The sequence below is a fragment of the Erythrobacter sp. S57(2025) genome (genome assembly GCF_057365055.1).
This window is the reverse complement of record NZ_CP200299.1, coordinates 567311-1480773: the sequence shown is the minus strand read 5'-3', so window position 1 is coordinate 1480773 and position 913463 is coordinate 567311. Positions and strand designations below refer to the sequence as shown.

Sequence of the window (913463 nt, the reverse complement as noted above, 5' to 3'; positions counted from 1 at the left end):
GGTCAGGTCTGCCGATGTCTCCTCCAGATAGCGCCACTTCGACAGGATCGCATCGTCCAGCCTGCCGGGGAGCATCGTGGGTTCAGCCGCGGTGCGGAACAGCACGCGCGCACCGGGGCGAGAGGCGCGGGTGATCCGCCCCCACAGCTCATCCAGCTGCGCATCATTCATCCAGTCTTGCGCATCGAGCAGTACGAAGCGGTCCATCGACGCCTCCTCACGCTCCCCGATCCACTCAACCATGTTCGCGCGCACCACGTCGAGCCGGTCGATCCGCTCGCGCATCACCTCCCAATTCGCGCGCTGGAGGTAGGGGGGCAGGGGCGCTTCTTCCTTGCGGTCATATCCTCGCCCGAAGGCCTGCCATGCGAAGTAGTTGTCCTTTATCTCAAAGTCACAGGCCAGCTTCTCCAGCCGCCGTCGCAGGACTTCTGCCATGCGTTCATCGCCAGCCAACTCGTCAAACTGAGCAGGCGGAATGCCTAGGCCAAACAGCGAGGCTGGCTGGTCTGTCAGCCACCTTACGAACTTCTTGTCGAACACCGGCGCAAGCTCAGTTTCGAACACCTCACGCTGCTCTTCCATCGTTTCCGCTTTGAGCAGTTTCGACAGATCCACCTTGTACAGCTTCGCAAACAGATGCGCCAAACCGATGAAGTTGCCGAGGAGACCTTTTCGATACAGCCCCTTTGTGAAGTAGGAAATACGTCTGCGACCCTTGATGTCGCGCTTTTCCCAGTACTTGCGACTGCTTGCGTCCAGATGCGGGGCAATCATCTCCTTATAGACCGCTTTGTTCTCCTTGTGGTCAGCATGACCGAAGAAGCGCTGGAAGCGTTCGTAATTGGGCAGGTGCTTGATTGCCGTAATCTTGAGCTGACCCAGCGCGACGTGCGCCTTGTTCAGATCAACCGCGGTTACCTGTAGCGGATCAGCGGTAAGGTAGGAAAGCGCATTGCAACTACCGCTGGCGATGCACATCACGCGGCTGTCGGGCTGGATCGCAAGGCCCTCCATATCCACTACCGGGTCTTCCCATATCTGGGCGTAGACGAAGCCGTTGAAGGCAAGGGCGAAGGCCTTATCGAGCAGCTTGTCCTTGGTACTTGCGTCTTTGCGAACCACTGCATCTTTGATGATGCCTTTGGTCTGAGCGTTCATAGCGGGGTATGCCTCCTGAGGGGTGACGTCGGGGAATCGGGGGTTCCGGCGTCATTGCGTCCATTATGGCACAGTCATGTCGATGATGTGACGGTTTGTTGAGTTAGGCGCGTTCTCCAATCGTTGCGGCATAGGCTGCGGGGTCGGCATTGCCACCTGTGATCATGATGACGGTCCCCTCATCCACCGCCACTTTGCCCGCCAATGCGGCCGCCAGCGCTGCTGCACCGCCCGGTTCGATCACCAGTCGCAGGTTCGCAAAGGCCCAGCGTTGAGCATCGCGCACCTCATCATCGGTTACGCTGACGCCCGGCTCTGCTCTGCCAGAGAGCAGGTCCAAGTTGAGCTGCTTGGTCACATTGGGTTGCAGCGCATCGCAGATCGTCTTGGGTGCATCCTTGGTTGCGTGGACCAGCTCGCCTCTTGCGAGCGCTTGGCCCACCATGTCCCAGCCGACCGGCTCGACCACATGCACGCTCGCGTCAGGGCAGGCGAGGCCTAACCCCGCAGCCAGCCCGCCACCACCGCAGCAGGTAATGATGCGGCTTGGCTCGCGTCCTGTCTCCTTGGCCAACTGCGCAGCTGCTTCGATCCCGGCGCTGCCTTGCCCTTCGATCACCCATGGATCGCCAAAGGCATGGACTAGCACGCCGCCATTCGCCTCGATCAGCGTGGCAGCGACGGCATCGCGGTCCTCTTGCGGGCGTTGGTAGAGGACGACCTCAGCGCCCAGCGCCTTCGTGTTGTCGAGCTTCACCTGCGGGGCGTCATGCGGCATCACGATGGTGGCCTTGATGCCCAGCCGCTTGGCCGCCCATGCGACCCCTTGTGCGTGATTGCCTGAGGAGACCGCGACCACACCTGCTGCACGCTCCGCTTCTGTCAGGTTCGACAGCCGCCACCAGCCGCCTCTGATCTTGAACGCGCCGATGGGTTGCAGGTTCTCCGCCTTCACATGGACCTTAACGCCGTTGATCTCGACCGGCAGCAGCGGGGTAGGCGGCAGGATCGCAGCGATGCTGTCAGCAGCGGCTTGAACGCCTTCGCGAGTGGGCAGACGAGCAGCGCTCATGACCCAAATCCCGTCCGAGACATGGACCGCATGTTACACGGTCCTAGGGAAGAAAAGCTCACTGATTTCATTGGGTTTTTCAACGCGTATCCTACAGGACATGTTGGAATTGAGAATTGCATGATTTCGCTATGCCGCAAGCGACCCTTGTAGGAAATAGTTTGGATCAATTGAGCACCCAGAAACATTACACTAAAGCGCGCTGCAAGAATTGAATTTGAAAGGTCAGGTCTATGTCGAAAGTTCTGGTGATCGGGGCAGGGGGCGTCAGCTCCGTATGCGTCCACAAAATGGCAATGAATGCTGCGATTTTCCCAGAGATCCATCTCGCCAGCCGGACCAAGTCCAAATGCGACGCCATCGCCGCTTCGGTCAAAGAGCGCACGGGTCAGGATGTTGCGACTTACGAGATCGACGCGGAAGAAGTGCCTGCAATGGTCAACCTGATCCGCAAGGTCGGCGCATCGCTCGTCGTCAATCTCGCCCTGCCATATCAAGACCTGCCGATCATGGATGCGTGTCTTGAGGCAGGCGTGAACTATCTCGACACCGCGAATTATGAGCCAAAGGATGAGGCGAAGTTCGAATATTCTTGGCAGTGGGCCTATCATGATCGGTTCAAGGGAGCCGGTTTGATGGCGCTGCTCGGTTCAGGTTTTGATCCCGGCGTGACCAGCGTTTTCACGATGTGGCTCAAGAAGCATAAACTCAAAACGATCCGCACGCTCGATATTCTCGATTGCAATGGCGGCGATCACGGGCAGGCCTTTGCGACCAACTTCAACCCGGAAATCAACATCCGCGAAGTGACAGCCCCCGCGCGGCATTGGGAGAACGGCGAGTGGGTCGAAACGCCCGCCATGCACGTTTCAACCCCGTTCGACTTTGACGAAGTGGGAACGCGGCAGGCCTATCTCATGTATCACGAGGAGCTGGAGAGCCTTGCCAAGTTCAACCCGGAAATGGAGCGCGCGCGTTTCTGGATGACGTTCGGCGATGAGTATATCAAGCACCTCACCGTACTCCAGAATGTCGGCATGACCGGGATTGAGCCGATCCGCTATCAGGGCAAAGACATCATCCCGCTCCAATTCCTCGCCGCTGTTCTGCCAAAGCCTGAATCATTGGGCGAGACGACCAAGGGCAACACCAATATCGGCTGCATCGCAACCGGCGAAGCGCTCGACGGCTCAGGTGAGAAGACGTTCTACATCAACAACATCTGCTCGCACGAAGCCGCCTATGAAGAGACCGGTAATCAGGCGGTTTCGTATACAACCGGTGTGCCTGCGATGATCGGTTCAGCGATGATGGTGCAGGGCGTGTGGTCGGGTGAGGGCGTCTTCAACATGGAAGAAATGGACCCCGATCCCTTCATGGAAATGCTGAACGAGCACGGCCTGCCATGGCAGGTGAAAGAGCTCGATGGGCCGGTTGGGTTTTAGCCTGCTTTGGCCTTGCCCGTATTGGCGAGGCCCAGGCGAAGAAGCGCCCAGCCAATCCCCGTCACCGAAGTTGCGACCAGACCCACCCACAGGTCCGGCACGAATAGCCCTATTGCGCTGAGAGGCACGCCGAACAGCGACGGGATCACCGCGAGCAGGACGTAGGCGAGTACGCAGGTCATCAGCAGCGGCAGCCAAAGGCTGACTTGTTTGAACCAGCCTGATTTGGCCCGAAGCTCAGCGCGTTTGCGCCATGTCTGCACCGCGCCCAGCAGGAAAAGGAGCGGTGACAGCACGATCGAAAGGAAGGCAGACTTGATGCCCCATCCCGCACCGGTCCCTTCATAGTCGAGGCTTAGGGCTCGCGCCGTGACGCCCTGACGAATGTGGTTCACATCGCCAAAGCCAAAGCCACTGCCTGCATTGACCATCACCGCTGCGCCCTTGCGCTGCGCAGGCACCATGGTGACGAGCGCCTCGTATCCGATGTTCGCGCCAGAATGGAAGACGATCCCCCGCTCGGTATCGAGGAACCAGCCCAGCCCATAATTGGGCGAAGCCTCGTTTGCGGGCTGCATCATCAGCGCCTTGTTCTCGGCGGAGATGACGTCATCCTCACCATTCATCATCATGGCCATGTAGCGGCCCATATCTGGCGCGGTTGAGGCGATGCCGCCTCCTGCTACGATCCCTAAGCCGGTTCGATTGTCGAACAGTGGCCTGCGCATCCCGAACCAAGGAGTGTGCCCTGTTGCGAGGCGTTCAACACTGTCGCTGTCATGGACAAAGCTGTCATACATGCCGGCAGCAGCGAGCACGTTTTCGTTGACGTAAGCGGCATAGTTTTGCCCGCTGGCGACCTCGATCAATCGCCCAAGCAGCATGTAATTGGCGTTGGAATAATCCCAGCTCGTGCCCGGCTCGCGGGCCGGATCGAGCTGAGCGATCTCCTCGGCGCGGCGCTCAAACACGTCCGCATCCATCGAGAAATCATCGTGCCACTGATTGCCCTGCAGGATTGAATAGCCACTGGTGTGGCTCAGCAATTGGCGGATCGTTGTGTCTCCGCCTGGTGTGCCCACTTCGAACATGTCGAGATACTGGCTGACCGGGTCATCCAGCCCCAACTGTCCTGCCTCCACTAGATGCAAGATCGCGAGCGCGGTGAAACTCTTTGACACCGAACCGATAAGGAAGACAGTTTCATCGTTGACCGGGGCGCTCGTTCCGATCCGCGTCACGCCGCGATGGCCGGTCGTGACGCCTTCGTTTTCGGAAATGGCGTAGGCGAGGCCCGGTGCGTTCGAGGCTTCCATTTCGGTGTCTAGAAAAGCGTCGATCGATCCTTGTGGCACTGTCGCTCCGAGCGCAGCCGCAAGAAACAATACAGGCCATGCCAGCAACCACCGCATCCTTGATCCCCCCATTTCGTTGACGCACCCGAAGTTAACACCCTTCTTTGCTAAGCCCAAGTTGCACAAAAGCAGCGATGACAAGCGCGGCAAATTGACTAGATAGGTCGCCATGCAAACCCAAGCAGGCAATCCGGGCGCTTTTGCGCATTTCGATCTCTCCCGCGTCGATAGTCCCGCATTTGTTGTGGATGCGGCGAAGATCCGCGCGAATTGTCAGGTGCTGGCCGATATTCGTGATGCGTCAGGTGCAAAGGTCTTTGCCGCGCTCAAGGCGTTCTCGATGTGGTCCACCGCGCATATTGTGGGCGAATATCTCGATGGGGTTTCCACTAGCGGCCTTTGGGAAGCGCGGCTGGCGTCCGAGTTCTACGATGGTGAGATTGCGACCTATTCCGCTGCGTTCAAGCCGGAGGAACTGGACGAGATTTGCAGGCTTTCCGACCATGTGATCTTCAATTCGCCTGAGCAAATGAAACGCGCGGCGCTGATCCTGGATCAAGCCGCTGTGACGGGCGGGGATGTGAGTGTGGGCCTGCGCCTCAACCCGATGATCGCGACGGGCGAAGTGCCCAAGTACGATCCCAGCGCTCCGGGGTCGCGCCTTGGCTTTCCCATCGACCAATTGACCGAAGAGGCGATGGAAGGGGTGGAGGGTATCCACTTCCACAATCTGTGTGAGCAAACCTTCGAACCGCTGCGGCAGACTTGGGACAAGGTGTTTGACGCGATTGAGCCGTGGTTTGGGCAGCTCAAATGGATCAATATGGGCGGCGGGCACCACGTCACACGCGCCGATTATGAGCGTGATGAACTGGTCGAATTGCTGAAAGATGCAGCCGATGACACGGGCGCTGAAATCATTATCGAACCGGGCGAAGCGGTGGCGCTGGACGCAGGCATTCTGGTGGGCACTCTGCTCGATACCGGCTTCAACGAAGTGCCCATCGGCATCACCGACGTGTCCGCCACCTGCCATATGCCCGATGTGTTGGAGGCCCCATATCGCCCGGCCATGTTGGGCGAGCTTTCGGATGACAGCATCCCGATCCGGCTTGGCGGGCCATCTTGCCTCGCAGGCGATGTGATCGGCGATTATCGTTTGCCTGTACCCGCGCAGGCTGGCGCGCGCTTCGCATTCGTCGATCAGGCGCATTATTCGATGGTGAAGACCAATACGTTTAACGGCGTCCAGCTGCCCAGCATCTGGCTATGGGACAGCGACACCGACGCGCTCGAATGCGTGAAACGGTTCGAATATGAAGATTTCCGAGATCGGCTGAGCTGAGCTATGGACTGGTTTCTCAACCTCTTCCGCAAGCCTCCTGAAGGGCCTCTCGTGGCGACGCGGCCAATTGAGGATCGACCGCCAGCGTCCCCACGATCTCACGAGCCAATCGCACCGCTCCCAGAGATCGATCTTGCGACTGCGCCTTCGCAAGCCTTTGCCAAGCCTCACTTCCGCTTCTTCCCGACCTGCTACGACTCCGTGGAAGGCGAGAAGCCGCTGTTTGAGATAACCGGAGAGGCCTGCCACATTTGCGGAATGCGCGACATTTGGCGCTATAAAGGCGGGTACTATGGTCCGAAGCGAGAAGGGGCCAGTATCTGCGCGCAGTGCCTGCACGAAGGTCGCATCGGCGAGCTTTTTCCGGTGGATGGCACTGGGCCCTACTATACGATGCATGATGCCGATGTTGAAGCGCTCGAGCACACTGACCCGCTCGTCAGCGAAATCATGAAGCGCACTCCAAGATTTCTCGACCTTTAACCCGTTCACCTGGCCGAGCCTAAACGGGGTTCCGATGGCGTTCGTGGGCTATGGCGAAGACGAGAAGTGGGACGAGATTCCCGAGGCGCGGGCTGCGATCTCAAAGCTTTGGGAAGAACAGGGTGTCGAGGACGTTTTTCCATCGCCCTACCTGCTCATTTTTCGCGAGGTGGATGGCGAGAAATACCGCGCCGTACTCGACCTCGATTGAGCGAGCGCTGTTCTACAGCCTCTTACGCCCGAACCCACCCGGCGATGGGCTAGACGTTTCGCGCGCGGTGTCTGTGATCGGGGGCGCTTTCGTCGCTGGCTGATCGGGGCGCTGGTTAAGCACCCGTCCCCGCTCGTTCTGGTTGATCGCTGTGGCCAGCCGCGCCATCGCGCCGAATTGCTCAGCCGCCTCGGCAACGCGGGCGTGATCGTCGGCTGCATCCATGCTGCCGCTTTCGAACAGGTCGCCGCTTTCAATCGCCAGCACCACTTCGCCGCGAGAGAACAGCGCGCGGATAGCATCGCCGTGAAACGCCTGTTCCAGCGCGACCAGATGCTCGACATAGCTGGGGTGGATCAACACACGCGCTTCGACCTGATCGTCGGAATAGACGTCGAACACATCTTCGAAAGCCGGGTGCACCTGATCGACATAGCGCAGTGAGTGCCCGTTAAAGCTCACCTCATCCTTGCGCCCGCCAAGGCCGAACCATTTCTTATGCTTGCCTTTGCGTTGGAGGAGGGTGGTGGAATGAAACTTGCGGCCAAACTCCATATGCATGATCGCGCCGCGAAACACCGTTACCCAGCGGCGGTTTTTGCCGGAACCCCGGCGCTCTTCCAAATGCGCTTCGTAAAGGTTGAAGCCATGCCCCTCTAGCGCGCCGTACCAGCGGTCTTCGAAGCTTTCGCGGTCGCTTGACGGGACGAGCCCGTAATTGAGGCACGCATCGAATTCTGCGCCGGGTTCGACATCGTGATCATAGGAAATGCCCAAATCGCGCGCGATGGCTGAGTTAATGCCGATTTTGATCGCCCGTTTGGCTTCGCTGATCGGAACATAGCCCCAATAACCGACCGCGCCGATGGCCATTGCGCTCAAGATGAGTTGAAAACTGCCAATGGGAAGCGGCGCAAACCACAGAAAAGCCAGAACCGGCAACAGGCCAAGTCCACCATAAAACCAGCGATTATAAGCCTTTGTCTTGGCTTCTTCGCGCATAGCCTGCTGATCAGAGAGCCAGTTTCCCAGTTCCCCTTCCATCAAACCTTGAATATCAGCGCGCATCGTCAAACCTGCCCCTTTTCCTTAACGATTTAGCCGTACTATACTTACAGCCCGTAAAGGAGGGGTATAGAAATGGGAATGTTTGGTTGGATCAGCCTTGGTGTCTTGGCGCTGCTCGTATTTGTCGTGATTGGCATTTACAACAGCCTCGTCGGATTGCGTCAGAATGTGCGTCAGGGACGCGCCGATATCGACGCGCAGCTGCGCCAACGTCATGACCTTATCCCGAACCTTGTGGAATCGGTGAAAGGCTATGCGGGGCACGAAGCCTCGACGCTCGAAGCTGTCATCCAAGCGCGTAACACCGCTGCCAAAAAGGATCAGCCCGACAGTGCGAGTGAGCAAGGCCTCAAAATCGCGCTCGATAACCTGCTGGCATTGGGTGAGGCATATCCGGACCTCAAAGCATCTGCAAACTTTCAAGAATTGCAGCGTGAGCTTGCCGATATCGAAGACAAGCTGGCCGCCGCTCGCCGCGCAATGAACGCAGCTGTGGCGCAGTACAACACCGCACGTGAGAATTTCCCTGCGGTGCTGTTTGCTGGCGCGCTTGGCTTCCAGAACGCAGACTTCAACCAGCTCGACGATAGCGAGCGTGGCACTGTTGATCAGGCGCCACAGGTCAGCTTCTAACAATTTTTGTGTCGCAGGCCGGAACCATCTGGCCTGCGCACGATTTTTATTGCGAATCTGCGCGGAAAGACTAAGGCCGCGCAACCGCTGCCCCAAGGGACTTTGACCGCAAGGCAGCCTCTAAACTGTTTGGTTTTAACCAGCTGAACCTTCTGGGGGTCCCTTGAGTTGCACACCTATCCTGACGCAAAATCTGTAGCTGAGGCTCTCCAGCCCGATGATCCGGTGATCCTTAACCGCCCGCATGCAGCGCGGCGCGCGGCGCGGTTCTTCACGAGCAAATTTCCCGGCAAAGTGCTTTACGCCGTCAAAGCCAATCCTGCGCCTGACCTGATCCAGGTCCTGTGGGAGGCGGGTGTCACCCATTACGACGTGGCCTCCATCGCAGAAGTGCGCTTGGTCCGGTCCATCCTGCCCGAAGCCGAACTGTGCTTCATGCACCCGATCAAAACGCGCGGTGCCATTCGTGAGGCTTATTTTGAGCATGGGGTGAAGACCTTCACGCTCGATACGATCGAGGAGCTGGAGAAGATCGTAGAGATTTGCCGCGATCCGGAAACGGGCGAGGCAGCGGGCGATCTGCGGCTGTTGGTGCGCCTGCGCGTATCGAGCGAATACTCTGAATTGTCGCTGGCGAGTAAATTTGGCTGCGACCTCACCGACCTGCCCGAGTTGCTGCAGGTCACCCGCCAGCATTGCGATTGGCTGGGCATTTGTTTCCACGTCGGCAGTCAGGCGATGTCGCCATTTGCCTTCGTGCAAGCTCTCGACCGGACCAGAGCCGCAATTGCCGATGCCAGCGTGGTGATCGACATGATCGATGTGGGCGGAGGCTTTCCCAGCATCTACCCGGATATGGAGCCGCCCCCGCTCGAAGACTATTTCGCGATCATCCACCAGCATTTCGAAGCGCTCCCCATCGCTTACAACGCAGAACTGTGGTGCGAGCCGGGCAGGGCGCTGGCAGCTGAATATTCGAGCATGATCGTGCGCGTGGAAAAACGTCGCGGCACCGAGCTCTACATCAATGACGGAGCCTACGGCGCGCTGTATGATGCAGCCCATGTCGCATGGCGTTTCCCCGTAAACGCGCTGGCCGAAAACCTGCGCGATGCGGACGAGGACTTCGCATTCTACGGCCCCACCTGCGACGATGCCGACTACATGGCCGGCCCCTTCGCACTACCCGGCGACATCCAAGCAGGCGACTATATCGAGATCGGCATGCTCGGCGCCTATGGCGCGGCGATGAAAACCGGCTTTAACGGCTTCGGCGATGCCGAATGCGTTGTCGTGACCGACGAGCCAATGATGAGCTTGTTTGATGGTTCACGCCGACGCGAGGCGTCAGATAATGTGGTGAGCTTGCGGTAAGGGACGGCTCACTGATCATTAGGTTCATCGATCCCGAGACTGGTTCTTTCCGGCTCTCTGGTTGAACTTCGCGAAAATCTTACCATCTTAAGAGTTAGCTACCTGTCGCAATCGACGGTCATCGCTTCCGCAATTGGAAGCTCTTTCCTTCAGTTCCGCCTCTTAGTCGCAGCCGGGTCTATTCTGGCGCGCTGCACACACGTGTGAAGGAATTACAGATGACACATTTTGGCAAGATCAAGAGCTATGACAGTAGCGTAGGTTCTGGCTCGATTACCGCTGAAATTGGTGGAGACGTACTCCGGTTCAAGAAGTCGGATCTCCAGCGAGAAAGTCAGGTCCCCAAAGTCGACCAGCGTTTCAGCTATGAAACCAGCGAAGTCGATGGCGGCAAGAAAAGCGCAGTGAACTTGCAGCATCAGCAGGGCGACGGCCAAGACCAGAAGTCACAGGCCAGCAACCAGCAGGGCTGAACGAACAATAGCGGGGCCGGGGGGTTTGCTCCCGGCCCACGCTCCACCCCAATCGCAAGGATATCTCCCATGCCGATGAATCAATTTCTATTCGATCACCAGCTAGCGGCCATGAAGGTCGACGGCTCAGGATCGGTTAAAGAGCGCAAAGAAGCGATCAATCTGATGAGCGGCCGTGCGAAGCGTATTGTGGAGTGGCGAAAGGCGAATGGCTTATCCGATTTGGGCTGGCCTCGTGATGAGCGTCATCCCCCAAATAAGCGCGCATGACATGATCAGCCCGCCAAACCCAGTGAAGACCGATCAGTCTGGAATCGTGGAATGGGAAAGCGAAGGCGGCTCTCTGGGATCAAGGGCGCCAACCCCGCTCCCGGAGGGGATCACCGTGGTAACATCAATTCTCTACCGCGTCGGGCCATATTTGTATTCGAGACTTGAAGACGCAATGGCGCAGCACAGCCGCCAGACGCGAATGTGAACTAACTCGCACCAAAAGCCAGCGATCAATGACGAGTGACGCGGGCCCAAAACCAATAACTCTCATCCAAATTCGCGTCTAAATGCAATACTCAAGTAGCTTGCCAACGCCACTTGCAGGTCCTCAATCAAACCCCACAAACGTCGCCGCCTCCTCAACGGAGCGCCGAGTGATCTTCACCGGGTTTGCCGGAAACTCTTCATCGGGCCAGCCTAGCGCTACCGCTTTCATGATCACTTGATCGTCCGGGATGCTGGCGTGTTCGCGGACCACTGGTGATTGCATAATGCCTTGCGAGTTGATGACGCAGCCTAGGCCTCGGCTCCATGCGGCGTTGACCAGCGCTGTGGTGACCGCTCCGCAATCGAAGACGGTGTCGTCGGCGTCGGAGAGCTCTTTGTCATAGGTGATGATCACGCAGACGGGTGCGTCGAATTGGCGAAAGCCGCGCAGCACCCAATCCTGGCGCTTTTCCTTGTCATCGCGGCCAATGCCCATCGCTTCGAACAATTGGATCGCGCAGCCCACTTGGCGGTCGCGGTGCACGCCTTGGAATGGGTGGCCTTTGCGAAATTCCCGGCTGTCGGGTTCGCCTGCAAGGATGCGTTCGGTGTTGCCTTTGCGAATGCGGTCGAGCGGTTCGCCGGTGATCACATGGAAGTGATAAGGCTGCGTGTTCATCGAGGAAGGCGAGCGCATCGCCATCGCTAGAATTTCTTCGAGCAATTCTTGCGGCACAGGCTTGTCGAGATAGCCGCGAACCGAACGACGACCCATCACCACTTCATCATATTTCTGATCTTTGTTGCCGTACACGTATGTCTCTCCCGAATCTCGTTTGAGTGAGAGCTACCGCATGGCGGGCAGGGCGCAAAGGACGCTACGGCACGGGTGTTGGATTACGCCTCGAAATACGGCTTGTCGCCCGCAATCGTCACCCGCTCCATGACTCGGCGCGCGGGGAAGTAGTCGGAAACGGCAAGATGCTGGCACACGCGGTTGTCCCAAAACGCGATCGAGCCTGCTTGCCAGCGGAAACGGCACTGGATCTCTGCATCCATCGCGGTCTTGTACAGATGGGCGAGCAGCCAGCTCAATTCTTCTTTGGACAGCCCTTCGATATGCGAAGTGAAGGCGGTGTTCACATAGATCACCCGCTCGCCCGTCTCAGGATGGGTGCGGATTACGGGGTGGCGCACCATCGGGTAATCCTTTTGCAGCTCTTCCGGGCTTTTACCCATCCGCTTGGCAAACACGCGGCTGATATCGTGCACCGCTGTGAGCCCTTCGCAAAAGCGCTTCATTTGGTCGGACAGACGCTCATAGGCGAGGTGCATATTGGCAAAGCAGGTGTCGCCGCCACACTCCGGCACTTCGCGCGCAAGCAGGATCGAGCCGAGCGACGGCTTCTCCCGCCATGTCACATCAGAATGCCAGTAATTCTCCTGCCCCCGGCTTTTGGGACCATGCGCGATGCGCAAGACCTCGGGATTGGGCTGATTTTTGGGAGTGGCCGGGTGAACCTCTAGATCACCAAAATGCCGAGCAAAGGCGATGTGCTGTTCTTGGGTGAGGTCTTGGTCGCGAAAGAAGATCACGCCGTGTTTGAGCAGGGCAGACCGGATTGCCGGGATGCTGTCAGCAATATCGGACGCGCCCAAATAAATCCCAAGAATCTCCGCGCCAATCGCAGGCGTCATCGGGCGTATGTCCAAAGCACCCGTATCAAGCGCGGCTCTATCGAATGTGGTCGCCATGTTCTCTCTCCCTCTTAGGCGGGAGTGTGGACGAGCCAGAATTTGAATTCAACCCGGACCTAAAGCCACTAAATCTCTAGTCCCGTGTTCTTCTTAACCTGAGTTTTGACGAACCCGGCTGCAAGGTCTTTCAGTAGATCTAAGGTGAAGCCACCAGCTTCATTCGCGGTTTTCTTGGTCAGCGCCCAAACTTTAGGATCGCGTACGGCATCCAAGAAATCGTGGCCTTCCCAGCTCAGTCGTTCGACCAACCAAAGGCCACTACTAAATCTCTTTGGTGCAGATAGGTACCCAGCGTCCAGTAGAAGATGCAGATGATAATCCATCTTCTCAGCATCCTCATTTGTCGCTGCAAACTCGTCCTCATCGTCAGTCAAAATGGCGAATTCGGGTGAAAGCGTTTGAAAACGACCGCGTCCATCTTCAATCTCCAACATGAGATCGCGGACGAAATCCATGTCACGCTTCATGTTGGCTCAAGCCGCCTCAGCCAGCTCAATCTCCAGACGGTCCCAGATTTCCACCAAAGCTTCTGTCAGCTCGGTCATCATTGCTTCGGAGTGGTGCGGGCCGGGGGTGAAGCGCAGGCGCTCTGTGCCGCGGGGCACGGTGGGGTAATTGATCGGCTGCACATAGACGCCGTATTCGGCGAGCAGGATGTCGCTGATCTTCTTCGCGCGAGCTGGATCGCCGACCATCAGCGGCACGATATGCGTGGTGCTGTCCATGACGGGCAGGCCGGCTTCTGCAAACTTCAGCTTGAGCGTCGCGGCTGCCTGTTGCTGCGCATTGCGCTCTACGTTGGAGTGCTTGAGGTGCTTTACCGATGCCAGCACGCCTGCGACCAGAACGGGCGAGAGCGAGGTGGTGAAAATAAAGCCGGGCGCATAGGAACGGATGCAATCAACGATGCGGGTGTCGGCTGCGATATAGCCGCCCATGACGCCGAACGCTTTGCCCAAAGTGCCTTCGATAATGTCGATGCGGTGGGCGGCGCTGTCACGCTCTGAAATGCCACCGCCATGTTCGCCATACATGCCAACTGCGTGCACTTCGTCGATATAGGTGAGCGCGTTGTATTTCTCAGCCAAGTCACAGATCGCGTGGATCGGGGCGACGTCGCCATCCATCGAATAGACGCTCTCAAAGGCGATGACTTTGGGTGTGTCATGGTCTTCTGCGGCGAGCAATTGCTCGAGATACGCCAGATCATTGTGCTTAAAGACGCGCTTTTCACAGCCGGAATTGCGGATCCCTGCGATCATGCTGGCGTGGTTCAGCGCATCGGAGAAAATCACACAGCCGGGCAGCAACTTGCCCAGCGTCGACAATGTCGCATCATTGGAGACATAGCCGCTGGTGAAGGTGAGCGCTGCGTCTTTGCCATGCAGCTCGGCGAGTTCTTTTTCAAGCTCGACATGCAGATGCGTGTTGCCGCCAATATTGCGCGTGCCGCCAGAGCCCGCGCCAACATCGTGCAACGCGTCTTCCATCGCGCCGATCACAACATCGTGCTGGCCCATGCAAAGGTAATCGTTTGAGCACCAAACAGTGATCGGCTTGGGCCCGTTATGCCCGTGGAAACAGCGCGCATTGGGGTACGCGCCTTTGTTGCGCATAATGTCGATAAAGACGCGGTAGCGGCCTTCTTCGTGCAGCCGGTCAATCGCACTATCAAAGATCTGATCGTAGTTCACTGCACTCACGCTTTGCTACTGATTTGCTCGGTTCTGAAGTCAATAACCCACGATTGGCCTATTGGTTTCTTGGCGGCGGCTTTTACCAGCGCGAGCGCAATTTTAAATAGCGATCTTTGCGAATGGATCGCGACTAAAACCGTTCAATCTGATCGATTCCGTGACTTTTGAGAACGGGCCGCAGCTCTTCCATGCTCGCCAAATCGCCGGTTGTGATCGCGCGGTCAGGAACGGTGCGCTCAAAGATCGTACCGTCCAGCAAGTGAGCAATGCGGCGTGCAATTCCGGCAGAACCATCGACATAACGGACATCGGGCGACCAGCCGAGGTCGAACACAGCCACATCCTCGAGGTCTTCTTTGAGCAGCGGGAAATGCGTGCAGCCCAGGATCACGTGGTCGATCCCCATCGTGGAATCACCCTCAGTGAGAGCATTCAACGCAGCTGCAAGGACCTTGCGATCGGGCGCTATCCCGCGAAGTTTGCGCTCTGCCTCACCCACCAGCTCAGGCGCGGCATGGCGCAGCAATGTCGTTTGCGATGCAAAGTCACGTTCGAGATCATCGACATAGCTTTGGCGGATTGTCCCTGCGGTGCCGAGCAATCCAATCACGCCGGTCTTTGTGTTCTCCGCCGCCGGCTTGATGGCGGGCACGGTGCCCACCACCGGAATTTCAAGCACTTCGCGCACATTGCCAAGCGCAATTGTGCTCGCGGTGTTGCAGGCGATGCAGGCAAGGCGAGGGCGGTAACGCTCCGTCATCCGCCCCAGTAGACCAGCGACGCGAGCGGCGACCTGAGGCTCCGTCTTTTGGCCATAGGGTTGGCCTGCATAATCAGCAGCGAAGATCACGGGCGCTTGCGGGATAGCCTTGCGCAGTTCGGCAAGCACGGTCAGCCCGCCAACACCTGTATCGAATATAAGAATGGGGGCTGATGGATCAGAAATGACTGCTTTTGCCTAACTGTGACTTGTCGTGTCCGGGTCTATTACTTAGGCAAGATCAAAAGGAAAGCCGCATCCGCAGGCTTTAGGGGGATCATGGAAGCATTCTTTGCCGCGATTTTGGGATATGCGTTTGGATCAATCCCGTTCGGCCTGCTGCTGACAAAGGCAGCGGGGCTGGGCGATGTGCGCGATATCGGCTCTGGCAATATCGGCGCAACCAATGTGCTGCGAACCGGGAATAAAGGGCTTGCGGCGGGGACATTGCTGCTCGACCTGCTCAAAGGTTTCGCGCCTGTGTTCGCCGCTGGGATGATCTGGGCTGGGGAAACATCCGACGTTGCCAAAGCATTCGCCGCAGGCGGTGCGGTGATCGGCCATTGCTATCCCGTGTGGCTAAAATTCAAGGGTGGCAAAGGCGTTGCGACCAATGCGGGCGTTGCCTTTGGTCTCGCGTGGCCGATCGGGCTTGCCTATGCAGCGGTGTGGCTTTCCATGCTGGGTATTTTCCGCATCTCCTCACTTGCCGGGATGAGCGCGGTTGTGGCTGCAGCGGCGGCTGCAGCTTTGTTCGGCTATCCGCAATTCTTCCCTGTTCTCGCTGCGATTGCGGGTCTTATCATCTATCTTCACCGTGACAATATTGGGCGGCTTGTGAAGGGTGAGGAACCAAAGATCGGCGGCAAAAAGTGATGGGCATGAAATGATAGGAAATCACATCTGATGGAGGGTTCAGGGTCGCATCTGGTTCTCTCCCAAGAAGAAGCCTTCGCGCGCATTCGCTTGCTGCGCTCGCCCAATATTGGGCCTGTCAGCTACGCGCAGCTGATTGCGCGCTGCGGCTCTGCGGTTGCGGCAATTGAGGCACTGCCAGAGCTGGGGTCGCGAGGTAAACGCACCTATCGGCCAGCACCCACGGATCGGATTGAGCAAGAGATCGAAGGGGTGAGGGCAGCGGGCGCGCGATACCTATTTCATGACCAGCCCGATTATCCCGCATTGCTCGCAGAGATCGACAGCGCGCCTCCCATCGTGACATGTCGTGGTCGATTGGAGCTGGCGAATGAGCCATGTGTGGCAATGGTCGGCGCACGCAACGCCTCTGCTGCGGCTTGTAAGCTGGCGCGGGAATTTGCCAGTGAGCTTTCGCAGGCGGGCTTTACGGTCGTTTCTGGCCTCGCTCGCGGAATTGATGGCGCGGCGCATGAAGGCGCTTTTCCGCAGACAATTGGCGTGATCGCCAGCGGGATCGACATTACCTATCCTCCGCAACACGAAGACCTTCAGGAGCGGATCGCCAATAAGGGTTTTCTGATTGCAGAGCAGCCTCCGGGCACTGAGCCACGCGGGCGTCACTTTCCCAGCCGCAACCGCATTATTGCAGGGCTTGCGAGCGGCACTTTGGTGGTCGAAGCCGCGCCCAAATCAGGCTCGCTCATCACCGCGCGGCTGGCGGGCGAGGCGGGGCGCGAGGTCATGGCGATCCCCGGCTCCCCGCTAGATACGCGATCCCATGGCTGCAACCAGTTGATCCGCGAAGGCGCGTTGTTGGTGAGCGAGCCTGCCGATGTGATCGAGCTGCTCCAAAGCTTCACTGGACAGCCCCGCTCCCACTACCGGGTCGCCGAGGACGCGGCGCCATTCGACTATGCCGAACTGCGCAATCTGCAATGGGGCGAGGGCAAGACGAGCGGCGATGAACGTGAAGCTATCACTCGGCTACTTACCACAGCGCCCATTGCGCTGGATGAGTTGATCCGCCAATCGGGCGCGAGTGCAGGGACCGTGCAAATGGTTTTGTTGGAGCTGGAGCTGTCAGGCGACCTGGAACGGCATCAGGGCGGGCATGTGAGCTTGGCGGGTTAGCGACTTTGCGCGACCTTCATGCCGTGCGCAGTAATATGAGGGAGGCTCAACAGCCTCCCTCAGCTTTCTTAGAGGTCGCCGCGAAATTCTCTAGGACAAGGAAATTCGTCTATTTGCACGACTCCATTTGGCCCCTCGGCGAACACACCGCATACCCCATTACCAAAGTTCACGATGAAAGTGTCATACGGGCCGTATGGCGTTCCAGCCATTGATGGTGCGGCTAAGCTGCCACAAACTAATGCCAACGAAACGGCTGCTGTCTTGATTGCCTTCATTACTTTTCTCCGTTTGGTAAGAAGCAGAAAACAATAACTCTATATTACCAGTGGTTGGACAACATAAATGCGCCGAATTGTTTGTCTTTAGAGGCTGATTGAATTTCGAAAACCACGATTTGACTTAACTCTTCCTAGCAATTCTCATTTTCATAAATAGTAGATCTGAAATCATTCATTCCGATTGCTTTTGACCAGTCGATAGGCTGCGAAGTCGAAATCCCAAATGCATCTTTCTGCCCACGAAGGCGAACTCACTCACATCAATCGCTTTGTTTTCGGATGCGCTGGTTGCAGTAGGCGAGCTGGAACGGCATCAGGGCGGGCATGTAAGCCTAAATGGAAATTGAGTTAGGGGTGAACTGATGAATACGGGGCAGGGGGTAAAACTGGAGGTTGGCCAGATCTTTGCAGAGGCGCAGAGGCTGGCGACGGCTGCTTTGCCGAGCCTAGTGGTTTATGTGACGGCTCTTACGCTGGGGGGCATGTATGTCGACCAACAGGAGAGTTTTGAGGGGCCGAACCTTCTGCTCAACGTCGTATCGATAGGTCTGATGTATTGGTTTGTTATCAGCATGCTGACCGAGGGTGGATTGGCTCCCCATGGACTGAAGGCGGGCTTCGGCACGTATTTTGGCCTTTCTTTGCTAAGCGGTATTGGGATTGCGCTGGGCTTTGTGGCTCTGATTGTACCGGGCATTCTGCTCGCTGTGCGGTGGTCGCCGCTTTACGGTTACGGGCTTGCCCAAGGTGAAGATATCTCAGGCGCGTTTGGCAAATCTTGGGAGGCGACCGGCAGCAACTTTATACCAATCCTGATAACTATGCTTGCGCCGATTGCGCTCTACCTCATGGGCATTGCGGTCTTCGTTTTTGGTGCTGATGAGTTTGACATGGTCAGTCTGCCAGCTTCCGCCGTAGCCAATTTAATGATCTATGCCGGGGCCGCATTAACGGGTGCCTTAGGTATCGCGGTCTATTCATTGGTGCGAGACGATACCGCAGAGGTCGCGGTTGTCTTTGAATAGCTGAACGCAATTTCGACATCTGCGCCTTATAAACTTCAAGAGAACATACTTCGCATGCCATATGTACAGACCCGCCGCGTGACCGCTGGCGAATTGATTAACGGGACTTTTAGGGAGCTGGCAGCGATCCGGCTTCAGCTTGCTTATTACTTCGCTTTCTTCTTTCTCGCAGGCACTGTGAGTGGCCTTAGTTCGACGGTTGCCTCGCTGCTCTCAATTCCGCTGTTTATCGCCTATTTTGCTGGGCAGTTTTATCTTTACCGGCAGGCGCTCACTGGCGGTGATCTCAGTTCCGATGATGTGACACCGGTCTTGCTGTTTTTGTGCATGGGGGTCTTGCTTGCGATCCCGCTCTATGTCTCGGTCTTCTTCCTTGTTGTGCCCGCAATCTTGTTGGGGGCAAAGTGGGTCATGGCGCCGACATTTTTCGTTGCAGAGGATGTGGGGCTGTTTGAAGCGATTGGATCGAGCTGGCGGATGAGCGGCGGCAACCTTGGATCATTGTCTCTGGCCTATTTCGTAATGTGGCTGTTGTGGTTCGCAGTTGCCACGGGAGCAGGGGCGGTCACGGGAGGAATTGAGGGCGCAGTTGAAAGCGTGGTTGGTTCAAGCCGGTCCGTCCTGTCGAGCAGTGTGAGTTCGGTCATCATGCACACGCTCCCGGTCATGCTTTTGGGCTTGTCAGTGGCCGCCTACAAATTACTCAGCGATCAGTACGAAAGCATAGAGGCGGTGTTTGAGTGATGCTGCGCAGATGTGCCCTGCACGAATCTACGCTCTTGCGCTGCGTGACACGCAAACTTACTTGACGCCGCAAACGATCCCATCCCACTCTCGCGCGTACGTACACGTGTAAGGAACTCTTCAGACCGTCATGCAGCTTGTTATTGTTAAATCGCCCGCGAAGGCGAAGACTATCGAGAAATATCTCGGCTCCGATTTCAAGGTGCTGGCCTCATACGGTCACGTCCGAGATCTGCCGCCCAAAGATGGGAGCGTTCGGCCCGATGAGGATTTCGCGATGGATTGGGAGCTTTATCGCGATAAGCAAAAGCGGTTCAAAGAGATTGCGGACGCTGCGAAAGACGCATCGCGCCTTGTCTTGGCGACTGACCCTGACCGCGAAGGCGAGGCGATCAGCTGGCATGTTCAGGAACTGCTGAAGAAGCGCAAAGCGCTGCCGACCAAGGTTGACCGGGTGACGTTCAACTCGATCACCAAAAAAGCAGTGACCGATGCCATGGCTGCCCCGCGCGAGCTCGATCAGCCGCTGATCGATGCCTATCTGGGCCGCCGTGCGCTGGACTATCTGTTCGGCTTTACGCTCTCACCAGTGCTGTGGCGCAAGCTGCCGGGTGCAAAATCTGCGGGCCGCGTGCAATCGGTGGCGCTGCGCCTGATCGTGGATCGTGAGCGAGAAATCGAAGCGTTCAAACCGGACGAATATTGGTCCGTGCTCGCCAAGCTTGAGCATGATGGCACCGCGTTCGATGCGCGGCTGGTGCGGTACAAAGGTGAGAAGCTGGAAAAACTCTCTCTGGGCGCTGAAGGCATCGCGATGGAGGCCAAGGCCGCCGTTGAAGGTGGTCGCTTCACCGTTGAGGGCGTTGAGACAAAGCCGCTCAAACGCAATCCTTCGCCGCCGTTCACCACCTCGACCATGCAACAGGAAGCCGCACGTAAGCTCGGTTTTTCTGCCAGTCACACAATGCGGCTTGCGCAATCGCTCTATGAAGCGGGCGCGATCACCTACATGCGTACCGATGGCGTGCAGATGGACATGAGCGCGATCATGGCCGCGCGCGATGCGATTGAAGAGCGCTTTGCGACCGAGTATCGCCCGGAAAAGCCACGTTTCTACAGCTCCAAAGCCAAGAACGCGCAGGAAGCGCACGAGGCGATCCGTCCTACCAATTTCAGCAAAGACAAAGCTGGCACAGGGGATGAGGCCAAACTCTATTCGCTGATCTTCAAACGCGCCATGGCAAGCCAGATGTCAGCCGCTCAATTGGAGCGCACGACTGTCACTTTGCGCGATGCCACAGGCCAGCATGAGCTGCGGGCAACAGGGCAAGTGATTAAATTCCCCGGCTTCTTCGCAGTCTATCAGGAAGGCTTCGATGATAAGTCTGATGATGACGAAGAAGGCCTTCTGCCAGCGCTGAAAGACGGCGATATGCCGGCGAAAAAGGACGTGGAGGCAACGCAGCACTTCACTCAGCCACCGCCGCGTTTTTCCGAAGCCTCACTGGTCAAACGGCTTGAGGAGTTGGGCATTGGTCGCCCATCAACCTACGCCTCGACCATTCAGACCCTGCGCGACCGCGATTATGTGCGGATGGAGAAAAACCGTTTCTTCGCAGAGGAAAGCGGGCGATTGCTCACAGCATTCCTTGAACGATTCTTCCCCACTTACGTCGCCTACGACTTTACCGCAGGGATGGAGGATGAGCTTGATACCGTCTCTGACGGGCGCGAAGATTACAAGGAATTGCTCGCGAAATTTTGGAAGGATTTCAAACCCAAGACCGAAGAGGTCATGGAAAAGCTTCCTTCCGAAGTCACCGAAGTGCTCGACGAATACCTGGGCGATTACCTCTTCCCAGAACGCGAAGATGGCAAGGATGCACGCTTCTGCCCCTTGTGCGAACAAGAAGGGCGCGAAGGCGGCCATCTGAACCTTCGGGGCGGGCGTTTTGGCGCGTTTATCGCGTGTAAGAACTATCCCGAATGCAAATACACTCGCCGTTTCGCGCAGCCCGGTGCAGATGGCGCTGATCCTGCCGAAGATGGGCTGATGGGTACGCATCCTGAAACGGGCGCAGAGATCCACCGTAAATCGGGCCGCTTTGGCCCCTATGTCGAAATGGAAGTGGACGAGAAAAAGAAACGCGCCTCCATCCCCAAAGACCTCGACGATTTTGATCTGGAATGGGCGATCAAACTGCTCGACCTGCCGCGCATTATCGGCGCGCATCCTGAAACGGGCAATGAAATCGAAGCGGCGATTGGCCGCTATGGCCCCTATCTGCGCCACGACGGCAAATACGCAAAGCTCACCAGCACGCGCGACGTGTTCGAAACGGGCATGAACGCGGCGGTCACTCTGCTGGCAGAGGCCGCCAATCGCAAAGGCGGCTCCCGCACGAAGGCTGAGCCGATCAAGACGCTTGGCGAACACCCCACGTCAGGCGGTGAGATCAAAGTGATGCCTGGCCGCTATGGCCCTTACGTCACCGATGGCACCACCAATGCGACGATCCCCAAGGACGTGAAGCCCGAGGATGTGGAAGCTTCGCAAGCCATCGAACTGATCGATGCACGCGCCGCGAAAGGCCCGGCAAAGAAGAAACGCAAAAAGGCCGCGCCTAAGAAGAAGCCGGCCGCAAAAAAGAAGGCTCCAGCCAAAAAGGCAGCGGCGAAATAGGCGGCAAAATCGGCCGAGAAAGGGTTAAATTTCTTTCACGCGAATTTGTTGGCAATTCCTTTAGTATTGTATCTTAGACCCGATCACAGACACGGGGACACAATGCTGTGATCGAAATCGAAGTTCAAAACGAAACCCATCAAACGCAAGAGCGCATTCGCTTTGCCGCCGTTCCGCGTATCGGCGAAGGCCTGCGGCTGCGCGAGCCGGACGGTCTATGGGCGAGCTATGATGTGCTCGACGTATGGTATCAAAAGGCCGAATATGGCGATATCTGGATGCCATATCTTCACGTCTGCATGACTCCTGTGACCAGCGAAGACGATGCCGGTCCAATTTCTGGTTCGGTTGAAACGCCGCAGGGTCTTGAAGAAGAACTTCACAATGAAGGCGCCTTTGCCTCGCTTGCAGGGGAGGCAGAACCATTCAAAATCTAATCAAACGCAATGTCGGGCCGCACAAGAACAAGGCTGCGAATGATGGCAAAACGCTGGCTGAAAGGCTTGCCGATGCACAAAGCCGGGGCGAGAGCGAACCGTTCGTGCCAGAGGGTGAGCCGGTGGAAACACCTGCAGATGTGCAGGATGCTGTCGCTGCCGATGCCCCTCAGCCAGCGAAGCCAAGCGGCCGCGCTGACACCAGCGAAACCGACGCTATTGTACGCGCCGCCAAGGCCATGCGCGATGGCGTGGCGACTGCCGAAGCTCAACCTGCGGTCGCCAATGTGTGCCTGATCGTTGATGACAGCCGCGTGATCCGCAAAGTCTCGTCAAAAATCGCTCGCAGCCTCGGCTATGTACCTGTCGAAGCGCAAGATGGCGAAGAGGCGCTCGCACGCTGCAAACGCTCCATGCCACGTCTGGTCCTCACCGACTGGAACATGCCGGAAATGGACGGGCTGGAGTTTGTGACCAAGCTGCGCGCCATCCCCACGCCAAAGCCGCCAACAGTGGTGTTCTGCACCTCCAAGGGAACGGCAGCAGACGTGAATATCGGCATCAAAGCAGGCGCTGACGATTACATCGTAAAGCCGTTTGATGAAGCGGCTCTGCGCGCGAAGCTGGAACGCATAGCCAAGCAATAGCGCTCTCGCCAAGACCGGTTGGCTCCGCTAGGCCCCGCACATGGGCAAAGAGAGATTTGAACGCCACAAGCAACCGTGGAACGCTGAAGAAGCAGGACGGCTGCGTTTGCTCGCCTCCAAGGGTCAGGGTCTGAAGCAAATCGCCAAAGCGCTTGGGCGGAGCGAAGATTTAACCAAGACCTTCGCCAAACAGCAAAAGATCAAGATCGCGAAGAAGCGCTAATCTGCGCTCCGGCGCATCACTTCACCCAATCCAGCCCCATTTCCTCGAACACTTCCTTGTCTTCGCTCCACCCCTCGGAGTGTTTGACGTGGAGGAACAGGTGAACCTTTACACCTAGGATATCAGCCAATTCCTTACGCGCGGCCTCGCCGATGGATTTGATTCTTTGGCCGCCTTTCCCCAGCACAATGCCGCGCTGCGTATCGCGGGAAACCACAATTTGCTGGTGAATTTCCAAGCTGCCATCAGGTCGCATTTTGTATTGTTCAGGCCGCACGGCCGTGTCGTAGGGTAGCTCATCATGCAATTGGGCATAGAGCTGTTCGCGGGTGATCTCGGTTGCGAGCAGGCGTTCTGAGGCGTCTGATACTTGGTCCTCGGGGTACATCCATTCGCCATCCGGCATCAGGCCCGCCAGCGCGTCTTTCATCTCGGCAACGCCGTCACCTGTCAGCGCTGAGACGAAGTAAATCTCTTCGAATTTGAGCCGTTCACCCAGTTCCTGTGCGAGGGCAAGCAGCGGCTCTTTCTTGGCGCGATCGACTTTGTTGAGGACGAGGATTTTGCGTTCGGGCCGGTTTTCCAGCGCTTCGATCAGGGGTTCCAGCTCATGCCGGCGCTGTTTGATGGGATCGACGATCAGCAGTACGGCATCTGCGCTTTCTGCGCCTTCCCAAGCAGCGCTTACCATCGCACGGTCCAGCCGTGATTTGGGGGCAAAGATGCCTGGCGTATCAACCAGGATCATCTGAGTGAGGCCATGAAGCGCAATCCCCAGCATCCGCGCGCGCGTTGTCTGCGCTTTGGCAGAAGTAATCGCGACCTTTTGGCCGACCAACTGGTTCACCAATGTCGATTTGCCCGCATTGGGCGCACCAATAACCGCGACCATGCCGCAGCGGGTCGGTGCTGAATTCTCGCTCACCCAAATTCCTCCAAGAACTTCTTTGCTGCGCGTTTTTCTGCCGCGCTTTTGCTGCCTGCGGTTGCCTCTGCTTCGCCAACATTGTGGATGCTAACTCGCACAGTGAACTGCGATGCGTGGTCGGGACCAGAACGGCCAGTAACTTCGTAATTGGGCATTGCGCGTTTGTTGCCCGCAGCCCATTCTTGCAGCGCGCTTTTGGGGTGTTTTGCCTTGCCTGCATCCCCGCCAAGCTCGCTCTCCCATAATTTGTAAAGGAGGTTGCGCGTCACGTCATAGCCATTGTCGAGGAAGCTTGCACCGATCACCGCTTCCATCACATCGCCAAGGATGTTGTCGCTGTCCGCGCCGCCATCTTCGCGTGCCTGTTTGCCAAGCCGGATATGATCCGAAAGATCAATTTCGCGAGCAATGCGTGCGCAGGTTGCCCCGCTGACAAGGGCGTTGAGGCGCTGCGACAATTGCCCTTCTTGCTGCTCGCTTGCCCCATATAGCCAGCTCGCCACGGATAGCCCGAGCACGCGGTCACCCAAAAATTCGAGCCGTTGGTAATCCGCCTCATGCTCGTTTGCGCGCGCTGCGGAATGGTGCGCGTTGAAACTGCCATGGGTGAGCGCTTCGAGCCAGATGGGCTCGTTCTTCACGGTAAAGCCAATCTGCGTCAGCCAATCACGTGTTTCGGGGGCGAGTTCGCTCATCGGGACGCGCTCAAATGCCGTTGCCCATGCGGCCCCAGCGCGCGGCGCTGAACCAGCTGATCGGGTTGACCCAGCTTGCGCTGCCATCGGTTGACCAGATGATCACGGCTGCCTCGCCCACCAGCTTATCCTGAGGGACAATGCCAACCGCATCGCCGCTGCGCGCTTCGAACCGGCTGTCGCGCGAATTGTCGCGATTGTCGCCAAGGACGAACATATGGCCTTCGGGGATGATTTTGGGCGGGAAGCTGTCTGCCGGCACATTGCCGAAATCGAGCACTTCGTATGCTACACCGCCGGGCAAAGTTTCGCGAAAACGCGTGTAGCGGCACACCGCATTGCCTTCCGCGTCTTCGCCCTCTTTGCCGCCCCACGAACAGCTGGTGTTGGGAGAGATCGAGACAACGAAATCGTCCATCGGCTCGCGCGGGACCAGCTCACCATTGAGCATGATTTGGCCGTTTACCAACGCAACGCTGTCTCCGGGCAGGCCGATGACGCGCTTGATATAATCGGTTTCGTCGATGGGATGCTTGAAAATAACCACGTCGCCGCGCCCCGGCTCGCTGGCCAAAATGCGCCCCGGTATCAGCGGCGCGTTGAACGGCAGCGAATACTTGGAGAAGCCATAGCTCCACTTCGACGCAAGCAGATAATCGCCATTCATCAGACGCGGCAGCATGCTTTCCGATGGGATCGAGAAGGGCGAGAAAAACACGATCCTAAAAATCAGCACCGCCAAGAGCAGTTTGGCAAGGAACAGTGCAAAGGAGCCCAGCGTCTCCTTTTCTTGTTCAGGTGCATCGGCGGACGCATCTGCCCCTTGTGTTTCGGGGGAGATTGCGGCGCTCGCATCAGATTGGGTCTTAACATCCATGACAGGTCCCCTTACGCGGCGAAAAGCAATGCGCAAAGAGGGTTTGAGTGATGAGCAACGCCGCAAAGATGGAACCGCACTGGAGCACGCTGAAATCGCTCCCCCAGCCAAGCTTGGGTGAACTGTTCGCCGCAGACGGCGATCGTGTCGGCAAATTGAGCCAGCGTCTTGAGTTTGATCTGGGCGAGCTTGGCCCGGTTGGCATGCTGCTCGATTGGTCGAAGACGCATCTGGATGACGCATCGCTGGGGGCATTTGAGGCGCTTGCGGGTGATGCTGGCTTTGATGCTGCGCGAGACGCGCTGTTTGGCGGCGGGATCATCAACCCCACGGAAGGGCGCCCCGCAACCCACGGCGCAATGCGCGGAAGCGGGACGGACGCAGATGTCGAGGAAGCGCAGGCTCTTCTCGCGCGGATGGGCATGCTGGTCGAAGCCATCCACGATGGCGCGCTGGGTCCGGTCAAGCATCTCATCCATATCGGCATTGGCGGCTCTGCCCTTGGGCCTGATCTGGCCGTCGATGCGTTGACCCGCGATCTAAAGCTGGTGGATGTGCATGTCGTCTCGAACATTGATGGCTTGGCGCTGGAGCAAGCATTTGCCGCGTGCGATCCGGCAACGACTTTGATTGCGGTTGCGTCAAAAACCTTCACCACCACCGAAACCATGACCAATGCAGCGAGCGCATTGAAATGGCTCGGCGACAACGGCGTCGATGATCCCGGCGGTCGCGTGGTTGCGCTTACCGCAAACCCTGAAGGTGCGGTTGAGTGGGGCGTCGATGAAACGCGCGTCCTGCCGTTCCCCGAAAGTGTGGGCGGGCGTTATTCGCTGTGGTCTAGCATCGGCTTCCCAGTCGCAATGGCCGTGGGGATGGAGGACTTCCAAGCCATGCTCGCAGGCGCGAAGGGTATGGACACCCATTTCCGCGAAGCTGATGGGCGGGCGAACGGCCCACTGCTCGCGGCCTTTGCTGACCTCTACTATGCACGGGTGAGGGGCTGCCAGACCCGCGCGGTCTTTGCCTATGACGAACGGCTCGCGCTGCTGCCCGATTACCTCCAGCAGCTCGAGATGGAGAGCAACGGTAAGTCAGTGGCGGCTTCGGGTGAGCCAGTCGATCAACCAACAGCAGCGATCACATGGGGAGGGGTGGGGACCGATGCACAACACGCCGTCTTCCAACTGCTGCACCAAGGCACGCATCTGATCCCGGTCGACTTCATCGCCAGCATCGCACCCGGAGACGAGCTGGACCCAGCGCATCACAAGTCGCTGCTCGCAAACTGCTTTGCCCAAGGCGCAGCTTTGATGGCAGGCGGCAATATGAGCGCAGATGGGAAAGACCCCGCACGCGCCTTCGCCGGCAACCGCCCCAGCGCGACCATCCTGCTAGACGATTGCGACGCCGCCACCTTCGGCGCGCTTATCGCCTTCCACGAGCACCGCACGTTTGCGGCTGCAGTGCTGATGGGCATCAATCCGTTCGATCAATTCGGCGTCGAGCTAGGCAAGAAAATGGCGAAAGAGGTCGAAGCGGGCGAGGGTGATTTTGATGCCAGCACTAAGGCGCTGATGGTAGTTGCGGGGTTGGGGTGAGATGGTCGAGCAACAGCCAAAGCCGGGTAAAGCGATTGACCTTTTAGCCGCATCAAGAATGCTCCCAGAAGAGTATAAAAAAATCGCGGCAATGATCAGAAGGCTGTCATGGGCCCATTCCATTCAAACTGATCTTTCAACAGCGTTTGATATGTTGAATGCCTTGGAACATACACTGGGTATCGCACGAGCGCATGGAGCCGGGCGTTCTTGGGCTTCAGATGCTGCATTTGCGCTGATCAACACTGTGGTGGTGCTTTATGTTAGAGCTACCAAAACTCAGTCCAATCACCGAGGGAGTATTGGCTTCCTGAAGCAGTTCGACCGCGATGAGAGCAAAGTTCACTCGATGGTTTGTAAGCTGCGAGATGACGCAATCGCGCATTTTGGTCCTGGTGATCACTATGGTGGTCCGCCTTGGCAAATCGAGGCAGTGTTTCTTCCAACTGACAAGCGAGATGATCTCAGGATAATGACCGGGAGTCGACGGGTGATCGAGCAGAAACAGTTGCAAACGGCTCTAAGGAAACAAGTTCATCGCGCTCTCATGATCGCGGAGCGTGAAACACAAAGTCGGTCTTCAATTTTGACCGAGGAGCTTAACGCTAGCTTGGTGGATGACGAGCTCCGTGATTTGCTGTGGCAGAATGAAATCGACCTAATTGAGTTCTTTGAGACGGAAGAGGAACGTGACCGGGTTATGCAGGGCGCTAGGCTAGGGCATGAAACTGGTTATTTGAGCCATTAGCCAAGCCATTGACTTCCGCACCAATCCCCCCCATCTGCACCCCGAAAACGAAACGCATGTTGCCAGCGTGAAGCGGCGGCTCTGATAATATCCGCCCCGGCTAGCGTTTCACTTAACCCCTACAGCTTCCCTATTCACGCGGGTGGTTTTTTAACCCCGCGCTTCGCACGCCATACACGCGTGCGCTTCGCACAAATTGCGAGTCTTAATGACACACTTTTCCGATCTCGGGCTGTCGCAGCCCGTTCTTCAAGCGCTTGATCTCAAGGGCTATTCCACTCCTACTCCGATTCAAGAGCAGGCTATTCCCCCCGTCCTCGAAGGGCGCGACCTTCTAGGTATCGCGCAAACCGGTACGGGCAAGACGGCGGCGTTTATGCTGCCCAGCATTGACCGTCTGCGCGACAGCGACAATCGCATTCCGTTCAAATCCTGCCGCATGCTCGTGCTGGCTCCAACGCGCGAACTCGCGGTGCAAATCGCGACGAGCGCGAAGGATTATGGCGCGCTGGCTGGCCTGAAAGTGCAGTCGATCGTCGGCGGCACTTCGGTCAATAAGGACCGGAACAAGCTGCATCGCGGCACCGATATCTTGATCGCCACGCCGGGCCGTTTGCTCGACCTGATCGACCAGAAAGCCTTCAATCTGTCAGGCGTCGAAGTCCTCGTGCTGGACGAGGCGGATCAGATGCTCGACCTCGGCTTTATTCACGCGCTGCGCCGCATCAATGATCTGGTGCCCAAAGAGCGCCAGACGCTGTTTTTCAGCGCCACGATGCCGCGCGCGATCAAGGATTTGGTTAAAAACTATTGCAACAATCCGGTGCAGGTCTCCGTCACACCGGAAAGCACTACGGCTGAGCGGATTGAGCAATTTCTCTTCATGGTTCAGCAGGATGAGAAGCAATCGCTGCTCGAAATGATCCTGTCGGGCCGCCATCAGGTGCCCGGTGAGATTGAGCGCACACTGATCTTCACCCGCACAAAGCACGGCGCGGACCGCGTTGTGAAAAAGCTGCGCCAGCGCGGGATTGAGAGTAATGCAATCCACGGCAACAAATCGCAGCCACAGCGCCAGCGCGCTCTTGATGAGTTTCGCCGGGGTTCGACCAACATCTTGATCGCCACCGATGTGGCCGCGCGCGGGATTGATATTCCGGGTGTGAGCCACGTGATCAACTACGAATTGCCCAATGTGCCAGAGCAATATGTGCACCGCATCGGTCGCACCGCGCGTGCTGGCAAAGACGGGGTCGCAATTGCCTTTTGCGCAGAGGATGAGCGCGCTTATCTCAAAGACATTCGCAAGGTAACGGGCGCTGAACTGGACCGGCTCGCGCTACCAGACAATTTCCGTGCAGTTGTCGAAGGGGTTGGCCCAACCAAGCCTGCGCCGCGTGGCCAAACGCGGGTTTCGAAAAAGAAGGTCCGTCCAAAGCCAGCTGGGCAAAGACCATCGGGCGACGGCGCACCCAAACCAAAGAAACCGGGCAACAAGCATCCGGGCAGAAAAGGGCGTCCTGGTGGCGGTAAGCCCGGTGGCCATTCAGGTGGCGGTCGCCCAGGTGGCGGACGTCCCGGCGGCAATCGCCGTGGTGGCAGTGGTCGTCGTGGGCCCAATGGCGGTGGCGGCGGCGGTGGCGGCGGGCAGAGGTCCGGCGGCAACTAACTGCGCATAAAATCTTGTAAAATCGCCGGCTTCCCTAAGGCAAAATTAAGTGTGTTGGCCTATCGCGCAGGCATGTTGTCTTCCGGGAGCCGCTTCGCATGATCAGAACCGATACCACACTGATTATTGGTGCGGGTGCAAACCGTGAAATTGAGATGCCAGACGGCCCCGATCTGCTTGCAAAGATTGCGGGCGGGTTTGAGTTTGAGCGTCTGAATTCTGAAGTGAAATCGCGCGACCTCATCGCGCTTGCTCAGCTGTTCGAACAGATCGCGCCCGAACTGGGCATGACTTATGATCAACTGGTCGCAGGCGGCAATGCAATCCGCGAAGCTACCGTGGTCAGCACCTCGATTGACGCGATCCTTGAGCAATATGGCCATGACAAAGCCGTGCTGGCCGCAGGCAAAATCGCGATCATCTATTACACGCTTCAGGCGGAATCGAAATCGACGCTGGCCCCAGAGCCACGCAATCCGGGTGAGCTTCCCTTGCGTGGCACTGAGAACTGGTTGTTCCAGCTTGGCCAGCTAATCGTGAAAGGTGTGCCGCGTTCAAAGGCGGAGGAGTGCTTTGAAAAGCTCTCCATCGTCTGTTTCAATTATGACCGCGCGCTCGAGCATTATCTGCCTTACGTGGTTGAGCGCGCCTTTGGCATGTCTCTCGAAGAGGCCCAAGAACTGGTCGCAGGGCGCCTTCGCATTGTGCACCCATATGGAGTTGCCGGGCGGCTGCCGTGGCAGGGCGAGGATGAGACGGTTGTGAATTGGGGCGATGAAACCCCCGACAATATCGTCGCACTGTCCAAACGTATCTTCACCGCCAGCCAGCGCGGGGCTTCTCGCCAATTCCAATCTTATCTGCGTGCGGAAATGTCGCGCGGGAAGCGGCTCGGCTTCTTGGGCTTTGGCTTTGACCCGATGAATGTCGCCATGCTGTTTGACGAGCTCGAACATGACAATCCCGATATGCTCATCAGTCTGGTTGATGTGGGTGAGACACAGCAAAAGGCGATCCTGCGCCTGATCTATCGCCTCACCGGGATCACCGATGACGGGTTGATTACGCTTGAAAATATGAAAGCGTTTGAGCTGCTGCGCGATTACGGGCGCTTCCTCGAAAGCTAAGCTTCGCGCGCGCAAATTAGGTCTGCGTTAAAGCCAGTAACTGCGTTGCCGATATGGACGAATACGCCCATAGACGCGCTGCAACGGAGGAACACATGGCCGCAACTGAATATGACTACGACCTTTTCACTATCGGTATCGGCTCTGGCGGCGTGCGCGCCAGCAGGGTCGCAGCGGCGCATGGAGCGCGGGTCGCAGCGGCAGAAGAATATCGTGTAGGCGGCACCTGTGTCATTCGCGGCTGCGTGCCCAAGAAAATGCTGGTTTACGGCGCGCACTTTGCCGAAGATTTGGAAGACGCAAAGCAGTTTGGCTGGAACATCGAAGGCAAAAGCTTCGATTGGGTGCGCCTGCGTGACCACGTGCAAAGCGACATCGACAGGCTCGAAGGGTTGTATGGCGAAACGCTCGACAATCACGATGTAACGGTCTTTCGCGAGCGTGCAGAAATCACCGGCCCTCACGAGATTACTCTGGCAAGCGGCAAGGTCATCACCGCGAAATACATCCTCGTAGCCACGGGTGCAAAACCTCACATGCCCGAATTCAAAGGCAATGAGCACGCGATCACATCAAACGAAGCGTTCCATCTGGACGAAGTGCCAAAGCGCATTTTGATCGCAGGCGGTGGCTATATCGCGAACGAGTTTGCGGGCATCTTCAACGAGTTTGGCAGCCAAGTGACCATCGCCAACCGCTCCGACGTGATCCTGCGTTCTTATGATCCCTCTTTGCGTGACCGTCTGCTGCAAATCTCCCTCAGCAAGGGGATCGAATTTTGCTTCAATGTCGAGTTTGAATGGGTCGAAAAGCAGGAAGACGGCACTTTGCTGGTCAAAATGACCGGCCACGAACCGCGCGTCTTTGACCAGGTAATGATCGCCACGGGCCGCTCACCCAACACCGAAGGGCTTGGCCTTGAAAAGGTCGGCGTTGAGCTTGGCAAAAAAGGCGAGATCAAGGTCGACGCTTTTTCCAAAACGAATGTCGATCACATCTATGCCGTGGGCGATGTGACTGATCGCGTGCAACTGACCCCGGTTGCTATCCGCGAAGGCCAGGCCTTTGCTGACAGCACTTTTGGCGGCGTCGAACCTTATGCGGTCGACCATTCCTGCATCCCAAGCGCCGTTTTCAGCCATCCACCCATTGCCGCTGTCGGCCTGACGGAAGGCGAAGCGCGCAATTCGCTTGGCTCAATCAAGGTCTTCCAATCCGATTTCCGCCCGATGAAGAACGTGGTGGCGGGCCGCAATGAGCGCGGGCTGTACAAGATGATCGTCGACGCTGCGAATGACAAAATCGTCGGCATTCACATGATTGCACCCGAAGCGCCTGAGATCATGCAGGCCGCGGCCGTTGCCGTGAAGGCGGGCCTGACTAAGGCTGATTTTGACGACACCGTTGCAATTCACCCGACAATGGCGGAGGAATTGGTGCTGCTGAAATAGGCCACAACCAACCGGAGCGGTGCAATGGAGCTCAAAGGTAAGACCGTCCTTCTGACAGGAGGGACCGCAGGCATTGGGCGCGAAATGGCGCTGCAACTAAAGGCAAAAGGCGCGGAAGCCGTGCTGACAGGCCGCAATGCGGACCGTGTGGGCACAATGCGCACGGCAGGCTTTGAGGTGATAGAGGCCGACCTTTCCAATGCTGCAGGTGTGGATGCATTGATTGCGGAATGGGGCGAGCGGCGCCTCCATGTCCTTATCAACAATGCAGGCCAATTGGTGGACCACGATTTTCGTAAGAAACCGCCTGTTCCGGACGAGGCCGACGATTGTATCTACGCCAATCTCAATGCGCCAATCCGATTGATCGAAGGGCTGATGGTGCGATTGCAGGCCACGCCCGCTGCAGCCATTGTCAACGTGACATCGGGCCTAGCGGTCGCGCCTGCCGCACGCCAATCGGTTTATTGCGCGACGAAAGCGGGCTTGCGGTTCTACACGCTCGCGCTTCGCGAACAGCTCAAAGACACGCGCATCAAAATAATCGAAGCGCTGCCCCCTGTGGTCGACACACAGATGAATGACGGCAATCCCATGAAAAAGATGCCAGCCGAGGAATGCGCGCGGCAAATTTTGGAGGCGATTGAGAAGGGCCGCAATGAGGCGAATATCGGCATGACCAAAGCGTTGCGCCTCACTGAAAGCATTTCGCCAGCGCTCGCCAAGCGGATAACTCTACCCTTTTGATACGTTGACGCTGCGGCGGCGGTCCGGCAACGGTTCTTGCAACAACTTCAATCAGGGGCCCTCATACCTATGTCCGCCAACATCGCCGAGATGGAACGCCGCCGTGAAGCCGCCAAAATGGGCGGTGGGCAAAAACGCATTGATGCTCAGCACGCCAAAGGCAAATTGACCGCGCGCGAACGGCTTGACGTGCTGCTCGACGAAGGATCGTTTGAAGAGATAGATACCTATGTTGAGCACGATTGCGTCGATTTCGGCATGGAAACGCAGAAAATCCCCGGCGATGGCGTGGTCACGGGTTCGGGCACGATCAATGGCCGATTGGTTTATGTCTTTAGCCAAGACTTCACCGTGTTCGGCGGCTCTCTGTCAAAGCGCCATGCGGAGAAGATCTGCAAAGTCATGCAGACCGCGATGAAGGTTGGTGCGCCTGTCATTGGGCTCAACGATTCAGGCGGTGCGCGCATTCAGGAAGGCGTGGCGTCACTCGGTGGCTATGCCGAAGTGTTCCAGCAGAATGTGCTCGCATCGGGCGTCGTCCCACAGATCAGCCTGATCATGGGGCCGTGCGCGGGCGGGGCGGTGTATTCGCCCGCCATGACCGACTTCATCTTTATGGTGAAGGACAGCAGCTACATGTTCGTCACCGGCCCGGAAGTGGTGAAGACCGTCACCAATGAAGAGGTGACGCAAGAGGAGCTGGGCGGCGCGATTACGCATACGACCAAAACTTCCGTCGCTGATATCGCGTTTGATAATGACATCGAGACGCTGCTCGCCACGCGCCGGTTCTACGACTACCTGCCGCTATCCAATCGTGAAGAGCCGCCTGTCGTCCCCACTAATGATCCGTGGGACCGCGAGGAGCCTTCGCTCGATACGATCATCCCGGACAATGCGAACCAGCCTTATGACATGCATGAGGTGATCGCGAAGACGCTGGATGAGGGCGACTTCTTCGAAATTCAGCCAGCGCATGCAGCGAATATCATCTGCGGTTTTGGCCGGGTCGAAGGGCGCACTGTGGGTGTGGTTGCGAACCAGCCCATGGTGCTCGCCGGTGTGCTCGATATTGCATCGTCCAAGAAGGCCGCGCGCTTCGTGCGGTTCTGCGATGCGTTTGAGATTCCGATTGTGACCTTCGTCGATGTGCCCGGCTTCCTGCCCGGTACGGCCCAAGAGATGGGCGGCATCATCAAACACGGCGCAAAACTGCTCTTCGCCTATGCCGAGGCCACCGTGCCCAAGATCACGATCATCACCCGAAAGGCCTATGGCGGCGCCTACGACGTGATGGCATCAAAGCACCTTCGCGGAGACCTCAACTACGCATGGCCCACCGCAGAGATCGCGGTGATGGGCGCAAAAGGCGCGGTGGAGATCATTTTCCGCAAAGACCGCGATGATCCTGCGAAAATCGCTGAGAAAACCAAGGAATATGAAGACCGCTTCGCGAACCCATTTGTGGCGGCGAGCCGTGGTTATATCGACGAAGTGATCCACCCGCACTCCACGCGGCGCAGGGTTGCGCTGGGCTTAAGAAAGCTCCGGACCAAGCAGCTGGAGAACCCGTGGAAGAAGCATGATAACATTCCGCTTTAGGAGGCGAGCTTGAGCTACGAACTTTGGGAGGCAGTAGCGTTCACATCAGTTTTTGCCGGTCTGGCTCTGATCCACGTTGTAAAGGGCGGGTTTTGGAAAATTGATGGCAATCGTGATCTGGTTCGGGTGTGTAAGTTCGATAGCCCATCGAACTATGTCTTTGCGTTGACATTGACTTCTCTTTTAGCCGCCATCGGACTCGTGCTAATTGCGCTAAAGATCGTAGTCCACTGAACTAATGCGCTTCGAGTTGAGCTAGAATTGGCGCTGCGAGAATTCCTCTCAAGCGATGCGTTTGTGGCATTTCTCGGCATCGCCACTTTCCTTTGCCTATTCGCAATTTGGAGAGTGTGGCGCAGTCCCCATTCATGGCATATCGATGGCCAAACAAAGGAATTGCGCTTCCACGCATGGCCATCGCTTCTAATGGCGGCGTCTGGTCTAAGTTTGTTCACTCTTCTGACAGTGATTACGTTTTGAAACCAAATGAGCGCCCAAATTGACTGATTGGACCACCGTTTTCGCAGCTCTTGCTGCCATCACGCTGGTTGCTTGGGTTGTGTTTCTCGTCCTTGCCTACAATCAGAAGGAAAAGGGCACTCAAGCGGGTGGGCCATCCTACTCGCTGTTTGCTTGGCTTTCGCTTGTCATCACCATCTTCTTTGTATTCATGGTGTTTGCCACTTTCGAACTAAAGGTCATCCAATGAAACTAGGCCGTCTAAACCATATCGGGGTCGCAACGCCCTCCATCACCGACTCCATCGCGCACTACCGCGACGTCATGGGCGCGACGCATATTACTGAACCCTTCGACCTGCCCGAGCAGGGGGTGAAGGTTTGCTTTGTCGATACGCCTACTCACTCGGGGATGGATGGCACGCAAATCGAGCTCATCGAGCCGTTTGACGAAAGCTCTCCGATCAACGGCTTTCTCGCAAAGAACCCGTCGGGCGGGCAGCATCATGTTTGCTTCGAAGTCCCCGATATCGACGCCGCGCGCTCCGAATTCGAGGCGATGGGTAAGCGCATCCTTGGCCCCACGATCCTCGGCGCTCACGGCACGCCGATCTTTTTCCTCCATCCAAAGGATATGCAAGGCATGCTAACCGAGATTATGGAAACTCCGCGCGACCATTAATGCCGCGACTTTCGCGCTTCGCGTGATTGTGCTTAGAGGCTCGCCATGACGGACACCAACAAACCCACCCCTCAAGACTGGCAGGTGCTTGCTGATAAAGAAAGCAAGGGCCGAGACCTAACTCGCGACATGCCTGAGGGCTTCTCGATCAAGCCGCTTTACACGGCAGACGATCACGCGGATTTTGACGCAGGTCTCCCCGGCTTTGCGCCGTTCACGCGCGGGGTAAAAGCGAGCATGTACGCAGGCCGCCCTTGGACGATCCGGCAATATGCGGGCTTCTCAACAGCTGAGGAATCCAACGCATTCTACCGCCGCAATCTGGCTGCGGGTCAGAAGGGCCTTTCGGTCGCTTTCGACCTTGCCACCCACCGCGGCTACGATTCCGACCACCCGCGCGTCACCGGCGATGTCGGCAAAGCGGGTGTCGCTATCGACACCGTGGCGGATATGGAGATCCTGTTCGACCAGATCCCGCTCGACACCATGTCCGTTTCCATGACGATGAACGGCGCGGTGATCCCAATCCTTGCCTTCTACATCGTGGCGGGTGAGCGGCAGGGTGTGCCAACCGAGAAGCTGTCTGGCACGATCCAGAACGACATTCTCAAAGAGTTCATGGTCCGCAACACCTATATCTATCCGCCAGAGCCAAGCATGCGGATTGTGTCCGATATTATCGCTTACACTTCCGCTAACATGCCGAAGTTCAACAGCATTTCGATCAGTGGCTATCACATGCATGAGGCCGGTGCGACGGCGGTGCAGGAGCTCGCTTTCACCATTGCTGATGGCAAGGAATATGTGACGCGGGCCTGCGCGACGGGCCTTGATATTGATGCATTTGCCGGGCGGCTCAGCTTCTTTTTCGGCATCGGCATGAACTTCTTTATGGAGATCGCCAAACTGCGCGCCGCACGCACGCTTTGGTATCGCACGATGGATGAGCTGGGCGCGAAATCCGACCGCTCCAAGATGCTGCGCACGCATTGCCAAACCTCGGGTGTGAGCTTGCAAGAACAGGACCCTTACAACAACGTCATGCGCACCACGGTTGAGGCGCTGGCGGCGACATTGGGCGGCACGCAATCGCTCCACACCAATGCGCTGGACGAAGCCATTGCGCTCCCCACCGACTTCTCCGCCCGCATTGCGCGCAACACGCAATTGGTGCTGCAAGAGGAAAGCGGGATCACCGACGTCGTCGATCCGCTGGGCGGCTCGCATTACATCGAAGCGCTCACGGCCACGTTGGTTGAGGAAGCCGAGAAGCTGATCGCGGAGGTTGATGAGGCAGGCGGGATGACCGCTTATGTCGCAACCGGCGCTCCCAAGGCCGCGATTGAGCGCGCTGCTGCGGAAAAGCAAACCGGCATCGACAAGGGCGAGACAGTGATCGTTGGCGTGAACAAATACCAGCTCGCCGAAGAAGAGCCGATTGATACGCTCGATATCGACAATGCGGCGGTTCGCGCAGGCCAGATCAAGCGGCTCGCTGAAGTGCGCAGCGGTCGCGATGAAGCGGCGTGTCAGGCGGCATTGAAGGCGTTATCGGATGCAGCGGCTGCAAACCCGGCTACTCACCGAGAAGCGATTGCGACCGGACGCGATGAGAACGGTATACCGTTGCCACCGGCCAAGATTGCCGAGCTTGAGAAACAGGCGGATGTGAACTTGCTCGCCCGCGCGGTGGAGGCTGCGCGCCATGATGCGACCTTGGGTGAAATCTCGGCTGCAATGGAGGGCGTTTTTGGCCGCCACGATGCCACGCCAAAGCCTGTCTCTGGCGTCTATGCGAGCGCCTACGAATTCGACCGCCGCTGGGCGCAAGTCACCGATGGCGTGGACGCAGTAGAGCGCCGCTTAGGCCGCAAACCCCGCATCATGGTCGCGAAAATGGGCCAAGACGGCCATGATCGCGGCGCCAATGTGATCGCAAGCGCTTTTGCGGATATGGGTTTCGAAGTGGTCTCCGGCCCACTGTTCCAAACTCCTGAAGAGACTTGCAAAATGGCTCTGGCAAAGGACGTCGACGTCATCGGTGCAAGCTCCCTCGCGGCAGGTCACAAGACGCTGATCCCTGAACTCATCCGCCTGCTCAAAGAAGCTGGCCGCCCCGACATCAAAGTCACCGCGGGCGGCGTGATCCCCCCACAAGACTACGACTTCCTGCGCGATGCAGGTGTGCAGGGGATTTATGGACCGGGTTCAAATGTGGTGGAGTGCGCGGCGGATATCCTGACGCTGCTCGGCCACAATATGCCCCCACTCGAGGAGGCGGCTGAGTGATCCTCTTTCCGCTCATACTTATCTCGGCTCAGCCAGTTCAAGAATTGCCACAAACCCCACCAACTATCCCCAGTGAGACGCGGGAACCGGATTGCGAGTGGCCTAGGTCGTTCAATGATTTGAACGGTTGCCGTGATCGTGACTATCCAAAGGCCCACTTCGAGATGGAGCAAGCCTGGTCAGAAGCCTATCAGGCAGCAAGTGACTATGACGATACTGAGTTCCCTGGAGTCGACGCGCGTCCAATGTCGAGCCTGTTAAGCCGGGTTCACGGCAAGTGGCTTGGCTACAGAGATGATCACTGTGAGTTGACGGTTGCGCTGCTGGAGTCCAACTCTGATCATGGAACGATCTGGTCCGCCTGTATGGCACGCCTCACATCATCAAGAACTCATGAATTGCGCGAATTTACCGCTCGAATTGAAAGTACCAATTGAATGACCACCCCCCAAGCATCTGGCCGCACCGACTGGACCCGCGAAGAGATTGCGGCGCTGTTCGACCTTCCATTTACAGAACTCCTCTTCCAAGCCGCTTCGACCCACCGTCAAAACCATCCGCCTGAGCAAATTCAGCTTTGCACATTGCTATCGATAAAGACTGGCGGGTGCCCCGAGGATTGCGGCTATTGCTCGCAATCGGTGAAGGCCGATAGCGGGGTTGAGGCGACCAAGCTCATGAATGTGCAGGCCGTGCTGCAACGCGCGGCTCAGGCCAAGGATCAGGGCAGCCAGCGTTTCTGCATGGGCGCTGCTTGGCGCAATCCCAAAGACCGCGACATGCCCGCGATTGTTGAGATTGTGAAAGGCGTGCGCGATATGGGGCTTGAGACCTGCATGACGTTGGGCATGCTGGAGCCGCATCAGGCCGACATGCTCGCCGAAGCAGGCCTCGATTACTACAACCACAATATCGACAGCTCGCCCGAATATTATGAGCGAGTGATTTCGACGCGCGATTTCCAAAGCCGCCTCGATACACTCGATCATGTGCGCAATTCGGGCATCAATGTGTGCTCTGGCGGTATCGTGGGCATGGGCGAAACGCGCGAGGACCGCGTAGGCTTTGTCCATACGCTCGCAACGCTGGACGCGCATCCCGAAAGCGTGCCGGTCAATGCGCTGGTCCCCGTAAAGGGCACGGTGCTGGGCGATATGCTGGCCGATACGCCAATGGCGAAGATCGACGATATTGAATTTGTGCGCACCGTTGCGGTGGCACGGATCACGATGCCGATGAGCATGGTACGCTTGTCCGCAGGGCGTGAATCTATGTCTGATGCGACGCAGGCGCTGTGTTTCCTAGCGGGTGCAAACTCGATCTTCACCGGCGACAAACTGCTGACCGCTCCCAATGCGGGTGATGACAGCGATGGTGCCCTGTTCGCGAAGCTCGGCCTGACTGCGCTTCAGCAAGAGGAGCCTGCAAGGGCGTGCCAAGTGGCTGAGCCTGCGGAGTGAAACATACCCTTGCCCTTCTGCTGATTGTAAGCCCCGCTCCGGCGCTTGCATGCGGGGCTTTGCCGGAAAACTACCATTTCGAAAATGCGGACTATGTTGTGACCGGCACGCTTACCTGTCCGGCTGATACAGGCACGTGCGAAATTAGCGTGGCTGATCACCTCAAGCAATCGAACATCAGCAGGATCGGGCAGCCGAGGCGTTTTCGGATCGACGAAGAAACAGAGGATTACCGTCAGGCAGAGGATAAATTCACCTGCGGAACCCGGTTTACACCGCGACTGAATGGCCAGTTTGACGGTATCGAATTTTCGTTCTTTGGTGAGTTCAATCTGCGCCGGATACCCCAAAGTCGCTTGTTTCAAGTTCGTGGTTTTTCGGTCCGCGATACTGATGGCGAGTATATCGGTGGCGGGGTTAGATGCACGCCGATCCCGAATGACGAGGGTCGCGACATTCATAGTTGCAAAGGCGTGATCCGCCGGGCTTCAACCTTTACCGAGGATTGAGTGACACTCGGCTTCTCCGTCGACACACTGCTTCCCAAGGCACGCGGGGGAGGGCAGCTCAAAATGGGGCTGGTGAGGCTTGGCGAGGATGAATGGTTGCAACCTTCGCCAGATTTGGAGGCGCGCGCTGTCGGTTTTGCGGATTGGCCTGAGGGCATCCAGCTGACTGATGAAGCGCTGGCTCCCGGCGAAGAACTGGCGGCGATGTTGGGTGTTGAGGGCGCGCTCCCCGAGGCCGCTCTTGCGTCGCATGAGGATATGTGCCTGCTCACCCGAATGCCGGGCGAGGACGTCTATCGCCTGATCGGGGCAGCGGTGGCATGGCCCTCTGACTGGCGGCCAGCAGACAAGATAGGCCTGCCTCTGCGCGCACTCCACGCCCCGATTGCAGGCTATGAAGAGCAACTCGCGACCGGGGTCGACCGGTTTATAGAAACACTCAAGCCCGGCGCGATTTACGGGCGATGCAATTGGTTTATCGCGGCGACTGGCACGCGGCGCTGGCTGGAGACGCGCTCCCCAGCGCAGGCTTTTGCGCATGTGACGCCGGAAAATGCAGGGGAAACTCTGTTTGTCCGATCCGAACGCCAGACGCTTCGCCGCCTGCCGCAAACGGGCGCAATTCTGTTCACCATCGGCATTTATGTTGAGCCGCTTGGCGCGCTAAACATCGACAATATTGGTCGGCTTGCGAAGGCCGCATGCTCATTGGTGGCAGGAGAGGGTGACCGGCGCGGCGCGCCCGCCTATGCTGCCAGCTTGATGGAATTTGCCAACCAAAGGGGTTCTGAATGATTGCCAGCCTGTTTCTGCTTCTCGCGCAGCCCGAAGGCCTTCCGCCCTGCGATCAGGAGGCGGCTGAACGCGGTATTCAGCAAGAGATGAACATTTGCGCAGGTCATGATTTCTACGAGGCAGATACTGAGCTGAGCGCGGTTTGGGCACTCGCACGCGAAAAGATGAAACAGCGCGATGCCGCGGCGGGAACTCAGCCGGATTGGGATGATCGTCCGGGCCATTTTGACACTATGCTGGCCGGGCAGCGCGCTTGGCTGACCTATCGCGATGAGCATTGCCGAACCGAAGGCTATGCCGCGCGCGGTGGCAGTTTGGAGCCTTTGCTGGCGCTCACCTGCAAAACCCACCTTACCAAGCTTAGGACCGAAGAACTGCGCGAGCTGGTCGAGTAACCTCACTAGGCGGACATACAAAAGCGATAGGTTGCCCCGACCCCTTCAAGTCGGCATAGGCAAGAGAAATAATACTTCGCCGGAGAGAGCTTTGTTTTCCAAAATCCTGATTGCCAATCGTGGTGAGATTGCATGCCGTGTTATCCAGACGGCGCGCAAAATGGGTATCGCGACCGTCGCGGTCTATTCCGATGCGGATCGCAACGCGCCTTTTGTGAAACTAGCGGACGAGGCGGTTCACATTGGACCATCGCCAGCGGCCGAAAGCTATCTGATCCCGGAAAAGATCATCGCTGCATGCAAGGAGACGGGCGCAGAAGCGGTGCATCCCGGCTATGGCTTCCTGTCCGAACGCGCGAGCTTCGTTGAAGCTCTCAAGGCAGAAAGCATCGCTTTCATTGGCCCACCTGCGGGCGCGATTGCGGCGATGGGTGACAAGATCGAGTCCAAAAAACTCGCCAAGGAAGCGGGCGTTAATGTCGTCCCCGGCTTTGTCGGCGAAATCCGCGATACCGATCACGCGGTCGAGATTTCGGACGATATTGGCTATCCAGTAATGATGAAGGCCTCAGCCGGTGGCGGGGGCAAGGGGATGCGGCTCGCATGGTCTGAAAAGGACGTGCGCGAGGGCTTTGAAGCGACCAAACGCGAAGGGCTAAATTCCTTTGGCGATGACCGCGTTTTCATTGAGAAGTTCATCGAAAACCCACGCCATATCGAAATCCAGATCCTGGGCGATAAGCACGGGAACATCCTCTATTTGAACGAGCGCGAATGCTCGATCCAGCGGCGCCATCAAAAGGTCGTCGAAGAAGCGCCTTCGCCCTTCGTTACGGACAAAATGCGCAAAGCCATGGGCGAACAATGCGTCGCTCTGTCGCGCGCGGTGGATTACCATTCGGCGGGAACGGTCGAGTTGATCGTGAGCGGCGCGGATAAGACGGGTGAGAGTTTCTACTTCCTCGAGATGAACACGCGTTTGCAGGTCGAACATCCCGTGACAGAAGCGATCACTGGGGTCGATTTGGTCGAACAGATGATCCGCGTGGCTGCCGGCGAAGAGCTGAGCCTCACACAGGACGATATTGGCATTCATGGCTGGTCGATTGAAAACCGCGTCTATGCCGAAGACCCCTATCGCGGGTTCCTCCCCTCAACCGGCCGCCTAACGCATTATTCACCGCCGATTGCCGGTTGGAGCGAGGACGATGAGGTGCAAGGCAAACCCCGCCGCGGTGTTGCCCACGGTGCTGGCAGCGTGCGCGTTGATGATGGCGTGTTCGAAGGGGGCGAGGTCTCCATGTTCTATGACCCGATGATCGCAAAGCTGATCACTTGGGCACCCACCCGCGATGAAGCGGCGGATTTGCAGATTGAGGCGCTCGATAACTTCCGCATTCGGGGGCTAGGGCACAATGTCGATTTCCTCTCGGCCATCATGCAGCATGAGCGGTTCCGCTCGGGCGAATTGACAACGGGCTTTATCGCTGAGGAATATCCTGAAGGATTTGTCGGCGCACCATCGGATGATGCGTGGCTGCGCCAGATGGCGGCTTTGTTTGCTGGGGCTGAGTTCACTCAACAGGTCCGTGCCAGGCATATTTCTGGCCAATTGGATGGTCGCCAAAACCCGCCATCGCGCTGGATGGTCAAGATCGGTGACCGCTCATTCGACGTGCTGCTTGAAGAAGGCGGCGCGAGCGTAGACGGCGAAAGCATGCAGGGCACGTGGGACTGGGAAGTCGGCATGCCGATTGCTCAGGTCACCGGCGACAATGAAATGGCTGTTCAGGTTGAGCGGATCGGGGTGCGTTGGAAGATGACCACACGCGGCGCGTCTCACGAAGCGCTAGTCCTGCCAGCCAATCTTGCAGGCCATGCGGCGCATATGATCGAGAAAGAGCCGCCTGACCTTTCCAAAATGCTCATGTGCCCCATGCCCGGTATGCTGGTGAAGCTGCATGTGGATGAGGGTGAAACGGTGCAACCTGGCCAACCACTTGCCACAGTTGAAGCGATGAAGATGGAGAACATTCTCCGCGCCGAGAAGGAAGGCGTCATTGCCAAAATCAAAGCATCTGAAGGCGAAAGCCTGGCAGTTGATGCCGTAATACTGGAGCTAGAATAGTCCCCAATAGGCACAGTCGTGCTTATTTCCTGCCTCGCGCGCGAAAGCTTGTTACGCTGCGCGCGAGTTTTGACCGTTTCGGATGTAACAATCTGAATAACCGCCTCTTCTCGTCGCGTTTTGTCCACAATCGGGCTGGCGTGGGGGCGGCAATTGCGAGATCATCACTTCGTTGATTCGGAATCGAGCCGCAGGGTCGCACCTGGTGACATTCATCTTTGGGGGTATGGAACGTGGCGAAAAAAGGAACCGGTTACTTCGATCGCAGAGGCAACTTTTTCAAAAGTGCTCGCGATGCGACAGCAAGCGATCTGGCAGGGATGCTGGGGCAGATTGGCGATGGTGAAAGCCTTGCGCCGGGCATTGCACACACATTGTTGGATAAGCGTGCAGAGATCGAGCAGCTTTTTGCCGATCATGACGCGATGACCGCAGAAGAAATCAGCATCGATCTTGACGCCAAGGTTACTCAGCTTAAGCGACCAGCGAGCTGATTTTTCCTGAAATTTGTAATTCTCGATGAGTTAGAGTTAGTCCCTCCGCGAGGGAGAATTCTATGACATTGCCTATTACGGCGGCCACCACCGCAATCATTGCGCTGCTGCTATTGTTGCTTGCTATCCAAACTGTTCGCAAGCGCCTGCAATTGAAGGCTGCATTTGGGGATGCTGATGATCCCGGTTTGATCGCGGCGACCCGAAGTCATGGCAATTTGGCAGAGCACGCACCCATCGTGCTGATCATGCTGGGCCTGCTGGAATTCGCCGGAGCCTCGCATTCGGTATTGATCGGATTTGCTGCGGCCTTTGTGTTGGGACGAATTGCGCATGTGATTGGCCTTCACCAACCCTCTCAGCCGGGGAAAGCACCCCTAGCACGCCAGATAGGGGTTATCCTGACATGGCTGACTATACTGGCGCTAGCGGTGCTGCTCTTGATTGGGGTTTTGGCTTAGCCTTCAATCATCGCAACGGCGCGGATCCAACCGGCGCTGGCGCGTTCAATCTTCACTGGGAAGCAGCTGAGCGTAAAGCCATGCGCGGGCAAGCTTTCCAGATTGGTGAGCTTTTCAATCTGGTAGTAGGGTTTGATGCGGCCTGCCTTGTGCCCTTCCCAAATGATCGAGGGATCGCGCTTTTCAGCCCAGCGTTTCGCCGTGTGGCTAAACGGGGCATCCCAGCTCCAAGCATCGGTGCCAACCACTTCGACGCCGCGCTCAGTCAGCCAAAGCGTTGCCTCTGCTCCCAATCCCACACCTTGATCGGTGAAGTTATCGGTGCCGTAGACTGCGCCTGATTGAATCAAAACAATATCAAGCGGTTGCAGCTTATAGTCGATCTTTGCAAAAGCCTCTTCGACCTCACTTGCGCTAACCACATGGCCGCTTGGCAGGTGAGAGAAATCGAGCTTCACGCCGGGGCGCAGGAATTGATCGAGCGGGGCCTCATCAATGCTGGGCGCAGGCACAGCGCCGTCATTTGTGGTCGAATGATAGTGCCACGGCGCATCCACATGGGTGCCGTTGTGGGTGGAGAGTTCAAGCATCTCGACCGCCCAGCCTTCGCCATCGGGCAAGTCTTCCTTTTCCAATCCCGGAAAGAACATCGCGATCTGCGCCCAGGTGTCCTCATGCGTCATATAGGTGACTTTGGGACGCATCATCTCAGGGTCAGAAACCACATCATTGGTGATGGGGATGGAAAGGTCGATAAACTGGGTCACGCGCCGTGCCCCAGCTCGTCATCCAGAAATGCGGAAATATCGCCGAGGTCCACATCGCGCGCCAGATAGGCCTCGCCGATCCCTTTAAGCAGGAGGAAGGGCAGGGTGGACCCTTCCATCTTCTTGTCGTGGAGCATGTGGTCGGCGAGCGTTTTGCCGTCGCAAGTGAGCGCAAGCTGCGTGATTTCCGCTCGCATCCCAGCGCCTTTGATTGCGGCGACAGCACGCTCGGCATCTTCTGCCGCCATTTCGCCGCGCCGCACGGAGTATCGCGCGGCCAAGACCATTCCCAGCGCCACAGCCTCCCCGTGCAAGAGCGTGCTGGAAAAACCCGTCTCCGCTTCCAATGCGTGTCCAAAAGTGTGCCCCAGATTGAGCAAGGCGCGAACGCCCGAGGTCTCACGCTCGTCTTCGGCCACGATCCGGGCCTTGGCGCGAATGCTAGTGGCGATGGCGTGGGTGAGCGCTTCGGGTTCGCGGGCAATGACCTGCGCGCCGTTTGCTTCCAGCCAGCCGAAAAACTCGGCATCACCAAGCAGTCCGTATTTAAGAACTTCGGCATAGCCTGCCTGCATTTCTCGCTCAGGCAGAGTGTCGAGCACCAGCGGGTCGATCAGGACGGAGGATGGCTGGTGGAATGCACCGATCAGGTTCTTGCCTGCACGCGTGTTGATCGCGGTCTTTCCGCCGACCGAACTGTCTACCTGTGCGAGCAAAGTGGTGGGTATCTGCACGAAATTGCAGCCGCGCTTGGTCACAGCGCAGGCAAATCCAGTGAGGTCGCCGACAACGCCTCCACCCAGGGCAAACACATGATCAGAACGGGTGACGCCTTTGGCAAGCAGCCAATTGGTCAATTCTTCAAGCACTTCCCAAGATTTTGCGCCCTCACCGGGATCTACCACGAACCAGTGTGCTTTGTATCCAGCATCAGCCAGTGAGGCTTCGACCTTGTCCTTATAAAGTGAATGCGTGTTCGTATCGCTCACAAACGGAACGGCGCGGTCTGAGTAGCTTGTGAGAAAGCGCGTCGCGTGGCCGGCAAGATTGCTAAGTAGCCCCCCCTCAATCGTCACGTCATATGCGCGCCCGGCCAGTTCAACTGGAATTACAACCATTTATCAATTGCCTTGATTATCGAATGCGCGGTCTTGGAATGCGGACCATTTTCGCTGACCACGCGAATTTGCGCCTGCTGGTAAAACTCTTCGCGGGTGTTTTTGAGGTTAGTCAAAATCTCGCGCGGATTGCCCGATCGCAAGAGCGGGCGGGTGTCTCTGCGGGATGTGCGTTCGACCAGAGTATCAATGTTTGCGTCAATCCAAACCGCGATCGCACGCTCCAAAATCAGCGCGCGGGTTTCTGGATCGACGAAGGCCCCACCGCCTGTGGCGATCACTCCGGTGCTTTCCTCGATCAAACGCGCGATCACCCGGCGTTCTCCATCGCGGAAGTAGGGCTCACCAAATTGTTCGAAAATCTCGGCGATGGAACGCTGCGCGGCGATCACAATCTCGTCATCGGCATCGATAAAGCCGCTTCCAAGCATGCTCGCGAGTTTGCGGCCGACTGTGGATTTGCCAACGCCCATCAAACCCACCAGCACTATGGGCCGGTCTAGGCGCGCGGCGACATCGTCAATCGCGCTTTGGTTCAAAGACATCTCAGCAGTCATTGCCCCTTCGCCTATAGATGGGGTAGAGCGCGTGCAATATGTCTAACAACCGCGTTGTTCACCATGCACAGCTACAAACATCCAAGCCTGTCCGGCCTTTCTTTCGCCGTCCCATCGTCATTTATCCTGCGATTGGCATCTTGATCGTGCTTGCTGTTGCGTGGTTTGATGGAGGCGAAGAACCTCTGCGTCCGATTGTCGAACGGGTCGATCAATCAGCGAATGTGGGGTCTGGGAGCGGGACAGGCTCATGAGCGTATTGACGAATTCGAAGTCCAGCTGGCTGGCTGGTGTCGCAGCTTTGGGCGTTATTGGCGCGATGGGCGGGATGTTTGCAGGCGGTTTGGTGAGCGCACAGGATGCGCCTGAATCGCTCCTGCCGCCGGGCTTTGATGACCCTGCACCCACTCCAACGCCAGCGCCTGCCCCTACCGCGCCGCCGGTGGCTCCGCCGGTAACAACGCCATCAAACCCGTCGACCACGCCAGCACAAGGTGCGACCGTGCAGCCGTTGCCGTCTGGGGCAGGGCTGCCGCCAGCTCCCAGTGTTTCGAGCGCGGATCTGTCCGGCTTGCCGACATTGGAGGAGTTGGAAAACCTCTCGACTGACCAGCTGGATGATCTGCTGGGACTAAAGCCTCAATACGATATTCCGCCTGCTGCGCGCCGATCTTTGGCGCAAGTTGGTGTTCTTGCCCCATCCGAAGGGGGTTTTCCGACCCGTTCATTGGTCAATCAGCCAGAGAGCCTGGTGCGGGCAACATTGGGCGGCACACGCGGACCGTTGGTATCGCGCTGGGGGCACATCGTCCTTCGACGCGCATTGGCAAGCCGCTTGACTGCGCCGGAAGGCATGAACCCGGTTGAGTTTGCGGCCCTGCGCGCAGGTGTACTCAATTCTTTGGGAGAGTTCGGGACGACGCGCGCTTTGGTGCAGGACGTTGATACTGGTAATTGGAACAAGGCGCTGACCAGCGAAGCGTTGGCTGCCTATATCGCCTCCTCCGATTTCGTTGGCGCCTGTCCTGCCGTGCGTTTGCAAGGATCTGAGCGCGAGGACCCAACATGGGTGATGATGCAGGCGATCTGCAATGCCTATGCGGGTGAGGGCGCGCTTGCCGGATCGCAGTTGAACGGGGCGCAAAGCGAAGAGATCGCCCCTGAAATCGATATCCTTTTGGCGCAGCGCTATGCCGGTGCTGCCGGGCGCGGACGTGGGGGAACCACCGTAAGCTGGGAAGGCGTTGAAGAGCTGACCCCGTGGCGATTTGCTCTTGCCAATGCGGTGGGCGAAGACATTCCCGACACCATCGTCAACGCCGCCTTTGCCGCGCCTCGCGGTGACTATTATCCGCTTTCTGCGGCCTCTGCACCGATGCTGCCGCTCGATAAACGTGCGCTCTATGCTGGCGTTGCGGCTGATCGCGGGATCCTGTCCGCAGCTGCGTTGGTCGACATTTACTCTCAGGTCTACGCAAATGAGGGCATTGGCGGCGACATTGCACTGCGTTCGCGCCGTTTGCGCGATGCCTATGTTGGCGCAAACCCTGGCATTCGGATCGATGCGATGCGCGACATTTGGGGCGGCGACAATGTCAGTTTCCCCGGCCTTGTGCTGACGGCCTATGCCGCCGCGCGTGTGCCACCGTCAGCAGAACATACCGATGCGGCCGGCGATCTTATTGCCTCGATGCTTACAGCAGGTCTCGACCGCGATGCAGCGACTTGGGCGCCCTTTGTTGAATCTGGTTCACAGGGCTGGGCGCTGATTGCGCTCGCTGATCCCGATGGCGCAACTGCAAACGAGGACGCTTTATCCAGCTTTTGGAGCGCGGATGAGAGCGAAGAGGGGCACAAAACAGGGATGCTGATAGCTGGTCTTGCCGGGTTGGGCCGCGTCCCGATGGCGGTTGCGGCTGACTATGATATTGATCTGTCACGCGAGACCCGTTGGACGCGCATGATTGAGCGTGCTGCTGAGGTTGAAAACCCCACACTTGTCGTTTTGCTAGCAGGGCTTGGAATGCAGGGTGAGGACTGGTCGCAAATGACCCCGCTTCACCTCTATCATGTCACATCCGCCTTGCAGCGCGTTGGGTTGGAAGCAGAGGCAAGGATGATCGCTGCAGAGGCTGTCGCGCGCAGTTAAGCACTAGGCTTGGAAGCTATCAGGACTATGTCAGCAGCCGTCCAATCCTTCCTCGACATGCTCGCCGCCGAACGCGGCGCGGCGGTGAACACTTTGGCGGCGTATAGACGCGACCTCGACGGTGCGGAGGAGGCATTGGGCGACCTCGCTAAAGCATCGCGAACCGATGTAGCCAAACTCGCAGGCGAATGGGCCGCGCTCGCGCCATCGACCGTGGCGCGCAAATCATCGGCGCTGCGCCAGTTTTTTGGCTTTGCGATGGATGAAGGATGGCGAGGAGATGATCCGTCCGGCGCGCTCCCCCGGCCACGAACGCGTCGCCCATTACCCAAAGTGCTAAGCCATGGGGCGGTGGAGGCCTTGTTAGAGCGCGCTGAGCTGGAGGCTTCTTCGGGCAAGCACACCGCGATCCGTCAGCTTGCACTGCTTGAAATGCTCTATGGCTCTGGCCTTCGCGCAACCGAACTGGTCAGCCTGCCAATTACCGCAATACCCCGCGATGCCCCGCTAATCACGGTCACGGGCAAAGGTGGTCAAGCGCGCGTGGTTCCAGTAAGCGACCGGGCGAAAGAGGCTCTCGCCAATTGGATCGACGTGCGTCCCAGTGAGCCGAATTCGAAGTTTCTGTTCCCATCGCGGGGCGGCAAGCATTTAACGCGCGTGCGCCTGTTTCAAATGCTCAAAGAACTCGCAGCGCGCGCTGATCTGGACCCAAAAGGCATCAGCCCGCATGTCTTGCGCCACGCCTTTGCAACGCATCTGTTGGAAGGCGGAGCTGACCTGCGCGTCTTGCAGACTTTGCTGGGGCACGCCGATATTGCGACCACCCAGATCTACACCCATGTTGATGCGGCGCGATTGGTGGAGCTGGTCAACACACGGCATCCCCTTGCCACGCGCCGGACATAGGACTAGCGAGCCAAGCATGATTTCTTACCTCGAATTCGAGAAGCCCGTCTCAAGTCTCGAAGACCGTATCAACGAACTGCGCGGGCTCGACTTACAAGAAGAAGTGGACGTAGCCGCAGAGATTGAGCGGCTCGAAACTAAGAGCGCAGAGCTGCTGGCGAGCACCTATGCCTCCCTCACGCCGTGGCAGAAAACGCAGGTCGCGCGGCACCCGCAGCGCCCGCATTTCCGCGACTATGTGGAGCATGCTTTCACCGATTTCATGCCGCTTGGCGGGGATCGCTATTACGCCGATGACATTGCGATCATGGGTGGTTTTGCGAAGCTGAATGGGCGGCGCGTGATGCTGATCGGCCATGAAAAGGGCAACGATACGCAAAGCCGCATCGCCCACAATTTCGGTATGGGTAAGCCAGAGGGGTATCGAAAGGCGATCCGGCTGATGGATCTTGCGGGCCGTTTTGGTCTGCCGGTGGTGACTTTGGTTGATACGTCTGGGGCGTTTCCCGGCATCGAAGCGGAGGAGCGCGGTCAGGCAGAAGCGATCGCTCGGTCAACCGAGGCATGCCTTGCGCTGCCGGTGCCGATGGTGTCGGTGATTGTAGGTGAGGGTGGTTCAGGCGGCGCTGTGGCGCTGGCCAGTGCAGAACGCGTGCTGATGCTCGAACACTCGGTTTATTCGGTGATTTCGCCTGAGGGTTGCGCGTCCATTCTGTGGCGCACGGCGGAGAAAGCTTCGGAAGCGGCGCAGGCGATGAAAATCACCGCGCAGCACTTGAAGCGCCTCAAAGTGATCGACCGAATTGTAAAAGAACCTGTCGGCGGCGCGCACCGTGACGGTGAAGCAATGGCGAGAACTCTTGGCAGTGTCTTGAGCGAAGAGATTGATAACTTGAGCAAAATGGACAGCGAGACTTTGCTGCGTATGCGCGAGGAACGGTTCCTCCAGCTCGGCGGATAACGGGCGAGGGGCTTGCCCTCGCTCTCACTTTTCCCGATACTTCGCAAAAGTTTCGGGGAGAGCAAAATGTCATTTTCATCACGCAAATTCTGGTTCGCTGGCGCAGCGCCGCTCGCTTTGGCGCTGAGCGGCTGCATGGGCGGCGGGTCTATCCCCTCGGCCTCAGCTCCGATTACATCAACCGAAGCGCAGCAGGGCGCGGAGTTCCACCCAAAGCTGCTCCAGCAATTTGGCGGTGCGATGGGCGGTTCTCAGGCGCAGTATGTTGAGCAAGTGGGCAAGAATATCGCCGTGCAATCGGGCCTTGGCAATGCGCGTGAAAGCTTCACGGTCAGCCTGCTCAATTCGCCTGTAAATAACGCCTTCGCGGTCCCCGGCGGCTATATTTACACAACGCGCCAGCTTGTGACGCTGATGAATAACGAGGCGGAGCTTGCCGGAGTGCTGGGCCATGAAGTCGGTCACGTTGCAGCGCGCCATTCTCAACGTCGGCAACAACGGGCGCAGCGCAATTCGATCCTTGGCGTGCTGGGAGCGATCGGCTCTTCGATCCTGTTAGGTGATAGCTCTGTTGGCAACACGGTCTCACGCGGTTTTCTGCAAGGATCGCAATTGCTTACGCTCAGTTTCTCGCGCTCTCAGGAAATTGAAGCAGACGATCTTGGCATACAATATTTGACCAAAGCGGGCTACGATCCACGGGCCATGGGCACCATGCTTGCTAGCCTTGCTGCGCAAAACAGCCTTGATGCGCGGCTTCAGGGGCGAGGCAATGCGACGGTTCCAGAATGGGCATCAACCCACCCTGATCCAGCAAGCCGTGTGCAGCGCGCATTGAATGCGTCGCAAGGTTTGCCGGGCACCGTCACCAATCGTGACACCTTCCTCAATCGGATCGACGGACTGCTCTATGGCGATGATCCTGAGCAAGGCGTGATCGAGGGAAGCCGTTTCATTCATCCCGAATTGCGGCTGACTTTCACTGCGCCGCAAGGATTTTACATGGTCAATTCGACCACGGCGGTGAGCATTAATGGGCAAAGCGGGCAGGCGCAGCTGACGCTCGCCCCGTATGCAGGCGATCTTGATAGCTATATCCGCCAGCAATTTACTGCCCTTGGCGGAGAGAATAACAATCTTGCCCCGCAATCCATCCAGCGCACAACCGTTAACGGGATCCGCGCAGCCTATGGTCAGGCTCGGGTCAATAACGGCAACAATCAGGTGGACGTGACGATCTTCGCTTATGAATTTGCGAATGATCGGGCCTATCATTTTGCTGCAATCACACCCGCAGGCCGCTCGGACACATTCAATGCAATGTTCCAATCGATGCGGCGAATCAGTGCAAACGAAGCGGCGCAGGTGATTCCGCGCAGACTGGATGTTGTGACAGTGCAGCGCGGCGATACTATTGCGGGTCTCGCGCGCCGAATGGCCTATGATGACGCGCAGGTAGAGCGGTTCCGTGTGCTCAATGCACTGGGTTCAAGCGACCAACTGCGCGCGGGCCAAAAAGTGAAACTGGTCGTTCGCGCGCGTTGAGGTCTGGCGGCGAGCCTCGTTGCTTGCCCTGCCCGGAGGCTTAGCTCCCTAATCACACGCACAAAAAAAAGCGGCGGGGAAAACCCCGCCGCTCTCTTTTTCAGATAAGTCGTTAGACTTAGCCAGCCATTTCGGTCTGAACTTCTGAGAAGGTGTCGCTGAGAGTGTTACCCAGTGAACCCATTGCAGTGATTGCAGCAACAGCGATAAGAGCAGCGATCAGGCCGTACTCAATTGCAGTTGCGCCCTGCTCGTCACGTGCGAGTTTGTTGAAAAAGGTCATTATAAGTCTCCTGGTTTGGTCTTCGGTACCCGTGCCCACTCAAGAAAAGTGAACAACAATGTGGGGGATAGTCGGTAGCTATTGAAAAACTCCTAATTCGCAGCCTTTCGATTTAGTTACCGTTCATGGCCTCCACAGACGCAGTCTCAACTTCACTCCATGTATCCGATGTCGCCGTGGCTACGCCTTGGAGAGCACCGATCATCGCAATGACGATAAGACTCACGATCAGTCCGTATTCAACAGCGGTGGCACCCGAATTGTCGTTTCCAATGTGCTTAAGGAATGTCGTCAATTTCATGAGATCACCCGTTGGTACGTTTCTGATGACCCTCAAATCGCGGTTCCACGTTAAGAAAAGGTTGAGAGAGCGCTTTGAGATGGAAAAAAATCCGACATGAGTGATGATGTGATGTGGGTTGTGGCAGGGGCATTGAAGGGGGCAGATGGCACCTGGCTGATGCACAGGCGGCCCGAGGAAAAGCACCATGGTGGCTTGTGGGAATTCCCTGGTGGGAAGGTCGAACCTGCTGAAATTCCAGTAAAAGCTCTAATTCGTGAATTGCGAGAGGAGCTTGGCATTGTCATTGCCGAGAGCGATTGCGAACCGGTTTGTTTCGCCGAAGAAGCGGCGCAAGATGGCTCGAAACCGATTGTCATCCTGCTTTACATAGTGGCGGAGTGGGCAGGGGACACAAAAGCGCTCGAAGGCGGGCGAATCGATTGGTTCACGCCGGAAAGAATAGAAAAATTGGACAAACCACCGCTCGATCGGGCCCTTGCGCGTGCTTTGTTCAAAAAAGAGGCCGGTTAAGGCGCAGAACGGCAAAGAAGGGATTGCCAAGTACGCCAAGCCCCCTTATGTGCCGCCTCTCTCGCGCGCCAGTAGCTCAGCTGGATAGAGTACCTGACTACGAATCAGGCGGCCGGAGGTTCGAATCCTTCCTGGCGCGCCAAGAAAGCCCATACCGAAAGGTGTGGGCTTTTTTGTTTTCCGAAGCATTGCTCACGAATAAAGGCTGCAATCTCCGACATGCTCCTTATATGGGGATCGGAGAGAGCCGCCCGGATTGCTTGCACCATTTTCAACTTTGTGAGTTGCAAATTTCGCAGGGAACTCATTGACCGGGCTAGGGTTTTTTACGTGGGATCACAATTAGGAAGTGACGGGCCAAGCACCGGGTCCATCTGCTTACCATGAATAGGTCGCTTTGCGGCTACAGAAGGGTATTGCTATGAATTACATGAGCCACGACGATGATTTTGATCCGGACAATCCATTGAACAAACCTGACGTACCCGAAGACGTACAAGACGCCGTTCGCACAATCCTGCGCTGGGCCGGTGATGATCCTGAGCGTGAAGGGCTGCTTGACACTCCTAAACGGGTAGGGCGCGCATGGCTTGAGTATTGCCGGGGCAATCAGGAAGACCCGGCCATGCATCTCAGCCGTATTTTCGAAGAAGTCGGCGGCTATGATGAGATCGTCCTTCTGAAAGACATCCCCTTCCATTCCCACTGTGAGCATCACATGGCCCCGATTAAAGGCAAGGCACACATTGCTTATCTGCCTGATAAAAAGGTGGTGGGCATCTCAAAGCTTGCGCGTGTGCTACATGGCTATGCCAATCGCCTTCAGGTGCAAGAGCGCCTGACCGCAGAAGTTGCCGAATGCATCTGGAACAATCTTGAACCGCGCGGCGTCGCCGTCGTGATTGAAGCCGAACATGGCTGCATGACCGGCCGCGGTGTTAAAGTGCATGAGGTTGAAATGCTGACCAGCCGCATGATGGGCTGCTTCCTTGAAGATCACCGCAGCCGCAAGGAAGTGATGAGCCTGATGGGCTTTTGATTCGAAGGTCTTAGCCTGACGCCCTTTTTTTGAAGCTGACTGACATGTAGTCTCGTCCCTTAGAGAGAGAGGGACTATGTCGACAGTGGACAAACAGCTTGCAACGATGCTCGCCAATCTGCCGGAGAAAACCGGTAAGCCGCTTGATGAGTGGCTCAAATTGGTCAGCGCATCAGGCTTGGACAAGCATGGCAAAATTGTCGCGATGCTTAAGTCTGAGCACGGCGTCACGCACGGTTTTGCAAATCTGATCGCGAGTGAGGCTTTAAAGAGCGATGTGCCATCGGATCCGGTGAGTGAGCAATATTCTGGCGCTAAGGAAGCGCTGCGGCCCGTCCATGATGCAATCGTCGCTTTTGCAAAAGGGCTGGGTGATGACGTGGAGGTCGCTCCCAAAAAGACCAGCGTCAGCCTGCGCCGCAAGAAGCAATTTGCGCTGATCACTCCTGCGACCAGGACCCGCATTGATCTTGGGCTGGCATTGAAAGGTGACGAGCCATCGGGGCGGCTGGAGACGTATAATGCGATGTGTTCACACCGAGTGAGGTTGGAGAGCACCGATCATTTCGACAATGAGGTCAAAGCTTGGATGACAGAAGCGTATTCGCGTTCAGGGTGACGTAGCCGGCACGGTGAACCAATAAAAAGGGCGCCTCAATCGGGCGCCCTTTTTCGTACTCGTGGTTTAGCCCGAGCTTAAAGCTGATCCAGCATGTGTTCTGCGCTAGAGACTTTGAAATCGCCGGGTGCTTCGACATTCAATTGCTCGACCACGCCATCATTGATGACCATTGAGAAGCGCTGGCCGCGCTTGCCCATGCCAAACCCGCTGCCATCCATGGTGAGGCCAACGGCTTCAGCGAAGTCAGCATTGCCATCGGCAAGCATGGTGATGTCATTTGACCCCGCAGCGGAATTCCATGCGCCCATTACGAATGCATCGTTCACGGCGGTGCCGACAATTTCGTCGACGCCTTTGGCTTTCAGATCCTCGGCCTTCTCGACGAAGCCGGGCAAGTGCTTGGCAGAGCAAGTCGGAGTGAAGGCGCCGGGGACGGAAAACAGGGCAACCTTCTTGCCGGCGAAATATTCGGAGGCCTGAACCTGCTGTGGCCCTTCGGCTGTGGCCTTTACCATGGTCACATCGGGAAGCTTGTCGCCTACGGAAATTGTCATTGCTCGTCTCCATTGCTGATCTGTGTCGCACCCGGCGGGGGCGTTCGACGATAGATATAGGGGCAAGACAATCGCGGTTAAAGTCGCTTTACTTTGCAAGTTGAAGATCGAGTAAACTTGGCCGTCCTACTCTTTGTCATTTTCGGGGAAACCTTGAAGGGCAGAGGAGAACACCAAATGCGAAATTTGCGCAAATTCACCGCAGCCATCGCTGCGCCAGCCATGCTCGCTGTGATTGCGGTCACGCCTGCCAACGCGAATACAGACTTTGACGGCGTGACCGTCGCGAGCCCAACCTTCAATGGTGCGGCCAGCATCCGCCGCCTCAACATAATGCTGATGGTTACATCGCTGCGCTGCCGCAAAGGATCGCATGATTTCAGTGCCGAATATGACATGTTCGCAAGCGCCCACAGCCAGAACATCGCCAGCGCGCATAGCGAAATGGTCAGTGAGATGTCTGCGACTTACGGCCAAGAGGGTAGCGAAAGAGCGCTCGATAGAGCCGGTGTGACGATCGCGAATCGTTATGGGCAAGGACACCCCACGATGGGCTGTGCTGACTTGAAACAGGCAACGCTTCGATTGGCGATGAGCCAGGACCGGGTCCGTCTGGTGCATATGGCAAACCAATTGCTCGCTGATGGCGGTGCCCAAGCCACACAATCAGAGCCGCGCTCAATTCCTGAGGGAAGACCAGCGGCGCGCGATACAAGCGTTCCGGTGACGCAAGTGCCCATTTGGCTAAGGGGTTAACACCCATATAGAGATATAAAGAAAACTTTATATTTGCTTGTAAGCGGAGAGGCCGCTAGGGGCGCGGGTAACACAAACACCCCAGTTCCGGAGAAACCCATGGCCACCGCCGCGCCGACACAAGAACACATTATCCGCGACATCAGCCTTGCGCAGTATGGTCGCGACGAAATCGCTATTGCCGAAACCGAAATGCCGGGCCTGATGGCTCTGCGCGAAGAATATGGTGCATCACAGCCGCTTAAAGGCGCGCGCATCACCGGTTCGCTACACATGACGATCCAGACAGCAGTTCTGATCGAAACGCTTGTCGCTCTGGGTGCCGAAGTGCGCTGGGCGACCTGCAACATCTTTTCTACTCAAGATCACGCCGCTGCTGCGATTGCCGCGCAGGGTATTCCGGTGTTTGCCATTAAAGGTGAAACGCTGGCCGATTATTGGAATTATGTTGGCCGCATCTTCGACTGGTCGACCGATGCCGATCCAGATCTGACCACCAACATCATCCTCGATGATGGCGGTGATGCCACCATGTTTGCGCTGTGGGGCGCACGTATTGAAGCGGGCGAGGAAATGCCTGCTCCGCAAAATGCCGAAGAAATCGAAATGCAGAAGGCGCTGAAAGCCTATGTTGCAGAAAAGCCCGGCTACCTCACCAAAACCGTCAAGAACATCAAGGGTGTTTCCGAGGAGACCACCACCGGCGTCATGCGCCTTTATCAGATCTCCAAACAGGGCAAACTGCCTTTCCCGGCGATCAACGTGAATGACAGCGTGACAAAGTCAAAGTTCGACAATCTGTATGGTTGTAAGGAAAGCCTCGTTGATGCGATCCGCCGTGCAACCGACGTAATGCTGGCTGGTAAAGTCGCTTGTGTTGCTGGCTATGGCGATGTGGGCAAAGGCTCTGCGGCCTCACTTCGTGATGGCGGCGCGCGCGTCATGGTCACCGAAGTTGATCCGATTTGCGCTCTTCAAGCGGCGATGGACGGCTACGAAGTGGTTGCCATGGAAGAAGCGTGCAAGCGCGCTGATATCTTCGTGACCGCAACCGGCAACGAAGACGTCATCACCGGCGAGCACATGAAGAACATGAAAAACATGGCCATCGTATGCAACATCGGCCATTTCGACAGTGAGATCCAGATTTCCGCGCTCGACAATTATGAGTGGAAGGAAATCAAGGAAGGCACCGACATGGTCACGCTTCCTGATGGCAAAAACCTGTTGATCCTTGCCAAGGGTCGTCTGGTGAACCTGGGCTGCGCCACTGGCCACCCAAGCTTCGTGATGAGCGCAAGCTTCACCAACCAGACACTCGCGCAAATCGAATTGTTCACCAAGTCAGATGAGTACAAGAACGAAGTCTATGTGCTGCCTAAGCACTTGGATGAGAAAGTGGCCGCGCTGCACCTTGAAAAACTGGGTGTGGAACTGACTAAGTTGAGCCAGAAGCAAGCCGATTATATCGGTGTGCCAGCGGCTGGTCCGTTCAAGCCGGATCACTACCGCTATTAAGTTTTGCGCGCTGAAACGCGTGCAATTGAACAAAACATCGAAAAGCCCTCGCAAGTGGACGCATTTGCGGGGGCTTTTCGCGTCTTCGCCAGTTGCAACAAACGCGCTGCCAGCATAGCTCAGCACTGATGGAACTTTCACCGCTTGCCCTGATTGGAATTGCGCTGCTGCTGGCCGGTTGGACCATTGCGGCTGCGATTATGATCTTGCGCGCGAGTGCCAAGACAAAACGCACCAAAGCTCTGCAAACCTCGCTTAAGCGGATGCAGCACATGATCGACGGCGCGCCAGCGATCCCGTTGCTTGTCCGCGTTGATGGCCGGATCGAAGCCCCTGAGCGGCTTGCGCGATGGCTGGGGCTGGACGAGGTTCCGCAATATTTGAGCGAATTGACCGGCGACGATGGTGCAGGACTTTCCAAAGCTCAGGTCGATGAGCTGAGCGAACATGTCCGGGTGACGCAGAAGAGCGCGAGCCCGTTCCAGATGATCGTCACACCGCCCGGATCGCGCAAAAGCTTGTCCTTGCAAGGCGCCTTGGCTGATCCTCAGGTTTCGCCAGGCGGGGCGGCGATCGTTTGGGTGTTCGATTTTACCAATAGCGAGGAAGAGCTCGTCAAACTGCGCAGCACCGCTGAACGCGCGCAATCCGATTTCTCGGCGTTGATTGGCCTGATTGAATCGGCACCGATGCCCATGTGGTTCCGTGACAGCGGAATGCGTTTGCGGCTGGTCAACAATGCCTATGTCGAAGCGGTTGGTGCAGAGAGCCTTGTCGCCGTGGTCGAGGATCAGGTGGAACTGCTTGAACCCGAGGGCGGGCGTTCCCCTGCGCAGATTGCCCGCGAAGTGCTTGACACGCAGCAGGAAAACCAACGCATTGATGCTGTCACAATTGACGGGGAGCGGCGCAGTTTTCGGGTAAGTGATTTGCCGCTCGGGTCAGAAGGCGTCGCAGGATACGCGATCGATATTGAAGAACAGCAGCAGGTCACCCGCGATTTCCGCGCGTTTCGCGATGCGCAGCGTGCGATGCTGGATCAGCTTTCGGTTGGCGTTGCGCAGTTCAATTCGAAGGAACAGCTGACCTTTGCCAATCGCCCATTTCGCCGTCAGTTTGGACTGTCGCCGGGCGTGGTTGAGAGTGCCATGCCGTTTGAGCGTTTCCTGTCTGATGCGCGCGAACATGGTAGCACGCCAGAAGTTCGCGACTTTCCGGAATGGCGCGCTGAACACCGGGCTTGGTTCGATACGCCGGATACCAAGGAAGAGAACTGGCCGCTGTCAGGGGGAACGCATTTGCGCATTGTGGCGCAGCCTATGCCCGATGGCGGTCTGGTGATGATTGCTGAGGATCGCACCGAACAACTCGCGCTTTCAGCTACCCGGGACACGCTGCTTCGCACGCGCACAGCGACGTTGGACAGCTTGTTCGAAGCGCTCGCAATCTTTTCGCCCGATGGTTCTGTGCAGCTGTGGAATCGCAGCTTTGCTGGCACTTGGGGGCTCGACGCAGAGTTCCTCGATACGCATCCAAGCGCGGAAGGGCTGCTAGAGGCGATTGCGAAGAATTTGGCACGTCCCGCTCAGTCGCAAAGCATTGGCGCGGTGGTGCGCGCCGCGACGCTCGACCGGCGTGAGAAGCAGGGGCAAGTGGTGCTGGCCGACGGTCGGACTTTGCGATTTGCAGGGGTGCCGCTGCCCGATGGCAATGGCCTGCTGACCGTGCTCGATATTACCGATACGGAGAAGGCTGAAAAAGCACTGCGAGAGCGCGCAATTGCTTTGGAAGAAGCGGACGCGGTGAAGGCCCGCTTCCTTGCCAATATGTCCTACGAATTCCGTACCCCGCTCACCACAATTGGCGGCTTTGCCGAGCTTTTGCAAAGCGGTGCTGCGGGCGAAATGAACGATCAGGCAGGTGAGTATGTCGATGCCATTTTGTCGTCAGTTGAGCGTTTGACCGAGCAAGTCGAAAACGTCCTCGACCTATCGCAAAGCGAGGCTGGCCTAATGCCTCTCGCCAAGGAAGAGATCGACTTGCTGCCGTTCGTCAGCGGCTTGGTTCGTGATCGTGAAGAGGTGATTGTGGCGGCAGGCCTCGGCCTTGACCTGAAGGGTCGCCGCGGTCGCAAGGTTGACGCTGATCCGCGCCAACTGGGCCGCGCATTGGGCAACATCCTCGACAACGCGATTGAACACACGCCTCAAGGCGGCCAGATCACGATTGAATTGCCAAAGCCTGAGGATGGCGATGCATGGCGCGGCATGATCATCATCAGCGACAATGGTCCGGGCATGACGCCCGAGGAATTGGCAATCGCTGAAGGTCGGCTTGATACAGGAGAAGCAGGCGAAGTTGCCTCAGGTCTCGGCATCAGGTTAGCGCGCCAATTGGTAGAAGCGCATGATGGCACGTTTGAGCTCGCAAGCGAGAAGGGCCGAGGCACCATCGCGGCGATCACTCTGCCGTGAGCGGTGACGTCCAGCACTCACTTCCCGACCTTGCAGCGGTCGCGCCCTTTGCAGCCAGAATTGCTGGCCAGCTGCGGGCAGGGGATGTCATCGCTCTGGAAGGCGGGTTGGGAGCCGGCAAAACCACTTTAGCCCGCGCAATACTCGCCTCGCTTGGCTATCAAGGCGAAGTGCCCAGTCCCACTTTCACGATCATCGAAACCTATGACGCGCCGCCATTACGCGTGCCTGTCGTTCATGCCGATTTTTATCGGTTGGAGCATCCCAGCGAGGTCGAGGAAATCGGGCTTGACGATTATCGCGAAGGAGCGGTTTTGATCGCGGAATGGCCCGATCATGCGGGCGGCTTTGCGCATGAAGCGGCCTGCCTCACGATTGTGTTGGAAAGTTCGGGCGAAGGCCGGATTGCGATTGTGAAACCGGGCGCAGATTGGTTAGGGCGCATGCCATGAGTGATTTGCCTAAAGGCCTTACAGAATTTGTCGCAAAAGCAGGCTGGGGGGCGGCAGCGATTGAGCCGATCCCCGGTGATGCATCGTTCCGCCGCTATTTTCGCTTGCGACATACAGATGTGACACTGCCACAGACCGCAATGCTGATGCATGCGCCGCCGCCAGAGGAAGACCCCAGCGATTTTCTGCATGTTGGCAAATGGCTAAACGATCAGGGCCTTCGCGGGCCGAAGATTTACGCAACCGATGCAGCGGCGGGCTGGGTTCTGCTCGAAGATTTCGGCGATGACCGGATGCGCGACTGGCTAGACGAAAATCCCCATGCTGAAACCGCCGCCTATACCGGCGCGATTGAGGCGTTGGTGGAGCTGCATAAGCGCCCCGCTGGACCTTTCCCGCCTTACGACATGGCCGTCTATCAACGCGAAGCTGCTCTGCTAACCGAATGGTACTGCCCGGCTATGGGCTTGGCTGTGGATGAGGCTGGCTATACCGCTGCATGGGAAGAGGCGCTTGCCCCGATGATCGCGCACGCTGCTCAGCCTGTGACGGTCCTACGGGATTATCATGCAGAAAACATCATGCTGCTCGGCGACCCAAATGCGCGCGCACCGCAAGGTCTGATAGATTTTCAGGACGCGCTTGTCGGGCATCCCGCCTATGATCTGGTTTCGCTGCTGCAAGATGCGCGCCGCGATGTCTCGCTGGAGCTAGAGGCAGGAATGCTTGATCTGTATTCCAAGCTGGCGGGCGCAGACACTGATTTTCTCGCCGATTACGCCCGGCTTGGTGCGCAGCGCAATGCGAAGATCGTTGGCATATTTACCCGCCTGCATAAGCGCGATGGGAAGCCGAAATACCTCTCAATGATACCGCGCGTTTGGGATGCGATGGAGCGTGATTTGAAGCATGAGGCGCTTGCCCCCGTGGCCGGGTGGTTCGATGCCAATATTCCGCAGGAGCTCCGCGCAAAAGGTGGGGGCACCATCGCATGAGCAAAGCGCGGCCGCTCGTATCCGACACAGCAATGGTGATGGCTGCCGGAATGGGCAAACGCATGCGCCCGCTCACGGCTAGCATGCCCAAGCCGATGGTTCGGGTCGCTGGAAAACCGCTGATCGACCACGCGCTTGATAGGCTCGGCGAAGCTGGCGTCGCTAAGGCGGTCGTCAATGTCCACTATCTGGCCGACAATCTCGAAGCGCATGTGAAAGATCGCAGCGCGCCTAACGTCATCATTTCAGATGAGCGTGATGCCTTGCTCGAAACGGGCGGCGGAATGATAAAGGCGAAGGCGCATTTGCCTGATCCGTTTTTCTGCCTGAACGCCGACAATATCTGGCTTGATGGTCCGCGCGATGCGTTTCATGATCTGTCGCAGCGATGGGATCCGGACACGATGGACGCGCTGCTGCTGCTGGTCGGCCATGCGCGTGCGGCGAATTTTGCAGGCAAGGGTGATTTCTACATGGACCCTGTTGGCAAATTGTCGCGTCGCCGGTCTGGCCGCATCGCTCCCTTTATTTACACCGGCATTCAACTGGTCTCACACCGCCTTTTGCGCGATGCGCCGCAGGGTAAGTTTTCGACCAATATCCTTTGGAACCGGGCGATTGAGGAGGGGCGGCTTTACGGCGTTTCCTTCACCGGCCAATGGTTCGAAGTCGGCACACCTCAGGCCATCAGGCCCACCGAAGACGCGTTAAAGCGTGGGTGAACGCGGCGCGCCAGAGATCTACTCGATTGCTGCGCATCGCGGCTTTGCCGATGCATTGGTCGCAGGGATTGTGCCACGGTTTGCTGAGAATGACGTTGGCCTTGCGCGGCTGACCCTGTTGGCGCCCAGCACCCGCGCTGCACGCACTCTGTCGGAAGCTTTCATTCGTTACACCGGTGAACAATCCCAGTCAGGGATGCTGATGCCGCGCATGGTGACGGTGGGTGATCTCGACCTGGATGAGGCATTGGGCGCGCTGCTCGATCCATTGGGCGCAAGCGATATTCCTCCCGCCGTTGAGCCAACGCGGCGTTGGCTGGAGCTGACCGAGCTGATCGCGACTGAACGCGCAGAGCAGGGCGATCCACCATTGCCAGGTGCGGCCTTGCTGCGCTTTGCCAAAGAGACGGCGCGCACGATTGATCGCCTTCTGGTTGAGGAGAAATCGCCAGAGGACCTCACCAGCGATGCTGTGCTGGATATGCTGGGCGATTTGTCGGGCCATTGGCAGCGCTCTTTGCGGACCTTTGCCCGTGTGCAAGCGCGCTGGCGCAATCGGCTAGAGGAACGCGGCGAGGTTGATGCTGCGACCCGGCGCAATATGCTGTTTGACCGGGCGGCGAAGCGTTGGCGCGAGGAACCACCCGCAACGCCCATACTGGCCGCTGGCGTCACCAGCGCATCGCCAGCGCTCGCCCGGATGCTTCGCGTTATTGCAGAGCTGCCCAATGGCAGCGTGGTGCTGCCAGATCTTGACCTCTCACTGGCTGATGAAGCGTGGGATGAGCTGGGCAGGGCTGGCGCTGCGCCAGAGCCCGGCGGGGAACTCTTTGCCACCAAAGACGCGGTCACTCACCCGCAATACCACCTCAAACTGCTGCTCGAACGCATGGGCATCGCGCGCGCCGAAGTGCGGCCATGGCACCGAAAGGGAATGGCTGCCTCTCCGCCTGCGCGCAGCGATGCGATCAGCTCGCTGTTCCTGCCGCCCAAGGCAAGCCGAAGCTGGGCAACGCTTGATCAAGATAAGCGCCGCCTTTCAGGTCTGCGCCTGATGACCAGCGCTACGGCAGAAGAAGAAGCGCAAGCCATCGCGATGTTGGTGCGAGAGGCCTTGGATGAGCCGGAGAAACGGATCGCTGTCATCACCGCTGACCGATCTTTGGCGCGCCGGGTGTCACAGCATCTTGAGCGCTGGAATATCCAAGCTGATGATTCTGCAGGTCGCGCGCTGTCTTTAACCCCAGCGGGCCGCTTGATGGGATTGCTGGGAGAGCTTGCCTCGACTGGGGCCGCGCCTGCGCAACTGATCGGGTTGCTCGCCCATCCTTTAGTGCGTTCCGAAGATGGCGAAGTGCGCGGTGCGTGGCTGCGAAACCTGCGATTGTTCGACCGCGAACTGCGCGGGCCAAGTCCTGCGCCGGGCCTTGCGCCTTTGAGCGAAGTTGCGCGTAAGGCTGGCGTTGCGGAATGGTGGGATGAGGTCGAAACGATCGTTACGCCGCTATTGGAGCTGCCGTCTGAGCTGTCACTAGCAGATGGTCTGGATGCGCTGGCGGTGGCGGCAGAGACATTTGCCGCAGACGCTGTTTGGTCGCGCGAGGATGGGCGGGCGCTTTCGCCGCTCATCGAAGATATTCGCCTCAATGCCCGCGCCGTTGGTACGCTCATCACGCCTGCCGACCTTGCTAGCATTTTGCGCGACGCGATGGAGGAAGTGGCGGTTCGCCCGCCTTATGGAGGTCACCCGCGCGTTGCGATTTTTGGCCTGTTGGAATCGCGTATGGCGCGCGCTGATCTGGTGGTTTGTGGAGGCTTGAACGAAGGCAGTTGGCCGCAAATTCCCGGCGCTGATGCTTTGCTGGCACCGGGTGTGTTGCGCGCGCTCGGCATACCGTCTTCGGATTTTCGCATAGGCTTGGCCGCGCATGATTTGGCGGGTGCGATGGGCGCGCCGCAAGTTGTGCTAAGTCGATCACAGCGCGATGCGGACGGGCCGACATTGCCCTCGCGCTTCTTGCTTAGGGTGGAAGCGTTGCTGGGTGATCTTGTGACCGAGCATCGAGAGACCCGCATCCCCGCGCTTTTGCCTCAGTTGGGCCGTACGGCAGAGCCAGCGCCCGATTATCCACGCCCGGCGCCGCGTCCCAATGCAAGGCAGCGCGAGGTTGATATCAAAGTTACCGCCCTCGACCGGCTGCTGGGCGATCCGTATCAATTCTATGCGCAGGAAATACTGAAGCTGCGCAAGCTCGATCCGCTCGCCGCTGACCCGTTCAGCGATCCTGCGCTGCGAGGCACTTTGGTGCATGACATTCTGGATGCCTGGCACAAAGCGCGCGTGGCGCAGCCTGATTTGGGGATCGTCCCATTTGCCAAGCAGCAATTTGAAAAGGCTGAGGTCCACCCTTTGTTCAAGGGGCTATGGCAACCCCGCATCCTCGCCGCGTTAGAGCGGTTCGAGGAGTGGGTTGATGAAGCAGTTCAAGAAGGCCGCGTGGTCATTGCCACGGAGGCCGACGGCGCGATGGACGTCGACGGCGTGCGGGTTCGAGGCCGTGCAGATCGGATTGACCGGATGGAGGACGGCACGCTCGCCATTGTCGACTATAAAACCGGCGGTCCGCCAAGCGCCGTGCAAGTTGAGGCCGGGTATGCGCTGCAAATGGGACTGCTCGGCCTGATCGCGCGCGACGGCGGGTTCAGCGCTGGCGAGCAGGTCATCTCAAACGATGCGACGCAGTTCGAATTCTGGTCCCTTGCCAAGAAGAAGGGCGAGTTTGGCTATATCGATCAACCGATCAAGACGGGTCGCAAACGCTCTGGCCTGACGCCTGAAGAATTCCTGCCCGCGCATGAGGCGTTCTTGCACGATGCGATCTCAAAATACCTTAAAGGTGACACGCCTTTCACTGCCAAGGAGAACCCAGATTGCCCCGGTTACTCCGATTACGATCAGTTGATGCGGCTAGAGGAATGGGTGATCCGGTTGAGCGCAGCTGATGGGGAGGGCGCATCGTGAGCGGCGCAGTCTTCCCGCTTCAGGGTAGTCAGCTTGCCGCTGCCAATCCGCGCGACAATGTGTGGCTGTCTGCCTCCGCCGGCACGGGCAAGACGCAGGTTCTTTCCGCGCGCGTATTGCGGTTACTGCTTACCCCCGGTGTCGATCCTGCGCAGATTTTATGCCTCACTTTCACCAAAGCGGGCGCCGCAGAAATGGCGAACCGCATCAATGCGGTGTTGGCGCGCTGGGTGCGGCTTGATGCAGTGAAGTTGGCGCAGGAATTGTCGCATTTGGGGGCAGATTTCGGACCCGATACACAGGCCCATGCGCGCACTTTGTTTGCAAGCGTTATAGATTGTCCGGGAGGCGGCCTTCGGATCGATACGATCCACGCGTTTTCGCAATGGCTGCTCGCCAACTTTCCTGAAGAAGCCGAACTCACCCCCGGCACGCGCCCGATGGAAGACCGCGAGCGCGAATTGCTTGCGCGCGAGGTGCTGACTGAACTCTTGCAAGAGGAAGGCGAGGCGTCTGCGTTCGCCAGCGCGGTCGCGAACTATTCCCGCACCAAAGAGCCCGATGCCCTGCGCCAATGGCTGATGCGCTGCGCGGGTGCTGCGGAATTGTGGGAAGGCCCCACGGCTTGGACAGCGCCAATGCGTGATCGGGTCCTGCGGCTGCTTGATATGCCCGCAAATGCAGATGCAGCTTGGGCATTTGAGGGCCTGCATCCCGATGTATTCCCCGATGATCACATCCGCGCCATGGTCCCGATGCTCAATGAATGGGGCACGAAAACAGCCGACAAATGCACCGCCTTTCTGAGTGAGTGGCTGGGCCTGGATCATGAGCCGCGGATTGAGGCAGTTTCGGGGTTCCGTGGCACTTTGCTGAAAGCTGATGGCGATCCTGCTCTAAACCTCAAAAAACCGCGCGATACCTATCCGTCCTTTGTCGAAGGTCAGGGATTGGTTGCCGATGCGGTGGCCATGGTCGCAGAGCGAAAGGCGCTATTTGGCCTTGCTGAATTCCTCACCAGTGCGCTTGAGATGGGCCGGACATTTGCGCTGCGCTGGGAGGAAGCCAAGGCGCGCGAAGGTCTGCTTGATTTCGACGATCTGATCCGCAAAGCCGCACGCTTGCTGGGCAACACCGATGCAGCGGCATGGATACGATACAAGCTCGATCGCAGTTTTGACCATGTCCTGATCGACGAAGCGCAAGACACGAACGAAGCACAATGGGACATAGTCTTTGCGCTGATCGACGACTTTTTTGCAGGCGAAGGTGCACGCGGGGACAAGGTCCGAACACTCTTCACCGTGGGCGATTACAAGCAGGCGATCTTTGGCTTTCAAGGGACCAGTCCTGAAAACTTTGAACGCGCAAAGCACAAGGTTGAGGCGCGGATCGAGGCGGCAAAAGCCCATGCGCATGAGCTACGCGAAACACGCAAACTGCCAACTTGGAATGAGCTTGATTTAGGGCGTTCCTTCCGCACGGCTCTTCCCGTGCTCGATTTCGTCAACCACGCGATGGATGCAATTGGGCACAGCGCGTTTGGCCTGACTAAACCTGCCGAGCCACATTTAGGCGATGATCGCGCAGGGCTGGTCGCGCTGTGGGATCCGATCACCAGCACATCTGATCTGTCGCCAGACGAGGATGATAATCGCGACTGGCTGCCTGCGCATGACACTTTACTTGCGGACAAAATTGCGGAGCAGGTTCGCCGCTGGGTTTCGGAAGAGGAACCCTATGTCCTTGAAAAAGGAGAACGGCGCCACGCGGAGGCAGGCGATATCATGGTACTTGTGCGCAAGCGCAAGGATTTGGCCGCGCAAATCGTTGCCAAACTGCATGCAAAAGGTGTGGCGGTTGCCGGTGTTGACCGGCTGAGATTGGGCAATCCGCTGGTGGTGAAGGACATCATGGCCGCACTGCGCTTTGCCGCGCAGCCGCTTGATGATTTGAGCCTCGCCAATCTGCTTGCATCACCGCTGATCGGATGGACTCAGGACGATTTGCTTGCTCACGTGCCGCGCGCGCCGGGTAAGCGATTGTGGGATCATTTGCGGGTGAGCGATGAGCCGTTCATCGCCGCATCGGTTGCCAAATTGCGCGACCTGTTGGCGCGGGCAGACTTTGAAACACCCCAAGCTTTGATTGCGTGGCTTCTTAATGGCCCGGGGCAAGCCCGGCGCGAGTTGATCTCCCGGCTTGGGCGAGAAGCGAATGATCCGATTGATGAGCTGGTCAATGCAGCCTTCGCCTACCAGGCTGCTCATGTCCCCAGTCTTGCCGGATTTATCGAATGGTTCGATGCAGGCACGGCAGAGCTAAAGCGCGATGCGGATGAAGCGACCGGACAAGTGCGGGTGATGACTGTGCACGGGTCAAAGGGCTTGCAGGCTCCCATCGTAATCCTTGCCGATGCAACCGGTGATCCGGGGCAGGGGAGCGCCCTCAGCTTGGCCGATGATCCTATTGGAGTTGGAGAAGATAAGGCTCGTTCCGTCCCGCTGCCCTCATTGTCAAAAGAGGAGAAAGTCGGCCCAGTGAGTTCCGCACAAGAGCGTGCGAGCATCGCTGACATGCAAGAGCATTGGCGGCTGCTATACGTGGCGATGACGCGGGCGGAAGAGGCGCTGTTTATCGGTGGCTCGCTCGGGCCAAGGCAGGCGGAGAAGGGGCCGAGCGAAGACAGCTGGTATGCGCGGTTGGAGCCTGTGTTCGAAAGCCCGCCGCTTGAGGACTCGATTTGGGGTGTGCGGCGCGAATGGGGGATGCGCGCTGATCCCATTGCGGGCAGCGAAGTGTCTGCACCAAAGGAAAAGAGCGTCGAGCTGCCCACATGGTTGACCGCGCCAATCGGGGCCGAGCCGGTCCCACCCAAACCCCTTGCTCCAAGCAATGCGGGTGAGGAGCAGGGCGGCGAACCACCGCTTGCGCCCGATGCAGCCGCGATTGCCGCGCGGCGCGGGGTTTTGATCCATCGACTGCTTGAGCGCCTACCGGATATTGCAACTGATGCTCGCGAGGAAGCCGCGGCCAATTGGCTTGGTCGGCAGGCGGGTGATCTGGACAAGGCGGTTCGCAGCGAAATGGTCGCAAGCGCGCTCAAAGTGATCGACCATCCCGATTTCGCCGAACTGTTCTCCGGCAAATCTCTTGCCGAGGTTCCACTGACGGCAACGATTGGCGGTGTAGTGGTGGCGGGCAAAGCGGATCGCCTCTTGGTCGAAGAAGACAAAGTCACCGTGGTCGATTTCAAAACCACCCGGAGACCTCCTTCATCACTCGAGGCGGTGCCAAAACCCACGCTTCGGCAGATGGCAGCTTACTCAGCTGGGCTTGAGGCGATCTATCCGGGGAGCGTAGTCCGAGCTGCAATCCTCTACACTCATGCACCGCAATTGATCGAAATTCCCGCAGTTACACTCGCTGCGCACAAGGATCGTTTGGGGGACAAGCAGGAAAGCTATGCCCCGCTGCGTATTGAGTGAGACGCATAGCGCGCCTAAATCAGGTCCAACGCAAATTAGGAGAAGCCGCTATGGCCACCGTAAACGTAACCGATGATAGCTTCCAAGCTGACGTGCTTGATAGCGATAAGCCCGTTCTGGTTGATTTCTGGGCGGAGTGGTGCGGCCCATGTAAGATGATCGCTCCTGCGCTTGAAGAAATCAGCGAAGAGCTGGGCGAAAGCGTCACCATCGCCAAGATGGACATCATGGAAAACACCGGTGTCCCCGCCGATATGGGCGTGCAATCAATCCCGCTCATGGTGCTGTTCAAGAATGGTGAGCCGGTTGCGCGCAAAGTAGGCGCGGCCCCGAAAAGCCAGCTTAAAGAATGGATTGAAAGCGAGATTTGATCAAATTAGGGGCGCCCCAAGCGAGCGCCCCTTTTTTTGATTTAGCGCCAGTAATCATGGCGTTCGGACCCATCGAAAGCGGCCTGATTTAAGGCAGCACTTCTTGAAAGCACTTTCCGGATCCACACGGGCATGGGTCTTTGCGACCGAGCTTTTCTAGCAGCTCTTTGTCACCGCCAACGAAGCGATGGCCTCGTTTCACTCGTGTTTCGGATGGGAAGCCCTTGCGGCGCTTAGATGTGCGCTCGAAAGCAAGGGAGGTTTGAGAGATCATTCGTCTTGCGTGCCATGACAGCCTCCTCTTGTTGAATTGTCAGGTATTGGCCTCCACCCCATTACGGTGAGCCTTCCGTGAATGACCAGCGGTTTGCGGTTAATCAGCGGGCATGTACCCCACGCTGAGCAGTTTTTTCGCCAATTCATCAAACAATCCGCGGCTTGCAGCCCCGACCATGCCTTTGCGGCCGTCGTCGACGCGGTAGGGTGAGCCATCGGGGCGCAGGCATGCACCGCCTGCTTCGTTGAGAAATAGGCACCCGGCCGCATGATCCCACGCTAAAGTCCGCTCGTAGATAGCCAGATCATGTCCGCCAAAAGCGGTCAGCGGATATTGCTCTGCGGCGGCACCTGGAGCGGCGATGAGCTGGTAGTGCGGCTCAATCTCCGCCTCGAAAATCGCGCGTTGGTCTTCGCCCATGAACTTTTTCATCGCTGCCAGATGCGGGGGCGTATCGCCTGATGCGTTCGCTTCGATGCGCGTCCCATCCACAAACGCCCCTTCGCCGCGCTTGGCATGGCACAGCCGGTCGCGTTGTGGATCATAAATCCAGCCAGCCACCGCCTCACCGGCATCGGCGAGCGCGACCATGATCCCGAAATGCCCTTCGCCGTTGGCAAAATTGGCGGTGCCGTCAAGCGGATCAATGATCCAGCATTGCTGACTCAAAGCATCCAAGACTGAGCTGTCCGCATGGGCCTCCTCTTCGCCCACAACCGGCACTCCGGGGGCGAGTTTGGTGAGGGCTTCGGTCAGGAAGGTTTCAACTTCGCGATCAACGATCGTGACCGGATCATCCTCGCCTTTCAGCTCAACCTCATCCTCGGCCAGTTGGCGATAGCGCGGCATCATCGAATTGCGCGCAGCGAAGCGCATCAGGTCGAGCATTTCAGCGTCAAGCGCAGAGAGTTCGCTCATGACCTGTAATCCGCATTGATCGAGATATAGCCGTGAGTGAGGTCGCAGGTCCAAACGGTGGCGTGACCGTCACCCATGCCAAGTTCAACGGCAAGGTCTATCTCCTGACCCTTCAAATGCTCAGCCACCGGTGTTTCATCGTAGTCATCTACCGGCAGGCCATCACGCGCCGCCCAAACGCCGCCAAACGCGATGGAGAGCTTATCGCGGTCCGCTGGTTCGCCCGCTTTGCCTACCGCCATGACGACACGGCCCCAATTGGCGTCTTCGCCGGCGATGGCCGTTTTGACGAGCGGCGAATTGGCGATGGCAAGGCCCACGCGGTGCGCGCTTTCATCGCTGGCGGCGCCTGACACGCGCACGGCGATAAATTTGGTCGCGCCTTCGCCATCGCGCACGACCAATTGCGCAAGTTCACGGCAGACATCGTGTAATGCAGCGGCGAAGGCATCGGCGCCGGGGCTGTCCCACCCCTCAATCCTGGCATTACCCGCTTTGCCGGTTGCAAAAGCCAGCACGGTATCGCTGGTGGAGGTGTCTCCATCCACTGTGATGCAGCTGAAGGTTTGCGTGTTGGCGCGGCTGAGCACCTCTTGCAGGAAGGCAGGCGCGACATCGGCATCAGTGAAGACGTAGCCAAGCATTGTCGCCATGTCAGGCGCGATCATGCCGGAGCCTTTGATGATCCCGCAGAGTTCCACCCGCGTGTCAGCAATCATGGCTGAGGCATGTGCGCCCTTATTGAATGTGTCGGTGGTGGTGATGGCGTGTGCGGCGTCTTCCCAGGTGCAGCTTTGCGCAGACAGGGCTGCTACAACGCCTTCGCGCGCATTGTCTTTGGGTAGCGGCACTCCGATTACGCCGGTGGACGATACGAGCACTTGCGATGCCTCGCACGACAAGGCCTCTGCCACCTGAGCTTGGATGGCCTCAACCGCTTCGCGCCCGCGATAACCGGTAAAGGCGTTGGAATTGCCCGCATTGACGATCAGCGCGCGCGCTGCCCCGGATTTCACTTGCTCCCGGCCCAATTCCACTTCGGACGATGCGCACGCGCTTTGAGTGAATACACCTGCGACCGAGGTGCCTTCGTCCAATTCGATGAAGGTCAAATCCGCGCGATCCCAATCCTTGTAGCGCGCATGCGAGACACGCAGCCGCACACCGTCGATTGCGGGCATTTCAGGGAAGGGCCGGGCTAGTGAAGACGTCGCAATATCCATGTCTGAGGCCCGTAATGCGGAAAAGGCCACGCTGCAATTGAGCTGCACGGTTGTTTTGCATTAAGGTGCTCGCACGTAAGGGGTCCTGCATGATCAAAACACTCAAATTATTCGCATTTTTTTCCGTTGCATTGGCCAGTGGCGCCTATGCTCAGGATCATTCTGAAGTGGTCGAGCAAGCGGTTGAGGCGGCGGCTGAGGCTGCGCGCGATGCCACACCGGCGCCTGCTCCACTTCCACCCGGTGACTACACATCTGGACCAGAACTACTCGATTTCAACGCATTACAGGCCCGTCCTGATGAGTATCCGGAAGCTTCCTGGGGTGCGGGTGAAGAAGGCGCGGTCTATTATGAGCTGGCTATCGGCGCGGATGGCAAAGTGCGCGATTGCACAATTATTGATAGCTCAGGGTACGAGGCACTTGATGCGCGGACATGCAAGATCGCGTTTGCTCGCGGCGAATTCTCTCCTGCAACCGATAAGGACGGCAATCCGGTTGCGGGCATCCACCGCGATTATCAGGTTTGGGAAATGCGAGAGCCCGAGTTTCCGGGACCTGCGGTGATCCATGTCGAATTCACTGTGAACGAAGCGGGCGAGACAATCGATTGTGATGTCATTGAAGTCAGCGGAGAATTGAGCCGCAGCACAAGGCGTTCGATTGAAAGGGAGCCGTGCCCGGGAGTGAACCGTCCAGCGCGCGGGCTTTATCGCGACGAAAATGGCGTTCCCGTTGCGAAGCGTGTGCGTTTGCGTGTCGAGATTGAGACCGAGACCGTTGAATGATCGCTCAGCTATACTTCCAACTGTCGCAATTGGGGCACTATACACGGTGGACGAAACCGGCATTTGAGACTATCTAAACCGAGATGACGCGCAAACTATTTGCCCTTTTTGCCCTGCTATCGGGTCTTGCCGCTTTAAGCGGGCCGGCTGCTGCGTCTTCCTTTGCGCCGACTTCTACCTGCGATGCCAAGGTTGCCTCCGTCTCTGACAGGGGCAGTGAAAGCAACCGCGTAGAGGCGAGAAAGCTCGTCAAATCAAAGGGTCAGGCGACAAGCACTAGCGAGACAGAGCGTCAGATTGCCGTGCCAAAACGGCTGCGCGCGCCCCTATTGATGGGTGTTGAGCGCGCGCTGGAATAGCGCGGTCCAAAGATTTTCTATTGTAACGCAGCTGATCCGTCGGCGCGTACTCCCTTACATGATCATGCACTGGGTCGGCCCACACCAAGGGGCCGCGTGCACCACATAAAATTCAAAGGCTTTCCCCCTTATGTTCGACAAACTCGTCAAATCCGTCTTCGGTTCTTCCAACGACCGTTACGTCAAATCGCTCGGCAAGATTGTCGATAAGATCAATTCACTCGAGCCCATGATGCAGGGGCTTTCTGACGAAGCTCTGAAGGCACAAACGGATAAATTCCGCGAGCAGCTCGATAACGGTTCGACCCTTGACGAGATCATGCCCGAGGCGTTTGCGACCGTGCGCGAGGCATCGACGCGCGTCTTTGGAATGCGCCACTTTGATGTGCAGTTGATCGGCGGCATCGTGCTCCACCGCGGTGAAATCGCGGAAATGCGCACGGGTGAGGGTAAGACGCTGATGGCGACGCTCGCCGTTTACCTCAACGCGATTGAGGGCAAGGGCGTCCACGTTGTGACTGTGAATGATTACCTCGCCTCACGCGATGCGGATTGGATGGGGCAGCTGTACAATTGGCTCGGCCTCAGCGTTGGCGTGATCATCCCCAATATGGATGAGATGTCGAAGCGCGACGCTTACAATGCCGACATCACCTACGGCACGAATAACGAGTTTGGCTTTGACTATCTGCGCGACAACATGAAGCATGAGCGCGCGCAAATGGTGCAGCGTCCCTTCAATTTCTCAATCGTGGATGAGGTCGATTCCATCCTGATCGACGAAGCACGTACGCCGCTGATTATTTCAGGCCCGACAGAAGATAAATCAGACCTCTACGTCGCGCTTGATGAGGTTGCGAAAGAGATCCCTGAAGAGTGGTACGACAAGGATGAGAAGACCAAGAACATTCAGCTGAACGAAGACGGGCTGGATCAGGTTGAGGCGATCCTGATTGAGAAAGGACTGCTAGAGACCGACAACCTCTATGACGTTGAGAACACGCAGGTCGTGCACCATTTGGATCAGGCGCTGAAAGCGGTGCACATGTTCCGCCGCGATGATCATTACATCGTGAAGGACGATAAGGTCGTCATCATTGATGAGTTCACCGGCCGCATGATGGATGGCCGTCGCTGGTCAAACGGTCTGCACCAGGCGGTTGAAGCCAAAGAAGGCGTCAAGATCGAGCCTGAAAACCAGACGATGGCCTCGATCACTTTCCAGAACTACTTCCGCATGTATCCAAAGCTTTCGGGCATGACCGGTACGGCTGCAACTGAAGCGGCGGAATTCTGGGACATTTACAAAGTCAATGTCGTTGAAATCCCGACCAATAAACCGGTCGCGCGCGTCGATGAAGAAGACGAGTTTTACAAGAACACAATGGACAAGTTCCAGGCGATCGCAAAGACGATCCGGGAGCATAATGAGAAAGGCCAGCCCATTCTGGTGGGCACCGTCTCGATCGAAAAGTCCGAATTGCTGAGCCAGTTTCTTGATAAGGAGGGCGTGAAGCACGAGGTCTTGAACGCTCGCCAGCATGAACGCGAAGCACATATTGTGGCGCAGGCGGGTCGCATTGGCGCGGTGACTATTGCCACCAACATGGCGGGCCGCGGCACCGATATTCAGCTGGGCGGTAACCTGGATTTCCGCATCGAAGATGAATGCGGCGCGATGGAAGATGGTCCTGCCAAGGACGCAGCCATTGCCAAAATCACCGAAGAAGTCGCTGCTGAAAAGGCGCAGGTTCTGGAAGCAGGTGGGCTATTCGTATTGGGCACTGAGCGGCACGAAAGCCGCCGGATCGACAACCAGCTGCGTGGCCGTTCAGGCCGTCAGGGTGATCCGGGTCTTTCGCGGTTCTATCTGTGTCTTGAAGATGATCTTTTGCGCATCTTTGGCCCAGACACTCTGTTTGCCAAAATGATGAACTCTAACCTCGAAGATGGTGAGGCCATTGGGTCTAAGTGGCTTTCGAAAGCCATTGAAACCGCACAGAAAAAGGTTGAGGCGCGCAATTACGATACGCGTAAGCAAGTCGTCCAATACGACGATGTGATGAACGACCAGCGCAAGGTCATTTACGAACAGCGCGGCGAGATCATGGAGTCCGAAACGGTCGATGATGTGGTGCTTGATATGCGTCACGACACGATCAATTCGGTCATCGCCAGCACCTGCCCTCCCGGATCCTATCCCGAGCAGTGGAACGTTGAGGGACTTAAAGAAAAGCTTGAAGACGTATTCGCCATCACGCCGCCAATCGATGAATGGTTGGAAGAGGACGAGGTCGATCAGGAAATCTTCGAAGAACGCATCCGCGCTCAAACCGATGAGATGATGGATGCGAAGATGGCCAAAAACGATCCAGGCATTTGGCGCTTGGTCGAAAAGGACATCCTTCTGCGTCAGCTCGATTTTCACTGGAAAGAGCATTTGGCAACGCTCGATGCGCTGCGTCAGGTGATCTGGATGCGCGGCATCGCGCAAAAGCAGCCGATCAATGAGTATAAGCAAGAGGCGTTCGGCCTGTTCGAAAGCATGCTCGACACACTTCGCGAGGAAGTGACCAAGCTGCTGTTCAAGTCAGAACTGCGCATCGCTCAGCCTGAAACGGAGGCTTTGCCTGATTTACCAGACTTCCTGACTGGGCATATCGATCCGCTCACCGGTCTCGACAACTCAGGCGACGGGGACGGTTCGGCGGAGCGGCCTGAACTGTTCGGCTCGCTGGCTGGATCACCGCGCGCGGCATCGGGGCCCGGTGGGGCAAACACAGATGACCCTTATGCCAACCTCGGTGTGAGCCGGAATGCGCCGTGCCCTTGCGGGTCAGGCAGCAAGTACAAGCATTGCCACGGAGCCGCAGGCGCGCGCCAACCGGCGTGACCTTTATGCAGGTTGCAGGAGCGCAATAGGCTGTGCCGCTGATTGTGCTCCTCACATTGGGTTTCTTCGTCACCGCGCTGCTTTACGCCAGCGTAGGGTTCGGCGGTGGTTCGACCTATGCCGCTCTATTGGCGCTGTCAGGGCTTGATCATCGCGTGCTGCCGCTGGTTGTGTTGGCTTGCAATATAGTGGTGGTAGCAGGCTCAACTCTGCGGTTCGGGCGGGCGGGCGTTATCCCGTGGAAAGGCGCCGCGATCCTGACCGCCCTTGCAGCGCCCGCCGCATTTATTGGTGGCACAATCCCACTGGAGCGAGATGCGTTCATGCTGCTGTTGGGCGCTAGTCTGGTTCTGACAGGTGCAACGATGCTGATCCCTGTTGGCGACAGCGTCGATGCTCAGCCTACTCGCTTTGCAAGCGCGATGCCGTTTGCCGCGGCTCCGATCGGCTTTTTGGCTGGCTTGGTTGGGATTGGGGGAGGGATATTCCTCGCGCCACTTTTGCACCTGACCCGCTGGCGGAATGCGCGCGCGATTGCAGCAACCGCAAGTTTTTTCATCCTGATCAATTCGCTGTTTGCGCTTGCAGGTAAGCTCTTGGCCTATGGCTGGTCGACTTTTGGCGGCGCTATCGCAGAGGCGCTGCCGCTGCTGATCGCGGTGGTGATCGGGGGCCAGATTGGCAGTTTGATGGCTGTGAAGTTCCTGCCGATGCGGTGGATCAGATGGCTCACAGCAGCTCTGGTCACGCTGGTAGGAGCGCGATTGATCCATGGCGTTTAGCTGCCGTTAGGCTGCAGCGCGATTTGCTGATTTATCGAGGTTTGCGGTCGATGCCTGTGGCCGGCCAAAATGGAAGCCCTGCAGGCACGAACATCCAAGATCGGTCATTGACTTGGCTTGGCCAGCATTCTCGATACCTTCAGCTGTCACATCGATGTTTAGCGACTGAGCAAGAGCAACAATTGCGGTTACAATAGCCCGGCAACGTTCTGAACCGGCCGCTGCTGATTGCACGAACTCCCGGTCGATCTTGATCATCGAGAAGTCCATTTTCTCGATATAGTTGAGCGAGGAATAGCCCCGGCCAAAATCATCGAGGGCAAAGGATACGCCCAAGACTTTGAGGCTCGCCAGCAGACGTTCAACATCCGCATTCAGCTCAAGCACCATGGTTTCGGTCACCTCGAGGATGAGGCGCTCGGGTTCAAGGCCGCTATTCGCAAGAGCCTGCGTCGCGGTGTTGAGGAACGCCGGATCTGCCATTTGCAACGTTGAAATATTGACGCACAATTTGGTCTTGTCTGGCCATTGCGCAGCTTCTGCACATGCGCTCTGAAGCATCCAGCTGCCAAGCCTGTCGATCAGGCGCGCTTCTTCGGCGAGTGGGATAAAGGTGCTTGGCGGAACCACACCGCGTTCAGGGTGGGTCCAACGCATAAGCGCCTCATAGCCCATGACTTTGCCATCTGCGCCTTTGACGATTGGCTGATAGAAAATCGACATTTCGCCGTTTTCAACCGCGCTTTCTAGGTCTTTTTCAAGGCTTGAACGCTCGCTCAATTCATCGCGCATTGCATTTTCATAGACGACGCATGTGCCGCGCCCTGCATCTTTCGCAGCGTAGAGCGCAAGGTCAGCATTGGTCATATGTACGCTGGTTGAGACGGCATCGGCCACTTCGGCAAGGCCGATTGACGCACCGATGGTCATAACATCGCCGTCGATCAAATAGGGGCGGCTCACGTCGCGAATGACATTGTGTGACAGAGCGACCGCTTCTTCCATGGTCATACCTTCCGGCATGATAATGGCGAATTCGTCACCGCCCAAACGGCCCACGACCGCATCGTCACCGACGGCTTCTTGGAACCGTTTTGCAAATTGGACGAGCAATTGGTCGCCCGCTGCATGGCCGAACAAATCGTTGATCTGTTTGAACCGATCAAGGTCGACAAAACCAAGGATTGCAGGTGAGCTCGCGTGTCGTTGTCCCTCGCTCACTTCTTTGAGCAGCGTGTGGAAATGGTCGCGCGAATGCACGCCGGTTAGGCCATCATGCTGGATCACGTGAGTAAGCTTGGCGTTTGCTTCTTTGATCCCTCTGCGACTGCGGCTCACCGTGCGAAGGATGAAGAGCGCACCGATAAAGGCCAGGATGACCAGAGCCACAACCGAGCTGAGCAAGATCACCTGGTTCTGCGCGGCAGATTTCTCAAATGAGAGTTTCTCAATCTCAAGATCGCGGTTTTCTGCGTCAAAGCGCGCTGAAAGAAGCGCATTGTTTGCAGCAGATGACAAGTTTTGCGCCTGCGTCTCGATCCTTTGGAAGGCCAAGAGGTGTTCGTTTGCCAGGCGATAATTCCCGGTCTGTTCATACACCATGTAAGCGGTATCGTGGAAATCACGGAAGAACGGTGACGTTTCGCTCAGGTCCTCGCCTTCGAAAGTCATCACGACATATTGTTCGGCCATAGCCGTTTGACCTTGGGTCAAAGCAAGCTGCGCCTTCACGCCATACAGGAACGGCTTCCATTCACTTGCGCCAGCATCGGCAATCTGAAGGCCGCGAGTGACGGTCGCGTCAGCCGCTGCGTAGTCGCCAGCCAAATACTGGGTCGATGCGATGTTGGTTAGGATGCGAGCTTCAAGAAGCGGGCTGCCCATTTGCTCTGCCACCACCAGAGCGGAGCGGAACTCCGCTTCGGCTTCGGTAAAGCGCTCCAGCTCTTTATATGCGTTGCCCTTATTATTGTGGGCAGACAGCGCGAGGTTGGGGTCTTCCGGATATGCGTCGCTTGCTTGGCGATAGTAATTTAGAACGCGCTCATAGTCGCGCGCATCGGAATAGAGCGATCCGATATTTTGTAGAACGATGGCGCGGCTGCGATCTTCGCCCAGCGCTTCGTAAAGCTCGTGCGCTTCGAGGAATGATGAGAGCGCGATGCCAAATTCACTGCGGTTCACATTCAGGGTCGCTTTTGACCGCAGCAGATCGGCGTGCAGTTTTGACCCGGCAAAGTTGGCGACGATTTCAGACAGAGCACCTTCGATGATGCTTGCCGCTTCATCTGCACGATTGAGGCGCATCAATGATTCGGCTTCGAGCCATTGTGCGGTCAATCGAGATTTTTTGGCTTCGTCGCTATCGCCTTCGACCAGTGATTTGGCTTCGCGAGCATGTTCAAGAGCCGCGGCGGAGTCCGCCATCATGTTCGACTTTGACTGTGCAATCGCTTCGTCAAAGGCAGACAGCGGCGCTTGGGCTTCGGCCTGTCCAAGCTGCGCGGCAGCGGGAACGGCATTGAGTGCGAGAAGGGCGGCGAGAACCGGCGCACAACGTTTGTGCAGATCGTTTGGCATTTCGTCCCCCTTGTCTTCTCTTTGATCCAGTATCCTCGTTAGGCTGCCTGGTTAACTCAATGCTTGGCTTAGAACCGCAGGCTGTAGTTGCCCCCGACTACCATGCCAGCTTCGTTGAAAGTGTCCCCGGCGCTAACGTAGCGACTAAACACTCCGAACTCAGAAGAATTGGTTAATGGCATCGCATAAACTGCCTCAGTCGTGATCCGACGCTCGGTCTCAATGCTGAAAGTTTGCGTTACCGGAGCGCGCTCACCAGTGAGGCGATCAACCACTTCTTCGGTTGTGAGCTCCAGCGTGCCGCTTTCAACCTGCATTGGCTGAGCCACCGAGACACGAAGCGTATCGTTGCCTGAGAAGATACCGCGTTTGCTGGCTGAGAACTGCGCCGACGTGCTCCAGATTGCACCATCATTGGTGAAGATCTGATTTTGCGACGTTTCGGTGCGTGCACCCGTTGCCGACAAGTCGAAGCTGAAGCCGTTACCGACATCAAGTGAAGCCGACACTGTCATCGCCTCTGTCTGCGAACCACCGCCCAGCAGCGCCGCGCTTGAAGTCTGAGTGCCGAGCAGAGCATTCACTTCGTTGAGGCGCGTATACTGTGCGTTGATCGAGAAATTATCGCTGACGCGCTGTTCGATATCCAATGTGAATGCCGATGCAGGACGATCACCAAGCGCTTGACGCTCTGCAAGCTCAATTGGGTCGATATTGTTGTCGACGTCGTTCCACTCTTCGCGGTTTTCAGAGAAACCAACGCTTACCTTGGTGTTCGGTGTAAGCTGATAGCCGAGCTGCATGAATGTCTCACCAGAGGCAAGACCCAGAACCGGGTTCACGCCGCCAGTAAAGGCATCATGATCGCTGACCACGCCAAAGCGATAGCCAGACAGAGCCATACCGCCTTGACCATGACCCATTGTGAGCGAGAGGCCGCCTGATGGATCTGTCAGCGTTGCAGCACCGTGAACCATACGCAGCTCACCCTGCTGGGTGTATTGCGGCGCCATGGCGTCATAACGAAGGGTCCATTCACCACTGATCTGACGGTCATTTGAGCGCAGTTCAGTAAAGCCATTACCGTTGCCGTTGCCACTACCGTTGCTTCCACCGCTTTCCATCCAGCGCGCAAAACGCTTGGCGATGAAGTCTTGGAACCGTTCCTTGCGGCCCAGCACACTGTTGCTTCTGCCGCGCTGCACCAGCGATGCTGGGAACACGAAGTCGCGATATGTCGTGCCAATATCTTCAATAGCGGTGAAATACACGTCGTCCGTCTTCCACGATTGCGGAAGAGCCGTATTGGCCAAAGTCGCGGCATTCATGCGCATTGGAACGTCGGCGCCGTTGACATTCTGATAGAGCGTGAACGTCAGATCGTTGAAGTTCAAAGGTGACTGCGATGCTTCAACATCCAGCAGGCCGTGGCCGTAAACTTGGTCTGGGCCTGGTGCGCCAAGATCCTGAGCCGAACGGAAAATGATTTCCGCGGTGCTTTCAGGGTTCAGCACCAACCAAGGCCAGCGGTCATGCAGCAATGCAATCGCACCTGACACGAGTGGGGCTGCGAATGACGTGCCAGACCGGCGAACAACGCCGCCTTGTCCATCAGACACCAGCAGCATCTCACCTGGCGCTACAACCGTGCGCAGGTACAGTTCATTGCCGGCATGGCACACGCCATTGTCGAGCAAGCAGGTATCGCCCGGACGGTTTGAGAAGTCTGAAATCTCGCCAAGCGGATTGACTGAACCCACCAAAATAAGCGGGATGCTCTGATCGTGGTTCCATTCGATATCGGTGGTCTGCGTGATACCGTCATTGCCGGCCGCAACCACAAACACTGTGTCGCGGTAGATCCATGAGATTTCAGGACGCGCGAGCGTGTCTGCCAGTCCTTGCGAGATCGCATAACCCGATTCGCCCAGCGAAAGGTTCATGATCGCTGCCCAACCGTAATCGTTGGGAACATCAAAGAAGCGATACTGAATGTCCATGATGCCTTCGAGGACATCATCCCATGTCGCAACCCCATTTTCGTCAAACGGGTTGTAAGTCGCGATATTGATGTTGGGTGAGATACCCATCACGCCTTCGCCATCGTGAGCGCCAGCGATCAAGCTGGCGACGCCAGCGCCGTGACCGTTGACGGTGCCCGAATGACCGCCTGCATAGACAACATTGTTGCCCAGGTCGGCATCGGTAGAGAAGTTGCCATCGATAATGCCGATCACAGCTTCGCGGCCATCGCCCTGAATCTCAGTGATAGACGGCGTCCAATTGATCGCGCTCATCCAGTGATCGACCGCATCAATGCCGGAGTACAGGTTCAGCGTGTCGTGCCAATCGAGGTAAAGCGCCGCGCGTTGCACAGCGGTCAGGTTCTCAATTGTCGAGAGGCGAGAAGGATCTGCACCGTGACGAGCGAAAACTTCATCGACCAAAACGTCGAAAGACTGCCCTGAACGCTCAGTGTAAGCGGCGCCGAAATGGGCCTCAGCTTGCGCGATAAGGTCAAACAATCCGTTTTGCGCGCGGGCAGGTGCACCATCGCGGACAATTACACCATTGTCGTTGCGGCTAATGCTGTTGAACAGTGTTTCGGTCGCCTCAATCTGTTCGCGGTGCGCGTTCCAAAAATCGCCATGCGCTTCCAATGTGCTCGCATCAAAGGCAACGATGTCGCGATAAAACGGGTTGATGTCGCCCCAGAACGCACCAATGTCACCATAGAATGGATTAATGTCGCGGTAGAAGGGGTTCGCGTTGCCGTTGCCGTTGCCGTTAAACGCCACGATGTCGCGATAGAATGGATTAATGTCGCCCCAGAACGCGTCGATGTTGCCGTAGAATGGATTGATGTCGCCGTAGAACGGGTTGATGTCGCGGTAGAGCGTTTCCACGCTGCGCGTAGTCACCAATGCCGACATGCTCGCTGGAGTGCTTACACTGTCGATCTCAGCCAAAGTGAGAGTGGGCTGGCCAGCGCGGCCGTCAACAGCTTCAAAGGACGCAAGCAGCTCGTTCGAGACCGCTCGCGTGTCAGCTTTAATATCGCCGCTCTCTGGAGTGATCGAGACAAACACGTCGTCTTCATCCGCGCGCTGTTCATCCTGAACCGCAGGCTCTGACGTCAAGGCGTCAACGTCCACTGTTTCCGCATGAGCTGTGCCCATCAAGGAAACCATCAATGCAACGCTGGCCGTGCCGTGTGTAAAAAGTGACTTCATAAGTCTTACCCAAATTCTCCAGTGACGAGATTTTTCGCCATTCAGTCCACCCGTAATAGGAGGAGGAGATGGGAGCCGGGTTCACGCACTTGGTTAAAACTTTAAGAAGTTCAGACCTTTGGAAAATGGTAAACGCGAAGTTTCGATTTTTCCGGTTTGGGCCAGTCGGCGCGCTACGATCCTTAACGCTAGGTAAAAACCGCCTAGGCGGCCCTGCGGAGCCTGTTAAAAAGATTAAGCGCGGCGGAAAGAATTGGCGATTTTGAGCCACCCACTCGAATCATTTGACGTCACCGCGCCATATCCGTGCAAGCTGGACAGGGTAGGGGGGCAAAGAGCACGCATCACCGAATGCCTGAGGAGGCCTAGTGAAGTTGCTTTTGGAGCCAGAAAGGGTGGAAAATGGCTCCCCGAGTTGGATTCGAACCAACGACCAAGTGATTAACAGTCACCTACTCTACCGCTGAGCTATCGGGGAGCAGCGTTCGATCTGTCTGCCGAACGCGAGCCGCGCGTATATGAGTGGTGCACGCGCAATGCAAGCCTCATAACGCGCAAAAATTAATCGACTGCAAATTGCTCCGAAACAATTCGCTCTGCCAGCGACTGGCCGGGGTCAAAAAGCAGTTCCAATTGCGAGTCCGTTTCCAGCCTGATCGAAACCTCGGCAATGTCTCGCAGCTCCTTTTGGTCAGCCACGGCGGCAATCGGGCGTTTCACAGGTTCAAGCACGCGAAACTTGATCGGCATTTCTTCAGGTAGGATCGCACCGCGCCAGCGACGAGGGCGGAACGGACTAATCGGGGTCAGCGCCAGCATCCCGCTATCGAGCGGCAGGATAGGACCATTTGCTGAAAGATTATAAGCAGTTGAGCCTGCCGGCGTAGAAACCAGTACACCATCGCCGACCAGCTCTTTGATCCTCACGCGGCTGCCCACGGTGATCTCTATCTTCGCGGTTTGGCGCGTTTCACGCAGCAACGACAATTCATTGATTGCGCGCATTTCGTGGGTCGTGCCGTCTTGCGTGACGGCGGTGATGTGAAGCGGTGAGATAACCTTGCCGCGCGCCTGCGCCAGCCTTTCCACCACGTCGGCCTGCTTGTCATAGCGGTTCATCAGAAAGCCGACGGTGCCCCGATTCATTCCATAGGCGGGGATTACGCGTCCGCTATCGAGCATGGCGTGCAGCGTTTGCAGCATAAAGCCATCGCCGCCCAGGACCACCACCGCATCAGCCTCTTCGAGCGGGGCCCAGTCGCGCTGCGCCCACAGCATGGTGAAAGCTTCCTGCGCGCGTGGCGATTCTGAGGCAACCAAAGCCACTTTGCGAAATCCATCATTCGCAGGCCCGCAAAGGGCATCGTCGCTTTCAGATCCGGTCATGGCAACGCTTTCCATAGTCGAAACCTCCCCCAAGGCATCACTCTAGCGACTGGCCCACTGCTAATTGGCTTCGCTAGAGACTTATCCTGATGTTCCAATTTTGGGCGGATTGCAATTGGTGAAGGCTTTTCGTCTAATAGAGCCTAGAGGCGAGGGCATGAATCAGAGCGGATCATCTTCCAACAAAGGGCTGGCAGGCGCGTTGCGCGCCTCGCTGCGGGGGCCTGTGCCGGGGAACTTCCCTGGCGTGAAGGCGGCGACGCTAGAGACGGATCTGCTGCGCGCGCTCGATCGGCGCGAGATTGAGGTGCTTTTCCAACCGCAATTCTCCTGTAGCACCGGCGCAGTGGTCGGAGCGGAGGCTTTGGCGCGCTGGCAACACCCGACCTTGGGCGAAATTGGTGCACGCGATCTGTTCGCCATTGCTGAACGCGCGGCATTGGTTGCGCCTCTGTCGCGCCATGTTGTGGCTCGGGCGTTGGAGGATGCTGCGGGTTGGCCCAGTGACCTCACACTGTCTCTTAATATCACGCCAGAAGAGCTTGGTGATAAACACTTTGCTGCTGACTTTGCTGAATTGATCGCGAAGGGTTCGATTGAGCCTGAGCGGATCATGCTTGAGATAACCGAAGACCTGCTGGTGCGCAATCTGGAGCAAGCCTCAAGCGCGCTTAGCGCTTTGCGGGCGTTGGGCTTTCGCACCGCATTAGATGATTTCGGCGCTGGCTTCTGCAACTTCCACTACCTTCGCGAGCTGCCGCTCAACGCGATCAAGCTTGATAAGATCATGGTCGATGGCGTGCCCGGCGATGCCAAGGCATTGGCGGTGCTGCGCGCGATTATGGCCCTGGCGAAGGCGCTCGAGCTCGATATCTATGCTGAGGGGATTGAAAGCGACGTACAACGCGCTGCGATAATCTCTGAAGGGTGCGACTACTGGCAAGGCTTCCTGCGTGCGCAACCAATGAAAAGCGCCGATGTCGTCACCCTATCGCGCACCGCACGCGGAGCAGGGCACGGTTAAGCGGCCTGTTTCGCCCGCTTCGATTTGCGCGCAACTCCTGAAAGCCCCTTTGTCAGCTGGAATAGGCCGTTAAGGCGGCTTTCTGGGTCACTCCATGCGCGGTTGATCACCAGCTTCATATCGGGTCGCAGCTTAGCCGTATCCTTTAGCCGGTCGACATAGGCGATCAGGCCCGGGCCGTCGGGGAAGTCGTCATTGTGGAACGTTACCAAGGTCCCGCGCGCGCCCACATCAATCTTGGCAATGTTCGCTTCAATTGCCTGATGCTTGATCTCAATTAGGCGAACCAAGTTTTTGGTTGCGCTTGGTAAATCGCCGAACCTGTCAATCATCTCTGCGGCAAGGCTTTCGATCTCAGCCTTGTCCTGTGCTTGGTTGAGGCGACGATAGAGCGCCATTCGGACAGCCAAGTCAGGCACGTAATCTTCAGGGATCATAATTGGCGCATCGACGGTGATCTGCGGCGAGAAGGCGTCCTGAGCTTTCTCCAGCCCCATTTCACCCGCTTTGGCTGCAAGGATCGCGTCTTCGAGCATGCTTTGATACAATTCGAAGCCCACCTCGCGGATATGGCCTGATTGTTCATCGCCCAACAGGTTGCCCGCGCCGCGAATGTCGAGATCGTGGCTGGCGAGTTGGAAGCCTGCGCCGAGCGAATCCAGATCGCCCAATACCTTCAGGCGTTTTTCTGCAATTTCAGAAAGTTGCACGTCTTTCTCATAGGAAAGGTAAGCATAGGCACGCAGTTTTGATCGACCAACACGGCCGCGCAATTGGTAGAGTTGGGCCAAGCCAAAGCGGTCAGCGCGGTGGATGATGATGGTGTTCGCGCTTGGCAGATCGAGGCCGCTTTCAACGATAGTGGTTGAAAGCAGCACCTCGTATTTGCCCTCGTAAAAGGCGCTCATCCGCTCTTCGATCTCGCCAGCGCCCATTTGGCCATGGGCAGAGATCGGCTTTACCTCGGGCACATTCTCGCGCAGCCACTCCTCTACATCAGCCATGTCAGAGATGCGCGGGACAACGATAAAGCTCTGTCCGCCGCGGTGATGTTCGCGCAGCAAAGCTTCGCGCATCACCATATCATCCCATTCCATCACATAGGTCCGCACCGCGAGACGGTCGACCGGAGGGGTCTGGATGGTGGAAAGTTCGCGCAGGCCTGTCATCGCCATTTGCAAGGTGCGCGGGATGGGCGTCGCGGTCAGCGTGAGCATGTGCACGTCGGAGCGCAGCTGTTTCAGCTTCTCCTTATGCGTCACGCCAAAACGCTGTTCCTCATCGACAATAACGAGCCCTAAGTTCTTGAACTCGGTCGATTTTGACAGCAGCGCATGCGTGCCGATGACAAGGTCGACCTGACCATTGGCGAGGCCCTCACGCGTTTCGGCGGCTTCTTTTGAGGATACGAGGCGGGACAGGCGTCCCACCTTCAATGGGAAGCCTGCAAAGCGCTCGACGAAGTTCTGATAATGTTGCCGTGCGAGCAAGGTGGTGGGGGCGACCACGGCGACCTGTTGCCCGCTCATTGCTGCGACGAACGCGGCGCGCAAGGCAACCTCGGTTTTTCCAAAACCAACATCGCCGCAAACAAGCCGGTCCATAGGCTTGCCGCTTTCCAAATCGCGCAGGACATCGGTGATTGCCGCGTCCTGATCGTCGGTTTCCTCCCACGGGAAGCGGTCAACGAATTGGTTGAAACTGGCTTCTTCCGCTTCGAAACGCGGCGCTTTCTTGAGTGCGCGCTCTGCTGCGACCTTCATCAGCTCACCAGCGATGGCGGTGATGCGCTCTTTCAGCTTAGCGCGCCGTTTTTGCCACGCTTCGCCGCCAAGCCGGTCTAACGGGACAGTTTCTTCCGATGATCCGTACCGGGTGAGGACGTCGATGTTCTCAACCGGAATAAACAGCTTGTCCCCGCCGCGATATTCCAGCGCGACGCAATCATGCTGGCTCTTGCCCACGGGAACGGGGTCCAGGCCGAGATATTTGCCAATCCCATGCTCCACATGGACGACCAAATCACCGCGTGAAAGTGCTTGAAGTTCAGCTAGGAAAGCATCGGAATCTTTGCGTTTTTTCTTACGACGAACAAGCCGGTCGCCCAGCACATCCTGCTCGGTAATGACTTCCAGCGCATCGTTCGCGAAACCTGCCTCCAGCGGCAGAACCATTGCTGCGGTATTGCCTTTGGCAGCCAAACCCAATGCTTCCTGCCAACTATCCGCGAGCACCGTTGGCGCGCCCGCTTCGTCCAAGATGGAGGCGATGCGTGAGCGTGATCCGGTGGAGTAAGCGGCGAGCAAGGGTTTGCGGCCAGACTTGCCGATGTCGGCAAGGTGGCCAGCGGCGGCTTCGTACACGTTGTCACCGCGCGCGCGCTCGGGGGCGAAATCGCGTGCGGCCTTGAATGCAAAGTCGAGATTGGTGTCGCTGGTCGGCGCGGCAAACACGCTCGCGCGGTGGGCGTTGGTCGCGGCAAGCGCGTCTTTCAGCTCTGCATCCGCCAGATAGAGCGCGTCTTTAGCAAGCGGGCGATAGGAGCCGGTCTTGTCCGATGCGACCCGGCCACGCTGTTCGTGATAGTCGGATATGTCCGAAAGGCGCTCTTCAGCTGCACCAATTGCGGACTGGTCGATCACCACCACATCATCATCGCTTAGGTGGTCGAACAGGGTCGCAAGGCGCTCTTCAAACAGTGGAAGCCAGTGCTCCATCCCGGCAAGCCGCCGCCCGTCGCTTACCGCTTCATAAAGTGGGTCTTGCGTGGCCGCTGCACCAAACAGCTCGCGATAGCGCGAACGGAACCGCTTGATGCTCTCATCATCAATCAAAGCTTCGGATGCTGGCAGGAGGAGATGCGAATCGAGCCGACCTGTCGAACGCTGGGTCGAAGTGTCGAACAGGCGCAGGCTTTCCAGCTCATCGCCAAAGAAATCGAGCCGCAGACCCTCTTCGAGCGAGGAGGGAAAGATGTCGACAATCGAACCGCGCACGGCAAACTCGCCATGGTCGATCACCGTGTCTGTGCGCGAATACCCTTGCCGAGTGAGAAGCGCGGCGAGGCTGTCATGCCCGATGGTCACACCCGGTTTAAACTCGCGCACGCTTTCGCGGATACGGAACGGGGTGAGCACGCGTTGGAGCGCTGCATTGATGGTGGTAACCAGCAATTGCGAGCCGCTGGCGGGGTTTTGCAGCTTGAACAAGGCCGACAGACGCGCTGCGCTGACCGACAATGCGGGGGAGGCGCGGTCATAGGGGAGGCAATCCCATGCGGGAAGCTCCAACACCTCAACCTCTGGCGCGAAGAATCGGGCAGCCTCTGCCACGCTGCGCATCGCCGCATCATCGGGCGCGATATAGACCGCGCGCTGCTTGGCCGCCCTCGCAAGGTCGCTCAACACCAAAGGCACCGCGCCGCGTGGCAGCGATGATAGGGTGAGCAGTGCGCTCGCAGAAAGGATGCGGCTGAGATCAGGCATGTGAGTTAGAATAGTCCAAGCAAGACTTGGTTTCGCAAAAGTGGGATGCGCGCCCTAGCTGGGGATATCGACGTAGTCGAGCTTCTGCATCTTTTCGATGAGCTCACCCTGAAAACGCTCAGGCACAGCTTGCGTTTGCAGGCCCCATGCCATGACATCAACGTCATCTTCGGCAAGCAGATCTTCGAACCAATCCATCTCTGCCTCGCTCCATTCAGCATGGTAGCGATCAAAGAAACCGCCGATCATATAGTCGGCCTCTCGCGTGCCGCGATGCCATGCGCGGAATTTGGCACGGGCTAGACGATTTTCGAAAGTGGGCATATCGGACATATTGAGCGCGGTAAGGCACTCGCGAAGCGGGCGCAACCGGGTATAGAGGGGGCTATGCGGCCCGACGTGCTCAATCCTATTTTTGCAGAAAGCCAGACGCTCGATGGCGTGGGGCCAAAGCTTGCCAAGCCATTGGAGAAGCTTGGCCTGACGCGGGTGAAGGATGTTGCTTATCACTTGCCAGAAAGGTTTGTGACGCGGCGCGCGATTGCTGATCTGGATCACGGGACAGTGGGGGAGCAGGTGATCGTTGCACTCACCGCGACCGAACACCGCGCTCCATACAATCCGGGGCGGGGGCCTTACCGGGTGATGGCGCAGGATGAGGCGGGCAATATCTGCGCGCTGACTTACTTTGGGCGTGCCTCCTACACCGCGAAAAAGCAGCTGCCTGTGGGGGAGAAGCGCTGGGTCGCCGGACGGCTCGACCGCTATGGCGATATGCTCCAGATCGTGCACCCGGACCATGTTGAGAAGGATTCCGCAGCGCATCTCGCGCGGATGAATGAGCCGGTTTACGCTCTGTCCGAAGGATTGACGCAGCCACGAGTGGGATCGCTCGTTTCGCAAAGCTTGGAGCGTTTGCCCGAATTGCCGGAATGGATTGAACCGGGGCAGTTCGACAAGGCTGGCTGGCCCGCTTGGCGTGATGCGATGCATCTGGCGCATAAGGACAGCAATGCAAGGGCGCGTGACCGGCTCGCCTATGATGAGCTGCTCGCAAATTCACTCGCGCTGCTGCTGGTCCGGGCGGACGGTCGGCGGCGTAAAGGGCAACCTCTTAAAGGTGACGGGAGCCTGCGCGCCAAGTTGGAGTTGCCGTTTGAGATGACGGGCGCGCAAAAACGCTCCGTTGCCGAGATTGAAGGCGATATGCAGCAAGAGGCGCCGATGCTGCGCCTGCTTCAAGGGGATGTGGGCGCAGGTAAAACCGTCGTGGCGCTTGAAGCGATGTTGATTGCCAATGAAGCGGGCAAGCAGGCGGCGCTGCTGGCTCCCACTGAGATTCTCGCGCGGCAACACTTCGAGACTTTGCGCAAAATGGCCGCGCCCACGGGGGTTGAAGTTGCGATCCTGACAGGACGGGCCAAAGGTAGGGAGCGTGAAGGGCTGCTGATGAGCCTGCTGAGTGGCGATATAGACATTCTGGTCGGCACCCACGCGATCTTTCAGGACAGCGTGTCTTACAAAGATCTGGGGCTGGTGGTGATTGATGAGCAGCACCGCTTTGGCGTGGCTCAACGGTTGGCTTTAGCGGCCAAGGGTCGGCGCGCTCCCCACACGCTTGCAATGACGGCAACACCCATCCCGCGCAGTCTGACGTTGGCACAATATGGCGAAATGGATGTGAGCCGCCTCGACGAATTGCCTCCGGGACGTCAGGCTATTGATACAAGGGTTGTTGCGCAGGAACGGCTGGATGACGTCGCCGCAGGTGTGGAGCGCCATCTTGCTACCGGACAGCAAGCCTATTGGGTGTGTCCGATGGTCCGCGAAAGCGAAGTCGCGGACATTGCTGCAGCAGAAGCGCGCTACGCGTCCCTCAAAGAACGTTTTGGCGAGGATGTGGTGTTGGTCCACGGACAGCTCAAACCCGAAGATAAAGACGCCAATATGGAACGGTTCGCTAGCGGGCAGGCCAAATTGCTGATCGCTACAACGGTGATCGAAGTGGGCGTCGATGTGCCCACCGCCACGCTCATGGTGATTGAGCAGGCAGAGCGCTTCGGTCTTGCGCAGCTTCACCAGTTGCGGGGACGTGTTGGGCGGGGGAGTGAGAAATCGGTTTGCCTACTGTTGCGCGGAAATGAGCTTTCCGAAACGGGTAAGAAGCGGCTGGCTTTGATGCGCGAGACCCAAGATGGCTTTCGTATTGCCGAAGAGGATTTGGAGCTGCGCGGTGGCGGTGAATTGCTTGGCACTCGCCAATCGGGAGAGGCCGCGTTTCGCATCGCCAATCTTGAACAAGTGCAAGAGCTGCTGCCCGCAGCCCATGCTGATGCAAGATTACTAATTGAGCGCGATGGTGGCCTAACCTCACCGCGCGGTGAAGCTGCGCGAGTGCTGCTCTATCTATTTGAACGGGATTGGGGCGTTCAATTGCTTCGTGGGGGGTAGTGGACCAAATCCAGACGTTAGAATTCAGCGTTTGCGCCGTCCTTCAAAAGCTGTGCGAGCAATGCGTCGGTTGCCCGGTTGATGACCTGCCAGCACTCTTCGAAACCAGCCTCATCACCGTAATAGGGATCTACGACAGGCACGCCTTTCTCACCGGGTAAAACATCCAGCAAATGCGCAAGCTTTGCGGTCCCTTGGCGCGGTGCACGGGAATTGATCCCGGCCATGTTGGCGCTGTCGAGCGCGAAGATGTGGGTGAAGGTGTAGAAATCGTCTTCGGCCAATTGACGACCACGCGCGCCTGAGATGTCGATGCCGTATGAGCGTGCGGTGGCAATCGCTCGCGGGTCAGGCTGCTCTCCAATGTGGTAATCTGCCGTTCCAGCTGAATCGACGCTGATATCCAGTCTAGCCGCCTCAGCCGCTGCGCGCAGTGCTCCCTCTGCCATTGGCGAGCGGCAGATATTGCCTAAGCAGACAAACAGCACAGAAGGTCTGGTTTCCCCGGCGTTAACCATAAATGTCGTTTAGCCACACTTGCGTGATATGCAAGTTGCATGGGGCTGAAATTTTATGCGGTTTGCGTGCGCGTAATGTCCAGCGCGCCTAGGCAGCCTTCGCTGGAAGCGGCTTTGTATTGGCCAATACCTCTTCGGTCATCCGGCGAATATTGACCTGAGCGCCAAGCCTCGCGCCCAGCAGCGCCGTGCCGCTCACCTTGCGCTGCACGAACAAGGTTTCAATCGGCGGAAAGGCCCAAGTGTCCTTGTCCTTGGCGATTTCTATGCCTTCTTCGCGAAGCAGCGGCACAAATGCGCGATCACCGAAGTCGAACGGCTTATCCTCGCGCATTTCATTGATCACAATGTCGATCATCCGGTTGACGCGCTCAGGGTGCTTCTTCGCAACAATTGGCATCATAAAACCGGATTCGATTGTAGCTGCCAACACCTCTTCGCGGTTGCCGCTCAGGCCGGCTTGCAACATGCGGCGATAGCCATTGGCCACATCGGGGTCGACATCGCGGCATGCGCCAAAGTCGAGCAGCACAATCTCGCCCGTGCTGGGGCGGAAGCGGAAATTGGCAAAGTTGGGGTCTGTTTGCATGACGCCAAAGTCGAACAATTCGCGCGCCACCAATCGCATTAGCCGTTCCATCGTTGCGTCACGGCGCTGCGGCGTTTCTTTCTCAAGCTCCTCGATCGAGACGCCTTCTTCGAAACTCATCGCAAGGATTGTTCCGCGCGTCAGACCTTCGTGCAGGCGTGGCACTACGAAGCCTTCGACGTCAGAAAGCCGTTCACGATACATTGCCATTTGCGCGCCTTCGCGCTGGTAATCGGCCTCTTCGTGCAGTTGCTTCTTTGCAGCCGCGAGCAGTTTATCGACTTCCAATTCCGGCGGAGCAAAGCCTGCTACGCGCAGCAGCGTCATCACATTGTCGACATCGCTATCGATGCTCTTGGCAACGCCGGGATATTGGACTTTGATCGCCAATAATTCGCCATCGCGGGTCAGCGCCTTGTGCACCTGACCAATGCTCGCCGCAGCGATGGGGCGCGGGTTGAACCATTTGAACTGCTTGCGCCAATCGGAGCCCCATTCTGCCTTTAGCACCTGATCAAGCTGCTTGGTCGGCATGAAATTGGCCTGATCGCGCAAGGTCGCAAGGATCTTCGAAAGCTCGGGCGGTAGTAAGTCGCCAGCATCCATGCTGATCATCTGCCCCATCTTCATCGCTGCGCCGCGAAGGTGGGAGAGACGGTCGGTCATGCGCTGCACATTGCCGGGGGTCAGGATCAGATCGCGCGGAGACAGGCTGTCACCGCTTGCAAGTCTGCGCGCGCCCTCCGCCGCCATCCCGCCAGCCACGCCGCCAACCAATCGCCCAAACGTGCCAAAGCGCGCCAAACGCCCGGAAGGCACCGCCTTTTCGCGCGAGCGATCCGCAGAGCTATCGTCAAAGTCCGGCATGTCGTGAGGCGTGTCTTGAGGCACGGGGGCAAAATCCTTGAACGTCAGGGGCGTTGATATCTTAGCTGTCCAACGCCCATGTGAAAGGCATGTTCCGCTTTCGCCTAGCTTATGCTGAGGCCGCCATCCACCGGCAGCGACTGGCCGGTGATGTAATTGCTGTGGGGCGAGACAAGGAAAACTGCGAGACCTTCCAGCCCTTCATGATCGCCCGGCCTGCCCAATGGCACCCGCTTTGCGATCCATTCCGCAAATTTCGGCGGCGCTTTGGCTGTGATCTCAGTTTCGTAGAAGCCGAACAGCAAGGCATTGGCGGTTATCTGATAACGCGCCAGCTCAAACGCTGCACCACGGGTCAGAGCATTCACGGCCGCTTTTGAGGCTGCGTAGTCGGAGCTTTTGTTCACTCCCATGATGGATTGGTCCGATGAGGTGACAATCAGCTTGCCACCCGGATCGCCGTTCTCAGCGCGCTCAATCATATGGCGCGATGCGTGTTTGTAGACGAGGGCGGGGCCGCGCGCGTTCACGGCCATTGTGTGATCCCATCCTTCGCTGGTTATATCAGGAATTCGGGTTCCTGCCCCGCTGATCCCGGCATTGGCAAAAGCTGCATCGACGCGGCCAAAGCGCTCTAGGCTGGCCGCCATCGCCGCTTCGACTTGGCTGTCATCCGCGGTGTCGCAGGTCAGCGCTATGGCCTCTCCGCCGCCCAATGCGTTCAGTTCATCACATGCGGCTGTATTCTTTGCCTCATTGCGAGCCCAAATTGCGACATTGGCGCCAGCCTTCACTAGGCCGCGAGCCATACCAAGGCCAAGCCCACCATTGCCGCCAGTGATCACCGCCACACGGCCTGAAAGATCAAACAGTTTCATGGGGAGAAGGCGTGGCGCAAATTCACGGTGGCTGCAAGTTTGACGGGAACCTTGGCATGAGCGTCTGTGTTGCTGGCAGCATGGACGATGGAAACACACTGACACCCGCAGCGCGCGCTTTGGGATATGCGGGGCTGCTGCCTCAAATCATCTGCCTCGCGTTGGCCGCAACCGGTCACGAATACCAATACACCGCATTGGCTGGAGGGTTTGCCTATTCAGCCGCGATATTCAGCTTTCTAGGCGGTGTCTGGTGGGGCCAAGCGATCCAGAACGGTAAGGCTGGGGCAGGCGCATATCTCATCGCCGTGATGCCCAGCCTGTTGGCGGTTGCATTGTTTCTGCCGTGGAGCCTTGGATGGGATTGGCCAGGACCAGCGCTCCTTTATTTGGGAGTGCTGATCTTGCTATCGCCATTTGTTGACCGGCAATTGGGCTTTGCGCAAGGCGACTTTATGAGGCTGCGCATTCACCTCTCTGTGGGCCTTGGCGCGCTCACAATTGCTCTTGGTTTTGTCGCCGAAGCGATTGTTTAACGATCGTTATTCGCCTTCAACTTTGAAGACATAGACGGGGCCGAGATCGACCTGCTGCTCTGATCCGCCGAAATACAATTCCAGCTCTGCGCCGCCTGCATCATATCCCCGCGGCGCGCGGGTTTGAATACGGATCAGCTGCCACTGCGAGCCAACGCGGAAACGGTTGGAGGCAAAGCTATCAAACGGTGGGTTTGTGCCCTGAATGCGTGATGCAGCCACCGCTTTACCGTCTTCCGTGTTCGCGCTGATTGTACGCGCGGCAATGGCGATGACCAGATTGTCGCCCTCTTTGATCGCCTGATTGATGGGAATTGTCGCGGCAAGATCGGTGAGGTTTGACCCTGCATCCTCCACCACAAAGCGTGTTGCGCGCATCATCCAGATGCCGCGTTCTTCGCGGTTTTCATAGGTGCCAACTGAGCCATCAAACTTCCACGAAGCCTGCCCCGGATTGTTGACCAGTGTTCCTACACCCTCGAGCGTGTCTGGCATCTCAAGCTCAGCTATATCGAAAGCCGCAGGCGCAGCATTAACTGGCCCGGTCGCGGCGATAGAGTTAGCGCCACTGACGACGATGGCTTGGCCGATTTCGAGTGTTTGCCTTGTCCGGCCAAACTGAACTGCGATAATGCCATCGCTGTCGCGCAATCGCTGTTCTGCGGTGGCTGTCACTTCGTACCAGGTCCATTCCGTCCCAATGGAAAGTGTCTTTTCGCCAAAGCCGGGATACGGCTCGACGTTTCGTTGAAAGCGAACGCGGACCACGCCGTGTCCATCATTGGTGTCGGCGGAGATAGTCCGTGCGTAAAAGCCCACGGTCACAGTCTCGCCTGCGGCAACCGATTTTGTAAGCGGGATATTGGTCCCTGCGGAATAGATGAATTCGGCGGCGCGCTTAATCTCAAATCGGCGCGCCGCACCGCCACCTGGAATACTCTCGTCAACCAAGGCAGAGGCCGCGAGATCCGCGCCATAGCTTTGCCAATCGATGCGGGATGGATCATTGACCAGCTCGCCAGGTAGCTGCGCATCTAGCTGTGAAAGCGATGAGTTATCTTGTGCGTGAGCGGGAGCGACTGACATCCCGTAGCCCACCATCACGGCTGCTGCGACCAAAAGCCCTGCTGTAAACTTCACTTACCCTCTCCCCTTGTCCGCCGTATTTCACACATGAAGAATTCTGCAAATTTTGTGAACGCTATCAACGCTAGTTCCAACTCTCTGGTGCGTCGAGAATTACAAATGGTGCTACGCCGCTTTGGCCGGACAGTAGCGCGCGAGATAATCCCCATGGGTCGGCATATTTTGCACGAGGAAGCGGATCGATTGCTCCATTTCATCGACTTCTTTACGCGTCTCTGATTGGTCGAGTGAATCGGCCATGGCGTTATGCCCTTCCATCGCCAAACCCTGCCCCATCATCACAGCTGCCCAACTGGTTTCGGTGAACAGCTCGTCTTCCTCACGAAAGATCTGACCATTGGCTTTGAATAGCTCGACCTTCTGCGTGAGCGTATCGGGCACATCCATGGTGCGCACGTAATTCCAAAAGTCCGTGTCATCGCGCGTCGTGGCGTTGTAATGCAGGATCAGAAAGTCGCGGATGCGCGCATATTCATTGGTCGTGAGCCGGTTGAATGTATCTTCCTGCGCCTGCGTAATTCCATCCATTGAGATCAGCGAAATCAGCTTATCAATGCCGGTGTTGATCAGGTGGATCGAAGTGGATTCAAGCGGCTCCATAAAGCCCGCTGCCAAGCCAAGTGCCACGACATTCTTGTTCCAAAACTTCTTACGCCGCCCTGTTGTAAATCGCAGGAAATTGGGATCTGCTTGCGGCTTGCCCGCGATATTTCCAAGGAGGATGTCGAGCGCATCCTGATCTTCCATATAGCTGCTGCAATAGACGTGGCCGTTGCCGTTGCGATGTTGCAGGGGCACTTGCCATTGCCATCCAGCAGCGTGCGCTGTCGCTCTGGTAAATGGCGGAGGCGGGCCACCGTCATCTCGGCCACAGGGCAGGGCGACAGCGCGGTTGCAAGGGAGCCACTGGCTCCAATCATCATAGCCTGTTTGCAATGCTTGCTCGATCAAAAGGCCGCGGAAACCCGAGCAGTCGATGAACAGATCGCCCGCGATCTTTTGCCCGCTTTCCAACTTCACCGAAGTGACAAAGCTGCTTTCACCATCGAGCGCGACATCGCCGACCTTGCCCTCTTGGCGAACAACGCCGCGTCCTTCGGCAAGCTTGCGCAAGAAGGCCGCGTACTTGCCTGCGTCCAGGTGGTAGGCGTAATTGATCGGCGGCAGGTCATCGCGCTGTTTTTGGTAGTCTTCGGACCGCATAAACTTACCGAAATAGGCGGCCATGGTTTCAACATTGAAGACCTGGATTGGCCGGTTGTCGCCATCACCTGCGAATTTGTGCCAGATGTGGTGGAAGGAAATCCCACCCATCGAATAGCCATAGGCGCCAAAGGGATGAATGTAGCTGTCGCCTAGCTTTCCCCAATTTTCAAATTGAATACCTAGTTTGAAGGTGCCCTGCACGTTTGCGAGCAGTTCGCTTTCCTTGATCCCAAGCAAATCATTGAAGCCCACAAACGGTGGAATTGTTGCTTCGCCCACACCCACCGTGCCGATTTGTTCGGATTCAACGAGGGTAATGTTGAGCTCTCGCCCTTTCTTGAGTCGCGACAATGCAGCCGCTGCCATCCACCCGGCGGTCCCCCCGCCAACTATCACAATGTCCTTAATTGCCCGAGCCTTATCCACGATCTATCCTCTATCCCATTTGCAATGCGCGGACGGCTTTTGACGCCATATTCCTACGCTTGCTGTGTCTTGGGAGACACAATGCAATGTGAACTAAATATTGCAAGTCTTGTGAACGCTCACAAATTGGTCTACCACTTGGTCAATCGAGGAATGACAAAAGTGTCATCACGGGATTCTCGGGAGGGGATACACAATATGAATACCGGTCGAATCGCGTCTTCGCGGCGCATGCTTGTTCTCAGCACAGCTTCCGGGCTTGCAATGGCTGTCGCTGCACCTGCCCATGCGCAGGATGCAGAAGCGCAGGATCAAGAAGAAGTCACCAGCGATCCCGCAGAAGGAAATGCGATTATCGTCACCGGCTTCCGCGCCTCGCTTGAGAATGCGCAGAATATAAAGCGCGATTCGGACACCTTTGTTGATGCGGTCACCGCCGAAGATATTGGCGCGCTGCCTGACCGCTCCGTTGCAGAAACGCTTCAGCGTATTCCTGGCGTGACCATTGGTCGCTTTGAGAAGACCACTGACCCGGACCGGTTCTCGGTAGAGGGTACTGGCGTTATCATTCGCGGTCTCCCTTATTCGCGTTCGCAGCTTAACGGACGTGACATTTTCTCTGCCACTGGTGGCCGGGTGTTGAGTTTCAACGATGTCTCCCCTGAGCTTTTGGGCCGGGTTGAGGTGTTTAAGAATGTGACTGCCGATATGATCGAAGGTGGGGCATCTGGCACCGTCAATCTGGTCACTCGCAAGCCGCTCGACACTCCCGGTACTCGTCTGGCAGGCACATTTGGGATCAACTACGGCGACCTACGCGAAACTTCTTCGCCAGAGTTTTCTTTCCTCGGGTCGACTACCGTCACCACCGATGGTGGGTCGCTTGGGCTGCAACTTGGCTATTCACGTTCAGAGCTTGAGAGCCGAACAGATGCCAGCCAAATTACCGACCCTTGCTATCGCGATCCAGACCTCAATGGTGGCTGTTTTCGAGCTCAAGATGTGAATTCTGGTGGCTTCTTTGGTCCTGCTTTGGCTGATGAGACCAATTTCCCACCTGCAGGATCCGTGCTCGTGCCGCGCGGTGCTGGTGTTCGTACCACCAACCTTGACCGTGACCGAGAAGCTTGGTCGGCTGTTCTGCAGTATGAAGATCCGACGGGAGACTTTGTTGCGACCTTCGAATGGCTGCGGTCCGAGACCACATTCGACACTGACGAATATTCTCTAATTTCGCTGGTCAACGATAACGCGCTCAATCCAACCGCGCGCGCAGGATCGGCATTCACTTATGATGACGATGGCATATTCCAAAGCGGCACGCTGACACAGCGCGTCGGTGATGCTTATGCAACGCCATTCGGACGTGGCGGAATTCCGCTTGAGTCGTTGCGTTTCCAGCGTTCCGCTCAAGCAGTTACAGAAGACTTCTCTTTTGACGCAAAATGGAGTGTGACGGACCGTTTCCGCGTCAACTTTGAAGCGCAGCGCATCTCTTCGGATCTTAACCGTGACTCGATCCTAGGTGCCATGAGTACCTGGGCTGACGTATCAATTGATGCGAGTGGTCAAGTACCGCAAGTCCAGTTCCTGGCGCCCGAAGGGTCGCCTGCTGATTACTTCACCAGCGGCTTTAACAGTTATTATTGGTTCGGCCTCGACAGCGCTGAGCGCAATGACGGCGACATGGATAGCCTGCGCTTTGATGCTGAGTATGACATCAGCGATGATGGCTTCTTCAAGTCGGCGCGTTTTGGCGCACGCTGGGCTGAGCGGGACCGGACGACGCGCAACACCAACTTCAGCACATGGGGCAACCTTTCGGCTGTTTGGGCTGGGCGGGCTGGCTGTGCGCCTTGGAACGCAGGGCCTGGTTGTGCTGCGACCGGTGGTTTCCAACCGGGTCGTTACTTCACGGGTCTGCCGGGTCAGGACTTCGCTATTGCCGGCGGTGCATTTGCTGATGAGTTCCCCAACTTCTCGCAGTTCCGCCCCGTATTTGGTGACAACTTCCAGCGCGGTGCTGCGCCAGTGCCTGTCGCTGATGGCGGCGCCTTCTTCATCGGCGGCGATGACTTCCTCGCAGAATATCTCTCTGGCGCGGTTGATCGTCAGTTCGAAGAGATCGCGACATTCAGTCAAACACCTGAATTCGGCAATTACGGCATTCGCGGGCGAGCATGCGCCGTCGATGGCGTGTTCTGCGCAGGCGATATTTCTGAGGTGACTGAAGTCACCAAGGCTGCCTATGGGCGCCTCGATTTTGGTCATGACTTCAACAATGGCTGGAGCCTCGATGGTAACTTTGGTTTGCGTTATGTGGAAACCGAAGTGACCAGCGTGGGTAACATTAACCTGCCTACAGCTGACCGTTTTGACGGACCTCTCATCCCGAGCTCCAACAATGATGGTATTGTGCAGGTCAATGAAGTTCTGGCGCTATGCCAACAGCCCGGCTTGGATGTTGCTCGAAATGCGGGTCAGGCGCGCGGTTTTTGCGAATTGTCTGCGGATCGCCTAGCGCAATTTGCTGCAGCCCATTCGGGCGAGGTCGTGATTGATGGTCGTGAGATCACATTCGACAATTGGCTGCCTAGCTTCAATGCAAAGCTAGATGTGGGCGGCGGTTTGCTATTCCGCTTTGCCGCTTCGAAAAACATCGATCGGCCTGATCTGCAGTTCTTCCGCTCTGGCGGCGGGATTGGTGATCGAACCGGCGCTTTGGTCGCTTTGAACGGTACTCAGGTCACGCAAGTGATTGATGGTCCAATGTTTGGCCTGCAGACGGGTAATCGAAATATTCGCCCAGTGCAGGTGTGGAACTATGACCTTTCGGCAGAATGGTACTTCGACGATGTGGGCTCGATTACCGCAACGATCTTTGCGAAGGATGTGGACGGCTTCATCGACCGCGAGTTTACCAATGTCGAGTTTGAGACGGTGAGCGCGGGCACTTTGGCAATCGAAGTCGATGGCCCAGCAAACTCGCAAAATGGTTGGCTCAAAGGGTTTGAATTTGGCTGGCAACAGACATTTGACTTCTTGCCAGGCTTGTTGAGTGGTTTTGGTGGATCGGCGACGTATACCTATGTCGACGCTGGTGACTTCAGCAACCCATTGCTTGCCGCGGCAGGCCAATCGTCGATCACCACTTCGACCGAGGCGCTGAATGCAGGCCCGTTTGTGGCTGCTCAACCTTTGGCAGGCGTGTCAGAGCACACGGTCAATGCGACACTTTTCTATGAGAAGGGGCCATTGTCAGCGCGTGCAGCTTATAACTGGCGGTCGGAGTTCCTGATCACCGTTCGCGATGATATCTACCCGTTCTCGCCAATTTATCAGGAATCAAGCGGTCAGCTTGATGCGTCTATCTTCTACTCAGTGACCGACTACCTCAAACTCGGTGTGCAGGGTGTGAACCTTCTCGATGAGGTGACGCGGACCAGCCAAGTGGTCGATTTCGACGGGACGCGTATCACGCGCTCTGCCTTCCGCAATGACCGTCGCTATACGTTCGTTGCTCGCTTCGATTTCTAAGCCGCATTCAATGCTCGCTTAGTGCGAGGCAAGGAGTAGGAGGGGGCTTTGCTTGAGGGGGCAAGGTCCCCTCTTCTTACTCAGCTTTGGTGCGTTTTTCGACGGGAGCTTAAAGGTGCACATGAGAAACGCGAGTATTATCGGCGCATTGACGGTGGCTCTTTGGGGTTGTTCAGCGCCACTTTCCGCTGATCATTCCGCTGAACTGATTGTCGCTCCCCTTGAAGGCGCGGGCTGGGAGTTGGTTTGGGGGGACGAGTTTGAGGGCGATGCCCTAGACCGGTCCAAATGGATACCGGAGCAATCGTGTTGGGGTGGCGGCAATCAGGAGCGCCAGTGCTATACTGACCGGCCCGAGAATATAGAGGTAGAGGACGGGCGCCTGCTACTGCTCGCGCGTGAAGAGCGTTTTGCTGGCCCGGCGCGCCCACCTGAGATCGCCGAAGATCCAAATCCAGTGCTCACCCAAGACTACACCTCTGGCAAAGTGCGAACTCGAGGCCTTCACGCTTGGCGCTATGGTCGGATTGAAGTGCGTGCAAAGGTTCCAGCGGGCCAAGGCCTGTGGCCCGCGGTTTGGATGATGCCGGCCTATGATCATTATGGTAGCTGGCCGCTATCGGGTGAGATCGACATTTTAGAAGCGGTCAATATCGGCGCGACCTGCGATGGATGCGAAGGCGATGTGGGCGAAAACCGTACCGTTAGCGCGTTGCATTTTGGTGATTTGTCGCCAAACAATCGCTATGTCGACAGTAAGACGGCGCTGCCTGAGGCTGTTCTGCCGTCCGATGAATTCCACATCTACTCAGTTGAGTGGGGGGAGGGACTGATCCGCTTCCTCGTCAATGACCGGGTGCACGCTACCTATACCGCGCAGGATTGGGATACCGGCTCTGACAAAGCGCAGGGTAACCCAAATGCGCCGTTTGATCGACCATTTTATGTAATGGCAAACTTGGCTGTTGGCGGGGCATGGCCTGAGCGCGAAAATGACAAGGGGCTTGCAGATTCAAGCGTTCCCGCGCAATTCGTGATCGATTGGATCAGAGTTTATCAATGCGAAAGTGACCGTGAAACGGGTCGCGCGTGTATCAAGTAAGTGCAGCTGAGGATGGGCAGCGAAATTGGGTAGGGCACACAAATCGGTAACAATCCGCGAAGTGGCGGAGGATGCAGGCGTTTCGCTGCAAACGGTTAGCCGTGTCATCAATGATGGCCCGAATGTTCGTCCGCAAATGCGCGAAAAGGTGCAGGCTTCGATTGATCGACTTGGCTATGTGCCTTCACTTGCCGCGCAACGAATGAGCGGGTCGCGCTCTTATATAATCCTAGCGATCAATGATCGTGAGCGCACGCTGGCCGATTGGCGCGAGCGTCAGGGCACGGATTGGGTCGATCAGATGCTGCTGGGTGGAATTCTGACCTGTTCAAAGCATGGCTATCGAATGATGGTGGAGTTGGTGGACACGCATGCAGATCATGTGGAGCGGGAACTCGATGCCACAATTGCTGCGCTTCAGCCTGATGGCGTGATCTTAACGCCACCACACTCTGAAAACGCACTGATGACCAGTTTGCTTGAAAAACGGGGCATCCCATTTGCTCGCATTGGATCCAACGAGGAGGCCGCCGGAATTCCGCTCACGATGGGTGATGAGGGGGCAGCACATCTTTCAACCTCGCGCTTGATAGAGCTGGGACATACCAAGATCGGGATTATCGCTGGTCCTGACCAATACAGTTTGAGTGGGTGGCGGGTTGCCGGGTGGCGGCGGGCAATGGAGGAACACGGGCTGACAAGTGATGGCCTGCATGAGGGCGGTGATTTCAGTTATCATTCTGGCACGCAGGCAACGCGCGCATTGCTTGATCGCAATCCAGATTTAACGGCAATTATAGGCAGCAGCGATCAAATGACGTTGGCTGCGCTGGAAGTGGTTCGCGACCGGGGCATGCATGTGCCACGTGATATCTCGCTCATTTCGTTCGACAACACACCTATTGTGCGCTTCTCTCAGCCTCCTTTGTCAGCGGTGGATCAGCCGATTGCGCAGACAGTTTCAGCCGCGGTTGAAAGGCTGATTACGCTTGGGAAGAAGCCGCATAAAGGCGGTGTTATCGACATCGAAGCTGGTCTGGTAGAACGCGCGTCCACTGGTCCAGCGCCGAGAATACGTTGAGCGAACTACGGTCTGCGCCGGATAAGCAGCCCCCTTGGTTTCTGGCTCTCTTCGCACTGGCCGCGGGCGGCGGCGCAATCGCCTATGTGCCACTGCTCACCGTTCTTTTGCCGCTAAAGATCACTGCGCTTTTAGGCAATGAAGACGTCGAAGCACTGGCCCGCGTCACGTTTTATGGGGCAGTGATCGCGAGTCTTGCCAATATCGCCTTTGGAATGCTGAGCGATCGCAAAGGACGCCGCCGGCTCTGGGTGCTTGCCGGACTAATTTGCTCGTCAATTATGCTTGTCTCATTGGATTATGCTCGCAATGTCGTCGAGCTGATTGTGATCGTCATGGCATGGCAAGTTGGGCTCAATATGATGCTGGGTCCATTGGTTGCATGGGCAGGAGACCTGTTTCCTGACAGTCAAAAAGGTGTGCTGGGCGGAGCGCTTGCAGTGGCGCCTGCGCTAGGAGCGATTGCCGGTTCGCTGGTGACGTTTGAAGCGCTGGTTTCCGCAGAGGAGCGCCTGATCGTCGTAGCTGGCTTGGTCTTTGCCTGTGTGTTTCCCGTGTTGCTACTGGGCAAAGGGCGCGTGAAGCCAGAGTTAATGCGGGAACAGGCGCCGACTGATGCAGCGAGCCAAGATCATCTGCGCAGCCGCTCTGCAGTATCTCGTATGTGGAGCGCGCGCTTTTTGGTGCAGATTGCTGAGGCAGGATTGTTTGCATTCCTACTTTTTTGGCTCCGCTCACTTTCACCAGGCGTGCATGAGAATTTTGCAGCCAATATCTTCAGCGTGGTCCTCATTATCTCCGTGCCCATTGCCTTGTGGGCCGGGCGCTGGTCAGATGTAAAAGAACAGCCGATCGCTCCGCTTGCTGTGTGCGCGCTACTTTCCGCATTGGGATTAGGCGGAATGGCTTTGGCCAGTGAGCTGAATCACGCGATCATTGGCTACGTTGTGTTCAGCATCGCTGCATCGGTGTTTCTGTCACTGCACACATCGCAAACTCTAAGAGTGCTTCCCAGTCCGCGAAATCGCGGCCGCGATATGGGCATTTTCAATCTGACCAATACTGTTCCTTCGCTTGTTATGCCGTGGTTGACGTTGAGTCTTGTGCCAGGATTTGGATTCTCGGCGCTGTTTGCGCTTTTCGCAGCGTTGGCGATAGCAGCTGCGCTGCTTCTGGCGACTCTTCCTGTGCGTGAATAGACGCTTCGCACTTGCATTTCGACACATGCTTTGTAGTGTGTTGAGAACGTTCTCAACGGGATCAGAACAATAAAGTTCTTGGGAGGGACTTTGCTCAAAATACGGAAAAAATTGCGTCTGGCAGCGGCCAGCGTTGCGCTTACGGCTGCACTTGCTGGGTGTGGTCAGGGCTCATTGCAATCTGTAGGCTCTGAGCCAATCGCTGAGTTGGGACCAAGAGAGCCAATTGCTGACATGGTCTCGCGCATGAGTGTCGAACGAAAAGTCGCTCAGCTCATCATGCCAGATATCGGTTCGATCACTCCTGCGGATGTAGCAGAATATCGCTTTGGAACCGTCCTGAATGGTGGGAATTCAGGCCCGAATAACAATGATCTGGCTCCTGCACCTGAATGGCTTGAGCTGGCGGATGCCTATTGGGATGCCTCGGTTCAGCCGCTGCCTGCTGGCGAGCCGGTAATCCCTGTCCTGTGGGGCACTGATGCCGTGCACGGACATGCCAACATAATCGGCGCGACCGTATTTCCGCACAATATCGGCCTAGGAGCGACAGGAGATACCGACCTGATCCGTCGCATTGGTCAGGCGACCGCTGCCGAGATTGAGGCGACAGGCATTGAGTGGACATTCGCTCCCACAGTGGCGGTGGCGCGTGATGATCGCTGGGGCCGGACATATGAGAGCTATTCTGAAGATCCAGCGCTCGTCTCAGCCATGGGCGCTGCAATGATCGAGGGATTACAAGGTCGTCCCGGTGATCCCGACTATCTAGGGCAGGGCCGGGTTGCTGCAACCGCCAAACATTTCTTTGGCGATGGTGGGACCGAGCAAGGCGTCGACCAAGGCGATGTGAACGGCGATCTCGACGAGTTGATGGCGATCCATGCCGCGCCATACCCTGCTGCGATTGAGGCTGGTGTTGCCAGTGTCATGGCCAGTTTCAATTCGATCAATGGCCGCAAAATGCATGGCAATGGTCCTCTTTTAAACGACGAGTTACGCGGCAATTTGGGTTTTGAAGGTTTGGTTGTTGGCGACTGGAATGGTCACGGCCAAGTCGCTGGCTGCACCAACACTGATTGTCCGCAGGCGCTGCTTGCCGGTCTCGATGTGTATATGGTGCCAGAGGATTGGAAGGGTCTTTACGAAACCCTAGTGGATCAGGTGAATGACGGCACCATCCCGATGGCGCGCCTTGATGAAGCGGTAACGCGTGTCCTGCGCCTCAAAGAGCAGTTGGGCATGTTCAGCACGGAAGTGCGTCCATCTGAGCGGCCTAATGCGGGCCAGTGGGAATTGCTTGGTTCTGCCGATCATCGCGCAGTGGCGCGTGAAGCCGTGGCCAAATCGTTGGTTTTGCTGAAGAACGATGGCGTTCTTCCACTGCAAGAAGGTGCTGATATCATCGTCGCTGGCACCGCTGCGGACAATATCCCACAGCAAGCAGGCGGTTGGTCTGTAACTTGGCAGGGCGGCGGCGATCTCACTGCAGATCATTTCCCGGGCGCGACTTCGATCTACGGGGGCATTGCCGCCGCGGCCGAGGCCTCTGGCGGAAACGCTACTCTGGCTATTGAGGGCGGTGTGCCAACCGCAAGCGCGGCTGACGTTGCTGTCGTAGTGTTTGGTGAGCAACCCTATGCTGAGTTCGTTGGAGATCGCAAAGACATGGTCTTCCGCGATGAAGAAGGCCTCCAACTGCTGCGCGCCTATCGTGAACAAGGTATCAAAACAGTCGCCGTCTTCCTTTCAGGTCGTCCTCTGTGGATGAATCGTGAGATTAACGCAGCCGATGCGTTTGTCGCCGCTTGGCTGCCTGGAAGTGAAGGCGCTGGGGTTGCTGACGTGTTCTATGGAGCGCAGGCTCCGACGGGCCGGCTCTCATTTAGCTGGCCTGCCACTTGTAATGGAATGCCACTAAACGGCCCACAAGGCGCGCTGTTCACGCGCGGCTTTGGGCTAGATTATGGCGCAGCGAGCGAAATCGCGACGCTTAGCGAAGAGTGCGATGCGCTCAACGTCGGCAATGCTGGGGCATGGTTCACAGGCGGGCGTCTCAATGACTTGGTGCAAGCCGTGGCAGACAATGCCGTGCTTGCTGATCTTCGCGGTGCTGGCAATGGCATCACGGCAACCGGTCTTGATCGCAACGCGCAGGAAGACGCGCGCAGCATCGCTTTTGCCTCTGGTGCCAGCCTGACTTTGCGTGGACCTGAAGCCAATAGTGCTTGGCGCATTAGTTACGCGATCAACACTCGGCCTACCGGCAGCGTAACTGTGCAAGCAGGCGGCGAGGCGCTCGACATCACCCAGCCATTGTCGGTAGCGGAGGGCAAAGGATGGCGAGAAATGGTTCTGACATCGGCATGTTTGGGAAGTACGGGCAACGAGTTGTCCTTTACCTCAGACAACGTTGTCACTATCCAGATCAGCTCAATCGTCCGCGAGGACGTGGCAGAAGGAACGCAGTGCTCATTCTGACGGGAATTGGGACAGGGCACCGCGGTAAAACATAAGAGGGGATCGAAGCGGTGACGCTGGAGACAATCGATATCATTATCATTGCAGGTTACGCGCTTGCATTGCTGGGCATTGCCCTGTTCGTCAGCCGTGAACCTGCGGGTCATGACAAGAATACTGAGGATTACTTCCTCGCTGGCCGCGCTCTGCCGTGGTGGGCGATTGGTGCCTCCCTGATTGCTTCCAACATTTCCGCTGAGCAGATCGTGGGTCAATCAGGGCAGGGTTTCGCGATTGGTATCGCGATCGCGGCCTATGAATGGCAGGCGGCAATCGTCCTGTTGATTGTTGCGAAGTACTTCCTGCCGATCTTCCTCAAGCGGCGCATTTATACGATGCCGCAATTCCTTGATCAAAGGTTTGGCTCTGGCGTTAAGAACGTGATGAGTTTCTACTGGGTTGCTCTGTACACGGCCGTGAACCTCACAGGGGTGCTCTGGCTCGGTGGCCTCACGATCAGCACTCTCACAGGATGGGAAGTGCTGTATTCGATGCTCGCTCTAGCTGGTTTTGCATCGCTTTATTCGCTGTATGGCGGACTGAAAGCGGTTGCGCTGACCGACATTATTCAGGTTGTGATCCTGATCCTTGGCGGCTTTGCGATCACCTGGTTTGCACTTGATGCTCTGCCTGCTGACGGCGCGCTGGGCGGTTTTAGTTATCTGATGCAAGAGATGCCGGGCCACTTTGAGATGATCCTGGAGCCGGGCGATACAGGGTATGACAGTCTGCCGGGTATCTGGACATTGCTGGGCGGCCTGTGGGTGCTTCACTTTAGCTATTGGGGCTTTAACCAGTACATTATCCAGCGTGCGCTTGGCGCAGAGAGCCTTGGCGAGGCGCAGAAAGGTCTGGCTTTTGCATCCTTCCTGAAGCTGCTGGTTCCTTTCATTGTTGTCATTCCGGGTATTGCTGCGGTCATTTTGGCGCAGCAGGGCTTGCTCGATGGCGCAGTTCTCAATGAGCGTTCTGACCAGACTTATGGCGCGTTGATGGGCTTTGCTCCAGCTGGGCTGCGCGGGCTGGTGTTCGCAGCCTTGATCGCAGCGGTTGTGTCTTCGCTTGCATCCATGATGAACTCAATCTCGACGATTTTCACCATGGACCTGTATCGCAATTGGAAGCCTGAGCGCGCTGAGCAGCACTACGTTTCGGTTGGGCGTATTTCGGCTTTCGCGGCGATGGTTATCGCGTTGATCTTGGCAGAGCCGTTTCAGGGTAGCTTCGAAAGCGCATTCCAAACTGTACAGGAATATACGGGCTTCATCGCGCCGGGCGTGGTCGTCGTCTTCTTGTTGGGTTTCTTCGACAAGCGCAGCAATGCGGCGGGCGCGTTCACGGCATTATTCGGGTCGGTTGCGTTGAACTTCTTGCTGAAATTCGGCGCGCCTGACCTTGAGTTTATCATCCGTATTTGGATTGTGTTTGTCGTCTCGCTTTTGGCCGCAGCGATTGTGTCGCGCTTTACCCCGGTTCCCGAAGAAGAGCGTACGGTCAATCTGCGCGATATCGCGTTTGCGACGACGACGCTGTTCAACACACTCGCAGCAATAACCGTGGCGATCCTTGTCGGGCTGTATGTCTGGCTCTGGTAATCGTCGTTTAAGCTAACAGAAGGGCCGGGAGTGTAGCTGCACTTCCGGCCCTTCTTGCTTGTCCAAAACAGTGGAGGGCGGGGTGGCAAGCGGGCGATTGCGGCCTATAGTTTGCCGCATGGTAGCGCTCGAATCTCCAAACACTATGCCATCTGAACTGATCGGCCCAGGCCATCCTGAGTGGCAATATCTCGATCTGATGCGTCAGATTTGGGAGAGCGGGTCAGAGCGCGCGGATCGCACTGGCATCGGCACGCGCTCAATTGCAGGCGCAATGCTGCGTTATGACTTGGCCGATGGCGCAATGCCGCTGCTCACCACCAAGCGCGTCTATTGGAAGACCGCGACGCGTGAGATGCTGTGGTTTCTCACCGGAGAGACCAATATTCGCCCGCTGGTGCTGCAAGGCGTGAAGATTTGGAATGAGTGGCCGCATGCCCGCTACGTCAAGGAAACGGGCGAGCAGATTGCGCTTGATGATTTCGTTCAGCGGATTGCTGATGATGAGGCCTTTGCTGCGCGCTGGGGTGATCTTGGTCCTGTCTATGGCAAGCAATGGGTCGATTGGCCGACCTTTAAATACCGCCCCGATGGCCTGTATGAGAAAGGCCCCGGCATCAATCAGGTGGCGCAAGTTGTTGAGAGCCTCAAAACCAATCCCGGCAGTCGTCGCCACATTATCGAAGGGTGGAATGTTGCGCAGCTCGACCAGATGGCGCTGCCACCATGCCACAAGACCTATCAGTTTCATGTGGCCGACAACCGGCTCAATTGCATGCTGTATCAGCGGTCTTGCGATGTTGCGTTAGGCCTGCCGTTTAACCTGTGGTCGGCAGCGCTTCTCGCGCGCATGATGGCGCAGCAAACGGGGCTGGAGCCGGGAGAATTGGTATGGATGGGCGGGGACGTTCACCTCTATCTCAACCACGCGCATTTGATCGAAGAGCAACTGACTCGCACCCCTCAGGGAAGCCCGACTCTGGAAATCACCAGAAAGCCTGAAACAATTTTCGACTACCGGATAGAGGATTTCGTGGTGCATGATTACGCGCCGCTACCCCCGATTAAGGCTCCTGTTGCGGTTTGATCCGGGCCGCTTGACCGCCATAATTTGCTGACATACCCGCTGTCCCACCACGCCAATTGGGAGAGCATATTTGGCTGATCCGGCCCCTTCAGGCGGCGACAACCGCCCCCAGAATAGACCGAAGCTTGCGCTGCATGTGCCAGAGCCCAAGTCACGTCCGGGTGATCCGGTTGACTTTGCCGATATCGACATCGGCCAGCCCGGCGATATGCCGCGCCCTGATGAGGCGACCAAGCCTGAAGAAATGAAGGACTTTGCCTATGGGCTGGTCCGCGTGCTGGGCGATGATGATAAAGCGCATGGCAGCTGGGATCCGAAACTTGATCCGGACACTTTGCGTACGATGCTCGGCCATATGGCGATGGTGCGTGCCTTTGATGAACGCATGTTCCGCGGGCAACGTCAGGGCAAAACCAGCTTTTACATGAAGTGCACCGGCGAAGAGGCGACGAGTGTTGCCGCCGGTATGGCTCTCGCCAGCGATGACATGGTGTTCCCAAGCTATCGCCAACAGGGCATTTTGATTGCGCGCGGCTATCCGCTGATCGAGATGATCAACCAGATCTACTCGAACAAGGGCGACAAGCTTAAAGGCCGCCAGCTGCCGATCATGTATTCGAGCCGCGAGCACAGCTTTTTCAGCATCTCCGGCAACCTTGCCACCCAAACCCCGCAGGCTGTGGGCTGGGCAATGGCCAGCGCGATCAAAGGCGACAGCCGAATTGCGGCGACTTGGGTTGGTGAGGGCTCCACAGCAGAGGGCGACTTCCACTCCGCCTGCACCTTTGCCAGCGTCTATAACGCGCCAGTGATCCTGAATGTGATCAACAACCAATGGGCGATTTCAAGCTTTAGCGGCTTTGCGGGCGCTGAGCGCACGACCTTCGCAGCGCGCGGGCTCGGCTACGGTATTGCGAGCCTGCGGGTGGATGGCAACGATGCGCTGGCGTGCTTTGCTGCCCAGCAATGGGCCGCCAACCGTGCGCGGGCGAACCAAGGTCCGACGCTGATCGAATACTTTACCTACCGGGCTGAAGGGCACTCCACATCGGACGATCCATCAGGCTATCGCTCTGCGCAAGAGCGTGAGGAATGGCCGCTGGGTGATCCGGTGATGCGCCTCAAAAACCACCTGATCGCGATTGGCGAATGGGATGAAGACCGTCAGGCTGCCATGGACAAGGCCTGCGCAGAAGAGGTGAAAGCCACCACCAAAGAAGCGGAAAAGAACGGCATCCTTGGCCACGGCCTGCATCATCCGTTCCACACGATGTTCGAAGATGTGTTCGAAGATCTGCCTTGGCATCTGGAAGAACAGGCCGAGCAAGCCACACGTGAGCGCAAGATCAAATGGCCCGATCAGCACCCAATGGATGGAGCTGGCAAATGAGCACTGACGTGGAAACCACCACCCAAGAGACAGAAGCGGCAAGCGGTGAGCGCCGGATTAATATGATCGAGGCGATCAACGAAGCGCTCGATTGTATGCTCGAACGCGATCCCGACGTGATCATCATGGGCGAAGATGTCGGCTATTTCGGCGGCGTGTTCCGCTGCACCGCTGGCCTTCAAGAAAAGCACGGCAAGACCCGCGTATTCGACACTCCAATTTCCGAATGCGGCATTATCGGTGCTGCCGTGGGGATGGGCGCTTATGGCCTGCGCCCGGTGCCCGAAATTCAGTTTGCCGATTATATCTATCCCGGCCTCGATCAGCTGATATCAGAGGCTGCACGCCTGCGTTATCGATCGGCCACAGAATATATCGCCCCGCTGACCGTTCGCTCACCATTTGGTGGTGGGATTTTCGGCGGGCAAACGCATTCGCAAAGCCCCGAAAGCCTGTTCACTCACGTGGCGGGCCTCAAAACAGTGATCCCCTCAACGCCTTACGATGCGAAGGGTCTTTTGATCAGCTGCATCGAAGATAATGATCCGGTGATCTTCTTTGAGCCAAAGCGGATTTATAATGGTCCGTTTTCGGGCTTTTATGACAAGCCGGTCGAGCCGTGGAAGAAGCACAAAGATAGCGTGGTGCCAGAGGGCTACTACAAAATCCCATTGGGCAAAGCACGCCAGGTGACAGACGGCGAACAACTCACCGTGCTCGCATACGGTACGATGGTCCACGTAGCTGAGGCGGTTTGCGCTGAGAAAGGCGTAGAGGCTGATATTCTCGACCTGCGCACGCTCGTTCCGCTTGATATTGAGGCGATTGAAGCTTCAGTTGAGAAAACAGGGCGCTGCCTGATCGTCCATGAAGCGACCCGCACCAGCGGATTTGGCGCGGAACTTTCCGCATTGGTCACCGAACGGTGCTTCTACCATCTCGAAGCGCCAATTGAACGCGTCACTGGTTTCGACACACCATACCCACACAGCCTCGAATGGGCCTATTTCCCGGGCCCTGTCCGCATCGGCGAGGCGATCGACAAGATTCTCAAGGACTAAGCAACATGGCAAAGTTCACTTTCAATATGCCCGATGTGGGCGAAGGCGTGGCAGAGGCCGAGATCGTCGAATGGCAGGTCAAGGTCGGGGACATGGTTTCCGAAGATCAGCACCTTGTCGATGTGATGACCGACAAGGCGACGATTGACATTGAAAGCCCGGTTGACGGTAAAGTGATCGAAGTCGCTGGCGAAGTTGGCGATGTGATCTCTGTCGGCGCGATGTTGCTGGTGGTTGAAGTCGAGGGTGAGGCCGAAGAGGCTCCGCAAGAGGAAGCACCGACGATGGAAACGCCTGCTCCGGCCCCAGAGGCTGCACCTGAACCAGCTCCAGCGCCCGTATCCACACCTGCTCCAGCACCTGTCGCCAAGCCTGTAGCTCAACCAGAGCCTATATCAGGCGGCGCAGATGCCGAACCAATCGCAAAAGCCAAGGTCCTCGCAACCCCCGCTGTTCGCCAGCGCGCTCGCGATCTGGGGATCGACCTTAGCCAAGTAAAACCCGCCGAAGATGGCCGGGTTCGCCACGGTGATCTTGATCAGTTCCTCGCTTACAATGCAGGCGGTGGTTTCACCCCTGCAGGCAAGCCGCGCGATGATGAGCCAATCAAAGTGATCGGCCTGCGCAAGCGCATCGCCCAGAATATGAGCGCGGCCAAACGCAACATCCCGCACTTTACCTATGTCGAAGAATGCGACGTGACCGAGCTGGAGCGGATGCGCGGCGACCTGAACAGCGCGCGTGGTGCGAAGCCGAAGCTCACAATGCTCCCGATGCTGATCACCGCGATTTGTAAGCTGATCCCAGACTATCCGATGATCAACGCACGTTTCGATGACGAAGCGGGTATCGTGACCCGCCACGGCGCAGTGCATCTGGGTATGGCGACGCAAACCGATGGCGGTTTGATGGTGCCTGTGATCCGCGATGCGCAAAGCCGAAATCTGTGGCAGCTCGCGAGTGAAATTGGCCGCCTTGCACAGGCCGCGCGCGATGGCTCAGCCAAATCGGATGAGCTTTCTGGCTCGACGCTCACCGTTACTTCGCTTGGTCCACTGGGCGGCGTCGCGACGACACCCGTGATCAACCGGCCTGAGGTTGCGATCATCGGGCCAAACCGGATTATTGAACGCCCCATGTTCGTAACCGGCCCTGATGGCACGGAGCGAATTGAGAAGCGTAAGCTGATGAATATCTCAATTTCCTGCGATCACCGTGTGGTTGATGGCTTTGATGCAGCTAGCTTTATTCAGGAGATGAAAAAGCTGATTGAGACGCCTGTTTTGCTGCTTAGCGAATAAGTTTTGAAAAATGATAAAAAATGGCTGTCGAAGGCGTTGACAGCCAATCAAGCGCGGCCTAATGGCCTCGCTCCCAAGCGGTGAAAACTGCTTCTAAGCGGGTGTAGCTCAGTTGGTTAGAGCGCCGGCCTGTCACGCCGGAGGTCGCGAGTTCAAGTCTCGTCACTCGCGCCACTTTCTCAAACATTGTTGGAAAGTTGGCGCTCAATGCACGCTTAGTGCATTGGCCTGATCATCATCTGGCAGAGTACGAAGAAACGTCCGCAAGGCGACGAGGTAATCGTATTTTTGTAAGCGGTGCGATGAAAGAAAGTCGGCTTTCCCGTTTCGCAAGACAAATCCAAAGGCAGGCGCTTCGCTTTGCTCGACCGTGAGCTGCGTGTTGCTGTCGTCCTTTGATATGCCCGCGGCCTTCGCCAACGCGATGCCAAGAAGCTCGTTCCCCCGCAGTGTGCCCACATCCTCTGGCGCAATCAGATACAGCGTCTTGTCGGTATACCGCTGCGCTGCGATATGGCTGATCTCCCACTCAACGCCCTCGGTCTGATCGAGCACGATCACAATCGCTGCCGAATCCTCACACAGTTTCATCACGGCGTCTTTCCAACTGTCGTGCTCAAAATAGCCGCGCGCGACGCCATAGGGCGGGGCGGGGTCGTCGGGATTGCCCAGTGCCACCGTGGGGCCCACGCGTGTCCCTTCGGCTAGGATCATCATATCAAGGCTGTCCATCGCGCCTGCATCGTCGAGCAACCAGCGCGATGGAGTAAGCGGTCCTTGAGGCAAAGGAACTGTGTCGTTGATGAAGGATCGCAAAAACAAGATCGGCGCGCGTTCATCGTGGTGCTGAATATCCTCAAGCGAAGTGCGCATTTGTGCCTCTGCCCGGTCAACACACAGATTTGACAGCACTTTGATCAGGTATGGCAGCACCATGATGATCGCGAGGTAAAAAGCCAGAAAACCTGCAACCACCGTCAGATCCAGAGCCACTCGGCTTAGATTGCGCCCCTCTGACAAAGCGCGGATCACCACCCCCACTTTGGGGAACAGCTCGACGGCCAGAACAGGTATGAGCGCAATGAAAACCACCAGAGTGATCGCGCGCCAAAAGTTCATGAAGTTCGCAAGGCCCGAAACCATCATCAAAAGGCCGCTCCACCAGCGGTTTTTCGCATAGCGATTGGCCTCTGGAATATTGACGAGGCTCTTTAAGGCACCCAGCCAAGACCGATTAGAGCCGGTAAACTCGCTGAGGTTTGAACGCTCGCTTTGCGACAATCTGCGGGGCAAGAGTGAGCCTCTCACCACGATCCAAGCAAACAGCAGATGCAGCGCAATAATGACCGGCAGATACAGATAGGGCGTCCAAGCCTGCGCGATCACCATGTCTGGGCTGGTTTGTGACACCCAATCAAATTCTCGGTCGAGGGCAGAAGTCATTTCCCTGAAGAGATTGAGCGCGAGCGCTGCCAAGGCGATGGGCAACATCCAGATCGCTCTGTTCAAATTCGAAAAAGTCACGAACACCGTAGAGGCGATGATCAAGGCGATGATATTGTTCGGACTGAGCAGATCTTCGAATGCCAGCAGTGTAAGCCCATCGGGCTCCTGTTCTTGTCCGGAAAGATAGCTCAGATTGTTTCCAGCCCAGCCGAGCAAATCCAAGGCAAAGTTGAACAGCGCGAGCGCGAATAGGAACAGCGGGACAAAGCAAAAGAGCTGGCAAAGGCGACGGCCGAAATGCGCTGCACTAAATGCGGCAGTCAAGCGGGAGACGTCTCTACAACCAAGCTCAATGTCCGGTTCGCTCATATTCGGATGCTTGCGTCCTGTTCCCGGTGTTGTTTCAACAACTCACGATCACCAATGTAAGCCTCATCCTATCGATCAAAACCGATCTGCCAAGGCACAGCGGTGGCTCACCCTCAACTCGCGGTCTTCTGCGTCGAATATGCGGATGCCAAATGTCTCAGATCATAAATTCGTTTGGTTTTGCGCCGTTTGCACTGAATTGAGACGACCACGCGTCGCATCTGGATATTGCGCCGGGCTCTAGGAAGCGTCACAGGATCACTCGCAAGCCATGGACCAACCCGAACATCTCACCATGAATTGGCGCAGCACGGCCATGGCGATCATGGTGCTGTGCGCGATCATGCCGCAGATCTATCTGTGGTCTAAGGGGATTGAGCGGCGCGCGGTGCTTTGGCTGACACTGTTTGTTCTGGCAGTTGCGATTGACGTTACGCCGATGATCATCGGCTTTGCAGGCGCGTATGACATCTGGCCGGGGCTCACATTCCTGCCCGTTGGTATGTCTCCGCTGTTTGGGCCTCTGGTCTATTTCCATGCGCGCCAGTTGATGGTGGGGCACATTCCGCTGAGCCATTATTGGCTGCTGCTGCCGGGTGCAGTTTTCTGGTTTTATCAATTGTGGGCGTTCACGATGCTTGGCGATTACCGGGCGAAGTGGGATTATAATGGTGCGGTGCATGAGCCTTACATCGTTCCGTTTGTGTCTGCGGTGACGCTCGCACTATCGGTCTGGTGCTTTGCCCAAATTTGGACAACGCGGCGTCGCTATATCGATTGGCTCGGCGAAAACCGGTCTGACGGCGATGCGTTTCAACCCACTTGGATCTCGCACTTTATGGTTTTGGCCGTGGGTGCCTGCGCGTTTTGGTTGGGTGAATTGGCATTGTACCTTGTCTTTTCCATCGATTACTTTGAGCAGTTTTGGTGGGATATGGCGGCGCTGTTCCTCGTCATGCTGTTGTCGCTGGAGGCGCTGGCGCGGCTTGTGCATCCCTATACCAAGATGTTGGAGCCTGATGCAGATGCCGTGGAGGCTTTGATCGAGGCAGCCGCTGAGGAACGCGATTGGTCGCTGGAAGGTGAGCGATTGCAACAGATGGTCATCGACAATGGCTGGCATCTGGAAACCTCTTTGACGCTGCAAACTTTGTCGCGCCGATTTGGGATGAACCAGGCCTATGTCTCGCGCGCGCTCAATCAGGGGCTCGATATGAGTTTTAGCAGCTTCATCAATGGCCTGCGGGTCGAACATGCCAAGGCGATGGCGCTGCATAAGGATGCGAACTTGCTAGATATCGCACTCGCATCGGGTTTTGGGTCGAAGGCTAGCTTTAACCGCGCGTTCAAGCAGCATACGGGCCATTCGCCCAGTGAGTATCGACGTCTCAATCCTTAAATAGATCGCGCGAAACAGCATATTGCGCCGACGAATTTTGCGAAAGCTGGTCTTGGAGCCTTCGAGCTTAAGGAGGTCTTTCAATCCATGTCGATGTTTCGAAGTTTAATCGCTGCCACTTGCCTGATCGTAGGTGCATGCAGTGACAAGCCTGACGCCATGCCCACTATGCCGCCGCCTATTGCTGCACAGGACTTGCTGACGCCCGAGCAGGTGCGCGCAGATGTGGCGCTGGCAAAGGAGGCGTTTGAACGCGTCCATCCCGGCTACACCCGCTATGCCAGCCTCGATGAAATGAACGCCCATTGGCAGGCGATTATCGATCAGGCTGAGGCGCAGGGCAGCATGAGCTTGCCCGAGTTCTACCTCGCATCAGAATTGGCTCTGGTCGCGATCCGCTGTGATCATACCAAGGCAGAGCTGCCACGGTCTTTGCGCCGGGAGCGTGCTGGCAAACCGCTCTATGTTCCAGCACGTTGGAGTGTCATTGATGGCCGCGCCATTGTCGAAGTTCCGGGTGAGGGCAGTGGCCTTCAATTCGGAGATGAAATCATTGCGCTGGATGGCCGGGCGATGGACGAAGTGATCGCCGATGTGCGCCCCTTCATCCCGGTTGATGGATACACCGAATGGACCCGCAATGGCGGTATTGGCCAATCGCTCGAATTTATGGGCGGAGCGGTCGACCATTTCGGCGCGCTAATGTGGGACGTGCCTGCAACCGCCAGCATTCAGGTGAGATCCGCAGATGGTTCCGTGCGCACAGCTGAAGCACCGCGCGTTGACTTTGAAACGTGGAGCGCGCTGGGCAGCGCATCGCAAGCGAATTTCAAAGATGCGGTCCATTTTGAGCGGATGGGGGACAATGTCGCTTACCTGCGCGTGGATACTTTTGTGAATTACCGCGAGACGGTTGATCCATCGGATCTGTATGACCCGATCTTTGATGCGATCCGTGAGGAAGGGCGCGACACGCTCATTTTGGACTTGCGCAACAACGGTGGCGGCTCGTCAGAACCTGCTTTTGAACTGCTCGCCAACCTTATCGCAGAGCCGTACCGCCCCATTCGTGAAATGCGCGCCAAGACGCTCGATCTGGATGGTATCCGCGACTATCTTTGGACGTGGGACAGCCGCGCGCTCAATCCCAACCCAATCGGATTTTCGCGCAATGATAATGGCACTTATGCGCTGCGCAGTTTCGTAAGCGATGATCTGAAGACCTTGCGCCCAAAGCGCGGCGCTTTCACCGGGACAGTCATCGCGCTGACCAGCAATAACAACTCATCGGGCAGCACCAATTTCCTATCCTGGATGAACGAAATGGACCGGGCAGTGATGATCGGTGAGAAGACCGGCGGCAGTGCGGAAGGCCCAACTGCGGGCCTGCAATTCACGCTGACCCTGCCTCACAGTGGGGTGCGGATGCGGTTGCCGTTTTTCCATGTGCTCAACAATGTGTCCGGGTTTGAGCAGGGGCTGGGCATCGCGCCCGATATTGTGGTGCCGATGACGCTGGCTGCTTACCGGGAAAAACGCGATCCGGCGTTAGAGGCCGCTTTGGCCTATGCGCGCGGTGAAGTTGCAAGCGCTGCGGTGGCGGACTTTGCGCCGCTCGCAGGCGATGGCTGGAGCGGTGAGCTCGATTATCTCAATTATGGCCGCGAGGATCGCTCAACCATTCCCGTTCGCATGACCGCGCAGGAACCCGATGGGCAGAGCATGGCCTATGCGTTCCTCTATCCCGGAGAGGAGGACAAAAACGCCGATGATGCGATTTATGTCTCTGCAGACGGAAAGACGGTCAATGGCATGACGGTCACTGGCCGCGAGCGCAACGACGATGGCGCGCTTGTTATCACAACGCAGGGTCAGGCGAGCGATGACGGGCAACCCGCAGACATCCGCGTGACCTATCGCATTTCAGCGCGCAAATTCTCGGTTGCCAAGGATGTGCGGTTCGAAGGCGGCGAGTTTTTCAACCGCAACGAATATCGGCTGATGCGCTAAGCGCCGGGTCCATCTGAATTCTGGGTGGGGGCTGGAGGGCTCCAGCTACCGGTCTCCATCCAGATCAGGAACCGCCTCAAGGGGAGCAGCCAAATTAGGCCAAGGAAGACGTAGATGATCGTCTGCAACCAGCCGGGCCAGAAACGCAGGATATCGGCGAGATAAACCGCGATCAGAATGCCGTAGATCATTAGGCCGAAAAACAGCCCGATAATGCCCACAGGAATTCGCCAAGTTGGTGTTTCGCGCATCAATCCAGTCCATAAATCCGGGTCGGGGTAACAATCGCATCGAGCACGATATCATGCGGCTCGGTCGGGAGCGCTTCGACCAGCTGCACATCCCATGCAAGCCCAATGGCTATCCGGCCCGGATGTTCCGCCAGCCACCGATCATAGTGCCCGCCGCCTTGGCCAAGGCGCTCTCCGCTAGCGGTGGCTCCGATCAGCGGGATGAACAGGACATCGGGGGTGAGGGCCGCCGCGTCACTTGCAGGTTGATGGATGCCGTAGGGCCCCTGTTCCAAATCGCTCTCACTATGCGGATCAGTATGCTCGCGGAATTGCATGGGAGCATCGGCGGCGGAAAAATGGGGAAGGGCGATGGTGTGGCCAGCCTCTTGGAAGAAACGGGCATAGCTTGCCGCAGGCGCTTCAAACTCTGTCGCACGGTAGAGGCCAATCACTGTGTCGGGCGCAATCTTGGCAGCAAGTGGACCTGGTGGCCGGTTGAACAGCAGCGCCCGAATAGCATCGGGCTGCGCTGCGACATGTTCACGCCGCGCGTCGCGCAATTGCTTTCGAAGGTCAGATTTTGAAGTCACGTAGTCTCAATGGCTTAAAGGCGCTGACCGGCCCGATAGGGCCGCAAGCCCGACCGGGTGTCCGCAGCGACGCGATCCTTGATCGCATGAGCGAGGAAAAACGCAATCGCGGAAGCGTTTGCGCAAAACAAAAATGACGGGACCACTATGGGTCGTTGCTTGGAAATCCACTGACGCCGAAGAGTCAGGTGGGCGCCGTATACCCAAGCTCCCAGGTTCCGCTCAAAAGAACGCAGTGGCCCGTAAACTCAGGAAGGGACAGCTCCCGTGGATTGCTTATAGCCCCAGGGATTTTCGATAGCTCGTGCCGAGCAGCCCCGCCACGTGCAGACTTAAGACGCAGCGGTGCCTTCTTCAAGCTCATTGGCGGTCGCCTCAGCCCGCGCGGCAATCGCTTCGAGCTTTTCTGCCATCGCTTCTGAAAGCGCGGCATCCTCCGCCGGTCCACCAAACAGATCATGCTGGTGACGCGCGCGTTCTTTCAGTTCGGCAATTTCGGCTTTCAGTGCGGCGTTTTCCTTGCGCGCGCGCTCTTCGGCTTTGCGCAGGGTTTCTATCTCAGCGCGCAACTCGGCTTTCTTGCCACCTGATTTCTCTTTGTCTTCGTCGAGCTGCTCATTCGCTTTTTTCAAGGCATTGGCGGCGTCGTCCTGCGCTTGCTGTAAATCTCGCTTTGCTTCGGCCAACTCGGTTTTTGCGTTGGTTATCGCGCCGCGTGCCTCATCCAGCTCATCGGCCATGAATAAGGCCGCAAAAACGAGATTGTCAGCTTCCTGCGCCGCGCGTGCGGTGCCCAGCTTTGCATAATTCTCGTCAATCAGCGCGCCGAATTTGGCGACTTTCTCTTCATCGCCTGGACCACAATTGATCGTGTATTGGCGCGGGCCGACCTTGATCTTTACCTGGCTCATGATTGGGCGCTCACTCTTCCAGCTCCTCAATCAATGCATCAAGTTCGCTCAAAGTATCAGCCACTTCCTCACGCAATTTCTCATGCGCGTTGACCAGCGACATGACGCGGGCGGAGTTTTGACCTTCGCCCTTTTGCGCCTGGGGATTGGCGCCTGCACTGTGCGCAGCATCGATCCGCTCCATCGCGGATGTGATGCGCGCCATAGCCTGTTCAATGCGTGCTGCACTCATAACACTTCCAGATTTACCAAGATTGTCTGCCTTCGCAAAGCCTTGCGCGGGCCTGTTGATAAGTGCTCTGCGATGAAGCGAGTAGAAATCCTGTCGGGGAGCATAGTGCGGGGCATGTTGACCTTGCTGGAGCGCTCGGCAATGGCTTTCCTCGCTGCTCAGCAGCATCGAATCGACCGTGCGGTGTGCCGCTTCAAAATCGGCCCTACGTGCAATCGCCAAAGCGCCTGAAAACAAGCGCGCCAGCAGGAGCCGATCAGGCCATGACAATTGATCCCGCCCGTCTTCAAAATATGGCCAATGCCATCCGCGCGCTTTCGATGGATGCGGTACAGGCGGCGAATTCAGGGCACCCCGGCATGCCGATGGGTATGGCCGATGTGGCAAGCGTGCTGTTTTCCAAGCATATGAAGTTCAATCCTGCGCGCCCCGATTGGGCGGACCGGGATCGCTTTGTGCTGTCTGCAGGCCACGGTTCAATGCTGATTTACTCGCTGCTGCACCTCACCGGTTATGCGCGCCCGACAATGGACGACATTCGCAATTTCCGTCAGTTGGGCAGCCCGTGTGCAGGGCACCCTGAAAACTTCCTGCTTGAAGGTGTTGAGTGCACCACCGGCCCGTTGGGTCAGGGGCTTGCGATGGCTGTCGGTATGGCGATGGCGGAGCGGCATTTGAACGCGACGTTTGGCGATGACCTGGTTGATCACCGCACTTGGGTGATCGCGGGTGATGGTTGCCTGATGGAAGGGATCAATCATGAGGCGATTGGCCTTGCCGGGCACTTGAAGCTTGGTCAGATGATTGTGCTGTGGGACGACAATAACATCACCATTGATGGCAGCGCGGACCTTTCCACCAGTGAGAATGTCAAAGCGCGCTACGAAGCCACAGGTTGGCATGTCGTAAGCTGCGATGGCCACGATTTCGAGGCGATTGACGCCGCTCTTGAAGAAGCAAAAGCAGACCCGCGCCCCTCGCTTGTCGCATGCAAGACTGTGATTGGTAAGGGCGCTCCGAACAAGCAAGGCACCAGCGCGACCCATGGCGCGCCATTGGGTGCAGACGAGATTGCAGGCGCACGCGAAGTATTGGGCTGGGATGCGGAAGCCTTCAACGTGCCTGCAGATATCCTTGCCGATTGGCGTGCAACTGGCGAAGCGGGCGCTTCGGCGCAAGGCGAGTGGGAAGCGCGGCTTGCCGCCTCTGACAAGCGCGCTGCATTCGAAGCGCAAATGGCAGACGTTGCCGATCAGGCCAATGTCGCGATCCAAGGGCACATTCGCGCGCTCGCTGCGGAGCCGCAAAAGGTCGCCACTCGTAAGGCCTCAGAAATGGCGCTTGGTCCACTTACCGCTGCACTCCCGCAGATGATTGGCGGATCGGCTGACCTTACCGGCTCCAACAACACCAAAACGCCGAGCACTTTGCCGATGACGGCGGATGATTATGCGGGCCGATATGTCTATTACGGCATTCGCGAATTTGGCATGGCAGCCGCGATGAACGGCATGGCGCTGCATGGCGGAGTGGTCCCTTATGGCGGCACATTCCTGATCTTTTCCGACTATTGCCGCAACGCGATACGCCTCTCGGCGCTACAAAAAACGCAGGCCATTTATGTGATGACGCATGACAGTATCGGGCTGGGTGAAGATGGGCCAACGCACCAGCCGGTGGAGCAGGTGATGAGCCTTCGCTTGGTCCCGAACCTCAATACGTTCCGCCCCTGCGATACGATTGAGACGGCGGAATGCTGGGCACTTGCGCTTGCGACGCCTGAGACATCGTCGGTGCTCGCATTGACCCGCCAAGGCCTACCCCAATTGCGCGGAGAGGGTGATGCGGACTGGACAGCGTCTTCGAACCGCTGCGCAAAAGGTGGCTATCGCCTGCGCGCCGCTGCGGCGACACGCAAAGTTGTCCTGGTCGCCTCTGGCAGCGAAGTCGCGCTCGCGATGGAATGCGCAGATGCACTCGAGGCGGCAGGCGTGGGCGCGGATGTCGTCTCGATGCCGTGCACTGAGCTGTTTGACGCGCAGGACGATGCGTACAAGGCCGACACTCTGCCGGCCGATGCGCTTAAGGTCTCGATCGAAGCTGGCGCAACGCTTGGCTGGGAACGCTACACCGGAAATGACGGCCTCAATATCGGGATCGACAGCTTCGGCGCGTCAGCCCCGGCGAGCGATCTGTTTGCCCATTACGGTTTCACCGCGGACGCAATCGTCCCGCAAATTCAGAACAAATTGAACAACTAAGCAGGACTTTCCCTCATGGCTACCAAAGTTGCAATCAACGGTTTTGGCCGCATTGGCCGCCTCGTCGCCCGCGCTATTCTAGAGCGGTCAGACCACGATTTAGAGCTCGTTTCGATCAATGATCTGGCTGACACCAAGTCGAACGCGCTGCTGTTCCAATACGATTCCACCCATGGCCGCTTCCCCGGTACGGTAGAGGTCGTGGACGGCGCGATGGTGGTGAATGGCAAGAGCATTGCGGTCACGTCGGAGCGCGATCCCGGCAATCTGCCGCATGCCGCGCAAGGCGTGGACATTGTGCTTGAATGCACCGGCTTCTTCCAAAGCCACGAAGCAGCCGAGCCGCACCTTAAAGCAGGCGCAAAGCGGGTGCTGATTTCTGCCCCTGCTAAGAATGTCTCGGCCACGGTCGTTTACGGCGTGAACCACGATGTGCTGAGCGCAGACGATGTGATCGTCTCCAACGCCAGCTGCACTACCAACTGCTTGTCACCGGTTGCCAAAGTCCTGAACGATCTGGTGGGGATTGAGCGCGGTTTCATGACCACGATCCACTCCTACACCAATGATCAGCGCATGCTTGACCAGATGCATGGCGATATGCGCCGTGCGCGCGGTGGTGCGCAGAACATGATCCCAACCACGACTGGCGCTGCGCGTGCGGTAGGCCTGGTCCTGCCAGAGCTTGCCGGCAAACTGGACGGGTCCAGCGTTCGCGTGCCGACACCCAATGTGTCGCTGGTTGACCTGGTGTTCCAGCCGGGCCGTGACACGTCAGCTGACGAGCTCAATGCGGCGCTTAAGGCGGCGGCCGATGGCCCGATGAAGGGTGTGCTCGATTACACCGCAGATCCGCTGGTCAGCTCGGATTTCAACCATCACCCCGCCAGCTCCACCGTGGACAGCCTTGAGACCAGCGTGATGGAAGGCAAACTTGCCCGCGTCGTGTCGTGGTATGACAATGAATGGGGCTTCTCCAATCGCATGATCGACACCGCCGGTGTCATGGCGAAGTTCCTCTGAGCCGGTGAATATGAAGAGCGCTGCAGCAAATATTGGAGTTGCAGGGATTGTCAGCAGCGCTTTAGCCGCTTGTGCAACGACTGCTGGAGGGTCTGCTCCTTGCTATGATGGGTGGACGCAGGACCGCGACGGAGCATCCAAAGTGGTCGAGCTTCAGCCAAATTTGGCAGAGCAGTTGGAGATGCTTCTTGGCCCTGAACGACGTTTGAAGTGCGTGCACTTGTTGCCAAGTGGGACATATGTTGCCGTCAACTTTGAGGTAGGCAGTCCGTTTTCTGATCTGCAAAAGTTTGCCACGAATTTTCGTGTTGAGAACGATAATACTGTAACACTTGAGAGCGAAGGCTTTCTTGTTACCGCCAGATAACCCAATGGAGAACTACTCTTGACCGCTTTCAAAACGCTCGACGATTTGGGTGACGTGACGGGCAAAGTCGCGCTTGTCCGAGTGGACTTGAACCTGCCGATGAAGGGCGGGTCTGCTACCGATGTGACGCGGGTTGAAGCGGTCAAGCCGACCATTCTTGAACTGAGCGAGAAGGGCGCGAAAGTGCTGCTGCTCGCACACTTTGGCCGTCCAAAGGGTCAACGCTCCAGCGTGCTTTCGACAAGCATGGTGGTTGGCGATGTCGAAGAAGTGCTGGGCAAAGAACTGATGTTCATCCCAGAGGTCGCAGGGCCTGTGGTTCAGCAAAGCATCGGCATTCTTGCCAACGGCGATATCGGTCTACTCGACAACACGCGGTTTTGGCCGGGTGAAGAGAGCAATGACCCCAACTTTGCGCAAAGCATCGCGGCGCATGGCGATTTTTATGTGAATGACGCTTTCAGCGCCGCACATCGCGCGCATGCAACGACCGAAGGTATCGCGCATCACCTGCCAAGTTATGCAGGCCGCGCGATGGAGCGCGAGCTCACAGCCTTGGATGCTGCGCTTGGCAATCCAGAGGCTCCGGTTGCGGCTGTTGTGGGCGGGGCGAAGGTCTCGACGAAGCTTGCCGTGCTTGAGAACCTTGTGGGCCGCGTGCAGCACCTGATTATCGGTGGCGGAATGGCCAACACATTTCTCGCTGCGCGCGGAGTTGATGTGGGCAAGTCGCTTTGCGAGCATGACCTCACCGACACAGCATCGAAGATTATGGATGAGGCGGACCATGCGGGTTGCACCATCCACCTGCCTTACGATGTGGTTGTCGCAACTGAGTTTGCAGAAAACCCTGCATCCTTGCGCACTTGCAACGTCCACGAAGTCGCAAGCGATGAGATGATCCTCGATATTGGCCCTCAGGCGACCGAAGCGCTCGCAGATGTGCTCAAAACCTGCCGGACGCTCGTTTGGAACGGTCCGCTGGGCGCGTTTGAGACAGAACCGTTTGATGCAGCCACCATGTCGCTTGCCCGGCATGTTGCTGCGCTTACACAAGAAGGTTCGCTCATCAGCGTTGCAGGCGGCGGGGACACTGTCGCTGCTGTCGCGCAGGCAGGTGTGACGCAGGACGTCACCTTCATTTCAACCGCTGGCGGCGCATTCCTTGAATGGATGGAAGGCAAAGAGCTGCCCGGCGTCGCGGCGCTGACCCGATAACACATGCCTGATACGCGCCACATCTTCACCACGCCCTTTATCATCGACCGTTTGCAAAGCCCCGAGGGGATTGCGGCGTTGAAAGAGGCGGTTTTGGCCGAGCAGGCGCGTGATGGCGCTGGGGTCAACATTTCCAATATCGGTGGCTGGCACTCCAACACCAAGATGCTCGATTGGGGCGGGGAAGCGGCGCGCGCGCTCGCATACAAAGCCATGACGCTCGCCGATGAGGCGACGGTTGATGTGGGCAGCGCTCAAGGCAGCGCTCGGGGCAGCCGCTTTGAATGGGTGCCCGAAATGTGGGCCAATGTCAGCGGCGCGGGCAACGCCAATTTCCACCACACACATCCGGGCAGCTTCTGGTCAGCGGTTGCCTATATTGATGATGGATATGAAGGCTCGACCGACACGGCGCTTGGCGGAGAGCTGCAATTGCTCGACCCGCGCATGCCGATGATCCGCATGACCGCGCCCGATCTTCGCATGAAGGATGGCAGCGGGCAGGCGCAGAACAATGAACCCACCGTGCGACCGACAACCGGCATGATCGTGATGTTTCCAAGCTGGTTGCAACACGCCGTGCGGCCTTTCCACGGAAGCGGCACGCGCATCTCCATCGCCATCAATCTGGTGCCTGCAAGAAAGCCCGACGCATGAGCGAGGAAAAAACCGAATACGGATACGGCAACGCGGTCGAGTGCAAAGAAGGCGAATTTGCAGGCTGGTATCACTGGAACCACGACCCGTTCGAAACCCGATCTGGCCCGTTCTTCATGCGGCGCGAAGATGATGGGACATACCTAAGCGCCTTTCGCGCCGAAGATCGCCATATGAACGGGGCAGGCTTTATGCATGGCGGATGCCTGATGACCTTTGCCGATTTTGCGCTGTTTGCGATTGCGACCGATGAATTGGACGGCGCAGCGGCTGTCACCATGAACCTGTCGAGCGATTTTCTGGGTGGCGTGTCACCGGGCGCCTTGGTCGAGGCGCGTGGTGAAGTCACACGCGGTGGCGGCAAAACGATTTTTGTCCGCGGGCTGATCACCGGCGATGGCAAGCCCGCGCTCAGCTTTACGGGGATTATTCGCCGCTTCTCTAAAGGCTGACATCGGTGTCAGGTTGTCGGTTTTGCAAGTGCTGGTTAAGGCCCTTTCCAATCGTTCCCTCACGATACGAAGAAAGGCGAAAACGCCCATGAATATGCAGGAAATGACCGCCAAGATTGCAGGCGGCCAAGGCTTTATTGCGGCGCTTGATCAATCGGGCGGCTCCACACCCAAAGCGCTACGCGGTTATGGCGTTGAAGACAGCGAATGGTCGGATGAAGCGCAAATGTTCGGCGCGATCCACGCGATGCGCAGCCGGGTTATCACTTCTCCCTGCTTTTCCAGCGGTAAGGTTATCGGCGCGATCCTGTTTGAAAAAACGATGGACGGCCAAGTGGATGGCGTATCGACCGCTGACGCATTGAAATCGCGCGGCATCGTGCCCTTCATCAAGGTCGACCAAGGCCTAGCCGATGAAGCTGACGGCGCGCAGGTGATGAAGCCTTTGGACAAACTGCCTGCGCTGCTCGAAAAAGCGGTCGCCAATGGCATGTTCGGCACCAAAATGCGCTCGGTCATCAAATCCGCTAACCCCACAGGCATTGCCGCCGTGGTTGCGCAGCAATTTGAAGTCGGTAACAAAATCGCAGATGCGGGCCTGATGCCCATGCTTGAGCCGGAATTCGACATCACAGCTGAAGATCGCGAGGCAGGCGAAGATATCCTGCTCGCTGAGATCATGAAGGGCCTCGACGCGCTGCCAGAGGGCCGCAAGGTTATGTTGAAGCTGTCGATCCCGGTAAAGCCGGGCCACTACACGCCGGCGATTGAGCACCCCAATGTGCTGCGCGTGGTCGCCCTGTCAGGCGGCTATTCAACCGATGATGCCTGCGCGCTCCTTGCGCATAATCCCGGCATGATCGCCAGCTTCTCGCGTGGGCTTCTGCAAGACCTGCGCAAAGACCAGAGCGACGCGGAATTCGACGGAACGCTCAGCAAAGCCATCGACCAAATCGCATCGGCCAGCGTGGCGGGATAAGGCACGACAATTGACCGAAATCGCAACGCAGCTTTACCTGATCTCTCCGCCGCAAGTTGACGGTGATTTTCCGCAGCGGCTTGAACGCGTTTTGGTGGCGGGGAAAGGGCTCGTCACGGCGTTTCAGTTTCGTGTGAAGGGCGTTGATCAGCACGATGCCGCGCGCCTTGCTGAGCCACTTCAGGCGATTTGTGAGAGCCACGAGGTGGCCTTCATCGTCAATGACAGCGTGCCTTTGGCCAAGCGGCTAAATGCCGACGGTGTGCATCTGGGGCAGGGCGATGGCGACCCGCGCGAAGCACGCGAGGAATTGGGGCGGGAGGCGCAGATCGGCGTCACCTGCCATGCCTCCAAACACCTTGCCATGGAAGCCGGAGAGGCGGGCGCGGATTACGTTGCGTTCGGTGCGTTCTATCCATCCACCACCAAGGACAAGGGCGATGCAGAGCGTCCTACACCTGAACTTATCGAGTTTTGGGCGAAACTGTTCGAAATCCCCGTGGTCGCAATTGGCGGGATCACGCCTGACAATTGCAAGCCCTTGGTCGACGCGGGCGCGGATTTCCTCGCTGTGTGTGGCGGAGTATGGAACGGGGACGAAGTCGCCGCGATTGAGGCATTTGCAAAAGCGCTCAAATGAAGTGGGCGCTGCGCCTGAGTTTTGCTCTGCTGCTTTGGCTAGCGGGTGTTGCGATCTGGATTTGGGCTGAGCCTGCGCAGGATGAAAACGCCACTGCCGATGCCGCCATCGTGCTTGGCGCAGCAGTGGATGATGACACGCCGTCCCCTGTCTTCGCCGCTCGCATTGATCATGCGATTGAACTCTACCAATCGGGCCGAGTGAACGCGCTGCTTTTCACAGGTGGTCGCTCGCCTGAGGACACGCTTTCAGAATCCGCTGCGGCTCGCGATTATGCGATTACTGCCGGAGTGCCCGCATCAGATATTACCATTGAAGAAAAGTCGCGCACCACGCGTCAAAATCTGACTGAGGCGAAAAAGGTGATGCAAACCACCGGCGTGAGAGACGTCCTGATCGTTTCAGACCCGCTCCATCTTCGCAGAGCAAGTTTGATGGCGGACGATCTTGGATTGGAAAGTGAAGCCAGCGCGACGCCAACGACGCTTTATCGCAGTTGGTCGACCAAAGCGCCGTTTCTCGTGCGAGAGGTGTATTTCATCCATCACTTCTGGATGTTCGACGAGTAATCCGCCTCAGCGTGAACCCAGCCGTGTGCACAGCAGATCGGTGCGTTCGCGCGCTTCATCAAGTTTGCGCAGCTGATTGTCGCCAACGCGCATGAATTGCTCACCCTTTTTGGGGCCGCGCGTAAATGTCAGCTCACGCCCGCGCATGATGTATGTGCCAGCGCCCGCATCATTTTCGTAGCGCGATGCGGTGAAGATGCGAAAGCTCTCTGAATCCTGCACGCGGAAAGCGGCACTGCCGGCATCGCCGGGCAGGGCGCATTGATATGATCCATGCGGCATCGTCTCCAGCATACCGCCAGCGGGCAGCGCTGGATCAATGCGTTCTTCCTGACTGATAGCAGGCACCGCAGCAAGACCTGCGGCTACGGCGGTGAGAAGGAAGACATAACGCGTTTTCATGAGCCTAGGCTTAGCATTGTGCATCTGCGAATACCAATTCGTTAACCATCAATCGGCCTGCCTGATACACGATTTTGCATACGGGTCGTGCCGGAGTTCGTGGGCGCCTTGCCGCGCAGGCCCCAAGCGGCTATTGGCGCGCTTTGATTTTACGCGCCGCGCATTTTCCCATAGCGAGCGCATTTACCAGCAAAGAGAATTCTCATGAAGATCAGCGGCGTCGACATTCGTCCCGGCAACATTATCGAATATGAAAAGGGCATCTGGAAAGTCGCAAAAATCCAGCACACCCAGCCGGGCAAAGGCGGCGCTTACATGCAGGTCGAAATGAAGAACCTGCAAGACGGCCGCAAAACCAATGTTCGTTTCCGCAGTGCTGACACGGTTGAGAAAGTGCGCCTGGATACCGCCGACTATCAATTCCTCTATGAAGACGGCGACATGCTCGTTTTCATGGACACGGTGAACTACGAGCAGATCAATCTGCCCAACGATTTGCTCGGCGATGCGCGCCCGTTTTTGCAGGACGGGATGCAGGTCATGCTTGAGCTGTGGGAAGAAAAACCGATCAGCGTTCAGCTTCCGCAGCAGATTGAGGCGGAAATTGTCGAAGCCGATGCCGTGGTGAAGGGGCAGACCGCTTCATCCAGTTATAAGCCTGCCGTGCTCGACAATGGTGTTCGCATCATGGTTCCGCCGCATATTGGCAGCGGCACGCGGATCATCGTCGACGTTTACGAACAGACTTACGTTGGGAAGGCGAGCTAACCCAAAATGTCGATGTTTTCAGGCCTTGTGCGCGTGATGGAACGCGCGGCGCGTAAAGCGGGCAACCGACTGCGCCGTGACTTTGGCGAAGTCGAACATTTGCAGGTGAGCCGCAAAGGCCCTGCCGATTTCGTGTCAAAAGCCGATATGCGCGCAGAGCGTATCTTGTATGATGAACTGCTTCATGCGCGCCCTGATTGGGGCTTTGTGCTTGAGGAAGCGGGTATTATCGAAGGCGCACCCGATAAACCGCGCTGGATTGTCGATCCGCTCGATGGGACGTCCAATTTCCTCCACGGCATTCCGCATTTTGCGATCAGCATCGCGGTGCAAGAACCGCGTCTGGGTGGCCCAGATTCCAAGGGGAACGCTTGGGGTGATGTCACCGCAGCGGTGATCTATCATCCGATCAATGATCAGACCTATTGGGCAGAGAAGACCCGCGGCGCTTGGTTGCAAGATGCACGGCTGCGCGTTTCGGGTCGCAGGCAGTTGGATGAGGCGTTGATCGCCACTGGCATTCCGTTTCAGGGTCATGGAGACTTTGCTGAATGGGGCCGTATCTTTGGTGCCATCGGCCCTGAAGTTGCTGGCATTCGCCGCTTTGGCGCCGCCTCGCTTGACTTGGCCTATGTCGCCCAGGGGCGCTTTGACGGGTTTTGGGAAAGTGGTCTCAACGATTGGGACACCGCTGCCGGGTGCCTGTTGGTGCGCGAGGCGGGCGGATTTGTGAGCGATTTTCGTGGTCGTTCAAACCCCATCCACTCCGAACAAGTGCTCGCAGCAAACGACGTTTTGCATTCAAAATTGCATAAGCTGCTCGCTAACAGCTTGAAGTGATCGCGCAGGCTCGCTAACAGCCTGCCTCTCGCGGTTCGCTGCGATGTGCCCCTGTGGTGGAATTGGTAGACGCGTTCGACTCAAAATCGAATTCCTAACGGAGTGCCCGTTCGAGTCGGGCCAGGGGCACCACCTTCTCCTTAGTCGAGACACACCTGCCGCGCCGCCGTTACAAAAGGGTTTCCGATGCAAATCCCCTTCGAAACCGGACCTGAGCGCTATCAGCCTCCTCAAGACTACGTCTATGCGCGCGACCCCTTGCTGCGTTTTGACCAGAGAAGGCTTGCGCGCATTGTGGGCGTCATCGCGCTTGGTATGCCGGTGGTCCTGGGGTTGGGCGGGGTAGTGCTTGGCCGGTTTCGGGAGGCGCTTTCAGGCTATTACTACGAGCCACTGTTTCTGGGTGACTTTTTCGTTGGTTGCCTTGTCGCAATTGGCGCATTGCTGATGGCGTATCGCGGGTGGACGCCCAATGTGGCGACACTGGCAACGATCGCTGGTCTTGCGTCATTCGTCGTCGCCTTTGTCCCGATGGATGGCTGGATGTTGCAGGGAGCTGCGCATTACCCACGCTTTGGCTATTGGGTGCATGCGGGCGCGGCAGGTGTGCTGTTTGCGATTCTTTCGTTCTTTTGCCTTTTCGTCTTCACCAAGCTGCCTGCGGGCCAGAGTGAGCCCAGTACTGCCAAGCGTCGCCGCAACGCTGTTTACATTACATCGGGCATCACAATTGCGGTGTCGGCCATCGCCATTGCAGTGGGCGATCTGTTCTTTGGCGAAGCGTGGAATGCGCGCAATATGACCTTTTGGGCAGAGGCACTGATCTTGACCGCCTTTGGCCTGACATGGCTAACGCAAGGGCGCGCGCTGGCATTGCTGGCCGATCCGCAGGATCACGCGGATGCCGAAATGGCACGCCAGTGCAAAGTGCAGCGCTAAACCGCGCTAGCCAACATCAATCCGCAGCTTCACAACTCCATCATCGCGGCTGTCGAACAGGCGGTAAGCTTCTGCGCCTTGGGACAGGTCGAAATTATGGCTGAAGAGGTCTGCTGCCTTCACCCGCCCGCTTTGCACCAGTGGCACCAGATGCGGCCACATATTCTGCACATCACAAATCCCGCCGCGAACCGTCACGTTCTTATACATGATGAGCGGCAAGGGCAGAGCATCGTCTGGTTCAGGAATGCCGATAAAACTGGCGCAACCCCCACGCGCGACAAGTGGCAGCACAGAATTGATCGCGCCTTTCGCGCCTGATGCTTCGAATACTGCCGGCACACCAGCGCCGCCGGTCGCCTCCATAATCTGAGCGTGCATGTCCGGGCCCGGCGCGAAGACTTCTGCGCCAAGCGCCGCAGCCATATCTCGTCGTGAGGCAACAGGGTCGATGGCGATTACTCGCGATGCGCCCAATACAAAGGCCAGCTCAACCCCCATAATGCCAATCGGGCCAAGCCCCACAACTGCGACCGTTCCCCCCGGCTTAGGTTCTGCGCGGGTAAGGCCAAAGTAAGCGGTCGCCATCCCATCTGTCAGCAGCAAGGCCTGCTCGGTCGTCAGTCCGTCGGTTGAGAACAAGGTCGCATCGGCATTGGGAACATTCACGAATTCGGCCTGCCCACCTTGAAGGCGCGGGCTAAGGCCAAAGGCAGTTGAGGCGCGGCACGCCATCGCATTGCCCGTTTTGCAGTGCGAACACTTGCCGCAGCCCGTGCCGCCTGCTGCGAGCACTTTATCGCCAACCTTATAGCCATGCACTTCGGGCCCTGCCTCGACGACTTCGCCGATAAATTCATGACCGCAGCAAAATTTAGGCGCGTCAGCGGTGTATTCGGTCTTTCCGATATGTGCGCCGTGATACATGTGCAGGTCGCTGCCGCAGATGGAGCAGCTTTCCACTTTCAGGATTGCGCTGTTGGCACTGCCCAATTCGGGGTCCGCATAGCTTTCATAGCGGATGTCGCGCGGACCGTTGAACACCAATGCTTTCACAATTCTCTCCCAAACTTTGACCGCCCTAGTGGTAGCAAATCAGCCAGCCTGCAAGCGATGCGTGATTTATCTCTTGCCAAGCCTTGCGCGCTTTGGGAGATCAGCTTTCACAGACCATATGCTAGATCTGCCATCCTATCACGCCCTTGCGGCAATGGTCGTAACGGTCGCCATGTTCGTCGCATTTGTGCGCGGGTGGGGCTCGATTGAGATCGTATCACTGCTGACCATCGCGGTGATTGCGGTGGGGCTGTATTTCTTCCCGCTTGAAACGCTCAATCCCGAAACCGGGTTGATGGAGGTGGCAAAGCCCACTGATGGCCTTGCGCTCGCATTTGGAGGGTTCGGGCATTACGCCCTGATCACGATCTGCGCGCTGATGATTATGGGCAGAGGCCTGGTGGTCACAGGCGCGCTGGAGCCATCTGCGCGCCTGCTGGAGCGGGTATTTAAGTGGAACCTGCAATTGGGTCTGCTGGTATCGCTGCTGATCGCGCTGATCCTGTCGATGTTCGTCAACAACACGCCCGTTCTGGTGTTGATGATCCCGATATTCGCAGCGCTGGCGCAGCGCGGCGCGATGGCGACGTCCAAGACTCTGATGCCCCTAAACGCGGCCTCGTTGATCGGTGGCCTCGCAACCACAATCGGCACCTCGACCAATATTCTGGTTGTCTCGATCGCAGTTGACCTCGGGATGCGAGAGATCGGCGTCTTTGATTTCACCCCGATTGTGCTGCTCGCGGCTCTCGTGGCGCTCCCTTATATGTGGCTCGTCATGCCGCGCCTGCTGGGTGACAATCGCACGGAGAGCGAGGCGACCGAGCGCAAGTTCCACACCCGTTTGCGTGTTGGCAATGATTCGCTGCTGGCCGGATCTGAACTTTCGCAGATTGAGGACAAGCTACCCAAAGGCATCACCTTTCACGGCCAATCCTCTGGTCCATTTCAACCGCAGCAACGCGTGCACATCTCTGGCAGCCACGAAGCGTTGGAAGACGCCACGCGCGAGCTGAAAGGCGAGCTTGCGCCGAGCTGGGTGCTCGACCGGATCAAGCGCATGTCTTCATCGCGCGGTGAAGATGTGATGGTGGTGGAGATGACGGTTACGGCGGATTCGCGCCTCATCACGCGCACGTTGCCCAGCTCTGGCATTGCTGACCTCTATAGCGTTGCAGTGCTCGGTATTCACCGGCCTGAGCGGTTGATGGGTGAGAAAAACCAGTATTCCGATGGCGGCGATTTGCGCATTGCGGAAGGCGACGTGCTGCTGGTCATGGGGCTTTATGACGACCTTCAGGGTTTTGCGCGAGCAGACAGCCTGCTGATGCTCGAAGGCGCGCGCGAGCTCCCGCGCCGGTCCAAAGCGCTGCTTTCGGCTGCGATCATGGGCTTTTCAGTTGTCACCGCAGCCGTGGGCATCTTCCCCATCGCGATCAGCGCGCTTGCCGGTGCGATCCTGATGTTTGTGACGGGCTGCGTGAAGTTTGACCGGGTGGGCAGGGCGCTCTCTGGCCAAGTTATCGTGCTGGTGGCCGCGAGTATCGCGATTGGCCGAGTGATTGACGAAAGCGGGGCTGCCGATTGGTTGGGGCAGGCCTTGTCGCTTGGCCTTGTCTATTTGCCGCCTGCGCTGGTGATTGCGGCGATCATGGCGTTTGTGACCTTCATCACCAATTTCGCCTCCAATGCGACAGCGGCGACCGTGGGCACGCCGATTGCGTTTAGCATCGCAGCGACGCTTGGCATTCCGCCAGAGCCGCTCGTGCTGGCCGTGCTGTTCGGCTGCAACCTTTGTTACGCGACCCCGATTGCGTATCAGACTAACATGCTGATCATGGCAGAGGGCAAGTACGAATTTGGCGACTACATCCGCACAGGTGTGCCGCTGGTGATCATCATGGTGATCTCGCTCTCGGTACTGCTGGTGCTTTGGTACGGGTTGTAGGCGCAAGCCTTAACGACTTGGACCGCTTTCCTACTTGCGGTCCATGTGGCAGGTTCGCGGAATGGTTTTGAGACGCCTATTTCGGTCCCTTGGAGAGCAAATTGAGGGACATATTTGGGCGTCGCACTTTTTTACCTCTGGACCGTGTAACATGCGGTCCATGTCTCGCCTAAGTGCTTGTAAAGCAACGATAGGCGATGTTGGAATGAACGGGGAGAATTGGGTATGATGAAGCGGGTTCTGGCAGCAGGAGCGGCCCTTGGTTTGGCGATGGCATCACCGGCCTTTGCGGAAAGCCACAGTGAGGCCGCCAATGCTGGTGCTGGCGACGATCTGCGCGCCGCCGTGATGGAGGATATGCCGGGTCTGGTTGAGCTATACCAAGACCTGCACGCCAACCCGGAGCTGAGCTTTCAGGAGTTCGAGACCGCCGCCAAGCTTGCAGAGCGGGCGCGTGCCTTGGGTTTCACCGTAACCGAAGGGGTAGGGCAAACCGGCGTGGTTGCTGTCTTGGAAAACGGCGAGGGCCCGACCGTCATGCTGCGCGCAGACATGGACGGTCTGCCTGTGATCGAGCAGACAGGGCTTCCCTACGCTTCGAAACGGACAGCGGTGCCTGCGACCGGCATTGAGACAGGCGTGATGCATGCCTGCGGCCACGACACGCATATGGCCGCCTGGGTCGGCGCTGCGCAGCTGCTATCAGAGCGGCGCGATGAGTGGTCAGGAACGCTCGTCATGATCCTGCAACCGGCTGAGGAGACGGGTGAGGGCGCGTTGGCGATGCTCCGAGATGGCCTCTACGAACGCTTCCCCAAACCTGACTATGTGCTCGCCTTCCACGATGCAGCGCAGGCTCCTGCGGGCTTCATCGGCTATTCAAAGGGGTATGCTCTGGCGAACGTGGACAGCGTTGATGTGAGCATTCCGGGCATTGGCGGACATGGCGCGTATCCGCATACGACGATTGACCCTGTGGTGATCGGCTCTGCCATCGTGATGCGCTTGCAAACGCTGGTCAGCCGCGAGATCAGCCCGCTTGACCCCGCAGTGGTGACGGTGGGCAGCTTCCGCGCAGGATCGAAGCACAACATCATCAGTGATGAAGCGCGGTTGCAGATCACAGTGCGCAGCTACACTGACGAAGTGCGCGCGCAACTGCTCGAAGGGATCGAGCGGATCGCGCGCGGCGAAGCGATCGCTGCGGGTATGCCAGAGGACAAGCTGCCAACGGTGACGGTGCAGGACCCTTACACGCCCTCCACCTACAACACGCCCGAGTTCACCGAGCAGGTGATGGCCGGACTGTCACAGCGCTTTGAAGGGCGCGTGATGGAAACGCCCAGCGTGATGGGCGGCGAGGACTTCGGCCAGTTCTACCGCGCTGATCCAGAGAATGTGGAATCGCTCATCTTCTGGGTAGGCGGAGTCCCTCAAGAGCAGTTCGAAGCGGCCCAGCGCGGCGAAGTGGAACTGCCGAGCCTGCATTCACCCTTCTGGGCGCCTGACGCGCCCGTGGTGATCGCAACCGCGACAGAGGCTCTGACAGCGGCGACACTCGACCTGATGCCCAAGAACGGCGGCTAAGGCACTTGTGCTAACTCCATAATCAACGGCCACCAAAAGGGGATGTCCCTCTTGGTGGCCGTCTTCTCCTCCCCAGGAGAACTGGTGAACTGGGTGTTTCCTACTGCGGATCAGGCACGTATGTGCCCAAGCGGTGATGCAGCGCGTTGATCTTGGCAAGCTCATCGCGGTCTTCAGTTCCGCGTGCATGGCTTTCCAGCGCACGGCGCAGAAGCTTCATATCAGCGGTCGAAAGCAGCGCGCGGGCGCGTGAAGGTTCAGTTTTTGGCGTATCGGTATCGCTCATGGTCTCTCTCTTCGCGTGACCTGCAAATCAGGTTTGAGTGGTGATGACAAAGCTCATGAAGGGTTGGTTAGGTTCCCGCAAGGCCAGACTTATGCTGATCCCCGCGAGAACCCCCTCTCCAACTGTGCGCTCGTGCGGTTTACGCCGCGGCGAACTGGTTCATGGTGTTGTCTTTGCCGCCTGCTTTCAGCGCAGCTTCACCGGCGAAGTACTCCTTGTGATCATCGCCGATGTCACTGCCGGCCATGTTCTGATGCTTCACACAAGCGATGCCCTGACGGATCTCCTCACGCTGCACATTCTTGACATAGCCAAGCATCGCCTGCTCACCGAAGTACTCCTTAGCAAGGTTATCGGTGCTCAACGCCGCTGTGTGGTAGGTTGGCAGAGTGATGAGGTGATGGAAGATGCCAGCGCGTTTCGCAGCATCGGCTTGGAATGTGCGGATCTTCTCATCAGCTTCGGCAGCCAGATCGGTGCCGTCATAGTCAATGCTCATCAGTCCGGCGCGGTCATAGCCGGAAACGTCCTTGCCTGCTTCTTCCCAAGCATCAAAGACTTGTTGACGGAAGTTGAGTGTCCAGTTGAAGCTAGGCGAGTTGTTATAAACCAGCTTTGCATTGGGGATGACTTCGCGGACACGGTCCACCATGCCAGCGATCTGCTCGACATGCGGCTTCTCCGTTTCGATCCACAGCAGGTCAGCGCCGTTTTGGAGCGCGGTAATGCAATCAAGCACACATCGATCTTCGCCAGTACCAGCGCGGAACTGGTAGAGGTTCGATGGGAGGCGCTTAGGAGCCAACAGCTTACCGTCGCGGCTGATGAAGACCTGACCATTGGTGATGTCAGCGGGGTCTACCTCGTCACAATCGAGGAACGCGTTGTACTGGTCGCCTAGGTCGCCCGGCTCTTGGCTAACGGCAATCTGCTTCGTGAGGCCAGCGCCGAGCGAGTCAGTGCGAGCCACAATCACGCCGTCTTCAACGCCCATTTCGAGGAAAGCGTGACGGATCGCGCGGATCTTCTGAAGGAAGTCCTCATGAGGCACGGTGACTTTGCCGTCTTGGTGGCCGCATTGCTTTTCGTCAGACACCTGGTTTTCGATCTGGAGAGCGCAAGCACCCGCTTCGATCATCTTCTTGGCGAGCAGATACGTTGCCTCAGCATTGCCGAAGCCTGCATCTATATCAGCAATGATCGGAACAACGTGTGTTTCGTAATTGTCGATATTGTTCTGAATTTGCTTCGCTTTCACCTCATCACCAGCGTCGCGCGCTGCATCCAGCTCGCGGAACATCATGCCGAGTTCGCGAGCATCCGCTTGTTTGAGGAAGGTGTAAAGCTCTTCGATCAGCGCTGGAACGCTGGTCTTTTCATGCATCGATTGGTCGGGAAGTGGGCCAAACTCACTACGCAGCGCGGCAACCATCCAACCAGAGAGGTAGAGGTAGCGCTGTTTGGTGGTGCCGAAATGCTTTTTGATCGAAATCATCTTCTGTTGAGCGATGAAACCGTGCCAGCAACCCAGAGACTGTGTGTAGTCTGCAGGATTTGCGTCATAGGCATCCATGTCAGCGCGCATCACTTTGGCAGTGTATTTCGCGATGTCGAGCCCTGTGGGGAAGCGGTTCTGGATCGCCATACGAGCGGTCGCTTCGGCATCAATTGCGCCCCAGCTTGGTCCGGCATTGTCGATCAGGCCTTGCATTTGGGTGACTGAGTTTTGGTATGTCATGGAGCGGCTCCTGAAAATGAGAGGTGGGGAGTTTTATGAACCCTTATTGCCATGCTGCAGCGCAGCGTGACAGGAAAATTGACTAAATTTCGTGTCTGTATCGGGTCCATTTCGGCGATCCTTGTGTAATGTTGTCAATTAATTTACAGAACCGGTATGACTGATAACTCACTGCTCGCTGGCCCTTCCTTGCGTCGTTTGCGCAAGAGTGAAGGGCTCACCCAAGCCGCAATGGCCGCCGCGCTTGGCATTTCCCCCAGCTATCTCAACCTAATTGAGCGCAACCAGCGTCCGCTTTCTGCCCGCGTATTGGTGCAGGTGATTGAGCGATTTGACTTTGATCCTCGTTCGCTGCGGGAGGATGAAGCGATTGGCGGTGTTGATGGATTGGCGCGGCGCATGGCGGATAAACGGTTTGCTGATCTTGGGATCGATCGTGAGGAATTGCAGGAATTCCTCTCAGCCGCCCCTCAGGCAGCCGCAGCGTTCGCAAGGCTTTACGACAATTCGGGCCCCGGTTCAGGTCGTGGCGAAGACCCGATCAACGAAGCGCGTGAGGCTGTGGAGCGGTGGCAAAACCACTTCGCTGATCTAGATCACGCAGCTGAGGATCTGTCGGATGAGTTGCGGCTGTCGCGCGGGGACATCAGCATCGCTCTGACAGAACGATTGCGTGAGAAGCACCGATTGTCGGTGCGTATCCTTCCAGCTGACGTCATTCCCGGCTTGGTCGATCGCCTCGATTTGCATGCGCGGCAATTGCAATTGTCCGAAATGCTCGGTGGTGCTGCGCGCCGGTTCCAAATTGCACGGCAAATCGCGATACTTGAACAGCGCGAGGCGATTGAGACGCTGGTAGCAGGGGCCAATCTCTCCTCTCCTGAGGCACGTGATCGGTTTCGAGAGCATGTCACCAATTACATCGCTGCTGCGCTGTTAATGCCTTATCGCCGCTTGCTTCGCGCCTGTGAGCAGACAAGCTATGATGTAGCAATTTTGCAGAGGCGGTTTGCAGTCAGCTTTGACCAATTGGCTGAGCGGCTCACTACCTTGCAAAGGGTGGGTGAGCGTGGCCTACCATTCTTCAGTGCCCGGTTTGGCCGGACTGGCCGGATGGTTCATTTCAGTGCTGGTGCGAGCGGAGCGATCTATCCGCTTGATGGTGCGCGCTGGCCGGCATGGGCACCCTATGCCGCCTTTGAAAGTCGCGGCACCATGCTGACACAAGCGGTGACTTTCGGGGAAGGTGAGGCCGCCCCGCGTCATTGGTTTACGATGGCGCGAACGATCGAGGTTGATGGTGCGGCTTGCTCGGCGCGTCGTTCGGTCGTGCTGGGAATTGAAGCGCGATATGCTGGGCAATTATCAGAGGCGCGCGGCGTGTCGCTCGATCTGCAAGATGCCGTACCGCTGGGCGTTGGCTGCCCTCGCTGTGGAAGAGCAGATTGTCTTACACCAGCGCCGCAGCGGCTTGTCAGCGAGGGATCTGGCTAGCGGCTAGAGGGTGTTACCGCGCCATTAACCGATGAAACACAAGCATTCATGCGGGGCTTAAGCGGCTGTGTAAAGTTTACCGACACTTAATTTCTCCGGTCTAAAGGGTGTGTGATTGACACTCTTGTTCAAGGCCTAGCCACGCAATGATCCGCTTGTTTAAGCATTACATCCCACACGCCGTGCTGTTGCTCGGCATGCTGGATCTTGCGCTGTTGATGGTGGCAAGTGAGCTTGCATGGCAGGTTCGTTCTGCACAGATTGGGATGGACCCGGGGCCGATTGAGACCCGTTGGATACCTCTCGTCGGGTCCGCTGCTGTTGTTTGGGTGGCGATGATTTCCGTCGGCGTTTACGGCCCTTATGCTTTGCGCAGTCTCCGATTTGCAGGGGCGCGACTGCTGGTTGCAATTAGCCTCGGTATTATTGCGCTTGCAACAATCGACTGGATACTGCCCGGCAGCACGTTCTGGCGCTCTACGCTGCTATACTCGATGGGTTTCGCCATACTCGTTTTGGTCTTGGACCGGCTTGCGCTGATGAGCTTCCTTGGCTCTTCGTCGTTTCGACGCCGGGTTATGGTGCTCGGAGCAGGAGATCGGGCGCAGCGCTTGCGCGAGCTTGGCGATCGGCCTGAAAGTGGCTTTGCCATCGTCTCCTACATCGCCATGTCAGAGCCAGAACGCGTGGTTGAAGAAGCGATTGCCCGCGAGGCGATCCATGACCTTGGCCGGTTCGTCGAAAATCTCGGAGTGAGCGAAGTCGTGCTCGCCCTGCAAGAACGCCGCAATTCGCTGCCGCTCAATGACCTTTTGCGGATCAAAACTAAGGGCGTGCACGTAAACGATTTCTCCAGCTTTCTGGAACGTGAAACGGGCCGGGTTGACCTCGACACGGTCAATCCAAGTTGGTTGATCTTCTCTGACGGGTTTTCAAGCGGCCGTGTCCTTTCAAGTGCGCTCAAACGCATCTTTGATATTGTTGCCAGCCTAATTCTGCTGCTCCTCACCTTTCCGATTATCGCGCTGTTCGCAATGATTGTGAAGCTCGATAGCAAGGGGCCGGCGTTCTTCCGCCAACAGCGCGTTGGTCTTTATGGAGAGACATTTTACCTCATCAAACTTCGTTCAATGCGCATTGATGCGGAAAAAGATGGCGCGAAGTGGGCAGAAAAGAATGACACCCGCGTGACGCGCATTGGCAAGTTCATTCGTAAGGTCCGCATTGATGAACTGCCCCAGACATGGAGCGTCCTAAAAGGCGAAATGAGCTTTGTCGGCCCGCGCCCTGAGGTGCCCAAGTTTGTTGATGACCTGCAAGAACAAATCCCGTTCTATCAGGAGCGGCACATGGTCAAGCCCGGCATTACCGGGTGGGCGCAGATCAATTATCCTTACGGTGCGTCGACCGAGGACAGCCGCAAAAAGCTCGAATACGACCTCTATTACGCCAAGAATTATACGCCGTTCCTGGATCTCGTGATCCTGCTTCAAACCGTTCGTGTAGTCCTTTGGCCTGAGGGCGCGCGGTAGTGCTTACGATTGCTGGCCTTGATACGTCTGTGACGCTGCTTTGCTACCTTACGGGCGCGATTCTGAGTGCAGGCGCCGGTCTTTGGATCGCGAAGTTTGGCGACCGGAATCGGCCAGACCGTGCGGCAGTGCTCGCCGCTTGCACGACCATGGTGATCTGGTGCGTGGTTTCCGTCACTTATCAGCCGGGTTCTGCGGCGATTGAGCTCGCAGAAACCTTGCGGAACTTGGCGCTCATTGCTGTGATTTTTCGACTCTTCGCTGCTGATGGCCGCGATGAAAGTCTTAAACCCATCCGTCCCGTGATTATCGCGCTTGCTCTTGTGCAATTGTTCCAGCCTGTTCTGCTAATAATCAGCGCGCAGGCTGGGTACATTCCGCAAGTCGCGCAGGTGATTTTCGAAGTGGGCACGCTGCTCAATATGCTGGTCGCGATCGGCGCGCTGATGTTGCTTCACAACCTGTATGCAGGCGCAGCGGCTTCGTCTCGGCGCATTATCCGCTGGAGCGGTATCGGGCTCGCCGCCGTTTTCGCATACGACTTGAACCTCTACACACTTGCCTACCTGAGCGGCGAATACCCCGAAATCCTCGTCACAGCGCGAGGGCTAGTTGCAGGCACAATGACAGCGCTTTTGGCGATTGGAGCCAATTCCACCAGCGCCGGGCTGCAATTCCGTCCTTCTAGGGCGGTGACTTTCCAGACGCTGTCGCTCCTCGTGATTGGCCTTTACCTGCTGATCATGGTGCTGGTGACACGTTCACTGGCATTGATTGGCGGCGATATGGCCCGCGCGAGCCAGGTTGTATTTTTGATTCTTGCCGGTGTCGCAGCCTTGTTCTGGTTGCCATCGCAGCGTCTGCGTGGGTGGTTGCGAGTGACAGCGGTTAAACACCTTTTTCAGCATCGCTATGATTACCGCGAAGAATGGCTGCGTTTCACGCGCACGGTCAGCCACGGCTCCGCCACCAATTCGAGCTTTCATGAGCGCGCTGTAAAAGCGGTGGCCGACATTACCGACAGCCCGGCGGGTTTGTTGCTGGTTCCCAATGAGGAAGCTCAATTGGAGCTTACCGCGCGCTGGAACTGGGCGACTTTGGAGGTTCCTGCGATTGCGGGTGATTTCACGCTTTCAGGCCTGCTGGAGCAGCATAGCCACATTCTGGACCTCGACGAAGCCCGCCAAGGCGTTGATCATCATGGTGAGCTTAAACACGTTCCCGATTGGCTGTGTGAAGCGGACGATGCCTGGGCACTCGTTCCATTGATCCATTTCGACCGCCTCGTGGGCGCAATTGTTCTGGCTCGACCGCGCATTGAGCGGCGGCTTGATTGGGAGGATTTTGATCTGTTGCGGGTCGTAGGCCAACAGCTTGCAAGCTACCTCGCCGAACAAGCTGGCCAGCAGGCTTTGATGGATGCGAGCCGTTTCGATGAGTTCAATCGCCGAATGGCTTTCGTCATGCACGATATCAAGAACCTGGCGAGCCAGCTCTCGCTGCTTTCCGGGAACGCGCAAAAGCATGCTGACAATCCCGAATTCCGAGCCGACATGCTGGTTACCCTGCGCAATTCAGCAGACAAATTGAATGCACTGCTCGCGCGGCTAAATCGGTATGGTTCAGGGCATACGCAAAATGTCCGCGAGCTAGATCTGGCGACCGTCGCCAGATCGATCTCTACGCGGTTTAAAACCGTGCACCCAGTTGAGGTTACTCGCGCAGACAGCGTGCAAGTGCTGGCTGATCAGGAGGCGCTTGAACAGGCGCTAATCCATCTCGTGCAGAATTCTATCGATGCGAGTGATCCGGGTGGAACCGTTTTCCTGAGCGTTTTGAGCGATGGGCTGGCAGGCCAAATCGAAGTCATCGATTCTGGTCATGGCATGTCGCCCGAATTCGTCCGCAGCGGCCTGTTTAAGCCCTTCGTTTCCTCAAAACAGGGCGGTTTTGGGATCGGCGCGTTTGAAGCGCGCGAAATGATCAAATCCATGGGTGGCCGTGTATCGGTTGAATCACGTGAAGATGTCGGCACCCGTTTCACCGTCACTCTCCCGCTTCCAGAAGCCAAACGGCTTATTGAGGACCGGGACAAGTTAAACAAAGAAGAGGCCTTACATGGCTGATAAAAAACCCACTTTGCTGATCGTCGAAGATGATGAGGGTCTGCAAGCGCAGCTCAAATGGGCCTATGAGGATTTCGAGGTCGTGATCGCGGGTGATCGTGAAAGCGCAATTGCTGCCCTTCGCAGTGAAGCGCCTGCGGTTGTGACGCTGGACCTTGGCTTGCCGCCTGACCCCGATGGAACGACGGAGGGCTTCGCTGTGCTCGATGCCATCATGGCGCTGAAACCGGATACGAAAGTGATTGTTGCAAGCGGCCACGGCGCTCGTGAAAGCGCTCTGCAAGCTATTGAGCGTGGCGCGTATGATTTCTACCAGAAGCCGGTTGATATTGACGCGTTGGGTTTGATTGTTCGGCGCGCGTTTAACCTTCATCAGATCGAGCAAGAAAACCGTCGCCTAGTTGCCAACGCGAGCGAAGATAAGACGGTGCTGGGGCGGTTAATCACTGGCGCGCCTGAAATGGTCAAAGTGGCCCGCACTATCGAACGGGTTGCGTCGACAAACGTCTCAGTCATGCTTTTGGGTGCCAGTGGCACGGGCAAAGAACTGCTTGCGCAGGGTTTGCATGACGCGAGCAATCGTGCGGACAAGCCATTCATCGCGATCAATTGCGCGGCGATCCCAGAGAACTTGTTGGAAAGCGAGCTTTTCGGTCATGAAAAGGGCGCGTTTACGGGCGCTGTCAAAACCACAGAAGGCAAGATCGAAAGCGCCAATGGTGGTACGCTCTTCCTAGATGAGGTGGGCGATATTCCGCTGCCTTTGCAGGTCAAACTCCTCCGGTTTTTGCAAGAGCGCACGATTGAGCGGATTGGTGGGCGCAAGACCATCGCGGTTGATACACGTATCGTTTGCGCAACCCACCAAGACTTAGAGGCAATGATTGGTGCAGGCACATTCCGCGAAGACTTGTTCTATCGTCTGGCGGAAATTGTCGTGCGTATACCGAGCCTTGCCGAACGGCATGGCGATGCAGTCCTATTGGGCAAAGCATTTCTGAAACGATTTGCTGGCGAAATGAACCCGACGGTGACCGGCTTTGCCCCCGACGCGTTGAGCGCAATTGATGCCCATGATTGGCCGGGCAATGTGCGCGAGCTTGAAAATCGAGTGAAGCGCGCGGTGATTATGGCAGATGGCAAATTGGTTGGTGCTGATGATCTGGACTTTGACGAAGGAGATGAGGAAAGCGCCGATGTGTTAAACCTAAAGGCCGCACGCGAGGCCGCTGATCGGCGCGTGATCCGCCATGCTCTCGCTCGGAGCGAAGGCAATATATCAAGTACGGCAAAGCTGCTCGGGATCAGCCGGCCCACTTTGTATGATCTCCTTAAACAGTATGATCTCCATGCGTAAAGCCGCTTACCTGTTCGCCGCGGTTGCAGGTCTTTCGCTGCTCACAGCGTGCGCTCAAGAGGACGCGCCAAGCGGTAATTCTGCCTTGAATGGGAGCGACACTTTTCTCGAGCTTATGAGCGATGCGCGGCTCGCGATGAGCAATGGCGAACTGGCTGAAGCTGGCGATTTCTATGACGAAGCGCGTGAGATTGAGCCGGAGAATCCGGGTCTTTGGGTGGATATCGCTCGACTGCGGTTCCGCGGGGGCGAGCATCTCACGGCAATTGACGCGGCAGACTATGCGCTGGAACTGGATCCGCAATACGCGCCTGCACTGCTTTTACGAGCGCAATTGGTTCGCGATGCGAATGGGCTGGCTGAATCTCTGCCCTGGTTTGAGGCGGCCGTAAACGCGGACCCGCGCAATCCAGAAGTGGTTGCTGACTATGCGGCAACTCTGGGCGATTTGGGCCGCTATAAGGATATGCTGAGCGTCGTGCGCGAGCTTGCCGACTTTGCGCCTTCCTACCCACAGGTCCACTATTTGCAGGCTGTGTTAGCCGCGCGCGGAGGTGATCCGGTGCTCGCCAGCAATTTGCTAAGCCGAAGCGGGTTAGCGGGTGAGGGCGTACCATCAGCGATGATGCTGGCCGCTATCTTGGAAATTCAGCAGGGCAATTCAGACACAGCGGTCGAGACGCTCGAAGCGCTAAGTGATCGCCAACCAACCAATATGCGCGTCAATGAACTGTTGGCGCGGGCACTCTGGCTAAGTGGTCGCGACCGCGAGTTGATTGATCGCTTCGGTGCCCAAGCTGCACGAGAAGATGCCTCGCCCTATCTGATCATGTTGGTCGCAAGAAGCCTTGAGCGGCGCGGTGAGCGCGACAGCGCACTACCCTTGTTTGAGCGAGCTTTTAAAGCACGCAGCGATGAATTCATTGTACTTGAGGGATCTGGTCAGGGAAGCAGCACGATGCCTGCGATCACTGCTGAACTGCGCGATTTTGCTGGTTCGGGTAACGTTTCTGCAGCGCAGCGTACCGCAAACTCAATTCTGCGCCGAGTTCCCTATTCTGGTGATTTCCATGCGCTTGCTGGTGATACGCAGCTTGCTTCGGGGAATGCGCAAGAAGCTCTGGAACTGTATGAGACTGCCGCGCAGGTTCGCCGTTCGTGGCCTGTGACGCGCAAAATCATTGCTGCTTACCGGGCATATGGTGATGAGATAGCTGCCGACGTATTGCTTGCTCGGTATATTGCGGGTGATCCGCACAATACGGATGCGCTTTTGCTTTACGCACAAACCAGTGCCGCTCGCCAAGACTGGCTCAGGGTTGCTGTATTGCTCGACAACGCAATCGCGCTTGGTGCTGGCAATGATCTTGAAATCCTCGCCTTGCGCATAGAGGCTGCCCGCGGATTGGATCGCGAAGATGAGGTGGAGCAATTTGAAGCGATGCGAGGCGCATTGATCCACGGGGCATTCGTAGACAGCTAAAGCCTGACATTCGAGAACTGCCGCTCGACAAGGCTTCTACAAATCGGCAGGGCGACACCCCAATGACTGCCCGCCTGTCTTTGTTTGCTGATCCCATGATCGCGGTTCTGTTTTTCGCGACCGGTCTGGCAATCATGATGCCTGCAAGTGGGGAATTGCGAGAGACCGCGCAGCTCGTCTCAAATGCTGCAATATTTGTGCTATTTCTGGTCAACGGAATGCGGATCGCGCGCGGAGAAATTGCACGTGGCCTGGCCAATTGGCGCTTCTTTGCGCCGCTGTTCTTGTGGGTTTTTGGAGCCATGCCGCTCGCTGGTTGGGGCTTGGCGAGCATCGCTGGCACCATACTACCGCCACTGGTCGCATTGGGCTTTCTCTATTTAGGGACACTACCTTCGACCATTCAATCGGCCACGTCATACACCAGTCTAGCCAACGGGAATGTAGCGTTATCGGTGGTTGGAGCTGCACTGATCAATATCGCGGGCGTATTTATCACTGCCCCTCTGTTCGCAATCCTAGCTGGCACACAAGCAGCGAGCATAGGGGCTGAGACGATCATTCGGATCGGCGTCATCCTGATTTTGCCGTTTGTTCTGGGACAGGCTGTTCAAGGCTGGACGATCGACTTGCTCAAAGAGCGAAAATCCCAAGTCGCGTGGCTTGATAGGGCTGTTATCGGAATTGCCGTGTACGTCGCTTTTTCAGGAGCGGTCGAGCAAGGGCTCGGTACTATGTTCGGCCCTGTTGGCTGGGCGGCACTCGTCGCAATTGTCGTGCTGTACTTGATCTTCGGCTCAGGCGGTGCATGGCTTGCAGGTGGAGGGCTTAAGCTAGAGCGTGGCGACCGCATTGCTTTCCTTTTTGCAGGCGCACAAAAGAGCGTCGCTATCGGAGCGCCGCTCGCAGCGATCATGTTCCCGGCTGAGGTGGCAGGCTTCGTGATTGCGCCGCTGCTGCTCTATCATTTGCTTCAACTGATGGTGGCGGCACCGCTCGCGAGTGTTCTGGCCAAGAACTAGCTTTTCGGCTGGTAGGTCTGTTCTTCACTGGGAAAGCTGCGATCTCGAACTTCTGCAGCGTATTTCTCGACTGTTTTGTCGATTACGCTGGCGATGTCCTCGTAACGCTTCACGAAACGAGGGACGCGTTCAAACATACCTAGCATGTCTTCGGTTACGAGAACTTGTCCATCGCACTTGGCTGAGGCTCCGATACCGATAGTGGGACAAGAGACCGCCTTCGTTGCTTCAATCGCAATGGGTTCGACAACCCCTTCGATGACGATTGCGAATGCACCAGCCTTATCCAAGGCAACCGCATCGCTGACGATCTTATCGGCTTCATTGTCAGATCGTCCGCGTGCGGCATAACCACCCAGCACATTCACTGCCTGTGGGGTTAGGCCAACATGGCCCATAACCGGGATGCCGCGTGAGTTAAGGAATTCAACCGTTTCCGCCATCGCTTCTCCACCTTCCAGCTTCACAGCGGCGGCGCCTGTCTTTTTGAGAAGATAGGCAGCGCTCTCGAATGCCTGCTCTTTGGATGCTTCATAAGAGCCGAACGGCATGTCTACGACTACGACGGAGTGATAACTCCCCCGAACCACTGCGGCGCCGTGATTTGCCATCATCTCCAGCGAGACAGGGATGGTGGAATCGAGGCCGTAAATGACTTGACCCAGCGAATCTCCAACGAGCAGCAAATCGCAATGCGCATCAAGCAATTGTGCCTGCCGCGCCGTGTAGGCAGTTAGCATCACCAAAGGTTCTTCAGTAACGCCATCCTTCTTGCGCGTTCGCACGCGTGGGACTGTCAGACGCTTGCGCGGCTTTGGGGTGGGGGTGGCTCGGCTGGTGCTCGTATCAAGCTGGAATGTAGTCGACATAAGTAGCGCATTTAGCCCTAGAGCGTGCAAACGCCAAGCTTCCCTCTTGGCGTGAGGGCAAATTCATTGCAAAGTGCACGGCAACACGGGAAACGCGTTCTCACAGGCGCGGCAAGAGGGAAGTTTTTTCAAACATGGTAGCAGCATCCGGTTCGGGTAAACGCGAAGGCTGGTCTTCGCGCAGCGCATTCATTCTTGCAGCGGTGGGTTCTGCCGTTGGCCTTGGCAATATGTGGCGTTTTCCTGCGGAAGCGGGAGAGAATGGTGGCGGTGCGTTCGTGCTGTTCTACATTTTCTGCGTCTTGCTGATTGGTCTTCCGGTTTTGCTGTCCGAGGTTTTGATCGGACGTCATGGGCAGGCCTCTGCGCCCGAGAGTGTTCGCAGGGTGGCTCGCGATTTAAACGCGCCCGAAGGGTGGAGCGTTCTGGCCTCAATGGGCGTTTTTGCAGCCTTCCTCATTCTCAGTTTCTACTGCGTTGTTGGCGGCTGGGTTGTCTATTACATTGGCGTCTTTGCGCAGGACCTCATCCAAACGGGTTTGACCGGCGGAGCGTTTGAAGGGCGCGATGCAGGGGAGATTGAAGGCTTGTTGCCCGGACTGTTCGGCAATGGTGGGTTGATGGTTGGGCTCAACCTTGGCTTCCTTGCGGTTACGATGTTCTTTGTGGCGCGCGGTATATCTAGCGGGATTGAGTGGGTTGCGGTTTATCTGATGCCGCTCTTCTTCGTCCTATTCCTTGCGATCACTATTTATGGTGCTTTCACGGGTAACTTTGGCGAAGCGGTTGCCTACCTGTTCACGTTCGACTTCTCGAAACTCACTGGCGAGGTGATGCTCGCAGCTGTGGGGCAGGCGTTCTTTTCACTCTCTTTGGGTGTAGCAGGAATGATGACCTACGGCGCCTATGCGAGCCGTGAAACCAATTTGGGTGAGACATCTGGCATCATCGCAGGTGCTGATACGGCTGTGGCTTTGCTCGCAGGTCTTGCCATTTTCCCGATCGTTTTTGCAGCCGGCCTTTCTGCAAGTGCTGGACCTGGCCTGATGTTCCAGTCCTTGCCAATTGCGTTTCAGGCGATGCCGTTTGGATCGCTGATCGGTTTGGCGTTCTTCATGATGGTGTTCTTTGCCGCTCTGACCAGCTCGGTATCTCTGCTTGAGGCACCGACCGCTTGGACGTTTGAGAAGTTTAAAGTCTCTCGTCCGGTGGCCACCTTGATCGTGGGATCGGGTGCTGCAGTTTTGGGCGTGCTGTCGGCGCTCTCGTTCAATGAATTGCCGGACTTCTATCCGCTTGGCTTTATTCCGATCTTTGCTGAAGCGAATTTCTTTGATGCTCTGGACGGGGTCACGGCCAAGCTGTTCATGCCAATCGGCGCGATCCTGACCTGTATCTTTGTCGGTTGGGTTGCAGATGCACGCCTGATCGATGAGGAGAACGGCATTGATGGCGCGCTTCATCAGACATGGCGTTTGCTGGTGCGGTTTGTTTGCCCTGCTGTCTTGATGGTGATCCTCGCTTTCGGTCTTTTTAGCTGAAGCAAGAGCGATTGCAGCGGAATTGACCCGTTGCAATCGCTCTTCAAATGTGGAACATAATGGGAACAAATAAGACTCAACCGAGTCCTTATTGAGTTCCTATGATCCAAACTGCACGCCCTTTACGCGCGAAAGCGCTCGATATCTCTCCTGTGGCCCCCCTCTCTCACGGGGGTGGGGCGCCTAAGCGTCTGCCAGAATCAACGCTGTCAGTTCAGGATATTGCTGCACTTTCCAAACGGAGAGAGGCGCGCTGGCGGCCCGGTCTTACTCAACAACCACTACACAGTGAGATTTTCGCAGGCAGCGAGGATGCGAGTGGAGCGGGGCTTGCTCTGGCCCTTGCTCGCGATGCATTGATGCAGGAGGCGTGCGGGGCGGATGACCCGCTCGCTGAGGCAGAGGATCACCGTCAAGTGCTTTGGGTGCAGGATAAACGCGCTGTGCAACGGTCAGGTCGCCCTTATGTTTATGGCCTGCCTTCGGAATTTCGGGACCGTTTGATCCATGTGGAGGCGGAGACACCCCAAGACGCTCTTTTCGCGCTCGAAGAGGGGCTTAGATGCCGCGATCTTGCCTGTGTGATCGGGGAGATTGTTGGCAATCCGCGTGTTCTCGATTTCACCGCTTCCCGCAGACTGAGCCTTGCAGCGCAAAAACATGGCGTGGCCTTGTGGCTGGTGCGGCTTGAGGCGGAGGCTGATCTCTCTTCTGCTCGAATGCGCTGGCAGGTGGAGGCGGCTCCCTCTGATCGCCCGTTTTGGAACGCTGATGCGCCCGGTCCGCCAGCATGGAAAGCCGAACTGTTCCGGGCAAGCTGCCATGCGCCCGGCAAGTGGACACTAAGCAATGACAAAGGCCCCCTCAAAATCCGCCAACCCGGTATCAACCAGCCCGCCAATTCAGACGCGGCGGATATTGGCCATCTGGTGCGCCCGACTGTCGGTCGATCGCTGGCGGGTGTCGCTCGCGCCTGAGGGGGAGCAAGTTGGACAGGGGGAGGGGCCAGATAGCCATCCCACCGTTCTGATCACCGAAACCGCGCATGGTCCGCGCATTGCAGCGGTGAATGAGGCCGCGCGTCAGGCCGGTGCACAATCTGGAATGATGCTCGCCGATGCACGCACGCTTTGCCCTCAGATACAGACGGCACCTGCTGATCCTGCAGGTGACTTGGCGCATCTAGAGAAGCTTGCCGTTTGGGCACAGAGATGGGGCCCGTGGAGCGCGCTTGATCCACCCGATGGTATATTGGTTGATGTAAGCGCAGTTGCGCATCTGTTTGGTGGAGAGCAGCGCCTGCTCGCTGATGTTCAAGAGGCATTTTTAAAGCGTCAACTGAGTGTGCGTGCGGCGATTGCTCCCACAGCTGGGGCGGCATGGGCGCTGGCGCATTTCGGACCCCAGCGCGCGATTCTTGATGCGCATGGGGACATGATGCGTTGGCTGGGCAATTTGCCGGTTGCAGCGCTCCGGCTTGATGCAGATGTTCTCACCGTCTTGCGGCGGTTGGGGCTTAAGCGGCTCGATGACCTTGCCAATATAACGAAGGGCGCAATTAATCGCTCTGAGGCGGCGGCGCGCGATGCGCTCCATCGCCGGTTCCGTAATCGCAAATCTCCTTCGGCCAATCCGCTTATTCGCCTGGATCAATTATTGGGCCGTGTGCCTGAACCGCTATTGCCCGTGGTTCCGCAGCAAATGCCATTGGTTCAGCGCCGTTTGATGGAGCCTTTGCGTCACCGCTCGCTGCTTGATCGTGTGCTTGATGATCTTGCCAAGGATATGGCGCGCGCTCTGGAGGGGCGAGGCGAGGGTGCACGCCGCTTGGAACTTGGTTTGTGGAGGGTCGATGGCGAAGTGCTTGTCAGGCGGCTTGAACTGGCCTGTGCCACGCGTGATCCGGCGCATATGACACGCTTGTTTGCTGAAAAAATTGAAGATGTTGATGCCGGTTTTGGGATTGAGACAGTGCGCCTGCGTGCCAGTTGGGCTGAGCCGCTTGCGCTTACTCAAAAAGATGTTGAGCAAGCGAGCGAACGCCATGGCACTTCGCTTGCTGCCTGCATGGACCGGTTGACTGTCAGGCTTGGTTCGAAGGCAGTGCGGCGTCCGGTGCCGCGGGCCAGCCACCTGCCGGAACGTGGGCAAGGGTGGCAGCCTCCTTTGGTCCCGGTGGCAGGTTCATGTCCGTTGCAAAAGACTCAGGGTAGGCCCCTAAAAATGCTCGATAAACCAGAGAAGATTGCCGTGCTTTACGCGTCACCCGATGGCTATCCGCAACGCTTTCGATGGCGCGGCAATGTGCATGAAGTGGCGCGGGTAGAGGGGCCGGAACGCATTGCACCTGAATGGTGGCGGCAGAAATCGACTATTCGTCTGCGCGACTATTACCGGATCGAAGATGCTGATGGCTGCCGTTATTGGGTTTATCGCCACGGCATCTCTGGTGACGGCCGCGGAGGGGTGCCTGATTGGTTTCTGCAAGGGCTGGGCGCGTAAATAGTAAACGGAGCGTTAGGCACGCGATCAAACTTAATTTACGAATTCATGCCAAGACGGTGAAATGACGGAGACAAATGTAAATCGAACAAGGGAACGTCGCCCACTTGGGATCATGGTGAAAAGCCGTGTCCAATCGCGCGTGGTATTCGTTGATCTGGTCGACATCTCTGAAGGCGGTTGCAAGATCAAGGCAAGCCGTGGTTTCGCAAGTGTCGGTGACAGAGTGACGATGAGAGTCGCCGGGGTAAATGCTCCGCTCGGCAAGATCGCTTGGATTGAGGATCGTTATGCAGGTGTTACGTTCGAAGGTGAAATGCACGAAGCCGTGCTGGACCATTTGTGCTCGCTAACGATGGATGACCTGTCTCAGCAAAAACAGCGTTTGCATCGTCTCTAAGACACAAACAAAAAGGGTCGGAGCAATGCCCCGACCCTTTCTCCAAAAACTAGATGTACCGCTTAGCTCGCGCTGAATGGCAGCGAGCTGTGATGCAGGACAATCTTGAGATCGCCATTTTCGTCTTTTTCGTAGGCGAATGAGTACTCAACCTTCGTCACGCCGCCGTCCGCGTCAGTGAACATGTAGTTGCCCATCGCAACAGCCATGTCTCCGCTGTCCGAGATAACAGTGCCGTTATTGTCCCATTCAACATTGGTGTAAGGACGGATGGCAAAGCCGCCATCTTCAGTGCCTTCGGCGCCCACGAAGTAGCTGAGCGCTTCTTCTGTGGTTTCACGGAACTGATCTTCTGCAGCCAAGGTTGGCTTGAATAGGATGGTTGCGTCATCGCCATAAGCATAGTGCGTTGCGATGTGTTCCTGAGCGCGCGCGCTGTAGTCGCCGTCTTCGCTGAATACAGAGCCGATTGCGACAATGCCTTCGCCCCATGCTGCTTGTGCAGCTGCGACTTCTTCAGCGGTGATTGGATTGGCGGTTTCGCCCGCTGCAGCGGTTTCGTCACCAGCGCAAGCGGCCAATGCCAATGCGCTAATCCCAAGAACTGAAACAGATGCAATTTTGTTCATTTGATACTCCCTAACGAGGGAGCCTGTCGCCCCCTCGATCAATACAAGCGCCACAAGTTGAGGCGCAAATACGTCCGACATCACGAGCAGGATTGCTCGCCAGAGGGGCCCGGTCCGTTTCGGTATTACGTATCATTGGCGGGAGGGTTCCCGTAAATTGCAGAATTTGCATTTGGCGGATTATCGTTAGGAACATATATAGAACAAAAACTAGAATGACCTATGCCTGATGCCCCTTTAACCCCAGATAAGCGCACGCTGAAATTGGATCCTAACACGGTCCAAGCCCCTGAACGTGCGCCCTTCGTCGAACTGGGCCTGGTGAGCTGCTTTAGCTTCCTGCGCGGGGCATCGGATGCGGTGGATCTGGTCATGCGCGCCTATTCATGTGGCTATGATGCGATTGGCATTGCCGATGCGAACAGTTTTGCAGGCGTAGTGCGGGTACATACCGAGGCATCGACACTCAAGATTAGGCCAGTGATTGGCTGCCGCATCGAAACGGTGGAGGGGCTCGCTTTCCTTGCCTATCCCAAGGATCGCGCCGCCTATGGCAGGCTGTGTAGCCTTATCAGCGCTGGCCGGATGCAGACGCTTAGCGGAGAGTGGCAACAAAAAGGCGTGTGTGAGATCAATCTGGCGATGCTGAGACAGCATTGCGATGATGTGCAGCTCATTCTGCTCCCGCCGGAGGATTTGGCGACTCAGTACACGCTCCACTTACCCAGCAATGTTGTAGCGCTGCATCCTGAAGTGGAGAATCAACCGGGAGGACGACTTACCTGTACCGCGCCATTTGCGGAGCTGTTGCCGCATCTCACCGCGCAACTGCCTACATTGCGCCATCTGGCCGCGAGCTATCTGTACCGCGGTGATGATGTGGGGCGGATTGACCGCCTTGATGCGTTGGCGAATGCACATGGCCTTGAGCTGTTGGCGACCAATGATGTCCATTATCACGCGCCAGAGCGTCGACCTTTGCAAGATGTGATGACGGCCATTGCAAACAAGACGACAGTGGTAGAGGCCGGACACCTGCTCCATGCCAATGCGGAAAGATATCTGAAACCCCCGCAAGAGATGCAGCGACTGTTTGCTCGCTGGCCTCACGCGATCCAGGCGGCTCGTCAAGTGGCGGATAACTGCAACTTCAGTCTTGAGGAGTTGCGCTACGAATATCCGGAAGAGATATATCCAGATGGTCAGTCTCCGCAGGAATTTTTGAAGTCAGAGACTTGGGCCGGGGCTGGGCGACGTTATGCTGAAGGTGTGCCGCTCTCTGTGCGCGAAACGCTTCAACGCGAGCTTGCTCTGATCGCAAAGCTAGACCTTGCTCGCTACTTTCTCACCATCAAGGATATCGTCGATTTCGCTCGCTCGGTTGATCCGCCAATCCTGTGTCAGGGGCGTGGGTCAGCGGCCAATTCGGCGGTTTGTTATTGCTTAGAGATCACGAGCGTTGATCCCGCCAAACACCAATTGCTGTTCGATCGCTTCATCTCTGAGGAGCGTAAGGAGCCACCCGATATCGACGTCGATTTCGAGCATGAAAGACGTGAGGAGGTGATCCAATACATCTATGAAAAGTATGGGCGGCACAGGGCTGGACTGACCGCAACTGTCATCCATTATCGCCCACGCATGGCGATCCGCGAAGTGGGCAAGGCAATGGGCCTGTCTGAGGACATCACCAGTTCGCTCGCTCGTACCGTTTGGGGCGGGATGGGCCGCGAAATTGGTGAGGCGCATGTCGAAGAGATCGGCATGGATTTGTCCGATCCGCATTTGAAACGTGTGCTCAAACTGACCGAGCAGATGATCGGAATGCCCCGCCACCTCTCGCAACATGTCGGCGGGTTTATCCTCACGCAAGGTGCGCTCACACAGACAGTGCCTATTGGCAATGGTGCCATGCCAGATCGCAGTTTCATCGAATGGGATAAGGACGATATTGAGGCGCTCGGCATCCTGAAGGTCGATGTGCTGGCACTGGGCATGCTTACATGCATTAAAAAGTGCCTTGATCTGCTTGAGGCGCATCATGGCCGTACGCTCAATCTTGCAACGGTGCCGCGCGAAGACCCGGAAACCTATGCGATGCTGCGCAAAGGGGATTCGCTGGGCGTGTTTCAAGTCGAAAGCCGGGCGCAGATGAATATGTTGCCGCGCCTTCGTCCGCGCGAGTTCTATGATCTGGTCATTCAAGTTGCGATTGTGCGGCCCGGTCCTATCCAGGGCGACATGGTGCATCCCTATCTGAAACGTCGGCGCGGGGCAGAGCCAGTGCGTATCCCGGCGCCTTCTCCGCAACATGGCCCGCCTGATGAGCTTTCGAGTATTTTAGAGCGGACGCTTGGTGTACCGATCTTTCAGGAACAGGCGATGAAGATCGCACTGGATGCCGCCAAATTTAGCTCAACCGAAGCCAATCGCCTGCGCAAAGCCATGGCGACCTTCCGTTCGCGCGGGATGGTGCATGAGTTGGAAGATCTGATGGTTGGTAAGATGGTCGAGCGTGGCTATGACCCTGACTTTGCAGAGCGCTGTTTCAACCAGATCAAGGGGTTTGGTGAATATGGCTTTCCCGAAAGCCACGCTGCGTCTTTTGCGCATTTGGTCTATGTGTCGAGCTGGCTCAAATGCCATTTTCCAGCAGCCTTCGCAGCGGGGCTTCTGAACTCGCAGCCAATGGGGTTTTATGCCCCTGCCCAAATCGTTCGCGATGCGCGTGAGCATGGGGTGGAGGTGTTGCCTGCCGATGTGAACTGCTCTCAATGGGATAACACTTTGGAGGAGCTGGAAGAGGCTGGAGACGTAAAAACGGGGCGCATGGACCGACATATCGCATTGCGCCTTGGTTTGCGGCAGGTTGATGGCTTGCCTGAGCATGTCGCGGCACAACTAATCGCAGAACGCGAAGAGAATGGCGCTTACCGTGATGTGGCCGAATTGCGCGAGAGGGCGGGCTTAGGGCCGTCACATATCGAACGGCTCGCCAGTGCAGATTGCTTCACCTCAATGAACCTTTCGCGCAGGCAGGCCTTGTGGAATGCGCGCAGCCTGATTGCCGGGCCTGATCTGCCACTGTTTCGCGCCGCAGCGGAACGCGATGAGGGAGCCGAGCGCGTGCCGACGCTGTTGCCGCAGATGCCACTGTCGGAAGAAGTGGTGGCGGATTATCAAACAACCCGTCTCAGCCTCAAAGCACACCCCATGTCTTTCATGCGTGCAAGCCTGGCTGAGCGCGGCTTTGTGCGCGCTTGCGATCTGAGAGACCGTAAATTCCGCTCCATGGTGCACGTAGCTGGCGTGGTGCTGATCCGGCAGCGCCCTGGCTCTGCCAAAGGTGTGTGCTTTATCACGCTGGAGGATGAAACAGGGGTGGTGAACCTTGTCGTTTGGCCCGATCTGATGGCGAAGCAGCGCAAGATTGTGATGGGCGCCCGGCTGATGGAGGTGCGCGGCCGCGTCGAGTATGATGACGAAGTGATCCACGTGATCGCACAGCATATGGAGGATGCGACCGGCAAACTCTATTCGCTCTCCGATGACATGCTCAACGCACCCACTGCCAGAGCGGATCATGTGAAGCATCCGCTTCCTGGAGGGCGAACCATGTCAACCGCGACAAGCGAAGATCGGCGTGCGAAAAAGGGATTGAGAGTGCGTGACATCATTGATGAAGTGCCAGTTCTTCAAGAGCATTTAGGGCAAGGGCACCCGCGCAATCACAGAATCATCCCCAAATCGCGGGATTTCCACTAGGCTCGAACAATGGCACGAAAACGAAAAAGAACTGGGTGTCTTGGTAGCACGCTTGTGCTGTTCGCTATTGGAACGATTGGCGGTTTTGTCGGATGGAATTGGCTGCAAGCGCATCCTGAGCACAATCCTTTCGCTCCGCTCGACCTACGTGACCCAATAGGGATGGCGACCGCGACAAAGCTGACTGCTCTGCGGGATGATGTGCTGGCATGCCGTGCAGTGCTCGATCGCAGCGATATTGCCTACTCAGCCCTGCCAGAAACCGAAGAAGGCCCCTGTTCGCGATCAGATCGAACCCAGCTTGGTGGCTTCCCACTTGCTCCTGATACGCCTGCCGTGACATGCCCGGTCGCCGCTGGCCTAGAACTATGGCGAGAGAAAAGCGTCGCACCAGCAGCGCAGGAGCATCTTGGCAGTGAAATCGCGAGAATTGAGCATCTTGGTGCGTTCAATTGCCGCCGAATGCGCGGGAGTGGTTCAGGTGCATGGAGCGAGCACGCCACGGCCAACGCGATTGATATCTCTGCATTCGTGCTTGCCGATGGCAGGCGAATAAGCGTTCTCGACGATTGGGACGGGGATGCGGACCGTGCGGAGTTCTTGCGGGCAATCCGGGATGATGCATGCGGAGTATTCTCAACCGTGCTTTCGCCCGATTTCAACGCTGCACATGCAGACCATTTCCACTTCGATCAGGCTGCCCGCTATGCAGGCGTCTGCCGCTAGGTTGGCTCGAGAGCATATCCAGCAGATCGGACCGTGCGAATAGGGTCCTTCATGCCTTCCAGTCCAATCGCTTTGCGTAAGCGACGAATATGGACGTCGACAGTGCGCAGCTCAATATCTGACCCCGTTCCCCAGACGCCATCGAGCAATTGCCCGCGACTAAACACACGGCCCGGGCTCTCCATGAAGAATTTGAGCAACCGATACTCTGTAGGGCCAAGCTGGAGCGAGCGGCCGCGGCGCTGCACCTTATGTGCAACCGGGTCGAGCTTGATATCGCCCACCTCAATCGTTTCACCTGCAAGAGCAGGCCGGATACGGCGCATGACGGCCGCAACACGCGCTAGCAATTCGCGTGGGCTAAATGGTTTGGTCAGATAATCGTCTGCGCCGGTTTCCAAACCGCGAACACGGTCGTCTTCCGCCTCTCTCGCTGTAAGCATAATGATCGGCACATGCGCGGTTTCTTTATCGCGGCGCAAACGGCGACAGACTTCGATGCCGCTTGTCCCTTCAATCATCCAATCGAGAATGATGAGATCGGGAACGTCTTCACTCGCCAAAACCATCGCCTCGTCACCGTCACCGGTGCAACGGACGTCATACCCTTCGTTTTGAAAGCGATATTCGAGCAGTTCGGAAAGCGCTGGATCGTCTTCAACCAACAGCAGTTTGGCAGCGGGCATGTTCCGTGTCTCCTCACGTAGGCGCCCTAAGAACCCAAAGCACCCAACACGTCTAACTTTGTTTCATTTGCGCTACAGTTTGATGAAATCCGCGCCGATGACTTTTCCACAGAGGCTGTTGTTTGTTAGCGCTCGTCTTCGGGTGGATATGTCCCTGTCGCAGCAAAATGGACCATTTCCGCAACATTTGTCGCATGGTCTCCGATCCGCTCCAAATTGCGAGCGACAAACAGCAGCTGTGCTGCGCTCGAAATAGTCGCTGGATTTTCCACCATATGGCTCACCAGATTGCGGAAAATACTGTTGTAAAATGCATCAACCTTGGCGTCGGTGGCAATCACTTCGCGCGCAAGTCCGGGATCACGCGCGGCATAGGCGGTTAGCACGTCGTGCACCATCTCACCCGCGAGCTCACCCATTGCAGGAAGAAGTGTCAAAGGCTCAAACCGGTCACGCCCTTCGATCATCCCAACGCGTTTGGCGATATTCTTTGAATAGTCACCAATCCGCTCAACAACGCCAGCGATTTTGAGCGCTGCGATCACTTCACGAAGGTCGTCTGCCATTGGTGCCCGCAATGCGATGATGCGAACGGCGAGCTTGTCGACTTCGGATTCCAAAGCGTCGATCTTCTTGTCACGCGCAACCACGCTGTTGCCAAGCTCTTCGTCGCCGCGCACCATCGCCTCAAGGGCTTCTTGGATCGCAACTTCGGCAAGCCCACCCATCTCCGCGATCAAGCCGCGGAGGCGGGTGATGTCTTCATCAAATGCTTTGACGGTATGATCAGCCATTAGCCGTATCGTCCTGTGATGTAGTCCTTGGTCCGCTCTTCAATTGGATTGGTGAAGATATCGGACGTTGGACCGTACTCCACCATCTTGCCGAGGTGGAAAAAAGCAGTGCGTTGGCTGACGCGGGCAGCCTGCTGCATCGAGTGTGTCACGATGACTATAGCATACCGGCCAGAAAGCTCGGCGATCAATTCTTCAATCTTTGCTGTCGCAATCGGATCGAGCGCCGATGCGGGCTCATCCATAAGGATAACTTCGGGATCAACGGCAATCGCACGGGCAATGCAAAGGCGTTGCTGCTGGCCGCCTGAAAGAGCCGTGCCAGAATCTTCGAGCCGGTCCTTTACTTCATCCCATAGCCCCGCACGGGTGAGGGAGCGTTCGACGATGACGTCGAGATCAGCTTTTTTCTCGCCCAATCCATGGATTCGAGGGCCGTAGGCGATGTTCTCGTAGATCGTTTTTGGAAACGGATTGGGCTTTTGAAAGACCATTCCGACACGGGCGCGCAGCTGAACGACGTCCATCGCATCACCGTGGATGTCTTCGCCTTCGAGTTCGATCAGACCATCAACCCGCGCAACCGGGATTGTATCGTTCATACGGTTGAAACAGCGCAGAAAGGTGGATTTGCCACAACCCGATGGGCCGATGAAAGCAGTTACGTAGTCAGGTGAGATTTCAATCGAAACCTCATCAATGGCCTTCTTCGAACCATAATAGACCGACACATCGCGCGCGATCATTTTCGCGTTCGGGTCTTTCTCAATTTTCTCGTGAATGAGTGTCACCAGGTTTTCTCGAATCTGTTGCGAAGGTAAATTGCTAGGCCGTTCATTAGCAGGAGGAACAGCAAGAGGACGATAATTGCAGCGCTAGTGCGCTCCACAAATCCGCGGTCGATTTCATCTGACCAAAGGAAAATCTGCATCGGCAACACGGTGGCTGGCGCGGTGAATCCGTCTGGAGGTGTTGCTACAAATGCGCGCATGCCAATCAGCAGCAGCGGCGCTGTTTCACCCAATGCACGGGCCATGCCGATGATTGTGCCGGTCAACATCCCGGGCAGCGCCAATGGCAAGACATGATGGAACACAACCTGCACAGGAGAAGCGCCGACGGCCAATGCACCGTCACGGATAGACGGAGGTACCGATTTGATCGCGTTCCTGCCTGAAATGACGATCACAGGCATGGTCATCAAAGCCAATGTCATACCGCCAATGAGGGGGGCTGATCTCAGGTTCGGGAAAAGCGTTAGAAACACCGCAAGTCCCAACAGGCCGAAAATGATCGATGGAACAGCCGCCAAATTGTTGATCGACACCTCAATCAAATCGGTCCAGCGGTTCTTTGGGGCGTATTCTTCAAGGTAGAGTGCCGCGAGCACACCGATTGGAAATGCGAGCAAGAAGGTCACGATCATCGTGTAGATCGAGCCTTTCAATGCGCCCCAAATCCCCACTTGCTGAGGGCTGGTCGCATCGGAGCGAGTGAGAAAGCCAATATCCCAATTCTCAGCCAGTTTCCCCTCGCTTGCCAATTGCGTTGCAAGCGCCTGCATTTCGGGTGCGCCTTCACCGTCAAGGCCCGCTGCCAGATCAGAGGATGCTGGCAGGTAGAAAGTTTCGCTGCGGTTGATGAGCGATGGGTCCGCTTGAAGCGCCGCTGCAACATCGCGCCAAGCATCGCGGCTTAGCTGTTCTGCGCCTTCTACCCCTATGGCCTCTTCAGCGTAGAAATGAACAACCTCAGACATGCCCTGCATTTCAAGGACCTGGATGGCGCTAGGCGCGGTCAGAGAGACCTCATCGCCGGTAAGGCCGCTTTCAGGAAAGTCTATGGGAACAGTCAGCTCTGCACGCTGAAAGCCGCCGATGCCGTTTAAAAGCATGCTTCCCAAAAGGAAGATCAACACAGAAATGGAGAAGATAATCGCGCCAAGGCCGAGCGCGCGGAACCGGCGCTCGGATGCGTAACGTTTCTTCAAACGCTTGGCGAAAGCATCCGTCCGCGTGGGGCCTGCTTGATTGGTTATTGCGGTATCACTCATAAGCTTCACGGAACCGTTTCACGACGCGCAACGCGATGATGTTGAGAACGAGCGTCACAAGGAAGAGCACGAAACCTAGCGCAAAAGCGCTGAGGGTTGCGGGGTGATCGAAGCTGCCTTCACCCGTCAACATCGCGACAATTTGGTAAGTGACCGTCGTCATTGTCTCAAGCGGATTGGCCGAGAGATTTGACGAAGCGCCTGCGGCCATCACCACGATCATAGTTTCACCAATGGCGCGGCTAATGGCGAGCATGATCCCAGCGACGATGCCGGGGAGCGCAGCTGGAAAGAGAACGCGTTTGATCGTTTCTGACTGTGTGGCACCCATTGCAAGGCTTCCGTCGCGCATTGCACTTGGCACAGCGGCCATGGAATCGTCGGCCATGGATGACACGAATGGGATGATCATCACTCCCATAACAACACCGGCTGCCAGCGCGCTTTCGCTAGATGCATTCGCAACACCCATTGATACTGCGATGTCGCGCACGGCCGGAGCAATGGTTAGCGCAGCGAAATATCCGTAAACCACGGTTGGAATACCGGCCAGAATCTCAAGCGCCGGTTTCACCCATTGGCGAAGCTTAGGGTGAGCATATTGCGTAAGGTAGATCGCGCTCATCAAGCCTAGCGGGATCGCAACGATCATCGCGATGATCGCGCCGATAAAGATCGTCCCCCAGAACAGCGGGATAGCCCCGAAGCGTGAACCGTCAGGGTTCTCAGGATTGCTCATCGGGTCTGGGCCCCAGAAGGTGCCAAATAAGAAATCGATTGGCGATACCATCCCAAAGAAGCGGATCGTCTCAAACACGAGGCTCGCGACGATGCCGAGCGTCGTAAGTATTGCGACCAAGGATGCGAGCAAGAGCACGATCATGACCGTGCGCTCAACCTTCGTGCGCGCCTTGAAATCAGGCCGCACGCGAAGAAATGCGAAGGCTCCGCCGCCAAAAGCGATCAGAATGGTCAGAGCGAACCCGATAATGCTGTAGTGTGAAATGGCTTCACGAAATGGCTCAACCAGAGCCTCAGCGCCTTCGTTAAACACGCCAGGAGCATTGCCAGTTGCTACCGCACGGGCTTCGGAAAGCCAGGATTCCCTCTCAAAGCCAAAGGCTGGTAGACTTGCAGCGCCCGGTGAACTCAGGACGCTCTGGATCACTAGCTGGGGCGCGATGAAGGACCACAGGGTGATAAAAATAAGAACGGGGAATACCACCCAGACCGCAACATACCATGCGTGATATACGGGCCTCGCGACCGGGCGAGTGTCGGGTGAAGCCTTCTGAAAACTCCATGCCTTCGCACGACCAGCCAGCCAGCCGGCAAGGCCCAATCCAATGGCAACCAGAATAAGTGTAATCGGCGACATGAATTAAGCCTGTTTACCCCTGATGGCTTGTTTGATGACGCGAGTGCTATTCGTCACGGTTCTTCACTCAATCGGACGCCCATGGAGGCGCCATGTTCAAGAAATAAGACAAGGCTAAGACACAAGCGGTGTTTCCTCGCGCCACATGCCCTCATTTTTGCCGTTGTGCGCATCCTGTTGAGCTGATTGTTCCACATTTGAGCCGGTCGTAGCGTTTGGACTGACGACAGGTATACGCACGACAACCCGAGTGCCTTTGCCAAGATCGCTTTCAATGTCGAGTCGCCCGCGATGACGCTCCACAATGTGCTTCACAATGGCCAAACCTAAGCCGGTTCCGCCAGAAGCTCTGCTTCGCCCTGGATCGGTCCGATAGAAGCGGCGCGTGAGGTGAGGGAGCTGTTCTGGCGCAATCCCTTCGCCTTGGTCAGTCACGGCGATTCGAGCCATCCCTTCTCTTGCTAAGTCCAACCGCACGGTGACCGGTGTATCAGGTGCCCCATATTTCAGGGCATTGTCGACCAGATTGCGAACGACCTGTTCGAGCTGCTGCTGATCTCCCCTTACCGATGGGTTTTCGTCGAGCGTAAGGCTGAGGCGATCAAATCGTTCGGAACCGGCTGCGTCACGTGCTGCACGTTCCGTGAGATCAGCAAGCCTGATTACCGTTTCAGGCAAATCGTGCTTTTCAGCTTCGACGCGCGACAGGCTCATGAGATCGCTTATCAAGCTTTGGAGCCGTAGGGCTTCTCGTTGGATTGTTCCGAGAAACTTTTGAGATGTCGGTGAATCGAGACTCTCACCGCTCTCACTCAGCGTTTCAACATATCCAATTATTGAGGCGAGGGGGGTGCGAAGCTCATGGCTGGCATTTGCTACAAAGTCGGTGTGCGCCCGGCTGATGTCGGCTTCTGCAGTTTGGTTTATCAGTTCCACAACCGCTAGATCCGCGTCCACGGCTTGGCGATTGACCTGCCAAATGTCCTGGCGCCTTACGAGCCCACGAACAATCGCCTGGCCGTTGCGATCTTCGCTCAAAAGAGAAATCGCTTCGGGTTGTCGAAAGGCAACGCGGGCATCTTGGCCGATGATATGTTGGCCTAGCATGCGCCGCGCCGCGCGGTTTGCGATAGCGATAGTATTCTTCTCGGTCACAAGCAGCGGGGTGGAGGAATTCTCAATCAAGTCCCGCATTGAGTCGCGATTGAACGACTTTTGGACAACGACCGCTGGAGGTTCGGGTGGACGGCCCGCTGCAAGAAGCAATGAGCCCACCCACAGTATAAGCACAGAAATGGCAATGATTGGATCAAAACCTAAAAGCAGCATGGAGATGAATGTCCCCAAAGCCAGGAAGACGCCGACGAGGGGAATAGACTGCGGAGTACCCATAAGATCGCTCTAACCCGCAAACGCGGGAGGTCAACTTTGACAGGGGATTGTGGGAGCGTCGCAACGAAGGTGGTGACCCGTACGGGAATCGAACCCGTGTTTCAGCCGTGAAAGGGCCGCGTCCTAACCGCTAGACGAACGGGCCACGCTCGTTGCGAGAGCGCGCATCTAGGGGTGTGTTCGGCATGGGTCAAGCCCCGTATGTCCCACTTATGTGAAAATATCTCAGATAGAAGCCATGTTTGGCCAATCATTCTATCAAAGCAGCATCTTCAAGGTGCAATTCCGCAGCAGGGCGTGGGCCCCAATCATCAAGCTTTACTCGCCCTGCCAGATGGAAACGTCGGCCTTTGCTCCGGTGCAGCAGGGTTTGTGCCATCTCGGTTTCTGCTGCTCGAAAAGCGATCGCTTTGAATGACCGTCCATCAGCGCCACTTGCGATGATCCGCAGATGATCTTTGCCGACAATATCCGCCTTAACGATCTGCACAGGCCCAACTGCAATGCGGGGAGCAGGCCAGCCCACGCCATAGGGACCCGCCGCATCTAAAGTAGAAACGAGGTCTGGGGTTAAGCCGCCAGGGGAAAGCGAGAGATCAAGTTTCATGACTTGGTTCTCTCTGGCTTTTTCAACGTCGCGGGCAAGGCGCCTGTCGAGGAATTCGGCAAAGGCTGCGAGCTTACTGGTTTCGATCGTAAGGCCAGCAGCCATTGCATGCCCGCCTCCAGCAACAAGCAAGCCCTCCTCGCGTGCTGAGATGATTACCGCCCCAATATCAATTCCGCTGATCGACCGGCCTGATCCTTTCCCTAGTCCGTCTGCTTCATCCAATGCGATGACAATTGATGGCTTTCCGGTCTTCTCTTTGATTCTGCCAGCTACGATCCCAATCACGCCGGGGTGCCAACCGGATCCTGAAAGCACATTAACGCCCATATTGTGCTGACCGTCCAATTGCGCTTCTGCGGCTTCTTGAACCTCGGCTTCAATCGCGCGGCGCTCATCGTTGAGTGCGGAGAGTTGTTCGGCGATGGTCTGGGCCTCTTCCGGATCGCGCGTTGTGAGCAGTCGCACGCCCAATGTGGATTCCCCGATCCTGCCGCCTGCATTGATCCTGGGCCCCAATGCAAACCCTAAGTCTGAAGCGATTGGCGCGCGTTTAAGCCGGCTTGCATCCATTAGAGCTGCCATTCCAATCCGCTCTCGCTTGGCCAAAACCTTCAGACCTTGCGCCACAAACGCTCTGTTTAACCCATGCAAAGCGGCGACGTCCGCGACTGTACCTAGTGCGACAAGATCAAGCAGACCCATCAAATTCGGTTCTGATCGATCGGCGAAGTATCCTCTTTCGCGTAGCGTGCGTGTAAGCGCGATGCCGAGCAGGAATGCGACGCCTACTGCCGCGAGATGCCCATGGCTCGCAGCCAGGTCGCTTTCATCCAATCGATTGGGGTTCACTAAAGCGGCGGTCGGAGGCAATTCACTTGCGCATTTGTGATGGTCGACAACGATGACGTCGACACCGGCTTCTTTTGCCATGGTCAGAGCTTCGTGTGCCATCGCACCGCAGTCGACCGTTACGATCAAATTGGAGCCGTCTTTTGCCAATTGAACGAGAGCTTCGCCCGTTGGCCCATAGCCCTCGAGTAAGCGATCGGGAATGTAGTATCCCGCCTCAACATCAAGCGATCGCAGCAATTCGACCAACAGCGCTGCGCTTGTCGCACCATCGACATCATAGTCGCCATAAATCGTGATCGTTTCGCCAGCCTCTATGGCATTCGCGATCCTATCTGCGGCTTTGTCCATATCTCGAAACTCAGATGGATCGGGCAGGAACTCGCGCATTGTTGGCGTCGCGTGTTTGGCAACATCTTCAGGGGCCACGCCGCGCGTCATCATAAGCTGCGTCATAATGTCACGGCCCAGATCACTCTCAGCGGAACCCACGTCCATGTTCCCCCCACGCCAGTGCCAAGCTTGGCCGGTGAGGGAGTGCTTTACTCCAAGAACGTTTGAGGTGTGGCGATCTGTCATGGGTGCAATCTAGCTGATCGATCGTTTGGTAAATAGACCGAGGGATTGACAATCGACAACAAGCTTAGTGAGGCTGGCTCATGGCCGAAGATGCACAGCTCTTGATAATCTGGCACAGCCGAACTGGCGCAAGTCAAAAAATGGCTAAAGCAGCGGCGCAGCATGAGTGCGCGAGCTTGTTAGCCGTTGAGAACGTTCGGCCTGACGATCTCTTGAACGCCTCCGGCTATCTCTTCGTCGGACCAGAGAATCTGGCGAGCTTGAGCGGGGCGATGAAGGAGATGTTTGACCGGAACTATTACTCGGTCCTTGGCCGCATCGAAGGCCGTCCATATGCTACAATCATTGCAGCCGGCTCAGATGGCCACGGCGCGCAAAGGCAATTGGATCGAATAGTGACAGGTTGGCGACTGAAAAGAATCGCTGATCCAATGATAATTAACTTCGAAGCGAGCAATCCTGAACAAATTTTAGCGATTAAAACTCCTTCATCGAAAGTGCTGCGTAGGTGCGAGGATTTAGGAAATAGCTTGTGTGAAGGGATCAAATTGGGCGTTTTCTGATTGCAGAGACCAATTTATGCTATCACTACCCCATCGAGACTCGACGCCGTTTCAGGTCGTCGGCAGATTGGGATTTGCATCAGAAGTCTCAAATCAGAGGGGTTGGCAACATAACCGAAACGCCAGACACACGAGTTCAAGGGCTCTATCTGCTTTTTGCCACAGACAAACGGCCCAATAGAGCTGCGATCCGCGAATTTGTTGGCAGTCAGCAGGCCGTCTCTCTTACGCACGATCCAGCTGAAACAAATCCATTGCATTTGGTTGCTACGGATGGATTGGCCCTTGGGCAGGGCAGTCTGGAAGGCGACGTAAAGACTGAGTTGGCTTGGCTGGAACTGCTAAGGGATGGACTGACGTTTGACCTACGCGGCCTGGCCCCAGGCGATGCGGCGGAATTTCCTGCCATTGAACATCGTTTTGACATCGATGAAATCCCCGGACCTGCACGTTTCGATACTTTGCATCTCCACCCTGGTCTGCATCTGTCAGGAGGAGAGCGCAGTTTGCCGGTGGCGCGTGCGCTTATCGCATTGGCCCGCGATCTCGTTCACCACTTTGATGATTTGGAGGCCGTTGTGTGGCCGCCTGCGCAAAGCGTGATTGGTCGACGCTTTTTCGAATCCGTTACAACCGCTTGGCTCGAAGGAGGGGCGTTTCCAGCTCTCGGCCTTACGGCTTTTCGTGAGACAGTTGATGGGGCAATGCAGAGCGTGGGGCTTAGTCACTGGATCGATCAGGAGCTGCGCATCGAGCCGCCGCTCTCCGCTGACAAAGTTGCCGCGACCCGTCTTGGCGTTCGCATCGTCAATCAAATGATCATCGTAGGTGGTATTGAGAAGAACGAGCGGATTGTTGCGCCTGATGGTATGCGGTTGTTGCTGAGTATGTCGCGCAATCGCAAATTTATAAGAGTATCAAAAGAATAGTATGCGCGGCGGGCAACAGAATTCGAAGATTACGGTGCACAAGCATGTTTCGATGCCAGTGGCACGCAAAACGATCTCTTTTCGCTCGGTCAACCGGCTTGGTTCGCCTCGATACCAATCAGGTCACCAACGCCATCACCTACTCCCTCTTCAATTGGTGGGACGTCGCTGCTTCGGGCCAATGTTTCAGAGTATTAGTCGCTCAGCGGTTGGCTTTGATGACTTCCGAACCAATGGCCTGCTCTTACCAGCAACCGATGAAGCCACCTTTCGAACAGGCATGCCTCTGCACCGCGGGCCTCACCGCCGATACAATGAGCTGGTGATCGAGCGTGTGGGCCGCATAGAGGCAAGCTGGTCAAACGCTCGACGCTCAAATGAAGAAGCCGCGCTTTCAGAAGCTCTGTTGCGGCTTGCCTTGCTGCAATCTGCTCTGCGTAGCCGGCTTCTTAGTGAAAAGAAGCGCATGGTTCTGAACAGTAAGGACCCGCTGGGCGCCGGTTTTGACTTCGCCGAGCTTGATGACATGGCGGAAAGTCTTTGGGCGTCAACAGGCTAGCTTAAGCACCTTTGCTAGGCCCAGCTTGTATAATTCGCCTTTTCCACCATCGCAGACTTGGCCTCGTGATACTCGCGTTCAAAGCGGGCAACCATGTCTTCAACAGTGCCGACAGTCTTGATTGCGCCGATGCCTTGGCCAGAGCCCCAGATGTCTTTCCAAGCCTTTGCTTTGGTATTGCCACCTGAGCCAAAATTCATCTTTGAGGGATCGCTTTGCGGGAGGTTTTCGGGGTCAAGCCCGGCGTTCTCGATGGAAGACCGTAGGTAGTTGCCGTGTACGCCGGTGAAGAGGTTGGAATAGACAATCCCCTCAGCTGAACCATCTACAATTCCTTGCTTATATCCCTGATCCGCATTGGCTTCTTCGGTGGCGATGAACGCGCTGCCAGCATAACCAAAATCTGCGCCCATCGCTTGGGCGGAAAGGATCGAAGAACCGTGCGCAATGGAACCAGAAAGCGCAACCAAACCGTCAAACCACTCACGGATTTCCCGCATCAAAGCGAAAGGTGACTGCGTGCCTGCATGGCCTCCAGCGCCCGCCGCAACGGGAATGAGACCGTCGGCACCTTTTTCAATCGCCTTGTTCGCAAAACGATTGTTGATCACGTCATGCATCGTAATCCCACCCCAATTGCGTACGGCATCAAAAATTTCGGTGCGCGCGCCGAGCGACGTAATGACCAATGGAACTTGCCATTTCTCGCAAGTCGCCATGTCAGCCATGACGCGATCGTTGGACTTATGGACGATCTGGTTGACCGCAAAGGGTGCCGCCGGACGATCTGGATTCTCACGATTATGCTTGGCGAGCTCTTCGGTGATTTGATGAAGCCATTCATCAAGCAGAGTTTGCGGGCGAGCGTTGAGCGCAGGGAAGCTTCCGATAATACCCGCTTTGCACTGTGCGATGACCAATTCTGGGCCGGACACGATGAAAAGTGGTGATCCAATCAGTGGCAGGCGAAGACGGTCAAACGGGGCCGGAAGCGACATATGAATTTTCTCCTAGAAGCTTTGAACGCGCGGTAAGTTGCAAATTGCAATCAGGCAAGCAGATGTTCAACGCGGTAAAACCGACTAGCGTTCCCGGCATAAAGCGCAGCTTTCTCGTCGTCGCTTGCCCCTGCGGTGATCCGTTTGAAGGCGTTCCACAATACTGAGTAGGTGGCACCCCACCGGTCCACCGGATAATTGCTTTCAAACATCGCGCGTTGAGGGCCGAAAGCTTCGATACAGGTTTCGATATATGGCTTCCAAAGTTTCGCCAGTTCAGCTGATCCCAGGCCCGCAGCAGGTCCTTCAGCTGGCATAGCGCAATTGTGCATTGAAAGACCGCCCAGTTTGATCATCACATTGTCGCATTTTCCAAGCTCAACGATGTTTGATCGCCAAATATCAAAGCGCTCTTCAAGTTTGCCTGTGTAGCTCGCCATCCCAAGCGGTGTCCCGCAATGGTCAAGGCAAATAGGCGTGTTGGGGAAAGCCCTTGCAAGATCAATGACGTCTGGGATTTGTGGTTCGAGCAGCCAGGCATCAAAACTCAGATCGCGGGTGCCAAGTTGCGCGAAACCTTCGCGAAATGTCGCATCGCGATAGAGTTCTGGCGGAGCATGAAACGGAGGGCCGAGTACGTCTGGGTCGGCATCCCACGCCCCTTGATGTCTGATGCCTTTAAATCGATCTGGGGAGGCAGCCTGAAGTGCATCCAAGACCTCTCCGGCACCGGCTCCGCGCAGCAGATCGGCGTGGCCTACAATACCGGCGCAAAGTCTGGGGATTCCGTAGAGGCCGCTTGCCGATTGCGCAGCAACCCCGTTTACGAACTCGACTTCGCCAACGGGCTTTAGCGCCTCGCCATAGTCAGCATTATAGAACGCGCCGCATTCCATGAACACTGTGCCGACTACGTTGTGTCCGCAAGCGACTTCGGCGTTGAATTGATCAAATGTATAGTGCGCGACCGGGACGAGCGTCTCAATAAACCGATGTCTTGGTATAGGGAGCATCGGCAACATGGGGCGCAAATCCCACAAATGATGATGTGGATCGATGATGGGGAGGTCAGGCTCTAGTACGTGTTCTTGCTGTTCTTGTGCCATCCAATCCCTCTCTCAGAAGCATATTTTTTGTGCGGCTAGGCCGAGCATAACATCCACTTATCTCGGAAAAGCAAGAGCTCGGGCCAAAACAGTCATTTGTTGCGACCTCGCTGGCTGTGGGTGCGGCATCCAGAGCACTCCGCGAAATTATCCCAATTTTAATTTGACCTGAGTGTGTCACATTGAAGAATACATACGCAACGCAATGATAAAGTGTTCGTCGTTATTAAATAAAGAGAAATTGGTAGGTGGCGAGGCGTTGGAATTGTGATGAAAATAATTCCAAAACTCACATATTATTCGATAGTTTTCGTGTTTTTTAAATTCATGTACGAAGAGGAAATCGGGTCTCTAGATTTCGAATTCTTCAATTGGGGTTTGTCTTGAACGATAAAAACATGCTTCAGGGGCAGAGGTGGCATTAGTGGCGTCTAAAGATGGCGGACCTGTTCAGGCGGGCCAGACGATAATGGTGGTAGAAGACGAATTGTTGTTGCGAATGATGATGACGGATATCCTCGAACGATTGGATTATGCGGTGCTACCAGCACAGAATGGCGAAGAAGCGTTGGAGATGATTGATGCTGGAAAGTGCTTCGATCTATTGCTTACCGATATCGTTATGTCAGGCGTGCTGGATGGCTTTGAACTTGCCCGGCGGGTGCGCGATTACTTCCCGAAAATGCCAGTGATCTACAGCTCTGGATACACGCAGTATTCGGCGCGCCAGATGGGCGAGGTGGAAGCTCCCATTCTCGAGAAACTTGCCACGCCAGCCGAGATCGAAGAACTGGTCTCAGGGTGCTTGCGCGGTGTAATCAATAAGGCCGCGTGAGATCTCAGCTACTCAGAAATCACCATTGTTTCGCCGATCTGTTGAGCAGTGATTTCAGCTGGAGCGAATGGCAAACGATGCCACACCTTATCTGCATAAAGCCTAGTTTGGTCAGCATAGTGATCTGAAGCTGGGTTGGTGGATTGCGAATAGGTCAGGATCGCGTCGGCAATTGGCCCGCTCTCATCAAAGCTTACAATTTGGATGTAGCTGGAGCCATGGATCGGAGTGATACCACCGTCGATTGTCCGGCTCCTTTGCATATTCAGCACGCCTGCCGTGCCCGGTCCTCCATGGATGGAAATGCGCTCATCGCCCGACACTCGAACTTGAACATCGCCCCACTTTGCGTTGAGTGCAATTCCGGCTTCTTCCAAGTCGGCGGCAGCCTGTGCGAGGGCGGCTAGTAAGGCTTCACCTTTGTTATCCGAGGTATCAAGGTTGCGCGGAGTGTTCACAAAGTCCTGAGCATCGAAGGGGATCAGCCAAAGATCGTCGCTGTTTCGAACCTTGTTCCAGAAACGTACAAATAGGTAAGCGCCGGAGCTATCCGCGTCGAAAGTGCGATCCCAGCCTTCGAGTGCTGCACATGCTTGGGCAAGTTCTTCCTGTGTTGCGCACTTGGCCAGCAACGGTTCGACCACCATGTCTGCTGCAAGGCTCGCATTCCCAAACACTAGCGTTCTCGCAGCCTCGCGATCGACTGCACCGCTAGCAAGGGCCGCTTGAGTTTCCATGAAATTTGATCGTGTTCGTAAGCTGAGCGCTTTTTCGAAATCTCCCAGAATTGGAGATAGCTGTTCATAGGGTGCGCTCGGATTGCTGATCCAATAGCTATCATTGCTGTTCGTAACATAATCACGCCGGACCCGGACCGCTTGCTCACTCGCGGGAAGCAAGCCGGATGCTGGGTCGTTTTGGTCGGATCGCCAGTTGCAGGAGGCGCGCGTTCCATCAAGCAGAGTTATTCGGTCGGCAACGAGGCCGGAAAAAGGCGTAGCGCATTCTTCGATGAATTCTGCTGAAACACCGGGCACGGCCGTGACATCAGCGTGCAATGCGTCGCCATTTCTGTCGGCGACGATTGTATTGACCCAAGGAATGCCGAGCGTCTCACTAATCGCCAACTCAACCTGAGCGACATTGGTTGCTTTGCCGATTTCCATCCAAGTATCGATCGCCCGTTGATTGCCGCTATTGGCATCTTGAATGGCAAAGGCGGTGGTTTCGCTCCATCCAAATGGCGTGCCGGGAATTGTCACAATGGCCCCAAATTGCGTGGTGTAGATCGTCCGCTCAACTGGCGTCTCGCCATTGGGCATGGGGACGCTGACCGTCTTTTCCTGCATCTTTACTGGTACGCCATCGACCAAGTAGGCGGTTGGATCACCTTCAGCCAAGGTGAGTGCATAGACGGTGAAGTGCCGGGCGGCAGTGACAGTATGCGTCCACGCAATGTTTTTATTGAAGCCAAGAGTGACTAACGGTGTGCCAGCAATGCCAACGCCCATCGCGTCATATTCACCTGGCTTTGTTACATGCAGTTGCCAAAAGCGTGATGGGCCCTCCCACGGGAAATGTGGATTGCCGATTAGCAATCCTCTGCCATCCTGCGTTGCATCGCCACCAAATGCCCAACCATTGCTGCCAAAGTTCAAATCTTCGTGTTCGGGTGGCAAAACCACATGCGCAGCTTGAGCAGGCTGCGCGGCGTTTGGCGGAGCGGCAGTCGCGATACCGGGTGCGAGGGCAAGAGAGCTTGCCAGCAACATCTGCTTCTCATTGAGGCGAAGCATATCATCGCGTGTGATCCGCCGAATCCATGGTTCGTTTCTGCATTCTTCGGGTAGGGCGTCTGGACCAGTATCGCTTAGATAACGGTTATAGCCGGCCACATACCCATCGACGAGGTCTCGTGTATCCTCGCTTTGTTTGGCCCAACCGATACGCAGTGCTGGCAAATCTATTTGACCTCGAAAAAAGACGTCGGAAGTCAGATTGTCGACCTGTGTGAAGCCCAGAATTGCGGTCTGCTCTGGTCCAAAATAGCGCGAACGATCACCGGCAATGGTGGTGAACTCTTCGGCCAGCATGCAGAAATTGTCTTGGGCATAGGCATAGGCGACACCGTATCCGATCCCACTCCACGTTTCGGAAACGATATGCGGGATGTTGTATTGAGTGCGAGTTATGCTCGCTTCAAATGATTGCGCCTGTGCCTGTGTGCCAATGATTGCCGCTGCCAGCGCGGCGAAGCCAATAAGTGAACGCATGATCCAACACCCCAAAAGTTTGAGGCCAAGGGGTAAGCGGTCATAGGCAGAGCAGCAAGCCTTGCTTAGCTATCGACCGCCGAATTGGCTGCACTCAACACCGCCCGAACGCTAGCGGTCGCAACGTCCTCATCAATCCCGCACCCCCAGATCACCCGCCCGCGTGTCTCGCATTTGAGGTAAGCAGCCGCTCTTGCATCCCGGCCACTTCCAAGCGCGTGCTCGGTGTAGTCGAGGATTTTGATATCCAGGTCGAACGCGTCTTCGAGAGTGCTAACAACGCTCGAAATCAGGCCATTGCCGCGGCCCGATACGCTTTGTTCGCCGCCTGCGACTGCAATCTTCCCTGCGAATAGACGCGTGCCGTCAGTTGCGCGGCTTTCTTCGTAATCGACCAGTTGGAAATGTTTGTCGGCAGTTTGCACATGGTACGTTGCCTTGAACGCTTCCCAAATGTCGGTGGCGTTGAGTTCACGTCCCAGCTCGTCGGCAAGATGCTGGACGTGCTTCGAGAAATCTGCCTGCATTGATTTAGGCAATTTAAGACCTTGGTCTTGTTCCAGCACCCAAGCAAAACCGCCTTTCCCGCTTTGTGAATTGACGCGGATTACGGCTTCGTAGTCGCGGCCCAAGTCAGCAGGATCGATAGGCAGGTAAGGGACGCGCCAATGTTCGTCATTTTGTATCGCGTTTGCCTCGAACCCTTTTTTGATCGCGTCTTGGTGAGAACCGGAGAAGGCTGTGTAGACCAATTCGCCGCCATAGGGGTGGCGTTGGTGAACAGGCAGATCGTTGCAATACTCAACGGTCTCAATCACGCGGTCGATGTCTGAGAAATCCAGTCCGGGATCGACACCTTGCGTGTAGAGATTGAGCGCCATTGTCACGAGGCAGCAATTGCCCGTGCGCTCTCCATTGCCGAAAAGGCAGCCCTCAACACGGTCTGCACCTGCCATCAGGCCAAGTTCAGCTGCCGCAACCCCCGTGCCCCGATCATTATGCGTGTGCAACGATATGATTGCGCTTTCGCGGTTTGGCAGATTGCGGGCAAAATACTCGATTTGGTCGGCGTAGATATTGGGTGTCGCCGCCTCTACCGTGGCGGGCAGATTGAGGATGATCGGTTTGTCTGGGGTAGGCTGCAGCACCTCCATAACCGCCTCACAAACCTCGATTGAAAAGTCGAGTTCTGCGGTCGAGAAAGTCTCAGGCGAATATTGGAAATGCCAATCGGTCTCGGGACGTTCGCCAGCGCAGTCCCGCATGACCTTAGCGCCCTTCGCAGCGATCTCGCGAACTTCGGTCTTGGACATGCGGAAAACGATGTCACGCCAAGCAGGGGATACGGCATTGTAGAGATGTACGATTGCTGCCCGTGCGCCTTGAAGGCTTTCAAAAGACGTGCGTATCAGATCTTCACGGCTTTGCGTCAGCACCTGCACCAAGACGTCTTCAGGCACTGCATCAGACTGCACTAGGCCAGAGATAAAGTCGAATTCGGTTGCGCCAGCGCTTGGAAAGCCAACCTCGATTTCCTTCACACCCACTTCGACCAGCAAGTCGAAAAAGCGCCGCTTTTTCACGGCATCCATCGGATCAATGATTGACTGGTTCCCATCACGCAGATCGGTCGACAGCCAACGAGGAGCGCTGTCGATAATGCGACCTGGCCATTTGCGATCAGGCAGGTTGATGGGAGGAAATGCACGATACTTGTTCGAAGGTTGTTTCAGCATGACTTGGCGGATGCTCTTTAATTCGGTGCTGGAAAGAGGAGGCGGCGGATAACCCTTGAACGGTGGCCGCGCCTTAGGTGCACGCGCCTACACCGTCCAAGGGCGGATAAGTCGTAGTAGTAGCGTGGTGCACAAAGTCATGGGCATCTTCATTGCCGAAAATGGGATCACGCGCAAGGTGAAGGCTGCGTACAATATGCCTTCAACCAGAAAAAATCGTAGAATGTGAATTAGTGGTGTAACCATGTTGCGACGGCTCGCGAACTGCTGAGTGTCATCGGCATTCAGGCCGCCGATGGGAAGAAGACCCCTAAGGAGGATAAGAGTTATGAAGAAATCACTATTTGCAATCGCCCTCATGGCAACCGTCGCAGCTTGCGGCACACCTGCTGAAACTGCGCCCGAAGGTGACAGCATGGTGGCTGCTGAACAGGTTGAAACCGGCCTTTTCGCTGACCTTGGTGGCGATAATACCGGTCCTGTCCACACGGCTTCCAAAGGTGAAACACTGGCTGTTTCAGGCTTTGACGTTGTGAGCTACTTCACAGGTGACGGCGTTCCAGTTGTCGGCGCAGAAGAGTTTACTGTCCGCTACGAAGGCTTTGACTACCGTTTTGCAACGGAAGAAAATGCCAACGCATTCATCGAAGAACCTGCAAAATACGCTCCGGCTTACGGCGGGTATTGCGCATGGGCGATTGGCGCGAATGACGCACTCGCACCGGGCGACCCGGAGGTATATGAGATTGTCGATGGCAAGCTCTATCTGAACTTCAACGAAGACGTTCAGGGTCGTTGGGAGCAGGACATCCCAGGCTTTATCGCCAAGGGTGATGTCAACTATCCAACCCACTCACCGGATGAGCACTTCCAAGACTAAGGTTTAGTCTAGGTACCCAAAGACCCCGCTGCTCGATCAGAGCGGCGGGGTTTTTTGCGCTATCCGCAGCGCGCATCACGGATGATGCCTTCGCTGTCGAGCATCAGGTTGAGACGCGGATTGGTTGCGTCGGGCCTGATATAGTCACTGCCCGGAGTGATGAAGCGCACATCCGACGCACCTGCCGCCGCGCTCATGACTTCTAGGCGTGTTGCTTCATCTGCTGGGCGACCGATGAAAGGTCCCATCTTGTTTGCGTTGCATGTCTGACTTTGTGGATCTGTCGCAGTTCCAGGCTCAAATGCGCCTTGTGCAGCATCTTCGCGCGGAGGCACCACGGTCGGAGCAACGGTGCCCGGCGTAGCTGGTGACTGGGCCGTGTTTCCGTTGCCATTTATTCGCGCTGAAAAATCATTGGCGACCGCGCTGGTGTCGGTCTCTTCGCTTGGACCACATGCAGTGAGTCCTACCAGACCAACGATCCATACTGTTTTCGCAATCTTCATCATGGTTCGCTGCCACGCAATGCCTTAGCTTTTTCTGTCTGCCCTAAGGCGATAGTTGGATTGCATTATGATGACAAATGCCGGTTGCGAAGACGGTCGCGATTGAGTTCCGCGATTTTTGGCACCCCCATCAAGCGCATACCGCGCTCAATTTCGTCCTTCAGGATCTCCAGCGCGCGTTCAACACCATCCTGACCCGCTGCAGCCAGCGCATAAAGGTAAAGACGACCGCCCGAGGCAGCCGTCGCGCCCTCGCAAAGCGCCTTGAGCGCGTGGGTGCCCCGTCTGATGCCACCATCACAGATGATCTCGATCTCGCCGCCCACAGCATCAACTATCTCGCGCAACTGGTCGAATGGTGCCCGGCTGCCATCCAATTGCCGTCCGCCATGGTTGGAGATCATGATGCCGTCCGCACCGATCTCGACCGCTCTTCGAGCATCGGCAGCGCTCATCACGCCCTTTAACACGAATGTGCCGCCCCATTGTTCGCGGATTGCCGCTGCCGTGTCCCAATCCATCGAGGTGTCGAGCATGGTGTTGAAGTATTCGGCGATACTGACGGGTTCGCTCGACCCCTCGCTGACATGAGTATCTAAGTTTGGGAGCCTGAATTTCTCGCGGAATATGTAATCGAGGGTCCAGCGCGGACGGGTCGCGTAACTCCATAGTGAAGCAGGGGTAAAGCGGGGTGGGGTGGTGAAACCCGAGCGTAGGCACCGTTCGCGCTTGCCAGAGACTATCGTGTCCACCGTGAGCGCGAGCGCATCGAATTTCGATTGCTGGCAGCGTTCGATCATATGCGTGTTCAGCCCCTTGTCCTTGTGAACATAAAGCTGAAACATCTTGGGACCGCCCGTTAGCGCGGCGATTTCTTCGATTGAGCGTGTCGCCAAGCTGGAAATGCCGAACCAAAGCCCAAACTTCTCCGCCGCTTTCGCAACAGCTGTCTCTCCCTGCCAATGGAAGGCTCGCTGTACGGCAGTGGGTGACAGCATCAGAGGCAACGCGCTTTGACGTCCCAAGATCGTGCAAGATGTATCGATCTCTTGAACACCTGCGAGCACGTCGGGCACCAAATCGACGCTGGAATAAGCATCGGTGTTGCGTGCTTTGGTTAGCTCGTCATCAGCCGCTCCATCGATGTAGTCGAACACGGGGAAGGGCAGCCTGGCCTTTGCCAGACGACGAAAATCATCGACATTGTGACAGTCTTTAAGCCTCATGGCCCGTATTTCTCCCGCTTAGGGTGGGCTGTGCAGGATTGCTTGGACCCTGTCGAGAGCCCTCATTGCGGTGCGGCGGATCAACTTTTTCGAACTTTTTTCACATCACCTGTCACCAAACTCAAAGAACGCGCGAACCCCAGATGTGCGCGGCCACTTGGCGGCAATCAGGTTAGCCCAGTCGGTTGTCCCCTTGGCCGGCTGTTACCCCTGACGCCCCCTAAGCCTGATGCCTCAAGTGGTCGCCGCACGATTGATACCCCCAGGAGAGACCCTCATGAATTTCAAGTACCTCGCAATCGCAGCCGCAGCTCTCGCAGCCCCGCTAGCTGTTGCTGTCCCTGCTCAAGCCGATGGCGGCGTGTTCGTCGGCGTTGAAGGCAGCAATGTTGCCCTTAGCGGCTATGACACCGTCAGCTACTTTCAAGGCAATGGTGTTCCAACTCGCGGTAGCGCTCAGTTCATGGTTGAGCATGATGGCGCGGAGTTTCATTTCTCAAGCCAGCGCAATGCAGACATTTTTGCTGCTGACCCCGATGCCTATGCCCCTCAATATGGTGGCCACTGCGCATGGGCGATGAGCCGCGGATCGCTCGCTCCGGGAGATCCCACACTCTACAAAATTCACGGCGGCAAGCTGTATTTGAACTTCAACACGCAAGTTCAGCAAACATGGCTTGGCGATATCGATGGCTTCCTTGCGAAGTCTGATCCTGCCTGGACCCAGGTCCCGGAAGGTAAGCGTTTCGGCGACTAATCTCGCTCAACCCTGATTGGCGCTCCCGCTCCTTACTGACCCCTGATCAGCTGGGGCGCCAATTCCCCCAAACGACGTGATGAAATACTGGAAGGAATTTACGATGAGCAAGAATTTGAGCCTTACAAAAATGTTGATGGTCGCTGGTGGTTTGGCCGCAGCGACAGCTGGCGCACCTGCACTGGCTGATGCACCATGTGGACCAAGCAACAGCTATTCGAACAACACTTCAAGCAGCTATTCGGGCAATTCACGCAACGTGTCTGCTCGTGAAGCCCGCAAACAGCGCCGTGCAGAGCGTCGTGCAGCTCGCCAAGCAGTGGCATGTGCTGCAGCAGCATGCGCGGCGGCGGCTTGTGCAGCTGACGCCTGCGCCGCTTCGGCCTGCGCAGCATCAGCATGCGCTGCGTCTGCCTGTGAAGCTTCGGCTTGTGCCGCTTCGGCCTGCGCTGCATCCGCTTGTGAACCAGCAGGTTGCACTGCCTCAGCTTGCGCGCCCGCTGCCTGACGGGTGTGCATCTTGGGTGTGGCTGGGGATATGTTCCTCCTAGTGCCTCTGGTCACACCCTTTTTTTGAGCGAGTGACTGCCCCTCATGCACTCGCTCTAACAGGCAAAGCCCGACGTGCACCTCCCCAGTGCACTGTGTGGGAGAGAGATTTAACCCGCCAGGAGTGAGGAACCTCCTGGTGGGTTTCTTTTTTCAGCAAAGACTGGGCTGGTTAAAGCGCGTTCGCAATTCAGCCATTGTGTAGCTTTGTGCGATAGTATCAGCCCGGCAAGGGACGAAGTTGGGATCTTGCGTTAGGCAGCCTGGCCCACACACCAATTTCGCTGTGGCTGACTGGTGATCGATAAACCAAAATCTGCCGCCTGGCGTCGCGATGTATCCATCCATCCCAAGCGCAACATCGCTTTCGATGTCGACCAGTGAGGGCACCTCACCGTCATATTTATTAGAGTGCTTTCCATGGGTGTGAAAGCTTGCAACCGGAACCATTCCCGGCTCGTCAAAATAGGAAATATCGCAGCTCGCTTCATCGCCGCTTGTCGGTCGGGAGACACCCAATTCACCATCTGACGTTTCAAAGACGATACCGCACAATTCCTTGTCGCCGGCAAAACTGGGCCGTTGCAATGCGTCGAGTTCGCTGCGGGCGAATTCTTGAACCTGCGATTGCGGAACGCTGGGTTGCAGTGCGTCTGTGTCTTTCACATTGAGATATGCGCGCGCGACGATCGCCACCCAAACAATGGCGATGAGAACAAAGACAATGCGGGTGGAAGAGCTTTTGGGCACCTCCACCCGATGCAGCTAATTCTTGGCTTTGTCGACCAGCTTGTTTGCGCTGATCCACGGCATCATTGCGCGAAGCTCAGCGCCGGTCTTTTCAATCGGATGCGCTTCTGCAGCTTTGCGGGACGCCTTAAGCTCCGGTTGGCCTGCGCGATTGTCGAGCACGAAGTCTTTCACAAAGCGGCCTGACTGAATGTCCGCGAGGACGCGCTTCATTTCAGCCTTGGTCTCGTCCGTAATGATACGCGGGCCAGTGACAATGTCGCCATATTCCGCAGTGTTTGAGATTGAATAGCGCATATTCGCAATCCCGCCTTCGTAAAGGAGGTCGACGATCAGCTTGGTCTCGTGGAGGCATTCAAAATACGCCATCTCCGGCGCGTAACCAGCCTCCGTAAGCGTTTCGAAGCCTGCTTGGATAAGGTGCGTGATACCGCCGCACAGGACGGCCTGCTCGCCGAACAGATCGGTTTCGCACTCCTCGCGGAAGTTGGTCTCAATAATGCCTGAACGGCCACCACCAACGCCAGATGCATAGGCGAGGGCGACATCATGCGCTGAGCCGCTCGCATCCTGATGAATCGCGATCAAGCATGGAACACCGCCGCCACGCTGATATTCGCTGCGCACAGTGTGTCCGGGGCCTTTCGGCGCAATCATAATCACGTCAATATCGGCCTGCGGTTCAATCAAGCCAAAATGTATGTTCAGACCATGAGCAAAGGCGAGGGCGCTGCCCGGCTTCATGTGTCCCGCAATATCATCGGCATAGATCGCAGCCTGATGCTCATCGGGCGCAAGGATCATGAGGATGTCAGCCCATTTGGCTGCTTCTGTATTCGAAAGGACCTTGAAGCCAGCGTCTTGCGCCTTCTTCGCCGTCGCTGACCCTTCGCGAAGGGCGATAGCGACTTCTGCGACGCCGCTGTCACGCAGGTTTTGCGCGTGAGCGTGGCCTTGCGAACCATAGCCAAGCACCGCAACCTTTTTCGATTTGACCAAATTCAGATCGGCATCGGCGTCGTAATAGACTTTCATTGGTATTCTCTCTTGTGAATTGAAATATTTGAAGAATTAGAAACTAATGTGCGCCTGATCCGCGCATCATGCCGACAACGCCAGAGCGGCCAACTGATTGCAGGCCAAGCTCTCGCATGAGCCCGATAAAGCTGTCGATCTTGTCTGGCGATCCGGTGAGCTCAAATACGAAGCTCTCGGTCGTGGTATCCACGACATTCGCGCGGAAATGCTGGGCAATGCGCAATGCTTCAACGCGCGCTTCGCCTTTGCCGGCCACTTTGACCAAAGCGAGCTCGCGTTCGACATGCGGGCCTGCAGTGGTGAGATCAGTGACCTTATGAACCGGTACAAGCCGCTCAAGCTGAGCCTCGATCTGGTCGATCACTTCAGGCGGACCGTTGGTGACAATGGTGATCCGGCTAACCGCATGGTCATCGGAGATATCCGCCACGGTAAGGCTATCAATATTGTAGCCGCGCGCGGTGAATAGGCCGGTGATCTTCGCGAGAATGCCCGGCTCATTGTCGACAGTGACGGTCAAAACATGACGTTCGGCTTCGGCGCTTTGAATCTTCATTACACCAGAGCCTTTGCTTCATCATCCATCGTGCCATCATGCTGATCGCCATAGAGCAACATTTCGGTATGTGCTGCGCCTGAGGGAATCATCGGCAAGCAGTTAGCGTCCTTGGCAACGCAGCAATCGACGATGACGGGGCCATCATGCTCTATCATGCGAATGATGCCTGCATCCAGGTCCTCATGCTCCGTGATCCGGATGCCTTTCCAGCCATAAGCTTCAGCAAGGGCGACAAAGTCCGGCAGGCTGTCAGAATAGCTGTTTGAATAACGGCTTTCATAGGTCAGCTCCTGCCACTGGCGGACCATGCCCATATATTTATTGTTGAGGATGAATATCTTGACCGGCAGGCGATATTGAGAAGCCGTACCAAGCTCTTGAATATTCATCTGAATTGATGCCTCGCCAGCAATGTCGATCACCAGAGCATCGGGATGGCCCAGCTGCGCGCCGATGGCCGCGGGTAGACCATAGCCCATTGTGCCCAATCCGCCGGATGTCAGCCATTTATTTGGATCTTCAAATCCGAAATATTGCGCCGCCCACATTTGGTGCTGCCCGACCTCGGTCGTGATGATCGGCTTCTTGTCCTTCGTAAGGGCATAGAGGCGCTCAACCGCCTTTTGCGGCATGATCGCGGTCGGTTCTTTTTTGGACCTTTCGGGATAAGCTAGACATTCACGTGCGCGCCAGCCAGCGACCCGGGCTTTCCATTCGCCCAAATCCTGAGCCTTGCGCTCGCCCCAAATGCTGATCATCTGTTCAAGGACCGTCGCGCAATCACCCACAATGCCCAGATCAACGGACACATTTTTGTTAATGGAACTGCGATCAATATCGATGTGAATTTTCGTGCTGTCAGGCGAGAATGCATCAAGCCGCCCGGTGACCCGATCATCAAACCGCGCGCCGATGCAAACCATAACATCGCACTTGTTCATTGCCATATTGGCTTCGAATGTTCCGTGCATACCGAGCATGCCAAGCCAGTCGGGATGCGTGTTGGGGAACGCGCCAAGGCCCATGAGGGTCGATGTGGTTGGCGCCCCCGTGATATCCTGAAACTGACGCAGCAGTTCGCTTGCTTGCGGGCCTGAATTGATAATACCGCCGCCGGTATAGAAAATTGGCCGTTCGGCATTGGCGATGAGCTCAACCGCTTCAATCACATGCTCGGGCGCGGCGGCCATTTGTGGGGAGTAGCGATGCGGAGCTGTCAGCTTTGAGGCGCGGCTTTTCGAAGGGACGGCAATCTGCACGTCTTTCGGAATGTCTATGACAACAGGGCCAGGGCGGCCCGTCGTCGCGATCCGAAACGCTTCCTCGACAGTTGCGACGAGGTCTGCAGGGTCTTTCACAAGATAGTTGTGCTTTGTGCAGTGGCGGGTGATGCCAACTGTATCGGCTTCTTGGAAGGCATCTGTACCGATTAGGGCCGTGGGAACCTGACCCGTGATGACAACCATCGGGATCGAGTCGAGGAAAGCGTCGGCAATCCCAGTCACGGCATTCGTTGCGCCAGGGCCAGACGTGACCAGCACAACACCCGGCTTACCTGTCGCTCGCGCATAGCCTTCGGCAGCATGCGCAGCGCCAGCTTCGTGCCGGACAAGAATATGACGAATGCGTTCATCGCCGAACAATTCGTCATAGATGGGAAGCACAGCGCCGCCGGGATAGCCGAACACATATTCGACCCCCTGCTCGATCAGGCTTTCCATCAACAAGGCGGCTCCAGAGCGCTTCGCCACTTTACTCAACTCCAAAAACAAAAAAGGCCCGAAGCGGATATTCGCATCGGGCCGGTCGGGATGTTCAAATGAAAGAACTCCAGATCAGCCCGCTTCCTCTACAATAAGCACGAGTACCATGATCTTTGTGTCCTTCACCCTTCGAGTTCTTTGCCGAGATACCGGCTTAGCTAGACAAAACCAAGGCCTCTTATTTAGAGGCGTTTGAGTGTCCGCTAATGGGTATAATCTAACGGGTCAACCATTAATCTTGTAATAATGATGCGAAAAATACTCCACAGTCGACATTTTCAGATTCAACTCGCGCCCAGTTCTCCGGGCACTGGTTGCGCAACCAGGTGAATTGGCGCTTCGCATATTGCCGAGTGGATTGCGCTCCGGCGGCGATAGTGTCTTCCTTTGTCGCCTCGCCGCGGACCAAGGCTGCGATTTCCGGCACTCCAATTGCTCGCATAACTGGCAGGTCCAGCGACAGGCCGCGTGCGATCAGTGCCTCAACCTCCTCGATTGCGCCTTCCTCCAACATCTGAGCAAACCGCGTGTCACACCGATCATAAACCCATTGGCGCGGCGGCATCATGACAAGCGGGTGTAGGCTAACGTCCTCGCCAATTCCCCCCGTTTTCGCTTGCTGCCAATCACCAAGCGTCACGCCAGTGGATCGCTTTACTTCAAGCGCGCGAGAGATGCGCTGGCTGTCGCCCGGCTGCAATTCGGCCGCGCGCAAAGGGTCCTCTATCTGCAAAGTGGCATAGGCTGTGGACGTTTCCATCGCCCGAACCACTTCGCGAACCTCGGGATCGATTTCCGGAATGGGCGCGATCCCTTCTATGAGAACCTTGAGATACATGCCGGTGCCGCCAACAAGAATTGGGACAGCCTCATCCTTATGCGCAGCGGCAATTTCTTGCTTCGCCCGATTAGCCCAGTCCGCCGCGGAACAGGCGTTTGCGCCGTCCCACGCTCCGTATAGCCTGTGCGCGCATTGCTGCTGCTCTTCTTCACTGGGGGCAGCCGAAACAATGGGGATGTCGGCATAGACCTGCATACTGTCCGCATTGATAATAATGCCCTTGCGGCCCTGCTTTTCCAACGCCTTTGCAAGGTCCAATGCACAAGCGCTCTTGCCGCTAGCCGTCGGCCCTGCAATGAGCGCGAGCTGCGGCGCATTGCCATTGCGGGATGCGGGTGAATTTGGAGAAGTTTTCGTGCTCATTGCGCGTCTGATAGCAGACAATATGGATTGGGAAACACGGCTTGATGCTTTGAATGATGGCTTGCGTCATTCAGACATTTTGATGCCGAGTGATCATCTCATCCTCCAGAACACAGACAGCACCGTTCTTGAGTTGGCGTTTGGTGAGAGTGACACCGCGCTCATCTACAATATTCTAGGTGTGCATTTTGGCGATTGCGATGCTTTGGTGACTCAGCAGACACCGACTATCCCATCGCTATTCGTATCCGACATGGACTCCACCATGATCGGGCAGGAATGCATCGATGAACTGGCTGACTATGCAGGCCTTAAGGACAGAATCGCCGATATCACAGAGCGCGCCATGCAAGGTGAACTCGATTTTGAGAGCGCGCTGCGGGAGCGAGTAGGGCTGCTTGAAGGGCTTGATGAAGGCGCGATTGAGCAATGTTTGACAGAGCGAATTTCGCCTACGCTAGGCGCGAAGACTCTCACTCAGACGCTAAAGGCTCATGGCTGCAAAACGGTATTGGTGACAGGTGGCTTTCACCACTTCGCGGACCGTGTGGCTGAGTGGCTTGGCTTTGACCGGGTGGTGGGCAACCGTCTTGCAGTGACGGACGGCAAGCTAACGGGCGGGCTTGACGGTCCGATCACAGATGCGAGCACCAAAGAACAAGTCCTGCGCGAAGAACACGCCTTGTTGCCTGCCGGAACGACGGTTTTGGCGACCGGCGATGGTGCCAACGACATTCCGATGCTTAAGGCTGCGACCTATGGTTTTGCATACATGGCGAAGCCCAAAGCGCGAGCCGCGGCCAATGGTCTCGTCAACAATGGAGACCTTACCACTATCCTCTCGCTTTTTGGCATTCCCGTTTCTGAGTGGGTGGGGCAGGGCTGATTGATCTGTGACCTGTTCCGAATTTGAGGTGGCACTCAAAAATAGGTTTTGATCTCGAACTCATATTCTGTTATTTACATAAATGTAAGTAAGCGTCGTTAGGGCGTTGGCATTCACCCCTTTGAGGCCGCAGAGCATGACACAAGCTAACCCATATTCCTCTATCCAAGCAGCTGACGGTACCGTCCTGCGCCATGCAGATCGCCCCGATCCGCAATACTCGCTTCCTCGTGCGGTGAAAAACTTCCGTCTTTTGATGAAAGACAAAGAAGACACGAGCCTTGTCTTCAAGATCTACGAGTCTCTTCCTTCGAAGTCTTTTATGAACCGCGTTGAGGCGCTGACATTGTCTGAGCGAGGCGAATTTTTGCGGCAGAGCGAGCCAAGTCTGCCCGAAATCCTCGATGATCATGCGGCCTTGCGCAAAACACCCAAAGGCAGCCTCGCGCATGTCTATTGCGACTTTATGGAAAGTGAAGGGCTCTCCGCTGCTGGATTGGTTGCTGAGGCCGATAAGCTTGGTCGCCCAAAATATGATGATCTGGTGCAGTGGTTTGGTGATCGTTCGCGCGACACTCACGATCTATTTCATGTCCTCACCGGATATGGCCGCGATGCATTGGGCGAACAATGCGTCCTGCTTTTCACGCACGGCCAATCGCCAGCTCAAGGGCACTTGTTGATCGGCTACGCCGGCTCGCTCAATATCAAAATGCAGGTGAAGGGCAGCAAGGCTCCGATCATGCGCGCAACACAGCAGGCCAAGCGGACCGGTAAGGGCGCGGTAAAGCTGATCGAACAGCCGATCCGTGAACTGCTTAAGATGCAGTTTGATGATGTGCGCGCAGCGCTCAACATTCCAGAACCGACGCAATATCGTGAGTGTCACCGGATTTGGCGAGAAGAGGGCATTGACCCTTACAACTTGCTCGCCAGCGACAGCGAAATTAACGAATTGGCCTCCGCCTAATCGTTCTCAGAGCCAGGTCGCGATCTGGCTCAATGGCTTTTTCTTTAGCGCGTGCGTCGGAACCGTGGCATCCTCGCTTGGCCGACCGACCACAACGATCATCAGCGGCTTTTCCCATTCAGGGCGCTCGCATGCTTCGCGCAGGAAACCCATGGGGGAGGGTGTGTGGGTGAGGGTGGCGAGGCCCGCTTCATGCAACGTCGCAATCAGCATCCCGCAGGCGATACCGACGCTTTCATTGACGTAGTAATTCTGCGTCTTGCCGTCCTCTTCGATCCCGCCCTTGCGCTGGGCAAAGACCACGATCAGATAGGGTGCGGTTTCCAGAAATGGCTTTTCCGCGTCAGTGCCAAGGTCTCTTAACGCACCGAGCCACTCCTCGCTCGCTTTGGGATCGTTTCCATCTTCACCGTAAAAACGCCGCTCTTCTTCCTCGGCGGCTTTTCGAATGGCCCGTTTCTTCTCTGCTGATTGAACCACTGCAAAGTGCCAAGGTTGGTGATTGGCTCCATTGGGAGCCGTGCCAGCTGCTTCGATTGCGGCCTCGATTGCCTCGCGCGGGACTGGCGCATCGGAAAAGTAGCGGCACGTGCGTCTTTGCTTCAGGCGATCGCGCAATGCTCCTGCTCGCGCTATGCTTTCGTCATCGTCAAGAGCTTGGAGTGAGTATGGAACTGTGTCGTGGTCTTGCATCCGGCTCCTTTGCCAGATCGATCGCGAAGGGCAAGCGTTCCGTAACGTTAGGGCCGCTTGACCAGCTACTGACATTTATGTAAGTTTCAATTCACGAACCTAATTGCACAGGGCTTTGGAGGGCCGCATGTCTGTATTGGATTTGCCGATTGTTGCCGATGATCGCGACCTAACCGGTTTTAGACCCTTGAAGGCCCTGCATCATTTCCGAAATTTGGTCGCAGACAAAGAAGACACCAAAGAGGTGTTCTTCATTATCGAAGCGCTAAAGGGCCGCAAAATCCGCCGGCAAGCAGAAGAATTCCTGCGTTCGGAAACCGCGAAGGATTTCATGCGGCGTGAAGATCAGCTCGGGCTTGCTGATATGCTTGACGACCATGATCGCTGGGCGGATTGCGGGCCCGAAACGGTCGCGCGGCAATATATCGAATTCATGAAGCGTGAGGGGCTGACGGCTAACGGCCTGGTAGAAGAGAGCTATGCGTGGCGCCCCCGCGAAGAGCGTCCAGTTGATCAGGTCGAGTGGTATCTCAACCGCCTGCGCGATACGCATGATCTGTTCCATGTCCTGACCACTTATGGTCGCGATGCCCTCGGTGAGGCGGCCTTGCTTGGCTTTAGCTATGAGCAGAACCACAATCTTGGCGTTAAATTCATCGCCTATGCTGCTGCACGCCAGATCAAAAAGGTCACCGGAACGAAAGCGCCGATTTACGCCGCGATCCGCGAAGGACGCGATCTGGGCAAAGCCGCGTCGAAGCTTGCGCATATGGATGTTGAGGCTGTCATGCGCTCAGACATTGAAGAGGTGCGAAAAGCACTCAATATTGGTCAGCCTGTGATTTACCGCCAGTGTCTTAAGCAACTCGAGGCCGAAGGATATGCGGAAGAAAACCTCGGACTGGACAATGTCCAGGCGGCTTAAGCGTTTACGGCCACTTCGTCTCGCACGCGGGTCATGTTCCAAGCCGCAACTGACACTGCGATGAAGGCCAGACCAGCGGCGACCAAGTACGGCGCTCCTGGAAAGTACACTCCGGTATCATCTGCATAAGTGCCGAAAGTCCACGTCATGATGATTGGGCCGATGATCGCGCAAATGCTCATCGTGCTTGCGATCGCGCCTTGAAGTTCGCCCTGGGCGTCTTCTGAAATTCTTGCACTCATCATTTGCTGCATGGCCGGGAAGCACAGCCCGCCTAAGCTGCCAATGATCACCCCTACAATCATGTATCCGCCTGAAGGTGCAAACGCGAAAATGAGGTTGGCAGGGAAAGAGATCAGGAAACCAAGAATAATCGTACGTTTTGGGCCGATGCGTTCGATGATCTTGCCGGTCAATCCACCTTGCACAAGCACCAGCATGATACCGAACAGGGCGACGCTGAGCCCAATTTCAAGCTCACCCCAATCGAACATCAACTCCGTGTGGTAGGACCAAACCGATTGATGCGAAGTCGCCGCGAGTTGGCTGAAAAAGATCACCAGAAGAAAGCCTACAACCACGGGGTGTTTGGCCATTTGGAGCAGAGTGCCAAGCGGATTGGCTCGGGCAAAGCTGAAGGCGCGGCGGCGTTCTTTGGGGAGCGTTTCCTTCAGAAGGAACACACCCACAACAGATCCGGCGATCGCCAAAATGGCCGCTGCTATGAAAGGGAAGCGGACATCGACAGTGCCCAGCAATCCGCCAAGCCCCGGTCCGATAACGAAGCCAGCGGCTCCTGCGGCCCCCATCATGCCGAAGAACTTCCCGCGTTCCTCAGCCGTCGCAACATCTGCGATACAGGAATTTGCCGCCGCCCAGCTTGCCCCCATAATGCCGGACAAGACACGGCCAACAAACAACCAGAATAACGTCGGCGCCCATGCCATAATTGCGTAGTCCACGCCGAGCATGAAAAGCGTGAAAAGCAAAACCGGTCGCCGCCCAAAACGATCAGAAAGGCCACCCACAATGGGCGCGAATAGAAACTGCATGAAAGCATAAGCAAACAGCAGCCATCCGCCGATTTGCGCTGTTTTATCGAGGGTTTCGCCGGTGACTTCTTCAAGAAGACCGGGCAGCACCGGCACGATCAGGCCAATCCCGACCATGTCGATAAACACGATCAGCGCGACGAAGCCCAATGTCGATTTTGTCGAGGATTGAGAGGTCGAAATGCTCACGTCACCACGTCTGCATGACGCAGTCGCCATAGTCTACGACCAAATGCCAGAAAGCGCCTGCTGCAAAAGCGCGCACCCACCAGCGCGGGATTACGAGCATAGCCGCGTAGACAAGAGCCGCCTCCCATCCGTGCAACAGGTGAAAGCCAATGCTGCAACGATCAGGATCAAAGATCGGATCGGCAAGCAGATGGTCGAGATCAATCAGGTTGGCACTGGCAATAACCAATCCTGCTTTCCACCACTTCCCACGCCAAATCACCCAGCCCAGTGCAAAGGGCACTATCCAATGCCCTCCATAATGCAGGATGGATTGGAGAAGCTCTATGCTTCCATCCAATCGGCAAAGAAGCTTTCATGAGCTGCGCGAAGGTCGGTGATCGACTGACCAAGCAGTGTATCTCCACCAACCGTTCCGATGCGGTGGAAGCCTACCATCTCTGCCTCAGGGATATCGGGCCCTTCGGCAACAATGCGATTGAAGGCCTCGGCTTTGTCCGGTGACACTGTGATGACGTAACGCGCCTGATCTTCGCCAAACCACCATTGTGCGGCAGAATAATCTGCATTGGTGGTGACTTCGGCACCGATGCCGCCAGCCATCGCCATCTCAGCAAGAGCAACGGCCAGGCCACCATCGGATAGATCATGGACGGCAGACAACAGCCCTTCGCCAATCAGTTTGCGAACAATTTGACCAGCACCGCGTTCAGCGGCGAGATCAACCGGCGGTGCGCGTCCTTCATCGCGGCCTTTCACGACGTCCAGCCAAAGCGATTTGCCCAGATGCGAACGGGTCGGGTCGGGCTTGGCCCAGAACTCAGGAGCGATCATGTAAATCGCATCGCCCTCAGCCTTGAAGTCAGGTGTGACCATCGTGCTTGCATCGCCAAGAATGCCGACTCCGCCAATCGCAGGTGTCGGCAGGATGGCAGAGCCGCCACCAGTTGCCTTGCTTTCATTATAAAGCGACACATTGCCCGAAACGATTGGAAAATCGAGCGCGCGGCACGCTTCACCCATTCCTTCGAGCGCATGGACGAATTGGCTCATGATTTCAGGGCGCTGCGGGTTTGCAAAATTGAGGCAATTGGTCACAGCCAGTGGGCGAGCGCCTACTGCACAAAGATTGCGATAGGCCTCCGCAATGGCTTGTTTGCCCCCTTCATAGGGGTCCGCATAGACATAGCGCGGAGTGCAATCAGTGCTGATCGCCAGCGCTTTTTCGGTCCCGTGAACGCGCACCACACTCGCATCACCGCCAGTTTGTAGAGTGTCGGCCATGACCTGGCTGTCATATTGCTCGGCAATCCAACGCCGCGATGCGAGGTTGGGGGAGGCGAGCATTGTGAGCAGGTCCGCGCCTGGGTCGTCTGTGTCAGGGACATCTTGCATCGGTGCGATGCCCGCCCACTGCGCGTATTCCTCTTTTGAGATATATGGGCGATCATATTCGGGAGCATCTGCTGCAAGCGGACCAAGCGGAATGTCGCAAACGACGTCGCCATCGAATTCAAGCACCATGTGACTCGTATCAGTCACTTCGCCGATGACGGCGAAATCGAGTTCCCATTTTTCAAAGATCGCTGCGGCCATCTCTTCTTTGCCGGGCTTCAAGACCATGAGCATCCGCTCCTGGCTTTCGCTCAGCATCATTTCGTAGGGAGTCATACCTTCTTCGCGGCACGGCACCTTGTTCATATTGAGCCGGATGCCCGCTTTGCCATTGGTGGCCATCTCAACGCTGGAGGAGGTTAGGCCAGCTGCGCCCATATCCTGAATGGCGACAATCGCATCGGTCGCCATTAGCTCTAGGCAAGCTTCGATCAGAAGCTTCTCAGTGAAGGGGTCGCCGACCTGAACAGTGGGGCGTTTGGCTTCTGCATCTTCTTCAAAGTCCGCGCTCGCCATGGTGGCACCATGAATGCCATCGCGTCCGGTCTTCGATCCCACATAGACGATTGGGTTTCCGACGCCAGTTGCCGCGGAGTAGAAAATCTTGTCCGCATCGGCGACACCCACAGTCATCGCATTGACGAGGATGTTGCCATCATAGGCGGGATGGAAATTGGTCTCACCACCCACTGTCGGCACACCCACACAATTGCCATAACCACCAATGCCAGCGACCACGCCTTGCACCAAGTGCTTCATCTTGGGGTGATCGGGGCGGCCAAAGCGCAGCGCGTTCATATTCGCCACAGGCCGCGCGCCCATGGTGAAGACGTCCCGCAATATACCGCCAACACCGGTTGCAGCCCCTTGATAAGGTTCAATGTACGACGGGTGGTTGTGGCTCTCCATCTTGAAAATGGCGGCCTGACCATCGCCAATGTCGATAACGCCAGCGTTTTCGCCAGGGCCGCAAATGACCCAAGGCGCCTCAGTCGGAAGCTTCTTGAGGTGCAGTCGGCTTGATTTGTAAGAGCAGTGCTCTGACCACATGACAGAAAAGATGCCGAGTTCAACCAGGTTGGGCTCTCGGCCCAAACCCGTCAGGACGCGCTCATATTCTTCCGGAGACAGGCCATGCTGCTCGACGACTTCGGGTGTAATTTCGCTCATTTTCGAGCGCATAGGCTAGAGGCTCGCCGCAGCCAACCCGCCTCTTTGCGTGAAATAGCGGTTCTCCCCGACCCACGCGGCTAAACCGGTCATAATTGCAAAGGCGAGCAGCGCTTGTGCATACATTCCAAAACTAGCCTCTGCAGGCTCGGGGCCGAACCAGTTGATCGCCTGAAACAGCAGCATGACGGCCATCAGGATCATCGGTTGCGCCGCAGGACCACGCGATTTTGCGAGATAATAGAAGAACGCGGCGAGCGTGATTCCGATTTCAAGCGGCATTGCGATCTCAGGATGATTCCATAGGCCAAGCCCGTAGGTTTGCTCTCCGCCAGCAAGTGTCAGGTCTGGCCGATGAGTGATCCAATCGAGCAGCCAGTGGGACACAACCACCATCGCGGCCAAAGCGCCTGCGAGTGTATCGCGGTGCCAGATTGCAACGACCACTGCCATTGCCAATCCCCATATCGCGGCGCCCGCTAAAGAATGGGTGTAGGGGTAAAAATAGAGGTCGAGTGGCACCATTGCGGTCGCGCCCGGTTCGACGCGCACTTTCTCAACACCCAGCATAGCGAGCGCGAAAAAGCCCCAATCCACCAGCTGAGCGGCGACGAAATATGTCGCAAGCTTGGGACCGCGTGAGTAAGCGGCAGCGGCTAGGAAAGCGGGGGCAAAATGGCCAATGAACATCGAAATCTATGTCCCTAGTGCGCTTTGTTGGTGAATCTGAGAGTGATAGCCGTCGCAAGCGCGCTGGTCGCACCTGTCGCAAACGCACCCCAACAAATGTCCAACACGGTAATATGCGTTGCCCACACGCTGAAAACAGCTTGGCTGGTGAGGTCAAATGTCGCGTAGCAAAGCCCGCCCAGCAATGCGCCATTGAGAAGCGCAACTTTGACGGATCCGCTCAAAAGCCCTGGTCGGATCGCAAACCAGGTCATTCCAGCGAGGTAAATGAAGTAAAAGGCAGCGGCCGCGCCAACGTTAAACTGTTCGGCCATGATCGGCCCTATTGTCGGCTCATAAAGGTTGGGACCAGCCCATTGTAGCCAGATAGCGTCCATTGCGCCGAAGATAATTGCCGCTGAAAAAACGGCGATGACCCACTTCATGTGCGTTTCTTTCCCTGTTTGGTCCCGACATTTGTGGGGACCGCGCCCACCGAGTAGCCTTGACCGGCAAGCGCCGCAGCGTCAATGCTCCGTGACATGATTAAGGAAAACACATCTGCTGCCGGTGACCCCGCGATTGCGGAAATGACGTTCGAAGATGCTTTGAGAGCGCTTGAAGAGATCGTGCTCAAATTGGAGCGCGGTGATGTGCCGCTGGATCAGTCGATTGAGTTGTACGAGCGTGGTGAGCAACTGCGCGCCACATGCCAGAAGCGGCTCGATTCTGCGCAGGCTCGGATCGAAAAGATCGTTGCTGGTTCCGATGGCAAGCCAAGCGGCACTGCGCCGCTTGATGGAGCAAACTAGCGTGAGCGTGGTGGGGATAGACGGCGATGTGCTGGGCCCTGCGCTGAAACAAGTGCAGGGAGAGATTGACTCGGTCTTTGACGCCTTTTTGCCTGTCCCCGGCGATACTCGCGCGCGGTTGGTAGAGGCCATGCGCTATGCCGCAATCGGAGGCGGTAAGCGCGTGCGCCCGTTGCTGGTGGTGAGCACTGCCGAACTTTTTGGGGTGGATCGCACCGCCGCGCTTCAGGCAGGCGCTGCGATTGAGGCAATCCATGTCTATTCGCTTATCCATGACGATTTGCCCTGCATGGATGACGATGATTTGCGCCATGGCAAACCAACTCTGCATCACAAATTTGATGAGGCCACAGCCGTGCTCGCAGGTGACGCGCTGCATGCTCTTGCGTTCGAGATGTTGGCGGATCACGGGACAAGCAGCGATCCCTTTGTTCGCAGTGAGCTGATCTCTACCCTTGGCACCGCGTCGGGGATGCACGGGATGGCTGGCGGTCAGATGATGGATATGGTCGCTGACGAAGAAGGCGTGGATTACGACCTGCCGACGATCACCAGATTGCAGCAGCTCAAAACTGGCGCACTCTTGGCCGCCAGCGTCGAGATGGGCGCAGTGCTTGGCAAAGTGCCCGCAGAGGGCCGTGCACATCTGCGTGCCTATTCACGTGATATCGGGCTCGCATTTCAAATCGCTGACGATCTTCTCGACGTAGAAGGTGATGCGGAAAAAGCGGGTAAGGCACTGCGCAAAGATAACGAACAGGGTAAGCAAACCTTTGTGACGCTAATGGGTGTCGACAAAGCGCGTGAACAGGCCCGCGCATTGGTTGATCAGGCGGTATCGCACCTTGCCTCGCATGGCCCTGAAGCGAACACTCTGCGCGCACTCGCACGGTTCATAGTCGAGCGGGATCGCTAATTTATGGAAGCTGAGCGCCAAGAACTCAGCATTTTCGAAGAGGAAGCACGCAATGACACGCCGCGTCGGTATCTATCCTGGTACATTCGACCCCATCACGCTTGGCCATGCCGATATCATTCGGCGAGGGGGCAAATTGGTGGATCATTTGATCATTGGCGTCACAACCAACCCGTCGAAAAACCCCATGTTCACGACCGAAGAACGCTTTGCGATGGTCGAACGTGAGGTGAAAGAAATGGGCCTAACCAATGTCGAAGTGGTTGGATTCAATGCTTTGTTGGTAAAGTTCGCTCAGAAGCAAGGGGCATCGGTGATCATTCGCGGACTGCGCGCTGTGGCTGATTTTGAATATGAGTACCAGATGGCGGGCATGAACCAGCAGCTCGATGATGATATTGAGACCGTCTTTTTGATGGCTGACGTGTCATTGCAGCCAATCGCTTCAAAGCTGGTCAAGGAAATCGCTCTGTATGGCGGGGACATCTCGCCTTTCGTCAGCGCGCCGGTTTGTGATGAGGTGAATGCTCGGGTGGAGACGACGGGCCGCCGAGGCGATTATTGAGCGCGGTGGAGAGGTCAAACTCATTCATTGAAGTGTCAGGCGCAGATGCCTAAACGGACAACCAATTCGAATAGAGAAATGAAAAACCCAATGTTCAAATACACTCTTGGCGCGCTTGCCGCCATGGCAGCCATCGCAACTCCAGCGCTTGCTCAAGATCCGCAAGCATTGCCTGACACCTCTGGTGATGAAGATGCGATGGCTCAAGAGGTTGATACTCGCACCTATCCCAACATCAGCTTTGATCAGAGCGAAAAGCCTGAGAACATCTGGGTTCTCGACCTTTCTAATGGGGAACGGGTCAAGATTCGCCTGATGGAAGAGTGGGCCCCGCGCCATGTGGAGCGGATCAAGTCGCTCACTGCGCAAGGCTTCTATGATGGTGTGATTTTCCACCGCGTAATCGATGGCTTTATGGCACAGGGCGGCGATCCGACGGGGACAGGGCAGGGCGGCTCAGAGCTTCCTGACCTGAATGAAGAGTTTAACCCAATGCCACACGTTCGCGGCAGTGTTTCGATGGCGCGTGCTACCGAAGACAACAGCGCGAACAGCCAGTTTTTCATTGTGTTTTATCCGCGCTTTAACCTCGACAAACGTTACACCAATTTTGGCCGTGTGATCGAGAATATGGCGGCGGTGGACGCTATCAATCGTGGTGAACCACCACAGCAGCCAACACGTATTTTGCAGGCCTCGTTTGCAAGCGAAAACCGTCCTGCGCCTGTCTCTGCACCCGCGCCGCAACCTGAGCAAGAAATCACAGCCGATCTGCTCAACGCGCCGCTTCAGTAAGAACAACCTTTCCTGCGGCAATCGAGCGCGTTAGGCGGCGAAGGCTATGCGCGTAGAGCTATTTGATTTCGACCTTCCGCAAGAGCGTATTGCTCTGCGCCCCGTTCGCCCGCGCGATGCGGCACGAATGTTGGTGGTGAAAGGCGGCGAGCCGGAATTTGGTGACCGCGGTGTGCTTGACCTGCCGGACCTGCTTGAGCCTGGCGATATGCTTGTCTTCAACGATACCCGCGTCATTCCCGCTCAGCTTGAGGGACGACGTGCTGGAGGCGAAGCAAGAGTTGGCGCGACTTTGCACAAACGGCTCGACCTCAGGCGCTGGCAAGCCTTTGTCCGCAATGCCAAACGGGTGAAAGAAGGCGATCAGCTGATCTTTGGCGGCGGTGTCACCGCCATTGCCGAGGCTCGGCACGCAGATGGTTCGCTAACGCTAGCGTTTGAAGGCGATGAACCGGTTGAGGTGCTGCTTGATCGAGCCGGAACAATGCCATTGCCACCCTATATTGCGCAAAAACGCGGCGTGGATGAGCAGGATTTGCGCGACTACCAAACGATGTTCGCCGTCGAAGATGGTGCTGTTGCTGCCCCGACAGCCTCGCTGCATTTTACAGATCGCCTTGTTGAGGCGTTGGATAAGCGTGGCATCTTGCGTGAAACGCTCACCTTGCATGTAGGGGCAGGGACATTTCTGCCGGTCAAAGTGGATGACACCGACGATCACGCCATGCATTCTGAATTTGGCAGGATCACAGCCGCCGCAGCCGATCGGATCAATCATGTTCGCAAGGCAGGTGGCCGGGTGATTGCGGTAGGCACCACCTCGCTTCGCTTGCTTGAAAGCGCGGCGGACAAGAACGGCCAGCTAAGCGAATTTGCCGCCGACACCGACATCTTCATCACTCCGGGATATTCCTTCCGTGTGGTCGATGGCCTGATGACAAACTTTCACCTTCCAAAATCCACTTTGATGATGCTGGTGAGCGCTCTGATGGGCCGCGATACGATGATGCGCGCTTATGCGCATGCGATAGAGAATGAGTATCGCTTCTACTCCTATGGGGACTCGTCCTTGCTGCTCCCGAAAAGCAATTAGCGCCGCCGCTTGCATTCGTGAGCCGCTGTGCCACATGGGCAGGCGATGAATGACACTATCCTGAAAATCGAAGGGCTGACCAAAGTCTATGCTGGGGGCGTCAAAGCGCTGGACGGTATTGACCTTGAGATTCAAAAGGGCGAAATTTTCGCGCTTTTGGGACCCAATGGCGCAGGCAAAACGACACTGATTGGTGCTGTTTGCGGCCTCGTTCGGCCCAGCTCAGGCATTATCACTGCATTTGGCGATGACCTTGCGAAGAATTGGCGGGCTGCTCGTTCGCGAATTGGATTGGTGCCGCAAGAACTAAGCACCGATATGTTTGAGACCGTTTGGCGCGCGGTCTCTTATTCGCGCGGACTTTTTGGTCATGCGCCGGACAAGGCGCGGATTGAGGAAATCCTCAAAAGCCTCTCGCTCTGGGAAAAGCGCGATAGCCAGATACGCGAATTATCCGGGGGCATGAAACGCCGCGTGCTGATCGCCAAGGCGCTCGCCCACGAGCCTGATCTGCTTTTCCTGGATGAGCCAACCGCGGGCGTCGATGTTGAGCTGCGCAAAGGCATGTGGGAACAAATCGCCGCGCTTCGCGAGAGCGGTACGACGATCATCCTCACCACACATTACATCGAAGAAGCCGAATTGATGGCCGACCGCGTAGGGATCATACGCAAAGGGCGCATCTTGATGGTGGATGATAAGGACGCGATTATGCAGCGTATGGGAACAACCGAGGCGGTGTTCGCGCTTGCAAGTCCGCTGAACGACCTACCCAGCTCACTTTCTGCTTTCCCAATCGCACTAAGCGAGGATGGGTCGGAGCTTTGCTATCGAGGCGGTGACGGTTCAGGCAGCGGCAGCGCCGAAGTCGCAGCTGTTACCAAGGCACTAATCGCAGAAGGCATCGACTATGTCGGGATCGATATTCACGATTCCTCGCTTGAGGATATCTTTGTCGACCTTGTCACCCATGGGGAGGACGCATGATGGCGTTTAACGCGAGGGGTGCATGGTCGATCTATACCCGCGAATTGATGCGGGCGCTGCGTACAGCGTTTCAATCGATCCTTTCCCCAGTCCTCACCACCAGCCTCTATTTCGTTGTTTTTGGGACGGTGATCGGCGCTCGTATGGAGCCCGTTGATGGCGTCGCCTATGGTGCCTTTATCATTCCGGGGCTGCTGATGCTGACTTTGCTTGGCGAGACCACAAGCAATTCGAGTTTTGGCATCTACATGCCGCGCTTTACTGGCACGATTTATGAACTGCTTTCCGCGCCGGTTGGTGTGGCTGAAACATTGATCGGCTTTGTTGGAGCTGCGGCGACCAAGGGCTTGATCCTTGCCGCCATTATCCTTGGAACAGCGACGTTCTTTGTCGATTATGAGATCAAGCATCCGCTGTTCGCGGTCGGCTACATCATGCTGGTTGCGGCGAGTTTCTCACTGTTTGGATTTATTCTTGGCATTTGGGCTGATAGCTTTGAAAAGCTTGGAATTATCCCGCTATTGATCCTTACGCCGCTGACGTTCCTCGGTGGGACATTCTATTCGATCGACGATTTGCCAGAGCCATGGAATTCGGTTGCTCTTGCCAACCCCATTGCGTTCTTGGTGAGTGGGCTTCGCTGGACATTTTACGGCACATCGGACGTATCAATCTGGGTCTCTCTTGGACTGACGCTGGGCTTCCTTGCCCTTTGCACAGGGGTGATTGCCTATATTTTCAAGACCGGTTGGCGCCTCAGGGAGTGACGGACAAGTGAGCGAGCGGTTCAAATTCACGCTCAAGGCGACCGATGGTCGCGCGCGTACAGGCACCATTGCTATGCAGCGCGGCGAAATCCGGACACCTGCATTCATGCCTGTCGGTACAGCGGCGACGGTTAAGGCGATGAAGCCCGAAAGCGTTTGCGCGCTGGGTGCGGACATCATCCTTGGCAATACATATCACCTGATGCTTCGCCCCGGAGCTGAACGCGTCGCCCGGCTTGGCGGTTTGCATAATTTCATGAAGTGGGATCGTCCGATCCTGACCGATAGCGGCGGTTATCAGGTGATGAGCCTGTCGGACCTGCGCAAATTGACCGAAGAAGGCGTTGAGTTTCGCAGTCATCTTGATGGCTCCAAACATATGCTCACCCCAGAGCGGTCGATGGAAATCCAACGTCTGCTGGGCTCCGACATTGTCATGGCTTTTGATGAGTGCCCTCGCGCTGATCGTCCTCGTGATGAGATTGCTGCGAGCATGGAGCTGTCTATGCGTTGGGCAAAACGTAGCCGCGATGGCTTTGATACAGGCGAAGAGCATGCGGCCTGGTCCGCATTGTTTGGCATTCAGCAAGGCGCTCTGGATCAGGATCTGCGACAAATCAGCGCGCAAAAGCTGATTGACGTCGGCTTCGATGGTTATGCAGTTGGCGGCCTGGCAGTGGGCGAGGGGCAAGAGGCCATGTTCGGAGTCCTCGACTATGCGCCTGAAATGCTGCCAAAGGATCGCCCACGCTATTTGATGGGCGTGGGTAAGCCCGACGATCTTGTCGGCGCGGTTGAGCGCGGGATTGATATGTTCGATTGTGTGCTGCCAACCCGCTCTGGCCGCAATGGTCAGGCCTTCACTTGGAATGGCCCGATAAACCTGCGCAATGCTCGCTTTGCTGAAGATCAAGAGCCGCTCGATGGGGCATCGGATTGCTCTGCATCGCGGGACTATTCCAAGGCCTATCTTCACCACCTCATCAAATCGGGTGAGATATTGGGAGCCATGCTGGTGACGGAGCATAATCTTGCGTTTTATCAGGCCTTGATGCAGCGCATGCGCGATGCCATTGGGGCGGGGCAATTCGCTCAGTTCGCCGCAGATTTTCGGCGTAATTACCTTGGAAGTTCGTAGTTGATGCCAAAGCTGCCGGAAGATTGTGAAACCATGCTTGACGTTCGCGCGGGCGTTGATGCGACCGACCGCGAGCTTGTGGCTCTGCTAGATCGGCGGTTTGGTTACATGCGTGCGGCCGCTCGGATAAAGGGCACGCGTGATGCAGTGCGTGATGAGGAGCGCAAGGCCGCCGTAATCAACGCAGCGGTCGCCGATGCACAAGCGCGAGATATTCCCGCTGATGTTATCGGCGAAATCTGGGAACGTCTCGTTGAAGGCTCCATCGCTTATGAGTTTGTCGAATGGGACCGGATTCGCGATTAGTCTGAAGGATTGAGGAAGCGTTCTAAGTGCAATTCCTTTTTCGCAGGCTCCGCTTGTCGGATCCTCTTTGCGAGGTTTTCGACCTTTGCGGTCCATTTCTTTGCGTGTTTCTCTGCACCGCCAAACTTCACTTGGCCTAACGGCAGGATGCGGACGGGCTTCATCCCGCAGAATCCGAGAATTTGCTTTTTCCAGCGGTGAACAATGGCGTTGCCATGGGCGAGGCGGTGGAACCACGGTGGCGTATCCATTGTGATGATTACATCGGCTGAGCGGCCAACCATGTTCTTGTCCCACCAAGTATCATTGTCGTGATACGCAAAAGTGAAGCCGGGTAGAAACAGTCGGTCGAGAAATCCCTTTAGTTCTGCCGGTTCGGCGCCCCACCACATTGGGAAAGCGAATACGACATGGTCGCAAGCGTCGAGCTTTTGCGCCATCATCTGGATGTCCGGCTCCCAATTGGTGCGCTTGCGATAACCATGCCGTAGGTGGGCAGTAAATTCGAGATCGCGCAAGGCGACTCAATTCACGTCGCAGCCGCTGGGCAGCGCCTCCTCATAGATATCGAGCAAATGGGTGACAAAGCGACCTTCGTCAGGATGGCCGTCAATTATGAGCACGTTCATGCAAGTGATCCCTCAAACTGCTTGAAAGAGGCTTGCACGCCCGCCGCACAAAAGAAAAGGGCGGCCCCGCAGGACCGCCCCAATTCTGTGTCTGTGGACGCTGTTATTAACGCGAGTAGAATTCGACCACGAGGTTTGGTTCCATCGTGACCGGGTAGGGCACTTCATCAAGCTTTGGCACGCGAGTGAAGGCGACCTTGTCGTTGCCATCTGGAACAACATAGTCAGGAATTTCACGCTCTGGCAGGCTCTGTGCTTCGATAACCAGCGCCATTTCCTTGGCTTTGTTGCCGAGGCTGATGACATCGCCAACATCGATACGGCGGCTTGCAATGTTGCACTTCACGCCGTTCACATAAATGTGACCGTGGCTTACGATTTGACGAGCAGAGAAGATCGTTGGCGCGAACTTTGCGCGGTATACGATCATGTCGAGGCGACGCTCAAGCAAGCCAATGAGGTTTTGACCGGTGTCACCTTTAAGACGGGTCGCGTCCTTATATGTCGAGCGGAACTGCTTCTCAGTTACGTCGCCGTAATAGCCTTTGAGCTTCTGTTTGGCGCGCAATTGCAGGCCGAAGTCGCTCATCTTGCTCTTGCGACGCTGACCGTGCTGGCCGGGGCCGTAAGAACGCTTGTTCACTGGAGAATTTGGGCGACCCCAGATGTTTTCACCCATGCGGCGGTCGAGTTTGTGCTTCGAGCTTGTACGCTTCGTCATGTCTATTCCTTCAAATTTGCTGGCCTACCCAATCAGCAGGCGTCGAACCCGGCATCGCTACACAAAAGCTATTCTTTTGTGCGGCCACTGCTTCACCGGGATGCAGGGCCAACTTGCGAAGGCGCGCCATTAGCCAGAGCCGGCGCTCTCGTCAAGTTCTACGTAGAGCTGTCAGAAGTGGATCAGTTCCCGCGGTTAAACTCGCGCCATTCATCACGCGTCATGCACACGCGAGTTGCGCGGCGGCTAGACATGTCAGCGCGAATGCGGCGGCAAATGCGCTTTTCTTCTTCCGCTTCTTCTTCGGCTGCTGGAGCGTCGGAGGAGGGTGCGGTGATCGCTGGGATTTCAATTGCTGCGTCGCTTTGCTGTTCTTGCGCAGGAGCCTCAGTCTGGTCCGCTGCTTGTGCTGTTGCAGCCGGCTCATCCGCCTTCACTTCATCGCCCGGTTCATCGGCAAGCGCGGATACAGAAAGCAATGGTGCGGCGAGCACGAACGCGGCAGTCGCCGCAATGCGCGAAGGGCTGAGCTTCATCAATTTTCTCACTGTTGGGAATAAGGGGAGGCGGAGAGCTACCGTGCTGTGGAGGGTTTGTCTACCGCGCGGGTACAGTGTCTCTTATTCGGGCTCACGCGGCCCGCGCTCCAGAGTGCTCAAGACACCGCGCAGAGTTCGCACTTCGAGGTGATTCCAGCCAGGTTTTGTAAGCACGCCGCGCAATGTACGCGCTGTCGCCTCTCGCCTTGCTTCGGGCAGGAAATATCCACGCGGACCCAGCAGTTTTTCAAAGTGTGCAATCAACCCTTCCAGATCACTTTGTGATGCTGGCGGGAGAAGATCGTCCTCGGCAGTTGGCTGCACAAGCTTACCGTGATCGGTTTGCTCAAGCTCCAATCGAGACCATTCATAAGCGACCAGAATGACGGCCTGTGCCAAATTCAAAGAGCCAAACTCGGGGTTGATTGGAACGGTCAGAATACGTCTCGCAAGCGCCACGTCTTCTGTTTCCAGGCCAGACGCTTCTCGCCCAAAGAGCACCGCGTGGCGGCCGGGCTCACTGTGCATCAGTTGCGCCGCACCATCCGCGCCGACAACGGGCTTCGTTACCCCGCGCTTGCGAACCGTTGTGGCATAGACATGCTCACAATCCGCAACCGCTTCAGCTGTCGAACTGAAGATCTTCGCCTGATCCAAAACCATGTCCGCCCCCGCGGCGGCAGGACCAGCAGAGGGATTGGGCCAGCCATCACGCGGATTAACAATGCGCATCTCGGTAACGCCGAAGTTGAGCATCGCGCGCGCAGCTTTGCCGATATTCTCACCCAATTGAGGGCGGACAAGCACAATGATGGGTTTGTTGGACACCTTAGTCCTTGGCTGCCTCAGCAACGGTGCTTGCGAATTCCTCAAAGTCGCGCGCTTCGGAGAAATCGCGGTAGACGCTGGCAAAGCGGATATACGCGACGCTGTCGATTTGTTTCAGACCGTCCATGACCATTTCGCCGATCCGTGCAGAAGGCACTTCAGGTTCGCCAGCGGTTTCCACCTGACGCTGAATACCTGAAATAAGCTGGTCAATGCGTTCCTGGCTTACGCCGCGTTTGCGGCAGGCAAGGGCAACAGATTGCTCAATCTTGGTGCGGTCGAAAGCTTCGCGCCGCTCCTCGCCTTTGGCGCCAGACTTAACGATTGTGACTTCGCGTAGCTGCACGCGCTCAAAGGTAGTGAACCGTGCACCGCACGATCCACATTGCCGCCGCCTGCGAATGGCGGTCGCATCTTCGGTTGGGCGCGAATCCTTTACCTGCGTGTCGTCATTGGCGCAAAATGGACAGCGCATTTAGAATTCTTACTTCCGGATAGCGTGGTGAAGAGCCAAACCAGCACCAGCCACAAGACCAGCTGCAAGACCAACACCGGGAAGCACTACGCCAGCAACAGCGCCAACAGCAGCAGCTTTCAAGACGGGCTTGGTCGAATCGTGGTCGAAGCCGTCCTTGATCATCATCGAAATCTCTTCGCGGGTGTCCTGCACCCAGTCTTTTTCAGCTTCTTGCTTTTTCGCCATAGTGTCCTCGTCTTGATCGATAATGACAGCGTCATTTTTCACTAGCTTGCTCATGACAGCTATCCTTTAACAATAGTGTACTTATCCTTCGGGATATACTGGAAAATTCTTGCAAAGTTGTGAAACACGCTGGCGGACGCTTTCTTCAATTTGAGCATCGCCTTCTGGTCCATTTTTGGAAAGACCATTTACGACCTCAGCGATCAACTCTCCGACTTGGCGAAATTCAACTGGGCCGAAACCGCGTGTGGTGCCAGCCGGTGTGCCCAAACGGATGCCGCTGGTGACGAAAGGTGAGCGCGTATCGAACGGGATACCGTTCTTGTTGCAGGTGAGCCAAGCGCGGTCGAGGCCTGCCTCCGCTGCTTTGCCGGTCACGTCTTTCGCAGTGAGATCGACAAGCATTGAGTGGTTGTCAGTGCCGCCAGAGACAATGCGCAGGCCATGCTCTTCAAGGCTTGAAGCCAATGCGCGGGCATTTTCGACAATGCGGTGAGCATAGGTTTTGAATTCAGGCTGCAACGCCTCACGGAAGGCGACCGCCTTTGCAGCGACAACATGCATCAAAGGACCACCTTGCAAGCCGGGGAAGACGGCCATGTTGAGCGGCTTTGTATACTTCTCATCATTCCAAAGGATGATGCCGGAGCGCGGGCCACGAAGGCTCTTGTGCGTTGTCGAGGTCACAATATCGCAATGCGGGAAGGGCGAAGGATGCGCGCCGCCTGCAACAAGGCCTGAGATATGGCTCATATCGCACAGCAGAATTGCGCCCACTTCATCGGCAATCGCGCGGAAGGCAGCAAAATCCCACACCCGCGAATAGGCCGTGCCACCGCAAATGATGAGCTTTGGTTTATGTTCGCGCGCTGTCGCTGCAACTGCATCCATGTCGATCAGCTCATCACCTTCAGTCACGCCGTAGCTGACAGGGTTGAACCACTTGCCTGACATATTGACAGGCGATCCGTGGGTAAGATGTCCACCTGAATTCAAGTCGAGCCCCATGAATGTGTCGCCGGGCTCTAGCAGTGCGAGAAAAACCGCCTGGTTCATCTGTGAGCCGCTATTGGGCTGTACATTGGCAAAGTTGCAGCCAAACAATTGCTTGGCGCGGTCAATTGCCAGTGTTTCGACCACATCGGCATAGTCGCAACCGCCGTAATAGCGCTTGCCCGGATACCCCTCGGCATATTTGTTGGTGAAGACGCTGCCAGTTGCTTCGAGCACCGCTTTCGACGCGATGTTTTCGCTCGCGATCAGCTCAATCTTATCCTGTTGGCGGTGAAGCTCGCTGCCGATGGCCGCTGCGATTTCCGGGTCTGAGGTCGCAAGGTCATCATGCCAGAAACCATGCATAGGATCAGTGGTGTGGTTTGGCTGAGTGCTCATTGATGGGTCTCGATGTGATCTGGCTGAATGGGCGGAACGCCGAGCTTGGCGACGCGGCGTTGGTGGCGACCTTCTGGGTCCCCCGCATCAGCAAATTCGGTGCTTAGAAAAGTAGCTACGCAAGACTTGGCCATTTCGATGCCGGTCAGTCGCGCGCCAAGGGCAATGCAATTGGCATTGTTATGTTCGCGGGCAAGGGCGGCAGACAATGGCTCAGAGACGAGTGCGCAGCGCGCCTTTGGATGCCGGTTGACGCTGATTGAGATGCCGATGCCTGATCCGCATAAGGCGACGCCAAATTCTACCGTCCCTTCGGCTATGACGTCTGCAAGCTTGTAGCCATAATCGGGATAATCGACACTCTCACCCGCATCGGGGCCGAGGTCGGCGACTTCATGTCCTTCATCCATCAACCATTCGGCGAGTTCAGCCTTAAGGTCAATGGCGGCATGATCAGAGGCAATGGCAATACGCATGGACCGCTACATAGGGGGAGGGCGCTTGAGACTCCACCCCGCATATGGTGCTTTTCCTCGAATTGGATGCGAAAATTTTGAACGGATAATGCCCCTTGTGCAGCGAACGAGGTTGTTCCATTCGTCTGGTGCCCGATCAAGCGAACGAAAGCACCGATAAATGCGAATGGCATTAGCCGCCTTATTGCTCTCTCTTTCATTGCTCCCCGCTTGGTCGCAGGCCGCAGCCGAACCGGGAACTGAGGTTGAGCGGGTTTCGAGAGCCTCTGCCTTGGATGACGGCTATGGCGCCGTGGTGATCTCTATTCGCAGCGAGCTGTATCTTGATGATCCTTTGCAGGTCTATTTCCTGCGTGAAGGCGGAAGCGCAACGAATGACGCAGATGTCGTGCGATTTGAGCGATCACAGGGCTTTTTCGCGTTTGGAAATGATACGGTCGAGTACAAGATCAAGGCCTATCAACTGGCACCCGGCACCTATCGCCTGATCGCGCATGGCATGAATTGCCCCAAGATTCCGGAAGAGGACGAACGGTGCCTGATCGATGTGCAAGGACTGGGCGGGGGAGAGCAGCTTTCGCGGCCCAGCCGTGGCTACAGCGAGATTGCGCCGGAATTTGAGGTGCAAGCGGGGGCGGTAACCTATGCGGGCGACTTTGCTTTGACTGCCCGCAATACGATCGAATGGTCCGAAATCCCATACAATGAACTCGATCGCATGCGTAGCAGGTTTGGCCGTTTGTCCCGCGCGCCAGAGCCCATCATTCCCGGCGAATATCGATTGAAATATGGGCTAAACCCACGCAGTTTTGAAGATGATCGAAACCGAAGATATTGATTTAGAAGCAGATGCTTAACTGTTTTTCTTCATCTTCTTGGTGGTCTTGCGCACCCATTTCCAAAGCGCTTCGACTTCCTTGGCGGCTTTCCCATCGGGATCGATTTCGGCAGCGGTCTCACCCTTCGCGCTGGAGCGATGAAATGCTGCCCTATCGCCAAGCTCAATAGGGCAGACTTCCAACCCCAATCCCTTGGCCGCGTCGCGCGCTTCCTCGGCAAGCACCGTCGCGCCCGATGGGACGCCGTTCAGCACGACATAGGCAGGAGTTTTGGCGAAACTGATCAAGTCCGCAATCGGTTCGAGAGCCGCGAGGTCGAAAGCGCGCGGTTTCGTTGGGATCAGCACAATGTCCGCCGCCTTGATCGCCTCGCGCGCAGCTGCATCGGCATGGGGAGGGGTGTCGATCACGATAAAGTCGACCCCGTTTTTCTTGGCGCTTTCAATTGTACGCCCAAGCCGCGCAGGCGGAGCGGTCACCACCACGGGCAAAAAATCCCCGCGCCAATCCGACCAAGCCGCAGCGGTTGCCTGCGGATCGGTGTCTATTACACAGCTCTCATGCTTTGACTGCGCGGCTCGCGTGCCCAGATGGACGGCAAGGGTGGTTTTACCCGAGCCCCCCTTTTGGCTGGCGATGGCGATGATGGTTGGGGTGTCTTTGGCCATTTGCCGACCCCAGCCTCCTTATTGATCCAAGAACGAACGCATTTTGCGCGAACGGCTTGGGTGCTTCAGTTTGCGCAGCGCCTTGGCTTCGATCTGACGGATGCGTTCGCGGGTCACGCTGAATTGCTGGCCGACTTCTTCCAAGGTGTGGTCAGTGTTCATGCCGATGCCGAAACGCATACGCAGCACACGCTCTTCACGAGGGGTGAGCGATGCAAGGACGCGCGTGACCGTTTCCTTGAGGTTCGCTTGAATGGCGGCGTCGACAGGAATGATCGCGTTCTTGTCTTCGATGAAGTCACCCAGATGCGAATCTTCCTCGTCACCAATTGGCGTTTCGAGTGAGATCGGCTCCTTGGCGATTTTCATCACCTTGCGCACTTTTTCTAGCGGCATGGAAAGGCGCGCGGCCATTTCCTCGGGGGTCGGCTCGCGGCCTTCCTCGTGCAGGAATTGACGCGAAGTGCGCACCAGTTTGTTGATCGTCTCGATCATGTGGACCGGAATGCGGATTGTCCGCGCCTGGTCTGCGATTGAGCGGGTGATCGCCTGACGGATCCACCAGGTCGCATAGGTCGAGAATTTGTAGCCGCGACGATATTCGAACTTATCGACCGCCTTCATCAGGCCGATATTGCCCTCTTGAATAAGGTCGAGGAATTGGAGGCCACGATTAGTGTATTTCTTGGCGATGGAAATCACGAGGCGTAGGTTCGCCTCAACCATTTCCTTCTTGGCGATACGCGCTTCACGCTCACCTTTTTGCACCATGTTGACGATGCGGCGGAATTCAGGGAGCGCCATGCCAGTATTCGCGGCAATATCCGTAATCTCGGTGCGGATACGCTCGACAGCCATTTCTTCCTTCTCAAGGAAAGCGGCCCATTTCTTATCCTTCTTGGCGCGTTCTTTGATCCACGCATCATCAAGCTCATTGCCGACATAACCTTTGAGGAAGTCGATGCGCTTGATTTTGTGACGCTCAGCCAGGCGCAGCATTTGGCCACCAAGGGCAGTCAGGCGGCGGTTGAAGGCGTAAAGGTTGTCGACCAGAAATTCGATCTTGGTCGCGTGGAACTGCATGCTTTCCACTTCGGCGGTCAATTCGTCGCCGAGCGTTTCGTATTTCTTTTCCTTGGCCTTGGGGAATTCACCGCCCATAGCCAAGGTTTCAACACGCTCTGCCTGCAATTTCTCGAAGGTTTTGAAGAGTTTGGTGATGCGCGCAAAACGCTCGATAGCATCGGGCTTAAGCGCGGCTTCCATTTGGGCAAGGGAAAGGGTGTTGTCCTCCTCTTCCTCTTCATCCTTCTTGGAATCGCCTTCCTCGCCTTCCTCGTCTTCGCTGTCTTCCTTGTGATCCTCAACCTCATCATCGTCGCGGATCGTTGGGCCAGCGGTTTCTTCGGAGATCGTGCCGTCGTCTTCTTCGTTCTCTTCCTCCATCTTGTCTGGTGGAGGCTCCTTGGAAAGCATCGCGTCAAGATCAAGGATTTCACGCAGCTGCATATCTTCAGAATTGAGCGCTTCGGACCATTGAATGATGGCGTGGAAGGTGATCGGGCTCTGACACAGGCCCATGATCATCATGTCACGGCCAGATTCGATCCGCTTGGCAATCGCGATTTCGCCTTCACGGCTGAGCAGCTCAACCGCGCCCATTTCGCGCAGATACATACGGACAGGGTCATCGGTGCGCTCACCTGTACCGGTTTTCTTGGCGGCAGGTTTGGCGGCAGCGGCCTTCTTCTTATCCTCGTCGACCTGCATTTCCTCGACTTCGGCTTCTTGTTCAGCCTCCGCCTCAGCTTCTTCGTCGTTCTCGACGATCTGCACGCCCATCTCTGACAGGCTCGTCTGGATGTCTTCGATCCGGTCAGGACTCATCTCACCAGATGGCAGAGCTTCATTCAGCTCATCATAGGTGAGATAACCCTTTTTCTTGCCCTTGGTGATGAGCTTCTTAATCGCAGCCTCATTGAGGTCGATCAGAGGCGCGTCGTCTTTATCTTGCGTTTTTGCGGTCGAGGCCATGTAAATCCGTCAATCCGTTCCCTGGAGGGGCTTCAAAACCGCTCCGTGTGCTGTCCCATTTCGCTGCCCTCAGGCAGCTTCATCACTAACCGGCGAACCGGCTTTTTTGCGTCCGAAAGCTTTCAGGCGCTCATCAACTTTATGGAGCTGTTCTCGCAAACGGGCCTGCTCTGCAAACGACCCTTCCGGATCATTATCAAACTGAGCGATCGTTGCCGCCATAGCGGTTTCGAGCGCTGGTTTGAGTGCCAGCAGCGATACAGCTTCAGCCAATTCCTCGCGCGCTTCACCGGGGTCTGTGCCTTCTCTAAGGAAAGCGTAGCTTGGATCTTCCGGTGGGGCGGATCGGCCTTCAGTGGCTGATATGGCGTTTACGCCTCCCGAATCAAGCGTTTCTGACAATTCAATCAACGATTCAATTGCAGGTGCTGCATTTGGGTCGAGTTTTGCGAGCTGACTAAGGGCTTCCTCGTGCTGCGCTATCTGGTCTGGGTGGCGGGTAAAACCTGCAATGACCGCAGCAAGCAAAGTGGTTCGCTGACCGCCTGCCATCTCTCGGCTTAATGTGCCGCGAGCATCCAGTGAAAGGCCGCGCGGTGCGGCGGGTGCGCCGCGCCAAGGGCCGCGCTGTTGTGTCTTGCGCTGCTCGCGAGGAGGATAGGCAAAGGCGGAAAAACGGTCGAGCAGTTCTCGACGGTAGAGCGATCGGATATCGCTATCTTGAATTGTGTCGACATGCTCCATGAGCCTCGCCTTTAAACCCGCTTTGGCTTCTGGACTGGCCAATGGTTTGGCATCGCGCTCAAATTCCCAAAGCATATCAAGCAGGCTCTTGGCCTCGCTTAGCAGCTTTTCCATGGCTGCCGCGCCTTGAGCGTTGATGAGGTCATCGGGGTCGAGCCCTGCCGGCAATCGAACGATCCTAAGGCTGCGCATCGGGGCAAGCATCGGCAGGGCGCGGGTTATCGCGCGCATCGCAGCGCGCTGCCCTGCGGCATCTCCATCAAAACACAAGACCGGTAGCTCAACCATACGCCACAGCATCTCAAGCTGCATTTCAGTGAGCGCGGTGCCCAATGGCGCAACCGCATCAGTTATCCCTGCCTGCGCAAGCGCGATCACATCCATATAGCCTTCGACCACCACTACCCGTCCGGTCTGACGCGAGGCCGGGGCAGCGCGGTGGAGGTTGTAAAGCGTGCGCCCTTTGTCAAAGAGCGGTGTGTCAGGCGAGTTCAGATATTTTGCAACGCCATCCCGCTCGCCAAGAATTCGACCACCAAAGGCGATCACTCGGCCGCGTGCATCTTGAATGGGCAGCATGATCCGCCCGCGGAAACGGTCATAGGTTGTGCCATCATCGGTTTTGATGCGCATGCCGGTTTCTACCAACATCTGATCATCGAACCGGGTGAGCGCGCGATTGAGCGACTGCTTGCTCTCTGGCGCGTAGCCAAAGCCAAACTCGCGCAAAATTTCAGGCTTTAACCCGCGCTCGTTCAAATAGCGCATGGCCTCGCGCCCATCGGCGCTGCGTAGATTGTCGACGAACCAGTCTTGCGCTTCTGTTGTGACATCGACCAGCTCTGCGCGCTTCTCCGCCTTTTTTGCTGCGACGGGATCAGGCGCCGGCACTTCCATGCCTGCTTCAGCAGCAAGTTCTTTGATCGCATCAATAAAGGACATCCCACGCTGCTCTGTCATCCAGCTGATCACATCGCCATGCGCGCCGCAGCCAAAGCAGTGGTAGAATTGCTTCTGATCGTTGACGTAAAAGCTCGGTGTCTTCTCGTCATGGAACGGGCAACACCCCTTCCATTCACGCCCCGCTTTGGTGAGCTTATCGGTGCGCAGGATCACGGTTGATAGCGTGATACGGGCGCGCAGCTCGTCCTTCCATTGGGGGGTGATAGCCATCGTTACAAACTGTGCCCAATTGTCCGCCGTTTCAAGCGCGCTCTGTGGAGCGTTCTGTGCTTAACTCAGCGCCGCTTTCACCAGTCCGCTCGCAAGCTTACCATCGAGCACCGCGCCGTGCTTCGCTTTGAGCGCGCCCATGACCTGACCCATATCCTTCATTGAAGAGGCTCCGGTCTCCGTCTTGATCGCTTCAATCGCGGCTTTGGTTTCGTCCTCACTCATCATCTGCGGAAGGAATTCTTCGATAAGGCTGAGTTCTGCTGCTTCCTTGGCGGCGAGTTCATCGCGCCCGCCTTGTTCGTACATCTCAATCGATTCGCGCCGCTGCTTGGCCATTTTCTGAAGCACGCTCGTGACCAAAGCATCGTCATCAATGTCTTTGCCGCTGGTGCGCTCTTCAATATCGCGATCTTTGATCTTGGCGGAAATCTGCCGAAGCGTCGCTGTGCGCTCTTTCTCTTTGGCTTTCATCGCGGTGATGGTGGCGGCTTTGATATCGTCTCTGATCATGGTGTTTGCACTAACCTGTGGATGGAATGGTGTTTGGCTGCGCTCTAACGCAAGAATGCGCCTTCGCCTAGGTTGACGGGGGGCGCTGCCACGCTTAGCCGATGAGACTTAGCGACATTGCTGGAAACTCACGACTTGGAAGGGCCTCAAATGGCTTCTGCTGCCTCTCATCCTGCGCAACCTAACGGAGCGACGGGCTGTCTCGTTTTGGCCGATGGAACTGTCATTTGGGGCAAGGGGTTTGGCAGTGTTGGCGATGCGGTTGGTGAGGTGTGCTTTAACACCGCGATGACCGGATATCAGGAAGTGATGACCGACCCGTCTTACGCCGCGCAAATCGTCACCTTTACCTTCCCGCATATCGGCAATGTCGGCGCGAATGGTGAGGATGTGGAGAGCGCTGTAGAAGGCGCAGTCGGCTGCGTGGTGCGTGAAGACGTGACCGAGCCATCCAATTTCCGCTCTCTTGAGCGTTTCACCACATGGATGGAGCGCAACGGCAAAGTTGGGCTTTCGGGCGTGGATACGCGTGCACTCACCCGGCGCATCAGAATGTCGGGCGCGCCCAATGCCGTGATCGCGCATTCGCCAGAGGGTAAGTTCGACGTACCCGCTCTTATCGCCCGCGCGAAAGAATGGTCGGGTCTTGAAGGGATGGACTTAGCCAAACGGGTGACGCGCGATGCTCAGGAAAGCTGGGAGGGCGGTTATTGGCGGCTCGGCCACGGCTATGGCCGCGCAAACCGCGATGCGACCCCGCATGTGGTCGCGATTGATTACGGGGCAAAGGACAACATCTTTCGCAACCTCGTTCGCGCAGGGGCCAAGGTGACGGTGGTGCCGGCCAAGACCTCGCTAGACGACATCATGGCGTTGAAGCCTGATGGCGTTTTCCTCTCGAACGGTCCCGGAGACCCTGCTGCAACCGGCGAATATGCGGTTCCTGTTATCAAGGCGCTGCTCGAGGCGGACATGCCATTGTTCGGCATCTGCTTGGGCCACCAAATGTTGGCGCTCGCAGCGGGAGCTAAGACGGTGAAAATGCACCAAGGCCACCGGGGCGCAAACCATCCCGTACAGCGCGTGGGTAAGGACTGGGGAGAAACCAACGGCCTCGTAGAGATCACCAGCATGAACCACGGCTTTGCGGTGGATGCGGACACTCTGCCCGGCACCTTGGAACAAACCCATGTTAGCCTGTTCGACGGCAGCAATTGCGGCATCGCGGTGAAGGGCAAGCAGGCGTTTGGCGTGCAGTATCACCCAGAGGCAAGTCCGGGGCCGCAGGATAGCTTTTACCTGTTTGAGAAGTTCGTTGGGGGGCTGGCATGAGGTTCCACTCCCAGATTGCCTTGGTCGCTACGCTAAGCTTGGCGGCTTGCTCTGATGGCGGGGTGTTTGGCTCAGACTACGCACCAGGCCCCATGACCGAAGCGCAATTTGCTGAAGTGCAGGAAAAATGCGGACTGCAGGATGCAAAACGCGAGGTTGGCAGCCGTTCAATGAGCTTTACCACTGATGATGGGGTGTCGGTAACGGGCACGATCGAGGCTGATAGCGCAGAAGATGTGACCATTGTTTTCGGGCGTAAACGTTCGGATCGTGAGATGGTTGGGGTGATCGTTTGCTTGGCAGAATATGAGGAGCAAACGGGAGCGGAATTCTCGGTTGATACTGGCCCGACGGAGATGGGGCTTTGAGCCTCTCTCGCCTCAGCTTTTTCGCGATGCCAATCGCCTTTTTGCTTGGGGCAATGGGCGAAACGCCCGCATCTGCCGGTCCGATGACGCCGTCGCCTTTTGCCGAGTGGCCCGGCGCCGAGATCGCTCCCGGAGTGGCATTTCAAGGCGATGGTTCGGTCTTACTCGAAGCGGGCGCCTCTGGTCTGCCGGTGATCGCGTTTTGGCGGCCTGTGCTCTTTATGGAAGACACTGACCGCCCCGTCGCTGGGCGCATGGATTGCCGTGTTGCGGCAGTGGATGGCGTTTTTGACGAGGAGAGCTTTGACCCTGTTGCTCTGCACGAAAGTGTCGCCGAGCAGCGCGAGAGCCAAGGCTTTCGCGATATGGACCAGTTGCTTGATGTGACGGAAACGCAGCGGCAGCTAGATGTGGTCGGTCGCCGCTCAAACCCGCGCTCGCATTATGTGCTGAGCTATATTCTGGTGCGCGATGGGGAGCGGATGGTCGATATTCGCCGCAATTGCACGTTTGTTTACGGCAAAGGCGTCTCACGCCCCGACGTGCTGCCCTATATCTATCGCTACACCAAAATCAGCTACGCCTTTGAACCAAACACCGGAGGGCAGGGGTAATGCGTTTACTCGCGGGAATAGTGGCCATCGCCTGCTTGGCAGGATGCGCCAATGCGCAGGGGCATAATGCGCAGAGCAGTGGCTCAACACCCATACAAGACGCGCAAAGCGAAGCCGACTTTGACGCAGCGCTCGCGGTGAGTTGGACGATCGAAGTCTATAGCGGCGGTGGCATACCCGGATCGCCTGGCGCAAATACCTATATCCGCAACTACCGCGAAGTCCTGCAAACCATCGTCGACCAATGCGAGCTGGGTGAGACCTTGCTGGTTCAGGCCACTGATGGCGTTTCGCTTCTCGCAATTCTGAATGAGGATCTCAGCGCGACGCAGATCAAGTGCATTCGGAATGAAGAGCAACCTGGCCTCAGGCTGAAAGATGGGAGGAATAGCGGATGATGCGTGCGTGCTTTACCGTACTGGCGCTTACGGCGCTTTCAGGATGCAACATTCTGTTTCCGGAAGACCCCCGTGTCGGTTTTGAATCCGAAGGGGAATGCCTTACCCGCGTGCCCGGATTGCTGGGCCCCGGCACCTCCTTTGACGAGTATACTGAGGCTGAGGGCGTCCCGACATTTACCTATGACATCACCAAACTTGGATTTGGCGATATTCAAGGCCTGATGGTGGAGGGCAGCGATGATACTGCCGGTCGCCGGTTGATGGAAACGACGAACGAGACCTCAACCGCCGTCGCTCAATTCATGGCTATGCCGGTCGATGAAAAGGGTGCTTTCTTCATGGCGAACGACCCTGCGCTCTACCGCGTGCGCGGCGCCGCAGAGGCCAAATCGACCATGATTGCAACGGGCTGTGCCGCTCAAAAAGATGGGATGCGCCTAATCATGATCGACATCGCGCCCGAACAGACCGAACCCGAAGACATCACCTCACCCGATCAATCCGACGCCGATGTGGCTGAAGCAGAGAACAACACCTAATGCCCAAACGCACTGATATCTCCTCCATCCTCGTCATTGGCGCTGGCCCGATCATTATCGGACAGGCGTGCGAGTTCGACTATTCAGGCACGCAAGCGATCAAGGCGCTGAGAGAGGAAGGATATCGGGTGATCCTGGTGAACTCGAACCCGGCGACCATTATGACCGATCCCGAGTTTGCCGATGCCACCTATATCGAGCCGATCACGCCTGAGATTGTTGCGAAGATTATCGCTAAGGAAAAACCTGACGCGCTGCTGCCGACGATGGGCGGGCAAACGGCGCTGAACTGCGCATTGGCTCTGGAAGATCAAGGCGTTTTGGCTGAGCACGGTGTTGAGATGATCGGCGCCAAAGCCGATGCGATCGACAAAGCGGAAAACCGCCAGCGTTTCCGTGACGCGATGGACTCCATCGGGCTGGAAAGCGCGCGCTCGGGTGTTGCGAACACGATTGAACAAGCGCGTGAAGTGCTTGAGCGCACCGGCCTTCCATCTATTATACGCCCTAGCTTCACCCTTGGCGGAACGGGCGGCGGGATTGCCTATAACAAGGAAGAGTTTGAGCGGATTGTAAGGGAGGGCCTCGATGCCTCTCCCACCACCGAAGTTCTGATCGAGGAATCGCTGCTTGGGTGGAAAGAATATGAGATGGAAGTGGTCCGCGACCGGGCCGACAATGCCATCATCATTTGCTCGATTGAAAATGTCGATCCGATGGGTGTGCATACCGGCGATTCGATCACGGTCGCGCCGGCTTTGACGCTGACGGACAAAGAATATCAGATCATGCGCACCGCCAGCATTGATGTGCTGCGCGAAATTGGCGTCGAGACGGGCGGTTCAAATGTGCAGTTTGCGGTCAATCCCAAGGATGGCCGCCTAATTGTTATCGAGATGAACCCGCGTGTGTCGCGCTCGTCAGCGTTGGCCTCTAAAGCAACGGGCTTCCCCATTGCCCGTGTCGCGGCGAAGCTGGCTGTTGGCTACACTCTTGATGAGATCAGCAACGAAATTACCGGGGCAACACCCGCCAGTTTTGAGCCGACCATCGACTATGTCGTGACCAAGATTCCGCGCTTTGCATTTGAGAAGTTCAAAGGATCCGAGGCAACGCTCTCCACCGCTATGAAATCGGTCGGCGAAGTGATGGCAATTGGCCGCAACTTTCAAGAATTGCTGCAAAAGGCGCTGCGCGGGTTGGAAACTGACCTCGATGGTTTCAACCGGGTGCGCGAGCTTGAAGGCACATCGCGCGATGTCATCACCGCGGCTATTTCGCGGCGCACGCCTGATCGCTTGCTCAAAGTGGGGCAGGCATTGCGCGAAGGGCTCTCGGTCGACGATGTTCACAACGTCACCGGCTATGATCACTGGTTCCTGCGCCAGATCGAAGAGATCATCGCTGCTGAGGCGGAGATTTCGAAGGATGGCCTACCTAATGACGCCGCTGGCCTGCGCCGTCTGAAAGCGATGGGCTTCTCCGATAAGCGCCTTGCCACACTGGCTGTGCGATCGGTCGGAGTAAAGGATGGCTTGGCGGAAACACAGGCGCGCCGCTCAGGACTGTTACATGACGCGTTGCAGGCAATGGCCGGAGCGACGAGCGAAGAAGAAGTGCGCGATCTGCGTAAGAAGCTGGGCGTTATGCCGGTCTTCAAACGGATCGACAGCTGCGCAGCCGAATTCGAAGCCATCACCCCTTACATGTACTCGACCTATGAAGCGCCCAGCTTTGGGGAGGCAGAATGCGAGGCCGCGCCGTCGGATCGCAAGAAGATCGTTATTCTGGGCGGTGGTCCAAACCGGATCGGGCAGGGCATCGAGTTTGATTATTGCTGCGTCCATGCCTGCTTTGCGCTGGCAGAGCAGGGTTTTGAGACCATCATGATCAACTGCAACCCGGAGACGGTTTCAACCGATTACGACACATCCGACCGTCTGTATTTTGAACCGCTCACAGCCGAAGATGTGCTCGAAATCCTCCGTGTTGAGCAATCAACCGGCGAATTGGTGGGTGTGATTGTGCAGTTCGGTGGGCAGACACCGCTTAAACTCGCGCAGGCACTGGAAGATGCAGGGATCCCGATCCTTGGCACCTCTCCTGACGCGATCGACCATGCAGAAGACCGTGAGCGGTTCGCGAAATTGGTCGATAAACTTGGCCTTAAACAACCCGATAACGGCATCGCCTATACCCGCGATGAGGCCGCGGCTGTGGCTGCACGCATTGGCTATCCGGTGCTGCTGCGTCCGTCCTTTGTGCTGGGTGGCCGTGCTATGGAAATCGTCGATTCCGAAGCGCAATTGGATGATTATATCAAAACGGCGGTGAACGTATCTGGCGACAGTCCTGTACTGGTTGATCAATACTTACGCGATGCGATTGAGTGCGATGTCGATGCGCTTTGCGATGGGGATGAGGTCCGCATCGCAGGTGTCATGCAGCATATCGAGGAGGCAGGCGTCCACTCTGGCGATAGCGCCTGCACCCTGCCAGCCTATTCGCTCAGCGCGGAAATCATCGCCGAAATGGAACGTCAGGCCGAGGCTTTGGCACTTGCATTGGGCGTGCGCGGGTTGATGAATGTGCAATTCGCGGTGAAGGATGACGAGGTCTATCTGATCGAGGTCAATCCCCGCGCCAGTCGCACGGTTCCCTTTGTTGCCAAAGCGATCGGGCAACCCGTCGCCAAGATCGCAAGCCGCGTGATGGCAGGCGAGAAACTGGCGACATTTGAACCGTTCAAGCGCGAATTCGACTATATGGCGATCAAAGAAGCGGTGTTCCCATTTGCCCGCTTCCCCGGTGCTGACCCGATCTTGACACCTGAAATGAAGTCCACGGGTGAAGTCATGGGAATTGACAGCAATTTCGAAGCCGCCTTCCTGAAATCACAGCTCGGTGCGGGCATGGTATTGCCACGCGAAGGCACAGTGTTCGTCTCGGTCAAAAACTCAGACAAAGCCGTGATCGTACCTGCAGTGAAGCAGCTGCTCGACGAAGGGTTCAAGATTGTCGCCACTGCTGGCACGCAAAGTTACCTTGCCGATCAGGGGCTTGCGGTGGAGCGGGTGAACAAAGTCGCCGAAGGACAGCCGCATATCGTCGACAAAATCATTGATGGCGAAATCGCGCTGATCTTCAACACTACCGAGGGCTGGCAATCGCTGCTCGATTCAAAATCCATCCGAGCAACCGCTCTCGAAAAGAAGGTTCCGTACTACACAACCGCCACCGCATCGCGCTCCGCAGCGGCGGCAATTGCGGCGATAAAACCGTCACAGCTTGAAGTCCGATCATTGCAAGACTATTATAGCTGAGCACACACGCCGTCTTTCCCGACATTTCGATGGTTTGAGGCTGCTCCTTCACAGGGCGGCGACCGTCGAAATTTTCCAACTGGGGGCAGGAAAGCGGCTTTGAAAAGAGAAAGTTCAAGGGATGGCAACGATGGAAAAAGTTCCAATGCTGGCAGAGGGTTACGAGCTGATTATGGCCGACCTGAAAGCACTGCGCGAGGAACGTCCGGTTATTGTCGATGCGATCGAGGAAGCTCGCGCGCATGGGGATCTGTCGGAAAACGCTGAATACCACGCTGCAAAAGAGCGGCAGGGCCAGGTTGAGGCGCAAATCTCTGATTTGGAAGATAAAGTCAGCCGAGCGCAGATCATTGATCCAAGCACGCTGTCTGGCGACAAGATCATCTTTGGCGCGACTGTTACTTTGCTCGATGAAGATGACAAACCGATCAAGTACCAAATCGTTGGCCAGACTGAGGCGGATGCTTCCAAGGGACGCATCTCCTATTCCTCACCCATGGCTCGCGCGATGATTGGCAAACAAGTCGAAGAAGAGATCGAAGTCACGGTTCCTTCGGGCGACAAATTCTACCTCGTCGAAAAGATCGAATTTGTCTGAGGTGTGAGCGTTGAGTCCCTTATTTCAGGGGCTTTTCCATCGCGTAATTGTGGATCGAAACCACGCCCCGTCCGGCCCTTCGATTTCGAAGTCTCGGCGATGCTGCACAGCATATCCGGCGCGTTCAAATGCGGGGCGCGCAAGTTCGCTTGCCTCGGTGTATAGCCTGCTTACTCCGGCGGATCGCGCGTGTTTTTCGGCGTGAGCTAAAAGCTCGTCTGCCAGACCTTGCCGCGTGTGGTCGGGGTGGCAATAGAGCATGTCGAGATGCCCGTCCGGCTCCAACAATGCATAGGCGCACGCTCGGTTTTTGGCATCACAGGCGACGAATATGCGGTGCCCGGCATTGGCGCGTTGCAAAAACCTCTCTGGTCCCGGATGGCGCGCGGCCCAGGCATCTACTTGCGGCGCTGAGTATCGCGCAGCGCCAACCGATCTGATCGCAGCCAAAGTCAATTTGGCAAGCGCGTCGGCGTCGCCTGCCTCAAATTCTCGGATTGTATAGGGCATTTCGGCTCCCCTTTGGGAGGCGAGCAATTACGCGTCCGGGGTCAGCAATTTGTGGATGTGCACCACAACATATTTCATCTCAGCATCGTCAACGGTGCGTTGTGCTTGACCACGCCATGCATCACAGGCTGCTTCATAATCGCTGTAAACACCCACAACGTGAATGCTTTCCGGGTCCGCAAATTCATGCCCACGCGGATCGGTTACGCGCCCACCCATCACAAGGTGGAGTTTCTGGGATGGGGTGGTTTCTTCCATTTTCATGTTCCCTTGGGGAGATGGTTTGCACGTGCCGCGCGCTTTAGCGATCTGCGTCGATCTGGCAAGCTTAGCGCTATTTGCTAACCCGCTCTGTCAGATCACGCACCGCGCGGGTTGCCCGGCGGCGGGTGCGCTGAGTTGCTGCGCGCCCTTTATCCGCCACCTTTCCCGCAGCATAGCCAGCCTCACGCCGCAGTTCGCGTGCCTTTGCTGTGGCGCTGTCGGCCATGTCTTCGGCCTTGTCCTGACCATTGCGTGCGCCATCGAGCGCTTCGTCGATCAGTTTCATGGCATAGGCCACGACCGCGTCGGCGATCAGAGCGCCAAACGCAGAACCGCGCGTTTTCACCGCAGATCCCACCTTTTTCGAAGCGCTAGAAGCCGCACCGCCAACCGTTTCACTTACCGCTCCAGCGGCGGTCGTTGCGGCATCGTGTGCTACGCGACGTCCCGGTTTCGACATCAGGCCAAGCACCAGGCCCACCGCCACTGCTCCACCAAGGACGGTTAGCGGGTTTTTCTTCGCATAGTCTGTCGCGGCGGTAGCTGCCTCTTGTGCCGCTTCGGCAAAGGTGCGCTCTGCCATTCGGCGTTCGCCCGCCTCAATCTTGGCGCGCAATTCATCGCGTTTGGTGTCTTCAGTGCTCATCTTCATCTCCAAGGGGAGGCTCCGGCGCGGTTTCGGGGGTGGCGCCGTCCTCAAATTCGTCTTCTTCTGCTGGTAACTCGGTATCGAGCGCCTCTTCAACAGCTTCTTCAATTAAACCAAGCGCTTCCATAATCGGTCCGCGGCCCAGCCAGAGCAGCAAAATACCGATCACGACTGCAATGATGCCGCGTTTGTCGTCCGCGTGAAACTTGGCCACTTCATACACGTCTTTGGCACCGTCGCCCACTCGGCCAACTGTCCGATCGGCCACGCCTTTGGGAGAGAAGTTCGCCCGCGCGTGCTCAATATCGTCCATCAGAACCGCCCGCGCAGAATCGCGAAGCCTGCGGTCTTCTTCAAACCGTGCGTCAAGATCGCTCATGCATCACTCTCTTCATCGGGTGACGCAAACATGTAGCTCAGTTTTTTGCCGTTTTTCAGCGCGATCCAGGCCAGCCAAGCGACCAACAGCAACAGCACGCCGACCACGATCGCGATTGCGCCCCAAATTGTGACCAGAGGCTCAAGCGCGATAACCAAACCCACCGCGAGCGCCAAAAATGCGATGTTGAGCAGGATCAACGCGACAATCGCGCAGACGAGGGCAACTCCAATGGATTTGCCAGCAAGCGCCGCGCGCGTTTTTTGAAAGGCAAGTTCAGCCTCGGCGTAGTTACGCCCATTGTCGATTAAAGCCGCCAGCTCTTCTCGTAGCGATTCGTCAACAGCTTCAGCATCAGGGGGGAGGGCCTGAGACGCGGAGTGACCATTGTCATCCGCGCCGTCTTGCCCGCTCGCATTGTCCATTCAGTCCCCCTGACAGCCGCGTCGCAGCTTAACGCGATCCGCGGAAAAGGCGGGCGATCAGGAAGCCTGCGACAGCGGCGATGCCAACCGCAACAGCCGGGCTTTTGCGCACCATTTCCCGCGCATCATCGCCCAATTCCTCAACGCTTTTCGCCTCTAGCTTCGCAGAAGTTTCCGCAAGGGTGCGTGATGCAGAGCGGGCATAGTCGCCATATTGCTCACCAAAGCGATCGTCGATCTGTTCTGCAGTGTCACCAACGACTTTGCCGAGCGATGAAATCGCATCACTAGCAGCGGCTTTGCCATCTGTTGCCAATTCACCAGCACGCGCGCGCGCCTTTCCGCTATATTCTTTGACGTCACTCATTACATCGTCTCCTCGGCTCTTGGCCTGTTCACGGTATTCATCAGCGCGGGCAGTTGCCTCTGTGCGCAGCGCTGCCGCACCTGCTTTTGCTTCTTCGAGGGCTGCATTGAAGCGGCTCTTCGCCTCGACAGCAGTGCCTTTTGAAGCGGTCGCAGCTGTCTTGGCCGGAGTTTTCGCCCGCGGCTTCGCTGGTGTTTTCGCAGCAGCAGTGGATTTGCGCGGAGCAGCCTTCTTCGCGGGTGCCTTTTTCGCAGGGGTCTTGCGCGTTGTCGGTTTGGTTGGTTTCGTGTCAGCCATGTGGTCTCTTTGCCTTTGATTTGCGCGCATTTCCAGTGAGAAAGCGCAGCTGGGTGAATTGCTTCTAATAACCCCGCTTGCGCCGCTGGGTTCCGACGCATAGGGGTGCGCGAGAAAGCGTGAGGCGGGGGAGCCGGAAACGGTATGCTCCCGGTGTCTTACCTATATAGTACACATTCTCCCCGGAGGCAAATATGACCGCGATTATTGACATCCATGGACGCGAAATTCTCGACAGTCGAGGCAACCCAACCGTTGAAGTGGATGTTCTGCTCGACGACGGTAGTTTTGGCCGGGCCGCAGTGCCATCTGGTGCGTCAACAGGCGCGCATGAAGCGGTTGAACTGCGCGACGGGGACAAGGATCGCTACAAGGGCAAGGGCGTCCTGAAGGCAGTCGAAGCGGTAAATTCGGATATTCGCGACCTGCTGATCGGTGCGTTTGATGCCGAAGATCAGCGTGACATCGACCTGTCGCTGATCGCGCTTGATGGAACAGCGAACAAGGCGCGTCTTGGCGCGAATGCCATTCTGGGAACCAGCCTTGCGGTCGCCAAAGCCGCCGCCAATGCCCGCGGCCTGCCGCTTTACTCATATCTTGGCGGAGTGGGTGCGCATGTTTTGCCGGTGCCGATGATGAATATCATCAATGGCGGCGAGCACGCCGATAACCCGATCGACATTCAGGAATTCATGATCATGCCGGTCGGTGCTGACAGCATCGCCGAGGCCGTGCGCTGGGGCTCCGAGGTGTTCCACACGCTCAAAAAAGGCTTGTCTGACAAGGGTCTTGCCACCAGCGTTGGCGATGAGGGCGGCTTTGCCCCTGACCTTGCCAGCACTCGCGCGGCGCTCGATTTCATTATGGCGTCGGTCGAGCAAGCAGGTTTCAAGCCTGGCGATGACATTGTGTTGGCACTCGATTGCGCCGCAACCGAATTTTACCGCGATGGCAAGTACGAGATATCGGGCGAAGGATTGAGCCTCGATCGTCCGGCCATGGCCGATTACCTTGCCAAATTGTGCGACGATTATCCGATCCTCTCCATCGAAGACGGTATGAGCGAGGATGATTTTGAGGGCTGGGCGGCTGTCACTGCTGCGATTGGCGACCGGGTTCAGTTGGTGGGTGACGATCTGTTTGTGACCAATCCTGAGCGTCTTGCCATGGGGATCGAGCAGAAACTCGCCAATTCTCTGCTGGTAAAGGTCAATCAGATCGGCACGCTGACGGAGACTCTAACCGCAGTCGACATGGCCACACGCGCAAGCTTCACTTCGGTTATGAGCCACCGCTCAGGCGAAACCGAAGACGCGACAATCGCGGACCTCGCGGTTGCGACCAATTGTGGGCAGATCAAGACAGGCTCGCTTGCACGTTCGGACAGACTGGCGAAATACAACCAGCTCATCCGCATCGAGGAAGAATTGGGCGACAGCGCTGTCTATGCAGGGCGCGGCTGCTTTGGCGCTTTGTCGCGGTGAGTTATTCGGTTCGCTTACTATGAAATGGAGCGCCTGAGCCTTCCCAGAATTAAGGGGTCAGAGGGGGAAGGCTCAGGCACCGCCAGATGCGCAAGTCACGTCAGGTGTAAAGACGTGTCAGGCGCTATCGCTAGCTCTTGCAAAATACTCTTCCATTGCCGCGACACCGCTTTCGGTGAGGCGCACTAGGACGCGGCGTTGATCTTCCGGGTCATGTTCGCGCAGAATCAGGTCGTTCTCTGCCAAAACACCAAGCCACCGCAGGCCGGTCGTAGGCGGCGAAGCTGATCCGATACACGCGCTTGAAACCGACACAGATTTCTTCTCAACATGAGCGATGTAAAGATCGAGCAAAATGTCCCATGCCGGTTCTCCGAAAAGCTCCTCTTTGCCAAAAATCGCCGTGCGGGATCGACGATTGGCGTAAGCTGCGCGAGCCTGGCTCAGTTTGCTGCGACCACCTGTGTGAATGGGGGGGGCGGGCTGTGCTGGCTCAGGTGCAAGATGGATTGTTTGTACCGACCTTTTGGTGCTCGTATCATGCGCCGGTTCACCGCGGCGGAGCTCTTTGGCGATTTCGAGCAATTGGTCGGCGAGCATCGCAAGGCTTGTCTCTTGTTCTTGCGCGCCGCCAGACGTGTCCGCAACTCCCAAAGCGATTTCAGCCAACATCCGCTCATTTTTCATATGGTTCATGGGCGTGCCCTGCAAAGATGGGCTGCAATACTGAAGTCAGGACGTGCCATGGCAGCCTCCGCTTGGGGGAGCGATGCCAGAACGGCCGACCTCTCGATCAGGTGGCTCCCCGATCAATTTGCTAAGGTAAATGCACCATGCTGCCCATTAAGATAAAGCACCTAGAATTGCTCCAAATTGGACCAAACCTCTGAATAGAAGCGCTTTATATCACGTTAGTGCATGGAGGAACGCGCCGGGTGAAACGCCTCAGCATCACACTCAACCGGATCGTGTAATTCGGACCCAAGGCTTGCTTGATTGGACCTTAATTGCTCAATCGCCGCGTTGACATGGATGGCCGCCACGCCAGCTCCAACCTGGTCAAGCCGCCGCAGCACCTGCGCCAATTGATGCTCGCATTCCTGGAGCTCTAAGCGCTCAGCAATCTCTACTTCTGTCACGATTTTTATCCCATTCGGTGCGACCCGAATCCGTTTTTCATTTTGCCGTGCCCCGCATCACCACGTGATAATGCGGCTTATGAAGAACTTCATCCGGGAAACTACTTAGTCGGGATGTTTCGTGACTTAGCGATCAAACCTTCGAGCAAGATCGAGCATAGCCAGAGCTGCCTTTGCCGCTTCGCCGCCCTTATCCTTTTGGGCAGGATCGGCGCGGACCAGAGCTTGGTCCTCATTCTCGACAGTCAGAATGCCGTTGCCTATTGCAATGCCATCCATCGTCAGCGCCATGATAGCCCGCGCGCTTTCACCCGCGACAATTTCAAAGTGATAGGTTTCACCCCGTATCACCACGCCGATCGCCACGAAGCCATCGTAGTCACCGCTCTCTGCGGCCAAAGCGATGGCGCCCGGCACTTCCAGCGCGCCGGGGACGGTCAGAATTTCGACCTCGTGTCCAGCCTCCTCCAGCGCAGCGCGCGCGCCAGAGATAAGCATGTCGTTGAATTGCTCGTAGAAGCGCGCTTCGACGATGAGAAACTTGGCCATGAATGCTTACTCCGGAATGGGTTTGTGGTCGGTGATGGTGATGCCATAGCCTTCGAGCGCGACTAGGTCAGGGCGCGAATTCGACAAGAGCACCATGTCATGAACGCCAAGATCGGCAAGGATCTGTGAGCCAATCCCGATATTGCGGATCTGCTCGTCCTCGCTCCACGCATCGCCGCCGATGCGGTTTGTCAGGATCACGATGACGCCAGAGCCGTGCTCACCAATTGCGCTCATGGCGCGCTGCAATGTGCGTTTGCGCGGGCCGGGCTGACCCAGAACATCATCAAAGACCGAGATTGGATGGACGCGGGCGAGGGTGGGTTCGCCGGGAACCACATGACCTTTTTGCAGTACATAGGCTTCGCCGTCGGAGACGCGGTTGCGATAGGTGATGAGCCGCCATTGGCCACCATAATCGCTTTCAAAACTGCGTTCACCCAAGCGCTCGACCAGGTGATCATTGCGCATGCGATAGGCGATAAGATCGCGGATTGTGCCGATTTTCAGGTCATGCTTGCGCGCGAAAGTAACAAGATCATCCAGCCGAGCCATCGTGCCGTCTTCGTTCATGATTTCGCAAATCACACCTGACGGGTTGAGACCAGCGAGCCGTGAGATATCTACGGCAGCCTCTGTATGACCTGCGCGCACCAACGTACCACCATTGCGGGCAGTGAGCGGGAAGACATGGCCGGGTGTCACAATGTCGTCCGCACCCTTGGTCGCGTCAATTGCGACAGAGACGGTGCGCGCACGGTCTGCGGCGGAGATCCCGGTGGTGACGCCTTCTTTTGCCTCAATCGAGATTGTGAAGGCGGTCTGCATGCTTTCCTTGTTGTTGCGGCTCATCGGCTCAAGACCAAGAGCGTCAACACGCGCCTTGTCCAAGGCAAGACAGATCAACCCGCGGCCATGGGTCGCCATAAAGTTGATCGCAGCAGGCGTCGCCATTTGCGCCGGGATGATGAGGTCGCCCTCATTCTCGCGGTCTTCATCATCGACAAGGATATACATCCGGCCATTGCGTGCTTCGTCGATAATCTCTTCAATCCCGACCAGAACCGGGCGATCATCATTAGCGTCGAGAAAGGACGCAAGCTTTGCGAGCGTGTCTGCCGTAGGGTTCCAGTCCCCCTCGGTCGCATCGCGCAAAGTGTTGGCATGAAGACCGGCAGCGCGGGCGAGCCCGGCTTTGGTCATTTCACCGCCATCAATGAGATCGCGGACGCGTGTGATGATTGATGTGTCCATCTCGCCTTGATATCACATTGAAATGTGATTGCAAGGCCTGCGCCATATTTCGATGTGATGGTGGACGCACTAGGGTTCGAACCTAGGACCCGCTGATTAAGAGTCAGCTGCTCTACCAACTGAGCTATGCGTCCGTTCACGATGTCGTGATCGCGCCATATCCGGGGAGGGTGAACTGCACGTCCCGAATCACGCGAGGCGCTGCATATAGCGCGCCTTATTGAGATGAAAAGGTCTTGCGCGGGTTTCTGCGGGTTTCACGCAGCGTCGCGCTCACCCTCTTTCGATAGTCGCAGTGATGCATCATCGCTCAAAATCACACGCGATTCGAATTCGTCACTGACATTTTGATCAATCGATACAATCTCAGCCATGCGCATCTGAGCCAGAACGGCGAGCGCTTGCTGTTGCTCCATATCACAAATCGTGTGGAGCTGGCGGATGGTGGTCGTCTCGCCAATGAGCTGGCGTGAAAGCAGTGCGGAGGCCAACTGTGTCATCGAAACCAGATCGCCTTCAAGCGGTGGCATAGTGTCGCCCTCGCGCTGAACCCAGCGACGGTAAATAGCTGAAATGACTTCCCTAACGCGAAGCATGGCGGAACCTTCACAACGAACAAAAAACGGTGCCTGGCGACAAATGCTGCAATTGGGGGGCGCATCACCGCCGCCAGGACTTTAACGCTCAACAAGTAGCCACATTATTCGCAGCTGCGACCCGAACGCTTGGCCTCAATGGGCCTGTGCATATATGGAGATGGCTTACGTTTACGGAAAGTCGCCCATTAGGGGGACTTCTGGTATAAACTTGTATCATGCAGCGGTATTTCGATCAGATCGAGGCGCTGAGCGACATCAGCCAGGTACTGAGTTACGCGCGCGACGCGTTCACTCAGCAGGGGGCTGTGCGCATGTCTTACCACGTTACGCCCCTGTTCGATGAGCCCGTATCACTGACGACCGCAGTTTACGCGTCTGGATTCAGCGAGGAGTGGCTGGCGCTTTATGATAAAGCGGATTTCCGGGCCAATGACCCTATTCCGATCCGGGTTATGCAGCATGGTTCGATGCTGACTTGGGCAGAGGCAATGGAAGCTGGTCCCAACACGCCGGAGAATGAAGAATACTTTGCCGCAATGCGTGAGTACGGATTGATCCATGGCGCTGGGATACCATTATTCGGACCCCATGGGCGCGATGCCTATTCAGGCTTTGATTTTGGCAAACCCATTCTTGAGGTCGAGCCAGAAGCTCTGGGCATCGTCCGCAGCGTGGCGCAGGCAGGTCATCAGCGAATTTGTGTGCTGCTGGATCAGGCCGCGCAAGTGCCCGCTTTGTCAGAGCGCGAGATCGAGGTGTTGACGTGGACGGCGCGCGGAAAGTCTACCGGTGCGATTGCAACAATCCTCGATTTGTCACCCGACACGGTGAAGACCTATTCGAAGCGGATATACTCCAAATTAGACGTATCAGATCGAGTTGGTGCAGTCGTGAAGGCGCTGCGCATGGGCCTCGTGCGCGTATAAGTCGCGACTAGTGCGACAGCCCACCGCGCGGGGCTTTACGATTTCAACTGTTCACCATCATCAATGCGCCAATACAGATCATATTGGTCAGCATCGAAGACCCGCCATGGCTCATAAAGGGCAGGGGGATACCCACCACCGGTGCCATGCCCATCACCATCAACAGATTGACCGCGATGTAGAAGAATATGGTTGCTGCCATCCCGGCGGCCAGCAAGCTTGCAAAGCGATCTTGGCTTTTGCGCGCCACCGTCAGACCCCATTGCAGGATCACGCTGAATACTGCGAGTACGAATAGCCCCCCGACCAGGCCCCATTCCTCTGCCATCGTTGCGAAGGCAAAGTCGGTGTGCGGCTCGGGCAGATATTGCAGGTGGCTTTGTGATCCGTTGTTGAACCCCTTGCCAAAGATCCCGCCAGAACCAATCGCGATCTTGGATTGGGCGATGTGGTAGCCCGCTCCCAATGCATCTGCTTCCGGGTCAAACATCGTCATGATCCGCCGCTGCTGGTATTCTTGCAACGCGAAGAAGAAGAGCAATGGCGCAGCGGCAGCGCCTGCCACGCCTGCGCCAATGAACCATTTGAGCGGCAGTCCGGCGAGCAGCATCACAATCCCACCGCCAAAGACAATCGCCAGCGATGTACCAAGATCAGGTTGAAGCAGCACGAGGCCAACGGGCATTCCGATTAGAACTGCCGGAATGATGACTGCACGCCAGCTTGTGATCATGCCGACTGGTAGTGAGGAAAAGTAGTGTGCAAGTGTCACAACGATCACCGGCTTCATCAATTCAGATGGCTGCAAAACCATGAAGCCAAGGTCGAGCCAGCGCTGGCTTCCCCCACGCAAGGCTCCCAAAATCTCCACTCCGACCAGCAGCAGCAGCACGACAATATATGCTGGGTAGACCATAAAGCGCACAAATTCGCGCGGGAGCGAGGCAATCACCGATGCGATGACCAAGCATGCGCCAAAACGAATAAGGTGCGAGGATGCATAGGGCGTCATCGAACCGCCTGCTGCTGAATACAGTACCGCGGCACCGAACAGGACTAGCAGGAATAGGGGGATCAACATGCCCCATGGCTGACGCGCGATCGGATCAGGAATAATGCCGCTGCGAGTGGTGGCGTACATCATTCGCCCCCCTGCAATCCGTCGGTCGGCAGGCTACTTGCTTGCAATCCACTGGCTTGCAAGTCGTCAGGAGGCGGGCTTTCTGGCAATGAAGCACTGTTGATGTCACCGCGCGGTTGCACAAAGCTTTCGCCGATTTCTTGCGTTTCTTCAGCAGCGACGCGGGCTTCGGCTTCGACTTGGTCGAAGATGTCTTCGTCGCGGCGGGGAGGGGGCGTAACCGTCGTCCCTTGCTCTGCGGCATAGGCTATATAGCGCCGCTCAAGCCGTTCCTGCGCGGTGCCGCCCCATTGCCGCTCCAGCGCTTGAAGCGCTTCAAGTCCCTTTTGCGGATCGAACATGAACGTCATGACATCGCGCGCAATCGGATAGGCGGAGCCCGAACCGCCGCCATGCTCGATCACAACTGCGCCTGCATAGCGCGGATTGTCGAACGGGGCGAAGAAGGTGAACAGGCCGTGGTCGCGATACTTCCACGGTCCGCTGCGGCCATCGGAGACGCTTAGCGATACGACCTGTGCCGTTCCGGTCTTGCCAGCGATCTGAATGTCATCAAACGGCAGCCGCGCGCGCCGCGCTGTGCCCGCACCGTTCACGACATCGCTCATCGCCTGATTGATATACTCCATTTCGTTGGAGCCGAAATTGTAGTCTGTTGCTGCAGTGGTCTCATCACCCATCACCAATCGCGGAAAGAGCGCTTTGCCGGTCGCCAGACGCGCGCTCATCACGGCCAATTGCAGCGGGCTGGTGAGGTAATAGCCCTGACCGATGGAGGCGTTGACCGTGTCAAAGCTTTGCCACTCGCGGCCAAATTTGTTGAATTTCCAGTCGGGCGTTGGAACGGTGCCATAGAATTGACTGGTGACGGGCAGGGGGAATTCCTGACCCAGCCCCAATTCCTTCGCAAAATTGGCGACACTGTCGAAGCCGACTTGCTGAGCGAAGTGGTAGAAATAGCTATCGCAGCTCTGCGCGATAGCCTTGTTCATATTCACCACGCCGTGATTGGAGTGGCAATTAAAGAAGCGGTTGCCGATGCGCCGCCCGCCCCCGCACACAATTGTCTCATTCGGGTCGATTCCGGACTTGAGGAACGACATGCAATGCATCGGCTTAACGGTTGAGCCGGGCGGGTAGAGACCTTTGAGCACTTTATTGCGCAGCGGTACACGCTGATCGTCGCGCAGCATCGCATATTCAACACTGCCGATACCGTCAGAAAAGCTATTGGGATCAAAGCTGGGCATCGACGCCATGCAAAGCAGGTCACCCGTCTGGCAGTCCATCACGACGACAGAGCCGCTTTCCAACCCGATGCGGCGCGCGGCATAGTCCTGCAACGGACCATCAATGGTCAGCTGAACGGGGTCGCCCTGAATATCGTCACGCGTTTCAAGGTCGCGCACAATCCGACCGCCAGCGGTCACTTCGACACGGCGCGCACCGGGAACACCGCGCAAGTCTTGTTCGAATTGCTTCTCCAGACCGTCTTTGCCGATCTTGTGACCAGGCGTGATCAGGATGGGGTTGCGGTCCTGCTCATACTCTTCAGCATTGGCGGGGCCGACATAGCCGATGAGGTGGCCGACAGAGGAAGCGGTGGGATAAAAGCGAGAAAAACCACGCTGCGGAACCACGCCCTGCATATCCGGAAGCCGAACGCTGAGCGCTGCGAACTCTTCATAGCCAAGCCCGCTTGCCACCTCGACCGGGGCAAAGCCGCGCGCATCGGCGATCTTGGTTTTGAGGTCGGAAATGCGCGTCGGCTCCAACGACAGCAATTCACCGATCTGATCGATCATCGCATCGGGATCATTCAACCGCTCTGGGATCACATCCACGCGAAAATCGGCCCTGTTAGAGGCAAGCGGCGCGCCATTGCGGTCCAATATCCAGCCACGACGCGGCGGGATCAGCGTGAGGTTCACCCGGTTGCTTTCGGATTCGAGCCGGTATTTCTCATTCTCGGCAATCGCGAGATAGCCCATGCGCCCAGCCAGCAGCACACCGATGCCATATTGCATCGTGCCAATCACTACCGCGCGGCGATTGAATGTGTTGCGCAATGTTGAGGCGTTGACGATTGGCCCGCGCTTTTTTGCGCCGGTGTTCAGTTTGAAGAACCGCTTCATGCGATCCTCCGCGTGCGATAGAGCCGGAACTTATCCAGCCACGCAATGAACCTCGCGATCAGAGGGTAAAGCAGAATAGCGACCACAATCTGCGGGATTGTCGCGATGATGAGATGAGGGGTGATTTTCGCGCCGGACACAAGCATGGCGGTGAGGATATAGAGCAGCAGGGTTAGACCGGCGGTGAACCAGTCTTGCCAAAATCCGCGCCATGGAAAGCGTGTTTCAATGATCTCAAGCACAATCATCGTCAGCGACCATAGCAGAATTGCGCTGCCAAGGGGCTGACCGCTGAAAAGATCATCAAATGCACCCAATGGCACGCCTGCCCATAGTGGCAGAAAGCCGGGACGCATCAGCCTCCATCCCAGAAAAATCATAAAGCCGAGTGGCGGGATTAAGGGCGATACGTCAGCCAGAAACCAGAACGGGATCAGCGAGCCGATGAGGATCGCAATGTAGGGAACCGAATTTGCGCGCCACGGCGATTGGACAAGGTTGATCCCCCCGCGGCCATAGGCGCGGCGTTGAGAGGGTGGGGCGAGCCTGTCCCTCAATCACCCAGCTCCTGATCGGCGAGTTCTTCATCGGTCAGCTCATCGCGCTCACGCACACCGGATGCTTCCACGGCCAGCGTTTCGTGCACCGGCTCGACCACGACGTAATTGGTTGCAGAAGGCTCTGCGATAAGCCTTGCAATGCCGCCATCCGATGTAACTTCGCTGAGCACGGCAACCGCAACACCGGGGCGGTAATAGCCTCCCGCGCCTGAGGTCACGAAGACATCGCCAATTTCCAGTGGGTTGAGGCCCAGATTGATCAGGCGGATGCGCAGAAAGCCATCGCCGCGCCCCTCGGCAAAGGCGACCGTTTGATCCGATGCGCGGCGCACAGGCAGCACACTTTCACTGTCAGTCAGCAGCAGCACACGCGATGATGCGCGCGATGTTTCAAGGATGCGCCCGATCACTCCGCGCTCGGAGTGAACCGGCATGCCGATTTCAACGCCATCGCTCGTGCCGACGCCAAGATAGGCGAAGCGTCGCGCCGAGGATGCGCTCGACCCGACCAACCGCGAATAGGCTATGGGCGCGACGTCTTCTTCGGCCAATCCGATTAGCGCTTTAAGTCGGCGGTTCTCGGCTTCCACGGCTTCGGCTTCTGTCAAGCGGATACGGGCGACCTCAACCTCATCGCGTAAAGCTGCATTCTGGCTGCCCGCATTCCAATAGCCGGTGATCGTGTCCCAGACATTGTTCCCGCCAGCGCGCACGGTCGCAGGCGCTTCGCCCACGGTCGCGCTCACATCATTAGCAGTTCCGCGAATGGGTTGAAGTGCCGCTGGCTGCCACAGCGAAAGGGCAAGCAATGCCAGCCCCAACACCGCTCCAAGGGTCGCAAGCAGGTATCCGGTAAAAACCGAATATCGCTGCTTTTTCGAAAAGCCTGTTCGACGCGAGGATGGCTGCGCCATGACCTTTCACTATTCCCTTGTTTCTATGCTCCAGCGCATCTCCGCGTGGAAATGGTTGCTCAATCAGGCAGTCATCAAGACGCCGCGGTAAATTGGATCTTCCATCGCCCGGCCAGTGCCAATGGCAACGCAGGTGAGGGGGTCTTCGGCGATGGAGACAGGCAGGCCGGTTTCTTCGCGAAGATGCTCATCCAAACGGCGGATCAAAGCGCCGCCGCCGGTCAGCACGATGCCTTGGTCGACAATGTCAGCGGCCAATTCAGGGGCGGTGTTTTCCAGCGCAATGCGAACGCCTTCAACGATGGCGCCGATTGGTTCAGACAACGCTTCCGCCACATGCGCTTGGTTGATTGTGATTTCTTTTGGCACGCCGTTCACAAGGTCGCGGCCTTTGAGAGTGATTGTCTCACCAACACCGTCTTCAGGAACGACAGCGATGCCGTAATCCTTCTTGATCCGCTCCGCAGTGGAATCGCCGATCAACAGGTTGTGATGTCGACGAACATACGAAACGATGGCTTCGTCCATCTTGTCCCCGCCGGTACGCACTGAAGTCGTATAGGCCAATCCGCGAAGCGAAAGGACTGCAACTTCCGTGGTGCCGCCGCCAATATCGACCACCATAGAACCCACAGGCTCTGTCACCGGCATATCTGCACCGATTGCGGCCGCCATTGGTTCAAGGATCAAATGCACTTCTGATGCGCCAGCGTTCGAGGCTGCATCGCGGATCGCGCGCTTTTCAACCGATGTTGAGCCCGACGGCACACAGATCACGATCTCAGGATAGCGGAACATGTTTTTGCGGCCATGCACTTTGCGAATGAAGTGCTTGATCATTTCCTCTGCGATTTCGATGTCGGCGATAACGCCGTCACGCAAAGGACGAATGGCTTCGATGGTGTCAGGCGTCTTGCCCATCATCATCTTCGCATCATCACCCACGGCTTTGACACGCTTGATCCCGTTGATCGTCTCAATCGCGACCACTGAAGGTTCGTTTAGAATGATGCCTTGATCCTGGACATAGACCAGCGTGTTCGCGGTGCCCAAGTCGATGGCCATGTTCTGTGACCCGAATTTGAACAGATTGGCAAAAAAGCTCATTTTATCGTTTTTCCGTATTTGGACCAATATGAGCGGGGGTGCCTGAACGAAGCGCTCAGGATGCCCGCAATTGATCCCAAAATTGACGAGACCCATGTCGCCTAGCGAAAGCTTGTCAAAAAGGCTAAATTTTTTGTTGAGTTGTCTAGGGATTTTCCCCCGTGGCCCTCGAATTTGCGGCGTGTGAGGTCTAGGATGCGACAAATGCCCCAAATTCGCCGCCTTCCTAGCACTCTTGTGAACCGTATTGCCGCTGGTGAAGTGGTCGAAAGGCCCGCTGCTGCGCTCAAGGAGCTGGTTGAGAACGCGGTTGATGCAGGTGCCAAGCGAATCGCTGTGGTTTTGACTGATGGCGGGCTGACCCGGCTTGAAGTGACCGATGATGGCTGCGGGATGAGCGCGGATGACATGGCGCTGGCTTTGGAACGCCACGCAACTTCCAAGCTGCCCGATGAAGCAATTGAGATGGTGACAACGCTTGGCTTTCGCGGAGAGGCGTTGCCGTCCATCGCCAGCGTCGCGCGCTTGACGATTGAAAGCCGGGTCGCAGGTGCAAATGATGGATGGCGACGCGTGGTTGATCACGGGGAAGTGGTGGAGGAGGGGCCTGCTGCGCTTCCGGTCGGCACGCGCGTTCGGGTTGAACAGATTTTCGCCAAAGTGCCCGCGCGCCGCAAATTCCTGCGCACGCCGCGCAGTGAATACATCGCTTGCCTCGACATTGTACGCCGTCTTGCAATGGCGCGGCCTGATATTGCTTTCACGTTGGAGAACGGTTCCGAAGGCAAATCGCGCAAGGCGCTTTCTACCCAAGTTGATGAAGAACTCGCCACGCGTGTCTCACAAATCGTTGCGCGCGAGCTGAAAGACAATGCGGTTGAGATCGAGTTGGAGCGGGAAACGCCGCACGGCGTGATGCGGTTGACCGGTCTCGCGGGTCTGCCGACCTACAATCGCGGCGTCGCTGATCATCAATATCTGTTCGTGAATGGCCGCCCGGTGAAGGACAAGCTGCTGACTGGAGCGGTGCGGGGCGCCTATTCCGATATGCTCGCGCGTGATCGTCATGCGGTGCTTGCGCTATTTCTTGATCTGCCGCCGCAGGATGTCGATGTGAACGTCCACCCGGCCAAAACTGAAGTGCGTTTCCGTGACGCAAGCCATGTCCGCAGCTTTATCGTTTCAGGCCTTCGCCAAGCGCTCGCCACAGGTGATCGCCGCAGTGCGCAGGGGCCTGATCGCGCCGCGATGGAGCGGTGGGTGGCAGAACCAACTCGGCCAGAGCCGCATGATACCACGCGCTCGATCTTCGAAGGCCGCGATTGGACCGAACCGCAAGCCCGCGTTGCCGAGGCTCGAGCGGATTGGAATGCGCGCGACGATGCGGCGCTGCCACAGGGACGTGCGGAAGAAGCCGCGCCTGTTCCCGAAGAAGCGCAGGATTACCCGCTGGGCATCGCACGGGGGCAGGTCGCGAACACCTACATTGTGGCGGAGAGCAAGGATGGCTTGATCCTTGTCGATCAACACGCCGCACACGAGCGATTGGTGCTGGAGCGCCTTAAAAGGGCAGGGGCAGAAGAAGCGGTCACCCGTTCGCAAGCACTGCTAGTGCCTGACGTGGTCGAGATGGATGAGGCGGACTGCGACCGGCTCGAGGACGCTGCCGAAGGACTTGCACGGTTTGGTCTGAGCGTTGAGCGTTTCGGACCCGGCGCGATGCTTGTACGCGCGGTTCCCTCTGCCATCGCAAAGGCGGATACGGGCAAATTGCTACGCGATCTCGCCGATGACATCGCCAAACATGGCAAGAATGCCGATAGCGGGGCGCTGCTGCTTTCTGAAAAGCTGGAATATGTCCTTGCTACAATGGCTTGCCACGGATCGGTGAGGGCGGGTCGAGTGCTGTCCGTTGCTGAAATGAACGCGCTGCTTCGCGAAATGGAGGCCACCCCGCGTTCAGGCCAATGCAATCACGGTCGGCCCACATGGGTGAAGCTCGATATGGAAGATGTCGAGAAACTGTTTGGTCGACATTGATTAAGGGCGTGCCGGCGCGATGATGAGAATTGCACTCTTGATAGCGTTTGCGACGGTGAATGCGGGCACTGGCGATCTAGTAGAAGATGCAGCCAATGCGATCACCGCCGAGAACAAGGCAACGTTGCGAGAGATGCAGTTCAGCGCGTTTGACCTCGACAGCAGCCCGGTCTCAGTTGCAACTTTCGTGGACATGCTCGCGGGATGCCAAGCGAACGAGAAGTCGGATCCAAACGGCACGCGCCGCCCGGTCGTGCTCCACTATGAATGCGAGGCGCTGCAGCAACGCCGCGGCAAATGCGATGGCCCGACGCTATTGGTTTCAATCAATCGAGCCACATCGCCGCATGTTTATGCGCAAATGCGCTTTGAGCGCCTGAACACCCCAGAATGCGAGTTGCCCGCTTTGCCAGGTTAGGCATGAATTGCACGATCACCCAGCATAGTAATTAGGAATGTCGAAGAGTCGGGCGGGCGACGGTGAGCCGCATCGCCGTTTCTAACGTCTAAGCCGCTGGGCTCCTAGCATCGCGAATTATTGCCGTAATCTCGTCGAGCAGTGCAAGCCGTTTGCGTTTGAGGGCATCGAAGCGTTCATCGCTCGCCGCTTCAGTTTCGACCTCAATCCGATGCACTTCCCGATTGACCTCATGGTACTCGTCAGCGAGCCGACCATAGTGCGCGTTGTCTTGTTTAAGGCGCGTCATCACTTCGCGATCACGGGCGAAAATCTTTGTGAGCTCGTTGGGTGTGTGCTGCGACATGTTCTATCGTTCCTTCATCAGCGCTTGGTTGATGCAAAGACGATATCGCCGACACACTAGGTGTCCTTGATGTAGATCAATTCAGTTGTGATTTTCTCGAAATTCGAAGCTTTAGACGTTGAATTTAAACAGCAGCACGTCCCCGTCCTGCACGTCGTAATCCTTGCCTTCTTGGCGCATTTTGCCCGCTTCTTTCGCGCCGGCTTCACCGTTCAGGTCGATATAGTCGTCATACGCAATTGTCTCTGCGCGGATGAAGCCTTTTTCGAAGTCTGAGTGGATCTCGCCTGCCGCTTGTGGGGCCTTCGCCCCATCGGGAAAAGTCCATGCGCGCGCTTCTTTGGGACCGGCGGTGAAGAAGGTTTTGAGGCCGAGCAAGGTGTATCCAGCGCGGATCACGCGGGCGAGGCCGCTTTCATCCAAGCCCAGTTCGGTGAGGTATTCGGCGCGATCTTCCATTGGCATGGTAATCAGCTCCGCTTCGATCGCGGCGGATACCACCACGGCCTGCGCGCCCTCTTCCTTCGCCTTGGCAAAGACTTGCTCGGACAAATCGTTGCCGCTTGCCGCTTCGTCTTCGGCGACATTGCAGACATAGAGAACTGGCTTTGCGGTTAGCAGCTGCGCTTGTTCGAATAGGCGCGCTTCCTCGTCATCTTTTGGTTCGATCAAACGGGCAGGCTTGCCGTCTTTGAGCAGCTCCAGCGCTTGACCCAGCACGCTGGCAAGCGCCTTGGCTTCTTTATCGCCAGCCTTGCCGCGCTTTTCCGCATTAGGAACACGCTTTTCGAGGCTTTCGAGGTCTGCCAGCATCAATTCGGTCTCGACAACTTCTGCGTCCGCAAGCGGATCGACCTTGTTGGAGACGTGCTGAATATCGTCATCTTCAAAACAGCGCAGCACATGCACAATCGCATCGACTTCGCGAATATTGCCGAGGAACTGGTTGCCCAATCCCTCGCCTTGGCTGGCACCTTTCACAAGGCCTGCGATGTCCACAAAGGCAAGCTGGGTCGCGATCACCTTTGCGCTGTTCGCAATGGCGGCGATCTTGTCCAAACGCTCATCCGGAACCGCGACCTGGCCGACATTCGGCTCAATCGTGCAGAACGGATAATTTGCAGCCTGTGCGGCCTGCGTCTCGGTAAGGGCATTGAAAAGGGTGGACTTGCCAACATTGGGCAGGCCCACAATCCCGCATTTGAAACCCATGGATCACTCTTTTGTCACGTGGTGAATAATGAGAGCGCGCCTTAGCGGGGGCATCAACGCTTGGCCAGAGCGGGCGGGGTGTGGGCACAAAAAAGGGCACGCATTCCCGAACCGCTTAGAGAAGGCGCACCCTAACTTTGAAACGCTGTATCAGAATGCGTGGATCGGCTGTGCAGCAATACCAATCGCGATCAACACTATGAGTGCGTGGAAGATGTTGAAAGAGCGCATTTTCCTGTGATCCCAGACCTAACCAAACCCGCATTAGGGTTAAACAGCTGTTTACATAAGAATGATGCGCGCGTCCTGTTACGTAATGTCCCTGTCCCTGATTGGGGCAGGGCAAAGCCAAGTGTGACCAAGTGGCTCTGCCCTGCAAATTCATACGGCCTTATGCGTTGTGAACCGCTTTGATCCACGCCCCATAGGGGCTTTCGCCCAGCCATCCGATTTGCGCCTGAGCAGACGCTTCGTTGATTGCCAGTTGCGGTTTCAGGCCCGGATGCACGGCGCGTCGCAAGGGGCGCGTGCCTGCTGGCATGGCCATAATCTCGGCCATGGCGTTGGGCACATCCATCGGATCGGTTGACCCTCCTCCAGAGCGCTGACCAAGCCCTTCGATCAGAGCAGCGTAGCCATTGGTGTGCTTTTCTTCGGCCCGGCCAATCAGATTGAGCGTATTGGTATTGGCATTGCGCCAGATATTGGTGGGATAGCCACCTGGTTGAATAATTGTGACCTCAATGCCGTGCGGGACCAGCTCATAGGCGAGGCTTTCGCTCAGCGCTTCAATCGCAAATTTGCTGGGCGAATACATGCCAAAGGCAGGCACGATTACGCGGCCAAGTTGAGAAGATACGTTGAAGATCTGCCCGCTTTGCGCAGCGCGCATGGATGGGAGGACAGCGCGGATCATGCGCTGGGGACCGAACACATTGGTGTCAAAAATGTGCTGCGTTGCTTCCATGTCCTGAATTTCGATGGGGCCTGCATAAGAGATGCCGGCATTGTTGATCAGGACATCAATCTTGCCATCGGAGAGTTCCAATGCGCGGGCGACACCAGCTTCGACCTGTTCATCGGAAAGGACGTCAATCTCGATAACGGTGAGATCTAGTTCCTCATCCTTGGCGAGTTGTTCGAGTTCAGTCGCCTCCGTGCGCGGCAGGTTGCGCATTGTTGCGAAGACCTTTGCGCCTTTGCGGGCGTAGTCTTCTGCTGCCAGCCTGCCGAACCCGGTCGAGCAGCCGGTGATCAGGATGCTTTTGCCCGACATATCAGGGTCTGCTGAAATGATGTCTTCAGCAGCAACATGCGCGGCTGCGGCCAGCGCACCTGTGGCAGCTGCACCTGCAAGAAGAGTACGGCGATTGATCTGAGACATTGTGGGGGCTCCTTTAACTTGGAGCCGAGCTTAGCCGTCCTGCTGGCGCAATGCCACATCGCTCATAAAGCGGGGGTCATTTCCCTGTGCAAGCCAACCGGCCTCTGCACCCACCGCGCCAAGCATCGTGGCAAGATCGTCTTGTTCAACCTTGGCATAATTGCCCAACACGTGGCCGTGAACGCGGTCCTTGTGCCCCGGATGGCCAATGCCAATGCGAACACGGCGGAAATCCGCGCCCAAATGCTGGTCGATCGAGCGTAACCCATTGTGACCTGCATGGCCGCCGCCTTGCTTTACCTTCACTTTGAAGGGAGCCAAGTCGAGCTCGTCATGAAAGACGGTGAGCGCATCGGTTTCCAGCTTGTAGAAACGCATCGCCTCGCTAACCGCGCGGCCGCTTTCGTTCATGAAAGTCGCAGGCTTTAGCAGCAGCACCTTTTGCGTCCCGATGCGGCCCTCTTGAACCCAGCCCTGAAACTTCTTTTGCACCGGCCCAAAGCCATGCATGTCAGCGATCACGTCAAGCGCCATAAAGCCGACATTATGCCGGTGAAGCGCGTAACGCGGTCCGGGATTTCCAAGGCCTGTCCAAATCTGCATGGTCGCCCTTTAATCGTGCTTCATTCAAAACAAAACACCGGACTGGTTTCCCAGCCCGGTGTCTTGGTGATTTCTCGCAAATGAGAGAGAGGGGCTTACTCTTCGCCGCCTTCTTCCTCGTCACTCTTCTGAGCGGTGGCTTCCACTTCATCAGCTGCCACTTCTTCGCCTTCGGTCTCTTCCTCTTCACTCTTCTTGAGCGCGGACGGAGCAACCAGCGTTGCGATGGTGAAGTCACGATCGGTGATCGCGCTCTCGCTGCCTGCTGGCAGGTTCACTTCGCTGATATGGATCGAATCGCCAACTTCCTTGCCGGTGACGTCGATTTCGATCTCGCCAGGGATTTTGTCGTTTTCGCAGACCAGTTCCAGGTCGTGACGCACCACGTTGAGAACGCCGCCCTTCTTGAGGCCGGGTGATTCTTCTTCGTTGGTGAAGACCACTGGCACGCTGACTTCGATCTTGCCGCCCTTTGCGAGGCGGAAGAAATCGGCGTGGGTTGGGCGGTCTGTTACCGGATGCAGAGCGACATCTTTGGGAATGGCGCGGACGGTGTCCTTGCCAACTTCGATCTGCACGATTGAGTTCATGAACTGGCCGGTCATCAACTGACGGGTGAGTTCTTTCTCCTCAACATGGATCGTGATGGGTTCTTCCTTGCCGCCATAAATAACAGCAGGAACTCGACCTTCGCGGCGAAGTGCTCGGGAGGCTCCCTTGCCAGCCCGTTCGCGGCGTTCGGCCGGCAGTGTAAGAGCGTCGCTCATATATAAAGCCTTTCGAAAGCGTATTGATAGGTTGCATCGCGCGCCCCGCCTCCAGGGATGACCAGAGCGCCGAAGCGCGGGCAAATAGCGGTATTGGTCAAAAAGGCAACTTCTAATTCGCCAGACGAGTGACGGTGTAGCCTTCTGCCTCGAGCATAGTTTCCAACCCATCAGGGCCAATCAGGTGCGCCGTGCCCACCGCGATAAGCGGGCGATCACCGGCGGCAAGCTTGTTCTGGATGACCGGAAGCCAAGCCATATTGCGGTTCACCAGCAAAGCATCGCGGATTTCAGGGTCTTCCATGATGCCGCTGCGTGTAGTCTCCAGCAAGGCAGCCTCATCACCGCTCAGCCATGCACGGGTCAGCTTTCCGGGGTTGTCACGTGAAGCCATCCACTCTTCGATCGTCCCTTCGAGCAATTCGCGCTGATCATCGGCACGCAAAGCATCGAAGATACCCAGCTGTTGGGCGGCGCTTTCAAGGCCCAGGACGGGTTTTCCATCGAACTGCGCGATGACGCTTTTGTCGACCCCATTACGGGGATCACCAACCGCTCCCACACGGGCGAGCAGGATAGCCGATGCCCAGGTTTCGGTGTCGTGAAAACTGGAGTGGGGAATATCGGATAGCTCGACCATCTCATCGAGCGGGGCCCTCAGATTACGCGAGACGCGCAGGCTTAGGGGGCCAAGATCGGGCGTGGTCGCGAGGCTGACGAAGGTTTGCGCGATATCCGCGTCATCCAGATCGGCGATTTCGACAATCAGGCTGTCAGCATTGCCAATAACACGGTCGATTTCCGGCGTCTGCCAATCGGTATTGTCGGGTAGGGCATGGATCGTGCCCAGCATCCACCCTCTCACTTCGCCATTTGCATCGGCAATTTCATAAAGCAGAGGGCTGGGCTGGTTTGCGCCCTCCAAAACATCGTTCTCCGCCTCAGAACTGCAAGCCGCCACAGCCAGTGAGGCTATGGCGGCAAACAGTAGTGTTAGATTACGGATCACTTTGGAGCGATTATTGGACGCGGGTCGTCTCAATATCGCGCTCTGCCAGATAGTCTTGCACGCTCTTTTCGCCTGCAAGATGACCGGCGCCTACAGCGATAAAAACCGTGCCCGGCGTGTTGTCGAGCCGGGTGTCAATCCACTCAGCCCAGTTTGCATTGCGCTCATAAAGCAGGGCGTCGGCAAAATCGCCTTCTTCCAGGCTTTCATTCATGATCGCGGCGAGGCCTTCAGCATCACCTGCGACCCATTCAGCCACCATGGAATCGAGCATTTCCTTGACCTCATCCACGCCTTCGACAGCGGCCATCAGGAATTCGACCTGCTGATCCTGCGGCAGACCATCAAAAATACCGAGCTGAAATTCTGCGGTTTCAAGCGCTGCTGTCGGCGTATCGCCAGCTTTTGAAAGGATCACTTTGTCGACGCCTGCATTGGGATCATAACCCTGCTGCATGAGCGGAAGGACGCTCAAAGTCAGGCCAGCCATCCATGGTTCAAACATGTCGAGGCCAGCGGCAGGCACACCAAGTTTTGTCAAAGCCGCCTCATAAGCGACTGTTTGCTCTTCATTAAGCAGCGAACGAAGCGTCGTGCCATCGGTAAAGACTGCGCGCTGCATGGCCATTTGCTGCATCGCCGCTTCGCTGGATGGGTCCATCATGATCTCGGTCACGACCGTGTCAGATGCCTTCAGCGCCGTATCAATCTCTGCATCATACCAAACGACGCTGGGGTCGAGCGCGTGAACTGTGCCGAACAGATAGATTGTGGTGTCTTCGTCAGCGACTTTCCAAAGGGCAGGGCCTTCAGGACCGCTGGGCAGAACCTGTTCGACTGCGGGTGCTGCCTCTTCATGGGCCTCTGCAAAGGCAGGTTGGCTTGCGAGAAGGGCAATGGCGGCAACCGATACAGGCAGGGTTTTCATGAGGGTTTTCATATTTCTCTCCATTGGGTTGAGTGTAAGATTGGTATTGTTGATGAAATTTGAATGGGTCATGCGCCGCGTTTGTATGTCCAGGCCGCTGACATCACCGCCATGACGAGCACGAACATGATCATTGGATCTTGTTCAGGCAGCAACGATGCACGCTGCGCCATCCACCAAACTGGCGTTGCAACGGTGTAGAAAGCGACGGCTGCATAAAGGCCGGTACCGACCGCAGCGCGTTCATGTTCGTCCGTGGTTTTCTCCCATTGGAAAGAAGAATAGCCCATGCCGACGACAAAAAGGACACTCAGACCAATAGCGAGTGATGGGGCGATGGGAGCGTTGCTGAACAGTTCAACCTCTCCCACACCGCCATCTTGCAAGGCGTAGAATAAAAGCGCCATCGCTGCGCCCAGTACACCCGATAATAGCAAGATGATGCGCGAGCGCTTTGTGCTCGGGGCGACAGGTTCACCTTTGCTTGATCCCAAACCAAGTTCTTTCATCCAAAGGAATGTGATCGTGATGACCAGGATCGCTCCAACCAAAGTGGCGGTGAGTTGCACACCGTCGCTGAGTTGTTGAAACGCCTGTGTTTCTGATCCGATAATTGTTCCCAGGCCGGCCAGATAAAGGGCCGTTCCCAGGCCGATCTTTGCCATACGTCCATAGTTCGGGCCGTCGCTGACATCGTCCATTTTCATTTCGTAAGGCATTATGCGGCCCTCCGTATTAGATTGGCAACGACGCTGACCGCCAGGACTGAAACAAACAGGATCATGACATCAGGTTGAGGGGCAAAGTCGCCGCGCCACGCCACCCACCAAACGGGTGTGACGACGCCCAAGAATTGAAATCCAACACTCTCGCCAAACTTCTGATATTGCAGATCAACTTCGTCCGCATTGCGGCGTGAAAAGTAAGCCAGCGCCGGAATTCCCAGCAGCCAGAGCACCGCAGCCGCGATAGCAATAGTGGTGGGAAGCGGCGCGTTTGAGAACAGTTCCACTGTGCGCGCTTCACCATCGCCTATCGCAAATAGCATGGAGAGGATGCATGATATTGCGATCAGCGCGATCATGACGATGCTTAAGCGGCGAGTTCGAGGCGTGTCAGGATCGCCGACGCGCAATGTTGGCCATTTGCGAAAGGCCAGAACCACGACCGCTATACCCAATGCTGATATCGCAATGCCGCTCAGTGCCGGTGTGGATGTCAGACCATCGCGGCCTATAGCATTGGATGCGACCCCGATGCCGCCAAATAGCAGTCCCAAGCCAACCGCAAAGCAGGTGATCGGGAGCAAGAATGACCCCAATTGCTGCAATTTCGTTGGCTCTGCATCATCGACCATTGTTTGTCTCTCAGCTGTTTTCATCATGGAAAATCTCTTCAATGGGCATCTCAAACAGGCGCGAAATGCGGAATGCGAGGGGGAGCGAGGGGTCGTGCTTGCCAGTTTCAATGGCATTCACAGCCTGACGTGACACATCGAGTTGGAGCGCCAGTTCAGCCTGGCTCCAATCGCGTTCAGCGCGCAGGACTTTGAGGCGATTTTTCATCGCGAATCTCGCCAGCGATTGAACTGGAAAATGAGGACAAACAGCATGACAAAAATGGTCCAACCCTCAACCATCACCATCACAGGCGATGCATCATCATACAACCAAGCGAGAGCGTCAGGGCGTGTGTCGCCTCCAATTATAGCATAGGCAATCCAAAGCCCGATAAAGACGATGATTGGCAGGATCGTGATGACCCAAACCAGATTGCCAACTGTGCGTTTCCATAAAAGCTCGGCATATTCATCTCGCAAAGGGCTGGCGACAATGAGGAATGCCGGGATCAATGTGCAAATGACATTCATAATTGACGCGATAATCGTCACCAACGGCTCTTGTAGGTCGAGATACGAAATCCCTGTCGCTAGATAAAAGAGACCAGAGGCTAGGACGCACGCAAGCGTGATCGTCACAAGGTCCATGAGCCAAAAATAAGCGCGGTAACGCAGCGGGTCTTTGGTGGCGGTGCTCTTATTCATGCGCCTGCTCCAAGAACCCGTTTCCAGAACAACCCGATGTAAAATCCGGCAATCGCGGATGCGATGGTAAGGATTGCGGGAATGTCTTGTTCTGCTGTGTCCGTGCCATTTCGGGCGTCATTGTACCCGTCATAGACCCCTTCAAAAAACGGGATCGATAGAAACAGGATGAGCATGATGGCGAAGGCGGTGCTTGCACCAGCTGTCCACAATTCGCGGGTGTATTCATCGGCATTGCGGGTGAACAACATGGCCCAACAGGCTGCAACCGCGAGCAAACCAGCCGCTATTGAGACTGATGCTGGAACGACATCAAACGCGCTCAGCAGGAAGACGCCAATCCCGGCAAGTCCAACCCAGCCTGCGTTCAAAAAGATGGTGGCTTTGTTCATCATAGGCCCCCTCTGAAACGCTTAATCTGCATACCGATGAAAAACGCGCTGAGGATGATCGGGGTCGCGAGCGTATTCACCACACCATTCTCGAACCCCCATTCCTTAGTGATGTCGTAAGCCTCAACATCCGCCTCAGGATCGACTGATGCTATTTCATACACTTCAATGCCAACGAACGTTGCTTCAACCCATGGCGCAACGATAAGCCAGATCATTGCAGCAAAGAACGCAAAAGTGGTTCCGCTATGCCACATTGAATGGGTGTATTCGTCAGTCTTACGCCGCAAGAAGACGTAGAAAACCGCGAAAGCCTCGCTGATGAAAATTGCGAGCATGATGAAGAAAATTAGAAATAGTGTCGGCGTGTCCAATTGCTCGATCCAATCTTTATCCTGACCTCCGATAGGCAGGAAAATAAGAAAAGAGAGCAATACCGCTGCCGTACCAAGATTGGTGACATTAAGATATCGGTCGACTTGTTTTTGGCGGTCGATGGTCACTTTCAATGATCCCGTTATTGTGACGAAAACTGTTATAGGGGGTGCCGCCCTCGCTTGCCTGCGCCTTTTCGGGGTTGGTGCAGGGGCGAGGGCGGAGTGAGCCTTAGGCGCCTGGAGTGTTGGCGCCGTCAGCTGCGGGGTTAGCGGCAAGGCGCACGCGGTCAGCATTGGCTTCGGCAACGGCTAGGCGGATTGCGCTTTCGGCGCTGGCGAAGGCTGTTGCCCGACATTGACGCTCTGCCCGGATCGAAGCGCCATCGCGGCTGCCGGTGTTGCACATTTGACGGATGCGAGTGCGAACGCGTTCATCCAGGCGGGAAACACCCTCTTGCGTAGAAAGGTCAATGTCCTTGTGCTCGACGCTGACGGTGAAGTCGTTGCTTGCATTGTCGGATGCGATTGCAGGGGTAGCGATCAAAGCAGCTGAGGCGGCGATAAGTGAGATAATACGCATTTTGAATTCTCCTGGGGAGGAAGAGTTGAACGAATTTTGTCTTGTGAACCTTCCGATATGTCAGGTTGCCCTTACTTTATGTAGCGATTCGCTGACAATGTCAACATGACCTGACATTTCGTCAGGAGAAGGTGACCAAAACCGCAGAAATCCGGGCATTTCACGTGTGGAGAAGGGCGCTTGTTGCGCTGCACCATTGACGCTTTAAGGGGCATCAGCCATTGGCCTGCGGCATGGAAACCGAGCTGCAAACGACTCCGAGAATCGAGCGCGATCCCAAACGTTCTTTCCAGGACATGATCCTGACGCTGCATGATTTCTGGGCGGCCAATGGCTGCGTGATCCTGCAACCATATGATATGCGCATGGGCGCAGGCACGTTTCACACTGCGACGACTTTGCGCGCGCTTGGGCCAGAGCCTTGGAATGCGGCCTTTGTGCAGCCTTGCCGCCGCCCGACAGATGGGCGCTATGGTGAAAACCCCAACCGGCTCCAGCACTATTACCAATATCAGGTCATCCTGAAGCCAAGCCCTAGCGATATCCAAGAGCTGTATCTCGACAGCCTCAAAGCCATCGGCATCGACCCGCTCAAACACGACATTCGCTTTGTCGAGGACGACTGGGAATCGCCGACACTCGGCGCATGGGGGCTGGGCTGGGAGGTCTGGTGCGACGGGATGGAAGTCACCCAGTTCACCTATTTCCAGCAAATGGGCGGCTTTGATTGCAAACCGGTCGCGGGCGAACTCACCTACGGGCTTGAGCGTTTGGCCATGTATATCCAAGGCGTCGACAGCGTGTACGACCTCGCATTCAACCAGCACGGCGTTTCGTATGGAGAGGTCTTTCTCGAAAACGAAAAGCAGATGTCGAAGTGGAACTTTGAGGTCGCGGATACCGACGCTCTATTCGACCTGTTCACCAAGGCAGAGGCGGAGTGTCAAAACGCACTCGCCAATGACGTACCGATTGCGGCCTACGAGCAGGCGATTGAGGCGAGCCACATCTTCAACCTTCTCCAAGCGCGCGGCGTGATCAGCGTGCAGGAACGCGCGAGCTATATGGGCCGCGTGCGCGATCTGGCGCGTGGGTCTTGCGAGAAATATGCCGAGCTGATGGCACCGCAATGGGCTAAAGACTACCCGGAATGGAGCCTCGTCTAATGGCTGATTTCCTCCTTGAACTGCGCTGCGAAGAAATCCCTGCGCGCATGCAAAAAGGCGCGCGCGTTGAGCTGGAAAAGCTGTTCCGCCGCGAATTAGATGCCTCTGGCGTTGCGGTTGGCGACCTCACCATCTGGTCGACCCCGCGCCGGCTTGCTTTGATTGCGCGCGATTTGCCGCTTGAGACTGAGGCTGTGCATGACGAGGCCAAGGGGCCACCCGTGGGCGCTCCCGATCAAGCGGTTGATGGCTTCTGCCGCAAGAATGGCGTGGCGCGCGAGCAACTTGAAGAACGCGAGGTAAAGGGCAGGGCGACCTACTTTGCGGTGATTGAGAAGCCGGGTCAGGCGGTTGCCGACCTGCTCACTGCCGCGATCCCGGTGATCATTCGCGACTTCTCTTGGCCGAAGAGCATGCGCTGGGGCGATGCCTCTATCAGCAGTGAAAGCACGCGCTGGGTTCGCCCATTGTCTGGCATTGTCGCGCTGCTTGATGGCGAAGTCGTGCCATGTGTTACCGATGGTCTGGCCAGTGGGCGCACGACCAAGGGCCACCGCTTCCACTCAACCGGCGATATCGAGATCGCGAACGCTGATGACTATGCCGAGAAGCTGCGCGCAGCATCGGTGCTGGTTGACCATGAAGAGCGCGCGGGGATTATCCGCGAGGGTGCTCGCAAGGCCGCGAAAGCCGTGGGGCTGACCGTCGTTGAAGACGAAGGTCTGGTGGTTGAGAATGCGGGCTTGACCGAATGGCCGGTGCCGCTGCTTGGCCGGTTTGAGGATGATTTCCTCGACGTGCCGCCCGAGACAATTCAGCTCACCGCGCGGGTGAATCAAAAATACTTCGTCTGCGAAGAGCGCGCGCCCGACGGCACCACGTCACTCGCCAACGCCTTTATCTGCACCGCCAACATCGCTGCCGAAGACCCTGCCGTGGTGGTCGATGGCAACCGCAAAGTCCTCGCCGCAAGGCTTTCCGATGCGCGCTTCTTCTGGGAGCTGGATCAGAAGAAAACCCTCGCTGAGCACGCCAAGGGCCTGGAGCGGATTACCTTCCATGAGAAGCTTGGTACGGTTGCTGATAAGGTTGACCGCGTGGCGAAGCTGGCGCGGTGGTTGTGTGAACAGGGGATCGTAAAAGGCGATCCTGACTTGGCCGAACAAGCTGCGCGTTTGTGTAAGGCTGACCTCGTCACCGAGATGGTTGGCGAATTCCCCGAATTGCAAGGCCTGATGGGCGGATATTACGCCGCGAAAGAAGGCCTGCCACAAGAAGTCTCAGAGGCGATCCGCGATCACTACAAGCCGGTCGGGCAGGGCGATGATGTGCCGACTGCTCCGGTGACGGTGGCGGTTTCGCTGGCGGATAAGTTGGATACGTTGGCGATGTTCTTCTTGGCAGGTATGCCACCTTCCGGTTCCAAAGATCCATTCGCGCTTCGACGTGCTGCGCTTGGTGTTTTGAGAACACTTGAAGCGTGTCAGTTGCGGGTTGGCCTTACGTTGCCTCTCAACGTGCCAATGGCGGTCTTTCTAGGTCGTGTATATTCGCTCGCGAAGCTCGGTGAGTACAAAGAGTATCTTCGTGCAGCGGAGAAGTTAGGCGTCGGTTTGGACGCAAAAGACGCCGATGCGCTCTATCGAGAAATCGAGGGCGGTCTGCGAGAAAGAGATTTCATTGAAGGTCTGCACGAGCGGTTAGCGGAGCCTGCCGTTGCTACACTTATGGATTTCTTCGCTGATCGCCTCAAAGTCCAACAACGCGAAGCGGGTGTTCGTCACGACCTGATCGACGCGGTGTTCGCGCTTGGCGGAGAGGACGACCTAGTCCGTCTCCTCGCCCGAGTGAAAGCCCTTCAAGGCTTCATCGAAACCGATAACGGCACCAACCTACTCGCAGGCTACAAGCGCGCGGCAAATATCCTCAAGAAAGAGGAATGGAGCGCGCCAGAAAACCCCGATGGTAAATCGGTTTCCTACACGCCCGAAACAGCCGAAAAGGTACTCATTGATGCTCTTTCCGACGCAGCGCCCAAAGCGGCGTCTGCCGTATCCGAAGAGCGGTTTGAGGATGCGATGGCGGCGCTGGCGACCTTGCGAGCGCCTATTGATGCCTTTTTCGAGGATGTGACGGTCAATGACGATGATCCAGCCAAGCGTGAGGCTCGCCTCAATCTGCTGGCGCGCTTTACGGGCGCGGTCGGAAACGTTGCTGATTTCAGCCGGATTGAAGGGTGATTTGACGCCCCGAGCCCGCCCACACTTTTCTTCGCTAGGACCGTGTAACATGCGGTCCAAGTGCCCCTCAGTTGCGATGAAGCGAGTAGAAACTGCATGACCAACACAGTCTACCCATTTGGCGGAAACGCCGCTCACAGCGATCCCAAGGAACGGGCGCGGCAAGGCGACAAGACCGTCACCGGCGGCAAGGGCGCGAACTTGGCTGAGATGGCGAGCATCGGCTTGCCTGTGCCTCCCGGCTTCACGATCACGACCGAGGAATGCGTGCGCTACTTGGCTGAGGGCGCGGACTTCGGCGATGCGCTGCGCGGCAATGTGGCAAAGGCGTTGGAGCATATCGAAGCGTCCGTTGGTAAGCGCTTTGGCGATGCCATCGATCCGCTGCTGGTCTCCGTCCGCTCAGGCGCGCGTGTGTCGATGCCGGGCATGATGGACACAGTGCTCAACCTCGGTCTCAACGATGCGACAGTTGAGGGGCTGGCGGCGACAAGCGGCGATGAGCGCTTTGCGTGGGACAGCTACCGCCGCTTCATCCAGATGTACTCCGATGTGGTGCTGGGCCTCGACCACGGCCTGTTCGAGGAAGCGCTGGAGATCACCAAGGAAGACAATGGCTTCTACGCTGACACGGAGCTGTCGGCGGATGACTGGAAGGCGCTTGTCACCGAGTTCAAAGGCATCGTCGAAGCCGAATGGGGCAAGCCGTTCCCACAGGATGTGACCGAGCAGCTATGGGGCGCGATTGCGGCTGTGTTCGACAGCTGGGATAGCGACCGGGCGAAGGTCTATCGCCGCCTCAACGACATCCCCGCAGACTGGGGCACCGCGGTCAATGTTCAGGCGATGGTGTTCGGCAATATGGGTGAGACGTCTGCCACAGGCGTCGCCTTCACCCGCGATCCAGCCACAGGCGAACGCGCGTATTACGGTGAGTACCTGATCAACGCGCAGGGCGAAGACGTGGTCGCGGGCATACGCACACCGCAGTACCTCACCAAAGCCGCTCGCGAAGCTGCTGGTGCAAAGCCGCTCTCCATGGAAGAGGCAATGCCAGAGGCTTACGGTGAGCTGGCGCGCGTGTTCGACCTGCTCGAAGGTCACTATCGCGACATGCAGGACATCGAGTTTACCGTAGAGCGCGGCAAGCTGTGGATGCTGCAAACCCGCTCTGGCAAGCGTACCGCAAAGGCGGCGCTCAAGATGGCGGTCGACATGGTGGGCGAAGAGCTGATCAGCAAGCGTGAGGCGGTGAAGCGGGTTGATCCAATGGCGCTCGATCAACTGCTGCACCCAACGCTTGATCCAGAAGCAGCGCGCAACGTGCTGACCACAGGCCTGCCAGCTTCGCCGGGAGCGGCTGCGGGTAAGATCGTGCTTGATGCGGACACGGCCGAGCAATGGGCAGGGCGCGGGGACAAGGTGATTCTGGTGCGCGTGGAGACCTCACCCGAAGACATCCACGGCATGCACGCAGCGCAGGGCATCCTGACTGCGCGCGGCGGCATGACCAGCCACGCAGCCGTGGTGGCGCGCGGCATGGGCCGACCATGCGTCTCGGGTGCGAGTGCTGTCTCAATCGACCGCGATGACCGCACCTTACGCATTGGCGACTTTGAACTGAAGGAAGGCGATGAGATCACGCTGGACGGTGCAAACGGTCAAGTGATGCTGGGCATCGTACCGACCGTTGAGCCTGAGCTGGTGGGTGACTTTGGCACTCTGATGGGGTGGGCGGACGAGCTGCGCCGGATGCGCGTGCGCACCAATGCGGAGACGCCAGCGGACTGCAAAATGGCGCGTCAGTTTGGCGCAGAGGGGATCGGGCTGTGCCGCACAGAGCACATGTTCTTCGACGCATCCCGCATCAGCGCAGTGCGTCAGATGATCCTTGCCGAAGACGAGGCCGGACGGCGCGGAGCTTTGAAGCAATTGCTCCCAGAACAGCGCGCTGACTTTACGGCAATCTTCGAAGTGATGGCGGGTCTGCCATGCACAATCCGTCTGCTCGACCCACCGCTCCACGAGTTCCTACCAACGCGCGATGAGGAATTCGCCGATCTCGCCGATGCAACAGGGCTGGGCGTCGATCACCTCAAACGCCGTGCTGATGAGCTGCACGAGTTCAACCCAATGCTGGGGCACCGGGGCTGTCGTCTCGGGATCACCTACCCAGAGATCTATGAGATGCAGGCGCGCGCCATCTTCGAAGCTGCTTGCGATGTTCAAGCAGCATCAGGCGAAGCGCCATTGCCCGAGGTGATGATCCCGCTGGTCGCAACCCGCAAAGAGCTGGCGATCCTGCGCGCTCTGGTGGACCGCGTGGCTGAGGAGGTTTTCGCTGAGAAGGGCGCGAGAGTGGACTACCTCGTTGGCACCATGATCGAGCTTCCTCGCGCGGCGTTGATGGCTGGAGAAATCGCGCATGAGGGCGCGTTCTTCAGCTTTGGCACCAATGACCTGACACAGACCACCCTAGGTGTGAGCCGTGACGATTCGGCTCGGTTCCTTGCTCCATACGTTGAGAAAGGCATCTTCCCGCGCGATCCGTTCGTCAGCCTCGATGTGGATGGTGTTGGTCAGTTGGTTGAGCTTGCAGCCGAGCGAGGCCGAGCTACCCGCAATGACATCAAGCTTGGCATTTGCGGAGAGCACGGCGGTGATCCGGCAAGTATCGCTTTCTGCGAACAGGTTGGCCTCGATTATGTCAGTGCCTCACCCTATCGCGTCCCAATTGCCCGACTGGCAGCAGCGCAGGCCGGATTGACGGACTAACGCCACCCTGTGAGGACGAGCACTTCAAAGGTCTCGGTGACCTTGCCATTGTCCTCGCGCATGTCGTCGAACGCCGCCTTCGCGCGCTCTAACCAAGCTCTGTTCAAGAGTGATGCCGGGCTGGCGAGCGAGGAGGTCAGGCCGTGATCGCGCAGGTCGTTGATCATGGTCTGGAGCGAGGAATAGCGCACGTTGATCGGATAGGCATCGACCACTTGGCGGGAAAAGCCAGCTCGTTCGAGCAGGGCCGTTCCCGCACGGTTGTCGACCTGAGGATGGATGCGCGCCGCTGGCCTCTCTCCATCGGCAGTCAATGAAATCTGGCGTAGTGCTGGCAAGCTGCCTGCGCCCGGAAAGGCGGCGACAAACAGGCCGCCGTCCTTAAGCGCATTGCGAGCATGGATGAGCGCACCGGGCAGGTCGTTCACCATTCCAAGGCCAAGCAAGTGCACATACAAATCGTAATGCGCTGCCTTGCCGGGCTGCTCTTCATCATGCTCTCCAAGCAGGGCGTGGTCAGCGTCTAGCTTGATAGACTCGAAGACCAGCTCGTCCCCGACAACCAAAGCTTGTTCCACCTCGATCCGCATAAAATCGAGGCGTTCGGCAATATCATCCGCCATTGTCTGTGAGAGATAGGATGCACCGCCATTGTGCTGACGCGAGCGAGCGCGGGTCCATTTGGCTGCTGCTCGGTTTCGGTCGAAGATGCGGGGGATGCCTGTCGTCATGGTCAAAACGCACTGCCGCGCTTGCTTCGCGAGTGCAAGCTATGAGAGAGTGCTGAGCAATGGGAATTGGGGCGCATCTATCCGAAGGGCTGAGGCCGGTCATTGATCTCGTCTATCCGCCGCGTTGCCCCTTATGCGGGGTCGCGATTGCAGCGCAGGGAGGTCTATGTGTTGAATGCTGGTCCGATTTGGAGGTGCCGGGCGACCCAGCATGTTCGACCTGTCAGCGTCCCATGGGAAGCGCTGCGTTCGCCAAATCACCAAGGTGTTACAGCTGCACAGAAAAACCGCCGCGTCATTCAGGCGTAATTGCTGCCACTTTGTATGATGATGCCTCGCGAAAGCTCATCCTATCATTCAAGCATGGCGGCAAGATCGCCCTTGCACCACTATTCGGGCAGTTATTGGCGGCGCGAATTAGTGAAGTGGAGCAGGGTGAGGGGGCGCCTCTACTTATCCCTGTACCCCTGCATCGGTGGCGTTTGTGGCAGCGCGGCTTCAATCAGGCCGCGTTGATCGCAAGAGAATTGGAGAAGCGCGGCAAAGGACGGCTGATAGTCGACGCTCTCACTCGTCAGAAACAAACCCCCAGCCTTGGTGGATTGGGCCGGGAAGAGCGGGAGGCGGCGCTGAGCGGGGCTATCAGCGTTCACAAGTCCCGCAAACGGCAGATCGAAAACCGCCATATATTCTTGGTGGATGATGTGTTGACCAGCGGCGCAACCAGCGATGCCTGTGTAGCGGCATTGCTCGATGCAGGGGCCGCTTCTGTGCGGATTGCTTGCTTTGCCCGAGTGATTGATGGGACCGGGATGGGCGCAAATAGAGGCCCAAAAAACGAAACGCCCGAGGCTGGTACAGCCCCGGGCGCCACGTGACGAAATGAAACGGAACCGCTCAAGAAGAGCTCAGAAACCGACCCCCTAACTTCGGTTTCAGGATCCTATCCCTCATCGTTCAATCGACCATTCCAACACCCCGCTGTTGGCCCTGATCGACACCCCCTGAACCTGGCACTTGAAAATGCCGTGTTTTCGGTGGACGGATGTTTGCACATCCAAGAGCCGCGTTGTCCCACTCCTCTTACCGATGGTGAAGGGTAAACGCGGATCTAGGGAAATTTTCGTGTGCATCTGTTGTTATAGTGCAACAAATCGTCGCATGAGGCGAACCACCTACCGTGCCGCGCAGCGTTTTGCGGACAATTTGGAGATTATTCGTGAGCACTTCTGGCGCGCTGACCAAGGCGGAAATTGAACAAGGCATACGCTTTGCACCCAAATTCGATTCGAATGGGTTGATGGCTTGTGTCGTTTTGGACGCTGAAACGCACCAGGTGTTGGTGATCGCTTTTGTAAACGAAGAGAGTTTGGCGCTCACCCGTTCAACGAAGAAGGTCCATTTCTGGTCGCGCTCTCGCGGAGCCCTTTGGATGAAGGGTGAGACATCTGGCGATGTGCTGCATGTTGAGGAAATCAGGGTGGACTGCGATCAAGATGCGCTAGTGATCTATGCGCGGCCTGCCGGCCCCACTTGTCACACGGGGGCACGCAGTTGCTTTTATAGGGTGCTTGATCCTGACGCCGAGAACGCGAATGCTCTCGTTAAGGTCAAGACTTGACGCTCACGTAAAGGGAAGGTATGTAGTTACTCATGGCTACAGCACCTGATCACAAAAATGACAACGCAAGCTCGGCAGGCGAAGGCCAGCTGCGCAATGGCGCCCACCTCGATCGCCCCGACAAACTCAGCCGAGAGCAATTCTCGATTTCTGATCTCACGTCAGAGTTCGAATGCACCGCGCGTGCACTGCGCTTTTACGAAGACGAAGGACTAATCAGTCCCGCACGCGTTGGGCTGACCCGTGTCTATTCCAAGCGCGACCGTGCGCGGCTTGCATGGATTATGCGCGCCAAGAATGTAGGCTTTAGCCTGACTGAAATTCGCGAAATGATCGATCTGTACGATCTTGACGATGGCCGCGTTGAACAACGCCGTGTCACAATCGAGAAGTGCAAGACGCATATCGCAAAATTGAAGGCGCAGCGCGCTGATATCGATTCGTCGATCAAAGAACTGACGGGCTTTGTTCAGGAAATCGAGCAGCTCGACCTTGGCTAAGCCAACGCGCCGAATACGTATTTAAGAACCAAACCAGCACCTAAGCTCAGAAGGGGATCTCCTGATGCCAACCTATACCGCTCCCACCCGTGACACTCGTTTCGTCATCAACGAAATGCTGGACCTTGCCAGTTATGGCAATCTGCCGGGATTTGAGAATGCCACACAGGATATGATCGATACGATCGTGAATGAGGCGGGCAAATTCGCAGCTGAAGTGCTCGCGCCAGTCAATCAGATCGGTGATGAGCAAGGCTGCACGCGCCACGATGATGGCTCCGTCACGACACCCGATGGCTTTAAAGAAGCGTATCAAGCCTATGTCGATGGCGGTTGGGGCACTCTTGCAAAGCCTGAAGAGTTCGGCGGCCAAGGCCTTCCGCACGTCCTTGCTTTTGCAATGGAAGAATTCACCGCGACCGCGAACCAAGCGTTTGGCATGTATCCCGGCCTTACCAATGGCGCGTCGGCGGCGATTGAAGCGGCCGGTTCGCAGGAGCAGAAAGAGACATATTTGCCGAAGATGATCTCCGGCGAATGGTCTGGCACCATGAACCTAACTGAGCCACATTGCGGCACCGATCTCGGCATGATCCGCACAAGGGCCGAGCCGCAAGCTGATGGCTCTTACAAGATCACCGGAACCAAGATCTTTATCTCTGCCGGCGAGCATGACCTCACCAGCAACATCATCCACCTTGTGCTTGCGAAGACACCGGGAGCGCCGGACAGCTCAAAGGGCATTTCGCTCTTTATCGTGCCTAAGTTCCTCCTCGACGAGAACGGTGAGCCTGCGGACCGGAACGGTGTCTCATGTGGCTCTATCGAAAAGAAGATGGGCATCCACGGCAACGCGACCTGTGTGCTGAACTATGACGAAGCCACCGGTTACATGGTTGGCGAAGAGAACAAGGGCCTTGCCGCCATGTTCGTCATGATGAACGCCGCGCGCTTGGGTGTGGGCCTCCAAGGCCTCGCGCAGGCCGAAGTCGCATATCAAAATGCAGTGACTTACGCGCTTGATCGTCGTCAGGGCCGAGCATTGTCTGGCCCAGCGGAGCCTGAAGCGAAAGCTGATCCGATCTTCGTACACCCCGACGTGCGCCGCATGTTGATGGACGCCAAAGTGTTCAACGAAGGTATGCGCGCCATGTGCAGCTGGGGCGCTCTGCAAGTGGATCTTACTCACAAAGCGCAGACCGAGGAAGAGCGCCAGCTGGCTGACGATCTTATCGGTCTCATCACTCCTGTGATCAAAGGCTACGGCACTGACAAAGGCTATGACATCGCGAACAACATGCAGCAGGTCTATGGCGGGCACGGATACGTCAAGGAATGGGGCATGGAGCAGTTCGTACGCGATAGCCGCATCGCCATGATCTACGAAGGCACCAATGGCGTGCAGGCGATGGACCTTTGCGGTCGTAAGCTTGCGAGCAAAGGTGGCCGCGCAGTTCAGGCCTTCTTCGCGATGATTGACGAAGAAATCGCCAGCGCGAAATCGGTTGAAGCGCTCGCACCGCTGGCTGAGAAGCTTGAAAAAGCCCTTGGTGAGCAGAAAGCTGCGACCATGTGGTTCATGAACAATGCGATGGCTAACCCGAACCACTTAGGCGCCGGCGCACACCATTACATGCACATCATGGGCATCGTTACACTCGGCTTTTTCTGGTTGAAAATGGCCAAGGTTGCCAACGAAGCACTGCAAGGCTCACCTGAGGATAAAGCCTTCTATGAGGCAAAAATGACGTCTGCGTCCTATTATGCAGAGCGCTATTTGCCCGATGCAGGAGCTCTGCGGCGCAAGCTTGAAGCGGGAAGCGAAAATATGATGGCGCTTCCTGAAGAGGCTTTCGCGACTGCTGCCTAAGGTAGCAGCCTGACGAAATACCCGTATCGTCACGTGAAAGAGGCCCGGTTCTGGGGGGAACCGGGCCTCTTTTGTGTCTTCACCAGACGGGTGTGATGCCCCGTGTCATTCCACTGGCAAGAAATCCGGCACTGACAGATACCGCTCGCCAGTGTCGTAGTTGAAGCCCATTACCCGCGTGCCTGCGTCCAATTCAGGCAGTTTCTTCGCAATTGCCGCCAAGGTCGCGCCAGAGGAAATGCCGATCAGCATGCCCTCTTCGCTGGCTGCACGGCGTGCCATTTCCTTGGCCGCATCGGCGTTCACTGCAACCGCGCCGTCAATCGCATCGGTATGCAGGTTGGTTGGGATAAAGCCCGCACCGATCCCTTGAATGGGGTGGGGGCCGGGTTCGCCGCCATTGATCACGGGAGAGGCTTCGGGTTCCACTGCATAGGCCTTTAAGCTGCTCCAATGCTTTTTCAGTTCTTCTGCGCAGCCAGTCAGATGACCGCCTGTTCCAACGCCTGTGATCATCACATCGATGGGATTGTCGGCGAAGTCCGTGAGGATTTCCTGCGCGGTGGTGCGGGCGTGCACGGCGGGGTTCGCGCCGTTTTCAAACTGGCTTGGCATCCACGCGCCATCAGTGCTCTCGACAATCTCGGTCGCGCGTTCAATCGCGCCCTTCATGCCTTTCTCTTTGGGCGTAAGGTCGAAACTTGCACCATAAGCGAGCATCAGGCGGCGGCGCTCGACTGACATGCTTTCAGGCATCACCAGCACCAGCGAATAGCCTTTGACCGCAGCCACCATCGCCAGACCGATGCCTGTGTTACCACTGGTTGGTTCAACGATAGTCCCGCCGGGTTTAAGCAGGCCTTTGGCCTCAGCGTCTTCAACCATGGCGAGCGCGATGCGATCCTTGATCGAACCGCCGGGATTGGCGCGCTCTGATTTCAGCCACACTTCGTGATCGGGAAACAACCGCGACAGGCGAATATGCGGTGTGTTGCCGATAGTCTCTAGGATGTTTGCAGCTTTCATCTCAGGCCTCCTGGGGTTTGTTTTGTTGTGTGTCTTGTAACAGATCATCTGGCGGATCGAAGGTCTTTGTCGTCCGCAACACTGGGAATATTCGGCTCCACAGCGCAACGGTTACAATTGCGCCCATGCCACCAGCTATCAAAGCGGCAACCGGACCGATGGCAAAGGCGAGGGCGCCCGAAAACGCATCGCCCCCTTCATTGGAGGCACTGATGGTCATCATGCTGACAGAGGAAACGCGGCCGCGCTTATCGTCCGGCGTGTGCAATTGGATCAGCGATTGGCGGACATAGACGCTGAACATGTCAGCCGATCCAATGATAAACAGCATAGCGAGACTAAAAGCCATCGAGCGCGATATGGCAAAGGCAATGGTGGCAAGGCCAAAGACAAGCACCGCCCACAGCATCTTTGGCCCGACATTGGTTTTGAGCGGGCGGAAAGAGAAATAAGCCGCCGTCAGCGCTGCGCCGATACCGGGTGCCATGGCCAGCTGCGCCAAGCCATCCGCGCCTACATCCAAAATGTCGCGCGCAAAAACCGGCAGCAATGCATTTGCGCCCGCAAGGAAAACTGCGAACAGATCAAGCGTGATCGCGCCCAGCACCATCTTGTTGCGGCCAACATATCGCATGCCATCAACGATCGCACCGATGGGTCGCTGGTCCTTTCGCATCGCAGGTTGAGGAACTTTCCCAACCAATGCGAGCATCACAAAGCCAAGCGCGAACAAGCCACCAGCCACAGCATAAGGAAGGGCGGGCGTGATGGCATAGAGGTAACCACCCATGGCCGCCCCGAGGATTGATCCCAATTGCCAAGCGACGGTCGAAACCGCGATTGCTGTTGGGAGGAGAATTTTGGGCACCAGATTGGGTGAGAGCGCTGACAAAGCAGGCCCGGCAAACCCCCGCGCAATCCCCAGCACAATGGCCACAGCGAACAGCACAGGCAGCGAAATGCTTTGTTGGTATGTGAACCAGCCAAGCACTGCGGCACACCCAAGTTGCAGGCAAATTGTCAGCAATCCGATGGTGCGGCGATCAAACTTATCCGCCGCAAGTCCAGTGAAAGGAGTGAGCACAAACAGCGGCAGGAATTGCAAAAGACCGATCAGAGCGAGTTGCCCCGAAGCCTCCGCAATGCTCATGCCAGCATCACGGGCTAGATTATAGGCCTGCCACCCAATGATCAGGATCATCGCATATTGGCCAAGCGTCATCGCAAAACGCGATGTCAAATAGGCTCGGAAATTATGGACCTGAAGGGGGTGGGTGGGTTCAGCGCTGCTCACGCCTGTGTCCATGACAGGCGCGGATGCACCTGCCAAGCAAACGGTCCTAATTGTCAGCGAAGTTTGTGTTTAGCGCCCTTTGCGCAGGCGAGGGTTTGGCTGAAGCGTGTCAATGATTGCCACAAAGTCATCCAAGCGAATAATCCGCTCAAACTGAAAACCAGCGCGCTCATCACGGGTCCAGATCACGTAAGCCTCAATCCGTCCCACCACAGGCAGGCGGATGATGACGCGATCACCGCGAGAAAGCTTGCCTGCATCATCGACCATAAAGCCGTGGGCAGAGAGATTGCAGACATGCAAATTGATGTCACCGTGAGCAAAATGCTCAACGATTACCGGGAAATCCACCGGATGGCGCGCCGCGCGGCGCAGGTCAGTTACGCTTAGATTAGCTCCGGCAGTCACGCCCACGCCTCCCTACAAATCCAACCCGATTTCTTTCGGGCATGAACCCTAATGCGCGATAAAGGCTGATAATTGGTAAAAAGACTTAGGATTGTACCGCAGACGCAGAACGACGCGGCGCAGCGTGTGGTTTTACAGCGTTAGTTTGAGTGGAGAGCGCGTGCTAAGGCGTCAGCAGGCCGTGCTTTTTCTTACCCAGGCTCAACTTCAGTTGCGTGCCATCATGCACCATCACCACATAGCCTGGATCAAGGATTACATTCCCGTCAATCTTGACCGCACCTTCAGCAATCTTGCGCTTGGCCTCACCGTTTGAACCGGTGAAGCCGATCTCTGTTAGCACCGGGCCAAGCCGCATGCCTGAGCTGCCCACGGCCAGTGTGGGCAGATCTTCGCCCGCGCCGCCGCCAGCGAATGTGTCGCGCGCGGTTGCCTCGGCGGCCTTCGCAGCATCTTCGCCTCGGACAAGCTTGGTCACTTCATTGGCGAGGACGACTTTGGCTTCGTTGATGTCAGCACCTTCTAGCGCTTCGAGCCGAGCGATTTCATCTAGCGGCAAATCGGTGAAGAGTTTCAGGAAGCGCCCCACATCACGGTCATCGGTGTTGCGCCAGTATTGCCAGAAATCATAAGCGGGTAGCTGCTCTTCGTTGAGCCACACTGCGCCAGCAGCTGTCTTGCCCATTTTCGCGCCATCAGCGGTGGTCAGCAGCGGCGTGGTCAGGCCGAACAGGTCTCGGCCTTCCATCCGGCGGCCCAATTCCATTCCGTTGACGATATTGCCCCATTGGTCACTTCCGCCCATCTGAAGCTTGCACTCATACCGGCGTGCCAGCTCTACAAAGTCGTAGGCTTGGAGGATCATGTAATTAAACTCGAGAAAGGTCAGCGGCTGTTCGCGGTCTAGCCTCAGTTTCACCGAGTTGAATGTCAGCATCCGATTGACCGTAAAATGAGGGCCCACATCGCGCAGCAACTCAACATAGCCCAGGGCAGAAAGCCACTCATCATTGTTGACCATGATGGCATCGGTTGGCCCATCGCCAAAGGTCAGCAGCTTTTCAAAAACTGTGCGAATACTCGCGATGTTTTCATCGATCAGAGCAGGGGTGAGCATCTTGCGGCTCTCATCCTTGCCCGACGGATCGCCGATCTTGGTCGTCCCGCCGCCCATCACGACAATGGGTTTGTGTCCTGCTTGCTGCAACCGGCGCAGCATCATGATCTGGACAAGGCTGCCCACATGCAGGCTGGGCGCAGTCGCATCGAAGCCGATATATCCAGGCACGACCTGCTTTGCAGCGAGCTCATCGAGCGCGCCGGGATCGGTCACTTGGTGGATGTAGCCGCGCTCTTCCAGCAGTCGCAGCAGATCGGATTCGTAAGTCATGGGGCAGCGCTTAACAGCGTGGGCAGGGCGGTTCTAGTGGCTTGCGGCAATCATCCCCTTACGCAATAGCGTTTGCCATGCACACACTCATGCTCCACCGCACCTGCGACCTTGGTCCGATCCGCGCAATTACCGCCAACATCGAGGCCAGCGTAGACGGTTGCGAAGTAGAATATCGCCTTGATGGCCGCGTCAATGCGGTACGTCTGCCAGCAGCTGCCCCATCGGTTCGCACGCCGGAGCTTTGGAAGACGACGTGTCTGGAATTCTTTTGGCAACCCATCGGCTCCTCCGGCTATCGCGAATTCAATTTTTCACCATCAGGGGCATGGGCGGCCTATGATTTTGATGCTTTTCGCGAAGGGATGCGCGATGCGCCGGTGGATGCAATTTCGGTCTCCAGAGCTAACGATGTGAACGGATTGGTGCTCAAAGCCAGTATTGCCGCAGACTTACCCGCGCCTGCTCAGGTGGGCCTAAGCGCGATTGTCGAGCATGCAGATGGGGCGCTTCAATATTGGGCGCTCGCCTTTGGACCGGGGCAAGCGGACTTTCATTCCGAAGCATGCCGCCAGTTGATTGTCGACCGTTAAGCGGCCTGCTCGCCAAAGGGTCCGTTTAACTTCACCACGCCGTAATTGATCGCTTGTGCAAAACAGGTCCACACCAGATACGGCACGATCAACCATGCAGCGAAACTCGATACGGGCGCGAGGACATAGATAAGCCAAGCACACGAAGCGATCAGCGCGAAGTTTTCTATAAAGGACCAATCGGGACGCCGGAATTTGAAGAACAGCGGCGACCACAGGAAATGCAACACGGCATTTACGCCAAATGCGATGGCGATTGTGGTGTGCGCCGATCCTTCCGCCTCGGTCAACCCGATATAAAGCGCCCAGCCTGCGAGACCCAAAATAAGCGTCCATGCAGGCGCAAAGGCCCAACCAGGGGGCTGGAACCACGGTTTCTCTAGATTTTGATACCACTCGCCCACGTCAGTGAGCAGCCCGCCGGCGATGTTGAGGCCGAGGCCATAGGCAATTGCGAAGGTGAGGGCGGTGTAGTCCATGGTGCCCAGCGCTATGGATGAGGATGGGTGGGACCTCAAGGCTTGCCTTTACAGCGGCACTGTTCCACCTCGCTTTGTATGACTAGCTCCGTCCAATTCGGCATTGACCGTCTGCTCGCTGATCCCGCTTTGCTCGCTGAGTTAAAGGGCCGCCGCGTCGCGCTTGTCGCGCATCCGGCCAGCGTGACTGCCGATCTGACGCACAGCCTCGATGCACTGATAGCGGCAGGCGTTAACGTCACCAGCGCGTTCGGCCCGCAGCACGGGCTTAAAGGCGATAAACAGGACAATATGGTGGAGACCCAGGACGAGACTGATCCGCAATACGGTATCCCGGTCTTCTCGCTCTATGGCGAAGTGCGCCGCCCGACCGGGCAGATGATGTCGAGCGCGGATGTGTTCCTGTTCGACCTGCAGGACCTCGGCTGTCGTATCTACACCTTTGTCACCACGCTGCTCTACCTGCTGGAGGAAGCGGCGAAAGCGGGCAAAGAGGTATGGGTGCTCGACCGTCCTAATCCCGCCGGTCGCCCGGTGGAGGGGACGTTGCTGGTTCCGGGGCATGAGAGCTTTGTAGGTGCAGCCCCCATGCCAATGCGCCACGGCCTCACATTGGGGGAGATGGGCCATTGGTTCGTGGAGCACTTCCGTCTCGACGTCGCTTACAAAGTAGTCGCCATGCAGGGATGGCAGCCTGACGCCGGCAGGTCAGCGGTAGGGTCTGGTTTTGGCTGGCCTGAGGACCGCATCTGGGTCAATCCCTCGCCCAATGCAGCCAGCGTCAATATGGCGCGCTGCTATGCCGGCACAGTGATGATCGAAGGAGCCACGGTGTCAGAGGGTCGCGGCACCACGCGGCCACTCGAAGTGCTATTCGGTGCGCCCGATATCGACGCCAAAGCCGTAATGGCGGAAATGTTCGCACTCGCACCTGATTGGTGTGCTGGCGTTAAAATGCGTGATTGCTGGTTTGAACCGACCTTCCATAAACATGCAGGAAAGCTGTGCAACGCATTGATGTTACACGCAGAAGGGCCCGATTACGACCACACGGCGTTCAAGCCATGGCGTTTGCAGGCTTTGGCGTTCAAAGCCATCCGCAACCTCTATCCCGAGTACGAACTGTGGCGGGGTACGGACTTCAAGTACGAATACACCAATGATGTGCTCGCCATCGACGTAATCAATGGCGGGCCGTCTTTGCGCGAGTGGGTGGATGACACTGGCGCTGGACCAGATGCGCTTGATACGCTTGCTTCAGGGGATGAGGCGGCTTGGGTGCAGACGGTGCGGGGGCATCTGCTGTATTGATACAGCGGGCGTTCAGTCGACAATCGTGAAACTCATAGTCCCATGAGATCGAGGGGCAGGGCGATGAAGTCGAAGAAGATTGGTCAATTAGCCGCCTTAGCGTTTTTTGTATTGTTCGGTTCTGCGGCTCAGGGGCAGCATGTCGAGGCATCAGGCTCTATGCGTGACGAAGACCCAGTCACTATCGAAATCGATGTCACCGCAAACCGGCTGCACCACCTTTTTCCCGGCTTCCCGAAGCATTTGACAGTGCTGCCTGCGGTCGAACTCGAGGTGGAGTGCTTTGAGCGCGTCCGCAGCGCTGCACCTAGAGCAATGTGTACCTTGCAAAACCAGATAGAAGATGAGGCGACGCTTTGGTCCTACAGGCTTGGATATGAAAGTCGCTCAAGGAGCTTCGGCCGGGAACACTATGTCGGTCCTCTTCGAATTGAGGAGTTTCAGGTGCCTCAGATAGACTTAGATACTGGGCCATTGATCCCAGCAAGTGAACTAACTTGGCAATATTGGCCAACTAGTACCAGCTTGTTCAGAGTGTTCCCCTTCCAATCATGGGCTGAAGGTGTCGAAGCCAGCGCGGATCTCGAATGTCAGGTGCAAGAGACGCAGGAACGTATCTGCCAATTGCTCGAAGTTCGCTCGCCACTAGATCCAGCCCTCTTTGAAGATACGGCTCGGCTCTTCGACAACCTGCTTTATGGCTTGGGGGGCTATGTAAGAACCAATATGCGCGACGGGAGTGCGCTTGCGCCAGGGTCACGTTTTCGAGTTACGCTAACTCTCGTGCACTACGGAAAGGAATGTCAGGACGCGCTGTCCAGAACTTGGGATGATCCCATGCCTATATTTGTTGGAACCACGCCACCCGATCCGCCGGAGTGCCACGACCCATCAAGAGCAAAGGAATTCACCACAGGACTGGGTACAGAGCCGGTGATGGCTATCACTGCGATGGGGCTGTAATGCCTATATAGCCGTCAATGCCCTTGTTTCCGGCTAAGCTCGCGCATCGCTTCGTCCAAGCCGTCGAGCGTTAATGCGTACATGCGGTCGTTCACCAGCTCCTTCATCATCTTGGTGCTTTGCGAATAGCCCCATTGCTTTTCGGGTACAGGATTGAGCCACACTGTCGCGGGATAAGTGTCGGTGACGCGTTTCATCCACGTCACGCCCGCTTCTTCATTCATATGCTCAACTGAGCCGCCCGCATGCGTGATTTCATAGGGGCTCATCGCGGCATCGCCGACGAACACGACTTTGTAGTCGTGGCCGTATTTGTGGAGCACATCCCAGGTCTTGGTGCGTTCCTGCCAGCGGCGTTTGTTGTCCTTCCATACGCCTTCATAGAGGCAATTGTGGAAGTAGAAGAATTCGAGGTTCTTGAACTCCGCCGTGGCCGCGCTGAACAGCTCTTCGACCAGTTTGATAAACGGGTCCATTGAACCGCCCACGTCGAGGAACAACAGCAGCTTCACCGCATTACGGCGCTCAGCACGCATGTGAATGTCGAGCCAACCTTGTTTCGCGGTGCCATCAATCGTCGCCTCCAGATCAAGCTGATCTTGTGCGCCTTCGCGGGCAAATCGGCGCAGACGACGCAGCGCCATTTTGATGTTGCGCGTGCCCAACTCTTTCGTGTTGTCGAGGTTTTTGAACTCGCGCTTTTCCCAGACCTTCACTGCCTTCTTATGACGGCTCTCCCCGCCAATGCGCACGCCTTCAGGATTGTAGCCGGAATTGCCAAAGGGCGATGTGCCGCCCGTGCCGATCCACTTATTACCGCCTTCGTGCTTCTCTTCCTGCTCAGCAAGACGCTCTTTCAACGTCTCCATAATCTTGTCCCAATCGCCGAGCTTTTCGATCTCAGCCATTTCCTCTTCGGAGAGGAATTTCTCGGCGACTGATTTCAGCCAGTCTTCGGGAATGTCGACCGGGTTTTGGCCATAATCAGTCAGGATGCCTTTGAAGACTTTGTGGAAGACTTGATCGAACGTATCGAGCATCCCTTCGTCTTTTACGAAAGTCGCGCGGCTGAGATAGTAAAACGCTTCAGGCGTTTGCTCGATCACGTCTTTGTCGAGCGCCTCAAGCAAAGTGAGGTGTTCCTTAAAGCTCGCGCCGATTCCGGCTTCGCGCAGTTCGTCCATGAAATTGAAAAACATGAGGTCGGTTTAACGACCGCCTTGAGGCTTTACCAGTCCCTTGGTTTGCCCCTGCGCAACTCCCCTTAAGAGATTGCTAACCATATCAACGGTAACGCGATCCTATAAGGGAAAAAAGAGCACCATGAAGCCGATCGCAATTGATACAAATAACGCAGCCGCAATCGATAAGATTCCAGAACAATGCGGCGCCGTTACAGTCGGATGCACCGACGTAGCGGGTATTGTCGAAGCTGTTATCCGTTCATCCGAAACGCTGCGTGAAGAACACGAGGCACTGCGCGGCACAGTCGCTGCACTCGATGCGGATCAGGTTAAAGTCTCCGAAGCGAGCGACGAAGCGCGCATTTTGTCTGAAAAGGCGATTGAGCGTCTGGGCGAGGGCACGTCTCTCATACATTCCTCACTCGGACAGATCGGAGCCTTGCTCGAGCTTGTCGAGGCCTTGGGTCAGCATGTGACCAGCTTTTCAGCAGCGATGGATCAGGTGCGCCGCAGCGCCTCTGATATTGGTGAGATTGCTGAGACGACCAATATTCTGGCGCTAAACGCCACCATCGAAGCGATGCGGGCTGGCGATGCCGGGCGGACCTTTGCTGTCGTTGCAAGCGAGGTGAAAAGCCTCGCAAATGACACGCGACTAGCCACCGAAGAAATCGCAAGCACAATCGATACGCTAGGTGAAGAAGCCGCCGCGGTTATCGGCCAGATCGAAGAGGGCTCTCGCGCGAGTGGTGATGCCAAGGAGTCGATCGCGCGGATTGAAAGTACAATTTCCACCGTGGGTGAAATTGTCGAAGAGGTCGACAAGCAGAACGACGTGATTGCGCGCGCAACTGGCACGATCAGCGGTCATGTGAACGGCGTTCAAGACGTTTTGCTCAGCTATGATAGAGCGGCACGCACCAATGAAAAAGATTTGCAAGGCGTCCATCAGCGCATGGAAGACCTTGAACTTACCGCAAGCGAGATGTTCGATTTAATCGTGCATGCAGGGCTCAGCCCTCAAGACAGCCTGATGGTGGAGAGGGCACAGGAACTCGCCGCAAACCTCGTTGAGAAAACTGAACTGGCGATCGCCGATGGGGATCTGTCGACAAATGCGCTGTTCGACAGCCACTACAAGCCTGTCGAAGGCAGCAATCCGCAGCTTTACAGAACAGCCCTCTGCAACTGGGCCGATGCGAATTGGCGACCGATCAATGACGAGCTTTTCGCAGAGAAAAGCGCTGTAATCATGTGTTCACAGGCCGACATGAACGGCTTTCTACCCACTCATGTTACTGATTGGTCGAGAGAGCCGACCGGTGACGTTACTCATGACACGAAGTATTGCCGGAATGGTCGGAAAATCCTCAACCCGATCGACATAAAGGCGAAGAACAGCGATGCCCCCTTTATGATGGCAATTTACCGCCAAGAAGGTGATGGGACAAACTACAGGATCGTCCGCAATGTTTATGTCCCGTTGAGAATCAACGGGAAGCGCTGGGGCGATCTAGAGTTGGCATACAGCTTCGATTGACCGCTCGAAGTGCTGATCAGCCTTATTCTGGACCAACAGCCAACGTAATAGTGGCGCCGACCCCGTCCTCAAGCGGGCGGGAAACCTTGGCGATCACAGTCCCATTTACGCTGCCTGAAAGCTGTTCGAGACTGGGAATTCCCACAAAGGGAGTATGGAGCGCATATTCAAGCCCGGTCGCCGTTTGTACAGCATAAGTGGGCTCGCCCGCGCCTCCATTCAACGCGCCCGCTACCAAGTCAGGGTAGACATCGATGCTTTTACCCGCGTCTCCGATTGCGAGAGTGAACCTGTTGCTCCCATCGAGGGACTGGAAGATGTTGAACGAGCGCGAACGAGCGCCTTGGCGGCAATAGGTTAGGGTGGCGGGATTGGTCGGCACAGCGTCTTGCTCTGACTGATCCAATTCATCTTGTGGAATTTGGAATGCCGCCAGAGAAGCTGCCTGCGCAAGCGCGATTGCGCCAAGGTTTTCTTGGACTGCCTGCGAACCAGCTGTTTCTAGCGGAGCAGCGCATTCTTCGACGAAATAAGCTGGCCTATCATCAATGCTCTCCAACACAGGAAGGTCGCTGAGCACTGTTTTTAGCGAAGCCTCCATTTCTTCGACGGAAAGGTTTTGCGAGCTGATTTTGACTTTGACCAGCCATTGGTCAGAGCGGTAGAGCGCAACACCGGTGCTTCGAAAATTGCCGCTAACGGCAAGTACACTGTAAAGGCCGCTTGCTTTTACCCCGCCATTTGGAGTGAAAGCGCCAATCTTGAGGTCCTCCAGATCGACAGTCCCATAATTGTCCTCAACTTCCGGTACGCCAATTGCGATCAGCGCGCGATCAAACCAGATTGAGGTAGAGGGATTGGCTGGGCGGTAGATGTAGACCGTCAGTATGGTGCCCGTCGATCGGTCCTGATATTGCCCGGCAATATTGGTTTCCTGCTCTTCAAAAGCCGTGACTCCGGTTCGTTCATAACTTCCAAACTTGCTTGGGAATGTCATGGCGCTCCACTGGTGCTCCCAGTCAGAAGACGCGTCGACACGGACCTGAGCAGGCTGCGCAACCGCTATTGTCGCAGTAGAAACAGAAAGACTGGCAGTGATCGCTGCCAAAGCCCGAATTGCGTTAGACACCATGAAAAAATCCCTCCCAACAATGGGAGGGATCATAGGACGCTTACCTCTTTGGGCAAGGCCGCTTGATTAGGTCGGATTGCGGCGTGCCATGAACGCGAGGCGTTCAAACATCATCACGTCTTGCTCATTCTTGAGCAAAGCGCCGTGCAATGGCGGGATTGCGCTGTTGGGATTGGCATCCTGCAGCACTTCCAATGGCATGTCTTCGTTCAAAAGGAGCTTGAGCCAATCGAGCAACTCGCTGGTCGATGGCTTTTTCTTCAGACCGGGCACTTCACGCAGTTCGTAAAAGACATGCATTGCCTTTTTGACGAGCGTTTTTTGGATGCCAGGATAGTGAACCTCAATGATCGATGCCATCGTGTCGCGGTCTGGGAATTTGATATAGTGGAAGAAGCAGCGGCGCAGGAATGCGTCAGGCAGCTCTTTTTCATTGTTCGAAGTGATGACCACGATGGGGCGCTCTTTCGCCTCAATCCGCTCCTGCGTTTCGTAAACGTCGAAGCTCATCCGGTCGAGTTCTTGAAGCAGATCGTTGGGAAACTCGATATCCGCCTTGTCGATCTCATCAATCAGTAGAACGGGGAGTTCTGGCGCGGTAAAGGCTTCCCAAAGCTTACCCTTCTTGATGTAGTTGCGGATGTCGTGGACACGCTCTTCGCCTAGCTGACCATCACGCAAACGGGCGACCGCATCATACTCATAGAGGCCTTGCTGTGCCTTCGTCGTCGACTTGACGTTCCACTCGATCAGCGGGGCACCGATAGCCTTGGAAATTTCATGCGCCAGCACCGTCTTACCCGTGCCTGGTTCACCCTTTACAAGCAGTGGACGGCGCAAGGTAACAGCTGCATCGACCGCGACTTTTAGATCGTCGGTCGCGATATAGTCGCTGGTGCCTTCAAAACGCTGTCCTGTAGTCTGGTCGCTCATGGGTTTCCCTTCAAAACTGGTTTGCGAAGACGCGATAGGGGGCGTGAGGCCACCATGCAAGAGTGTGTTGCAGCGCGTTCAATATGGGCGCGATTATCGATCTAACTGGAGGATGCGTTGCGCAATCTGTTCAAGCTGGCCTTCGTTCAGATTGGCCTCGCTGTTCCTCCAACTGAGGATCAGTGCGAGGTCTTGGCCGTCACCATCGGTCAACAGCCAGCTAAGGTTTAGGACGCCCGGTTCGGAGCCACCCTTATACCCCACATAGGACCAGGTTTCCGCCTGAACGTCCGGCATAGACTTGTTGGTCGCCATGATCTCAAAGGCACGCGGATCAGCATGTTCGCGCATGTAGCGGAACAAAGCGCGGATATCGTTGGCGCTCGCAAACCATTCCACATCAAGTGCGTTGGGACCGTTTGAAAACGCTGAGAGAATTTCGAGGGGCGCAACCGGTGTTTCTTCAATGCGCTCGAGGATTTGCCGGCGTCCAAATTCGTCTGAGGTACGAAAGTCGCGAAGGCGTTCTTCGGGGCCGCCTTTCAAAAGGAACATCTCACGCGTCATCAAGAACGGATTATTGAGCGCAGGATCGCTATGCCCGCTTCCAACCAGCGTATCCCAAACCTGATCACGGCCCAGTTCACGTATCAATGCATCGGTTGCTGTGTTGTCACTGATTGAGATCATCATATTTGCGAGCGTCTCAAGCGTGACTTCAGACGAAGTTGGCCAATCCTGCATGCGCCCGCTGGGATAGCTACGAGGCTCGCCCAGCGTCACCACGTCACCCCAAGTGCGCTTCCCCTCAGCCACCTCTTCGGCAAGTGTCGCTAGGACATAGAGCTTGAAGGTTGAACCGATTGGCATCTGATTGCTTGTGCCGCTTTCCATGATCGGCGGCACAAGATCGTCTGTCGTTCCGAAATACCAGGTCATATCACCGGGAAGGGCAGCCAAGTCTGCCTCAATCTTCGCAGCACTGTCATCAATTGGCTCAAAAGTCTGGAACAGCAGTTCGCTGATCTTGTTGTCTTCGCCCGGAGCAATCGCGATGCCGCCGCGGGCAATCGCGCGCTCCATTCGGATTTCGAGAGCAGCGCGCGTGCCGCTTGGAGGATCGAGACTTTCAACTGCAAGGGCCTGCCCATATTGCCCGGTCAATTGCGCTGAAATCGCCGCCAATTGGCTAGGCGGTACAGCCGAGAGAAATCCGTCTGTGAAGACCTCTTGCGGGTCCAGCTCTCCATTCACCACCGCAACTACCTGCTCAGCTCGCACTTCAAGGGCGGTCTGTTCTGAGGTCTCTGCTATTTCCGGCTCCTGAGCATAAACCGGCGCGGGCAGGGCAATGGCTGCGCAGGCCAAAAGCCCAGTGACGCCTAGCGTTAGAGTGCGGTTTCTCAATGCAGTTCTCCCAGAGGCGGTGCTGTGCGCGAACAAACCCTAGAGCTGAGAGCTCAGCGCCAGACATGTCATTCCATATATGAACATGAGCATCAGCACGGTCGCGATCTTCCAACCGGCCCCTGCCTCGCTCATTCCGCGCTGCCATGTCCATCCGGCGATCCCGCCCGTGGCAATTCCCGTCATCGCAATTGTGATCCAAGGGTTTTGACTGCTTAGGATCAGCGCAATGATGCCAACCAGAAAAATCTCAGCAAATAGAGCGCCTGTAAACCACACGATCGGCACTGGACGGTATGCCGCATCGGGAACTTCCCAGTCTGGCAGAGACACGTCGGGGCGCGAGATACGCCGATCACCATAGACAATGTCTTCTTTGCGCGGATCCTTATATTCCGGCTTTGGCCGCTCTTGGTCAGGCATCAATCATGTCGCGGTCCATTTCGCCCGCACGGTTTTGGATGAAGTTGAAACGGTGCTCAGGATTGCGGCCCATAAGCTGCTCGACCAGTTCCTTTACACCCGCACGCTGCTCAAATTCTTGAGGCAGCGTGATGCGGATCAATGAGCGTGTGTCTGGGTTCATGGTGGTTTCGCGCAATTGGCCGGGGTTCATTTCGCCAAGACCTTTAAAGCGGCCAACCTCGACCTTCTTTCCCTTGAAGACGGTCGCTTCCAACTTCTCTCTGTCAGCCTCGTCCTGAGCATAGCGGCTCTCTTTGCCCGCCGTCAGTTTGTAGAGTGGAGGTTGCGCCAAGTAGAGACGGCCATCGCGCACGATCTCCGCCATCTCTTGAAAGAAGAATGTCATTAGGAGCGTGGCGATATGCGCGCCATCAACGTCAGCATCGGTCATGATGATAATGCGATCATAGCGCAGATCTGCCGGATCACAGTCCTTGCGTGTCCCACATCCCATGGCGAGCGTTAGGTCGGCGATTTCGGAGTTCGCTCGGATTTTGTCAGCGGTCGCGCTCGCTACATTCAGGATTTTGCCTCGAATCGGCAGGATCGCCTGAGTTTTGCGGTCGCGTGCTTGTTTGGCAGAGCCACCGGCCGAATCCCCCTCAACGATAAACAGCTCGGTTTCGCGGTCGCCTTCGCCAGAACAGTCCGTCAGCTTTCCAGGCAGTCGCAGCTTTTTCGCATTGGTAGCTGTCTTGCGCTTGATCTCACGCTCTTGTTTGCGCTTGAGCCGTTCATCCATGCGTTCCATCACTTCGCCCAGGAGCGCTTTGCCGCGGTCCATATTGTCGGTGAGGAAGTGATCGAAATGGTCGCGCACGGCTGCTTCAACGAGGCGTGCGGCCTCTGGTGAGGTCAGCCGATCCTTGGTTTGTGATTGGAATTGCGGATCGCGGATAAAGACGCTCAGCATCACCTCGGCGCCCGTCATCACATCGTCGGCAGTGATGTCCTTCGCCTTTTTGGTGCCGGTTAGCTCACCAAAGGCGCGAAGAGCCTTGGTCAGTGCTCCGCGAACACCTTGTTCATGTGTGCCGCCATCAGGGGTGGGGACGGTGTTACAATACCAGCTGGTCGAGCCATCGGAGTAGAGCGGCCAGGCAATCGCCCATTCCACGCGGCCCTGACCAACGCCTTCGTCACCTTCAGGAAAGTCTTGTTTGCCGGTGAAGGGCTGCGCGGTAACACATTCGCGTTTTCCAACTTGCTCAGCCAGATGATCGGCAAGTCCGCCGGGAAATTTGAAAACTGCCTCAGCGGGTACGTCTTCGCTTGTCAGGCTTTCTGCGCATTTCCAGCGGATTTCAACGCCTGCGAACAAATACGCTTTCGAACGGGCAAGCTTAAACAGGCGAGCAGGTTTGAACTTACGATCACCGAAAATCTCGGTGTCAGGAATGAAGGTAACGGTCGTACCGCGCCGGTTCGGCGCCGACCCCACGGTCTCAATCGGACCCGTGGTGACGCCTTTGGAGAATTCCTGGGCGTAAAGCTGCTTGTCACGCGCCACTTCGACGCGGGTAAGAGATGACAGCGCATTGACGACGCTAACGCCCACGCCGTGCAAGCCGCCACTGGTCGCATAAGCTTTACCGGAGAACTTGCCGCCCGAATGCAGGGTCGACAAGATCACCTCGAGCGTCGACTTGCCCGGATATTTTGGGTGCTCATCAACCGGAATGCCCCGGCCATTGTCCGAAATGCTGAGCCGGTTGCCTTCCTCAAGGCGCATTTCGATGCGGTTAGCATGGCCCGCGACCGCTTCGTCCATCGAGTTATCGAGAACTTCGGCAGCAAGGTGGTGCAATGCGCGATCATCGGTGCCGCCAATATACATGCCGGGGCGGCGGCGAACGGGCTCCAATCCTTCGAGAACTTCGATGGAGGAGCTATCGTAATCGCCGCTTGAGGTCGGCGTGTTTTCAAACAGATCGTCGGACATGCCACTGATATAGGGTGCAGGTGCCCTCGGTCACAAGCAGCACTGCACCCGTTTTGCGCGGCTTTTAACTGCCAAAGCTGGTTGGAGCGGCGTCGACAGCGATAATCTGGTTGCCGCGAACCTCACGCACTTCCAATGCGCGCTCTGCAACGCCGCCGCGATTGAAGCGGAATGCACCGTCCACGCCCAAGAAACCGCCGCGATCATAAAGGCGGTTCACCGGGAAGTCATTGCCCACGCGCCAGTCGCGGGCGATGCGCAGCGATAGAAGGACAGAATCATAACCCAAGGTCGCAATGCGATGCGGGCGAGAGCCGAAACGGGCTTGGTAACTTTCAGAAAAGCGCTGGAAACGGCCATCGGAAACGGCTGAAAAGAGGGCTCCGTTGACGGAGTTGGAGCGGGTGAGGGCAGCTTCTCCACTCCACAATTCCGTCCCAAGAATGCGAGCGCCGCTTGCGCCGTCAGCCCGCAATTCGCCTGCTGCCTGCATCGCAAGCCGCGCGCCATCGGCGATCAGCACCGTGTCATAGCCACCGCGAGAGCGGAGGCGTTGGGCCGCCCCCACAATCGAGGTGTTGCCACGCGCATACCGTTCAAAACTCACCAGATTGCCGCCGTAATCACGCAAGGAGTTTTGGAGCGCGTTGTAGGAGCGGGTTCCATAATCACCCTCTGGCAACAACGCGCCAAAGCTCGACGAGCCATTGTCGCGGGCATAGCGGATCGAACGACGGATGGATTGCTCGGGGATATGACCCATCACAAATACATCAGCGCTTGCCACGCTCGAATCGTTGCTGAATGCGATGGCAGGTACTCCTGCCGGGCGAGCAGCCGCCTGAACCGAAGGGACATTGTCAGCCAGCAACGGGCCGAGGATCAGCTTGTTGCCATCCGCAATCGCTTGGCGCGCAGCAGCCGAGGCACCGCGACCTGTATCATAAGTGGTGATGCGCAGGTTTTCTGCATTGGTATCAAGCAGTGCCATTGTCGTCGCATTGGCGAGCGCTTGCCCCACATCAGCAGCATTGCCTGAAAGCGGCACCAGCAGGGCGACCCGGTGGCGTGTAGCGTCCGATGGAAGCGCCGTTGCACTTGGCTGCGGTGTTGGAGTTGCGGTTGGCGTGGAGACCGTTTCGGTCTTGGGAATTACGCTACAACCACCCAGCAAAGCCGCTGCGCCTGCAATTGCAAAAGTGCGCTTGTTCACATTGCCTTTAACCGCGCGGACCACATTTGCGCCAATAACCGTAAGCTTCATTCTTGCCGACCCCTGATCGCTGCTTCATTAAGCCTGACGTGAACACGCAAGACCCTGAATCAGACCTTAGAAAACCTCTTGATGAAGGTCTCTATATTGTCGCGACGCCGATTGGCAATCTTGGCGATGTAACGATGCGTGCTGTCGACGTGTTGCGCCGCGTTAGTCTGATCGCCTGCGAAGACACGCGGGTAACTGGCAAACTGCTCAAGGCCATCGGCGCAGACACGCGGATGCAGCGCTATGATGATCATGCGTCCCCTGAGGTCCGTGCCAGATTGATAGAGGCTGCGCGGTCGCAACCTGTGGCTTTGGTGAGCGATGCGGGGACGCCTTTGGTGTCTGACCCCGGTTATCGCCTCGTGCGGGATGCACGCGAGGCCGGTGTTCCTGTCACCAGCCTGCCGGGTCCCTGCGCAGTGGTTGCGGGCCTTACGCTGTCTGGCCTTCCCAATGATCGGTTTATGTTTGCAGGCTTCTTGCCGGTCAAAGACAAGGCGCGGCGTGATGTTCTGGAGGAGTTGGCGAGTATCAACACCACGTTGATCTTCTATGAAACGGGTCCAAGGCTTGAGCGGTCCTTGAAAGTTATCGCCGAAAGCTGGCCGACCCGTGAAGTGTCAGTCGCGCGCGAACTCACCAAATTGCATGAGGAATGCCGCAGCGGGACCGCAGGCGAATTGGCTGAACATTATGCCGCACATCCGCCGAAGGGAGAGATCGTGCTGCTGATCGGTCCTCCGGCTGAGGAAGCGTCCAGCGCCGATCCAAACGCTTTGCTCAAGGAGGCGCTGCAAGACCTCAGCCCAAGCAAAGCGGCGGCTAAGGTCGCCAAGCTCACCGGACTTGAACGCCAAGACCTTTACGCCCGCGCGGTGGAGCTGAAGGCGCAATGAGCGAAAAGCGCGTAACGGCCGACCGCAAAGGGCGCGAAGCCGAGGCGCAAGCTGCGCAATGGCTGATGCAGCAGGGCTGGCAAGTGGTCGCCGAGCGGGTGAAGACCAAAGTCGGCGAGATTGACCTGATTGCTCGCAAGCCCGGCATTGTCGCCTTCATCGAAGTAAAATGGCGCAAACGGGTGAGCGACCTTGCAAACGCCATCGACGAGCGCCGCTTGGCCCGCGTCGCTGCGGCCGTTGAGATGGTCGCGCATGAATATGCGGGCGAGGGCGAGGACATAACAATTGACGTCCTGCTCCTTGCACCGGGCGCACCCCCACGCCACATCCCCAACGCTTGGATGCCTTAGGAACGACACATGACACTCAAAGTCGCGGTCCAGATGGACCCTATCGAAGATATCAATATTGCAGGCGACAGCTCGTTCGCGCTGATGCTGGCAGCGCAGGAGCGCGGCTATGAGGTCTACGAATACCATGTCGAGAGCCTGACCTTGGACGCCGACGACCGGCTGTTCGCGCAAGGGTTTCCGGTAAAGGTGCGCCAGGTAGAGGGCGATCACTTTGAAAAAGGGGAGGCCGTGCGCCTAGACCTTGGCAAGGACATTGATGTCATCCTGATGCGCCAAGACCCGCCGTTCCACATGGGCTATATCACCGCGACGCACCTGCTTGAGCGGATCAAGGACGAGACACTCGTGGTCAACGACCCGGCCAATGTCCGCAATGCTCCTGAAAAAGTGATGGTGCTCGACTACCGCAGATATATGCCGCCCACTTTGGTCACGCGTTCAGTCGATGAAGTGCGCCGCTTTATGGCAGAGCACGGCGCAGTGGTGGTAAAACCCATCCATGGCAATGGCGGCAAAGCGATCTTCCGCGTGCCCGCCGATGGCGACAACCTCACCGCATTGTTCGAAGTCTTCAACCAAACCTGGCCCGAGCCGCATATGGTCCAGCCTTTCCTCCCCGAAGTTGCAGAAGGCGACAAACGCATCGTCTTGATCGACGGAGAAGTCGCAGGCGCGATCAACCGCATTCCGGGCGAAGGCGAGTTCCGATCAAACCTAGCCATGGGCGGTAGCGCAGAGGCGACGGGCCTAACGGAGCGCGAACAAGAAATCTGCGACGCGATGGGTCCGGAGCTTAAGCGGCTTGGCCTGACATTTGTAGGGATCGACGTAATCGGCGGCAAATGGCTGACCGAGATCAATGTGACCTCGCCCACGGGCATTGTGGCTATTGATAAGTTCAACGGCACCGATACCGCTGGGATGATCTGGGATGCTATCGAGAGGCGTCTTGGCGGTGTCTAAAACCCAAGACTGGCAATTACTTCCGCAAACGCCTTTTGGTGATAGCCCCGAGGTGTCAGACCAACTGCTAGCATTGGTAATCGCGGGGAAGAAACGGGCTACGTGTTGGAGTGCAGCTGAGGGCAATAAGGGCACGATTGTCGGTTCGCGCTGGATTGCATTAGACGGAAAAGGCCGCCCTCGAGCGCTACTCGAAACAATCGAGCTGGTGGCGAAGCAATTTGACCAAGTTAATGCCGACTTTGCTGCCGATGAAGGTGAGGGAGACTTGTCGCTAGCTTACTGGCGCGATGCACATCGCGAATACTTTTCGAGAAACGGCAATTTCACCCCAAATATGCTCTTATGGTGTGAGCGGTTCGAATTGATCGAAGTGCTCCCCCTCTCGGACTAAGACTGCAGTTGTCTATTTGAGGATTTGTTGGCTCAACCCTTCTTTGCCCTAGGATGTGCTCCACGATAAGTCTCAAGCAAACTCGCTGCATCGACCTTGGTGTATATTTGCGTGGACCCCAGCGACGCGTGTCCAAGCAGCTCCTGCAAACTCCGCAAATCTGCTCCCGCTCCTAACAGATGCGTCGCAAATGAGTGCCTTAGCGCATGAGGAGTCGCAGTATCGGGCAATCCCAATGCTCGCCGCGCCTTCGCCATCGCTTTTTGGACCATGCCTTGGGAAAGCGCTCCACCTTTTGCGCCTTTGAACAGGGCGTCATCACGGGCCAGGGGATAGGGGCACGCATCGGCGTATGCGGCCACGGCCTCGCGGGTAATGGGGAGGACGGGAACGAGGCGTTGCTTGCCGCCTTTACCGGTGACTTGCAGGGTTTCTTGCAGCGGCACATCGCCGCCCGTAAGCGAAAGCGCCTCTGCAATCCGCAAGCCACTCCCATACATCAGCAACAGCACCGCACGGTCGCGTGCGCCGATCCAGTCTTCTGCCGCTGTACCGTCGATTAAGTCAGCGATATTCACTGCATCATCGGGAGTGACGGGGCGGGGCAGGCCCTTCTTCAACCGCGGCCCTCTGACACGCGGAGCCGATGGATCGGGATCACCGCTCTCTGCCCGTGCAAAGGCGATAAAGGCTTTGAGAGCGGAGAGTTCACGCGCGGCGCTCGTATTCGCCAACCCCTCCGCCCGCCGAGATGCTAAATGCCCGCGCAGATCATGCGCTTCGAGCGATGCCACTGCCTCCCAACTCGCAAGCCCGCGCGCCCGCATCAATTTGCGTGCAGCGGCGACATAGGCGCGTACCGTGTGCGGACTGCGCCGCCGCGCATCGGTCAGGTGCGATTGCCACGCGCCGATCAGGTCAGCTTCGCTCATGCCTGAACCAGATTGTCCGCGACCACCTGTGCAAGGATCGCATCGAGCAGCGGTCGGCCTTTGGCGGTCACACCCAAGCGCGCGCCGTCCTCCCACATCATCCCGATCTCCTTGAGATGGATCAGCTTTGCATGGTCAATCAACAGCTTACGAGGTGCATCGAATTTGTTTTCTAGCGCCGCAAGGTCAATCCCCTCACGCAGCCGTAACCCCATCAGCAATGCCTCAGATGCCTGCTCGCTTGGATCAAGGTGACGCTGTTCCGAGATACCGTGTCCGCGCGCCGCGACCGCTTTGAGGTAATTCTCAGGCTTCTTATGCCGCACGGTCGCAAATCCACCGCGCCGCCCATGCGCACCGGGGCCAATCCCGGCATAGTCCTGATAGCGCCAATAGGTGAGGTTATGGCGGCTCTCTTCCCCTGTGCGCGCGTGGTTCGAGGTCTCGTAGGCGGGCATTCCCGCCGCTTCCGTGAGGTTTTGCGTTAGCTCGAACAACTCAGCGGCATCATCGCCATCCATCGGAGTAATCAGGCCTTTTCGCACATCGCTCTCAAACCGCGTGCCCGGCTCAATGGTCAGCTGATACAGCGACAAATGCGACGTGCCAAAGCCAAGCGCGCGGGTCAGTTGAGCCTCCCATTCCTCCGGGGTTTGGTCTGGCAGGGCGTAGATCAGATCGAAACTCACCCGTTCAAACGCCGATTGTGCCACGTCTAAGGCTTTCAGTGCCTCTGCGCTTGAATGCAGCCGCCCAAGCCAGTGCAATGTCTCATCATCAAGCGACTGCACGCCGAGCGATACGCGATTGATCCCAGCACTGGCGAGTGCTGTGAAATTGGCCGCTTCGACCGAGGATGGGTTTGCCTCTAGCGTGATCTCGATCCCCTCATCGAAGCCCGAAAGCGCCTGCGCTTCGCTCAGCAGTTCCCCGACCAATGCGGGAGGCATCAAAGAGGGTGTTCCACCTCCAAAGAAGATCGAGCCTAGCGTTTCGCCGCCAGCAGTTTCGGCTTCCGCGCGCATGTCTTTGAGCAAGGCGTCCTTCCACGCGGCGATGTCCACGCTTTCGCGCACATGCGAGTTGAAGTCGCAATAAGGGCATTTCTTCGCGCAGAAGGGCCAGTGAATGTAGAGGGCGCGGGCCAAGAGCTTGTGTCAGTCTTTCTTTAAGGCTTGAGCGGCACACTTAGAGCATGAAAATCCGTGCGACAATTCTGGCAGGCCTCGGCCTTGTGGGCGCTTCGCTTTCGCTTGGTGTGCAGGCGCAAGATGGCGAGCGCCTGACCGAGGCAGAAACCGTGTGGCTTGATGCGCATAATGTGGAGCGTGCGGAATTTGGGACGGCTCCGCTGGCGTGGTCGCCCGAGTTGGCGAATGAGGCGCAAAGATGGGCGCGGCAGCTCGCGCGGACCGAGCGGCTTCAGCATTCGCGCAGGGAAACGCGTGGTGGTGCGGGTGAGAACCTTTGGATGGGTACCGCCACCCGTTATTCCCCGGCCAGAATGATTGACGCCTTCGCCCGCGAAAAGGCGTACTTCCGGCCCGGCACTTTCCCAAATGTCTCAACCACCGGCAGCACCGGTGATGTAGGGCATTACACACAGATTGTCTGGGCGGACACGCGCGAAGTTGGGTGTGCGACGGCGCGCGGACGGCGCTTTGATGTGCTGGTCTGCCGCTATTATCCGGCCGGAAATGTGATTGGCCGCGTCATTGCCCCGCAGCAGCGGGTTGCACAGCGTCAAACGCCGAACTGATCCGCCACCAGCTTTGCAAATGCGTCAGCGCGGTGGCTGATTGCGTGTTTTTCCGAAGGGTCAATCTCAGCGAAGGTTTCTGACCCGTCGCGAGCGCTCGGCACAAAAACGGGATCATAGCCAAAACCCATTTCGCCGCGTGGGGGCCAAGTCAGTTCGCCGGGGCATTGGCCTTCATAGACCGCGTGTTCGCCGTCGGGCCAGGCGACCGCAAGCACACAATGGAAGGCCGCACTCCGGTCCGCATCGGGGCCAGCCTGTTGCAGCATGCCCTCGACTTTGCCCATGGCCATATACCAGTCGCGCCCGGGATCGCCTTCGAACCATTGTCGCTCAGCCCAATCGGCGGTGTAGACGCCGGGCCTTCCGCCAAGCGCATCCACGCTAAGCCCGCTATCATCGGCAAGCGCGGCAAGGCCGGAAGCTTCTGCCGCCGCGCGTGCCTTTATCAGAGCATTTTCAACAAAAGTGGTGCCCGTTTCAGCGGGCTCGGGAAGGCCAAGTGACCCGGCGGAGATGCATTTCAAGCCGTATGGTTCGAGAAGCGCCGAAATCTCTTTCAGTTTGCCCGCATTATGCGTGGCAATAACCAGTGTTCCACCACCCAATTTGCGTGTCATTTGCGGCGCTTCCCTTTGGTTTTCAGCCCGCTCGCGATCAATTGCTCACGAGCAAAATCTATATGTCCCTCAGGCACTTGCGCCTTAGGCACAATATAAGCGAGCTGGCGATTGAGATACATTGCGAATACCTCGCTTGTCTCATCCCAGCAGACCATTTGCGGCCACTTGGCATCAACATGGCCCGAGGCCTGATCAATGGTGAAACCGGACTTGCGCAAGGTCAGCGTCATCTCTTCCTTGATCAACGCATAATCGCGCCACGCCTTCGCCGCCTGACGAGGAATGATGATAAAGCGCGATAGAGCCAGCACAAAAGCCGCGCCCACCAACGCGCCGATCGCGACGACAATGGCGTCTGGCGTTTCACCGAAAGCCAATGAGAGCGCGATCAGCACGGCAATCAGCACGCCGAGCACCAAGGTGGACGTCTTTAGGCTGCTATCGAATTGCAGCCGCCAGAAGGCAAGGTGCTCCGCCTCAGTTATGGTGTAACTGACTGCTTTCATGGGCGGTTAGGCCTTGGTTGCGTCCAATTGCGCCTTGAAAATCGCATCGCAACCAATGTTGGCGAGTCGTAGGAGACGCAGGAGCCCTTCTTCATCATAGGTCGCGCCTTCAGCCGTGGCTTGAACCTCTGCAATCTGGCCACCATCGATCAGCACGAAGTTCGCATCGGCATCCGCATCGCTGTCTTCTGGGTAATCGAGGTCGAGGACTGGGGTGCCTTTATAGATCCCGCAGGAGATCGCTGCGACCTGACCCGTGATCGGATCATCCTTGATCGCGCCCGATTTCATCAACCCATTCACCGCAAGGCGCAGCGCAATCCATGCGCCAGAGATAGACGCCGTGCGCGTTCCGCCATCAGCCTGGATCACATCGCAATCGAGCGTGATTTGCCGCTCGCCAAGCTTCTCCAAGTCCACCACTGCGCGCAAAGAACGGCCAATAAGCCGTTGAATTTCTTGTGTTCGACCACTCTGCTTTCCGCGCGCTGCCTCGCGTGAACCGCGTGTGTGCGTGGCGCGGGGGAGCATGGAATATTCGCCCGTGACCCAGCCTTCGCCTTTGCCACGCAGCCAAGGCGGAATGCGCTCTTCAACGCTGGCCGTGCAAAGCACCCGCGTATCGCCAAAACTGATCAGGCAAGAGCCTTCTGCGTGTTTGGTGAAGCCGGTTTCGATAGTGATCGCGCGCATTTCATCTGCGCTACGTCCTGAAGGGCGCATAAATTTCCATTCCTTGATAGTTCGACAAACCGCCTAAGGCGTGGGCGATTAACCCGCAAGTAGCCTTGTTCTGCTAGGCAAAAGCAATGGGGCAAAAGATCGAAATTCCCAAGGCGTTTGTCGTCCCGCTGATCGCGGCCTTTGTGGCTGTGCCGATGGCAGGTGGGCACCTTTTCACGCGCGGATACTATAACAACTACGTCGAGCGCAGTTGGGCTGAGACCCTGCCGACTTACGTATACGGCGATTATTACACCACCGACGTGTCCTGCGCAGGTGGAGAACGCATCATCGAGATCATCCGCGCAACCAGCAGTGAGGACGCGACCGATTTTGCCCTCGCTCGCCACGAAGGATGCGAAGTCAGCGGTGTGCAACACGGTGCGTGGTTTCTAAATCGCGGACGCTGGAGGCAGTATTGAACAAAACTGCCATTGGTCTCGCCGCGCTGTTCGGCATCATGTGCATTGGCATGCCGCTGGGTGGATTGCTTTGGGCGGTGGTGACAACGCCTGATTATCACGTGCGACCAATCCATGAAGAAGTGCTGGTCCGTATGCCGTTGGTGCACAGTTACATCTGGTCATTTGAGCTTGATTGCTCGGGTGAACAGGCGCCGCGCGTCGTGAAAATCGTGGATACCGAAGCGGAATTGGCCAACGCCTATATTCAGCGTGAATTCCCCGGATGCGAGATTGCATCATCATGGCGATGGGACCCCGTGCGCTGACTTGCCGTTGAGTGGTGCATTTCCTAAATCACTAGGCATGGCATCACCACCCATCACCGAACTGACAGATCGTGCGCGGGATATCTTTCGGCTTGTGGTCGAGGGGTATTTGGACAGTGGGCAGCCGGTTGGCTCCAAAACGCTGGCCTCTGACAAGACGTTGAACCTGTCGCCAGCCTCGATCCGCTCGGTTCTGGCGCAGCTTGAGGGGTTGGGTCTGCTCGCAGCGCCGCACACCAGCGCCGGACGGATGCCGACCGATGCGGGGCTACGGATCTTTGTTGATGGGATGATGCGCGTTGCAGAACCTACCGCGGATGAGCGCGCGCAAATCGAATCTCGCTTGGCAGAGGGTGGCCCGGTCGAACAGGCATTGCAGCAGACCAGCGCGCTTTTGTCAGAACTATCGGGCGCGGCGGGTATGGTTATGGTTCCGCAAAGAGAGCAACGCCTGTCTCAATTTAACCTCGTCAATCTGGGTGAGGGCAGGGCGCTCGCGGTGTTGGTGGGCGACGATGGCGGGGTTGAAAACCGGGTGATCGACTTGGCCGCTGCCCAAATCGGATCACTGGAAGCGGCCAGCAATTATATTTCATCGCATCTTTCAGGCCGCACCCTCGCAGAAGCATCACAATCCATTCGGCACGAAATCGACGCAGGGCAGAGCCAATTGGACGCAGCGAGCCGTGACCTTGTTGAGCGTGAGCTTGCCGTGTGGAGCGAGGATGCGGGCGAACGCCCCGTTCTTATCGTGCGCGGCGCATCGAACCTGATCGACGATGCCGCGCTCGAAGATATCGACAGGGTTCGATCCTTGCTCGATGACCTTGAGAACAAGCAATCGGTCGCATCCCTGCTGGAAAGCGCACGCGATGCAGAGGCAACGCGCATCTTTATTGGCAGTGAAAACCGGCTCTTTGGGCTTTCCGGCTCCTCCGTCATCGCGTCCCCCTATCGCGATATGGAGGGAAGAGTCGTGGGAGTATTGGGTGTGATTGGCCCCACGCGCTTGAATTACGCGCGCGTGGTCCCCATGGTTGATTTAACAGCGCGGTCCCTTGGGCAATCTTTAGGGCGCGCTATGGGCAAAACCATCTCTTGAATGGAAAATCAGGCAACATGAACGACGAAAACAAGCCGCAGGATGATGCGGCTGCACAAGCAGAATTGAAGGGTGTTCCAGAGGAATTTCTGGATGACGGCGCAGAGGATTGCGAAGCGAGCGGCGCAGATGCGATGGCAGAAGCGCTCGAAAACCTGCGCAATGATCTGGAAAACGCAAAACAAGAAGTGCTCTACGCCAAGGCGGAGACGCAGAATGTCCGTCGCCGCGCTGACAAAGACGCACAAGATGCGCGCAATTATGCCGCAACCGGCTTTGCTCGCGATGTTCTTAGCGTGTGGGACAATCTGTCGCGCGCCGTTAACGCTATTCCTGATAGCCTGCGCGAAGATGACAGCATGAAAGGCCTAGTCACCGGCCTTGAAGCGACCCAGCGCGAGCTTGAAAAGGTCTTTGGCCAGCACGGTATCTCGCGGATCGCATCAATGGACATGCCGCTCGACCCGAACCAGCATCAGGCCATGATGGAAGTCCCCAGCGAAACCCACGAACCCGGTACGATTGTGCAGGAAATGCAGTCAGGCTGGATGATCAAAGACCGCCTTCTGCGTCCGGCGATGGTGGGTGTGTCGAAGAAGCCGGACTGATCTTCCATCACCGTATGGCCCAGCCTGATTTGGGCCGCCGATGAATTCCTGCTATCCCCCACCCCTAGAAGCTGCATGAGCAGCCTGGGGCGCACACGGACTTACACTCATGTGCGGGGGATATCATGAATAAAGGGAAAGTCATTGGCCTGGGCTGTCTGGGCCTGATCGCTTTTGTTGGATTAATTGTCGGCGTCGTATTTTGGGCGACAAGCGGGATCACAGATGCCGCTGACGAATTTTTCGCATCCGCGAATGAAGGCGACTACTCCAAGGCTTACAGTCTGACATCACAGCAATTGCAGAATGAATTGAGCGAGGAAGGCCTTGAGCAATTCATGGTCGAAAACGGGCTCGACAAAGTAACCGATACCAGTTGGGCATCACGGTCCATCAAGAATGACCGGGGTGAGCTTTCCGGCACGCTCACAACTGAAACGGGCGGATCCATCCCGATTGAGATGGACCTCATTAGTGAGGGCGATGAGTGGAAGGTCGTCTACATGGATATCGGCGCTGCGGGAGTATCGAGCGGTGGGCAGGCCGCTAACGGCGCGCCACCAACAAGGGGTGGAGGTTCGGAAATCGAATCCCTCGCAAGACAAAGGGCATTTTTCTACGCGAGTGATCTGGCCGACGCCTTGGAGACCAACGATTTTGAATTCTTTAGCAGCAAGTTCGCTGACAGGCCGGCGCCTGCCGTTTTGGCTCGAGGTTTCGAGGGCTCACCGCTAACGGCAGAAGACATCGACGAACTTCGCATTGCGAGGCCGATCATTAATCAGGTGAGCGATGATGAAGATGGATTGATCCGCGTTGAGGCCGAGTTTCCCTTGGTCACGGGGAAAACCCGGCTCCGCTACACCTTTATGCGTAAGCCAGATGACCCAGATGATATCGAAATACACTCTCTCGACATGGACTTTGCGGCTTACGACTAATCGCTGGGGCGAAGCCTAACCAAAATCAGGCAGCGGGCTTGCTTCCATATCGGCGATCAGCTGCTTGTTCATCGCTGTTTTGTTGGCGTTAAACGCACCCATGTTTAGCGTTTTAAGGTCTTCAAGCACCGCTGACACATGCTCTTCCAAATCAGCTGGCGGGCAAACATCGTCGAAATAGCCGACTTCGCGCGCTTGGTGGGGGCTGAACATTTGCGATGTTGCTACTGCTTTGCGTCCAGTCGAGCTTAAGCGCGCTGCGCCTAGGATCATGGGGTAGATTGGGAGCGCCATGCCGATCTTGCTCTCGTTCATTCCGGTCACAAAGTCGCCTTCGATCCCGATTGCCCGGTCGCTGGCCAGCATCAGGAATGCGCCCATAGGGTAAGCGTGCCCTTCGCAAACGGTCACGACAGGGGCAGGATGGCGCAGGATTGCTAGCAGCGCGTCCTTGCCCGCTTGAAGCTGCGCAGTCGCGGTTTCTGGCCCGGCAGAGAAGCCCTTAAGGTCAAAGCCTGCCGAGAATATTCCTTGCCGACCACGGATCACCACGGGAGCAAAGTTCCCAGCAGCCTCTGCCAAAGCCGCCACCAACGCATCCAGCTTTTCCTTGTTCAGCGCATTCACCTTGCCATCATCCATGGCGAGCGTGTGGACACCGTTTTCCTGAGTGTGCGTGATCATGGCTGTCATCCCCTCAATTGGTCGTTTTGCATGGGCTTAACGAGCGAATGGGGAGTGGCCAAACACAAATTTCACCTGCCGTTACGTCGCGCTACGTCAGCCGATTTGGGAGGTTCAGTTTTAGAGCGTCGCACCCGCAAATTGGACCAAGCCATCATAGGCTGCCTTGTCTGCGACACCAGGAATCTTCGCGCCGTGCCTTAGCCAGAAGGCGTGCTTTACAATCTCTGCTTGCTGCTCAATTCCATAAGCTTCGAACGGTTGGCCGGGTTTGAGCGCATAGTCGTAACGGCAAAAGGGATGGCGGTTTAGGATCAAATACCAATTGCCGCGGGTCTGTGTTTGCCAAACATGGGTCAATTCGTGGATCAGCAGGCCTTGCCGCACGATATCCGCGCTCGCAAAATCATCGCAATAAGCCTCTCCACCTGGATGAAAATGCAAGTGCCCGCGCGGCGCCATGGTGATGCGCTTTGGTTGTAAGGGAAACCACTTGCGCCGCCGCAATTTGACTGTGCCATAGTCAATCGCATCGCCAAAGACTGTTTGAGCGAGCACAATTTCGCCACTCGTCAAGTGGCGCTCACCGCCCACCGGACAGGCGGACGGCGGCGTTATCATCGTTGAGGAGCCAAGCTTGTCGCTCAGCGCTCTTCACCAGCAGCGCGAATTTCAGCGGTGAATTTGTGCTCGTCACCGCCAGAGATGATCATCGTGACTTCTGTAGTCTCACCGGGCTGAAGTTCTGGAGAGACCCCCATGGCCATGACGTGATAGTCGCCCGGCTTGAATTCGACGCTGGTGCCATTTGTCACAGGAATATCGAGCGCAGCCATCATGGTCTCTTCGAGGTTCCACGATCCGTAAGTGTGCATCTCGGCGCTCTCCGCACCTTCAACCTTGAAGCGATTGAGCGAGAACGCATTGTCACCTTCATAACTGAAATCAAAATAGATCGCCGCTGGGTTGCCCTCTACAGGGGCGAGCACCATGCGCGCATTCTCGATTGTGATGCCTTCGATTACACCCTCGGGCACCTCGACCACTTCGGTTTCTGATCCGCATGCGCTCAGCGTCAAACTGGCCGCCAATAAAGCCGCCCCAAATCCCAATTTCTTCATTTTAATGCGTGTCCCTCTTGTGGATGGAGCAAAAACTAGGCGCTTGCGGTTCTTGTGCCAAGAAAAACCGCACCTATATCCGGCTCATATTCGAGCCGCCGAGCCATTTCGCCATCAAAAGGAAATGCAAGGCGCGGTGTCCAACGTATGTCCAATGATAGGGAACTCAATGGGTAAAGTAATCGGTATCGACCTTGGGACCACAAACAGCTGTGTCTCAGTTATGGATGGCGGAAAGCCAAAGGTTATCGAAAATTCAGAAGGCGCACGCACAACGCCTTCGATCGTCGCCTTCACTAAAGATGGTGAGCGGTTGATCGGTCAGCCGGCAAAGCGTCAGGCTGTGACGAACCCCGACAACACTCTTTTTGCGATTAAGCGCCTCATTGGCCGCCGTTTCGACGATCCATTGACCAAGAAGGACATGGAAATCGTCCCCTATGACATCGTCAAGGGCAAGAACGGCGATGCATGGGTCGAAGCTGCTGGCGAAGAATACTCACCTTCACAAGTCTCTGCCTTCATTCTGCAAAAGATGAAGGAAACCGCTGAGAGCTATCTTGGCGAAACAGTTGAGCAGGCGGTTATCACTGTTCCTGCCTACTTCAACGATGCACAGCGTCAGGCAACCAAGGATGCGGGCCAGATTGCTGGTCTTGAAGTCCTTCGTATCATCAACGAGCCAACCGCAGCCGCGCTTGCCTATGGCATGGACAAGGAAGACGGCAAGACCATCGCCGTTTATGACCTTGGCGGAGGTACGTTCGACGTCTCGATCCTTGAGATCGGTGATGGCGTCTTTGAAGTGAAGTCGACCAATGGCGACACCTTCTTGGGCGGTGAAGATTTCGACAATGCTATTGTTGAGTATCTGGCTGAGCAGTTCCAGAAGAAAGAAAACATGGACCTGAAAGCCGACAAGCTCGCGCTTCAGCGTCTGAAAGAAGCGGCAGAGAAGGCGAAGATTGAGCTTTCCTCTTCGGCCACGACCGAAGTGAACCTGCCGTTTATCACTGCCCGCATGGAAGGTGGCGCGTCTACGCCATTGCACTTGGTTGAAACCATCAGCCGTGCAGACCTTGAAAAGCTGGTAGGCAAACTGATCGACCGCACTCTTGAGCCATGTAAGAAAGCTCTCAAAGATGCGGGCGTTTCCAAGAGCGAAATCGACGAAGTGATCCTGGTAGGCGGCATGACCCGCATGCCACGCGTTCGCGAAGTGGTTGAGAAGTTCTTTGAAGCCAAGCCTCACACCGGCGTAAACCCTGACGAAGTCGTCGCTATGGGCGCGGCTATTCAGGCTGGCGTTTTGCAGGGCGACGTTAAAGACGTTTTGCTGCTCGACGTGACGCCACTGTCACTCGGTATCGAAACTCTTGGCGGTGTCTTCACCCGTATGATCGATCGCAACACGACGATCCCGACCAAGAAGACGCAGACCTATTCAACCGCTGAAGATAATCAGAACGCTGTGACGATTAAAGTCTTCCAAGGTGAGCGTGAGATGGCGTCCGATAACAAGCTGCTCGGTAACTTTGACCTTGTCGGTATCCCACCCGCACCGCGCGGTGTGCCGCAGATTGAAGTGACCTTTGACATTGACGCAAACGGCATCGTGTCGGTTGCGGCGAAGGATAAAGGCACCGGCAAAGAGCAAACAATCAAGATCCAGGCATCAGGCGGTCTGTCCGATAGCGATATCGACCAAATGGTTCAGGATGCAGAGAAGTTTGCCGAAGAAGACAAGAAGCGCCGTGAAGGTGCAGAGGCCCGCAACCAGGCCGACAGTCTTGTCCATGCGACTGAAAAGCAGCTCGAAGAGAACGGCGACAAGGTCGACGCTGAAACCAAGACCGCTGTTGAGGAAGCAATCGCTGCGACCAAGACCGCGCTTGAAGGCGACGATGCTGACGAGATCAACACCCGCGCTCAGGAACTCACGCAGGCTGCGATGAAGATGGGCGAGCAAATCTACAAGCAGGAGCAGGAAAACGCTGCCCCTGAAGGTGGCGACGCTGGCGAAACATCAGAGGACAATGCCGACGAAGATGTCGTCGACGCGGATTTCTCTGAAGTGGACGAAGACGAAAAGGGCTAATCCCCTTTGATGCAAACATCACTCACCACCAGCACGAATGAAGTCGCGCTGATGGTGAGATGTTTTTGAGGCAGTTTGTATGGCGACGACCCAGACTGACTATTACCAAACGCTCGGCGTGCCGCGTGATGTGGACGACAAGGCTCTAAAAGGCGCCTATCGCAAGCAAGCGATGCAATATCACCCTGACCGTAATCCGGGTGATGCAGAGGCCGAGGCCAAGTTCAAAGCTTTGGGTGAGGCTTACGAAGTCCTCAAAGACCCGCAAAAGCGCGCAGCTTACGACCGGTTCGGCCACGAAGCCTTTACTCAAGGCATGAATGGCGGCGGTGGTGGCGGCGGCTTTGGTGGTCGCGGCCCTCAGGGTGACTTTGGCGATATTGGCGACATTTTTGAGACCATTTTCGGCAGCGCGTTTGGTGGCGGTGGCGGTATGGGCGGCGCGCGTCAGCAGCAGCGCCGCGGCGCAGACCTGCGCTATGACATGGAAGTCACGCTGGAGCAGGCGTTCCACGGCAAATCAGCTGAGATCGAAATCGAAGTCTCGCAGGCTTGCGAAACCTGCGATGGCTCAGGCGCAAAGCCGGGCACGTCAGAACGCACTTGCAATCTGTGTCACGGCCACGGAACCGTGCGCGCAAAACAAGGTCTATTCGTTGTCGAACGTCCATGCCCAACATGCAGCGGACGCGGCCAAGTAATCGAAGACCCCTGCGGTGATTGCCGGGGTGAAGGCCGCGTGGACCGCGCACAGGCGCTTTCTGTCGATATTCCCCCCGGCGTTGATACCGGCACCCGCATCCGCTTGTCTGGCAAAGGCGAAGCAGGGGCTCGCGGTGCGCCTTCGGGTGACCTCTACATCTTCATCCATGTGAAAGAGCACGCGCTGTTCGAACGCGAAGGCACCACTTTGGCAACGCGCGTTCCGGTTAGCTTTACCACGGCGGCTCTTGGCGGCTCTGTCGATATTCCCGACCTTGATGGCTCAACCAACACGGTCGACATTCCGGTCGGCATCCAATCAGGCAAGCAATTGCGCGTGCGCGGGGCCGGTATGCCTGTCCTTCAAGGGCGGGGGCGCGGCGATATGGTGGTGGAGATCAAGGTCGAGACACCAACCAAGCTCAGCCGCAAACAGAAAGAACTGCTCGCCGAATTTCGCGACACCGAAACCGGTGACGAATGCCCTGAGAGCCGTAGCTTTTTCAGCAAGTTGAAGGATGCGTTTGGAGCGTGACACGCTGATCGTTAGAACCGCCTTTTTGAGCGTTTTGATCGCATGCACCCCTGCGTGCGGTGCCAAAGAGGTGGAGCAATCTGGTAAAACAGCACAGCTAATTGATAGCCCAACCTCCATGCTCTCATCGCTTGATGAGCAGATGGCTGTCCGGGCTCCCGATGCTCTCACAAAGCTTGCGCAGCGTCATTTTCCTGACAAAGACGGCTTGATCGGGCGCAATCGGGGATGGGGAAGCCTGTACGCTGCACGCTTTCAAATGGGGCTGGGGCAAGCGCTGAGATACGCGCGGGCGCTCAACGAAAACGAATCTGCATTGCGTCTAGAATTGGCGCTTTTCATGACCATCATGTCTCAGCGCGACGGCAAATTGCCGCAGTCCGTGCCCGATCCATTGCTAGAAGCACAGATCGGACCCACCGATCGTGCGTCTGGCTCAGCTTTCTTCCTTGGCGATGCGTGCACAGCATTGCCCATGCGAGTGCCTGCTGAGATTAAAACCAGCCTTTCGCAGATCATGGCGGACCTGTTTTTAAGCCGCGAGCGTCTGCTTAGAGCCGATAGTGAGGCACCCAATCGGTTGCTGTTCAACGCGCTGGCATTTCACGCTTGCGGTCAGGCATTGGGGCAGACTGAGATAAGCGATGCAAGCAAACCCTTCGTCGCCCGCGCGCTGGAGCTGATTGCAGAGGATGGCGCGTTTATCGAAGGCGGAGGAACGGATACCAGTTACCACGGTGTTGCCACATATCTCGCAATAGAGCTGCTCGCATCAGGCTATGCCGGTGATGATCGGGCAGAGCTGTATGCGCAGACGATCAAGGCTTTACGCTGGGCGGCATCGCGAGTGGGTGAGGGTGGCGCGGTCGATTCCACCGGCAACACACGCACATGCGCGGGCGGTGAAGTCTTTATGAACCGTCCCAAAGGTCTCGATCTGCCCGCTTTTTACCGCGCATTGTTGAGCGGCGGGATCTATTTTGAGGACGACGAGGCTCTAGGGGCAGCCGACAAAGTGTATCGTTGGAGCCAGTCTGAAAACCTACCCGCGAATGCCTGCTTCCCCTAAGTCTGCGGTGCCCATTCTCGCTCGACAGGTAAGGCAAGCGGGACTACTCCACTGGCCAGATAGAGGAGATCCCGCTCATGAAACGTTTTGCGACCATTACAGCTCTTGCCGTGCTTGCCACCGCTTCGGCTGCGGCCCAGCGCAATTTCGACAATGTTGAGATCACGACTGAGGAAATCGCTCCGGGCGTCGCGGTACTCTTTGGAGCAGGCGGCAATATCGGCGTGAGCCATGGGGATGAGGCGACGCTGATCATTGATGATCAATTCGCGCCGCTATCAACGAAGATCGAACGCGCGATTGCCAATCTTGGCGCGCAACCCGTCAAGTATGTGGTCAACACCCATTGGCATTTCGATCACACGGGCGGCAACGAGCATTTCGGTAAAACGGGCGCGACTATCTTTGCCCATGACAATGTGCGGGTTCGCATGGCTGCGGGCGGGGCTGCTGCAGGGCGACAAACGCCGCCTTCGCCGCCAGAAGCTTTGCCGGTTGTTACCTACGCGCAGGGGCTTCGCATTCACTTGAACGGCGACACGATCAATATGATGTTCTTTGGCGGTGGTCACACTGACGGGGACAGCGTGGCGATCTGGGAAGAGGCCAATGTCATCCATATGGGCGATCTGTATTTCAACATTCCCGGCTATCCCTTTATCGACGTGAATTCGGGCGGCAGTGTTTATGATGCAATGCGTTCGCTCGACATCGTGATCGCTGGTATTGACGATGAAACCAAGGTCATTCCGGGCCATGGCCCAATGTCGAACAAAGCCGAACTGACCGCTTATCGTGCGATGATCGGCGAGGCAGTGAGCCGCGTGGATGCATTGCGTGAGCAAGGCATGACCTTGGAGGACGCGGTAGCTGCTCAGCCACTTGCAGACATTGATCGGGGTGAGGGCGGCTTTATCGATGCCGACAGCTTCGTGACCGCGATTTGGAATTCTGAGAGCTAATCGAAACGTTCTTCGACTTCGCCGCGAAGCTGGTCGATCAACCCTTTTGCACAGCGCCCGGCGCGCTCTTCTTCGTCTAGTATGGCGAGGAAAGCGTTGCGTTTTGTGCTGCGGATAAGGTCGTGGTCCAGCCCACCTTCAACCGTTGAAACGACCAGATCGACCATCCGCTCTGCCCCGTGCAGCCTGCCCCAGATGTAGTCGTTCTCACGATAAGCGCGGCTGAAGAAAGCGCCAAAATTGTAAAACTCGATGCCGCGCAAAGTCGCCTGTGTCCCCCCTTCGCGGATGGATCGGGCGTCATCGGGCGAAATGCGATCAATCTTTACAGGATTGTATTCGCCAAGGCTTTCGCGCCGTGTCAGCGGCAAGGTCGCGACGTCGTAATAGGGAAAGCCCAGATAGGTCAGCAGCATGCGGCGTTTCAGGTTCTTGGGCATTTCTCCCAAGGCATCAGACAGCATCTCCTCTGCTGCCAAATCCGTTTCTGGCAATAAGCGCCGCGCGGCCAGATAGTCGAGCACTGCGCCGGGTTCACTCATCACATGGCGGGCGAGTTCCGCGAACCCTTTGCCGAGCGAGGGATCATCGGTCACCCCCAGCATGGAGGCGTCATCGGCCCGGCGATAGAGCGCCAAAATCTCGTAAATCTTCTCCCGCGCATGATCGAGGGCATCGTCCGGTATCTCCGGATCGACCTCCCAATCGCGTGATAGGCGCCGCGCTAGCAACTGCATCCGCCGCATGCGAAACGCGATGTCATGCGTGCGGAAAAAGGTGATCGCCGCAGGATTTGCGCCGCCGCTTTCCTCGGTCAAAGTCTCCAGTCCGCGCGCTTCCATCTCGCGGCGAAAAGCAGCGGCAATGGGTTCAGGATCAGACAGCGAAAGCTCAGGCGCGGCGGCCAATGTCAGCTGCGCCAAGCGATCAATAATCCCGGAATATTTGGTGTGCGCATATGCGCCGAACGCATATCCTGCACGCTCAGCAGCAGCCTGTTGCGCTTTGCTGCGCCAACTGGCCAAACGCTTGGGCGTGGGGCTGTCGAGAAAGAAGGTGAGGCCGAACAGTTTCTCCACGGCCCGGTCAATCTCGGGGCGCAGACCCAGCACAATGCGGCGAAGGCGCTCTGCATCCTTTGACTTTGCCTCAATCCGTTCCAGATCATCGCGGATCGGTTGTTCGCGCGGGATCGTGGAGAGCGAGCCGAAGATTGCGCCGAACCATCCGACCTTGGGCAATTCACCGCGCTCCCCGCGTTCGCGCACTTCGGTCCTATCAGGGCGCGGATCGATATAGACGAACCGGCGATCCACTTCACGCTGAGACGTGCGCGATTGCATTGCCTCCAGCGCGGCTCCAAACGGAGCGTTGACCAGCACGGACCCGTCAATCAGCGCAACCTCATCCAACGTCCCGTCACGCATATGAACCGGCATAATCCGCGATAGAAAGCTGCCTCGGCTTTCCCAATGATGCCCCTCTTGGGCGGCCAGCATATCAATCTCATCCAGCACGAGCGGCGGGAATGCGCCGGGGAAGCTTGCGGTGGAGCGCGCAGCCACAACCAGCTCAAGCGGGTCCGCTAAGTTCTTGCCCGGTTCTGCTGGTGTCCGCCCACGGAAATCAATCGGCATGCGATGCTCGGTCTCCTCAATCACGGGAGGCGAGTTTAGGCGCAGCATTTCTGCATGACCGCGAAAGTCAGTGGCGGTGACGAACAGATCAATCGGATGCAGCTTTGGCAAAAGCGGCGGGCCAGCTGGCGTAGCGGCCATGCTCATCAGTGCATCATACAGCATGCGAGAAAACTGCCGTCCGGAAAAAGGCGGCGCAAACCATCTGCCACGCATGAGGTAGGAAACCTTATGACGCACTTCCTCGCGTGTCTCAGGCGAGACGCTTTCACTCACCGCATTGCCGGGACGACGCAGGAACCAGTTAATTGCAGGCTGTGACCAGATTTTCGCATAGCGCCACATGGGCTTCGCATCGGGACTGGTGAGCTCGCTCACATCTGCATTCTCCAGCCACAGGTCGGTCAATGGCTCCAACGAATGGCCAGAGTGCAGGGCTTGGGCGAGGAACACCGCATTGATCCCGCCCGCGCTGGCGCCCGTTAGAATATCGGGAAGAACCCGCAGGCGCAGCTGCTTTTCATTCTCGATGTCAGCGAGCAGATCGCGATACACTGCGGCCACTCCGGTAAGCGTTGAATCTTCGCCAGAATGGTAGCAGCGACTGGCCCGCGCCAGGTGCCAGACCTCTTTGGTCACACCATGCATGTATACCGCAAGGCTCACCCCGCCATAGCAAACCAGCGCTAGTCTCAGTTCTTTCTGCCGCATCGCGAAACAGCGTTGGCGGGGATAGAAGCAAAAGGCAATTGCGTTCTGCAAATGTTCCGTCTAGTTCCCCACTATGGCAAAAGCAAAAAAGCGATTTGTTTGCGCGAATTGCGGCGCGGTTAGCCCGCGTTGGCAGGGGCAGTGCGGCGATTGTGGGGAGTGGAACACACTAACCGAAGACGCACCTGCGACGGTGTTTTCACAAAAGCATGACTTGTCGAGCGGCGGGCGGGCGCTTGAATTTGTGCCACTGAACAAGCCGGTCGCGCTTCCTGTGCGCAAGTCCACGGGTGCAGCGGAATTTGACCGGGCGCTAGGCGGAGGGATCGTGCCGGGTTCTGCGATCCTGATGGGCGGCGATCCGGGAATTGGGAAATCCACCTTGCTCCTCCAAACCGCAGCCACAGTCGCGCGCGGAGGCAATGATGTGGTTTATGTGAGCGGGGAGGAAGCCGCTGGCCAAGTGCGCCTTCGCGCGAAACGTTTGGGCGTTGCCGATGCCCCGATCAGGCTCGCCTCCGATACGTCGGTGCGCGATATTTTGACGACATTGGGGCAGGGCGAGCCACCCGCATTGTTGGTGATCGACTCGATCCAGACGATGCATTCCGACACAATCGAAGGCGCGCCGGGCACGGTAAGCCAAGTGCGTGGCTGTGCGCTCGAGCTGATCCGTTATGCCAAGGCATCGGGCTGCGCGCTGGTGCTGGTCGGCCATGTAACCAAGGACGGCAATATCGCCGGGCCCCGCGTGCTTGAACACATGGTCGATGTGGTCATGAGTTTTGAAGGCGAGCGCAGCCATCAATATCGCATCCTGCGCGCGCTCAAAAACCGGTTCGGCGCGGTCGATGAGATCGGCGTTTTCTCGATGGAGAGCGAAGGGCTGGAAGAAGTCTCCAACCCCTCCATGCTGTTCCTATCGGGCCGCGATGATCCGCTGGCGGGCAGCTCTGTCTTTCCAGCATTAGAGGGAACGAGGCCCGTTCTCGTTGAAATACAGGCGCTGATCGTGCGGCTGCAATCGGGGGCGACCCCGCGCCGTGCTGTTGTTGGCTGGGATAATGGGCGCCTTGCCATGTTGCTGGCGGTGCTCGAATCCCGCTGTGGCCTCAATTTCTCCTCAGCGGAGGTATATCTCAACATCGCCGGCGGATATCGCCTGTCCGATCCCGCCGCAGACCTGGCCGTTGCTGCTGCATTGATATCGGCGCTTGCTGACAAGCCGCTTCCCGAAAAATCCGCATGGTTCGGTGAGATTTCGCTCGCAGGTGAAGTGCGCCCCGTTGCGCATGGAGAGCTGCGTTTGCGTGAAGCAGCCAAGCTGGGTTTTGCCAAAGGATACGGTCCATCGGATACCAAGACCGGCTCATCGACGATGGATTACCATGCAGTGAATGGTCTTGCGAACCTCGTTGACCAAGTGATGGGCAGTCAATAACCCCTCAGACATTATGACGGGGTTTGATATTATTGTGCTGATCATCGTTGCCGTGGCAGCGATTGGGGGGTTCCTTAGAGGTCTGGTGCAGGAGGTGTTAAGCCTTGCTGCTTGGATCCTTGCCGCGTTCTCGGTCTATTACCTCCATGGAACGCTGACGGATTTCCTGCGCGATTATTACGACGCTGATCCTGCAACTGCGATCCTGTCCTTCGTGCTCTTGTTGCTAATCCCATATGCCGCGATGAAAGTGATTGCGGGCAATGTCGGCGAAGCATCGCGCAATTCGATCCTTGGCCCAATTGACCGGGTGCTGGGCTTTGGCTTTGGCGCGGTGAAGGGGGCTTTGATCGTGATATTCGCCTTTAGCGTCCTCGTGCTCGGGTTTGACACGGTATGGGGATACAAGGGCCGTCCGGACTGGATCACACAGGCGCGCTCTTATCCTGCGGCTGATGCATTCTCGCGCGAGTTGGTGAGCATGATTTCCGAACGCCGCGCCGATGTGCTCGGTGAAGAGGAGGAAGGCGGTTGATGGCGCAAAGGCCAGCATCCTCGCCTAAGCTCTACTCTCCGCGTCTTCTAGCCCTGTCGGCCTCGCTCGCTGAATACCCGCTGCGCGAGCAGCTCCCGTTCAAATCGGAATTGCGATCGCGGACCTGTGGTAGCACTATTGTGATCGGCCTAGACCTCGAAGAAGCAGGCGCGATCAGCCGCATCGGAATGCAGGTCTCCGCATGCGCAGTAGGCCAAAGCTCGGCTGCACTTCTGGCGCAAGAGATCTTCGGAAAGTCTCCTACTCAGATATACGCGGCGTTAGACGCCATAGAAAGCTGGCTTGGCGAAGCATCGGCCTTGCCCGATTGGCCCGGTTTTGACGCGCTAGAACCGGCATTGCCACATGCTGGACGGCACGAGGCATTGCTCTTGCCGTGGAGAGCTGCGGTTAAGGCGCTTTCCACGCCCACAATCACCGGTTAGACCTCGCAAATCAATAAAGCGGCCCGGATCAATGCGGGCGCATACGGGACACGGGGAAATATGGCAGCAACAGGCACAGAAGCAGCGGCACTCGCGGATCGTGAGCCCACTGCGGGGGAAATCAGGCTGGTCGTCGGCGCATCCAGCGCAGGCACGATTTTCGAATGGTACGATTTCTTCATCTACGGAACGCTGGCCTACATTCTGAAAGACGCATTTTACGACGTTGATGACCCCACGCTTGGCCTATTGCTGGTCTGGTCGACATTCGCGGTTGGTTTTGCTTTCCGTCCGATTGGCGCGATCCTGTTTGGCTTCCTTGGCGACCGTTTGGGGCGCAAATACACTTTTCTTGTGACGGTCACCTTGATGGGGATCGCGACCGCTGGCGTGGGCTTTATTCCCACCGTCGATCAGATCGGTGTGATCGCGCCGATCATCGTTATCATATTGCGCGTGCTTCAGGGTCTTGCCCTTGGCGGTGAATATGGTGGGGCTGCGATCTATGTTGCTGAACATGCGCCGCCCGACAAACGCGGGTTCTACACCAGCTTTATCCAGGCAAGCGTTGTTGGCGGCTTTGTCCTGTCAATCATCGTCGTGCTGTTGTGCCGTTCGATTATTCCTGAGGATGACTTTAACGAATGGGGCTGGCGCGTGCCGTTCCTGCTGTCGATCCTGCTACTGGCAATCTCACTTTGGATGCGGTTCAAACTGTCCGAAAGCCCCGTGTTTAAAGCGATGAAGGAAGCGGGCGAAACCTCCGGCAATCCCTTCATCGAAAGCTTTACCTATCCCGGCAATCCAAAGCGTATCTTTGTCGCTCTGTTTGGCGTCGCGGGTATCCTGACGACCATCTGGTACACCGCCTTTTTCTCAAGCCTGTCGTTCCTCAAAGGGGATATGCGATTGGACGAATTGACGGTGGAGATCATCCTGCTGATTGCGGGCGGTCTCTCTATGGGTTTCTACTTATTGGTGGGCAAATGGTCCGACAAAGTGGGTCGCAAAAAGCCGATCATCATTGGCGCGCTGCTGACACTGGTAACGCTGTTCCCGATCTTCTGGTTCATGGGGAGCCTTGCCAATCCGGGCCTGGCAGATGCTGCTGAGCAAAATCCGGTGGTGGTGACTGGCCAGCAATGCGTCACCGATCCATTTGCCGAACTGTTTGACCGTGAACAGACCGATTGCGGTAAGGTTTTGGGCTCGCTCACTGCAAGCGGCGTTGCCTACACCGTTGTCGAAGGCGAGAATTTGGCCATCAGCGTCGGCGGACAGCCGGTTGCGGTCGGCGATGATTGGATGGAAAACAACACGGCGCGCACCGAAGGCTTACAAGCTGCGCTGACCGATAGTGGCTTCGATTTCTCTCGCCAGATTCCACCATTCGCGAGCATCCTCGGCATCATTGCCGCATTGATGGCTTTGGGCGGGCTTTCGGCGCTGACCTATGGATCGGTCGCGGCGCTGCTTTCTGAGATGTTCCCACCAAAAATCCGCTATTCCTCCATGTCCATTCCTTACCACATCGGTGCCGGCTATCTCGGCGGGTTCCTGCCACTGATCTCTGGGATCATCGTGGCGAGCACGGGCAACGTCTATTCGGGCCTGTGGTACACTTGGGGCGTGGTCGCCTTTGGTGTCGTGGTTGCATGGTGGGGCCTCTCCGGCGGTCCGCCAAAGGACTTTGAAGACGAGGCAGGCTGATCATGCCGCGCTGCTGAACCAAACGCATGACCACCACACCCCTTCCACCATCCAGCCTGCGGCTGACAATTGACGCTGAAGCGCTGGCGCACAATTGGCGCGCGCTTGATGCGATGTCAGGCGCGGCCAAAGCGGGCGCGGCGGTGAAGGCCAATTGCTATGGGCTGGGCGTGGATGCCTGTGTGCCGACTTTACGCGATGCAGGCGCAGAGCATTTCTTTGTCGCGCATTGGGGGGAGGTTGCCGCGCTATTGCCACATATCCGCCCCGATCAGATCGCCGTGCTCCATGGGCCCATGCACGCCGAGGACGTTGCTTACGCCAAAGCGTCAGGGGCGGTGCCAGTGATCAACTCCATCGAACAGGCACGCCGCTGGACAGAAGGGGGCGGGGGTACCTGCCACCTGATGATCGACACCGGGATCAACCGTTTGGGGATCGCTCCAGCACAATTGTCCGATCCCGCCGTGCAAGCGCTCAGTGTCGATGTGGTGATGAGCCATTTGGCGAGCGCAGATGAGGATAACGCGAGCAACGCTGCACAATTGGTCGCCTTTCGCGATTGCTTGCCCACCATCACGCACCGCACCGCGAGTTTGGCGAACAGTGCGGGCATCGCGCTTGGCGGTGAATACGGCTTCGATCTCACCCGACCGGGGTTAGCGCTGTTTGGCGGAGTGCCGCGTGCTGAGCTTACCGAAGCGATCCGTCAGGTTGCGCATATTGAGGCCGCAATCATCCAGACACGTACTCTAAATGCGGGCGATGCGGTGGGGTACAATGGCGAGTTTGTTGCTGCAGAGCCCATGAAGGTCGCGACCGTCTCGCTCGGTTATGCAGATGGATTTTTGCGGGCGCGAGGGCACGGCACGGCACTGATGCATGGAAAGCGTTCGCTCCGCATGCTTGGCAAAGTGTCGATGGATATGGTGGTCGTTGATCTATCCAGCGCGCCCGATCTAAAAGAAGGCGACTGGTTGACCGTCCCCTTCGACCTGCCAGAGGTCTCGCGCAAAAGCGGCCTGTCGCAATACGAATTGCTCACCACAATCGGCCACCGCTTCGCACGTTAGGTGCATCTGCGAAGATATCTGTCTGCGTATATTGCACTGCACATTGTGCAGATGCTAAGATACACGACTAAAAGCTATTTGGGGCGCAAACATGGCTAGCAAGACAAACGACAAAATGGGCGTGTCAGACGACACTATCGTCATCAAGAAATACGCCAATAGGCGTCTCTATAACACTGCCTCTTCCAGCTACATTACGCTGGAAGACTTGGCCAAGATGGTGCGTGAGAATGTGGACTTTGTGGTGTTCGATGCCAAGTCTGGCGATGACATTACGCACTCGATCCTGACGCAGATAATAATGGATGAGGAGGCCAATGGCGGCCAGATGCTTCCCGTCAGTTTTCTCCGCCAACTTATTGGAATGTATGGCAATTCCATGCAGTCTATGATGCCATCCTACCTCGAAGCCAGCATGACCAACTTTCGCGAAAATCAGGGCAAAATCCGCGAAGCGTTTGAGCAAGGCATGGCCAAAAACCCATTGGCCGCGATCCATGAAACCAACATGGCGATGATGCGCGCAGCGGCTGAAACTCTAATCCCGGGCGCAGTGGGCGGGGCTTCGAAAAAGAAGGCTCCACCCAAAGACAATTCTGAAGACGAAATCGCCGCTTTGCGTGAACAGATGGCGATGATGCAAAAGAAGCTGGACGAACTGGGCAAATAGCGGCAGTTCGCACGCCTCAGATTACAAAGCTCACAGCAGGAATTCCCACGTGTCCAACATCCGCCACGCGCTGAACGTCAAGCGCGAAGACGACTTTGCCAAATGGTATCAGGAAGTCATTTCAGCCGCTGACATGGCCGAGGAATCGGGCGTGCGCGGGTGCATGGTGATCAAGCCGTGGGGCTATGGCATCTGGGAACGCGTGCAACGATTGCTTGACGACCGGATCAAGGAAGCAGGCGTTCAGAACACTTACTTCCCGCTCTTCATCCCGCTCGCCAACTTCGAACGCGAAGCCGACCATGTCGATGGCTTTGCAAAGGAAATGGCGGTCGTCACGCATCACCGTCTGATCGCGGATGGGAAGGGCGGATTAGTTCCCGATCCCGAAGCAAAACTCGAAGAACCGTTGGTCGTTCGCCCGACCTCTGAAACCATTATCGGCGATGCGATGGCGCGCTGGGTGCAGAGCTGGCGCGATTTGCCGCTATTGCTAAACCAATGGGCAAACGTAGTGCGTTGGGAAATGCGCACGCGGATGTTCCTGCGCACCAGTGAATTCCTTTGGCAGGAAGGGCACACCGCCCATGCCAATAGCGAAGATGCTCTAGCAGAAACGCACCGCGCGCTTGAGATGTACCGGGCGTGTGCGGAAGAAGACCTCGCTCTGCCTGTAATTGCTGGCGAAAAGCCCGAGAATGAGCGTTTCCCCGGCGCGGATGAGACATGGTCGATCGAGGCGATGATGCAGGATGGCAAAGCGCTTCAGGCGGGCACTTCGCATTATCTCGGCACCAGCTTTGCTGAGGCGGCAGGCATTCAGTTTCAGGATAAGGAAGGCGTGCAGCAATATGCGCATACCACCAGCTGGGGCGTCTCTACCCGCATGATTGGCGGCGTCATCATGACGCATGGCGATGATGATGGCTTGCGCGTGCCCCCACGCATAGCTCCGCATCAAATCGTCATCCTGCCGATGCTGCGCGACAAGCCTGAAGACGAAGGCGTCCTGACCTATTGCGAGGAATTGCTTGGCAATCTCAAAGGCCTATCCGCCGTGGGTGAGAAGGTCCGCGTATTGCTCGACAAGACTCCGGGCAAGGCAACCGCCAAACGCTGGGACTGGGTGCGCAAAGGCGCGCCTATCATCATCGAAGTCGGCCCGCGCGATATGGAGAACGGCAAAGTCGCCATGCTGCGCCGCGACCAATTGTGGAACGCGGTCAATGGCAAACCTGCGATGAACTTCATCCAGCGCGACGAATTCACTGACAGCGCGCCGCAATTGCTCGAAGACATTCAAACCGCTCTCTTCGAAGAAGCGCGCGCTCGCCGCGATGCGAACATCACGCGCGGCCTCACCCATTGGCACGATGTGGTGAATTTCTTCCGTAAGGGCGGTAAGTATCCGGGCTGGGTCGAGGTCCAATGGGCCAAGCCCATCGGCGCTGCGCTGGAAGAAGTGGTTGAGAAGCTCAAGGCCGAAAAGCTAACCTTCCGCAATGTGCCGCGCGATGGCGAGCCAGCGGATGGCGAATGCGTGTTTACTGGAGAGACTGCAACGCAGCGGATTTTGGTTGCGCGCGCTTATTGATTTTGGCCTATTGATCTTTGGGGGCAGGGGCTGCAACACCTGCTTCCCATGATCAAACGCTTCACACTGCTCGCCGCTCTGATTTCATCCCCGCTCGCTGCGGAGAACCATTCCGAACCCGCAGCCGATCCCGGCACCGAAGTTTCCGAAGAGCGCCTTAGAGCGGATATGGACACAATTGTCAGCTTTGGCACGCGGCACACTTTGTCATCGCAAACCCACCCGACGCGCGGCGTAGGCGCTGCCGTGAACTGGGCGCTCGACGAGTTTGGCCGGATGAGCGCAGCCTGCGATGACTGCTTGGAAGTCCAATCGGTTGAACGGGTTGTCGAAGCTAATGGCCGCCGCATCCCCACCGACACTCTGGTGCGCAATGCTGTCGCCATCCAACGCGGGACGGAGCGACCCAACGAAGTCATCATCGTCCAAGCGCATTACGACAGCCGCGTCACCGATCCGCTGAATGGCACTGACGATGCGCCGGGTGCAAATGATGATGGTTCTGGCAGCGTTATGGTGCTGGAAGCCGCGCGCATTCTCTCCCAGCGTGAATACCCATCAACGATTATCTATGCGCTTCTGACCGGCGAGGAGCAGGGCTTGTATGGCGCGGGTATCCTTGCCGATTGGGTTGGCGAGCAGGGAATGACGGTCAAGGCCGTGCTCAATAACGATATGATCGGCAATTCCTGCGGGTCAGATGGCTATTGTGAGCCGGACTATGTGCGCGTTTTCTCAGAAGGGTTGCGCGCCGATTCCACGCCAGCCCTGCGCGCACAACAGCGTCGGTTTGGAGGTGAGAACGATTCACCCGGTCGCAACCTTTCACGTTGGCTTGCGGGTATTGCGGCTGATTACCCAGAAGGCATGCAAGTCCGCCAGATTTGGCGCACCGATCGCATGGGCCGGGGCGGCGACCAGATCCCTTTCCTTGATCGGGGCTATCCAGCGGTGCGCGTCACGGTGTCTGTCGAAGACTACGATCACCAACATCAGGACCTGCGCACCGAAAATGGTGTCGCATATGGCGACACGGTGGATGAGCTCGATTGGACCTATCTCACGCGCGCCAGCGTGCTGAATGTGCGCGCTCTCAATGCTCTGGCTACAGCGCCGATGCCACCCAAAGTGGAAGCTGATGGGATCGTAAAGACCTACACAGAGCTGTCATGGGAACCCGTTGACGGGACTTTTGACTACCAAGTCTTTTTGCGGGGCACTACCTCGGCTGAGTGGCCCGACACACCCGCAGTTACGCTTACGCATGTGCCATCTAGCCGCGGCCCAGATCGTGATCGGTCTTACACGTTGAATGGCAAGGTGATCTTTGATGAGCCGCAAACTCTGATCCGCAACGGTACCTTCGTGGTCACATTGCCCGGTGTTCGCGGTGATGACTGGATATTCGGCGTTCGGGCTTGCCATCACTCCGGTGCATGCTCACCCATCTCTAGCGCGGTGCCCGGCGGCGCGTTTGAACCTGTGCAGCAGCCTGAGGCCGCGACGGAGGAATAGCTTTCCTCCTTCCAGGTGACGCTGTAGGGGCGCGAGCATATGGCGAAACGCTCCCACCACAATCGACCCATCGGCTTGCCCAACAAGAAGCAGGTTCTTGAATTCATCCAGACCTCAGAAGGCCCCGCTGGCAAGCGCGAGATTGCCAAGGCATTTGGCCTTAAGGGTCAGGAGAAAATCGCGCTCAAAAAGCTGCTGAAGGACATGGCAGAAGAGGGCCTGATCGACGGCAAGAAGACCGCGTATCACCGCATGGGCGGGGTGCCGAAAGTCACTGTACTGCGCGTGATCGAGATCGAAGATGGCGAACCCATCGCGATCCCTGACAATTGGTCGCCTGATGCGCCTGAAGCACCACCCCGGATCACTTTGCGTGAAATGAAGACGCGCGGTGGCCCGCGATCAAGCGCGCGTGGCCCGGCCCTTAAACGCGGCGACCGGGTGCTTACTCGCACAGAAGAAACCGAGGCCGGGTGGATCGGGCATCCGATGAAGAAGCTGCCCGCGCGCACCGAAGGGATGATGGGCGTGGTGGAGCTGGATGGCTCTGGCAAACCATGGCTTGCCCCAGTCGACAAACGCATCCGGCGCGCATCGCATATCGCCGACCTCAATGGCGCGGAAGAGGGGCAATTGGTTCTGGCCGAGCCGGTTGGCCGCTCTGAACGCGCTGGGGTCAAAGTCATCGAAGTGGTGGGCGATCCGCTAGCACCCAAAAGCTTCAGCCTGATCGCGATTGCGAAACACGGCATCCCGCATGTCTTCCCCGACAACGTACACGCCGAAGCCGAACGCGCGGCGGAATTGCGCCTTTCACAAAAGAAACGCGAAGACCTGCGCGCGCTCCCCATTGTGGCCATCGACCCCGCTGATGCGCGCGATCATGACGACGCGATCTGGGCTGAGCCCGATGGAAAAGGCGGCTTTAACGCGCTGGTCGCCATTGCCGATGTCAGCTTCTATGTCCGCCCCGGCTCAGCGCTCGACAAAGAAGCAAGAAAGCGCGGCAATTCGGTCTACTTCCCGGACCGCGTTGTGCCGATGTTGCCCGAAATTCTCTCGGCTGACGTGTGCTCCTTGCGCGAGGATGAGGACCGCGCGGCGATGGCGTGTCATCTGCACATTGATGCGGACGGCAGAATCTCGAACTTCCGGTTCACCAGAGCGCTGGTGCGCATCCATCACAATATCGCCTATGAAGATGCGCAGGCGAGCGTGGATGCAGGCGATGCGCCTGAGTATCTTACAAATCTATGGGACGCGTGGGCCGCGCTTGCCAAGGCACGGGCAGCTCGTGATCCGCTCGACTTGGAACTGCCAGAGCGCCGGGTAATGCTGGGCGATGATGGTCAGATTGCCGAGATCGCTGTGCGTGAACGTTTGGATGCTCACCGGGTGGTCGAAGACTTCATGATCGCGGCGAACGTCGCAGCGGCGATGGCGCTCGAAAAGAAAAACGCGCCTGTTGTCTACCGCGTTCATGAAACGCCGAGCCGGGAGAAGCTGATCGCTCTGCGCGATTATATGGCAACGCTGGGGCAAAAGCTCGCACTAGGCCAGGTGATCAAGCCGGGCCTGTTCAATGCGATGCTCAAGGAGATCGAGGAAGACGCTGATAAAGCACAGATAATGGAAGCCGTGCTACGCAGTCAGATGCAGGCCTATTATGGCCCTGCCAATGGTGGGCATTTTGGCTTGGCACTGGGTTCCTACGCGCATTTCACGTCGCCCATTCGCCGCTATGCTGACTTATTGGTGCACCGTTCCTTGGTGGAGGCATACAAGCTTGAACAGCCTGCACCTGACGCTGCGCTGCCCGATCAAACCGGCCTTTCTGACAAAGACCGGGCGAGCATGCAGGAAATCGCCGACCAGATAAGCCAGACCGAACGCCGCGCGATGGAGGCAGAGCGCGATACGATCGACCGCTATGTCGCTGCATGGCTCTCAGGCCGGGTGGGCGAAGTGTTCGACACGCGCATTACCGGCGTACAAGGCTTTGGCTTCTTCGCTACGATTGAGGGGTTGGGCGGTGACGGCCTCGTCCCAATCTCGACCCTTGGCGATGAATATTTCCGCCATGATGTGGCCGCGCAATCGCTAATCGGGGAAAGCTCCGGCAAAACCTATTCAGCGGGTGACCGGTTGAAACTCAAACTCGCCGAATCCAATGCTCTCACAGGCGCTCTCAAATTCGTGCCGGTGGATGCGGATGGCAATGCGATTGAAACGCGGGGCAAGCGCCCGGATGATCGCTATCGCAAGGCCGGTGATAGGGCCGGTGCCAGAACCCGAGGCGGTCCGCCCAAGAAAGCGGGCAAGTTCAAAGTCGGGAAACGTGGGCGTCCGGGCAATATCCGCCATCAGGGACGGCGCAAATAGCCATTAGGCCTCGTGGTCGCTGCTCGTTTCGTCATAGCCAGTCGGGACAACGTAAAGCGGGCAGGGTAGCGCGCCTGCATGCGCAGCAAAGTGCGTCACCAACGGACCCGGATTGCCATCGCTAGCCGCGCCAAGGACGAGTGCGGCGACTTCCTTGTGGCTTTCGAGAAATTCGCTCACGATCTTTTGGCCATTGCCAATCGCGACTGAGATAGTGGGCATGATCCCGCTTTCCGCCAGCAAATTGCCTGCAACACCGTGGGCAAGCACTTCGGCGCGGTCATGCGCCTCTTGCTCGATGGTCGCTTGCACCCCGCCAAATGCGCTGAAGTTTTGCTGCGCCACCAATGCCAGCAAATGCACCGCGCCATCGACCTGAACGGCCCGCCTCGCGGCATAGCGCAGAGCTGCGCGCGCTTCGTCGCTTTCGTCGATGATCACCAGAAATGTGCGCATGAAGCTCTCTTTGCCTGACCCTATTTGTGCACGCAAATACCTGCCAAAAGCCAAGTAATGCAAGTTTACGCGCCACTTCCCCCTTGCATATATGCTGCGAAACCGTCAGCGAACGTTACGGAAATGGGACGCTAATCATAGCAGTTTAGGGCCAGGAGACTCCCCAGGAATGGCAATTGAACTAAAGATGCCCGCGCTTTCTCCGACGATGGAGGAAGGCACACTCGCCAATTGGTTGGTGAAAGTGGGCGATACAATCAGCTCGGGCGATATTATGGCCGAGATTGAGACCGATAAAGCGACGATGGAATTCGAAGCCGTGGACGAGGGCATCCTCGCAGCGATTGTCGTTGAAGAGGGCACTGAGAATGTGGCCGTGGGCACGGTCATCGCAATGCTGGCCGAAGAAGGCGAGGATGTTGGTGATGTGAGCGCGCCTTCGGGTGATGCAACTCCTGCACCTACTCCGGCGGCTGAGCCTGCTCCAGCACCAGCGTCTGCTCCTGCCAAGGCAGAGGGTGCAAAGGCGACGCCCGTTGCCCGCCGTATCGCGGCTCAGGAAGGCGTTGCGCTGGAGAGCGTCACGGGCACTGGCCCCAAGGGCAAGATCATCAAAGCAGATGTTGAAGCCGCCGCTGGTGGCTCCTCGCCTGCCTCTGCTCCGGCACGCTCAGGCGACCGCGTAATCGCCTCACCACTGGCCAAGAAATTGGCCGGTGAGAAGGGTATTGAGCTTGCGAGCGTAAACGGCACAGGCCCCGGTGGCCGTGTCATCAAGTCTGATATCGACAATTACACACCGCCTGCGGCCGCTCCAGCGAAGGCTGCGAGTGCAACGCCTGCCAGCGTTCAGCCAGCCAATGATTTTGACGCACCTTACGAAGAGCAAAAGCTCAACAATGTGCGCAAGGTCATCGCGCGCCGTCTGACAGAGGCTAAGCAGACCGTGCCGCATATCTACCTCACCGTGGACGTTCGCCTCGATGCGCTGCTTGATCTGCGCAAGCAGCTCAACTCCTCGCTTGAAGAAGATGGGGTGAAGCTTTCCGTAAATGATCTGATTATCAAAGCCTTGGCCCGTGCTCTTAGACGTGAGCCGCAGTGCAATGTCAGCTTCCAAGGCGAAGTGATGCATCAATATTCGCGCGAAGATATCTCGGTTGCTGTCGCAGCGCCTTCGGGTTTGATCACACCTATCATCCGCGATGCGGGCAGTAAGAGCCTTGCCGACATTTCTCAGGAGATGAAGGAGCTTGCGGGCAAAGCGCGCGATGGCAAGTTGCAACCGCACGAATATCAAGGCGGCACCGCAAGCCTTTCAAACCTCGGTATGTTCGGCACCAAGCAATTCGACGCGGTGATTAACCCACCACAGGGCATGATCTTGGCCGTTGGCGCAGGTGAGCAACGTCCGCATGTCGTCGATGGTGAACTGCAGGTAGCCACCGTGATGAGCGCAACCGGCAGCTTTGACCACCGCGCGATTGACGGTGTGGACGGTGCCAAGCTGATGGACCAGTTCCGCAAGCTGATCGAAAACCCGATTGGGTTGGTGGTGTAGTAAGGTGGGTGTCTTTGTAAAAACCATCAAAGCATGGGCCATTAGTATCCCTGCGTTGGTGCTGTTTTTCTTTGTCCTTTTCCCGCCAACCTCCATGCAAGCATTTAAAGAGGCTATGGGCTACATGCTCATTTCAATTATGCTGCTAGGTGTCCCACTCTTCTTCATCATTCTGATTTTCAATGCTATTTTCAATCGCGAGCCCGTAACTGCGAGCGGATTGGGGGCAGTGCCTCGATCAGCAAGGAGCGCCACGCGCCCATGGGTAACGGCGGTGATTGGCTTTGCATTGGCAGGTTTTGCCTCGATGTTCATCGAAGGCATTATTTGGGAGGTCTGGCTTATCTTGGCGTTTGTTGGCGGGTTGCTGGGCTTCATCGCAGGCTGGTTTAGCAGATGAAGATGCTGGTTCATTCTATGCCTCAAACCTTTAGGCCAATTCTCGTGGCCTATGACAAACCGTGCTCAAGTGGATTGGTCAGCGAAGATTTTGTCACGTTGATCGCGGGATGAATTTGGCCGGTTTTGATCTCTTTGGCGTGATTTTGAAGTTCATCGCGATAGCGTTTGCCGCAGCCATTGCGGCTACGTTGCCAATTATGGCGGTGATGTTCGCTGAGGTTATCTTTGGGCCAAAGGCTTATGACCCATTGGCCTATTCAGTCGCGGTGTTTCAGGTGGCGCTGATGGGTAGTTACGCCATTGGATTTCCGGTCGCGGTGTTGGTTTTCCTGTTTTCTGCAAAGCATATCGCGCACAAACCCTTCACCCTCGTCATGATCACCGCATTGGCCTGCGTGATGATGCTGCTTGCCGCCTTTGTTATTGGCGATGCGGGCGCGATGGTTTCGTTTGGACTTGCTGCATGTGTCGCCGCGATAGCCTTTGCTGGGCTTGGCTATCTTTGGATTATTCGCCCGGTAAGGAGCGCTGAGAATGCCTAAACGCCACCTCACCATCCGCGCGACCGCCATGCCGACCGACCTCAACCCATATGGCGGGGTGTTTGGCGGCTGGTTGATGGCGCAGATGGCATTGGGTGCGGGTTCGCTTGCAAGCCGTGTGGGGCAGGGCAAAGCGGTGGTCGTGCATGCCACTGACTTCACGTTCCCCGGCGCGATGCAGGTCGGTGATGAGTTGAGCGTCTATTGCGAGATCGTCGCCACGGGGAAAACATCGATCACCATTCTTGCGAGTGGTGAAGGGCGGGCGCGCAATGGCGAGACTTTGACCAAGGTCAGCGAAGGCACATTCAAATTCGTGCTGCTGGACGATAATGATCGCCCGCGCCCGCTTCAAATTTCGGGGGAGGCTGACCTTGTTTGACCGCTTTCCTACAGGCCCCATTTCATGGCAAGAATCAGGCATGGAACACAATCCAACACGCCTGATCCTGCCTTTTGAAAAAACCCAAAGAAATCAACGCGCTTTATTTGCCTTGGACCGTGTAACATGCGGTCCATGTCTCGGCGCGAAAGGCATCTTCTCTTCCTCCCCATTTGAGACAGGATCACTCACATGACCAACCCATCCTATGACGTCATCGTCCTTGGTTCAGGCCCCGGCGGCTATGTCGCTGCGATACGCTGCGCACAGCTTGGGCTCTCAACCGCCATCGTGGAGCGAGAAAACCTGGGGGGCATCTGCCTCAACTGGGGCTGCATCCCAACCAAAGCGATGCTGCGCTCGGCCGAGATCAAGCACTATATGGACAATGCGGCGAGCTATGGCCTGAAGGTCGCAGGCGCGATTGAGGCGGACTTGGACGCGATCGTGAAGCGCTCACGCGGGGTCGCGAAACAGCTCAATCAGGGCGTTGGCCACCTGATGAAGAAGAACAAGATTACTGTGCATATGGGGGAGGGGACACTGACCGGCCCGACCTCGCTCACGGTGAAAGGCGAGAAGGGCGAAGTGCAGCTCACCGCCAAACACGTCATCGTCGCCACCGGTGCGCGCGCTCGCGATCTGCCGTTTGCGCCTGCCGATGGGAAGCGCGTGTGGACCTATCGCCATGCGATGGTGCCACCTGAGATGCCATCGAAGCTGCTGGTGATCGGATCGGGCGCTATCGGTATCGAGTTTGCAAGCTTCTACAACGACATGGGCGTTGATGTGACGGTCGTGGAGATGCTTGATCGCATCGTGCCGGTTGAGGATGCGGATGTGAGCACCTTCCTAGAGAAGAGCCTTACCAAGCAAGGTATGACCATCATGACCGGTGCAGGCGTCGAAGACCTCAAGGTTAGCGATTCGGGCGTCACGGCGACCATCAAGGACGCGAAGGGCGAGGTGCAAACCACGCAGTACAGCCACGTCATCACAGCCATCGGTATCGTGCCCAACACCGAAGATATCGGACTTGAGCCACTCGCCGAGATGGACCGGGGCTTCATCCAAATCGACCCCTATGGCCGCACCAAGTCAGCAGGGCTGTGGGCCATCGGCGATTGCACTCCGGGACCATGGCTCGCGCATAAGGCCAGCCATGAAGGCGTGACCTGCGCCGAAGCGATCGCGCAGGAGCTAGGCAACACGGACGTGCACCCGCACCCTCTCGACCGCAACAACATCCCTGGTTGCACCTACTGCCACCCACAGATCGCCAGCGTCGGCATGACCGAGGCGAAGGCGAAAGAGGCTGGCCACGAAGTGCGCGTGGGCAACTTCCCCTTCATCGGCAATGGCAAAGCCATCGCGCTTGGCGAAGCAGAGGGCTTCATCAAAACGGTCTTCGATGCAGGCACGGGCGAGTTGCTGGGCGCGCACATGATAGGCGCTGAAGTGACCGAGCTGATCCAAGGCTACACCGTGGGCAAGACGCTGGAGACGACCGAGGAAGAGCTGATGCAAACCGTCTTCCCGCATCCGACCCTGTCAGAGATGATGCATGAAAGCGTGCTCGACGCCTATGGTCGCGCATTGCACTTCTAGGTTGATCAGAGGGTGTGAGGTAGGTGGCGGACAGTCAGGGATTCGAACCCTGGAAGGGCTTGCACCCTTGCCGGTTTTCAAGACCGGTGCATTCAACCACTCTGCCAACTGTCCGCGGTCGAAACGCTCGCTAGCGATGTGTGAGCGGCTTGTCACTATGTGATAGAGAGATAGAGTGAAAAAATGGCAAAAGGCACACATGATTTCGCTCCTGACCCGCGAAATGAGAGCATTCTGATCAACGTCAATGGCGCGATGGTGCCGCGCGCTGAGGCGAGTGTTTCGGTATTCGATAGCGGTTTCATGCTGGGTGATGGCGTTTGGGAGGGGCTGCGGCTGCACAATGGGCGGCTGGCATTCCTCGATGCGCATCTCGACAGGCTCTATGAGGGTGCGAAGGCCATCGCGATGGATATCGGCCTTACGCGCTCGGAGCTGACTGCGCGGATTGACGAAACGATAGATGACAATGGAATGCGGGACAAAGAAGGCGTGCACATCCGCCTGATGGTAACGCGCGGCATTCGCTCAACTCCTTACCAAGACCCGCGTGTCGTCATCAGCCCTGCTACCATTGTGATCATTCCGGAGTACAAGGCACCGCTTCCCGCAACGATAGAGACTGGGATCCGGCTGTTCACCGTCCATGTGAGGCGCGGGGATCCGGCGGTACAGGATCAAAAGCTCAACTCGCATTCAAAGCTCAATTGCATCACCGCCTGTATTCAGGCTGCACAAGCGGGCGCGGATGAAGCGCTGATGCTCGACCCGCATGGCTTTGTCGCGACCTGCAATTCCACCCACTTCTTCATCGTGCGCAAAGGCGAAGTGTGGACCTCCAGCGGTGACTATTGCCTTGGCGGCATCACTCGCTCCAACGTCATTCAAGTGTGCCGTGAGGCCGGCATTCCTGTGTTTGAGAAGAACTTCTCACTTACCGATGTCTACGGAGCAGATGAGGCGTTTGTGACCGGCACTTTCGCCGGCGTCGTTCCCGTGACCGAAGTGGATGGCCGAACTCTTACAGATGGTCGCGGACCGATGGTCGAGCGCCTTCAAGGGCTGTACCGTGCATTGATGGATAAGGATTGCGTCGCATGACAATCCGAATTGCGATGTGGAGCGGGCCGCGCAATATTTCGACCGCGATGATGCGAAGTTTTGGGGCTCGCGGCGATTGCTCAGTAAGTGATGAGCCGTTCTATGGTGCGTTCCTAAAAGCAACGGGTGAACCACACCCACTGGCGGCAGAGACCATCGCAGACATGGATTGCGATTGGCAAAGCGTCCTTGCAACTCAATCAGGCGCAGCGCCCTGCAAGGCTCCGATCTGGTATCAAAAGCACATGCCGCATCACATGGTCGGGGGCGTCGATATTGGTGACATGCCCGATCACAAGCATGCGTTTCTGATCCGGGCACCAGAGCGAGTGGTGGCGAGCTACCGTGCAAAGAACGAGCTGCGCGAGCCCAAGATGCTCGGCTTTGCGCAAGTGCGCGAGTACTTTGAACGCGAAGCAGACCGCAGTAGCGAAGCGCCTCCCGTGGTCGATTCTGACGGCATTCTCGACAACCCAGCGAGCGTTTTGGAGAAACTCTGCACAGCGCTTGGTATTGGGTGGGATCAGGCGATGCTGAGCTGGGAGAAGGGACAGCACGCAGCAGATGGCGTGTGGGGTTCGCATTGGTATGACAAGGTCAACGCCTCAACCGGCTTTGGTCCTCCACGCGGGGCCCTGCCTGCGCTTGACGGAGCATACCGCGAAACCGCGGATGCGTGCCGTGAAGACTACGAGTTCATGTGCAAATACGCGATCCAGCCATAGCCTCTAGTGACAAAATCAGACTACGGTCACGCGCAATTCACAAAGCATAAGAGATAAAACCCAGCATGCCCATTAAACGCCTCCTATCGCTCGCCTGCCTTTCCGCCGCCGTACTTGGAATGGGAGTGGTCGAGCCTGCCCCGGTTAAGGCTCAGGTTGCAGCGCGCGATGGCATCGCGTTCGATGCCTATATGGAGCTGCTCAAGGCGCGCGCGCGCTCAGAGGGCGTGAGCGAGGCGACCTTGCAGCGGATGACCGCAGGCTTGACCCCCAATGCTCGCGTAATTCGGCTCGATCAAGGTCAGCCAGGTAGTCCCACGCGGCGCGGCTATCCCGCTATGGCGCCCTACATCCGCACCCATGTAAATTCGCAAAGGATTGCCGGTGGGCGCAGTGTGTTCCGGGCCAATTCGGGGCAGTTGCGCGCGGTCGAGCAGCAATATGGCGTTCCCGGCGAGATTATCGTTGCCATTTTCGGTCATGAAACGAGCTATGGTCGCATCCGTGGCAACTTCGATCTCTCGCGCAGCCTTGCAACGCTAGCATGGGAAGGTCGTCGGCGTGAGTTGTTTGCCGGTGAATGGGTCGCATTGATGAAAGTCGCTGATCGCGGCTATTCGCGCCAGCAATTGATCGGAAGCTATGCAGGTGCTTTTGGCAATCCGCAGTTCTTGCCTTCGGTTTATCTGCGACTAGCCGCAGATGGTGACGGGGATGGCCGGGCGAACATCTTCAACAATCGAGCCGACACTTTCGCTTCCATCGCAAACTACTTCAAAGACGCAGGCTGGCGCACCGGGCAGCCATGGGGCGTGCGCGCTGCAGTGCCAGGTGGCTTTGACGTTGATGCCTACAAAACGGAGCTGGTTTCCCCCGTTTGCTCGCGCGTGCATGAACGGCATAGCCAATGGAAAACCGTTGCCGAATGGCGCGCGCTTGGGGTTCAGCCACAGGCGTTTTTGCCCGACGATACTTTGGTCTCGCTGTTTCAGCCCGATGGCCCCGGTCAGCCTGCCTATCTTCTCACTGGCAATTACCGAGTGATCCTCGAATACAATTGCTCAAACTATTACGCGATGAGCGTTGGATTGCTCGCTGACGAAATCGTGAACTAAGCCGCAGTCCCTCTCGCATCTGGTGAAGGGTGTCACTATACCGGCCAGCATGTTGGTGAGGTCACTAAAAACGGGGGTGTTGGTTACGGCGTTTGCGCTTTCGGCGAATGCCTATGCCCAGTCGCAGCCGCCAATCCCCACTGAAGACCGTCTGCCCATTGCTTTGCTGGTCGATGTGACCAGCGGACAGGTGCTCCATGCGCGCCGTGCCGACACACGTTTTGTCCCAGCCTCTGTCACCAAAGTGATGACGCTCTATCACGCATTTGAATTGATCGAGGAAGGCAATCTCGACCCGCGCCAAAGCTATACCATGAGCGATGAGACATGGGAGCAATGGAACGGCGAAGGCAGCACGATGTGGATCGAGCCGGGCAATCCGGTCCTGGTCGATGAGATGCTGATGGGAATTGCGAATATCTCCGCCAATGATGCCTCGATCATGCTCGCAAAGAACCAGGCAGGAAGCGTCGAAGCTTGGATTGATGGCATGAATGCAAGAGCGCGCGCGCTGGGCATGAACTCTAGCCACTTTGGTACGCCCAATGGATGGCCCGATGATGGCTACACATTCACGACCGCAAATGACCTAATCGTGCTGGCCAAGGCGCTGCTCAGCCATCCCGAGAAATACGCGCGTTATGTCGGGAAGCGCAGCTTTGCCCACAATGGGGTGGAGCAGTTCAATTACGACCCCTTGATTGGACGGATCGAAGGGGCTGACGGGATCAAAACCGGCTACACCAATGAAGCAGGCTTCGGATATCTGGGCACTGCATCGCGCAATGGGCAAAGGCTCGTCTTGGTGATCGCTGGGGGATACAGCCTGGGCGACCGGGCAAGAGCGGCGCGCAGTTATATTGAATGGGGTTTTGATGCATTTGACCGGCAAAACCTGTTTGCGAAAGGAGACGTGGTTGGCACAGCCCGCGTGCAAGGCGGCAATGCGCGGCGCGTCAATTTACAGACAGATCGTCCAATTTTCGTCAACGTGCCAAGCGGGCGTGTAGCCGACATGACGATCACAATCGAATATGACGGACCAGTGCGCGCGCCTTTTGCCGCTGGTGACGCGATAGCGACTTTAGTGGTCAACGTGCCCGATATGGAACCTGCGCGCATTCCGTTGGTGGCTGGAGAAACCGTCAGAAAAGCGGGCATCTTCGGCCGTATTGTGAACGGGTTTGCGGGGTGGTTTTCATGACCGATCTGCGTGGCAAGTTTATCGCATTTGAGGGTGGGGAGGGGACTGGAAAGTCCACTCAAGCCAAATTGCTCGCCACAGCCCTTGAGGCGCGCGGAATTGAGGCGGTGGTAACACGCGAGCCGGGTGGCACGCCGGGGGCAGAGGCCATACGCGAACTTTTGCTCTCGCCACCAGGAAATGGCTGGAATGCCGAGGCCGAAGCATTGCTTTTCGCAGCTGCTCGGTCTGATCATGTTGCGAAACTGATCCGCCCCGCCATTGCACGCGGTGCGTGGGTGATTTGTGACCGCTTCGTCGATTCCAGCAGAGCCTATCAGGGCGGGGCCGGAGGCTTGGGTGATCATGCGATCTGCACGCTCCACGCCTTTGGCAGCGAAGGTTTGCGCCCAGACCTCACTATTTTACTCGAAGTGGATGAAGACCGCATCGCTGCAAGACTGGCTGAGCGCGATGGTGGGACAAGCGATGCTATCGGCGGTCGCTCGCTCGACTATCACCGCAAAGTTGCAACCAGTTTCAGAGAATTCGCGAATGCTGACCCATCGGGTTTTGTGAGCATTGATGGCATGGGAAATCCCGAAGAAGTGCATTTGCGGATCATAGCATCGCTTGCTCGATTGCTGGCAGAGGGCACGGCGGAATGAGCGCAGTCGAATGGCCTAATCACGATGCAGCATGGCGCGATTGGCGCAGCGCCATGTCGGGCGCGCGTATGCATCATGGTTGGATCCTTGCTGGTAAAAGCGGGCTTGGCAAACACGATTTTGCCACGAAAGCGGCGCGGGAACTTGTCGCGCAAGATGGCATCCAGCAACCTGCAGGCGACCACCCTGATATTCTCACCCTGACCTATGGCCCCAAAAACGACAAAGAGGCCAAAGCGCAGGCCGACGGGAAAAAGTTTGAGCTCGCCCGCTCCATCCGTGTCGATCAAATCCGCGCAATGCAAAAGCGGCTGACAACCAGACCGACACTGGGCGATCGGCGCGCGATTATTATCGACCCTGCCGATGATATGGAAGTCAGCGCAGCAAACGCGCTCCTCAAAAGCCTGGAAGAGCCGCCCAGTGGCACGTTCTTCATCCTAGTCACCCACCGGCCTGCGCGTCTGCTCCCGACAATCCGATCGCGTTGTCGTTTGCTGCGCTTCCCAATTGTGAGTGATACGCAACTGGATATGATGCTCGAGCAATCAGGGTCCGCCGGAGGGCCGGACGCGCGAGCGACTGCCATTCAGGCAGCAGAAGGCTCTTATGGAGCGGCATTGCGGTTTGCTGAGCAAGACCTTGAGCCGGTCGCAGCGCTGATCGCAGACCTGTTGAACAACGGCGATGGCAATCTCTCGACCCGCGCTTCGCTTGCGCAAGCGATTGGTCCGCGCGCGGACCGGGCCCGGTTGCAAGCGATTATGGAGCTCGCACAGGCGACCGCCGCTGACATTGCGCGCCGCACCCAAAACAGCAATCACCGCGCGGCATTGGTTGAGGTTCACGCCGATTTGATCGCACTCGCCGCCCAAGCACCCAACTACAATTTCGACACTGGGCTCCTCACCCTTGAAATCGGCACCTTGCTCATGCGCGTTGGCCAAGCTAGCGAGCACGCCCATGGATAACACCACCTCTGAACCGTTCTACATCACGACCGCGATCAACTATCCCAACGGCCGCCCGCATATCGGGCATGCCTATGAGGGGATTGCAGCGGACGTCATCGCGCGTTTTCAACGCATGCGGGGCAAGACCGTGCGTTTCCAGACGGGAACGGATGAGCATGGCCTGAAAATGGCTCGCAAAGCCGAGGAGCAGGGCCGCACACCGCGCGATCTGGCCGATGAAATGTCGGGCTATTTCCGTGAAATGGATGAAGCCCTTAATATCAGCTTCGATCGCTTCATTCGCACTGTCGAACCAGAACATCACCGCGCAAGCCAAGCGATCTGGGAACGGATGGAGGCCGCAGGCGACCTCTACCTTGACCGCTATGAAGGTTGGTATTCGGTCCGGGACGAGGCCTATTACGACGAAAGTGAGCTGGTCGCAGGGGAAGGGGAGGCAAAACTCTCACCCCAAGGCACTCCGGTTGAATGGACGGTTGAGGAAAGCTGGTTCTTCCGCCTTTCGAAATACCAAGAACCGCTGCTGGAATTGCTCAAGACGCCCGGCTTCTTGGAACCTGCGAGCCGCCGCAACGAAATGATCGCCTTTGTCGAAGGGGGCCTGCGCGATCTCTCCGTCAGTCGCACCAGCTTTGATTGGGGCGTAAAAGTGCCGGGGTCTGACAATCATGTGATGTATGTCTGGGTCGATGCCTTGACCAATTACCTCACCGGATTGGGTTTTCCCGATGAGACACCGGAAATGGCGCAGTTCTGGCCTGCGAGCTTGCACCTGATCGGCAAAGACATTGTCCGCTTCCACACTATCTATTGGCCAGCATTCCTGATGAGCGCCAAGCTGCCCGTACCCAAGCATGTCTTCGGACATGGTTTCCTGCTTGCGCGCGGTGGGGAGAAGATGAGCAAGAGTTTGGGCAATGTTATTGATCCCATTGATCTTGCTGGAAAATTTGGCGTTGACGCCTTGCGCTATTTCCTCATGCGCGAAGTCGCATTTGGCAAAGACGGCACCTATTCCCCCGAAGCGATTATTGAACGCTCCAATGGTGAGCTGGGCAATGCATTTGGCAATTTGGCGCAGCGCACGCTCGGCTTTATCGCCAAGAACCTTGACGGCAGTTTGCCGGCCATTTTCGACCACATAGAGGCTGATAATGCTCTGTTCGAAGCGCTCGATAAAGCGATCCATATCGAGGTGCCGCAACATTTCGAAAACTTGGCTTTGCAGCAGGCGATTGAGGCATGGTTGCAGGCTGTCTTCGCCTGCAATGCCTATATCGATGCAGAGGCGCCATGGGCGCTGCGCAAAACCGATCCTGAGCGGATGCAAACCGTGCTCGCCACGCTTTACATTTGCATCGCTCAACTCGCGGTCGCGATCCAACCTGTGATCCCAGCAAGCGTTGAAAAGCTACTGGATACGATGGGCGTTGATCCATCATTGCGGACCTATGACGAGATACGCAGCCATTGGTATTCGCCATTGGCCGAGAGCGATTTCACGCTTGCAAAGCCGACACCTTTGTTCCCAAGGCTTGAAATGCCTGAAGAGGATGATGCGTGATGTTGATCGATAGCCATTGCCATCTCGAATATAAGGGCCTGGTCGAAGATCAGGCTGGTGTTCTTGAGCGAGCTCGCAAAGCGGGGGTGGGGGCATTCCTCAATATCTCCACCAAGCAATCCGAGTGGGAGCAGGTTGTCGGCACAGCCAACCGCGAAGCGGACGTGTTTGCGAGCGTTGGAATTCACCCACATGAGGCCGATGGGCACGAGGATCTAGGCCGCGCAACCTTGCTGGCAGCGACCGAAAATTCACGCGTGATCGGTATTGGCGAGACGGGGCTCGACTATTTCTACGAGCATTCCGACCGTGTGACACAGGCTAAGCTGTTCCGCATGCATATTGATGTCGCGCGCGAAACGGGACTGCCTGTCATCATCCACACACGCGACGCAGAGGAAGACACGCTCGAAATTCTGGAAGACGAGCTGGGGAAGGGGGCCTTTCCCGCTTTGATCCATTGCTTCACGGCCTCTGCTGACTTTGGTCGCAAGGTGCTCGATCTCGGGCTTACAATCTCGCTTTCAGGCATTGTAACCTTCAAGAATGCCAAAGACTTGCAGGAAACAGCTAAGCATGTGCCTGAAGACCGCCTGCTGGTTGAAACGGACAGTCCGTTCCTAGCTCCCGTGCCGCATCGTGGGCGATCATGCGAACCGGCATTTGTTGCAGACACGGCGCGTTTCGTAGCCGGTTTACGCGAAACGGAGCCTGAGCGTCTGGCTGATCAGACAACCGCTAATTTCGCCAAACTTTTCAGCAAGGCGTCTCTGTGAAGTTCATCATGCTTGGCTCAGGCACTTCAACCGGAGTGCCGCGTATTGGCGGGGAAGATGGAACAGGTGACTGGGGTGATTGCGATCCGAATGAACCGCGCAACCGCCGGACCCGCGTTTCGATCCTGGTCGAAAGCGATGAGGGGAAGCGGCTCTTGGTCGACACCTCATCCGACTGCCGCGCACAGCTTTTAGCAAACAAAATCAATTCGATAGACGCCGTATTTTGGACGCATGATCATGCGGACCATTGTCATGGCATCGATGATCTACGAGTGCTGAGATATGGCCGTGGCGGTCCCATTCCAGCCTATGCCTCGACCGAAACTGTGCGGCGTTTGCGGCAGCGATTTGGTTATGTTTTCGCAGGGCAAGATGGATATCCCACCATTTGTTCTATCGATACGCTCGACCGGTTGAAGATTGTGTCAGGCTTTGGCGTCGAATGGTGCCAAATGGAGCATGGCCCGGGAGAGACCACCGGCTACCGGTTCGAATCCGACGGCAAATCAATTGCCTATGCCACCGATTTCAGTGCAATTTCGGATGACATGATCGACCTGTATGATGGCGTCGACATCCTGGTAAGCGATTGTCTGCGCCGATCACCGCATCCAACGCATGCGCATTTGGCCATGGCGATTGAATTGGCTGAACGTACCGGAGCGAAGCGGCTTGTGTTAAGTCATCTTGACAAGAGCATGGATTACCAGACGCTGGTCGATGAAGTGCCGGACTTTGTCACGGTGGGTTACGATGGATTGGAGATGACAGCATGATGGATGGCCAATGGGTTTCAATCGCGGTGATGCTGGGATGGCTGGCGCTTATTGGTGGTGGCTTTGCCAGCTTTAGGCTTGGCTGGAAGAAGAACGTCCAGTTGGCGTTTATCTGGTTGGCCATCTTTGTCGGGCTGTTTGTGATTGCAGACTTTATGGGGGCAAGATTGCCCACCTGAGTTTGCATTATTTTAACATAATATATATTATCACTCCAATATCAAAGCGATGACCTCCAACGATCAATCCCCCCAACTCAGCCGCCTCTTGTCGATCATGAAGCGGCTGCGCGATCCAAAAACCGGTTGTGAATGGGATGTTGCGCAAACCTTCGAGACCATCGCGCCTTATACAATCGAAGAAGCTTACGAAGTCGCCGACGCTATCGAGCGCCGTGACATGCAAGAGCTCAAGTCCGAACTCGGTGACCTCTTGCTCCAAGTCGTCTTCCATGCGCGTATGGCCGAAGAAGCCGGGCATTTCGCATTTGAAGATGTCGCGCGGGCCATCAGCGACAAAATGGAAGCGCGGCACCCGCACATATTTGGCGAAGAAACGGGTGTGATGGATAGCAAGCGCTGGGAGGACCTCAAAGCCGCGGAACGTGAAGGTGCGGGTTCGAACAGCGCAATGGACGGTGTCGCCACAGCTCTGCCAGCGCTTTTGCGGTCCGAAAAGCTCCAGAAACGCGCCGCAAGGGTCGGTTTTGAGTGGCCTGACTTGGTGGGCCCTAAGGAAAAGCTCAAGGAAGAGCTCACCGAGTTGGACGAGGCATCCGAAGATCAGCGCTTGATCGAAGCTGGCGATGTGCTGTTTGTCGCGGTGAATATCATCCGCCGTTATGGTGTTGACGCAGAACAAGCCTTGAAGGCATCAAACAGCAAGTTTGAACGCCGTTTTCGCGCGATGGAAGCCATGGCAAGCGCAGACGGAGCAGTCTTTGAGAACCTCTCGCTCGATGAACAAGATGCCTATTGGCAGAGGGTCAAATTGGCGGAAAAACAGGTCAAATAGCGCTATTAAAGCGTTGAATATTGGCCTAATTCTTTGGGGTTTAGGCGCACAGTAAGGCGCCGCAGTGGTCCTTCATCACCCTCGCCCGCATCTTCTTCCTCCAGGACATCGCCGTGGGCATGCAGCCATGCGATCCGCCTGCCATCTGACACTGGCAAAGTCACCACAACCTCACTCGCCTTTGATGTCAGCATCTGAGCGATCGTATCGGAAAAAGCGTCCATCCCCTCGCCAGTCACCGCCGACATCAGTACCGCATCCTGACCGCCTGCTGCATCTCGAAGCTCGGCCAACCGGTCTTCATCCAGCAGATCAGCCTTATTCCAGACCTCTAGGATGGGAATGTCGCTCGCCCCGGTCTCGCGCTCAACCACTTCTAAATCGGCGAGCACTTCCATGACCTGCTTCTTTTGCGCTGCATGAGCAGGGTTCGCCATATCGCGCACATGGCAGATGATATCGGCACCAGTGACTTCTTCGAGCGTCGCGCGAAACGCTGCGACAAGCTGTGTGGGTAGATCGGAGATAAAGCCCACCGTGTCGGAAAGGATCGCTTTCTCAACACCGGGCAGGCTGATCGCGCGCATGGTGGGGTCAAGCGTTGCGAAAAGCAGATCTTCGGCCATAACTTCAGCGCCCGTTAGTCGGTTGAACAGGGTCGATTTCCCAGCATTGGTGTAGCCAACCAGGGCGATGACGGGCCAAGGTGCCCTTCCCCTCCTTTCACGATGCAGCGTCCGGGTTTTGCGCACTTGCTCCAATTCACGGCGCAAGCGTCCCATGCGCTGGCGGATCATTCGGCGGTCAGCTTCAATTTGAGTTTCACCAGGTCCACCAAGGAAACCGAAGCCACCGCGCTGACGTTCAAGGTGCGTCCAGCTGCGCACAAGGCGACTTTGCTGATAATCGAGATGCGCCAATTCGACTTGCAAGCGCCCTTCCGCGGTGGCTGCTCGTTCCCCGAATATCTCAAGGATCAGACCGGTGCGGTCGATCACCTTGCGCTTGAGCTTGTCTTCCAGATTACGCTGCTGGATCGGGCTGAGCGCGCCGTCGACAATGACTAGCTCACACTCATATTGCTCGCACCAGACCTTGATATTTTCGACCTGACCGGAGCCGAACAGCGTATTCGGCTGCATCTGGCGAATAGGCAGCACCACGGAATGCTCGATCACTACGCCGATGGCGAGCGCCAACCCCTCCGCCTCGGCAAGCCGGTCGGCTGCGTCGAGGTCATAGGTGAATGTCCGGATGTCCGGGCATAGGACAAGGGCCCGCGCGCCGCGGGTCACCTCATCCATCAGATCATCATCGAAGCTCAGTATTCGGCCCCAAATTCATCGTCGGCCTGGTCGAGATCATCGTCTTCGTCCTCATCAGACAAGCTGACCGGACTGGCTGGCTGAATGGTCGAAACCGCGTGCTTATATGCCAATTGAACCGCGCCATCACGCTCCAGAAGCATGCAAAAGAGGTCGTAGGCAGCAATGCGCCCTTGCAACATCACACCGTTCACAAGGAACATAGTGACCTGCACGCCTGCATCACTCACACGGCTGAGGAAGACGTCCTGCAACAAACGCTGTTTGCGATTGCCGCCACTGCTGGCGAATTGCTCGGCATCCACTGGTCCGCCTGGCATGATGGTCGAAATCGCATGCTTGTATACGAGTTGAGACTGACCATCGCGGCGTAGTAGAATTGAGAAATTGTCGAACCACGTGACAATTCCCTGAAGCTTCACACCCTTCACCAAAAACATCGTCACCGGTGTTTTGTTCTTGCGCAAAAGGTTCAGAAAAGCGTCTTGAAGATTGGCTTGTTTTGAGCCGCCACCATTTGAATTGGCATTCTGACTGGTCGCATTGTCATCGCTGGCAGTGCTGGCACTCGGGCGCGGAGAGAGAGTTCGCCCACTGGACATATTCATGCTCCTTGTTTTTGGCGGCCGTCCTTACGGTCCGCGTTTTCGCTGCAGCCACCCGTGCAACTCAATATCCTTAATGGCGTCAAGAAGCGCTCCGGGCAATGGGAGTTCGCCGAAAAGTGCATGATTTTCTTGGAAAGTGGGCGTTAGCCCATGCGATCCGGATCTTTGCGATCTGCCATCCCAAGCAGTTTTAGCTTTCGGTGCAGCGCAGACCGTTCCATCCCAATAAACGTCGCGGTTTTCGAAATATTGCCTGAAAAACGACGGATCTGGATCGACAGATACTCACGTTCAAAGCTTTCGCGCGCCTCGCGAAGAGGTACCCCCATCATGGCTGAGAGCCCCTGTCCCGAGGCCGCCAAACGTCCGCCGGTAATTTCGGGCGGCAACATGTCGGTTTCCACCACAGTTAGGCGATCACGCGGTGTCATGATGATGGTGCGTTCCACGACATTGCGCAATTGGCGGACATTGCCGGGCCAATCATAGGCTTGGAGCGCGGCCATAGCTTCTTCGGAAATTTCTGGCGGCGCGATGCCTTGATCGGTCGAATAACGAGTGAAGAAATGCTCAGCGAGCGCAGGGATATCGTCGCGCCGTTCGGAGAGTGATGGGATGGAGACAGGAACCACATTTAAGCGATAGAACAGGTCTTCGCGGAACCGCTTCTCCTCCATTTCCACCGCCAAATCGCGCGTGGTTGAGGAGACGACCCGCACATCGACACCGATCTGGCGCGTGCCACCCACCCGCACAAAGCTCTGTTCTGTCAGGACGCGCAAGATCCGGGCCTGCGTCGACAACGGCATGTCGGCGACTTCATCAAGGTAGAGCGTGCCGCCATCTGCCAGTTCCAGCAGACCGGGGCGTACTTGCTTGCCGCCCGCCTCTTCACCGAACAATTCCTGTTCAAACCGCTCTGGCGTGATGCGCGCAGAATTGACCAGCACAAAGGCTTTGTCAGAGCGGTTGCTCCAAGAATGCAACATCCGCGCCGCCACCTCTTTGCCCGCGCCTGCAGGTCCTGAGATCAGCACACGGCTGCCAGTATTTGCGACCCGCTTTAGCGTCGCCCGTACTGCATTTATTGCGGTGGAATTGCCGGTGAAATCGGTGCTGCCCCAACTGGAATCGCGCAGTTGGGTGTTCTCACGTCGCAACCGTTCGGTTTCCGTGGCGCGCTCAACCAGAAGCAAGAGCCGCTCCGCCTCAAACGGCTTTTCGATAAAATCCATCGCGCCGCGGCTGACAGCCGAAACAGCAGTGTCGATATTGCCGTGGCCAGAGAAAATAATGACAGGAAGTTCAGGCTCGCGCTGCTTGATCTCATCGAGCATTTCCAGCCCATCCATCTCGCTGCCATGTAGCCACACGTCGAGCAGGACGAGGCTTGGTCGTCGTTCGTCGATAGCGGCCAATGCACTGGTGCTGTCTGCGGCGGTGCGGCATTCATAGCCTTCATCACCCAGCACGCCTGCAACCAGCTCGCGAATATCGCGTTCGTCATCAACAATCAGGATATCAAGCGACATGCGCCTCTCCTTGAGGGGTAGTTTTGTTTTTGGAAGTTCGTGGGGTGCAAGGCGTCGGTGACATTAGCCGCCCTCACCTTCATTCAATTGCGGCGAACGGGCAAAGCGCAGTGTTACACGCGTGCCGCCATCTTCACCGCTGGAAAAGCTCATATCGCCGCCATGTTCATCGACGATCTTGTTCACGATCGCGAGACCAAGGCCGGTGCCCTTCTCCCGAGTGGTGACATAGGGTTCGACAATACGTTCGCGGTCCGTGGGAAGGCCTATTCCATTGTCTTCAACGATGATCGCGATCCGTTCACCATGGTCTTCCATGATGACACCGATGGCTCCTTGGTAATCCTCGCCCGCTTCAGCAGTTTGTGCCTCGACCGCTTCCACCGCATTCTTAAGGACATTTGTCATCGCCTGACCAAGCTGATGGCGATCACACTGGATGTGGCGTTCTGAAAGATCGTCCGCTGAAACGGCAAAGCCGATGTTGGAATGTGCGACCTCTTGAAGGAAGACCGCTTGCCTGACGAGATCAACTGCATCCTCGCCGCGGAAAACAGGCTTGGGCAGCCGGGCAAAGCTCGAAAACTCATCAACCATTTTGCGTAAGTCGCCGACCTGCCGCACAATCGTGCTGGTTAGCTCATCGAACAATTCGCCATCGGCGCTTTCGACTTGCTTGCGATAGCGGCGTTTCAAACGTTCCGTCGCCAGCTGGATCGGAGTGAGCGGGTTCTTGATCTCATGCGCGATCCGCCGGGCAACATCGGACCAAGCGGCCTGACGCTGATCGAGCAATTGGCGCGTTATGTCCTCGAACGTAATCACATGACCGCTGCTACCGGGCGCAACTTTCACTGCGAGCGTTAAGAGTTCGCCATCCTTTGCATGGGTCACAATCGCCCGTTCATTGCCATCGCGGACCATCTGACAGATTTCTGGCGAAAGCGTCTCGAGCGATTGACCCCTGAGTTCATCACCAGCAGGCTCACACGTGACTTCGCTGCCTAAGAGTGACTGCGCAGAGCTGTTCATGAGCAAGACGCGGCTATCCTCATCGACGGAAATGACGCCCGCTGTTACCGACTCCAGCACCGCCTCCATAAAGGCGCGGCGGTCATCGATTTGCCGGTTGGCATTGACCAGCGCGTCGGTCTGTTTTTCGAGCTGCGCGGTCATTCGGTTAAAGGCGCGGTTCAATAGACCGATTTCATCAGAGCCGGTCCGGCCCTCCACGCGCAATGCAAAATTGCCCTGCCCCACCTTACGCGCAGCCCCAACAAGGTCTGTCAACGGCTCCACCTGACGGTCCGCAAATCGCAATGCGAACCATACGGCAATGCCCAGCAACAATAGGCTCATCGCAACCAGTGCGATGTTGAACCGCAATTGGAGCTGATTCGCCTCTTCAGTGAGCGTTTCATAGGCAACTGAAATCGCCTGAGCGCTCTCCCATTGCTGGAACATGGTCGCCTCAGTCGTGCGCGCATTATAGAGATAGATGCCCGCCTCACGGTCAATTGGTGAGACCGCAGCGATCCGTTCCTGGCTGCCCTCCACCACAACAAAGGCACCATCATCAAGCGCCGACAAGGCGTTCGAGCTGAATTCAAGCATCGGATTGCTTTCGCTAATGTTGAAAGCAAAAGCTGTGCGAAGGCTATCATCCTCGACGCGCTGAAGTATCGCGCTTTCAAAGATATCTCGCCCTTGGGTTTGCACAGTGTAGAAATCGATGAAGTCAGGGTCCGTAATCGGAACACGCTCAAGGATGACGCGCATATCGCTCGCCATGATGATCGTTTCTTGTTCGACCTGACGTTGATTAGCGTCGTAATAACTTTGCGCCAGATCATTGGCGTTTTCCATCAGCCCGCGTGAATCATCCGAAAACCAGAACGCGACACCCGTCTGAAACAGAAACGCGGCAAATCCAGCGACTAGCAATGTCGGGATCGCGGCCACCATTGAGAAGAAAAACACGAGGCGCACATGCAGCCTTGCCGTACTGCCCGCTGCACGTCTCAAAGCAAGACGACGGCCAATGAAGACCAATATCGCCATTGCGGGCACGAGCACTGCAACCAGCAACAAAGACACTTGCAATGCGGGCAGCACCTCACGCTCATCGGGGGCCTGCGAATACGCCATGTAATTGGCGACGAAAGCGATGATCAGAGCGAGAACGGCGAGAGCTTCCAGCCACGCGAAAATGTTGGCTTTGCGAGAAGCTACGACGAATTGACGCCACCAACGCGGCGACTGACGCGGATAATCCGCCGTGTCGTCCGTTGGGCCATCTACCCTGTCTGCCACCGCTCTCTCCATCGTTGCCGTGTTACAACTGGGGTGTTGCAATCATGCAAGCAAAAAGTGGCATTTATGCCGCATATCTGCGTTAGACCGGTCTTGCGTAGCGATCAGGCTCAATCTCAAGCTCCGTGATGCGTTTGCGAAGCGTGTTGCGGTTGATGCCGAGCAGCTTGGCCGCGCGCAACTGGTTGCCATTGGTTTGCCCCAAGGCATGCTGGATCAGAGGTTTCTCAAACGCCGCAAGCGCGCTCGCATAGACCGTTCCCGAAGCAGGTTCTTCATGCGCAAGCCATACATCAAGCGCTGCGGCGATCCCGTCCCTCTCACCATCGTCAGTGGCCAAAGCAAATGGGGCATCTTCACCCAGAATGTCGATTAGTGTGCCAGCATCAATCGCGTCCTCACGCGACATAAGCGCGAGGCGATACATCACATTGCGAAGTTCGCGCACATTGCCGCGCCAACTACGCTGTTCAAGATTGGTGATCGCACCAGCGGTAAGCTGCCGCCTCGGCAATCCATCTTCGGCGGCCTGGGCAAGGAAATGCTGCGAGAGCACTTCAATATCTTCGCGCCGCTCTCGCAAAGGTGGCAGCTCAATCGGCACAACGTTTAGGCGGTAGAACAGGTCTTCGCGGAATGCGCCCGCCTGGATCATGGGGACAAGGTCGCGATTGGTCGCTGCAATGATGCGCACATCGACCGCAATTTCCTGCCTGCCCCCAACGCGGCGGATGCGGCCTGACTGAAGCGCCCGCAAAAGCCTTGTCTGCGCCTCTGCTGGCATGTCGCCGATCTCGTCTAGAAACAGTGTGCCGCCATTGGCTTGCTCAAATTTACCGATGGCCTGCGCGACCGCGCCAGTGAACGCGCCTTTTTCGTGTCCGAACAGCTCGCTTTCCACCAGATCGTGTGGGATCGCGGCAGTGTTCACGGCCACAAATGGCCCCGTCCGGCGGCTGCCCAATTGGTGGATCGCCTCTGCGACAAGCTCTTTACCCGTGCCGCTTTCCCCAGTCACAAGCACCGTCAAATCATTGCGCAGAACACGCGTGATCATCCGGTAGACGCCTTGCATGGCCGGGCTTCGACCGACCAGCGGCATTCCGTCGCCATCTGCAGCCGCGTTTTCATCGAGCGTATCAACGCCAGTTTCCGGCTGACGCGTTTCAGCAGCCTGCGCCACCGCGCGCACCAACTCATCCAAGTCAAACGGTTTTGGAAAGTACTCGAACGCGTCGCTGTCGCTGGCACGAACCGCTGTGTCGAGCGTGTTTTGAGCCGACAGCACGATTACCGGCATATCCGGCGCGCTTTCGCGCACGGCATTCATGCTGATCAAGCCATCGCCGTCTTCCAGCATGACGTCAGTGACCATCACGTCAAATTCGCCCTCATCCAAACGCTCATCGCGCTGGCGGATCGACGTGCAATGCGTGATCTCAAAGCCTTCATCTTCGAGCGCTGCGGTGATGACCGTGGCAATTGCGCTGTCGTCTTCAACTAGCAATAGAGTGCGAGACATTGGAGGCATTCCTATCCTTGATCGCTTTTGGCCAGGGGAAGGTGCAGGCGAAATTGGGTGAGCCCTGCGCGTTTATCGCGTTCGTGGCTGATAGAACCGTTCATGTCGCGCACCAGCTTTCGTACCAGAGCGAGGCCAAGCCCCTGCCCTGATGGCTTTGAGGATACGAAGGGTTCGAACACATGATCGCGCATCGCCGGATCAATACCGGGCCCATTGTCGTTCACTGAGATTTCTATCGGCAAACGCACCGCACGGCCCAATCGGATCGCGCTAAAGGCAAGTCCGCTGACAAAGCGCGTCTGCACCGTCACCACTCCGCGTGCCCCTGCCCCGGCAGCATCGCGGGCGTTTGAAATCAGGTTTATAAGCACCTGTTCCAGAGCGTCGCGATTGGCGAGAACAGGCGGGAGCGAGGGGTCAAACTCTTCTTTGATCTCCACTGAACTGCCACCCGCGGCTCTCACTGTTGCAATGGCAGAGCGGATCGCTTCGTGTGGATTACACGGCGCTGCATCATCGGTGCTGCGCGATCCCAATTGCTGCATTCGATCAATCAGCCGCGCAATGCGGTCGACCTCGTCAGTAATCATGCGGGCCAGCTTCTTGTCAGCATGCGGCAATTTGCGCGCAGCAAGCTGCCCTGCCCCGCGTATGGCGGCGAGCGGGTTCTTGATCTCATGCGCCAGAATTGACGGCGCCCCCAAAGACGAGCTCAAATCCTCTTCAGTCCCCGTCTCCTCATGCCCGATTTGCGACAAGGTCACGACGCGCCATCCGGGGAAGCTGCCCAGAGGCGAAATGGTAAGATTGACCCGCACCTCGTGCTCACTGGTGTGCACGCCAACATCGCGTGCGACCAATGCTGCATCGACTATGCTCAGGCGCTTTTCGACCCGAGGATCAAGCGGTCCAATCACTTCAATCAAAGGTTTGCCAATGATCCGTTTGGCGCTGGAGCCGATCAGGTTTTCAGCCGCGTGATTGACCTCAGCGATATTCGCGTTCTGGTCGATCAACAGCACTGCAAAGACCAACCCTGCCATCTGCGCCTCGGCCGTGGGGCGCGAAGGGTCGAAGTCGGAGATACCGGCATTCGAACCGGATTGACCCTTGGCAGATGTCGAAGTCACGAGGGGCTACGCCGCTTTTGCGGTTCGGTTCAGGAATGGCTCGTAAAACCGCTCAATCTCGCCGAGCACTTCATCAGGATCGTCGATGAAATTCGCTTTATGGCGGAATTCAGCCGAGCCGTGCATGCCCTTCGTATACCAACCCAGATGTTTGCGCGCGATCTTGGTCCCGACTGTGCGGCCATAGTGATCGAGCATGCGCTCATAATGCTCGGTGAGAACCGCATATTGCTCGTCAAAGCTGGGCGTAGCGATTGTCTCCCCAGTGCGCCACCAGTGCATCACCTGACCCAGCAGCCACGGCTTACCGTAAGCACCGCGGCCGATCATCAGCCCGTCAGCGCCAGATTGCTCCAGCGCTTTTGCAGCGTCATCAATGGTGCAAATATCGCCATTGACGATCACGGGAATGGACACCGCATCCTTCACCTTTTGGATGAAGGACCAGTCGGCGCTGCCTTTATACATCTGGTTGCGCGTGCGGCCATGAACCGTGATCATTTGGACGCCCAAATCCTCAGCGATCCGCGCCATTTCTGGGGCGTTGAGGCTTTGATGATCCCAACCCATGCGCATTTTGACTGTCACAGGCACTTTGACCGCTTTGACTGTCGCCTCCATTAGCTTTGTCGCCAAAGGCATTTCGCGCATCAAAGCGGAGCCTGCCAATTGCCCCACCACTTTGCGAACCGGGCAGCCAAAATTTATGTCGATGATTGCCGCGCCATTGCCCTCTTGCAATTTGGCGGCTTCACCCATGCTGTCGGGATCACACCCGACAAGCTGCATTGAGACGGGTTCTTCGATCTTGTCCCAAGCCGTTTTCTGGATTGACTGGCGCGTTTCACGGATCGCGGCCTCACTCGCCACCATTTCTGTCACATTGAGGCCCGAACCATAGCGGCGCACAAGCGTGCGAAACGGCATATCCGTCACGCCGGTCATGGGCGCGAGCAGCACAGGCTCATTAATGGTCACAGGACCGATATTGATCGGCTTTAGCGCCGGTGGTGATGGAATTGTGGTCATTGGGAGGGGTTTGCCTATTTATTGGGCATCGCCATAGTGGATTGCGAAATGCCCGTCCAGACCCTAAGCGCTCCTCCTAATGGCTAGCGCTTCGCCCCTCCCCTCTTTCGCCGCAATCGTCGTTGCAGCAGGCAAAGGCCTACGCGCTGGTGGAGAGACTCCAAAGCAATTCCGCAACTGGCGAGGCAAGCCGCTGGTGCGACACTCGGCCGAAGCTCTATTGGAACAGGGCGCGGATGAGGTGCTGGTCGCTATTCCGGAAGGTGCAGAGGACATCGCAGCGCAGGCACTGGATGGCCTAGAGCGGGTGAGCTTCGTCACCGGAGGCGAAACTCGGCAACAATCAGTCCGCCGCGCATTGGAGCAAGCCGCATCCAGCGGTCCGTCCATCATTCTGATCCATGACGCTGCACGACCAGACCTTCCCGGTGCAGTGACAGACGGCCTTCTGGAGGAGCTGCAAGGTGGCGCAATCGGCGCTATCCCGGTTCTTCCCGTCGTCGATAGTATGGTGTTTGCCCGGGGCGACATTATGGGCAGCGCAGCCGACCGCGATGTTCTCAAACGGGTGCAAACACCTCAAGCGTTTTGGTTCGAAGATATCCTCGCGGCACATCGCCATTGGGAAGGCGAGCCCACTGCAGGCGATGACGCGCAAGTCCTTACTGCAGCGGGCGTTCAGGTCTCTTTGGTAGAAGGCGATGAGCGGCTGAAGAAAATCACCTTTGCCGAAGATTTCGGAGACGACATGACCCCATCTCAATTCCGCATCGGGCAAGGGTTCGACGTGCACCGCTTGGAAGAGGGTGAAGAACTGTGGCTGTGCGGCGTGAAGCTTGAGCATACGCATGGTCTTGCCGGGCATTCCGACGCCGATGTCGCACTGCACGCGATCACGGATGCGGTGCTGGGCGCGGTTGGCGAAGGGGATATCGGCACCCACTTTCCCCCCAGCAATCCACAATGGGCAGGCGCGCGTTCTGCGCAATTCTTGGAGCACGCTGTCAAATTGGCGCGCGAGGCTGGCTATGGCCTGGGCAATATTGACCTCACCATCATCTGCGAGGCACCCAAAATCGGCCCGCACCGCCCCACCATGCGCACCGAAGTCGCCCGTATCACTGGCCTGCCTGAATCGTGCGTTAGTGTGAAAGCAACCACCACTGAAAGGCTCGGCTTTACCGGGCGCGGTGAAGGTATTGCAGCCCAAGCTATAGTATCGCTATCGGCGCTCTAAACTGAGATTGGAAATCTGTTACAATGCGATCCTTATTTTCCACCGGTCTTGCCCTTGCCGCGCTTTCGAGCGCGCAGGCGGCACAGGCACAGGAAGCCTGCGTTGCGCCCGAGGATCTGACTGAGGCTGTCACCTATGTGATACCGATTGCCTTTGATGCCGCTCTTCGCGCTTGCGAGGCCAAGTACGAACCAACCGGCTTCATGCGCACAGGCGGCGTTGCCTTCGCAGACCGTTTTCGCGCGCGTCAGGATGAAAGCTGGGACGGCATGATCCGCTTTGTAGGCAACTTTAGCGAAAACACACGCGGATTGGGTGCATTGTTCCGCGACCTACGAGAAGATGATTTACGTCCATCTTTCGATGAACAGGTCGGCAGCGAGATCGAGAAGATCATCAGCCCTGATGTCTGCCCAGAGATCGAACGCGGGATGGAGCTAATTGAACCTTTGCCCGTGGACAACGTATCGGGGCTTATGACTTTTCTTTTCGAGCTGGCCGGGGTTGATAACCCTCCGATTTGCGGCACTAGCAACAGCAACAGCAAAGCGCGCAGCAAATGACCGCTGCCCTCCTCCCCGACGATATCGCTGAACTCGCCGCGCGTGTGGTTGAAGAGAACCGCGCAGCTGGGCGCATGGTGGCAACCGCGGAAAGCTGCACCGGTGGCCTTGTGGCAGGCGCGATTACTGAAATCGCCGGTTCGTCTGCAGTGCTCGACCGTGGATATGTGACCTATTCCAACGAAGCGAAGATGGAAGCTTTGGGTGTGTCGCGCGACATAATCGAAACATTCGGCGCGGTTTCGATCGCGTGCGTTTGGGCGATGGCGCAAGGGGCACTCGAACGCTCGAATGCCGATGTAGCCGTCGCTATCAGCGGAGTCGCAGGTCCAGGTGGCGGCACTCAGTTAAAGCCGGTTGGAACAGTTGTTTTCGCTCGCGCCTACCGCAATCAAGACGGTGAGCCCGAGGGTGAGTTAAAGCACTTCGATGGCGGCGATGGCCCTGATGGGCGCGCCATTATCCGGCATCAAGCGACGTTATGCGCGCTTGAGCTGCTATTGCCGTAAAGTTCAAAAGCGCGCTGTTCAAATGCGGCGACCATTTTGCGAAATGCCCGGTCGAAATACTGGCCAGCCATGGCCTGAAACACGCGGTTTTTGAACTGGAAATCGACCTTGAAATCGATCTCGCAATTGTTCGCGTCAATTGCGCGGAAGGTCCATACATTGTTGAGGTCTGACAGCGGCCCGTCAACATAATGCACGGCCAATTCCCTTGGGCGATCCTTCGAAACGCGTGAGGTGAAGCTTTCACGAAGGCTCTTGAAACCCACCACCATATCGGCGACCATTTCGGTGTCGCTGTCTGATCGCACGCGGGTTGCTATCACCCATGGCAGGAATTTCGAGTAGTGCTTCACATCCGCGACAAGGTCGAACATCTGCTCTGCGCTGTAGGGCAGCGAGCGAGTTTCGCGGATACCGACCATTAGATGCTCAGACGATCTTTCTTGCGGAGTTTCTCCTCTCGCGCTTCTTTCATCACCGCAAAGTCATCGCCCGCGTGATAGCTGGAGCGAGTGAGGGGGCTGGAGGCGACTTGAAGAAAGCCTTTTGCGCGGGCGATTGAGCCATAGGCGTCGAACGCTTTGGGCGTCACAAACTCCTCAACACTCGCATGCTTTGGCGTTGGCTGGAGATATTGCCCCATCGTGATGAAGTCGACTTCAGCCGAACGCATATCGTCCATCACTTGGTGCACTTCGAGGCGCTGTTCACCCAGCCCAAGCATGATGCCCGACTTGGTGAAGATAAGCGGATTATGCGCTTTCACCTCTTCAAGCAGGCGCAGCGACGCGTAGTAGCGCGCACCGGGGCGGATCGTGGGATAGAGACGCGGAACCGTTTCGAGGTTGTGGTTGTAAACGTCTGGACCCGCTTCACAAATCGCCTCAACCGCAGGGCGCATTTTGCCGCGAAAATCGGGCGTGAGGATTTCAATCGTGGTATCTGGCGTGTTGCGGCGCAGCGCCTCAATCACCTTCACAAATTGCCCAGCCCCGCCATCAGGAAGATCGTCACGGTCCACGCTGGTGATGACAATATGCTCAAGCCCCATTTTCGCCGCAGCAATCGCGGTGTTTTCAGGCTCCATTGGATCGACCGCACGCGGCATTCCGGTCTTCACATTGCAGAACGCGCAGGCGCGGGTGCAGACATCGCCAAGGATCATCACCGTCGCGTGTTTCTTGGTCCAGCATTCCCCGATGTTTGGGCAAGCTGCCTCTTCGCAAACCGTGTTGAGGTTTAATTCGCGCATCAGGCGGCGCGTTTCATGATACCCTTCGCTCACGGGTGCGCGAACGCGAATCCAATCGGGTTTGCGCTGACGCGCGGGACGCGCTTCTTCAGGGGAAGCTTTGGGTGTGTTTGTAAGATCGTTCATTGCCCGCCCACTTAGGCTCCCGTAGCGTCCGCCGCAAGCATGAGTGACCTGCAAACGGGACAATCGGGAACGGAATGCACACAAGGGGTGTTGCTTCTTGTGCAATCTCCCTAGGTGACTTCCCCGTAATGTTTGAAACTGCAATCCAGACCTTCACTTCACCGGTGGTGCTGTTTTTCGTGCTCGGCCTTGCCGCCGCATATGCGCGCAGTGACCTCACCATTCCAGAGCCGATTGCCAAGGCGATGTCGCTGTATTTGATGGCCGCTATCGGGATCAAAGGTGGTGTTGCAGTCGCCGAATTTGGGATCGACGGCACGGTTATCTCTGCGTTAGGTGCAGGGATTGCCGCCGGATTTATACTGCCCTTCTTCGCCTATGGGGTGCTGAAGACATTCGGCAAGCTCGACCGGATAAACTCGGGGGCCGTGGCAGCGCATTACGGGTCAATCAGCGTGGTAACATTTGTGACCGCAGGCGAGATTTTGATGGGACAGGGGCGCGAACCCGCCGGGTTCATGGTCGCCGTAATGGCCGCAATGGAGGCCCCGGCGATCCTGAGCGGATTGATGCTCGCGCGCGGCATGGGCAGCTCTGCGGGCACACAGTCCACGGGCGAGATGTTGCATGAGGTCTTCACCAACTCCTCCATCGTCCTGCTTCTGGGCGCTTTCGGTATTGGGATGCTTGCAGGGCCAGAAGGGTTTGAAGAAGTTTCCCCCTTCTTTGAGGTCGGGTTTAAGGGCGTTTTGTGCCTCTTCCTCCTCGATATGGGGCTTATCGCCGCGCGCCGCATGATGGATTCGCGCGCGATCACATGGCGGCTCACCTCAATCGCGATCATGCTGCCGATCTTTAACGGGACTGTGGGCACTGTACTTGGCGTTGCAATCGGGCTAGATTCTGGCTCTGCGGCTGCGCTCGGCGTGCTTTGCGCCAGCGCGAGTTACATTGCTGTGCCAGCGGCCATGCGGCTTGCTCTGCCAGAGGCGGATCCCGGCATTTATCTGACGATGTCGCTCTCGATCACCTTCCCCTTTAACGTGCTTATCAATATTGGTCTCATCAGTGCGCTGGCGAGCATGCTCACCGGCACCAATGGAGCGATGCCATGATTGAAACCGTCACCCGCAAACGGATCGAGATCCTAACCGACAAAGCGCTGCAAAAGCGCGTTACCGATGCCATCGATGATGCAGGCATTACAGGCTGGACGGTTCTGCCCGTATCAAGCGGCAAAGGGCGCGAAGGACGTTGGCGCCGGGAAAGCGTGATGAGCACAGATAAGGTGTTCGTGCTCACAATAGCTGCGGAAGATAAGGCAATGGCGCTTGCAGAAGAGCTTGCTCCCATGCTTACAAACCTGGGCTTCATCCTTAGCATGTGGGATGTGCAAGTGATCCGGGGAGAGCGCTTCGACTGACGAGGCAATCCTCCCGGCTTTTGGGAGGACAAAGCGTGCCAGAATTTGCCGAATTGCTCCAAGGCTATCGCCGCTTTCGCGAAGAGACCTATCCGCGCCAGCGTGCCCGGTTCGAACAGACCATCGCCGAAGGGCAGCATCCCAAATTGATGATTATTGGCTGTTCCGACAGTCGCGTTGACCCTGCGCAAATCTTTGATGTCGACCCCGGCGACATATTTGTCGTGCGCAACGTCGCAGCCCTCGTACCACCCTATGAAACCAGCCCCGGCTATCACGGCGTTTCGGCGGCGGTGGAGTTCGCGGTGCAAATGCTAGAAGTGCGCCAGATCGTTGTCATGGGCCATGGCCGCTGCGGTGGGTGTCAGGCCGCTCTCACGCAAAGCCTCGACACAAAACCCCACGGCGAAGGCGCGTTTATCGCCAATTGGATTGAACTGCTTCAAGAAGCGCGTGAACCGGTTGCGAGAAAACATGGAACCACGGGGCGCAAGGCTGAATTGGCGATGGAATTCGCCGCCATTCGCCAAAGCCTGACCAATCTGCGCACCTTCCCCTGGCTGCTCGAAAAAGAGCAATCGGATGCACTGAAACTACGCGGTGCGCACTTTTCCATCAGCGAAGGCGTGCTTTATTCATTGGATGAGGAAACCGGCGAGTTTCTACCCGAGGACTAAGCAGCGGACTGGGCAGCGCGCTAAGTTGTTGATTGCACGCTTGCCCCACCCTCCCCGGGCGCCCATGTAACGATCTATGGCACACACTGAACTCAAGAATATCGCTCTGCTGATCGATGCAGACAACACAACGCCCGATGGCATTGATCCCGTTCTGACCGTTATGGCTGAGCTGGGACAGGTCAATATCCGCCGCGCCTATGGCAATTTTGCCAAGGACAACCTTGCGCGCTGGGACAAGATCACCAACAAATTCGGCATTCGCCCCCAGCAGCAGTTTGACGTGTCGAAAGGCAAGAACGCGACCGATATGGCGATGACAATCGACGCGATTGATCTGCTGTATCAGGGCAAAGTCGATGGCTTTGGCATCATGACCTCTGACAGCGACTTCACCCCTCTTGTCACGCGGCTAAGGCAAGATGGCCTGTTGGTCTATGGCTTTGGCGAGCAGAAGACACCGCCAGCATTTAAGACAGTCTGCACCCGCTTCATCGACATCAAAGCGCTGATCGCAAGCTATGCGGCCGACAGTGGCAGTGATGAAAAAGACAGCAAGCCTGCAACATCGGGCCATGTTGATGATGAGTTGATGGAACTGATCACCGCGGCCTATGCTGAGGCGAAACGCGACGAAAAAGGCTTCGCAATGCTCCAACAGGTCGGGCAGATCGCCGGAAACCGTTCGAGTTTTGATGTGCGCAACTATGGCTTCAAAAGGCTTTCAGACCTGTTCGACACGCTCGACAACTTCAAAGTTGAGCGACGCGAAAAGCAGGTCTTTGTCAAACGCCTGCGCTGAGGCCGCAAAAAAGGGCGCGAAGGTTACCCTGCGCGCCCTTTCTCAAAATCATAAACCTACCTGAATTACATCGCGGTTGGCTCTGCTGCAGCCGGAGCTGCTGGAGCAGGCGCAGCGCTTGCTGCTTGCTTCTCGTTCGCATAGGCCATCCAAAGTTTTGCGATTGGAAGACGCTTACCGCCAACTTGTGAAAGCGTCTGACGTGCAGCGTCAAATTGGCCAAGCTCCACCTGAGCGATGCCGAGACGGGTGTTGACCAGAGCCGCATCTGCGCCAGCCATACCAGCGGCTTTTTGGTAGAAGCCCGCCGCTTTGGCGAAGTCATTGTAGCTCAAGAAGGCATCACCAGCTGCAATCACTGTGCGCACGCCAGCACCTGCGGCATTCGCGTCGCTTTCAAGCGCCGGCAGATCGCGGCGGTCAGCAGCGATACGGCCGTCCGCAATTCCAAGGGATTCGGTGATGAACAGATTGTCGCGGCTGACGACGCCAGCGGCAAATCCTTCTTCAATCACGTCTTTCACTTCACGCGGTAGACGGCGAGCGTCCGCCGCTTCGACGTAGTAATCGTAGTCGGACGCATCCTGAAGCGCGCCCACGCGGCGGCTCAAACGGAACAGATCAAGGATTTCGGATGCTTCGAACTCATTAAGGTTGCGAGCTATGTTTATGGCATCACGCCAGTTGTTTTCGCCAGGAAATGCGCTGATCCACATTTGTGTGAATTCATAGACTTCCGGCACACTTTCATTTTCGTAAGCAACCGAGAGACCACGGCGATACCAGTTCTCTGCGACAGGAAGATTTTGCCCTTCGCGACCAGCGATCGCCGACTTCAAATATTCATAGCCAGCATTCAGCTCGTTAGCGGAGAAGAAGTTCTCAGCCATCGCGATCTGAAGGTCAGGTGCAGAAATCTGCGCGGTCGTGAAATTGTTGTCGATCGCGCCCTGTAGGTAGCCGCGCGCTTTCGCAAAATCGTTGCGCTCATTCGCAAGCTGATAGGCGATGAAATTATAGCGACCGGTTGATTCAGCCGGAACTTTGCCACTTGCGAGCATCAATTCCATGCCCTGCAACTGCAAAGCGCGGTCGGATGAGGCGATGCCAGCGTTAAAGATTAAGCCGCCACCAGCGATTTTTTCATCATTAGTAGTAAGCAGCGGAACCAGACCATCGATCTGTGGGCGCAGAGCGGCGACATCGGCGCCTTCGGCTTTCAAAGCTTCATCAAGCGGCACATAGGCAGCGCGAAATTCATCGCTGTAACCACCGCCATCGTTTTCTTCGGCATTGTCGCGGTCACGATCACGGTCACGATTGCGCTGTGCACTGGCTTCGGCAGGCATAACAGCGGTGAAGGCGACAGCAGAACCGGTCGCCAGCGCAATTGCGAGGGCGAGCGAAGATGTACGCTTACGCGAGAAAAGGGTTGTCATTCGGGGTCCTCCAGCAGAGTTTTATGTCGCGTGGCTGTTAGATCGGCCTGCGCGCACGGTTGTTATGTCTGTTTCGCCCTTTGAACCAGAGCTTTGACATTTGCAATTCTGTCTAGATGAAGCGGGCTGAACGGCGATTGAATGGTTGGAAACAATTTGTATCCGACACGTAACATTCGCAAAGTCATGCAGTGGAATTGCCCACTAAACACGTTTGCGCACTCGAAGTGTGGAAAAAGCGCCAAAACGACGCCTCATCGGCGGCTCTTGAGTGGCTAATCCCATGTCAAATCCCTACATTGAGCGCTCGAAAAAACGTGCAAAAATAACAAACAGAACGGCAAGCGCTTTGAGCGACGACAGCGACATTCTCGAACCTACCGCCCCATCACCTGCGGGCGATTATGAACGCATCGACATCGTCGATGAGATGAAGACGAGTTATCTCGATTACGCGATGAGCGTGATCGTGAGCCGTGCTCTTCCGGACGTGCGCGATGGTTTGAAACCGGTGCACCGCCGTATTCTCTATTCGTCCAAGCTCGGCAACTTTGTCGCGGGGCGTCCGTACGTCAAAAGCGCGAAGATTGTTGGCGATGTGATGGGTGATTTTCACCCACACGGCGACAGCGCGATCTATGATGCGCTCGCCCGGTTGACGCAGCCATGGTCAATGCGCGTGCCGCTGATTGATGGTCAGGGCAATTTCGGCTCTATGGATCCCGATCCGCCTGCGTCCATGCGTTACACCGAAGCGCGGCTTGCTCGTGTGGCAGACACGCTGCTGGACGATCTCGACAAAGACACGGTCAATTTCGTTGAGAACTATGACGGGCGTAAACAAGAACCGTCGGTTTTACCCGCCCGTTTCCCCAACCTGCTCGTCAATGGTGCAGGCGGTATTGCGGTGGGCATGGCGACCAATGTGCCGCCGCATAACCTTGGGGAGGTGATCGATGGCTGCATGGCCTTTATGGACAATCCGGCGATCACGTCTGAGGAATTGATCGAATATATACCCGGGCCTGATTTCCCAACTGCCCCTCTGATCCTTGGCACGAGCGGCTCAAAGTCCGCTTACACAACCGGGCGCGGGTCAATCCTGATGCGTTGCCGCCATGAGATTGAGACGCGGCGCGGTGATCGTGAGAGCATCGTCTTCACCTCTATCCCGTATCAAGTCGGCAAAGCTGGCTTGGTCGAGAAAATCGCCGAGGCGGCAAAGGACAAGCGGATCGAAGGTATCTCTGATATCCGCGATGAAAGCTCTCGTGTGGGTGTTCGGGTGGTTATCGACCTGAAACGCGATGCGACTGCAGAGGTCGTGCTCAACCAGATCTGGCGCCACACGCCAGCGCAATCAGGTTTCCCGGCCAATATGCTCGCCATTCGCGGCGGTCGGCCCGAGACACTGATGCTGCGTGACTTCATTCAGGCGTTCATTCAGTTCCGCGAAGAAGTCATCACCCGGCGCACCAAGTTTGAGCTCGCGAAAGCGCGGGACCGGGCGCACATTTTGCTCGGCCTTGTGGTTGCGGTGTCCAATTTGGACGAAGTGGTCGCGATAATTCGCGGCGCACCCAATCCGGCGACAGCGCGCGAACGCTTGCTCAACAAAGAATGGCCGATTGGCGACATTGCGCAATATATCCGCCTGGTTGAAGCAATTGAACCTACTGCTGATCAGGATGGCGGCACCTATCGCCTGTCTGAGCGGCAGGTTCGCGCAATTCTCGAACTTCGCTTGCACCGTCTGACCGCGCTTGGCCGCGATGAGATTGGTGACGAGCTCAAGGAACTGGCTGACAAGATTGAAGAGTATCTCGCGATCCTTGCAGACCGCGTCAAACTCTACGCTGTTATGCGCGAGGAGCTGGAGGAAATCCGCGCGACCTATGCAACGCCGCGCGTCTCAGAAATCGCGCCTGCCTGGGATGGTCTGGACGATGAAGACCTGATTGAGCGCGACGATATGGTCGTCACAGTTACGCTCGATGGCTATATCAAACGCACCCCACTCTCCACCTTCCGCGCGCAAAATCGCGGCGGAAAGGGACGCGCTGGCATGTCGACCAAGGATGAGGATGCCATTGCCGAGATGTTCGTCACGTCGACGCACAATCCGGTGCTGTTCTTCTCTACCGCGGGCAAGGTTTACCGCCTGAAAGTCTGGAAGTTACCAGAAGGCGGGCCAGCGACACGCGGGCGTCCGATTGTAAACCTGCTGCCATCGCTTGATGATGGTGAAACGATCCGCACCGTACTACCTCTGCCAGAGGATGAGGATGAATGGGGTGCGCTGTCTGTTGTGTTCGCCACCGCCAAGGGCAGCGTGCGGCGCAACTCCATGGACGCCTTCACCAACATCCCATCGAACGGCAAATTTGCGATGAAGTTCGATGAGGAAAGCGAAGACAAGCTGATCGGTGTGCGCCTTGTCGCGCCAAGCGATGACGTGATGCTCTCCACGCAAATGGGTAAGGCGATCCGCTTCGCCGCAGAGGACGTGCGCGAGTTTACCTCTCGCACCTCGACAGGTGTGCGCGGCATGAAGCTGGCGGACGGGGACGAGGTCGTCTCGCTCTCCACCTTGGGGGCCACCGGCACTACGCCAGAGGAACGCGAGCAATATCTCAAATTCGCACCTTACAAGGGCGAGCGCGATGGCGAACCGGACCTTTCTGCAGAACGCTTTGCTGAGCTTGAAGGCAAAGAGCAATTCATCCTCACTGTATGCGCCAATGGATACGGCAAGGTCTCCAGCTCTTACGAATACCGCAAGACCGGCCGCGGTGGTCAGGGCGTTGTCAATATCGACAATATCGCCCGCAACGGCGCGGTTGTCGGCAGCTTCCCTGTTGAGACCGGCGAGCAGCTGATGCTCGTCACCGATCAGGCAAAACTCATCCGCATTGGCCTTGAAAGCCTTCGCGTAATGGGCCGCAATACTGCCGGTGTCCGCCTGTTCACAGTGGGCAAGAACGAGCATGTGGTCAGCGCGGTCAAGATCGACGAAACCGAAGAACCAGAAAACGAGGCAGAAGAGGCCATCGTCGAAGAGATGGTCGAACGGCGACGGCGCGGAGGCGGTGATGAGACCACGCCTGACACCACGCCGCAAAGCGATAAGGATATCGGCGAGGCACCGCCTGAATGAGCATAAAGGTTGAGCCCAGCGGACAGGCATGCGGCGCCCGGATCACCGGGTGCGACCTGTCCGGTGAGCTTGACCCCGCTCTGATAGCTGAAATCCGCGCGGCTTGGTTGAAACACCGGGTGGTCGCTTTTCCTGATCAACGCATGGACGATGACGCGCTTGAGCGGTTCACGCAGGCAATGGGCGGGTTCGGCAATGATCCGTTCTTCGATCCCATTCCAGGTCGCAAAAACATCGCAGCAATCCAGCGAGAGGCGGATGAGACCTCTCCGCTCTTCGCTGAGAATTGGCATTCCGACTGGAGTTTCCTCGACAAGCCGCCTTCGGGTACGTGCCTGCTCGCCGTAGAAATTCCGCCGGTGGGTGGTGACACTCTGTTTTCCAACCAGATTGCCGCTTTCGCCGCGCTGCCCGAAACGCGCAAAGACGAACTGCGCCAAATTACCGCAATCCATTCGGCAAGCCGGGGATATGCACCCGATGGGCTATACGGCGACAATGATAAAGGCCGATCCATGGCCATCCGCCCCGGCGAAGCGGCCTTGGCTAGGCAATCCCATCCGCTCATCAAACGCCATGATGAAACAGGCGAAGAAGCGCTGTTCTGCTCGATCAGCTACACTGTTGGCTTTGAGGGACTGGACGATGCAGAGGCGCTGCAATTGGTGATGGAATTGCACCAATATTGCGAGCAAGAGCAGTTCCTCTACCGCCACAAATGGGAACCAGGCATGTTGCTGCTATGGGATAATCGCAGCGTCAATCACAAGGCAACAGGGGGCTATGAAGGCCATCGGCGAGAGCTGCACCGCACAACGATTGCTGCGGTTTAGCGGGCCAGAAATTAACGAGCAGGCGTTTCGCCGCGCAAGGTCTGCGTAACACCCGTTGCGATCATCAGCTGCCCCGCAAAATAAAGCGGCCAGATCAGAATGCCCGGCAGCACTCCCAAATCGAACGTGCCAAGCTCGCTGAAGATAAGCCAATCGCTTACCACGAACAACACCGCGCCCATGCCAACTCGGTAGCGCGGGAAACGGCTCATCCAGGCAGCCGCTGCCATCAGGCCAAGGGTGAGGCCATAGGCCGCGATATCCAATCGGCCGCTAAGCGAGTAAGAGATGGACGGCGCTCCGATCAAAAGCGCTAGAGCGAGCACGCGTTGGCTCCACACTGTGCTTTCGCGCGGATTGCGCCAATACAGAGCAACCGCGATCAGGTGCGATAATGCAAACAGCGCCCCGCCCACTTCCAAGCTGAGCACAAGCGCCATATCCGCTGCAGAGCACAGCGCCAAAACCAGCGCCAATATCTTACCATCAATCCCCGGTGCTCGGCGCAAAGCATAGATGGCGAGGAAGCCAACCGCCGCGCCCTTGATCAGGATCAGCCACAGTTCACCCATGGGATTATCGCGCAGGAAATAATACGCAAAAGCCGCAATCACGCCGGCCAGCAACCACGGGCGGTGCTCCATCAATGTGCGGCGTGGCATCGGATCGCGTCTCCTAAGATGCGTTTGGTCCTTGCAGGCGCGCTAACACGCAATTACTTCGCGCTCCATGACCAACTCATCTCACAATCACGCAAATGGGCATGATGTCCACATTATCGGTGGTGGCCTAGCCGGATCAGAGGCAGCTTGGCAGCTTGCCCAACGCGGGTTGAAAGTGCGCCTGTCCGAAATGCGCGGCGCTCCTGAAGATCGTGGCGGTGAGATGACGCCCGCACACCAGACCGATGGGCTGGCAGAGCTGGTCTGCTCCAATTCGTTCCGTTCTGATGATGATACCAAGAATGCTGTTGGCCTGCTGCACCATGAAATGCGCGAGCTTGATTCCATCATCATGCGTGCTGGCGAAGTCGCGCGAGTGCCAGCGGGGAGCGCGATGGCGGTCGACCGCGATGTGTTCTCTGCCGAGGTTGAAAAAGCGCTCAGCGATCATCCCAATGTCGAGATTGTTCGCGAGCGCGTCGATACTCTGCCTGAAAGCGGGCTGACAATCGTGTCCACCGGTCCGCTAACCGCTGCGACGCTTGCGCAAAGCATCGTGGCCGCGACAGGGGAAGAGCGGCTCGCCTTCTTCGATGCCATCGCCCCTATCATCCACCGCGACTCCATCGACATGTCGAAATGCTGGATCCAGTCGCGCTGGAACAAGCGGACCGAAGCCTCCAACGAAGATGGCGATTACATCAATTGCCCCATGACGAAGGAGCAATATCTCGCCTTTCATCAGGGACTTATGGATGGCGAGAAAGGCGAGTTTAAAGAGTGGGAAAAGGACACGCCCTATTTCGATGGATGTATGCCGATCGAAGTGATGGCGGCGCGCGGGGTCGAAACGCTGCGCTATGGCCCGATGAAAGGCGTCGGCCTCGATAATCCATACGACACAAGCGAGGAGCATCCGCAGGGCAAATGGCCCTATGCCGTGGTGCAGCTCCGGCAGGATAATAAGCTCGGCACGCTTTGGAACATGGTCGGATTTCAGACCAAGCTGAAGTATGGCGCGCAGGTTGAATTGTTCCGCACCATTCCTGGCCTTGAAAATGCCGAGTTTGCGCGGCTGGGCGGATTGCACCGCAACACATTTCTCAATTCACCCAATGTGTTAGACCGGCAATTGCGTTTGAAAGCGGCGCCGCATGTGCGCTTTGCTGGGCAAGTGACCGGGTGTGAGGGCTATGTTGAAAGCGCGGCGATTGGTCTTGTTGCTGGAATGATGGCGGCGGCTGAATTGGGCGGGCGCGATTGGAAGCCGCTGCCCGCCTCCACTGCGCTCGGTGCGTTGCTGAGCCACATCACCGGCGATGCGGATGCGGCCACGTTCCAACCAATGAATGTGAACTTTGGCCTGTTCCCACCTTTGCATGAGGTGAAGAAGAAACAGCGCAAGGAAGCCTATACGTCGCGGGCCAAGGACGATTTGCAAAGCTGGCTAAACGAAACGCGCGAAGTCGAACCCGCTTAAAGCCGCCACGCCTAGCATCGGCAAGAGGGATTGGCCGCGCGCGGTTTTGGAGCGGAGGTCGCGAATTCCGCTGGTGTCAGGCGGGCATTGCCGTCCCCGTCCATCTCTTGAAACCGGTCCGAGGTTCGCACCGCCCATTCTTCGAATGTCAGCAAATTGTTGCCATCCACATCCAGCTTTCGAAATGCGTCCGAACGGGTGGAGAGCATTTCATTGCGAGTAATCTGCCTGTCGCGATTGCGATCATAGCGAAAGAAACGGCGCTGTTCGCGGGTAAGCTCGCTCGCCTCAGGCGGCGCAGGGCCGACCATGTCGCCGGGATCGACCTCTGGCAATTCGTCGGGCGCGGCTTCTGCAACCTCCTCCACTTCAGGAGGTGGAGGAGCGTTTTCTTCTACTTGTGCGCGCCCCTGCCACCAGAATACGCCGACGCCTGCAAAGATTAATCCTAAGAATACACCCAGTACTGTCTGGCGCATAACTTCCCTCTCATCCGAATATGAGGAAGGAATACACGTATTTACCGCCCAAAGATAGCAGCTCTTATTGCAACAAGTGAAGCAGTGCGGCCTTCCATTAGGGGGCGCCCGCCGCGTTCTAACGCACGTTGGCCCAGAGCGCCCAATACAGCGAGCCCGCGAGCCTTGCGAGGAAGCTTCGCACGCGGGGAGGCATGCGTAAGCGACAGATTTACCAACAGCTCGCGCTCCTCTTCGTCACTCACATTCGTCACCAGATCGGCGCACACCCAATACCAAGCGGTCATAGTTTGAGCACTTGGCGTGTGTTGGTCAGATGCTTGCTCTCCCACAGCCACAATTAAAGTATCCCGGCGAGCGGTGAGGAATTGAAAGGCGTCATCTTCGCTCAAAGGAGGCTCTGCCAGCAGATGCTCCCATGCATCGACGAGCTTTGACAGCTCTGCCTCCCGCCCATGCCAGTGCTCGCCTATTCCATCCAGCACGCGGTCGCCCGTTGGCCGCTCAGACACAGGCTTGCCAAGCATGTCACGCCACCATGCAAGCCGCATTTGACCCAGCATGGGTTCACTTGTTGCGGCCACAATCCGCGCCAATCGGGCGTCAAGCTCAAAGAACATCCTTAACGCGTCGCGCCGCTCAGCCGGAGTGTGCGCCAGCGCAATGAGCACTTCAGGGGACAGATTTTCTGATGAAAGTTCAGACATTAGGTTTTCGGAAAAGGTCTCGAATTCATTGCAGAGTCAAGCTTGTCGTAAAAGTGAATTGTGTACGGAGCCTATCGTTAAGACTTAGGCCGCGTCTTCATCTCTTGTTTACCACACTGCTTCGGAAACCCCTTACACTCTCTGGGCTATGACCACGTGTGATTTTGAATAATCCGTCTGCTTTTCCTGCAGATTTCACCTGAGGACGTGCACGTATGAGCCACGAAAACGACATCAACCAGTCATTCTTCCGCCGCTTGGCGAAGGATTCCGCTGCGAACACGATTGCGATCTCTGCAGCATCGCTCGTGCCCTTGATGGCCATGGTTGGCGGCGGCGTTGACGCAAGCCGCTACTACATGGCGGAAACGCGCCTTCAGGCGGCCTGCGATGCGGGCGCCCTTGCAGCCCGCCGTGCGATGGACGATGATGATTTTACCACCGCGCACAAGACCATTGGCCTCAATTTCTTCGACCAAAACTACGAAGATGGGCTGTTCGGCACAGAAAATCTGACGCGTGATTATACCTCCACCGATGGCGAAGTGGTCGGCACAGCGAGCGGTAAGATCCCGACAAGCATCATGGGCGCCTTCGGCTACAATGAGTTTAATCTCGACGTAAATTGCAAAGCCGACATTAACATCTCGAACACCGACATCATGTTTGTTGTCGACGTTACCGGTTCGATGGGTTGGCGCCCAGATGGCAGCAGCTGTTCAGGCGGCTGCGGGTCCAATTCTCGCCTTCAGGGCCTACGCGATGCAGTGATGACGTTCTATGATACCGTCGACACGTCAACATCTGCGACTGCGCAGGTGCGCTACGGAATGGTTCCATACAGCACCAACGCCAATGTCGGCGCTGAACTGATGGCCCAAAACCCAGCTTGGCTGGCGCAAAGCCACACCTACCAATCACGCGAAGGTGAGCTTGTTCCTGGCCCATACGAGCCTGTTAGCTACGATTACGTGCGCACTGGATCAGCTGAAGACACGCGCTACGTTGACTTTGAAAACCACGTCACGACGCAGCCGGACTTTGATTCCTGCGTCGCATATTACAACAGCCTGCAATTCAGCGACGAATTCCACTCTGCAAGCTCTGAAAGCAGCTGGACCCAAGTCTCTGCGACCACGGGCAATCCGCGCACGGTCGTGTACACTGGCGAAGTTACTTACAACGAGTATCGCGGCGGTGGCGGCTTCTACAATGGTGGCAGCCAAACCTGTGACTTCGACATCGACCGCTATCGCTATGAAGCGGATTCGACCATCACTGTCACAGAAGAACAGACAGAAGTGTTTGAATGGGTCTACCGCCCAGTCACTTATGACATCAGCTCGCTTTATGATGACAACAGTATTGACCTGCCGACAGGTTGGGACTTCGCCACTGAGAGCGTCGATTGGGATGGCTGCGTAGAAGAAGCGAACACAGTCACCGGTTCGAACTTTGACCCGATCCCAAGCGGTGCGAACGATCTGAAGATCAACCTCACACCCGGCAATGCCGATGAATACTGGAAACCCGTCCTATATCGCGCGACATGGAAGCGTGAGGACAGCTCTGGCAACGTTCTTGGCGAAATCCGCCAGACAGATCAGTACACTGGCACTGAGAGCCGTCCATCCTACACCTGTCCACGTGCAGCCTTCCGTTTGGAAGACGTCTCGCGCGGCAACATGCAATCTTATGTCAATTCGCTCAATGCGTCGGGCAACACTTACCATGACGTAGGCATGATCTGGGGTGCGCGCTTCATTTCGCCGAATGGAATCTTTGCCGCACAGAATGCGACTGCACCAAATGGTGATGCGATCTCACGTCACATCGTATTTATGACCGATGGTGAGCTCGCTCCAAACGTTGAACAGTACAACATGTACGGCATCGAGTGGTGGGATCGCCGCGTGACCGGTGATGGTCAGAGTGCAACCGCGCGCACTAACCACGCTGAGCGTTTCCAGGCAGCTTGCCGCTCGGCTCGCCAAGAGAATATCTCGGTCTGGGTCGTGGCGTTCGGCACCTCGCTCACACAAAACCTGATCGATTGTGCAACCCCTGGCCGTGCCTTTGCCGCAACCAACTCGGCAGAGCTTGATGCTCGGTTTAAGGAAATCGCACAGCAGATCGCAGCTCTGAGGCTTACACAATGATCGGCTCTGCAATCATCAAACGCCTGCGCCGCGAAGAAGAGGGCGCGACACTGGTCGAGTTTGGCTTTGTCGCCCCTGTTCTGATCCTCATGATCATGGGCATTTTCGACATGGCGCATTCGCAATACACATCTGCGCTGGTCAATGGCGCGATGCAAAAGGCGGGCCGCGACCTGACGCTGGAAAGCGCTGGCAGCCGTGAAACCACGATTGACCAGGCTGTGATTGATCAGGTGCAGAATGTTGTGCCTTCGACCGCGACAGTGACGCTCGAAAAGCTCTCTCACTTCGACTTTAGCGATATCGGCGAAGCGGAAGAGATCGTCGGCGATGATGGAAATGGGGTTTGCGACTCTGGCGAAAACTACATTGATGCCAACAGCAATGGCCAATGGGATTCCAATCGTGGTGAGGCTGGCATCGGCGGTGCGCGTGATGCCGTTTTGTACACCGCGGTGGTACGCTACCCGCGCCTGTTCCCGATGGCTGGCCTAGCAGGACTGCCAGAGGAAGTAGAACTGCGTTCCTCCACCGTTCTTCGCAACCAGCCTTTTGATGAGCAAGATCGCTCGACAACTGTGGAAGCCTGCTGATGTCTGTTTTTTCGAAACTCTCTGCCGCACGTAAGCGCTATGCGCAGCTACGCGATGACAATTCGGGCGTCGCAATGGTCGAATTCGCCTTTGCCGCGCCGATTGTTCTGGGCCTTGGCCTGCTCGGCACGGAAACCGCGAACTTCACGATCACGCATATGCAGATGAGCCAGCTTGCGATGCAGGTGGCTGATAACGCGTCACGCGTGGGTGAATCCGACGTGCTAACCGCGCGCAAGGTTTACGAAGACGACATCAATGAATCTCTCATTGGTGGTGAGAAGCTGGGCGATCCATTTGATATCTACGGTCAGGGCCGCGTTGTGATCTCCAGCCTTCAGCAAAATGCCGATGGTGGCCAATGGATCGCATGGCAGCGTTGCCGCGGTGCCAAGAATTACGTGTCGAAATACGGCACGGAAGGCACAGGCTCCAGCGGCACAAGCTTCCCAGGTATGGGCGAAGCTGGCAATCGTATCACTGCGAGCGCAGGTACGGCTGTGATCTTTGTCGAAGTGTCTTACGACTACGAGCCGATCACGCCGTTTGAGTTTTTCGGTGACACGTTGATTGAGTACACGGCTGCATTCAACATCCGCGATTCACGCGATCTGACGCAGCTTTATCAAAGACCTGATCCAGAGCCTGTTTCCGCTTGCGACGTCTTCCAGAAGGCACGCGCAACCTGATTTGAAAGTTAGGAAGGGCGCGAGCGCCCCCACGCACCGAAATGCGCCCTTCCCCTTTTTCTCTTAAACGTAACAGACTTTTTTAACCGCCTCGACAATCCGGGGCGCGTCAATCAGCGCGAGCTTTTCAAGGTTCGCAGCATAAGGCAGCGGCACATCTTCGTTGCACACGCGCAAGACTGGCGCATCAAGGTCGTCAAAGCCCTCTTCCATGCAGATCGAGATGATCTCACTTGCGATTGAGCAAGTCGGCCAGCCCTCCTCTGCCACAACCAGACGGTTGGTCTTGGCCAGGCTTTTGAGAACCGTTTCCTTATCGAGCGGCCGCAACGTGCGAAGGTCGATCACTTCGGCATCAATGCCTTGGCCGGCAAGTTCATCTGCAGCTTCCAATGCAAGGCCGACGCCGATTGAGTAGGTCACGATGGTCGCATCCTTACCTTCACGAACGACACGTGCCTTGCCAATCGGCAGGACATGATCGTCAACGTCAGGCACATCGAAGCTGCGGCCATAGACCAGCTCGTTTTCAAGGAAGACGACTGGGTCTTCTGAGCGGATCGCGGCCTTCATCAAGCCCTTGGCATCGGAGCTGTCATAAGGCGCAATCACAATCAGGCCGGGCACGCTTGCATACCACGGGCCGTAGTTTTGTGAGTGCTGCGCGCCAACGCGGCTCGCCGCGCCGTTTGGACCGCGGAACACTACCGGGCAACGCATCTGGCCGCCCGACATGTAATTGGTCTTCGCAGCAGAATTGATAATGTGATCAATCGCTTGCATCGCGAAGTTGAAGGTCATGAACTCAACAATCGGCTTCAACCCGCCCATAGCCGCGCCGCTGCCGATCCCGGCAAAGCCATATTCGGTAATGGGCGTGTCGATCACGCGCTTGGGGCCAAACTCGTCGAGCAACCCTTGGGTCACTTTATACGCGCCCTGATATTCCGCGACTTCTTCGCCCATGACGAAGACACGGCGGTCCGCGCGCATTTCCTCTGCCATCGCATCGCGAAGAGCTTCGCGCACAGTGACACTGGTCATCGCCGTGCCTGCGGGGATCTCTGGATCGTTAGCGGGCGTGGATGCAGCAGGCTTTTCAGCAGCCGGGGCAGGAGCCGGTGATGGCGCAGGTGCTGGTTCGGCAGCTGGAGCAGGCGCAGGTGAGGCCTCATCGCCCTCCCCTTCCATCTCCGCAATCACTGTCCCAACGGCCACATTCTCCGTGCCTTCAGCAACAAGGATCTTTGCCAGAACGCCGTCATCAATAGCTTCGAATTCCATCGTCGCTTTATCTGTTTCAATCTCGGCGATGATATCGCCGGGCTCAATCGTGTCGCCTTCAGCCTTAAGCCATTTGGCAAGCGTGCCTTCTTCCATAGTAGGAGAAAGAGCGGGCATTTTGAGTTCGATAGCCATGGATCAATACTCCTCCACCAGAACTTCGGTGTAGAGTTCTGCGGGCGCAGGCTCGGGTGAGCTTTCCGCAAAGTCAGCCGCTTCAGTCACGATCTTACGAATTTCCTTGTCGATGGCTTTGAGATCATCTTCGCCGTGGCCGCCTTCGATCAGCGTCTTCTTGAGCCGCTCAATCGGGTCATGATTGTCGCGCTGATCCTGCACTTCATCGCGTGTGCGATACTTCGCAGGGTCAGACATTGAGTGACCACGATAGCGATAGGTGTTGAGTTCCATCAAAACGGGGCCTTTGCCATCGCGCACATGTTTGAAGGCAACCTCAGCAGCGGCGCGTACCTCGAGCACGTCCATGCCGTTCACTTCCATGCCGGGAATGCGGAAAGATGTGCCGCGGCGGTAGAAACGCGTTTCGGCAGAGGAGCGCGCGGTAGAGGTGCCCATGGCGTATTGGTTGTCCTCAACCACAAAAACGATCGGCAGGTTCCAAAGCGCGGCCATGTTGAAAGTCTCATAGACCTGGCCCTGGTTCGCGGCGCCATCGCCAAAATAGGCAAGGCACAGCCCGCCATCTTCATTGTATTGATGGGCGAGTGCGAGACCACCGCCCAGCGCGACCTGCGCTCCGACAATACCGTGGCCGCCATAGAATTTATGCTCGGTGCTGAACATGTGCATCGAGCCGCCCTTGCCCTTCGAAATGCCAGCCTCGCGGCCGGTCAATTCCGCCATGATCACCTTGGGATCGATCCCATAAGCGAGCATGTGACCGTGATCACGGTAGCCGGTGATCACGCTGTCTTTGTCATTGTCGAGCGCGGATTGCAGACCAATCGCCACCGCTTCCTGACCGATATAAAGGTGGCAGAAACCGCCGATCAGGCCGAGGCCGTAAAGCTGGCCTGCTTTCTCTTCGAACCGGCGGATCAGCAGCATCTGACGGTAGAATTCCATCATCTGCTCGTCGCTCGCGGCGAAGCTCTTTGCCGCTTCAAATTCTTCCTGAAGCGAGTGCAGAATGAAATCGGGATCGTCCGACGGCGCCCCTGTTTCCGGTGAGTTCGCTTTTGCAGACGCAGCGCGCTTCGCTGGCGCCTTCTTGGCCGCAGGTTTCTTCGCCAAAATATGATCCCTTCTCTTTTGTTCGCGCGCCGTCTGGGGAGGAGTGAGCGCGCCCCAATCACAGCCCCTATAAGCGCGCAAAGCCGCATGACGCAACGTAAACACGCAAAGGTCGCGTTGATTTACCAAAGCGGTGAAATTCTCAAATTTGGGGGACTAAGTGGTTATTCGTCTTCGAGTGTTACGACGATCTCATCAGGATGGATTACGCCCAAATCGGCGCGAACCAACTCGCTCACCAAATCGGGATCAGCACCGCGCGGGTCGAGCAGTTCCACCCGGTTTTTAAGCGCGTCGCGTTTTTCCTTGAGCATTGAGATCCGGGCATTGTGCTGTTCAAGAGCCTCAGCATTCTCTGCCCAGGACAACAGACCGGTTGGCCCAGCAATGGCAGCCACCGTCAGGACGACCAAAAGCGTCAGCGCAAGCGCCTGCTTCATATGATCGCGCGGTAGTTTATGCATTGCCATGATGGCTTACCCGTTCCCTTACCCTGAGTTGCACAGAATCATAGTTAACCCAGCTGTGCAAGAAAAATGCGGCCAAGAGGCTGATTTCTTGGTCACTCTCACGCCTAGTGAGTCAAATGCGCCACTAAACCCGGTGCAATCTAGTAAGAGCGCGGCAATCCCAATACATGCTCTGCCAGATAAGAGAGGATGAGATTGGTCGAGATCGGAGCGACGGTGTAGAGCCTTGCCTCGCGGAATTTGCGTTCGACATCATATTCCTCAGCAAAGCCGAAGCCGCCAAAGGTTTGCACGCACATATCCGCCGCAGCCCAGCTTGCTTCCGATGCGAGCAGTTTGGCCATGTTGGCCTCTGCTCCCGGATTGCCGCCTTCGTCGTATACTTGCGCTGCGTGATGGACCATCAACTCAGCTGCCCGCATCTGCGCATAGCTCCGCGCGATTGGGAACTGCACGCCCTGGTTCTGTCCAATGGGACGCGCGAAGACATTGCGGTCGCTGGCATAGGTGCGCGCCTGCTCGATGAACCACTTGGCATCACCGATACATTCTGCCGCGATCAGGATACGCTCTGCATTCATGCCGGACAGTATATAGCGAAAGCCCTTCCCCTCTTCGCCGACAAGAGAGCTTGCCGGGATGCGTAAATCGTCGAAGAACACCTCACACGATGAGTGGTTCATCATGGTGCGGATCGGCTTCACGCTCATCCCGTTCTTGAGCGCCTCTTGCATATCGACAAGGAAGATTGAGAGGCCTTCGGTCTTCTTCGCGACTTCTTCGCGAGGAGTGGTGCGGGCGAGCAGCAGCATCAAATCAGAATGTTCAGCGCGGCTGGTCCATATCTTCTGCCCGCTGATCACATATTCGTCGCCATCACGCACTGCGCGGGTCTTTAGACTGAGCGTATCGGTGCCGCTGGTCGGCTCTGACACGCCAAACGCCTGCAACCGCAAGGTCCCATCGGCGATTTTCGGAAGATACTTCGCCTTTTGATCATCGGATCCATAACGCAGCAAAGTGTTCATGATATACATTTGCGCGTGAGCAGATGAACCGTTGCAGCCGCTCGCCTGTATCTCCTCCATAATCACGCAGGCCTCATCGAGGCTGAGCCCACTGCCGCCAAATTCAGGCGGGATTAGCGCGGCAAGAAAACCGGCCTTGGTCAGCGCATCCACAAATTCACCGGGATATTCTCGCGCCGCATCTTTGGTGCGCCAATACTCACCCGGAAAATCATCGCACAATGCCCGCACCGCGCGGCGGATTTCGGCCAGGTCTTCGCTCTCATTTTGCATGCTTGGTTAGGCTCACTCTCTTCACTTCGATTAAGGTGATTGCCCGTGTGCCAACGCCAAGTCCACTGACATTTCAGTCAACCGCGCTAAAGCGGCCCAACATACTTTCTCGGAACAAAGTGCGCCCTCCTCCCATTGAGTAATAAAAGAAGGAGTTTACGTAATTTTATGCTGCAAACGCTAATCGACCAAGTCCGTTCAATGGGTGAAGCCGCTGTTGAATTGCTTCCCGCCGCGGTGATCGCGCTCGTTATCTTGGCAATCACTTGGGTGGTGGCCAAGGGCGCATCACGCATCGCGAAGAGGATCATTGGATCAACCGAGCTGCGCCCCTCCCTGCGCGCCCTTCTGGAAACACTGGTGCGGTTGGGAATTTGGATTGCCGGTACGACGCTCGCAGCACTTGTTGTTTTCCCGAACTTCAATCCTGCAAGCCTAATTGCTGGACTGGGTATTGGCGCGGTCGCAGTCGGTCTGGCGTTCCAAGACTTCTTTGAAAACTTCCTTGCCGGCGTGATGATCATGCTGCGCGAGAAAATGCAGATTGGCGATGTGATCCAGTCTGACGATATCTTAGGCACGGTCGAGTTTATCAGCCTGCGCGAGAGCCATATCCGCGCGTTTTCAGGCGAGCTGCACGTTGTGCCAAACTCGCAATTGTTCAAAAATCCGGTCGAGATTTGGACTGACGCCCCATTGCGCCGTTTCGAAGTCGTGATCGGCGTCGCTTATGATACTGATCTGGACGATGCGAGCGATGTGATTGCGAAAGCGGTCAACAGTTGCGACCTTGTGAACAAGGACAAGCCAATCCAGATCCTCGCGGACAATTTCAACTCAAGCTCTGTCGATTTTCTGGTGCGCTGGTGGGCGGCCTCTTCTGGAAGCGAGGCAGTGATGAACCGCGATCAAGTGGTGCGCGCGATCAAACGCGGGTTGGATGATGCGAAAATTGAAATCCCATTCCCATACGTCACGCACACTTTCAAAGAACAGGTGCCGCTGGCGAACGAAGCTGGCGCACCAGCCAGTAGCGATTAAACTTTGCGACCAGTCCTTTTGTGCTACTCATTTCTCCCGATGAAGGAGAGATGAGTAGCCATGCAGATCCTGAAAACCGACCTCACCCGCTTTGAGGCGATCCCCGATTATCCATTTGCCGAAAACTGGGTCGATATTGATCTCGGAGAAGGCCATTCGGGGCGCATGCACTACCTTGATGAAGGGCCAAAGGACGCACCGCCCGTGCTGTTGTTCCATGGCGAGCCAAGCTGGAGCTTCCTTTATCGTAAGATGATCCCAGTGCTGGTCGATGCGGGTTTTCGCTGTCTTGCGCCTGACCTCATTGGCTTTGGCAAAAGCGACAAGCCCGATGATATCGCCTTCTACACCTATGATCGCCATGTCAGCTGGCTGAGCCAATGGCGCGATGCAGTCGTGCCCGAACCCGCCGCTTTATTCTGTCAGGATTGGGGCGGCTTGCTGGGCCTTCGCATGGTGGGGGAAGCCCCAGACCGCTTCACCTGCGTCGTGGCGAGCAACACGTTTCTTCCAACCGGCGGCACACCCTCGCCCGCTTTCCTTGCCTGGCGCGAGTTTGCGAAAAGCTCACCTGAATTCATGATTGGGGAGCTGCTGCAACGCGCCACTGCGACCGAGCGTTCGCCAGAAGAAGTCGCCGCCTATGACGCCCCCTTCCCCGATGAACCCAGTAAAGCAGGCGCACGGGCGTTCCCGCAGCTTGTCCCGGTTGAAGATGGCATGGACGGCATCGCGCAAAATATTGCCGCGTGGAGGGGACTTGCGGCGTTCGATAAGCCATTTCTCACCCTGTTCGGAGAGGATGACCCTGTTACAGGCGGCCTTGCACAGCCCTTGATTGATCGGATCGCAGGCGCTGCGGGAATGCCGCATGGGATGCTATCCAATTGTGGGCATTTCTGTCAGGAAGATCGCCCGGTTGAGCTGGCTCAGGGTGTGATCGATACGGCCAAAAAGGCAGGCATGCTCTGAGCGCATCGCAGCCTACAATTCCACCGGAACACCTAAGCCGAGGGCAAGAATTTGCATTGATGGTGACGAGCGCCGTCGTCACCGCCAATGCCTATTACATCCACCCCATTATCGGCGAGGTTGCGCGCACATTTGGCGTGGGCGACGGTGAGATTGGAATTGTCCCTGCGCTCAACCAATTGGCATTGGCGCTGGGCATCCTGCTGCTGTTGCCATTGGGCGATCGGTATTCGAACCGGTCGCTATGCATCGCCTTTGTCAGCGCGCAGTGCCTGTTCATGCTCGGTATGGCGCTGGCGCAAGACCTTGTGCTGTTCACGCTCGCATCGACGCTGCTCGGCTTTGTCACCATCGCGCCCTATCTGATCCCAGCTTTCGCTTCCAAACGGGTTGCACCGGAACGATTGGGGCAAGTCACAGCGCTGCTAACAACGGGCGTCATCTTTGGAATTCTGGTGGCGCGAGTGGGAGCAGGCGTGGTGGCTGAGAATTACGGCTGGCGCACCGTATATTACTGCGCCTTTACCCTGATGGTGGGTGTGACGGCGTTCCTACCCATTACTATGCGCACCACCGCCATTGCCACCAAGACAGCGCAAAGCAGCTACCGCGAACTGCTCACCTCAGTTTTCACCCTCGCCCGCGCGCATCGTGACATGATGATCTCTGCGGTGATTCAGGCGCTGAACTTCGCCTCCTTCACGGCCACATGGCTCGCGCTCGCGCTGCATTTGACCAGCGATGAGCTTGGATATGGCGTCGACACGGTGGGGTATCTGGCGGGTATCTCTGCGGTGAGTATCTTCGCCACGCCGCGATTGGGCCGCTGGGCAGACAATGTAGGCGCGCGCCGCGCAAGGCTGATTGCAGCCATGGTCCAATGCGCAGGCGTTGCCCTGATGTATCCGCTGGGTTGGAGCGTTTGGGCGATCCTTGTTCCGCTGATCGTCGTCAATATTGTCGGGCCCAGCATTGACGTGACTGGTCGCATGACCTTCCTCGCGCTGGAGCCCGCCATTCGCACGCGGCTCACCACCAGCTATGTCGTGATTATGTTCTTGGGCGGAGCGTTGGGCAGCGTTCTGGGAACGGCGATCTATGACGGTTTAGGCTGGGCCGGAACATGTGCACTGCTCCTCGGGATTTCCCTATCCGTAGTGACCCTGTCCTTTCTTGCGGAACGCGGCGTTGAGGCAAGAGTTGAGTAGGAGCCGAGTGCCGTGTCTTCAAAAAAGAAGCCTGCGCATTAGGACTTCATTAACCACGTCTGCTTAAACCAATACTCGAAGGCGCTACGGACCTTACCGAATGACAGGCCGCGATCCCCCGAGCGGGCAAACGGTCACTCCGGTTTCACCGAATGCTTTCGATCGTATCACCAGTCTTTCCCAAGACTGATTTAGAAAGAGGCGCTGCGGCACTTTTCCGAATGGGTCCCTCCCCCACTTACGGAATAGCCGAGCGCCTTTTTTTGATTCTTGCTCCCAACATTCGCGCTGCTATGGGTGCGCCCTGTGTTTAGGCGCGTCCCCGTAGCTCAGGTGGATAGAGCGTTGGATTCCTAATCCAAAGGCCACAGGTTCGAATCCTGTCGGGGACACCAAACCCAAAGGGTCATCATTTTCTAATTTGGCGTCCCTGGCCTAATTCAAGTCTTCGGGTGGTGCGATCGGGAAAGGCAGCGGGGCGACCGGAACGCCTTCTTCGGCCAGCGCTTTTGCTTCTTCAAGGCTCGCTTGGCCATGGATGGGCGCTTCGTCACGCTCACCATAGTGCATTTCGCGCGATTGCTCGGCGAAATCCTTGCCCACATAGGTGCTGTTCTTGAGCGCTTTTTGCTGCGCCTCTGCCAGTTTCGTCAGCGCCTTTTGCACTTCGGCTGGCATCGGGCCATTGGCGACAGGCTGGGTGCTTTCTGGCGCGGGCGCAGGCACTGGAGCAGGTGCTGGAGCAGGTGCTGGTGTAGATTGAGGCTCTGGACGGCGCTCGGTCACCTGATTGCTCTTCATCGGGACCGCAGGCGCCATCGGAGCTTTGCTCACATCATCATCTCCGCATTGCGGGCACGTCACGAGCCCGCGCGACTGCTGGTCAGCAAAGTCGCTGGACGAGCTAAACCAGCCTTCAAATCGGTGCCCGGCGGCGCAATGGAGGTCGAATACGATCATATCATGCGCCTAATTGGGAATTTCGCGGGCATTGGCAAGGCTTGGAACCTGCTCGCGGACTTCGGCGATGCGGCCTAGGTCAATGTCGCAAAAACCAAGGCCCGGCCCTTCACCACCCATATCGAGCAGCACCTCGCCCCATGGATCGACTACGAGGCTGTGGCCGTAAGTCTCGCGCCCATCTTCATGCCTGCCCACTTGCGCAGCAGCGATGACGAAGGCTTGGGCTTCAATCGCACGTGCGCGCAGTAGCACATGCCAATGCGCTTCGCCTGTGGGCTTGGTAAAAGCGGCGGGCACAGCAATGGCATCACAACGCTTGCGCCCAAGGCTTTCAAACAGAGCGGGAAAACGCATGTCGTAGCAGATGGTGAGGCCGAGACGGCCAAGCGGCGTATCCTCAACCGTCACCACCTCCCTTCCCGGCTCATATGCGCTGCTCTCGCGCCATTTTTCGCCGGTAGACAGCTCCACATCGAACATATGGATTTTGTCGTATGTTACGCAAGGATCGCCGCTGGCAGGGACATAAAATGCGCGGTTGGCAAGCTTATCCCCCTCGCTTGCGACGGGGATTGAGCCGATCGCCAGATCAATTTGGAGGAGCTGAGCAAGGCTCCGGAACCGTTCTACCATCTCGCCCGGACCAGATCCCGAAATCCAAGGTGCGGCGCGAGACCGATTGCGATCCAGCAAGCCCGCCATCTCAGGCGCGAACAACACAGTTGCCCCCTGTGCGACTCCGTCATACGCCGCCTTTTCAATGGTGGAAATGTTGAACTCGGGATCAATACCCGACGTCATTTGCAAGACAGCGATCTTGGGCACGCGCGCGCCTTTAACCCGCTAGCAGCGTGTCTAGCTCACCGGCTTGTTCTAGAGCCGCCAGATCGTCCGAACCGCCCACATACGTATCGCCGATGAAGATTTGCGGCACAGTGCGCGCTTCTGGTGCGCGGGCGATCATTTCATCGCGTTTGGGGCCGCCCATCGTGATGTCATATTCGTTGAACTCAGCACCCTTGCTGGACAGCAGATGCTTTGCCCGCACGCAAAAGGGGCAGGAAAATTTGGTGTAAATGTCGATTACCGGTGCACTCATTTTTCAATCCCATTGAGGCTGCCAAACCTCTTGAAAGCTCTGGCTTGGCCCTTACCTAGTTTGTGTCGCCGCGTTCCGCCAGTCTTGGGTAACAATCAGGCGGCAAGATTGTGAGCGCTGCATGAGGCAGGCTTGCTGAATATCAAATTGCTCAGACTAGAGGATTTGCAACTATGTCACGTTTAGATTTTACCCCTTATCGCCGCAGCACCGTGGGCTTTGATCGCCTGTTCGACATGCTCGAAAGCCAGGCACGCCTGAACTCCGGCGACAACTACCCCCCATTTAACATCTCAAAGAGCGGCGTAGACAATTACCGCATCACGCTGGCCGTTGCCGGTTTCCGCCCTCAGGATATCGATATCACTGCGCAGGCGAACCTTTTGACCGTGCAAGGCAAGAAGCGCGACGATGTGGATGATGGCTCAGAATTGCTGCATGTTGGCATCGCCAATCGTGGGTTTGAGCGCAGGTTTGAACTCGCCGACTATGTCCGGGTTGAAAACGCGCAGCTGGCCGATGGTCTGTTGATCGTGGATCTGGTGCGCGAAGTGCCTGATGCAATGAAGCCCAAAAAGATCGCTGTGAATAGCGCGGCAACACTGACCGCCGTTCCCGATGCGACGTCGCCTGATGAAGAAGGCGATGAAAGCAAGGATAAGGCCGCAGACGCAGCCTGATATTTTTGCACAAATTTGGGCTCTGAAAAGCGCCAAACTAACCATTGTTAGCAAACTAAGTGGGGGCGGTCCGAATGGACTCGCCCCCGCGACTCGTTAGTCGCCTCGACTAGCCCTGACCGTCCGGGTCGCAGAAGACGGTCAATTCCAGCTCGAGCTCGGCGCAGCAAGCGATTGAACCCGCGCAATAAAACGGGCTTGCTGCTAATTTCTGTATGTCCCCCGACACCCCCAAAAGACCTCCAAAAAGCGCTGACTTCTGCCGTTTTGCGCGTTTTGAAACTCCCTCGTCACGGGCGGGGTAAGCCCCATATCCCCTTCTAGGCAAGAGCTATTTACACAAGTTGTAAAAAGTCGACGCCAATATAGCGTTAAGGGCGAGCTAAGCGGCACTACATGGGCCGCAAATCGCAGCCGTTTCTGGACAATTTATAGCGATGACTTACGCTCAGACGAGGCGCGATTGTTCCAGTGCAGCTTCGATAAAGCCGGCAAAGAGCGGGTGCGGATCAAATGGCTTTGATTTCAGCTCTGGATGGAACTGAACACCGACGAACCATGGATGGTCGGTCCGCTCCACCGTCTCTGGAAGCAAGCCATCAGGCGACATGCCAGCAAAGACCAGTCCCTGACGCTCCAGCGGCTCGATATAGGCGCTGTTGACCTCATACCGGTGGCGATGACGTTCTGAGATCGTCTCCACCCCGCCATAGATGGTCGAGATATGGCTGTTCGCGCCCAGCTTCGCTTCATAGGCGCCCAGGCGCATCGTGCCGCCCAGGTCCCCGCCTTCTTCGCGTTGCTGGATGCCCTCTTCGCTCATCCATTCTTCGATTATGCCGACGACCGGTTCCTTGGTGTCGCCAAATTCGGTTGAGGATGCCGCGTCAAAGCCTGCTTCACGCGCGCCTTCGACGCAGGCCATTTGCATGCCAAGGCAAATACCGAAGAACGGCACTTTGCGTTCACGGGCAAAGCGCACGCTTGCGATTTTGCCTTCAGAGCCGCGCTCACCAAAGCCGCCCGGCACCAGAATGCCGTGCATGGGTTCGAGCGCGGAGGCGATTTCGCTTTCTTCGCCTTCGAAGATTTCAGCGTCGATCCACTTGATGTTGACCTTCACCCGGTTGGCAAGGCCGCCATGAACAAGCGCTTCATTGAGGCTCTTATACGCATCAGGCAGGCCAACATACTTGCCAACGACGCCAATGGTCACTTCGCCTTCGGGGTTGAAGTAACGGTCCGTCACATCTTCCCACGCAGCAAGATTGGGCGCTGGCGCATCGGTAATACCAAACCCGCGCAGAACCTCTGCATCAAGGCCCTCGTCGTGATATTGCTGCGGTACTGAATAGATCGACGGCGCATCCAGAGCCGGGATCACCGCTTCTTTGCGCACGTTACAGAAATTGGCGATCTTCTGACGCTCACTGTCAGGGATCGGATGCTCGGCGCGGCATAGCAGCACGTCAGGTTTGATCCCTAGGCTGGCAAGTTCGCGCACGGAGTGCTGCGTTGGCTTGGTTTTGAGTTCGCCCGCAGCGGCGATGTACGGCACCAATGTCACATGCACGCTAAGCGTCTGCATCGGCTCCAGTTCGTTACGCAGCTGACGGATGGCTTCCATGAAGGGCAGCGATTCGATGTCGCCCACCGTGCCGCCAATCTCGCACAAGATGAAATCGTGATCGTCCTGTCCATCGAGAGCAAACTGTTTGATCGCGTCGGTTACATGCGGGATTACCTGCACGGTTGCGCCGAGATAGTCCCCACGGCGTTCCTTCGCGATAATGTCGCGATAGACGCGGCCGCTGGTGATATTGTCGCTTTGACGCGCTGAAACGCCGGTGAAGCGCTCATAATGGCCCAGATCGAGGTCGGTCTCGGCCCCGTCATCGGTCACATAGACCTCACCATGCTGATACGGGCTCATCGTGCCCGGATCGACATTCAAGTAGGGGTCGAACTTTCGAATGCGGACCTTGTAGCCACGCGCCTGAAGGAGGGCAGCAAGTGATGCTGCCATGAGACCTTTGCCGAGCGAGGAGACCACGCCGCCGGTGATAAAAATGTACCGCGCCATGGGAGTTGGGCCTTAAGCTGCGTTGCGGATTCGGGGCAAGCGAAATGGCGAAGGAAAGCGTATGCAATCCACAAGCCGGTGCAATTTGTTGTAAATTAGCCAGCGATTGGCCGGTTATTGGGTGAAACGCTTCTTATTCAGCGAGCGGATCATCGCCAGCATCTGGAGCCGGCTGTGCATCACCCTCTGCCAGAGGATCGTCACCGGTCGCTGCGCCTGCAGGTTCGCCCAGCAGATCATCGGCAGTCGGCGCGGTCACATTGCGATCAAGGTCGCTAGAGACATCAACGGTGTTTTCGCTAACGGCCAGCGCTGCAATCAGGATCGAAAGGCTCACAAAAGCCACCGCCAGCCATTTGGTAGAACGGGTCAGAAAGTCCGCTGCCCCGCGCGCACCCAGGGCGCCCGATGGGTTGCCACCAATGCCAAGACCCCCGCCTTCGCTGCGTTGCATCAGCACGACAGCGACCAATGCTGCGGCCACGATGGCCTGAATGACGGTAAGGATAATGAACAGCGACATTGAGTTTTCTTCTACCTGAAGTGTTTGGTGCAAGCGCACTTAGGCATTGCACCTCATGAGAGCAAGGTGTGTGAACGGCTTGGCGTTAAACCTCTGCGCCTTCGCCTGCGGCCAAAGCAATGCCCATAAAGCTATCAGCGGTAAGGCTCGCCCCGCCCACTAGCGCGCCGCCGACTTCGGGCAGTCCCAGAATTTCGCCCGCATTTTCAGGCTTTACCGAACCGCCATAAAGGATACGAACCTCTGCACCGTCTTCGTCGCCGAACATTTCGACCAAAAGCGCGCGGATCGCTGCGTGCATTTCCACAATGTCGTCTGCGCCTGCGACTTTGCCGGTGCCAATCGCCCAGATTGGCTCATAGGCAACGGTCAATCGCTCAGTCACGTTCTCTATCTCTTTGGGGAGCGAGGCTTTCAGCTGACGCTTAACATGCGCAACAGCATTGCCTGCATCGCGAACTTCTACGCTTTCACCGCAGCACAGGATTACGCGGAGACCCGCTTCGAGTGCAGCCTCTGCCTTGGCTCGGACCTGAGCGTCCTTTTCATCATGGGCCTCGCGCCGTTCGCTATGGCCAAGGATTACGAATTTGCCACCCGCATCCGCGATCATCGCCGCAGAAATGTCGCCTGTGTAAGCGCCGCTTTCCTGATCGTGGCAATCCTGCGCGCCCACTGCGATCTGTTCCGCCTCACGGTGCACGGGGTGGATCAGAGTGTATGGCGGCGCAATCGCCACTTCCACTTTCATATGGCGCTGGGCCGCGCGATCAATCGCGCGCGCTTCGGAAAGCATGGCCCGTGTGCCGTGCATCTTCCAGTTTCCAACGATGTAGGGCCGCTGGGGCATCATAATTTCCTGAAAATTGAAGAACCCATTTCGAATCTGGCGATCCATTTAGGGCTGAGGGGCCGCGTCCGCTAGCCGAGCCGATACTTATAGTCAAAACATACGCCAACCTGTTGCCGGGAGGTCGCAGGGCCGATAAAGCGCCTTGCCAAGGTTGCAGGCCAAGCGCTTCGATTAGAGAATCGCCGGTTTTCAGCCAACAACAGTTCATACACGCGCGCAAATTCGGCTGCCTTTTCAACAAAAGCAGCAATGCGAACCGGGAAAACAATGAAATGATCTCGCTGTTTCGAAATTTCTTTCAGTCTAAAATCGGCCTGCCAATCTTTATTGGCTTTCTAATCATCGTCGCCCTTGCTTTTGCGGCGAGCGATATTTCAGGCACGTCGACCTTTGGCGGGCTGGCTGGCGATGACAAGGTGGCCGTCGTCGGAGATGAAGGGATCACCAATACTGAACTGACCGGCGCTATGAACAATGCGCTGAGCCGGGCGCGCGAACAGAACCCAACGTTGACAATGCCTCAATTTGTGGCTGGCGGCGCGCTTGATGGTGAGCTTGATTTGCTGATTGAGCGGTTTTCTGTCGGTCTTTACGCGCAGGAATATGGCCTTCGCGCAGGTGACAATCTGGTGAACAGCGAAATCCTCAAAATCCCGGCCTTTCGCAGCCTTACCGGTGAATTTGACGAAGATGTCTATCGCAGCGCGCTTGCTCGCCAGGGGATCACCGATGCGATCCTGCGTAAGGACATCGGGGATGGCCTGCTCGCCCAACAAGTCTTGCGCCCCGCATTTGCCGCTCCGCAAATGCCAGAGGCCGCTGCGCGTCAATATGCAGCGCTCGTGCTGGAACGTCGCGAAGGTCAGATAGGCCTAATCCCGGCGATGGAATTCGCGCCAGAGGGCGATCCAACCGACGAACAGCTCAACACATATTACAGTGACAATCGCAGCGACTATATCCTGCCAGAGCGCCGCACAGTGCGCTTTGCTGGGTTTGGCGCGGAAAGCATCACGGCGGACCTCACGCCGACCACTGCGCAGATTGCGGCTCGTTTCGAAGAAGCCGCGGATCAATATGCCGCTAGTGAAGCGCGCGCTGTTTCATCCTTCGTGGTTCCAACAGAAGCTGCTGCAAACGCGCTTGTCGAACGTATCCGCGGCGGCATTTCGCTCGAAGCGGCAGCGCGTGAGGCTGAATTTCAAGTCGCAACAGCCCAGCCTCGCACACAAGAGGAATTGAGCAATGCCACCAGCTTTGCCTTTGCGGAGCAAGTGTTTGCCGCTGAAGAAGGCGCGGTGATAACGCCAGCGCAGGGCCAACTGGGTTGGTATGTCGCGCGGCTCGACGATATTGTCCTCACCCCTGCCCGCACCTTGGATCAGGTAAGTGACGAGATCGCCGCGCAATTGCTCGAAGAGAACCGCGCGGCCGCTTTGATCGACCTCAGCACTCAGATTGAGCAGATGGTCGACACCGGTACATCGCTGTCTGACGTGGCGGAACAGTTCAACCTTGAATTGACCGCTATTCCAGAGCTTACGGCCAGTGGTCAGGTGTTTGGATCAGCGGCTCCCGGGCTTCCTCCTCAGCTTCAACCCATCCTCGACACCGCATTCCAGATGGAAGAGGGCGAGCCACAACTCGCTGAGCTGGTGCCGGGCGCGCAATTCTTGGTGTTTGACGTTGATGACATCACCGAAAGCGCCGCGCCGCCGCTTGCCGATGTGCGCGATGAAGTGACGCTGCGTTGGCGCCTTGCAGAAGGCAACAAGGTTGCTCAAGCCGCAGCGAACCGCATCCTCGAAGCGGTTCGTGGTGGCGCATCCCTGCGCGATGCCATGCGCGAAGAGAACGAGGCTCTGCGCCAGATCGAAGACGTCAATCTGCGCCGTACGGATCTGCTCGCTTCGCAAAACCGCCGCGTTCCTGCACCGCTCGTGTTGCTGTTCTCAATGGCGCAAGGGTCCACCAAAGTGCTCGAAGATGCGAACAACATTGGCTGGTACGTGGTTGATCTTGCTGCGATTGAAACCGATCCGCTTGAAGAGAATGCTGAGCTGGTGGAGCAAACCCGCACGCAGCTCGCGCCTGCTCTGGTCAATGAATACAACTCGCAATTTGCACGTGCCATTCAGGCAGAGATTGGCGTTGAACGAAATGAAGAAGCGATCGAAGCTCTTCGTGCTGTTCTGGCAGGGGAAAGCTGAGGGCATCGCCCTTGAGCCTTTCAACTGACGCGTGAGTATCTCGGCAGAAACAGGATCGCAGCTTGAAAACGCCGCTGAAGCTGCCGCTGCGCTAGAAGCTGGCGCACCAGCGCTGGTCTGGCGGCGCGTGGTCGCGGATTGCGATACGCCGGTTGGCGCTGCGCGGCGTTTGATTGAACCGGGGCGTGGTGATTTCCTGCTCGAATCGGTTGAGGGCGGCGAAGTGCGCGGGCGTTACAGCCTGCTCGGCCTCGATCCTGATCTGGTGTTTCGCGGCACCGAGGGCAAAGCGGCGGTCAACCGCACATGGAAGCACGACCGTGACGCGTTCGAACCGTGTGAACGCGATGCGATGAGCGAGCTGCGCGCGCTGGCCAATGCCTGCCGGATTGATACGCCCGAAGAGCTGCCCCCTGCCCTTGCCTGTCTGGTCGGCTATTTCGGCTATGAAACGATTGGTCTGGTCGAAACCCTGCCCCGTGCTGAGCCGAGCGAATTGGCGCTGCCCGACATGCTGTTTGTGCGGCCAACGGTCATTCTGGTCTTTGATGGCCTGTCAGACGAACTGTTCTGCATCGCGCCAATTTGGAGCGCGACCAATCCTGCCGCCGCCATTGAAAGCGCTGGCGAACGGATTGATGAAACTTTGCGCGCATTGGTGCAGCCTCGCCCAGAGGAGCCCCGCACCGCTCCCACTACGCAGGATCCGGAGCTAACGCCGGTGATGGATGGTGAGGAATACAAGGCGCTGGCCCGCCGCGCGAAGGACTACATTCTGGCGGGCGATATCTTTCAGGTGGTGCTCGCCCAGCGTTTCACGTGCCCGTTTGAGCTGCCTCCCTTGGCGCTTTACCGTGCTCTGCGACGGGTGAACCCTTCGCCGTTTCTCTATTTTCTCGATCTGCCTGGCTTCGCGATTGTTGGCTCCAGCCCTGAGATATTGGTGCGCGTTCGCGATGGAGAAGTCACTATTCGCCCAATCGCTGGTACCCGCCCGCGCGGCGAAAACGCCTCAGAAGACCGCGCCAACGAAGTCAGCTTGCTCGCTGATCCCAAGGAACTGGCAGAGCACCTCATGCTGCTCGATCTGGGGCGCAATGATGTGGGGCGTGTCGCCGCAAAAGGCAGCGTCGAAGTCACCGACAGCTTTACCATCGAACGCTACAGCCATGTCATGCACATCGTCAGCAATGTGGTTGGGCAGTTGGGCGGCGACAAAGACGCTCTCGACGCGCTGTTCGCAGGCTTTCCCGCAGGCACGGTTTCTGGCGCTCCCAAAATACGCGCGTGTGAAATCATCGCAGAATTGGAGCCGGAAACGCGCGGTGCCTATGCGGGCGGCGTCGGCTATTTCGCACCGGATGGCTCAGTCGATAGCTGCATCGTTTTGCGCACGGCGGTCGTCAAAGACGGAACCATGCACGTGCAGGCCGGTGCTGGGATTGTTGCAGACAGCGATCCTGATTACGAACTGGCCGAATGCCGCGCAAAAGCAGGCGCGCTGATCGCTGCGGCCAAAGAGGCGGTGCGGGTCGCCAGTGAACCGGGGTTTGGCCAATGAGCCGAATTCGACTTGAGAGAATGACACGATGAGAACGAAAGCCGCCCTCCTTCTATGCGCTCCCGTCATGCTGCTTTCCGCCTGTAAGCAACAGCCTGCTGGTGAGCCTGTGGTGCGCGCGGAGCTGGGTGAGCCAGTGGCGGCCGATGATCCGGTGGCGGCCGAGGAAACTGTGCCGGAAGTCGCCTCCAATCCCAATTCCGCGTGTCAGCCTGCGACTTTCGAAGGCGTCTCGCTCACGCATTGCGTCGCGGACCCCGAACTCCACCGCATTCGCACTGATCTGGCACCTGTTAGCGGCGACAAATTCGGCACTATCGAAGGCTGGGCCGCTGGCAAGAATGAAGGCGACATTGCTTTCGTCATGAATGGCGGCATGTATGGCGATGATCTGAAGCCGGTTGGCTATTTTGTGCGCGATGAAGACCGCCTTGCCGAACTCAACCGCGGCGATGGTTCGGGCAATTTTTTCCTGAAACCCAATGGCGTTTTCTTCGGCGGCACCACGCGCTGGCGTATTCTTGATACAGACACATTCCTGCGCACCATCGGCACGCGCCCCAATTTCGGCACGCAATCAGGGCCGATGCTCGTCATCAATGGCGAATTGCACCCTGAGATTTCTGAGGACGGCCCGTCCAAAGCGCTTCGCAACGGGGTCGGCATTGCGGGCGATGGCAAAGCGCATTTCGTGATCTCAAACGCGCCGCTCAGCTTTGGGCAACTCGCGCGCTATTTCCGCGATGAGTTGGAAGCGTCCAATGCACTGTTCCTAGACGGGAACATCTCCTCGCTGTGGGATCCAAGCACGGGGCGCATGGATGGCCGCAGGGTCGGCCCGTTGATCATTGTGGAGACCAAGTAATGGGAAGCGGCAATATGCTCACATACGAGCGCGAACTGTATCCTGAGATTGAGCCCTATGAGACGGGAATGCTCGATGTCGGCGATGGCCATCAGCTGTACTATGAGCGCGTGGGCACGCCGGGTGCAAAGCCTGCCGTATTTCTGCATGGCGGACCGGGCGGCGGCATGGCCCCTTCGCATCGACGCCAATGGGACCCTGCCAAATATGACGTGCTGCTGTTCGACCAGCGCGGCTGCGGCAAATCGCTGCCCTTCGCTGAAATCGAGCACAATGATACATGGCGCATTGTCGATGATATTGAGCATCTGCGTGAAATGTGCGGCCACGATAAATGGCAGGTCTTTGGTGGCAGCTGGGGTGCGACACTCGCGCTCGCTTATGCCCAAAAATACCCGGAGCGCACGTCCGAAATCGTGCTGCGCGGCGTATTCCTTGCCCGCCAGCAGGAAAAAGGCTGGCTCTACCGCTTTGGCGCGAGCGAGATCATGGCGGAACAATGGGACAGTTTCTCTGGCCATATCCCAGAGGATGAGCGCGGCGATCTGGTGAAGGCGTATTATTCGCGCCTAACCAGCGACGATGAAGCAACACGGCTGGCAGCAGCGAAGGAATGGTCGATTTGGGAAGGCTCGGTCGCGACGCTTTTGCCCAATGAAGGCTTGCTCGAAGAATTTGCCGACCCGTCCAAAGCGGTGCCCTTTGCCCGCATCTGCGCGCGTTTCTTCCTCGAAGATTTCTTCCTCGAGGAAGCGCAATTACTGCGTGATGTTTCCAAGATCAGCCATATCCCGGCGATCATCGTGCAAGGTCGCCACGACATTTGCACGCCGCCTGCCGCCGCATGGGCGCTTAAGAAAGCATGGCCGCAAGCAGAGCTATGGATCGTCAATGACGCCGGTCATTCGGCAAGCGAGCCGGGGATTATCGACGGTCTGGTGCGCGCAACGGATAAGTTTGCGGGCGCCTGAGATTGAGGCTGCATCGCGGATATGCGCTCGCCGCTGCGGCATTGCTCGCGATTGAGATCGTCATCGCGCTCTTCGTTCGCGACAGCTTCATCCGACCCGTGCTTGGCGATGTGCTCGCAGTGATGCTGGTCTATTGCGCGCTGCTCAGCGTGATTGATCTGCGCCGCTCAATCGCCGCCCTCTTCGCCTTTCTGGTCGGGCTTGCGGTTGAGATCATGCAATATCTCGATGCGCTCACTTTGCTTGGCCTTCAGGACAACCCGGTTGCGCGCATTGTGCTCGGTACGACCTTCACTTGGGAGGATATCGTAGCCTATGGCGTCGGCGCAGTTGCAGCCGTGATTGCGGACGGTGCAGTGCATGCTTGGCACAAGAGCCGCGCCCAAGCTTGAACCCCGCCACCATTTGCGCGAAAGCCCCTGCAATGATTCTGGTCATCGACAATTACGACAGCTTCACCTTCAACCTTGTCCATTATCTGATGGAGCTGGGGGCTGAAGTGCGGGTGGAGCGCAATGATGCACTGACCGCGGCGCAAGCGATTGCCACCAATGCGAGCGGCTTTCTCATCTCGCCCGGCCCCTGCACGCCCAATGAGGCAGGGATCAGCCTCGATCTGGTTGCGGCCTGCGCGGATGCGGAAAAGCCATTGCTCGGCGTGTGTCTGGGGCACCAGAGCATCGGTCAACATTTCGGCGGCACGGTTACGCGCGGCGGGCTGATGCATGGCAAGACTTCGGAAGTTACGCATGATGGCACGGGTGTGTTTGCAGGCCTGCCCTCGCCCTACACCGCAACCCGCTATCACAGCCTTGAAGTGGTCGACATGCCTGCCAGCCTGATCGCCAATGCCCACGCAGAAACTCCCGGGGGTGACCACGCAAGCGTCATGGGATTCCGCCACGAAAGTCTCCCCATTCACGGCGTGCAATTCCACCCCGAAAGCATCGCGACGCAGCATGGCCATGCGCTGCTCGCCAACTTCCTCAACATCTGCGGCATTGACGCGGCGCTTCCTGAAAGAGTGAGCTAATGAGCCTACCCGACATCTCCAAACCGCTCACTGAAACAGAAGCCGAAACCGCATTTGGCACTCTGCTGGATGGCGGGACCACTGAGGATGAGATCGAGCAGTTTCTTATCGCTCTGTCGGCACGCGGCGAGACCTCGAACGAAATCGCTGGCGCAGCCCGCGCCCTTCGCGCTCGGTTGATCCCGATTGATGCGCCCGAGGGCTCCATCGACGTATGCGGAACCGGCGGCGATGGGCACCACACGCTCAATGTCTCCACCGCCGTAAGCCTAGTTGTCGCGGCTTGCGGAGTGCCCGTGGCAAAGCATGGCAACCGCGCCGCCTCATCCAAAGCGGGCGCGGCAGACACGCTGGAAGCGCTGGGCCTCGACATGGATGCGGCGGGCAAGACGGCGGAGAAGACGCTCGCAGAGCTGGGCATCTGTTTTCTGTTTGCAAAGAACCACCACCCCGCAATGGGCCGCATCCAACCCATCCGGCTTAAGATTGGTAAGCGCACGATCTTCAACTTGATGGGTCCGCTCTCCAATCCTGCTGGCGTGACCAGTCAGCTGATCGGGATCGCGCGCCCTGCCTATGTGCCGATCTATGCAGGCGCGATGGCGAAGCTTGGCACGGGCCGCTCCTTGATCGTCTCCGGCGATGAGGGGCTGGATGAATTGAGCCTGGCAGGCGGAAATGAAGTCGCCGTCGTCACCGGCAATGCGTTTGAGATGAACCGGGTCCACCCATCCGAGGCTGGCCTGCCCAATTCCCCCATCGAAGCCATTCGCGGCGATGATGCAACCCACAATGCCGCCGCGCTAAAGGCTCTGCTGCTCGGCGCGCCGGGACCCTATCGCCAAGCGGTGCAGCTAAATGCGGCAGGCGCGCTGATTGTCGCTGACAAGGTGCAGGAATGGGAAGATGGCGTTGCCATGGCAGCAGAAGCGCTCGATTCAGGCCGAGCGCTCAAACTGCTCGAAAACTGGATCGAACTGGCAAAGTAAGGGCCCATGAATAAGCTCGAAGAAATCTGCGTCAATAAGGCGAGCGAAGTGGCCGCGCGCAAACCGGCAACCACTGTCGCTGCGCTAGAGGCGGCGGCGAGTGAGCAGTCAGCCCCGCGCGGTTTCGAGGCGGCTTTGCGTGCCAAGTCAGAAACCGGCTTTGCGCTAATCGCGGAGGTCAAGAAAGCAAGCCCGTCAAAGGGCCTGATCCGTGCCGATTTCCAACCCGCTCAGCATGCGCGCGAGTACGAAGCGGGCGGCGCAGCTTGTCTGTCCGTCCTGACCGATGCACCCTATTTTCAAGGGCATGAGGATTACCTCGTGGCCGCGCGCGCAGCCTGTGCGATACCTGCCTTACGCAAAGATTTCATGGTCGATCCGTGGCAATGCCTTGAGGCACGCGCGATTGGCGCTGATGCGATCCTGATTATCGTTGCCGCGCTTTCGGACGCGCAAATGCGCGAGATTGAGGCGGCGGCGCGCGAACATAGCATGGACGTGCTGGTCGAGGTTCATGACGAGGCCGAGATGGAGCGTGCCCTTGCGCACCTCAATTCGCAGCTGATCGGGATAAACAATCGCGACCTCAAGACATTCACCACTTCGCTTGAAACCACAGAGCGCCTTGCGCCAATGGTGCCGGACACTGCGCTGCTGGTTGGCGAGAGCGGAATTGCGAGCCACGAAGACTGCGTACGTCTTTCGAAAAGCGGTGTGCGAACCTTCCTTGTCGGCGAAAGCTTGATGCGCGCAGATGACGTGGCTGAGGCGACCCGGACGCTGCTCAACGGATAAGTGGACCGCTTTCTTACAGCCCGCCAATTTGGCATGGACAGGGCATGCAGTGGACAGCAATCAAAGCTTGGTTCTATTCCTTTAGAAGCCACCGTCTGTGCGGTGGTGATTTTTCTTTCCCAGGACCGTGTAACATGCGGTCCATGTCTCACCTAAGGCACTGAAAATGAACGATCTCACTCATATCGGCAAAGACGGCTCAGCGCGCATGGTCGATGTGGGCGGGAAAGTGGAAACGCACAGGGTCGCGATAGCCTCTGGCATCATCACCATGTCACCCGAAGCGCTCACCGCAATCCGCGAAGGCAACGCGCCAAAAGGGGACGTGCTGGGCACCGCCCGCATCGCCGGGATCATGGCCGCCAAACGCACGGGCGAGCTGATCCCGCTGTGCCATCCGCTTGGACTGGAAGCGGTCAATGTCGACTTCGCGTTTGAGGAAGCTGATGGCACTTGGGGCGTGCGCGCCACCGCCACCGCCTCACTTACGGGCAAGACGGGCGTGGAGATGGAGGCGATGGTGGCCGTCTCAACCGCGCTGCTCACCATCTACGACATGGCCAAAGCGATCGACAAAGGCATGGTGATCGGTGAGGTCCGACTGATCGAGAAGCGCGGCGGCAAGAGCGGCACTTGGCGAGCGGATGGGAAGGCTGTGGCTTGAGCGAGCTACTGGACCTTGAAGAGGCGCAGGCGCGGCTGCTCGCCCTCGCGCCGACGCTCGGGGAAGCCGTCGTGCCCTTGGCTCCCGGTACAGGCATACGCTACCTCGCGCGCGACGTGGCTGCCAAACGCACGCAGCCCGCAGCCGACCTCTCAGCCATGGATGGCTATGCGCTGGCCCCCGGAGACGGACCATGGGAGCACGTTGGAGAGAGCCGCGCAGGCGCTCCGTTCACGGGAGTGCTCGAAGCAGGGCAATGCACCCGCATCTCCACCGGAGCGCATGTGCCAAGCGGTGCAGACCGCGTGCTGATCCAAGAGGATGCGACACTTGACGGCATGATGGTCATGGCGACCGAGATGCCCTCTCCCGGTCAGCACATCCGGCGCGCAGGCTTCGACTTCGGTGAAGGCGACACGCTGCTCACCAAAGGTTCAGCCCTCACCCCTGCTGCAATGGCACTGGCGATCGCGGCCGGGCATGGCGAAGTGCCGGTGGTGGCCGCGCCCAAGGTCGCTGTGCTCGACAGCGGTGATGAACTGGTGCCCGCAGGAGAGCCTCTCGCCGCGCACCAGATCCCGGCAAGCAATGGCGTGATGCTGGCGAGCATGGTGGCTTCCTATGTCGGCATGCCCACCATGCTTGGCCCCGTTCCAGACGATGCCGCCGCGCTTGCCACCGCGTTGCGGCGGTCGGCAGACTGCGACATCCTCATCACATCAGGCGGCGCATCTGTGGGCGACCATGACCTCATCCAGCAGGCACTGCGCGATTGGGGCGCCGACATCGCGTTTTGGAAGGTTGCGATCAAGCCAGGCAAACCGCTGATGGTGGCGACACGGGGGAAGCAGGTCATACTGAGTCTGCCGGGTAATCCGGTATCGAGCTTCGTGACCTGCTTCCTGTTCGCCCTGCCCCTGATCGGGGCGGCCATGGGAGCTGGGGAGCCGCTGCCGCAAAGCACTCCGATGCGAGCCGCGCACGACCTGCCTGCCACCGGCAACCGGCGCGAGTTCCTAAGAGGGATCGCTATGGGCGGCGAAGTCAGCCTCGCGGCATCACAAGACTCAAGCGCAATACGGTCACTGGCAACGGCAAATTGCCTGATTAACCGCCCGGCCAACTCACCTGCGAGCAAGGCTGGGGACCTCGTTCCTGTCTACAACCTCCAAAACGGCTGAGTTCTGCGGGGTTTGGTGATCTGAGGCGCTTGACTTGGCAATTGAAGTTGCCTACTTGTTCTACATCCGTTCACCATATAGGTGCGCGAGAGAGTGCCTTGTAATGCAGCTTTCCGTGTGAATGGGCGCTGCCTCTGAGGGCGCGACAAGTTTGGCACTTTGCAGCGTTTGCGCGCTGCGCGACGAGTGCGCCTTTACGGAGTTTGCCCATGTTAACGGCAAAACAGCATGAACTGATCCGCTTCATCCAGCAGCGTCTGGAGGAAACAGGGGTTTCGCCCAGTTTTGAAGAGATGAAGGAAGCGCTTGATCTCAAGAGCAAGTCGGGCGTTCACCGTCTGATTTCAGCGCTTGAGGAACGCGGCTTCATCCGTCGTCTCCCCAACCGCGCCCGCGCTTTGGAAGTGATCAAGCAACCTGAGGATTCGACACCTGCACCGCGTGCGAGTGCGCCTGCGATGTCGGCACGAGCGCCAGCAGCTAACACTAACGTGCCCGAACCGGCCAATGACGTGATCGACATTCCGCTTCATGGCCGGATCGCAGCAGGTGCGCCGATTGAGGCTCTAGAGGGGCAAAGCTCGCTTCCCGTGCCCGCGGCTCTGCTTGGCCCCGGTGAGCATTATGCGCTTGAGGTATCTGGCGATTCGATGGTCGAGGCAGGCATCTTCGATGGTGACTTTGCTCTGATCCGCCGCACCAACACGGCGCGCGATGGCGAGATTGTGGTTGCGCTGGTGCGCGGCGAAGAGGCAACGCTCAAATACCTCCATAAGGATGGCGGGCTTGTAAGGCTCGATCCGGCAAACGCCTCCTATGACCCACAGGTTTATGGCTCGGGCGAAGTGGAAGTTCAGGGCAAGCTTGCAGGCTTGCTACGTCGCTATCACTGATACGGTGTTCGCGGGGACAGGTGCGGCGCTAGTCGTCCTCCCCGCGCCACCAACCATGCTCACCCTGCTTGCTAGAGACGCTGGTGACTCGTTCATTGGTCAGATCAAGTGCAAGGCCTCCTGTTCGAATGAGCATGCGACGATCCGCCTTCAGCCAGCGCGGTGAACAAGAGCGCGGCAAAAAGCGGTCAGCCACCACGATGTCCGCGCGTTCACAGGCAGCGGCCAAAGAGCGCTCCTCGATCATCTCCCGATTGCGGGCAAGCAATAGCGACCAATCCCGCCCTCCTCGCGTGATCTCGACTGTGCAGAATTCAGGAGAACAGCGAGCTCCCTCCCACTGCGCCAAAGGCACAGGCTCACTCGTCACGCTGGAAAGCTCAAGCAGGTTGTCACGCGAATAGGAAGAACGGCTGTCGCGCAACGATAGCAAACTCCTGCTTCCGTCAGCGTTTGGAATGGTGATCCCCACATGCCGCCCCTCCCGTCCGATAAGTACGTCTGGAATAGGCGTTGTTAACAGCATGAGGGTCGCAACAATTGCAGGAGCAAAACCAAGCAATCGCGCTCGCCCATTCCATAGCGCAAGCCACAGGCCCCCGCCGACAAACAGCGCGATCGTCAAATAGCTCATCTGCGGCATCAGCTTTACCGAACCTGGCTGCTCTGCGGTGAAATGCGCAATTCCAAGCAAAAGGTTCAATGACCCCTCTGCCAACCACCAAAATGGCGCTCCCAGCCCCAGCAGATCGAAGAACAATGCAATCGCAATGAGAGGCATCGAAATGAAAGTGACCAGCGGGATAGCGATGACGTTAGCAAAGGCGCCGTAGACTCCTGCGCGGTGGAAGTGGAACAGCACGATGGGCATCAATGCAATTTCAATGACCAAGCCAGTGACGAACAGCATAAAGACGCCGCGCCCCGTTCGTTTGAGCCACGGCTCTTCGCGTGGCGCCATAAAGGCCTTTACCGGAGCACTTGAATGAAGCGCCACGATCGCAAGCACAGCTGAAAAGCTCATTTGGAAACTGGGCCCAACAACGCTTTCAGGCCACAGTAGCATGACAAAAACGGCTGCTGCCGCAACCATACGCAATGACAAAGCGTCACGCCCCATCGCCAAAGCGATTAGCACCAGCATTGCCGCAACGCATGCTCTGACCGTGGGCACCTGAGCTCCTGTAAGAAGTGTATAGCTCACCCCGGCCAACGCGCCGACAGCGGCGGCGGCTACTGGCAAACGCACTCTCAATGCCAAGGCCGGGAATAGAGCCAAGAGCTTGAGCGCCACGAAATACGCTCCAGCGATCACTGCACTGACATGCAGCCCACTAATCGCCAAAAGATGCGTTAGTCCAGCATCGCGCATGGCCTCTTCGTCGGCTTCGACGATTGCCCCCCGGTCCCCGCTAGCAAAGGCGGCGGCGATTGTGCCTGCTGATCCCTCGACATTGTCACGTACATGGGCAGCAATCTGACGTTGAAGGAAACCGATGGCTGGCCTGCCATCAGGGGCTTGAACGACCTCGATTGCACCCAATAGACTGCCTGTGCCGGCCAGTCCTTTAAACCAGGCGGCGCGAGCAAAGTCATAACCGCCGGGTAACATTGGGCTTGCTGGCGGCATTAGTCGGACGCGCATCTTGAGGATCGCACCCTCGCGCAAGACTTTCGCTCCGTCGCCTTGTGAATACTCGGCCTCAACTCGCAAGGCCTCTTCTAACGGCACGTTGATCCGTATCTTGCGGCTTTGCGCCGTTTCCGCGTCGCGCACCGCCATTGTTAATCGGATACGGTCTTGGGCAGGTTGGTCCTGCCGTTCCAGCACATAGCCCTGCACCCGCTCAATCATTGGGCGTTCGATCGGCTCAGCTCCGACCATTTCGGATCGCAGCCACACAATGCTTATGCCCAAGGCAAACAGTACTGAACACGCGATCACAGCTCGGCGCAGATGCCCGCGCCCATCATCCTCGCGCCACATTGCGAGCGCAAAAAGTGCCAATAAGAACGCGCTCCCCATTGCCGCCATCCATTGCCACGGCGTTTGGAGCGCAAACCAGGTCATAATCCCTGCGCCGAACACCACCGCGAGCCAAGGGGCACGGTCAAAGCCGGCCCCTGCCAAGAACCGCTCAGCAGCATCGGCTCCAGCGCTTGCAATGCTGGACAATCCGCCGCCCCTTTGCCACAGGCGGCGCGTTGCCCCATTGGGGCTTGGCAAAGGTGTGTCCTTGGCAGCAATGCTGCTTTCAGGCTCGCCAGCAATCGGTATTATCGGCGCATCAGCCATCAGCCATGTCCCCCTCGGAATACCCCCTTGGGCTTGGCCTGATCTAAGACGCTCAAGTGAATAGGAATTTTGCAGCTATGGCAAGCCCACACGCAAAGACAATTGTGACCCGCTTTGCGCCTTCGCCCACAGGCTTCTTGCATATTGGCGGCGCACGCACGGCCTTATTCAACTGGCTGTATGCTCGTCACCACGGCGGCAAAGCGCTGCTTCGGATAGAGGACACCGACAAGAAGCGCTCCACCCAAGAAGCGATTGATGCCATCTTGGATGGTCTCGATTGGATGGGTCTCGACTATGACGACGCGCCTACTTTCCAGTCTCAGCGTGCTGATCGGCACGCCGAAGTTGCGAACAAACTTCTAGAAACGGGTCACGCATACAAATGCTTTGCAACGCCTGAAGAGTTGGAAGAAATGCGGTCTGAGCAACGCGCGAACAAGCAACCCATGCGCTATGATGGGCGCTGGCGTGATCGCGACCCGTCTGAGGCATCTGAAGGCGCTAGCTACACGGTGCGGATTAAGACCCCACTTGATGGCGAAACGACCATTCAAGACGAAGTGCAAGGCAGCGTATCAGTAAAGAATGTAGAGCTTGATGATTATATCATCCTGCGAGCTGACGGCACACCGACCTATATGCTCGCAGTAGTGGTTGATGATCATGATATGGGCGTCACCCATATCATTCGCGGCGATGACCACCTCAACAATGCGTTTCGACAACTGCCAATCTACGACGCAATGGGTTGGGAACGACCGACTTATGCGCATGTCCCCCTGATCCACGGCCCTGATGGGGCAAAGCTGTCTAAGCGCCACGGCTCATTGGGCGTAGAAGCTTATCGAGATGAAATGGGCATACTCTCGGACGCCCTCTTTAACTACCTGCTGCGCCTTGGTTGGGGTCACGGTGATCGCGAAGAAATTACGCGTGCAGAGGCAATTGAGCTGTTTGACCTATCAGGCGTAGGCAAAAGCCCGTCGCGTTTTGACATCAAAAAACTTGAAAACTTGAACGGGCACTACATTCGGGAAACCGACGACGCTGTATTGGCACCGCTAGTGGCAAGCCGGATCGAAGGTGCATCCGATGTCGAACTGCTGGCTAAGGCCATGCCAGTTCTTAAAACTCGGGCGAAGAACCTTGATGAACTTGCTGAAGGAGCAGGCTTTTTATTCGCAAGCCAGCCTCTTTCCATGACCGAGAAGGCGGCAAAATTGCTAGATGATGACGGTAGAGCACGCCTGTCCAAGATTTATGCTGCACTTGCGAGTGAAAATAACTGGACAATCGAGGCTCTCGAAGCCACTACGAAGTCGCTTGCAGAGGAACTGGAACTGGGCCTTGGCAAGCTGGCGCAGCCAATGCGTGCTGCACTCACTGGGACGACTACATCGCCCGGCATTTTCGACGTTCTGGTCCTTCTTGGACGGGATGAATCCCTGGCACGGCTCGACGCGCAAAAGGCGTAAGAGCCGATCAAAGGCAAAAAAGAATTTAGGGCAGGAGACTAACCTTGGCAGATAAGCATGCGAAACTGGAGCTAAACGGGAATACGTTTGAATATCCCGTTCTTGAGGGCAGCACTGGCCCCGATGTCATCGATATTCGCAAGCTCTACGGCCAGACCGGCGCCTTCACCTTTGATCCGGGCTACAAATCCACCGCTAGCTGCGAAAGCGCGCTGACCTATATTGATGGTCAGGAAGGTATTCTGCTCCACCGCGGCTATCCAATCGGCCAGTTGGCAGAGCACTCCAGCTTTATGGAAGTGGCCCACTTGCTCCTCAATGGCGAATTGCCCAGCCAGGATGAGCATGACGAGTTTGTTCACACCATCACTCGCCACACGATGCTGCATGATCAGCTCAACACCTTTTATTCAGGCTTCCGCCGCGATGCACACCCGATGGCAATCATGTGCGGCGTGGTTGGAGCGCTGTCTGCGTTTTATCACGACAGCACGGATATTTCTGATCCAGAGCACCGCAAAATCAGTTCACACCGCTTGATCGCCAAGATGCCAACGATCGCGGCGATGGCATATAAGTATGCGGTTGGTCAGCCTTTCATGCAGCCCAAGAATGACTTGAGCTACACCGGCAATTTCCTGCGCATGACCTTTGGCGTTCCGGCCGAGGAATATGAAATTCACCCTGCCATTGAAAAAGCGATGGATCGGATCTTCATCCTCCACGCTGATCACGAGCAGAATGCATCGACTTCTACTGTGCGTCTTGCAGGGTCTTCAGGTGCGAACCCCTTTGCCTGTATCGCTGCGGGCATTGCCTGCCTGTGGGGCCCAGCGCATGGCGGCGCGAACGAGGCGGCGCTCAACATGCTACAAGAAATTGGGACGCCTGATCGTATCCCGCACTATATTGAGCGTGCAAAAGACAAGAACGATCCGTTCCGCCTGATGGGCTTTGGTCACCGCGTTTACAAAAACTACGATCCACGCGCGACCGTTATGCAGAAGACACTGCGCGAAGTGTTTGAAGCTTTGAAGACCACCGATCCGGTGTTTGAAGTTGCGCTTCAACTCGAAGAGCTCGCTCTCAATGATGACTATTTCAAAGAGAAGAAGTTGTTCCCGAACGTCGATTTCTATTCAGGTATCATCCTGAGCTCGATCGGCTTCCCGACCACAATGTTCACCGCCTTGTTCGCCCTTGCCCGCACCGTGGGATGGGTGGCGCAGTGGAACGAAATGATCTCTGATCCAGGCCAGGTTATCGGCCGTCCACGCCAGCTCTACACTGGACCAACGGCGCGGGACTATGTGCCAATCGGCCAACGCTGAGCCAAAGCGGATATGACATGAGCGGGCGATCCATCATAGGGCTGGTTTTTCAAGCCCTTGGGATCGCCCTTCTTGTATTTGGCCTGATCTGGACGTTGCAGGGGTTGGGATTGGTCAACTGGCCACCAAACAGCTTTATGTTGGGGCATCGCGAATGGGTGATTGTTGGCCTTATTGCTATGGGACTTGGTGCTGGTGCGCACATCCTCGGCAACAAGCTAAGACAATCAGACTAGATACGTGATCAACCGCTTTCGAGCAGAAAAAGTCTGAATTTTGCGCCGCCAAGTCCCTCGCCATCAATGGGCTGAATCACGTCCAGATCACCATCCATGGCCAGCGCCAGCTTGCGCGAGATGTAAAGGCCAAGGCCAGAACCCTTGTCGTTTCCACCGTCACTATCGCGGCCAAGCCGTTCAAATTTGTCAAAGATGCGGGTTGCTTGATCGGTGCTTACGCCCGGTCCTTGATCTGTCACGCTAACCGAGATGCGCCCGCTTTTGCGTCGCCGTGACTTAACCCGAACCGTGCTACCCTCTGGGGAATAGGCGATTGCGTTGCCAATCAGGTTGATCAAGATTTGTAGCACACGCCGGAATTCCCCAATCGCGATCAGTTCATCTCCGTCTTCGATCAGCTCAAGAGTGATCGCTTTACTCTGTGCGCGGACGCCCAAGATACCAGCGGCTCGTCGTGCGGCATCGCTGACATCAACCGGCTCCCTTGATGTTTTAAAGTCAGCTGCCTCTACGACTTCAAGATCAGCCAGATCATCCAACATTGCCGACAAATGCTGGCCTGCCGAGGCAATATTGCCAGCATATTCGCTGTATTCCGCCTTGAGCGGTCCAGCTAGCCGTGCACTGATAGTCTCGGCATTTGCAATGATGCGCGCGACAGGCTGCCGCAGGACAGGAGTGAGCGCACTGCCGATCAATTGCGAATGCTCTATGGCTTCCGACTGCTCCGTCTCCGGGGCATCCTGTGACAATGGCTCATCTGCAATCAACAGCAATTCAAACCCGCGCGGCGCAGTGCTTGCTGCGCCAATTGGGATCAGACGCACACGCCAATCCCGCTCAGAACCAGGCACATGGCAATGTGCGCCATCGAGCAGTCGCCAATGCAGCGGTTGGTGATGGACCACCCCTTGCAATTGAAGATAGTCGCTCCAGACCTTTCGCGGTTCGGCGGCAACCTCCGCTTCTAACCTAGCCAAATCTGGCGCATCTGCTGTGAGCAGCTGAACGTGTTGACGAGCATCCAGACGCGCCGTGACTTCGGCAGAAGCGCGATCGATCTCATCTAATCGCTCAGCCAAGTCATGCGAATTGCTGGGAGCAAGCGGGGTACGCTGCCAATTCTCGACCAGCACTTCACAGCCGCCACCTTCTTCATCACTCAGTGGCCGGATGCGTGCAAAGCCCGAAACCGTGTCCTCCCCATCGAAAGCCGAGAACTCGCGCGCAAGACGCAGCCCCATCTTGCGACCTTGGCGCACAAGCTCAAGCAATTCTGGCACGGCGAGCACGCCCGGTATGGCACCACCACAGCTTTCATGCAGCTCGGCCAGCGGGTCATCCGCTGTAAGCAGCTTATCATCGGCATCGGTGATGCCACGCGCCGCTAAGAGGGATTGCTGGCGGTTCACCCGCCTCTCCCCACAGTGGCGCCATCGAGCAATTCCTGCGCTCTCTCAGGTGAAACTGAAGCGAGCTGGCTAGGCACATGGTTAGCCGGACCGGATAACACAAACTGCCGCTCTATCGCTGCTTCATCAAGGCCAGCAGCGCGCAAACTGAGCGCAAGCCGCGCCGCCTGACGCTCATGGCATGAAAGAACGGCTTCATCCCGGCTCCGTTTGGTCAGGGCAGATAGCGCGCTTGCAAAGAGGGCAAGCCCAGCATGCTCCAGCTCCAGCGCAGCTACCGCGCCAGCGTGCATGGAAGACACTAGCCGGGCAAGGAGACCAAGCCGCCCTGCCCCTTCATCATAAGTCGAGCGCAATGCGGTATTTGCGGATGCCACAGATTGAGAAGGCAGTCCCACTAACTGAATGGTTGCTACCGCTCGGGCGAACAAATCAGATGGCAGTTCTTCAAGTGAATGTTGCATCCGCCGCTGATTTTGCATGAAACGCGATTGCGCCGCGAGAGTGCTCATTGCCAGCTCAGCGATCGCGGGCTGATCAGACGCAATAAGCTCTTGCAACAAGGGGCTCAGCACGGGATCTATTTGCCCACGCTTCTCAAATGCCACAGTAAGGTGACCTTCCATGGCCACCGCATAGAGATGATTGAGGAGATCGCCATCCTGCGTCAGTCCGCGCGAAACGGCATCAATTGTGGCTCCGTCTGCGGGGATAGCTGGACCGGGTGTGCCACCAGCAACAAGCAATTGCTCAGCCAAACTGTTGAGCATGCCCCTAACCCGCGCAACGATAGCGTCGCTTACCAATGACTGATCCGAGCTCTCGAGCATATGCGATACGACAGGCGCAACGCTGCCCAGCGCGCGGGTTTCGCGCGCCAGCTCATCCTGAAGGATGGCTTCCACCCCAGTGGGTACAGTCCTGTCCAACGTCATTTCGCCCATTGAGTAGCCTCTACAGGGGATATGGTTAAGCCCCGGTTAGCTTTCGAAGCCCGGCTTTGCGGTCTAACCTAAGCAGTGGATTTGCGCAGAAGCAAATCTACGAGCGCTCCGACTGCAATCATTGCGAACGCTTCGGGCAAGTAACCCAGCCCCGCCGCGACAGCAAATATCGCCATTTGAACAGTTCGATCAGCCCAAAACGGCGCAAGACGCGCGGCCTCACCTCGACTGGCGAGGCGCGAAATTCCTATTGCCAACACTGGCAATGCTAACAGAGCTGAAATCCCGCTTGTCCTTAGCAAAACTGCGGTCAAAATCACTGCAACTATGGCTTCGACAGTCGAGCCGAGAACGCGCTCTGATCTAGCCCTCTCACCTTTGGCCCAAATGCGGGAGCGCATCCGCTTCCAGAGCCCGCTTACAGATGCAGCAAATGCGCCGGCCGCACCGATGCCAAGCGCTGGCGCTCCAAATCCGAATGCAGCCAAAACTAGACTCGCTGTCCCAAAAACTGCAGCCATGCCGAGCGTCATTTCAGGCCCGGTGGCAATGTAACGCGAGCCAAACGACTTCACACTGAGCGCAGCCAACGCGTCCCCTGCACCTGCCCAAGACGGTATCTCCAAGGCGTCATTCAAAAGCGCAATTTCCCGCTTCGAAACTGCCTCTGCTTCGTCAGCGATTTGCCAATTCTCGCTCTCTGAGGGTTTAAGATCAAGATCGCGGCAGTCTTCGCCCGTTTGCAATGCCAGTCTCAAGAGCAACGACACGGCATCGTGATCAGGGGGGAGATCGCTCAATTTGTGAACTTGTCCGGCGCGGATTAGCGCAAAGCCAGCCCAATGGCGCTCGCGATCAATTCGCTCAAGAATATCTGAGAACTTTTGGCTTAGCGCATGGTCTGCAGGCAGGGTTGCGATGCCGCGGCTTTTGCCATCATCTGTGAAAGCTCTGGCAATCCGCGGCTCCAACATGAGCCCGTCGGCCAGCATCAGCAATTCATCCTCTGCTCGGACTAGGCCAACAAGTTGCAAATTGGTGCGGATCGCGTGAAACCCATGTCCTTGCTCCTCGACCCAGGATTGCAGGCTCAGAATCGCCTCACCAGGAGCATAGCAAAGGCAAATGACCCGCTCACAGCCAAGTTCAATCGCCAATTGCGCCTGCCAAGCAAGCAGCGATCGTCCGCCAAGCATTTGCTCGGCCCTGAGCTGCCCTTGATCGGTTTTCTCGACTGCGGAGATGAGCGCAATGCGCAAGGCAAACCCTTTTGTTAAGGGCGAGGCGGGATGTCGCATCGCTCCATGAAGGAAAGCGCTAGGCGGAAGAATGGGCGCGTATCAAGCTTTGAGGGCGAACAATTCCCCTCCAAATGCGTCAGACCGCGTCAGAAATTACGCGGGACGTTGCCTGAAAAGCGGTCGAGTACGATCTCGATATCGCGAATTGCTGCGGGTTCTCCGGGTGCAGACACCAGTGCGTTTTCGGCAGCCAACAGCAATTCTTCGGCATGGAAGCTCGCCGCCAAACCTTTGAGGCGCATTGCAGCAACGTTCCAATTGCCATCACAGCGCGAGCGTTTCAGCAGGTCGAGTTGCTTAGTAGCGCTTTCGATAAAGGCGCCTCTCAGCTCACCCAGCAATGCGGAATCGTCCCCCGCAGCTGCTGCCAAAGTCGCGTCTAAAGCTCCACTTTCATAAGCCATGAAAGCACGCTTAGTCCGAATTAGGTTAAAGCAGGGTTTATCCACAGTCCGAGTGTGGTATTGAGCATCCATGGCAAAACGACGTCACATCAGGGCTGTAACCCCAGACGCCGCGCAAGACGCGCATGACAAAATCGTTTCAGATGAGGTGGTTGATAGCTCAACCTCTGATCAAATATCTGACAATCTTGGGGTCGAAGGGCCGGTTGATACCGAAGACTTCGATCTGGCCGATTACATCGATGACGATCCTTATGAGGTGTCTTCGGACCGCTTTGGTTGGGTTGCTCCAGCTATTGCCGGAACATTGATCGTTGGATGGACGGCCCTTTACCTTTGGGCGATGCAAGATCGCTTGCTCGCTGCGGGAAGCGCTCCGCCCAATGAATGGGTGCGTTGGATAATTGATTGGTCGGTTCCGGTGTTGCTGGTCGGCGTTGGCTGGCTTTTGACAATGCGCCACTCGCGCGCAGAGGCGAAACGCTTTGCTGAAACCGCGTCTTTACTCTCAAAGGAGAGCATCGAGCTTGAGGCGCGACTAACGGTGGTCAATCGTGAATTGAGCCTTGCACGCGAATTTTTGGGTGCGCAATCACGCGAACTGGAATCCCTTGGTCGGATTGCGAGCGAGAAAATCTCTACGCATGCGGCCGAGCTGCAGGGTCTGATCCAGGAAAATGGCGAGCAGGTCGACGCAATCGGCAGCGCGAGCGAAGCCGCATTGGGCAATATGAAACGTCTGCGCGATGATCTGCCTGTTGTCGCCAATTCGGCTCGCGATGTGTCCAATCAGGTCGGCAATGCGGGCAATAACGCTCAGGAACAGCTCAATAAACTGGTCGGCGGCTTTGAACGCCTCAACGAATTTGGCAAGGCGAGTGAGCGACAAGTTTCTGCGCTGGATGAGCGTGTATCAAATTCACTTGGTGGGCTTGAAACGCACCTGACGAAAATCAGCGATACAATAACTACTCGCCTCGACGCTGTTGAAGAGCGCGCGGGCAATTATCGGAGCGAAGTTGACGCCGCTGAGGGCAAGGCACTGGCCGCTCTTGGTGAGCGCATGACCATGTTGCAGACCGAAACCAAGGCAATTTCCGGGAAACTCAGACAAGCAGAAGCGGGCGCAATCGAGCAATTGCAGGCCTCTAAGAAGCGCTTCGAAGATGATGTCATCAACACTATGGACCGGCTCGACAAACTAGATTCGCATGCGATCAACGCGTCGCAAAACCGGATCAAAGAACTTCAGGCCCTGATGGATCAGGTTGACGAACATATCTCTGCCCGTGAGCGCAAATCCACTGAGGAAACCACGCGTCGCCAGGAAGAATTCGACACCCGTGAGGCGCAAGCGAGCGAAGTACTCGCACAGCGGCTTGCAGAGCTCGACGATTCTCTAGCAGAGCGCCGTCAGGCTCAGGTCCAGGAAACCGAGAAACTGGTCGAACAAAGCTCTGCGATGACCGAACAACTCGACAAGCTTTCAGCACTCATCGCCGACGTAGGCGAACAGAGTGATACGACCCGTGAGGGATTGAATACTGGGCTTGAAACATTCAGCGAACAGGTCGCGCAAAAACGCGAAGAGTTGAGCGAAACAGAAAAGCAACTGGGTGAACTCACCGAGGCGGGCATACGTTTGCTCGAGATAATCCAGTCTGGCGCCAAGCACAGCCGCGAGGATCTGCCAGGTGCAATCGAAGTGGCCTCTCAATCGCTTTCTGACATTGAAGAACGCGCCAGCACCGTTTCCGGCCTGATGCTCAACACCAGCGAACAGGCCAGCAATCTAAGTGACTATTTGATCGAAACGCAGGACAAGATTGCATCGACCGATAGTTCTATCGATGCTCTGCAAGGAAAGCTGATCGAGCAATCTGAGGAAGCACTGAGCAAGCTGCAAGGCTTGCGCGGTGGCTTTACTCGCCTCGCGAAGGAAAGCGAAAGCTACGCGCAGGATACGCAAGGCAAGCTGCGCGAAGCGCTTTCGGCATTAGAAGACGCAACCACCAGCGCCTTTGCCGCGCTTGATGATGGTGCCCGTGAAAAAGTGAGCACGCTTGCTGGCACCATTTCCAAGGATGCTGTTGCCGAAATTGAACGCGCATTGCGCAATGACACCGCCGAAACGGTTGGCAAGCTGGAGCAAGCAGCGAGCCATGCAGCCGGAAAAGGGCGCGAGGCAACCAGTCAGCTGCGTGACCAGCTCGCCAAGGTCAATGAACTGACCAAAAACCTTGAACAGCGCATTGCACGCTCAAGAGAGCTTGCGGAAGAACAGGTCGGCAATGACTTTGCACGGCGCATGGCGCTTATCACCGACAGCCTGAATTCAAACGCGATTGATATTGCAGGCGCGCTTTCCAGCGAAGTTACCGATACTGCGTGGGACGCCTATCTGAAAGGCGATCGAGGCATCTTTACCCGCCGTGCAGTGCGCTTGGTTGATAGCGGTGATGCGAAGGAGATCGGGGAACTCTATCAGCGCGACGACGACTTTAAGGCCAGTGTTAGCCGGTATATTCATGACTTCGAAGCGATGCTGCGCTCGATGCTTTCCACCCGTGACGGCAACGCGCTTGGCGTGACCATACTGGGCTCAGACATGGGCAAACTCTATGTCGTGCTAGCACAGGCGATCGAACGCTTCCGTCAGTGAGGCTTAGCCCTCATCGCCCAATCTTGGTGGGTCTGGAAAGACGTTGAGATCATCAGCGGTGATCCAGCCATACGCAAAATTGAGCACAAATAGGCTGGTTAGGACAATTGCCACTACGGTTGCGCGGATCAGCAATTTGCCGGGACGAAAGTTCACAGGCGCGCTATCTGCTTGCCCTGGCACTTTCTCAACGCCCGCCTCATCAGCAGTGCGCACTCCGAATGGCAGCATGACAAACGCAGTCATCACGAAGAACAGGAAGTAAACCGCAAGGATTGATGTGATCTGCATCAGTCAGGCACCCCCTGCCCTAAGCCCGGCATGATCACCCGCACTTGCGGGTTTTTGCCCGACCATCGCCGTGCAGCGCGCCGTGCAGCAAGGCGCGCGGCCTCATGCACAGCAGCAGGATCTTTGGCGGCGTGTCCCTTAAGCTTGCCGATCGCAGTTAGAATATCTCTCTGTGTTTCCTCAAGGAATTCAGGCATATCCTCATCCAAAGGTAGGCCCAAAGCCTCGATCACTGGTTGCTGGCCGCGGGCAAGCACCACAACCACTAGGCCTTCGCCCGCCATCCGCCGTCGCATTGCGACCGCTTCGCCATCGGCGGGTGCGATAATATCACCATCAAGGACGAGGCGACCATTGCGCACTCCGGCAAGTTTGCCCGGCTCACCCGGCGCAAGACGCACGATATCGCCGTTCGATTGCACGACGTTAGAAGCAATCCCGCACGCTTTACCTAACCGCGCCTGCTCTGCCATGTGCCGCATTTCACCATGGACAGGGACAAGTACGGCAGGTTGCAGCCACTCATACAGCGCCTCAAGCTCAGGGCGTCCGGGATGGCCGGAGACGTGGATCAGGTTCTGACGATCGGTCACCATCGTGATGCCGCGCCTCGCCAGCTGGTTCTGCATCTTGCCAATGGAAATCTCATTGCCCGGAATTTGGCGTGAAGAGAACAGCACAACATCGCCGCGCACCAGCTCAAGAGGATGATTCTCATCCGCTATCCGCGACAGAGCGGCACGGGGTTCTCCCTGCCCACCTGTTGCAAGGATCAGCACCTCTCCACGTGGCAACCGCATGGCCGTGTCGAAGTCAACGGGATCAGGAAAGTCGGTTAGGTAGCCATTGTCCTGCGCCACTTCGATAATCCGGTCGAGTGAGCGTCCTGCCACACAAATTTGACGTCCAGTTTCCCGAGCGACTTCGCCCAAGGTGTGAAGCCGCGCGACATTGCTGGCAAAGGTCGTAACCAGCACGCGTTTGCCCGCGTGCTTTGCGACCTCTTCCATCAGTCCCTTGTGTACGGCCCCTTCTGAACCTGACGGGTTGGGGTTGAAGACATTGGTGCTATCGCAAACCAACGTGTGAACGCCCTCCGCGCCGATTGCGCGAAGCTCTTCCTCCGTTGTCGGCTCGCCAATAATCGGCTCTTCGTCTAGCTTCCAGTCGCCTGTATGGAATACCCGGCCATAAGGCGTATCAATCAGCAGTGCATTTCCCTCGGCAATCGAATGCGCGAGCGGCAAGTACTTGATGTTGAATGGTCCAATATCAAAGTCGCCGTGGTCATCAGCGATGATATTCAATTCCACCTTTCCTAGCAGCCCTGCTTCCTCAAGCTTGCGCGCGACAAGGTCAGCCGTGAATGGGGTGGCATAAAGCGGCACGCCCAGCTCTCCAGCAAAATACGGCACAGCCCCGATATGATCCTCGTGCGCATGGGTCAACACAATGCCGAGCAGGTCGCGGGTGCGCTCCTCGATGAAATCGAGATCCGCAAAGACCAGATCAACGCCGGGATACTCACCCCCGGAAAAGGTCATACCCAGATCAACCATCAGCCATTTGCTGTCACACCCATACAGGTTGACGTTCATGCCGATTTCGCCGGAACCGCCTAGTGCAAGGAAAAGGAGTTCGTTTTCAGGAGTGAAGTTCTTTTTCACACAATCTCTTGGAATTGAATTTTCATTTAGTCTGAGGCCTGCTGCGCAAGGATCGCGAGGCCTTCAATGGTGAGGTCGGCATCGACTTCGTCAAAGATATCGGTCGCATCGTCAAAAAGGATGGCGAGGCCGCCAGTCGCGACCACTTTCGCAGGCCGGCCGATCTCGGACTTCATCCGCTCTACGATGCCTTCCATCATTGCCACATAGCCCCAGAACACACCAATGAGCATTTGGTCTTCGGTGTTGCGTCCAATGACGGATTTGCTGTCTGGCGCACGGATGGCGATGCGGGGCAGTTTGGCAGTTTTACCGACCAACGCATCAAGCGAGAGGTTGATACCGGGGGCGATTGAGCCGCCCTTGTAGGCTCCGTTGAAATCAATCGCTTCGAATTTGGTTGCGGTGCCAAAATCGATCACGATCAAGTCGCCACCATACTTGTGATGCGCTGCGAGGATGTTGAGTGCGCGGTCTGCCCCTAATGAGCTAGGCTGGTCGACATCAATCTCAAATCGCCAAGCGGCATCGCCGTGCCCTGCTTTGAGTGGGGTGATACCAAAGTACTTTTGCGAAAGGACGGTCAGGTTGTGATCAGCACGCGGGACAACCGATGCAAAGATGATCTGTTTGATATCCTCGCGCGCGACCCCTTCGATTTCGAGCAGTTGCAGCAGCCAGACCGCGTATTCATCACCTGTCCGACGCGGATCGGTCGCAATGCGCCAGCGCGCTTTTGCGGTAAAGCCGCCATCCGCGCTCAGCTCAAACAGAGCAAATACAACATTGGTGTTTCCGACATCGGCTGCCAGCAGCATCGAATGCGCTCCCTTAAGTAATATCGCCTGCCCGAATGACACGTTCGGAGCCATCCGCCAAGCGTAGACGCAGTGCCCCATCGGTTTCTTCAAGGCCAGCAAAGGTTCCCTCAATCCGGCTGCCATCTGTATCGTGGACCTTCACCGGTGAGCCGATTGAGTGGATTGAGCTTTTCAGAAATGCGCCAAGCGTGTGCGCAAGGCCAAAGCGGCGCCAATCGAATAGGTAGTGGTCAAATTTCGAGCTCAGGAGCTGGCCAAACTGCTCGACATCAGGCGCTGACGCAAAATCTGCGACAGCAGCAGTCTTTCGGTCCTGCAAACTTGGCGCTGCTGCCAAGTTCACCCCGATTCCAACAGCAACCGATTTACCAACCAATTCGAGCAAAATGCCGGAAAGCTTGCCTCCATTCAGAGCAACATCATTCGGCCACTTTAGCACTGGCCTCACGCTGGCGGGGACAAACTCACGCACCGCGTCAGCCACAGCCAGTGCGGCAACAAAGCTAAGCGAGGATGCGACTGGATCGCCATCCCGCAGCTCAACGACTGTGGAACCCATGAAGTTGCCAATACCATCGAACCACTCGCGCCCTTGTCTGCCCTTCCCTGCGCTCTGGCGACGAGCGACCAGCCAATGACCTTCACCCGGCGTATTGTCGGAGCGAACGGCAGACGCAAGATCGGCATTGGTCGAGCCGGTTTCTTCAACCAGCGTGATCTTTGAAATCGTGCTCAAACCGTCAGAAACAGCGCCGATGCGGCTTTATCAGCAAGGTCGGTAATCGATGGCGTCAGCAAGTAGCCTAAGGGCGAGATGATGAGGGCACACAAGAACAAGACTACCCAGTTTGCCTTCTCGCTCTCGCCCGTGACGACGCCTGCAGGATCATCGAAGAACATGACCTTCACGAACTTGATGTAGTAAAACGCACCGATCACGCTCGCAGCGATTGCGATTGCGGCGAAAGCGACAAGCCCTGCCTCTACCGTAGCCTGGAAAACCACAAACTTGCTGTAGAAACCCAACAGGGGCGGAATGCCAGCAAGACTGAACATCAGCAGCAACAGTGACCATGCGATGGCTGGACGAGTGACAGCCAGACCGCGAATATCGGCAAATGTCTCAAACAGCTTGCCGTCTTCACCGCGCAGCATCAGCAGGGCGACAAAACTGCCAAGGCTCATCGCGACATAGATGAAGAGGTAGACCAACATCGCACTCGCTCCAGCAGCCGTACCGACAGCAAGGCCAAGCAAAATAAAGCCGACATTGTTGATCGAGGAATAGGCCAGCAGACGTTTGAGGTTCTCCTGCCCAATCGCACCCAATGCTCCAAAGACGATTGAAGCAAGCGCGGTGAACATCACGATCTGTTGCCAAGCGGTGACTTGGCCACCGAACACTTCGAATACCACGCGTGCGGTTAGCGCCACTGCGGCAACTTTAGGCGCAGTCGCGAAGAAAGCAGTGACAGGTGTGGGAGCGCCTTCGTAGACATCGGGAGTCCACATGTGGAACGGAACCGCGGCGATTTTGAATGCAAGCCCTGCGAGCACGAAGATCAGGCCAAACAATTGCCCCGTTGAAAGCTCACCTTCCAATGCGGCGCGCACGCTGGCGAAATCAGTTGCACCGGTGAAGCCATAGAGCAGGCTCATCCCGTAGAGCAGGATACCCGAAGCCAGCGCGCCCAATACGAAGTACTTAAGGCCCGCCTCTGCCGAGCGCTGATCCTGACGCAGGATCGATGCAAGAACGTAGGCCGCAAGCGAATTCAACTCGAGCCCGAGATAGAGCGTAATAAAGTCGCTCGCTGAAACCATGATGCTCATGCCGAGCGTCGCGAACAGCACCAATACGGCGTATTCCGCACGCGTGCCACGCTCACTGCCAGCGGCTTCGCTATCAAAGAAAGCCGGTGCCACAACAAGCGCACCGATGGCGGCTAGGTAGATCAACGCCTTTGCAAACATCGCAAAGCTATCGACCTTCATTAGTGTGCCGAAAGCGTAAGTGTCTGGCCCATCCACTCCAAAGTGAAGCCCGGGGACCAGCAATAGGCCTGCGCCGAACAAAGCCGTAACCGCCAAGACAGCTGTGGTGCGGGCATATTTGTCACCCGCCCATGCAGCGACGAGCAATAGGAACAGGCCAGCGCCTGCTAGAACCAATTCGGGCATGACGAGTGCGAAGGAAGCTTGGAAGTCCATTAGTGCGCTCCCTCCCCATCATACTCGACAGCGTTTGCAGCCCCATCACGCGGAGTGCCCGCTGCAAGTTCTGCATCGCTAGCAGGAGCAGCGGCGGCAAGCTGCGCGTCAAGCACGGCAATGTCCGCGCGCATCGGTGCCAAGAAGCTTTCTGGATAAACGCCCATCCACAGCACCACCGCCGCAATCGGAACCATCATCGCCCATTCGCGCGGTTTGATATCGCTCATTGCGGCGGCGTCAGCATTCTTCTGATCACCAAAGGCGACCCGGCGATAAAGGTAAAGCATGTATGCAGCGCCAAGGATAATGCCGGTGGTGCAGATCAGCGCCACAAGGCTGGATGTTTGATAGATACCGGCAAGCGAGAGGAACTCTCCCACAAAGCCGCTTGTACCAGGAAGGCCGATGCTCGCCATTGTGAATAGCAGGAAGAAAATCGCGTAATACGGCATATTGATCGACAACCCGCCATACCGCTCAATCTCGCGCGTATGCAGACGGTCGTAGATAACGCCGACACATAGGAACAGCGCGCCAGACACAAGACCATGGCTCAGCATGATTAGCATGGCGCCTTCGAGACCCTGTACGTTGAAGGCGAACAGACCAACGGTCACAATCGCCATGTGCGCAACCGAAGAATAAGCGATCAGCTTCTTCATATCCGCTTGAACGAGCGCGACGAGCGAAGTGTAGACCACAGCGACCATCGACAGCGCAAATACGAACCATGCAAAGTCAGCGGACGCTTCTGGGAACATCGGCAGGCTGAACCGGATAAAGCCGTAACCGCCAAGCTTCAGCAGCACGCCTGCGAGGATCACAGAGCCCGCTGTTGGCGCCTGAACGTGCGCATCGGGCAGCCAGGTATGGAACGGCCACATCGGCACCTTCACCGCGAAACTCGCAAAGAACGCCAACCATAGCCATGTTTGCGCGCCCTCAGGGAAAGGATATTGCATCAGGGTTGGAATGTCAGAGGTGCCCGCTTCAGCAACCATCCAGAACATCGCCACCAGCATCAGCACAGAACCAAGCAGCGTGTAGAGGAAGAATTTGTAGCTTGCGTAGATCCGATTATCGCCGCCCCATACGCCGATGATCAGATACATCGGAATAAGGCCGGCTTCGAAGAATATGTAGAACAGGAAGATATCCTGCGCTGCAAAGGTGCCAATCATCAGCACCTCCATGAACAAAAACGCGCTCATATATTCGCCCACGCGTTTCTGGATCGCTTCCCAGCTCGCCAAGATACAGATCGGCATCAAGAAGACACTGAGCATGATCAGCAGCAACGCAATTCCATCAATGCCGAGCGCGTACGAGAAGCCCGCGAACAGTTCATAGGTCTCTTGGAATTGCCACTGCGCTCCGCCAATTTCGTAATTGGTCCAAAGCAGAACGCCGAGCGCGAATGTGACCAGAGTGCTGGTCAAAGCAATGCCGCGCGCAGCACCTGCGCCAGAAAACAGACACAGGATCGCACCTGCAAGTGGCACCAGCATCATGGTGGTGAGGATTGGAAAGTCCATTGCGCCGATGCCCCTAGAGCAGCACGTAAGTGACAGCGGCGATCAGCCCAAGAAGCATGATCAACGCATAGGTGTAAAGATAGCCCGACTGGATCGTCTTGGCAGCGACTGAGCCTCGCTCAACCACGGCGGCGATGCCATTGGGACCAAAGCGGTCAATCGTCCCTATGTCGCCCAGTTTCCAGAACTGACGGCCAAACCAGAAAGCGGGTTTGACGAAGATACGATCGTAAAGCTCATCGAAGTACCATTTGCGGAATACGAAATTGTGCAGCCAGCCAAAGCTTGCAACGAATTTGGCGGGAATGCCAGGCTTTGCGATATAGGCAACGTATGCGCCCGCAAGACCAAGCAGCATCACTACTGTCGCGGTTAGTTTCACCCAAAGCGGCACTGCATGCAGTCCGTGGATCAGCTCTGCGTTGAAGTAGATCGATCCACCCCAGAACGCGCCGTTCACAGCGTCCGACGCGCCGTCAATGAAGGGATACTTGTAAACAAAGCCTGCGAAGACCGCGCCCACCATCAGCACGAGGAGCGGCACCAGCATTGCCCATGGGCTTTCATGCGGCTGATAGCCACCTGTGGTGTCTTCGCCCGCTTCTTCAGGGGTTTTGTGAACGCTGTGCTGGATATGCTCGCTCTCAATCCAACGCGGCTTGCCCCAAAAGGTGAGGAACATCAGTCGCCAGCTGTAGAAGCTGGTAAGCAGAGCCGCGATCGCGCCAGCCCAGAATGCCATTTGCGAAATGCCCGTGCCGCGCGCCCAAGCGGCTTCAAGAATTGCGTCCTTCGAATAGAAGCCCGCAAAACCGAACACGCCGAGGATACCCACACCTGTAATGGCAAGCGTGCCTGCCATCATCGCCCAAAAGGTGATGGGAATGCGTTTTCTGAGGTCGCCGTAATAGCGCATGTCCTGCTCGTGATGCATTGCGTGGATGACTGAGCCTGCGCCAAGGAACAGCAGCGCCTTAAAGAATGCGTGCGTGAACAGGTGGAACATCGCAACGCCATAGGCACCTACACCTGCTGCGAAGAACATGTAGCCCAACTGCGAACAGGTTGAGTACGCGATGACTCGCTTAATATCCCACTGCGTCGTGCCGATAGTCGCTGCAAAGAAGCAGGTTGCCGCGCCCACTACCGTCACAATGGCAAGAGCAGTTGGAGCGGTTTCAAACATCGGTGAAAGGCGGCAAAGCATAAACACGCCCGCGGTCACCATAGTCGCTGCATGGATCAGCGCGGAAACCGGGGTCGGCCCCTCCATGGCATCGGGAAGCCACGTGTGCAGACCTAGCTGCGCCGACTTACCCATCGCGCCGATAAACAACAGGATGCACAATATATCCATCGTGTAGAGGCGCATGCCGAGGAAGGTGATCGTTGACCCGCTCATCGCCGGAGCCGCGTTCAAAATCTCTGGAATAGAGGTCGTCTGGAACACCAAATAGGTCCCAAAGATGCCGAGCATAAAGCCAAGGTCGCCCACACGGTTGACCACGAATGCCTTGATCGCAGCCGCACCAGCGCTTGGCTTTTTGAACCAGAAGCCGATCAGCAGGTAAGAGGCGAGACCCACACCCTCCCAGCCAAAGAACATCTGCACGAGGTTCTCAGCGGTCACCAGCATCAGCATCGCGAACGTAAACAGAGAAAGGTAGGCGAAGAAGCGCGGTTGATCCGGGTCTTCCTCCATATAGCCCCAGCTATAAAGGTGCACGAGCGCGGAAACGCTGTTGATCACAACCAGCATTACTGCCGTCAGCGCATCAACCCGCAATTCCCAATCGAAGGTGAGCGAGCCGGACTGTACCCATTTGAGAACAGGCACGACCTCGGCAGTCATGCTGCCGTTGAGAAAGCCGAGGAAAATCGGCCAGCTCAGCGCAGCTGAAAGGAACAGCGCACCAGTTGTGATCGACTTAGCAGCAGTGTTGCCAATGACGCGATTGCCCAGCCCTGCAATGATCGAAGCGACCAGCGGCGCAAAGACGATAATGAGGATCGTATCCACCGGTTCTTATCCCTTCATCCGGTTCACATCGTCGACCGCAATAGTGCCGCGACCACGATAATAGATGACAAGGATGGCAAGCCCGATGGCCGCCTCTGCTGCCGCAACGGTCAGCACCATCATGGCGAAGACCTGACCGACCAGATCGTTCATAAATGCGCTGAAAGCGACAAGATTGATGTTCACCGCGAGCAAAATCAATTCTACCGCCATCAAAATGACGATGACGTTTTTGCGATTGAGGAAGATGCCCAGCACGCCAAGCACAAACAGGATCGCGCCGACTACCAGATAATGTTCGATGCCGATGGTAGCCATTACAGCTCTACCCCCTGCCCGGTTTCCGGGTTCTTCAATACGGTGGCCTCCTCAGGACGGCGCGCGATCTGCTTGCCGATATCCTGACGTCCCCGCGCACCGGGCTTTGCCTCACGATGCGTGAGCACGATGGCGCCGATCATGGCGACCAGCAAAATTATCCCGGCAATTTCAAACAGAACGATATAGCGGCCATAGAGCAGCGCACCGATCGCCTCGATATTGCTCACGCCGGGTCTGCCGGTCGCAGCAGCCCCGTCCGGTGTACCCAGCTCAATGCCACCTGCCCCATACGCGCCAAGGCCAAGCACGAGCTCCGCCAACAAGATAAGCGCAATCGCGATGCCCAGCGGGAAATTTTTGATGAAACCGGCGCGCATTGCGGCGAAATCAATGTCCAACATCATCACCACAAACAGGAACAATACCGCGACCGCGCCGACGTAAACGATAACAAGCAGCATCGCGATGAATTCGGCGCCTACCAAAACCATGAGGCCAGCTGCATTGAAAAAGGCGAGGATCAACCACAGCACGCTATGCACTGGGTTGCGTGACATGATGACCATCACCGCGCTTGCGATGACCAGCCCTGCGAACAGGTAAAAGGCTAGTATCTGAATCATGATCCCTGTTTTTCCGTCCCGCGTGTCCCGTTGAGCAGGCCCCTAACGATAGGGGGCATCGGCTTCAAGATTGGCCGCGATGGCCCGTTCCCATTTGTCACCATTTGCGAGCAATTTTGCCTTGTCATAGAGCAGTTCCTCGCGCGTTTCGGTGGCGTATTCGAAGTTTGGCCCCTCCACCACGGCGTCAACCGGGCAGGCCTCCTGACAAAAGCCGCAATAGATGCACTTCGTCATGTCGATATCGTAGCGCGTGGTGCGACGCGAGCCATCTTCGCGCGGCTCACTCTCAATCGTGATCGCCTGCGCAGGGCAAACCGCCTCGCATAGCTTACACGCAATGCAGCGTTCCTCGCCGTTGGGGTAGCGCCGCAAGGCATGCTCACCACGAAAACGAGGACTCAGAGGCGATTTCTCAAACGGATAGTTGATCGTGACCTTTGGCTTGAAGAAATACTTCAAGGTCAGCGCATGCGCCTTCAGAAATTCCCAAAGTGTGAACGATTTGAGGAGCTGTGTTGCGGAGGTCATGGTGCGAAGTGTCCCGTGGCCATCAAATAGCCGGAGATAGCGGCGACGAAGAACAGGCTCATCGGCAGGAACACTTTCCAGCCAAGCCGCATCAGCTGGTCATAGCGATACCGCGGCACGGTCGCCCAGATCCAGCTAAACATGAAGAAGAACATGAAGGTCTTGAGCAGGAACCAGATGATCCCCGGCACATAATAGAGCGGTGCCCACTCAACAGGTGGCAACCACCCGCCGAAGAACAGCAGCGTGCAGAGCGAACACATCAGCAGGATATTCGCATATTCACCGAGCCAAAACAGCGCGAAGGCCATGGAGGAATATTCGGTTTGATAGCCAGCAACGAGTTCTGATTCCGCCTCGGTCAGGTCAAACGGAGCGCGTGCTGTTTCAGCCAGAGCCGAGATGAAGAACACCACAAACATCGGGAACAGCAGCAAGTTGAAGAAGAAACCGTTGACGACACCAAAGCCGTGGCCCTTCTGCGCCTCGACAATGCCGGTCATGTTGAACGTACCTGCCCATAGAACTACGCAAACGAGGATAAAGCCGATCGAGACCTCGTAGGAAATCATCTGCGCGGCGGCCCGCATGGCGGAGAAGAACGGATATTTCGAGTTCGACGCCCACCCGCTCATCACAACGCCGTAAACGCCCAATGAACTGATCGCGAGAATGTAGAGCAAGCCCACATTGATATCCGCCAGAACCATGCCCGCATCAAACGGGATCACCGCCCATGCGGCGAGCGCCACGGTAAAGGTAATAATTGGCGCGAGGAGGAAGATGCCCTTGTTCGCGGCGCTTGGAATGATGGTTTCCTGCAGGAAGACCTTTAGCCCGTCTGCGAAACTCTGAAGCAGCCCAAACGGCCCCACCACGTTCGGCCCACGCCTGAGCATAATCGCGCCCAACACCTTGCGGTCGACATAGATCACCATAGCAACCGCAAACATAACGAGCAGCGAGATCACAATGATCCCGGTCAGCGTCGCGACGGTCCATGCCCACTCATAAGACATACCGAGAGATTGGAAGAACTCGGTCATTCCGCAGCCTCCTTCAACTCATCACCGTGGAGCAGTTCTGCCGAACATTGCTGCATCACTTCGCTTGCACGCGCGATGGGGTTGGTGAGGTAAAAGTCCGCGATCGGATAGGCGTTGATCTCGCCTTCCGCTTTGGCCTTGCTGTCCGCCTTGGGCAACGCGCCGTAGTCTGCGAGGCCCTCTTCGCCCAGAGCAGGCACTTCAGCGATCATCTTGGCTTGGAGCGCTTCGAAGCTGTCGAAGCCTACTGTTACACCCAGAGCATCGGCTAGAGCCCGCAGGATAGTCCAGTCTTCACGCGCATCACCCGGTGCAAACACAGCTTTCTCAGCAAATTGCACGCGGCCTTCGGTGTTGACGTAGGTCCCGTCTTTCTCAGCATAGGACGCTGCTGGCAGGATGATATCCGCCGCATGTGCGCCTTTGTCCCCGTGATGGCCGATATAAACCTTGAGACTGTCGGCGAACGGCTCATAATCCAACTCATCCGCGCCGAGGCTCAGGAGCACTCTGGGTGACTTCTCAGCAATCTCTGCCATGCCGCCCGGTACGGTAAAGTCGAGCATCAAAGAGCCCATACGCGCCGCGCTCATATGGAGCACGTTGAAACCGTTCCAATCATCGCGAACCAGCTTGAACTTGTCGACCAGCTTCAAGGCCGCGCCAAGCGCACCCTTCGCCAAAGCCACGCCGCCCAGAATAACCGCCGGACGCTCCGCCACCTTCATCGCATCGCCAAGCGCCTTGGGCACGCGGTTCAGAACCTTCAGGTCTTCACCGAGGAACTCAGCCGGATAGGTCGTTTCCCACTCAGGACCGACCACAAACACTTTAGCGCCCGCCTTCACAGCCTTGCGAATGCGCGCATTCACCAGCGCCGCTTCCCAGCGGATGTGGCTGCCCACGATCAGGATCGCGTCTGCGGTTTCGATGCCAGCAAGCGTCGAGTTAAAGTTCACCGCCGCCATGTTCGACACGTCATAAGTCATGCCGGTCTGACGCGCTTCGAGCTTGGTCGAGCCGCAAGCGCCCAGCAGCGCCTTTGCCGCATACATCGTCTCGCAATCGACCATGTCGCCTGCGACCGCCGCAATGCTCGTCTTGTCATCGCCCAGATGCGAAGCAATGGCGTCAAACGCTTCGCTCCAATCCGAAGCCTGCAATTTGCCAGCCTTGCGCACAAATACCTTATCAAGGCGGCGCTTCATCAAGCCGTCAACCTGATACCGGCCCTTGTCAGAAAGCCATTCCTCGTTGACGTCATCATTGACCATCGGGAGCGCGCGCATGACTTCGCGGCCCTTGGAATGAAGCGAGATGTTCGCACCCACTGCGTCTGAGACGTCAATGCTCATCGTGCGCTTCAATTCCCACGGACGCGCTTCGAAAGCATAGGGTCGTGACGTCAATGCGCCGACTGGACACAGATCAATCACATTGGCAGACAGCTCGTGCGCGGCCGCCTGCTCCAGATAAGTCGTGATCTGCATATCTTCGCCGCGATAGAGCGCGCCGATTTCGTCCACGCCCGCAATCTCCTCAGAGAAGCGAACACAGCGCGTGCAGTGGATGCAGCGGGTCATGACCGTCTTGATCAACGGGCCCATATACTTTTCAGTCACAGCGCGTTTGTTCTCAGACGTGCGGCTCGTGCCCTTGCCATAGGTCATCGACTGGTCTTGCAGATCACATTCGCCGCCCTGGTCACAAATCGGGCAGTCGAGCGGGTGGTTGATGAGGAGAAACTCCATCACCCCTTCGCGTGCCTTCTTGACCATCGGCGTATCGGTGCGGATTTCCTGACCGTCGCCAGCTGGCAGAGCGCAAGACGCCTGTGGCTTTGGCGGCCCCGGCTTCACTTCGACCAGACACATGCGGCAATTGCCCGCAATGCTGAGGCGCTCATGATAGCAGAAGCGCGGAATTTCCTTACCCGCAGCCTCACACGCCTGCAAAACAGTCGCGCCAGCTGGGACTTCGATCTCTTCGCCGTCTACGGTTACCTTAGGCATGGGTTACTCCGCTGCCTCCGCGAATTGTGCATTGTGTTCGTGAATGCGCCGCTCAAGCTCGGGGCGGAAATGGCGGATTAGGCCTTGAATTGGCCAAGCGGCTGCATCGCCGAGCGCGCAGATTGTGTGGCCTTCGACCTGCTTTGTTACTTCGTGCAGCATATCGATTTCCTCGATCACGGCATCGCCAGTGCGCAGGCGCTCCATCATTCGCCACATCCAGCCTGTGCCTTCGCGACAAGGCGTGCATTGGCCGCAACTCTCATGCTTGTAGAAATAGCTAAGGCGGCTAATTGCTCGGACGATGTCGGTCGACTTATCCATCACGATCACTGCCGCTGTGCCTAAACCTGAACCAAGATCCTTCAGCCCGTCAAAATCCATATGCGCATGGCGAATTTGCTCGGCAGGAACCAGCGGCACGGACGATCCACCGGGGATCACCGCGAGCAAATTATCCCAACCGCCGCGGATACCGCCGCAATGCTTTTCGATGAGCTCTTCAAACGTGATGCTCATCGCCTCTTCAACAACACAGGGCTGTTCTACGTGGCCGCTGATTTGGAACAGCTTGGTGCCCGCATTATTCTCGCGCCCGAACGAGCTGAACCAGCTTGCCCCGCGCCGCAGGATCGTTGGGACTACTGCAATGCTCTCAACATTGTTGACCGTCGTCGGGCAGCCATAGAGGCCAGCGCCTGCAGGGAATGGCGGCTTGAGGCGTGGTTGACCCTTTTTGCCTTCAAGGCTCTCAATCATCGCGGTTTCTTCGCCGCAAATGTACGCGCCGGCTCCACGATGCATAAACACGTCAAAGTCGTAGCCTGAGCCGCTCGCATTCTTGCCGATCAGACCCGCATCATAAGCTTCGTCGATGGCTTTCTGGAGCGTTTCAGCTTCGCGAATATATTCGCCGCGAATATAGATATAGGCCGCACGCGCTCGCATTGCGAAGCCAGCAACCAAAGCGCCTTCGATCAGCTTGTGCGGATCGTGACGGATAATCTCACGGTCTTTGCAAGATCCAGGCTCAGATTCGTCGGCGTTGATAACGAGGAAGCTTGGACGGCCATCCTTGCTTTCCTTTGGCATGAACGACCATTTGAGGCCTGTGGGGAAGCCTGCCCCGCCCCGCCCGCGCAATCCGCTTGCCTTCATCTCTTCGATGATCGCATCATTGCCGCGCTGGATCAGAGCCTTGGTATTGTCCCAATCACCGCGCTTTTGCGCAGCTTTGAGGCCCCAATCCTGGAAGCCATAAACATTGGTAAAGATGCGGTCCTTATCAGCCAGCATCGTTCGATCCCTTCTTTCTGGCCAGCTTTAACTGACGCAAAGTAAGCACCTGAAAAATAAGCCCCATCGCCATCAGCGCGATGCCAATCTCACGCGAGCCTGTTGCCGCGAGCCAAGCGCCCGCGCCAAAACCGGCAAGGCCTGCAATCATAAGAGCGAGGACGCCGCCGTTCATGATTCCTCTTCCTCTTGCGTGAGGTAGACCAGTCCGACGATAGCCAGCCCCAGTCCCGAAGGTGCGAACACCCATCCAACCGTCAGTCCCAACGCAAGTGCTAAACCCGCCCCGGAGACGAGGAAACTGATGCCGAGAGCCTGATTATTCGTCTTATCCGCCATTACCAATCACCCCGATAATCGTGATTGGCGTCGACCATTTCAGGAAGGCTGGTAACGCCATCCTTGGGCTCTGACGTGTGGCGGCCCGGCTCTTGCGTACCGGTCTTGGGTTGCTCGCCCTTAGCCAGCGCATCAAGAACAGCATCAAGCCGCTCTTCCGTCAGGTCTTCATAATTGTCATCGTTGATCTGGACCATAGGCGCTGTGGCGCAATTGCCCATGCATTCAACTTCTGTGAGGGTCCAAAGACCGTCTTCAGAGACTTTACCAAAGTCCATTCCACGCTTTTTGCAGGCGGAGATAATGTCATCAGAGCCGCGCAGCATGCATGGCGTCGTACCGCAGACCTGCACGTGATATTTCCCGACCGGCTTCATATTGTACATGAAGTAGAAGGTCGCGACTTCGAGCACGCGGATCACCGGCACGTCGATATATTTAGCTACATATTCGATCACCGGCAGCGGCAGCCAGCCCTGCGTATCGGTCTCTTCGCCAACCTGACGCTGAGCCAAATCAAGCAGTGGCATGGTCGCCGATTTCGCCCGACCTTCCGGGTATTTAGCGATGTGATAGTCAGCCGTCTTCTTGTTTGCAGGGGTCCACTCAAAGTCCCCCCAACGCGCACGAAGCTCCGGCGTATCAGGTGCGGGTGTACGGTCAGCCATTGCCAACGTCCTTTTCGCGCGGTGTCACGACAATTCCGGCAGCAGCTACTATGATGGATGCGCAAACCAGCCAGATGAGAGGACCGAGGTCGTTTGCACCAAGGAAGTGCAGCGCAAGCAGCACACCAAGGATAGCAAGACCAATCGAATTCAGCAGGCGTCTGGTCACCGATCACACTCCCCAAACACCACATCGATCGCGCCGAGGATGGCGGTCGCGTCAGGCAGCATATGGCCTTTGCTCATGAACTCCATCGCTTGCAGGTGCGAGAATGCCGTCGGGCGGATTTTGCAGCGGTAGGGTTTGTTCGAGCCATCGCTCACTAGGTAAACACCGAATTCGCCCTTGGGGCTTTCCGTTGCGACGTAGACTTCGCCTTCAGGCACGTGAAAGCCTTCGGTGTAGAGTTTGAAGTGGTGGATCAGGCTTTCCATCGACTGCTTCATCTCGCCGCGCTTTGGTGGGGAGACCTTGCCATCGGTGCTCGCAATCGGGCCTTGCGGCATATCGCGGATGCACTGCTTGATAATCTTCGCGCTCTCGCGGATTTCCGCGATGCGAACCATGAAACGGTCATAGCAATCCGAATTGGTGCCAACCGGAACATCGAAATCCATCCGGTCATAGACATCGTAAGGCTGCGACTTTCGCAGATCCCACGGGATACCCGCAGCGCGGATCATCGGGCCACTAAAGCCCCATGCGACCGCATCATCACGGCTCACGACTGCAATATCGACGTTGCGCTGCTTAAAAATACGGTTGTCGATCACCAGGCTCATCGCGTCATCGAAAAGCTGGAAGAATTTATTGTCGAGCCAGTCGCCAATGTCGACCAGCAGCTTCTCAGGCACATCCTGATGCACACCGCCCGGACGGAACCATGCCGAGTGCATGCGCGCACCAGAGGCACGCTCAAAGAAGTTCATGCAATCTTCGCGCAGATCCATGATCCACAGGTTAGGCGTAAACGCACCCACATCGAGCACATGAGCGCCCATATTGAGCATGTGATTGCAGATGCGGGTCAGCTCAGCGAACAACACGCGAAGATATTGCGCCCGCTCTGGCACTTCGATGTTCAGCAGTTTCTCGATCGCGAGCACATAGGAATGCTCCTGACAAAGCGGCGAGCAATAATCCAAGCGGTCAAAGTATGGCAGCGCCTGAAGGTAGGTCTTCTGCTCGATCAGCTTTTCAGTGCCGCGGTGGAGCAAGCCAACATGCGGATCGATCCGCTCGATCACTTCGCCATCCAGCTCCATAACCATCCGCAAAACGCCGTGCGCCGCTGGGTGCTGGGGTCCAAAGTTGATCGTGTAATTTGTGATTACATCGCCTTCGGTGGTTGGCGACTGTTCGAGTTCGACGCTCATTCGCCATCTCCCTCTTCGATTTCAAATTCCACGCCATCTTTGGGCGGCGCGGCTTCGTCTTTTTCCTCAGCTTCTGGAGCAGGCTCTTCGGCCTTCTCATCACCAGGAAGGACGTAGTCAGAGCCCTCCCAAGGAGAGAGGAAGTCGAAAGTGCGCATGTCCTGCGGCAATTCTACCGGCTCATACACGACGCGCTTTTCATCTTCGGAATAGCGCAGTTCCGTATGGCCCGTCATCGGGAAGTCTTTGCGGAACGGATGCCCTTCAAAGCCATAATCGGTGAGGATGCGGCGAAGGTCGGTGTTGCCGTCAAATACGACGCCGAACATGTCGAACACTTCACGCTCAAGCCAACCGGCATTCGGCCACAGCGTCGTGACCGTGGGAACAGGCGTTGCCTCATCTGTCGAACACTTCACCATGATCCGGTGGTTCTTGGTCAGCGAAAGCATCATGTATACGACTTCAAAACGCTCAGGCCGCGACGGATAGTCGGCGCCCGCAATCTCCATCAATTGCTGATAATCGTGCTCATCGCGAAGGATTTTGAGCACATTGGCGATCTCTTCCCGCTTAACGGTAAAGATGATCTCGCCATGCTTTTCCTGCGCGGCATCGACCCATACGCTGATGCTTTCCGAAAGGGCATCAATCACGCCTTCGTTCGATGCATATTTGGGGGCGGAGTGGAGGAATGTCATTATATGCCGCTCCTAACGCTCAATCGTGCCGACGCGGCGGATTTTGCGCTGCAATTGCATCACGCCGTAAAGCAGCGCTTCGGCCGTTGGAGGGCAACCCGGCACATAAATGTCCACTGGTACAATCCGGTCGCAACCGCGCACCACACTGTAGCTGTAGTGATAATAGCCCCCACCATTGGCGCAGCTGCCCATGCTGATCACATATTTGGGATCAGACATCTGATCATAAACCTTGCGAAGCGCAGGCGCCATTTTGTTGCAGAGCGTGCCCGCCACGATCATCAAATCAGACTGACGCGGCGATGCGCGCGGGGCAGCGCCGAAACGCTCCATATCATAGCGCGGCATGTTCACGTGGATCATTTCCACCGCACAGCATGCAAGACCAAAAGTCATCCACCACAGCGAACCGGTGCGCGCCCATTGGAACACGTCTTCTGTTGATGTGACGAGGAAGCCTTTGTCATTCACTTCGGTTTGAAGCGCATTGAAATAATCTGCGTCAGGTTGACGCACTTCGCCGCCCTGAGCGGTCGGCATGGAAGCCGCCGCTTCAGCAGCGTTAATTGGCGCAGTGGGCGGGATAATTGTGGTGTTGCTCATTCCCAGTGCCTCATTCCCAATCAAGGGCTCCCTTCTTCCATTCATAAGCAAGCCCGATTGCGAGAATGCCGAGGAAGGTCATCATCCCGATCCAGCCAACCCAACCCGTTTCGCCGAGGCTAACAGCCCATGGGAACAGGAAAGCGGCTTCGAGATCGAAGATGATAAAGCTAATCGCCACGAGGTAAAAGCGTACATCAAACTGACTGCGCGCGTCTTCGAACGCGGGGAAGCCGCACTCATACTCCGATAGCTTTTCAGCGTCTGGATTGTGCGAACCGGTTAGGCGCGACACGCCCATCGGCAGAAACACAAACAACACTGAAAGCCCGAAGGCGATAAAGATGAAGAGCAGTATCGGCAGATACTGAGCAAGGTCTATCACGGCGACTGTCCAAGCAAGTTGATCCCAATGCGCAGCCCTTAGGCCCGAGACGCCTACGGTGCAAGGGTTCGACTCGGGCAAAGCTGAGCATATTTGTTGCGTAAAATCGAACCAAGCTGAACAGGAAAGTCAATTCCCGGAAAGCCCTAAGGGTAGCACCGGGAATTGAGAGCAATTAGGCCGCCTATTTCATCATCTGTCCGGCAGCTTTTTCTGTGGCTTTGCCGTACGGTGGTTTGAACCCGCCAAGTTTCGCAATATCAATCTTTGGTTGGTGATACACACTGCGGGCATGGCTGAACTCGCGGAAGCCTTCGACCGCGTGATAACTGCCAATGCCCGATGGGCCGACACCGCCAAATGGCAGGTCTTCCATCGAGACGTGGAAAATCACGTCATTGGTCGTCACGCCGCCAGAGATTGTGCGGGTGAGCACGCGCTCTTGCTCGTCTTTGTCATCGCCGAAGTAATAGAGGCCGAGCGGGCGATCATGCTCATTTACGTAATCCACCGCCTCATCGACCGCGCGATAGGTCTTCACCGGCAGAACGGGACCAAAAATCTCCTCCTGCATCGCTTCCATTTCCTCGGTCACGTTTTTGAGGATGGTCAGCGGCATTTTGCGCTGGTTGGCGTTCGTGAAATCCTCATTGCCGGGATTGACTTCGATCACATCAGCACCCTTGTCGCGGGCGTCCTCGACCAAGCCTTGGAGCCTCTCAAAATGCCGGTCGGAGACAACGGAAGCGTAATCCTCGTTCTCAAGCAGTGTGGGATACATATTCGCAACGCCATTGGAGACGCCAGCAACCGCTTCGTCCTGCATATCTTCAGGCACATACATATAGTCGGGCGCCAAACAGATTTGGCCTGCATTCATCATCTTGCCCAAAGCGATACGCTCGCCTGCCTTGGCGAAGTCCGCGCTGCGGCCCATGATCACCGGTGACTTGCCACCGAGTTCCAGGGTGACAGGAACAAGGTTCTTCGCCGCTGCCTCCATCACGCGCTGGCCTGTCGCGGTTGAACCGGTGAAGACGAGGTGATCAAACTTGAGCGAGGAGAAAGCCGCTGCGACTTCTGGACCACCAGTGACCACGGCCACTTCGTCCGGTGTAAAGTACTCCTCGACCAGCTCAGCCATCAGCAGACTTGTACGCTCAGTAAATTCGCTCGGCTTGATCATCGCGCGATTGCCTGCAGCGAGCACCTGCATCAGCGGTGAAAAGGCGAGGTTTACGGGGAAGTTCCACGGCGAGAGGATGCCGATCACGCCCTTGGGTTCATAACGGACCTCTGCCTTGGCACCCAGTAGTCCAAGCGGAAACTGCACTGGGCGACGCTCTGTCTTGGCCCATTTGTCCATGTTCTTAAGCGCGTGCTTGCCCGCGCCAACTGTGCCAGCAATATCAGTGATCATACTTTGCGAAGGTGAGCGATTGCCGAAATCGGCGCTCATTGCTTTGCAGAGCGGCTCCGCGTGCTCTTTCAGCAAGGACATCGCGCGTTTGATACGATCTTTGCGCAGCGACATGCTTTCAGGGCGCGAGGCGGTGAATGCGTCGCGTTGCAGCTTTAGCAGCTTTTCCAGTTCTTCGCGCCGATCATCAGCCATGTTAGTTCCCTCTTCCCGTTTCGATTTGCCACCGTTGTTGCGCAAAGTCGCACGACTGGCAAGCTCAGCAGGGCTCAATGCAAGAGCGATTGCCAATGCCGCAGTGCAGCACTACATCGCTCGCAACAGATAAATCCCCTCGCAAAAGGAACCCATCATGGCCCAGTTCTCCGCAGCCGATCCGATTGTTATCCTCTCTTACGCCCGAACTCCGATGGGCGGGATGCAAGGCGCTTTGTCGGATGTGTCAGCAACTGACCTAGGCGCAACAGCAGTGAAGGCGGCGGTCGAGCGTTCGGGCGTAGCGCCTGAAAAGTTTGATCGCACTTATATGGGCTGTGTCCTGCCAGCGGGTCTAGGTCAGGCCCCTGCCCGCCAGGCATCTATCAAGGCGGGCCTTCCCAAATCCGTTCAAGCCACCACGGTGAACAAAGTGTGCGGATCAGGCATGCAGACCGTGATCATGGGTTCGGAAGCCTTGGCAAGCGGCACTGTCGATTACGTCGTGGCTGGCGGAATGGAGAGCATGACCAATGCGCCATATCTGCTCAAAAAACACCGTTCGGGCGCGCGCATCGGCCATGACACGACTTACGATCACATGTTCCTTGATGGACTGGAAGACGCCTATGAGGAAGGCCGCGCCATGGGCACCTTTGCTCAGGACACGGCGAACGAATATCAGCTGACGCGCGAAGAACAGGATGCCTATTCTATCGAATCTCTGACTCGTGCCAATGCCGCGATTGAGAGCGGAGCGTTTGCCGATGAGGTGGTGCCAGTCACATTCTCCACCCGCAAAGGCGAAGTCACCGTCGACACTGATGAGCAGCCTAGCAAGGGCCGCCCAGACAAAATTCCAACCTTGCGCGCGGCCTTTGCCAAGGATGGTACGATCACCGCAGCAACCTCCAGCTCAATCTCAGATGGCGCAGCCGCAGTGGTTCTGACCCGCGAAAGCGTTGCCAAAGAAAACGGCCAAGAGCCTGTTGCCAAGGTCGTCGCAATGGCAGCCCATGCCCGCGAGCCGAAAGACTTCACCGTTGCTCCCGTGGGCGCGATTGAGAAAGTCCTTAACAATGCAGGCTGGTCAATCGACGATGTAGAGCTGTGGGAAGTCAACGAGGCCTTCGCCTGCGTTGCCATGTTTGCAATGCGTGACATCGGTATCGACCATACCAAGATCAACGTGAATGGCGGCGCCACCGCTTTGGGTCACCCGATTGGTGCATCAGGCACCCGCATCATCGTGACTTTGATCAATGCGCTCAAGAACCAAGGCAAGACAAAGGGCGTTGCCAGCCTATGCATTGGCGGCGGTGAAGCGACAGCTATTGCGGTTGAATTGGTCTAGACTAACCGTCCGAGGGTAGCGGCACAGTTTCGATCGAGGGGCCGGCAGCTTCGGCGTCCGCCCCAACCTCGCCTGTGCCCCAAAGGCGCTCCATCGCGATCCAACCCGAGCGGCCAGCGATTTCGATCTCGCAAAAATTCTCACGACACCGGATGAGATCACCAACGACGCCTGGCTCCGCTCGCCATTGGAGCGCGCTAGACGCGCTTGGTTCTGCACGCAGATCGACAAGGCCGTCCCCGATCACCATTGCGCCCAAACGCAATGTGGTCTGGCTGGCGGCTACCCAGCCCTGGGTTCCTTCATGGTCACGGATGAGCAGCCACCCCTCGCGCCGCCGGATAACCTGCACGGGCAGACCTTTACGGCGATACACCCAGTCGATCTTGTATTCGCGACTGGGCCCAACGCGCATATTGACCTCATCAAAGCGCAATGTGCGCCAATGCGGGGCATCGGTGTCTTGCGCATTGGCGGATTGAGCGCCCAATCCAAGCAGACAAGCGGCCAGCAAACCGAAGACGAAGAAGAAACGCATGATAACCATAGCTAGCCGCGAATAGCCGCCCTCGCCTGCACTCTTCAAGCCCCTCAAATGTATCCGCCTTTGCCATGTGTCAATGTGAGATCGGGACGCAGTTGCGAGGGGTGCTTGACCACTTGCCCAATAACATCTTAGCGCATGCGGAATGGCAGACACACATACCCCTCCACAATTCCCAACAGGCAAACCCAAGGTCGTGGTCACACGGCATTTGATGCCCAGTGTTGAGGCGCGGATGAATGAACTGTTTGATGCGGTCTTGAACGAGAGCGATGAACCGATGAGCCGCGAGGCTTTGATCGCGGCGATGCAGGAATGCGACGTTCTGGTGCCAACGGTGACGGATCGGATCGATGCAGAGATGATCGCAAATGCTGGTGATCGACTGCGCCTAATCGCCAGCTTTGGAGCCGGGACCGAGCATATTGATCTGGCTGCGGCTGCCAGTCGCCGCATCATGATCACGAACACTCCCGGCGTTTTCACGGACGATACTGCTGATATCGCAATGGCCGGGATCATCGGCGTTCCACGCCGTATCCGCGAGGGCACAGCGCTGGTCCGTAAAGGCGAATGGACCGGCTGGGCACCTTCTGGCCTGCTCGGGCGTAAACTTAGCGGAAAAGTCCTCGGCATCGTTGGGATGGGACGGATAGGCCAAGCTGTTGCCCACCGTGCGCGCGCTTTCGGCCTTGAAGTTGCCTATTACAATCGCAAGCAATTGCCCCAAGCGGTTGAGAGCATGCTCAGCGCGCGTTTTATTGGTGACCTCGACGCGCTTATGACCGAGGCGGACATTCTATCACTTCACTGCCCGCTGACGGAAGACACGCGCGGTTGCGTGAACGCGAGGCGTCTGGCTTTGATGAAACCCGGCGCAAGCATCATCAACACCGCGCGTGGCGAATTGATCGATCAGGAGGCTTTGATCGGCGCTCTGTATTCCGGCCACCTCGCCGGTGCAGGCCTCGACGTTTATCCAGATGAGCCCAATGTCGACAAACGATTGCTGCAACATCCCAACGTCATGACCCTGCCTCATATTGGTAGCGCCACTGCCGAAGGGCGCGAGGCATCGGGCGAAAAAGTGATCGCCAACATCCAATTCTGGGTCAACGGTCATCGCCCGCCAGATCAGGTTTTGACCGCACTTGTGGGTGGATAATCACCGGCTCTTGCTAGGCTGACAAAACTGCCCTTATCAGACCGTTCAAAACGGGAGCGGTTAGGGATATGAAACTTACAACCAAGCTAGGGGCTTGCGCAGGATTGTTGTCCTTTGCAGCGCCTGCCTATGCGCAGGTTCCAGCAAGTGACACAGGCGATACAGGTTGGATCCTCGCCTCTTCTGCCCTCGTTCTATTAATGACGCTGCCCGGGATTGCCTTGTTCTATGGCGGCCTTGTTCGGTCAAAGAACTTGCTTTCCGTTGTGCTGCAATGTGCAAGCGTTGCTGCGATCGCGACTTTAGTTTGGGTCACGTTCGGATACACGCTGGCATTCGGCCCGGTCTCCGATGGTTGGATAGGCGGCGGCGCTGCATTGATGCTGAGCGAGCTCGGCGTCGTGCGCGACGGGACAACTGTTCCGGAAAGCGCTTTTGCACTGTTCCAGATGACTTTCGCGGTGATCACCCCCGCTTTGATGGTCGGCGCATGGGTGGAACGGGCGCGTTTCCCGTGGGTGCTGGGCTTTTGCGCGTTATGGGTGCTAATCGTTTACGCGCCGGTCGTGCACTGGATTTGGGGTGGTGGCTGGCTTGCGAGCCAGTTCGGCACGCTCGATTTTGCAGGTGGTATCGTGGTGCACACAACCGCAGGTGTGTCAGCACTCGTGATCGCCATGCTGCTTGGTCCGCGCAAAGGTTTCCCGCAAAAACCCATGCTGCCCCACGCTCCGACTTTCACTGTGATTGGTGCTGCCTTGCTGTGGGTCGGTTGGTTTGGTTTCAACGGGGGCTCCGCACTAGGCGCGAACGACAATGCCGCGTCCGCCATTCTTTCCACCCATGTCGCCGCAAGCGCCGCAGCCCTCACATGGTTGCTGGCAGAGCGCGTTGCGCTGGGAAAACCGACCAGCATTGGCTGGGCAACCGGCGCGATTGCTGGACTTGCCGCGATTACTCCGGCTGCGGTCTTTGTCTCTCCGGGCGCGGCCATTCTGATCGGCGCGCTCTCAGCACTCGTCTGTTACGGAGCGATCCAACAGGTCAAGCATCGCTTTAAGATCGACGATTCCTTAGACGTCTTCGCGGTTCACGGCGTGGGCGGTATCTTGGGTTCACTCCTGCTTGCCGTTTTCATCGCACCAGAATTGGGCGGGACCGGCTATTTCGGTGAAGCAACAATGGCGAGCCAGCTTAGCGCACAGGCCATCGGTATCGGCGCGGTCATGGTGTGGAGCGCAGTTGGCAGCGCGATCATCGCATTGATGGTCAGCCTAGTGTTCCCAATGCGCGTGACTGAGGATGAGGAGACGGAAGGCCTCGATTTGTCCAGTCACGGCGAGCGTGCATGGGATATGGATTAGGGCTGCGTTTGGCTGAGCTGCTCGCCCAAAATCTGAACCACGCTGTCAATCGAGCGGCGGTCTGATCCAAAGGCAAAGTGGCGCGTTTCAACCTCAATTTCGACATCGCGCTCCCCCGCCTGACCGCGCGCGCATTCCGGAGCAATCACGCCGTCATTGCGTGACCAAAGGGCGACTGTGTGCATGGGCGGTTTCACGCTGGGATCGTCAGCCAAAGGCGGATTGTCGACCGTGTGATCGTTCATCACATTATACACCCGCCAGGCATTGTTCGCATGACGACTGCCGGAGAATGGCGAGCCCATCGTCATCACCATTTGAACTTGCTCGGGATGGCGCTGGGCAAGCACGCGCGAATATAGGCCACCGAGGCTCCAACCAAGCAGAACGACTTTCGAATCATGCCGCGCCTGCACCTGCGCAAGTCGGTTCTCCGCTCGCTCGAACACTTCAGGTGTAACTCCAGTGACGAAGCCGAGCTCAGATCCGTAAGTTGGGTAGCCATGCGCGCTGAGCGTTTTGCGCAGGAGCGCGGTCGCATAGTCGCTCGACATGATACCAGGGACGACCATAATTGGCGGCCAAGGCCCTTTTGGAGCGACCGGCTCTCTCACTTTTGCCCTGCGGATCGGTCCCGACCAGATCTGCGCCAAATGCGGCAATTCGCGCAGCCAAAGCGATAAAGGGGGCGGCTTGGCCTCGCTCATAGTTTCAGCGCGTAGAGCTTGTTGAATTCACCCGGAATGTAGCCTGCAAAGCTTTCACAAGGGGTAAAGCCGAAACTCTTATACAGCCCAACTGCGGCCTCAAATACTGGGCCCGATCCTGTTTCAAGCTTGATCTCAGCAAAACCCAGATCGCGCGCGCGGGCAATCAAGTGCTCCAGCATCGCCTTACCCGCGCCTTTACCCCGAGCATCAGGATGGGCACGCATGGATTTGATTTCGCCAAATTTATCATGCTGCTTCAATGCCCCAATGGCGAGCAGCGAACTGTCTTCCCATGCGGCGAAGACTTCAATCTCAGGCACTTTCAGTCCAGATAGATCAAGCACATGGCAGGTGCCTGGCGGCGAAAACTGCTCCATCTCTCCATGATGCAGTTCAAGCAGCGCGATGACTTCGGGGTCTGAAAGGTCGCTGGTCCGGATTTTCATCGTGCCCTCGTTCATTCAATCGGCTTACTCTCTAGCTTCTCAAGTCGGCTTCGCAACTTTGTCCATTCTCTGTCGACATGACCCTGAATAAATACGCGCTGTGCCAAGTTGTTTTGAACCGAGCCGCGCTTGGCGATCACACGTTCTTGAATGAAATCATTGGGCCACCCCGCCCAGTCGCCAGCCACGTCAAATAGGTTGAAGAGAAAGGCTGGAGCAACTTCATTGCGATAGATCCACTCTAGAGTTTCGATCGAATAGTGAGAGCGGCCCAAAGCGGACGCCATACTGTCATATTGTTCGTCATCGAACCAAGTGTCGAGGAAGGTATCCGATAAAATCGCCCATACCGGTAGCCGATTGGCAATTTCCTCTTTGCTGAGCTCTTCCAACCTTAACCGTGGAATTTGGAGAGCAACATCGAACCATTCGTTCCGCCAAAGCCAAAGCTATTGGTCATCACCGTATCCAGCCCTGCATTTTCAACCAACTGCGTGGCGATTTCTTCAGGCTTGAGCGCGGGATCGAGGGTCTCAACATTGATCGAAGGGATGATGAAATCATTGTCTAGCGCGAGCAGGCAATAGACCGCCTCTTGTGCGCCCGTTGCGCCTTGACTGTGACCGGTCATCGACTTGGTTGAGCTGACTGGCGGTGTGGAGCCATCGCCGAAAACACGGCGAACTGCTTCGATTTCACCCACATCACCCACTGGCGTCGAAGTGCCATGGGCGTTGATGTAGCTGACCTTGCGATCTTCGCTCAAGGTTTTGATCGCGCCGCGCATCGCCCGCTCTCCGCCTTCGCCAGAGGGCGCGACCATGTCGGCACCATCTGATGTTGCGCAGAAACCAGTGACTTCGGCATAAATCTTCGCGCCGCGTGCCTGTGCGTGCTCAAGGCTTTCGAGCACCACGATCGCGCCGCCGCCGCCGATCACGAAACCATCGCGGTCCGCGTCAAAGGCGCGTGAAGCGCGTTCCGGCATGTCGTTATACTTGCTCGACATCGCGCCCATCGCGTCAAACAGGCAAGAAAGCGTCCAATCGAGCTCTTCGCCGCCGCCGCCAAACATCACGTCTTGCAGGCCCAGCGCGATCTGCTGAGCAGCCATGCCGATGCAATGGAGCGAAGTCGAACACGCCGATGTGATTGAGAAATTCATGCCCTTGATCTGATAGGCCGTCGCGAGGTTCGCACTAACGGTAGAGGACATGGTCTTAGGCACAGCGAACGGGCCGATACGCTTGGTCGAACCGTTCTTCAGCACCGTTTGATGCGCGGTCAGCATAGCGGAGGTTGATGGACCACCAGAGCCGGCAATCACGCCCGTCATCGGATTGATAACGTCTTTCTCGTCCAGCCCAGCATCCGCAATCGCCTGACCCATGGCGATATGAGCATAGGCCGCGCCCGGCCCCATGAAACGCAGCGTGCGTTTATCGACGTGCTCTTTCAGATCGAGGTCCACTGCCCCCGCGATCTGAGAGCGAAAGCCGTGTTCGGCCATGTCTTCGTTGAATGTGATGCCTGACTTGCCCGCTTTTAGCGATGCCAGAACCTCTTGGCTGTTGTTCCCAATTGAGGAGACAATCCCCAGTCCGGTTACGACGACGCGACGCATGTAATTCCCCTAAGCTCTCTGGCCTATTTGCACTTCCGAGCGATTTTACGCCTCAGACAGAGCGACTTTCATATCTTTAACTTGATAGATGACTTCGCCATCGGCCTCTACGCGGCCATCGGCAACGCCCATGGTAAGGCGACGGGTCTGCACCGCCTTCGTAAAGTCGACGTAATAGGTCAGCATCTTGCGCTCAGGCCGGACCATACCGGTCAGCTTTACCTCGCCAACGCCAAGAGCATATCCGCGACCCTGCCAACCACGCCAACCAAGGTTGAAGCCAGTCAATTGCCAAAGGCCGTCAAGGCCAAGGCAGCCTGGCATGATCGGGTTACCTGGAAAGTGGCAATCAAAGAACCACAGGTCGGGATTAATATCGAATTCGGCCACGACATGGCCTTTGCCATGCTGCCCGCCATCGCCTGAAATATCATTGATCCGGTCCATCATCAGCATGGGAGGCTCGGGCAATTGCGCGTTGCCGGGGCCAAACAATTCACCCCGTGCGCATTTCAACAGCTCATCTCGATCAAAGCTGGTTGGAAAATCTGTCATGCCCGTCAACTGCTCCTTGCCCGTTGGTACTTTGGCTGGTGCAGCGCGGATGCCCCCCGCATTGGCGCTGCGTTCATCTGGGGGTCACATAAGCAGACGAGTGGCGCTAAGCAACGGTTTCCGGTCCTTGGAGGTGGAATGTACCCCGATCTTGCACGTGATTACTTGCCATTGCTGCAAGCGGAGATTTCTGCAGGCTCTGGCCGCGCTTCAGCCCGCTCAAACCGTGCAAAGTAACCTTTGATATCCGGGCGCTCAACAAATTCGACCAATCTGTAGCCCACCGCCTTAAACTCGCAGAAGAGCAAAGCGGGTGGGATACCATGGCGATTGGTCGGGCGGTCAACATCCACTACGATGATCTGGCCCCCTTCGGCCAATGCCGGCCACATCCGCCACAAAAATGCATACGGTTCAGTCACTTCATGGTACATGTGAACCAGAAAGATGCGGTCAAAGCTATCAACCGGCAGCTGCGGATCGTCAGCATCTCCCAGCTTGATTGAGATGTTTTCAAGCCGCTCTCGCTCCACCCGCTGACCAAGCCGCTGCAAAGCGTCGCGTGAAATATCTTGAGCAAGTACTCGGCCATCTTCGCCCACTCGCTCCGCAAGACGCACGGTGTAATAGCCCTCACCAGCCCCGATATCGGCCACCGTCATGCCGGGAGAGATATTGGCAAGGTTCATCACCTCAACCGCTTCGCCCCGCTCATCACGTGCATCCTCATTCGAAAATTGGTTGGAAACGACTTCGGATACGGGCCGGTCAGGTAGCGGGAATTCGAGCGCCGTATCAGGGCGATCAGATGGGCGTGAAAGACCATCGCAAGCCATCAAACTGGCTGACATCAGGGCGGCAAAAAGTAGGTGTCGCAAATTCATCGGACACAGGCTCTAGCGCCAAGCATCGACCTAAGCAAAAGGGTATTCGCGCGCTGGCTTGCGTTTTGCCCTTATTGCGGCGGCCCTTTGCCTTTCACCGGCCCCGTCAGATCAACTCGGCGACGCTCCGTCACTTCGCCTTCGACCATGTCTGCTTCCACCAATTCGGTTGCCATCAGTCCATAGACCCGCCCGCCCAGGAAGATCGGACGCGCATTGCCGTACCAGTCGATGCAGGACACTTCGCAATCATAACCGGCACCTGTCTGAACCTGATTTTGAGGGGTCGCCTGAATAATGCCCGCATCAGACAACAGGCCCTCATCAGTAAAATTCAGGAAAGAAAGGTCGGACACGTCCGAATACCACCAATACCCGCTCGACCGCATCACAGCGCCGACCGTTGGCACGCCCATCGTACCATCACCTTCGAACGTGTAGGTGGCGTTGAACGAGTGGCTGCGGCTTTCGCTTTCATAGCGCCCTTCGAGCAACGCAGAGCTTTGGATGGCGGCCGAGAGCGTCCCATCATCGAGCCCGATATAGCTGACCCGCAACCCCTCTCGGTCCACATAACCGTTGGCTATCACACCATCCTGCCCCATCCGTTCAAGCCGAATGAGCGTGTGACCGATAGAAACAGACTGCGCATTCTCAGGCGCTTCGATCGGGACCGCATGAACGACATTGGAAAGCGCGATCTTTGTTCCTTCGCGGTTGCGCGGAGGTCTTCGCGAATAGCGATCTCGCCCACCATAGACGATCCAGTCCCCGACAAAGCGGTTTTCGAAAGAGCGCTGCATGACGGATGGTAGCCGCGCAAATTGGCTTTCTCTTGCTGGAATATATTCGTCGCGGAACCGGGATTGAGGCGCGTTTAGCAGCGCGAATTCCTTGGGTAATTCATCGTCATCACAGGCATGACGGAAGAAGTTCGCTAGAGCACGGAAGCGGTTGCCCTTGGCGTCCATGCTGAATTGATCAATCGGCAGACCGCGAATGCCCATGACCTCGGTGTCCCCTCGACCGATTGGCACACGGTAAATCGCTGCGGGCGGGACTTCACCAAATTCAGGCGGCGGCGTGCCGACATCGCAATCATAATTGTCTAGCTCATCCCACCCAATGGCAGAATTCCAAAGGTAAACCGCATCGCCGGTAACGTACATTTCTGCGATCTCTGAACCGAGAAAACCCGTCGTTTCGCATTGCAGCCCATTCTCGATCACACCTGTTAAGGGGCAGATCGAGATCGAGTGTATCCATGGCTCTCTTGTTCCGAACACCGGTTGATAGATATCGCGAGCGCCCAGCACCTGTGCGCCCTCTTTTTCGTTCTCGTAAAACTCCTCCGCATTGGTCCAGCGGCGGATCACGGGGCGATCACGGCGACTGACGAGGTCTTCTGCGCGGTAGGGTGTGTGGATCACCAGTTTATCACCCACGATCCGCGTCGCATAATTGTCGACGTCATAATAATCGTCTGAGGAGATGAGGAAGACACCGCGGTGGCTTACCTGACCGGTTTCCTGATCGAGTTGCAGAACCGTGATCTCACTCGCGTCGTCTTCATACGAATAGGCGGTGACGATGATCTGATTGCCTTGGACCAGCATCTCATCATACCAGTCCGCGCCAATTGCATCGCCGTCCTCATCCTTACGATAGACATCCTGCCGGTCGGTGAGCGTCATTGTGGGATAGTGAACGGCAAAGATGCGGCCATCTTGCAGGACGAGCAGATATTCACCGATCAGCTTGACGATGTCGCCTTCATCGACGCTGGCGACCTGTGTGTTGGTGATGTTAGGATTATCGCTGCCGGTGACCGCGGTGACAGCCAAAGGCACGGATTGCGGTGAAGATACAATGCGTGAGCCTGTGACGGTGATGTAGGCTTCTTCCTCCTCTACTGGGCAGTCTTCAGGCACAGCGCATTCGGGTTCTGCATCTTGCAGCAACGCCACGACGATCTCACCACTCTCGGCAGCGCCATACCGTCGGCGACCCTCTGCACGGCGCAGGCGTTCGGTTGCACGCATGTAGCGGCGGAAATCGACCTCGCCGCCGAACGTTTCAAATTCGGGAGTAGCTAACCTGCGATAACGGCGGTTTTGATAGGCTGGCTGTTGATCTGCTTCAGGCCGCGCAAGCTCCGGGTCAATATCGGGCAATGGGACAGGAGGCAGCGTCTCAATCGCATCCGGTAAAATGATGCGCACTTCCCCCGCTACCGGTTTTTGAGGTGCCTTTTGTGGCGAAGTTTGAGCCAGAGCGGGGCTTGCCAAAAGCGCCCCCGTAGCAACGCCCAGACCAAGACGAACCAGAACCGACTTCATCATGCCATTCTCCCCTTGTTAGAAGAGAAGGCTAACGAAAATTCTAATGATTACAAATCGTTTCGCTGTGCAACGGGTCGCGGTTTGCAACCGGTCAGGCTACAATCACTCAACGTCCTCAACATCCACCTGTTCGCCCGTCACACGCTGGGCGAGAGCTGCGGATATGTATCCGTCAATCTCCCCATCAAGCACTTTATCAGGCGAGCTAGAGGTGAAGCCCGTGCGAAGGTCCTTGACCATTTGATAGGGCTGCAAGACGTATGAACGGATTTGGTGACCCCACCCGATCTCGCTCTTTTCCTGATACTCACCTGATGCCGCTGCCTCGCGCTCCGCCATTTCGCGTTCGAACAGGCGCGCTTTGAGCATGTTCATCGCGGTCGCGCGGTTCTTGTGCTGCGAACGGTCGTTTTGGCTTGCGACTACAATGCCCGTTGGCTGGTGCGTGATGCGCACGGCGGAATCGGTAGTGTTAACGTGCTGACCGCCCGCGCCAGAGGCACGATACGTGTCGATTTTGAGGTCCGCTGGATTGATCTCAATATCAATGTCGTCGTCGATCACCGGATAGACCCACACGCTCGAAAAACTGGTGTGGCGCTTGGCTGCGCTATCATAGGGACTGATGCGGACGAGGCGGTGAACGCCGCTTTCTGTCTTGGCATAGCCATAGGCATTTTCGCCTTTGATCAGCAAAGTTGCGGTCTTGATGCCGGCCTGATCGCCCGCCTGATATTCAACCGTTTCGATCTTAAAGCCGCGCCGTTCAGCCCAGCGGCCATACATGCGGAACAGCATCTCGGCCCAATCCTGCGATTCGGTGCCGCCTGCACCTGCATGGATTTCTAGGTAAGTATCGTTCCCATCGGCTTCGCCAGACAGCAGCGCCTGCACTTTGTCTGCGTCAGCGCGAATTGCGAGCTTTTCGAGGCTGGAGAGACCATCATTGATTATGCTCTCCTCACCTTCAGCCTCGCCCATCTCAATAAACTCAATCGCGTCGCCCATTTCGGCGGAGATTTCGTTCACTGTACCAACAGCGTTCTCGAGCAGTTTTTGCTCGCGGCTGATCTTTTGCGCCTCTTTGGGATTGTCCCATAAGGTCGGATCCTGAACACGCGCGTTGAGCTCATCCAGACGGCGCAAAGCACGCTCCCAATCGAGCGATTGTCGCACCAGATCAAGCGCTGCTTCGATCCGGTCAATATGGGCTTGGGCCTCGGCCCGCATGGCAATTCCTTAAAGCTGGCTTATGCGTATTGCTTTTGCGTGTTGCTGGGCCGCTTCGCTTAGCGAGAGAGCCGCGATTGTAAAGCGTCAGTAGATGCCGCCCTGCTCTTCCGCAAAGTTCTCAGGCATTTCTTCAACCTGCTCCGACGAGCGCGCATTGCTTGCACCGCGAGAGGTTCTGATCAGCTCGAGAATTTCGTCGCGCTTGGCAGCGATCTCGTCTTGGCGCGTGGAGCGGTCTGGCTCGGTGTCCGGCTTGAAAGCCTCCCAAATGATGTCCGCCCTATCCGCACCCGTGGGCCAGCCATCAAGCACCCGCTTGCCCGTCCTGCGGTCAACGCGGATCATGCGGATGCCTTCAGGTGCGATGGGCGGTAGGTCAGACCAGCGCTCTCGCGAACCAGCGATAAGATCGCGAATAATCGGCGCTGCAATTGTGCCGCCTTGCGCGTAACCACCCATATTGCGCGGCGTATCAAAGCCGACATAGGCACCTGCGATCAAACGCTGTGTTCCGCCGACAAACCAAACGTCTTTTGGCCCAGTGGTCGTGCCCGTCTTTCCGAACAGCGGTAGATCCAACCCGTTCAGAACGGTCGCGGTACCGCGCGTCACCACACCTTCGAGCATGTGCATGGTTTGGAACGCGGTGCGCGCATCCATCGCTTGCTCACCCTTAAGGCCAAAGCGCGGCATGGCCTCGCCGTCCCACTCCGACATATTACAGCCGTTGCAAGAGCGTTGATCGGCGCGCCAAATGACTTTGCCGGTGCGGTCCTGCACATAGTCAATCACCGTCGGCTCGTTCAGTTTGCCGTGATTGGCGAGCGCTGAATAGGCCGTCACCATTTTCAGAACGGTGGATTCCTCCGCGCCAAGCGACGTTGCGGCATAGGGATCGGGGTCTTCGGAAATGTTCAGGTCTTCGATCATGCCAACGACATTATCCATGCCCGCTTGCATCCCGATTTGGACGGTCATGATGTTCTGTGATTGCTCAAGACCATAGCGCATCGGGAATTGTCCCGCGCGCCCGCCGCGAATGCACTTTTGGCCAAGCCTGCGCCCCTGATAATAGCAATAGCGCGTATTATCGACCTGCGTCGAAGGGGTCATGCCATTGTCGAGCCCGGTCGCGTAGACAAACGGTTTGATCGTCGAACCCGGCTGCCGCAAAGCCTGGGTTGCTCGGTTAAAGTCGGATAAGCGGTCATCGAACCCACCTTGCATGGCGAGCACTCGGCCGGTCTGGGCATTCTGGACTACCAACCCACCTTGCGCCGCTGGTACATTGGCTGTCCGGAAACCATTACCGCTTGGTCGCACAACGATCACATCACCTGCTTTGACAGCATTGGGCGGAGAGATAAGCGGTTTTTCTTCACCGTCGGAAAACCCGATTGTGGCCGAAGAACCGCTGCGCGAAGTGACGACGCCAACGCGCCAATCTTCGTAATTCACGCTGAGATAAGAGCTGGCGAGCTGGCCTGCCCAATTGCCCTCTTCCATGTTGATATTCGCGACGGGCCCGCTCCAACCACGCCTGCCTTGATAGCGCACGAGACCTTTGCGTAAGGCATCGCGTGCAGCATCCTGTAACTCGACATCGAGTGATGTTCGAACCCACAATCCGCCCGCATAAACGCTGTTTTCGCCGTCCTCTGCACTTTCACCGAAATCGGCGATCAATTGGCGGCGGACTTCTTCAAGGAAGTAGCCCGCATCAGCGCTGCGCTGTGTGCGTTGGCGTGCAAGTCCAATTGGCTTGGCCGCCGCTTCCGCCCGTTCCGCTTCGGTGATGAAGCCATTTTCTTGCATCTGAGCGAGCACAAAATCGCGCCGCTCCATTGCGGCTTCTTCTTGACCCGAACGGCCATAGCGCTCTGGCGCCTTTGGAAGGATCGCGAGAAATGCCATTTCATGCAGGTCAAGATCGCCCACATCTTTGTCGAAATAGGCTCGCGCTGCCGCCTGCACACCAAATGATCGACGGCCGAGCGGGATTTCATTGAGGTAAAGCTCTAGGATTTCCTGCTTGCTCAGAACCCCTTCGATGCGGCTTGCAAGGATCATCTCTTTCAGCTTGCGTGTCACTGAATATTCGTCACCCAAGAGCAATATTTTGGCGAGCTGCTGGGTAATCGTTGAACCACCCACCGCGCGTTCGCCTGAGCCATATTTGGTAGCGTAATCGAACACCGCATTGGCCGTGCCGGTTATATCGACACCGCCGTGGGTGTAAAAGGTCTTGTCCTCGGCGGAAATATAGGCCTGCTTCAGCCGCTCAGGGAAATCTTCATATTGCAACTGCACACGGCGCTCGCGCGCATATGAGTGGACGATTTCACCGTCGATCCCGCGCACTACTGTGGGTAGCGGGGTTTGATATTCAGTCAGGCTATCAGCCTCTGGCAGGTCACTAGCGAGCCAAAACCATGCCACGATCCACAGTGCGATGAAGGCGATCACACCAAAGGCAAAAAGTTTGAAAAGCCAGCTGGAACGCCACTTTTCACCAAACCATGCGACAGCGCCCTTGGCATCGCGCGAAAGGCGAAAGCGGGCGTAATCAGGAAAGGAGGCGGGGCTTTCTTCAGTCATGGTTCTTTCGTTTCGGGGGCGATTTACAGTGCTTTAATAGATATGGCTAGGCGGCTTGACCGCGATTGAACAAGATGTGTGGTTAAGGCTCGATGCGCCGAGCGAAATAGACCCTGATCGCACGGGCGAGCACTTCAGCATATTCGCGTTGACCTTCCTCGGTTGTGAGTCGCACACGGTCGCCTTCATTGGTGACAAAGCCGCTTTCAAATAGCACGCCAGGCACATCAGGCGCGCGAAGCACGGCAAGCGCGGCGGAGCGCTGCGTTTGCGGGTGAAAGGCAATACGCCCTTCACCTTCGCGTTCGATCAAAGACGCAAATTCAGTCGCATCACCTTGCGTGCGTTGCTGCGACAGCTCCACCAAGATGGTGTTCACCTCTTCGCTCTGCCCCTCAATTTCCACGCCATTCACCGCGTCAAAAGCCGCCTCGCGCTCAGCAAACCTGGCGGCGGCTTCGCTGGAGGCTTCGGCTGACAAAGTGTAGATTGATGCGCCCGTTACATCACTACGCTCGCCAGCAGAATCGGCATGGATAGACAAGAAAAGGTCAGCATCCATCCGGCGCGCTATCTCGGGGCGCTGTGGGTTGGGAATGCGAATGTCCGTGTCCCGCGTAAGAGCCACACGCACTCCGCCTTCCTCTACCAAAGCATCGCGCAATGCGATTGCGATGGCGAGCACCACGTCTTTTTCCTGAACGCCCCCGCTGATTGAGCCGGGATCTTCCCCGCCGTGCCCTGCATCAATCACCACAAGCGGGCGGTCTGCATCGTCCGGACCAACAATGTCTGGCAGGTCAATGGGCTCATCCTGAGGGTTCAGCACAAACCTTAAGACATAATCTCGGCCCCATTCCGGGACTGGAATTTTCGCGCCCAAAAGCGCTGCACCACCCAGCAATATTAGCGGGACGGCGACAATCACCAATAGAAGCGAACGCACACTCATCGTGCCACGATCTTAGAATGTTGCGCATCATCAGCGCAATAGAGTTGCGGCATGAAACCCACGGTGCTAGCGTTTGTATCGAAACGGGGGATGTTGATCTTAACAGGTCTGCTCTAACCCGGTTTCTCATTAAATCGGCTGATAGCGCTAATGCGCTCCTTATAGCCACATAACAGGTTGATGCAGTGACGAGACGCTTCTCCTCGCAAGGAATTGCCCGGCTCCCGATGGACGCCGGACCTTTTGCGAGCAGCCGCGCGGACACGATCCGCACTCTCGCCCCAGCAGACACGAATATTGCGCGCAAACCGCAAAAGCGACTTGGCGCAACTTTGCACAACGGCCTTGCAATCGAACATCCGATAAAGGCCGCTCACTCACACAATACGCGCTCCTCCCACGGCATGACCGTGATGCGATCGAGCGCTTGGAGAATATTACATGGCAACGCGCATGCTAATCGATGCGCGCCACTCGGAAGAGACCCGGGTGGCGGTGCTCAAAGGAAACCGGATTGAGGAATTCGATTTCGAATTTGCTGAGCACAAGCAGATAAAAGGCAACATTTACCTCGCAAAAGTAACGCGAGTAGAACCTTCCCTTCAGGCGGCATTTGTCGATTTTGGCGGCAATCGCCATGGCTTTCTCGCCTTTAGCGAAATTCACCCCGACTATTACCAAATCCCGCAGGATGACCGCGAACGCTTGCTCGCAGAGGAAGCAGAAGCCGCAGAAGAAGAAGCACGGCTGCGTGCTGAGGAAGAGGAAGAAGGCGTAACCCCCGGCGATGAATATGACGCCGAGGACGAAAGCGCTGAGGCATTAGCCGAAGACCTCGCCGAAGACGGTCTGGAAGAGATCGACACGTCGGAGAAAGACAAAGTCGCGACCATCGAAGACGGCGCATCAGATGATGATGGCGAAGACGACGACAGCGATGAAGACGAGGCGGAAGAAACCGAAGAAGGCGATTCGTCCGACGAAGAAGCCTCCGAAGATGGCGAAGAAAAGAAACCGCGCCGTGGACGCCGGGGCCGTGGTCGCCGCCGTCAAGGCAAAGGTGGCGAAGGAAAAGGTGGCCGTGGCCGCAGCCGCGCCAAGGAAGTCGACGAAGTGCGCGCCAAGCGCATGGCACTGCGTCGCCGTTACAAAATCCAGGATGTCATTCAGCGCCGTCAGGTTCTGCTCGTCCAGGTCGTAAAGGAAGAGCGCGGGAATAAAGGCGCTGCTCTCACCACCTATCTCAGCCTTGCAGGCCGCTACACCGTTCTGATGCCGAACAGCTCTCACGGTGGCGGGATTAGCCGGAAGATCAACTCGTCCAGCGACCGTAAGCGTCTAAAGCAGGTCGTGTCCGATCTCTCACTGCCCAAGACCATGGGCTTGATCGTGCGTACCGCTGGTATCAGCCGCACCAAGACAGAGATTAAGCGTGACTTCGATTATCTCGCTCGATTGTGGGACGATATTCGCAAGACCACCCTCGCCTCCACTGCACCCAGCCTCGTCCATTCGGACAGTGATCTGATCAAGCGTGCGATCCGCGACATCTACAACCGCGAGATTGAAGAGGTCGTGGTCGAAGGCGAGGATGGCTACAAAGCCGCCAAAGCCTTTATGAAAATGCTGATGCCCAGCCATGCGCGCCGGGTGAAAGCGTATTCCGATCCGGTGCCCCTGTTCCAGCGTTATGGCGCTGAAGACCAGCTGCGTGCGATGTATGATCCGATGGTGCAGCTGAAATCAGGCGGCTATCTGATCATCAACCCAACCGAGGCGCTTGTCTCGATCGACATTAACTCAGGCCGCTCGACCAAAGAGCACGGGATCGAGCAGACCGCGCTGCACACCAACTTAGAGGCAGCGCGCGAGATCGCTCGTCAGCTGCGCCTGCGCGATATGGCCGGTCTGGTCGTGATCGACTTCATCGACATGGAATACAATTCCAACGTCCGCAAAGTCGAAAAGGCGATGAAGGAAGCGCTCAAGAACGACCGCGCGCGCATTCAGGTGGGCCGCATTTCAGGCTTCGGCCTGATGGAAATGAGCCGCCAGCGTCTGCGCACCGGCGTTCTCGAAGCGACCACACGCGAATGCCCGCATTGCGATGGCTCTGGCCTCGTTCGCACAGCGTCGTCTGCTGGCCTGTCTGCACTGCGTCTGATCGAAGATGAAGCGGCCAAGGGCAAAGGCACGATCATCAAGCTCGCAGCCAGTACCGAAGCGGCGATCTACATGCTCAATGACAAGCGCAGCGAGCTGGTTGAGATCGAAGAACGTTACGGCGTGCGTGTCGATGTCTCGCCTGAAGGCGAAGATGAAGGCGCAAAAATGAGCGTCACAAGCGCCGGCCCTCGCCCCACTCAGGCCCCCAAGTTTGAACCCATCATCGATGAAGATGATGGCGATGAAGACTTGCCAGAGGAGGACTTCACTGAGGACGAGGACGACAAGCCACGCAAAAAGCGTCGTCGTCGCCGTGGTGGCCGTGGCCGCAACAAGAAGCGTAACGAAGACGGTTCTGAAGAAGGTGCAGAAGGCGTCGAAGGCGACAGCGTTGACGATCAGAGCGAAGGCACTGAAGGCGATCCTGTCGAGGAAGCAAATGAAGACGGCGAAGAAAAGCCCAAGCGCCGTCGTCGCCGTGGTGGCCGTGGCCGCCGCAAGAAGACCGAAGAAGGCGCAGAGGATGCTGTAGAGGCGTCAGACGCCGCCAATGAAGCCGATGCCGAAGCAGCTCCTGCTGACGCGGCAGAGGCTCCAGCAGAGGACACTCCTGCTGACGAAGCCCCCGCCGAAAAGCCAAAGCGAAAGCGTGCACCGCGTAAGAAGAAAGCGGATGCAGCTAAGGAAGAGGCTCCAGCAGAAGAAACCCCGGCTGAGGACGTCCCTGCCAAGGAAGCGAAAGAAGCTCCTGCTGAAAAGCCTAAGCGCAAGCGTGCCCCTCGTAAGAAGAAGATTGAGGAAGCTCCCGCTAAGGAAGCAGCCTCAACAGCTGAGGAAAGCGCACCAGCGGCAGCGGAACCAGCAAGCGCGAGCGATGACGGCGAAAAAGCCCCAGCTGGCAAAAAACGCGGTGGTTGGTGGCAGCGCACCTTTGGTGAGTAACGCCTAACCTCAAGACAAAGAAAAGGCCGGTGCCCGCATCACGCGCGCACCGGCCTTTTTGTTATCTAATTACGTCCGCCGCTTCGCCTACATCCCAGGCTTTCGCGCCACACCCCATTCATTCCACATTGCGAATTTCGGTGCCTTTGGAAGGTATCCCTGCCCCAACGGCTCGACCTCAAAACCCGCCCCGCGAAATGCAGAACCGATGGGCCGGGTCAAATGGCATCCACCTGCAAGCCGTTTCCATGTCGGCTCAATCCGATCTTGCCACTTCGCAACACTAGCGTCAGGCGCTCGGCCATGTTCGAGAAACAAAGCTTGCCCACCGGGACGCAGGATGCGGCGCATTTCGGACAGAACCCGCGCTGGGTCTTCAACCGAGCACAGAGTGAAGGTACAAACAACGCTATCGAAAAAGCGATCAGGGAATGGAATATCCTCGCCCGAGGCCTGCCTCAGATCAGCGGGCCAACCTTTCTCCTGAGCGGCCTTTCGCGCATTATCGAGCAAGCCATCATGCGGGTCGATCCCAGCATAGGATGTGATCGCATCCTTATCGTAAAATTCGTGATTGATGCCGCCGCCGCAGCCGAGTTCAAACACATCGCCGCGGGCCAGCGGAACGACGGCAGAGCGCCGTTTCATCACCTGCCCAGTGCCACAGGCACAGCGAACAAGCCGCGGCATGATATGCGCATCGTACCAGTCTCCGAGTCCCATCTGCGGCATCCTCTCCTAACCGAGTGGTAAAGGCAGACTGTCGGATTGCGTCAAAAAGTAAATCGCAAATTTTGCAAACTTGCCTCAGACAGCGGGTTGAAGGCACTTTTGTTGCACACCTGCCGCAATCAGGGCCATATCATCGCGAATTTCGGCCTCCACTTGTGGCAGGGGCAGCTTTGCCCAGCGCGTGAATTGCGGCATTGAAAGGCCGATACGCAGTGTTCCACCCCAGCCATCATCACCTGCGACGCACTTAACCGGTTGGCCGAGGCGCACTCCATCAAGCGCAAGCGCCTGGTGCAGCTGCTGCGCCTCATCGAAGGTAGAAAGTCCCGGCAACATGCTCACATCCAGTGTGGCAAGCGTGCGCATCTCAATGGGTAAGCTGTGCGCGATGCCGCCAGGCACAATTCGGCGAGCGCCAAGCGGCTTAATACAATGCGATGTCAACGCGCTTTCAAAAGTGTCAATGATCGCCTCGACTTGAGAGATCGGGATACGCTGAAACCGTTCAATTTCGAACACGGCCGCCTCTAACCGAAGAGCAAGCGAGATATTTGTGCTGTTCTCAAGCATCTCACGCCCTGACCAGCGATGTGGCCATTCCGCTCGCCTGAAAATTGTCGCAAACCCCTCGGGAATGGCGGCGGCGGTGTCGGCGATAGCGCGCGGTATCAATGCCCAGCCATTGAAGGGCGGCGCACCGATGAATTTGGACCCGGTCATCAAGACAATCGCGCCAAGCTGCATATACTGCGCAATTGCGGCGCTGGTGATGCGCGCCTGACACGCGTCTATGACGAAGGTTACGTGGCCCTCAAACCGGTCCTGCAGGGCTCTCAGATCGTCAATATCGGGCAGGACAAGGCCAGTTTTTGACCCGTGGACGCCGTGGATCAGGCAGTGTCTGTCACTTGCACGGCCCACTTCGATCTCTTTTATCATCTGGGCCAAGATCGTGTCGCTTGCCTGAGCGTTGCCCTGCCCACAGCGCACCGGAATATCGACCATTGTGACAGGGCCCATGCCCGCGACTTCTCCCTGCGGCGCCACGCTATTGCCGAGCGCGGTTTCGCTCGCAAAATAGCGCCCAATCGCGGAGTGGATACAGCCAGAGCCGATCTCATCTGCACCCAGTAAAACGTTGTGAATGCCGCCTATAGCTCGCCCGCGCACCGCTGCCAAAGCCACATATTCAAGGTCGGTGCCCGACGGAGCGAAGACTATGTCTGCGCTTCTTCCAATGGCGAAAGCTGTTCGGATCCGGGTTGCGATTGACGTGAGCCAATCGTCATAGTCCCGCGCATGATCCAGCGTGAGCAAATGCGCAAAGGCGTCTGCTGAGATGTCGCTCACGGTTGAGGAGGAATAAGCGAGCACGTCGCGCGGATACGGGGCTGAGAGATATTTGTTGAGGCCCGTATCGCTATTCAGCGTAATACGCGCGTCTCCCCCGGCGGTGAGCGCTTCGATAAGGCGCTGTTCCTTTGCGCCATGATTGAAGCCCTGTGCGGGGCGATTTAGCGGCAGTCGATTGATAACCTGAATATCCCGTACCTGCGCCCCAAGTTTGGGCCTTAAACAAAGGTGTTCGACAAGAAAACCGCAAAATGCGCTGGCGCGGTGGATAGGTACGCACTAAAGCGCGCCCAAATTCAGGCAAAAAGATAAGATAATAACAATGGCGCAAACGCTTTCACCGCTGACGATTCCTGCTGAGGCCAAGGAGCGGTTGAACATTCTTTTCCTCGCCAAAAATGCCCTTTGGGAAGGCGATATCCATCCCCAAGACGGCAATCACGCGGCCTATCACCGCGAAATGCGCGAAGTGCTCGAAGGGCTTGGCCTCAACCTCACCATCCGCGAAACGCACGATATCTTGTTCGACCCGCCAGAGGGGATCGACTTTGTCTTCCCGCTGCTCAACCGCGCAGGCTTCTTCAATTCGGAAATGCTGGTGCCGCTTTTGTGTGAGCGAGCGGGAATTCCGTATCTGGGTGCGAACCCGATCCTGCGCGGGCTTTCCGATGACAAACACCTTGCCAAGCTCGCTGCTGCCGACGCTGGCGTCCCCACCGCGCCGTGGGCGGTTTATCGCAAAGGCGCGCCAATCACGCCGGAAAAGCTGCCCAAAGCAAGCCGCTATGTGATCAAGCCGAATAATTCGTCTGCCAGTTGGGGTGTCGAGGACGCGACTGACTGGCAAGGCGTCGAAGCGGCAGTCAAACGCATTCACACAGACCCCTCCAATGGTGGCCAAGATGCGATCGTTGAACCGTTCCTGGAGGGCAGCGATGTCGAGGTCCCTGTCGTCACTATCGACGGTGAGCCGCAGATCTTGCCCATGCTGATTTTCCGCCAAGCAGACCCATCGCACCTGCGAACCTATTACGAAAAGCGTGATCTGGTCGATCGTAGCCAGAAATACTCGCTTGATCCGTTCGACAACCCAGAAATGGTTGTGCGGATTTCCGAGCTAACCCGATTAAACTGGGAAGAGTATCGCCCGTTTGATTATGGCCGCTTCGAATTCCGCGTGAACGAAGAGACTGGCGAAATCACCTTTCTTGAGCTCAACCTCAACTGCAATCTGTGGTCGCAAAAGGTTTTTGGCAGAGCGGCTGCAATGGCAGGTTGGACCCAAAAACAGCTGATTGAGACGCTGCTGGCAGAGGGCTTGGCGCGCCACAAACTGATCTAGCTGCGCTCTACAACCCTCTAAATTTCAATAAAAATCCACTTACCGCGCATTAATCAATTTGGCCTAATGCACTTGGTGAGATGAGTGAGTTAGGGCACCTATCAAGCAACAAGCATGAACTGCGGGCGCGTACAGCGTCGGCGGTGCATGAAATCTATCGCCCTATCCTGCGCGGTTATTTCGCAATTTTTGCGCTCTATTACCTCGCAATGACCCCCATGAACTATCGTGACATAATCGGCACCGAAATGGTGATCATGGTCACAGCGTCCAGCGTTGCTGCCATAGTCGCCGTTTTTGGTACGTGGTTTATGCGTAAGCCCGCGGTTGCGGAACGGGTTGAGTGGCTGCTGCTAGTCATGAACTGCCTAGTCGTTGCAAATGTCGCGATTGCCCTGCGAATTGATTTCCAGCCCGAAAAGATGACCTATTTCATCATCATGGCGATGCTCTTCGCCTTGGCGAGCCTAAGCTTTCGCCAGGCAGCGGTCTCGATTGCGGTGTCAGGCATTGTCCTATTTGGGTTCATGACACGATTGGACGAAAGCGCGCTCGCATCATACGGCTATCTTACATTCGGAGCCGCGATGGCATCGCTTGCCATCGCATTCTTCCTACGCAAAGCGATCATCAACATTGCGCAGGCCAAGCTCAAAACCGAGCAAGAATTGGAAAAGGCACGGGTAGTCAGTGAAGAAATGCGGGCGAAGTCGCTGTCGGACAGCCTCACCCTGCTGCCCAACCGTCGTGCGTTCTTTGCTGCTTTGCGCGAAACAGTCCGGTTGCAAAACAAATCGAGCGAGCCTGATGACGTCTGGTTGATGCTGGTTGATCTTGATGGGTTCAAATCCGTCAACGATATCCATGGGCATTTGACAGGTGACGTCCTGCTCAAACAGGTTGCGGGGCGGTTGGAATTGTTCGCAGGCGAAGATTTCCACGTGAGCCGCATGGGCGGCGATGAATTCAATCTAATCCTAAAGACAAAGGACAGCCAAGAACGGGTCGTCGAGCGGTGTGAGGATCTGCTGAGCATCCTGTCGGCAACCTATGTCATTGATGGTCGACATGTCCGGGTCTCCTGCTCCATCGGATGTAAGCTGCTGGACCTTCAGGAATCGACGCGCACCCAGATTAATCAGGCAGATTTTGCGCTGATGGCGGCAAAACAGCAGGGTAAGAACTGTGTTGTGGTGTTTGATAAGGCGCATGCAGAGCGCGCAGACGCCCGTTTCCGGGTCGAAACAGCGCTGCGTCAAGCGGATCTGCAAAAAGAACTGACGCTGATGTATCAGCCGCAATTTGATCTAACGGGCGGAAAGTTTGTGCGCGCTGAGGTTTTGGCGCGCTGGTGCAGCCCGACCATCGGCCAAGTGCCGCCCGACAGGTTTATCAAAATTGCAGAAGAAAGCGGCCTGATCACCGACATAACCTTGTTGGTGGTGGAAAAAACCTTCGCTGAGATGAAAAACTGGGCCTCTCCACTGCCGCTGTCCATCAACCTATCCAGCCTCGACCTGATTTCTGACCCGATTGTCGATCAGATCATTACGGCGGCCAGTAAATTCGATGTCGATCCGCTGATGATCGAGTTTGAAGTGACTGAAACTGCGATGTTGGCCGATTTTGAAAAGGCCAGAGCGAACCTTCATCGTCTTTCAAAAGTCGGCTTCACAATCGCTCTTGATGATTTTGGCACCGGGTATTCCAACTTCAATTACCTGCGCGCGCTGCCGATTAACAAGCTGAAGGTCGACCGTTCCTTCATGGAAAATCCGGGCGATCCCGCATCTGAGAAGATTCTGCATTCGCTGGTGGGTATGTCACGCGCTCTGGGTGTGCATTGCTTGCTCGAAGGGGTTGAAGATGAGCTCGCATTGCTAACCGCGAAACGCGTCGGTGCGGAATCAGTTCAAGGCTTCCTGTTCGGAAAGCCAATGGGCGCAGCGGATCTGCGTGAGGTGATGGCAAAGGCTCCCCGCGATGTGGGCGAACCTAGAGAGCCAAACAAGCCTAAAGCGGTACCGTCGCAAAAGGCGGGTTAAGCGGGCACTTCCTTGCCAGCAAAGTCGAACACACTTCCGCTGTGTTCCGGTTTGCGGCTCGCCAATACATTCAAAAGATTGCGCGCTGCATCGCTTCCCTTGGTCAATTGACCCTCAGGCAGACCTTTTTGGAACGGCTGCGACAAGGCGCTATTCACCGTGCCGGGATGCAGACCAACCACAATGCCTTGCGAATGCGTGCGCGCAATCTCCAGAGCGAAGTTCTTGGTGAGCATATTGAGCGCGGCTTTCGACGCGCGATAGGAATGCCACCCACCAAGTCCATTGTCGCTGATCGAGCCAACCCGCGCGCTCAGACTTGCGAACACAAAGCGATCATTTCGCGGCATAAGCGGGAGCATATGCTTCGCGACTATCGCAGGCCCGATTGTATTGAGCGCGAAGACCTGAGCCATCACTTCAGGATCGAGCCGTTTATATGTCCGCTCTGGCCCAGTTCCATCGGAAAGGGTCAGCACACCACTCGCTACGATGACCCATTCAGGCGGTGCGCCCTTCATCATTGCGGCAGCCGACGCGATGCTGGCTTCGTCCGTAAGATCAAACGCGAAAGGCACCGCCGCTCCACTGTCGCTGACTGCGGTGCCAGAGCGAGAGCCTGCATAGACGCGTTCGCACCCGCCTTGGATCAATTGCTCGCATAAGGCCGCGCCAATGCCTCCGCTCGCCCCAAAGACGACAGCGCTGCGCGGGTAATTTCCTACAAGGTCCATGCCGTGTAAAAGCAATGACGCTCTTAGTGGGTTCCCGAAATGTATGGGCTTTTTCCCATGATTTCAGCGTAAATCTGAAAGGTGACAGTTATCGCTGCACAAACAGGGTCAGATATGCACAAAAACCCCGGAATTCCGGGGTTTTCACGCAGGTGCGCGTTTTTTCTAAAGTACCCCCTTGCGTGTAACACGAAGTTGAGAGCCAAAGGAGGGCTTGCTAAAGGTGCAAACGCTCTGCCAAAGCTCGCAACACTTGGCCGCTTGCCTGTGGCGCACCACGCGTTAGATAGAGAGCAGGCCCGGTTTATGGGGCAAATAGGGATCACACGATAATGGCGACTTTCACCCTTCCTAAGAACTCAGTCATCCGCAAAGATGGCAAAGTGCACAAGGCCGACGGCGGCAAACGCGTGAAGTCGTTCAAGATCTATCGCTATGATCCGGATAGCGGGAAGAACCCGCATTATGACAAGTTCGAGATCGACCTTGATGAATGCGGTCCGATGGTTCTGGATGCGCTGTTCAAGATCAAGAACGAGATTGACCCAACGCTCACCTTCCGCCGCTCCTGCCGCGAAGGGATCTGCGGCTCATGTTCGATGAACTTGAACGGCAAGAACGGGCTCGCTTGTACAACTGCGATTGAAGACCTCAAAGGCGAGATCCGTATCACGCCCCTGCCCCATATGGATGTGATCAAGGATCTGGTGCCGGACTTCACGCACTTCTATGCGCAATACGCCAGCATTCGCCCGTGGCTGCAAACCGTCAGCCCTACACCCTCGGGCAAAGAGCGTTTGCAAACGCCCGAACAGCGCGAGAAGCTGGATGGCCTGTATGAGTGCATCCTGTGCGCGTGCTGCTCGACTTCATGCCCCAGCTATTGGTGGAATTCAGACAAGTTCCTGGGTCCTGCAATCCTGCTGCAGGCCTATCGCTGGCTTGCCGACAGCCGCGATGAGATGACAGGCGAGCGCCTGAACGAGTTGGAAGACCCCTTCCGCCTCTATCGCTGCCATACCATCATGAACTGCGCGAATGTATGCCCCAAAGGCCTTTCGCCAGCGAAAGCGATCGCTGAGACCAAGAAGATGATGGCCGAGCGCGCCATTTAAGGGCGCTGTTATGGCGCTTTCAGAAGACGTCTTCGAACATGGCCTTGACCCGGAGAATCCGGGTTGGCGGCACTGGAACCTCAAAGATGACACGCTGTTCAATGGCGCCGTCATGGGTCGCCTGATCACTCGTGTCGATGATGATGGGAGAGCGCGGCTTCGCATGTTCCCAGAACGCCGACATGAGAACCTGCAAGGCATCATCCACGGTGCCGTGACGCTAGCGCTTATCGACATCTCGATGTTCACGACAATGCACACAATCGGCAGCGGCAATGCAGGCCCATCGGTCACCCTAGAGCTCTCCACCCAGTTCGTGGGCGGCGGAGACATCGAAAGGCCGCTTGATGCTGTGAACGAGATCGTGCGCGAAACCGGCAAGCTCGTCTTCGTGCGCGGCCAATGCGTGCAGGATGATGACGTCGTCGCAAGCTATTCCGGCATCGTGCGCAAGATGCGACCACGAGCGGAATAGAGCAATGCTCGCGCGGTATGAGAAGCTGATTGCGAATGGTGAACTGCGAGCTGATCCAGATCAGCGCCGTGCAGCTGTGCGTTTGGATCAACTGCAAAAGGAGCTTGAAGCGGAACGCCCAGGCGGCCTTCTCACACAGCTATTCAGCCGCAAGACCGTTCGCCCGCAAGGCGTCTACATGTGGGGCGGCGTAGGACGCGGAAAATCCATGCTGATGGACCTATTCCATGACCAACTCTCAATCAAAGAGAAACGCCGCGTCCACTTCCACGCCTTCATGCAGGAAGTACATGAAGAGATGCGTCTTGCCCGGCAAAACCATGATGGCGACCCGATCCCTCCGGTTGCAGAGAAGCTGGCTGACGGCATTCGCGTGCTCGCCTTTGACGAGATGGTAGTGAACAATTCAGCCGATGCAATGATCATGAGCCGTCTGTTCACACAGCTGATCCGAGAGCAAGACGTCGCAATCGTAACGACTTCTAACCGCCCGCCTACAGACCTCTACAAAGATGGTCTAAATCGCGAGCATTTCCTGCCCTTCATCGACCTTATAACAGAAGAGTTAGACGTCGTAGGCCTCAATGGACCGACCGATTACCGATTGGATCGCATCGGTGATATGACCACTTGGCACATCCCACTAGGCGATGCGGCAACTGCCAAAGTGCGTGAGGCGTTTTTCCGCTTGACTGATTTCGATCCAGAAGATGCGGCAAACGTTCCGTCCGGAGAACTGGCAATTGGCGCGAAGCGAACCATGCATGTGCCAAAATCTCTTAAAGGTGTTGGCGTGTTCAGCTTTAAACGGCTTTGTGCTGAGGCACGCGGAGCGCCAGACTATCTCGCCATTGCGCGTAATTTCCACACCGTCATTATCGTTGGCATACCGCAAATGGGACCTGACAAGCGCAATGAGGCGGCGCGTTTCGTGACGCTAATTGATGCTCTTTACGAGCACCGCGTAAAGCTGTTTGCGACCGCAGCAGCAGCGCCGGATTCACTCTACACAGCTGGCGATGGCAGTTTCGAATTCGAGAGAACAACAAGCCGCCTCAACGAAATGCAGAGTGACGAGTACTTGGCACTAGGCCATGGCGTAGAGCAGTAAGCCTAACAAGTAACGCTCAAGCGGCGGCAGATGCGATCTGATCAGCCAGCCTTCGTTGTGCAGACACGAGCCGGTTCATCACCTTCAAGTCTTGCTCTCGCAGCTCAAGTGCAGTGTCTGCCCACATTTCTGTAATACGGTTCAGTTCTTCGAGCTCAAGCTGCCAAACCCGCTTCATGGCGCGACGCGAACCGACAAGACCGGCATGGCGGCGGTCTGATTTCTTAATGAAATCACGCACCGCATTTACGCCGTCGCCCGGCTCCGCCAAATGATGCACGATACCTAAATCATACATTTGCTCAGCAGAATAAGTTTCGTTTGAGACGATTATGCGATCCGCCATCGCACTTCCAAGCTTGCGTGACAGCAAAGCATGAGCACCCATCCCTGGATATAGCCCAAACATTATTTCTGGCAGACCAAAAGTCGATTGCTTCTCAGCGACGATATAATCGAACGAAAGCAGGGCCTCGAACCCGCCGCCAAGCGCCGATCCTTGAACCAGTCCCACCGTAAGCATCGGAATCTCGAGTGTGCGAATATTGCGATGCAAAATCCTGCAACAGCGGTGTCCATATTCCACCAACGCAGTGCGGTCTCGGTCCCGGATCAACCTCTGGAACAAGTCCAAATCACCACCGAAGCAAAACACATCAGGCGACCGACTACCCAGAACTAAGTATTTAAGTGGTACTCTGTCGGGCCCAAACCCATGCTGGATCAGGTCTTGCCATCGCTCGAAGTCTTTGAGCATGGCCGGAGTAAAACTTGGCCGGCCTTCTGGATTCATATAAGTCCAAAGCGCCGCTGAGCGGTCTTCGTACAACACATCCAGCTCTTGTAATGAATAAAGCTGCTCGGGAATAGCTGAGTGGAGAGCGCTCTCAGCGAGCAATTCGTCCTCGCTTAACAAAGGCATCGCTCGGCCCGCGCTGCTATCCATAACTAATATCTCCAGTTCGACCCTGCCACTCCGCGAACTTACCGTAGAGTAACACGTACCGCCTTTTTGGCTGGTTACGAACAAATACTAGTCTCATGATACAAGTGTTTGCAAATTGATATTTGCGCTTTTCCGGGGCCTAGAGTCTCAATACGGGGCAAAACATCGTAAACACAAAGCCCTACGTCAGCATACGCGAACTAAATGCGGCTGATCTGGCTATCACTCAGTAACATCGAGCCGCTCGAGTGATTTTTGCAGCATCAGCATCTGCCAAAGAAGTCGCGAGTTATCGCTGCGACCAGCAATGTGATCATCAGCCAATCTCGCAAGACTGCCGGCATCGAACCAACCCGTCCGCGCAAGCACAGAGCTGGATGCAATGGCTCGCGTCTGGTCACTCAATGGACCGCGCAACCAGCTTGCGATTGGCGTAACAAAGCCCTGCTTAGGCCGGTAAAGGATGTCATTGGGCAAATAGCGCTCCATACACTTCTTTAGCAGGTACTTGCCGGTGGAGCCCCTGACCCGCATCTTTTCCGGCAGGCGCGCGGCAAACTCGACAAGACGGTGATCCAGCAGCGGTTCACGCGCTTCCAAGCTTACCGCCATACTGGTGCGATCCACTTTGGTTAGGATGTCACCAGGAAGCCAAAAGGAAAGATCGGCATATTGCGCCCGGTCAAGACCGCTGCGCCCCGGCGCCTCTGACATTAGTTTGATCAGTTCATCCTCAGCCTGATACCCACTAAGTCTTGCTGAGAAATTGCTCGAATAAAGTGCCGCTCTTGCATGGGCGGACGCGACTGATAGGCCACGCGCATATCCCGCCTCCCCATTTTCAGCGAGCGCGAGCAAAGTTGCTTTTGCACGCAGCGGCCGCGGTGCCCAGTCCGCTTTCGGCCAAAACCGCCCCAGCGTACCAAAAAGCGGTTCGCGCAATCCCGCTGGCAACAATGATCTCACACGTTCTTCATTGTGATGGAACACCTGGCGTCGATAGCCTGCAAAGGCTTCATCCGCGCCGTCGCCCGATAGCGCAACAGTGACTTTCTCACGCGCCAACTGACACACTCGCCAAGTTGCGAGCGCGGAAGCATCGGCGAATGGTTCGTCAAACATGCCAGCGAGTTGCTCGATGGCGGAAAAGTCATCCTCACTAACTGTGCGCGCATCATGCGAGGTGCTGAACTGGTCTGCGATCTTTTCTGCGTAGGTGGTTTCATCGAACGCAGAGACATCGAAGCCGATTGAGCATGTGCGCACAGGCTCCGCACTGGCCTCACTCATCAATGCAACAACACTTGAGCTGTCGACCCCACCAGACAAAAACGCGCCAAGCGGCACATCTGAAACCATCCGCGATTGCACCGCCTCGCGCATCAAATGCACAAGTTCCGCCGAAAGGTCGGCCTCTGATCCGGATGCGCGCTCAGCAAAACTGATATCCCACCACCTGCGCGGCGATGGCACCGGTTTGCCTTGTTCAAGCAGCATGAAGTGGGCAGCGGGAAGCTTGCGAACACCAGAAAGGATCGAATGACTGTCAGGAACGTATCCCCATGTCAGATAGGCATCGACTGCATGAGGATTGACGCGCCGCCGCATCAAGGGATGTGCCAGAAGCCCCTTTAACTCGGAAGCAAAGGCTAAGCTGCCATCCGAGAGCTCAGCCATAAACAATGGCTTCACGCCAAACCGATCGCGCGCCAGGAACAGTTGCCGATTTTCTATGTCGTAAAGCGCAAAAGCGAACATGCCATGGAGTTTGTCCAAGCAATCGACGCCCCATCGCTGCCATGCGGCAAGGATTACCTCAGTATCACCTGATGTGCGAAACCTTGCGCCACCCTTCTCTAGTTCGCGGCGAAGCTCACGATAATTGTATATCTCACCATTGAAAGCGATCACCGCGCGGCCATCGACCGAATGCATTGGCTGCGGTGAACCTTCGAGATCAATGATTGAAAGGCGGCGATGGCCCAGTCCGATGCCGTGATCTGTCCAAACGCCTGAACCGTCAGGTCCACGGTGAACCAACGCGTCGCACATCCGTTCGACCCGCAAGGGGTCTACTGGCTTTGGCGTTTCAGCATGAAAAATTCCCGCGATCCCACACATAGTCGATGCTGGCGTTAGCTCACGGAAGCGGGGCCGACAATCGTGGCGATGGTCCCGCCCAAGATTGCAAGGCCAACAATGCCAGCAATGGCCACAATTCCAGATATTGAACCGGTCTCGACCTTATGAAGCCAAAGAAATTCTGCGACTTGTGCTGTTTTCCAACCATAGTCCTCAGGTTCACGCTCGAAGAACCGCCATGCAGCGCCAAGAACAATCGCGACAACGACGGCAAAGAAAATCCAACCGTAGAATATGTGATCAAAACCTGCAGCGAATTCGACGCCTTGGCTTTGAGCAATGTAGATCGTTCCCCAAGCTCGAACACCGTTTGCGATAATTGGAACGACAATTGATGCGAGCATGAATGCAGCGCGCCGCCGCCAGCTTTCAAACTGAGTGAAGCAAACGAGGACTGCCAGTGTGAACATGGCAACAAGGAACTTCACGCCGGAACAGGCCTCCGCCACGATAAACAGGCCAACCGGTGTGTCGATATAAATGCCATCTATGACTGCCGGAATGCCACTCCACAGCGTCAAAGCCACTGCAATATCTGCGGTGATGGATTGGAGTTGAGGGATGAACTCATCGCCGAAAGGCACTAGAAAAGCCGCAAAGCAAAGCGGCAAAGCGATCACTAGCGAAGCACGCGGGCCAAGCGTTGCAACTACTACACCTTGTAACGCACCGACCGCGCCAGCATGGGCGATAATGTTTAGCCCGGTTGCTCTGCCAAGACACCAAAGACCAATCCCCGCAGCAACAATCGCCAGTCCTGGCGACCATGCTCTTGGGCTAATCTTCGCAAGCTCACCTGCTTTTGCTGCAACCAGCCAAAACAGAATAATCGGCACCAAAAGGATGTGAGTGTAGGTATCGACGTTCCACCATTGGTGCAGCATCTCGCCCCATTCTCGTGCGGCCATAACCATAACGGCCAAGGCCCCGATTATGAGCGTCAGCAGCGTTTCTCGCCACACCTCAGGAATTCGAGAGAATGCGCCGCTTGTACGCCAATCAGATGACACAGCCTCAGGCGGCATTTCTAGCCTCCTTGCGCTTTCCAGTAATCAGGTCATCAAGCGGTTGGAGCATTGCGTTCCAAACATGATGGGTAAGCACAAACTGGCGCGCAGCACTGCCGATATCAAAGGCCGTATCGGGATTTTTGAACAACTCGACAGCGCGATCACACATCGCCTCAGCATCAGCATCGCACAGTAACCAATGCTCACTATCATTAGCCGCAATCCCCGTCGCAGCATTCGGTGTAAGCATCACCGGGCGAGCCATAGCCATTGCCTCTAGAACCTTATTCTGAACACCGCGCGCAATCATCAGAGGTGCAATCACACAGTCGGCAGCCGCTAGATAAGGGCGAACATCAGGCACCTCGCCCCATACGCTCAATCCCTCAACTCCACGTTTGGCAAGCAGAGCAGAGGTCGGGTTGCGTCCCACTACATGGAGTTCGGAAGCGGGCATCGAAGCGCGGATATGCGGCAAGAAGTGCTCAATTGCCCAAAGGCATGCAGCCTCGTTGGGTGGATAATCCATCTGACCAGTAAAAACGAAATGCGGTCCCTTACGCGAAACTAAACGCGGTTCAGCCGTCACTTTGTCGGGGTCAAATGCGACTGCATCAATACCATTGCCGATAACCTGCACATTTGCCACCGACGGAGATCGCAAGCGCGACACAAAAAGTTCGGCCTCCGCATCGCTGATCAAGATCGTCGCATCTGCCCGGCCAGCAAGGTGCTCTTCTGCGCGAGCGAGTAGCCGCCCTTCCCTTTTGTTCAGCCAGACACGCGTCCCAGCGGCGGCATAGCTTTCAAACTTTGCGCTATCCACGTCGCAAAGATCAATGATCACGCGGCCCTTAAAATCTTCAGGGATGTATTGCCCCATTTGACCTGAAAAAATCACGATCGTTCCGATCTTGCGTTCGGCAACCGTATCGCGCACCCATTCGGCAAAACGCGAATTGTGGAACGCGGTAAGGCTCACAGGTTTGCCAGTCAGCACCGCTTCCGCACCTGCCCAAAGTAGGGGTTTCGCCCGATTGAATATGCGATGAGACTTCGCAAGATCAATCAAGGTCGATGCACCTGCTCGATCCTCTGCAGATTCCGCGAAGCAACCTACATGAACCGGTGCGATTTTCGCGAGCTTTGTCAGCAGGTTGGCGCTGCGAATTTTGTCTCCACGGTTGGGAGGAAAGGGCACGCGATGCGCTAAAAAGAGGATTTCTTGCATGACCTAGTCGCACCTCAGGCAAGATCACGGGCGATGAAAGGCCCAACAAAATTGGCGAGCGGCAAAGGAAGCTTTTTCCAAAGCTCAATCTTGCGCGAATATGCTTGGCTAGTTGGGTCAATGTCGCGCGGCTTGCTGCAAGGTGCTGTCCACTCGCCATATTGCAGCGGCTGCGGTTCAAAGCCCCAATTCTTCTTGAAATTATAAGGCCCGCTGCCCGTCTTCGAACGGCCAAAGTCGAAGCGCTCCATCCCTTTGCGACGGGCGTGAAGCATCAGCTCGTAATACATCCGCTCATTGGCACGGGCTGCGCGCGCAGCGAAAGTACCGCCGCCCCAGAACGGCAATACAGCCCCATTGTGATAGAAGGAAAACACACTCGCAATCGGCGCATCATCCTTGAGCACGGTAAGAATATCGCTTGCATCGGGGAATGCATCCAGCATCGCGCTGAATAAGCGCTTAGGGAAAACGGGCGTGCCTAGGTTGCGTACGCTTTCGCTGTAAACCGCATAGTGCGCCGCGAGGTCTGATCCCTCACGCCCTACTTTGACCGAAAGATCGTTTTTAAGCGCTTTGCGGACTTCGGCTCGCGCTTTGCGCGGGATTGCAATGAGCTCCGCTTCATCATCTGCGGCGAGATCACGTTCGAAACCGCAATGCTTGTTGTCCCAAGAATGCCACCCATCGGGGATCAAGCCACCGCGAAGCTCAACACTCGAATAGCCATGTCTTGTGGCATATTCTTGAGCAGCTTTTGCGAGTTGCGCTGCAACATCGGAGCAATCTGCAAGGATGCCGCCACCAACACCGAACCCGCTGGAGACTAGTATTTGTCCAAATAGATGTGAGCGAACCTCAGTCAGGGGGAGCCAACCGTTCACAACGCCCATCTGTTCAGTAATCACGCCAGTGGCGCGCTGTCCCGTCCCTGCCTCAACTGCCTTGAGCCATTGCGGCATGTGAAACACGCTACCGCCTTGCTCGCGCACGAACTCTTCAATCGACGCGCAAGTCGCAGCGTCAGCAAGTGAGGCGATGCTCACTTTCGATTTCATGGCAACTGGCGCGTTCATACCAGTTCGCGCTCTAACTGGTGAAAGGCGACCGCACGGAGTCGCTGCTCCCGAGCAAGCGCGTCCATCCTTCCCCATTCAAATTCGCGCACCAATTCGCCAAGTTTACCGGCCATTCTGCCAAGATTTGTGTAGTGGCGCAGCTTGGAGCGCATCGGCGCATTCGCGACGCGCGGCTGATCGGGATCCACTTCCCACGGGTGGAAGTAGAACACTGCTGGTCGCTCGTCAGTCTGATTGACCTGACGAATCGCCCAACGCGAAAAGGCATAGGGCAGAACACGGAAGAACCCCCCGCCTCCAGCCGCCAATCGCTTACTGCCCAGCTTTGCCGTCGTAACGGGGATTTCGATCAGCTCAGATGAGGCAAGCGGTTTGAAAGCGAAACGCGGTGCCTCAGGCCAGCCATAATGATCATGCGCTATAGGAGCGACGCTGGACGAATAATCATATCCTTGTTCAGCCAGCTCTTCAAAAGCCCAAGGCGTGCGCTGATCGATCGAGAAACTCGGAGCGCGATATCCGGTTATTTTTTGTCCAGAGCAATCTTCGAGGATCTCTCGGGCAAGCTTGATGTCTTGTGCAAACTCGCGCCTGTCGAAAGTGAAAACACGCGCATGGTCAAAGCCATGGCTCGCCACCTCATGCCCAGCATCGACAATGCGACGAATTAGCTTTTGATGGCGCTTGGCCACCCATCCAAGCGTGAAGAATGTCGCCGAAACTTGCGCTTCAGCGAACAGGTCAAGAATACGCAGGACATTTCCTTCGACACGCATATCAATCGCTTCCCAATCGGTGCGCTTGATGACATTCTCAAATGCCCCGACTTGAAACCAATCCTCAACATCGACCGACAGGCCGTTGACGATTGCTTTTTTGGATCGTGCATCAGGGACCGGGATGGAACTCTGAGCATTCATTGTCAGGCCGCCTCGCGCGACGGATCATCCTCAAGCCACTCGATCAGCATCGTGAGCACATGACGGAATGAGCGCTCTTGCTCTTCTAGCCGCTCTTCTATGCGCACAAGAGCATCAGACACCTCAGGGTCATCCTGCTCTTCTGCACCAGAGCCACTGGGCTTTGCCCCTGCGGCTTGCAGTTCAGAGATCGCAGCTTCGAGTTCCGCCGTCCGCTCATCACGCTCAGCCAGCAGGGCGGCAACCTCCGTGGCTGGAACGCTGTCGATATCATTTTGCGATGCGGGCGCGGCTGCGACAGGCTCAATGCTCAGCGGGCTCGGTTCATCCTTTGCACCGCGTGATTGATCTGCCTGCATCTCAGCAATAACGGCATCTAGCATCTCGTGACCAACTGCATCCCGCTCTTCGATTGCACCGAGCAACAGCATGCGGTTCATGACTTGGTTTACACGGCGGGGGATACCAGCAGTCGCGCCGTACAGCGCGTCGAGCAGGCCATCTTCGAATATCGGACGACCATCCCATCCGACATGCCTTAGGCGGTGTTGGACGTAGTCTTCGACCTCATCAGCATTGAGCGCTTCGAGGTGGTGCGAAGCTATGATGCGCTGACGCAACTGCTCGAGATCAGGGTGATGCGCAAGTGTCCGGCGGAATTGCGGTTGGCCTAGCAACAAGCTTTGCAAAAGGGGGTGTGATCCCAATTGGAAGTTTGAAAGCATACGCAGTTCTTCAAGCGCGGTGAATTCGAGGTTCTGGCATTCGTCAACGATCAGCAAGCATCGCCGCCCTGCCCGTGCTTCATCCTGTAGGAAGGCTTCGATTGCGCCTAGAGCGCCTGCTTTGTCGTGGCCCTCAACTGGCAGGCCAAAAGCTTGAGCGACGACATGAATTAGCTCTTCGCCATCGAGCGCACTCGTCACAACCTGAGCGACTGTCAGCGCTTCTGGATCAATCCGCTCCATTAGGTGTGCGACCAGCGTAGATTTACCCGCGCCAACTTCGCCAGTGATGACGATAAAGCCTTCACTCTGATTGAGACCGTAGCCAAGATAGCTCATCGCTTTCTTGTGGCTCGCGCTCTCAAAGTAAAAATCGGGATCGGGCGTAAGCTGAAACGGCCGTCCGCTTAATCCGTAATATTGATCATACATAGCAAGTGAGCTCTTTTTCGATCAGAAGTTGTAACGCAGGCCAAGCAGCGCAGTGGCAGTGGCGAAGTCTTCGGCAGTGAAATCGCTATCGAAGTAGTCGACCGCCAGGGCGGCACGGGCCGACAGGCGGCTTGTGAGGCTGCGGTTATAGGCAGCGGATGCGCCGTAAGCGGTCAGGTCGCCATTGGCTTCGCCCGCATCGAACCAAGTCGCATAGGCGTTGGCCTGAATGCTGCCCGTGCGGCCAATGTCACGGACAAGGCCGGCGGTGATGTAGTAGCTTTCATCCTCAAGCCCATCGACGCTCTCAAGCGCACTTCCAGCAGCAGCGATAAAGGTCCGGCGATCATATCCGGCGCCAAATGCAGCATTGAGACGGCCAATCTGGCGCTGATAGCTTGCCGAAACACCGCGATTGCGGAAGGCAGAAGAGCGGATTGAGCCGAGCGAATTGACCAGGCCAGAGCCTTCGCCGCCGCCAGTTAGCAATCCACCGAAATCACCCGTCACCGGGTTCCGTAAAGCTGTAAAGTCACTGCCAACTTGCGAAAGGGCATTGCCAAGAGCGCCGCCATAACCAGACAGATTGTCATAGACAGAGACGTTCAGTGCGCTGCGCTCGCTCGGGACGTAAGTGAAGCTGCCGTAATAGGTCGTGCTGTCGTAGCGCTCGCCCACACGGGCAACGAGTTCGGTGCGTGAACTTGGACGCCACATAACACCCACGTCCCAAAGCAATCCGTCAACGTCGAATGCTACCAATCGCGGTGTAGCGCTGTCCGTGATCAGACGCCCATCAGCGCCAATTACTGGATCACCGTTCACATCGCGAACCGCATCGCGGCTGGAAACCTCGACATCCTCATAACCAACGCCACCCACCAGAGCGAGCGTATCGCTGACCGGCAAAGTGACATCACCGCGCACGAATACATCGCGCACGCGCTGGTCGAGGTTTGATATATCTTCTTGATAGCCACCTGCCGTTACAGCGACACCAATCGGAAGCGGATCGCCTGCGCGCGTGCCAGCGGTAAGCTGACCGCGATAGGCAACACTATCGTCGAAAACATCAATAGGGTCGCCGTTTGCATTGACGATGGCATTGTTCGTCTCAAACCGGTTGTACCCGACGCTGGCTTGACCTGTGATGTCGACGGCGCCTGCGCGCGTCGCGATCGTTGGCCCTGCATACACAGAGTAAACTTGGCTCGTCGCATCGGCGCTTACCAAGGGATTGGGTGATACTGCCCCACCGCCATCTACGCGTGTCCGGCTTGCCAATGCGCCAGCTTCGAAGTTTACCGCATTCGGGATGACTGCGAGATAACCGCGGGCAATGCCGCTTACCGTGTCTGTGTCGACGCTGTCATCGCCATAGCCAATGTTACGCTCATAGCGGACCGATACCGAGGCTCCGCTGCTGCGCCCTTGCACGTTCATATCCACACCGGCCGCGACCTGAGTGAAGGTTAGCACTTCATCGCCTGGAGACAGTTCAGCAGAGAGCACTTGGCTCACTTCAATGTAAGGCTGCACGGTGGTCGTGCGGGCGCTGTCAGCATCTTGTGCTTGCGCAGGTGTTACAGCCGCAAAGGCTGCAATTCCACAAATTAGCGTTTCTCTATAGAAGCGCATTGTCATTCCTCCCTTTCGCCATAGTCGCCAAAGCGGCGGCCTGACGGGCTGAATTGAGCTGCATTGAGCAGCAGTTTGATATCGGGGCAGGCCGAAAGCAGCTGACGCGCATCGTCGAGAGCCGCACGGCCCGTTTGGTCGGCACGCACCACCAGCAACGCCTGACCTACATGGGCGGCGAGCTCAGCAGCGGGCGACGCTGCAAGTGCTGGAGGAGTGTCAAAAATGATGAAGCGATTAGGCGCACCACGCGTGAGGCGATCAAGCACCTCTCCAGTCCGAGCGCTTGTCAAATGCTCAGCGTCTCGCGCGGTACTCGTGCCCGCTTGCAGTATGAATAGGCCATCAATGTCCGTTGGCGAGACGAGATTCTCAGGGCGTATCGTCCGATCGACCAGCGCGTCCATTAGGCCCTCTGCCGGTTCAAGACCCAAGCGTCGGGCGATTGAAGGGTTGATTACATCGGCATCGACCAGAACAACTTCGATATCGCGTTCGGCAGCCAAAGCGATTGCGAGGTTGGTTGCGCAATAGGTTTTGCCTTCTCCGGGATGCGGAGAGCAAACGAGTATTCGTCGCGAGTCGGCTTCTTCGGCTGCACGTGCATCTGCAAGCAGCTCGCGCTTTACGATGCGGAACTCCTCCAAGAGGCCTGTCACTGGGTCTTCTGGAATGATCAAGCCTGCATCGTGCAGATAGTCACGGTCAATCTCGATACGTGGGCCGCATAGTTGTACGGCGCGATCTTCTTTGGGTTCTGGCGCGGGTTGATAGCTCTCAGGCACCGAATGCGTGGTTTGTGCTGTGGCCACCGCGACCGGAGCAGCGACTGGAGCTTTCGGTGCTACCTTAGGATCTGGCTTGGGCCGCCGCGCGGCAGGTCGCTTTCCAGCAGGGAGATTTTTGGGAACCTTAGCGGTGCCCAAATTCTCCAACCCAAATGCCGCATCAGCCCGTTCAAATAGTGAACCGGGTTCGGCGTTCTTGCGCGATATTTTGCTATGATCGTTCATCGCTGGCTCCTCACGCAATCGTTCCGACGGAGACGATCTCGATCGCCAACAAGATGACAAGGATTCCGAACAGACCAGCGGTCGCGCCAGCAAATTGCTTAAAGCGCTTAGCTCTCAACTCCCGAGCGGCATCTGAAACGGTCAATGATATTGATCCAATCACAGGGAGCCCCATCGAGCGTTCAAGCTTATTTGCGGTCGCGTAGCTTGAACGCAATTGACCAAGAGCCCATGCAGCACCCGCTCCGGCTGCTATGCCGACAAAGAGTACGCCAATCAGCAAGAGTGGCCGGTTGGGTGCCGCTGGTTTCTGAGGAACGACAGGCGGATCGACTAAATCGAATTTGAACTGGCTCGTTTCATCAACCACATTACCGCGCGTGCGCAATTGCTCGCGCTCTTCCAGCAGTTTCTGATAGTTTGTCTGCAAAACATCGTAGTCTCGCGCGATGCGGTTTGCTTCTGCGGCGACCGCAGGTTCAGATGCCTGACTGGCGACCAACGACGCCAAAGTAGATTGGATCGCGGCACGACGCACATTGAGCGAATCGATGGTGGCCTGACGATCAGCCCGCTGCCCCAAAAGCTGTGTGTATGCAGGGTTAGGCGTACCAGTGGTCGCTTGTGGTCCAGCTGCGGCAACTTGGCGTGTGAGAATTTCAACCTGACGCTTGGTTGCGATCACATCAGGATGCTGTTCGGTCAGTCCGCGACCGCGCAGTTCAGCCAATTGCGATTGAGCCTGAAGCAGTGACGCTTGCGGACCCACCGCATCTGCCCCACTCAGAATAGTCCGAGGGGTGCTGGCCAATTGCCCGCTGATATTTGCCAAAGCGCCCTGCGCTGCAGCCAGGTCTGCATCGATATCGCGCAGCTCCGTGCGTGACTGCTGAACCCTTGTGGAGAGCGTATCAGACCCACCGATAAGATCAGGGTACTGGGTTTCAAACGCAATACGGCGCTGTTCCGCCTCCTCAAGTTCAACTCTGCGCTCTTCGAGCTGATCGTTCAGTTCGGCAATCGCACTGCCAATATCAGCTCGGTTGCCCGAAATGTGTTCCTCACGGAAGATGTCGAGCAGTTTTTGAACCACGTTCCGCGCCAATACTGCATTCTCGGAATCGCTTAGCCCACGTGAGCCAACCTCAGCGGTGATCGAAAACAGGCTGTCTGCCTCGCTTTCGATCCGCACATCTTCGCCAAGATCGGCAATTGCTGCTTCGAGCTGACTACGACCAGAAATACCGTCACCCAGCTTGGTCGACGTGATCACCTTTGAAAGATTCTCAGAGCTGAGTAGTGTCTGGCGAACCTTCATTATCTCTTCTTCGCCGTCGCCAGCATAACCAAGCTGTTCCGACAACACGTCATCTACGTCGACGAAAATACGTGCCTTTGATTCGTAGGTGTTGGGGATCAGCGCAACGACCAGCCAACCCAGCAAACATACTGCCCACGCAACGCCAAGCGCGATCCAGCGGCGATGCCAGACCGAATAGAGCGCTGTACGCAGTTCTTCGAAAATTTCGTTCATATCTGCCAGTGCGCCTTAGAAACGGCTCTCCGGAATGGAGATTGTGTCACCGGGACGCAGCGCTACGTTCGCGCTAGCATCGCCTTTATTCAGAAGGTCTTTGAGACGCAGCCGATATTCCTGATTTTTGCCTGTCTCTTCATTGTACCGGGTCAAAGTTGCGCGATTGCCTGCAGCAAATTCGCCCAGACCACCCACTGCAATCATTGCATCAAGAGCGGTCATGCCGGTGCGATAAGGAAGCGCTGCAGGCTGAGCGCCAGCGCCAGTAATACGAATCTGCTGAGGCAGTGCCCCATTGAATTCATTGACAATTACCGAGACGATTGGCTGCTCAATGTATTGCGAGAGCCGCTCTGTGATGTCTTCTTCCAGCTGTGAGGGAGTCTTCCCAACTGCCACAAGGTCGCGAACAAGCGGAATCGTTATCCGGCCGTCAGGGCGGACCTGTATCTCTTCCGCGCTTAGCTCAGGGTTCCGCCAAACATGGATGGTAATCTGATCAAGCGGCCCAAGAACATAGTCATCAGTCGGTGCTTCGGGAGAAGTGCTCACTGTTGCAGGGGGCAGCTGAGCGCTTGGCCCGGCGCTACAACCCGCAAGTGTGGCTGTAGCTAAAGCAATTCCCACCGCGTGAGGGAGAGACATTGAAAAGGGCATTTGATACGTATCCTTGGCCGGCTGAGCGAACCAGGACCACGTTTGCAGGAGCTACCTACACATCCGGGTTCGCGAATGACCCGGAACTTGTCGCTGATAATGGTGAACATATTGTTAGTGATACCGGGGCAATTCCGTACCTATCCCGTTTCGGGACAGTGCCTTAGCCAACCTTAAACGATTGCTTCAGCTGCCGGTCCATGCCCTAGAAACGCCGCGGGCGAAGCGCTTGCACCGTAGGCACCGGCACAAAACACGGCAACAACATCACCCACCTTAGCCTCGGGTAGCAGAGCATAGTCGGCCAAACGATCAAGCGGCGTGCAAAGACACCCGACAACATTAACCACTTCACTCGGTTCATTGTCGTAGCGAGACGCAATTGCCACCGGGTAGTTTCGTCTGACGACAGTGCCAAAATTGCCCGAGGCCGCCAGTTGGTGATGCAATCCACCATCGGTGACGAGATAGGTCACGCCGTGGCTGACCTTTTTATCAATCACGCGGCACAGATAGACGCCCGCCTCGCCGACAAGATAGCGCCCCAGCTCCAAACACAAATCGCTATGTTCTAATGGCGCAGGGCAATCTGCAAGGAATTCATGAAGCGCACTGCCAACTGCGCCCAGATCAAGCGGTTCGTCACCTGGAAAATAGGGAATACCGAAACCGCCGCCCATATTGAGTTTAGGCAAAGCCTCGCCCACTTCATCCGCAAGCTTTGCCGCTAACTTCAGTACGTTACCTTGCGCCTCTATGATGGCATCGGCACTCAGCGCTTGTGAGCCTGTAAAAATATGCAGCCCGCGCCATTCAGCGCCTTCGTTTATGAGGGTACGGGCAAGGCTTGGCACGCGTTCTGCATCAAGACCAAACGGTTTCGCCCCTCCGCCCATCTTCATGCCGGAGCCTTTGAGTTCGAAATCCGGGTTCACCCGAATTGCCATAAGCGGGGCTTTTCCCACGCGCTGACCTATGGACAGGGCACGCTCAGCCTCGCCTTCGGACTCGCAGTTCAAGGTCACATCGGATCTTATCGCTGCCTCCAGCTCGTCATCGCGCTTTCCCGGCCCTGCAAAGCTGACGCGGGTCATATCGATGTTTGCCTTCTCCAACATCGCCAGTTCCCCGGAAGACGCTATGTCAAACCCATCGACCATGCGTCCCATGTGCGAAATTACTTCGGGATGAGGATTGGCCTTCACGGCATAATTGATGCCAATTCGTTCGGGGAGAGCTGCGCGTAAATCGGCCATGCGCGTGTCTAAATGCGCACGCGAATAGACGAACAGCGGAGTGCGCCCTGCAGTCGCCACAAGGTCGCCCACTTTTTGACCACCAATTGCAAGCTCGCCTTTGATGGAGCTGTAACCTGCCGGGATTGTCCCTAAAGCTTTGGTCTTCATGGCTGCACCTGCTCAACCAATTCACGGTAGAGCCGCGTGCGATCAATCTTACCATTGGGATTAAGAGGCATCGCCTCGCGCCAATGGATTGCCTGAGGTTGCATAAAGTTTGGAAGTTCTTTCAATAAAATCTTGGGAAGTTTGGCTTGTTCAGCACTATCAGGGCTTCCTCGCACCACCAAATGCACAGCATGACCAAGCCGTTCATCGGGAATACCAAGCGCCACCGCTTCGAGCACAATATCGCTTGCAATGGCTGCCTCTTCGATCTCTTGCGGGCTAATTCTGTTCCCCGCACTTTTTATCATCGCATCGCGCCTGCCGACAAAATATAGTAGCCCATTGTTGGCACGTTTCACACGGTCACCAGACCAAACCGCTGTGCCGCCATATTCAGACTCTGGTGGCGAGGGTTTGAAGCGTTGCTTTGTGCGTTCGGGGTCCCGCCAATAGCCATGCGCCACCAACGGCCCACAATGAACAAGCTCCCCTTCTTCATCCGGTCCAGCCACGTCGCCTTCATCATCAATCACGAGAATTTCCGCAAAAGGGATAGCCTTGCCCATTGAAGTCGGATGCTTTTCAACCAGAGCAGGATCAAGATATGTCGAACGAAACGCCTCTGTCAGCCCATACATGGGAAAAAGATCAGCTGTAGGAAATGCCGTTTGCAAGCCCTCAACCAACTCAATGGTCAACGCACCGCCACTATTTGTGAGCCGTCGCAGCGACGAACTGGAATCGTCCGACCATTCCACTTCGGTTAATTGCACCCACAGCGGCGGGACAGCCGCCAATGTCGTTACACCATGTTTGGCACAAGCCTTCGCCACGTCTTTGGGAAACAGAAAATCTATTGGGACTACGCTGCCACCCGCGTACCACGTCGAAAGCAGCTGATTTTGGCCATAATCGAAGGAAAGCGGGAGCACGGCCAAGGTAACATCATCGCTCGCCAAATTGAGGTAATGCGCGACACTTACTGCACCGAGCCACAAATTTGCATGGCTCAGCATCACACCCTTTGGTCGACCGGTAGAACCGCTAGTGTAAAGGATCGCGCAAAGCTCATCGGGATCGGCTTTCGATGGCCCATGGCTCAGACCGGCGGCCTCTACCTCCAACAGCGCAGACTTCTCATCAAATGCTTCGCAGCCGGTTGGCAAATCACTCTCTTCCAGGGATTTGAGCCTCGTCGCTGTTCCAAGCAATAGAACAGAGCCACTATCCGCAAGGATATGCGCTGCCTGCCCGCGTTTCAGCAGGGGATTTATGGGCACATGCGCAAGTCCCGCCCGCGCAGCGGCAAGGGGCAGAAGGCATGTCAGCTCGCCCTTTGCAGCCCAGCTTGCAACACGAGCTCCCTTTTCTGGCACTTTCTCGGCCAACCATCCCGCCAAACGATCCACACGCAGTCTTAACTCATCGTGGTTAAGCACCTCATCCCGAAGCACCAATGCAGGTGCCTCACCGAACCCGAGCGCGTGCGCTCGCTCGACCAATTGGTCTAGCGGGTAAGGCGTGGGATCAGGCAGTTTGGACATCAGTTCACCAATGGAGCAAATCTTCAAGTGATCGAAGCGCGGTATCACGACAGGGTTAACGTCTTGCAAGACCTGTTTGCAACGGGTCTGTGCGCGCCTTCGCCGTTCGATCGGGCTGAGTGGTATCAGCTGCTCTCTGGGGCGGGACTGACGCCGCTGATTGCGAGTGCCAGTGACGGAAACGTTAAAGCAGCACTTGCACTCACCGAGAATTCTGGCGTCATCATGCCATTGCGCAATTGGTACAGCTTTACATGGCGCCAGCTCGCACCCGAAGGCACGCAAGGCGACAGGCTGCTTTGCGAAATCGCCAGAAAGCTAAAAGACCGCGCGCCGAGGGTCATTCTCGAACCGGTTCCGGATGAAGACAATTCCGCCACGCGTCTGGCAGATGCCTTCCGCAAGGCGGGTTGGCGGGTTGAGGTCACACTGTGCGACACCAATCATATTCTAGAACTTAACGGCGAGACATTCGCCCAATACTGGGCATCGCGCCCCGGTCCCTTGCGCACTACGCTCAAACGAAAGGCGAAAAAGGTTGAGACCAAGGTCCTAACGCAATTCGATGCAGCACTATGGGAGCACTACGAGGCAATCTACGCCGCGAGTTGGAAACCAGAAGAAGATCACCCTGCCATGCTGCGCAAGTTTGCAAAGGCTGAAGGTGCAACAGGTCGGCTGCGTTTCGGCATGGCGTGGCACGAAGATCAGCCCGTCGCGGCGCAGTGCTGGACGGTCGAAAATGGCCAAGCCTACATCCACAAACTGGCTCATCTGGAAAGCTCGAAACACCTTTCCGCAGGCACCACCCTTTCTGCGGCGCTATTCGAGCATGTGATCGACCAGGACCAGGTGCATTTGGTGGATTTCGGCACCGGCGACCAAAGCTACAAAGCGGACTGGATGAACGCTGTTCGCCCTCGCTATCGCATCGACTGCATTGATATGCGGCAGCCGCGCGGTTGGTGGCATTTGGCGCGAATGAAGGCGCGCCGCCTTAGAGATGCAAACCCTCCCGAACTTGCGCGCATCCCGCCGCAGCGTTAAGGGCGCACGCCTGACTTGTGTGACAGGGATCTGTATTCAATGAGCACATCGCCGATATCCGAGCAAAATGCTGGCGAGAATTCGACTGAGATCAACGAAGACTCAGGGGCGAGCTTGCCAATGAGCCGCGCTGCACTCGACACCGAGATAAAATCAATCTTGGCAGATGTGCTGGGATTGGATGCTGAGGATGCCGACGCGCTTGATCCAGATAGCGGGCTCTTTGGACACTTACCCGAACTCGATTCAATGGCTGTGGCCGGATTGCTCACGGAGATGGAAGACCGCCTCGACATCATAATCGAAGATGACGACGTCGATGGCGAAATGCTTGAAACCTATGGCGGTTTGCTGGGTTTTGCGGAACGCAAGTTAAGCGAACTGTGAGCCGTTTTTGAAAACGCTCATTTGATGATTGCAACTTGGCAAGCACCGCTACCCGATAGCCAAACAAGCGAAGAGTTGCTTTTCGCCTTTGACGAGCAACGAGAGCACCGATTGCTGGTTGTGCCTGCGCTGTTCGACGAAGCAAACAAGATGCGGCGGCAAACCGTCCAGATCATGCGACTGCTGCATGAGGCTGGATGGGACAGCTTTCTACCTGATCTGCCTGGCTGCAATGAAAGTGTTGAGCCGCTTGAGGAGCAAACGCTTGGTTCATGGCAAGACGCGCTTAAAGCCGCCGCAGATCAGTTTTCTGCGACACACGTACTTTCAATTCGTGCCGGTGCATTGATCGCGCCGTCGACACTTCCCGGGTGGCAATATGCGGCGCAATCAGGCGCGAAGTTGCTGCGCAATATGGTGAGAGCGAGAATTCTTGCCGCACGCGAGGCGGGGCAGCAGGAAATTTCCGAGGCCTTGCTCGAAACAGGCCGCAGCGTTGGTCTTATGCTTGCCGGATGGCAACTCAGCGGTGCGATGATCACTGAACTTGAGAAAGCCGTGCCCATAATGCGCGATAATCAGCTAGCAATTGCCCAAAAGGATATCGGTGGAGCTGCATTGTGGATGCGAGCAGAAGCTGGAGAAGATGCTGACCAAGCACAAGCAATCGCTAGGCTGATTGCCGGCGAATGGGCGCAAGGCACATGAAGCGCTCGACCAATCGCCTCCAACTCGAATTCGGCTGCGGCAGACTAAAGCTCGCCGGAACACTTGACCAGGCGCCCGGGACAACCGGGCTTCTCATCGTTAGCGGTGGTAACGAACTGCGCTCGGGCGCCTTTTCCGGCCAATCTCAACTGGCCGCAAAAGTCGCTAGCAAAGGCTTTCCCGTTTTCCGATTTGACCGCCGCGGCATCGGCGACAGTGAAGGTGAAAATCGTGGGTTTCGATCTAGCAAGAGCGATATTCATGCCGCCCTTGAGGCCTTCCGAGCCCTCGCCCCGCAAACCGACCGGATATTCGCATTTGGCAATTGTGATGCGGCTTCTGCATTGATGTTGGCGGGCGGTGACACTTTTGACGGATTGATCCTTTCTAACCCATGGACACTCGATGGTGGAGAGGCGACAACGGACGCCGAACCCATTCATGCCCCAGACGCCATCCGGGCGCGCTATGCGGAACGGCTCAAAGATCCGCGCGAAATCTGGCGATTGCTAAGAGGCGGCGTGAACTTGGGAAAGTTGGTGCGAGGTCTCGCCACCTCAATGCGTAGCTCCCCGCCAAGCTCAACCCTTGTTGAGGAAATGCGCGACGGTCTGGCAAGTTTTGCTGGTCCCGTGCACTTCCTGCTCGCAGATCAAGATCGCACAGCGCAATTGTTTGAGGCTGCTTGGGAATTTGAGGACAGCCATTGTGCAAAGTGCGAAGGTGCCGGCCACGCATATGTTGAACCTGAGCATCGCGAATGGCTTGAGGCGCAAATCCTCAAAGCCCTGCGATCCTAACGTTCGAAGAGACTGATCAGCTCAACATGCGTTGACCAGCGAAACTGCCCAATTGGACGTAGTTTTGTGAGCTTAAAGCCTGCCTCTACCAAAACAGCCGCGTCCCTCGCCCAGCTTGATGGGTTGCAGCTAACATAAACACAGCGCGTGAGCGTGCTTTCAGCAATTTGCGCAATCTGAGCTCTTGCGCCTGCACGTGGGGGATCAAGCAAAGCTGTGTCGAATTTGCCAATTTCCGCCGATGTCACCGGATTGCGAAACAGGTCGCGATGGATCGTAAGTACCTTGCCACCCGTGCGCGCAGCCGCTGCCTTGCAGGCAAGGTGCGCCGCCTGATCGGCCTCTACTGCAAGCACTTTGCGCCCGTCTGGTCCATTTTGAGCAAGGCCAAATGCGAAAGTTCCAAGCCCAGAGAAAAGATCAGCAAGAATCCGGGAACTCCCAAGCCATTCATTGGCTTGATCCACCATCAGCTTTTCAGCATCCATTGTAGCCTGCAAGAACGCGCCCACTGGCATTTCTACCGGCACCCCGCCCAAAGTCACTGTTACCGGTTCAGGCTCCCACACTGACTCCCCGCCGAAACCTTGATCAATGCTCAGCCGCGCAAGGCTATGTTTGCGCGCGAAATCGAGTGTTGCTTCTGTTGGCCCCAATCCATCGAGCGGGAAATTTTTGAAGCCCACATCCACACCCTGATCACAGAGTGCCAGCGAGAAATCGACACCGCCTTTTGGGCCATGCTGAGCCAGAATTTTGCGCATGGGCTCGACCAACTTGAACAATTCAGGCCGCATGACTGGGCAGTGTTTCAGGTCCACGATCCTGTGTGATCCCGCCTCACGAAAACCGATAAGCGCGCCTTTTTTGGTGCGCAGGCCATGCAAAGTTACGCGGCGACGCGATCCCGGAGGAGACAGGTGTTCCGCTAGTAGCTCCTCAGTTTCAACGCCTTGCCCCTTTGCTGCATTGACGACGCGCCCACGCACAAAATCGCTCAGCACTGCCTCATCGGCGTGCTGCAGTTGGCAACCACCGCATTTCCCAAAGTGAGAACATTCCGGTTCGATGTGATGCGGCCCGTGCGTGACATCGCCATCAATGCCAACCGTGTCATCCGTGACAGACATGGCAACATGCCGACCTGATGCAGTTACACCGTCACCTTTGGCGGCGAGCCTTACGATTTGCTCTGCCTCGCTCACAGACAGCGCTCCATGGCCTTAGATACCGCATGAGCAAGCTCAAGTGGGGTGAAGGCAGGGCCAAGAACTCGCGCAGCTTCGCCATGCAGCCAAACAGCCTCGCATGCCGCTTCAAAGGGCTTGCTTCCATTCGCCATTCTGCTGAATGCAATGCCTGCCAGTACATCGCCACTCCCGGCGGTTGAGAGCCACGTTGGCGCGGGGCTGGCGACCATCAAGCGGCCATCAGGCGCTGCGATAAATGTGTCGGGCCCCTTGGCCAGTATCACCATTTGCGATGCTCTCGCCAAGACAAGCGCGCGATCCTTTCGCCCGTCAGCGATGACCGAAAAGCTGCGGCACAAAGCCTCAAGCTCACCATCATGCGGAGTGGCGAGGACTTCGTGCTCTTTGCTCAGCATTGATGGTTTAAGCAACATCAAAGCATCCGCGTCGAGGACCAAGCTGTGCAAATACGCCAATGCCTCCCGCAGCTTGGCTTCAGCTTGATCATCGCGCCCCAGCCCCGGGCCGATCAATCCTGCCGCTATTCGATCATCCGATAGCGACTGGGAGAGAGGCCTTGCATCCACCACCAGCGCGGGATTCATCGAAAGTCCTACCTCATCCGCGCCAAGGACCTTTACATAGCCTGCCCCAGCCCTTGAAGCAGCCTCGGCGGATAGACGCGGCGCGCCGGGCATTGCCCCTGCAACGATCACCGCAAGGCCGCGCTTGTATTTGTGGCTGTCTGATGGTGGCACTTGGATGACAGGCCGCGCCAGCAATTGAGCGGCTCCGTCAATTGGTGAAACGCCTATTGGAACCAATCGTTTTGTGCCGATTTTACCTCGCGCCGGCAAACAGCAATGGGCAAACTTCCACGCACCAATAGCCAAGGTAACGTCAAATTGAGGAAGCCTCTCATTCAAGAGATCACCGCTGTCACTGGCTATTCCAGAAGGCAAGTCTACCGCGATTGAGATATTGTGACGGTCCGCCAAGTCTCGTAGCAACAAAGCATGTTCGCCAGATAAAGGACGGGTGAGGCCTGTTCCGAATAAACAGTCGACAAACAAATCGCCGTCAACTGCTCCGCCAGAGGTGAGTACTGGTCCGGCCCATGATCGGAGTACGTTTTTCGCCGCTTCGGTCTTCGGTTCAGTGGGAGCAACCACTTGCACTGCATTGCCCGCTTCGCGCAGACGCCGCGCAATCACATAACCATCGCCGCCATTATTGCCCGGCCCGCACAGCACCGTGACGTTGCGCCCTGCCGCAATACGCCGGACCCATTCAGCAGCACCCCCTGCTGCAATTTCCATCAATTCAGTTTCGCTCGTTCCAGCGTCAAACAGCGCTTGTTCGGCAGCGCGCATCTGATTGGCCGTGAGAATTTGAGCGTGCGTCATTCCGCGCTACGGTCAGGCGCCGCAGGGATACGATATCGGTCTGCATCTACTTCTACCGCATCTATCCCGTCCGACGTACCGCCCAAGACTGAAACGTTGCTCGCGCCGTCCTGAACCGTGATCCCATCTTCTTTGCTAAAGCGCCGAAAACCGCCATCGGGGTGACGGATGATAAATTCGGTCTCAGAAACTTCCTCAAGCGTGCAGACGGAGGAGAATTCAGAGCCTGCACCAATCGCGCATTCGATCATCTCACCTTCAGGTTCAGGCGTTTGCGTGGCAGAACCACAAGCGGCTAATACACCGGCCAGCAGTGCGAGACTAGATATCCGCAAAAACATGAGTTTCAGCCTTTGCTCCCGGATGAGTGAGCGCGCCTTGCCGCGCTGAGCCAACGGTTTGAGAGTAGCGATAGAGCGCGCCTGATTGATAATCGTTGGTGCGCGGAACCCATGCTTTGCGGCGCTCTTCGAGCACGTCTGCGCTCACATTCAGATCAATCGTGCCAGCCACGGCGTCAATCGCGATCTCATCGCCGTCTTCGACCAAAGCGATGGGGCCGCATTCCGCAGCCTCTGGCCCGACATGGCCAATGCAGAAACCGCGCGTCGCGCCAGAGAAACGGCCGTCAGTGATAAGAGCGACCTTCTCCCCCATGCCCTGCCCGTAAAGTGCCGCCGTAGTGGAGAGCATTTCGCGCATTCCCGGGCCGCCTTTGGGGCCTTCATATCGGATGACGATGACGCTTCCTTCGGCGATATCGCGCTGCTCAACGGCTGCAAAAGCGTCCTCTTCGCGGTCAAACACTCGCGCTGGACCGGTAAATTGTAGTCGCTCCATGCCAGCGACCTTCACGATTGCTCCATCGGGCGCCATTGATCCTTTAAGGCCAACAACGCCGCCTGTTGGAGTGATCGGCGTTTTCACGTCGTAGAAGACTTTTTGATCCGGGTTCCATGTAATCTCTTCGATATTCTCGCCCAATGTCTTGCCGGTGACAGTCATGGGGTTGGGATCGAGGAAACCGCCATCAAGCAGCGTCTTCATGCCCATGTAGACACCGCCAGCCTCATGCATGTCCTTCGCGACATACTTTCCGCCAGGCTTTAGATCAGCGATGTAGGGAGTCGATTTGAAAATCTCTGCGACATCGAACAAGTCGAAATCAATACCCGCCTCGCTTGCCATGGCGGGAAGATGTAATGCTGCATTCGTCGATCCACCCGTGGCAGCGACAACCCGTGCCGCATTCTCAAAAGCTTCGCGCGTGCAAATGTCGCGCGGTCGCAGGTTAAGCTTGAGCAGCTCCATGATCTGCGAACCCGCAGCGCGCGCAATCTCTTCACGTGATTTGTAGGGTGCGGGCGACATGTTGCTGTTTGGCAGCGACAAACCAATCGCTTCACCCACGCAAGCCATTGTGTTCGCAGTAAACTGGCCGCCACAAGCGCCGTGGCCTGGGCAAGCGACCTTTTCCAGCGCAATCAGCTCCTGCAATGGGCAATTACCCGCGGCGTGTTGGCCGACTGCCTCAAACACGTCGACGACCGTTACATCTTCGCCTTTATAAGTGCCCGGCAAGATCGAACCGCCATAAACAAAGATGCTGGGTACATTCAGGCGAAGCATCGCCATCATCATGCCCGGCAAGCTCTTGTCGCACCCTGCAAAGCCCACAAGCGCGTCATAGCAATGGCCGCGCACCGATAGCTCAACCGAATCCGCAATCACTTCGCGGCTTACGAGCGAGCTTTTCATGCCCTGATGGCCCATCGCAATACCATCGGTGACAGTAATGGTGTTGAAGCGGCGCGGCGTCCCTCCCCCGGCAATCACCCCTTCGCGGCAAATGTCAGCCTGAGGGTCGAGCGTGGTGTTGCACGGTGCAGAATCGTTGCCAGCGCTGGCAACCGCTACGAATGGCTGGGCGATTTCTTCCTCAGTCATCCCCATCGCGTAATAATAGGATCGGTGCGGAGCGCGCTCTGGGCCGACTGAGACGTGGCGACTAGGAAGTTTCGTTTTATCGAATGCAGAAGACATTTTGTTACTCTCAAGCGGGTTCCGCCCCGCTCTGCCGCTAGTCGAGCGCCAGTGCAACCCTTCCCGCAATGTCAGCAACCATGATCGCCCAACGCGCTTGGTCAGCCCGCGTTGCAATCAGGTCCTGACGGATCTCAATCGCGCAATAATAGCGGCCATGCGCCTCTGCGTGGCGGTTCATGGTCGCATTGAGCTGCCTGCCCGAATAAGGTTCATTCTCGCCCACATCCAGCCCTTGTTCGCTAAACAATCGGATCGCATGGCGCGCGGCGCGGTTATCCTCATTGTAAAGCAAAGCCACTTCCCAAGGGCGCTCATCATCACTCGTTTCGAGCCTGGGTGTGAAGCTGTGAAGCGAAAGGATGAGTTTGGGTTCAGCTGCATGAAGCCACGATTCCAAAGCTGCATGATAGGGCCTGTAGAAGCGCCCTAAGCGCCCCTCGACATCCGCGCCAATATTGCCCGGCACCAGATGCCCATCACTTTCCATCGGGACGACGCTGGGGTGATCCTCTTCGCGGTGGAGGTCGACCACTAGGCGGCTGACCTCAGCAAGGTGTGCTGGGATGTTGTGACGGCGCGCCATGTTGGTCGCGATGCCTTTCACCCCGATATCGACCGCAATGTGCTCATTTAGGAGATACGCGGGCACGCCGAGCGCTACGTCTGCTGGCACAAAGTTCGACGCATGATCAGCGACGCACACGATCCCTCCGGGTGTGGGCGTACCGATCTGTTTGTAAGGGATGTTGTCAATCACGCCCGCAGGCCTAGCGCAAACACCCGCTCAAGGTCCACCAATTGGGGTACTGCTTCGCCATGCGCTCAGCAGCGGCGTCGCGCGCTTCGAGAGTTTGATAGAGCGCGAAGCATGTTGCACCTGATCCTGACATGCGGGTGAGCCACGCGTCGTGTTGCTTTAGTTGATGAAGTACCTCCGCAATGGAGGGTACGAGTGAAATCGCAGCCTCAGTAAGATCATTGCGCCCGTTCAGCGCTATATGTCGCGCGTTGGAAATTTTGCCGCCCTCGGCTTCGGGAAGCCCGCCTCGATCTTGTCCGTCCCAAGCATTGAACACCGGGCCTGTTGCCAGGGGTTCGCGTGGGTTCACCAGAAGGACGGGAGTGCCTGCGAGATTGTTCTCTACTGGTTCAAGCTCAGTGCCCGTGCCCCGCCCTAGCACCATTTCGCTGCGCACACAGGATGGAACATCCGCGCCAAGCTTCGCCGCACGTTCCTGCCAATCATCAGGAAGGCTATAGAGGCGTTCGATCAGCCGGCAAACGGCTCCGGCATCAGCGGACCCTCCCCCCAGCCCTGCGGCGACAGGTAGGTTCTTTTGAAGCGTGATCTGCAACGCCTCAGAGCGCGGAAGAACCGAAAGCGCCTTTCCCACAAGGTTATCGAAGGGATTGTCGATCCCACCCGCAAACTCGCCGACAGTGTTCACCCGGTCTTTATCAGCGACCTTTGCGGTGAGCACATCCCCCGCATCGACGAAGGCGAACAAAGTCTCAAGCTCGTGATACCCATCCTCGCGTCGCCTGCGAACATGCAGCGCGAGGTTGATTTTGGCGTAAGCGGTTTCGGTGAGCATTTGTTTGGCTTGTCAGCCTTTTTTCCGCCGCACAAGGTCGGTGACAATCCATACTGCTGACCCAAGCGCCAATATGTTCACCGCCAAGCTCATCCACGAGAGCAGTACCAGATCATTCGAAAAAGCGGCACCTTGAGCAAACACATCATAAGTTGACTTCAGCACCGAGGCATACACGGCCAAGAGTGCAAGAATACATAGCGCATAGGCACCCAGCCACTTCGCTCCGTATCGCCCCTTGATCAACCGGCCCAGTTTGAATGCACCTGCAACGCATAGCGCCCAAGCGAGTAACGTAAACCAAACCGCAGGATGCCCAAGAAACCAGAACAAGTGCTCGAAGAATACCGGATCACCCGCCTGCTCGGTCGCGAAGAAGCCATCGTTCTGGCGCTTGCCAACATGCAGCGCGAGGTTGAGGGTGGCGTAGGCGGTTTCGACGATTGTCATCTCTTAGAACGTATCAGTCGGATCAAAGTCCGTTCTCAAGGGAGCTACGCCAGCATCCAAGAGCTTTTGCGCTCTTCTTTGGTACTCAATCATAACATCACCTTGGTTCACTGGAGGCAAGCTTAAGGGATCAACTTGCGCTCCGTCCTCAGACCAACCTTTGGAAATTAGCGGCCGTAGATCATCGCCGTAGCTGGCATATGATCGCTTCTTACCTTCGGGATACCAGACCCAAATCTCGCTAGAACCATTTCCACGTTTGGCAATTGAGTATGATTCAATTTGGCCGTTCACATACCAGTAGCGCTGTGCGCCTTCGGGAAGGCCGTCACTGTAGCCCCCCTCAAACACGAGCGACCCATTCGGCGAACTCTCGAAAACAACACCCGTAAACGGACGAGAATCAAGTAACGCGAGGTCGCAGTCAAAAGAAAGCAACTCGATGTTGATCCGAGAGTGGCTCGATGCTTCTAAACCCATCAAACTCTACTCCTCAGTTCTATGTTGCCTCACATATTCGGATAGTTAGGACCGCCGCCGCCTTCTGGGGTTACCCAGTTGATGTTCTGGTTGGGGTCTTTGATATCGCAGGTCTTGCAGTGGACGCAGTTTTGCGAGTTGATTTGGAAGCGAGGTTCTTTGCCCTCTTCCTCGATCCACTCATAAACGCCCGCTGGGCAGTAGCGCGTCGAAGGTCCCGCGAATACTTCGTACTCGCTGGCCTTTTGCAGATCCCAGTCTTCCACCTGCAAGTGGACCGGTTGATCCTCTGCGTGGTTGGTGAAGCTGTAAGCGACGTTGGTGAGACGATCGAAGCTGATTACACCGTCGGGCTTGGGATAGTCGATCTTAGGATAGAGGTCCGCTCGGCCAGTTTGGGTGTAGTCGGCGTGGTGCTTCATCGTGATCGGCAGGCCGATCTTGAGCGTGCGCATCCACATATCAACGCCCGCCAGCAATGCACCGATATCTTCGCCATACTTTGCAACCGCAGGCTCTGCGTTCTTCACCTTCTTCAGCTCATCAGCGATCCAGCTTGAGCAGACAGCAGGCTCATAGCCTTGCAATTCAGGTTGGCTCTCATGGCCTTCGATCTCAGCAGCGATTGCTTCTGCGCAAAGCATACCGCTCTTCATCGCAGTGTGACTGCCTTTGATACGGGGCACGTTCACAAAGCCTGCAGCGCAACCAATCAGCGCGCCGCCGGGGAACGCAAGCTTGGGCACAGACTGCCAGCCGCCTTCATTGATGACGCGCGCACCGTAGGACACGCGCTCTCCGCCTTCGAGATATTCGCGGACTTCGGGGTGCTGCTTCCAGCGTTGGAATTCTTGATAGGGTGAGACCCATGGGTTCTTGTAATCGAGCGCGGTAACAAAACCGAGCGCGACCTGACCATCTGCCTGATGATAGAAGAAGCCGCCGCCCCATGTTCCGCTTTCACTGAGCGGCCAGCCTTGCGTGTGGATTACGCGGCCCGGCACATGCTTTTTGGGGTCAATCTGCCAAAGCTCTTTGATACCAAGACCATAGACTTGTGGCTCACAATTGGCCTCAAGGTCGTATTTTGCCTTCATCTGCTTGGTAAGCGAGCCACGCGCACCTTCGGCAAAGAGCGTGTATTTGGCTTCGATCTCCATGCCCGGCTGATAGTCAGGCTTTTTCGAGCCATCTTCGGCGATACCCATATCCTGCGTGATGACTCCGCGCACAGCGCCTTTGTCATCGAACATGACTTCCGATGCAGGGAAGCCGGGGAATACCATGACGCCAGCTTCTTCAGCTTTTTCACCGAGCCAGCGAGTGAGGTTGCCGAGCGAGCCGGTGTAGCAACCATTGTTGCTCATCAGCGGCGGCATAAAGATGTGCGGGATCGAGGTTTTGCCGTTCTTCGAAAGTACCCAGTGCCAGTTATCGGTCACAGGGGTCTGAGCCATGGGGCAATCCATCTCGCGCCAATCTGGGAAAAGCTCACCCAGAGCCTTTGGATCGACGACCGCGCCAGACAAGATATGCGCGCCAATCTCTGATCCTTTTTCCAGGACCACGACCTCAAGCTCTTCATTCAATTGCTTCAGTCGGATCGCAGCAGACAGGCCAGCTGGCCCGCCGCCTACAATCACGACATCACATGGCATTGATTCCCGTTCGCTCATGCGCTTTTCTCATCCCTAATCGTTTGCGAAGTTTCTTCGCGAATTTCTACACTCCCGCACTTGCTAAAGGGGGTTTGGACAGTCAAGGCCTACAGTGAAATTACGATGGAAGCTAACTCTGCGCCTTTAACCGAAAACTTGCGCGCTGCCATGGATTGGTGGCAGCTTGCTGGCGTCGATTATGACTATCATGATGACGCTACGGATTGGTTGGCTGATGATAGCGTCAATGCGAAGCTAAATGCTGCGGTTAGTGGGCATTCTGAACGCCCTCAGGGCAAGCAAACATCTCAATCCGCGCAGGTCCAAGAAAATCCAGCACCGGAGCACAAGCGTGTTGATCTGTTGGGCGATTCGCCGCCTGACACTCTCGAGGATTTCCGTGCATGGTGGATGGAAACCCCCGGTCTTGATGCCATCGGACCAAGGGGCCGCATTGCGCCGCGCGGCGATGCAAACGCGAAACTGATGATCTTGGTCGTCGATCCCGAGCAAGTCGATACAGACAATCTACTTTCAGGACAGCAGGGCGAATTGCTCTCAAAGATGCTCCACGCGATGGGCATTGCAGAATCGGAAACCTACTTCGCATCCACCCTTCCCCGCCACACGCCAATGGCTGACACACAGAATTTGGCCGCTGGCGGGATGGATGCGGTCACTTTGCATCACGTAAGACTCGTTTCACCGCAAAGAGTGCTCACCTTTGGCAAACGCGTCTTGCCGATGATCGGACAAGATGTATCAAATCCTGCAACATCTTTACGTGAAATCAACCAGAATTCGTCAGAGACGAAGCTTCTAACGAGTGAGGGCTTGGACAACATGATGACCATGCCCCGCCTTAAAGCCCGTTTTTGGCGGAGATGGATCGAATGGTCGTCCGATTGGCTATGACAAAATGTATGCGCCCGCTGATTGCCGGGCTTGGAATGATCGCGCTTCTTGGCACTTCTGGGGCCGCAATTGCGCAATCGAACGACAATCTTGTCGCGCAATATGGCTCTGAGAGCCAGAGCAGCAACGCGATTTCCTCAGTCCTGAGTGAGAACGAGCGCGAGCATTATCGCTCGCTCTTCGCAGCGATTGATCGCCAGCAATGGAATCAGGTTAACACCCTGCTTGATGATCATCAGGACAGTGTCCTGTATCAGGTCGCGCTTGCTGAGTATTACACCCATGCCAACAGTCCGCGAGTAGACGCAGGTCAGATTTCGCGCTGGTTCAATGGCGGCGTGCATTTGCCTCAAGCCGAGCAGCTTGGCCGATTGGGAGAGCGGCGAGGTCTCGAAAACCTGCCAGCATTCCCGTCTGCGCAGCGTTTCTCACGCCAACCCTATTCATCAAAGCGCATTCGGCCGCGTTCGGTAAGCGATGGCACTATGCCTTCGCGAGAGCGGGCAGGCATCCTTGATGCGATCAAGAACGATGATCCGTATCTCGCTTACACCACGCTTCAAGAGGTTGAGCCTCAGCTCAGCCCCGCAGCGCTCGCGGAATGGCGTCAGAAGGTCGCTTGGAGCTTCTACATTGAGAACCAGGACGAGAATGCTCTGGCCGTGGCTGAGACTGTTTCGCAAGGGTCTGGCGATTGGGTTGCTGAGGGCGAATGGGTTGCGGGGTTGGCCGCATGGCGGCTTGGCCATTGCTCGCTTGCAGGCGAGGCATTTGCGCGCGCGGCGGACCGTTCCACCAATGTCGAGCTGACCGCTGCTGCTCACTACTGGGCGCACCGCTCGCTTGTCCGGTGCCGTGAGCCTGAGGCGGCGCAACAGCACCTTTCCGCCGCATCGCGCTATGACGAGACGCTTTACGGCATGCTTGCGGTTGATCAGCTGGGCATTGAGTTTGCCCAACCAACTGCTCCGCCTCAGTTCACAAGCGCCGATTGGAGCACCGTCAACGACCGTATCAACGTCCTTGTCGCCACTGGCCTCGTTGAGATTGACCGCCCCGCCCTCGCCGATGAGGTGCTGCGCCACGAGGTCCGCATTGGCCGTGCACAGGACTACCCCGCTCTTGCCCGGTTGGCGCGAGAGCTTGGCCTGCCATCGACCCAGCTCTTCATGGCGCACAACGCGCCCTATGGCATGCGCAGCGATACAGCGCTTCGTTTCCCCATCGCGCGCTGGCAACCTGCGACGGGGTGGCGGGTTGATCCCTCGCTTGCCTTTGCCCATGCGCTGCAAGAATTGAACTTCCGCGCCGGCGCTGTCAGCCCTGCCAATGCGCGCGGGCTGATGCAGATCATGCCGGGCACCGCGCGCGACCACAATCGCCGCCTCAACCTTGGCGCAAGCTATGCCGACCTCAATGATCCTGAGGTCAACCTTGCATACGGCCAACAGCATCTTGAGATGCTGCGTGACAGCCCTGCAACGCAAGGCCTCCTGCCCAAGATCATGGCCGCATACAATGCCGGCCTCACCCCGGTCAGCCGCTGGAACAGCGAGATCAACGACCAGGGCGATGCGCTTCTCTGGATGGAATCGATCCCCTATTGGGAGACCCGCGGTTACGTCGCCATAGTCATGAAGAACTACTGGATGTACGAACGCGCCGCCGGTGTTCCATCGCCAAGCCGCCGCGCGCTTGCGCAAGGGCAATGGCCATTGTTCCCGCATGCCGTTAGTGAGCGAACAGCACACCTTAACCGATAGCGAGACGACCCTATGGCGATTGACGAGAGCCGCAGTTTCACTCCCATCAACATCGCCGTTCTGACCGTTTCTGACACGCGCACGCCTGATACTGACACATCGGGCGATATCCTTGCCTCCCGTGTTGAAGCCGCCGGTCACACCCTCGCCGCTCGCACGATCACCAAGGATGACGCCGCGCTGCTTGCCGAGCAGTTCGAGGCGTGGATCGAGGACCCGAACATCGACGCGATTGTCTCCACCGGAGGCACTGGCCTCACTGGCCGCGATGTCACTCCTGAAGCGCTGAGCCGTATCCAAGACGCGCGCGACATACCCGGTTTTGGCGAGCTGTTCCGCTGGCTCAGCTTCAAGACGATCGGCACTTCCACCATCCAATCGCGCGCCTGCGCAGTGGTCGCACGCGGCACCTACATCTTCGCCCTTCCCGGCTCCAATGGAGCAGTCAAAGACGGGTGGGATGGCATCCTTGCCGAGCAGCTTGATAGCCGCAACAGACCCTGCAATTTCGTCGAATTGATGCCCAGACTTCGTGAATCCTAGGCATCACGCCATTTCAAACACTTAATTGAGACATGGACCGCATGTTACACGGTCCTAGGGGCAAAATTTCCTCCCTCCTTTTGGGGCCTTTCAATGCACCTGCCCTGCCGCGTTATGCGTGAGTAGGAAAGCACTTTCCAAACACGCTTTTGTTCTATATTTGTTCTCGCTATGGAACGCCCATCCCATCCGGATTTTCAACGCGGTCGCGGCGCTGCCTCGGGTGCCGCCTCATCGCGGTTCAACCTGCCTGAGCGCGAGCTTGATGGAGATTGGCGCGACTACATGGAAACTCTGGCACAGGGCGAGGATGGTCCGCCCGTAAAGCTGCGCACCCACGTCACCGAAGAACATCCCAAAACCATCCTCAGCTTCAACCAATCGCCAGACGTGCCGTTTGACCGATCCATTAACGCCTATCGCGGGTGCGAGCATGGCTGCATCTATTGCTTTGCGCGCCCCACCCATGCCTATCACGACCTGTCACCCGGACTTGATTTCGAAACGCAGCTATTTGCAAAGCCCCATGCCGCTGACTTGCTGCGCCAGACCCTTGCCAAACCGAGATACCGGCCAAAACCGATTGCGCTTGGCACCAATACCGATCCGTATCAGCCGATTGAAAAGCGGTACGAAATTACGCGTGCGATCCTAGAAGTGTGCCTTGATGCGCGCCATCCGGTGACGATCACGACCAAATCTGACCGGTTGCTGCGCGATGCCGAACTGCTGCAAGAGCTGGCGCAGCGCAAATTGGTGGCGGTGGCGATTTCGGTCACCAGCCTTGATCCTGCGCTTTCAGCCAAGCTGGAGCCGCGCTGCCCTTCCCCTGCCAAACGCATCGCCGCCTTGGGCAAAATGATCGAATGGGGCGTGCCTGCGCATTGCTCCATCTCCCCCATTATCCCGGCGATCACGGACGAGTTTATGGAGGCCATCGTCAGCGAAGTGGCGGCGCTGGGCATCAAAAGCGCAGGCTGGATACCGCTAAGGCTCCCCCACGAAGTCGCCCCGCTGTTCCGCGAATGGCTCGACGTGCATTATCCAGAGCGCGCAGGCAAAGTGATGAGCATTGTCCGCTCAATCAGAGGTGGCCGCGATAATGATCCCGATTTCTTCTCCCGAATGCGCCCCGAAGGGGTCTGGGCAGACATGTTCCGCGCGCGGTTTAAGCTGGCCTGCAAACGCGCTGGCATTGGGAGCGGCAGGACGGCTCCGCGCTTTGATCTTGATTGCTCCAAGTTTCGCAAACCCGAAATCGGCGGGCAGATGCGGCTGCTTTGAGTTCGGCCAACGATTACCGTTGCCAGTAATGCTCGCCGTTGATGAAGACATGGTCGATATTGCTGCTGCCAGAATCTGAACTGGCGGCGATAAAGCCATGATAAAAATCGCCATTATCGCTTTGGATCGTGATGGTATAACCGTTGAGGTAGTAGCGTCCTGAAACCGCGATTTGTCGGCCACCGCTTGCCACGCGCGATCCTGAACCGCTGGCGGAAGCTGCGTTGAATTTGCCGATCCTGATGCGCCCATCGCGCGTCATTTGCAGCGTGCCACCAGAGATGCTGGATGAAGAGCCGCCTGCATCAAAGGATGCGCCTGTTACTCGACCAAACGACACCGCAATCGTTTCTCCCGGAGAAAACTGCCGCGCAGCTTTCCCATTGTCAGCGCCGCGTTCGAATGTGCAGCGTCTGGCGCTCCCCGCTGAAGAGGGTGTGGGTGATTGCGTGATCGGATTCCACGTTGCGCAAGTGCTGGAATAGCCATTGGCAAAGGTCATTTGCGGCGCGGCCTCGGACACCATTTGCGCGGGGAAACCGACCCATTTGCGCTCCAACACAATCCGAACATCGCTTGGGCGGCTACGCGCAGGGATTCTGGCGTTTTCCTGCGCGAGTGAAGCGGCCGGAGTGCGGTCTTGAGGGCGTGTTGAACGTGCTTGAACTGTTGAGCTTGTAGCACTGAGCGCGCCGGGATCGCGTTTGCAAACCTCCTCGCCAAACTGCGCCGCCTGCTGAAAGGCGCCCGCAGTTCGCCGGGTCATAGGGCCCCACACCTCCATCAGCTTGACCGTGTCATTCGCGCCGGGGCACGCATAAAGCACTGATAATTGATCTTCCGATCCGACCCTGATGCTGCGGGCGAGCGAATAGCTGCCAGGCACTGCGCGCTCTGCCTGAAACTGCTGCGTCGTCAGATAGCGAATGCCGCTGCGCACCTGGCGCTCTTGCGATCGCAGCCAATCATCGATCGCCTGCCCGCGCAATTCTTGCCATTGCCCCACATGAACCGTGAGAGCGTCGCGCTCCAGCGTGCGACTGTCCGCGCCCTGTTGGTCAGACCAGCCCGCAGGAGCAGGAACCGTCTGAGCCATGGCCGCTGAGCCAATGGATAACGCGGAGGCGCTGCAAATGGCCATCATACCCATCAATCGGTGTGTTCGAACGGCCATCGTTGTTCCCTCCCAGCAAGGCAGCGAAGCCGCCATTGGATGCAGAGGTAAGCACTTAAGTTGGCCCAAGTGAACACCCAATTGATGAGGCGTTGGTGTTCACTCCGCGTGATCCGGGATCTCAAACGGCAGGAGTGCCGGCTTCAACGTGCAGGCCTATTCGGAATATTTACGAGCACCACGCACGACGCTAAATCAGCGATCGCGATTTTTACAGTATTGATACAAAGTGTGTCATTTCCATTCCAATCCTAATTGGATTGGCAAACTTCATTATTGTTATCTTTACATTACATTTTTGGTTGTCTATTTATTTTTACGACAGGTGCGCATTGCCAATAGGGGGCATATGAAGACGTATCTGTTAGTGACCAATCAGATTGGCGCTGAGCCAACTGCAATCCCGAAATCACGCGTCGTTCGCGTTGTACCACACAAAAGAAACCCTGAACTGACCGAGATCACTTGGGCCAGAGGATGGGGCTCAGGCGTCACCTTTATGACGGTGAAAGAAAGCCTGCACGAAGTGATTAAGCGGCTGGAAGAGTAGTGGGTTTGGTCCCCCTCACCCAAAACCCCCGCCAACTTCGCCCGGAGCAAATCGGATCAGGCGACTGTCCACCAATGCGGCCGTGCGGTTCACCACCGCCTTTTGGTAGTCAGCATCCATCACCATTTCGAAGAAAGCGCCCGCATTCGGGTATTGCGCGACAAAACCATCGTGCCAGGCGCGTTCATTGGGGCCTGTGACCATGGTTTGGAACGCGCCGCGCCAGATGATTTCACCGCCCACACGGCGGAAGATAGGTCCGCTGGTTTTCCCATATTCCTCATAAGCACGTTTGCCCGTCCAGCCATTGCCGTGATGTTCGTGGCCTTGCGGATATTCGGCATGATCGCGGTAAAGCAGCAGGTTGAGCATATGGATCGGCTCATCGCGCGGCAGGTCTTTAAACGCTGCCCAATTCTCAGGCGAAGGGTCGATATGGATGCTCATTGAATCGGCGTTGCTCATGGCATTGGCTCCCAATATTTGCGTTTGAGAAACAGGAATATGTCGGCGACCAGAACGATGGGGCCGCCCCAGATCAGCGGGTATCCGATGGGTGACAGGAAGAAGACGATCCCGCCAGCCACTTGCAGAGGTTCGTCATTGAGGCCCTTTAAGCTCCAGCCCGAAAATTCGAGGAACCACGCGCTGAATACCAGCATCGCTGCCATGCTGGCATAGGTGCACAAAAGCGCGATCCACCTTCGATCAAATCGGAAGACAAAGCGCGGCAGCAACCAGCGCCAGCCCCAAGCGATCAGGATACCCCATACCCCCCAAAGCAATAGGAGGAGTTCAAACACTGTTACGCTTCAAGTTTATAGTCAGCGAACCGGTCGCGCAGGTCTTTCTTGCTGATTTTGCCGGTGGCGGTGTGCGGAATGTCGTCCACGAACTCAATCGCATCAGGCAGCCACCATTTGGCTATGAGCGGCTTTAGGTGCTCCATAATGTCGTCCGCAGTGACATCAGACCCTTCGTTCTTGATCACGAAGAGCACGGGGCGCTCGTCCCATTTGGGGTGGTACATGCCCACACAAGCGGCCTCGGCAACGTCAGGATGGCCGACGGCGGCGTTCTCAAGCTCGACAGAGCTGATCCACTCGCCGCCTGACTTGATCACATCCTTGGTGCGGTCCGTGAGTTGCAGCGTGCCATCCGGGTGGATGATGCCGACATCGCCTGTGTCAAACCAATTGTCGTTGTTCACCGCGTCTTGATCGGCTTTGAGATAGCGCTTGATAATCCAAGGTCCGCGAATTTGCAGTGCGCCAGAGGTCTTTCCATCGCGCGGCAGCTCGGTCGCCATATCGTCGAGGTCGACCGTGCGCAGTTCCACGCCAAAGATCGGGCGGCCTTGCATCGCGGTCTTGTCGACCTTTTGCTCGAATGTGAGCTCATCCCAATCCCATGTCGGCCCGCCAACGGTGCCGATCGGAGAGGTCTCAGTCATGCCCCAAGCGTGCTGAACACGGGTGCCGTTCTTCATGAGCCGCTCAATCATAAAGCGCGGGCAGGCAGAGCCGCCAATGGTCGCCGCTTTGAGTGGTGGCAGGTCCAAGCCTTCTTTGTCGCAATATTGGAAGTGAGCGAGCCACACGGTCGGCACGCCGGCGCTATCCGTCACCTTCTCGCGCAACATCAGATCGTGGAGCACAGCCGGATCATTGACGCAGGAGAACACGAACTTGATCCCCGCCATCGCGCCCGCATACGGCAAGCCCCAGCTCGCGGCGTGGAACATCGGCACCACTGGCAGCATAACCGATGAACTTGAGAAATTGAACGCAGCCGGTTGCAGCCCCGCAATCGCATGCATCACGGTGGAGCGGTGTTCGTATTGCACGCCTTTGGGATTGCCCGTCGTACCGCTGGTGTAGCAAATCATGCAGGGGTCTTGCTCAGAGCCGGTGAACCATTCGTAGTTCCCATCCTGCGCGCCGATCCAGTCTTCAAAGCTTTGTGAATGCTCGCCAGAATCGTAGCAGATGTAATGCTCTACGCTGGTCCAGCGGTCCTTCATCTTGTCGACAATCGGCTGGAAAGCGGCATCGTAGAGCAGCACGCGGTCTTCGGCGTGGGTGACGATATATTCGAGCTGATCTTCGAACAGGCGGGGGTTTACCGTGTGCAGCACCCCGCCCATGCCAGCAACACCATACCAGCTAACAAGGTGGCGCGAATGGTTCATGGCAAGGCTCGCCACGCGCTCCCCCGGCTTGATGCCCAGCGCTTCGAGAGCCTGCGCCATTTTCAGAGCGTCGCTGCGAATGCCAGCCCAATCGGTACGCGTTTCCTGGCCGTCAGCCCAGCGCGTCACAATCTCCCGCGTGCCAGCTTCCCTTGCTGCATGGTCGATCACGTGAGTGACCCGCATTGACCATTCCTGCATCGCGCCAAGTGATTGTGTGAGCATAGCTGTCTTCTCCCAATTTCCGCCTCACAATGGGCTGTTTGAAAGAGACAATGCCGCGAGCCGGTCGCCTTGGCAATCGCTTCTATACCGCACGGTAAAAAGGGGGGCGGATTGCGCCGCCCCCTTTCGCAAGTTTCAGAGCCTCGTACTTTTTAGCGGATGAAGAACCCGGCAATGTCAAAGCCGTCTTCGGTGCGGATCGTGATCACCGTTTCAACCGATACATCATCGCGATTCTCAAAAGTCGTGGTGAACTGGAAAACTTCGTAGTCACCTTCCGGTGCGCCCGGCAATTCGGTCGTTTGCTGTACGGCCGCAAATTCACGGCTGGTTACTGCGCCCAGTGGCTCGCGCACGGGCTGCACAGTTGCAGCCCAACCCTCTGCATCAATCTGGCTTTGAATGAAGTCACCTGCGACTTCCCAGCTGCCTTCCCAATCGCCAGCATCGATTTCCGCAAGGAAGCGCTGCGCTTTGGCGTAGCTTTCCGTATCGCGAGGGGTCAGGCTGTCCGCTGCGGCGGCTGTAGTGGTGGCTGTGGTTGCCGGAGCAGCAGCGGTCGTTGCCTCGGTACCCGAAGCTGAAAGCATGGCGATTACGGCGGCGGCGATTACGATAGACATGATTAGCATTCCTCCTGCTAGCCAGAGAAGCCGGTTTGGCTCTTTGTGGCTTGTGTTGGTGAGGTCTGCAGTATCGGCGGGGGCAGCATCATCGGACATCCCGAAAGATGTGTGCGCAGTCTTTTGGGGTGCGGATTCTGGAATTTGTGGTGCGATTTGGGGTTCCTCGCCCTCGGCATCCCGCAAAATTCTTGCGGCCTCCCGGCTGGACCCTACACCCAGTTTGCGGCGGGCATTGCGCAGGCGATCATTGATTGTGTGAACCGACAGACCCAGCAGATTGGCGCTAGACTTGGTATCGTGCCCTTCGAGAAGCAGCTGCAGCGCTTCTTTCTCCTTATCTGTAAGATCCGCGACTTCGCCTGACATTATGCCACCAGTTTAAGCTTGGCCCGGCCACGCGCAGGCTCCAGCGCGACGTTCTCAATCCCCTCAACGCCTGCAAGCCGCTCTGCCAGATCGCCATTGAGGACAAAATTGGAACCGATACGCATATGCGCCTCTTCACCATCTCCCAGCACAAGGCGCAAGAGCACTTCACCGATGGCTTTGGCCTCGGTTTCAAGCTCAAGCTTGAGCGTGGCGAGCGCATCGAGGCTGAGCACGTCAGCTTTCAAGATCATCGGTATCGTGCCGCTGACCTCCGAAATTGGACGCGCGCCGCGTATAGTGAGGCGCGGTGGCTCGCCCGGATTGGGGCTATCGAGTTCGACATTGAGCAATACGCATTCGCCGCTTGATGCCCATTCGGGGAACTTATCGACCAGCGATTCTTCAAAACACGCGCTTGAAAACTGGCCCGACGCGTCTGAGAAATCTGCGCGGATAAATTCAGCGCCGCGTTTGGTGCGCCCCTTATTGGCACTTTCGACCATGGCCGCAATCACCGCTGTGCCGCGTCCACCCGCAGGCGCACCCGCTTCCATTAGGCTTTGATAAGTGCGCGCGCCTTGGGCCGAGGCAATTTCGCGATATTGCTGCACGGGATGCGCGGAGAAGTAGAACCCGAAATTCTCGCGCTCTTTCGCCATTTGATCGGGGCGTGACCATGGATCGGTTGGTTGTAGGCGCAGGTCTTCGGGCGCTGCATCCTCGCCGCCGAACAGACCGCCCTGCCCGCTCGCCCGCTCACGCGCGGCACTGTCTGACACGGCCAGCAACAGATCAGCATTTTCGAACACCGCCGCCCGGTTCGGTTCCAGTTGGTCAAGCGCGCCTGCACAGGCCAGCCCTTCCAATTGCCGCCGGTTCATGGAGCCTTGGGGGATGCGTTCGAACAGGTCTTTAAGGCTTTCAAACGGTCCATTTGCTTGACGCTCAGCTACGATCGCTTCCATCGCTTTTTCACCGACATTGCGAATGCCCGCCAGCGCATATCGCACCGCATAGCCATCGTCGGTCTGCTGCACGGTAAAGCGCGCCTCTGAAGTGTTGATGTCAGGCGGCAGGACCAGAACGCCCGAACCATCAACCCGCTCCACCGGATAGCGCCGCGCATCGTCGACAAACACACTGAGCTTTTCGGATTGGTGCAAGTCAAAGCACATGGAAGCGGCGTAGAATTCCTCGGGATAATGCGCTTTGAGCCAAGCGGTCTGATACGCGAGCAGAGCATAGGCTGCGGCGTGCGATTTGTTGAAGCCGTAGCCTGCGAATTTGTCGATCAAGTCGAACAATTCATTCGCTTGTTTGGCCTCGATATCGGAGTTTTCCTTGCACCCTTCGACAAAGCGGCCGCGTTGCTTGTCCATTTCGGCCTGCACTTTTTTACCCATGGCGCGGCGGAGCAAGTCAGCGTCACCTAGCGAGTATCCCGCAAGGATTTGGGCGGCCTGCATCACTTGTTCTTGGTAGACGAAAATGCCGTAGGTTTCAGCGAGGATGCCTTCGAGCTTGGGGTGCGGATATTCAATCGCGACCTCGCCCGCTTTACGCTGTCCGAACAGCGGGATATTATCCATTGGACCGGGACGATAGAGCGAGACGAGAGCGATAATATCGCCAAAATTGGACGGCTTCACCGCCTTCAGCGTACGCCGCATCCCTTCGGATTCCAGCTGGAACACGCCGACCGTGTTACCCGCTTGCATAAGGTCATAGACAGCCGTGTCATCCAGAGGCAACGCGCCAAGATCGATCTCAATCCCGCGAAGCTCCAGCAGGTCCACCGCCTTGCGCAGCACGGAAAGCGTCTTGAGACCAAGGAAGTCGAACTTCACAAGGCCCGAGCTCTCCACATGCTTCATATCGAACTGCGTCACCGGCATGTCCGAGCGCGGATCACGGTAAAGCGGCACAAGCTTGGCAAGCGGCCTATCGCCAATCACAACACCCGCTGCGTGCGTAGACGAATTGCGCGGCAGCCCTTCGAGTTGCAGCGCCAGATCAACGAGGCGTTTCACCTCATTATCGTTGGTGTATTCCTTCTTGAAATCAGCCGCTCCGTTCAGAGCGCGTGGCAGCGTCCACGGGTCCGTCGGATGGTTCGGAACCATCTTGCACAGCCGGTCGACCTGACCATAGCTCATCTGCAAAATCCGCCCGCAATCGCGCAAAACCGCACGCGCCTTCATCTTACCAAATGTGATGATCTGCGCGACGTGATCGGCGCCATATTTCTCCTGCACATAGCGGATGACTTCGCCGCGCCGCGTTTCGCAGAAGTCGATATCGAAATCCGGCATGGACACGCGTTCAGGATTGAGGAAACGCTCGAACAGCAAGCCCAGTTGGATGGGATCAAGGTCCGTAATCGTCAGCGCCCATGCAACGATGGACCCCGCGCCAGAACCACGGCCCGGACCCACGGGAATACCCTGATCCTTGGCCCATTGGATGAAGTCAGCAACGATCAGGAAGTAGCCGGGAAAACCCATATTGACGATGATGCCGATTTCATAATCGAGGCGGTCAAAATAGGTCTTTCGCTCCTCTTCGCTCATCTCGCCATAAGGTTCGAGCCGCGCCTCCAACCCTTTGCGCGATAGGTCAGCCAGCATTTTGGCTTCACCGTCCAAATCGCCAGCAAGACTTGGCAGGATCGGGTCGCGATATGGCGGCGCATAGGCACAGCGCTGCGCCACGACGAGAGTGTTTGCGGTCGCCTCCGGCAGGTCAGCAAACAGCTCATCCATCATGCTCGCCGATTTGACGAAGCTCTCAGCGTTCGAGGTCGGGCGGTCGTCATTCTCGATATATGTTGAGTTGGCGATGCACAGGATCGCGTCATGCGCCTTGTGCATATGCGGCTCCGCATAGTTGGCGGGATTAGTCGCGACCAACGGCAAATTGCGCGCATAGGCCATGTCGATCAGCGCTTCTTCCGCGCGCTCACACACCGGATCACCATGGCGCGCGAGTTCGATGTAAAGCCGTCCGGGGAACAGACTATCGAGCTTATCGGCATAGGCTTGCGCTGCCGGTGTTTGCTCCTCGGCAAGCAACCGCGTCACTCCGCCTTCACCTGCGCCCGTCAGAGCGATCAGGCCGTCACTGTGCCCGTCAAGCGCTGCCATCTCGACATGCGGCTCAAGCTCCAGCGGGCGATCAAGATGCGCCTTTGAGACGAGGTGGCACAGATTATCATACCCTGCCTCATCCTGCGCAAAGAGCGGCATGTAATCGACCTGTTTGCCCTCGGAGCCTTCACGCGCAACACCCAGCAATGTGCCTATGATCGGCTGTACGCCCTCACCCTTACACGCATTGGCGAACATCACCGCGCCATACAAGCCATTGCGGTCACACGTCGCGATAGCGGGATAGCCGCGTTCCTTGGCGAGCTTTGCAATCGCCTTGGGATCAATCGCCCCTTCGAGCATCGAATAAGACGAATAAACACGCAAAGGGACAAAGGGTGCAAAAGCCATCTTGGGAACCTACGCGCCCTTGCCAAGCATTCAAGCGGTGCGCGGTGGGATTTGGGGAAAAGCTGGGGGCAAGCTAAGCTATGCGCGCAAGGAGGGGCAAATGGCGGACATGATCGAAGTCGAAAACGTCAACACACCAGGCAAAGTGACGCGGGTCAATGCGGCAAAATACGCCGATATGCTGGCCGCTTTTGAAGCCGCCATCCCCCGCGCCTCCCCCGGCCTAAACCAAACCGAAATCCGCGACGCTGTGAAGCCGCATTTGAGCGAGACACACTTCCCCGGCGGCGCGACATGCGGTTGGTGGGCCAAGACTGTCCAGCTCGACCTGGAGGCGAAGGGAAAGCTGGTGCGAGAGGCGTCCAAGCCGCTGCGCTGGTATTGGAAGTGAGTTCAGCTGTTTAGATCAGCTTCTCAACATCTTTTGCGATCATCTTAGGCGCATCTTGCGGGCCATAGCGCTTCACAACATTGCCATCGCGGTCGATCAGAAATTTGGTGAAGTTCCACTTGATCGAAGTGGAGCCCATCAGCCCCTTTTTCTCACCCTTCATCCAATCATAAAGAGGGGAGGCGTCGGGTCCGTTCACGTCAATCTTTGCCATCAGCGGGAAGGTCACGCCGAAATTGACCTTGCAGAACTCTGCGATCTCATCCGCATTGCCCGGTTCCTGCGCACCAAACTGATTGCAAGGGAAGCCGAGGACTTCGAAATCGGAATCCTTAAACTGCTGATACAGCTCCTCCAGCCCATCATATTGCGGGGTAAAGCCGCATTTGGAGGCGGTGTTCACGACCAGCAGAACTTTGCCCTTCTTGGTCGCCAGATCCAAGCTCTCGCCGCGATTGGTGGTGACAGTGAAATCAGCGATGGTGGTCATTCGGATGTATCCTGTTTGGGTCGATAGGTTAAATCAAAGAAGCCGCTCTGCCACGTTTGACCATGATCCGTCGAGCCTTCGCCTCTCTGCCTCACCGATCCGTCTTCATTGGCGGAGTAGGTCATACGGACGAGCACATCAGCGCCACTGGGGCCGATCCCGTCCCAATATCCGGTGATCACCATGTCTGTGCCGACTTTGCCGCCAGTAAAATCAACGCGCTCCCCATCGCTACCGACCCATAGCTGTTCCCAGCGCTCGCTGTCGCGATTGAAGAAGCTCATGCTGGTGCCATCCCCACCAGAAAGCGGCATCCAATGCTCTCGAATGACGCAGCCAGCAGAGACTTTCTCGATCCGACTGTCGGCAACCTTCGTGTCTGAGCCGGTTGGGAAAACCTCCCACTCACCAACCCAGAAATCGAACGCCGAGTGTGCCTCGCTCTCGCAAGGGCCAAGAGGTCCGGACGTATCTACAGGTGGAGCAGGCGGCGTGTCAGCGGCTGCGGCCTGCAACAATGCGATTGGATAGAACCATAAAAGCATGGTTTTGTGTCCCTCCTGTTAGCCCAGCACCCCATCATGCAAGCGAACCACGCGGTCCATTCGGCTCGCCAAGCGTTCATTGTGGGTCGCCACCAGAGCCGCGCTCCCTTCCCCGCGCACGAGTTCGAGGAATTGGCCGAGCACCGTGTCTGATGTCGCTTCATCAAGATTGCCCGTCGGCTCATCGGCGAGCACCAAAGTGGGCTGGTTTGCCAAAGCACGCGCGACGGCAACACGCTGTTGCTCCCCGCCCGACAATTGGCTTGGCCGGTGGGTTAGGCGGTGGCCCAGACCCAGCCCCGACAGTAAGCTCTCAGCACGCGCGGTCGCAGTGCCTTCTTCGACGCCCGCCACCATTTGCGGCATCACCACATTTTCTGTCGCGTTAAAGTCGGGCAACAAGTGGTGGAATTGATAGACAAAACCCAAGTGCTCACGCCGGATACGCGTACGCTGGTCTGCGGCCAGTTTCTCGGCCTGTTCCCCCGCAATAGCGATGGAGCCTTCAAACCCGCCTTCGAGCAAGCCGACCGCTTGCAACATGGTCGATTTGCCTGAGCCTGAGGGGCCGAGCAGCGCAACTATCTCTCCCGGCATAATGTCGAGATCAACCCCGCGCAGCACTTCGATACGCTGGCCGCCTTGTTCAAAGCTGCGCTTTAGCCCGCGCAATGCGACGATTGGATCACTCATAGCGAAGCACCTGTACCGGATCGGTGTTGGATGCCTTGAAGGCGGGGTAAAGCGTCGCAAGGAAACTCATCCCGATGGCGAGCGCGGTGATCCCGATGATCTCCCACGCATCGACGCGCACCGGCAGCGAGGTGAGGAAACGCACCTCAGGATCCCAGATTTGCACGCCTGTAAGGCCAGCGATGCCATCAACGATCCCATTGCGGAAATAGAGCAGCAGGAAGCCCAGAACCAAACCCGCCAGCGTGCCCAATGTGCCCACGGTCGTGCCCGTCGTCACGAATATCTTGAGCAAAGACCGCCGCGTCGCCCCCATCGTGCGCATAATCGCGATATCCCGCGTCTTGGCGCGCACCATCATCACCAGGCTGGATAGGATGTTAAAGCTGGCCACGATCACCATAAAGCTGAGCACAAAGAACATCGCGACCCGCTCTACTTCTAACGCTTCAAACAGGGTCGAGTTTATCGTCTTCCAATCCGCAATGACCGCGCGGCCTACTAGCGCATCTTCCACGTCGGCAAGGATGCTGCCGACATTGTCCGGATCGGTAACCGTCACCTCGATCAAGCCAACGCTATCGCCCATCAGCAGCAGCGTCTGCGCATCTTCCATTGGCATAATGACGAAGGTTTCATCGAAGTCATAAAGGCCGATCTCGAAAATCGCGCCCACCTCGTACCCTACCATCCGGGGGGTCGTGCCAAACGGCGTGCTGCGCCCCTGCGGGCTGATGATGGTGATGGTGTCGCCGACGCGCACACCCATATTGGCAGCAAGGCGCGAACCAATCGCCACCCTGCCTGAACCGGGTTGAATATCTGCAATATTGCCGATCAGGACATTCTCGCGCAGATCAGCCACATCCTCAGCCGTATTGCCGCGTACAAACACGGCATTCGCCCGCCCATTATAGCTGGCGAGCAGAGGCTGCTCGATTAGCGGGGAGGCATTGGTCACCCCTTCCGTATCGCGCACCTGCGCCAGGACATTTTCCCAATTGTCGAGCTTACCGCCATAAGCCTGGATCACGGCGTGGCCGTTCAGACCTGAAAACTTGTCGAGCATTTCAGAGCGGAAACCGCCCATCACACTCATCACCAGCACCAGCATGGCGACCGACAGCATGACAACGCCGATGGAGATACTGGCGACCAGCGCGATAAAGGCTTCGCCTTTGCCCGGCCACAAATACCGTTTGGCGATCATTCTTTCAAAAGGAGTAAGCATATGGACTAGCGCGTCTCACCAATTGCGTCTGAACGCAGCCTGTAAGGCGCTGGCAAGCCACGCACAATGGAGGAAGCGCCGCTTAGCTGTGAGTAAGCCTGACTGGCTAATCATCAATGGGGACCATGGAACTCAGCAAAAAGAGGTGCACCACCCGCCGAAGACCCCTTGTAATTGATCCGTAACACGGTCATTGAGCGGCGCATCAATTCGGGTAGCGCAGCGGGGCTTCAAAGCACGTCATGGCACACACAGTTTCTCCCTCGCTTCTTGGCAATTTCACCCATCCTTTTCGCGATGAAGACGGCGATAAGCTGCGCGAGGAATGCGGCGTTTTTGGCGCTATCAACGCAGAGAAAGCCTCAGCTGCCACTGCTCTCGGCCTGCACGCTTTGCAGCATCGCGGACAAGAGGCCGTCGGCATCACCAGTTTTACCGGCAAAGAGTTCATTTCACGCCGGGGCCTTGGCCATGTGGCGGAAAACTTCTCCTCTGCGGAAGCGATTGCCGAACTGCCCGGATCAATGGCAGCGGGTCATGTGCGCTATTCCACAACCGGGGGCGCGGGCCTTCGCAATGTGCAGCCGCTTTATGCAGAGCTGGCGAGCGGCGGATTTGCGATTGCGCACAATGGCAATATTTCGAACGCACGCGCGCTTCGCGATGATCTGGTGGCGAAGGGTTCAATCTTCCAATCGACCTCTGACACCGAGGTTATCATCCATCTGGTCGCGACATCGCGCTATCCCACAATCGCAGACCGTCTCGTCGATGCGCTGCGGTTGGTCGAAGGCGCCTATGCGCTGATCGTGATGACGCCCACCGGCATGATCGCCTGCCGCGACCCGCTCGGCATTCGTCCGCTCGTCATGGGCAAGCTGGGCGATGCGGTGGTGTTTGCGAGTGAAAGCGTTGCATTTGACGTGGTCGGCGCAGAGCTGATCCGCGAAGTTGAACCGGGCGAAATGCTCCAAGTCGATTTCGACGGTAAAGTGAGCAGCGTGCACCCATTCGGCCAGCACCGCCCTCGCCCTTGCATCTTCGAACATGTCTATTTCAGCCGTCCTGACAGCCTTTTTGCAGGCCAAAGCGTTTATGAAGCGCGCAAGGCCATCGGCAGCGAGCTTGCCAAAGAAGCGCCCGCCGATGTCGATCTGGTCGTACCCGTGCCCGATAGCGGCGTGCCTGCTGCGATCGGCTATGCGCAAGCGTCCGGCGTGCCGTTTGAGCTGGGCATTATCCGCTCGCACTATGTCGGGCGTACCTTCATCCAGCCATCCGACAGCGCGCGCCATGCAGGCGTAAAGCGCAAGCACAACGCCAATCGCGGTTTGGTCGCGGGCAAAAGAATCGTGCTGATCGACGATTCCATTGTACGCGGCACCACCAGCCTTTCCATTGTCGAAATGATGCGTGAAGCGGGCGCGAAGGAAGTCCATTTCCGCGTTGCCAGCCCACCAACCGCGCATTCGTGCTTTTACGGCGTCGACACGCCCGAACGCTCCAAATTGCTGGCAGCGCGCATGGACCTGGAGCCGATGCGCGAATTCATCAAGGCAGATAGCCTCGCCTTCATCTCAATCGACGGCCTTTACCGCGCTGTCGGAGCCAAGGGCCGCGACAATTCCTGCCCGCAATTTTGCGATGCGTGCTTCACGGGCGACTATCCCACCTCCCTGACCGACCTTGCCCGCACTCAAGAAAAGTCGGACGAACTCCCCTTTGCTGATCCGAAAGCGGCGTAATCCATGAGCGAAACGAAACCTTTTGCAGGGCGCACTGCGCTTGTCACAGGCGCAAGCCGCGGGATTGGCGCTGCAACTGCTGTGGCTCTGGCTGAAGCGGGCGCGCATGTGATTTTGGTCGCGCGCAAAGTGAAGGCGCTGGAGCTGGTCGAGGATAAGATTCACGAGGCTGGCGGCACCTCCACCATTGCGCCTGTTGATCTGACAGAAGCCGATGCGATCTCCCGGCTTGCTGGCGCGATTGCAGGGCGCTGGGACACGCTCGATATTATGGTGATTTCAGCAGCTTATTTGCCAGAGCTCACACCGCTTTCACAAATCGACACCAAGCAATATACCCAAGCGATCATGACCAACGTGGTCGCAACGCAGGCCTTGCTGGCGGCCTTTGACCCATTGCTGCGTCATGCTGAAAACGGACAGATCATCGGCCTCACCAGCAGCGTGGGTGCATCGCCGCGTGCCTATTGGTCCGCCTATGGATCGACCAAGGCCGCGTTTGACAATCTGCTCGAAAGCTACGGCGCGGAAGTTGAGAAACTCAGCCCTCTAAGGGTCGCCATCGTCGATCCCGGTGCCACCCGCACCGAAATGCGCGCCCGCGCCTATCCCGGCGAGAAACCCGACACGGTGAAGCCGCCTGAAAAGGTCGCAGAGCGGTTGGTCAAATTGCTCACCAGCGGTTTTGAAACAGGGCACCGCGAACGCGTCGATTAAGCCTTCAGCGCTTAACCATTGTAAATTGGGCTTTTTCGCAGCTGCGCTCGGCAGCGATAAACTCCATTCGTCGCAAAAGCCGTTTCTTACCGGCCTGTTAACTATGTTCTGCAAGACATCTGCAAGTGCAATTAGTGGAATACACTTGGCTTGTACCACAGCTCAGAGACCACAGGCTGCTAGGAAAAAGGTTGCGAGGCTATGCCGACCGACAATAACAGTTACCAAGTTGCGGCGCAGGAAGATCGCTGCTCACCGCGTACACGTCTAACGATCCCGGCAACGCTTCGGGCGTCTGGTGGCCGCGCGTTCCAGACGGTAGTCCATGATCTTTCGATCTCGGGCTTTTCTGCTGCATCGATCAATCGCATGCATGATGGCCAGATGTGCTGGCTGACCCTGCCCGGCCTCGAATCGCTTCAGGCGAGCGTGGTGTGGTGGGACAACTGCATCGTTGGTTGCGCGTTTGAGGAGCTGCTTAGCCCCATCGTGCATGACAATATCTTACAGCGTTACAGCAATATCGGCGTCCAGCGCCCGATGGCATAAGGTTTAGCGGGAGCGCCCCTACAGGCCCCCTTAAGCTCCCGCTTCCTTTGCTAACCCTTACTGTACCGCCATCAATTTGAGCGCGGTTCCGCCCCATAGGGTGCGGTATTCATTGCTCGTCGCCGTTGGCCAATTTCCCACTACAGTCACGACCAAATTCGCCTCTGGTACGATCGTGATCGACTGGCCAAAGATCCCTTGTGCGCCATAGCCGACCGGATAAGTCCACCACTGGTAGCCATAGCCAAAGCCGCTTGTTCCAAAGTCGATCTTGGAATCGCCCGCTTCTGCAAACCAGCCTTCGGGTACGGTCTCGGTAGTACCTTCGAGCGCGAGCACACCCATGCGGGTATAATCAGCCAAGGTCAGCGAAAGGCAGCATCCGCCAATATTGCCGCCGCGCGGATCGCTCATCCAGAACAGACCGCTTTCAAAGCCTGCGGGTTCGACAATCTTCTCTTGCGCATATTCTGCCAATGACAGGCCCACGGCGTTTTCGATGACGATGCCGATGAGATTGGTCTCGCCCGTCTTGTAAACCCATTTGCCGCCCGGCTCCGTTTCTCGCTCCAACCGTTTGAGCTGCTCCACCATCGCGGTGGGTCCGAATTCGACGACAAAGCGGTTCATGGCTGCAACGTCGCTATTGGGGTCAGTGTAGTCCTCATTCCATGCAACGCCGCTGGTCATGGTGGCAATTTGGCGCACCGTTACGCCGTCATAGGCCGAACCTTCCAGTTCGGGCACATATTGCGTCACTGGATCATCGAGGCTGGCGATAAAGCCATCCTTGATCGCTGCGCCGAGCAGCGTTGAGGTAAAGCTCTTTGCGACAGAGAAACTGGTCCAGCGCTGATCAGGCGCAAAGCCGAGCGCGTAATCCTCAAACAGCACTTTGCCATCCCTATAGACCATCACACCTGCCGCATTGGAAGCCTGCATATTGGCGCGAATTTCCGCGGCGAGCGCTTCTGGCAATGGCTCCCCTTTTTCGAGCACACGCGTGGTGGTCGCAGCGGGCACTTCGTGGCCTGCAAACCAGTTTTCCATCTCACGAAAACGGGCTGAACGCTGCGCATCGGTCCAGAACAAGACTTGAAGCTCTGACGGGTCACGCTCAGGCGGCTGCGTCATTTCGACCGCGGCGAGCGGTGCAGGCGTGTCAGCCAAGCCCTCTGCCGCGCCATAGCTGCACGCGCTCAAACCTGCCGCTGCGATGGACAACGTTGCTGCGCCCCAAAAGCCTTTGCCGATCATAGTCTCATTTCCTCTCAACCACTCTTCACCAGCGTTACCTGATGCACGTCGATATTGCCCGCCAAAAATCCCCCTTCGCAATAGGACAGGTAGAACTTCCAAAGGCGGATGAAACGATCATCAAACCCGCTTGGCAGGCGATTGTCAGCGACCGCGCGGTCGAACCGGGCGTGCCATTCGCGCAAGGTCTTGGCGTAGTCTGCGCCGAAGTCGACTTGATCGCGCCATTCAAGGCCGCGTTCCTCAGCCAATGCGCGAAATTCGGAGGATTTGATCAGCAATCCGCCGGGAAAGATGTAGGCTTGGATGAAATCGACCGTGCTGGCGTAAGCTTCAAACAGGTCATCTGCGAGTGAGATATATTGGATGCCCGCTCGTCCGCCCGGCTTCAAACAGCGGGCCACGCAATCCATGAATGTGCCCCAATATTCGCGACCCAGAGCTTCAACCATTTCAATGCTGGCAATCGCGTCAAATTGTCCCGTGACATCGCGATAATCCTGCAAGCGGTAATCGATGGCCTCAGGCGTGTTGGCGCGCGCCCATGCGAGCTGTTGTTGGGAAAGGCTGATTGCGGTCACATCCGCGCCTTCTTTCGCCAAATGCCCAGCCATCGCGCCCCAACCGCAACCGATCTCCAGCACGGTTTCAGGTTTGCCCAAACGGCTTGATATGCCTTCCAACTTGCGGGTCTGAGCGTCGCTTATACCGTCATCTCTGACATCAAGCGCGCTCGAGTAGAGCATGCTTTCATCGAGCCATGCGCGGTAGAAATCATTTCCCAGATCGTAGTGCACAGAGATATTGCGCAGCGAACCCGCTTTGTCATTGCGGTTGAAACGGTGCGCGATTTTGGCCGCCCATTTGAACGGCCCTTCGATACGCGCAGTGCTGCCAAGGGTGCGAGCATTCGCTGACATTACCGCCAACAACGCGGCATGATCGGGCGATTCCCATTCGCCCGCCTCATATGCGTGATACCAGCCAATCACGCCGTGCGTCGCCAACCGGATCAGCGCGCGCCAATCTTTCAGCTCAAGCTCAGCCTCAAAGCCCGGCCCACGCCCACCCAGCATTCGCACACTGCCATCGGGAAGATGGGCAAGGATAGAACCTGCCTCTAACCCTGCATCAACGCGGTCGATCATTTTGGCAAAGCCTGGGGCGATCAGGCGTGCGATAAAGCCGGGCCGCGCGTCAAAACGCTCCCCTGAGCTTAGTAACTGCTCGCCTCTGACCCCCACTCTGATCTCTTGCGTATTCATCGCGGGCGACCTTAATCGCCTGCCACGCCCCCTCGCAAGGTGCGTTAGTCCTCCTTCATCGCCTTATACGCGGTCAACGCCCTTTCGCGCGCTTCCCGGTGGCCGATGATCTTAGCCGGGTAAGCTTTTGGCAAGCGTCCGAACTCTTCGGGGTCGTGGAGGTATGGTTCATCCAGCCCTGCCAGCTCGGGCACATATTGGCGAATATAGGCCGCGCAATCGAACTTCTCCGACTGGCTCAGCGGCGCCATGATCCGCACGAACATATTGGAATCGACCCCCGTGCCTGCGGTCCACTGCCAATTGGTCGCGTTGGAGGCGTAGTCAGCATCGACCAACGTGTCCCAGAACCACTGCTCACCCTTACGCCAATCGATCAGCAAATGCTTGATGAGAAAACTCGCCGTGATCATGCGCACCCGGTTGTGCATCCATCCGGTTTGCCACAGCTGGCGCATTCCTGCGTCCACGATGGGGTAGCCGGTTTTGCCTTGTTGCCAGGCTTTCAAATCACGCGCGGCTTTTTCATCATTGTCAGGATCGCGCCATTTGATCTGGTCGAAATCTTCGCTGTAATTGTCGCGCGCATAAAGCGGGAATTGCGCAATCGTGTTTTGCGCATAATCGCGCCAGATCAGCTCGCTTTCATAAGTGCGCCACCCATCTGAGCGTTTGTCCTTGAAATGGTGCCAGATCTGAATTGGCGAAATCTCGCCAAAGTGCAGATGCGGAGAAAGCCGCGATACCTTATCGAGCGACGGCATGTTCCGCTTGTCGTCGTAGTCATCGACGTGGTCTGACCACCAGCTTAGCTGATCGTGTGCAGCGCCCTCACCCACTTGCCAAAAATCGCGCATACCGCCGGCCCAATCGGGCCTTGTTGGCAAGAGGTTCCAATCCGTCAATTCGTCCGAGGCGGGCCAATTGTCAGGCGACGATAGCGTCTCAGGCTCTGGCACCAAATCACGTGGAGGGAATTGCGAGCGCACCGCGCGGCTAAACGGCGTGTAAATTTTATAATCACCGCCAGAACCGGTCTTCACAGTCCCCATCGGCAACAGATAATTGCCATCGTAAAGATGCAGGTCGAGGGTCTCAGCAAGCGCCTTTTGGGCGTTGCGCCACCATGGTTCGTAATGGCGATTGGCGTGGATGGAGGTCGCGCCGACCTCTTTGGCTATCTTGGTCAGTTCCTCCACCGCATCGCCGCGCCGAAGAACGATCTTAGCATTCCGCTTGGCGAAGCTTGTTTGCAGGCTCTCAAGCGAATGGTGCAGCCACCAGCGTGATGCTCCGCCATAGGCGTGGGTCTTCGCGCGACCATCATCCAGCACATAGACCGCCACAACGGGGCCGCGTTTCGCCGCCTCATAAAGGGCAGGATTGTCAGCCATGCGCAGGTCGCGCCGCAGCCATACGATTTGCGTTTCACTCATGTCAGGAAAAGCGCGCTACTCAGCCGCAAGTTCCACACATTCGACATCGGGCAGCGCGATTGAAAAGTTTTCGCGCGAGAGCGGGTCGTAAAAGCGCGCATCGTACAAGACGACCGATCCATCCTGCTGGCCAATGACGAGCGGAGCGCGCGTCCAGAACAGGAAGGCGTTAAGCTGCGAATTGGTTTTGCGCACTTCGCTCAAATCAGGAATTTCACACTGGATCGCAGACGGCATAGTATAGCCGCCTTCAAAAGGTACGCCTTGCCACTCGCTCCCAATCCAACGCCCGCTTTCAAGCCGCGCAAGATGCTCGCGTTTCCAAAATTCTATCGGAACGGGTGAGGAAATGTATTCCTGCGGATAGGGCACACGGTACTTGCCGCCGGCATTGTAATCAAACCAGGTGATCAGCCAGTTCGCCGCGATGTACAGCGTCGTCGCGATGATCCCGATCCATGCCGGGCGCGTCCAATTGCGGCCGTCCTTCTTCGCGAGTTTTTCTTGACGCAAAGACCACCACACGCTCAGCGCGAGAATTCCCCAAAGCCATACGTCAATGATGAACAGAGTGTCGCCGTGGAACCACTGGCTCGAAAACGGCTCTAGAAAGCGGATGCCATAGACGTTGAACCAGTCGAATACAGGATGGCTCAAGCAGCCGATGAAACTGAGGATGTAGAGCCATTTGAAGCTGACAGGATCGCGCCCTTTGGGCCGTTTGCCGCGCTTCGTCTGCCAGCGATCAAACGCCCAGAGCAGGCCTGCGAGCACCAGCGGCAACAGCACCCATGCGGGCGGACCATGAGTAATTCCGCGCCGAAACCCAAGATGCTCGGTTCCCTCCAGCCAGAAGAAACAGGCCGCGTCCACATCCGGCAAATTGGCGCCAATAATCAGCGCAGGCATGGCAAGGCCCGTCTTTTTCTTGAGGCCCGCTTGCCCCATTACCGCGCCCACAAGACTATGCGTTAGGTTATCCATTTGCGGGGGCGTAGCGCGTGGTGCATAGGCTCGTCAAAAGCAAATCTTGGGAGAGAGCCTGTTATGACCGATACACCCTTTATCCGCCCGGATATGAAGGCTTTTCTTGATGCTTTGGCGGCGGTCGATGGCCCTGCCATTGCGGATATGACGCTGGAGGAAGCGCGCGCCTCTTACATCGCGCTGCATGCGATGGCAGACCGGCCAGCGCGCGACCTCGCCGTAATCCGCGATCTTTCATGCGCAGGACCTGCGGGCGATATTCCGCTGCGGCTCTACGATGCGCGCGAGACCCGCGATGCTGGCCCCATCATCACCTTTTACCATGGCGGCGGGTTTGTAATCGGCGACCTTGATACACACCACAATCTTTGCACAGAGATCGCAGCGCTGATGGATCTGCCTGTGGTTGCAGTGGACTACAGGCTCGCGCCCGAACACCGTTTCCCCGCAGCGATTGAGGATTGCGAAGCCGCGGCCCGCTGGATCGCTTCTTCTCCAACCGAGCTGGGACGCGAAGCCACTGGTATCATCACTATTGGTGATAGCGCGGGGGGCACAGCCACGCTGGCTGTAGGGCAATTACTCGCCGCCAATGCGGCCGCTGCGCCTGTCGTGCTTCAAGTGCCGATCTTCCCTCTCGCCAGCAACGCGCTTGGCTCTGCCAGCATTGAAGAATTTGCCGATGGTTTCGTCCTGACAAAGGCCGCGATTGAGTTCTTCGACGCCGCTTATCAAGCGGACAGAGGCGACCCGCGCGGCTTTCCAATCCTTGGCGATCATAAAAGCGCCCCGCCCACGGTCCTTGTCACCGCCAGCCTTGATCCCATCCGCGATTCAGGGCGCGATTATGCCAAGGCCTTGGCCGATGCAGGTGCGGATTTCATGTTTCTAGAGTTGAAAGGCGTCACCCACTCCTTCACCAATTTGCGCGGCGCGGTGCCCAGCACTCAGGCCGATCTGGAGCGTATGATTGGAGCGATGAAATTCATGTTGGGAGCCTCTGCGTGAGCGACCTTCCGTATCGTCCCTGTGCGGGCTTCATGCTGCTCAATTCGAGCGGCAAAGTGTTGGTCGGTGAACGGCTAAACCCCACCGCACATGGCTTTTGGCAAATGCCCCAGGGCGGTATCGACAAAGGCGAAGACACGCGCACCGCAGCCTTGCGAGAATTGGAAGAAGAAACAGGGATCGGCGCTGATCTGGTCGAAGTGGTCACAGGCACATCTGAGCCGCTTCGCTATGACCTCCCGCCAGAGCTTCAGGGAAAGGTTTGGAAGGGCAAATATCGCGGGCAGGAACAGCACTGGTTCTTGGGCCGCTTCCTCGGCAGCGATGCCGACATTGACCTCAATGCCCATGATCCAGCGGAGTTTGGCGCCTATCGCTGGGTCGAGCCGAGCGAATTGCCTGACCTAATCGTGCCGTTCAAACGCGATGTGTATGAATTGGTGCTGGCCGAATTTGCGCCACACTTTTGATGGCGCACCTTTGATCAGTCTTTGAACTGGAACGTAATTCGTTCGCGATCATCTTTGATCCGGGCAGCCTTGAAACTGTCCAGCGCCTCGATCCGGTCAAACCACTCCAAGATGTTCGAGCGCCCATCAAATTGTCCACGATCACGCGCGGCATACATGGGATAGACCAGCGTGATATCGGCAGTGGTCAGCTTATCACCGCCGAAGAAGGGCTGCTTGCCCAAATCATCATCCATCAGGCCAATCAGCGCATCATAACGCGGGTTCAGGAACATCTTTCGCACCTGGCCAAACACCGCCTTCAACAGCGAGCTGATCGGCCACGGGCTGCGCATTTCGAGCAGACCCAAAACCATCCCAATCCCTTGCAGACTCATCAATGAGCCAGGCGATGCATGATACCAAAACAGATGCCGCGCGCGGTCTTTGTCGCCCGCCTTTGGCAACAGGTCGCTTTCGGGATAACTATCGAGAATATAGTCGATAATCGCGTTGCTTTCCGCGAGCACAAGATCGTCGTCAGTGACGACAGGCGCTGTGCCCAAGGGCGAGAGCGCTTTGTAATCATTGGGCGCCAGATTGGTCTCGGGATCGCGATTGTAGCTTTTCAGCTCATATTCCGCACCCAAGGCTTCGAGCAGCCACAAAATGCGGAAGCTTTGCGAATATTCGAGGTGATGGAGCGTCAGCATGTCCGAGCCTCTCAAAGTTTAGTTGCTGGTGGGGCTAATTGCTCGTGGGGCTGTCTTCGACTGTTTCAGCGGCAAGCTGCGCGGGCGGTCCAGCGGTAATACTCGATTGCAGCGCGAGCGTTTCAGGGCAGCTAGGGCCGCACAGGCTTTCAAGACGCGACAGATTGCGCTGCGCTTTTTCAAGCGCGCCCTTCTCTACCAAGGCTGAACCTTCACCTGAAATGGCTGCCAGATTGCCAGGATCACGCAGCAACGCCTCGCGGTAGAAACGGATGGCTTTTCCTTGCAAGCCGTCCTGACGCGCAGCCTCAGCCAGCTCGATCAAAATCGGCGTATAGCCGGGATCAACCGCCATGGCCGCTTCGAAGGCGTCGATGGCTTCCTGCGTGTTGCCCGCTTCTAAAGCAGCGCGCCCCTCAGCGATCAGCATCGCAGCGCGAGGGCTGGCCTCACGCTCACTCGCGCTCGTCACGCTCGCAGTGGTTACCAAAAAAAGCGAAAGGGCAGCAGCAATGGGTGCGAAGCGCAAAACAAGCTCCTTAGTATCAGCAAGCCGATAAGATCGGCGCTCTGGCGTTATGTCGGCCATAGGCGCACGCGCTATCACGCATATTGCAGATTGGCGACAAAAAACCCGTCCGTGCCGTCATGGTGGGGTGTCAGGCGTTTCCCCTCACCGCGTTTGCGACCGAGCGGAAGGTCAAGCGGGACTGCACTCCATCCTTCGTGGCGGGACAGGAATGCGCCTATCCGCGCGGGGCCCTCATCATCGAGCACAGAGCATGTGACGAAGGTCAAAGTGCCGCCGGGACGCACCAGTTCTGCGCCCAGATCAAGCACATGATCTTGCAACTTGGTAAGCCGTGTCAGCTCTTTTCGATCAAGCCGCCAGCGCCCCTCCGGATTGCGCCGCCATGTCCCGCTGCTGGAACATGGCGCATCAACCAGAACGCGGTCTGCTTTGCCCATCCACGGCCCGAGCGCGTCGCGTTCTTCGCCCGGATTGAGCAGCACGGTGTGATCAATCTGTGCTCCAGCGCGCGCGGCCCTTGGCGCAAGATTGCCAAGACGCCTTTTGTCCGTATCGCACGCCACTAGGCTGGCCGCATTGCCGAGCTTTGCCGCCAGAGCGAGGGTCTTGCCGCCTGCGCCAGCGCAAAGGTCAATGATCGTCTCGCCCGCCTGCGCATCAATCGCTTCGCACACCCATTGGCTGGCGTGATCCTGAATTTCGATCAGGCCGTCACGATATTGCGGCCATTGTTCGACCTGCGTGCCGCTTGGGAAACGAAGCGCATTGGGCGTGCTTAACACCTCACCTTGTTCAGGCAGTTCAAGGGTACCACGGTCCGCCTTGAGGGTGTTTACCCGCACATCAAGCGAGGCTCTGCCCAGCAGCGCTTTGGCTTCGTCTCCGGTAATGCCAGAGTCCGTGAGCTTCTTCTCAAGCCATTCTGGCGCGGTGCCGATAAACGCGGCCATTTCGCCCTCGCCCATCTTCGCAGGGCCGTGGGACGAACCATCAAACAAGGGCACAAGGCTCTCATCCTGTGTCGCCACCGCCAGCATGGCAGAGCGGCCATTATGGGGCACCTCGCCGCATATGCGGATAGCTTGATACACCAGATCGCGCACGGCGCGGCGATCCTTGGACCCTGCATAGCGACGCGTTTTGAAATAGGCCGAGATTAAGCGGTCAGCAGGCGCACCCTTTTCACGGGCACCTTCAATGATTTGGTCGAGCAGCTCTATCGCAGCTTGGACGCGCGCTGCGGGAGTCATTCCGCGTCGCCATTCCACTCGCGATAGGCGCGTTCGACTTCGGCGCCTTTGGGGAATGCGACACAGCGATGCTCATAGACTGTTTGCGTCTCTTCCGCTGCTTCGCGTGTCATACGCGCAGCCTGCTCAGCTCCCGCGTCTTGGCAAGCCTCCAGCGTCGCATAAACGATTTCAACACGTTGAAACTCAATGGCCGCTCCATCCTCTGGAGGTAGACCGAGGATAAACAGCATGAAGGGTACAAATTCGATCAATGCTTTGGCCTAACGTGTTGGATAATTGGGAGCTTCGCGGGTGATCGCGACATCATGGACGTGGCTTTCTGACAGGCCGGCATTGGTGATCCGCACGAATTTTGCGCGGGTTTGCAGGTCCGGGATTGTGGCAGAACCGGTGTAACCCATCGCCGCTTTCACTCCGCCGACAAGCTGGTGGATAACGTCTGCGGCAGGCCCCTTGAACGGGACTTGACCCTCGATCCCTTCGGGGACGAGTTTGAGCGCCGAGACGTCTTGTTGGAAGTAGCGATCCGCACTGCCGCGCGCCATTGCGCCAACGCTGCCCATGCCGCGATATGCCTTATAGCTGCGCCCTTGATAGAGGAATACTTCGCCCGGACTTTCCGCTGTGCCTGCGAGCATTGAGCCGACCATCACGGTCGATGCGCCTGCCGCCAATGCCTTTGCCGCATCGCCCGATGTGCGAAGTCCGCCATCCGCGATCACCGGAACGCCAGACTTGGCCGCTTCCTCCGCGCTTTCCATTACGGCAGTGAGCTGCGGCACGCCGACCCCGGCCACCACGCGGGTGGTGCAGATCGAGCCGGGACCAATGCCAACCTTCACCGCGTCAGCCCCTGCATCAACCAGCGCGCGGGTTGCCTCTGCGGTCGCAACATTGCCTGCGACCACTTGGACGGAATTGGAAAGCTTCTTGGCCCGCTCAACCGCCTTTGCCACATCCTTGTTATGGCCGTGCGCAGTGTCGATCACGATCACGTCGACTTCGGCGTCAACCAATGCTTCGGTGCGCGCAAAACCTGCATCGCCTACCGTTGTTGCGGCGGCGACGCGCAAACGACCGGCAGCGTCTTTGGTGGCGTGGGGATAGGTAACGGCTTTTTCGATATCTTTGACCGTGATGAGGCCAATGCAGCGGTAATTGTCATCGACCACCAGCAGCTTTTCAATCCGGCGTTGGTGCAAGAGCCGCCGTGCGTCTTCCTGATTGGTGCCGAGTGGAACGGTGGCGAGATTGTCCGTCGTCATCAGCTCGCGCACAGGCTGAGCCGGGTTTTCGGCAAAGCGCACATCACGGTTGGTGAGGATACCCACCAGTTTGCCATCGCGGTCCGTCACGGGAATGCCGCTGATCCGGTGCTGATCCATCAACGCCTGCGCATCGCCCAAAACCGCGTCCGGCCCGATCGTGATCGGATTGACCACCATGCCGCTTTCATAGCGTTTGACCGTGCGCGCCGCCGTGCATTGCTCTTCGACCGTCAGGTTGCGGTGAAGCACGCCAATCCCGCCCAATTGCGCCATGACAATCGCCATATCCGCCTCTGTCACCGTATCCATTGCAGAGGATAGGACAGGAATATTGAGCGCAATCTCTCGCGTCAGTTTGGTCTGAGTGTTCGCCATGCTCGGCAGCACATTGCTTTCTGCCGGGCGGAGCAGAACATCATCAAAGGTAAGGCCGAGGGGGATTTCCATGTGCACGCGCTTTCAAAGGTGTTTGCCGCTTGGGCGAGACGAATCGTGCACGCTCCTGTAGGACGGCTTTCCTTACGGCGCTAGGGTCTGATCCTCACTATCGACGCTATGTTTGGCGGGCGGGGTGTATGTGGCCGTGCTGGCGATGCGGCGGACCAGCTCTTCATGGAGCAAAAGATCATCAATCGCACCGCCCAATTCGATCTTTTCAATCTCGTCGCTTGGCCTGTGATAGTCTTCTGAAAGATAGGGGCCGAGCACGATCTCTGAACTGAAAGCGGTGGAGAGGAACACAGCCGGCACGCCTTTGTCGAGCAGCGCCCAGCCATCCTGGCGGCGGACAAATTGCTCGGCATATTCACGGTCACCCAGTTCGCGAGCGCTTTCATCCATGACTTGCAGAATGACCTCATCGAGCACAGTGCGCCCTTCCCCAACAAAGCCAACCGCGCTTCCCGCAGGAGCGATTGCAACCGTGTCAAAGTTGAAAGCAGCAACGAAATTTTCGAGCGGTATGGGCGGAGTTTCTGTGAAGGCCCGCGCGCCAAATAGGCCAGATTCCTCGGCCGTGGTCGCAAGGACATAGATATCGCGGTCATGCGGGCCATTGGCAGCCAGGCGGCGAGAAAGCTCAAGCATCACAGCGATACCAGAGGCATTGTCGACCGCGCCATTGCAGATGAGGTCTTCGCTGCCCTCGCGCCCGCACTCTCCCAGATGATCCCAATGCCCCAGCAGCAAAACCGCGCCTGCATCCGGCACTGCGCCGGGCAAGCGGCCAATTACGTTAGAGCTTGCAAATTCGCGTTTGGCCGTGCGCGCGTCGATAGCAATGGTTGTTGCGAGTGTGACAGGTGCAAAATCCTCAGCCTCTGCCTGTTCGAGCAAGTCGTCCCATGTGCCGTCAGGAAGCGCATCTTTGATCGCAGGCTGAGTGATGAATGCCGTAAGGCGGTTGTTCGCTTCGCTAGCGAGGATCAGCCGCTCGCGACCAAAGGCGCGATTTACATTCGCGATTGCATCGTCGTTTTCAACAATGGTGATGATGGCCGCTGGATCAACTTCGAACAATTGCGCGCGGCGTCTTGGGCTGACGCCGGGTTCTCCCAGCATCACCACAATTTTGCCTGCGATGTCTTCGGGCGCGACGTCTTCAGCCTCGCGCCCCACAAAGACGACGCCGACCCCGTCAATGATCGCGCGCCTGCTTCCTGCGAAGGCCGCGGCGCTCGATTGCGCAAGTTCAAACTCCCCCTTTGCCGTGCGGATAGTGACCTGACTTTCCAGCGCTCTGGTACTGACAAGGTCAACCGGAGCGATCCATTCGCTGCCTGGATCATTGGTACCAGAGGTCAGCCCAGCCTTTTGCATCTCCTCAATCAAAAACTCGACAGTGCGCGTTTCTCCCGGTGTACCGGGCCGCCGGCCTGCAAATTCGTCGCTAGCAAGCGTGTTGATATCGCGCATCAAATTGGCCGCGATCGCCTCACGTTCTGGAGCTGGCGCGGTTGCAAGCGGAGCCTTGGCGCAGGCACTCAGCGCCAGAATTGCCCCTGCGATGAAAGTCAAACGCCCCCGGTTTGTCATTCGCCCCCAGCTCATCATTCGGCTGTCCAGCCTCCATCGATGCTCCAATTGGCACCCGTCACATTGCCCGCTTCCTCTCGGCATAGGAACACAGCGAGCGCGCCGACTTCGTCAGGTTGGACGAATTTCTTGGTCGGTTGTTTGGCAAGCAGGACATCATTGATGACTTCTTCGCGCGAAAGCCCGCGCGCCTCCATCGTGTTAGGGATTTGCCCTTCGATCAGCGGCGTCCAGACATAGCCGGGGCTGATGCAATTTGCGGTGACGCCCGTTTGCGCGAGTTCTAGCGCGACGGTTTTAGTAAAGCCTGCAATGCCGTGCTTGCTCGCATTGTAAGCGCTTTTGAACGGAGACGCGGTGAGTGAGTGCGCGGACGCGGTGTTGATAATACGCCCCCATCCCTTTTCTTTCATCGCAGGCACGGCAAGCCGGGTCGTGTGGAACGGCGCGGTTAGGTTAAGTGCGATGATCGCGTCCCATTTCTCCGTCGGGAAATCCTCAACCGGGGAAACATGCTGCATCCCGGCATTGTTCACCAGAATATCAATCGGCCCAATATCAGCCATCATCGCTTCAATCGCGGCGGTATCGAGCAGGTTCGCATTTGCGTGCGATGCGTCCAGCTCGTCAGTCAGTTTCGCGATTTCATCCGCATCGCCGAATCCGTTCAAGATCACCTGCGCGCCCTCAGCATGCAAAGCGCGCGCGATGGCAAGGCCAATGCCAGAGGTCGATCCCGTGACCAAAGCCCGCTTACCATTCAGCATATTCATGCAACCCTTCGCGATAGTCCGTGCGTTGTGTGGGTTAGCTTTTGCGCCGCTTCGCGCCCGTGTCCAGCGAATTGCGTATCGCGCGCGCCTGCCGCATAAGGTTTCGCAAGAAAGATAAGAGGGGAAATACGCGTGCGGCTCAATCCGTTTGATACCAATAAGATCAAAGTCCGCTCCAGCAGTTCGGGAGGTCGCCGTATGGGCCGCGCTGGCGGCGTTGGTTGCGGCACAATCGTAATCGCATTGATTGCCGCTGTGTTCCTTGGCGTAGATCCTGGCCAGACAATCGCTGTTCTAGGCGGGATCGACCAGCAGCAGACCGCTCCACAAAGTGGGGGTGGCCAGCTTACCGAGCAAGAGGTCTGCACTATGGGCCCGTACGCGACCGAAGCCTGCGAAGCGCTCACCAGCCTCAATGAAACGTGGGAGCCGGAATTTGCCCGCGCTGGTATTCCGTTTGAGCAACCCGTGCTCGACCTCTACCGTGATGGCCGCGTCAGCACGCAGGGCTGCGGCAATGCTTCTTCTGCTTCTGGCCCGTTCTACTGCCCGGCGGACCTTGGTATCTATATCGACACCAGCTTCTATGATCAGCTTGCGCAAATGAGCGGCACGGGCGGCGATTTTGCGCGGCTTTACGTGATCGCGCATGAATATGGGCACCATATCCAAAATATGACGGGACTGGCCGCGCAGGTCCGCTCACTCCAGCAGCGCAACCCGCGTGAGGCGAACCAGCTGCAAGTGCGCATGGAATTGCAAGCGGACTGTTATGCCGGTGTTTGGGCGGGCAAGAACCGCAATCGGATTGAGCGCGGTGACATGGAAGAAGGTCTACGCGCCGCCAGCTCCATCGGCGATGACACGCTGCAACGCCGTGCAGGCCAGCGCATTAATCCCGAAGGCTTTACTCATGGAACAAGCCAGCAGCGCATGGATGCGCTGCGGCGCGGATTGGAGAGTGCAAATGATGCCGTGTGCGACACCTATTTCGATTTCCGCTAGAACGCTGATCGCAGCCGCTGGACTGGTCTTCGCATTTCCCGCTCATGCACAAGTCATTGAGCAAGAACCTGATGCGGGCGAAGTCGCACGCACACCGCTGCGTGATCTCAACATTTCCAGCGAAGACATACCGCAGATTTTGCAAAACGCCGTCGCCGATGCCTACGCCTCTGCTGGCCTAACAAGCTGCAACGATTTGGTCGGTGAAATCGCCGCGATTGATCAGGTGCTGGGTTCCGATTTCGATATAGCCGGTGAAACCGAAGACGGGATAAGCGAAGGCCGCGTTGCCCAAAGCGTGATCGGCTCCTTCATTCCATTCCGGGGAATTGTACGCGAAGTAAGCGGCGCGAACGCCCGCGAGAAAGAAGCCAATATGGCCATCACCGCAGGCATGGTCAGGAGGGCTTTCTTGAAAGGTCTGGGCCAAGAACGCGGCTGTTCTTATCCCGCGCGTCCGCGTGCCAATCGCGGGACTATGACAGCAGGCGAATGAAAAAAGGCCAGCGAGAGGTCGCTCCCTCGCTGGCCTTGCGCCTCACCTTTTTCAGGTGGGTTTGGGTTAAGTGATTTCGCGTTCCCATTGCGCGATCTGCTGGTCGAGTTCGCGCACGATCCGCTCGCGCATCTCGCTCGACATTTCGCGGCTCTTGGAAAGCTGCTCACGCGCTTCGCGTAGTCCTTCTAGCGCGTGCGCCATCACACGTGTCTGGCAAATCATCACCACGCGGGTGCCGTCCGAATTTTCAGTCGTTGTGGCGACTTCGTTGCTGTCATTGCTGCAGCTCATGCGGACCACAGTGCGACCTTCCACGCCTTCGGTCGCCTCCATCGCTTCTTGGATCATTGTAGGCACGTTTTCGAGCGCTTCATTCGCCTCAGCAAGACCTTCGCGAACCTCGACCATAATCTCTTCGATCTCTTCTTCGCTCATGTCGCTGCGGTTGCGAATGATGGTCCGCTCAATCCGGCGTTCTGTGCGGCGTTGGGCGTTTTCATCTTGCTCAGCTGCGTCGTCCTGGTCGCTTACGACAAAAACGTATTCTTCGCGCCGCTCATCGCCTGAAACTTCCGCATCAGGATCGATCGTCATGATCGTGTCCTGAGCAAATGGCGCAGGCGGAGCGGGCGGCGCCGGAGGTGCTGGCGGTACAGGCGGTGCCGGCGGCGTCATTGAAAGCGCTGGCGGTGCCGGCGGCGCAGGCACTTCGGTTGCGGCGTAGCTGATTGTGGCGGTCAGAGGGAGAGCGAGCACGGCTGCCCCCATGGCCATACGGCCTGCAATGCGGCGGCTTTTTGTTGTGTCACTCATGTTCAAACTCCTTAAACGGTGAATTATGGATTTCTCACCCAGCACGGGGCACGCCATCGGGGCGGCGAGCGCGTGGCTGGGGGGTGCGGCTGCTCCTGCGGCAAAGCGCACGATCAGATTGGCGTAGGCTTCTTTGGTTTCTCCCGGAGCAGCGGCAATGACGCGGGCATCGCAGGCCGCCTCTTGATCCCGGCGCAGCGCGAGCCAGCCATAGCGGCCCAGCGGGTTCCACCAATGCAGCGCAAACAAAGGCTGGACGAGCACATTGATCAGCAGATCGCGCCCTTCATGGTGCGCCAATTCGTGCGCCAGCGCGAGGTCGCGCGCGGTGCGATCAGGCTGAGCCAAGAACCCTTGTGGCAGCGCAATCACCTTATCAATCACGCCAAAGGCAATGGGCGCATCGGTGCCAGGCGTCTCAATCAACCTGACCTTGCCCTGCCGTCCAACATCGCTCGAACCACTAAGCAGGTCAGAGCGCAGCTCGAAATAAGCGGCGAAGCGCAGGTAGAGAAAGATGGCGGCGCCAATCAGCCACAGCGCAAAGCCAACCTCGATAAAGGGTCCTATTTCGAAGGTGGGCATAGGGGTAATCGCTGCGTTCGCAGAAGACGGCGCCGCCGCCCCAATTCCGTCAGGTCCGTTTGTTGTCGCAACTGGAATGTCGGGATTGAGGATTATGAATTCGGTTTGAGCGGCTGTGGATGGGTCTGCCGCTGGCTTCATCCATGCAGGCAGTTCAATCGGCGGGAGCAACAGGCGCAGCACCGGAATGGCCCACAAAGCATAGGCAATTTGCGGTCCGAACCAGCGCGCAACGGGGCGCCGCATGATCAGGACCGCTGCAATCAGGATGGCGGTCCAGCCAAGGGTTTCAAGCAGATAAAGCTGCGTCTCGGAGACGGAGAAATCGAAGAAGGTCATCGTTTGAGCTCCTTCAACAATGTCTCGATTTCACTGAGATCGTCTTCCGAAAGCGCCTCAGATTCAGCCAGATGCGCGACCAGTGATGCGGCCTTGCCACCAAACAAACGGTCCACCAGACGCTGACTTTCTCCACCGACATAGTCAGAGCGCGCGATCACAGGTGAGTAGAGGAAGCGCCTTCCATCGGGCTGCGTTTCAATCGCGCGTTTCTGTACGAGCCGCGAGAGGAGGGTTTTGACGGTCGCAAGGCTCCAATCACGCTGAGCGCAAATGGCGTCGCACACATCAGAAGCGCTGGCGGTGCCGCGATCCCACAGGACCTCCATCACCGCATGCTCTGCCTCGCTTATGCGTTCGGGTTTTTCCTCGGGTTGTCCATTAGACTGGGTCAAGCCTGCCTCCCACTTTTCAAGCAGTTGATTACGTCTGTAGTCATAGCGATTACGCCTGTAAACATTGCTGTCTTATGAACAGTGTTCCGCAAGGGGGCCTCATCGTCAAAACGCCAACTCACCCAGACGAACGACACGCAAACGAAAAGGGCCGGGAAGCTTGCGCGCCCCGGCCCTCTCCAGCTGAGCCAGATCTGACGCCTAAGCTGTCAGCTCTTCTTCAGTCTCCCGTTTGGGAAGCGATGGGGTCAATCCGCCCCAATCGATGTTGCGCGTCGCGTACATAACCCCTGCCAATGCGGCAAAGAGCATTAGCGATCCGATCATCAGCGACCACGCCTCAAGATTGAGCAGCACATAGAGCACTGCGTAGAGGCCCACGAGGATGCCCCCAATGACGCTCGCCCGCTTCCACGTTTTCAGAACGGCCGCACTATAGGCGGTCAGCAATCCGATCACGGCACCGCTCGACAGCATATAAGCAAACGCGAACCCAATCAGCTCGGCAAAGGCGAGCAGCATGACGAAGAACAGGATCAGCCCTACCCCCGTCAACAAGTACTCAGCCGAAGCCACCCTTGCCCCTGCAACAATGTCAAACATCAGGAAGGTGAGGAAAGTGAAGCCAATGAACAGGAAGCCATATTTGATCGATCGTTCGACCTGCTTGTACAGATCAACAGGCTCCATAAAACCAATCGAGGCAATATTGGCGCTATTCGGCACATCCAAGCGTGAGCCATAGACATCGGCGTATTGGGAGTAGTTTGGCATTGCCGGTTGCTCGATGCTCACCAACGATTCGCCCAAAGCAAGGTTGGAAATCGACCACTTTGCCTTGAAACCATCCGCGCTAACTTCCTTCTCCTCATCTCCGGGCAAGAACCCGCCAGTAAAGCTTGGATGCGGCCAAGTGGACGTCACACTCCACTGCGTTTCCTTGCCCCGCGGGACAAAGGTGAGTGCAGTTGATCCGCGCAGTGAATAGGCAAAATCGAGCGAGATGGACCCGCCTTCGCTCCAATCGAGGAAGGCGTGAACGCCGCTGCCATTGGCGCTTGGGCCAAGTCCAGGTTGCAACAACAGCGCCTCTTCATTCACGGTCATGGTCGCATCGGTCTGCAACCCCTTAGGATCGCTTACCGAGAGGGCGATGACAGCTTCATCCAACCGCAATTGGTCAGCCTCAATCCCCAACCTGTCGAGATCATCGGGCATCGTAAAACGCGACTCACCGCTCACCTGCGCATCGTAAACCACAGTTTGGTAGATCACACCGCGAGAGCGCTTTTCCGGGTCGACATTGGTGGTGATGTCTTGACTTTGCGGTGAGAGATACAGGTGCTTGCGCGTTTCAAAACTGCGCGTCACGCTTTTCCCGTCAACCGTTTCTGTGGTTTGGCCTGTCACAACATAAGGCACGATCAGCATCGGCCCTGCCAAAGCTTGCGAGCCCGCCCAGCCCGCTTCAATCGAATTTTGCGCGATGCGCGCTTGATGCTGGCGGTCACTCACCAGCAGATACACCATCGCCAAAGGCAGGATGAGCAGAAAGCCCACCAAGCCTGCCAGCAGCAACTTCACCCCCGGACTTCGTTCTTTTCCTGACATTACACCCTCCAATGCTTAAGATGAAACGTGCATTGTGAGCGATGAAATGAATTGTATGTGAACTGGTGGATCGAACGAGCACATTGCTTGCGCTTGGGAGGATTGCCGATACACTTTAAGACATGAATTGGAAATCAAGCCTGATCGCTGCATGTCTCCTTACCGCCTCGAATGCGGCATCTGCCCAAGACGAGATCTTTGCCGAAACCGAAACGGTCGCACTGGACCCTGCTAATCCGGAGAACACCGAATTCGGCCAGCTGATCTTCAAAGGTGGCCTTTCTATTGCGCCCGGCGAAGAGGAGATCGGCGGTATTTCCGGCCTCGAATGGCATGATGACCGCCTATATGCGGTGAGCGATGATGGGCATTTGTTGACGATTACGCCTGATGAAATTGACGGCCGCTTGATCGACATTCTCACCATTTCGCGCAGATCGCTGCTTGATGAACAAGGCAGAAGACTGCGAGGAAAGCGCAATGGTGATGCAGAGGCGATTGCAAAGTCGCCCGATGGCCCTTGGCTCGTCAGCTTCGAGCAAGAACACCGGATTTTGATTTACACCGACATCACAAAAGCCGCCAATTTCTCGCAAGACTTTATATCAGTCCTCAATGACATCAGCCCGAATGCAGGCATTGAGACCTTAGCCATTACACCCGAGGGCAGCATCTTGCTTTGCGGTGAATATGCAGCGTTAGGCTCCGACAATTGTTTTCGTCTGTCCGATCCTGATCTGACCAAATATACGATCACCGGGCCGGAGCCTTTGTTGGAGCATGGCGGTGCGCCGACCGATGCAGCCTGTGCGAGCGATGGCACCTGCTATCTTCTTTTCCGTAGCTATCGCCCTGATTACGGCAATCGCATCGCCATCCTTGCGCTTTCCAATGATGGCGCAGTCGAAACGCTCGCTACCTTCACCCCGCCCCTCTCCCTCGACAATTTCGAAGGGCTCGCGGTTCGTGAGCAATACGGCAAGACCTATCTCTACATCGTGTCTGACAACAATTTCTCTGACAATCAGCGTAACTTGCTGATGAAGTTTGAGGTGCGCGGCGAGGAACCCGCCATCGCTGTCACGCCCGAACCTGAGGTCAATTATGAGACGCAAGACGTGGTGCTCGAAACGTCTGCGGGGGCCATCACCATCCGGCTTGAGACCGAGCGTGCGCCAATTACAGCCGCCAATTTTCTGCGCTATGTTGATGAAGACCGCTTTGACGGCACCGTGTTCTACCGCGCGATGAGGCTGGACCGCGAACCGCAGCCCAATGGCTTGATCCAAGGCGGCACGCAGTTTGACCCCGACCGCATCCTGCCTGGTATCCCACATGAGCCGACAACCCAGACCGGGCTGAGCCACACCAATGGCGCGCTTTCGATGGCGATGGGTGATCCGGGAACCGCCAATGGCGATTTTTCAATCATGCTTCAGGATCAAACCGGCCTGGACGCTCGGCCCGATGCGGCAGAGGCGATTTGGCAAAACGGCTATGCTGTGTTCGGATATGTGATTGATGGAATGGACGTGGTCTCAGCCATCCACGCAATGCCCGCTGACCCCAGCAAAGGCGAAGGCGCGATGAGAGGGCAAATCTTGGCTGATCCGGTGGTGATTGTGGATGCGCGCAGGGTGGAGGCCGAAGACGCCCCAGAACCAGAGTAACTACTCGCCAAGCGCCGGCCTTCCGACAGGCTGCGTTGCGACCTGCGGCATACGCGCTTCTAAAGCGGGCAGCCATTCGCTGACATTTGACCCAATCGAGGTTTGTGGCAGAGATGCAAGCAAACGTCGTTCGCTCTCCCAACCCGCAACGGTAAGGTTTGCCGTACGCGCTGCATCGGCAAGGGTCACAGGCTGGCGCAGAGCGCGGTTGATCAGCGCATCGCCATAAAAGGTCCAATCATTCTCTGGCTGGCACCCGAACGAACTGCGCTGAGACGAAGCCGCGGTCAGAACCGCGCTGTTTGGGCCGGCAAGTTCAGGCACAAAGACCCCTGAGAAACACGCGCTCAAAATCAATATACGGCGCTCAATCCCCAGCTCCTCCAACGCCGATTTCAGCCGCGCTGGCGAAAGGATGCCGTAGCCTGTGTCGCCATAATGATAGGCCAACCCCAGTTTGAGGCCGTGGCTGGTCGTGTAGAGGACGAGAACGTCTTCGTCGGTGTCCATCAGCTCAGCGATGTGAGCGATGCTAACCAGCAAGCTTTCGATAGAGCCGCGTGGCAAATCGTCGCGTGAGCCGTCTGGTCCAGCAAGCGCAAGCGTGCGCCCCTCCCCATCATAACGGCGCGCTAGGACCCTGCCCGCTTCACGTGCTTCACGCGCAAAAACCGGATCGCTGTCGAGCGCGATGGAAATCACATAGGCATCGACCACGCCCGGCCGCTGAGGCTGCAAATCAAATAGCGCACGCGACAGCCGCCGCTGCTGTGTCAGCAATTCGCGCGCCGGCACACCTCGCTGAAGCTGCGGTGCCTGCTCAAAACTCTCAACAATCTGCTCACGCGTCTCTCCAAAGCCGATGTTGGGAAATGGCTCGGTGTGGGCAGGAGGCTGCTCAGGATTGTCTGATGCGCTTTTTGCCGCGACAGGGGCGACCAGTGCAGCTGACAGAGCGAGGGCTGATACGAGCAAACTCTTCATTCGCGGATGTTGGCCCGCAGCTGTGTCGCGGTCAAGACCGGGCGATATCGAAGAATGCTATTCCCAAGGGGGTTCCCAATCCGCGATCTGATCCCTGGCCTCGGCCAGTTGCTCTGATGACATCTCGGCTTCCAGGTCGGAAATGTAGCCCGGAACATCGCCTTTCAGCTCATCACCTTCGGGATTGCTCAATAGAATTGAGAACCATTTGTACGAAGCAACAAAATCAGTGTCGCCGCCCATTCCGCGCGCGCTCATCATCGCAAGGTTGTGTTGCGAGCTTGGATGACCGAGATCCGCTCCCTTGCCGAACCATTCGCGGGCCATCACCATGTCTGGTGTGACAGCGTTACCCTCAGAAAACAGGACGCCGATATTGTGCGTGGCGGATGGATCACCCTGTTCCGCAGCCAATCGATAAAAACGCATGGCCTCGCCATAGTCCTGCGCGATGCCGTCACCTGTTTCATAGGCCCGAGCAAGATTGTATTGCGCTTCTAGGAAACCCTGCGCTGCAGATTTCTGATACCATCGCACCGCTTCCTCGGCGTCGCGCTCCACACCGTTGCCTTCATAATATGCTTGCCCAACGTTGTATTGTTGAAGCGCATCGCCAGCTTCGGCTTGTTCAAATCTGTCTTCGAAAGAAAGTTCGACGCCGTCTGGGTCGCCGACCTCAAACTCAGCAGAACATGCCGTCGTCACTAAAAGACAACTGGCGAGCGCGATGGATGTATATGTTTGCATTGCTTCCCCCTTGCGAGGCAAGCTTACCAAACAAACTCGATCACTCAAAATGAAGGCCCGCATCTCCCCATTGTATTGATCCGACAATTGTTGGCCCTGGCGGCTTGCTACAATCCCAAGACCCTCTGCTCACCTATTCCTGATTGCACGAAATCAAAAAAGCACGCCGCAAGTGGCAGAACGCGGCGAGAGGGCGGATATGACTAAGAATACGGAACTCCAGAGCACGAAAACCCCAGCACGCGGACTGTTTGGACGCGCCTGCGCCGACCCGGTCAATCTTGACCCACGCTCCGAAAATGAACGCGTGAAGACCGCTAAACCGCTTTACGGGCGCAAGACAGCCAAAGCGGCCTAGGCAGGGGTTTGTTCTGAGAGAAGGACGCGGAAGACCTTTGTCTCGCCGATCCCCTTTAGGGTGATCTCTTCGGGTTCAGAAAACCTGATTTGCGACGCAGCAGCGAAATACGTGCTTTCAGAAGTCGCAATGCCATTGGGTTTGGCAACGCTTTCAAGACGCGCAGCGGTGTTCATCGTGTCGCCCCAATAATCATAGGCCATGCGCTGCTGACCAATCACGCCGCCAACAACCGGGCCCGTATGAATGCCGACGCGCACCGCGACATCAATATGCGACTCGCGCGCATAATCACCGACCCGAGCGATCAATTCCTTGGCAAATTCGATCGCGGCAACGGCGTCATTCTCGGTCGAAGTCGTACCGCCAGCCACGGCGAGATAAGCATCGCCAATCGTCTTCACCTTCTCAATATCATGCTTTTGCGCGCACTCATCCGCGATTCCGAACACGGTGTTGAGCATCTTCACCAGATGTCCAGGAGACAGCTTGCGGGCGAGTTTTGAGAAACCGACAATATCGACGAACACGACGGACACATCTGAGAAACTGTCCGCAATCACCTCTCCGCGCCGCAAACGGATAGCGACGTCTTCGGGTAGGACATTGAAGAGCATTTCTTCGGTCTTGGCGCGCTCTTCTTCGAGAGCTTGCTTGGCCCGGAATGTGCGGCGTGCGCGCCGATCTATGTCCCAGTTCACGTAAGCGGCAAAGGTGAAAAAGGTCGTGAAGTTGGTGAAGGAATAAACCTTGTTGACGATGCCTCGATCCGCCTGAAGCAGAAACAGGGCGTAAAGAACAACCAGCACAATCGCCCACGCCATGAAGTACCGCGTGGTGGCTACAAAGCCCACGCTGGCAAACACCAGCAATATGCCCAGATTGATCACCGCCATTGAAAGCCGGCTGATATTGGTGACTTCAGACTGCGCACCAAGCGCCTCAATCAGCATGACCATGATAACCGCCATGATCGTGAAGATTACAGGGTCGATCCAAGGCTTGTCGATATACGCCTTAGTGAAGGTAAGACCAACCAATCCAGCCAGTAACAAAATGAACGGAATCGCAGCCATGTTATAGGACAGCACACCTTCGATGGGGAAGTGCAATGGATTGAAGGCGATGTAGGAAATCAGCGTGACAATCCCGATCCCAGCAAGGAATCGGGTCGCCGGAATGCGCTGCTCACGCTCACGTGAAACATAGGCGCGCTCTGTCGCAGGATCATCGAATTTCGCTAGCATGCGCACCCCAATAGCTCCGCTATCGCAAATATTGCGTTAGCCTGGGCGGGCCAAAATGCTGGATGGCAGCGATCATATCAGCATGCTTTCGGTCCGTGTTGTTGATGACAACAGAGCCGCCTTTGCCGCTAAAGGGTTCATTGAGCTTCCACAGTATCTGTTTGAAGGCGCTGAAACCGGCGATCCGTTCAGGAATGACATCAAACATCAGCATATTCGTGCCCATCATGTTTTGCGTGAACAGGGCTGTGAATTCATCCCAAGCAATCGGCTCTGACCCGTACCCTTCGAGGAACATGCCCGTTTCATCCACGCGCACGGCCACACCGGGTGTGAAGGCGCGAATGATGTGAAACGCACCAAAGGCGCCGAACAACACTATGCTCAGCCAACCGATAATCGGGATGAGCCAATCAGGCGCACGGCGGCTTTCTGTAGGGGCCTCCCCCAGAAAACCGGCCATCCACAGGCCCGCGATCACAAATAGCGCGCAAAGGAGCGCAAGCAGGATCGAGCGCCAGGTTGAATACCGGGCTTCGAACACTTCGCCCCCCGGCATCAGATTAGTACACCCGCGCTTTCGGCTCGATATAGCTCGTGTCTTCGGTGAGCGTGTATTCGTGGACCGGACGGTAATCGATGCGGATATTGGAGCCTTGACCGCCCCACCCTTCGAACCATGCGATGGTGTGCTTCATCCACTCTTTGTCGTTGCGATCAGGATAGTCCTCATGCGCGTGTGCACCTCGGCTTTCCTTGCGGTTGGCAGCCGACGCAATTGTGACATTCGCCTGGCTCATCAGATTGTCGAGTTCGAGCGTTTCGATGAGGTCGGAATTCCAAATGAGGCTTTCATCAGTGACGTGAATATCCTCCATCCGCTTATTCTGCTCAGCGAGGATTTTTACGCCTTCATCCATCAATTCCTGATCGCGGAACACGGCGCAGTGTTTCTGCATCGCTTTTTGCATGTCAGAGCGGATTGCTGCCGTGGGTGATCCACCCTTGGCATAACGGAAGTGATCAACGCGGCCCAAAGCAAAATCTGCACTGTCGGCAGGCAGTTCAGGCTGCTTGGCACCCGCTTTCAGATTGTCTTTGAGGTGCAGGCCGGTTGCGCGGCCAAAGACCACGAGGTCGATCAGCGAATTGGAGCCCAAACGGTTCGCGCCATGTACGGATACACAGGCCGCTTCGCCCACGGCGTAAAGTCCCGGAACAACCGCGTCAGGATTGCCGCTTGCATCCAGGGTCACGACTTCGCCGTGATAATTACAGGGGATCCCGCCCATATTGTAGTGAACGGTGGGCGTCACGGGCAGCGCTTCACGGGTCAGGTCGACGCCTGCAAAAATCTTACCGCTTTCGGTAATGCCCGGCAGACGCTCTGCCAGAACCTTTGGATCGATATGGTCGAGGTGCAGATGGATATGGTCGCCATCTTTGCCAACACCGCGCCCTTCGCGCATTTCGAGCGCCATAGAGCGGCTGACAACATCGCGTGAGGCCAAGTCTTTTGCCGATGGAGCATAGCGCTCCATAAAGCGCTCACCTTCGGAATTGGTCAGGTACCCACCTTCACCGCGTGCACCCTCTGTGATGAGGACGCCTGCGCCGTAAATGCCGGTTGGGTGGAATTGCACAAACTCCATGTCCTGCAACGGCAGGCCAGCGCGCAGCACCATGCCGCCGCCATCGCCTGTGCATGTGTGAGCCGAAGTCGCGGTGTAATAGCAGCGGCCATAGCCGCCGGTTGCAAGAACAACGGATTGAGCGCGGAAACGGTGGATCGTACCATCATCCAAACACATCGCCATGACGCCGACGCATTTCTGGACGCCGTCCACTTCGGCCATGATCAGGTCGAGAGCGAAATACTCGATGAAGAAGTCCGCATCATATTTCAGGCTCTGCTGATAGAGCGCGTGAAGCATGGCGTGGCCAGTACGGTCAGCCGCTGCGCAAGTGCGCTGCACGGGAGGACCATCGCCCATATTCTGCATGTGGCCGCCAAAGGGGCGCTGATAGATCGTGCCGTCTTCGTTACGGCTAAAGGGAACACCGGCGTGCTCCAGCTCGTAAACGGCCTGAGGGGCTTCGCGAACCAGATACTCGATCGCGTCCTGATCGCCCAACCAGTCTGACCCCTTTACGGTGTCATACATGTGCCACGTCCAGTGATCGGGCGTGTTGTTACCAAGGCTGGCAGCAATGCCGCCTTGCGCCGCGACTGTGTGTGATCGGGTTGGGAACACTTTCGAGATGTTAGCTGTGCGCAGGCCCGCTTCGGCAGCGCCCGTCGTTGCGCGCAGGCCAGAACCGCCCGCACCCACAACCACAACGTCATAAGTGTGATCAATAATCTTATACGCGCCCTTCATACCGGACGCTTCAGCGGAAGAGGTTGCCATCAGGCGGCTCCTGTAAGGGCGAGGCTGGCGACGGAAAACAGGGCAAAGCCGCCAGCACCAAATGTGAGAAGATTGAGAATGGAAATCACGCCGAATTTCGTGCCAGCATCATGGACATAGTCCTCAGTCAGCACTTGCAGACCAAGGCGCGCATGCCAGAACAGGCTGATAATCAGCAGCAGCATTGGCACAGCGGCAATAGGTTGCGATAGCCAGCCGGATACGGTCTCGTACGTAAAGTCAGGCAGGATCAAGAAGCTAGCGAGCAGCCAGCTCATCAAAATAAGATTGCCAATCGCGGTGGTCCGCGCAGTCAACCAGTGATGCGCGCCATGATGCGAGGAGCCGAGCCCGCGCACCTTACCAATGGAAGTTCCGTTGCCCATGGATCAGGCCCCCTTCACTAGGAAAATGTAAGCCCAAAGGGACGCGGTCAGGATGATTGCGATGATCGGTGAGGCGATTGACCAGAACCGGTTCGTGTCCAGCTCATACCCTGCGCCAATATCGAGCACAAAATGGCGAAGACCGCTCATCATGTGGGTAAAGAATGCCCAAGTCAGGCCGATCAGCACAACATAGCCCACCGGGTGATTGGCGAACCACAGGAAGGTTTCATACGCCTCTGGACCACTGGCGAGTGACCCCAGCCACCAGACCAATACGCCAAGGCCGACCAGCGCCATTCCGTCTCCGGTTGCGCGGTGAAGGATGGAAACCAGCATATGCGGTCCCCACCGCCATATCTGTAGGTGCGGCGAAAGCGGTCTTTGGCTCATTGTGATCCCATTTGTCTTAGTTGCCCCCAGCCCGTTTAGCGCACCTGTCGTGTGAGGCAAGCGCTTGAACGCTCGACTTCGATTGCAAAGTTTAGGATAGGTCTTTCCATGGGCAGCATACTTATCACCGGATCGAGCCGTGGGATCGGCGCGGCAGCAGCGCAGATGCTTCGGGAACGCGGGCTGTCCGTCATCGAACACCAAAGCACGCCGGGCGATACAGATCGCATCGCCGCGGACTTCAGCGACCCACTTGCAGCAGCGCATTTGTGGGAAGAGGCGCTTGTCCAAAGTGACGGCGAAATTGACGTCATTATCAACAATGCTGGCCTGTTTGAGGCAAACCCGGTCGACCGATCTGACATTGAGTGGCTCGATGCTTGGGATGACACTTTGCGCATCAACCTCACCGCCAGCGCACAGTTAAGCCGTTTTGCGATCCGCCATTGGCAAGCCAAAGGCACCGGTGGACGGCTTGTCCATGTTGCCAGCCGCGCAGCTTACCGTGGCGATTCGCCCGCACATTGGCATTACGCCGCTGCGAAAGGCGGTATGGTCGCAATGCACAAGAGCATCGCAAGAGCCTATGCGAGCGAAGGCATTTTGAGCTTCGCTGTCACGCCAGGCTTCACCGACACCAGCATGGCCGACGACTACCTCGAAAGCCGCGGCGGCGATGGGTTACTCGCTGACATTCCTCTGGGCCGTGTCGCCGCGCCAGAAGAGATCGCCAGCATCATCGCTTATTGCGCAAAGGATGCCCCAGCCAGCATGACCGGTGCAGTAATCGACGCCAATGGAGCCAGCTTTGTTCGCTAAATTTCTCCCATTCTCTTTCCTGATTCTTGCTGCCTGCAGTCAAAGCATGGCGCAGCCCTCAAACGTCCAGCAAGTCGACACTGCTCAGCCCGACCCGGACATCGTGCGCTTCTCTGAAGATTGTGAAAAGTGGGATGAGTGGAACAAGCCCGCCGATCCTTTCCGTATCCACGGCAACACGTACTATGTCGGCACCTGCGGGATCGCCGCGATCCTTGTCAAAGGCTCCTATGGGAACATTCTGATCGACACAGGCACCAGTGAAGGCGCTGAGGTGGTCCTTGCCAATATCAGCGCGCTTGGGTTCGATCCAAAAGTCACAGAGATGCTGCTCCACAGCCACGAACATTTCGATCATGTCGGCGGCTTTGCCTTTATGCAGGATGAGACAGGAGCCGCTATAGTCGCATCCAAGGCGGCGGGAGATGTGCTTTTCACAGGCGAAGATCACCCTCTCGATCCCCAGCGCGGAATGCACGATCCGATGGAGCCGGTCGTGGCCAATCGAGTCGTCGAAAATGGCGAGCGGGTGACACTAGGCAATCTGGAATTGACCGCCATTGCCACACCCGGACACACACCGGGAGCTATGTCTTGGCAGTGGGAGAGCTGCACGAATGGCGACACTGGCGATTGCAAAACCATCGTCTATGCCGACAGCATGTCGCCCATCAGCCGCGATGACTACAATTTTTCCGAACACCCGGATTACGTCGCAGCCTATCGCGCAGGCGTTGCCCGCCTCAGAGCACTCGACTGCGACATTCTGCTCACCCCCCACCCCTCGCACAGCCGCATGATTGAACGCGCTGCAACCGGCTCATTCGAAGGCGGCGTAACCTGCGAAGAATATACCGATAGCAAGACGCGCGATCTTGATGCGCGGCTCGAACGCGAAGCCGGGGGCGATCAGTGAGTTCGACCAGTTGGAAACTCAGCGCCTTTGCGCCGAAACCTCGCGTCCAAGACGCCCTGCTGACGCATGATGAGATTGATGAGTGGGATTTTGACCTCGCCATCTCAGGGCGCGAGATTGCCGAAGAACGCCCGCAAGAGTGGGTTTTAGAAGGCTGGTATCCGCGCGAACCGGGTCAGAATGAGCTCAACGCCTTTCGCGGTCTCTTCAGTGGAAGGCCGCCCAAAGTCGTGGTCGAAAAGCTGCCAGCGGAGGATTGGCTCACGATCAGCCAGCAGGGGGTCGAGCCGATCCGCGCGGGGGCCTTTTACGTGCACACGCCAGATTTTGCGCCGGACCCGCAGGCGATCAACTTTGCCATCCCCGCAGCGCAAGCCTTTGGGACAGGCCAGCACGAAACCACCGCAGGGTGCCTCGAAATGCTTGGCGCAATTCATGCCAGCGGGGTTCAAGCGCGTCATATCGCTGACATTGGCACAGGCACTGGCCTTCTTGGCTTTGCAGCGATGCGACTTTGGCCCGGTGCGCAAATGACCGCGACCGATATCGACCCCGTTTGCGCGCAAGTGATCGAAGACAACGCGGCGCTCAACGCCATTCCTATCGGAACAAGCAATAGCGAAATGAGCATTGTAATCGCGCCGGGCATGGAGGACGAGCTGATCGAAATGCGCGGCCCTTACGACATTTTGATCGCCAATATTCTGGCTGGTCCTCTGATTGAATTGTCCAAGGATTTTGCCGCTAATATTCGCCCCTCAGGCAGCCTTGTTCTGGCGGGGCTCTTGGCAGGCGAGCAAGAACAGGCCGTCAAGCGTGCCTACCGCCTCGCAGGCTTTCGCCTCGTATCGCGATTAGAGCGCGGGGACTGGGCCATTTTGTGGTTTAAGCGCCGTCATGGGCGGTAAGCTGCTGAAGCTTGGCAAATGGGTGGGACTGGCTCTTGCCACCTCTATCGCTCTGTTCTTTCTAAGCGCATGGATCGGGGCGCTGATCCCGCGCAATAGCGACTGGGTCGAGCCCAATCCTGCTCAAGAAAAAACGGTGGCGATCATGGTCGGCTCCAATGGGATTCATACCGAAATCGCCATGCCGATCACTACGCCGCAAATGGATTGGAGAGCGCATTTCCCTGCAAGTGATATCACCGCATCGGCCCGCCCTTACACACATGTTGCGGTGAGCTGGGGTGAGCGCGCGTTCTTTCTGGAGACCCCAAGCTGGAGCGATATGAGCGTCGCCACCGCGGTGAACGCGTTAACCGGCGGGGAAGGCATCCTGCATGTCGCGCATTATGTCCGCCCCGCCCCATCGGACACCTATCGCACGCTGCATCTGCGCCCAGAGGAATATGCGCAATTGGTCGATGCCATCACCGCTCAATTGTTACCCGTGGACCAGCGCGAGGTCTTACCCGGATATGGCGCGCATGATGTGTTTTACACCGCGACCGGCACCTATCACTTGGGCAATACGTGCAACCAATGGACGAGCGATAAGCTTGCCGCCGCTGGCATCGAAGTCGGTCAATGGACCCCGCTTCCCGGCGGCGTGATGCGATGGGTGTCTAACCCGGAGTAAGCGCACGCAATTGTCGGTCTAGAAAAAGTCGTTCAGCTCGTGCAGGATTGAATGACAGCGCACTTTCAATTGCCTGTGCCGCCGCGCTTCGATCGCCATTCTCCGATAGCAGCTTGGCGCGCGCTACGTAATAGGGCCGCGAAGTTTTAAGCTTTGACGCGTCCACCTTTTCCAACGCTGCCAAACCAGCATGTGCCCCATCAATCTTTGCAATTGCCAGCGCCCGGTTGACCTCGACCATCGCCCCCGGACGGACTAGACAAAGCGCATCGTAAAGCTTGGCAATCGCGCCCCAATCCGTGACGCCATCAAACAAGCGCCGCGCATGGGTCAGCTGAATTGCAGCCATGATCTGATAGGGACCACTGGCTTGGCTTTGGGCCGCAAGATCCAGCCAGCGTCCCGCCCGCTCAATTGCCTCAAAATCCCACAAAGCCGTATCTTGATCGGATAGCGGGACCATCACTCCGTCGGCATCAATGCGGGCCTTTTCTCGGGCGCAGGCAAGCACGATGAGCGCGGCCAGCCCCAGTGCCTCGGGTTCCTCAGGCAAAAGCTCCGCGACCATCTGCGCCAATCGCGCGACCTCTGCTGACAGCTCTGCATCACGTTCGCCCGCGGCATCTTGATACGCGACAGTGTAAGCGAGTTCGAGGGTGAGCAGCACCGCTTCGAGCCGTTCCCCCCAAGCCTTGCGATGCGGCAGTTCAAAGGCGATACCCGCATCGCGCACCTTCTTCTTCGCCCGCGTGATCCGTTGGAACATGGTCTGTTCACTGGTGACGAAAACGCGGGCAATCTCCTCCACCGGCAGCCCGCAAATGACCTTTAGCGCGAGCGCCGTGCGCGCCTCCAACGCAATTGCGGGATGGCAGCAAATGAAGATAAGCCGCAGCCGCTCATCCGCGATAGGTGGGGGAAGAGTGATAATGTCTGCCATTTCGGTCACCTGCGCCGCGCCTTCTATTGCGCGGGTCTCAGCGTCACGTTTGCGCAGCCGATCGATGATCTTGCGCTTGCCTGCCGTAATCAGCCACGCGGCCATCTTTTGGGGCGGCTCGCTGAGCGACAAGCACGAGGTCGCCGCATCGGAAAACGCATCCTCGGCCAGATCAAGATCGCGGCAATGCACGGCCAGGGCAGCAATCACCCGTGGCCGTGCATCCGCAATCTCTTTCGCGGTCTGACTCACTCAGGATCCGGCCAAACCGGACGCACTTCAATCGCGCCATTACCGGGGATCAGGATCTTTCGCGCCCATTCAATCGCGCTATCAAGGTCGGGCGTGTCGACGATGTAATACCCGCCCAATTCCTCATGCGTTTCCGCATAGGGGCCATCATGCAGCACACCTGTGCCTGCCGTGTATTTGATCGTCGTCGCCGTATCGGCCCCTTGCAAACGATTACCTGACCAAGCGATCCCGGCCTTTGTCAAATCCTCGGCAAGCTTCATATGGCTGGCGATAGTGGCTTCCATTTTCGCCTCGGCATCATCGCCTGAATAGAAACTCTCATCCTCATGGATCAGCAGCATATATTGCATGTCGTCATTCCCTTTCCCGTCCCCACCACTTTGGTGAAGCTCTGACAGGAAGACGAAGCAGACAAGCCGGATTCGACGGCGGCCCTCAAATTTTTTGCGAAAGGGTGTCTTCCAGCAGGTTCAGCGCGTTGCGGGTGAAGCTTTCCATATTGTCGATGCGGTCATCGCTTTGCGTGCTGACTTCGCGGGTGAATTCGCCAAGTGGCCCTGCAACGGCTGCGATGCTGCGGCCTGAGGCAACGCCCATGGGATGTTTGCTCGACCCCGCAGAGCCGCTTTCCGCGATACCCCATGCGGCACCTAACCGGTCGCGAATTGCGCGAGCCTGTAACAGCGCATAGTCTTCGGTTACGGAGCGCATTACCTCGTAAGCATCGCGCGGCAGATCGAACAACACATCGCGCGCTTTGAAAGAGTAGACGATCCCTCCCCCAACATAAAAACTGAGCGCGCCGGGCACCGTAAGCAGGCTCGCGGCAATCAAGCCGCCGGTCGCACCATCTGCCACCGCAATCTTCTCAGCGCGCGCATTGAGCAAGTCCGCGACGCGGCGCGCCTGTGGGTGGAGTTCGCGCAAAATGTCCATCAACCTGCCTTCGCCACGATCTCAGCCCAGCCCGCTTCGTCAATGGTCTCAATGCCGAGGTCTTGCGCTTTCTTCAGCTTGGAGCCTGCGCCAGGTCCTGCGACCAGCAAATCGGTTTTGGCGCTAACTGAGCCGGCGGCTTTAGCGCCCAATCGCTCCGCTTGAGCTTTCGCTTCGTCGCGGCTCATCGTTTCGAGCTTCCCGGTGAAAACCACGGTTTTGCCTGCGACGGGGCTGTCGAGTGTTTCCACCTCATAGCGCGGGGGTGAGACTTCGCTGAGGAGGTCTTCCCACACGCTCACATTGTGCGGTTCGTGGAAGAAGTCACCCAGTGCGCCCACGACGCTGGGGCCGATGCCGTCGATGTTGGTGATCTCGCTTGCGGCATCCTCATCGCCATCGCGCGCTTTCTCCGCAACATCGCGCAAAGCTGGCAGCTCATGGACATGTTTGAGCAAATCGCGCGCCGTCACTTCGCCTACATGCCTTATTCCAAGACCAAACAGCAGCCGCGCCGCATCGGGCTCACGCTTCTCTTCCACAGCGGCCAACAGATTGTCGACAGACTTATCCTGCCACCCTTCAAGCGCAAGAATGTCTTCGCGGCGGTTCCTCAACCGGTAGATATCGGCCGGGCTTTCGAGCCAGCCCAGCGCAAAGAATTGCGCGATGGTCTTTGAGCCAAACCCTTCGATATCCAGCGCCTTGCGGCTGACGAAATGCTCCAAGCGCTGCGTGCGTTGAGCGGGACAAATAAGGCCGCCGGTGCAGCGCACATCGACCTCGCCCTCTTCCGCCACAGCCTCGCTATCGCATTCAGGGCATTTGTCTGGGAAGTGGAAGGGTTCGCGCGGCTCATCGCGGGTCAAGTTCTCGACCACTTGCGGGATCACATCACCCGCCCGCTGGATCACCACTCGGTCACCCGGACGGACGCCCAAGCGCTCAATCTCATCGCGATTGTGGAGCGTCACATTGGTGACCGTCACCCCGCCAACCAGCACGGGCGCGAGCCTGCCCACGGGCGTCAATTTACCCGTGCGCCCGACCTGAATGTCGATAGCCTCCAGAGTCGTCTGCGCGCGCTCTGCGGGGAATTTGTGCGCGAGTGCCCAGCGCGGGGCCTTGCCGACTGAGCCAAGCCGTTTCTGCCAATCGAGCCGATCCACTTTGTAGACAACGCCATCAATCTCGTAACCCAGATCAGGCCGTAGCCGCCCGATTTCTTCGTAATGGGAAATCAGGCCATCGGTGGTCTGCGTCAGCGTAAGGAATGGCGAAAGCGGAAAGCCCCAGCGCTCAATCATCCGCATCATGTCGTTTTGGCTGTCACACGGGACATCCGATGCCGCTCCCCAGCCATAGGCCCAGAATTTAAGCGGCCGTTTGGCTGTGACGCTCGCATCCTTTTGCCGAAGCGAACCGGCGGCTGCATTGCGCGGATTGGCGAAGAGCTTGCCGCCCGCTTCCTCCTGCGCAGCGTTGAGCGCAGCAAAGTCCGCCTTCGACATATAGACCTCGCCGCGCACTTCGAAGACATCGGGGACGCCTGCGGGGAGTTCTTGGGGGATGTCCGAAATATGCCGGACATTGGGCGTGACATCCTCACCCACTTGCCCATCACCCCGCGTCGCCGCGCGCACAAGCTTACCGTTTTCGTATCTTAGTGAGCAGGACAAGCCATCGATCTTGTCTTCAGCCGTTATCGCCACAGGGGCATCTGGCTCAAGATTGAGATAGCGCCGGACGCGCCCTACCCATTCGTCAACCTCTTCGCGGTTAAAGGCATTGTCGAGGCTCATCATGCGAACCTCATGTGTGACCTTAGACAGCGGAGACGCCGCCACCTCATGCCCCACTTTGCGCGAGGGGCTGTCAGGCCGGATCAAATGCGGAAACGCCTCTTCTAGCTCGCGATTGCGGCGGGTGAGCGCGTCATATTCCTGATCGGTAATCTCAGGATTGTCCTGAGCGTGATACAGCTTGTCATGCTTCGCTATTTGGCGAGCAAGGCGCATCAATTCATTGGCGGCTTCGGCTTCTGAGAGTTTTTCGGACATGGTAGCCGTCTCAGCCAAGCAAAATTGGTTTTGTTTCGACCCGCGTTCCAAACCCTACAATGTGGGGACGCGCCTTGCCTATTGCTTCTTGAACACTCGGCAATTGCAGACTATTCGCGTGGTCAGTTTTGGTCTGCCAAACCTCTGTAATCCAGATTGAATTCGGATCTCCCAGATCCTCAGCGATCATATAAGCTATGTTCCCCGGCATGTTTTGGGTGCCATCAAGAAGCGCTGCAATAACCATACCACGCATTCCATCGGCAACCTTCATTTGGCCAATCAATCCGTATGCTTCTTCCATGTTCTCAGTCTTCCCCAGCACCTGATGTCCGCAGGCTGAAAGCAGTGTGATCGCAGAGACGCCAACAAACACGCGCCTGTCCATCAAATCCTTCCCGAAACCCAATTTGCTCAACTTGTGAAAAGCACAAAGGCCGCCAACCCGACGATAGCGACCATACACAAACCTGCGAACCAAAACGTCGGAGCCATGTTGGCTGCACTGACGGCCCGCCTTAGGCGAGTTATTGCCCAGATCGATAACCCGCAGAACCCCAGCCATAGCGCAGGAGGCACTACAAATCCCCACCAAGTATCCGCGTTGAAATCGGAGTACGCTGACTGCACAACCATGATCATGAACAGCGTCAGGCTCGCGATGACCATAAGACAAAGGATGATCACGATGCTGGCCTTCGCGACCAAATCGAACTTGGTGTTTGAATGGTCTTTCATCAAACGCCTTCCAACAACCGATCCGCTTGCGCCCTAGCCTCTGGCGTCACCTCTGCACCGGACAGCATGCGTGCGATTTCCTCTTGTCGCTCTGCATCGTCGAGCAGCATCACGCTAGTCTTGGTGACGGTCCCGCTAGACGCCTTTGCAATCAGATAATGCTGGCCGCCGCGCGCCGCGACTTGGGGGGAGTGAGTGACGGCGAGCAATTGGCCTTCATCACTCGCAAGCCTTGCGAGGCGATCACCGATGGCACTGGCCACCGCTCCGCCCACGCCGCGGTCGATTTCGTCGAAGATGATGGTAGCCGCCCCGCCCTTTTCCGCCAGCGCCACTTTCAGCGCGAGGATAAAGCGCGAAAGCTCTCCGCCCGAGGCAATCTTGTTGAGCGGCGCAAAATCTGCGCCCGGATTGGTCGCGATCAGGAATTCCGCCGAATCCATCCCATTCGCGCCCCACTTTTCCTCAGGCAATTTGCCAATCGCGGTGAGGAAGCGGGCTGCATCGAGCTTTAAGGGCGCAAGTTCGGCAGCGACCGCTTTGTCGAGTTTTTTCGCAGCCTTAATCCGCTCCGCTTGCGCCTTTTCTGCGGCCTTCACATAGGCTTCCCGCGCTTCTTTTGCGGCCAGTTCCAACGCGTCCAATTGCGCGTCACCGCCCTCAATAGCGTCCAATTTGGCGCGCAATTCGCGCATCAGATCAGGCAGCGCATCCACCTCGCAGCGATGTTTACGAGCCAGCGCGCGCAGTTCGAACAGGCGCGTCTCTGCTTGGTCGAGCGCTTGCGGGTCGTGGACCAGCGCAAGCGCAGCTGCTTCCAACCTTTCCTCCGCCTCACCCGCTTCGATGACAGCGCGATCCAGCGCCCCCAAAGCTTCGGTCAAAAGCGCATGCTCGCCTGCAATCCGATCAAGCTTGCGCGCGGCAACGCGAAGTGAAGCGAGCGGCGAATCCGACCCTTCCCAAACATGGCGCAATTCTTCGAGTTCGCCTGCGAGCTTCTCACCCTTTTGCATGTCAGAACGCGTTGCAGCGAGGCGCGCTTCTTCGCCTGCCTGCGGTTCGAGTGAGGTGAGTTCCGCCAAATGCGCGATCAACAAATCCTGATCGAGCTTGGCCTGCTCTTGCTCCCGTCGCGCTTCTGACAATTGCGCTTCGGTCTTGGCCCAGTCAGCCCAGCAATTGCGCAATTTCGCAAGATCAATCCCAGCATAGCGATCCAACAAAGCCCGATGGCCGCGTGGGTTCACTAGGCCGCGATCATCGTGCTGGCCGTGGAGCTCAACCAGTGACGTCGCGAGTTCGCGCAGCAGGGCAACACTGGTGGGCTGATCATTGACGAAGGCTTTGGAGCCGCCATCCGCCTTTACCTGACGCCGAATAATCAGCGGTTCGCCCGGTTCAATTTCTAGGTCAGCGTCGTCCAGCGCCTCTGCAATCGACTCTGGCAGATTGGCGAATTCAAAGCTTGCGGTGACGCTCGCCTTTGCCTCGCCTGCGCGGACCAAAGCGGTTTCTGCACGGTCGCCAAGGATCAAGCCGACGGCGTCGAGCAGGATCGACTTACCCGCTCCCGTCTCGCCGGTGAGCACGCCTAGCCCGCGACCAAAATCAAGGTCTAGTGCTTCGATCAAAACGATATTGCGAATGGAAAGCCGGGTGAGCATTACCCGAACCGTCTAACTCAAACCTTTGGCCTCGTCACGCCCAGAGACACCGGGCTACAACTAATCCCCACAGGTCAGGTGGGGTTTACGCCTGCGGCATGATCTTCGACCAATTCATAGGCCTTTTCATACCATTCCGTGCCTGGATAGTTCGCGCCCAGAACGGCGGTGTACTTCACCGCTTCTTCGCGAATACCCAGCGCAAGGCTGCTTTCTGTCAGGCGATAGAGGGCCTCTGGCGTGTGGCTGGTCGTTTCAAACTGCTCTACCACATTGCGGAAGCGCAAAGCAGCCGCGAGCCAACGGCCTGAACGCTGGTAAAAGCGCCCGATCTCCATTTCCTTACCCGCCAAGTGATCGGCGACAAGGTCAAGTTTCAAGCGCGCATCCGCGGCATACTCGGTCTGTGGGAACCGGCGGTTCACTTCGCGCAAGGCGGCCTGCGCTTGCTCAGTGATCGACTGATCGCGGTTCACGTCCGAGATCTGCTCATAATAGCTAAGCGCAATTAGATAATAGGCGTATGGAGCATCCTTGTTACCCGGATGGATCGAGAGGAAGCGCTGCGCATTCTGGATCGCCTTGTTATAATCGCGCGCAATGTAATAGCTGAACGCGCTCATCAACTGCGCGCGGCGAGCCCATGGTGAATACGGGTGCTGACGCTCCACTTCATCAAACAAGGCCGCCGCCAGCAAAGTGTTGCCGCGATCAAGCCGCCGCTGTGCTTCACCATAAAGCGATTCAACATCGCGCGCGACATAAGCGACATCTTCGTCCGCAGAGCCTCCCGCGCAGGCAGTGGTCGTGGCAATAGCAGCGCCCAACAGGAGCGCGCGGGTCAGGCGAGTGGAGAAAAGCGTTTTCATATTGGCACCCTATAGCCAGCCCCCGGGTGAACGCCAAGTGAAGCTTGCCCCCCTTGCCCACACTCTTGAACGGGCGGTCTCTTCGCGTCCTGATAATGGCTGACACAAATCGCAGCGCAACCGGGCTGCGCTTACACCAAAACGGCGTCCAATTCGGTGCCAAAGTGCTGCCACGGCAGACCTACCAACGCCTCTGCGTGCATCGCATCTAGTGGGTCGATGCTCACTAATTCCTGAGGCTGCTGCTTGTCGATTTGCGGCTGCGCTCCAACCCATGTGTCGATTGTGACCTGCGCGCTATCACCAGCGTTCTGCGCACCGCCAGTGAACCAATCGCCAAAGGTGGTCTCATCATAGCCATTATCGGTCAGGTACTGGCGAACCTCCGCCTCGGACTGATAGTTTGCATAACGAATGTTGCCGTCTTCGTGCATCAAAGCGCGAAGGTAGGCGCTGCCGTCTGTCAGCGCGAAATAGACCTCATGGATGCCGTCACCATCATAATCATCAGAGCCAAGCACTCTGTTGATATTCTCGATCTCAAGGTCGTTTTGGAAGCGGCGCTGGCTGTCAAACTCGCTGCCCGCCTCGACATTTCCGGCGGCGACTTCTGGATCGATGTAAATGCCCGCAACACGCGTTTCGCCAGCCCATGAATGGTCATCGAAATAGACAAGGCCATCAGGCGCCGTGCCCACCGTCGCAAACCGTCCAATCGCATCATTGACGAGGATCTGATCGATATCGCCATCGCCGTTCACATCAGCCTCGCCAATGCGCAGCCAAGCTCCATCCCCGCCCAGCGCGTTCCCATCAAAGTCGCGGATTGCGTTCATAGCGGATTGGTAGACCGATGTATCAGCCGTATCGAATGTAACGCTTACCCCTTCGCCGCGAAGCAAGCGGATGGTTTGATCGTCGAATTGCAGGAACTCGATTGTGGTGAGCATGTCAGTTCCATCTGCGCCCGACACAACAAATGTGCCGGTTGAGGTCTGAGTGACGGTGTAATCCGCGAAATTGCCGGAGAACGCCGCGGTATCAATGTTCGATCCGCCATCGATAGTGTCATTGCCGAGGCCGCCATTGAACATATCTGAGCCCAAGCCGCCTGCCATAGTCTCTACGCCAGCACCGCCCAGCAACGTGTCATTGCCAGCATTGCCGTTGATCGGGCCACCAACGATACCATTTCGCCCGTCATACAAATCATCGCCACTGTTCAGCAGAACCTCTCCGATAATTTCGCCATCATTGACTAGGATCATCGACGTGCTGGGATCAGCTGTATCGCTTGGGACCGCGATAGTTGGAGGGATGTAGAAAACGTAGCTTGCAACGGTTAAACCGGCAGAAATATGGAACGAGCCATTTGCTGCTCCAGCAACAATGGTGTCGCTCATATCGCCTGTGGAACCAGCGCTTAGTGTTACGCTGTTACCATTCTGAGCAAAGATGAAGTCGAATCCGGAAATGTCGGACAATTCCACCGTGATGTCGCTATCTGGGTCGACAGCAGCAATGAAAAGTTGCTCAAATCCGGTCACTGCGCTCAACGAGTCAACGATCGAGACGTCTGGGCGATAGGTAAAAGAGTCCGCGCCGCCTTCGCCACCATCAACCGATGTGGTCGACGCGGTGACCGTCGCCCCTTGGGTAAGCGAAAAGCCGTCATCGCCTCCACCCATCGCAACGACACCGACGAAGCTGTCTTGACCGACTTCTATACCCTCGAAAACGTCGCTTCCGGTAATTGAGGCCACGGTTGAATTGAAGAACCTGAAGCCAGTGCCGTTGAGAAGAACGCTGGCGAGCGGATTATCACTATTTTGAAGCCCCCGAGCACCCAGATCGTTTGAGCCGCCCCCGATGATTTCCAAAAAGCCGTTGAACTCTCGGTAATTATTGGCCCCTTGAAGTGACAGCACCTCAAATCCTGCCAGATTATTTCCGAAGACCACCCCAAATTCTACATCGAGTTCGAATGTGTCATATCCCTCGCCCCCATCTCCCAGCGGGCTTAGCCCCCCGCCAGTTGCGCCTTCGAAACGCAGCAAATCATCACCTGCGCCCATTGAGGCACCGAACACGTTTGATGCGTAGTCGCTTCCTAATGCTCCATTGCTGATAAGGGTATCATTGCCATCGCCCAGCATAACTCTGCCACGGATAGTGCCGCTGTCCACAACCGTATCATCACCGTCAGAGCCGACAATTGCTACAAAAGATGATGGGGAGACGCCATTGGGCGCACCTACGAAGCCGCCAGCCTCGTTTATAAGCGTCGAGTCACCAACACCGAAAATGAACTGCCCTCGAACTATGCCAGTGGCCGCATTGGTGAAAGTAATGCCTGCTGCTGTCAGCTCGACATCTTCTTCAATCGTTTGCTCGTTTCTGACCGATTGCCCCGGCTCGTCGAAAATTGGCATCAAAAACCCCTGATGTTCTGACGAGTTATACTATTCCACAATTGCGCCCGGTAATCCAGAACTGCGACTGTTGATCAGTAAACATCCCTTCATCCTGCATCGCAAGAATACGCTAACTATCATTGCCTAGCCCTGAAGCCCTGCAGGAGAGCGACATGCTGGTGAAGTTTTTAGCCGACGAAGATGGTGCGACCGCGATTGAGTACGGCCTGATCGCCGCGCTGATTTCACTCGCGACAATCATTGCCTTTCAGGCGCTCGGGCTTGAGCTTGCCAATGTCTTCAGCACGGTATCAGAGGCAATGTGCGACTAGGGGGCGGCTAAGCGCGAGCGCCTTTACCCGATCACTCTTCACCCATCCGCAGTGCAGCAATAAACGCCTCCTGCGGGATGCTCACGTTCCCGTATTCGCGCATCTTTGCTTTACCCTTTTTCTGCTTTTCCAGCAGCTTCTTCTTGCGCGAGATGTCGCCGCCATAGCATTTCGCGGTCACGTCTTTGCGCATGGCGGCGATGGTTTCGCGCGCGATGATTTTGCCGCCAATGGCCGCTTGCACGGGGATTTTGAACAAGTGGCGCGGGATTAGGTCTTTTAGACGCTCGCACATGCCCCGCCCGCGCTCTTCAGCGACGCCGCGATGGACGATCAGGGAGAGTGCGTCGACAGGCTCTGCATTCACGAGGATGTTCATCTTCACAAGGTCGCCCTCGCGCAGGCCAATCTGCTCATAGTCAAATGAGGCATATCCACGCGAGATTGACTTCAGACGGTCGTAAAAATCGAACACCACTTCGTTGAGCGGCAATTCATATGTCACCTGAGCGCGTCCGCCGACATAGGTTAGGTCGGTCTGGATGCCGCGGCGGTCCTGGCACAGTTTCAGGATCGCGCCGAGATATTCGTCGGGCGTGTAAATCACCGCCTTGATCCATGGCTCCTCGATCATCTCGATCCGGTTCACATCGGGCCAATCCGCCGGATTGTGCAGCATCATCTCACGCGCATCTTCGTTCTTGGTCTTGCCCAATTGCAGGCGATAAACGACCGAAGGTGCAGTAGTGATGAGGTCCAGATCATATTCCCGGCTGAGGCGTTCCTGAATGATCTCTAAGTGCAAAAGCCCCAGGAAACCGGCGCGGAAGCCAAAGCCAAGCGCGGCGCTCGATTCCATCTCGAACGAGAAGCTGGCATCATTGAGGCGCAATTTGGCGATGCTTTCGCGCAGTTTTTCAAAGTCAGCTGCGTCTACAGGGAACAGGCCGCAGAACACCACGGGTTGCACTTCCTTATAGCCGGGGAGCGCATCTTGCGCCCCGCCCTTCACCGTGGTGATTGTGTCGCCCACGCGGGCCTGTTCAACCTCTTTGATCTGCGCTGTGATAAAGCCAATTTCGCCGGGGCCGAGCTCAGGCAAATCGGTGCGCTTCGGGGTGAAGCAGCCTACACGGTCGACAAGGTGCTGCGTGCCGCCTTGCATAAATTTGATGTTGAGGCCCTTGTTCAAAACCCCTTCGATCACGCGAACCAGAATGACAACGCCCAGATACGGGTCGTACCAGCTATCGACCAGGCTGGCTTTCAATGGCTTGTCCCGCTCGCCCGATGGTGGCGGGATTTTGGCGACGACCGCTTCGAGCACGTCTTCGATACCGATACCGGTTTTGGCTGACGTCATGACGGCTTCGGATGCGTCGAGGCCGATGACCTCTTCAATCTCTTCGCGCACGCGCTCTGGCTCGGCGGCGGGCAGATCGACCTTGTTGATGACAGGGACGATCTCGTGGTCATGCTCTATTGACTGGTAGACATTGGCGAGCGTTTGCGCCTCAACCCCTTGGGCGGCGTCCACAATAAGCAAAGCGCCTTCGCAAGCAGCGAGACTGCGCGAGACTTCATAGGCGAAGTCGACGTGGCCGGGCGTGTCCATCAGGTTTAGCTGATAGGTCTCGCCATCCTTGGCGGTGTAATTGAGGCGCACGGTTTGCGCTTTGATGGTGATGCCGCGCTCTTTCTCGATATCCATATTGTCGAGAACTTGCTCGGACATTTCACGCGCGGTGAGACCGCCGGTGAACTGGATCAAGCGGTCGGCAAGCGTCGACTTCCCATGATCAATATGAGCGATGATTGAGAAATTGCGGATTTTGGAGAGATCAGTCATTTGCGCAGCCGTTTAGCGGGCGCAGAAGCCAATGTCATTTAAGAAAAATGCAACTCACGTAAGGAACCTTTGCCAAGAGGCGATCAGGCCGCTTCGAACCGGGTTTGATCGGCATATCCAAATTGCGGGACGCTGCCGCTTTGACCCAGCGCACCGCCAGCCATTGCCTTGTAATCACCGGGCGCAAGCGCTGCGAGTGGTGCGCCCGCAGCCGCGAGCGCATATGGGCTAACCCGGTTACGCGTACACAATCCGCCAGCGCCATCATCGACTAATGGCTGTTCGAATTCGAGGCCCTGCGTATCGCCATTCGTGCGAATGACGGTTGCGACGGCCAGCTGCCCGCCGCCAAGGTCGACCACAAATTGCGTACCCTTTGGCACATCGGCCAAACCTTCGATCAGCGCGCCAGAGCGTGAAAGATTGCGCAACGTCACTTCGTAGGAGTGGTCATCGTGAATGACCTGAATCTTGCGGTAGACCGTGCGGCGACGCGCACGTTTCAGTCGGTCGCCGCTGGGCGCGATCTTCCAGCTGTCACCGATCAATTCGGTCTCGACGGTGTCACGGCTCACAGGGTCGGAGTAGATCGGCCCCTCCATGAATTTTACGCCGCACAATTTGAGCTGTTCGAACAGTGCCGTGCTTTCAATGCCGTTGGCAATCGTGTCCATTTCAAGCGCGCCTGCGAGTGCAACAATCGCCTTGATCAGACCCAAATCGCTGGTGTCATGCGCCTGCGCTTCGGCGACCAGTTTTTCATCAATCTTGATCGCGTCAAACGGGGCGCGGCGCAGATAGGCAAGCGAGGAATAGCCGCTGCCAAATTCATCCAGCGTCAAACGCACACCAAGCTTGAAGAGCTGCGCAAGCGTCCGGTCCACCGCATTGGTATCGCCGAAGAAAACCGCTTCGCTGATTTCAAGCTCGAGACGATTTGCCGCAAGATCGGCGTCCGAGAGAGCCTGTGTGACGACATCGACGAAACTGTCAGAGGCAAACAACGGAACCGGCACATTCACCGCAACACGAACTGTATCAGGCCAGCTTGCCGCGTGCGTGCACGCCTCACGAATGGCCCATGTGCCCACTTCGATTACCTGGCTTGATCCATCCAGGATCGAGGCAAATTCTTCCTCGTCAATCTCACCGCGCTGGCCGTGTTGCCAGCATATATGCGCTTCGAGTGCCTGCACCGTTTCGCTGTCTGCCGAAACGATGGGTTCGTATTTTAGGAACAATTGCTGTTCCTCAACAGCGGTGCCCAAATTCTCTTCGAGCCGGCGGCGGAACAGTGCTTCGTTTTCGAGTTCGCCTGAGAAGAAACGGTATTGCCCTCGCCCGGCATTCTTCGCGGCATAAAGCGCAAGGTCAGCTGAGCGCACGACTTCATCCACGCTCACACCATCATGCGGCGCAATCGCGATGCCCACCGAACAACCTATCACGCAGCGCCCTTCGTCGAGCGAGTAAGGTTGTTTGAGCATGGTGATGATCTTCATCGCGATCTCACCCAGCTCGCCGCGATCATCGATGTCGGGGATCATCACTTGGAACTCATCACCGCCCAATCGGCCAATCTCGCAACCAACTTCAATTGCGCGGTTCAGCCGGTCAGCCACTTGCTTGAGCAATTCATCACCAGCAGCATGACCCAGCGTGTCATTGACCTGTTTGAACTTGTCGAGATCGAGCATCATCACCGCGCAATTGCGCTTAGCCGCTTTAAACGCTGTCAGAGTGGAATCGATCATTTGCTTCATACGGTGCCGGTTCGATAGACCGGTCAGCGAATCGTATTTGGCGAGGCGTTCGGTTTCTTCCTCGCGGTGATATTCGTCGGTGATGTCAGCACCGGTGCCGCGGAAACCAGCGAACTTTTGACCGATGTAAGCAGGCTGCCCGGCTAGGCGGAGAACCGCACCATCGGGGTTTTTCTCCGCGCGCACGGCAAAGCCTGAAAACGCTTTGTGCGCGCCCAGCATCAAAGAGAGGGACTTGGTCCGACCATCGCGGTCCGCTGGCATGAACACGCCGGTAAGCGGTTTACCCAAGATATCGCCGAGCGGCACTTCGAGCCGCTGCGCAATCGCCGCGCTCAGATAGGTGAGATTGCCGTCCTTGTCGCTCGCCCAGAACCAGCCAAGGCCGGATTGCTCAAGCTCATCGAGCATGGCGAGCTTTTCGCCATCAGAAAGCGCGCTGGCAAACCGGCCCGCTTTTGATCCGCTCTTTGACAAGAAACCCTTCAGGGGCACCCGCGCAATCCTCTTAATAGCTCAATTCGTTGACGATCTTCACGTCATTGACCAGGCGTAAACCCGGTTGGTTATTTTTTGACTAAGATGAGAATAAAGACGTAAAGAATCCTGACAGTCCCCACGACCGCCCCTCCTCAATATCGCGATTTAGTGATGTGAATTAGTGACGGGCAATTTCAACTTCGACGAAGGCTTTCGGCGAGGTTCCAGGCCCCGTTGTAACGGCAACAACGGCTTCTTCGTTGAGAGATCGCAAGGGCCTGCCCGCCGCCTCAATTTGGTAAGGTGACACCCTGTGGCGGGTGCACAATCCGTCTGAGCCGTCGCTGATTAGCGGGGTCTCAAACTCGACCCCCTGACTAAAGCCCTCTGACCGACGAACCGTGGCAACCGCCAACTGTCCCCCGCCAAGGTCTAGCACCATATCTGTGCCGATCGGAACTTCGAGCAGCCCTTCGATTTTCGCGCCCGTTTTTGACAAATTGCGAAGGAAGACATTGTAGCGATGATCGCCGTGAATCAGGCCGATTTTGCGGAATTCAGTTCGCCTGTCAGAACGATATTTCTCTGGGCCTCGGGGCTCAAATTCCAGCTCACCTGCTTCAAGGCGTTCGAGCAATTCGTCGCTTGGGATAGCGCGGGAAAACAGCATCCCTTGAAGGTGCGTCACCCCCATATCGGTTACCGCGCGAAGTTCGTCCTTGTTCTCAACGCCTTCAGCAACGGTATCCATGCTCAAGGCGCGCGATAGCGAGACAACGGCGGCAATGATTGCACCATTATTGTTGTCCTCGGCCGTGCAGCCGCGCACAAAGCTTTGGTCGATCTTGATCTTGTCAAACGGCGCATCGCGCAAATAGCCGAGCGAGGAATAGCCTGTGCCAAAATCATCAAGCGACAATCTGACGCCCAATTCCTTGAGCTCTCCAAAGACCCGCAATGCCCGGTCAATGTCGCCGACAAAGACCGTTTCAGTTATCTCAAGCTCGATCTGAGCAGGATCAACGCCCGATGATTTGAGAGCTTTTTGAACCACTTCGACAAAGTCGTCAGAGGCGAATTGCACGGCCGACACATTGACCGCAGCGATAATGTCACCGGGCCATTCGACAATTGTGCGGCATACTGTGTTGAGCGCCCATTCACCCAGCTCACGGATGAGGCCGACTTCTTCAGCCACAGGGATAAAGTCAGCCGGTGAGATCATGCCGCGTTCGGTGTGGTTCCAACGCATCAAAGCCTCAACGCATTTCACCATATGCGTTTTGGCATCGACGATGGGTTGGAAGTGCATTTCCAGCTCATCACGGCCAATCGCATCGCGCAGATCGGATTCGATCTGGTGACGGTGGCTGGCCCGGTCGCGAAGATCGCTTGAGTAGAAACGGAATTGCCCGCGCCCACCGCCTTTTGAGGCATAAAGGGCAAGGTCAGCGGCTTTGACCAGCTCTTCATCATCAACACCGTCAAACGGTGCCACAGCGATCCCAACAGAACAGCCGATAATGGCCCGCATTCCATTGATCGAATAGGGTTGTGAGACCATTTGGATCACACGGTCAGCATATTCGCCCAACACGCCGCGATCTTCGACATCGGGCATGATGACTTGAAATTCGTCCCCACCGATCCGGCCAATCTCTACGTCATCGCCAAGGATGCGTTTTAGCCGTGCGGCAACCTGCTTGAGCAGCTCGTCACCTGCGGGGTGCCCCATCGTATCATTGACTTGCTTAAACCGGTCGAGGTCAATCTGCATCATCGCGCAGGACCGTTTCGAGGTTTTGAACGCAGTCAATGTCGCGCCCAATTGCTGCGACATGCGGTGACGGTTGGAGAGGCCCGTTAATGAGTCAAAGCGAGAGAGTTTTTCTGCGTCACGCTTGCTCGTGTAGGAATCCGAAACATCGCGTGCAATGCCGTGATAGCCTTCGAAATCACCGTTCTTTCCGGTTTGCGGCACACCTGCAATTTCCCACCAAGACTGAGTTTCACCCATGCTTAGCCGGACGATCACAGGCTTAATTGAGTTACGCGCTGCCAGTTGGAATTTGAGCGGCCTTTCGTGCCCGGCATCATCGCCATCTTCAAGCGGCAGGAACACCTCAGTGATGCCATGCCCGACGATGTCATTGACAGATTTGCCAATCCGCTCGGCAGCGGGCTCAGAAACATAGACAATGCGGCCACTGGCATCGCTTGCCCAGAACCAGCCGAGATTGGATTTCTCAAGGCTCTCCAAGAGTTTCGCACGGCTCGAGTGGCCAAACGACTTCACAGGCGCGGTTGATGCACCTGTCCCGTCCGCTTGTCCCCCAGTTATCCGCGAAAGAAACCCAGTCATTAACTCAATTGCTCCGAGTGCACTTGCGGTTTCCTTAGTGCGCAAAGGGTGAAGGATTGGATAATTTTTCTTAACCACATGTCCGAACATGTGCGCAGGTCCGCTTTCGCCCGGCACAGCGCGCTGCTCACCCAAACGTCACCTTGCCAATTGGCAAAATGCAGGCCATTTATTGCTGTGCAAATGTGGCGATAATCAGCACATGCGAAGGGGATAAATCGGATGGCTCAAGGCGGCGTAAAGCTAGAAAACGAAGCGGCTCAATCAACCAGCGCATTGGGGCCACTCGTTGGCGTCGCAAGAGAAGACTTTGTTAGCGCGGTTGCAGTTTTGTTGCGCGAAACCGCCTCTGATCCGCAGCGCATCATGAAACACGCGCAGGTAATGGGCGAGGACATGGTCAAGATCATGACCGGGAAAAGCGATCTCGCGCCCCACCCTAAAGACAAGCGCTTTCAAGACCCCGCCTGGCAGTTCAACCCATTTTTCCGTGCTGGTGCGCAGTATTACCTTGCGGTGCAAAAGGGCATGAGCGCTTGGCTGGAAGAACTGGAGTTGGACGAGCTAGAACGCAACCGCGCCAATTTCATCTCGAATATCATCATCGACAGTCTGGCTCCCACCAATACGCTGATCGGCAACCCGATTGCGCAAAAGCAGATCATCAATTCGGGCGGCCTGTCGCTGATCAAAGGCCTGCAAAACGCCTATAACGATATCGTCCATAATAAGGGCATGGTGAGCCAGGTCGACAAGCGTCCGTTCAAACTGGGTGAGAACATTGCGACTTCCAAAGGCAACGTCGTCCACCGCACTGAGATGTACGAGCTGGTCCACTACGCGCCGACAACAGACGAGGTATATGAAACCCCGCAGCTGACGATCCCGCCACAGATCAACAAGATGTATATCAACGACCTCTCGCCAGAGAAGTCGATCATCAAATGGCAGGTCGACAATGGCATGCAGACCTTCGTGATCTCTTGGCGCAACCCGTCCAAGGATCAGGGCCACTGGGACATGGCCGATTACATTGCGAGCTGCGAAGAGGCGCTTGAAGTGGTGTCGGAGATTTCGGGCTCGAAAAAGGTCAATGTGTCCGCAGGCTGTTCAGGCGGGCAAACCGCATCAGTGCTCGCATCAAAGCTGGCGGCGACCGGCAACGATGTCCTTGGCACGCTCACATTGATGGTGTGCGTGCTGCATCCAAAGCAAACCGATATCGAAGCCGGCTCATTGGTCAGCGAAAACGGTATGAAGCTCGCGCGCCAGCGCGCTGCGAAAAAGGGCATTATCAAGGCAGATGATCTGGCGCGCGGCTTTGCATGGCTGCGCCCGAATGATCTTATTTGGAACTATGTGATCAACAATTACCTGCTTGGCATGGACCCGCCCGCCTTTGACGTTCTGTATTGGAATTCAGACGCGACGAACCTGTCATCTAGCCTGATGGGTGACTTCCTGACCCTGTATGAAGAGCTCGCCTTTTCGACGCCGGGTGAGACCGAGATGGCCGATCATAAGGTTGACCTCACCAAAGTCACCGCGGACCTCTTCATTCTAGGCGGCGTGACCGATCACATCACCCCTTGGAAAGCGACCTATCGTTCGACCCAATTGTTTGGCTCCAAGAATGTCACATATGTCCTTAGCCAATCAGGCCATATGCAAGCGATCCTTAATCCGCCCACCAACCCCAAAGCCAAGTATTTCGTGCAGAAGAAGCGCGGGAAACTGCCCGAGACCGCTGATGAGTGGCTGCAAGGCACCGAAGAGGTGAAAGGCAGCTGGTGGCCTTATTGGATGGAATGGATCCAAAAGCGCTCTGGCAAAAAGGTGGCAGCGCCAGCAGAGGTTGGCAGCAAAGCCTATCCCCCGCTCGAAAGCGCCCCCGGACTCTACGTCGTCGAAGAAGTCTGATACACGCACTCGCTAAATTGCTGTTTTACAGTTTATGGGAGGCACGTCTCGCGAGGGATCTACGAGGCGTGTCCCCCACCCAATGCAAGAGCCCATGTGAGGGATCGTCATGGGCCAAAAAAGGACGGGTTTAACGTGAGCGAAGTGATGGACGGCGCAGTCGTCAGCATGGAAGAAGTGGGCGGTCGGACGCTACGGACTGCTACATGGAGGCTGAATGAGCCTTCCGAACATTTGCCAGTGCTGTTTTTCAACGGGATTGGCGCAAATATCGAAGCGGTGGCCCCACTCGCACAGACGCTGACAGAGCGTCCTTTCATCATGTTCGATATGCCCGGTGTGGGCGAATCGCCTGATCCGTTGCTGCCCTATAATCCCTTCACGATGAGCTGGACTGCTGCGCAGCTGCTCGACAAGCTGGGCGTGGATGATGTTGATGTGATGGGCATTAGCTGGGGCGGCGGCATGGCGCAGCACTTTGCCATGCAGCACGCAGCGCGCACCCGCCGGGTTGTGCTGATTGCGACCAGTGCTGGCATGCTGATGATGCCGGGCAGCCCCAAGGCGCTGACCAAAATGGCCAATCCGCGCCGCTATATTGATCCCGAATTCATGATGAAGAATTTTGAGACACTGTACGGCGAAGGTCTGGGCAAATCGCAGGGCAAAGGCGGCCATATGTCACGTCTCAAGCCCCCTTCCCCGCGCGGATACATGTATCAGCTGCTTGCCATGCTCGGCTGGACCAGCGCACCGGCTTTGCCGTTCCTGCTCAAGCAAGAAACACTGATCATGATGGGCGACGATGATGCGATTGTCCCGCTCACCAATGGCAAGTTTTTGAACATGCTGATCCCGAATAGCGAGCTGGTTGTGATGGAAGGCGGCGGACACTTGTTCCTGCTTAGCCATAAGGATGAAAGCGTTGATGCGATGCGCGATTTTCTTGATCGTCCGGCGACCAAAGAGGAAAAACAAGCGGCATAATATGCGTTGAGTATGCAATGAGCCGACCGCCCAAAACAGGCGGAGGCGAAAGGGGAGAATTGCGATAGCGACGGTGTCACCACAGGCGAAAACCGTCTCTGATCGCCCTCATCGCGGCACCGGCGGCGCTTTGGATAAAACCGGCTTTGCCTGGGCAGTCTTCGAATGGGCGCGCAATCCCTATTACATCCTGATCGTCATCTATATTTTCGCGCCCTATTTTGCGCGCGATATCATCGGGGCTGACCTTCTCGCGAGTGGCCAATTGGACGGCCTCCCCGCAGACGAGGCGCGGCAAACCGCCAATGCGCAAGGGCAAGCAACGATCGCTTCCGTCACAAAATGGGCTGGGTTGATCGCCGCGCTCACCGCGCCGTTTTTGGGCGCAGCGCTTGATCGCGGAGGGCGGCTAAAGCCGCTTTTGGCCCTATTCCTCGGCAGCATTACGATTTGCTCTGCGATGCTGTGGTTTGCACAGCCGGGCGGCGCCGGTCTGCCCGTTTGGGCGATCATGACGCTGCTGGTGATCGCCTATGTCAGCTACACCTATTCCGAAGTCACCCACAACGCGATGCTCTCTGTGTCCGGGGAGCCAGAGCGGCTGTCGATGATCTCCGGGCTTGGCCTTGGCCTGGGTAATCTGGCCGCGGTTCTGATCTTCGTCGCAATCGCGCTGCTGTTCATTTTGCCCGGCGCAATCCAATGGCCTTTTGCACAGCCGCAATTCGGTTTTGACCTTGCGAGATTTGACCATGCCCGCGCCGTTGGCCCGATTTGCGCTGTTTGGCTGGCGCTGTTTTCGATCCCCTTCTTCCTAAATGCCAAGGACCCCGGCGTGGCAGGCGCGAGCTGGCCAACAGCTTTGGTCACAGGGTTCCAATCAGTTGTGAAGACCGTGCGCGAGGCGGCGCAATATGCGCAATTGATGAAGTTCCTGATCGCGCGAATGCTCTACGCCGATGGCATGGCCGCCTTGCTGGCATTGAGCGCGGTCTATGTCGCGCTGTTCCTCGATTGGGGTTTCCTCGACATGCTCTGCTACGCCATTTTCGCATCAGCCTGGGCGTTTTTGGGTGGCATTTTCGGAGGCTGGCTCGATGGGAAGGTCGGCGTGAAGAATGCGCTTATCATTGAGATATTGGGCATGGTGGTAGCCTTCTCCCTCCAGCTTTCGATCACGCAGGACACATTGTTTTTCGGCACGATAGCGAATTATCAGGTGTGGGACGGACTGGTGTTCCAATCCCTGTCAGACCTTGCCTATCTCGCCCTTGTCAGCGTGGTTGCGGTCACTGCCACGGCAAGCATCTCATCAAGCAGAGCAATGCTGGTGACGCTCGCTCCATCGGGTCGCAGCGGAGAGTTTTTCGGGCTTTATGCGATTGCGGGCACGATCACGGTGTGGATGGGGCCGCTGCTGGTTGAGATCTTCACCACCACGTTCAACGATCAACGCATCGGCATGGCGTCAATTTGCCTGTTATTTGCGAGCGGGCTTGCGGTGCTGCTATTTGTTAAGATGCCAAAGCGGGCTTAGCCGCTCACAGTTGGGGCACCCAGCTTTCCAAGATCGCATTGACCTCCTCGGGCGCATCCTGTTGCACCCAGTGGGATACGCCCGGCAAACGTTTGAGGGTTAGGTCGCTGACCCACTCCTGCGCTCCTTGCGTGCAATGAATGCCCAGCGCGACGTCTTCCTCCCCCCAGATCATCAGTGTCGGAATATCCACCCTGCCATCACCCAACATACCCGGATTGGCGTGACGCAAAGCGCGGTAATAATTGACCATTGCGCTTGCCGCATAGGGACGCGCGGCGGCGGCGTTGTAAACCGCCTGCACTTCCGGTCCGAAGCGTTCCGGATTGCAGCTGGTCCGCTCAAACACGCGGCCAATCGCGGTTCCGCCCCCGCGCATCAGCAGCTTCTCTGGCAGCCAAGGCAGTTGGAAGAAATAAATGTACCAGCTGCGCCTAATCTGCCGCCATTTCTTCGCTTCACGGCGGAAGACTTTGGGGTGTGGCAGGTTCATCACTACCAACCGTTCCAAGGGGCGCAGCTTCATAATCGCGAACATCCATGCAATCGCCCCGCCCCAATCATGCGCAAACAAAGTCACCTTGCTTGCCCCGCTCGCATCAATCAGATCGGCCACATCCTGCGTGAGCTTTTCGAGGGTATATTCGCGTATCCCCTTTGGCCGATCGGTCGCCCCATAACCTCGTAAGTTTGGAGCCCAAACGCGGTAGCCTTTGGCCGCGAGCAAAGGAATCTGGTGACGCCAGCTGTAATTGAGTTCGGGAAAGCCGTGGAGGCAGAGTGCCAAATGGTCGCCGCCTCCCGCCTCAGCGACCTCGAATGTCAGCCCTGCGGTTTCGACGAATTTGACCGCGATGCCGCTATCTTCAGGCGGGGTCCAACTGGGCGTACGCTCCATCAATTACTCCCCGCCAGCTCGCGATACACCGCAAAGGCCGGCCTCGGGCAGACGGCCCGCCGCTTCGAGTGCAGAGGCCGCTTCGCGCGGGCGGTCGGTCGCGATAATATCCACCCCGCCCTCACCCAGCTCAGCGTAGCGCTCGTCCGTGCCGAAGCGCGCAAACACATTGTCGAGGGAATTGGGCGAGCGGCCAAGCGTGCCAAAGATCACTTCAACATCCTCGCTGTCGAGCTCCCGGTAGACATCAGGACGCGGCAAGCGCGTGCCGGTGAAGGCGACAATACGGTCCTGCGGAATGCCAGCGGTCGTCGTCGCGACCAGCTCACCCAGATGATCTACTGATGCAGAGATCAGCATTTCAGGCGCCAGCTCATTGAGCAGAGAGGCTGCTCCGATCGAATAGGCGATCAGGATCACGCTATCGCCCATATCAGCGGCGCGGATGGCGTTGATCACAGTTTCGTAGTCAGCAGTGCGTTTGAAATCGATCTGGAGCACTGTCTTGCCCTTTGCCCATTCGAGCGTCGCTTCCAAGGTGGGCACGCGATACGGCGTCACCCAGCCCGCCCCATCCACCAATTGCAATTGGGAGACCTCGCTCCACGGCACATCGGTCACATTCCCGCTGCCCGTTGTCGTGCGGTCGAGCGTGCGGTCATGCATCAGATAGTGCACGCCGTCTGGGCTTTGTGCGACATCCACTTCCATCACCGCCGGGATTGCGGTGAGCACCGCGTCCATCGTCTCAATCGCATTTTCAGGAAGGCCCGGTGTTGGCCCGCCTCGATGTGCAGAGATCAGCGTGCGACCCGCCTCTTCGTGGCAATCAAGCAGCGCGGACAGGTCGCCGTTTGCGTTGATCTCCCACTGGCCCACTTCGACCTGAGCAACCGTCGGGGCAGCGATGAGAGAGGCGGCGGCGCAAACCAGCATTGAACGCGCAAAAGTCTTCATGAGGGTGATTCTCCTGTTCTGGCGCCCTTCCTAGCGGTCTTGCGCTGGACAGTCAGGTTGCAATGTGAGACCTTCTAATTCGAGAGAGACAGGAGAGAGATAATGGCGGCTTTTGATCTGATCATTCGCGGTGGCACCGTAGTCGATGGAACAGGTGCGCCCGGCTTTACCGGCGACGTGGCGGTCAAAGATGGCGTGATCGCTGCTGTGGGCACTATTGCCGGCGATGCAACGCGCGAAATAGACGCGAGTGGCAAGATCGTCGCCCCGGGCTTTGTCGACATTCACACACATTATGATGGCCAAGCAACCTGGGATCAGGAAATGGCTCCATCCAGCTGGCACGGTGTCACCACGGTCGTCATGGGCAATTGCGGCGTTGGCTTTGCACCTGCCAAACCCGACCGGCACGAATGGCTTATCAGCTTGATGGAAGGCGTGGAGGACATTCCCGGCACCGCTCTTTCTGAAGGGATTACATGGGATTGGGAGACCTTCCCAGAATATCTCGACGCTCTCGAAGAGCTCCCTCGCACAGTCGATATCGGCACGCATGTTCCCCACGGCGCGGTGCGTGCCTATGTGCTGGGTGATCGCGAACAGCCCGGCGCTGTACCCACGGATGAAGATATCGCGGCCATGTCAGCGATCGTCGAAGACGGAGTGAAAGCAGGCGCGCTTGGCTTTTCAACATCGCGCACTGTGCTCCACAAATCGGTCGATGGCGAACTGGTCCCCGGCACCACCGCCACCCCCGAAGAACTCGTCGCAATCGGCAAAGCCATGGGCCGCGCGAAGGATGCGGGCGGGCACGCCGTATTCGAAATGGCGAGCGACCTGCAACGCGACTGGAACGAATTTGAATGGATGGGCCGCCTCAGCCGCGAAGCTGGCATACCCGTCACCTTCGCCGCGCTCGAAAGCATCGCTAAGGAAATGCCGCTTAAAGAGCAGATCGAAACGATGCGCGCAGAGAATGACAATGGCGCGCAGATCGTTGCGCAAATCGCGCTTCGTGGGAACGGCATCATCATGGCGTGGCAGGGTACGGTGAACCCGTTTGTCTATCGCCCAAGCTGGCAGGCCATCGCAGAATTGCCTTGGGAAGAGCAAAAGGCGAAGCTGCTTGACCCCGCCTTCAAGGCGCAGCTTTTGTCGGAATCCAACGATTATTCCGAAGCGCCGATGGACATTATTGGCGTCGTGATGGTCATCACTCAAGGCTGGGCTCTGCAATATGAGATGGACCCGGATTTCGACTACGAACCCGATGAAACCGCCAGCGTGAATGCCCGCGCCATTGCCGCCGGTGTCGATCCGCAGGAATATGCCTATGACATGCTGTGCCGTGATGATGGGACAGGGTTTATCTACCTGCCCATCCTCAATTATGCGGACGGCAATCTCGATTTCCTCCACCCGCTGCAACATGCCGATGACACGGTCAATTCGCTGTCTGATGGCGGCGCGCATTGCGGGACTATTTGCGATGCGGCCTCGCCAACATTCATGCTTGAGCACTGGGTGCGCGATCGCAAGCGCGGGGACCGCATCACGCTGGAAAATGCGATCAAGCGCCAATGCCGGGATACCGCCGTGCTCTATGGGTTGGAGGATCGCGGTGTCATCGCGCCCGGCTATCTGGCGGACCTCAATGTGATTGATATGGAGCGGCTAAAACTGGGCCGTCCATGGCTCGCTTTTGATTTGCCTGCAGGGGGCAAACGCTTGCTGCAAAAAGCTGATGGCTATGCCTGTACGATCAAGAACGGCGTGGTCACCTTCGAACAGGGCAAATGGACCGGCGAAACTCCCGGCGGCCTTATCCGTGGCCCTCAACGCGCGGAGCTGGCTGAGGCGGCTGAGTAGTGAGCGCTTTCAACCCTGCGCCGGGCGACTGGGGCGTAATCACTGGCGCGGGTCGCGGGATCGGGCGTTGGCTGGCGCAGCACTTTGCGGCCAAGGGCATGCGAATTTGCGCGCTCGATATCGACGCCTATGAAGCGGAGGAAACCGCGCGTTTGTGCGGCGATGAGGCCCGCGCGCATGGCTGCGATGTGTCCGATGCCAAGGAAACCGCTCGCGTCGCTGAAAAGCTAATCGCACAGGGCGTTGAACCCTCTCTGCTTTGGATCAATGCCGGAGTTGGCAGCGCGGACACGGTTAGTGGAGCCAAAGCCCGGACGCTCGATTGGTTGATGGGGGTCAATGTCATGGGACCGGTCCACACAGCGCAAGCATGGCTGCCCACCCTCAAAGCGCAGGAAGGTGCGCGCCATGTCGGGATCACCGCCAGCTCTGCATCCGTCACACCCGTTAGCGGTCCCTTCACGCTCTATGCGACAACAAAGCAGATGACCGCGGCGATTGGCGAGGCTTTGGCCGCAGAGCTCGCCGAGGAAGATGTCGGCGTCACGATCCTGTGCCCGGGCATTCTCAACACGCAAATCTGGAACGCAGCACAGGCTCGACCCGAGCGGTTTGGCGGCGCGCGGCAAGCTCCGGATGATCTGGGCGACCATTGGCGCGCACAACCGGGTCCGGAAGTACTGGAACAGGGCCTCAATGCAACGCTGGCTAAAGGCGGCGGTTGGTGCATCATTCCCACCGAGACCGAAACAGCCGACAAGATTACCGCGCGGCACTCAGCGCAATTGGACGGGCTGTTTGACTACGCCGCCAAAGGCGATTGAGGAGCGTTTCAGGCGCTTGCTTACGCTCGGCTTGAGGCCACGAACTGACCCGAGCTCGCTTCCGCGATTGAGCGCGCAGTGAGACGGCCAACAGAGAGCCAATATTCGTGTTCGCGCCCGATCCTCATGCGAGTTGCCTTCAACGCCAACACCGTTGCCTCTTCAACAATCATCATATCCCAAGGGATGAAGATTGGTTTGCTGAAAGGGGCAAAAAGCTTCCATATACTGACCCGCAGGCCGCCCTTGCAAACTTCGAAGGTCACGCAACCGCGATAGGATACACCAAGCTTCCGCTTGCCCAGATAGAAGCCGTGAAAGCGTAGGGTTCGAACCGCCGCTTCTGGTTGATTGGGGAAGTACTCTTCCAGATTCGACCAGCCGCTCAACTTGGGGACCACTGCAGTCAGTGACACCCACAAGACCACAAAGATCACACCGCATAATAGGGCGATCAGCGCAACATCCATTTGCCCCTCCCCAGTCTGGCGCCTCTACGGCTTGATCACAATGCCTTTGGCAGGATCAACGCTGCCGCCGATCATTTCAAGATAGGTCGTGCGCGCGGCCTCTAGGCCGGGGTGAACCACGATCTCAATCGCGCCTTCAACTGCTTCCAAGAAACTGTGCCATGCGGCAGCTGCCATTTTGCCACCTTCGACCGGGCCGTGCTCCTTGAAGAATGCGACGAAGTGATCGGGTGCGAAGAACAGGATCGGTTTCGCACCTGGAAGATCGCGGGCGGCTCCCATGCCTCCACCGCGTTCCTCAATATGCGTCGCACCGACCAGGCAGGAATATTTGAGATTGTCGCCAAAATGTTCGTGGATGCTCGCAAGCAGATTGGCATTGCCGGCAAAATCGACGCTGACGGTCGGTTCATTCGCGATTGAGGCCACATCCTCATAGGCGACCACTTCATCATATAGCCCGGTCGACTTCACAAAATCGACATTGCCCGCAGAGGTGAGGCCAATGCGCTTGATACCCGGTGAATTGAGAGCGACGCAGCTCGCATGGCCCATCGCCGTCTTGGAGCTCGCACTGGTCATCACCACTTGGCCTGCACCAAACCATGTTTCAGACCGCATGAAATAATCGATAATGAAGCCGGTTTTGAACAATGGTCCGTAGATCATCCGCTCATTCTCCCGCGCAGGATCATGCTCGGGATCGGCGTTGAGGCGGGTGTAATTGTTATAGACCGGGCTCATCGGCTGGCGATAATCGGTCATATCGGAAAAGCTCATCGCAGTGACATTGCCCGGCACCACATCAAGCTCTGTCCCCATTGGAAGATAGCCATAGACTCGCTCACCCACGGCGATGTCGGAATGGTTGCTCTCGGTTACGACTGCGTGTCCCCACATGGGCACGATGCCAAGGCCACCCTCTTCGCTCTTTGGCGGGAAGAAGTTCCAATAGCCAAAGCCATCACCCACCACCGCATAAGTGATGTTGTTTGCCGTGACGGAGAAGCTCTCAACCTTCAAACGAACTGCGCCCTCAGCAAGCGGCGCGCTGTCTGCCTCAACCAGAGCGGCATGGGTGAGTTCATCTTTGCGGACGTGGACTTGGGCTAGTGTCATTTCGGGTGATCTCCTCTTTGACGTCAGCTCTAGCGGATCACGGCTCGCTTTCCCAGCACGTTGCGGTGATTGAAGGGCGCTTTTGGCAGCTATCAAGCCAGCTTTTAAGGCGGTCGCATTGGGCAATGCCAACTTCGCCCTGCGGGGTAAGTTCTAGCGAGCGGACGATTGGATAGAGGAACACGTCAGCAAGGGTAAACCCTTGAGCCGTCCACGCGCCGTCCTTGTCCAGCTCGGCCTCCAAAAGGCCCAGAGCGCGGCTGATCTGCGGGAGCGCTTGATTGATCTTTTCTGGGTCGAGCGGCATCCCTGCAACACGGTGCATGATCCACGGCATGACCAGACCGCGCTCAAACAGCGGAAACAGGTAATTGTTGGCGATCGCGGTCCATTTATCCATCACCGCGCGTGTAGCGGGGTCAGCAGGCTGCAAACCGCCTCCGCCATGCGCGTTGTCGATATATTGCGCGATGGCGACGCTTTCGATCAGTTCGAGACCATCAACCTCCACCACAGGCACTTTGCCAAAGGGATGACGATTGGCTGGTGAGTTCGCAGCCGTCGCAATAGTTTCGTGGCTTACGCCCGCTTCTTCACACGTGATCTGAATTATCCGCGTATAGGTCGAAATGACCGTGCCGAAGATGCGAACCTGAGCGGACACGGTCTATTGTTCAGGAGGGAGCGTCGGCTCAACCTCTGCGTCCGGCACCGGCAAGGGTGCACGCGGTTGGAGGCGAGACACCGCACGCCCTACATCTTGCAAACGAACGCTGAAGGCGCGCATCCGTACCGAACAAGTCTGCTGAATTTCCGCAGGGTTGCGCTGTTGATAAGTCTCATAACGCTCAGCAAAGGCGTCGGTTATGTTGAGACCTCTTTGTGCTTCATAGCGGCCCGTGAAATAGGTCAGCGCGGAAGTGAGTCCGATACGATTGTCGGACGTCATCGAATTCTCCGCTTCCATTTCAGCCATCACGGCGCCGATAAAAATCGCGCAGTCGAGATCGTCTTCCGCGCTGAAAGCAGGCTCAAACGCCTCACTCTCCTGCGCCGCAGCTGGAGCAGCGACGAGCAATGCAGTGATAGCGATCCCCCAAAGCCGCATGGCTACACGCGCATCGGCATCAGGACATAGAGCGCAGGACTGTCGTCACTCTCACGGATCAAAGTCGGAGCGCCCGCATCAGCCAAGTGAAGCTCAATCTCATCGCTATCAAACTGGCCAAGAATATCCTTCAAGTAATTGGCGTTAAAACCAATTTCGAAGCCATCACTGCCATAGGCGGCCGCCAGTTCTTCTGCGGCATTTCCGTTGTCTGGCGACGTCACAGACAGCGTAACGCGGTCTTTGTCCAAGCCCATCTTCACCGCGCGGGTTTTCTCAGTTGCGATGGTTGCAACGCGGTCTACGCCTTGGAAAAACAGCTTTGGATCGACTTTAAGCAGCTTGTCATTCCCCGTTGGGATCACGCGGCTGTAATCGGGGAACGTCCCGTCGATCAGCTTGCTGGTCAGCACTACACCGCCCTCACCCGAGAGCGTGAAGCGCACCTTGCTGGCGGAAAGGTCAATCTGAACCGAGCCGTCCATCGCCTCTTCAAGCAGTTTGCGCAATTCTGCGACCGCTTTGCGCGGGACAATGACGTCGGGCATGCCTTCGGCGCCGTCAGGGCGTGCAAGGGTAAAGCGAGCAAGACGGTGGCCATCGGTTGCCGCTGCTTTCAGGACAGGCGCATCCTCATCGGTCACGTGCAGGAAGATACCGTTGAGATAATACCGGGTTTCCTCGGTCGAGATCGCGAACCGGGTTGCATCGATCATCTGTGCCAAAGTGCGCGCAGGCAATTCGAACGATGTTGGCAAGTCGCCTTCAACAATCACTGGGAAGTCATCACGCGGCAAGGTCGGCAGTTTAAACCGTGAACGCCCTGCTTTAACCTCCATCCGATTTTCTGCCGTTTCCAGGCTAACCTGAGAACCATCAGGCAGTTTGCGCGCAATGTCGAACAACAGATGCGCTGACACGGTAATTGCTCCTGCGCTTTCAACCGAAGCCGCACTCATCGTTTCAACCACTTGCAGGTCGAGGTCGGTCGCCATGACGCGCACATTGCCGTCGTCACTGGCGTCGATCAGCACGTTGGAAAGGATCGGGATGGTGTTGCGGCGCTCAACCACCGATTGAACATGGGAGAGACAACGCAATAGCGTTGCGCGTTCGATCGTAGCCTTCATCAGCTTAGCCTATCGTCTACTGGTTTTAAGAGACGCCTGAGAGATGCGGAATCGCCCCCGCAAACGCCGTTGTTCATGAAAACCTTAGCGAACCGGGCAATGCGGGCAAGTTTCTACGCGTTTATGAGCAGATTCGCTTGGGGATAAGGGCACAGAAATGCGCCGCGAATTTCTAGAGACTGCGCCGCGCGCCTATCTGGCCAGCAAGCCCGGTAATGTAGCCTACAAACAGCAATTGGATTTGCTGACGCTCAAGGCCGGTTCTTTCGATCTGGCCATCCATCATCGCCCTCGCTTCTGCGCGAATGCTAGTCGGCAATTTCAAGGTCTCTAACCTGAGATCCTCAATAGGCATGACTTCAAATTCGGGTAGAAAAAGTGCGTCAATTTCAGCCGTATCGAAACCAACATCAGCCAATCTGCGTGAAGCTTCTGCTCGCATGTGCAGCGTCATCGCTGCCTGACCAAAAAGCACCAACTTTTCCTCATCGTCCTCATAAGCGCTCCCGCATGCCTCTAGCAGCAGAGCCGCATCCTGTTGGATTTCTAGGTTGTCGACCGCCGTATTTTGTCCAGCCCAGCGTTTTTCAAAGTAGTTGAGCACGCGCGCAGCATAGCCGGGCGGAGCTGTTTCAAGGGCACAATCAAGTGCGGCAGTCAGCTCTTGCGATGGCTGAACAGGTTGCTGCGCAACGGCCGGAGCCTGCGCGAAAATGGCAAGGCAAACCGCTGCAAGAACATATTTCCGTTTCATCACGCCCATCACTCTTTGATCAAACCATCGCCATGCCGCCGTTCACATGCACGGTCTCACCCGTGATGTAGCCTGCCTCGCGGCTCGCAAGGAAAGCACACGCAGAGCCAATATCATTGCCCTCGCCCATCTTGCCCATGGGGATGCGCGCATTGATAGTCTCGGTCTGCTTTTCATCGAGCGCGGTGGTCATGGCGGTGCGGATAAAGCCGGGCGCGACGCAATTAGCGGTGATCCCGCGTGAGGCGACTTCTTGCGCGAAGCTCTTCGTCATGCCGGTCAGGCCTGCTTTGGCCGCGCAATAATTCATCTGACCCGGATTGCCGGTGTGCCCCACGACGGAGGTAATATTGATAATCCGGCCAAATCGGCCCTTCATCATCGGCCGTGCACTGGCGCGCATCAGGCGGAAGGCCGCTTCGAGATTGACTGAGATCACCTGATCCCATTCATCATCCTTCATCCGCATGGCGAGGTTGTCGCGCGTGATGCCGGCATTGTTGACCAGAATATCGATCCCACCCAGCGTATCGAGCGTTGCTGGGATCAACTCGTCGACTTGAGTTTTATCAGACAAATTGCAGGTGATCTCAACATGATCGCCATCTTCAGGTGAGCCGACTTCGGAGATCAATTGCTCACGAAAAGCGCGCAATTTGTCTCCGTTTGAGCCTGAAAGCGCGACGCGCGCTCCTTGCTTTGCGAGCGCCATGGCAATCGCTGAACCGATGCCGCCAGATGCGCCTGTTACCAGCGCGTTCATTCCATCCAACCTGAACATGTGTTTTGTCCTCACCAATCGAAATAGTAGATCACGGCGTCCTCACGCTCGTGCTTGAATTTTTGATACAGACCGTTTGCCTCTGAATTGTCAGGCTCCGTTCCCAACCAGATCTCTTCAATTCCCTCGGCATCTGCGCGTTCGAACAGTTTGCTCACTAACGCGCTCGCAATGCCCTTACGACGCCAATCGTCGCCTGTGCCGATCTCGTCAAGGAAGAGTTCGGTTGGTTTGTCGGGATGATAGTGGATGACGGTCATGCACATGCCCACGACCAATCCATCATGCAGGGCAACGCACATCCAATTTACCGGTTGCGATAGGTAAGCAGCGAGGAGCTTTTCATCAATCGCATGGTCGAACACGCCGGGCGCGACATTGGCAAGCAGATGCGCGTTCGACGTGTCGATCCAATGCAGCTCTAGCTTAGGGTGCGAAACTGACCCTTCTTGCCTCGCGGATGGCGCCATCGGACATGTCTCCTTCGACAATCTCATAGCCCATCAGAGCGAAAATGCGATTGCCCATGAAGATTGGCCGGGCATTGCCGTACCAGTCGACACACGAAGCAACACATTTGTCGTCCACCGCATTCTCAGTGCGCGCAGCCAGCTCACCTGCACGGCTGAGCGAGCGGTTTTCTCGTCGCAGGAAAGCGATGGCGGAGCCACTGCCCAGGAATTCTGCACCATTGCGCTCTACTTGACGAGCAACGGGCAAGCCTAGCGTTCCGGAGAGGCCGTCAGCGCTGCCCCGGTCGGGTTTGAAGAAGAACGCTTGAGAGCGCGTCTCACCCTCGCTTGCGGCGGCGAGCATGTAAGTGTCTTCGATGACCGCCTCCTTACCCAGCGATAGCGAGCTAAAACCAAGCGCTCCGCCTTTGGATGGACCAACGACCACTCCGTCTTTACCCATCCGATCAAAGCGGGTGATACCATGCGGCATGGGGATTTCTTGCACGTCGCTGCCGTCTAGTGGGACGGCGTAGACCATCGCGCCCTTAGCCTCAGAGCCATAATTGCCTGCCGCATAGAGCAGATAATCACCTACGAAGCGGTTGTGGAAACGCCAGCCTTCGGGCTCAGGCAATTTGCGATAATGATCACGCACAAGAGCTCCGCTGCCGCGATCAAAGGCGCTGAACGGCACGGTCGCCATGGAAACGTTGCCAGCGGAATATTCGCTCGCCCACATCCCCTCTCCATTGCCGACCGAGCGCAGGAGCACGCGCAGCACGCCGCCTTCTGCGTCTTCCGCAAAGGAAAATTGATCGACCGGAGCGCCCGCAACTTGAACTGCGCCGGGACGCGATCCGTCTAGCGGGATGCGGTAAAGCTGGCCCGGTGTGCTGGCGCTGCGTTCTTCCCAGTAATTCTGTGCGGTGCCGGTCCATGTGTAGACCGCTTCACGCGAGACATAGAAAGCGCGGCTCCATGTGCCCGCAATCGCCGTGGCGCTGCATTCAAAGTCTTCGGCTGACAAATCACAGCGTGTGACAGTGTGCAGCATGTTCAAATGAAAACGGCCATCGCGGTATGGGTCTGCGACGAGGAAATCCTCTGGCTTGACCAAAATTTGCGCCTCATCCTCGCCAAATTCGCGCATGGCAGGAAGCGACGCTTCCAAATCGCTCCACCCGGCATAGACCGGCGTGTAGAGGATCAGCTCATCACCAATGAGGCGCGATGCATAATTGGTCGAGGAATAGTAATCGCCAGAGCGCATGTAATGCGTGTCGCGATAGGTCAGTTCACCTGCTTCGGAGATGTCGAAGCGGTTTATCTCAGTGCCAAATGCTCCATAGGAATAGCCGATAACGATGACCTGATTGCCGCGAATGAGCATCTCATCATACCAGGTGTCGCCGGGGCTCTTTTTCTTGGGCGGGAATGCGTCAATTGTGTCGACCGGCTCTAGCGCGCCGCCGCCTGTGCGAACGGTGAAAAGGCGACCACGGCGCAGCACGACAAGGTAGTCGCCTGCATTTTTGACTATGCCGCCTTCATCAACGCCGGCTTCCTGTGTGTTAGTGATGCTTTCGTTCTGGGCACCGGGGCCAGCGCTGTCGGCTGACGCTTCGGCAACCATGGGCGAAGGGGCGACCGAATACATTACGCCTTCGGTTTGCCTGCGCTGCCGCCGTTCAAGCCTTGCCATCTTCTCCGCAAAGTCCTCAAGTCCTTGCTGGCTCGCAAAGCCGCGCAGGCCGGGGCCCTCTGCCGTGAGGTCAGGATCGTCGGGAACTGTCCTGTTCGCCGCCAATGATACCGTGCCCAAGGCGACGCCGCCGACCAACGCTGCGGTCAGACCAAAAGAAACAAACCCAAGGGGCTTGAACGAAGCAGATTTCAGCACCGGACCTCTCCTTAATCCGATTAGGGATATTAAGAGTGCGCCCGGTTAGCTGAACGCCACCTTATCAAATCGTTTTTGCGAATTCTTCCATGTTTTCCATGGTGATAAGGCTGGTTGTTGCCGCTTCTTTATCAATCCTGCCAATCATCGGGCCGAGCACTTTGCCGCCCATTTCGACGAAGCCTTCCACACCATCAGCGCGCATCGCGAGCACGCTTTCGCGCCAGCGCACCCGGCCTGTCACTTGGCGATAGAGCAGGTCGCGTTCTTGCTCGGGATCACTAACTTCGCCCGCTGTCACATTGGCAAACAAGGGTAAGGCAAAAGCGTTGACATCCGTATCCGCGAGAGCCCCGCGCATGCGATCAGCGGCGGGCTGCATTAGTGAGCAATGGAAAGGAGCAGACACCGGCAGGAGCACACCGCGTTTGATCCCATGTTCCTTTACCAGACCAACCGCGCGCTCAACCGCGCCTTTGTGACCTGAAATCACGACCTGGGTGGGATCATTGTCATTGGCGACTTCGCACACTTCACCCTCGGCAGCTTTGGCAGCAAGCGCGGACGCTTTTTCAACGTCAGCGCCCAATAGTGCCGCCATAGCGCCCTCACCCACTGGAACGGCTGCTTGCATGGCAGACCCGCGCAGTTTGAGCAGGCGTGCAGTGGTCGAAAGGTCAAACGCGCCAATTGCGCACAAAGCGGTGTACTCACCCAGAGAATGCCCAGCCACGCAGCCACCTTTTTCTGCGAGCTTCACGCCAAACTCGCTTTCAAGCACGCGCAAGGTCGCAATCGCATTCGCCATGATCGCAGGTTGCGCATTTTCGGTTAGGGTCAGCTGATCCTCTGGCCCGTCGCGCATGATCGCGGACAGCTTGAGCCCGAGCGCTTCGTCGACTTCCTCAAACACTTCGCGCGCGGCACTGCTGGCATCCGCCAACTCGCTGCCCATGCCGACTTTTTGGCTGCCCTGTCCGGGAAATACGAAAGCTCTCATGAGAATCTCCTTTGAGGTGGCCCGTTAGGCAGCCCCGGCTGGCCCTGCAAGTCCGAAGGGCACAACTCTGTTGGAAGCTGTGTGCCCAATATCCGCACGGCCCAAATAGGGAATACCAGCGCGGTCGCACCAGTATTTGGCGATCTCCTCAGCGCTCTGCCCGAACTCAACGTAATTCTCTGGCACTGCCGTAATCGCGCCAAGGCGCAGACCAGCCGCCCGTGGCAAGCTGCCCGCGAGTGCGAAGAACATGCGGTCGATGGCGTAAAGGTGCTCGCTCACTTCCTCCACCATCACGACATGATCGGTGAGGTCAGGCATCATCGGAGTCTTCGCCAGCATTGCGAGAGTAATAAGGTTGAACGCCACCGCAGGCGTCGCGCCATCAAGGCTGGGCTCAAGCCCCGAATTGTCCCCTGCCAGCCAGCGTAAAACCCTGCGCACCGCTTCGCGACCAGTCTCCGACCGCGCGCTCACGGGCATGGAGCCATGCGCGCATTGGCCAATCCCTGCCCGGTAAAGCGCTGCGAGCAAATAGCCGCAGTCTGAAAAGCCTATGTATGTCTTCGCCCGCGCGCTCGCATTCATCTGCGCAGCCGCGGCTTCTGCAATGCGATTGGAGCCATAGCCGCCTTTTGCAAACCACACCGCGTCAAACGCTGGATCATTCGCGCATTCAATCAGAGCGGTTAGCCGCCGCAGATCATCGCCTGCGAAATGGCCTTGGCTTTCAAAGCACTGATCATGGAATGTCACAGAGTGCTGCGGGAACTCTTCGGCCACTAAAGCCTCCAAAGCGGCGGCATGATCGCGCGTTATCGGGGTCGCCGGGGCACAAATTGCAATTTTTGACATCTGCACAGCCTATGGCGCTTGTCAGTCTTCATGCAAGCCAATAACCATAATCGCCATGAGTGGGATCGATGATGCGGCGCCTTCGATGCGCCCGTTCTTTTTTTGCGGCATTGGTGGCTCGGGCATGCTCCCGCTTGCCCAGATCGCACACGGATTGGGGCATGAAGTTGCAGGCTCTGACCGCAGCAATGATCAGGGCCACACGCCTGCGAAGTTTGCCTGGCTACAAAGTGCAGGGTTTAAACTGTCGCCGCAGGATGGCAGCGGCATAGTTTCAGAGGATCAAGTGTTGATTGCTTCGGCTGCGGTAGAGGACACTGTGCCCGACGCAGCGCGCGCCAAAGAGCTTGGTTTAACGCGCCTCACCCGCGCTGAATTGCTAAGCCGCTTTTTTAACGAAGCAGGATATTCGGTCGCGGTTGGAGGGACTTCGGGCAAATCGACCGTCACAGGTATGATTTCGTGGATCCTCTCTGAAGCAGGCCACGATCCCACCGTTATGAACGGCGCGGTGATGAAGAATTTTGTGAGCGCGGATAATCCCTTTGCCAGCGCCCGCGTTGGATCACCGCATCTGTTTGTCAGCGAGGTCGATGAAAGCGACGGCTCGATCGCGCTCTACACCCCAACGATTGGCGTGCTGCTTAATGTCAGCCTGGACCACAAATCGCTCGAAGAATTGCGCGTTCTGTTTGGTGACTACCTTGCCGCATCAGGCTGCGCGGTTGTCAATTTCGACAATGAGGAAGCGCATGGACTGGCCAGCCGGGCGAAGCAATTGGTGAGCTTTGGCCTCACCAACACCGATGCAGACATTACGATTGAGCCGGGATCAATTGAACAAAGCGCCTTCGGCATCAGCGCGGTCCTGATCGACAATCGCAACCGCGAAGCGCACGCGCTCAAAGTACCCATGCCGGGCATGCACAACCTCTCCAATGCTTTGGCAGCAATTGCAGCCGTAAGCGCGGCGGGCGTTGCAGTCGGAGCAGCAGCAGCCTCGCTTAACAATTTTGCCGGGCTGGCACGCCGGTTCGATGTCATCGGCACCAGCGCTGACAATATCACTTTGATCGACGATTTTGGGCACAATCCAGAGAAATGCGCTGCGACCTTGCGCACGCTTAAGGCGACACCGGGCCGCGTGATCGCGTTTTTCCAGCCGCATGGATATGGGCCTCTGCGCCAGATGGGCGACGAACTGGCCGAGACTTTTGCTCGCGAGTTGGACGATGATGACATCACCATCATGTGCGACCCAGTCTATTATGGCGGCACGGTCGATCGCACCGAAGGGACAGAGCGGATCATCAAATTGATTGAAGGCCACGGCGGTAGCGCACAGCATTTGCCTACGCGTGAGGCGTGCGGCGACCGGATCGTCGATATTGCGCAGCCCTGTGATCGCATCGTGGTAATGGGCGCGCGCGACGACACACTCACCAGCTTTGCGAAGAGCATTTTCGAGCGACTTGGGTGAGCGTTTACGAACGAGCACGGCGGCACGCCTGGTTTATGGCAGGAGCACTGGCGCTATCCATCCTGTTCGTCGTGGTCGTAGGGCGTTATTTCGGCCATTCGAGCATCGCCTTTGGTATCGCGATTGTCGGCCTAGTGATCGCAAATGCGCGAATGCTGACGTTCAATTGCTCTAATTGCGGCAAGAACCTGTTCTTCCGAGGTGTATTCGTTGTGCCCTGGCCCAATCGGACCTGCGGTAAATGCGGAGAAAAGCTTGGGACAGACGAAGAATGAGAGACGTCTACAAACGAGCACTGATCCAACGAAACATGACTGTTGGGTGGTTTCTATCCTTCATACCAATCATGATCATAGCTGAGCGGATTAACCTCAGTCCGGGCTTTGCCTTCGCCGGATTCGCTTTAGTCGGTGTTGTCCTGACAATCCGGCAGCTTCTATTTGACTGCTCTAATTGCGGAAAAAATCTCTTTCGCTGGGGCGCTGTTTTCTTACCGTGGCCTAACAAAGTCTGCGGCAAATGCGGGGAGCGGTTGGCTCCCCCTGAACAGCCCTAATGCGCGCCTTCGTAACCGATCACATTGTGCAATAAGAAAGCGATCACCGCGCCTAGCGCCAAGCCAATTACACCTGAAATCGCGGCATAGGTGAACCAGCCTGCTATCCCGGAAAGCGCTCCGGTTATGCCTGCCACCCAGGCTTCTGCCCCGTGGGCAATGTCATAGAGCAAGTGAAAGCCGACCTCGTGCGTGCCGTGCACAATGATGCCTCCTCCGACCCAAAGCATTGCGACTGTTCCAATGACAGAGAGAGCGATCAACAATTTGGGCACGGATGCGACCAGCGCGCGGCCGATGGACTGACTGGCGGCGCTATCTTGCTTCGTCATATGCAGGCCGACGTCATCCATCTTCACGATGATAGCGACTGCGCCGTAGACAACGATTGTCACAATGAAGGCCACAAGTGCCAAGGCCAAACCGCGTTCCCACCATGTCGGCAGGTCCAGCTCATTGAGCGTAATCGCCATAATCTCTGCCGAGAGGATCAGATCGGTGCGCACCGCGCCTGCAATCCGCTGTTTCTCAAACGCGACCGGATCAGTGATTTCATCCTCAACCGTCTTGCCGTGTTTTTCCCCGCCCAGCTTTTCCAGCACTTTTTCTGCGCCTTCATAACAAAGGAAAGCGCCGCCTAGCATCAGTATCCAGATGATCAGCCACGGCAGGAATTCGGATAAAAGGATCGCACCGGGCAGCAGGATGATGAGCTTGTTGAACAAACTTCCCTTGGTGATTGCCCAGATGATCGGCAGCTCGCGCGCAGGCGATAGCCCGGTCACATAGCTTGGGGTGACGGCTGCATCGTCAATCACGACGCCCGCAGTTTTCGAACCCGCCCTGCCCGCAGCTGCCGCGATATCATCAACCGATGCCGCCGCGGTACGCGCAATTACGGAAACATCGTCAAGCAACGCTACGAGACCAGACGGCATATTCGAATTCCCCTAAAACCCATATTTGTCAGAACGTTATGTTCTGCCCTTGGCTTAACGTTCAACTGGCCCGAATGTCTTGACCGGGTTTGCGGCCAGTGGATCGTCGACCACGGTGTAGACGTGAGTGGCCTCCCCCTCGCTCGCTTCCAGATAGGTCGCGGCCACCTGATTATCGGAACCGTATTCGCATAAAAGTCCGATATCGTCGAAAATCCGCACCTGCATCGACTGCGCAAAACCATCAGCTGTTACATCGCCGACGAGCGCCGCGCGGCTTGGCGGACCATCGCAAGCCCGCTCGCTCGGCGGATCTCCCGCAACGTAATACGAAGTTTCGGTCGTCGCGAGCATGCCACAACCCGCCATCAACGGAATGGCAAACACAATTGAGAGTTTTTTCAAGGGCTAATCCTTCGCGCGACCAATACTTAGTGCCTCGACCTATCGCGTGGGCAGTTGCGGTCAAGCGCTCAAATCGCTCAGTCCACGAGTGACTGCGCTTGCATTCCCCAAAGAACCAGCTATGTGCCCCTCTTCCGCGCGGGGTGACGGCCTCGCGTGGAAACTTAAAGAAAGCCGGAGGGGCCCCGCAATCCCGCGGATCAGCCAGCGATCGGCATTACAGTGTAAGGACGTGAAGCATGGCTCTTTATGAGCACATCTTCCTCGCGCGTCAGGACTTGTCACAAGCACAAGTAGACGCGCTGGCGGCCTCGGCGACCGAAATCGTCGAAGCGAACGAAGGCAAGGTCACGAAGACCGAAACATGGGGCCTTAAATCCCTCGCCTACAAAATCGACCGCAACCGTAAAGCGCATTTCGTAATGCTCAACATCGACGCCCCAGGCGCGGTGGTTGAAGAGCTCGAGCGCCAGACCCGCATCAACGAAGACGTCATTCGTTACATGACCATCCGTGTCGAAGAGCACGAAGAAGGTCCAAGTGTAATGATGCGTAAGAACGAACGCGACCGTAAGCGCCGCGAAACCCGTGAGGAGCGCGACTGATGGCCCGCCCGTTTTTCCGCCGCCGCAAATCCTGCCCATTCAGTGGCAAGGAAGCCCCAACGATCGACTACAAAGATGTGCGCCTTCTCCAAGGCTTCATGTCTGAGCGTGGCAAGATCGTCCCTTCGCGCATCACCGCCGTTTCTGCCAAGAAGCAGCGTGAGCTCGCCAAGGCTATCAAACGCGCTCGTCACATCGGCCTGCTGCCGTACATCGTGAAGTAAGGGAGAAAGAACCATGGATATCATTCTCCTCGAACGTATCGAGAAGCTCGGCACTATTGGTGACGTTGTTACCGTGAAGGACGGCTATGCCCGAAACTTCCTGCTCCCGCAGAAGAAGGCCCTTCGCGCAAACGAAGCCAACAAGGCCGTTTTCGAAGCAAACCGCGAGCGTCTTGAAAAAGAGAACGCTGAGAAGCGCACCGTGGCAGAGAAAACCGGCGAGAAAGTTGCTGGCGCAGAGGTCGTTCTGATCCGCGCTGCATCAAACGCTGGTCAGCTCTACGGTTCGGTCAATGTCCGCGATATGATCGCTGGCCTTACCGAACAGGGTCACGACGTTGACAAAAAGCAGGTCATCATGGGCGCGCCGATCAAAACGATTGGCATGCACGACGTGACCGTCGCTTTGCACCCTGAGGTGCACGTTACTGTGAAAGCCAACGTTGCTCGTTCTGACGATGAAGCTGAATTGCAATCGCAAGGCGTCGACGTTCTCGCTCAACTGTTCGAAGAAGAGCAGCGCGAGATCGAAGAAGCCGCTGCTGATACGCGCATCGACAATGCAGGTCTTGAGCCGGGCGAAATCCCCGCTGAACTGCTTGACGAAGGCGCTGCTCCAGAAGCTGCTGAGGAAGCTCCAGCTGCTGAAGAAGCCGCTGCCGAAACTGGCGAAGAAGAAGCCTGAGGTTGATTTTTCGCGCGTTTTCGCGCATATGCAAACAAATGGGCGCGGCGTCGAAAGACTGCCGCGCCCTTTTTGTAACAGGACAATTTGTAACAGGCTCGTAATTCGCATTTGAGATGCGGGTCTGGCACCAAGAACAACAACAAAAACAGGAAAATCTATGACCCCAATCTCCAAAATCCTCGAAGAATTGCAGACACAATACGCCGATGCGGTCGCCACTTTGCGCGTCGATGTTATCGCTTATGGAAAAAACGGCACCGTTCCCCCGGAACGCAAGCGGCATGATGGCAGCTATGCCTATCCGCAGCTGACTTTGCATTATTCAGGAGTTGGAGAACCCAAGGATCGCAGCCGTGCCTTTGGCCGGTTGGAGATGCCAGGGACATACACAACCACGATCACACGGCCCGATCTGTTCGCAGGGTATTTGACCGAGCAATTGGAGCTGATCTCTGCCGAATATGAGATCGACGTGACGGTCAGCCGTTCGCGCCAGGAAATCCCTTTCCCCTATGTGTTGGACGGCGAAGCGGGCGCCGCGATGAGCGGAATTGCACCGCAAGACATCGCCCAACACTTCCCCTCGACGGACCTCTCGCTGATCGGCGATGAGCTGGCTGATGGTATCGAGTTTGATGACAATGCGGATATGCCATTGTCGCTGTTTGATGGACTGCGCACCGATTACTCACTTGCGAGGCTTGCGCACTATACTGGTACAAAGGTTGAGGATTTTCAGGACTTTATCCTCTTCACAAACTATCATCGCTACGTCGATGAATTCGTGAATTGGGGCGCGCAGCAAATTTGTGAGGGCGGGTTCAACAGCCTGACTGGCGCTGCTGGTCTGAGCATTGGTGAATGCACTGACAACGCGCAGGAACAGCTCAACGACACCGCTTGGCGCAAGCACCAAATGCCTGCCTATCACCTCAAGCGTGCCGATAATCGCGGCATCACTTTGGTGAATATTGGTGTGGGTCCATCCAATGCAAAAACGATTTGCGACCACTTGGCCGTGCTTCGTCCGCATGCCTGGATGATGATCGGTCACTGCGGCGGGGTTCGTTCCAGCCAGAAGATCGGCGATTTTGTACTCGCCCATGCATATTTGCGCGATGATCACGTGCTCGACAGTGTCCTGCCGCCAGAGATCCCTATCCCCCCCATCGCCGAGGTTCAGCAAGCGCTCGCCGATGCAGCAGAGGCCGTATCCGGCGTGCAAGGTGCGAACATCAAACAACGCATGCGCACCGGCACGGTCGTCACCACCGATGATCGCAATTGGGAGCTGCACTACTCGACGAGCGCAAAGCGTTTTTCACAAAGCCGCGCCATTGCGGTAGAAATGGAGAGCGCAACTATCGCCGCACAAGGATACCGCTTCCGCGTTCCCTATGGCACGTTGTTGTGTGTCTCAGACAAGCCGCTGCACGGCGAGATCAAGCTACCCGGTCAGGCCAACAAGTTTTACGAAGAAGCAATCGCTGCCCACCTTCAAATTGGCCTCGAGGCGGCAACGCGACTGCGCGATGAGGGCGACCGTTTGCATTCACGCAAGCTGCGCGCGTTTAACGAACCGCCCTTTAGGTAAGACTACTGCGGTAGATTTGCGAAGGTTAGCGCTGCGAATGCGCTAACCAAAAGCGCCGATAGACTGCGCCCATGCAACAGGGTACAAACAGGCTCATCAAAGGTTTCGGCGCGAGGCTCTTGCCTCTCCAACTCATGCTGTCCGCGATGGCGCTGATATCGGTCATCTACGCCCCGCGCGGTGAGAGTGATCCCGTTCTGCTTTATCCCATATCGCAGCATGCGCAGGAGGATATGCGTGCTGCACTGTCGGCGCCGGGCATAGTCATACTCTCTCGCGGGCGCCTGCCCGGTTCTTACGTCATAATCGGCAAAAGACCTGGTTTCGCGCGCGGCCTGATTGAAAGCGGAATTCTCGTGCTGAACGCCTATGCGCCCGAATGCGGCCCAGTGGTAGAAGGAGCGCGCCGCACATGATCACGAACGTTTACGATCTGCGCCGCCGCGGGGCAATTGTGGTCGCGGCTGGTGGCTGGTTGGTCGTCCTAACCCTCCTCATAATGGCGATTGCTGGCGAAACGCCCAATGCGGGTCTCGCCCTATTCCTGAGCGCAGTCCTAAACCTTATCCCAAGCTGGTGCGCTTTCAAGGGCCGAACCGACAAAGCTGCGCGCATGGTCATCGGCGCAATGGCCGCTTTGCAGCCCGCCTTGATCGTCTTTGCCATGGAAGGATCGCTTTGGCAGATCGACTTCCATCTTTATTTCTTTGTCGCACTCGCTGCATTGACATTGATGTGGGACATTCGCCCCATCATCCTCGCCTGCAGCCTAATCGCAGTTCACCATGCCTTACTGGCATCGCTTGCGCCTGACTGGGTGTTTTGGGGCGGCGGAGGCGTGGTGCGCGTCCTGATCCATGCTGCCGCTACAGTGATGATCGGCCTGCTTTTGTGCTGGGTCACTTTGTGCATCGCTAACTTAACTCGAAATATTGAGCAGGCCCGGCTCGCCAGTGAAACTCAGGCCGAGGAATTGGCAAAGACCAGTGCATCTTTGCAGGAAGCTTTGGGAAGAGTTGAAACCGAAAAGCAAAAACGCGCGCAAGCCCAGGCAGCCGTCAACACTATGCGCGAAGAAGAGTATCGCCGTATTGCTGCGAAATTCCAAAGCTCTATCAGCGATGTAACCCATGCAGTCGCGGCGACCGCCACCATGCTTGAACGTTCGGCCGGGGAGCTCAAAACTATCGCCAGCGAAACGGGGCAAGAGGCGCGCGATGTGGCCATTTCAGCCGAATCCGCCAGCAGGGCCGCAGGGACGGTGGCGAAAGGGGTGGCTGAAATGTCGTCATCAATCGCCAACATCGCTGTCAATGCAAGCCAGCAAAGCAGCCTTACCGTCCAAGCAACGCAGCAGACCAACGGCGGTGGTCAGGTGATCGGGGCGCTATCTGCACAATCGCAAACCATTGGCGAGGCGACGCGCGCCATTGTCCGCATCGCGCAGCGCACTGATTTGCTTTCCTTAAATGCCGCTATCGAGGCCGCCTCTGCAGGCGTCGCGGGGCGCGGCTTCACCATTGTCGCGCATGAAGTCAAAGCGCTCGCCGCTCAGGCTGCTGAGGCCGCGACGCAGATCGATGCGTTTCTTAGCGGTGTGAAAGAAGGTACATTGGAGGCCGAGCACAGCTTTTCTGAGATTGAAACCGCGATAACCGAGCTCAACAAATCCGCACTCTCGATCAGTCAGGACGTCGAAAATCAGCGCCAGTCTGCGGACACAATTGAAGCCTATGCTCGCAATGCTGCTGGTGAAGTTGAAAGCATGGCTGGCCGCACAAAACTTCTGTCAGAGCGGGCGAGCGCTGCGCGCAATCTTTCAGATGAGTTGGAGCACGCAGCCGCAGCCTTGGCGGAAAATGTCCGCAGCCTTGAGAAGTCGACCGAGGGTTTCATGAACAACTTAAAGGCCGCTTAGGCAAATCGTGCGGCGAGCCAGCCCGCCGGAACGCCGAAGAATGCAACCAGAAACGCCACAACTTTGATCGGCTGCGCAAAGGCGGCGGTCGCGGCCATCCAGTTAACCCCTTGGTCCATCACCATCTGCACGATCTGCAATGACGTTTCGACAATGTCGGTGAGGAAGAAGGTCACGGCGCTTGCGGCAACCACCAACCCGATGACTTTGCACAATGTGCTCTGAACCGCGCGCAGGCTGAGCCCGGCGCGCCAACTGCCCCACGAATAGACGATAATGAACGCGATATCTGCGAACATAGAGATAATCGTGATCTCTCGAATGCCAGCGTCTTTCCAATTCGCCTGAATCTCATTCACGCGCTGCGCTGTCGCGGCCGCTTGATGGTCAACGATGCTGAACAGCGCATCTCCTCGTAACAGGGCGCTAGCCGCGATTAGGCATGCGAACATGGCGAGGCCGATCAGCCAATATTTAAGCTCAACGCGCCCGGTCATGCATCGCCGCCTAGAAAACGCACTAGAGCTTCGCCCAAATCCGGTTTAGTCACACTGTTGAGGTGGGTGCCGGGCACCTCGTAATAGGTCGCATTGGGAAGCATTTCAACAAGCTCGGTTGCTGAGCCATTGTCCCTATCTTGATCGCCGCAGATCACGCCTGTCGGCATGGTAATGCTGGAAAGCGCGGCGATGTCGAAATCCTCCATCGCATCGAGCAGCAGTCTTGCCGCCACACGGTCGACGCCTTGCGATTTCAGAAATGTGCGCGCGACATAGGCCGGATCGCCCGGTTTGATCGTGTCAAATTCGTCGATCACGCGCTTGAAGTGCCCCGCGCGGCGTGCCCATTCGGAAAGCCCGGCAACTCCCATACCGCAGATCGCAAGTTTGCGCGGTTCCAGAATGCCATGCGCGACAGCGTGGATCGCTGTGCGTGCGCCAAGCGAGAAACCAACAAGGTCAAACTCCCCCGGCGACAGGCCGAGGTGATCTACCAATGCGGCGGCGTCGCGCACCAGAGCGCCCGGTGGATAGGCAGCGGGATCGCGCGGTGCCTCGCTATCCCCATGCACGCGGAAATCGAGCATGATCGCCTCGAAACCTGCCTTAGCAAGCCGCGCATCATGCCCCCACTTGATCCAGTTCATATGCGCGCTGGAAAACAGACCGTGCAGCAGCACCACAGGGCGCTCCTCCCCTGTATCTGGGCTTGCGCGGTGAATGGCCAAACGTGTGCCATCAAACGAGGTGAAATGTTCGCTCATCGCGCTCCCGATCCCAGCATTTGCATCCATTCGCTCTGGCTTGCCGGCTGCGTTTCCCAATGCGGCACATTGTCAGGCAGTTTGAGCCAGTCCGGCGCGCTTTTGGTCCAGATATGCGCAATGGGCGCAAGGTCACCGCCGTTATCAAGCGAGCCACCCTTGATCGTCACCATGCCCGGTCGATTGGCCCCCGCATGATAAAGGCGCGTGCCGCATTGAGGGCAAAAATAGCAGTCTGTGGTAGAGCCGCTATCGGTTGGCCGGGTCCACATCGACATCTCGCCTTCGATGTGCAGAGCGTCCTTCATAACGGGAACCGAAATGCCAAAGGCGCTGGTGGATTGTTTTTGGCATTCGGTGCAGTGGCAGGTGTAGGCAATCAGCCTGTCAGCCGCGATGCGGTATTGCACTGCGCCGCACTGACAACCTCCGGTAAAGCCCGCGCTATCCCCACTGCCGCTCACCTTTTGGCGAGCCCTTTTTGCTCCATGCGCCACTGGGCCAAGTCGACCCGGTCTTGTCCAAAGAACGGCTCACCATCGACGACCAGTGTTGGGACCCCCCAATGACCCGCAGCTTCCAAAGCCGCCTGATTGTCCGCGATTTCGGCATCGAGCGCATCTGCATCGGAGGCCGCTTCCGCTTCAAGCGTCGCCAAATCCAATCCTGCACGTGATGCGGCAAGCGCCAGATGATCCCCTTCGTGCCAATTGTCGGTCTCGCCAGAGAAGATCAGGGTTGAGACCTCATCTGCAAACTCCAACCCCTTGCCGTGTCGGCTCGCTGCCTGACCCAACCGACACACGCGCCTGATAAGCGGCTGCTCGGCTGCAATCTCGCGCGTGGCCAGATCTTGCACAACAGGATCAGGGCGCGGCCAGCGAAAAGGTATGCCCAGCATCTGCGCTGCGCGGAAGGAGTCCATCAAGATATAGCGCGGCGCCGCAGGATTACCGGTGAACAAGATGTCAGGATCGCGGATCGCAATTGGCCAGACGGTGCGCAGGGAAATGTCGAGGTCATAGGTTTTAGCCATCGCGCGATACCGGCCTATCGCCAGGTATGAATAAGGTGAGCGGAAGCTGAAAAACAGATCGGCTTTGATTGTCATGTCTGCGCCCTCAAATCAGCGAAAGAAGCACTGCGTGCCCGCATAGATCATTCCCACTTCTCCTGCGTCGAAAAAGCCGCCAATGCCGTCTGCAAGCACAAATTCATCTCCCAAAGTGCTGTCGGGGATGGCTTCATAACCCTCTAGCGCCTCAACGGCGTCGCGCGGCATGCCGGGGCTTACATTGCTATCAATCGCGATGAAGGCCGGTCCCATGTCTTCGTCACCAATGGGCGCGCGCAAATTCCATCCGGCCAACGCCCCATTTAGAAAGTTGAGCGTCAATCCGCCCTTAAACTCGGTAAGCTCCATCGGGCCTGCTCCGCATTCCTCAATGGTATCGGTGCCAAGCTGCGCGTCCAGAACTTTGGTGACAGCGGCAATCGCCTCATTCTTGCCAGCGTTGAAAAAGAAGCCTTCCGCGCCTGCATCAAGCCCGCCGCTTTCCAACACGATCGAGCCCAGCGAGGCCGTCTCTTGCGCTGGCTCCTCCGGCTCTGCTGAGTCCCCGCAACCGGCCAATCCCGCACTGGCGAGCAGCAGCACCGCTGCGCTGCACGAAAGCTTCAGTTTGAAAGTTGTGCCACCCATGGTGTTCGCAAACTCCAGAAAATGATGTCGACGTTCAATTTGCCGCGAGCATAGGCTTCAAACTCGCCGCGCGTAAACTTCTGACCCGTATTAGGATTGGTATAGGTCAGCGTTGGCCCCTGCACCGCCATCGCGACCACAGGCAGTTCAGCGCCGTCGCTTTTGAGGAATTGATAGGCATTCTTTTCCTGCGCGCGGCGATAGGGGATAATGTCGGGGCCACCCATGCCGATGCCCTGTTCCCTGCCCAGAGCAAACAGGCGGCTCATATACTGGCGATCATTGTCCCATTCACAGGGCCAGAAATTCACATATTGAACGACCAGCGAGTGCTCAAATGCGGCTCTGGCAGCGCGCAGGTTTTCCATTTCCGCTTCGAAATAGATGTCGCATGAAAAACCCTCCGGAGCGCCGTCTCCTTCGCTCACTTCAATGGCTGTTTCGGGCAGATTGATGCCATAGACACGGCCATCAAAGCGATCACCCAAGGCCGCTAGCAATGCCTGAAACCGCGCGCGTAGAGCCGGGTTCCACTGCACCGCGACCCAACCGGAACCTTTCGCAGCGCCCTCGCCCGCATTGTCGGACTGACGTACCAGACCGCCGCCATATTGCGGCTCTTCGAGGATGTAGTCCGGCACATAGCGGCTTTCGGGCAGAAAAAACCGGTCCTGGATCTGGATGAAGAGGCGCTTGCCGTGGCTTTCTACGAGTGCAAGTTCGCGCTCAATTTTCTCAAACTGATATTCGCCTTCGCGCGGCTCGAGACGACGCCAATTATAGATGACCTGCGCACCTGCAATATCGTCTCGGACAAGCAAGTCTTCGTGATTGGACAGCTCCGCGCCGCCAATGAAGATGAAGTGTTGAAGCTGGTCTTCCACCACCTGAACCTGCCGATCCTCATCAGCGATTGGCTCAAGTGGTTGAGAACATGCCGCCGTCCCATGAAGCGCCAGAACCGCTAAGCTTAGTCGGATCGGGGCGATTAACAGACGTGGCAGCATGGCAATTATCCCTTCTTCAAATGCCTCCGCCCCAGAAGCTCTGCAATTTGCACAGCGTTGAGCGCTGCGCCTTTGCGCAAATTGTCGGAGACGCACCACAGGGTCAAACCGTTTTCGACGGTCGGATCTTCGCGCACACGGCTGACATAGGTTGCTCCATCGCCGGCGCATTCAACGGGCGTTACATAGCCTTCGTCTTCGCGCTTATCGATCAGCATGATACCGGGCGCCTCGCGCAGGATTTCTTGCGCTTGGTCTGCGGAAAGCTCTTTCTCAAACTCGATATTGATCGCTTCTGCATGGCCGACAAACACGGGTACGCGTACGCAGGTCGCGTTGAGCTTCACCTTGGGGTCGAGGATTTTCTTGGTCTCGACCATCATCTTCCATTCTTCCTTCGTCGAACCATCATCGAGGAAGACGTCGATATGCGGGATGACGTTGAAAGCGATTTGCTTGGTGAACTTGGTTGGTTCGACGGGATCGCCGACGAAGATTGCACGGGATTGTTCGAACAATTCGTCCATTCCCGCTTTGCCTGCGCCAGAGACGGATTGGTAGGTTGAAACAACCACACGCTTGATCGTAGCGGCATCGTGCAAGGGCTTTAACGCCACAACAAGCTGCGCGGTTGAGCAATTGGGGTTCGCGATGATGTTGCGCTTCGAATAATCGTCAATCGCGTCCGGGTTCACCTCAGGCACGATCAGCGGCACATCTGGCTCCATCCGGTAGAGCGACGAATTGTCGATCACGACGCAGCCTGCTGCCGCTGCCTTGGGCGCGTATTCCTTAGCCGGACCCGAGCCGGCCGCGAACAGAGCGATGTCCCACCCTGCCCAGTCAAAATGCTCAATATTTTTGCATTTGAGCATTTTACCCGTGTCGCCAAATTCAACCTCGGTGCCGTGGCTCCGGCCAGAGGCAACAGCTGCGACTTCCTCAATCGGGAACTCACGCTCAGCTAAGATCTGCATCATTTCGCGCCCGACATTTCCGGTCGCACCGACGACTGCTACACGGTAGCCCATCACTTATTCCTTCAATTCAAAATGCTTGCACGGCGACTCAGGACCACTAGCCTTGTTCGCCAAGGGAGACTTCATGCAGGCCGATACACAGAACTGGCAGCAAAAGGCCAAATATTTCGACTTTCAGGGGCACCAGATTGCCTTTTGGACCGGCGGAGATGCTTCGGCTCGCCCTTTATTGCTGGTACATGGTTTTCCAACCTGCGCATGGGATTGGGTACCCGTGTGGGAGACTTTGGGCGCAAAGCATCAATTGATCGCATGCGATATGATTGGGTTTGGGCTGTCGGATAAGCCCAGGAATGGACCAGAACGCGGCGGATATTCGATCCACCGTCAGACCGATCTTCAAGAAGCGATTCTGGCGCATCTAGGCATCGGCGAATTTGATGCGCTGGTGCACGATTACGGCGTGTCAGTGGGTCAGGAATTGCTCGCGCGGCAACAAGATGGTTCGGGCGCTGCAAACCTCGGCAAGATGGTGTTCCTCAATGGCGGTATCTTCCCCGACCAGCACCGCCCGGTGTTGATGCAAAAGGTTGGCGTGTCGCCGTTTGGCTTCCTTTTGGGCCTGCTCAACAATCGCGACCTATTCGGCAAAAGCTTTTCGCAAGTCTTTGGCCCTCAGACCAAACCCGATGAGCGCGAATTGGATGAGTTTTGGCAGTTCATCACTCACAACAACGGCCATCGCATCATGCACAAGCTGCTGCATTACATTGCTGACCGGCGCACGCATAAAGCGCGCTGGGAAGCTGCATTGGTCGGCGCTCAAGACAACATCGGCCTGATTAACGGTGCGCTTGATCCCGTGTCAGGCAAGCACGCTTATGACAGATGGCGCGAAGTGGTGCCGGATGCGCGGCACCACCTCATTCCCAATGTCGGACACTACCCTCAGGTCGAAGCACCAGAAGAGGTCGCGACAAAGGCTCTGGAGTGGCTCACTCAGGCGGCGTGACACCGTGGCTCTCAAGGAAGCGGAACATCGTGTTCCACAGATGCGGGCTGATTTGCTCGCCGGATACGCGGTGAGTGTAGCCGGGATAGAGCATCATCTCGAACGGCACATTGTTCTCTTGCATGACGCTGATCAGCTCGGATGAGTTTTCAAACACCACATTGTCATCCGCCATGCCGTGGATCAGCAACAGCGGATCGCTGATCTTTGTCGCATCGGGAATGGCGCTTGCGGTTTCATAGGCCTCCGGCACTTCGCGCGGATCGCCCATAAAACGCTCGGTGTAATGCGTGTCATACAGACCCCAGCGCGTAACGGGAGCGCCCGAAATACCGGCCGCATATAGCCCCGGATCGGCCTGCAACTGCTTGAGCGTCATATAGCCGCCATAGGACCAACCATAGATCGCGATCTTCTCCGCATCGACGAAATCGAGCGTTTGCAAGAACTCAGCGCCCAGTTTTTGGTCGCGAACCTCGATACCCCCCATCGCGCGGTAGAGCGGTTGCTCAAAGTCGACCCCGCGATTGGCCGTGCCGCGATTGTCCAGCACAAAGTAGATATAGCCGCGATCCACCACTGCCTGCGCTAGCGCCCCGCCCCAGCCTTTGTCGACCAACTGCGGACCGGGTCCTGAATAGTGGTAGTAAAACACCGGATATTCCTTACCCGGCTCCATCTCTGGCTTGAGCATCATGTAATGGAGCGGCGTGCCGTCCTCTGCTTCGATCGTGCCATATTCCGGCGTCACATGGCTTGAAAGGAAGGGCGTATAGGGATGACCTTCATCCAGCGCATTTTCCTCAACCCAAGTGATACGGTTTCCCGAAGCATCGGCGAGATAGCTTTGCGTGGGCTGGTTTGTGGCAGAGCGACTGATGAGAAGCGTCTCTCCATCGCCTGCCATACTGGCCGAATTGGTGAAGGCAGGATCGGTCACACGCTCATGTCCCGCGTCACCCGATAGGCTGGCCGAGTAGACTTGTTCGGTGAGTACACCTTCAACCGCTCGGTAGAAGAACTGGTTCTCGTCTTCGTTGACGCCGACCAGCGAGGTGACTGGCTCTTTGAGGCTGGTAAGCCGCTGCCAGTCACTGCCGTCAAAGCGGTAAAAGTTGCCGAACCCATCGCGCTCGGACCACCACAGCAGGCTGCCATCTTTCAGGAAGCGATAATTGTCTGAAAGATTGATCCAATATTCCTCGCGCGCGGCGTTTTCGGTGAACCAGATTGTACTCTCGCCCGTGGCTGGATCGACCTTGAGCATATCGAGCATGGTCTGTTCGCGGTTCTGGCGCTGGACATAGATCATTCCGTCCGTGCCCCAATCGACGCGGGCGATATAGATGTCGGTCTCTTCGCCAATGTCGATCTTCACCTGGTTGCCGCCATCCGGGTCCATCACGAACAGCTCAACAATCGCATTGTCTGAGCCTGCCACGGGATAGCGCTGGTCGAACACGGTGGTGCCGGTCGCGCCGATGGCGGCTCTGGTCACGATGCCAACGGGGCTTTCATCGGTGCGCTGCACGACAAGGCGGGTGTCATCACCATTCCACCAATATCCGGTTAGCCTGCCCATCTCTTCCTGAGCAACAAATTCAGCTTCTCCCCAGCGGATTGTGTCGTCTTCCTTGGGAGTGATCGGAGCAGCCTCTTCGCCAACTTCACCTACCCAAAGCTGCCGGTCGCGTACGAAAGAGACATAGCGTGATTTGGGGGACAGTGCGGGGTTCAACTCGCTTTCCTCCGTATCGGTCAACCGGGTGACTTCGCCATCAAGTTTCGCGAAATACAGATCACCATCCAGAGGCACGAGTACACCGCTCGCATCGCTTGCCCATTGATAAGAGATGATGCCTGAGAGGTTTCCGACCCGCGCGCGTTCGCGCTGCATCTTTTCGTCTTCGGATAGTTCGCGGCCCGTGCCCAAAGCCTCACTATCGACCAGCATACGCCATTCCTGCGCCTCTATATCGAAGCCCCATAGGTCATAGCGCTGGCGATCATCCTCACGATTGCGAAGCAGTGTGAGATAGCGACCATCGGGCGAAAACTTCGCCTGACGCGGTGCAGGACCATTCAAACTGGGCGAGGCAAAGACGCGCTCAAAAGTGAGTTCGGGCGAACCTTGGGTCATATGGTCATCCGCTAATGCAGGAGTGGAAAGGAGAGTGGCAGCAGCGGCTGCAAACAGGGTCAAACGCATGGTGAAGCAGTGCCTTCTTTTGGATTGACATATCACTCGCAATCGCGCGCGATCTTGGCAAGAGCGCGCAACGAAAAAGGGCGACCCCACAGGAGCCGCCCTTTCATGATTTCGCTTATTCGAGACTTAGCTCTTAGGCGTGTTGTCCCGGCGTTCGGCGATACGCGCACGCTTACCGGTGCGGCCACGCAGATAGTAAAGCTTCGCACGACGCACGACACCGCGGCGAACCACAGTGATGCTGTCGACGATCGGCGCGTAGAGTGGGAACACACGTTCCACGCCTTCACCAAAACTGATTTTGCGAACGGTGAAGTTGGAGTTGATGCTGCGGTTTGAACGAGCGATTACAACGCCTTCGAAGTTCTGGATACGCTCACGCGTGCCTTCCTTCACCTTCACGCCGACGCGAACGGTGTCGCCCGCGCGGAAATCTGGAATTTCTTTTTCAATCTTGCCGATTTCTTCGGCTTCGATTTGCTGGATCAGGTTCACTGGTCCGTGTCCTTTTTTTCTCGCCGCGCGCCAGAGGCAGACTGGTCCCGAACGTCATTATAACGTTCCCAAAGGTCCGGCCTGCGTAACCTAGTGTCAGCTTCCGCCTGCGCTTTACGCCAAGCTTCCACCTTCGCATGATCCCCAGATCGCAGCACTTCGGGGATCGTGCGCCCTTCCCATTCCTGAGGTCGGGTAAATTGCGGGTACTCGAGAAGGCCGTCCTCAAACGACTCCTCAGTCCCACTAGAAGCCGCGCCCATTACGCCGGGAAGCAGCCGAATGCAAGCATCAAGTATGGCGAGCGCGGCGGGCTCTCCGCCTGAAAGAACAATGTCTGCAAGGCTGACCTGCTCGATTTGAGGGCGCGCTTCGAAAAGCCGCTCATCAAACCCTTCGAACCGGCCACACAGGATGGTAACACCTGTGCCGCTGGCGATCTCGCGAATTCGGGCCTGCGTGATGGGCTTGCCCCGCGGGGTCATGGCGAGAATTGGCGTGTCAGGCTGGCGCGCAATCGCGTAATCGACCGCTTTGCCGAGAATATCTGCCTTGAGCACCAATCCTGCCCCGCCACCCGCAGGCGTATCATCAACCTTGCGATGCTTGTCCGTCGCAAAGTCGCGCGGGTTCACCGTCTCGAAAGACCAATCCCCGCGCTCCAACGCCTTACCTGCCAGCGATTGGCCGAGCGAGCCAGGGAACATCTCAGGGTAAAGGGTGAGGATTTGAGCGGCGAAGGTCATGGGTCGATCCATTCGCCATGTTCGAGAACAATTGCAATGTGCGCTAACGTCAAACGCTCAAGCACCGGCTTTCGTGGAATGGCTGTCTTACGCCAAGGAAGGCGTAGAAAGTCCCACACTGCGGCAAAGGGAGCCATAATAGGAACGGCTTCATCGAGACATACGAACCTCTCCCAAGGCCAATCGAACACCCATTGACCATATTTTGCGGCCAATACCGCGGCAAAATCGTCAACGTCATCACCAATGATCTCTAAATCTTGGTCCAGAGCACTTTCCAACGTAGCGTCGCTTATCCCGAAGTCCTCCCGTATCACCCAAAGGACGAAATCCTTGGCCGCCACAATGTCGAAAGGTGGAACGCTGCGAGTTGAAAAGAGCCCCATCCTTCGTCCTCAACTAATCCACGCGCGCGAGCACTCTGCCCACCAGAGACTGTCCGAGCGAGCGGGGGAACATCTCAGCGTAGAGAATGAAGAATTGGGCGGAGAAGGTCATTCTTTGTCGCCAGACGTTTCGTCCAACTCAATAACTCCAAAATCAATCAGAAGACGTCTAACTCTCTCGAATGTGAAATGGGTCAAGAGCAAACCATAGACTATCACAATCGGTGTCCCGATGATGAGCCACTTCAAGACAGTGGTCTGAAACGTTTCCACTCCGACTGGCTGGTCATCAGGCGCTGTTGCTGCCAGCAGTTCCCACAGAACCCAAAGGCTGATTAGCGGCAAAAAAAGACCGTTACTTAGTAGCGCGCGCTCTTTCTGACGGCTCCGGTCTTTCAGAAACACGCAGCAAAGAACGATCACAGTGAGCATGGCCAGAGTGATCACTGTGACTAGTGCGACTATTTTCACCAATTCACCCCATCCTTCGCCCGCGTATCGACGTTGAGCTCAAACACATCGGGCCGCGAATAGTGGCCGTCGGTGTCGAGGCTCGCCAGCCCCTGCCCGATCTCGCTCAGATCCAGCTGAGCGTGGAGGATTTCCTCGCCCTCGCCCGCTTTCGCCAGCACCCGCGCATCGGGGGCGATAATCATGGAGCCGCCTTTGTTCAGCACGTCGCTTTCGATAGCGTTGAACAGTTCCTCTGCCTCTGGTGAACCACCGACCCGATCCAGCCCCTCAAACAAGTCCGACTTGTTCTGCACAAGCCCAGCAGCGAGAACAAAGCAGCGCCCTTCCATGGCATAATGTCGTGAGGCGAGAGCATATTCTTCGCGCACGGTGGGCCAAGCGGCGACGTGGACGCTTTCACCCAGATTGTGCATCGCTGCGCGGGCGAGCGGCATCCAGTGCTCCCAGCAGATCAAATTGCCTGCCCGGCCCCACTCAGCCTCATGCACACCCAAAGTCGAGCCATCGCCGCGCATCCAGATCAGGCGCTCGCCATGGGTTGGCACCAGCTTACGGTGATCGAGTGGCGGCAGGCCGGGTCGGAAGAGGAGTTGATTGTTGTACAGGCTCTGGCGAACCCGCTCATGCGCGCCCAGCGAAATGCACGCGCCGCTCTCATCGCATAGCTCTTGCAAGGGCAGCAGCCGCTCATCACCCGGCACAATCGCATTGTCGAGCATGATCTGGTGGCACGCCTTGGTCCCCGGATGATCCCACAGCGCCGCGCCCGGAGCCTCATCCAGCCATAACGGATAGCCTCCTAGAAACGTCTCCCCAAACGCCACAAACTGCGCGCCACCTTCAATGGCCTCGCCGGAAAGACGCGTGGCCTTTTCAATCCCTCCGGTAAAGTCGAGCGGGATCGGGGCGGCTTGGCAAATTGTTACATTTAGGGTTGTCATCGGAGCCGCTTAGGCCGGGAATTCAGCCCCCGCAACCACCACATCCTCCGCCGCAGCCCCCATTGCCGCCACCGTCACCGCCGTCGCTGCCGTGATCTCCTGAATCGCCCCCACTCCCGCCGGCAAAGCCCGCCTGCCGCGCAGCATGGACCGGCTCCCACGGCGTGCCCACCAATACGCCTGTGCCAAAGATAGCGACGGCCATGCCAGCCTCCGAGGATTGCGGCGCGCGTTGGATGCGGCTGTTGGCAAGCTCCAGATCGCGCAGAGCCTCATTTCCCGCCATCGTGCGCGGGTTGAGCCGGAACAGGCGGATCGCGGCGAACAGCAGAGTGGCGATCAACAGCACCACCAGGAACCCAGTCGGTTCTCCGGCTGCTTGGCCAGCGCCTTGCCGGTACATGCCGATGACGAGCAACACCAAGTAAGGCAGCGCAGAGAGGAAGCGTAATATCACACGCTGCCCTTGATCCATCAGCAGGCCGCGCTCGATCAACTTGGTCTCAATCTCAAGCGCGTGCGCTTTCAGGGTCGCTTTGACATGCGACAATTTGAGCGCCCCAATCTCACTCAGGATCGAACCACTGGCAGCGTTAGTCTCCAGCTCCGGGCGGATGACGCGCAAACGCCCCTTATCGGCATCCTCAAGCGCGCCTTGCGCGAACAAGTCGGCGAGCAGCGCAGTTGCGTGCTGGGTGGCTCCGCCTGACAGAACCGCGATCTCTTCCACACCGTTGGCTTCACCCGATTTTCCTTCAGGACGCAGGTTTGCAGGGATCCAAAGACCGACGAAAACGCAGGTCGCAAGCATGACCACGTAAAAAACGAGGAATTCAGGGCCAGTGTAGGAGCCAAAAATTTCCATCACAAAAGCACTCCTGCCAAGACCGCGATCGCTATTCCCAGCGCAATCCAACCGATTGCGCCCAAAATGGCCGTTTGCCTGTCGAGGATCATAACATCAGATGGATTAACGCGCAGCCCCATCGGATCGACGCCAAAGCGGCGTTTTACACTAGGCCAGATGTCGCTGGGCGGAGGCTCTCCGAATGTTTCCTCATAAACGGCCAAGGTGGAAGCATATTGATCGTAGTACCTAGCGCGCTCAATCTTACCGCCTGCCGTAGGCCCATGATGGAGGTCTGATTGCAGGATGTCGGGGCAGAATGTCTGCCAATAATCGCGGCTATAGGTAAGGTGGAGGTGCCAAACCTGATCCACCGCATCAGAAGGCGTGACCTCCTGCCCGGCAGTACAGGCGAGATAGCAAAAGCGCTTGTATTCGTTGAGCGTGCGAGCGGTGTAGTCATCCTCCCACCCGTTTTCGCGGGAAAGACGCGCGGGAAAGCTCAAGTCAGCGCCATCCGGCCCGATCTCGTAAGCGCCAAGACGCTGCCACAGCTCGCTTGTTTCAAATGTTGCCCCCGCGCTCATGGCGCTATTGGTCGGCGAAATCCTTGGAAATCACAAGTCTTGTGGCGTCCCATTCGATCACGGCCGCCTTGGTCATGGGGACCATGATGCTCTTCATGCCCTTGGCAGGCGGTGGGTCGAGCAGGATTTCGATGATGTCGGTCGCGCCAAAGTTTTGCACGGCGGTGATACTGCCAATTGTCTCGCCAGCGTCTGTTTCTACCGACAGGCCGATAAGATCAGCGTGATAATATTCGTCTTCGGCAAGTTCGGGCAGGTCGTCGCGCATGATCGTGAGCACGGTGCCGCGCAGCTTCTCCGCAGCCTCGCGCCCTTGTACATCGGCAAAGCGTGCGATCGCTCCGCCTTTATTGTCCGAGCGGACTTTTTTGAGCTTCAGAGTGCCGTCGTTAAAGCTCTTATGCTGGCGCAAGGCTTCGATCCCGTCGCCGAGCAATTTTAGGCGAACCTCGCCTGCAACGCCGTGGGCACCGGTGATGGCGGCCAATTCCACCATCCCGGTGCCCACGTCTTTGCGTTGACTGTCAGGCGCTTTCGCCACTGAGGGGTCTTAGTCCTCAGCCTTTTCTTCGACTGCTTCTTCAGCAGGCGCTTCTTCGGCAGCTGCTTCTTCAGCAACATCATCACCAGCAGCAGGACCGTCTTCAGCCGCAGCTTCTTCAGCAGGGGTTGCTTCTGCAGGAGCTTCTTCAGCTGGAGTTTCCTCAGCTGCTGGCTCTTCAGCGGGAGCCTCTGCTGCAGCCTTGGCCGCTTCTTCAGCTTCCTTGGCCTTTTCAGCCTTCTCTTCAGCGCGTTCCTTGGCCTTCTCGCCTGGCTCTGCTTTCTGAGGATTGTTGCGCGCTTCACGCTCTTGAATGCCAGCAGCATCCAGGAAGCGCAGAACACGGTCAGAAGGCTGAGCGCCAACGCCGAGCCAGTAACGCGCACGATCTTCGTTGAGGGTTACGCGCTTTTCGTCATCCTTGGCGAGCAGCGGGTTGTATGTGCCGATCTGCTCAAGGTATTTACCATCACGCGGAGCGCGGCTGTCAGCAGCCACGATGCGGTAGTAAGGACGCTTCTTTGCGCCACCGCGCGAAAGCCTAAGTGCAATTGCCATTTTCAGTCACCTTTCAAGTGTAAATATCTGTATTCAATTCAAAAATCTATTTCTTACCTTTGGGTCCGCCAAGGCCGGGAAGACCGGGAGGCATTCCGCCACCTCCCATGGCACCGGGCCCGCCCAAACCGGGCAATCCACCTGCTGGACCTCCGGGTCCGCCCAGATCAGGCATCCCACCCATTGGGCCGCCAGCACCGCCGCCACCGAACATGGCTGCTAGGCCTTTCAGGCCGCCCATCTTCTTAATCTGCTTCATCGCGCGGCCCATTTCCTGATGCATTTTCAGCAGTTTGTTGACCGATTGCACATCGGTGCCACTGCCTGCTGCCACGCGCTTTTTACGCTTGGCATTCATCAGATTGGGGTTTGCGCGTTCTTTGACAGTCATAGAGCCGATGATCGCATCCATATGAACCAAAACCTTGTCGTCCATGTTGGAGGCCGCCATCGCCGCTTTGGCCTTCTTCATGCCCGGCATCATGCCCGCCAGCATTCCGAGGCCACCCATATTCTGCATTTGCTTCAACTGCATACGCAGATCATTGAGGTCGAATTTGCCCTTTTCAAAGTTCTCAGCGAGCTTGGCCGCTTCGTCTTCTTTGATCGTCGCCGCGGCCTTTTCAACGAGGCTAACAACATCGCCCATGCCAAGGATGCGGTCGGCAACTGATCCGGGGCGGAAGGGTTCGATCGCGTCGAGTTTTTCGCCCGTACCTGCAAATTTGATCGGTTTGCCTGTGACAGCGCGCATCGAAAGCGCTGCACCGCCGCGCGCATCGCCGTCCATCCGGGTTAGGACCACACCGGTTAGCGGCACTTCGCCAGAGAAGCTTTGCGCAACGTTCACCGCGTCCTGACCCGTGAGCGAGTCGACCACGAGCAGCACTTCGGTTGGCGCGGAGACTTGGCTGACCGCCTTCATCTCCGCCATCAAGGCTTCGTCTACGTGCAAACGGCCTGCAGTATCGAGCAGCAGGACGTCAAAATTCTGGAGCTTCGCGCTCTCCATTGCGCGGCGGGCAATATCGACAGGCTGCTGGCCTGAGACAATTGGCAAGGTTGAGACATCAACCTGCTCACCTAAAACAGCGAGCTGTTCTTGCGCTGCCGGACGGTTCACGTCGAGCGAGGCCATCATGGCTTTCTTGCCATGCTTTTCCCGCAGCATTTTGCCGAGCTTTGCCGTGGTGGTGGTTTTACCCGAGCCTTGCAGACCCACCATCATCACAACAACAGGAGGTTTGGCTTCGAGGTTCAGGCCTTCGCTGACTTCCTCGCCCGCTTCGCCCGAAAGCATCGCGACGAGTTCGTCATGCACGATTTTGACGACTTGCTGGCCCGGCTTGACCGATTTGAGCACTTCTGCGCCCACGGCCTTTTCAGTCACCGCATCAATAAAGCGGCGAGCAACCGGGAGCGCAACGTCTGCCTCAAGCAGAGCAACGCGCACTTCGCGCATCGCGTCACGCACATCCTGTTCGGATAGTGAACCGCGCCCTTTGAGCTTGTCAAAGACGCCGCCTAAGCGGTCGGACAGATTGTCAAACATCGTCTCTAACTCCTCTTCCAGACGTTGATCCGGAATAAACGCGAAAAGCGCCGGCGGACGAAACCTCGTCGGCCAGCGTGCGGAAATCCTCGACAGACGTCCGACTGATTTTGCTTGATGGTGGAGCCTAGCGGGATCGAACCGCTGACCTCAACACTGCCAGTGTTGCGCTCTCCCAGCTGAGCTAAGGCCCCTTGCCATCAATTTGCGCCCTATCAAAAATAGAGCTTTGCCCCTGCTATCGCAAGGAGCCGGCGCTTTAAGACCGGCCCCCGCGAAACGCAAGAAATTTGTGCAGCGATACCAGCGTCACTCGCTGGCTGCGAAAAAATTAGGTCTCGTCGCCTTCGTCGTCGCCCTTGCCTTTGGTGACGCCAAGATCGTCATCACCGCCAAGGTCTACGTCGTTGTCAGGCGAATCGTCATCGTCGTCGATGTTTTCGATGTCTTTCAGCTCATCGTCATCATCGCCGCCAAGATCGCTATCAGCCTCGCCGTCTTTCTTCTTCACTTCATCAAGCGGAATCGGCTGTTTCGACTTGAGCACAGGCTCAGGATACCATTCCTCGCCGCACTCAATGCATGTCACCGGCTCATCTTTGCCGAGGTCGTAAAAGCGTTCTCCGCATTTGGGGCAGGTGCGTTTTGTACCCCATTCTGGCTTGGCCATTCGAAAATCCTTAAAGCTAGTCTTGGCCCGCATGTCAGCGGCGAGCCATCAATTACGGCACTGTATTGGGACTGGGAATTGCCGGAATCAAGTCTCCGTTCCCACAAAGTCGCGGCGCCTTGCCATAGCGACAAGGCGCTGTCAAAGACCCGCCTCGATATGACAAGCCATACCTTTGCCTCTTCCACCGCCCTTACCGGGCGATTGCGTGTCCCCGGCGACAAGTCGATTAGCCACCGCTCTTTGATGTTTGGCGGCCTTGCCGTGGGCGAAAGCCGCATTTCGGGTTTGCTCGAAGGCGAAGACGTGCTCGCCACCGCTGCTGCTATGCGCCAGCTGGGCGCTGACATTGTGCGCGAAGACGATGGCACTTGGCGCGTGCATGGCGCGGGGCTCGGCAGTCTGCTTGAGCCGAAACAAGCGCTCGACATGGGCAATTCGGGCACCTCTACACGCCTGATGATGGGCCTTCTCGCTAGCCACGGCATCACCGCTACCTTTATTGGCGATGCGAGCCTGTCGGGTCGCCCAATGAACCGCGTGATTGATCCGCTTAGCCAAATGGGCGCGAGTTTTGAGGCGTCACCCGGCGGCACCCTGCCCTGCATGCTGCGCGGTGCATCGCCTGCCGTACCGATCACTTACCGCCTGCCTGTTGCCAGCGCTCAGGTGAAAAGCGCAGTGCTGCTATCAGGCCTCAACACGCCGGGCATCACCCGCGTGATCGAGCCTGTGCCCACACGCGACCATACGGAACGGATGCTCACGGGCTTTGGTGCGCAGCTCGAAGTTGGCGAGGAGAACGGGGAGCGCATAATCAGCATCCACGGCGAGGCTGACCTTAAGCCGATGGATGTTGTCGTTCCTGGCGACCCTTCTTCCGCTGCATTCTTTATCGTTGCCGCTTTGCTGGTGCCGGGAAGCGACCTTGTGATCGAGAATGTCGGCCTAAACCCGACCCGCGCTGGCATTGTCACTGTGCTCAAGCAGATGGGCGGCTCCATCGAGGAGCTGAACCCGCGTGAGGTTGGCGGAGAGCCTGTCGCGGATCTTCGGGTAAAGCACTCGGCGCTTAGTGGCATCGACGTTGACCCCGCCCTTGCGCCTTCGATGATCGACGAATTCCCCGTGCTTTTCGTCGCCGCCTCGCAAGCAACAGGCACAACCCGCACCAACGGACTTGAAGAATTACGCGTTAAAGAAAGCGACCGCTTGGCCGCGATGGCCACTGCGCTCACCGCGGCAGGTGCGCGCGTCACGGAGTTGGAAGACGGGCTTGAGATCGAAGGGACCGGCGGCGATCAGTTGCGCGGCACCGCCAATGCACCCATCACCACCCATCTAGACCACCGCATCGCGATGAGCATGGCCATCGCGGGCCTCGTCAGTAAGGACGGAGTCGAGGTCGACGATACCTCTCCTATCGCAACAAGCTTCCCGACTTTTATGGAATTGCTCGAAAGCGCAGCCTCATGACTGGCACAGCCCTCGACATCTACTCAATCATCGGCTTTTTCGGCACCGCCTGCATTATCGGGGCCTATGCCTATTTGACCTATGTCGATGAGCCCAACCCTTACATACTACACGGAACCAATCTGACAGGCGCTGCGCTGCTCACCATATCGCTGGTAGTGCACACCAATTGGCCGAGCCTTGTGCTCGAAGGGTTTTGGGCAGCGATTGCGATTTTTGGGCTGGTAAAAGCCTTGCGCATGAAGCGGAGCAGCGACACAACGTAATTCATGCTTCGCACTGGACTTCAGCTTGGTCGGACACCGCTTATGCGGCGTATCCTCGCTGGGATAATCCTGTTTGGCGGCGCGATTATTGCCGCATTTGTCAGGAGCGAAGGGACGCAGTTTTGGATTGAACTTGCCGGGAGCATCGTGATCGCGGCTGGAGCCTTGCTGGTTCTTCACTACCGCTGGAAATCGAATGAAAAGCGCGTGCCCTCTGCCAAAAAGGTCAAGGATATCTTCTCATGATTATCGCCGTTGATGGCCCCACAGCTTCCGGCAAAGGAACGATTGCCAAAAGGCTGGCAGCGCATCTGGGCGTGCCGTGCCTTGATACCGGGCTGCTTTATCGCGCGGTTGGGCGGCAGGTGGCCTTGAATGGAGGCGATCCTGACAATCCAGAGGACGCGCTGGCTGCCTGCGCTTTTCCGGATGAATTGATGGAGGATGAGAACCTTCGCACCGAAGAAACGGGCGGATTGGCTAGCCGCGTCTCTGTGCATCCCGGCGTGCGCAAAGCTCTGTTTGAACGCCAGCGCGCCTTTGCTGAGCAACCCGGCGGCGCTGTGTTGGACGGGCGCGATATCGGAACAGTCATTGCGCCTGACGCCGATGTGAAACTCTTCATCACCGCCAGCGTTCAGGCCCGCGCGCGCCGCCGGTGGCTTGAGATGATAGACAACCACATTGGCCACGAGGAAGAAATCCCCCTCAGCGAGATCGAAAAGGACGTGGTCAAACGCGATGCACGCGACATCAACCGCGCCGACGCGCCCCTAAAGGCTGCGCCCGACGCGCTGATCATCGATACAACTGAGTTTGAACGCGATGCTGCGTTTGAAATGGTACTCGAAGCGGTCGAGCAGGCTTTGGAAAGCGGTTAGGCTTACCAGTTCGACCCGTCATCGCGCCAACCGCTATCTTGCGCCTTAATGCGCTCAATCGCAGCCGCTTCCGCATTGGCCTCGTTCGCCATCTCGCCAATATTGTCGATTGCAACGGCGCTCGTGCGCTTGAGAACCATGCTGGAGTCGACTTCGCGATCGTGGAGCACGGCGATCACAAATTCATCAACCTGCATCTCTGAGATTTCGGCCTGAACCTTTGCCTCTGCGCCGCCGCTTGCCGGGCATTCAGGGGTCACACGCGTCCAATCCTCATCAATCGCCTCAACAATCGCTTTGCAACGATGTGTGCCCAGCGCCCCTGTCGTGTAGCGAACATTGACCGAGACGGCATCGCCGCTGCGGCTGGTTGACTTGATCTCACGAGCGTCTTTGTCACCGAAAAAGCTGAATGAGCGCTCCGCATTTTCAAGCTTCGCGATCACTGCCTCTTTGGGCATCAGATAAGTGTTCGGCCCATGACCGCCGCATGCCGAAACAAGCGCCGCCAATGCGCTCACACCTAAAACTGTCGTTGAACGTTTTGCGAAACCCTGCACGTTAGCCTCATTATCTATGCCGAAACTGAATGCTGTCGTGTTATCGGCCGGGGGTTAGAAAACCCTTACACCAACGCAAATACCTTGCCTTTGCGCGCTTTCCCCGCTAGGCGCGCGCCCGTTCGCTTGCATCTTCGTATGGAAATGAACCTTCGCCTCAGCATTCGGCTGTGCGGAGAGTGACGGCCTCTTGCCCTGCTAGCCCGCGCAATGGTGCGAGGGAGGCAGTTTAAGACCCCGGATAAACCGGTGGCCGGTAGCAAAACGAAAACAGGAAACGCCAAACCTTATGGCAACTGCACCTAACCCAACGCGCGACGATTTCGAAGCGCTCCTTAACGAACAACTCGGCGGCGCCGGCGAAGATGGCTTTGAAGGCCGTGTCGTCATGGGCACCATCACTGCAATCGAAGCAGGACATGCCGTAATCGACGTAGGTCTCAAAAGCGAAGGCCGCGTCAATCTCAAAGAATTTTCACGCGGCGAAGACGATCACGGCCTGTCGGTCGGTGACGAAGTCGAAGTCTATGTTGACCGCGTTGAAAACGCTGATGGCGAAGCCATGCTCAGCCGCGACCGCGCCCGCCGCGAAGCCGCTTGGGACAAACTCGAAAATGAATTTGGCGAAGGCGTCCGCGTTGAAGGCCGCATCTTTGGCCGCGTCAAAGGTGGCTTCACCGTCGATCTCGACGGCGCAGTAGCCTTCCTTCCCGGCAGCCAAGTCGATATCCGCCCTGTGCGCGATGTGACCCCGCTGATGGAAGTGCCTCAGCCTTTCCAAATCCTCAAAATGGACCGTCGCCGCGGCAACATCGTTGTTTCACGCCGTGCCGTTCTTGAAGAAACCCGCGCAGAACAGCGCAGCGAACTGATCAATGATCTGGCAGAAGGCCAAGTCATCGAAGGCGTCGTCAAGAACATCACCGATTACGGTGCGTTTGTTGACTTGGGCGGGATCGACGGCCTGCTGCACGTCACTGACATGAGCTACAAGCGCGTCAACCACCCAAGCGAAGTGATCGCCATTGGCGACACGGTGACGGTTCAGATCGTGCGCATCAATGCCGAAACCCAGCGTATCTCGCTCGGCATGAAGCAGCTGGAAAGCGATCCATGGGATGGCGTTGCAGCTAAGTACCCAGTGGACGCGAAACTGACCGGCCACGTCACCAACATCACCGAATATGGTGCCTTTGTTGAGCTTGAGCCTGGTATCGAAGGTCTTGTCCACGTCTCTGAAATGAGCTGGACCAAGAAGAACGTTCACCCTGGTAAGATCGTCAGCACTTCGCAAGAAGTCGAAGTCATGGTCCTCGAGGTTGACAGCGACAAGCGTCGTATCTCGCTTGGCCTTAAGCAGGCTCAGCGCAACCCATGGGACGAATTCGCAGAGAAGTTCCCAATCGGCGCGGAAGTCGTTGGCGAAGTCAAGAACGCGACCGAGTTTGGTCTGTTCATCGGCCTCGACGGCGACGTGGATGGCATGGTCCATATGTCAGACATCGCTTGGGGTATCTCTGGCGAAGACGCATTGGCGCTTCACCGCAAGGGCGAAGAAGTCAAAGCCGTTGTTCTCGACGTTGACGTTGAGAAAGAACGCATCAGCCTCGGCATGAAGCAGCTCGAAAAGGGCGCTCCTACCGAAGCAGGCGCAGCAGCAGCTGGCTCACTTCGTAAAAACCAGACCGTCACTGTCACCGTTCTCGAAGTTCGCGATGGCGGCCTCGAAGTGCAAGTTGGCGACGATGGCGCAACCGGCTTCATCAAGCGTTCGGATCTCGGTCGTGACCGCGACGAGCAGCGTCCTGACCGTTTCCAGGTTGGCGCGAAAGTCGATGCGATGGTCACCGGTTTCGACCGTTCGAAAAAGCCAAACTTCTCAATCAAAGCGCGTCAGATCGCCGAAGAGAAGGAAGCAGTGCAGCAGTTCGGTTCATCCGATTCAGGCGCATCGCTTGGCGACATCCTGGGCGAAGCGCTCAAGGGCAAAGACGAAGACTGATCGTCACGCCGCTTAGGCTAGTAAAAGGCCCGGTTGCTCATCTGAGCAATCGGGCCTTTTCTCATGGGGCTACAAAAGGTAGTCTTCAACCATGGAAGCGCGATGCCAATGTGGACAATTGACCGCCACTATTGATGGCGAAGGCAATGGGGTGATGTGCCATTGCAAGGCCTGTCAGCGCCGCAGTGGATCGCCGTTTGGAATGATGGTCTATTTTGACGCCAGTCGTGTTGAGGTCTCTGGCAAGTCCACCCAATATACTCGCAGGGCCGATAGCGGAGATGATCTGACTCACGGCTTTTGCCCGATTTGTGGTACACCCTTCTGGCTCAAGACAGCTAAACACCCTGAAGGCATCGGCATTGCGGTTGGCGCGATAGATGGTAACGCAAGCACTGCCCCGGTCAGATCAGTGTTCGAAGAGAACCGTCATGACTGGATAGCGGTGCCTGTAAGCACACAAAATTTCCCAAGAGGAAGAGACGGCTGAAATGTCCTTAGAAGTTCACCAATTCCCCTGCCTGTCCGACAATTACGGATTCCTGCTCCACAATTCGGTCACGGATGAAACCGCCGCGATCGATACGCCTGATGCGAAGGAATATTTGAAGCAGGCTGAGAGCAAGGGGTGGACCATCACCCACATCTGGAACACCCATTGGCACCCCGATCATGCGGGCGGCAATGCGGAGATTGTTGAGGCGACGGGTGCGCGGGTGCTTGCGCCGAAGGAAGTCGAAAAACTCTCCAAAATCGACCGGGTCATCGAGCATGGCGATATGGTCAATCTGGGCGAACACCGCGCAGACGTGATCGATGTATCGGGCCACACGAATGGCCACATTGCGTTTCATGTTGTCGAAGAAGGCATCGCTTTCGTGGGCGATTCTGTCTTCGCGCTGGGCTGTGGACGCATGTTTGAAGGCGAGCCCGAGCAGTTCTGGCGCTCGCTTGAGCGGGTCAAGCGGCTTTCTACCGGCACAGTGCTGTATTGCGCGCATGAATACACGCAGGCCAATGCCAAGTTTGCTCTGCACGCAGACCCGGACAATCAGGCGCTACAGGAGTACGTCGCAGAGATTGATGCCAAGCGCGCTCGCGGTGAGTGGACGGTCCCCACCGTGCTGAAACGCGAGTTGGAGACCAATCCCTTCCTGCGCGCTGATGATCCCGCGATGCAGGCGAAATGGGGCGGGAATGCCCCGCATGAGACGTTCGCTGCCCTGCGTGCTGCCAAGGACAATTTCTAAACCGCCATGCAGGCCCTGCGTGTTGAAAAATTAAGCCAAGACCTCTCAGGCGTTTCCTTGGTTGAAATGCCGGTGCCTGAGCGCAAGCCCGGCGAGGTGCTTGTGCGCGTTGAGGCGGCTTCGCTTAACTTCCCCGACCTGCTGATGACGCGCGGGGAGTACCAATTCAAACCCGAAGTGCCTTTCACCAGCGGCCTTGAATGCGCGGGCAAAGTGATCGAGGCGGACGCTGGCAGCGGCTTTAAACCCGGCGACTATGTGATGGGTGGCAACAAGACCGGCGCGTTCGCCAAATTTGCATGCCTTCCCGCCAAGAACCTGTCCCCTGCCCCAGCCAATTTCAGCCCCGCACAAGCTGCCGCAATGGGCGCAGCCTATTTTACCGCTTATACCGGCCTCATCGAGCTCTGCGCACTTAAGGAGGGGCAATGGGTGCTTATCCATGGAGGAAGCGGCGGTGTGGGACTGGCGGCGATAGACCTGGCCAAAGCGATGGGCGCGCGAGTTATCGCCGCAACCGGGGTCGAGGCGAAATGCGAAGCCCTTGGCGAGCGTTACGCGCCAGATGCTGTGATCCACGCCGAAGGACGCTTTCGTGAGCAGGTGTCCGAGATAACGGACGGTAAGCTGTGCGATATCGTGTTTGACCCCGTGGGCGGCGACGTGTTCGACGAATCGACCCGCTGCGTCGCCTTTGGCGGCAAGTTGGTGGTGGTCGGCTTCACCAGCGGACGGATCGCCGAAGTTGCGACCAATATCCCGCTCATCAAAGGTTTTTCCATCGTGGGCCTGCGCGCAGGTGAATATGCTCGGCGTTTTCCAGAGCGCGGTAAAGCCATCAATGCTGCGATCGCTAATCTCACCTCAGAGGGTAAGATCACCCCCGCCATCGACCGCACCTTGCCCCTATCGCGCTGGCGCGAAGGGTTCGAGGCAATGGCGAACCGCGAGCTTATTGGCAAAGTGGTGTTTGAACCTCGCGCTTGAGCAAAGCAGGCCCAAAACAAAGAAAGGCGACCTTGCTGGCCGCCCTTCCCCCCTCCAGACTGTAGATCCCTTTACAGCGAGGCGATAACTTCGTCAGCGAGCGTTTTGTCCGCTGCGCTGTCGTGCTTTGTCGTGATGATTGCGCGGGCAGCACCGGCGGCAGCATTGGCTGCGCTCGCACGCACACCGTCGACCGCTTCGCGTTCAGCAGCAGCGATCTTGTCTTCTGCCATTTGCTTGCGGCGAGCGACCATGGCTTCGCTGTCGGCCTGTGCCTTTTCGAGGATGGCATCTGCTTCGCGAGCAGCGCCTTCCATCATGGCTTCAGCGTCTTTTTCAGCCGAGGCAATCTTCGCGGCGTATTCGTCGCGCAGAGTTTCTGCTTCGGCGCGCAAGGCTTTTGCCTCGTCCAGCTGCGCCTTGATCTCAGCGATTTTGTTATCAAGACCGCCAGTGATCAGGCCGGGAACTTTCTTCCAGACGAACACACCGATCAAGATGAGCATCGCAATCGATACCCACTGATAATCTTGAATGCCGAGAGCCGATGGCCCCTCAGCAACCGTCAAAGTGATGACACTAGGCATTGGCAAGCGCCTTCTTCACAGCAGCGCGCGCAGTGCGCTTATCGACTTTGGCACCAGCGAGGCGGGCGACAATGTCTTGAGTTGCTTCGGCAGCCACGTCTTCGACTTCGGCCATTGCGGTTTCCCGCGCGGCTTCGATCTCGGCTTCTGCCTTGGCGATCTTTGTGTCGAGACGCTTTTGCGCAGCCGACAGCTTCTTTTCAGAGGCTGCCGCCGCTTTTGCTTTCGCATCTGCGATCACGCCTTGCGCTTTCACGCGGTTTTCATTCTCACGCTCACGCCAGGCTTCTTCCTGCGCGTCCGCTGCATCTCTGGCGGCTTGCGCTGCGGCAAGGTCGTCAGAAATTTGCTGATCGCGCAGAGCCACCGTGTTCATCACCTTGGGGACCATGCCCCGTCCGACGACGAAAAAGATGATGGCAAAGAACACCAGCGTCCAGAAGACTTGGCTGGACCAGGTGTCGAGAAGTTGGTCTATCTGAGGCATGTTTTTGCGCTCGTTTGCGTGTTCGCGTGAAGGAAATCAGGTGGGCGTGCCGGGCAGGAGGACAAACCTCTCAACCCGGCCAAAACCCAAATTTGATTAGGCGACGAAGATAAGGATCATCGCGACGACGAACGCGAGCAGGCCGAGAAGTTCGGCAGCCGCGAAGCCGATGAACAGGCGGCCTTGCTGGCCGTCTGCTGCGCCTGGGTTACGAAGTGCGCTCTCAAGGAACGAACCAAACACGTTACCCACACCGGTTGCGGCAAGGCCGGCACCGATAGCTGCGAGACCTGCGCCGATGAGCTTTGCTGCTTCAGGTTCCATTTCAAAAACTCCTTAGAAATCAGATTAGTTAGAATAGATAGTCGAGAAACTTAGTGAAGGTGCTCTGCATCATTGATGTAGAGCGAGGTGAGCAGAGCAAAGACGTATGCCTGAATGCCTGCCACCAGAATTTCGAGAGCGCTGATCGCGATCATGAGCGTCAAACTTGGGATGCCGATAAAGCCTGCGAAGACCGCACCACCATTGATGCTGTCGATCACGAAGCTTGAGAGCACCTTAAGCAGTACGTGGCCCGCCATCATCGCAACGAAGAGACGCAGCGCGAGACTGAATGGACGCACCATAAAGGAGATAAGCTCGATCACGGGAATCAGCCACATCAGCCATAGCGGCGTGCCATGTGGCACAAACAGGCTGAAAAATTTGAAGCCATGCTTCCAAAAGCCGACGATCAGCACGATCGAGAAGCTCATCACGGCCAGAACGCCGGTGACGGTGAAGTGGCTGGTGAATGTGAACGGATGCAGGCCAATCACGCCGATCGGAAGCAGGCCCAGCAGGTTCGCAAACAGGATGAACATGAACAGGCTGAAGATATAGGGCACATATTTGCGCCCTTCTTTGCCAACATTGGCCTCCAGCATATCGTCGATAAAGCCGGTGAAGGTTTCCACCGCCATCTGCCAGCGACCGGGCACCAGCTCACGCCTAAGCCCGCCTGCGACGAAGACCGTCAGCAGAACCGTCGTAATCAGCATCCAGAGTGCTGAATTGGTGAATGCGATGTTGAAACCGTCAGCAATTGCCCAATCGGGACCGATAATGGTCTCGACCTGGAATTGCTTCATCGGATCGACTTTGGCTTCCCCTGAGAGGTTTTCGGCGCCTGCCACGATCTGAAAATCCCTAAAACTCTAAACTGCCGCTCTATTCGCTCGTATCAGAGCTGTCAGAGCTTGTGTTTGCCGCGCGAATTAAGTTCCTGAAGGCTGCCGCTATCCCGAGGAACAGACCAACCAACAGACCCCAGGGCGTGGTTCCGACAAGCGCATCAAACGCCCAGCCGATCACCAAACCTCCAAAAACCCCGCCTAGAAGATTGGCCAGAGCCCGGTTGCCTGCGCGGTAATTCGCATCAGACCCCTGGACCACCGGCTTGGTGCGTTCCTCTTCGCGCTCGCGTGCGACCTTTAGCCGCGCTTCGAGCGCATCAATTCGCGCATCTTCAGCGATGGGTTCTCGTGCGGGTTTCTCGTCGCTCATGACAGCTTCCTTGAGGGGTAAGCGAGACACGCAAGCGAAAGGTGCCCGCCGAGGGCGCCTGCCCCCTAGAAGAGGGGGATTCGGGAGTCAATGGTAGCAATAAGGATTACGCACGGCGCGCAGCCCTTCTTGCGCCCGCAAGCGCGGTTATGGACAGATTGCCAGCCGCTCTGGCGGGGCATCGGTACGAGTTTTCCAAGTGCCATCGGGCGCTTCGTACTTCTCACCCGGTACAGTGCGCATAATCGCCTGACAGCCCACTGTCGTAGCGTATTCCTCAACCGTCACGCCTTTCTCATTCGCGCGCTCTGTAAAGACAGCGCGGCGGCGGATGTTGATGTCGTTGACCATACGCTGAAGCTCAGGTGTTGCCTGACCAACAATGCCAAGTGTTCCGTCAGTTTTCTCACCAACCGTGCCATTGGCTCGTGCGGCAGCATAAGCAGGATCACGCTGAGCGTGTGCGGGGGCAGCAAAGGCGGTAATCGCCAATATAGCGGCGCCTGCTCCCATTATCGCGTTGCGGATCATAGACATTGTCATCATTCCTCAATTCATCTCAGACCAACCGGGCACATCAAAAAATGCCGTCATTGTCCTCAATCGTGTTGTTGGCGTCCTCCGCCAACCGGTAAAGCACTTCTGCGCGGATATTAATGTCGAGCTGGATCACAATCGGCTCATCAGGGGCTGTGACCTGAATGCAGCCTGCCAGTCCCCAAGCCGCCCCAATGACGGCTCCCATCCGCATAACCATATTACGCCCCTTGCCTTTGCTTATTCGCTTTGTGGCAAGACCACTCAATCTGGTCAATTTCAGCTGTTTCATGGCAGATCATCGCTTTCTGAAGGTTGAACGGCGGGTTCATCGCGCCGGTCAGCATCGTAAATAATGGTATCGGGCGCAGGTTCGGGCGGATCGGGTTCAACCGGAATACGCTCCAAGGTTTCAATCCCCAGCAATTCCCGGTCGAAATCATCGGCAAAGATGGTTGGGTCAAACAGGCCGCGCGTAATCTTTGCCAGAGTGAAGAAATTGTCCGAGCGCACATTGATCTTGAACCGGATCGGCAGTTTGGCGAGTTCTCGGGTGACAAAATTGCGACTTGCCCCCTCGCCCTGACGCACACCGTCAATGTTGAAATTGGTGAGGATTTCGCCTGCCAGCGATCCGTTCAGCTCAATGCTCATCTGGTTGTAATCGAGCGAGCGGAGCGTTTGGAACGCGTAATTCGCCATTGCGCCCATATCTTCATAGGTCAGCTCACCGACATAGGCGACATTGCCACCCGGCGCGCGTGAGATCAGCAGGCCGCCTTGGATAAAGCCATCGCCCTCAGGATCGAAATAGATCGGGACCGTGCCATCAAACGTGCCCGTCGCGCCCAGATTGCTCATTTCCATCTGCGCGATGAAGGTCGCGGCATCCAGTGCGATCATCTCAAAAATGTAGCTCTGCCCTTGCCTGCCTCCAAACACGGCGGTTGTCGGACGCAGGATCAACTCGCCTCCCATAAAGGGCCAGCGCCCGTCATGGACGGTAAGCGTGGTGCCCTCAGTCAGAGAAAATACAACCTCGCCGGCGAGCGCCTCAATTCCCGGATTGACCGAGGCAATTGTGATCTTTTGTTCGGGCGCGGTTGTGAGAGCGAGAAGATCGGTAAATCGCACCTCGCCCTTAACCCCGCGCACTGGGCCAAAGGCGGCGGCAAAGTCGAAATTGTCGGTGCGGAACGTGCCGGAGCTGTTGATCGTGTCCGCGGTCCAATCAATCCGCCCTTGCCCCGTGACCAATCCATCGGCGAGCGCGATAAAGCCGGTCGCAAGCTCGCTCAATTGATCGGGCTGGAGGTTGTCCGAGAACCGCAAGCCGGGAACATTGATGTCCGCGCTGCCGATGGCGTCGGACAGATCATGGCGCACATAGACCGTGGTGACGAGCGTTCCTGAGGCCGGGTGGCGCAGGTCTGCTGCGGCGCGAACAATATTGTCCTCAAGCGTCAGCACCGCCCCTTGCGCGATGAGCGGATTGAAGCGCGGCAAAGCGTCGATTGTGGGGTCAGGCCGCTCGCTCACGATGAAAGCGCCCTCGCCAATTGTCAGAACGCTGTCTTGGTAAGCCCAACTGCCGCCCAAATCTGCCAGATCGAGCGGAACGGCATCGGTGGCAGCTGTGCCCCCTTCGAATGTCCCGCCAATTTCCTCACCCAATTGGCCTGTAAGAGAGCTTGCAGACAACCGCACTGCGCTCTCTTCCGGGCCAATCACCGCTTGCAGCGCGTCGATAGCGAAAGGACCGGGATAGCGCAGGACCACGCCATCTGCGGAAATATTGGTCCGCGTTCCTGCAAGCTCGCCTGAAAGTTCCAATCCTCGTGTTTGCGCGGCGAGTGTGAACGTGTCGCTGTAGCTCGCAATCGACTGCCCATTGAGCGGGCAAAGCGTCAGCGTTCTGTCCTCCAGCGCGAGGTCATAGGCGTTGAGCCCTGCAAGCCGGAGCGGTGTGCAGCGTGTGCCGATGGCAAGGCCGGAATTGGGTGCAAAGCGCCCTTCCAATGGCAGTTCAATCGCTCGCACAGACCCGCCTGGAATGGCCCCACCTGCGCGAACAATCCCGTCAAACGTGTAGGTGCCCCCGCGCGATTGGCGCACCGACAGGCGCGGAATGGCGAGCCAGTCTGATCCTTCTCGATATTCCTGCATGGCAAGGCGAATTGCAAAACCATCGCCCACTACCTGATCAACTCGCCCATTGATTAGCGGCATATCACGGCCACCGGTCAGCACATTGCCAACCAGCCGGTTGCCCCTGCTCGAATAGCTCACCCTGTTCAGCGCCAGCACAGTCTCGCCTTCGCCTGAACGAAGCCTTGCCTCTGGAATGATAACATTGGTGATGCCGTCATTGATGCGCAGGGTCGCGTTCGCTGACATTGCGCCTTGTGAAAGCGAGGTGGATAGGCCGCGCTCCAGCTTGTCTAGCAACCCTGCTGCCATTGTCCCTGCCGCGCCTTCCTTCAGGCTCGCGAGCGCATCGTTGTCCCCGAGTGCGAGCTGCGCGCCCTCGCCGCCCGCTTCGACCTCCCAATCGACCTGCGCAAAGTTCTGGCTGGAGCGCAATGTGCCGCCAAGTTCCACATCGGCGATATTCAGCGGAGCCGCCTCAAGGCCACTCCCGGACAGATCATGCCGCAAGGTGAGATCGCCAAAATCCTCCTCGCCAAGTCGCAGAGTAAAGCGGCTGTCGCCGCCGAGACTTGCCAAAGCTGCGTCGCCATAGCTTACGGCTTCAATGTCAGGCGTCACATTCCCGTCAATTGACGTGAAATCATCCGCGAGTGTCAGAACGACGCCAAGGTCAGCTTTGGCCAAAACGGCACCGGCACAGGACACATCACTTAGCCGGACTGGCCCATCGAAATTTGCCTCGCCGCCATTCGTTGTAAGCGCGCCGTAGATGGTTGCATCTTGCGCTGCGCAATCCTCAATCCCGATACCCGGCGCGGTCGCTGCCAAAGTTCCTTCAAACCCGTCATCAAGAGGGCCTTCCCCATCAAGCTTTGCGCCGATCACGCCATAGCCGCTCTCAATACGAGCGCGGCCATCGACGACGGCCAAGTTGAGCGCAGGCAGACCGGGCGGTTCCTCGCTTTCCGCGTAGATCAGAGGGTCGAGCGCGCCAAAACTGAGCGCGCCATCTCGCATCGCTCCATAGAGCCTTGGACTTTCCAGCGTCACGCGGCCAATTTCTGGCGACCCGAATGTGTAGGCAATGTCGACGATTACGCGTTCAGCGGTGAAATCGGGCGCTTCTGCATCGCCAATTACGAGATTGCGGATGATCTGGCTTTGCGTGCCGATGCTCTCAATCTCGTAGGTCGCCTCAAGGCCGTTTTGCGCAAGCGCATCGTCGATCATGTTGCCCGCGATCTGCTCTCGGCTCATCCACACCACTGCAAGGGCCAGCAGAACCAGAGCAAGCACCATAAACAGGATGCGCCAAGTCCAGCTTTGCGGCCACAGCTTTAGTTCACGCGAAGCGCGCTCATCTCGGGTATCGAATGTGGGCTCAGCCTGCGCCATTATCCTCGTCTCTTGCGCGCAAGCCTTTCCAAAGGCAATGTGATGCGCGGGGATGATCCCCTTTTAAAAACAGTGGTGAGGCGCAGATTGCCACAGTCTGAAGACAGTTTCGATTTCGGCAGCGATGAAGCGAGCCGTGCAACCGGTGAGCCTGCGCCCTCAGATGGGGGCCGGAATGCAGGCCAGAATGCAGGGAAGCACGCAGGCAAAGGCCACCGCGCGCGGCTGCGTGAGCGGCTGCTGAAAGGCGGCGCGGAGGCGCTGGCCGATTACGAAGTGCTCGAATACCTGCTGTTTGCCGCGATCAAGCAGGGCGATACCAAGCCGGTTGCCAAGGCTCTGATTGAAAGGTTCGGATCGCTTGCAGGGGCGTTGAACGCTGACCCTGCGGCTCTGCAACGGGTTAAAGGCGTGGGCGAAACCAGTGCTGCCGCACTGAAAGCCACCGCCATTGCCGCCCGGCGCATGGCTCGCAATGAAGTCACGGCAAAACCGGTGCTTGGATCATGGCAGGGGCTGATCGACTATCTCACGACAGATATGGCGCATCTTACGGTGGAGCGCGTGCGGGTGCTGTATCTCGATGCCAAGAACCGACTGATCGACGATCACCATGTTGGCGATGGCTCGATCGACGAGGCCGCGATCCATCCGCGCGAAGTCATCCGCCGAGCGATGGATGTGGGCGCATCAGCGCTCATACTCGTCCACAATCACCCCAGCGGCAGCCCAGAGCCAAGCCGCGCGGATATTCAGATCACGCAAAAGATAGCGGAGGCTGGGCGGTTGCTCGGCGTAACCTTGCACGACCATGTTATCGTGGGGCGCGAAGGCCATGTGAGCATGCGCGCGAAAGGGCTGATTTAGACCTGCTTCTCAGTGATGAGCCGCACGCCGGAATGTTGCGCGAAGAAGTTCCACGCCCAGTTCACCACCACCGTCACGCGGTTGCGCGCTCCCGTCAGGAAGCCGACATGGACAAGGCCCCAAAGCCACCATGCGAGTGCTCCTGAAAGCTTGAACGCGCCGAAGTCTGCAACCGCTGACTTGCGTCCAATCGTCGCGAGGCTTCCCTGGTGTTTGTAAACGAATGGACCGGGGCAAGGTTTGCCAAGCAGCTCCGCTTCCACCAACCGCGAGACATAGGCGCCCGCTTGCTTGGCCGCAGGAGCAAGCCCGGGGACAGGATTGCCGTCCCACGCATTACTTCCCGCCGTGTCTCCAATCGCGAAAATATCGGAAATCGGCTCGCCGTCCGCGCCAATGACGCGCATTCGCTCATTCACTTCGACCCGCCCTGCCCTGTCGGTCTTGGCGCCCAGCCACTTGCCCGCCGGAGACGCCGCAACGCCAGCGGCCCATAGGACGGTTTCCGTTGGGATTGTCGTTTCATCGCCGATACAGACATGCGCTTCGGCAATCTCTGTAACGCGCCCGCCCGTGCGGATTTCAACGCCAAGTTTTTCCAGCGACGCGGCGGCCTCTTCGGATAGCTTTTCCGGGAAAGCGGGCAAGATGCGCGGGCCTGATTGCACGAGAATTACCCGCGCGCTTGCGGGATCAATGGTACGGAATTCGCGCTCCACACTCACTTTCGCAAGCTCTGCAATGGCGCCTGCCAATTCCACACCTGTCGGACCCGCACCGACGATAACGAACGTCAGCAAGCGTTTGATCCGCTCAGGATCGCCAGAGGCTTCTGCTTCTTCGAAAGCGTTGAGGATTGAGGCGCGCACCGCAACACCGTCTTCAATAGTTTTAAGGCCCGGAGCATATGGGCCCCATTCGTCTTTGCCGAAATAGGAATGGGTCGCCCCTGTCGCGAGCACGAGCTGGTCGTAGTTTAGCTCATGCCCATCGCCATAGGTCAGTACCTTCGCATCAGCATCAATGCCCCGCACTTCGCCCTTCAATACGCGCACATTGCCGTCTCCTTTGAAGAGGCTTCGGATGGGCGTTGCGATGTCAGCGGGGTTCAACGTCGCGGTGGCAATTTGATAGAGCAGCGGCTGGAACAAGTGATAATTGCGCTTGTCTATGAGGGTGATGCGCACGGGCAAACGCTTAAGCCGCTCAACCGCCGCCAGCCCTCCAAAGCCCGCTCCCACCACAACCACATGCGGCCAGCGGTCAGGGATTTCGGAATAATCGCGGTCGAACAGAATGTTTTTCTCAAGCCAGCCAAGGATCGCGCGGTCGACGGAGAACACCCCTGCCCCCTTCGCCTCATAGATGGCGAGGAACAGGAACGGGAAAAACGTCACATTGGGATGCGCGCCTGCAATCATGAATGCAGCGATCAGGAAGAACAGGCCATAGGACACAATCACCGCGCCAAAGCCGGTAAAGAAGAATGCGGCCACTACCAGCGCCAGCCAATCGGGAAACCCAGAAAAGATCGTGGTCGGCAGCCATGTGAGCACCGCAACCGGAGGCTCGATCACATCGGCATAGGCCAGCAATGTCATGCCCATCCATAGACGCAGCAGCGCCATGATGATCGGGGCGAGCTTTTCGCGAGACCACTCCCAAGCAAGGATCGTGGGGCGCGCAAACGGCAAGGCAGAGGATTTCATGCCTGAGGCAAGCACGCGGTCGAGTGAAAACGTGGCAGGTCCATGCACCACATACCAAATCAGCATCGCGCTCACGATCAGGTTCGTGGTCGTAGGGATATAGACCGCTTGGCTCACCATCGTCAGCGCAGCCATCGCGAGCGCGGCCGGACGCGTCATAAAGCCTGCAATCAATAGCACCGGCCCAACCAACTCAATCGCAAGCCCAAAACTCGCGGCGGTCACAGGTTCCATAAAGCTGACCGGATATTCATTGGTCGCGAGCAACACCGCAACGTCCCAATCCGCCGCCTTCACAAGGCCGGAGCGAAGGAACCACATGCCGATAAAGAACCGTGTGAGCAGATCGGTGAACGGCCAAAACGTCTCGGTTCCGTCCAAGTACCATTTCGACCAGCGCCTTAGCGTGACCCGCACAAAGGGTGAGTAACGCTCTTCCTGCAGCTTTTGAGCAGGCGCAGGCGGGCGGGCATGCTCGGTATCGGCCATGCTGGTCATTGATTGTTCCTCCTGCCCACCCATTCGCGAAGGCCGCGATCGGGGTTACATTGGAAGAGGCATAATCACGGGGAAAGCCCGCACACACCCAGCCTCTCCCCCTTGCCAAGCGCGCGTCGTCAGCATAGCCGCGCCATTGAAGAACACCAGTCACCTCGCAAGAAAGAGCCTACCGCCATGGTCCCCCGTTATGCCCGCCCCGAAATGTCTGCCCTGTGGGAGCCGGAGGCGAAGTTTCGCATCTGGTTTGAGATTGAGGCGCATGCGACGCAAAAGCTGGGCGAAATGGGCGTGGTTCCGACCTCTGCTGGTAAGGCATTGTGGGATTGGTGGGCGACCAACCCAACCATTGACGTAGAGGCTATCGACGCGATTGAAGCCGTTACCAAGCACGACGTAATCGCATTCCTGACTTGGGTGGCAGAGCAAGTGGGTGATGAGGCCCGCTTCATGCACCAAGGTATGACCTCCTCTGACGTGCTCGACACGACTTTGGCAGTTCAGCTGGCGCGGGCCACTGACATTTTGATGGCCGACCTTGATGCCCTTTGCGCAGCGATCAAAACCCGCGCTGAGGAGCACAAATATACGCCAACCATCGGGCGCAGCCACGGGATTCATGCAGAGCCTGTGACCTTCGGCCTAAAACTTGCCCAAGCCTATGCCGAATTTGATCGCTGCCGTGACCGACTTGCCGCCGCGCGCAAGGAAATTGCGACCTGCGCGGTTTCTGGCGCGGTGGGTACGTTTGCGAATATTGACCCTGAGGTTGAAGCCTATGTGGCTGAGCAGCTTGGACTGACGCCAGAACCCGTCAGCACGCAGGTGATACCGCGCGATCGGCACGCAATGTACTTTTCCACCCTCGCCGTGATTGCGGGCTCGATTGAGCGTCTTGCGGTTGAAGTTCGCCATTTGCAGCGCACCGAAGTACTTGAGGCCGAAGAATTCTTCTCCAAGGGGCAGAAGGGTTCGAGTGCGATGCCGCATAAGCGTAACCCTATCCTCACCGAAAACCTGACAGGCCAAGCGCGCATGATCCGCGCCTACGCCCTCCCCGCGCTAGAAAACGTGGCGCTGTGGCATGAACGCGATATTTCGCATTCTTCGGTAGAGCGCTTCATCGGGCCGGATGCGACTATCACGCTCGACTTCGCTCTCGCCCGGCTGACCGGTGTGGTTGAGAAATTGCTGGTCTATCCTGATCGGATGCAGGCAAACTTGGATAGCATGGGCGGGCTTGTTCACTCGCAGCGCGTTTTGCTCGCACTCACCCAAGCAGGAGTCAGCCGCGAAGACGCCTATCGCCTTGTTCAGCGCAACGCGATGAAGGTTTGGGAATTGAATGGCGCGCTTTCGCTGCTCGAACTTCTCAAAGACGATGAAGAGGTGACAGCCGCACTGTCTGATGCCGAACTCGAAGAGAAATTCGACCTCGAATATCACTTCAAACATGTCGATACGATTTTCGCGCGGGTCTTCGGTTGATCGCGTCAAACTAGACTCGCGTCAGAAAAACCCTAACTTCGGCGAAGAACACCAAAAGGGGTCTCATACGTGCAGATTGTCCGCACCATCATTTGGGTTTTGATCCTATTCGGGATCCTCACCTTCTCTTTCTTCAATTGGGAGCCTGTGGAGGTGAACCTGTGGGAGAACCTTGTGCTGGAAACCAAGGTTCCAGTGCTGGTCGTCACCGCGTTCCTGCTCGGCATTGTGCCGATGTGGCTGTATCATCGCAGCACCAAATGGAGCCTGAGCCGCCGTATCCGCAGCCTGGAGGCATCGATCAAATCCTCAGCGCTTGCGCAGCGGCATGAACCGTCGGCGTCATCGGCCCCTGTGCATAAGCCCGTGGATAGGCCTGCGGACAAACCTGCGGAGAGCGCGGCAAAAGCTGGGGATACCCTCGCTCCAACAAGCGACACGTCCTCATGAGCAATCCCGTTTATCTCGCGCTTGACGTTCCCCAGATTGAGCCTGCCAAGGCGCTGATCAATAAGGTGAAAGCGCATATTGGCGGGATCAAGATGGGACTGGAGTTCTATTGCGCTCATGGGCCCCACGGCGTGCATGAGATCGCGCATATGGGTCTACCGATATTCCTCGACCTCAAATTCCACGACATCCCCAACACTGTCGCAGGCGCGATGCAGGCGGTGCATGTCTATGAGCCCAAAATCGTCACCGTCCACGCCTCTGGCGGGCGGGCAATGATGGAAGATGCGAAGGCCGCCGCGGCTGAAGGATGCAAAGTCGTCGCCGTCACCATGCTCACCAGCTTGGACGAGCGCGATCTTAAACAAGCAGGCGTTGAAGGCACCCCGCATGACCATGTGATGCGCCTTGCAGAATTGGCGCACACGTCAGGCCTCGATGGGATTGTGTGTTCGGGTCAGGAAGTGGGCGAAGTGCGCAAGCAATGGAAAGACGGCTTTTTCGTTGTACCCGGCCTACGCCCCGCAGGCTCCAAAACCGGCGACCAAAAACGCACCGTAACCCCGCGCCAGGCGCGCGATGATGGCGCAAGCGTGCTGGTAATAGGCCGCCCGATCAGCCGCGCAGACGATCCGGAGGCTGCTGCAAGGGCGATTGAGGCGACGCTTTAGTGAATGATATTCAGTATTTTGTGACTGGAGCTCTACTCGCAGCAATAATGGCGAGCGTCGCGTATTGGTCACATTTTCGTTGGAGACCCTTGGCTCGCCTCGCGCTAGCTCTTGCCCCGTTTATTGTCGTGACTTTAGCTTTGGCGGTCGCCGCGGCTCTTGGCCCCAATCATCCATGGAATTGGGCCGGGGCGCATCAGGTCACGCTGCTTGAGTTCATAGCGGTCATGGCATTCGCACTCGGGCTTTTTTGGACTGGCGGGTTCTTGCTGGGATTTCTTGCTAGAGTTTGGACCAGTCCGATGAGGACGTAGAGTGGACGCCGCTATGTTTTTTCGCAGCGCCTCACTCAGCAAGCTCTTCCTGAACCTCTTCCTCCACCGCATCATCGGCGAACAGTTCCGAATCCACGTTCCAGCCGACCAACCGCATATCGTCGCCTGAGCCAATGAAGGTGTAGGTCTCTTCCCCCTCACCATTGGCGAACTGGGTTGTCATCGTGACGGTGGTGAAATTGTCGCCATTGTTCGAATTGATGTTGAAGCCTGCGCGCTCGCTGCTTTCGATCGTGCCCATTTTGACGGTCACATATTCGACCAGCTCGTCCATCTGCTGCGGCGTGGTGATTTCGCGAAATTCTGGCGCCGTCTGCCCATAAAGCGCGCGCGCATCGCCTCCATTATAGGTCGCCTGGAAACGCTGAACCTTTTGCTCGGCCACATCCAATTGCTCCATGGGATTGCAGGCTGAAAGCAGCAACGCGGAAAGGAAAATGGCGACGGTTTTGCGTTGCATGAAAAAGCCTCTTTGTTTGCAAACTTCTGCTGACCGTCATCGAAATTTTGTCAAAGCGCAAGCCATTCGCTTTCTAGAACGGTAACTTGGGTTTAGAGCGAACTCATGACCAATCTTGCCACGCCAAATCTGCCCTCTGGTGATTTTGCCCTTACTGAGGCGTTCTACGCACAGTTGGGCTTTGAATGCAGCTATCGCGACACGGGTTGGATGATTTTGCATCTGGGTCCGAAAGACAATCGCATTGTACTGGAATTCTTCCCTTTCCCAGACCTTGATCCTGCGCAAAGCTCTTTCAGTTGCTGTCTTCGCCTCGATGATTTAGCGGCCATGATGGATAGGCTGGAGGTGAGTGATATACCGTGCGCAACGCATGGCATTCCTCGCTTTCACCGCGCAAAACCTGAGGCGAGCGGTCTAACGATTGGATACTTAAACGATTGTGATGGATCGCTCATTCGGCTCATCCAGAACGATTGAGCCTTGCGACTAGGAAAAGTGATAGAACTTTCAAATGCTGATTAAGATTTGCGGCCTCTCGACCCCTGAAACCATTGCTGCTGCGGCGGATGCGGGGGCGAGCCATATTGGCCTTGTCCATTTCGAAAAAAGCCCGCGCCATGTGAGCCTTGAGCGCGCGGCGGAATTGCGCGCCGCTGTGCCCGCTGGGGTAAAGACGGTGCTGCTGCTGGTGAATGCCGAGGTGGAACTGACAAGTCTCGCGCTCGGAACAGTCAAGCCTGACGTGCTGCAACTCCACGGACGCGAGACCCCGGAATGGGCGGCTCTCTTGCGCAACAAGGCCAAGATCGAGGTCTGGAAAGCGGTCGGCGTGCGGAGCGCAGAAACGCTTGAGAAAGCACGCCGATACGAAGGCAGCGTGGACCGCATCCTTTACGACGCCCCTCCGCCAGAAAAAGCCACTTTGCCCGGCGGCAATGGCGTCGGCTTTGATTGGAGCGTCCTGAAAGGCCACCAGCACGGCGTCGATTGGGGACTTGCTGGCGGGCTAACCGCAGACACCGTCGCTGATGCGATCCGCACTACGGGAGCGCCCTTGGTCGATGCCTCATCCGGCCTTGAAAGCGCGCCGGGTATCAAGGACGTGGACAAGATCGCCGCCTTCTGTAAAGCGGCCAATTCCCTATGACAGAACAACCCAATTCCTTCCGCAACGGCCCCGATGATCGCGGCCATTTTGGCGATTTCGGCGGACGCTATGTCGCTGAAACCCTGATGCCGCTGATCCTTGATCTGGAGCGTGAATATCGCGCCGCTCAGGCAGACCCCGCGTTTCAGGCAGAGTTTGACGACCTGCTTGAGCATTACGTGGGCCGCCCCTCCCCGCTTTACTTTGCGGAGCGCCTGACGGAATCGCTTGGCGGAGCGCAGGTCTGGTTCAAGCGTGATGAGCTGAACCACACCGGCGCACACAAGATCAACAATTGCATCGGGCAAATCCTGCTCGCCAAACGCATGGGCAAGACGCGCATTATCGCGGAGACTGGCGCCGGCCAGCACGGCGTTGCCACCGCGACCGTTTGCGCGCGGTTTGGCCTGCCTTGCGTCATCTATATGGGCGCAGAGGATGTCGCGCGGCAATCGCCCAATGTGTTCCGCATGAAACTGCTCGGCGCAGAAGTCGTGCCCGTGACCAGCGGCGGCGCGACGCTGAAAGACGCCATGAACGAAGGGCTGCGCGATTGGGTCGCGAACGTCCACGACACATTCTATATTATCGGCACCGCGGCTGGCCCGCACCCTTACCCAGAGATGGTGCGCAATTTCCAAAGCGTGATCGGCACCGAAGCGCGCGCGCAAATGCTCGCTCGCGCCGGACGCCTTCCCGACCTGCTGATCGCATGTATCGGCGGCGGGTCGAACGCGCTGGGCCTGTTCCACCCCTTCCTCGACGATCCGGACGTGAAAATGCTCGGTGTTGAAGCGGCGGGCCATGGACTAGATGGCGATGAGCATGCGGCAAGCTTGCTAGGCGGCGCGCCCGGCGTGCTCCACGGCAACAAGACCTATTTGCTGCAAGACGAAGACGGCCAGATCACCGAAGGCCACTCGATCAGCGCCGGCCTCGACTATCCCGGCATCGGCCCCGAACACGCCTGGCTGAAAGAAAGCGGCCGGGTCGAATACACCGCCGTCACTGACGAAGAAGCACTTGAAGGCTTCCAAATGCTCTGCCGCACTGAAGGGATAATCCCAGCGCTAGAACCATCCCACGCCCTCGCCGCCGTCGCCAAGCGCGCCAAGGAAATGCGCGAGGATGAGATCATTTTGATGAATCTGTGCGGGCGCGGCGACAAGGACATCTTCACCGTGGCTGAAAAGCTTGGGGTGGAGATGTGAAGTATGAATGAAACCTCTTCAACTAGAGGCCTCATTTGGGTTGTAATCGCCCCATGCTTGGTGGCGACAACCGCGTGTTCCTCGCCGGAACCTGATCAGCCTGCTGCACCAACGGTCACGGTCGACTCAAATCTCGAGACTGAAGTCCAGGTACTTGATGATGGCCGCGTTAGGTTCGATATTGAAACAACGATACCACTGCCCGTCGAGGTGATGATTGGAGTGTCACTGAAAGGACAAGCTCCCGACGATGTTTATATCGGATATTCTGAGAAGTTTCGCATCGAGAATGCTAGTTCATCATTTGTCTTGAACACCCGTTTGGCAAAGGATGCACTTCCGGATGGTGACTATGAAGCTGAAGTAACATTTTATCCGCGATGGGGTGCAGAAAACGGAAATCCCGAAGCAAGATCACTACGGCAGATCCAAGCTAAGTCAGAGATCACCCTCAATGGAACCGGCGTAGACCGATCATCAGCAGAACGTAAGAATGAGCTCCAACGATGGGTGATGCTCAACTTAGAAATGAACATGGAGTGGAACCGTGAGACTTATGAAGAAAAACTCGGACAAGCAGTGAAAGGCCCCTCGACCTTGTCCCATCTTCATGACGCTTACTATTTCCCAGAAGCAGACGTGACCTTGTTGGTAAACCGGCTCAAGAACGAAATGACCGTTTGGCGACTGGGTGATGTAACCGAGTAGCTTTCAAATATCCTCCCCTTTCGCCACTCTTACTAGCCCCCTTTCCTACCCCGCCTATCCTGTGCCATGGGCCACACATGAATTCCGCCCAAGCGCCTCGTTCAACCTCGCCAATACGGCACCAGATATCGCCGAAACTTTTCCGCTCAGGACCGTGTAACATGCGGTCCATGTCTCCGCTCTCTAGCTTACGAAAATGACCAGTTTGACCCGAATAGCCAACGCCTTTGCAAAGCCGCATGCCGCCTTCGTCGCCTTCATCACTGCGGGTGATGGGGACACGGCTGCCAATCTCGACGCTCTGGTTGCGGGCGGGGCGGATGTGATTGAGCTGGGGATGCCGTTTACCGATCCGATGGCGGATGGTCATGCGATCCAGGCGGCGAACCTGCGTAGCCTTGGCGCTGGCACGACTACGGCTGATGTGCTGCAAATTGCATTCGAGTTTCGCGAAAGGCACCCTGACGTGCCGCTGGTCTTAATGGGCTATGCCAATCCCATGATCCGGCGCGGGCCTGAATGGTTCGCCAATGCGGCAAAAGGTGCTGGCGTTGACGGCGTGATCTGCGTCGACATTCCCCCTGAAGAGGACGATGCGCTTGGACCCGCTTTGCGCGAGGTCAGCATTGCGCCCATCCGCTTGGCCACTCCCACCACTGATGCTGCGCGTTTGCCGCAAGTGCTCGAAGGCTCGGCTGGCTTCCTCTACTACGTGTCCGTTGCAGGAGTCACAGGCCTACAGCAAGCAGCGCAAGGCTCCATCGAAGCTGCCGTTAGCGCGCTCAAAGCCGCCACCGATCTGCCGGTCGCAGTCGGCTTTGGCGTGCGCACCCCGGAACAAGCCGCCGCTATCGCAAGCCATGCCGATGGGGTCGTGGTCGGCTCCGCATTCGTCGATCTGGTCGGCGAATTTGGCAAAGAGGCGCCTGCCAAGCTACAAGAGCTAACCGCCAATATGGTCGCCGCAATGAAAGATACGTCCCAATGAGCTGGTTCAACCGCGTCCGCAATTCGCTGGGCTTCAACGCTGACAAGAAGACGACAGAGAAAGACCTCTGGATCAAATGCGCGAACTGTCAGGAAATGCTCTTCGTTGCTGAGTATGAAGAGAACGCCTCTGTTTGCCACAAATGCGGGCATCATGGGCGTATCGGAGCAGACGTGCGCCTCTCTCTGCTGCTGGACCCTGGCTATGACGTGCTTGAGCAGCCTGAGGTCACTGAGGATCCGCTGAAGTTCAAGGATTCCAAGAAGTATACGGATCGCCTGAAAGCCGCGCGCGAAAAGAGCCCGCATCGCGATGCGTTCGTGGTCGGCTCTGGCACGATTGAGGGGCACGATGCCGTGATCGGCGTGCAGGACTTCACCTTTATGGGCGGGTCTATGGGCATGGCCGTGGGCATGGCGTTCTGCGCCGGTGCCGAGCGCGCTCTGGCCCGCAAATGTCCCTATGTCGTGGTGACGGCGGCGGGTGGTGCTCGCATGCAGGAGGGCATTCTCAGCCTCATGCAGATGCCGCGTGCGACGGTGATGACACGGCGTTTGAAGGCCGCTGGCCTGCCATACATCGTGGTGCTGACAGATCCGACCACTGGCGGCGTTACGGCCAGCTATGCGATGCTAGGCGATATCCACATTGCAGAGCCCGGCGCGCTGATTGGCTTTGCAGGCCAACGGGTCATTCAGGACACGATTCGCGAGCAGTTGCCCGATGGCTTCCAGCGGGCAGAGTACCTGCATAAGCACGGCATGGTCGATATGGTCGTGACCCGGCATGAGTTAAAGGGCACCCTTGCCCAAGTGCTCGAATACATGCAGCCTTCGCAAGCAGCCTGAGCGCCCTTTCCAATACCATGCGGGATATGGGTCAATCCGATGATCCGCGCGTACAGGCGCAGCTGGATCGGTTAAGCGTCATGAGCATTCAGCGCGATACGCTGGGGCTGGATGCGATCCGCGAGCTGCTACACCGTTTGGGCGACCCGCATAAGCGCCTGCCGCCTGTGTTCCATGTTGCAGGGACCAATGGCAAAGGCTCAACCTGCGCGTTCCTGCGCGCTATGCTGGAGGCGCAAGGATACCGCGTCCACACCACCACCTCCCCGCATCTAGTGCGCTATAATGAGCGGTTTCGGGTCGCAGGCAAGCTGATCGAGGATGCGCGGCTTGCTGACCTGCTCGAAGAGGTTTTCGATGCTGCCGAAGGGCTTGGATGCAGCTTCTTCGAAATCACTATCGCCGCCGCCTTCACCGAATTCGCCCGAGTGTCCGCCGATGCTTGCGTGGTGGAAGTGGGCCTTGGTGGCAGGTTGGATGCGACCAATGTGCTGGAGCCTGACGTGCTGGCCGCCTGCGGGATCGCCGCGCTGGGCATCGATCACGAGAAGTTCCTGCTTGCTCCCGAAGAAGGCGTGCCTGTTGAACCAATGGCGCGGATTGGGTTTGAGAAGGCGGGGATTGCTAAGGCAGGTGTGCCGTTGGTGACGATGGAACAGCATTGCTATCCCCCTGAAGCGAACCAAGCGATGTCCGAAGTCGCAGCCAATGCCGGTTCAAGGCTGGTGACCGAATTCAAGCACGGCTTCGTAGACCAAATTGGTGCAGTTCTGTGTGATCTGAATTACCATGAGACACTGCTTCATCTGGGTCTCGCGGGGCAGCATCAACACCGCAACGCGGCTCTAGCTGTGGCGATGCTCACTGAGCAATCAAAGGTCAGCATATCGCATGATGCTATCATCACGGGGGCCTCGAAAGCCTCTTGGCCCGCCCGCATGCAAACGCTTTCGCCCGGTCCGCTTACAGCGTTTGCCTCAGACCAAAAGGTGATCCTTGATGGTGGTCACAATGCCAGCGCAGGAGCTGCCATTGCGCAGAGCTTCGAAGGCCCAATTCACCTCGTGCTAGGGATGCTCGACAACAAAGACCCCAGCTCCTTTGTCGGACCCTTTGGCGACCGCATCCGCAGCCTAACCATCGTGCCAGTGCCCAATCACGACGCGCATCCCGCCTCCGCCTTCAGCCCTCAGGCAAAGGCTGCTTCGGACCTTGAGGAAGCGTTGCTCAACGTCCCCTCAGACGGCCTCCCCATCCTCATCGCGGGCTCACTCTACCTCGCCGGCGAAGCGCTTAAGTTGAATGATGAGGTGCCGGTTTAGGGCTCGTCTGGAGCGGGTTCTTTGCCCGCTGTGCCCATCGCTTCATCGACTAGCCCTGTGCGCATCATCCACCAAAACAAAATGATCCCGGGAACGGCGAGCACTGTGGTTAAAATGTAGAAATTCACATAGCCGACGCCCTCGATAAGAGAGCCCGCCGTCGTGCCCGTCAAAAGGCGTCCGACAATGCTCGCACCCGCGCTGATCAAGGCATATTGCGAGGCGGTAAAGCGCAGGTCGCATAGCGCCGAGAAATAGGCGACTACCACCACACCGCCATAGCCACTGGCGAAGTTCTCAAACCCAATCGCGGCCGCCATGCCGAAATTGGAATGACCCAATGCCGCCAGCCCTGCAAAGCTCAAGTTTGAGATCGCCATCAGGACTAGTGCAATCAAAACTGACTTCTTCAAGCCCAATTTCGCGTATATGATACCGCCGACAAAAACGCCGATGATCAGCGCCCAAAAGCCAACACCCACGTCGTAAATCGCGATCTCATCATTGGTATAACCAAGATCCTCGAACAACAGGCGCAAGGTCAGGTTTGCAAGCGTATCGCCGATCTTGTGGACGACGATAAAGAGCAGAACCAGCCAAGCACCATTACGGCTGAGAAATTCGATGAATGGATCTGCAATTGCGCGCGCCTTTTGCGTGATGCTCGTGCGTTCAGCCGGTGGGCGATGGCGCGGTGGCTCACCCAAAAACACTGCCGTAAGCATCGCTGGAAGCGCGAATACTGAACACGCCATATAGGCCATAGTCCAGTCGGTCCGCGCCGCAACCACAAGAGCCAAAGCGCCAGCACCCGCCGCACCGATCCGCCAGCCATATTGGCTCATGCCTGAGCCAACACCCAGCTGATACGGCTTCAGCGTCTCAATGCGATAGGCATCAATGATGATGTCAAAGGTCGCGCCGGCTGCACCCAACATGATGGCGGAAACCGCGACCCATGCGATATCCTCCTTGGGATCGGCCAAAGCGAGGTTGAACACCGCTGCGATCACCAAAATGCCGACCACAATCATCCATGAAACGCGCAGGCCAAGTCGGCCAATGACCGGAAGCTTCACCGAGTCGACGATCCACGCCCACATCCATTTGAAATTGTAGCTGAGGAAGACCAGCGTAAACGCGGTAACGGTCGATTTCTCGATACCATCCTGCGCCAATCGCGTTGTCAGCGTTGCCGCGAGTAAAGCAAAGGGAAAACCCGACGATACGCCGAGGAAGAACGCTGCGAGCGATTCCTTCTCCAGATAAGGTTTGATCGAACCCAATAAGCCGCGCTCTTGCGCTGTTTCGGCTTCGCTCATTTAACCCGTCCCTTTTCGCTGATCCCAGTTTTATGGCACACTAGCCCCGGAGACGAGGATTAGGGAAGCCGCGATGAACGTGAGCACTACAGATTTACCCCATTTGCGAGCAACAGCCGGCCAAATTGCTTTGGCGGAGGCAATTCGTGATGGACGCGCGCGCGATGCGGACAGTGTGGGGAGCGTTCCTGCCAGCCGCTACACCGATCCAGAGCACTTTGAGCGCGAGAAAGTGGCTTTGTTTGAACGGCTGCCGCAGGTGCTTGCCCCATCCGCTCTATTGCCTGAGCCCGGAATGGCGGTTCCGCATGACCAGACAGGCCGTCCCCTGCTGATCACCCGCGATGCGGATGGCCGAGCGCATGTGTTCCTTAATGTCTGCCGCCACCGGGGCACACGTCTTGTTGAGGGCGAGGATGTCCAATGTGCCAAGCGTCTTGTGTGCCCCTATCACGCCTGGACCTACAAGCTGGATGGCAAGCTCCTCGCCCTGCCCCGGCCTGAGACGTTTCCTCGCCTGGACAAAAGCGAACATGGCCTTGTCGAACTGCCGAGTCTGGAAGCGGGCGGGTTGATCTGGTTTTCACCCAACGCAGAGGCGGACTTCACCGATGCGGCCAAGGTCGGCGAAGATTTCACCGCTTTCGGAATGCTTGATGCGCATCTTTTCCGGCGCAAGACCCACACGGTTAAAGGCAATTGGAAGCTCATCATGGATGCCTTCCTCGAAAGCTATCATGTGACACGCCTCCATGCCGACACGATTGGACCGTTTTTCAAAGACGGCGTGACCGCAGGCGACAGCATTGGGCCGCATTTGCGCTCCGCTGTTGGGCGGCTCGAAGAGATGGAGGGGTTGGACCTTGGCGATATGAGCGTCATGCGCAAACTCGTGACCTTCGCTTATCAGCTACTGCCCGGAACCGTGATTGTGCCCAGCCCGGACTATGTGAATGTCATGGTGTTGATGCCTCAGGCGCATAATCTGACATTGGTTGAGGATTTCATGCTGATCCCAGAAGAGCCAAAGACAGACAAAGCGCGCGACCATTGGGAGCGCAGCTGGAACTTGTTGGATGGCGGGGTCTTTGCCAGCGAAGACTTCCGCGCAGCTGAGCTTGGTCAGCAGGGGCTGGAGAGCGGCGCGATTACCGATCTCACGCTTGGCAAGTTGGAAGGCGGGATCGTGCGGTTTGATGCGATTGTGCAGGAGCACTTGCGGGCCGCCAATTGAGGGCCTAGGCGCGCATCCATGCCCACAAACCCCGCCAAATCCGCAGATCGCCCCGAAGGCGACCGTATCGCCAAACTGCTAGCCCGCGCGGGCGTTGCCAGCAGGCGTGAGATTGAGCGGATGATTGCCGATGGGCGCATCACTTTGAATGGCAAACAGGTCGAAACCCCTGCAACCTTTCTCACATCCTTGCGCGGTGTCAGTGTGGATGGAAAGCCTGTTGGCCCGCCAGAGCCAACTCAGCTTTATGCCTTCCACAAACCAACCGGCCTGATCACTGCCGAAAGCGACCCTGCAGGCCGTGCGACAATCTATGATGCGCTGGTGAATGCGCTGCCCAGAGACGCGCCGCGCGTGATGCCTATCGGGCGGCTTGACCTCAACACCGAAGGGCTGCTGCTGCTCACCAATGATGGCGGGCTAAAGCGCACAATGGAGCTACCAGCGAGCGGCATTCCGCGCACCTATCGCGCCCGCGCTTTTGGCGACGTGACGCAGGAACAGCTTGAAGCGCTGGCAGACGGCGTGGAGATTGATGGGATGCGCTATGGCTCTATCGACGCTAATCTTGAGCGCGGGACAACCAAGGGCGGCGCGCGCAATCAGTGGATCGAGATGACCATTACAGAGGGCAAGAACCGCGAAGTGCGGCGGGTGCTCGAGTATTTAGGCCTTGAGGTAAACCGATTGATCCGCGTGGGGTATGGCCCGTTTAACCTCGGTGATTTGCCGCGTGGACAAGCGACCCGCATTCGCAAAGGCGACCTTGATCGCTTCGTCAGCTCAGTCAAACAGGCGCGCAAATCGTGAGAATTATCGCTGGTGAATGGCGCGGGCGGAAACTCACTGCTCCCAAAGGCGACGCAACGCGCCCAACCGCAGATCGCACGCGCGAGACTTTGTTCTCAATGCTCACCAGCAGGCTGGGCAGTTTTGAGGATTTGCGCGTCGCTGATCTGTTCGCAGGCTCAGGCGCGCTTGGATTGGAGGCGCTCTCTCGCGGCGCTGCGCATTGCCTTTTCGTAGAGCAGGAGCGCGCCGCACTGGATACGATCCGCGCCAATATCAGCGCATTCGATGCTCGAGAGCGGACGGCTATCGAGGCAGGCTCTGTCATGCATTTGCGGCCTGCACGTGAAGCCTATGACCTCATTCTGCTAGACCCGCCCTATCACACAGGCGCTGGCGAAGTGGCGCTTGACCGGTTGCAGCGGCTCGGTTGGATGAGTGATGCGACTTGGATTGCGATGGAAACAGCGTTCAATGAGGAACCCGAGATAAAGGGCCTGCGCGTTGAAACAACGCGTCGCATAGGCAAGGGCAGGCTCACGCTGCTTCTTCGCGAACCTGCCCCTACCGACGCGCTAGACTAAGTCTTAGGACTGACCGAAGACCCAGCTCCCGAAGGAGCCATCAGGCGCGTACTTCCCGCGTGACCACCCTGCCACGGGAGAAATTGGGAGAAAGTTTGAGCTCTTGGCTCAACCCTCTCCAGAAGAAGCGGCTGCACCGCCTTCGATGTTCAGCCACACGGCGTCTCTTTCTGGACCAGTCATGGCTGTAAGGGCGATTTTGTCTTCATCGCTTAGGCGCCAGAACAGCATCTGACGATCCGCGGTAAGCGACCAATAATAAGCCTTCGTCTCGGCTGGCCACAGCTCATAGGCTGTTTGCTGCTCGACCGGCCAACTGTCGAATTCAGCCTGTTGCTCAGGTGTCATTTCAGAGCCGGATGGTGCGGATGCAGCGGGCTCTTCGCTGGGGCCTTCTTGTAGGGTGAGTGCGGCTCCTGGTGCTGCGGTAACAAAACCGAGGGTGACGGCAGCGACGCCGAAGAGGTAGAAATGGGATTTACGCATGGGATACTCCTTTGTGACCAATCCCAAGCGTTGACGAACGCGGCGAATGTGTCCGGAGAATTCCCCGAAGTGTCTTCTGCGACCCGGACACCATTGTGATGACAGGGTTTTGTGCACTTGCGAACCGTTGCTCAGCCCCTGCGCCGCGCATCCAGACCGCCTGATCGCGAGGCGTTTCCAAAATGAGATGGATCGAAAATGACGCTATTTATGGGGACGGGTTCGCGCTGAGAGGGTGCATGGCCTATATGAATGTGCGACATTGCCTTTCCAACGTTTGTTCTCTACTTGTTCTGGACTGATGACCTCCAACTTGCCCCTCCCCGCCAGCGAAGCGCCGCTTGATGCTCCCAATAATGGTGGTGCCCCAACAAAATCGGGCGTGCCCGCCTATGCCGCGCGGCTAAACGCGCCGCAGCGTGATGCTGTGCTTACGACGGAAGGCCCGGTGCTGATGCTTGCGGGCGCTGGTACAGGCAAAACGGCAGCGCTCACCGCCCGCCTTGCGCATTTGGTGGCGACCCGGCGCGCTTGGCCAAGCGAAATTCTATGCGTCACCTTCACCAACAAAGCCGCGCGCGAAATGCGCGAACGGGTTGCAGGGCATTTGGGCGCTCCGGGCGAAGGGATGCCGTGGCTCGGCACATTCCATTCGATTTGCGCGAAGATGCTGCGCCGCCATGCGGAACTCGCTGGCCTGCAAAGCAATTACACGATCATTGACACCGATGATCAGCTGCGACTGCTCAAGCAACTGATCAACGATAATGATCTGGACGAAAAACGCTGGCCTGCGCGCCAGCTCGCCGGGTTGATTGATGGCTGGAAGAACCGCGGGCTAAATCCGGCTGAGCTGCAACCACAAGATGCGGAAAGCTATGCCAATGGTCAGGGCGCGGAGATTTACAAGCAATATCAGGATCGAATGAAGGCGCTCAATGCCTGCGATTTCGGCGATCTGATGCTGCATGTCCTCAACATCTTCCGCGCGCATAGTGACGTACTGGCCGAGTATCAAAATCGGTTCAAATATGTACTGGTGGACGAATATCAGGACACCAATGCCGTCCAATATCTATGGCTGCGCCTGCTTGCTCAAACGCGCAAAAATATCTGCGTTGTCGGCGATGATGATCAGTCGATCTATTCATGGCGCGGTGCAGAGGTTGCCAATATCCTGCGGTTTGAAAAAGATTTCCCCGGCGCACATGTGGTCCGCCTCGAGCAGAACTATCGCTCTACCCCGCATATTCTTGGCGCTGCATCGGGTCTGATCCGCGCCAATTCTGAACGGCATGAGAAAACTCTTTGGACCGAGGTTGATGGCGGCGACAAAGTCCGCGTGATCGGTGTGTGGGATGCGCCTGAGGAGGCGCGTCGTGTTGGTGAGGAAATTGAGCGGCTAGAGCGTGAAGGCGCGCCGCTAGATCGGGTCGCCATCCTCGTACGCGCGCAATATCAGACGCGTGAGTTCGAAGATCGCTTTATCCAGACCGGCATCAATTACCGGATCATTGGCGGCTTTCGCTTTTATGAGCGGGCCGAAATTCGCGATGCCCTCGCCTATCTGCGCGTGATTGCGCAGCCGCAGGATGACCTCGCCTTTGAACGGATTTACAACCAGCCAAAACGCGGGCTTGGCGCAAAGACGCTGGAAAAAATGCACCTGCACGCGCGCGCGGTGAACCTGCCACTGGCAGCGGCATCGCTCCAATTGGCTGATAGCGATGAACTGCCAGCGCGCGCCGCAAACACAATCGGCGGATTGCTGCGCCAATTCCTCAGCTGGCGTGAGGCAGAAGAAGCGATGTCGCCTGCCGACCTGCTGCGCCTTGTCCTCGATGAGAGCGGCTATAACGATATGCTCGCCAAAGATCGCTCACCAGAAAGCGCTGGACGGGCAGAAAACCTCTCCGAACTCGCTCGCGCGATGGAGGACTATGAGACCCTGGGCGACTTCCTCGAACATGTCTCTCTGGTGATGGACAATGACCGGGGCGATGACGAAGACACCGTCACGATTATGACCATCCACGCGGCCAAGGGGCTTGAGTTCGACCACGTCTTTTGCGTCGGATGGGAAGAAGGCGTGTTCCCATCACAGCGCGCAATCGATGAAGGCGGCCTGGCCTCTCTCGAAGAAGAGCGGCGGTTGGCTTATGTCGCGATCACGCGTGCACGCAGGCAGGCGATGATCCTCCACGCGGCAAACCGGCGCATCTATGGCCAATGGACGAGTTCCATCCCCTCGCGCTTTATCGAAGAGCTGCCTGAGGAACATATCGAGCAGGAATTGACCATGACCGGCGGCGCGTCGCTATGGCGGGCAAATTGGTCAGAAAACGAAGACCCCTTTGCCCATGTCGCACGCGACCGCCCAGACCGTGCCGAAGCGCGCGGCCCCGGATGGCGGCGCGCAATTTCAAGCGGTTATGAAACCCAGCAACAACGCGTTGCCGAACCCGGACGCAGCGCCGCGAGCTTCGCCGCCCCTGCCCGGTCCGATATCGCCATCGGCGCGATGGTGGAGCACAAGAAATTCGGCACAGGCTGCGTGATCGATCAGGAAGGCAACAAGCTCACCATCCAATTTGAAGAAGCCGGCGAGAAGCGCGTAATTGATAGCTTTGTGACAGTGATTGAGACCTAAATAGCGTCTTGAATAGCAGTCGTTTCCAATTATTCTCTCCTATCTCAGGAGGGATTTTATGCTTCGCACAGCGGTAGAGTGGATTGGCACACATCCCTTGGCTACGGGCCTGCTCGCCATAGTTGGTCTGCTAGGCACAGCCATTGGTCTTTTCGACGTATACAGCTCTATGGAACGCGATGCGCAAACAACGACACAACTCGCTCAAGTGTCGGAAGCAGCCGAACGATCAAATGCGAATATGGAAGAAGCCAACAACACGGCCGGTGAGATCGCCGATAAGCTTGAGGGTCTGGAGCGGAGGATTGAAGAGAACGCGCCCCTGAAAGCGGCAACTGATGGCTTTGTTCCTGCCATAAGTGAACTGCCGTATGATCTGGCCAGACCAAAATTGATCGAAGCAGGCTGGATTCCGAATAAAGTTCGATGGCAAGACCTGTCCGAATCTGATTTTCGTCGATGGCCACTTTGGTCCCATGGCTTTGAAGAAATCCAAGCTTGTGCAGGTACAGGACGCGGTGAATGTTTGTTCGAGTTTCACAACGGCGCCGGGACAAAACTTAGCGTCGTCACGTTTGGCGAAGTTCTTGGAGAATTAGACGAAGATGGCCGCAGGTTTATTGGAAGGCCGAACTTCGGGAATTTTCGCGTCGGCAATGCATGGACAGATGAAATCCTGAACTAGCTGCTACCCCGCCACCGCAATCCAAATGCTTGCGAAGAAACAGCTGCCACCAATCGTGCCCCAGAAATGCCAGATCGGATAGCGGAACGGCATTTGCTTGCGGCGATAGAACAGAGTGCCGATCGTGTAAAAAGCTCCGCCTGCGCCAACCAAAGCGGTCGACAGACCCGGCAAACCCACCCAGAAATCGGGCAATGCGATCAGTGCAAACCAGCCAAGGCCCAAATACGAAAAAAGCGACCAGCGCGTATCGATTTCTTTTGCCACCAGCTTGAACAAGACGCCTGCCAGCGCGAGCGCCCAGATCACCGCGAGGATCGCATGGGCGCTCCACGTTCCGCATTTGATTAATAGCGGGCTGAAAGTCCCTGCGATCACCGTATAAATCGCCGCGTGATCCCACCGTCTCAGCGGCAAGCGTAACTCGTGGCGTGGCAGCAAGTGGTAAGCGAAGGAAATGCTGACCGAGGCAAGCACGGCGACAACATAGACCAATACAGCGGCGGTCAACCAAGCATCGCCTTGAACCACAGTCAGTGAGACGAGGATAGTGCTCGCCAGCACCAATCCGGCAAGGCTTACCGCATGGATGGCGAAATCCGCTTTGCGCTCTGAAAGTGTTTGGCTGGGATACATTGCCGGCGCGCATAGCGTGCTGCTCGCGCTGCGGCAATCGGGCACTCTTTCACTGCCCCTCTCGATGTGCCACTCTATCCCAAACGGGAGACAAAATATGCGAACGGCAATCACAGCGTCGGCTTTGGCATTGGGGGCTTTAGCCACTTTGGCGGCATCGCCCATCGCGGCACAGGACCAAAGCGAGCCGGACGATGCACCCAGTGTCACATTGGGCAATGGCGAGGCGAACTGGATCATCGTCGACGATGTGATCCGTGAGCCCAGCAGCACCTACACCGAGCAACGCATCGCTGGTCAGGCAAGCGCCGTGCGACGCGGCGATGGCACCACGTTCACTTTTTCAGAGGTCCATATCGAAGGCGATGGCTGGCTGGTCATGCACCCCTTTATCGGCGGTGCGCCCAATGGTGACTACGTTGCAGGCTATACCTTCATCGAAAGCGGCACGAATAAAGACGTGTCGATCACGCTCAATCCCGCGCCTGCATCAGGTGATATGTACATCGTAATGATGCATAGCGATGTGAATAAGGACCGGGTGTTCGACTTCGTCTTCGTCGAGGACGGCGTGAATGTTGAAGACCGCGCCGTGTTTGAAGGCACTAAAATGATTGCTCACGCCATCGCGGTGCCTTAGTCTTCTGGCCACTTACCAACGGCCCTCAAACGGTCAGCATATTCCTCTCCGCAGGGATGCTCACCGTCTCTCGGAGCAGGTTGCCGAAGATAAGCCTGCGAAAGGTCGATTAGTCGAACCTCGGCCTCCCCACGCGATGCTTTTTTCGCTTCTCGAAGCAACTGCGCCACTTGCTCAATTTGCTCAGCAGTAAGCTCTGCCGTGTGGACACTGCAATGGTAGGATGGGCTACCGATCGGATTGAGGGTAACATCGTCATCATGGATAAAGTTTGAAAACTGGAACGCTCCGCCATCTGACGCACATGATTGCGGGTAAAGCCTGACATCCACATACCGCTCATCGGCGGCGGTCCATACAGCACAGCCAGACGGCAATTCGCGCTCCCAATGCCACGAAAGTCCGAAGCCCTTCCAATAGTACTCAGACTGCGCATCCGGAGGCGCACCATCGGGCTTTGGCAAAACTGGCGCTAAATATGGAACAGCCTGCGCGTAGAATGTGAAAGGTCCGACAATTGGCGTAATCAGCAGCGCCAGCAAAACCACGATGCCGAACAGCATTCGAGAGGTTTTGAAACGCTTCTGATAAAAGGCCATAATATCAGTTTATACTAACTCGTCCCAACGTCCAAAAAGCCTGGCTTTGGACCGTTCCATTCGCCCGCTGGGATAGGTTCATCGTCCTCATCACGGCGGCGTGAGCGGGACTTACGCTCTGGCTTTTCGTCAGAGCGCGTTTCGCGTTCGCGGCGCGGTTTGCGTTCGCGCTTTACCTCACGTTTCTCTTCGCTCCGGCCCTCATTGGGGGCCTCTTCTTCATGCACATCATCGCGCTTGCGAGAGCGTGAACGGGATTTCTTGGGCGCCTCTTCATCGCCTTGATCATCGCGCGCGGCACTGCGTTTTTCAGGCTTGTCAGATTTGGCATCTGGATCAGCCAGTTCAACGCGCACATCATCCTTGCCAAAGACAGGGATTTTGCTCTTCGTCAGCTTTTCGACATTGTCGATTGCCTCGGCATCGGCCTTTGTCACGAAGGTGAAAGCGCGACCTTTTGCCCCTGCCCGGCCTGTTCGGCCAATGCGGTGAACATAGTCATCCGGGTGCCACGGCGTGTCATAGTTGAAGACGTGGCTCACGCCTTTGATATCAAGCCCGCGCGCCGCAACGTCGGAGGCGACCAGAATGTTGATGTCGCCAGACTTGAACCGCTCAAGCTCCTTCTGACGCGTATTCTGATCAATATCACCGTGAATTTCGCCACTTTTAAAGCCGTGGCTTTGCAGTTTCTTGTTTAGCTCTCGAACGGTCGTTTTCTTGTTAGAGAAGACAATCGCCGTTTCGACGTGATCATTGCTGAGCAACCATTCCAGCGTCGACAATTTCGCGCGCTGCTCAACCGGGATCTTGAACGCGGTGATATCTTTGTTCGTGGTTGCGGCGCGCGCGGTCTCTATCCGTTTGGGATTGGAGAGGAATTTCTTCGCCAGTTTTTCAATCGGCGCAGGCATTGTGGCCGAAAACAGCATGGTCTGGCGGGTTTCGGGCAGTTTGGAGCAAATGAATTCGATGTCAGGGATGAAGCCCATATCGAGCATCCGATCCGCTTCGTCGATCACCAGCAGTTCGCAACCTGAAAGCAGGATTTTGCCCCGCTCAAACAGGTCCATCAATCGGCCCGGCGTCGCGATCAAAACGTCCACGCCTTCGTCGAGCGCTTTCAATTGATCGCCCATCTGCACGCCGCCTATCAGCAGCGCCATTTTCAGATCGTGGTTTGCGCCGTACTTCTCAAAATTCTCAGCAACCTGTGCCGCGAGTTCACGCGTTGGCTCAAGGATCAAGGAACGCGGCATCAAAGCGCGCCTGCGGCCAGAGGCCATCACATCGATCATTGGCAACACGAAACTGGCGGTTTTGCCTGTTCCTGTTTGCGCGATACCGATGAGGTCCTTCATCATCAGCACGGCAGGGATCGCCTCAGCCTGAATGGCGGTTGGCTCGGTGTAGCCCGCCGTCTCAACGGCTTGCAGCAATTCTTCGGATAGGCCGAGATCGGCAAAGGTCATACGGGTCAAAATGTCCGGATCTAATGCGGCAAGGAAATGCTTGCCGGATGTTCACTGTCGCGCTGGACTTGAAAAAGTCCCGAACAGCGAGGGCGCGAATGGCCAAAAGTGGTCAAAAAGTCAAGAAATCGCGCGTTGACGATCGGTTAGAATGCGCAAAGGGCCAGCTTGATCAGTCGCGCACGGCGACCAATTGACGCATCCCTTGCACTTCGCACTTGGCCCCGCTGCGCGATTGCAGGGCGTCGCGATCAACGCAAAGCTGGCCGTCTTCGGTGCGCTCCACGTAGAAGCCTGAATAGAAATCGCGCGCTCGGCAGGTCCGCTCAAGGTTCACGCTGACGATGCGTTGATCGCGCAGGAACAGCAGCAAACGATTGCCGGTCCCTGTCTGCACACCCGCGATACCGCTTACTGGAAGGCAGCGATCCATATCGCGCTCTTCAAACCGGGTGTTGAGCCCACGCTGGGGCAGCTGCGCGAGCAATTCATTGCGGTTGCCACCACGATAGGGCGTGATGCGAATGATCACCCGCCCCTGTATGCGCGATTGCCGCCAGGTCTGGCCGCTATGCAAAGCATCAAGCGGGTTGGCGGTGCGCTCTTCTGCGCCTTCCATCGAGGAATAAGGGCCTTCTGGTGGCTCATCATGGTCAGGCGCTGCCGACACCGAATGGTTCGGCTCTCCGGCTCCATGCACCAATGCTCCCGATGCCCCAAGGATAGGCAAGACAAACGCTAACGGCGCGGCAAGGGCGAACATGCTGGGCATGGCGTGCGGTGAAAGAAGCCTCCAAATGGGTGCAGCACAGTGTCAAAGCCCCCGTGCGGCGTAGTTGGACAGCTAGCAAGAACGATTGAACGCTGCCTTAACTGCATGCAGGATCGCGCCCATTGCACTGGTGCATTGGATCAATAGTGTGGCATACGCGCCACAATTCGCAGCGTATCACGAAGAAACTGATGACCAATAACTCGACGACATTTCTGGAAGAAGCCGCAGCTCTGCTCGGCTCCAAGGGTCTGACTACGCAGGGTGACGACCTATCGCCATGGCTGGTCGATTGGCGTGGGCGGTATTCGGGCCGCGCGATGGCGCTCGCCTCGCCTGCATCGACCGAGGAAGTCGCCGCTCTAGTGAAATTGTGCGCTCAGCACCACATTCCCATCGTTCCCCAAGGTGGGAATAGCGGCATGGCTGGCGGGGCAACGCCTGATGATAGCGGTGAGGCCATCTTGCTCTCTCTGCGTCGGATGAACGCGATTCGATCGCTTGATGGGGATGCCGGGCAAGCCGTTTGCGAGGCAGGCGTCATCCTCCAGACATTTCACGAAGCGGCGGAGGAAGCGGATATGCGCTTCCCTTTGACGCTGGGTGGTAAAGGTTCGGCGACTATTGGAGGTCTGGTCTCTACCAATGCAGGCGGCACGCAGGTGCTTCGCCACGGCACAATGCGCGCGCAGGTGTTGGGGATAGAGGCGGTGCTGGCCGATGGGCAGGTGTTTGACAGTCTTACAGCACTAAAGAAAGACAATCGCGGGTTTGACCTAAAGCAACTGCTTATCGGATCAGAGGGGACGCTGGGCATTGTCACCGCGGCCACTTTGCGTCTGCTCCCTGCACCTAAAGCACGCGCAACTGCGTGGGTGGGACTTGGCTCCATCCAAGATGCGCGCACTTTGCTGCGACAGGTCGACCGCGCGATAGGAGACACGCTCGAAGGCTTTGAAGTGGTGCCCGCGCATTGCCTCGACAGCGTGTTAGCACACCTACCCGATGCGCGATCACCCTTGCAGGCCCGCCATGAATGGAACGCTCTGATCGAATGTATGGGCGTGAACGAGGACGATGCGCAGCTACGCGAGGCGCTCGAAACCGCGCTTGGCATGGCAGCAGAAGACGGATTGCTCGAAGACGCGGTGATCGCCTCCAATGAACGGCAGGCAGAAGACTTTTGGACTCTGCGCGACTCGATCTCGGCGGCTGAGCGCGCGCTGGGTCCGGCCATGCAACACGACATTTCTGTGCCTGTGGAGCGGATGCCGGAATTCATCCTTGAAGCGTCACCCGCCATCGAAGCGGCCCATCCCGGCACCAGCGCGGTTGCGTTTGGTCATCTGGGCGATGGCAATGTACACTTCCACGTCCTCGCTCCTAAAGGCGCAGTTCCGGGTGAATGGGAAGAAGCGCAGGGCAAGCAGATCAGTTCAGCCGTATACGATCTGGTCACCCAATGGGGCGGCTCTATCAGCGCAGAACACGGGATCGGGCAGATGAAAGTGTCCGAATTGGAGCGGCTAAGCGACCCGACAGCGCTTTCAATGATGCGAAGCGTAAAGGCCGCGCTTGACCCCAATAGCTTGCTCAATCCGGGTAAGCTGATCAGTGCTGACTAAAGGACGCTGTGGGCCATAGAGCGCACCGCGCTTGCACCTTGCGAAATGAACGCCTAAAGCCCCGCAATCCGGTTTCAGGGAGACGGCAACATCACCCATTTAGACACCGCGACCAACAGTTTTCATCCGCAATTTTCGGAGACAATCCATGGCTTCCGCGCCGCAGCCGCAACTTCCGCTGTTTTACAAAGACCTCATGCCGCTCAACAGTCGCGATCACGGCGACTGGAAAGTCACATCATTTGACGATGCAGGCTTTCTGAAAGACACGCATGCGATCCCGCTGACCGTTGACGAATTTGTTGATGCACAGCGCAGCTACCCCATCGTTTTCACCGCTGGCGAAAACCCGCTTCCAATTGCGCTGATGGGCCTGAACGAAGGCGTTAACACCTTCATCTCAGCAGACGATGGCAAGCTGGAAGCGGGCGTTTATGTCCCTGCTTACATCCGCCGCTATCCCTTTATTCTTGCGAAACTAAACAAGGACAGCGACGACATGTCACTGTGCTTTGACCCGCAAGCTGGCGTGGTTGGCAAGAGCAAGGAAGGCAACGTTCTTTTCGAAGACGACAAGCCAACCGAATACACCAATCAGGTGCTCGAATTCTGTAAGCGTTTTGAAGAATCAGGTCAGCGCACTCGCGCATTCCTTGAAGAACTCAAAAAGCTCGACATTTTGATGGACGGCGAAATTGCGATCACCCGCAACGACATGCCGGACAAGCCGTTTGTTTATCGTGGCTTCCAAATGGTTGACGAAAACAAGCTGCGCGAACTTGATGCAGAAACGGTGCACACGTTGAACTCAAACGGCATGATGATGCTGATCCATGCTCAGCTGTTCTCAATGAACCTGATGCGCACAGTGTTTGAACGTCAAAGTGCACAAGGCAAGGTGCCTGTGCCGGATGCCGCTACACCTGCTGTCTAAGCAACTCGATCACAAAATTCAGGAACGGGCGCGGAAGGCTTCATGGCTTTCGCGCCCGTTTTCTTTTGCCTGCTTGGCATCGCGACAGAACCGCTGACGATTGCACCAAATGCGACGCAATTTTGGCCGCTTCGTGGTTGAACGCGACGAATGGCGCCCCTATCTTAAACGTACGGGCCGACACCCCCTCATAGTCGGTTCGTGGAAAGGCGCCTTTGGGCGTCTTCCTCCCTGAACCTGGCCACCTCGTGCTTCACCCCCTAAGTTGCGCGCGAGGTGGCATTTTTTATTCTTAATCTGAGAGTTAAGCGGCGCTTCTGATACTTATTCAGCAGCCTGCTTCATCTGTCCGCCCGCGCCCATTTGTGCGGTTTCTGCACCTAATTCGCGGACCAACCCCGCCAACATCTTGGCAAGTGGGCCAACCGCATGTGTGGGTTCGGATAGCGATGCATCAAGATAGGTGGCACGACACAGCTCCACCTGGATACAGTGGATCCCACGCGAGGGCGAAGCATGCCGATCGAGTACATAGCCCCCCGAATAGGGGCGATTATGCGCCGCCTCGCAACCCTGCATTTCGAGATAGCGAAACGCGCGCGACATTAGATTAGACTGGCAAGACGCACCAAACCGATCACCCAAGACAATCTGCGGTGCAGCCTCTTCGCCCATCCGCGCAGATTTGCGCCCTGTCTTTTGCCGTTTCAACGGAGGCATCGAATGCAGATCAAGCAGCAACGCTGCGCCCCAGGCAGCCCGGATCTTCTCCAATTCGCGCGCAAGGAAAGTGTGATAGGGCCGGTGAATCTCATCAATGCGCCGGTCCAGTTCCTCTCTATCAAGACGCCCGCGCCAAATCTCACCGAAACTCGGTAGACGTCGTGGAACAAGACCTAGACCGCTGCGAGCACGGGCATTGCTGCCTGTTAGATGCGGCTGCGGCTTAGTCAGACGACGCCCCGGCCCCGCAATCATTTCCCAATCGACATCATCATGCGCGCGGTTGAGGTCGAGCATTGCGCGCGGAGCCTGCGCAACCAGTAGCCCTGTGCCCGTTGCCTTTGCCACTTCGACACCGACGGCATCGACATGCCGATCCTCCAACCGCAATTGCGCCAGCTGAGCATCGCGCATTTGCGCCAGCGCCTCACCGGGATAGGCACGGCCAGCATGCGGCACGGCGATCAAAACAGGCAACGGCATAGATTTTGGCGCGACATGGATGAAGGCTGCATCATTGCCGCTCGCGGACACCCTGCCCCCGCGTATGGTCACGAGATCATCGCTTGATCTTGAGGCATTGGTTTCGTTTTTTGCTTTGGCTAGCGGGCGATGCATAACCAGTTTGCTGCCTTCTTTGCCGCCCTGTGTCAAAGGCGAATCGTACAGGATTGGCGGCTTTTACTGAGCCGCATTAAGCCTTTGCCTTAGGAATATGCGTTAGGAATGTGATTGCGGCCGTCTCAAAGCTGGCCATCACGCCCAAATGAGAAAGATTTCTTAAGCCAAATACGGTATCGGCATAGCCATGACGACAAGTACTGCACCGCGAATCCTCCTTGCCGAAGATGAAGAAGCCATGCGCACCTATTTGGAGCGCGCGCTGATCAAGGCCGGCTATGACGTAAAAAGCGTTGATCGCGGGACGGATGCCCTCCCCTTGCTTGAAGAGGAGGAGTTTGATCTCCTGCTCTCAGACATTGTCATGCCGGAAATGGACGGCATCGAATTGGCTCAGCGCTGTGCGGAGGTCTCTCCGCGCACCAAGGTGATGTTTATCACAGGGTTCGCCGCAGTCTCTCTTCGCGCAAGCCGCGAGCAGCCGCATGCCAAGGTCTTGTCCAAGCCGTTTCACCTGCGTGATCTAGTGCTGGAGGTCGAGCGCGTTTTTGATGATGCGCGCGAGGCCAGCCTTTAGGTAAATTTTTTGCGCGCCGCGTTGTTCGAATCGCTTGCACTGACTGTGAGCCTTCGCTAACGCGCCGCTTCGCTTTGATGCTAAAGCAAACAAGCGACGATGATGTGTGCGGGCGTATAGCTCAGTGGTAGAGCACTGTATTGACATTGCAGGGGTCGGAAGTTCAACTCTTCCTACGCCCACCATCATCCCTCTCATGACAGCGCAGTAGAAATTTCTCTGGGTAAGAGGTTAACTCTGGCTGTTCCTATTGCCCCGAAATTATGCTTCGAAGCTGCCACTTCGCATTTTGTGATGGAGGGACAATATGAATTTCTTGAATACTAAAAAGTCCGTATTGGGCGGATTTGCTGCATTGAGCTTGGTCGCGCTGAGCGCATGCGATGCGGTTTCATCTGTCGCAGGCGGTGAGATCTCCGCTTCTGCTGACGACCCCGTTCTGGCTGAACCAATGGTGGGCGATTTATGGTCAGCGGAACTTAGCGAGTTTTCGGACCAGTCCTTTGGCGATGGCAGCGAAGAATACGCCGATGCCTATGGTTTGATGAAGGTAACTGAGGTCAGCGATGACCAAGTGGTCGTCATCACAGAAATGGGCGCATGGCCCAATGGCCCAAGCAGCGTGGTCGAACTGAACGGCGATCTTGCTCAAATCACCTGGGACGAAAGCGAAGAGATCACTGTTAACCGCGCTGATATCCCTGACCTGGTTGAGAAAGGCCACATTCTCGCGTCACGTCGTCTGGAAGAATAAGACGAGCCGACCATTGCAGGTTCCAAAATGGAGCAGCATCCGCATTGGGTGCTGCTCCTTTTTTTGTGAGCTACTTGCACCGCTGTGCACCTCTGCTAGAGCGCCCATCAAGGATGGGATCAGCATCCAAAACAGCTTTCAAATTCTTCCGAAAGGGATGGGGCAGTAGCCATGCAAAAAATTCAGGTCAAAAACCCAGTCGTCGAACTAGACGGCGATGAGATGACAAAGATCATCTGGCAGTGGATCCGTGAACGGTTGATCCTGCCCTACCTCGATGTCGACCTGAAATATTACGACCTCTCGATCGAAAAGCGTGACGAAACCGATGACCAGATCACGGTAGACGCGGCGAACGCGATCAAAGAGCACGGCGTAGGCGTGAAATGCGCAACCATCACTCCTGATGAAGCGCGCGTCGAAGAGTTCGACCTCAAGAAAATGTGGCGCTCGCCCAACGGCACGATCCGCAACATTCTTGGCGGTGTGGTTTTCCGTGAGCCTATCGTGATCGACAACGTGCCGCGTTTGGTGCCGGGCTGGACTCATCCAATTGTGGTTGGCCGTCACGCCTTTGGCGACCAATATCGTGCAACCGACACGCTGATCCCTGGTCCGGGTAAGCTGCGCCTCGTTTACGAAGGCGAAGACGGCACAAACCTCGACCTCGAAGTGTTTGAATTTGAAAGCTCAGGCATCGCGATGGCGATGTACAACCTTGACGATTCGATCCGTGCCTTTGCGCGCGCTTCGATGAATTACGGCCTTGATCGCAAGTGGCCTGTCTACCTCTCAACCAAGAACACGATCATGAAAGCCTATGATGGCCGCTTCAAAGACTTGTTCGAAGAAGTGTTCGAAAACGAATTCAAGGACAAGTTCGAAGAGGCCGGTATCACCTATGAGCACCGCCTGATCGACGACATGGTCGCATCTGCACTCAAATGGTCAGGCAAGTTCGTCTGGGCTTGTAAAAACTACGATGGCGACGTTCAGTCAGACACGGTTGCGCAAGGCTTCGGTTCATTGGGCCTCATGACGTCAGTTCTGATGACACCTGATGGCAAGACCATCGAAGCAGAAGCCGCACATGGCACCGTTACCCGCCATTTCCGCCAGCACGAACAGGGTAAGGCGACTTCGACCAACCCAATCGCCTCCATCTTCGCATGGACACGCGGTCTGATGTATCGCGGCAAATTCGACGAAACACCCGATGTGGTGAAGTTTGCCGAGACGCTTGAGCGCGTCTGCATCGAAACGGTCGAAAACGGCCAGATGACCAAAGACTTGGCACTGCTGATCGGCCCATCGCAGAACTGGCTAACGACTGAGCAGTTCTTCGAAGCGATCGTACAGAACCTCGAAAAAGAAATGCAGAGCTGGAGCTAAGCCTTAGCGCTTTCCTAGCACTCACTGCTGATCTACGGATAAGGGCGGCTGTTCGGATCGAATGGCCGCCCTTCTCGTTTTCACCGTAAAGCGACACCCAATGATAGGAGCGCGAACGCAAAGCCATGGCAGGTGAACTGACCCTCTCCCCGGTTATGCAGGATGCGCTCGTGATCCTTGGGGCGGCGGGCATTGTGATCCCGGTCTTCGCGCGTTTCCGCATTACGCCGATTATTGGGTTCATCCTGATCGGCATTTTGGTCGGTCCATTCGGCCTTGGCGCGATGGTTGAGCGATTGCCTTGGCTGCAATTTATCACGATATCCGACCCTGAGCGATTAACGCCCTTCGCCGATTTCGGCATAATCCTGCTGCTATTCGCCATCGGGCTTGAGCTGTCGTTCAACCGCCTATGGCAGTTGCGCAAACTGGTATTCGGTCTCGGCAGCCTCGAACTGCTGATCATCGGCAGCGTATCGGCGGCATTCTTTGGCTATTACAGCGGTATGAGCACTACGGCGGCGCTCGCGCTCGGTTTTGCTCTTGCCTTCTCCTCCACCGCGATCGTGCTGCCGATATCGGGCACCAAGTCCCCCGTCGGACGCGCGGCGCTGTCGATGCTGCTGTTCGAAGACATCATGATCGTCCCGATCATCTTTATCTTGGGCGCTTTGGCACCCAATGCATCAGCTGACGGTGTAAGCGGCTTGACCAGCACATTGGTGCAAGGCGGCGTAGTGATACTTGTGCTGCTAGTCGTGGGCCGATTTGCCCTGCCCCGCTTGTTCAGCCAAGCCGCGCGCACCAAAAGCCCGGAACTGTTCCTCGCTGCCTCTTTGCTGGTGGTGATCGGCGCGAGCCTTGCCACCGCTGCCACCGGCCTCTCCCCCATCGTGGGCGCATTGATCGCGGGGCTTTTAATCGCCGAGACCGAATATCACGGCGAGGTCGAAAGCATCATGGAGCCCTTTAAGGGCCTCGCGCTCGGTGTGTTTCTGATCACCATCGGCATGAGCATCGACCTGATGGAAATCTGGCGCAATCTGGGCGAGATTGCAGGCGCTGTCGTCGGCGTGCTGGTGTTCAAAGCCATTGTGACCGGTTCGCTGCTGCGCATGATGGGCGCGCGTCGTTCGACCGCCAGCGAGACGGGTGTCCTGATGGCCAGCCCTTCCGAGACGACGCTGATTGTTTTGGCCGCCGCCACCAGTGCCTATGTGATCGACACGGAAACCGCGCAGTTTTGGCAGATCGTGACCGCCATTGGCCTGACGATAACGCCACTGCTTGCAAAACTGGGCCGGGTGATCGCGCGCCGCATCGAAGCAGTGCCCGAATTGCCGGAAGAGGACGAGGTCGAGATCCGCACGATCATAATCGGCGGTGGCCGTGTCGGCAGGCTCATCGCTGACATGCTGGTCAAGCACGATCAAGCCTATGTCATGCTCGATTCAAACCCAGACCTGATCGATAATGCAAAACGCGATGGATACCGCGCTACCTTTGGCGATGCGGCGCGCGGCGATGCTTTGTCACGCCTGGGCATCGAAAACGCCCCTGCAGTAGTGCTCACGATGGATGAGCCTGTGCTAGCCCAACGATTGGTGAGCAAGCTGCGCAAAGAGCATCCTGACTTGTTAATTGTTGCCCGCGCGCGCGACACCGATCACGCCGCTGCAATGTACCGCGCCGGAGCGAGCCACGCCGTGCCAGAAAACTTGGAAAGTTCGCTTCAACTCTCTGAAGCGGTGCTGGTAGATATTGGCGTCGCGATGGGTCCTGTGATCGCCTCAATCCACGAAAAACGCGACGAATATCGCGAACGCTTGGAGCTTGAGGGCGGCCTCAAAGAGAAACCCAAATTGCGTTCGAGCAGGCTCGACACGACCGCCTCATCGACGAGTTAGCCTGCCAAGACCTGCTTCACCGCTGCAATAGCGTCCGACGCTTTTGAACCGTCTGGCCCGCCGCCTTGCGCCATATCAGGGCGACCACCGCCGCCTTTGCCGCCAAGCGCCTCGACACCGGCGCGCACCAGATCGACCGCGCTAAAACGCTCTTTGAGATCATCGGTTACCGCCGCAGCGATGCTGGCCTTCCCGTCATTAACCGCAACGATTGCCGCAATGCCGGAGCCGAGCCGGGCCTTTGTCTCGTCAAGCAACGGGCGAAGCTCTTTGGGATTCAAACCCTCGAGCACTTGTCCGCTAAACGCGATGCCAGCGACGTCCTCATCCCCACTAGCAGCGCCAACACTTTGACCGGAACCACCACCGCCAAGGGCCAAGGCCTTCTTCGCTTCGGCTAGCTCTTTCTCAAGCCGCTTTCGCTCATCCAACAAGGCCGCAATACGCGCGGGCACTTCATCGGGGGTCGCGCGGATCGCACTCGCCGCCGACTTGAGCGCCTCTTCGCGTTCGACCAGCCAACTGCGCGCAGCATTGCCTGTCAGCGCTTCGATCCGGCGGATGCCAGAGGATACGGCGCTTTCTGAGATGATCCGGAACAAGCCAATATCGCCTGTGGCTGTGACATGCGTACCGCCGCACAATTCCACCGAGTAATTGCGTCCATCGCCGCCTGCTCGGCCCATCGAAAGCACGCGAACCTCGTCGCCATATTTCTCTCCGAACAGCGCCAATGCGCCCGCTTCCACAGCATCGTCCGGGCTCATAAGGCGCGTTGCAACCGGTTCGTTCGCAAGGATCTCGGCGTTCACCTCCGCCTCAATCGCCGCAATTTCAGCGGGCTCAAGCGCCTTTGGATGCGAAAAGTCGAACCGCAAACGATCCTGCGCCACCAGCGAACCTTTTTGGGTCACGTGATTGCCAAGCTGATTGCGCAGAGCCGCATGGACAAGATGCGTCGCAGAATGGTTTGCGCGAATTTCGCTACGACGCGCGCTATCAACCTCGAGCTGGACATTGTCGCCAACCTTCACGCTGCCCGCGGTGATCGTCGCGTGATGAGCGTGCAACCGGCCAAGTGGCTTGCTTGTGTCGGTGATATCGGCAGCAAAGCCATCAGGAGTTGAAATGCGCCCCATATCGCCGGTTTGACCGCCGCTCTCTCCGTAAAACGGTGTTTGATTGGTGAGGATGACGACCTCATCGCCTGCAGATGCCGCATCAGTTTCCGCGCCATCTTTGACGATAGCCACCACAGTGCCCTCGCCAGAGGTGGCAACATATCCGGTGAATTCGGTGGCGCCTTCGCGTTCTGCTAAATCGAACCACACTTCGCCAGACGCCGCATCGCCGGAGCCTTTCCATGCGGCCCGCGCAGCTTGTTTCTGGCGCTCCATAGCGACATCAAAACCGGCGCGGTCGACAGCAATGCCGCGCGCCCTCAACGCGTCTTCGGTCAAATCATAGGGAAAGCCGTATGTGTCGTAGAGTTTGAAGGCGGTTTCGCCATCAAGCTCACCGCCCTCGCCCATTGTGCCCGTCGCTTCGTCGAGCAGCTTGAGACCTTTTTCGAGCGTTTTACGAAACTGCGTTTCTTCACGCAGCAACACCTCTTCGATCAGGTCCTGCCCGCGCTGCAGTTCAGGATAGGCCTGCCCCATTTCCGTAACGAGTGATGGCACCAAACGGTGCATCAATGGCTCGCTTGCACCCAGCAAGTGGGCATGGCGCATCGCGCGGCGCATGATCCGGCGAAGGACATAGCCGCGGCCTTCATTTGATGGGAGCACGCCATCGGCCATCAGGAACGATGTTGAGCGCAAATGGTCAGCGATCACCCGGTGCGACGCAGTGTTGTCGCCAGTTGCTTCGACACCCGTCATCCCCACAGATGCGGCGATCAGAGCCTTGAATGTGTCAGTGTCATAATTGTCGTGCACGCCTTGCATGACCGCAGCGATGCGTTCGAGGCCCATGCCGGTGTCGATCGAAGGGCTCGGCAAATCAGATCGCGTGCCATCAGCGGCCTGATCAAACTGCATGAAGACCAAGTTCCAGATTTCGATGAAGCGGTCGCCATCTTCGTCTGGACTTCCGGGAGGTCCACCGGGAATGTGGTCACCGTGATCATAGAAAATCTCCGAGCATGGACCGCAAGGGCCGGTCTCACCCATCGACCAGAAATTGTCATTGGTTGAGATGCGAATGATGCGCTCTTCGGGAAGGCCCGAAATCTTGCGCCACAGGTCAAACGCCTCATCATCGGTGTGGTAAATTGTGGCGGTCAATTTATCGGGTGCGAGGCCCCATTCTTTGGTGAGCAAGGTCCAGGCATTCAGGATCGCCTGTTCTTTGAAATAATCGCCGAATGAAAAGTTGCCGAGCATCTCAAAGAAAGTGTGGTGGCGCGCAGTGTAGCCGACATTGTCGAGATCATTGTGCTTGCCACCTGCCCGCACACATTTTTGCGAGGAGGTCGCACGTGGCGCTGGCGGGGTTTCGAGCCCGGTAAAGGCATTCTTGAACGGCACCATCCCTGCGTTCACGAACATCAAGGTCGGATCGTTGTAGGGAACCAGCGGGGCGCTTTGCACTGGCGCATGATCTTGGCCCGCGAAAAAGTCGAGGAAGGACCGGCGGATGTCGTTAGTCGAAGTCATGATCGCCAGTTAAGCAATGGATCGGTGCCCGACAAGACAAAGCGAGCACGCCTTGCGACATTCTGCGTCGATGACTGCGCATGTGGCGTCCATTCGACACAGTTCACACTCACCTGACACCCAAAGCCGAAAACCAAAGCGAACACGAAAAACCGGCAGGAACCGCGTCCCTCAAATGAATGAGGATGGGTTCATGCCGGTATTCCGGTTGTCCGGGTGAGCGGGCCTATCAAGCCTGCTCCAATACCCGCTTGAGGATCAGCTGTCGGAGTCCGCGTCCGGGCCCGTCATCATTTCCTCGGCGACCTCGTCGGTTTTACCGCGAATTTCGGCTTCCAACTTGTCGCAAACTTCTGGGTTCTCGGCGAGATAGGTCTTCGAATTCTCGCGACCTTGGCCGATGCGCACGCTGTCATAGGAATACCAGCTGCCCGATTTCTCAACCAAGCCGGCTTTCACCCCAAGGTCGAGAATTTCACCTCGTTTGGAGATGCCCTGACCATACATGATGTCAAACTCGACCTGTTTGAATGGCGGAGCGACCTTGTTCTTGACCACTTTGACGCGGGTCGAGTTGCCGATCACTTCGTCGCGGTCCTTGATCTGACCCGTGCGGCGGATATCCAAGCGGACAGAGGCGTAAAACTTAAGCGCATTGCCGCCCGTCGTCGTCTCAGGGTTGCCATACATCACACCGATTTTCATGCGCAGCTGGTTGATGAAGATCACCATGCACTTTGAACGGTTGATAGAGCCGGTGAGCTTACGCAGCGACTGCGACATCAAGCGTGCCTGAAGACCCACATGCGAATCGCCCATTTCGCCTTCGATCTCAGCGCGCGGCACCAAAGCCGCAACCGAATCGACGACCAAAACGTCAACAGCATTGGAGCGAACCAGAGTGTCGGTGATCTCAAGCGCCTGTTCGCCTGTATCAGGCTGCGAGACGATCAATTCATCAATGTCGACGCCCAGCTTTTTCGCATAGACCGGATCAAGCGCGTGCTCTGCATCCACAAAGGCCGCTGTGCCGCCCGCTTTTTGCGCCTCTGCAATCACATGCAGCGCAAGCGTCGTCTTACCAGAGCTTTCTGGACCATAGACTTCGATAACGCGGCCTTTAGGCAGACCGCCAATGCCAAGCGCAATATCAAGCCCAAGCGAACCGGTTGAAATTGATTCGACCTGCATCGCTTCTTTTGAGCCCAGCTTCATCGCTGAACCCTTACCAAAAGCGCGGTCAATCTGTGACAACGCCGCGTCGAGTGCCTTTTGACGATCCACGCCTTTTTCCTTCTCTACCAGCTTTAGTTGCGTAGCCATCGCATGCACTCCTTCGCTTGCCTAGGGCCAGTTAAAACTTTTGACCGACCGTTTGGAGAGACCCTCTTGCCGCCCCCTGTTGGAACAGCATGTATCCCATTTGTTCTCATAGAACAAGAGTGGAACAAAATTATTTTTCGATGGGTCTTCAGGCGTCTTGTGCGGCCTTGGCCTGACGCATCACTGCGCCGACTTTATCGCTGATTGCGCTGACGCTGAAAGGCTTGGGGATGAAGTGCATATCGGGGATGTCGATTTCGCTGCGCAGGTTTTCCTCAGCATAACCAGACATGAAGAGCACTGGCAGATCGGGGCGCAGCTCACGGATAGCGCGGACCATCGCTGGGCCATCCATGCCGGGCATCACAACGTCGCTGACCACCAGATCAAACTCGCCGCCCTTGGTGATTTCGGCAAGACCGTCTTCCCCATCTGGGCAGGCGGTGATTTCATAGCCCGCCCGTGAGAGCGCCCGCTCTGCAACGGCGCGCACCATGTCTTCATCCTCGACCAGAAGTACGCGGCCGCCCACTGACCATTCAGAGCTCTCGGTAAGTTCAGGCTCCGGCTTTTTGCGGGGCACTTCGCCGTGGTGGACGGGGAAGTAGATCGTGAAGCGCGCGCCCACCTGGCGGCCGCCTGCATCAGACAGATTGTCCGCAAAGATAAAGCCGCCCGACTGTTTGACGATCCCATAAACGGTCGAAAGCCCAAGGCCTGTGCCCTTGCCCAATTCCTTGGTCGTAAAGAATGGTTCGAACAGTTTGGGCAGAACATGATCGGGAATGCCGCCGCCATTATCCTGCATGATCAGCACGGTGTAGTCGGCCGCTGGCAGCACTTCTGATCCCAGCTTGATCACTTCGGTGGACGGGATTGAGCGGGTGAGCAGAGTGATGCGCCCTTGCGCTTCACCGGTGCCACTTTTGCCCGCGCCGCTCATGCCTTTGCCGCCCGCTCCGCCATGCGCGCCATTCATATTGATCGCATCGCGCGCATTGACGGCCAAGTTCATGATGACCTGTTCAAGCTGTTGCGGATCGGCCCTTACCGCCCCCAGATTGCGATCATGCTGGACAAAGTATGCGATCTTCTCACCCAGCAACCGTTTAATGAGCGGGCTTACCTCGCTCACCACGTCGGGCAGTTGCAGAATTTCAGGCCGCAATGTCTGTTGGCGCGAAAAGGCGAGCAATTGGCGCGTTAGCGATGCAGCGCGGTTGGAGTTCGCGCGGATTTGCTGGATGTCGTCATAATCGCTGTCGCCGGGCGTGTGCCGCAGCAGCATCAGATCGCACGTGCCGATAATAGCGGTGAGCACATTGTTAAAGTCATGCGCAACACCGCCGGCAAGCTGGCCAACCGCTTGCATCTTCGTTGCCTGAGCAACCTGGCGTTTGAGCTGTGTCTCTTCAGATGAATCGACCAGCATCAACAATACCGATGCCTCGCCCAAGCCCCGCACACCGGCAAGCCCCATCGAAACGGGTTCATCCGGCTGAGCTGTAAGGCGCAGTGCCATATCGCCGCTGGTCGCAGGACCGCGCCCATGGCGACGCACGGCGTCAGAAAGCGCAGCCTTGTCCTCTTTCACGACCAGATCGGTTGGGAATGCCGGTAGCCCGCGATCCTTGCGTCCGATGGAGCGCAGGAACGCATCATTGCCAAATAGGAACCGGCCATCGCGGTCTGTCATGGCAAGGCCGAGTGGGAGTTGCGCGAGCAAAGCCTCCAGCTGCGCCACGCCGGCCTGTGATGATCCATCCCAGCCGCCGCCAATGCCAACGCCGCTATCGACCAAGAGCATAAGCGATGCACCATCGTCCGGGCCGGGCTGAGTGCCCGCTTGCGCAGGTTCAACCAATGGCACATCGATCAAGGTTTGCGGGGTGCCCGCTCGCCCTTCGCGCGCGAAGAAAATGCGTTCGCGGTCGTCTGCCCGCAGCAATGCAGCAAAATCCTGTCCCGCCAAAGTCGCTGTCGCATCGCCAGAGGCTCGCTCGGCAAACCCAGTGCTCACGCTGCGGATGGCTCCGTCGGGTCCAGTCATCGCGGCTTCGATCCCTGCACGGCTGAGCATAACGCCAAACGGCCCGGATAGATCAATATCAGACAGCGACTGCCCAGCGCCATCGACATTGCGAACAAAACGCCAGATCAGATGATCATCGCCCCGCCCCGCACGCTTTGCAGCAACACCCCAATTGCGCTCGCTTTGGTCTTCAAGCTCTTCGATCTGCCCACTGCCATCGCGCCATGCTTCTCTGGCAAGCCGCGTGACGGCTTCGAGTGCGGAACGATCAAGCGGCAGTGACGGTGGTGCACTGCCTGCGCCAAAAGCATCGATGAACGCTTGGTTCGCGCACACCATTCGGTTCGCTCGGTCAGTGATGGCGATGGCTTGGCCTTCATGCTCTATCGCGGCGACGGTAACCGACCAATCAGGCGCAAACGCTTCGCTCTCTTCAGCCGCAGTGCCCTTCTGGCCTGAAGCAAACACGCCGAACAGCAGCACCAGCAAACCCAAGCTGTAAGCGCCTGCGATCATCGCATTTGCAGTGACAAGGAAAACCGCCCCTGCGCTCAGCACCAGTGCAAGCCCAATGCCTGCCAGCATGGTTGCGTTGCTTTTGGAGCCAGTAAGGGTTTGAATATGAGTGTTCACGCTCGACTTCATTTACAATGTAGGCAGATTCGCAAGCGATCGCCCTTAGCAGAAGCCTAGTTTGCGTTCAGCCTCTGGTCGAGCCGCTCTTCCATCCGTTTCAGCCGTTTTGCCCGCCTTCGTGCAATGACCACGCGCCAAATCGCGCTTGAAAGAAGATAACCGACCGAAGAGGCGAGGACCGCAAGGACAAAGAAGCCCACCACTGTGACACCGGCGACTTCGAATGCGTCGATGACCCATTGCCATGCGCCGCTTTCCAGTTGCTCGGTTGCGACACCGGCTGTCGCGGCGTCGATGCGCAGGATGAATTGCCCGACCCGGTTTGCGACCACCGCCCAAAACGCGATAGTGAGAGGGTTGGTGACGAATGTGACCAGCGCCGCAAGCGGGACATTTGCCCGTGCCGGAAGCGCGAGAAATGCCGCCAGAAAAATCTGCCCCACAGGAATGATAAACGCTGCGAAAAGGCCAAGGGCAACTCCGCGCGGGACCGAGCGACGGGTGAACCGCCATAACTCTGGCGAGAGGAAACGATGAGCAATCGGTCGCAAATATTTATTGCGCGCCATCTCTTCACGCTTTGGCATGTAGCGCGAGAACCAGGCCGCGATACGCGCTGAAGCGCTGGAGGATTGCGAGGTGGCCATATCAGTGTGCGCTACTGCTCCCAGATGCGCGCAAACACAAGCGCGCTTCCGAGGCAAAAGCGATAAAGAAACAATGGGCAGCCATGAATGACTATATGGGTAGCGATTTGCGCCTGACCAGTGGGTTAATCGCGCGCGTTATTTCACCCTAGCCGCGGTCACGCATCAGACGAGCTTTGTCACGCTTCCAATCGCGGTCTTTAACAGTCTGACGCTTGTCATGCGCCTGCTTACCCTTCGCCAGCGCCAATTCGACCTTCGCGCGGCCCGTGCGGTTAAAGTAAACAGACAGCGGCACCAGCGTCATGCCTTTGCGTTCGACAGCGCCGAACAGCTTGTTGATCTCACGGGTGTTCAACAGCAATTTGCGCGGGCGGCGCGGTTCGTGATTCAGGCGGTTGCCGTGGCTGTATTCAGGGATGTTGGCGTTGATCAGCCAAACCTCTCCATCGCGCACCTCGGCATAGCTTTCCGCAATCGTTGCCTGCCCAGCACGCAGCGCCTTTACCTCTGTGCCCTGCAAAGCGAGGCCAGCTTCGAATTTATCCTCAATCGCATAGTCGAACCGCGCACGGCGATTTTCCGCGACGGTCTTTTGCTTGTCGAAAGTTTCGGGTTTTGGGCGAGCCATAATCTGAGCGCATCTACGCAATCACGCATCGAATGAAAAGCGATCAGTTTGTCTGCGCAAATCAAACGCCAAGCATGTTGTTTTTGCAGCGAACTTACGCCATGTTTTACTCAAATGCTTCGACAGGGGGATGAAGTCATAATGCAGATCTTGCAGCGAATTCTTGGCATCACCGCAACAATTGGGCTCGCTTTGGCGATTGCAGCCCTGCCAACTCGTCTTTCCGCGCAATCCTCACCGCAAGATATGCCTCCATTGAGCGCCTATGGCCAATTGCCTGAAATTGAGAACGCCGCTTTATCGCCCTCGGGTACGCGCATCGCTGCTTTGATGACGATCAGAGGCACAAGGTTGCTGGTGGCCTTTGACGAAAATGATCAGGTTATCTTGCGCACAAACGTCAACGACATGAAGGTGCGCAGCTTTGACTGGGTGGGCGAAGACCGCATCCTTCTAACCTATTCGATCACCGAGGATTTGGGGTACGCATTCGCTGCTGACAAGCACGAATTCTCTATCGCTTCGGTCATTCCAATCGGCGATGCATCAAGCAGCATTACCGTTTTCGATGATCGACGTAACTTGGTCAGCGCGATCTTTGGCAATTACGGGCTGCGTCAGATTGATGGGCGCTGGTATGGATTTTTCGGGGCGCTCGAATTGTCGCGTGGCACGCGCAACGAATATGTTTTTCGCCATGGACACCCGTTTTTGTACCGGGTCGATATGCTGGATGGAAAGACCCAGCGGATCGCCATGGCGGCCGATACTGACCACGATAATGACTGGCTGGTCGATGCCAATGGCGAGGTTGCTGTAACCTATGACATCAGCCGAAATTCAGGCACCTGGGATATTCGCAATGCCGACCGCGATGTTATTGCCGAAGGCCGCACGCAAAGCGGTCGCAGCGGGTTGATCGGGCTGGGTAAAGATGGCCAAAGCGTCATTTATTTCGAAACCAATGAAGACAATCAGACTCTGCGTTTTGAAGTGCCATTGGCAGGCGGTTCGCCGAAAAAATTCCTGCCTCAAGTGGACATCGACCGATTGTATTTCGACGAAATGACCGGCCACCTCACCGGCTATCGCGAGGACGCTGCAAACCCGCGGCCAGTATTCTTTAACGACCAAGATTCAGAGGCAGCCAGCCGAATTCAGCAGGCCTTCAGCGCGTTCAATATGGATATGATGGACTGGAGCAATGGCCTCGATCATGTGATCGTTCGCACAACGGGATCGGGCGACAGCGGCAGCTGGTTTACCGTTGACGTCAACAATTTGGCCGCGCGCGCTTTTGCCTATGAACGCAGAGCCATTGAGCCACAGCATGTCGGCGAGTTTTCAACCTTTGAATACACCGCCGCTGATGGGATGGAGATGGACGGTATCCTCACCCTTCCGCCGGGACGCGAGGCCAAGGATCTACCGGTGGTCATGCTGCCGCATGGCGGGCCTCACACTTATGATCGCGAACAGTTTGACTGGTGGGCGCAGGCTTTTGCTTCGCGTGGCTATGCGGTGTTCCAGCCGAATTTCAGAGGCTCAACTAACCGAACAGGAGCATTCCGCAGGGCCGGATATGGCGAATGGGGCCGCAAAATGCAGACCGATATCTCCGATGGTCTTGCTGCTTTGGCTGAGGAGGGAATAGTCGATCCAGAGCGCGCCTGCATCGTCGGGGCGAGCTATGGCGGATATGCTGCGCTTGCCGGGGTCACTTTGCAGCAAGGCATCTATCGCTGCGCAGTCGCCGTCGCGCCTGTCACCAATATTCGCCGGATGTACCGCGAAGATTATCAGGCCAGCGGCCAAGCGCGCGTAACCCGCACCGCCTTGCGCGAACAATTGGGTGATCCGGATGCATGGGACGACCATTCACCCGACCGCTTTGCCGACCGAGCCGATGCACCGATCATGTTGATCCACGGCAAAGACGATTCCGTGGTGCCATACATTCACTCGGTCAAAATGGCCGACGCGCTTGATGATGAAGACAAGCCGCATCAATTCATCACGCTCGAAGGCGAAGACCACTGGCTTTCCCTCTCAGAGACACGGCAATTGATGCTGAATTCAGCAGTGACCTTTGTTCAAGAGCACAATCCGAGCGATTGATTGACTTCAACGCGCCAATGCGACTGAGTAAAACAGCACCGATGCGCGCCTTAAGTGGCTTAATCCAAAAGATACTATTGCGTGCGATTGAATAGAGATGAACTTGAAGGCCATCTCTTTAGGACTGTTAGCGCTCGGCGCGTCAGCGGGTGCCGCAGCGACACTTTACCCGAGCGCTTTCGCTGGCGCTTTTGGAGCTGAACGCGCTGATTTTATCGCCCCTCAGCCCGTCGATTTGAACGAGAACACGGTTCGCAGTCGCCTTGCCAATATGTCCGCGCGGTCTGCGGTTCAAACATTTGAGTCCAGATATGGTGGGCAATCTCTAGCACCGATCGGATCGTCCACCATTGTCAAGGATAACGGTGTGGTTGCGATGAAGGTCACTTTGGCAGGCGACCATGTGATCGACTTTGATGTCGTAGTTGAGCCGGTCACAAGAAGCCGAAGCACCGTCGATGTCTCAGCCCAATTCAATTATGATTGGCTGAGCGACACTGGCAAAGTCATTCCGGGTGATCTGGCCAGAATGGAAGCGGCAGCCGAAGTGTTGGCCACCGAGTATGTCCTTTCCCAGCTGCAGCAGCGCCCCCTCGCAAACTCAGACGAAGACTTCATTCAAATGTACGGGCAACGCGCGTATGATCGGCTAGAAGGCAGGATCGGCCAGGCCGATGATGCCAAGCGGCGCATTGAGACTGCAATCGCGTCCAAGTATGCCGGCCACTTTGATAATAAGTCTGGTCGTCGCTCACGCTCAAGCGATGCGGCTTGGTCTCAAGGCAGTTATGGAAGCGGACACTGGGGCGACTGATTGTTCGCGCTTGGGTCAGCCCTGCATCGTAAGCGGCCTAAACCAGCCCAGCATGCTCCAGCGCTTCATCCACCGCCTTGCGTGACGCCGCGCTTGCCTCGACAATTGGCAGACGTACGGCAGGCTCAAACCAGTCATGCACGCGGCTCAGCGCATATTTCACGGGCGCGGGCGAAGCGTCAGAGAACATTGCGTAATGCAGCGGGAACAGCCTGTCATTCAGCTCGCGCGCTTTCTTCAGCTCATTCGCCGCAATCGCTTCGTGGAATTCTGCGCATAGAGCGGGCGCGACATTGGCCGTGACCGAGATAGCCCCCCTGCCCCCGGCAGCGGAATGCGGCAGCCACAACTCGTCGTTGCCAGAAAGCTGGCAGAAGTCGCGGCCAATGCCCATCCGGTGATCAGCGACGCGGGAGAGGTCTCCGCTCGCATCTTTAATAGCGATGATCTTCTCAGGAAACTTGCGAACCAGCTCAACAACCGTCTCATCCTCAATATCCGTCACCGTGCGTGCGGGCACATTGTAAAGGACGATGGGCAGCTCGCAATTTTCAGCCAGATAGCTGAAATGCGCGATGATGCCTTCTTGACTGGGGCGGTTGTAATAAGGTGCCACGCATAGCCCGGCAGCCGCGCCCGCTTTCCTTGCAAAATTCATATGCAGCGCGGCGTTCTTCGTATCGTTGCTGCCGCATCCAGCAATCACCGGCACGCGTCCGGCGGCTTGCTCAATGCACACTTCGATTACGCGGTGATGCTCTGCATTGGAGAGGGTTGAGGCTTCGCCGGTCGTTCCACACGGCACCAAAGCGGCGCTGCCATTGTCTATTTGCCAATCGACGAGCTTGCGAAAGGCGGCTTCATCGAACGATCCATCGCGGAAAGGAGTCGCTAGAGCGGGAATAGAACCGCTGAACATTGCTTTTTTCCTGTCTAAGACAATAATTTGACTATGCGGCGCACAGAAAGTTCGCCAAGAACTTCGTTAAGCGCCTGATAAGGAGCCGATCGGCACTATGTCCAGCATGGTCAGTAAATTGATTTCCAAACCCCTCGTTCTTGCAGCCTTTGCAGCAGCCTCTATTGGCGCCCTTTCAACACCGTCTTCGGCACAAAATTCGAACCAGCGCGGCAATCTGGTGGCTCAACAGCCGAGCCAGATCGGCGCTGCGATTTCGCGGTGGGAACAATTGCATGGACAGGGCGAATATCGCTATGCCGATTATGCCGGCTTTGCGATGGCCTATCCCGATTTTCCACGCGGCGAGATCATCCGCCTGCGCGCTGAAAATCGTTTGGATGACGAAGCGCCTAGCAATGCTGAAATCCTCAGCTTCTTTGATGAGCACCCGCCGCTGACCAATAAAGGCCGCGCACGATATGCGCTGGCCCTTGCTTCCGCCAACCGCCCCGAGGCAACCGAATGGGCGCGCGCAGCATGGCGCGGCGGCGAGATGAGCGGCCCTGCAGAGGCATACATGCTCGGCCTGTTCGGGTCTTTGTTTAGCGAAGACGATCACGCAGCACGCATGGATGCGCTGCTCTGGCAAAGCCAGGCAGAGGCGGCAGAGCGCAACCTTGTCAATTTGGCAGCAGAAGATCGCCCCATGGCATTGGCGCGCATCGCATTGGTGCGCGGGTCAACGCCTCAAGCGGCAGGTCTATCGGTTCCCGCCGGTGCGCAGCGTGATGCAGGCTATGTCTTCAACCTAGTCAATTATTATCGCGCGCGCCGCAACACAGGCTCTGCGATCAGTTTGATGGCGAACCGTCAGAACTTTGACGCGCCAGCCTTTGATGCGGCCGAAATGGTCGAAGATATGCTCGCGCTGGCAACGGCGGCGGATATTCAGAACACCGTGCGTATCGCAAGCAAGGTCGACGATCTGTTCGCGCCGGGCACGGACATTTCCAAAGGCTCGTTTGCGCTTCGCGATAAGTACACCGACCTGATGTGGAAAGGCGGCACCAATGCGCTTTGGCGGCTGCGTGATGGACGGCGCGCTGCGCCGCTATTCCTCCGCTATGGTCAGGCTGCGCGCACCCCGCTGACCCGAGCAAAGGGTTTTTATTGGGCGGGCCGTGCCTCACGCGAAGCTGGCGATGAGGCAAACGCAGTGCGCTATTTCGAAATGGCCGCTGAATTCCCGCATTATTATTACGGTCAACTCTCGATCAGCGCGCTGGGCCGCCAAATGCCCAATTTTGCGCAAATACCGCAGCCGTCCGTCTCTTCCGAAGAGCGCGCCGCATTCGAAGCAAGTTCCTTGACCCGCGCAATCCGCACCATGGCTGCCAATCGCCGCGATTGGCGCACAGAGCGCCGGTTCTTCCAAGCAATCGGCTCCAGCGCCGAGACTGAGCAAGAGCTGATCATGGTCAGCCAGTTGGCCGAAGAAGTAGGCCTTCCAGAAATGGCGGTCGTGGTCGGCATGGAAGCGGGCGCAAACGGGTTTAAGGGCTTTGAACGGGTGGGCTTCCCCACCTACCCCACCCCGCGCCGGATCAATGACTGGACGATGGTGCACGCGATCAGCCGTCAGGAAAGCGAATTTGACCGCACGCGCAAAAGCCACGCCAACGCCATCGGTGTGATGCAGCTTTTGCCGAGCACGGCGCGTGAGGAAGCGGGCATTCTGGGTGTCCAATATCTCAGCGCGAACCTGACTGAAGACCCGCAATACAACATCACTTTGGGCGATGCGCATTTTGCGCGCCGGATGGATTTGTATGGCGGTGCCTATCCGCTTGCCATTGCGTCCTATAATGCAGGGCCTGGCAGAGTGCGCCAGTGGATCCGCCTGAATGGAGATCCACGCCGAGGTGACATTGACTGGGTGACGTGGATTGAGAAAATCCCAGCCAATTTCGAGACCCGTTATTACGTGATGCGAGTGATCGGAAATGCGGTGAGCTATTCGCATATGTATCCGCAAGAGGCAGGTCGTCCGCGTACCGTCGACACGTTCCTGCCGTAAGCCCAATGTTCAGGCGTAATGGCCATTAAGCAGGGACCGCCAATCACTCCGCAAGGTATGGCTGCGCTCAAAGCGCGCTATGATCACTTGCTGGGAAAAGAGCGCCCTGAAATCGTGGAGATTGTCAGTTGGGCAGCGGGCAATGGCGACCGCAGCGAAAACGGCGACTATCTCTATGGGCGAAAGCGCATGCGCGAGATTGACCGGGAACTTGGCTACCTATCGCGCCGGATGAAAGCATGCCGCGTGGTTGATCCATCACAACAGCCAGACAAGGCACGCGTGTTTTTCGGCGCGCAGGTTGAACTTGCCGATGAAGACGATGCGCGCCAGAAGGTCACCATCGTGGGTGATGATGAACAGAACGCCAGCGAGGGCCGCGTGGGTTGGAGCTCTCCAATCGCAAAGGCGCTGCGTGGTTCGGCTATCGGTGACTTGCGCACCGTACGCTTGCCTAGTGGCACCAAGGAATGGGAAGTGATGGCTATCAGTTATGAATAAAACCGCTCTCGCTCTCGCCTCCGTCGCACTCGTCACAAGCCCGCTCGCTGCAAAAGACAGCCTTGGCGTCTACTCCAATTGGGGCGCGTTTCGCGATGATAATCCGCAGCGCTGTTATGCTATTGCGAAACCTTCAGGCGGAACAGATAGCGGCCCCTTTGCCAGCATCGCCAATTGGCCCGGCTCCAACGTGCGCGGGCAGCTCCATTTGCGGTTGTCGCGCAGCGTGTCTGAGGACGCTGACATCACATTGAGGATCGGCGACACGAATTTTGCGCTTGCCGCCAATGGCCGCAATGCTTGGGCGAAAGACATACAGATGGACGCAGCCGTCGTGGCCGCCATGCGGTCTGCTTCACGGATGAGCGTGTCGGGGCGCGATGCGCAGGGGCGGCGTTTCACCGACCGCTACAGCCTTACCGGAGCCTCCACCGCAATCGATGCCGCCGTCGTGGGCTGCGCCTGAGGTAAGCTCAAGTCTGGTCAAACCGGCCAAGTGCCACTATGTAGCGCGCCAATCATGGCAGATACGACACTCATGACGATCCCCGGACAGGTCGATCCGGTTCCTGTGGCGCGTGACATCACGCCGCGCGAGGATGGCCGCGTTGATCTGATGGGCCTGCGCCGCCCGCGCATTCGTGAATTGTTCGAAGAGGCCGGCTTGGACGCAAAGCAGGCAAAGCTTCGTTCAAAACAAGTCTATCACTGGATTTACCACCGCGGCGTCACAGACTTCGACGCCATGACCGACATCTCCAAGACCATGCGCCCGTGGCTGACGGATCGCTTTGTGATTGGCCGTCCCAATGTGGTTGAAGCTCAACACAGCTCTGACGGCACGCGCAAATGGCTTTTGCAAACCGATGACGGCCATGATTTTGAGATGGTCTTCATCCCCGATGAAACACGCGGAACCTTGTGCGTTTCAAGCCAGGTCGGTTGCACGCTCAACTGCACTTTCTGCCACACCGGTACCATGCGTCTGGTGCGTAATCTGACGCCGGGAGAAATCGTTGGGCAGGTCATGCTGGCGCGCGATGCTTTAGGTGAATGGCCCAAGGGCAAGATGGATTTCGCCTTTGAAGATGATGAAAGCGCCGAAAGCGAAGCGCGCTATACCGCCGATGGCCGCCTGCTCACCAATATCGTGATGATGGGCATGGGCGAACCGCTCTATAATTTCGACCATGTCCGCGATGCGCTAAACCTTGTGATGGACGGCGAAGGCCTTGCCCTATCAAAGCGGCGCATCACCCTATCCACCAGCGGCGTAATCCCGATGATGGAGCGTTGCGGCGAAGAAATCGGCGTCAATCTCGCGGTATCCCTGCATGCGGTTACAAAGCCAGTGCGCGACGAGATCGTACCGCTGAACAAGAAATACGGGATCGAAGAGCTGCTTCAGGCCTGCGCTGACTATCCCAAGGCGTCCAATGCGCGGCGGATCACGTTTGAATATGTGATGCTGAAGGACAAGAATGACAGCGACGAAGACGCCCACGAACTCGTCCGCCTGCTCAAGCATTACGACCTGCCTGCCAAGGTAAACCTCATCCCGTTTAATCCGTGGCCGGGCGCAGAGTATGAATGTTCAGACCCTGACCGCATTCGCTCATTCAGCAATATCGTGTTTGAAGGCGGGATCAGCGCCCCCATCCGCACACCGCGCGGGCGCGACATTGATGCAGCCTGCGGCCAGCTAAAGACCGCCGCGCAAAAGAAAAGCCGGGCCCAAAGAGACCGCGAAGAACGCGACCGAGAGGCGGCGGAAGCCGAAAATGCTGTTTCCTGATCAGGTTGGCGAAAATCTCCAATGCGCCTAAGATGGGCTGCGGTAGGGGGAAGCATGATCAAAACAATCAGAACAATTACGCTATCTGGCGCGGTGCTGGCGATGGCATTGTCGGCATTACCTGCGCAGGCACAGTTCCGCGGCCTTTTCCGCGATGCGCAAAGGGGCGCGCAAGCCGCCGAAGGGTGCGAAACAGGCTCCACCGGCGACACAGCGCGCGGCATTATTGGCGGGTTGCTGGGCGGTGCCGCTGGGCGAACTGCACGGCGCGCGGGACTTGGTTCATTTGTCCCTGTTTCCGAATTCCAGTCGCAGCTCACCAAAGACATCGCCTGCAAACTTGACGCGCAAGAGCAAAAGCAAGCTGCCCAAGCGACCGAGGCTGCCACCACAGTCGTGGACGAGGAAGGCAATCAAACGGCACCCGAAGTGGGCCGCAGCGCCTCTTGGGAATCGGAGACACGCGATGATGTGAGCGGGAATTCAACCGTCACCGCTCGCGAGGCTTCAAGCGGCGGCGATGACTGCATCACCGTGACCGATGTGATCATCGTCGAAGGCGAAGAAACCCGCGCGGAAAAGCGTATGTGCCGCCTTGCTGGTTCTCCGCGATATACGATTGTCGTATGAAGCAGCGCTGGTCCCTTCGCGCGCTCGGCGCATTGGCTTGCCTTGCACTAAGCACTGCGGCAGCGGCCCCCGACCCGGACAACCCGACCTGCCCGGCTGAACCCAATTGGGGATCTTCAGAGCCGATGACCTTTAAGGTTGTCGAAGGGGAAAACTTCAATGTCCTGCTCGCCGAAGGCCGGATTGATGCGACCATGCCTGACAGGATTAAGCAGGCGATCGACGCAGACCCGATGATCGGAGAAATCTGGCTAAGGTCTCGCGGAGGCAATGCACGTGCCGGCAATGATGCCGGGCGCATTATTCGCAATTATGGTCTGCTAACCCGCGTTCCTGATGGTTGGACCTGTTTTTCCGCATGCAATTTCGTCTTTATGGGCGGCGCTCAAAGGATCGTCGAAGAAGGCGGCGTGTTCATGGTCCACATGTTCACGCATACGCGTGACCGCTGGATTATCGACGATGCAGTGATCGACGGCAGCGAAGCGACCACAGAACTAATCGCCAACATTGAACAATCCTCGGCACTGCTCGCAACCGAAGACAATGACTTCCTCATCAGAATGGGGATCAGCCGTAAGCTTTTGACGAATGTTATGTATCAACAGCAGGCCATAAGCAGCGAAACCGACCCTAGCACGCGTTACTGTCTGACCGCGGGCGAGGTTCGCGAATACAATGTCGTAAACGCAGCGCAGTGAAGACGTCGCTCGACCCGGCAAATCTGGAATTCTATTCACAGCGCGCGCCGCATTACACGATGAGCCATGCGCAGGCCCATGCCTGGCAGCTCGATCCGTTCCTTGATCGATTGGCAAAAGGCGCAACTGTGCTTGAGCTTGGCTGCGGAGGTGGTCAGGATTCCAATCGGATCAAACAGCGTGGCTTTGCGCTCGATGCGACCGATGGCGTGCCAGCGATGGTCAAAAAAGCGAATGAGCGTTTTGATGTGAATGCGCGCGTTATGCGGTTTGATGAACTGGACGCGGTGGATGCCTATGATGCGGTGTGGGCACAGGCGTGCCTGCTCCATTGTCCGCGTGACTTTTTGCCAAGCGTGTTGGCCGCTATTTTTGCCGCCTTGCGCGCGGGCGGGCTGCATTTTGCAAACTACAAGCTGGGCGATGGCGAAGGCCGCGATTTGCTGGGGCGGCTGCACAACTTCCCAAACGCGCAGTGGCTCAGGGATCGATATCGTGATGCGGGCTTCGAAACACTTGATGAAGAGGTTTATGCGGGCAAGGGTTCCGATGGAACGCAGCGCGACTGGATCGCTTTGACGGTTCAGAAAACAGCCTAAATGGACCGCTTTCCTACTCAGGCTCGATATGCTGAAATGCAGGAATGAACTCCCATCTCTCACCTAAAATGCACAAGGCTGGCAGCGGCAAATTTGCGCGAAGTTTTCTTTCTCAGGACCGTGTAACATGTGGTCCATGTCTCGGGTTTGGCCTAGGGAAGAGCGCACAATGAAGCACATCGTCGAAGCCGTCTGCACCGGCACCGCGCGCCCGTTCAACGGGGTTGAGTCCAGCGCGATTGCCAAACGCCCGCGCGAAGGGCTGGTGCAAGTGCTGGACGAAGGCTTTGCCCCAGACGAGCAAGCCGACCGGCGCGTGCATGGTGGGCCAGAAATGGCGGTGCATCTCTACCCGCTTGACCATCACGACTACTGGCGCAGTGAATTGGGTAATAGCGTGCTACTCGACGAACCCGGTGCCTTCGGCTCCAATCTTGCCGTGCGCGGCCTTACCGAAGGGACGGTGCATATCGGGGACCGGTTCCGCGTCGGCTCTGCTCTCTTGGAGGTCAGCCAGCCTCGCCAACCCTGTTGGAAGATCGAACATCGCTTTGGCGAAAAGGGGATGGTGGCAAGCATCATCAAGACGGGCCGCTCAGGGTGGTACTTCAGAGTGATTGAGATCGGCGAGGTGCAAGCGAGCGATGCGATGGAACGCGTGGCGCTGGGCGCGGGTGACTGGAGCGTGGCGCGCGCCTTCGCTGTTCTGGTGGCAGGCAAGGCGACTCGAGATGAGTACGCGGAACTGGCTGATCTGCCGCAACTGTCACCAAAGCTACGGGAACGGGCGCAGGCCCACTTGGGCTAATGGAGGGCTCGGTTGGCAGCCCATCGCAGCCACAATGCAGTTGATCGCCGCTTCGCTAATCCCAACAGGTCGTTCATCTAGGGTTAGGTGAAAATGAACGAACTGTTCCTCACCCGCTTGAAAGGCTGGAAAGGAAACGACCATGAAAACCATCGCATTGATTGCCGCCACCGGTTCGCTCGCCGCGATAACCGCTCCCGCCAACGCCGCCGAACTGGATGCAGATTTCGCGTCAGCAGACACGCTTGAGAACGTAGCACTCTCAGGCTTCGCCCCAAACATGGAGCTCGCGCTCGTCAGCCAATATGCCGACGATTGGGACGATGATGATGACGATCGCCGCTATCGCCGTGGTCACGGTTATCGTGATGACCGCATCTATGACCGACGCGGACGCTATCGTGAACCGCGCCGCCTGCGCAGCCGGGATCGCATCTGGCGTGGCCGTGATGGCAACTACTACTGCGAACGTGACAATGGCACCACAGGGCTAGTCATCGGCGCAGGCGTCGGCGCCTTGCTCGGCCGCACGATTGACACACGCGGTGACCGCACAGTCGGCACCTTGCTCGGCGGAGCGCTGGGCGCAGTGCTGGGCCGTGAGCTTGACCGCGGCGACGTTCGCTGTCGCTAAACCCGAGTGCCTTCGATGCCGCTTGCTGAATGTCAGCAGGCGGCATCAACCCATCGGGCCAAGCACACCGCCCTGGCTGATGGTCGCGCAAGCGCCGCCAATCCAAACACCGCCATCTGCATCCTGCTCACAATGAACAAGGCCATTGGCGCCAATCTTGCGCCCTTGGCCAGCCTTGTAACCTCCGCTCACAAGCCCTTCGCCAAACAGGTGCATCGCCACGCCTGCATTGAAGCTGCCTGTGACTGGGTCTTCGACAAAACGCCCATGAGTGTCCGCAAAGAATGCGCGCAATTCCCAATCGCGATCCGCCCCCGCTTCATGCGGTCCAGCCAAGCCGATATCGGTGCCCAGCGGCGCCTTCGCCGCTGCCTCAGCCTCCAATACGTCCTTCGCCGAACGAAGCCGCAAGAGCTGCCATTTGGGCCCGTTCACCACATGCACTCCCTCAATAAGAGCGCCCTCATCAATCCCAGTAAGCCGCACCGCCTCCTCAAGCTCGCCCTGCGACAAGGGTTCATGCCGCAGCAGTTCAGGCGCTTTAAAGGCAAGGTTTGCGCCATCTGCACGCACCTCGACAAGGCCAATCCCGCACTCCTGAACAATCACGCCTTCCTCAGACGGCGTCCCGCCAGCTGCCAGCCATGCATGACATGAACCAAGCGTTGGATGGCCGGCGAAGGGAAGTTCGCCGCCCGGATAGAAGATGCGCACTCTGTAGTCCGCCGTGGGATCGGTCGGCGGCAAAAGGAACGTCGTCTCCGAAAAGCCAAGCCATTGCGTGAGCGCCAACATTTGCTCTGCTGTCAGATCATTCGCACCGTGCACCACAGCGAGAGGATTGCCGCTTAAGGCTTCATCGCAAAACACATCAATCAGATCGCATGTCATGGGCACGGGTAAAGCTCCTTTGAATCTGGGCCAATGCTGTAACGTGCATGCTAGGCAAGGCCATCAAATTCTGCTCCATAGAAATGATGGAACTCCCCCAAGTTTTGATCACCGGAGGCGCAACCCGAATCGGTGCAGAGATCGCAAAGGGCTTTGCCACAAACGGATGGCATGTCGTCATCCACTATCGCAGTTCGAGCGAGGAAGCAGACGCTTTGGCCGCCACACTTCCCAGTGCAGAGACCATCGCATGCGACCTTTGCGATGATGAAAATGCCGTGGCGATGATCGAACAGCTTGCCACAAGGCTCACCGATTGGCGCTGTCTCATAAACTCAGCCTCAGTTTTTCACTATGATGATGCAACCAAACTGGACCCGGCAACGAACAAAGAAGCGATGCAAGTCAACGCGCTCTCCCCTGCCCGCATGGCGCAAAGCTATCTCGCCAATGCGAATGCCAATGGTCCACGCTGCGTGATCAATGTGACCGATATGAAGCTTAAGAACCCCAACCCCGACTTCTTCAGCTACACAATGTCCAAACACGCCCTTGCCAGCACGATCCCAATGCTTGCCATGAACGCTGCGCAAGATGCGCGCGTTTACGGAATTGCGCCCGGAGCGATCCTAGCCAGTCACGATCAGAGCGAGGATGAAACCGAGCTTTCCCACCGGCTGAACCTGCTTGAGCGAAAGACAGGTGCAAACGAAATCGTTGATGCGGCGCTGTTCTTGGCAAAAGGCACATTGCGCACCGGATCGAGCCTTTTCATCGATAGCGGGCAGCACCTGATGTCGCAGGATCGCGATGTGATCTACTTAGCCCGCGAGAAAGCTGCCCAATGAAGCGCCACTCGCTCATCACGCGGATCTGGCATTGGCTGAACGCGTTGGCATTCATTGTGCTGTTTATGTCGGGCCTCAATATCTCGAATGCCCACCGATATTTGTATTGGGGCGATTATGGCTTTGACCCCGCCGATGCATGGACCAGCGTCATCCGCTTTCCCGCGTGGGCGACTATCCCGCAGCGCTATGACCTTGCCGAGGCGCGCGATTGGCATAATTCCTTTGCCTGGATCTTCGCTGTCAGTTTGTTGGTCATGTGGGTGGTGAGCCTGATCAACGGCCATTTCTGGCGCGATCTAAGGACCAGTGTGAAGGAATGGTCACCCAAGGCGCTGACGCATGAGGTTCGCGAGCATGTGCGAGGACAATTTGGCAAAGATGAAGTCGATGGTCGCAAATACAACGCACTCCAGCGGATCAGCTACGGCGTGGTTCTGGGCGTATTGTTGCCGATGATGATCTTTACCGGCCTTGCTATCAGCCCCGGTTTTGAAGTCGCCGCACCTTGGTTGGTCGATGTACTAGGCGGCAGGCAAAGTGCGCGCAGTTTGCACTTCCTCTTTGCATGGGGCCTGTTTGGCTTTTTGGCGGTGCACCTAGTGATGGTGATGTTGTCAGGAGCAGGCCGCCAGATCTCGGGAATGATCACCGGCGACCGAGCGGAGAAGAGCCCATGGCAAAGATAGAACGCCGCACATTGCTGGCCGGGATGGCCGCGCTGCCAGCCGCCGCCTGTACCGAAATGGCCTCGACAGAGACCGCCGGAAATCTGTTTGACGTTGCTGAGGACTGGCATAGAACAGCGCATCGCGCGCTCGCCAACCGGCAGGCTCTTGCGCCCGAATATGCACCTCACGAACGCTCGCCTGATATTCGCGGCAATGGTTCACTGACCGTCGACACGCCGCAATATCGCGAGCAGGCGGCCAATGGCTTTGCGGACTGGCGATTGGAAGTGCGCGGACTGGTTGAGACACCGCTGAGCCTATCTCTAGCCGAGCTAAAGGCACTTCCGCAACGCACTCAGACGACCCGGCATGATTGCGTAGAAGGGTGGAGCGCGATAGCGGAGTGGTCAGGGCCGCAGCTCTCCCATCTGCTGGACACTGCAGAAGTGCGCGAGGAGGCAAATTTCATCATCTTCCGCTGCGCTGACACGCTCTACGGCCGGGCCTATTATGAGAGCGTCGATATGGTCGATGCATACCATCCGCAAACTATCATCGCGCATGAGCTGAACGGTGAACCACTGCCTGAAAAGAACGGCGCTCCACTACGCATGCGGATAGAGCGTCAATTGGGCTACAAACACGCCAAATATCTCACCGCAATCGAGGCCGTATCAAGCTTTGAAGACATCTATGATGGCAAAGGCGGGTTTTGGGAGGATATTGGCGATTACCAGTGGTATGCTGGGATTTAGCGCGCATCCTCTGGAAAAACCCGGTTCATCGCATTCCAGCAGACGCCAATAATCTCTTCGAGCACGCCTAAGTCGATGTCAGCGAGCTTGTTCACGTAAACGCAGCTTGCTCCGGTTTTGTGTTTGCCCATTTTGTCGAGCAGGCCGTCGACCTTCTTTCCCGTCTCAGCATCGCAATAACGGCCCATCAAATAGAGCGAATGCTTAGCCTTGCGGGGAGAGAAGCCGGACCTGCACATGTCGCCTTCGCGGCCGCTTTCATATTTATAGTGATAGCTGCCATATCCGATGATTGTCGGACCCCACATTTTGGGTTCTTCCCCAGTCACCTTGCGGAATAGCGCATCCAAAACCATTGCATCTTCGCGCTTCGAAGCAGGATCGACATTTGCGATGAACTGCTCAGCAGATACGTTCGTTGGCTTGGTTTTTGCCTCAGCCATTGTGATCCCTCCCCATCGGATGCCAACTGCGTGATTGACAGCATAACACATGGCGCGCCAAACCGAACCAGATTTCGCAGGCGGGAGACTGCGGACACCTTAGGGGATTGCATTACATATGTGGCTACTCGACAAATTTCTCAGCAAGGTCATTCGCGAAGGCCGGCTGACCGTTACCGATCACACGGGCAAGGTCTATGAATATGGCGAGGGTGCAGAGGCTCCGCTCAAGATCAAACTGACGAATAAGAAAGCCGCCAATCACATTGCGCGCTATCCGCAGATGGGCGCGGGAGAGGCGTTTATGTGGGGGTGGCTTGTCGTCGAAGAGCCGCATGACATTCGCGACCTGCTGCTTTTCGTGACCGCTAATACAAAGCGGATCGGCGACAGCGCCATTCAAGAACAGGGCTTCCTCAAAAAGGTAAGCGAGAAAGTCGCCTCTGCCGTCGATGGGATCAATTTGCGAAGTTCAGCGCGCGCCAATGCTGAACACACTTACAACCTCACACGCGAGCTGTATGAACGCTTCCTCGACGAAGATCGCCAATACACGATGGCCTACTACCGCGAGGATGATCCCACTCAGACCAGCCTTGAACAGGCGCAAATGGATAAGAAGGCACACCTCGCCTCCAAGCTTTACCTTGAGCCGGGCAAGGCTGAGGGAATGCGCGTCTTGGATATTGGATGCGGTTGGGGGGGCTTTGGCCTTTACCTCAATAAAATGTACGGTGTTGAAGTACTCGGCGTGGCGCTCGCCCCTGATCAGATCAAATTCTGCAATGAACGCGCAGAGGCTGCCGGCGTTGCTGACAAGGTGAAGTTCGAGCTGCTCGATTACCGCGACGTAGAGGGGCAATTTGACCGCATATCCAGCGTCGGCTTGCTCGAACATGTGGGCACTATCCACTATCCGCAATTCTTTGAGCATACGAACAAACTGCTCAAGGACGACGGCGTGATGATCTCGCATTGCTGCGGGCGTGCCGGCCCTCCCGGACGCACGGATGCCTGGACACGCAAATACATCTTCCCCGGCGGCTATATCCCTGCGCTCTCTGAGCTCGTCACGCAGAGCGAAAAGTTTGGTTTTGAGGTCATGGACGTCGAAGCCATGCGCTTCCATTACAGCCACACTTTGGAAGAGTGGTACAACCGCACTGTCATGCACCGCGAAGAGATTACGCAGATGTATGACGAGGTCTTCTATCGCATGTGGCTGTTTTACCTAGCAGGGGCTGAGCAAAGCTTCCGCAATGGCGGGATGGTAAATTGGCAGTTGCAATATGTGAAAGATCGCAATGCCATCCCGATGACACGCGATTACATGATGCACGAAAGCGCGCGGCTTCGTGAAATGGGCGAAGTGCCCACTTGGCGGTTTGACCCTAACCTCAAAGAAGCGGCAGAGTAGACCCCGCCGTTCTAGGTCTCTTTCTTGTTAGAAGGCCGATAGATCGGGCCAAAGCCCAGCAAAGCCGCGCCTACAAACGGTGCGGCTACCACGGCAATGTTTAGGCCTGACCAGCTCGTCTCGCTGGTGATGGTGATCCCTGCCGTTGCGGCAAGCCCTGCGCAGATCAGCAACACTCCGCCCACGACACGCGCCTTTGGTACGGTACGCCCACCTCTGATCGGGCCAAAGCTGCGCTCATGTTTTGCGAAAATTGCGATCATCGGCAGTAGAGCGAGGATATAGATACCCAGCCACATTGGCCGCGTTGCCCACCACTCGCCAGTGCCCGGAACCGAATTTAGCCCAGCTCCGCCAAAGCCAATCCACATCACCGTCATCACCAGCACAAATGCAGTGAGGTGCCACAGATATACGGTCATAATCATGCCGTTCATCAGCACGGTCGCAGTCCAGATGGTCAGGTTGTCGAGCATTTTACGCCCTAACGGCTCTAGCGAGAGCACAAGCCCCACTTGCGCAACGCCCAGTGCGAATAGCGCCAATGTTGGTGGCAGTGAGTTTGAAAAACCACCCGGAGCAGAAACCATCGACACAGGATAGAAGCCATAGACCGTGATCGAGATCAGGACAGCCAGTCCCACGACGAAGGTCCCAAGCGCAAACAGGGGCCGCTCAAACCGCCCATCGCGCCATGCAAAGCCCAGCTGATGGATCGCTAGGAACACCCAGAGGAAATTCGTAAGGTTGATATGGGGGACACCGACCGAAAAGGTCAGCCAGTCCACTCCTATCGCGATGGGGATATAGACCGCAAAGCTCAGCCAGCCGTAACGCTCCCACGCCTTGCGGGTCAGCGGCGTGCAGGCTGTCACAATCAAGTAAACAGCCAAGAACCAAACAGGGATCAGTGCGGCCTCGGTCGCGTCTCTGATTTGGGCGCGATCCAATCCGACCTGCGTCATGATCACCGCCAGCACGGCCCACAAAAGCAACACGGGAAATGTCGGTCCGATCAGGCGCTGCACCCGGCTCGCCAGCCAATCGCGATACACGCCCTTTTGTCCCGGTTCGGCTTTGCGCGTGACTGCGTCCCAGCTCATTCCGTTGGAAAACCCGCCGACAAGGAAGAACACGGGCATGACTTGGAAACCCCAAGTCAACCAATGGGTCCAGTCCGCTACGCTCAGCAAATCGCCGCGTTGCAACTCGCCTGCATCATCGACGTAGAGGCCCGCCATCAGCCAATGGCCAAAAACGACAGCGAGGATTGAAACCGCTCTTAAGAAGTCGACCCATCGATTGCGCTCAGGCGGCGCCATTTGCGCAAGCTCGCGCGCCTTACCCCACATTGCCAGCATTCGTGCGTCCCTCCACTGATCGCTTGGCAAAATGTCAGACCGCGCGGCCTGTATTTCAAGCGAATTCTTGTGATCGCCCTTAGACCCCCTTCCCTAACGCCGCATTTATAGGCATTGGGCGCATCGCATTCAGGAGTTGCAGTTCATGTCCGATATCAAGCGTGTGGTCCTTGCCTATTCAGGCGGCCTAGACACATCTGTCATTGCCAAATGGCTCAGCACAGAGCGCGGGCTTGAAGTCGTCACGTTCACCGCTGATCTTGGTCAAGGCGAAGAGATCGAGCCTGCCCGCGATAAAGCGCGCGCGATGGGTATCCCTGATGAGCACATCTTCATCGAAGACCTGCGCGAAGAATTTGTGCGCGATTTCGTCTTCCCGATGATGCGCGCCAATGCCCGATATGAAGGCGATTATCTGCTCGGGACCTCGATTGCTCGCCCTCTTATCTCGAAACGCCTGGTAGAGATCGCGCATGAAACGGGCGCCGATGCGATTGCACATGGCGCGACCGGTAAGGGCAATGATCAGGTCCGCTTTGAGCTGTCTGCCTATGCGCTTGATCCGAGCATCCAAGTGATCGCCCCGTGGCGCGAATGGGACCTGACCAGCCGCACCGCACTGATCGCATGGGCAGAGGCACACCAAATTGCTGTGCCCAAAGACAAACGCGGCGAAGCCCCCTTCTCCACCGACGCTAACCTGCTGCACACCTCGTCTGAGGGTAAAGTGCTGGAGGATCCGTGGGAGGAAACACCCGACTACGTCTATTCGCGAACTGATCATCCAGAGAACGCGCCCGATACTCCTGAATACATCGAGATCGGCTTTGAACGCGGTGATGGCGTATCCCTCAATGGTACGGCGATGTCGCCCGCTTCGTTGCTGACCGCTCTCAACGGTTTGGGTCGCAAGCACGGTATTGGACGGCTCGATCTGGTTGAGAACCGCTTTGTCGGCATGAAGAGCCGTGGCATGTATGAAACTCCCGGCGGCGAGATTTACGCCGTAGCCCATCGCGGTATCGAACAGATCACGCTCGATCGCGGGGCTGCTCACCTTAAAGATGAACTCATGCCCAAATATGCAGAGCTGATTTACAACGGCTTTTGGTTCGCGCCTGAGCGCGAAATGCTGCAGGCGGCTATCGATCTGAGCCAAGAGCGTGTCACGGGCACTGTCCGGCTAAAGCTCTATAAAGGCCTTGCCAGTGTAGTGGGCCGTAAATCACCCCATTCGCTCTATTCAGAAGCGCATGTGACCTTCGAAGATGACGCGGGCGCCTATGATCAGCAGGATGCGGAGGGCTTCATTAAATTGAATGCACTGCGGCTGCGTTTGCTGGCTCAGCGGGACCGAAGTCGAAATTAAGTCTTTATTTGCGAATCGCCTTTGGGCGAATCTCGAGTGGGAGACTTAACTCGCGTAATTTTGCGAAAGCTACGCTTTGCGTTCTGAACGCCTATTCTTGGATGGATTAGCGCCAAGCGCTCAGCAATTCCGATCAATGCGACGAACGGTTGAGTTGTCCACCGCCCTCCACAAGTGATCTTTGCAAAAGTGGAAAAGTCGCCTCGCGAACCCTTGCCGAAATGCCGATTCGGGCGCAGTTTCAACTTGTCTTCGGAACACGAAGGCTTTGACAAAAAGAGCCGCAAGGCGCTGGAAGTAAAAGCATTTTCACGTTTCTTAGATACGGACATGTCTGTCCACGCGCTGTCTGAGAGAAGACGTGCTAAAGGTTTAGGCCGGATGCAAGTCAACTTGTTTGAGGAAAGTGCGAAGCGATATGACCGTTACGGCCATGATTGAGGCTGGCGTTAGAGATATGAAAGGGCTTTCTGGTCCCGGAACATCTTGATTGAAGCGCCAATCACCAAAATCACGGTCTCGGCTCTGGCAAGGGGCTGGATGAGCAAAACAGGACGGCTTCGGCCGGAATGCGAGCAAACCAGTCACAAACCAAAGTCGGATGCCGGTGCGAGCACCGGTGACGAACCGCGAAGCAAGGCGGTGTGGAAAAGCGGCGGTCGCAAGACAACCGCAAGGAAACACAACCGGACGCGGTCCAGACATCGGGCGCCAAGTGCGCTTAACGGAGGAGCATGAAGAAGGGTTCGCCTGACTGAATGCAAGACCTAAGCGCCCACGCGCTGGTGAGAGTGGGGTCGGCAGCAATGCCGGCCCCATTTGCTTTTGTGAGCACTCAGAATTGTGCCGCCGTGATGTGGCCGCGTGGAACCGCTCACGTTCGCAACTCATCTCAAAGCTCAACACTTCAACGCAGTTGAGGCTCAATTGACGGCGAAGCGCTCTGCAACTGCGCTGCGCTGATTGGATACATTTGCTCCTAGCATTGCTCGCCATCTACAGAGCCCATCGGATGGGAAGCTTGATTGGTCATAACCCCGCGCCAAGCACAGCGCGGTCTTTAGCACGTGCGGCTGCTCCGGTGAGAGCGGCGCGGCTTGCCTTGCTGGCGGTCTTTGCTGCCATTCCGCTGGGCGCGTCTTCGGCGCAGATTGCGGACCCAGGCACCTCGGACGCCAGTGCCCCGCCTGCGCCATTTGCTGACCAGTTTCGCGAGATCCTTGAGCCGCTTGGCCCGGATTACGAGAACATCGACCTCGTCATCCCCGCAGATGCCGTGGACCTCGACACGTTTGAGCCGCCGATCGAAGTGCCCCCGCCTGAGCCCATCGCAGGCGCTGTCGTCCGCACTTTAGGCTCAGGTGTCGCCTCCTATTACGGCCGCCGCTTCCATGGTCGCCTCACCGCCAATGGCGAGAGGTTCAACATGAACGCCATGACAGCCGCTCACAAGACGCTGCCCTTTGGTACTCTGGTGCGCGTCACCAATCCGCGCAATGGCCGCGCGGTCACGGTTCGCATCAACGATCGCGGGCCGTTCATCAGAGGGCGCACGATTGACCTGTCACGCGGCGCTGCAGAGCGCATTGGCATGATCTCACGCGGGCATGCGCGCGTTGAGCTCGACATCGTCGCCCGCTGAGCTGACCGCTAACTGGGCCGCGCTAGCACTCGGGCAGGGTGTAGGACAGCGCAGGCACACGCCCTGCCCCAATCACCGCCCCATCAGGACGGCATCAGCGTGTCCGCGCAGGACTCGGCAATAGCGGTCATCTTCTCTTCATCGAGCATGTCCATCGGGCCGATGTCCTGATCGCGCGCCGCATTGGCTGAGCATTCGCAGAACGGCTTGGCCATTTCCTGAGGGCCGCCCTCTGCAGTGAACGAGGTCTCACACGTCTCTGCAAACTGGGTGTACATCTGCTCTTTATCGACCATGTCGCCGCACGCGCTCAGCCCCATCGCCGCCGCCGCTGTCATCGCCATTCCCGCTGCCTTGATCCGTGTGTGCATCGTCCAAACCCCTTCAACCGCGCCAGGACCGCCGCGCCACCAAGGCCCGGCCCCTCTTCCTGCCCGTTACCTCGCCCACCTTAGCCCCAATCAAGGCCGAGGCAACCGCCTGAATGCCAACGCCAATACCCAGCTTTCAGGGCATTGACCCGCCAGTAGCCGCATCACCGTAGACAGAACCGCTCACCCCGGACCCATTCACCTGTGGTCCCACACGCACCTCCCACCAGCGCTCCTCCCCGGCTTCGAAGGCTTCGAGCTGCTCTGCCTCGATCTCGCCGCGCTCTTGATAGTCGATGCCAAGCTCGCTTATCGGGAGCGCATCCTTGGGGCGAGCGGCCTCCATGGCCTGCAATCGCCGCTCCAGCTCAGGCAGCTCATCGTCTGGGTTCTCCTCCCAATCCGCATCGTGCTCACCCTCATCTGCCGCCTCTTCCGCCTGAGACATGGACCGCATGTTACACGGTCCTAGGGAAGAATTCTCGGCACCCTCACCAGCATCTTTTGAAGCCTCCTGCACGACCCTTTCAACCACCGCTTCGGGCAGCCCCACATCGGCAATCGCGCCCTCACCCGCGCCCGCTTCACCCTCACAAGCCCCTTCTTCGGCACCTTCACGTTCACCATCTCCGGCATCAGCCCGTTCAAAAGCCTCCACCACATCGTCAAAAGCGCCCGCCAGCGCCGCCACATCATCGCGGTCAGCCAAGCGATCAAGCCGCGCCAGATGCGCCAAAAGCAGCCGGGAATCGTAGCGTTTGCGCGTCGCCACCACCTCCCCGTGATAGAACACCTGCTCCTCCACCCCGTGCATGGCCCGCGTCGCCAGCGCCTCTTCGGCCCGCTCGCGCGCAATCAGCAAAGCGGCATCCCACCCGCGCGCAAAGGTCAAGCACGCGCGCCGCATGCGATAGACCGTCTGGTGCGAGACATTGGAGGCCCGCGCCGCCACCCGCACCTCGCCACAATCGGCAAGCCGCCGCAGAAAACCCGCCTGCCGCCCACGCCCAAACTGGGTCTGGGTTGCATGCGCACTATCATCAGGAAGCGCGTCGATAATTGTGGGAAGCGCCGCCGCGCTATCCGAGGGCGCCGCGATAAAGGGCTCTGGTGAAAGGCGCATCATCACACGCACTCCGCGCCAAAGCGACGGCGAGTAAAGAGGATGTCATTGCGAACATGCCGAAGTCGCTGCTCAGGCGTCGTCTGAGGCCCATCACCGGGCAGATTGCCGAGGGAAAGGTGAGCCTGCCACTCGCGCTGAAAGTCGAGGTTCGCGTGAATGCCCAACGGCGAGCACCCGCCGGGAATGTCGCTATGCGGGAGTTTCTTGGTCGGATCGTAGGGGGTCATGTTTCAGCTCCTTGGAATTTTTGGAGCTGGACCAGTTATATGAAGAATGGAGAGTAGGAAAATGCCCGCTTACAAAAGGCTAAACTGAGCGAAGGGCCTAGCTGACTGGCACACCATCGTGCTTCGCGCGGCCCTGATCAAAAAATTGATACAGCTTTTCGACTCGTCTCACGATTGAGAGGAGAACCTTTGATGCTACCAGAAGATCTTTTCCTGAAATCTCGATCAAATCGTCCATCGAGATTCCAGGCAAATGGTTAGCCAAAGCGAACGACTGATCTTTGACCAATGCTTTCAGATCCTTACTGAAAATTCTCGACTCTTTCTTCAACAACTTGTTGCGGGATAGCGTTGAATGGAGGGAACGATAGCTCTTTTTGATCTTGTCTTTCTCGCCAGAATACTCTGACAGCAAGGCTATCGATTGGTCAAAAGGTGCTTGCAACGCCTTCACTTCAACATAGCCGGGCGAGTGGTACTGTATGCCGCTGACCCGAAGTTTGGCCGCTCGGTCATTGTCGTTCGCAAAGTCACTGTACATACCCCGATAGCTACCGCCGCCTCGGAATGGTCGAAGGAGAGCAGCCTCTATTTGACTCTTGCGCTGAGCAGATGTTCCCGCCTTGCCGAATTCCCTCACACTGTGGAAAAAGTAATAGATATCTTCCACTTGGCTGTAGAATTGGGAGAATTCTCCGAGGTCCCACGCTCCATCAATCTTGAACGACTGAGTGCTATTAGCCACCTGAATATCGACTATATCAATTTCGTCATGATCGCGGGAGAAAAAGCCAGACTCAGGAGCACTAGCGTCGATCCTCGGATCGGTTGATTTCAGTCGCTTAACAGGGATAGCATCAGCGTCGTTGTTTATGTCAAAGAGCCACCACTTACGAAGATCTGGTTTTGTGAAGAGATAGCGAAGGTCAATTCGCTCCATTTGGTAATCGACCAACTGTCGAATTGATATGTGGGCGCCAATGAACGGGCTGTGCATACCTTCAATCTCAACAGCAACCCCAAGGAGAAACTGTTGAGGAAACGGCTGCAAAAGCACGACCTGTGGCTCGTCATACCAAAGCAGAACCTGCAAAAGCTTGGCCGTTGAGGGTGTTTCGACAGCCATCAGTCAATCTGCTCAACAGTCTGAACCGCAGCGACAGGATCAAATGACGCCGCTCGCCAGAAATCAACATGAATACTTTTCATCTTGCTTACTCCAGCGCCAGTTGGAATCTTCATGCGGAAAGCGAATCGATGCTTCAACTTGGTCAGCTTTTTGAGCTTAACAGGATCGGTAGTTAGCGAGCATGAAGCCCATCTACACGAATCAGGTAAAGACTTCGGAAGCGTTTTACCTAGTGCTGCATGAGAAGAAAAATGCCAAATTGCGGGCTCATCTGAGGGAGCTAAGCGAAACACATCTGATAACTCCAAGTCGGCTGCATCGTTGGGAGGGCAAGCAGCTGGCAAGTCTTCCGCGAAATCCATGTTTTCTCCAAGCAAATAACTTGCGAGGCCGCTACAGTGAAAATACTTGGAATGCAAATTGAGTTAGAATTTCTACAAAACTATATTCAAGTAGGAAAACGACTTTTTGATGAATTTTGCTTTATGACAAGCCAGCGGCATCATGAAGCTAAGCAAGCGGGAGAATTCTCCTTCGCACCTCCTTTTCAAAACCGCACCACCTGCCGCGCCGCGCCGTTCAAGCGAAACTTGGCGTCGTCCCATTTAGCACTTGCCTACTCAGCCGCCTCCCGAGCCTTCTCCAACATCCCCTTCAAATACCCGCCCGTAAAGCTGCGCGGTTCTTGCGCCACCGCTTCGGGCGTGCCTTCGGCTACGATCTCGCCGCCGCGAACGCCGCCTTCTGGCCCTAAGTCCACGATCCAGTCGGCGGTTTTGATCACGTCGAGATTGTGCTCGATCACCACTACCGAATTGCCTTGTTCGACCAGCCGGTGCAGCACTTCGAGGAGTTTGCGAACATCCTCAAAGTGCAGGCCCGTGGTCGGCTCATCCAGGATATAGAGCGTCTGCCCGGTGCTGCGTTTAGCCAGCTCCTTGGCGAGCTTCACCCGCTGCGCTTCGCCGCCTGACAATGTCGTCGCCTGTTGGCCGACCTTCACATAGCCCAGCCCCACCTCATTCAGCATTCGCATCTTGTCACGGATCGGGGGCACGGCTTTGAAGAATTCCTCCGCATCCTCAATCGTCATGTCGAGCACGTCGGCGATGGAGAGGCCTTTGAACTTCACCTCCAGCGTTTCGCGGTTGTAGCGTTTGCCGCCGCATTCCTCGCAGGTGACATAGACGTCGGGGAGGAAGTGCATTTCGATCTTGATCAGGCCGTCGCCGGTGCATTTCTCGCAGCGGCCGCCTTTGACGTTGAAGGAGAAGCGGCCCGGCTTGTACCCGCGCGCTTGGCTTTCGGGGAGGCCTGCAAACCAGTCGCGGATATTGGTGAAGGCGCCGGTGTAGGTGGCGGGGTTGGAGCGCGGGGTGCGGCCAATGGGGGATTGGTCGATCTCAATCACCTTGTCGCAGAACTCCAGCCCCTCAACCGCGTCATGTTTGCCCGCAATGACCCGCGCACCGTTCAGCGTGCGGGCGGCGGCGGCATAGAGCGTGTCGATGGTGAAGGACGATTTGCCCGATCCCGAAACGCCGGTGATGCAGGTGAACGTGCCCAGCGGAATGGAGGCGGTGACGTTGTTGAGGTTGTTCGCACTCGCGCCCTTGACCGTGAGCATATGCCCATTGCCCTTGCGCCGCTCTTGCGGGACAGCAATCGCGCGCCTTCCGGTCAAGTAGTCTGCGGTGAGCGACTTCTTCGCCTTCATGATCTGCTTAAGCGTGCCCTGCGCCACGACCTCTCCGCCGCGCACCCCTGCTCCGGGGCCAAGGTCAACGATATGGTCAGCGGTGCGGATCGCGTCCTCGTCATGCTCGACCACGATCACAGTGTTACCCAGATCGCGCAGCCGTTGGAGCGTTGCGAGCAGCCGGTCATTGTCGCGCTGGTGCAGGCCGATGCTGGGTTCATCGAGGACATAGAGCACTCCCGACAATCCGCTCCCGATCTGGCTCGCAAGCCTAATCCGCTGGCTCTCCCCACCCGACAAAGTGCCGCTAGTACGATCAAGGTTCAGGTAATCGAGGCCCACATTGTCGAGGAAGCCCAGCCGCTCATTGATCTCTTTGAGGATCGCTTTGGCTATCTGGCTCTGCTGGTCGGTCAGCTTGTCATCGAGCGCCAGGAACCAGTCCTTCGCATCCGACACGCTCATCGTCACCGGTTCGGCGATATCCGTATCCGCGATCTTCACCGCGAGCGATTTCTCGTTCAGGCGCTTGCCCCCGCAGGTCTCGCAAGGCTGCGCGGTCTGGAACTTGCCCAGCTCCTCCTGCATCCACGCGCTTTCGGTCTGCAGCATCCGGCGGTTGAGATTGCCGATCACCCCTTCGAACGGCTTGTTCACCGTGTAGGTCTTGCGCCCATCCTTAAACGTCAGCTGCACTGGCATCCCGCCCGTGCCATGCAGGATGATCATCCGCTGATCCGGTTCCAGCTTGTTCCATGGCGTCGTGACGTCAAAGTCATACGCCTTGGCCAGCGATGTGAGCACTTGCATATAATAGGGCGAAGGCGGGTTCGATTTCGCCCACGGAGCAATCGCGCCCTGCTTCAAAGTCAGCGCCTCATTCGGCACCACCAACTGCTCATCAAACAGCTGCTTTTCCCCGATCCCATCGCAAGTCGGACACGCACCCTGCGGCGAGTTGAACGAGAACAAGCGCGGTTCGATCTCTTCAATGGTAAAGCCGCTGACCGGACAGGCGAATTTCTCTGAGAACACGATGCGATTGGCGGCCAGTCCCGCCCCCTTCATCGCTCCGCCACCAGCAGCCTCTTCTTCGCGTCCCGGCACCACGCCATCGGCCAGATCGACATAGGCCAAGCCATCCGCCAGCTTCAAAGCCGTCTCAAATGAGTCCGCCAGCCGCGTCTGCAAGCTGCCATCGTTTTTGGCCTTCACCGCAATCCGATCAACCACCACTTCGATGTCATGCTTGAACTTCTTGTCGAGCGCGGGCGCTTCCTCGATCGCGTATAGCTCTCCGTCGATCCGCACGCGGGTAAAGCCCGCCTTCTGCCACTCGGCCAGTTCTTTGCGATATTCACCCTTGCGGCCGCGCACGACGGGCGCGAGCAGATAGAGCCGCGTGCCTTCAGGCAATTCCATCACCCGGTCGACCATTTGCGCGACCGACTGCGCGCTGATCGGCTTACCCGTCGCAGGCGAGTACGGCACGCCCACCCTCGCCCACAAAAGCCGCATGTAATCGTAAATCTCAGTGACCGTCGCGACGGTAGAGCGCGGATTGCGGCTGGTCGTCTTCTGCTCGATGGAGATCGCGGGGCTAAGCCCATCAATATGCTCCACATCGGGCTTTTGCATCATCTCAAGGAACTGGCGCGCATAGGCGGAGAGGCTCTCAACATAACGCCGCTGCCCCTCGGCATAGATCGTATCAAAGGCAAGGCTCGATTTGCCCGAGCCCGAAAGCCCCGTCACCACGATCAGCGCGTCACGCGGCAGATCAATATCGACACCTTTGAGATTGTGCTCACGAGCACCACGGACGGAAATCTTGGTCAATGACATGCGGGGCTTTGTTCCGGAAATGTTCGCATAAGTAAAGAGGCGTAGTCGAGACGCCCGCGAGGTGTCCACGAGATGGTTCTCAAGGTGTGCGATTTCAACGCGCGAGGTGGGGTTGGGTTTCTGGGCTATAGGCCGACTGCGCGATAAAATGCGTCGACCAGCTCTTTTGCGATCCGAACAGCCTCCGCCGTTGCAGGCGCAGTGCTTATCGAAGCGGTCGCACCAAGGGCATTAAGCACAGCCAAGCCGATCCCGCCAACATATAGGATATAGCGCCTTTTGGTGCCCTGCTCACGCTGATCCGCCCCTTCTTGAGCCGCTTCGAACTCAACATCTCGGCCCTGCTCAATGACATCTTCAATATGCTTGTCCAAACGCTCGGTTGTCTTCCCAGCCTCGTTGAGTTGCTCGAAAGCCGCCTTCGTCTTTTCATAGAGGTCGCGAATGGCCTGCGGGTCGACGTCCTTCACCGACACTGAGGACAAGGCGCGCTCTTCAAGATCGGCATTCTTCAGCGTTGTCATGCAATCCTGATGGGCTGCGATTAGCTCTTCTAACGCTTCCTTCTGTCCGTCTGAAAACTCGACGCTCGACATTGAAGACACACCGCCGATGATGATGTTCATCAGGCGATCAAGGCCTCGCCAGGCAGATCGGGCAAGATGTTCGCGGACCTCATCATCGTAGCGACCAAGCGCGCGCTCCATTTTGCGAGGTAGGTTGTGATTAGCATCAAGCGCGACGTCCAAAACAAGCAGCAAATCGCGCACCGCCCGGTCCATCGCGCTCTGGCTTTCAGGCTGGTCGAAATCGGCATTGGGCTGAGTGTCGAGTTTACCTTGCGAATTCTCCACGATCTGCGGGCTGAATGTCCGCGTGACTGCATTGCTCACGCCGTCACGAGTCAGGTTGTGCGGCTCCCAAGTGAGCCATTCACGGATCGCTGCCTCGCGTTCAGAACGCGTATATCGGGTCAGGTCACGGTAATTGACCTGTTGCATGCGAGGCTTGAGATCGGCACCGTCAATCCGAAAACCAACAATTCGCCTTTCCGCAGATGAGGGATCGAGATTGTAATAATGGTTCCATTCTACTTTGCAGTGTTCTGACGCAACATAGTGTTTCGAGTAAATGGGAATGAGTTGGCCCGCCCGCTCCATCGCAGCGTCCATTTCATTCATCCAATTGCTGGGTCCAAAGTCGCGGTACTGAACGATGTAGGACTTGCCGAGATCATCGAGGATTGCGGCAACCTCCCTGGCGATAAACTCATCCTCGTTCGCATAGCTGATGAAAAAGTCGACCGGATCGTCATTGACGTCCTTGGGGGTGCGCAACCTGTCGACCAGTTCTTTGATGTCGGCGTTTACGTCGCGCGGGGCCCGGGACCACCATTCGTCGTCATATTGGAGGATTTGGGTGTAAAACGCGTCATCCGCTGCATCATCGAAGTTGGCGAAAGCATGGGGCAGGCCTTCGAAGCGGCCAAAGTACCACTCTCGCCAAATCTCAAATCCTTCACCCTGAACTGAGAGCCGCTTTGACATTTGCGGCCACGATCTAGCCGCTTGCTCGAGCCCTGCCCCCCAAAGAGGCAGGTGTTTGATCTCATCTTTATCTAGATTTTTCTGGATCGCAGCCAAATCAAAGCTCAGTCCAGCTTCAAAGACCTCTGCCCAAGCACTTGAAAGAATAGCACCGGCTTGCCTGGCTAAAAATACTGCTTTCGCTGAATCGATCGCCGCCACATTCTGACCTTCAGAAGCAAGTTCGACCGTATCATTAATTATGCTCGCAAGCGCTTTCTGGAAACTCTTTTTTATCTGACTTTGAACCAGCAAACCGGACACTTCAATGGAAAGCTCAAGCGAACCATGTGCGTTCGCTAAGCCAATCGAGCCAGCGGACTCAAACCCGTCATGATCTCTTGCATCAAAGCCAACTACCGACGCTCGAAAAACCCCAAGAATAAATCTTGATAGCCTGCTATTAAATCGTTTTTCCGCGTTCCGATGACGATGGTCAAAAATCAAAAATGCGGATCGCATTGCAGCTCTCATTGCGATCACGCCCGAGACAGGAGCTGGTTTGTCACTGAGCAAGCGCGCTAAGTCACGCTCCGTTCTTATCTCTACCGCCATCCCTCACCTATCCCCTGCGCCTCGCTTCTGCGCAAGTGCCTGCCGGGGATAGCGCCAACGCCCAAACTGATGCACTCACCACGCTCCCCTCAGACCGATCGGGCGTTGCGGATGTAATCTTGTAACATCGCTCGGTCATTCTGCTGCGCATTTTGCCGATATTTGAGCATTAAAATTCCCAAGAGCGCGGGCTTACCAAACGGTAGGATACAATTTTCTCGCGCCCAAAAACGGCGGAACTCTGCCCTTTCCACAGGGGCTACAGAAAATATGAAGGCGCGTGACTACGTATTTTTGCCGATAGGTAAGTCCTCTTTGCAGGTCTTCCGCTTCACACCCTTCGGGTCGCGCCTTTGGGTAAAAACGAAACCAGTTTAGAGTTAGCGGCGACCCTAACCCGCCGCGCCGGGTCAACTCGTGAGGGTCGCGTGGGAGACGTGGGGCGACACTGCACCTGTCACTTATTGTCGAAGCGCATTGATCGCGTGTCGACCCGGTTTCCCCAGCCACTCCACTTGCACACCCCAGACATCGGCGATGACGTCGCTCGATAGAGCTTCGCCGGGCGCAGCGTTTGCGACCAGATGGCCCTCTTTCAACACCAGCACCCGGTCTGCATAATTCCTCGCGAGCGCGAGATCGTGCAGCACGACCACCACGCCTTTGCCGTCCTTGGCGCAGGTCTGAAGATGCGCGATCAAGTTCAATTGATGGGCCAGGTCGAGCGCGGCGAGCGGTTCGTCGACGAGAATCCAATCGGGCGTTCCGGCGAGCACTCGCGCCAGCAAAGCTCGCGCGCGCTCTCCGCCTGAAAGCTTGGATGCGGGGCGATGGCGTAGGTCGTTGAGACCCATGACCTTGATCGCCTGCTCGACCGGTTCGGTTGCGCCATCTCCGTGCGGGTGGCGGCCCAGCGCGATCAGGCTTTCCACCGCCACATCCCATGCAATGTCGGCGCTTTGCGGTAGGTATCCCATGCGCTTGGCCCGGTCGCGCGCTGGGATCGCGTGGACATCTGCGCCGTCCAGCGTGACACCGCCTCCGCACGGCTCCAGCAATCCGGCAAGCGCTAAGAGCGCTGAGCTTTTGCCAGCGCCATTGGGGCCGACGATGGCGGTGATCTGGCCTTGCTCCAGCGTGGCGCTCACATCGCTGATCACACGTTTACCGCCGCGATCAAGGGAGAGGTTTTCGAAGCTTAAGCTCACAGCGTCCCCCTTCGCATTCTCAAAAGCAGCCACAGGAAGAACGGCGCGCCGATCAGCGATAGGGCAATGCCAAGGCGCAGCTCTGTCACGAACGGCAGCACCCGCACCGCGCTGTCGGCGGCAAGCACTAGGCTGGCGCCTGCCAGCGCGCTTGGCAGGATCAGCGAGGATGGCATGCGGTCGGTCAAGGGGCGCACCAGATGCGGGACAATCAGCCCGACAAAGCCGATGATGCCTGCCACCGCGACCCCTGCCCCGACCGTTAGACCGACGCCGAAAACCAGCAGGATGAGCAGCCTGTTCGGGTCCATCCCCATGCTGCGCGCGGCGTCCTCTCCAAGGGTCAAGGCATTCAGGCTGCGTGCGGCGAATGCCAACACCACCAGCCCTACCCCTGTCAGCGGCGCTGCAATCCAAACATCGGTCCAAGACCGATCCGTGAGCGCGCCGTTGAGCCACATCACGATCTGCGACAACGCAAAGGCGTTCGGCGACATGGTGATCGCAAAGGCGGTGAGTGCACCCGCAAGGCTCGCGATCATCAGACCGGCAAGCGTGAACAAAGCGATCCCTCCGCCAGCACCTGACGGCGTGCGCCCTGCGATCAAGGCAAGCAGCATCATGGCCAGCGCCGCGCCTGCGAGCGCGAATACCGGCAGCGCCCAAGTCGCACCGATCCAGAAACTCGCCACCGCGCCCAGCGCCGCCATTGGCGCAATGCCAAACAGGCCGGGATCGGCAAGCGGATTGCGCAAATAGCCCTGCATTGCAGCTCCGGCTGCCCCCAGCCCTGCCCCGACCACTATGGCCAGCATAGCGCGCGGCAGCCGCAATTCCATCAGGATAATCGCGGCATTGGGCGTGGTGGCTGGATCAACCCAAACCCGTCCCGCCAGCAGCGATAGCGGCAGCAGCACAGCGAGCAGGCCAGCGAAGATAAGGTTCGCGCGGTTCATCAATTGGGCGCCTGGTAAAAATCGCGCTCAAACTCGGCGCGTATATCCGCAAGATGCGCGCGGGCCTGGGGTATCGTCGGCCCTGCGCAATACATCAGGCTGGGCGGATAGTCCGCCACCAAAGTCCCGCGCAAACGATCCAGCAAAGGATGCGATTGTCCCGCGCTTTCGCCCGCAATCAACAGGATGCGCGGCGGGTCTGCCAGTATGCTTTCAAGCGAGACGTGATCGGCCTGCGCCAAACCCATCGCCGCGGCATGGCTTTCAAACCCCGCCCACTCCATGTGCTGCGCGACCATCGTGGCTTCGCCCGGCACAATCTGGCCCGGTTGCCACAACAATGCTGAAATACCGGGTGCAGGCTCCAGCGCGGCCATTCCCGCAATCTTGTCCGCCAGCACTTCGCCCGCCTCTGGTGCCTCAGCCAACTCAGCCAAAGCGCGCGCTTGCTTAGCGCTTTCCGCAATGCTGCTCGCACTGCCAAAGCTCTCCACCCGCAGTCCAGCGCGCTCCAAGGCCGAGCGGGTTGCGGGCGCCATAAAGCTGCTCGCGAGGACTACGTCGGGCGACAAAGCAATGATCTCCTCCGCCGTGCCGCCGGTCATGCCGAATTCGCGCGCGCGCTCCACATCCATTGAGGTTGACGAAGGATCGCGGCTGTAATGCGACAAGGCTAGGATCTGCTCAGGCTGCGCCACCTCAACCAAAATCGCATCAAGACACGGATTGAGACTGACGAAAGTGGGCTTATCACTGGCCGCTCGCTCGGCAGGGCCTGCGCAACTCACCACAAGTAAAGCTGCGGCGAAAACACCCATGATGCCCCTTAGGCCAAGATTGCTCGCGCGTTCGCCCATATCCCGTCGCTCGCGATAGTCGCAGCCATCCAGAGCTGCAAGCATCACGGCGGTTACGCAGCTGCATTAAGGAATTTGCGCGCCCTGTCTGGTTTCGGGACGGTGCCCTGCGACCCGCTCGCCACAAACACCCTGCCCCGGTACGCGCAAAGGCGCGCTATGCAGACACTCAAAAACCTCCTTGCCCGCAATGGGTCACGCTCAGCGGCGAATGCTCCGCCTGTGATCCAACTGCCCGCGCCTGCGCCAAAAAATGCGCCGCCTGAGTTTGGGAGCGAGGAATACTATCGCAGGGCCGCGTCAGAGGGCCGCTTTGCCCCCGTTTCCAACCTGCTGCACACATTGATGCCACGCGCTTATCGAAAGCGGATTGCCGTGTTGATGGCCGCGATTGCTGTGCCTGCGATGGCGGCACCGGGTGACTTTGGCGCGATGCCGGGCGCTGCCCCGTCAGAAGCGCAGCTGGTCAATGATCGGCTATCACAGCAATTGGCCGAAAACCCGCCCATGCCGTTTGAGCGTCCGGGGATGAGCTTTCCAGGCTCTGCATTCTTCTTCCTCGCTGATCCTGCTTCGACAGGCTCGCTGGTCGCGCTGCCTACCACTGACGCGCTCGACATTGGTGCAGCTGAAGCTGACCGTGAATTGGGCGAACTGATCGATACAGGGCCCGCTGCCACTCCATTCTTCAGCGGCGTAGGCGTCAATGCGAGCCGCGCCTCTGACTGTTTGGCGCAGGCCATCTGGTACGAAGCCGCCAGCGAAAGCGAAGCGGGTCAACGCGCGGTTGCGCAAGTCGTGCTGAACCGTGTGTCACACCCCAATTGGCCGGGCAGCGTGTGCGGCGTGGTTTATCAAGGATCGAACCGCAGCACCGGGTGCCAATTCTCCTTCACCTGCGATGGCAGTCTGCGTCGCCGCGCAAGCGGTGCCAGCTGGGCGCGTGCGCAACGGCTGGCGGGCGAGGCTTTGTCAGGCAGCGTCTATGCGCCTGTCGGCTACGCCACGCATTACCACACGCTATGGGTGAACCCATATTGGGCCTCCAGCCTCGATCATGTCGGCACAATCGGCGCGCACCGGTTCTATCGTAATCGCGGGGCCGCCGGGCAAAAGAGCGCCTTTACGGGCCGCTATGCAGGATTTGAGCCGGGCGCGGCTGAGCGCGTCACGGCCGCGCCTATGCCAAGCGCTATATCGGCGAGCCTTCCCGATCTTCCCGCGACAAGCGGAAATGGCGGCACTGGCGCACGTCCAGTTACGCGCTCTGCTTCGAACCCGCGCGCTGCATCCACTCCGGTGATTGAGCCGGTGCTGGCGGACCAATCCTATTCCGCCGCAGGCCAAGCGCGCGAAGAATATGCCAATGCCGGTCAATGGAAAAGCGACAGCGCGCGCGCCGCACTCCAATCGAAAAATGTTGCGAGTGAGGCGTCAACACCAGAACCCGTGCCGGAATCCTCTGACGCGCCCTAATCGGCAAAAAGCTTAGCGATTACAGATACCTCCAGAGCGGACGCATCTGGCTTTGTTGCAAAGTGTTAACTGGCTCTAAACCCTAGCTCATCACCAAGCCTTAGCGGAGTTTCCCTTATTAGCGGTTCAATCGCTGACCCCGCACTGCACCCGCGAAGTCTTCCCGCGCCGCCTTTTGAAAGGCGAGCCTAGACCGACCCAGCAGCGCCAAGACTGGACTTAGAAAACGCGCATGAGCCTGCATTTCGCCCCCCCACAATCCGGCGTAAACCTTCCCGGACGCACACGCGCATGCTCGCCTATTGTAAAGGCATTGGCAGCGCGCGCGATTGAACGCGTGGCGAATGACAATGACAGCGATGCAGCTCCACTGCGGTTCGATACCGATGACAAGATGCTGCGTGCAGCTCTGCGTCATTTTGCTGAACACGGTTTGGGCGCAGCGCGCGAAGCACGCGCTCATGCAGAAGCCGCGTTTTTCGCTGGCGACCGTCAGGCCTATCAGTGGTGGTTGGGGATTACCCGCACGCTGGATCGCAGGCTGGCTCGCGAAGCTGCGCGGATCGAAACGCACACGAAGCTCGCAACGCTGCCGACGCTCGAAACACGTTAAGCAGAACGTTAAGCAATTCGGCCCTGCGACACCGGGCCCTTCCCTAGTTTTGAGGTTTAGGCGCGTTAACCTGACCTTGACCACTTTGATCTAACGCTGTGAGCCTATGGAAAAAGGCCGTTTCCTATCATTGCTTCGTGCGCCCCGTCGCGCGCGCCTCTCCGGGGAGGGTGAACCGCACCCGCAGTCCCGGCGGGAACGGTCGGATCAACTGACAGAGCGCGTCCGGCGCATGTTGGTGACAACGCTCTACGCTCAGCCATCCAGCCTTGCGATCGGTGCGATCGCGACCGTTTCGGCGGCGGGTGTTTCAGCCTATATTGCTGATCTTCCAGAACTTTATGTTGCAGCGGGCATTTTGGCCCTGATTGCTGTTGCTCGGATTGTCGCGGCGCTCGGCCTTTCGCCCGATTCCGATGACAACAGCACTGCGACGTTGGAACTGGTTTACGAGATTGGCGCGTTCAGCTTTGCGCTGGCGCTGGGTTGTACGGCAGCCTTCACGATTCTGGTGGGCACGTCGACCGAAGTTGAAGTCCTGATGATCGCCAATGCGCTTGGCTATGGCATCGGGGTTTGCGCGCGTAATGCGGGGCGTCTCACGATTGCTATCGGGCAATTGACGCTTTCTTGCGCGCCCATTGCGCTTGCCAGTTTCTGGATTGGAAAGCTCGGTTTTGTGGCGCTCGGCGTGACGATCCTGCTGCTAATCCCTGCGATGATCTCCATCGCGCGCAACATCTTCAAGGTTTTGCGCGATTCCATTGCCTCTGCAGAGACCAGTAAAAAGCTCGCTGACAAGATGCAGATTTTGGCGCGCACGGATGTGGTGACCGGCCTCGCCAACCGTGCTGGCCTCAATCACGCCATGGTCGAAACCATGATGAGCGTCGAGGAAGACACCAAATTGGCGCTGATCTGGGTTGACCTAGATCGCTTCAAAGAGGTGAACGACCTGCTGGGCCATCCGGTTGGTGACCGGGTGCTGAGCGGAGTGGCCAAGCGGCTCAATTCGGTCTCGCCAGAAGGCGGGACAGTTGCGCGTTTTGGCGGCGACGAATTCATCGTCTTCTGCCCGATCAAGGATCGCAAAGAGGCGGAGATGATCGCCAGTGAAATCCACTGCGAGGTTATGCGCCCATTCCGCATTGATGGTGAGCGACTGGAAATCCGCGCCTCTCTCGGCGTGGCGCTGCTGCCTGATGACGGCAAGGATGCCGATACGCTGATGCAGTGTTCGGACCTTGCGCTGTATCATGCCAAAGTTGGCGGGCGCGGCCAGACCTGCTTCTTCAACTCATCCATGACCCGCGATCTGGTGCGCAGGCGCGAGATTGAAGATGAGCTTCGCGCCGCCCTTCAACGTGATGAGCTGTCGATCTTCTTCCAGCCGATTGTCGATCTGGAAACCGGCAAAATCAAAACATTCGAAGCGCTCGTGCGCTGGTTCCACCCTGAAAAGGGCGAGCTGCGGCCTGACGAATTCATCCCCGTGGCCGAGGAAACCGGCGTAATTGTCACTCTGGGCAATTGGATTACCGCGCAAGCGGCGCGCATTGCCGCGACCTGGCCTGAGGATGTGACCATTGCGGTAAACCTCTCGCCCCTACAAATTCGCGCGCCCGGTGCTGCGCTCGGCATCAAGAACGCTCTGCGCGAAGCGGGGCTTGATCCGCGCCGGCTGGAGCTGGAAGTCACCGAAAGCCTGTTTGTCGAAGACAATCACGCAACGGCTGACTTTATTGAGGAACTGTCCGAAATCGGCGTGCGCTTTGCGCTGGATGATTTCGGGACCGGCTATTCCTCGCTCGGCTACATCAACAACTTCCCCTTCTCCAAGATTAAGGTTGATCGCAGCTTTGTCTCCGGCGCGCAGGTTGGCCGCAAGAGCGATGCGATCATCCGCGCCGTTGCCGAAATGGGCAACACGCTGGGCATGGATATCGTCGCTGAAGGGCTTGAGACAATTGAGCAGGTGCAGGTCGTCAAGGACGCGGGCTGTAACCTTGGCCAAGGCTATTACTTCAGCCGCGCTGTGCCCGATTACCTAGCCGCCATGCTGCTCGCCCAAGAGCGTGAGCCTGATGCCAAGAAGGCGATGGGCATCTAACGTCGTGGTGCTTAGGCGCCGTTTTCGTATAGTCTTGTAAGTGTGTTTACCGTTTTGCGCGGGCACTTCACGTGTTTGTGCGTAGGCTTATTGCATATGCAAACTATTTGCAAAGATAGTTGACCAAACCACCCCTTTCCCGGTTGCATTAGGGTTTGGGCGGGCCTAATTCCGACAACCAGATAAAGAGAGCTGGGCCAGCTGGGACGGAAAGGCCGGGCATTCTCATTTGCTTACCATCCGCGTCCCGATGATTTTTTGGGAAGGATTACCCCTTTTATGGCCCGCAAGAAGATCGCTCTTATCGGTTCTGGCATGATCGGCGGCACGCTCGCTCACCTGGCTGCGAAGAAGGAAATGGGCGACATCGTCCTGTTCGACATTGCCGAGGGTATGCCTCAGGGTAAAGCGCTCGATCTGTCGCAATGCGGACCGATCGAAGGGTTCGATGCGAAGATCACCGGATCAAACGACTATGCAGATATCGCTGGCGCGGACGTCATCATCGTCACCGCAGGCGTTCCGCGTAAGCCGGGGATGAGCCGCGACGATCTGCTCGGCATCAACCTCAAAGTCATGAAAGCCGTTGGCGAAGGCATCAAGAACAACGCACCAGACGCTTTCGTGATCTGCATCACCAACCCATTGGACGCGATGGTTTGGGCTCTGCGTGAATTCTCAGGCCTGCCCCACAACAAAGTGGTCGGCATGGCTGGCGTTCTGGACAGCGCGCGGTTCGCGACCTTCCTCGCATGGGAATTCGATTGCAGCGTCAAAGACGTCAACGCATTCGTTCTGGGCGGCCACGGCGACACGATGGTTCCTGTGCTCAGCTACTCAACGATCAACGGCATCCCGGTGAAGGACATGGCCAAGATCAAAGGCGTGTCTGAAGATCGCCTCGATGCAATCGTAGCCCGGACGCGCGCTGGCGGCGGCGAAATCGTAAAGCTGCTGGGCAATGGCTCGGCCTACTATGCACCTGCGACCAGCGCGATCAGCATGGCTGAGGCGTATCTGGGCGACCAAAAACGCATCCTGCCATCGGCGAGCTTCGTTGAAGGAAAATACGGCCTAGACGGTCTGTATGTAGGCGTACCGACAGTGATCGGCGCAGGCGGCACAGAAGACGTGGTCGAAATCGAACTCACCGACGAAGAACGCGCAAACCTCAAGGTTTCCACCGACGCGGTCGAAGAGCTGCTTGAGGCGTGTAAGGGGCTTGATAGCTCGCTGGCGTGATGGAGATCGTCGCTCTTTTCCTTGCGGTTTACTTTGGTGTCCTGCTTTGGCTGGGCATCAAGGGTTATTGGAGGATTGGAGCCGCTCTACTTGTTCCCACAGGAGTGCTCGCCGTCTGGATAACCTTCGATCAATATGGTTTCGAACGCGCATTTGATCCTGGCTATCCCGGCATCAGCGCCTTGCTCATTGTGCCATTCGTGGTTGGTGCCCTCGGGTTCATTCCAGCGCTTATCATTCGTCAATTGCGACTAGAATTGAACTGAGATCATTGGAGAGTGAGATGCCTAATCAAGTATGCAAGCGCACAAAGGTCACGCTAATCAGCTGATGCAGACCCACTTCGCCCTCGTTGCTACAGCGCTGCTCACGACCGCCCTCGCCCCATCGGCGGTGGCGGCACGCGAAGTTGACCGCGCCGAAGTTGCCGAAGTGTTCAATCCTGAAGTTGAGCAGGAGCGGCGCGTTTATTGCCGGGATACGCAGGTCTTTATGTTGGCGGATGGCACGGAAACCCGCGCCTGTGTCGATTGGCGCGCGCAGGTTCGCACTCGGCTGATCCGCTCTTACGCAGCGCTTGATGGGCCGGAAGTGGATGCGGATGCCAATCTGGACTTGGCGCGCACATGCTTTGATCTGGCGGTGGCGAGCCAGAACGATCCCTATCGCACGGCATTGAACGAAGAACTGTTTCTAGCAGGCGCGCGCGCGCACTTTGGCCTTTGTGCCAGAGCACGCGGGCTTCAGCGTTCGGACGAATACTCGCTGCGCATCTATGAAACCGGCGTCTGGCTGGGTGGACGATGAATATGCAACGCAACCCCATAATCGCAATGGCCGCGGCGGCAATTGTGGCTGCCAGTGCGAGCGCCACGCCCGCTGCTGCGCATGATACGCCTTTGGTCTTTGTCGAGGCGATGAAGACCCATTTGCGCGATTGCCCCAGCGCCAATGGCTTTATGCCCGGCGGGAATATGCTCACCCCCGATTGGGAAAAGTTTGAGGCAGACAATGATCTGCTGGCTACCCGCGTTGAAGAGTTCATCGGCGATGGCCCTGCGACCTTGCGAAACGTCAATCTCTATCGAAAGCAGATGGAGGGGTTGGAGCTGATCCAGTTCATGGCGCTGCGCACGGTGCTGGCCGAGGGTGTTGATCCAGAAAGCGACATCCTCTCACCGCAAGATATCACCGCGACCGAATATGAATGCGTGACGATGGTGCCCGATTTGCCCTTTATGCCATCTGGCCCATTGCTCAGCGCGGTGTTCGGCGAGGATGTGGACTTCGCGGTTGAGAATACCCCGGGCGACACACGCACTGGCGCTTGGGTGTGGGAAGACATTTCGCCTACCCATATCAAGACGGTCGCGTCCTACACCGATGCCGACAGCGCCACCGGGCTATTGCCCGACCGAATTTTCTATCGCGGCTTCTACATCAGCAGCCTGCGCCGATTTACACCCGAACAACCCAACGAAGAGAGCGATCAAGAATGAGCATCCTCATAAACAAAGACACCAAAGTCCTGACCCAAGGGATGACCGGCAACACCGGCACGTTCCACACTCAGCAGGCGATTGATTACGGATCGCAAATGGTTGCAGGTGTGACGCCGGGTAAAGGCGGAACGACGCATATCGGTGTGCCACAGTTCAACACTGTGCGCGAGGCGAAGGCAGAAACGGGCGCGACCGCGAGCTGCATTTATGTGCCCCCGCCCTTTGCCGCAGACGCGATTTGCGAAGCGATTGATGCGGAGATGGAACTGATCATCTGCATCACCGAAGGCATCCCCGTGCTCGACATGGTGCGCGCAAAAGCCGCGCTAACCGGCTCAAAATCACGCCTTGTCGGCCCGAACTGCCCCGGCGTTTTGACCCCTGATGAATGCAAGATCGGCATTATGCCCGGCTCCATCTTTAAGAAAGGCTCGGTCGGCGTTGTCTCACGCTCTGGCACGCTCACTTACGAAGCCGTGCACCAGACCACGGCTGTGGGCCTCGGCCAGACAACTGCGGTTGGCATTGGCGGTGACCCTGTGAACGGCACCAACTTTATCGACGTGCTCGACCTGTTCCTGGACGATCCTGAGACGACATCGATGATCATGATTGGCGAAATTGGCGGCAGCGCTGAAGAAGAAGCCGCCGAATTCCTCAAGCAAGAGGCCGCGAAGGGCCGCAGCAAACCCACCGTCGGCTTTATCGCAGGCCGCACGGCGCCTCCGGGTCGCCGTATGGGCCATGCCGGCGCGATTGTGTCGGGCGGCAAAGGCGGCGCTGACGACAAAATCGCAGCGATGGAAGATGCGGGCATCCGCGTATCGCCTTCGCCATCCGAGCTTGGCACAACGCTGGATGCGATGTTGAAGGAAATGGCCTGAGTTATTGGCGCGCCCTCCCGCACAAGATGTGTGAGGGCGCGCCCTTCTCCTCCCCTTACGAGAAACCGTGATGAACAAAGAAACCCAAAGCTTCGTCCCTGAGATGACCGATCAGGAAGGCCCGCAGCCCGGACCATCCTGGGGCAATCCTGCATGGCTCGATACCGTATCGGATGCAGGCGGCGACCTGACCGGCGCGATGGACCCGACGCAGATGAAGCTGGCGGTTGAAAAAGCGGCCAAGGCAGCTGGCAAGCCGGTCGATGGCAAGGCGCTGGAATATGCGTCCGACTTGTCGAACAAGGCGATGACTTTGGTACGGCTTTACCGTGTGCGCGGGCATCTTGCCTCGCAGCTCGATCCGCTGAACCTCAGCCAGAAGCAGGGCGATCCAGAAGATCTGACGCTCGCGTTTCACGGCCTTGCCGGGAAAGAGGCGGAAGAGGTCTATGTCGGCGGCGTTCTCGGCATGGAATGGACCACGGTCGGCGCGCTCTATGATCGCCTGCGCGAGGTCTATTGCGGCGGCGTTGGCCTCGAATACATGCATATCGCTGACACCGAAGAACGGAGGTTTTTGCAGGACAAGTTCGAAAGCCCCGGCGACACAATCCAGTTCTCTCCCGAGGGCAAAAAGGCGATCCTCGCGGCGGTTCTTCGCGGGGAGCAATATGAGGAATTTCTGGGCCGCAAATATGTCGGCACCAAACGTTTCGGCCTAGATGGCGGCGAAAGCATGATCCCCGCGCTCGAAGCGGTTATCAAGCATGGCGGTTCCTCTGGCGTTCGCGAGATTATCTATGGCATGGCGCATCGCGGGCGTTTGAACGTCCTCGCCAATGTGATGGCCAAGCCATACAAAGTGATCTTCCACGAATTTTCCGGCGGCTCTGCCAATCCAGAGGATGTGGGCGGTTCGGGCGATGTGAAATATCACCTCGGCACCAGCACCGATCGTGAATTCGACGGTATTGAGGTGCATATGAGCCTCGTCCCCAATCCCTCTCACCTTGAGACGGTAAACCCGGTTGTATTGGGCAAGAGCCGCGCGCAGCAGGCGATCCGCGATGATCTCGACAATAAGAAGCAGGTTCTGCCCGTCCTGATCCACGGCGATGCGGCCTTTGCCGGCCAAGGCGTCGTGTGGGAAAGCCTCAGCCTGTCGGGCGTCAATGGCTATGACACTGGCGGCTGCATTCACTTTATTATCAATAACCAAATCGGTTTCACAACCTCGCCCAAATTCGCGCGGTCCTCGCCCTATCCATCGGACGTTGCAAAGGGGATTATGGCCCCGATCCTGCACGTCAATGGTGATGATCCAGAGGCTGTGACCTTCGCGTGTAAGCTTGCGATTGAATACCGCCAGAAATTCAGCCGCGATGTTGTGATCGACATGTGGTGTTATCGCCGCTTTGGCCACAATGAAGGCGATGAGCCAAAGTTTACGCAGCCACTGATGTATGACGTGATCGGCAAACATCCAAAGGTCAGCCGCGTCTACGAACGGCGCCTGATCGAAGAAGGCGTGATCGACGAAGGGCACCGCGAGGAAGTCGCCGCCGAATTCGTCGCTCACCTCGAAGAAGAGTTCGAAGCGGCTAAGAGCTATTCCGCGAATGAAGCGGATTGGTTTGGCGGGCGCTGGTCGGGTCTGAGCAAGCCTGCGGATGATGAAACCGCGCGCCGCAATGTCGAAACCGCGATTGAGCCAAAGACGTTTGACGCGCTGGGCCGCACACTCACCGAAGTTCCAGAAAGCGTCAATATTCACAGAACCTTGGGCCGCGTTCTTAAGGCTAAAGGTGAGATGTTCTCATCCGGCGAAGGCTTTGATTGGGCCACCGCAGAAGCGCTCGCATTCGGTAGCCTTGTGATGGAGGGCTATAATGTCCGCCTGTCGGGTCAAGATTCGGGCCGCGGCACTTTCTCACAGCGCCACGCGGTGTGGGTCGACCAAAAGACCGAAGACAAATACATCCCGCTGACCACTCTGCCGCATGGCAAGTTTGAGGTCTATGACAGCACTTTGTCCGAATATGGTGTGCTCGGCTTTGAATATGGGTTCGCCATGGCGGACCCGAAAAGCCTCGTTCTGTGGGAAGCGCAATTTGGCGATTTTGCCAATGGCGCGCAGATCATGATCGACCAGTATATTGCGGCCGGCGAAGCCAAATGGCTGCGTGCAAACGGTCTCGTGATGTTGCTGCCGCATGGCTATGAGGGCCAAGGCCCAGAGCACTCTTCGGCCCGGCTCGAACGCTTCCTTCAGCTGTGTGCAAACGACAATATTCAGGTTTGCAACATAACCACTCCGGCCAATTACTTCCACGTTCTGCGCCGTCAGATGCTGCGGACTTTCCGTAAGCCGTTGGTGATTATGACGCCAAAGTCGCTCCTGCGTCACCCGCTTGCGAAATCCCCACGCGAAGAATTCCAAGGCGATTGGCAGTTCAAGCGGATCAAATCCGACATGACCGAGATTGCGGATGACAAGATCAAGCGCCTCGTCCTGTGTTCGGGCAAGGTCTATTATGATCTGTATGAGAAGCGCGAGGAGGAGGGTCTCAAGGACGTCTCCATCGTGCGCATCGAACAGCTTTATCCCTTCCCCGGCGATCCGCTGTCTGTCCGCCTCAAACGCATGAAGAACCTCGAGACGGTCGTGTGGTGTCAGGAAGAGCCCAAGAACAATGGTTCGTGGTTCTTCGTTCAAAACCAGATCGAGGATTCGCTCACCAATGCCGGTCACGATGGCATGCGCCCCGTCTATGCGGGCCGCGATGCCGCCGCATCGCCCGCCACCGGCCTCGCCAAACGTCACGTCCAACAGCAAGAGGCGCTGGTCGCCGACGCTCTTGGGCTTTCCAAGTAATTTCATTCAGATAAGGCTTAAGGAACAAACACATGGCCACTGAAATCACAGTCCCCGCGCTCGGTGAATCGGTCACCGAAGGATCAATCGGCGAATGGCTCAAACAGCCCGGCGATGCCGTCGCGATGGATGAACCCATCGTTTCACTTGAGACCGACAAAGTTGCGGTCGACGTGCCCTCCACTGTCGCAGGCGTCATGAGCGAACACCGCGCAGCAGTTGGCGACACTGTCGAAGTGGGCGCGGTTATCGCAATCATCGAAGCAGGCGCAACAGGCGCTGCAACCACTGGCGAGGAGCCCGCTCGCAGCCAGCAAGCGCGCGAAGAGCAAGAAGAAAAACAGGACGACACCTCGGCTGCGCAAACGCTCTCTCCCGCTGTGCGCCGCGCGGTGCTCGAACACGGGATCGACCCGTCGACGATCAAAGGCACGGGCAAAGGTGGCCGCATCACCAAAGAAGACGTGCTTGAGGCCGCGAAGGCAAAGGGCGACAGCCCCGCACCGGCTCCTGCAGCGTCACCCGCTCCAGCGCCAGCCGCGGCAGGCGAGCGCCGCGAAGAGCGCGTCAAAATGACCCGTATGCGTCAGACCATCGCCAAGCGTTTGAAAGGCGCTCAGGAAGAAGCAGCGCTGCTCACAACGTTCAACGATGTCGACATGAGCGCGGTCATCGAAGCGCGCACCAAGTACAAAGACCTGTTCGCCAAAAAGCACGACATCCGCTTGGGCTTCATGGGCTTTTTCGCAAAGGCTGCGTGTCTGGCGCTCAAAGACGTGCCGAGCGTCAACGCCTACATTCAAGGCGATGAAATCGTCTATCACGACTATGTCGATATTTCGGTCGCGGTCTCTGCGCCCAACGGCCTCGTAGTCCCGGTGATCCGCGATTGTCAGGATAAAGGCTTCGCTAGAATCGAGAAAGACATCGCCGACTTTGGCAAGCGCGCCAAAGAAGGCACGCTCACCATGGCAGATATGCAAGGCGGCACCTTCACCATCTCCAATGGCGGCGTGTTCGGGTCGCTCATGTCGACCCCGATCATCAACCCACCGCAAAGCGCGGTTCTGGGCCTTCACCGCATCGAAGACCGCCCGGTCGCCATCAATGGCGAAGTGGTGATCCGCCCGATGATGTATATCGCGCTCAGCTATGACCACCGCCTGATCGACGGGCGCGAAGCTGTCACTGCGCTGAAAATCATCAAGGAAGCAATCGAAGATCCAACCCGGATGCTGATTGACCTTTAAGACCCCTTCGGAGGGATATATAATATGTTGAAACCACTTATCTTTAGCGTCGCTGCCGTCACTATGCTGAGCGCCTGCTCAGAAGCACAAGACGCCGCTGAAACCGCAACGGAAAGCGTTTCAGACGCCGTCACAGAAAGCACAGAAACCGCCTTTCGCACCTCCTTCGTCGACAGCTGCGTACAAGCGGCCACGCGCACTGGTGCCCCCGAAGACGCCGTGCGTCCGGTGTGCGAATGCAGCGCTGGCAAAGTCATCGACGAAGTTGGCCCCGTGATGGACGTGCCGGATGAACTGGCCGACCGCGTGATCGAAGAATGCCTCGCAGAAAACGCCCCGAGCTAAGCCAACTCAATTCGAAACGAGTCAGGAAAACACTATGAAAGACCTCAAAACGCTCCTTGTCTTGGGCGCACTTGCAACTGGAATTTCCGCCTGCGGCGGGGACCCTGAGCTGGCAGCCAAGATCGAAGAGAACTTCACCAAGCAAATGGTAGGCTCTTGTTCGATGGACTATATCGGCGGGAGCATTGATGCAGCTCAGAAAGAAGAGCTGTGTAACTGCGTGGCAGAAGGCATGGTCGAAAAAACCGATTTGCCATCGGACGGTCTGGGCGAACGCGCTGAGATCGATCAAAACGACTACGCTGAGACAAAAGCCGAGTGTGAAGCCAAGGTCGGCGTTTAACGCAGCCTAGACCAAAGGCACCAAGGATACCCTATGTCTAACCATTCTTACGATTACGACTGCCTCGTTATTGGCGCTGGCCCCGGCGGCTATGTTGCCGCCATTCGTGCTGCGCAATTGGGCCTCAAAACGGCTTGTGTTGAATCGCGCGAAACGCTTGGCGGGACGTGCCTCAATGTAGGCTGCATCCCTTCCAAAGCGCTGCTCCATGCTTCTGAATTGTTCGAAGAGGCCGATGGCGGTCACTTTGCGACATGGGGCATTGATGCCAAGGCGAGCTTCGACCTCACCAAAATGATGGGCGAGAAGTCAAAGGCTGTGGGTGAGCTGACCGGCGGAATCGAATTCCTGTTCAAGAAGAACAAAGTCACTTGGATCAAAGGCCATGCCGCTTTCGAAGACGCGCACACGGTCAAGGTCGGTGATGACACCATCACCGCCAAAGACATTGTAGTTGCCACCGGCTCGAGCGTCACTCCTTTGCCCGGCGTCGAGGTCGACAATGCGGCAAAACGCATCGTGGACTCCACCGGCGCGCTTGAACTTGAAGAAGTGCCAGAACACCTCGTCGTGATCGGCGGCGGTGTGATCGGGTTGGAGCTTGGCTCTGTTTGGCGCCGCCTTGGTGCGAAGGTTACTGTGGTTGAATTCCTCGACCAATTGCTCCCCGGTATGGACACCGATGTGCGCAAGGAAGCGGGCAAGATATTCAAGAAACAGGGCATGAACCTGATGCTCAGCCACAAAGTCACCGGCGCATCCGTGAAAGGCAAAGGCGTCACGCTGACGGTGGAGAAATCGGCAGGCGGGGATGAGCAAACGGTCGAAGCCAGCCATGTGCTTGTGTCGATAGGGCGGCGCCCCAACACAGATGGCCTTGCGCTCGAAAAGATCGGAATTGAAACCAACAAACGCGGCCAAATCGAAGTTGGCCATGACTTCCGCACCAGCGTCGATGGCGTATGGGCGATTGGTGACTGCGTGCCCGGCCCCATGCTGGCCCACAAGGCCGAGGATGAAGGCATTGCGTGCGCTGAGAACATCGCGGGCGAAACGGGCATCATCAATCACGATGTAATCCCCGGAGTGGTCTACACCATGCCAGAGTTCGCTGACGTTGGCCTGACCGAAGCCGCTGCGAAGGAAGCAGGCCACACCGTCAAAGTCGGCAAATTTCCGATGATGGCGAACAGCCGCGCAAAGGCGAACCGCGACACAGATGGCTTTGTAAAAGTGGTCGCTGACGCTGAAACCGACCGTGTGCTGGGCGTTCACATCGTTGCCAGCTTAGCTGGCACAATGATCGCGCAGGCAGCGCAAGCGATGGAGTTCGGCGCAACATCGGAAGACATCGCCTATACCTGCCACGCCCACCCCACCCACGCCGAAGCCTTGAAAGAGGCGGCGATGGCGGTTCAGGGTAAGCCGATCCATATGTGATGGAGATCAATCCCCGCGCGTGTTGCCAATTATGAAGCCCGCTTTGCATAGCTGGTTGTGGCACCGCGCGGGGCCTTGGTCCGCTGTACTGTTCGCTGGCCTGCTGGGCCTTTGCTACCTCATCAGCTTTGACGCGCCATCGCACTTCGCCTTGATCAATGGCGGGGCGCTTGCCTTTGGCGTGCTCTGGATCGCGTTTGGGCGGCTACCTGAGCGGGCAATTGCACGGCGCATCACCATCGTCGCACTGCTTGCCCTGCTCGCTTTGCCGCTGGTAACTGGACCTGAAATTTCGAATGTCTCGCGCTGGGTGCCAGTGGGCCCGCTGCAAATGCATAGCGGATTTCTCACGATCCCCTTGCTGGCCCGTCTGGCTGCGCAGGAACGCGATTATGCCCCACCCATCCTGCTCAGCGCGATTTTCATCATTCTGCTCCAACCCGATGCCGCCTCAGGCTTTGCGCTGATGTTGGCGAGCGTTGGGCTCTATTTTGCAAGAACCGACTGGAAGTTAGGCGTGGTTGCGATTTTCGGCTTCACCGTCGCCCTGATCGCAGCGATGCGCGGAGTGCTGCCCCCGCAACCCTTCGCCGAGCGGATTCTGCACGAAACGCTTACCGCAACGCCGCTGCTATGGCTTGGCATCCTGATCGCCATGATAGCGACCTTCTTCATTGTCACGCACGCTTTGCCCCTCACCAAGGCTCAGAGATATGCGATCGCCGGAGCCTATGCCGGCTTTGCGATCACGTCAGTCATTTCAGATTACCCCTATCCCTTGGTCGGGTATGGAGCGTCCTCAATAATCGGATTTGCGTTTGCGATGACGGTGCCTGGTCGCGGGCAGCATTCCCCTGAAAAGACCGCTTGAACCCGCTGAACTCTTAGCTAACCTTTCCGATAGGGACGAGGGAGCTTCACACACATGCCTGCATCTAGCGCCTATCCGCAATTGACCGATAAACCCGGCGCTCTGGAGACCGCTCGCGCGATCCGGGCGGGTGAGATGAGCGTTGTTGAAGCGGTCGATGCGGCGATTACGCGGATTGAGCATTTCGACGCTGATATCAATGCGATTGTCGTCCCCGATTTTGATCGGGCTTGCGAGACTGCCAAGGCGCTGGACGCGGCCGGACCGCCCCAAAATGGTGAGCGCGACCAGCCGCTGTTCGGGGTGCCGATGACGGTGAAGGAAAGCTTTGAGGTCGAAGGCCTGCAAAGCTGTTGGGGGCACGAGGAGCACGCCGACTACATTGCCCCGCGCGATTCCGATTTGGTTCGGCGAATGAAGCAGGCGGGCGCGGTGATCCTTGGCAAGGCGAATGTGCCTGTCGACCTCACCGATTGGCAGAGCTTCAACCCCGCTTATGGCCGCACCACCAATCCGCACAATCCGGCGCGATCACCGGGCGGATCTTCCGGCGGCAGCGCGGCCGCTGTGGCGAGCGGAATGGTGCCGTGCGATTTTGGCACCGACATTGGCGGATCGGTCCGGGTGCCTGCGCATTTCTGCGGGATCTGGGGGCATAAGGGGACATGGGGACTCGTTTCAAAACAGGGCCACGATCACCCGCAAATGGCCAAGCAACCAGGCTTTATCGCCGCGCATGATGGCGCGTTGTCTATCGCTGGGCCGCTTGCGCGCAATGCGGAAGACTTGGCCGCGATGATGCAGATTGCGGGGCAATATCCGCTCACCCGATCAGGCAAGCCGCTATCCAAATGCCGCCTGCTCGCCATCACCGAATATCCCGGCTGCCCCGTTGATGCGAGCGTCGCGGAACCAACCGAGGCCGCCATCGAAGCGCTGATCGCAGCAGGCATCACAGTCGACCGGGCAAGCGCGCTGATCCCCGATCTTGAAGGGCAACAGGCCGACTATATGCGAATGCTGGGCGTTGCGATGGCGCGGGGTGCGCCTTCAAAGGATGGCAAACGGGCAAGCGCAACCGATTGGTTCGACCTTCTCGATGCGCAGGCGGTCAAAGAGTTTGAATGGGCGCGTCTGTTCGAAACATACGATTTCGTCCTCGCCCCGCCCGCCCCCGTCTTGGCGGTGCCGCATCACGATGGCCCCATCTTCCAATCGACCTTGCGTATCAACGGACAGGATCTGCCTGGCGCCGTCGGGCTTGCATGGGCGGGCATTGCGACCTTCCCCAACCTGCCCGCCACCGTCCTGCCGATTGGAAGCGGCAATTATGAGGGCGCTGAGCTCCCCTGCGGAATGCAAGTCATGGGGCCGCGCATGAGCGACCTTGATTGCATCGCCGCTGCTGGTGAGATCGGGAAAATCTTGCACGAGTAAATCCAACGCGGCATGGGGCGGTTTCCTCGCCCTCCCCGTTTTCCCTGCATTGGAAACCCCCTCCCCATGCAATCCTCTTCACTTCTTCGCACGCTTGCCAAGTGGCATGTCTGGCTCGGATGGCTCATCGGTGTGCCGATCGTCATGTGGCTCGCCAGCGGGCTGTTCATGGTCATTAAACCCATCGAAGAGGTGCGCGGGGAGCATTTGCGACTGCCGGTGGCCGAAGAGGCGCTGGTGATCGAAGACAGCCCTCTGGCAACAGATGATGCGCAGCTGAAGGAAATGCGCATCGTGATGCAGGACGGGCGCGCTGTGGCTATCCTGACCACTCTTGATGGAGTGACCACCCGCGTCGATGTTGCCAGCGGCGCCCCCTTGCCCGCCTTAGACGCCGCCGCCGCGCGCACTTTGGTGACGGAGCGGATCACGGGCGGCGATAATGTCAGCGCGGTTGCCTTCTTCGAAGCGGACGAAGTGCCGTTCGATTTCCGCCGACCAATGCCCGTTTGGCGTGTCACTTTGGAGGATGAGACGCATATCTATGTGGGGCGCGATACGGGGCGCATCGAAGCCGTGCGCACGCGCTGGTGGCGCTGGTTCGACTTTGCTTGGGGCGTGCATATCATGGACATGTCCGAGCGTGAGGATAGCAGTCACCCGATCCTTATTCTGTTTGCCGCGCTCTCGCTTGTGGGCGCAATAATGGGCTGCATACTGATGTTTCGCCGCCGCAAACGCCGCGCTAAGACCATCACCGCATGAACGAAACCGTCCTCACCCCAATCCTCGACTGGCTCGATATTATCGGGATTGCGATATTCGCTTTGTCGGGCGCGCTTGTCGCTGCGCGTGAGCGGCAGACATTTGTGACGATGGGGTTCTTCGCGTTGGTCACAGGCGTTGGTGGCGGGACTGTTCGCGACCTGCTGATCGATGCGCCGGTGTTCTGGATGACGGACCCTTGGGTCGCTGTCGTGTGCCTGGGCACTGCGCTGATTGCTTGGTTCACGCCGGTGCGGGTGTGGGACGGCAAATTGCTCGATTATGCCGACGGAGTGGGCCTTGCCGCCTATGCCGTACTGGGCAGTGCAAAGGCGATTGCTTACGGTATTCCGCCCGTGCCCGCCGCTTTGATGGGGATTATCACAGGCTGCGTTGGCGGGGTGATCCGCGATGTGGTCGCCGGGCGGCCGTCAATCATCATGCAGCCGGAGCTATACGTAACCGCCGCCGCATTAAGTGCAGCCATCACCGTGCTGGGGATGCAAATCGCGCCGATGCTAGGCGTGGTGAACGCGGCCATTTGGGGCGTGGCCTTTGTGGCAGGCTTTGCCCTGCGCGCTGCAGCGGTACGGTTTGAACTGGGCCTGCCAAGTTATGGGGGCGAAGGTCACTCTGCTGGAGAAAACTCCGCCCCAACTTCAACCGATCAATCGTCGAAAGATTCGCCCGGAAGTGGACCGCCGGGATAGGCCGGACGCGCTTCGTTTGAGGCGGTTTGGACAGGCGCCGCGACTGGCGCCGCGACTGGAGCTGGTGCATAAGCCTCCCCGCGCGCAGAATTGCGAGCATCGGCATAGCGATCATCTGACCACTGGCCATCAGCTGCTCCATCCGCTGACCCCAGTGGACCACCCAATGAACCGCCGTAATCGACGGTAGAGATGCGGCCATTATTGTCGATCTGGCAGGTAAAGCCGGTGCCGTTGAACAAGGTTCCGGTCACGACCCACCCCTGCGCCACGCGGCTGGCGCCATCGACGCTGTCGACGCGCACGTCGCGCTCGATCTCATTGAGGCATTGGTCGACCGCACTGTCGATGCCCGATCCGCTATTCGAACGGCGATCTGTGCGGCGATCATCATAGCGGCGATTGTCGTCGCGGCGGTCAACGATCACAACATCACGGTCGCGGCGGCGATTGTTGTTTGCCGCGCTTGCGATGGCAGCGATCCCGCCAAGGACCAGCACGCCAGCGAGCACATCACCACCGCGTACACCGCGGCGATGTCGACGCCAGCCTCTGCGCCAGCCACGGCGATAGCGGCGATACTCAGACGATTCCGCCTCATAGGTGCTGGGCGACCAGTCTTCGGAATATTGCGAATGGAATGAGGTTGCGTGACCATAAGTACCCTGCGGGGTGACTTCGGCAGCGTGTGCCGGTGCCATTGCAGGGGTGAATGCCATAGAGGCTGCGGCCATTAGGCCGGCATAGCCTGCGAGTTTCGAACGGTGAGCCATAAATGCTCCTTCCCTGTTGCCATGGTTGTGCGAGCGCCCACCATTCGCCCATGAATGGGAACGCGAATAGGCGGCCCAGGCTTGACTCTCGCTTAACAGCTTCAAGCTGTGAGGAGAGTGCCCGAACCGCCAGTGGAGACCCTCGGGCCTGGCTAAAGGGGAATACGCGCCAGGCCCGAGGGGGTTTGGTGGGGATTAAAGTCCACGGATACCGCGGAAGTCGATTTGTGGACGGTTGCCGCGATCAACGTAGCAGGTGAAGCGACCCCGATCGAAGTCCCGGCCACGATAACCACGCTGGCCTTCAACCTGGATCCGGCCTTTTACGCGGAAGCCATAGCGGGTGCGTTCAACGTCGCGGATCTGCGTTACATCGGCATAACGATAGCCTCCGAAACGGCGCGCTTGGCGCTCTGCGCGGCGGATACAACGCTCGACTGCGTTGCGGCCACCACCACGATACCCTTGGTTGTAGTTGCCGCGATTATAGTCACCGCGATAATTGCGGTCACGATAGTTCCGGTCGCGATAGCGGCGATCATTGCGGTCGCCGTCAAAGGCTCCCGCAAGGGCGGCGATCCCGCCGATAATCACGGCGCCTGCAATCACATCGCCTGCATCAACGCCGCGGTCGCGGTGACGGTCGCTCGCTTGAGCAGGAGCTGCGGTCGCTAGGGCCATCGCGCCAGCCGCGACAGTCCCGAGCGTACCCTTCGCGAGAGTTTGTTTGAGATTCTTCATGAGTATTCATCCTCGGGTTTCCAGTGGCAGAGGAATTTCCGTTCACTGTGGAGCCCTTTTAGATGAACAACTCTGAGGTGAGTCTGACCGAGCCTTGCAGCAGATGTTCAGGTTAATTGCGATTTACCTGAACAAATGTATCAGCTCGTCGCAATTGGTGACGTCAATCCTCTAACGCCACAAGCACATCGCGAGTGAAGCTCTCAATATCAAAACGCGTGCCCACCATATCCTCTCCGCGACGGACGATCACAACATTGCGAGATGGCACGACCACCACATATTGCCCGCGATTGCCCGCGGCAAAGAAGGTGTCTTCGGGAATGCCCTCGTGCTTGTTGAACAGCCACCATCCCGCGCCATAGCCCCACGAACGCCCCTCAGGCTGCGGGCCAGAGGGCGTGCTGACATATTCGCGCCAATTCTCAGGCAGCAGCCGCTCGCCATTCCAAACACCGTTGTTCAGATAGAGCTGCCCAAGCCGCACCAGATCATCCGCAGTCGACCAGACTTGCGAAGAAAGCACATAATTGCCCTGCCAGTCGGTTTCAGCATAGGTATGGTTCATGCCGATCTTGGCGAAGAATTCTGCAGGTGGGTTCGCCTGAAAGTCGCATTCAATCGCCTGAATGGCCATTAGCGTATCGTTGTTGGCATAGCGAAAGACCGTGCCGGGCTCGTGCACCAGCGGCCAATTTGCAGCGCGCTCATCAACGGTGGTGCCGCCCCAATAAAGCGGATCGGTGCGATTGCCCGGAGTGTCCGAATAGCGGCCCGAGGCCATGCGCAGAAGGTGATCTACGCTTACTGCAGTGCGAGGCTCTGATGTTCCGTAAGTCAGCCTGGTGGGCATCTGCTGGCTGATGCATTCATCATCTCGCAGCGTAGCCGCACCTACCAACGTTGCCGCAATACTCTTGGCTACCGACCATGTGCGCTGCGGAGTGTTCTCATCAAAACCCGACTTATAGCGGGCTTGGCCCACATGACCCTCAGCCCCTTGGCCCCGCTGCATAACGACCGCCGTCGTGCGCGAACCTTCACCGTATGTACCGTCGAAAGCGTTATCAAACACGAAGCTGAGCCGGTTTGGTTTGGGCGGCGTATAGGGTTTGCCATCCGCTCTTGGGATGGATTCGAAATAAAGAACCCTGCCCGGCTCTTCGGGCGGGTCTACCACGACTGGCACATCAAGCTCTGGCCGCAAAGTCGCTGGGTCCGTCCCAATCGGCAAGGACACGCAACCAGAGCCACTATCATGACGGGCGATACGCGGTGGCATATCATCAGCCCATTCGACCAGCACATGACGCACACGGCCCAAATCAGCCGCCACAAAGGCCGGATCAAGCTCGGCAACCGCTTCGTCAATGGTGATGCCGCGTTGCTGCGCAGAGGCCGCCACTAACGCGCGAATGCGGCTCTCATCGGCACGCACAATTTCATAGGGCAAATCGCGAATGATCGCGTCGAGCGGCGCCTGAATGCCTGTGAGTTCCCATTCATGAATGCTCTCAGGCGTGCGCGTGGTGCCGTTCAGCTCCGCATTCGCCGTGGCGCTGCACAGCATCAGCGCCTTGTACCCAGCAGCCAGCGCGCGGTTGTAGCGATCATCGAGCTGTTCTTGAGCGGATTGAGCATTGGCGGTGGTGGAAAGCGCGAGAGCCGTCATGGCGGCCAAGGTGAGAAGCTTATTCATCGTCCCAACCCTAACCCTGCGCGCACAAAAGAAAAGGGCCCGCGGATCGCTCCGCAGGCCCTTCTTTATCTCTTGGCTCGGACGCTTAGGCGGCAGCTTCGGCTTCCGAATACTCATCAACTTGGCTCATGTCTGGACCTGAATCCTGACCGCGTGCATCTTCGTCGCGGTCGACGAATTCGATGACAGCCATTTGCGCTGCATCGCTGTCACGATAGCCGGCCTTGATGATGCGGACATAGCCACCGTTACGATCATCATAACGCTCAGCCAGGACGTCAAACAGCTTCTTCAGCTGTGTTTCGTCCTGCAAGCGGCTCATGGCGAGACGACGGTTCGACAAACCACCGCGCTTTGCCAGCGTGATCAGCTTTTCGATGTAAGGACGCAGTTCCTTCGCCTTAGGCAAAGTGGTGACGATCTGCTCGTGCTTGATCAGCGCGGCTGACATGTTGCGGAACAGAGCCGTACGGTGGCCCGATTTGCGCGAAAGCTTACGCTGTGAAATTCCGTGACGCATTGTATTTCCTTCGTTTGTAAGGGGCCCGTATTAGGTAGCCCGGTACTGGCGGCGCTTAAGGTGCGCCGCCGGAACCCGATTAACCCAGCAGCTCTTGTTCGAGCTTCTTGGCCATTTCTTCGATGTTCTCTGGTGGCCAGCCTGGAATGTCCATGCCGAGGCGCAGACCCATGCTGGAGAGAACTTCTTTGATCTCGTTAAGCGACTTGCGGCCAAAGTTTGGCGTACGCAGCATCTCGGCTTCGGTCTTTTGAACCAGATCGCCGATGTAAATGATGTTGTCGTTCTTGAGGCAGTTGGCTGAACGCACAGACAGTTCGAGCTCGTCGACCTTTTTGAGAAGGTAACGGTTGAGCTGATTGGCGTCGTCTTCCTGCGGTGTCGCTGCCTGACCGATCATGGCCGACTGCGGCTGCGGAATGCCGTCTTCGAAGTGGACGAACAATGTCAGTTGGTCCTGAAGGATGCGTGCGGCATAAGCCACGGCGTCTTCTGGAGTGACGGTGCCGTCGGTTTCGATGGTGAGCGAGAGCTTGTCATAGTCGAGCTCTTGACCAACACGCGCGTTCTCAACCTTGTAGCTTACCTGACGGACAGGTGAGTACAGGCTGTCGACTGGAATAAGACCAATCGGCGCATCAGCGGGACGGTTCTGAACAGCTGGCGAGTAGCCTTTGCCCACGTCAGCGGTCAGCTCCATATTGAGCGTTGCGCCTTCGTCGAGGTGACACAGGACCAGATCCTTGTTCATCACTTCGATATCGCCGGTGACAGCAATGTCGCCTGCTTTAACGGTCGCTGGACCAGTGACAGAAAGCTGGAGACGCTTTGGCCCCTCGCCTTCCATCTTGAGCGCGATTTGCTTCACGTTCAAAACGATGTCGGTCACGTCTTCGCGCACACCTGCGAGCGAAGAGAATTCGTGAAGGACGTTCTCGATCTTGATCGAGGTGATTGCCGCGCCCTGAAGCGAGGACAGCAATACGCGGCGCAGGGCGTTACCAAGGGTAAGGCCAAAGCCACGCTCAAGCGGCTCAGCCACAAAGGTGGTCTTGCGCTGCTTGTCGCCGCCTTCCTTAATCTCGAGAGCGTTGGGTTTCTTAAGTTCCTGCCAGTTCTTCATATTGACGGACATGGATTTCCCCTAATTCGCTTGCCTAAAGCGGTTCAAATTTGAGAGCGGGCCCGGTCGGTTGGCGTGACCAGTGTCGGACCCGATTAGCGGTGAAAGACCCCTTGGCCCTCCACCACAAAAACGGATCAGATCAGACGCGGCGACGCTTTGACGGACGAACGCCGTTATGCGGGATCGGCGTCACGTCACGGATTGAGGTGATGTTGAAACCAACAGCAGCCAATCCACGCAGCGCGCTTTCACGGCCTGAGCCTGGACCTTTTACTTCCACCTCTAGGGTGCGCACACCATGCTCAGCAGCTTTCTTGCCGGCATCGTCTGCAGCAACCTGAGCTGCATAAGGGGTCGACTTACGTGAGCCCTTAAAACCCATCATGCCAGCGCTCGACCAGCTAATGGCGTTGCCCTGTGCATCGGTGATGGTGATCATGGTGTTGTTAAAGCTCGCATTGATGTGAGCCACACCACTGGAGATGTTCTTTCTATCGCGGCGCCTTACTTTGCCGGGTTCGCGTGCCATTTTCTCGTATCCTTATTGTGTAGGAAGAAGGGAAAAGCGTCTGAGGCCAAAAGCCTCGAGAGCTTACTTCTTCTTGCCTGCGATCGGCTTGGCCTTACCCTTGCGGGTGCGGGCGTTGGTGTGCGTGCGCTGACCGCGAACGGGCAGGCCGTTACGGTGACGAAGGCCGCGATATGAACGCAGATCCATCAGACGCTTGATATTCATCGCGGTGTTGCGACGAAGGTCACCTTCAACCGAGTGATCGGCATCAATCGTTTCACGAATGCGCAGGACTTCCTCATCAGTGAGGTCCTGAACACGTGCAGAATGTGAAATGCCAAGCTTGTCAGCGATCTGGACAGCCGTTGTGCGGCCAATCCCGTGAATATAGGTCAGCGCGATGATTACACGCTTATTTGTGGGGATGTTTACCCCGGCAATACGAGCCACTTAATTCTCCATGCTCCACGAGGAATTGCAAAGACTGTCTTTGCGCACCTCATCTCAACGCTCATTCATTCGCGCATTCGAATTTTCGCTGCTTTCAGGTTTGAGTGCGACCCCATCCCCTTAAAACGGCAAAAGTCCGGTTGGCATACCTTGTACGAGGCAATGCCTGCCGGACCGATTTCGAACGTGTCGAATGAGCGGCGCGCTTACGGTGATTCGCGCCATTCGTCAAGCATATCACGCGCTTTCGCGTCCGAGCGAGCAATATGGGTCCCCTCCCCCCGCATTCAAGGGGGAGCGCGCACCTGCCTTTACCGTAGGTCTAGCCGTCGGAAAGGTCGCCAAAGGCGTCGTCGACGCTGGGGCTATTATCTTCTTCATCAATCACCTCTTCAGGGTCGATGGAGACAGGCGGATCTTCGGGAGCGGGCTCGGCGTTTTCTTCAGCTGGCGTATCGGGTTCAGGAGCTGGTTGCGGCTCGGGTTGCGCGGCCTCGGCGGCTCCGGCGGGCGCCTCCACCTGGCCCAATAATTCTGACAGGCGCGTCAATTGCTGGGTCATCACCCCATCAACCGCGGCAGAGATCACCGGGACCGGGTAACGCATCGACCCGCCAACATTGTATTCAAAGACGATCCGCGTGCCCTCTTCCGCCTCGCTCAATGCGATGGTGAGGATGCCGGTCACAGGTTCGCTTTGTAAGGGGCCAAGCGCGCCGCTCATGCGCAATGCCACTTCGGGATAGGCCTGGATGACACGCATATGTTCAACGCTGCCTTCCAAAGTGATGCGGTTCTCTTCCTCTACCTCTGGAATGCGTTCGCAAAAGCATCCACCAGCTTGCGGCATCAAGGTGAGGTTTGCTGCATCAGCGGACCATGTGTGCTCGCTAGACCACCAGCGCGCAGGGCTGATCAGCGCCAGCCATGTTGCTTTGGTGTCTGCCTCGACCACGGCTTCCGTGCGGGTGATAAAGCCACCCTCATCCGCAGCGACGACTTCGGCTGAGGCGGGTGTGGCAATTGCGGCGCCAGCGACAATGGCTGTGGCAGCGATGGCTTTGGTGATGGTACGCAAAGTGTTTGATCCTCCCAAGAGCGGCTCTAGCTAAAGGAAGGGCCGCGCTTAGCCAAGCGTGAATGGGGTCAAACGTGCAACGCCGAAGCGCGAGATGATTTAGCCAAGGATAGCGTCGATTGCGCCTGCAACCTCGTCAATGCCCGCCATGCCATCAACGCGCGTGATAATACCGCGCGCCTCATAGCCGGGAAGGATCGGCGCAGTTTTGGCCCGATATTCCTCCATGCGGGTGCGCACGGTTTCTTCGTTATCGTCCGGGCGGCGCTTAAACTCAGTGTGACCACACGCATCGCACACACCCTCTTTTGCGGGAGGGTTGGCAGTGTCGTGATAAAGCGCGCCGCAATTCGCGCAGGAAAAGCGCCCCGTGATCCGTTCAACCAGAGCGTCCACATCCACCGACAGTTCAATCACATGGTCGAGGCTGCGACCGTGCTTTGAAAGCAGGCCATCAAGCTGCTCGCCTTGCGCCTCCGTGCGGGGATAGCCATCGAAGATTGCGCCTTGATCAGCAGGCATGGCGGCGAGGTTTTCGTCGATCAATGAAGACACAATCTCGTCCGAGACCAACTCACCGCGATCCATCACCGCTTTCGCTTCCAGGCCGACAGGCGTCTGCGCTTTTACCGCTGCACGCAGCATGTCGCCGGTTGAAAGTTGCTTCATACCGTGGCGTTCAACAAGGCCAGCACTCTGCGTGCCCTTGCCAGCGCCCGGAGGGCCAAGAAGAATGATGTTCACTTGATCAAAACCCCTATTTGACTGAGCGCTTTTCGCCGATGCCTGACTGCGCGTTCTAGCGCATGCGGCCTTTCAGCTTAGCCTTCTTGATCAGATCGCCATATTGGTGGGCGAGCAGATGCGACTGGACCTGACTGATCGTATCGACCGTCACGTTCACCACAATCAGCAAGCTGGTCCCACCAAGGAACAGCGGAATGCCTGTTTGCGCGATCATATATTCTGGCACCACGCAGACGACCGTCAGATACATCGCGCCCACAACCGTGATCCGGGTCAGGACATATTCGAGATATTCCGAAGTCCGCTTACCCGGACGGATGCCGGGGATGAAGCCGCCGTTTTTCTTCAGGTTCTCAGCCGTGTCTTCAGGATCGAAAACAACCGCAGTGTAGAAGAAGCAGAAGAAGATGATCCCGATCGCATAGAGCGTCATGTAAATCGGCTGACCATGCTGGAGATATTGGTTGAGCGTGATGACCGCAGAACCCCAAGCGCTCGACGTGTCGACGCTATCGCCAGAGAATTGCGTGATCGTCAGCGGCAAAAGCAGCAGCGAGCTTGCAAAGATCGGCGGGATCACACCGGCGGTGTTGAGCTTCAATGGCAGGTGCGAGCGGTCTGCCTGCATCATGCCGCGCTGCGTTGCGCGCTTTGGATATTGGATCAGCAAGCGACGCTGAGCGCGCTCTACAAAGCTGATGAGCAGGATCAAGACGATTACCATCACGAGGAAGCCAATGATGATGCCCGGAGAGATCGCGCCGGTGCGGCCGCCTTCGAACATGTTCATCGTGAATTGCGGGAACTGCGCCACAATGCCCGCCATAATGATCAGCGAAACGCCATTCCCGATACCGCGCGAAGTGATCTGTTCACCCAGCCACAGCAGGAACATGGTGCCGCCAACAAGGCTGATAATTACCGGAATGATGAACATCGGGCCGGAGCCCACGGAAAAGCCCTGCACCACCGCGTTTTGCGCCACGAAATAGCCTTGGATCGTACACAAGCCGACCGTGCCGTAACGGGTGTATTGGTTGAGCTTTTGACGCCCCGTTGCGCCCTCTTTCTTGAGAGCGGCAAGCGTTGGGTGAAGGGCCGAAGCCATCTGCACCACAATCGAGGCTGTAATATAAGGCATAATGCCGATCGCGATGATCGCGTAATTGGCCAGCGCGCCGCCTGTGAACATGTTGAGCATGTCCAAAAAGCCGCCTTGTGTGCGCTCGTTAAACGCCTGCAGTGCGATAGGGTCGATACCCGGCAACGGAACCACAGCGAGGAAGCGGAACACAATCAGCGCACCGATCGTAAACCAGATGCGTTGGCGCAGCTCGGTTGCTTGGGCGAAATTCCCAAGGTTCAAGTTGCTGGCGATATTATCGGCGCGTGATGCCATTGTTATCGATCAATCCCGAAAACTTAAAGTCTGGGCCCCAAATGAGGCACAACGGGCTAGATAGGTAGTGCGCGCCGGATTGTCGAACCCAGCGCGCCACTTTTTGTGTCCCCCAAGCCATTTGGCAGGGGACAACACACCCAAATTACTCAGCTGCTGCCTTTGCAGGAGCGGTCACTTCGACGCTGCCGCCGGCTTTCTCAACCGCTGCAACTGCGCCTTTGGTGGCGCCTGTGACGACGAATTTGGCCTTGGCCTTGAACTCGCCTTTACCCAGCAGACGAACACCATGCTTGCCGCCACGGACCAGGCCGCATTCGCGCAGAGCTTCTTCGGTGATGTCTTTCTTGCCGTCGAGCTTTTTGGCGTCGATCCACTTTTGGACCATGCCAATGTTCACTTCGGCATAGTCTTTGCCGAATGGGTTGTTAAAGCCACGCTTTGGCAGGCGCATGTGAAGTGGCATTTGGCCGCCTTCAAAGCCCTTGATCGCAACACCGGAACGGCTCTTTTGACCCTTTTGGCCACGAGCAGCGGTCTTGCCTTTGCCAGAGCCGATACCACGGCCCTTACGCATACGTCCCTTACGGGCACCATCATTGTCACGGATATCAGTCAGTTTCATTGTGCACTCGCTTTCGCTTTCATAACGGTCCCCCAATTGGGACTGCGCGCTGTTGGAAGCGGGCCACCTAGTGGAAGCGGGCCGCGTGTGCAAGCGTGAAGTTTACGCAAAACGGCAAAAGGGCAGGCCGCAATGTTTCAGCGCCCCGCCCTTCCCATCGATGCTCTTAGCCTATTTCTGCGCGTAAACACCGATGCCGTAAAAACATGGCTCTACACTGCAAGAGATCATCCGCGCGCGCAGTGAGAAACGCGCATTGCGGATCGGTGTCACTTCCAGCACGGGCGTATCATCCACCAGCACATCTGAATCGATCAAATTGCCGTTTTCATCATACAGCCACAAGTCGATATCCGAACAATCACGGTCGCATTGGGCAACCATGAAATAGCTGGTGCCCGCATCAAGATTGAGCGTGACTGTCTCTTCCTGATTGTTGCGGAGCTGGCCGTTATGGCGCGAATGCGATGATGAGAACCCGCGACCATTGGCGATGTTCTGCGTCAGATTGAGCAGCCGGTTGACCTCTTGCTCATACGAACTTTGCGCGATTGTAGGCGCTGCTGCCCCCATCGCGACCAGTGCCGCTCCTACAGCGGCGACGGTTAGCTTTGCTTTCTTGGTAATCATCAATGTCCCCCCAGCGGATGCGCACGGCGTTGTGCACAATCACACTGGCGAGATAGCAACAGGAGCCAAACCAACGTTGCACAAAGGCGACACGGCCGTTTGCGCACTCAGAAAAGCACAAAAAAGGCCCGCCTGGCGTGATGCTGGGCGGGCCTTTTCAATTCGTTTGCATGAACGCCTTAATCGACGATCTTCGCCAGATGCGGGATCTTAGCAACCGCGCCGCGAACTTCAGGAGTGTCCTGACGCTCAACAACTTTATGCATCTTGTTCAGACCCAGGCCGATCAGAATCTGACGCTGTTTGTCTGGACGACGGATCGGCGAACCGATCTGTTTGATCTTGATGGTAGCCATGTGTCGTTACTCCACAACCGCAGCAGCATCGACAGCTGCTTCGGCTTCGCTGGCGCCGCCGCGACCCAGAAGGTCTGCGACTTTCTTACCGCGACGCTGAGCCACAGACTTCGGCGAAGTCTGATCGGTCAGAGCCGCAAAAGTGGCGCGGATCATGTTGTAAGGGTTTGATGTGCCAACCGACTTGGTGACAACGTCTGCAACGCCCAGGCTTTCGAACACGGCACGCATTGGACCACCGGCGATGATACCAGTACCCGGAGGCGCTGTGCGAACGGTGACCTTGCCAGCACCAAAGCGGCCTTTGCCATCATGGTGCAGCGTGCGACCTTCTTTCAAAGGAACGCGGATCATTTTCTTGCGAGCAGCAGCAGTTGCCTTGGTGATCGCCTCAGGCACTTCGCGTGCTTTACCGTGACCAAAGCCAACGCGGCCCTGACCATCGCCAACCACGACGAGCGCAGCAAAGCCAAAGCGCTTACCACCCTTAACCGTCTTAGAGACGCGGTTGATGTGGACGAGTTTCTCGATGATGCCATCATCTTCTTCCTCGCGGCGGCCACGGCCACCATCACGGCCTCCACGACCACGACCACGGCCACCGCCTTCACGGTTGCCACCACGGCCACGACCACGACCCTTTTGCTCTTCAGCAGCTGGAGCGGCAGCAGGTGCCTCTGCAGGAGCAGGAGCAGCTTCAGCAGCAGGAGCCGCTTCTGCAGGTGCAGCAGCCGCTTCTGGAGCAGCAGTGGTTTCGGCAGGAGCTGCCGTTTCGTCTGTTTTGTTCTCTTCAGCCATCATCAGAACTCCAGCCCGCCTTCACGAGCGGCATCGGCCAGCGCTTTCACGCGGCCATGGAACAGGAACCCGCCGCGATCGAACACGACAGTGGTAACGCCAGCCTTCTTCGCAGCAGCGGCAATATCCTTGCCAACCTGCACAGCGGCATCGACATTCGCGCCGGACTTCTTCGCGCCAAGCGTTGAAGCAGCTGCAACGGTCTTACCCGCAGCATCGTCAATCACTTGAGCGTAGATGTGGCGGCCCGTGCGGTGCACCGACAGACGCGGCTTGTCACCCGAACGCGCGCGGAGCGCAGTGCGCACCCGGCGGCGGCGACGTTCAAAAAGGGAAAGTTTTGCCATCTTACTTCTTCTTCCCTTCCTTGCGGAAGATATACTCGCCGCGATACTTGATACCCTTGCCCTTGTAAGGCTCAGGCTTACGCCATTCGCGGATTTCGGCAGCAAACTGGCCAACAGCCTGTTTGTCGATGCCGCTGATTTCGACCGTGGTTTGATCCGGGGTCTTCACCTCGATGCCCTCTGGCACAGTGAGGTCGACATCGTGACTAAAGCCAAGCTCCAGCTTCAACGTCTTCCCTTGCGCCTTGGCACGATAACCAACGCCTGAGATTTCAAGCGTCTTGGTGTAGCCTTCGGTCACACCTTCAACCAGGTTTGCAACCAGCGTGCGCTGCAGGCCCCAGAAGGAGCGTGCCTGCTTGCTGTTGTTCGCCGGGTTTACAGCGATCTCGTCACCTTGAATCTCATAAGAGATCAGGTCCGACATACCCATGGTGAGAGTGCCCTTAGGCCCCTTCACGCTGAGCGTGCCATTATCAATGCTGGCGGTAACCCCTGAAGGGATCGCGACAGCTTTCTTACCAATGCGGCTCATCAGAAGACCTCCGCAAGCACTTCGCCGCCGACTTTGTTTTCGCGTGCTTCGTTGTCCGAAAGGACACCGCGCGGGGTCGAGACGATGGTGATGCCAAGGCCGTTGCGCACAGTCGGCAGTTCTTTCGAACCCGAATAGACGCGGCGGCCAGGCTTGGAAACGCGCGCGACGTGCTTAATCGCCGGCTCGCCTTCGAAGTATTTCAACTCGATGCGCAATGCAGCATGCTTGCCGCTATCATCTTCCGTGTAGCCACGGATGTAGCCTTCACGAGTAAGCACTTCGAGAACGTTCGCACGCAGCTTTGATGCAGGCGAAAGGACGCTGTCCTTCTTCGCACGCTGGCCGTTGCGGATGCGGGTGAGCATATCGCCCAGTGGATCGGTCATAGCCATCTGTTAATTCCTCACCAGCTCGACTTGGTCAGACCCGGGATCATGCCCCGGTTGCCGAGTTCGCGCAGTTCGATACGGTTGATGCCGAACTTGCGGTAATAGCCGCGTGGGCGGCCGGTGGTGGCGCAGCGATTGCGCACGCGGGTTGGGTTCCCGTTGCGGGGAATCTCAGCCATCTTCAGGCGAGCCATCAGACGTTCGCCTTCATCAAGGCTCTCATCATCGGCAATTGCCTTCAGCTTTTCGTACTTCGCTGCGTACTTCTGAACGAGCTTCTTACGCTTCTCGTTCTTGTTGATCGAACTCAGTTTCGCCATTGGACTTAAGCTCTCTTCTCTTGAGTTGTGTTCATCGAAACGGCCGGCGGCTTACGCCGCTTCCTTCTGCTCGCCAGCTTCACCCTGGAAAGGGAAGCCGAACAGGCGAAGGAGTTCGCGTGCCTCTTCGTCGGTCTTAGCGGTGGTGGTCACAATGATGTCCATACCGCGGACCTTGTCGATTTTGTCGTAGCTGATCTCAGGGAACACGATCTGTTCCTTAAGGCCCATTGCATAATTACCACGGCCATCGAACGACTTGGCGTTCAGCCCGCGAAAGTCGCGGATGCGTGGCATTGCAATAGTCACCAGACGATCCATGAATTCAAACATGCGATCACGGCGAAGGGTAACCTTACAACCGATTGGCATGCCTTCGCGCAGCTTGAACTGAGCGATAGACTTCTTGGCTTTCGTGATGACAGGCTTCTGACCAGCGATCAGAGCCATTTCCTCAGCTGCGATTGCAACCTTCTTCTTGTCCTGGCTGGCTTCGCCAACACCCATGTTGAGTGTGACTTTATCCAGTTTCGGGACTTGAAGACGGTTTGTGTAACCGAACTTCTCAGTCATAGCCTTGACGATTTCGTCTTCGTACTTGGCTTTGAGGCGAGGTGAATAATCAGCCATCAATCGTCTCCCCACTTTTCACAGCAACACGCACCTTCTTACCGTCCTTCTCTTCGAAACGGACGCGGGTGGGCTTGCCATCCTTGGGATCAGCAACAGCAACCTTCGAGATGTCCATCGGAGCGGCGTTGCGCTCGATGCCACCTTGCGGGTTTTGCTGGCTGGGCTTGCGGTGACGGGTTGCGACATTGATGCCTTCAACCACGACCTTGCCTTCTTTTGGCATGACCTGGCTAACGGTACCGGTGCGGCCCTTGTCCTTACCGGACAGAACCACGACGCTGTCACCCTTTTTGATCTTTGCAGCACCCATGATCAGAGCACCTCCGGAGCAAGCGAAATGATTTTCATGAAACCACGACCACGCAGTTCGCGCACCACTGGGCCAAAGATACGAGTGCCGATTGGCTCTTCGCTCTTGTTCACCAGAACAGCGGCGTTGCTGTCGAAGCGAATGACGCTGCCATCTGGACGGCGGACGTCTTTCTTAGTGCGCACGATCACAGCACGATGAACATCGCCCTTTTTGACCTTTGCGCGCGGCTGAGCCTCTTTCACAGAGACCACGATCACGTCGCCAACGGAGGCAAAACGGCGCTTTGACCCGCCCAGTACTTTAATGCACTGGACGCGCTTTGCGCCGCTATTGTCCGCGACGTCGAGATTGGATTGCATCTGGATCATGGATCCGTTTCCTTCTCTTGGCTTGCTGGGACACCCAAACTTGACTGGGGCTCAGCAGTTCCTCGTCTACTTAATCAGTTGCCTGCTGCCTCGACATCGAGATCAGCTTCGACCGCCTGCACTCCGCCGGCCACGACGCGGTCCTTAACGGCCCAGGTCTTGGTCTTCGAAATCGGCTTTGTTTCTTCGATACGAACGACGTCACCGATAGTGAATTCGTTGGTTTCGTCATGCGCGTGGTACTTTTTCGAGCGGCGGATGATCTTCCCGTAAAGCGGGTGCTTCACCTTGCGCTCAACCAGTACGGTCACAGTTTTGTCGGTCTTGTCGGAGGTGACAGTCCCGGTGAGAATACGTTTCGGCATTGTCTACTCCTTACGCCTTTGCTGCGGCTGCAGCGCGCTCATTCTGGAGCGTCTTGATCTGAGCGATCGTGCGACGAACTTCCTTGATGCGCGAAGGCTTGTCGAGCTGGTTAGTCGCAGCCTGGAAACGCAGATTATACTGCTCACGCTTCAGTTCGGTCAGCTCAACAGAGAGCTGATCGTCGGTCTTTGCGCGCAGGTCTTCGGTGGTAGCCATTATTTAGCTCCTCCCAGGTGCGAGGTGTCGCCCAGACGAGCAACGACCTTGGTCTTGATCGGCAGCTTCATAGCTGCACGTTCGAAGGCGAGCGCAGCCAGGGGGCCGTCAACACCATCGAGTTCGAACAGGATGCGGCCCGGCTTAACGCGAGCAGCCCAGTATTCGACAGAGCCCTTACCTTTACCCTGACGGACTTCGGCAGGCTTTTTCGATACTGGCACGTCTGGGAAGACGCGGATCCAGAGGCGACCCTGACGCTTCATCGCGCGGGTGATGGCACGACGAGCGGCTTCGATCTGACGCGCGGTGAGACGCTCAGGCTCGAGAGCTTTCAGACCATAAGCGCCAAAATTGAGCGTAGTGCCACCCTTGGCATCGCCTTTGATCTTGCCCTTAAAGGCCTTGCGATATTTGGTTTTCTTCGGTTGCAGCATTGTCTTTTACCTCAACGAGCTGGCCGGACGCCGGAAGTCTGAGCTTCCATCATCAAACGGTCCTGCGCGGTTGGATCGTGAGCGAGAATTTCGCCCTTAAAGATCCAAACCTTGATGCCGATGATCCCGTAAGCGGTGAGCGCTTCGGTTTCAGCATAATCGATGTTTGCGCGCAGAGTGTGGAGCGGCACGCGGCCTTCACGATACCATTCAACGCGGGCGATTTCAGCGCCGCCAAGACGGCCACCGCACACGATCTTGATACCTTCTGCGCCAAGACGCAGAGCCGATTGCACCGCACGCTTCATAGCGCGGCGGAAAGCGACACGGCGGATCAGCTGATCAGCCACACCTTGCGCAACGAGCTTCGCATCGATTTCCGGCTTGCGGATTTCAACGATGTTCAGCTTCACTTCGCTGCTGGTCATGGTCGACAGTTTGGTGCGCAGCTTTTCAATGTCTGCACCCTTCTTGCCGATGATCACACCAGGACGAGCCGCATAGATTGAAACGCGGCACAATTTGGCCGGACGCTCAATAACCACCTTTGAGATTGCTGCCTGTGGCAGGTTCTTGGTGATGTACTTACGGATCTCGATGTCTTCTTTGAGAAGGCCGGCATAGTCACGCCCTTCAGCGTACCAACGGCTATCCCAAGTGCGGTTGATCTGAAGACGCAGACCGATCGGATTACTCTTCTGACCCATGTCTTTACGCCTCTTCTTCTTCGTGTTCACGAACCACGATGCGCAGCTTGCTGAATGGCTTCAGGATGCGCGTCGATTTACCGCGGCCACGTGTGTGGAAACGCTTCATGGTGATCGATTTGCCAACCGAAGCCTCTGCAACGACAAGCGCGTCGACGTCGAGATCGTGGTTGTTTTCCGCATTGGCAATCGCAGATGCGAGCACCTTGCTGGCGTCACGCGCCATCGCCTTCTTAGAGAAGGAGAGGATGTTCAGAGCCTCTTCGGCTTTCTTGCCGCGAATAAGTTGCGCAACGAGGTTGAGCTTTTGTGCTGACCCGCGAATTTGCGTGCCAACAGCCAGCGCCTCATTATCCGCAACGCGGCGGGGGGACTTTGCCTTACCCATTATCGCTTGCCCTTCTTGTCGGCTGCGTGACCTGGGAAGTTGCGCGTTGGAGCGAACTCACCAAGCTTGTGGCCAACCATTTCTTCCGAGACGGAAACCGGGATGAATTTCTGACCGTTGTAAACGTTGAACGTCAGTCCAACGAATTGCGGCAGAATTGTCGAACGACGCGACCAAGTTCTGATCGGCTTCGCATTGCTTGCGTCCTGTGCCTCTTCGGCCTTCTTAAGAAGGCTGAGCTCGACAAACGGACCTTTCCAGACGGAACGTGCCATGCCCTAATTACCTCTTCTTCTTCGCGTGACGCGAACGGATGATCATCTTGTCCGTCTGCTTGTTCTTACGAGTGCGAGCACCCTTGGTCGGCTTGCCCCATGGCGTCACTGGGTGACGACCACCAGAGGTCCGGCCTTCACCACCACCGTGGGGGTGATCGACAGGGTTCTTGGCAACACCACGTGTGAGCGGGCGACGGCCCTTCCAACGAGTGCGACCAGCCTTACCAAAATTCTGGTTCTGGTTGTCAGGGTTAGACACCGCGCCAACCGTTCCCATGCAATCGCTGCGCAGGTAACGCTGCTCGCCTGAGTTCAGGCGAACGATGACCATACCGCGGTCACGACCAACCAGCTGAACGTAAGCACCAGCAGAACGGGCAATCTGACCGCCCTTGCCTGGCTTCATTTCAACATTGTGGCAGATCGTGCCAACCGGCATCTGACCCAGAAGCATGGCATTGCCCGGCTTCGTATCGGTCTTTTCGCCTGCAACCACCGTGTCACCAACAGCCAAACGCTGTGGGCAGATGATGTAGGCAAGCTCGCCATCTTCGTACTTAAGCAGTGCGATGAAGGCTGTGCGGTTGGGGTCGTATTCGATCCGCTCGACGGTCGCAGGGACATCCCATTTGCGACGCTTGAAGTCGATGAAGCGATACTTTTGCTTGTGACCACCAGCAATGCCGCGTGAAGTCACGTGACCTTTGTTGTTGCGGCCACCGGTCTTGCGCTTGCCTTCAGTGAGCGACTTAACCGGGCCACCTTTGTGGAGACCGGACTTGTCGACCAGGATCAGGCCACGGCGTGCCGGGCTTGTTGGTTTATAACTCTTGAGTGCCATCAGCTCACACCCTCAGTGATATCGATCATTGCGCCTTCTGCGAGACGAACGATCGCCTTTTTGAAATCGGAGCGCTTGTAAGGCTTGCCCTTCCAGCGCTTCGTCTTGCCTTTGGTAAGGATAGTGTTCACCGAAACGACCTTGGTCGAATAGATGGCTTCCACCGCTTCCTTGATCTGCGGCTTGGTCGCGTCATTCGCTACCTTGAACACCACTGCATTTGCTTCCGACGCCATGGTCGACTTTTCAGTGATGTGCGGAGCGACGATTACGTCATAGTGCCGCGCGTCGATTGCTTCTTTTTTAGCCATTGAAGCGCGCCTCCAGCTTAGCGACAGCGTCCTTGGTCAGGACCAGCGTGTCGTGGTTGAGAATGTCGTAAACATTTGCGCCCGCAGCAGGCATGACGTTCACGCCTTTGAGGTTGCCAGCAGCTTTCTCGAAACCGGCGTCAACGGCTTCACCGTCAATCACCAGAACCTTGCCAGCAAAGCCATGCTTGTCGAAGTGCGCTTTAAGAGCCTGTGTCTTGGCTTCTTTCAGCTCAAGCTTGTCGACCACAACCAGACCGTCTTTGGCTTTGGTTGAGAGCGCCATCTTGAGACCAAGAGCACGGATCTTCTTGTTCAGCGACTGATTAAAGTCACGCTTGCGAGCACCGTGAGCCTTACCACCACCGATAAAGATCGGAGCGCCGCGGTCGCCGTGACGTGCGCCACCTGAACCTTTTTGAGCGCCGAACTTCTTACCGGTACGCGCAACATCGGAACGCTCACGCGTCGGACGTGCTGTGGCACGGCGGTTTTCAAGCTGCCAGGTAACAACGCGGTGCAGGATGTCTGCGCGCGGCTCTACGCCGAACACGGCATCGTTCAACTCGATGTCGCCCGACGCTTTACCGTCGATTTTCTGGACCTTCACCTTCATGGCTTAGTCCTCCTTCTTTTCTTCGCTGGTGGGAGCATCAGCTTCCACAGCGGGCGTTTCAGCAGGAGCGTCTGCAGCTGCTTCAACTGCGGTTTTTTCAACCGGAGTTTCCGCCACTGGCTCTTCGGTCACTGGAGACTTCACTTCGACGACAGCGCCGGGGAAAGGAAGACCTTCAGGCATCGACACTTTCACAGCGTCGCGAACCAGCAGCCAGCCATTCTTCGAACCAGGGACAGAACCCTTGATGAAGAGGAGACCGCGATCAGCATCCGTGCGGACAACTTCGAGGTTCATTTGGGTACGCTGGCGATCACCCATGTGACCGGCCATCTTCTTACCCTTAAACACGCGGCCCGGATCCTGACGGTTACCCGTCGAACCGTGCGAACGGTGAGAGATCGAAACACCGTGCGTGGCGCGAAGGCCACCAAAGCCCCAACGCTTCATGGCGCCGGCAAAGCCTTTACCCTGGGTGTGACCAGTGATGTCGACTTTTTGGCCTGCAACGAAGTGGTCTGCGCTGATCAGCGCACCAACAGGCATAAGGCCTTCTTCGTTTTCAACACGGAATTCAGCAACCCGGCGCTTCAGGCCAACGCCTGCTTTGCCGAAGTGCTCACGCTGTGGCTTTGCCACGTTCTTTTGTTTTGCTTCGCCTGCACCCAGTTGAACAGCAAAGTAGCCGTCATTGTCTGCGGTGCGGTGTGAAACGACCTGGCAATCTTCCAGGGCGAGCACGGTTACAGGCACGTGCCGTCCGTCCTCTTGGAAGAGGCGGGTCATCCCAACCTTTTTCGCGATCACGCCAGTGCGCATCGTCTTTACTCCTTACAGAGGCACCCAGAGGACCATCCCCAAGGTGCGTATTTGCCTTTCGGCCAACCCAAATTTTATCCTGAGCCCCGTCCGGGCTGATGCTCTTGCAGCCAGTTGGCCGTTTGAGCGAGACGGAGGACTCAGCCCGAGCCATCATGCCTCAAAAGAAGCGGCTCGGCGGTATCCAGATGTCTTGCTGATCCTGCTGGATCAACGGGGCCATCAGGGGCCCAAATTCTCGGGAGCGTTTAGCGTCCTTCCCGAAGGACGTGAAATCGTGTGGCTTAGGCCAGCTTGATTTCGACGTTCACGCCAGCTGCCAGATCGAGCTTCATGAGCGCGTCGACGGTCTGGGCGTTAGGCTGCACGATGTCGAGCAACCTTTTGTATGTGCGAACTTCGAACTGCTCACGTGACTTTTTGTCGATGTGAGGACCGCGGTTCACGGTGAACTTTTCAATGCGCGTCGGCATAGGAATGGGGCCACGGATAAGAGCACCCGTACGACGCGCCGTGTCAGCGATTTCGCCAGTTGCCTGGTCGAGAACGCGGTGGTCAAATGCCTTAAGGCGAATACGGATATTCTGTGCTTCCATTACCTACTACCGATGCGAAAGAGCCAAAGAGGTTTTTACGCCTCTCAAAAAGTAAAAGGCCCGCCCTGCCCCAGCACCGCTAGAATTCTAACTACGCCGGAATGGGAGGCCCCATGAATTTCGTTGCAAATGAGACGAATCTCGCTTGCGATGGCGCGCGTATATCAGAGCGTAGGATTCTGACAACCCCGAATGCCCTAGATTTTTGCGCGTCACGATGATGGTCCTGCCAAAACACACCCTCACATAAATTGAGGGCCGGCTCACTTTTGTGAACCGGCCCTCGAATTTCAAACCGTCAAAGGTTTAGGCAGTGATCTTAGCCACAACGCCTGAACCAACAGTACGGCCGCCTTCACGGATAGCGAAACGCAGACCTTCGTCCATAGCGATCGGTGCGATCAGCTTAACGTTGATGGTTACGTTGTCGCCAGGCATGACCATTTCAGTGCCTTCAGGAAGGATCACTTCGCCGGTCACGTCAGTTGTACGGAAGTAGAACTGTGGACGATAGTTGGCGAAGAATGGCGTGTGACGGCCACCTTCGTCTTTCGACAGAACGTAAACTTCTGCGCTGAACTCAGTGTGCGGGCTAACCGAACCAGGCTTACAAAGAACCTGACCACGCTCAACTTCTTCACGGCCAACGCCGCGGATGAGAGCGCCGATGTTGTCGCCTGCTTCGCCGCTGTCGAGCAGCTTACGGAACATTTCAACGCCGGTAACCGTCGTCTTAGTGGTGTCTTTGATGCCAACGATTTCAACTTCGTCGCCAACGTTCACGATGCCGGTTTCAACACGGCCGGTAACAACCGTACCACGACCAGAGATCGAGAACACGTCTTCGATCGGCATCAGGAAGTCTTTGTCAACGGGACGATCCGGCTGTGGGATGTTCGCGTCAACAGCTTCCATGAGCTCCTTGATCGAGTTCGCGCCGATTTCATCGTCACGACCTTCAAGAGCAGCCAGAGCCGAACCCTTAACGATTGCGATGTTGTCGCCGTCAAAACCATACTCGCTGAGAAGTTCACGAACTTCGAGTTCAACCAGTTCGAGGATTTCTTCGTCGTCGACCTGATCAACCTTGTTCATGTAAACAACCAGAGCAGGCACACCAACCTGACGTGCGAGCAGGATGTGCTCACGCGTTTGTGGCATTGGGCCGTCAGCTGCGTTCACAACCAGGATAGCGCCGTCCATCTGGGCAGCACCAGTGATCATGTTCTTCACGTAGTCAGCGTGACCTGGGCAATCGACGTGTGCGTAGTGACGCGCGTCGGTTTCGTACTCAACGTGTGCGGTTGAGATAGTGATGCCGCGCTCACGCTCTTCAGGAGCTTTGTCGATGTTTGCGAAATCGACAGCTGCGCCCAGAACTTTGGTGATCGCTGCGGTCAGCGTGGTTTTACCGTGGTCAACGTGACCGATGGTGCCGACGTTTACGTGCGGCTTATTACGCTCAAACTTTTCCTTCGCCATTTCTCGTATAACCTTCTTTTAAAATTTGAATGCTTCGCGGGAGAAAGGGCGGCCCGCTGAATCAGGCGCCGCCCCTAGCCTTGCTTGCTTGATTAAGCAAGCTTCTCCTTAACCTCTTGCGCCACTGCCTGCGGAACTTCGTCATAATGCGAGAACTGCATTGTGTACTGAGCGCGTCCTTGAGTGAACGAGCGCAGTTCGTTGACGTAGCCAAACATATTGGCAAGCGGGACAAATGCTTCAACGGCCTGAGCGTTACCACGGGTATCAGTACCCTGGATCTGCCCACGACGGCTGTTAAGATCGCCAATCACATCGCCGAGGTAATCCTCAGGAGTGACGACTTCCACCTTCATGACCGGCTCAAGCAGCTTGATACCGCCACGCTCTGCAGCTTCGCGCATGGCGCCCTTACCGCAGATTTCAAAGGCCACGGTGGACGAGTCAACATCGTGATACGCGCCATCGAATACGTGGATCGTGAAGTCGATGATCGGGAAGCCGATGAGATAGCCGCTATCGGCTTGCTCACGGATGCCCTTTTCAAGTGACGGGATATATTCCTTCGGAATGTTACCGCCCTTGATGCTGTCTTCGAACACGATGCCCTGACCACGCTCACCAGGGATGAACTTGGCTTTGGCACGCGCAAACTGACCGGTACCACCCGACTGTTTCTTATGCGTGTAGTCGACTTCGATCTCACGACCGAGCGATTCACGATAAGCAACCTGCGGCGCACCGACATTTGCCTCAACCTTGAATTCGCGCTTCATACGATCAACCAGGATGTCGAGGTGAAGTTCACCCATACCCTTAATGATGGTCTGACCGCTCTCGTGGTCGGTGGTGACGCGGAAGCTTGGATCTTCAGCCGCCAGACGATTGAGCGCAACGCCCATCTTTTCTTGGTCAGCTTTGGTCTTTGGCTCAACGGAAAGCTCGATCACGGGATCGGGGAATTCCATCCGCTCAAGAATAATCGGAGCGCTTGAAGCACAAAGGGTATCACCAGTGGTGGTTTCCTTCAGGCCAGCAATCGCGACGATGTCACCAGCAAACGCTTCATCAATGTCTTCACGCTCATTGGAGTGCATGAGGAGCATACGGCCGATCTTTTCCTTCTTGTCCTTCACCGAGTTCAGAACTGAACCCTTGGTGAGGTGACCGGAATAGATGCGGGTGAAGGTGAGCGAGCCGACAAACGGATCGTTCATGATCTTAAACGCAAGCGCTGCAAAAGGCTCGTCATCCGAAGATGGACGCGCAGCTTCTTCTTCGCTGCCTGGCAGAACGCCCTTAATGGCTTCCACGTCGAGCGGTGAAGGCATGTAGTCGATCACAGCGTCGAGCAGAGGCTGAACGCCCTTGTTCTTAAACGCCGAACCACACAGCACAGGCACGAAGCTCTGGTTGAGCGTACCCTTACGGATCAGAGCTTTGAGCGTATCAACGCTAGGTTCGTTGCCTTCGAGGTAGGCTTCCATCGCGTCATCATCTTGCTCAACAGCAAGTTCGATCAGCTTTTCACGGTATTCAGCAGCTTCATCAGCCATGTCGTCCGGGATCGGGCCGAATGCGTATTCAGCGCCTAGATCTTCGTTCTTCCATGTGATTGCACGCTGGTTCACCAGATCGACGAGACCGACAAGCGAGCTCTCGATACCGATCGGCAGATACAGAACGGCAGGTGTCGCACCCAGGCGATCGATGATCGACTGAACGCAATATTTAAAGTCTGCACCAGTGCGGTCCAATTTATTAATGAAGCACATCCGAGGTACGGAATATTTGTCAGCCTGACGCCAAACGGTCTCGGATTGCGGCTCAACACCAGCAACGCCATCAAAACATGCAACCGCGCCATCGAGAACGCGCAGCGAACGTTCAACTTCAATTGTGAAGTCAACGTGGCCGGGTGTGTCGATGATGTTGATGCGGTGCTTTGGAGTGTTTGCGCGCAGTTCTTTTGGATCGCCCATTGGATCCATTGACGGATCTTCAGGGTTCCAGAAACACGTGGTCGCAGCAGACGTGATCGTGATCCCGCGCTCCTGCTCCTGTTCCATCCAGTCCATCGTCGCAGCGCCATCATGCACTTCGCCGATTTTGTAGGACTTACCAGTGTAGTACAGAATACGCTCTGTCGTCGTAGTCTTACCAGCATCGATGTGCGCCATGATGCCGATATTGCGATAGCGCTCCAGCGGATATTCGCGGGCCATATGCAAGTTCCTTAAAATATGTGGGGGCCGCCTTTAACGGTCAGCGCCCCATATAGTTACGATTGTTACAAGCGAAAGACTTGAACCCCCGCCTGTCCACAATCCACGAGATTACCAGCGGTAATGCGAGAACGCGCGGTTCGCATCCGCCATGCGGTGCGTATCTTCACGCTTCTTCACAGCGTTACCACGGTTGTTCGCAGCATCCATCAGCTCACCGGAAAGGCGCGCTGACATAGTCGTTTCAGGACGACCACGAGCCGCACCGATCAACCAGCGAATGGCCAGCGCCTGGGCACGCTCAGGGCGAACCTCAACCGGCACCTGATAGGTCGCACCACCAACACGGCGGCTGCGAACTTCAACCTGCGGCTTCACATTGTTGAGCGCATCATGGAACAGCTGAACCGGATCAGCCTTGGCCTTCGCCTCAACCGCATCAAGAGCTGAGTACACGATACCTTCTGCAACGGCTTTCTTACCGTCGAGCATCAGGTTGTTCATGAACTTCGACAAAACCTGATCACCAAACTTGGGATCCGGCAAGATAACCCGCTTTTCGGGCCTACGACGACGTGACATTATTAGTCTCCTTCGGAGGCGGCTCCGGCCCGCTCAGCGCTATCGACCTTTTGGCCGACCACCCAAACGCCACCTCATTGGTAGCAGGGTGCCGCGAAGCATCCGAACCGCTCTAAATATTACTTCGGACGCTTGGCGCCGTACTTGGAACGGGACTGCTTGCGGTCCTTGACCCCTTGCGTATCGAGCACGCCGCGAAGGACGTGGTAGCGAACGCCGGGAAGGTCGCGAACACGGCCGCCGCGGATCAGCACAACAGAGTGCTCTTGCAGGTTGTGGCCTTCGCCCGGAATGTAGGAGATAACCTCACGCTGGTTCGTCAGGCGCACCTTGGCAACCTTACGAAGCGCAGAGTTCGGCTTCTTTGGCGTCGTTGTGTAAACGCGCGTGCAAACACCGCGCTTCTGCGGGTTCTGCTCCATTGCAGGGACCTTAGACTTGGCCTTCTGCGGAGTGCGGCCCTTGCGGACCAGCTGGTTGATAGTTGGCATATTTACTCACTTCGTTTGTTAGCGACCCTTCCGGGCGCAAAACCGGTTCCCACTTTTGCTGAAGGGATCGCGGCATACAGCCACAGACTTCAGCGCGAGTAGCAACCCGACTGGCGTTTCGAGAACCAAGATGAAGTGAAAGCAGTTTCGCGCATTTCCGGCTGTTCGTCCTGCCCAGCCAAAGGAAAAACCTTTCGCCAGCGGACGGGCCGCAATGCACGAGCCTGAAACGCTCCACCCGGTGCCCTAGCGCCGGATTACTTTGCCGCTCACTTGCCCATTAAAGGGTGAATGACCGCCAATGTTCAGCTCAAAATTCGAAGAAAGCGCTTAGCGTTGAAGCAAGAGCCGCCTTCGGATGGAGGGGCCGTTACGGGAATGCGGGAGGGAGGTCAACGTCAAACTTCATCGGCAGCGCCTTTGCTTGAAAGGCGATAGCAAGTGCCGACCAAAAACTCGGATCAGTCGAGTAGTTTATCCAAGAACTGCACTCGGCGCTTGTATTCTGTGATGCTCGACGGCGGCACAGTCCAAGATTGTGATGCCTCCCTAGCATCGCTCAGAACCTTATACTCTGAATTGAACACAAGGCGCAGATAGTGAGAACAATTACTATTATGATTTGGACCGTGCTGCGAGTGCATCAAGCTCTGACTCGCAAGTTTTCTCAGTTCATCATAGAGATTTGCAACGCTAACATCTCTGCCGCCGCCGTCGATCCAACCTCCGAAGCCAGTAAGCTTAGCGTCACGGAAGTCCATTTTCCCGACAGCGCTTTGGCCCTTTAGATTAGCCCAAATCTCGGGAACCAAACATGTTAACTCGATGTCACTCGGATGGTCCCAAAGTTCTGCGAAGAGAGCAATGAACCTCATTATCGCCTTGGCTTCACGCGTCGTAACCGACAAAGACTGAAAGAGAAGCGCCAGATAGGCAGGCATTCTTGCAGCATCATTGCTTGGTGAATTGCTGTCTGGTGGCCATCGAAAGGAACTTGGATCGATTCCAAGTTCGTCAATCTGCTGTGATATTAGCGACGCAAAGTCTCGGAGCTGGAGGTTGATCGCAAAGTCGTAAAAGCGGCGGAGATACTCATCGCTTTCAAAGTCTGCTCCATAGACTGCCCTGACGCTATTGCTTAGCTGTTCTCGATGCATGGCGAGGACAAAGACAACGCCAGGGACGTCGAAAAAGTGCTTAATCTCTTCGAGCACTTTGATTGCGTAGTCTGGACGACATCGATCCAACTCGTCAACAATCACGACCAGTGGGGCTTGTTGACCGCCATCACCTATGGACAATCCACCAATCAACTCAGCCATCGCAGATTTGAATACACGTCTCGACCGCTTCCGCTTTCTATAGTCGACCAGCATTGCCTTGGCATGCTGGTCAGCCAGCTCGGTCAATCGCTCTCCGATAGCCTCCGCCCCCGCCTGAGCGCCTTCTGAAATTGCAGTTGTCTCGCGAGACTGATCTTCTTCATCCTCGTTTAAATGCAGTCGCAGTTCATCTGCAACAACGTCGCCTACATACCTTGCTATCGCTTTCGAAAGCGCGCCACCGGCACCCTTGGCAAGAATTGGCAAAATGTTGCGCCGAGCTTTGTCGAGCTTCCGTATTGCGTCCTTTGCGGTTGGCTTTGCGAGATATGTGGCCAGAGCGTCTTCGATCGCAGCCATGATGGCAACACTAGGTTCGTTGTCTGCGTCGTCAGCCCAAGCATCAACTCTTGCTACTGGATTGGTGTCCTTCAGTGACGCCTCCAGCAAATCCAAGAAAAAGGACTTACCAACACCATATTCCGCATCCAAAGAAAGTACGAAAGACCGGTCCTTCCTAGCCCCTGACTGCCTTCTAATTAGGGAACAGACAAATTTGACTTCTTTCTCTCGGCTGAGAGTGTCCACCCTTGAGTGCTCGATAGCTTCTGCATTTTCCATAGACACGATCACTAACTGATTGATCTTTTTTTCGTAGTCGAAGGCATCGTCTATCTGTGGATTTAGGGTAAATCCTAGACGAACACTCGAAATCCAATTTTTCCTACACCCCAAAATTGTGCTCAATACTTGCGGGTCATGCCAAAACCACCCGTGCCCACTCGCAAAATCCCTCGTCAAGCCACTAGCCGCGTTGCCTTTGTGGCGGAGCCGCCTTCGCCGGATGATCCGCTGCTCGCCTTTGAGCCTTATCTGCACTCGCGACCGCGTTCGAACTCGATCACGCCTGATCTTCAGTGCGAATTTGTCGCGCATTTGGCGGCCACAGGAGTGGTCACCAGTGCGGCTCGGCATATCGGGCGCTCGATGGAGGCTCTCTACAAGCTGCGCCATATGACGGGGGCGGAGGGGTTTGCGCGCGCTTGGGATCGGGCGGTTCAGCTCGGCGTAGAGCGGTTGGAGGACACCGCCCTTGCCCGCGCTATCGAAGGGTCAGAGCGCAAGATCATTCGCGGCGGAGAGGTGGTGGCGACAGAGCGCTATCATAACGAGGCGCTGGTCATGTTCTTCCTGCGCAATCGGCTGGCGGATCGCTATGCGCCGTCGGCTCATCTGATGCCCGGCCACCCCGTCTATGAACGTATCCGAGCCGAGGTGGAGGCGGAGCGGATGGAGCAGGCGCGCAAGAATGTGACCGCGCAAGAAGTGCGCGCGAGCATCGACCGCAAGATCGAAGGCATCCGCCGGCAAGTGGAGTGGGAAAGGCAGCAGGCGAAGAATAACGGCCTTGGAGACGGGGATGGCAGCGCAGACCTAAGCGCAAGCTAGCTGCGTAATGGCGAGCACGGGCCGCAGGCCCGCAAGGGCAAGTGCCCGCCCGCAGCGCCTTTAGGCGCGAGGACATCGCACGCCGGATGGCGTGCGGAACACAATATCCTCAATCACTCTTCAACAACCCATACCAATACACATCGCACAGGCCGATATGGGTCTCATCATGCTCGCGAAGCAGCGCCTCGCGGGTGAAGCTGAGGGTTTCCAGCAGCTTAATCGAGGGGGCGTTGCGGGTGTCGACTTCTGCGGTGAGCTTGCGCGCGGCGGGGCGATCTCCCGATGCCTCCCACAGGTGAGCGATCAGGGCGCGGGAGCACTCGCCCGCAATCCCTTCGCGCTGGCGATGCTTGCACACGATATAGCCGATCTCGAAGATGTTCGCTGCGTGCCCCGGCACCGCGACCAGCCGCGCGACGACTTCACCTGACGCATCCACGGCAATCCAGCTCAGCCCCGGCCAATCCGGCTCGGCCAGCCAGTCCCAAAGCTCCTGTGCCGAGGCAAAACCCGGCCGTGTGAGATACCGGCACTGCTCTTCGTCAGAGAGCGTGGGGAACAAAGCAACCTCATCCCCGCGCTGCAAAGGGCGCATGGTGAACCGCTCGGTCGTGAGGATAGGTACTGGTGTCATAAGACACGCTGATACGCGAGGCGAAGCCGAGTGCAAGCCCGGGGTCGAAGGCGAAGCCGCAGACGGCCAAAGGCCACCTGCAAGGGCGCCCGCAGCGTCAGCGAGGATATCGCACCCCGGATGGAGTGCGCAAATCAAGACGTCAGGAAAGCGACGAGGGCTTTGACTTTCTTGGAGCGCCATTGCGGGACCGGGGCCACGAGCCAATAGGAACGCAGGCTCTCAACTGGGCCGTCGATGACCTTCAGCTCCCCGCGCTCAATCGCGCCCTCAACAAGCGACATCGGCAAGACGGTTTTGCCCATCCCTGCGAGCGCAGAGGACAAGGCCTGCCCCGGACTGCCCGCTTTGATGCAAGGGCGCGTGCCTTCGGGCAGAGCGGCTCCGGGCCAATCGATCCACGCCTCACGCGCGCCTTCGGCTTCCACCGTCACGCGCTGCGCGTCGGCCAGTTGCACGCCTTCCAGTTCACCCGGCCCATCCACCAGCCGGATCGCAAGGTCGAGGTTCGCCTCGGTAAAGTCCGCGCTCTCATCGGCGATGATCGAATAGACCACTCCGGGTGTGCCCGCTTGGAAAGTCGCAAGGCGCGGGGCGAGCCACTCGGCGTAAAATTCGCGCGGCGCGGCAATGGTGTAGCGGTCAGAGGCTTGGCCCGCCTGCATCGCGGCAACGCTCTCTTCAAACCGCAAGAACCCTTCACGCAAAGGGTCAAGCCCTGCGCAGCCCTCGGGTGTCAATTCCAGCCCTTTGGAGGTCCGGCGGAACAGGACCACGCCAAGGTGATCTTCCAAAGCGCGGATCTGCTGGCCGACCGCCGCAGGCGTCACCGCCAGCTCATCAGCGGCTCTGGTAAAGGAGAGGTGGCGCGCGGCAGCGTCATAGACGCGCAAGGCGTTCAAGGGGAGGTGCGTTCTTTTCACGAAAGGCGAATTAGTCGTGTGAGACCGGGATCGCAAGATAGATGCGAACGCCTGTCGCGAAACGAAACTTTCTTGGATGGAGCCGTAGCCACCCGCTACCTCCGCCCTTCCACCCGGATCATACTCCGGTGTGACAATCCGAGTGGAAGGGCGGAGGTAGCGGGTGGCCTGGAAATTCTGAAACTATGCTGAGCTTCGACCGTCAGCTGTTTCTGGGGCTGCCAATGGGAAGAATGGGATGCGCACTTCCAGTGGCGATCCATCCGCTTTGTCGAAGGTGTAGAACCCTTCCATTGATCCATGCGGTGTCGTCAGCGGGCAGCCAGAGACGTAATCGTGGCTTTCACCGGGAGTTAGTTTGGGCTGTTCACCGACCACGCCTTCGCCATCGACATGGTTCACCATCCCGCGCGCATCGGTAATCCGCCAGTGGCGCGTGCGCAGCTGAATATCCTCATGCGAGCCGTTTTCGATCCGGATGTGATACACCCAAAACCACTTGCCCGCCTCTGGATGCGATTGCTCCGGCAGGAAATTAACGGCCACCCGGACGGTGACACCTTCAGTAACGGCAGCGTGTTGGAACAGCTCTTTCATAGTTTTCCCAAGGTAGCGATTGTGCGCCCACCCACAAGAGCCTCAACGCGGTTAACGTGAACTGTATCCCCAAAGGAATGAATTGATTGGTTGCATTTTGAGCAATATCGCGCGCGTTGCAGGTCTAATAGTCTTCCAATCCCAGCGGCTCATAAGGGCCAAGGATCAATTGTTCGAAGACTCCGATGCCGTGACTGTCCCCGCCAACCCGGCAGATGATCTGGACGTGGCGATTGTCCATTTGGGCGGGGTCGAGCGTCGCGAGGTCATATTCCTCGCGCTCCGTCTTTGTACCGCCGTGATAGATGCCATGGCCCCAAACGGGATGGGTGTAGCCCAGCCCCTTCATCTGAAACCGGCTGATCGGCTCCAGAGTTAATTGGCTGGGTGCACCTTTGAGGTCCAGCGTGAGCGTGGCGCCCGATGGCCATCTTGTGCCTTCCTCTAATTCGCTCGTGAGTGTGCCCTCGCCTTCGACGATTTGCTCTTGCCCGGCCCCGTCCGCCGCCCATGCGGCTCGGGTGTTCCAGGCCTTGCCTTGCGCGTCAGCGTTAATGTGAAAGAACAGCGATCCGCTCTCTAGGTTGAGCGGGGTCCATTGCCAGAAAAATGCCGGCAGCGGGTGGCCCGGCATGGCTTGCTGATCACGCGCGCCGATGGGCCGCACGCCCCAACTGCGATCGCGCGTGCCAAGCGTGCCTGGTGCCATCTGCTCACGCGCGCCATCCAACGATATCCAGCCGGTATAGTGCCCGTTTTGGGTCATCCGCGAATAGTCCATGAAGGCGCGCGGCCCAAAGCGGTGGATGAAGCGCGGCTCTGCAATCGGGGCTGCGCGCGCATCAAACGTGAACTCACCCGCAATGCCGTCCGTTTCGTCAATCGTCACTCTGAGCTTTTGCAGCGGTTCGATCACCTCGATTGCAATGGGGCCGACGCGAAGGGTCATCCGCTCCATATTCAACTCAGTCGTCGCGTGGAGCGAATATTGCCTGCCATCGCGAATGAAACTGAAATGCGCGTCCATCACGTCGAGATGCGGATAGACACCGAATGCCAGCGCGAAGAAACCGCTGCCATCGGGCGCATAGCCATTGAAGAAATAGCGGTCATAGAAATTGCGATCCGTGCCTGAAAACGCGATGGGTTCAGGCGTTTGGTGGATCGGAAAATCGTCTGCTCGGCTTAGCACCATATCAGGTTCCCTCTTTAACCAGCTCAAGCGAATTGTGCTCCAATGCCAATGCGCAGGCCCCGCGCGCCATGGACAGGAAATTCGCATCGCCGCGCTCAGTCCGCTCAACAAAGGCAGCGCTGAAAATGGCCGTCATCACGCCGTGTAGCGCGCCAATGGCATATTCGCGGGCGATGTCTGTTCTGGTGAGGGTCACGCCATATTGGGCCATCTCTTTGCAATAGAGATCGAGCAGTTCATCCTCATGCGCGCGGCGTAGATCATCGCCTATGCCGGTTCCCATGAAATAGCCGATATCGGTCATCGCACGGCCAGCCACCAGGGTCTGCCAGTCGAGCACCGCAATGGCTTCTTTCCCGCCCTTTATGTCAAACAGCAAATTGTCGAGGCGGAAGTCTCCATGCACGACACATTGCGGCGGAGACAGGCGGGCAATGGATGTGTCTGGAAACGCGGCGATCCCTTTGCAGACTGCCATATATTCCGGCTCCAACGTGTCTGAGTACCGCTCCTGAAAAATGGCGTGTGCTTGAGGGTAAAGCGCATTGATCTGATCGACCACAGCATCGGGTGTGTGGAGCCAGTCGGTGTCCAAAATCTCTTGCTTCTCCCAGCTTGATCCATGCAATGCGGCCGCCTGTTTAATGCCCTCGCGCGCATCCTCTATCGAGCAACTCTCTAACTGATTACCGATCCGCGCAGGACCCAAGTCCTCGAATAGCAGAATGAACTTCTCGCCCGCCTCGTCAATCTGGGCGTGATGCGTGTGAGGCACTCTAACCCGCAGCTGCGTAGCGATCTGCTGGTAGAATTGAACCTCCTTCGCATAGAGGCCCATCATCGCCGCCGTTGCGCGACTTCTCTCGTTTTCGGCGGGAAATTTGGCAGCGAGCGTGCTAGTGGTGCCGTCCACATGGATGAGGTGAAAGCGCACGCTGTCGCCCACTTGGCCTGTACCGATAGGCTCCCAAGTGACCTGCGTTATCGAGCTGGCTGAACCGCCCAAGATGGTATTGAGCCACTCGGCGGAGACATCATCTGGATGCGAGGGAAAGTCGGCCACGGCGCGCCCTCACCCCTTCGCCAATTCCTCTTCAATCTGGTCGAGGCGCTCCTTGCCAAAGAACATTTCGGTGTCGCCGCCCTTTGGCCCTGTAAACATGGTCGGAATGCCAAATGCGCCGCGTTCCACCGCATGATCGGTGTTGGCGACAAGGCCCTGTTTCACTTCGTCGGTTTGAATGCGCGCGGAAAGATCGCCCGCGTCAAAGCCCCCCGCACTCAGAGCCGCGCCGAATGCGGCTTGATCTGTAAAATCGAGGCCCTGTTCCCAGATGGCGGGCAGCAGAGCTTCGACAAATTGCACGCCGCGCCCATCCTGATCAGCGGCATAAAGCATGCGCTGCAAAGTGATCGAGTTGAACGGGAATGCGGGGTGCATTTTCCATTTGGTGAGCTGATGCTTGGCAATAAAGCGCTGCATCTCCAGCATCGAATACTCGACCTTGCCCTTCACATCTTTGTCTCGGATCATCGGCGGCGCATTGCCCGTCAGGCGATGCATCCCACCGAGAAAAACCGGCGTCACATCCAGCTCAGCGCCTGTACGCTTCACAATCTCACGCAAAGGCCACCAGATCATGTAGGCGTTGGGGCTGACGAAATCGAAGATAAGCTCGACGCGGTTGGCCATGTGTATTCTCTCCCTCTTGCGTAGAAAAGTTGCACGACAAAACCGGATTGGCAAGCGTGCATCGAAGCCAATCGGCCGCGCGAAGGATGATGTAGGCCCTGGCCCTTAGCAGGCTTTTTTAACGTTGATCGGCTAAGTCGCGCGCATGGATGAAGACGAGATCACCCGCCGGCTCAAAATCAGCCCAACCGCTGAAACGGGCTGGCACAATCGCGAGAAGAACTCATTTCACGGAATTTCAACGCGCACGAACCTGCGTGCCTTCTCCGCTGGCGGGGTTAATCAGGACTTCCTCGACGAGATTTGCGAGCTAACCCAGCTGGAAACGCTCAGCTTGCTCTACCCTATGACCGCGACGTCTCTCGACGGGTTGGTCAAGATGCAGAGCATCAAAAATCTGCGCCTCGATTCCCCGCACAAAATCGAGGATTTCTCGCCGATTACCAAGCTCAAGAACCTCGAAGTTCTTGAAATCGAAAATGCGAAGCGTCTGTTCAATCTGGACTGGCTTGTGCCACTGAAGGATCGTCTCAGAAGGCTTAGCCTGGACGGTTCGATCCACACTTATCAGAAGCTGGAAAGCCTTGCCCCGCTGGAAGGCTTTGCCTTTGAAGAGTTGTCGCTGACTACGGTCAGCCTCAAGGACAAAGACCTCTCGCCTCTGATCAATTGTAGCAAGCTGAAGAGCCTTCGCTGTGCCAAGGCGGTTTCGACATTCGATGAATTCATGGCACTCGCTGATGCTCGGCCCGATATTGAGTGCGACTGGTTCCATCTAAAGAATTGGCCGGGCCGCAAGCAGCGCTAGAGGCCGATTGCCTCGCCGCTCTTAGTCAGCCCCCATCGGTGCTAGGCCCAGCTCAACGCCGGTCCGGTCTTCCAGAGCAAACTTATCGAACAGGTCTGCGCTCGCTGCGTTCAATCCGACAACGCGCGTATGGCGGCCATTGCGGCGCATGCGCTCGATGACTTTTTCAAGCGCTCCGATTGCACTGATGTCCCAGAAATGCGCTTTGGATACGTCGATCAAGACATTGTGTGCGGCGTCCTCATATTGGCTTTCCGGCCCCAACTGATCGATGAATTTGTCGACGCTGGCGAAGAAGATTTCGCCGGTTACGACATAGACCGCGCTATGCGGACGGCGCACGCGTTCGACCGTGAAGAGGTTGCGGACCTTGTTGGCAAAGAAGATGCCCGAGAGCAGCACGCCGATCAGCACGCCCAGCGCCAAATCATGCGTCCATACTACCACCACCACGGTCGCGACCATCACGACAGAGCTCGATGGCGGGTGGCGGCGTAGGTTCGGAATGGAGTTCCAACTGAACGTACCGATCGATACCATGATCATCACCGCAACGAGCGCTGGCATAGGCACTTGGCCAACATACGGCCCGAGCACGGTGAGCAGGAACAGCAGAAACGCGCCCGCGGTAAAGGTCGACAAGCGCCCTCGCCCGCCAGATGCAACGTTGATCACCGACTGGCCGATCATCGCGCAGCCGCCCATGCCGCCAAAGCAGGCAGCGACCACATTGGCGATGCCCTGGCCCGCGCTTTCACGCTGCTTGTTGCTTTCAGTATGCGTCATATCGTCGACGATTTGCGCGGTGAGCAAGCTTTCGAGCAGGCCCACGGCAGCCATTGTCGCCGAATAGGGCGCGATGATCCGCAGGGTTTCCCAAGTCAGCGGTACGTCCGGCAATGCGAAGGTCGGCAGGCCGTCTGGCAATTTGCCTTCCCCTGCCACATCATTGACCGGCAGGCCCCACCAGATCGTCGCCGCGGTTAGCAACACAATCGCCACCAGTGGACTTGGCACAACTTTGGTGATGCGCGGAAATCCGTAAATGATCGCAAGACCGGCTGCCACCATCACCCAGGTCCACGGGCCAACGCCCGCATTACCCGGCATAAGCTGCGGAATTTGGGCCATGAAAATCAGGATCGCGAGCGCGTTGACAAAGCCTGTGATGACGCTGCGACTGACAAACTGCATAAGAAGATCAAGCCGCAGAATGGCTGCGATCCCTTGGAAAACTCCCATCAGGATCGTTGCGGCAAACAGATATTCGACCCCGTGATCGCGCACCAATGGGATCACTACGACCGCCACGGCAGCGGTCGCGGCAGAGATCATTCCCGGACGCCCGCCGGTAAGCGCAATCACCATCGCAATCGCGACGCTGGCATACAGGCCAACACTGGGATCAACGCCCGCGATAAGCGCAAAGCCAATCGCCTCTGGGATAAGCGCGAGCGCGACCACGATGCCTGCAAGGATATCGGCGCGCGGCTGAGCCAGCCAGTCGCGCTTGAATGTCGCCGCAAACGAGCGGTCTTGGGTTGCAGCCACCATGGTCATTCTTTCGTGGGGGTGTGGAGAGAGGCCGCCCCCATAGGCTTGCATGATGCAGCGCACAATAGCGGTTAGGAACAGAGGCGTTAGTTTACACCGCGTTAATCGCGTTCTTGCGCGCCTTATTCAGAACTCAAATGTATCACGATGTATATCAGCGGTAATACGGGGGGTGAGCCGCGATAGCCCGCCTCCAAACCTTGATAGTCGTTTCAAACGACCCCGAGAGACCAGCGCCCCTAACACAGGCGACAAATCGACGGGTTGGATGTGCTTAAATGATCGGGGCGGTTCGCAAGCGCGAACTGCCCCGATTTTTGTATTCGAGGTCCGGTTCTAGGTGACGCTATCCGGGTTTGAGATGGCGGTTCTGGGGGTGGTTTGCTGACCGTCTATTTTTGCAGCGAACTCGCAAAAAGCAGACACGATTTTATCGTTTAGCCATTCGCTTCCATCTGCGTTGTCGATGAGCGTAGAAGGTTCTTGCGAAAAGGGCGACGAATGGTGTCAGCACGCCAGCTGAAACATCGACCCGATCAGTATAACGTGTTCCGTCCCCTTCGGATCGGACGAAAATCCAGTGGTCCCACTTCTTTGCCATAGTTCCACGCCCATTATCCCTCAGCGTCATAGGCGGAGCATCGGGGGGATACTCTATTCCAATTGTTTGATTGCCGATTGGAAGGATACCGAACAGGCGAATGCTGGCAGGATATTCTCCTTCTTTCCAAACCGCCGGAAAGGCAGACGCTTTTGGCTTGAACCGGATAAGAGGGCCAGCCACGAAATCCAGGGTAGAGGATTGTTGCACACGCTCCCAAACCCACTCCGGCCTTTGTGGAAGCGAACAGCTCAGTTCAACGCGCATATCTCGCCTTTTGATTATATTGGACGGTCAGCTTTTGACGAGATTTGGCAGTGAGGTCTAGGTCCGCAATTGGGTCGTGAGCTGGCAGACTGCTACCTAGCAAACAGCCAGCCGTGATGCCCCCTGCGACCTAAACCCCCGCCGCCGCCAACGCTCGGTCCATATCTTCGGTCAGGTCCGCGATATCCTCCAACCCCACATTAATCCGCAACAATCCCTCGGTCACGCCCATCTCTGCGCGGGCTTCGTCGGTTAGCCCCGCATGCGTGGTGCTGGCGGGGTGACACATTAGGCTGCGTGCATCGCCAATATTGTTGGAGATATCGATCAGCTCCAGCGCGTCGAGGATCGCAAAAGCGCGTTCGCGTGTGCCTACGTCAAAGGCGAAGATCGGCCCGGTCGCTTCCATCTGATCAAGCGCCAGTTGGTGACGCGGATGGCTGGCGAGCCCCGGATGCTGCATCACGCCGCCCGCTTTCACCACGCGCGGCTCCAGAAATTCGCCAAGGACAACCGCGCTGCGGCTTTGATGGTGCGCGCGCATTGAGAGCGTCTCCAACCCCTTATGCACGACCCACGCGTTGAAGGCGCTGATCGTGGGGCCGGTGTTGCGCTGGAACGGCATCAGCGTTTCGTTCACCCATTCTTCGCTCCCGCAAATCGCGCCTGCCAGAACGCGGCCCTGCCCGTCCATCAGCTTGGTCGCGGAATAGGCAACGACGTCCGCGCCAAACTCCATCGGGCGCTGCAAAGCGGGCGAGGCAAAGGCGTTGTCGACCACCGTTGTGATCCCATGCGCGCGCGCCAGATCGCAGACATATTGCAGGTCGACGATATCGAGCGTCGGGTTCGCGGGCGTCTCGAAGAAGAACACCTTGGTATTGGGCTTAATCGCGGCTTCCCACGCGGCATTGTCGGCGCTGTCGATGACGCTTGTTTCGATCCCGAACTTCGGCAGCAACGTGTCGATGAGCCAGCGGCATGAGCCGAACGCAGCGCGCGCGGCAACCACGTGCTCGCCCGCCGATAGCTGGCACAAAAGCGCCGCCGTCATCGCCGCCATTCCGCTTGCTTGGGCGCGGCAGGCCTCAGCCCCTTCCATCAATGCAATGCGTTCTTCGAGCATGGCGACCGTGGGGTTTTGCAGGCGCGAATAAGTCATGCCCTCAGCCTCGCCCGCGAAACGCGCGGCAACCTCAGCGGCGTTGTCGTAAGTATAACCAGAAGTGAGGAAGAGCGCCTCGCTCGTCTCTCCATGCTCCGTGCGCCATGTGCCGCCGCGCACCGCCTGTGTTGCAGGGCGCCATTTGCGCGTCACGGCGCGGTTCATTCCGGTGGTCTTTTTCATATCGCGAGCGGCTTAATCGTCAAAAAGGTCGCTCGCAAGCACGCCTTCGCGCGCGGTGCGTGCATGGCCCACTGTGCCCAGCATCAAAGTGCCCTCTATCAAAGTGAGTAGATAGCGCGCACCTCCGACCGGATCGGGGTCATCAAGTGGCATTTGCCCTTCGAGCCAAGCGAGCTGGCGGGTCATCATTTCGTCCGCCGCCTGCCTGTATCCCGGCAGCCCGCGCGCCGCGCCTGCGACAATCTCCCACCACAGGGCCATGAATGGCTGCATCATAGGTTCACGCGATTTTCCAAGGATCTTGGCAAGCGCCTGCTTGCGCGTCGCCGAGCGCTCGGTCCCCATCGCGGCATCGAGAGCGGCGGAGTAGATACTGGCAATATGCTCCAGCAAATCGGCAATCAGCGTCTCTTTGTTGCCGAAGTGGTAGATCAGCATCCGGTCCGACGTGCCAGCCGCCTTGGCAAGGGGGCGCAAGCTCGCGCCGCCAAGTCCGTTTGCCAGCACATGGGCGGCAAGCTTTGGCAGCAAGACATCGCGTGACATGCTCTTGGATTGGCCCTTCGATTGGCCTTTTGCCTTGGCAGCGGGGGAGGTTGTGGACGCTATTTTCATTTCCTCTTGTAGCGAGTGCTACATATTGCTATTGCCGTTTGTAGCACATGCTACATAAAAGGAAGGTAGTCCCATGAATACCCTCGAAATCATCTGGTTGGCCATCACCATTTTCGGCGCCATCGCCCTTGTTACCATCCTTTTGACAAAGCGCGAGATAGGCAATGCCACCCTCGCCGCATCGCTCGCCGCTGGCTTTGGCGCGTTTACGGCGGTGCAGATCGCCAATGAAGGCGTGGTGCAGTTCTTCGTCAACCACTCGCAAGACATGACCGGCCTGCAAGTGTGGTGGGATCTAGTGATGTGCGTGATGATCGCGCTGTTCTTCATTGCGCCGCGCGCGCGCAAAGTGGGCATGAATGTGCCGCTATGGGCGCTGCTATGTGGTTGCACCGCCAGCATCGGTTTGCTCGCCATGTGCGCCCGCCTGTTCTGGTTGGAGCAAGCCCAAGTCGCGCCACAATCGAGCAACACCGCGCCGGCTAAGCCTGCCGCTTCGTAATCCACTCTTGCCCCGCATTGGGCGCGGCCTTAATCGTCGCGCCCAATGTCGCAGACCGCCTCTAACCCCCTCCCAGACACAGATGCGCTTGGTGCCCCGCCAGAGCATCCGCGCGATCCGTGGCTGTGGTGCCTCGTAATCCCGGCACTCTTCGCCGGTCTTGCGAGCATCAGGCTTACGGTCCCGACAAGCCCGTTCTTCGATGAAGTCCACTACTTGCCCGCCGCGCGCGAATTTGTGTCCATGTGGGAGGGGCTGAGCGGCAAATACATCAACCGTGAACACCCGCTGCTTGCCAAAGAGCTGATGGCGCTGGGGATCGTGCTGTTTGGCGATAATCCTCTGGGGTGGCGCATCATGTCGCTCATTGCGGGCACTATCGCGATGATCGCGGCTATGCGGGCGATCTGGCATGCGAGCTCTGATCGGTTTGCCGTTGTTGCCTTTGGCGTGCTGCTGGCGACGGGCTTTCACATGTTCGTCCATGCCCGCATCGCGATGCTCGATATCTTTATGGTGGCGTTTCTAACGCTCGCCGCATGGCAATTCACCGCTGCCATCCGTGAGCCTGAAACGGGGCACTGGCGTCTGGCGCTCACCGGCATAGCGATCGGCTGCGCGCTTGCGTCAAAGTGGAATGCAGTGCCGCTGGCGATGGCATTTGGCCTCACCTTCTTCGCTGCAAGGCTGGCCGCGGGCCGCAAACATCTGCTCACCAGCACGCGCGGATTGCCAGTGCCGGGAGTGAGCCTTGTGGAGGCTGGCATATGGCTCGGCATTGTCCCGCTGGTGATCTATGCGCTCACATTTGTGCCGGGATATTGGCTGGGCACACCGCTCAATCCTTCCCCCCTCGGTGAGAAAGGCCTGATCGGGTTTCACGGTGAGATCCTAGAGTTGCAGCAATCCGTCCTCGCCCCGCATTCCTACCAAAGTACATGGCCGCAATGGGTGCTGAACACGCGCGGCATCTGGTATTTGTATGAGCATGTGGATGAGGCGCAGCGCGGGGTGCTGCTGATCGGCAATCCGCTGACGATGCTGCTGGGCCTGCCTGCGCTCGCATGGTGCCTGTGCATCGGGCTCTATCGCGGGGATTGGGCGCGGATTGGAGTGGTCGTGGGATATGGCGTGACGCTGGGCCTATGGCTGATCGCGCCAAAGCCTGTGCAGTTTTACTACCACTATTTCGTCCCAAGCCTGTTCCTGCTCGCCGCCCTCGCCTTGTCACTCAGCGATCTAAAAGCGCGCGGGCAAAACTACTTGGCCTATGGCGTGGTGGCCGCGAGCTGCATCGTCTTCGCGCTATTCTTCCCGATCCTGAGCGCCGCTGAGCTGGAAGGCCCAATGAGCTTTGCCGAGTGGACCTGGATTTCGGGGTGGCGCTAAAATCGCCCCCAGACGAAGCGGCTGGAAAGGGCGTAGTTCCAAACTGAGCCAATCAATATGCCTGCGAGCGCGGCGAGTGCCCAGAATATGCCTTGGCTCTCCAGCAGCGTCGCAACGGCGACATTGGCGAAGGCTCCCACCGCGCAGGTGAGGCAGAAGCCGACCCAACCACGCAGCACTGGCCCCGCGCCTTTCAAACGTTTGTCGCGGTAGGTCAGCCAATTGTTGAGCCAGAAATTGAAGCTCATCGCGCATAGCACCGCGATCCCTTGGGCGAGCGCAAAGCCTTCGCCCAAACCCAATAGTAGAGCTCCCAGCACCGCCATATGGACCACCACGCCCAGCGCTCCGACTGTGCCGAACAGCGCAAAGCGTGTGGGGATGACCCGGCCAAGCGTCTTGTCATAGAGCCCTGCGAGAAAGTCGAACAAAACCGCGCGATCGAGCTTGCTCTCCCCTTCGCGCCGGGCAGCAAAATTGAGTGGAAACTCCTTCACCCGCATCGGTGCATCGGACGTCGCGAGAAGGTCGAGCAGTATCTTGAAACCGATCCCCGAAAGGCGCGGGACGAGTGCGCGGGCGGTGCTGCTTGGCAGCATAAAATAGCCGCTCATCGGATCGGTCAGCTCGACCCCTGTGATGCGACGCGCGACGGAATTAGCGAAGTCAGACAGTTTTTCGCGCTCAGGATTGGCCCAATCCTCCATGCTCGCGCCTTCGGCAAAGCGGCTGGCAACGCAGATGTCCGCCTCGCCCGCTTTCAGACTTGCCAACATTCCGGAAAGCAGCGCTGGATCATGCTGATGGTCGGCATCCATTACCGCTACGAAGGGCGCGGCTGTTGCGCAGAACCCCTCGATGGCCGCGCTAGCCAGGCCGCGCCTGCCGATCCGCTGGATTACCCGCACACGTCTGTCGGTAAGCGCCAGTGCACGCGCCTCGTCTGCTGTGCCATCCTTGCTGTCATCATCGACGATCAGGACTTCCCAGCCATCGGCGCCCAACGCTGTCTCAATCCGCTCCACCAAAGGCGCAAGATTGCCGCGCTCATTGAGCGTGGGGAGGATTATGGCGAGGTCGAGCGGCATGAGTGCTTACTCGGCCTCAGAGCCGCTCAAGCACCGCATCGCCAATCGCTTTCGTGCCATGCGAACCGCCCAAATCGCCGCCGAGGATGCCATCGGCAAGCGCCTGCTCAACTGCGGCTTCGATCCGCGCAGCCTCTGCATCCAACCCAAAGGAATGGCGTAGCATCATCGCAGCGGACAGGATCGTCGCCATAGGATTTGCCTTGCCTTGGCCAGCAATGTCAGGCGCGCTGCCATGGATCGGTTCATAAAGGCCGAAGATGCCGTGCGCCGTTTGCCTCTCGCCCATTGAAGCGCTCGCCAACAGGCCTATGGAGCCTACTGCTGCGCTGGCAAGGTCAGACAGGATATCGCCAAACAGATTGCCCGTCAGGATCACGCCAAACCCACCCGGATTGCTGATGATCTGCATCGCGGCATTGTCGACATACATATGGTCAAGGTCGATATCGGGATGCGCGACCGCTGCTGCCTTCACCGTGTCGCGCCAGACCTGGCTGGTCTCCAGCACATTGGCTTTATCAACGCTGGTGACGCGCAATTTGTCATCACCGCCGCGCGCTGTGCGAAAGGCGACCTGCGCAATGCGGCGCACTTCGGTCTCGCAATAGGACATCATGTCCCATCCCTCGCGGCTGCCATCTGTTGCAACGCGCTCGCCCTTTTCACCGAAATAGACGTCGCCGGTCAGCTCGCGCACGATCATCATGTCGAGCTGGCTCGCAATGTCCGGTTGCAATGGGGAGAGGTGCTCCAGACCTTTAAAGACCTTTGCAGGGCGTAAGTTTGCGAACAGGTCCAGTTCTTTGCGTAAACCAAGGATCGCCTGTTCTGGACGCAAATGCCTGTCCAGCGCGTCGCAATCAGGATCGCCCACTGCGCCGAACAGCACCGCATCGCATTCCTTCGCCATTGTCAGTGTTTCGTGCGGCAATGGGTGGCCGTGGCGCTTGTAAGCCGCTCCGCCAACATCGCCATCGAACAAGGTTAGCCCGGGCAGGCCAAGCGCTTCGAGCACGCGCACCGCTTCGGCTGTGACTTCAGGACCGATCCCATCGCCGGGCAGGACTGCAATCTTCATCGATAACACCTCATCTACACCATTCGCGCCAATCGCTGACCCAGCGCTGTGCGAGCCGCCATAACATCGCGAGAGCGCTCGGCAAGCAAGTGGTCGCGAATTGGCTTGTGTAAGCTGCGGAAAGCTTCGAACTGCGCGGGGAAGTCATCGCTAAGGTCAGGCTTGTTCCCGCCATAGCCCAGCTCGCTCAGCAACATCGCCTCATATCCGACCATCGCGGCAAGCCATCCCCGCGCGGACGGCGCATGACAGATCGCGGTGAGCAGCGCGTCGAGGCCGGAGTAGATATTGGGGTACGGCGCGCGCTCAGGCAGGCTTGATGCGGTCAGTGCGCAGGCCCATTGAATCGCTGCGGCAGGCAGTGGTTCAGTCATCCACTGCGCGCGGCTTGTCGCCAGTTCCAGTCGAACAAAAGGCAGCTGGCTATCCGATTTGGCGCGCAGCTCCATCTCAACTGAATTGCCCGGAATCATAACGGGTCGCAATTGCCGCCCCCGCCCGCCCGCAACATAACCTGCGACAAGGCCGTGTTTTTCGGTGAGCAAGCGCGCAATAGAACCGGTCTCGCCCTGAGGGCGTGATGCGATAAGAATGGCGGGAGCGCGCAAGTTCATATGCGAGCGCGCCTCACAAAGAGCAGCTTACTTGGTCTTGGCTTCAAGCTCAGCCAAGCGCGCTTCGAGAGCGTCGGCCTGTTCGCGGGCCTTTTGCGCCATGGCTTTGACCGTCTCGAACTCTTCGCGGGTTACGAAATCCATGCCGCCCATTGCCTCACGCATTTTCTCACGCGCATTTTCGCGCGCCTCTCGGCCCATGCCGGCCATAGTGCCAGCGGCAGAGTTTGCGAGTTTGACGAAGTCGGCGATGATGGGGTTTTCGCTTTGCATGCGCGCTATTTGGCGATGCTTGCCGCTTGGGGCAAGCATCTTTTGTTTTAGCCCTCTTGCGCCGGGCACGAGCCATTCGGCTCGCTTGGCTATCCTCGCATAAGCTCGGGCGGGCAGTCGCCCTTGCGGTCCGCTGCGCGGCCCGATTTTCAGTGAGAGCCTCGTGTGTGCTTCCTATAACTCAATCCGCTCAATCGCGCCGTCATCCGCGCTGGCGCCGCCATCGGGGTTCGCTTGGATGAATTCGTAATTGAGGAATGTCGCAAAGCTCGCCCAGGCCAGATACGGCACCAGCAAAAGAGCTGCGAGTTTGCGCACGCGCCAGAACAGCCAGATGACAAGCACCAAACTCAGCGCGACATAGGCCACGATATAGAGAGCGGTGTTCATGTCCTGCATGCCAAAGAAAACCGGGGTCCATGCGAGGTTGCCGATGAAATGGACGGCAAAGGCAATGATAGCGATTCCGCGGCCATGCGCGCCCCACGCGCTGACGACTAGGGCCAAGGCAGCTCCGATCATCGCATATAGGATGCCCCAGACGATCCCGAATAAAGCAGGCGGCGGGAAGCTGTCAGGCTTGGTCAGGCTTTCAAACCACGCCGTTTTGGGGCTGCCCAATTGCCCGGCGGTAAAGCCAAGCAGCACGATCAGGGGCACAAGAAACAATGCCCAGCGGAAAAAACTTGCGCGCAATTGCGCTTTGGATGCGAGTAAGTTCATCGTCACTCCCGGCCTTGACCAAGTGTCCACTCAGCGGCCGCAATTAAGCCCTAACCCGTTAGCGCGATTCGATTACCTTCTCGCGCCGAAACCCCCGATACACGAGGGCGCGCCGCGCGCAAATTGCGCCCCGCCCCCTTGCCCCCAATTGACGCAGCATGAGCGTGGTTTGCGGCAAAATACGAAAAAGATGGGATAAGGGCATGGGCGCTTGCCCAACATTGTGTTAGCGTTGCCACATTCTTGCCGTGATTCGGGGCGCTGCTCGGTGGGAATTCAGATAGCGCGCCTCACTTTCATGAACTGGACTTCGCTGCTTGGGCGGATTTCAATGAGGGGAAACAGATTAATGAAAAAGACCAACTTTGCATCGATGCTCGCCGTTTCTGGTGGTCTCGCACTTGCAACTGCCGCTTGCTCAGCTCCTGCTGACGAAGCTGCAACCGACGCTGACACCACTGCAGTTGCTGATTGCGCTGCTGGCTGCTGTGCAGCTGAAGGTTGCGAAGCTGCTGGCTGCTGCGCCGCTGAAGGCTGTGAAGCCGCTGGCTGCTGCGCCGCTGAAGGCTGTGAAGCTGCTGGCTGCTGTGCAGCTGCATGCTGCGCCGCTGCTGAGTGATAGGCTGATACAGCTTACTCACACGCAATTGCGTATGAAAAAGACCGGTGGCACCTTCATGGTTGCCGCCGGTTTTTTTGTGCCTCACACACAAAGCTTCACACGGGGCTCCAGACGGGGCTTCACACGGGGCCGCATCAAACCACTGTAACTTTGATGGAAGAACGCTAGAACTTGGCTTTATGACACCTGTTGAAGCAGCTCACACCGTTATCGAGACGATCACGCAAATGGCGCAGGAGCAAAAGCCGCTCATGCTGCGCGTCGTGCCCGAAGACGGCGCGAAGTTCTGGACGCATTATCCAGAGAAGGATGCGCGCGACAAATTCTGCAAATCGCGCTGGTATTATCATGTTCATGCGCCCGGTAGCCGAGAAGAAGACGAGCACGGACACTTTCACCTGTTCCTTCACCGCACGCAGTTGCCCGAAGGTTTGGAGCCAAAGGTCTGGCCGCCACAAGGCGAAGACGCCAAAGCGCATGTGACCCACCTGATCGCGCTCTCAATCAACACGATGGGCATTCCGCGCAGCTGGTTCACGGTAAACCGGTTCGTGACGAACGAGTTTCTCTACCCAGCCGAGACGATGATCGACCACGTGCCCGACTTCAACGTCGATCACACCGCGCAAGATGACTGCGTGAACCGCTTTGTAACTGCGATGGTCGCACTTTACCGCGAGGAAATCGCCGAACTGCTGCGCGAACGCGATGCGCGTCACGCTGAGCTGATCGCCGAACATGGCGACAAGGCTTACGAAAAAGCGAGCGGCGTCGAAGTGCTATCCTCAATCCCGATTGACCTGGACGCAAAGATCGGCGGGATGGACTTGGGTTAACCCCTTTTCGCACTCACCAAAAACTCGACATTGCCTTGTGGGCCCGTGATCGGGCTTTCGACGATCCCTTCAATGTCCCAGCCAAGCCCCTCTAACCATTCCCGAACTTCGCCGCATACACGCTGGTGCAGAGCGGGATCGCGGACCACGCCGCCTTTGCCAACTTCTTCGCGGGCAACTTCAAATTGCGGTTTGATCAGGGCGACCAACTGGCAGTTTTGTGCCGCCAGTTCGAGCGGGCGCTCGAGCACTTTTGACAGCGCGATAAAGCTCGCATCGCACACCACCCAATTGCACTCTTTGGTTATGTGATCACGCGTGAGTATGCGCGCGCTGGTCTGTTCGAGCACGGTGACGCGATCATCTTGGCGAAGCTTCCATGCGAGCTGATTTGTCCCGCTATCGACCGCAAAAACATGCGCTGCGCCATTGGTCAGCAGCACGTCGGTAAAGCCACCAGTGGAGCTACCCACATCCATCGCAACTGCGCCTTTTGGGTCGAGCTGAAATTGCTCAATCGCATGCGCCAGCTTAATCCCTCCCCGGCTGACCCAAGGGTGATCGCGCCCGCGCACTTCTAATGCGACATCCGCGCTGACTTGTTGGCCGGGCTTTGCGACCTTTTGTTCGCCCGCAAACACAACGCCCGCCATAATCAGCGCCTGAGCGCGCGTGCGGCTCTCCACCAGTTCACGCTCAACCAAAAGCTGGTCGACACGTATTTTTTTAGAGGATTTCGGGCTCTTAGTCATAGACGCGCAATCCGATAGCGCGCATTGAAGCGGGATGAAAGCAACGTACTTCCATGCAGCGGGCGCATTGGCGCTGACCGCAATCGTCGCAGCCTGTAGCGCAGGTGTTCAAGAGCGCTTTGTCCAGCCTGAGCCTGTGGCGACATCGGCGCCTGCCCCTGCCTCAACTCCGCCCGCTGCACCGCCTCCACCGCCCCCTGTCGTGTCAGAACCGGTTTTCGAGAATTATCTCGACGCACCGCAGACAGCAGGGACTTGGGTTTATTCCAACGACCCGGGCGAGACGCTTGCGGCTTTTGTTGATGGCGGGGACGTGAGATTTGTCTTGCGCTGCGACAAAACAGCACGCGACATTGGACTTGGCCGGTTCACAGCTCAAAGCCCGACGGGCGACCGCGTGATGCGCATCTCAACTGAGACGACGACGCGCGAATTGGTTGCAAGTCCAGTGTCGGGCCCCAGCCTCTTGATCCTCGCGGCAAAGTTGGACCCGCGCGACCCGATCCTCGACGCAATGGCGATAACCAAAGGGCGCGTCGCAATCGGTGTCGAAGGCGAACGCACGCTTTACGTCCCCGCATGGGTCGAAATCAGCCGCGTGATTGAGGATTGCCGCTGATCTAGTCCCGACGGTCGCACGATAATCTGTTCGCAGCGCAAACCGCCAGCGCGAATGCGCGCCCGCAGCGACGCGACCTTTAGATCGTATGAGCGATGACATCGCGCCGCGGATGCGGAACATCAGCGACACCGATTCTATACATTAATATCCACAGGCTTGTCCGCAAGGCGTCCACAGGCTGTGAACATCCCCCTCGAAAACCACTCACACTCAGGGTGAACCCCCTAGCGTGTCGGCCAATCCGCGATTTGGGTGAGCGAGCGATTATGACGTGGGAAAAACTTTATTCAAGTCTTGCGCCGCACCCGCGCATGATTCAGATTGTCAATCGAGGCCAGCGGCAAACGCGGCTCTCGGCCCGCCGGTGATACGCACGGGTCTTGGCTTACTAGCGCGAAAGGAGGTGATCCGATGTCTCATGGTTCAGTAGAGGGGTCGGCAAGTTTCCGCACGAGGCATATTCGGTAATTTATCCTACCGAGTAAGGCATTGTGAGCGGCGCTTACCGCCGCTGACCATGAAAGGGCGTTTCCCCGTAAGGCGGAAGCGCCCTTTTCATATAGAGCTTTGATAAAGTTGCGCTTTCGATTTAGTCGATGTCCATGCGTTATTTCTTTCCATGGCTGCCGCTAATCGTTGCGCTAGCATGTCTTTCACTTTCAGCGCTTTGGTGGCTACCCGAAGACATCAGATTGGCGGGAGTGCCGCCATTCCTTGTATTCGCATCAGCTGCTTTTGTTATTTGCTGCCAAAAGCGACCCTGCGGACACGGATTGGTCACTGAGTATGTCGTCTTCCATGATGACAAAGACCCATCAAGCCACAATGGTGGGGACTTCGTGTAATACATCCCTTGGGTTCGTAAGCGGTGCCCCGCATGCGGGAGTAAAATCTACTAATCACAATTCTTGCTCTTGTGTGCGCTCCCTATTATCCGCTCTCGCATGCACTTCACTCGCCTACCCCACCCTTCGCCCACACCTGACGCTGATCGGATCGCTTCAATCGCTGATCCCGGCTTTGGCACCGTATTCACTGATCACATGGTCACGATTGACTATGACGAAGACGCTGCCGGTTCTGTGGGAGGTGGCTGGCACTCGCCGCGTATTGGCCCGCGCGGTCCTATTGCCCTCGATCCGGCGGCCAGCGTGCTTCATTATGCGCAAGAGATCTTCGAAGGGATGAAGGCCTTCGCCCATGCCGATGGCGGGCTCTCGCTGTTCCGGCCTGAGGCGAACGCTCAGCGCTTTAACGCCAGCGCACGGCGGATGGCGATGCCGGAGATTCCAGAAGAGCTGTTCCTCGAAGCGGTCAAACTTGCCGTTCAAACCGATGCGGACTGGATGCCGAGCGTTGAAGGCGGCTCGCTCTACATCCGCCCGTTTATGTTCGCGAATGAGGCGTTTTTGGGCGTTCGTCCGGCGAAGAAATACATGTTCGTCGTGATCGTCGTCTCCACCGGCAATTACTTCAAGAACGGCGTGAACCCAGTGAAAATATGGGTCAGCCAAGATTATGTTCGCGCAGCCCCCGGCGGCACCGGCGCAGCCAAAACAGGCGGCAATTATGCAGCCTCCCTCGTCCCGCAAGCTGAGGCGATTGCAAAGGGATGCGATCAGGTCGTCTTCCTCGATGCGATTGAGAAGAAATGGATTGAGGAACTGGGCGGCATGAACCTGTTCTTCATTCGCAAAGATGGCAGCGTCATCACCCCCAACCTTACCGGCACGATCCTGCCCGGCATCACCCGCGACACTTTGATCGCGATGCTGCGCGAAGAGGGGCTTGAAGTGCGCGAGGAACCGTACTCCATCGACCAATGGCGCGCAGAAGCGGAAAGCGGCGAGTTGCTCGAAACACTCGCCTGCGGCACCGCTGCGGTGGTCACACCCGTCGGCACCGTCGCCTCCCACGATGGAGAATTCACCATCGGCACGGGCGGCATCGGTCAAATGGCCAACAAAATGCGTGAAAAACTGATCGGCGTGCAAATGGGCCACGTTGCGGATCAACACGGCTGGGTGACGCGGGTTTAACCATGACCGCCCACTTCCAAGTCGCTGCCCTTTATTGTTTCACGCCTTTTGAGGATCATGAGGCGCACCAAGCGCCCTTGCTTGCCGTTTGTGAAGAGGCTGGAACCGTGGGCACGATCCTGCTCGCGCCTGAAGGGATCAACGGCACGATTGCGGGCTCGGTTGATGGTATTGCGCAGGTTCTTGACCACATTCGCTCGCTGCCCGGATGCGGCGAGTTTGACGTCAAATTCTCCTACGCGGATGAGCGTCCGTTCAACCGTATGAAAGTGCGGCTGAAGCGCGAGATCGTGACCATGGGCGAACCCGGCGTCGATCCCCGCGCCAGCGTTGGGCGCTATGTCGATCCGATGGATTGGAACGCGCTGATCTCTGATCCCGACACCGTCGTTATCGACACACGCAACGATTATGAGGTTGCGATCGGTACGTTCGAGGGCGCGGTCGATCCCAAAACTCCCAGCTTTCGCGACTTCCCCGCATGGTTCCGCGAAAACCGCGATGACCTGCTCGATGGCAAAAAGAAGGTCGCGATGTTCTGCACCGGCGGAATTCGCTGCGAGAAATCGACCAGCTTCCTACGCAAAGAGGGGATTGAGGATGTGTTCCATCTGAAAGGTGGCATCCTCAAATATCTCGAAACGGTGCCTGCCGAAGAGAGCAAATGGGACGGCGAATGCTTCGTCTTTGACCAGCGCGTTTCGGTTAAGCACGGGTTGGAGCAAGGGTCGTATGGACAGTGTTTTGCCTGCCGGATGCCATTGTCCGAAGAGGAAATGGCGAGCGACGATTATGCGCCAGGCGTAAGCTGCCCGCATTGCATTGACGATCGCGATGAGGCGCAACGCTCCCGCTACGCCGAACGGCAACGCCAACAGCAGCTCGCAAAGCAACGTGGTGAAACGCATGTTGGCGCGACGATTGAGCAGGAAAGCAACCACGCAGGTCTGCCCGATGGCGGGTGGGAGGCGAATTTTCCAAGCGGCGTACTGACTGAACCCGACCCGGAAAAAGGTGAGGAGTGACTGCGCTCCCGGTCCTCTATTCCTTTCGCCGCTGCCCCTATGCGATGCGCGGGCGAATGGCTTTGTGGATCGCTGGCATCACTGTGGAACTGCGCGAGGTAAAGCTTGCGAATAAGCCGCCCGAGCTTGCCGAAGCCTCCCCCAAAGCGACCGTTCCGGTTCTGGTTCTGGACGACGGCACTGTCGTGGATGAAAGCATCGCGGTGATGCGCTGGGCGCTCAGCCAGTCCGATCCCGAAGGCTGGCTGGACGGCGACGATGCGGCGCTGATCGCTGAGGCCGATGGGCCGTTCAAACATCATCTAGATCGCTACAAATATCCCAACCGTTATGAACACGAAGCCGATCACGGAAGCGTCGATCATCAGGCGGAGGGTCTTGCGATCCTAGAGCGCTGGGATGCCCGCATTGCCGAGCATGGGCAGCTTTCAGGCACCGAGCGCACCCTTGCTGATATCGCGCTGTTTCCGTTCATCCGGCAATTTGCCAACCACAATCGCGCTTGGTTTGACGCGCAGGACTTGCCGCATTTGCACCCCTGGCTTGGTGGGCATCTCGCCTCTGATCTGTTCGCCAATGTGATGCCCAAATTCACGCCATGGCGGAGCGGGGACGAGCCCGTTTCTTTCGGGCCGACCTAGGTTTCGAACCCTTGCAGTGTTTACGCTCTTTTCACCGTATTGAGCTATCCCTGCGGCATGGAAGCGCTGACACCTTTTCAAGACATCGCCTTTGATGAGGCGAATTGCGAAGTCCATTCCAAGGTCGGAGGGTTCTGGAACCTTCAGACAATCCAGACCTATTTCGATGCAGTCAATGACGCCTGCTTGCCGCTCGTAAAGGCGCGAAAGCCCATTTACGCGTCGATCGATTTCACTGAATTTGTGCCGCAAGACAGAGAAACTTCCGACGCAATCCGGGATCACTTGCTGCAGGCGCGCAAATTTGGCCTCCAGCGACTGGCCGTGATCGGCGCATCAGCTCTGGTCAAAATGCAATATCGCCGCCTTAGCCAAGGTTTGACGGTCGAATTCTTTGACGACTTCGGTGCAGCTCAAACGTGGCTTCGCGAAGGCAAGAACTAACCCAAGTGTCCAGTCTTAAACCGGCATCGCGCGTGGCCAATGACCTCGCTCAAAACGAGGTGCATTTTTGGGTCTCCGGCCTGTTCGGCTTAGACGAGATGCAGCAATTGGTGACTGATCTAAACAAAGCCGCCTGGCCACTGACCAAAGCTGAAAGACCGATCCATGTGATTGGTGAGATGGCTGGCTTCACACCGCAAGCGCGCGAAACCGGCGACATCATCCGCGACCACCTGATCGCCTCGCAACCCTATGGGCTTAAGCGGGTCGCGATCTGCAACGCCTCTGCCCTGGTGAAAATGCAGTACCGGCGGCTGAGCGAAGGGCTGGAGGTTGAGTTCTTTGATGACCGGGTTGATGCATTGAAGTGGCTGCGACGAGCGGCTTGATCGATGCTGCTGCTCTTCTTTCTGTTCCGCTGTCTTGCCTGCACGATTTTCTTTTGCGTGCCCTTGCTATTGCTCATTTGGAGCTCGGGGGAACCGGCGATGAGTATGCTCTTGCTCATCCCGATGATCGGGCTGATCCCTGCCTATGTCATCGCTCTCATCCTGTTGGTGCCGGTCGAAGTCATTGTCGCGAAAACGGGTACGCCATGGGCGGCTAACCTCCTCGTCCCAGCAATGGGAGCCGTGGGCGCGGTGCTGTGCTTCATCGCCTTGGCGATTTACCACGGAGAAGTCGAAGTCATGCTTCGCAACTTAGCATCAAGCCCGCATGGTTTTACGCTCTGGATAGGCCTCGGCGTGGTCTGGGGCGTGCTTTGGCGGCTCACGGCGATGGTGCGCTTTATTCCCTTTATCGCACGGCGAATTACACCCGCTTAGTCGCCCAATTGATCGCGAAACGCGTCTATTAGCCAACTGGTCGCAGGCCCCAACCGCGTGTCGCGCCGCCAAAGTGCATTGAGCGTGTAATTGTCGCCGGGCTTTTCTGGCAGGTCGAGCTCAACCAATGCGCCGCCTGCCAAATCACCTGCCACCATGGGGCGCGGCATATTACCCCAGCCCAGCCCTTGTTTGAGCAGCGAATGTTTTGCCCCCAAGTCGCCAAGCCGCCATGTGAGCGGGCTTAACACCGAAAATTCGCGTCCCTCGGTGCGGGTTGACCGATCAGACAGGACGAGTTGCAGATGCTTCCGGCTTTCGCCCGGTGCTATGTTCGATTGTGCCAAGGGATGATCGGGCGCGGCAACTGGGATCAGTTCAACCGAACCGATCGCTTGCCGCTCTAACAAGGGGTCTTCGCCGATAATCGGCCCGCCAATGGCCAGATCACCCTCTTCATCAATCAAGCAGCTCGCAACCGCGCCCAGCCCCTCAACCCGCAGATTGAGGGCGATGGTAGGAAAGGTTTGGCGAAAATCGCTCAGGACCTGTGCAGTAACACTTCCGGGCACCATCACATCGAGCACCAACGCCACCGTGCTCTCAAGCCCCGCGTGCAAGCTCTGCGTTTTGGCAAGAAGTGCATCGACGCTGTCGGTTACGCGTCGAGCCTCGGCCAGCAAGCCTTCGCCCGCTTCGGTAAGCACCGGTTTGCGCGACCCTTCGCGTTCGAATACGCTGACGCCGAGCTGCGCCTCAAGCTGAGCAATGCCGTAACTGATCGCCGAAACCGCCCGCCCCATTGCGCGCGCGGCACCGCCAAAGCTGCCCTGCTCCACTACAGCAAGGAATATGCGGAGTTGATCGAGGGAGGGATCGCCAAGCTTCATGGCTCATATGTTCGGATAATCTGAACATTTTGGCAAGTTTTATCGCACTTATCCAATTATCCTTCTCAGCCTATCTCCTCTTCAACGACAGCGGAAATGCCAATCGCGGCGCCGCTCAAATAGGAGACAAGCTATGATCGAACTTCGGCCATTTAACTCGCTCGGCGCTGCCAATCACGGTTGGTTGGACGCACATCACCACTTTGCCTTTGGCGGTTACCATGATCCTGCGCGGGTCAATTGGGGATCTTTGCGGGTCTGGAATGATGACACGATCCAGCCCGGCACCGGTTTTCCCACTCACCCGCATGAGGACATGGAAATAATCACCTATGTCCGCAAAGGCGCCATCACCCACCGCGATAGCATGGGCAATGAAGGCCGCACCGAAGCAGGTGATGTGCAAGTCATGAGCGCCGGCAATGGCGTTCGGCATTCGGAATACAATCTGGAAGGCGAAGACACCACGCTCTTCCAAATCTGGATCATTCCTGAAAGCCGCGGCGGTGAACCAAGCTGGGGTGCCAAGCAATTCCCCAAAGACAGCCGCGCTGGTGCTTTTGTCCCGCTCGCGAGCGGAATTGCCAATGATGATGACGCCCTACCCATTCGCACCAATGCCCGTGTGCTGGGTGCCACGATCAAGGCAGGCGAAAGCGTGAGTTACGAGGTCGAGGATGCATCAAGGCACCTCTATCTCGTGCCTGCTACCGGCAAGATCCGCGTCGGTGACATTGAGGCAAACGCCCGCGACGGCGTTGCCATCACGCAGCTCAATCAGGTGACCATCACCGCGCTTGAAGACAGCGAAGTCGTCCTCGTCGACGCTTCCTAAACCTACCCCTCGGGGCCGACCAACTCCCCCTTCCCCCAAGGTCGGCCCCACCCTTTTTCCTTATGATCGGAGAATTCCAATGACCAATATCCTTCACATCACCGCCAGCATTCAAGGCGATGCGAGTGTTTCGACCGCGCTTGGTAAGCGCCTAGTCGATGCCATTGCTGCCAAGGGCGATGCTGCAATCACGACGCGCGATCTGGCCGCTAATGACTTGCCACTGATCAGCGCAGAACGCTTTGCCGCCAACCTTGCAGCCGTGGACGAACGCACCGCAGAGCAAGCAGAGCTCGCACAGATTGCCGACACACTGATCGCCGAACTGCAAGCCGCCGACACCATCGTCATCAGCTCGCCAGTCTACAATTTCGGGGTGCCAGCGAGCGTAAAAGCCTGGGCCGATTTGGTCGCGCGTGCTGGCACCACGTTCAAATACACAGAGAACGGCCCGGTGGGTCTGCTTAAAGGCAAGAAGGCCTACATCACCGCCGCCTCTGGTGGAACGCCGATCGGCTCAGACATGGATTTCATGTCAAGCTGGCTGACCTTCTTCCTAGGTTTCCTCGGCATCACAGAGGTCGAAATAGTCGCAGCCGATGGAATTATGGGCCAAGATGGCGAAGCAAAGATCACCGCTGCGCATGAACAAGCCGCCGCAATTGCAGCCTAACACGATTTCGGGAGACGTATCATGACCACTTCATCACTTGACCAATCGAGCGTGTTGAATGCCTCACCATCGGCTTCGCAAGACGCCACTGCACTGATCGCACGGTTGCTGCTTGCCGCTCTGTTCATTCTGGCCGGGATCAACAAACTTACCTCAGCCGATGGCACGATTGGCTATATCAGCAGCGCTGGCCTGCCCTTACCCGAACTGGTTTATTGGGGCACTGTCGCGCTTGAAGTTGGCGGCGGATTGCTGCTCGCTGCGGGCTTCAAAGCACGTTACGCAGCAGCGGCCTTGGGTGTATTCAGCATCGCCGCGGCCATTCTCTTTCACAACAATTTTGCCGAACAAATCGAGCTTACTTTGTTCTTGAAGAACCTAGCGATTGGTGGCGGGATGTTTGCGATTGCAGCCTTTGGTCCGGGGCGTTTTTCACTCGACCGCGGCTAACCACACGCGCTCATTCAACGAAGCAAGAAGGGCTGGAATTCTCGCGAGTTCCGGCCCTTTTGCTGTCATAGATCGGGCAGGTTCTCGCGCAGCTGCTTCAGCCAAACATCTGACACCGCATCAGAGGGCGCGCGCCAATCGCCGCGCGGGCTAAGCGCTCCTTGCGATGAAACTTTCGGACCATTGGGCAAAGCGCTGCGTTTGAACTGCGAGAAGCCGAAGAAGCGTTTGAGGAACTGCTCCAGCCAGCCTGCGATGGCGGCTAGATCGTATTCGTTCTTGCGCTCTTCTGGGAAGCCGGCGGGCCACTCTCCTGCCTTGGCATCTTTCCAAGCGTGCCATGCGAGGAACGCGATCTTGTCGGGTCGCTGACCGAAGCGGATGCAGTGGTGGAGGAAGAAGTCATTCAGCTCATACGGGCCGATATGCGCCTCGGTATCCTGGATTGCGCCATCTTCGCCTGCGGGCACGAGTTCGGGCGAGATCACCGTGTCATAGACGCTCATCAGAATGTCGCCGCAGGCTTCTGAAAACTGTCCGGTCTCGACCGTCCAGCGGATCAGATAGCGGATGAGTGTCTTGGGCACGCCCGAATTGACGCCGTAGTGGCTCATGTGGTCGCCCACGCCATAGGTGCACCAGCCAAGCGCGAGTTCGGAGAGGTCCCCGGTTCCGACGACGAACCCATGATGCTGGCCAGCAAGGCGGAACAGATAATCGGTGCGAAGCCCCGCCTGCACGTTTTCAAACGTCACGTCATATTGCGGCTCACCTTGTGAGAAAGGGTGCCCCATGTCTTCGAGCATGCGGGTGGCGGCGGGTTTGATATCGATCTCTTCAGCGGTGATGCCGAACGCTTCCATCAGCTTCCATGCATTGGATTTGGTGCCATCTGACGTGCCAAAGCCGGGCATGGTGTATCCGCGAATGGTGGTGCGAGGCAGGCCGAGCCGGTCACATGCCTTGCTCGCCACGATCAGCGCGTGCGTGCTATCAAGCCCACCGGAAATGCCGATGATCAGGCTCTTGGCTTTCGTTGCCTCAATCCGGCGCATCAAAGCATCAACCTGAATGTTGAATGCCTCGTAGCAATCCTCATCCAGGGTTTTGGGATCATTGGGCACGAAGGGGAAGCGGCGCAAGGGACGATTGAGGCCGATGTCGCCCTCTTCGCATGCATGCTCAAACACGATGCGGCGATACCAGTCTTCGGGACGGTCTTCGGCCTCAGCAGCATCGGCAAAGGTCTGGTTCCGCATCCGCTCGCCCGCGATCCGGTCGGTGTCGATATCAACAACGCACAGCTCGGGGTCGAGGTCGAACCGCGCGCTTTCAGCGAGCAGTCCGCCCATTTCGTAAATTACGCCCTGACCATCCCAAGCAAGATCGGTCGTGCTCTCCCCATGCCCGCTGGCCGAATAGACATAGGCGCAAATCGAGCGCGCGCTCATGGAGCGGCAGTGCAGATGGCGATCATCCGCGCGGCCAATCGTAATCGGCGAGGCTGAGAGGTTGCACAGGATCAAAGCCCCTGCGAGCGCGGCCTTAGTTCCCGGAGGATTGGGTGCCCAAAAGTCTTCGCAAATCTCAACGCCGAATGTGAAGCCGGAGATGTTGGACGCAGAGAAAACGAGGTCGGTTCCAAACGGCACTTCCTCGCCGCCAACGCCGATCCAGAGGTCTTGGCAGTTGCGACCATGCGCGAAGTAGCGCTTCTCATAAAACTCGCGGTAGTTGGGCAGATAGCTTTTGGGGATCGCGCCCAAAATCTCACCACCCGCAATCACAATCGCGCAATTGTAGATCTTGGAATTGCGCCGCAGAGGAGCGCCCACCACGAGAACCGGCGCTAGCTCGGCGCTGGCTTCCGCAATCTCGCTCAATGCCGCTTCGCTTGCGTCGAGCATTGCGTTTTGCAGATGCAGGTCGTCGAGCGTGTACGAAGAAACGCACAGTTCCGGGTACACGACGAGATCGACATTGCCCTCATGCGCCTTTCGCGCCTCGGCCAGAATGCCCTTCACATTGAAGTCCACATCGCCGGTGCGGTGGCATGGTGTCGCAGTTGCCACACGGACAAAGCCGTGAGCATGCATATCGTAAAATGGGTGCGTCTGTTCACTCATGTGCGCACCTCTAGCGACAAAACTCTAAGGTTCCTAGCCAAGCCAAGTCGCACGGCTCGCAAACCAATGCTTTCAAACACGCAAGCAAAAGCGGTCCCTTGCTAGTCTTGCGAAGCAGGCGCCAATGCCCCAATTCTCGAACCAACGGATGTAAATGATCTATTGGAAGGCACCGAATATGGCAGACCCAACCTACACTCCCCCCGAAGTCTGGAGCAGCGACACGGAAAGCGGCGGCCGCTTTGCCAGTATTAACCGGCCGACCGCAGGCGCGCGCGAAGAGAAGGAATTGCCGCGCGGCGACAATCCGTTTCAACTGCATTCGCTCGCCACGCCCAACGGGGTGAAGGTGACGATCATGCTCGAAGAACTGCTTGAAAAGGGCCATTCGGGCGCGGAATACGACGCATACACCGTCAATATTGGCGAAGGCGTGCAATTCACCAGTGGCTTTGTTGGGATCAACCCGAACTCCAAGATCCCGGCGCTGATCGATGCCAGCGGAGACACCGAATTCCGTGTGTTCGAAAGCGGCGCGATCCTAGTGCACCTTGCAGAAAAATTCGGCGAGTTTCTGCCCACTGATCCAGCCGCGCGCGCAGAAGTGCTCAGCTGGGTGTTTTGGCAAGTCGGAACAGGCCCCTTCATTGGCGGCGGTTTTGGCCATTTCTACGCCTATGCGCCGGAGAAATTCGAATATCCGATCAACCGTTATGCGATGGAAACAAAACGCATTTTTGACGTGGCTGACCAGCAGCTTGGCAAAACGCGCTTCCTTGCAGGCGACGACTACACCATTGCGGACATGGCGAACTTCCCATGGCTCGCACCGTTCGTTGCAGGCACGATCTACAACGAGGCCAAGACCTTCCTGTCCATCGACGAATACAAACATGTCGGACGCTGGGCGCGTGAAATTGCCGCCCGGCCCGGCGTGCAGCGCGGTCGGTTGGTGAACAAGGTTTGGGGTGACGAAGACCAGCAATTGCTCGAACGCCACTCAGCCGCTGACTTCGAAGGCAAAAACCTCGACTTCACCTTCTAGGGTCGCCAATCAAATGAATTGAAAATGGGCTGGAAGTTATCGCGCTTCCGGCCCATGATCATTTGAAAGCGCAGCGAAGGACTAAGCTTGGCCCAAAGCAATCAAGACGAACTGCGCGTTGGCGAAAAGCTGGGCTATGGCGTGGGCGATCTGGCCTCGGGCCTGATGCTCAATTTCTTCGGTTTCTTCCTGCTCTACTTCTTCGTCGATTTGGGCGGACTTGCCCCTGCTGCCATTGGCTTGATGCTGCTCATCACCAAGCTGATTGACGCGGTGACTGACCCGATGATGGGGGCAATATCCGACCGGACCCGCACGCGTTGGGGGCGGTATCGGCCCTATCTCCTGTTTGCTCCCATACCGCTTGGCATCACCATGGTGCTGGTGTTCAGCGCTCCTGAGGATATGGGCGGCACAGCGCTGCTGATCTGGGCCTATGTCACCTACACGCTTTGCATGTTGGCCTTCACGGCGGTGAATGTTCCCTATGGCGGTTTACTGGGAGTGATCTCGCCCTCTTCCAAAACCCGTGCCAATGTCACCGCTTTTCGTATGTTTTTCTCCGCTGCAGGAGGGATTTTGGTCGGCGCACTTGGCACCACGCTAGTGCGCGAGCTTGGCGGCGGTGACGAACGCCTAGGTTTGCTGCTGACCATTTCCTGCATCGCGGTCGTATCGGTTTTCTGCCTGTTGACCAGTTTTGCCACGACCAAAGAACGCATTCCGCCGGTTAAGGAAAACGGCTCGCTCTCTGGTGATCTCGGGGTGTTGGTCCACACCGGGCCATGGATCGCCGTTGCGATTGCCGCGATCCTTGGCGTGACGTCTATCGCGGCGCGCGCGGCCACAGCGCCGTTCTTCTTCAAATATGTCGTGGGCGATGATGGCGCGCCGGTCTTTCTCTTCTTTGACAGGGCCGCTCTGTTCCTTACCGCGCTCGCCATTGGTCAGGTCAGCGGTGTGATCCTTGGCAGCATCGTGCAGAAATGGTTTGAGAAATCGCATCTGCTCATGGCAGCTGGCGTGCTCAAGGCGACAACGATCACGCTGTTCTACTTCCTGCCGCTCGACGCCATCTGGCCGCAAACGGGTGTGCAATATGTGGTCGGCATCGGCTTTGGCGTGCTGATGGTCCTGTCTTATTCGATGTTCACCGACATCGCAGAATATATCGAGTGGAAGTCCGCCCGGCAGATGACAGCTTTGGTGATTGCGGCTTCAATCTTTGGAGTGAAAGCGGGCATCGGCGTTGGTTCGGCCATTCCGGGTTTCGTGCTTGAATGGACAGGTTTCGTCTCCGAAGCCGAACAAAGTGAGACGGCTTTGGCGGGTATTCAGATCGCCTTCGCCGTCATCCCAGCGGGCATTATGATCCCTGCTGCGGCGGCTTTGTTGTTCTATGGGATCAGCCGAAAGGTGCTTGCTGAGGCGGAAAGCGATCTTTCCCAGCGCCGCCAATCAATGGCGTAATTTGCGCACACGAAACTTTTAGTGATTTCTGGCCTTCACATCCGCGTTGAAGGCGCTATATCCGCGCGACTTGCTGGGGTGTAGCCAAGTGGTAAGGCAGCGGTTTTTGGTATCGCCATTCGCAGGTTCGATCCCTGCCACCCCAGCCAGCTTTCCCAAAATATGCCGAATTTTCCACGCCTTCGGGCGCGAGAAGTGCTGGGAAAATTCGTACGGAATCGTGATTTACTTACTTCACATTCACATGATCGAACGGGCAGTGCCGGCAGGCTGAACCGCAGCATTTGCCGCGCTTCTTGTGTGCTAGAGCGGTAAAGACTGTGTAGCCGGTGGCAGGGTCGATATAGGTCTGCTCGCCGCGCGCGCAGGCTTCATCATGCAAGGTTTGGAAACTGGGCTCTGTCATCGAGGAAATTCGTAGCGCCTAGCTCTGTACCATTTGCGCGAGCGCGTGGCCTGAAACCCAAGCTCCCTCGACGCGTGGACTGTGGAGATAATCTCCTGCAATGCCGATTTGATTGCCCGCATCAAACCGCGCAGGCTCGCCTTTGATGCTTGCCGGCATGGCGTAAAGCCAGCGGTGAGCAGCCATGTGTACGGGCTCTACGGGGTCGATCCGGGCCTGCGCGAAGAAGTCAGCGAGCAGCAGTGCTCCCACTTCCTCCTTGGGCAGATTGAGCACTTCGCGGCTGCGTGCAGGCGATGCGTGCAGTACCCAGCCCTCGCCGCCTATGCGACCTGGCTTTGCAGAGTTGCGCGCTGCCCAAGAGATCGCGGACTCCGCATCGCGCATCGCATCCGCTTCAACTGGCAATGGCTGCTCAAATGACGCCATGACGGCCCAGCACGGCTCAGATTGAACCAACTCAGGGATCTTTGCGAGTTCAGGCGCGATGGTGGCCAGCAATTCGGCGGCTTGCTCTGCGGGAACAGCGATCAGCAACGTGGTTGCAGAGAAAAGCTCCTCCCCTGCGTCCACCAGCCACTTGTCTTCCTCGCGAGTGATCGTGAGCGCGCGGGTGCTCCAGCGCACGTCGAGCGCTTCCGCCATGGCGCGAATCGGGCCGTTCATACCGGGGGTTCCGACCCAAGCGTCCTCTCCGGCAGCAGGCCATTTCGACACTGCACCTTGCGCTTCCCAGCCTGAAACCGCCGCTTGAAAACCGGGATCACGAGCGGTGAAATACTGTGCGCCGTGGTCAAAACTCACTGTTTCACCCGCCACTTCCGCACGGCGAGCAGCCATCCGGCCACCCGGACCGCGCCCTTTATCGAGCACGCGAACGGACTGCCCGCTCGCTGCCAGCTTCGTCGCGCAAGTCAGGCCAGCCATGCCGGCCCCGATGATGAGAATATCGCTGAATTTTCCGTCCATGCGCGCCTAATGCATGAAAGACCTGTCTGTTTCCACGAAGTTTCTATGGGGCAGAGCGCGGCGCGCCCGCCTCAGCCAAAATCAGCGAGAAACGCCCCTTGCTATCCAGCCAGCGCGCCCTTGGCTCCCAGCCCCCGGCAAGCAGCAGCATATTGGAAGTGCGCCGGTTAAACTTATGGCTGTTTTCGGTATGGATCGTCTCACCTTTGGCCATCGCAAATCGCTGACCATCGACCGCGAATGCTAGGTCTTCGCCCGCGACCAAGTGCATCTCGATCCGCGCCATATCATCATTCCAGCGCGCTTCATGGCTGAGCGCATCAACCGCGATATCGCCGCCCAGTTCGCGGTTGATGCGGTGGATGAGGTTATAGTTGAACTGCGCAGTCACGCCCGCCGCATCATCATAGGCTGCGACCAAGACTTCCTCATCCTTGATCAGGTCCATCCCAATCAAAAGCTGAGCGCCCACGCCCAAAGTCTCGCGCATATTTCGTAGCAGATCGACCGCCGTCCGGGCGACCATATTGCCGATGGTAGAACCGGGAAAAAAGCCAAGCTTTGGCATGTCGGCAATCGCTTCAGGCAGCGCAACCAGCCGCATAAAATCAGCCTCGACCGGATAGACCGGAAGCCCGGGAAATTTTTGCGCCAGATCGGCAGCCGCCGCGCGCAGGAAGTCACCCGAGATGTCGAGCGGTACATAGGCAGCAGGACAAATCGCGGAAAGCAGGAGAGGCGTTTTCACTGAGGAGCCAGAGCCAAATTCCACCACCGCGCGCCCTTCACCAATCATTGCGGCAAAGCTGTCGCCCTGATCCTGCAAGATCTCGGTCTCGGCGCGGGTTGGATAATATTCGGGCAGCTGCGTTATATCCTCAAACAATTGCGATCCGGCATCGTCATACAGCCAGCGCGCAGGAATCGCCTTTTGCCCTTGCGCCAATCCTGCGAGCACATCGGCGCGGAACGCTGTATCAACCCCGCTATCGTCAAGCTCGACCAGTTTGAGGCCTTCGGTGGTGCTCATTCATACGTCCTTTGCGAGCCGGAGCCCGGTGAATTGCCAGCGCTGGTGCGGGTAGAAGAAATTGCGATAGGTGCTGCGCGAATGGCCGCGCACGGTTGCGCAGCTTGCGCCTTTGAGGACGAACTGACCGCTCATGAATTTGCCGTTATATTCGCCCACTGCGCCGCTTGCTGGGGCAAAGCGTGGATAGGGCAGATAGGCTGAGCGGGTGAATTGCCAGCAATCGCCGAACAAATTCTCGCTACCGTGTGGCAATGGCGCAGCCGGTCCATCCAATTGGTTGCCGCCTGCCGCATCATGGCTTTGCGCGATCGCCTCCCATTCAAACTCTGTCGGAAGGCGCGCTCCCGCCCAAGTCGCGAAGGCATCCGCCTCGTAATAGGAGATATGCGACACCGGCGCATTGGGATCGCGCGGTTGCCAACCTTGATGGGTGAAGTGCTCGCCTTTGCGCCAGTAAAGCGGCGCAGTGATTCCGTGTTCGCGCACCCAGCCGAGACCATCGGCGAGCCACAAAGACGGCGTTTCATACCCGCCATCATCGACAAATTCGTCCCATTCGCGATTGGTGATAAGCGTGCTGGCAAGCGCAAAAGGTTCAAGCAAGACACGATGCGCGGGCCCCTCATTGTCGAAGGCAAAGCCATCGCCAGAATGCCCAAGACTGGCAATACCGCCGGGATGGTGTTGCCAGCCTGTATCGATCGCTTCTGTGCGTTCCGGCTCTCCATCCCACATCGCCACCCCAAGCGGGTTTTGAAACAAAGCATGTTTGATGTCAGTTAGCAGCAATTCGATATGCTGCTGCTCATGCGCGATGCCCAATTCAATCAACGCATGAAGCGCAGGATTTTCAAGCAGCGGCTCCATCGCGCGGGTAATCGCGGCGCGCCAACCAAGGATCTCGTCAAGCGTGGGCCGCGACAGCATACCGCGCGCAAACCGGTCAATTCGCGCGCCCTCAGCCTCGTAATAGGAATTGAACAGGAACGGCCAATCTTCATTGGTGAGCGCATATCCCGGTGCATGGTCGCGCAGCAGGAATGTCTCCCAAAACCAAGTCGTATGCGCCAAGTGCCATTTGGCAGGGCTGGCATCTTCCATCGATTGGATCGTCGCATCTGCGTCAGACAGCGGCCCAACCAGCCCCTCCATCAAGGCACGCGTGTCATAGAAATGCTGAGCAAGAGCGCCGGGTTCGGCGTCCTCAGATAGGTCAGGCAATGGGTGTTGCGGCAAGCGCCCGCTCCAAATCGGCTCTAAGTGTTCTCAAAGACGATGGCGCAGTTGCGTGACAAATGAAAGGCGAACGCTTTGTTTGACCGCGACGAATTGTCGCATAGTCGCATTTGGAGCCGCGGTGTTCAGGCCGCCATTCGCACTCGGTTACGGCCGGAATGCTTCGCTTCGTAAAGCGCGCCATCCGCCCGTGCGAACAGCGACAACGCCGTGTCGCCTGCTTGAATGGCTGTGTAGCCAACGCTGATCGTCACCGCAGGCACGTTATCAACGGCGCTGCCGCTCGCCACTGCCTGGCGCAGTCGTTCGCTCATGATGCGGGCCATGCCGTCTGAACCGCCGGGTATAACCCAGACGAATTCCTCACCGCCCACGCGCCCTATTATATCCAAATCACGCGCTTGCTCGGTCGCGATTTTCGCGACGCGTTGGAGGACCTGATCGCCTGCGGGATGGCCATATGTGTCATTCACAGCCTTAAACCGGTCGATGTCGAACATAATCAGCACCAGCGGCATTTGCGTCACCCGCGCATCGATCACCATGCGATCCAGCTCGCGCATAATCCGGCGTCGATTTGCAAGGCCGGTGAGCGAATCCGTATCCGCCTGAATGCGAGCCTCGCGCGCCTGATGCATGGCTTTCTCGCGCGAGGATTTCAGCGCCCTTTCGCGCATCACTTGCTCGGTTTCATCACGGACCACGGCGACCACCCGTTGCACTCCGCCATGCGCATCGCGCAAATTGCAGGCATGAACCGCAATCGTCTTTGAGCGCCCATCATAGCCAAAGATATCGAATTGCATCGCATAGGTCTCGCGCTCGTGGTTATACTCGCGCACTTTACCGATCAGATCGATATTGTTGGCAAATAGCAGGGTTTCTGCATCACCTTCTACGAACTCTTCTTCGCCTTCGATCCCGAAAAGTTTCTTGAGCCCATCTGACCATTGCTGAACGCCTGTGCTGGGATCGTATTGCCAAATCCCGATCCCTGCGATGCTTTCCGCCATACGCATTGTCTTGAGAAGCTCGCGCATGGCTGTCGCGCGTGATCGAGCCAACCTAGCAGCGCTGCGTGCCTCGCGCCGGGCGATGAAAACCTTGGCCACTGCTCCCATCGCCACCAATCCGAGGACCAAGCACACCAAGATCAGCGTATCAGGACCCGCAAACGCACCGATCATAGAGCTTTTGTCAGCCGCACTAGGGGGGAGCGGGCCGTTACTTGAGGTTTGATCAATCGAGGCGAAAGAAGCGAACACCATTTCAATTGGCAGCAATAGGCGCCAACCGGTGTGTGATATTCGCACACGCTCCCCCGAGGGGCTACCTACCCCCCGAGAATGCGGTGTTAACCATACAAGTGACTAAGCAGCGTCGGCAGCGCGCTGTTCGCCGATCTCACTGTTAAGCATCTCTGCCAGCAAAAATGCGAGTTCGAGCGATTGTTCAGCGTTCAGGCGCGGATCGCAATGCGTACGATAGCGAGCGCCCAACGCTTCATCGGTAATCTCAACCGCGCCGCCTGTGCATTCTGTCACATCTTGGCCGGTCATCTCGATATGGATGCCGCCGGGATGTGTGCCTTCCGCGCGGTGAACCGCGAAGAAGCCCTTCACTTCTGTGAGGATACGTTCGAATGGCCGGGTTTTAAATCCGCTTTCGGATTTTATGACATTGCCGTGCATCGGATCGCAGCTCCACACCACAGAATGCCCTTCGCGTTCGACCGCGCGGATAAGCTTGGGCAGCCCTTCTTCGACCTTGTCATGACCAAAGCGGCTGATTAGCGTGATCCGTCCTGCTTCGCGCGAAGGATTGAGGATGTCGAGCAATTCGATCAGCGCATCAGGCTCAAGCGAGGGTCCGCACTTCATGCCCAGCGGATTACCGATACCACGCGCATATTCGATGTGAGCGCTACCTGGAAAACGCGTGCGGTCGCCGATCCAGAGCATATGCGCGCTAGTCGCATACCAATCGCCGGTCAGCGAATCCTGCCGAGTGAGCGCCTGCTCATAAGGCAGCAGCAGACCTTCGTGACTGGTGTAGAAATCGGTCTTTTGCAGTTGAGGGACGGTCGCAGGATCAATCCCGCAGGCTTCCATGAAATCAAGCGCTTCACCGATCCGGTCCGCTGTGTGAGCGAATTTCTCAGCCCACGGCGTGCGACCCATAAAGTCGAGCGTCCATTGGTGAACCTGCCGCAAATTGGCATAGCCGCCACCTGCAAAGGCGCGCAGGAGATTGAGCGTTGAGGCGGCCTGCGAATAGGCACGAACCATCCGCATCGGATCATTGCGACGCTGGCCCGGCTCAAACTCAATGCCGTTAATATTGTCGCCGAAATAGCTCGGCAGGGTCATATCGCCCTTTGTCTCTGTTGCAGCAGAGCGCGGCTTTGCAAACTGCCCTGCCATCCGGCCAACCTTCACCACAGGACGCTTGCTGGCGAAGGTCATCACGACCGCCATTTGCAGCAGCACGCGGAATGTGTCGCGGATGTTGTTCGGGTGGAACTCGGCGAAGCTTTCAGCGCAATCGCCGCCCTGCAGCAAGAACGCCTTGCCATTGGCCACATCGCCCAGATCGGATTTGAGCGCGCGCGCCTCGCCTGCAAAGACCAGCGGCGGATAGGATTCCAGCGTCGCCTCAGCCTCAGCCAATTCGGCAGGGTCTTCGTAATGCGGCAAATGCCGTGCTTCGTGCTCTTTCCAGCTTGTGGGATTCCAATTCTGGGCCACGTTCATTCTCTTCTTCAATAAGGGACGCCTTAAGCTTTAAGGTGGCGCGCGCTCTAACGCACCGGTTTTATCTGTAAAGCGCAATGCGCCATTTCGACAATATTATTTCGCAAACCTCTGTGATCGCTAGGTTCGATCAGCACGCCCTACCGCCCACTGATCGGGCGGGTTGGCACTGTTGGAGCCGGTCCGATGGGGCGCACTGCCGCATCGCTATTGTCCAATGGGCCTTCGGGAGCCTGCGCCAATTCCTGCCCTTCTGGGATCACCGCCAGCTTCATTGGCGTGCGCTGTGCGAAATAGCGGTCCGCCAAAAACTGCATGATTTGCGGGTTGGTTTGCGAATAATCCGACAAAAGCGAACGCAGCAAAGTCACTCGCTCAGGCTCTTGGCTCGCCCCTTCAAGGTTGAACAGCCAGAACTGATTGCCGGTTGATGCCCGGCGGATGCGTTGGCTCAGCGGTTCGGTCACGCGGTTGATTTCATCGAGCGTTGGCGGGTTGGTCGCCAAATCGCGCGAAATCCGCTCAGCCTCAGCAAAGAACAGCGGGACATATTCCGGCTCCAACTGAGCAAGCGCAATGATCCGTCCGCCGCCGTTGATATCTGTCGGCCAATTGGAGAAGACTTGCGGCGCATAACTGGCCCCCGCCTTTTCGCGCAGAGCCTCAAGCACGCGGTTGTTGAAGATTTGTGTGAGGATTTCGAGCTGACGCAATTCGCGCAAAGACGCAAGACCGCCTCCGCTTGGCCACGCCACTACGGCCGCCGCCTGATTGGCATCGCCGCGATGGGTGAGAACGGTTGGTTCAGCCTCCCCTTGGGGAAAGCCGGGAATGCGAGCGGCGACTTCGGGGCTGATGGGCTGACGCTCTGGCAATGCGCCAAAGGTAACACGCAGCTGCTCCACAATCGCATCGCGATCAAATTCACCAAAGATCAGGACTTCGACTGGGCCTTGCGCAAGCAGCGGCTCCCATACTTCACGAAAACCCTCTGGCGTGACTGTTGCCAGCATCTCAGGCGTCGGCGTCGCAAAGCGAGGGTCGCGATCGTAGGACAGGAAGTCGAGATCGCGATTGATCACTGCACCCGGACTGGTTGAATAGGTGTTGTATGCAAGCTCTGCCGCCGCTCGCGCGCGCACTATGGGATCAGCATCCCAGCGCGGAGAGCCAAGCTTGGCCGCGAACAGATAAAGCTGATCGGCCACATCGCTAGACCGGGTTTGCGCGGTGAATGTGAAGACCGCATCATCAATGTCAAAATCAAAGCCAAGTTTTCGCCCGGTTGCCAAGCGGTCAAGCTCATTCTGGCCCAACTCACCCAGACCCGAACCAACCAGAGCCATCTGGCCCAATGGCGCGTAAACGGCGGATTGTTCGTCGAAAGCGCGGTAGCCTGCGCCAAAGCGCACGCGCACCGTCACCCGGCCCGGCTCTGCATCATTGGCCCAGAGCAGCGCACGTGCACCGTTGCCAAAGTTGATTTGCTCAACCTCAAGAATGCCGAGTGGCCCTTCCTGAATAATCGTGCCCGGCTCGCCCACAGGGGGCAGTTCGTCAAAGGATATGCTCTGCGCTGCCAGCCGCGCTGTGTCATCGACGGTCGCTTCGCGCGTTAGAGCCGCTTGCAACACGACTTCATCCGCCTCGCCCAATGCAGGCGTCACATAGACGGAGCGCACCACATCGCCTTCGAACAAGGCTTTGGTTCGGGCATGAACCTCTGCCGGGTTTAAGCGACTGCTCATCCCGCGAAACACATCAAGCACAACCTGCGGCGCGGCGACTGTCTCGCGAATATCAACCGCATTGACGATATTGTCGGCCAGATCGCGGCCCGCTTGCACAGGGGCCTGCTCGACCGAATTGGCAAAGGCGACGTCGAATTCTGCAGCCTCACGGTCGATCTCTTCCTGCGTGGGAGGCGTCGCAATCGCATCGGCAATAACACCGCGCACATCGGCGAGCGCTGATTCCCAATCGCCCGAAAGTGGGGCGACGGTCACAAAGGTTGCGTCTGTTGAGCGCGAGACATCATCCTGACGGACCTGTGCGTAGAGGTAAGAGCCACCGGCACGCGCGCGCGTCTCCAACCGGCGATTGATGATCGCTTGGCTGAGAGCATCGAGCAGCAGGCCTTCATTATAGACAATCGTATCGTCCACTTTGCGCCATGGACGCATGATTGCGTAGGTCAGCGAGCGCGGCAAATCCGGCTCCATCGCAATGCCAAGCTCACCAATCGGCAATTGCGTGCCTTCGGCGACCGACGCGCCATCGGGCGCTACTGGATCACCAAAATCAGGAGCGATACCGGGCGCGCCCGTCCCCTCCCAATCACCAAACCATTGTTCGACCAAACCAGCCAAGATCATCGGATCAGCATCTCCGGCGACCACAATCACCGTGTTTTCCGGGCGATACCAGCGGTCATAAAACGCCTGAACACTGGCCCCATTTGCGCCTTGGAGGGTCTCAACCGTGCCGATTGGATTGCGTTCTGACAGGCGCTGTCCTGCGAAGAATGTGCGCCTTGTAAGAGTGCTAACCCGCTCCGCAGCCCCGCCGCGTTCGCGTTTTTCCGCAAGCACGATGGGCCGTTCTGCTGCGACATTCTCATCGCTCAACACTGGCTCTTGGATCATACCAGAAAGCAGGCGGAAGCTTTCAGACAGTTTCGCATTGTCGATATCGGGAATGTCGAGCTTGTAAGCGGTGTGCGTCGGGCTGGTTTCAGCATTAGCATCGCTGCCAAACGTCGCGCCCAAACGCTGCCACGCGGCAATCGCTTCGGCCTGTCCCAGATACTTGCTCTCCCGGAACAGCAAGTGCTCCAGAAGGTGAGCGAAGCCTTGTTCACTGTCTTCCTCGTGCAAGGAACCTGCATCAACGCGCACCCGGATCGACATCTGATTGGGCGGCACGCCATTGCGGCGCACCGCATAGCGAAGGCCGTTTTCCATCTCGCCAAACAGCCACTCGCGGTCGACAGGCACGTTGCTGCCTTCATACAGCCACGGCGTCTCATTCTCGCTTTGCAGCGCCTGAGGCGCAGGTATTTCGGGCGTTGCCTGAGCCTCTTGCGCAGAGACGGGGACAACGAAAATGGCCGGAGCCGCAAAGGCGGAGAGGGCAAAACTTGCCCGGAGAATAAGGTTCATGGTGCTTTTATAGGGATGGAAGCCATGAAGGACCAGTGAATGTCGCGCAAAGAAGTGTGTGCAGCTCTCCCTTGCCCGCATGCACAGCGCATCCTATCTAAAAGGCTATGTTTATTGAGACCGAAACGACACCCAACCCCTCCAGCCTCAAATTCCTGCCGGGCCGCACGGTTATGCCGTCGGGCACGCGTGAATTCGCTTCGCCCGAGGCGGCAGAGGCCAGCCCGCTCGCGCAGGCGATCTTTGACACCGGCGAAGTGGTGAATGTCTTTTTCGGATGGGACTTTGTGACTGTGACAGCCGCGCCCGGTGCAGACTGGGGTGCGCTGAAATCGCAAGTGGTCACAACCTTGCTCGACCATTTCGTCTCGGAAGCCCCCTTGTTCGTCGGCGGCAGCGCTGACGGCATTTCAGTGCCGGCTGAAGACGCCGAAATGGTGGTTGAAGATCGCGAAGAAGACGCAGAAATCATCGCAACCATTCATGAGCTGCTCGAAAGCCGAGTGCGCCCTGCTGTCGCCAGCGATGGCGGCGACATTGCCTATCGCGGCTTTTCCAAGGGAGTCGTTTATCTCACACTTCAGGGCGCATGCGCTGGCTGCCCATCAAGCACAGCGACGCTAAAGCATGGGATCGAAAGCCTGCTAAAGCATTACGTCCCCGAAGTAAGCGAAGTGCGCGCTGCTTAAACCTGGCTTGCACAACGCGCGATGCTGAGGCATCGGCTGCGACATGCGGGTTTTAGCCATCGAGACATCGGGTGAAGCATGCTCTGTTGCCCTGTTTGAAGGCGACGAGCTGATTGCTCATGATCACCGTGTGATTGGCCGGGGTCATGCAGAAACGCTCATCCCCATGATTGCAGCGCTACCAGAAAAGGGGCGCGCTGATCGCATCCTCGTCTCACTTGGCCCTGGCAGCTTTACCGGCGTGCGTATCGGCATCGCGACAGCGCGCGCGCTTGGCGTGGCGTGGGACGCAGAGGTCCTTGGCTTCCCCGCCCTCGCCCTGATCGCTGCGATGGCTCGCAACGAACATGCAGCAAGCCCACCACAAGGCGTAAGTGTCTGTATAAATGGAGGGCACGGCGAATGGTTCATCCAAAACTTTGCAGATGATGGCTCGCCACAGGACGAAGTGTCTTCCTTACCGCCCGACAAGGCAGCGTTGAAAGCAAAGCACAATTTGCTTGCTGGAAATAAATCCCAAGAATTGTCGGAATACTTTACAGTAAAAGATACATCTAAGTATAATTCACTAGGCGATGCATCGTGTGTTGACTTGCTGCCAAAGAACATCCTGACGAGCGATCTGGCCCCAATCTATGGCCGTCAGCCCGATGCTAAACCTCAAAAGGTGCCGGCCTCTTGAGCGCTCGCCAAACCCAGATGAGCACCGATTTGGTCGATCAGATCATGTATGTGATGGAGGCCGCGTTCGACCCCACTTATGGTGAGGCATGGAACCGCAGACAAATCAGCGATGCGCTAGTAATGCCGACAACTCATGCGGTCCTGATAGACTGCGATGGCGAGATTATCGAATTCGGCGCAAGTCCCTCAAATCAAAAACAAGCTGCGGGATTTGTTCTGACGCGGCACGCTGCTGACGAAGAAGAACTTCTCCTAATTGCGGTCGCGCCAGAATTTCGCGAGCGCGGCCTTGGCGAAAGTTTGATCAAGCGTTTGTTTGTAGATGCCCGACAACGCGGAATAGTTCGCATATTTCTTGAGATGCGGCGCGGCAATCCTGCGTTGCGTCTTTACGAGAAACTTGGCTTTCAGCCCATTGGTGAGCGGCCCAAATATTACCGCCTGACGAACGGTGAACGCGTTGATGCGATTACTTTCGCTCACGCACTTTAGCTTAGTATTGGGCGCATAGGTCCGGCGATTAGTCGCTATTTAGTTGCGCATAAGCGTTCTGCCTGCTTGCCAAGATTACTAATCTGAGGCATGCGGGAGTAATCGGGCAAAGATCCGAAAAACAAAAAACGAGGAACTCTCATGCAAATGCAAGACATGGAAATCGAGATGAAAGAAACACTCATCACGCTCACCAGTGACATTGTTGCCGCTCATTTGAGCAACAATGATGTTGCGGTGGATGCCGTACCCAACCTCATCACTAATGTTTACAGCGCGCTGTCTGGTCTTGGGGAAGAGGCCAAAGCGGAAGAAGAACGCCCGGAACCGGCCGTTTCAATCCGCGCCTCAATCAAACCAGACTACATCGTCTGTTTGGAAGACGGCAAGAAGCTCAAAATGCTCAAGCGGTATCTGCGCACGAACTACGATATGACGCCAGAAGAGTATCGTGCGCGTTGGAATCTTCCTTCGGATTACCCGATGGTCGCGCCAAACTATGCTGAGAAGCGCCGCGATCTGGCAAAGAAAATCGGTCTTGGCCGTAAGCCAGGCAGCGGTCGCGGACGTCGCAAGGCCGCCTAAACACGGCTCAAAGGCCGCGCAATTGCTTGTATTTGATCGCTAGCCTTCGGCTTAATCGCGGGCCGGAGGCGGCGTCCTCGCATGCAATTTGGGGTTAGACTGACACTTTGCAGAGCTTGAGCCCTGTGGATGGCCTAGGTATGAGACCTTCAAAGGCCGCCAAGTAGGGCCTATCTCAACGCGAGGGATGGCCAGGACCTACGTAAGACAGGAAGCAAGCGCTTGAACCAGACAATCGATCTCGAACAATTGTGCGCCGAAAAGGGCCTGCGCATCACAGAACAGCGCCGTGTGATTGCACGTGTTTTGTCGGAAAGCGACGATCACCCGGATGTAGAGCTGCTGCACCAGCGTGCCTCAGCTATTGATCCCAAGATTTCAATCGCAACCGTTTATCGCACCGTCCGCCTATTCGAAGAAGCCGGCATTCTGGACCGTCACGACTTTGGCGATGGCCGCTCGCGCTATGAACCGGTGCCAGAGGCGCATCACGATCATCTGATCGACGTCGAGACCGGCAAAGTCGTCGAGTTCGTAGATCCGGAAGTCGAAGCGCTTCAACGCCAGATTGCCGAAAAACTCGGCTACCGCCTGGTTGATCACCGCATGGAACTTTACGGGGTCCGGCTCTCCCGCGAGGATTGAGCGCAAACAGCATGACACAAAACGCAAGCGCCACTGGCATCGACGCCCCGACCGAGGACAAGGCCTGGGCATTGCGCCAGGCGGCCGCGCGAGGAGAAAACACGCCGATCTCCATCAGGGGCTGGTTTCGCATTTTGCGGCGCGCAACCGCTCTACTGATCCTCATGATCGTGTTTGTGCCACTGCATTATGCCTTTCGCATCTTTGCATATGGCTCGCCCTTCCCCATGCTGTTCCTGCGCTATGCGGCGCGGATTTCCGGTGCGAAGGTTGAGGTCGAAGGCACGCATCTGAAGCGCGATGTCTTTTACGTCGCGAACCATGTCTCATGGCTCGATATTCTTTCGCTTGCAGGCGCGTCGGGCACCGCATTCGTTGCAAAGGCGGAGCTTGCACAGGCGCCTTTGGTTGGTTGGCTCGCATCACTGAACCGCACTGTATTCGTAAAACGCGAACACCGAATGGGCGTTGCAGAACAGATCAATGCGCTCAAAGAGGCGCTCGCTGATGCGTGGTCCGTAACCGTGTTTCCTGAAGGCACCACCACTGACGGTCAGTCGCTATTGCCGTTTAAGACCAGCATGCTTTCAGTCCTCGAACCACCGCCTCCGGGAGTGCTCGTCCAGCCTGTATTGCTTGATTATGGCGAAGTCGCTGAATGGATTGGCTGGATCGGCGAAGAAGGCGGTCTCAACAACGCCAAGCGGGTGCTGGCGCGCAAAGGTACTTTCCCTTTGCGGCTCCAATTCCTTGAACCGTTCAGCCCCGCAGATTTCCGTGGCCGTAAAGCGATTAGTCAGGAATCACGCCGCCGGATCGAAGAGGCGCTGTGCGAGGCGCTGGGAAAGCCGCTGCGTGACTTTGCCCATGATGTGCCACCGGTGCGCTATGAGGCTGAAAAAGCGCCTGCCGTGCCGGATGATGCCGCTGTTTGATCTGGCTTAGAGGTCCGCGCGAACCAACCAATCATGGAACAGCCGTACAGGTCGCATCTCAAGCGCGGTCGGCTTGCACACAAACCAATAACTATACGGGCTTTGCACTTCTGCGCCCGGCAAGTTCGTCAGGCGACTATCTGCCGCGCGGCGAAGGTGATCATCATGCATGATTGCAATGCCCAACCCCTGCGCCGCCGCTTCAAGCATCAATTGACCTGAGTCGTAATGGTCGATCGCTGCTGGCTCCATCTCGGCAAGGTCATTGGCTTGTTTCCATGCAGCGAAGCTCTCAGGCAGCTCATTGTGTAGCAGGAATGTCTGCTTAGCGAGCGCTTCGGTATTCATATCGTCGCCAACCACGACTGCCACATCCTTGGAGCATATCGCATGGACGAGGTTATGGTCGAGACGCACTGCATGCAGACCGCTTGCCGGACCACGAGACAGGATGATCGCTGCATCCAGAGTATCGCCTACCCGGTCTTCCAGATGGGGCGCGGTATCGATATCGATGTGCAGCAGGGGGTGGCGTTTGCGCAGTTCACCTAGCCGCGGGAATAGGCGCTGGCTTCCGAACATCGGAAGCACGCCCAGATGCAGACGCAATAGCGAGATATTGTCCGACTGGCTTTCCACCGCGCGGGTAAGCGATTCCAGATGCGGGTTCACCGCCTCATAAAATGCCTGCCCCTCATCAGTGAGTTGCATGGATTGCCGCGCACGGGTGAACAGCTTTTTGCCCACAAACTCTTCAAGATTGGTGATCCGGCGCGAGAGCGCGGATGGGCTTAAACCAATCTCCTCTGCCGCCGCACGGGCAGAACCCAGACGGACAGTGCGCATAAAAGCTTCGAGCGCGCGCAGGGGGGAAGACGACGTGATGGCATGCTTAGGCTCCTCTATGCGAGGAGATACGCGCGGCGCCACGACAAAGATGCAAAAATGCGAAGGATTTTGTGAGAAACCTTCATATGAGTGCGATTATTGCAAGCCGTTCTCAGCTGCGTCCGGCTCGCCTACCTGCTCAGATGCGCTGAGATCGGGGGCGTGGAGGCGGAGGCGCTTCACATGCGTATCGTTACCCGCTGTAACCTCAATCCGCCAACCGCTTGGATGGTCAAGCTTGGTTCCCACACTCGGCACCGCCTCTGCCAGTACGAAGGCGAGCCCACCCAGCGTATCGACCGCCTCCTCAACTTCGCCCAGCCTTGGATCGACTTGCTCAGCCACATCTTCCAGCTCAGCGCGGGCATCGCAATCCCACATCCCTTCGCCAATTGGCACGATCAGCGCTTCGGGCGTTTCGTCATGCTCATCCTCAATCTCACCGACGATCTCTTCGACCAGATCCTCGATCGTGATGAGCCCGTCTGTGCCTGAGAACTCATCAAGCACAACAGCCAAGTGCACGCGGCGCAACCGCATGTCCGCCAGAACGTCAAGCGCGCCGCGTTTCTGCGGCACATAGAGTGGCTGACGCATGAGCACGGTCCAATCACGCGGAGGCTTCTTGCCATTCGCCAGAAAGCCGAACACGTCCTTGATATGGATCATCCCGATCACATCATCGAGCGTCTCGCGATAGACCGGCATGCGTGAATGCGCGTTGTTTGAGAACGCTTCGACCAGCTCCTCCCACGACACCGAGGCGTCCACTGCGACGATCTCTCCGCGCGGCACGGCCACGTCATCGGCGTCATGCTCTGAAAAGTGCAGCAGATTGCGCAGCATCTGACGTTCAACAGGCGACAGGTCGCCATTACCGTTCGAGCTGTCATGCTCGACATCATCGCTGTTTTCGTCTTCGTGTTCGTCAATCGCCTCTTCGAGCTGCGCACGCAGCGAGCGATCGCCGTCACCGGCTCCGACCCATTTCTTGATTAGGGGCCAAAGCCCCTTGCTACTCTCCGCATCTCCTGCGGTATTCGATGAATCGGGCATATCCCTTTGAGGGTGCTCCTCCTAAGTGGTTTCTTCATATGGGTTAGGCAGGCCCAGTTTTGCAAGAGCCTGTATCTCCAAACACTCCATCGCATCGGCCTGTTCGTCGCTTTCGACGTGATCATGCCCTGCCAGATGGAGCAGACCATGAAGTATCAGATGGCTCGCATGCTGGTCGAGCGAAAAGCCCTTTTCCGCCGCCTCTCGCGTGCAGGTCTCATGCGCGAGCGCAATGTCACCCAGCATCACCGGAGGCCCCTCAACTGCAAGCCCAAGCAGCTCAGTCCGTTCCAGCATCGGGAAGCTGAGCACGTTGGTGGGCTTATCCCGGTCACGCCATTCGCGGTTGAGCGTGTGCACTTCTGCGTCCGATGTGAAGAGCACACTCACATGCAAGCGCTCATTGGCAAGCTCCGGCGCGACCTCACAAGCCGCCCCAGCAACGCGGTTCACCAGAGCCTCCCACTCGCCATCACCACCCTCTTCAGGCAAGCCTTCAAGGTCAATCTCAAGCTCCAAGGCAAACCTCGCGATTACAGGCACTTAGCCCAGACATGGACCGCATGTTACACGGCCCTAGAAAAGAAAAAGCTCCCCGCTCAAACGATGCGTATTTTGTCCAAACCGTGGTGTGAAGAGCAACAGTGTTCATGCCCAACGCTTTAGGCTAATAAGGGGGCCGTAGGAAAGTGTAACAGGTGGACTAATGCGGGCTTTCGGATTGCGAGTTAGATGCTGGCGTTCACCAAGAAAGTTGGGCTGCTTCGAGGCGGCCAATAGCGCGCAACACTTAACTATGACAGCGCCCTAGCAGCAAGATGCGGGGCTCGTTTCGGTGCCAGTTGTTAAAGCGCCTTTGGTAGACATAGCTAGCCCTCGGTCTTTGCCATAGGTCGTACCTGTCCCCATTGTGCGGAACATTTCCCAGACTACGCCTTGCGGGTCGGTCGCCCAGTGTTTGTCGCTCTCGGCATAACAGCATCGCGCACCGCGCTCCTCGAGCATTGCAACGCTCGCGCCTTCAAGGCGCTCGTAGAGTTCGTTCAGCCCGGCGTCGTCCACCGCTTGGATACCTAGGTGGTTGACGCCAGCGACGTTGCCGGACTTTTGACTGATTGCAATATTGACACGCGGGTCCTCGACTTCCCACTTTGCATAATCATCCTTCAGGACCGTCGGCTCCTGCCCGAACAGCGCGTTGTAAAAGCGCAGCGAGGTATTCAAGTCGTCGACACTCACATGAATGTGCAGGCGCTTCATCAAAGTTCTCCTTGGGTATGTCATTTCGCGGCGGCAAGCGCCTCTTGCTCAAGCCCGTTCACGATTTCCGGCAAGCCGGAACAGCAATCCGCCATGAGGAAGCTAAGTAGTGAGCGGAGCGTTTTGAAGTTTGCGGAATATATGATTGATCGTCCCGACCGGACGGATTGTACCAGATCGGCGCTCGCGAGGATGTTGAGATGACTGGACATAAGATTGTGACGAACATCTAGAATCGCAGCGATCTCGCCAGCGGGCAGCCCATCGCACCCCGTCTTTACGAGCAGACGGATAATATTCAGGCGAGTAATCTGACTGAGTGCACCGAAGGCACCGAGAGCGTTTGAAATTTCCATATCTCTTGACATATTGATATATCACGTATCTGTCAACGATCATGGAAATGTTAGATAATGGTGCGAACTTAACGCAGCGTCTCTTAGCCGAGGCGCTGGGCACAGCTCTTCTACTCGGTATTGTAGTCGGCTCAGGCATTATGGCTGAAACACTCACATCCGATCCCGGCATTGCCTTGCTGGCCAATGCGATTGCGACCGGAGCTGGATTAGTTGTTCTGATCTCGGTCCTCAGTCCCGTCTCCGGGGCGCATTTAAATCCTGTTGTTACGGTGGCTTTTGCGATGCAAATGGATATTGAGCCTCGCGCCGCGGTGGCTTATATCCTCGTTCAGATTCCGGCAGCTTTCCTCGGTGTCTTATTGGCGCATGCCATGTTCGAAGCGCCGGCCTGGCAGTCCTCGTCGACTTTGCGAGGTGGGCCGGGTCAATGGCTTGGCGAAGTCGCGGCGACTTTCTTCTTGGTTTTCACGATACTCATGGCCGTTCGCCAGCGGCGAAAATCAGTACCCATGCTTGTCGGCCTTGCGATCATCGCAGGATATTGGTTCACCTCGTCCACGAGCTTTGCGAACCCCGCTGTGACCCTTGCGCGCGCGGCCACTGACAGTTTCTCGGGTATCGCCGCGTCGTCAGTTGCCCTTTTTATTGTAAGCCAGATCGCTGGGGCAGGATTGGCAGTCCTGGTCTCAAAATCACTGACTGCAAGATGTCCGCTCTAGGTTCGAATAGGAATGGATGTCAGTGTTTCAGACTAAAAGCTGACCATCCGCTTCCACCCCAAACTCGGCCACTCAAAACTCAGACGAGACCGCCGAAACAAGCCGGTGACGACGTGGCGGTTTTGTAGCCACTCGAAATATTGCCGATTAAACTGGCGCGCCTCAAACCTACTGCTTGGGTCCAGAGGGTTTGCTTCCCACTTTGCCTTTCGGTTTGCCTTTGTCCTTGCCGGGGCGTTTGTTTTTGCCGCCGGGCTTGGGCTTGCCGCCAAAAGGTTTGCCGCCTTTGGATTTGCCTTCCCATGGCTTGCCGCCACTGGGCTTGCTACCACTAGGCTTGCCGCCGCCTGACTTATAGCCCTCGGAGCGGCCACTATCTGATCGACCACCTTTATCGCGGCTATCTTCGAAAGGGTTGCCTTCGTAGCGGCCGCCCGCAGGCTTGCCGCCATAGGATTTCTTCGGGCTGCCTCTGCCAGCATCGTCCCGGTCCCGCCCGGGCCTATCGCGTTTGCCTTTAAAGTCAGGCTTGCCGCCGCCCTTTCCAAAGGGTTTGGCTCGCACTCTGCCGTCGCCTCCACCACCGGAGCGACCATTGAAGTCTCCGCGCTTGCGATTGTTGCGCGCTTCCATGCGGGGGCCTTCAGCGCTTTCTTCAATCGGGATCGCGTCTTGGTCGTCATCTTTGGACGCCGTGGTTTGCAGGGTTTCGGAAACCTTGGCCGCGATGGCGCGGGGCACCTGGAACCAGCTTTCATCGGGTCCGATGCGGATCGCGCCGATTTCATTGCGGGTGATATGCCCACGCCGACAGATCAGCGGCAGCAGCCAGCGCGGTTCTGCGCTTTGTTTGCGGCCAATGCCCATTTTGAACCACACGACGTCTTCAAATCCGGGCCGGTGGCGTTCGGCCTTCGCCTTGTCGCGTGCCTCTGGCGTGTTGGCAAGAAGCTCCTCGGGTTGCGGCATTTTTGCGCGGTGTGCAGCGACCAGAGCGGCTGCGATGTCTTCGGCTGGCAGCTTTTCCATCAGCTCTTTGGCCAGCTCGCGGTCATCATCCTCATAGGTCGCAGGCGTGGTCAGCTTTTCCATCAAGCGCGAGCGGTCCTGCTTACGGATCTCTTCACGAGTGGGCGCGCCCAGCCATTCGGCCTCGATCTTGGCGCCGCGCAGCATCCGGTCGACGCGTTTCTGGCGGTTATACGGCACGATGATGGCCGCTGTACCCTTCTTACCAGCGCGCCCAGTACGCCCAGAGCGGTGCTGCAAAGTCTCAACATCGCGCGGCGTATCGACATGGATCACGAGGCTGAGCGAAGGCAAATCCAGCCCGCGCGCAGCAACATCGGTGGCAACGCAAACGCGGGCACGGCGGTCGCGCATCGCTTGAAGGGCTTGGTTGCGCTCAGACTGCGAGTGCTCGCCCGACAAGGCCACCACACCAAAGCCGCGATTTTGCAGCGTGGCGTGCAGGCGCCTTACGCTGTCACGCGTGGCGCAGAAACAAATCGCGGATTCGGCCTCATGAAAGCGCAGCAGATTGACCACCGCGTTTTCGACCTCGGACGGGGCAATCGTGATCGCCTGATAGCTGATATCGCCATGCCCGCGATCCTTGCCCACCAGCGAAAGCTGCAAAGCGTCGGACTGATAACGCTGAGCCAGCCGCACAATGGCGGGCGGCATCGTGGCGGAAAACAGCAGCGTGCGGCGTTGATCGGGCGTTGCGTCCAGGATCTCTTCCAGATCATCGCGGAAGCCCATGTCGAGCATTTCGTCCGCTTCATCCAGAACCACGCCGACAAGCGCGGATAGGTCGAGCGCGCCGCGCTCCAGATGGTCGCGCAAACGGCCCGGCGTACCCACGACAATGGCGGGGCCGGAGCGAAGGGCGCGGCGCTCCTTGCTCGCATCCATTCCGCCAACACAGGTCGCGATGCGCAGGCCCGATTTGGCGTAAAGCCAGCCCAGCTCACGGCTCACCTGAAGCGCGAGTTCACGTGTGGGGGCAATGACCAGCGCCAGCGGCTGCTCGGTCAAAGGCGTACCGCGGATTTCGCCTAGCAGTTCAGGCGCGAGCGCGAGGCCAAACGCCACGGTCTTACCCGATCCAGTTTGCGCCGAAACGATAAGGTCGCGCCCGGCTGCATCAGGGCCAATCGCGGCCGCTTGAACAGGTGTAGGTTCGGTATAGCCGCGTTCGGCCAAGGCCTCTCCAAGAATGGGAGGAAGGGTTTCAAAAGACATAATATTTCGCTTGAGTAAGGGGCCAGTTGGCGCGGGAAAAATGCGAGAATTGCGCGCTTTTTCCGCTCAACTCATAAAGGCGGATGGCCCTTGCCATTTTCGCCTGTTGGCGGCCCTATAGCGACAAAGGGGCGGTTTGGCTTGTGGTAATTTTATTACAACAGCTGCGCGCACCTGACAGGCGGCAAGCCTTAACCGGCGTTTTCGGCATCGCCCATCACCAAATCGCGCTTTTTCAGCATGGCCGCCGCGATGAATTCCATCACCACACGAATGCGGGGGATTTGGCGTAAATCGGGATGAGTGAGCACCCAGATATCCTGCTGTGGCACTGGCTCTTCGTCAGTCAGCCGGACGAGATTGGGTTCCGGATCGGCCATAAAGCACGCCCCCCGGCTTAGCCCCAATCCCTGAACCAAAGCGCGATGGCGCGTCACGATATCGTCAATTGTGATCGCAATCGGCGCATCAGGGAAAGGCGAATGCGGCAGCCAGTCTGGCCCCTCCCCACCTGCATTCGGTGTGATCCAGCGCAATTTGTCGCGCGGCGTCTTGGCCAGATAATCGCGATCCGCATAATAGGTGACGCTAAAGGGAAACAGCCGCCTGCCGACCAAATGATCGGGCGGATGCTGCGCCCCGCGCACCACCACATCCGCCTCTGACCGATCCAGATCAACATAGCGGATATCGGTCTCCACCCGCAGCGTGATCTCGGGATAGAGCTCGCAAAACTCCAGCAGATCTTGGGTGAGGAGATATTGCGCAATGGGTTCTGGCAAAGACAATTTGACCTCCCCCGCCAGATCGCTGTCATGCGCCTTTTGCAGGCGAGTGGCGGTGTGCGTTAGCCGCTCCATCCCCTCTGCCACGTCGATCAATGCCATGCCCAGCGGCGTGGGGCGGTATCCGGCCCTGCCCTTTTCAAACAAGACGCCGCGTGCACGTTCCAACACGGCCAATCGGCGCGAGACGGTGGTGTGCGTCAGGCCGAGCGTATCGGCGGCGCTGCGCAAAGTTCCTTGGCGGGCAAGTGCCAAGACAAGGCGGTAATCATCCCAATCATCCATTGGAACGTTTTTGCACCAATGAACGCCCAAATCTAGCCGCGACTTCGCAAAATTCGGCGATATTGGTTTGATTTCATACCAAGCCTCCTCCTCCGAAAGGACGATTATGAAATTGCGAATGAAAGCGGCCCTGCTCTCCGCTAGTCTTCTGGCAGCCGTCACCACCACTATTCCTGCGGCCTTGGCTCAGGACAATTCCTCTACCGCCGCGCAAGAGGAAAGCGGCCAGCTGGTGATCGAGCTGAAGAAAGGCGAAGTCTTGCAGGTGATCGCGCCTGAAGAGCGAGCCGATGCAGGCGATGCGCGGCGAACCTATGCACAAACCGCATTTCCAATTGCATCACGGTTCGGCTTTCGACCACTCGGCCAATTGCAGGTGCAGTCTAATGTGGTCAGCAGCTATCAGCCCGGCGCCTTTGCATTCTTCGCATGGCCAAACGAAGACGCCGTTGCTGAATTCGAAGCCACCCCCGAATGGCCAGCGATCAAGGCAACGCGGCCCGATGGCTGGGATGAGCTAAAAATCTACAGCGACGTGGTCGAAGAAGACACCCGCCTCGTGTTTGACAGTTCAAAGCACTACACCGTCGTTGTCGCATGGTTCACACTCGACAACCCCACCGATTATCAACGTTATATAGCGGAGATCGAAGCGCCACTGCAGCGCGCCGGTGGCCGTTTCATGTACAAAATGATCCGCCCCGATTTCGAAGCGCACAGCTCACCCCGGATCAGGCCGGGCCAAGTGACCATCGTCGAATGGGAAAGCGCCGATGGCTTTGCCCAGCTGCAGCAATTGCCTGACTACCGAGCCAGCAGCCGGTTCTTCACATCAGGGGTGGAGAGCTTCGAGTTTTACTGGCTCAAACCGCAAGTTTGACGCCAGATGAGCGGGGAAGGCGATCAGTCCCCTTAGCCTTCCCCCTCATAAGCCTCGACAATACGCCCAACGATTGGGTGGCGGACAACGTCGGCGGCGGTGAAGCGGATCGTGCCAAAGCCGTCCGTATGTTCCAGCTTATCAACCGCATCGGCCAGCCCGCTCATCCGGTCACCGCCGGGAATGTCGACCTGACGCGGGTCTCCACAGATCACCATCCGGCTGTTCTGGCCAAAGCGGGTGAGGAACATCTTCATCTGCTCGCGCGTCGTGTTTTGCGCTTCGTCCAAGATCACGAAAGCATCCGCCAGAGTACGACCGCGCATAAAGGCTATGGGAGCGATCTCAATCTCCCCTGAGGCAATCCGGCGCTCCACCTGTTCTGGAGGCATGCAATCATACAGCGCATCGTAGAGCGGGCGCAGATAAGGATCGACCTTGTCCTTCATGTCGCCGGGCAGGAAGCCGAGCTTCTCGCCCGCCTCCACCGCAGGGCGCGACAGGATCAGCCGCTGGACGCTGCCAGACACCAATTGCGCCACCGCCTGAGCCACTGCGAGATAGGTCTTACCCGTTCCCGCAGGCCCCAGCGCAAAGATGATATCGTCGCGAACAAGGCTGCGCATATAGGTGATCTGCGTGGCGGAGCGCGGCACAATCGTCTTGCGCCGCGTGCGGATCATAATCGGCGGCTCTTCCTTTTCGCCGCTGATAATCCCTTCAAGCGTCGGCTCATTCGACATCGCAATCAGCGCTTCAATCGCGCCAGAGGTCAGGTCCTGACCCTGCGCCAGCCGATCATACATCGTGTTGAGAGTATCGCGCGCCCGAGCCACCGCGTCCTGAGGCCCTTCGATCAGGATCTTGTCACCGCGCGCATGAATATAGACGCCGAGCCTGTTTTCCACCTGCACCAGATTGGCATCAAACTGCCCAAACAGCGCTCCCAAAAGCGACTGATTTTCAAAGCTCAGCTCAGCTTTCGCCTTTGCGGCTTCGTTAGAATTGATCGCGCTTGGCAAAGCGGCGGGGTCGATCTTGCTGGAGTTTTTACTGGCCATAGGGGTGAGGCAGGTTCCTTCTCGGGCGTTGTGTTCGAGTCGGAAGGGTAAGCGCTCTTTGCCTGATGGCAAGATGCAGACTGCCGAGTAGCGGTGGAAAGTCACTCATCCGTCACGCGATTTGGCACATATGTGGACAGATGATATCCTCCGCTACGAGAGCTCCAGCTAGGGAGAGTTCAATATAAGTCTATCGGCGAAAACTGCTTCAATTCTGGCCTGTTCAGCGCTGGCCTGCATGACCCTCGCTCAGCCAGCGGCGGCGCAAGAATCCACCATCATTGTTGAAGGCGAAACGCCGGTGGAGCCCGAAGCCGTGCGCGAACTGGTGCAGCGGCTAGCATCCACCCATCGCCTTGACCGGCCCGCGACACGCTATTTCGACGCGTTGTGCCTGTCAGTGCGCGGACTGAACAGCGCGGGCAACGAATACGTGCGCGAACGCATCTACGAAAACGCGCTCGAAATCGGAGTCGGCAATAATGGCGATGATTGCAGAGCGAACGCGCTGATACTGATCCATGACGAGCCGGCTGCGCTGGTGGAGCAGATAATTAATGATGTACCGGCGCTTCTTCCCTCTAATCAGAAGGATCGTGTGCGCGAGCAGGTTGCATCGGGCGCGCGCGTGATCGTCTGGCACAATGAACGCGACTACGACAAAGGTGGGCGCCCCGGCGTCAGCAACAATGCGATCCCTGGCGATGAGGTTGTGGGTGGAGTCATGACCTCAGGGGCGCAAATCAACATCAACAATTGGCCGAGCCGTTCCACGCTGGCTTACAGCCGGGCGGTGGTCAACGCGGCGATCATTCTCGACGGCGAAATCGTCGAAGGGATGGAGATTAATCGGCTCGCCGATTACGCCATGATGCGGCTGATGGCGCCGGGTCTCATCCCGCTTGATGGTGAAACACCCATGCCCTCCAGCATTACCGCACCCTTTCCGGAAGAAACCGGAGTCAGAATGCTGACGCGCTTCGACCGGGCATACTTGACCGCGCTCTATTCAATGCGGCCCAACGCCCCTGGACCGCGCCTCGCCGATCGTGTGGCTGCAGCTTATAACGCTGAGGATTGAGCAGCGAAGCTTAGGCTTTGATCGCTAGTTTCTCGCACGTTTCACCGCGCAGTGAATTCGGCCCCGCTTCGGCGAGTACTGCCTTAGGCTGGGAGGGTGATCAATGATTGCCCAATAGCAAGATGCGTTGAGCCGAGTAGCGGTAGACAGTCTGGCAATTGATACTCGCCTATAATGTCCTTAATCCTATCGTATGTTTCGACTTGGCCTCATGACGATTGCTGGTGCAGCTTTGCTATCGGCTTGCAGTGGGTCGACCACGGGCACGGTTGAAGTCCCGATTGATGATTCGCCCACCATCCCCGACCCGATGTTTGACATGGTCAAAAGCGAGTTCCCCTTTTCCTCCGAAATCAATTACCGCGCAGGGACTAGCGACCTGAACGGTGATGGCGAGGATGAATGGCTCGTATTCGTGACAGGCCCCGGCATGTGCGGCAGCGGGGGATGTCCATTGCTGATTTTTCGCAATGACGATGATGACCCGTTGCTCATTGGTCGATTGACGATCACGCGTCTACCGATAGGCGTATTCACGAGCGAAACTGATGGCTGGCGCGATCTTGCCGTGAGCGTCGGCGGTGGCGGCATCGACTATTCTTTAGCCAAAGTCCCGTGGAATGATGGCGCCTATGCTTCCAACCCAACTGTCCCGCCCGCCGAGCCTGTCGACCAAGACTTCACGACAATAATTACGATGCCTTAGGCCGAGACGGTCACGCCTTTACCAATTCGCGCAGTTTCCCTTCAAGCGAGTTTGGTCCCGCTTCAACAATCTCAGCGCGCACGATATCGCCAATCGCAGCCTCGCCCTGAAACCACACGCTGTTGAGCCATGGGGATTTGCCCAGCCATTGGCCGTCGAGCTTGCCTTTGCGCTCAACCAGCACGTCGCAGGTCTTGCCAACGCAGCCATCGTTAAACGCGCGCTGATCGCGGTTAAGGCGCGCTTGCAGGCGCTGGAGCCGGTCATCCATCACATCACGCGGCAGCTGGTTCTCCATAGTAGCGGCGGGCGTGCCGGGACGCGGGGAGTATTTGAACGAGAAAGCTTGGCTGTAACGGACTTCATCCACCAGCCTCAGCGTATCCTCAAACTCCGCGTCAGTCTCTCCGGGGAAGCCGACGATAAAGTCACCCGACAGCGCGATATCAGGGCGCGCTTCACGGAAGCGTTCGAGCAAACGCAAATAGCTCTCCGCCGTATGCGCGCGGTTCATCGCTTTGAGCACGCGGTCATTGCCCGATTGCACCGGGAGATGGAGATATGGCATCAGCTTGTCGACCTCGCCATGCGCGGCGATCAGATCGTCTTCCATATCGTTTGGATGGCTCGTCGTGTAGCGAATGCGCTCCACCCCATCGAGCTTGGCAATGTTGCGGATCAGGCCTGCAAGGCCGATCGCGCGGCCCGCTTCGTCCTCACCGCCCCAAGCATTCACATTCTGGCCAAGCAGAGTAATTTCGCGAGCGCCCGCTTCGATTAATTTGCGAGCTTCGCCCAGCAGGTCGCTGTAGGGACGTGAGATTTCAGCGCCACGCGTGTAAGGCACCACGCAATAGGTGCAGAACTTGTCGCACCCCTCTTGCACCGTCAGAAACGCCGTTGGTGATTTGCGCTTGCGTTGCGGCAGCGCGCCAAATTTCGCAATGGCTGGCATATCGGTGTCAGTAGAGCGCTTACCCTTCACCGCATTGTCGAGCATATCGGGCAGACGGTGATAGGCTTGCGGGCCGACGACCATCGACACGGCAGGCGCGCGGGTCATGATCTCCTCGCCCTCTGCCTGAGCAACACAGCCCGCCACCGCGATCATCGGCGCTTTCTTCTGCGTTTTGCCTTTCGTCAGGCGGCCAATATCGGAGTAAATCTTCTCCGCCGCTTTCTCGCGAATATGGCAGGTGTTGAGCACGACCAAGTCCGCATCCTCACCCTCGGGCGCAGGCGACAGACCTTTTTCATCGAGCAATTCGCCCATCCGTTCGCCATCATAGACGTTCATCTGGCAGCCAAAGCTTTTGACGCGGTAGGTTTTAGGAGCTTCGCCAGCGGGCGTTTTGGGAGGGGTTTGCACGGCCATAACGCCGCGCGCTCTAGCCGTATGTGGCGCCCTATTCAATCACATCGTTCAAAGACGGAGTTCAATCATCCGTGTCGGGGCGCGCCTGATGCACGCATGGTTCGATCTGGCGATAACGCACGCCCGGATGCACCTTGTCGGCTGGTCCGCATTCCACCATCGGCTTTCGGATCGGCATCTCTGACATCTCATGCGCCTGCACCACCGCAAACGCATCCTCGCTCTCATAGGCGGCGATCCATGTCAGGCAATTCGCGAGCAATCGAATGCTGTGCTTTGTGAAGGTGCTGCTCTGCGGCCTGCAATTGAGCGTGAAGACATCGGCGGCGGGTGCTTCGTCAAAGCGGGCAAAGCGGCGCAATAGCTCTCCGCGTTCGTTAAAGACGGTGCGGCGCATGTCGTTCGCCATATCCTCCCCGCCGTAAAAGGGCGAGGTGTTGAACATATAGGCGCGCACTTGAGGGTATTTGATCGAGACTTCAGTGGCGAGCGCCCCGCCCAGCGAGTGGCCGACCACGATCCACGGAATGTCATCGTCAAACCGCGCGGCTTCAGCCTCGTATGTCTCTACCGCAATGTCGATCTGATCATTACGCAGCGTGCCGTAGAATATGTCGGTGAACCCGTCGAAATCGGTGCCGCGAAAAGCGAGGATGCGAGCGATAACTTGCGGGTCTTCTTGGTCTGGAAAGCTATTGGAGGAGAATTGCTCAAACAGCTCATAGCCAAAGCCCTTATCCGCATCGTCTTCGTCAATCGGCAAGCGCTCTATCGGCGCGAGTGTGCTGCCCAAATCCTCAAACAGATCATCATCGCCTGTGTAGGCGTTGGTCGCAGCGATGGCGTAAGGATAAGCGTCCACAGCCGCCTCCCGCACAAACCCGCACCAACCGCCGGGTTCACTGCGGCAGGGGGAGCGCGATTGGGAGATGTCGGGGAATGTGGTGCATCCGCTTAAAAGTAGCACCAAGCTAATCAAAGCCGTTGTTTTAGTCATATTTAACAGCTGTCCTAATCCTGTGTTTCGGACTATTCTATGATCATGGATTGGACTGCTTTCAACAACATAGTCACTGCCCTAATCGCGGTCTTTACTGGACTGACAGTTTTCGTAACTTGGAAAATATACAAAGATCAACAGCAACTGCGCCAACCTACCGTTTTCCTCCGTTGCGATGAGTACGGTAATGGTTGCAAGTTGACGGTGACGATAAGAAACCGCGCGGATCATCCGATGAGAACTGACAAAATCAAGGTCGTAAACTCTTCAAGAATTGGTCTTGTCGAATTTCGTGGGTCAATTGGACTTGGTGGGAAGCACTCGCAATTGCACGGTCGAGGTAGTTGCCGGTCTGAGTTTCCGCTAAACCTCACTTTGACGTCGACCAATCGGGATGCGGATTCTGGGAAAAGAGACTTTATACTATGTTCAAAGAACCCCCCGCCTTATATTGAGATCGCCGTCGAATGCGATCCAAGCGACGGCTCAAAAGAGAACCTAAAGCTGCGGCGCACGTATCAATTCTCTGATAACGAGCGCCGCAAAATCAAACTTTATGATCCGAGCTTGAGCTAACCAACCGTAGCTTTCACAATCTTGCCCGGCTGCGCAGGTGGCTCGCCTTTTGGCAAAGCGTGGACGTGTTCCATGCCGCTCTCGACTTGGCCCCAGACGGTGTATTGACCGTCGAGGAAGTGCGCGTCTTCGAAGCAGATGAAGAACTGGCTGTTTGCGCTGTCTGGCATTTGCGAACGCGCCATTGAGCAGGTGCCTTCGACGTGCGGCTCTGCGTTGAATTCCGCTTTCAAGTCAGGCTTTTCACTGCCGCCCATGCCGGTGCCGGTTGGGTCGCCGCCTTGGGCCATAAAGCCGTTGATTACGCGGTGGAACACCACGCCATCGTAAAAGCCTTCGCCTGCAAGCTCAGTGATCCGCTCAACGTGACCCGGTGCCAGATCAGGGCGCAGTTTGATGACAACATCTTTGCCTTCGCCATCGCCAGTGTCGAGCGTGAAAGTGAGTTTATCGGCCATGTGTGGATTCTCCTGAAGTGTTTGATCGCACTACTAGCAGTTGATGCGCGTCTGTCACCCGCTTGCTTTTCGCAATTGCGATACTTAACCCCTCCCCCATGATCGACGAGAGCGCATTTGAAGAGGACACTTTGGTGGCAGACGCCGCTGAAGATGAAGTGCGCCCGGATGACCGGATCGATGATGAGCGCCATGACGAGGAGAACCGGCTAAAACGCTCCTTTGTTGGCAAAGTGCGCGAAGCGCTGGATCGCGGCGATACGGGCGCGGTTTACGAGCTGGTCGAGCCGCTTCACCCCGCTGACATCGCCGATTTGCTCGAGCTTTTCGACGAAGAGACGCGCGAAACCTTTGCCGCTGCCATCACCGATTTGATGAGCGCCGAAGTGGTCGCCGAATTGAATGACCACGTGCGCGAGCTGATGATGGAGGCGCTCGCTCCGGCGGACGTTGCGACCATCGCCGAGGAACTAGAGACCGATGATGCGGTCCAGCTGCTCGAAGACCTCGACGAAGATGACCAAAAGGCGATTATCGCCGAGCTGGAGCCTGAGACTCAGGCCGCGGTTGAAAGCGCGCTCGCCTATCCCGAGGAGACCGCAGGCCGCCTGATGAACCGCCACTTTATGGCGGTGCCAGAGCATCTGACGGTGGGCGATCTGATCGATTACCTGCGCGAAGAGGGCGATCTGGAGCACGATTTCTTCGAAGTGTTCGTGATTGATGCAGGCTATCATCCGGTGGGCACGTGCTCGCTCAACTGGATCCTCACCAGCCCGCGCACAATCAAGCTGACCGATGTGATGAAACGCGACCAGACCTTGATCCCCGTCACCATGGATCAGGAAGAGGTCGCGTTGATGTTCCAGAAATACGCGCTGATCTCTGCCGCCGTGGTGGATGAGAGCGGGCGTTTGGTCGGCCAGATGACGGTGGATGACATCGTGCACATCATCTCCGAAGAGGCAGGCGAGGATGCGCTGCTGCTTTCAGGTGCAGGCGATGGCGACATTAACGAGCCTATTCGCGAAGCTTACTCAAGCCGCGTTCGCTGGCTGGTTGCGAACCTTGGCACAGCGGTGGTGGCCTCGCTCATCATCGCATTCTTCGGCGCAGCGATTGAGCAATTGGTGGCGCTTGCCGTGCTGATGCCGATCGTCGCAAGCATTGGCGGCAATGCGGGCACACAAACGATGGCGGTGGCCGTGCGCGCGATTGCGACCAATCAGCTGACCCGTGCGAACACTTGGCGGATCGTGTGGCGCGAATTGCGCGTGGCTATGCTCAACGGCGTGACGATTGCGGTGCTGATCGGAATTGCCGCAGCCTTGCTATTCAGCCCGATGATGGGCGTTGTGATTTCGCTCGCCATGGTGATCAATATTGCGGTGGCGGGGCTTGCAGGTGTGCTGGTGCCGGTGATCTTTGAACGCCTCGACCAAGACCCCGCCGTCGCCTCAAGCGTGTTTGTGACCATGATCACCGACAGTATGGGCTTTTTCGCGTTCCTGGGCCTCGCAGTTGTGGCTGGATTGGCGCCACTGGGTTGAGGTGGCGCGCGGGCGCGCTACATTGAAGCTATGCCCCTTCACCTTACAAAAATCGCCTATGGCGCGAAGTCCTATGCCGAATTGGAAAGCTGGTATCGCGGCAACACGCGCGCCCCCTATCTGACGACCAAATATCGGCCCACCAAATGGGAGCAATGCATCGGCGGATCGCTCTATTGGATCCACCAACACTCTATCGTCGCGCGATCGGAAATCTTGGGCTTTACCCAAGGCGATGATGGGCGCTGGCTGATCGAGCTGGAACCCAAGCTCGTCCGCGTAGACCCCCGCCCCAAACGCGCCCACCAAGGCTGGCGCTACCTCAAGGGCGATCCTCCCCGAGACTTGGCCGAGGGCGAAGACATCGGCGACGCGCTGCCAGGCAAGATGGCGGCTAAGCTGGAGCGGCTTGGGTTGATTTGAGGGCCAGCCCGTCCCCAATCAGCGGTTCAGCATTCGTAACAGGCCATCGAATTCTGGATCGTATTTGATCGCCACTTCGCGAAACTGGCGTGAGATGATTTGCATCTCGTGATAAAGACCGCAGCTGTGCAGGGAGGCTCGGGTGGCGGTCCCTTCCGATGCCTTTGCAACTTCGTGGCGTGACCCATCAGTGCAGATGCGATCTTCGGACCCGTAATAGGGCCATTTCTGGAGACGCTCAAAAGCGCCATCATTCATCCGCTCGATCAGGCTTTGCGCGTCCTCATCACTGATCGGCAGAACAGTGCGGCGAGTTTCGACCTGCGACGTGCCCGACTGCCAGCGATAGCCTGAGATGCGGATCAACCACTCGCCGTCCAACTGATAGATCAAGACCTGCTGCGCGGCGGGCCGAGGTATCAGACTGCCTTGCACAGTGACGCCATAGGCGGGAGCACCTTCAAGCACGGGAGCGCAAACGTCAGACAGATGACCGTCCGGTTCGTCCTCAACAGAACACGGCATTGTCGCTGCGCTGGCAATCAAAGCAATGGCCGAACCGATCATAATGCACTCTCCCCTTATTGCTCTCACAGACTATCGATCAAATGTGCACCTTGTGTGAATGATCAAAGGCTTATGGCTGAGGTTGAGGGTGAAGTGTGATGTTGTTCACCACACCTGACCCGCACCAGTAGAGAAGTTTTTACTAACTGTACTTAGAACCGAGTATCGATAGAATGCTGGGACGGAAGGGTTGGCATGCGTCTTCTTTTGCGATCAGCCATTGCGGTCATACTGACCGGACTTCTCACACCGTTGCTTTTCTCGTTTGGCTTCGGCGTAGTGTATAAACTTGGTGAGAGTGGGAGTACCGCATTCTCGGTCGCGGCAGTTTCGAGCTGGCTACAGTTGACCTTGGTCATCGCGCTTTATGGAGCCCTCTTAGCTCTTCCTATGGCAATTATTCTGGGTGTTTTAGTTGAATGGCCAAAACTGATTTGGCTTCAAAGAGGACATAGAACCGGTCTCTTTGCACAGCTCACACTAAGCTCAATTGGTGCTTTTGGTTTGTGCTTAGGCTTTGTGGTCCTGACCACGTTTTATTCGACGGGCAACGCGCAGATTACGCTAGAACACCTGTTTGCAGCGTTTCCCTTCCTTATCGGTGGATTGACCTCAGGAATGATCTGGTGGCTGATTGTGAACCGGAGTCTTGTGAAGAATACCATGCATGGCGACAGCTCATTGAGCTAAGTTATTCGCAAGGTGATCCGGCATATTTTGCAGTCTCACCCCAGGCCGGGCGCCCCGGCATAGACCCAAAGCGTAATCCCAATCGCCACCACCACCGCACTCACCAAGTTACGCAGCGGCGTCGCGGTGTTCCCCCCGACATCCTCAGCCACCTCTCCCTTGCCTATTACCATGGGTCCAACAAGGTTTTGCAGTTTTGCGCCAGCGTAAATGGCGACGGCGGTGATGTGCAGCAGGACCATGCCGAAGACGACGTAGTAGAACCATTCATGCGTGTCGGTGAGCGTGTCGGCGGTGCTTACGCCCACGAGGGGGTTGAGTGGTCCGGTGGCTCCATCAAAGGGGTCTCCGGCGAATAGCCCCATGGCCACTTGCGTGAAAGTAAGGCCGAGCAGCGCGAGCACTGCCAGCGCGCCCAGCGGGTTGTGGCCGATATGATGCTCCTCTTTGCCCGTGAGGTATCGCCAAACACTCGCTGGGCCCTTCACAAAGCTACCAAAGCGCGCGGTTTCGGTGCCGATAAAGCCCCAGATCACCCTGAAAATCAGCAGCGCGAGCAGCACATGGCCCAGCCGCATATGCCAACCCCATGCCGAATTGTCGGCAGTGAAGTACATTGCGGGCAGCAGCACCACGAATGACCAATGCGTGATCCGCACAGGCCAATCCCAGATGCTTACTGAATGGGTTTTTCGGGCCATGAGCTAGCGCCCTGCCCGATTAATCGTCGTCGACGCGGAATTTGTCGTGGCAGGCCTTGCAGCCATTCATGCCCAGATTGCCAACCTGTTCGCCAACCGCAGCAGGATCGCCTGTGGCAGCGGCTGCCATCATTTCTTCGCTCTTGGCGATCGCATTTTCGGTCGCTTCGGCAAAGCCATCGGGATCTTCCCAAATCGCGGCGAGTGCTTCTGTGTCATAGCCCGCCTCCATGCTGGTGCCTTCAGGGAAGAGGTCCGGCAAACGCTGCAGCCGCGTGTTGATGTCGGCCGCAGCATTTTGGATGGCCATCATGTCTGGCCCATCGGTTTCAAGCTCTTCACGGATCAATTTGAAGCTGTCGCCGATCCCTTCGAAATTGTCCTGCCGCTGTTCGATTTCGGCAGGCACATCGCCCGCCGGCGGTGCCGTTTCACCGCCGCCCGCGTCACTCGTCTCACCTCCACAAGCTGCCAAAAGGGCGATCAAAGGTGTGGCGGCGAGAAAGCGGGTCGAGGTCATGGGAATGTTCCTTTTCAAGGGCTTGTCTAAACAAGCGTGCGACGATTGATCCCGCGACACTCTTAACCCTTTGGCGGGCGCGGGATCAAGGCGGGCGTGTTCTCGCGGTACTTTTGGTACTCAGGATCATCGCCCCAGCGCTCTTTTGCCTGCTCGTTTTGGAGGTTCACGCCGCTGATCCGGGTCAGCAGCAGATAGACAAAGATCGGCGAGATAACGACCAGCCAAGATAGGCCCGAAAGCACCGGGATCGCCATGATGAGAATGCCGGTCCACAGCGTAATTTCGCCGAAGTAATTGGGGTGCCGCGACCAACGCCACAGGCCGGTATTGATAAAGTCACCCTTATTGTCGGGGTCATTTTTGAACGCACTCTTTTGCGCATCCGCGACCGCTTCAAATGCGATACCGATCACCCAAATCAACGCCCCGATCCAGAAAAAGGCGCCGATGGCGACAGGCTCTCTGGCGGTTATGGCTGCGAGTGCGGCAGACGCGGTGAGCACCACCCATAACCCTTGCAAAGTCCATGCAACGAGGAAGCGCGCAGGGTTGGTCTTGATCTTTTCAAAGCGGCTATCAGTGCCGCCCATGGCGTGGATGCGAATGAAGAGAAAACTGCCCAGCCGAATGCACCAGATGATGACCATGCCTGCAATCACGAGTGCGCGCGTGTCGAGCGAGCCGAGCGTCGAATAGGCCGCCCAGCAGGCAAACAATGTGACCGAGGTGTATGTAACCGCGCCAATCGTGTCATAAAACTTGTCCGACTTGGCCACCGCGGAAGGGAGAAAGGCGACCCAGTTGATCACCATGGCCAGCACCACGCAAAGGAAAAATGCGGAATGGTTCCAGACCTCAACGCTGTTTACGCCAGCAAATATGCCGAATGCGAATGCGACGATTGTGACGATGATGAAGACGATGATGCTCTTCATTTTGGCCCCTCTTTTCCTCTGAGCTTTTCAGCCCTTTTACTCTCTAGCCCTGTTCTTGGGCTGCCCGTTTTAGCTCAGCCATCACCAATTGCACATCATGCTTGGCATCTTCTTCAGCTGGCAGGGCAAACTGCGCATAGCTTTCGGACAGCTCATCCATCCGTTCGGCAATGCGCACTTGATTATATCCATGGCTAACTACGAAACGGCGGCGCAAAAGGATTTGCGGCAGGATCGTTCTCACATAGTCATCCACATCCATGCCGAATTTCATAAACTGCTCTGGCCCCAAGGGTGTGAAGACCCATCCCGGCACGATCAGACCCGCATGAACATGGGGTGGTAAGTCAGTGCGCAGGTTCTCTGTCATACCCAGCACCGCGTGTTTGGCTGCGATATAAGCGGCGGATTGCTTGACCGCGCAAAACCAGCTGTTTTCGCTGCCAGTGTTGTAAATCGCGCTTTGCGTTTCTTGCGCGATCAGACGCGGGGCAAAGGCTTTGCAGCCGTTCCAGATACCCCAATAATTCACATCAAAATGCGCGCGGGCAGCGTCGGTGTCGACCTCCCACATCTTGCCATGCACGCCGCCTTGGCCTGCATTGTTGATCACCAGATCGACGGTTTCAAATGTATCGAAGGCGGCGTCGGCAAGAGCCTCAACCTGCGCGTAGTCAGCAACATCGCATGGCAGCGCGGTGATGCCTTCGAGTGCGCCCGCACGGTCTAATCTTGCACCGGGCAAATCCGCGACGATAACATTGGCACCGAGTGCGACCAGTCTCTTAGCAAGCGCAAGGCCAATGCCCGACGCGCCTCCCGTTACGACGGCCGTTTGGGGCGAATACTCACTCAAGTGGCAGCCGCCCTGCTCTTCTCAACCACGCGGCGCAGCACGTTGACATAGGTTTCCTGCCCTTGAGCGCCCGGCACCATAAATTTGCCGTTGATGATCATCGCTGGCACGCCCGAGATATTCAAATCCCAAGCTTGCTGCTCTTCAGCGAGAACGCGCGCTTCGAGCTGTTCGTCTTCAAGCGCGGCTTTGGCAGCTTGACGGTGGAGGCCTACACCCGCCGCAATATCGAGCAGCGTGTCACGATCCGCGAGGCTTTTGCGGTGATTGAAATGCGCCTTGAACAAAGCCAGTTTCAGCGCGGTTTGCACCTGCGGCCCAGCCTCTTCCAACGCAAAGCCGAGCAGCTTGTGGCAATCGCGCGTGTTCCACATCATCGCGGCGGGAGGCTCACCCTCCCCCTCGAACGTCAATGAAACCCCAGCATTCTGCGCAACCGCTTTCATCTGCCCACGCACTTTCGCGCCGTCTTCAGCAGAGCGGCCATATTTGCGCTGCAAATGCGCTTCCTGCTCCTCGCCTTGCTGAGGCATATCGGGATTAAGCTCGAACGGACGCCAGCGGATTTGCGCCTCGATCTCGCCTTCCAATTCGCCCAAAGCTTGTGTCAGCTGACCATATCCGATCGCGCACCACGGGCACACGACGTCAGAGTAGATGTCGATAGTCAGCTGTTCGGGCGCGGGATCGGTCATTTGTCGAGCCACCAAGTCACAAGTTGATGGGCAATCGCGAATTTCTGCGGGAAGATCAGCTGCTCATTGCCTTGCGGACCAGCATTGCGGGCATCTTCCAACTCTTCGCGGGTGAACCAGCGTGCATCGTCGAGCTCGGTTTTGTCGATGGTCAATTCAGGATCATCGGCGAGCGAATAACACCCGATCATCAGCTGGCTGGGAAAGGGCCAAGGCTGGCTGGCGATATACTCAACCGAATGTGCTTTCACGCCCGCCTCTTCCCAAATCTCGCGCGCGACCGCCTCTTCGATGGTTTCGCCCGGTTCAACAAAGCCAGCGAGCGCGGAATAGATTTTTGGCGGAAAGCGCGGCTGACGGCCTAGAAGCAATTTGCCTTCGCACTCAACCAGCATGATGGTGACTGGATCGGTGCGCGGGAAATGTTCAGCGCCGCACGCCTCGCACGAGCGCTGCCAGCCGCCTTTCGCAACTCTAGTGTATCCGCCGCACTTGGCACAGAATTGGTGGCGTGCATGCCAATCCACCAAACTGCGTGCGCCGCCGTAAATCGCCAATTCCTCTGGCCGAAGCAAATGCATCACTTGCCAAGAGCGCGGATTGGCGGGCCCGTCTCCGTCAACACTTTTGGGAACAGGCGCAAAGCACGCTTTTTCTTCGAGCAGGCCCAGGAACACCAATTCGGTATCCTCAGAGACATCAGCGAGCGTGCCCCAGATCAGCCCGCCCGCATCGTCAATCTGCGGCAGCAGGCCGTCTAGCATCAGAACCTTGGCGCGCCAATTCATCAGCGCGCCCAGTGCATCCCGGTCCACCCGGATATTGTCAGCCCGGTCTATCGGTGAGCCTGAAAAGGCTATCTTCGGTGATGCTGACATCAGACCCCGCTGCGGTCCCGCATGGCGGTAAGGTCAGCTTCGAGGGCCGCCATATACTCATCGCGGATCGGATAGGCATCGGTCGGCATATATTGCGTCCAAAGCGCGGTGCGCATGCCGAGTTTGTAATCGATCGCGCCCAGCGTACCAGCCGCACCGCCCCAGCCAAACGATCCGTCCTGCGAACGACCGCCAGCGCCGTGGCCCTGACCTTCCATCCAAGTGCCGCGCATATCGGCGGTTTCAGGCAGCAGGTTGGAAACACCAACGCGCACCGCCAATTCGCCCATCACCCGCTCATTGCCAAGCTTTCCATAGCCCAGCAGCATACGCAGGAAGCGGTCATAATCCTTAGGCGTGGACACAAGCCCGCCGCCGCCTGATGGCACTTTTGGTTCATCGAGATAGATCGAATTCGCCGCCGGATCGATCGGCAGCGAATTGCCGAGCAGCACGCCGTAATTGTCGGTCAGGCGGTGCTTCTCGCTCTCAGGAACGGTCATCCAAGTGCTGTTCATGCCCAGCGGCTCGAAAAAGCGCGTTTTCAGGAACGCTTCGAATTCCATTCCAGAGGCGACTTCAATGACGCGGCCAAGCAAGTCAATGGAGTTCGAATAGCTCCACTTCGAGCCCGGCTGATACATCAGCGGCAAGGTCGCAAGCCGGTCTGCCCAAACTTCAAGACCCGGCGCAGGGGTTACCGGTGGGAAGCCGGGAATGGTCATGCGGCTCACCCGTCCACCGACAATGCCATTTTCGTTATAGGCATCGAGCAGCGGTCCCTTCGAAACGATCGAATAGCCAATGCCCGCTGTGTGCGTGAGCAATTGGCGCATTGTAATGGGGCTTTCCGCAGGCACCGTTTGATCGAGCGCCCCCTCGGGATCAACCAGAACCTGCATATCACGGTAGGCTGGCAATACATCGTAGAGCGGTTGATCAAGCGCGAGCAGACCTTCATCAATCAGCATCATTATCGCCATGCCGGTGATCGGCTTGGTCATTGAATAGATGCGATAAAGCGTATTTTCATCGACCTGAGTTTCGCTGGTCAGCGACAATGTGCCCCCACCCACCGTGTGCGCGTGGTCCTCTTGGCCCTTGCCAAATGTCAGGAAGAGGTTTGCGACTTTGCGCTCATCAACGAACTTTTTCGCCATCGCCGCAACATTGGGCCATGCTTCGCTAACGTCATGGGCGAGCAGCTGGCTACCGAAGGGAAGGCCGCCAAATGGAAGGCTGGCAAGTGTTGCGCCCGCCGCCGCGTAGGCACCGCCGCGAAACAGGGTGCGACGCGACAGGACAGTTTCGTCGAAATTGCGGTAGGCCATCAAATTCTCTCCAAAGGGGATTCTGTTTTTTGTTGCGCGCTTTTTGGGGGAGCGGGGATGAACCGTCAATTGCGTACCGAAAAAGGACCGATTGCCATTTATAGGCCTCCTTTATGTAAGGTGGGACTTGAACTGCCTTGCTGTAGTACCTATGTAACACACATGGGAAATCTACTTGCATATCTGTTCGGGCTAATCAGCCTCGTCATCGTCATCCCCTCAACCATCCCCTTTCTGGGCTGGGGCAACTGGCTCGCGCTACCGCTGATCGTGATCGGCATTATCTTTGGCGCGCTGTCCTCTAGCAATGGTGGGCGCAATTTCTGCCTGATTGTACTGCTGATCGCCGCAGTTCGCCTGACTCTGGGCGGCGGAGTGATCTAACGCTGAGCCAGCGCCAGCCGCGCGGCCTTTGCGAAAAGCGTCGGGAGGCCTGCATCGTCAATCCGCTCAACAGGCCACCACTCCCCTTTGTCCTTACCGGACGGGTGACTGGATGGACTTACCCGTAAGACTCGCAGCGTAAGATGCGCGTGAGTGAAGGTATGGCGTACCGCGCCTAGTCCTTCGGTCTCACCTGCAAACGGCACTTCGCCTGAGCCATCCGCACGCGCGCTCCAGCCATCATCTGGCAGGCTGCGCATTCCGCCCAGCATCCCCTCGCCCGGCCTCGTCACGAGCCACACCTTGCCATCGCGCTCAATCCAGAACGCGGTGCCTTTGCGCTCAGGCTTAGCCTTTTTGGGAGGTTTGACGGGCAAGCGCTCGGGCTCCCCCATTTTGCGCCCCTCGCAGACATCCGAAAGCGGACACAGCAAGCAGCGCGGCGATTTGCTGGTGCAGATCGAACTGCCCAGATCCATCAAACCTTGCGCAAAATCACCGGAGCGTGCCTGCGGAGTAATCTCCTCCGCTCTCACCCGGATTGCTTTGCGTGCGCTGGGCAGTGGCTCCTCAATCGCGAACAGTCGCGCCACAACACGCTCAACATTGGCATCGACCACCACCGCGCGCTTTTGAAAGGCAATCGCCGCAATCGCTGCCGCTGTGTAAGCGCCCAGTCCCGGTAGTTTGAGCAATTCCGCTTCAGTCTCAGGAAAACCGCCGCGCGCCGCCACTTCGCGCGCGCACTTCACCAGATTGCGAGCGCGTGAATAATATCCCAGCCCTGCCCACGCCGCCATGACGTCATCCTCGCTCGCCGCTGCGAGATCGAAAACAGTGGGCCAGATGCGGGTGAATTTCTCAAAATAGGGCTTCACCGCCGCCACAGTCGTCTGCTGCAACATCACTTCTGACAACCACACGCGGTAGGGCCAGGCCTCATCTGTGGGCGCAGTCGAACCGGGCGGATTGCGCCACGGCAATTCGCGTGCGTGGGCATCGTACCAGTGGAGCAGAGTGTTAGATATGCTGGCGGTCACGCGGAGCCTATGGCATGGCTGGCGGCGAGATGGGAAGTGACAGCACCAAAAGCGGCGGGGCAAAAGGCCCGAAAAAACGTAAGGTCGCACGGCCATACGAACGCCCGCGCGGTCGAGGGGCAAAGGCTGTGGGCGATTTGATGCCCGACATTGGCCGCACCGCGTTTCGCAGATTTGGTTTTGTGCAAAGCTCAGTCGTCACCCGCTGGCCCGAAATTGTCGGCCCCACCCACTCGCGCGTCTGCATGCCAGAGGCGATCCGATTTCCGCCCGGCGAGAAATCAGACGGCATTTTGCAATTGGTTGTGACGCCCGCACACGCACCGCTGATCCAGCAAGTGATCCCCGAAATCCTCGAACGCGTGAACAGGTTCTTCGGCTATAAGGCCGTAGCGCGCGCGAAAATCCGGCAAGGCGTGGTTAAGCCGCCGGACGCTACGGAGAAAGCCAAACCACCGCCTTCGCTCAAACCGATCCCGATGGAATTGGGAGATAGCTTGCGCGATATTGGCGATCCAGAACTGCGCACCGTGCTTGAATCGCTCGCGCGTAGTTTTGATGATGAGGAAAAGGATACCGAGTGAAGACCGCAATTTCCGCAGGCTTGGCCGTGCTTGCTGCATTGGCGATGCCTGCCAACGCGCAGAACAGCGAAAACCAGCTTTCCGACCCGCGCAGTTCCTTCGAAGGGACCGGCGGAGGCATGTGGCAAGCCAGAGTGGAGCGCACAGATCGCGGGTATCGGATCGGCAATCCCGAAGCTGAAGCAAGCCTGATTGAATTTATCAGCTATACTTGCAGCGCCTGCGCCGCATTTGCGCGCGAGGGCGAAGGGGCGCTTGACCTGGCTTTGCTCGCGCCCGGTCATATGAATGTTGAAGTGCGCCCGGTGATCCGCAATCCGATTGACCTTACCATCTCCATGCTGGTGGCCTGCGGCGGAGAAGACAAGTTCAAAGACCGGCACCGCATGTTCCTGATGCGCCAATCCACTTGGCTCGCCAAAGTGCAAAGCGCGCCGCAATCGCAGCAGGCGCTGTGGCAGCGCGCTGACAGGGCATCCCGCATCAGCATGGCCGCCGCGCTCGATTTCGATGATATGCTGGCGACGCGCGGAGCATCGCGCGCTGAGATCAACACTTGCCTATCAAACGATAATGCCGCCCGCGCTTTGATCGCGAATGCACGCGCAGACCACGCCGAATTCGCAATTCCAGCAACGCCCAGCTTCGCAATGGACGGCGCTTCTTTAGAGAATGTGCATTCTTGGAACGGGCTTTACCCCGTGCTCGCAGAGCGTTTTCGGCCCAAACCCGACCCTGAAACGGCATTTTAAGGCGGTAATCGGCACGTTTTTCACAGTATCGACACATTTGTGCACAAGCGCATGCTTAACTCGCTTCCGATCAGGCAGCGCATCACTATAGTTCATGTCCTCAAGGAATATATGACCATGAAATCGACCCGCACCTTTTTCAAACTTTCACTCGCCGCTCCATTGGCGTTGGCTTTGGCCGCTTGTGGTGGTGATGGCCCAGCTGAAAGCGACGCAATCGCTGCGATCCCTGCGCCTGAGGGCACCAACTGGTCGCAAACGGTAACGATCAGCGAGGAAGACGGCTATATTCTCGGCAATCCCGATGCGCCTGTGAAATTGGTCGAATATGCCTCCCACACTTGCGGTGGCTGCGCGAACTTTGCGGCGACCGGTAAGCCGGGGATCAAGGAATATGTCGCGACCGGCGTGGTCAGCTTTGAACAACGTAATCTTGTACGTGACCCGATTGACCTCACCATCGCGACGCTTGTGCGCTGCGGGGCGAAGGAAAACATGCAGGTCCTCTCGGATCAGGCATGGGAAAACCTCAACGCCACCTTTGCCGCCGTCCAGCAAAACGGCGCCGCTTACGAAGCCGCTGGCAACCTGCCCACCGATCAGCGCTTTATCGCGATTGCCAATGCCGCTGGCCTTACTGACTTTTTCGCCGCACGCGGCCTTTCAGCTGATCAGCAACGTTCTTGCCTCGCCGATACCAGCGTGATCGAGAGCATCGCCAACAACTCATCTTCGCAAGCCGATGAGCTTGGCATCACGCAAACGCCGACATTCATCCTCAACGGCAACAAGCTGGATTCAACCGCTTGGCCCGATGTCGAAGCCGCGCTGCGACGCGTCGGCGCGCGGCTCGAAACCGAGTAAACGGGACACAGCCAAAACCTTATGCAGATCAGCCGCCTCAAACTCTCTGGTTTCAAGAGCTTTGTCGAGCCGGCTGAACTGCGTATTGAACCGGGCCTAACCGGTGTTGTCGGCCCCAATGGCTGCGGCAAATCCAACCTTCTCGAGGCAATCCGCTGGGTAATGGGTGAAACCAGCGCCAAATCGATGCGATCGGGCGGGATGGAGGATGTGATCTTTGCAGGGACCGATAGCCGCCCTGCCCGCGCCTTTGCCGAAGTGGTGCTGCACGCTTCTGATGACCAAGACGAGGAGCTGGTCGTCACCCGCCGGATCGAACGCGGCGCAGGCAGCGCCTACCGCGTGAACGGCAATGATGTGCGCGCCAAAGATGTCGCATTGACCTTTGCCGATGCGGCGACGGGCGCGCATTCTCCCGCGCTGGTTTCCCAAGGTAAAATTGCTCAGGTGATCGCGGCCAAACCTGCTGAGCGCCGCATGATGCTTGAGGAAGCGGCGGGGATCGCAGGCCTGCATGTCCGGCGCAAAGATGCCGAGAGCAAACTGCGCTCTACCGAGAAAAACCTCGAACGGCTCGAGGACCTAATGGCGGGTCTGGATTCGCAAATTGCCTCACTGCGGCGGCAGGCCAAGCAGGCCGAGCGCTACACCAAGCTGACCGAGCAAATTCAGCACGCAGAGGCGCGGTTGGTCTTTGCCCGTTGGCGGGACGCGGCTCATGCAGCCAAGGAAGCGCGCGCTGCTGCTGAAGGCGCAGAAGCCCGCGTAACTGAGGCGAAGGCCAAGACGGACGAGGCACAAAAGGCGCAAGCTGAAGCTGCCGCGAAGCTTTCCGAAGCGCGCGAGGAGCTAGCTGACCGCCGCGATGATGCAAGTGCGCATGGCCACCGCATGGCGGCTTTGTCGGAAAAGCTTGAAGCAGCGGAAACGCGGTTAGCGGATCTGGAGCGCCAGCGGACCCGGCTTGAAGAAGATCGGATTGCCGCAGACCGGCTGACCAGTGATGCGGCGGAGGCTCTGGCAAAACTCACCAGCGAGCTCAAAGCCTCTGAGGCGAGAGTGCAAGAGGCCGATAGCGCGCGGCCTAAGCTGGCTGAGGCATCAGAGAAAACCGAAGCCGCCAGCCGCAAAGCGGAACTCGCGCTCGCCAAAGCCACCGCCGATCATGCGGGCGTGGAGGCTGAATGGCGCGTTGCCGAGGCCGCGATTGAGCAGGCCGAGGCACGCCTGTCGCGCCTGACCCGCGAAGAAGAGCGGATCGCGGCAACCCGTGCTGAGCTGGAAGGCTCGCAAGATATGGAAGCCGCCGTTATCGCCGCGCGTGAGGCGGCAGACGAGGCAGCGAGCGAAGTTGCGCGGCTGCGCGCCAAGCTTGAAAGTGATCAGACGCGCAAGGGCGATTTGCAATCTGCTCGCGATGAGGCCGCGACCGCATTCAGTGCAGCAAAGGCTGAACTCGCCGGGATAGAGCGCGAATATTCCGCCCTTGCTCGTGACCGCGATGCGCGTGAAAAGCGCAACAAGAACAGCCAAGGCCTGCCCGTAGCGCTCGACAAGGTCAGCGTTGCCAAAGGGTATGAGCGCGCGATTGCCGCAGTGCTGGGGCGCGATGCCAAATCACCCTTGGGCGCGCCACCTGCACCTAGCGATGGCCGGTTTTGGACCGGCTCTAACGCACCGAGCGAAGTGGCCGACAGCCTGCTGACCCATGTGCGCGATTGCCCCGAAGAACTGCGCGCGCGCCTCGCGCTGGTCCATTGCGCCAGCGAAGATGATGGCCGCACGCTTGGCCCCGGCGAATGGCTCGTCACAACCGCCGGGCACTTGCGCCGCTGGGATGGCTTTGTCGCGCGCGGTGAAGGCTCTGCGGAAGCCGCCCGGCTGGAGGCGGCGAACCGACTGGCAGAGCTTGAAACCCAGCTGCCTGACCTACGCGGTGCGGCAGAGAGCGCTGAGACCAGTGAGCGCAGCGCGCGCGAGGAATTGTCCGCCCTCCAAACCGCTCTGATTGCGCAAGAACGCGAGATTGCGGGCGCGGTTGAAGCGGAGCGATCGGCCTTGCGCAGCCTCGATCAGGCAGAGGCAGCAAAGGAGCGGATTGCCGCACGGCTCGAAGAACTAAGCGTGTCTGAAGGCGATCTTGCCGAGCAGCTCACCGCTGCCAAATCCGAACTCACTGCAGCAAATGAAGCCCGTGCGGCTTTGCCTGCTCCCGATGCAGGGCGCGCCTCGCTTGAGGCAGCGCAAGCGAGGCATGAAGCGGCCAAGACCGCCGTTCAAGCTGCCCTGGCTGAGCTGGCCGCGCATGATCAGGGCCTTGCCGTATCGCGAGAGCGCTTTGCGGCCCAACAGGCCGATCACGCAAATTGGAAAGCCCGCTCTGGCGAAGCCGCAGCGCGCGTCGCAGAGGCTGGTCGTCGGCTAGAGGAAATCGAAGAAGAGCGCGCCGTCATTGCGGCAAAGCCTGCCTCTCTGATCGCAGAGATCGAACAGGGTGATGCGGTTCGCAAGCGCCTGACTGAGGAACTCGAAGCCGCGCAAGCAGCGATGGATCAATGCCAAGCGGAATGCAGCGAGGCCGACCGTGTCCTTGCCCATGCGCAAGAAGCCTTGGCCACCGCGCGAGAGGGCCGTGCGGGCCTCGCCGCGCGCGCCGAAAACGAGGAAGCACGCCGCAGCGAAATGGCGCGCGTTTCGGGTGAGCGTTTTCAATGCCCACCCCCGCTCCTTTCCGAACGGTTCGATTTCGACGAGGGCGACGTCAAACCCGCCAGCGAGGAATCCGCAGAAATGGACCGCCTCACTGCCAGCCGCGAGCGGATTGGTCCGGTAAACCTTGTCGCCGCTGACGAACTGACCCGGATCGAGGAAGAGCACGGCGCGAGCGCGGACGAACAGGCAGAGCTTACCGAAGCGGTGAACCGCCTGCGCAATTCAATCGGCAATCTGAACCGCGAAGGACGCGAGCGTCTGCGCGCCGCTTTTGAAGAGGTCGATGGCCATTTCCGCGTCCTGTTCACTCGGCTGTTCCAAGGGGGTCAGGCGCATCTGGCATTGGTCGATAGCGATGATCCGCTCGAAGCCGGCCTTGAAATTTACGCTCAGCCTCCGGGCAAACGTCTGCAATCGCTCTCGCTGCTATCGGGCGGGGAGCAGGCGCTGACCGCGACCGCGCTGATCTTTGCTTTGTTCCTCACCAATCCTGCGCCGATCTGCGTACTTGATGAGGTTGATGCGCCACTGGACGATGCCAATGTTGAGCGGTTCTGTGATCTGCTCGATTCGATGGTTCGCACCACCAATACGCGCTATCTGATCGTCACCCACAATGCGGTCACGATGAGCCGGATGCACCGCCTGTTTGGTGTCACCATGGCTGAAAAAGGCGTCTCGCGCCTCGTCAGTGTGGATCTGGGTGAAGCGGCACTGATGGCCGCCGAGTAAGCGGAAGCCTACGCCTCAATCGCGCGGGCGAGCCGCTTTCGAATATCTTTAAGCTTCGAGATCGCCTCAGCTTTGGCTGCAAGCTCGTCTGCGCTCTGAACAGGAGCAATGGTGGGGACTGCGGGTGCGCCATCGTCTTCCCCATCCGCTCTGCGGTCGCCCAATCGACGGTCTTCCTTGCGCCGATCAGCGCCTGCGGATGGGTTGGAGCGCAAAACCGCCTCAGCCCCTTTGAGCGTGTAGCCCTCTTCATTGACGAGGCTGTTGATCGCCTCAACCATTTCAACGTCACTTGGGCGATAAAGCCTGCGTCCCCCGCTGCGCTTTAATGGGCGAAGCAACGAAAATTGCTGCTCCCAATAGCGCAGAACGTGGGGCTTGATGCCAAGCGCATCGCTTACCTCGCCAATTGTGCGAAAAGCGCTGCGATCTTTGCCATCATTAAATTCGACCATGTGAGACCTTCGGTTTAGCCTTTCGCAATCCGCTCTTTCAGCAATTGGCTGGCGCGAAATGTGAGGACGCGGCGTGATGTGATCGGAACCTCAACACCGGTCTTGGGGTTGCGGCCCACACGCTCATTCTTGTCGCGCAGCACAAAGCTTCCAAAACCTGAGATTTTGACATTCTCGCCCTTTTCGAGCGCAACCGTCATCTTGTCGAGGATGGCTTCAACCAGCTCGAGCGATTCTGCGCGGCTCAGGCCCATTTTACGGTTGATTGTCTCAGCCAAATCGGCCCGGGTCAGCGTGCCCATCGAACGCATCATGCGTGTAACTCCCTCTAACTTCGCGACCCATTAGTTTCTGGTGTTACTGTATGGAAATTTTGTGAACGCCGCAATGTCAGTTGCAAAATTTGCCAAAAGTCGCGTCGATCACGCAAAATTATGTCAAATACGGACCAAACTTGCGCCCCAGGTAAAGCCGCCACCCATGGCCTCAAACATCACCAAATCGCCCGATTTTATGCGCCCATCGCGGCGCGCCACGTCAAAGGCAAGCGGGACTGAAGCGGCGGAAGTGTTGGCGTGCTGATCGACTGTGACGATCACTTTTTCCGGCGGAATTCCAAGCTTTTTCGCGGTCGCATCAAGAATGCGGGCATTGGCCTGATGCGGTACGATCCAGTCAATGTCAGTTGCTGAAATGCCAGCCTCTTCAATCACTTCACCCAGTACAGTGGCAAGGTTGACGACTGCGTGGCGGAACACTTCGCGGCCTTTCATGCGTAAGTGGCCGACCGTTTGCGTGGTTGAGGGGCCGCCATCGACATAGAGCAAGTCATGCTGTGCGCCGTCCGCGTGTAGACGACTTGCGAGCACTCCGGGAACGCTTGGATCGGCGCCGGCGTCAGCCGCCGGAGCTTCGAGCACAATGGCCCCTGCTCCATCGCCAAATAGAACGCATGTGGTGCGATCTTCCCAGTCCAAAATTCTGCTAAAAGTCTCTGCGCCGATCACCAAAGCGCGGGTGCCCGTGCCAGTTTTCAACAGCGAATCGGCGGTGGTCAGCGCGTAGAGAAAGCCCGAGCACACCGCTGCGACATCGAATGCGACGCAGCCATTGCAGCCAAGCGCGTGTTGAACCTTTGTCGCGGTGGCGGGAAACGTGTTGTCGGGTGTGGCCGTGGCCAGGACGATCAAATCGATATCACCGGGCTTCAGTCCCGCATCGGCGATAGCCTTGCGAGCCGCTTCGGTGGCGAGGCTCGAGGTCGTCTCATCATCGCCGGCAACATAGCGCTGGCGGATACCGGTGCGCTCAACAATCCATTCGTCAGACGTATCGATCTTCGCGGCAAGTTCTGCATTCGTGACGACGCGCTGAGGGAGCGCTGACCCCGATCCCAGAATGCGCGATCCAATCACGAATCCGCACCTGAGGTGGGACCGCCATTATTGCGAAGGGCATCCTCACCCAATTCAGCCAGATCCTGCGTAATGCGCTGTGTGAGGTTGTTTTCAAGCAGCCGCGCGGCCACCGCAACGGCATGTGCTACGCCCTTTGCCGTGGCACTGCCGTGGCTTTTGACGACCACACCATTGAGGCCAAGGAAAACCGCGCCATTGTGATTGTTGGGGTCGAGGTGGTGCTTCAGCAGCTCGGTCGCCGGGCGCGAGACCAGAAAACCGATCTTCGAACGCAGCGAACTGGTGAACGCCTGACGCAAAAGGTCCGTCACAAACCGCGCAGAACCCTCAATCGCCTTCAAAGCGATATTGCCGGAAAAACCATCGGTAACAACCACATGGGTTTCGCCCCGATTGATCTTGTCCGATTCGACGAAACCATCGAATTTGAGCGCTAGGCCGGTTGCATCAGTTAGCCGAGCCGCCGCATCGCGCAGAGCGTCTGTGCCCTTAATCTCTTCGGTGCCAATATTGAGGAGCCGCACGGATGGGCTGTCAAAACCATTCACGATCCGCGCGTAAGCTGCGCCCATAACCGCGAATTGCACAAGATTGCGCGCATCGGCCTCGGTATTTGCGCCGAGGTCGAGCATCACGACGTCATGTTGTTCAAGCGTGGGCAGCAAAGCGGCCAAGGCGGGCCGGTCAATTCCCGGCATGGTGCGAAGCGCGATCTTGCTCATCGCCATCAGCGCGCCGGTGTTACCAGCCGACACAGCAGCGCCTGCGCGCCCTTCCTTCACGGCATTGACCGCAAGGCCCATTGAAGTGGTCTTTGCGCGGCGGATAGCCTTCGAAGGCTGTTCATCGCCGCTGATCACATCATCGCAATGCAGGATTTCGGAGGCCTGCTTCATGCCCGGATGCGCTTCGAGTGCTGCCTCAATCCGGGTCTGATCACCGACAAGCAGGAATTGGAAATCCGCGTGGTCGCGGCGAGCAAGGGCTGCGCCTTCAACCATCACGCGCACGCCCTCATCACCGCCCATCGCATCAACAGCGATACGCGGGAGGGTCATGCGTCAGTTCCTTCTCTACTTAAGGCTCAAAGGCCCTTAGGCGCCATTACTTCGCGGCCATTATAATAGCCGCAAGCAGAGCACATATTGTGCGGGCGCTTAAGCTCGCCGCAGTTTGAGCATTCTTGGAACGCTTCTACTTTCAGCGAATCGTGGGCGCGGCGATTGCCACGACGATGCGGGGATACTTTTCTCTTTGGGACAGCCATGGCGGCACCATTCCTCAAATAAACTGTGTTTGCGCGAGGGCTTACCCTACGCCGGATGTTTCGACAGACGCCCTTAAGGCAACAGACCCGAGCGCACAAGGCGAACCTTAGTGCGAAAGCGTCCATGCCGATTGTGGCGGGAAGCCGCGCGCTATAGCGGAAAATTCGGCTCTTGCAAGCGGTGTGAGCACACGGCAATCAGGTGGCAACAAAATAACAGGAGAGGGATCACTCATGACACTATTGCTTCCCATTACGCTGGCGACAGTGGGCGCGGCCGCCATTCTCAACGTTTGGCTGATGATCCGCGTCGGACAAGTGCGCACGCAAGAGAAGATTTTTGTGGGTGATGAAGACAGTGAGCCACTGGTGCGCCGGATGCGCGCTCATTCCAATTTTGTCGAGAATGCGCCCTTTGTCTTGCTCCTGATCGCCGCGATTGAGATTGCGGGCAAAGGCGGCGTTTGGCTCCCCTATGTCGCCGGCCTGTTCATCATCGCCCGGATCGCGCACGGATTCGGCATGGATGGCGGTGCGCTGTCAAAAGGGCGCATGGTGGGCACGATTGTGTCGATGCTTACGCTTCTTGGGCTTGGGATTTACGCCGCGCTGGTTGCGGCGGGCGTGCTTTAGTCTCTTTGGACACGTCCAAAAGCTCACGCTCGCGACCCGGCATTTGCTCGGGCAGGCAGATGTCCCATGCTAGGCCCAGCCGCTCTAGCACTTGAATGAAACGGTAGCCCCAGTCGCTTTGACCGGGTTTGAGACCTATGCGCGCGCTGCCGGGGTAAGCGTGGTGATTGTTGTGCCAGGCCTCTCCCATAGTCGGGATGCCCGCCCACGGCACATCGTGAGCCTGCACGCCCGCTTCCTTCACATGCCAGCTTTGCGGGCCGCGGCGATGGGCGAGATGGCCCACAAACCAGTGGCCGTGCACGGTCAGGGTCACGCGCACAAACACGCCCCACACAACGAATGGCCAGCCACCCATTGCGTAGAGCGCGGCGGCAATCGGCAATTGCTGAAGCATCCAAGTGCGCTCTAGCCAGCGAATGAAGCGGCTGTTCTCGAGCTTGCTGAGATCATAGCTCGGCGGGTGATCCAATTTGAGCGTGCAATGCAGCTGCCACCAGGCATCTTTCAACATGGAAGAACGGTGCGCGAGGTAGTCATGGCAATCATCCTGCCTTTGCGCCCAATCGCGAAGGTCATGGGTGCGCACGATCCAGATCGGCCCGCTCATCCCCGCAATTGTACCGCACCAGATCAGGAACTTACTGAGCAGCGGCGTGGTCTTGAAGCTGCCGTGGATCAGCAAGCGGTGAAACCCGACCGAGTGGCCCAGCAGCACCATCGCGCCTGTAAGCGTCAGGCCGACCACCACCGCGCTAGGTGTCGTGAAGAACGGGATCAGCGCGAGCGAGGCGATCAGCATTCCGCCATTCCAGGCGCTGTGAACGGGGTCCCATCGCACCTTACCCTTTGACGAATCCGCACCCGGCGTGTCGACAATCCAGTTCACTTCGCAGCGATCTCTGGCTTCGTGGGCGTCTAGGGCGCAACTCATATCTAACTCCATAGGTAATTAACTCATGGCTTAATTACCTATGCGCTCTGGTAAGTGATTAAGCAAGCGCTTATATACCCCCTCATGCAGAAAGTGTTCGAAGCCCTCTCCTCAACGGTGCGCCGCAAAATCCTTGCCTATCTTTCCGAAGCGGAACTGACCGCCGGGCAGATTGCGGAGCGGTTTGATATTTCCAAGCCAGCCGTTTCCCAGCACCTGTCCGTGCTGCAAAATGCCGGCCTCGTCGAAAGCGAAAAGCGTGGGCAATATGTGCATTATAAACTGGTGCGCGAGAACCTGACCAACACGCTCAATGGCTATGTGCAAGAGGTGTGCCCTGTCTCAAGGCCGCTTAAGAAAGAGAGCCATGAGCTGAGCGAGGCAGCCAAAGACGATCCGCAATCGAGCGGTCAGCCCTCGTCGTCGTTGCGCTCAAAATAGGTCGAAACGACGGCGCGTAGGCCCGCGACCGCGATAACGACACCTGCCACCAATCCCCACCTGACGGGCACCGAATACCCCGCCTCAATGCTAAGAAGTATTGTTGCGTAAGCGGCGAGCCCAGCAATGCAGGCCCACACAACCCTTGAGACGAGCGAAGCCTCCATAGCCGTGTCAGCTCAACGCGTAGTCTGAGACAAACGCATTGGTCTTGCGCTCTTGTCCGAAAGTGCTGGTCGGGCCGTGGCCGGGGATGAAGGTGATGTCTTCGCCCAGGGGCCAGAGGCGCTGTGTGATGCTGTCAATCAAGTCCTGATGATTACCGCGCGGGAAGTCGGTGCGGCCGATTGAGCCTTGGAACAGCACGTCGCCCACAATCGCAAACTTGCTTGGTCCGTGTACGAATACGACATGGCCGGGCGTGTGGCCGGGGCAGTGGATCACATCGAGCGTGAGTTCGCCCACTGTCACTGTATCGCCCTGCTCCAGCCAGCGATCCGGCGTAAAGCTCTTCGCTTCCATCCCATACCGCGCGCCGTCGCTATCGAGCTGCTCAATCCAAAAGAGGTCATCCTTGTGCGGCCCCTCGATCGGAACCCCCAACTCCTCCGCCAGCATCCCCGCCTGCCCGCAATGATCGAGATGTCCGTGGGTGATCAGGATCTTCTCAAGCGTGACGCCTGCCTTGGCGATACCATCCTTCAGCTTGTGCAGGTCGCCGCCCGGATCAGTCAGGGCTGCCTTCATCGTCTTGGTGCACCAGATCAGCGAGCAGTTTTGCTGCAACGGCGTAACCGGCAAGATCGCGGCTTTCATGGGGGGCATGCGTTGTTCAGTCATGCTTGATGACTTGGCGCGCAAAATCAGACATTGCAACCAGCATGACAGCCTCCCTTGAATCTAGAGAGCAAGTGCATGACCGAAATTGTGATTAGAGACGCAACTGAAGAAGACTTGCCCTTTATCGTAGGGCTGATTGAGAGTGACGCGATCTCTGCATCCCGTGATCCAGCTCGAGCAAGTGATCCAGCCGATCAACGCGCGGGTTTTGATGCTATAAATGCTGACCCCAATCACCGCCTATTGGTCGCCGAGTTCGAAGGCGAGCGCATCGGAAGCTTTCAACTGAGCTTCATTCCCGGTGTCTCTCGCCAAGGTGTTTGGCGCGGGCAGATCGAAGCAGTAAGGATTGACCCTAAGCATCAAAGTCGTGGCCACGGCAGTAAAATGATGACTTGGGCAGTTGAAGAGTGCCGACAGCATGGCTGTGGCCTTGTGCAATTGACTAGTGACACCACACGCGCGGACGCACATCGGTTCTATCAGCGTCTTGGCTTCAAGCCTTCGCACACAGGCTTCAAACTAAAGCTGCGCTAAATCCGCCCCCCCTTCCAAACAACCCTGCCAATCACCTGCATCTCCTCTCCGCTCACATCAACCGGCGGATAGGCCAAGTTTTGGCTGAGCAGCGAGTACCGCCCTGCCCCAGCCCGTGCCACGCGCTTTACCATCAAAGTATCGCCCAGCCGCACGACATGCACACCGTCGCGGAAAGGTTGTTCGCGGCGGTCGACCAGGATTTCGTCCCCATCATTGAGCAGCGGCTCCATCGAATCGCCTTCCACAGTGATGGCCGAGAGCTTTGCGCCTTGCAGGCCCTGCTCCGCGAGCCACCGCCGAGAGAAGCGGAATGCGTCGAACGCGCCCTCTCCCGCTGGCACCGTGCCCGCCCCGGCTGACGCTCCGATATCGAGCCGCGAGACATCGACCCAATCCCGTTGCGACGGTGCGCCATAGGATTTTTCCTGAACGCTTCCTTCGCCTAACCCACCCAGCTCACTTTCGGGCACACCAAAGAACTGCGCGAGGGTTTTGCGATCCCCTTCCTCCAGTTTCTTGGGCGAGCCTTTCTTGATGAATTGCTGCAGATAGGTGGGGTTCCGCCCAAGTAATTCGGACAGGCTGGCAAGGCTGGCCCCGCGGTCTTTTGACAATTCGAGCAGCCGCTCCCGCGCATTCTTACTCTCGTCCAACGAACCATCTCCTGCACCTGATCTCATACTTTTAATCTATAGCATAGGAAATTTCCTAGACAAGTAGGAAATGGAATGGAACATTTAAGGAACACCGAGCAAGTCGCCCGGTCCAGACCAAACAAGGGGACACCCCATGCTGATACGCAAAGTCGAACAATTCCTGCGCACCCACGAAATGCCAGCCACCAAATTCGGTCGGCTCGCCGCGCATGATCCACGCTTCGTGCTCGACCTGAGAATGGGCCGCGTGCCCCGCGCCAAGACCGAGGCGCGAACCTTACGCTGGATGGAAAATTTCGAAGTCGAAGCCCGCCGAGCGCAAGCCAAGCTCATCGCGCAAAATGCGCGCAACCCACTCGCGACGAAGGATTTCTCCCATGCTGTTTGATAGCTCCGCCCCCGCTGATACCGACACCAACGCAGCCGACACTCTGCCAGCATTTGAAACCAAGTCTGCCGACGCCGCGCCGCCGCAAAATGCATCTTTCCAAACCGCGCGGCGCTATCGCCCCCGACGCACCATTTCAGACCGCGTGCGTGACGCCGTTCTGGCGCTGGCAGAGGGGCGCGCGGATTTGCTGAGCCATGATGAAAAGCCGTGGAGCTCGATCACCTTTTCCGGCACGCGGCATGAATTGCTGCTCGATTTCAATGGCGCGGAAGAAGTGCTGGCGGGCGAGGAATTTATCACCAATCTGCCCGAGCACGAGTTCAAAATTCCCGGTCAATTGGTCGCCGATGCGACGATTGGTGAGGTGGAGCACCGCTTCGGCTCAAACGAGCGGATGGTGGTGAAAGCGGTGCTGCTGCTGCTCGAAGACCGGTAGTGCGCACGCTTTGATTATCCGGGGCTCAGGAGGCGGACCACGATCGGTCCGCCCACCTCGCGATCAGGCGTTGATCACGATCATCTTCTCAATGGTCATTTCGTGCATCGTATAGGGTATCCCCCCCACGCCGTGACCTGAATGCTTCAGCCCCGCAAATGGCATCCAATCAACGCGGAATGCCGAATGGTCGTTCACCATCACCGCTGACGCATCAATGTTGCGATAAGTGTGCATCGTGGCGCTCAAATCGTTTGTAAAAATCGCCGCCTGAAACGCCACGTCGAGCGAATTGGCCTGCGCAATCGCATCATCCACGTTCTCATAAGTGTACACGCAGACAACTGGACCAAAGACTTCGTTTTTCGAAATCGTGGCGTTCGCTGGCGGGTCGAGCAGCACGGTCGGTGCGTAGGTTGTATCAGAGAGCTTTTCACCGCCACACAGGACAACAGCGCCGCCCTCACGCGCTTCCTCAACCCATTCAGCCACGCGGTCGACTTCCTTGGGTCGGATCAAGGGACCACATTCAACGTCCTTATGAATCGCGTTGCCAACCTTGAGTGCTTTGGCCGCCTTAGCGAGCCGCGCCGCCAATTCGCCTGCAATGGAACTGTGCGCGAACACACGCTGCACGGAAACGCACACTTGGCCTGAGTGGTAGAAACCGCCTTTGGTTAGACTTGGCACCGCCTTATCGAGGTCAGCGCTTTCATCGACGATTACAGGCGCAACTCCGCCATGCTCCAAGGCGCAGCGCGTACCGGGAGAAAGCTTGGAACGCAGCCCCCAGCCAACGCCTGCGGATCCAATGAAGGTGAAGAATGCGACCCGGTTATCGGTCACCATCTTCTCTGATGCCTCACGGGAAGGAAGAACCGCGCGCGCCCAATCCTCTGGCAGTCCGGCCTGATGCAAGATCGACACGAATTCAAAGCATGATAGCGGGGTGTCGCTGGCAGGCTTCACGATCACCGGGCAGCCGGTCGCAACAGCCGGGCAGACCTGATGCACAATCAGATTGAGCGGGTGATTAAAGGCCGAAACCGCAACCACCGGACCGATTGGTTCGCGAGATGTCCACGCCATGCGACCATCGCCAGATGCGCTCAGCCCCATCGGTATTTCGGTGCCTCGGACGTTGCCCAAATCTTCAATGCACAGCTCGACACCCTTGATCGCACGGTCTGCTTCGACCCGCGCATCGACCAAAGGCTTGCCGCCCTCATTGGCGATCTGCATCGCGAGATGATCCCGGCGATCACGCATGATCTCGACCACGTTGTGCAAGATATCGGCACGCTCATGCGGCTTTAGCCAACCATCGCGGTCTTTGTGCAAAGCCTCTGCCTTGGCGAGGTAGCGATCGATTTGGTCCCAATCGTGTGTGGGAACCTCCCCGATCTTCTTTCGGTCGAACGGGTTGACGACTTCGTGCATGCTCATTTCCTTGGCGATCTTGAGTATTGAACCGGTTTTATTGCAGGTAATCAGAGCTTCGCGCTGAGTTCCTTAATATCGATGTTCAAGATTTGATCGTTTTCGGTGTAGTCGACCGGGCAATCAATCAGGTGCACCCCGGGCGTGTCGCGGCAATGGGCAAGCACTTGCGTGAGGTGCTCGCTGCTTTCCACGCGGTGCCCGTGGCCGCCATAGCTTTCGACATATTTGACGAAATCAGGGTTGCCGTATGTCAGGCCGAAATCGTCAAAACCCATATTGGCCTGCTTCCAGCGGATCATGCCATAGGCGTCATCGCGCAGGATCAGGACAGTCAGGTTCAGGCCCAGACGAACCGCAGTTTCCAGCTCTTGGCTGTTCATCATAAAGCCGCCATCGCCGCAAATCGCCATCACCTTACGATCAGGATAGAGCATCGCGCTCATCATCGCAGACGGCAGGCCAGCACCCATTGTCGCGAGCGCATTGTCGAGCAGAACTGTGTTTGGAAGATACGCCGTATATCCGCGAGCAAACCAAATTTTGTAGACGCCGTTATCAAGGCAGATGATACCATCATGCGGCATACATTCGCGCACCTGCTTCACCAGATGCGGCGGGAAGATCGGGAAACGCGTATCGTCCGCCAGCGCGCCGGTGTGGTCCAGCTCTGCCTGATGATAGGCGATCATGTGGTCGAAGTTCCAACTGCGATTGGGTGTGACGTCTTCCTTCATCTGCCAGATCGCATTGGCGATATCACCGATGACCTCGACCTGAGGGAAGTAGACAGGATCAACCTCTGCCGTGCGGGTGGAGACGTGGATCACGGTGACGCCGTTATCCTTCATGAAGAAGGGCGGCTTTTCGATCACGTCATGCCCGACATTGATGATGCAGTCTGACGCTTCGACAGCGCGGTGCACGAAGTCCCCGGCAGAGAGCGCTGCGCAGCCCAGGAATTTGGGGTGGCGTTCGTCAATCACGCCTTTGCCCATTTGGGTGGTGAGGAACGGGATGCCGGTTTTCTCGACGAATTGCTCTAGCATCCGCCCGCACAATTTGCGGTTGGCGCCTGCGCCAATGACGAGAACGGGGTTCTTCGCTGCTTCGATTGCTTTGACCGCCGCGCGAACCGCTTTTGTCTCAGCTGAAGGACGACGCGCAACACTTTTGGGAAGCGGCTTGTAATCTTCGGTGGGCTCTTCGGCGATATCTTCGGGGAGCTCAATCAGGGTCGCACCCGGCTTTTCCTCCTCAGCCAAGCGATAGGCTTCGCGCACGCGGCTGGGGATGTTGTCGCCCGCAGCAATCTGGATCGAATACTTCGTCACCGGCTCCATAAGGGAGACGATATCGACGATCTGGAAACGGCCCTGTTTGGATTTCTTGATCGGCTTTTGCCCGGTGATCATCAGCACCGGCATTCCGCCAAGCTGAGCGTATGCAGCGCTGGTCACAAAGTTGGTCGCGCCCGGCCCGAGCGTCGCGACGCATACGCCGGTTTTACCCGTGTGGCGGCCATAGGTGGCGGCCATAAACCCTGCACCTTGTTCGTGGCGCGTTAGGATCAGTTTGATTTTGTCGGACTTACCCAGCGAGTCGAGGAAATCGAGGTTTTCCTCTCCCGGCACGCCAAAGATATATTCGCAGCCCTCTGCCTCCAGACAGTCGATAAAGACGTCGGATGCTTTTTTGGTATCGCTCATTTCACTATTCCCCCCAATAGATGCGTTCATTGCAACCACGGGCATGGCGAATAACGCGAGGGGAGTATTGCAGGAATCCGCCAGAATGAAAGTGCGAACGGGGTTTGGGCGCGCTTAGTATCCCAGTTTGGGATCAAAGATCGGCGCAACCGGTTCTCCTGCGCGGTACTTTGCGAGGTTTTCAAGGAAACGCGTGGCGGATCGGATGAACATCATGTTCTGTGCGCGGCCTGACAAATGCATCGAGATATGCGCGTTGTCGAGCGTCCATAGTGGGTGATCTTCGGGCAGAGGTTCAGGCGTTGTCACATCGAGGAACGCGCCGCCGATTGTCTTCTTCGTAAGCGCCTCGACCAGAGCCGGCTGGTCCACGACTTCACCGCGCGCAATGTTGACCAGAACCGCATCTGATTTCATGGCGGCAAGCTCATCCGCGCCGATCATATTCTCTGTTTCAGGAGTGGATGGAACGGCGAGGATCACCCAATCAAATTCACCCAATCTGCCGCGCCATTCGTCGGGGGTGAGAACGCCCTCAGCGGGATTGCGGCGCACGACGGTGACATCCACATCGAACGCTTCCAATCGCGGTTTGATCAGCTGGCCAATCGCCCCAAAGCCCAAGAGCAGCGCCTTTGACCCCGCAAGCTCGCGCTTGCCGGGGCTGTCCATCAGCCACTCGCGCCGGTCCGCTGCACGCATCACATCGCGGTATCCCTTGGCGATGTTGAGCATGCCCATGACGGTGTATTCGGCGATTGTGATTGCGTTGATGCCAACGCCATTGGTGACGGTGATACCGCGCTCAATCAGCACATCCATCGGCAGGAAATCGAGGCCAGCATAGATTGAGTTGAGCCATTTGAGATCGGTCGCGGCGTGGAGTGCTTGCACCATCGCGTCCTTCTCATTCATGTCGAACCAACCGATCTCCGCGCCTCTTACGGCTTCGAGTGCTTCCTCATGCGTGAGGAACCAGCGCACGTCGATATCATCAGGCAATTGCGGCTCAAGCAGCGGACGGATTAGGCCTGAGACGGCCAGAGTGAGCGGTTTTGTCATGACAGTTTCCAATCCCAGCCCAGCGGATCACCGTCCATTACATCGACGCCCTTGGCCGCCAGTTCATCGCGGATAGCATCAGAGCGGGCGAAGTCTTTCTCCACACGAGCAGCCTTGCGGGCGGCGAGCGCGTCTTCGATTTCCGCCTCGGTGATTTCGGCCGAGCTTGGGCGCAGGCGCAAGTCTTCGCGGGTCAAGTCAAACAGGCCGAGGCCCAGCACCGCGTCCATATGTTCGACCACAGCGCGCTTGATCCCGGCATCAACTTTCTTGACGCCAAGTGCATCTTCAAGCGCCGTCAACGCGATGGGCGTGCCCAGATCATCGCTGATCGCTTCGTCGAATTTGGCGAGTACACCTGCGAATTTGGGGTGCTCTGCTTCCGGCTGGCTTACCGCATCTTTCAAACGCTCCGCAGCCATCACCATCCGTTTAAGCCGGGTCAAAGCCGCCTCCAGCCCTTCCCACGAAAACTCCAGCTCGCTGCGATAATGCGCTTGCAGGCACATCAGGCGATAGGCGAGCGGGTGGTAGCCTTTGTCGATCAGCAATTGCAGCCGCAGAAATTCGCCAGAGGACTTGGACATCTTGCCTGATCGTTCGACCAAAAAGTTGTTGTGCATCCACATGCGAGCGCCCGAATTCTGCGCTTCGCTCAGACCGCCACAGCCGCAAAACGCTTGGTTCTGCGCGATCTCATTGGGGTGGTGAATCTCGCGGTGGTCGATGCCGCCGGTGTGAATATCAAACGGGAAGCCAAGCAGTTTTTCGCCCATGACAGAGCATTCCAGATGCCAGCCCGGAGCGCCCTTCCCCCATGGGCTATCCCATTCCATTTGCCGCGATTCGCCTTCGGGTGTCTTGCGCCAAATCGCGAAGTCAGCCGCATTGCGCTTACCTTCAAGCCGTTCGATCCGGCCCTCACCTTCCTCCGTCACAGCGCGTGCGAGGCGCCCGTAATCCTCAACAGTAGCGACATCGAAATAGAGGCCGCTTTCCAGCTCATAGCAGTGATCATCCGCCATCCGCTTGCCCCAGTCGATCATTTCTTCGACATATTCGGTGGCGCGCGGATGCTGCTTTTTCTGAACGTTCAAACGGGCAAGGTCTTGCTCAAAATCCTCTTGATAGAACCGCGCAATGTCCCATGCAGACTTACCCTCACGCGCGGCCATTTTCTCCATCTTGTCCTCACCCTCATCCGCATCCGAAGTAAGGTGGCCTACGTCAGTGATGTTGATCACATGGGTGAGCTTCAGCCCCTTGTGCTGCAAAGTCCGACCAAGCGTATCGGCAAAAACATAGGCGCGCATATTGCCGATATGCTGGTAATTATAGACCGTTGGCCCGCACGAATAGACGCGGGCTTCGCCGGGATGGACGGGCTGAAACGGTTCGATCTCGCGGGTGAGCGAGTTAAAAAGCTTAAGCGGAGTTGCGTCAGTCATGCGGCAGGCCATGCACATGGCCTGCCATCATGGTCAAGAGCCAGATGGAAGGGGTGCTTACGCCTCGGCGCCAGCGATCAGTCTCTGCCAGGTCCGGCTTAGAAACGGCAGGCTTTGCGTGTCGGTTACGGCAACGCCTTCCTCTTCTTCGTCCTCTTCTTCGTCCTCTTCCTCATCGCTGATCCAAAGGTCTTCGTTACCCGCGCCTGTGACCGGATCGTCAATCAGCGGATCATCGTTGAACTGATCATTGGGATTGATCGTGATCAAAGCGCCTTCGATTGTACCGCTGATTAGCAGGCCTTCAGGATCGAGACCTTCATCAATCAGATCGCGCGTTTCGATCTCACCGCCATTTTCGCCCGGACCATCTGGATCAATCGGATCGACCGGCGTGACCGGCGTCGTTGTGACCCCGCACGAGGTCGGATCCGCGATCAAACACCCGTTAATGGTGGAGGCCGCCGCCGGAGTGCTGCCGATATCCGTCACCGCAATCGCAGCGATGCCCGTTTGGCCTGAGACGATGCCATTGATGACAATCGGCTGGTCAGTGGTGCCATTGGTCGTGATGAAGAGCGAATTCACGTCGAACCCGCGCCGATCATCAAATTCTGTGCCCGCAACCGTATTCTGAATGAAGACCTGACTAGCAGTGGTCTCAATCACAAGACTGTTGGTTCGGATCACGCCTTCGGGACGATCCACACCGTCACTGTTTGCAAGCCGCAGATCAATCTCTGCCAAACTGAGCCCCAGAAGGTCAGCAAAGGCTGTCTCCGTCACAGCCAAAAAGTCCGTTGCGAAAATCTCGATCTCGCCGGTCAACCCGCCATTGGCATCGAGCGTGAAGATGCCGCCATTGGTTGTATCGAGCCGGACGAGATTGATCGCATCCAGTACCAGACCGGTATCAAGCGTCGCGCCCGAATAGGTCACATTGCCCTGAACCGAAACATCGCCGGTTGATGTGAGCACCAGCGCGCCGCTTTGACCAATATTCTGGCCGGTCGCATTGGTGCCATCGCCTGCAATCACATCCAATGTTTGGACCGTGATCAGACCTTGCGCACCGCCTGTGCTGCCGCCTTGACCGATAGCGGTAAAGGCAATGTCTCCACCAGAATGCATGCGGCCAAATTCGGCATTGTCGATCTCCAGCACCGCGCCCGCGCCGCCTTCACCGCTGCCGCCGGGGCCGCCTAGAACGATCTCGTTCAGCGTCTCAACCGCGATTTCCGACGTGATAGTTGCATCGCCAAGAGTACCGTCAGCTGTAATATCAACATCCGAAGCGCTGAGCGCGATGGTGGTGCCCGTGGCAAGCGCATTGATGGTAGTCAAACCGCCTGCATCGATAGTCAGCCCATCGCCAGATTCCACCGCACCATTTATCGCCAAATCGCCGCCTGCGCTCAGGTTAATGCCCTGTCCGCTTGCTTGTGCGATCGTGGCGTTGCCGCCAAGACTGACGAGCGAAACATTCTCGGTGGCAGACGCGGATTGAACGTCAAGATCACCAAATGTCTGCACCGCGACAGCGCCTGCATCGGCGGTTACGTCGACTATCAAGCTGCTCGTGGATGCAATATCAATCGATCCGCCCTGAGCGCTAAGCAATCCGTTGACGGTCGCATCTGCGACGTCGATTGCATTGGCGGCGGTCAGGTCCGCTGTATCCGATTCCAGCTCTTCAAGAGTAATCGCTCCGCCCGTCGCCGTGATAGTGGCAGTGCCGCCAGCAAGCACGCTACCGGTCAGATCGCCAGTATTGGCCGTGAGGATCGCGTTCTCAACGGCCTCCACAAAGGTGAAGCTCACCATATCACCGGTTAGCGTGATGTTCTGGTCGGCGAAGGCATTGTTGAACGTCAGGTTGCCGCCCGCATCGACCGTCAGGCTCGCACCGCTCGTCAGGTCTAGGGCAGAGACATCGCCCGTTGCCGCTAGCGTTACGCCTTGCTGGCCGGTGATGTTGCCTGTCGCCGCAATCGCGCCTCCAGCATTGGCGGTAACCGCACCAACGTCAGTGGCGATGGAGCCAAAGTCGATATCGCCGCCTGCGACCGCGTTAAAGTTGCCTTGGCTGCTAGCGGCACCAAACATGATGTTGCCGGTCGCATCCAGATCAATACTACCGTCACCAAAGCCTCCATTGGCAGGGCCTCGTGCGATAATGTCGCCCAGCGATATGGCCGCGCCATTGGCGATAATATTGCTCGCCGCATCGATATCAGCCGTGGTAATCGTGCCATTCGCGGCGTTCAGCGTGACTTCGCCGCCTGCATTGATCGCACCTGTCGTGAGGCCCGCATCTGTTGCGGTTGCATCAACCGCTCCGCCAGCATTGATCGCGCCAACACTGATTGCTTGAGCAAGCAGCGTGACTTCATCATCGCTTTCAATATCGCCTGATCCCATATTTGCGCCGATCACGCCGCTTGACGCATTGAGCGAAATCGCTGCTGTGGAATCGAGCAGGTCAAACAGGATATCGGTGTCACTTGAGAGATTGATCATGTCCGCTCTGACCGCACCCAAGACGATCAGAGAACCGCCAATATCGACGATCGAGAATGTCGTGATGTCAAATCCTGAGACAACCCCGGCAGCATTGATCAGAACGTCGTTGCCTGCATCAATGGCGTTGAAGAAGGCGTTGCCGCCTGCATCGATAATCACACCATTGCCCGCAGACAGATCGCCAACATCGACATCGCCTGCGGCAAGCAGATCGATATCCCCACCAGAAAAGGCTGACGAGAACTGACCTGCGAAGATTGAGCCGCCAAACGCTTCGATAAAGATATCGCCGCCTGCATCGAGTTGATCATAGCCAGCGCTCGCGCCGACCATATCGATATCTCCGGTCACGTTTGTTGTGCCCAGGAACACATCATCGATCGCGTTCAGAACAATCGAGTTGGGAGAGCTGGCCGCGCCAATATTGATTGAACCGCCTGCCGTGATGTTGATGTCAGTCGCGGCCTGCGAGAGCGAGCCCACAATGAAATCAAGCGGAACATTGAATTGCCCTTCAGTAAGGCCTCCGACTTCTTCCACGGCAGTCAATTCACCGCCGGTATCGATACCAGCTAGGATGATTGAGCTGCCAACATCGATGCCGATATCATTAGCGCTGGTGAGCAGGCCAGTGCCGAGCACACTGCCTGCCGCACTGATCAGGACCTGATCCGCCGCAATCGAAGCATCGTTCAATTCCACATTGCCCGTATTGCTGACCGCCAGGAATGTGCCGGTTGCGTTGAGGACCGTGTCGATCCCGTTGGTGCCCATAACGATATCGTTGCGCGTCTCAATCAGGATATCGGCCGCATTGATGGTCGCCTGCTCAATGAACAGCTGGATCACTTCGTTGTTGCTGTTGCGCCCGATTTCGATGCGGTTGACGGCTTCCATATCGCCAAGGCAGACAATCCCTTCGAGACACACGCCGCTCAGCAAGCCTGCATCGTCGCTGAGAATGGCAGTGCTGGCCGGTGCATCGCGCACATCAGCGCGGATTGAGCCTGCAATCAACGTGCTATCGAGCCCTTCGATTGCATTACCTTCGAGGATAATTGCAGCGTCATTGGCGTTCATCGTTCCGTCGAGAACAACCGAAGCAATCGGCGTTGCGGGGACGGAAATCAGGTTAGTCTCACCACCCGCACTCAGGATCAGATTGGGTCCGGAAACAAATGGGTTGAGCGGATCAATCAGGTCCGTCGGATTGTTCGCCGCAGAAAGCACCGCGCCAGCCTCAACGATGATGTCATCGCCGGTGAAGACGAACAGGGCATTGTCCGCCGCCGTGTTCGAACCGCTGGCAAAGATCGCGTTGCCGCCCGCAGTGATGTCAATATCAGCGTAGGATGTGACATCACCCGTAATCGTGGCGTTGGCGATATTGTCAAACGACACAGCGCCGGTTGCAGGGTTAGCAATCGCGCCCGCTTCAATAATGATACCACGGAAATTGCTGACATTTTGCGGGCCTATCACGCTCGCAATGTTAAGCGTCACATTGCCGCCCGCTCGAAGGAAAATTGCCTCGACAGAGCGCAGGTCGTCAGCGGTGATATTGCCGTCAACAAAGGCCACCGTCTGGATGCCACTGTTGAGGATGCTGCCGGGCGCTGATGTGAACGATCCATCAATATTGATCTGGACTGTCTGCCCAACATCAACAGAAACTGTGCCTGCCCCATTGTTGGTGTGCGTGACATCCATGTTTCCGGTCGCGAGGAAATTCGCATTGCCAGCAACCAGCAATTGATCGGTGCCATCAAGGGCCAAAGTAATATCGCCAGCCGTCGCATTAAGGGTAAGGTTGCCGCCCACATCGCCGCCATCAAGCGAGACATTTGCGCCAGTTAGATTGACATCGCCGCCGCTGGTCACGCTCTGAACAATTGGGTTGAGCGCCGCAGTGATATTGATGGTTGTGCCCGCATCGAGATTGCCAAAGCTGGCATCGCCGATGCTCGCCGATGCAGCGATAGACCCTGCGCTGGTCACATCGCCAAGGTCAATTGCCTGGGCCGTCAGGCCGACCGCGCCGCCGCTATCAATGTCGCCTTCACCCGGCGTGGTCGCACCGATTGTGCCGGTCGCCGCTGTAAGAGTGATCGCATTGGGCGAAGTCAGCCCGTTGAACCGCAGATCGCCGCCGCTCGTCAGGATGATATTGTTCGCCGTCAAGCTACCAATGGCCATATTGGCGGCCGCATCGAAGTCGGCGGTTCCGCCAACCACTAATGTTCCGAGCCCGGTGATATCGCCGGTCGTTGACGTCACATTGAGGCTGTTGGTGATGTTGCCACCATCCAGGTTGACTGACGCGCCGGTGATATTCGAAGTGGCATTTGCAACCAAACTGCCAATCGAAACCGCGCCCGGCGCGTTTACGTTCACCGCCTGATTGGTCGATTCCACAGATGCAACATCAACCGAGGCCGCATCCAGAGTGACCAAGCTGCCTGCGCCTTGGCCAAGGAAAGCACCGCCGGTCAGCGCGCCGACCACATCGACATCAAGCAAGCCATTGGTGGTGGCAGATGCGATGGTCGCGTCGCCGCCCGCACCGATATCAAGACCAGGACTGGTGGCACCTGCGAATAGGTCTCCAGCGATCAAATTTCCGCCTGCGTTGAGGCTACCAATCGCGCCCGCTGTCGCATCACCAACGGTCAGATTTCCGCCCGCACTGATGCTGAAACCAGCAGATGCATCAGCCCCGCCGACGTCCACATCACCGCCCGAAGCGACATTTATCGATCCTTGCGTCGTCGTGATCTGTCCTGTGGTCAATCCATCAGTCAAAGACAGGAGAGATATGCTTCCGACACCCTGACTAGCGACTTCGCCAACATCAATTGAGCTGACGGTGGTCAGGTTGATCGATTCATCAGCTAGCACATCACCACCGCCAGCGATGCGGTTGGCAACTATCGTGACAAGACGGTCAGATACGAGACTGTCAAAACTCACCGTGCCATCGGCATCGATGTTGATATCGGCGGTGCCGCCAGTCGTTGTGAGCGAGCCGATTGTCACATCTGTGATTGCGTTCGCGATAAAGTCGGCGGTCGCACCGGTTCCCACTTCAATCCCGCCAGCTGAATCAAGGTTGACGCTGCTTGGGACATTCAAAACATCGACCGCAAGATCGCCAGCATTTGCGGTGAGGTTGGTGATGAAGTTTGCGTCCAGTGTGCCAATATCAATCGCGCCGCCAGTGACTGTGACAGTGCCAATAGCGCTGCGCGTTGTATCAATCGCGCCAACCGCAATTGTGCCGCTTGCGTCGATATTCACAAATTGGGCGGAATCGATACTTGTGCCAGTGATATTATCGCCGGCATCAACATCAATATTGCCGTTGACCGAAACCAGATTGCCAAAGATCACGTCTTGCCGAGCAAGCAGATCAATCGCGTCCAGCACGTTAGAGGCGGTGATGGTTCCGTCCGCCGTGCCGACGATTGATCCGACATTGGCCGTCAAATCGACGGTGCCCGCTGCGGTAATGCTGTCATAGCTGATTTCATCAGCGACAATAACGACGTTTCCGTCAGAAGTGATATTGCCGTCATTCTCTGCAACAAAACGGCCGCCGGTAACATCGGCGGAGAAACTGCCGATCACAGATATTGAAGAGCCAGTGGTCCCATCCAAACGACGCGCAGCAACGGTGTCAGTGGCTGTGATTGACGCCGCACCGGTTACAAACACTTGCCCATCACCGGTCATCGTGAAAGCGACATTACCGGTTGAATCGAGGTCGAGATTACCGTCGATCGTGATCGGTCCGCTGTCTGAGATAAAGTTGATCCGGCCCGCATCTGTGCCTGCATCACCGGTCGTATCAATGGTGAGGTCACCAAAACCAATCAGGCCAGCGGGATCGGTGGACGTGTCGCTGATCGTGACTTGGCCCCCGCTTCCAAGCCCGCCTAATGTGCCGAGCCCTCCAGTGCCGCCCGCAATCACTTGCGTGAAGCCCAAATTGACGATACCCGGACTGCCTTCAATCACCTCAATCAGCGGCGTGCCGCCATTGCCAGCGCCGCCATTGCCGCCGACCGCAGGGTTGGCCGCAGTCAGGTTGTTCAATCCAGCAGCACCGCCATTTGCGCCAAACCCTTGGGCAAGCAGTGTCACATCACCAATTGTGATGGTTGCGCCGGTTGCGCTGAGCGTGGGTGAGCCGCCGGTACCAGTACCGCCATCACCGCCATCACCAGCGCCAATCGCGCCACCTGTGCTGCCGCCAGAGCCGCCCGCACCGCCTATGCCAGAGCTTGAAAGTGTGAATGGGCCAGAACCGCCCAGAACCTGAACGTCTGCGCCGTTTGTCGCGATCAATCCAACCACGCCGCCGGTGCCATCGCCCCCACTACCGCCGTCGCCTGCAACACCGCTGCCAAACCCAAAGTTCGAACCGCCGCTGCCGCCAAACCCGCCGGTGCTATTTGCGTTGAGATTAGTAGTGTCGGCGTCAATGCTAACAGCTGCGCCATCACTCACCACAATCGTGGCTGAACCGCCCATGGCAGCACCGCCATCGCCGCCAGATCCGCCAGCAACACCCACTGCCGCGCTGAACGCACCGCCTGAGGCATTGCCGCCTGTGGCGCCCGCTATCACTGAGATGACCGAGTTCGCTTGGAAGTCTCCATTGTCACCGGTCACCACCAGCCGCGCATCGCCGCCCGTGGCATCGCCGCCATCAGAACCGTCATTGATGGTGGCCCCTTCGGTCAATCCAGCCTCTCCGCCCAATGCGGTCGCATCAATAGTGAGGCTTTCGAAAATCACCGCGACGTCGTTCACCAGCAATTCGGCGATACCGCCTGTGCCAGCGCCGCCGAAACCGCTAATCGCGCCATTGCCGCCACGGCCCCCTGTGCCGCGTGACAGCACGCTGTAGCTCTTTGGATCAACATCGTCCTGGTTCAGAGCAATCAGCGCCGATCCACCTGTACCCGAACCGCCAGCACCGCCTTCTCCGACGCCTGTACCCGTGCCTGATCCTTGGCTTGAGCCGCCTTGTCCACCAATGCCCGATGCATCGACGGTCAGGCTGCCAAAGGTGATGTCACCGGCTGTATCGCTGAACAAAGCGGTGCCACCAACAGCATCGCCGCCATCGCCACCACGAACATCTGGAATGCCTCCAGAGCCTTCGAACGATGTTCCGCCAGTGCCGCCAAATGCGGCGGTGGAAACAACCACAGCGCCTGCAGTGATGGTCGCGGTTCCATCAAGATTGAAGATCGCATTACCACCCATTGCATCGCCAGCATTGCCCGCTTGCGTGCCGCTAGCGCTACCGCCGCGGCCTCCACTGACAAAGCCAGAGACCGAGCGGCGATTGCCGGTTGCCTCGACCGTCAGAGTATCGTTGACGGTCAAGGAGCCAGAAACCGCGTTCAATGTGGCCGTTCCGCCAGTGGCATTGCCACCATCCCCGCCATCGGTTCCATCGGTCGAATTGCCAAAGGCTCCATCGCCGCCGGCACCGCTTGAAGTGACAGTCAGATTGTCGAGTGTGGCGTTGCCGCCATCAATGTTGAACACGACTTCGCCGCCGACACCGTCGCCGCCTCTGCCAAGGATTAGATTGCCTGTTGCGGGGTTGGTCGCACCGCTGCCGATTTCTCCGCCCGGTCCGCCTTCACCATCAGACGACACCGTTATATCGCCTGCAAACAGGTTGCCGCCAAGCACATTAAATTCAGTCAACCCGCCAACACCCGAAGTGCCATCGCCGATGAAGAACGTGTCAATAAACTCGCCATCGAAGCTAAAAGAACCGTCTGTTCCGGCACTTAACGTACCAAAGCCGAGATTGCCTGCTGCGCCATCAACCGTGATGCGAACCAGACCGCCGCGTCCCTCGCCGGCCACTCCGTTCGAGTTTACACCAGCGACTGAAAAGCCATTGGCATCTAAGTTCAAAGTGCCGTTGAAGTTAATCGTACCGCCATCGGCGAGGACCGAGATCGTCCCGCCCTGACCAATGCCAGAGCCAGCGCTGCCAGTGTTGGCAGAACCAGTGGCATTCGTATTGAGCGTGCTGAAGCCGAACACGTTGATAAAGCCAAGATTGGTTGCGCTAAGGTCGATATTTCCGCCTTGGAAATCTGTCCCAACCCTGGAAAAATTGGATGAAAAGAGGGACGCAGATGAGCTTGCTGTGACCGTCAGGCCATCAAGAATTATGGCGCCATTATCGGCCAGAATTCGGACATTGCCGCCATCTGTTCGAACATCGCGAGCACCATCAACCGCATCTGCCCGCACGGTAAGTCTGCCGTTCACCGTGAGGCCAGCACCGGAATTAGTGCCTGTGTCTGTCACCAACAGGCTAAACGTATCCCCTGTCGCTGAACCTGCATTGCCATCCGCCCTCACATCGACGTCGAAATCATCAGAGACATCGACTGCTGTATCCAGATTGCTGATTGCGATGCTGACCGAGCCGCGATTGGCAAGCCCTGCAAACCCAGCAATGGTGCCATCAGATGATTGCGCAGCATCCGCATTTGCAGCGATGCTGATTTCGCTAAACGTATGGAAACCACCGGTAACATTCATTGCAAAATTGCCGGCAGTGGCATCGTTGGATTGCGCAATGCTGGGGTCAGCGCCGTTGGTCGCTACTGCCGAAACATCGGCGGAGAAAAAGCCAACATCCAGCCCGCCACCGCTAAGATTGACTGTGATGTCACCGCCCACGGCATCGCTGCCGATTGCGGTCATACTGCCGTTGCCGAAGATGCGCCCGCCCGCATCAAGAATGAGGCTGTTCCCGGTTCCCAAAAAGCCATCAAGGACATTGAGCGTGATAGACCCGCCAGTCGAGTTCCCGTCGCTGAAATCACCCGCGCCTCCGCGCCCCAGTGCTGCAAGCCTCAAAGTATCGCCAACATCGATTGTGCCGAAGTCTGACAGGGTGACATTTACCGTCCCGCCAACGCCATCTGTGCCGACGCCGTTTCCGCCATTGTTGGGGAATAAAGCTGTATCCTGAATCCCGATACCACTCGCATCGAGGTTTAGGCCAAGCCCTGTCATCAACGTGCCAGCGCCAAATGAGCTGACCGCACCGGTCGCGTTCACATCAACATTGATCGTGCCACCATTGCCAACGCCATCGCCTGCCCGTGCATTGAGCGATCCGCTCACATCGATAACGCCATCAGCCGTCACCTGAATGTCGACCAAATTGCCCGCGGTCACATCCAGGTCGACGACATCGCCTCCTGATCCAGCGACCGAAATCGAGTTGGATCCGTCCAAGCCAAAGCCAGCGCGAAGCGTCACTGTGTCTTCTGCGAAGATTTCGTTGAAGCTAGTGATGCTGGCATCTTGAATAGTGATGCTACCAGCCGGGCCACCATCAACCGTGGTGTCGACCGTATTGACTGACACTTCGACCAGCGTTGATGCGCCGCTGGGCAATTGGACGAGCACATCTTCCTCTTGCCGCGATACTCGATTTCCGGTGGTCAGGATGATGTTGCCATTATCAACACCAGCAGAGACTGCTGCACCATAACCAACATTTCCCGATACGAGCATCGTGATCGCATCGTTCTTTGGCACGGAGACGAAATAGATCGCCTGCTCGTCCGTGACAGCGGTGGAAGCCGGGCCAGTGGTGGTGCCAGTATGGAGAATTCCGTTTGCATCTTCGCTGCCCACGGCAACCGAGATATCGAACAGGTTGTTCGCGATGGTCAGCGTGGCTTCTTCGGCCGCAACATAGGCAACCGATCCATTGACGTTGACGGAGCCTCTTTGCTCAATGCGCGGCGCAACCATGGCGACATAGGAATTGTTATTTGGTGCCGTAATCGACGCGCCGTTCTCGATCCTGATCGCGGAAAGAGGGTCAGACGTGCCCATAAAATTGAGGGTCGACCCGCCGGCAATCACATTGGCTGGATCAATCTCGCTGGTGCTCAGCAGCAGGCTGCCAATGTTGAAGCTGGCAGTTGATCCGACAACAATGCCGCCCGCGCTGTAAAACCACACATTGCCGCCCGTCAGCCCGCCGCCCAGAATGGTCGATGTGACGTCGCCATCAATGCGAATGGCGCTGTCAAAACCGGGCGTCATGATCCGGTTAAGTACCGTAAAATCGGACTGGTCAGCGGTGAACAACAGATTGTTCCCAGCGTCCAGGAAAGTGACCTCGGTGCCCATCGCACCCGGATCAAATGTCGTCCAATCGATGATGGCCGACGTCCCAAAAAGTTCCACCGTGTCTCCCGCCACGCCGGGTGTGTACGCAACTTGGGTGTCGTCAAAATTCGCGGTTGCGTTGACCGAGATACCGGCAACGGACTGGCTTGCGCGGGACACTGGTCCAGCAGGCCCTGATGATTGCGCGATGGGCCTTGATGGAACGGCTGTGACGCTAGGTGTGGTGGGTGCGCGGTTTACACGCAAAGATGGCTGCTCTGCTGGTGCCACGCGATTGGTGTTCGCATTGGCAATTGCAGGAGCCCCGCGTTGCGGCTGAGAGCGGATGCTCGGCACTTCCGCGGGTGCAGCGCGGTGATTGCTGGCACCACTGCGAACACCGCCATTAAACTCGCGCATGCTGATTTCAGAACCGGGGCCGCTGATCCCGCCAGAAAGGCCTGGGCGCACCTGGGCCTGCGCAGCCGAAGCGCCTGCCATCAGCGCTGCAACAGCGGCGATGGTGGAGCCTGAGCGCAGCCAGTTAAGGCGCGATTTGCCAGCGTTTAGACGGGCATTTGAGTGGTTCTGCTTCATCATAATATCTCTCTCCCGCCGGCTCAATTGAACCAAGGCTCAAACTGGACGGTCAGTGACAAGAGGCCGCGCACGTCTCCGCGGCTGGTTGCAAAATTGGGTCGCTCCAGCGGTACTGCGAGCGTGAAATCGAGCGCCGCCTGACGCCCGATGGAGGCGCGAAAGCCCCCGCCCGTTGAGATCAATCGGTCGCGGTCATTGGGAACATTGTTCACCGAAACCTGCGCCAGATCGAAAAACACAAACGGCTGAACGGCAAAGCCATCGGGCGTCTCTGGCACAAGCGAACCGTAAAACGCCTCAAACTGTGCGCCATAGCCCTGATCCCCGATAATCGCGCCTGGATCATAACCGCGCCCAACGGTGAAATTACCGCCCGAATATTGCTCATATCCCAGCAAAGGATCAGGCGAATATTGGAACCGGCTGCGCGCGCTTAGGCCCAACAGAGGTGTTGGCCGATATGTGATTCCAGTTTCCCCGCGCACCAAAAAGCCCGATGGATCAGCATCAAGCCTGCTTGGCGGAATGACACCCGGCCCCGTGCAATTCACAAAGCCCGCGCCGCAAGATGGGCTCGCTCCCAGACCGCCAATGCCCTGCCGCATTTCGACAGAAGCATAATAGGAAAGCTTTGGTTCTTGCGCGGAATAACCGCCGCGCCCATTGATGCTGTCTTCGTCGCTGCCCCAATAATCGAGCCGCGCAAAGCCGACGCGCAATTTGTCTTCGGTAAAGTCGAGGCCGGTAAACTCGACTTCCTGATTGATGAAATCGCCGCCTGCCGAAACGGTCAGGTTTTGCGTCTGCGAGCGGATGACAGGATAACGCGCGTAAACAGAGCCGATAAACGTCTCTGTCTCAAACACATTGGGTCCGGGAATATCGGGTTCGGTGAAGGCAAGAGTGCCAGAGACGCCAAAGGTCAGCCCCTCTGACCCAACACGAAACTCGTGATGGCCGGACAGGACAAATTGCTCTTGAAACTCAAGCTCGGAATAGGCCGAGATCATGGTTTCATCGCCCAGACCCGTCAGCCCATTGACGCGCGCACGCACCAGCAGGCCGCCAGTGCCGATTTGCTGTGAGCCAAAGTTCTGGATGTTGGCATCGATGATCACCGGCTGGTTCACCACATCAAACACGCCAACCACATCACCCGGCTGCCCGCCCTGCTCGGCTGGCAGAGGTTGCAAGGTCAGCCGCACATCTAGCCCCGGCATATCACGCGCAAGCAGCAGATAGCGTTCTGCATCCTTGGCGTTGAAGGCGTCTTGGGAGGTGAGCTTATTCAAATAGTTTTGCAGCGTCTTGCCAGAGCGCCCGGCATCACCGCGCACCTGAACTTCGCGCACGCGGGCGAGCAACACGTCAAATTTGACAGCGCCCTCTCCAATGGTTTGCACGGGCACTTGCACAGCGGCGAGATAGCCTTGCGCGCGCAAAATGGTCGCCGCGCGGTCGCGAATGTCGCAAATGGTGGCGACAGAGATTTCCTGTCCGACATAATCGGCCCAGCTCGCCTCAAGCAGGGCTGCATCAATGCCGTTCAACCCTGCAAATTCGGCGCGGCTGAAGGTGAAGGTGAGGTCTTCAAATTGCGGCGCGGCGAGCGGACACGGCGCGCGCTCCACTTCGCTGGCGACAGATACAGCATTGCGATCACCGCGCAGCTCTGCCTCAATATTCTGGCGGTTTAGCTCTTCGCGTGTTGGCGCGACGACTTGCGCGGAAACGGCGCTTGGCATTGCAACACCAGCAGCGATTGAAGTGAAGAGCGCCGCTTTGATCGCGGTGGTCGATTTGGAAGGTGAGATAAAGCGCTCCATTATTCTGCACTCATCGAAAGAGTGTTCTGCGCAGCTGATGCGGTGCGACCATTGCTCGAAAGCAGCGGACGTGCCGCATCGCCGATCACCGCAAAACCTGCCCAATAATAAGGGTGTGAGGTCTCGGCATCGTCCATCAGGATCTGCTGCGATTGGCCCAGCGCATCTCCGATCAGTTGGTTTTCACCGCGCCGGAACATTTCGGACATCAACCGCTCGGTTGCGTTAAAGTCATCGGGCGCAGGCCAATGGCTCGCCATAACCGCGCGCCCTCCTGCACCGATAAACGCGCGCACAAGCCCTTCAAGCTCGCTGCCACCGCCGGTTGAAAGGCCCGCCGCACGGGTCGCCTCAACACTCGCCGCGCCCGCCGTGTCACAGGCGGAAAGGATCACGAGATCGGCATCAATGTTTAGCTCAAAAATCTCTTCAAAGCTGAGCAGACCGTCTGAGCCAGTGCCGCCAAAAGAGGTGACCAAAGCAGGCTTTGATGGGCAATTGGGATTGGGCGGTGTGACCAGCCCGTGCGTTGCGAAATGCAGCACGCGGTATTGGTTGAGATCGTCCTTCTCCTTGATGCCGCTATCCGTGAATGCCTCACCCGTGATCAGCTGCGAACGGTCCTGACCGATCAGGCCGGAAGCGGTTACCAGCTCACGCGCGCTAATTGGATCGTTCCACTGCGCAGCGGGCCAATAGCAATCGAGCAATTCCTGCGCGGCTGTGCTGGTGAAAGAGGTAGGCAGGCTCTGCCCCACAGCCGCATTCTCACCCAGGCCAAGATATTGCTTGGACCCGGCAGAAAGCTCTGACTTACGCGCCTGAACAAAGGCCTGCGCAGAGACAGCGGTGCTGACCATGCGATCCTTGCCCATCCATTGAACGCCGGTGAAATCGTATTCATCCGCCTCTGGCTGAGCGATCCGCTGCTGATACATCGAAACAGACGCATCATCGGTAACCAGCAGGTCAACCGGCAGTCGCAACATCGCGCCATCGGGTTCAAAGATTACATGCTCCGCTGCCGCAATCTCGCGGGCGATTGGACCAAACAAGGTCACATAAAGCTGGCGCGCTGCGGCGATATCAAATGGATAAGTTACATATTGTCCGCTATCGAAGACCGAAATCGTCTCGCGAATAATGTCGACCTGCTCGCTCAGATCTTCGGTGCTGATATCGACCTTGTAAGCGAGCGCGCTCTCACGGTCGGCGTAGAACATGTAGACGTCATCGCTGACAATCGCGACGCGGGTATAAACCTCGCCCGGCTTTAGAACGGCGCGAAACTCATCAAGCTCAAGCGCGCTAGGCGACACGACCCGATATTGCGGATAGGCGTTCAGCTGCACTTGCGTGCTGATTTGCGCAGTTTCCAGGGTCGTGATCTGCGCTGCCAGCTCCTCCATTTGCATACGGCTGGCCGTGGTGTCCGGCCCATTGCTAAGCGCTTCAAACCGAATGCGAGAGCGCTCAATGTCGCGGCCCAGATCAATCGACTGACGGAACAAACGCGCCGCCTCATCCGAATTGGCGCTTAGCTGGCGAGCCAGCACAGCTTGCGTCTCTGCAACACCGGGACGGATCAGCACTTGGGTTGCGCGGAAGAAAGCATCGGCAGCCGCTGGATCGCTACTCACCTGCTGCGAAAGGCTCGCGTAATAAGGGTTCAATTGGTTCGCAAAACCGGTGATCGCGTTGCGTTTACCGACCGCGCGATCAATCACTTTGCCATACAATTCCATCGCTTCATTCGTGCGGCCCTGTCGCAGCAGGAAGGAGGCAAGCCGCGCCTCCAAGGCGCTGACCGCGCGGCGTTCCGGATATTGCGCCTGCACCAACGCAAGGCCGTTGCGCAGATAGCTTTCCGCATCGCCTGTATTGCCGCGCCGCTCAGCGATCAGAGCAAGATCGCCAAGCACTTGGCTGCGCAACCGGGTGATTGATGTCACCCGGCCATCGCGCACAGCAAGCGCCTCGGAATAAGCAGTCACGAGATCGGCACGCGCGCCATCAAAATCACCGCTCAGACGCCGGGCTGTGCCGCGAATTTGTAGCGCTTGTGCGTCGATAATCTGCGCGCGCTCTTCGATGGTGAGGGAGAGTTCATCCACCACACCGAATAGAAAACCGCTCGCTTGTTCGCGGTTGAGCCGCTCTGAAATCGGCTGCGTGATTGACAATGCGCCATCGACCTCCCCTGCACCCAAAGCCGTACGCGGAAGTTCCCGCGTCAAACGCTCAATCGCGGCCTGATCAAAACCCTGATTAAGCAGGTGGATCGCTTCAAAATTGCGCAGCAGACGCGCGGTAATTGGGTCTTCGCCTCCAAACTCATTGGCTTGCTCAAACAGGCGGTTGGCAATGCCAAATTCGCCCAGATTGCTCTTTTGCAGCGCGCGATTGACGAAGAATTCGCCGGGATTGATCTCAGAATCGCGCTCATCTTCAAGCCGCTGTTGCAGCGTCTCAAAATAGGCCGCCGCCTCGGCATATTCGCCTGCCAGATTGCGCCTGTATCCTTCAGCAAGAGCCTGCTGTGGTTTGAGCGTTTCAGCCTGCACCCGCGCGAAAGAAAGCGGGTCAGAAACAGATGTTGAGGCAACGTCGATCGTGCCTTGTGCAATCGCATTGTCGAGCAGTGAACGCAGCGCCAAAACGGTTGCGTCATCATAGGCGGCAAAGCCTTCTGCATAATAGGTCAAATTGCCGGTGCGAGCGGTAATCTGGCTCCATTCCAGTGCGCTTTCATCGACTTTGCAGTTCTGCTTTTGCGAGCCTGCAACAGGCCCCGTCATCCCGCCGCCAGCACTTGAACAAGAGACCGAGAAACGGCGCATATCGCGCAAGGCTGCACGCGCGCTATCATCCAGTTTTTCGAAGGCAAATACTTCTGCAATGGGCTGCGGATTGTCGCGGCACACCACCGCCCAGCGGCGATCAAAAATCGACTGTTTGGCAGGGTTTGAGGTGCTGCGATCCTGCACTTGGCACAGAATCCCCTCCGCATCGCCGATAGGGAAACTATCGCGGGTCAGTATCGATCTGGTCTGCGCTGATGCCGATGTCAGGCACATGGCCGACACCACAAAAACTGCTGAAATCGCTGCAGTAAATCGTCCCACAGGCGGCCCCCCTTACCTTATGGATTTGTTCCTCGAACGGGGGCGTGTGCCCCCTATAAGGGAGCGTCTTTGGCCCCCATTGCACGCAAGCGTACTACCCGGCGGGGGGGTGCATCAATAGTACGTATTGGACAGAATTCTGTATCTTGAGCCGATTGCTACCAAGAGCGGTGGAAAACTCTATCAACGCCTTGCGCCAAAATTGGCTCAATCCCAGCCGAGAAATTTCACGTGATCATCCAGCGGCACACGCTCACGCTCAAAATTGTTGAGCGGCGCGTCCGGGTCGCGATACCCAATCGCCATACCGCAAAACAGCATATAGCGATCATGATCGAGGCCCAGATGATCACGGATAATATTGGCATAGAGCGCCATATATTCTTGGAAACAGCTATCGAGCCCTTCTTCGCGCAGCAGCAGCGCAACCGTTTGCAGCCACATGCCAGTGTCGGACCATTGCGGCTCTTTCATCAGGCGCGGAAAATAGGTGAACATCACTACCGGCGCATCAAAACTGGTGGCGTTGCGCATCATCGCCTTCATCCGCCCCTCGCCATCATCACGCGCGATATTCATGGAGCCAAACATGCCTTTGGACACGGCATTTAGGCGCTCTTTATACGCCTCTTCCTCTCCCGGCGCAGTCCAATCATATTCTGCCGCTTGCGGTGGCGTAGTGGTGATTTTGGCCTGAAGGTCTTTGAGCGACTGCCCCGTTACCACAGCCGCTTCCCATGGCTGATAATTGCAACCTGACGCTGCCCAGCGCGCGGTGTCCATGACCCGGCGGATGGTCTCAAGTTCAACTGGCTTGTCGGTGAAAGCTCTGACAGAGCGGCGAGTGGTGACTGCTTCGGTAACGTTCATTCCTAAGCTGCTAGACACCAGATCGGCGCAGAGCAAGCTTGCAAGCGTGCCGCACGGCGGTATCAATTGTGTCTGGGGGTTTGAGCAATGGTCGACGTCTTCATTTCCTATTCGCGCCATGATGAGGAGGCCGTGCGCCGCCTTGCGCAAAAGATTGAGGCTGAGGGCTATGACGTGTGGTGGGATGCAGAACTGCCCCCGCACAAAAGCTATGGCGAAGTGATCACCGAAAAGGTCGCTTCCTCCAAGGCCGCCATCGTGGTCTGGTCTGAAACCGCTGCACAAAGCGAATGGGTCCGGGCCGAAGCGGACATGGCGCGCAATCAGAAAAAGCTGATCCAAACCGCACTTGGCGACCTGATGCCGCCGCTGCCGTTCAATCAGATTCAGTTTGCCGATATAGGCGATTGGCAAGGCGAGGATGACCATTCTGGTTGGCGCAAGGTGAAGGCGAGCCTGTCCGAATTATGCGGAGAGCGAGAGGGTGCAGCCCCTGCCGCTAGCATTGCGATGGCGGCAGCGACGCCTGCTCCTACACCGCCTCCCCCTCTGGCCTCTGAGCCTGAGTATGAGCCGGAAGATGATTACGAGTATGAGCCCGCTCCGGCTCAAGCTTCGAAATGGCCTCTATTTGCAGGGCTTGGCATAGCCCTGCTCGCGCTGGTTGGTGTGGGCGCATTTGTTATGGGGCAGATGGGCGGCGGGAACGGTAGTGGCGGTGCTACGCTTGCTCCCGTGGAGACCCCGACGCCAAACTCAAGCGAGCCTGCGCCAGAGGGAACACCCGAGCCAGAGCCGTCACCAGACGCCTCCCCAACCCCGCCCCCGTCAGCATCACGCGGGCGGATCGTGGGCTGCTATTTCTGGAACTCGGTGCACGAATATGACGGCGCATGCCGCTTTGTTGCCGGGCAAGACGGAGACTTCACCACTTTCGCAATGGACGGCGACTATTTCGAAGGAGTGGTGCGCATCGACCTCGACGTAGCAGCCCCGGAAACAGGTTATCTCGAAATCTACTATCCCAGCGGAGAAGTCCAACGCACCAAGGTCCGCCGCAGCGCCAATGACCGCGCCTGCTGGGATGGGCCAAGGCTGACATTTTGCGCGCGGTAGTCAGGGACCGGCAGAAGTTCGCCTTAAGCTCTTGAAAATCTACCACGTAAATGGCCGCCGATCATGCTTGCGAATGCAGCGGGGATGGCAAGAACTATCAGAAAGATGACGCCGATTGCCAGCAACGGCCCGCTACCAGATTGAATGAGCATCACCGGAAGCATCGCACCGACAATGATCGCTCCCAAAAACCAGCTTCGGCCACCGGTGATAAATCCTAAAACGAGGCTCAATCCAATAGCCACGCAATAGACCGGGAGAAAAAATGCGGAATCCCAGGGTTCTGAGACCTCGAGCCATTCATTTACGGTAACCCAATATACTAGCCCGATCACGAGCGCTGCTACCGCAGCGGACGAGTTTCTCACCGCCGCCGCCCTTTTCCAACACCCTTCTCATCCTCAAACAGCTCCGCAAGCTGCTCCATGATTGTGCCGCCGAGTTGTTCGACATCCATGATCGTCACCGCACGCCTATAATAGCGCGTCACATCATGGCCGATGCCGATGGCGACCAGTTGTACGGGGCTGACCTTCTCAATCCATTCGATCACGCCGCGAAGATGCGCTTCGAGGTAACCGGCGGAGTTCACGCTCAGTGTGCTGTCATCCACGGGCGCGCCGTCTGAGATTACCATCAGGATGCGGCGTTCTTCGGGGCGGTAGATCAGGCGTGAATGCGCCCACAACAATGCCTCGCCGTCGATGTTTTCCTTAAGCAGCCCTTCGCGCATCATCAGGCCGAGATTGCGCCGTGCGCGCCGCCATGGCTCGTCCGCTTGCTTGTAGATGATGTGACGCAGATCGTTGAGGCGTCCCGGACCTTGCGGCTTGCCATCGGCCAACCATGCCTCACGCGCCTGCCCGCCCTTCCACGCCTTGGTGGTGAAACCGAGGATTTCGGTTTTGACCCCGCACCGCTCCAATGTCCGCGCAAGAATATCCGCGCTGATTGCAGCAATGCTGATCGGGCGACCGCGCATCGAACCGGAATTGTCGATCAGCAACGTGACGATCGTGTCCTTGAACTCGACATCGCGCTCGACCTTGTACGACAAAGCCGTGCCGGGCGAGACGATCACGCGGCTGAGGCGCGCGGCGTCCAACACGCCCTCTTCCTGATCGAAGTCCCAGCTGCGGTTTTGCTGCGCCATCAGGCGGCGTTGCAATCGGTTGGCGAGCCGGGTGACGACGCCTTGAAGGCCCGTCAGCTGGCTATCGAGATAGGCGCGCAGGCGATCCAGTTCCTCGGCATCACACAATTCGGGCGCTTCGATTTCTTCGTCAAAGCGCTCGGTAAAGCTCTTGTAGTCGAGCCCCTCTGGAATATCGGCTTGCGGACGGTTGGGGCGGACTGGCGCGTTGGAGGCATCGCCTTCTTCGCCCGGCTCGCCATCCTGCATGTCTTCATCGGCGGAAAGCTCGCTTTCAGCCTCACCCTCCCCGTCTCCTTCGGCCATTTCGCCTGCGGCTTCGGCGCTTTGCGGGTCGGCGTCGCCTTCCTGCTGCTCGTCACCGGGTTGATCTTCGTCCTGCCCATCATCCTCATCGGAATCGTCGTTTTCGGTGTCTTCAGGATTTTCGGTCGGGCGCGTGAGGTCGAGTTCACGCAGCATATCGAGCGCGAGTTTCTGGAAGGCTTCTTGATTGTCGACCGCATTGACCAAGTCATCAATGCCTTCGCCGATCGTTTCCTCGATCCAGTCCCGGACCATATCGACACCAGCTTTCGCATTGTCAGGTATGGATTGGCCCGTCAGCTTTTCGCGGACGAGCAATGCCAGCGCCCCTTGCAGTGGCACTTCATTGGCCGCCTGCGCTCTGGTGATCGCATCGCCTCTCATACGAACCTGCAAAGCCGCGTCGAGATTAGCGCGCATACCATCGTAGTTGTTTGAACCCAAAGCCTCATAGCGCACCAGTTCAACCGCGTCATAACACGCACGCGCCACGGGCTCTGGTGGAGCGTTTACGGCATGTAGGCCAGCATCGTGATGGCGCAGCTTTAGCGAGAAACTGTCCGCGAAGCCGCGTGCCTCTGCAATTTGATCGGCTGGCAAATCGCGGCCCGGCAGTGGCACGCGGAAACGGTTGCCCGATGCGCCGGGCACATCCGCGCTCCACGCGACCTCGACTTCCGGGTCTTTCGCGATCGCGCGCGATGCTCCGGTCAAAGCCTGCTTAAACGTATCGAGAGGGGTTTCTTCAGCCATTGGCCATGCAATTAGGCACTAAAACTCGATCTAGCCACCGATAGTTTGGCCGGTCGACGCCCAATCTTTTAAGAAGCCCTCGATGCCTTTGTCCGTCAGCACATGCTTGAACAGGTCAAGGATCACTTTTGGCGGTGCTGTCATGACGTCAGCGCCGATCTTTGCGCTTTCCAGAACGTGAGTGACATGGCGCACTGACGCGACAAGGATTTCGGTGTCGAAATCGTAATTGTCATAGATCAGGCGGATGTCCGAAATGAGGTCCATTCCGTCAAAGCCATTGTCATCATGGCGGCCCACAAAAGGCGAGATGAAGGTCGCGCCCGCTTTCGCTGCGAGCAACGCTTGGTTGGCGGAGAAACACAAGGTCACATTGACCATAGTGCCATCTTCGGTGAGCGCCTTGCAGGTTTTGAGGCCATCGACGGTCAGCGGCACCTTAATGCAAACATTGTCCGCGATTTTGCGCAGGACCTCGGCCTCTTTCATCATGGTCGCGTGATCGAGCGCCACCACTTCTGCGCTGACGGGGCCATCAGTGATGCCGCAGATTTCCTTGGTCACCTCCATGAAATCGCAGCCTGACTTTGCAATCAGCGAAGGATTGGTTGTGACCCCGTCCAAAAGGCCTGTTGCAGCCAGGTCCTTGATGGCATCAATTTCGGCAGTGTCGGCGAAGAATTTCATGGCGCTGGTTCCTCTCAAATAGGCGGAGCGAATCGTTGAGTGTGGAGATGGCACACAGGCTTGAGCGAGGCCAGACACGCACAAAAACCATACGCAGTTTGTGTTGCCGGGAACCCGAGGCGGTCTCGCGATTTTCTTCGATGGAACGGGTCACGCGAGGCATTGCGCGGGACCAAAAGATGGGATCAGAATATGCGTTTTCTCGCCAGCTTGGCGGCTCTTTCTGCCGCGTTTGTCGCCTCTCCTGCCGCCGCGCAGGATGAAGATTTCAACATCTGGGCCGGACAGTTCGTCTTTGTTGACCTTGATGAAGAAGGCGACGTCTTTGTGCGCTTGGAAGCACAAGAGCGCTTTACACAGGACGCGGATCGGCTTGGCCAATTGCTGCTGCGATCCTTCATCGGTGCAAAGGTCAGCGACAATGTCACGATTGGCGGCGGCTATGGCTATATCTTCACCGATCCGGTCGGCCCTACTGAAGTGAACGAGCACCGGATCTATCAAGAGGCGACGTTCAAGCTGATCGACAATGGCAAAGGGCTGACGGTCACATCACGCAACCGACTCGAACAGCGCTTTTACGAAGAGAGCGATGCAACCGGATGGCGCTATCGCAATCAGGTTCAATTGCGCGCACCGATCAGCGATAACAACAATCTGGTTGTCTATACCGAGCCGTTTATTGGCCTCAACGATGTCGCCTTCAACAATGGCGGGTTGGCGGTGTGGCGTAACTTTGTAGGCGTCTCTGTCCCGCTTGCCGACGGCATCTCAATGACCCCGGGCTATCTCAACCAATATGTGTCCCGTGACGGTCAGGAAGACCGCATTCAACACATTGCCAATGTGGGTGTGACTGCGCGGTTCTAAAACACAGAGCCCGTCCCGAACACTCCGATAAGCACCGGATCATTGGTGGCGCGTGGGTTGGCGCGGATGGCGGCTTCTTCGGTGCCAATCTCACTCCAGATCGCATCGTCGATATTGCCTGCCAGACGCTGAGCAATACCGCCGACATCGGTGCCGGTGGTGGCATTGATCAGCTCGGCGACAAGCGGGTCGGAAGCCACCCTGATCGCATCGCCCAGCTCAGGCACCATTTCCTCAATCAAGCGCCCACCGAGCTCCCCGCGAAGGGCCGTGGTCGCCGCTTGAGGTCCGCCACGCACCAGCTCAACCGCGTTGGCAAAACCGATCACCCGCACCGCGTCGGTGACAATCGGCGCTGCACGGAAAGAGGCATCAATCGCGATATCAGCAAAAGCATCCTCCAATCGGTCTTTGAACAGGGTAGAGGTGAGAATGCGCGAAATCGTATCGCCTCTGGTGCCCAACAGGTTCGCAAAGCCAATCTGCGCCACTTGCTCATCCCAATAGCCATCAGGCTCTACCAGCCGCGCAAAGGCATTGTCGCTTGCTCGCAGCAAGAGGCGCCGGATCGCCTCCGTCATACTGAAGCCGGGAAGACTGGCACAAGCCGGCAATGTAAGCAGAGCAGCGCCAGCAACGCCTCCGCCCAACAATGTCCTGCGGTTCATCTTTGAAGTGTCGATCCCGTTCATATCGCGTCCCTCGCTGCTTGTAGTCCGATGCTAATCGGCCCCATATGGACTTGCAATCATGAACCGCGTCCGTCTCCTCGTCCTCAATGCAGCGCTTGGCCCGCTTGATTACCGCGTGCCCGAAGCCATGCGAGTTGAGCCGGGCAGCGTCGTGGTCGCTCCGCTTGGGCCGCGAACGGTGAGCGGGATTGTGTGGGATGAAGGTCGATTGCCGGGCGCAGAGGTGCCCGCCAACAAGCTGCGCCCGATCCGCGAAGTGGTCGCTGTGCCGCCGCTCTCCGAACCCTTGCGACGCCTGATCGAGTGGAGCGCTGATTATTACTGCGCCCACCTCGCCAGCGTTGCGCGCATGGTGCTTTCCAGCGGCGGCGCATTGGGAGGGCCGACCACCACCACCGAATACCGATTGATCGAAGGCGCGACGCCTGAACGCATGACCCCTCAGCGCGAGGCCGCGATCGAGGCGCTGACAGGCGAACAGGGGATATTGCGCGAATTGTCCGAGGTAGCGGGTGTTTCCACAGGGGTGCTGCGCGGCCTTGTCAATCAGGGGGTGATTGAACCTGTAACGGTCTCCATTGACCGCCCCTACCCCGCCGCCAATGCCGACCACCACCAGCCTGCCCTTTCACCTGATCAATTGAGCGTCGCCAAGACATTGGTCAGCGCCGTTGAGGCGCGCAAGTTTGCGCCCTTCTTGGTCGATGGCGTGACTGGGTCAGGCAAAACCGAAACCTATTTTGAGCCGGTGGCAGAGGCTGTGCGGATGGGGCGGCAAGTGCTGGTGCTGCTCCCTGAAATCGCTCTGACAGAGAACTTTCTCACCCGGTTCGAAGACCGCTTTGGTGCAGCGCCTGTTCAATGGCACTCCTCACTCAAATCGACCGAAAGACGCAGGGCTTGGCGTGCGATTGCTGATGGCACGGCGCAAGTGATTGTCGGTGCGCGTTCCGCCCTGTTCCTCCCCTATGCAAATCTGGGCCTGATCGTGGTCGATGAAGCGCATGAAATCAGCTTCAAGCAAGATGACGGCGTGCGCTACAATGCCCGCGACGTATCCGTGATGCGCGCCCGGTTTGAGGATATTCCGGTTGTCCTCGCAAGCGCCACGCCTGCGCTGGAAAGCCTGCATATGGCCAATAGCGGGACTTACACAAAGCTGGTCCTGCCGAGCCGATTTGGTGGCGCTCAATTGCCAGAGATCAAACTGGTTGATCTGACGCTGGAGAAACCCGCGAGTGGCCGCTGGCTGTCTGCACCATTGATTGCCGGGCTGGAAGCGAGGCTGGAGTCGGGCGAGCAATCGCTGCTATTCCTCAACCGCCGTGGCTATGCACCGCTTACCCTCTGCCGTAATTGCGGGCACCGTTTCCAATGCCCCCATTGCAGCGCGTGGCTGGTCGAACACCGCCTCTCCGCTCGCCTCGCCTGCCACCATTGCGGGCTGGAAACGCAGCCCCCTGCCGCCTGCCCCGAATGCGGAGAGGCCGATTGCCTTGTCGCCTGCGGTCCCGGTGTGGAGCGCATCGCGGACGAGGTCGCCGAGCTGTTCCCTGAAGCGCGCGTCGCGGTGGCGACTTCTGACACTTTGGGATCGCCCGAACGCGCAGCCGAGTTCCTCGCGAAAGTGCAAGCCAAAGCCATCGACGTGATCGTCGGCACGCAGCTTGTGACAAAGGGGTTCCACTTCCCCGAGCTCACCTTAGTCGGCGTCGTTGATGCTGACCTCGGTCTTGAAGGCGGAGACTTGCGCGCAGCAGAGCGCACCTATCAGCAGGTCGCACAGGTCGCAGGACGCGCGGGCCGAGGTTCCAAACCGGGCGAAGTCCTCATCCAAACCCGCCACCCTGATGCGCCCGTTATCGCCGCGCTTGCCGATGGTGACCGCGACGCATTTTACGCCGCCGAAACCGAAGCGCGCCGCGATGCAGGTGCCCCGCCCTTTGGCAGGTGGGCTGCGATCATCATCTCTTCAGAAGATGACAAGGAAGCGCGCGAGGCAGCCAATCGGCTGGGCGACACCCGCCCCCACGCAGACGACCTCTATATCCTAGGCCCGGCCCCCGCCCCGCTCGCATTGCTGCGGAACCGCTATCGCTACCGCTTCCTGATCAACGCCCGCCGCAGCGCAAACCTACAAGGCACCGTGCGTGATTGGCTCAGCCGCCATGATTTCGCACCCGGTGTGCGCGTGGGCGTGGATATTGATCCCTATAGCTTCGTGTGATTTTTGCGCGAAGGATATAGCCGCATCAGTCGTTGCACTTTCTATGAAACGTGCATTTCTCCATCGGTTAGCCCTGCCATGTGCCCTAGTCTGTGTTTCCGCATGCGGAGGTGGTTCGGCTGCGCCCCCTACCTCCACGCCAACCCCAACACCGCCGGTCGTGACCCCCTCTCCTACGCCTGACCCATTCGCCAGCGTACGAGCAGAAATTGAGGATTATCCCGACACCGATTTCGCAGTCATAATTGGCACGAAGGACGGCGAAGTTTTCACTTATGTGAAGGGTACATTCGCGCTCAATGAGCAGCTACCTGTGGCCTCTGCATCAAAGTGGTTCACCTCCGCCACGATATTCCGATTGGTCGAAAAAGGAGAGATGTCGCTATCGGATAATCCGCAGGACTATCTTGATTTTTGGACCAGCGACCCGGCCGATCCACGTGCGCAGATCACGCTAGAAAACCTATTGAGCTTTACCTCGGGGTTTAACGCAAGGCCGGGCGCGTCGGGCTGCACACAAAATGCAACGGTTACGCTGCGAGACTGCGCCTTCGACATCTTTCAAAGCGGTTTAGATACACAGCCTGGTGGAGGATATTCCTACGGGCCCGAGCACATGCATATCGCGGCAGCGATGGCGGAGGCTGCAACTGGACGCCCCTACGCCGACATTTTCCGCATCGAAGTCGCCAATCCCATTGGCATGAGCACTGCCTCTCAGTTTGCCTTTCCGAGCAGGATGAACCCGCTCGCTTCGGGCGGCTCTGTATCGACTGCGGATGATTATTCGATTTTTCTTACAGCTCTGCTCGCCGGGACGCTGATTGGTAATCCTGAGCCATTCTTCCAGGATCGGATAGGCAATACGCCAATTCTGTTCAGACCGCGGGCATCTGCCGACTTTGGCGATTGGCATTATGCCTTGGGCGCGTTCGTGGAATGTGATGCTCCGGCATTCGTCGCAAGCTGCCTGGAGGATGCGACCTATTCAAGTCCCGGCTCATTTGGCTGGACCCCATGGATCGATCGCAAGAACGAATATTGGGGGATGATTGCCCGTCGCGGCGAACGCAACAGCGCGCCAGTGGCAGTTGAGCTTGAGCAGAGGCTGCAACCGCTAATTGTTGAGGCTTTGGCCCAATAAATGAGGCACCAATTGCAGACCTGCGCATTAAGGTCGCATGTCTCAAAAACCCACCCTCGTTCCCATCCTCGGCGACCAACTCACCCGCACGCTCGCCTCGCTAAAAGGGCAGACCAAGGACGATACAGTCATCTTGATGATGGAGGTCTGGGATGAGGCGACTTACGTTAAGCACCACAAGCAAAAGATCGCGCTTATCTTTTCCGCGATGCGCCATTTTGCGGCGGAGTTGGGGGATGCGGGGTGGCAAGTCGACTATGTTAAGCTCGACGATCCTAACAATGCCGGCAGCTTTACAGGCGAAGTCGCGCGGGCGGTTGAACGACATTCGCCGGAGAAGATCCGTGTCGTCGAAGCGGGCGAATGGCGGGTGCAGCAGGCTATCGAGGAATGGCCGGACAAGTTTGCATGCGAAGTCGAAATCCTGCCCGACGATCGCTTCCTATGCACCCACGCCGAATTTCAGGACTGGGCGGAAGGTCGCAAGCAACTCACCATGGAGCTCTTTTACCGCGAGATGCGGAAGAAGACGGGATTGCTGCTGGAAGATGACGGCAAACCCACAGGCGACAAATGGAACTATGACGCCGACAATCGGGAGAGCTTGGATGGCGATATGTTCATCCCCAAGCGGCCCAAATTTGAGCCCGATGACATCACCTCTGAAGTGATCGCGCTGGTCGAGGACAAATTCTCCGACCATTTCGGCAGCCTCGACCGCTTTGAATGGCCTGTCACATCCGACGAGGCCGAGAAAGCCGCCGATGCCTTTTTCGCTGAACGGATTGAGCAATTCGGCCCTTATCAAGACGCGATGGTCTATGGCTCGGATGACCTCTATCACTCGATGCTATCGACCAGCATAAACCTCGGCCTGTTAGACCCGCTCAAACTGTGTGAGCGCGCAGAGCAAGCTTACAAAGACGGCAAAGCACCGCTCAACTCAGTCGAAGGCTTCATCCGCCAGATCATCGGCTGGCGCGAATATGTTCGCGGGTTTTACTGGCTGTTTATGCCCGGCCTTGCCGACGCGAATGAGATGGAGGCAACCCGCCCGCTGCCCGAATTCTTTTGGACCGGCGACACGGACATGCGCTGCCTCTCCGACTGCATCCGCTCCACCCATGAAAACGCCCATGCGCACCATATTCAACGCCTGATGGTGCTGGGCAATTTCTGCCTGATTGCAGGGATTGATCCCAAGGAAGTGCAGGACTGGTACTTGGCCGTTTATGCCGACGCCTATGAATGGGTCGAGTTGCCCAATGTCTCTGGCATGATCCTCTATGCCGACGGCGGAAAGCTCGCGACCAAGCCCTATGCGGCGTCAGGCAACTACATCAACAAAATGTCCGATTACTGCAAAGGCTGTGCCTACTCACCGTCCAAGAAATCTGGTGAAGGCGCGTGCCCATTCGGCCCGCTCTATTGGCACTTCATGGACCGCCACCGCGACCGTCTCAAAAGCAACCACCGCATTGGCCGGATCTATTCGACATGGGACCGCATGAGCGATGAGAAAAAGCGCGACTATCTCGAAAGCGCCGAAACGTTCCTCGACACGCTCGAACCCGCGAAAGAAGGATGGGCGCGCTAGGTGACGATGATTGTCGGTCCGACGACATCCTCGGTGAACTCGCAAACTTCACGATGATTAGCGCGGATGTGTGCGATTTCAGCGAAGGCTGCTTCGGCTTCCCTGCCCACCTCAAGCAGCAGATCACGATCTAGCTCATATTGATCGACCATGCGGCGATCTTGGTTGATCGCGACCAAGAACAATTGCTCGCCCCCTCGCACAAAGGCCGTTAGCTCGGCCCAATTGACCGACATGTTAAATGGTCCACCCGAGGTCCTAAACTCCGCATCAAGCCTCGCAGCGCCGTGATATTGCGGCTCCAGCACCAGCCTTAAGCCCAGCTTCAAAGTTTGAGCGCTATCCCTATCCTCAGACCCATTCGCCCATAGGTGGCGGGTGATGTAAAGCGACCCACGATCCAGCGCGAATTCTCCCGCCTCATCCGGATACCATGCCCCCAGATAGATTGGCGCTGACGTTGTATATTGTCCGTTTGGGACCGATGGCTCGCTCGAGATGCCACCCGGATTATAGTCCCATCGCAAAGATGGCCGATCCAGCGGCTCTCCGTTTTCATAGAAGCGGAAGGAAGATCTCAATTCGCCAGCGCTCAAGCTCTTGGAAAAGGTGCATTTGTATCCTGCAAACAGCTCGCGCTCTTGGACCACATTATTGACCCCAGTGGACCCCGCACAACCGGCTAATGCAAGAGCAGCGATCGCATACCCCAATTTTTGCAATTTCATCTGAGCCCCCTCCTACCAACAATGGCTATCCATAGCTTGTCGAACGGTAGCTGAACAATTGGCTCGACAAGCTTCGAGCCATCAGCGAAGGCTTGCACATTCGCGAATAGGAGCCGTCCCCCCATGCTGACCGTCCATCACCTTCGTATTTCGCAATCTGAGCGGATTGTCTGGCTGTGTGAGGAATTGGGGATCGAGTACGACCTCAAACTTTATAATCGCGACCCAGAAACACGCCTTGCCCCGCCGGAGATGAAAGCCCTGCATCCGATGCAAATTGCGCCTGTCATTACGGATGGCGACCTCGTGCTGGGTGAGAGCGGCGCGATTATGGATTACATCGTTGGCAAATATGCGCCCGATACGCCGCTGGTGCCGCGCGCGGACAATCCCGATTTCGCTGATCACCTTTATTGGTATCACTTCGCCAACGCGACGTTGATGACCAACGGTATGATGATGATCGCGGTCAGTGCGGTCGGTGCAGAAATGCCACCACCACTGATGAGGCGCGTCACCAACGCCTGGGGCCATATCGAGAAGCGTCTTGGCGAAGCCGACTATTTCAGCGGGTCGAACTTTACCACAGCTGACATTATGCTCGGCTTCTCACTCACCACAGCGCGCGCGTTCAACGATATGAGCATCGATCACATGCCCAACCTGAAAGCGTATTTGCAACGCATCGGCGCGCGCGAGGCTTATCAGCGCGCCATCGCAAAAGCAGAGCCGGGCTTTCCGCCTAAATTGGATTAGGGGCGCAAAGCGGCGAGAAAGCCCGCGCTGTCATCCAATCGCATTGCCACGCCGACGATCTCCCGCTTGCCGCCAAAAGCGGTTGGGATTGCGATAGGGTGAGCAAAGCGCAGGGCGACATTGGGTGATGAGAAGGTGGCGAGGTTGAGCACTGCTTTGCTGTCCAACTCTTCTTTTGAGAACGGCCTTTCGGTCTCCGCAATGCGCGCGAACGGGATTTTCAGATCGTTGACCATTCCAAAACGCGCTCGAACAGTGTCGTCGGTGAGCAAGACCGGGTTTATTCGTAGGCTCTTGATAAAAGCGGTTGTCCACAACAGCCCTCCGATGCTCAGCGCGAACATGACCCACGCAACAGTCGGGTTCCACAGCATCAACAGCAGGTGCACCACAGAAAGCTCAATCACCTGAAGCACCATAAAAGCTGCAAGCATTGGCGCGAGATAGGTGTGATAGGTGAAGGCTCTTGAACCTTCAGGCACATCCGCCGGCGCGTTCCAGCGAAACAGCGCGAGGTGCATCATGCGCAATTCCATGACGACGAACCGACCCATGGGCGGCGGGAACACGCTTTCCAGTCCATCGAAAAGCGACCCGGTTCTGCGCGTTTCTTGAACCAGGCGTCCAAAGCTCCAACCCACGAATACCGCGAGGGTAAGCCCAGCCGCTACCAATACCTGCGGCAATCCGAGATAGACCTCGCGCACAGGCTGCGCCGCTCCCGCGCCCACGATAATGCATGCAATCGCGAGTGCTCCCAGCACTTTGTAGCGAGGAGGTTTGTGGTCCTTCGCCCGGTACATCTCTGTGAGCATGAGCGCGTCTGCGACAATCCAAGCGAACAGAAAAGCCGCCAGGCTCGCATTGGCCGCAGCCCAATCGGTATAGGTCATCGCACGGGCCGCGAAAATGGCCAGCGCGCATAGAACTATCGGGAGAAAAGAAAGAAGCGGAGCGGGTAAGCGTTTGAGCATCATCGCAATCCTTTCGGTGCACTTGCAATAAGCGCAGGCTTGGATTGCGACAATTCAGTTTAATGCACTAGTTGATCGGTTTGCTGCTCCGATCTTCGTCTAGCTTGAAAAAGCCTCCCCAGCAGCCGTTTCAATGCCTGCCATTGCCTCGTTCCATGGCCCCGGGCCATAGCTGATCCGTGCTACACCAAGTTTCGCAAGCTCGGCATTGCTGACCATTCCGGGCAGGCGCATCACGTTAACTGGCATGTCGAGCGCGTTGCAGATTTGGGCGATCATATCGGGATTGCCGAGGCCGGGGATGAAGAAGCTCTTTGCCCCTGCATCAGCATAGGTCTGACCGCGAAGGATCGCTGCATCGACCAGTTCTGCGCGATTGGGGTCTTCGCCCGCCTTTAGCGGTTCAAGAAATGTGTCGGTACGCGCGTTCACGAACAGACCGGCCGTGGCCACAATTGCGATGCGCTCAGCTTGTTCGCCCGTGTCGCGCAAACCTGATGCGCCGATCAGCTGATCTTCAAAATTGCAGCCAACCGCGCCTGCTTCCACTAATGCTTCCGCGTTGGCTCGCAGCGCCCCTAGGTCGCTTGCGTAACCCGCCTCAAAATCGACAGTGAGCGGCAGCTGGGTCGCAGCAGCAATCTGGCGAACCGTGAGCAGCAATTGCTCGAACGGAATCTCCTCACCATCGGCATACCCTTGCGCTTTCGCCAAAGACTGGCTGCCAGTTGCTATTGCCTTTGCGCCTGCCTCGGCAATCGCACGGGCGCTTCCTGCATCCCAGATATTGTAGAGGACAAGCGGAGCCGGGCCGCGGTGAAGCGCGGCAAATGTGTCTTGGATTTTCATGATCGTGTTTCCTTGAGTGAATTCTAAGCGAGAGCCTTGGCCAACCCAGCAGCAGCCGCGCTGTCGACATATTCGCGAAGCGCTGTGACTTTACCGTCTCTCACTTCGCCCACTACGCATAGGGTGAGGTTGAGAGTGTCGCCGCCGGGTAGGTCAGCGCGAACGGCGTGTTCTTCGACGAAGCCGCTTTCGGTCGCGGCGCACACAATCTCTTCGTATCGGAAATTGGACACCTTCGCGTGAACGGCTCCCAGAAAGCCCATCAGCATCTCTTTGCTCATCGCCGGACCGCCATTTTGCGTGCCTGCAAAATCATCTGAGAGCAATTCCCCCGCCGCCGCAATATCGCCCGCTTGAAACGCATCGAACATTGCGCGTGCGATAGAAGTATTGTCGCTCATTTCGCTCTCTCCCGTTTGAGCAGTTCGGCTTTGATCTCCGGCCCATAGGCATAGCCACCAACGCCGCCGCTCGCTGGCACGACACGGTGGCAGGGGATCAGGACCGCGATGTTGTTTGCACCATTCGCGCTGCCCACCGCGCGACTGGCCTTGCGATTACCGAGCATGGCGGCTTGCTCGCCATAGCTGCGCGTTTCGCCTGCCGGTATCTTACGCAAGGCCTCCCAGCAGCGCTGCTGAAACGCGGTGCCTTTCACATCGAGCGGGATCGCGGAGGCATCGCTGCTCGGTTCCTCGACTGCGGCGACCACTTGATCGAACAATGCGCGGAAATCCTCGCCCGCCTCCACCAATTCAGCCTTGGGAAAGCGGGCGCGCAGTTCCTCTTCGCCTTCGTTGAAAGAGAGGCAGCATACACCCTTCTCACTGGCCGCGACCAGCATCTCGCCAAGCGACGTCGGGATCACGCGCCAATGCACGCGCCGCCCTTCCCCGCCATTGGCCCAATCCTTTGCCGCCATGCCAAGCCTGTCCTTTGTCTGATCATAAAAGCGCGAGGGCGAGGCATAGCCCGCCTGTTGCAGCGCGTCTGTGACGTTCGAACCGTTTTCCAAAGCTTCTCTTACCCGCTCCTCTCGCAAAGCGCGCGCAAAAGCTGCCGGGGACAGCCCCACCGTGCGTTTGAACAGCCGTTGGAAATGCGTCGGTGAATAGCCGGTCAAATCCGCCAATTGATCGAGCGTCTTTGCGCCATCAGCACGGATCGCAGCGATCGCCGCGAGCACGCAGGCTTCTTCTGCGCTTTGGGTGTTGGGAGAGCAGCGCTTGCAGGCGCGCAGGCCCGCCTTTTCCGCATCCTCAGGCGTCGCATAAAACCGCACATTCTTTCGCAACGGCGCGCGCGCAGGGCATGAGGGGCGGCAATAAATCCCGGTCGAATGCACCCCCGTCACAAAGGCCCCGTCAAAGCGGCGATCCTTTGCCAGCGCTATCTGCCAGCGATCATCATCGGTAAGCTTGCTTGCGTTTGTCATGTGAGCCTTCTTGCGCGAGCCCGCATCTAAGCGCATCCCGAAGCTTGCGGTCAATGTACACGGGCGAGTAAGGCGATGAGCAATGATACGGTTTCTCCACTCCCTCTTCGCGATTTTCGGTCTCCTCACCCTTGGCATTGCTGCACCAGCCGCCGCAGACCCTGCCGATATTGACGCTGCCGCGCGCGGGGTTGTGCGCGTTGTCCTGATTGATTCGAGCGGTGATGACGTCACGCCTGTCACCCATGGCAGCGGCTTTGCGGTCTCGCCCACGCAGATCGTCACCAACGCGCATGTGATCCGTGAGGCTTTGCAAGATGACACTTTGCGCATCGGGATCGTGCCGAGCGAAGGCAGCGCAGGCGGATTTGCGACGCCGGTTTCGGTCAGCCCCAGCAACGACCTTGCTCTGCTAGAGATCAATGATGGTGCCCTGCGATTGCCACCACTGACAATTGCGGGCGGCGTATCGGGCGATATGGGCGAAGTTTCTGCCGTCGGCTATCCGATGAATGTGGACTTGGCCCAAGGCTTGGAAATCCGCGACATCTTCCGCGCGCAGCCCCCGGTGAAGAGCCGGGGTTTCCTCTCCGGCCAGCGCCCCAGCCGACAGTTTGACACGATCCTGCACACAGCTCCGATTGCGCGGGGCAATTCTGGCGGGCCGCTGCTGGATGGGTGCGGACGCGTGCTGGGCGTCAATTCCTTTGGCGCAGATTCGAGTGGATCAGATGCAGAGTTTTACTTCGCCGTATCCTTGCGCGAATTGCTGCCCTTCTTGCGCGAAAACGGCGTGGAGCCTGCGGTCAATGCTCTGCCCTGCACCTCAATCGATGATCTGAACGCCGCAGAACGAGCGCGGTTCGAACAGCAACGTGCCGAAGCGCAAGCACGGCTCGAAGCGCGTGAGGCTGAGCTGCGAGAGGCGCGCGACAAGGCGCAATTACAGGCTCAGATTGAGATCATGGATGAGCGTGAAAACGCGATGGCTATTGCGATGGTGCTGCTGCTAATTGGGGTTGGTGCTGGGTATACAGCTGCTCAATTGCGCGCGACGCTGGCGGACAATCCGGACAATCGCAATCGCGCTATCATTGCAGCCGGTATTGCCGGTGCAGCGATCATCGGCACCGTGCTGGTCTGGGTCACGCGCCCTGGCTTTGACGCGCTCGAAGACCGGGTCGCAGCGATCCTTGGTGAAGGCGATGGCGAAACAAGTGGCACAGGCACAGACCCAACCGAAAATCTGGCTGGCGATGGCACGCTTATTTGCACCTTAGTGCCCGAACGCAGCCGCATCACTGGTGCGCGCACCGATGATGTGGAGTTCACATGGCAGGCCGATGGCTGCGTCAATGAACGCACGCAATATGGCATGGTAAGCGGCGAATGGACGCGCGTCTTCGTGCCCAGCACTGAAGCGGCGGTCTCGGTCAATGTCTATGATCCTGAAACCCGCACATTTCGCACAGACCGCTATCTGCTCGGCCAATCCGCGATGCAATCCGCACGCACGGCGCGCGGTGAATATGACCCACCTGCTTGCGGCGTGACCGATGCGCAGATCACCCTGGGCGAACAACAAAGCGCACTGCTCGCCCTGCTCCCCGATCGCCCTAACGAACGGCTGGTCTATTCATGCGAGACTAAGCGCGTGTCGGCTATCGAAGCAGCCTTTGATGCAGAGTTTGGGGCGGAGTAAACCACTCATCCGATGCCATAACAAACCGGGGTGAAGTATGCGGTACAAGCTTCAAGTCCTAGTTTGCCTTTTGAGCCTTGCAATTGGGTATCACTCGGTTGGTCTGGCGCAGCCCGTTGAGAGCAGTGCGAGCGCCCAAGATGAACAATCGGCAAACGACATTGAGGTAACAGGCGAACGGCCTCTGACCCAGCGCGAGCTTTCGCGCAATGTGTACCAATTGGCGCAAAGCAATTCGGTAGGGGTGCCCATTCCTCGTTTTCACGATCCCCTATGCCTTAACGTAGCCGGTCTTGGCGATGTTGTGGGTGACCAAATTGCCGTCCGCATTCGCAGCAACGCTATGGCTGCGAATATGGAGGTTGGCGAGGAAGACTGCGTGGTGAATGCCATGGTGATCGTGGTCGACAATCCTGAGCTTTTGATTAACGGAATGCGCGAGACACATTCATCTCTGTTCAACCGCCGCGCGCGCCGGGATATCCGCGCGGCACTACACCGAAACGATCCAGTTATCGCCTGGAGTGTCACCAGAGTTCGAAACCGGCGAGGACAAAACCCCAACCCTGGTGGCGGAGCACCTGGCGTCGCGGCAGACGTGCTGTCCCAAAATGGCGGTTCAGCCGTTCCGGTCAACGATGCTTGCGTGCCGTCACGCGCGACAATTTGCTTTTCACTAGCCCGCGAAAGCTCTGTGGTGGTGTTTGATGTCAATCGGCTGGACGATGTCGATATCTTCCAACTTGCTGATCACGCGACCATGTTTCTAATTGCATCACCACGGCGTCTTTTGGAGTTTGACAAGCTCGAAGGCCGATCCATCATGACTCTATTCGAAGACGGTCCCCGCCAAGCACCAGCCCAGCTGACGGTTTTGGATCGTGCGTATTTGCGTGGACTCTACACACTAAAGCCCAACGCAAACAGCGCACGCCTAGCCGGGTCAACGCGCACGGCATATCGAGAGATCATAACTAGGGATTGCGATGATGCGTCCCGGCAATGCGAAACAGGATCACAATAGCACTTAGCCAGACTTACGCCGCCAGCGCCTCACCACTCAGCGTAATCCGGTGCATTTCGCGGCGGTGGCCAGCATAGTCGTTCATCGCATTGTGCCAGCTGGTGCGGTTGTCCCAAATGGCTACGGTGCCCGGCTTCCATTGCAGGCGACACTGATTGTCATGGGTGAGTGCAGCGGCGAGCAGCTCTTGCAACAGTGGCAGGCTCTCCTCGCGCGTTTGGCCCACGAAATTGATCGTGAAGCCGCTATTTACATAAAGCAGCTTACGCCCAGTTTGCGGGTGACGGATCACCACGGGATGTACGGCGCCCGTTTTCAGGTTTTGCCCGCGCAAATGTTCGCCCATGTCGGTCTGCGCATAAAGGCCGCCTTCTTCATAGACGTGGTCAGCGGTGTGAAACGCCTCAAGACCTTCGATCTTGGCCTTCAACTCATCTGACAGCGCATCGTATGCCGCGCCCATATGCGCCCACATTGTATCGCCACCTTTAGGAGGCAGCTCGCGCGCGACGAGGACAGAGCCCATCGCAGGGATCTGATCATAAGAGTGATCGGTGTGCCATGCGCCGCCAATATTGGTCTGTTGGTCGGGCTCTTTCTTCACCACCGCGATTTCGTTGAAGTCTTCTTGCAGCGGGAAATAGTTGTTTACGTCGATCCCGCCCCAGCGGCGGCCAAACTTGATATGATTTTCGGGCGAAAATTCCTGATCGCGGAACACAGCAACGCCGTGCTCATAGATCGCCTGTTTGATCGCCTGCATCTCATCATCACTGCATGTAGCCAGGGAAATGCCAGCTACTTCGACACCGCATTTTGGGGCCATCGGGGTAAGTTGCATCATGTCTCTCCTATTGGCCGGATATTCCCATCCTTACCGATTGGTAAAATACATGCCACATATCGGGTTTGTGTGCAAGCAACCAGAGAGTCTCGGTCACCCGCTTGCGCTCACCCGATTCTGTTGCTAGGCGCGCGCCAGCTTTCAAGAGCGGTGCCCCTCAAGCGCATTTGCCCCTTGCTAAGCGACTTGTTTTTCTCATTCCTCCAAGAGGACACAAAGCGCGTGGATATTTCCGCCGGTATTAAGGCTAGCCTGGCTGGGCGTTACGCCTCGGCTCTATTTGAACTAGCCAGCGAAAATGGAACGGTCACCGCCGTCGAAACCGATCTGGGCAAGCTTGGCGATGCGCTGAGCGGTTCGGACGAGTTGCGCGAGGCTACCAGCAATCCGCAGCTGTCGCGCGGCGAACAGGCGCAAGCGATCGGTGCGGTAGCAAGCCATCTTGGCCTGTCAGAGCTGACCAGCAATTTCCTCGGCGTTCTTGCAGGCAATCGTCGCCTGTCGAAACTGCCAGAGATGATCGACGCGTTCAAAACTATTGCAGCGGCGCAGCGCGGTGAAGTCACCGCCACTGTCACCAGCGCGCATCCTTTGAGCGCGGATCAGATCGCAGCGCTGAAAACCAAGCTGACTGCCCGTCAGGGCCGCACCGTCATGCTGACAGCCGATGTTGACCCGGATCTTCTGGGCGGTCTCGTTGTCACTCTTGGATCAGAGCGCATCGACGCCTCTATCCGTACCCGTTTGAATTCACTTTCCCAGGCAATGAAGGCCTAAAGGACACTACTCATGGAAATTCGCGCAGCAGAAATCTCCAAGGTCATCAAAGACCAGATCGCCAATTTCGGCACCGACGCGCAGGTTAGCGAAGTCGGCACCGTGCTTAGCGTGGGTGACGGTATTGCCCGTATCCACGGCCTTGATCAGGTGCAGGCCGGTGAAATGGTTGAATTCGCCAATGGCGTTCAAGGCATGGCTCTGAACCTTGAAAGCGACAATGTCGGCGTCGTGATCTTCGGCTCTGACGCTGAGATTAAAGAAGGCGACACGGTTAAGCGGACCGAGACCATCGTGGACGTTCCCGTGGGTAAGGCGCTGCTGGGCCGCGTGGTTGACGCGCTGGGCAACCCAATCGACGGCAAAGGCCCGATTGAAACGACACAGCGCAGCCGTGTTGAAGTCAAAGCGCCGGGCATCATCCCGCGCGAATCGGTTAGCGAGCCTGTTCAGACCGGCCTTAAAGCGGTTGACGCTCTGGTCCCTGTTGGCCGTGGTCAGCGCGAGCTGATCATTGGTGACCGTCAAACCGGTAAAACTGCCGTCGCCATCGACACCTTCATCAACCAGAAGGGCGTGAATGCCGGTGATGATGAGAGCAAAAAGCTCTACTGCGTATACGTAGCTGTCGGCCAAAAGCGTTCGACCGTTGCTCAGATCGTGAAGCAGCTCGAAGAAAACGGCGCGATGGAATATTCTATCGTTGTGGCCGCAACCGCTTCTGAGCCCGCTCCGCTGCAATATCTCGCGCCTTACACAGGCTGTGCGATGGGTGAGTTCTTCCGTGACAACGGCATGCACTCAGTCATCGTTTATGATGACCTTTCAAAGCAAGCTGTCGCCTATCGTCAAATGTCACTGCTGCTTCGTCGTCCTCCGGGCCGTGAAGCTTACCCTGGTGACGTTTTCTATCTTCACTCACGCCTGCTTGAGCGTGCCGCGAAGATGAGCGAATCTGAAGGTCACGGTTCGATGACCGCTCTGCCGATCATTGAAACGCAGGCCGGTGACGTGTCGGCCTATATTCCAACCAACGTGATTTCGATCACGGACGGTCAGATCTTCCTTGAAACCGACCTGTTCTACCAAGGTATCCGTCCTGCGATTAACGTGGGTCTGTCGGTGTCTCGTGTGGGCGGTGCGGCGCAAACCAAGGCGATGAAGAAGGTTTCGGGCTCGATGAAGCTCGACCTTGCACAATATCGCGAAATGGCGGCGTTCGCTCAGTTCGGTTCGGACCTCGATGCTTCAACGCAAAAGCTGCTTAACCGCGGTGCGCGCCTGACTGAGCTGCTGAAGCAAAAGCAGTTCTCGCCAATGCCTTTCGAAGAGCAGACCGTGTCGATCTTCGCTGGCACCAACGGCTACATTGATAGCGTCGCTGTTGAGCGCGTGGGTGAATATGAAGAGCAAATGCTCGCCTTCATCCGCTCTGAGCATTCCGGCATTCTCGACGAAATCCGCTCCTCGAAGAAGTTCGAAGGCGATGTGAAGGATAAAACCGTCGCGGCGCTCGAAGCATTCGCAAAGCAGTTCGCATAAGAGGTTAGTGGCAGATGCCCTCACTTAAGGAACTCAAGGATCGGATCGGGTCGGTTAAATCGACTCAGAAGATCACCAAGGCCAAGCAGATGGTCGCCGCGGCGAAACTTCGCCGTGCGCAGGCTGCTGCTGAGGCGGGCCGGCCCTATGCTGAGCGATTGGGCGCCGTCATGGCGTCACTCGCAGGCAAGGTCTCGGGCGACAGCGCGCCGAAACTTCTGGCAGGCACTGGCTCAGACCAACGTCACCTATTGGTCGTGGTCAACACCGATAAAGGTCTGTGCGGCGGTTTGAACTCAAACCTCGTCAAAGCAGCCAAGGTGAAAGCTCAGGAACTGCTTGCCGCTGGCAAAACGGTCGAGTTTTACCTCGTTGGCAAAAAGGGGCGTGCGCCGCTCAAACGCGACTATGCAAGCGCGATCACGGGCGGGTTTGACACCTCAACGGTCAAAACGCCTGGTTTCGAAGAAGCTGACGCGATTGCTGCTGAGCTGATCGCCATGTTCGACGAAGGCAAGTTTGACGTCGCTCATCTGGTCTTCCCAACCTTCCAATCGGCTCTGGTTCAAAACCCAACCGCGAACCAGCTGATCCCGGTTCCCTCGCCTGAGGTTACTGAGGACACAGGCGCAGTGGTTGAATATGAGCCGGGCGAAGAGGAAATCCTCGAAGAGCTGCTGCCACGTTATGTCAAAACGCAGTTGTTCGGCGCTCTGCTTGAGCGTGAGGCATCCGAGCAAGGCGCTTCGATGACCGCGATGGACAACGCGACGCGTAACGCGGGCGACCTCATCAACAAGCTGACCATCCAGTACAACCGCAGCCGTCAGGCCGCGATCACCACTGAATTGATTGAAATTATTGCGGGGGCGGAGGCCCTTTGACGAAACTGTTCACTTGTGTTGGCCTGTCGCTCCTCGCAACAGGCTGCGCGACAGTGAACTTGGAGAAAATAGGACTAAACGAACAGATCGTACTGCAAGAAGCAATCGAAGGTTGGCCTTACCTAAGCTTAGGAAAAGAACTTCCTGGCAGTGAGCCAATTGCGATTTCAAATTTGGAGTGTGAGAGGACACGAGTGGGAGACTATGCGCCGAAAGGCAGCTACTCGTGTCGGTTCGACGTAGAAATTAGAATGCAGTCCGGTGAAACGATTATTCGCTCCTGGGCTGGAAGTTATTCAAAGGACAATGATGGCGTGTGGCAACACGTTGTCATCACGTAAGAAGTGAGCAAGGAACCAAGAAATGGCCACCGCAGTACTTAACCAGACCACCAACGGCACTATCGCCCAGGTCATCGGCGCTGTTGTCGACGTGCAGTTCGAAGGTGAACTGCCGCCGATCCTTTCTGCGCTTGAGACCAAGAATGACGGCAAGACTCTCGTTCTCGAAGTTGCTCAGCACCTTGGCGAAAGCACCGTTCGCACCATCGCGATGGACGCAACCGAAGGTCTCGTTCGCGGCGCCGAAGTGATCGCAACCGGCGCGCAAATCAGCGTGCCTGTTGGCCCGAAAACATTGGGTCGCATCATGAACGTCGTTGGCGAAGCGATTGACGAACGCGGCCCTGTCGGCGCGGACATGACCGCTCCGATTCACGCAGAAGCGCCTGCCTTTGTCGACCAGTCGACCGAAGCGGCCATTCTCGTCACCGGTATTAAAGTGATCGACCTTCTCGCCCCTTACGCAAAGGGCGGTAAGATCGGCCTGTTTGGTGGCGCTGGTGTTGGTAAAACCGTTCTCATTCAGGAACTGATCAACAACATCGCAAAAGGCCACGGCGGCGTGTCCGTATTTGCCGGCGTTGGTGAGCGTACCCGTGAAGGTAACGATCTCTACCACGAATTCCTCGACGCAGGCGTTATCGCCAAGAACGAAGCTGGCGAAGCAATCAGCGAGGGCTCTAAAGTGGCCCTCGTCTTCGGTCAGATGAACGAGCCTCCAGGGGCCCGTGCCCGTGTTGCTCTGTCTGGCCTGACGATGGCTGAGTACTTCCGCGACCAAGAAGGTCAGGACGTTCTGTTCTTCGTCGACAACATCTTCCGCTTTACGCAGGCTGGTTCCGAAGTGTCCGCGCTTCTCGGCCGTATTCCTTCGGCTGTGGGCTATCAGCCAACTCTGTCGACCGACATGGGTAACCTGCAAGAGCGTATTACGTCGACCACTAAGGGTTCGATCACCTCGGTTCAGGCCATCTACGTTCCTGCCGATGACCTTACCGACCCTGCACCGGCCACATCGTTTGCTCACCTTGACGCAACGACCACGCTGAACCGTGCGATTTCAGAGCTTGGCATTTATCCTGCGGTTGACCCGCTGGATTCAACCAGCCGCGTTCTTGAACCACGCGTTGTTGGCCAGGAGCACTATGACACTGCTCGCCGCGTCCAAGAGACGTTGCAGAAGTACAAGTCGCTCCAGGACATCATCGCAATTCTGGGCATGGACGAGCTTTCTGAAGAAGATAAGCTGACCGTGGCCCGTGCGCGTAAGATCCAGAAGTTCCTTTCACAGCCATTCCACGTGGCTGAGGTCTTCACCGGCATCAACGGCATCTTCGTCCAGCTCGAAGACACTGTGAAATCGTTCAAAGCGGTTGTCGACGGCGAATATGACCACCTGCCAGAGCAAGCCTTCTATATGGTTGGCGGCATCGAAGACGTGGTGAAGAAAGCCGCTGAACTGGCTGAGGACGCTTAAGCAATATGGCTCTCCACTTCGAACTCGTAACGCCTGCCAAACAGGTTCGCTCCGAAGACGTCCATATGGTCGTCGTGCCCGGCACCGAAGGCGAATTTGGCGTGCTCGAAGGTCATGCGCCTTTCATGAGCACCATTCGCGATGGCGCTGTTCAGGTCTATCGGACCGCGGGCGCTGAGCCGGAAAGCATCGAAGTGCGCGGCGGCTTTGCTGAAGTCGGCGAAAACGGTCTCACGGTTCTGGCTGAACACGTAGAGGGCTAAACGCTTCACATACGAAACATGAAAAAGGGGCGGCCGGCAGGTTCGCCCCTTTTTTCTTGGTTCGCGCATTATTCTCTTTAAGCAATGCATATGAGGGTTCTGAGCTATCTACTCGTTGCCTTGGGCACATTGGGATTGCTGGGCGCAGCGGCGTTCTTCGTGCTCTTTGTTTGGCCTATGGGATGCAGCTGGTCGAACACGGGCCAGACGCGCAGCACGCCTTGCGAGTTTCCAACATGGGAATTTGCTGAGTTTATGGGAATTGCGGCAGGCTTTGCAGGGGTGCCCATTGCCATCGGTATGCTCATCCTATTTGCGACCAAAAACCGACAATAGCTCCTTTTTGCATGGATCGGCCCGCAACATGGACCGCTTTCCTACAAGGCTCGCACTGGTCATAAAGGCATCGCGATGCGCGATCATTTGGCCTCTTCTTGTTTGGATTTCAGCATACAGATTATGCAGCAATTTATTGCGCCTAGGACCGTGTAACATGCGGTCCATGTCTCTGTCGGAAATGCTCGAGAATCCGCTTCACAAGCCCCTCGAAACGCTGCACTATCACCGCCTGCAATCCCCCATAGGAGAGGACATTTGAAGCTTGTATCAACTCTCGCCATTGCTGGCGCACTCGCGGCGGCCTTCACCATGACAGCAACGCCCCCTGCCAATGCCGAAGCGCACATGGATGAAAGCGGGATTCCCGGCCCCGAACAAGACCCCTACATCTGGCTTGAAGAAGCGCGCAGCGACGAAGCGCTCGCCTGGGTTGATGCTGAGAATGAGCGCACGCTTGGCGTGCTGGAAGCCGATGCCCGGTTTGAGACACTGAAAGCCGAAGCGCTCGCCATCTATGACAGCGAAGACCGAATCCCGTTTGTGAGCTTCCGCCCCGATGGCCTCTACAACTTCTGGCAAGACAGCGCGAACCCCAAAGGCCTGCTGCGCCGCACGACGCTGGAGAGCTATCAAAGCGATGAGCCTGAATGGGAGACGGTGCTGGACGTGGACGCGCTGGCAGCCGCTGAAGGCAAGGAGTGGGTCTATAAGGGCTCAACCTGCCTGCCCCCTGCTCTCAACAAGTGCATGATCGCGCTATCTGATGGAGGCGAAGACGCAACCATCATGCGCGAGTTCGACACTTCGACCAAAAGCTTCGTCGAAGGTGGGTTTGAGCTTCCTGAGAAGAGCCAAGGCGGCATTCAGTGGATCGACGAAGACACGCTGATGGTGGGCCGCGACTTTGGCGAAGGGACGCTGACGGCCAGCGAATACCCCTTCACCAGCCGCATCTGGCGGCGCGGCACAGACATCGCTGATGCTCCTGAGGTGTTCCGCGGTGAAGCTGACGACGTGTGGGCCGGCGCAAGCCTGCTGCGCGATGCCACCGGTGAAGTGCAAGCCATGACCGCGTTTCGCGGGGTGAGCTTCCATGAGGCGGAGTATTACGTCTCTATCGACAGCGACTGGGTAAAGCTCGACATCCCCAAAAAGGCATCGCCCTATGGCATCGTTGATGGGCACATCCTGCTCTCCACCGATGTTGATTGGGAAGTAGATGGCCAGACCTTCCCTGCTGACAGCCTCATCGCAATGGACCTCGAAGAGTGGAAAGCTGATCCCAACGGCGCGGCAAAGACGCTCGTTTGGGCCCCTGAGGAGCGCCAGACCAAACGCGGCGGAGCAATCACCGCAGGCGCGCTCTATGTCGGCATGCTCGACAACGTGGTCGGCAAAGTCTTGAAGTTCAACTTCGAGGATGGCGCATGGATAAGCGAGCAAGTGGCTCTTCCCGACAATGCGACCGTGGGCATCGCGGCCAGTTCGAATGAGAGTGAGCAGATCATGTTCACTGTCACCGACTTCCTCAATCCAACAACGCTCTACTACACTGACGGTGCAGAGGCGCCTGAAGTGCTCAAGACTTCGCCAAGCTACTTCGATGCAAATGGCATGGAGGTTGAGCAGCACGAGGCAACCAGCGCTGATGGGACGAAGATCCCGTACTTCATTGTGAAGCCTGCAGGCATGACACTGGACGGCGAAACAGCGGTTCTGATGAGCGGCTATGGTGGTTTCCAGATCCCCCGCCTGCCGAGCTATATGGGCTCAACTGGCAAGATGTGGCTGGAGCGCGGCGGCGCTTATGTGCTGGCAAACCTGCGTGGTGGCGGTGAGTTCGGACCCGGCTGGCACCAGAGCGCCATTCGTGAGAACAAGCAGCGCACCTGGGATGACTTCATCGCAGTGGGAGAGGACCTGGTCGCACGCGGCTTCACCTCGCCAGAGCATCTGGGCATTCAGGGAGGCTCTCAGGGAGGTCTGCTGGTTGGCACGGCCTTCACACAACGTCCTGACCTGTTCGGCGCTGCTATCGTGCAAATCCCGCTCTTCGATATGCTCCGCTTCCACGTAATCGGCCGCGGCGCGTCATGGATTGGTGAATATGGCGATCCGCGCATTCCAGAACAGCGCGCCTGGATTGAAGGCTATTCGCCCTATCAGATGATCGAGGAAGGCGTGGACTACCCCACGCCGTTCCTATGGGCTTCCACCGCTGATGACCGCACGCACCCGGCTCACGCGCGCAAAGGGGCCGCACGGCTTAAGGAACAAGGTCATGACTACTACTACTTTGAAGACACTGTTGGTGGCCATTCAGGCGGCGTAGACAACGAACAGCGCGCCAAAATTCAAGCGCTGCAATATGTCTATCTTATGCAGCAATTGATGGACGAGTGATCGAGAGAGACTCGTAAAAACCTGTAACTGGCAAAGGGCGGTTTTCGTGAAGAGAGCCGCCCTTTTCGCTGTCCATCAATCTGAATTGTAAGCAAAACCGACAGTTTGCGCTCGGTTCACCGCAGCCCTTGCACGTAGGGCGTCGTCAATACGAAATTAACCCTGTTTGGCAGCTTCGGGTTAAGTCTAAGGGTCAAATCCTCGTCTCAACAGGGAAATAAAGGAGACGAAAATGGCATACCCCCGCGACATGTCTATCGCCGACGCAATCAAGCTGTACGGCCTTCCCAAGAGCCACAGGGTGCATTGGTCATCAGCTCGAAAAGCTGACGTTGTGCGCGCTGTGCATGAACGTGCGATCAGCTTCCACGAAGCGCGCTCGCGCTATCTGCTCAGCCGCAGTGAGTTTGAGCAGTGGGAACGCGAATATATCGTGACGTCCACTGACGCCAGAAAACTGGAAAGCGCCTAGGCCCGATGTTGAGTAAGAGGCGTCGCTGAGAAGGTTCCCCCCTACCCCTACTCAGCGGCGACCTCAATCAGCACTTCGTTGCGACGAAGCCGGCCTGGCACCATTGGCGCGTCGTAAAAGGCGTATTCAAAATCACCAATCGGTGTCAGCCCCTCGCTTTCGATCCATTGGCTCAGCATCCCCTCCATCACGGCAAGATCGCTACCGCGTGCAACGCCGCTAAAACGGACCGCTGCAACTCTGCGTGCAGGAACTTGCGTCAGATTGATGTCTGAAGGTGGCTTTGGCAAGGTTTCCATTGTGAAACGCGCCGGCATGACAAAGCGCATGCGCCACTCGCCATCGCGCGTTTCTTCCTGAAGGACCGGTGCGGTCATGGCGATGCGTTCATCCTGATCAACCACGCGCTTTTGCAAGACGGGCGCCGTCATCGCGATCCGTTCTCCACCTGCTGGTCGGTCCTGCGCAAAGATGTAGGCGGCAAGCCGCTGAAAGCTGCGCCCGCTCGCTTGACGGCGATCACCCTTATGCGTGACCTCAGCAACGATCATTGGCTGATACGCGCGCAGTTCAAAGTCATCTTGAGCGCGCAAAGTCTCATAAGCGGGTTCTTCGGTGTCGCGGTATTGCGCATACGCGCTCACACCTGCGACGGCGGCTAGGCCAAGCCCTGCTGCGGCCCATTTTGCGATACCCATTTGTCCCGGTTCCTTTGTGACTACTCCAACAGAGCAGTTACGAGCGACATAAGTTCCCAGATGAGATGAATTATCGCCGCGTCGGCGCGTGGAAATCAGGTGGTTTGGCACTGACCCACTTCACAAATTTCGCGATTACCGGATTTTCTCGAATGGAGGCTGCGTCGTCACCGATGCGCGCGAGTTCAGCATTGGAGTGGTTGGCGTGGATTGTGCGGTGGCAGATCGGGTGCACTGGAACCGTGGCTCGACCCTTCTTCGATTTGGGTATCGGGTGGTGCCATTCAATCATGGTTTCGAATGGGCGCCCACACAGCCAACATATCTGTTGGTCAGATGCCATTAGAACGAAGCTGTGTTGCCCATTTCATCAGCGAATAGCTCGCCTGCCTTGGGCGAAATTTCGCCTTCCTCAAAATGGTCAATGATTTCAACCAGTGCCGCCATCATGATTTCTTCGCCGCAGCCTTCTTCTTTTTCATTGTGTCATGAAAACGGTCGGCCCAGCCCTGCTTCACAAGTTGCTCAGCACGGACCATGCGCAAATCGCCTGCCCCAACATCGCGGCTAACAGTAGAACCAGCTGCGACAATCGCATCTGCACCGATCGTAACTGGAGCAATGAGCGCCGAATTAGAGCCGATAAAGGCCCGCTCGCCAATCACGGTTTGGTATTTGAAATAGCCATCATAATTGCACGTGATCGTGCCCGCACCGATATTGGCATTCGCGCCAACGGTGGCATCGCCAATATACGAAAGATGGCTCGCTTTGGCTCCGGGGCCAAGCGTCGCTTTCTTCATCTCGACGAAATTTCCGACAAAGCTGTCCTCTTCCAAAACGGCTCCGGGACGCAATCTTGCAAAGGGACCAACCTGGACCCCGGTTGCTAAGCTTGCGCCTTCGAGATGGGTATAGGCCTTGATATGCACGCCATCATCGACGCTGACGCCAGGGCCGAACACGACGTGAGGTTCAACAGTAACATCGCGGCCTAACTTCGTATCATGACTGAAGAAAACCGTGTCAGGCGCTTTCAAAGTCGCACCGTCTTCCATGGCCTGCAACCGGCGCGCAGCTTGCCATCGCTGCTCAGCGTCAGCCAGCTCTGCGCGGCTGTTGATGCCGGCAACCTCATCCGGCTCGCATTCAACCACAACAACTCTATCACCGCGCGCAATCGCTCCGGTGGCTACGTCAGGCAGGTAGTACTCGCCCTGCGCATTGTTGTTGTCGACCGCGTCCAGCAATGGCCACATATCGTCCGAATGGGCCACGATTAGCCCCGAATTGCACAAATTAACCGCGCGCTCTTCGACGCTGGCATCTTTGAACTCGACCATCTTGCTAACCGTACCATCCGCGTCAGAAATGATCCGGCCATAGGCAAGAGCATCGTCTGGGCGAAAGCCTAGAACTGCAACCTTTGCCCCGCCTTCAAGAGCATCCAGAAGCCCGCGCACTGTCTTGGCGCTAACCATCGGGACATCGCCAAAGGTCACGAGGATATTGCCGGAAAAACCGCTCAAAGCCTCACGCGCCTGAAGGGCTGCATGTGCCGTCCCGTGCTGCGGATCTTGCAGCGCAGTGGTGACATCGCGCCCGGCCAGTGCAGCGTCCACCTGCTCGCGCCGATCTCCCACCACGACAACCATGCGAGCAGGATCAAGCTCGCCAAAATTGTCGAGCAGGTGCAGTAGCATCGGTTTACCCGCGATCGGGTGGAGCACCTTATGCAGATCGCTCTTCATGCGGGTCCCTTTACCCGCGGCAAGGATGATGGCGGCAAAATCAGTCATGTCTTTTCCCATAAAGCGCCGATAGCATTTTGGGGCCGCTTTGGCAGCAATTGCTTGCAGATTGAAGAACCTTCGCGCACATCCGCTGCCTATGAGCGATTTCCCCTTTAGCGCCGTCGGTTTTGACCTTGATGGCACGCTTCTCGACACGTTCCGCGACCTTGGCACAGCAGTGAATTATGCACTGGACTTGGGTGGGTTTGATCCGGTCTCGGTGGATAGCTCAAAAGACCTGATCGGCGGCGGGGCAAAGATGATGCTGGGCGCAGCGATCAAGGCGCAAGGCGGGTTGCCCGATGACGAATTCCGCGTGCTCTACAAAAAGATGCTCAAATATTATGCGGATCACAATGCGGTCTATTCTGCCCCCTACCCCCATGCGCGCGAAGTTGTGGCACAACTGGGTGCGAGCGGGGTTAAAGTTTGCGTCGTCACCAATAAGTTTGAGGAGTTTGCCCGCTCCATCCTGACCCAGATCGACTTTATCGAACCGTTTGAGACTGTGATCGGCGGGGACTCCATGGGCAAAGGCGCAGATGGCAAATTTCTCTCGAAGCCTCACCCAGAGCCCATCTGGGAAGCGCGGAAACGGTGCGGCGGTGGCAGTTTCGCCTTTGTGGGTGACAGCACCTACGACGTGAACGCAGCGCGTGCGGCTGGCGTGCCAGTAATCGGTGTTGCTTACGGCTATTGCGATAAGCCACCGGGCGAATTGGGCGCGGACGCGGTGATTGATTCGCTTGACGGCCTAATTCCCGCCTTAGAGGCGTTGTAGAAGGCTTTCTGACCCTACGGCATGCAACCTTGGTGAAAGCCCTGTTGCAACGCAGCAAAGAAAATGCCACCCAGCGCCGGCAATAATGTTTACGTCTGCGTAAAGCGGGCAATCGAGACAACAAAAATTCGTTCGGAAAGGATCCCTCAATCATGAGCATCGATTTCAAAGACAAGGTAGCTATCGTGACCGGCGCAGGCGGCGGTTTGGGCCGCGCATATGCGCTTGAACTGGCTGCACGCGGCGCAAAAGTCGTCGTAAACGATCTGGGCGGCGCGCGTGATGGCACGGGTCATTCTGACATGGCTCTGCAAGTGGTCGAGGAAATCAAGAAAGCTGGCGGCGAAGCAATCTCAAATGGCGGCTCAGTCACCGAATATGACCAGATGGAAAAGATGGTCGCTGATGCCAAACAGAAATGGGGCGGTGTCCACATCCTGATCAACAATGCAGGTGTTTTGCGGGACAAGACCTTCCACAAAATGACCCCGGACGATTTTGAATTTGTGGTGAAGGTCCACCTCACCGGCTCAGCTTTCGTCACCAAAGCATGCTGGGAAACCTTCCGCGAGCAAGGCTATGGCCGCGTTCTTATGACAGCATCGTCAACCGGTCTATTCGGCAATTTCGGCCAAGCAAACTATGGCGCTGCAAAGCTCGGCCTTGCCGGCCTTACCAAGACGCTTCAGCTCGAAGGTGCAAAGTACAACATTCGCGTAAACTCACTGTCACCAGTGGCCGGCACGCGTATGACCGAAGACCTCTTCCCTGAAGAAGCCTTCAAGCTGTTTGCCCCTGAAAACGTAGTCCCTGCAGCGCTCTTCCTCGTTAGCGAAGACGCGCCAAGCAACGCCATCGTTGGCGCAGGTGCAGGTGGTTTCCACTCCGCATGGACCGTCATGAACGACGCTGTATGGCTGCCCGATGGTGAGCGCACCGTTGAAGGCTTTGCCGCTCGTTGGGACGACATCAACGACTTCTCAAACCTCAAAGCCCCGCAAAGTGGCTCTGAGCAATCAGGTGCGATCCTGACCGCGATGCAGAAAGTCACCGGCACAGGCCCTGATAGCGCACGCGGCTAAAACGCGTCGTTTTTGACCGAATACAATACGGCCCTCGCGACCTGGTTCGCGGGGGCCGTTTTTCGTCGCCCAATATCGGCGTATTGACACAGTAACACACCTCACCTAGCTTGCTCGCATCTGTGGGAGAGCTGAGCCATGTACTCAGAAGACGATATCAATTCCGCCATTGCCGCCGGTGCGCTTAGCCCTGAGGCGGCAACCAGTTTCCGCGCGCACATGTCAAAAGTGCGCGAATTGCCGCGTGGATCGGAAGAAAACTTTCGCCTGATCAATAGCTTCAATGATATCTTCGTGAGTATCGGAGTTGTGATCCTATTGCTGGCTGTTGGCGCAATTGGTCAAGCCATTGGCGGTGCGATTGCTCCAAATCCATATTGGGCTGCGACAACCGAGGTCTCAGGCGTGCCAACCGATGCGGAGTTAGCCGCTTGGCAAGTCGCGTATGATCTACACCAATCACTGCAATTTTGCTTTGCAGGATTACTGGTCGCAGCCGCCGCATGGCCCTTGGCCGAGTTTTTCACCCGCAAACGCCGAATGGCATTGCCTTCAATCCTGTTGTTGCTGGCGTTTGTTGGCGGTGTGTTCTTCACGATGATGGGCCTTGGAATGGCGGTCATGGTTGATGGCAGCGACCGGGTTGGCGCTATCATGGTGTCGGCTTCCGCTTTGGTCGCCGCAGGGGCAGCATACCTCCATTGGCGCAGGTTCATGGTCCCGATTACCGTTGCGGCTGGGTCCGCAGCTGTAGCAGCGACATTCATCGCGCTGATCCTCGCTGCCTTTGACCCGCAAGACTTCGATCAAAACATCTTGTTTGGGTTGGTCTTCGTTGCAGGATTGGCCGTTTTTGCCTTCGCAATGCGCTGGGACATTTCTGATCGCGAACGCATTACGCGCCGCTCAGATGTCGCGTTTTGGCTGCATTTGCTCGCGGCTCCGATGATCGCTCATCCGATCTTCGCCATGCTCGGTGTGACCGATGGCGGCGACCTTGGCATTGGCGCGGCTATTGGAGTGCTCGCGGTCTATGTGATCTTTGGACTGTTTGCCCTGACGATCGACCGGCGCGCTTTGCTTGTTTCGGCCCTTGCCTATGTGCTGTTCGCCCTCACCTTCCTGTTTGAGGAATTCGGCGCTGTGGAGCTAAACTTTGCGCTTACGGCTCTGGTCATTGGTTCTGCCTTGCTCAGCCTGTCAGCGTTCTGGCAACCGATCCGCCGCGCGGTAGTAACTGCCTTGCCCGATGGGCTCCGCGACAAACTGCCTGCGACAGAGGATGCAGCTTTGACAGCGGCAGAGCCCAGCGCAGCCTAGTCGTCGACAGCTTTCATCAGGCGTCGTTCCATTGGCGCCAGCACATTGGTGAGCTCGGAGCCGCGTTTTAGCACCTGTCCGTGCTCGCCAAAAAGCGTGTACATGCCTTGCTTGTTACGAAGGCTGGGTCGCTTCTCAACCCTCGCATTGGGGCGCTCAGCGGTGCGTCTGAAGGCCGAGAAACTTGCAGCGCTCTTGTCAAAATCCATCGCATAGTCGCGCCATTCACCCGCAGCGACCATGCGACCATACAGGTCGAGAATGCGCTGCAGTTCTTCGCGATCAAAGCCGATTTGCGCCGCCGATGATTTTCCGGGAAACGCGACAACCTGACCGCCGCCTGCTCCCGTGCCTCTCTTTAGGCTCATCAGTCGTCAGTTCCGCTCTTTTTGGAAAGGTCTAATGAAGCTTGTACAGGGTCCGCACCCGCCGATTGGCCACGCTTGATCGCTTCGATTTCAGCCTTCATCGCGCCCAATTCGGCCTCAAGCTTTTCGATGCAATCGACCTTGTTGCCTTCCGCATCCTCGCACGGGGTGCCGTATGGGATGAAGTCTTTGATCCATTCTTCAGCGGGCATCAGGGTTGAGCGCGCCTTGAAACCCACCATAGTCGCGCCAGCTGGTACATCCTCGGTCACGACCGCATTTGCACCAATCCGTCCGCGTTCACCTACGGTGATGGGGCCGATGACTTGGGCACCCGAGCCGATGATCACATTGTCACTCAAGGTGGGGTGACGTTTGCCACCAATGCCGTTGGTAGGGTTGGTGCCTCCCAGCGTTACGCACTGATAGATCGTTACATTATCTCCAATTTCGGCGGTTTCTCCAATCACGGTGAAGCCATGATCGATAAAGAAGTTCTTCCCGATCGTTGCCCCTGGATGGATATCAATTGCGGTGAGCAACCGGCTAAAATGGTTCACAAACCTGGCAAGGAAATAGAGCTTTGCATCAAACAGCCAATGCGCAACGCGATGAAAGCCAAGCGCCCAGACACCGGGATAAAGCATGATTTCCCAGCGCGAACGCGGGGCGGGATCGCGCGCTCTTATCGAGTCCAGATAGGTTTTCAGCCTCTCAAACATGGCGTTATCCTTCCACCAAACGCCCAAAAATGCAATCGCGCCCTAGAGCAGTTTTTGTTGCTCTGGCCCATGCAAAGCTTCGAGCGCTGCTCTCCAGACCGACATGGTAGCAGGGCTTGCGCGTTCAAGACTAATGCGATCAATCGTCGCAATTAGCTTTTCGAGCGCTGCAAAACTGCGACGCGTGCGTGGGACCAGATAATCCGCCGCCCCCTCTGCCAAGGTAAGTGATCGGGCTTCCGCATGCGCCTCTATCAACGCTGCCGCCATGACGTCATCCGGATCACCGATTTCGAGCTGTAGCGATCCGCCAAGACGCGATGCGAGGTCTGGCAGAGTGATTTGCCAAGGGGTCGCATCCGCAATCAACAACAGCGGCTGCCCGCTGCGTGATCCGCCTTCTTGTACTGCGTTCCAACGATGAAACACATCAGCTTCGTCCAAACCATCGGCTCCGTCGACCACCTCAATCCCTTGCGCCTGTGCCCAGCGCCCCAGGAGGGTTTTGCCTGACCGGCTTGGCCCGGTGAGGAGAGCGGTGTTGAAGGGCCAGCTTTGAGGAGATTGCAGCGCCTCAATCACATGGGCGTTAGCCGATCCAACCACTATCCTTCTTGCCTCCCCAGCACCCGCAGGCACCAGAGGAAGTGCGGTTTGTTTAGAGGAGCTGGACTTGCGGGCCATCGCTGGGGCGCTCCGCCTGTTATCGCGAGATTGCGAGCGCGTTAGCACCCTCATTCACGGCAAATCCACGCGAACGCAGAGCAGCGGCTAAGCCAGATATGTCGCCCCCATAACTCACGCTCATCACCGATGTGCCGCCCATCGCAGTGCTGGTGACAGCCACACCGCGAACTCCTGGCACTTGGCGCATGGTCGAAAGCGTCGCGTCGAATGTCATAGCATCAGGCGTTGCAAACTGCACTGCAAAGGCGCGTACAACTGCTGGCGCCTGTGTCGGCTGCGCGTTCGGCGTTGATGCTTCGCCCGAGGCAATTGATGTGCTGGCCCCGGCTGCGGCCGCCGCAGCGGCATTTTCGCGCGCTTGTATCTGGCGACCGATCTGGATCAAGCGCTGGATAGCAGGGTCAGCAGAACCCGCGCCTGCCACCCGCAAAGTGGGATCGGGCTGCAATTTTCCGTCGACCAGCGCCTCTTCATAAATGCTGTCCAATCGCTCAACAGCCTGTGTCAGCATGGCATCCAGGCCTTCGGGCGTGTCCGCCTCAAGTTTGAAAGTCTCCAGCACTTTGCTGTCTGGACCATAGCGAGCGGTAAAAGTCCCCGATATCGGTCCGCCGGGGAACTGATGTTTCAACCGCACAATCGGCACCAATGCGTCTGCGGCTGAGTATTGATCAAGAGTACTGCGCCACCACGCACGGCTCCTGCGTCCTGCTTGTCCAAAATTGAGCAACAGCGAATCGCCTCCGGCACCCGATGGCCGCACATAATCGATGCGGCTGGTGCCCGGGTTAAACTGAGCCCAAGCCCGCTGCCACGGATTGCGCGTTTCAAACGCCGTGTAAGCGCCGCCGCTCACTGATACCGGAATAAGCAGCATGGGCGCAGAAGCCCGCTTGCGCGCTGCGCCACCTAAGAAACGCCCAGCCCGTTGACGGTCAAACGTTACGCCAAGCGTTGCGACATAGCGTTTTGGCCCAAGCCGTTCCTGCTGGATCACGATCGCAGAAACCATGCCTGATAACTGTCCGTCAGAGATCGCTGGGCCGCCAACCTGCCGCCACGCTTTGCGTTGAGCCTCACGCCAGGCTTTGTCGCGTGCATCCAGAGAGTTGTCGCCGCGCACATCGACTTCGATGTTGCGCACTTCGATGTCAGCGCTCGACGCCGTGGGGGCAATGCCGCGTTCGCCAGAGACTTGCGCGAGCACAAGAGCGTAGCCGCCACTCAGCAAGCCCAATGCGACCAGCGAGGCTAAAATCCAACGCAAACGCGCGGAAAACGTCACTCGCTTAAGGGCGCTCAAAGACGGGCCAGAAAGGGTCAAATCCATACTCATGGGGAAATCTTGTGATCCTTTGCCCAATGCAGCGTGGAATTCCAAGCCTGAAAGGCTAAAGGAAGCGTCATGGACGGCAAAAATTCCCCATATACTTACGCCGATGCAGGCGTTTCGATCGAAGCGGGCAATGCCCTTGTAAAGGCAATCGCCCCATTGGCGAAAGCAACCGCAAGGCCCGGCGCCACCAGTGAGCTGGGGGGATTTGGAGGTTTCTTCGACCCAAAGGCCGCTGGTTATACAGACCCATTGCTGGTCGCGGCGAATGATGGCGTTGGCACAAAGCTAAAACTCGCCATTGAACATGACCGCCACGATAGTGTTGGGATTGATCTGGTCGCAATGTGCGTGAACGATCTCATTGTCCAAGGCGCGGAGCCGCTGTTTTTCCTCGACTATTTCGCAACTGGAAAGCTTGAAAACGGTATTGCCGAGCGTGTTGTTGCCGGCATTGCCGATGGCTGCAAGCTGGCCGGATGCGCGTTGATTGGGGGCGAAACAGCAGAAATGCCGGGCATGTATGCCGATGGCGACTATGACCTTGCAGGCTTTTGCGTAGGCGCGGTTGAGCGCGGCGAGCAATTGACTGGGGAACGGGTCGCGGCAGGAGATGTATTGATCGGCCTTGCCAGTTCGGGCGTGCATTCCAACGGATATTCACTGGTGCGGCGATTGGCGGAAGATAAGGGCTGGAAACTCGAGCGCCCTTCCCTGTTCGATCAAGACCGACTGCTGATCGACGCCTTGATTGAGCCAACCAAGATTTACGTCGCCAGCCTACTACCGCTAATTCGAGACGGACTGGTAAACGGACTTGCGCATATTACGGGCGGTGGTTTGCTAGAGAATATCCCACGTATCCTTCCGCAAGGTGCACATGCCCAAGTTGATGCCGACCTGTGGGATCAGCCGCGTTTGATGGCTTTCCTGCAAGCACAGGGCGCGATCGAGCCTGCTGAAATGGCCCGCACATTCAATTGCGGCGTTGGCATGGTGCTGGCGGTTTCGCCTGACCAAGCGGATGCGGTGAGAAAGCGCTTGATTGACGCAGGCGAAGAGGTCGTGCGCATCGGCGAAATTGCCAGTGGTAAACGTGGTTGCACCGTTCGCGGCAGCCAAGGCACCTGGTCGGCCACGTCCGATTGGGAGGCGATGCATCTTGGCTAAGATCGCAGCCCAAAAGGCCAAAATAGCGATCTTTATCTCCGGCAGCGGCACCAATATGGCCGCTATCCTCTATGCCAGCCGCCTTGAAAACGCGCCTTTTGAAATCTGTCTGATTGCCAGCAACAACGCCGATGCAGGCGGATTGCGGCTCGCGGAATTGGAAGGAATTCCAACCTTCGTCCACTCGCACAAAGGCCATTCGCGTGCCGCGCATGATGCTGCGATGGAGCAAGCGGTGGTGGAAGCAGGCGCTGATTATCTCGTGCTCGCTGGATATATGCGGATCTTGTCGGACGCCTTTGTTGAAAGATGGGAGGGCCGCATTCTCAACATCCATCCTTCTCTGCTTCCGAAATACAAGGGCCTCGACACACATGCACGCGCAATTGAGGCGGGCGACAGCCATGGCGGCGCGAGCGTTCATGTGGTGACGCCAGAATTGGACGCTGGCGAGGTTTTGGCACAGGCACGCGTCGTGATTGCAACGGGTGACACGCCCGACACCTTGGCAGAGAGGGTGAAGCTTGCTGAACACCAGCTCTACCCTCGTGCGGTTGTCGATTACGTGTCACGCGGGAATGATCCTGACTTCTTGCTTGGCAAGCTGCGCACACTCGCATTGGCGCTGCCGGAAACGCACGAACGTGAAAGCCACGGCGCACCCGGGTTTCGCGTGGGGAGCGAGAAGTCAGGCAAATTTTTTGCCTATTTCAGAGACCAACACCACGGCAGCGAACATATGGCTCTGCTGGTCAAAACCAGCGGCATGGATGAACTGTTGGGCCTGATAGAGAGCCAGCCGGACACGTACTATAAGCCCGCCTTTTACGGCGCGAGCGGTTGGGTCGGTGTGATCTTGAACCGGCCCCATAGCGCAGGCGGCGTTGATTGGGAACATATCGCTGGGTGGTTAGAGCGCAGCTGGCGAAGCGTTGCGCCCGCACGGCTAACCAAGCTGCGCGATGCGGCGGATATGTTTTGATGGCTGCGCCTCGTGGCTAAAGAAGTGCGCGACCATCCACTTGCGCGCGGGAAATGGGCGGACCGGGCGAACAATTTCCTCACCAAAGCATGGGCCAAGGGCTGGCTGCCCGAACCTGCGTTAAGTGCTGAGGCGCTGTGGGATCTAGCAGGCAAGGCGTACGGTCATCGGGCAAGCGAAGTCGAACATGGCGGCCGCAACCGAGAGGACGTGGCCGATTTCCGCGCGCGTTTGGACCGGCTCTGCACCGCCGTAGTCGAGGAAGCAGACCTCAATGCGCTGGGCCGCGCGATGGCCTATGGGCAATTGTTGCGGGTGGTGAAAAACCGGCTTGCCCTTGGCGAACTTTGGTTGAAACGGCCTGAATTGTTGGAAACGACCCTCGCCCAACCAATCATCGTAATTGGCCATATGCGATCAGGCACCACGCGCATTCACAAACTTCTTGCAGCGGACCCTGCGCATTCGCACACGCGCTATCGCGATGCCTATCATCCAGTGCCCTCAGCCTTGAATGGTGTAAAGAGTTCGATTGATCTGGCGATGCTTGAGCTGCTCAACCCTTGGCTGCAATCGATCCACCCCATGGCCGCAGGCGAGGTAGAGGAGGAGCTCGCTTGGATTGCCGCGGCGCTCAATCATTCAATTTACGAATCGCAGTGGTGCATCCCGACTTATTCGGCGTGGAGCGAGGCGCGCGATCCTGCGCCCATTTACCGTGAATTCAAGCGCATGTTTCAGACAGATGCCGCATTGAGAGGCATCGCGGAGAGACCACGCATCTTGAAAGTTCCCGCCTTCGCAGAGGATCTGGACTCGCTGCTCACACAATTTCCTGATGCACGCATTGTGGTGGCAAAGCGCGATCTGGATGCCGTGTTGCGCAGCGCTGTTTCTCTTGCAGCAAACCAAATGACCATCCAGTCTGACACGTGCGACTTGGCGCAGATCGAGGCGCTTTGGCGGCACAAGCTTGAGCTGCGCGAAGAACGAATGGCAAACGCGCTTGGTCTTTGGGATGGCCCGATCACTCGGCTAACATTCGACGCGCTCAATGCTGATTGGGAAAGTGAGATTAGCCGCGCATATTCCGAACTGGGCCTTCAATTCTCACCTCAAGCCCTAAACGCAATGCGCGCGGCAATGACGGGTCAAGAAACCGGCCATCACCGCGCGCATGCGGATCAATTGGAGCGCTTCGAGAAGCACTCCTGAAGCTTAGCCAACGATTTCGTCGTCGTTGAAGAAGAACGCGATCTCAATCGCAGCGTTTTCTTCGCTGTCCGAACCGTGGACGGTGTTTTCACCAATCGACAGAGCGTGTGTCTTGCGGATTGTGCCTTCTGCGGCATCCGCAGGGTTAGTCGCGCCCATAATGTCGCGGTTGCGGGTGACGGCGTCTTCACCTTCGAGAACCTGGACAACCACTGGTTCGCTCATCATAAAGTCGACGAGTTCACCAAAGAATGGGCGCTCGGCATGAACGGCATAAAAGCCTTCAGCCTGCTCGCGGCTCATGTGAATGCGCTTGGATGCAACAACGCGAAGGCCAGCGCCCTCGAGCATGGCGGTAACCGCGCCAGTGAGGTTACGCTTTGTCGCGTCAGGCTTGATGATCGAAAATGTGCGGGTAACCGCCATAGTGATTTCCTTGATAATAGAAGCGCGCAAATTTGCGCTAAAGGGGTGATTTCCGGCGCGCCGATAGCCGTGCGCGGGATTGAGTTCAAGTGCTAGCTCAGTTGAGCCCCTGCCCCACGGTCAATTGAGCGGTCGTTGTTTGAGCGCCCTCTCCGTCCTCCGATGGGTAAGCGGAGACCAGCAATGTCACACCGCTTGCGCTTTCTCCGACCATTAGCATCCCGTCATTGATGCTAGCCTCGGTTTCAATTTTCACACCTGCGCTCTCGGCCTGTGCTCGGTAGAATTCGGCGATTTCGCTCGGCTGAATGTCGGACGTGAAAATGATGACAGAGCCTTTGCCATCAGCGGTGTCGATTACCGTGTTGCTGACGATCTTTGCGCCTTCCATCACTGTAAAGCCGCCTGGCAAGTCCACGGGAACATCTGAGCCGGTGCGCATGGAGGCTGCGCCTCCTTCGGTTTCGATGGTCATACTGGCTTCGCCGGTTTCACTATCGACCGAATATTCGCCTGCCTCGCTATCTTCGGCGTCTGAGGTGCCACTCCCGGACCCACAAGCGGAAAGCGTGATTGAAATTGCGGCCGTGGCTGTGATGGCTAGAAAACGCATTGCTATTGTGCCCCCCCTAATGGACTGAAGCGACCTTAACCCACTTGCCGCCATCTTGCCGGAAAAATGATCGCTCCAGGCCCTCTGCGTCGTCCAACGACTTCCAAGTTCCGCGCGCAGCCTGTTTGGTCTCTTCGTCAAACAACAGAAACGCGCGGTCAAAACCGGCGGGATCGCGATAAACGCCATCAGCAAAAATCACATGGTTGGCAGAGTTTTCTGGTGCAGGCGTATCCGAAATGAGGATCGGCTGACGATCCGCCCCCGTTTCACCCACATTCCCATTGGCCAGAAAGCTTTCAGGTCCGCTGTTCCAAAGCTCGCGCGAAATGGCTTCGCGTTGGTCCGCATCTGCACTGACGACCAGCAGCCTCTCACCCGATCCAAGCACGCGCTGGGCAATCAGCGCAACGACCTTTTCAATCGGGTCATGTGAGAGCTGCCAAAAATCCACCTTCATGAGGCCGCCTTTTTGTTTCGCTTACATCGCTCCGAACAATAGCGGACATTGTCCCAGTCGCGCTCCCATTTCTTGCGCCACGTAAACGGCAGGCCGCATGCCTCGCAGATCTTTGACGGAAGGTCAGATTTCTTGCGCATGCGCGCCATGAAATCTTACTCCGCGTTGTCTGCGATGAACTGGTTGATCAGCCGCGCGCCATAGCCGGTTGCGCCCTTGTCCCAGCTGTGTCCCGGCTTGTCCGACCACACGGTGCCGGCAATGTCGCAATGCGCCCATGGGGTGCCGTTCTTAATGAAGCGGTGAAGGAATTGCGCAGCAGTGATCGAGCCTGCGCCGCGTGGGCCAACATTCTTGATGTCGGCGATCGGCGAATCGATCAGCTTGTCATAGGCAGGCCCGATTGGCAGGCGCCATAGCTTGTCGCCTGTCGCTGTGCCCGCGCCAAGCAATTGGTCGGCCAGATCGTCATTATTCGAGAACACGCCAGCATGTTCGTTGCCCAGCGCAATAATCATGGCGCCTGTCAAAGTCGCAAAGTCGACGATGCGCGCTGGCTTGAAGGTCTCTTGTGTCCAGTGAAGCGCGTCACACAAAACCAACCGCCCTTCGGCATCGGTGTTGAGGACTTCAACCGTTTGACCGCTCATTGTGGTCACTACATCACCGGGGCGCTGCGCATTGCCGTCGGGCATGTTTTCGACCAGCCCCATCACAGCGACAACATTAGCTTTGGCTTTACGTGTGACGAGCGCAAGCATTCCGCCTGCAACTGCGCCTGCGCCGCCCATATCCCACTTCATGTCCTCCATACCGGGAGGCGGCTTGAGCGAGATCCCGCCAGTATCAAATGTGACGCCCTTGCCCACAAACGCAGTCGGCTTTTCATCGCCTCCACCATTCCACCGGATCGCTAGCAAGCGCGAGGGGCGCTCTGAGCCCTGACCAACGCCCAGCAATGCGCCCATGCCAAGCTTCTCCATCGCAGCCTCGTCAAGGACGGTGACCTCCGCACCTGTTCCCTCAAACGCCTCTTCGCAAAGCGCGACGAAGCTTTCGGGGTAGAGGATGTTGGCCGGCAGAGTGATCAGCTTCTTGGTGAACTCTACGCCCTTGGCAATCGCGGCCTGCTCTTCCCATGCCGCCTCGGTGCCTTCGGGCGCGCCGACAACGTGCACCTTTGTCAGCGTGACCTTCTTGTCGTGCGAAAGTTTCGTGCGGTAATTGTCGAAATGCCAAGCGCGCAGACGCACCCCTAGCAAAACCGCCGCAGCATCTTCGCCTGAAAGCGATGCGCGACCTAGGTCGACGACCATCTCGCTTTCGCCAGAGCGCAAATATTTGGCAGTCAGCGCAGCGCCAGCACGCTCCAGATTAAGCGCGCGTGTCTCGGCATCAGGCTCACCTGCACCGGCTACCGCAACGCGCTTTATAGCGCCGTCCATACTCGCAAAACTCTCAAAAACTTGACCAGCGCTGCCCTTGAACCGAGCTGCCGATGCGCCTTCCGCAATCGCCGGGTCGAGATCGCCCAGCGTTTCACCTTGATTGACGATCCGAGCCATAAGGCGAACATTGGAAGGGACAGAGGTGGTGAAAAGGATTTGCATGTTGGCTCCGAATAGATCGCAGGCACTTTAAATGGCCGTAGTTTGAAAGCGTTCCATTGCGGCTGAACCGATGCTCTTGCACGGCTCATCCGGAACAAAATTGTCGCCTCCGGGAATGGCATTTGCGATTAAGCGCGAGCGGTGCAATAGGCAAGGCCATGACGGGAGTTTCTAAGGCAGGCAGGCGCAATCGCCGACATGGCCTTTCACACTGCATGACCAGCCCCTTTGGGCTTGGGGCCCTTGCGTTGCTTTGCGCAGGACTGGCCGTGCCTGTTTCCGCGCAGGATGCTGCAGTTGAAACCGACATTGGTGATGAGGCCGAACAAGCGGCAACTCCTGCGAACGAAAGCGCAGCGCAACAGCGCGAAATTGATTTCGAAGCTGACCAAGTCACATATGACGACAATTCGGGCCGAGTGATCGCGCGCGGCAACGTCATCTTGCGAAATGAAGAGGCCTCCGTTCGCGCAGATGAGGTTGAATGGGACCAATCCGGTGGATCCATAGTCGCGCGTGGCAATGTGCGGTTGGTGGACAAGATCGGCAATCAGGTGTTCACCGAAAGCGCTGAGCTAACCGACACATTTGAAACAGGCGCGATGGAGGATTTGCTCCTCGCTCTGCGTCAAGGTGGCAGGCTCGCCGCTCGTTCGGCTGAGCGCGGCGAAGATGGCACTGTTACACTCACCGACGCCGCTTATTCTGCATGCGCTGTCACTGGCGAAGATGGCTGCGCGAAGGACCCAAGTTGGCGCATCACCGCCGACAAAGTCACTTATGATGACCAAGAATCGCGCGTGACCTTTGATGGCGCGATGCTCGAGCTGTTTGGAGCGCGCGTTTTGCCGTTGCCCGGCCTTGCGATCCGAACCGATGGCCGCGCTGAGACTGGCTTTTTGGTGCCAGACATCCGGTTCGATCAGGTCAATGGCCTTGAGCTCTCTGCAGACTATTACATCCGCCTTGCTGACAACAAAGACCTATCAGTCGGCGCATCGGTCTTCAGCGATGTGGCGCCGCTTGCCCGCGCACAGTGGCGTCACCTGACCGAAAAAGGCGCCTATCAAATCACCGGCTATGCAACGTCTAGCCGCCGTGTCTCCAACTTTGGCGGAACACCCACAACGTCGAGTGATCCGCGCGGCTATCTGTTTGCCAATGGCAAGTTTCTGTTCTCGCCCGAGTGGACGCTCACGGGCTCAGTGAGGCTGGCAAGCGACCGCACGTTCCTGCGCCGTTATGATCTGTCGCGCGATGACCGGTTACGCTCGACCATCAATCTGGAGCGGATCGACGATAATTCCTATTTGAGCCTCGCCGGTTGGGCGACTCAGACCCTGCGCATTAACGCCGAGCAAGGGCAGATCCCGCTCGCCGTGCCAGCGTTTGATTATCGGCGCATTTTGGAAGACCCTCTGCTGGGCGGCGAAGTTCAATTGCAGGCCAACACGCTCAGCTTGATCCGCAATGAAGGGCAAGACACACAGCGCGCCTTTGCTGGCGCACGCTGGGATTTGCGGCGGCTCACTGGACTTGGCCAAGTGGTCACTGTCACCGGTTTGGTTCGCGGTGACGTCTACAACACGCAGAATACTCTCGCGACGCTCACCGAGGTTTATCGCGGCAATGAGGGCTGGACCACGCGCGGCGTTGCGACCGCAGCAGTGGATATTGAGTGGCCATTTGTGGGTGAGGCGTTTGGTGGCACGCAAGTCCTCAAACCTCGCGTGCAGATCGTCGCAAGTCCGCCCATTCGCAATCTCGCCGTGCCCAATGAAGACGCACGCGCGATTGATCTTGAGGATTCGAACCTGTTCGCGCTCAACCGCTTTCCTGGATACGACCGGGTCGAGGACGGCACCCGCATCACTTGGGGTGTGGATTGGGAACTGACCAAGCCGGGCTGGCGGGTAAAGACCAATGTCGGCCAGTCTTACCGTTTCAGCGCGGACCGGCAGAACTTCCCCGACGGCACGGGCTTGTCAGAGCGCGTCTCTGACTTTGTTGGCCGCACCGAAGTGCGTTTTCGCAATAACCTTGCTTTCACCCACCGCTTCCGCATCGACAAAGACAATTTTGCGATCCGTCGCAACGAAATCGACGCGACCATCGGCTCACAGCGCAATTACATTGAGCTGGGCTATTTGCGATTGAACCGCGACATTCAAACGGTCGAGGATTTGCAGGATCGTGAGGAATTGCGCGCCGCGGGACGGTTCACAATCGGGCGGCACTGGTCAGTATTTGGTTCAGGCGTGTTCAACCTGACTAGCGCTGATGAAGACCCCGTCTTCTCGCCTGATGGCTTTGAACCAATCCGCACTCGCATCGGTGTGGCCTATAGCGATGATTGCATAGAGTTTGGCGCAACATGGCGGCGCGACTTCATTAGCGCAGGGGACGCGGAGCGAGGTAACTCATTCCAATTCTTCTTTGCTCTGCGCAATCTCGGCTTCAGATAAATCACGCGGCCTAGGATAAGCTGCGCACATGCGTTGGCAGAGCGCGGAAAAGGGGTTAAGGCGCTCGTTAACGCACTCAGCCTGTGTTCAGCCATCGTGCGGCAGACAGGTAACAGGGCAAATACGGCCATCGCTGCGCCAATCGGCAATGCGGGGCTGTTCCTAAGCGCAAAGAGGGGACGCGCTGGGGCCATATATTTGAACAGTTCGGGACTTGGACACGTGACTTTGAACGCATTTTCGAAGACTTTTGCATCACTTATGGGCGCAGGATTGATAGCACTCGCTGCGACCTCTGCGCCTGCACAAACGGCCGGCGTGCCGACTGCGGATAACCCCTTTGGCATCCCTGAGAACTTCACCGTTTTCGGCACGGACAATCCCAATGAGCGCAGCGCAACAGCGGTGGTGAACGGCTATGTGATCACCGGCACAGATATCGATCAGCGCGTATCGCTGGTCACAAACGCAGCCGAGGCGGAAGTTTCCGAAGAAGAAAAGCAACGCCTGCGCGGGCAAGTGCTGCGCAATCTGATCGACGAAACTTTAAAAATTCAGGCAGCAGCAGCGCAGGAAATTCCAGCCGAACGCGCTGCGGTGGAGCAAACCTATCAAGCTCTTGCCGCGCAAAACTTTGGCCAGAACCCTGAGCGGATGGACGAATACCTCGCCACGATCGGGTCTTCTCCTACCGCACTTAAACGCCAGATCGAAGGCGAGCTTGCGTGGGAAAACCTTCTGCGCCGCAATATCACGCCCTTCATCAACGTATCGGAAGCCGAAGTGACCGACGTGCTGGCACGTCTCGAGGCGTCACGCGGGACTGTCGAATATCGCCTTGGCGAGATTTACATGAATGCGACTTTGGAAAACCGCGCGCAGGTGCTCCAGAACATGCAGCAGGTTATGCAGCAGCTCGAAGCAGGCGGCAGCTTTGTCGCCTATGCGCGTCAGTTCTCCGAAGCTTCAACCGCGGTTGTCGGCGGCGACACTGGCTTCCTGCGCCTGGCAACTTTGCCGCAACCAATGGCCCAAGCCGTTGAGCAGATGCAGCCTGGCCAGCTGGTTGGTCCGCTTGAAATTCCGGGCGGCTTCACGATCATCTACATGATTGACCGTCGCCAAGTGCTCGGTGCCGATCCACGCGATGCTGTTCTCAGCCTACGCCAAATTTCGATCTCCTTCCCTGAGGGCATGAGCGAGGCCGATGCCAACGCGAAGATCGAAGAGTTTGGCGCTTACATCCAAACAATCCGCAGCTGCTCTGAAGCAGAAGGCGCGCGCGATGCCGTGGGCGCAACGGTTGTAGCAAACGATCAGCTTCAGGCACGTCAGCTGCCCGAACAGCTACAAAACATCCTGCTCAATATGCAGGTTGGCCAGACCACCCCGCCCTTTGGCAGCCCCGAAGAAGGTGTACGTGTTTTGATGCTGTGCGGCCGCGATGATCCAGAGGATGCCGGCGCGCCTGACTTCCAAACGGTGATGAATTCCATGGAAGAAGAACGCATCAACAAACGCGCTCAGCGTTACCTGCGCGATCTGCGCAACGACGCATACATCCTCTATAACTGATCGCAGGGTTTGGTGGGCAATTCGGCTGATCTCCCGCTTGCGGTATCGCTTGGCGATCCAGCGGGGATCGGGCCGGAGATTGTCGCTGCAAGCTATGATCAGCTGAAATCAGACTCACGTCCCTTCTTTGTGATGGGCGGCGCGGATGTGCTGCGAGCAGCGTCGGCAAAGCTTCAATTGCCCAGCTCGATTATTCCAATTGAGGAGCCTGCCGAGGCGGCGGAAGCCTTCACCAAGGGCCTGCCCGTTATCGCGGGTCCGGACGCCTCCTATTCACCGGGCGAACCCGTTGAAGATGGTGCCGCTTTAGCTCTATATTCACTTGCCGAGGCCACGCGCAGCGTGCTGCTGGGACAAGCAAGCGCACTCGTGACAGCGCCTGTGAGCAAAGCACGATTGGGCAAGGTTGGCTTTGAATACCCCGGCCAAACTGAATTCTTGGCGCATGTCTGTGGCCTCGCGCCCGATGATGCGGTGATGATGTTGGCAGGCCCTACTTTGCGAACTGTGCCGCTCACCGTCCACGTCGCAATTGCTGAAGTGCCGCAGCTTCTTTCAAGCGAGTTGATCATGCATAAGGCCCGCATAGTCGCCGCTACACTCACACGCGACTTTGGTATCTCGAAACCTCGCCTCGCTATTGCGGGTCTCAATCCACATTCGGGAGAGAACGGACAGTTTGGCGATGAGGAAGGCCGCATGATCGAACCTGCCATTGCGCTTTTGCGCGAAGAGGGTCTGGAAGTGAGCGGCCCCGTTCCAGGTGACGCGCTGTTCACACCCATCATGCGCGGCGGCTATGATGCAGCATTGTGTATGTATCACGATCAGGCATTGATCCCGATCAAGGCGCTGGAATTTGACCAAGGTGTGAATGTCACCCTCGGCCTGCCGATCATCCGCACCTCTCCCGACCATGGCACGGCGTTCGACATTGCTGGCACCGGTAAAGCGCAACCCAGCGCAATGATCGCCGCAATTAAGATGGCCGATACCTGCGCAACTGCCCGCGCCGCCGCCAATGGCTGACCTGCCTCCCCTGCGTGAAACGATAGCCACTCACGGCCTGTCCGCGTCCAAGGCGCTGGGGCAAAACTTCCTTTTGGATGAGCAATTGCTGGACCGTATCGCGGCGCTTCCTGGTGATCTCAAAGGGGCAAGTGTTCTTGAGGTTGGTCCGGGGCCCGGCGGCTTGACCAGGGCGCTGTTACGTGCCGGCGCAATTGTGACGGCGATCGAAATGGACAGCCGCTGTCTGCCCGCTTTGGCAGAGTTAGCCGAAGCATTTCCTAGGCAACTCAACGTGATCGAGGGCGACGCGATGAAGCTCAATCATGGCAAGATCATGGGTGATGGACCATTCCACATCCTCTCAAACCTACCCTATAATGTCGGCACAGCCCTTTTCGTAAAGTGGCTGAGCGGCGATGACTGGCCACCGCAATGGCTATCGCTCACCCTCATGTTCCAACGCGAAGTGGCAGAGCGGATTGTCGCAAAGACGGGCACCAGCGCATATGGCCGCTTGGCCGTTCTGGCCCAATGGCGCGCCAACGCAAAGCTTGCGATGAAAGTCCACCGCAGCGCCTTCACTCCGCCCCCCAAAGTGATGAGCGCAATTGTCCATGTGAGCCCCATCATCGCCCCTGATGGCGTATCTGCGCGCAAGTTAGAACGCCTGACCGAAGCCGCCTTTGGTCAACGCCGCAAAATGCTCCGACAAAGCCTGAAAGGTGTTGAGGGAGCGTTGGATGCGCTGGATCAGGTTGGCATTGACCGCACCCGCCGCGCGGAAACTGTTAGCGTTGATGAGTTCGTGCAGATCGCCCGCGAACTTGGTTAATTTCGAGTATCCTTGTTTGCGAACCTCTTGAGCGGAATTACGTATCTACACCCATGGCTAGAGACCGTTTCCGGACTGACCATCCGGGCAGACACAGTTGAGCCATTATGAGCTTTCTTGAAACACGCCAGCAGGCCGTGCGCGCCGACCAGCGCAGGACTGGGCGATTTACAGTCGCAATTCCTGCGACTTTTAGAACTGCAAGCGGTGATCGCCAGTGCCGGATCGCCAACATTTCGGACAATGGCGCAAAGCTTGAAACTGATGCCCCGCCTTCAAGCGGCGTTTCCGGCATGCTGGTGATGGGCACACAGGAAATCTACTGCACCGTCATTTGGGCCAATGAGGCCGCCTGCGGCATCGAGTTTGAACGCTCCATCGGCGAAGCCAAGCTGGCGGATATTGCAGGGGATCAAGCCAGAAGAGACGGTCCCATCGCGAATGCAGGTAACATTCAGATGGGCCGCAAACGCGGCGCACTTGTATCTCGATGAAAGTGTGGCTGGCAGCCTGACATTGGACTTTCTCACTACACGTTTCTTTAAGGGCGACATCCTAATTGCGTGGTGATTTTTCGAATTTGAGAGGTGAAAAGATGTTTGGGTTCAACAAGGCTAAACGATTGATCGAAGGACCGGTCGAATTCACTGCTGAAGTCGAAATCGCACGCCCGGCGAACGAGGTTTTCCCTCTGATCGACATTACAGACTCGCGCTTCAAAGAAGTGCAATTGGGGGCAAGTGTCGCCCCGGCTGTGGGATCAGAGAACGTTTTTGAGCTCACCAGTGATATGATGGAAGATGTTGTTTTCCGGTTTACTGTGCTCGAAAGAGTACCCGGCTGTTTGATGAAAATTCAAGCCGTTATTGAACCAAAGATCAACGCCCTCGAAACATCGTTCGAAACTCATGAGATTGAGCCGACCGGCGACAATTCCTGCCGCGTCAAACTGACTACAAGTGCCTCATTCGATGCAGAGCTTTCCGACGAAGAAGTGGCCAGCGAAATCGCAATGATGAATCGGGCCGTGATCGGCGACATGGAAAAACTCAAGGTCCTTGCCGAGGATGGCCTCGAAGCGCTTGAAGAGATGCAAGAAGCCGAAATGGGTTTTGATATCGAAATCGGCTTGGACGATCTCGAACTCGAAGAACTCGATATCGATTGGGACGATATCGAACCAGAGCAGTAATCTGACTTGCGCCTAACCCGCTTTCTTGCGCAATCTCCATGAATGGAGCAACGGCTCGGTGTAGCCCGATGGCTGCTCCACACCTCTGAAAATCAGATCACGCGCCGCGCTGAAGGCAGGGCCGTCCTCATTGCCGATAAGCGGCACATATGACGGATCATCCGCATTTTGCGCATCGACCTTGGCCGCCATGCGGGTGAGACTGTCCAAAACCTGCTCCTCAGTCACGATGCCGTGAAGCAGCCAATTAGCGATGTGCTGGGATGAAATACGCAAAGTGGCGCGATCTTCCATCAGGCCAACATCATTGATGTCAGGTACTTTGGAGCAACCCACACCTGCATCAACCCAGCGGACCACATATCCGAGCAGTCCTTGCGCATTGTTATCAAGCTCGTCGCGACGCTCATCCTCTGGCCAATTGGTATCGCTCGCAAGCGGAATGGTGAGGAGCGCATCGAGGCCCGCAGGTTTGGGCAAGTCCTTTTGCAGGTCGAAGACATTTTCCTGATGGTAGTGCAGCGCATGGAGCGTCGCAGCCGTGGGCGATGGCACCCATGCGGTGTTGGCCCCTGCGCGTAGATGCCCGATTTTCTCGACCATCATCTGCCCCATCAGATCGGGTGCGGCCCACATGCCTTTGCCGATCTGCGCTTTTCCTGAAAGGCCGTGAGCAAGGCCAATCGCAACATTGCGCGCCTCATAGGAACCAAGCCAATCAGAGCCCTTCATCGCCCCTTTGCGCATCATGGGACCAGCTTGCATGGAAGTGTGAATTTCATCGCCGGTACGATCGAGGAAGCCTGTGTTGATGAACACAATCCGGTCGCGCACGGCGTGGATACAGGCAGCAAGATTGGCAGAGGTGCGCCGCTCTTCATCCATCACGCCGACCTTAATCGTATGGCGCTTAAGGCCGAGCAGGTCTTCCACTGCATCGAACAGGTCGTTGGTAAAGGCGCATTCTTCGGGCCCATGCATCTTCGGCTTCACAATGTAGATACTGGCGTGTTTGGAATTCCCAAACTTGGCGTGTCCTTCGACGTCCAATGTGCTGATCGCGGATGTGAACACTGCATCCATAATGCCTTCGGGAATTTCAGAGCCATCGGGCAGTCGGATCGCCGGATTAGTCATGAGATGGCCGACATTGCGCACAAACATCAGACTGCGGCCCGAAAGAGTGTGGTCGGCGCCATTGCCGTCTTTGTAGGCCTTGTCCCCGTTGAGAGAACGGGTGAGCGTCTTGCCGCCCTTTTCAAAACTTTCTTGCAAGTCGCCGCGGATGATACCTAGCCAATTGGTGTAGGCGAGCAGTTTATCCTCCCCATCGACCGCCGCGACCGAATCCTCGCAATCGGCGATGGTGGTGAGTGCAGCTTCGATGTTGATGTCGGCAATACCCGCTTTGTCGCTGGCACCCACAGGTGTTGATCGGTCGAACACGACTTCGATGTGAAGGCCATTGTTCTGAAACAGCAGACCTTTTTCCGTGAAGCCAACCCACTGGCTTTCATCCTGCAATTTGCCGTCGTGCTCGTCCTTAAGGTCAGCCCAGCTCTGGTCGACAAGCGGCAGCGCCCCATCGAGAAATTCGCGGCCACGCGCGATTACGGCATCTCCGCGCGCTTTGTCATAGCCGCCGGGATTTGCGGGCGGCGCATCAAGAGCATCCGTGCCATAAAAGGCATCGTAAAGGCTGCCCCAGCGCGCATTGGCAGCGTTCAGCAGAAAGCGCGCATTTAGGATCGGCACCACCAATTGAGGGCCAGCCATTGTCGCAATCTCAGCATCGACATTCTGCGTAGCGATCTGGAAGTCACCGGGTTCGGGAACGAGATACCCAATCTCGCGCAAGAACGCCTGATATTCAGCCGCATCATGATGCTTCCCACGCCGCTCGACGTGCCAAGCGTCAATTTGAGCCTGCAGGTCTTCGCGCTTTTCCAGCAGTGCTTTGTTGCGGGGTGCATAATCGGCAAGCAGCGCGGCAAAACCGGTCCAGAACGCGTCAATATCGCGACCAAGAGGCGCCAAAACTTGCGTATCAAGGAGGTCCGCGAGCCGCTTATCAACCGAAAGGCCTGCGCGGGTGATCATGTTGGTCATTTGTAGTCCTCATGACTTGAAGGTAATCCAAGGCCCGGGGAGGAGAACTGCTTTGGCTTTTACCGATGGATGGGGCGATTGCAACGGGTTGGAAGTGTGCCAAACGCTCGTTACAGTTAGCGACGAATGAAACCTGACTTTCTCTCTCAAATTGACGCTACGGCCATGCTGGATCAGGTCCAATCGTGGTGCGCGATCAACACGGGCACAGCAAATGTGGATGGTCTGGCGCGCTATGCGGATGTCCTTGAGCAGGCCTTTTCACAGCTTCCCGGCGACGTTGAGCGAATCGATCCAGCGCCCGTGACGGCGATTGCCGCCGATGGCACCGAGTATGAAAAAGCGCATGGCCAGCATCTCGTTTTGCGCGTGCGCCCGACTGCCAATCGCCGCATTTTGCTGACCGGCCACATGGACACGGTGTTTCCCAAAGAACATTCTTTTCAGACGCTCACATGGCTGGAAGATGGCGTTTTGGGCGGTCCTGGTGTTGCGGATATGAAGGGCGGAATTGCTGTCATGCTTCATGCGCTGATGGCGTTCGAACAGACCGCTTCTGCAGGAACGCTAGGCTATGATGTGTTGCTCAATTCGGATGAGGAAACCGGCAGTCTCGCCAGCGCAGATTTGATCGCGCAAATGGCACAGGGCAAGCTGGCAGCGCTCACCTATGAACCCGCCGCTTTGCCTGATGGGACTCTGGCCCATTCGCGCGGGGGGACAGGCAATTACTCGATCACCATCACCGGCCAATCGGCCCATGCCGGTCGCAACCCGCATGAGGGACGCAACGCACTCGTTGCCGCAGCTGATCTAATCCTGCGCCTCAAAGCTATGGAGCGTGAGGACATAACGGTGAACCCTGCCAAGCTCGAAGGCGGCGGCCCCAACAATGTGGTTCCCGATCATGCGGTGTTGCGTTTCAACATTCGCCCAAAGAGCACCGAGGCGATGGAAGGCTTTGATAGCGATCTCAGAACTTTGCTCAGCCAAATTGAAAGTGACCATGAAGTTTCAACCCACCGCCATGGCGGTGTGACAAGGCCGCCCAAGCCCGTCGATGAAAGGGCGCAAAAGCTGTTCGATCTCGTCAAGGAATGCGGCGCTGAAATGGGACAGGACATCCAATGGAAATCCACCGGCGGCGTGTGCGATGGCAACAATATTGCTGCTTGCGGTGTGCCCGTGGTTGATACGATGGGCGTGCGCGGCGGTTCTATTCACTCCCCTCAGGAATTTCTTATCACTGCCAGCCTCGCCGAACGCGCGGCGCTTTCAGCGCGGGTTATCCAGCGCATTGCTGAAGGAGCAATCAATTGAGCTTTCGCCTCCGCGCAGCGCGCACATCTGACCTTGAGCATCTGTATGAAATGGCGAAACTGACGGGTGGAGGGTTCACCAACCTTCCGCCCGATCGCCCTGCCCTCACCGCTAAGCTTGAGCGCGCGGCAGATGCCTTTGCAAATACTGGCGATGAGCTGGTCGATGAGCAATTCGTGCTGGTGCTCGAAGACCTTCAGACCAAGAAAATCGCAGGCACCTGCCAGCTGATGACGAAGGTCGGGCAACAATGGCCGTTCTATTCCTATCGCCTCAACACGCTCACCCAATACAGCCAAGAACTTGACCGCACGGTGCGCGCCGAGCTGCTTAGCCTTGTCACCGATCTGGAAGGGTCGAGCGAGGTTGGCGGTCTATTCCTGCATCCAAACAACCGCGCTGGTGGCCTTGGACTTTTGCTGGCGCGCAGCCGTTACCTATTCGTTGCAATGCACCGCAATCGCTTTGCTGACCGCATTCTCGCTGAACTGCGCGGGATTATTGATGAACGCGGTGGGTCGCCGTTTTGGGACGGGGTTGCAGGGCGCTTCTTCGGAATGAGTTTTCAGGACGCGGACTATTTCAACGCGATCAATGGCAACCAGTTCATCGCCGATCTGATGCCAAAACACCCGGTCTACATCTCTATGCTGTCCGAAGACGCGCGCAATGTGATCGGGGTGCCCCACCCAACTGGCCGTGCTGCCATGCGGATGCTGGAAAACGAGAATTTCCGCTACGAAGGCTATGTCGACATTTTCGATGGCGGCCCCAGCATGGTCGCACGCACCGATGATGTCGCCAGCGTCAAGAACTCGGTCGAAGCGAAAGTGGTGGATTGCGACCTGCAAGAGGGCGAACGCGCCATCCTTGCCACGGGGCGGCTTGAGACATTCCGCGCCTGCTATGGCGCCAGAGCGATTGATGCAGAAGGCGGCATAGCTATTGATTCTGCAGCTGCGGATGCGCTGGACGTGGCTCCGGGCGACACAGTCTGGAGCGTCGCGCGTTAGATCTTAATCGCGCGGTTTTTCAAGCGCGATGACCGCATAGCTGGTCGCATATTCACCCATGCCTGGCAGCGCCATCAGCGCATCACCGATCGCTTTCTTTGCACCTGAGCGGCCAAAGCCCGACCGGTCCAGCCGATCAATCCGCAAGCCCGCTTTCTTGGTCAGCTTGCGAAATGTGCTGACGCTCATCTGATTGACATAGGCTTGCTCTTCGAAACTGCTCCAATGCTTCCACTTGTTGGGTTTCTTGGAGCCGTTTTCATCAAGGTCCCAATGACGCGGGACGAAGCTGGGGTTGTCGTAAATCTGCGCTGCGGCGGCGAACATCGCTTTCTCACCAAAGATCACATGCGCCCACGGAACAGGGATCAGAGCCTCCATATGCGGCCCCCATGGCCCTTGAAACGGAAACCACTCGATCAAGATGCGACCGCCAGGACGCAGCACGCGCGCCCATTCGGTCAAGATCGCTTCAGGCTCCATCACGTGTTCCAAGCAATCGAATGCGGTGATGAGATCGACGCTCTCATCATCAAGCGGCAAGCCCTCAACGCTCCCTTCGAGAAACTGCAAAGTGTCCGCGTATTGCGGATTGTCGGTGAGCGCAGCCTTGGCCCGGGCAAGCGCCTCAGTGTCAATATCGACACCGGTGATCGAGCGCGCCAATCCTTTGGATGCGAAAAGCAGCGCCAAATGCCCGCCGCCGCAACCGAAATCGAGTACGTCCTTGCCCTTGAGTTCCTCATCGGAAAAATGGCGCCAAGATGCCACTAGCAATTCACCGCGCCAATCGGCATAGGCATCTATGCCAAGCACGCGCTCGGCTGGCGGTGCCATCATACGCTTGCTAAGCGCCACACATAGAGCGGTCCTCACGTCCATGACCGCGCGTATAGACCGAAGTATTTTCAACAAGGTAAAGGCTGGAGCTTATGCCGCTTACAGAAATCAATTTTGATGGGTTGGTGGGGCCAAGCCACAATTATGCAGGCCTGAGCCTCGGCAATATTGCGAGCGCTAGCCACAAGGGCGATCCTTCGTATCCGCGCGCGGCCGCTTTGCAGGGTGTTGCGAAAATGCGCGGCAATCTGGCGCGGCTGGGCGTGCAAGGGTTCCTGTTACCCCTGCCCCGCCCCAATGCGCTGCTCGAACACACGCTCGCTTTCGATGGAAGTGAAGCGGCGCAATTGCGGGCGGCGCCTTGGTCCGCCTCCAGCATGTGGACGGCTAATGCCGCGACAGTTTCGCCTGCTCCCGACACCGCCGATGGCCGGTGCCACCTAACCCCAGCCAACCTCGTCACCATGCTTCACCGCGCGCAGGAATGGCCCGATACCAAGCGGCAGCTCGATATTGCTTTTGGCGATCCCGAACACTTTGCGGTGCACGGGCCCGTCCCACCCACCTTTGGCGATGAAGGTGCGGCCAATCACGGGCGCTTTTGCGAGGGGCATAGCAGCGCAGGAGTTGAATTGTTCGTATATGGCAAAACTGGCGGCAAATTCCCCGCACGCCAGCACGAACAAGCCAGCCGTTTGGTGGCCCGCGCGCATGGCCTTGACCCTGCAAGATGCGTCTTCATCGAACAAAACCCCACCGCAATTGAAGCCGGCGCGTTTCACAATGATGTTGTGTCCGTGGTGAATGAGCGGGTGCTGTTCACCCATGCAGAGGCCTTTGCTGATCAAGCAGGCGCTTACGAAACGATCCGCGCAGCCTTCCCCGCGCTAGAAGTGGTCGAAGTGCCGAGCGCATCGGTTTCGCTTGCCGAAGCAATCCGCACCTACTTGTTCAACGCGCAGCTCCTCACACTACCCGACGGCTCGATGGCACTGATCGTGCCCGAGGAATGCCGCGAAAGCCCTTCTGTTTGGGCCTATTGCGAGGAAATGATGGCCTCCAACGGCCCCATTCGCCAAGTCATCCCGGTCGACGTGCGGCAAAGCATGGCCAATGGCGGAGGCCCTGCCTGTCTGCGCCTACGTGTCGTGTGCGATCCAGCGACAGTGGACCCGCGCTTTATGCTGGATGAGGCGAAGGCGGATGCGCTTGAGAAGGTGATTGCCGAGACTTGGCCTGAGCAGATCGACCCGGCTGATTTGGGTGATGAAGCTCTGACAAGTCAGGTGGTCGCCGCGCGCGCGGCACTGCTCACCGCATTGGACCTCGAAGAATTGGGTTAACGCGTTTGCGTGCCGACGTCGGCTGCGCTTACAGTCCTAACAACGTTAACCACTGCAACCCGCGCCGACCCGTTGTTGGCACAGCACTTGCTCATACACAGGTTAACCTTTGGAGGGCGCATGCTTCGTAAAATCGGCCGGCTATTTGTGATCAAGAACCGATTTGAAGCGTTCGTGATCATCTACGCGCTGGCTCTTGGGGCAACATCGCGTGGCTCTGCCTATCTCAGTGAATATCCCGGCGTAGGCGGACAGCTATTGTTTCTCGCCACGACGGGCGCCGTATTCTTGGCCGGTGCAGCAATATTGGACTCGCTTAAAGCGAAGCAAGAAGTGGCGCAGCTGCAGGCTGAATTGGAACAGGCCCAACAGTAAAGGACCTAGGGAGCCTCGATAATCGGCTCGCCATCTTCGCCATAGCGCGGCAAGAGCACGATCTCATCCGCATCATCCACGACCAAAGTCACCTGCTTACGGCGAAAATCTCGCCGGGCACCGACGAAAACAGGCTCAAGCCGAGGTTGTCCGCGCACGACCACGCGCCGGTTCCGAAAATATGTCCGCAGCGTTCCCAGTGATGGTTCAACCAGTTCGCGGTCCCGATCGCCTTCGACGATGATTTCAGAGGTGCTGCTTTCTGCGCTCCGCTCTTTAATCTCGCCCTCCACCAGAGGGGCAGCAATATTAAGGATGTCGGAGAACGTCTGCTCATCAAGCTCAATGATAATCAGGTTCGGATCGGTCCCGCCGCGCCTAGACCGTGGCAAACCGCCAACGCCATTTCGCCCAGACGTATTGATCCCGGCTGAGCCGAGAATAGCGAGATCCTCAAGCGCGGATGTCTCCATATCAATGCTGTGAAGCTGGTAGATGTCACCCACGCGGCGAACCGAAACAACGTCCATAATCAACGCCATATCCGCCGTATCGCCGCCATCGCGGCGCCTGGCTTTGCGCTGAAACTCACGCGGTTGCATACAATCGACTTCACAGACGGCGCGCAGGCGCGAGACATATTCCTCGTAAGTTTCAGCAGATGGCGTGGCACTAGCCGAGATTGGAATTGAAAGAGCCAGCGCAGCAACGGAACTGGCAAAAATTGTCGAGATGCGCACTTCGGTCTCCGAGAAGGGGGCCAATCGGAAAGTATGGTGGGGGTTTCTGTTGCTAGCTACCCCCGGAGCCCCGGAATCCGCTTCTGTTGCCCGGTGGGTCCAACCGCGCTTTAGCTTTGTAAGATCAGGCCGTTAGGCCGTCAGATTACGCTGCGATTGCGAGTGCTTCGTTATCGTTTGCACTTATAAAGATGAACAGTTTTACGGGGTTTTCAGCCCGGGCAAAAACTACGCTTTTCAGCCCACGTCGATCCTAGTTCGTCCCCGTCACAAATCTCTGAATTAGCAGCGATTTGTGGTGGAGACGCCGGGTACTGCCCCCGGGTCCGTTGTGCCTATTGCACGCAGCAATTTATCACCATAGTCGGTTACCCGACGCCCCCTACATAGCGACTGACTGATAAATTGGAAGTGAACGCGTGGTTAGTGTGCTTGCAAAAAGGGCAATGACACAAAAAAGCCCGCGCGGTCGGCAAAGACCGCGCGGGCGCTTTCAAAGCTTGGTTTGAAATTACTTTTTCAAGCTATCGCGAATTTCCGTCAGCAGTTCGATCTCAGTTGGACCAGCTGGCGCTTCTTCTTCTGCGGGTGCTTCAAAGCGCTTTTGCACCTTCGTCGCGTAGCGCACGAGCATGAATATGATGAAGGCCAAGATCACGAAGTTGATGATCGAGGTCACAAACGCGCCCCATGCGAGGACATTAGCGCCCGCTTCACGCGCAGCTTCGAGTGACATGCCCGGCTCAACCAGCTCAGCACCGGAAAGAACGGTGTATTTGCTGCTAAAGTCGACATCGCCGAAAATCATGCCCACAATCGGCATAATCATATCATTGGTCAGCGATGCGACAATCACGGCGAAAGCGCCTGCGATAATGACCGCAACGGCCAGTTCCATAACATTGCCTTTGGCAATAAATTCCTTGAATTCCGTAAGCATAGTGATCCCCTAACTGTTCAACCCGAACGTTGCCTATTTTGCAGGTTCTGCCCGGGCTGCCAAGTGGCCGCGCGCTTGAAAGCGGTCAAGGGTGTGCTATATAAACAATACAGGAGTTTACATGTCGCAGCGCCTAAGGCTCGGCAGACCTTTGGAGGGATACACATGAATTTGCGCAACTTCGCTCGCGGCGCTGTCGTCGCAGCCATTTCACTCACGCTCGCGGCATGCGGGATAAACTCGGTTCCAGCGGCTGAAGAAGAGGCGAAAGCGAAATGGGCTGATGTCGAAGCGCAGTTTCAGCGCCGGGCGAACCTGATCCCTAACCTTGTCGAGGTGGCGCAAGGTGCAGCGGAGAACGAACGCGGCATCCTGACTGAGGTGACAGAGGCGCGCGCGCGTGCAACCGGGATCAACATCAGCGCTGATGATCTGGGCGACGCAGCCAAGATGGAAGAATTCGCAGCAGCTCAAGGGCAGCTGGGTCAAGGAATTGGCCGCTTGCTCGCAAGTTTTGAAGCCTATCCAACGATCCAGTCAAACCAGAACTATCTCGCGCTGCAAAGCCAGCTCGAAGGCACGGAAAATCGCATCGCGGTTGCGATCCGTGACTATAACGAATCCGTGCGTGCCTATAACACCACGATCCGCACATTCCCTGATACGATCGGTGCAAACATCATTCACGGCGCAGAGCCACTTGCACCCTATTCAGCCGTCACCGAAGGCGCAGAGGAAGCTCCAACTATCGATATGACTTCTAACTGATAGTGGGCCCGCGCCTCTTTGCTTGGGTCGCATTGCTTGCGGCGTTTATCGCGTCGCCTGCGATGGCCCAAACTTTTCCCGAGTTATCGGGCCGCGTTGTCGATCAGGCCGACATTATCCCTGCAGATATTGAAGCTGAGTTGACAACGCAGCTGGAGCAATTCGAAGCCGACACGCAAAAGCAAATGGTTGTCGCGACCATTGCAGATCTCGAAGGCAACGACATTGCCTTTTATGGTTATCAGCTTGGGCGAGAATGGGGGATTGGCGATGCGGAGCGAAATGATGGCGTGCTGCTGATCGTGGCGCCCAATGACAGGCAAACGAGGATCGAAGTCGGATATGGATTGGAAGGCATTTTGACGGACGCTTTTTCCTCGGTGATTATTCGCAAAGAACTTGTGCCAAGCTTTCGCGACGGCGATTTCGCAGGCGGCATTCAGGCGGGCACGGATGCGATCATTGCGCATCTGAGTATGCCAGAAGAAGAAGCGCGCTCCATCGTGCAAGCTCAGGCTGAAAAGGGGCAACGCAATCTGTGGCTCGTTCCGCTGTTGCTCACCATGCCAGGTTTGTTCGTTTTTCTAGTGATCGTGTACGGGATACGCTCAGGATCATCTTCCCGCAGCTATTCCAATAGCACCGGCCGGGTTCGAGTTTCATCATCCTCACGGTCCAGCAGCCGCTCATCCTCGAGCAGTTTTTCTGGCGGTGGCGGATCCTTTGGCGGCGGCGGCGCGAGCGGGAGTTGGTAGTGCGCATTGTTCTTCTCATCATCACGGCATTTGCGGCGCTCTTAAGCGTTCCTGCGGCCGCGCAAGACTTCCCCGCATTGACCGGGCGCGTGGTCGACAATGCTGACCTGCTTTCACCCGCGCAAGAAAGCGAACTTACCGCCAAACTGGCTGCATTGGAGGCGCAATCTCAGCGACAATTGGTCGTCGCAACTGTGCCCGATCTTCAAGGTTATGATATTGCCGATTACGGATACCAGTTGGGGCGAGAATGGGGCCTTGGCGATGCCGAGCGAAACGATGGCGCGCTGCTGCTGGTCGCTCCTAATGAACGCAAGGTTCGGATCGAAGTCGGCTATGGGCTCGAAGGCTATCTGACTGACGCTTTCTCAGCGCTGATTATCCAGAACACGATCATCCCCCGCTTTCGCGATAACGACTATCCGGGAGGCATTCTTGCGGGCACGGACGCGATCATTGCGCAGCTCGAACTGTCGCCGGATGAGGCCCAGCGCGTCACTCAGCAGGCGCAAGAAACGCGCAATACCGATGGCGGATTTCCTATCGGTACACTGATCTGGCTCGGATTCATGTTCTTCTTCTTCGTCCTACCGATCGTTCGTGGTGGCTCTCGCCGACGCAAATATCGCAAGCGCAAAAAAGGCCCCTGGGGGAACAGACGCGGCAAGCGACGCGATGATGATGACGATTGGGACGACGATGACGATGGCTGGGGCCGCACAGCGCGCGACATTATCCTTTGGGAAGTCGGCAGCGCAGTCCTTCGCGGCGCGATGCGCGGCGGCGGAGGCGGTGGTGGCTTTGGCGGAGGAGGCGGCTTTGGCGGAGGCTTCTCTGGTGGCGGCGGCTCATTTGGAGGCGGCGGCGCCTCAGGGGGATGGTAATCCATGGCTTATTTGACTGAAGAGCAGCACAAAATCGTATCCGATGCCGTGGGTGAGGCTGAACTCAGCACATCAGGCGAGATACTTACCGTGCTCGCGGACCGTTCCGATGGATATTCAGACGTAGTGATGGTCTGGGCCGCAGCGCTTTCCTTCACCGCGATGAGCGCCTTTGCAGCCTTCCCTCAGCCCTTCCTAAACCTATGGGACAGTTTGATCGGTGGCTGGGCGCATGAATGGACCACCGGAGAACTGGCGAGCATGACGATCGGTCTTGGCCTCCTCGCCTTCGCAGTCACATGGGCAGCGCTGCAATGGGACCCCTTGCGCTTTGCCCTCATCCCCGCGCCTGTAAAGACAGCGCGCTGCCACAATCAGGCAATCAAGCACTTCAAAGTCGGAGCCGAGCGCCGCACCCATGGCCGCACCGGCATTCTTATCTACCTCTCCATGTCCGAACACCGCGCTGAGATCGTCGCGGACTGGCCAATCGCCGAAAAGGTTGAGGCCGAGGTCTGGGGCGAAGCGATGGTCGACATGCTCAAAGAGATCAAACAGGGCCGCGTGGCTGAAGGCATGGCCGCCGGCGTACGCGATGTAGGCTTCGTCTTGTCGGAGCATTTCCCACGCGGTGACGAAGACGAAAACGAGCTTCCCGACCGCTTGATCGAGGTCTAAGCCCTCCTTCATGGAAGACATTGAACTGATCCGCGATTCTGATGCGGACAAGCCAGAGCAAACGCGCTGGGAAGGCCGCTTTATCACCGCGAAGACACGCGGTCGGTGGGAATATGTGGGCCGCGCGCGGGGAATTCGTGCCGCTGCGATCATTGCGATTGATGAAGACGCAGATGGCACACGCTATGTTATCCTCGTCAGCCAATATCGCGTCCCCTTGGGCAAGTTCTGTCTCGAAATTCCCGCAGGTCTTGTTGGTGATGATGCGGGCGGCGAAGGCGAAGCGGCGACCGTTGCTGCCGCGCGTGAGCTTGAGGAAGAGACCGGTTACAAAGCTGGCAAATTGGATGTGCTGGGCGAGTTCTACTCCTCCCCAGGCATGGTCTCTGAAAGCTTCACTCTGCTGCGCGCCACTGGCCTTACCAAAGTGGGCAAGGGCGGCGGGGTCGATAGCGAAAACATCAATGTGCACCGTGTCAAACTCAGCGAGCTAAGCAGTTTCGTTGCCAAGTGGCGCGAAGAAGGCCACGGCGTGGACGTGCGCATCGCTATGCTGCTTACACCAGAATATTTGGGAGAAATTGGATCATGACGAAACGCTGCGAAGGCAAACTCGCGATTGTTACCGGCGGCGCGCAGGGGCTTGGCCGCGCGCATTGCATTCGGCTCGCGCAAGAGGGCGCGCGCGTCCTTGTCACCGATATCAATGGCGATGGCGCAGCGGAAACGGCGGAGATCGTCAATGCAGAAATGGGCGCTGGCACGGCCTATAGCATCCAGCATGACGTCACTGACCCAGCCGCTTGGGAAGCCGCAGTCGACGCGGCGCGCGAGCATATTGGCGGCCTAAATGTGCTGGTGAACAATGCGGGCATCGGTGTGCCAGGCAATATCGAAGCCTGCACCTTCGAAGACTGGCAGCGTTGCTTTTCAATCAACGTGGATTCGATCTTTCACGGCTGCCAGAAAGCGCTTCCCTTGATGCGCGAACATGCGCCAGGCTCTATCGTCAACATCTCCAGTATTGCAGGTCTGATCGCCAGCGACACGATGCCCGCTTACAATGCCTCAAAGGCGAGTGTTTGGATGTTGTCGAAATCGATCGCGCTGCATTGTGCGAAGAAGAACATGCAGATCCGCTGCAATTCGATCCACCCGACCTTTGTTGATACGCCGATCCTCGACGGCACGGCTAAGTCTGCGCAGCTCGATAAGGATGTGCTGCTGGAGAAGCTCGCGCGGCAAATTCCGCTCAAGTTTGTAGGCGAACCCAATGATATCGCCAATGCGGTGGTCTATCTCGCCAGCGATGAAAGCCGGTTCATGACGGGCGCAGAGATGAAGCTGGATGGCGGCATCAGCGCGATGTGATTGAAGGCAAAGCTTCAAAAAAAAGAGGGGCCATCTGGCCCCTCCCGGTTTTTTAGACTGTTAGGCGTGGCCCGTTACGAAAACCGGGTTCAGCTTTGTGGTGCCACGCCTGTTAGTCTGCGATCAATGCGATAGCGATGTAGATCAGGACCGGAAGTCCAAAACCAAGCAGTGTTGTTCCGACAAATCCCAGACGCCACCAAAGAGCATCTACACCTGACCAGTTTGCAAGACCTGAGCATACGCCGAAGACTTTGCCGTCATGCTTGTCGAGGCGAAGGCCGCCGCCATTGTTGGGAGTTAGGTTGTTCATGCCAGGGCTCCCATAGTGAGGCTTGCAGCAGGACTTGCAGGAACGATAGCGGTTGCCATCATGATCGCGGTGATTGCCAGGGCAGCGACCGCAGCGCTTAAACGTGCGCCTGTCGTGCCTGAAAGTTCAAAGAACGAGTACATTTTCGTGGGTCTCCTTAAATTCTTGGGTACTTGATTGGTTGGTTTCGCAGATCAGACGATCGTCGGGCTGGCCGGTACGATGGCGTATGCGAAGAAGCCTGCTGACAGCACGACCGAAAAAGCGGCGGCGAAGAGGCGGTTGGTGAGGTCTGTATTTAACATGGTGAGGGTCTCCATTTTTCGTGTGCCTGTTTGAATGTTCAGGCGAAGGTTGGGGTTGCTGGTACGATTGCGTAAGCAAACATCGCGGCAGAGATAACAACTGAGAAAGCTGCAGCTGCGAAACGGTTTGAGAAGTTAGTGGCGGTCATTTTAAGTCTCCAATTTCAAGTTTTGTTCGGTTCCGTGGGTGTCTCCCTTGGATGCCAAGTACACTGCAGGAGGTGTGCCAAACTCGAAAAACGGCGGATTTCTGCGGTTTTCGCGTGATACAGAAATTTACGCGTTGTTCATCAAACCGAAAGATTGGGATTTTTTCCCAAGTGTTGGTATTTATTGCTTTTCGATAATTGTCCGTTGGATAAGTCGAAAGCAATTCTGGCCTTTGATGCGCTGCGTGCTAGGCCGCTAAGCAAGTATGGCGCTCGCAAAGATCACTCTTCAAAACTTCCGCAACCATGCAGCATCCGAGCTGGGTGACACGGCGCATTTCAATTTGCTTGTGGGGGAGAACGGTGCAGGCAAAACCAATGTGCTTGAGGCGATTTCGCTGCTCAGTCCGGGGCGCGGGCTGCGGCGCGCGGCACTGGGCGAGGTGGCCCAGCGCGATAATTCTGATGATCCTCCCGGCGCATTCGCGATTGGTGCAAGCCTTATCGAGCAAGGCCAGATCTCCGCGCGCATTGGCACATACACTCAGGCGGAGCGACCAACCCGCCGCCTCGTGCGTATCAACGGCGCAGATGCCAGCGCCAGTGCTCTATCGGAATGGCATGCGGTATCATGGCTGACCCCGGCGATGGACGGATTGTTCACTGACAGCGCAGGCGCGCGCAGGCGTTTCCTTGATCGCATGGCGCTGGCTATCGAGCCCGCCCACGCAAAAGCAGTAAGCAGCCTTGAAACTGCTCTTCGCGAACGTAACAGGCTGCTGGAGGAACGCGGCGATGCGCGCTGGCTTGACGCAATTGAGGCGCAAGTGGCGCAGCATGGCAGCCAGGTCGCGCAAACCCGATCGCGCCTGATTGCCTATCTGAGCGATGAATTATCCGCTTTGCCGCCAGAGCCCTTCGCTAAACCCACTCTAACCTATCGCCCCGGCGGCCCGATTGATCCGGCTGAGTTGCTGGCAGAGTTAACCCGCAGCCGCCCGCGCGATGCAGCAGCGGGCCGCGCGCTTTCCGGACCTAATCGCGATGAGTTAGAAGTCGTGATGGCAAGTTCCGATCAACCTGCCGCTTCGTGCTCCACAGGTGAGCAAAAGGCTATGCTGATTGCGATTACCCTTGCCCACGGCGTGCTCGCCGCATCAGGCCGCCCCAGCGTGCTCTTGCTCGATGAAGTCGCCGCGCATCTGGACCCAGTGCGCCGCAGCGAACTGTTCAGCCGCTTGCGCGCTGGGAAGGCGCAAGTGTGGATGACCGGGACAGAGCTTGCCCCATTTGCTGAGATCGAAGGCGAAGCCGCTGTATGGCGGGTCAGCGACGGCACGCTGGAGCGGCTCTAGCCCTCATCTTCTGTTTCGGGCAGCGCTTCGATCACATCATCCAGCGTTGAGGCGACAATTGCCTCAATCCCTTCGGCGGTGGGGTGAATGCGATCATTCTGGAACAGGCTCGCATCTTCGTAAACGTCTTCGAGCCAGAACGGAATCAGCGCCGTGCCATATTCATTGGCCAGCGATCCATACATCTCATCATATTGCGCGACATATTCCGGTCCGTAATTGGCAGGCGCGCGCATGCCCATCAGTAGCACGGGAATTTCTCGCTCACGCAGAATATCGAGCATCGCCACAAAATTTGCACGTGTCTCGTCTGGTGAGAGGCCACGCAGCAGATCATTGCCGCCCAGCTCAAGTATGAAAAAGTCTGGCTTTTCTTCCTGCGCATCGAGCGTAAAGGCCAGCCTACTCAAACCCGCCGCGCTGGTATCACCTGAAACGCCTGCATTGGTAATTGCGGCGTTGATGCCGTTTGCGCGCATCGCCGCTTCGAGCTTTGCTGGATAGCTGTCGCTTTCGGGATCGGACAGACCGTATCCCGCGAACAGGCTGTCGCCAAACGCAATGATAGAGACCTCTTCGCCCATCACCGGGATGACCATTTCGTCCGCAGCAATCTCACCCGTGGGCGCTTCCGCAACAGGGGCCTCGGCACCACATGCGGCAAGCGCCAAAATGATCGGGAAACCAAGCGCCATTGTCGCGCGTTTCTGCAAGAAGCCTATATTCATCTGCGAACCTTACGCCTTCAACCTTGTTTGAAACCAATCTCTATCCCATCTGGTGTCCGTGACCAATCCTACAAGCCCCACCCTCGCCCATGGCGCTGATCTCGCGATTTGCGCCCGCAATCTCACTCTGACGCTCGGAAGCCAAGATGCGCCGGTTGATATCCTGCGCGGTATCGACCTCGATATCGCCAATGGCGAAGTCGTCGCGCTGCTGGGGCCTTCGGGTTCTGGCAAGAGCTCGCTCATGGCAGTTCTGTCGGGGCTTGAGCGCGCCTCAGGCGGGGAGCTGACCGTTGCGGGGCAGGATTTTGCGAACCTCAATGAAGATGGCCTTGCTGCGGCACGACGCGGTCGGATCGGAATTGTTCTCCAAGCCTTCCACCTGCTGCCCACCATGACCGCGACCGAAAATGTCGCAACGCCGATGGAGCTGGCGGGTAGCGCTGATGCTTCCCCGCGCGCCAAAGCAGAATTGGAAGCCGTTGGCCTTGGCCACCGCACAGAGCATTATCCAACGCAGCTTTCAGGCGGAGAGCAACAGCGCGTTGCCATCGCCCGAGCCACCGCACCGCGGCCGCAATTGATCTTTGCCGATGAGCCAACTGGCAATCTGGATGTGAGCACAGGCGAGGAAATCGTCGAACTGCTCTTTGCAAGGCGCGCTGAAACCGGCGCGACATTGCTGATCATCACCCACGATCCCGCCCTTGCTGAGCAGTGCGAGCGCGTGCTGACAATGGCGGACGGTGTGATCGTCTCTGACCGTCCCGGCACCTCCATCCGCGCGCAGGAAGCCGCAGAATGAGCGCCAGCGCCGCTGAAGGTCTATCATGGGGCGCTGCGTGGCAGATTGCCCGGCGTGATCTCAATGCGCGGTTTAAGGGCCTGCGCTTGCTGCTGGTGTGCATCTTCCTCGGCACAGCTGCTCTTTCAGCCATCGGCACCCTCACCGCCTCAATCGAGCGCGAATTGCAATCGTCGGGGCGCGAGCTATTAGGCGGCGATCTCGAAGTCGAAGTTTGGCAGCGCGACCTATCCGAAGAAGAGCTAACCGCGCTTAGCGAATATGGCGAGCTGTCGGGCGGTTACCGGATGCAGGCGATGGCGAGCACCGATGATGCAGCTGCACCTGTTGAATTGAAAGCCATCGCCGAAAATTGGCCGCTATTTGGCAGCTTTACCCTTGTCGATGGCACTGAGCCGGGCGCACCCAGCGCCAATGACGCCTATCTGGCGCAAGGCGCGCTCGACAGGCTCGATATCCAAGTCGGCGACACATTTCGCATGGGCACAGCGACATTGCGCGCAGCGGGCGTTATCGAAAATGAGCCGGACCGACTATCCGAAGGCTTTCAGCTTGGCCCAACGGTGCTTGTCGCAAAGTCTCTGCCCGAACAAGCGGGCCTAATTGGGCCCGGATCGCTTTACCAAAGCAAATATCGCATCGCGTTTGATGATGCTGGGGCTGATCCTGAAGCGGTTGAAGAAGCGCTGACCGATGCCTTTCCCAATGCAGGGTTTGATTTCCGCACCCGCGACCGCGCTTCACCGGGAGCAGACCGGTTCGTGCGCCAGATGAGTGACTTTTTGACGCTGGTGGGCCTTGCCGCGCTGGTGATCGCAGGGATCGGGATTGCGGGCGGCGTATCGTCTTATCTCGACCAACGCCGTGCAAGCATTGCGACGCTCAAAGTGCTGGGCGCGTCCTCACGCGATATTGTGCGCATTTATGCGATCCAGATCGCGGTTGCTGCCCTGCTGGGAAGCGCGCTGGGTCTTGCCACGGGTGTGCTGGTTACGCCGTTGCTTGGCTCCGCATTGCAGGGGCTGCTGCCGGTTGAAAGCGGCTTTGTGATTGAGCCTGCACCCTTGCTGCTCGCGGGCACTTACGGTGTGCTGGTCGCCTTCGCCTTTGCCGCTGCACCTTTGCTGCGCGCTCGCTCTTTCCCTGCCATGGCATTGATGCGCAGCCGCATCACGCCGCTATCTCGCGATAAGAGAGCATTGATCGCTACTGGCCTGGGCTTGGTCGCAATTTGCGCTCTGGCATTGCTGACAACCGCGCAGCCGATACTCTCTGGAGGATTTCTGATCGGAGCAGGCGGCGCGTTGATCCTGCTCGCCGGACTAGGTCTCGGCCTGCAATACGCAGCGCGCAACTTGCCGCGTCCGTCCAACCCGTTGCTGCGCTCTGCCTTGGCCAATATCCATCGACCCGGCGCGCCGACATCTGCGCTTGTCACTGCGCTGGGTTTTGGTCTGGCTGCTTTCGTCCTGCTGGCGGCAATCCAAAGCGCGATTGACGGCAATATCCAAAGCCGCGTTCCGCAAGAGGCGCCCGATTACTTTGTGATCGACGTGCCTCCCGAAGGCGAAGAGCGGTTCCGCGAAATTGTCTCCACCCCCTTCCCCGAAGCGGAAATGCGCCTCGTGCCGACATTGCGCGGCGCTGTCCTTGCATTCGGTCCAGAAGGCGAGATGCAGCGGACCGCTGACCTTGAGGAAATCCCCGACGGCGCATGGGCGCTGCGCGGAGAGCGCGGCATCACCTATGCCGATGCCGCCCCTGTTGGCAGCCGCGTCATTGATGGTGAATGGTGGGATGCCGATCACGCTGGCGAGCCATTGGTCTCCATCGACAAGCAATTTGCCGATGCTGCCGGGCTAGAAGTGGGCGACATGATCACTATCGGAATTCTGGGATCAGAGCGCGATGTGCGGATCGCAAACATGCGTGAAATCGACTGGGAGACGATGGGTTTCAACTTCACGCTCGTCTTCTCTCGCAATGCGATCTCCGACGCCCCCCATAAACTGGCAGCGACGATTGATCTGCCTGAAGGCACAGATGACGGCGCACGCGGACCATTGCTGCGCACAATGGTGCAGGAATTCCCATCAAGCTCAGTCGTCGAAGTGGGCGAAGTGCTAACACAAGCGCGCACTTTGCTGGAGCAGGTTGGCCTTGCGACTTTGGCAGCGGCAGCTGTGGCCGTGCTGGCTGGCCTCGCCGTATTGATGGGCGCAATTGCAGCGGCACGTGCGGCGCGGACCTATGACACGGTCGTCCTTCGCGTGCTGGGCGCAAGCCGCAGGCAGATACTTGGCTTGCAACTCGCCGAATACGGCCTGATTGCCGCATCGCTTGCGCTGGTGGCGCTGGCGCTGGGATCGGGGCTGGCTTGGGTGGTGATCACCCAGCTGTTTGAATTTGACTGGCTGCCCGATTGGGGCGTTGTCCTGAGCGTTTTGGGGCTGGGTCTTGTTATGGTCCTAGCCTTTGCGCTCGGCGGTTCGCTGCCCCTACTGCGGGCAAAACCTGCTCAGGCGCTCAGAGAATTGTAGGCGAAGCGGGAGGCGCTGCCCCCCGCTTTCCATCAAAAACTATTCGAAAACCGCAGTGTCGTGACCGACTTGGCCCGGCTTACCCTTCACCACACGCGTGGTGCAGATAATGTCGTGCAGACCTGTCTTCTCTTCCGTGAACGCGACCATGATGTAGCCAATACCCATGATGAGCCATGACAGGAGCTTGGCAAAGTAACGTCCCAAAGCGCGCAGAGGTGTAATGCGCTGCCCCTGCTCATTGGTCACAATCAGACCAAGGGCCATTTTGCCCAGCGTGCCTTGCTTTGCAGAGCTTTCAAGCACCACGAAATACGCAAGACCACCAATCAACACGATCAGATAAGCAATGATGCCACCAGTCGATTCAAACGCCTCGGCTGCGGCCGGGTCTAGTGACGTTGCACCAAACATCGAGACACCAAATATCCCGTACACAATCATTTGATACAGCGTAAGCACAACGGCATCGATCAGATACGCTACGACCCGTATCCAAAAACCCGCATAATCCATGAAAAATCCCCTCGGTTCTGAACCAGATGGCAGACCACCATACCGAACAGAATTAGGCAAGGCGCTTTCGCCGGTAACAAGAGAAAAGGGCGGGAAACCCTTCGGTCCCGCCCTTTTCTATCGATTGCTAAATTGCGTCCTTACTCAAACACAGCCTCGTCGCCGCGTCCTTTGGGATCGGGTCCATATTGGTTGGGTCCCGGAGTTCCCTCCAAACACATGAACACGAACACGATGAGTCCGCCGACATAAGGGATGAAACCCAGCAGCACGAACCAGCCCGATTTATCCTGATCGTGGAAACGGCGCACCTGCACCGCAATACCGGGGACCAAGAATAGACCAAGATAGATCAGAGCCATCAAGCCGAGCACAATGCTGCCGAAGGTGCTGGCACCGCTTTCATCGAGGCCGCCTGTTAAGCCAACAAGAATGGCCATGAACACCACGACAATGACCTGAAGCAGCACAAACATCCAATATTCTTTGCGCCGCGAACGCCCGCTGAAATCAGCGTAGCGTTTGAGCGGCATAATCATCCATTCCATATTCGATCCCCTAAGATAAAGACTGGGTAACATTCACATTTTGGGCGTCGGGGCAACACCAGCCCATTTACCATTGTGCATAAGAAAAAGGGCCCCGCCATCGCTGGCGGAGCCCCTTTTGCTAGGTGAATGATCGTTTGATCGATCAGAACTTGAAGCGAACAACGCCGCCATAGGTGCGTGGCTGGTTCGGGTAACCCGAAACCGTGCCGGCCTGTGCAACGCCGTCAAACACCGTCGTGATGAACTCATCGTCGAGCAGGTTACGCGCAAACGCACCCAGTTCGAGGCCATTGTTCAAACGCAGCGTGATCGACGTGTTCACCAAATTCACTTCACGGTCGAAGATCTGGGTGTTGCCCAGACCTGCGTTGAAGGTTGGCAGACCGTTATTGATCGGCGTGTTGCTTTCATGGTTGTAGTCGATGCGCGTGATAAGCTGCGTGCCGCTATCCCATTCATGCGTGTAGGTAGCCGAGGTCGCAATTGCGATTTCTGGAATACCAGCCGGACGAACGCCGGTCAGATCACCCAAGACGCTGCCGGGGAAATCGTCGAACAGCGGATCAAGATAGGTCAGAGCAAATGTCAGCACCAGACCATCGGTTGGGACGATCGTTGCGTCGAATTCCATACCCGAAACCGACTGACTACCAGCGTTTTGAAGTGCAAAGCCGGTGCCGGTGAAGGCGAGGCTTTGGAAACCATCAATCGTCTGGTCGAACAGAGCGAGGTTGAAGCCAACGCCGTCCCACTGTCCCTTAATGCCGATTTCATAGACCTCGGCTTCTTCAGGCCCTGCGAAACGCGAACCTGAGCTAAGGTTTGGAATGGCCAGACCAGCATCTAGGATAGGCGACGATGGCGCTGCGAATGTCGAACCACCAGGGCCAGCGACAAAGTCAGCGCTGGACGGACGGCTGTCACGCGACAGGTTGACCGAGCTTGCCTTAAAGCCGGTTGCGTAGCTGGCGTAGACGTTGACTTCGTTCGACACCTGATAGGCTGCGCGAAGCAGATAGGTCAGTTCATCATCACGGGTCCGGCCATCTTCGACAGCGTTTGGAATGGTGAGGAATGGTGGCTGGAATTGGAAGCCTTGCAGACCGATCAATGGGTTCTGCGCAGGATCAAGAGCAGCTGCCAATAGACCCGCTTGGACCGCGGCTGGAAGCGCTTGGAAACCAGCACGGTCGGTCACTGTTGGCAAACCTGGGTTAGCCGCAGTCGCACCAGTGATGAACGCATCAACCAAGTTTACCTGACCCAGTGGATCGGGGCTGACTTGCGACAGCGCGAAATCCTTTGAGTCGTCCGTGTAGTTGAACCCAGCGGTGAATACGAGACCATCGACAGGCTCAAAATCAACCGTACCGAAGATCGAATACGAAGTGTTCTCCATACGGAAGGTTTCTTCCGAGAGCAGCGGCGTTAGGAAAATGCTTTCCTGTGGAAGGCCAAGACCTTGTTCAACGCCGTTAAACACCGATGGTGCACCGGAGAGAACATCAGCTGGGTTACCGCCTGCGAGCAGTTCGAAGACATCTCGAATGTCGTCGCCGTTTTGGATGGCGCTGTCTTGCGAGATTTTCTCATCGAAATAGTAGCCGCCAAGCAGGAAGTTGATCGGACCGTCAAAATCAGACGTGATCCGGAATTCCTGAGTGAAGGTGTCGACTGCCTGATCGCGCGTTTCAGTCGCGATCGATGCGCTGGTGTAGTCGATGTCCGACAGGAAGAAGTTGCGCAGTTCACGATACGCCGTGATCGACGTCAGCGAGATCGCCCCCAGCTGGTAGTCCATCTGGATCGAGGCGCCGTAGTTTTCGACCTGGTTGGTTGGAACAAAGTTCAGGAAGGCTTCACGATTGAAGAAGTCTTCTGGCGAACCAATCTGGCCGCCCACTGCGTTGATGGCGCCTGATACGGGACCAGAAACCAGCGTGCCTACCTGACAGCAAACCTCGTCAATTTCCGAATAATCGGCAATCGCGCGGATTTTGAAATCAGGGCTTGGCTCGATCAGCAGCTGACCACGAACCGCCCAGCGATCGCGGTTGTTCTGCTCTTCATCGAGATTGACGATGGTCGAATAACCATCGCGCTTTTGAAGGTTACCGTCGATTGAGAATGCGATGTTGTCGCTGATCGGGCCGGTAATGTCGCCCTTCAAAACGAAGGTGTTGAAGTTGCCATAAACAGCTTCGATGCTGCCACCGAAGTCAAACTGCGGCTCACGCGTGACGACCGAAATAACACCGGCAGAAGCGTTCTTACCAAACAGAGTCGATTGCGGGCCGTTCAAAACTTCGATGCGCTGCACATTGGGAAGATCGCCCAGTGCAGCTGCAGAACGCGAACGGAACACGCCGTCAATGAAGACGCCCACCGAAGGTTCAATACCGAAGTTGTTATCGCCATTACCAAAACCACGAATGATGAAGGTCGATGCCGAAGACGTCTGCAACTGGCTAACACGCAGCGAAGGCGTAACCGTCTGCAGGTCAAGCACGTCGCGAATTTGCGCATTCTCAAGCGTTTCACCGCTAGTCACAGAAACCGAGATTGGGGTTTCTTGAAGCGTCTGTTCGCGCTTCGATGCGGTTACGATGATCTGGTTGTTGTTCTCAGGTGCTTCGAGACCAACGTCTTCCTCTGCATCTTGAGCGAAAGCGGTGGTCGGTGCGGTGACAGCAAAGGCTGCCGCGCCAGCGAGCAGGGTAAGTTTATACGACCCGGCAGCGCCGGAAGTAATGGAACGCATGGGATGTCCTCTCCTCAAATCCACCGGGCCTCGCTTGGATTTTTGCGCATCCCCAGATGCTTCCATAACGATCCCGATTGGTTTCGGTGATACGCGAGTGTTACACTTGCCACAAGCAGCTAACGCGCGGAAATGCGCGGGTCAGGCGGGCATTGTTGCAACACCGTCACACCCTTATCCTCCCTACCAAGTGGTCAATGGGCGTCTTTGCTTGCCGCCCTGCTCTCACTGCGCTAGGCGGCGCGGCAGATTTCAAATTTATGGTGCAATGCAACACCAAATAGCTGGCTGGAGTGCTTTCCGTAGCGTCCGCAGCCGTGATGCAGACCCGCCACTAACACCTCCTAAATGCCCATTGGGCATCCGATACGCATCCAACGCCCGGTCAAACGGCTATGTTCGACCGGCCCTGACGAGAAATTCTGAGAAAATGTCAAAAGCGCCTTCTTCTTTGCGCAATGTCGCAATTATCGCTCACGTTGACCACGGCAAGACCACTTTGGTGGATCAACTCTTCCGTCAATCGGGCACCTTCCGCGAGAATCAACGCGTTGAGGAACGCGCGATGGATTCCGGCGATCTCGAAAAGGAGCGCGGCATCACCATTCTTGCCAAGTGCACTAGTGTTGAATGGGAAGGCCCCGACGGCGAGACCACCCGCATCAACATCGTCGATACACCAGGCCACGCCGACTTTGGCGCGGAAGTGGAACGTATCCTCAGCATGGTCGACGGTGTGATCCTGCTGGTCGACAGCGCAGAGGGCGCGATGCCGCAGACCAAGTTTGTGACCGGCAAAGCGCTGGCGCTCGGCCTCAAACCTATCGTCGTCGTCAACAAGATCGACCGTCCTGATGGCCGCCCACAAGAAGTGCTCGACGAAGTGTTCGACCTGTTTGCATCGCTCGATGCAAGCGATGAACAGCTCGACTTCCCATCGCTCTTCGCATCAGGCCGTGATGGCTATGCCAGCGATGATGAAAGCGCTCGCGATGGCAATCTTGAGCCGTTGTTCGAACTCATCACCAAGCACGTGCCCGCGCCCGGCCTTGATACAGATGGCAAGTTCAGCTTCCTTGCGACTTTGCTAGACCGTGATAATTTCATGGGCCGGGTTCTCACAGGCCGCGTCCAATCGGGCACGATCAAGATCAACGATCCGATCCACGCGATAGACATGGATGGTAATGTGGTCGAAGTGGGTCGCGCGACCAAACTTATGAGCTTTGACGGGCTGGAACGTGTTCCCGTTGAAACCGCACAAGCCGGTGACATCATCGCGATGGCTGGCCTCGAAAAGGCAACCGTGTCGAACACGATCTGTGACCCATCGGTTTCCGAACCCATTGCCGCCCAACCGATTGATCCGCCAACACTCGCCATGCGCTTCTCTGTCAATGACAGTCCGCTCGCAGGCCGCGAAGGCAGCAAGGTTACGAGCCGCATGATCCGCGACCGCTTGCTGCGCGAAGCAGAGACCAACGTCGCCATCCGCGTCACCGAAGCAGACGACAAAGACGCGTTCGAAGTCGCAGGCCGCGGGGAATTGCAGTTGGGCGTCCTCATCGAAACGATGCGCCGTGAGGGTTTTGAGCTGGGCATTTCACGTCCCAAAGTTCTCTTCCGCGAAGAAGACGGCCAGCGCACGGAGCCATATGAAACCGTCGTGATCGACGTGGATGATGAGCATTCCGGCACCGTCGTTGAGAAAATGCAAAAGCGTAAAGCGGACCTTGCTGAAATGCGTCCGTCTGGCCAAGGCAAGACCCGCATCACCTTCTCTGCTCCATCACGTGGACTTATCGGCTATCACGGCGAATTCCTGTCCGACACGCGCGGCACAGGCATCATGAACCGACTATTCGAGAAGTACGGCCCCTATAAAGGCGCAGTCGGTGGGCGGAACAACGGCGTTCTGATCTCCAATGGCGATGGCGAAAGCAACGCCTACGCGCTTAACATGCTCGAAGAGCGCGGCGAGATGTTCGTCGGCCCTGCGATGAAAGTCTATGAAGGCATGGTGATCGGTGAGAATGCCAAGCCCGACGATCTCGAAGTGAACCCGATGAAGGCCAAGCAGCTTTCTAACGTTCGCTCTACGGGCAAGGATGACGCAATCCGCCTCACGCCGCCGCGTCGCATGACGTTGGAACAATCGATCGCTTACATCGACGATGACGAGATGGTCGAGGTAACCCCGCTGTCCATCCGTTTGCGCAAGACCCTGCTCTGCCCGCATGAGCGCAAGAAAGCCAAGCGCAAGAAGGAAGCGTAAGCGCTGGCGATCTGAAGAAATTTCGCATTTCTTGTAACCCCTGCGCATTTTGACGCGAACTCCATGCTGAACACCGGCTTTTCGCCGGCATACCGCTATGGAGTAAGCCCAAATGACCCGCCTTTTTATCCTCATTGCTGCAATCGGTGCGCTTGTTGTGGGGGCTATGCAATTGTCCGCACAAAGCTCGGCTGCTGGCTGGCAGACCTATGATGCCGCTGAATTCACCATGGCTCAAAACAAGGGCAAGACCATCGTGGTCGATGTCTATGCCGACTGGTGCCCCACATGCCGCGCGCAGGCTCCGATCCTTGAGGAACTCAGGAGCGAACGTCAGAGCGACGATGTGTTGTTTGTGAAGGTCAATTTCGACGATGAGAAAGCCTTCCTGCGCGAACATCGCATCCCGCGCCAGTCGACCGTTTTGGTGTTCAACGGCACAACTGAAGTCGCACGCTCTATCGCAGAAACCAACCGCACACGCCTTCGCGGTGTTGTTCTGGGCGCGCTTTAGCCCCTCCTAACCTTCTCATCAGGCAGAGAACTTTATGTTGGGTAGTGCGCTGCTCTCCTTTCTTGCGGGGTTGGTGACAATCCTCAATCCGTGCGTCTTGCCGCTGGTGCCGATCTTGATTGCGTCGGCGCTGGGCAAGAGCCGATTTGGACCGCTTGCTTTGGCAGGCGGATTGGTCGTCAGCTTCACCCTGTTCGGATTTACCGTCATCGCCTTTGGCTATTCGCTGGGCATTAATGAGCAAGCCGTGCGGCTGTTCGCTGGCATCTTGCTCGTCGTGGCAGGAGCTGTGTTGCTCGTCCCGCAAGCGCAGGCGGCGCTGAGCGCAGCGGCGGCCCCGATTGCCAATTTGGGCAATCAACGGCTCGCAAAGCTGAGCGGGGATGGCTGGTATGGGCAATTCGCGGTTGGCCTATTGCTCGGGGTGGTTTGGGCACCTTGTGTTGGCCCGACGCTGGGCGTTGCCATTGCTGCGGCGAGCCAGGGTGAGAACCTGATTTCCAGCTTTCTCATCTTCCTGATCTTCGGCCTCGGTGTTGCAACCTCAATCCTCGCCTTTGCTTATGGCTCGCGCAAAGCTTTGGGCGAACGGCGCAAAACGCTCGGTATCTTGGCCAAATACGGCAAACCACTGTTTGGCGGAGCGCTGCTGGTAGTCGGATTGATGGTAGTGACCGGGTTCGACAAAGTGATCGAGATCGCCTTGCTCGACACCCTGCCCCAAGGGGTGATCGAGTTCACCACACGCTTTTGACCTTTGCACTCCCCCCTCGCATGCGTAATCATGAGGGCATAGGGAGGTGCCAAGATGAGCGACACAACAGGACCACGCGTCACAGGATTAGGCGGCGTATTTTACGTTGCGGGCGACACTGCGGAGACGCGACAATGGTATCGCGACACGCTGGGCCTTGATGGCGAATACGGACCGCAGCTTGCTTGGGCTGAAGAGCCGATGAAGCATCCCTATTCGCTGATCAGCCATTTCAAGGACGACGACTATATCAAGCCGGGCAAAGGCGGATTTATGATCAATCTGCGCGTCCATGATCTTGATGGATTTGTCGAAGGCCTGAAGGCCAAGGGCGTCGATGTGCTGGACAAAGTGGACGAAGGATACGGCAAATTTGCGTGGATCCTTGATCCCAATGGCGTAAAGATAGAGCTGTGGGAGCAGGTGGACGACGTCATCCCCTAAATTTGCCCTGAGCATTTCACAGTCCATCTGAAGTGTAGCACGCAAAAACGCGTATTCGCGCGTTAGGCTTTGGCCAAGAGCGATCCTTTTCACTGCGTTAACCTTATTCGCGTAGTCGTGCTTAAGTATGATTCACTGGGTAACTCTACACAGCCCATCGCGGGCTTTGACGCATGGTCTGGTACCAGCATTAGCCGCTTTTGCGTTGGCGGGATGTGGGTCCATTATTCCGTCAGGCAGTGGAAGCGGCGGCAGCGCGTCAGCAGGCACTCCCTCCAGCCAAAATTCAGGTGTGTACACCAGCACATCGCCGCGCCGCGTGACCTCTGCCCCGCAAAGCATTGCGCCAAACATAGGCGATGCTGCTTGTCTAAGTGATCTCAGCGCAACTGGCACACGGTTCCAGCCGCTGCCTGATACTTACGCCGCGCCCGGCTGCAACAAGCTGGGTACAGTGCAGATTTCCGCGCTTGGCGGCGACCGTTCGCAATTTGGCGTCAGCAATATCGGGCCCGTGCAATGCGGCGTAGCCAATGAATTTGGCAATTGGGCACGCTTTGGTGTTGACCGTGCAGCCCGCCAGATCCTTGGCAGCCCACTTGCCCGGATTGAGACTATGGGCAGCTATGTATGCCGCAATATCGCAGGATCCAACCAACGTTCCGCCCATGCCCGCGCAGAGGCGATCGACGTTTCAGGCTTCGTATTGGAAGATGGTCGGCGGATCACTTTGATTGAGGATTGGGACGGCGGCACAGCGGCAGAGCGCGAATTTTTGCGCGTTGTCCATCGCAGCGCCTGCAAACGCTTTGGCACAGTGCTTGGCCCGGAATATAACCGCGCTCATGCCGATCACTTCCACTTGGAAGGTTCAGGCTCCAGCTTCTGCCGCTAACGGACAGCGCGCACCCGTGCTGCTGCTACCGTGCAACCACCCCGACTTGAAAATCACGGCCCCAGAACCAGGAGGGTTCCAGGGCCGCGACGGCACCGAAGGGGGATCAGAGGGTTTCCCAGTCGGCAGGGGTTCGTGTGCCTGCTGGCATCAAGACTATGGTTTTGCGAACTTCTCAAAATGGTCCGCAATGGGCGACCTTGCGAAAGGCTCAGTTTTATTCGCTTAAGCTTCGATCCGGGGCTCCAGCTTTGCTTCTAGTTTTAGGCGAACCGCTTCGGCTGCGTGGCGTGCACCCAGTTTGTGCATCATATTGGCCCGGTGAATTTCGACAGTGCGCGGACTGATATCCAGTTCGCGAGCGATAACCTTGTTGCTGCTTCCTTCAGCCAACCATTCTAGCACTTCGCGTTCCCTTGCCGAGAGGCTGGAAATGCGGTCGCGCGCTTCGATCATTCGTCTGCGAGCAGCGCCGAACACTTCGGCCTCCTTCGCAATCCGGGTGAGACACCGTTCAAACCGTTCAGGATCAAGCGGTAAGGACAGATAGTCCAATGCGCCTGCTTTGATTGCATCAACGATCCTTTGCGGTCGCGGTTCGGCATCTATCGCAATAAGAGGTAGCCAAATCCCGAGACGGCTGAGGCGTTCGAGGATCATAGTGACCCCGCCTTCCTCTGGCGTATCGCGGGCGATGATTATCCCTTCGCGTGGGGGGTGAACCGACAACTCGGATAGATCGCCATACACTTCGGAGTGGTGGCCGAGCGTGAACCCGACGCGCGCCAACTCCGCGCGGTGACGACTATTGGAGTCAATGAAATGGAGAGAGGCTTTGCGTGACATGCTCATGGTGGTGAGCGTCAAACAGGGGAATGGCACGCGGGACTAAAACCAGTTCGGACAAAGAAAACTGCCAATAAGCGGGAACCCTCAGGAATCTTGCGATAACTAAGGACCAAAATGGACTTATTGCTCAGGAAAAGACCTTAACTTAGCCGGGGTTAGCCCCGAATTTAGCCGCAATTTTCACAGAAATTCACTCCGACTCGAAGCTATAATTCGGCAAAGAGTGGAATGCGGAGCGCAAGGCGTTGCCCCAATTGTCCGATATTTCAGCGAAATAGGGATCATCCTGCGTCACGCGTCGCTCATGCGTGGGACCAAAATCGTCTTTGCCGATCACCAACAGATCAAGCGGCAGGCCAACAGAGAGGTTCGCTTTGAGCGTGGAATCGAACGAAACCATCACCAGCTTCACCGCATCTTCAAAGCTCATCTCCCGGTCATAGCCACGGATGATGATCGGGCGGCCATATTTCGTCTCACCAATCTGGAAGAACGGCGTGTCCCAGCTTGCTTCGATAAAGTTGCCTTCGGGATAGACCATGAATAGGCGCGGCTCCATGCCAGCGATCTGCCCTGCGACAATGATGGACGCGGTAAAGCGCCCCTTGCCCCGGTCGCCATTAGCCTTCTGCGCTTCATCAATCGTGGCGCGCAAAAGCCGCCCGATTTCAGTAACAACAGTGAACATCGTTTTACCTTTGATCAGAGTGTTGTCGCGCTCATCGGGTTCTTTGGTGCGTTCTTCCAGCTTGCTGATCACCGCCTGCGTGGTCGCAAGGTTGCCTGCCGTCATCACTGCGATCATCCGCTCACCCGGCACCGACCAAGAGAACATCTTGCGAAACACAGATATGTTGTCGACGCCCGAATTGGTGCGAGTGTCGCTCATCAAAACAAGGCCCTTATCGAGCACCATGCCAACGCAATAGGTCATTGGTTATCTAGTTCTTTCTGCTGTTCCACGGCGACCCCAACGGTCAACACCTGCTCGGTAGAACCAAAGCTGATGCCTGTGACGGGCGCTGCATCGCGGTAATCGCGGCCCGTGGCAACCCGGACATAGCGCGGATCAGGGCTAATACCGTTGGAAACGTCAAAACCCACCCAACCAAGACCATCAATATGCGCCTCTGCCCAGGCATGGGTGGCTTCTTGCTCAATCCGATCATTCATCATCAGATAGCCACTGACATAACGCGCGGGGATATCGGCAGCGCGCGCGGCTCCAATGAAGATATGCGCGTGATCCTGACACACGCCTTGTGCCTGTGCGACGGCTTCTTCGGCAGTGGTGCGAACGCCGGTTGTCCCGGTTTGATAGGCAACGGTCTCACGAATGCGGGCAGAAAGCGCGTGGAGGTAGTCGAGCCTTGCGCCTTCCTCTGGCCCCCTTGGAAAATCGGGAACCTCACGGATCAGCGCGCGCAATTTGACGCCCGGCTTAGTCAGTTTAGTCTGCCCTAGGAAACTCCAAAGCGGCAAGTGCCCTGCATGGCGTCCGATCACGCCCGCATTGTCCTGTGTTTCGACCACGCCGCTGCACGTTACTGTCACTTCACGCACACCCGGCTCAACCGCGACCAAAGTCACTGTGTTGAAATTCTGGTCGTCATATTCCAGCTCAGCCCGAGCATTCTCGTATTGCATATCCCATTGCAGGATGTTCTGCCCCTGCGTTTCCTTGGGCGTTAGGCGCAGTCGCTGCAAAGCATGCACCACCGGCTCCTTAAAGGCGTATCGCGTCGTATGGCGGATCGAGAGTTTCATGCCCAATGCCTCACGCCAAAAACCTGTAATCTTCGCCGATGGCCTGCGCGATGGCGCTGTTGCGGGCTCTAAAATCGGTCAGGAATTCATGCAGCCCCTGATCAAAAATCAGGTCCACGCTCATATCATTGATATGCATATCGGCCTCTCGCATCAGAGCGTTGCAAGCCCCTTCGCTCCCATGCATCCGGGCAAGCGCTGCGAGGTTTTCGCGCAATGCTCCGCGGCAAAAAGCAAGACTGCGCGGGAAGCGTTCATCGAGCACCAGAAACTCCACAATGCCGCGCGCGCTGATCTGCCCTGCATTGAGCCAAGCATAGGCGCTGCCCCCTGCCACCGATCGCAGCATCTGCTCCCATTGGCCTGTATCAAGGCTGGAGCCGACATGGCCCAGCGAGGGGAGCAACAAGTAGTACTTCATGTCTAGGATGCGCGCGGTGCTTTCGGCACGTTCAACATAGGTGCCTGCACGTGCGAAATTATACGCTTCATTGCGCAGCATTGATCCATCGAGGGCGCCATGGACGCGGCTGCTGGTGCGACGCAGACGGCCGAGTACATCGCCCAAAGCTGACTGGCTGACAGGCCGAGAAAGCTGCTTATCTAGGATCATCCAGTTTTCATTGACCGCTTCCCACACCTCACTTGAGATATTGGTGCGAGCAACCCGCGCATTGCTGCGAACCGCGCCAATCATCGCGCGAACGCTGGCCTGATTGGCGCTGTCTCGCAGCACAAAGTTCCAAACCGATTGCCCTTCATACAGGTTGTCAGCATCGGCATTGGCAGCCTCGTACGAGGTCTTAAGCCCCAGGGTGGAAATGACCGAACGCCATTCCTCCTGCGCGGTTTGCACATCTCGGGTAAGCGCCATGCGAAGCCCTGCATCGAGCAGACGCGCAGTGTTCTCGGCCCGCTCAAGATAGCGGAACATCCAGAACACCCCATTGGCGGTTCTACCTAACATCAGTCCTTCAACACCCACGTATCTTTGGTGCCGCCGCCTTGACTGGAGTTCACCACCAGCGACCCTTCTTTCAATGCCACACGCGTCAGGCCACCCGGCGTAATCTCAATCCCCTCTGGTGAAGCGAGCACGAACGGGCGCAAATCGACATGGCGCGGGGTGAAGCCTTTGCGCGAATAGATCGGGCAGGTGGAAAGCGAGAGCGTGGGCTGCGCAATGTAGTTTTCCGGACGCGCCTCAAGCTTCTTACGAAACTCGCGAATTTCCTTTTTCGTCGCGGTTGGCCCGATCAGCATGCCGTAGCCGCCTGACCCATGGACTTCCTTCACCACCAGCTCTTCCAGATTGTCGAGCACGTAAGCAAGGCTATCACTGTCTGCGCAGCGCCAGGTTTGGACATTGGGCAGCAGCGGTTTCTCGCCGGTATAGAACTCGACGATCTCAGGCATAAAGGAATAGATCGCCTTGTCATCCGACACACCGGTTCCCGGAGCATTGGCGATGGTCACGCCGCCGGAACGATAGACGTCCATGATGCCAGGTACGCCCAAAACGCTGTCAGGTTCGAAGGTGAGCGGATCGAGATAATCGTCATCAACACGGCGATAGATCACATCAACAGGCTCATACCCGCGCGTGGTGCGCATTTGCACGCGGCCATCCACGACGCGCAGATCGCTGCCTTCGACTAGCGATGCTCCCATTTGGTCGGCGAGGAAGGCGTGTTCAAAATAGGCAGAATTGTAAATGCCCGGTGTCAGTACCGCGACCGTGGGCTTTGCGCCTCCTGCCCCATCAAATTTGGGCGGCGCGCATGCAGCAAGCGAGCGAGCCAAGCGGCGCGGATAATTTGAAACACTCTCTACCCCAACCCGGCTGAACAGGTCAGGGAACATCGCCATCATAGTCTCGCGGTTCTCCAGCATATAGGAGACCCCCGACGGCGTGCGGGCATTGTCTTCCAGCACGAACCATTCGTCTGGCCCGGTGCGCACCAGATCAATGCCAACAATATGCGTGTAAATCCCGCCAGGCGGCGTCATGCCGACCATATTGGGCAGCCAAGCATCATTGTCTCTCAGCAAGCGTTCGGGCAGGCGTCCTGCGCGAATGATCTCTTGCCGGTGGTAAAGGTCATAAAGGAACGCGTTTAGCGCCCTTACTCGCTGTTCAATGCCCTTGGTCAGACGCCGCCATTCGCCCGCCGTTATAATGCGCGGCACCATGTCGAACGGGATTAGGCGTTCCTCAGCTTCATCCTCACCATAGACATTGAACGTGATCCCTGTGCGGCGAAAGCTTTCATCTGCTTCGGAGTTTTTACGCTTTAGGGTCGTGGGCTCTTGCTCGTTATACCAGCCGCAATAATCGGCGTAGGCGGGACGCACGCTACCATCGGCTGCGCGCATTTCATCAAAGTTTTCGGGTTGGTCGCCCATTGATCCCCGCATTGGCGAAATTCCTAGTGAGCAACCTAAAGGCCTGCTCACAAAAGGAAAGGCTCAACTGCGATCGAGTTCCGCTAAAATCGCCAGCACCGCTTCATCGGTATAGGTAAAGCCTGCATGGGTGCATGAAAGCGCGACAGCGCGGTCTCGCTCAGCCTCTTGGCCAGAGGCGCATTCAGGCGCGATCATGCCGTCATTGTCGCTCCATAATGCAATGGTTTCGACCGGCGGCTTGATCGAAAGATCAGCTTCAATCGGCGGTTGATCAACCCGGTAGCCGGTGATCGCCTGATAAGCGCGCCAGACATTATTCGCGCGCGGGCTGCCAGAGAAAGGCGAACCCATAGTGATGACTTTTGAGATCATCTCGGGACGCCGTTTTGCCAGTTCGCGACTGAACAATCCGCCAAGGCTCCACCCGACCAGAGCGACCCTTTGCTGATTTTGCTCGGCTATCTCGATCAGATGCAGTTCCAATTGGTCGAGCGATTCCTCACCCACACCCCAATTGCGGCCCAAGCCCCAATGATTGGACGAGTGCCCTGCCTCATTCAGCTTCTCAGCCAGATATTCCATGCGGTCAGGACCGGTCGCAAAACCGGGTAGGACCATAATACTCTGGGGGTTGGCCGCTTTGGGAACTTCCAAATTTCGGAAGGGACGGCGCGCAGGTTCGAGCAGCAGATCAAGCTCTGATACGAACTTCAACAAAGTGGGCTTGCCGACTTCCTGATCGGGATATTCCTCACGCGCCAGCGCAATGCGGCGCAATAACTCGCTCTTTGCGAGCGCAGCCTTAGAGGCGTCGATCAGGGGGTTGCCTTCAAACATCTGCGTAACCTCTTATCAGCCAAGACGTGAATTCGACATGAAAAGGGCGAAAGCTGCCAGTAAAAGCAGCCTTCGCCCTCATCAATGTGTCGCAGCGCTTTATTGTGGAATCGTGATGCTTTCCGATGTGCATTCACCCACACGCTCGGTCGCGTTCTTCATCACCATATTGATGCCTTTGCCGGTGAGCGGCTCGCTCATGTTCATCGACACGGTCATGTCGCTGCCTGTTTCGCTGATCGTTCCGGTGAACTCGATCGTGCCAGCTGCCTCATCGTCGCCGCAGGTCAGCTTTGCATCAATTTGATCGCCATCAATTGAGAAACTGTCGTAGCTGCAATTCTCATTCGGGCCTTTGAGCTGATCGAGATAATCCTCATAGCCTTGCTGAGCCATCTCTTCGTTCATGCAGAAAGTGATGCCGTTTACAGCGCTGCCCATTTCCATAATGCCGCGAAGTGCATTGGCCTCTTCTTCGCTTGCACCCGGCATTTCAAACTCAAGCAGCTCTGCCTCAATCTTATATTCGCCAGGCTGAGGTTTCGGCATATTGGTCAGCGCAGCGGCGATTTCTTCAGGATTGGTAAGGTTCACAGCGGCCGTGCTCTCACCGCCCGCTGAATCTTCTGCTTCACCACCACAAGCTGCCAATCCAAGCGATGATGCCAGAGCAAGTGCGGCGGCTTTTGACGAATATTTCATTGGGTTCCTCCCTGAGTTTAAACCTGACGCTAAACGCGCAGGGAAAGCTTCACAAGCGGCATCTCATGGTCCATATTTGTTCTCATGTCAGAATTGATCATCCGCCGCGGGTTGGAAGAGCCGGAGACAGGCGAAGAATTCACCCCCCACCGCCCCAATCGTCCGGAAAAGGTCGAAGGGGGTAAACCGTTCAAAATTGTCTCTGACTATTCGCCAGCTGGCGATCAGCCGACTGCGATTGCTGAACTGGTTCAGGGCACACGCGAAGGCGAACAAACGCAAACGCTGCTGGGTGTCACCGGCTCAGGCAAGACCTTCACCATGGCGAGCGTCATCCAGGAAGTGCAGCGCCCTGCCCTGATCCTTGCGCCCAACAAGATCCTTGCCGCGCAATTGTATGGCGAGATGAAGAGCTTCTTCCCGGAAAACGCGGTCGAGTATTTCGTCAGCTATTACGACTATTATCAACCCGAAGCCTATGTGCCGCGCTCAGATACTTACATTGAGAAAGAGTCGAGCGTGAACGAGGCGATTGACCGGATGCGCCACTCTGCCACGCGCGCGCTTCTTGAGCGTGATGATGTGATCATCGTGGCCTCGGTTTCGTGCCTCTACGGTATCGGCTCGGTTGAGACGTACTCAGCGATGATCTTCGACATCAAAAAGGAAGAAACCGTCGACCAGCGCGATCTGATCCGCAAGCTCGTCGCGCTCCAGTACAAGCGCAACGATGCCGCCTTCACGCGGGGATGTTTCCGGGTGCGCGGCGACAATCTGGAGCTGTTCCCAAGCCACTATGAGGACATGGCATGGCGTATCAGCTTCTTCGGCGATGAGATTGAAGAGATTGCCGAATTTGATCCGCTGACGGGAAAAACCGGAGCCAAACTTGATAAGGTCCGCGTCTACGCCAACTCACACTATGTGACGCCCGGCCCAACGATGAAACAGGCAAGCGAGGCGATCAAATTTGAGCTCGCGCACCGGCTGAAAGAGCTGGAGGAAGAGGGCAAGCTGCTTGAGCATCAGCGGCTGGAACAGCGCACCCATTTCGACCTTGAGATGATTGCTGCGACCGGCAGCTGCAACGGGATCGAAAACTATTCGCGCTTCCTAACCGGGCGTCTGCCGGGAGAGCCGCCGCCAACCCTGTTTGAATATCTACCCGACAATGCTTTGCTGTTCGTGGATGAAAGCCACCAGACCGTGCCGCAAATCGGCGCGATGGCGCGGGGGGATCACCGCCGCAAATTGACGCTGGCCGAATTTGGCTTTCGTCTGCCGAGCTGCATCGACAACCGCCCCTTGCGCTTCAACGAATGGGACGCAATGCGACCGCAAACCTTCTGCGTCTCCGCCACACCGGGTAAGTGGGAATTGGAGCAAACAGGCGGCGTCTTTGCCGAACAGGTCATTCGCCCTACCGGCCTGATCGATCCCCCTGTCGAAATCCGCCCGGTTGAAGATCAGGTGCAGGACTGCATTCAAGAATGCCTAGCGACCGCCAAGAAAGGCTACCGCACACTCGTCACCACGCTGACCAAGCGGATGGCCGAAGACCTCACCGAATTCATGCACGAAGCGGGCGTGCGCGTTCGCTATATGCACTCCGATGTGGAGACTTTGGAGCGTATCGAACTGATCCGCGATCTGCGCATGGGCGTTTATGATGTGCTGATCGGGATCAACCTACTGCGCGAAGGGCTCGACATCCCTGAATGCGGGCTCGTTTGTATTCTGGACGCGGACAAAGAAGGCTTCCTACGCTCCGAAACATCGCTCGTCCAAACGATTGGCCGCGCGGCGCGTAACGTCGATGGCCGCGTGATCCTTTATGCCGACCGCATTACAGGCAGCATGGAACGCGCCATGGCGGAAACCGACCGCCGCCGCGAGAAACAGCGCGCCTATAACGAAGAGCACGGCATCACCCCGCAAACGATCAAGCGCGACATTGCCGATATCGTTGCCCACACGGCAAGCCAAGATGGCGTGACGGTCGACCTAGAAGATGACGAGACCAACAACCTCGTTGGCCACAACCTTCGCGCTTACATCGAAGACCTCGAAAAACGTATGCGCGACGCCGCAGCCAACCTTGAGTTTGAAGAAGCCGGGCGTTTGCGTGACGAGATACGCCGCCTCGAAAATGACGAGCTGGGCCTGCCCGACGAGCAGAAGAAAGCGCCCAAAGTGGGCCGCTCGGATGCTGGGAGACCGGGGACGCGTAAGACCCGCTATGGCAAGACGCGGTACAAGCGAATGGGCGGGAAGCCTTAGCGTCCCAACCCTTCAACCTCGCGATACTTTGCAATCGCCGTCACCAATTCATCGATATCTCCATCAGAGCGCTGCGTCTCAATATTGATGTCACCTAGGTCGCCAGCCGCTTTGTTCATTTCAGCAATCTTGCGGGCCATCGGTTTGATAGGAAAGCTTTCCGCGTCACGAATAGTCACGCTGACGACCCGCGAGAAAGCCATTGAGCGCACCGCGATCTTCTCAACCCGCTCCCATGGCAAGGTTTCGCGCAGAGCTGGGGGATAGTCTATGCCAGCTGGTGAAATCTGAATTTCGAGCTTTCTCCTCAGGGCACTTGGTAACATGATTATCGAGATCAGCAGCGCAGTAGAGCCAATCCACGGCAGGACGTCGATCATGCGTTGAAGACCACCTTGTCGCACTGAATTGCGGAACGTCATGTCTCCATCAGGCACAAGCGGCGAAAGATTGATCAGCAACATGATCGCCCCCATCACCGCCAGAAAACCCAACATTACGATCATCTTCTTCGCGGAACGATGTGCGGTATAGGTGGAACCTGATTGCAATGCCCTTCTCCTTCACTCTTGAAGTCGATAGAGGCGAGGTTCGCGCCCGTCTTGACAGGAATATGGTTTGAAAAAGAGATTGTCGGCATTTCCTGTGATCGTGTTGAGCACGCTTGCGATTGCATCTTGCAAGCCGCCGCCAACCGATGCGGATTTGGGGCGCGATATGCCTGAGGCGGAAGCGACCTTTGCTTCTGCCCCGCTACCCTCGCCTGAGACCGAGGGCGCGATTTGGGCGCATACTCCATCAGATGCGTACGATCAGCGGATCATCTATGGCATTCCGGGCAAGCCTGTTTTGGTGGCGCTAGAATGCATTTTCGTCTTGGATGATGGGCCATATCTCTCAATCACCCGGCTTTCGCCCGCAGATGAGAATGCATCAGCATTGCTGGCGATGGTCGGTAATGGCCACATTGGGCGAGTTCCGGTGGAAGCTTTTGACTTGGGCGGCCAGCGTGTTTGGAAAGGCCGTTTGCCGCCAAGCAACACCGTATGGGAACCCTTTGCCGGACCGCGTTCCCTAACGCTCACCGTGCCGGGTGCTGGGATGGTTGAGATTAACCCCAGCCCTCTGCCCGGAGAGCTAATCGAAGCCTGCCGCACGGGAGAGAGATTTGTGCCCTCGGCAGAACTAACCATGGGCGAACGAGAAACTATTGATCCGGCTGAGATTGAGGCCGATCCCGAGACGCCCGCTGAGTGAGCATGTCTGAGGTGAGCACTTGCGGCAATTGCTCCGCCTCAGCTGCCGGTTCGTACCACAGATAAAGCGGCACGCCCGCTGCGCCCTGTTCATTCAGGAACGCGGTGATTTCCTCATCGCGCACGGTCCAATCGCCCACCATCGCGATCACACCCGCTTCTTCGAAGGCCTCAGCGGTGGCTTTGCGGTTGATGGCGACGCTTTCATTGACCTTGCAGGTGACGCACCAGTCGGCGGTGAACCAGACAAAGACCGGCTGACCGGAGGCGCGCGCATCAGCGAGCGCTTCGCGGCTGAACTCTTGCGGGGAAAGCAGGCTTTCTTCAGCGCTGCGTCCGCCGCCTTGCTCATAGCTTGAAGGAAGCGCGAAAGCTCCAAATATCAGAAATGGCGCTGCGACCAGACCAAAGGCAGGCCACGCCATTTTGCCTGCGCGCTGCAACCGTCCGACGACGCCGAGCGCAAGGATGATGCCGAACACCATAACCAACGCAAACATCGCAAAACCGCGTCCGCCGAGCTGGATCGAAAGCCAAATGAGCGCCAGCGTTGTCAGCCCCATAGGAATCGCCATCATGCGGCGGAACCGTTCCATCCAAGCACCCGGCTTGGGCAGCAGGTTGCGGATCGCAGGCACAAAACCGATCAACAGAAACGGCAGCGCCAGCCCCAGCCCCAGCATCGCGAAAAGCAGCAGCGCTTGGGGCACAGGCAGCAGCAAGGCCGCGCCCAAAGCCGCCGCCATAAATGGTCCGGTGCACGGCGTTGCAGCGACCGCAGCGAGCAGCCCGGTGGAAAAGGCTCCCCCGGCCCCCTTGCGTGCGCCACCGCCTGTATCGACGCTTGGCAATTCAAACAGGCCGCCAAAGTTTGCGGTGATGATCGCGGCGAGGACCAGCAGCAGGATCACTACCGTCGGGCTTTGCAATTGGAACGCCCAGCCGACTTGCTCCCCAGCCGCACGAAGCGCCAGCATCAGCCCGCCCAGCGCCACACAGGCCAACACCACGCCTGCGGTGTACGCAATACCCTCAACCCGCGCCTCTGCCTCACTGCTGCCAGCACGCACCAGAGCAATCGCTTTGATGCTGAGGATCGGGAAGACGCAGGGCATGATATTGAGAATCAGCCCCCCGACCAAAGCACCCAAGATCAGCGTCCAAAGCGGCGGTGTGATGCCGTGGGCGCTGTTCATAGTGACCACAGGCTCGCCAGCAATCGCGACTTGGCCAGCGCTCGCCACAAAGCGCACACCCGTCCCGTCGCCAAAACTCAGGATGCCATCAACCTGTTCGTAGACCGGCGAGACGGGCTCCACGTAGGGGGGATGCTGTTTGCCCGGAATTTCAACAATCACCCGGTCGCCATCGCGCCAAAAGCTTTGCAACGCGCTGAATTCGACAAGGTGCTCTTGCTCGATAAAGACATGCGGATCAGAGAGCGCGACGCTGGAAGGCAGTGGGATGCTCAAACGGACCGAGTTGGTGCTCGCCGAAAAGCTCGCCTCCGCATCCAGCAGCGGCGCAATTTCAGCCCGCCAGCGCGCAAAATCACCGCCCTGTCCTGCGCTCAAAACGGCGTCTTGCGGGACGCAGACTATGTCCGTGCAGGCGAGATATTCGGCATAGCCGCGCAAATTCGGCAACCCTTCAATCACCGCATCATTGGGCACCCGCACCGGCAAAAGGACGGTGTATGGTCCCTTGTAAATATGGTTCATGATAAGGCTATTGGGCAATTCCTGCACCAGCGTTTGAGGCACAGGGTAAAGCGCTTCGCCCATCTCCCAGCCTTCAGGCAGATCCAGCATGACCTGCATACCTAAACCTGCATCTCCGGGGTTCGACCAATAGCCGTGCCATTCCTCAGACGAAGGCGTGAAGCGCAAAGCGAGCATCCACTCTTCGCCCGCTTGCGGCATGCCATCGGCGACCAATTGTACTGCGATATTGGTGTCGCCATAACGCGCTTCGTCAGGGATCGCCCGATTGTCAGAGGTGTCTTGCGCGAAGGCGGCTGCGCTCCACAAAAGCGCAAAAATGCCAAGAATCGCCGCGATCACATGAGCGCTTAGTGCATTGCTTGCATTGCGGGATGCAGCGAAGAGCATGAAGTCTGGCTTGCCTCTTATCGGGTGGTCAAAGTAGGAGCGTCCTAGCGGCGCATGTAAGCATCCGCAAAGATTGGTTGAAGGGTTACACGAGACAACATGGCCAAAGCGGATACCGAAACGCGCGATTTGCTGATCCTTGGCGGGGGATTGGTCGGCATGACTCTCGCTCTTGCCGCTGCGCGTCAGGGTATGTCTAGCCATGTGATCGACCGCGCAGACCCGGCAGAGCTGACCAAAGAAGGCTTTGACGACCGTGCGACTGCGATCTCAACTGCAAGTTGGCACCTGTTCTCCAATATCGGGATTGCGACAAGCCTTGAGCCTTTCGCCTGCGATATTGCGAGCATTGCGGTGACCGATCAAAACCGGCCGGGCCGGATCGACTTCACGCCAGAGCCGCATGAAGGGACACTTGGCCGGATGTTCCCCAATCGCCGACTGCGGCTTGCGCTGTTTGAGGCGGCTGAAAAAGAGCCGCTGATCAATTGGGTGCCCAAGGCTGAGATAACCGAACGTCAGCGCAGCGAATTCGGTGTTGCGGCCGTGCTAAATGATGACCGCAAGCTTAAAGGCCGCCTCATGGTCGCTGCCGAAGGGCGCCAATCGCCAACGCGCGACGCCGCTGGAATTACGCTGGCCAAATGGGATTATGAACACCGCGCAGTCATCGCGGGCCTCACCCACTCCAAGCCGCATGACAATGTCGCTTGGGAAATCTTCTACCCGCAAGGCCCCTTTGCGCTGCTCCCGCTCAAAGACGACGAAGATGGCACGCATCGCTCTTCGCTGGTTTGGACTGTGTCAGAAGAGGATGGCCGCGCCGTTACCAAGCTCGGCGACCGGGCATTCATGGCCGAACTGCAAAAGCGCATGGGCGATATTCTAGGTGAAGTCACAAGCGTGGGGGAGCGATCAAGCTGGCCGCTTGGCTTCCACCACACGGCCAAGATAACGGGCGAACGGCTCGCACTGGTCGGCGATGCCGCACACGGCATCCACCCGATTGCAGGCCAAGGGCTGAACCTTGGTATTCGCGATGTGGGAGCGCTTGTCGAAGTGCTCACCGAAGGGGCGCGGATCGGGCTTGATCCCGGCGATGCGCAGCTTTTGAAACGGTATGAAAATTGGCGCGGGCTCGATAGCTTTATGGTCGCGCTTGCTACCGATGGCCTCACCCGCCTGTTCGGAATGCCCGGAAAAACCGCCAGCGCTGTGCGCAGGCTCGGTATGGGAGCTGTCCAACGCACGCCGATGCTCAAGACATTCTTTATGGATGAAGCCCGCGGCGTGTCAGGCGATTTGCCTGAACTGTTAAAGGCTTAACGCCTATTCCTCTGATGGCCCCTCAAGCGGGCTTGGCTGACGCACCACATTGCCCACGCCATCGCGAAGGCCGCTCTGGTCGAGGACGGCCGCAGTTTCGATCACTTCCAATGCCTGCATCGCGTCACGATACCGTTCTGCATCGGTAATCCACGCCTCTGCTTGCTCGGCGCCCGGCATTGCCTTGATCTCGTCAATCGCGTTTTGATAGCGACCCTGCTCCAACGCGATGCGCGCGCGTTCCAGGCGGCGTTCTGGCTGCGGAGACGGAGTGCTTTCGCGGCGCACCACGAACAATTCACCCAGCTCGCGCTGGACCCGACCCCAGCTCATCCCTTCGTCCTGTTGGACAAGTTCAGGGCCAAGACCGCGAAGGCGTTCTGTCAGGTTGTCGATCCGAATGGGGTCGCGCGAAAAGGTGATGATGTTGTTGACCGCATTGGGCCATTGGTCAGAAAAACGCAGGCGTAACTGGTCGGCGAGATAGCCAAGCTCAGCCCCACGCTCGACCGCGCGGCGGGTGGCAAATGCGATCAGCAGCCCTTCAGCGCGCGCGGCATTGCCAGCTGCGGCTTGCGCCTGCAGATCGAGCCTTGCCAGACGCTGTTCGGCTGCGGCGAGCCGTTGATCAATACCGCCTTGTTGGTCGACCACGCGCGTGACCGCCTCAGCAGCGCCTTCGGTATCGCCATCTTCCAGCGCGGCGACCGCTTCGGCTAACGGGCTGGGTGAAGAGGTGACCGCGACGCTCGGCGTACCGGTTGGCTCGCCCTCTACCGCAGGCGCATCAGGCAGCGCAGGCGGGCTAGCGGCGGCAGTGACTGCAGCGGTTTCATCATCAGCCACATTGTACCAGACGATATAGCCAATCAGCGCACCGCCAGCGAGAAACGAAGCCAGCGCAGCCGCCATTATCCCCTTATTCGAGGTCGGCTTCCTGCGGCTGCCATATTTAGATTCCATCGAGTATCCGTATCCTGCGACCCGCCAGTTTTTCATGCTCTTCGGCGAGTTGTATCATGCCTATATGCACACGTTTTTGACCATTTCCAGCATAGCGGCATCATTTGGCTGCGGAGAAACATGGATCGCGCGCCAGCCATCTCCAGCAGCATCGGCAACGCGGGGACCGATTACCGCAAGGGTAATCACGCTGCGATCCAGCGCCAAACGCCTGCATTCGCGCGTAAATTGCTGAGCCGCGGCGGCGGAATGGAGCAGCACGGTGAGGCCCAAACTCGGCAGCGGGCGCAGCGGTTCGGGCAGTTCGAGCGGTTTGGTTTCGTATGCAACGACCTTGTGGATATTAACGCCCACAGGAGCTTCAAGCGGCACATGATCCGCCCCTGCAATCCTGAGCAAGCGGCAGGGCGGCGCGATATCATTCAGCACATTTTGCAATCCGCCAGTGCCGGTAGCAGCGATGGTAAAACCGGCTGCACGAGCTGTCTCAGCGGTGGTCTCTCCAACCGCATAGACCGGCTTAGTCTTAAGGCTTTCAAGCGCCTCTCCCCCATGCCGGATCGCGTTGGCGCTGCCGATTAGCAGCGCGTCGATCTCGGCAGGATCAGGGCAATCCCACGCACAAGGCACGATCTCGAACAGGGGGTAGCCGATGGCATTAAGGCCCAGCTCTTTCGCCGCCGCCATTGTGGCGGACATGCCAGGCTCCGGCCGCACGACAAGGACATAGCCCGCCATATAAGCCGCCTTACGCCCCGCCAAAATGCGGCGCAATTCCAGGCGTCGCGCGGGCGAGCAGGTCTTTGGCCAGCGCTTTAACCGGGGCGCTGTCTCCAGCGGCAAAGCGTGCTTCGCCCTCAACGCGTTCGGCGCCATCCGGGCTGAACAATGCAGCGCGCATATGCAGCTGATCGCCAGCAGGCTGGCACAAAACGGCGACCGGCGAATGGCACGTGCCGCCCAACTGCGCGAGCAATGCGCGCTCTGCTTCCAGTTCAGCGCGCGTGGCCCCGTCATCAATCGCTGCCAGCGCCGCCGTAGCCACAGCATCATCAACGCGGCATTCAAGCGCGATTACCCCCTGCGCAGCGGCGGGTATCCAGTCGGCTTCATCAAGCGGTGTGCCCACATCGCTTTGCCCCAACCGTTCAAGGCCAGCCGCTGCAAGAAATGTGACGTCCGCTTCGCCCGCCTCAAGCTTACCCAGCCGGGTCGCAACATTTCCTCGGAAAGTGACAACCTTGCAGTCAGGGCGCAGGTTTAGCAGTTGCGAAGCGCGGCGCGGGGCTGATGTGCCCACGGTCGCCCTTTGCGGGATATCGGCAATACTCGGCGCTCCCACCAAGGCATCGCGGCGGTCAGCGCGGGGCAGGAAACCTGCAAAGTGAAACGCGTCCGGGCGGATTGTCTCAACGTCTTTGGCCGAGTGAACGGCGGCGTCGATGCGGCCTTCGCCCAGCCACGCATCCAGCTCCTTGGTCCAAAGCGCCTTGCCGCCAATTTCGGACAGGGGTCGGTCGAGCACTTTGTCGCCGCTCGCAACCACCGGGACAAGCTCAACCTCGCCCTCTTCCCAGCCATGCGCCGCGCATAAACGGGCGCGCGTTTCAACAGCTTGCGCCATCGCGAGCGGGGAATTGCGGGTTCCTAAACGTATCTTTGGCTCAGAGATGGCCTATGTCCTTTTTGCATCCTCACGCTTGCTCTAACCATCCAAGACCCTAGATGGAAGCGCGATGGGATCGGAACCGCACAATATCGTTTTGGGCATTGAGTCGAGCTGCGATGAGACAGCCGTGGCGATCGTGCGCGCCAATGGCGAGATCATCGCACAGCGGATCGCGAGCCAAGAGGAAGAGCACGCGCCCTATGGCGGCGTCGTCCCCGAAATCGCCGCCCGCGCCCACGCAGAACGGTTGGCGCCGATGATCGAAGCAGTGCTCAATGATGCGCAGATGGATCTGGCTGAGATGGACGCAATTGCCGCGACCGCCGGACCCGGTTTAATCGGCGGCGTTATGGTGGGCCTTGTCAGCGGCAAGGCATTGGCGATGGCGGCAGACAAGCCTCTGATCGCGGTCAACCATCTCGAAGGCCATGCTTTGTCCCCGCGTTTGGCCGATCAATCGCTCGAATACCCTTACCTCTTGCTGCTCGTCTCGGGCGGGCACTGCCAAATCCTCAGCGTTGAGGGCATGGGCAAGTATCGCCGTCTTGCGACCACGATTGATGATGCGCTGGGTGAGGCGTTTGACAAGACCGCTAAGATTCTGGGCCTTGGCTATCCCGGTGGCCCTGCGGTGGAGCGCTTGGCGTTGAAGGGTAATGCGAAAGCTGTCCCCCTTCCCCGTCCCTTAAGGGGATCAAAGGAACCGCATTTCTCTTTCGCTGGCCTCAAGAGCGCGGTTCTGCGCGCCCATGAGAGCGGTGAGCACCGACCCCAAGACATTGCGGCAAGCTTCCAGCAAGCCGCCATCGACTGCTTGCTCGACCGGCTCAAGGCTGCGCTTGGCAAAGCTGGCCCCTTCCCCGCTTTGGTCGTTGCAGGCGGGGTCGCGGCAAACAAAGCCGTGCGCAGCGCGCTTGAAGGACTTGCGAGCGAGCATGGGATGCGCTTTGTCGCTCCCCCAATGGCTTTGTGCACGGACAATGCTGCGATGATCGCTTGGGCGGGCTGCGAGAAATTGGCGGCTGAGCCGGATTTTGCAGGCGACCCGCTCAATTTCAAGGCGCGCCCGCGCTGGCCGCTCGACCCGGATGCCGAGAAGGTTCGCGGCGCGGGAGTAAAGGCATGAGCGCTCCCGATACAGTCGGAGTAGTTGGCGCAGGCGCTTGGGGAACGGCTCTGGCGCAAATGCTAGCCAGCGATGGCCGCGAAGTGGTTCTGTGGGCGTTTGAGCCCGAAGTGGTTGAGGCGATCAACACCAGCAATCGCAATCCGCAATATCTGCCCAGCGCTGAGCTTTCCGCCAATATCCGCGCCGTGGGTGATCTGAGTGAACTGAGCGGGATCGACACCGTTCTATCCGTCACACCCGCACAGGTTCTGGGCAAAGTGCTCGAAGGCCTCGCGAAGCCACCACGTGACCTTGTCCTGTGCTCAAAAGGTATCGAGGCAGGCACTGGGCGCTTGATGAATGACGTCGCGCGCGCAGCCTCCCCCGGCAGCGAAATCACCGTGCTTTCCGGCCCCACTTTCGCCCATGAAGTCGCCGCTGGATTGCCTACCGCTGTCACCCTCGCTTGCGAGGGCGGACGCGAACAATGGAAACGACTCTCTCCCGCAATCGCCCGGCCCACATTTCGTCCCTATTATTCAGACGATGTGACCGGCGCAGAGATTGGCGGGTCAATCAAGAATGTGCTCGCAATTGCGTGCGGCGTGGTCGACGGGCTTGCCCTGGGCCAGAATGCGCGCGCGGCCCTGATCGCGCGTGGTTATGCCGAGATGCTTCGCTTCGGTGAAAGCCTTGGCGCGCAATCCGAAACATTGGCGGGTCTGTGCGGACTTGGCGATCTGGTGCTTACTTGCTCGTCAACTTCAAGTCGCAATTTTTCACTCGGTAAAGCACTGGGCGAAGGCGGAAGCGCGGCTGAATTGATGTCAGACCGCACGACCGTTGCCGAAGGCGCGCACACGGCACCGGTGCTAGCTGACCTTGCACAAAGGCGTGAGATTCCGATGCCTATCGTCGTTGCGGTGAACGCGATCCTTGACGGCGCTCCTCCGCGCGTGGTCGTTGCTGACTTACTCTCTCGCCCGTTGCGCGCAGAAATGCCCTCGGATGAGGCCGACGTCGAGTGAGCAGCGAAACCGCTTCTTCAGGCCAGCCAGCCCCGGACAAGGGCGGCGATGATATGGCTACGCTTGCCAAAGGCGGGCGGACAAACACTTTGGGCTTTATTCTGCGTTTGCTGGGCGGCATCCCGTTCCTGTTTGTCGGCTTTCGCCTTTATGGCGTGGACGAGATGGGGCGCTTTGCTGCCGCCTTTGTCGTCATCGAGATTTTCGCACTCATCTGCGCTATGGGTGAAAAACGCGGCCTGGCGCAGCGATTGACCGAAGGGGCAGAGGAAGACGGAGAGCGCCGCGTAAATCTGGTCTTTGACGGAATGCTCGCCTCGCTGTTTTTCTCGGCGCTTGCATGCACCGTGCTGCTGATTTTCCCGGTGATCATCTTCCCCAGCGGCACAAACAGCGAATACGATATGTGGATGATCGCCGCGATCCCTGCTTTCGCGCTGACTGAGATCCTGCTCGCCGCCCAAGCTTACAAATACGATATTGAAACCACCGTCCGCGCGCGCGCTGTCGTTGAGCCGTGGACCAAGTCGATCCTTGTTGCCGCGTTCTTCTTTGTCCCCGCGCTGGCCAGCGGAGGCATTGCGCTCGCCTTCCTTGCCTCGATCTATGCCGCGTTCTTCACTGCGCTTTACTCATTCCTCGAAACCTATGGCATGCCGAGCGGCTGGCGACCGCGCCCCAAATACCTTGCCAAAATGACCTCGCGCGCGCTGCCTTTGGTGGGCGCGGATGTTATTGAGCGCGGCACTCGTTTGCTCGATGTCTTCCTGCTGGGCCAAGCGACCTCGGCTGCGACCGTGGGCATTTACTGGTTCGCAAAGGAAGTCGTCAGCCTGCCGCAAAAGCTCAAATCCTCGTTTGAGCCGATCCTAGCGCCCGTCATCACCAAGAACCTGAAAACCGGCAATATGGAAGCCATTGCCAACCAAGTGCGCCAGGTCGGATTTTGGATCATTGCGCTTCAGTTCGGCATCGCGCTGATGCTGGTTATTCCGGGCGAAGCGGTAATGGGCCTTGGCGGGCCGCAGATTGTGGGGGGCACAGGCGCGCTGGCGATCCTGCTCGCCGCCGAAGTGATCGCATCGATGGCCGTTATTGCAGAAGGTGTACTGGTCTACATCGCGCGCAAACGGAACCTGCTAATTTCTGTCGGCGTGATCGCGTTGCAGGGCATTCTCACCATCACCTTCATCCTCCTCGCCAAGCATTGGCAGATGGACGAAGGGTTCCAAGCAGCAGGCGCGGCATTGGCACTGTTCGTTGCGCTGGCGCTTTCATCTTTGGTGAAAGCAGTCGTGCTCAAGACACTGCTTAAAGCCCCCGTATCCAATTGGCGCTGGGCGCTGGTTTATGCGGCGGCGCCCGCGGTGGTGGTTGGTTATGGCTTTACGTTCCTGCCCGAATGGGTGGAGATTGTGATCGGTGGCCCAGCCATTCTTGCAGTCTACCTCTTCGTCATTTGGCACCGCGGTTTTGGTGAGGAGGACAAAGTGCTGTTCCGCAAGAATGTGGTTCCTGCCGAAGTCAGCGAAACCCCTGATCCAGAGCCAGAACAGCAGCGTTGACCGCCCGATTGCGCGCGCTTAGCTTCTTTCCTCAAACGAGGACGCTGGCTATGAACTTCTCGACCCCGGCACGCTGGATTGCAGCTAGTTTCACCTTTGCTTTGGCCGTCTCTGCCTCTGCCCAGTATCCTGCGGTAAGCGAATATGCCGACCCTGCCTATCAAGCGATCAGCGGGGAGGACGCGATTGCAGCCTGCGATCAGTATGCGGCGCACCCGCTCGATCCGTTGAAGCCCGAGGGTGTCGAAGGCATTGCCAATGACGCGGAGATCGACGTGATGAGCGCCTATCTCTATTGCCACAAAGCTCTGATTGCGGATCAAACCAATCCGCGCGTACTGTTTCAATGGGGCCGTGCCAATCAGTTGCGCAACCCTCGCACTGTCGGCCAGCCGCGCCAAATGTACAGGCTGGCTTATCGCGGAGGATCAGAAATCGCGGGCGTCTATCTCGCCCGCCTCCCGCCGGAGAAAAGCTGGGCTGAATTGCGCGCCGAAGTGCAAGCAAGCATTGCCCGGATGCGCGGACAGCAGCGGGGTCGGCCAATGACCGGCGCGGAGCGTGATGAGATGCTAATCGGCAGCATCCTGACCATCGGTTCGGTCGCCCTTCTACGCATTTTAAGCGGCGAATCGACATGGGGGGACAACGAGTGTTCAGGCGGTCACATGATCGACGTGAACACTCACGAAGTGCTGTGCAATGGGCTGGTTGTGGGTTCGTATTGACCCTGAATTTGGCGCCTCAAACACCTCTTTCCAAACGACATTTCAGTGACCTTACACGCGCGTTCAGTCGCGATTAACGGCGCGGGGCAGACCCTTGGGATGGGTCAATAAAGGGGACTTCAAATGCGTGTTCAACGTGGTGGATTGAAACTCACTGGCGTCATCGCCCTCACTCTGGTGATTGCAGGGTGCGCTGATCAGGCGAGCAAGGTTGCAAGCACCGGTAATGCTCCGGGTACGACAAGCGAGGCGCCGCCGCCGCCTCCTCCACCACCTCCTCCTCCGCCGCCGCCTCCGCCACCCGCTGAAGCTGGTGAGAGCATTGTCGTCACGGGAACACGAGTGCAGCAGCCAAGCAATATGCAGTCGCCTGCTCCGGTGGTTGTCGTGTCGAACGAGTCGGTGGCGTCCGGCGCGGTGGCGGCAGATGCCTCCAGTTCTCTGGTCCGCAGCCGCACAGGTGCTGTTCGCGGCACCCCGCCACCACCCGGATACATCGTGCCGCCAGTCGTAGTCCCAACCGATCCGGGGCGTGAGCAATATGATGGTGAGGAAGTCTCACCGGTCAAACTTGCCAGCGCAGAGCCGGTCAGCACGTTCAGTGTGGACGTTGATACAGGTGCGTATTCGAACACCCGCCGGTTCCTCAGCCAGGGGCAATTGCCTCCCTCCGCCGCTGTGCGGACCGAGGAGCTGATCAACTATTTCCGCTATGATTATGACGCGCCGCGCAGCCGCGATGTGCCTTTCAGCGTCAACACCGATGTCGCCAAAACGCCGTGGAACGACAACACGTATCTGATGCGTATTGGCCTTCGCGGATACGATATTGAGCGTGAAGAACGCCCTTCGGCGAACCTTGTATTCCTGATGGATGTGTCGGGTTCAATGAACCGCCATGACAAGCTTCCGCTGGTCAAGACCGCTTTGTCTGGGCTTGCCGGGGAGCTTGGTGAAAACGACAAGGTCTCCATCGTCGTTTATGCAGGCGCTGCTGGCCTTGTGCTTGAACCCACCAACGACACCCGGGCCATCCGCCGCGCGCTGGATGAGCTTCGCGCAGGTGGTTCGACTGCAGGCGGCGCTGGCATCGCGCTGGCCTATAACATTGCCGAGGACAACTTCATCGAAGGCGGCGTGAACCGCGTGATCCTTGCCACCGATGGTGACTTCAACGTCGGCATTTCGGACCGTGATGCGCTGGTCGATATCATTGAGAAGAACCGCGATCGCGGCATCACGCTCACCACGCTCGGCTTTGGTCAGGGCAATTACAACGAAGCCCTGATGGAGCAGATCGCCAATCACGGTAACGGCAATTACGCCTATATCGACAGCGCTCTGGAAGCGAAAAAGGTGCTGGTTGATGAAATGGGCTCCACCCTCTTCACCATCGCCAAAGACGTAAAGATCCAGGTAGAGTTCAACCCGGCTGTGATCAGTCAATACCGCCTAGTCGGCTATGAAAATCGCGCCCTTCGCGAAGAAGACTTCGACAATGATGCGGTGGATGCAGGCGACATCGGTGCGGGCCACCAAGTGACCGCAATCTACGAAGTTGTGCCCGCTGGCACCCAAGGCTGGATCGCGCCGCGCCGCTATGAAGACCAGCCTTCGGGTGAAGCTATGCGCCGCGCTGCAGAAGCCGCTCACGTGAAGCTGCGTTTCAAGCTGCCCGATGGTGACACATCGCGCCTGATCGACACGGTTGTGATGAGCGATGACCTGATGGCAGCACGCGCGCCCCGCGGTGACTTCGCCTTTGCCGCATCGGTGGCCGCCTATGGTCAACTGCTGCGCGGTGATGAGCTGATGATGGGCTACACCCACGAAGATGTGAGCGAGCTTGCCGGGCGTCAGAGCAATTTCTGGCGGCAGGAGTTTCTTGAGCTCAATTCGCTCGCTGGCAGCCTGCAACCTGCTTCACGTGGCGGCGGCTAAACCGGTCATCCACAAACCCGATTGAGATTAAACGCGCCCGCCTGCTAAAGGCCGGGCGCGCTTTTCTTTTGATGGACTTCACACAATGACACCTGAGCAAACTCAACTCGCCGTTCTGGTCGGCATCGGCCTTGTGGTTCTGGCCCTGCTGATCTGGCTGTTCCTGCGCGCCAATCGCAAGGCGACAGTCATCCGTGATGAGAATTCTGGCAAGGATGTGCTGGATGAAGGCGCTGCGCCTGCCGCTCGCAATCAGGCGTTGATTGATGCACCTGTCGGCGTTGCGCAAAATCTGGGGCAAACATCTGCCAATGCGACCTCTGATCTGGTGGCTGCTGCAGGAGCGACCGCCGATGCTGAAGCAGGCCCGAGCATTACGCCCACAAAAGCAGCGCCGCCTGAACTGGCAAAAGCTGCACCCGAACCAGCTCCTACCCCGTCAACCGAAGCTGACGATCTGCGCCAGATCAAAGGGCTTGGTCCAAAGCTTGTGACGATCCTTGCCGAGCAAGGCATCACCCGGTTTGAGCAGATCGCGGCATGGACAGATGCTGACGTCGAGAGGGTCGATGCGACCCTTGGCAGATTTGCAGGCCGTATCACTCGCGATCAGTGGGTCGAACAGGCCAAACTTCTCACATCAGGTGACAATTCCGGTTTCGATGAAAAATTCGGTCGTAACGGATGAGATTGTTGGAACAATACTGCCAGACCTGTGTTAGAGGAGTTGTGGGATCATAATACGAATTTAGTTTGGGGGTATTATGAGCCACAAAATCCTGGTTGCCGAAGACGAAATGATCATCGCTTTCGACCTGTGCGAAACGGTCGAAGAGGCGGGCTTTGAAGTCGAAGGTCCACATTCGGGTATCTCCTCGGCCATGTTGGCTTTTCAAAAGGAGAAACCCGATCTGGCGATCCTCGACATCAGTCTAAACGATGGCAATGTGTTTCCGCTCGCACGCAAGCTAGCCGATGAACATGTTCCGCTGATTTTCCATTCGGGGCAACATAGCCATGAAGAAGTCGCCGAGCACTTTCCCGAGGCTGTGACGCTACAAAAACCGTGCCCACCAGCCGAGATGATCAAGGCCGTGAATACGGTGCTTGAAGAATGCATGGCTGCGGCTGACTAACGCCGCTCTTCGTACCTCTCCTGAGACGCCCGAAAACCAGCAATTGACCTTGCGGGAAAAGGCGAAGCCTGCGAAAGCTAAAGGCTAAACAAGTTTCAGGAGCAACTAAGTGCACGCCCCCGCCAGCCCCGCCCTCGCATCAGCCGGTCTTGTCCCGTTTAATTGGGAAGACCCGTTCGATCTCGATGGCCAACTGACCGAAGACGAACGCATGATCCGCGAAGCCGCACACGGCTTTGCACAAAGCGAACTGCAACCGCGCGTGATCGAAGCGTTCCGCAACGAGGTGAGCGCGCCAGAACTGTTCCCGCTTATGGGACAGGCAGGTCTGCTGGGTGCGACAATCCCTGAAGAATATGGCGGGGCCGATGCCTCTTACGTCTCATACGGCTTGATCGCGCGCGAGATTGAGCGTGTCGATAGCGGTTATCGTTCAATGGCCAGCGTGCAATCCAGCCTCGTGATGCATCCGATCTATGCCTATGGTTCAGAAGAGCAGCGGCAGAAATACCTGCCCGGCCTTGCGAGCGGGGAACTGATCGGCTGCTTTGGCCTGACAGAACCTGATGCGGGATCAGACCCTGCGGGCATGAAGACCTATGCCAAAAAAGACGGTGACGGATATGTCATCTCAGGCAGCAAAACGTGGATTTCCAACTCGCCTTTCGCTGATGTTTTTGTGGTTTGGGCTAAGTCAGAAGAGCATGGCGGCGGCATTCGCGGCTTTATCCTTGAAAAGGGGATGGAGGGCCTTTCCGCGCCCAAGATCGAAGGCAAGATTTCACTTCGCGCATCCACTACCGGCATGATCATGATGGATGAAGTGAAGCTGCCAGCCGACGCTCTGCTGCCCAATGTTCAAGGTTTGAAAGGCCCGTTTGGCTGTCTCAATCGCGCGCGTTACGGCATCAGCTGGGGCGCTTTGGGAGCGGCGGAATTTTGCATGCATGCTGCACGCCAATACGGACTAGATCGCAAGCAGTTTGGCCAGCCATTGGCCGCAAACCAGCTTTATCAAAAGAAGCTCGCCGACATGCTCACAGACATTGCGCTGGGCTTGCAAGCCTCGCTCCGTGTGGGCCGTTTGATGGATGAAGGGCGATTTTCACCCGACATGATTTCGATCGTGAAACGCAACAATGTCGGCAAAGCTTTGGAGATCGCGCGCGAGTCCCGCGACATGCATGGCGGCAATGGCATCAGCGAGGAATATCAGGTGATCCGCCACGCGGTGAACCTTGAAACGGTGAACACTTATGAAGGCACCGCAGACGTTCACGCACTGATCTTGGGCCGCGCCGTGACAGGCATTGCGGCGTTCGGATAAGGGGCACGGAAGAGACTAGAACCGCTTTCCTACAGGGCGGCCGAAAACTATAAGAACCCGATGACTGCAAAAGACACGATTTTTTCAAAGAAAACAGGTGCTTTTGTGGAATTTGGGCAGCGAAATTTTTTACCCCAGGACCGTGTAACATGCGGTCCATGTCTCGGGTTGGAGAGGCCTTGATGAGACTACATGGCTACTACCGCAGCTCGACCAGCTATCGCCTGCGCATCGCGCTTGAGCTGAAAGGGATCGTTTACGAGCAGGACCCGGTGAACCTGCTCGAAGCTGCGCAGAAGGACGCAGCCTTCACCAGCCGCAACCCGTTCGCCAGCGTGCCCATGCTTGAAGCTGACGGCCGCGACCGGGCTCAGTCCATGGCGATGATCGAATGGCTGGATGAAGCCTATCCCGAAGCGCCGTTGCTGCCTGCGGACATAGAGGATCGCTACACCGCGCGCGAACTGACCTATGCCATCGCGACCGAACTGCACGCCCCGCTCAACCTGCCGGTGCTCAAGTACCTGAAGGAGCCATTGGGCCACTCGCAACGTGTGATCGACCACTGGTATCGCCACTGGCTCAAACGCACGCTCGACCCGGTTGAGAAACGGTTGAAGCAGTTGGGTACCGGCAGCTTCCTGTTCGATACGCCCGGCATGTTTGAAACGATACTGATCCCGCAAGTCTACAACGCGCGCCGGTTCCACTACGATCTGACACTGCATCCGCGCATCACCCGGATAGAGGCGGCCTGCCTTGCCCTGCCCGCCTTCCAGCGCGCGCATCCTGACAACCAACCCGACAATCCTGAAAAGAGTAAGACATGAAGCTAGCCACCCTCAATGACGGCACCCGCGACGGTAAGCTGGTCGTCGTGTCAAAGGACCTCACACGCTGCTGCGCGGCAGGCTACATCGCGCCAACACTGCAAGCTGCGCTGGACGATTGGGAACGCATCGCGCCTGAGCTTGAGGTGCTGGCCCGCGATGTTGAGCATGAGGCGGTACCATGCGAGCGCTTCCACGAACGCCAAGCGCACTCGCCCTTGCCGCGCGCCTATCAATGGGCAGACGGCTCAGCATACATCAACCACGTTGAGCTGGTCCGGCAAGCGCGCGGCGCAACCGTGCCAGAGAGCTTCTACTCCGATCCGCTGATGTACCAAGGTGGATCTGACACGTTCCTCCCCCCACGCGCCGACATCCCTTTGGGCGACACGGCATGGGGCTGCGACATGGAAGGCGAAGTCGCTGTCATCACCGATGATGTGCCTATGGGCGTGAGCACTGAGGACGCGGCGGGTCACATCAAGCTGATCATGCTGGTCAACGATGTGAGCCTTCGCGGACTGATCCCGGGTGAACTCGCCAAAGGGTTTGGCTTCTTCCAGTCCAAACCCTCCAGCGCGTTCTCTCCCGTATGCGTAACGCCAGACGAGTTGGGCGATGCTTGGGCCGACAGTCTCGTCCACTTGCCGCTAATGGTCGACTACAATGGCGAGCCGTTTGGCCGCGCAAACGTAGGCGTGGACGCAACCTTCAACATGGCGCAGTTGGTCGCTCATGCAGCCAAGACCCGCACGCTGGGATCAGGCGCGATCATCGGTTCAGGCACAATCAGTAACAAAGGCGAAGATGGCGGCCCGGGCAAACCCGTGGCCGATGGCGGCTTAGGCTACTCATGCATTGCCGAGATCCGCATGATAGAAACGATCCGCGATGGCGAGGCAAAGACACGCTTCATGGCGCCTGGTGATACGGTGAAGATCGAGATGCGCGACGCTGACAACCACTCGATCTTCGGCAGTATCGAGCAGAGCGTCGTGCAGGTCTAAAACCGCTTTCCTACAGTCGAGCGCGGCGATACCAACGTTGCTGCTCTTTCAAACTGTCAAACCTCAATTGGCGTGAAAGCCGTGTCAGTGTCCCCTGTATTGGGCGTGCCTTCTGCGTCCATGATCAACAGCTTCACTTCGCCTAATCGTGCGCAGGGGCGGTGCTCAGTACCTCTGGGTACAACGATCATATCGCCTTCATGCATATGCTCAGTACGGTCGCGAAACTCCATGTCGAGCGTGCCTTCGACGACCAGAAACAGCTCGTCTGTATCAGGGTGGCTGT

General features: G+C 57.2%; 895 protein-coding genes, 11 tRNA genes and 2 other RNA genes (2 of these 908 running past the window's edge). 426 read left to right on the top strand and 482 right to left on the bottom strand.

The window, feature by feature from the left end:
* Positions 1–1161 carry the 5' portion of a BtaA family protein gene (locus AC0V6N_RS07165; protein WP_486170893.1) on the bottom strand. 54 nt of this gene lie to the left of the window's left edge, so 1161 of the gene's 1215 nt are visible here — the first part of the coding sequence; it begins with the start codon at positions 1159–1161; its stop codon lies off the left edge, out of view.
* 103 nt (positions 1162–1264) lie between these two features.
* Complete coding sequence (locus tag AC0V6N_RS07160; RefSeq protein WP_486170892.1) at positions 1265–2233, bottom strand: threonine ammonia-lyase; 969 nt, start codon at positions 2231–2233, stop codon at positions 1265–1267.
* Positions 2234–2466: 233 nt separating this feature from the next.
* Between AC0V6N_RS07160 and AC0V6N_RS07155 the strand changes: the two genes are divergently transcribed.
* Positions 2467–3678 carry a saccharopine dehydrogenase family protein gene (locus AC0V6N_RS07155; RefSeq protein ID WP_486170891.1) on the top strand — a complete coding sequence of 404 codons (1212 nt, stop codon included), beginning with the start codon at positions 2467–2469 and terminating at the stop codon, positions 3676–3678.
* Here AC0V6N_RS07155 and AC0V6N_RS07150 read toward each other — a convergent pair.
* Positions 3675–5090 carry a serine hydrolase domain-containing protein gene (locus AC0V6N_RS07150; protein WP_486170890.1) on the bottom strand — a complete coding sequence of 472 codons (1416 nt, stop codon included), beginning with the start codon at positions 5088–5090 and terminating at the stop codon, positions 3675–3677. The genes AC0V6N_RS07155 and AC0V6N_RS07150 overlap by 4 nt on opposite strands.
* 112 nt (positions 5091–5202) lie before the next feature.
* On the opposite strand from AC0V6N_RS07150, the gene AC0V6N_RS07145 reads away from it, so the two are divergent.
* The 3 genes from AC0V6N_RS07145 to AC0V6N_RS07135 are packed head-to-tail and all read left to right on the top strand — an operon-like array spanning position 5203 to position 7072.
* On the top strand, positions 5203–6378 hold the full coding sequence (locus AC0V6N_RS07145) for a carboxynorspermidine decarboxylase (protein ID WP_486170889.1): 1176 nt from the start codon (positions 5203–5205) through the stop codon (positions 6376–6378).
* A gap of 51 nt (positions 6379–6429) precedes the next feature.
* Positions 6430–6861 (top strand): CbrC family protein, encoded by a 432-nt coding sequence (locus AC0V6N_RS07140; protein ID WP_486170888.1) that lies wholly within the window; start codon positions 6430–6432, stop codon positions 6859–6861.
* A gap of 34 nt (positions 6862–6895) precedes the next feature.
* On the top strand, positions 6896–7072 hold the full coding sequence (locus tag AC0V6N_RS07135; RefSeq protein WP_486170887.1) for a hypothetical protein: 177 nt from the start codon (positions 6896–6898) through the stop codon (positions 7070–7072).
* 12 nt (positions 7073–7084) lie between these two features.
* Here AC0V6N_RS07135 and AC0V6N_RS07130 read toward each other — a convergent pair whose 3' ends face one another.
* A complete protein-coding gene (locus AC0V6N_RS07130; RefSeq protein WP_486170886.1) occupies positions 7085–8140 on the bottom strand; it encodes a DUF3137 domain-containing protein in 1056 nt (351 codons plus the stop codon).
* Between the two features lie 72 nt (positions 8141–8212).
* Here AC0V6N_RS07130 and AC0V6N_RS07125 point away from each other — a divergent pair, with 72 nt between their 5' ends.
* The 4 genes from AC0V6N_RS07125 to AC0V6N_RS07110 all read left to right on the top strand — a co-directional run bounded on the left by AC0V6N_RS07125 (position 8213) and on the right by AC0V6N_RS07110 (position 11098).
* Positions 8213–8773 carry a LemA family protein gene (locus tag AC0V6N_RS07125; protein ID WP_486170885.1) on the top strand — a complete coding sequence of 187 codons (561 nt, stop codon included), beginning with the start codon at positions 8213–8215 and terminating at the stop codon, positions 8771–8773.
* 168 nt (positions 8774–8941) lie between these two features.
* Entirely contained in the window at positions 8942–10147 is a 1206-nt protein-coding gene (locus AC0V6N_RS07120) for a type III PLP-dependent enzyme (protein WP_486170884.1), read from the top strand.
* A gap of 218 nt (positions 10148–10365) precedes the next feature.
* The gene (locus AC0V6N_RS07115) at positions 10366–10620 is read left to right on the top strand and encodes a cold-shock protein (RefSeq protein WP_486170883.1); all 255 of its coding nucleotides are present in this window, start codon (positions 10366–10368) and stop codon (positions 10618–10620) included.
* Between the two features lie 208 nt (positions 10621–10828).
* The gene (locus AC0V6N_RS07110; protein ID WP_486170882.1) at positions 10829–11098 is read left to right on the top strand and encodes a hypothetical protein; all 270 of its coding nucleotides are present in this window, start codon (positions 10829–10831) and stop codon (positions 11096–11098) included.
* Positions 11099–11221: 123 nt separating this feature from the next.
* Here the strand turns inward: AC0V6N_RS07110 and AC0V6N_RS07105 are convergent, their stop codons facing one another.
* The 5 genes from AC0V6N_RS07105 to murI form a co-directional block, all read right to left on the bottom strand.
* Positions 11222–11914, bottom strand: a complete 693-nt coding sequence (locus tag AC0V6N_RS07105; RefSeq protein ID WP_486170881.1) for a nitroreductase — start codon at positions 11912–11914, stop codon at positions 11222–11224.
* An 83-nt stretch (positions 11915–11997) separates the two neighbouring features.
* Entirely contained in the window at positions 11998–12855 is an 858-nt protein-coding gene (locus AC0V6N_RS07100; protein ID WP_486170880.1) for a TauD/TfdA dioxygenase family protein, read from the bottom strand.
* Positions 12856–12923: 68 nt separating this feature from the next.
* Positions 12924–13325: a DUF2513 domain-containing protein gene (locus AC0V6N_RS07095; RefSeq protein WP_486170879.1), complete on the bottom strand. Its 402-nt coding sequence runs from the start codon at positions 13323–13325 to the stop codon at positions 12924–12926.
* A 6-nt stretch (positions 13326–13331) separates the two neighbouring features.
* Positions 13332–14552: a 5-aminolevulinate synthase gene (gene hemA, locus AC0V6N_RS07090; RefSeq protein WP_486170878.1), complete on the bottom strand. Its 1221-nt coding sequence runs from the start codon at positions 14550–14552 to the stop codon at positions 13332–13334.
* A gap of 133 nt (positions 14553–14685) precedes the next feature.
* A complete protein-coding gene (gene murI / locus AC0V6N_RS07085; protein ID WP_486172442.1) occupies positions 14686–15501 on the bottom strand; it encodes a glutamate racemase in 816 nt (271 codons plus the stop codon).
* Positions 15502–15594: 93 nt separating this feature from the next.
* Between murI and plsY the strand changes: the two genes are divergently transcribed.
* From plsY to AC0V6N_RS07045, 8 genes are all read left to right on the top strand, one after another.
* Positions 15595–16191, top strand: coding sequence for a glycerol-3-phosphate 1-O-acyltransferase PlsY (gene plsY / locus AC0V6N_RS07080; protein WP_486170877.1), 597 nt, complete (start codon positions 15595–15597; stop codon positions 16189–16191).
* Positions 16192–16221: 30 nt separating this feature from the next.
* Positions 16222–17364, top strand: coding sequence for a DNA-processing protein DprA (dprA, locus tag AC0V6N_RS07075; protein WP_486170876.1), 1143 nt, complete (start codon positions 16222–16224; stop codon positions 17362–17364).
* A 643-nt stretch (positions 17365–18007) separates the two neighbouring features.
* A complete protein-coding gene (locus AC0V6N_RS07070; protein ID WP_486170875.1) occupies positions 18008–18670 on the top strand; it encodes a hypothetical protein in 663 nt (220 codons plus the stop codon).
* Positions 18671–18724: 54 nt separating this feature from the next.
* The gene (locus AC0V6N_RS07065; protein WP_486170874.1) at positions 18725–19414 is read left to right on the top strand and encodes a hypothetical protein; all 690 of its coding nucleotides are present in this window, start codon (positions 18725–18727) and stop codon (positions 19412–19414) included.
* A 130-nt stretch (positions 19415–19544) separates the two neighbouring features.
* On the top strand, positions 19545–22097 hold the full coding sequence (topA, locus tag AC0V6N_RS07060) for a type I DNA topoisomerase (RefSeq protein WP_486170873.1): 2553 nt from the start codon (positions 19545–19547) through the stop codon (positions 22095–22097).
* A 107-nt stretch (positions 22098–22204) separates the two neighbouring features.
* Positions 22205–22534, top strand: a complete 330-nt coding sequence (locus tag AC0V6N_RS07055) for a hypothetical protein (RefSeq protein WP_486170872.1) — start codon at positions 22205–22207, stop codon at positions 22532–22534.
* Positions 22535–22656: 122 nt separating this feature from the next.
* On the top strand, positions 22657–23181 hold the full coding sequence (locus AC0V6N_RS07050; RefSeq protein WP_486170871.1) for a response regulator: 525 nt from the start codon (positions 22657–22659) through the stop codon (positions 23179–23181).
* Positions 23182–23221: 40 nt separating this feature from the next.
* Positions 23222–23404 (top strand): hypothetical protein, encoded by a 183-nt coding sequence (locus tag AC0V6N_RS07045; protein ID WP_486170870.1) that lies wholly within the window; start codon positions 23222–23224, stop codon positions 23402–23404.
* Between the two features lie 16 nt (positions 23405–23420).
* Here the strand turns inward: AC0V6N_RS07045 and era are convergent, their stop codons facing one another.
* The 3 genes from era to lepB are packed head-to-tail and all read right to left on the bottom strand — an operon-like array spanning position 23421 to position 25904.
* Positions 23421–24296, bottom strand: coding sequence for a GTPase Era (era, locus tag AC0V6N_RS07040; protein ID WP_486172441.1), 876 nt, complete (start codon positions 24294–24296; stop codon positions 23421–23423).
* A 29-nt stretch (positions 24297–24325) separates the two neighbouring features.
* Positions 24326–25027 carry a ribonuclease III gene (gene rnc, locus AC0V6N_RS07035; protein WP_486170869.1) on the bottom strand — a complete coding sequence of 234 codons (702 nt, stop codon included), beginning with the start codon at positions 25025–25027 and terminating at the stop codon, positions 24326–24328.
* Positions 25028–25037: 10 nt separating this feature from the next.
* A complete protein-coding gene (lepB, locus tag AC0V6N_RS07030; RefSeq protein WP_486170868.1) occupies positions 25038–25904 on the bottom strand; it encodes a signal peptidase I in 867 nt (288 codons plus the stop codon).
* A 68-nt stretch (positions 25905–25972) separates the two neighbouring features.
* On the opposite strand from lepB, the gene pgi reads away from it, so the two are divergent.
* The 18 genes from pgi (at position 25973) to AC0V6N_RS06940 (ending at position 44520) form a co-directional block, all read left to right on the top strand.
* Entirely contained in the window at positions 25973–27505 is a 1533-nt protein-coding gene (gene pgi, locus AC0V6N_RS07025; RefSeq protein WP_486172440.1) for a glucose-6-phosphate isomerase, read from the top strand.
* Between the two features lies 1 nt (position 27506).
* The gene (locus AC0V6N_RS07020) at positions 27507–28253 is read left to right on the top strand and encodes a hypothetical protein (protein WP_486170867.1); all 747 of its coding nucleotides are present in this window, start codon (positions 27507–27509) and stop codon (positions 28251–28253) included.
* A gap of 208 nt (positions 28254–28461) precedes the next feature.
* Positions 28462–29922 carry a DEAD/DEAH box helicase gene (locus AC0V6N_RS07015; RefSeq protein WP_486170866.1) on the top strand — a complete coding sequence of 487 codons (1461 nt, stop codon included), beginning with the start codon at positions 28462–28464 and terminating at the stop codon, positions 29920–29922.
* Positions 29923–30020: 98 nt separating this feature from the next.
* Positions 30021–31049 carry a hypothetical protein gene (locus tag AC0V6N_RS07010; RefSeq protein ID WP_486170865.1) on the top strand — a complete coding sequence of 343 codons (1029 nt, stop codon included), beginning with the start codon at positions 30021–30023 and terminating at the stop codon, positions 31047–31049.
* 95 nt (positions 31050–31144) lie between these two features.
* Positions 31145–32500, top strand: a complete 1356-nt coding sequence (gene gorA / locus AC0V6N_RS07005) for a glutathione-disulfide reductase (RefSeq protein WP_486170864.1) — start codon at positions 31145–31147, stop codon at positions 32498–32500.
* A 24-nt stretch (positions 32501–32524) separates the two neighbouring features.
* Positions 32525–33247, top strand: coding sequence for an SDR family oxidoreductase (locus tag AC0V6N_RS07000; RefSeq protein ID WP_486170863.1), 723 nt, complete (start codon positions 32525–32527; stop codon positions 33245–33247).
* Between the two features lie 69 nt (positions 33248–33316).
* Positions 33317–34849, top strand: coding sequence for an acyl-CoA carboxylase subunit beta (locus AC0V6N_RS06995; RefSeq protein ID WP_486170862.1), 1533 nt, complete (start codon positions 33317–33319; stop codon positions 34847–34849).
* Between the two features lie 499 nt (positions 34850–35348).
* Entirely contained in the window at positions 35349–35558 is a 210-nt protein-coding gene (locus tag AC0V6N_RS06990) for a hypothetical protein (RefSeq protein ID WP_486170861.1), read from the top strand.
* On the top strand, positions 35555–35989 hold the full coding sequence (gene mce, locus AC0V6N_RS06985; protein WP_486170860.1) for a methylmalonyl-CoA epimerase: 435 nt from the start codon (positions 35555–35557) through the stop codon (positions 35987–35989). The genes AC0V6N_RS06990 and mce overlap by 4 nt, the downstream gene beginning before the upstream one ends.
* A 45-nt stretch (positions 35990–36034) precedes the next feature.
* Complete coding sequence (scpA, locus tag AC0V6N_RS06980) at positions 36035–38278, top strand: methylmalonyl-CoA mutase (RefSeq protein ID WP_486170859.1); 2244 nt, start codon at positions 36035–36037, stop codon at positions 38276–38278.
* Positions 38275–38715 (top strand): lysozyme inhibitor LprI family protein, encoded by a 441-nt coding sequence (locus AC0V6N_RS06975; protein ID WP_486170858.1) that lies wholly within the window; start codon positions 38275–38277, stop codon positions 38713–38715. Before scpA ends, AC0V6N_RS06975 begins: the two co-directional genes overlap by 4 nt.
* A complete protein-coding gene (gene bioB / locus AC0V6N_RS06970) occupies positions 38716–39738 on the top strand; it encodes a biotin synthase BioB (RefSeq protein WP_486170857.1) in 1023 nt (340 codons plus the stop codon). It abuts the gene before it with no gap.
* Positions 39735–40247, top strand: a complete 513-nt coding sequence (locus AC0V6N_RS06965) for a hypothetical protein (RefSeq protein WP_486170856.1) — start codon at positions 39735–39737, stop codon at positions 40245–40247. The genes bioB and AC0V6N_RS06965 overlap by 4 nt, the downstream gene beginning before the upstream one ends.
* Positions 40248–41042, top strand: a complete 795-nt coding sequence (locus AC0V6N_RS06960) for a heme-dependent oxidative N-demethylase family protein (RefSeq protein WP_486170855.1) — start codon at positions 40248–40250, stop codon at positions 41040–41042.
* On the top strand, positions 41039–41437 hold the full coding sequence (locus tag AC0V6N_RS06955; RefSeq protein WP_486170854.1) for a lysozyme inhibitor LprI family protein: 399 nt from the start codon (positions 41039–41041) through the stop codon (positions 41435–41437). The genes AC0V6N_RS06960 and AC0V6N_RS06955 overlap by 4 nt, the downstream gene beginning before the upstream one ends.
* 91 nt (positions 41438–41528) lie before the next feature.
* Entirely contained in the window at positions 41529–43565 is a 2037-nt protein-coding gene (locus AC0V6N_RS06950) for an ATP-binding protein (protein ID WP_486170853.1), read from the top strand.
* A 233-nt stretch (positions 43566–43798) separates the two neighbouring features.
* Positions 43799–44059: a hypothetical protein gene (locus tag AC0V6N_RS06945; RefSeq protein ID WP_486170852.1), complete on the top strand. Its 261-nt coding sequence runs from the start codon at positions 43799–43801 to the stop codon at positions 44057–44059.
* Between the two features lie 62 nt (positions 44060–44121).
* The gene (locus AC0V6N_RS06940) at positions 44122–44520 is read left to right on the top strand and encodes an MAPEG family protein (protein ID WP_486170851.1); all 399 of its coding nucleotides are present in this window, start codon (positions 44122–44124) and stop codon (positions 44518–44520) included.
* Here the strand turns inward: AC0V6N_RS06940 and AC0V6N_RS06935 are convergent.
* The 3 genes from AC0V6N_RS06935 to AC0V6N_RS06925 are packed head-to-tail and all read right to left on the bottom strand — an operon-like array spanning position 44517 to position 46962.
* Entirely contained in the window at positions 44517–45287 is a 771-nt protein-coding gene (locus tag AC0V6N_RS06935; protein WP_486170850.1) for a cyclase family protein, read from the bottom strand. The two genes, AC0V6N_RS06940 and AC0V6N_RS06935, sit on opposite strands and share 4 nt — an antisense overlap.
* On the bottom strand, positions 45284–46405 hold the full coding sequence (gene aroB, locus AC0V6N_RS06930) for a 3-dehydroquinate synthase (protein ID WP_486170849.1): 1122 nt from the start codon (positions 46403–46405) through the stop codon (positions 45284–45286). The genes AC0V6N_RS06935 and aroB overlap by 4 nt, the downstream gene beginning before the upstream one ends.
* Entirely contained in the window at positions 46396–46962 is a 567-nt protein-coding gene (locus tag AC0V6N_RS06925) for a shikimate kinase (protein WP_486170848.1), read from the bottom strand. Before AC0V6N_RS06925 ends, aroB begins: the two co-directional genes overlap by 10 nt.
* A gap of 38 nt (positions 46963–47000) precedes the next feature.
* On the opposite strand from AC0V6N_RS06925, the gene AC0V6N_RS06920 reads away from it, so the two are divergent.
* From AC0V6N_RS06920 to AC0V6N_RS06900, 5 genes are all read left to right on the top strand, one after another.
* A complete protein-coding gene (locus AC0V6N_RS06920) occupies positions 47001–47216 on the top strand; it encodes a hypothetical protein (protein WP_486170847.1) in 216 nt (71 codons plus the stop codon).
* Positions 47213–49111: a hypothetical protein gene (locus AC0V6N_RS06915; protein WP_486170846.1), complete on the top strand. Its 1899-nt coding sequence runs from the start codon at positions 47213–47215 to the stop codon at positions 49109–49111. The genes AC0V6N_RS06920 and AC0V6N_RS06915 overlap by 4 nt, the downstream gene beginning before the upstream one ends.
* A gap of 27 nt (positions 49112–49138) precedes the next feature.
* On the top strand, positions 49139–50020 hold the full coding sequence (locus AC0V6N_RS06910) for a tyrosine recombinase (RefSeq protein WP_486170845.1): 882 nt from the start codon (positions 49139–49141) through the stop codon (positions 50018–50020).
* 16 nt (positions 50021–50036) lie between these two features.
* Positions 50037–50981, top strand: coding sequence for an acetyl-CoA carboxylase carboxyltransferase subunit alpha (locus AC0V6N_RS06905; RefSeq protein ID WP_486170844.1), 945 nt, complete (start codon positions 50037–50039; stop codon positions 50979–50981).
* A 66-nt stretch (positions 50982–51047) separates the two neighbouring features.
* Entirely contained in the window at positions 51048–52526 is a 1479-nt protein-coding gene (locus AC0V6N_RS06900) for a M48 family metalloprotease (protein WP_486170843.1), read from the top strand.
* Between the two features lie 118 nt (positions 52527–52644).
* On the opposite strand, the gene AC0V6N_RS06895 is transcribed toward AC0V6N_RS06900, so the two are convergent.
* Together AC0V6N_RS06895 and AC0V6N_RS06890 are read right to left on the bottom strand one after the other, a co-directional pair.
* Entirely contained in the window at positions 52645–52809 is a 165-nt protein-coding gene (locus AC0V6N_RS06895) for a Flp family type IVb pilin (RefSeq protein ID WP_299192206.1), read from the bottom strand.
* A 112-nt stretch (positions 52810–52921) separates the two neighbouring features.
* Positions 52922–53110, bottom strand: coding sequence for a Flp family type IVb pilin (locus AC0V6N_RS06890; protein WP_486170842.1), 189 nt, complete (start codon positions 53108–53110; stop codon positions 52922–52924).
* 96 nt (positions 53111–53206) lie between these two features.
* Between AC0V6N_RS06890 and AC0V6N_RS06885 the strand changes: the two genes are divergently transcribed.
* The 4 genes from AC0V6N_RS06885 to AC0V6N_RS06870 all read left to right on the top strand — a co-directional run bounded on the left by AC0V6N_RS06885 (position 53207) and on the right by AC0V6N_RS06870 (position 55281).
* A complete protein-coding gene (locus AC0V6N_RS06885; RefSeq protein WP_486170841.1) occupies positions 53207–53623 on the top strand; it encodes a (deoxy)nucleoside triphosphate pyrophosphohydrolase in 417 nt (138 codons plus the stop codon).
* A gap of 65 nt (positions 53624–53688) precedes the next feature.
* A tRNA-Arg gene (locus AC0V6N_RS06880) sits at positions 53689–53765 on the top strand.
* A 288-nt stretch (positions 53766–54053) separates the two neighbouring features.
* Positions 54054–54662, top strand: coding sequence for a GTP cyclohydrolase I FolE (gene folE / locus AC0V6N_RS06875; RefSeq protein WP_486172439.1), 609 nt, complete (start codon positions 54054–54056; stop codon positions 54660–54662).
* Positions 54663–54738: 76 nt separating this feature from the next.
* Positions 54739–55281, top strand: coding sequence for a DUF5655 domain-containing protein (locus tag AC0V6N_RS06870; RefSeq protein WP_486170840.1), 543 nt, complete (start codon positions 54739–54741; stop codon positions 55279–55281).
* A gap of 77 nt (positions 55282–55358) precedes the next feature.
* Here AC0V6N_RS06870 and AC0V6N_RS06865 read toward each other — a convergent pair whose 3' ends face one another.
* The gene (locus AC0V6N_RS06865; protein ID WP_486170839.1) at positions 55359–55838 is read right to left on the bottom strand and encodes a redoxin family protein; all 480 of its coding nucleotides are present in this window, start codon (positions 55836–55838) and stop codon (positions 55359–55361) included.
* Between the two features lie 177 nt (positions 55839–56015).
* Here AC0V6N_RS06865 and AC0V6N_RS06860 point away from each other — a divergent pair, with 177 nt between their 5' ends.
* From AC0V6N_RS06860 to trxA, 9 genes are all read left to right on the top strand, one after another.
* On the top strand, positions 56016–56594 hold the full coding sequence (locus AC0V6N_RS06860; RefSeq protein ID WP_486170838.1) for an S-adenosyl-L-homocysteine hydrolase: 579 nt from the start codon (positions 56016–56018) through the stop codon (positions 56592–56594).
* Positions 56595–56693: 99 nt separating this feature from the next.
* A complete protein-coding gene (gene ahcY, locus AC0V6N_RS06855) occupies positions 56694–58112 on the top strand; it encodes an adenosylhomocysteinase (RefSeq protein WP_486170837.1) in 1419 nt (472 codons plus the stop codon).
* Between the two features lie 128 nt (positions 58113–58240).
* The gene (locus tag AC0V6N_RS06850; RefSeq protein WP_486170836.1) at positions 58241–60586 is read left to right on the top strand and encodes a sensor histidine kinase; all 2346 of its coding nucleotides are present in this window, start codon (positions 58241–58243) and stop codon (positions 60584–60586) included.
* On the top strand, positions 60583–61038 hold the full coding sequence (gene tsaE / locus AC0V6N_RS06845) for a tRNA (adenosine(37)-N6)-threonylcarbamoyltransferase complex ATPase subunit type 1 TsaE (protein ID WP_486170835.1): 456 nt from the start codon (positions 60583–60585) through the stop codon (positions 61036–61038). The genes AC0V6N_RS06850 and tsaE overlap by 4 nt, the downstream gene beginning before the upstream one ends.
* On the top strand, positions 61035–62033 hold the full coding sequence (locus AC0V6N_RS06840; protein WP_486170834.1) for an aminoglycoside phosphotransferase family protein: 999 nt from the start codon (positions 61035–61037) through the stop codon (positions 62031–62033). The genes tsaE and AC0V6N_RS06840 overlap by 4 nt, the downstream gene beginning before the upstream one ends.
* Positions 62030–62755, top strand: coding sequence for a nucleotidyltransferase family protein (locus AC0V6N_RS06835; RefSeq protein ID WP_486170833.1), 726 nt, complete (start codon positions 62030–62032; stop codon positions 62753–62755). The genes AC0V6N_RS06840 and AC0V6N_RS06835 overlap by 4 nt, the downstream gene beginning before the upstream one ends.
* Positions 62748–65777, top strand: coding sequence for a PD-(D/E)XK nuclease family protein (locus tag AC0V6N_RS06830; RefSeq protein ID WP_486170832.1), 3030 nt, complete (start codon positions 62748–62750; stop codon positions 65775–65777). Before AC0V6N_RS06835 ends, AC0V6N_RS06830 begins: the two co-directional genes overlap by 8 nt.
* Positions 65774–69265, top strand: a complete 3492-nt coding sequence (gene addA, locus AC0V6N_RS06825; RefSeq protein WP_486170831.1) for a double-strand break repair helicase AddA — start codon at positions 65774–65776, stop codon at positions 69263–69265. Before AC0V6N_RS06830 ends, addA begins: the two co-directional genes overlap by 4 nt.
* A gap of 50 nt (positions 69266–69315) precedes the next feature.
* Positions 69316–69636, top strand: a complete 321-nt coding sequence (trxA, locus tag AC0V6N_RS06820; RefSeq protein ID WP_486170830.1) for a thioredoxin — start codon at positions 69316–69318, stop codon at positions 69634–69636.
* 88 nt (positions 69637–69724) lie between these two features.
* Here the strand turns inward: trxA and AC0V6N_RS06815 are convergent, their stop codons facing one another.
* The 3 genes from AC0V6N_RS06815 to argJ form a co-directional block, all read right to left on the bottom strand.
* Entirely contained in the window at positions 69725–69910 is a 186-nt protein-coding gene (locus tag AC0V6N_RS06815; RefSeq protein WP_486170829.1) for an SEC-C metal-binding domain-containing protein, read from the bottom strand.
* Positions 69911–70009: 99 nt separating this feature from the next.
* The gene (locus AC0V6N_RS06810) at positions 70010–70831 is read right to left on the bottom strand and encodes an inositol monophosphatase family protein (protein ID WP_486170828.1); all 822 of its coding nucleotides are present in this window, start codon (positions 70829–70831) and stop codon (positions 70010–70012) included.
* The gene (gene argJ, locus AC0V6N_RS06805) at positions 70828–72054 is read right to left on the bottom strand and encodes a bifunctional glutamate N-acetyltransferase/amino-acid acetyltransferase ArgJ (RefSeq protein WP_486170827.1); all 1227 of its coding nucleotides are present in this window, start codon (positions 72052–72054) and stop codon (positions 70828–70830) included. The genes AC0V6N_RS06810 and argJ overlap by 4 nt, the downstream gene beginning before the upstream one ends.
* Positions 72055–72143: 89 nt before the next feature.
* Here argJ and AC0V6N_RS06800 point away from each other — a divergent pair, with 89 nt between their 5' ends.
* From AC0V6N_RS06800 to AC0V6N_RS06785, 4 genes are all read left to right on the top strand, one after another.
* The gene (locus tag AC0V6N_RS06800; RefSeq protein WP_486170826.1) at positions 72144–72842 is read left to right on the top strand and encodes an energy transducer TonB; all 699 of its coding nucleotides are present in this window, start codon (positions 72144–72146) and stop codon (positions 72840–72842) included.
* 83 nt (positions 72843–72925) lie between these two features.
* On the top strand, positions 72926–73201 hold the full coding sequence (locus AC0V6N_RS06795; RefSeq protein ID WP_486170825.1) for a hypothetical protein: 276 nt from the start codon (positions 72926–72928) through the stop codon (positions 73199–73201).
* 130 nt (positions 73202–73331) lie between these two features.
* Positions 73332–76094 carry a preprotein translocase subunit SecA gene (secA, locus tag AC0V6N_RS06790; protein WP_486170824.1) on the top strand — a complete coding sequence of 921 codons (2763 nt, stop codon included), beginning with the start codon at positions 73332–73334 and terminating at the stop codon, positions 76092–76094.
* 32 nt (positions 76095–76126) lie between these two features.
* Positions 76127–76876 (top strand): sulfite exporter TauE/SafE family protein, encoded by a 750-nt coding sequence (locus AC0V6N_RS06785; protein WP_486170823.1) that lies wholly within the window; start codon positions 76127–76129, stop codon positions 76874–76876.
* Positions 76877–76882: 6 nt separating this feature from the next.
* Here AC0V6N_RS06785 and AC0V6N_RS06780 read toward each other — a convergent pair whose 3' ends face one another.
* From AC0V6N_RS06780 to AC0V6N_RS06765, 4 genes are all read right to left on the bottom strand, one after another.
* Positions 76883–79456 carry a putative bifunctional diguanylate cyclase/phosphodiesterase gene (locus tag AC0V6N_RS06780; RefSeq protein ID WP_486170822.1) on the bottom strand — a complete coding sequence of 858 codons (2574 nt, stop codon included), beginning with the start codon at positions 79454–79456 and terminating at the stop codon, positions 76883–76885.
* A 68-nt stretch (positions 79457–79524) separates the two neighbouring features.
* Positions 79525–82689, bottom strand: a complete 3165-nt coding sequence (locus tag AC0V6N_RS06775) for a S8 family peptidase (RefSeq protein ID WP_486170821.1) — start codon at positions 82687–82689, stop codon at positions 79525–79527.
* 403 nt (positions 82690–83092) lie between these two features.
* Positions 83093–83167, bottom strand: a tRNA-Asn gene (locus AC0V6N_RS06770).
* 83 nt (positions 83168–83250) lie between these two features.
* Positions 83251–84075 (bottom strand): NAD kinase, encoded by an 825-nt coding sequence (locus AC0V6N_RS06765; RefSeq protein ID WP_486172438.1) that lies wholly within the window; start codon positions 84073–84075, stop codon positions 83251–83253.
* Positions 84076–84232: 157 nt separating this feature from the next.
* Here AC0V6N_RS06765 and AC0V6N_RS06760 point away from each other — a divergent pair, with 157 nt between their 5' ends.
* Positions 84233–85099 (top strand): EAL domain-containing protein, encoded by an 867-nt coding sequence (locus tag AC0V6N_RS06760; RefSeq protein ID WP_486170820.1) that lies wholly within the window; start codon positions 84233–84235, stop codon positions 85097–85099.
* Here AC0V6N_RS06760 and mfd read toward each other — a convergent pair.
* A complete protein-coding gene (gene mfd / locus AC0V6N_RS06755; RefSeq protein ID WP_486170819.1) occupies positions 85096–88584 on the bottom strand; it encodes a transcription-repair coupling factor in 3489 nt (1162 codons plus the stop codon). The genes AC0V6N_RS06760 and mfd overlap by 4 nt on opposite strands.
* 54 nt (positions 88585–88638) lie before the next feature.
* The gene (locus AC0V6N_RS06750; RefSeq protein ID WP_486170818.1) at positions 88639–88917 is read right to left on the bottom strand and encodes an FAD assembly factor SdhE; all 279 of its coding nucleotides are present in this window, start codon (positions 88915–88917) and stop codon (positions 88639–88641) included.
* 54 nt (positions 88918–88971) lie between these two features.
* Here AC0V6N_RS06750 and recG point away from each other — a divergent pair, with 54 nt between their 5' ends.
* On the top strand, positions 88972–91035 hold the full coding sequence (gene recG, locus AC0V6N_RS06745) for an ATP-dependent DNA helicase RecG (RefSeq protein ID WP_486170817.1): 2064 nt from the start codon (positions 88972–88974) through the stop codon (positions 91033–91035).
* Between the two features lie 17 nt (positions 91036–91052).
* Here recG and AC0V6N_RS06740 read toward each other — a convergent pair whose 3' ends face one another.
* From AC0V6N_RS06740 to AC0V6N_RS06730, 3 genes are all read right to left on the bottom strand, one after another.
* A complete protein-coding gene (locus AC0V6N_RS06740) occupies positions 91053–91553 on the bottom strand; it encodes a low molecular weight protein-tyrosine-phosphatase (protein ID WP_486170816.1) in 501 nt (166 codons plus the stop codon).
* A gap of 88 nt (positions 91554–91641) precedes the next feature.
* Positions 91642–93009 (bottom strand): ABC1 kinase family protein, encoded by a 1368-nt coding sequence (locus AC0V6N_RS06735; RefSeq protein ID WP_486170815.1) that lies wholly within the window; start codon positions 93007–93009, stop codon positions 91642–91644.
* 104 nt (positions 93010–93113) lie between these two features.
* Positions 93114–93887: an SDR family NAD(P)-dependent oxidoreductase gene (locus AC0V6N_RS06730; RefSeq protein WP_486170814.1), complete on the bottom strand. Its 774-nt coding sequence runs from the start codon at positions 93885–93887 to the stop codon at positions 93114–93116.
* A gap of 11 nt (positions 93888–93898) precedes the next feature.
* On the opposite strand from AC0V6N_RS06730, the gene AC0V6N_RS06725 reads away from it, so the two are divergent.
* Entirely contained in the window at positions 93899–94423 is a 525-nt protein-coding gene (locus tag AC0V6N_RS06725) for a DUF3429 domain-containing protein (protein WP_486170813.1), read from the top strand.
* 6 nt (positions 94424–94429) lie between these two features.
* Here the strand turns inward: AC0V6N_RS06725 and AC0V6N_RS06720 are convergent, their stop codons facing one another.
* Entirely contained in the window at positions 94430–95563 is a 1134-nt protein-coding gene (locus AC0V6N_RS06720) for a hypothetical protein (RefSeq protein ID WP_486170812.1), read from the bottom strand.
* A gap of 111 nt (positions 95564–95674) precedes the next feature.
* Positions 95675–97201 carry a tryptophan halogenase family protein gene (locus tag AC0V6N_RS06715; protein WP_486170811.1) on the bottom strand — a complete coding sequence of 509 codons (1527 nt, stop codon included), beginning with the start codon at positions 97199–97201 and terminating at the stop codon, positions 95675–95677.
* A gap of 198 nt (positions 97202–97399) precedes the next feature.
* On the opposite strand from AC0V6N_RS06715, the gene AC0V6N_RS06710 reads away from it, so the two are divergent.
* The 11 genes from AC0V6N_RS06710 (at position 97400) to AC0V6N_RS06660 (ending at position 113248) form a co-directional block, all read left to right on the top strand.
* Positions 97400–100738: a TonB-dependent receptor gene (locus AC0V6N_RS06710; RefSeq protein WP_486170810.1), complete on the top strand. Its 3339-nt coding sequence runs from the start codon at positions 97400–97402 to the stop codon at positions 100736–100738.
* A gap of 121 nt (positions 100739–100859) precedes the next feature.
* The gene (locus AC0V6N_RS06705) at positions 100860–101840 is read left to right on the top strand and encodes a glycoside hydrolase family 16 protein (RefSeq protein WP_486170809.1); all 981 of its coding nucleotides are present in this window, start codon (positions 100860–100862) and stop codon (positions 101838–101840) included.
* A 25-nt stretch (positions 101841–101865) separates the two neighbouring features.
* A complete protein-coding gene (locus AC0V6N_RS06700) occupies positions 101866–102921 on the top strand; it encodes a LacI family DNA-binding transcriptional regulator (protein ID WP_486170808.1) in 1056 nt (351 codons plus the stop codon).
* Positions 102918–104120, top strand: coding sequence for an MFS transporter (locus AC0V6N_RS06695; protein ID WP_486170807.1), 1203 nt, complete (start codon positions 102918–102920; stop codon positions 104118–104120). Before AC0V6N_RS06700 ends, AC0V6N_RS06695 begins: the two co-directional genes overlap by 4 nt.
* Positions 104121–104210: 90 nt before the next feature.
* Positions 104211–106601 carry a glycoside hydrolase family 3 protein gene (locus AC0V6N_RS06690; protein WP_486170806.1) on the top strand — a complete coding sequence of 797 codons (2391 nt, stop codon included), beginning with the start codon at positions 104211–104213 and terminating at the stop codon, positions 106599–106601.
* A gap of 50 nt (positions 106602–106651) precedes the next feature.
* A complete protein-coding gene (locus AC0V6N_RS06685) occupies positions 106652–108235 on the top strand; it encodes a sodium/sugar symporter (protein WP_486170805.1) in 1584 nt (527 codons plus the stop codon).
* A gap of 118 nt (positions 108236–108353) precedes the next feature.
* Complete coding sequence (gene thyA / locus AC0V6N_RS06680; protein ID WP_486170804.1) at positions 108354–109322, top strand: thymidylate synthase; 969 nt, start codon at positions 108354–108356, stop codon at positions 109320–109322.
* A gap of 70 nt (positions 109323–109392) precedes the next feature.
* Positions 109393–110712: a thiamine pyrophosphate-dependent enzyme gene (locus tag AC0V6N_RS06675; protein ID WP_486170803.1), complete on the top strand. Its 1320-nt coding sequence runs from the start codon at positions 109393–109395 to the stop codon at positions 110710–110712.
* Positions 110709–111773, top strand: a complete 1065-nt coding sequence (locus tag AC0V6N_RS06670; protein ID WP_486170802.1) for an alpha-ketoacid dehydrogenase subunit beta — start codon at positions 110709–110711, stop codon at positions 111771–111773. The genes AC0V6N_RS06675 and AC0V6N_RS06670 overlap by 4 nt, the downstream gene beginning before the upstream one ends.
* A gap of 5 nt (positions 111774–111778) precedes the next feature.
* A complete protein-coding gene (locus tag AC0V6N_RS06665) occupies positions 111779–113074 on the top strand; it encodes a dihydrolipoamide acetyltransferase family protein (protein WP_486170801.1) in 1296 nt (431 codons plus the stop codon).
* Positions 113075–113171: 97 nt separating this feature from the next.
* Positions 113172–113248: transfer RNA gene (locus AC0V6N_RS06660), tRNA-Asp, on the top strand.
* A gap of 30 nt (positions 113249–113278) precedes the next feature.
* Here AC0V6N_RS06660 and AC0V6N_RS06655 read toward each other — a convergent pair.
* Positions 113279–114889: a hypothetical protein gene (locus AC0V6N_RS06655; RefSeq protein WP_486170800.1), complete on the bottom strand. Its 1611-nt coding sequence runs from the start codon at positions 114887–114889 to the stop codon at positions 113279–113281.
* A 271-nt stretch (positions 114890–115160) separates the two neighbouring features.
* On the opposite strand from AC0V6N_RS06655, the gene AC0V6N_RS06650 reads away from it, so the two are divergent.
* Both AC0V6N_RS06650 and AC0V6N_RS06645 read left to right on the top strand, forming a co-directional pair.
* Positions 115161–116288 (top strand): helix-turn-helix domain-containing protein, encoded by a 1128-nt coding sequence (locus AC0V6N_RS06650; protein WP_486170799.1) that lies wholly within the window; start codon positions 115161–115163, stop codon positions 116286–116288.
* 87 nt (positions 116289–116375) lie between these two features.
* On the top strand, positions 116376–118298 hold the full coding sequence (locus AC0V6N_RS06645; RefSeq protein WP_486170798.1) for a S41 family peptidase: 1923 nt from the start codon (positions 116376–116378) through the stop codon (positions 118296–118298).
* Here the strand turns inward: AC0V6N_RS06645 and AC0V6N_RS06640 are convergent.
* The 5 genes from AC0V6N_RS06640 to AC0V6N_RS06620 form a co-directional block, all read right to left on the bottom strand.
* Positions 118295–118549 carry a DUF2842 domain-containing protein gene (locus AC0V6N_RS06640; RefSeq protein ID WP_486170797.1) on the bottom strand — a complete coding sequence of 85 codons (255 nt, stop codon included), beginning with the start codon at positions 118547–118549 and terminating at the stop codon, positions 118295–118297. The genes AC0V6N_RS06645 and AC0V6N_RS06640 overlap by 4 nt on opposite strands.
* Positions 118549–119121 carry a 5-formyltetrahydrofolate cyclo-ligase gene (locus AC0V6N_RS06635; RefSeq protein ID WP_486170796.1) on the bottom strand — a complete coding sequence of 191 codons (573 nt, stop codon included), beginning with the start codon at positions 119119–119121 and terminating at the stop codon, positions 118549–118551. The genes AC0V6N_RS06640 and AC0V6N_RS06635 overlap by 1 nt, the downstream gene beginning before the upstream one ends.
* A 135-nt stretch (positions 119122–119256) precedes the next feature.
* Positions 119257–119442, bottom strand: a non-coding RNA gene (gene ssrS / locus AC0V6N_RS06630) — 6S RNA.
* An 11-nt stretch (positions 119443–119453) separates the two neighbouring features.
* The gene (locus tag AC0V6N_RS06625; protein ID WP_486170795.1) at positions 119454–120032 is read right to left on the bottom strand and encodes a cell division protein ZapA; all 579 of its coding nucleotides are present in this window, start codon (positions 120030–120032) and stop codon (positions 119454–119456) included.
* 10 nt (positions 120033–120042) lie between these two features.
* A complete protein-coding gene (locus tag AC0V6N_RS06620) occupies positions 120043–120534 on the bottom strand; it encodes a hypothetical protein (protein ID WP_486170794.1) in 492 nt (163 codons plus the stop codon).
* On the opposite strand from AC0V6N_RS06620, the gene tkt reads away from it, so the two are divergent.
* From tkt to AC0V6N_RS06575, 9 genes are all read left to right on the top strand, one after another.
* Positions 120528–122525 carry a transketolase gene (gene tkt / locus AC0V6N_RS06615; RefSeq protein ID WP_486170793.1) on the top strand — a complete coding sequence of 666 codons (1998 nt, stop codon included), beginning with the start codon at positions 120528–120530 and terminating at the stop codon, positions 122523–122525. The genes AC0V6N_RS06620 and tkt overlap by 7 nt on opposite strands.
* 15 nt (positions 122526–122540) lie before the next feature.
* The gene (gap, locus tag AC0V6N_RS06610) at positions 122541–123548 is read left to right on the top strand and encodes a type I glyceraldehyde-3-phosphate dehydrogenase (RefSeq protein ID WP_486170792.1); all 1008 of its coding nucleotides are present in this window, start codon (positions 122541–122543) and stop codon (positions 123546–123548) included.
* A gap of 10 nt (positions 123549–123558) precedes the next feature.
* The gene (locus AC0V6N_RS06605; RefSeq protein ID WP_486170791.1) at positions 123559–123915 is read left to right on the top strand and encodes a hypothetical protein; all 357 of its coding nucleotides are present in this window, start codon (positions 123559–123561) and stop codon (positions 123913–123915) included.
* Positions 123916–123933: 18 nt separating this feature from the next.
* Positions 123934–125133, top strand: coding sequence for a phosphoglycerate kinase (locus tag AC0V6N_RS06600; RefSeq protein ID WP_486170790.1), 1200 nt, complete (start codon positions 123934–123936; stop codon positions 125131–125133).
* A gap of 3 nt (positions 125134–125136) precedes the next feature.
* Positions 125137–125790 (top strand): 2OG-Fe(II) oxygenase family protein, encoded by a 654-nt coding sequence (locus AC0V6N_RS06595; protein ID WP_486170789.1) that lies wholly within the window; start codon positions 125137–125139, stop codon positions 125788–125790.
* A complete protein-coding gene (locus AC0V6N_RS06590; RefSeq protein ID WP_486170788.1) occupies positions 125787–126242 on the top strand; it encodes a PaaI family thioesterase in 456 nt (151 codons plus the stop codon). Before AC0V6N_RS06595 ends, AC0V6N_RS06590 begins: the two co-directional genes overlap by 4 nt.
* Before the next feature lie 88 nt (positions 126243–126330).
* Positions 126331–127221 (top strand): fructose bisphosphate aldolase, encoded by an 891-nt coding sequence (locus AC0V6N_RS06585; protein ID WP_486170787.1) that lies wholly within the window; start codon positions 126331–126333, stop codon positions 127219–127221.
* A gap of 10 nt (positions 127222–127231) precedes the next feature.
* Entirely contained in the window at positions 127232–127861 is a 630-nt protein-coding gene (gene thiE / locus AC0V6N_RS06580) for a thiamine phosphate synthase (RefSeq protein WP_486170786.1), read from the top strand.
* Positions 127858–128430: a YdcF family protein gene (locus AC0V6N_RS06575; protein WP_486170785.1), complete on the top strand. Its 573-nt coding sequence runs from the start codon at positions 127858–127860 to the stop codon at positions 128428–128430. Before thiE ends, AC0V6N_RS06575 begins: the two co-directional genes overlap by 4 nt.
* Before the next feature lie 6 nt (positions 128431–128436).
* On the opposite strand, the gene AC0V6N_RS06570 is transcribed toward AC0V6N_RS06575, so the two are convergent.
* The gene (locus AC0V6N_RS06570; RefSeq protein WP_486170784.1) at positions 128437–128832 is read right to left on the bottom strand and encodes an elongation factor P; all 396 of its coding nucleotides are present in this window, start codon (positions 128830–128832) and stop codon (positions 128437–128439) included.
* A 204-nt stretch (positions 128833–129036) separates the two neighbouring features.
* Here AC0V6N_RS06570 and efp point away from each other — a divergent pair, with 204 nt between their 5' ends.
* The 4 genes from efp (at position 129037) to AC0V6N_RS06550 (ending at position 131379) form a co-directional block, all read left to right on the top strand.
* Positions 129037–129600 (top strand): elongation factor P, encoded by a 564-nt coding sequence (gene efp, locus AC0V6N_RS06565; RefSeq protein ID WP_486170783.1) that lies wholly within the window; start codon positions 129037–129039, stop codon positions 129598–129600.
* Positions 129601–129606: 6 nt separating this feature from the next.
* The gene (locus tag AC0V6N_RS06560) at positions 129607–130440 is read left to right on the top strand and encodes an inositol monophosphatase family protein (protein ID WP_486170782.1); all 834 of its coding nucleotides are present in this window, start codon (positions 129607–129609) and stop codon (positions 130438–130440) included.
* Positions 130441–130487: 47 nt separating this feature from the next.
* Positions 130488–130572 (top strand) — tRNA-Leu (locus tag AC0V6N_RS06555).
* 54 nt (positions 130573–130626) lie between these two features.
* Positions 130627–131379 (top strand): hypothetical protein, encoded by a 753-nt coding sequence (locus tag AC0V6N_RS06550; RefSeq protein WP_486170781.1) that lies wholly within the window; start codon positions 130627–130629, stop codon positions 131377–131379.
* Positions 131380–131385: 6 nt separating this feature from the next.
* Here the strand turns inward: AC0V6N_RS06550 and AC0V6N_RS06545 are convergent, their stop codons facing one another.
* Positions 131386–132435 carry a zinc-binding dehydrogenase gene (locus tag AC0V6N_RS06545; RefSeq protein ID WP_486170780.1) on the bottom strand — a complete coding sequence of 350 codons (1050 nt, stop codon included), beginning with the start codon at positions 132433–132435 and terminating at the stop codon, positions 131386–131388.
* Positions 132436–132553: 118 nt separating this feature from the next.
* Here AC0V6N_RS06545 and AC0V6N_RS06540 point away from each other — a divergent pair, with 118 nt between their 5' ends.
* Both AC0V6N_RS06540 and AC0V6N_RS06535 read left to right on the top strand, forming a co-directional pair.
* On the top strand, positions 132554–134383 hold the full coding sequence (locus AC0V6N_RS06540; protein WP_486170779.1) for an SLC13 family permease: 1830 nt from the start codon (positions 132554–132556) through the stop codon (positions 134381–134383).
* A gap of 228 nt (positions 134384–134611) precedes the next feature.
* Complete coding sequence (locus AC0V6N_RS06535) at positions 134612–135970, top strand: amidohydrolase (protein ID WP_486172437.1); 1359 nt, start codon at positions 134612–134614, stop codon at positions 135968–135970.
* A gap of 100 nt (positions 135971–136070) precedes the next feature.
* Here AC0V6N_RS06535 and AC0V6N_RS06530 read toward each other — a convergent pair whose 3' ends face one another.
* On the bottom strand, positions 136071–136256 hold the full coding sequence (locus tag AC0V6N_RS06530; protein ID WP_330661030.1) for a hypothetical protein: 186 nt from the start codon (positions 136254–136256) through the stop codon (positions 136071–136073).
* A 139-nt stretch (positions 136257–136395) separates the two neighbouring features.
* Positions 136396–137994 (bottom strand): isocitrate lyase, encoded by a 1599-nt coding sequence (locus AC0V6N_RS06525; protein ID WP_486170778.1) that lies wholly within the window; start codon positions 137992–137994, stop codon positions 136396–136398.
* A gap of 156 nt (positions 137995–138150) precedes the next feature.
* Here AC0V6N_RS06525 and AC0V6N_RS06520 point away from each other — a divergent pair, with 156 nt between their 5' ends.
* The 6 genes from AC0V6N_RS06520 to AC0V6N_RS06495 all read left to right on the top strand — a co-directional run bounded on the left by AC0V6N_RS06520 (position 138151) and on the right by AC0V6N_RS06495 (position 147008).
* Positions 138151–139488 carry a helix-turn-helix domain-containing protein gene (locus AC0V6N_RS06520; protein ID WP_486170777.1) on the top strand — a complete coding sequence of 446 codons (1338 nt, stop codon included), beginning with the start codon at positions 138151–138153 and terminating at the stop codon, positions 139486–139488.
* A gap of 146 nt (positions 139489–139634) precedes the next feature.
* Positions 139635–141020, top strand: a complete 1386-nt coding sequence (locus tag AC0V6N_RS06515) for a TIGR03013 family XrtA/PEP-CTERM system glycosyltransferase (protein WP_486170776.1) — start codon at positions 139635–139637, stop codon at positions 141018–141020.
* The gene (prsK, locus tag AC0V6N_RS06510; protein WP_486170775.1) at positions 141020–143146 is read left to right on the top strand and encodes an XrtA/PEP-CTERM system histidine kinase PrsK; all 2127 of its coding nucleotides are present in this window, start codon (positions 141020–141022) and stop codon (positions 143144–143146) included. The genes AC0V6N_RS06515 and prsK overlap by 1 nt, the downstream gene beginning before the upstream one ends.
* Positions 143139–144503, top strand: coding sequence for a PEP-CTERM-box response regulator transcription factor (gene prsR, locus AC0V6N_RS06505; protein WP_486170774.1), 1365 nt, complete (start codon positions 143139–143141; stop codon positions 144501–144503). Before prsK ends, prsR begins: the two co-directional genes overlap by 8 nt.
* Positions 144496–145986, top strand: a complete 1491-nt coding sequence (locus AC0V6N_RS06500) for a tetratricopeptide repeat protein (RefSeq protein ID WP_486170773.1) — start codon at positions 144496–144498, stop codon at positions 145984–145986. The genes prsR and AC0V6N_RS06500 overlap by 8 nt, the downstream gene beginning before the upstream one ends.
* Positions 145987–146048: 62 nt before the next feature.
* A complete protein-coding gene (locus AC0V6N_RS06495) occupies positions 146049–147008 on the top strand; it encodes a bile acid:sodium symporter family protein (protein WP_486170772.1) in 960 nt (319 codons plus the stop codon).
* Here AC0V6N_RS06495 and panB read toward each other — a convergent pair.
* Entirely contained in the window at positions 147005–147877 is an 873-nt protein-coding gene (gene panB / locus AC0V6N_RS06490) for a 3-methyl-2-oxobutanoate hydroxymethyltransferase (protein ID WP_486170771.1), read from the bottom strand. The two genes, AC0V6N_RS06495 and panB, sit on opposite strands and share 4 nt — an antisense overlap.
* A gap of 134 nt (positions 147878–148011) precedes the next feature.
* Here panB and AC0V6N_RS06485 point away from each other — a divergent pair, with 134 nt between their 5' ends.
* The 4 genes from AC0V6N_RS06485 to AC0V6N_RS06470 all read left to right on the top strand — a co-directional run bounded on the left by AC0V6N_RS06485 (position 148012) and on the right by AC0V6N_RS06470 (position 152320).
* The gene (locus AC0V6N_RS06485) at positions 148012–149418 is read left to right on the top strand and encodes a sodium-dependent transporter (protein ID WP_486170770.1); all 1407 of its coding nucleotides are present in this window, start codon (positions 148012–148014) and stop codon (positions 149416–149418) included.
* A gap of 101 nt (positions 149419–149519) precedes the next feature.
* Entirely contained in the window at positions 149520–150395 is an 876-nt protein-coding gene (locus AC0V6N_RS06480) for a recA-like protein (protein ID WP_486170769.1), read from the top strand.
* A complete protein-coding gene (locus AC0V6N_RS06475; RefSeq protein WP_486170768.1) occupies positions 150337–151920 on the top strand; it encodes a Y-family DNA polymerase in 1584 nt (527 codons plus the stop codon). The genes AC0V6N_RS06480 and AC0V6N_RS06475 overlap by 59 nt, the downstream gene beginning before the upstream one ends.
* Positions 151921–151984: 64 nt before the next feature.
* Complete coding sequence (locus tag AC0V6N_RS06470) at positions 151985–152320, top strand: PilZ domain-containing protein (protein ID WP_486170767.1); 336 nt, start codon at positions 151985–151987, stop codon at positions 152318–152320.
* Between the two features lie 62 nt (positions 152321–152382).
* Here AC0V6N_RS06470 and AC0V6N_RS06465 read toward each other — a convergent pair whose 3' ends face one another.
* On the bottom strand, positions 152383–152949 hold the full coding sequence (locus AC0V6N_RS06465; RefSeq protein ID WP_486170766.1) for a phosphoribosyl-AMP cyclohydrolase: 567 nt from the start codon (positions 152947–152949) through the stop codon (positions 152383–152385).
* Between the two features lie 222 nt (positions 152950–153171).
* On the opposite strand from AC0V6N_RS06465, the gene AC0V6N_RS06460 reads away from it, so the two are divergent.
* Both AC0V6N_RS06460 and AC0V6N_RS06455 read left to right on the top strand, forming a co-directional pair.
* A complete protein-coding gene (locus AC0V6N_RS06460) occupies positions 153172–156714 on the top strand; it encodes an error-prone DNA polymerase (protein ID WP_486170765.1) in 3543 nt (1180 codons plus the stop codon).
* A gap of 54 nt (positions 156715–156768) precedes the next feature.
* A complete protein-coding gene (locus AC0V6N_RS06455) occupies positions 156769–157440 on the top strand; it encodes an extensin-like domain-containing protein (RefSeq protein WP_486170764.1) in 672 nt (223 codons plus the stop codon).
* Here the strand turns inward: AC0V6N_RS06455 and phoB are convergent.
* The 8 genes from phoB to recJ form a co-directional block, all read right to left on the bottom strand.
* A complete protein-coding gene (phoB, locus tag AC0V6N_RS06450; RefSeq protein ID WP_486170763.1) occupies positions 157437–158126 on the bottom strand; it encodes a phosphate regulon transcriptional regulator PhoB in 690 nt (229 codons plus the stop codon). The genes AC0V6N_RS06455 and phoB overlap by 4 nt on opposite strands.
* Before the next feature lie 125 nt (positions 158127–158251).
* On the bottom strand, positions 158252–158920 hold the full coding sequence (gene phoU / locus AC0V6N_RS06445) for a phosphate signaling complex protein PhoU (protein WP_486170762.1): 669 nt from the start codon (positions 158918–158920) through the stop codon (positions 158252–158254).
* Positions 158920–159666 carry a phosphate ABC transporter ATP-binding protein PstB gene (gene pstB, locus AC0V6N_RS06440; protein WP_486172436.1) on the bottom strand — a complete coding sequence of 249 codons (747 nt, stop codon included), beginning with the start codon at positions 159664–159666 and terminating at the stop codon, positions 158920–158922. Before pstB ends, phoU begins: the two co-directional genes overlap by 1 nt.
* A 41-nt stretch (positions 159667–159707) precedes the next feature.
* Positions 159708–160973, bottom strand: a complete 1266-nt coding sequence (pstA, locus tag AC0V6N_RS06435; RefSeq protein ID WP_486172435.1) for a phosphate ABC transporter permease PstA — start codon at positions 160971–160973, stop codon at positions 159708–159710.
* Positions 160966–162351, bottom strand: a complete 1386-nt coding sequence (gene pstC / locus AC0V6N_RS06430; RefSeq protein WP_486170761.1) for a phosphate ABC transporter permease subunit PstC — start codon at positions 162349–162351, stop codon at positions 160966–160968. The genes pstA and pstC overlap by 8 nt, the downstream gene beginning before the upstream one ends.
* A gap of 114 nt (positions 162352–162465) precedes the next feature.
* Entirely contained in the window at positions 162466–163743 is a 1278-nt protein-coding gene (locus AC0V6N_RS06425; protein ID WP_486170760.1) for an ATP-binding protein, read from the bottom strand.
* Between the two features lie 70 nt (positions 163744–163813).
* A tRNA-Glu gene (locus AC0V6N_RS06420) sits at positions 163814–163888 on the bottom strand.
* 105 nt (positions 163889–163993) lie between these two features.
* A complete protein-coding gene (gene recJ, locus AC0V6N_RS06415; protein WP_486170759.1) occupies positions 163994–165700 on the bottom strand; it encodes a single-stranded-DNA-specific exonuclease RecJ in 1707 nt (568 codons plus the stop codon).
* A gap of 161 nt (positions 165701–165861) precedes the next feature.
* Here recJ and AC0V6N_RS06410 point away from each other — a divergent pair, with 161 nt between their 5' ends.
* The 3 genes from AC0V6N_RS06410 to AC0V6N_RS06400 all read left to right on the top strand — a co-directional run bounded on the left by AC0V6N_RS06410 (position 165862) and on the right by AC0V6N_RS06400 (position 167832).
* Positions 165862–166344: a flavodoxin family protein gene (locus tag AC0V6N_RS06410; RefSeq protein ID WP_486170758.1), complete on the top strand. Its 483-nt coding sequence runs from the start codon at positions 165862–165864 to the stop codon at positions 166342–166344.
* Positions 166345–166418: 74 nt separating this feature from the next.
* Positions 166419–167273 carry a hypothetical protein gene (locus AC0V6N_RS06405; protein ID WP_486170757.1) on the top strand — a complete coding sequence of 285 codons (855 nt, stop codon included), beginning with the start codon at positions 166419–166421 and terminating at the stop codon, positions 167271–167273.
* Between the two features lies 1 nt (position 167274).
* Positions 167275–167832 carry an AHH domain-containing protein gene (locus tag AC0V6N_RS06400; protein ID WP_486170756.1) on the top strand — a complete coding sequence of 186 codons (558 nt, stop codon included), beginning with the start codon at positions 167275–167277 and terminating at the stop codon, positions 167830–167832.
* A 14-nt stretch (positions 167833–167846) separates the two neighbouring features.
* On the opposite strand, the gene AC0V6N_RS06395 is transcribed toward AC0V6N_RS06400, so the two are convergent.
* A complete protein-coding gene (locus AC0V6N_RS06395; RefSeq protein ID WP_486170755.1) occupies positions 167847–168830 on the bottom strand; it encodes an NAD(P)H-dependent flavin oxidoreductase in 984 nt (327 codons plus the stop codon).
* A gap of 50 nt (positions 168831–168880) precedes the next feature.
* Entirely contained in the window at positions 168881–169936 is a 1056-nt protein-coding gene (locus AC0V6N_RS06390) for an amidohydrolase family protein (RefSeq protein ID WP_486170754.1), read from the bottom strand.
* A 424-nt stretch (positions 169937–170360) separates the two neighbouring features.
* Here AC0V6N_RS06390 and AC0V6N_RS06385 point away from each other — a divergent pair, with 424 nt between their 5' ends.
* Entirely contained in the window at positions 170361–170771 is a 411-nt protein-coding gene (locus AC0V6N_RS06385; protein WP_486170753.1) for a response regulator, read from the top strand.
* Positions 170772–170779: 8 nt separating this feature from the next.
* On the opposite strand, the gene AC0V6N_RS06380 is transcribed toward AC0V6N_RS06385, so the two are convergent.
* A complete protein-coding gene (locus AC0V6N_RS06380) occupies positions 170780–173044 on the bottom strand; it encodes a penicillin acylase family protein (RefSeq protein ID WP_486170752.1) in 2265 nt (754 codons plus the stop codon).
* Between the two features lie 65 nt (positions 173045–173109).
* A complete protein-coding gene (leuA, locus tag AC0V6N_RS06375) occupies positions 173110–174780 on the bottom strand; it encodes a 2-isopropylmalate synthase (RefSeq protein ID WP_486170751.1) in 1671 nt (556 codons plus the stop codon).
* Positions 174781–175108: 328 nt separating this feature from the next.
* Here leuA and AC0V6N_RS06370 point away from each other — a divergent pair, with 328 nt between their 5' ends.
* Positions 175109–175660 carry a YHS domain-containing (seleno)protein gene (locus AC0V6N_RS06370; RefSeq protein ID WP_486170750.1) on the top strand — a complete coding sequence of 184 codons (552 nt, stop codon included), beginning with the start codon at positions 175109–175111 and terminating at the stop codon, positions 175658–175660.
* Between the two features lie 59 nt (positions 175661–175719).
* Here AC0V6N_RS06370 and AC0V6N_RS06365 read toward each other — a convergent pair whose 3' ends face one another.
* Together AC0V6N_RS06365 and AC0V6N_RS06360 are read right to left on the bottom strand one after the other, a co-directional pair.
* Positions 175720–176169: a hypothetical protein gene (locus AC0V6N_RS06365; RefSeq protein ID WP_486170749.1), complete on the bottom strand. Its 450-nt coding sequence runs from the start codon at positions 176167–176169 to the stop codon at positions 175720–175722.
* Positions 176170–176231: 62 nt separating this feature from the next.
* Positions 176232–177392, bottom strand: a complete 1161-nt coding sequence (locus AC0V6N_RS06360; RefSeq protein WP_486170748.1) for an alpha-hydroxy acid oxidase — start codon at positions 177390–177392, stop codon at positions 176232–176234.
* A 277-nt stretch (positions 177393–177669) separates the two neighbouring features.
* Between AC0V6N_RS06360 and AC0V6N_RS06355 the strand changes: the two genes are divergently transcribed.
* Positions 177670–178149, top strand: a complete 480-nt coding sequence (locus AC0V6N_RS06355) for a YHS domain-containing (seleno)protein (protein WP_486170747.1) — start codon at positions 177670–177672, stop codon at positions 178147–178149.
* A gap of 237 nt (positions 178150–178386) precedes the next feature.
* Here AC0V6N_RS06355 and AC0V6N_RS06350 read toward each other — a convergent pair whose 3' ends face one another.
* From AC0V6N_RS06350 to miaA, 6 genes are all read right to left on the bottom strand, one after another.
* Positions 178387–178668 carry a hypothetical protein gene (locus AC0V6N_RS06350; RefSeq protein ID WP_486170746.1) on the bottom strand — a complete coding sequence of 94 codons (282 nt, stop codon included), beginning with the start codon at positions 178666–178668 and terminating at the stop codon, positions 178387–178389.
* A 183-nt stretch (positions 178669–178851) separates the two neighbouring features.
* Positions 178852–179448, bottom strand: a complete 597-nt coding sequence (locus tag AC0V6N_RS06345) for a DUF4329 domain-containing protein (protein WP_486170745.1) — start codon at positions 179446–179448, stop codon at positions 178852–178854.
* 15 nt (positions 179449–179463) lie between these two features.
* Positions 179464–180483 carry a ketol-acid reductoisomerase gene (gene ilvC, locus AC0V6N_RS06340; protein WP_486170744.1) on the bottom strand — a complete coding sequence of 340 codons (1020 nt, stop codon included), beginning with the start codon at positions 180481–180483 and terminating at the stop codon, positions 179464–179466.
* Between the two features lie 43 nt (positions 180484–180526).
* Entirely contained in the window at positions 180527–181042 is a 516-nt protein-coding gene (ilvN, locus tag AC0V6N_RS06335) for an acetolactate synthase small subunit (protein ID WP_486170743.1), read from the bottom strand.
* Positions 181042–182766 carry a biosynthetic-type acetolactate synthase large subunit gene (gene ilvB, locus AC0V6N_RS06330; protein ID WP_486172434.1) on the bottom strand — a complete coding sequence of 575 codons (1725 nt, stop codon included), beginning with the start codon at positions 182764–182766 and terminating at the stop codon, positions 181042–181044. Before ilvB ends, ilvN begins: the two co-directional genes overlap by 1 nt.
* A gap of 274 nt (positions 182767–183040) precedes the next feature.
* Positions 183041–184012 (bottom strand): tRNA (adenosine(37)-N6)-dimethylallyltransferase MiaA, encoded by a 972-nt coding sequence (miaA, locus tag AC0V6N_RS06325; RefSeq protein WP_486170742.1) that lies wholly within the window; start codon positions 184010–184012, stop codon positions 183041–183043.
* Between miaA and serB the strand changes: the two genes are divergently transcribed.
* Together serB and AC0V6N_RS06315 are read left to right on the top strand one after the other, a co-directional pair.
* Positions 184005–184898, top strand: coding sequence for a phosphoserine phosphatase SerB (gene serB, locus AC0V6N_RS06320; protein ID WP_486170741.1), 894 nt, complete (start codon positions 184005–184007; stop codon positions 184896–184898). The two genes, miaA and serB, sit on opposite strands and share 8 nt — an antisense overlap.
* Positions 184899–185034: 136 nt before the next feature.
* Positions 185035–185868 carry a Coq4 family protein gene (locus tag AC0V6N_RS06315; protein ID WP_486170740.1) on the top strand — a complete coding sequence of 278 codons (834 nt, stop codon included), beginning with the start codon at positions 185035–185037 and terminating at the stop codon, positions 185866–185868.
* 6 nt (positions 185869–185874) lie between these two features.
* Here AC0V6N_RS06315 and AC0V6N_RS06310 read toward each other — a convergent pair whose 3' ends face one another.
* Entirely contained in the window at positions 185875–186561 is a 687-nt protein-coding gene (locus AC0V6N_RS06310) for a nitroreductase family protein (RefSeq protein ID WP_486170739.1), read from the bottom strand.
* A 127-nt stretch (positions 186562–186688) separates the two neighbouring features.
* Between AC0V6N_RS06310 and AC0V6N_RS06305 the strand changes: the two genes are divergently transcribed.
* Positions 186689–187486: a Coq4 family protein gene (locus AC0V6N_RS06305; RefSeq protein WP_486170738.1), complete on the top strand. Its 798-nt coding sequence runs from the start codon at positions 186689–186691 to the stop codon at positions 187484–187486.
* Here AC0V6N_RS06305 and AC0V6N_RS06300 read toward each other — a convergent pair.
* The 5 genes from AC0V6N_RS06300 to AC0V6N_RS06280 are packed head-to-tail and all read right to left on the bottom strand — an operon-like array spanning position 187483 to position 192407.
* Positions 187483–188727 (bottom strand): TCR/Tet family MFS transporter, encoded by a 1245-nt coding sequence (locus AC0V6N_RS06300; RefSeq protein WP_486170737.1) that lies wholly within the window; start codon positions 188725–188727, stop codon positions 187483–187485. The two genes, AC0V6N_RS06305 and AC0V6N_RS06300, sit on opposite strands and share 4 nt — an antisense overlap.
* A 1-nt stretch (position 188728) precedes the next feature.
* On the bottom strand, positions 188729–189067 hold the full coding sequence (locus AC0V6N_RS06295) for a DUF6122 family protein (RefSeq protein ID WP_486170736.1): 339 nt from the start codon (positions 189065–189067) through the stop codon (positions 188729–188731).
* Complete coding sequence (gene purL / locus AC0V6N_RS06290; RefSeq protein WP_486170735.1) at positions 189052–191292, bottom strand: phosphoribosylformylglycinamidine synthase subunit PurL; 2241 nt, start codon at positions 191290–191292, stop codon at positions 189052–189054. The genes AC0V6N_RS06295 and purL overlap by 16 nt, the downstream gene beginning before the upstream one ends.
* 15 nt (positions 191293–191307) lie before the next feature.
* Positions 191308–191982 (bottom strand): hypothetical protein, encoded by a 675-nt coding sequence (locus AC0V6N_RS06285; RefSeq protein ID WP_486170734.1) that lies wholly within the window; start codon positions 191980–191982, stop codon positions 191308–191310.
* 14 nt (positions 191983–191996) lie between these two features.
* Positions 191997–192407: a DUF2177 family protein gene (locus tag AC0V6N_RS06280; RefSeq protein ID WP_486170733.1), complete on the bottom strand. Its 411-nt coding sequence runs from the start codon at positions 192405–192407 to the stop codon at positions 191997–191999.
* Between the two features lie 84 nt (positions 192408–192491).
* On the opposite strand from AC0V6N_RS06280, the gene AC0V6N_RS06275 reads away from it, so the two are divergent.
* The 9 genes from AC0V6N_RS06275 to AC0V6N_RS06235 all read left to right on the top strand — a co-directional run bounded on the left by AC0V6N_RS06275 (position 192492) and on the right by AC0V6N_RS06235 (position 199340).
* Positions 192492–192773 carry an exodeoxyribonuclease VII small subunit gene (locus tag AC0V6N_RS06275; RefSeq protein ID WP_486170732.1) on the top strand — a complete coding sequence of 94 codons (282 nt, stop codon included), beginning with the start codon at positions 192492–192494 and terminating at the stop codon, positions 192771–192773.
* Positions 192760–193689 (top strand): polyprenyl synthetase family protein, encoded by a 930-nt coding sequence (locus AC0V6N_RS06270; RefSeq protein WP_486170731.1) that lies wholly within the window; start codon positions 192760–192762, stop codon positions 193687–193689. Before AC0V6N_RS06275 ends, AC0V6N_RS06270 begins: the two co-directional genes overlap by 14 nt.
* A 52-nt stretch (positions 193690–193741) precedes the next feature.
* The gene (coaD, locus tag AC0V6N_RS06265) at positions 193742–194254 is read left to right on the top strand and encodes a pantetheine-phosphate adenylyltransferase (RefSeq protein ID WP_486170730.1); all 513 of its coding nucleotides are present in this window, start codon (positions 193742–193744) and stop codon (positions 194252–194254) included.
* A gap of 78 nt (positions 194255–194332) precedes the next feature.
* On the top strand, positions 194333–195049 hold the full coding sequence (locus tag AC0V6N_RS06260) for a peptidylprolyl isomerase (RefSeq protein WP_486170729.1): 717 nt from the start codon (positions 194333–194335) through the stop codon (positions 195047–195049).
* Positions 195050–195095: 46 nt separating this feature from the next.
* Positions 195096–196142 (top strand): tRNA preQ1(34) S-adenosylmethionine ribosyltransferase-isomerase QueA, encoded by a 1047-nt coding sequence (gene queA / locus AC0V6N_RS06255; protein WP_486170728.1) that lies wholly within the window; start codon positions 195096–195098, stop codon positions 196140–196142.
* Between the two features lie 45 nt (positions 196143–196187).
* Complete coding sequence (locus AC0V6N_RS06250) at positions 196188–197129, top strand: ABC transporter ATP-binding protein (RefSeq protein ID WP_486170727.1); 942 nt, start codon at positions 196188–196190, stop codon at positions 197127–197129.
* Positions 197126–197896 (top strand): ABC transporter permease, encoded by a 771-nt coding sequence (locus AC0V6N_RS06245; protein ID WP_486170726.1) that lies wholly within the window; start codon positions 197126–197128, stop codon positions 197894–197896. Before AC0V6N_RS06250 ends, AC0V6N_RS06245 begins: the two co-directional genes overlap by 4 nt.
* Before the next feature lie 7 nt (positions 197897–197903).
* The gene (tgt, locus tag AC0V6N_RS06240) at positions 197904–199034 is read left to right on the top strand and encodes a tRNA guanosine(34) transglycosylase Tgt (protein WP_486170725.1); all 1131 of its coding nucleotides are present in this window, start codon (positions 197904–197906) and stop codon (positions 199032–199034) included.
* Positions 199035–199067: 33 nt separating this feature from the next.
* The gene (locus tag AC0V6N_RS06235; protein ID WP_486170724.1) at positions 199068–199340 is read left to right on the top strand and encodes a chorismate mutase; all 273 of its coding nucleotides are present in this window, start codon (positions 199068–199070) and stop codon (positions 199338–199340) included.
* On the opposite strand, the gene AC0V6N_RS06230 is transcribed toward AC0V6N_RS06235, so the two are convergent.
* From AC0V6N_RS06230 to AC0V6N_RS06195, 8 genes are all read right to left on the bottom strand, one after another.
* The gene (locus tag AC0V6N_RS06230) at positions 199337–199858 is read right to left on the bottom strand and encodes an NAD(P)H-dependent oxidoreductase (protein ID WP_486170723.1); all 522 of its coding nucleotides are present in this window, start codon (positions 199856–199858) and stop codon (positions 199337–199339) included. The genes AC0V6N_RS06235 and AC0V6N_RS06230 overlap by 4 nt on opposite strands.
* 217 nt (positions 199859–200075) lie before the next feature.
* The gene (gene rpsD / locus AC0V6N_RS06225) at positions 200076–200690 is read right to left on the bottom strand and encodes a 30S ribosomal protein S4 (protein ID WP_486170722.1); all 615 of its coding nucleotides are present in this window, start codon (positions 200688–200690) and stop codon (positions 200076–200078) included.
* A 182-nt stretch (positions 200691–200872) separates the two neighbouring features.
* Positions 200873–201226, bottom strand: coding sequence for a hypothetical protein (locus AC0V6N_RS06220; protein WP_486170721.1), 354 nt, complete (start codon positions 201224–201226; stop codon positions 200873–200875).
* A gap of 84 nt (positions 201227–201310) precedes the next feature.
* Positions 201311–202057 carry an RNA methyltransferase gene (locus AC0V6N_RS06215; protein WP_486170720.1) on the bottom strand — a complete coding sequence of 249 codons (747 nt, stop codon included), beginning with the start codon at positions 202055–202057 and terminating at the stop codon, positions 201311–201313.
* Position 202058: 1 nt separating this feature from the next.
* Positions 202059–202532 carry a transcriptional regulator NrdR gene (nrdR, locus tag AC0V6N_RS06210; protein WP_486170719.1) on the bottom strand — a complete coding sequence of 158 codons (474 nt, stop codon included), beginning with the start codon at positions 202530–202532 and terminating at the stop codon, positions 202059–202061.
* 9 nt (positions 202533–202541) lie between these two features.
* Entirely contained in the window at positions 202542–202814 is a 273-nt protein-coding gene (locus tag AC0V6N_RS06205) for a hypothetical protein (protein ID WP_486170718.1), read from the bottom strand.
* A 27-nt stretch (positions 202815–202841) separates the two neighbouring features.
* A complete protein-coding gene (gene glyA / locus AC0V6N_RS06200) occupies positions 202842–204152 on the bottom strand; it encodes a serine hydroxymethyltransferase (protein ID WP_486170717.1) in 1311 nt (436 codons plus the stop codon).
* The gene (locus tag AC0V6N_RS06195) at positions 204149–204628 is read right to left on the bottom strand and encodes an RpiB/LacA/LacB family sugar-phosphate isomerase (protein ID WP_486170716.1); all 480 of its coding nucleotides are present in this window, start codon (positions 204626–204628) and stop codon (positions 204149–204151) included. Before AC0V6N_RS06195 ends, glyA begins: the two co-directional genes overlap by 4 nt.
* Before the next feature lie 160 nt (positions 204629–204788).
* Between AC0V6N_RS06195 and AC0V6N_RS06190 the strand changes: the two genes are divergently transcribed.
* On the top strand, positions 204789–205466 hold the full coding sequence (locus AC0V6N_RS06190; RefSeq protein ID WP_486170715.1) for a hypothetical protein: 678 nt from the start codon (positions 204789–204791) through the stop codon (positions 205464–205466).
* Positions 205467–205481: 15 nt separating this feature from the next.
* Here AC0V6N_RS06190 and parA read toward each other — a convergent pair whose 3' ends face one another.
* The 4 genes from parA to AC0V6N_RS06170 all read right to left on the bottom strand — a co-directional run bounded on the left by parA (position 205482) and on the right by AC0V6N_RS06170 (position 210599).
* The gene (gene parA / locus AC0V6N_RS06185; RefSeq protein ID WP_486170714.1) at positions 205482–206135 is read right to left on the bottom strand and encodes a ParA family partition ATPase; all 654 of its coding nucleotides are present in this window, start codon (positions 206133–206135) and stop codon (positions 205482–205484) included.
* A gap of 18 nt (positions 206136–206153) precedes the next feature.
* On the bottom strand, positions 206154–208169 hold the full coding sequence (gene rpoD, locus AC0V6N_RS06180) for an RNA polymerase sigma factor RpoD (protein ID WP_486170713.1): 2016 nt from the start codon (positions 208167–208169) through the stop codon (positions 206154–206156).
* A 69-nt stretch (positions 208170–208238) separates the two neighbouring features.
* On the bottom strand, positions 208239–210086 hold the full coding sequence (gene dnaG, locus AC0V6N_RS06175) for a DNA primase (RefSeq protein ID WP_486170712.1): 1848 nt from the start codon (positions 210084–210086) through the stop codon (positions 208239–208241).
* A gap of 60 nt (positions 210087–210146) precedes the next feature.
* A complete protein-coding gene (locus tag AC0V6N_RS06170; protein WP_486170711.1) occupies positions 210147–210599 on the bottom strand; it encodes a GatB/YqeY domain-containing protein in 453 nt (150 codons plus the stop codon).
* Positions 210600–210749: 150 nt separating this feature from the next.
* Here AC0V6N_RS06170 and carA point away from each other — a divergent pair, with 150 nt between their 5' ends.
* The 7 genes from carA (at position 210750) to greA (ending at position 217774) form a co-directional block, all read left to right on the top strand.
* Entirely contained in the window at positions 210750–211931 is a 1182-nt protein-coding gene (carA, locus tag AC0V6N_RS06165; protein WP_486170710.1) for a glutamine-hydrolyzing carbamoyl-phosphate synthase small subunit, read from the top strand.
* Positions 211928–212299, top strand: coding sequence for a hypothetical protein (locus AC0V6N_RS06160; protein ID WP_486170709.1), 372 nt, complete (start codon positions 211928–211930; stop codon positions 212297–212299). Before carA ends, AC0V6N_RS06160 begins: the two co-directional genes overlap by 4 nt.
* Complete coding sequence (locus AC0V6N_RS06155) at positions 212296–212913, top strand: carbamoyl-phosphate synthase large subunit (protein WP_486170708.1); 618 nt, start codon at positions 212296–212298, stop codon at positions 212911–212913. Before AC0V6N_RS06160 ends, AC0V6N_RS06155 begins: the two co-directional genes overlap by 4 nt.
* A complete protein-coding gene (locus tag AC0V6N_RS06150; protein WP_486170707.1) occupies positions 212913–213311 on the top strand; it encodes a hypothetical protein in 399 nt (132 codons plus the stop codon). Before AC0V6N_RS06155 ends, AC0V6N_RS06150 begins: the two co-directional genes overlap by 1 nt.
* Positions 213308–213853 carry a hypothetical protein gene (locus tag AC0V6N_RS06145; RefSeq protein WP_486170706.1) on the top strand — a complete coding sequence of 182 codons (546 nt, stop codon included), beginning with the start codon at positions 213308–213310 and terminating at the stop codon, positions 213851–213853. The genes AC0V6N_RS06150 and AC0V6N_RS06145 overlap by 4 nt, the downstream gene beginning before the upstream one ends.
* Positions 213853–217176: a carbamoyl-phosphate synthase large subunit gene (carB, locus tag AC0V6N_RS06140; protein WP_486170705.1), complete on the top strand. Its 3324-nt coding sequence runs from the start codon at positions 213853–213855 to the stop codon at positions 217174–217176. The genes AC0V6N_RS06145 and carB overlap by 1 nt, the downstream gene beginning before the upstream one ends.
* Positions 217177–217297: 121 nt before the next feature.
* Positions 217298–217774, top strand: a complete 477-nt coding sequence (gene greA / locus AC0V6N_RS06135; RefSeq protein ID WP_486170704.1) for a transcription elongation factor GreA — start codon at positions 217298–217300, stop codon at positions 217772–217774.
* Positions 217775–217798: 24 nt separating this feature from the next.
* Here the strand turns inward: greA and AC0V6N_RS06130 are convergent, their stop codons facing one another.
* The 6 genes from AC0V6N_RS06130 to AC0V6N_RS06105 form a co-directional block, all read right to left on the bottom strand.
* Positions 217799–218284 (bottom strand): GNAT family N-acetyltransferase, encoded by a 486-nt coding sequence (locus AC0V6N_RS06130; RefSeq protein ID WP_486170703.1) that lies wholly within the window; start codon positions 218282–218284, stop codon positions 217799–217801.
* 27 nt (positions 218285–218311) lie between these two features.
* Positions 218312–218542 (bottom strand): DUF4170 domain-containing protein, encoded by a 231-nt coding sequence (locus AC0V6N_RS06125; RefSeq protein ID WP_486170702.1) that lies wholly within the window; start codon positions 218540–218542, stop codon positions 218312–218314.
* 76 nt (positions 218543–218618) lie between these two features.
* Complete coding sequence (locus AC0V6N_RS06120; protein WP_486170701.1) at positions 218619–219194, bottom strand: hypothetical protein; 576 nt, start codon at positions 219192–219194, stop codon at positions 218619–218621.
* Positions 219184–219576: a hypothetical protein gene (locus AC0V6N_RS06115; protein WP_486170700.1), complete on the bottom strand. Its 393-nt coding sequence runs from the start codon at positions 219574–219576 to the stop codon at positions 219184–219186. Before AC0V6N_RS06115 ends, AC0V6N_RS06120 begins: the two co-directional genes overlap by 11 nt.
* Positions 219573–220001 carry a phage holin family protein gene (locus AC0V6N_RS06110; protein ID WP_486170699.1) on the bottom strand — a complete coding sequence of 143 codons (429 nt, stop codon included), beginning with the start codon at positions 219999–220001 and terminating at the stop codon, positions 219573–219575. Before AC0V6N_RS06110 ends, AC0V6N_RS06115 begins: the two co-directional genes overlap by 4 nt.
* 28 nt (positions 220002–220029) lie before the next feature.
* Complete coding sequence (locus AC0V6N_RS06105; RefSeq protein WP_486170698.1) at positions 220030–220665, bottom strand: hypothetical protein; 636 nt, start codon at positions 220663–220665, stop codon at positions 220030–220032.
* 194 nt (positions 220666–220859) lie between these two features.
* Between AC0V6N_RS06105 and eno the strand changes: the two genes are divergently transcribed.
* Positions 220860–222149: a phosphopyruvate hydratase gene (gene eno, locus AC0V6N_RS06100; protein WP_486170697.1), complete on the top strand. Its 1290-nt coding sequence runs from the start codon at positions 220860–220862 to the stop codon at positions 222147–222149.
* A gap of 117 nt (positions 222150–222266) precedes the next feature.
* Here the strand turns inward: eno and AC0V6N_RS06095 are convergent, their stop codons facing one another.
* The 6 genes from AC0V6N_RS06095 to AC0V6N_RS06070 form a co-directional block, all read right to left on the bottom strand.
* On the bottom strand, positions 222267–222845 hold the full coding sequence (locus tag AC0V6N_RS06095) for a winged helix DNA-binding protein (RefSeq protein WP_486170696.1): 579 nt from the start codon (positions 222843–222845) through the stop codon (positions 222267–222269).
* A 215-nt stretch (positions 222846–223060) separates the two neighbouring features.
* On the bottom strand, positions 223061–223288 hold the full coding sequence (locus AC0V6N_RS06090) for a hypothetical protein (RefSeq protein ID WP_486170695.1): 228 nt from the start codon (positions 223286–223288) through the stop codon (positions 223061–223063).
* A 126-nt stretch (positions 223289–223414) separates the two neighbouring features.
* Positions 223415–223837, bottom strand: a complete 423-nt coding sequence (gene ribH, locus AC0V6N_RS06085; RefSeq protein WP_486170694.1) for a 6,7-dimethyl-8-ribityllumazine synthase — start codon at positions 223835–223837, stop codon at positions 223415–223417.
* A 6-nt stretch (positions 223838–223843) separates the two neighbouring features.
* Positions 223844–225091: a 3,4-dihydroxy-2-butanone-4-phosphate synthase gene (ribB, locus tag AC0V6N_RS06080; protein ID WP_486170693.1), complete on the bottom strand. Its 1248-nt coding sequence runs from the start codon at positions 225089–225091 to the stop codon at positions 223844–223846.
* A 58-nt stretch (positions 225092–225149) separates the two neighbouring features.
* A tRNA-Lys gene (locus AC0V6N_RS06075) sits at positions 225150–225225 on the bottom strand.
* A 123-nt stretch (positions 225226–225348) separates the two neighbouring features.
* Positions 225349–225687 carry a hypothetical protein gene (locus tag AC0V6N_RS06070; RefSeq protein WP_486170692.1) on the bottom strand — a complete coding sequence of 113 codons (339 nt, stop codon included), beginning with the start codon at positions 225685–225687 and terminating at the stop codon, positions 225349–225351.
* A gap of 218 nt (positions 225688–225905) precedes the next feature.
* Between AC0V6N_RS06070 and AC0V6N_RS06065 the strand changes: the two genes are divergently transcribed.
* On the top strand, positions 225906–226616 hold the full coding sequence (locus AC0V6N_RS06065) for a helix-turn-helix transcriptional regulator (protein WP_486170691.1): 711 nt from the start codon (positions 225906–225908) through the stop codon (positions 226614–226616).
* 43 nt (positions 226617–226659) lie between these two features.
* Here AC0V6N_RS06065 and rodA read toward each other — a convergent pair whose 3' ends face one another.
* The 5 genes from rodA to AC0V6N_RS06040 form a co-directional block, all read right to left on the bottom strand.
* Positions 226660–227757 carry a rod shape-determining protein RodA gene (rodA, locus tag AC0V6N_RS06060; protein ID WP_486172433.1) on the bottom strand — a complete coding sequence of 366 codons (1098 nt, stop codon included), beginning with the start codon at positions 227755–227757 and terminating at the stop codon, positions 226660–226662.
* Entirely contained in the window at positions 227757–229892 is a 2136-nt protein-coding gene (gene mrdA, locus AC0V6N_RS06055) for a penicillin-binding protein 2 (protein ID WP_486170690.1), read from the bottom strand. The genes rodA and mrdA overlap by 1 nt, the downstream gene beginning before the upstream one ends.
* Positions 229889–230449 carry a rod shape-determining protein MreD gene (locus AC0V6N_RS06050; protein WP_486170689.1) on the bottom strand — a complete coding sequence of 187 codons (561 nt, stop codon included), beginning with the start codon at positions 230447–230449 and terminating at the stop codon, positions 229889–229891. Before AC0V6N_RS06050 ends, mrdA begins: the two co-directional genes overlap by 4 nt.
* On the bottom strand, positions 230446–231366 hold the full coding sequence (locus AC0V6N_RS06045) for a rod shape-determining protein MreC (protein WP_486170688.1): 921 nt from the start codon (positions 231364–231366) through the stop codon (positions 230446–230448). Before AC0V6N_RS06045 ends, AC0V6N_RS06050 begins: the two co-directional genes overlap by 4 nt.
* Before the next feature lie 63 nt (positions 231367–231429).
* The gene (locus AC0V6N_RS06040) at positions 231430–232473 is read right to left on the bottom strand and encodes a rod shape-determining protein (protein ID WP_486170687.1); all 1044 of its coding nucleotides are present in this window, start codon (positions 232471–232473) and stop codon (positions 231430–231432) included.
* A gap of 204 nt (positions 232474–232677) precedes the next feature.
* Here AC0V6N_RS06040 and mutL point away from each other — a divergent pair, with 204 nt between their 5' ends.
* Both mutL and AC0V6N_RS06030 read left to right on the top strand, forming a co-directional pair.
* Positions 232678–234513 carry a DNA mismatch repair endonuclease MutL gene (gene mutL, locus AC0V6N_RS06035; protein ID WP_486170686.1) on the top strand — a complete coding sequence of 612 codons (1836 nt, stop codon included), beginning with the start codon at positions 232678–232680 and terminating at the stop codon, positions 234511–234513.
* Between the two features lie 19 nt (positions 234514–234532).
* On the top strand, positions 234533–234931 hold the full coding sequence (locus tag AC0V6N_RS06030) for a hypothetical protein (RefSeq protein ID WP_486170685.1): 399 nt from the start codon (positions 234533–234535) through the stop codon (positions 234929–234931).
* A gap of 88 nt (positions 234932–235019) precedes the next feature.
* On the opposite strand, the gene AC0V6N_RS06025 is transcribed toward AC0V6N_RS06030, so the two are convergent.
* The 14 genes from AC0V6N_RS06025 to AC0V6N_RS05960 all read right to left on the bottom strand — a co-directional run bounded on the left by AC0V6N_RS06025 (position 235020) and on the right by AC0V6N_RS05960 (position 244573).
* Positions 235020–235277, bottom strand: a complete 258-nt coding sequence (locus AC0V6N_RS06025; protein WP_486170684.1) for an HP1242/YdcH family protein — start codon at positions 235275–235277, stop codon at positions 235020–235022.
* A 111-nt stretch (positions 235278–235388) separates the two neighbouring features.
* The gene (gene ychF, locus AC0V6N_RS06020) at positions 235389–236489 is read right to left on the bottom strand and encodes a redox-regulated ATPase YchF (RefSeq protein ID WP_486170683.1); all 1101 of its coding nucleotides are present in this window, start codon (positions 236487–236489) and stop codon (positions 235389–235391) included.
* Positions 236490–236880: 391 nt separating this feature from the next.
* A complete protein-coding gene (locus tag AC0V6N_RS06015; protein WP_486170682.1) occupies positions 236881–237873 on the bottom strand; it encodes an SDR family oxidoreductase in 993 nt (330 codons plus the stop codon).
* A 30-nt stretch (positions 237874–237903) separates the two neighbouring features.
* On the bottom strand, positions 237904–238476 hold the full coding sequence (gene pth, locus AC0V6N_RS06010; RefSeq protein WP_486170681.1) for an aminoacyl-tRNA hydrolase: 573 nt from the start codon (positions 238474–238476) through the stop codon (positions 237904–237906).
* Between the two features lie 95 nt (positions 238477–238571).
* Positions 238572–239243, bottom strand: coding sequence for a 50S ribosomal protein L25/general stress protein Ctc (locus tag AC0V6N_RS06005; protein WP_486170680.1), 672 nt, complete (start codon positions 239241–239243; stop codon positions 238572–238574).
* Between the two features lie 112 nt (positions 239244–239355).
* Positions 239356–240252 carry a TraB/GumN family protein gene (locus AC0V6N_RS06000; RefSeq protein WP_486170679.1) on the bottom strand — a complete coding sequence of 299 codons (897 nt, stop codon included), beginning with the start codon at positions 240250–240252 and terminating at the stop codon, positions 239356–239358.
* Positions 240253–240262: 10 nt separating this feature from the next.
* Positions 240263–241192: a TraB/GumN family protein gene (locus tag AC0V6N_RS05995; protein WP_486170678.1), complete on the bottom strand. Its 930-nt coding sequence runs from the start codon at positions 241190–241192 to the stop codon at positions 240263–240265.
* 56 nt (positions 241193–241248) lie between these two features.
* Positions 241249–241899: a hypothetical protein gene (locus tag AC0V6N_RS05990; protein WP_486170677.1), complete on the bottom strand. Its 651-nt coding sequence runs from the start codon at positions 241897–241899 to the stop codon at positions 241249–241251.
* Positions 241899–242564 (bottom strand): hypothetical protein, encoded by a 666-nt coding sequence (locus AC0V6N_RS05985; protein ID WP_486170676.1) that lies wholly within the window; start codon positions 242562–242564, stop codon positions 241899–241901. The genes AC0V6N_RS05990 and AC0V6N_RS05985 overlap by 1 nt, the downstream gene beginning before the upstream one ends.
* Positions 242548–242745: a helix-turn-helix transcriptional regulator gene (locus AC0V6N_RS05980; protein ID WP_486170675.1), complete on the bottom strand. Its 198-nt coding sequence runs from the start codon at positions 242743–242745 to the stop codon at positions 242548–242550. Before AC0V6N_RS05980 ends, AC0V6N_RS05985 begins: the two co-directional genes overlap by 17 nt.
* Positions 242742–243224 carry a hypothetical protein gene (locus AC0V6N_RS05975; RefSeq protein WP_486170674.1) on the bottom strand — a complete coding sequence of 161 codons (483 nt, stop codon included), beginning with the start codon at positions 243222–243224 and terminating at the stop codon, positions 242742–242744. Before AC0V6N_RS05975 ends, AC0V6N_RS05980 begins: the two co-directional genes overlap by 4 nt.
* A complete protein-coding gene (locus tag AC0V6N_RS05970) occupies positions 243221–243619 on the bottom strand; it encodes a hypothetical protein (RefSeq protein WP_486170673.1) in 399 nt (132 codons plus the stop codon). The genes AC0V6N_RS05975 and AC0V6N_RS05970 overlap by 4 nt, the downstream gene beginning before the upstream one ends.
* Positions 243616–244119, bottom strand: a complete 504-nt coding sequence (locus AC0V6N_RS05965) for a hypothetical protein (RefSeq protein WP_486170672.1) — start codon at positions 244117–244119, stop codon at positions 243616–243618. Before AC0V6N_RS05965 ends, AC0V6N_RS05970 begins: the two co-directional genes overlap by 4 nt.
* A gap of 103 nt (positions 244120–244222) precedes the next feature.
* Positions 244223–244573 (bottom strand): UrcA family protein, encoded by a 351-nt coding sequence (locus tag AC0V6N_RS05960; RefSeq protein WP_486170671.1) that lies wholly within the window; start codon positions 244571–244573, stop codon positions 244223–244225.
* Positions 244574–244869: 296 nt separating this feature from the next.
* On the opposite strand from AC0V6N_RS05960, the gene AC0V6N_RS05955 reads away from it, so the two are divergent.
* The 3 genes from AC0V6N_RS05955 (at position 244870) to ppdK (ending at position 250754) form a co-directional block, all read left to right on the top strand.
* Entirely contained in the window at positions 244870–245739 is an 870-nt protein-coding gene (locus AC0V6N_RS05955) for a glycine--tRNA ligase subunit alpha (protein ID WP_486172432.1), read from the top strand.
* Positions 245739–247979 carry a glycine--tRNA ligase subunit beta gene (gene glyS, locus AC0V6N_RS05950; RefSeq protein WP_486170670.1) on the top strand — a complete coding sequence of 747 codons (2241 nt, stop codon included), beginning with the start codon at positions 245739–245741 and terminating at the stop codon, positions 247977–247979. The genes AC0V6N_RS05955 and glyS overlap by 1 nt, the downstream gene beginning before the upstream one ends.
* 96 nt (positions 247980–248075) lie before the next feature.
* A complete protein-coding gene (gene ppdK / locus AC0V6N_RS05945; RefSeq protein ID WP_486170669.1) occupies positions 248076–250754 on the top strand; it encodes a pyruvate, phosphate dikinase in 2679 nt (892 codons plus the stop codon).
* Here the strand turns inward: ppdK and AC0V6N_RS05940 are convergent.
* The gene (locus AC0V6N_RS05940; RefSeq protein WP_486170668.1) at positions 250751–251485 is read right to left on the bottom strand and encodes a class I SAM-dependent methyltransferase; all 735 of its coding nucleotides are present in this window, start codon (positions 251483–251485) and stop codon (positions 250751–250753) included. The genes ppdK and AC0V6N_RS05940 overlap by 4 nt on opposite strands.
* A gap of 59 nt (positions 251486–251544) precedes the next feature.
* On the opposite strand from AC0V6N_RS05940, the gene AC0V6N_RS05935 reads away from it, so the two are divergent.
* From AC0V6N_RS05935 to AC0V6N_RS05920, 4 genes are all read left to right on the top strand, one after another.
* Complete coding sequence (locus AC0V6N_RS05935; RefSeq protein ID WP_486170667.1) at positions 251545–252363, top strand: ComF family protein; 819 nt, start codon at positions 251545–251547, stop codon at positions 252361–252363.
* A gap of 341 nt (positions 252364–252704) precedes the next feature.
* Positions 252705–253106: a phosphoribosyl-AMP cyclohydrolase gene (gene hisI / locus AC0V6N_RS05930; protein ID WP_486170666.1), complete on the top strand. Its 402-nt coding sequence runs from the start codon at positions 252705–252707 to the stop codon at positions 253104–253106.
* 32 nt (positions 253107–253138) lie between these two features.
* Positions 253139–253606, top strand: coding sequence for a MerR family transcriptional regulator (locus AC0V6N_RS05925; protein ID WP_486170665.1), 468 nt, complete (start codon positions 253139–253141; stop codon positions 253604–253606).
* 64 nt (positions 253607–253670) lie between these two features.
* Entirely contained in the window at positions 253671–255476 is a 1806-nt protein-coding gene (locus tag AC0V6N_RS05920) for an acyl-CoA dehydrogenase C-terminal domain-containing protein (protein WP_486170664.1), read from the top strand.
* A 105-nt stretch (positions 255477–255581) separates the two neighbouring features.
* Here AC0V6N_RS05920 and cysK read toward each other — a convergent pair whose 3' ends face one another.
* The 4 genes from cysK to tyrS all read right to left on the bottom strand — a co-directional run bounded on the left by cysK (position 255582) and on the right by tyrS (position 259594).
* The gene (cysK, locus tag AC0V6N_RS05915) at positions 255582–256502 is read right to left on the bottom strand and encodes a cysteine synthase A (protein WP_486170663.1); all 921 of its coding nucleotides are present in this window, start codon (positions 256500–256502) and stop codon (positions 255582–255584) included.
* A gap of 1 nt (position 256503) precedes the next feature.
* The gene (locus AC0V6N_RS05910) at positions 256504–257832 is read right to left on the bottom strand and encodes an MFS transporter (protein ID WP_486170662.1); all 1329 of its coding nucleotides are present in this window, start codon (positions 257830–257832) and stop codon (positions 256504–256506) included.
* Positions 257833–257865: 33 nt separating this feature from the next.
* Positions 257866–258204, bottom strand: a complete 339-nt coding sequence (locus tag AC0V6N_RS05905; RefSeq protein ID WP_486170661.1) for a PilZ domain-containing protein — start codon at positions 258202–258204, stop codon at positions 257866–257868.
* Between the two features lie 163 nt (positions 258205–258367).
* Positions 258368–259594, bottom strand: a complete 1227-nt coding sequence (gene tyrS, locus AC0V6N_RS05900) for a tyrosine--tRNA ligase (protein ID WP_486170660.1) — start codon at positions 259592–259594, stop codon at positions 258368–258370.
* Positions 259595–259671: 77 nt separating this feature from the next.
* On the opposite strand from tyrS, the gene AC0V6N_RS05895 reads away from it, so the two are divergent.
* Complete coding sequence (locus AC0V6N_RS05895) at positions 259672–260187, top strand: DOMON domain-containing protein (protein WP_486170659.1); 516 nt, start codon at positions 259672–259674, stop codon at positions 260185–260187.
* On the opposite strand, the gene AC0V6N_RS05890 is transcribed toward AC0V6N_RS05895, so the two are convergent.
* Complete coding sequence (locus tag AC0V6N_RS05890; RefSeq protein ID WP_486170658.1) at positions 260184–260666, bottom strand: TspO/MBR family protein; 483 nt, start codon at positions 260664–260666, stop codon at positions 260184–260186. The two genes, AC0V6N_RS05895 and AC0V6N_RS05890, sit on opposite strands and share 4 nt — an antisense overlap.
* A 78-nt stretch (positions 260667–260744) precedes the next feature.
* Between AC0V6N_RS05890 and AC0V6N_RS05885 the strand changes: the two genes are divergently transcribed.
* Together AC0V6N_RS05885 and AC0V6N_RS05880 are read left to right on the top strand one after the other, a co-directional pair.
* Complete coding sequence (locus AC0V6N_RS05885; RefSeq protein WP_486170657.1) at positions 260745–261977, top strand: exo-beta-N-acetylmuramidase NamZ family protein; 1233 nt, start codon at positions 260745–260747, stop codon at positions 261975–261977.
* 63 nt (positions 261978–262040) lie between these two features.
* Positions 262041–262940 (top strand): hypothetical protein, encoded by a 900-nt coding sequence (locus AC0V6N_RS05880; RefSeq protein ID WP_486170656.1) that lies wholly within the window; start codon positions 262041–262043, stop codon positions 262938–262940.
* Positions 262941–262954: 14 nt separating this feature from the next.
* Here the strand turns inward: AC0V6N_RS05880 and AC0V6N_RS05875 are convergent, their stop codons facing one another.
* Complete coding sequence (locus AC0V6N_RS05875) at positions 262955–264139, bottom strand: vWA domain-containing protein (RefSeq protein ID WP_486170655.1); 1185 nt, start codon at positions 264137–264139, stop codon at positions 262955–262957.
* A 124-nt stretch (positions 264140–264263) separates the two neighbouring features.
* Here AC0V6N_RS05875 and AC0V6N_RS05870 point away from each other — a divergent pair, with 124 nt between their 5' ends.
* On the top strand, positions 264264–265664 hold the full coding sequence (locus AC0V6N_RS05870; RefSeq protein ID WP_486170654.1) for a methyl-accepting chemotaxis protein: 1401 nt from the start codon (positions 264264–264266) through the stop codon (positions 265662–265664).
* A 22-nt stretch (positions 265665–265686) separates the two neighbouring features.
* Here AC0V6N_RS05870 and AC0V6N_RS05865 read toward each other — a convergent pair whose 3' ends face one another.
* From AC0V6N_RS05865 to AC0V6N_RS05840, 6 genes are all read right to left on the bottom strand, one after another.
* On the bottom strand, positions 265687–266796 hold the full coding sequence (locus AC0V6N_RS05865) for a hypothetical protein (protein WP_486170653.1): 1110 nt from the start codon (positions 266794–266796) through the stop codon (positions 265687–265689).
* A gap of 66 nt (positions 266797–266862) precedes the next feature.
* On the bottom strand, positions 266863–267729 hold the full coding sequence (locus AC0V6N_RS05860; protein ID WP_486170652.1) for an AAA family ATPase: 867 nt from the start codon (positions 267727–267729) through the stop codon (positions 266863–266865).
* Positions 267730–267822: 93 nt separating this feature from the next.
* A complete protein-coding gene (locus AC0V6N_RS05855) occupies positions 267823–269136 on the bottom strand; it encodes a serine hydrolase (protein ID WP_486170651.1) in 1314 nt (437 codons plus the stop codon).
* Positions 269137–269175: 39 nt separating this feature from the next.
* Complete coding sequence (locus tag AC0V6N_RS05850; protein ID WP_486170650.1) at positions 269176–269559, bottom strand: hypothetical protein; 384 nt, start codon at positions 269557–269559, stop codon at positions 269176–269178.
* The gene (parE, locus tag AC0V6N_RS05845) at positions 269552–271543 is read right to left on the bottom strand and encodes a DNA topoisomerase IV subunit B (protein WP_486170649.1); all 1992 of its coding nucleotides are present in this window, start codon (positions 271541–271543) and stop codon (positions 269552–269554) included. Before parE ends, AC0V6N_RS05850 begins: the two co-directional genes overlap by 8 nt.
* A 64-nt stretch (positions 271544–271607) precedes the next feature.
* Positions 271608–272807 (bottom strand): penicillin-binding protein activator, encoded by a 1200-nt coding sequence (locus tag AC0V6N_RS05840; RefSeq protein ID WP_486170648.1) that lies wholly within the window; start codon positions 272805–272807, stop codon positions 271608–271610.
* Between the two features lie 38 nt (positions 272808–272845).
* Between AC0V6N_RS05840 and rsmI the strand changes: the two genes are divergently transcribed.
* The 4 genes from rsmI to AC0V6N_RS05820 are packed head-to-tail and all read left to right on the top strand — an operon-like array spanning position 272846 to position 275416.
* On the top strand, positions 272846–273703 hold the full coding sequence (gene rsmI, locus AC0V6N_RS05835) for a 16S rRNA (cytidine(1402)-2'-O)-methyltransferase (protein WP_486172431.1): 858 nt from the start codon (positions 272846–272848) through the stop codon (positions 273701–273703).
* Positions 273700–274056, top strand: a complete 357-nt coding sequence (locus AC0V6N_RS05830; protein WP_486170647.1) for a YraN family protein — start codon at positions 273700–273702, stop codon at positions 274054–274056. The genes rsmI and AC0V6N_RS05830 overlap by 4 nt, the downstream gene beginning before the upstream one ends.
* Before the next feature lie 9 nt (positions 274057–274065).
* A complete protein-coding gene (gene gshB, locus AC0V6N_RS05825; RefSeq protein ID WP_486170646.1) occupies positions 274066–275022 on the top strand; it encodes a glutathione synthase in 957 nt (318 codons plus the stop codon).
* Complete coding sequence (locus tag AC0V6N_RS05820; protein ID WP_486170645.1) at positions 275015–275416, top strand: ASCH domain-containing protein; 402 nt, start codon at positions 275015–275017, stop codon at positions 275414–275416. Before gshB ends, AC0V6N_RS05820 begins: the two co-directional genes overlap by 8 nt.
* 32 nt (positions 275417–275448) lie before the next feature.
* On the opposite strand, the gene AC0V6N_RS05815 is transcribed toward AC0V6N_RS05820, so the two are convergent.
* Positions 275449–276348: a tyrosine recombinase XerC gene (locus AC0V6N_RS05815; RefSeq protein ID WP_486170644.1), complete on the bottom strand. Its 900-nt coding sequence runs from the start codon at positions 276346–276348 to the stop codon at positions 275449–275451.
* A complete protein-coding gene (gene hemW, locus AC0V6N_RS05810; RefSeq protein WP_486170643.1) occupies positions 276345–277496 on the bottom strand; it encodes a radical SAM family heme chaperone HemW in 1152 nt (383 codons plus the stop codon). Before hemW ends, AC0V6N_RS05815 begins: the two co-directional genes overlap by 4 nt.
* Before the next feature lie 47 nt (positions 277497–277543).
* Between hemW and AC0V6N_RS05805 the strand changes: the two genes are divergently transcribed.
* Positions 277544–278107, top strand: a complete 564-nt coding sequence (locus tag AC0V6N_RS05805; RefSeq protein ID WP_486170642.1) for a CAP domain-containing protein — start codon at positions 277544–277546, stop codon at positions 278105–278107.
* On the opposite strand, the gene rdgB is transcribed toward AC0V6N_RS05805, so the two are convergent.
* The 3 genes from rdgB to rph are packed head-to-tail and all read right to left on the bottom strand — an operon-like array spanning position 278092 to position 279959.
* The gene (gene rdgB / locus AC0V6N_RS05800) at positions 278092–278727 is read right to left on the bottom strand and encodes an RdgB/HAM1 family non-canonical purine NTP pyrophosphatase (RefSeq protein ID WP_486170641.1); all 636 of its coding nucleotides are present in this window, start codon (positions 278725–278727) and stop codon (positions 278092–278094) included. The genes AC0V6N_RS05805 and rdgB overlap by 16 nt on opposite strands.
* Entirely contained in the window at positions 278724–279236 is a 513-nt protein-coding gene (locus AC0V6N_RS05795) for a YcxB family protein (RefSeq protein ID WP_486170640.1), read from the bottom strand. Before AC0V6N_RS05795 ends, rdgB begins: the two co-directional genes overlap by 4 nt.
* A 6-nt stretch (positions 279237–279242) precedes the next feature.
* The gene (gene rph, locus AC0V6N_RS05790; RefSeq protein WP_486170639.1) at positions 279243–279959 is read right to left on the bottom strand and encodes a ribonuclease PH; all 717 of its coding nucleotides are present in this window, start codon (positions 279957–279959) and stop codon (positions 279243–279245) included.
* Between the two features lie 86 nt (positions 279960–280045).
* Between rph and AC0V6N_RS05785 the strand changes: the two genes are divergently transcribed.
* From AC0V6N_RS05785 to AC0V6N_RS05765, 5 genes are all read left to right on the top strand, one after another.
* Positions 280046–280381 carry a hypothetical protein gene (locus AC0V6N_RS05785; RefSeq protein ID WP_486170638.1) on the top strand — a complete coding sequence of 112 codons (336 nt, stop codon included), beginning with the start codon at positions 280046–280048 and terminating at the stop codon, positions 280379–280381.
* Positions 280378–280689 carry a hypothetical protein gene (locus AC0V6N_RS05780; RefSeq protein WP_486170637.1) on the top strand — a complete coding sequence of 104 codons (312 nt, stop codon included), beginning with the start codon at positions 280378–280380 and terminating at the stop codon, positions 280687–280689. Before AC0V6N_RS05785 ends, AC0V6N_RS05780 begins: the two co-directional genes overlap by 4 nt.
* Before the next feature lie 37 nt (positions 280690–280726).
* Positions 280727–281791 carry a heat-inducible transcriptional repressor HrcA gene (gene hrcA, locus AC0V6N_RS05775; protein ID WP_486170636.1) on the top strand — a complete coding sequence of 355 codons (1065 nt, stop codon included), beginning with the start codon at positions 280727–280729 and terminating at the stop codon, positions 281789–281791.
* 17 nt (positions 281792–281808) lie between these two features.
* Positions 281809–282399, top strand: coding sequence for a nucleotide exchange factor GrpE (locus AC0V6N_RS05770; protein WP_486170635.1), 591 nt, complete (start codon positions 281809–281811; stop codon positions 282397–282399).
* Positions 282400–282524: 125 nt separating this feature from the next.
* Positions 282525–283340: a hypothetical protein gene (locus AC0V6N_RS05765; RefSeq protein ID WP_486170634.1), complete on the top strand. Its 816-nt coding sequence runs from the start codon at positions 282525–282527 to the stop codon at positions 283338–283340.
* Positions 283341–283355: 15 nt separating this feature from the next.
* On the opposite strand, the gene AC0V6N_RS05760 is transcribed toward AC0V6N_RS05765, so the two are convergent.
* The 3 genes from AC0V6N_RS05760 to AC0V6N_RS05750 all read right to left on the bottom strand — a co-directional run bounded on the left by AC0V6N_RS05760 (position 283356) and on the right by AC0V6N_RS05750 (position 285145).
* Positions 283356–284024, bottom strand: a complete 669-nt coding sequence (locus AC0V6N_RS05760) for a crotonase/enoyl-CoA hydratase family protein (RefSeq protein ID WP_486170633.1) — start codon at positions 284022–284024, stop codon at positions 283356–283358.
* A gap of 120 nt (positions 284025–284144) precedes the next feature.
* A complete protein-coding gene (locus tag AC0V6N_RS05755) occupies positions 284145–284645 on the bottom strand; it encodes a vgr related protein (protein WP_486170632.1) in 501 nt (166 codons plus the stop codon).
* Positions 284646–284668: 23 nt separating this feature from the next.
* Entirely contained in the window at positions 284669–285145 is a 477-nt protein-coding gene (locus AC0V6N_RS05750) for a copper chaperone PCu(A)C (RefSeq protein WP_486170631.1), read from the bottom strand.
* A gap of 169 nt (positions 285146–285314) precedes the next feature.
* Between AC0V6N_RS05750 and dnaK the strand changes: the two genes are divergently transcribed.
* From dnaK to AC0V6N_RS05730, 4 genes are all read left to right on the top strand, one after another.
* Positions 285315–287243: a molecular chaperone DnaK gene (gene dnaK, locus AC0V6N_RS05745; RefSeq protein ID WP_486170630.1), complete on the top strand. Its 1929-nt coding sequence runs from the start codon at positions 285315–285317 to the stop codon at positions 287241–287243.
* 79 nt (positions 287244–287322) lie between these two features.
* The gene (gene dnaJ, locus AC0V6N_RS05740) at positions 287323–288480 is read left to right on the top strand and encodes a molecular chaperone DnaJ (protein ID WP_486170629.1); all 1158 of its coding nucleotides are present in this window, start codon (positions 287323–287325) and stop codon (positions 288478–288480) included.
* Positions 288464–289549 carry a hypothetical protein gene (locus AC0V6N_RS05735; protein ID WP_486170628.1) on the top strand — a complete coding sequence of 362 codons (1086 nt, stop codon included), beginning with the start codon at positions 288464–288466 and terminating at the stop codon, positions 289547–289549. Before dnaJ ends, AC0V6N_RS05735 begins: the two co-directional genes overlap by 17 nt.
* A gap of 77 nt (positions 289550–289626) precedes the next feature.
* Complete coding sequence (locus AC0V6N_RS05730) at positions 289627–290511, top strand: MBL fold metallo-hydrolase (protein ID WP_486170627.1); 885 nt, start codon at positions 289627–289629, stop codon at positions 290509–290511.
* On the opposite strand, the gene AC0V6N_RS05725 is transcribed toward AC0V6N_RS05730, so the two are convergent.
* A complete protein-coding gene (locus tag AC0V6N_RS05725; protein WP_486170626.1) occupies positions 290508–292859 on the bottom strand; it encodes a patatin-like protein in 2352 nt (783 codons plus the stop codon). The genes AC0V6N_RS05730 and AC0V6N_RS05725 overlap by 4 nt on opposite strands.
* 73 nt (positions 292860–292932) lie before the next feature.
* Here AC0V6N_RS05725 and radA point away from each other — a divergent pair, with 73 nt between their 5' ends.
* The 9 genes from radA (at position 292933) to rnr (ending at position 304225) form a co-directional block, all read left to right on the top strand.
* Positions 292933–294300, top strand: a complete 1368-nt coding sequence (radA, locus tag AC0V6N_RS05720) for a DNA repair protein RadA (RefSeq protein ID WP_486170625.1) — start codon at positions 292933–292935, stop codon at positions 294298–294300.
* A gap of 13 nt (positions 294301–294313) precedes the next feature.
* On the top strand, positions 294314–294835 hold the full coding sequence (locus tag AC0V6N_RS05715) for a CvpA family protein (RefSeq protein ID WP_486170624.1): 522 nt from the start codon (positions 294314–294316) through the stop codon (positions 294833–294835).
* Complete coding sequence (locus AC0V6N_RS05710; RefSeq protein WP_486170623.1) at positions 294835–295281, top strand: iron-sulfur cluster assembly scaffold protein; 447 nt, start codon at positions 294835–294837, stop codon at positions 295279–295281. The genes AC0V6N_RS05715 and AC0V6N_RS05710 overlap by 1 nt, the downstream gene beginning before the upstream one ends.
* 60 nt (positions 295282–295341) lie before the next feature.
* Entirely contained in the window at positions 295342–296991 is a 1650-nt protein-coding gene (locus AC0V6N_RS05705; RefSeq protein ID WP_486170622.1) for an MFS transporter, read from the top strand.
* Positions 296992–297017: 26 nt separating this feature from the next.
* A complete protein-coding gene (gene alr / locus AC0V6N_RS05700) occupies positions 297018–298064 on the top strand; it encodes an alanine racemase (RefSeq protein ID WP_486170621.1) in 1047 nt (348 codons plus the stop codon).
* Between the two features lie 91 nt (positions 298065–298155).
* Complete coding sequence (gene phaR, locus AC0V6N_RS05695; protein ID WP_486170620.1) at positions 298156–298734, top strand: polyhydroxyalkanoate synthesis repressor PhaR; 579 nt, start codon at positions 298156–298158, stop codon at positions 298732–298734.
* A gap of 49 nt (positions 298735–298783) precedes the next feature.
* Complete coding sequence (gene proS, locus AC0V6N_RS05690; protein WP_486170619.1) at positions 298784–300328, top strand: proline--tRNA ligase; 1545 nt, start codon at positions 298784–298786, stop codon at positions 300326–300328.
* A 48-nt stretch (positions 300329–300376) separates the two neighbouring features.
* Positions 300377–301843, top strand: a complete 1467-nt coding sequence (locus tag AC0V6N_RS05685) for a M28 family peptidase (RefSeq protein WP_486170618.1) — start codon at positions 300377–300379, stop codon at positions 301841–301843.
* Positions 301844–301882: 39 nt separating this feature from the next.
* Entirely contained in the window at positions 301883–304225 is a 2343-nt protein-coding gene (rnr, locus tag AC0V6N_RS05680; protein ID WP_486170617.1) for a ribonuclease R, read from the top strand.
* Between the two features lie 3 nt (positions 304226–304228).
* On the opposite strand, the gene AC0V6N_RS05675 is transcribed toward rnr, so the two are convergent.
* On the bottom strand, positions 304229–304681 hold the full coding sequence (locus tag AC0V6N_RS05675) for a universal stress protein (protein ID WP_486170616.1): 453 nt from the start codon (positions 304679–304681) through the stop codon (positions 304229–304231).
* A gap of 169 nt (positions 304682–304850) precedes the next feature.
* On the opposite strand from AC0V6N_RS05675, the gene AC0V6N_RS05670 reads away from it, so the two are divergent.
* From AC0V6N_RS05670 to lpdA (AC0V6N_RS05650), 5 genes are all read left to right on the top strand, one after another.
* Complete coding sequence (locus AC0V6N_RS05670) at positions 304851–306242, top strand: 2-oxo acid dehydrogenase subunit E2 (RefSeq protein ID WP_486170615.1); 1392 nt, start codon at positions 304851–304853, stop codon at positions 306240–306242.
* Positions 306243–306366: 124 nt separating this feature from the next.
* Positions 306367–306642: a hypothetical protein gene (locus AC0V6N_RS05665; protein ID WP_486170614.1), complete on the top strand. Its 276-nt coding sequence runs from the start codon at positions 306367–306369 to the stop codon at positions 306640–306642.
* 115 nt (positions 306643–306757) lie between these two features.
* A complete protein-coding gene (locus AC0V6N_RS05660) occupies positions 306758–307186 on the top strand; it encodes a hypothetical protein (RefSeq protein ID WP_486170613.1) in 429 nt (142 codons plus the stop codon).
* Complete coding sequence (locus tag AC0V6N_RS05655) at positions 307179–307568, top strand: acyl-CoA thioesterase (RefSeq protein ID WP_486170612.1); 390 nt, start codon at positions 307179–307181, stop codon at positions 307566–307568. Before AC0V6N_RS05660 ends, AC0V6N_RS05655 begins: the two co-directional genes overlap by 8 nt.
* 192 nt (positions 307569–307760) lie before the next feature.
* Entirely contained in the window at positions 307761–309176 is a 1416-nt protein-coding gene (lpdA, locus tag AC0V6N_RS05650) for a dihydrolipoyl dehydrogenase (protein WP_486170611.1), read from the top strand.
* Between the two features lie 24 nt (positions 309177–309200).
* Here the strand turns inward: lpdA (AC0V6N_RS05650) and AC0V6N_RS05645 are convergent.
* Positions 309201–309290, bottom strand: a tRNA-Ser gene (locus AC0V6N_RS05645).
* A 69-nt stretch (positions 309291–309359) separates the two neighbouring features.
* Here AC0V6N_RS05645 and AC0V6N_RS05640 point away from each other — a divergent pair.
* The 11 genes from AC0V6N_RS05640 (at position 309360) to mazG (ending at position 319075) form a co-directional block, all read left to right on the top strand.
* Positions 309360–310277, top strand: a complete 918-nt coding sequence (locus tag AC0V6N_RS05640) for an aminotransferase class IV (protein ID WP_486170610.1) — start codon at positions 309360–309362, stop codon at positions 310275–310277.
* Positions 310274–311002, top strand: coding sequence for a sulfotransferase-like domain-containing protein (locus AC0V6N_RS05635; protein WP_486170609.1), 729 nt, complete (start codon positions 310274–310276; stop codon positions 311000–311002). The genes AC0V6N_RS05640 and AC0V6N_RS05635 overlap by 4 nt, the downstream gene beginning before the upstream one ends.
* A 65-nt stretch (positions 311003–311067) precedes the next feature.
* The gene (locus AC0V6N_RS05630; protein WP_486170608.1) at positions 311068–312117 is read left to right on the top strand and encodes a lytic murein transglycosylase; all 1050 of its coding nucleotides are present in this window, start codon (positions 311068–311070) and stop codon (positions 312115–312117) included.
* Positions 312118–312193: 76 nt separating this feature from the next.
* On the top strand, positions 312194–313321 hold the full coding sequence (locus AC0V6N_RS05625; protein WP_486170607.1) for a D-alanyl-D-alanine carboxypeptidase family protein: 1128 nt from the start codon (positions 312194–312196) through the stop codon (positions 313319–313321).
* Entirely contained in the window at positions 313318–313968 is a 651-nt protein-coding gene (gene tmk / locus AC0V6N_RS05620; RefSeq protein WP_486170606.1) for a dTMP kinase, read from the top strand. The genes AC0V6N_RS05625 and tmk overlap by 4 nt, the downstream gene beginning before the upstream one ends.
* Positions 313965–314939 carry a DNA polymerase III subunit delta' gene (locus AC0V6N_RS05615; RefSeq protein WP_486170605.1) on the top strand — a complete coding sequence of 325 codons (975 nt, stop codon included), beginning with the start codon at positions 313965–313967 and terminating at the stop codon, positions 314937–314939. Before tmk ends, AC0V6N_RS05615 begins: the two co-directional genes overlap by 4 nt.
* Positions 314932–316506, top strand: coding sequence for a methionine--tRNA ligase (gene metG / locus AC0V6N_RS05610; protein ID WP_486170604.1), 1575 nt, complete (start codon positions 314932–314934; stop codon positions 316504–316506). Before AC0V6N_RS05615 ends, metG begins: the two co-directional genes overlap by 8 nt.
* A complete protein-coding gene (locus tag AC0V6N_RS05605) occupies positions 316506–317282 on the top strand; it encodes a TatD family hydrolase (RefSeq protein WP_486172430.1) in 777 nt (258 codons plus the stop codon). Before metG ends, AC0V6N_RS05605 begins: the two co-directional genes overlap by 1 nt.
* The gene (locus AC0V6N_RS05600; protein WP_486170603.1) at positions 317279–318061 is read left to right on the top strand and encodes an MBL fold metallo-hydrolase; all 783 of its coding nucleotides are present in this window, start codon (positions 317279–317281) and stop codon (positions 318059–318061) included. Before AC0V6N_RS05605 ends, AC0V6N_RS05600 begins: the two co-directional genes overlap by 4 nt.
* Positions 318058–318240 carry a hypothetical protein gene (locus tag AC0V6N_RS05595; RefSeq protein ID WP_486170602.1) on the top strand — a complete coding sequence of 61 codons (183 nt, stop codon included), beginning with the start codon at positions 318058–318060 and terminating at the stop codon, positions 318238–318240. Before AC0V6N_RS05600 ends, AC0V6N_RS05595 begins: the two co-directional genes overlap by 4 nt.
* A 49-nt stretch (positions 318241–318289) precedes the next feature.
* Positions 318290–319075 carry a nucleoside triphosphate pyrophosphohydrolase gene (gene mazG, locus AC0V6N_RS05590; protein WP_486170601.1) on the top strand — a complete coding sequence of 262 codons (786 nt, stop codon included), beginning with the start codon at positions 318290–318292 and terminating at the stop codon, positions 319073–319075.
* 5 nt (positions 319076–319080) lie between these two features.
* Here mazG and hflX read toward each other — a convergent pair whose 3' ends face one another.
* From hflX to dusB, 7 genes are all read right to left on the bottom strand, one after another.
* A complete protein-coding gene (gene hflX, locus AC0V6N_RS05585; protein ID WP_486170600.1) occupies positions 319081–320379 on the bottom strand; it encodes a GTPase HflX in 1299 nt (432 codons plus the stop codon).
* Between the two features lie 17 nt (positions 320380–320396).
* Entirely contained in the window at positions 320397–321002 is a 606-nt protein-coding gene (gene hfq / locus AC0V6N_RS05580) for an RNA chaperone Hfq (RefSeq protein WP_486172429.1), read from the bottom strand.
* Positions 321003–321151: 149 nt separating this feature from the next.
* On the bottom strand, positions 321152–322540 hold the full coding sequence (gene ntrX, locus AC0V6N_RS05575) for a nitrogen assimilation response regulator NtrX (protein WP_486170599.1): 1389 nt from the start codon (positions 322538–322540) through the stop codon (positions 321152–321154).
* Positions 322541–322603: 63 nt separating this feature from the next.
* The gene (locus AC0V6N_RS05570) at positions 322604–324865 is read right to left on the bottom strand and encodes a sensor histidine kinase (protein ID WP_486170598.1); all 2262 of its coding nucleotides are present in this window, start codon (positions 324863–324865) and stop codon (positions 322604–322606) included.
* A 70-nt stretch (positions 324866–324935) separates the two neighbouring features.
* Positions 324936–326375 carry a sigma-54-dependent transcriptional regulator gene (locus tag AC0V6N_RS05565; protein WP_486170597.1) on the bottom strand — a complete coding sequence of 480 codons (1440 nt, stop codon included), beginning with the start codon at positions 326373–326375 and terminating at the stop codon, positions 324936–324938.
* An 11-nt stretch (positions 326376–326386) separates the two neighbouring features.
* Positions 326387–327508 carry a two-component system sensor histidine kinase NtrB gene (locus AC0V6N_RS05560; RefSeq protein WP_486170596.1) on the bottom strand — a complete coding sequence of 374 codons (1122 nt, stop codon included), beginning with the start codon at positions 327506–327508 and terminating at the stop codon, positions 326387–326389.
* A 6-nt stretch (positions 327509–327514) separates the two neighbouring features.
* Entirely contained in the window at positions 327515–328537 is a 1023-nt protein-coding gene (dusB, locus tag AC0V6N_RS05555; RefSeq protein WP_486170595.1) for a tRNA dihydrouridine synthase DusB, read from the bottom strand.
* A gap of 79 nt (positions 328538–328616) precedes the next feature.
* On the opposite strand from dusB, the gene AC0V6N_RS05550 reads away from it, so the two are divergent.
* From AC0V6N_RS05550 to AC0V6N_RS05540, 3 genes are read left to right on the top strand one after another with little or no spacing between them, the layout of a single operon-like run.
* Positions 328617–329774, top strand: coding sequence for a bifunctional 2-C-methyl-D-erythritol 4-phosphate cytidylyltransferase/2-C-methyl-D-erythritol 2,4-cyclodiphosphate synthase (locus tag AC0V6N_RS05550; RefSeq protein ID WP_486170594.1), 1158 nt, complete (start codon positions 328617–328619; stop codon positions 329772–329774).
* A gap of 23 nt (positions 329775–329797) precedes the next feature.
* Positions 329798–330337, top strand: coding sequence for a hypothetical protein (locus AC0V6N_RS05545; protein ID WP_486170593.1), 540 nt, complete (start codon positions 329798–329800; stop codon positions 330335–330337).
* A complete protein-coding gene (locus tag AC0V6N_RS05540) occupies positions 330334–330846 on the top strand; it encodes a CinA family protein (RefSeq protein ID WP_486170592.1) in 513 nt (170 codons plus the stop codon). The genes AC0V6N_RS05545 and AC0V6N_RS05540 overlap by 4 nt, the downstream gene beginning before the upstream one ends.
* Here the strand turns inward: AC0V6N_RS05540 and AC0V6N_RS05535 are convergent.
* Positions 330807–331268 (bottom strand): type II toxin-antitoxin system RatA family toxin, encoded by a 462-nt coding sequence (locus AC0V6N_RS05535; protein WP_486170591.1) that lies wholly within the window; start codon positions 331266–331268, stop codon positions 330807–330809. The two genes, AC0V6N_RS05540 and AC0V6N_RS05535, sit on opposite strands and share 40 nt — an antisense overlap.
* On the bottom strand, positions 331268–332224 hold the full coding sequence (gene lipA, locus AC0V6N_RS05530; protein ID WP_486170590.1) for a lipoyl synthase: 957 nt from the start codon (positions 332222–332224) through the stop codon (positions 331268–331270). Before lipA ends, AC0V6N_RS05535 begins: the two co-directional genes overlap by 1 nt.
* Positions 332225–332352: 128 nt before the next feature.
* On the opposite strand from lipA, the gene AC0V6N_RS05525 reads away from it, so the two are divergent.
* The 4 genes from AC0V6N_RS05525 (at position 332353) to AC0V6N_RS05510 (ending at position 335126) form a co-directional block, all read left to right on the top strand.
* Entirely contained in the window at positions 332353–333339 is a 987-nt protein-coding gene (locus AC0V6N_RS05525) for a sodium-dependent bicarbonate transport family permease (protein WP_486170589.1), read from the top strand.
* Positions 333336–333647: a DUF190 domain-containing protein gene (locus AC0V6N_RS05520; protein WP_486170588.1), complete on the top strand. Its 312-nt coding sequence runs from the start codon at positions 333336–333338 to the stop codon at positions 333645–333647. Before AC0V6N_RS05525 ends, AC0V6N_RS05520 begins: the two co-directional genes overlap by 4 nt.
* Before the next feature lie 35 nt (positions 333648–333682).
* Complete coding sequence (locus AC0V6N_RS05515; RefSeq protein ID WP_486170587.1) at positions 333683–334324, top strand: carbonic anhydrase; 642 nt, start codon at positions 333683–333685, stop codon at positions 334322–334324.
* A 76-nt stretch (positions 334325–334400) separates the two neighbouring features.
* Positions 334401–335126 carry an NYN domain-containing protein gene (locus AC0V6N_RS05510; protein WP_486170586.1) on the top strand — a complete coding sequence of 242 codons (726 nt, stop codon included), beginning with the start codon at positions 334401–334403 and terminating at the stop codon, positions 335124–335126.
* A 65-nt stretch (positions 335127–335191) separates the two neighbouring features.
* Here AC0V6N_RS05510 and AC0V6N_RS05505 read toward each other — a convergent pair whose 3' ends face one another.
* Positions 335192–336565 carry a hypothetical protein gene (locus tag AC0V6N_RS05505; protein WP_486170585.1) on the bottom strand — a complete coding sequence of 458 codons (1374 nt, stop codon included), beginning with the start codon at positions 336563–336565 and terminating at the stop codon, positions 335192–335194.
* A gap of 349 nt (positions 336566–336914) precedes the next feature.
* Between AC0V6N_RS05505 and gyrA the strand changes: the two genes are divergently transcribed.
* Positions 336915–339722 carry a DNA gyrase subunit A gene (gyrA, locus tag AC0V6N_RS05500; RefSeq protein ID WP_486170584.1) on the top strand — a complete coding sequence of 936 codons (2808 nt, stop codon included), beginning with the start codon at positions 336915–336917 and terminating at the stop codon, positions 339720–339722.
* Positions 339719–340555 carry a TauD/TfdA dioxygenase family protein gene (locus AC0V6N_RS05495; RefSeq protein WP_486170583.1) on the top strand — a complete coding sequence of 279 codons (837 nt, stop codon included), beginning with the start codon at positions 339719–339721 and terminating at the stop codon, positions 340553–340555. Before gyrA ends, AC0V6N_RS05495 begins: the two co-directional genes overlap by 4 nt.
* Before the next feature lie 11 nt (positions 340556–340566).
* Here AC0V6N_RS05495 and AC0V6N_RS05490 read toward each other — a convergent pair whose 3' ends face one another.
* Entirely contained in the window at positions 340567–341217 is a 651-nt protein-coding gene (locus AC0V6N_RS05490) for a lysoplasmalogenase family protein (RefSeq protein ID WP_486170582.1), read from the bottom strand.
* A 67-nt stretch (positions 341218–341284) separates the two neighbouring features.
* Between AC0V6N_RS05490 and trmFO the strand changes: the two genes are divergently transcribed.
* Positions 341285–342697, top strand: a complete 1413-nt coding sequence (gene trmFO / locus AC0V6N_RS05485; protein ID WP_486170581.1) for a methylenetetrahydrofolate--tRNA-(uracil(54)-C(5))-methyltransferase (FADH(2)-oxidizing) TrmFO — start codon at positions 341285–341287, stop codon at positions 342695–342697.
* An 11-nt stretch (positions 342698–342708) separates the two neighbouring features.
* Here trmFO and AC0V6N_RS05480 read toward each other — a convergent pair whose 3' ends face one another.
* Positions 342709–343176: an EF-hand domain-containing protein gene (locus AC0V6N_RS05480; RefSeq protein ID WP_486170580.1), complete on the bottom strand. Its 468-nt coding sequence runs from the start codon at positions 343174–343176 to the stop codon at positions 342709–342711.
* Positions 343177–343217: 41 nt separating this feature from the next.
* Complete coding sequence (locus tag AC0V6N_RS05475) at positions 343218–343883, bottom strand: hypothetical protein (protein WP_486170579.1); 666 nt, start codon at positions 343881–343883, stop codon at positions 343218–343220.
* A 215-nt stretch (positions 343884–344098) separates the two neighbouring features.
* On the opposite strand from AC0V6N_RS05475, the gene AC0V6N_RS05470 reads away from it, so the two are divergent.
* The 3 genes from AC0V6N_RS05470 to AC0V6N_RS05460 are packed head-to-tail and all read left to right on the top strand — an operon-like array spanning position 344099 to position 347324.
* A complete protein-coding gene (locus tag AC0V6N_RS05470) occupies positions 344099–346042 on the top strand; it encodes a pilus assembly protein TadG-related protein (RefSeq protein WP_486170578.1) in 1944 nt (647 codons plus the stop codon).
* Positions 346039–346635, top strand: coding sequence for a TadE/TadG family type IV pilus assembly protein (locus tag AC0V6N_RS05465; protein WP_486170577.1), 597 nt, complete (start codon positions 346039–346041; stop codon positions 346633–346635). Before AC0V6N_RS05470 ends, AC0V6N_RS05465 begins: the two co-directional genes overlap by 4 nt.
* A complete protein-coding gene (locus AC0V6N_RS05460; protein WP_486170576.1) occupies positions 346635–347324 on the top strand; it encodes a TadE/TadG family type IV pilus assembly protein in 690 nt (229 codons plus the stop codon). The genes AC0V6N_RS05465 and AC0V6N_RS05460 overlap by 1 nt, the downstream gene beginning before the upstream one ends.
* A 63-nt stretch (positions 347325–347387) precedes the next feature.
* Here the strand turns inward: AC0V6N_RS05460 and AC0V6N_RS05455 are convergent, their stop codons facing one another.
* From AC0V6N_RS05455 to AC0V6N_RS05440, 4 genes are all read right to left on the bottom strand, one after another.
* Positions 347388–348743 (bottom strand): pyruvate dehydrogenase complex E1 component subunit beta, encoded by a 1356-nt coding sequence (locus AC0V6N_RS05455; RefSeq protein WP_486170575.1) that lies wholly within the window; start codon positions 348741–348743, stop codon positions 347388–347390.
* Positions 348744–348746: 3 nt separating this feature from the next.
* On the bottom strand, positions 348747–349862 hold the full coding sequence (pdhA, locus tag AC0V6N_RS05450; RefSeq protein WP_486170574.1) for a pyruvate dehydrogenase (acetyl-transferring) E1 component subunit alpha: 1116 nt from the start codon (positions 349860–349862) through the stop codon (positions 348747–348749).
* Positions 349863–350026: 164 nt separating this feature from the next.
* On the bottom strand, positions 350027–350332 hold the full coding sequence (locus tag AC0V6N_RS05445; RefSeq protein ID WP_486170573.1) for an FtsB family cell division protein: 306 nt from the start codon (positions 350330–350332) through the stop codon (positions 350027–350029).
* A gap of 140 nt (positions 350333–350472) precedes the next feature.
* Positions 350473–351633 carry an acyl-CoA dehydrogenase family protein gene (locus AC0V6N_RS05440; RefSeq protein WP_486170572.1) on the bottom strand — a complete coding sequence of 387 codons (1161 nt, stop codon included), beginning with the start codon at positions 351631–351633 and terminating at the stop codon, positions 350473–350475.
* 168 nt (positions 351634–351801) lie between these two features.
* Between AC0V6N_RS05440 and AC0V6N_RS05435 the strand changes: the two genes are divergently transcribed.
* The 4 genes from AC0V6N_RS05435 to AC0V6N_RS05420 all read left to right on the top strand — a co-directional run bounded on the left by AC0V6N_RS05435 (position 351802) and on the right by AC0V6N_RS05420 (position 355249).
* Positions 351802–352674, top strand: a complete 873-nt coding sequence (locus AC0V6N_RS05435) for a mechanosensitive ion channel family protein (RefSeq protein WP_486170571.1) — start codon at positions 351802–351804, stop codon at positions 352672–352674.
* Between the two features lie 60 nt (positions 352675–352734).
* Entirely contained in the window at positions 352735–353646 is a 912-nt protein-coding gene (locus AC0V6N_RS05430; protein WP_486170570.1) for a haloalkane dehalogenase, read from the top strand.
* 59 nt (positions 353647–353705) lie between these two features.
* Positions 353706–354854 carry an MFS transporter gene (locus AC0V6N_RS05425; RefSeq protein ID WP_486170569.1) on the top strand — a complete coding sequence of 383 codons (1149 nt, stop codon included), beginning with the start codon at positions 353706–353708 and terminating at the stop codon, positions 354852–354854.
* 318 nt (positions 354855–355172) lie between these two features.
* Positions 355173–355249: transfer RNA gene (locus AC0V6N_RS05420), tRNA-Arg, on the top strand.
* Positions 355250–355289: 40 nt separating this feature from the next.
* Here the strand turns inward: AC0V6N_RS05420 and AC0V6N_RS05415 are convergent.
* The 3 genes from AC0V6N_RS05415 to grxC are packed head-to-tail and all read right to left on the bottom strand — an operon-like array spanning position 355290 to position 356916.
* Positions 355290–355814: a DUF1178 family protein gene (locus AC0V6N_RS05415; protein ID WP_486170568.1), complete on the bottom strand. Its 525-nt coding sequence runs from the start codon at positions 355812–355814 to the stop codon at positions 355290–355292.
* A gap of 9 nt (positions 355815–355823) precedes the next feature.
* Complete coding sequence (locus AC0V6N_RS05410) at positions 355824–356642, bottom strand: carbon-nitrogen hydrolase family protein (RefSeq protein ID WP_486170567.1); 819 nt, start codon at positions 356640–356642, stop codon at positions 355824–355826.
* 10 nt (positions 356643–356652) lie between these two features.
* On the bottom strand, positions 356653–356916 hold the full coding sequence (gene grxC, locus AC0V6N_RS05405) for a glutaredoxin 3 (RefSeq protein ID WP_486170566.1): 264 nt from the start codon (positions 356914–356916) through the stop codon (positions 356653–356655).
* Between the two features lie 173 nt (positions 356917–357089).
* Here grxC and AC0V6N_RS05400 point away from each other — a divergent pair, with 173 nt between their 5' ends.
* A complete protein-coding gene (locus tag AC0V6N_RS05400) occupies positions 357090–357596 on the top strand; it encodes an Hsp20 family protein (RefSeq protein ID WP_486170565.1) in 507 nt (168 codons plus the stop codon).
* Positions 357597–358044: 448 nt separating this feature from the next.
* Here the strand turns inward: AC0V6N_RS05400 and pyrG are convergent, their stop codons facing one another.
* From pyrG to tpiA, 3 genes are all read right to left on the bottom strand, one after another.
* Positions 358045–359679: a CTP synthase gene (gene pyrG / locus AC0V6N_RS05395; protein WP_486170564.1), complete on the bottom strand. Its 1635-nt coding sequence runs from the start codon at positions 359677–359679 to the stop codon at positions 358045–358047.
* Between the two features lie 133 nt (positions 359680–359812).
* Positions 359813–360202, bottom strand: a complete 390-nt coding sequence (gene secG, locus AC0V6N_RS05390) for a preprotein translocase subunit SecG (protein WP_486170563.1) — start codon at positions 360200–360202, stop codon at positions 359813–359815.
* Positions 360203–360287: 85 nt separating this feature from the next.
* Positions 360288–361052, bottom strand: a complete 765-nt coding sequence (gene tpiA, locus AC0V6N_RS05385) for a triose-phosphate isomerase (RefSeq protein WP_486172428.1) — start codon at positions 361050–361052, stop codon at positions 360288–360290.
* A 275-nt stretch (positions 361053–361327) separates the two neighbouring features.
* Here tpiA and AC0V6N_RS05380 point away from each other — a divergent pair, with 275 nt between their 5' ends.
* The 11 genes from AC0V6N_RS05380 to lexA all read left to right on the top strand — a co-directional run bounded on the left by AC0V6N_RS05380 (position 361328) and on the right by lexA (position 372217).
* Positions 361328–363265 carry a SurA N-terminal domain-containing protein gene (locus AC0V6N_RS05380; protein WP_486170562.1) on the top strand — a complete coding sequence of 646 codons (1938 nt, stop codon included), beginning with the start codon at positions 361328–361330 and terminating at the stop codon, positions 363263–363265.
* A gap of 31 nt (positions 363266–363296) precedes the next feature.
* Positions 363297–364826 carry an anthranilate synthase component I gene (gene trpE, locus AC0V6N_RS05375; protein WP_486170561.1) on the top strand — a complete coding sequence of 510 codons (1530 nt, stop codon included), beginning with the start codon at positions 363297–363299 and terminating at the stop codon, positions 364824–364826.
* Between the two features lie 28 nt (positions 364827–364854).
* Positions 364855–365691: a phosphodiester glycosidase family protein gene (locus AC0V6N_RS05370; protein WP_486170560.1), complete on the top strand. Its 837-nt coding sequence runs from the start codon at positions 364855–364857 to the stop codon at positions 365689–365691.
* Positions 365691–366662, top strand: a complete 972-nt coding sequence (gene pip, locus AC0V6N_RS05365) for a prolyl aminopeptidase (protein WP_486170559.1) — start codon at positions 365691–365693, stop codon at positions 366660–366662. Before AC0V6N_RS05370 ends, pip begins: the two co-directional genes overlap by 1 nt.
* Positions 366663–366664: 2 nt before the next feature.
* The gene (locus AC0V6N_RS05360) at positions 366665–367054 is read left to right on the top strand and encodes a ribosomal maturation YjgA family protein (protein WP_486170558.1); all 390 of its coding nucleotides are present in this window, start codon (positions 366665–366667) and stop codon (positions 367052–367054) included.
* Positions 367055–367086: 32 nt separating this feature from the next.
* Positions 367087–367695 carry an anthranilate synthase component II gene (locus AC0V6N_RS05355; RefSeq protein ID WP_486170557.1) on the top strand — a complete coding sequence of 203 codons (609 nt, stop codon included), beginning with the start codon at positions 367087–367089 and terminating at the stop codon, positions 367693–367695.
* Positions 367695–368684, top strand: coding sequence for an anthranilate phosphoribosyltransferase (gene trpD, locus AC0V6N_RS05350; RefSeq protein ID WP_486170556.1), 990 nt, complete (start codon positions 367695–367697; stop codon positions 368682–368684). The genes AC0V6N_RS05355 and trpD overlap by 1 nt, the downstream gene beginning before the upstream one ends.
* A 6-nt stretch (positions 368685–368690) precedes the next feature.
* A complete protein-coding gene (gene trpC / locus AC0V6N_RS05345) occupies positions 368691–369479 on the top strand; it encodes an indole-3-glycerol phosphate synthase TrpC (RefSeq protein ID WP_486170555.1) in 789 nt (262 codons plus the stop codon).
* A 166-nt stretch (positions 369480–369645) separates the two neighbouring features.
* Positions 369646–370143, top strand: a complete 498-nt coding sequence (gene moaC, locus AC0V6N_RS05340) for a cyclic pyranopterin monophosphate synthase MoaC (protein ID WP_486170554.1) — start codon at positions 369646–369648, stop codon at positions 370141–370143.
* The gene (locus AC0V6N_RS05335; RefSeq protein WP_486170553.1) at positions 370140–371324 is read left to right on the top strand and encodes a molybdopterin molybdotransferase MoeA; all 1185 of its coding nucleotides are present in this window, start codon (positions 370140–370142) and stop codon (positions 371322–371324) included. The genes moaC and AC0V6N_RS05335 overlap by 4 nt, the downstream gene beginning before the upstream one ends.
* Before the next feature lie 209 nt (positions 371325–371533).
* Positions 371534–372217: a transcriptional repressor LexA gene (gene lexA, locus AC0V6N_RS05330; RefSeq protein WP_486170552.1), complete on the top strand. Its 684-nt coding sequence runs from the start codon at positions 371534–371536 to the stop codon at positions 372215–372217.
* Between the two features lie 28 nt (positions 372218–372245).
* Here the strand turns inward: lexA and AC0V6N_RS05325 are convergent, their stop codons facing one another.
* Positions 372246–374513 carry a ComEC/Rec2 family competence protein gene (locus tag AC0V6N_RS05325; RefSeq protein WP_486170551.1) on the bottom strand — a complete coding sequence of 756 codons (2268 nt, stop codon included), beginning with the start codon at positions 374511–374513 and terminating at the stop codon, positions 372246–372248.
* A 77-nt stretch (positions 374514–374590) separates the two neighbouring features.
* Here AC0V6N_RS05325 and gltX point away from each other — a divergent pair, with 77 nt between their 5' ends.
* Genes gltX through AC0V6N_RS05310 form a run of 3 tightly spaced genes read left to right on the top strand, consistent with a single transcriptional unit; the run spans position 374591 to position 377558 of the window.
* Positions 374591–375991: a glutamate--tRNA ligase gene (gene gltX / locus AC0V6N_RS05320; protein ID WP_486170550.1), complete on the top strand. Its 1401-nt coding sequence runs from the start codon at positions 374591–374593 to the stop codon at positions 375989–375991.
* 44 nt (positions 375992–376035) lie between these two features.
* Entirely contained in the window at positions 376036–377322 is a 1287-nt protein-coding gene (locus AC0V6N_RS05315; RefSeq protein ID WP_486170549.1) for a citrate synthase, read from the top strand.
* A 17-nt stretch (positions 377323–377339) separates the two neighbouring features.
* The gene (locus AC0V6N_RS05310) at positions 377340–377558 is read left to right on the top strand and encodes a hypothetical protein (protein WP_486170548.1); all 219 of its coding nucleotides are present in this window, start codon (positions 377340–377342) and stop codon (positions 377556–377558) included.
* Between the two features lie 8 nt (positions 377559–377566).
* On the opposite strand, the gene AC0V6N_RS05305 is transcribed toward AC0V6N_RS05310, so the two are convergent.
* The 4 genes from AC0V6N_RS05305 to AC0V6N_RS05290 form a co-directional block, all read right to left on the bottom strand.
* The gene (locus AC0V6N_RS05305; protein WP_486170547.1) at positions 377567–378973 is read right to left on the bottom strand and encodes a sensor histidine kinase; all 1407 of its coding nucleotides are present in this window, start codon (positions 378971–378973) and stop codon (positions 377567–377569) included.
* Positions 378970–379917, bottom strand: coding sequence for a hypothetical protein (locus AC0V6N_RS05300; protein WP_486170546.1), 948 nt, complete (start codon positions 379915–379917; stop codon positions 378970–378972). Before AC0V6N_RS05300 ends, AC0V6N_RS05305 begins: the two co-directional genes overlap by 4 nt.
* Before the next feature lie 68 nt (positions 379918–379985).
* A complete protein-coding gene (locus AC0V6N_RS05295; protein ID WP_486170545.1) occupies positions 379986–381176 on the bottom strand; it encodes a hypothetical protein in 1191 nt (396 codons plus the stop codon).
* 128 nt (positions 381177–381304) lie between these two features.
* A complete protein-coding gene (locus tag AC0V6N_RS05290; protein WP_486170544.1) occupies positions 381305–381622 on the bottom strand; it encodes an Hpt domain-containing protein in 318 nt (105 codons plus the stop codon).
* A gap of 70 nt (positions 381623–381692) precedes the next feature.
* Here AC0V6N_RS05290 and AC0V6N_RS05285 point away from each other — a divergent pair, with 70 nt between their 5' ends.
* Entirely contained in the window at positions 381693–384284 is a 2592-nt protein-coding gene (locus AC0V6N_RS05285) for a coiled-coil domain-containing protein (RefSeq protein ID WP_486170543.1), read from the top strand.
* 3 nt (positions 384285–384287) lie between these two features.
* Here AC0V6N_RS05285 and AC0V6N_RS05280 read toward each other — a convergent pair whose 3' ends face one another.
* The 21 genes from AC0V6N_RS05280 to AC0V6N_RS05180 form a co-directional block, all read right to left on the bottom strand.
* Positions 384288–384575, bottom strand: coding sequence for a DUF1467 family protein (locus AC0V6N_RS05280; protein ID WP_486170542.1), 288 nt, complete (start codon positions 384573–384575; stop codon positions 384288–384290).
* Complete coding sequence (locus AC0V6N_RS05275) at positions 384575–386242, bottom strand: ribonuclease J (protein ID WP_486170541.1); 1668 nt, start codon at positions 386240–386242, stop codon at positions 384575–384577. The genes AC0V6N_RS05280 and AC0V6N_RS05275 overlap by 1 nt, the downstream gene beginning before the upstream one ends.
* A 26-nt stretch (positions 386243–386268) precedes the next feature.
* Positions 386269–387060, bottom strand: coding sequence for a type III pantothenate kinase (locus tag AC0V6N_RS05270; protein WP_486170540.1), 792 nt, complete (start codon positions 387058–387060; stop codon positions 386269–386271).
* A gap of 13 nt (positions 387061–387073) precedes the next feature.
* The gene (locus AC0V6N_RS05265; RefSeq protein WP_486170539.1) at positions 387074–387799 is read right to left on the bottom strand and encodes a biotin--[acetyl-CoA-carboxylase] ligase; all 726 of its coding nucleotides are present in this window, start codon (positions 387797–387799) and stop codon (positions 387074–387076) included.
* On the bottom strand, positions 387796–389274 hold the full coding sequence (gene nuoN, locus AC0V6N_RS05260; protein ID WP_486170538.1) for an NADH-quinone oxidoreductase subunit NuoN: 1479 nt from the start codon (positions 389272–389274) through the stop codon (positions 387796–387798). The genes AC0V6N_RS05265 and nuoN overlap by 4 nt, the downstream gene beginning before the upstream one ends.
* Positions 389274–390812 (bottom strand): NADH-quinone oxidoreductase subunit M, encoded by a 1539-nt coding sequence (locus tag AC0V6N_RS05255; RefSeq protein WP_486170537.1) that lies wholly within the window; start codon positions 390810–390812, stop codon positions 389274–389276. Before AC0V6N_RS05255 ends, nuoN begins: the two co-directional genes overlap by 1 nt.
* Positions 390813–390825: 13 nt before the next feature.
* Positions 390826–392832: an NADH-quinone oxidoreductase subunit L gene (gene nuoL / locus AC0V6N_RS05250; RefSeq protein WP_486170536.1), complete on the bottom strand. Its 2007-nt coding sequence runs from the start codon at positions 392830–392832 to the stop codon at positions 390826–390828.
* A gap of 6 nt (positions 392833–392838) precedes the next feature.
* Positions 392839–393150: an NADH-quinone oxidoreductase subunit NuoK gene (nuoK, locus tag AC0V6N_RS05245; protein ID WP_486170535.1), complete on the bottom strand. Its 312-nt coding sequence runs from the start codon at positions 393148–393150 to the stop codon at positions 392839–392841.
* Positions 393150–393776 (bottom strand): NADH-quinone oxidoreductase subunit J, encoded by a 627-nt coding sequence (locus tag AC0V6N_RS05240; protein ID WP_486170534.1) that lies wholly within the window; start codon positions 393774–393776, stop codon positions 393150–393152. Before AC0V6N_RS05240 ends, nuoK begins: the two co-directional genes overlap by 1 nt.
* 42 nt (positions 393777–393818) lie before the next feature.
* Positions 393819–394307 (bottom strand): NADH-quinone oxidoreductase subunit NuoI, encoded by a 489-nt coding sequence (gene nuoI, locus AC0V6N_RS05235; protein ID WP_218405600.1) that lies wholly within the window; start codon positions 394305–394307, stop codon positions 393819–393821.
* Complete coding sequence (gene nuoH, locus AC0V6N_RS05230; RefSeq protein ID WP_486170533.1) at positions 394304–395353, bottom strand: NADH-quinone oxidoreductase subunit NuoH; 1050 nt, start codon at positions 395351–395353, stop codon at positions 394304–394306. The genes nuoI and nuoH overlap by 4 nt, the downstream gene beginning before the upstream one ends.
* Positions 395350–397365 (bottom strand): NADH-quinone oxidoreductase subunit NuoG, encoded by a 2016-nt coding sequence (nuoG, locus tag AC0V6N_RS05225; protein ID WP_486170532.1) that lies wholly within the window; start codon positions 397363–397365, stop codon positions 395350–395352. Before nuoG ends, nuoH begins: the two co-directional genes overlap by 4 nt.
* A gap of 3 nt (positions 397366–397368) precedes the next feature.
* A complete protein-coding gene (gene nuoF / locus AC0V6N_RS05220; protein WP_486170531.1) occupies positions 397369–398661 on the bottom strand; it encodes an NADH-quinone oxidoreductase subunit NuoF in 1293 nt (430 codons plus the stop codon).
* Positions 398651–398836: a hypothetical protein gene (locus AC0V6N_RS05215; RefSeq protein WP_486170530.1), complete on the bottom strand. Its 186-nt coding sequence runs from the start codon at positions 398834–398836 to the stop codon at positions 398651–398653. The genes nuoF and AC0V6N_RS05215 overlap by 11 nt, the downstream gene beginning before the upstream one ends.
* 163 nt (positions 398837–398999) lie before the next feature.
* On the bottom strand, positions 399000–399668 hold the full coding sequence (locus tag AC0V6N_RS05210; protein ID WP_486170529.1) for a complex I 24 kDa subunit family protein: 669 nt from the start codon (positions 399666–399668) through the stop codon (positions 399000–399002).
* Positions 399661–399837: a hypothetical protein gene (locus tag AC0V6N_RS05205; protein ID WP_486170528.1), complete on the bottom strand. Its 177-nt coding sequence runs from the start codon at positions 399835–399837 to the stop codon at positions 399661–399663. Before AC0V6N_RS05205 ends, AC0V6N_RS05210 begins: the two co-directional genes overlap by 8 nt.
* Positions 399834–401045: an NADH-quinone oxidoreductase subunit D gene (locus AC0V6N_RS05200; protein ID WP_486170527.1), complete on the bottom strand. Its 1212-nt coding sequence runs from the start codon at positions 401043–401045 to the stop codon at positions 399834–399836. Before AC0V6N_RS05200 ends, AC0V6N_RS05205 begins: the two co-directional genes overlap by 4 nt.
* Complete coding sequence (locus AC0V6N_RS05195) at positions 401042–401746, bottom strand: NADH-quinone oxidoreductase subunit C (RefSeq protein WP_486170526.1); 705 nt, start codon at positions 401744–401746, stop codon at positions 401042–401044. The genes AC0V6N_RS05200 and AC0V6N_RS05195 overlap by 4 nt, the downstream gene beginning before the upstream one ends.
* Positions 401747–401758: 12 nt before the next feature.
* The gene (locus tag AC0V6N_RS05190) at positions 401759–402289 is read right to left on the bottom strand and encodes a NuoB/complex I 20 kDa subunit family protein (RefSeq protein ID WP_486172427.1); all 531 of its coding nucleotides are present in this window, start codon (positions 402287–402289) and stop codon (positions 401759–401761) included.
* A gap of 73 nt (positions 402290–402362) precedes the next feature.
* A complete protein-coding gene (locus AC0V6N_RS05185; protein WP_486170525.1) occupies positions 402363–402737 on the bottom strand; it encodes an NADH-quinone oxidoreductase subunit A in 375 nt (124 codons plus the stop codon).
* A 184-nt stretch (positions 402738–402921) separates the two neighbouring features.
* Positions 402922–404397, bottom strand: a complete 1476-nt coding sequence (locus AC0V6N_RS05180) for a coniferyl aldehyde dehydrogenase (RefSeq protein ID WP_486172426.1) — start codon at positions 404395–404397, stop codon at positions 402922–402924.
* Positions 404398–404509: 112 nt separating this feature from the next.
* On the opposite strand from AC0V6N_RS05180, the gene AC0V6N_RS05175 reads away from it, so the two are divergent.
* On the top strand, positions 404510–405706 hold the full coding sequence (locus tag AC0V6N_RS05175; protein WP_486170524.1) for a thiolase family protein: 1197 nt from the start codon (positions 404510–404512) through the stop codon (positions 405704–405706).
* Between the two features lies 1 nt (position 405707).
* Here AC0V6N_RS05175 and AC0V6N_RS05170 read toward each other — a convergent pair whose 3' ends face one another.
* Positions 405708–406292, bottom strand: a complete 585-nt coding sequence (locus AC0V6N_RS05170; protein ID WP_486170523.1) for an SH3 domain-containing protein — start codon at positions 406290–406292, stop codon at positions 405708–405710.
* Positions 406293–406395: 103 nt separating this feature from the next.
* Here AC0V6N_RS05170 and AC0V6N_RS05165 point away from each other — a divergent pair, with 103 nt between their 5' ends.
* Both AC0V6N_RS05165 and AC0V6N_RS05160 read left to right on the top strand, forming a co-directional pair.
* On the top strand, positions 406396–407415 hold the full coding sequence (locus AC0V6N_RS05165; protein WP_486170522.1) for a 2-hydroxyacid dehydrogenase: 1020 nt from the start codon (positions 406396–406398) through the stop codon (positions 407413–407415).
* A 68-nt stretch (positions 407416–407483) separates the two neighbouring features.
* Positions 407484–408779, top strand: coding sequence for an ammonium transporter (locus AC0V6N_RS05160; protein ID WP_486170521.1), 1296 nt, complete (start codon positions 407484–407486; stop codon positions 408777–408779).
* Here AC0V6N_RS05160 and AC0V6N_RS05155 read toward each other — a convergent pair.
* From AC0V6N_RS05155 to AC0V6N_RS05110, 10 genes are all read right to left on the bottom strand, one after another.
* Positions 408776–409486 (bottom strand): alpha/beta fold hydrolase, encoded by a 711-nt coding sequence (locus AC0V6N_RS05155; protein WP_486170520.1) that lies wholly within the window; start codon positions 409484–409486, stop codon positions 408776–408778. The two genes, AC0V6N_RS05160 and AC0V6N_RS05155, sit on opposite strands and share 4 nt — an antisense overlap.
* Positions 409483–409935 (bottom strand): GNAT family N-acetyltransferase, encoded by a 453-nt coding sequence (locus AC0V6N_RS05150; protein ID WP_486170519.1) that lies wholly within the window; start codon positions 409933–409935, stop codon positions 409483–409485. The genes AC0V6N_RS05155 and AC0V6N_RS05150 overlap by 4 nt, the downstream gene beginning before the upstream one ends.
* A gap of 11 nt (positions 409936–409946) precedes the next feature.
* Positions 409947–410327: a DUF7079 family protein gene (locus AC0V6N_RS05145; protein ID WP_486170518.1), complete on the bottom strand. Its 381-nt coding sequence runs from the start codon at positions 410325–410327 to the stop codon at positions 409947–409949.
* Positions 410328–410329: 2 nt separating this feature from the next.
* Positions 410330–411559 (bottom strand): beta-ketoacyl synthase N-terminal-like domain-containing protein, encoded by a 1230-nt coding sequence (locus AC0V6N_RS05140; RefSeq protein ID WP_486170517.1) that lies wholly within the window; start codon positions 411557–411559, stop codon positions 410330–410332.
* Between the two features lie 45 nt (positions 411560–411604).
* Complete coding sequence (gene fabA / locus AC0V6N_RS05135) at positions 411605–412114, bottom strand: bifunctional 3-hydroxydecanoyl-ACP dehydratase/trans-2-decenoyl-ACP isomerase (protein ID WP_486170516.1); 510 nt, start codon at positions 412112–412114, stop codon at positions 411605–411607.
* Between the two features lie 161 nt (positions 412115–412275).
* Positions 412276–412965 carry a class I SAM-dependent methyltransferase gene (locus AC0V6N_RS05130; protein ID WP_486170515.1) on the bottom strand — a complete coding sequence of 230 codons (690 nt, stop codon included), beginning with the start codon at positions 412963–412965 and terminating at the stop codon, positions 412276–412278.
* A gap of 104 nt (positions 412966–413069) precedes the next feature.
* A complete protein-coding gene (locus AC0V6N_RS05125; RefSeq protein WP_486170514.1) occupies positions 413070–415340 on the bottom strand; it encodes a beta-propeller domain-containing protein in 2271 nt (756 codons plus the stop codon).
* 102 nt (positions 415341–415442) lie between these two features.
* A complete protein-coding gene (prfB, locus tag AC0V6N_RS05120) occupies positions 415443–416570 on the bottom strand; it encodes a peptide chain release factor 2 (RefSeq protein ID WP_486170513.1) in 1128 nt (375 codons plus the stop codon).
* Positions 416571–416657: 87 nt separating this feature from the next.
* Positions 416658–419171: a penicillin-binding protein 1A gene (locus AC0V6N_RS05115; RefSeq protein WP_486170512.1), complete on the bottom strand. Its 2514-nt coding sequence runs from the start codon at positions 419169–419171 to the stop codon at positions 416658–416660.
* A gap of 82 nt (positions 419172–419253) precedes the next feature.
* Positions 419254–420123: an N-acetylmuramoyl-L-alanine amidase family protein gene (locus AC0V6N_RS05110; protein ID WP_486170511.1), complete on the bottom strand. Its 870-nt coding sequence runs from the start codon at positions 420121–420123 to the stop codon at positions 419254–419256.
* Positions 420124–420564: 441 nt separating this feature from the next.
* Here AC0V6N_RS05110 and AC0V6N_RS05105 point away from each other — a divergent pair, with 441 nt between their 5' ends.
* Positions 420565–423231, top strand: coding sequence for an Rne/Rng family ribonuclease (locus AC0V6N_RS05105; protein WP_486170510.1), 2667 nt, complete (start codon positions 420565–420567; stop codon positions 423229–423231).
* 87 nt (positions 423232–423318) lie between these two features.
* Here AC0V6N_RS05105 and AC0V6N_RS05100 read toward each other — a convergent pair whose 3' ends face one another.
* Both AC0V6N_RS05100 and AC0V6N_RS05095 read right to left on the bottom strand, forming a co-directional pair.
* The gene (locus AC0V6N_RS05100; RefSeq protein WP_486172425.1) at positions 423319–423954 is read right to left on the bottom strand and encodes a class I SAM-dependent methyltransferase; all 636 of its coding nucleotides are present in this window, start codon (positions 423952–423954) and stop codon (positions 423319–423321) included.
* An 84-nt stretch (positions 423955–424038) separates the two neighbouring features.
* A complete protein-coding gene (locus tag AC0V6N_RS05095) occupies positions 424039–425337 on the bottom strand; it encodes a hypothetical protein (RefSeq protein WP_486170509.1) in 1299 nt (432 codons plus the stop codon).
* Positions 425338–425638: 301 nt separating this feature from the next.
* On the opposite strand from AC0V6N_RS05095, the gene AC0V6N_RS05090 reads away from it, so the two are divergent.
* The gene (locus tag AC0V6N_RS05090; protein ID WP_486170508.1) at positions 425639–426658 is read left to right on the top strand and encodes a D-alanine--D-alanine ligase family protein; all 1020 of its coding nucleotides are present in this window, start codon (positions 425639–425641) and stop codon (positions 426656–426658) included.
* A gap of 209 nt (positions 426659–426867) precedes the next feature.
* A complete protein-coding gene (locus tag AC0V6N_RS05085) occupies positions 426868–428703 on the top strand; it encodes a putative bifunctional diguanylate cyclase/phosphodiesterase (RefSeq protein WP_486170507.1) in 1836 nt (611 codons plus the stop codon).
* Here AC0V6N_RS05085 and AC0V6N_RS05080 read toward each other — a convergent pair.
* Positions 428700–429437, bottom strand: a complete 738-nt coding sequence (locus AC0V6N_RS05080) for an SDR family NAD(P)-dependent oxidoreductase (RefSeq protein ID WP_486172424.1) — start codon at positions 429435–429437, stop codon at positions 428700–428702. The genes AC0V6N_RS05085 and AC0V6N_RS05080 overlap by 4 nt on opposite strands.
* A 332-nt stretch (positions 429438–429769) precedes the next feature.
* Between AC0V6N_RS05080 and AC0V6N_RS05075 the strand changes: the two genes are divergently transcribed.
* From AC0V6N_RS05075 to zapE, 3 genes are read left to right on the top strand one after another with little or no spacing between them, the layout of a single operon-like run.
* Positions 429770–430552: a succinate dehydrogenase iron-sulfur subunit gene (locus AC0V6N_RS05075; RefSeq protein ID WP_486170506.1), complete on the top strand. Its 783-nt coding sequence runs from the start codon at positions 429770–429772 to the stop codon at positions 430550–430552.
* Positions 430553–430562: 10 nt separating this feature from the next.
* Positions 430563–431027 (top strand): PaaI family thioesterase, encoded by a 465-nt coding sequence (locus tag AC0V6N_RS05070; RefSeq protein WP_486170505.1) that lies wholly within the window; start codon positions 430563–430565, stop codon positions 431025–431027.
* 4 nt (positions 431028–431031) lie between these two features.
* A complete protein-coding gene (gene zapE / locus AC0V6N_RS05065) occupies positions 431032–432138 on the top strand; it encodes a cell division protein ZapE (protein WP_486170504.1) in 1107 nt (368 codons plus the stop codon).
* 16 nt (positions 432139–432154) lie between these two features.
* On the opposite strand, the gene AC0V6N_RS05060 is transcribed toward zapE, so the two are convergent.
* The 13 genes from AC0V6N_RS05060 to AC0V6N_RS05000 form a co-directional block, all read right to left on the bottom strand.
* Positions 432155–433084: a crotonase/enoyl-CoA hydratase family protein gene (locus AC0V6N_RS05060; RefSeq protein ID WP_486170503.1), complete on the bottom strand. Its 930-nt coding sequence runs from the start codon at positions 433082–433084 to the stop codon at positions 432155–432157.
* A gap of 222 nt (positions 433085–433306) precedes the next feature.
* Positions 433307–435205: an XrtA/PEP-CTERM system amidotransferase gene (locus AC0V6N_RS05055; RefSeq protein ID WP_486170502.1), complete on the bottom strand. Its 1899-nt coding sequence runs from the start codon at positions 435203–435205 to the stop codon at positions 433307–433309.
* A gap of 14 nt (positions 435206–435219) precedes the next feature.
* Positions 435220–436251: an exosortase A gene (gene xrtA / locus AC0V6N_RS05050; protein ID WP_486170501.1), complete on the bottom strand. Its 1032-nt coding sequence runs from the start codon at positions 436249–436251 to the stop codon at positions 435220–435222.
* Complete coding sequence (locus AC0V6N_RS05045; RefSeq protein ID WP_486170500.1) at positions 436241–437467, bottom strand: TIGR03087 family PEP-CTERM/XrtA system glycosyltransferase; 1227 nt, start codon at positions 437465–437467, stop codon at positions 436241–436243. Before AC0V6N_RS05045 ends, xrtA begins: the two co-directional genes overlap by 11 nt.
* Before the next feature lie 14 nt (positions 437468–437481).
* Positions 437482–438543, bottom strand: a complete 1062-nt coding sequence (locus tag AC0V6N_RS05040) for a FemAB family XrtA/PEP-CTERM system-associated protein (protein WP_486170499.1) — start codon at positions 438541–438543, stop codon at positions 437482–437484.
* Entirely contained in the window at positions 438540–439466 is a 927-nt protein-coding gene (locus AC0V6N_RS05035; protein WP_486170498.1) for an XrtA system polysaccharide deacetylase, read from the bottom strand. The genes AC0V6N_RS05040 and AC0V6N_RS05035 overlap by 4 nt, the downstream gene beginning before the upstream one ends.
* A gap of 2 nt (positions 439467–439468) precedes the next feature.
* Entirely contained in the window at positions 439469–440623 is a 1155-nt protein-coding gene (locus tag AC0V6N_RS05030) for an XrtA/PEP-CTERM system-associated ATPase (protein ID WP_486170497.1), read from the bottom strand.
* Positions 440624–440644: 21 nt separating this feature from the next.
* Positions 440645–442261, bottom strand: coding sequence for a preprotein translocase subunit YajC (locus AC0V6N_RS05025; RefSeq protein WP_486170496.1), 1617 nt, complete (start codon positions 442259–442261; stop codon positions 440645–440647).
* A gap of 2 nt (positions 442262–442263) precedes the next feature.
* On the bottom strand, positions 442264–443274 hold the full coding sequence (locus tag AC0V6N_RS05020; RefSeq protein ID WP_486170495.1) for a P-loop NTPase: 1011 nt from the start codon (positions 443272–443274) through the stop codon (positions 442264–442266).
* 10 nt (positions 443275–443284) lie between these two features.
* Positions 443285–444808 (bottom strand): XrtA system polysaccharide chain length determinant, encoded by a 1524-nt coding sequence (locus AC0V6N_RS05015; RefSeq protein WP_486170494.1) that lies wholly within the window; start codon positions 444806–444808, stop codon positions 443285–443287.
* A 15-nt stretch (positions 444809–444823) separates the two neighbouring features.
* A complete protein-coding gene (locus AC0V6N_RS05010) occupies positions 444824–445468 on the bottom strand; it encodes an XrtA/PEP-CTERM system exopolysaccharide export protein (RefSeq protein ID WP_486170493.1) in 645 nt (214 codons plus the stop codon).
* Positions 445469–445641: 173 nt separating this feature from the next.
* Positions 445642–446874, bottom strand: coding sequence for a pyridoxal-dependent decarboxylase, exosortase A system-associated (locus AC0V6N_RS05005; RefSeq protein ID WP_486170492.1), 1233 nt, complete (start codon positions 446872–446874; stop codon positions 445642–445644).
* Complete coding sequence (locus AC0V6N_RS05000) at positions 446871–448418, bottom strand: acyl-CoA ligase (AMP-forming), exosortase A system-associated (RefSeq protein WP_486170491.1); 1548 nt, start codon at positions 448416–448418, stop codon at positions 446871–446873. Before AC0V6N_RS05000 ends, AC0V6N_RS05005 begins: the two co-directional genes overlap by 4 nt.
* Positions 448419–448445: 27 nt before the next feature.
* Here AC0V6N_RS05000 and AC0V6N_RS04995 point away from each other — a divergent pair, with 27 nt between their 5' ends.
* The 4 genes from AC0V6N_RS04995 (at position 448446) to AC0V6N_RS04980 (ending at position 451360) form a co-directional block, all read left to right on the top strand.
* Complete coding sequence (locus AC0V6N_RS04995; RefSeq protein WP_486170490.1) at positions 448446–449465, top strand: GNAT family N-acetyltransferase; 1020 nt, start codon at positions 448446–448448, stop codon at positions 449463–449465.
* A gap of 120 nt (positions 449466–449585) precedes the next feature.
* The gene (locus AC0V6N_RS04990; protein ID WP_486172423.1) at positions 449586–449852 is read left to right on the top strand and encodes an acyl carrier protein; all 267 of its coding nucleotides are present in this window, start codon (positions 449586–449588) and stop codon (positions 449850–449852) included.
* 24 nt (positions 449853–449876) lie between these two features.
* Positions 449877–450560: an alpha/beta hydrolase family protein gene (locus AC0V6N_RS04985; protein ID WP_486170489.1), complete on the top strand. Its 684-nt coding sequence runs from the start codon at positions 449877–449879 to the stop codon at positions 450558–450560.
* Entirely contained in the window at positions 450557–451360 is an 804-nt protein-coding gene (locus tag AC0V6N_RS04980; RefSeq protein WP_486170488.1) for a hydrolase 1, exosortase A system-associated, read from the top strand. The genes AC0V6N_RS04985 and AC0V6N_RS04980 overlap by 4 nt, the downstream gene beginning before the upstream one ends.
* Here AC0V6N_RS04980 and AC0V6N_RS04975 read toward each other — a convergent pair.
* From AC0V6N_RS04975 to AC0V6N_RS04935, 9 genes are read right to left on the bottom strand one after another with little or no spacing between them, the layout of a single operon-like run.
* Entirely contained in the window at positions 451357–452565 is a 1209-nt protein-coding gene (locus AC0V6N_RS04975; protein WP_486170487.1) for a class I SAM-dependent RNA methyltransferase, read from the bottom strand. The two genes, AC0V6N_RS04980 and AC0V6N_RS04975, sit on opposite strands and share 4 nt — an antisense overlap.
* A complete protein-coding gene (locus tag AC0V6N_RS04970) occupies positions 452562–453956 on the bottom strand; it encodes an NAD(P)H-hydrate dehydratase (protein ID WP_486170486.1) in 1395 nt (464 codons plus the stop codon). Before AC0V6N_RS04970 ends, AC0V6N_RS04975 begins: the two co-directional genes overlap by 4 nt.
* The gene (locus AC0V6N_RS04965) at positions 453953–454297 is read right to left on the bottom strand and encodes a hypothetical protein (RefSeq protein WP_486170485.1); all 345 of its coding nucleotides are present in this window, start codon (positions 454295–454297) and stop codon (positions 453953–453955) included. The genes AC0V6N_RS04970 and AC0V6N_RS04965 overlap by 4 nt, the downstream gene beginning before the upstream one ends.
* Positions 454278–455999 (bottom strand): dihydroxy-acid dehydratase, encoded by a 1722-nt coding sequence (gene ilvD, locus AC0V6N_RS04960; RefSeq protein ID WP_486170484.1) that lies wholly within the window; start codon positions 455997–455999, stop codon positions 454278–454280. The genes AC0V6N_RS04965 and ilvD overlap by 20 nt, the downstream gene beginning before the upstream one ends.
* 37 nt (positions 456000–456036) lie before the next feature.
* Complete coding sequence (locus AC0V6N_RS04955; protein WP_486170483.1) at positions 456037–456759, bottom strand: N-formylglutamate amidohydrolase; 723 nt, start codon at positions 456757–456759, stop codon at positions 456037–456039.
* A gap of 10 nt (positions 456760–456769) precedes the next feature.
* A complete protein-coding gene (locus tag AC0V6N_RS04950; RefSeq protein WP_486170482.1) occupies positions 456770–457597 on the bottom strand; it encodes a 4-(cytidine 5'-diphospho)-2-C-methyl-D-erythritol kinase in 828 nt (275 codons plus the stop codon).
* Positions 457598–457609: 12 nt separating this feature from the next.
* Positions 457610–458047: a hypothetical protein gene (locus AC0V6N_RS04945; RefSeq protein WP_486170481.1), complete on the bottom strand. Its 438-nt coding sequence runs from the start codon at positions 458045–458047 to the stop codon at positions 457610–457612.
* A gap of 3 nt (positions 458048–458050) precedes the next feature.
* Complete coding sequence (locus tag AC0V6N_RS04940; RefSeq protein ID WP_486170480.1) at positions 458051–458527, bottom strand: toxin-antitoxin system YwqK family antitoxin; 477 nt, start codon at positions 458525–458527, stop codon at positions 458051–458053.
* 29 nt (positions 458528–458556) lie between these two features.
* Complete coding sequence (locus AC0V6N_RS04935; RefSeq protein ID WP_486170479.1) at positions 458557–460203, bottom strand: electron transfer flavoprotein-ubiquinone oxidoreductase; 1647 nt, start codon at positions 460201–460203, stop codon at positions 458557–458559.
* Between the two features lie 105 nt (positions 460204–460308).
* On the opposite strand from AC0V6N_RS04935, the gene AC0V6N_RS04930 reads away from it, so the two are divergent.
* The 4 genes from AC0V6N_RS04930 (at position 460309) to AC0V6N_RS04915 (ending at position 464690) form a co-directional block, all read left to right on the top strand.
* Entirely contained in the window at positions 460309–461100 is a 792-nt protein-coding gene (locus tag AC0V6N_RS04930) for a uracil-DNA glycosylase family protein (protein ID WP_486170478.1), read from the top strand.
* Positions 461101–461108: 8 nt separating this feature from the next.
* Positions 461109–462863: a lytic transglycosylase domain-containing protein gene (locus AC0V6N_RS04925; protein WP_486170477.1), complete on the top strand. Its 1755-nt coding sequence runs from the start codon at positions 461109–461111 to the stop codon at positions 462861–462863.
* A gap of 12 nt (positions 462864–462875) precedes the next feature.
* A complete protein-coding gene (gene moaB, locus AC0V6N_RS04920; RefSeq protein WP_486170476.1) occupies positions 462876–463406 on the top strand; it encodes a molybdenum cofactor biosynthesis protein B in 531 nt (176 codons plus the stop codon).
* Between the two features lie 171 nt (positions 463407–463577).
* Entirely contained in the window at positions 463578–464690 is a 1113-nt protein-coding gene (locus AC0V6N_RS04915; RefSeq protein ID WP_486170475.1) for a PA0069 family radical SAM protein, read from the top strand.
* Between the two features lie 13 nt (positions 464691–464703).
* On the opposite strand, the gene AC0V6N_RS04910 is transcribed toward AC0V6N_RS04915, so the two are convergent.
* Positions 464704–465864, bottom strand: coding sequence for a hypothetical protein (locus tag AC0V6N_RS04910; protein ID WP_486170474.1), 1161 nt, complete (start codon positions 465862–465864; stop codon positions 464704–464706).
* A 349-nt stretch (positions 465865–466213) separates the two neighbouring features.
* Here AC0V6N_RS04910 and AC0V6N_RS04905 point away from each other — a divergent pair, with 349 nt between their 5' ends.
* Positions 466214–466414, top strand: a complete 201-nt coding sequence (locus AC0V6N_RS04905; protein ID WP_486170473.1) for a hypothetical protein — start codon at positions 466214–466216, stop codon at positions 466412–466414.
* Positions 466415–466429: 15 nt separating this feature from the next.
* Here the strand turns inward: AC0V6N_RS04905 and AC0V6N_RS04900 are convergent, their stop codons facing one another.
* The 5 genes from AC0V6N_RS04900 to dnaE all read right to left on the bottom strand — a co-directional run bounded on the left by AC0V6N_RS04900 (position 466430) and on the right by dnaE (position 473322).
* Positions 466430–466879, bottom strand: coding sequence for a DUF1330 domain-containing protein (locus AC0V6N_RS04900; RefSeq protein ID WP_486170472.1), 450 nt, complete (start codon positions 466877–466879; stop codon positions 466430–466432).
* Positions 466876–467217: a hypothetical protein gene (locus AC0V6N_RS04895; protein WP_486170471.1), complete on the bottom strand. Its 342-nt coding sequence runs from the start codon at positions 467215–467217 to the stop codon at positions 466876–466878. The genes AC0V6N_RS04900 and AC0V6N_RS04895 overlap by 4 nt, the downstream gene beginning before the upstream one ends.
* A 2-nt stretch (positions 467218–467219) precedes the next feature.
* Positions 467220–468830 carry a long-chain fatty acid--CoA ligase gene (locus AC0V6N_RS04890; RefSeq protein ID WP_486170470.1) on the bottom strand — a complete coding sequence of 537 codons (1611 nt, stop codon included), beginning with the start codon at positions 468828–468830 and terminating at the stop codon, positions 467220–467222.
* A 152-nt stretch (positions 468831–468982) separates the two neighbouring features.
* A complete protein-coding gene (locus AC0V6N_RS04885; RefSeq protein ID WP_486170469.1) occupies positions 468983–469822 on the bottom strand; it encodes a DUF4019 domain-containing protein in 840 nt (279 codons plus the stop codon).
* On the bottom strand, positions 469822–473322 hold the full coding sequence (gene dnaE / locus AC0V6N_RS04880) for a DNA polymerase III subunit alpha (RefSeq protein WP_486170468.1): 3501 nt from the start codon (positions 473320–473322) through the stop codon (positions 469822–469824). The genes AC0V6N_RS04885 and dnaE overlap by 1 nt, the downstream gene beginning before the upstream one ends.
* A 100-nt stretch (positions 473323–473422) precedes the next feature.
* Here dnaE and AC0V6N_RS04875 point away from each other — a divergent pair, with 100 nt between their 5' ends.
* On the top strand, positions 473423–473713 hold the full coding sequence (locus AC0V6N_RS04875; protein ID WP_486170467.1) for a DUF6958 family protein: 291 nt from the start codon (positions 473423–473425) through the stop codon (positions 473711–473713).
* Between the two features lie 10 nt (positions 473714–473723).
* On the opposite strand, the gene AC0V6N_RS04870 is transcribed toward AC0V6N_RS04875, so the two are convergent.
* The 4 genes from AC0V6N_RS04870 to AC0V6N_RS04855 are packed head-to-tail and all read right to left on the bottom strand — an operon-like array spanning position 473724 to position 476672.
* The gene (locus tag AC0V6N_RS04870; RefSeq protein WP_486170466.1) at positions 473724–474203 is read right to left on the bottom strand and encodes a glutathione peroxidase; all 480 of its coding nucleotides are present in this window, start codon (positions 474201–474203) and stop codon (positions 473724–473726) included.
* Positions 474200–474748, bottom strand: a complete 549-nt coding sequence (locus AC0V6N_RS04865) for a hypothetical protein (protein WP_486170465.1) — start codon at positions 474746–474748, stop codon at positions 474200–474202. Before AC0V6N_RS04865 ends, AC0V6N_RS04870 begins: the two co-directional genes overlap by 4 nt.
* Before the next feature lie 18 nt (positions 474749–474766).
* On the bottom strand, positions 474767–475441 hold the full coding sequence (locus AC0V6N_RS04860; RefSeq protein WP_486170464.1) for an ABC transporter ATP-binding protein: 675 nt from the start codon (positions 475439–475441) through the stop codon (positions 474767–474769).
* A complete protein-coding gene (locus AC0V6N_RS04855) occupies positions 475434–476672 on the bottom strand; it encodes a lipoprotein-releasing ABC transporter permease subunit (RefSeq protein WP_486170463.1) in 1239 nt (412 codons plus the stop codon). The genes AC0V6N_RS04860 and AC0V6N_RS04855 overlap by 8 nt, the downstream gene beginning before the upstream one ends.
* A 242-nt stretch (positions 476673–476914) precedes the next feature.
* Here AC0V6N_RS04855 and purF point away from each other — a divergent pair, with 242 nt between their 5' ends.
* The 3 genes from purF to AC0V6N_RS04840 all read left to right on the top strand — a co-directional run bounded on the left by purF (position 476915) and on the right by AC0V6N_RS04840 (position 479683).
* Complete coding sequence (purF, locus tag AC0V6N_RS04850) at positions 476915–478417, top strand: amidophosphoribosyltransferase (RefSeq protein ID WP_486170462.1); 1503 nt, start codon at positions 476915–476917, stop codon at positions 478415–478417.
* A gap of 3 nt (positions 478418–478420) precedes the next feature.
* Positions 478421–479134 (top strand): SDR family NAD(P)-dependent oxidoreductase, encoded by a 714-nt coding sequence (locus tag AC0V6N_RS04845; RefSeq protein ID WP_486170461.1) that lies wholly within the window; start codon positions 478421–478423, stop codon positions 479132–479134.
* A gap of 201 nt (positions 479135–479335) precedes the next feature.
* Positions 479336–479683: a PilZ domain-containing protein gene (locus AC0V6N_RS04840; protein ID WP_486170460.1), complete on the top strand. Its 348-nt coding sequence runs from the start codon at positions 479336–479338 to the stop codon at positions 479681–479683.
* Positions 479684–479740: 57 nt separating this feature from the next.
* Here AC0V6N_RS04840 and AC0V6N_RS04835 read toward each other — a convergent pair whose 3' ends face one another.
* The 4 genes from AC0V6N_RS04835 to AC0V6N_RS04820 are packed head-to-tail and all read right to left on the bottom strand — an operon-like array spanning position 479741 to position 484625.
* The gene (locus AC0V6N_RS04835; RefSeq protein ID WP_486170459.1) at positions 479741–480940 is read right to left on the bottom strand and encodes a serine hydrolase domain-containing protein; all 1200 of its coding nucleotides are present in this window, start codon (positions 480938–480940) and stop codon (positions 479741–479743) included.
* Positions 480941–480954: 14 nt separating this feature from the next.
* Positions 480955–482205: a class I SAM-dependent methyltransferase gene (locus AC0V6N_RS04830; RefSeq protein ID WP_486170458.1), complete on the bottom strand. Its 1251-nt coding sequence runs from the start codon at positions 482203–482205 to the stop codon at positions 480955–480957.
* 44 nt (positions 482206–482249) lie between these two features.
* Positions 482250–483641 carry a cryptochrome/photolyase family protein gene (locus AC0V6N_RS04825; protein ID WP_486170457.1) on the bottom strand — a complete coding sequence of 464 codons (1392 nt, stop codon included), beginning with the start codon at positions 483639–483641 and terminating at the stop codon, positions 482250–482252.
* Positions 483642–483656: 15 nt separating this feature from the next.
* The gene (locus tag AC0V6N_RS04820; RefSeq protein WP_486170456.1) at positions 483657–484625 is read right to left on the bottom strand and encodes a metal-dependent hydrolase; all 969 of its coding nucleotides are present in this window, start codon (positions 484623–484625) and stop codon (positions 483657–483659) included.
* A 63-nt stretch (positions 484626–484688) separates the two neighbouring features.
* Between AC0V6N_RS04820 and AC0V6N_RS04815 the strand changes: the two genes are divergently transcribed.
* Positions 484689–485636, top strand: a complete 948-nt coding sequence (locus tag AC0V6N_RS04815; protein ID WP_486170455.1) for an alpha/beta hydrolase — start codon at positions 484689–484691, stop codon at positions 485634–485636.
* The gene (locus tag AC0V6N_RS04810; RefSeq protein ID WP_486170454.1) at positions 485633–486106 is read left to right on the top strand and encodes an RNA pyrophosphohydrolase; all 474 of its coding nucleotides are present in this window, start codon (positions 485633–485635) and stop codon (positions 486104–486106) included. Before AC0V6N_RS04815 ends, AC0V6N_RS04810 begins: the two co-directional genes overlap by 4 nt.
* A gap of 14 nt (positions 486107–486120) precedes the next feature.
* Here AC0V6N_RS04810 and AC0V6N_RS04805 read toward each other — a convergent pair whose 3' ends face one another.
* From AC0V6N_RS04805 to AC0V6N_RS04775, 7 genes are all read right to left on the bottom strand, one after another.
* Entirely contained in the window at positions 486121–486798 is a 678-nt protein-coding gene (locus tag AC0V6N_RS04805) for a glutathione S-transferase family protein (protein ID WP_486170453.1), read from the bottom strand.
* 34 nt (positions 486799–486832) lie between these two features.
* Positions 486833–487387, bottom strand: a complete 555-nt coding sequence (locus tag AC0V6N_RS04800) for a tetratricopeptide repeat protein (protein ID WP_486170452.1) — start codon at positions 487385–487387, stop codon at positions 486833–486835.
* A gap of 14 nt (positions 487388–487401) precedes the next feature.
* A complete protein-coding gene (locus AC0V6N_RS04795; RefSeq protein WP_486170451.1) occupies positions 487402–488580 on the bottom strand; it encodes an RsmB/NOP family class I SAM-dependent RNA methyltransferase in 1179 nt (392 codons plus the stop codon).
* Positions 488577–488834: a hypothetical protein gene (locus tag AC0V6N_RS04790; protein ID WP_486170450.1), complete on the bottom strand. Its 258-nt coding sequence runs from the start codon at positions 488832–488834 to the stop codon at positions 488577–488579. The genes AC0V6N_RS04795 and AC0V6N_RS04790 overlap by 4 nt, the downstream gene beginning before the upstream one ends.
* 9 nt (positions 488835–488843) lie before the next feature.
* Positions 488844–490298 (bottom strand): IMP dehydrogenase, encoded by a 1455-nt coding sequence (guaB, locus tag AC0V6N_RS04785; RefSeq protein WP_486170449.1) that lies wholly within the window; start codon positions 490296–490298, stop codon positions 488844–488846.
* A 72-nt stretch (positions 490299–490370) separates the two neighbouring features.
* On the bottom strand, positions 490371–491885 hold the full coding sequence (locus AC0V6N_RS04780; RefSeq protein ID WP_486170448.1) for a M28 family metallopeptidase: 1515 nt from the start codon (positions 491883–491885) through the stop codon (positions 490371–490373).
* Positions 491886–491899: 14 nt separating this feature from the next.
* Positions 491900–492652, bottom strand: coding sequence for a 3-hydroxybutyrate dehydrogenase (locus AC0V6N_RS04775; protein ID WP_486172422.1), 753 nt, complete (start codon positions 492650–492652; stop codon positions 491900–491902).
* A 138-nt stretch (positions 492653–492790) separates the two neighbouring features.
* Here AC0V6N_RS04775 and ypfJ point away from each other — a divergent pair, with 138 nt between their 5' ends.
* Entirely contained in the window at positions 492791–493663 is an 873-nt protein-coding gene (ypfJ, locus tag AC0V6N_RS04770; RefSeq protein WP_486170447.1) for a KPN_02809 family neutral zinc metallopeptidase, read from the top strand.
* On the top strand, positions 493626–494159 hold the full coding sequence (locus tag AC0V6N_RS04765) for a hypothetical protein (protein WP_486170446.1): 534 nt from the start codon (positions 493626–493628) through the stop codon (positions 494157–494159). The genes ypfJ and AC0V6N_RS04765 overlap by 38 nt, the downstream gene beginning before the upstream one ends.
* A 66-nt stretch (positions 494160–494225) precedes the next feature.
* Here AC0V6N_RS04765 and AC0V6N_RS04760 read toward each other — a convergent pair whose 3' ends face one another.
* The 3 genes from AC0V6N_RS04760 to creD all read right to left on the bottom strand — a co-directional run bounded on the left by AC0V6N_RS04760 (position 494226) and on the right by creD (position 497905).
* The gene (locus tag AC0V6N_RS04760) at positions 494226–495899 is read right to left on the bottom strand and encodes a M56 family metallopeptidase (protein ID WP_486170445.1); all 1674 of its coding nucleotides are present in this window, start codon (positions 495897–495899) and stop codon (positions 494226–494228) included.
* Entirely contained in the window at positions 495896–496294 is a 399-nt protein-coding gene (locus AC0V6N_RS04755; RefSeq protein ID WP_486170444.1) for a BlaI/MecI/CopY family transcriptional regulator, read from the bottom strand. Before AC0V6N_RS04755 ends, AC0V6N_RS04760 begins: the two co-directional genes overlap by 4 nt.
* Before the next feature lie 201 nt (positions 496295–496495).
* Positions 496496–497905, bottom strand: coding sequence for a cell envelope integrity protein CreD (gene creD / locus AC0V6N_RS04750; protein WP_486170443.1), 1410 nt, complete (start codon positions 497903–497905; stop codon positions 496496–496498).
* A gap of 122 nt (positions 497906–498027) precedes the next feature.
* Here creD and AC0V6N_RS04745 point away from each other — a divergent pair, with 122 nt between their 5' ends.
* Positions 498028–499575 (top strand): esterase-like activity of phytase family protein, encoded by a 1548-nt coding sequence (locus AC0V6N_RS04745; RefSeq protein ID WP_486170442.1) that lies wholly within the window; start codon positions 498028–498030, stop codon positions 499573–499575.
* On the opposite strand, the gene AC0V6N_RS04740 is transcribed toward AC0V6N_RS04745, so the two are convergent.
* Together AC0V6N_RS04740 and AC0V6N_RS04735 are read right to left on the bottom strand one after the other, a co-directional pair.
* On the bottom strand, positions 499576–500559 hold the full coding sequence (locus tag AC0V6N_RS04740; RefSeq protein WP_486170441.1) for a C13 family peptidase: 984 nt from the start codon (positions 500557–500559) through the stop codon (positions 499576–499578). It abuts the gene before it with no gap.
* A 57-nt stretch (positions 500560–500616) separates the two neighbouring features.
* Complete coding sequence (locus tag AC0V6N_RS04735; RefSeq protein ID WP_486170440.1) at positions 500617–501306, bottom strand: tetratricopeptide repeat protein; 690 nt, start codon at positions 501304–501306, stop codon at positions 500617–500619.
* A gap of 199 nt (positions 501307–501505) precedes the next feature.
* On the opposite strand from AC0V6N_RS04735, the gene AC0V6N_RS04730 reads away from it, so the two are divergent.
* Positions 501506–501664: a hypothetical protein gene (locus AC0V6N_RS04730; RefSeq protein WP_486170439.1), complete on the top strand. Its 159-nt coding sequence runs from the start codon at positions 501506–501508 to the stop codon at positions 501662–501664.
* Here the strand turns inward: AC0V6N_RS04730 and AC0V6N_RS04725 are convergent.
* From AC0V6N_RS04725 to sdhC, 5 genes are read right to left on the bottom strand one after another with little or no spacing between them, the layout of a single operon-like run.
* A complete protein-coding gene (locus AC0V6N_RS04725) occupies positions 501661–502911 on the bottom strand; it encodes an adenylate/guanylate cyclase domain-containing protein (protein ID WP_486170438.1) in 1251 nt (416 codons plus the stop codon). The two genes, AC0V6N_RS04730 and AC0V6N_RS04725, sit on opposite strands and share 4 nt — an antisense overlap.
* 19 nt (positions 502912–502930) lie before the next feature.
* Positions 502931–503455, bottom strand: coding sequence for an STM3941 family protein (locus AC0V6N_RS04720; RefSeq protein ID WP_486170437.1), 525 nt, complete (start codon positions 503453–503455; stop codon positions 502931–502933).
* Between the two features lie 19 nt (positions 503456–503474).
* Positions 503475–505292, bottom strand: coding sequence for a succinate dehydrogenase flavoprotein subunit (sdhA, locus tag AC0V6N_RS04715; protein ID WP_486172421.1), 1818 nt, complete (start codon positions 505290–505292; stop codon positions 503475–503477).
* A 29-nt stretch (positions 505293–505321) separates the two neighbouring features.
* Positions 505322–505708 carry a succinate dehydrogenase, hydrophobic membrane anchor protein gene (sdhD, locus tag AC0V6N_RS04710; RefSeq protein ID WP_486170436.1) on the bottom strand — a complete coding sequence of 129 codons (387 nt, stop codon included), beginning with the start codon at positions 505706–505708 and terminating at the stop codon, positions 505322–505324.
* 3 nt (positions 505709–505711) lie between these two features.
* Positions 505712–506101, bottom strand: coding sequence for a succinate dehydrogenase, cytochrome b556 subunit (gene sdhC / locus AC0V6N_RS04705; RefSeq protein ID WP_486170435.1), 390 nt, complete (start codon positions 506099–506101; stop codon positions 505712–505714).
* A 108-nt stretch (positions 506102–506209) separates the two neighbouring features.
* On the opposite strand from sdhC, the gene AC0V6N_RS04700 reads away from it, so the two are divergent.
* The 4 genes from AC0V6N_RS04700 to AC0V6N_RS04685 are packed head-to-tail and all read left to right on the top strand — an operon-like array spanning position 506210 to position 509417.
* The gene (locus AC0V6N_RS04700; protein ID WP_486170434.1) at positions 506210–506920 is read left to right on the top strand and encodes an SDR family NAD(P)-dependent oxidoreductase; all 711 of its coding nucleotides are present in this window, start codon (positions 506210–506212) and stop codon (positions 506918–506920) included.
* A 46-nt stretch (positions 506921–506966) separates the two neighbouring features.
* On the top strand, positions 506967–507836 hold the full coding sequence (gene bla / locus AC0V6N_RS04695) for a subclass B3 metallo-beta-lactamase (RefSeq protein ID WP_486170433.1): 870 nt from the start codon (positions 506967–506969) through the stop codon (positions 507834–507836).
* The gene (locus AC0V6N_RS04690; protein ID WP_486170432.1) at positions 507833–508744 is read left to right on the top strand and encodes a 50S ribosomal protein L11 methyltransferase; all 912 of its coding nucleotides are present in this window, start codon (positions 507833–507835) and stop codon (positions 508742–508744) included. The genes bla and AC0V6N_RS04690 overlap by 4 nt, the downstream gene beginning before the upstream one ends.
* Positions 508734–509417, top strand: a complete 684-nt coding sequence (locus AC0V6N_RS04685) for a TIGR02117 family protein (RefSeq protein ID WP_486170431.1) — start codon at positions 508734–508736, stop codon at positions 509415–509417. Before AC0V6N_RS04690 ends, AC0V6N_RS04685 begins: the two co-directional genes overlap by 11 nt.
* Here the strand turns inward: AC0V6N_RS04685 and AC0V6N_RS04680 are convergent.
* From AC0V6N_RS04680 to AC0V6N_RS04640, 9 genes are all read right to left on the bottom strand, one after another.
* The gene (locus AC0V6N_RS04680) at positions 509404–510609 is read right to left on the bottom strand and encodes an RNA polymerase sigma factor (RefSeq protein ID WP_486170430.1); all 1206 of its coding nucleotides are present in this window, start codon (positions 510607–510609) and stop codon (positions 509404–509406) included. The two genes, AC0V6N_RS04685 and AC0V6N_RS04680, sit on opposite strands and share 14 nt — an antisense overlap.
* Positions 510606–510962: a YciI family protein gene (locus AC0V6N_RS04675; protein ID WP_486170429.1), complete on the bottom strand. Its 357-nt coding sequence runs from the start codon at positions 510960–510962 to the stop codon at positions 510606–510608. Before AC0V6N_RS04675 ends, AC0V6N_RS04680 begins: the two co-directional genes overlap by 4 nt.
* An 85-nt stretch (positions 510963–511047) precedes the next feature.
* Complete coding sequence (locus tag AC0V6N_RS04670; protein ID WP_486170428.1) at positions 511048–511548, bottom strand: CinA family protein; 501 nt, start codon at positions 511546–511548, stop codon at positions 511048–511050.
* The gene (gene ligA / locus AC0V6N_RS04665; protein WP_486170427.1) at positions 511548–513608 is read right to left on the bottom strand and encodes an NAD-dependent DNA ligase LigA; all 2061 of its coding nucleotides are present in this window, start codon (positions 513606–513608) and stop codon (positions 511548–511550) included. Before ligA ends, AC0V6N_RS04670 begins: the two co-directional genes overlap by 1 nt.
* Positions 513609–513618: 10 nt before the next feature.
* On the bottom strand, positions 513619–513912 hold the full coding sequence (locus tag AC0V6N_RS04660) for a putative quinol monooxygenase (protein WP_486170426.1): 294 nt from the start codon (positions 513910–513912) through the stop codon (positions 513619–513621).
* A gap of 110 nt (positions 513913–514022) precedes the next feature.
* Positions 514023–514346, bottom strand: coding sequence for a hypothetical protein (locus AC0V6N_RS04655; RefSeq protein WP_486170425.1), 324 nt, complete (start codon positions 514344–514346; stop codon positions 514023–514025).
* Positions 514346–516013, bottom strand: coding sequence for a DNA repair protein RecN (gene recN, locus AC0V6N_RS04650; RefSeq protein WP_486170424.1), 1668 nt, complete (start codon positions 516011–516013; stop codon positions 514346–514348). Before recN ends, AC0V6N_RS04655 begins: the two co-directional genes overlap by 1 nt.
* 74 nt (positions 516014–516087) lie before the next feature.
* Entirely contained in the window at positions 516088–516882 is a 795-nt protein-coding gene (locus AC0V6N_RS04645) for an outer membrane protein assembly factor BamD (protein ID WP_486170423.1), read from the bottom strand.
* Positions 516883–517013: 131 nt separating this feature from the next.
* Positions 517014–519314 carry an autotransporter outer membrane beta-barrel domain-containing protein gene (locus AC0V6N_RS04640; RefSeq protein WP_486170422.1) on the bottom strand — a complete coding sequence of 767 codons (2301 nt, stop codon included), beginning with the start codon at positions 519312–519314 and terminating at the stop codon, positions 517014–517016.
* A 155-nt stretch (positions 519315–519469) separates the two neighbouring features.
* Between AC0V6N_RS04640 and AC0V6N_RS04635 the strand changes: the two genes are divergently transcribed.
* Positions 519470–519628 carry a Flp family type IVb pilin gene (locus tag AC0V6N_RS04635; protein WP_486170421.1) on the top strand — a complete coding sequence of 53 codons (159 nt, stop codon included), beginning with the start codon at positions 519470–519472 and terminating at the stop codon, positions 519626–519628.
* Between the two features lie 31 nt (positions 519629–519659).
* Here the strand turns inward: AC0V6N_RS04635 and lepA are convergent, their stop codons facing one another.
* The 3 genes from lepA to AC0V6N_RS04620 all read right to left on the bottom strand — a co-directional run bounded on the left by lepA (position 519660) and on the right by AC0V6N_RS04620 (position 526082).
* Positions 519660–521477, bottom strand: coding sequence for a translation elongation factor 4 (lepA, locus tag AC0V6N_RS04630; RefSeq protein ID WP_486170420.1), 1818 nt, complete (start codon positions 521475–521477; stop codon positions 519660–519662).
* An 83-nt stretch (positions 521478–521560) separates the two neighbouring features.
* The gene (locus tag AC0V6N_RS04625; protein ID WP_486170419.1) at positions 521561–523735 is read right to left on the bottom strand and encodes an EAL domain-containing protein; all 2175 of its coding nucleotides are present in this window, start codon (positions 523733–523735) and stop codon (positions 521561–521563) included.
* 163 nt (positions 523736–523898) lie between these two features.
* The gene (locus tag AC0V6N_RS04620; RefSeq protein WP_486170418.1) at positions 523899–526082 is read right to left on the bottom strand and encodes a putative bifunctional diguanylate cyclase/phosphodiesterase; all 2184 of its coding nucleotides are present in this window, start codon (positions 526080–526082) and stop codon (positions 523899–523901) included.
* A gap of 222 nt (positions 526083–526304) precedes the next feature.
* Between AC0V6N_RS04620 and AC0V6N_RS04615 the strand changes: the two genes are divergently transcribed.
* The 3 genes from AC0V6N_RS04615 (at position 526305) to AC0V6N_RS04605 (ending at position 530526) form a co-directional block, all read left to right on the top strand.
* The gene (locus AC0V6N_RS04615; protein WP_486170417.1) at positions 526305–528002 is read left to right on the top strand and encodes an alpha/beta fold hydrolase; all 1698 of its coding nucleotides are present in this window, start codon (positions 526305–526307) and stop codon (positions 528000–528002) included.
* A gap of 135 nt (positions 528003–528137) precedes the next feature.
* Entirely contained in the window at positions 528138–528989 is an 852-nt protein-coding gene (locus tag AC0V6N_RS04610; RefSeq protein WP_486170416.1) for an alpha/beta fold hydrolase, read from the top strand.
* Between the two features lie 73 nt (positions 528990–529062).
* Positions 529063–530526, top strand: a complete 1464-nt coding sequence (locus AC0V6N_RS04605) for an MFS transporter (protein WP_486170415.1) — start codon at positions 529063–529065, stop codon at positions 530524–530526.
* A 4-nt stretch (positions 530527–530530) separates the two neighbouring features.
* Here the strand turns inward: AC0V6N_RS04605 and AC0V6N_RS04600 are convergent, their stop codons facing one another.
* Together AC0V6N_RS04600 and AC0V6N_RS04595 are read right to left on the bottom strand one after the other, a co-directional pair.
* Positions 530531–531424, bottom strand: coding sequence for an alpha/beta fold hydrolase (locus AC0V6N_RS04600; protein WP_486170414.1), 894 nt, complete (start codon positions 531422–531424; stop codon positions 530531–530533).
* Between the two features lie 3 nt (positions 531425–531427).
* Positions 531428–532381, bottom strand: coding sequence for a glycerophosphodiester phosphodiesterase family protein (locus tag AC0V6N_RS04595; RefSeq protein ID WP_486170413.1), 954 nt, complete (start codon positions 532379–532381; stop codon positions 531428–531430).
* Positions 532382–532483: 102 nt separating this feature from the next.
* Here AC0V6N_RS04595 and AC0V6N_RS04590 point away from each other — a divergent pair, with 102 nt between their 5' ends.
* Positions 532484–534250: an N-acyl-D-amino-acid deacylase family protein gene (locus AC0V6N_RS04590; RefSeq protein WP_486170412.1), complete on the top strand. Its 1767-nt coding sequence runs from the start codon at positions 532484–532486 to the stop codon at positions 534248–534250.
* Positions 534250–535074 (top strand): SDR family NAD(P)-dependent oxidoreductase, encoded by an 825-nt coding sequence (locus AC0V6N_RS04585; RefSeq protein ID WP_486170411.1) that lies wholly within the window; start codon positions 534250–534252, stop codon positions 535072–535074. Before AC0V6N_RS04590 ends, AC0V6N_RS04585 begins: the two co-directional genes overlap by 1 nt.
* Positions 535075–535094: 20 nt before the next feature.
* On the opposite strand, the gene AC0V6N_RS04580 is transcribed toward AC0V6N_RS04585, so the two are convergent.
* From AC0V6N_RS04580 to AC0V6N_RS04530, 11 genes are all read right to left on the bottom strand, one after another.
* Positions 535095–535544, bottom strand: coding sequence for a hypothetical protein (locus AC0V6N_RS04580; protein ID WP_486170410.1), 450 nt, complete (start codon positions 535542–535544; stop codon positions 535095–535097).
* 24 nt (positions 535545–535568) lie between these two features.
* Positions 535569–536663 carry a DUF2855 family protein gene (locus tag AC0V6N_RS04575; RefSeq protein WP_486170409.1) on the bottom strand — a complete coding sequence of 365 codons (1095 nt, stop codon included), beginning with the start codon at positions 536661–536663 and terminating at the stop codon, positions 535569–535571.
* Positions 536664–536700: 37 nt separating this feature from the next.
* Positions 536701–537327 carry a glutathione S-transferase family protein gene (locus AC0V6N_RS04570; RefSeq protein ID WP_486170408.1) on the bottom strand — a complete coding sequence of 209 codons (627 nt, stop codon included), beginning with the start codon at positions 537325–537327 and terminating at the stop codon, positions 536701–536703.
* 3 nt (positions 537328–537330) lie between these two features.
* Positions 537331–537771: a hypothetical protein gene (locus AC0V6N_RS04565; protein WP_486170407.1), complete on the bottom strand. Its 441-nt coding sequence runs from the start codon at positions 537769–537771 to the stop codon at positions 537331–537333.
* A 2-nt stretch (positions 537772–537773) separates the two neighbouring features.
* On the bottom strand, positions 537774–538901 hold the full coding sequence (dnaN, locus tag AC0V6N_RS04560; protein ID WP_486170406.1) for a DNA polymerase III subunit beta: 1128 nt from the start codon (positions 538899–538901) through the stop codon (positions 537774–537776).
* A 172-nt stretch (positions 538902–539073) separates the two neighbouring features.
* Positions 539074–539655, bottom strand: coding sequence for a hypothetical protein (locus AC0V6N_RS04555; RefSeq protein ID WP_486170405.1), 582 nt, complete (start codon positions 539653–539655; stop codon positions 539074–539076).
* A gap of 19 nt (positions 539656–539674) precedes the next feature.
* On the bottom strand, positions 539675–540436 hold the full coding sequence (gene fabG / locus AC0V6N_RS04550; protein ID WP_486170404.1) for a 3-oxoacyl-[acyl-carrier-protein] reductase: 762 nt from the start codon (positions 540434–540436) through the stop codon (positions 539675–539677).
* Positions 540437–540447: 11 nt separating this feature from the next.
* Positions 540448–540906, bottom strand: a complete 459-nt coding sequence (locus tag AC0V6N_RS04545; protein WP_486170403.1) for a GNAT family N-acetyltransferase — start codon at positions 540904–540906, stop codon at positions 540448–540450.
* Complete coding sequence (locus tag AC0V6N_RS04540; RefSeq protein WP_486170402.1) at positions 540863–542791, bottom strand: beta-propeller domain-containing protein; 1929 nt, start codon at positions 542789–542791, stop codon at positions 540863–540865. Before AC0V6N_RS04540 ends, AC0V6N_RS04545 begins: the two co-directional genes overlap by 44 nt.
* Before the next feature lie 64 nt (positions 542792–542855).
* Positions 542856–543791 (bottom strand): ACP S-malonyltransferase, encoded by a 936-nt coding sequence (gene fabD, locus AC0V6N_RS04535; protein WP_486170401.1) that lies wholly within the window; start codon positions 543789–543791, stop codon positions 542856–542858.
* 24 nt (positions 543792–543815) lie between these two features.
* Entirely contained in the window at positions 543816–544646 is an 831-nt protein-coding gene (locus tag AC0V6N_RS04530) for an LD-carboxypeptidase (RefSeq protein WP_486170400.1), read from the bottom strand.
* A 55-nt stretch (positions 544647–544701) separates the two neighbouring features.
* Between AC0V6N_RS04530 and AC0V6N_RS04525 the strand changes: the two genes are divergently transcribed.
* Both AC0V6N_RS04525 and AC0V6N_RS04520 read left to right on the top strand, forming a co-directional pair.
* A complete protein-coding gene (locus AC0V6N_RS04525) occupies positions 544702–546126 on the top strand; it encodes a Mur ligase family protein (protein WP_486170399.1) in 1425 nt (474 codons plus the stop codon).
* Positions 546123–546401 (top strand): hypothetical protein, encoded by a 279-nt coding sequence (locus AC0V6N_RS04520; protein WP_486170398.1) that lies wholly within the window; start codon positions 546123–546125, stop codon positions 546399–546401. The genes AC0V6N_RS04525 and AC0V6N_RS04520 overlap by 4 nt, the downstream gene beginning before the upstream one ends.
* Before the next feature lie 277 nt (positions 546402–546678).
* On the opposite strand, the gene AC0V6N_RS04515 is transcribed toward AC0V6N_RS04520, so the two are convergent.
* A complete protein-coding gene (locus AC0V6N_RS04515) occupies positions 546679–547620 on the bottom strand; it encodes a DUF808 domain-containing protein (protein WP_486170397.1) in 942 nt (313 codons plus the stop codon).
* A 54-nt stretch (positions 547621–547674) separates the two neighbouring features.
* Entirely contained in the window at positions 547675–548025 is a 351-nt protein-coding gene (locus AC0V6N_RS04510; protein ID WP_486170396.1) for a hypothetical protein, read from the bottom strand.
* A 239-nt stretch (positions 548026–548264) separates the two neighbouring features.
* Here AC0V6N_RS04510 and rpsF point away from each other — a divergent pair, with 239 nt between their 5' ends.
* From rpsF to AC0V6N_RS04480, 6 genes are all read left to right on the top strand, one after another.
* Complete coding sequence (gene rpsF, locus AC0V6N_RS04505) at positions 548265–548630, top strand: 30S ribosomal protein S6 (protein ID WP_486170395.1); 366 nt, start codon at positions 548265–548267, stop codon at positions 548628–548630.
* Entirely contained in the window at positions 548630–548854 is a 225-nt protein-coding gene (gene rpsR / locus AC0V6N_RS04500) for a 30S ribosomal protein S18 (protein WP_486170394.1), read from the top strand. Before rpsF ends, rpsR begins: the two co-directional genes overlap by 1 nt.
* Before the next feature lie 13 nt (positions 548855–548867).
* Positions 548868–549539 (top strand): 50S ribosomal protein L9, encoded by a 672-nt coding sequence (gene rplI, locus AC0V6N_RS04495; RefSeq protein WP_486170393.1) that lies wholly within the window; start codon positions 548868–548870, stop codon positions 549537–549539.
* Positions 549540–549699: 160 nt separating this feature from the next.
* Positions 549700–551136 carry an AMP nucleosidase gene (locus AC0V6N_RS04490; protein WP_486170392.1) on the top strand — a complete coding sequence of 479 codons (1437 nt, stop codon included), beginning with the start codon at positions 549700–549702 and terminating at the stop codon, positions 551134–551136.
* A 71-nt stretch (positions 551137–551207) separates the two neighbouring features.
* Positions 551208–551552: a hypothetical protein gene (locus AC0V6N_RS04485; RefSeq protein WP_486170391.1), complete on the top strand. Its 345-nt coding sequence runs from the start codon at positions 551208–551210 to the stop codon at positions 551550–551552.
* Entirely contained in the window at positions 551549–553054 is a 1506-nt protein-coding gene (locus AC0V6N_RS04480; RefSeq protein WP_486170390.1) for a methyl-accepting chemotaxis protein, read from the top strand. The genes AC0V6N_RS04485 and AC0V6N_RS04480 overlap by 4 nt, the downstream gene beginning before the upstream one ends.
* Here the strand turns inward: AC0V6N_RS04480 and AC0V6N_RS04475 are convergent.
* From AC0V6N_RS04475 to AC0V6N_RS04445, 7 genes are read right to left on the bottom strand one after another with little or no spacing between them, the layout of a single operon-like run.
* Complete coding sequence (locus tag AC0V6N_RS04475) at positions 553051–553551, bottom strand: hypothetical protein (protein WP_486170389.1); 501 nt, start codon at positions 553549–553551, stop codon at positions 553051–553053. The genes AC0V6N_RS04480 and AC0V6N_RS04475 overlap by 4 nt on opposite strands.
* Positions 553548–554318 (bottom strand): alpha/beta fold hydrolase, encoded by a 771-nt coding sequence (locus tag AC0V6N_RS04470; protein WP_486170388.1) that lies wholly within the window; start codon positions 554316–554318, stop codon positions 553548–553550. Before AC0V6N_RS04470 ends, AC0V6N_RS04475 begins: the two co-directional genes overlap by 4 nt.
* Positions 554315–554782, bottom strand: a complete 468-nt coding sequence (locus AC0V6N_RS04465) for a GFA family protein (RefSeq protein WP_486170387.1) — start codon at positions 554780–554782, stop codon at positions 554315–554317. Before AC0V6N_RS04465 ends, AC0V6N_RS04470 begins: the two co-directional genes overlap by 4 nt.
* Positions 554779–555429, bottom strand: coding sequence for a DsbA family protein (locus tag AC0V6N_RS04460; RefSeq protein ID WP_486170386.1), 651 nt, complete (start codon positions 555427–555429; stop codon positions 554779–554781). Before AC0V6N_RS04460 ends, AC0V6N_RS04465 begins: the two co-directional genes overlap by 4 nt.
* 15 nt (positions 555430–555444) lie before the next feature.
* Positions 555445–556020, bottom strand: a complete 576-nt coding sequence (locus AC0V6N_RS04455; protein WP_486170385.1) for an aspartate-semialdehyde dehydrogenase — start codon at positions 556018–556020, stop codon at positions 555445–555447.
* Complete coding sequence (locus AC0V6N_RS04450; RefSeq protein ID WP_486170384.1) at positions 555996–557027, bottom strand: hypothetical protein; 1032 nt, start codon at positions 557025–557027, stop codon at positions 555996–555998. The genes AC0V6N_RS04455 and AC0V6N_RS04450 overlap by 25 nt, the downstream gene beginning before the upstream one ends.
* Positions 557028–557032: 5 nt before the next feature.
* Positions 557033–558058, bottom strand: a complete 1026-nt coding sequence (locus AC0V6N_RS04445; protein ID WP_486170383.1) for an aspartate-semialdehyde dehydrogenase — start codon at positions 558056–558058, stop codon at positions 557033–557035.
* A gap of 73 nt (positions 558059–558131) precedes the next feature.
* Between AC0V6N_RS04445 and AC0V6N_RS04440 the strand changes: the two genes are divergently transcribed.
* The gene (locus AC0V6N_RS04440; RefSeq protein ID WP_486170382.1) at positions 558132–559019 is read left to right on the top strand and encodes an alpha/beta fold hydrolase; all 888 of its coding nucleotides are present in this window, start codon (positions 558132–558134) and stop codon (positions 559017–559019) included.
* Here AC0V6N_RS04440 and AC0V6N_RS04435 read toward each other — a convergent pair.
* The 13 genes from AC0V6N_RS04435 to AC0V6N_RS04375 all read right to left on the bottom strand — a co-directional run bounded on the left by AC0V6N_RS04435 (position 559003) and on the right by AC0V6N_RS04375 (position 569025).
* Positions 559003–561228, bottom strand: coding sequence for a S9 family peptidase (locus tag AC0V6N_RS04435; protein ID WP_486170381.1), 2226 nt, complete (start codon positions 561226–561228; stop codon positions 559003–559005). The two genes, AC0V6N_RS04440 and AC0V6N_RS04435, sit on opposite strands and share 17 nt — an antisense overlap.
* 126 nt (positions 561229–561354) lie before the next feature.
* A complete protein-coding gene (gene rplS, locus AC0V6N_RS04430; RefSeq protein ID WP_486170380.1) occupies positions 561355–561723 on the bottom strand; it encodes a 50S ribosomal protein L19 in 369 nt (122 codons plus the stop codon).
* Complete coding sequence (gene trmD / locus AC0V6N_RS04425) at positions 561720–562469, bottom strand: tRNA (guanosine(37)-N1)-methyltransferase TrmD (RefSeq protein ID WP_486170379.1); 750 nt, start codon at positions 562467–562469, stop codon at positions 561720–561722. The genes rplS and trmD overlap by 4 nt, the downstream gene beginning before the upstream one ends.
* Positions 562466–562855, bottom strand: coding sequence for a hypothetical protein (locus tag AC0V6N_RS04420; RefSeq protein WP_486170378.1), 390 nt, complete (start codon positions 562853–562855; stop codon positions 562466–562468). The genes trmD and AC0V6N_RS04420 overlap by 4 nt, the downstream gene beginning before the upstream one ends.
* Before the next feature lie 108 nt (positions 562856–562963).
* Positions 562964–563326 (bottom strand): hypothetical protein, encoded by a 363-nt coding sequence (locus AC0V6N_RS04415; RefSeq protein WP_486170377.1) that lies wholly within the window; start codon positions 563324–563326, stop codon positions 562964–562966.
* On the bottom strand, positions 563323–564270 hold the full coding sequence (locus tag AC0V6N_RS04410; RefSeq protein WP_486170376.1) for a carbon-nitrogen hydrolase family protein: 948 nt from the start codon (positions 564268–564270) through the stop codon (positions 563323–563325). Before AC0V6N_RS04410 ends, AC0V6N_RS04415 begins: the two co-directional genes overlap by 4 nt.
* Before the next feature lie 22 nt (positions 564271–564292).
* Complete coding sequence (locus tag AC0V6N_RS04405; protein WP_486170375.1) at positions 564293–565135, bottom strand: TIGR04222 domain-containing membrane protein; 843 nt, start codon at positions 565133–565135, stop codon at positions 564293–564295.
* Positions 565135–565704, bottom strand: coding sequence for a glycine-rich domain-containing protein (locus AC0V6N_RS04400; protein WP_486170374.1), 570 nt, complete (start codon positions 565702–565704; stop codon positions 565135–565137). The genes AC0V6N_RS04405 and AC0V6N_RS04400 overlap by 1 nt, the downstream gene beginning before the upstream one ends.
* Positions 565705–565708: 4 nt before the next feature.
* On the bottom strand, positions 565709–566200 hold the full coding sequence (gene rimM / locus AC0V6N_RS04395) for a ribosome maturation factor RimM (protein ID WP_486172420.1): 492 nt from the start codon (positions 566198–566200) through the stop codon (positions 565709–565711).
* A gap of 54 nt (positions 566201–566254) precedes the next feature.
* The gene (rpsP, locus tag AC0V6N_RS04390) at positions 566255–566803 is read right to left on the bottom strand and encodes a 30S ribosomal protein S16 (protein WP_486170373.1); all 549 of its coding nucleotides are present in this window, start codon (positions 566801–566803) and stop codon (positions 566255–566257) included.
* 46 nt (positions 566804–566849) lie between these two features.
* Positions 566850–568355: a signal recognition particle protein gene (gene ffh / locus AC0V6N_RS04385; RefSeq protein ID WP_486170372.1), complete on the bottom strand. Its 1506-nt coding sequence runs from the start codon at positions 568353–568355 to the stop codon at positions 566850–566852.
* 118 nt (positions 568356–568473) lie between these two features.
* A tRNA-Ala gene (locus AC0V6N_RS04380) sits at positions 568474–568549 on the bottom strand.
* 137 nt (positions 568550–568686) lie between these two features.
* A complete protein-coding gene (locus AC0V6N_RS04375; protein WP_486170371.1) occupies positions 568687–569025 on the bottom strand; it encodes a TIGR02300 family protein in 339 nt (112 codons plus the stop codon).
* A gap of 159 nt (positions 569026–569184) precedes the next feature.
* Here AC0V6N_RS04375 and aroA point away from each other — a divergent pair, with 159 nt between their 5' ends.
* From aroA to cmk, 4 genes are read left to right on the top strand one after another with little or no spacing between them, the layout of a single operon-like run.
* On the top strand, positions 569185–570501 hold the full coding sequence (aroA, locus tag AC0V6N_RS04370) for a 3-phosphoshikimate 1-carboxyvinyltransferase (RefSeq protein WP_486170370.1): 1317 nt from the start codon (positions 569185–569187) through the stop codon (positions 570499–570501).
* Entirely contained in the window at positions 570498–570767 is a 270-nt protein-coding gene (locus tag AC0V6N_RS04365) for a CBU_0592 family membrane protein (protein ID WP_486170369.1), read from the top strand. The genes aroA and AC0V6N_RS04365 overlap by 4 nt, the downstream gene beginning before the upstream one ends.
* Positions 570768–570770: 3 nt before the next feature.
* Complete coding sequence (locus AC0V6N_RS04360) at positions 570771–571013, top strand: hypothetical protein (RefSeq protein WP_486170368.1); 243 nt, start codon at positions 570771–570773, stop codon at positions 571011–571013.
* Complete coding sequence (gene cmk / locus AC0V6N_RS04355) at positions 571010–571648, top strand: (d)CMP kinase (RefSeq protein ID WP_486170367.1); 639 nt, start codon at positions 571010–571012, stop codon at positions 571646–571648. The genes AC0V6N_RS04360 and cmk overlap by 4 nt, the downstream gene beginning before the upstream one ends.
* A 2-nt stretch (positions 571649–571650) precedes the next feature.
* Here the strand turns inward: cmk and AC0V6N_RS04350 are convergent, their stop codons facing one another.
* Positions 571651–572208 carry a hypothetical protein gene (locus AC0V6N_RS04350; RefSeq protein ID WP_486170366.1) on the bottom strand — a complete coding sequence of 186 codons (558 nt, stop codon included), beginning with the start codon at positions 572206–572208 and terminating at the stop codon, positions 571651–571653.
* Between the two features lie 289 nt (positions 572209–572497).
* On the opposite strand from AC0V6N_RS04350, the gene rpsA reads away from it, so the two are divergent.
* From rpsA to AC0V6N_RS04330, 4 genes are all read left to right on the top strand, one after another.
* On the top strand, positions 572498–574210 hold the full coding sequence (gene rpsA / locus AC0V6N_RS04345; protein ID WP_486170365.1) for a 30S ribosomal protein S1: 1713 nt from the start codon (positions 572498–572500) through the stop codon (positions 574208–574210).
* A gap of 91 nt (positions 574211–574301) precedes the next feature.
* Positions 574302–574700 carry a GFA family protein gene (locus tag AC0V6N_RS04340; protein ID WP_486170364.1) on the top strand — a complete coding sequence of 133 codons (399 nt, stop codon included), beginning with the start codon at positions 574302–574304 and terminating at the stop codon, positions 574698–574700.
* 1 nt (position 574701) lies between these two features.
* Complete coding sequence (gene gloB / locus AC0V6N_RS04335; RefSeq protein ID WP_486170363.1) at positions 574702–575460, top strand: hydroxyacylglutathione hydrolase; 759 nt, start codon at positions 574702–574704, stop codon at positions 575458–575460.
* 6 nt (positions 575461–575466) lie between these two features.
* Positions 575467–576447: an NADPH:quinone oxidoreductase family protein gene (locus tag AC0V6N_RS04330; RefSeq protein ID WP_486170362.1), complete on the top strand. Its 981-nt coding sequence runs from the start codon at positions 575467–575469 to the stop codon at positions 576445–576447.
* 71 nt (positions 576448–576518) lie between these two features.
* Here AC0V6N_RS04330 and AC0V6N_RS04325 read toward each other — a convergent pair whose 3' ends face one another.
* The 8 genes from AC0V6N_RS04325 to AC0V6N_RS04290 all read right to left on the bottom strand — a co-directional run bounded on the left by AC0V6N_RS04325 (position 576519) and on the right by AC0V6N_RS04290 (position 583152).
* On the bottom strand, positions 576519–577034 hold the full coding sequence (locus AC0V6N_RS04325) for a F0F1 ATP synthase subunit B family protein (protein ID WP_486170361.1): 516 nt from the start codon (positions 577032–577034) through the stop codon (positions 576519–576521).
* Positions 577027–577521, bottom strand: a complete 495-nt coding sequence (locus tag AC0V6N_RS04320; RefSeq protein ID WP_486170360.1) for a F0F1 ATP synthase subunit B family protein — start codon at positions 577519–577521, stop codon at positions 577027–577029. The genes AC0V6N_RS04325 and AC0V6N_RS04320 overlap by 8 nt, the downstream gene beginning before the upstream one ends.
* A 96-nt stretch (positions 577522–577617) precedes the next feature.
* Positions 577618–577845: a F0F1 ATP synthase subunit C gene (locus tag AC0V6N_RS04315; protein ID WP_212450741.1), complete on the bottom strand. Its 228-nt coding sequence runs from the start codon at positions 577843–577845 to the stop codon at positions 577618–577620.
* 50 nt (positions 577846–577895) lie between these two features.
* Entirely contained in the window at positions 577896–578699 is an 804-nt protein-coding gene (locus AC0V6N_RS04310; protein ID WP_486170359.1) for a F0F1 ATP synthase subunit A, read from the bottom strand.
* A gap of 34 nt (positions 578700–578733) precedes the next feature.
* On the bottom strand, positions 578734–579069 hold the full coding sequence (locus AC0V6N_RS04305; RefSeq protein ID WP_486170358.1) for an AtpZ/AtpI family protein: 336 nt from the start codon (positions 579067–579069) through the stop codon (positions 578734–578736).
* Positions 579070–579216: 147 nt separating this feature from the next.
* Positions 579217–579606, bottom strand: coding sequence for a YdbL family probable chaperone protein (locus AC0V6N_RS04300; RefSeq protein WP_486170357.1), 390 nt, complete (start codon positions 579604–579606; stop codon positions 579217–579219).
* Positions 579607–579646: 40 nt separating this feature from the next.
* Positions 579647–579898 carry a YnbE family lipoprotein gene (locus AC0V6N_RS04295; protein WP_486170356.1) on the bottom strand — a complete coding sequence of 84 codons (252 nt, stop codon included), beginning with the start codon at positions 579896–579898 and terminating at the stop codon, positions 579647–579649.
* Complete coding sequence (locus AC0V6N_RS04290; protein WP_486170355.1) at positions 579895–583152, bottom strand: intermembrane phospholipid transport protein YdbH family protein; 3258 nt, start codon at positions 583150–583152, stop codon at positions 579895–579897. Before AC0V6N_RS04290 ends, AC0V6N_RS04295 begins: the two co-directional genes overlap by 4 nt.
* A gap of 87 nt (positions 583153–583239) precedes the next feature.
* Here AC0V6N_RS04290 and radC point away from each other — a divergent pair, with 87 nt between their 5' ends.
* Positions 583240–584019: a RadC family protein gene (radC, locus tag AC0V6N_RS04285; protein WP_486170354.1), complete on the top strand. Its 780-nt coding sequence runs from the start codon at positions 583240–583242 to the stop codon at positions 584017–584019.
* Here the strand turns inward: radC and AC0V6N_RS04280 are convergent.
* Positions 584016–586226, bottom strand: coding sequence for an FAD-dependent oxidoreductase (locus AC0V6N_RS04280; RefSeq protein ID WP_486170353.1), 2211 nt, complete (start codon positions 586224–586226; stop codon positions 584016–584018). The two genes, radC and AC0V6N_RS04280, sit on opposite strands and share 4 nt — an antisense overlap.
* A gap of 177 nt (positions 586227–586403) precedes the next feature.
* Between AC0V6N_RS04280 and purB the strand changes: the two genes are divergently transcribed.
* From purB to pyrF, 3 genes are all read left to right on the top strand, one after another.
* Positions 586404–587714, top strand: coding sequence for an adenylosuccinate lyase (gene purB / locus AC0V6N_RS04275; RefSeq protein ID WP_486170352.1), 1311 nt, complete (start codon positions 586404–586406; stop codon positions 587712–587714).
* 69 nt (positions 587715–587783) lie between these two features.
* Positions 587784–588164 carry a LapA family protein gene (locus AC0V6N_RS04270; protein ID WP_486170351.1) on the top strand — a complete coding sequence of 127 codons (381 nt, stop codon included), beginning with the start codon at positions 587784–587786 and terminating at the stop codon, positions 588162–588164.
* Positions 588161–588835, top strand: a complete 675-nt coding sequence (pyrF, locus tag AC0V6N_RS04265; RefSeq protein ID WP_486170350.1) for an orotidine-5'-phosphate decarboxylase — start codon at positions 588161–588163, stop codon at positions 588833–588835. The genes AC0V6N_RS04270 and pyrF overlap by 4 nt, the downstream gene beginning before the upstream one ends.
* A 345-nt stretch (positions 588836–589180) precedes the next feature.
* Here the strand turns inward: pyrF and AC0V6N_RS04260 are convergent, their stop codons facing one another.
* Positions 589181–589630, bottom strand: coding sequence for a hypothetical protein (locus AC0V6N_RS04260; protein ID WP_486170349.1), 450 nt, complete (start codon positions 589628–589630; stop codon positions 589181–589183).
* Between the two features lie 105 nt (positions 589631–589735).
* Between AC0V6N_RS04260 and AC0V6N_RS04255 the strand changes: the two genes are divergently transcribed.
* The 7 genes from AC0V6N_RS04255 (at position 589736) to AC0V6N_RS04225 (ending at position 595857) form a co-directional block, all read left to right on the top strand.
* A complete protein-coding gene (locus AC0V6N_RS04255; protein ID WP_486170348.1) occupies positions 589736–590110 on the top strand; it encodes a VOC family protein in 375 nt (124 codons plus the stop codon).
* Positions 590111–590144: 34 nt separating this feature from the next.
* Positions 590145–590780, top strand: a complete 636-nt coding sequence (locus AC0V6N_RS04250) for a phosphoribosylanthranilate isomerase (protein ID WP_486170347.1) — start codon at positions 590145–590147, stop codon at positions 590778–590780.
* Entirely contained in the window at positions 590777–591991 is a 1215-nt protein-coding gene (trpB, locus tag AC0V6N_RS04245; protein WP_486170346.1) for a tryptophan synthase subunit beta, read from the top strand. The genes AC0V6N_RS04250 and trpB overlap by 4 nt, the downstream gene beginning before the upstream one ends.
* A 3-nt stretch (positions 591992–591994) precedes the next feature.
* The gene (locus AC0V6N_RS04240; RefSeq protein ID WP_486170345.1) at positions 591995–592699 is read left to right on the top strand and encodes a hypothetical protein; all 705 of its coding nucleotides are present in this window, start codon (positions 591995–591997) and stop codon (positions 592697–592699) included.
* Positions 592700–592904: 205 nt separating this feature from the next.
* Positions 592905–593687 carry a tryptophan synthase subunit alpha gene (gene trpA / locus AC0V6N_RS04235; RefSeq protein WP_486172419.1) on the top strand — a complete coding sequence of 261 codons (783 nt, stop codon included), beginning with the start codon at positions 592905–592907 and terminating at the stop codon, positions 593685–593687.
* Complete coding sequence (gene accD, locus AC0V6N_RS04230) at positions 593684–594535, top strand: acetyl-CoA carboxylase, carboxyltransferase subunit beta (RefSeq protein WP_486170344.1); 852 nt, start codon at positions 593684–593686, stop codon at positions 594533–594535. Before trpA ends, accD begins: the two co-directional genes overlap by 4 nt.
* A gap of 17 nt (positions 594536–594552) precedes the next feature.
* Complete coding sequence (locus AC0V6N_RS04225) at positions 594553–595857, top strand: bifunctional folylpolyglutamate synthase/dihydrofolate synthase (protein WP_486170343.1); 1305 nt, start codon at positions 594553–594555, stop codon at positions 595855–595857.
* Here AC0V6N_RS04225 and AC0V6N_RS04220 read toward each other — a convergent pair.
* A complete protein-coding gene (locus AC0V6N_RS04220; protein WP_486170342.1) occupies positions 595854–597179 on the bottom strand; it encodes an AmpG family muropeptide MFS transporter in 1326 nt (441 codons plus the stop codon). The two genes, AC0V6N_RS04225 and AC0V6N_RS04220, sit on opposite strands and share 4 nt — an antisense overlap.
* A 73-nt stretch (positions 597180–597252) precedes the next feature.
* Here AC0V6N_RS04220 and AC0V6N_RS04215 point away from each other — a divergent pair, with 73 nt between their 5' ends.
* Genes AC0V6N_RS04215 through rsmD form a run of 3 tightly spaced genes read left to right on the top strand, consistent with a single transcriptional unit; the run spans position 597253 to position 599786 of the window.
* Positions 597253–598413, top strand: coding sequence for an aromatic ring-hydroxylating oxygenase subunit alpha (locus AC0V6N_RS04215; RefSeq protein ID WP_486170341.1), 1161 nt, complete (start codon positions 597253–597255; stop codon positions 598411–598413).
* A gap of 18 nt (positions 598414–598431) precedes the next feature.
* Positions 598432–599223: a pseudouridine synthase gene (locus tag AC0V6N_RS04210; protein ID WP_486170340.1), complete on the top strand. Its 792-nt coding sequence runs from the start codon at positions 598432–598434 to the stop codon at positions 599221–599223.
* Positions 599220–599786, top strand: a complete 567-nt coding sequence (gene rsmD / locus AC0V6N_RS04205) for a 16S rRNA (guanine(966)-N(2))-methyltransferase RsmD (RefSeq protein WP_486170339.1) — start codon at positions 599220–599222, stop codon at positions 599784–599786. Before AC0V6N_RS04210 ends, rsmD begins: the two co-directional genes overlap by 4 nt.
* Before the next feature lie 108 nt (positions 599787–599894).
* On the opposite strand, the gene AC0V6N_RS04200 is transcribed toward rsmD, so the two are convergent.
* Positions 599895–600272, bottom strand: coding sequence for a hypothetical protein (locus tag AC0V6N_RS04200; protein WP_486170338.1), 378 nt, complete (start codon positions 600270–600272; stop codon positions 599895–599897).
* A 301-nt stretch (positions 600273–600573) separates the two neighbouring features.
* On the opposite strand from AC0V6N_RS04200, the gene AC0V6N_RS04195 reads away from it, so the two are divergent.
* Together AC0V6N_RS04195 and AC0V6N_RS04190 are read left to right on the top strand one after the other, a co-directional pair.
* Positions 600574–602922, top strand: a complete 2349-nt coding sequence (locus AC0V6N_RS04195) for an ATP-dependent helicase (protein WP_486170337.1) — start codon at positions 600574–600576, stop codon at positions 602920–602922.
* 169 nt (positions 602923–603091) lie between these two features.
* The gene (locus AC0V6N_RS04190) at positions 603092–603607 is read left to right on the top strand and encodes a hypothetical protein (RefSeq protein WP_486170336.1); all 516 of its coding nucleotides are present in this window, start codon (positions 603092–603094) and stop codon (positions 603605–603607) included.
* 3 nt (positions 603608–603610) lie between these two features.
* Here AC0V6N_RS04190 and trhA read toward each other — a convergent pair whose 3' ends face one another.
* A complete protein-coding gene (gene trhA, locus AC0V6N_RS04185) occupies positions 603611–604243 on the bottom strand; it encodes a PAQR family membrane homeostasis protein TrhA (RefSeq protein WP_486170335.1) in 633 nt (210 codons plus the stop codon).
* A 97-nt stretch (positions 604244–604340) separates the two neighbouring features.
* Between trhA and AC0V6N_RS04180 the strand changes: the two genes are divergently transcribed.
* Positions 604341–604883 (top strand): DUF7282 domain-containing protein, encoded by a 543-nt coding sequence (locus AC0V6N_RS04180; protein WP_486170334.1) that lies wholly within the window; start codon positions 604341–604343, stop codon positions 604881–604883.
* Here the strand turns inward: AC0V6N_RS04180 and AC0V6N_RS04175 are convergent.
* From AC0V6N_RS04175 to AC0V6N_RS04165, 3 genes are all read right to left on the bottom strand, one after another.
* Complete coding sequence (locus tag AC0V6N_RS04175; RefSeq protein ID WP_486170333.1) at positions 604880–605482, bottom strand: hypothetical protein; 603 nt, start codon at positions 605480–605482, stop codon at positions 604880–604882. The two genes, AC0V6N_RS04180 and AC0V6N_RS04175, sit on opposite strands and share 4 nt — an antisense overlap.
* A 14-nt stretch (positions 605483–605496) precedes the next feature.
* Positions 605497–606954, bottom strand: a complete 1458-nt coding sequence (locus AC0V6N_RS04170; RefSeq protein WP_486172418.1) for a DEAD/DEAH box helicase — start codon at positions 606952–606954, stop codon at positions 605497–605499.
* Between the two features lie 172 nt (positions 606955–607126).
* On the bottom strand, positions 607127–607717 hold the full coding sequence (locus AC0V6N_RS04165) for a hypothetical protein (protein WP_486170332.1): 591 nt from the start codon (positions 607715–607717) through the stop codon (positions 607127–607129).
* Between the two features lie 200 nt (positions 607718–607917).
* Here AC0V6N_RS04165 and AC0V6N_RS04160 point away from each other — a divergent pair, with 200 nt between their 5' ends.
* A complete protein-coding gene (locus AC0V6N_RS04160; protein WP_486170331.1) occupies positions 607918–609351 on the top strand; it encodes an FAD-binding oxidoreductase in 1434 nt (477 codons plus the stop codon).
* Positions 609352–609499: 148 nt separating this feature from the next.
* Positions 609500–610285 (top strand): SapC family protein, encoded by a 786-nt coding sequence (locus tag AC0V6N_RS04155; RefSeq protein ID WP_486170330.1) that lies wholly within the window; start codon positions 609500–609502, stop codon positions 610283–610285.
* 324 nt (positions 610286–610609) lie between these two features.
* On the opposite strand, the gene AC0V6N_RS04150 is transcribed toward AC0V6N_RS04155, so the two are convergent.
* The gene (locus AC0V6N_RS04150) at positions 610610–611563 is read right to left on the bottom strand and encodes an N-formylglutamate amidohydrolase (protein ID WP_486170329.1); all 954 of its coding nucleotides are present in this window, start codon (positions 611561–611563) and stop codon (positions 610610–610612) included.
* Between the two features lie 253 nt (positions 611564–611816).
* Between AC0V6N_RS04150 and cpdR the strand changes: the two genes are divergently transcribed.
* From cpdR to AC0V6N_RS04125, 5 genes are all read left to right on the top strand, one after another.
* Positions 611817–612206 (top strand): cell cycle two-component system response regulator CpdR, encoded by a 390-nt coding sequence (gene cpdR, locus AC0V6N_RS04145; protein ID WP_486170328.1) that lies wholly within the window; start codon positions 611817–611819, stop codon positions 612204–612206.
* A gap of 110 nt (positions 612207–612316) precedes the next feature.
* A tRNA-Val gene (locus AC0V6N_RS04140) sits at positions 612317–612391 on the top strand.
* 122 nt (positions 612392–612513) lie between these two features.
* Positions 612514–612960 (top strand): hypothetical protein, encoded by a 447-nt coding sequence (locus AC0V6N_RS04135; RefSeq protein WP_486170327.1) that lies wholly within the window; start codon positions 612514–612516, stop codon positions 612958–612960.
* A 171-nt stretch (positions 612961–613131) separates the two neighbouring features.
* The gene (locus AC0V6N_RS04130; protein ID WP_486170326.1) at positions 613132–614352 is read left to right on the top strand and encodes an NADP-dependent isocitrate dehydrogenase; all 1221 of its coding nucleotides are present in this window, start codon (positions 613132–613134) and stop codon (positions 614350–614352) included.
* A gap of 125 nt (positions 614353–614477) precedes the next feature.
* A complete protein-coding gene (locus AC0V6N_RS04125; protein ID WP_486170325.1) occupies positions 614478–616259 on the top strand; it encodes a cation:proton antiporter domain-containing protein in 1782 nt (593 codons plus the stop codon).
* On the opposite strand, the gene alaS is transcribed toward AC0V6N_RS04125, so the two are convergent.
* The 5 genes from alaS to smpB all read right to left on the bottom strand — a co-directional run bounded on the left by alaS (position 616256) and on the right by smpB (position 624188).
* A complete protein-coding gene (gene alaS / locus AC0V6N_RS04120) occupies positions 616256–618919 on the bottom strand; it encodes an alanine--tRNA ligase (RefSeq protein ID WP_486170324.1) in 2664 nt (887 codons plus the stop codon). The two genes, AC0V6N_RS04125 and alaS, sit on opposite strands and share 4 nt — an antisense overlap.
* A 258-nt stretch (positions 618920–619177) precedes the next feature.
* On the bottom strand, positions 619178–620242 hold the full coding sequence (recA, locus tag AC0V6N_RS04115; protein ID WP_486170323.1) for a recombinase RecA: 1065 nt from the start codon (positions 620240–620242) through the stop codon (positions 619178–619180).
* Positions 620243–620390: 148 nt separating this feature from the next.
* On the bottom strand, positions 620391–622859 hold the full coding sequence (locus AC0V6N_RS04110) for a response regulator (protein WP_486172417.1): 2469 nt from the start codon (positions 622857–622859) through the stop codon (positions 620391–620393).
* Positions 622860–622963: 104 nt separating this feature from the next.
* The gene (locus tag AC0V6N_RS04105) at positions 622964–623557 is read right to left on the bottom strand and encodes a DUF2062 domain-containing protein (protein ID WP_486170322.1); all 594 of its coding nucleotides are present in this window, start codon (positions 623555–623557) and stop codon (positions 622964–622966) included.
* A gap of 148 nt (positions 623558–623705) precedes the next feature.
* Positions 623706–624188, bottom strand: a complete 483-nt coding sequence (smpB, locus tag AC0V6N_RS04100) for an SsrA-binding protein SmpB (protein ID WP_486170321.1) — start codon at positions 624186–624188, stop codon at positions 623706–623708.
* Between the two features lie 141 nt (positions 624189–624329).
* Between smpB and AC0V6N_RS04095 the strand changes: the two genes are divergently transcribed.
* Together AC0V6N_RS04095 and AC0V6N_RS04090 are read left to right on the top strand one after the other, a co-directional pair.
* Positions 624330–626306: an alpha/beta hydrolase family protein gene (locus AC0V6N_RS04095; protein ID WP_486170320.1), complete on the top strand. Its 1977-nt coding sequence runs from the start codon at positions 624330–624332 to the stop codon at positions 626304–626306.
* Between the two features lie 97 nt (positions 626307–626403).
* Entirely contained in the window at positions 626404–627120 is a 717-nt protein-coding gene (locus AC0V6N_RS04090; RefSeq protein WP_486170319.1) for a hypothetical protein, read from the top strand.
* Between the two features lie 37 nt (positions 627121–627157).
* On the opposite strand, the gene dapA is transcribed toward AC0V6N_RS04090, so the two are convergent.
* Positions 627158–628039, bottom strand: a complete 882-nt coding sequence (gene dapA, locus AC0V6N_RS04085) for a 4-hydroxy-tetrahydrodipicolinate synthase (protein ID WP_486170318.1) — start codon at positions 628037–628039, stop codon at positions 627158–627160.
* Between the two features lie 97 nt (positions 628040–628136).
* Between dapA and AC0V6N_RS04080 the strand changes: the two genes are divergently transcribed.
* The 9 genes from AC0V6N_RS04080 to AC0V6N_RS04040 all read left to right on the top strand — a co-directional run bounded on the left by AC0V6N_RS04080 (position 628137) and on the right by AC0V6N_RS04040 (position 635766).
* Positions 628137–630098 carry a lytic transglycosylase domain-containing protein gene (locus AC0V6N_RS04080; RefSeq protein WP_486170317.1) on the top strand — a complete coding sequence of 654 codons (1962 nt, stop codon included), beginning with the start codon at positions 628137–628139 and terminating at the stop codon, positions 630096–630098.
* Between the two features lie 18 nt (positions 630099–630116).
* A complete protein-coding gene (gene greB, locus AC0V6N_RS04075; RefSeq protein WP_486170316.1) occupies positions 630117–630599 on the top strand; it encodes a transcription elongation factor GreB in 483 nt (160 codons plus the stop codon).
* On the top strand, positions 630592–631065 hold the full coding sequence (locus AC0V6N_RS04070; RefSeq protein WP_486170315.1) for an invasion associated locus B family protein: 474 nt from the start codon (positions 630592–630594) through the stop codon (positions 631063–631065). The genes greB and AC0V6N_RS04070 overlap by 8 nt, the downstream gene beginning before the upstream one ends.
* A 54-nt stretch (positions 631066–631119) precedes the next feature.
* Positions 631120–632394, top strand: a complete 1275-nt coding sequence (gene rlmN / locus AC0V6N_RS04065) for a dual-specificity RNA methyltransferase RlmN (protein WP_486170314.1) — start codon at positions 631120–631122, stop codon at positions 632392–632394.
* Between the two features lie 54 nt (positions 632395–632448).
* Positions 632449–633024: a hypothetical protein gene (locus tag AC0V6N_RS04060; RefSeq protein ID WP_486170313.1), complete on the top strand. Its 576-nt coding sequence runs from the start codon at positions 632449–632451 to the stop codon at positions 633022–633024.
* Positions 633021–633725 (top strand): COG3904 family protein, encoded by a 705-nt coding sequence (locus AC0V6N_RS04055; protein WP_486170312.1) that lies wholly within the window; start codon positions 633021–633023, stop codon positions 633723–633725. Before AC0V6N_RS04060 ends, AC0V6N_RS04055 begins: the two co-directional genes overlap by 4 nt.
* A complete protein-coding gene (locus AC0V6N_RS04050; protein WP_486170311.1) occupies positions 633722–634324 on the top strand; it encodes a class I SAM-dependent methyltransferase in 603 nt (200 codons plus the stop codon). The genes AC0V6N_RS04055 and AC0V6N_RS04050 overlap by 4 nt, the downstream gene beginning before the upstream one ends.
* A 169-nt stretch (positions 634325–634493) precedes the next feature.
* On the top strand, positions 634494–635132 hold the full coding sequence (locus tag AC0V6N_RS04045; protein WP_486170310.1) for an MOSC domain-containing protein: 639 nt from the start codon (positions 634494–634496) through the stop codon (positions 635130–635132).
* 142 nt (positions 635133–635274) lie between these two features.
* On the top strand, positions 635275–635766 hold the full coding sequence (locus AC0V6N_RS04040) for a glycine zipper 2TM domain-containing protein (RefSeq protein ID WP_486170309.1): 492 nt from the start codon (positions 635275–635277) through the stop codon (positions 635764–635766).
* A 45-nt stretch (positions 635767–635811) separates the two neighbouring features.
* Here AC0V6N_RS04040 and AC0V6N_RS04035 read toward each other — a convergent pair whose 3' ends face one another.
* The gene (locus AC0V6N_RS04035; protein ID WP_486170308.1) at positions 635812–636657 is read right to left on the bottom strand and encodes a PhzF family phenazine biosynthesis protein; all 846 of its coding nucleotides are present in this window, start codon (positions 636655–636657) and stop codon (positions 635812–635814) included.
* 83 nt (positions 636658–636740) lie between these two features.
* Between AC0V6N_RS04035 and AC0V6N_RS04030 the strand changes: the two genes are divergently transcribed.
* From AC0V6N_RS04030 to AC0V6N_RS04020, 3 genes are read left to right on the top strand one after another with little or no spacing between them, the layout of a single operon-like run.
* A complete protein-coding gene (locus AC0V6N_RS04030; protein WP_486170307.1) occupies positions 636741–637505 on the top strand; it encodes an SDR family oxidoreductase in 765 nt (254 codons plus the stop codon).
* On the top strand, positions 637502–638194 hold the full coding sequence (locus tag AC0V6N_RS04025) for a cytochrome b/b6 domain-containing protein (RefSeq protein WP_486170306.1): 693 nt from the start codon (positions 637502–637504) through the stop codon (positions 638192–638194). The genes AC0V6N_RS04030 and AC0V6N_RS04025 overlap by 4 nt, the downstream gene beginning before the upstream one ends.
* On the top strand, positions 638182–638931 hold the full coding sequence (locus AC0V6N_RS04020; protein WP_486170305.1) for a molybdopterin-dependent oxidoreductase: 750 nt from the start codon (positions 638182–638184) through the stop codon (positions 638929–638931). Before AC0V6N_RS04025 ends, AC0V6N_RS04020 begins: the two co-directional genes overlap by 13 nt.
* Here AC0V6N_RS04020 and AC0V6N_RS04015 read toward each other — a convergent pair.
* On the bottom strand, positions 638928–639374 hold the full coding sequence (locus AC0V6N_RS04015; protein ID WP_486170304.1) for a DUF1801 domain-containing protein: 447 nt from the start codon (positions 639372–639374) through the stop codon (positions 638928–638930). The genes AC0V6N_RS04020 and AC0V6N_RS04015 overlap by 4 nt on opposite strands.
* Before the next feature lie 118 nt (positions 639375–639492).
* On the opposite strand from AC0V6N_RS04015, the gene AC0V6N_RS04010 reads away from it, so the two are divergent.
* A complete protein-coding gene (locus tag AC0V6N_RS04010) occupies positions 639493–640791 on the top strand; it encodes a class I SAM-dependent methyltransferase (protein ID WP_486170303.1) in 1299 nt (432 codons plus the stop codon).
* Positions 640792–640802: 11 nt separating this feature from the next.
* Here AC0V6N_RS04010 and AC0V6N_RS04005 read toward each other — a convergent pair whose 3' ends face one another.
* Complete coding sequence (locus AC0V6N_RS04005; protein ID WP_486170302.1) at positions 640803–642152, bottom strand: acyltransferase family protein; 1350 nt, start codon at positions 642150–642152, stop codon at positions 640803–640805.
* A 145-nt stretch (positions 642153–642297) separates the two neighbouring features.
* Between AC0V6N_RS04005 and AC0V6N_RS04000 the strand changes: the two genes are divergently transcribed.
* Together AC0V6N_RS04000 and AC0V6N_RS03995 are read left to right on the top strand one after the other, a co-directional pair.
* Positions 642298–643521, top strand: a complete 1224-nt coding sequence (locus AC0V6N_RS04000; protein ID WP_486170301.1) for an argininosuccinate synthase — start codon at positions 642298–642300, stop codon at positions 643519–643521.
* 1012 nt (positions 643522–644533) lie between these two features.
* Positions 644534–645163, top strand: a complete 630-nt coding sequence (locus AC0V6N_RS03995; RefSeq protein ID WP_486170300.1) for a septal ring lytic transglycosylase RlpA family protein — start codon at positions 644534–644536, stop codon at positions 645161–645163.
* Positions 645164–645246: 83 nt separating this feature from the next.
* On the opposite strand, the gene AC0V6N_RS03990 is transcribed toward AC0V6N_RS03995, so the two are convergent.
* From AC0V6N_RS03990 to AC0V6N_RS03945, 10 genes are all read right to left on the bottom strand, one after another.
* Entirely contained in the window at positions 645247–645534 is a 288-nt protein-coding gene (locus tag AC0V6N_RS03990) for a hypothetical protein (protein WP_486170299.1), read from the bottom strand.
* 136 nt (positions 645535–645670) lie between these two features.
* The gene (locus AC0V6N_RS03985) at positions 645671–646660 is read right to left on the bottom strand and encodes a hypothetical protein (protein ID WP_486170298.1); all 990 of its coding nucleotides are present in this window, start codon (positions 646658–646660) and stop codon (positions 645671–645673) included.
* Positions 646660–646887: a hypothetical protein gene (locus AC0V6N_RS03980; RefSeq protein ID WP_486170297.1), complete on the bottom strand. Its 228-nt coding sequence runs from the start codon at positions 646885–646887 to the stop codon at positions 646660–646662. The genes AC0V6N_RS03985 and AC0V6N_RS03980 overlap by 1 nt, the downstream gene beginning before the upstream one ends.
* A 97-nt stretch (positions 646888–646984) precedes the next feature.
* Positions 646985–648013 (bottom strand): hypothetical protein, encoded by a 1029-nt coding sequence (locus tag AC0V6N_RS03975; RefSeq protein WP_486170296.1) that lies wholly within the window; start codon positions 648011–648013, stop codon positions 646985–646987.
* Positions 648013–648378 (bottom strand): hypothetical protein, encoded by a 366-nt coding sequence (locus AC0V6N_RS03970; protein ID WP_486170295.1) that lies wholly within the window; start codon positions 648376–648378, stop codon positions 648013–648015. Before AC0V6N_RS03970 ends, AC0V6N_RS03975 begins: the two co-directional genes overlap by 1 nt.
* A gap of 254 nt (positions 648379–648632) precedes the next feature.
* Positions 648633–651560, bottom strand: coding sequence for an excinuclease ABC subunit UvrA (uvrA, locus tag AC0V6N_RS03965; protein ID WP_486170294.1), 2928 nt, complete (start codon positions 651558–651560; stop codon positions 648633–648635).
* 125 nt (positions 651561–651685) lie between these two features.
* Positions 651686–653107, bottom strand: a complete 1422-nt coding sequence (locus AC0V6N_RS03960; protein WP_486170293.1) for a toll/interleukin-1 receptor domain-containing protein — start codon at positions 653105–653107, stop codon at positions 651686–651688.
* Positions 653108–654162: 1055 nt separating this feature from the next.
* Complete coding sequence (locus AC0V6N_RS03955) at positions 654163–654909, bottom strand: ABC transporter ATP-binding protein (RefSeq protein ID WP_486170292.1); 747 nt, start codon at positions 654907–654909, stop codon at positions 654163–654165.
* Positions 654906–655865, bottom strand: coding sequence for a FecCD family ABC transporter permease (locus AC0V6N_RS03950; RefSeq protein WP_486170291.1), 960 nt, complete (start codon positions 655863–655865; stop codon positions 654906–654908). Before AC0V6N_RS03950 ends, AC0V6N_RS03955 begins: the two co-directional genes overlap by 4 nt.
* Complete coding sequence (locus tag AC0V6N_RS03945) at positions 655865–656767, bottom strand: ABC transporter substrate-binding protein (protein ID WP_486172416.1); 903 nt, start codon at positions 656765–656767, stop codon at positions 655865–655867. The genes AC0V6N_RS03950 and AC0V6N_RS03945 overlap by 1 nt, the downstream gene beginning before the upstream one ends.
* 114 nt (positions 656768–656881) lie before the next feature.
* Between AC0V6N_RS03945 and AC0V6N_RS03940 the strand changes: the two genes are divergently transcribed.
* The 17 genes from AC0V6N_RS03940 (at position 656882) to AC0V6N_RS03860 (ending at position 674585) form a co-directional block, all read left to right on the top strand.
* A complete protein-coding gene (locus AC0V6N_RS03940; protein ID WP_486170290.1) occupies positions 656882–658198 on the top strand; it encodes a cell wall hydrolase in 1317 nt (438 codons plus the stop codon).
* Between the two features lie 232 nt (positions 658199–658430).
* Positions 658431–658811 carry a hypothetical protein gene (locus AC0V6N_RS03935; RefSeq protein ID WP_486170289.1) on the top strand — a complete coding sequence of 127 codons (381 nt, stop codon included), beginning with the start codon at positions 658431–658433 and terminating at the stop codon, positions 658809–658811.
* A gap of 232 nt (positions 658812–659043) precedes the next feature.
* Complete coding sequence (locus AC0V6N_RS03930; protein WP_486170288.1) at positions 659044–660921, top strand: putative bifunctional diguanylate cyclase/phosphodiesterase; 1878 nt, start codon at positions 659044–659046, stop codon at positions 660919–660921.
* A gap of 279 nt (positions 660922–661200) precedes the next feature.
* Positions 661201–662163 carry a malate dehydrogenase gene (mdh, locus tag AC0V6N_RS03925; RefSeq protein WP_486170287.1) on the top strand — a complete coding sequence of 321 codons (963 nt, stop codon included), beginning with the start codon at positions 661201–661203 and terminating at the stop codon, positions 662161–662163.
* Positions 662160–662429 (top strand): hypothetical protein, encoded by a 270-nt coding sequence (locus AC0V6N_RS03920; RefSeq protein ID WP_486170286.1) that lies wholly within the window; start codon positions 662160–662162, stop codon positions 662427–662429. Before mdh ends, AC0V6N_RS03920 begins: the two co-directional genes overlap by 4 nt.
* A 64-nt stretch (positions 662430–662493) precedes the next feature.
* Positions 662494–662970 carry a hypothetical protein gene (locus AC0V6N_RS03915; RefSeq protein WP_486170285.1) on the top strand — a complete coding sequence of 159 codons (477 nt, stop codon included), beginning with the start codon at positions 662494–662496 and terminating at the stop codon, positions 662968–662970.
* Positions 662967–663662, top strand: a complete 696-nt coding sequence (locus tag AC0V6N_RS03910) for a hypothetical protein (protein ID WP_486170284.1) — start codon at positions 662967–662969, stop codon at positions 663660–663662. The genes AC0V6N_RS03915 and AC0V6N_RS03910 overlap by 4 nt, the downstream gene beginning before the upstream one ends.
* On the top strand, positions 663659–664549 hold the full coding sequence (sucD, locus tag AC0V6N_RS03905) for a succinate--CoA ligase subunit alpha (protein ID WP_486170283.1): 891 nt from the start codon (positions 663659–663661) through the stop codon (positions 664547–664549). The genes AC0V6N_RS03910 and sucD overlap by 4 nt, the downstream gene beginning before the upstream one ends.
* A 70-nt stretch (positions 664550–664619) precedes the next feature.
* Positions 664620–667424, top strand: coding sequence for a 2-oxoglutarate dehydrogenase E1 component (locus tag AC0V6N_RS03900; RefSeq protein ID WP_486170282.1), 2805 nt, complete (start codon positions 664620–664622; stop codon positions 667422–667424).
* A 32-nt stretch (positions 667425–667456) separates the two neighbouring features.
* Positions 667457–668674, top strand: a complete 1218-nt coding sequence (gene odhB, locus AC0V6N_RS03895) for a 2-oxoglutarate dehydrogenase complex dihydrolipoyllysine-residue succinyltransferase (RefSeq protein WP_486170281.1) — start codon at positions 667457–667459, stop codon at positions 668672–668674.
* A gap of 24 nt (positions 668675–668698) precedes the next feature.
* Positions 668699–669019, top strand: a complete 321-nt coding sequence (locus AC0V6N_RS03890) for a hypothetical protein (RefSeq protein ID WP_486170280.1) — start codon at positions 668699–668701, stop codon at positions 669017–669019.
* Positions 669020–669053: 34 nt separating this feature from the next.
* The gene (locus AC0V6N_RS03885) at positions 669054–669362 is read left to right on the top strand and encodes a hypothetical protein (RefSeq protein WP_486170279.1); all 309 of its coding nucleotides are present in this window, start codon (positions 669054–669056) and stop codon (positions 669360–669362) included.
* A gap of 33 nt (positions 669363–669395) precedes the next feature.
* Entirely contained in the window at positions 669396–670802 is a 1407-nt protein-coding gene (gene lpdA, locus AC0V6N_RS03880; protein ID WP_486170278.1) for a dihydrolipoyl dehydrogenase, read from the top strand.
* Positions 670803–670821: 19 nt separating this feature from the next.
* Positions 670822–671673, top strand: a complete 852-nt coding sequence (locus AC0V6N_RS03875; protein ID WP_486170277.1) for a hypothetical protein — start codon at positions 670822–670824, stop codon at positions 671671–671673.
* A gap of 54 nt (positions 671674–671727) precedes the next feature.
* Positions 671728–673110, top strand: a complete 1383-nt coding sequence (locus tag AC0V6N_RS03870) for an amidase family protein (RefSeq protein ID WP_486170276.1) — start codon at positions 671728–671730, stop codon at positions 673108–673110.
* 66 nt (positions 673111–673176) lie between these two features.
* Entirely contained in the window at positions 673177–673875 is a 699-nt protein-coding gene (locus AC0V6N_RS03865) for a PepSY domain-containing protein (RefSeq protein WP_486170275.1), read from the top strand.
* A complete protein-coding gene (locus AC0V6N_RS03860) occupies positions 673872–674585 on the top strand; it encodes a trimeric intracellular cation channel family protein (protein ID WP_486170274.1) in 714 nt (237 codons plus the stop codon). The genes AC0V6N_RS03865 and AC0V6N_RS03860 overlap by 4 nt, the downstream gene beginning before the upstream one ends.
* Here AC0V6N_RS03860 and AC0V6N_RS03855 read toward each other — a convergent pair.
* The 37 genes from AC0V6N_RS03855 to AC0V6N_RS03675 form a co-directional block, all read right to left on the bottom strand.
* Entirely contained in the window at positions 674543–675358 is an 816-nt protein-coding gene (locus AC0V6N_RS03855) for a hypothetical protein (protein WP_486170273.1), read from the bottom strand. The two genes, AC0V6N_RS03860 and AC0V6N_RS03855, sit on opposite strands and share 43 nt — an antisense overlap.
* Positions 675359–675553: 195 nt before the next feature.
* Positions 675554–676099 (bottom strand): hypothetical protein, encoded by a 546-nt coding sequence (locus AC0V6N_RS03850; protein WP_486170272.1) that lies wholly within the window; start codon positions 676097–676099, stop codon positions 675554–675556.
* A gap of 163 nt (positions 676100–676262) precedes the next feature.
* Positions 676263–677798, bottom strand: coding sequence for a serine hydrolase domain-containing protein (locus AC0V6N_RS03845; RefSeq protein ID WP_486170271.1), 1536 nt, complete (start codon positions 677796–677798; stop codon positions 676263–676265).
* Between the two features lie 85 nt (positions 677799–677883).
* Positions 677884–678318: a 50S ribosomal protein L17 gene (gene rplQ / locus AC0V6N_RS03840; RefSeq protein WP_486170270.1), complete on the bottom strand. Its 435-nt coding sequence runs from the start codon at positions 678316–678318 to the stop codon at positions 677884–677886.
* A gap of 79 nt (positions 678319–678397) precedes the next feature.
* Positions 678398–679453: a DNA-directed RNA polymerase subunit alpha gene (locus AC0V6N_RS03835; protein ID WP_486170269.1), complete on the bottom strand. Its 1056-nt coding sequence runs from the start codon at positions 679451–679453 to the stop codon at positions 678398–678400.
* A 130-nt stretch (positions 679454–679583) separates the two neighbouring features.
* Positions 679584–679973 (bottom strand): 30S ribosomal protein S11, encoded by a 390-nt coding sequence (gene rpsK / locus AC0V6N_RS03830; protein WP_424689487.1) that lies wholly within the window; start codon positions 679971–679973, stop codon positions 679584–679586.
* 63 nt (positions 679974–680036) lie between these two features.
* Positions 680037–680405, bottom strand: a complete 369-nt coding sequence (gene rpsM / locus AC0V6N_RS03825; protein ID WP_486170268.1) for a 30S ribosomal protein S13 — start codon at positions 680403–680405, stop codon at positions 680037–680039.
* A 322-nt stretch (positions 680406–680727) separates the two neighbouring features.
* On the bottom strand, positions 680728–681483 hold the full coding sequence (locus AC0V6N_RS03820; protein WP_486170267.1) for an SRPBCC family protein: 756 nt from the start codon (positions 681481–681483) through the stop codon (positions 680728–680730).
* A gap of 99 nt (positions 681484–681582) precedes the next feature.
* Complete coding sequence (locus AC0V6N_RS03815; protein ID WP_486170266.1) at positions 681583–682227, bottom strand: adenylate kinase; 645 nt, start codon at positions 682225–682227, stop codon at positions 681583–681585.
* Between the two features lie 55 nt (positions 682228–682282).
* A complete protein-coding gene (secY, locus tag AC0V6N_RS03810) occupies positions 682283–683629 on the bottom strand; it encodes a preprotein translocase subunit SecY (RefSeq protein WP_486170265.1) in 1347 nt (448 codons plus the stop codon).
* Between the two features lie 145 nt (positions 683630–683774).
* The gene (rplO, locus tag AC0V6N_RS03805) at positions 683775–684254 is read right to left on the bottom strand and encodes a 50S ribosomal protein L15 (RefSeq protein ID WP_486170264.1); all 480 of its coding nucleotides are present in this window, start codon (positions 684252–684254) and stop codon (positions 683775–683777) included.
* A gap of 171 nt (positions 684255–684425) precedes the next feature.
* On the bottom strand, positions 684426–684884 hold the full coding sequence (locus AC0V6N_RS03800; protein WP_486170263.1) for a hypothetical protein: 459 nt from the start codon (positions 684882–684884) through the stop codon (positions 684426–684428).
* A 179-nt stretch (positions 684885–685063) separates the two neighbouring features.
* Positions 685064–685240 carry a 50S ribosomal protein L30 gene (rpmD, locus tag AC0V6N_RS03795; RefSeq protein ID WP_486170262.1) on the bottom strand — a complete coding sequence of 59 codons (177 nt, stop codon included), beginning with the start codon at positions 685238–685240 and terminating at the stop codon, positions 685064–685066.
* Between the two features lie 6 nt (positions 685241–685246).
* Positions 685247–686041, bottom strand: a complete 795-nt coding sequence (gene rpsE / locus AC0V6N_RS03790) for a 30S ribosomal protein S5 (protein ID WP_486170261.1) — start codon at positions 686039–686041, stop codon at positions 685247–685249.
* Positions 686041–686385 (bottom strand): 50S ribosomal protein L18, encoded by a 345-nt coding sequence (gene rplR, locus AC0V6N_RS03785; protein WP_486170260.1) that lies wholly within the window; start codon positions 686383–686385, stop codon positions 686041–686043. The genes rpsE and rplR overlap by 1 nt, the downstream gene beginning before the upstream one ends.
* 1 nt (position 686386) lies before the next feature.
* A complete protein-coding gene (gene rplF, locus AC0V6N_RS03780) occupies positions 686387–686920 on the bottom strand; it encodes a 50S ribosomal protein L6 (RefSeq protein ID WP_486170259.1) in 534 nt (177 codons plus the stop codon).
* Positions 686920–687315, bottom strand: a complete 396-nt coding sequence (gene rpsH / locus AC0V6N_RS03775; RefSeq protein WP_486170258.1) for a 30S ribosomal protein S8 — start codon at positions 687313–687315, stop codon at positions 686920–686922. The genes rplF and rpsH overlap by 1 nt, the downstream gene beginning before the upstream one ends.
* Before the next feature lie 11 nt (positions 687316–687326).
* Positions 687327–687632: a 30S ribosomal protein S14 gene (gene rpsN, locus AC0V6N_RS03770; protein ID WP_486170257.1), complete on the bottom strand. Its 306-nt coding sequence runs from the start codon at positions 687630–687632 to the stop codon at positions 687327–687329.
* Between the two features lie 51 nt (positions 687633–687683).
* Entirely contained in the window at positions 687684–688262 is a 579-nt protein-coding gene (gene rplE, locus AC0V6N_RS03765; RefSeq protein ID WP_486170256.1) for a 50S ribosomal protein L5, read from the bottom strand.
* A complete protein-coding gene (rplX, locus tag AC0V6N_RS03760) occupies positions 688255–688575 on the bottom strand; it encodes a 50S ribosomal protein L24 (protein WP_486170255.1) in 321 nt (106 codons plus the stop codon). Before rplX ends, rplE begins: the two co-directional genes overlap by 8 nt.
* 2 nt (positions 688576–688577) lie before the next feature.
* Positions 688578–688946 carry a 50S ribosomal protein L14 gene (gene rplN / locus AC0V6N_RS03755; RefSeq protein ID WP_010411138.1) on the bottom strand — a complete coding sequence of 123 codons (369 nt, stop codon included), beginning with the start codon at positions 688944–688946 and terminating at the stop codon, positions 688578–688580.
* Between the two features lie 74 nt (positions 688947–689020).
* Positions 689021–689311, bottom strand: coding sequence for a 30S ribosomal protein S17 (gene rpsQ, locus AC0V6N_RS03750; RefSeq protein ID WP_486170254.1), 291 nt, complete (start codon positions 689309–689311; stop codon positions 689021–689023).
* A 10-nt stretch (positions 689312–689321) separates the two neighbouring features.
* Positions 689322–689528: a 50S ribosomal protein L29 gene (rpmC, locus tag AC0V6N_RS03745; protein WP_486170253.1), complete on the bottom strand. Its 207-nt coding sequence runs from the start codon at positions 689526–689528 to the stop codon at positions 689322–689324.
* Positions 689528–689965: a 50S ribosomal protein L16 gene (gene rplP, locus AC0V6N_RS03740; protein ID WP_486170252.1), complete on the bottom strand. Its 438-nt coding sequence runs from the start codon at positions 689963–689965 to the stop codon at positions 689528–689530. The genes rpmC and rplP overlap by 1 nt, the downstream gene beginning before the upstream one ends.
* An 11-nt stretch (positions 689966–689976) precedes the next feature.
* Positions 689977–690672 (bottom strand): 30S ribosomal protein S3, encoded by a 696-nt coding sequence (rpsC, locus tag AC0V6N_RS03735; RefSeq protein WP_486170251.1) that lies wholly within the window; start codon positions 690670–690672, stop codon positions 689977–689979.
* 4 nt (positions 690673–690676) lie between these two features.
* On the bottom strand, positions 690677–691060 hold the full coding sequence (rplV, locus tag AC0V6N_RS03730) for a 50S ribosomal protein L22 (RefSeq protein WP_486170250.1): 384 nt from the start codon (positions 691058–691060) through the stop codon (positions 690677–690679).
* Positions 691060–691335, bottom strand: a complete 276-nt coding sequence (rpsS, locus tag AC0V6N_RS03725; RefSeq protein ID WP_486170249.1) for a 30S ribosomal protein S19 — start codon at positions 691333–691335, stop codon at positions 691060–691062. Before rpsS ends, rplV begins: the two co-directional genes overlap by 1 nt.
* Before the next feature lie 7 nt (positions 691336–691342).
* On the bottom strand, positions 691343–692179 hold the full coding sequence (rplB, locus tag AC0V6N_RS03720) for a 50S ribosomal protein L2 (protein ID WP_486170248.1): 837 nt from the start codon (positions 692177–692179) through the stop codon (positions 691343–691345).
* On the bottom strand, positions 692179–692490 hold the full coding sequence (locus AC0V6N_RS03715) for a 50S ribosomal protein L23 (protein WP_486170247.1): 312 nt from the start codon (positions 692488–692490) through the stop codon (positions 692179–692181). The genes rplB and AC0V6N_RS03715 overlap by 1 nt, the downstream gene beginning before the upstream one ends.
* Positions 692483–693106, bottom strand: coding sequence for a 50S ribosomal protein L4 (rplD, locus tag AC0V6N_RS03710; RefSeq protein ID WP_486170246.1), 624 nt, complete (start codon positions 693104–693106; stop codon positions 692483–692485). The genes AC0V6N_RS03715 and rplD overlap by 8 nt, the downstream gene beginning before the upstream one ends.
* Positions 693107–693109: 3 nt before the next feature.
* A complete protein-coding gene (gene rplC, locus AC0V6N_RS03705; protein ID WP_486170245.1) occupies positions 693110–693925 on the bottom strand; it encodes a 50S ribosomal protein L3 in 816 nt (271 codons plus the stop codon).
* 284 nt (positions 693926–694209) lie between these two features.
* Entirely contained in the window at positions 694210–694521 is a 312-nt protein-coding gene (rpsJ, locus tag AC0V6N_RS03700; protein ID WP_006831877.1) for a 30S ribosomal protein S10, read from the bottom strand.
* Between the two features lie 306 nt (positions 694522–694827).
* Positions 694828–696003 carry an elongation factor Tu gene (gene tuf / locus AC0V6N_RS03695; protein ID WP_486170244.1) on the bottom strand — a complete coding sequence of 392 codons (1176 nt, stop codon included), beginning with the start codon at positions 696001–696003 and terminating at the stop codon, positions 694828–694830.
* A gap of 92 nt (positions 696004–696095) precedes the next feature.
* Entirely contained in the window at positions 696096–698228 is a 2133-nt protein-coding gene (gene fusA, locus AC0V6N_RS03690; protein ID WP_486170243.1) for an elongation factor G, read from the bottom strand.
* Positions 698229–698339: 111 nt separating this feature from the next.
* On the bottom strand, positions 698340–698810 hold the full coding sequence (rpsG, locus tag AC0V6N_RS03685) for a 30S ribosomal protein S7 (RefSeq protein WP_486170242.1): 471 nt from the start codon (positions 698808–698810) through the stop codon (positions 698340–698342).
* A gap of 119 nt (positions 698811–698929) precedes the next feature.
* A complete protein-coding gene (rpsL, locus tag AC0V6N_RS03680; RefSeq protein ID WP_007164630.1) occupies positions 698930–699301 on the bottom strand; it encodes a 30S ribosomal protein S12 in 372 nt (123 codons plus the stop codon).
* Between the two features lie 461 nt (positions 699302–699762).
* A complete protein-coding gene (locus tag AC0V6N_RS03675; protein ID WP_486170241.1) occupies positions 699763–701244 on the bottom strand; it encodes a KAP family P-loop NTPase fold protein in 1482 nt (493 codons plus the stop codon).
* A 138-nt stretch (positions 701245–701382) separates the two neighbouring features.
* Between AC0V6N_RS03675 and AC0V6N_RS03670 the strand changes: the two genes are divergently transcribed.
* Complete coding sequence (locus AC0V6N_RS03670; RefSeq protein ID WP_486170240.1) at positions 701383–702072, top strand: hypothetical protein; 690 nt, start codon at positions 701383–701385, stop codon at positions 702070–702072.
* Between the two features lie 109 nt (positions 702073–702181).
* On the opposite strand, the gene AC0V6N_RS03665 is transcribed toward AC0V6N_RS03670, so the two are convergent.
* From AC0V6N_RS03665 to AC0V6N_RS03640, 6 genes are all read right to left on the bottom strand, one after another.
* Positions 702182–702709: a GNAT family N-acetyltransferase gene (locus AC0V6N_RS03665; RefSeq protein ID WP_486170239.1), complete on the bottom strand. Its 528-nt coding sequence runs from the start codon at positions 702707–702709 to the stop codon at positions 702182–702184.
* Positions 702710–702843: 134 nt separating this feature from the next.
* Positions 702844–703632, bottom strand: a complete 789-nt coding sequence (locus tag AC0V6N_RS03660; protein WP_486170238.1) for a LysR family transcriptional regulator — start codon at positions 703630–703632, stop codon at positions 702844–702846.
* 183 nt (positions 703633–703815) lie between these two features.
* Positions 703816–704229 (bottom strand): Co2+/Mg2+ efflux protein ApaG, encoded by a 414-nt coding sequence (apaG, locus tag AC0V6N_RS03655; protein ID WP_486170237.1) that lies wholly within the window; start codon positions 704227–704229, stop codon positions 703816–703818.
* A 124-nt stretch (positions 704230–704353) separates the two neighbouring features.
* Positions 704354–705424, bottom strand: coding sequence for an Rv3169 family protein (locus AC0V6N_RS03650; protein ID WP_486170236.1), 1071 nt, complete (start codon positions 705422–705424; stop codon positions 704354–704356).
* Between the two features lies 1 nt (position 705425).
* Positions 705426–706487, bottom strand: a complete 1062-nt coding sequence (locus tag AC0V6N_RS03645; RefSeq protein WP_486170235.1) for a phosphotransferase family protein — start codon at positions 706485–706487, stop codon at positions 705426–705428.
* 9 nt (positions 706488–706496) lie between these two features.
* Complete coding sequence (locus tag AC0V6N_RS03640; RefSeq protein ID WP_486170234.1) at positions 706497–707117, bottom strand: DsbA family protein; 621 nt, start codon at positions 707115–707117, stop codon at positions 706497–706499.
* Between the two features lie 145 nt (positions 707118–707262).
* On the opposite strand from AC0V6N_RS03640, the gene AC0V6N_RS03635 reads away from it, so the two are divergent.
* Entirely contained in the window at positions 707263–707925 is a 663-nt protein-coding gene (locus AC0V6N_RS03635; protein ID WP_486170233.1) for a hypothetical protein, read from the top strand.
* Positions 707926–707946: 21 nt separating this feature from the next.
* On the opposite strand, the gene AC0V6N_RS03630 is transcribed toward AC0V6N_RS03635, so the two are convergent.
* From AC0V6N_RS03630 to AC0V6N_RS03620, 3 genes are all read right to left on the bottom strand, one after another.
* Complete coding sequence (locus tag AC0V6N_RS03630; RefSeq protein WP_486170232.1) at positions 707947–709485, bottom strand: SulP family inorganic anion transporter; 1539 nt, start codon at positions 709483–709485, stop codon at positions 707947–707949.
* 992 nt (positions 709486–710477) lie between these two features.
* Positions 710478–711695: a trans-sulfuration enzyme family protein gene (locus AC0V6N_RS03625; RefSeq protein WP_486170231.1), complete on the bottom strand. Its 1218-nt coding sequence runs from the start codon at positions 711693–711695 to the stop codon at positions 710478–710480.
* Positions 711696–711707: 12 nt separating this feature from the next.
* Positions 711708–712241, bottom strand: coding sequence for a TetR/AcrR family transcriptional regulator (locus AC0V6N_RS03620; RefSeq protein WP_486170230.1), 534 nt, complete (start codon positions 712239–712241; stop codon positions 711708–711710).
* A 142-nt stretch (positions 712242–712383) separates the two neighbouring features.
* On the opposite strand from AC0V6N_RS03620, the gene AC0V6N_RS03615 reads away from it, so the two are divergent.
* Both AC0V6N_RS03615 and AC0V6N_RS03610 read left to right on the top strand, forming a co-directional pair.
* The gene (locus tag AC0V6N_RS03615; RefSeq protein WP_486170229.1) at positions 712384–712812 is read left to right on the top strand and encodes a hypothetical protein; all 429 of its coding nucleotides are present in this window, start codon (positions 712384–712386) and stop codon (positions 712810–712812) included.
* Positions 712813–712857: 45 nt separating this feature from the next.
* Positions 712858–714201: a phospholipid carrier-dependent glycosyltransferase gene (locus AC0V6N_RS03610; RefSeq protein ID WP_486170228.1), complete on the top strand. Its 1344-nt coding sequence runs from the start codon at positions 712858–712860 to the stop codon at positions 714199–714201.
* Here AC0V6N_RS03610 and AC0V6N_RS03605 read toward each other — a convergent pair.
* From AC0V6N_RS03605 to AC0V6N_RS03585, 5 genes are all read right to left on the bottom strand, one after another.
* Entirely contained in the window at positions 714198–715289 is a 1092-nt protein-coding gene (locus AC0V6N_RS03605) for a glycosyltransferase (RefSeq protein WP_486170227.1), read from the bottom strand. The two genes, AC0V6N_RS03610 and AC0V6N_RS03605, sit on opposite strands and share 4 nt — an antisense overlap.
* A 16-nt stretch (positions 715290–715305) precedes the next feature.
* Entirely contained in the window at positions 715306–716370 is a 1065-nt protein-coding gene (gene leuB / locus AC0V6N_RS03600; RefSeq protein ID WP_486170226.1) for a 3-isopropylmalate dehydrogenase, read from the bottom strand.
* A gap of 14 nt (positions 716371–716384) precedes the next feature.
* Positions 716385–716984, bottom strand: a complete 600-nt coding sequence (recO, locus tag AC0V6N_RS03595) for a DNA repair protein RecO (RefSeq protein ID WP_486170225.1) — start codon at positions 716982–716984, stop codon at positions 716385–716387.
* Between the two features lie 27 nt (positions 716985–717011).
* Entirely contained in the window at positions 717012–717257 is a 246-nt protein-coding gene (locus tag AC0V6N_RS03590) for an accessory factor UbiK family protein (protein ID WP_486170224.1), read from the bottom strand.
* A gap of 174 nt (positions 717258–717431) precedes the next feature.
* Positions 717432–717980 carry a TspO/MBR family protein gene (locus AC0V6N_RS03585; protein ID WP_486170223.1) on the bottom strand — a complete coding sequence of 183 codons (549 nt, stop codon included), beginning with the start codon at positions 717978–717980 and terminating at the stop codon, positions 717432–717434.
* 401 nt (positions 717981–718381) lie between these two features.
* Here AC0V6N_RS03585 and AC0V6N_RS03580 point away from each other — a divergent pair, with 401 nt between their 5' ends.
* On the top strand, positions 718382–718750 hold the full coding sequence (locus AC0V6N_RS03580) for a hypothetical protein (protein ID WP_486170222.1): 369 nt from the start codon (positions 718382–718384) through the stop codon (positions 718748–718750).
* Positions 718751–718781: 31 nt separating this feature from the next.
* Positions 718782–719438: a DUF6969 family protein gene (locus AC0V6N_RS03575; RefSeq protein ID WP_486170221.1), complete on the top strand. Its 657-nt coding sequence runs from the start codon at positions 718782–718784 to the stop codon at positions 719436–719438.
* On the opposite strand, the gene AC0V6N_RS03570 is transcribed toward AC0V6N_RS03575, so the two are convergent.
* Positions 719435–720190, bottom strand: coding sequence for a TlyA family RNA methyltransferase (locus tag AC0V6N_RS03570; protein WP_486170220.1), 756 nt, complete (start codon positions 720188–720190; stop codon positions 719435–719437). The two genes, AC0V6N_RS03575 and AC0V6N_RS03570, sit on opposite strands and share 4 nt — an antisense overlap.
* Before the next feature lie 34 nt (positions 720191–720224).
* Between AC0V6N_RS03570 and AC0V6N_RS03565 the strand changes: the two genes are divergently transcribed.
* From AC0V6N_RS03565 to AC0V6N_RS03535, 7 genes are all read left to right on the top strand, one after another.
* Entirely contained in the window at positions 720225–720809 is a 585-nt protein-coding gene (locus tag AC0V6N_RS03565; protein WP_486170219.1) for a hypothetical protein, read from the top strand.
* Positions 720810–721756: 947 nt separating this feature from the next.
* Positions 721757–722851, top strand: coding sequence for a branched-chain amino acid aminotransferase (locus AC0V6N_RS03560; RefSeq protein WP_486170218.1), 1095 nt, complete (start codon positions 721757–721759; stop codon positions 722849–722851).
* A 2-nt stretch (positions 722852–722853) separates the two neighbouring features.
* Positions 722854–723876 carry an oxygen-dependent tRNA uridine(34) hydroxylase TrhO gene (trhO, locus tag AC0V6N_RS03555; protein WP_486170217.1) on the top strand — a complete coding sequence of 341 codons (1023 nt, stop codon included), beginning with the start codon at positions 722854–722856 and terminating at the stop codon, positions 723874–723876.
* Complete coding sequence (locus AC0V6N_RS03550) at positions 723873–724517, top strand: glutathione S-transferase (protein WP_486170216.1); 645 nt, start codon at positions 723873–723875, stop codon at positions 724515–724517. Before trhO ends, AC0V6N_RS03550 begins: the two co-directional genes overlap by 4 nt.
* A gap of 57 nt (positions 724518–724574) precedes the next feature.
* Complete coding sequence (locus AC0V6N_RS03545) at positions 724575–724961, top strand: hypothetical protein (protein ID WP_486170215.1); 387 nt, start codon at positions 724575–724577, stop codon at positions 724959–724961.
* A gap of 5 nt (positions 724962–724966) precedes the next feature.
* The gene (locus AC0V6N_RS03540; RefSeq protein WP_486170214.1) at positions 724967–725350 is read left to right on the top strand and encodes a hypothetical protein; all 384 of its coding nucleotides are present in this window, start codon (positions 724967–724969) and stop codon (positions 725348–725350) included.
* A 99-nt stretch (positions 725351–725449) separates the two neighbouring features.
* Positions 725450–725788: a hypothetical protein gene (locus tag AC0V6N_RS03535; RefSeq protein ID WP_486170213.1), complete on the top strand. Its 339-nt coding sequence runs from the start codon at positions 725450–725452 to the stop codon at positions 725786–725788.
* Here AC0V6N_RS03535 and AC0V6N_RS03530 read toward each other — a convergent pair.
* Positions 725785–726678 carry a LysR family transcriptional regulator gene (locus AC0V6N_RS03530; RefSeq protein ID WP_486170212.1) on the bottom strand — a complete coding sequence of 298 codons (894 nt, stop codon included), beginning with the start codon at positions 726676–726678 and terminating at the stop codon, positions 725785–725787. The genes AC0V6N_RS03535 and AC0V6N_RS03530 overlap by 4 nt on opposite strands.
* A gap of 133 nt (positions 726679–726811) precedes the next feature.
* Between AC0V6N_RS03530 and AC0V6N_RS03525 the strand changes: the two genes are divergently transcribed.
* The 3 genes from AC0V6N_RS03525 to AC0V6N_RS03515 all read left to right on the top strand — a co-directional run bounded on the left by AC0V6N_RS03525 (position 726812) and on the right by AC0V6N_RS03515 (position 728636).
* Positions 726812–727513, top strand: coding sequence for a pirin family protein (locus AC0V6N_RS03525; RefSeq protein WP_486170211.1), 702 nt, complete (start codon positions 726812–726814; stop codon positions 727511–727513).
* 79 nt (positions 727514–727592) lie between these two features.
* Positions 727593–728186, top strand: a complete 594-nt coding sequence (locus tag AC0V6N_RS03520; protein WP_486170210.1) for an FMN-dependent NADH-azoreductase — start codon at positions 727593–727595, stop codon at positions 728184–728186.
* A gap of 21 nt (positions 728187–728207) precedes the next feature.
* Positions 728208–728636 carry a DoxX family protein gene (locus AC0V6N_RS03515; RefSeq protein WP_486170209.1) on the top strand — a complete coding sequence of 143 codons (429 nt, stop codon included), beginning with the start codon at positions 728208–728210 and terminating at the stop codon, positions 728634–728636.
* Positions 728637–728701: 65 nt separating this feature from the next.
* Here AC0V6N_RS03515 and AC0V6N_RS03510 read toward each other — a convergent pair whose 3' ends face one another.
* On the bottom strand, positions 728702–730762 hold the full coding sequence (locus tag AC0V6N_RS03510; RefSeq protein WP_486170208.1) for an NAD(+) synthase: 2061 nt from the start codon (positions 730760–730762) through the stop codon (positions 728702–728704).
* 178 nt (positions 730763–730940) lie between these two features.
* Here AC0V6N_RS03510 and yghU point away from each other — a divergent pair, with 178 nt between their 5' ends.
* From yghU to AC0V6N_RS03495, 3 genes are all read left to right on the top strand, one after another.
* Positions 730941–731807, top strand: coding sequence for a glutathione-dependent disulfide-bond oxidoreductase (gene yghU / locus AC0V6N_RS03505; RefSeq protein ID WP_486170207.1), 867 nt, complete (start codon positions 730941–730943; stop codon positions 731805–731807).
* An 87-nt stretch (positions 731808–731894) separates the two neighbouring features.
* Positions 731895–733277, top strand: coding sequence for an MFS transporter (locus AC0V6N_RS03500; protein ID WP_486170206.1), 1383 nt, complete (start codon positions 731895–731897; stop codon positions 733275–733277).
* A gap of 74 nt (positions 733278–733351) precedes the next feature.
* A tRNA-Gln gene (locus tag AC0V6N_RS03495) sits at positions 733352–733426 on the top strand.
* An 80-nt stretch (positions 733427–733506) separates the two neighbouring features.
* On the opposite strand, the gene AC0V6N_RS03490 is transcribed toward AC0V6N_RS03495, so the two are convergent.
* The 7 genes from AC0V6N_RS03490 to AC0V6N_RS03460 form a co-directional block, all read right to left on the bottom strand.
* Positions 733507–733683 (bottom strand): C1orf53 family protein, encoded by a 177-nt coding sequence (locus tag AC0V6N_RS03490; protein ID WP_486170205.1) that lies wholly within the window; start codon positions 733681–733683, stop codon positions 733507–733509.
* 18 nt (positions 733684–733701) lie between these two features.
* Positions 733702–734652, bottom strand: a complete 951-nt coding sequence (locus tag AC0V6N_RS03485) for an NAD(P)/FAD-dependent oxidoreductase (protein WP_486170204.1) — start codon at positions 734650–734652, stop codon at positions 733702–733704.
* Between the two features lie 43 nt (positions 734653–734695).
* A complete protein-coding gene (gene egtD / locus AC0V6N_RS03480; protein WP_486170203.1) occupies positions 734696–735682 on the bottom strand; it encodes an L-histidine N(alpha)-methyltransferase in 987 nt (328 codons plus the stop codon).
* Positions 735683–736921 (bottom strand): ergothioneine biosynthesis protein EgtB, encoded by a 1239-nt coding sequence (gene egtB, locus AC0V6N_RS03475; RefSeq protein WP_486170202.1) that lies wholly within the window; start codon positions 736919–736921, stop codon positions 735683–735685.
* 125 nt (positions 736922–737046) lie between these two features.
* Complete coding sequence (locus AC0V6N_RS03470; protein WP_486170201.1) at positions 737047–738108, bottom strand: GGDEF domain-containing protein; 1062 nt, start codon at positions 738106–738108, stop codon at positions 737047–737049.
* Positions 738109–738291: 183 nt separating this feature from the next.
* Positions 738292–739668 (bottom strand): class II 3-deoxy-7-phosphoheptulonate synthase, encoded by a 1377-nt coding sequence (locus AC0V6N_RS03465; protein WP_486170200.1) that lies wholly within the window; start codon positions 739666–739668, stop codon positions 738292–738294.
* A gap of 146 nt (positions 739669–739814) precedes the next feature.
* Positions 739815–742835 carry a M16 family metallopeptidase gene (locus AC0V6N_RS03460; RefSeq protein ID WP_486170199.1) on the bottom strand — a complete coding sequence of 1007 codons (3021 nt, stop codon included), beginning with the start codon at positions 742833–742835 and terminating at the stop codon, positions 739815–739817.
* A 107-nt stretch (positions 742836–742942) separates the two neighbouring features.
* Here AC0V6N_RS03460 and AC0V6N_RS03455 point away from each other — a divergent pair, with 107 nt between their 5' ends.
* The 6 genes from AC0V6N_RS03455 to AC0V6N_RS03430 all read left to right on the top strand — a co-directional run bounded on the left by AC0V6N_RS03455 (position 742943) and on the right by AC0V6N_RS03430 (position 746865).
* Positions 742943–743524 (top strand): NifU family protein, encoded by a 582-nt coding sequence (locus AC0V6N_RS03455; protein WP_486170198.1) that lies wholly within the window; start codon positions 742943–742945, stop codon positions 743522–743524.
* 43 nt (positions 743525–743567) lie between these two features.
* Positions 743568–744206: a tRNA (adenosine(37)-N6)-threonylcarbamoyltransferase complex dimerization subunit type 1 TsaB gene (gene tsaB, locus AC0V6N_RS03450; RefSeq protein ID WP_486170197.1), complete on the top strand. Its 639-nt coding sequence runs from the start codon at positions 743568–743570 to the stop codon at positions 744204–744206.
* The gene (locus tag AC0V6N_RS03445; RefSeq protein WP_486170196.1) at positions 744203–744700 is read left to right on the top strand and encodes a GNAT family N-acetyltransferase; all 498 of its coding nucleotides are present in this window, start codon (positions 744203–744205) and stop codon (positions 744698–744700) included. The genes tsaB and AC0V6N_RS03445 overlap by 4 nt, the downstream gene beginning before the upstream one ends.
* 147 nt (positions 744701–744847) lie before the next feature.
* The gene (locus AC0V6N_RS03440; RefSeq protein WP_486172415.1) at positions 744848–745285 is read left to right on the top strand and encodes a Ros/MucR family transcriptional regulator; all 438 of its coding nucleotides are present in this window, start codon (positions 744848–744850) and stop codon (positions 745283–745285) included.
* 222 nt (positions 745286–745507) lie between these two features.
* Complete coding sequence (locus AC0V6N_RS03435; RefSeq protein ID WP_486170195.1) at positions 745508–745930, top strand: Fur family transcriptional regulator; 423 nt, start codon at positions 745508–745510, stop codon at positions 745928–745930.
* Positions 745931–745941: 11 nt separating this feature from the next.
* Complete coding sequence (locus tag AC0V6N_RS03430; protein WP_486170194.1) at positions 745942–746865, top strand: lysophospholipid acyltransferase family protein; 924 nt, start codon at positions 745942–745944, stop codon at positions 746863–746865.
* A 6-nt stretch (positions 746866–746871) separates the two neighbouring features.
* Here AC0V6N_RS03430 and AC0V6N_RS03425 read toward each other — a convergent pair whose 3' ends face one another.
* From AC0V6N_RS03425 to AC0V6N_RS03405, 5 genes are all read right to left on the bottom strand, one after another.
* Entirely contained in the window at positions 746872–747711 is an 840-nt protein-coding gene (locus AC0V6N_RS03425) for a LysR family transcriptional regulator (protein WP_486170193.1), read from the bottom strand.
* A gap of 138 nt (positions 747712–747849) precedes the next feature.
* Positions 747850–748809: a hemolysin family protein gene (locus AC0V6N_RS03420; RefSeq protein WP_486170192.1), complete on the bottom strand. Its 960-nt coding sequence runs from the start codon at positions 748807–748809 to the stop codon at positions 747850–747852.
* Positions 748810–748830: 21 nt separating this feature from the next.
* Positions 748831–749328, bottom strand: coding sequence for an rRNA maturation RNase YbeY (gene ybeY, locus AC0V6N_RS03415; RefSeq protein WP_486170191.1), 498 nt, complete (start codon positions 749326–749328; stop codon positions 748831–748833).
* Between the two features lie 288 nt (positions 749329–749616).
* Positions 749617–750069, bottom strand: a complete 453-nt coding sequence (locus AC0V6N_RS03410) for an ArsI/CadI family heavy metal resistance metalloenzyme (protein ID WP_486170190.1) — start codon at positions 750067–750069, stop codon at positions 749617–749619.
* A 20-nt stretch (positions 750070–750089) separates the two neighbouring features.
* Positions 750090–750425 (bottom strand): ArsR/SmtB family transcription factor, encoded by a 336-nt coding sequence (locus AC0V6N_RS03405; RefSeq protein WP_486170189.1) that lies wholly within the window; start codon positions 750423–750425, stop codon positions 750090–750092.
* Positions 750426–750472: 47 nt separating this feature from the next.
* Between AC0V6N_RS03405 and AC0V6N_RS03400 the strand changes: the two genes are divergently transcribed.
* Complete coding sequence (locus AC0V6N_RS03400; RefSeq protein WP_486170188.1) at positions 750473–751147, top strand: aquaporin; 675 nt, start codon at positions 750473–750475, stop codon at positions 751145–751147.
* Between the two features lie 168 nt (positions 751148–751315).
* Here the strand turns inward: AC0V6N_RS03400 and AC0V6N_RS03395 are convergent, their stop codons facing one another.
* Positions 751316–753394, bottom strand: a complete 2079-nt coding sequence (locus AC0V6N_RS03395) for a DEAD/DEAH box helicase (protein ID WP_486170187.1) — start codon at positions 753392–753394, stop codon at positions 751316–751318.
* Between the two features lie 191 nt (positions 753395–753585).
* Positions 753586–754464 carry a LysR family transcriptional regulator gene (locus AC0V6N_RS03390; protein WP_486170186.1) on the bottom strand — a complete coding sequence of 293 codons (879 nt, stop codon included), beginning with the start codon at positions 754462–754464 and terminating at the stop codon, positions 753586–753588.
* A gap of 106 nt (positions 754465–754570) precedes the next feature.
* On the opposite strand from AC0V6N_RS03390, the gene AC0V6N_RS03385 reads away from it, so the two are divergent.
* Positions 754571–755344 (top strand): hypothetical protein, encoded by a 774-nt coding sequence (locus AC0V6N_RS03385; RefSeq protein ID WP_486170185.1) that lies wholly within the window; start codon positions 754571–754573, stop codon positions 755342–755344.
* 32 nt (positions 755345–755376) lie between these two features.
* On the opposite strand, the gene AC0V6N_RS03380 is transcribed toward AC0V6N_RS03385, so the two are convergent.
* Positions 755377–756405, bottom strand: coding sequence for a PhoH family protein (locus AC0V6N_RS03380; RefSeq protein ID WP_486170184.1), 1029 nt, complete (start codon positions 756403–756405; stop codon positions 755377–755379).
* Positions 756406–756643: 238 nt separating this feature from the next.
* Here AC0V6N_RS03380 and AC0V6N_RS03375 point away from each other — a divergent pair, with 238 nt between their 5' ends.
* Positions 756644–757486 (top strand): hypothetical protein, encoded by an 843-nt coding sequence (locus AC0V6N_RS03375; RefSeq protein ID WP_486170183.1) that lies wholly within the window; start codon positions 756644–756646, stop codon positions 757484–757486.
* Between the two features lie 211 nt (positions 757487–757697).
* Positions 757698–758192, top strand: a complete 495-nt coding sequence (locus AC0V6N_RS03370; protein ID WP_486170182.1) for a hypothetical protein — start codon at positions 757698–757700, stop codon at positions 758190–758192.
* A gap of 10 nt (positions 758193–758202) precedes the next feature.
* On the opposite strand, the gene miaB is transcribed toward AC0V6N_RS03370, so the two are convergent.
* The 3 genes from miaB to AC0V6N_RS03355 all read right to left on the bottom strand — a co-directional run bounded on the left by miaB (position 758203) and on the right by AC0V6N_RS03355 (position 761601).
* Positions 758203–759567 carry a tRNA (N6-isopentenyl adenosine(37)-C2)-methylthiotransferase MiaB gene (gene miaB, locus AC0V6N_RS03365; RefSeq protein ID WP_486170181.1) on the bottom strand — a complete coding sequence of 455 codons (1365 nt, stop codon included), beginning with the start codon at positions 759565–759567 and terminating at the stop codon, positions 758203–758205.
* A 61-nt stretch (positions 759568–759628) separates the two neighbouring features.
* Positions 759629–760429, bottom strand: coding sequence for an alpha/beta hydrolase family protein (locus tag AC0V6N_RS03360; RefSeq protein ID WP_486170180.1), 801 nt, complete (start codon positions 760427–760429; stop codon positions 759629–759631).
* 710 nt (positions 760430–761139) lie between these two features.
* Positions 761140–761601: a peptidylprolyl isomerase gene (locus tag AC0V6N_RS03355; protein ID WP_486170179.1), complete on the bottom strand. Its 462-nt coding sequence runs from the start codon at positions 761599–761601 to the stop codon at positions 761140–761142.
* Positions 761602–761699: 98 nt separating this feature from the next.
* Here AC0V6N_RS03355 and mgtE point away from each other — a divergent pair, with 98 nt between their 5' ends.
* Both mgtE and AC0V6N_RS03345 read left to right on the top strand, forming a co-directional pair.
* Positions 761700–763151, top strand: coding sequence for a magnesium transporter (gene mgtE / locus AC0V6N_RS03350; protein ID WP_486170178.1), 1452 nt, complete (start codon positions 761700–761702; stop codon positions 763149–763151).
* A gap of 30 nt (positions 763152–763181) precedes the next feature.
* The gene (locus AC0V6N_RS03345; RefSeq protein ID WP_486170177.1) at positions 763182–763574 is read left to right on the top strand and encodes a DUF1489 family protein; all 393 of its coding nucleotides are present in this window, start codon (positions 763182–763184) and stop codon (positions 763572–763574) included.
* Positions 763575–763592: 18 nt separating this feature from the next.
* Here AC0V6N_RS03345 and AC0V6N_RS03340 read toward each other — a convergent pair whose 3' ends face one another.
* Complete coding sequence (locus AC0V6N_RS03340) at positions 763593–764141, bottom strand: hypothetical protein (protein WP_486170176.1); 549 nt, start codon at positions 764139–764141, stop codon at positions 763593–763595.
* Between the two features lie 195 nt (positions 764142–764336).
* Here AC0V6N_RS03340 and AC0V6N_RS03335 point away from each other — a divergent pair, with 195 nt between their 5' ends.
* Entirely contained in the window at positions 764337–764831 is a 495-nt protein-coding gene (locus tag AC0V6N_RS03335) for a hypothetical protein (protein ID WP_486170175.1), read from the top strand.
* A gap of 35 nt (positions 764832–764866) precedes the next feature.
* Here AC0V6N_RS03335 and AC0V6N_RS03330 read toward each other — a convergent pair whose 3' ends face one another.
* The 7 genes from AC0V6N_RS03330 to AC0V6N_RS03300 all read right to left on the bottom strand — a co-directional run bounded on the left by AC0V6N_RS03330 (position 764867) and on the right by AC0V6N_RS03300 (position 770750).
* Positions 764867–765532: a cytochrome b/b6 domain-containing protein gene (locus AC0V6N_RS03330; protein ID WP_486170174.1), complete on the bottom strand. Its 666-nt coding sequence runs from the start codon at positions 765530–765532 to the stop codon at positions 764867–764869.
* A 19-nt stretch (positions 765533–765551) separates the two neighbouring features.
* A complete protein-coding gene (locus tag AC0V6N_RS03325) occupies positions 765552–766052 on the bottom strand; it encodes a c-type cytochrome (protein ID WP_486170173.1) in 501 nt (166 codons plus the stop codon).
* A 62-nt stretch (positions 766053–766114) separates the two neighbouring features.
* On the bottom strand, positions 766115–766990 hold the full coding sequence (locus AC0V6N_RS03320) for a DUF1295 domain-containing protein (protein ID WP_486170172.1): 876 nt from the start codon (positions 766988–766990) through the stop codon (positions 766115–766117).
* A gap of 43 nt (positions 766991–767033) precedes the next feature.
* Positions 767034–767846, bottom strand: coding sequence for an SDR family NAD(P)-dependent oxidoreductase (locus AC0V6N_RS03315; protein WP_486170171.1), 813 nt, complete (start codon positions 767844–767846; stop codon positions 767034–767036).
* Positions 767843–768541: a DsbA family oxidoreductase gene (locus AC0V6N_RS03310; protein WP_486170170.1), complete on the bottom strand. Its 699-nt coding sequence runs from the start codon at positions 768539–768541 to the stop codon at positions 767843–767845. The genes AC0V6N_RS03315 and AC0V6N_RS03310 overlap by 4 nt, the downstream gene beginning before the upstream one ends.
* The gene (nudC, locus tag AC0V6N_RS03305; protein ID WP_486170169.1) at positions 768538–769419 is read right to left on the bottom strand and encodes an NAD(+) diphosphatase; all 882 of its coding nucleotides are present in this window, start codon (positions 769417–769419) and stop codon (positions 768538–768540) included. Before nudC ends, AC0V6N_RS03310 begins: the two co-directional genes overlap by 4 nt.
* A complete protein-coding gene (locus AC0V6N_RS03300) occupies positions 769419–770750 on the bottom strand; it encodes a serine hydrolase domain-containing protein (protein ID WP_486170168.1) in 1332 nt (443 codons plus the stop codon). The genes nudC and AC0V6N_RS03300 overlap by 1 nt, the downstream gene beginning before the upstream one ends.
* A 162-nt stretch (positions 770751–770912) precedes the next feature.
* Here AC0V6N_RS03300 and AC0V6N_RS03295 point away from each other — a divergent pair, with 162 nt between their 5' ends.
* Entirely contained in the window at positions 770913–771134 is a 222-nt protein-coding gene (locus AC0V6N_RS03295; protein WP_486170167.1) for a hypothetical protein, read from the top strand.
* Here the strand turns inward: AC0V6N_RS03295 and AC0V6N_RS03290 are convergent.
* On the bottom strand, positions 771131–772174 hold the full coding sequence (locus tag AC0V6N_RS03290) for an A/G-specific adenine glycosylase (RefSeq protein ID WP_486170166.1): 1044 nt from the start codon (positions 772172–772174) through the stop codon (positions 771131–771133). The two genes, AC0V6N_RS03295 and AC0V6N_RS03290, sit on opposite strands and share 4 nt — an antisense overlap.
* A 14-nt stretch (positions 772175–772188) precedes the next feature.
* Between AC0V6N_RS03290 and AC0V6N_RS03285 the strand changes: the two genes are divergently transcribed.
* From AC0V6N_RS03285 to AC0V6N_RS03270, 4 genes are read left to right on the top strand one after another with little or no spacing between them, the layout of a single operon-like run.
* On the top strand, positions 772189–772758 hold the full coding sequence (locus tag AC0V6N_RS03285; protein WP_486170165.1) for a DUF721 domain-containing protein: 570 nt from the start codon (positions 772189–772191) through the stop codon (positions 772756–772758).
* A complete protein-coding gene (locus tag AC0V6N_RS03280) occupies positions 772755–773510 on the top strand; it encodes a thioredoxin domain-containing protein (RefSeq protein WP_486170164.1) in 756 nt (251 codons plus the stop codon). The genes AC0V6N_RS03285 and AC0V6N_RS03280 overlap by 4 nt, the downstream gene beginning before the upstream one ends.
* 51 nt (positions 773511–773561) lie before the next feature.
* Positions 773562–774374, top strand: a complete 813-nt coding sequence (locus AC0V6N_RS03275) for a thioredoxin domain-containing protein (RefSeq protein WP_486170163.1) — start codon at positions 773562–773564, stop codon at positions 774372–774374.
* A 21-nt stretch (positions 774375–774395) separates the two neighbouring features.
* Positions 774396–777818, top strand: a complete 3423-nt coding sequence (locus AC0V6N_RS03270) for an AAA family ATPase (RefSeq protein WP_486170162.1) — start codon at positions 774396–774398, stop codon at positions 777816–777818.
* Between the two features lie 8 nt (positions 777819–777826).
* On the opposite strand, the gene AC0V6N_RS03265 is transcribed toward AC0V6N_RS03270, so the two are convergent.
* The 5 genes from AC0V6N_RS03265 to rpmF all read right to left on the bottom strand — a co-directional run bounded on the left by AC0V6N_RS03265 (position 777827) and on the right by rpmF (position 780958).
* On the bottom strand, positions 777827–778273 hold the full coding sequence (locus tag AC0V6N_RS03265; RefSeq protein WP_486170161.1) for a MerR family transcriptional regulator: 447 nt from the start codon (positions 778271–778273) through the stop codon (positions 777827–777829).
* Between the two features lie 14 nt (positions 778274–778287).
* Positions 778288–778587 (bottom strand): integration host factor subunit alpha, encoded by a 300-nt coding sequence (locus AC0V6N_RS03260; RefSeq protein WP_486170160.1) that lies wholly within the window; start codon positions 778585–778587, stop codon positions 778288–778290.
* A 123-nt stretch (positions 778588–778710) separates the two neighbouring features.
* Positions 778711–779688, bottom strand: a complete 978-nt coding sequence (locus AC0V6N_RS03255; RefSeq protein ID WP_486170159.1) for a beta-ketoacyl-ACP synthase III — start codon at positions 779686–779688, stop codon at positions 778711–778713.
* The gene (plsX, locus tag AC0V6N_RS03250; protein WP_486170158.1) at positions 779685–780749 is read right to left on the bottom strand and encodes a phosphate acyltransferase PlsX; all 1065 of its coding nucleotides are present in this window, start codon (positions 780747–780749) and stop codon (positions 779685–779687) included. The genes AC0V6N_RS03255 and plsX overlap by 4 nt, the downstream gene beginning before the upstream one ends.
* A gap of 26 nt (positions 780750–780775) precedes the next feature.
* A complete protein-coding gene (gene rpmF, locus AC0V6N_RS03245; RefSeq protein WP_486170157.1) occupies positions 780776–780958 on the bottom strand; it encodes a 50S ribosomal protein L32 in 183 nt (60 codons plus the stop codon).
* Positions 780959–781192: 234 nt separating this feature from the next.
* Here rpmF and AC0V6N_RS03240 point away from each other — a divergent pair, with 234 nt between their 5' ends.
* A complete protein-coding gene (locus AC0V6N_RS03240) occupies positions 781193–781591 on the top strand; it encodes an MAPEG family protein (protein WP_486170156.1) in 399 nt (132 codons plus the stop codon).
* Here the strand turns inward: AC0V6N_RS03240 and AC0V6N_RS03235 are convergent.
* Complete coding sequence (locus AC0V6N_RS03235; protein WP_486170155.1) at positions 781536–782525, bottom strand: acyl-CoA desaturase; 990 nt, start codon at positions 782523–782525, stop codon at positions 781536–781538. The two genes, AC0V6N_RS03240 and AC0V6N_RS03235, sit on opposite strands and share 56 nt — an antisense overlap.
* 84 nt (positions 782526–782609) lie before the next feature.
* Between AC0V6N_RS03235 and AC0V6N_RS03230 the strand changes: the two genes are divergently transcribed.
* Positions 782610–782966, top strand: a complete 357-nt coding sequence (locus AC0V6N_RS03230; RefSeq protein WP_486170154.1) for a metalloregulator ArsR/SmtB family transcription factor — start codon at positions 782610–782612, stop codon at positions 782964–782966.
* Positions 782967–783140: 174 nt separating this feature from the next.
* On the opposite strand, the gene AC0V6N_RS03225 is transcribed toward AC0V6N_RS03230, so the two are convergent.
* Positions 783141–783782 (bottom strand): MBL fold metallo-hydrolase, encoded by a 642-nt coding sequence (locus AC0V6N_RS03225; protein ID WP_486172414.1) that lies wholly within the window; start codon positions 783780–783782, stop codon positions 783141–783143.
* Positions 783783–783881: 99 nt separating this feature from the next.
* Between AC0V6N_RS03225 and AC0V6N_RS03220 the strand changes: the two genes are divergently transcribed.
* The gene (locus AC0V6N_RS03220) at positions 783882–784343 is read left to right on the top strand and encodes a GNAT family N-acetyltransferase (protein WP_486170153.1); all 462 of its coding nucleotides are present in this window, start codon (positions 783882–783884) and stop codon (positions 784341–784343) included.
* On the opposite strand, the gene AC0V6N_RS03215 is transcribed toward AC0V6N_RS03220, so the two are convergent.
* A complete protein-coding gene (locus tag AC0V6N_RS03215; RefSeq protein ID WP_486170152.1) occupies positions 784340–785026 on the bottom strand; it encodes a S24 family peptidase in 687 nt (228 codons plus the stop codon). The genes AC0V6N_RS03220 and AC0V6N_RS03215 overlap by 4 nt on opposite strands.
* A gap of 109 nt (positions 785027–785135) precedes the next feature.
* On the opposite strand from AC0V6N_RS03215, the gene AC0V6N_RS03210 reads away from it, so the two are divergent.
* Entirely contained in the window at positions 785136–785390 is a 255-nt protein-coding gene (locus AC0V6N_RS03210) for a hypothetical protein (RefSeq protein ID WP_486170151.1), read from the top strand.
* Entirely contained in the window at positions 785380–785829 is a 450-nt protein-coding gene (locus AC0V6N_RS03205; RefSeq protein WP_486170150.1) for a hypothetical protein, read from the top strand. The genes AC0V6N_RS03210 and AC0V6N_RS03205 overlap by 11 nt, the downstream gene beginning before the upstream one ends.
* Before the next feature lie 63 nt (positions 785830–785892).
* Here AC0V6N_RS03205 and AC0V6N_RS03200 read toward each other — a convergent pair whose 3' ends face one another.
* The 8 genes from AC0V6N_RS03200 to AC0V6N_RS03165 form a co-directional block, all read right to left on the bottom strand.
* Positions 785893–787269, bottom strand: coding sequence for an aldehyde dehydrogenase family protein (locus tag AC0V6N_RS03200; RefSeq protein WP_486170149.1), 1377 nt, complete (start codon positions 787267–787269; stop codon positions 785893–785895).
* Between the two features lie 50 nt (positions 787270–787319).
* On the bottom strand, positions 787320–788978 hold the full coding sequence (locus AC0V6N_RS03195; protein ID WP_486170148.1) for an acetolactate synthase large subunit: 1659 nt from the start codon (positions 788976–788978) through the stop codon (positions 787320–787322).
* A gap of 114 nt (positions 788979–789092) precedes the next feature.
* Complete coding sequence (locus AC0V6N_RS03190) at positions 789093–790040, bottom strand: D-2-hydroxyacid dehydrogenase (protein ID WP_486170147.1); 948 nt, start codon at positions 790038–790040, stop codon at positions 789093–789095.
* On the bottom strand, positions 790037–791488 hold the full coding sequence (cysS, locus tag AC0V6N_RS03185) for a cysteine--tRNA ligase (protein WP_486170146.1): 1452 nt from the start codon (positions 791486–791488) through the stop codon (positions 790037–790039). Before cysS ends, AC0V6N_RS03190 begins: the two co-directional genes overlap by 4 nt.
* 57 nt (positions 791489–791545) lie before the next feature.
* Entirely contained in the window at positions 791546–802786 is an 11241-nt protein-coding gene (locus AC0V6N_RS03180; protein WP_486170145.1) for a beta strand repeat-containing protein, read from the bottom strand.
* Positions 802787–802806: 20 nt separating this feature from the next.
* On the bottom strand, positions 802807–804612 hold the full coding sequence (locus AC0V6N_RS03175) for a ShlB/FhaC/HecB family hemolysin secretion/activation protein (RefSeq protein WP_486170144.1): 1806 nt from the start codon (positions 804610–804612) through the stop codon (positions 802807–802809).
* The gene (locus AC0V6N_RS03170; protein WP_486170143.1) at positions 804612–807737 is read right to left on the bottom strand and encodes a CHAT domain-containing protein; all 3126 of its coding nucleotides are present in this window, start codon (positions 807735–807737) and stop codon (positions 804612–804614) included. The genes AC0V6N_RS03175 and AC0V6N_RS03170 overlap by 1 nt, the downstream gene beginning before the upstream one ends.
* A gap of 207 nt (positions 807738–807944) precedes the next feature.
* Positions 807945–808607, bottom strand: coding sequence for a nitroreductase (locus AC0V6N_RS03165; protein WP_486170142.1), 663 nt, complete (start codon positions 808605–808607; stop codon positions 807945–807947).
* A gap of 87 nt (positions 808608–808694) precedes the next feature.
* Between AC0V6N_RS03165 and AC0V6N_RS03160 the strand changes: the two genes are divergently transcribed.
* The gene (locus AC0V6N_RS03160; protein WP_486170141.1) at positions 808695–809723 is read left to right on the top strand and encodes a toll/interleukin-1 receptor domain-containing protein; all 1029 of its coding nucleotides are present in this window, start codon (positions 808695–808697) and stop codon (positions 809721–809723) included.
* A 23-nt stretch (positions 809724–809746) separates the two neighbouring features.
* On the opposite strand, the gene AC0V6N_RS03155 is transcribed toward AC0V6N_RS03160, so the two are convergent.
* Genes AC0V6N_RS03155 through fsa form a run of 3 tightly spaced genes read right to left on the bottom strand, consistent with a single transcriptional unit; the run spans position 809747 to position 812622 of the window.
* The gene (locus AC0V6N_RS03155) at positions 809747–810091 is read right to left on the bottom strand and encodes a hypothetical protein (RefSeq protein ID WP_486170140.1); all 345 of its coding nucleotides are present in this window, start codon (positions 810089–810091) and stop codon (positions 809747–809749) included.
* Positions 810088–811935 (bottom strand): cobaltochelatase subunit CobT, encoded by a 1848-nt coding sequence (cobT, locus tag AC0V6N_RS03150; RefSeq protein WP_486170139.1) that lies wholly within the window; start codon positions 811933–811935, stop codon positions 810088–810090. The genes AC0V6N_RS03155 and cobT overlap by 4 nt, the downstream gene beginning before the upstream one ends.
* Before the next feature lie 30 nt (positions 811936–811965).
* Positions 811966–812622, bottom strand: coding sequence for a fructose-6-phosphate aldolase (fsa, locus tag AC0V6N_RS03145; RefSeq protein ID WP_486170138.1), 657 nt, complete (start codon positions 812620–812622; stop codon positions 811966–811968).
* A gap of 192 nt (positions 812623–812814) precedes the next feature.
* Here fsa and AC0V6N_RS03140 point away from each other — a divergent pair, with 192 nt between their 5' ends.
* On the top strand, positions 812815–813492 hold the full coding sequence (locus tag AC0V6N_RS03140; RefSeq protein ID WP_486170137.1) for a DUF2490 domain-containing protein: 678 nt from the start codon (positions 812815–812817) through the stop codon (positions 813490–813492).
* Here the strand turns inward: AC0V6N_RS03140 and AC0V6N_RS03135 are convergent.
* On the bottom strand, positions 813489–814184 hold the full coding sequence (locus AC0V6N_RS03135) for a DUF4197 domain-containing protein (RefSeq protein ID WP_486170136.1): 696 nt from the start codon (positions 814182–814184) through the stop codon (positions 813489–813491). The two genes, AC0V6N_RS03140 and AC0V6N_RS03135, sit on opposite strands and share 4 nt — an antisense overlap.
* A gap of 58 nt (positions 814185–814242) precedes the next feature.
* On the opposite strand from AC0V6N_RS03135, the gene AC0V6N_RS03130 reads away from it, so the two are divergent.
* From AC0V6N_RS03130 to AC0V6N_RS03120, 3 genes are all read left to right on the top strand, one after another.
* Positions 814243–816411, top strand: coding sequence for a primosomal protein N' (locus AC0V6N_RS03130; RefSeq protein WP_486170135.1), 2169 nt, complete (start codon positions 814243–814245; stop codon positions 816409–816411).
* 160 nt (positions 816412–816571) lie between these two features.
* On the top strand, positions 816572–817555 hold the full coding sequence (locus tag AC0V6N_RS03125) for a serine hydrolase domain-containing protein (RefSeq protein WP_486170134.1): 984 nt from the start codon (positions 816572–816574) through the stop codon (positions 817553–817555).
* Between the two features lie 37 nt (positions 817556–817592).
* Complete coding sequence (locus AC0V6N_RS03120) at positions 817593–819152, top strand: cryptochrome/photolyase family protein (protein WP_486170133.1); 1560 nt, start codon at positions 817593–817595, stop codon at positions 819150–819152.
* Here the strand turns inward: AC0V6N_RS03120 and AC0V6N_RS03115 are convergent.
* Positions 819149–819880 (bottom strand): hypothetical protein, encoded by a 732-nt coding sequence (locus AC0V6N_RS03115; protein ID WP_486170132.1) that lies wholly within the window; start codon positions 819878–819880, stop codon positions 819149–819151. The genes AC0V6N_RS03120 and AC0V6N_RS03115 overlap by 4 nt on opposite strands.
* Positions 819881–820003: 123 nt before the next feature.
* On the opposite strand from AC0V6N_RS03115, the gene AC0V6N_RS03110 reads away from it, so the two are divergent.
* Positions 820004–820636 carry a glutathione S-transferase family protein gene (locus AC0V6N_RS03110; protein WP_486170131.1) on the top strand — a complete coding sequence of 211 codons (633 nt, stop codon included), beginning with the start codon at positions 820004–820006 and terminating at the stop codon, positions 820634–820636.
* Here AC0V6N_RS03110 and AC0V6N_RS03105 read toward each other — a convergent pair.
* The 4 genes from AC0V6N_RS03105 to ada form a co-directional block, all read right to left on the bottom strand.
* Positions 820633–821613: a hypothetical protein gene (locus AC0V6N_RS03105; RefSeq protein WP_486170130.1), complete on the bottom strand. Its 981-nt coding sequence runs from the start codon at positions 821611–821613 to the stop codon at positions 820633–820635. The genes AC0V6N_RS03110 and AC0V6N_RS03105 overlap by 4 nt on opposite strands.
* Positions 821614–821709: 96 nt before the next feature.
* A complete protein-coding gene (locus AC0V6N_RS03100; RefSeq protein ID WP_486170129.1) occupies positions 821710–822459 on the bottom strand; it encodes an isocitrate lyase/PEP mutase family protein in 750 nt (249 codons plus the stop codon).
* A gap of 23 nt (positions 822460–822482) precedes the next feature.
* Positions 822483–822860: a nuclear transport factor 2 family protein gene (locus tag AC0V6N_RS03095; RefSeq protein ID WP_486170128.1), complete on the bottom strand. Its 378-nt coding sequence runs from the start codon at positions 822858–822860 to the stop codon at positions 822483–822485.
* Complete coding sequence (ada, locus tag AC0V6N_RS03090; RefSeq protein WP_486170127.1) at positions 822857–823894, bottom strand: bifunctional DNA-binding transcriptional regulator/O6-methylguanine-DNA methyltransferase Ada; 1038 nt, start codon at positions 823892–823894, stop codon at positions 822857–822859. Before ada ends, AC0V6N_RS03095 begins: the two co-directional genes overlap by 4 nt.
* Positions 823895–823976: 82 nt before the next feature.
* Here ada and AC0V6N_RS03085 point away from each other — a divergent pair, with 82 nt between their 5' ends.
* Together AC0V6N_RS03085 and AC0V6N_RS03080 are read left to right on the top strand one after the other, a co-directional pair.
* Positions 823977–825596, top strand: a complete 1620-nt coding sequence (locus AC0V6N_RS03085; protein WP_486170126.1) for a trypsin-like peptidase domain-containing protein — start codon at positions 823977–823979, stop codon at positions 825594–825596.
* Between the two features lie 70 nt (positions 825597–825666).
* Positions 825667–826620, top strand: a complete 954-nt coding sequence (locus AC0V6N_RS03080; RefSeq protein ID WP_486170125.1) for a hypothetical protein — start codon at positions 825667–825669, stop codon at positions 826618–826620.
* A gap of 13 nt (positions 826621–826633) precedes the next feature.
* Here the strand turns inward: AC0V6N_RS03080 and AC0V6N_RS03075 are convergent, their stop codons facing one another.
* Positions 826634–827464: a TauD/TfdA dioxygenase family protein gene (locus AC0V6N_RS03075; RefSeq protein ID WP_486170124.1), complete on the bottom strand. Its 831-nt coding sequence runs from the start codon at positions 827462–827464 to the stop codon at positions 826634–826636.
* Between the two features lie 222 nt (positions 827465–827686).
* Here AC0V6N_RS03075 and AC0V6N_RS03070 point away from each other — a divergent pair, with 222 nt between their 5' ends.
* The 8 genes from AC0V6N_RS03070 (at position 827687) to AC0V6N_RS03035 (ending at position 835962) form a co-directional block, all read left to right on the top strand.
* Entirely contained in the window at positions 827687–828241 is a 555-nt protein-coding gene (locus tag AC0V6N_RS03070) for a F0F1 ATP synthase subunit delta (RefSeq protein WP_486170123.1), read from the top strand.
* A 12-nt stretch (positions 828242–828253) separates the two neighbouring features.
* A complete protein-coding gene (gene atpA / locus AC0V6N_RS03065; RefSeq protein ID WP_486170122.1) occupies positions 828254–829783 on the top strand; it encodes a F0F1 ATP synthase subunit alpha in 1530 nt (509 codons plus the stop codon).
* Between the two features lie 14 nt (positions 829784–829797).
* Positions 829798–830667 (top strand): F0F1 ATP synthase subunit gamma, encoded by an 870-nt coding sequence (locus AC0V6N_RS03060; RefSeq protein ID WP_486170121.1) that lies wholly within the window; start codon positions 829798–829800, stop codon positions 830665–830667.
* 363 nt (positions 830668–831030) lie between these two features.
* A complete protein-coding gene (atpD, locus tag AC0V6N_RS03055; protein WP_486170120.1) occupies positions 831031–832485 on the top strand; it encodes a F0F1 ATP synthase subunit beta in 1455 nt (484 codons plus the stop codon).
* A gap of 5 nt (positions 832486–832490) precedes the next feature.
* On the top strand, positions 832491–832748 hold the full coding sequence (locus tag AC0V6N_RS03050) for an ATP synthase F1 subunit epsilon (protein WP_486170119.1): 258 nt from the start codon (positions 832491–832493) through the stop codon (positions 832746–832748).
* Positions 832749–832838: 90 nt separating this feature from the next.
* Positions 832839–833084 carry a hypothetical protein gene (locus tag AC0V6N_RS03045; RefSeq protein WP_486170118.1) on the top strand — a complete coding sequence of 82 codons (246 nt, stop codon included), beginning with the start codon at positions 832839–832841 and terminating at the stop codon, positions 833082–833084.
* Between the two features lie 258 nt (positions 833085–833342).
* Entirely contained in the window at positions 833343–835490 is a 2148-nt protein-coding gene (locus AC0V6N_RS03040; protein WP_486170117.1) for a prolyl oligopeptidase family serine peptidase, read from the top strand.
* Positions 835491–835722: 232 nt separating this feature from the next.
* Positions 835723–835962 carry a DUF1153 domain-containing protein gene (locus tag AC0V6N_RS03035; protein ID WP_486170116.1) on the top strand — a complete coding sequence of 80 codons (240 nt, stop codon included), beginning with the start codon at positions 835723–835725 and terminating at the stop codon, positions 835960–835962.
* Positions 835963–836009: 47 nt separating this feature from the next.
* Here AC0V6N_RS03035 and AC0V6N_RS03030 read toward each other — a convergent pair whose 3' ends face one another.
* The 3 genes from AC0V6N_RS03030 to glmU form a co-directional block, all read right to left on the bottom strand.
* Entirely contained in the window at positions 836010–836660 is a 651-nt protein-coding gene (locus tag AC0V6N_RS03030; protein ID WP_486170115.1) for an SOUL family heme-binding protein, read from the bottom strand.
* Positions 836661–836730: 70 nt separating this feature from the next.
* Positions 836731–837003 (bottom strand): HNH endonuclease, encoded by a 273-nt coding sequence (locus AC0V6N_RS03025; RefSeq protein WP_486170114.1) that lies wholly within the window; start codon positions 837001–837003, stop codon positions 836731–836733.
* A gap of 103 nt (positions 837004–837106) precedes the next feature.
* Entirely contained in the window at positions 837107–838459 is a 1353-nt protein-coding gene (gene glmU, locus AC0V6N_RS03020) for a bifunctional UDP-N-acetylglucosamine diphosphorylase/glucosamine-1-phosphate N-acetyltransferase GlmU (protein ID WP_486170113.1), read from the bottom strand.
* 91 nt (positions 838460–838550) lie between these two features.
* Here glmU and AC0V6N_RS03015 point away from each other — a divergent pair, with 91 nt between their 5' ends.
* The 3 genes from AC0V6N_RS03015 to AC0V6N_RS03005 all read left to right on the top strand — a co-directional run bounded on the left by AC0V6N_RS03015 (position 838551) and on the right by AC0V6N_RS03005 (position 841636).
* Positions 838551–839234 carry an HAD-IA family hydrolase gene (locus AC0V6N_RS03015; protein WP_486170112.1) on the top strand — a complete coding sequence of 228 codons (684 nt, stop codon included), beginning with the start codon at positions 838551–838553 and terminating at the stop codon, positions 839232–839234.
* Positions 839235–839386: 152 nt separating this feature from the next.
* Positions 839387–840316, top strand: coding sequence for an SDR family NAD(P)-dependent oxidoreductase (locus tag AC0V6N_RS03010; protein ID WP_486170111.1), 930 nt, complete (start codon positions 839387–839389; stop codon positions 840314–840316).
* Between the two features lie 138 nt (positions 840317–840454).
* Positions 840455–841636 (top strand): hypothetical protein, encoded by a 1182-nt coding sequence (locus AC0V6N_RS03005; protein ID WP_486170110.1) that lies wholly within the window; start codon positions 840455–840457, stop codon positions 841634–841636.
* Here AC0V6N_RS03005 and AC0V6N_RS03000 read toward each other — a convergent pair.
* Genes AC0V6N_RS03000 through AC0V6N_RS02985 form a run of 4 tightly spaced genes read right to left on the bottom strand, consistent with a single transcriptional unit; the run spans position 841633 to position 844749 of the window.
* On the bottom strand, positions 841633–842004 hold the full coding sequence (locus tag AC0V6N_RS03000; RefSeq protein ID WP_486170109.1) for a DUF2794 domain-containing protein: 372 nt from the start codon (positions 842002–842004) through the stop codon (positions 841633–841635). The two genes, AC0V6N_RS03005 and AC0V6N_RS03000, sit on opposite strands and share 4 nt — an antisense overlap.
* Complete coding sequence (epsC, locus tag AC0V6N_RS02995; RefSeq protein ID WP_486170108.1) at positions 842004–842726, bottom strand: serine O-acetyltransferase EpsC; 723 nt, start codon at positions 842724–842726, stop codon at positions 842004–842006. The genes AC0V6N_RS03000 and epsC overlap by 1 nt, the downstream gene beginning before the upstream one ends.
* A 42-nt stretch (positions 842727–842768) precedes the next feature.
* Positions 842769–843410, bottom strand: a complete 642-nt coding sequence (locus AC0V6N_RS02990) for an HdaA/DnaA family protein (RefSeq protein WP_486170107.1) — start codon at positions 843408–843410, stop codon at positions 842769–842771.
* Positions 843411–843429: 19 nt separating this feature from the next.
* Positions 843430–844749, bottom strand: coding sequence for a heavy-metal-associated domain-containing protein (locus AC0V6N_RS02985; RefSeq protein ID WP_486170106.1), 1320 nt, complete (start codon positions 844747–844749; stop codon positions 843430–843432).
* Between the two features lie 69 nt (positions 844750–844818).
* Between AC0V6N_RS02985 and purM the strand changes: the two genes are divergently transcribed.
* The 3 genes from purM to AC0V6N_RS02970 are packed head-to-tail and all read left to right on the top strand — an operon-like array spanning position 844819 to position 848113.
* Positions 844819–845916: a phosphoribosylformylglycinamidine cyclo-ligase gene (gene purM / locus AC0V6N_RS02980; RefSeq protein ID WP_486170105.1), complete on the top strand. Its 1098-nt coding sequence runs from the start codon at positions 844819–844821 to the stop codon at positions 845914–845916.
* A 1-nt stretch (position 845917) separates the two neighbouring features.
* Complete coding sequence (purN, locus tag AC0V6N_RS02975; protein ID WP_486172413.1) at positions 845918–846898, top strand: phosphoribosylglycinamide formyltransferase; 981 nt, start codon at positions 845918–845920, stop codon at positions 846896–846898.
* Positions 846899–846910: 12 nt separating this feature from the next.
* Complete coding sequence (locus AC0V6N_RS02970; protein WP_486170104.1) at positions 846911–848113, top strand: sulfotransferase family protein; 1203 nt, start codon at positions 846911–846913, stop codon at positions 848111–848113.
* Between the two features lie 3 nt (positions 848114–848116).
* Here the strand turns inward: AC0V6N_RS02970 and ndk are convergent, their stop codons facing one another.
* From ndk to AC0V6N_RS02945, 5 genes are all read right to left on the bottom strand, one after another.
* Positions 848117–848539, bottom strand: coding sequence for a nucleoside-diphosphate kinase (gene ndk, locus AC0V6N_RS02965; RefSeq protein ID WP_486170103.1), 423 nt, complete (start codon positions 848537–848539; stop codon positions 848117–848119).
* A gap of 97 nt (positions 848540–848636) precedes the next feature.
* Complete coding sequence (locus tag AC0V6N_RS02960) at positions 848637–849152, bottom strand: hypothetical protein (protein WP_486170102.1); 516 nt, start codon at positions 849150–849152, stop codon at positions 848637–848639.
* 16 nt (positions 849153–849168) lie between these two features.
* Positions 849169–849612, bottom strand: coding sequence for a DNA polymerase III subunit chi (locus AC0V6N_RS02955; protein WP_486170101.1), 444 nt, complete (start codon positions 849610–849612; stop codon positions 849169–849171).
* Positions 849609–849761, bottom strand: coding sequence for a DUF2256 domain-containing protein (locus AC0V6N_RS02950; protein ID WP_486170100.1), 153 nt, complete (start codon positions 849759–849761; stop codon positions 849609–849611). Before AC0V6N_RS02950 ends, AC0V6N_RS02955 begins: the two co-directional genes overlap by 4 nt.
* Positions 849762–849767: 6 nt before the next feature.
* Positions 849768–851222, bottom strand: coding sequence for a leucyl aminopeptidase (locus AC0V6N_RS02945; protein ID WP_486170099.1), 1455 nt, complete (start codon positions 851220–851222; stop codon positions 849768–849770).
* 158 nt (positions 851223–851380) lie between these two features.
* On the opposite strand from AC0V6N_RS02945, the gene AC0V6N_RS02940 reads away from it, so the two are divergent.
* The 6 genes from AC0V6N_RS02940 (at position 851381) to AC0V6N_RS02915 (ending at position 858297) form a co-directional block, all read left to right on the top strand.
* Entirely contained in the window at positions 851381–853687 is a 2307-nt protein-coding gene (locus AC0V6N_RS02940; RefSeq protein ID WP_486170098.1) for an LPS-assembly protein LptD, read from the top strand.
* A gap of 261 nt (positions 853688–853948) precedes the next feature.
* Positions 853949–855262, top strand: coding sequence for a peptidylprolyl isomerase (locus AC0V6N_RS02935; RefSeq protein ID WP_486172412.1), 1314 nt, complete (start codon positions 853949–853951; stop codon positions 855260–855262).
* A 12-nt stretch (positions 855263–855274) separates the two neighbouring features.
* A complete protein-coding gene (pdxA, locus tag AC0V6N_RS02930) occupies positions 855275–856291 on the top strand; it encodes a 4-hydroxythreonine-4-phosphate dehydrogenase PdxA (RefSeq protein ID WP_486170097.1) in 1017 nt (338 codons plus the stop codon).
* The gene (gene rsmA, locus AC0V6N_RS02925) at positions 856284–857105 is read left to right on the top strand and encodes a 16S rRNA (adenine(1518)-N(6)/adenine(1519)-N(6))-dimethyltransferase RsmA (protein WP_486170096.1); all 822 of its coding nucleotides are present in this window, start codon (positions 856284–856286) and stop codon (positions 857103–857105) included. The genes pdxA and rsmA overlap by 8 nt, the downstream gene beginning before the upstream one ends.
* Before the next feature lie 107 nt (positions 857106–857212).
* The gene (locus AC0V6N_RS02920) at positions 857213–857599 is read left to right on the top strand and encodes a PilZ domain-containing protein (protein ID WP_486170095.1); all 387 of its coding nucleotides are present in this window, start codon (positions 857213–857215) and stop codon (positions 857597–857599) included.
* A gap of 101 nt (positions 857600–857700) precedes the next feature.
* Entirely contained in the window at positions 857701–858297 is a 597-nt protein-coding gene (locus AC0V6N_RS02915; RefSeq protein ID WP_486170094.1) for a hypothetical protein, read from the top strand.
* Between the two features lie 12 nt (positions 858298–858309).
* Here AC0V6N_RS02915 and AC0V6N_RS02910 read toward each other — a convergent pair whose 3' ends face one another.
* Positions 858310–860406, bottom strand: a complete 2097-nt coding sequence (locus tag AC0V6N_RS02910; protein WP_486170093.1) for a malate synthase G — start codon at positions 860404–860406, stop codon at positions 858310–858312.
* 126 nt (positions 860407–860532) lie between these two features.
* Here AC0V6N_RS02910 and AC0V6N_RS02905 point away from each other — a divergent pair, with 126 nt between their 5' ends.
* Positions 860533–861726, top strand: coding sequence for a hydrolase (locus AC0V6N_RS02905; protein WP_486170092.1), 1194 nt, complete (start codon positions 860533–860535; stop codon positions 861724–861726).
* Positions 861723–862739 (top strand): arginine N-succinyltransferase, encoded by a 1017-nt coding sequence (locus tag AC0V6N_RS02900; RefSeq protein WP_486170091.1) that lies wholly within the window; start codon positions 861723–861725, stop codon positions 862737–862739. Before AC0V6N_RS02905 ends, AC0V6N_RS02900 begins: the two co-directional genes overlap by 4 nt.
* A gap of 3 nt (positions 862740–862742) precedes the next feature.
* Here AC0V6N_RS02900 and AC0V6N_RS02895 read toward each other — a convergent pair whose 3' ends face one another.
* Positions 862743–863597, bottom strand: coding sequence for a class I SAM-dependent methyltransferase (locus AC0V6N_RS02895; protein ID WP_486170090.1), 855 nt, complete (start codon positions 863595–863597; stop codon positions 862743–862745).
* Positions 863598–863671: 74 nt separating this feature from the next.
* Here AC0V6N_RS02895 and AC0V6N_RS02890 point away from each other — a divergent pair, with 74 nt between their 5' ends.
* Positions 863672–864922, top strand: coding sequence for an N-succinylarginine dihydrolase (locus tag AC0V6N_RS02890; RefSeq protein WP_486170089.1), 1251 nt, complete (start codon positions 863672–863674; stop codon positions 864920–864922).
* Between the two features lie 120 nt (positions 864923–865042).
* Positions 865043–865297: a hypothetical protein gene (locus AC0V6N_RS02885; protein ID WP_486170088.1), complete on the top strand. Its 255-nt coding sequence runs from the start codon at positions 865043–865045 to the stop codon at positions 865295–865297.
* Positions 865298–865302: 5 nt separating this feature from the next.
* Here AC0V6N_RS02885 and AC0V6N_RS02880 read toward each other — a convergent pair whose 3' ends face one another.
* The 3 genes from AC0V6N_RS02880 to mscL form a co-directional block, all read right to left on the bottom strand.
* Positions 865303–866037, bottom strand: a complete 735-nt coding sequence (locus AC0V6N_RS02880) for a hypothetical protein (RefSeq protein WP_486170087.1) — start codon at positions 866035–866037, stop codon at positions 865303–865305.
* A 72-nt stretch (positions 866038–866109) separates the two neighbouring features.
* Positions 866110–866452, bottom strand: a transfer-messenger RNA (tmRNA) gene (gene ssrA, locus AC0V6N_RS02875).
* Positions 866453–866548: 96 nt separating this feature from the next.
* Positions 866549–866977, bottom strand: coding sequence for a large conductance mechanosensitive channel protein MscL (gene mscL, locus AC0V6N_RS02870; protein ID WP_486170086.1), 429 nt, complete (start codon positions 866975–866977; stop codon positions 866549–866551).
* Between the two features lie 165 nt (positions 866978–867142).
* On the opposite strand from mscL, the gene AC0V6N_RS02865 reads away from it, so the two are divergent.
* The 6 genes from AC0V6N_RS02865 (at position 867143) to AC0V6N_RS02840 (ending at position 871433) form a co-directional block, all read left to right on the top strand.
* Positions 867143–867745, top strand: a complete 603-nt coding sequence (locus tag AC0V6N_RS02865) for a LemA family protein (RefSeq protein ID WP_486170085.1) — start codon at positions 867143–867145, stop codon at positions 867743–867745.
* Positions 867746–867807: 62 nt separating this feature from the next.
* Complete coding sequence (locus tag AC0V6N_RS02860) at positions 867808–868500, top strand: TPM domain-containing protein (protein ID WP_486170084.1); 693 nt, start codon at positions 867808–867810, stop codon at positions 868498–868500.
* The gene (locus AC0V6N_RS02855) at positions 868500–869384 is read left to right on the top strand and encodes a TPM domain-containing protein (RefSeq protein ID WP_486170083.1); all 885 of its coding nucleotides are present in this window, start codon (positions 868500–868502) and stop codon (positions 869382–869384) included. The genes AC0V6N_RS02860 and AC0V6N_RS02855 overlap by 1 nt, the downstream gene beginning before the upstream one ends.
* Before the next feature lie 3 nt (positions 869385–869387).
* A complete protein-coding gene (locus AC0V6N_RS02850; RefSeq protein WP_486170082.1) occupies positions 869388–870062 on the top strand; it encodes a TPM domain-containing protein in 675 nt (224 codons plus the stop codon).
* A 10-nt stretch (positions 870063–870072) separates the two neighbouring features.
* Positions 870073–870654, top strand: coding sequence for an NUDIX hydrolase (locus tag AC0V6N_RS02845; protein ID WP_486170081.1), 582 nt, complete (start codon positions 870073–870075; stop codon positions 870652–870654).
* Positions 870651–871433 (top strand): SDR family oxidoreductase, encoded by a 783-nt coding sequence (locus AC0V6N_RS02840; protein ID WP_486170080.1) that lies wholly within the window; start codon positions 870651–870653, stop codon positions 871431–871433. The genes AC0V6N_RS02845 and AC0V6N_RS02840 overlap by 4 nt, the downstream gene beginning before the upstream one ends.
* A 112-nt stretch (positions 871434–871545) precedes the next feature.
* On the opposite strand, the gene AC0V6N_RS02835 is transcribed toward AC0V6N_RS02840, so the two are convergent.
* The 4 genes from AC0V6N_RS02835 to AC0V6N_RS02820 are packed head-to-tail and all read right to left on the bottom strand — an operon-like array spanning position 871546 to position 872200.
* On the bottom strand, positions 871546–871746 hold the full coding sequence (locus AC0V6N_RS02835; protein WP_486170079.1) for a PspC domain-containing protein: 201 nt from the start codon (positions 871744–871746) through the stop codon (positions 871546–871548).
* On the bottom strand, positions 871743–871889 hold the full coding sequence (locus AC0V6N_RS02830; RefSeq protein WP_486170078.1) for a hypothetical protein: 147 nt from the start codon (positions 871887–871889) through the stop codon (positions 871743–871745). Before AC0V6N_RS02830 ends, AC0V6N_RS02835 begins: the two co-directional genes overlap by 4 nt.
* Positions 871890–871940: 51 nt before the next feature.
* The gene (locus AC0V6N_RS02825) at positions 871941–872051 is read right to left on the bottom strand and encodes an enoyl-CoA hydratase (RefSeq protein WP_486170077.1); all 111 of its coding nucleotides are present in this window, start codon (positions 872049–872051) and stop codon (positions 871941–871943) included.
* A gap of 38 nt (positions 872052–872089) precedes the next feature.
* A complete protein-coding gene (locus tag AC0V6N_RS02820; RefSeq protein WP_486170076.1) occupies positions 872090–872200 on the bottom strand; it encodes an enoyl-CoA hydratase in 111 nt (36 codons plus the stop codon).
* 266 nt (positions 872201–872466) lie between these two features.
* Between AC0V6N_RS02820 and recF the strand changes: the two genes are divergently transcribed.
* The gene (gene recF / locus AC0V6N_RS02815) at positions 872467–873555 is read left to right on the top strand and encodes a DNA replication/repair protein RecF (protein WP_486170075.1); all 1089 of its coding nucleotides are present in this window, start codon (positions 872467–872469) and stop codon (positions 873553–873555) included.
* Here the strand turns inward: recF and AC0V6N_RS02810 are convergent.
* Positions 873552–874250 (bottom strand): arylesterase, encoded by a 699-nt coding sequence (locus tag AC0V6N_RS02810; RefSeq protein WP_486170074.1) that lies wholly within the window; start codon positions 874248–874250, stop codon positions 873552–873554. The two genes, recF and AC0V6N_RS02810, sit on opposite strands and share 4 nt — an antisense overlap.
* A 91-nt stretch (positions 874251–874341) precedes the next feature.
* Between AC0V6N_RS02810 and AC0V6N_RS02805 the strand changes: the two genes are divergently transcribed.
* Both AC0V6N_RS02805 and AC0V6N_RS02800 read left to right on the top strand, forming a co-directional pair.
* Positions 874342–875088 (top strand): ABC transporter ATP-binding protein, encoded by a 747-nt coding sequence (locus AC0V6N_RS02805; RefSeq protein ID WP_486170073.1) that lies wholly within the window; start codon positions 874342–874344, stop codon positions 875086–875088.
* A complete protein-coding gene (locus tag AC0V6N_RS02800) occupies positions 875085–877628 on the top strand; it encodes an ABC transporter permease (RefSeq protein WP_486170072.1) in 2544 nt (847 codons plus the stop codon). Before AC0V6N_RS02805 ends, AC0V6N_RS02800 begins: the two co-directional genes overlap by 4 nt.
* A 39-nt stretch (positions 877629–877667) precedes the next feature.
* On the opposite strand, the gene AC0V6N_RS02795 is transcribed toward AC0V6N_RS02800, so the two are convergent.
* From AC0V6N_RS02795 to AC0V6N_RS02785, 3 genes are all read right to left on the bottom strand, one after another.
* Positions 877668–878144: an RDD family protein gene (locus AC0V6N_RS02795; RefSeq protein WP_486170071.1), complete on the bottom strand. Its 477-nt coding sequence runs from the start codon at positions 878142–878144 to the stop codon at positions 877668–877670.
* Positions 878145–878284: 140 nt separating this feature from the next.
* Positions 878285–878692, bottom strand: a complete 408-nt coding sequence (locus AC0V6N_RS02790) for a DUF805 domain-containing protein (protein WP_486170070.1) — start codon at positions 878690–878692, stop codon at positions 878285–878287.
* A gap of 145 nt (positions 878693–878837) precedes the next feature.
* Positions 878838–881456, bottom strand: a complete 2619-nt coding sequence (locus tag AC0V6N_RS02785) for a TonB-dependent receptor (RefSeq protein WP_486170069.1) — start codon at positions 881454–881456, stop codon at positions 878838–878840.
* A 430-nt stretch (positions 881457–881886) separates the two neighbouring features.
* On the opposite strand from AC0V6N_RS02785, the gene typA reads away from it, so the two are divergent.
* From typA to AC0V6N_RS02760, 5 genes are all read left to right on the top strand, one after another.
* Positions 881887–883731: a translational GTPase TypA gene (gene typA, locus AC0V6N_RS02780; protein ID WP_486170068.1), complete on the top strand. Its 1845-nt coding sequence runs from the start codon at positions 881887–881889 to the stop codon at positions 883729–883731.
* A gap of 112 nt (positions 883732–883843) precedes the next feature.
* Positions 883844–884245 carry a thioredoxin family protein gene (locus AC0V6N_RS02775; RefSeq protein WP_486170067.1) on the top strand — a complete coding sequence of 134 codons (402 nt, stop codon included), beginning with the start codon at positions 883844–883846 and terminating at the stop codon, positions 884243–884245.
* Between the two features lie 34 nt (positions 884246–884279).
* The gene (locus AC0V6N_RS02770) at positions 884280–884999 is read left to right on the top strand and encodes a cytochrome c biogenesis CcdA family protein (protein WP_486170066.1); all 720 of its coding nucleotides are present in this window, start codon (positions 884280–884282) and stop codon (positions 884997–884999) included.
* A gap of 54 nt (positions 885000–885053) precedes the next feature.
* Positions 885054–885443, top strand: coding sequence for a VOC family protein (locus tag AC0V6N_RS02765; RefSeq protein ID WP_486170065.1), 390 nt, complete (start codon positions 885054–885056; stop codon positions 885441–885443).
* A 127-nt stretch (positions 885444–885570) separates the two neighbouring features.
* Positions 885571–886338 carry an extensin-like domain-containing protein gene (locus tag AC0V6N_RS02760; protein WP_486170064.1) on the top strand — a complete coding sequence of 256 codons (768 nt, stop codon included), beginning with the start codon at positions 885571–885573 and terminating at the stop codon, positions 886336–886338.
* A gap of 225 nt (positions 886339–886563) precedes the next feature.
* On the opposite strand, the gene AC0V6N_RS02755 is transcribed toward AC0V6N_RS02760, so the two are convergent.
* From AC0V6N_RS02755 to AC0V6N_RS02725, 7 genes are all read right to left on the bottom strand, one after another.
* Positions 886564–887190 carry a response regulator transcription factor gene (locus AC0V6N_RS02755; protein ID WP_486170063.1) on the bottom strand — a complete coding sequence of 209 codons (627 nt, stop codon included), beginning with the start codon at positions 887188–887190 and terminating at the stop codon, positions 886564–886566.
* A gap of 187 nt (positions 887191–887377) precedes the next feature.
* Positions 887378–888121, bottom strand: coding sequence for a proteasome-type protease (locus AC0V6N_RS02750; protein WP_486170062.1), 744 nt, complete (start codon positions 888119–888121; stop codon positions 887378–887380).
* Positions 888118–888954 carry a transglutaminase family protein gene (locus tag AC0V6N_RS02745; protein WP_486170061.1) on the bottom strand — a complete coding sequence of 279 codons (837 nt, stop codon included), beginning with the start codon at positions 888952–888954 and terminating at the stop codon, positions 888118–888120. Before AC0V6N_RS02745 ends, AC0V6N_RS02750 begins: the two co-directional genes overlap by 4 nt.
* Before the next feature lie 10 nt (positions 888955–888964).
* Positions 888965–889921, bottom strand: a complete 957-nt coding sequence (locus AC0V6N_RS02740; RefSeq protein WP_486170060.1) for an alpha-E domain-containing protein — start codon at positions 889919–889921, stop codon at positions 888965–888967.
* Entirely contained in the window at positions 889921–891360 is a 1440-nt protein-coding gene (locus AC0V6N_RS02735; protein WP_486170059.1) for a circularly permuted type 2 ATP-grasp protein, read from the bottom strand. Before AC0V6N_RS02735 ends, AC0V6N_RS02740 begins: the two co-directional genes overlap by 1 nt.
* Positions 891361–891423: 63 nt before the next feature.
* Entirely contained in the window at positions 891424–892200 is a 777-nt protein-coding gene (locus AC0V6N_RS02730; protein WP_486170058.1) for an esterase/lipase family protein, read from the bottom strand.
* A 99-nt stretch (positions 892201–892299) separates the two neighbouring features.
* A complete protein-coding gene (locus AC0V6N_RS02725; protein WP_486170057.1) occupies positions 892300–892902 on the bottom strand; it encodes a DUF3617 domain-containing protein in 603 nt (200 codons plus the stop codon).
* 84 nt (positions 892903–892986) lie between these two features.
* On the opposite strand from AC0V6N_RS02725, the gene uvrB reads away from it, so the two are divergent.
* Positions 892987–895182, top strand: a complete 2196-nt coding sequence (uvrB, locus tag AC0V6N_RS02720) for an excinuclease ABC subunit UvrB (protein ID WP_486170056.1) — start codon at positions 892987–892989, stop codon at positions 895180–895182.
* Here the strand turns inward: uvrB and AC0V6N_RS02715 are convergent.
* Positions 895179–895679, bottom strand: coding sequence for a hypothetical protein (locus tag AC0V6N_RS02715; RefSeq protein WP_486170055.1), 501 nt, complete (start codon positions 895677–895679; stop codon positions 895179–895181). The genes uvrB and AC0V6N_RS02715 overlap by 4 nt on opposite strands.
* A 133-nt stretch (positions 895680–895812) precedes the next feature.
* Between AC0V6N_RS02715 and AC0V6N_RS02710 the strand changes: the two genes are divergently transcribed.
* Entirely contained in the window at positions 895813–896439 is a 627-nt protein-coding gene (locus tag AC0V6N_RS02710) for a hypothetical protein (protein ID WP_486170054.1), read from the top strand.
* Here the strand turns inward: AC0V6N_RS02710 and AC0V6N_RS02705 are convergent.
* A complete protein-coding gene (locus AC0V6N_RS02705; RefSeq protein ID WP_486170053.1) occupies positions 896390–898549 on the bottom strand; it encodes a protein-disulfide reductase DsbD family protein in 2160 nt (719 codons plus the stop codon). The genes AC0V6N_RS02710 and AC0V6N_RS02705 overlap by 50 nt on opposite strands.
* A 99-nt stretch (positions 898550–898648) precedes the next feature.
* On the opposite strand from AC0V6N_RS02705, the gene AC0V6N_RS02700 reads away from it, so the two are divergent.
* The gene (locus AC0V6N_RS02700; protein WP_486170052.1) at positions 898649–899875 is read left to right on the top strand and encodes an FAD-dependent monooxygenase; all 1227 of its coding nucleotides are present in this window, start codon (positions 898649–898651) and stop codon (positions 899873–899875) included.
* Positions 899876–899878: 3 nt separating this feature from the next.
* On the opposite strand, the gene AC0V6N_RS02695 is transcribed toward AC0V6N_RS02700, so the two are convergent.
* The 3 genes from AC0V6N_RS02695 to hemC are packed head-to-tail and all read right to left on the bottom strand — an operon-like array spanning position 899879 to position 902495.
* Positions 899879–900874, bottom strand: coding sequence for a hypothetical protein (locus tag AC0V6N_RS02695; RefSeq protein WP_486170051.1), 996 nt, complete (start codon positions 900872–900874; stop codon positions 899879–899881).
* Between the two features lie 24 nt (positions 900875–900898).
* Positions 900899–901576 (bottom strand): uroporphyrinogen-III synthase, encoded by a 678-nt coding sequence (locus tag AC0V6N_RS02690; protein WP_486170050.1) that lies wholly within the window; start codon positions 901574–901576, stop codon positions 900899–900901.
* Positions 901577–901586: 10 nt separating this feature from the next.
* Positions 901587–902495, bottom strand: coding sequence for a hydroxymethylbilane synthase (hemC, locus tag AC0V6N_RS02685; RefSeq protein WP_486172411.1), 909 nt, complete (start codon positions 902493–902495; stop codon positions 901587–901589).
* Between the two features lie 79 nt (positions 902496–902574).
* Between hemC and tsaD the strand changes: the two genes are divergently transcribed.
* From tsaD to AC0V6N_RS02635, 10 genes are all read left to right on the top strand, one after another.
* Complete coding sequence (gene tsaD / locus AC0V6N_RS02680; protein WP_486170049.1) at positions 902575–903633, top strand: tRNA (adenosine(37)-N6)-threonylcarbamoyltransferase complex transferase subunit TsaD; 1059 nt, start codon at positions 902575–902577, stop codon at positions 903631–903633.
* Entirely contained in the window at positions 903630–904643 is a 1014-nt protein-coding gene (locus tag AC0V6N_RS02675; protein ID WP_486170048.1) for an NAD(P)H-dependent glycerol-3-phosphate dehydrogenase, read from the top strand. Before tsaD ends, AC0V6N_RS02675 begins: the two co-directional genes overlap by 4 nt.
* 53 nt (positions 904644–904696) lie before the next feature.
* The gene (locus tag AC0V6N_RS02670; protein WP_486172410.1) at positions 904697–906208 is read left to right on the top strand and encodes a lipopolysaccharide biosynthesis protein; all 1512 of its coding nucleotides are present in this window, start codon (positions 904697–904699) and stop codon (positions 906206–906208) included.
* A 50-nt stretch (positions 906209–906258) separates the two neighbouring features.
* Positions 906259–906936 carry a hypothetical protein gene (locus AC0V6N_RS02665; protein WP_486170047.1) on the top strand — a complete coding sequence of 226 codons (678 nt, stop codon included), beginning with the start codon at positions 906259–906261 and terminating at the stop codon, positions 906934–906936.
* A 123-nt stretch (positions 906937–907059) separates the two neighbouring features.
* The gene (locus tag AC0V6N_RS02660; RefSeq protein WP_486170046.1) at positions 907060–908877 is read left to right on the top strand and encodes a vWA domain-containing protein; all 1818 of its coding nucleotides are present in this window, start codon (positions 907060–907062) and stop codon (positions 908875–908877) included.
* Between the two features lie 85 nt (positions 908878–908962).
* On the top strand, positions 908963–909565 hold the full coding sequence (locus AC0V6N_RS02655) for a hypothetical protein (RefSeq protein ID WP_486170045.1): 603 nt from the start codon (positions 908963–908965) through the stop codon (positions 909563–909565).
* A gap of 76 nt (positions 909566–909641) precedes the next feature.
* Positions 909642–910013 (top strand): response regulator, encoded by a 372-nt coding sequence (locus AC0V6N_RS02650; protein WP_486170044.1) that lies wholly within the window; start codon positions 909642–909644, stop codon positions 910011–910013.
* 109 nt (positions 910014–910122) lie between these two features.
* Positions 910123–911340, top strand: a complete 1218-nt coding sequence (locus AC0V6N_RS02645) for an acyl-CoA dehydrogenase (RefSeq protein ID WP_486170043.1) — start codon at positions 910123–910125, stop codon at positions 911338–911340.
* A 182-nt stretch (positions 911341–911522) separates the two neighbouring features.
* On the top strand, positions 911523–912170 hold the full coding sequence (maiA, locus tag AC0V6N_RS02640; protein WP_486170042.1) for a maleylacetoacetate isomerase: 648 nt from the start codon (positions 911523–911525) through the stop codon (positions 912168–912170).
* A complete protein-coding gene (locus AC0V6N_RS02635) occupies positions 912167–913177 on the top strand; it encodes a fumarylacetoacetate hydrolase family protein (protein WP_486170041.1) in 1011 nt (336 codons plus the stop codon). The genes maiA and AC0V6N_RS02635 overlap by 4 nt, the downstream gene beginning before the upstream one ends.
* 56 nt (positions 913178–913233) lie before the next feature.
* Here AC0V6N_RS02635 and AC0V6N_RS02630 read toward each other — a convergent pair whose 3' ends face one another.
* Positions 913234–913463: the 3' portion of a cupin domain-containing protein gene (locus AC0V6N_RS02630; protein ID WP_486170040.1), read on the bottom strand. The gene runs 142 nt beyond the window's last position; only the last 230 of its 372 coding nucleotides appear in the window; the start codon falls outside the window, past its right edge; the stop codon is at positions 913234–913236.

Bases quoted from the DNA above. Each gene is read 5' to 3' on its own strand.
- AC0V6N_RS07160 (WP_486170892.1), bottom strand. From the start codon at position 2,233: ATGAGCGCTGCTCGTCTGCCCACTCGCGAAGGCGTTCAAGCCGCTGCT.
- AC0V6N_RS07155 (WP_486170891.1), top strand. From the start codon at position 2,467: ATGTCGAAAGTTCTGGTGATCGGGGCAGGGGGCGTCAGCTCCGTATGC.
- AC0V6N_RS07150 (WP_486170890.1), bottom strand. From the start codon at position 5,090: ATGCGGTGGTTGCTGGCATGGCCTGTATTGTTTCTTGCGGCTGCGCTC.
- AC0V6N_RS07145 (WP_486170889.1), top strand. From the start codon at position 5,203: ATGCAAACCCAAGCAGGCAATCCGGGCGCTTTTGCGCATTTCGATCTC.
- AC0V6N_RS07135 (WP_486170887.1), top strand. From the start codon at position 6,896: ATGGCGTTCGTGGGCTATGGCGAAGACGAGAAGTGGGACGAGATTCCC.
- AC0V6N_RS07130 (WP_486170886.1), bottom strand. From the start codon at position 8,140: ATGCGCGCTGATATTCAAGGTTTGATGGAAGGGGAACTGGGAAACTGG.
- AC0V6N_RS07125 (WP_486170885.1), top strand. From the start codon at position 8,213: ATGGGAATGTTTGGTTGGATCAGCCTTGGTGTCTTGGCGCTGCTCGTA.
- AC0V6N_RS07115 (WP_486170883.1), top strand. From the start codon at position 10,366: ATGACACATTTTGGCAAGATCAAGAGCTATGACAGTAGCGTAGGTTCT.
- AC0V6N_RS07110 (WP_486170882.1), top strand. From the start codon at position 10,829: ATGGCTTATCCGATTTGGGCTGGCCTCGTGATGAGCGTCATCCCCCAA.
- AC0V6N_RS07100 (WP_486170880.1), bottom strand. From the start codon at position 12,855: ATGGCGACCACATTCGATAGAGCCGCGCTTGATACGGGTGCTTTGGAC.
- AC0V6N_RS07095 (WP_486170879.1), bottom strand. From the start codon at position 13,325: ATGAAGCGTGACATGGATTTCGTCCGCGATCTCATGTTGGAGATTGAA.
- plsY (WP_486170877.1), top strand. From the start codon at position 15,595: ATGGAAGCATTCTTTGCCGCGATTTTGGGATATGCGTTTGGATCAATC.
- dprA (WP_486170876.1), top strand. From the start codon at position 16,222: ATGGAGGGTTCAGGGTCGCATCTGGTTCTCTCCCAAGAAGAAGCCTTC.
- AC0V6N_RS07070 (WP_486170875.1), top strand. From the start codon at position 18,008: ATGAATACGGGGCAGGGGGTAAAACTGGAGGTTGGCCAGATCTTTGCA.
- AC0V6N_RS07065 (WP_486170874.1), top strand. From the start codon at position 18,725: ATGCCATATGTACAGACCCGCCGCGTGACCGCTGGCGAATTGATTAAC.
- topA (WP_486170873.1), top strand. From the start codon at position 19,545: ATGCAGCTTGTTATTGTTAAATCGCCCGCGAAGGCGAAGACTATCGAG.
- AC0V6N_RS07045 (WP_486170870.1), top strand. From the start codon at position 23,222: ATGGGCAAAGAGAGATTTGAACGCCACAAGCAACCGTGGAACGCTGAA.
- era (WP_486172441.1), bottom strand. From the start codon at position 24,296: ATGGTCGCGGTTATTGGTGCGCCCAATGCGGGCAAATCGACATTGGTG.
- rnc (WP_486170869.1), bottom strand. From the start codon at position 25,027: ATGAGCGAACTCGCCCCCGAAACACGTGATTGGCTGACGCAGATTGGC.
- lepB (WP_486170868.1), bottom strand. From the start codon at position 25,904: ATGGATGTTAAGACCCAATCTGATGCGAGCGCCGCAATCTCCCCCGAA.
- pgi (WP_486172440.1), top strand. From the start codon at position 25,973: ATGGAACCGCACTGGAGCACGCTGAAATCGCTCCCCCAGCCAAGCTTG.
- AC0V6N_RS07020 (WP_486170867.1), top strand. From the start codon at position 27,507: ATGGTCGAGCAACAGCCAAAGCCGGGTAAAGCGATTGACCTTTTAGCC.
- AC0V6N_RS07015 (WP_486170866.1), top strand. From the start codon at position 28,462: ATGACACACTTTTCCGATCTCGGGCTGTCGCAGCCCGTTCTTCAAGCG.
- AC0V6N_RS07010 (WP_486170865.1), top strand. From the start codon at position 30,021: ATGATCAGAACCGATACCACACTGATTATTGGTGCGGGTGCAAACCGT.
- gorA (WP_486170864.1), top strand. From the start codon at position 31,145: ATGGCCGCAACTGAATATGACTACGACCTTTTCACTATCGGTATCGGC.
- AC0V6N_RS07000 (WP_486170863.1), top strand. From the start codon at position 32,525: ATGGAGCTCAAAGGTAAGACCGTCCTTCTGACAGGAGGGACCGCAGGC.
- AC0V6N_RS06995 (WP_486170862.1), top strand. From the start codon at position 33,317: ATGTCCGCCAACATCGCCGAGATGGAACGCCGCCGTGAAGCCGCCAAA.
- mce (WP_486170860.1), top strand. From the start codon at position 35,555: ATGAAACTAGGCCGTCTAAACCATATCGGGGTCGCAACGCCCTCCATC.
- scpA (WP_486170859.1), top strand. From the start codon at position 36,035: ATGACGGACACCAACAAACCCACCCCTCAAGACTGGCAGGTGCTTGCT.
- bioB (WP_486170857.1), top strand. From the start codon at position 38,716: ATGACCACCCCCCAAGCATCTGGCCGCACCGACTGGACCCGCGAAGAG.
- AC0V6N_RS06955 (WP_486170854.1), top strand. From the start codon at position 41,039: ATGATTGCCAGCCTGTTTCTGCTTCTCGCGCAGCCCGAAGGCCTTCCG.
- AC0V6N_RS06940 (WP_486170851.1), top strand. From the start codon at position 44,122: ATGACATTGCCTATTACGGCGGCCACCACCGCAATCATTGCGCTGCTG.
- aroB (WP_486170849.1), bottom strand. From the start codon at position 46,405: ATGGTTGTAATTCCAGTTGAACTGGCCGGGCGCGCATATGACGTGACG.
- AC0V6N_RS06925 (WP_486170848.1), bottom strand. From the start codon at position 46,962: ATGACTGCTGAGATGTCTTTGAACCAAAGCGCGATTGACGATGTCGCC.
- AC0V6N_RS06920 (WP_486170847.1), top strand. From the start codon at position 47,001: ATGTCTAACAACCGCGTTGTTCACCATGCACAGCTACAAACATCCAAG.
- AC0V6N_RS06915 (WP_486170846.1), top strand. From the start codon at position 47,213: ATGAGCGTATTGACGAATTCGAAGTCCAGCTGGCTGGCTGGTGTCGCA.
- AC0V6N_RS06910 (WP_486170845.1), top strand. From the start codon at position 49,139: ATGTCAGCAGCCGTCCAATCCTTCCTCGACATGCTCGCCGCCGAACGC.
- AC0V6N_RS06905 (WP_486170844.1), top strand. From the start codon at position 50,037: ATGATTTCTTACCTCGAATTCGAGAAGCCCGTCTCAAGTCTCGAAGAC.
- AC0V6N_RS06900 (WP_486170843.1), top strand. From the start codon at position 51,048: ATGTCATTTTCATCACGCAAATTCTGGTTCGCTGGCGCAGCGCCGCTC.
- AC0V6N_RS06895 (WP_299192206.1), bottom strand. From the start codon at position 52,809: ATGACCTTTTTCAACAAACTCGCACGTGACGAGCAGGGCGCAACTGCA.
- AC0V6N_RS06890 (WP_486170842.1), bottom strand. From the start codon at position 53,110: ATGAAATTGACGACATTCCTTAAGCACATTGGAAACGACAATTCGGGT.
- AC0V6N_RS06885 (WP_486170841.1), top strand. From the start codon at position 53,207: ATGAGTGATGATGTGATGTGGGTTGTGGCAGGGGCATTGAAGGGGGCA.
- folE (WP_486172439.1), top strand. From the start codon at position 54,054: ATGAGCCACGACGATGATTTTGATCCGGACAATCCATTGAACAAACCT.
- AC0V6N_RS06870 (WP_486170840.1), top strand. From the start codon at position 54,739: ATGTCGACAGTGGACAAACAGCTTGCAACGATGCTCGCCAATCTGCCG.
- AC0V6N_RS06865 (WP_486170839.1), bottom strand. From the start codon at position 55,838: ATGACAATTTCCGTAGGCGACAAGCTTCCCGATGTGACCATGGTAAAG.
- AC0V6N_RS06860 (WP_486170838.1), top strand. From the start codon at position 56,016: ATGCGAAATTTGCGCAAATTCACCGCAGCCATCGCTGCGCCAGCCATG.
- ahcY (WP_486170837.1), top strand. From the start codon at position 56,694: ATGGCCACCGCCGCGCCGACACAAGAACACATTATCCGCGACATCAGC.
- AC0V6N_RS06850 (WP_486170836.1), top strand. From the start codon at position 58,241: ATGGAACTTTCACCGCTTGCCCTGATTGGAATTGCGCTGCTGCTGGCC.
- AC0V6N_RS06840 (WP_486170834.1), top strand. From the start codon at position 61,035: ATGAGTGATTTGCCTAAAGGCCTTACAGAATTTGTCGCAAAAGCAGGC.
- AC0V6N_RS06835 (WP_486170833.1), top strand. From the start codon at position 62,030: ATGAGCAAAGCGCGGCCGCTCGTATCCGACACAGCAATGGTGATGGCT.
- trxA (WP_486170830.1), top strand. From the start codon at position 69,316: ATGGCCACCGTAAACGTAACCGATGATAGCTTCCAAGCTGACGTGCTT.
- AC0V6N_RS06815 (WP_486170829.1), bottom strand. From the start codon at position 69,910: ATGATCTCTCAAACCTCCCTTGCTTTCGAGCGCACATCTAAGCGCCGC.
- AC0V6N_RS06810 (WP_486170828.1), bottom strand. From the start codon at position 70,831: ATGAGCGAACTCTCTGCGCTTGACGCTGAAATGCTCGACCTGATGCGC.
- argJ (WP_486170827.1), bottom strand. From the start codon at position 72,054: ATGGATATTGCGACGTCTTCACTAGCCCGGCCCTTCCCTGAAATGCCC.
- AC0V6N_RS06800 (WP_486170826.1), top strand. From the start codon at position 72,144: ATGATCAAAACACTCAAATTATTCGCATTTTTTTCCGTTGCATTGGCC.
- AC0V6N_RS06795 (WP_486170825.1), top strand. From the start codon at position 72,926: ATGACGCGCAAACTATTTGCCCTTTTTGCCCTGCTATCGGGTCTTGCC.
- secA (WP_486170824.1), top strand. From the start codon at position 73,332: ATGTTCGACAAACTCGTCAAATCCGTCTTCGGTTCTTCCAACGACCGT.
- AC0V6N_RS06780 (WP_486170822.1), bottom strand. From the start codon at position 79,456: ATGCCAAACGATCTGCACAAACGTTGTGCGCCGGTTCTCGCCGCCCTT.
- AC0V6N_RS06775 (WP_486170821.1), bottom strand. From the start codon at position 82,689: ATGAAGTCACTTTTTACACACGGCACGGCCAGCGTTGCATTGATGGTT.
- AC0V6N_RS06765 (WP_486172438.1), bottom strand. From the start codon at position 84,075: ATGACCGGATCTGAAAGCGACGATGCCCTTTGCGGGCCTGCGAATGAT.
- AC0V6N_RS06760 (WP_486170820.1), top strand. From the start codon at position 84,233: ATGAATCAGAGCGGATCATCTTCCAACAAAGGGCTGGCAGGCGCGTTG.
- mfd (WP_486170819.1), bottom strand. From the start codon at position 88,584: ATGCCTGATCTCAGCCGCATCCTTTCTGCGAGCGCACTGCTCACCCTA.
- AC0V6N_RS06750 (WP_486170818.1), bottom strand. From the start codon at position 88,917: ATGTCCGATATGCCCACTTTCGAAAATCGTCTAGCCCGTGCCAAATTC.
- recG (WP_486170817.1), top strand. From the start codon at position 88,972: ATGCGGCCCGACGTGCTCAATCCTATTTTTGCAGAAAGCCAGACGCTC.
- AC0V6N_RS06740 (WP_486170816.1), bottom strand. From the start codon at position 91,553: ATGGTTAACGCCGGGGAAACCAGACCTTCTGTGCTGTTTGTCTGCTTA.
- AC0V6N_RS06735 (WP_486170815.1), bottom strand. From the start codon at position 93,009: ATGCCGGACTTTGACGATAGCTCTGCGGATCGCTCGCGCGAAAAGGCG.
- AC0V6N_RS06730 (WP_486170814.1), bottom strand. From the start codon at position 93,887: ATGAAACTGTTTGATCTTTCAGGCCGTGTGGCGGTGATCACTGGCGGC.
- AC0V6N_RS06710 (WP_486170810.1), top strand. From the start codon at position 97,400: ATGAATACCGGTCGAATCGCGTCTTCGCGGCGCATGCTTGTTCTCAGC.
- AC0V6N_RS06705 (WP_486170809.1), top strand. From the start codon at position 100,860: ATGAGAAACGCGAGTATTATCGGCGCATTGACGGTGGCTCTTTGGGGT.
- thyA (WP_486170804.1), top strand. From the start codon at position 108,354: ATGGTAGCGCTCGAATCTCCAAACACTATGCCATCTGAACTGATCGGC.
- AC0V6N_RS06670 (WP_486170802.1), top strand. From the start codon at position 110,709: ATGAGCACTGACGTGGAAACCACCACCCAAGAGACAGAAGCGGCAAGC.
- AC0V6N_RS06665 (WP_486170801.1), top strand. From the start codon at position 111,779: ATGGCAAAGTTCACTTTCAATATGCCCGATGTGGGCGAAGGCGTGGCA.
- AC0V6N_RS06655 (WP_486170800.1), bottom strand. From the start codon at position 114,889: ATGAGCGAACCGGACATTGAGCTTGGTTGTAGAGACGTCTCCCGCTTG.
- AC0V6N_RS06650 (WP_486170799.1), top strand. From the start codon at position 115,161: ATGGACCAACCCGAACATCTCACCATGAATTGGCGCAGCACGGCCATG.
- AC0V6N_RS06645 (WP_486170798.1), top strand. From the start codon at position 116,376: ATGTCGATGTTTCGAAGTTTAATCGCTGCCACTTGCCTGATCGTAGGT.
- AC0V6N_RS06640 (WP_486170797.1), bottom strand. From the start codon at position 118,549: ATGCGCGAAACACCAACTTGGCGAATTCCTGTGGGCATTATCGGGCTG.
- AC0V6N_RS06625 (WP_486170795.1), bottom strand. From the start codon at position 120,032: ATGAGCCAGGTAAAGATCAAGGTCGGCCCGCGCCAATACACGATCAAT.
- tkt (WP_486170793.1), top strand. From the start codon at position 120,528: ATGACAATTGATCCCGCCCGTCTTCAAAATATGGCCAATGCCATCCGC.
- gap (WP_486170792.1), top strand. From the start codon at position 122,541: ATGGCTACCAAAGTTGCAATCAACGGTTTTGGCCGCATTGGCCGCCTC.
- AC0V6N_RS06605 (WP_486170791.1), top strand. From the start codon at position 123,559: ATGAAGAGCGCTGCAGCAAATATTGGAGTTGCAGGGATTGTCAGCAGC.
- AC0V6N_RS06595 (WP_486170789.1), top strand. From the start codon at position 125,137: ATGCCTGATACGCGCCACATCTTCACCACGCCCTTTATCATCGACCGT.
- AC0V6N_RS06590 (WP_486170788.1), top strand. From the start codon at position 125,787: ATGAGCGAGGAAAAAACCGAATACGGATACGGCAACGCGGTCGAGTGC.
- AC0V6N_RS06585 (WP_486170787.1), top strand. From the start codon at position 126,331: ATGAATATGCAGGAAATGACCGCCAAGATTGCAGGCGGCCAAGGCTTT.
- AC0V6N_RS06575 (WP_486170785.1), top strand. From the start codon at position 127,858: ATGAAGTGGGCGCTGCGCCTGAGTTTTGCTCTGCTGCTTTGGCTAGCG.
- AC0V6N_RS06570 (WP_486170784.1), bottom strand. From the start codon at position 128,832: ATGAAAACGCGTTATGTCTTCCTTCTCACCGCCGTAGCCGCAGGTCTT.
- efp (WP_486170783.1), top strand. From the start codon at position 129,037: ATGAAGATCAGCGGCGTCGACATTCGTCCCGGCAACATTATCGAATAT.
- AC0V6N_RS06560 (WP_486170782.1), top strand. From the start codon at position 129,607: ATGTCGATGTTTTCAGGCCTTGTGCGCGTGATGGAACGCGCGGCGCGT.
- AC0V6N_RS06550 (WP_486170781.1), top strand. From the start codon at position 130,627: ATGCAAATCCCCTTCGAAACCGGACCTGAGCGCTATCAGCCTCCTCAA.
- AC0V6N_RS06540 (WP_486170779.1), top strand. From the start codon at position 132,554: ATGCTAGATCTGCCATCCTATCACGCCCTTGCGGCAATGGTCGTAACG.
- AC0V6N_RS06535 (WP_486172437.1), top strand. From the start codon at position 134,612: ATGAAGCGGGTTCTGGCAGCAGGAGCGGCCCTTGGTTTGGCGATGGCA.
- AC0V6N_RS06530 (WP_330661030.1), bottom strand. From the start codon at position 136,256: ATGAGCGATACCGATACGCCAAAAACTGAACCTTCACGCGCCCGCGCG.
- AC0V6N_RS06525 (WP_486170778.1), bottom strand. From the start codon at position 137,994: ATGACATACCAAAACTCAGTCACCCAAATGCAAGGCCTGATCGACAAT.
- AC0V6N_RS06520 (WP_486170777.1), top strand. From the start codon at position 138,151: ATGACTGATAACTCACTGCTCGCTGGCCCTTCCTTGCGTCGTTTGCGC.
- AC0V6N_RS06515 (WP_486170776.1), top strand. From the start codon at position 139,635: ATGATCCGCTTGTTTAAGCATTACATCCCACACGCCGTGCTGTTGCTC.
- prsR (WP_486170774.1), top strand. From the start codon at position 143,139: ATGGCTGATAAAAAACCCACTTTGCTGATCGTCGAAGATGATGAGGGT.
- AC0V6N_RS06500 (WP_486170773.1), top strand. From the start codon at position 144,496: ATGCGTAAAGCCGCTTACCTGTTCGCCGCGGTTGCAGGTCTTTCGCTG.
- AC0V6N_RS06495 (WP_486170772.1), top strand. From the start codon at position 146,049: ATGACTGCCCGCCTGTCTTTGTTTGCTGATCCCATGATCGCGGTTCTG.
- panB (WP_486170771.1), bottom strand. From the start codon at position 147,877: ATGTCGACTACATTCCAGCTTGATACGAGCACCAGCCGAGCCACCCCC.
- AC0V6N_RS06485 (WP_486170770.1), top strand. From the start codon at position 148,012: ATGGTAGCAGCATCCGGTTCGGGTAAACGCGAAGGCTGGTCTTCGCGC.
- AC0V6N_RS06480 (WP_486170769.1), top strand. From the start codon at position 149,520: ATGATCCAAACTGCACGCCCTTTACGCGCGAAAGCGCTCGATATCTCT.
- AC0V6N_RS06470 (WP_486170767.1), top strand. From the start codon at position 151,985: ATGACGGAGACAAATGTAAATCGAACAAGGGAACGTCGCCCACTTGGG.
- AC0V6N_RS06465 (WP_486170766.1), bottom strand. From the start codon at position 152,949: ATGAACAAAATTGCATCTGTTTCAGTTCTTGGGATTAGCGCATTGGCA.
- AC0V6N_RS06460 (WP_486170765.1), top strand. From the start codon at position 153,172: ATGCCTGATGCCCCTTTAACCCCAGATAAGCGCACGCTGAAATTGGAT.
- phoB (WP_486170763.1), bottom strand. From the start codon at position 158,126: ATGCCCGCTGCCAAACTGCTGTTGGTTGAAGACGATCCAGCGCTTTCC.
- phoU (WP_486170762.1), bottom strand. From the start codon at position 158,920: ATGGCTGATCATACCGTCAAAGCATTTGATGAAGACATCACCCGCCTC.
- pstB (WP_486172436.1), bottom strand. From the start codon at position 159,666: ATGATCGCGCGCGATGTGTCGGTCTATTATGGTTCGAAGAAGGCCATT.
- pstA (WP_486172435.1), bottom strand. From the start codon at position 160,973: ATGAGTGATACCGCAATAACCAATCAAGCAGGCCCCACGCGGACGGAT.
- pstC (WP_486170761.1), bottom strand. From the start codon at position 162,351: ATGTCGCCGATTACACTTATTCTGGTTGCCATTGGATTGGGCCTTGCC.
- AC0V6N_RS06425 (WP_486170760.1), bottom strand. From the start codon at position 163,743: ATGGGTACTCCGCAGTCTATTCCCCTCGTCGGCGTCTTCCTGGCTTTG.
- recJ (WP_486170759.1), bottom strand. From the start codon at position 165,700: ATGGACGTGGGTTCCGCTGAGAGTGATCTGGGCCGTGACATTATGACG.
- AC0V6N_RS06410 (WP_486170758.1), top strand. From the start codon at position 165,862: ATGGCCGAAGATGCACAGCTCTTGATAATCTGGCACAGCCGAACTGGC.
- AC0V6N_RS06400 (WP_486170756.1), top strand. From the start codon at position 167,275: ATGCGCGGCGGGCAACAGAATTCGAAGATTACGGTGCACAAGCATGTT.
- AC0V6N_RS06395 (WP_486170755.1), bottom strand. From the start codon at position 168,830: ATGTCGCTTCCGGCCCCGTTTGACCGTCTTCGCCTGCCACTGATTGGA.
- AC0V6N_RS06390 (WP_486170754.1), bottom strand. From the start codon at position 169,936: ATGGCACAAGAACAGCAAGAACACGTACTAGAGCCTGACCTCCCCATC.
- AC0V6N_RS06380 (WP_486170752.1), bottom strand. From the start codon at position 173,044: ATGCGTTCACTTATTGGCTTCGCCGCGCTGGCAGCGGCAATCATTGGC.
- leuA (WP_486170751.1), bottom strand. From the start codon at position 174,780: ATGCTGAAACAACCTTCGAACAAGTATCGTGCATTTCCTCCCATCAAC.
- AC0V6N_RS06370 (WP_486170750.1), top strand. From the start codon at position 175,109: ATGAAGAAATCACTATTTGCAATCGCCCTCATGGCAACCGTCGCAGCT.
- AC0V6N_RS06365 (WP_486170749.1), bottom strand. From the start codon at position 176,169: ATGATGAAGATTGCGAAAACAGTATGGATCGTTGGTCTGGTAGGACTC.
- AC0V6N_RS06360 (WP_486170748.1), bottom strand. From the start codon at position 177,392: ATGAGGCTTAAAGACTGTCACAATGTCGATGATTTTCGTCGTCTGGCA.
- AC0V6N_RS06355 (WP_486170747.1), top strand. From the start codon at position 177,670: ATGAATTTCAAGTACCTCGCAATCGCAGCCGCAGCTCTCGCAGCCCCG.
- AC0V6N_RS06350 (WP_486170746.1), bottom strand. From the start codon at position 178,668: ATGCACACCCGTCAGGCAGCGGGCGCGCAAGCTGAGGCAGTGCAACCT.
- ilvC (WP_486170744.1), bottom strand. From the start codon at position 180,483: ATGAAAGTCTATTACGACGCCGATGCCGATCTGAATTTGGTCAAATCG.
- ilvN (WP_486170743.1), bottom strand. From the start codon at position 181,042: ATGAAGATTCAAAGCGCCGAAGCCGAACGTCATGTTTTGACCGTCACT.
- ilvB (WP_486172434.1), bottom strand. From the start codon at position 182,766: ATGGAAAGCCTGATCGAGCAGGGGGTCGAATATGTGTTCGGCTATCCC.
- miaA (WP_486170742.1), bottom strand. From the start codon at position 184,012: ATGAGCACGAAAACTTCTCCAAATTCACCCGCATCCCGCAATGGCAAT.
- AC0V6N_RS06315 (WP_486170740.1), top strand. From the start codon at position 185,035: ATGACACAAGCTAACCCATATTCCTCTATCCAAGCAGCTGACGGTACC.
- AC0V6N_RS06310 (WP_486170739.1), bottom strand. From the start codon at position 186,561: ATGCAAGACCACGACACAGTTCCATACTCACTCCAAGCTCTTGACGAT.
- AC0V6N_RS06305 (WP_486170738.1), top strand. From the start codon at position 186,689: ATGTCTGTATTGGATTTGCCGATTGTTGCCGATGATCGCGACCTAACC.
- purL (WP_486170735.1), bottom strand. From the start codon at position 191,292: ATGAGCGAAATTACACCCGAAGTCGTCGAGCAGCATGGCCTGTCTCCG.
- AC0V6N_RS06285 (WP_486170734.1), bottom strand. From the start codon at position 191,982: ATGTTCATTGGCCATTTTGCCCCCGCTTTCCTAGCCGCTGCCGCTTAC.
- AC0V6N_RS06280 (WP_486170733.1), bottom strand. From the start codon at position 192,407: ATGAAGTGGGTCATCGCCGTTTTTTCAGCGGCAATTATCTTCGGCGCA.
- AC0V6N_RS06275 (WP_486170732.1), top strand. From the start codon at position 192,492: ATGCTCCGTGACATGATTAAGGAAAACACATCTGCTGCCGGTGACCCC.
- AC0V6N_RS06270 (WP_486170731.1), top strand. From the start codon at position 192,760: ATGGAGCAAACTAGCGTGAGCGTGGTGGGGATAGACGGCGATGTGCTG.
- coaD (WP_486170730.1), top strand. From the start codon at position 193,742: ATGACACGCCGCGTCGGTATCTATCCTGGTACATTCGACCCCATCACG.
- AC0V6N_RS06260 (WP_486170729.1), top strand. From the start codon at position 194,333: ATGAAAAACCCAATGTTCAAATACACTCTTGGCGCGCTTGCCGCCATG.
- queA (WP_486170728.1), top strand. From the start codon at position 195,096: ATGCGCGTAGAGCTATTTGATTTCGACCTTCCGCAAGAGCGTATTGCT.
- AC0V6N_RS06250 (WP_486170727.1), top strand. From the start codon at position 196,188: ATGAATGACACTATCCTGAAAATCGAAGGGCTGACCAAAGTCTATGCT.
- AC0V6N_RS06245 (WP_486170726.1), top strand. From the start codon at position 197,126: ATGATGGCGTTTAACGCGAGGGGTGCATGGTCGATCTATACCCGCGAA.
- AC0V6N_RS06235 (WP_486170724.1), top strand. From the start codon at position 199,068: ATGCTTGACGTTCGCGCGGGCGTTGATGCGACCGACCGCGAGCTTGTG.
- rpsD (WP_486170722.1), bottom strand. From the start codon at position 200,690: ATGACGAAGCGTACAAGCTCGAAGCACAAACTCGACCGCCGCATGGGT.
- AC0V6N_RS06220 (WP_486170721.1), bottom strand. From the start codon at position 201,226: ATGAAGCTCAGCCCTTCGCGCATTGCGGCGACTGCCGCGTTCGTGCTC.
- nrdR (WP_486170719.1), bottom strand. From the start codon at position 202,532: ATGCGCTGTCCATTTTGCGCCAATGACGACACGCAGGTAAAGGATTCG.
- AC0V6N_RS06205 (WP_486170718.1), bottom strand. From the start codon at position 202,814: ATGAGCAAGCTAGTGAAAAATGACGCTGTCATTATCGATCAAGACGAG.
- glyA (WP_486170717.1), bottom strand. From the start codon at position 204,152: ATGAGCACTCAGCCAAACCACACCACTGATCCTATGCATGGTTTCTGG.
- AC0V6N_RS06195 (WP_486170716.1), bottom strand. From the start codon at position 204,628: ATGCGTATTGCCATTGCCTCTGATCATGCCGCCATTGACCTTAAGGCT.
- AC0V6N_RS06190 (WP_486170715.1), top strand. From the start codon at position 204,789: ATGCGAATGGCATTAGCCGCCTTATTGCTCTCTCTTTCATTGCTCCCC.
- parA (WP_486170714.1), bottom strand. From the start codon at position 206,135: ATGGCCAAAGACACCCCAACCATCATCGCCATCGCCAGCCAAAAGGGG.
- rpoD (WP_486170713.1), bottom strand. From the start codon at position 208,169: ATGGCCTCGACCGCAAAAACGCAAGATAAAGACGACGCGCCTCTGATC.
- dnaG (WP_486170712.1), bottom strand. From the start codon at position 210,086: ATGGCTATCACCCCCCAATGGAAGGACGAGCTGCGCGCCCGTATCACG.
- AC0V6N_RS06170 (WP_486170711.1), bottom strand. From the start codon at position 210,599: ATGATCAGAGACGATATCAAAGCCGCCACCATCACCGCGATGAAAGCC.
- carA (WP_486170710.1), top strand. From the start codon at position 210,750: ATGGCTTCTGCTGCCTCTCATCCTGCGCAACCTAACGGAGCGACGGGC.
- AC0V6N_RS06160 (WP_486170709.1), top strand. From the start codon at position 211,928: ATGAGGTTCCACTCCCAGATTGCCTTGGTCGCTACGCTAAGCTTGGCG.
- AC0V6N_RS06150 (WP_486170707.1), top strand. From the start codon at position 212,913: ATGCGTTTACTCGCGGGAATAGTGGCCATCGCCTGCTTGGCAGGATGC.
- AC0V6N_RS06145 (WP_486170706.1), top strand. From the start codon at position 213,308: ATGATGCGTGCGTGCTTTACCGTACTGGCGCTTACGGCGCTTTCAGGA.
- carB (WP_486170705.1), top strand. From the start codon at position 213,853: ATGCCCAAACGCACTGATATCTCCTCCATCCTCGTCATTGGCGCTGGC.
- greA (WP_486170704.1), top strand. From the start codon at position 217,298: ATGGCAACGATGGAAAAAGTTCCAATGCTGGCAGAGGGTTACGAGCTG.
- AC0V6N_RS06130 (WP_486170703.1), bottom strand. From the start codon at position 218,284: ATGCCCTATACAATCCGAGAATTTGAGGCAGGCGACGCCGACGCGCTT.
- AC0V6N_RS06125 (WP_486170702.1), bottom strand. From the start codon at position 218,542: ATGGAAGAAACCACCCCATCCCAGAAACTCCACCTTGTGATGGGTGGG.
- AC0V6N_RS06120 (WP_486170701.1), bottom strand. From the start codon at position 219,194: ATGAGCACTGAAGACACCAAACGCGATGAATTGCGCGCCAAGATTGAG.
- AC0V6N_RS06115 (WP_486170700.1), bottom strand. From the start codon at position 219,576: ATGAGCGATCTTGACGCACGGTTTGAAGAAGACCGCAGGCTTCGCGAT.
- AC0V6N_RS06110 (WP_486170699.1), bottom strand. From the start codon at position 220,001: ATGGACAATGCGAGCGGGCAAGACGGCGCGGATGACAATGGTCACTCC.
- AC0V6N_RS06105 (WP_486170698.1), bottom strand. From the start codon at position 220,665: ATGGCTGACACGAAACCAACCAAACCGACAACGCGCAAGACCCCTGCG.
- eno (WP_486170697.1), top strand. From the start codon at position 220,860: ATGACCGCGATTATTGACATCCATGGACGCGAAATTCTCGACAGTCGA.
- AC0V6N_RS06095 (WP_486170696.1), bottom strand. From the start codon at position 222,845: ATGAACCATATGAAAAATGAGCGGATGTTGGCTGAAATCGCTTTGGGA.
- ribH (WP_486170694.1), bottom strand. From the start codon at position 223,837: ATGGCCAAGTTTCTCATCGTCGAAGCGCGCTTCTACGAGCAATTCAAC.
- ribB (WP_486170693.1), bottom strand. From the start codon at position 225,091: ATGGACACATCAATCATCACACGCGTCCGCGATCTCATTGATGGCGGT.
- AC0V6N_RS06070 (WP_486170692.1), bottom strand. From the start codon at position 225,687: ATGCTTCGCGTTAGGGAAGTCATTTCAGCTATTTACCGTCGCTGGGTT.
- AC0V6N_RS06065 (WP_486170691.1), top strand. From the start codon at position 225,906: ATGCAGCGGTATTTCGATCAGATCGAGGCGCTGAGCGACATCAGCCAG.
- rodA (WP_486172433.1), bottom strand. From the start codon at position 227,757: ATGTACGCCACCACTCGCAGCGGCATTATTCCTGATCCGATCGCGCGT.
- mrdA (WP_486170690.1), bottom strand. From the start codon at position 229,892: ATGAAGCGGTTCTTCAAACTGAACACCGGCGCAAAAAAGCGCGGGCCA.
- AC0V6N_RS06045 (WP_486170688.1), bottom strand. From the start codon at position 231,366: ATGGCGCAGCCATCCTCGCGTCGAACAGGCTTTTCGAAAAAGCAGCGA.
- AC0V6N_RS06040 (WP_486170687.1), bottom strand. From the start codon at position 232,473: ATGAGCTTTTTTGCCAATCTGTTCAAATTCGGGTCACAGAACATGGCC.
- mutL (WP_486170686.1), top strand. From the start codon at position 232,678: ATGCCCCAAATTCGCCGCCTTCCTAGCACTCTTGTGAACCGTATTGCC.
- AC0V6N_RS06030 (WP_486170685.1), top strand. From the start codon at position 234,533: ATGATGAGAATTGCACTCTTGATAGCGTTTGCGACGGTGAATGCGGGC.
- AC0V6N_RS06025 (WP_486170684.1), bottom strand. From the start codon at position 235,277: ATGTCGCAGCACACACCCAACGAGCTCACAAAGATTTTCGCCCGTGAT.
- ychF (WP_486170683.1), bottom strand. From the start codon at position 236,489: ATGGGTTTCAAATGCGGGATTGTGGGCCTGCCCAATGTTGGCAAGTCC.
- AC0V6N_RS06015 (WP_486170682.1), bottom strand. From the start codon at position 237,873: ATGTCTCAGATCAATCGCCGTACTCTTCTTGCAGGTGCAGCTGCCACA.
- pth (WP_486170681.1), bottom strand. From the start codon at position 238,476: ATGCAGATTTGGACAGGCCTTGGAAATCCCGGACCGCGTTACGCGCTT.
- AC0V6N_RS06005 (WP_486170680.1), bottom strand. From the start codon at position 239,243: ATGAGCGACGCTCTTACACTGCCGGCCGAACGCCGCGAACGGGCTGGC.
- AC0V6N_RS05995 (WP_486170678.1), bottom strand. From the start codon at position 241,192: ATGAAAACCCTCATGAAAACCCTGCCTGTATCGGTTGCCGCCATTGCC.
- AC0V6N_RS05990 (WP_486170677.1), bottom strand. From the start codon at position 241,899: ATGCCTTACGAAATGAAAATGGACGATGTCAGCGACGGCCCGAACTAT.
- AC0V6N_RS05985 (WP_486170676.1), bottom strand. From the start codon at position 242,564: ATGATGAAAACAGCTGAGAGACAAACAATGGTCGATGATGCAGAGCCA.
- AC0V6N_RS05980 (WP_486170675.1), bottom strand. From the start codon at position 242,745: ATGAAAAATCGCCTCAAAGTCCTGCGCGCTGAACGCGATTGGAGCCAG.
- AC0V6N_RS05975 (WP_486170674.1), bottom strand. From the start codon at position 243,224: ATGAATAAGAGCACCGCCACCAAAGACCCGCTGCGTTACCGCGCTTAT.
- AC0V6N_RS05970 (WP_486170673.1), bottom strand. From the start codon at position 243,619: ATGATGAACAAAGCCACCATCTTTTTGAACGCAGGCTGGGTTGGACTT.
- AC0V6N_RS05960 (WP_486170671.1), bottom strand. From the start codon at position 244,573: ATGCGTATTATCTCACTTATCGCCGCCTCAGCTGCTTTGATCGCTACC.
- AC0V6N_RS05955 (WP_486172432.1), top strand. From the start codon at position 244,870: ATGATCCTGACGCTGCATGATTTCTGGGCGGCCAATGGCTGCGTGATC.
- glyS (WP_486170670.1), top strand. From the start codon at position 245,739: ATGGCTGATTTCCTCCTTGAACTGCGCTGCGAAGAAATCCCTGCGCGC.
- ppdK (WP_486170669.1), top strand. From the start codon at position 248,076: ATGACCAACACAGTCTACCCATTTGGCGGAAACGCCGCTCACAGCGAT.
- AC0V6N_RS05940 (WP_486170668.1), bottom strand. From the start codon at position 251,485: ATGACGACAGGCATCCCCCGCATCTTCGACCGAAACCGAGCAGCAGCC.
- AC0V6N_RS05935 (WP_486170667.1), top strand. From the start codon at position 251,545: ATGGGAATTGGGGCGCATCTATCCGAAGGGCTGAGGCCGGTCATTGAT.
- AC0V6N_RS05925 (WP_486170665.1), top strand. From the start codon at position 253,139: ATGGCTACAGCACCTGATCACAAAAATGACAACGCAAGCTCGGCAGGC.
- AC0V6N_RS05920 (WP_486170664.1), top strand. From the start codon at position 253,671: ATGCCAACCTATACCGCTCCCACCCGTGACACTCGTTTCGTCATCAAC.
- cysK (WP_486170663.1), bottom strand. From the start codon at position 256,502: ATGAAAGCTGCAAACATCCTAGAGACTATCGGCAACACACCGCATATT.
- tyrS (WP_486170660.1), bottom strand. From the start codon at position 259,594: ATGACTTACGAATCCGATCTGCTGCGACTGCTGGAAGAGCGCGGCTAC.
- AC0V6N_RS05895 (WP_486170659.1), top strand. From the start codon at position 259,672: ATGCACACACTCATGCTCCACCGCACCTGCGACCTTGGTCCGATCCGC.
- AC0V6N_RS05890 (WP_486170658.1), bottom strand. From the start codon at position 260,666: ATGGACTACACCGCCCTCACCTTCGCAATTGCCTATGGCCTCGGCCTC.
- AC0V6N_RS05885 (WP_486170657.1), top strand. From the start codon at position 260,745: ATGACTAGCTCCGTCCAATTCGGCATTGACCGTCTGCTCGCTGATCCC.
- AC0V6N_RS05880 (WP_486170656.1), top strand. From the start codon at position 262,041: ATGAAGTCGAAGAAGATTGGTCAATTAGCCGCCTTAGCGTTTTTTGTA.
- AC0V6N_RS05875 (WP_486170655.1), bottom strand. From the start codon at position 264,139: ATGTTTTTCAATTTCATGGACGAACTGCGCGAAGCCGGAATCGGCGCG.
- AC0V6N_RS05870 (WP_486170654.1), top strand. From the start codon at position 264,264: ATGAAGCCGATCGCAATTGATACAAATAACGCAGCCGCAATCGATAAG.
- AC0V6N_RS05865 (WP_486170653.1), bottom strand. From the start codon at position 266,796: ATGGTGTCTAACGCAATTCGGGCTTTGGCAGCGATCACTGCCAGTCTT.
- AC0V6N_RS05860 (WP_486170652.1), bottom strand. From the start codon at position 267,729: ATGAGCGACCAGACTACAGGACAGCGTTTTGAAGGCACCAGCGACTAT.
- AC0V6N_RS05850 (WP_486170650.1), bottom strand. From the start codon at position 269,559: ATGCCTGACCAAGAGCGGCCAAAGCCGGAATATAAGGATCCGCGCAAA.
- parE (WP_486170649.1), bottom strand. From the start codon at position 271,543: ATGTCCGACGATCTGTTTGAAAACACGCCGACCTCAAGCGGCGATTAC.
- AC0V6N_RS05840 (WP_486170648.1), bottom strand. From the start codon at position 272,807: ATGAAGCTTACGGTTATTGGCGCAAATGTGGTCCGCGCGGTTAAAGGC.
- AC0V6N_RS05830 (WP_486170647.1), top strand. From the start codon at position 273,700: ATGAGCGAAAAGCGCGTAACGGCCGACCGCAAAGGGCGCGAAGCCGAG.
- gshB (WP_486170646.1), top strand. From the start codon at position 274,066: ATGACACTCAAAGTCGCGGTCCAGATGGACCCTATCGAAGATATCAAT.
- AC0V6N_RS05815 (WP_486170644.1), bottom strand. From the start codon at position 276,348: ATGAGCGAAGCTGACCTGATCGGCGCGTGGCAATCGCACCTGACCGAT.
- AC0V6N_RS05805 (WP_486170642.1), top strand. From the start codon at position 277,544: ATGAAAATCCGTGCGACAATTCTGGCAGGCCTCGGCCTTGTGGGCGCT.
- rdgB (WP_486170641.1), bottom strand. From the start codon at position 278,727: ATGACACGCAAATTGGGTGGTGGAACACTGGTTATTGCCACGCATAAT.
- AC0V6N_RS05795 (WP_486170640.1), bottom strand. From the start codon at position 279,236: ATGAAAGCAGTCAGTTACACCATAACTGAGGCGGAGCACCTTGCCTTC.
- rph (WP_486170639.1), bottom strand. From the start codon at position 279,959: ATGCGCCCTTCAGGACGTAGCGCAGATGAAATGCGCGCGATCACTATC.
- AC0V6N_RS05785 (WP_486170638.1), top strand. From the start codon at position 280,046: ATGGGGCAAAAGATCGAAATTCCCAAGGCGTTTGTCGTCCCGCTGATC.
- hrcA (WP_486170636.1), top strand. From the start codon at position 280,727: ATGGCATCACCACCCATCACCGAACTGACAGATCGTGCGCGGGATATC.
- AC0V6N_RS05770 (WP_486170635.1), top strand. From the start codon at position 281,809: ATGAACGACGAAAACAAGCCGCAGGATGATGCGGCTGCACAAGCAGAA.
- AC0V6N_RS05765 (WP_486170634.1), top strand. From the start codon at position 282,525: ATGAATAAAGGGAAAGTCATTGGCCTGGGCTGTCTGGGCCTGATCGCT.
- AC0V6N_RS05760 (WP_486170633.1), bottom strand. From the start codon at position 284,024: ATGATCACGCACACTCAGGAAAACGGTGTCCACACGCTCGCCATGGAT.
- AC0V6N_RS05755 (WP_486170632.1), bottom strand. From the start codon at position 284,645: ATGATAACGCCGCCGTCCGCCTGTCCGGTGGGCGGTGAGCGCCACTTG.
- AC0V6N_RS05750 (WP_486170631.1), bottom strand. From the start codon at position 285,145: ATGAAGAAATTGGGATTTGGGGCGGCTTTATTGGCGGCCAGTTTGACG.
- dnaK (WP_486170630.1), top strand. From the start codon at position 285,315: ATGGGTAAAGTAATCGGTATCGACCTTGGGACCACAAACAGCTGTGTC.
- dnaJ (WP_486170629.1), top strand. From the start codon at position 287,323: ATGGCGACGACCCAGACTGACTATTACCAAACGCTCGGCGTGCCGCGT.
- AC0V6N_RS05735 (WP_486170628.1), top strand. From the start codon at position 288,464: ATGCGTTTGGAGCGTGACACGCTGATCGTTAGAACCGCCTTTTTGAGC.
- AC0V6N_RS05730 (WP_486170627.1), top strand. From the start codon at position 289,627: ATGAAACGTTTTGCGACCATTACAGCTCTTGCCGTGCTTGCCACCGCT.
- AC0V6N_RS05725 (WP_486170626.1), bottom strand. From the start codon at position 292,859: ATGCGGCAGAAAGAACTGAGACTAGCGCTGGTTTGCTATGGCGGGGTG.
- radA (WP_486170625.1), top strand. From the start codon at position 292,933: ATGGCAAAAGCAAAAAAGCGATTTGTTTGCGCGAATTGCGGCGCGGTT.
- AC0V6N_RS05715 (WP_486170624.1), top strand. From the start codon at position 294,314: ATGACGGGGTTTGATATTATTGTGCTGATCATCGTTGCCGTGGCAGCG.
- AC0V6N_RS05710 (WP_486170623.1), top strand. From the start codon at position 294,835: ATGGCGCAAAGGCCAGCATCCTCGCCTAAGCTCTACTCTCCGCGTCTT.
- AC0V6N_RS05705 (WP_486170622.1), top strand. From the start codon at position 295,342: ATGGCAGCAACAGGCACAGAAGCAGCGGCACTCGCGGATCGTGAGCCC.
- alr (WP_486170621.1), top strand. From the start codon at position 297,018: ATGACCACCACACCCCTTCCACCATCCAGCCTGCGGCTGACAATTGAC.
- phaR (WP_486170620.1), top strand. From the start codon at position 298,156: ATGGCTAGCAAGACAAACGACAAAATGGGCGTGTCAGACGACACTATC.
- AC0V6N_RS05685 (WP_486170618.1), top strand. From the start codon at position 300,377: ATGATCAAACGCTTCACACTGCTCGCCGCTCTGATTTCATCCCCGCTC.
- rnr (WP_486170617.1), top strand. From the start codon at position 301,883: ATGGCGAAACGCTCCCACCACAATCGACCCATCGGCTTGCCCAACAAG.
- AC0V6N_RS05675 (WP_486170616.1), bottom strand. From the start codon at position 304,681: ATGCGCACATTTCTGGTGATCATCGACGAAAGCGACGAAGCGCGCGCA.
- AC0V6N_RS05670 (WP_486170615.1), top strand. From the start codon at position 304,851: ATGGCAATTGAACTAAAGATGCCCGCGCTTTCTCCGACGATGGAGGAA.
- AC0V6N_RS05665 (WP_486170614.1), top strand. From the start codon at position 306,367: ATGCTCATTTCAATTATGCTGCTAGGTGTCCCACTCTTCTTCATCATT.
- AC0V6N_RS05655 (WP_486170612.1), top strand. From the start codon at position 307,179: ATGCCTAAACGCCACCTCACCATCCGCGCGACCGCCATGCCGACCGAC.
- lpdA (WP_486170611.1), top strand. From the start codon at position 307,761: ATGACCAACCCATCCTATGACGTCATCGTCCTTGGTTCAGGCCCCGGC.
- AC0V6N_RS05640 (WP_486170610.1), top strand. From the start codon at position 309,360: ATGGCAAAAGGCACACATGATTTCGCTCCTGACCCGCGAAATGAGAGC.
- AC0V6N_RS05635 (WP_486170609.1), top strand. From the start codon at position 310,274: ATGACAATCCGAATTGCGATGTGGAGCGGGCCGCGCAATATTTCGACC.
- AC0V6N_RS05630 (WP_486170608.1), top strand. From the start codon at position 311,068: ATGCCCATTAAACGCCTCCTATCGCTCGCCTGCCTTTCCGCCGCCGTA.
- tmk (WP_486170606.1), top strand. From the start codon at position 313,318: ATGACCGATCTGCGTGGCAAGTTTATCGCATTTGAGGGTGGGGAGGGG.
- AC0V6N_RS05615 (WP_486170605.1), top strand. From the start codon at position 313,965: ATGAGCGCAGTCGAATGGCCTAATCACGATGCAGCATGGCGCGATTGG.
- metG (WP_486170604.1), top strand. From the start codon at position 314,932: ATGGATAACACCACCTCTGAACCGTTCTACATCACGACCGCGATCAAC.
- AC0V6N_RS05605 (WP_486172430.1), top strand. From the start codon at position 316,506: ATGTTGATCGATAGCCATTGCCATCTCGAATATAAGGGCCTGGTCGAA.
- AC0V6N_RS05595 (WP_486170602.1), top strand. From the start codon at position 318,058: ATGATGGATGGCCAATGGGTTTCAATCGCGGTGATGCTGGGATGGCTG.
- mazG (WP_486170601.1), top strand. From the start codon at position 318,290: ATGACCTCCAACGATCAATCCCCCCAACTCAGCCGCCTCTTGTCGATC.
- hflX (WP_486170600.1), bottom strand. From the start codon at position 320,379: ATGGATGAGGTGACCCGCGGCGCGCGGGCCCTTGTCCTATGCCCGGAC.
- hfq (WP_486172429.1), bottom strand. From the start codon at position 321,002: ATGTCCAGTGGGCGAACTCTCTCTCCGCGCCCGAGTGCCAGCACTGCC.
- ntrX (WP_486170599.1), bottom strand. From the start codon at position 322,540: ATGTCGCTTGATATCCTGATTGTTGATGACGAACGCGATATTCGCGAG.
- AC0V6N_RS05570 (WP_486170598.1), bottom strand. From the start codon at position 324,865: ATGGAGAGAGCGGTGGCAGACAGGGTAGATGGCCCAACGGACGACACG.
- AC0V6N_RS05565 (WP_486170597.1), bottom strand. From the start codon at position 326,375: ATGTCTCGCACTCTATTGCTAGTTGAAGACGACAGCGCAATTGCCACG.
- dusB (WP_486170595.1), bottom strand. From the start codon at position 328,537: ATGACCACAATTCCATCACCACCGGCGCTAAAGCCGATCAATATCGGT.
- AC0V6N_RS05550 (WP_486170594.1), top strand. From the start codon at position 328,617: ATGGCTAGCGCTTCGCCCCTCCCCTCTTTCGCCGCAATCGTCGTTGCA.
- AC0V6N_RS05545 (WP_486170593.1), top strand. From the start codon at position 329,798: ATGCGATCCTTATTTTCCACCGGTCTTGCCCTTGCCGCGCTTTCGAGC.
- AC0V6N_RS05540 (WP_486170592.1), top strand. From the start codon at position 330,334: ATGACCGCTGCCCTCCTCCCCGACGATATCGCTGAACTCGCCGCGCGT.
- AC0V6N_RS05535 (WP_486170591.1), bottom strand. From the start codon at position 331,268: ATGGTCGGTATCCGCGAAACTCGCTCGCTGCCCTACAGCGCAGAGCAG.
- lipA (WP_486170590.1), bottom strand. From the start codon at position 332,224: ATGAACGATCTTACAAACACACCCAAAGCTTCCCCTGAAGAAGCGCGT.
- AC0V6N_RS05525 (WP_486170589.1), top strand. From the start codon at position 332,353: ATGTTTGAAACTGCAATCCAGACCTTCACTTCACCGGTGGTGCTGTTT.
- AC0V6N_RS05520 (WP_486170588.1), top strand. From the start codon at position 333,336: ATGATTGAAACCGTCACCCGCAAACGGATCGAGATCCTAACCGACAAA.
- AC0V6N_RS05510 (WP_486170586.1), top strand. From the start codon at position 334,401: ATGGCACACACTGAACTCAAGAATATCGCTCTGCTGATCGATGCAGAC.
- AC0V6N_RS05505 (WP_486170585.1), bottom strand. From the start codon at position 336,565: ATGACAACCCTTTTCTCGCGTAAGCGTACATCTTCGCTCGCCCTCGCA.
- AC0V6N_RS05495 (WP_486170583.1), top strand. From the start codon at position 339,719: ATGAGCATAAAGGTTGAGCCCAGCGGACAGGCATGCGGCGCCCGGATC.
- AC0V6N_RS05490 (WP_486170582.1), bottom strand. From the start codon at position 341,217: ATGCCACGCCGCACATTGATGGAGCACCGCCCGTGGTTGCTGGCCGGC.
- trmFO (WP_486170581.1), top strand. From the start codon at position 341,285: ATGACCAACTCATCTCACAATCACGCAAATGGGCATGATGTCCACATT.
- AC0V6N_RS05480 (WP_486170580.1), bottom strand. From the start codon at position 343,176: ATGCGCCAGACAGTACTGGGTGTATTCTTAGGATTAATCTTTGCAGGC.
- AC0V6N_RS05475 (WP_486170579.1), bottom strand. From the start codon at position 343,883: ATGTCTGAACTTTCATCAGAAAATCTGTCCCCTGAAGTGCTCATTGCG.
- AC0V6N_RS05470 (WP_486170578.1), top strand. From the start codon at position 344,099: ATGAGCCACGAAAACGACATCAACCAGTCATTCTTCCGCCGCTTGGCG.
- AC0V6N_RS05465 (WP_486170577.1), top strand. From the start codon at position 346,039: ATGATCGGCTCTGCAATCATCAAACGCCTGCGCCGCGAAGAAGAGGGC.
- AC0V6N_RS05460 (WP_486170576.1), top strand. From the start codon at position 346,635: ATGTCTGTTTTTTCGAAACTCTCTGCCGCACGTAAGCGCTATGCGCAG.
- AC0V6N_RS05455 (WP_486170575.1), bottom strand. From the start codon at position 348,743: ATGGCTATCGAACTCAAAATGCCCGCTCTTTCTCCTACTATGGAAGAA.
- AC0V6N_RS05445 (WP_486170573.1), bottom strand. From the start codon at position 350,332: ATGGCAATGCATAAACTACCGCGCGATCATATGAAGCAGGCGCTTGCG.
- AC0V6N_RS05440 (WP_486170572.1), bottom strand. From the start codon at position 351,633: ATGCAAAATGAGAGCGAAGACCTGGCCGAAATCCGCCGCGCGGTGCGG.
- AC0V6N_RS05435 (WP_486170571.1), top strand. From the start codon at position 351,802: ATGCTGCAAACGCTAATCGACCAAGTCCGTTCAATGGGTGAAGCCGCT.
- AC0V6N_RS05430 (WP_486170570.1), top strand. From the start codon at position 352,735: ATGCAGATCCTGAAAACCGACCTCACCCGCTTTGAGGCGATCCCCGAT.
- AC0V6N_RS05425 (WP_486170569.1), top strand. From the start codon at position 353,706: ATGGTGACGAGCGCCGTCGTCACCGCCAATGCCTATTACATCCACCCC.
- AC0V6N_RS05415 (WP_486170568.1), bottom strand. From the start codon at position 355,814: ATGATCGTATTCGACCTCCATTGCGCCGCCGGGCACCGATTTGAAGGC.
- grxC (WP_486170566.1), bottom strand. From the start codon at position 356,916: ATGAGTGCACCGGTAATCGACATTTACACCAAATTTTCCTGCCCCTTT.
- AC0V6N_RS05400 (WP_486170565.1), top strand. From the start codon at position 357,090: ATGTCACGTTTAGATTTTACCCCTTATCGCCGCAGCACCGTGGGCTTT.
- pyrG (WP_486170564.1), bottom strand. From the start codon at position 359,679: ATGGCGCGGTACATTTTTATCACCGGCGGCGTGGTCTCCTCGCTCGGC.
- secG (WP_486170563.1), bottom strand. From the start codon at position 360,202: ATGTCGCTGTTCATTATCCTTACCGTCATTCAGGCCATCGTGGCCGCA.
- tpiA (WP_486172428.1), bottom strand. From the start codon at position 361,052: ATGCCCCAGCGGCCCTACATCGTTGGAAACTGGAAGATGCACGGCACA.
- AC0V6N_RS05380 (WP_486170562.1), top strand. From the start codon at position 361,328: ATGATCTCGCTGTTTCGAAATTTCTTTCAGTCTAAAATCGGCCTGCCA.
- AC0V6N_RS05370 (WP_486170560.1), top strand. From the start codon at position 364,855: ATGAGAACGAAAGCCGCCCTCCTTCTATGCGCTCCCGTCATGCTGCTT.
- pip (WP_486170559.1), top strand. From the start codon at position 365,691: ATGGGAAGCGGCAATATGCTCACATACGAGCGCGAACTGTATCCTGAG.
- AC0V6N_RS05355 (WP_486170557.1), top strand. From the start codon at position 367,087: ATGATTCTGGTCATCGACAATTACGACAGCTTCACCTTCAACCTTGTC.
- trpD (WP_486170556.1), top strand. From the start codon at position 367,695: ATGAGCCTACCCGACATCTCCAAACCGCTCACTGAAACAGAAGCCGAA.
- trpC (WP_486170555.1), top strand. From the start codon at position 368,691: ATGAATAAGCTCGAAGAAATCTGCGTCAATAAGGCGAGCGAAGTGGCC.
- moaC (WP_486170554.1), top strand. From the start codon at position 369,646: ATGAACGATCTCACTCATATCGGCAAAGACGGCTCAGCGCGCATGGTC.
- lexA (WP_486170552.1), top strand. From the start codon at position 371,534: ATGTTAACGGCAAAACAGCATGAACTGATCCGCTTCATCCAGCAGCGT.
- AC0V6N_RS05325 (WP_486170551.1), bottom strand. From the start codon at position 374,513: ATGGCTGATGCGCCGATAATACCGATTGCTGGCGAGCCTGAAAGCAGC.
- gltX (WP_486170550.1), top strand. From the start codon at position 374,591: ATGGCAAGCCCACACGCAAAGACAATTGTGACCCGCTTTGCGCCTTCG.
- AC0V6N_RS05310 (WP_486170548.1), top strand. From the start codon at position 377,340: ATGAGCGGGCGATCCATCATAGGGCTGGTTTTTCAAGCCCTTGGGATC.
- AC0V6N_RS05300 (WP_486170546.1), bottom strand. From the start codon at position 379,917: ATGGGCGAAATGACGTTGGACAGGACTGTACCCACTGGGGTGGAAGCC.
- AC0V6N_RS05290 (WP_486170544.1), bottom strand. From the start codon at position 381,622: ATGGCTTATGAAAGTGGAGCTTTAGACGCGACTTTGGCAGCAGCTGCG.
- AC0V6N_RS05285 (WP_486170543.1), top strand. From the start codon at position 381,693: ATGGCAAAACGACGTCACATCAGGGCTGTAACCCCAGACGCCGCGCAA.
- AC0V6N_RS05280 (WP_486170542.1), bottom strand. From the start codon at position 384,575: ATGCAGATCACATCAATCCTTGCGGTTTACTTCCTGTTCTTCGTGATG.
- AC0V6N_RS05270 (WP_486170540.1), bottom strand. From the start codon at position 387,060: ATGCTGCTGGCAGCCGATGTCGGAAACACCAATGTTGTATTTGCTCTG.
- nuoN (WP_486170538.1), bottom strand. From the start codon at position 389,274: ATGGACTTCCAAGCTTCCTTCGCACTCGTCATGCCCGAATTGGTTCTA.
- AC0V6N_RS05255 (WP_486170537.1), bottom strand. From the start codon at position 390,812: ATGGACTTTCCAATCCTCACCACCATGATGCTGGTGCCACTTGCAGGT.
- nuoK (WP_486170535.1), bottom strand. From the start codon at position 393,150: ATGGCTACCATCGGCATCGAACATTATCTGGTAGTCGGCGCGATCCTG.
- AC0V6N_RS05240 (WP_486170534.1), bottom strand. From the start codon at position 393,776: ATGATTCAGATACTAGCCTTTTACCTGTTCGCAGGGCTGGTCATCGCA.
- nuoI (WP_218405600.1), bottom strand. From the start codon at position 394,307: ATGACCTCCGCAACACAGCTCCTCAAATCGTTCACACTTTGGGAATTT.
- nuoH (WP_486170533.1), bottom strand. From the start codon at position 395,353: ATGACCGAGTTCTTCCAATCTCTCGGTATGTCTTATGAGTGGGCATGG.
- nuoG (WP_486170532.1), bottom strand. From the start codon at position 397,365: ATGCCTAAGGTAACCGTAGACGGCGAAGAGATCGAAGTCCCAGCTGGC.
- nuoF (WP_486170531.1), bottom strand. From the start codon at position 398,661: ATGCTGGCTGATAAGGACCGCATCTTTACCAATGTTTATGGCTTCCAG.
- AC0V6N_RS05215 (WP_486170530.1), bottom strand. From the start codon at position 398,836: ATGAACGGCGGCGTCCTCGCTCTTATGATTGCAGGCCTTGCCGGTTTT.
- AC0V6N_RS05210 (WP_486170529.1), bottom strand. From the start codon at position 399,668: ATGGCTGACCGTACACCCGCACCTGATACGCCGGAGCTTCGTGCGCGT.
- AC0V6N_RS05200 (WP_486170527.1), bottom strand. From the start codon at position 401,045: ATGAGCGTCGAACTCGAACAGTCGCCAACCACCGAAGGCGATGTAATC.
- AC0V6N_RS05195 (WP_486170526.1), bottom strand. From the start codon at position 401,746: ATGACATTCCTCCACTCCGCCCCCAAATATGCATCGAACGAAGGCGTG.
- AC0V6N_RS05190 (WP_486172427.1), bottom strand. From the start codon at position 402,289: ATGCCGACCGCTCAGGGCGGCGAAGTGCGTCAACCTGACGCAGATTAT.
- AC0V6N_RS05175 (WP_486170524.1), top strand. From the start codon at position 404,510: ATGGCCCAGTTCTCCGCAGCCGATCCGATTGTTATCCTCTCTTACGCC.
- AC0V6N_RS05165 (WP_486170522.1), top strand. From the start codon at position 406,396: ATGGCAGACACACATACCCCTCCACAATTCCCAACAGGCAAACCCAAG.
- AC0V6N_RS05160 (WP_486170521.1), top strand. From the start codon at position 407,484: ATGAAACTTACAACCAAGCTAGGGGCTTGCGCAGGATTGTTGTCCTTT.
- AC0V6N_RS05155 (WP_486170520.1), bottom strand. From the start codon at position 409,486: ATGAGCGAGGCCAAGCCGCCCCCTTTATCGCTTTGGCTGCGCGAATTG.
- AC0V6N_RS05150 (WP_486170519.1), bottom strand. From the start codon at position 409,935: ATGAAAATCCGGACCAGCGACCTTTCAGACCCCGAAGTCATCGCGCTG.
- AC0V6N_RS05140 (WP_486170517.1), bottom strand. From the start codon at position 411,559: ATGCGTCGCGTCGTCGTAACCGGACTGGGGATTGTCTCCTCAATTGGG.
- fabA (WP_486170516.1), bottom strand. From the start codon at position 412,114: ATGACAGATTTTCCAACCAGCTTTGATCGAGATGAGCTGTTGAAATGC.
- AC0V6N_RS05130 (WP_486170515.1), bottom strand. From the start codon at position 412,965: ATGTCAGCCAGTTTGATGGCTTGCGATGGTCTTTCACGCCCATCTGAT.
- AC0V6N_RS05125 (WP_486170514.1), bottom strand. From the start codon at position 415,340: ATGATGAAGTCGGTTCTGGTTCGTCTTGGTCTGGGCGTTGCTACGGGG.
- prfB (WP_486170513.1), bottom strand. From the start codon at position 416,570: ATGCGGGCCGAGGCCCAAGCCCATATTGACCGGATCGAAGCAGCGCTT.
- AC0V6N_RS05115 (WP_486170512.1), bottom strand. From the start codon at position 419,171: ATGACTGAAGAAAGCCCCGCCTCCTTTCCTGATTACGCCCGCTTTCGC.
- AC0V6N_RS05110 (WP_486170511.1), bottom strand. From the start codon at position 420,123: ATGAGTGTGCGTTCGCTTCTATTGGTGATTGTCGCCGTCCCGCTAATA.
- AC0V6N_RS05105 (WP_486170510.1), top strand. From the start codon at position 420,565: ATGGCAACGCGCATGCTAATCGATGCGCGCCACTCGGAAGAGACCCGG.
- AC0V6N_RS05100 (WP_486172425.1), bottom strand. From the start codon at position 423,954: ATGGGACTCGGAGACTGGTACGATGCGCATATCATGCCGCGGCTTGTT.
- AC0V6N_RS05090 (WP_486170508.1), top strand. From the start codon at position 425,639: ATGGCGCAAACGCTTTCACCGCTGACGATTCCTGCTGAGGCCAAGGAG.
- AC0V6N_RS05085 (WP_486170507.1), top strand. From the start codon at position 426,868: ATGACCCCCATGAACTATCGTGACATAATCGGCACCGAAATGGTGATC.
- AC0V6N_RS05080 (WP_486172424.1), bottom strand. From the start codon at position 429,437: ATGGACCTTGTAGGAAATTACCCGCGCAGCGCTGTCGTCTTTGGGGCG.
- AC0V6N_RS05075 (WP_486170506.1), top strand. From the start codon at position 429,770: ATGGCGACTTTCACCCTTCCTAAGAACTCAGTCATCCGCAAAGATGGC.
- AC0V6N_RS05070 (WP_486170505.1), top strand. From the start codon at position 430,563: ATGGCGCTTTCAGAAGACGTCTTCGAACATGGCCTTGACCCGGAGAAT.
- zapE (WP_486170504.1), top strand. From the start codon at position 431,032: ATGCTCGCGCGGTATGAGAAGCTGATTGCGAATGGTGAACTGCGAGCT.
- AC0V6N_RS05060 (WP_486170503.1), bottom strand. From the start codon at position 433,084: ATGGATAGCAGCGCGGGCCGAGCGATGCCTTTGTTAAGCGAGGACGAA.
- AC0V6N_RS05055 (WP_486170502.1), bottom strand. From the start codon at position 435,205: ATGTGTGGGATCGCGGGAATTTTTCATGCTGAAACGCCAAAGCCAGTA.
- xrtA (WP_486170501.1), bottom strand. From the start codon at position 436,251: ATGCCGCCTGAGGCTGTGTCATCTGATTGGCGTACAAGCGGCGCATTC.
- AC0V6N_RS05045 (WP_486170500.1), bottom strand. From the start codon at position 437,467: ATGCAAGAAATCCTCTTTTTAGCGCATCGCGTGCCCTTTCCTCCCAAC.
- AC0V6N_RS05040 (WP_486170499.1), bottom strand. From the start codon at position 438,543: ATGAACGCGCCAGTTGCCATGAAATCGAAAGTGAGCATCGCCTCACTT.
- AC0V6N_RS05035 (WP_486170498.1), bottom strand. From the start codon at position 439,466: ATGAATGCTCAGAGTTCCATCCCGGTCCCTGATGCACGATCCAAAAAA.
- AC0V6N_RS05030 (WP_486170497.1), bottom strand. From the start codon at position 440,623: ATGTATGATCAATATTACGGATTAAGCGGACGGCCGTTTCAGCTTACG.
- AC0V6N_RS05025 (WP_486170496.1), bottom strand. From the start codon at position 442,261: ATGCGCTTCTATAGAGAAACGCTAATTTGTGGAATTGCAGCCTTTGCG.
- AC0V6N_RS05020 (WP_486170495.1), bottom strand. From the start codon at position 443,274: ATGAACGATCATAGCAAAATATCGCGCAAGAACGCCGAACCCGGTTCA.
- AC0V6N_RS05015 (WP_486170494.1), bottom strand. From the start codon at position 444,808: ATGAACGAAATTTTCGAAGAACTGCGTACAGCGCTCTATTCGGTCTGG.
- AC0V6N_RS05010 (WP_486170493.1), bottom strand. From the start codon at position 445,468: ATGCCCTTTTCAATGTCTCTCCCTCACGCGGTGGGAATTGCTTTAGCT.
- AC0V6N_RS05005 (WP_486170492.1), bottom strand. From the start codon at position 446,874: ATGAAGACCAAAGCTTTAGGGACAATCCCGGCAGGTTACAGCTCCATC.
- AC0V6N_RS05000 (WP_486170491.1), bottom strand. From the start codon at position 448,418: ATGTCCAAACTGCCTGATCCCACGCCTTACCCGCTAGACCAATTGGTC.
- AC0V6N_RS04990 (WP_486172423.1), top strand. From the start codon at position 449,586: ATGAGCCGCGCTGCACTCGACACCGAGATAAAATCAATCTTGGCAGAT.
- AC0V6N_RS04985 (WP_486170489.1), top strand. From the start codon at position 449,877: ATGATTGCAACTTGGCAAGCACCGCTACCCGATAGCCAAACAAGCGAA.
- AC0V6N_RS04980 (WP_486170488.1), top strand. From the start codon at position 450,557: ATGAAGCGCTCGACCAATCGCCTCCAACTCGAATTCGGCTGCGGCAGA.
- AC0V6N_RS04970 (WP_486170486.1), bottom strand. From the start codon at position 453,956: ATGACGCACGCTCAAATTCTCACGGCCAATCAGATGCGCGCTGCCGAA.
- AC0V6N_RS04965 (WP_486170485.1), bottom strand. From the start codon at position 454,297: ATGTTTTTGCGGATATCTAGTCTCGCACTGCTGGCCGGTGTATTAGCC.
- ilvD (WP_486170484.1), bottom strand. From the start codon at position 455,999: ATGTCTTCTGCATTCGATAAAACGAAACTTCCTAGTCGCCACGTCTCA.
- AC0V6N_RS04950 (WP_486170482.1), bottom strand. From the start codon at position 457,597: ATGCTCACCGAAACCGCTTACGCCAAAATCAACCTCGCGCTGCATGTT.
- AC0V6N_RS04945 (WP_486170481.1), bottom strand. From the start codon at position 458,047: ATGACAATCGTCGAAACCGCCTACGCCACCCTCAACCTCGCGCTGCAT.
- AC0V6N_RS04940 (WP_486170480.1), bottom strand. From the start codon at position 458,527: ATGGGTTTAGAAGCATCGAGCCACTCTCGGATCAACATCGAGTTGCTT.
- AC0V6N_RS04935 (WP_486170479.1), bottom strand. From the start codon at position 460,203: ATGAGCGAACGGGAATCAATGCCATGTGATGTCGTGATTGTAGGCGGC.
- AC0V6N_RS04930 (WP_486170478.1), top strand. From the start codon at position 460,309: ATGGAAGCTAACTCTGCGCCTTTAACCGAAAACTTGCGCGCTGCCATG.
- AC0V6N_RS04925 (WP_486170477.1), top strand. From the start codon at position 461,109: ATGCGCCCGCTGATTGCCGGGCTTGGAATGATCGCGCTTCTTGGCACT.
- moaB (WP_486170476.1), top strand. From the start codon at position 462,876: ATGGCGATTGACGAGAGCCGCAGTTTCACTCCCATCAACATCGCCGTT.
- AC0V6N_RS04915 (WP_486170475.1), top strand. From the start codon at position 463,578: ATGGAACGCCCATCCCATCCGGATTTTCAACGCGGTCGCGGCGCTGCC.
- AC0V6N_RS04910 (WP_486170474.1), bottom strand. From the start codon at position 465,864: ATGGCCGTTCGAACACACCGATTGATGGGTATGATGGCCATTTGCAGC.
- AC0V6N_RS04905 (WP_486170473.1), top strand. From the start codon at position 466,214: ATGAAGACGTATCTGTTAGTGACCAATCAGATTGGCGCTGAGCCAACT.
- AC0V6N_RS04900 (WP_486170472.1), bottom strand. From the start codon at position 466,879: ATGAGCAACGCCGATTCAATGAGCATCCATATCGACCCTTCGCCTGAG.
- AC0V6N_RS04890 (WP_486170470.1), bottom strand. From the start codon at position 468,830: ATGCTCACACAATCACTTGGCGCGATGCAGGAATGGTCAATGCGGGTC.
- AC0V6N_RS04885 (WP_486170469.1), bottom strand. From the start codon at position 469,822: ATGTCAGGCGAAGTCGCGGATCTTACAGATAAGGAGAAAGAAGCGCTG.
- dnaE (WP_486170468.1), bottom strand. From the start codon at position 473,322: ATGGCTTTTGCACCCTTTGTCCCTTTGCGTGTTTATTCGTCTTATTCG.
- AC0V6N_RS04875 (WP_486170467.1), top strand. From the start codon at position 473,423: ATGGCGGACATGATCGAAGTCGAAAACGTCAACACACCAGGCAAAGTG.
- AC0V6N_RS04870 (WP_486170466.1), bottom strand. From the start codon at position 474,203: ATGACCACCATCGCTGATTTCACTGTCACCACCAATCGCGGCGAGAGC.
- AC0V6N_RS04865 (WP_486170465.1), bottom strand. From the start codon at position 474,748: ATGCTTTTATGGTTCTATCCAATCGCATTGTTGCAGGCCGCAGCCGCT.
- AC0V6N_RS04860 (WP_486170464.1), bottom strand. From the start codon at position 475,441: ATGAGTGATCCAATCGTCGCATTGCGCGGGCTAAAGCGCAGCTTTGAA.
- AC0V6N_RS04855 (WP_486170463.1), bottom strand. From the start codon at position 476,672: ATGCTTACTCCTTTTGAAAGAATGATCGCCAAACGGTATTTGTGGCCG.
- purF (WP_486170462.1), top strand. From the start codon at position 476,915: ATGGCACACACAGTTTCTCCCTCGCTTCTTGGCAATTTCACCCATCCT.
- AC0V6N_RS04845 (WP_486170461.1), top strand. From the start codon at position 478,421: ATGAGCGAAACGAAACCTTTTGCAGGGCGCACTGCGCTTGTCACAGGC.
- AC0V6N_RS04840 (WP_486170460.1), top strand. From the start codon at position 479,336: ATGCCGACCGACAATAACAGTTACCAAGTTGCGGCGCAGGAAGATCGC.
- AC0V6N_RS04835 (WP_486170459.1), bottom strand. From the start codon at position 480,940: ATGATCGGCAAAGGCTTTTGGGGCGCAGCAACGTTGTCCATCGCAGCG.
- AC0V6N_RS04830 (WP_486170458.1), bottom strand. From the start codon at position 482,205: ATGAATACGCAAGAGATCAGAGTGGGGGTCAGAGGCGAGCAGTTACTA.
- AC0V6N_RS04825 (WP_486170457.1), bottom strand. From the start codon at position 483,641: ATGAGTGAAACGCAAATCGTATGGCTGCGGCGCGACCTGCGCATGGCT.
- AC0V6N_RS04820 (WP_486170456.1), bottom strand. From the start codon at position 484,625: ATGGATAACCTAACGCATAGTCTTGTGGGCGCGGTAATGGGGCAAGCG.
- AC0V6N_RS04815 (WP_486170455.1), top strand. From the start codon at position 484,689: ATGACCGATACACCCTTTATCCGCCCGGATATGAAGGCTTTTCTTGAT.
- AC0V6N_RS04805 (WP_486170453.1), bottom strand. From the start codon at position 486,798: ATGCTGACGCTCCATCACCTCGAATATTCGCAAAGCTTCCGCATTTTG.
- AC0V6N_RS04800 (WP_486170452.1), bottom strand. From the start codon at position 487,387: ATGGCCGACATAACGCCAGAGCGCCGATCTTATCGGCTTGCTGATACT.
- AC0V6N_RS04795 (WP_486170451.1), bottom strand. From the start codon at position 488,580: ATGACTCCCGCAGCGCGCGTCCAAGCTGCGATAGAGCTGCTCGACCAA.
- guaB (WP_486170449.1), bottom strand. From the start codon at position 490,298: ATGGAAATCCCCCTCGGCCTTACCTTTGATGATGTTCTGCTCCGCCCG.
- AC0V6N_RS04780 (WP_486170448.1), bottom strand. From the start codon at position 491,885: ATGACAAACCGGGGGCGTTTGACTTTCATCGCAGGGGCAATTCTGGCG.
- AC0V6N_RS04775 (WP_486172422.1), bottom strand. From the start codon at position 492,652: ATGCTGAATGGTAAGCGGGCTTTGGTCACGGGATCGACCTCTGGCATT.
- AC0V6N_RS04765 (WP_486170446.1), top strand. From the start codon at position 493,626: ATGATGCCGTGTGCGACACCTATTTCGATTTCCGCTAGAACGCTGATC.
- AC0V6N_RS04760 (WP_486170445.1), bottom strand. From the start codon at position 495,899: ATGACCTTCTTCGATTTCTCCGTCTCCGAGACGCAGCTTTATCTGCTT.
- creD (WP_486170443.1), bottom strand. From the start codon at position 497,905: ATGTCAGGAAAAGAACGAAGTCCGGGGGTGAAGTTGCTGCTGGCAGGC.
- AC0V6N_RS04745 (WP_486170442.1), top strand. From the start codon at position 498,028: ATGAATTGGAAATCAAGCCTGATCGCTGCATGTCTCCTTACCGCCTCG.
- AC0V6N_RS04740 (WP_486170441.1), bottom strand. From the start codon at position 500,559: ATGAAGAGTTTGCTCGTATCAGCCCTCGCTCTGTCAGCTGCACTGGTC.
- AC0V6N_RS04735 (WP_486170440.1), bottom strand. From the start codon at position 501,306: ATGCAAACATATACATCCATCGCGCTCGCCAGTTGTCTTTTAGTGACG.
- AC0V6N_RS04730 (WP_486170439.1), top strand. From the start codon at position 501,506: ATGACTAAGAATACGGAACTCCAGAGCACGAAAACCCCAGCACGCGGA.
- AC0V6N_RS04725 (WP_486170438.1), bottom strand. From the start codon at position 502,911: ATGCTAGCGAAATTCGATGATCCTGCGACAGAGCGCGCCTATGTTTCA.
- sdhA (WP_486172421.1), bottom strand. From the start codon at position 505,292: ATGAAGGGCGCGTATAAGATTATTGATCACACTTATGACGTTGTGGTT.
- sdhD (WP_486170436.1), bottom strand. From the start codon at position 505,708: ATGGGCAACGGAACTTCCATTGGTAAGGTGCGCGGGCTCGGCTCCTCG.
- sdhC (WP_486170435.1), bottom strand. From the start codon at position 506,101: ATGAGCCAAAGACCGCTTTCGCCGCACCTACAGATATGGCGGTGGGGA.
- AC0V6N_RS04700 (WP_486170434.1), top strand. From the start codon at position 506,210: ATGGGCAGCATACTTATCACCGGATCGAGCCGTGGGATCGGCGCGGCA.
- bla (WP_486170433.1), top strand. From the start codon at position 506,967: ATGGCGCAGCCCTCAAACGTCCAGCAAGTCGACACTGCTCAGCCCGAC.
- AC0V6N_RS04685 (WP_486170431.1), top strand. From the start codon at position 508,734: ATGGGCGGTAAGCTGCTGAAGCTTGGCAAATGGGTGGGACTGGCTCTT.
- AC0V6N_RS04675 (WP_486170429.1), bottom strand. From the start codon at position 510,962: ATGCAATATATGCTGCTGATCCATGAGGATGAGAGTTTCTATTCAGGC.
- AC0V6N_RS04670 (WP_486170428.1), bottom strand. From the start codon at position 511,548: ATGGACATTTTGCGCGAACTCCACCCACAGGCGCGCCGCGTCGCGGAC.
- ligA (WP_486170427.1), bottom strand. From the start codon at position 513,608: ATGTCCGAAAAACTCTCAGAAGCCGAAGCCGCCAATGAATTGATGCGC.
- AC0V6N_RS04660 (WP_486170426.1), bottom strand. From the start codon at position 513,912: ATGGAAGAAGCATACGGATTGATTGGCCAAATGAAGGTTGCCGATGGA.
- AC0V6N_RS04655 (WP_486170425.1), bottom strand. From the start codon at position 514,346: ATGAAAGACCATTCAAACACCAAGTTCGATTTGGTCGCGAAGGCCAGC.
- recN (WP_486170424.1), bottom strand. From the start codon at position 516,013: ATGCTCACCCGGCTTTCCATTCGCAATATCGTTTTGATCGAAGCACTA.
- AC0V6N_RS04645 (WP_486170423.1), bottom strand. From the start codon at position 516,882: ATGAAAACGCTTTTCTCCACTCGCCTGACCCGCGCGCTCCTGTTGGGC.
- AC0V6N_RS04640 (WP_486170422.1), bottom strand. From the start codon at position 519,314: ATGCCAATTTTCGACGAGCCGGGGCAATCGGTCAGAAACGAGCAAACG.
- AC0V6N_RS04635 (WP_486170421.1), top strand. From the start codon at position 519,470: ATGCTGGTGAAGTTTTTAGCCGACGAAGATGGTGCGACCGCGATTGAG.
- lepA (WP_486170420.1), bottom strand. From the start codon at position 521,477: ATGACTGATCTCTCCAAAATCCGCAATTTCTCAATCATCGCTCATATT.
- AC0V6N_RS04620 (WP_486170418.1), bottom strand. From the start codon at position 526,082: ATGACTGGGTTTCTTTCGCGGATAACTGGGGGACAAGCGGACGGGACA.
- AC0V6N_RS04615 (WP_486170417.1), top strand. From the start codon at position 526,305: ATGGCTCAAGGCGGCGTAAAGCTAGAAAACGAAGCGGCTCAATCAACC.
- AC0V6N_RS04600 (WP_486170414.1), bottom strand. From the start codon at position 531,424: ATGGAGCGTACGCCCAGTTGGACCCCGCCTGAAGATAGCGGCATCGCG.
- AC0V6N_RS04595 (WP_486170413.1), bottom strand. From the start codon at position 532,381: ATGAAGACTTTTGCGCGTTCAATGCTGGTTTGCGCCGCCGCCTCTCTC.
- AC0V6N_RS04590 (WP_486170412.1), top strand. From the start codon at position 532,484: ATGGCGGCTTTTGATCTGATCATTCGCGGTGGCACCGTAGTCGATGGA.
- AC0V6N_RS04580 (WP_486170410.1), bottom strand. From the start codon at position 535,544: ATGGATGTTGCGCTGATCGCCCTATTATGCGGTGTGATCTTTGTGGTC.
- AC0V6N_RS04575 (WP_486170409.1), bottom strand. From the start codon at position 536,663: ATGACACTAGCCCAAGTCCACGTCCGCAAAGATGAACTCACCCATGCC.
- AC0V6N_RS04565 (WP_486170407.1), bottom strand. From the start codon at position 537,771: ATGCGGCTTTGGGGGATCGCTATCACTGCATTGCTCGTCGCTGCTCCA.
- dnaN (WP_486170406.1), bottom strand. From the start codon at position 538,901: ATGAAGGCTACGATCGAACGCGCAACGCTATTGCGTTGTCTCTCCCAT.
- AC0V6N_RS04555 (WP_486170405.1), bottom strand. From the start codon at position 539,655: ATGAAACGGAAATATGTTCTTGCAGCGGTTTGCCTTGCCATTTTCGCG.
- fabG (WP_486170404.1), bottom strand. From the start codon at position 540,436: ATGTTCAGGTTGGATGGAATGAACGCGCTGGTAACAGGCGCATCTGGC.
- AC0V6N_RS04545 (WP_486170403.1), bottom strand. From the start codon at position 540,906: ATGGCGCCATCCGCGAGGCAAGAAGGGTCAGTTTCGCACCCTAAGCTA.
- fabD (WP_486170401.1), bottom strand. From the start codon at position 543,791: ATGAGAGCTTTCGTATTTCCCGGACAGGGCAGCCAAAAAGTCGGCATG.
- AC0V6N_RS04530 (WP_486170400.1), bottom strand. From the start codon at position 544,646: ATGTCAAAAATTGCAATTTGTGCCCCGGCGACCCCGATAACGCGCGAT.
- AC0V6N_RS04525 (WP_486170399.1), top strand. From the start codon at position 544,702: ATGAGTGGGATCGATGATGCGGCGCCTTCGATGCGCCCGTTCTTTTTT.
- AC0V6N_RS04515 (WP_486170397.1), bottom strand. From the start codon at position 547,620: ATGCCGTCTGGTCTCGTAGCGTTGCTTGACGATGTTTCCGTAATTGCG.
- rpsF (WP_486170395.1), top strand. From the start codon at position 548,265: ATGGCTCTTTATGAGCACATCTTCCTCGCGCGTCAGGACTTGTCACAA.
- rpsR (WP_486170394.1), top strand. From the start codon at position 548,630: ATGGCCCGCCCGTTTTTCCGCCGCCGCAAATCCTGCCCATTCAGTGGC.
- rplI (WP_486170393.1), top strand. From the start codon at position 548,868: ATGGATATCATTCTCCTCGAACGTATCGAGAAGCTCGGCACTATTGGT.
- AC0V6N_RS04490 (WP_486170392.1), top strand. From the start codon at position 549,700: ATGACCCCAATCTCCAAAATCCTCGAAGAATTGCAGACACAATACGCC.
- AC0V6N_RS04485 (WP_486170391.1), top strand. From the start codon at position 551,208: ATGCAACAGGGTACAAACAGGCTCATCAAAGGTTTCGGCGCGAGGCTC.
- AC0V6N_RS04480 (WP_486170390.1), top strand. From the start codon at position 551,549: ATGATCACGAACGTTTACGATCTGCGCCGCCGCGGGGCAATTGTGGTC.
- AC0V6N_RS04475 (WP_486170389.1), bottom strand. From the start codon at position 553,551: ATGACCGGGCGCGTTGAGCTTAAATATTGGCTGATCGGCCTCGCCATG.
- AC0V6N_RS04470 (WP_486170388.1), bottom strand. From the start codon at position 554,318: ATGAGCGAACATTTCACCTCGTTTGATGGCACACGTTTGGCCATTCAC.
- AC0V6N_RS04460 (WP_486170386.1), bottom strand. From the start codon at position 555,429: ATGACAATCAAAGCCGATCTGTTTTTCAGCTTCCGCTCACCTTATTCA.
- AC0V6N_RS04455 (WP_486170385.1), bottom strand. From the start codon at position 556,020: ATGGGTGGCACAACTTTCAAACTGAAGCTTTCGTGCAGCGCAGCGGTG.
- AC0V6N_RS04450 (WP_486170384.1), bottom strand. From the start codon at position 557,027: ATGCTGCCACGTCTGTTAATCGCCCCGATCCGACTAAGCTTAGCGGTT.
- AC0V6N_RS04445 (WP_486170383.1), bottom strand. From the start codon at position 558,058: ATGGGCTACCGTGTAGCAGTCGTCGGTGCGACCGGAAATGTCGGGCGC.
- AC0V6N_RS04440 (WP_486170382.1), top strand. From the start codon at position 558,132: ATGCAGGCCGATACACAGAACTGGCAGCAAAAGGCCAAATATTTCGAC.
- AC0V6N_RS04435 (WP_486170381.1), bottom strand. From the start codon at position 561,228: ATGCGTTTGACCCTGTTTGCAGCCGCTGCTGCCACTCTCCTTTCCACT.
- trmD (WP_486170379.1), bottom strand. From the start codon at position 562,469: ATGACCTTCGCCGCTCAAATCCTCACCCTTTACCCTGAGATGTTCCCT.
- AC0V6N_RS04420 (WP_486170378.1), bottom strand. From the start codon at position 562,855: ATGGGGCTCTTTTCAACTCGCAGCGTTCCACCTTTCGACATTGTGGCG.
- AC0V6N_RS04410 (WP_486170376.1), bottom strand. From the start codon at position 564,270: ATGACAACCCTAAATGTAACAATTTGCCAAGCCGCCCCGATCCCGCTC.
- AC0V6N_RS04405 (WP_486170375.1), bottom strand. From the start codon at position 565,135: ATGGAAATTTTTGGCTCCTACACTGGCCCTGAATTCCTCGTTTTTTAC.
- AC0V6N_RS04400 (WP_486170374.1), bottom strand. From the start codon at position 565,704: ATGAGCGCGGGGGCAACATTTGAAACAAGCGAGCTGTGGCAGCGTCTT.
- rimM (WP_486172420.1), bottom strand. From the start codon at position 566,200: ATGGTGGAATTGGCCGCCATCACCGGTGCCCACGGCGTTGCAGGCGAG.
- rpsP (WP_486170373.1), bottom strand. From the start codon at position 566,803: ATGGCAATTGCACTTAGGCTTTCGCGCGGTGGCGCAAAGAAGCGTCCT.
- ffh (WP_486170372.1), bottom strand. From the start codon at position 568,355: ATGTTTGACAATCTGTCCGACCGCTTAGGCGGCGTCTTTGACAAGCTC.
- AC0V6N_RS04375 (WP_486170371.1), bottom strand. From the start codon at position 569,025: ATGGCCAAGCCAGAATGGGGTACAAAACGCACCTGCCCCAAATGCGGA.
- aroA (WP_486170370.1), top strand. From the start codon at position 569,185: ATGACAAGCCATACCTTTGCCTCTTCCACCGCCCTTACCGGGCGATTG.
- AC0V6N_RS04365 (WP_486170369.1), top strand. From the start codon at position 570,498: ATGACTGGCACAGCCCTCGACATCTACTCAATCATCGGCTTTTTCGGC.
- AC0V6N_RS04360 (WP_486170368.1), top strand. From the start codon at position 570,771: ATGCTTCGCACTGGACTTCAGCTTGGTCGGACACCGCTTATGCGGCGT.
- cmk (WP_486170367.1), top strand. From the start codon at position 571,010: ATGATTATCGCCGTTGATGGCCCCACAGCTTCCGGCAAAGGAACGATT.
- rpsA (WP_486170365.1), top strand. From the start codon at position 572,498: ATGGCAACTGCACCTAACCCAACGCGCGACGATTTCGAAGCGCTCCTT.
- AC0V6N_RS04340 (WP_486170364.1), top strand. From the start codon at position 574,302: ATGGAAGCGCGATGCCAATGTGGACAATTGACCGCCACTATTGATGGC.
- gloB (WP_486170363.1), top strand. From the start codon at position 574,702: ATGTCCTTAGAAGTTCACCAATTCCCCTGCCTGTCCGACAATTACGGA.
- AC0V6N_RS04330 (WP_486170362.1), top strand. From the start codon at position 575,467: ATGCAGGCCCTGCGTGTTGAAAAATTAAGCCAAGACCTCTCAGGCGTT.
- AC0V6N_RS04325 (WP_486170361.1), bottom strand. From the start codon at position 577,034: ATGCCTAGTGTCATCACTTTGACGGTTGCTGAGGGGCCATCGGCTCTC.
- AC0V6N_RS04320 (WP_486170360.1), bottom strand. From the start codon at position 577,521: ATGCCTCAGATAGACCAACTTCTCGACACCTGGTCCAGCCAAGTCTTC.
- AC0V6N_RS04315 (WP_212450741.1), bottom strand. From the start codon at position 577,845: ATGGAACCTGAAGCAGCAAAGCTCATCGGCGCAGGTCTCGCAGCTATC.
- AC0V6N_RS04305 (WP_486170358.1), bottom strand. From the start codon at position 579,069: ATGAGCGACGAGAAACCCGCACGAGAACCCATCGCTGAAGATGCGCGA.
- AC0V6N_RS04300 (WP_486170357.1), bottom strand. From the start codon at position 579,606: ATGTCTATGATCCGCAACGCGATAATGGGAGCAGGCGCCGCTATATTG.
- AC0V6N_RS04295 (WP_486170356.1), bottom strand. From the start codon at position 579,898: ATGAAACAGCTGAAATTGACCAGATTGAGTGGTCTTGCCACAAAGCGA.
- AC0V6N_RS04290 (WP_486170355.1), bottom strand. From the start codon at position 583,152: ATGGCGCAGGCTGAGCCCACATTCGATACCCGAGATGAGCGCGCTTCG.
- AC0V6N_RS04280 (WP_486170353.1), bottom strand. From the start codon at position 586,226: ATGACCAGCATGGCCGATACCGAGCATGCCCGCCCGCCTGCGCCTGCT.
- purB (WP_486170352.1), top strand. From the start codon at position 586,404: ATGGTCCCCCGTTATGCCCGCCCCGAAATGTCTGCCCTGTGGGAGCCG.
- pyrF (WP_486170350.1), top strand. From the start codon at position 588,161: ATGAGCAATCCCGTTTATCTCGCGCTTGACGTTCCCCAGATTGAGCCT.
- AC0V6N_RS04260 (WP_486170349.1), bottom strand. From the start codon at position 589,630: ATGCAACGCAAAACCGTCGCCATTTTCCTTTCCGCGTTGCTGCTTTCA.
- AC0V6N_RS04255 (WP_486170348.1), top strand. From the start codon at position 589,736: ATGACCAATCTTGCCACGCCAAATCTGCCCTCTGGTGATTTTGCCCTT.
- AC0V6N_RS04250 (WP_486170347.1), top strand. From the start codon at position 590,145: ATGCTGATTAAGATTTGCGGCCTCTCGACCCCTGAAACCATTGCTGCT.
- trpB (WP_486170346.1), top strand. From the start codon at position 590,777: ATGACAGAACAACCCAATTCCTTCCGCAACGGCCCCGATGATCGCGGC.
- AC0V6N_RS04240 (WP_486170345.1), top strand. From the start codon at position 591,995: ATGAATGAAACCTCTTCAACTAGAGGCCTCATTTGGGTTGTAATCGCC.
- accD (WP_486170344.1), top strand. From the start codon at position 593,684: ATGAGCTGGTTCAACCGCGTCCGCAATTCGCTGGGCTTCAACGCTGAC.
- AC0V6N_RS04225 (WP_486170343.1), top strand. From the start codon at position 594,553: ATGCGGGATATGGGTCAATCCGATGATCCGCGCGTACAGGCGCAGCTG.
- AC0V6N_RS04220 (WP_486170342.1), bottom strand. From the start codon at position 597,179: ATGAGCGAAGCCGAAACAGCGCAAGAGCGCGGCTTATTGGGTTCGATC.
- AC0V6N_RS04215 (WP_486170341.1), top strand. From the start codon at position 597,253: ATGAACGTGAGCACTACAGATTTACCCCATTTGCGAGCAACAGCCGGC.
- AC0V6N_RS04210 (WP_486170340.1), top strand. From the start codon at position 598,432: ATGCCCACAAACCCCGCCAAATCCGCAGATCGCCCCGAAGGCGACCGT.
- AC0V6N_RS04200 (WP_486170338.1), bottom strand. From the start codon at position 600,272: ATGCGTAAATCCCATTTCTACCTCTTCGGCGTCGCTGCCGTCACCCTC.
- AC0V6N_RS04195 (WP_486170337.1), top strand. From the start codon at position 600,574: ATGACCTCCAACTTGCCCCTCCCCGCCAGCGAAGCGCCGCTTGATGCT.
- AC0V6N_RS04190 (WP_486170336.1), top strand. From the start codon at position 603,092: ATGGAACGCGATGCGCAAACAACGACACAACTCGCTCAAGTGTCGGAA.
- trhA (WP_486170335.1), bottom strand. From the start codon at position 604,243: ATGTATCCCAGCCAAACACTTTCAGAGCGCAAAGCGGATTTCGCCATC.
- AC0V6N_RS04180 (WP_486170334.1), top strand. From the start codon at position 604,341: ATGCGAACGGCAATCACAGCGTCGGCTTTGGCATTGGGGGCTTTAGCC.
- AC0V6N_RS04175 (WP_486170333.1), bottom strand. From the start codon at position 605,482: ATGGCCTTTTATCAGAAGCGTTTCAAAACCTCTCGAATGCTGTTCGGC.
- AC0V6N_RS04170 (WP_486172418.1), bottom strand. From the start codon at position 606,954: ATGACCTTTGCCGATCTCGGCCTATCCGAAGAATTGCTGCAAGCCGTT.
- AC0V6N_RS04165 (WP_486170332.1), bottom strand. From the start codon at position 607,717: ATGTTCGCCCTTGCCGCGCCGTTAGCGTTTGTCTTGCCTATCCTTGGG.
- AC0V6N_RS04160 (WP_486170331.1), top strand. From the start codon at position 607,918: ATGACCAATAACTCGACGACATTTCTGGAAGAAGCCGCAGCTCTGCTC.
- AC0V6N_RS04155 (WP_486170330.1), top strand. From the start codon at position 609,500: ATGGCTTCCGCGCCGCAGCCGCAACTTCCGCTGTTTTACAAAGACCTC.
- cpdR (WP_486170328.1), top strand. From the start codon at position 611,817: ATGACGACAAGTACTGCACCGCGAATCCTCCTTGCCGAAGATGAAGAA.
- AC0V6N_RS04135 (WP_486170327.1), top strand. From the start codon at position 612,514: ATGAATTTCTTGAATACTAAAAAGTCCGTATTGGGCGGATTTGCTGCA.
- AC0V6N_RS04130 (WP_486170326.1), top strand. From the start codon at position 613,132: ATGCAAAAAATTCAGGTCAAAAACCCAGTCGTCGAACTAGACGGCGAT.
- AC0V6N_RS04125 (WP_486170325.1), top strand. From the start codon at position 614,478: ATGGCAGGTGAACTGACCCTCTCCCCGGTTATGCAGGATGCGCTCGTG.
- alaS (WP_486170324.1), bottom strand. From the start codon at position 618,919: ATGACTTCGACTAACGACATCCGCCGGTCCTTCCTCGACTTTTTCGCG.
- recA (WP_486170323.1), bottom strand. From the start codon at position 620,242: ATGGCTACGCAACTAAAGCTGGTAGAGAAGGAAAAAGGCGTGGATCGT.
- AC0V6N_RS04110 (WP_486172417.1), bottom strand. From the start codon at position 622,859: ATGCTGGCAGGCATTGGGCTTGCACTGGTGCTGAGCGCAGGGGCGGTT.
- AC0V6N_RS04105 (WP_486170322.1), bottom strand. From the start codon at position 623,557: ATGGCCACCTCGCAATCCTCCAGCGCTTCAGCGCGTATCGCGGCCTGG.
- smpB (WP_486170321.1), bottom strand. From the start codon at position 624,188: ATGGCTCGCCCAAAACCCGAAACTTTCGACAAGCAAAAGACCGTCGCG.
- AC0V6N_RS04095 (WP_486170320.1), top strand. From the start codon at position 624,330: ATGCAGATCTTGCAGCGAATTCTTGGCATCACCGCAACAATTGGGCTC.
- AC0V6N_RS04090 (WP_486170319.1), top strand. From the start codon at position 626,404: ATGAACTTGAAGGCCATCTCTTTAGGACTGTTAGCGCTCGGCGCGTCA.
- dapA (WP_486170318.1), bottom strand. From the start codon at position 628,039: ATGTTCAGCGGTTCTATTCCCGCTCTAGCGACTCCTTTCCGCGATGGA.
- AC0V6N_RS04080 (WP_486170317.1), top strand. From the start codon at position 628,137: ATGTCCAGCATGGTCAGTAAATTGATTTCCAAACCCCTCGTTCTTGCA.
- greB (WP_486170316.1), top strand. From the start codon at position 630,117: ATGGCCATTAAGCAGGGACCGCCAATCACTCCGCAAGGTATGGCTGCG.
- AC0V6N_RS04070 (WP_486170315.1), top strand. From the start codon at position 630,592: ATGAATAAAACCGCTCTCGCTCTCGCCTCCGTCGCACTCGTCACAAGC.
- rlmN (WP_486170314.1), top strand. From the start codon at position 631,120: ATGGCAGATACGACACTCATGACGATCCCCGGACAGGTCGATCCGGTT.
- AC0V6N_RS04060 (WP_486170313.1), top strand. From the start codon at position 632,449: ATGATCAAAACAATCAGAACAATTACGCTATCTGGCGCGGTGCTGGCG.
- AC0V6N_RS04055 (WP_486170312.1), top strand. From the start codon at position 633,021: ATGAAGCAGCGCTGGTCCCTTCGCGCGCTCGGCGCATTGGCTTGCCTT.
- AC0V6N_RS04045 (WP_486170310.1), top strand. From the start codon at position 634,494: ATGAAGCACATCGTCGAAGCCGTCTGCACCGGCACCGCGCGCCCGTTC.
- AC0V6N_RS04040 (WP_486170309.1), top strand. From the start codon at position 635,275: ATGAAAACCATCGCATTGATTGCCGCCACCGGTTCGCTCGCCGCGATA.
- AC0V6N_RS04035 (WP_486170308.1), bottom strand. From the start codon at position 636,657: ATGACATGCGATCTGATTGATGTGTTTTGCGATGAAGCCTTAAGCGGC.
- AC0V6N_RS04030 (WP_486170307.1), top strand. From the start codon at position 636,741: ATGATGGAACTCCCCCAAGTTTTGATCACCGGAGGCGCAACCCGAATC.
- AC0V6N_RS04025 (WP_486170306.1), top strand. From the start codon at position 637,502: ATGAAGCGCCACTCGCTCATCACGCGGATCTGGCATTGGCTGAACGCG.
- AC0V6N_RS04020 (WP_486170305.1), top strand. From the start codon at position 638,182: ATGGCAAAGATAGAACGCCGCACATTGCTGGCCGGGATGGCCGCGCTG.
- AC0V6N_RS04015 (WP_486170304.1), bottom strand. From the start codon at position 639,374: ATGGCTGAGGCAAAAACCAAGCCAACGAACGTATCTGCTGAGCAGTTC.
- AC0V6N_RS04010 (WP_486170303.1), top strand. From the start codon at position 639,493: ATGTGGCTACTCGACAAATTTCTCAGCAAGGTCATTCGCGAAGGCCGG.
- AC0V6N_RS04005 (WP_486170302.1), bottom strand. From the start codon at position 642,152: ATGCTGGCAATGTGGGGTAAGGCGCGCGAGCTTGCGCAAATGGCGCCG.
- AC0V6N_RS04000 (WP_486170301.1), top strand. From the start codon at position 642,298: ATGTCCGATATCAAGCGTGTGGTCCTTGCCTATTCAGGCGGCCTAGAC.
- AC0V6N_RS03995 (WP_486170300.1), top strand. From the start codon at position 644,534: ATGGGAAGCTTGATTGGTCATAACCCCGCGCCAAGCACAGCGCGGTCT.
- AC0V6N_RS03990 (WP_486170299.1), bottom strand. From the start codon at position 645,534: ATGCACACACGGATCAAGGCAGCGGGAATGGCGATGACAGCGGCGGCG.
- AC0V6N_RS03985 (WP_486170298.1), bottom strand. From the start codon at position 646,660: ATGATGCGCCTTTCACCAGAGCCCTTTATCGCGGCGCCCTCGGATAGC.
- AC0V6N_RS03980 (WP_486170297.1), bottom strand. From the start codon at position 646,887: ATGACCCCCTACGATCCGACCAAGAAACTCCCGCATAGCGACATTCCC.
- AC0V6N_RS03975 (WP_486170296.1), bottom strand. From the start codon at position 648,013: ATGGCTGTCGAAACACCCTCAACGGCCAAGCTTTTGCAGGTTCTGCTT.
- AC0V6N_RS03970 (WP_486170295.1), bottom strand. From the start codon at position 648,378: ATGGATTTCGCGGAAGACTTGCCAGCTGCTTGCCCTCCCAACGATGCA.
- uvrA (WP_486170294.1), bottom strand. From the start codon at position 651,560: ATGTCATTGACCAAGATTTCCGTCCGTGGTGCTCGTGAGCACAATCTC.
- AC0V6N_RS03960 (WP_486170293.1), bottom strand. From the start codon at position 653,107: ATGTCAAAGCGGCTCTCAGTTCAGGGTGAAGGATTTGAGATTTGGCGA.
- AC0V6N_RS03950 (WP_486170291.1), bottom strand. From the start codon at position 655,865: ATGAACCGCGCGAACCTTATCTTCGCTGGCCTGCTCGCTGTGCTGCTG.
- AC0V6N_RS03945 (WP_486172416.1), bottom strand. From the start codon at position 656,767: ATGCTTGCAGCTCTGGATGGCTGCGACTATCGCGAGCGACGGGATATG.
- AC0V6N_RS03940 (WP_486170290.1), top strand. From the start codon at position 656,882: ATGCAGACACTCAAAAACCTCCTTGCCCGCAATGGGTCACGCTCAGCG.
- AC0V6N_RS03935 (WP_486170289.1), top strand. From the start codon at position 658,431: ATGAGCCTGCATTTCGCCCCCCCACAATCCGGCGTAAACCTTCCCGGA.
- AC0V6N_RS03930 (WP_486170288.1), top strand. From the start codon at position 659,044: ATGTTGGTGACAACGCTCTACGCTCAGCCATCCAGCCTTGCGATCGGT.
- mdh (WP_486170287.1), top strand. From the start codon at position 661,201: ATGGCCCGCAAGAAGATCGCTCTTATCGGTTCTGGCATGATCGGCGGC.
- AC0V6N_RS03915 (WP_486170285.1), top strand. From the start codon at position 662,494: ATGCAGACCCACTTCGCCCTCGTTGCTACAGCGCTGCTCACGACCGCC.
- AC0V6N_RS03910 (WP_486170284.1), top strand. From the start codon at position 662,967: ATGAATATGCAACGCAACCCCATAATCGCAATGGCCGCGGCGGCAATT.
- sucD (WP_486170283.1), top strand. From the start codon at position 663,659: ATGAGCATCCTCATAAACAAAGACACCAAAGTCCTGACCCAAGGGATG.
- AC0V6N_RS03900 (WP_486170282.1), top strand. From the start codon at position 664,620: ATGAACAAAGAAACCCAAAGCTTCGTCCCTGAGATGACCGATCAGGAA.
- odhB (WP_486170281.1), top strand. From the start codon at position 667,457: ATGGCCACTGAAATCACAGTCCCCGCGCTCGGTGAATCGGTCACCGAA.
- AC0V6N_RS03890 (WP_486170280.1), top strand. From the start codon at position 668,699: ATGTTGAAACCACTTATCTTTAGCGTCGCTGCCGTCACTATGCTGAGC.
- AC0V6N_RS03885 (WP_486170279.1), top strand. From the start codon at position 669,054: ATGAAAGACCTCAAAACGCTCCTTGTCTTGGGCGCACTTGCAACTGGA.
- lpdA (WP_486170278.1), top strand. From the start codon at position 669,396: ATGTCTAACCATTCTTACGATTACGACTGCCTCGTTATTGGCGCTGGC.
- AC0V6N_RS03870 (WP_486170276.1), top strand. From the start codon at position 671,728: ATGCCTGCATCTAGCGCCTATCCGCAATTGACCGATAAACCCGGCGCT.
- AC0V6N_RS03865 (WP_486170275.1), top strand. From the start codon at position 673,177: ATGCAATCCTCTTCACTTCTTCGCACGCTTGCCAAGTGGCATGTCTGG.
- AC0V6N_RS03860 (WP_486170274.1), top strand. From the start codon at position 673,872: ATGAACGAAACCGTCCTCACCCCAATCCTCGACTGGCTCGATATTATC.
- AC0V6N_RS03855 (WP_486170273.1), bottom strand. From the start codon at position 675,358: ATGGCTCACCGTTCGAAACTCGCAGGCTATGCCGGCCTAATGGCCGCA.
- AC0V6N_RS03850 (WP_486170272.1), bottom strand. From the start codon at position 676,099: ATGAAGAATCTCAAACAAACTCTCGCGAAGGGTACGCTCGGGACTGTC.
- AC0V6N_RS03845 (WP_486170271.1), bottom strand. From the start codon at position 677,798: ATGAATAAGCTTCTCACCTTGGCCGCCATGACGGCTCTCGCGCTTTCC.
- rplQ (WP_486170270.1), bottom strand. From the start codon at position 678,318: ATGCGTCACGGAATTTCACAGCGTAAGCTTTCGCGCAAATCGGGCCAC.
- AC0V6N_RS03835 (WP_486170269.1), bottom strand. From the start codon at position 679,453: ATGTCCGTCAATATGAAGAACTGGCAGGAACTTAAGAAACCCAACGCT.
- rpsK (WP_424689487.1), bottom strand. From the start codon at position 679,973: ATGGCACGCGAACCCGGCAAAGTAAGGCGCCGCGATAGAAAGAACATC.
- secY (WP_486170265.1), bottom strand. From the start codon at position 683,629: ATGGCATCACGCGCCGATAATATCGCCAGCAACTTGAACCTTGGGAAT.
- rplO (WP_486170264.1), bottom strand. From the start codon at position 684,254: ATGAAACTGACTGATATCCGTGACAATGATGGTGCCCGTAAGGGACGT.
- AC0V6N_RS03800 (WP_486170263.1), bottom strand. From the start codon at position 684,884: ATGATTACCAAGAAAGCAAAGCTAACCGTCGCCGCTGTAGGAGCGGCA.
- rpmD (WP_486170262.1), bottom strand. From the start codon at position 685,240: ATGGCTACCATCAAGATCAAACAGATCGGTTCGCCGATCCGTCGTCCA.
- rpsE (WP_486170261.1), bottom strand. From the start codon at position 686,041: ATGATGGCTGAAGAGAACAAAACAGACGAAACGGCAGCTCCTGCCGAA.
- rplR (WP_486170260.1), bottom strand. From the start codon at position 686,385: ATGGCAAAACTTTCCCTTTTTGAACGTCGCCGCCGCCGGGTGCGCACT.
- rplF (WP_486170259.1), bottom strand. From the start codon at position 686,920: ATGAGCCGCATTGGTAAGAAAGCTGTCGCGATCCCTTCAGGGGTTACC.
- rpsH (WP_486170258.1), bottom strand. From the start codon at position 687,315: ATGGCTATGACCGATCCACTGGGCGATATGCTCACCCGCATCCGCAAC.
- rpsN (WP_486170257.1), bottom strand. From the start codon at position 687,632: ATGGCGAAACTGAGTTCGATCAACAAGAACGAGAAGCGTAAGAAGCTC.
- rplE (WP_486170256.1), bottom strand. From the start codon at position 688,262: ATGGCTGATTATTCACCTCGCCTCAAAGCCAAGTACGAAGACGAAATC.
- rplX (WP_486170255.1), bottom strand. From the start codon at position 688,575: ATGGGTGCTGCAAAGATCAAAAAGGGTGACAGCGTCGTGGTTCTGTCC.
- rplN (WP_010411138.1), bottom strand. From the start codon at position 688,946: ATGATCCAGATGCAATCCAATCTCGACGTCGCGGACAATAGCGGCGCA.
- rpsQ (WP_486170254.1), bottom strand. From the start codon at position 689,311: ATGCCGAAACGTATTCTCACCGGGACTGTCACCTCCGACAAGACCGAC.
- rpmC (WP_486170253.1), bottom strand. From the start codon at position 689,528: ATGGCTACCACCGAAGACCTGCGCGCAAAGACCGACGATCAGCTCTCT.
- rplP (WP_486170252.1), bottom strand. From the start codon at position 689,965: ATGCTGCAACCGAAGAAAACCAAATATCGCAAGGCCTTTAAGGGCAAG.
- rpsC (WP_486170251.1), bottom strand. From the start codon at position 690,672: ATGGGTCAGAAGAGTAATCCGATCGGTCTGCGTCTTCAGATCAACCGC.
- rplV (WP_486170250.1), bottom strand. From the start codon at position 691,060: ATGGGTAAGGCAAAGTCCCCCCGCCGCGTTGCGGATAATGAGGCGCTG.
- rpsS (WP_486170249.1), bottom strand. From the start codon at position 691,335: ATGGCACGTTCCGTCTGGAAAGGTCCGTTTGTCGAGCTCAGCCTTCTT.
- rplB (WP_486170248.1), bottom strand. From the start codon at position 692,179: ATGGCACTCAAGAGTTATAAACCAACAAGCCCGGCACGCCGTGGCCTG.
- AC0V6N_RS03715 (WP_486170247.1), bottom strand. From the start codon at position 692,490: ATGGCTAAAAAAGAAGCAATCGACGCGCGGCACTATGACGTAATCGTC.
- rplD (WP_486170246.1), bottom strand. From the start codon at position 693,106: ATGAAGGTGAAGGTCCAGAAAATCGACGGTAAAGCGTCGGGCGACATC.
- rplC (WP_486170245.1), bottom strand. From the start codon at position 693,925: ATGCGCACTGGCGTGATCGCGAAAAAGGTTGGGATGACCCGCCTCTTC.
- rpsJ (WP_006831877.1), bottom strand. From the start codon at position 694,521: ATGGAAGCACAGAATATCCGTATTCGCCTTAAGGCATTTGACCACCGC.
- tuf (WP_486170244.1), bottom strand. From the start codon at position 696,003: ATGGCGAAGGAAAAGTTTGAGCGTAATAAGCCGCACGTAAACGTCGGC.
- fusA (WP_486170243.1), bottom strand. From the start codon at position 698,228: ATGGCCCGCGAATATCCGCTGGAGCGCTATCGCAATATCGGCATCATG.
- rpsG (WP_486170242.1), bottom strand. From the start codon at position 698,810: ATGTCACGTCGTCGTAGGCCCGAAAAGCGGGTTATCTTGCCGGATCCC.
- rpsL (WP_007164630.1), bottom strand. From the start codon at position 699,301: ATGCCAACTATCAACCAGCTGGTCCGCAAGGGCCGCACTCCGCAGAAG.
- AC0V6N_RS03675 (WP_486170241.1), bottom strand. From the start codon at position 701,244: ATGGAAAATGCAGAAGCTATCGAGCACTCAAGGGTGGACACTCTCAGC.
- AC0V6N_RS03670 (WP_486170240.1), top strand. From the start codon at position 701,383: ATGCCAAAACCACCCGTGCCCACTCGCAAAATCCCTCGTCAAGCCACT.
- AC0V6N_RS03665 (WP_486170239.1), bottom strand. From the start codon at position 702,709: ATGACACCAGTACCTATCCTCACGACCGAGCGGTTCACCATGCGCCCT.
- apaG (WP_486170237.1), bottom strand. From the start codon at position 704,229: ATGAAAGAGCTGTTCCAACACGCTGCCGTTACTGAAGGTGTCACCGTC.
- AC0V6N_RS03650 (WP_486170236.1), bottom strand. From the start codon at position 705,424: ATGGTGCTAAGCCGAGCAGACGATTTTCCGATCCACCAAACGCCTGAA.
- AC0V6N_RS03640 (WP_486170234.1), bottom strand. From the start codon at position 707,117: ATGGCCAACCGCGTCGAGCTTATCTTCGATTTCGTCAGCCCCAACGCC.
- AC0V6N_RS03635 (WP_486170233.1), top strand. From the start codon at position 707,263: ATGGATGAAGACGAGATCACCCGCCGGCTCAAAATCAGCCCAACCGCT.
- AC0V6N_RS03630 (WP_486170232.1), bottom strand. From the start codon at position 709,485: ATGACCATGGTGGCTGCAACCCAAGACCGCTCGTTTGCGGCGACATTC.
- AC0V6N_RS03625 (WP_486170231.1), bottom strand. From the start codon at position 711,695: ATGAAAAAGACCACCGGAATGAACCGCGCCGTGACGCGCAAATGGCGC.
- AC0V6N_RS03620 (WP_486170230.1), bottom strand. From the start codon at position 712,241: ATGTCACGCGATGTCTTGCTGCCAAAGCTTGCCGCCCATGTGCTGGCA.
- AC0V6N_RS03615 (WP_486170229.1), top strand. From the start codon at position 712,384: ATGAATACCCTCGAAATCATCTGGTTGGCCATCACCATTTTCGGCGCC.
- AC0V6N_RS03610 (WP_486170228.1), top strand. From the start codon at position 712,858: ATGTCGCAGACCGCCTCTAACCCCCTCCCAGACACAGATGCGCTTGGT.
- AC0V6N_RS03605 (WP_486170227.1), bottom strand. From the start codon at position 715,289: ATGCCGCTCGACCTCGCCATAATCCTCCCCACGCTCAATGAGCGCGGC.
- leuB (WP_486170226.1), bottom strand. From the start codon at position 716,370: ATGAAGATTGCAGTCCTGCCCGGCGATGGGATCGGTCCTGAAGTCACA.
- recO (WP_486170225.1), bottom strand. From the start codon at position 716,984: ATGAACTTGCGCGCTCCCGCCATTCTTATCGCATCACGCCCTCAGGGC.
- AC0V6N_RS03590 (WP_486170224.1), bottom strand. From the start codon at position 717,257: ATGCAAAGCGAAAACCCCATCATCGCCGACTTCGTCAAACTCGCAAAC.
- AC0V6N_RS03585 (WP_486170223.1), bottom strand. From the start codon at position 717,980: ATGAACTTACTCGCATCCAAAGCGCAATTGCGCGCAAGTTTTTTCCGC.
- AC0V6N_RS03575 (WP_486170221.1), top strand. From the start codon at position 718,782: ATGACACCTGTTGAAGCAGCTCACACCGTTATCGAGACGATCACGCAA.
- AC0V6N_RS03570 (WP_486170220.1), bottom strand. From the start codon at position 720,190: ATGACTAAGAGCCCGAAATCCTCTAAAAAAATACGTGTCGACCAGCTT.
- AC0V6N_RS03565 (WP_486170219.1), top strand. From the start codon at position 720,225: ATGAAAGCAACGTACTTCCATGCAGCGGGCGCATTGGCGCTGACCGCA.
- AC0V6N_RS03560 (WP_486170218.1), top strand. From the start codon at position 721,757: ATGCACTTCACTCGCCTACCCCACCCTTCGCCCACACCTGACGCTGAT.
- trhO (WP_486170217.1), top strand. From the start codon at position 722,854: ATGACCGCCCACTTCCAAGTCGCTGCCCTTTATTGTTTCACGCCTTTT.
- AC0V6N_RS03545 (WP_486170215.1), top strand. From the start codon at position 724,575: ATGGAAGCGCTGACACCTTTTCAAGACATCGCCTTTGATGAGGCGAAT.
- AC0V6N_RS03535 (WP_486170213.1), top strand. From the start codon at position 725,450: ATGAGTATGCTCTTGCTCATCCCGATGATCGGGCTGATCCCTGCCTAT.
- AC0V6N_RS03530 (WP_486170212.1), bottom strand. From the start codon at position 726,678: ATGAAGCTTGGCGATCCCTCCCTCGATCAACTCCGCATATTCCTTGCT.
- AC0V6N_RS03525 (WP_486170211.1), top strand. From the start codon at position 726,812: ATGATCGAACTTCGGCCATTTAACTCGCTCGGCGCTGCCAATCACGGT.
- AC0V6N_RS03520 (WP_486170210.1), top strand. From the start codon at position 727,593: ATGACCAATATCCTTCACATCACCGCCAGCATTCAAGGCGATGCGAGT.
- AC0V6N_RS03515 (WP_486170209.1), top strand. From the start codon at position 728,208: ATGACCACTTCATCACTTGACCAATCGAGCGTGTTGAATGCCTCACCA.
- AC0V6N_RS03510 (WP_486170208.1), bottom strand. From the start codon at position 730,762: ATGAGTGAACAGACGCACCCATTTTACGATATGCATGCTCACGGCTTT.
- yghU (WP_486170207.1), top strand. From the start codon at position 730,941: ATGGCAGACCCAACCTACACTCCCCCCGAAGTCTGGAGCAGCGACACG.
- AC0V6N_RS03490 (WP_486170205.1), bottom strand. From the start codon at position 733,683: ATGACAGAGCCCAGTTTCCAAACCTTGCATGATGAAGCCTGCGCGCGC.
- AC0V6N_RS03485 (WP_486170204.1), bottom strand. From the start codon at position 734,652: ATGGACGGAAAATTCAGCGATATTCTCATCATCGGGGCCGGCATGGCT.
- egtD (WP_486170203.1), bottom strand. From the start codon at position 735,682: ATGAGCACCACCGAAGGCCTCAAACTGGTCGAGCTTGACGATAGCGGG.
- AC0V6N_RS03470 (WP_486170201.1), bottom strand. From the start codon at position 738,108: ATGATCGGTGCGTTTGCGGGTCCTGATACGCTGATCTTGGTGTGCTTG.
- AC0V6N_RS03460 (WP_486170199.1), bottom strand. From the start codon at position 742,835: ATGAACCTTATTCTCCGGGCAAGTTTTGCCCTCTCCGCCTTTGCGGCT.
- AC0V6N_RS03455 (WP_486170198.1), top strand. From the start codon at position 742,943: ATGTTTATTGAGACCGAAACGACACCCAACCCCTCCAGCCTCAAATTC.
- tsaB (WP_486170197.1), top strand. From the start codon at position 743,568: ATGCGGGTTTTAGCCATCGAGACATCGGGTGAAGCATGCTCTGTTGCC.
- AC0V6N_RS03440 (WP_486172415.1), top strand. From the start codon at position 744,848: ATGCAAGACATGGAAATCGAGATGAAAGAAACACTCATCACGCTCACC.
- AC0V6N_RS03430 (WP_486170194.1), top strand. From the start codon at position 745,942: ATGACACAAAACGCAAGCGCCACTGGCATCGACGCCCCGACCGAGGAC.
- AC0V6N_RS03425 (WP_486170193.1), bottom strand. From the start codon at position 747,711: ATGCGCACTGTCCGTCTGGGTTCTGCCCGTGCGGCGGCAGAGGAGATT.
- AC0V6N_RS03420 (WP_486170192.1), bottom strand. From the start codon at position 748,809: ATGCCCGATTCATCGAATACCGCAGGAGATGCGGAGAGTAGCAAGGGG.
- AC0V6N_RS03410 (WP_486170190.1), bottom strand. From the start codon at position 750,069: ATGAAGCGCCTGCACATTCATGTGAGTGTCGACGACTTGAATACCTCG.
- AC0V6N_RS03405 (WP_486170189.1), bottom strand. From the start codon at position 750,425: ATGGAAATTTCAAACGCTCTCGGTGCCTTCGGTGCACTCAGTCAGATT.
- AC0V6N_RS03400 (WP_486170188.1), top strand. From the start codon at position 750,473: ATGTTAGATAATGGTGCGAACTTAACGCAGCGTCTCTTAGCCGAGGCG.
- AC0V6N_RS03395 (WP_486170187.1), bottom strand. From the start codon at position 753,394: ATGTCTTTTGAAACCCTTCCTCCCATTCTTGGAGAGGCCTTGGCCGAA.
- AC0V6N_RS03390 (WP_486170186.1), bottom strand. From the start codon at position 754,464: ATGGATGATTGGGATGATTACCGCCTTGTCTTGGCACTTGCCCGCCAA.
- AC0V6N_RS03385 (WP_486170185.1), top strand. From the start codon at position 754,571: ATGAAATTGCGAATGAAAGCGGCCCTGCTCTCCGCTAGTCTTCTGGCA.
- AC0V6N_RS03380 (WP_486170184.1), bottom strand. From the start codon at position 756,405: ATGGCCAGTAAAAACTCCAGCAAGATCGACCCCGCCGCTTTGCCAAGC.
- AC0V6N_RS03375 (WP_486170183.1), top strand. From the start codon at position 756,644: ATGACCCTCGCTCAGCCAGCGGCGGCGCAAGAATCCACCATCATTGTT.
- AC0V6N_RS03370 (WP_486170182.1), top strand. From the start codon at position 757,698: ATGACGATTGCTGGTGCAGCTTTGCTATCGGCTTGCAGTGGGTCGACC.
- miaB (WP_486170181.1), bottom strand. From the start codon at position 759,567: ATGGCCGTGCAAACCCCTCCCAAAACGCCCGCTGGCGAAGCTCCTAAA.
- AC0V6N_RS03355 (WP_486170179.1), bottom strand. From the start codon at position 761,601: ATGGCCGATAAACTCACTTTCACGCTCGACACTGGCGATGGCGAAGGC.
- mgtE (WP_486170178.1), top strand. From the start codon at position 761,700: ATGATCGACGAGAGCGCATTTGAAGAGGACACTTTGGTGGCAGACGCC.
- AC0V6N_RS03345 (WP_486170177.1), top strand. From the start codon at position 763,182: ATGCCCCTTCACCTTACAAAAATCGCCTATGGCGCGAAGTCCTATGCC.
- AC0V6N_RS03340 (WP_486170176.1), bottom strand. From the start codon at position 764,141: ATGATCGGTTCGGCCATTGCTTTGATTGCCAGCGCAGCGACAATGCCG.
- AC0V6N_RS03335 (WP_486170175.1), top strand. From the start codon at position 764,337: ATGCGTCTTCTTTTGCGATCAGCCATTGCGGTCATACTGACCGGACTT.
- AC0V6N_RS03330 (WP_486170174.1), bottom strand. From the start codon at position 765,532: ATGGCCCGAAAAACCCATTCAGTAAGCATCTGGGATTGGCCTGTGCGG.
- AC0V6N_RS03325 (WP_486170173.1), bottom strand. From the start codon at position 766,052: ATGACCTCGACCCGCTTTCTCGCCGCCACACCTTTGATCGCCCTTTTG.
- AC0V6N_RS03320 (WP_486170172.1), bottom strand. From the start codon at position 766,990: ATGAAGAGCATCATCGTCTTCATCATCGTCACAATCGTCGCATTCGCA.
- AC0V6N_RS03310 (WP_486170170.1), bottom strand. From the start codon at position 768,541: ATGACCGATCCCGCGCCCGAACAGCTGACTATCGACATCTACTCTGAC.
- nudC (WP_486170169.1), bottom strand. From the start codon at position 769,419: ATGTCAGCATCACCGAAGATAGCCTTTTCAGGCTCACCGATAGACCGG.
- AC0V6N_RS03300 (WP_486170168.1), bottom strand. From the start codon at position 770,750: ATGGCCTACCGCAATTTCGACGAAACTGTCCTGTCGCGTCGCACCCTG.
- AC0V6N_RS03295 (WP_486170167.1), top strand. From the start codon at position 770,913: ATGGGAAATCTACTTGCATATCTGTTCGGGCTAATCAGCCTCGTCATC.
- AC0V6N_RS03285 (WP_486170165.1), top strand. From the start codon at position 772,189: ATGGCTGGCGGCGAGATGGGAAGTGACAGCACCAAAAGCGGCGGGGCA.
- AC0V6N_RS03275 (WP_486170163.1), top strand. From the start codon at position 773,562: ATGCTTAACTCGCTTCCGATCAGGCAGCGCATCACTATAGTTCATGTC.
- AC0V6N_RS03270 (WP_486170162.1), top strand. From the start codon at position 774,396: ATGCAGATCAGCCGCCTCAAACTCTCTGGTTTCAAGAGCTTTGTCGAG.
- AC0V6N_RS03265 (WP_486170161.1), bottom strand. From the start codon at position 778,273: ATGGTCGAATTTAATGATGGCAAAGATCGCAGCGCTTTTCGCACAATT.
- AC0V6N_RS03260 (WP_486170160.1), bottom strand. From the start codon at position 778,587: ATGATGCGTTCGATGGGCACGCTGACCCGGGCCGATTTGGCTGAGACA.
- plsX (WP_486170158.1), bottom strand. From the start codon at position 780,749: ATGACCCTCCCGCGTATCGCTGTTGATGCGATGGGCGGTGATGAGGGC.
- rpmF (WP_486170157.1), bottom strand. From the start codon at position 780,958: ATGGCTGTCCCAAAGAGAAAAGTATCCCCGCATCGTCGTGGCAATCGC.
- AC0V6N_RS03240 (WP_486170156.1), top strand. From the start codon at position 781,193: ATGACACTATTGCTTCCCATTACGCTGGCGACAGTGGGCGCGGCCGCC.
- AC0V6N_RS03235 (WP_486170155.1), bottom strand. From the start codon at position 782,525: ATGAGTTGCGCCCTAGACGCCCACGAAGCCAGAGATCGCTGCGAAGTG.
- AC0V6N_RS03230 (WP_486170154.1), top strand. From the start codon at position 782,610: ATGCAGAAAGTGTTCGAAGCCCTCTCCTCAACGGTGCGCCGCAAAATC.
- AC0V6N_RS03225 (WP_486172414.1), bottom strand. From the start codon at position 783,782: ATGAAAGCCGCGATCTTGCCGGTTACGCCGTTGCAGCAAAACTGCTCG.
- AC0V6N_RS03220 (WP_486170153.1), top strand. From the start codon at position 783,882: ATGACCGAAATTGTGATTAGAGACGCAACTGAAGAAGACTTGCCCTTT.
- AC0V6N_RS03215 (WP_486170152.1), bottom strand. From the start codon at position 785,026: ATGAGATCAGGTGCAGGAGATGGTTCGTTGGACGAGAGTAAGAATGCG.
- AC0V6N_RS03210 (WP_486170151.1), top strand. From the start codon at position 785,136: ATGCTGATACGCAAAGTCGAACAATTCCTGCGCACCCACGAAATGCCA.
- AC0V6N_RS03205 (WP_486170150.1), top strand. From the start codon at position 785,380: ATGCTGTTTGATAGCTCCGCCCCCGCTGATACCGACACCAACGCAGCC.
- AC0V6N_RS03200 (WP_486170149.1), bottom strand. From the start codon at position 787,269: ATGCACGAAGTCGTCAACCCGTTCGACCGAAAGAAGATCGGGGAGGTT.
- AC0V6N_RS03195 (WP_486170148.1), bottom strand. From the start codon at position 788,978: ATGAGCGATACCAAAAAAGCATCCGACGTCTTTATCGACTGTCTGGAG.
- AC0V6N_RS03190 (WP_486170147.1), bottom strand. From the start codon at position 790,040: ATGACAAAACCGCTCACTCTGGCCGTCTCAGGCCTAATCCGTCCGCTG.
- cysS (WP_486170146.1), bottom strand. From the start codon at position 791,488: ATGACTGACGCAACTCCGCTTAAGCTTTTTAACTCGCTCACCCGCGAG.
- AC0V6N_RS03180 (WP_486170145.1), bottom strand. From the start codon at position 802,786: ATGATGAAGCAGAACCACTCAAATGCCCGTCTAAACGCTGGCAAATCG.
- AC0V6N_RS03175 (WP_486170144.1), bottom strand. From the start codon at position 804,612: ATGGAGCGCTTTATCTCACCTTCCAAATCGACCACCGCGATCAAAGCG.
- AC0V6N_RS03165 (WP_486170142.1), bottom strand. From the start codon at position 808,607: ATGAACGTTACCGAAGCAGTCACCACTCGCCGCTCTGTCAGAGCTTTC.
- AC0V6N_RS03160 (WP_486170141.1), top strand. From the start codon at position 808,695: ATGGTCGACGTCTTCATTTCCTATTCGCGCCATGATGAGGAGGCCGTG.
- cobT (WP_486170139.1), bottom strand. From the start codon at position 811,935: ATGGCTGAAGAAACCCCTCTCGATACGTTTAAGCAGGCTTTGACCGGA.
- fsa (WP_486170138.1), bottom strand. From the start codon at position 812,622: ATGAAATTCTTCGCCGACACTGCCGAAATTGATGCCATCAAGGACCTG.
- AC0V6N_RS03140 (WP_486170137.1), top strand. From the start codon at position 812,815: ATGCGTTTTCTCGCCAGCTTGGCGGCTCTTTCTGCCGCGTTTGTCGCC.
- AC0V6N_RS03135 (WP_486170136.1), bottom strand. From the start codon at position 814,184: ATGAACGGGATCGACACTTCAAAGATGAACCGCAGGACATTGTTGGGC.
- AC0V6N_RS03130 (WP_486170135.1), top strand. From the start codon at position 814,243: ATGAACCGCGTCCGTCTCCTCGTCCTCAATGCAGCGCTTGGCCCGCTT.
- AC0V6N_RS03120 (WP_486170133.1), top strand. From the start codon at position 817,593: ATGTCTCAAAAACCCACCCTCGTTCCCATCCTCGGCGACCAACTCACC.
- AC0V6N_RS03115 (WP_486170132.1), bottom strand. From the start codon at position 819,880: ATGAAATTGCAAAAATTGGGGTATGCGATCGCTGCTCTTGCATTAGCC.
- AC0V6N_RS03110 (WP_486170131.1), top strand. From the start codon at position 820,004: ATGCTGACCGTCCATCACCTTCGTATTTCGCAATCTGAGCGGATTGTC.
- AC0V6N_RS03105 (WP_486170130.1), bottom strand. From the start codon at position 821,613: ATGATGCTCAAACGCTTACCCGCTCCGCTTCTTTCTTTTCTCCCGATA.
- AC0V6N_RS03100 (WP_486170129.1), bottom strand. From the start codon at position 822,459: ATGAAAATCCAAGACACATTTGCCGCGCTTCACCGCGGCCCGGCTCCG.
- AC0V6N_RS03095 (WP_486170128.1), bottom strand. From the start codon at position 822,860: ATGAGCGACAATACTTCTATCGCACGCGCAATGTTCGATGCGTTTCAA.
- ada (WP_486170127.1), bottom strand. From the start codon at position 823,894: ATGACAAACGCAAGCAAGCTTACCGATGATGATCGCTGGCAGATAGCG.
- AC0V6N_RS03085 (WP_486170126.1), top strand. From the start codon at position 823,977: ATGATACGGTTTCTCCACTCCCTCTTCGCGATTTTCGGTCTCCTCACC.
- AC0V6N_RS03075 (WP_486170124.1), bottom strand. From the start codon at position 827,464: ATGATGCAACTTACCCCGATGGCCCCAAAATGCGGTGTCGAAGTAGCT.
- atpA (WP_486170122.1), top strand. From the start codon at position 828,254: ATGGAAATTCGCGCAGCAGAAATCTCCAAGGTCATCAAAGACCAGATC.
- AC0V6N_RS03060 (WP_486170121.1), top strand. From the start codon at position 829,798: ATGCCCTCACTTAAGGAACTCAAGGATCGGATCGGGTCGGTTAAATCG.
- atpD (WP_486170120.1), top strand. From the start codon at position 831,031: ATGGCCACCGCAGTACTTAACCAGACCACCAACGGCACTATCGCCCAG.
- AC0V6N_RS03050 (WP_486170119.1), top strand. From the start codon at position 832,491: ATGGCTCTCCACTTCGAACTCGTAACGCCTGCCAAACAGGTTCGCTCC.
- AC0V6N_RS03045 (WP_486170118.1), top strand. From the start codon at position 832,839: ATGAGGGTTCTGAGCTATCTACTCGTTGCCTTGGGCACATTGGGATTG.
- AC0V6N_RS03035 (WP_486170116.1), top strand. From the start codon at position 835,723: ATGGCATACCCCCGCGACATGTCTATCGCCGACGCAATCAAGCTGTAC.
- AC0V6N_RS03030 (WP_486170115.1), bottom strand. From the start codon at position 836,660: ATGGGTATCGCAAAATGGGCCGCAGCAGGGCTTGGCCTAGCCGCCGTC.
- AC0V6N_RS03025 (WP_486170114.1), bottom strand. From the start codon at position 837,003: ATGGCATCTGACCAACAGATATGTTGGCTGTGTGGGCGCCCATTCGAA.
- glmU (WP_486170113.1), bottom strand. From the start codon at position 838,459: ATGACTGATTTTGCCGCCATCATCCTTGCCGCGGGTAAAGGGACCCGC.
- AC0V6N_RS03015 (WP_486170112.1), top strand. From the start codon at position 838,551: ATGAGCGATTTCCCCTTTAGCGCCGTCGGTTTTGACCTTGATGGCACG.
- AC0V6N_RS03010 (WP_486170111.1), top strand. From the start codon at position 839,387: ATGAGCATCGATTTCAAAGACAAGGTAGCTATCGTGACCGGCGCAGGC.
- AC0V6N_RS03005 (WP_486170110.1), top strand. From the start codon at position 840,455: ATGTACTCAGAAGACGATATCAATTCCGCCATTGCCGCCGGTGCGCTT.
- AC0V6N_RS03000 (WP_486170109.1), bottom strand. From the start codon at position 842,004: ATGAGCCTAAAGAGAGGCACGGGAGCAGGCGGCGGTCAGGTTGTCGCG.
- epsC (WP_486170108.1), bottom strand. From the start codon at position 842,726: ATGTTTGAGAGGCTGAAAACCTATCTGGACTCGATAAGAGCGCGCGAT.
- AC0V6N_RS02990 (WP_486170107.1), bottom strand. From the start codon at position 843,410: ATGGCCCGCAAGTCCAGCTCCTCTAAACAAACCGCACTTCCTCTGGTG.
- AC0V6N_RS02985 (WP_486170106.1), bottom strand. From the start codon at position 844,749: ATGAGTATGGATTTGACCCTTTCTGGCCCGTCTTTGAGCGCCCTTAAG.
- purM (WP_486170105.1), top strand. From the start codon at position 844,819: ATGGACGGCAAAAATTCCCCATATACTTACGCCGATGCAGGCGTTTCG.
- ndk (WP_486170103.1), bottom strand. From the start codon at position 848,539: ATGGCGGTTACCCGCACATTTTCGATCATCAAGCCTGACGCGACAAAG.
- AC0V6N_RS02960 (WP_486170102.1), bottom strand. From the start codon at position 849,152: ATGCGTTTTCTAGCCATCACAGCCACGGCCGCAATTTCAATCACGCTT.
- AC0V6N_RS02955 (WP_486170101.1), bottom strand. From the start codon at position 849,612: ATGAAGGTGGATTTTTGGCAGCTCTCACATGACCCGATTGAAAAGGTC.
- AC0V6N_RS02950 (WP_486170100.1), bottom strand. From the start codon at position 849,761: ATGGCGCGCATGCGCAAGAAATCTGACCTTCCGTCAAAGATCTGCGAG.
- AC0V6N_RS02945 (WP_486170099.1), bottom strand. From the start codon at position 851,222: ATGCAAATCCTTTTCACCACCTCTGTCCCTTCCAATGTTCGCCTTATG.
- AC0V6N_RS02940 (WP_486170098.1), top strand. From the start codon at position 851,381: ATGACGGGAGTTTCTAAGGCAGGCAGGCGCAATCGCCGACATGGCCTT.
- AC0V6N_RS02935 (WP_486172412.1), top strand. From the start codon at position 853,949: ATGGGCGCAGGATTGATAGCACTCGCTGCGACCTCTGCGCCTGCACAA.
- rsmA (WP_486170096.1), top strand. From the start codon at position 856,284: ATGGCTGACCTGCCTCCCCTGCGTGAAACGATAGCCACTCACGGCCTG.
- AC0V6N_RS02920 (WP_486170095.1), top strand. From the start codon at position 857,213: ATGAGCTTTCTTGAAACACGCCAGCAGGCCGTGCGCGCCGACCAGCGC.
- AC0V6N_RS02915 (WP_486170094.1), top strand. From the start codon at position 857,701: ATGTTTGGGTTCAACAAGGCTAAACGATTGATCGAAGGACCGGTCGAA.
- AC0V6N_RS02910 (WP_486170093.1), bottom strand. From the start codon at position 860,406: ATGACCAACATGATCACCCGCGCAGGCCTTTCGGTTGATAAGCGGCTC.
- AC0V6N_RS02905 (WP_486170092.1), top strand. From the start codon at position 860,533: ATGAAACCTGACTTTCTCTCTCAAATTGACGCTACGGCCATGCTGGAT.
- AC0V6N_RS02890 (WP_486170089.1), top strand. From the start codon at position 863,672: ATGCCGCTTACAGAAATCAATTTTGATGGGTTGGTGGGGCCAAGCCAC.
- AC0V6N_RS02885 (WP_486170088.1), top strand. From the start codon at position 865,043: ATGCTTCGTAAAATCGGCCGGCTATTTGTGATCAAGAACCGATTTGAA.
- mscL (WP_486170086.1), bottom strand. From the start codon at position 866,977: ATGCTTACGGAATTCAAGGAATTTATTGCCAAAGGCAATGTTATGGAA.
- AC0V6N_RS02865 (WP_486170085.1), top strand. From the start codon at position 867,143: ATGAATTTGCGCAACTTCGCTCGCGGCGCTGTCGTCGCAGCCATTTCA.
- AC0V6N_RS02860 (WP_486170084.1), top strand. From the start codon at position 867,808: ATGGCCCAAACTTTTCCCGAGTTATCGGGCCGCGTTGTCGATCAGGCC.
- AC0V6N_RS02850 (WP_486170082.1), top strand. From the start codon at position 869,388: ATGGCTTATTTGACTGAAGAGCAGCACAAAATCGTATCCGATGCCGTG.
- AC0V6N_RS02845 (WP_486170081.1), top strand. From the start codon at position 870,073: ATGGAAGACATTGAACTGATCCGCGATTCTGATGCGGACAAGCCAGAG.
- AC0V6N_RS02840 (WP_486170080.1), top strand. From the start codon at position 870,651: ATGACGAAACGCTGCGAAGGCAAACTCGCGATTGTTACCGGCGGCGCG.
- AC0V6N_RS02835 (WP_486170079.1), bottom strand. From the start codon at position 871,746: ATGAACAACCTAACTCCCAACAATGGCGGCGGCCTTCGCCTCGACAAG.
- AC0V6N_RS02830 (WP_486170078.1), bottom strand. From the start codon at position 871,889: ATGTACTCGTTCTTTGAACTTTCAGGCACGACAGGCGCACGTTTAAGC.
- AC0V6N_RS02825 (WP_486170077.1), bottom strand. From the start codon at position 872,051: ATGTTAAATACAGACCTCACCAACCGCCTCTTCGCCGCCGCTTTTTCG.
- AC0V6N_RS02820 (WP_486170076.1), bottom strand. From the start codon at position 872,200: ATGACCGCCACTAACTTCTCAAACCGTTTCGCAGCTGCAGCTTTCTCA.
- recF (WP_486170075.1), top strand. From the start codon at position 872,467: ATGGCGCTCGCAAAGATCACTCTTCAAAACTTCCGCAACCATGCAGCA.
- AC0V6N_RS02810 (WP_486170074.1), bottom strand. From the start codon at position 874,250: ATGGCGCTTGGTTTCCCGATCATTTTGGCGCTTGCCGCATGTGGTGCC.
- AC0V6N_RS02800 (WP_486170072.1), top strand. From the start codon at position 875,085: ATGAGCGCCAGCGCCGCTGAAGGTCTATCATGGGGCGCTGCGTGGCAG.
- AC0V6N_RS02795 (WP_486170071.1), bottom strand. From the start codon at position 878,144: ATGGATTATGCGGGTTTTTGGATACGGGTCGTAGCGTATCTGATCGAT.
- AC0V6N_RS02790 (WP_486170070.1), bottom strand. From the start codon at position 878,692: ATGGAATGGATGATTATGCCGCTCAAACGCTACGCTGATTTCAGCGGG.
- AC0V6N_RS02785 (WP_486170069.1), bottom strand. From the start codon at position 881,456: ATGCGTTCCATTACTTCCGGCGCTGCCGGGTCGTATAAACTTACCCTG.
- typA (WP_486170068.1), top strand. From the start codon at position 881,887: ATGTCAAAAGCGCCTTCTTCTTTGCGCAATGTCGCAATTATCGCTCAC.
- AC0V6N_RS02775 (WP_486170067.1), top strand. From the start codon at position 883,844: ATGACCCGCCTTTTTATCCTCATTGCTGCAATCGGTGCGCTTGTTGTG.
- AC0V6N_RS02770 (WP_486170066.1), top strand. From the start codon at position 884,280: ATGTTGGGTAGTGCGCTGCTCTCCTTTCTTGCGGGGTTGGTGACAATC.
- AC0V6N_RS02765 (WP_486170065.1), top strand. From the start codon at position 885,054: ATGAGCGACACAACAGGACCACGCGTCACAGGATTAGGCGGCGTATTT.
- AC0V6N_RS02760 (WP_486170064.1), top strand. From the start codon at position 885,571: ATGATTCACTGGGTAACTCTACACAGCCCATCGCGGGCTTTGACGCAT.
- AC0V6N_RS02755 (WP_486170063.1), bottom strand. From the start codon at position 887,190: ATGAGCATGTCACGCAAAGCCTCTCTCCATTTCATTGACTCCAATAGT.
- AC0V6N_RS02750 (WP_486170062.1), bottom strand. From the start codon at position 888,121: ATGACCTATTGCGTTGGCATGGTGCTCGATAAGGGCCTTGTTTTGATG.
- AC0V6N_RS02745 (WP_486170061.1), bottom strand. From the start codon at position 888,954: ATGAAACTCTCGATCCGCCATACGACGCGATACGCCTTTAAGGAGCCG.
- AC0V6N_RS02740 (WP_486170060.1), bottom strand. From the start codon at position 889,921: ATGTTAGGTAGAACCGCCAATGGGGTGTTCTGGATGTTCCGCTATCTT.
- AC0V6N_RS02735 (WP_486170059.1), bottom strand. From the start codon at position 891,360: ATGGGCGACCAACCCGAAAACTTTGATGAAATGCGCGCAGCCGATGGT.
- AC0V6N_RS02730 (WP_486170058.1), bottom strand. From the start codon at position 892,200: ATGTTTGAAGGCAACCCCCTGATCGACGCCTCTAAGGCTGCGCTCGCA.
- AC0V6N_RS02725 (WP_486170057.1), bottom strand. From the start codon at position 892,902: ATGAAATATTCGTCAAAAGCCGCCGCACTTGCTCTGGCATCATCGCTT.
- uvrB (WP_486170056.1), top strand. From the start codon at position 892,987: ATGTCAGAATTGATCATCCGCCGCGGGTTGGAAGAGCCGGAGACAGGC.
- AC0V6N_RS02715 (WP_486170055.1), bottom strand. From the start codon at position 895,679: ATGTTGGGTTTTCTGGCGGTGATGGGGGCGATCATGTTGCTGATCAAT.
- AC0V6N_RS02705 (WP_486170053.1), bottom strand. From the start codon at position 898,549: ATGCTCTTCGCTGCATCCCGCAATGCAAGCAATGCACTAAGCGCTCAT.
- AC0V6N_RS02700 (WP_486170052.1), top strand. From the start codon at position 898,649: ATGGCCAAAGCGGATACCGAAACGCGCGATTTGCTGATCCTTGGCGGG.
- AC0V6N_RS02695 (WP_486170051.1), bottom strand. From the start codon at position 900,874: ATGAAAAACTGGCGGGTCGCAGGATACGGATACTCGATGGAATCTAAA.
- AC0V6N_RS02690 (WP_486170050.1), bottom strand. From the start codon at position 901,576: ATGGCGGGCTATGTCCTTGTCGTGCGGCCGGAGCCTGGCATGTCCGCC.
- tsaD (WP_486170049.1), top strand. From the start codon at position 902,575: ATGGGATCGGAACCGCACAATATCGTTTTGGGCATTGAGTCGAGCTGC.
- AC0V6N_RS02675 (WP_486170048.1), top strand. From the start codon at position 903,630: ATGAGCGCTCCCGATACAGTCGGAGTAGTTGGCGCAGGCGCTTGGGGA.
- AC0V6N_RS02670 (WP_486172410.1), top strand. From the start codon at position 904,697: ATGGCTACGCTTGCCAAAGGCGGGCGGACAAACACTTTGGGCTTTATT.
- AC0V6N_RS02665 (WP_486170047.1), top strand. From the start codon at position 906,259: ATGAACTTCTCGACCCCGGCACGCTGGATTGCAGCTAGTTTCACCTTT.
- AC0V6N_RS02660 (WP_486170046.1), top strand. From the start codon at position 907,060: ATGCGTGTTCAACGTGGTGGATTGAAACTCACTGGCGTCATCGCCCTC.
- AC0V6N_RS02655 (WP_486170045.1), top strand. From the start codon at position 908,963: ATGACACCTGAGCAAACTCAACTCGCCGTTCTGGTCGGCATCGGCCTT.
- AC0V6N_RS02650 (WP_486170044.1), top strand. From the start codon at position 909,642: ATGAGCCACAAAATCCTGGTTGCCGAAGACGAAATGATCATCGCTTTC.
- maiA (WP_486170042.1), top strand. From the start codon at position 911,523: ATGAGACTACATGGCTACTACCGCAGCTCGACCAGCTATCGCCTGCGC.
- AC0V6N_RS02635 (WP_486170041.1), top strand. From the start codon at position 912,167: ATGAAGCTAGCCACCCTCAATGACGGCACCCGCGACGGTAAGCTGGTC.